At 64.9% G+C, this 914,003-nt stretch carries 871 protein-coding genes, 5 tRNA genes and 19 pseudogenes (2 of these 895 running past the window's edge); 463 read left to right on the forward strand and 432 right to left on the reverse strand.

Going from position 1 to position 914,003, the window contains the following annotated elements:
* The 4 genes from NED97_RS12720 to NED97_RS12735 all read left to right on the forward strand — a co-directional run.
* A protein-coding gene (locus NED97_RS12720) for a nucleotide sugar dehydrogenase (RefSeq protein WP_252487405.1) crosses the window boundary here: on the forward strand, positions 1-837 show its 3' portion. It extends 483 nt beyond the left edge of the window; the window shows 837 of its 1,320 coding nt (coding positions 484-1,320); its start codon lies off the left edge, out of view; it ends in the stop codon at positions 835-837.
* Positions 837-1,934 carry a glycosyltransferase family 2 protein gene (locus NED97_RS12725; RefSeq protein WP_252487406.1) on the forward strand — a complete coding sequence of 366 codons (1,098 nt, stop codon included), beginning with the start codon at positions 837-839 and terminating at the stop codon, positions 1,932-1,934. Before NED97_RS12720 ends, NED97_RS12725 begins: the two co-directional genes overlap by 1 nt.
* A gap of 72 nt (positions 1,935-2,006) precedes the next feature.
* Positions 2,007-3,119, forward strand: coding sequence for a DUF354 domain-containing protein (locus NED97_RS12730; protein WP_252487407.1), 1,113 nt, complete (start codon positions 2,007-2,009; stop codon positions 3,117-3,119).
* A gap of 706 nt (positions 3,120-3,825) precedes the next feature.
* Entirely contained in the window at positions 3,826-4,719 is an 894-nt protein-coding gene (locus NED97_RS12735; protein ID WP_252487408.1) for a glycosyltransferase, read from the forward strand.
* A 108-nt stretch (positions 4,720-4,827) separates the two neighbouring features.
* Here NED97_RS12735 and NED97_RS12740 read toward each other — a convergent pair.
* The 8 genes and pseudogenes from NED97_RS12740 to aglF all read right to left on the reverse strand — a co-directional run bounded on the left by NED97_RS12740 (position 4,828) and on the right by aglF (position 14,326).
* Positions 4,828-5,603 (reverse strand): annotated as a pseudogene (locus tag NED97_RS12740) (hypothetical protein).
* Between the two features lie 90 nt (positions 5,604-5,693).
* Positions 5,694-6,641, reverse strand: coding sequence for a hypothetical protein (locus NED97_RS12745; RefSeq protein WP_252487409.1), 948 nt, complete (start codon positions 6,639-6,641; stop codon positions 5,694-5,696).
* Positions 6,642-6,653: 12 nt separating this feature from the next.
* Positions 6,654-8,147, reverse strand: coding sequence for a flippase (locus tag NED97_RS12750; protein WP_252487410.1), 1,494 nt, complete (start codon positions 8,145-8,147; stop codon positions 6,654-6,656).
* A 91-nt stretch (positions 8,148-8,238) separates the two neighbouring features.
* Positions 8,239-10,140, reverse strand: coding sequence for a hypothetical protein (locus NED97_RS12755; RefSeq protein ID WP_252487411.1), 1,902 nt, complete (start codon positions 10,138-10,140; stop codon positions 8,239-8,241).
* A gap of 166 nt (positions 10,141-10,306) precedes the next feature.
* Positions 10,307-11,584: a DCC1-like thiol-disulfide oxidoreductase family protein gene (locus NED97_RS12760; protein ID WP_252487412.1), complete on the reverse strand. Its 1,278-nt coding sequence runs from the start codon at positions 11,582-11,584 to the stop codon at positions 10,307-10,309.
* Positions 11,581-12,231, reverse strand: coding sequence for a hypothetical protein (locus tag NED97_RS12765; RefSeq protein ID WP_252487413.1), 651 nt, complete (start codon positions 12,229-12,231; stop codon positions 11,581-11,583). The genes NED97_RS12760 and NED97_RS12765 overlap by 4 nt, the downstream gene beginning before the upstream one ends.
* A gap of 145 nt (positions 12,232-12,376) precedes the next feature.
* A complete protein-coding gene (locus NED97_RS12770; protein ID WP_252487414.1) occupies positions 12,377-12,745 on the reverse strand; it encodes a DUF7342 family protein in 369 nt (122 codons plus the stop codon).
* 846 nt (positions 12,746-13,591) lie between these two features.
* Positions 13,592-14,326 carry a UTP--glucose-1-phosphate uridylyltransferase AglF gene (gene aglF / locus NED97_RS12775; RefSeq protein WP_252487415.1) on the reverse strand — a complete coding sequence of 245 codons (735 nt, stop codon included), beginning with the start codon at positions 14,324-14,326 and terminating at the stop codon, positions 13,592-13,594.
* Positions 14,327-14,431: 105 nt separating this feature from the next.
* Here aglF and aglM point away from each other — a divergent pair, with 105 nt between their 5' ends.
* Positions 14,432-15,718: a UDP-glucose 6-dehydrogenase AglM gene (aglM, locus tag NED97_RS12780; protein ID WP_252487416.1), complete on the forward strand. Its 1,287-nt coding sequence runs from the start codon at positions 14,432-14,434 to the stop codon at positions 15,716-15,718.
* Here the strand turns inward: aglM and NED97_RS12785 are convergent, their stop codons facing one another.
* Positions 15,719-16,231, reverse strand: coding sequence for a DUF7342 family protein (locus tag NED97_RS12785; RefSeq protein ID WP_455429860.1), 513 nt, complete (start codon positions 16,229-16,231; stop codon positions 15,719-15,721).
* Positions 16,232-16,846: 615 nt separating this feature from the next.
* Between NED97_RS12785 and NED97_RS12795 the strand changes: the two genes are divergently transcribed.
* Complete coding sequence (locus tag NED97_RS12795; RefSeq protein WP_252487417.1) at positions 16,847-17,329, forward strand: hypothetical protein; 483 nt, start codon at positions 16,847-16,849, stop codon at positions 17,327-17,329.
* 767 nt (positions 17,330-18,096) lie between these two features.
* Here the strand turns inward: NED97_RS12795 and NED97_RS12800 are convergent.
* Positions 18,097-18,804 (reverse strand): annotated as a pseudogene (locus NED97_RS12800) (SIS domain-containing protein); the annotation flags it as partial.
* A gap of 444 nt (positions 18,805-19,248) precedes the next feature.
* Here NED97_RS12800 and NED97_RS12805 point away from each other — a divergent pair.
* Positions 19,249-20,445 (forward strand): orc1/cdc6 family replication initiation protein, encoded by a 1,197-nt coding sequence (locus tag NED97_RS12805; protein ID WP_252487418.1) that lies wholly within the window; start codon positions 19,249-19,251, stop codon positions 20,443-20,445.
* 300 nt (positions 20,446-20,745) lie between these two features.
* On the opposite strand, the gene NED97_RS12810 is transcribed toward NED97_RS12805, so the two are convergent.
* The 4 genes from NED97_RS12810 to NED97_RS12830 all read right to left on the reverse strand — a co-directional run bounded on the left by NED97_RS12810 (position 20,746) and on the right by NED97_RS12830 (position 25,001).
* Positions 20,746-21,150 (reverse strand): hypothetical protein, encoded by a 405-nt coding sequence (locus NED97_RS12810; protein WP_252487419.1) that lies wholly within the window; start codon positions 21,148-21,150, stop codon positions 20,746-20,748.
* Between the two features lie 655 nt (positions 21,151-21,805).
* Positions 21,806-23,323 carry a terminase large subunit domain-containing protein gene (locus tag NED97_RS12820; RefSeq protein ID WP_252487421.1) on the reverse strand — a complete coding sequence of 506 codons (1,518 nt, stop codon included), beginning with the start codon at positions 23,321-23,323 and terminating at the stop codon, positions 21,806-21,808.
* Positions 23,320-23,580: a hypothetical protein gene (locus NED97_RS12825; protein WP_252487422.1), complete on the reverse strand. Its 261-nt coding sequence runs from the start codon at positions 23,578-23,580 to the stop codon at positions 23,320-23,322. The genes NED97_RS12820 and NED97_RS12825 overlap by 4 nt, the downstream gene beginning before the upstream one ends.
* A 233-nt stretch (positions 23,581-23,813) precedes the next feature.
* Complete coding sequence (locus tag NED97_RS12830) at positions 23,814-25,001, reverse strand: Cdc6/Cdc18 family protein (RefSeq protein ID WP_252487423.1); 1,188 nt, start codon at positions 24,999-25,001, stop codon at positions 23,814-23,816.
* Between the two features lie 822 nt (positions 25,002-25,823).
* On the opposite strand from NED97_RS12830, the gene NED97_RS12835 reads away from it, so the two are divergent.
* The gene (locus NED97_RS12835) at positions 25,824-26,174 is read left to right on the forward strand and encodes a nuclear transport factor 2 family protein (protein WP_252487424.1); all 351 of its coding nucleotides are present in this window, start codon (positions 25,824-25,826) and stop codon (positions 26,172-26,174) included.
* 1,328 nt (positions 26,175-27,502) lie between these two features.
* On the opposite strand, the gene NED97_RS12840 is transcribed toward NED97_RS12835, so the two are convergent.
* The 3 genes and pseudogenes from NED97_RS12840 to NED97_RS12850 all read right to left on the reverse strand — a co-directional run.
* On the reverse strand, positions 27,503-29,011 hold the full coding sequence (locus NED97_RS12840) for an amidase (RefSeq protein WP_252487425.1): 1,509 nt from the start codon (positions 29,009-29,011) through the stop codon (positions 27,503-27,505).
* Between the two features lie 89 nt (positions 29,012-29,100).
* Positions 29,101-29,301 carry a hypothetical protein gene (locus tag NED97_RS12845; RefSeq protein ID WP_252487426.1) on the reverse strand — a complete coding sequence of 67 codons (201 nt, stop codon included), beginning with the start codon at positions 29,299-29,301 and terminating at the stop codon, positions 29,101-29,103.
* A gap of 90 nt (positions 29,302-29,391) precedes the next feature.
* Positions 29,392-29,616: pseudogene (locus NED97_RS12850) on the reverse strand (IS630 family transposase); the annotation flags it as partial.
* A gap of 413 nt (positions 29,617-30,029) precedes the next feature.
* Here NED97_RS12850 and NED97_RS12855 point away from each other — a divergent pair.
* A complete protein-coding gene (locus tag NED97_RS12855; protein ID WP_252487427.1) occupies positions 30,030-30,335 on the forward strand; it encodes a hypothetical protein in 306 nt (101 codons plus the stop codon).
* Positions 30,336-30,384: 49 nt separating this feature from the next.
* Positions 30,385-30,696, forward strand: a pseudogene (locus tag NED97_RS12860) (IS5/IS1182 family transposase); the annotation flags it as partial.
* Between the two features lie 190 nt (positions 30,697-30,886).
* Here the strand turns inward: NED97_RS12860 and NED97_RS12865 are convergent.
* The 3 genes from NED97_RS12865 to NED97_RS12875 all read right to left on the reverse strand — a co-directional run bounded on the left by NED97_RS12865 (position 30,887) and on the right by NED97_RS12875 (position 33,609).
* Positions 30,887-32,239, reverse strand: a complete 1,353-nt coding sequence (locus NED97_RS12865; protein ID WP_252487428.1) for an FAD-dependent oxidoreductase — start codon at positions 32,237-32,239, stop codon at positions 30,887-30,889.
* 326 nt (positions 32,240-32,565) lie between these two features.
* Positions 32,566-32,877, reverse strand: coding sequence for a thiamine-binding protein (locus NED97_RS12870; protein ID WP_252487429.1), 312 nt, complete (start codon positions 32,875-32,877; stop codon positions 32,566-32,568).
* Positions 32,878-33,309: 432 nt separating this feature from the next.
* Positions 33,310-33,609: a hypothetical protein gene (locus NED97_RS12875; protein WP_252487430.1), complete on the reverse strand. Its 300-nt coding sequence runs from the start codon at positions 33,607-33,609 to the stop codon at positions 33,310-33,312.
* 531 nt (positions 33,610-34,140) lie between these two features.
* Between NED97_RS12875 and NED97_RS12880 the strand changes: the two genes are divergently transcribed.
* Positions 34,141-34,926, forward strand: a complete 786-nt coding sequence (locus tag NED97_RS12880) for an SAM hydroxide adenosyltransferase (protein ID WP_252487431.1) — start codon at positions 34,141-34,143, stop codon at positions 34,924-34,926.
* A gap of 33 nt (positions 34,927-34,959) precedes the next feature.
* Here NED97_RS12880 and NED97_RS12885 read toward each other — a convergent pair.
* Positions 34,960-35,217 (reverse strand): annotated as a pseudogene (locus NED97_RS12885) (RNA-guided endonuclease TnpB family protein); the annotation flags it as partial.
* A 77-nt stretch (positions 35,218-35,294) separates the two neighbouring features.
* On the opposite strand from NED97_RS12885, the gene NED97_RS12890 reads away from it, so the two are divergent.
* Complete coding sequence (locus tag NED97_RS12890) at positions 35,295-35,771, forward strand: FKBP-type peptidyl-prolyl cis-trans isomerase (RefSeq protein ID WP_252487432.1); 477 nt, start codon at positions 35,295-35,297, stop codon at positions 35,769-35,771.
* A 318-nt stretch (positions 35,772-36,089) separates the two neighbouring features.
* Here NED97_RS12890 and NED97_RS12900 read toward each other — a convergent pair whose 3' ends face one another.
* Positions 36,090-37,265, reverse strand: coding sequence for a M24 family metallopeptidase (locus NED97_RS12900; RefSeq protein WP_252487433.1), 1,176 nt, complete (start codon positions 37,263-37,265; stop codon positions 36,090-36,092).
* Between the two features lie 124 nt (positions 37,266-37,389).
* Here NED97_RS12900 and NED97_RS12905 point away from each other — a divergent pair, with 124 nt between their 5' ends.
* Both NED97_RS12905 and NED97_RS12910 read left to right on the forward strand, forming a co-directional pair.
* Complete coding sequence (locus NED97_RS12905; RefSeq protein WP_252487434.1) at positions 37,390-38,211, forward strand: IS5 family transposase; 822 nt, start codon at positions 37,390-37,392, stop codon at positions 38,209-38,211.
* 148 nt (positions 38,212-38,359) lie between these two features.
* Positions 38,360-38,929, forward strand: coding sequence for a hypothetical protein (locus tag NED97_RS12910; RefSeq protein WP_252487435.1), 570 nt, complete (start codon positions 38,360-38,362; stop codon positions 38,927-38,929).
* Between the two features lie 211 nt (positions 38,930-39,140).
* On the opposite strand, the gene NED97_RS12915 is transcribed toward NED97_RS12910, so the two are convergent.
* Together NED97_RS12915 and fni are read right to left on the reverse strand one after the other, a co-directional pair.
* Positions 39,141-39,773 carry a type 1 glutamine amidotransferase gene (locus NED97_RS12915; protein ID WP_252487436.1) on the reverse strand — a complete coding sequence of 211 codons (633 nt, stop codon included), beginning with the start codon at positions 39,771-39,773 and terminating at the stop codon, positions 39,141-39,143.
* Positions 39,774-40,299: 526 nt separating this feature from the next.
* On the reverse strand, positions 40,300-41,382 hold the full coding sequence (gene fni / locus NED97_RS12920; RefSeq protein WP_252487437.1) for a type 2 isopentenyl-diphosphate Delta-isomerase: 1,083 nt from the start codon (positions 41,380-41,382) through the stop codon (positions 40,300-40,302).
* A 246-nt stretch (positions 41,383-41,628) separates the two neighbouring features.
* Here fni and NED97_RS12925 point away from each other — a divergent pair, with 246 nt between their 5' ends.
* From NED97_RS12925 to NED97_RS12950, 5 genes are all read left to right on the forward strand, one after another.
* A complete protein-coding gene (locus NED97_RS12925) occupies positions 41,629-42,285 on the forward strand; it encodes a dihydrofolate reductase family protein (RefSeq protein ID WP_252487438.1) in 657 nt (218 codons plus the stop codon).
* Between the two features lie 630 nt (positions 42,286-42,915).
* Positions 42,916-43,461 carry a DUF7437 domain-containing protein gene (locus NED97_RS12930; protein ID WP_252490623.1) on the forward strand — a complete coding sequence of 182 codons (546 nt, stop codon included), beginning with the start codon at positions 42,916-42,918 and terminating at the stop codon, positions 43,459-43,461.
* Between the two features lie 458 nt (positions 43,462-43,919).
* On the forward strand, positions 43,920-44,990 hold the full coding sequence (locus NED97_RS12940) for a CNNM domain-containing protein (protein ID WP_252487439.1): 1,071 nt from the start codon (positions 43,920-43,922) through the stop codon (positions 44,988-44,990).
* Between the two features lie 274 nt (positions 44,991-45,264).
* Positions 45,265-46,260: a M14 family zinc carboxypeptidase gene (locus NED97_RS12945; protein ID WP_252487440.1), complete on the forward strand. Its 996-nt coding sequence runs from the start codon at positions 45,265-45,267 to the stop codon at positions 46,258-46,260.
* A gap of 1,101 nt (positions 46,261-47,361) precedes the next feature.
* Positions 47,362-48,345, forward strand: a complete 984-nt coding sequence (locus tag NED97_RS12950) for a glycerophosphodiester phosphodiesterase (protein ID WP_252487441.1) — start codon at positions 47,362-47,364, stop codon at positions 48,343-48,345.
* A 592-nt stretch (positions 48,346-48,937) separates the two neighbouring features.
* Here NED97_RS12950 and NED97_RS12955 read toward each other — a convergent pair.
* From NED97_RS12955 to NED97_RS23255, 4 genes and pseudogenes are all read right to left on the reverse strand, one after another.
* Entirely contained in the window at positions 48,938-49,537 is a 600-nt protein-coding gene (locus NED97_RS12955) for a metal-dependent hydrolase (RefSeq protein WP_252487442.1), read from the reverse strand.
* Between the two features lie 163 nt (positions 49,538-49,700).
* A complete protein-coding gene (locus tag NED97_RS12960) occupies positions 49,701-50,705 on the reverse strand; it encodes an ROK family protein (protein ID WP_252487443.1) in 1,005 nt (334 codons plus the stop codon).
* 543 nt (positions 50,706-51,248) lie between these two features.
* Positions 51,249-51,434 carry a hypothetical protein gene (locus NED97_RS12965; protein WP_252487444.1) on the reverse strand — a complete coding sequence of 62 codons (186 nt, stop codon included), beginning with the start codon at positions 51,432-51,434 and terminating at the stop codon, positions 51,249-51,251.
* Positions 51,435-51,688: 254 nt separating this feature from the next.
* Positions 51,689-51,893 (reverse strand): annotated as a pseudogene (locus tag NED97_RS23255) (glutamine--fructose-6-phosphate transaminase (isomerizing)); the annotation flags it as partial.
* Between the two features lie 141 nt (positions 51,894-52,034).
* Here NED97_RS23255 and NED97_RS12970 point away from each other — a divergent pair.
* Both NED97_RS12970 and NED97_RS12975 read left to right on the forward strand, forming a co-directional pair.
* On the forward strand, positions 52,035-52,202 hold the full coding sequence (locus NED97_RS12970; protein ID WP_252487445.1) for a hypothetical protein: 168 nt from the start codon (positions 52,035-52,037) through the stop codon (positions 52,200-52,202).
* A 496-nt stretch (positions 52,203-52,698) separates the two neighbouring features.
* Positions 52,699-53,472 carry a diphthine--ammonia ligase gene (locus NED97_RS12975; protein WP_252487446.1) on the forward strand — a complete coding sequence of 258 codons (774 nt, stop codon included), beginning with the start codon at positions 52,699-52,701 and terminating at the stop codon, positions 53,470-53,472.
* A gap of 76 nt (positions 53,473-53,548) precedes the next feature.
* On the opposite strand, the gene NED97_RS12980 is transcribed toward NED97_RS12975, so the two are convergent.
* Together NED97_RS12980 and NED97_RS12985 are read right to left on the reverse strand one after the other, a co-directional pair.
* Entirely contained in the window at positions 53,549-53,854 is a 306-nt protein-coding gene (locus NED97_RS12980; protein ID WP_252487447.1) for a hypothetical protein, read from the reverse strand.
* 349 nt (positions 53,855-54,203) lie between these two features.
* A complete protein-coding gene (locus NED97_RS12985; RefSeq protein WP_252487448.1) occupies positions 54,204-55,496 on the reverse strand; it encodes a hypothetical protein in 1,293 nt (430 codons plus the stop codon).
* 358 nt (positions 55,497-55,854) lie between these two features.
* Here NED97_RS12985 and NED97_RS12990 point away from each other — a divergent pair, with 358 nt between their 5' ends.
* Positions 55,855-57,624, forward strand: coding sequence for a DUF2339 domain-containing protein (locus NED97_RS12990; protein ID WP_252487449.1), 1,770 nt, complete (start codon positions 55,855-55,857; stop codon positions 57,622-57,624).
* A gap of 78 nt (positions 57,625-57,702) precedes the next feature.
* On the opposite strand, the gene NED97_RS12995 is transcribed toward NED97_RS12990, so the two are convergent.
* From NED97_RS12995 to NED97_RS13015, 5 genes are all read right to left on the reverse strand, one after another.
* A complete protein-coding gene (locus NED97_RS12995) occupies positions 57,703-58,137 on the reverse strand; it encodes a CBS domain-containing protein (protein WP_252487450.1) in 435 nt (144 codons plus the stop codon).
* Positions 58,138-58,275: 138 nt separating this feature from the next.
* On the reverse strand, positions 58,276-58,737 hold the full coding sequence (locus NED97_RS13000) for a hypothetical protein (RefSeq protein ID WP_252487451.1): 462 nt from the start codon (positions 58,735-58,737) through the stop codon (positions 58,276-58,278).
* A 51-nt stretch (positions 58,738-58,788) separates the two neighbouring features.
* Positions 58,789-60,156: a hypothetical protein gene (locus NED97_RS13005; RefSeq protein ID WP_252487452.1), complete on the reverse strand. Its 1,368-nt coding sequence runs from the start codon at positions 60,154-60,156 to the stop codon at positions 58,789-58,791.
* A gap of 40 nt (positions 60,157-60,196) precedes the next feature.
* A complete protein-coding gene (locus NED97_RS13010; protein ID WP_252487453.1) occupies positions 60,197-60,712 on the reverse strand; it encodes a DUF6114 domain-containing protein in 516 nt (171 codons plus the stop codon).
* Between the two features lie 6 nt (positions 60,713-60,718).
* Complete coding sequence (locus NED97_RS13015) at positions 60,719-61,327, reverse strand: DUF6230 family protein (protein WP_252487454.1); 609 nt, start codon at positions 61,325-61,327, stop codon at positions 60,719-60,721.
* Between the two features lie 335 nt (positions 61,328-61,662).
* Between NED97_RS13015 and NED97_RS13020 the strand changes: the two genes are divergently transcribed.
* Entirely contained in the window at positions 61,663-62,514 is an 852-nt protein-coding gene (locus NED97_RS13020) for an SAM-dependent methyltransferase (protein WP_252487455.1), read from the forward strand.
* Between the two features lie 154 nt (positions 62,515-62,668).
* Positions 62,669-63,319 carry a helix-turn-helix domain-containing protein gene (locus NED97_RS13025; RefSeq protein WP_252487456.1) on the forward strand — a complete coding sequence of 217 codons (651 nt, stop codon included), beginning with the start codon at positions 62,669-62,671 and terminating at the stop codon, positions 63,317-63,319.
* 151 nt (positions 63,320-63,470) lie between these two features.
* Here the strand turns inward: NED97_RS13025 and NED97_RS13030 are convergent, their stop codons facing one another.
* Positions 63,471-64,247 carry an SDR family NAD(P)-dependent oxidoreductase gene (locus tag NED97_RS13030; RefSeq protein ID WP_252487457.1) on the reverse strand — a complete coding sequence of 259 codons (777 nt, stop codon included), beginning with the start codon at positions 64,245-64,247 and terminating at the stop codon, positions 63,471-63,473.
* Between the two features lie 216 nt (positions 64,248-64,463).
* Here NED97_RS13030 and NED97_RS13035 point away from each other — a divergent pair, with 216 nt between their 5' ends.
* From NED97_RS13035 to NED97_RS13050, 4 genes are all read left to right on the forward strand, one after another.
* Positions 64,464-66,152 (forward strand): class I adenylate-forming enzyme family protein, encoded by a 1,689-nt coding sequence (locus NED97_RS13035; RefSeq protein WP_252487458.1) that lies wholly within the window; start codon positions 64,464-64,466, stop codon positions 66,150-66,152.
* A gap of 123 nt (positions 66,153-66,275) precedes the next feature.
* Entirely contained in the window at positions 66,276-66,848 is a 573-nt protein-coding gene (locus NED97_RS13040; protein ID WP_252487459.1) for an SCP2 sterol-binding domain-containing protein, read from the forward strand.
* 1 nt (position 66,849) lies between these two features.
* Complete coding sequence (locus NED97_RS13045) at positions 66,850-68,055, forward strand: acyl-CoA dehydrogenase family protein (protein ID WP_252487460.1); 1,206 nt, start codon at positions 66,850-66,852, stop codon at positions 68,053-68,055.
* A 179-nt stretch (positions 68,056-68,234) separates the two neighbouring features.
* Positions 68,235-68,858 carry a hypothetical protein gene (locus NED97_RS13050; RefSeq protein ID WP_252487461.1) on the forward strand — a complete coding sequence of 208 codons (624 nt, stop codon included), beginning with the start codon at positions 68,235-68,237 and terminating at the stop codon, positions 68,856-68,858.
* Between the two features lie 200 nt (positions 68,859-69,058).
* Here NED97_RS13050 and NED97_RS13055 read toward each other — a convergent pair whose 3' ends face one another.
* Positions 69,059-69,787: an SCP2 sterol-binding domain-containing protein gene (locus NED97_RS13055; protein WP_252487462.1), complete on the reverse strand. Its 729-nt coding sequence runs from the start codon at positions 69,785-69,787 to the stop codon at positions 69,059-69,061.
* 314 nt (positions 69,788-70,101) lie between these two features.
* Here NED97_RS13055 and NED97_RS13060 point away from each other — a divergent pair, with 314 nt between their 5' ends.
* The 5 genes from NED97_RS13060 to NED97_RS13080 all read left to right on the forward strand — a co-directional run bounded on the left by NED97_RS13060 (position 70,102) and on the right by NED97_RS13080 (position 73,103).
* Complete coding sequence (locus NED97_RS13060) at positions 70,102-70,500, forward strand: hypothetical protein (protein WP_252487463.1); 399 nt, start codon at positions 70,102-70,104, stop codon at positions 70,498-70,500.
* 158 nt (positions 70,501-70,658) lie between these two features.
* Entirely contained in the window at positions 70,659-71,360 is a 702-nt protein-coding gene (locus NED97_RS13065) for an FAD-dependent monooxygenase family protein (protein ID WP_252487464.1), read from the forward strand.
* 92 nt (positions 71,361-71,452) lie between these two features.
* On the forward strand, positions 71,453-72,505 hold the full coding sequence (locus NED97_RS13070; RefSeq protein WP_252487465.1) for a ribonucleotide-diphosphate reductase subunit beta: 1,053 nt from the start codon (positions 71,453-71,455) through the stop codon (positions 72,503-72,505).
* 1 nt (position 72,506) lies between these two features.
* The gene (locus tag NED97_RS13075; RefSeq protein ID WP_252487466.1) at positions 72,507-72,794 is read left to right on the forward strand and encodes a hypothetical protein; all 288 of its coding nucleotides are present in this window, start codon (positions 72,507-72,509) and stop codon (positions 72,792-72,794) included.
* On the forward strand, positions 72,795-73,103 hold the full coding sequence (locus NED97_RS13080; RefSeq protein WP_252487467.1) for a 2Fe-2S iron-sulfur cluster-binding protein: 309 nt from the start codon (positions 72,795-72,797) through the stop codon (positions 73,101-73,103).
* A gap of 72 nt (positions 73,104-73,175) precedes the next feature.
* Here NED97_RS13080 and NED97_RS13085 read toward each other — a convergent pair whose 3' ends face one another.
* The 3 genes from NED97_RS13085 to NED97_RS13095 all read right to left on the reverse strand — a co-directional run bounded on the left by NED97_RS13085 (position 73,176) and on the right by NED97_RS13095 (position 74,671).
* Positions 73,176-74,021: a helix-turn-helix transcriptional regulator gene (locus tag NED97_RS13085; protein ID WP_252487468.1), complete on the reverse strand. Its 846-nt coding sequence runs from the start codon at positions 74,019-74,021 to the stop codon at positions 73,176-73,178.
* A gap of 81 nt (positions 74,022-74,102) precedes the next feature.
* Positions 74,103-74,300 carry a hypothetical protein gene (locus tag NED97_RS13090; protein WP_252487469.1) on the reverse strand — a complete coding sequence of 66 codons (198 nt, stop codon included), beginning with the start codon at positions 74,298-74,300 and terminating at the stop codon, positions 74,103-74,105.
* Positions 74,300-74,671 carry a cupin domain-containing protein gene (locus NED97_RS13095; RefSeq protein WP_252487470.1) on the reverse strand — a complete coding sequence of 124 codons (372 nt, stop codon included), beginning with the start codon at positions 74,669-74,671 and terminating at the stop codon, positions 74,300-74,302. Before NED97_RS13095 ends, NED97_RS13090 begins: the two co-directional genes overlap by 1 nt.
* Before the next feature lie 362 nt (positions 74,672-75,033).
* On the opposite strand from NED97_RS13095, the gene NED97_RS13100 reads away from it, so the two are divergent.
* The 3 genes from NED97_RS13100 to NED97_RS13110 all read left to right on the forward strand — a co-directional run bounded on the left by NED97_RS13100 (position 75,034) and on the right by NED97_RS13110 (position 77,926).
* The gene (locus NED97_RS13100; protein ID WP_252487471.1) at positions 75,034-75,186 is read left to right on the forward strand and encodes a hypothetical protein; all 153 of its coding nucleotides are present in this window, start codon (positions 75,034-75,036) and stop codon (positions 75,184-75,186) included.
* A 3-nt stretch (positions 75,187-75,189) separates the two neighbouring features.
* Positions 75,190-76,746, forward strand: a complete 1,557-nt coding sequence (locus NED97_RS13105; RefSeq protein WP_252487472.1) for an aldehyde dehydrogenase family protein — start codon at positions 75,190-75,192, stop codon at positions 76,744-76,746.
* 112 nt (positions 76,747-76,858) lie between these two features.
* Positions 76,859-77,926 (forward strand): zinc-dependent alcohol dehydrogenase family protein, encoded by a 1,068-nt coding sequence (locus NED97_RS13110; RefSeq protein WP_252487473.1) that lies wholly within the window; start codon positions 76,859-76,861, stop codon positions 77,924-77,926.
* A gap of 19 nt (positions 77,927-77,945) precedes the next feature.
* Here the strand turns inward: NED97_RS13110 and NED97_RS13115 are convergent, their stop codons facing one another.
* The 4 genes from NED97_RS13115 to NED97_RS13130 all read right to left on the reverse strand — a co-directional run bounded on the left by NED97_RS13115 (position 77,946) and on the right by NED97_RS13130 (position 82,713).
* Complete coding sequence (locus NED97_RS13115) at positions 77,946-79,040, reverse strand: glycosyltransferase (protein WP_252487474.1); 1,095 nt, start codon at positions 79,038-79,040, stop codon at positions 77,946-77,948.
* Positions 79,041-80,060 (reverse strand): glycosyltransferase family 4 protein, encoded by a 1,020-nt coding sequence (locus NED97_RS13120; RefSeq protein WP_252490624.1) that lies wholly within the window; start codon positions 80,058-80,060, stop codon positions 79,041-79,043. It abuts the gene before it with no gap.
* Between the two features lie 85 nt (positions 80,061-80,145).
* Positions 80,146-81,006, reverse strand: coding sequence for a hypothetical protein (locus NED97_RS13125; protein WP_252487475.1), 861 nt, complete (start codon positions 81,004-81,006; stop codon positions 80,146-80,148).
* A 129-nt stretch (positions 81,007-81,135) separates the two neighbouring features.
* On the reverse strand, positions 81,136-82,713 hold the full coding sequence (locus NED97_RS13130) for a sulfatase (protein ID WP_252487476.1): 1,578 nt from the start codon (positions 82,711-82,713) through the stop codon (positions 81,136-81,138).
* Between the two features lie 122 nt (positions 82,714-82,835).
* Here NED97_RS13130 and NED97_RS13135 point away from each other — a divergent pair, with 122 nt between their 5' ends.
* Both NED97_RS13135 and NED97_RS13140 read left to right on the forward strand, forming a co-directional pair.
* Positions 82,836-83,849: a lysylphosphatidylglycerol synthase transmembrane domain-containing protein gene (locus NED97_RS13135; RefSeq protein ID WP_252487477.1), complete on the forward strand. Its 1,014-nt coding sequence runs from the start codon at positions 82,836-82,838 to the stop codon at positions 83,847-83,849.
* Positions 83,850-83,918: 69 nt separating this feature from the next.
* Entirely contained in the window at positions 83,919-84,416 is a 498-nt protein-coding gene (locus NED97_RS13140; RefSeq protein ID WP_252487478.1) for a metal-dependent hydrolase, read from the forward strand.
* A gap of 101 nt (positions 84,417-84,517) precedes the next feature.
* Here NED97_RS13140 and NED97_RS13145 read toward each other — a convergent pair whose 3' ends face one another.
* Positions 84,518-84,970, reverse strand: a complete 453-nt coding sequence (locus NED97_RS13145) for a metal-dependent hydrolase (RefSeq protein WP_252487479.1) — start codon at positions 84,968-84,970, stop codon at positions 84,518-84,520.
* A gap of 164 nt (positions 84,971-85,134) precedes the next feature.
* On the opposite strand from NED97_RS13145, the gene NED97_RS13150 reads away from it, so the two are divergent.
* Positions 85,135-85,677: a DedA family protein gene (locus NED97_RS13150; RefSeq protein WP_252490625.1), complete on the forward strand. Its 543-nt coding sequence runs from the start codon at positions 85,135-85,137 to the stop codon at positions 85,675-85,677.
* Position 85,678: 1 nt separating this feature from the next.
* Here the strand turns inward: NED97_RS13150 and NED97_RS13155 are convergent, their stop codons facing one another.
* From NED97_RS13155 to NED97_RS13200, 10 genes and pseudogenes are all read right to left on the reverse strand, one after another.
* Entirely contained in the window at positions 85,679-87,097 is a 1,419-nt protein-coding gene (locus NED97_RS13155; protein ID WP_252487480.1) for an aryl-sulfate sulfotransferase, read from the reverse strand.
* 279 nt (positions 87,098-87,376) lie between these two features.
* A pseudogene (locus NED97_RS13160) lies at positions 87,377-87,545 on the reverse strand (IS6 family transposase); the annotation flags it as partial.
* 241 nt (positions 87,546-87,786) lie between these two features.
* Positions 87,787-89,577, reverse strand: coding sequence for a glutamine--fructose-6-phosphate transaminase (isomerizing) (glmS, locus tag NED97_RS13165; RefSeq protein ID WP_252487481.1), 1,791 nt, complete (start codon positions 89,575-89,577; stop codon positions 87,787-87,789).
* A gap of 492 nt (positions 89,578-90,069) precedes the next feature.
* Positions 90,070-91,386, reverse strand: coding sequence for a glucoamylase (locus tag NED97_RS13170; protein WP_252487482.1), 1,317 nt, complete (start codon positions 91,384-91,386; stop codon positions 90,070-90,072).
* Positions 91,387-91,462: 76 nt separating this feature from the next.
* Positions 91,463-92,623 (reverse strand): ABC transporter ATP-binding protein, encoded by a 1,161-nt coding sequence (locus NED97_RS13175; RefSeq protein ID WP_252487483.1) that lies wholly within the window; start codon positions 92,621-92,623, stop codon positions 91,463-91,465.
* Positions 92,624-92,625: 2 nt separating this feature from the next.
* Complete coding sequence (locus NED97_RS13180) at positions 92,626-94,704, reverse strand: MGH1-like glycoside hydrolase domain-containing protein (protein WP_252487484.1); 2,079 nt, start codon at positions 94,702-94,704, stop codon at positions 92,626-92,628.
* Positions 94,701-95,858 carry an ABC transporter ATP-binding protein gene (locus tag NED97_RS13185; RefSeq protein WP_252487485.1) on the reverse strand — a complete coding sequence of 386 codons (1,158 nt, stop codon included), beginning with the start codon at positions 95,856-95,858 and terminating at the stop codon, positions 94,701-94,703. The genes NED97_RS13180 and NED97_RS13185 overlap by 4 nt, the downstream gene beginning before the upstream one ends.
* Before the next feature lies 1 nt (position 95,859).
* Positions 95,860-96,768, reverse strand: coding sequence for a carbohydrate ABC transporter permease (locus NED97_RS13190; protein WP_252487486.1), 909 nt, complete (start codon positions 96,766-96,768; stop codon positions 95,860-95,862).
* 4 nt (positions 96,769-96,772) lie between these two features.
* Positions 96,773-97,663 (reverse strand): carbohydrate ABC transporter permease, encoded by an 891-nt coding sequence (locus tag NED97_RS13195; RefSeq protein WP_252487487.1) that lies wholly within the window; start codon positions 97,661-97,663, stop codon positions 96,773-96,775.
* Positions 97,664-97,685: 22 nt separating this feature from the next.
* The gene (locus tag NED97_RS13200) at positions 97,686-98,999 is read right to left on the reverse strand and encodes an ABC transporter substrate-binding protein (protein ID WP_252487488.1); all 1,314 of its coding nucleotides are present in this window, start codon (positions 98,997-98,999) and stop codon (positions 97,686-97,688) included.
* Between the two features lie 199 nt (positions 99,000-99,198).
* Between NED97_RS13200 and NED97_RS13205 the strand changes: the two genes are divergently transcribed.
* From NED97_RS13205 to NED97_RS13215, 3 genes are read left to right on the forward strand one after another with little or no spacing between them, the layout of a single operon-like run.
* Positions 99,199-100,290, forward strand: coding sequence for a TrmB family transcriptional regulator (locus tag NED97_RS13205; RefSeq protein ID WP_252487489.1), 1,092 nt, complete (start codon positions 99,199-99,201; stop codon positions 100,288-100,290).
* A gap of 2 nt (positions 100,291-100,292) precedes the next feature.
* Positions 100,293-101,111, forward strand: a complete 819-nt coding sequence (locus NED97_RS13210) for a sugar phosphate isomerase/epimerase family protein (protein ID WP_252487490.1) — start codon at positions 100,293-100,295, stop codon at positions 101,109-101,111.
* Positions 101,108-102,124 carry an NAD(P)-dependent oxidoreductase gene (locus NED97_RS13215; RefSeq protein WP_252487491.1) on the forward strand — a complete coding sequence of 339 codons (1,017 nt, stop codon included), beginning with the start codon at positions 101,108-101,110 and terminating at the stop codon, positions 102,122-102,124. Before NED97_RS13210 ends, NED97_RS13215 begins: the two co-directional genes overlap by 4 nt.
* 826 nt (positions 102,125-102,950) lie before the next feature.
* Here NED97_RS13215 and NED97_RS13220 read toward each other — a convergent pair.
* Both NED97_RS13220 and NED97_RS13225 read right to left on the reverse strand, forming a co-directional pair.
* Positions 102,951-104,123, reverse strand: a complete 1,173-nt coding sequence (locus NED97_RS13220; protein WP_252487492.1) for an MFS transporter — start codon at positions 104,121-104,123, stop codon at positions 102,951-102,953.
* 110 nt (positions 104,124-104,233) lie between these two features.
* Positions 104,234-105,022, reverse strand: coding sequence for an enoyl-CoA hydratase/isomerase family protein (locus NED97_RS13225; protein ID WP_252487493.1), 789 nt, complete (start codon positions 105,020-105,022; stop codon positions 104,234-104,236).
* Positions 105,023-105,584: 562 nt separating this feature from the next.
* On the opposite strand from NED97_RS13225, the gene NED97_RS13230 reads away from it, so the two are divergent.
* A complete protein-coding gene (locus tag NED97_RS13230) occupies positions 105,585-106,001 on the forward strand; it encodes an acyl-CoA thioesterase (RefSeq protein WP_252487494.1) in 417 nt (138 codons plus the stop codon).
* A 71-nt stretch (positions 106,002-106,072) separates the two neighbouring features.
* Here the strand turns inward: NED97_RS13230 and NED97_RS13235 are convergent, their stop codons facing one another.
* Positions 106,073-106,522, reverse strand: a complete 450-nt coding sequence (locus NED97_RS13235; RefSeq protein ID WP_252487495.1) for a DUF2062 domain-containing protein — start codon at positions 106,520-106,522, stop codon at positions 106,073-106,075.
* Positions 106,523-107,238: 716 nt separating this feature from the next.
* Here NED97_RS13235 and NED97_RS13240 point away from each other — a divergent pair.
* Together NED97_RS13240 and NED97_RS13245 are read left to right on the forward strand one after the other, a co-directional pair.
* Positions 107,239-108,507 (forward strand): FtsX-like permease family protein, encoded by a 1,269-nt coding sequence (locus NED97_RS13240; protein WP_252487496.1) that lies wholly within the window; start codon positions 107,239-107,241, stop codon positions 108,505-108,507.
* Positions 108,504-109,730: an ABC transporter permease gene (locus tag NED97_RS13245; protein WP_252487497.1), complete on the forward strand. Its 1,227-nt coding sequence runs from the start codon at positions 108,504-108,506 to the stop codon at positions 109,728-109,730. The genes NED97_RS13240 and NED97_RS13245 overlap by 4 nt, the downstream gene beginning before the upstream one ends.
* Before the next feature lie 150 nt (positions 109,731-109,880).
* Here NED97_RS13245 and NED97_RS13250 read toward each other — a convergent pair whose 3' ends face one another.
* The 3 genes from NED97_RS13250 to NED97_RS13260 all read right to left on the reverse strand — a co-directional run bounded on the left by NED97_RS13250 (position 109,881) and on the right by NED97_RS13260 (position 113,837).
* The gene (locus NED97_RS13250; RefSeq protein ID WP_252487498.1) at positions 109,881-110,678 is read right to left on the reverse strand and encodes a VOC family protein; all 798 of its coding nucleotides are present in this window, start codon (positions 110,676-110,678) and stop codon (positions 109,881-109,883) included.
* Positions 110,679-110,784: 106 nt separating this feature from the next.
* The gene (locus tag NED97_RS13255; protein ID WP_252487499.1) at positions 110,785-112,542 is read right to left on the reverse strand and encodes a Na+/H+ antiporter NhaC family protein; all 1,758 of its coding nucleotides are present in this window, start codon (positions 112,540-112,542) and stop codon (positions 110,785-110,787) included.
* A 185-nt stretch (positions 112,543-112,727) separates the two neighbouring features.
* Positions 112,728-113,837 (reverse strand): OBG GTPase family GTP-binding protein, encoded by a 1,110-nt coding sequence (locus NED97_RS13260; protein WP_252487500.1) that lies wholly within the window; start codon positions 113,835-113,837, stop codon positions 112,728-112,730.
* 200 nt (positions 113,838-114,037) lie between these two features.
* Here NED97_RS13260 and NED97_RS13265 point away from each other — a divergent pair, with 200 nt between their 5' ends.
* Both NED97_RS13265 and NED97_RS13270 read left to right on the forward strand, forming a co-directional pair.
* Positions 114,038-114,241: a VNG_1110C family protein gene (locus NED97_RS13265; protein ID WP_252487501.1), complete on the forward strand. Its 204-nt coding sequence runs from the start codon at positions 114,038-114,040 to the stop codon at positions 114,239-114,241.
* Positions 114,242-114,348: 107 nt separating this feature from the next.
* Positions 114,349-115,497 (forward strand): site-2 protease family protein, encoded by a 1,149-nt coding sequence (locus tag NED97_RS13270; RefSeq protein WP_252487502.1) that lies wholly within the window; start codon positions 114,349-114,351, stop codon positions 115,495-115,497.
* 8 nt (positions 115,498-115,505) lie between these two features.
* Here NED97_RS13270 and NED97_RS13275 read toward each other — a convergent pair whose 3' ends face one another.
* Positions 115,506-116,774, reverse strand: a complete 1,269-nt coding sequence (locus NED97_RS13275) for a tRNA(Ile)(2)-agmatinylcytidine synthase (protein ID WP_252487503.1) — start codon at positions 116,772-116,774, stop codon at positions 115,506-115,508.
* Between the two features lie 159 nt (positions 116,775-116,933).
* Here NED97_RS13275 and NED97_RS13280 point away from each other — a divergent pair, with 159 nt between their 5' ends.
* Positions 116,934-117,899: a transcriptional regulator gene (locus NED97_RS13280; protein ID WP_252487504.1), complete on the forward strand. Its 966-nt coding sequence runs from the start codon at positions 116,934-116,936 to the stop codon at positions 117,897-117,899.
* A gap of 177 nt (positions 117,900-118,076) precedes the next feature.
* Here NED97_RS13280 and NED97_RS13285 read toward each other — a convergent pair whose 3' ends face one another.
* Positions 118,077-118,322 (reverse strand): glutathione S-transferase N-terminal domain-containing protein, encoded by a 246-nt coding sequence (locus NED97_RS13285; protein WP_252487505.1) that lies wholly within the window; start codon positions 118,320-118,322, stop codon positions 118,077-118,079.
* A gap of 71 nt (positions 118,323-118,393) precedes the next feature.
* Positions 118,394-119,875: an NCS2 family permease gene (locus tag NED97_RS13290; RefSeq protein WP_252487506.1), complete on the reverse strand. Its 1,482-nt coding sequence runs from the start codon at positions 119,873-119,875 to the stop codon at positions 118,394-118,396.
* 207 nt (positions 119,876-120,082) lie between these two features.
* Between NED97_RS13290 and NED97_RS13295 the strand changes: the two genes are divergently transcribed.
* The gene (locus NED97_RS13295; RefSeq protein ID WP_252487507.1) at positions 120,083-120,745 is read left to right on the forward strand and encodes a potassium channel family protein; all 663 of its coding nucleotides are present in this window, start codon (positions 120,083-120,085) and stop codon (positions 120,743-120,745) included.
* A gap of 146 nt (positions 120,746-120,891) precedes the next feature.
* On the opposite strand, the gene NED97_RS13300 is transcribed toward NED97_RS13295, so the two are convergent.
* The 3 genes from NED97_RS13300 to NED97_RS13310 form a co-directional block, all read right to left on the reverse strand.
* Positions 120,892-121,959: a DNA methyltransferase gene (locus NED97_RS13300; RefSeq protein ID WP_252487508.1), complete on the reverse strand. Its 1,068-nt coding sequence runs from the start codon at positions 121,957-121,959 to the stop codon at positions 120,892-120,894.
* A gap of 73 nt (positions 121,960-122,032) precedes the next feature.
* Positions 122,033-122,308 (reverse strand): DUF7513 family protein, encoded by a 276-nt coding sequence (locus NED97_RS13305; protein WP_252487509.1) that lies wholly within the window; start codon positions 122,306-122,308, stop codon positions 122,033-122,035.
* Positions 122,305-123,873: a Na+/H+ antiporter NhaC family protein gene (locus NED97_RS13310; RefSeq protein WP_252487510.1), complete on the reverse strand. Its 1,569-nt coding sequence runs from the start codon at positions 123,871-123,873 to the stop codon at positions 122,305-122,307. Before NED97_RS13310 ends, NED97_RS13305 begins: the two co-directional genes overlap by 4 nt.
* A gap of 182 nt (positions 123,874-124,055) precedes the next feature.
* Here NED97_RS13310 and NED97_RS13315 point away from each other — a divergent pair, with 182 nt between their 5' ends.
* Positions 124,056-124,310 (forward strand): hypothetical protein, encoded by a 255-nt coding sequence (locus tag NED97_RS13315; RefSeq protein WP_252487511.1) that lies wholly within the window; start codon positions 124,056-124,058, stop codon positions 124,308-124,310.
* 68 nt (positions 124,311-124,378) lie between these two features.
* A complete protein-coding gene (locus NED97_RS13320; protein WP_252487512.1) occupies positions 124,379-125,386 on the forward strand; it encodes a glutathione S-transferase family protein in 1,008 nt (335 codons plus the stop codon).
* Here the strand turns inward: NED97_RS13320 and NED97_RS13325 are convergent, their stop codons facing one another.
* The 4 genes and pseudogenes from NED97_RS13325 to NED97_RS13340 all read right to left on the reverse strand — a co-directional run bounded on the left by NED97_RS13325 (position 125,387) and on the right by NED97_RS13340 (position 128,782).
* Positions 125,387-125,605 carry a DUF7535 family protein gene (locus NED97_RS13325; protein ID WP_252487513.1) on the reverse strand — a complete coding sequence of 73 codons (219 nt, stop codon included), beginning with the start codon at positions 125,603-125,605 and terminating at the stop codon, positions 125,387-125,389.
* A 60-nt stretch (positions 125,606-125,665) separates the two neighbouring features.
* Complete coding sequence (locus NED97_RS13330) at positions 125,666-126,466, reverse strand: NAD-dependent epimerase/dehydratase family protein (RefSeq protein WP_252487514.1); 801 nt, start codon at positions 126,464-126,466, stop codon at positions 125,666-125,668.
* Between the two features lie 557 nt (positions 126,467-127,023).
* Positions 127,024-127,335 (reverse strand): annotated as a pseudogene (locus tag NED97_RS13335) (peptidoglycan bridge formation glycyltransferase FemA/FemB family protein); the annotation flags it as partial.
* Between the two features lie 175 nt (positions 127,336-127,510).
* Positions 127,511-128,782: a DUF7405 family protein gene (locus NED97_RS13340; protein ID WP_252487515.1), complete on the reverse strand. Its 1,272-nt coding sequence runs from the start codon at positions 128,780-128,782 to the stop codon at positions 127,511-127,513.
* Positions 128,783-128,940: 158 nt separating this feature from the next.
* On the opposite strand from NED97_RS13340, the gene NED97_RS13345 reads away from it, so the two are divergent.
* Both NED97_RS13345 and NED97_RS13350 read left to right on the forward strand, forming a co-directional pair.
* Positions 128,941-129,387, forward strand: a complete 447-nt coding sequence (locus NED97_RS13345; protein ID WP_252487516.1) for an SRPBCC domain-containing protein — start codon at positions 128,941-128,943, stop codon at positions 129,385-129,387.
* Positions 129,388-129,402: 15 nt separating this feature from the next.
* Positions 129,403-129,549, forward strand: coding sequence for a hypothetical protein (locus NED97_RS13350; protein WP_252487517.1), 147 nt, complete (start codon positions 129,403-129,405; stop codon positions 129,547-129,549).
* Between the two features lie 24 nt (positions 129,550-129,573).
* Here the strand turns inward: NED97_RS13350 and NED97_RS13355 are convergent, their stop codons facing one another.
* Positions 129,574-130,221 (reverse strand): HAD family hydrolase, encoded by a 648-nt coding sequence (locus NED97_RS13355; protein ID WP_252487518.1) that lies wholly within the window; start codon positions 130,219-130,221, stop codon positions 129,574-129,576.
* A 178-nt stretch (positions 130,222-130,399) separates the two neighbouring features.
* Between NED97_RS13355 and NED97_RS13360 the strand changes: the two genes are divergently transcribed.
* Positions 130,400-130,909: a DUF6735 family protein gene (locus NED97_RS13360; protein WP_382206897.1), complete on the forward strand. Its 510-nt coding sequence runs from the start codon at positions 130,400-130,402 to the stop codon at positions 130,907-130,909.
* 6 nt (positions 130,910-130,915) lie between these two features.
* Here NED97_RS13360 and NED97_RS13365 read toward each other — a convergent pair whose 3' ends face one another.
* Positions 130,916-132,760 (reverse strand): MutS-related protein, encoded by a 1,845-nt coding sequence (locus NED97_RS13365; protein WP_252487519.1) that lies wholly within the window; start codon positions 132,758-132,760, stop codon positions 130,916-130,918.
* Positions 132,761-132,910: 150 nt separating this feature from the next.
* Between NED97_RS13365 and NED97_RS13370 the strand changes: the two genes are divergently transcribed.
* The 4 genes from NED97_RS13370 (at position 132,911) to NED97_RS13385 (ending at position 137,305) form a co-directional block, all read left to right on the forward strand.
* Positions 132,911-133,798 (forward strand): ribonucleotide-diphosphate reductase subunit beta, encoded by an 888-nt coding sequence (locus NED97_RS13370; RefSeq protein ID WP_252487520.1) that lies wholly within the window; start codon positions 132,911-132,913, stop codon positions 133,796-133,798.
* Positions 133,799-133,926: 128 nt separating this feature from the next.
* Positions 133,927-135,399, forward strand: coding sequence for an amidophosphoribosyltransferase (purF, locus tag NED97_RS13375; protein ID WP_252490626.1), 1,473 nt, complete (start codon positions 133,927-133,929; stop codon positions 135,397-135,399).
* A 146-nt stretch (positions 135,400-135,545) separates the two neighbouring features.
* Positions 135,546-135,866 (forward strand): hypothetical protein, encoded by a 321-nt coding sequence (locus NED97_RS13380; protein ID WP_252487521.1) that lies wholly within the window; start codon positions 135,546-135,548, stop codon positions 135,864-135,866.
* Positions 135,863-137,305, forward strand: coding sequence for an amidase (locus NED97_RS13385; protein WP_252487522.1), 1,443 nt, complete (start codon positions 135,863-135,865; stop codon positions 137,303-137,305). Before NED97_RS13380 ends, NED97_RS13385 begins: the two co-directional genes overlap by 4 nt.
* 6 nt (positions 137,306-137,311) lie before the next feature.
* Here the strand turns inward: NED97_RS13385 and NED97_RS13390 are convergent, their stop codons facing one another.
* From NED97_RS13390 to NED97_RS13405, 4 genes are all read right to left on the reverse strand, one after another.
* Entirely contained in the window at positions 137,312-137,899 is a 588-nt protein-coding gene (locus NED97_RS13390; RefSeq protein WP_252487523.1) for a methyltransferase family protein, read from the reverse strand.
* A 113-nt stretch (positions 137,900-138,012) separates the two neighbouring features.
* A complete protein-coding gene (locus NED97_RS13395) occupies positions 138,013-138,897 on the reverse strand; it encodes an SDR family oxidoreductase (RefSeq protein WP_252487524.1) in 885 nt (294 codons plus the stop codon).
* A 190-nt stretch (positions 138,898-139,087) separates the two neighbouring features.
* Complete coding sequence (locus NED97_RS13400) at positions 139,088-139,651, reverse strand: DUF420 domain-containing protein (protein ID WP_252487525.1); 564 nt, start codon at positions 139,649-139,651, stop codon at positions 139,088-139,090.
* A 229-nt stretch (positions 139,652-139,880) separates the two neighbouring features.
* Positions 139,881-139,965: transfer RNA gene (locus NED97_RS13405), tRNA-Leu, on the reverse strand.
* A 235-nt stretch (positions 139,966-140,200) separates the two neighbouring features.
* Between NED97_RS13405 and NED97_RS13410 the strand changes: the two genes are divergently transcribed.
* From NED97_RS13410 to NED97_RS13440, 7 genes are all read left to right on the forward strand, one after another.
* Positions 140,201-140,728, forward strand: coding sequence for a helix-turn-helix domain-containing protein (locus NED97_RS13410; protein ID WP_252487526.1), 528 nt, complete (start codon positions 140,201-140,203; stop codon positions 140,726-140,728).
* 70 nt (positions 140,729-140,798) lie between these two features.
* The gene (locus tag NED97_RS13415) at positions 140,799-142,058 is read left to right on the forward strand and encodes an alanyl-tRNA editing protein (protein WP_252487527.1); all 1,260 of its coding nucleotides are present in this window, start codon (positions 140,799-140,801) and stop codon (positions 142,056-142,058) included.
* 100 nt (positions 142,059-142,158) lie between these two features.
* Positions 142,159-142,650 carry a redoxin domain-containing protein gene (locus tag NED97_RS13420; protein ID WP_252487528.1) on the forward strand — a complete coding sequence of 164 codons (492 nt, stop codon included), beginning with the start codon at positions 142,159-142,161 and terminating at the stop codon, positions 142,648-142,650.
* Between the two features lie 297 nt (positions 142,651-142,947).
* Positions 142,948-144,372: a GntP family permease gene (locus tag NED97_RS13425; RefSeq protein ID WP_252487529.1), complete on the forward strand. Its 1,425-nt coding sequence runs from the start codon at positions 142,948-142,950 to the stop codon at positions 144,370-144,372.
* 364 nt (positions 144,373-144,736) lie between these two features.
* Complete coding sequence (locus NED97_RS13430; protein WP_252487530.1) at positions 144,737-145,390, forward strand: bifunctional 4-hydroxy-2-oxoglutarate aldolase/2-dehydro-3-deoxy-phosphogluconate aldolase; 654 nt, start codon at positions 144,737-144,739, stop codon at positions 145,388-145,390.
* Between the two features lie 264 nt (positions 145,391-145,654).
* Positions 145,655-146,722: a glucose 1-dehydrogenase gene (locus NED97_RS13435; protein WP_252487531.1), complete on the forward strand. Its 1,068-nt coding sequence runs from the start codon at positions 145,655-145,657 to the stop codon at positions 146,720-146,722.
* Between the two features lie 110 nt (positions 146,723-146,832).
* Entirely contained in the window at positions 146,833-148,071 is a 1,239-nt protein-coding gene (locus NED97_RS13440; protein WP_252487532.1) for a mandelate racemase/muconate lactonizing enzyme family protein, read from the forward strand.
* A 383-nt stretch (positions 148,072-148,454) separates the two neighbouring features.
* Here the strand turns inward: NED97_RS13440 and NED97_RS13445 are convergent, their stop codons facing one another.
* From NED97_RS13445 to NED97_RS13455, 3 genes are all read right to left on the reverse strand, one after another.
* Entirely contained in the window at positions 148,455-149,246 is a 792-nt protein-coding gene (locus tag NED97_RS13445; RefSeq protein WP_252487533.1) for a TrmB family transcriptional regulator, read from the reverse strand.
* Positions 149,247-149,436: 190 nt separating this feature from the next.
* Positions 149,437-149,775 (reverse strand): DUF7344 domain-containing protein, encoded by a 339-nt coding sequence (locus NED97_RS13450; RefSeq protein WP_455429861.1) that lies wholly within the window; start codon positions 149,773-149,775, stop codon positions 149,437-149,439.
* 300 nt (positions 149,776-150,075) lie between these two features.
* Entirely contained in the window at positions 150,076-151,962 is a 1,887-nt protein-coding gene (locus NED97_RS13455) for a glycoside hydrolase family 15 protein (RefSeq protein ID WP_252487535.1), read from the reverse strand.
* Positions 151,963-152,128: 166 nt separating this feature from the next.
* Between NED97_RS13455 and NED97_RS13460 the strand changes: the two genes are divergently transcribed.
* On the forward strand, positions 152,129-153,223 hold the full coding sequence (locus tag NED97_RS13460; RefSeq protein WP_252487536.1) for a S1C family serine protease: 1,095 nt from the start codon (positions 152,129-152,131) through the stop codon (positions 153,221-153,223).
* A 90-nt stretch (positions 153,224-153,313) separates the two neighbouring features.
* Positions 153,314-154,270 carry a TIGR03557 family F420-dependent LLM class oxidoreductase gene (locus tag NED97_RS13465; RefSeq protein ID WP_252487537.1) on the forward strand — a complete coding sequence of 319 codons (957 nt, stop codon included), beginning with the start codon at positions 153,314-153,316 and terminating at the stop codon, positions 154,268-154,270.
* 30 nt (positions 154,271-154,300) lie between these two features.
* Here the strand turns inward: NED97_RS13465 and NED97_RS13470 are convergent, their stop codons facing one another.
* Complete coding sequence (locus tag NED97_RS13470) at positions 154,301-154,504, reverse strand: hypothetical protein (protein ID WP_252490627.1); 204 nt, start codon at positions 154,502-154,504, stop codon at positions 154,301-154,303.
* A 142-nt stretch (positions 154,505-154,646) separates the two neighbouring features.
* On the opposite strand from NED97_RS13470, the gene NED97_RS13475 reads away from it, so the two are divergent.
* On the forward strand, positions 154,647-154,832 hold the full coding sequence (locus NED97_RS13475; RefSeq protein WP_252487538.1) for a protein translocase SEC61 complex subunit gamma: 186 nt from the start codon (positions 154,647-154,649) through the stop codon (positions 154,830-154,832).
* Positions 154,832-155,269, forward strand: coding sequence for a transcription elongation factor Spt5 (locus NED97_RS13480; protein WP_148857397.1), 438 nt, complete (start codon positions 154,832-154,834; stop codon positions 155,267-155,269). The genes NED97_RS13475 and NED97_RS13480 overlap by 1 nt, the downstream gene beginning before the upstream one ends.
* A gap of 158 nt (positions 155,270-155,427) precedes the next feature.
* Here NED97_RS13480 and NED97_RS13485 read toward each other — a convergent pair whose 3' ends face one another.
* Positions 155,428-155,715, reverse strand: coding sequence for a DUF7565 family protein (locus NED97_RS13485; protein ID WP_252487539.1), 288 nt, complete (start codon positions 155,713-155,715; stop codon positions 155,428-155,430).
* 511 nt (positions 155,716-156,226) lie between these two features.
* Here NED97_RS13485 and NED97_RS13490 point away from each other — a divergent pair.
* Positions 156,227-156,979 (forward strand): PHP-associated domain-containing protein, encoded by a 753-nt coding sequence (locus NED97_RS13490; protein WP_252490628.1) that lies wholly within the window; start codon positions 156,227-156,229, stop codon positions 156,977-156,979.
* 200 nt (positions 156,980-157,179) lie between these two features.
* Complete coding sequence (locus NED97_RS13495; RefSeq protein WP_252487540.1) at positions 157,180-158,571, forward strand: sodium:calcium antiporter; 1,392 nt, start codon at positions 157,180-157,182, stop codon at positions 158,569-158,571.
* A 95-nt stretch (positions 158,572-158,666) separates the two neighbouring features.
* Here the strand turns inward: NED97_RS13495 and NED97_RS13500 are convergent, their stop codons facing one another.
* From NED97_RS13500 to NED97_RS13510, 3 genes are read right to left on the reverse strand one after another with little or no spacing between them, the layout of a single operon-like run.
* Complete coding sequence (locus NED97_RS13500) at positions 158,667-159,149, reverse strand: DUF5615 family PIN-like protein (RefSeq protein WP_252487541.1); 483 nt, start codon at positions 159,147-159,149, stop codon at positions 158,667-158,669.
* A 25-nt stretch (positions 159,150-159,174) separates the two neighbouring features.
* Positions 159,175-160,977, reverse strand: coding sequence for a helix-hairpin-helix domain-containing protein (locus NED97_RS13505; protein WP_252487542.1), 1,803 nt, complete (start codon positions 160,975-160,977; stop codon positions 159,175-159,177).
* A complete protein-coding gene (locus tag NED97_RS13510) occupies positions 160,974-161,414 on the reverse strand; it encodes a DUF5788 family protein (RefSeq protein WP_252487543.1) in 441 nt (146 codons plus the stop codon). The genes NED97_RS13505 and NED97_RS13510 overlap by 4 nt, the downstream gene beginning before the upstream one ends.
* Positions 161,415-161,508: 94 nt before the next feature.
* On the opposite strand from NED97_RS13510, the gene NED97_RS13515 reads away from it, so the two are divergent.
* The 4 genes from NED97_RS13515 (at position 161,509) to NED97_RS13530 (ending at position 166,255) form a co-directional block, all read left to right on the forward strand.
* A complete protein-coding gene (locus NED97_RS13515) occupies positions 161,509-162,444 on the forward strand; it encodes a rhomboid family intramembrane serine protease (RefSeq protein ID WP_252487544.1) in 936 nt (311 codons plus the stop codon).
* A gap of 55 nt (positions 162,445-162,499) precedes the next feature.
* Positions 162,500-163,291 (forward strand): endonuclease V, encoded by a 792-nt coding sequence (locus NED97_RS13520; RefSeq protein ID WP_252487545.1) that lies wholly within the window; start codon positions 162,500-162,502, stop codon positions 163,289-163,291.
* 591 nt (positions 163,292-163,882) lie between these two features.
* Positions 163,883-164,821, forward strand: coding sequence for an SDR family oxidoreductase (locus NED97_RS13525; protein WP_252487546.1), 939 nt, complete (start codon positions 163,883-163,885; stop codon positions 164,819-164,821).
* 21 nt (positions 164,822-164,842) lie between these two features.
* Positions 164,843-166,255, forward strand: a complete 1,413-nt coding sequence (locus tag NED97_RS13530) for a glycerate kinase type-2 family protein (RefSeq protein WP_252487547.1) — start codon at positions 164,843-164,845, stop codon at positions 166,253-166,255.
* Positions 166,256-166,420: 165 nt separating this feature from the next.
* Here the strand turns inward: NED97_RS13530 and NED97_RS13535 are convergent, their stop codons facing one another.
* Complete coding sequence (locus NED97_RS13535) at positions 166,421-166,684, reverse strand: winged helix-turn-helix transcriptional regulator (RefSeq protein WP_345781205.1); 264 nt, start codon at positions 166,682-166,684, stop codon at positions 166,421-166,423.
* A gap of 215 nt (positions 166,685-166,899) precedes the next feature.
* Positions 166,900-168,690: an SLC13 family permease gene (locus NED97_RS13540; protein WP_252487549.1), complete on the reverse strand. Its 1,791-nt coding sequence runs from the start codon at positions 168,688-168,690 to the stop codon at positions 166,900-166,902.
* 168 nt (positions 168,691-168,858) lie between these two features.
* Here NED97_RS13540 and NED97_RS13545 point away from each other — a divergent pair, with 168 nt between their 5' ends.
* The 3 genes from NED97_RS13545 (at position 168,859) to NED97_RS13555 (ending at position 171,058) form a co-directional block, all read left to right on the forward strand.
* On the forward strand, positions 168,859-169,233 hold the full coding sequence (locus tag NED97_RS13545; RefSeq protein ID WP_252487550.1) for a 4-oxalocrotonate tautomerase family protein: 375 nt from the start codon (positions 168,859-168,861) through the stop codon (positions 169,231-169,233).
* Positions 169,234-169,356: 123 nt separating this feature from the next.
* Positions 169,357-170,553 (forward strand): MFS transporter, encoded by a 1,197-nt coding sequence (locus tag NED97_RS13550; RefSeq protein WP_252487551.1) that lies wholly within the window; start codon positions 169,357-169,359, stop codon positions 170,551-170,553.
* Between the two features lie 49 nt (positions 170,554-170,602).
* Positions 170,603-171,058 (forward strand): universal stress protein, encoded by a 456-nt coding sequence (locus tag NED97_RS13555; protein WP_252487552.1) that lies wholly within the window; start codon positions 170,603-170,605, stop codon positions 171,056-171,058.
* A 32-nt stretch (positions 171,059-171,090) separates the two neighbouring features.
* Here NED97_RS13555 and NED97_RS23135 read toward each other — a convergent pair whose 3' ends face one another.
* Both NED97_RS23135 and NED97_RS13560 read right to left on the reverse strand, forming a co-directional pair.
* Positions 171,091-171,213 (reverse strand): hypothetical protein, encoded by a 123-nt coding sequence (locus tag NED97_RS23135; RefSeq protein WP_256493274.1) that lies wholly within the window; start codon positions 171,211-171,213, stop codon positions 171,091-171,093.
* 275 nt (positions 171,214-171,488) lie between these two features.
* On the reverse strand, positions 171,489-172,631 hold the full coding sequence (locus NED97_RS13560) for an ArsA family ATPase (RefSeq protein WP_252487553.1): 1,143 nt from the start codon (positions 172,629-172,631) through the stop codon (positions 171,489-171,491).
* A 251-nt stretch (positions 172,632-172,882) separates the two neighbouring features.
* Between NED97_RS13560 and NED97_RS13565 the strand changes: the two genes are divergently transcribed.
* Positions 172,883-173,137, forward strand: a complete 255-nt coding sequence (locus NED97_RS13565; protein WP_252487554.1) for a hypothetical protein — start codon at positions 172,883-172,885, stop codon at positions 173,135-173,137.
* Positions 173,138-173,233: 96 nt separating this feature from the next.
* Here the strand turns inward: NED97_RS13565 and NED97_RS13570 are convergent, their stop codons facing one another.
* Positions 173,234-174,340, reverse strand: a complete 1,107-nt coding sequence (locus NED97_RS13570; RefSeq protein ID WP_252487555.1) for a pyridoxal phosphate-dependent aminotransferase — start codon at positions 174,338-174,340, stop codon at positions 173,234-173,236.
* Positions 174,341-174,486: 146 nt separating this feature from the next.
* On the opposite strand from NED97_RS13570, the gene NED97_RS13575 reads away from it, so the two are divergent.
* Complete coding sequence (locus NED97_RS13575; protein ID WP_252487556.1) at positions 174,487-175,008, forward strand: CinA family protein; 522 nt, start codon at positions 174,487-174,489, stop codon at positions 175,006-175,008.
* Between the two features lie 102 nt (positions 175,009-175,110).
* A complete protein-coding gene (locus NED97_RS13580) occupies positions 175,111-175,596 on the forward strand; it encodes a metal-dependent hydrolase (protein WP_252487557.1) in 486 nt (161 codons plus the stop codon).
* A gap of 114 nt (positions 175,597-175,710) precedes the next feature.
* Here the strand turns inward: NED97_RS13580 and NED97_RS13585 are convergent, their stop codons facing one another.
* Entirely contained in the window at positions 175,711-176,667 is a 957-nt protein-coding gene (locus tag NED97_RS13585; protein WP_252487558.1) for a DUF7139 domain-containing protein, read from the reverse strand.
* A gap of 124 nt (positions 176,668-176,791) precedes the next feature.
* On the opposite strand from NED97_RS13585, the gene NED97_RS13590 reads away from it, so the two are divergent.
* From NED97_RS13590 to NED97_RS13605, 4 genes are all read left to right on the forward strand, one after another.
* The gene (locus NED97_RS13590) at positions 176,792-177,079 is read left to right on the forward strand and encodes a DUF5789 family protein (protein ID WP_252487559.1); all 288 of its coding nucleotides are present in this window, start codon (positions 176,792-176,794) and stop codon (positions 177,077-177,079) included.
* A gap of 6 nt (positions 177,080-177,085) precedes the next feature.
* Complete coding sequence (locus NED97_RS13595; protein ID WP_252487560.1) at positions 177,086-177,784, forward strand: CPBP family glutamic-type intramembrane protease; 699 nt, start codon at positions 177,086-177,088, stop codon at positions 177,782-177,784.
* 57 nt (positions 177,785-177,841) lie between these two features.
* Positions 177,842-178,306, forward strand: a complete 465-nt coding sequence (locus tag NED97_RS13600; RefSeq protein ID WP_252487561.1) for a DUF302 domain-containing protein — start codon at positions 177,842-177,844, stop codon at positions 178,304-178,306.
* A 141-nt stretch (positions 178,307-178,447) separates the two neighbouring features.
* The gene (locus NED97_RS13605; protein ID WP_252487562.1) at positions 178,448-179,530 is read left to right on the forward strand and encodes an AI-2E family transporter; all 1,083 of its coding nucleotides are present in this window, start codon (positions 178,448-178,450) and stop codon (positions 179,528-179,530) included.
* Between the two features lie 27 nt (positions 179,531-179,557).
* Here the strand turns inward: NED97_RS13605 and arcD are convergent.
* The 3 genes and pseudogenes from arcD to nreA form a co-directional block, all read right to left on the reverse strand.
* Positions 179,558-180,995, reverse strand: a pseudogene (gene arcD / locus NED97_RS13610) (arginine/ornithine antiporter ArcD).
* 182 nt (positions 180,996-181,177) lie between these two features.
* Positions 181,178-181,393: a hypothetical protein gene (locus tag NED97_RS13615; protein ID WP_252487563.1), complete on the reverse strand. Its 216-nt coding sequence runs from the start codon at positions 181,391-181,393 to the stop codon at positions 181,178-181,180.
* A gap of 78 nt (positions 181,394-181,471) precedes the next feature.
* Positions 181,472-182,782, reverse strand: coding sequence for a DNA repair protein NreA (gene nreA, locus NED97_RS13620; RefSeq protein WP_252487564.1), 1,311 nt, complete (start codon positions 182,780-182,782; stop codon positions 181,472-181,474).
* 119 nt (positions 182,783-182,901) lie between these two features.
* On the opposite strand from nreA, the gene NED97_RS13625 reads away from it, so the two are divergent.
* The 3 genes from NED97_RS13625 (at position 182,902) to NED97_RS13635 (ending at position 185,285) form a co-directional block, all read left to right on the forward strand.
* Positions 182,902-184,749 carry a cation:proton antiporter domain-containing protein gene (locus NED97_RS13625; RefSeq protein WP_252487565.1) on the forward strand — a complete coding sequence of 616 codons (1,848 nt, stop codon included), beginning with the start codon at positions 182,902-182,904 and terminating at the stop codon, positions 184,747-184,749.
* A gap of 77 nt (positions 184,750-184,826) precedes the next feature.
* On the forward strand, positions 184,827-185,006 hold the full coding sequence (locus NED97_RS13630) for an HVO_2753 family zinc finger protein (RefSeq protein ID WP_148857367.1): 180 nt from the start codon (positions 184,827-184,829) through the stop codon (positions 185,004-185,006).
* 12 nt (positions 185,007-185,018) lie between these two features.
* A complete protein-coding gene (locus NED97_RS13635; RefSeq protein WP_252487566.1) occupies positions 185,019-185,285 on the forward strand; it encodes an elongation factor 1-beta in 267 nt (88 codons plus the stop codon).
* An 83-nt stretch (positions 185,286-185,368) separates the two neighbouring features.
* Here NED97_RS13635 and NED97_RS13640 read toward each other — a convergent pair whose 3' ends face one another.
* The 3 genes from NED97_RS13640 to NED97_RS13650 form a co-directional block, all read right to left on the reverse strand.
* Positions 185,369-186,565, reverse strand: coding sequence for an ATP-binding protein (locus tag NED97_RS13640; protein WP_252487567.1), 1,197 nt, complete (start codon positions 186,563-186,565; stop codon positions 185,369-185,371).
* Between the two features lie 150 nt (positions 186,566-186,715).
* Positions 186,716-187,390 carry an RNA ligase partner protein gene (locus tag NED97_RS13645; RefSeq protein ID WP_252487568.1) on the reverse strand — a complete coding sequence of 225 codons (675 nt, stop codon included), beginning with the start codon at positions 187,388-187,390 and terminating at the stop codon, positions 186,716-186,718.
* Positions 187,391-187,442: 52 nt separating this feature from the next.
* The gene (locus NED97_RS13650) at positions 187,443-187,883 is read right to left on the reverse strand and encodes a hypothetical protein (protein ID WP_252487569.1); all 441 of its coding nucleotides are present in this window, start codon (positions 187,881-187,883) and stop codon (positions 187,443-187,445) included.
* Between the two features lie 130 nt (positions 187,884-188,013).
* Here NED97_RS13650 and NED97_RS13655 point away from each other — a divergent pair, with 130 nt between their 5' ends.
* The 3 genes from NED97_RS13655 (at position 188,014) to NED97_RS13665 (ending at position 190,004) form a co-directional block, all read left to right on the forward strand.
* Positions 188,014-188,334, forward strand: a complete 321-nt coding sequence (locus NED97_RS13655; RefSeq protein WP_252487570.1) for a zinc ribbon domain-containing protein — start codon at positions 188,014-188,016, stop codon at positions 188,332-188,334.
* 55 nt (positions 188,335-188,389) lie between these two features.
* The gene (locus NED97_RS13660; protein ID WP_252487571.1) at positions 188,390-189,508 is read left to right on the forward strand and encodes an RNA ligase; all 1,119 of its coding nucleotides are present in this window, start codon (positions 188,390-188,392) and stop codon (positions 189,506-189,508) included.
* Positions 189,509-189,728: 220 nt separating this feature from the next.
* Positions 189,729-190,004, forward strand: coding sequence for a HalOD1 output domain-containing protein (locus tag NED97_RS13665; protein WP_252487572.1), 276 nt, complete (start codon positions 189,729-189,731; stop codon positions 190,002-190,004).
* Between the two features lie 17 nt (positions 190,005-190,021).
* On the opposite strand, the gene NED97_RS13670 is transcribed toward NED97_RS13665, so the two are convergent.
* Together NED97_RS13670 and NED97_RS13675 are read right to left on the reverse strand one after the other, a co-directional pair.
* Positions 190,022-190,186, reverse strand: coding sequence for a hypothetical protein (locus tag NED97_RS13670; protein WP_252487573.1), 165 nt, complete (start codon positions 190,184-190,186; stop codon positions 190,022-190,024).
* A 74-nt stretch (positions 190,187-190,260) separates the two neighbouring features.
* Positions 190,261-190,938, reverse strand: coding sequence for an MBL fold metallo-hydrolase (locus NED97_RS13675; RefSeq protein WP_252487574.1), 678 nt, complete (start codon positions 190,936-190,938; stop codon positions 190,261-190,263).
* Positions 190,939-191,392: 454 nt separating this feature from the next.
* Between NED97_RS13675 and NED97_RS13680 the strand changes: the two genes are divergently transcribed.
* The 3 genes from NED97_RS13680 (at position 191,393) to NED97_RS13690 (ending at position 193,411) form a co-directional block, all read left to right on the forward strand.
* Positions 191,393-192,220: a helix-turn-helix transcriptional regulator gene (locus tag NED97_RS13680; RefSeq protein WP_252487575.1), complete on the forward strand. Its 828-nt coding sequence runs from the start codon at positions 191,393-191,395 to the stop codon at positions 192,218-192,220.
* Between the two features lie 429 nt (positions 192,221-192,649).
* The gene (locus NED97_RS13685) at positions 192,650-192,895 is read left to right on the forward strand and encodes a HalOD1 output domain-containing protein (protein ID WP_252487576.1); all 246 of its coding nucleotides are present in this window, start codon (positions 192,650-192,652) and stop codon (positions 192,893-192,895) included.
* Between the two features lie 165 nt (positions 192,896-193,060).
* Complete coding sequence (locus NED97_RS13690) at positions 193,061-193,411, forward strand: DUF7344 domain-containing protein (protein ID WP_252487577.1); 351 nt, start codon at positions 193,061-193,063, stop codon at positions 193,409-193,411.
* A gap of 47 nt (positions 193,412-193,458) precedes the next feature.
* Here the strand turns inward: NED97_RS13690 and NED97_RS13695 are convergent, their stop codons facing one another.
* On the reverse strand, positions 193,459-194,640 hold the full coding sequence (locus NED97_RS13695) for a cystathionine gamma-synthase (protein WP_252487578.1): 1,182 nt from the start codon (positions 194,638-194,640) through the stop codon (positions 193,459-193,461).
* A gap of 130 nt (positions 194,641-194,770) precedes the next feature.
* On the opposite strand from NED97_RS13695, the gene NED97_RS13700 reads away from it, so the two are divergent.
* From NED97_RS13700 to NED97_RS13710, 3 genes are read left to right on the forward strand one after another with little or no spacing between them, the layout of a single operon-like run.
* Positions 194,771-195,079, forward strand: a complete 309-nt coding sequence (locus NED97_RS13700) for a 50S ribosomal protein L21e (protein ID WP_252487579.1) — start codon at positions 194,771-194,773, stop codon at positions 195,077-195,079.
* A 7-nt stretch (positions 195,080-195,086) separates the two neighbouring features.
* Positions 195,087-195,443: an RNA polymerase Rpb4 family protein gene (locus tag NED97_RS13705; protein WP_252487580.1), complete on the forward strand. Its 357-nt coding sequence runs from the start codon at positions 195,087-195,089 to the stop codon at positions 195,441-195,443.
* A gap of 45 nt (positions 195,444-195,488) precedes the next feature.
* The gene (locus tag NED97_RS13710; protein WP_252487581.1) at positions 195,489-196,076 is read left to right on the forward strand and encodes a DUF655 domain-containing protein; all 588 of its coding nucleotides are present in this window, start codon (positions 195,489-195,491) and stop codon (positions 196,074-196,076) included.
* A 3-nt stretch (positions 196,077-196,079) separates the two neighbouring features.
* On the opposite strand, the gene NED97_RS13715 is transcribed toward NED97_RS13710, so the two are convergent.
* Positions 196,080-196,598 (reverse strand): hypothetical protein, encoded by a 519-nt coding sequence (locus tag NED97_RS13715; protein WP_252487582.1) that lies wholly within the window; start codon positions 196,596-196,598, stop codon positions 196,080-196,082.
* 127 nt (positions 196,599-196,725) lie between these two features.
* Between NED97_RS13715 and NED97_RS13720 the strand changes: the two genes are divergently transcribed.
* The 3 genes from NED97_RS13720 to NED97_RS13730 all read left to right on the forward strand — a co-directional run bounded on the left by NED97_RS13720 (position 196,726) and on the right by NED97_RS13730 (position 199,405).
* Positions 196,726-197,565, forward strand: a complete 840-nt coding sequence (locus NED97_RS13720; protein WP_252487583.1) for a 16S ribosomal RNA methyltransferase A — start codon at positions 196,726-196,728, stop codon at positions 197,563-197,565.
* A gap of 81 nt (positions 197,566-197,646) precedes the next feature.
* On the forward strand, positions 197,647-198,807 hold the full coding sequence (locus tag NED97_RS13725) for a mechanosensitive ion channel family protein (RefSeq protein WP_252487584.1): 1,161 nt from the start codon (positions 197,647-197,649) through the stop codon (positions 198,805-198,807).
* Between the two features lies 1 nt (position 198,808).
* Positions 198,809-199,405 (forward strand): HemK2/MTQ2 family protein methyltransferase, encoded by a 597-nt coding sequence (locus NED97_RS13730; protein WP_252487585.1) that lies wholly within the window; start codon positions 198,809-198,811, stop codon positions 199,403-199,405.
* A gap of 28 nt (positions 199,406-199,433) precedes the next feature.
* Here NED97_RS13730 and NED97_RS13735 read toward each other — a convergent pair whose 3' ends face one another.
* The gene (locus NED97_RS13735; RefSeq protein WP_252487586.1) at positions 199,434-200,240 is read right to left on the reverse strand and encodes a hypothetical protein; all 807 of its coding nucleotides are present in this window, start codon (positions 200,238-200,240) and stop codon (positions 199,434-199,436) included.
* Between the two features lie 188 nt (positions 200,241-200,428).
* On the opposite strand from NED97_RS13735, the gene NED97_RS13740 reads away from it, so the two are divergent.
* Positions 200,429-201,652, forward strand: a complete 1,224-nt coding sequence (locus tag NED97_RS13740; protein ID WP_252487587.1) for an outer membrane protein assembly factor BamB family protein — start codon at positions 200,429-200,431, stop codon at positions 201,650-201,652.
* Between the two features lie 40 nt (positions 201,653-201,692).
* On the opposite strand, the gene NED97_RS13745 is transcribed toward NED97_RS13740, so the two are convergent.
* Complete coding sequence (locus tag NED97_RS13745; RefSeq protein ID WP_252487588.1) at positions 201,693-202,520, reverse strand: VOC family protein; 828 nt, start codon at positions 202,518-202,520, stop codon at positions 201,693-201,695.
* Positions 202,521-202,672: 152 nt separating this feature from the next.
* Here NED97_RS13745 and NED97_RS13750 point away from each other — a divergent pair, with 152 nt between their 5' ends.
* From NED97_RS13750 to NED97_RS13780, 7 genes are all read left to right on the forward strand, one after another.
* Positions 202,673-203,671 (forward strand): 5-methyltetrahydropteroyltriglutamate--homocysteine methyltransferase, encoded by a 999-nt coding sequence (locus tag NED97_RS13750; RefSeq protein ID WP_252487589.1) that lies wholly within the window; start codon positions 202,673-202,675, stop codon positions 203,669-203,671.
* Positions 203,668-204,744: a methionine synthase gene (locus NED97_RS13755; protein ID WP_252487590.1), complete on the forward strand. Its 1,077-nt coding sequence runs from the start codon at positions 203,668-203,670 to the stop codon at positions 204,742-204,744. The genes NED97_RS13750 and NED97_RS13755 overlap by 4 nt, the downstream gene beginning before the upstream one ends.
* 176 nt (positions 204,745-204,920) lie before the next feature.
* The gene (locus NED97_RS13760; protein WP_252487591.1) at positions 204,921-205,949 is read left to right on the forward strand and encodes a hypothetical protein; all 1,029 of its coding nucleotides are present in this window, start codon (positions 204,921-204,923) and stop codon (positions 205,947-205,949) included.
* A 158-nt stretch (positions 205,950-206,107) separates the two neighbouring features.
* The gene (locus NED97_RS13765; protein WP_252487592.1) at positions 206,108-206,722 is read left to right on the forward strand and encodes a nitroreductase family protein; all 615 of its coding nucleotides are present in this window, start codon (positions 206,108-206,110) and stop codon (positions 206,720-206,722) included.
* Between the two features lie 224 nt (positions 206,723-206,946).
* Positions 206,947-207,924 carry a carbohydrate kinase family protein gene (locus tag NED97_RS13770; protein WP_252487593.1) on the forward strand — a complete coding sequence of 326 codons (978 nt, stop codon included), beginning with the start codon at positions 206,947-206,949 and terminating at the stop codon, positions 207,922-207,924.
* A gap of 96 nt (positions 207,925-208,020) precedes the next feature.
* A complete protein-coding gene (locus NED97_RS13775) occupies positions 208,021-208,239 on the forward strand; it encodes a hypothetical protein (RefSeq protein ID WP_252487594.1) in 219 nt (72 codons plus the stop codon).
* Positions 208,240-208,335: 96 nt separating this feature from the next.
* On the forward strand, positions 208,336-209,316 hold the full coding sequence (locus NED97_RS13780) for an aldo/keto reductase (RefSeq protein WP_252490629.1): 981 nt from the start codon (positions 208,336-208,338) through the stop codon (positions 209,314-209,316).
* Between the two features lie 85 nt (positions 209,317-209,401).
* On the opposite strand, the gene NED97_RS13785 is transcribed toward NED97_RS13780, so the two are convergent.
* Entirely contained in the window at positions 209,402-210,235 is an 834-nt protein-coding gene (locus NED97_RS13785) for a hypothetical protein (RefSeq protein ID WP_252487595.1), read from the reverse strand.
* Between the two features lie 474 nt (positions 210,236-210,709).
* Here NED97_RS13785 and NED97_RS13790 point away from each other — a divergent pair, with 474 nt between their 5' ends.
* The 6 genes from NED97_RS13790 to NED97_RS13815 all read left to right on the forward strand — a co-directional run bounded on the left by NED97_RS13790 (position 210,710) and on the right by NED97_RS13815 (position 216,759).
* Positions 210,710-212,182 carry an extracellular solute-binding protein gene (locus tag NED97_RS13790; RefSeq protein ID WP_252487596.1) on the forward strand — a complete coding sequence of 491 codons (1,473 nt, stop codon included), beginning with the start codon at positions 210,710-210,712 and terminating at the stop codon, positions 212,180-212,182.
* A gap of 35 nt (positions 212,183-212,217) precedes the next feature.
* Positions 212,218-213,186 (forward strand): carbohydrate ABC transporter permease, encoded by a 969-nt coding sequence (locus NED97_RS13795; protein WP_252487597.1) that lies wholly within the window; start codon positions 212,218-212,220, stop codon positions 213,184-213,186.
* Complete coding sequence (locus NED97_RS13800) at positions 213,186-214,121, forward strand: carbohydrate ABC transporter permease (protein WP_252487598.1); 936 nt, start codon at positions 213,186-213,188, stop codon at positions 214,119-214,121. Before NED97_RS13795 ends, NED97_RS13800 begins: the two co-directional genes overlap by 1 nt.
* Positions 214,122-214,127: 6 nt before the next feature.
* Complete coding sequence (locus tag NED97_RS13805; RefSeq protein WP_252487599.1) at positions 214,128-215,315, forward strand: ABC transporter ATP-binding protein; 1,188 nt, start codon at positions 214,128-214,130, stop codon at positions 215,313-215,315.
* Positions 215,316-215,351: 36 nt separating this feature from the next.
* Entirely contained in the window at positions 215,352-215,555 is a 204-nt protein-coding gene (locus NED97_RS13810; protein ID WP_252487600.1) for a hypothetical protein, read from the forward strand.
* A gap of 235 nt (positions 215,556-215,790) precedes the next feature.
* Positions 215,791-216,759 carry a sugar phosphate isomerase/epimerase family protein gene (locus tag NED97_RS13815; RefSeq protein WP_252487601.1) on the forward strand — a complete coding sequence of 323 codons (969 nt, stop codon included), beginning with the start codon at positions 215,791-215,793 and terminating at the stop codon, positions 216,757-216,759.
* A gap of 137 nt (positions 216,760-216,896) precedes the next feature.
* On the opposite strand, the gene NED97_RS13820 is transcribed toward NED97_RS13815, so the two are convergent.
* Positions 216,897-218,093 (reverse strand): MFS transporter, encoded by a 1,197-nt coding sequence (locus tag NED97_RS13820; protein WP_252487602.1) that lies wholly within the window; start codon positions 218,091-218,093, stop codon positions 216,897-216,899.
* A gap of 278 nt (positions 218,094-218,371) precedes the next feature.
* On the opposite strand from NED97_RS13820, the gene NED97_RS13825 reads away from it, so the two are divergent.
* Positions 218,372-219,493 carry a Gfo/Idh/MocA family protein gene (locus NED97_RS13825; protein ID WP_252487603.1) on the forward strand — a complete coding sequence of 374 codons (1,122 nt, stop codon included), beginning with the start codon at positions 218,372-218,374 and terminating at the stop codon, positions 219,491-219,493.
* 322 nt (positions 219,494-219,815) lie between these two features.
* On the opposite strand, the gene NED97_RS13830 is transcribed toward NED97_RS13825, so the two are convergent.
* Positions 219,816-220,064: a hypothetical protein gene (locus tag NED97_RS13830; RefSeq protein ID WP_252487604.1), complete on the reverse strand. Its 249-nt coding sequence runs from the start codon at positions 220,062-220,064 to the stop codon at positions 219,816-219,818.
* Positions 220,065-220,185: 121 nt separating this feature from the next.
* Here NED97_RS13830 and NED97_RS13835 point away from each other — a divergent pair, with 121 nt between their 5' ends.
* The 5 genes from NED97_RS13835 to NED97_RS13855 all read left to right on the forward strand — a co-directional run bounded on the left by NED97_RS13835 (position 220,186) and on the right by NED97_RS13855 (position 225,975).
* Entirely contained in the window at positions 220,186-221,418 is a 1,233-nt protein-coding gene (locus tag NED97_RS13835; protein ID WP_252487605.1) for an HD domain-containing protein, read from the forward strand.
* A 59-nt stretch (positions 221,419-221,477) separates the two neighbouring features.
* Entirely contained in the window at positions 221,478-222,500 is a 1,023-nt protein-coding gene (locus NED97_RS13840; RefSeq protein ID WP_252487606.1) for an amidohydrolase family protein, read from the forward strand.
* A gap of 249 nt (positions 222,501-222,749) precedes the next feature.
* Complete coding sequence (locus NED97_RS13845; protein ID WP_252487607.1) at positions 222,750-223,538, forward strand: DsbA family protein; 789 nt, start codon at positions 222,750-222,752, stop codon at positions 223,536-223,538.
* Positions 223,539-223,915: 377 nt separating this feature from the next.
* Positions 223,916-225,304, forward strand: a complete 1,389-nt coding sequence (locus tag NED97_RS13850) for a hypothetical protein (RefSeq protein ID WP_252487608.1) — start codon at positions 223,916-223,918, stop codon at positions 225,302-225,304.
* Between the two features lie 155 nt (positions 225,305-225,459).
* Positions 225,460-225,975 carry a universal stress protein gene (locus tag NED97_RS13855; protein ID WP_252487609.1) on the forward strand — a complete coding sequence of 172 codons (516 nt, stop codon included), beginning with the start codon at positions 225,460-225,462 and terminating at the stop codon, positions 225,973-225,975.
* On the opposite strand, the gene NED97_RS13860 is transcribed toward NED97_RS13855, so the two are convergent.
* A complete protein-coding gene (locus NED97_RS13860) occupies positions 225,968-226,906 on the reverse strand; it encodes a biotin--[acetyl-CoA-carboxylase] ligase (RefSeq protein ID WP_252487610.1) in 939 nt (312 codons plus the stop codon). The genes NED97_RS13855 and NED97_RS13860 overlap by 8 nt on opposite strands.
* A gap of 205 nt (positions 226,907-227,111) precedes the next feature.
* Here NED97_RS13860 and NED97_RS13865 point away from each other — a divergent pair, with 205 nt between their 5' ends.
* Positions 227,112-227,612, forward strand: coding sequence for a hypothetical protein (locus tag NED97_RS13865; RefSeq protein ID WP_252487611.1), 501 nt, complete (start codon positions 227,112-227,114; stop codon positions 227,610-227,612).
* A 78-nt stretch (positions 227,613-227,690) separates the two neighbouring features.
* On the opposite strand, the gene NED97_RS13870 is transcribed toward NED97_RS13865, so the two are convergent.
* The gene (locus tag NED97_RS13870; protein WP_252487612.1) at positions 227,691-228,671 is read right to left on the reverse strand and encodes a tyrosine--tRNA ligase; all 981 of its coding nucleotides are present in this window, start codon (positions 228,669-228,671) and stop codon (positions 227,691-227,693) included.
* Between the two features lie 562 nt (positions 228,672-229,233).
* Positions 229,234-229,524, reverse strand: coding sequence for a HalOD1 output domain-containing protein (locus NED97_RS13875; RefSeq protein ID WP_252487613.1), 291 nt, complete (start codon positions 229,522-229,524; stop codon positions 229,234-229,236).
* Positions 229,525-229,670: 146 nt separating this feature from the next.
* On the opposite strand from NED97_RS13875, the gene NED97_RS13880 reads away from it, so the two are divergent.
* Positions 229,671-230,333 carry a hypothetical protein gene (locus tag NED97_RS13880; RefSeq protein WP_252487614.1) on the forward strand — a complete coding sequence of 221 codons (663 nt, stop codon included), beginning with the start codon at positions 229,671-229,673 and terminating at the stop codon, positions 230,331-230,333.
* On the opposite strand, the gene NED97_RS13885 is transcribed toward NED97_RS13880, so the two are convergent.
* Positions 230,330-231,109, reverse strand: a complete 780-nt coding sequence (locus NED97_RS13885) for a 4-phosphopantoate--beta-alanine ligase (RefSeq protein ID WP_252487615.1) — start codon at positions 231,107-231,109, stop codon at positions 230,330-230,332. The genes NED97_RS13880 and NED97_RS13885 overlap by 4 nt on opposite strands.
* Before the next feature lie 52 nt (positions 231,110-231,161).
* Entirely contained in the window at positions 231,162-231,989 is an 828-nt protein-coding gene (locus NED97_RS13890) for a pantoate kinase (protein WP_252487616.1), read from the reverse strand.
* A gap of 207 nt (positions 231,990-232,196) precedes the next feature.
* Here NED97_RS13890 and NED97_RS13895 point away from each other — a divergent pair, with 207 nt between their 5' ends.
* From NED97_RS13895 to NED97_RS13905, 3 genes and pseudogenes are all read left to right on the forward strand, one after another.
* Complete coding sequence (locus tag NED97_RS13895) at positions 232,197-233,594, forward strand: hypothetical protein (protein WP_252487617.1); 1,398 nt, start codon at positions 232,197-232,199, stop codon at positions 233,592-233,594.
* Positions 233,595-233,775: 181 nt separating this feature from the next.
* Positions 233,776-234,834, forward strand: a pseudogene (locus tag NED97_RS13900) (cation:proton antiporter domain-containing protein); the annotation flags it as partial.
* A gap of 42 nt (positions 234,835-234,876) precedes the next feature.
* On the forward strand, positions 234,877-235,491 hold the full coding sequence (locus NED97_RS13905) for an NAD-binding protein (RefSeq protein WP_252490630.1): 615 nt from the start codon (positions 234,877-234,879) through the stop codon (positions 235,489-235,491).
* A 17-nt stretch (positions 235,492-235,508) separates the two neighbouring features.
* Here the strand turns inward: NED97_RS13905 and NED97_RS13910 are convergent, their stop codons facing one another.
* Positions 235,509-236,777: a cation:proton antiporter gene (locus tag NED97_RS13910; protein ID WP_252487618.1), complete on the reverse strand. Its 1,269-nt coding sequence runs from the start codon at positions 236,775-236,777 to the stop codon at positions 235,509-235,511.
* Positions 236,778-236,867: 90 nt separating this feature from the next.
* Here NED97_RS13910 and NED97_RS13915 point away from each other — a divergent pair, with 90 nt between their 5' ends.
* Positions 236,868-237,422, forward strand: coding sequence for a hypothetical protein (locus NED97_RS13915; RefSeq protein WP_252487619.1), 555 nt, complete (start codon positions 236,868-236,870; stop codon positions 237,420-237,422).
* 24 nt (positions 237,423-237,446) lie between these two features.
* Here NED97_RS13915 and NED97_RS13920 read toward each other — a convergent pair whose 3' ends face one another.
* From NED97_RS13920 to NED97_RS13930, 3 genes are all read right to left on the reverse strand, one after another.
* Positions 237,447-237,932 (reverse strand): SHOCT domain-containing protein, encoded by a 486-nt coding sequence (locus NED97_RS13920; protein WP_252487620.1) that lies wholly within the window; start codon positions 237,930-237,932, stop codon positions 237,447-237,449.
* A 240-nt stretch (positions 237,933-238,172) separates the two neighbouring features.
* Complete coding sequence (aspS, locus tag NED97_RS13925; RefSeq protein ID WP_252487621.1) at positions 238,173-239,477, reverse strand: aspartate--tRNA(Asn) ligase; 1,305 nt, start codon at positions 239,475-239,477, stop codon at positions 238,173-238,175.
* Positions 239,478-239,546: 69 nt separating this feature from the next.
* Positions 239,547-240,896, reverse strand: a complete 1,350-nt coding sequence (locus NED97_RS13930; RefSeq protein WP_252487622.1) for a cytochrome P450 — start codon at positions 240,894-240,896, stop codon at positions 239,547-239,549.
* Between the two features lie 209 nt (positions 240,897-241,105).
* Here NED97_RS13930 and NED97_RS13935 point away from each other — a divergent pair, with 209 nt between their 5' ends.
* Entirely contained in the window at positions 241,106-241,777 is a 672-nt protein-coding gene (locus tag NED97_RS13935) for a helix-turn-helix domain-containing protein (protein ID WP_252487623.1), read from the forward strand.
* Positions 241,778-241,839: 62 nt separating this feature from the next.
* A complete protein-coding gene (locus NED97_RS13940; RefSeq protein WP_252487624.1) occupies positions 241,840-242,649 on the forward strand; it encodes an SIR2 family NAD-dependent protein deacylase in 810 nt (269 codons plus the stop codon).
* A 43-nt stretch (positions 242,650-242,692) separates the two neighbouring features.
* On the opposite strand, the gene NED97_RS13945 is transcribed toward NED97_RS13940, so the two are convergent.
* The 7 genes from NED97_RS13945 to NED97_RS13975 form a co-directional block, all read right to left on the reverse strand.
* A complete protein-coding gene (locus NED97_RS13945; RefSeq protein WP_252487625.1) occupies positions 242,693-242,899 on the reverse strand; it encodes a hypothetical protein in 207 nt (68 codons plus the stop codon).
* Positions 242,900-243,188: 289 nt separating this feature from the next.
* Positions 243,189-243,887 (reverse strand): phosphoglycerol geranylgeranyltransferase, encoded by a 699-nt coding sequence (locus NED97_RS13950; protein ID WP_252487626.1) that lies wholly within the window; start codon positions 243,885-243,887, stop codon positions 243,189-243,191.
* A gap of 68 nt (positions 243,888-243,955) precedes the next feature.
* Complete coding sequence (locus NED97_RS13955) at positions 243,956-244,714, reverse strand: class I SAM-dependent methyltransferase (RefSeq protein WP_252487627.1); 759 nt, start codon at positions 244,712-244,714, stop codon at positions 243,956-243,958.
* A gap of 278 nt (positions 244,715-244,992) precedes the next feature.
* The gene (locus NED97_RS13960) at positions 244,993-246,186 is read right to left on the reverse strand and encodes a threonine synthase (protein ID WP_252487628.1); all 1,194 of its coding nucleotides are present in this window, start codon (positions 246,184-246,186) and stop codon (positions 244,993-244,995) included.
* A 123-nt stretch (positions 246,187-246,309) separates the two neighbouring features.
* Positions 246,310-247,008 (reverse strand): DUF4013 domain-containing protein, encoded by a 699-nt coding sequence (locus NED97_RS13965; protein WP_252487629.1) that lies wholly within the window; start codon positions 247,006-247,008, stop codon positions 246,310-246,312.
* A 234-nt stretch (positions 247,009-247,242) separates the two neighbouring features.
* On the reverse strand, positions 247,243-247,419 hold the full coding sequence (locus NED97_RS13970) for a 50S ribosomal protein L37e (protein ID WP_076609090.1): 177 nt from the start codon (positions 247,417-247,419) through the stop codon (positions 247,243-247,245).
* Complete coding sequence (locus NED97_RS13975; protein WP_252487630.1) at positions 247,416-247,643, reverse strand: LSM domain-containing protein; 228 nt, start codon at positions 247,641-247,643, stop codon at positions 247,416-247,418. Before NED97_RS13975 ends, NED97_RS13970 begins: the two co-directional genes overlap by 4 nt.
* 125 nt (positions 247,644-247,768) lie before the next feature.
* Here NED97_RS13975 and NED97_RS13980 point away from each other — a divergent pair, with 125 nt between their 5' ends.
* Together NED97_RS13980 and NED97_RS13985 are read left to right on the forward strand one after the other, a co-directional pair.
* Positions 247,769-248,077 (forward strand): hypothetical protein, encoded by a 309-nt coding sequence (locus NED97_RS13980; protein WP_252487631.1) that lies wholly within the window; start codon positions 247,769-247,771, stop codon positions 248,075-248,077.
* Positions 248,078-248,226: 149 nt separating this feature from the next.
* Positions 248,227-249,183 carry a zinc-dependent metalloprotease gene (locus NED97_RS13985; protein WP_252487632.1) on the forward strand — a complete coding sequence of 319 codons (957 nt, stop codon included), beginning with the start codon at positions 248,227-248,229 and terminating at the stop codon, positions 249,181-249,183.
* A gap of 30 nt (positions 249,184-249,213) precedes the next feature.
* Here NED97_RS13985 and NED97_RS13990 read toward each other — a convergent pair whose 3' ends face one another.
* Both NED97_RS13990 and NED97_RS13995 read right to left on the reverse strand, forming a co-directional pair.
* Positions 249,214-249,426, reverse strand: a complete 213-nt coding sequence (locus NED97_RS13990; protein ID WP_252487633.1) for a hypothetical protein — start codon at positions 249,424-249,426, stop codon at positions 249,214-249,216.
* Positions 249,423-249,842, reverse strand: a complete 420-nt coding sequence (locus tag NED97_RS13995; protein WP_252487634.1) for a nuclear transport factor 2 family protein — start codon at positions 249,840-249,842, stop codon at positions 249,423-249,425. Before NED97_RS13995 ends, NED97_RS13990 begins: the two co-directional genes overlap by 4 nt.
* Positions 249,843-250,171: 329 nt before the next feature.
* Here NED97_RS13995 and NED97_RS14000 point away from each other — a divergent pair, with 329 nt between their 5' ends.
* Positions 250,172-250,957: an SRPBCC family protein gene (locus NED97_RS14000; RefSeq protein ID WP_252487635.1), complete on the forward strand. Its 786-nt coding sequence runs from the start codon at positions 250,172-250,174 to the stop codon at positions 250,955-250,957.
* A 206-nt stretch (positions 250,958-251,163) separates the two neighbouring features.
* Here NED97_RS14000 and NED97_RS14005 read toward each other — a convergent pair whose 3' ends face one another.
* Together NED97_RS14005 and NED97_RS14010 are read right to left on the reverse strand one after the other, a co-directional pair.
* Positions 251,164-251,715 carry a hypothetical protein gene (locus NED97_RS14005; protein WP_252487636.1) on the reverse strand — a complete coding sequence of 184 codons (552 nt, stop codon included), beginning with the start codon at positions 251,713-251,715 and terminating at the stop codon, positions 251,164-251,166.
* 77 nt (positions 251,716-251,792) lie between these two features.
* Complete coding sequence (locus tag NED97_RS14010) at positions 251,793-252,806, reverse strand: AI-2E family transporter (RefSeq protein WP_252487637.1); 1,014 nt, start codon at positions 252,804-252,806, stop codon at positions 251,793-251,795.
* A 169-nt stretch (positions 252,807-252,975) separates the two neighbouring features.
* On the opposite strand from NED97_RS14010, the gene NED97_RS14015 reads away from it, so the two are divergent.
* Positions 252,976-253,221, forward strand: a complete 246-nt coding sequence (locus NED97_RS14015; RefSeq protein WP_252487638.1) for a hypothetical protein — start codon at positions 252,976-252,978, stop codon at positions 253,219-253,221.
* Positions 253,222-253,235: 14 nt separating this feature from the next.
* Here NED97_RS14015 and NED97_RS14020 read toward each other — a convergent pair whose 3' ends face one another.
* Positions 253,236-253,769 carry an SPW repeat domain-containing protein gene (locus tag NED97_RS14020; protein WP_252487639.1) on the reverse strand — a complete coding sequence of 178 codons (534 nt, stop codon included), beginning with the start codon at positions 253,767-253,769 and terminating at the stop codon, positions 253,236-253,238.
* A gap of 164 nt (positions 253,770-253,933) precedes the next feature.
* Between NED97_RS14020 and NED97_RS14025 the strand changes: the two genes are divergently transcribed.
* From NED97_RS14025 to NED97_RS14040, 4 genes are all read left to right on the forward strand, one after another.
* A complete protein-coding gene (locus NED97_RS14025; protein ID WP_252487640.1) occupies positions 253,934-256,606 on the forward strand; it encodes an AAA domain-containing protein in 2,673 nt (890 codons plus the stop codon).
* Positions 256,607-256,675: 69 nt separating this feature from the next.
* A complete protein-coding gene (locus tag NED97_RS14030) occupies positions 256,676-257,515 on the forward strand; it encodes a phosphatase PAP2 family protein (RefSeq protein ID WP_252487641.1) in 840 nt (279 codons plus the stop codon).
* Between the two features lie 61 nt (positions 257,516-257,576).
* Positions 257,577-257,795 (forward strand): hypothetical protein, encoded by a 219-nt coding sequence (locus tag NED97_RS14035; RefSeq protein WP_252487642.1) that lies wholly within the window; start codon positions 257,577-257,579, stop codon positions 257,793-257,795.
* 58 nt (positions 257,796-257,853) lie between these two features.
* Positions 257,854-259,074: a lactate racemase domain-containing protein gene (locus NED97_RS14040; RefSeq protein WP_345781206.1), complete on the forward strand. Its 1,221-nt coding sequence runs from the start codon at positions 257,854-257,856 to the stop codon at positions 259,072-259,074.
* A gap of 49 nt (positions 259,075-259,123) precedes the next feature.
* Here the strand turns inward: NED97_RS14040 and NED97_RS14045 are convergent, their stop codons facing one another.
* Positions 259,124-259,321, reverse strand: a complete 198-nt coding sequence (locus NED97_RS14045) for a hypothetical protein (protein ID WP_252487644.1) — start codon at positions 259,319-259,321, stop codon at positions 259,124-259,126.
* A 124-nt stretch (positions 259,322-259,445) separates the two neighbouring features.
* On the opposite strand from NED97_RS14045, the gene NED97_RS14050 reads away from it, so the two are divergent.
* Positions 259,446-260,600, forward strand: coding sequence for an ion channel (locus NED97_RS14050; RefSeq protein WP_252487645.1), 1,155 nt, complete (start codon positions 259,446-259,448; stop codon positions 260,598-260,600).
* On the opposite strand, the gene NED97_RS14055 is transcribed toward NED97_RS14050, so the two are convergent.
* A complete protein-coding gene (locus NED97_RS14055; RefSeq protein ID WP_252487646.1) occupies positions 260,564-261,574 on the reverse strand; it encodes an AIR synthase family protein in 1,011 nt (336 codons plus the stop codon). The two genes, NED97_RS14050 and NED97_RS14055, sit on opposite strands and share 37 nt — an antisense overlap.
* 446 nt (positions 261,575-262,020) lie before the next feature.
* Here NED97_RS14055 and NED97_RS14060 point away from each other — a divergent pair, with 446 nt between their 5' ends.
* Positions 262,021-262,851: a class I SAM-dependent methyltransferase gene (locus NED97_RS14060; protein WP_252487647.1), complete on the forward strand. Its 831-nt coding sequence runs from the start codon at positions 262,021-262,023 to the stop codon at positions 262,849-262,851.
* A gap of 201 nt (positions 262,852-263,052) precedes the next feature.
* Here NED97_RS14060 and NED97_RS14065 read toward each other — a convergent pair whose 3' ends face one another.
* Together NED97_RS14065 and NED97_RS14070 are read right to left on the reverse strand one after the other, a co-directional pair.
* Positions 263,053-264,063 carry a TIGR04024 family LLM class F420-dependent oxidoreductase gene (locus tag NED97_RS14065; protein WP_252487648.1) on the reverse strand — a complete coding sequence of 337 codons (1,011 nt, stop codon included), beginning with the start codon at positions 264,061-264,063 and terminating at the stop codon, positions 263,053-263,055.
* Positions 264,060-264,836, reverse strand: coding sequence for an SDR family NAD(P)-dependent oxidoreductase (locus tag NED97_RS14070; RefSeq protein ID WP_252487649.1), 777 nt, complete (start codon positions 264,834-264,836; stop codon positions 264,060-264,062). The genes NED97_RS14065 and NED97_RS14070 overlap by 4 nt, the downstream gene beginning before the upstream one ends.
* Before the next feature lie 168 nt (positions 264,837-265,004).
* Between NED97_RS14070 and NED97_RS14075 the strand changes: the two genes are divergently transcribed.
* From NED97_RS14075 to NED97_RS14085, 3 genes are all read left to right on the forward strand, one after another.
* The gene (locus NED97_RS14075; protein ID WP_252487650.1) at positions 265,005-266,189 is read left to right on the forward strand and encodes a lactate 2-monooxygenase; all 1,185 of its coding nucleotides are present in this window, start codon (positions 265,005-265,007) and stop codon (positions 266,187-266,189) included.
* On the forward strand, positions 266,186-266,920 hold the full coding sequence (locus NED97_RS14080; RefSeq protein ID WP_252487651.1) for an HAD family hydrolase: 735 nt from the start codon (positions 266,186-266,188) through the stop codon (positions 266,918-266,920). The genes NED97_RS14075 and NED97_RS14080 overlap by 4 nt, the downstream gene beginning before the upstream one ends.
* Before the next feature lie 194 nt (positions 266,921-267,114).
* Positions 267,115-268,242, forward strand: coding sequence for a GNAT family N-acetyltransferase (locus NED97_RS14085; RefSeq protein WP_252487652.1), 1,128 nt, complete (start codon positions 267,115-267,117; stop codon positions 268,240-268,242).
* An 8-nt stretch (positions 268,243-268,250) separates the two neighbouring features.
* Here the strand turns inward: NED97_RS14085 and NED97_RS14090 are convergent, their stop codons facing one another.
* Positions 268,251-269,465 carry an acyl-CoA dehydrogenase family protein gene (locus NED97_RS14090; protein ID WP_252487653.1) on the reverse strand — a complete coding sequence of 405 codons (1,215 nt, stop codon included), beginning with the start codon at positions 269,463-269,465 and terminating at the stop codon, positions 268,251-268,253.
* A 163-nt stretch (positions 269,466-269,628) separates the two neighbouring features.
* On the opposite strand from NED97_RS14090, the gene NED97_RS14095 reads away from it, so the two are divergent.
* The 4 genes from NED97_RS14095 to NED97_RS14110 all read left to right on the forward strand — a co-directional run bounded on the left by NED97_RS14095 (position 269,629) and on the right by NED97_RS14110 (position 273,826).
* Positions 269,629-270,738 (forward strand): phosphotransferase family protein, encoded by a 1,110-nt coding sequence (locus tag NED97_RS14095; protein ID WP_252487654.1) that lies wholly within the window; start codon positions 269,629-269,631, stop codon positions 270,736-270,738.
* A gap of 1 nt (position 270,739) precedes the next feature.
* A complete protein-coding gene (locus tag NED97_RS14100) occupies positions 270,740-271,195 on the forward strand; it encodes a MaoC family dehydratase (RefSeq protein WP_252487655.1) in 456 nt (151 codons plus the stop codon).
* A 230-nt stretch (positions 271,196-271,425) separates the two neighbouring features.
* Complete coding sequence (locus NED97_RS14105) at positions 271,426-273,387, forward strand: 3-hydroxyacyl-CoA dehydrogenase/enoyl-CoA hydratase family protein (RefSeq protein ID WP_252487656.1); 1,962 nt, start codon at positions 271,426-271,428, stop codon at positions 273,385-273,387.
* Between the two features lies 1 nt (position 273,388).
* Positions 273,389-273,826, forward strand: a complete 438-nt coding sequence (locus NED97_RS14110; protein ID WP_252487657.1) for a MaoC/PaaZ C-terminal domain-containing protein — start codon at positions 273,389-273,391, stop codon at positions 273,824-273,826.
* A gap of 93 nt (positions 273,827-273,919) precedes the next feature.
* On the opposite strand, the gene NED97_RS14115 is transcribed toward NED97_RS14110, so the two are convergent.
* From NED97_RS14115 to NED97_RS14125, 3 genes are all read right to left on the reverse strand, one after another.
* Positions 273,920-274,447 (reverse strand): Lrp/AsnC family transcriptional regulator, encoded by a 528-nt coding sequence (locus tag NED97_RS14115; protein WP_252487658.1) that lies wholly within the window; start codon positions 274,445-274,447, stop codon positions 273,920-273,922.
* A 32-nt stretch (positions 274,448-274,479) separates the two neighbouring features.
* Positions 274,480-275,334 (reverse strand): alpha/beta fold hydrolase, encoded by an 855-nt coding sequence (locus NED97_RS14120; protein WP_252487659.1) that lies wholly within the window; start codon positions 275,332-275,334, stop codon positions 274,480-274,482.
* Between the two features lie 245 nt (positions 275,335-275,579).
* Positions 275,580-278,573, reverse strand: a complete 2,994-nt coding sequence (locus NED97_RS14125) for an ATP-dependent helicase (protein ID WP_252487660.1) — start codon at positions 278,571-278,573, stop codon at positions 275,580-275,582.
* Between the two features lie 338 nt (positions 278,574-278,911).
* Here NED97_RS14125 and NED97_RS14130 point away from each other — a divergent pair, with 338 nt between their 5' ends.
* Positions 278,912-279,835 (forward strand): hypothetical protein, encoded by a 924-nt coding sequence (locus NED97_RS14130; protein WP_252487661.1) that lies wholly within the window; start codon positions 278,912-278,914, stop codon positions 279,833-279,835.
* A gap of 62 nt (positions 279,836-279,897) precedes the next feature.
* On the opposite strand, the gene NED97_RS14135 is transcribed toward NED97_RS14130, so the two are convergent.
* The gene (locus tag NED97_RS14135; protein WP_252487662.1) at positions 279,898-280,959 is read right to left on the reverse strand and encodes a zinc-dependent alcohol dehydrogenase family protein; all 1,062 of its coding nucleotides are present in this window, start codon (positions 280,957-280,959) and stop codon (positions 279,898-279,900) included.
* 93 nt (positions 280,960-281,052) lie between these two features.
* On the opposite strand from NED97_RS14135, the gene NED97_RS14140 reads away from it, so the two are divergent.
* Both NED97_RS14140 and NED97_RS14145 read left to right on the forward strand, forming a co-directional pair.
* A complete protein-coding gene (locus NED97_RS14140; protein ID WP_252487663.1) occupies positions 281,053-281,787 on the forward strand; it encodes an MBL fold metallo-hydrolase in 735 nt (244 codons plus the stop codon).
* 140 nt (positions 281,788-281,927) lie between these two features.
* Positions 281,928-282,173 carry a hypothetical protein gene (locus NED97_RS14145; RefSeq protein ID WP_252487664.1) on the forward strand — a complete coding sequence of 82 codons (246 nt, stop codon included), beginning with the start codon at positions 281,928-281,930 and terminating at the stop codon, positions 282,171-282,173.
* Positions 282,174-282,265: 92 nt separating this feature from the next.
* On the opposite strand, the gene NED97_RS14150 is transcribed toward NED97_RS14145, so the two are convergent.
* Positions 282,266-282,715 carry an ester cyclase gene (locus NED97_RS14150; RefSeq protein ID WP_252487665.1) on the reverse strand — a complete coding sequence of 150 codons (450 nt, stop codon included), beginning with the start codon at positions 282,713-282,715 and terminating at the stop codon, positions 282,266-282,268.
* A gap of 251 nt (positions 282,716-282,966) precedes the next feature.
* On the opposite strand from NED97_RS14150, the gene NED97_RS14155 reads away from it, so the two are divergent.
* The 3 genes from NED97_RS14155 (at position 282,967) to NED97_RS14165 (ending at position 287,479) form a co-directional block, all read left to right on the forward strand.
* A complete protein-coding gene (locus tag NED97_RS14155) occupies positions 282,967-286,269 on the forward strand; it encodes an MMPL family transporter (RefSeq protein ID WP_252487666.1) in 3,303 nt (1,100 codons plus the stop codon).
* Positions 286,266-287,027 carry a TrmB family transcriptional regulator gene (locus NED97_RS14160; protein WP_252487667.1) on the forward strand — a complete coding sequence of 254 codons (762 nt, stop codon included), beginning with the start codon at positions 286,266-286,268 and terminating at the stop codon, positions 287,025-287,027. Before NED97_RS14155 ends, NED97_RS14160 begins: the two co-directional genes overlap by 4 nt.
* 89 nt (positions 287,028-287,116) lie before the next feature.
* Positions 287,117-287,479, forward strand: coding sequence for a hypothetical protein (locus tag NED97_RS14165; RefSeq protein ID WP_382206984.1), 363 nt, complete (start codon positions 287,117-287,119; stop codon positions 287,477-287,479).
* Between the two features lie 196 nt (positions 287,480-287,675).
* Here NED97_RS14165 and NED97_RS14170 read toward each other — a convergent pair whose 3' ends face one another.
* Positions 287,676-288,743, reverse strand: a complete 1,068-nt coding sequence (locus NED97_RS14170; RefSeq protein ID WP_252487668.1) for an mRNA surveillance protein pelota — start codon at positions 288,741-288,743, stop codon at positions 287,676-287,678.
* A 306-nt stretch (positions 288,744-289,049) separates the two neighbouring features.
* On the opposite strand from NED97_RS14170, the gene NED97_RS14175 reads away from it, so the two are divergent.
* The 5 genes from NED97_RS14175 to NED97_RS14195 all read left to right on the forward strand — a co-directional run bounded on the left by NED97_RS14175 (position 289,050) and on the right by NED97_RS14195 (position 293,048).
* Positions 289,050-289,373, forward strand: a complete 324-nt coding sequence (locus tag NED97_RS14175; RefSeq protein WP_252487669.1) for a hypothetical protein — start codon at positions 289,050-289,052, stop codon at positions 289,371-289,373.
* A 96-nt stretch (positions 289,374-289,469) separates the two neighbouring features.
* Positions 289,470-291,248 carry a nitrite/sulfite reductase gene (locus NED97_RS14180; RefSeq protein ID WP_252487670.1) on the forward strand — a complete coding sequence of 593 codons (1,779 nt, stop codon included), beginning with the start codon at positions 289,470-289,472 and terminating at the stop codon, positions 291,246-291,248.
* A gap of 68 nt (positions 291,249-291,316) precedes the next feature.
* Positions 291,317-291,913: a TlpA family protein disulfide reductase gene (locus NED97_RS14185; RefSeq protein ID WP_252487671.1), complete on the forward strand. Its 597-nt coding sequence runs from the start codon at positions 291,317-291,319 to the stop codon at positions 291,911-291,913.
* Between the two features lie 33 nt (positions 291,914-291,946).
* Positions 291,947-292,726: a cytochrome c biogenesis protein CcdA gene (locus NED97_RS14190; RefSeq protein WP_252487672.1), complete on the forward strand. Its 780-nt coding sequence runs from the start codon at positions 291,947-291,949 to the stop codon at positions 292,724-292,726.
* Between the two features lie 31 nt (positions 292,727-292,757).
* A complete protein-coding gene (locus NED97_RS14195; protein WP_252487673.1) occupies positions 292,758-293,048 on the forward strand; it encodes a DUF6360 family protein in 291 nt (96 codons plus the stop codon).
* A 13-nt stretch (positions 293,049-293,061) separates the two neighbouring features.
* Here the strand turns inward: NED97_RS14195 and NED97_RS14200 are convergent, their stop codons facing one another.
* A complete protein-coding gene (locus NED97_RS14200; RefSeq protein WP_252487674.1) occupies positions 293,062-293,322 on the reverse strand; it encodes a hypothetical protein in 261 nt (86 codons plus the stop codon).
* Between the two features lie 155 nt (positions 293,323-293,477).
* Here NED97_RS14200 and NED97_RS14205 point away from each other — a divergent pair, with 155 nt between their 5' ends.
* The 3 genes from NED97_RS14205 (at position 293,478) to NED97_RS14215 (ending at position 297,159) form a co-directional block, all read left to right on the forward strand.
* Positions 293,478-294,002 (forward strand): hypothetical protein, encoded by a 525-nt coding sequence (locus NED97_RS14205; protein WP_252487675.1) that lies wholly within the window; start codon positions 293,478-293,480, stop codon positions 294,000-294,002.
* 229 nt (positions 294,003-294,231) lie between these two features.
* Positions 294,232-296,016: an asparagine synthase-related protein gene (locus tag NED97_RS14210; RefSeq protein WP_252487676.1), complete on the forward strand. Its 1,785-nt coding sequence runs from the start codon at positions 294,232-294,234 to the stop codon at positions 296,014-296,016.
* Positions 296,017-296,067: 51 nt separating this feature from the next.
* Positions 296,068-297,159, forward strand: a complete 1,092-nt coding sequence (locus tag NED97_RS14215; RefSeq protein ID WP_252487677.1) for a thiamine ABC transporter substrate-binding protein — start codon at positions 296,068-296,070, stop codon at positions 297,157-297,159.
* A gap of 85 nt (positions 297,160-297,244) precedes the next feature.
* Here NED97_RS14215 and NED97_RS14220 read toward each other — a convergent pair whose 3' ends face one another.
* Positions 297,245-297,559, reverse strand: a complete 315-nt coding sequence (locus NED97_RS14220; RefSeq protein ID WP_252487678.1) for an MTH1187 family thiamine-binding protein — start codon at positions 297,557-297,559, stop codon at positions 297,245-297,247.
* 120 nt (positions 297,560-297,679) lie between these two features.
* Here NED97_RS14220 and NED97_RS14225 point away from each other — a divergent pair, with 120 nt between their 5' ends.
* Both NED97_RS14225 and NED97_RS14230 read left to right on the forward strand, forming a co-directional pair.
* Positions 297,680-299,584: an ABC transporter permease gene (locus tag NED97_RS14225; RefSeq protein WP_345781207.1), complete on the forward strand. Its 1,905-nt coding sequence runs from the start codon at positions 297,680-297,682 to the stop codon at positions 299,582-299,584.
* Positions 299,574-300,716 (forward strand): ABC transporter ATP-binding protein, encoded by a 1,143-nt coding sequence (locus NED97_RS14230; RefSeq protein WP_252487679.1) that lies wholly within the window; start codon positions 299,574-299,576, stop codon positions 300,714-300,716. Before NED97_RS14225 ends, NED97_RS14230 begins: the two co-directional genes overlap by 11 nt.
* 265 nt (positions 300,717-300,981) lie before the next feature.
* Here the strand turns inward: NED97_RS14230 and NED97_RS14235 are convergent, their stop codons facing one another.
* The 5 genes from NED97_RS14235 to rqcH form a co-directional block, all read right to left on the reverse strand.
* On the reverse strand, positions 300,982-301,317 hold the full coding sequence (locus NED97_RS14235; protein ID WP_252487680.1) for a helix-turn-helix domain-containing protein: 336 nt from the start codon (positions 301,315-301,317) through the stop codon (positions 300,982-300,984).
* 482 nt (positions 301,318-301,799) lie between these two features.
* Complete coding sequence (locus tag NED97_RS14240) at positions 301,800-304,469, reverse strand: bacterio-opsin activator domain-containing protein (RefSeq protein ID WP_252487681.1); 2,670 nt, start codon at positions 304,467-304,469, stop codon at positions 301,800-301,802.
* A 609-nt stretch (positions 304,470-305,078) separates the two neighbouring features.
* Positions 305,079-305,573: a hypothetical protein gene (locus NED97_RS14245; RefSeq protein WP_252487682.1), complete on the reverse strand. Its 495-nt coding sequence runs from the start codon at positions 305,571-305,573 to the stop codon at positions 305,079-305,081.
* A 124-nt stretch (positions 305,574-305,697) separates the two neighbouring features.
* Positions 305,698-306,165, reverse strand: a complete 468-nt coding sequence (locus tag NED97_RS14250) for a toxin-antitoxin system TumE family protein (RefSeq protein WP_252487683.1) — start codon at positions 306,163-306,165, stop codon at positions 305,698-305,700.
* Positions 306,166-306,372: 207 nt separating this feature from the next.
* Positions 306,373-308,529, reverse strand: a complete 2,157-nt coding sequence (rqcH, locus tag NED97_RS14255; RefSeq protein WP_252487684.1) for a ribosome rescue protein RqcH — start codon at positions 308,527-308,529, stop codon at positions 306,373-306,375.
* Between the two features lie 157 nt (positions 308,530-308,686).
* On the opposite strand from rqcH, the gene NED97_RS14260 reads away from it, so the two are divergent.
* On the forward strand, positions 308,687-309,331 hold the full coding sequence (locus NED97_RS14260; RefSeq protein WP_252487685.1) for a hypothetical protein: 645 nt from the start codon (positions 308,687-308,689) through the stop codon (positions 309,329-309,331).
* 20 nt (positions 309,332-309,351) lie between these two features.
* On the opposite strand, the gene NED97_RS14265 is transcribed toward NED97_RS14260, so the two are convergent.
* A complete protein-coding gene (locus NED97_RS14265; protein ID WP_252487686.1) occupies positions 309,352-309,507 on the reverse strand; it encodes a hypothetical protein in 156 nt (51 codons plus the stop codon).
* Between the two features lie 145 nt (positions 309,508-309,652).
* On the opposite strand from NED97_RS14265, the gene NED97_RS14270 reads away from it, so the two are divergent.
* Positions 309,653-310,462, forward strand: a complete 810-nt coding sequence (locus NED97_RS14270; RefSeq protein WP_252487687.1) for a ZIP family metal transporter — start codon at positions 309,653-309,655, stop codon at positions 310,460-310,462.
* Between the two features lie 370 nt (positions 310,463-310,832).
* On the opposite strand, the gene NED97_RS14275 is transcribed toward NED97_RS14270, so the two are convergent.
* A complete protein-coding gene (locus NED97_RS14275; protein ID WP_252487688.1) occupies positions 310,833-312,494 on the reverse strand; it encodes a tRNA uridine(34) 5-carboxymethylaminomethyl modification radical SAM/GNAT enzyme Elp3 in 1,662 nt (553 codons plus the stop codon).
* A gap of 210 nt (positions 312,495-312,704) precedes the next feature.
* On the opposite strand from NED97_RS14275, the gene NED97_RS23140 reads away from it, so the two are divergent.
* Positions 312,705-312,839 carry a hypothetical protein gene (locus NED97_RS23140; RefSeq protein ID WP_256493283.1) on the forward strand — a complete coding sequence of 45 codons (135 nt, stop codon included), beginning with the start codon at positions 312,705-312,707 and terminating at the stop codon, positions 312,837-312,839.
* A gap of 39 nt (positions 312,840-312,878) precedes the next feature.
* Here the strand turns inward: NED97_RS23140 and NED97_RS14280 are convergent, their stop codons facing one another.
* Positions 312,879-313,385 carry a DUF411 domain-containing protein gene (locus NED97_RS14280; RefSeq protein ID WP_252487689.1) on the reverse strand — a complete coding sequence of 169 codons (507 nt, stop codon included), beginning with the start codon at positions 313,383-313,385 and terminating at the stop codon, positions 312,879-312,881.
* Between the two features lie 228 nt (positions 313,386-313,613).
* On the opposite strand from NED97_RS14280, the gene mbhE reads away from it, so the two are divergent.
* Genes mbhE through mnhG form a run of 7 tightly spaced genes read left to right on the forward strand, consistent with a single transcriptional unit; the run spans position 313,614 to position 319,740 of the window.
* Positions 313,614-315,974 (forward strand): hydrogen gas-evolving membrane-bound hydrogenase subunit E, encoded by a 2,361-nt coding sequence (gene mbhE, locus NED97_RS14285; protein WP_252487690.1) that lies wholly within the window; start codon positions 313,614-313,616, stop codon positions 315,972-315,974.
* A 34-nt stretch (positions 315,975-316,008) separates the two neighbouring features.
* A complete protein-coding gene (locus NED97_RS14290) occupies positions 316,009-316,473 on the forward strand; it encodes an MnhB domain-containing protein (RefSeq protein ID WP_252487691.1) in 465 nt (154 codons plus the stop codon).
* The gene (locus NED97_RS14295) at positions 316,470-316,823 is read left to right on the forward strand and encodes a sodium:proton antiporter (RefSeq protein ID WP_252487692.1); all 354 of its coding nucleotides are present in this window, start codon (positions 316,470-316,472) and stop codon (positions 316,821-316,823) included. The genes NED97_RS14290 and NED97_RS14295 overlap by 4 nt, the downstream gene beginning before the upstream one ends.
* Positions 316,820-318,487 carry a complex I subunit 5 family protein gene (locus NED97_RS14300; RefSeq protein WP_382207004.1) on the forward strand — a complete coding sequence of 556 codons (1,668 nt, stop codon included), beginning with the start codon at positions 316,820-316,822 and terminating at the stop codon, positions 318,485-318,487. The genes NED97_RS14295 and NED97_RS14300 overlap by 4 nt, the downstream gene beginning before the upstream one ends.
* Entirely contained in the window at positions 318,484-319,089 is a 606-nt protein-coding gene (locus NED97_RS14305) for a Na+/H+ antiporter subunit E (protein ID WP_252487694.1), read from the forward strand. The genes NED97_RS14300 and NED97_RS14305 overlap by 4 nt, the downstream gene beginning before the upstream one ends.
* On the forward strand, positions 319,082-319,372 hold the full coding sequence (locus tag NED97_RS14310; RefSeq protein WP_252487695.1) for a monovalent cation/H+ antiporter complex subunit F: 291 nt from the start codon (positions 319,082-319,084) through the stop codon (positions 319,370-319,372). The genes NED97_RS14305 and NED97_RS14310 overlap by 8 nt, the downstream gene beginning before the upstream one ends.
* On the forward strand, positions 319,372-319,740 hold the full coding sequence (gene mnhG, locus NED97_RS14315; RefSeq protein ID WP_252487696.1) for a monovalent cation/H(+) antiporter subunit G: 369 nt from the start codon (positions 319,372-319,374) through the stop codon (positions 319,738-319,740). The genes NED97_RS14310 and mnhG overlap by 1 nt, the downstream gene beginning before the upstream one ends.
* Before the next feature lie 534 nt (positions 319,741-320,274).
* Here the strand turns inward: mnhG and NED97_RS14320 are convergent.
* Entirely contained in the window at positions 320,275-321,354 is a 1,080-nt protein-coding gene (locus tag NED97_RS14320) for an SAM-dependent methyltransferase (protein ID WP_252487697.1), read from the reverse strand.
* A 126-nt stretch (positions 321,355-321,480) separates the two neighbouring features.
* Between NED97_RS14320 and NED97_RS14325 the strand changes: the two genes are divergently transcribed.
* On the forward strand, positions 321,481-322,344 hold the full coding sequence (locus NED97_RS14325; RefSeq protein ID WP_252487698.1) for a helix-turn-helix transcriptional regulator: 864 nt from the start codon (positions 321,481-321,483) through the stop codon (positions 322,342-322,344).
* Between the two features lie 91 nt (positions 322,345-322,435).
* On the opposite strand, the gene NED97_RS14330 is transcribed toward NED97_RS14325, so the two are convergent.
* Both NED97_RS14330 and NED97_RS14335 read right to left on the reverse strand, forming a co-directional pair.
* On the reverse strand, positions 322,436-324,586 hold the full coding sequence (locus NED97_RS14330) for a DHH family phosphoesterase (RefSeq protein WP_252487699.1): 2,151 nt from the start codon (positions 324,584-324,586) through the stop codon (positions 322,436-322,438).
* A gap of 103 nt (positions 324,587-324,689) precedes the next feature.
* Complete coding sequence (locus NED97_RS14335; RefSeq protein WP_252487700.1) at positions 324,690-324,953, reverse strand: hypothetical protein; 264 nt, start codon at positions 324,951-324,953, stop codon at positions 324,690-324,692.
* 332 nt (positions 324,954-325,285) lie between these two features.
* On the opposite strand from NED97_RS14335, the gene NED97_RS14340 reads away from it, so the two are divergent.
* From NED97_RS14340 to NED97_RS14365, 6 genes are all read left to right on the forward strand, one after another.
* Positions 325,286-326,014: a metal-dependent hydrolase gene (locus tag NED97_RS14340; RefSeq protein ID WP_252487701.1), complete on the forward strand. Its 729-nt coding sequence runs from the start codon at positions 325,286-325,288 to the stop codon at positions 326,012-326,014.
* A gap of 125 nt (positions 326,015-326,139) precedes the next feature.
* Positions 326,140-326,535, forward strand: coding sequence for an OsmC family protein (locus NED97_RS14345; RefSeq protein WP_252487702.1), 396 nt, complete (start codon positions 326,140-326,142; stop codon positions 326,533-326,535).
* 148 nt (positions 326,536-326,683) lie between these two features.
* Complete coding sequence (locus NED97_RS14350; protein WP_252487703.1) at positions 326,684-327,721, forward strand: ComEC/Rec2 family competence protein; 1,038 nt, start codon at positions 326,684-326,686, stop codon at positions 327,719-327,721.
* Positions 327,721-327,993, forward strand: coding sequence for a DUF3006 domain-containing protein (locus tag NED97_RS14355; protein ID WP_252487704.1), 273 nt, complete (start codon positions 327,721-327,723; stop codon positions 327,991-327,993). Before NED97_RS14350 ends, NED97_RS14355 begins: the two co-directional genes overlap by 1 nt.
* 363 nt (positions 327,994-328,356) lie before the next feature.
* Entirely contained in the window at positions 328,357-328,857 is a 501-nt protein-coding gene (locus NED97_RS14360) for a gamma carbonic anhydrase family protein (RefSeq protein ID WP_252487705.1), read from the forward strand.
* Between the two features lie 94 nt (positions 328,858-328,951).
* Positions 328,952-329,407, forward strand: a complete 456-nt coding sequence (locus tag NED97_RS14365; RefSeq protein ID WP_252487706.1) for a DUF5799 family protein — start codon at positions 328,952-328,954, stop codon at positions 329,405-329,407.
* Between the two features lie 16 nt (positions 329,408-329,423).
* Here NED97_RS14365 and NED97_RS14370 read toward each other — a convergent pair whose 3' ends face one another.
* Positions 329,424-329,567 carry a DUF7557 family protein gene (locus NED97_RS14370; protein WP_252487707.1) on the reverse strand — a complete coding sequence of 48 codons (144 nt, stop codon included), beginning with the start codon at positions 329,565-329,567 and terminating at the stop codon, positions 329,424-329,426.
* A gap of 111 nt (positions 329,568-329,678) precedes the next feature.
* Between NED97_RS14370 and NED97_RS14375 the strand changes: the two genes are divergently transcribed.
* The gene (locus NED97_RS14375) at positions 329,679-329,969 is read left to right on the forward strand and encodes a DUF7545 family protein (protein WP_252487708.1); all 291 of its coding nucleotides are present in this window, start codon (positions 329,679-329,681) and stop codon (positions 329,967-329,969) included.
* Between the two features lie 85 nt (positions 329,970-330,054).
* On the opposite strand, the gene NED97_RS14380 is transcribed toward NED97_RS14375, so the two are convergent.
* Entirely contained in the window at positions 330,055-333,795 is a 3,741-nt protein-coding gene (locus NED97_RS14380; protein WP_252490633.1) for a DUF7282 domain-containing protein, read from the reverse strand.
* 362 nt (positions 333,796-334,157) lie between these two features.
* Here NED97_RS14380 and NED97_RS14385 point away from each other — a divergent pair, with 362 nt between their 5' ends.
* The 3 genes from NED97_RS14385 to NED97_RS14395 are packed head-to-tail and all read left to right on the forward strand — an operon-like array spanning position 334,158 to position 336,184.
* Positions 334,158-334,745 carry a biotin transporter BioY gene (locus tag NED97_RS14385; RefSeq protein ID WP_252487709.1) on the forward strand — a complete coding sequence of 196 codons (588 nt, stop codon included), beginning with the start codon at positions 334,158-334,160 and terminating at the stop codon, positions 334,743-334,745.
* A 10-nt stretch (positions 334,746-334,755) separates the two neighbouring features.
* Entirely contained in the window at positions 334,756-335,475 is a 720-nt protein-coding gene (locus NED97_RS14390) for an energy-coupling factor ABC transporter ATP-binding protein (RefSeq protein WP_252487710.1), read from the forward strand.
* Positions 335,476-335,479: 4 nt separating this feature from the next.
* Entirely contained in the window at positions 335,480-336,184 is a 705-nt protein-coding gene (locus tag NED97_RS14395) for an energy-coupling factor transporter transmembrane component T family protein (RefSeq protein ID WP_252487711.1), read from the forward strand.
* 1,142 nt (positions 336,185-337,326) lie between these two features.
* Here NED97_RS14395 and NED97_RS14400 read toward each other — a convergent pair.
* The 3 genes from NED97_RS14400 to NED97_RS14410 all read right to left on the reverse strand — a co-directional run bounded on the left by NED97_RS14400 (position 337,327) and on the right by NED97_RS14410 (position 339,343).
* Positions 337,327-337,400 (reverse strand) — tRNA-Thr (locus NED97_RS14400).
* Between the two features lie 141 nt (positions 337,401-337,541).
* Positions 337,542-338,522, reverse strand: coding sequence for a class I SAM-dependent methyltransferase (locus NED97_RS14405; protein ID WP_252487712.1), 981 nt, complete (start codon positions 338,520-338,522; stop codon positions 337,542-337,544).
* A gap of 65 nt (positions 338,523-338,587) precedes the next feature.
* Complete coding sequence (locus tag NED97_RS14410; protein WP_252487713.1) at positions 338,588-339,343, reverse strand: helix-turn-helix transcriptional regulator; 756 nt, start codon at positions 339,341-339,343, stop codon at positions 338,588-338,590.
* A gap of 125 nt (positions 339,344-339,468) precedes the next feature.
* On the opposite strand from NED97_RS14410, the gene dph5 reads away from it, so the two are divergent.
* From dph5 to NED97_RS14430, 4 genes are all read left to right on the forward strand, one after another.
* Positions 339,469-340,242, forward strand: coding sequence for a diphthine synthase (dph5, locus tag NED97_RS14415; RefSeq protein ID WP_252487714.1), 774 nt, complete (start codon positions 339,469-339,471; stop codon positions 340,240-340,242).
* A gap of 211 nt (positions 340,243-340,453) precedes the next feature.
* On the forward strand, positions 340,454-342,352 hold the full coding sequence (locus NED97_RS14420; protein WP_252487715.1) for a polysaccharide deacetylase family protein: 1,899 nt from the start codon (positions 340,454-340,456) through the stop codon (positions 342,350-342,352).
* A gap of 359 nt (positions 342,353-342,711) precedes the next feature.
* Positions 342,712-343,494, forward strand: a complete 783-nt coding sequence (locus tag NED97_RS14425; RefSeq protein WP_252487716.1) for a class I fructose-bisphosphate aldolase — start codon at positions 342,712-342,714, stop codon at positions 343,492-343,494.
* Complete coding sequence (locus tag NED97_RS14430; RefSeq protein ID WP_252487717.1) at positions 343,491-344,384, forward strand: class 1 fructose-bisphosphatase; 894 nt, start codon at positions 343,491-343,493, stop codon at positions 344,382-344,384. The genes NED97_RS14425 and NED97_RS14430 overlap by 4 nt, the downstream gene beginning before the upstream one ends.
* A 67-nt stretch (positions 344,385-344,451) precedes the next feature.
* Here NED97_RS14430 and NED97_RS14435 read toward each other — a convergent pair whose 3' ends face one another.
* The 18 genes from NED97_RS14435 to NED97_RS14520 form a co-directional block, all read right to left on the reverse strand.
* Complete coding sequence (locus tag NED97_RS14435; protein ID WP_252487718.1) at positions 344,452-344,925, reverse strand: PTS fructose transporter subunit IIB; 474 nt, start codon at positions 344,923-344,925, stop codon at positions 344,452-344,454.
* 3 nt (positions 344,926-344,928) lie between these two features.
* On the reverse strand, positions 344,929-346,641 hold the full coding sequence (ptsP, locus tag NED97_RS14440; RefSeq protein WP_252487719.1) for a phosphoenolpyruvate--protein phosphotransferase: 1,713 nt from the start codon (positions 346,639-346,641) through the stop codon (positions 344,929-344,931).
* Positions 346,642-346,645: 4 nt separating this feature from the next.
* Positions 346,646-346,912 (reverse strand): phosphocarrier protein HPr, encoded by a 267-nt coding sequence (gene ptsH1, locus NED97_RS14445; RefSeq protein WP_252487720.1) that lies wholly within the window; start codon positions 346,910-346,912, stop codon positions 346,646-346,648.
* Complete coding sequence (locus NED97_RS14450; RefSeq protein ID WP_252487721.1) at positions 346,912-347,382, reverse strand: PTS sugar transporter subunit IIA; 471 nt, start codon at positions 347,380-347,382, stop codon at positions 346,912-346,914. Before NED97_RS14450 ends, ptsH1 begins: the two co-directional genes overlap by 1 nt.
* A 27-nt stretch (positions 347,383-347,409) precedes the next feature.
* A complete protein-coding gene (locus NED97_RS14455; RefSeq protein ID WP_252487722.1) occupies positions 347,410-348,552 on the reverse strand; it encodes a PTS fructose transporter subunit IIC in 1,143 nt (380 codons plus the stop codon).
* 126 nt (positions 348,553-348,678) lie between these two features.
* Entirely contained in the window at positions 348,679-349,587 is a 909-nt protein-coding gene (pfkB, locus tag NED97_RS14460) for a 1-phosphofructokinase (protein WP_252487723.1), read from the reverse strand.
* Positions 349,577-350,347, reverse strand: coding sequence for an HTH-type transcriptional regulator GlpR (glpR, locus tag NED97_RS14465; RefSeq protein WP_252487724.1), 771 nt, complete (start codon positions 350,345-350,347; stop codon positions 349,577-349,579). Before glpR ends, pfkB begins: the two co-directional genes overlap by 11 nt.
* 272 nt (positions 350,348-350,619) lie before the next feature.
* The gene (gene leuB, locus NED97_RS14470) at positions 350,620-351,600 is read right to left on the reverse strand and encodes a 3-isopropylmalate dehydrogenase (RefSeq protein WP_252487725.1); all 981 of its coding nucleotides are present in this window, start codon (positions 351,598-351,600) and stop codon (positions 350,620-350,622) included.
* A gap of 104 nt (positions 351,601-351,704) precedes the next feature.
* Complete coding sequence (locus tag NED97_RS14475; protein ID WP_252487726.1) at positions 351,705-353,927, reverse strand: S8 family serine peptidase; 2,223 nt, start codon at positions 353,925-353,927, stop codon at positions 351,705-351,707.
* A gap of 267 nt (positions 353,928-354,194) precedes the next feature.
* A complete protein-coding gene (locus NED97_RS14480; protein ID WP_252487727.1) occupies positions 354,195-355,913 on the reverse strand; it encodes a vWA domain-containing protein in 1,719 nt (572 codons plus the stop codon).
* A 93-nt stretch (positions 355,914-356,006) separates the two neighbouring features.
* Entirely contained in the window at positions 356,007-356,648 is a 642-nt protein-coding gene (leuD, locus tag NED97_RS14485; protein WP_252487728.1) for a 3-isopropylmalate dehydratase small subunit, read from the reverse strand.
* Positions 356,645-358,066 (reverse strand): 3-isopropylmalate dehydratase large subunit, encoded by a 1,422-nt coding sequence (gene leuC, locus NED97_RS14490; RefSeq protein WP_252487729.1) that lies wholly within the window; start codon positions 358,064-358,066, stop codon positions 356,645-356,647. Before leuC ends, leuD begins: the two co-directional genes overlap by 4 nt.
* Complete coding sequence (locus tag NED97_RS14495; RefSeq protein ID WP_252487730.1) at positions 358,063-358,407, reverse strand: hypothetical protein; 345 nt, start codon at positions 358,405-358,407, stop codon at positions 358,063-358,065. Before NED97_RS14495 ends, leuC begins: the two co-directional genes overlap by 4 nt.
* 1 nt (position 358,408) lies before the next feature.
* Positions 358,409-359,467: a ketol-acid reductoisomerase gene (ilvC, locus tag NED97_RS14500; RefSeq protein ID WP_252487731.1), complete on the reverse strand. Its 1,059-nt coding sequence runs from the start codon at positions 359,465-359,467 to the stop codon at positions 358,409-358,411.
* Positions 359,460-360,122, reverse strand: coding sequence for an acetolactate synthase small subunit (ilvN, locus tag NED97_RS14505; RefSeq protein WP_252487732.1), 663 nt, complete (start codon positions 360,120-360,122; stop codon positions 359,460-359,462). The genes ilvC and ilvN overlap by 8 nt, the downstream gene beginning before the upstream one ends.
* Positions 360,119-361,936, reverse strand: a complete 1,818-nt coding sequence (gene ilvB, locus NED97_RS14510) for a biosynthetic-type acetolactate synthase large subunit (protein ID WP_252487733.1) — start codon at positions 361,934-361,936, stop codon at positions 360,119-360,121. The genes ilvN and ilvB overlap by 4 nt, the downstream gene beginning before the upstream one ends.
* A gap of 338 nt (positions 361,937-362,274) precedes the next feature.
* Complete coding sequence (locus NED97_RS14515) at positions 362,275-363,513, reverse strand: LeuA family protein (RefSeq protein ID WP_455429875.1); 1,239 nt, start codon at positions 363,511-363,513, stop codon at positions 362,275-362,277.
* 441 nt (positions 363,514-363,954) lie between these two features.
* Complete coding sequence (locus tag NED97_RS14520) at positions 363,955-364,548, reverse strand: winged helix-turn-helix transcriptional regulator (protein ID WP_252487734.1); 594 nt, start codon at positions 364,546-364,548, stop codon at positions 363,955-363,957.
* 93 nt (positions 364,549-364,641) lie between these two features.
* Here NED97_RS14520 and NED97_RS14525 point away from each other — a divergent pair, with 93 nt between their 5' ends.
* The 3 genes from NED97_RS14525 to NED97_RS14535 all read left to right on the forward strand — a co-directional run bounded on the left by NED97_RS14525 (position 364,642) and on the right by NED97_RS14535 (position 365,777).
* Positions 364,642-365,097 (forward strand): ferritin-like domain-containing protein, encoded by a 456-nt coding sequence (locus tag NED97_RS14525; RefSeq protein ID WP_252487735.1) that lies wholly within the window; start codon positions 364,642-364,644, stop codon positions 365,095-365,097.
* Between the two features lie 62 nt (positions 365,098-365,159).
* A complete protein-coding gene (locus tag NED97_RS14530; RefSeq protein WP_252487736.1) occupies positions 365,160-365,447 on the forward strand; it encodes a DUF5779 family protein in 288 nt (95 codons plus the stop codon).
* Between the two features lie 102 nt (positions 365,448-365,549).
* Positions 365,550-365,777, forward strand: a complete 228-nt coding sequence (locus NED97_RS14535; protein WP_252487737.1) for a DUF7860 family protein — start codon at positions 365,550-365,552, stop codon at positions 365,775-365,777.
* A 24-nt stretch (positions 365,778-365,801) separates the two neighbouring features.
* On the opposite strand, the gene NED97_RS14540 is transcribed toward NED97_RS14535, so the two are convergent.
* Positions 365,802-366,485: a VOC family protein gene (locus NED97_RS14540; RefSeq protein WP_252490635.1), complete on the reverse strand. Its 684-nt coding sequence runs from the start codon at positions 366,483-366,485 to the stop codon at positions 365,802-365,804.
* An 80-nt stretch (positions 366,486-366,565) separates the two neighbouring features.
* On the opposite strand from NED97_RS14540, the gene NED97_RS14545 reads away from it, so the two are divergent.
* Both NED97_RS14545 and NED97_RS14550 read left to right on the forward strand, forming a co-directional pair.
* Positions 366,566-367,249 carry a hypothetical protein gene (locus tag NED97_RS14545; protein ID WP_252487738.1) on the forward strand — a complete coding sequence of 228 codons (684 nt, stop codon included), beginning with the start codon at positions 366,566-366,568 and terminating at the stop codon, positions 367,247-367,249.
* Positions 367,250-367,286: 37 nt separating this feature from the next.
* The gene (locus tag NED97_RS14550) at positions 367,287-367,709 is read left to right on the forward strand and encodes an MPN domain-containing protein (RefSeq protein ID WP_252487739.1); all 423 of its coding nucleotides are present in this window, start codon (positions 367,287-367,289) and stop codon (positions 367,707-367,709) included.
* A 318-nt stretch (positions 367,710-368,027) separates the two neighbouring features.
* Here NED97_RS14550 and NED97_RS14555 read toward each other — a convergent pair whose 3' ends face one another.
* Positions 368,028-368,237 (reverse strand): ribbon-helix-helix domain-containing protein, encoded by a 210-nt coding sequence (locus tag NED97_RS14555; RefSeq protein WP_252487740.1) that lies wholly within the window; start codon positions 368,235-368,237, stop codon positions 368,028-368,030.
* 103 nt (positions 368,238-368,340) lie between these two features.
* Between NED97_RS14555 and NED97_RS14560 the strand changes: the two genes are divergently transcribed.
* A complete protein-coding gene (locus NED97_RS14560; protein WP_252487741.1) occupies positions 368,341-368,670 on the forward strand; it encodes a DUF5789 family protein in 330 nt (109 codons plus the stop codon).
* On the opposite strand, the gene aglJ is transcribed toward NED97_RS14560, so the two are convergent.
* Both aglJ and NED97_RS14570 read right to left on the reverse strand, forming a co-directional pair.
* The gene (gene aglJ / locus NED97_RS14565) at positions 368,667-369,677 is read right to left on the reverse strand and encodes an S-layer glycoprotein N-glycosyltransferase AglJ (protein WP_252487742.1); all 1,011 of its coding nucleotides are present in this window, start codon (positions 369,675-369,677) and stop codon (positions 368,667-368,669) included. The two genes, NED97_RS14560 and aglJ, sit on opposite strands and share 4 nt — an antisense overlap.
* Before the next feature lie 157 nt (positions 369,678-369,834).
* Positions 369,835-371,214: a Cdc6/Cdc18 family protein gene (locus tag NED97_RS14570; protein ID WP_252487743.1), complete on the reverse strand. Its 1,380-nt coding sequence runs from the start codon at positions 371,212-371,214 to the stop codon at positions 369,835-369,837.
* Positions 371,215-372,219: 1,005 nt separating this feature from the next.
* Between NED97_RS14570 and NED97_RS14575 the strand changes: the two genes are divergently transcribed.
* The 5 genes from NED97_RS14575 to NED97_RS14595 all read left to right on the forward strand — a co-directional run bounded on the left by NED97_RS14575 (position 372,220) and on the right by NED97_RS14595 (position 377,894).
* Positions 372,220-373,170 (forward strand): NAD-dependent epimerase/dehydratase family protein, encoded by a 951-nt coding sequence (locus tag NED97_RS14575; protein WP_252487744.1) that lies wholly within the window; start codon positions 372,220-372,222, stop codon positions 373,168-373,170.
* 114 nt (positions 373,171-373,284) lie between these two features.
* On the forward strand, positions 373,285-374,202 hold the full coding sequence (locus tag NED97_RS14580; RefSeq protein ID WP_252487745.1) for an NAD-dependent epimerase/dehydratase family protein: 918 nt from the start codon (positions 373,285-373,287) through the stop codon (positions 374,200-374,202).
* An 80-nt stretch (positions 374,203-374,282) separates the two neighbouring features.
* Positions 374,283-375,425 carry a glycosyltransferase gene (locus tag NED97_RS14585; protein WP_252487746.1) on the forward strand — a complete coding sequence of 381 codons (1,143 nt, stop codon included), beginning with the start codon at positions 374,283-374,285 and terminating at the stop codon, positions 375,423-375,425.
* Positions 375,422-376,459: a glycosyltransferase family 4 protein gene (locus NED97_RS14590; RefSeq protein WP_252487747.1), complete on the forward strand. Its 1,038-nt coding sequence runs from the start codon at positions 375,422-375,424 to the stop codon at positions 376,457-376,459. The genes NED97_RS14585 and NED97_RS14590 overlap by 4 nt, the downstream gene beginning before the upstream one ends.
* A 67-nt stretch (positions 376,460-376,526) precedes the next feature.
* The gene (locus NED97_RS14595) at positions 376,527-377,894 is read left to right on the forward strand and encodes a sulfatase-like hydrolase/transferase (RefSeq protein ID WP_252487748.1); all 1,368 of its coding nucleotides are present in this window, start codon (positions 376,527-376,529) and stop codon (positions 377,892-377,894) included.
* Positions 377,895-377,936: 42 nt separating this feature from the next.
* Here NED97_RS14595 and NED97_RS14600 read toward each other — a convergent pair whose 3' ends face one another.
* A complete protein-coding gene (locus NED97_RS14600; RefSeq protein WP_252487749.1) occupies positions 377,937-378,854 on the reverse strand; it encodes an LTA synthase family protein in 918 nt (305 codons plus the stop codon).
* A 278-nt stretch (positions 378,855-379,132) separates the two neighbouring features.
* On the opposite strand from NED97_RS14600, the gene NED97_RS14605 reads away from it, so the two are divergent.
* Positions 379,133-380,026, forward strand: coding sequence for an alkaline phosphatase family protein (locus NED97_RS14605; protein WP_252487750.1), 894 nt, complete (start codon positions 379,133-379,135; stop codon positions 380,024-380,026).
* Between the two features lie 69 nt (positions 380,027-380,095).
* On the opposite strand, the gene NED97_RS14610 is transcribed toward NED97_RS14605, so the two are convergent.
* On the reverse strand, positions 380,096-381,664 hold the full coding sequence (locus NED97_RS14610) for an alkaline phosphatase family protein (RefSeq protein ID WP_252487751.1): 1,569 nt from the start codon (positions 381,662-381,664) through the stop codon (positions 380,096-380,098).
* Between the two features lie 24 nt (positions 381,665-381,688).
* Positions 381,689-382,723 (reverse strand): glycosyltransferase family 4 protein, encoded by a 1,035-nt coding sequence (locus NED97_RS14615; RefSeq protein WP_252487752.1) that lies wholly within the window; start codon positions 382,721-382,723, stop codon positions 381,689-381,691.
* 89 nt (positions 382,724-382,812) lie between these two features.
* Here NED97_RS14615 and NED97_RS14620 point away from each other — a divergent pair, with 89 nt between their 5' ends.
* The 5 genes from NED97_RS14620 (at position 382,813) to NED97_RS14640 (ending at position 392,114) form a co-directional block, all read left to right on the forward strand.
* On the forward strand, positions 382,813-384,276 hold the full coding sequence (locus NED97_RS14620; protein ID WP_252487753.1) for a sulfatase: 1,464 nt from the start codon (positions 382,813-382,815) through the stop codon (positions 384,274-384,276).
* Between the two features lie 46 nt (positions 384,277-384,322).
* Positions 384,323-385,927, forward strand: coding sequence for an alkaline phosphatase family protein (locus NED97_RS14625; RefSeq protein WP_252487754.1), 1,605 nt, complete (start codon positions 384,323-384,325; stop codon positions 385,925-385,927).
* A gap of 48 nt (positions 385,928-385,975) precedes the next feature.
* Positions 385,976-387,532, forward strand: a complete 1,557-nt coding sequence (locus NED97_RS14630) for an alkaline phosphatase family protein (protein ID WP_252487755.1) — start codon at positions 385,976-385,978, stop codon at positions 387,530-387,532.
* Positions 387,532-388,998: a lipopolysaccharide biosynthesis protein gene (locus tag NED97_RS14635; protein ID WP_252487756.1), complete on the forward strand. Its 1,467-nt coding sequence runs from the start codon at positions 387,532-387,534 to the stop codon at positions 388,996-388,998. Before NED97_RS14630 ends, NED97_RS14635 begins: the two co-directional genes overlap by 1 nt.
* A 164-nt stretch (positions 388,999-389,162) precedes the next feature.
* Positions 389,163-392,114: an oligosaccharyl transferase, archaeosortase A system-associated gene (locus NED97_RS14640; protein ID WP_252487757.1), complete on the forward strand. Its 2,952-nt coding sequence runs from the start codon at positions 389,163-389,165 to the stop codon at positions 392,112-392,114.
* A 254-nt stretch (positions 392,115-392,368) separates the two neighbouring features.
* Here NED97_RS14640 and NED97_RS14645 read toward each other — a convergent pair whose 3' ends face one another.
* Genes NED97_RS14645 through glpA form a run of 4 tightly spaced genes read right to left on the reverse strand, consistent with a single transcriptional unit; the run spans position 392,369 to position 397,934 of the window.
* Positions 392,369-393,544 carry a Cdc6/Cdc18 family protein gene (locus NED97_RS14645; protein ID WP_252487758.1) on the reverse strand — a complete coding sequence of 392 codons (1,176 nt, stop codon included), beginning with the start codon at positions 393,542-393,544 and terminating at the stop codon, positions 392,369-392,371.
* Positions 393,544-394,914: an anaerobic glycerol-3-phosphate dehydrogenase subunit C gene (locus NED97_RS14650; RefSeq protein ID WP_252487759.1), complete on the reverse strand. Its 1,371-nt coding sequence runs from the start codon at positions 394,912-394,914 to the stop codon at positions 393,544-393,546. Before NED97_RS14650 ends, NED97_RS14645 begins: the two co-directional genes overlap by 1 nt.
* Positions 394,915-394,972: 58 nt before the next feature.
* The gene (gene glpB / locus NED97_RS14655; RefSeq protein ID WP_252487760.1) at positions 394,973-396,259 is read right to left on the reverse strand and encodes a glycerol-3-phosphate dehydrogenase subunit GlpB; all 1,287 of its coding nucleotides are present in this window, start codon (positions 396,257-396,259) and stop codon (positions 394,973-394,975) included.
* Position 396,260: 1 nt separating this feature from the next.
* Positions 396,261-397,934, reverse strand: coding sequence for an anaerobic glycerol-3-phosphate dehydrogenase subunit GlpA (gene glpA, locus NED97_RS14660; RefSeq protein WP_252487761.1), 1,674 nt, complete (start codon positions 397,932-397,934; stop codon positions 396,261-396,263).
* Positions 397,935-398,243: 309 nt separating this feature from the next.
* On the opposite strand from glpA, the gene glpK reads away from it, so the two are divergent.
* The 7 genes from glpK to ribB all read left to right on the forward strand — a co-directional run bounded on the left by glpK (position 398,244) and on the right by ribB (position 404,710).
* Positions 398,244-399,788, forward strand: coding sequence for a glycerol kinase GlpK (glpK, locus tag NED97_RS14665; RefSeq protein WP_252487762.1), 1,545 nt, complete (start codon positions 398,244-398,246; stop codon positions 399,786-399,788).
* A complete protein-coding gene (locus tag NED97_RS14670; protein WP_252487763.1) occupies positions 399,785-400,903 on the forward strand; it encodes a hypothetical protein in 1,119 nt (372 codons plus the stop codon). Before glpK ends, NED97_RS14670 begins: the two co-directional genes overlap by 4 nt.
* An 86-nt stretch (positions 400,904-400,989) precedes the next feature.
* Complete coding sequence (locus NED97_RS14675) at positions 400,990-401,673, forward strand: phosphoglycolate phosphatase (RefSeq protein WP_252487764.1); 684 nt, start codon at positions 400,990-400,992, stop codon at positions 401,671-401,673.
* 50 nt (positions 401,674-401,723) lie between these two features.
* Positions 401,724-402,062: a hypothetical protein gene (locus NED97_RS14680; protein WP_252487765.1), complete on the forward strand. Its 339-nt coding sequence runs from the start codon at positions 401,724-401,726 to the stop codon at positions 402,060-402,062.
* Positions 402,063-402,135: 73 nt separating this feature from the next.
* A complete protein-coding gene (gene twy1, locus NED97_RS14685; RefSeq protein ID WP_252487766.1) occupies positions 402,136-403,152 on the forward strand; it encodes a 4-demethylwyosine synthase TYW1 in 1,017 nt (338 codons plus the stop codon).
* A gap of 152 nt (positions 403,153-403,304) precedes the next feature.
* A complete protein-coding gene (locus tag NED97_RS14690) occupies positions 403,305-404,012 on the forward strand; it encodes a CTP-dependent riboflavin kinase (RefSeq protein WP_252487767.1) in 708 nt (235 codons plus the stop codon).
* The gene (ribB, locus tag NED97_RS14695; RefSeq protein WP_252487768.1) at positions 404,009-404,710 is read left to right on the forward strand and encodes a 3,4-dihydroxy-2-butanone-4-phosphate synthase; all 702 of its coding nucleotides are present in this window, start codon (positions 404,009-404,011) and stop codon (positions 404,708-404,710) included. The genes NED97_RS14690 and ribB overlap by 4 nt, the downstream gene beginning before the upstream one ends.
* A 30-nt stretch (positions 404,711-404,740) precedes the next feature.
* Here ribB and NED97_RS14700 read toward each other — a convergent pair whose 3' ends face one another.
* Positions 404,741-405,091, reverse strand: a complete 351-nt coding sequence (locus tag NED97_RS14700) for a DUF7471 family protein (RefSeq protein ID WP_252487769.1) — start codon at positions 405,089-405,091, stop codon at positions 404,741-404,743.
* A 159-nt stretch (positions 405,092-405,250) separates the two neighbouring features.
* Between NED97_RS14700 and NED97_RS14705 the strand changes: the two genes are divergently transcribed.
* The 6 genes from NED97_RS14705 to NED97_RS14730 all read left to right on the forward strand — a co-directional run bounded on the left by NED97_RS14705 (position 405,251) and on the right by NED97_RS14730 (position 411,757).
* On the forward strand, positions 405,251-405,778 hold the full coding sequence (locus tag NED97_RS14705) for a winged helix-turn-helix transcriptional regulator (protein WP_252487770.1): 528 nt from the start codon (positions 405,251-405,253) through the stop codon (positions 405,776-405,778).
* Positions 405,779-405,980: 202 nt separating this feature from the next.
* Positions 405,981-407,192: a beta-propeller fold lactonase family protein gene (locus NED97_RS14710; RefSeq protein WP_252487771.1), complete on the forward strand. Its 1,212-nt coding sequence runs from the start codon at positions 405,981-405,983 to the stop codon at positions 407,190-407,192.
* A complete protein-coding gene (locus tag NED97_RS14715; RefSeq protein WP_252487772.1) occupies positions 407,189-409,225 on the forward strand; it encodes a copper resistance CopC/CopD family protein in 2,037 nt (678 codons plus the stop codon). Before NED97_RS14710 ends, NED97_RS14715 begins: the two co-directional genes overlap by 4 nt.
* 98 nt (positions 409,226-409,323) lie before the next feature.
* Positions 409,324-410,253, forward strand: coding sequence for a branched-chain amino acid transaminase (locus NED97_RS14720; RefSeq protein ID WP_252487773.1), 930 nt, complete (start codon positions 409,324-409,326; stop codon positions 410,251-410,253).
* Positions 410,254-410,764: 511 nt separating this feature from the next.
* Complete coding sequence (locus NED97_RS14725; protein ID WP_252487774.1) at positions 410,765-411,205, forward strand: hypothetical protein; 441 nt, start codon at positions 410,765-410,767, stop codon at positions 411,203-411,205.
* A gap of 72 nt (positions 411,206-411,277) precedes the next feature.
* On the forward strand, positions 411,278-411,757 hold the full coding sequence (locus NED97_RS14730; RefSeq protein ID WP_252487775.1) for an acyltransferase: 480 nt from the start codon (positions 411,278-411,280) through the stop codon (positions 411,755-411,757).
* 259 nt (positions 411,758-412,016) lie between these two features.
* On the opposite strand, the gene NED97_RS14735 is transcribed toward NED97_RS14730, so the two are convergent.
* Together NED97_RS14735 and NED97_RS14740 are read right to left on the reverse strand one after the other, a co-directional pair.
* A complete protein-coding gene (locus NED97_RS14735) occupies positions 412,017-412,742 on the reverse strand; it encodes a DUF502 domain-containing protein (protein WP_252487776.1) in 726 nt (241 codons plus the stop codon).
* Between the two features lie 39 nt (positions 412,743-412,781).
* On the reverse strand, positions 412,782-413,618 hold the full coding sequence (locus NED97_RS14740) for a proline dehydrogenase family protein (RefSeq protein WP_252487777.1): 837 nt from the start codon (positions 413,616-413,618) through the stop codon (positions 412,782-412,784).
* A 120-nt stretch (positions 413,619-413,738) separates the two neighbouring features.
* Between NED97_RS14740 and NED97_RS14745 the strand changes: the two genes are divergently transcribed.
* The 3 genes from NED97_RS14745 (at position 413,739) to NED97_RS14755 (ending at position 416,406) form a co-directional block, all read left to right on the forward strand.
* Positions 413,739-414,284 (forward strand): CDP-2,3-bis-(O-geranylgeranyl)-sn-glycerol synthase, encoded by a 546-nt coding sequence (locus tag NED97_RS14745; protein ID WP_252487778.1) that lies wholly within the window; start codon positions 413,739-413,741, stop codon positions 414,282-414,284.
* Positions 414,285-414,584: 300 nt separating this feature from the next.
* On the forward strand, positions 414,585-416,000 hold the full coding sequence (locus NED97_RS14750) for an aspartate aminotransferase family protein (RefSeq protein WP_252487779.1): 1,416 nt from the start codon (positions 414,585-414,587) through the stop codon (positions 415,998-416,000).
* A gap of 16 nt (positions 416,001-416,016) precedes the next feature.
* Positions 416,017-416,406 (forward strand): Rid family detoxifying hydrolase, encoded by a 390-nt coding sequence (locus NED97_RS14755; RefSeq protein ID WP_252487780.1) that lies wholly within the window; start codon positions 416,017-416,019, stop codon positions 416,404-416,406.
* Positions 416,407-416,447: 41 nt separating this feature from the next.
* Here NED97_RS14755 and NED97_RS14765 read toward each other — a convergent pair.
* Positions 416,448-417,460: pseudogene (locus tag NED97_RS14765) on the reverse strand (DUF2332 domain-containing protein).
* 187 nt (positions 417,461-417,647) lie between these two features.
* Between NED97_RS14765 and NED97_RS14770 the strand changes: the two are divergent.
* The 4 genes from NED97_RS14770 (at position 417,648) to NED97_RS14785 (ending at position 423,548) form a co-directional block, all read left to right on the forward strand.
* The gene (locus NED97_RS14770) at positions 417,648-418,928 is read left to right on the forward strand and encodes an amidohydrolase (RefSeq protein WP_252487783.1); all 1,281 of its coding nucleotides are present in this window, start codon (positions 417,648-417,650) and stop codon (positions 418,926-418,928) included.
* 273 nt (positions 418,929-419,201) lie between these two features.
* Positions 419,202-419,849, forward strand: a complete 648-nt coding sequence (locus NED97_RS14775; RefSeq protein WP_252487784.1) for a hypothetical protein — start codon at positions 419,202-419,204, stop codon at positions 419,847-419,849.
* Between the two features lie 401 nt (positions 419,850-420,250).
* Positions 420,251-421,879, forward strand: coding sequence for a BCCT family transporter (locus NED97_RS14780; protein ID WP_252487785.1), 1,629 nt, complete (start codon positions 420,251-420,253; stop codon positions 421,877-421,879).
* A 307-nt stretch (positions 421,880-422,186) separates the two neighbouring features.
* Positions 422,187-423,548 carry an aminotransferase class III-fold pyridoxal phosphate-dependent enzyme gene (locus NED97_RS14785; protein ID WP_252487786.1) on the forward strand — a complete coding sequence of 454 codons (1,362 nt, stop codon included), beginning with the start codon at positions 422,187-422,189 and terminating at the stop codon, positions 423,546-423,548.
* A 485-nt stretch (positions 423,549-424,033) separates the two neighbouring features.
* Here NED97_RS14785 and ilvA (NED97_RS14790) read toward each other — a convergent pair whose 3' ends face one another.
* Together ilvA (NED97_RS14790) and NED97_RS14795 are read right to left on the reverse strand one after the other, a co-directional pair.
* On the reverse strand, positions 424,034-425,272 hold the full coding sequence (ilvA, locus tag NED97_RS14790) for a threonine ammonia-lyase (protein ID WP_252487787.1): 1,239 nt from the start codon (positions 425,270-425,272) through the stop codon (positions 424,034-424,036).
* The gene (locus NED97_RS14795; RefSeq protein WP_252487788.1) at positions 425,269-426,609 is read right to left on the reverse strand and encodes an amidohydrolase; all 1,341 of its coding nucleotides are present in this window, start codon (positions 426,607-426,609) and stop codon (positions 425,269-425,271) included. Before NED97_RS14795 ends, ilvA (NED97_RS14790) begins: the two co-directional genes overlap by 4 nt.
* Before the next feature lie 150 nt (positions 426,610-426,759).
* Between NED97_RS14795 and NED97_RS14800 the strand changes: the two genes are divergently transcribed.
* From NED97_RS14800 to NED97_RS14815, 4 genes are all read left to right on the forward strand, one after another.
* Positions 426,760-427,737, forward strand: a complete 978-nt coding sequence (locus NED97_RS14800; RefSeq protein ID WP_252487789.1) for an NAD(P)-dependent oxidoreductase — start codon at positions 426,760-426,762, stop codon at positions 427,735-427,737.
* A 9-nt stretch (positions 427,738-427,746) separates the two neighbouring features.
* Positions 427,747-430,953, forward strand: a complete 3,207-nt coding sequence (locus NED97_RS14805) for an FAD-binding and (Fe-S)-binding domain-containing protein (protein WP_252487790.1) — start codon at positions 427,747-427,749, stop codon at positions 430,951-430,953.
* 227 nt (positions 430,954-431,180) lie between these two features.
* Positions 431,181-431,654 carry an Lrp/AsnC family transcriptional regulator gene (locus NED97_RS14810; RefSeq protein ID WP_252487791.1) on the forward strand — a complete coding sequence of 158 codons (474 nt, stop codon included), beginning with the start codon at positions 431,181-431,183 and terminating at the stop codon, positions 431,652-431,654.
* Between the two features lie 136 nt (positions 431,655-431,790).
* Positions 431,791-432,132, forward strand: coding sequence for a helix-turn-helix domain-containing protein (locus NED97_RS14815; protein ID WP_252487792.1), 342 nt, complete (start codon positions 431,791-431,793; stop codon positions 432,130-432,132).
* 84 nt (positions 432,133-432,216) lie between these two features.
* Here NED97_RS14815 and gdhB (NED97_RS14820) read toward each other — a convergent pair whose 3' ends face one another.
* Together gdhB (NED97_RS14820) and NED97_RS14825 are read right to left on the reverse strand one after the other, a co-directional pair.
* Entirely contained in the window at positions 432,217-433,503 is a 1,287-nt protein-coding gene (gdhB, locus tag NED97_RS14820; RefSeq protein ID WP_252487793.1) for a glutamate dehydrogenase GdhB, read from the reverse strand.
* 6 nt (positions 433,504-433,509) lie between these two features.
* Positions 433,510-434,688 carry a M24 family metallopeptidase gene (locus tag NED97_RS14825; RefSeq protein WP_252487794.1) on the reverse strand — a complete coding sequence of 393 codons (1,179 nt, stop codon included), beginning with the start codon at positions 434,686-434,688 and terminating at the stop codon, positions 433,510-433,512.
* Between the two features lie 177 nt (positions 434,689-434,865).
* Here NED97_RS14825 and NED97_RS14830 point away from each other — a divergent pair, with 177 nt between their 5' ends.
* Together NED97_RS14830 and NED97_RS14835 are read left to right on the forward strand one after the other, a co-directional pair.
* Positions 434,866-435,225, forward strand: a complete 360-nt coding sequence (locus NED97_RS14830) for a 4a-hydroxytetrahydrobiopterin dehydratase (RefSeq protein WP_252487795.1) — start codon at positions 434,866-434,868, stop codon at positions 435,223-435,225.
* 62 nt (positions 435,226-435,287) lie between these two features.
* Positions 435,288-435,794 carry a hypothetical protein gene (locus NED97_RS14835; protein ID WP_252487796.1) on the forward strand — a complete coding sequence of 169 codons (507 nt, stop codon included), beginning with the start codon at positions 435,288-435,290 and terminating at the stop codon, positions 435,792-435,794.
* On the opposite strand, the gene NED97_RS14840 is transcribed toward NED97_RS14835, so the two are convergent.
* The gene (locus NED97_RS14840; RefSeq protein WP_252487797.1) at positions 435,787-435,984 is read right to left on the reverse strand and encodes a hypothetical protein; all 198 of its coding nucleotides are present in this window, start codon (positions 435,982-435,984) and stop codon (positions 435,787-435,789) included. The two genes, NED97_RS14835 and NED97_RS14840, sit on opposite strands and share 8 nt — an antisense overlap.
* Before the next feature lie 197 nt (positions 435,985-436,181).
* On the opposite strand from NED97_RS14840, the gene pyrE reads away from it, so the two are divergent.
* Complete coding sequence (gene pyrE, locus NED97_RS14845) at positions 436,182-436,709, forward strand: orotate phosphoribosyltransferase (RefSeq protein WP_252487798.1); 528 nt, start codon at positions 436,182-436,184, stop codon at positions 436,707-436,709.
* Positions 436,710-436,840: 131 nt separating this feature from the next.
* The gene (locus NED97_RS14850; RefSeq protein WP_252487799.1) at positions 436,841-437,119 is read left to right on the forward strand and encodes a DUF3303 domain-containing protein; all 279 of its coding nucleotides are present in this window, start codon (positions 436,841-436,843) and stop codon (positions 437,117-437,119) included.
* A 160-nt stretch (positions 437,120-437,279) separates the two neighbouring features.
* Here NED97_RS14850 and NED97_RS14855 read toward each other — a convergent pair whose 3' ends face one another.
* From NED97_RS14855 to tenA, 6 genes are all read right to left on the reverse strand, one after another.
* On the reverse strand, positions 437,280-437,921 hold the full coding sequence (locus NED97_RS14855) for a class II aldolase/adducin family protein (protein ID WP_252487800.1): 642 nt from the start codon (positions 437,919-437,921) through the stop codon (positions 437,280-437,282).
* Positions 437,918-438,619, reverse strand: a complete 702-nt coding sequence (locus tag NED97_RS14860) for an HAD family hydrolase (protein WP_252487801.1) — start codon at positions 438,617-438,619, stop codon at positions 437,918-437,920. The genes NED97_RS14855 and NED97_RS14860 overlap by 4 nt, the downstream gene beginning before the upstream one ends.
* An 83-nt stretch (positions 438,620-438,702) precedes the next feature.
* Entirely contained in the window at positions 438,703-438,882 is a 180-nt protein-coding gene (locus NED97_RS14865) for a hypothetical protein (RefSeq protein WP_252487802.1), read from the reverse strand.
* Positions 438,879-440,393 carry a sodium:solute symporter family transporter gene (locus NED97_RS14870; RefSeq protein WP_252487803.1) on the reverse strand — a complete coding sequence of 505 codons (1,515 nt, stop codon included), beginning with the start codon at positions 440,391-440,393 and terminating at the stop codon, positions 438,879-438,881. Before NED97_RS14870 ends, NED97_RS14865 begins: the two co-directional genes overlap by 4 nt.
* Positions 440,394-441,152: a TenA family protein gene (locus NED97_RS14875; RefSeq protein WP_252487804.1), complete on the reverse strand. Its 759-nt coding sequence runs from the start codon at positions 441,150-441,152 to the stop codon at positions 440,394-440,396.
* Positions 441,149-441,808, reverse strand: coding sequence for a thiaminase II (tenA, locus tag NED97_RS14880; RefSeq protein ID WP_252487805.1), 660 nt, complete (start codon positions 441,806-441,808; stop codon positions 441,149-441,151). Before tenA ends, NED97_RS14875 begins: the two co-directional genes overlap by 4 nt.
* A 328-nt stretch (positions 441,809-442,136) precedes the next feature.
* Between tenA and thrS the strand changes: the two genes are divergently transcribed.
* Positions 442,137-444,080: a threonine--tRNA ligase gene (thrS, locus tag NED97_RS14885; protein WP_252487806.1), complete on the forward strand. Its 1,944-nt coding sequence runs from the start codon at positions 442,137-442,139 to the stop codon at positions 444,078-444,080.
* A gap of 12 nt (positions 444,081-444,092) precedes the next feature.
* On the opposite strand, the gene NED97_RS14890 is transcribed toward thrS, so the two are convergent.
* Positions 444,093-444,695: a methyltransferase family protein gene (locus tag NED97_RS14890; protein WP_252487807.1), complete on the reverse strand. Its 603-nt coding sequence runs from the start codon at positions 444,693-444,695 to the stop codon at positions 444,093-444,095.
* Between the two features lie 91 nt (positions 444,696-444,786).
* Here NED97_RS14890 and NED97_RS14895 point away from each other — a divergent pair, with 91 nt between their 5' ends.
* Together NED97_RS14895 and NED97_RS14900 are read left to right on the forward strand one after the other, a co-directional pair.
* On the forward strand, positions 444,787-445,497 hold the full coding sequence (locus NED97_RS14895; RefSeq protein ID WP_252487808.1) for a helix-turn-helix domain-containing protein: 711 nt from the start codon (positions 444,787-444,789) through the stop codon (positions 445,495-445,497).
* 94 nt (positions 445,498-445,591) lie between these two features.
* Positions 445,592-446,302, forward strand: a complete 711-nt coding sequence (locus NED97_RS14900; RefSeq protein ID WP_252487809.1) for a phosphoribosyltransferase family protein — start codon at positions 445,592-445,594, stop codon at positions 446,300-446,302.
* A gap of 4 nt (positions 446,303-446,306) precedes the next feature.
* Here NED97_RS14900 and NED97_RS14905 read toward each other — a convergent pair whose 3' ends face one another.
* The 5 genes from NED97_RS14905 to NED97_RS14925 all read right to left on the reverse strand — a co-directional run bounded on the left by NED97_RS14905 (position 446,307) and on the right by NED97_RS14925 (position 450,767).
* Entirely contained in the window at positions 446,307-447,464 is a 1,158-nt protein-coding gene (locus NED97_RS14905; RefSeq protein ID WP_252487810.1) for an NAD(P)/FAD-dependent oxidoreductase, read from the reverse strand.
* Positions 447,465-447,470: 6 nt separating this feature from the next.
* Entirely contained in the window at positions 447,471-447,920 is a 450-nt protein-coding gene (locus tag NED97_RS14910) for an aminotransferase class III-fold pyridoxal phosphate-dependent enzyme (protein ID WP_252487811.1), read from the reverse strand.
* Positions 447,921-447,932: 12 nt separating this feature from the next.
* Entirely contained in the window at positions 447,933-449,327 is a 1,395-nt protein-coding gene (locus NED97_RS14915) for an aspartate aminotransferase family protein (RefSeq protein WP_252487812.1), read from the reverse strand.
* Between the two features lie 97 nt (positions 449,328-449,424).
* Complete coding sequence (locus NED97_RS14920) at positions 449,425-450,312, reverse strand: dimethylarginine dimethylaminohydrolase family protein (protein ID WP_252487813.1); 888 nt, start codon at positions 450,310-450,312, stop codon at positions 449,425-449,427.
* Positions 450,309-450,767: an Lrp/AsnC family transcriptional regulator gene (locus NED97_RS14925; protein WP_252487814.1), complete on the reverse strand. Its 459-nt coding sequence runs from the start codon at positions 450,765-450,767 to the stop codon at positions 450,309-450,311. Before NED97_RS14925 ends, NED97_RS14920 begins: the two co-directional genes overlap by 4 nt.
* Positions 450,768-450,953: 186 nt before the next feature.
* Here NED97_RS14925 and NED97_RS14930 point away from each other — a divergent pair, with 186 nt between their 5' ends.
* From NED97_RS14930 to NED97_RS14970, 9 genes are all read left to right on the forward strand, one after another.
* Positions 450,954-451,973: an ABC transporter permease gene (locus NED97_RS14930; RefSeq protein WP_252487815.1), complete on the forward strand. Its 1,020-nt coding sequence runs from the start codon at positions 450,954-450,956 to the stop codon at positions 451,971-451,973.
* A complete protein-coding gene (locus NED97_RS14935; RefSeq protein WP_252487816.1) occupies positions 451,970-452,824 on the forward strand; it encodes an ABC transporter permease in 855 nt (284 codons plus the stop codon). Before NED97_RS14930 ends, NED97_RS14935 begins: the two co-directional genes overlap by 4 nt.
* A 124-nt stretch (positions 452,825-452,948) precedes the next feature.
* The gene (locus tag NED97_RS14940; RefSeq protein ID WP_252487817.1) at positions 452,949-454,049 is read left to right on the forward strand and encodes a polyamine ABC transporter substrate-binding protein; all 1,101 of its coding nucleotides are present in this window, start codon (positions 452,949-452,951) and stop codon (positions 454,047-454,049) included.
* A gap of 4 nt (positions 454,050-454,053) precedes the next feature.
* Positions 454,054-455,211, forward strand: a complete 1,158-nt coding sequence (locus tag NED97_RS14945; protein WP_252487818.1) for an ABC transporter ATP-binding protein — start codon at positions 454,054-454,056, stop codon at positions 455,209-455,211.
* Positions 455,212-455,231: 20 nt separating this feature from the next.
* Positions 455,232-456,749, forward strand: coding sequence for an aldehyde dehydrogenase family protein (locus NED97_RS14950; RefSeq protein WP_252487819.1), 1,518 nt, complete (start codon positions 455,232-455,234; stop codon positions 456,747-456,749).
* 110 nt (positions 456,750-456,859) lie between these two features.
* Positions 456,860-458,284, forward strand: a complete 1,425-nt coding sequence (locus NED97_RS14955; protein WP_252487820.1) for an aldehyde dehydrogenase family protein — start codon at positions 456,860-456,862, stop codon at positions 458,282-458,284.
* A gap of 1 nt (position 458,285) precedes the next feature.
* Positions 458,286-459,440 carry a saccharopine dehydrogenase family protein gene (locus tag NED97_RS14960; RefSeq protein WP_252487821.1) on the forward strand — a complete coding sequence of 385 codons (1,155 nt, stop codon included), beginning with the start codon at positions 458,286-458,288 and terminating at the stop codon, positions 459,438-459,440.
* Positions 459,437-460,945 (forward strand): CoA-acylating methylmalonate-semialdehyde dehydrogenase, encoded by a 1,509-nt coding sequence (locus NED97_RS14965; RefSeq protein ID WP_252487822.1) that lies wholly within the window; start codon positions 459,437-459,439, stop codon positions 460,943-460,945. Before NED97_RS14960 ends, NED97_RS14965 begins: the two co-directional genes overlap by 4 nt.
* Positions 460,942-462,510: an amidohydrolase gene (locus NED97_RS14970; protein WP_252487823.1), complete on the forward strand. Its 1,569-nt coding sequence runs from the start codon at positions 460,942-460,944 to the stop codon at positions 462,508-462,510. Before NED97_RS14965 ends, NED97_RS14970 begins: the two co-directional genes overlap by 4 nt.
* Here the strand turns inward: NED97_RS14970 and NED97_RS14975 are convergent.
* Positions 462,495-462,938, reverse strand: coding sequence for an arsenate-mycothiol transferase ArsC (locus NED97_RS14975; RefSeq protein WP_252487824.1), 444 nt, complete (start codon positions 462,936-462,938; stop codon positions 462,495-462,497). The genes NED97_RS14970 and NED97_RS14975 overlap by 16 nt on opposite strands.
* A 143-nt stretch (positions 462,939-463,081) precedes the next feature.
* Between NED97_RS14975 and chrA the strand changes: the two genes are divergently transcribed.
* Positions 463,082-464,494 (forward strand): chromate efflux transporter, encoded by a 1,413-nt coding sequence (gene chrA / locus NED97_RS14980; RefSeq protein ID WP_252487825.1) that lies wholly within the window; start codon positions 463,082-463,084, stop codon positions 464,492-464,494.
* Between the two features lie 42 nt (positions 464,495-464,536).
* Here the strand turns inward: chrA and NED97_RS14985 are convergent, their stop codons facing one another.
* From NED97_RS14985 to NED97_RS14995, 3 genes are all read right to left on the reverse strand, one after another.
* Entirely contained in the window at positions 464,537-464,971 is a 435-nt protein-coding gene (locus NED97_RS14985; RefSeq protein WP_252487826.1) for a universal stress protein, read from the reverse strand.
* Between the two features lie 189 nt (positions 464,972-465,160).
* The gene (locus NED97_RS14990; RefSeq protein WP_252487827.1) at positions 465,161-465,751 is read right to left on the reverse strand and encodes a 50S ribosomal protein L15e; all 591 of its coding nucleotides are present in this window, start codon (positions 465,749-465,751) and stop codon (positions 465,161-465,163) included.
* A gap of 285 nt (positions 465,752-466,036) precedes the next feature.
* Positions 466,037-466,231, reverse strand: a complete 195-nt coding sequence (locus tag NED97_RS14995; RefSeq protein ID WP_148857134.1) for a hypothetical protein — start codon at positions 466,229-466,231, stop codon at positions 466,037-466,039.
* A 414-nt stretch (positions 466,232-466,645) separates the two neighbouring features.
* Between NED97_RS14995 and NED97_RS15000 the strand changes: the two genes are divergently transcribed.
* From NED97_RS15000 to NED97_RS15020, 5 genes are all read left to right on the forward strand, one after another.
* Positions 466,646-469,411: a S8 family serine peptidase gene (locus tag NED97_RS15000; protein WP_252487828.1), complete on the forward strand. Its 2,766-nt coding sequence runs from the start codon at positions 466,646-466,648 to the stop codon at positions 469,409-469,411.
* A 113-nt stretch (positions 469,412-469,524) separates the two neighbouring features.
* Entirely contained in the window at positions 469,525-471,003 is a 1,479-nt protein-coding gene (locus NED97_RS15005) for a S8 family peptidase (protein WP_252487829.1), read from the forward strand.
* A 52-nt stretch (positions 471,004-471,055) separates the two neighbouring features.
* The gene (locus tag NED97_RS15010; protein WP_252487830.1) at positions 471,056-474,283 is read left to right on the forward strand and encodes a M14 family metallopeptidase; all 3,228 of its coding nucleotides are present in this window, start codon (positions 471,056-471,058) and stop codon (positions 474,281-474,283) included.
* A 162-nt stretch (positions 474,284-474,445) separates the two neighbouring features.
* Positions 474,446-475,978, forward strand: coding sequence for a S8 family peptidase (locus tag NED97_RS15015; protein WP_252487831.1), 1,533 nt, complete (start codon positions 474,446-474,448; stop codon positions 475,976-475,978).
* A 186-nt stretch (positions 475,979-476,164) separates the two neighbouring features.
* Complete coding sequence (locus NED97_RS15020; RefSeq protein ID WP_252487832.1) at positions 476,165-478,186, forward strand: beta-galactosidase; 2,022 nt, start codon at positions 476,165-476,167, stop codon at positions 478,184-478,186.
* 428 nt (positions 478,187-478,614) lie between these two features.
* Here NED97_RS15020 and NED97_RS15025 read toward each other — a convergent pair whose 3' ends face one another.
* On the reverse strand, positions 478,615-479,355 hold the full coding sequence (locus tag NED97_RS15025) for a sugar phosphate isomerase/epimerase family protein (RefSeq protein ID WP_252487833.1): 741 nt from the start codon (positions 479,353-479,355) through the stop codon (positions 478,615-478,617).
* A 116-nt stretch (positions 479,356-479,471) separates the two neighbouring features.
* Positions 479,472-479,669 (reverse strand): annotated as a pseudogene (locus tag NED97_RS15030) (enolase C-terminal domain-like protein); the annotation flags it as partial.
* Between the two features lie 266 nt (positions 479,670-479,935).
* On the opposite strand from NED97_RS15030, the gene NED97_RS15035 reads away from it, so the two are divergent.
* Entirely contained in the window at positions 479,936-480,589 is a 654-nt protein-coding gene (locus NED97_RS15035; protein ID WP_252487834.1) for a bifunctional 4-hydroxy-2-oxoglutarate aldolase/2-dehydro-3-deoxy-phosphogluconate aldolase, read from the forward strand.
* A gap of 100 nt (positions 480,590-480,689) precedes the next feature.
* Here the strand turns inward: NED97_RS15035 and NED97_RS15040 are convergent, their stop codons facing one another.
* On the reverse strand, positions 480,690-481,226 hold the full coding sequence (locus NED97_RS15040) for a hypothetical protein (protein ID WP_252487835.1): 537 nt from the start codon (positions 481,224-481,226) through the stop codon (positions 480,690-480,692).
* Between the two features lie 331 nt (positions 481,227-481,557).
* Entirely contained in the window at positions 481,558-482,460 is a 903-nt protein-coding gene (locus tag NED97_RS15045; protein WP_252487836.1) for a serine/threonine-protein kinase RIO2, read from the reverse strand.
* A gap of 227 nt (positions 482,461-482,687) precedes the next feature.
* On the opposite strand from NED97_RS15045, the gene NED97_RS15050 reads away from it, so the two are divergent.
* From NED97_RS15050 to NED97_RS15060, 3 genes are all read left to right on the forward strand, one after another.
* A complete protein-coding gene (locus NED97_RS15050; RefSeq protein ID WP_252487837.1) occupies positions 482,688-483,524 on the forward strand; it encodes a lipoate--protein ligase family protein in 837 nt (278 codons plus the stop codon).
* Positions 483,525-483,575: 51 nt separating this feature from the next.
* The gene (locus NED97_RS15055; protein WP_252487838.1) at positions 483,576-484,448 is read left to right on the forward strand and encodes a deoxyribonuclease IV; all 873 of its coding nucleotides are present in this window, start codon (positions 483,576-483,578) and stop codon (positions 484,446-484,448) included.
* Positions 484,449-484,512: 64 nt separating this feature from the next.
* Complete coding sequence (locus NED97_RS15060; protein WP_252487839.1) at positions 484,513-485,307, forward strand: class I SAM-dependent methyltransferase; 795 nt, start codon at positions 484,513-484,515, stop codon at positions 485,305-485,307.
* A gap of 63 nt (positions 485,308-485,370) precedes the next feature.
* Here NED97_RS15060 and NED97_RS15065 read toward each other — a convergent pair whose 3' ends face one another.
* The 6 genes from NED97_RS15065 to NED97_RS15090 form a co-directional block, all read right to left on the reverse strand.
* Positions 485,371-485,862, reverse strand: coding sequence for a class I SAM-dependent methyltransferase (locus NED97_RS15065; protein WP_252487840.1), 492 nt, complete (start codon positions 485,860-485,862; stop codon positions 485,371-485,373).
* A 73-nt stretch (positions 485,863-485,935) separates the two neighbouring features.
* A complete protein-coding gene (locus tag NED97_RS15070; RefSeq protein ID WP_252487841.1) occupies positions 485,936-486,181 on the reverse strand; it encodes a transcriptional regulator FilR1 domain-containing protein in 246 nt (81 codons plus the stop codon).
* A complete protein-coding gene (locus NED97_RS15075) occupies positions 486,174-486,752 on the reverse strand; it encodes a helix-turn-helix transcriptional regulator (RefSeq protein WP_455429862.1) in 579 nt (192 codons plus the stop codon). Before NED97_RS15075 ends, NED97_RS15070 begins: the two co-directional genes overlap by 8 nt.
* Positions 486,753-487,202: 450 nt before the next feature.
* Positions 487,203-487,406, reverse strand: coding sequence for a hypothetical protein (locus NED97_RS15080; protein WP_252487843.1), 204 nt, complete (start codon positions 487,404-487,406; stop codon positions 487,203-487,205).
* A 46-nt stretch (positions 487,407-487,452) separates the two neighbouring features.
* On the reverse strand, positions 487,453-488,112 hold the full coding sequence (locus NED97_RS15085; protein ID WP_252487844.1) for a DUF7095 family protein: 660 nt from the start codon (positions 488,110-488,112) through the stop codon (positions 487,453-487,455).
* Between the two features lie 83 nt (positions 488,113-488,195).
* A complete protein-coding gene (locus NED97_RS15090) occupies positions 488,196-488,669 on the reverse strand; it encodes a DUF4442 domain-containing protein (protein ID WP_252487845.1) in 474 nt (157 codons plus the stop codon).
* A 169-nt stretch (positions 488,670-488,838) separates the two neighbouring features.
* On the opposite strand from NED97_RS15090, the gene NED97_RS15095 reads away from it, so the two are divergent.
* A complete protein-coding gene (locus NED97_RS15095) occupies positions 488,839-489,558 on the forward strand; it encodes an alpha/beta fold hydrolase (RefSeq protein ID WP_252487846.1) in 720 nt (239 codons plus the stop codon).
* A gap of 65 nt (positions 489,559-489,623) precedes the next feature.
* Positions 489,624-490,583 carry a tRNA 2-thiolation protein NcsA gene (gene ncsA, locus NED97_RS15100; RefSeq protein WP_252487847.1) on the forward strand — a complete coding sequence of 320 codons (960 nt, stop codon included), beginning with the start codon at positions 489,624-489,626 and terminating at the stop codon, positions 490,581-490,583.
* A gap of 504 nt (positions 490,584-491,087) precedes the next feature.
* Here the strand turns inward: ncsA and ftsZ are convergent.
* The 3 genes from ftsZ to NED97_RS15115 all read right to left on the reverse strand — a co-directional run bounded on the left by ftsZ (position 491,088) and on the right by NED97_RS15115 (position 493,207).
* Complete coding sequence (gene ftsZ, locus NED97_RS15105; RefSeq protein ID WP_252487848.1) at positions 491,088-492,269, reverse strand: cell division protein FtsZ; 1,182 nt, start codon at positions 492,267-492,269, stop codon at positions 491,088-491,090.
* A gap of 2 nt (positions 492,270-492,271) precedes the next feature.
* Positions 492,272-492,451 (reverse strand): ribbon-helix-helix domain-containing protein, encoded by a 180-nt coding sequence (locus tag NED97_RS15110; protein WP_252487849.1) that lies wholly within the window; start codon positions 492,449-492,451, stop codon positions 492,272-492,274.
* A 198-nt stretch (positions 492,452-492,649) separates the two neighbouring features.
* Positions 492,650-493,207 carry a double zinc ribbon domain-containing protein gene (locus NED97_RS15115; RefSeq protein WP_252487850.1) on the reverse strand — a complete coding sequence of 186 codons (558 nt, stop codon included), beginning with the start codon at positions 493,205-493,207 and terminating at the stop codon, positions 492,650-492,652.
* 130 nt (positions 493,208-493,337) lie between these two features.
* Between NED97_RS15115 and NED97_RS15120 the strand changes: the two genes are divergently transcribed.
* Positions 493,338-493,411: transfer RNA gene (locus NED97_RS15120), tRNA-Tyr, on the forward strand.
* A 656-nt stretch (positions 493,412-494,067) separates the two neighbouring features.
* On the opposite strand, the gene NED97_RS15125 is transcribed toward NED97_RS15120, so the two are convergent.
* Complete coding sequence (locus NED97_RS15125; RefSeq protein ID WP_252487851.1) at positions 494,068-494,319, reverse strand: hypothetical protein; 252 nt, start codon at positions 494,317-494,319, stop codon at positions 494,068-494,070.
* Positions 494,320-496,134: 1,815 nt separating this feature from the next.
* On the opposite strand from NED97_RS15125, the gene NED97_RS15130 reads away from it, so the two are divergent.
* Both NED97_RS15130 and NED97_RS15135 read left to right on the forward strand, forming a co-directional pair.
* Positions 496,135-496,521 carry a DUF5789 family protein gene (locus NED97_RS15130; RefSeq protein WP_252487852.1) on the forward strand — a complete coding sequence of 129 codons (387 nt, stop codon included), beginning with the start codon at positions 496,135-496,137 and terminating at the stop codon, positions 496,519-496,521.
* 69 nt (positions 496,522-496,590) lie between these two features.
* Positions 496,591-497,202: a translation initiation factor IF-2 subunit beta gene (locus NED97_RS15135; RefSeq protein ID WP_252487853.1), complete on the forward strand. Its 612-nt coding sequence runs from the start codon at positions 496,591-496,593 to the stop codon at positions 497,200-497,202.
* 78 nt (positions 497,203-497,280) lie between these two features.
* Here the strand turns inward: NED97_RS15135 and NED97_RS15140 are convergent, their stop codons facing one another.
* Positions 497,281-497,748, reverse strand: a complete 468-nt coding sequence (locus NED97_RS15140) for a helix-turn-helix transcriptional regulator (protein ID WP_252487854.1) — start codon at positions 497,746-497,748, stop codon at positions 497,281-497,283.
* Positions 497,749-497,942: 194 nt separating this feature from the next.
* Here NED97_RS15140 and NED97_RS15145 point away from each other — a divergent pair, with 194 nt between their 5' ends.
* The 8 genes from NED97_RS15145 to NED97_RS15180 all read left to right on the forward strand — a co-directional run bounded on the left by NED97_RS15145 (position 497,943) and on the right by NED97_RS15180 (position 505,018).
* The gene (locus NED97_RS15145) at positions 497,943-499,148 is read left to right on the forward strand and encodes a M24 family metallopeptidase (RefSeq protein WP_252487855.1); all 1,206 of its coding nucleotides are present in this window, start codon (positions 497,943-497,945) and stop codon (positions 499,146-499,148) included.
* A gap of 70 nt (positions 499,149-499,218) precedes the next feature.
* Positions 499,219-499,875, forward strand: a complete 657-nt coding sequence (locus NED97_RS15150; protein ID WP_252487856.1) for an HAD family hydrolase — start codon at positions 499,219-499,221, stop codon at positions 499,873-499,875.
* A 37-nt stretch (positions 499,876-499,912) separates the two neighbouring features.
* Positions 499,913-500,875, forward strand: a complete 963-nt coding sequence (cbiB, locus tag NED97_RS15155; RefSeq protein ID WP_252487857.1) for an adenosylcobinamide-phosphate synthase CbiB — start codon at positions 499,913-499,915, stop codon at positions 500,873-500,875.
* Positions 500,872-501,630, forward strand: a complete 759-nt coding sequence (gene cobS, locus NED97_RS15160) for an adenosylcobinamide-GDP ribazoletransferase (protein ID WP_252487858.1) — start codon at positions 500,872-500,874, stop codon at positions 501,628-501,630. Before cbiB ends, cobS begins: the two co-directional genes overlap by 4 nt.
* The gene (locus NED97_RS15165) at positions 501,630-502,190 is read left to right on the forward strand and encodes an NTP transferase domain-containing protein (RefSeq protein ID WP_252490637.1); all 561 of its coding nucleotides are present in this window, start codon (positions 501,630-501,632) and stop codon (positions 502,188-502,190) included. The genes cobS and NED97_RS15165 overlap by 1 nt, the downstream gene beginning before the upstream one ends.
* A complete protein-coding gene (gene cobT / locus NED97_RS15170; protein WP_252487859.1) occupies positions 502,181-503,224 on the forward strand; it encodes a nicotinate mononucleotide-dependent phosphoribosyltransferase CobT in 1,044 nt (347 codons plus the stop codon). The genes NED97_RS15165 and cobT overlap by 10 nt, the downstream gene beginning before the upstream one ends.
* The gene (locus tag NED97_RS15175; RefSeq protein ID WP_252487860.1) at positions 503,214-504,242 is read left to right on the forward strand and encodes a threonine-phosphate decarboxylase; all 1,029 of its coding nucleotides are present in this window, start codon (positions 503,214-503,216) and stop codon (positions 504,240-504,242) included. The genes cobT and NED97_RS15175 overlap by 11 nt, the downstream gene beginning before the upstream one ends.
* Positions 504,239-505,018, forward strand: a complete 780-nt coding sequence (locus tag NED97_RS15180) for an adenosylcobinamide amidohydrolase (protein ID WP_252487861.1) — start codon at positions 504,239-504,241, stop codon at positions 505,016-505,018. Before NED97_RS15175 ends, NED97_RS15180 begins: the two co-directional genes overlap by 4 nt.
* Before the next feature lie 17 nt (positions 505,019-505,035).
* Here NED97_RS15180 and NED97_RS15185 read toward each other — a convergent pair whose 3' ends face one another.
* The 3 genes from NED97_RS15185 to NED97_RS15195 all read right to left on the reverse strand — a co-directional run bounded on the left by NED97_RS15185 (position 505,036) and on the right by NED97_RS15195 (position 508,907).
* Positions 505,036-507,144, reverse strand: coding sequence for a cation:proton antiporter domain-containing protein (locus NED97_RS15185; RefSeq protein ID WP_382207102.1), 2,109 nt, complete (start codon positions 507,142-507,144; stop codon positions 505,036-505,038).
* 72 nt (positions 507,145-507,216) lie between these two features.
* The gene (locus tag NED97_RS15190; RefSeq protein WP_252487862.1) at positions 507,217-508,128 is read right to left on the reverse strand and encodes a universal stress protein; all 912 of its coding nucleotides are present in this window, start codon (positions 508,126-508,128) and stop codon (positions 507,217-507,219) included.
* Complete coding sequence (locus NED97_RS15195) at positions 508,125-508,907, reverse strand: Lrp/AsnC family transcriptional regulator (protein ID WP_252487863.1); 783 nt, start codon at positions 508,905-508,907, stop codon at positions 508,125-508,127. The genes NED97_RS15190 and NED97_RS15195 overlap by 4 nt, the downstream gene beginning before the upstream one ends.
* A 222-nt stretch (positions 508,908-509,129) precedes the next feature.
* Between NED97_RS15195 and NED97_RS15200 the strand changes: the two genes are divergently transcribed.
* Together NED97_RS15200 and NED97_RS15205 are read left to right on the forward strand one after the other, a co-directional pair.
* A complete protein-coding gene (locus NED97_RS15200; protein WP_252487864.1) occupies positions 509,130-509,543 on the forward strand; it encodes a hypothetical protein in 414 nt (137 codons plus the stop codon).
* Between the two features lie 132 nt (positions 509,544-509,675).
* Positions 509,676-509,885 (forward strand): hypothetical protein, encoded by a 210-nt coding sequence (locus NED97_RS15205; protein WP_252487865.1) that lies wholly within the window; start codon positions 509,676-509,678, stop codon positions 509,883-509,885.
* A 50-nt stretch (positions 509,886-509,935) separates the two neighbouring features.
* Here the strand turns inward: NED97_RS15205 and dhaM are convergent, their stop codons facing one another.
* The 3 genes from dhaM to dhaK are packed head-to-tail and all read right to left on the reverse strand — an operon-like array spanning position 509,936 to position 512,059.
* Positions 509,936-510,319, reverse strand: coding sequence for a dihydroxyacetone kinase phosphoryl donor subunit DhaM (dhaM, locus tag NED97_RS15210; protein ID WP_252487866.1), 384 nt, complete (start codon positions 510,317-510,319; stop codon positions 509,936-509,938).
* Entirely contained in the window at positions 510,319-511,044 is a 726-nt protein-coding gene (gene dhaL, locus NED97_RS15215) for a dihydroxyacetone kinase subunit DhaL (RefSeq protein WP_252487867.1), read from the reverse strand. The genes dhaM and dhaL overlap by 1 nt, the downstream gene beginning before the upstream one ends.
* A 7-nt stretch (positions 511,045-511,051) precedes the next feature.
* Positions 511,052-512,059 carry a dihydroxyacetone kinase subunit DhaK gene (dhaK, locus tag NED97_RS15220; RefSeq protein WP_252487868.1) on the reverse strand — a complete coding sequence of 336 codons (1,008 nt, stop codon included), beginning with the start codon at positions 512,057-512,059 and terminating at the stop codon, positions 511,052-511,054.
* 92 nt (positions 512,060-512,151) lie between these two features.
* On the opposite strand from dhaK, the gene NED97_RS15225 reads away from it, so the two are divergent.
* The 3 genes from NED97_RS15225 (at position 512,152) to NED97_RS15235 (ending at position 513,827) form a co-directional block, all read left to right on the forward strand.
* Positions 512,152-512,361, forward strand: a complete 210-nt coding sequence (locus NED97_RS15225) for a hypothetical protein (protein WP_252487869.1) — start codon at positions 512,152-512,154, stop codon at positions 512,359-512,361.
* A 128-nt stretch (positions 512,362-512,489) separates the two neighbouring features.
* Positions 512,490-513,467, forward strand: a complete 978-nt coding sequence (locus tag NED97_RS15230) for an amidohydrolase family protein (RefSeq protein WP_252490639.1) — start codon at positions 512,490-512,492, stop codon at positions 513,465-513,467.
* A 111-nt stretch (positions 513,468-513,578) separates the two neighbouring features.
* Complete coding sequence (locus NED97_RS15235) at positions 513,579-513,827, forward strand: amphi-Trp domain-containing protein (RefSeq protein WP_252487870.1); 249 nt, start codon at positions 513,579-513,581, stop codon at positions 513,825-513,827.
* Between the two features lie 232 nt (positions 513,828-514,059).
* Here the strand turns inward: NED97_RS15235 and NED97_RS15240 are convergent, their stop codons facing one another.
* Positions 514,060-514,950 (reverse strand): sulfurtransferase, encoded by an 891-nt coding sequence (locus NED97_RS15240; RefSeq protein ID WP_252487871.1) that lies wholly within the window; start codon positions 514,948-514,950, stop codon positions 514,060-514,062.
* 107 nt (positions 514,951-515,057) lie between these two features.
* On the opposite strand from NED97_RS15240, the gene NED97_RS15245 reads away from it, so the two are divergent.
* The 4 genes from NED97_RS15245 (at position 515,058) to NED97_RS15260 (ending at position 517,234) form a co-directional block, all read left to right on the forward strand.
* Positions 515,058-515,780, forward strand: coding sequence for a fumarylacetoacetate hydrolase family protein (locus NED97_RS15245; protein WP_252487872.1), 723 nt, complete (start codon positions 515,058-515,060; stop codon positions 515,778-515,780).
* Positions 515,781-515,898: 118 nt separating this feature from the next.
* Complete coding sequence (locus NED97_RS15250) at positions 515,899-516,411, forward strand: hypothetical protein (protein ID WP_252487873.1); 513 nt, start codon at positions 515,899-515,901, stop codon at positions 516,409-516,411.
* Positions 516,412-516,533: 122 nt separating this feature from the next.
* A complete protein-coding gene (locus NED97_RS15255; RefSeq protein ID WP_233283104.1) occupies positions 516,534-516,785 on the forward strand; it encodes a translation initiation factor eIF-1A in 252 nt (83 codons plus the stop codon).
* A 149-nt stretch (positions 516,786-516,934) separates the two neighbouring features.
* Positions 516,935-517,234, forward strand: coding sequence for a hypothetical protein (locus tag NED97_RS15260; protein WP_252487874.1), 300 nt, complete (start codon positions 516,935-516,937; stop codon positions 517,232-517,234).
* Between the two features lie 3 nt (positions 517,235-517,237).
* Here NED97_RS15260 and NED97_RS15265 read toward each other — a convergent pair whose 3' ends face one another.
* Entirely contained in the window at positions 517,238-517,936 is a 699-nt protein-coding gene (locus NED97_RS15265; protein WP_252487875.1) for an SDR family NAD(P)-dependent oxidoreductase, read from the reverse strand.
* Positions 517,937-518,008: 72 nt separating this feature from the next.
* On the reverse strand, positions 518,009-519,892 hold the full coding sequence (locus tag NED97_RS15270; RefSeq protein WP_252487876.1) for a formate/nitrite transporter family protein: 1,884 nt from the start codon (positions 519,890-519,892) through the stop codon (positions 518,009-518,011).
* Between the two features lie 192 nt (positions 519,893-520,084).
* On the opposite strand from NED97_RS15270, the gene NED97_RS15275 reads away from it, so the two are divergent.
* From NED97_RS15275 to NED97_RS15290, 4 genes are all read left to right on the forward strand, one after another.
* Positions 520,085-521,566, forward strand: a complete 1,482-nt coding sequence (locus tag NED97_RS15275) for a phytoene desaturase family protein (protein WP_252487877.1) — start codon at positions 520,085-520,087, stop codon at positions 521,564-521,566.
* Positions 521,563-522,417 (forward strand): prenyltransferase, encoded by an 855-nt coding sequence (locus NED97_RS15280; protein WP_252487878.1) that lies wholly within the window; start codon positions 521,563-521,565, stop codon positions 522,415-522,417. The genes NED97_RS15275 and NED97_RS15280 overlap by 4 nt, the downstream gene beginning before the upstream one ends.
* Positions 522,410-523,270 carry a bisanhydrobacterioruberin hydratase gene (cruF, locus tag NED97_RS15285; protein WP_252487879.1) on the forward strand — a complete coding sequence of 287 codons (861 nt, stop codon included), beginning with the start codon at positions 522,410-522,412 and terminating at the stop codon, positions 523,268-523,270. Before NED97_RS15280 ends, cruF begins: the two co-directional genes overlap by 8 nt.
* A gap of 108 nt (positions 523,271-523,378) precedes the next feature.
* Complete coding sequence (locus NED97_RS15290; protein WP_252487880.1) at positions 523,379-523,534, forward strand: hypothetical protein; 156 nt, start codon at positions 523,379-523,381, stop codon at positions 523,532-523,534.
* 9 nt (positions 523,535-523,543) lie between these two features.
* On the opposite strand, the gene NED97_RS15295 is transcribed toward NED97_RS15290, so the two are convergent.
* Complete coding sequence (locus NED97_RS15295) at positions 523,544-524,494, reverse strand: phytoene/squalene synthase family protein (protein ID WP_252487881.1); 951 nt, start codon at positions 524,492-524,494, stop codon at positions 523,544-523,546.
* Between the two features lie 164 nt (positions 524,495-524,658).
* Positions 524,659-525,888 (reverse strand): ornithine cyclodeaminase, nickel-pincer nucleotide-dependent, encoded by a 1,230-nt coding sequence (locus NED97_RS15300; protein WP_252487882.1) that lies wholly within the window; start codon positions 525,886-525,888, stop codon positions 524,659-524,661.
* A 132-nt stretch (positions 525,889-526,020) separates the two neighbouring features.
* Here NED97_RS15300 and NED97_RS15305 point away from each other — a divergent pair, with 132 nt between their 5' ends.
* The 5 genes from NED97_RS15305 to NED97_RS15325 all read left to right on the forward strand — a co-directional run bounded on the left by NED97_RS15305 (position 526,021) and on the right by NED97_RS15325 (position 529,518).
* On the forward strand, positions 526,021-527,265 hold the full coding sequence (locus NED97_RS15305) for a carboxypeptidase-like regulatory domain-containing protein (RefSeq protein ID WP_252487883.1): 1,245 nt from the start codon (positions 526,021-526,023) through the stop codon (positions 527,263-527,265).
* A 438-nt stretch (positions 527,266-527,703) separates the two neighbouring features.
* A complete protein-coding gene (locus NED97_RS15310) occupies positions 527,704-527,865 on the forward strand; it encodes a DNA repair protein RadA (RefSeq protein WP_252487884.1) in 162 nt (53 codons plus the stop codon).
* Between the two features lie 64 nt (positions 527,866-527,929).
* Positions 527,930-528,331, forward strand: a complete 402-nt coding sequence (gene msrB, locus NED97_RS15315) for a peptide-methionine (R)-S-oxide reductase MsrB (RefSeq protein WP_252487885.1) — start codon at positions 527,930-527,932, stop codon at positions 528,329-528,331.
* Between the two features lie 59 nt (positions 528,332-528,390).
* Entirely contained in the window at positions 528,391-528,597 is a 207-nt protein-coding gene (locus NED97_RS15320; protein ID WP_252487886.1) for a YwbE family protein, read from the forward strand.
* A 66-nt stretch (positions 528,598-528,663) separates the two neighbouring features.
* Complete coding sequence (locus NED97_RS15325) at positions 528,664-529,518, forward strand: YihY/virulence factor BrkB family protein (protein WP_252487887.1); 855 nt, start codon at positions 528,664-528,666, stop codon at positions 529,516-529,518.
* A gap of 111 nt (positions 529,519-529,629) precedes the next feature.
* On the opposite strand, the gene NED97_RS15330 is transcribed toward NED97_RS15325, so the two are convergent.
* Both NED97_RS15330 and NED97_RS15335 read right to left on the reverse strand, forming a co-directional pair.
* Positions 529,630-530,343 (reverse strand): hypothetical protein, encoded by a 714-nt coding sequence (locus NED97_RS15330; protein WP_252487888.1) that lies wholly within the window; start codon positions 530,341-530,343, stop codon positions 529,630-529,632.
* Between the two features lie 159 nt (positions 530,344-530,502).
* Entirely contained in the window at positions 530,503-531,159 is a 657-nt protein-coding gene (locus tag NED97_RS15335; RefSeq protein ID WP_252487889.1) for an ERCC4 domain-containing protein, read from the reverse strand.
* Between the two features lie 93 nt (positions 531,160-531,252).
* Between NED97_RS15335 and NED97_RS15340 the strand changes: the two genes are divergently transcribed.
* The 3 genes and pseudogenes from NED97_RS15340 (at position 531,253) to gdhB (NED97_RS15350) (ending at position 535,728) form a co-directional block, all read left to right on the forward strand.
* Positions 531,253-534,168, forward strand: a complete 2,916-nt coding sequence (locus NED97_RS15340; protein WP_252487890.1) for a bacterio-opsin activator domain-containing protein — start codon at positions 531,253-531,255, stop codon at positions 534,166-534,168.
* Positions 534,169-534,281: 113 nt separating this feature from the next.
* A complete protein-coding gene (locus NED97_RS15345) occupies positions 534,282-534,422 on the forward strand; it encodes a rubrerythrin-like domain-containing protein (RefSeq protein ID WP_252487891.1) in 141 nt (46 codons plus the stop codon).
* 2 nt (positions 534,423-534,424) lie between these two features.
* A pseudogene (gene gdhB / locus NED97_RS15350) lies at positions 534,425-535,728 on the forward strand (glutamate dehydrogenase GdhB).
* A gap of 566 nt (positions 535,729-536,294) precedes the next feature.
* On the opposite strand, the gene NED97_RS15355 reads toward gdhB (NED97_RS15350), so the two are convergent.
* The gene (locus tag NED97_RS15355; protein ID WP_252487892.1) at positions 536,295-536,927 is read right to left on the reverse strand and encodes a phosphoribosyltransferase; all 633 of its coding nucleotides are present in this window, start codon (positions 536,925-536,927) and stop codon (positions 536,295-536,297) included.
* A gap of 119 nt (positions 536,928-537,046) precedes the next feature.
* Between NED97_RS15355 and NED97_RS15360 the strand changes: the two genes are divergently transcribed.
* The 6 genes and pseudogenes from NED97_RS15360 (at position 537,047) to NED97_RS15385 (ending at position 542,678) form a co-directional block, all read left to right on the forward strand.
* A complete protein-coding gene (locus NED97_RS15360; protein WP_252487893.1) occupies positions 537,047-537,823 on the forward strand; it encodes an NAD(P)H-hydrate dehydratase in 777 nt (258 codons plus the stop codon).
* A 54-nt stretch (positions 537,824-537,877) separates the two neighbouring features.
* Positions 537,878-538,597, forward strand: a complete 720-nt coding sequence (locus NED97_RS15365; protein ID WP_252487894.1) for a class I SAM-dependent methyltransferase — start codon at positions 537,878-537,880, stop codon at positions 538,595-538,597.
* A 4-nt stretch (positions 538,598-538,601) separates the two neighbouring features.
* Complete coding sequence (locus tag NED97_RS15370) at positions 538,602-539,705, forward strand: pyridoxal-phosphate-dependent aminotransferase family protein (RefSeq protein ID WP_252487895.1); 1,104 nt, start codon at positions 538,602-538,604, stop codon at positions 539,703-539,705.
* A gap of 80 nt (positions 539,706-539,785) precedes the next feature.
* Positions 539,786-540,065 (forward strand): annotated as a pseudogene (locus tag NED97_RS15375) (hypothetical protein).
* A 190-nt stretch (positions 540,066-540,255) separates the two neighbouring features.
* Positions 540,256-541,449, forward strand: a complete 1,194-nt coding sequence (locus NED97_RS15380; RefSeq protein ID WP_252487896.1) for a redox-regulated ATPase YchF — start codon at positions 540,256-540,258, stop codon at positions 541,447-541,449.
* A gap of 566 nt (positions 541,450-542,015) precedes the next feature.
* The gene (locus tag NED97_RS15385) at positions 542,016-542,678 is read left to right on the forward strand and encodes a hypothetical protein (protein WP_252487897.1); all 663 of its coding nucleotides are present in this window, start codon (positions 542,016-542,018) and stop codon (positions 542,676-542,678) included.
* A gap of 144 nt (positions 542,679-542,822) precedes the next feature.
* Here NED97_RS15385 and NED97_RS15390 read toward each other — a convergent pair whose 3' ends face one another.
* The 3 genes from NED97_RS15390 to NED97_RS15400 form a co-directional block, all read right to left on the reverse strand.
* The gene (locus NED97_RS15390) at positions 542,823-544,688 is read right to left on the reverse strand and encodes a carbon starvation CstA family protein (RefSeq protein WP_252487898.1); all 1,866 of its coding nucleotides are present in this window, start codon (positions 544,686-544,688) and stop codon (positions 542,823-542,825) included.
* Positions 544,689-544,849: 161 nt separating this feature from the next.
* Positions 544,850-545,827 (reverse strand): ArsA family ATPase, encoded by a 978-nt coding sequence (locus NED97_RS15395; RefSeq protein ID WP_252487899.1) that lies wholly within the window; start codon positions 545,825-545,827, stop codon positions 544,850-544,852.
* A complete protein-coding gene (locus NED97_RS15400; protein ID WP_252487900.1) occupies positions 545,827-546,123 on the reverse strand; it encodes a hypothetical protein in 297 nt (98 codons plus the stop codon). The genes NED97_RS15395 and NED97_RS15400 overlap by 1 nt, the downstream gene beginning before the upstream one ends.
* A 634-nt stretch (positions 546,124-546,757) precedes the next feature.
* On the opposite strand from NED97_RS15400, the gene NED97_RS15405 reads away from it, so the two are divergent.
* Both NED97_RS15405 and NED97_RS15410 read left to right on the forward strand, forming a co-directional pair.
* Complete coding sequence (locus tag NED97_RS15405; protein WP_252487901.1) at positions 546,758-548,149, forward strand: cytochrome ubiquinol oxidase subunit I; 1,392 nt, start codon at positions 546,758-546,760, stop codon at positions 548,147-548,149.
* Positions 548,142-549,116 (forward strand): cytochrome d ubiquinol oxidase subunit II, encoded by a 975-nt coding sequence (locus NED97_RS15410; RefSeq protein ID WP_252487902.1) that lies wholly within the window; start codon positions 548,142-548,144, stop codon positions 549,114-549,116. The genes NED97_RS15405 and NED97_RS15410 overlap by 8 nt, the downstream gene beginning before the upstream one ends.
* A 324-nt stretch (positions 549,117-549,440) precedes the next feature.
* On the opposite strand, the gene NED97_RS15415 is transcribed toward NED97_RS15410, so the two are convergent.
* The gene (locus NED97_RS15415; protein ID WP_252487903.1) at positions 549,441-549,692 is read right to left on the reverse strand and encodes a hypothetical protein; all 252 of its coding nucleotides are present in this window, start codon (positions 549,690-549,692) and stop codon (positions 549,441-549,443) included.
* Positions 549,693-549,819: 127 nt separating this feature from the next.
* Here NED97_RS15415 and NED97_RS15420 point away from each other — a divergent pair, with 127 nt between their 5' ends.
* Positions 549,820-551,142, forward strand: coding sequence for a CobW family GTP-binding protein (locus tag NED97_RS15420; RefSeq protein WP_252487904.1), 1,323 nt, complete (start codon positions 549,820-549,822; stop codon positions 551,140-551,142).
* Between the two features lie 88 nt (positions 551,143-551,230).
* On the opposite strand, the gene NED97_RS15425 is transcribed toward NED97_RS15420, so the two are convergent.
* Positions 551,231-551,638 (reverse strand): SRPBCC family protein, encoded by a 408-nt coding sequence (locus tag NED97_RS15425; protein WP_252487905.1) that lies wholly within the window; start codon positions 551,636-551,638, stop codon positions 551,231-551,233.
* A 96-nt stretch (positions 551,639-551,734) separates the two neighbouring features.
* Here NED97_RS15425 and NED97_RS15430 point away from each other — a divergent pair, with 96 nt between their 5' ends.
* Complete coding sequence (locus tag NED97_RS15430) at positions 551,735-551,959, forward strand: hypothetical protein (protein ID WP_252487906.1); 225 nt, start codon at positions 551,735-551,737, stop codon at positions 551,957-551,959.
* A gap of 40 nt (positions 551,960-551,999) precedes the next feature.
* On the opposite strand, the gene NED97_RS15435 is transcribed toward NED97_RS15430, so the two are convergent.
* Both NED97_RS15435 and NED97_RS15440 read right to left on the reverse strand, forming a co-directional pair.
* Positions 552,000-553,430, reverse strand: coding sequence for a metallophosphoesterase (locus tag NED97_RS15435; RefSeq protein ID WP_252487907.1), 1,431 nt, complete (start codon positions 553,428-553,430; stop codon positions 552,000-552,002).
* A gap of 137 nt (positions 553,431-553,567) precedes the next feature.
* Positions 553,568-554,185, reverse strand: coding sequence for a TMEM175 family protein (locus NED97_RS15440; protein WP_252487908.1), 618 nt, complete (start codon positions 554,183-554,185; stop codon positions 553,568-553,570).
* A 269-nt stretch (positions 554,186-554,454) separates the two neighbouring features.
* Between NED97_RS15440 and NED97_RS15445 the strand changes: the two genes are divergently transcribed.
* The 3 genes from NED97_RS15445 to NED97_RS15455 all read left to right on the forward strand — a co-directional run bounded on the left by NED97_RS15445 (position 554,455) and on the right by NED97_RS15455 (position 558,121).
* Positions 554,455-556,041, forward strand: a complete 1,587-nt coding sequence (locus NED97_RS15445; RefSeq protein ID WP_252487909.1) for a spermidine synthase — start codon at positions 554,455-554,457, stop codon at positions 556,039-556,041.
* Between the two features lie 86 nt (positions 556,042-556,127).
* Positions 556,128-557,126 carry a hypothetical protein gene (locus NED97_RS15450; protein ID WP_252487910.1) on the forward strand — a complete coding sequence of 333 codons (999 nt, stop codon included), beginning with the start codon at positions 556,128-556,130 and terminating at the stop codon, positions 557,124-557,126.
* Positions 557,127-557,338: 212 nt separating this feature from the next.
* Positions 557,339-558,121, forward strand: a complete 783-nt coding sequence (locus NED97_RS15455; RefSeq protein WP_252487911.1) for a DUF6517 family protein — start codon at positions 557,339-557,341, stop codon at positions 558,119-558,121.
* Positions 558,122-558,184: 63 nt separating this feature from the next.
* On the opposite strand, the gene NED97_RS15460 is transcribed toward NED97_RS15455, so the two are convergent.
* On the reverse strand, positions 558,185-558,796 hold the full coding sequence (locus NED97_RS15460) for a VOC family protein (protein ID WP_252487912.1): 612 nt from the start codon (positions 558,794-558,796) through the stop codon (positions 558,185-558,187).
* 158 nt (positions 558,797-558,954) lie between these two features.
* On the opposite strand from NED97_RS15460, the gene NED97_RS15465 reads away from it, so the two are divergent.
* The 3 genes from NED97_RS15465 (at position 558,955) to NED97_RS15475 (ending at position 562,204) form a co-directional block, all read left to right on the forward strand.
* Positions 558,955-559,452, forward strand: coding sequence for a hypothetical protein (locus tag NED97_RS15465; RefSeq protein WP_252487913.1), 498 nt, complete (start codon positions 558,955-558,957; stop codon positions 559,450-559,452).
* 386 nt (positions 559,453-559,838) lie between these two features.
* Positions 559,839-560,987 carry a thiolase family protein gene (locus tag NED97_RS15470; RefSeq protein ID WP_252487914.1) on the forward strand — a complete coding sequence of 383 codons (1,149 nt, stop codon included), beginning with the start codon at positions 559,839-559,841 and terminating at the stop codon, positions 560,985-560,987.
* 41 nt (positions 560,988-561,028) lie between these two features.
* The gene (locus tag NED97_RS15475; protein WP_252487915.1) at positions 561,029-562,204 is read left to right on the forward strand and encodes a CaiB/BaiF CoA transferase family protein; all 1,176 of its coding nucleotides are present in this window, start codon (positions 561,029-561,031) and stop codon (positions 562,202-562,204) included.
* Between the two features lie 15 nt (positions 562,205-562,219).
* Here NED97_RS15475 and NED97_RS15480 read toward each other — a convergent pair whose 3' ends face one another.
* Positions 562,220-562,738: a gamma carbonic anhydrase family protein gene (locus tag NED97_RS15480; RefSeq protein ID WP_252487916.1), complete on the reverse strand. Its 519-nt coding sequence runs from the start codon at positions 562,736-562,738 to the stop codon at positions 562,220-562,222.
* A 237-nt stretch (positions 562,739-562,975) separates the two neighbouring features.
* On the opposite strand from NED97_RS15480, the gene NED97_RS15485 reads away from it, so the two are divergent.
* On the forward strand, positions 562,976-563,785 hold the full coding sequence (locus tag NED97_RS15485) for a helix-hairpin-helix domain-containing protein (protein WP_382207651.1): 810 nt from the start codon (positions 562,976-562,978) through the stop codon (positions 563,783-563,785).
* Positions 563,786-563,875: 90 nt separating this feature from the next.
* Here NED97_RS15485 and NED97_RS15490 read toward each other — a convergent pair whose 3' ends face one another.
* Together NED97_RS15490 and NED97_RS15495 are read right to left on the reverse strand one after the other, a co-directional pair.
* Positions 563,876-564,841 (reverse strand): TIGR03885 family FMN-dependent LLM class oxidoreductase, encoded by a 966-nt coding sequence (locus tag NED97_RS15490; RefSeq protein ID WP_252487918.1) that lies wholly within the window; start codon positions 564,839-564,841, stop codon positions 563,876-563,878.
* Positions 564,842-564,846: 5 nt separating this feature from the next.
* Positions 564,847-565,023, reverse strand: coding sequence for a hypothetical protein (locus NED97_RS15495; RefSeq protein ID WP_252487919.1), 177 nt, complete (start codon positions 565,021-565,023; stop codon positions 564,847-564,849).
* Between the two features lie 130 nt (positions 565,024-565,153).
* Between NED97_RS15495 and NED97_RS15500 the strand changes: the two genes are divergently transcribed.
* Positions 565,154-565,789: a metallophosphoesterase family protein gene (locus NED97_RS15500; RefSeq protein WP_252487920.1), complete on the forward strand. Its 636-nt coding sequence runs from the start codon at positions 565,154-565,156 to the stop codon at positions 565,787-565,789.
* A 25-nt stretch (positions 565,790-565,814) separates the two neighbouring features.
* Here the strand turns inward: NED97_RS15500 and NED97_RS15505 are convergent, their stop codons facing one another.
* The 9 genes from NED97_RS15505 to NED97_RS15545 form a co-directional block, all read right to left on the reverse strand.
* A complete protein-coding gene (locus tag NED97_RS15505) occupies positions 565,815-566,612 on the reverse strand; it encodes an alpha/beta fold hydrolase (RefSeq protein ID WP_252487921.1) in 798 nt (265 codons plus the stop codon).
* A gap of 597 nt (positions 566,613-567,209) precedes the next feature.
* Positions 567,210-568,232 carry a Gfo/Idh/MocA family protein gene (locus NED97_RS15510; RefSeq protein WP_252487922.1) on the reverse strand — a complete coding sequence of 341 codons (1,023 nt, stop codon included), beginning with the start codon at positions 568,230-568,232 and terminating at the stop codon, positions 567,210-567,212.
* Between the two features lie 674 nt (positions 568,233-568,906).
* Complete coding sequence (locus NED97_RS15515) at positions 568,907-569,758, reverse strand: ABC transporter permease (protein WP_252487923.1); 852 nt, start codon at positions 569,756-569,758, stop codon at positions 568,907-568,909.
* Positions 569,755-570,705 carry an ABC transporter ATP-binding protein gene (locus NED97_RS15520; protein WP_252487924.1) on the reverse strand — a complete coding sequence of 317 codons (951 nt, stop codon included), beginning with the start codon at positions 570,703-570,705 and terminating at the stop codon, positions 569,755-569,757. The genes NED97_RS15515 and NED97_RS15520 overlap by 4 nt, the downstream gene beginning before the upstream one ends.
* 241 nt (positions 570,706-570,946) lie before the next feature.
* Positions 570,947-571,474, reverse strand: coding sequence for a hypothetical protein (locus tag NED97_RS15525; protein WP_252487925.1), 528 nt, complete (start codon positions 571,472-571,474; stop codon positions 570,947-570,949).
* A gap of 105 nt (positions 571,475-571,579) precedes the next feature.
* Positions 571,580-572,191 carry a hypothetical protein gene (locus NED97_RS15530; protein ID WP_252487926.1) on the reverse strand — a complete coding sequence of 204 codons (612 nt, stop codon included), beginning with the start codon at positions 572,189-572,191 and terminating at the stop codon, positions 571,580-571,582.
* A 31-nt stretch (positions 572,192-572,222) separates the two neighbouring features.
* On the reverse strand, positions 572,223-572,402 hold the full coding sequence (locus NED97_RS15535) for a hypothetical protein (RefSeq protein WP_252487927.1): 180 nt from the start codon (positions 572,400-572,402) through the stop codon (positions 572,223-572,225).
* Positions 572,403-572,460: 58 nt separating this feature from the next.
* Positions 572,461-573,534, reverse strand: coding sequence for a Vms1/Ankzf1 family peptidyl-tRNA hydrolase (locus NED97_RS15540; RefSeq protein ID WP_252487928.1), 1,074 nt, complete (start codon positions 573,532-573,534; stop codon positions 572,461-572,463).
* 133 nt (positions 573,535-573,667) lie between these two features.
* A complete protein-coding gene (locus NED97_RS15545; protein WP_252487929.1) occupies positions 573,668-574,678 on the reverse strand; it encodes a DMT family transporter in 1,011 nt (336 codons plus the stop codon).
* A 204-nt stretch (positions 574,679-574,882) separates the two neighbouring features.
* Between NED97_RS15545 and NED97_RS15550 the strand changes: the two genes are divergently transcribed.
* Positions 574,883-575,677, forward strand: coding sequence for a helix-turn-helix transcriptional regulator (locus NED97_RS15550; RefSeq protein WP_252487930.1), 795 nt, complete (start codon positions 574,883-574,885; stop codon positions 575,675-575,677).
* 96 nt (positions 575,678-575,773) lie between these two features.
* Here NED97_RS15550 and NED97_RS15555 read toward each other — a convergent pair whose 3' ends face one another.
* The 4 genes and pseudogenes from NED97_RS15555 to hpt all read right to left on the reverse strand — a co-directional run bounded on the left by NED97_RS15555 (position 575,774) and on the right by hpt (position 579,218).
* On the reverse strand, positions 575,774-575,956 hold the full coding sequence (locus NED97_RS15555; RefSeq protein ID WP_252487931.1) for a DUF7501 family protein: 183 nt from the start codon (positions 575,954-575,956) through the stop codon (positions 575,774-575,776).
* Positions 575,957-576,051: 95 nt separating this feature from the next.
* Positions 576,052-576,525: pseudogene (locus NED97_RS15560) on the reverse strand (phosphopantetheine adenylyltransferase).
* 632 nt (positions 576,526-577,157) lie between these two features.
* On the reverse strand, positions 577,158-578,537 hold the full coding sequence (locus tag NED97_RS15565; protein ID WP_252487932.1) for a uracil-xanthine permease family protein: 1,380 nt from the start codon (positions 578,535-578,537) through the stop codon (positions 577,158-577,160).
* A gap of 78 nt (positions 578,538-578,615) precedes the next feature.
* A complete protein-coding gene (gene hpt / locus NED97_RS15570) occupies positions 578,616-579,218 on the reverse strand; it encodes a hypoxanthine/guanine phosphoribosyltransferase (protein ID WP_252487933.1) in 603 nt (200 codons plus the stop codon).
* Positions 579,219-579,509: 291 nt separating this feature from the next.
* Between hpt and NED97_RS15575 the strand changes: the two genes are divergently transcribed.
* From NED97_RS15575 to NED97_RS15585, 3 genes are all read left to right on the forward strand, one after another.
* Positions 579,510-581,948, forward strand: a complete 2,439-nt coding sequence (locus tag NED97_RS15575; protein WP_252487934.1) for an MEDS domain-containing protein — start codon at positions 579,510-579,512, stop codon at positions 581,946-581,948.
* A gap of 12 nt (positions 581,949-581,960) precedes the next feature.
* Positions 581,961-582,401, forward strand: coding sequence for a response regulator (locus tag NED97_RS15580; RefSeq protein ID WP_252487935.1), 441 nt, complete (start codon positions 581,961-581,963; stop codon positions 582,399-582,401).
* A gap of 378 nt (positions 582,402-582,779) precedes the next feature.
* Positions 582,780-583,751 carry a DUF302 domain-containing protein gene (locus NED97_RS15585; protein ID WP_252487936.1) on the forward strand — a complete coding sequence of 324 codons (972 nt, stop codon included), beginning with the start codon at positions 582,780-582,782 and terminating at the stop codon, positions 583,749-583,751.
* Between the two features lie 4 nt (positions 583,752-583,755).
* On the opposite strand, the gene NED97_RS15590 is transcribed toward NED97_RS15585, so the two are convergent.
* Complete coding sequence (locus NED97_RS15590; protein WP_252487937.1) at positions 583,756-584,160, reverse strand: DUF4383 domain-containing protein; 405 nt, start codon at positions 584,158-584,160, stop codon at positions 583,756-583,758.
* Between the two features lie 123 nt (positions 584,161-584,283).
* Here NED97_RS15590 and NED97_RS15595 point away from each other — a divergent pair, with 123 nt between their 5' ends.
* A complete protein-coding gene (locus tag NED97_RS15595; protein WP_252487938.1) occupies positions 584,284-584,655 on the forward strand; it encodes a DUF7124 domain-containing protein in 372 nt (123 codons plus the stop codon).
* A gap of 12 nt (positions 584,656-584,667) precedes the next feature.
* Here the strand turns inward: NED97_RS15595 and NED97_RS15600 are convergent, their stop codons facing one another.
* From NED97_RS15600 to NED97_RS15620, 5 genes are all read right to left on the reverse strand, one after another.
* On the reverse strand, positions 584,668-585,345 hold the full coding sequence (locus NED97_RS15600; RefSeq protein WP_252487939.1) for a hypothetical protein: 678 nt from the start codon (positions 585,343-585,345) through the stop codon (positions 584,668-584,670).
* Positions 585,346-585,359: 14 nt separating this feature from the next.
* Entirely contained in the window at positions 585,360-587,333 is a 1,974-nt protein-coding gene (locus NED97_RS15605; RefSeq protein WP_252487940.1) for a nickel-dependent hydrogenase large subunit, read from the reverse strand.
* Complete coding sequence (locus tag NED97_RS15610) at positions 587,330-587,632, reverse strand: hypothetical protein (RefSeq protein WP_252487941.1); 303 nt, start codon at positions 587,630-587,632, stop codon at positions 587,330-587,332. The genes NED97_RS15605 and NED97_RS15610 overlap by 4 nt, the downstream gene beginning before the upstream one ends.
* Positions 587,633-587,637: 5 nt before the next feature.
* Positions 587,638-588,846, reverse strand: a complete 1,209-nt coding sequence (locus NED97_RS15615) for an NADH-quinone oxidoreductase subunit B family protein (RefSeq protein WP_252487942.1) — start codon at positions 588,844-588,846, stop codon at positions 587,638-587,640.
* Between the two features lie 70 nt (positions 588,847-588,916).
* Positions 588,917-589,426, reverse strand: coding sequence for a hydrogenase maturation protease (locus NED97_RS15620; protein WP_252487943.1), 510 nt, complete (start codon positions 589,424-589,426; stop codon positions 588,917-588,919).
* A gap of 83 nt (positions 589,427-589,509) precedes the next feature.
* On the opposite strand from NED97_RS15620, the gene NED97_RS15625 reads away from it, so the two are divergent.
* Together NED97_RS15625 and NED97_RS15630 are read left to right on the forward strand one after the other, a co-directional pair.
* Positions 589,510-589,899, forward strand: coding sequence for a hypothetical protein (locus tag NED97_RS15625; protein WP_252487944.1), 390 nt, complete (start codon positions 589,510-589,512; stop codon positions 589,897-589,899).
* Positions 589,900-590,101: 202 nt separating this feature from the next.
* Positions 590,102-590,335: an Lrp/AsnC ligand binding domain-containing protein gene (locus NED97_RS15630; RefSeq protein ID WP_252487945.1), complete on the forward strand. Its 234-nt coding sequence runs from the start codon at positions 590,102-590,104 to the stop codon at positions 590,333-590,335.
* 195 nt (positions 590,336-590,530) lie between these two features.
* Here NED97_RS15630 and NED97_RS15635 read toward each other — a convergent pair whose 3' ends face one another.
* The gene (locus tag NED97_RS15635) at positions 590,531-591,289 is read right to left on the reverse strand and encodes a hypothetical protein (protein WP_252487946.1); all 759 of its coding nucleotides are present in this window, start codon (positions 591,287-591,289) and stop codon (positions 590,531-590,533) included.
* Between the two features lie 111 nt (positions 591,290-591,400).
* Here NED97_RS15635 and NED97_RS15640 point away from each other — a divergent pair, with 111 nt between their 5' ends.
* The gene (locus tag NED97_RS15640) at positions 591,401-592,171 is read left to right on the forward strand and encodes an ATP-binding protein (protein ID WP_252487947.1); all 771 of its coding nucleotides are present in this window, start codon (positions 591,401-591,403) and stop codon (positions 592,169-592,171) included.
* A 2-nt stretch (positions 592,172-592,173) separates the two neighbouring features.
* Positions 592,174-592,764, forward strand: coding sequence for a hypothetical protein (locus tag NED97_RS15645; RefSeq protein WP_252487948.1), 591 nt, complete (start codon positions 592,174-592,176; stop codon positions 592,762-592,764).
* A 41-nt stretch (positions 592,765-592,805) separates the two neighbouring features.
* Here NED97_RS15645 and NED97_RS15650 read toward each other — a convergent pair whose 3' ends face one another.
* From NED97_RS15650 to NED97_RS15670, 5 genes are all read right to left on the reverse strand, one after another.
* On the reverse strand, positions 592,806-592,991 hold the full coding sequence (locus NED97_RS15650; RefSeq protein WP_252487949.1) for a hypothetical protein: 186 nt from the start codon (positions 592,989-592,991) through the stop codon (positions 592,806-592,808).
* Between the two features lie 76 nt (positions 592,992-593,067).
* Entirely contained in the window at positions 593,068-594,051 is a 984-nt protein-coding gene (locus NED97_RS15655; RefSeq protein WP_252487950.1) for an alpha/beta hydrolase, read from the reverse strand.
* 73 nt (positions 594,052-594,124) lie between these two features.
* Positions 594,125-595,177, reverse strand: coding sequence for a hydrogenase expression/formation protein HypE (gene hypE / locus NED97_RS15660; protein ID WP_252487951.1), 1,053 nt, complete (start codon positions 595,175-595,177; stop codon positions 594,125-594,127).
* Positions 595,174-596,334, reverse strand: a complete 1,161-nt coding sequence (gene hypD / locus NED97_RS15665) for a hydrogenase formation protein HypD (protein ID WP_252487952.1) — start codon at positions 596,332-596,334, stop codon at positions 595,174-595,176. The genes hypE and hypD overlap by 4 nt, the downstream gene beginning before the upstream one ends.
* Complete coding sequence (locus NED97_RS15670; protein ID WP_252487953.1) at positions 596,327-596,701, reverse strand: HypC/HybG/HupF family hydrogenase formation chaperone; 375 nt, start codon at positions 596,699-596,701, stop codon at positions 596,327-596,329. The genes hypD and NED97_RS15670 overlap by 8 nt, the downstream gene beginning before the upstream one ends.
* A gap of 189 nt (positions 596,702-596,890) precedes the next feature.
* Here NED97_RS15670 and hypF point away from each other — a divergent pair, with 189 nt between their 5' ends.
* The 8 genes from hypF (at position 596,891) to NED97_RS15710 (ending at position 607,698) form a co-directional block, all read left to right on the forward strand.
* A complete protein-coding gene (gene hypF, locus NED97_RS15675; RefSeq protein WP_252487954.1) occupies positions 596,891-599,293 on the forward strand; it encodes a carbamoyltransferase HypF in 2,403 nt (800 codons plus the stop codon).
* Positions 599,290-599,676: a tRNA (N6-threonylcarbamoyladenosine(37)-N6)-methyltransferase TrmO gene (gene tsaA, locus NED97_RS15680; protein WP_252487955.1), complete on the forward strand. Its 387-nt coding sequence runs from the start codon at positions 599,290-599,292 to the stop codon at positions 599,674-599,676. The genes hypF and tsaA overlap by 4 nt, the downstream gene beginning before the upstream one ends.
* 27 nt (positions 599,677-599,703) lie before the next feature.
* Positions 599,704-600,246, forward strand: a complete 543-nt coding sequence (locus tag NED97_RS15685; protein WP_252487956.1) for a class I SAM-dependent methyltransferase — start codon at positions 599,704-599,706, stop codon at positions 600,244-600,246.
* A gap of 58 nt (positions 600,247-600,304) precedes the next feature.
* Positions 600,305-600,676, forward strand: coding sequence for a winged helix-turn-helix transcriptional regulator (locus NED97_RS15690; protein WP_252487957.1), 372 nt, complete (start codon positions 600,305-600,307; stop codon positions 600,674-600,676).
* A gap of 287 nt (positions 600,677-600,963) precedes the next feature.
* Positions 600,964-602,736 carry an ABC transporter substrate-binding protein gene (locus NED97_RS15695; RefSeq protein ID WP_252487958.1) on the forward strand — a complete coding sequence of 591 codons (1,773 nt, stop codon included), beginning with the start codon at positions 600,964-600,966 and terminating at the stop codon, positions 602,734-602,736.
* A gap of 4 nt (positions 602,737-602,740) precedes the next feature.
* Positions 602,741-603,739, forward strand: coding sequence for an ABC transporter permease (locus NED97_RS15700; protein WP_252487959.1), 999 nt, complete (start codon positions 602,741-602,743; stop codon positions 603,737-603,739).
* Positions 603,736-606,327, forward strand: coding sequence for an ABC transporter ATP-binding protein/permease (locus tag NED97_RS15705; protein WP_252487960.1), 2,592 nt, complete (start codon positions 603,736-603,738; stop codon positions 606,325-606,327). The genes NED97_RS15700 and NED97_RS15705 overlap by 4 nt, the downstream gene beginning before the upstream one ends.
* A 174-nt stretch (positions 606,328-606,501) precedes the next feature.
* Positions 606,502-607,698 carry a right-handed parallel beta-helix repeat-containing protein gene (locus NED97_RS15710; RefSeq protein WP_252487961.1) on the forward strand — a complete coding sequence of 399 codons (1,197 nt, stop codon included), beginning with the start codon at positions 606,502-606,504 and terminating at the stop codon, positions 607,696-607,698.
* A 236-nt stretch (positions 607,699-607,934) separates the two neighbouring features.
* Here NED97_RS15710 and NED97_RS15715 read toward each other — a convergent pair whose 3' ends face one another.
* Complete coding sequence (locus NED97_RS15715; RefSeq protein WP_252487962.1) at positions 607,935-609,215, reverse strand: hypothetical protein; 1,281 nt, start codon at positions 609,213-609,215, stop codon at positions 607,935-607,937.
* 249 nt (positions 609,216-609,464) lie between these two features.
* Between NED97_RS15715 and NED97_RS15720 the strand changes: the two genes are divergently transcribed.
* The gene (locus NED97_RS15720) at positions 609,465-610,100 is read left to right on the forward strand and encodes a metal-dependent hydrolase (RefSeq protein WP_252487963.1); all 636 of its coding nucleotides are present in this window, start codon (positions 609,465-609,467) and stop codon (positions 610,098-610,100) included.
* Between the two features lie 30 nt (positions 610,101-610,130).
* Here NED97_RS15720 and NED97_RS15725 read toward each other — a convergent pair whose 3' ends face one another.
* Positions 610,131-611,222 carry a glycerol dehydrogenase gene (locus tag NED97_RS15725; protein WP_382207161.1) on the reverse strand — a complete coding sequence of 364 codons (1,092 nt, stop codon included), beginning with the start codon at positions 611,220-611,222 and terminating at the stop codon, positions 610,131-610,133.
* Positions 611,223-611,254: 32 nt separating this feature from the next.
* Between NED97_RS15725 and NED97_RS15730 the strand changes: the two genes are divergently transcribed.
* Positions 611,255-611,545, forward strand: a complete 291-nt coding sequence (locus NED97_RS15730) for a hypothetical protein (protein WP_252487964.1) — start codon at positions 611,255-611,257, stop codon at positions 611,543-611,545.
* Between the two features lie 302 nt (positions 611,546-611,847).
* Here the strand turns inward: NED97_RS15730 and NED97_RS15735 are convergent, their stop codons facing one another.
* The 3 genes from NED97_RS15735 to NED97_RS15745 form a co-directional block, all read right to left on the reverse strand.
* Positions 611,848-612,132 (reverse strand): Hsp20/alpha crystallin family protein, encoded by a 285-nt coding sequence (locus NED97_RS15735; protein ID WP_252487965.1) that lies wholly within the window; start codon positions 612,130-612,132, stop codon positions 611,848-611,850.
* A gap of 197 nt (positions 612,133-612,329) precedes the next feature.
* Positions 612,330-612,758: a DUF7344 domain-containing protein gene (locus tag NED97_RS15740; RefSeq protein ID WP_252487966.1), complete on the reverse strand. Its 429-nt coding sequence runs from the start codon at positions 612,756-612,758 to the stop codon at positions 612,330-612,332.
* Positions 612,759-613,326: 568 nt separating this feature from the next.
* Positions 613,327-616,575 carry a PAS domain S-box protein gene (locus NED97_RS15745; RefSeq protein WP_345781208.1) on the reverse strand — a complete coding sequence of 1,083 codons (3,249 nt, stop codon included), beginning with the start codon at positions 616,573-616,575 and terminating at the stop codon, positions 613,327-613,329.
* A 684-nt stretch (positions 616,576-617,259) separates the two neighbouring features.
* On the opposite strand from NED97_RS15745, the gene NED97_RS15750 reads away from it, so the two are divergent.
* The gene (locus tag NED97_RS15750; RefSeq protein WP_252487968.1) at positions 617,260-617,553 is read left to right on the forward strand and encodes an amphi-Trp domain-containing protein; all 294 of its coding nucleotides are present in this window, start codon (positions 617,260-617,262) and stop codon (positions 617,551-617,553) included.
* A gap of 19 nt (positions 617,554-617,572) precedes the next feature.
* Here the strand turns inward: NED97_RS15750 and dpsA are convergent, their stop codons facing one another.
* Positions 617,573-618,118: a DNA starvation/stationary phase protection protein DpsA gene (dpsA, locus tag NED97_RS15755; protein ID WP_252487969.1), complete on the reverse strand. Its 546-nt coding sequence runs from the start codon at positions 618,116-618,118 to the stop codon at positions 617,573-617,575.
* 534 nt (positions 618,119-618,652) lie between these two features.
* On the opposite strand from dpsA, the gene NED97_RS15760 reads away from it, so the two are divergent.
* From NED97_RS15760 to NED97_RS15785, 6 genes are all read left to right on the forward strand, one after another.
* Positions 618,653-619,462, forward strand: coding sequence for a helix-turn-helix transcriptional regulator (locus tag NED97_RS15760; protein ID WP_252487970.1), 810 nt, complete (start codon positions 618,653-618,655; stop codon positions 619,460-619,462).
* A gap of 622 nt (positions 619,463-620,084) precedes the next feature.
* Positions 620,085-620,690 (forward strand): OsmC family protein, encoded by a 606-nt coding sequence (locus tag NED97_RS15765; RefSeq protein ID WP_252487971.1) that lies wholly within the window; start codon positions 620,085-620,087, stop codon positions 620,688-620,690.
* A 14-nt stretch (positions 620,691-620,704) separates the two neighbouring features.
* Positions 620,705-621,472: a methyltransferase domain-containing protein gene (locus NED97_RS15770; RefSeq protein ID WP_252487972.1), complete on the forward strand. Its 768-nt coding sequence runs from the start codon at positions 620,705-620,707 to the stop codon at positions 621,470-621,472.
* 2 nt (positions 621,473-621,474) lie between these two features.
* Complete coding sequence (locus tag NED97_RS15775; protein ID WP_252487973.1) at positions 621,475-621,972, forward strand: hypothetical protein; 498 nt, start codon at positions 621,475-621,477, stop codon at positions 621,970-621,972.
* 37 nt (positions 621,973-622,009) lie between these two features.
* Positions 622,010-622,369 carry a GYD domain-containing protein gene (locus NED97_RS15780; RefSeq protein ID WP_252487974.1) on the forward strand — a complete coding sequence of 120 codons (360 nt, stop codon included), beginning with the start codon at positions 622,010-622,012 and terminating at the stop codon, positions 622,367-622,369.
* A gap of 212 nt (positions 622,370-622,581) precedes the next feature.
* A complete protein-coding gene (locus NED97_RS15785; RefSeq protein ID WP_252487975.1) occupies positions 622,582-624,363 on the forward strand; it encodes an ArnT family glycosyltransferase in 1,782 nt (593 codons plus the stop codon).
* A gap of 489 nt (positions 624,364-624,852) precedes the next feature.
* Here NED97_RS15785 and NED97_RS15790 read toward each other — a convergent pair whose 3' ends face one another.
* Positions 624,853-625,053 (reverse strand): hypothetical protein, encoded by a 201-nt coding sequence (locus tag NED97_RS15790; protein ID WP_252487976.1) that lies wholly within the window; start codon positions 625,051-625,053, stop codon positions 624,853-624,855.
* 236 nt (positions 625,054-625,289) lie between these two features.
* On the opposite strand from NED97_RS15790, the gene NED97_RS15795 reads away from it, so the two are divergent.
* A complete protein-coding gene (locus tag NED97_RS15795) occupies positions 625,290-625,964 on the forward strand; it encodes a glycosyltransferase (protein WP_252487977.1) in 675 nt (224 codons plus the stop codon).
* Between the two features lie 138 nt (positions 625,965-626,102).
* Positions 626,103-626,438 (forward strand): pyridoxamine 5'-phosphate oxidase family protein, encoded by a 336-nt coding sequence (locus tag NED97_RS15800; RefSeq protein WP_252490641.1) that lies wholly within the window; start codon positions 626,103-626,105, stop codon positions 626,436-626,438.
* 47 nt (positions 626,439-626,485) lie between these two features.
* Here NED97_RS15800 and NED97_RS15805 read toward each other — a convergent pair whose 3' ends face one another.
* From NED97_RS15805 to NED97_RS15855, 11 genes are all read right to left on the reverse strand, one after another.
* The gene (locus NED97_RS15805; protein WP_252490642.1) at positions 626,486-627,616 is read right to left on the reverse strand and encodes an NAD(P)/FAD-dependent oxidoreductase; all 1,131 of its coding nucleotides are present in this window, start codon (positions 627,614-627,616) and stop codon (positions 626,486-626,488) included.
* 176 nt (positions 627,617-627,792) lie between these two features.
* On the reverse strand, positions 627,793-628,077 hold the full coding sequence (locus NED97_RS15810; protein ID WP_252487978.1) for a hypothetical protein: 285 nt from the start codon (positions 628,075-628,077) through the stop codon (positions 627,793-627,795).
* A 52-nt stretch (positions 628,078-628,129) separates the two neighbouring features.
* Positions 628,130-629,179 carry a deoxyhypusine synthase gene (locus NED97_RS15815; RefSeq protein WP_252487979.1) on the reverse strand — a complete coding sequence of 350 codons (1,050 nt, stop codon included), beginning with the start codon at positions 629,177-629,179 and terminating at the stop codon, positions 628,130-628,132.
* A gap of 156 nt (positions 629,180-629,335) precedes the next feature.
* On the reverse strand, positions 629,336-630,262 hold the full coding sequence (locus tag NED97_RS15820; RefSeq protein ID WP_252487980.1) for a hypothetical protein: 927 nt from the start codon (positions 630,260-630,262) through the stop codon (positions 629,336-629,338).
* A gap of 270 nt (positions 630,263-630,532) precedes the next feature.
* Positions 630,533-631,306, reverse strand: coding sequence for a Nif3-like dinuclear metal center hexameric protein (locus tag NED97_RS15825; RefSeq protein WP_252487981.1), 774 nt, complete (start codon positions 631,304-631,306; stop codon positions 630,533-630,535).
* A gap of 189 nt (positions 631,307-631,495) precedes the next feature.
* Positions 631,496-633,955 carry a cbb3-type cytochrome c oxidase subunit I gene (locus tag NED97_RS15830; RefSeq protein ID WP_252487982.1) on the reverse strand — a complete coding sequence of 820 codons (2,460 nt, stop codon included), beginning with the start codon at positions 633,953-633,955 and terminating at the stop codon, positions 631,496-631,498.
* 324 nt (positions 633,956-634,279) lie between these two features.
* The gene (locus NED97_RS15835) at positions 634,280-634,987 is read right to left on the reverse strand and encodes a class I SAM-dependent methyltransferase (RefSeq protein ID WP_252487983.1); all 708 of its coding nucleotides are present in this window, start codon (positions 634,985-634,987) and stop codon (positions 634,280-634,282) included.
* Between the two features lie 69 nt (positions 634,988-635,056).
* Entirely contained in the window at positions 635,057-635,251 is a 195-nt protein-coding gene (locus NED97_RS15840; RefSeq protein ID WP_252487984.1) for a cold-shock protein, read from the reverse strand.
* A 150-nt stretch (positions 635,252-635,401) separates the two neighbouring features.
* The gene (locus NED97_RS15845; protein ID WP_252487985.1) at positions 635,402-635,731 is read right to left on the reverse strand and encodes a DUF7344 domain-containing protein; all 330 of its coding nucleotides are present in this window, start codon (positions 635,729-635,731) and stop codon (positions 635,402-635,404) included.
* Between the two features lie 137 nt (positions 635,732-635,868).
* Positions 635,869-636,726, reverse strand: a complete 858-nt coding sequence (speB, locus tag NED97_RS15850) for an agmatinase (protein WP_252487986.1) — start codon at positions 636,724-636,726, stop codon at positions 635,869-635,871.
* Entirely contained in the window at positions 636,726-637,100 is a 375-nt protein-coding gene (locus tag NED97_RS15855) for a translation initiation factor IF-5A (protein ID WP_252487987.1), read from the reverse strand. Before NED97_RS15855 ends, speB begins: the two co-directional genes overlap by 1 nt.
* Positions 637,101-637,255: 155 nt before the next feature.
* On the opposite strand from NED97_RS15855, the gene NED97_RS15860 reads away from it, so the two are divergent.
* The 3 genes from NED97_RS15860 (at position 637,256) to NED97_RS15870 (ending at position 640,597) form a co-directional block, all read left to right on the forward strand.
* Positions 637,256-637,855 carry a hypothetical protein gene (locus NED97_RS15860; RefSeq protein ID WP_252487988.1) on the forward strand — a complete coding sequence of 200 codons (600 nt, stop codon included), beginning with the start codon at positions 637,256-637,258 and terminating at the stop codon, positions 637,853-637,855.
* Between the two features lie 63 nt (positions 637,856-637,918).
* Complete coding sequence (locus tag NED97_RS15865) at positions 637,919-639,196, forward strand: outer membrane protein assembly factor BamB family protein (RefSeq protein WP_252487989.1); 1,278 nt, start codon at positions 637,919-637,921, stop codon at positions 639,194-639,196.
* Between the two features lie 102 nt (positions 639,197-639,298).
* Positions 639,299-640,597, forward strand: a complete 1,299-nt coding sequence (locus NED97_RS15870) for an outer membrane protein assembly factor BamB family protein (RefSeq protein ID WP_252487990.1) — start codon at positions 639,299-639,301, stop codon at positions 640,595-640,597.
* 4 nt (positions 640,598-640,601) lie between these two features.
* Here the strand turns inward: NED97_RS15870 and NED97_RS15875 are convergent, their stop codons facing one another.
* Both NED97_RS15875 and NED97_RS15880 read right to left on the reverse strand, forming a co-directional pair.
* On the reverse strand, positions 640,602-641,672 hold the full coding sequence (locus NED97_RS15875; protein WP_252487991.1) for an aminotransferase class I/II-fold pyridoxal phosphate-dependent enzyme: 1,071 nt from the start codon (positions 641,670-641,672) through the stop codon (positions 640,602-640,604).
* 581 nt (positions 641,673-642,253) lie between these two features.
* Complete coding sequence (locus tag NED97_RS15880; protein ID WP_252487992.1) at positions 642,254-643,321, reverse strand: hypothetical protein; 1,068 nt, start codon at positions 643,319-643,321, stop codon at positions 642,254-642,256.
* 231 nt (positions 643,322-643,552) lie between these two features.
* Between NED97_RS15880 and NED97_RS15885 the strand changes: the two genes are divergently transcribed.
* Positions 643,553-643,804: a hypothetical protein gene (locus tag NED97_RS15885; protein WP_252487993.1), complete on the forward strand. Its 252-nt coding sequence runs from the start codon at positions 643,553-643,555 to the stop codon at positions 643,802-643,804.
* Between the two features lie 25 nt (positions 643,805-643,829).
* On the opposite strand, the gene NED97_RS15890 is transcribed toward NED97_RS15885, so the two are convergent.
* Together NED97_RS15890 and NED97_RS15895 are read right to left on the reverse strand one after the other, a co-directional pair.
* A complete protein-coding gene (locus tag NED97_RS15890) occupies positions 643,830-645,434 on the reverse strand; it encodes an ABC1 kinase family protein (protein WP_252487994.1) in 1,605 nt (534 codons plus the stop codon).
* Between the two features lie 66 nt (positions 645,435-645,500).
* On the reverse strand, positions 645,501-645,869 hold the full coding sequence (locus NED97_RS15895; RefSeq protein ID WP_252487995.1) for an Hsp20/alpha crystallin family protein: 369 nt from the start codon (positions 645,867-645,869) through the stop codon (positions 645,501-645,503).
* A 121-nt stretch (positions 645,870-645,990) separates the two neighbouring features.
* Between NED97_RS15895 and NED97_RS15900 the strand changes: the two genes are divergently transcribed.
* Entirely contained in the window at positions 645,991-647,271 is a 1,281-nt protein-coding gene (locus NED97_RS15900; RefSeq protein WP_252487996.1) for a molybdopterin molybdotransferase MoeA, read from the forward strand.
* Positions 647,272-647,836: 565 nt separating this feature from the next.
* Here NED97_RS15900 and NED97_RS15905 read toward each other — a convergent pair.
* Positions 647,837-648,964 (reverse strand): serine hydrolase domain-containing protein, encoded by a 1,128-nt coding sequence (locus tag NED97_RS15905; RefSeq protein ID WP_252487997.1) that lies wholly within the window; start codon positions 648,962-648,964, stop codon positions 647,837-647,839.
* A gap of 100 nt (positions 648,965-649,064) precedes the next feature.
* On the opposite strand from NED97_RS15905, the gene NED97_RS15910 reads away from it, so the two are divergent.
* Positions 649,065-650,921 carry a molybdopterin biosynthesis protein gene (locus tag NED97_RS15910; RefSeq protein WP_252487998.1) on the forward strand — a complete coding sequence of 619 codons (1,857 nt, stop codon included), beginning with the start codon at positions 649,065-649,067 and terminating at the stop codon, positions 650,919-650,921.
* 62 nt (positions 650,922-650,983) lie between these two features.
* Positions 650,984-651,628 carry a helix-turn-helix domain-containing protein gene (locus NED97_RS15915; RefSeq protein ID WP_252487999.1) on the forward strand — a complete coding sequence of 215 codons (645 nt, stop codon included), beginning with the start codon at positions 650,984-650,986 and terminating at the stop codon, positions 651,626-651,628.
* Positions 651,629-651,709: 81 nt separating this feature from the next.
* Here the strand turns inward: NED97_RS15915 and NED97_RS15920 are convergent, their stop codons facing one another.
* The 3 genes from NED97_RS15920 to NED97_RS15930 all read right to left on the reverse strand — a co-directional run bounded on the left by NED97_RS15920 (position 651,710) and on the right by NED97_RS15930 (position 655,259).
* A complete protein-coding gene (locus NED97_RS15920) occupies positions 651,710-652,003 on the reverse strand; it encodes a HalOD1 output domain-containing protein (RefSeq protein WP_252488000.1) in 294 nt (97 codons plus the stop codon).
* Positions 652,004-652,152: 149 nt separating this feature from the next.
* Positions 652,153-654,489 (reverse strand): MEDS domain-containing protein, encoded by a 2,337-nt coding sequence (locus tag NED97_RS15925; RefSeq protein WP_252488001.1) that lies wholly within the window; start codon positions 654,487-654,489, stop codon positions 652,153-652,155.
* Between the two features lie 140 nt (positions 654,490-654,629).
* Entirely contained in the window at positions 654,630-655,259 is a 630-nt protein-coding gene (locus NED97_RS15930; protein ID WP_252488002.1) for an HAD family hydrolase, read from the reverse strand.
* Between the two features lie 504 nt (positions 655,260-655,763).
* Between NED97_RS15930 and NED97_RS23475 the strand changes: the two genes are divergently transcribed.
* Positions 655,764-655,847: a DUF7503 family protein gene (locus NED97_RS23475; RefSeq protein ID WP_455429876.1), complete on the forward strand. Its 84-nt coding sequence runs from the start codon at positions 655,764-655,766 to the stop codon at positions 655,845-655,847.
* Here the strand turns inward: NED97_RS23475 and NED97_RS15935 are convergent, their stop codons facing one another.
* The 7 genes from NED97_RS15935 to NED97_RS15965 all read right to left on the reverse strand — a co-directional run bounded on the left by NED97_RS15935 (position 655,848) and on the right by NED97_RS15965 (position 662,535).
* On the reverse strand, positions 655,848-657,998 hold the full coding sequence (locus NED97_RS15935; protein WP_252488003.1) for a hypothetical protein: 2,151 nt from the start codon (positions 657,996-657,998) through the stop codon (positions 655,848-655,850).
* Between the two features lie 220 nt (positions 657,999-658,218).
* Positions 658,219-658,617 carry an LWR-salt protein gene (lwrS, locus tag NED97_RS15940; protein WP_252488004.1) on the reverse strand — a complete coding sequence of 133 codons (399 nt, stop codon included), beginning with the start codon at positions 658,615-658,617 and terminating at the stop codon, positions 658,219-658,221.
* 3 nt (positions 658,618-658,620) lie between these two features.
* Positions 658,621-658,902, reverse strand: a complete 282-nt coding sequence (locus NED97_RS15945) for a 4a-hydroxytetrahydrobiopterin dehydratase (protein ID WP_252488005.1) — start codon at positions 658,900-658,902, stop codon at positions 658,621-658,623.
* Positions 658,903-658,985: 83 nt separating this feature from the next.
* Positions 658,986-660,308: a glutamyl-tRNA reductase gene (hemA, locus tag NED97_RS15950; protein WP_252488006.1), complete on the reverse strand. Its 1,323-nt coding sequence runs from the start codon at positions 660,306-660,308 to the stop codon at positions 658,986-658,988.
* Complete coding sequence (locus tag NED97_RS15955) at positions 660,305-660,961, reverse strand: precorrin-2 dehydrogenase/sirohydrochlorin ferrochelatase family protein (protein ID WP_252488007.1); 657 nt, start codon at positions 660,959-660,961, stop codon at positions 660,305-660,307. Before NED97_RS15955 ends, hemA begins: the two co-directional genes overlap by 4 nt.
* Positions 660,958-662,034 (reverse strand): siroheme decarboxylase subunit beta, encoded by a 1,077-nt coding sequence (ahbB, locus tag NED97_RS15960; protein ID WP_252488008.1) that lies wholly within the window; start codon positions 662,032-662,034, stop codon positions 660,958-660,960. The genes NED97_RS15955 and ahbB overlap by 4 nt, the downstream gene beginning before the upstream one ends.
* A 99-nt stretch (positions 662,035-662,133) precedes the next feature.
* The gene (locus NED97_RS15965; protein WP_252488009.1) at positions 662,134-662,535 is read right to left on the reverse strand and encodes a DUF5778 family protein; all 402 of its coding nucleotides are present in this window, start codon (positions 662,533-662,535) and stop codon (positions 662,134-662,136) included.
* Between the two features lie 126 nt (positions 662,536-662,661).
* Here NED97_RS15965 and uppS point away from each other — a divergent pair, with 126 nt between their 5' ends.
* Positions 662,662-663,594, forward strand: coding sequence for a polyprenyl diphosphate synthase (gene uppS, locus NED97_RS15970; protein ID WP_252488010.1), 933 nt, complete (start codon positions 662,662-662,664; stop codon positions 663,592-663,594).
* 45 nt (positions 663,595-663,639) lie between these two features.
* Entirely contained in the window at positions 663,640-663,861 is a 222-nt protein-coding gene (locus NED97_RS15975) for a hypothetical protein (protein ID WP_252488011.1), read from the forward strand.
* A 662-nt stretch (positions 663,862-664,523) separates the two neighbouring features.
* On the opposite strand, the gene NED97_RS15985 is transcribed toward NED97_RS15975, so the two are convergent.
* Complete coding sequence (locus NED97_RS15985; protein WP_252488012.1) at positions 664,524-665,129, reverse strand: undecaprenyl diphosphate synthase family protein; 606 nt, start codon at positions 665,127-665,129, stop codon at positions 664,524-664,526.
* 158 nt (positions 665,130-665,287) lie between these two features.
* Here NED97_RS15985 and NED97_RS15990 point away from each other — a divergent pair, with 158 nt between their 5' ends.
* Positions 665,288-666,613 carry a DUF92 domain-containing protein gene (locus NED97_RS15990; RefSeq protein WP_252488013.1) on the forward strand — a complete coding sequence of 442 codons (1,326 nt, stop codon included), beginning with the start codon at positions 665,288-665,290 and terminating at the stop codon, positions 666,611-666,613.
* A gap of 333 nt (positions 666,614-666,946) precedes the next feature.
* On the opposite strand, the gene dnaG is transcribed toward NED97_RS15990, so the two are convergent.
* Positions 666,947-668,332: a DNA primase DnaG gene (gene dnaG / locus NED97_RS15995; RefSeq protein WP_252488014.1), complete on the reverse strand. Its 1,386-nt coding sequence runs from the start codon at positions 668,330-668,332 to the stop codon at positions 666,947-666,949.
* A 114-nt stretch (positions 668,333-668,446) separates the two neighbouring features.
* On the reverse strand, positions 668,447-669,406 hold the full coding sequence (locus NED97_RS16000; protein WP_252490644.1) for a helix-turn-helix domain-containing protein: 960 nt from the start codon (positions 669,404-669,406) through the stop codon (positions 668,447-668,449).
* 176 nt (positions 669,407-669,582) lie between these two features.
* On the opposite strand from NED97_RS16000, the gene NED97_RS16005 reads away from it, so the two are divergent.
* The 6 genes from NED97_RS16005 (at position 669,583) to NED97_RS16030 (ending at position 675,619) form a co-directional block, all read left to right on the forward strand.
* Complete coding sequence (locus tag NED97_RS16005; RefSeq protein ID WP_252488015.1) at positions 669,583-669,864, forward strand: DUF3311 domain-containing protein; 282 nt, start codon at positions 669,583-669,585, stop codon at positions 669,862-669,864.
* Positions 669,861-671,330 carry a sodium:solute symporter family protein gene (locus NED97_RS16010; protein WP_252488016.1) on the forward strand — a complete coding sequence of 490 codons (1,470 nt, stop codon included), beginning with the start codon at positions 669,861-669,863 and terminating at the stop codon, positions 671,328-671,330. Before NED97_RS16005 ends, NED97_RS16010 begins: the two co-directional genes overlap by 4 nt.
* Before the next feature lie 73 nt (positions 671,331-671,403).
* The gene (locus NED97_RS16015; RefSeq protein ID WP_252488017.1) at positions 671,404-672,021 is read left to right on the forward strand and encodes a hypothetical protein; all 618 of its coding nucleotides are present in this window, start codon (positions 671,404-671,406) and stop codon (positions 672,019-672,021) included.
* Positions 672,022-672,156: 135 nt separating this feature from the next.
* On the forward strand, positions 672,157-673,776 hold the full coding sequence (locus tag NED97_RS16020) for a bacterio-opsin activator domain-containing protein (RefSeq protein WP_252488018.1): 1,620 nt from the start codon (positions 672,157-672,159) through the stop codon (positions 673,774-673,776).
* Between the two features lie 56 nt (positions 673,777-673,832).
* The gene (locus NED97_RS16025) at positions 673,833-674,732 is read left to right on the forward strand and encodes an HFX_2341 family transcriptional regulator (RefSeq protein ID WP_252488019.1); all 900 of its coding nucleotides are present in this window, start codon (positions 673,833-673,835) and stop codon (positions 674,730-674,732) included.
* A 125-nt stretch (positions 674,733-674,857) separates the two neighbouring features.
* Positions 674,858-675,619, forward strand: coding sequence for a LamB/YcsF family protein (locus NED97_RS16030; protein ID WP_252488020.1), 762 nt, complete (start codon positions 674,858-674,860; stop codon positions 675,617-675,619).
* A gap of 30 nt (positions 675,620-675,649) precedes the next feature.
* Here NED97_RS16030 and NED97_RS16035 read toward each other — a convergent pair whose 3' ends face one another.
* From NED97_RS16035 to NED97_RS16045, 3 genes are read right to left on the reverse strand one after another with little or no spacing between them, the layout of a single operon-like run.
* Complete coding sequence (locus NED97_RS16035; RefSeq protein WP_252488021.1) at positions 675,650-677,002, reverse strand: acetyl-CoA carboxylase biotin carboxylase subunit; 1,353 nt, start codon at positions 677,000-677,002, stop codon at positions 675,650-675,652.
* A 17-nt stretch (positions 677,003-677,019) separates the two neighbouring features.
* Complete coding sequence (locus tag NED97_RS16040; protein ID WP_252488022.1) at positions 677,020-677,985, reverse strand: 5-oxoprolinase subunit C family protein; 966 nt, start codon at positions 677,983-677,985, stop codon at positions 677,020-677,022.
* On the reverse strand, positions 677,985-678,887 hold the full coding sequence (locus NED97_RS16045; RefSeq protein WP_252488023.1) for a 5-oxoprolinase subunit B family protein: 903 nt from the start codon (positions 678,885-678,887) through the stop codon (positions 677,985-677,987). Before NED97_RS16045 ends, NED97_RS16040 begins: the two co-directional genes overlap by 1 nt.
* Positions 678,888-679,073: 186 nt before the next feature.
* Between NED97_RS16045 and NED97_RS16050 the strand changes: the two genes are divergently transcribed.
* Positions 679,074-679,319: an acetyl-CoA carboxylase gene (locus tag NED97_RS16050; RefSeq protein WP_252488024.1), complete on the forward strand. Its 246-nt coding sequence runs from the start codon at positions 679,074-679,076 to the stop codon at positions 679,317-679,319.
* Between the two features lie 97 nt (positions 679,320-679,416).
* Here the strand turns inward: NED97_RS16050 and NED97_RS16055 are convergent, their stop codons facing one another.
* The 3 genes from NED97_RS16055 to NED97_RS16065 are packed head-to-tail and all read right to left on the reverse strand — an operon-like array spanning position 679,417 to position 683,176.
* Entirely contained in the window at positions 679,417-680,313 is an 897-nt protein-coding gene (locus NED97_RS16055) for an FAD binding domain-containing protein (protein ID WP_252488025.1), read from the reverse strand.
* On the reverse strand, positions 680,313-682,700 hold the full coding sequence (locus NED97_RS16060; protein WP_252488026.1) for a xanthine dehydrogenase family protein molybdopterin-binding subunit: 2,388 nt from the start codon (positions 682,698-682,700) through the stop codon (positions 680,313-680,315). The genes NED97_RS16055 and NED97_RS16060 overlap by 1 nt, the downstream gene beginning before the upstream one ends.
* Positions 682,697-683,176 (reverse strand): (2Fe-2S)-binding protein, encoded by a 480-nt coding sequence (locus NED97_RS16065; protein ID WP_252488027.1) that lies wholly within the window; start codon positions 683,174-683,176, stop codon positions 682,697-682,699. Before NED97_RS16065 ends, NED97_RS16060 begins: the two co-directional genes overlap by 4 nt.
* A 249-nt stretch (positions 683,177-683,425) precedes the next feature.
* On the opposite strand from NED97_RS16065, the gene NED97_RS16070 reads away from it, so the two are divergent.
* Both NED97_RS16070 and NED97_RS16075 read left to right on the forward strand, forming a co-directional pair.
* Positions 683,426-684,394, forward strand: coding sequence for an AAA family ATPase (locus NED97_RS16070; RefSeq protein ID WP_252488028.1), 969 nt, complete (start codon positions 683,426-683,428; stop codon positions 684,392-684,394).
* Positions 684,391-685,755, forward strand: a complete 1,365-nt coding sequence (locus NED97_RS16075; protein ID WP_252488029.1) for a VWA domain-containing protein — start codon at positions 684,391-684,393, stop codon at positions 685,753-685,755. The genes NED97_RS16070 and NED97_RS16075 overlap by 4 nt, the downstream gene beginning before the upstream one ends.
* Before the next feature lie 38 nt (positions 685,756-685,793).
* On the opposite strand, the gene NED97_RS16080 is transcribed toward NED97_RS16075, so the two are convergent.
* Both NED97_RS16080 and NED97_RS16085 read right to left on the reverse strand, forming a co-directional pair.
* Positions 685,794-687,458 carry an acyl-CoA synthetase gene (locus tag NED97_RS16080; protein WP_252488030.1) on the reverse strand — a complete coding sequence of 555 codons (1,665 nt, stop codon included), beginning with the start codon at positions 687,456-687,458 and terminating at the stop codon, positions 685,794-685,796.
* A 146-nt stretch (positions 687,459-687,604) separates the two neighbouring features.
* Entirely contained in the window at positions 687,605-688,066 is a 462-nt protein-coding gene (locus NED97_RS16085) for a hypothetical protein (protein WP_252488031.1), read from the reverse strand.
* On the opposite strand from NED97_RS16085, the gene NED97_RS16090 reads away from it, so the two are divergent.
* On the forward strand, positions 688,059-690,725 hold the full coding sequence (locus tag NED97_RS16090; protein WP_252488032.1) for a valine--tRNA ligase: 2,667 nt from the start codon (positions 688,059-688,061) through the stop codon (positions 690,723-690,725). The two genes, NED97_RS16085 and NED97_RS16090, sit on opposite strands and share 8 nt — an antisense overlap.
* 59 nt (positions 690,726-690,784) lie before the next feature.
* Here NED97_RS16090 and NED97_RS16095 read toward each other — a convergent pair whose 3' ends face one another.
* From NED97_RS16095 to NED97_RS16110, 4 genes are all read right to left on the reverse strand, one after another.
* Positions 690,785-691,786 (reverse strand): hypothetical protein, encoded by a 1,002-nt coding sequence (locus NED97_RS16095; RefSeq protein ID WP_252488033.1) that lies wholly within the window; start codon positions 691,784-691,786, stop codon positions 690,785-690,787.
* An 89-nt stretch (positions 691,787-691,875) separates the two neighbouring features.
* On the reverse strand, positions 691,876-692,658 hold the full coding sequence (locus NED97_RS16100) for an ABC transporter permease (RefSeq protein WP_252488034.1): 783 nt from the start codon (positions 692,656-692,658) through the stop codon (positions 691,876-691,878).
* A 110-nt stretch (positions 692,659-692,768) separates the two neighbouring features.
* Positions 692,769-693,551 (reverse strand): ABC transporter permease subunit, encoded by a 783-nt coding sequence (locus NED97_RS16105; RefSeq protein WP_252488035.1) that lies wholly within the window; start codon positions 693,549-693,551, stop codon positions 692,769-692,771.
* Positions 693,548-694,489: an ABC transporter ATP-binding protein gene (locus tag NED97_RS16110; protein WP_252488036.1), complete on the reverse strand. Its 942-nt coding sequence runs from the start codon at positions 694,487-694,489 to the stop codon at positions 693,548-693,550. Before NED97_RS16110 ends, NED97_RS16105 begins: the two co-directional genes overlap by 4 nt.
* A 613-nt stretch (positions 694,490-695,102) precedes the next feature.
* On the opposite strand from NED97_RS16110, the gene NED97_RS16115 reads away from it, so the two are divergent.
* The gene (locus NED97_RS16115) at positions 695,103-695,456 is read left to right on the forward strand and encodes a DUF7344 domain-containing protein (protein WP_252488037.1); all 354 of its coding nucleotides are present in this window, start codon (positions 695,103-695,105) and stop codon (positions 695,454-695,456) included.
* Positions 695,457-695,467: 11 nt separating this feature from the next.
* Here NED97_RS16115 and NED97_RS16120 read toward each other — a convergent pair whose 3' ends face one another.
* A complete protein-coding gene (locus NED97_RS16120) occupies positions 695,468-696,166 on the reverse strand; it encodes a DUF1405 domain-containing protein (protein WP_252488038.1) in 699 nt (232 codons plus the stop codon).
* Between the two features lie 103 nt (positions 696,167-696,269).
* On the opposite strand from NED97_RS16120, the gene NED97_RS16125 reads away from it, so the two are divergent.
* The 3 genes from NED97_RS16125 (at position 696,270) to NED97_RS16135 (ending at position 698,929) form a co-directional block, all read left to right on the forward strand.
* On the forward strand, positions 696,270-697,040 hold the full coding sequence (locus tag NED97_RS16125; protein WP_252488039.1) for an acetoacetate decarboxylase family protein: 771 nt from the start codon (positions 696,270-696,272) through the stop codon (positions 697,038-697,040).
* A 102-nt stretch (positions 697,041-697,142) separates the two neighbouring features.
* The gene (gene pdxS, locus NED97_RS16130; protein WP_252488040.1) at positions 697,143-698,051 is read left to right on the forward strand and encodes a pyridoxal 5'-phosphate synthase lyase subunit PdxS; all 909 of its coding nucleotides are present in this window, start codon (positions 697,143-697,145) and stop codon (positions 698,049-698,051) included.
* Between the two features lie 98 nt (positions 698,052-698,149).
* Positions 698,150-698,929 carry a hypothetical protein gene (locus NED97_RS16135; protein ID WP_252488041.1) on the forward strand — a complete coding sequence of 260 codons (780 nt, stop codon included), beginning with the start codon at positions 698,150-698,152 and terminating at the stop codon, positions 698,927-698,929.
* On the opposite strand, the gene NED97_RS16140 is transcribed toward NED97_RS16135, so the two are convergent.
* The 6 genes from NED97_RS16140 to NED97_RS16165 form a co-directional block, all read right to left on the reverse strand.
* Complete coding sequence (locus NED97_RS16140) at positions 698,930-699,280, reverse strand: hypothetical protein (protein WP_252488042.1); 351 nt, start codon at positions 699,278-699,280, stop codon at positions 698,930-698,932. It lies immediately after the preceding gene.
* 11 nt (positions 699,281-699,291) lie between these two features.
* A complete protein-coding gene (locus tag NED97_RS16145; protein WP_252488043.1) occupies positions 699,292-700,179 on the reverse strand; it encodes a homoserine kinase in 888 nt (295 codons plus the stop codon).
* A 122-nt stretch (positions 700,180-700,301) separates the two neighbouring features.
* Positions 700,302-703,271 carry a methyl-accepting chemotaxis protein gene (locus tag NED97_RS16150; protein ID WP_252488044.1) on the reverse strand — a complete coding sequence of 990 codons (2,970 nt, stop codon included), beginning with the start codon at positions 703,269-703,271 and terminating at the stop codon, positions 700,302-700,304.
* Positions 703,272-703,529: 258 nt separating this feature from the next.
* A complete protein-coding gene (locus NED97_RS16155) occupies positions 703,530-704,798 on the reverse strand; it encodes an MFS transporter (RefSeq protein WP_252488045.1) in 1,269 nt (422 codons plus the stop codon).
* An 85-nt stretch (positions 704,799-704,883) separates the two neighbouring features.
* Positions 704,884-706,140 carry a polysaccharide deacetylase family protein gene (locus NED97_RS16160; protein ID WP_252488046.1) on the reverse strand — a complete coding sequence of 419 codons (1,257 nt, stop codon included), beginning with the start codon at positions 706,138-706,140 and terminating at the stop codon, positions 704,884-704,886.
* A gap of 130 nt (positions 706,141-706,270) precedes the next feature.
* The gene (locus NED97_RS16165) at positions 706,271-706,867 is read right to left on the reverse strand and encodes a DUF6149 family protein (RefSeq protein WP_252488047.1); all 597 of its coding nucleotides are present in this window, start codon (positions 706,865-706,867) and stop codon (positions 706,271-706,273) included.
* A 220-nt stretch (positions 706,868-707,087) separates the two neighbouring features.
* Here NED97_RS16165 and NED97_RS16170 point away from each other — a divergent pair, with 220 nt between their 5' ends.
* Both NED97_RS16170 and NED97_RS16175 read left to right on the forward strand, forming a co-directional pair.
* Positions 707,088-708,326: an NAD(P)/FAD-dependent oxidoreductase gene (locus NED97_RS16170; RefSeq protein WP_252488048.1), complete on the forward strand. Its 1,239-nt coding sequence runs from the start codon at positions 707,088-707,090 to the stop codon at positions 708,324-708,326.
* Positions 708,327-708,741: 415 nt separating this feature from the next.
* Positions 708,742-709,152: a DUF7124 domain-containing protein gene (locus NED97_RS16175; RefSeq protein WP_252488049.1), complete on the forward strand. Its 411-nt coding sequence runs from the start codon at positions 708,742-708,744 to the stop codon at positions 709,150-709,152.
* Positions 709,153-709,184: 32 nt separating this feature from the next.
* Here NED97_RS16175 and NED97_RS16180 read toward each other — a convergent pair whose 3' ends face one another.
* Positions 709,185-709,850 carry a trimeric intracellular cation channel family protein gene (locus NED97_RS16180; protein ID WP_252488050.1) on the reverse strand — a complete coding sequence of 222 codons (666 nt, stop codon included), beginning with the start codon at positions 709,848-709,850 and terminating at the stop codon, positions 709,185-709,187.
* Positions 709,851-709,967: 117 nt separating this feature from the next.
* Here NED97_RS16180 and NED97_RS16185 point away from each other — a divergent pair, with 117 nt between their 5' ends.
* The 4 genes from NED97_RS16185 (at position 709,968) to carB (ending at position 715,656) form a co-directional block, all read left to right on the forward strand.
* Positions 709,968-710,504: a DUF5815 family protein gene (locus NED97_RS16185; protein ID WP_252488051.1), complete on the forward strand. Its 537-nt coding sequence runs from the start codon at positions 709,968-709,970 to the stop codon at positions 710,502-710,504.
* Positions 710,505-710,585: 81 nt separating this feature from the next.
* Positions 710,586-711,098 (forward strand): PaaI family thioesterase, encoded by a 513-nt coding sequence (locus NED97_RS16190; RefSeq protein WP_252488052.1) that lies wholly within the window; start codon positions 710,586-710,588, stop codon positions 711,096-711,098.
* A 154-nt stretch (positions 711,099-711,252) separates the two neighbouring features.
* A complete protein-coding gene (locus tag NED97_RS16195) occupies positions 711,253-711,819 on the forward strand; it encodes a GrpB family protein (protein WP_252488053.1) in 567 nt (188 codons plus the stop codon).
* Positions 711,820-712,422: 603 nt separating this feature from the next.
* Positions 712,423-715,656: a carbamoyl-phosphate synthase large subunit gene (gene carB / locus NED97_RS16200; RefSeq protein WP_252488054.1), complete on the forward strand. Its 3,234-nt coding sequence runs from the start codon at positions 712,423-712,425 to the stop codon at positions 715,654-715,656.
* Between the two features lie 193 nt (positions 715,657-715,849).
* Here the strand turns inward: carB and NED97_RS16205 are convergent, their stop codons facing one another.
* Positions 715,850-717,511, reverse strand: a complete 1,662-nt coding sequence (locus NED97_RS16205; RefSeq protein ID WP_252488055.1) for a hypothetical protein — start codon at positions 717,509-717,511, stop codon at positions 715,850-715,852.
* A 248-nt stretch (positions 717,512-717,759) separates the two neighbouring features.
* On the opposite strand from NED97_RS16205, the gene NED97_RS16210 reads away from it, so the two are divergent.
* Positions 717,760-718,542 (forward strand): ABC transporter ATP-binding protein, encoded by a 783-nt coding sequence (locus NED97_RS16210; RefSeq protein ID WP_252488056.1) that lies wholly within the window; start codon positions 717,760-717,762, stop codon positions 718,540-718,542.
* An 88-nt stretch (positions 718,543-718,630) separates the two neighbouring features.
* Positions 718,631-719,449, forward strand: a complete 819-nt coding sequence (locus NED97_RS16215; protein ID WP_252488057.1) for a hypothetical protein — start codon at positions 718,631-718,633, stop codon at positions 719,447-719,449.
* Positions 719,450-719,605: 156 nt separating this feature from the next.
* Here the strand turns inward: NED97_RS16215 and NED97_RS16220 are convergent, their stop codons facing one another.
* Entirely contained in the window at positions 719,606-720,418 is an 813-nt protein-coding gene (locus NED97_RS16220; RefSeq protein WP_252488058.1) for a S26 family signal peptidase, read from the reverse strand.
* 194 nt (positions 720,419-720,612) lie between these two features.
* Here NED97_RS16220 and folP point away from each other — a divergent pair, with 194 nt between their 5' ends.
* From folP to NED97_RS16240, 4 genes are all read left to right on the forward strand, one after another.
* The gene (gene folP / locus NED97_RS16225; protein ID WP_252488059.1) at positions 720,613-723,114 is read left to right on the forward strand and encodes a dihydropteroate synthase; all 2,502 of its coding nucleotides are present in this window, start codon (positions 720,613-720,615) and stop codon (positions 723,112-723,114) included.
* 84 nt (positions 723,115-723,198) lie between these two features.
* Positions 723,199-723,930 (forward strand): hypothetical protein, encoded by a 732-nt coding sequence (locus tag NED97_RS16230; RefSeq protein ID WP_252488060.1) that lies wholly within the window; start codon positions 723,199-723,201, stop codon positions 723,928-723,930.
* Between the two features lie 89 nt (positions 723,931-724,019).
* Positions 724,020-724,448, forward strand: coding sequence for a hypothetical protein (locus tag NED97_RS16235; RefSeq protein ID WP_345781209.1), 429 nt, complete (start codon positions 724,020-724,022; stop codon positions 724,446-724,448).
* A gap of 149 nt (positions 724,449-724,597) precedes the next feature.
* A complete protein-coding gene (locus NED97_RS16240; protein WP_252488061.1) occupies positions 724,598-726,283 on the forward strand; it encodes an NADH-quinone oxidoreductase subunit D in 1,686 nt (561 codons plus the stop codon).
* 48 nt (positions 726,284-726,331) lie between these two features.
* On the opposite strand, the gene NED97_RS16245 is transcribed toward NED97_RS16240, so the two are convergent.
* A complete protein-coding gene (locus NED97_RS16245) occupies positions 726,332-726,622 on the reverse strand; it encodes a DUF7553 family protein (protein WP_252488062.1) in 291 nt (96 codons plus the stop codon).
* Between the two features lie 257 nt (positions 726,623-726,879).
* Between NED97_RS16245 and NED97_RS16250 the strand changes: the two genes are divergently transcribed.
* Positions 726,880-727,863: a YeiH family protein gene (locus NED97_RS16250; protein WP_252488063.1), complete on the forward strand. Its 984-nt coding sequence runs from the start codon at positions 726,880-726,882 to the stop codon at positions 727,861-727,863.
* 85 nt (positions 727,864-727,948) lie between these two features.
* On the opposite strand, the gene NED97_RS16255 is transcribed toward NED97_RS16250, so the two are convergent.
* Positions 727,949-729,367 carry a hypothetical protein gene (locus NED97_RS16255; RefSeq protein WP_252488064.1) on the reverse strand — a complete coding sequence of 473 codons (1,419 nt, stop codon included), beginning with the start codon at positions 729,365-729,367 and terminating at the stop codon, positions 727,949-727,951.
* 530 nt (positions 729,368-729,897) lie between these two features.
* Positions 729,898-730,458 (reverse strand): DUF192 domain-containing protein, encoded by a 561-nt coding sequence (locus tag NED97_RS16260; RefSeq protein WP_252488065.1) that lies wholly within the window; start codon positions 730,456-730,458, stop codon positions 729,898-729,900.
* Between the two features lie 329 nt (positions 730,459-730,787).
* Between NED97_RS16260 and trpB the strand changes: the two genes are divergently transcribed.
* Complete coding sequence (gene trpB / locus NED97_RS16265; RefSeq protein WP_252488066.1) at positions 730,788-731,939, forward strand: tryptophan synthase subunit beta; 1,152 nt, start codon at positions 730,788-730,790, stop codon at positions 731,937-731,939.
* A 41-nt stretch (positions 731,940-731,980) separates the two neighbouring features.
* Here the strand turns inward: trpB and NED97_RS16270 are convergent, their stop codons facing one another.
* From NED97_RS16270 to NED97_RS16280, 3 genes are all read right to left on the reverse strand, one after another.
* Entirely contained in the window at positions 731,981-732,304 is a 324-nt protein-coding gene (locus NED97_RS16270; RefSeq protein ID WP_252488067.1) for a hypothetical protein, read from the reverse strand.
* Between the two features lie 42 nt (positions 732,305-732,346).
* A complete protein-coding gene (locus NED97_RS16275) occupies positions 732,347-732,484 on the reverse strand; it encodes a hypothetical protein (RefSeq protein ID WP_252488068.1) in 138 nt (45 codons plus the stop codon).
* A gap of 127 nt (positions 732,485-732,611) precedes the next feature.
* A complete protein-coding gene (locus NED97_RS16280) occupies positions 732,612-732,794 on the reverse strand; it encodes a hypothetical protein (protein WP_252488069.1) in 183 nt (60 codons plus the stop codon).
* Positions 732,795-732,886: 92 nt separating this feature from the next.
* Here NED97_RS16280 and NED97_RS16285 point away from each other — a divergent pair, with 92 nt between their 5' ends.
* The gene (locus NED97_RS16285) at positions 732,887-733,285 is read left to right on the forward strand and encodes a hypothetical protein (RefSeq protein WP_252488070.1); all 399 of its coding nucleotides are present in this window, start codon (positions 732,887-732,889) and stop codon (positions 733,283-733,285) included.
* 192 nt (positions 733,286-733,477) lie between these two features.
* Here the strand turns inward: NED97_RS16285 and NED97_RS16290 are convergent, their stop codons facing one another.
* From NED97_RS16290 to NED97_RS16310, 5 genes are all read right to left on the reverse strand, one after another.
* Positions 733,478-733,945, reverse strand: coding sequence for an NUDIX hydrolase (locus tag NED97_RS16290; protein ID WP_345781243.1), 468 nt, complete (start codon positions 733,943-733,945; stop codon positions 733,478-733,480).
* Positions 733,946-734,094: 149 nt separating this feature from the next.
* Positions 734,095-735,102 (reverse strand): cytochrome b/b6 domain-containing protein, encoded by a 1,008-nt coding sequence (locus NED97_RS16295; RefSeq protein ID WP_252488072.1) that lies wholly within the window; start codon positions 735,100-735,102, stop codon positions 734,095-734,097.
* Positions 735,099-735,710: a hypothetical protein gene (locus tag NED97_RS16300; protein WP_252488073.1), complete on the reverse strand. Its 612-nt coding sequence runs from the start codon at positions 735,708-735,710 to the stop codon at positions 735,099-735,101. Before NED97_RS16300 ends, NED97_RS16295 begins: the two co-directional genes overlap by 4 nt.
* Positions 735,707-736,381 carry a 4Fe-4S dicluster domain-containing protein gene (locus tag NED97_RS16305; RefSeq protein ID WP_252488074.1) on the reverse strand — a complete coding sequence of 225 codons (675 nt, stop codon included), beginning with the start codon at positions 736,379-736,381 and terminating at the stop codon, positions 735,707-735,709. The genes NED97_RS16300 and NED97_RS16305 overlap by 4 nt, the downstream gene beginning before the upstream one ends.
* Positions 736,382-736,387: 6 nt before the next feature.
* Entirely contained in the window at positions 736,388-739,648 is a 3,261-nt protein-coding gene (locus tag NED97_RS16310) for a molybdopterin-dependent oxidoreductase (RefSeq protein ID WP_252488075.1), read from the reverse strand.
* 232 nt (positions 739,649-739,880) lie between these two features.
* Here NED97_RS16310 and NED97_RS16315 point away from each other — a divergent pair, with 232 nt between their 5' ends.
* Positions 739,881-742,019 carry a hydrogenase iron-sulfur subunit gene (locus tag NED97_RS16315; protein WP_252488076.1) on the forward strand — a complete coding sequence of 713 codons (2,139 nt, stop codon included), beginning with the start codon at positions 739,881-739,883 and terminating at the stop codon, positions 742,017-742,019.
* Positions 742,020-742,024: 5 nt separating this feature from the next.
* Positions 742,025-742,651, forward strand: coding sequence for a TorD/DmsD family molecular chaperone (locus NED97_RS16320; protein ID WP_382207228.1), 627 nt, complete (start codon positions 742,025-742,027; stop codon positions 742,649-742,651).
* Between the two features lie 15 nt (positions 742,652-742,666).
* Here the strand turns inward: NED97_RS16320 and NED97_RS16325 are convergent, their stop codons facing one another.
* The 9 genes from NED97_RS16325 to NED97_RS16365 all read right to left on the reverse strand — a co-directional run bounded on the left by NED97_RS16325 (position 742,667) and on the right by NED97_RS16365 (position 750,491).
* Complete coding sequence (locus NED97_RS16325; protein ID WP_252488078.1) at positions 742,667-742,831, reverse strand: hypothetical protein; 165 nt, start codon at positions 742,829-742,831, stop codon at positions 742,667-742,669.
* Between the two features lie 67 nt (positions 742,832-742,898).
* A complete protein-coding gene (locus NED97_RS16330; protein WP_252488079.1) occupies positions 742,899-743,273 on the reverse strand; it encodes a hypothetical protein in 375 nt (124 codons plus the stop codon).
* Positions 743,274-743,278: 5 nt separating this feature from the next.
* On the reverse strand, positions 743,279-743,539 hold the full coding sequence (locus NED97_RS16335; protein WP_252488080.1) for a hypothetical protein: 261 nt from the start codon (positions 743,537-743,539) through the stop codon (positions 743,279-743,281).
* Between the two features lie 70 nt (positions 743,540-743,609).
* Positions 743,610-744,362, reverse strand: coding sequence for a DUF7124 domain-containing protein (locus NED97_RS16340; RefSeq protein ID WP_252488081.1), 753 nt, complete (start codon positions 744,360-744,362; stop codon positions 743,610-743,612).
* Positions 744,355-746,136, reverse strand: coding sequence for an aldehyde ferredoxin oxidoreductase family protein (locus tag NED97_RS16345; RefSeq protein WP_252488082.1), 1,782 nt, complete (start codon positions 746,134-746,136; stop codon positions 744,355-744,357). Before NED97_RS16345 ends, NED97_RS16340 begins: the two co-directional genes overlap by 8 nt.
* An 89-nt stretch (positions 746,137-746,225) precedes the next feature.
* Entirely contained in the window at positions 746,226-746,954 is a 729-nt protein-coding gene (gene yqeC / locus NED97_RS16350; RefSeq protein WP_252488083.1) for a selenium cofactor biosynthesis protein YqeC, read from the reverse strand.
* A 382-nt stretch (positions 746,955-747,336) separates the two neighbouring features.
* Positions 747,337-748,299 (reverse strand): S8 family peptidase, encoded by a 963-nt coding sequence (locus tag NED97_RS16355; RefSeq protein WP_252488084.1) that lies wholly within the window; start codon positions 748,297-748,299, stop codon positions 747,337-747,339.
* Between the two features lie 394 nt (positions 748,300-748,693).
* Entirely contained in the window at positions 748,694-749,755 is a 1,062-nt protein-coding gene (locus NED97_RS16360) for a glycosyltransferase family 4 protein (RefSeq protein ID WP_252488085.1), read from the reverse strand.
* Positions 749,756-749,873: 118 nt separating this feature from the next.
* On the reverse strand, positions 749,874-750,491 hold the full coding sequence (locus tag NED97_RS16365; RefSeq protein ID WP_252488086.1) for a hypothetical protein: 618 nt from the start codon (positions 750,489-750,491) through the stop codon (positions 749,874-749,876).
* Between the two features lie 234 nt (positions 750,492-750,725).
* Between NED97_RS16365 and NED97_RS16370 the strand changes: the two genes are divergently transcribed.
* The 3 genes from NED97_RS16370 to NED97_RS16380 all read left to right on the forward strand — a co-directional run bounded on the left by NED97_RS16370 (position 750,726) and on the right by NED97_RS16380 (position 754,447).
* On the forward strand, positions 750,726-752,540 hold the full coding sequence (locus NED97_RS16370; RefSeq protein WP_252488087.1) for a S9 family peptidase: 1,815 nt from the start codon (positions 750,726-750,728) through the stop codon (positions 752,538-752,540).
* 114 nt (positions 752,541-752,654) lie between these two features.
* The gene (locus NED97_RS16375; RefSeq protein ID WP_252488088.1) at positions 752,655-753,602 is read left to right on the forward strand and encodes an ABC transporter ATP-binding protein; all 948 of its coding nucleotides are present in this window, start codon (positions 752,655-752,657) and stop codon (positions 753,600-753,602) included.
* Positions 753,599-754,447: an ABC transporter permease subunit gene (locus NED97_RS16380; protein WP_252488089.1), complete on the forward strand. Its 849-nt coding sequence runs from the start codon at positions 753,599-753,601 to the stop codon at positions 754,445-754,447. Before NED97_RS16375 ends, NED97_RS16380 begins: the two co-directional genes overlap by 4 nt.
* A 61-nt stretch (positions 754,448-754,508) precedes the next feature.
* Here the strand turns inward: NED97_RS16380 and NED97_RS16385 are convergent, their stop codons facing one another.
* Both NED97_RS16385 and NED97_RS16390 read right to left on the reverse strand, forming a co-directional pair.
* Positions 754,509-755,570 carry an NAD(P)-dependent glycerol-1-phosphate dehydrogenase gene (locus NED97_RS16385; RefSeq protein WP_252488090.1) on the reverse strand — a complete coding sequence of 354 codons (1,062 nt, stop codon included), beginning with the start codon at positions 755,568-755,570 and terminating at the stop codon, positions 754,509-754,511.
* A 104-nt stretch (positions 755,571-755,674) separates the two neighbouring features.
* Positions 755,675-756,664: an NAD-dependent epimerase/dehydratase family protein gene (locus NED97_RS16390; RefSeq protein WP_252488091.1), complete on the reverse strand. Its 990-nt coding sequence runs from the start codon at positions 756,662-756,664 to the stop codon at positions 755,675-755,677.
* A 121-nt stretch (positions 756,665-756,785) separates the two neighbouring features.
* On the opposite strand from NED97_RS16390, the pseudogene NED97_RS16395 reads away from it, so the two are divergent.
* From NED97_RS16395 to NED97_RS16405, 3 genes and pseudogenes are all read left to right on the forward strand, one after another.
* Positions 756,786-757,229, forward strand: a pseudogene (locus tag NED97_RS16395) (GIY-YIG nuclease family protein).
* Between the two features lie 42 nt (positions 757,230-757,271).
* Positions 757,272-757,868, forward strand: a complete 597-nt coding sequence (locus NED97_RS16400; RefSeq protein ID WP_252488092.1) for a peroxidase-related enzyme — start codon at positions 757,272-757,274, stop codon at positions 757,866-757,868.
* Between the two features lie 71 nt (positions 757,869-757,939).
* Positions 757,940-758,644: a hypothetical protein gene (locus tag NED97_RS16405; protein WP_252488093.1), complete on the forward strand. Its 705-nt coding sequence runs from the start codon at positions 757,940-757,942 to the stop codon at positions 758,642-758,644.
* A 64-nt stretch (positions 758,645-758,708) separates the two neighbouring features.
* Here NED97_RS16405 and gltB read toward each other — a convergent pair whose 3' ends face one another.
* A complete protein-coding gene (gene gltB / locus NED97_RS16410) occupies positions 758,709-763,256 on the reverse strand; it encodes a glutamate synthase large subunit (RefSeq protein WP_252488094.1) in 4,548 nt (1,515 codons plus the stop codon).
* Between the two features lie 400 nt (positions 763,257-763,656).
* A complete protein-coding gene (gene proS, locus NED97_RS16415) occupies positions 763,657-765,138 on the reverse strand; it encodes a proline--tRNA ligase (RefSeq protein WP_252488095.1) in 1,482 nt (493 codons plus the stop codon).
* Between the two features lie 192 nt (positions 765,139-765,330).
* On the opposite strand from proS, the gene NED97_RS16420 reads away from it, so the two are divergent.
* Positions 765,331-766,302: a quinone oxidoreductase family protein gene (locus NED97_RS16420; RefSeq protein WP_252488096.1), complete on the forward strand. Its 972-nt coding sequence runs from the start codon at positions 765,331-765,333 to the stop codon at positions 766,300-766,302.
* Positions 766,303-766,622: 320 nt separating this feature from the next.
* Here the strand turns inward: NED97_RS16420 and NED97_RS16425 are convergent, their stop codons facing one another.
* From NED97_RS16425 to NED97_RS16445, 5 genes are all read right to left on the reverse strand, one after another.
* Positions 766,623-767,132: an 8-oxo-dGTP diphosphatase gene (locus tag NED97_RS16425; RefSeq protein ID WP_252488097.1), complete on the reverse strand. Its 510-nt coding sequence runs from the start codon at positions 767,130-767,132 to the stop codon at positions 766,623-766,625.
* Positions 767,133-767,291: 159 nt separating this feature from the next.
* Positions 767,292-770,960 carry a UvrD-helicase domain-containing protein gene (locus tag NED97_RS16430; protein ID WP_252488098.1) on the reverse strand — a complete coding sequence of 1,223 codons (3,669 nt, stop codon included), beginning with the start codon at positions 770,958-770,960 and terminating at the stop codon, positions 767,292-767,294.
* Positions 770,953-771,996, reverse strand: coding sequence for a PD-(D/E)XK nuclease family protein (locus tag NED97_RS16435; RefSeq protein WP_252488099.1), 1,044 nt, complete (start codon positions 771,994-771,996; stop codon positions 770,953-770,955). The genes NED97_RS16430 and NED97_RS16435 overlap by 8 nt, the downstream gene beginning before the upstream one ends.
* Positions 771,989-774,208 (reverse strand): DEAD/DEAH box helicase, encoded by a 2,220-nt coding sequence (locus NED97_RS16440; protein WP_382207242.1) that lies wholly within the window; start codon positions 774,206-774,208, stop codon positions 771,989-771,991. The genes NED97_RS16435 and NED97_RS16440 overlap by 8 nt, the downstream gene beginning before the upstream one ends.
* A gap of 98 nt (positions 774,209-774,306) precedes the next feature.
* Positions 774,307-774,813 carry a hypothetical protein gene (locus tag NED97_RS16445; RefSeq protein ID WP_252488101.1) on the reverse strand — a complete coding sequence of 169 codons (507 nt, stop codon included), beginning with the start codon at positions 774,811-774,813 and terminating at the stop codon, positions 774,307-774,309.
* A gap of 135 nt (positions 774,814-774,948) precedes the next feature.
* Between NED97_RS16445 and NED97_RS16450 the strand changes: the two genes are divergently transcribed.
* Positions 774,949-775,356 carry a CBS domain-containing protein gene (locus tag NED97_RS16450; protein ID WP_252488102.1) on the forward strand — a complete coding sequence of 136 codons (408 nt, stop codon included), beginning with the start codon at positions 774,949-774,951 and terminating at the stop codon, positions 775,354-775,356.
* Here NED97_RS16450 and NED97_RS16455 read toward each other — a convergent pair.
* Positions 775,317-775,592, reverse strand: coding sequence for an amino acid permease (locus tag NED97_RS16455; protein WP_252488103.1), 276 nt, complete (start codon positions 775,590-775,592; stop codon positions 775,317-775,319). The genes NED97_RS16450 and NED97_RS16455 overlap by 40 nt on opposite strands.
* Before the next feature lie 291 nt (positions 775,593-775,883).
* On the opposite strand from NED97_RS16455, the gene NED97_RS16460 reads away from it, so the two are divergent.
* Together NED97_RS16460 and NED97_RS16465 are read left to right on the forward strand one after the other, a co-directional pair.
* Positions 775,884-776,504: a hypothetical protein gene (locus NED97_RS16460; RefSeq protein WP_252488104.1), complete on the forward strand. Its 621-nt coding sequence runs from the start codon at positions 775,884-775,886 to the stop codon at positions 776,502-776,504.
* Positions 776,505-776,730: 226 nt separating this feature from the next.
* Positions 776,731-778,062, forward strand: coding sequence for a S8 family peptidase (locus NED97_RS16465; protein ID WP_252488105.1), 1,332 nt, complete (start codon positions 776,731-776,733; stop codon positions 778,060-778,062).
* 1,360 nt (positions 778,063-779,422) lie between these two features.
* Here the strand turns inward: NED97_RS16465 and NED97_RS16470 are convergent.
* The 9 genes from NED97_RS16470 to NED97_RS16510 form a co-directional block, all read right to left on the reverse strand.
* Positions 779,423-779,494: transfer RNA gene (locus tag NED97_RS16470), tRNA-Ala, on the reverse strand.
* A gap of 84 nt (positions 779,495-779,578) precedes the next feature.
* Entirely contained in the window at positions 779,579-780,253 is a 675-nt protein-coding gene (locus tag NED97_RS16475) for a rhomboid family intramembrane serine protease (protein WP_252488106.1), read from the reverse strand.
* A gap of 195 nt (positions 780,254-780,448) precedes the next feature.
* Positions 780,449-780,757, reverse strand: coding sequence for a 30S ribosomal protein S10 (gene rpsJ, locus NED97_RS16480; protein WP_004215311.1), 309 nt, complete (start codon positions 780,755-780,757; stop codon positions 780,449-780,451).
* Positions 780,758-782,020 carry a translation elongation factor EF-1 subunit alpha gene (tuf, locus tag NED97_RS16485; protein WP_252488107.1) on the reverse strand — a complete coding sequence of 421 codons (1,263 nt, stop codon included), beginning with the start codon at positions 782,018-782,020 and terminating at the stop codon, positions 780,758-780,760.
* Positions 782,021-782,384: 364 nt separating this feature from the next.
* A complete protein-coding gene (locus NED97_RS16490; RefSeq protein WP_252488108.1) occupies positions 782,385-783,332 on the reverse strand; it encodes a homoserine dehydrogenase in 948 nt (315 codons plus the stop codon).
* Complete coding sequence (locus NED97_RS16495) at positions 783,332-783,886, reverse strand: amino acid-binding protein (RefSeq protein WP_252488109.1); 555 nt, start codon at positions 783,884-783,886, stop codon at positions 783,332-783,334. Before NED97_RS16495 ends, NED97_RS16490 begins: the two co-directional genes overlap by 1 nt.
* Before the next feature lie 159 nt (positions 783,887-784,045).
* Complete coding sequence (locus tag NED97_RS16500; protein WP_252488110.1) at positions 784,046-784,408, reverse strand: NifU family protein; 363 nt, start codon at positions 784,406-784,408, stop codon at positions 784,046-784,048.
* 50 nt (positions 784,409-784,458) lie between these two features.
* Positions 784,459-785,910 (reverse strand): LVIVD repeat-containing protein, encoded by a 1,452-nt coding sequence (locus NED97_RS16505; protein ID WP_252488111.1) that lies wholly within the window; start codon positions 785,908-785,910, stop codon positions 784,459-784,461.
* A gap of 58 nt (positions 785,911-785,968) precedes the next feature.
* Positions 785,969-786,946 (reverse strand): ROK family protein, encoded by a 978-nt coding sequence (locus tag NED97_RS16510; protein ID WP_252488112.1) that lies wholly within the window; start codon positions 786,944-786,946, stop codon positions 785,969-785,971.
* A 123-nt stretch (positions 786,947-787,069) separates the two neighbouring features.
* Here NED97_RS16510 and NED97_RS16515 point away from each other — a divergent pair, with 123 nt between their 5' ends.
* Positions 787,070-787,519: a hypothetical protein gene (locus tag NED97_RS16515; RefSeq protein ID WP_252488113.1), complete on the forward strand. Its 450-nt coding sequence runs from the start codon at positions 787,070-787,072 to the stop codon at positions 787,517-787,519.
* 107 nt (positions 787,520-787,626) lie between these two features.
* On the opposite strand, the gene NED97_RS16520 is transcribed toward NED97_RS16515, so the two are convergent.
* Complete coding sequence (locus NED97_RS16520) at positions 787,627-788,082, reverse strand: universal stress protein (protein WP_252488114.1); 456 nt, start codon at positions 788,080-788,082, stop codon at positions 787,627-787,629.
* 176 nt (positions 788,083-788,258) lie between these two features.
* On the opposite strand from NED97_RS16520, the gene NED97_RS16525 reads away from it, so the two are divergent.
* Positions 788,259-788,999, forward strand: coding sequence for an SDR family NAD(P)-dependent oxidoreductase (locus NED97_RS16525; protein WP_252488115.1), 741 nt, complete (start codon positions 788,259-788,261; stop codon positions 788,997-788,999).
* A 301-nt stretch (positions 789,000-789,300) separates the two neighbouring features.
* Here NED97_RS16525 and NED97_RS16530 read toward each other — a convergent pair whose 3' ends face one another.
* Both NED97_RS16530 and NED97_RS16535 read right to left on the reverse strand, forming a co-directional pair.
* Positions 789,301-789,657, reverse strand: a complete 357-nt coding sequence (locus tag NED97_RS16530; RefSeq protein WP_252488116.1) for a DUF7344 domain-containing protein — start codon at positions 789,655-789,657, stop codon at positions 789,301-789,303.
* 219 nt (positions 789,658-789,876) lie between these two features.
* A complete protein-coding gene (locus NED97_RS16535) occupies positions 789,877-790,095 on the reverse strand; it encodes a hypothetical protein (protein WP_252488117.1) in 219 nt (72 codons plus the stop codon).
* 147 nt (positions 790,096-790,242) lie between these two features.
* Between NED97_RS16535 and NED97_RS16540 the strand changes: the two are divergent.
* Positions 790,243-790,565 (forward strand): annotated as a pseudogene (locus NED97_RS16540) (isochorismatase family protein); the annotation flags it as partial.
* 49 nt (positions 790,566-790,614) lie between these two features.
* Here NED97_RS16540 and NED97_RS16545 read toward each other — a convergent pair.
* The 3 genes from NED97_RS16545 to NED97_RS16555 all read right to left on the reverse strand — a co-directional run bounded on the left by NED97_RS16545 (position 790,615) and on the right by NED97_RS16555 (position 793,134).
* Positions 790,615-791,412 carry a ZIP family metal transporter gene (locus tag NED97_RS16545; protein WP_252488118.1) on the reverse strand — a complete coding sequence of 266 codons (798 nt, stop codon included), beginning with the start codon at positions 791,410-791,412 and terminating at the stop codon, positions 790,615-790,617.
* A gap of 134 nt (positions 791,413-791,546) precedes the next feature.
* On the reverse strand, positions 791,547-792,791 hold the full coding sequence (locus NED97_RS16550; RefSeq protein ID WP_252488119.1) for a digeranylgeranylglycerophospholipid reductase: 1,245 nt from the start codon (positions 792,789-792,791) through the stop codon (positions 791,547-791,549).
* Between the two features lie 193 nt (positions 792,792-792,984).
* On the reverse strand, positions 792,985-793,134 hold the full coding sequence (locus NED97_RS16555) for a DUF7557 family protein (protein ID WP_252488120.1): 150 nt from the start codon (positions 793,132-793,134) through the stop codon (positions 792,985-792,987).
* A 132-nt stretch (positions 793,135-793,266) separates the two neighbouring features.
* Between NED97_RS16555 and NED97_RS16560 the strand changes: the two genes are divergently transcribed.
* Positions 793,267-793,509 (forward strand): hypothetical protein, encoded by a 243-nt coding sequence (locus NED97_RS16560; RefSeq protein WP_252488121.1) that lies wholly within the window; start codon positions 793,267-793,269, stop codon positions 793,507-793,509.
* A 12-nt stretch (positions 793,510-793,521) separates the two neighbouring features.
* Here NED97_RS16560 and NED97_RS16565 read toward each other — a convergent pair whose 3' ends face one another.
* From NED97_RS16565 to NED97_RS16580, 4 genes are all read right to left on the reverse strand, one after another.
* Entirely contained in the window at positions 793,522-794,535 is a 1,014-nt protein-coding gene (locus NED97_RS16565) for a BtrH N-terminal domain-containing protein (protein ID WP_252488122.1), read from the reverse strand.
* A 297-nt stretch (positions 794,536-794,832) separates the two neighbouring features.
* Positions 794,833-795,168: a DUF5789 family protein gene (locus NED97_RS16570; protein ID WP_252488123.1), complete on the reverse strand. Its 336-nt coding sequence runs from the start codon at positions 795,166-795,168 to the stop codon at positions 794,833-794,835.
* Positions 795,169-795,312: 144 nt separating this feature from the next.
* Positions 795,313-795,477: a hypothetical protein gene (locus NED97_RS16575; RefSeq protein WP_252488124.1), complete on the reverse strand. Its 165-nt coding sequence runs from the start codon at positions 795,475-795,477 to the stop codon at positions 795,313-795,315.
* Between the two features lie 107 nt (positions 795,478-795,584).
* Positions 795,585-796,085 (reverse strand): hypothetical protein, encoded by a 501-nt coding sequence (locus NED97_RS16580; RefSeq protein ID WP_252488125.1) that lies wholly within the window; start codon positions 796,083-796,085, stop codon positions 795,585-795,587.
* Between the two features lie 176 nt (positions 796,086-796,261).
* On the opposite strand from NED97_RS16580, the gene uvrA reads away from it, so the two are divergent.
* The 6 genes from uvrA to NED97_RS16610 all read left to right on the forward strand — a co-directional run bounded on the left by uvrA (position 796,262) and on the right by NED97_RS16610 (position 802,934).
* Positions 796,262-799,225: an excinuclease ABC subunit UvrA gene (uvrA, locus tag NED97_RS16585; protein WP_252488126.1), complete on the forward strand. Its 2,964-nt coding sequence runs from the start codon at positions 796,262-796,264 to the stop codon at positions 799,223-799,225.
* Between the two features lie 89 nt (positions 799,226-799,314).
* Positions 799,315-799,722, forward strand: coding sequence for a hypothetical protein (locus NED97_RS16590; RefSeq protein WP_252488127.1), 408 nt, complete (start codon positions 799,315-799,317; stop codon positions 799,720-799,722).
* A 73-nt stretch (positions 799,723-799,795) separates the two neighbouring features.
* Complete coding sequence (locus tag NED97_RS16595; protein ID WP_252488128.1) at positions 799,796-800,764, forward strand: ABC transporter ATP-binding protein; 969 nt, start codon at positions 799,796-799,798, stop codon at positions 800,762-800,764.
* Complete coding sequence (locus tag NED97_RS16600; RefSeq protein WP_252488129.1) at positions 800,764-801,561, forward strand: ABC transporter permease; 798 nt, start codon at positions 800,764-800,766, stop codon at positions 801,559-801,561. Before NED97_RS16595 ends, NED97_RS16600 begins: the two co-directional genes overlap by 1 nt.
* A gap of 54 nt (positions 801,562-801,615) precedes the next feature.
* Positions 801,616-801,822: a hypothetical protein gene (locus NED97_RS16605; protein WP_252488130.1), complete on the forward strand. Its 207-nt coding sequence runs from the start codon at positions 801,616-801,618 to the stop codon at positions 801,820-801,822.
* Between the two features lie 65 nt (positions 801,823-801,887).
* Positions 801,888-802,934, forward strand: coding sequence for a WD40/YVTN/BNR-like repeat-containing protein (locus tag NED97_RS16610; RefSeq protein WP_252488131.1), 1,047 nt, complete (start codon positions 801,888-801,890; stop codon positions 802,932-802,934).
* A gap of 351 nt (positions 802,935-803,285) precedes the next feature.
* Here NED97_RS16610 and NED97_RS16615 read toward each other — a convergent pair whose 3' ends face one another.
* Complete coding sequence (locus NED97_RS16615; protein ID WP_252488132.1) at positions 803,286-804,218, reverse strand: esterase/lipase family protein; 933 nt, start codon at positions 804,216-804,218, stop codon at positions 803,286-803,288.
* 210 nt (positions 804,219-804,428) lie between these two features.
* Here NED97_RS16615 and NED97_RS16620 point away from each other — a divergent pair, with 210 nt between their 5' ends.
* The 3 genes from NED97_RS16620 (at position 804,429) to NED97_RS16630 (ending at position 806,718) form a co-directional block, all read left to right on the forward strand.
* A complete protein-coding gene (locus tag NED97_RS16620; RefSeq protein WP_252488133.1) occupies positions 804,429-804,746 on the forward strand; it encodes a 30S ribosomal protein S24e in 318 nt (105 codons plus the stop codon).
* Positions 804,747-804,881, forward strand: a complete 135-nt coding sequence (locus tag NED97_RS16625; RefSeq protein ID WP_148858527.1) for a 30S ribosomal protein S27ae — start codon at positions 804,747-804,749, stop codon at positions 804,879-804,881.
* Positions 804,882-805,032: 151 nt separating this feature from the next.
* On the forward strand, positions 805,033-806,718 hold the full coding sequence (locus NED97_RS16630) for a bifunctional N(6)-L-threonylcarbamoyladenine synthase/serine/threonine protein kinase (RefSeq protein WP_252488134.1): 1,686 nt from the start codon (positions 805,033-805,035) through the stop codon (positions 806,716-806,718).
* A gap of 34 nt (positions 806,719-806,752) precedes the next feature.
* On the opposite strand, the gene NED97_RS16635 is transcribed toward NED97_RS16630, so the two are convergent.
* Entirely contained in the window at positions 806,753-806,929 is a 177-nt protein-coding gene (locus NED97_RS16635) for a hypothetical protein (RefSeq protein ID WP_252488135.1), read from the reverse strand.
* Between the two features lie 301 nt (positions 806,930-807,230).
* Between NED97_RS16635 and pcp the strand changes: the two genes are divergently transcribed.
* The 4 genes from pcp to NED97_RS16655 all read left to right on the forward strand — a co-directional run bounded on the left by pcp (position 807,231) and on the right by NED97_RS16655 (position 809,571).
* Positions 807,231-807,860, forward strand: coding sequence for a pyroglutamyl-peptidase I (pcp, locus tag NED97_RS16640; protein ID WP_252488136.1), 630 nt, complete (start codon positions 807,231-807,233; stop codon positions 807,858-807,860).
* Positions 807,861-807,977: 117 nt separating this feature from the next.
* Positions 807,978-808,256, forward strand: coding sequence for a DUF5808 domain-containing protein (locus tag NED97_RS16645; protein ID WP_252488137.1), 279 nt, complete (start codon positions 807,978-807,980; stop codon positions 808,254-808,256).
* A gap of 105 nt (positions 808,257-808,361) precedes the next feature.
* Entirely contained in the window at positions 808,362-808,568 is a 207-nt protein-coding gene (locus NED97_RS16650; RefSeq protein ID WP_252488138.1) for a DUF4177 domain-containing protein, read from the forward strand.
* Entirely contained in the window at positions 808,561-809,571 is a 1,011-nt protein-coding gene (locus NED97_RS16655; protein WP_252488139.1) for a hypothetical protein, read from the forward strand. The genes NED97_RS16650 and NED97_RS16655 overlap by 8 nt, the downstream gene beginning before the upstream one ends.
* 30 nt (positions 809,572-809,601) lie before the next feature.
* On the opposite strand, the gene NED97_RS16660 is transcribed toward NED97_RS16655, so the two are convergent.
* A complete protein-coding gene (locus tag NED97_RS16660) occupies positions 809,602-810,681 on the reverse strand; it encodes a Gfo/Idh/MocA family protein (protein WP_252488140.1) in 1,080 nt (359 codons plus the stop codon).
* Positions 810,682-810,793: 112 nt separating this feature from the next.
* On the opposite strand from NED97_RS16660, the gene NED97_RS16665 reads away from it, so the two are divergent.
* From NED97_RS16665 to arsM, 4 genes are all read left to right on the forward strand, one after another.
* Complete coding sequence (locus NED97_RS16665) at positions 810,794-811,342, forward strand: XTP/dITP diphosphatase (RefSeq protein ID WP_252488141.1); 549 nt, start codon at positions 810,794-810,796, stop codon at positions 811,340-811,342.
* Positions 811,343-811,716: 374 nt separating this feature from the next.
* The gene (locus NED97_RS16670; protein ID WP_252488142.1) at positions 811,717-812,403 is read left to right on the forward strand and encodes a class I SAM-dependent methyltransferase; all 687 of its coding nucleotides are present in this window, start codon (positions 811,717-811,719) and stop codon (positions 812,401-812,403) included.
* Between the two features lie 244 nt (positions 812,404-812,647).
* Positions 812,648-813,034, forward strand: coding sequence for an ArsR/SmtB family transcription factor (locus NED97_RS16675; protein ID WP_252488143.1), 387 nt, complete (start codon positions 812,648-812,650; stop codon positions 813,032-813,034).
* A 15-nt stretch (positions 813,035-813,049) separates the two neighbouring features.
* Positions 813,050-813,904: an arsenite methyltransferase gene (gene arsM, locus NED97_RS16680; protein ID WP_252488144.1), complete on the forward strand. Its 855-nt coding sequence runs from the start codon at positions 813,050-813,052 to the stop codon at positions 813,902-813,904.
* A gap of 22 nt (positions 813,905-813,926) precedes the next feature.
* On the opposite strand, the gene NED97_RS16685 is transcribed toward arsM, so the two are convergent.
* From NED97_RS16685 to NED97_RS16700, 4 genes are all read right to left on the reverse strand, one after another.
* A complete protein-coding gene (locus NED97_RS16685) occupies positions 813,927-814,409 on the reverse strand; it encodes a DUF7384 family protein (RefSeq protein ID WP_252488145.1) in 483 nt (160 codons plus the stop codon).
* Between the two features lie 193 nt (positions 814,410-814,602).
* The gene (locus NED97_RS16690) at positions 814,603-815,709 is read right to left on the reverse strand and encodes a peptidoglycan recognition protein family protein (RefSeq protein WP_252488146.1); all 1,107 of its coding nucleotides are present in this window, start codon (positions 815,707-815,709) and stop codon (positions 814,603-814,605) included.
* A gap of 303 nt (positions 815,710-816,012) precedes the next feature.
* Entirely contained in the window at positions 816,013-817,116 is a 1,104-nt protein-coding gene (locus NED97_RS16695) for a putative sulfate/molybdate transporter (protein WP_252488147.1), read from the reverse strand.
* Between the two features lie 85 nt (positions 817,117-817,201).
* Positions 817,202-818,068, reverse strand: coding sequence for a dihydrodipicolinate synthase family protein (locus NED97_RS16700; protein WP_252488148.1), 867 nt, complete (start codon positions 818,066-818,068; stop codon positions 817,202-817,204).
* Between the two features lie 137 nt (positions 818,069-818,205).
* Between NED97_RS16700 and NED97_RS16705 the strand changes: the two genes are divergently transcribed.
* From NED97_RS16705 to NED97_RS16735, 7 genes are all read left to right on the forward strand, one after another.
* Complete coding sequence (locus NED97_RS16705; protein WP_252488149.1) at positions 818,206-818,727, forward strand: GNAT family N-acetyltransferase; 522 nt, start codon at positions 818,206-818,208, stop codon at positions 818,725-818,727.
* 76 nt (positions 818,728-818,803) lie between these two features.
* Positions 818,804-819,433 (forward strand): SDR family oxidoreductase, encoded by a 630-nt coding sequence (locus tag NED97_RS16710; protein WP_252488150.1) that lies wholly within the window; start codon positions 818,804-818,806, stop codon positions 819,431-819,433.
* 151 nt (positions 819,434-819,584) lie between these two features.
* Positions 819,585-819,869 carry a UPF0058 family protein gene (locus tag NED97_RS16715; protein WP_252488151.1) on the forward strand — a complete coding sequence of 95 codons (285 nt, stop codon included), beginning with the start codon at positions 819,585-819,587 and terminating at the stop codon, positions 819,867-819,869.
* A gap of 428 nt (positions 819,870-820,297) precedes the next feature.
* Complete coding sequence (locus NED97_RS16720; protein ID WP_252488152.1) at positions 820,298-821,317, forward strand: AIR synthase family protein; 1,020 nt, start codon at positions 820,298-820,300, stop codon at positions 821,315-821,317.
* A gap of 100 nt (positions 821,318-821,417) precedes the next feature.
* A complete protein-coding gene (locus tag NED97_RS16725; protein WP_252488153.1) occupies positions 821,418-822,746 on the forward strand; it encodes a hemolysin family protein in 1,329 nt (442 codons plus the stop codon).
* A gap of 94 nt (positions 822,747-822,840) precedes the next feature.
* Positions 822,841-824,157 carry a bifunctional hydroxymethylpyrimidine kinase/phosphomethylpyrimidine kinase gene (thiD, locus tag NED97_RS16730; protein ID WP_252488154.1) on the forward strand — a complete coding sequence of 439 codons (1,317 nt, stop codon included), beginning with the start codon at positions 822,841-822,843 and terminating at the stop codon, positions 824,155-824,157.
* Entirely contained in the window at positions 824,154-825,122 is a 969-nt protein-coding gene (locus tag NED97_RS16735) for a TIGR03560 family F420-dependent LLM class oxidoreductase (protein WP_252488155.1), read from the forward strand. Before thiD ends, NED97_RS16735 begins: the two co-directional genes overlap by 4 nt.
* Positions 825,123-825,241: 119 nt before the next feature.
* On the opposite strand, the gene NED97_RS16740 is transcribed toward NED97_RS16735, so the two are convergent.
* Positions 825,242-825,517 (reverse strand): HalOD1 output domain-containing protein, encoded by a 276-nt coding sequence (locus NED97_RS16740; protein ID WP_252488156.1) that lies wholly within the window; start codon positions 825,515-825,517, stop codon positions 825,242-825,244.
* 91 nt (positions 825,518-825,608) lie between these two features.
* Positions 825,609-826,283, reverse strand: a complete 675-nt coding sequence (locus tag NED97_RS16745) for a helix-turn-helix domain-containing protein (RefSeq protein WP_252488157.1) — start codon at positions 826,281-826,283, stop codon at positions 825,609-825,611.
* A 176-nt stretch (positions 826,284-826,459) separates the two neighbouring features.
* Between NED97_RS16745 and NED97_RS16750 the strand changes: the two genes are divergently transcribed.
* The 3 genes from NED97_RS16750 (at position 826,460) to NED97_RS16760 (ending at position 829,061) form a co-directional block, all read left to right on the forward strand.
* Entirely contained in the window at positions 826,460-826,795 is a 336-nt protein-coding gene (locus NED97_RS16750; protein WP_252488158.1) for a tRNA-binding protein, read from the forward strand.
* 77 nt (positions 826,796-826,872) lie between these two features.
* A complete protein-coding gene (locus tag NED97_RS16755) occupies positions 826,873-828,294 on the forward strand; it encodes an APC family permease (protein WP_252488159.1) in 1,422 nt (473 codons plus the stop codon).
* The gene (locus NED97_RS16760) at positions 828,294-829,061 is read left to right on the forward strand and encodes a universal stress protein (RefSeq protein ID WP_252488160.1); all 768 of its coding nucleotides are present in this window, start codon (positions 828,294-828,296) and stop codon (positions 829,059-829,061) included. The genes NED97_RS16755 and NED97_RS16760 overlap by 1 nt, the downstream gene beginning before the upstream one ends.
* A gap of 116 nt (positions 829,062-829,177) precedes the next feature.
* Here the strand turns inward: NED97_RS16760 and NED97_RS16765 are convergent, their stop codons facing one another.
* Positions 829,178-829,984 (reverse strand): universal stress protein, encoded by an 807-nt coding sequence (locus NED97_RS16765; protein WP_252488161.1) that lies wholly within the window; start codon positions 829,982-829,984, stop codon positions 829,178-829,180.
* Positions 829,985-830,134: 150 nt separating this feature from the next.
* Between NED97_RS16765 and mutS the strand changes: the two genes are divergently transcribed.
* The gene (mutS, locus tag NED97_RS16770) at positions 830,135-832,828 is read left to right on the forward strand and encodes a DNA mismatch repair protein MutS (protein ID WP_252488162.1); all 2,694 of its coding nucleotides are present in this window, start codon (positions 830,135-830,137) and stop codon (positions 832,826-832,828) included.
* A 285-nt stretch (positions 832,829-833,113) separates the two neighbouring features.
* Complete coding sequence (locus NED97_RS23145; RefSeq protein WP_256493302.1) at positions 833,114-833,239, forward strand: hypothetical protein; 126 nt, start codon at positions 833,114-833,116, stop codon at positions 833,237-833,239.
* 121 nt (positions 833,240-833,360) lie between these two features.
* Here NED97_RS23145 and NED97_RS16775 read toward each other — a convergent pair whose 3' ends face one another.
* On the reverse strand, positions 833,361-834,215 hold the full coding sequence (locus NED97_RS16775) for a YihY/virulence factor BrkB family protein (RefSeq protein WP_252488163.1): 855 nt from the start codon (positions 834,213-834,215) through the stop codon (positions 833,361-833,363).
* 213 nt (positions 834,216-834,428) lie between these two features.
* Here NED97_RS16775 and NED97_RS16780 point away from each other — a divergent pair, with 213 nt between their 5' ends.
* Both NED97_RS16780 and mutL read left to right on the forward strand, forming a co-directional pair.
* Positions 834,429-835,229, forward strand: coding sequence for an SDR family NAD(P)-dependent oxidoreductase (locus tag NED97_RS16780; RefSeq protein ID WP_252488164.1), 801 nt, complete (start codon positions 834,429-834,431; stop codon positions 835,227-835,229).
* 101 nt (positions 835,230-835,330) lie between these two features.
* Positions 835,331-837,505, forward strand: a complete 2,175-nt coding sequence (gene mutL / locus NED97_RS16785) for a DNA mismatch repair endonuclease MutL (protein ID WP_252488165.1) — start codon at positions 835,331-835,333, stop codon at positions 837,503-837,505.
* A 232-nt stretch (positions 837,506-837,737) separates the two neighbouring features.
* Here mutL and NED97_RS16790 read toward each other — a convergent pair whose 3' ends face one another.
* Both NED97_RS16790 and NED97_RS16795 read right to left on the reverse strand, forming a co-directional pair.
* Entirely contained in the window at positions 837,738-838,790 is a 1,053-nt protein-coding gene (locus NED97_RS16790; protein WP_252488166.1) for a phosphatase PAP2 family protein, read from the reverse strand.
* A gap of 148 nt (positions 838,791-838,938) precedes the next feature.
* The gene (locus NED97_RS16795) at positions 838,939-840,261 is read right to left on the reverse strand and encodes an MFS transporter (RefSeq protein ID WP_252488167.1); all 1,323 of its coding nucleotides are present in this window, start codon (positions 840,259-840,261) and stop codon (positions 838,939-838,941) included.
* A 125-nt stretch (positions 840,262-840,386) separates the two neighbouring features.
* On the opposite strand from NED97_RS16795, the gene rtcA reads away from it, so the two are divergent.
* The 6 genes from rtcA to NED97_RS16825 all read left to right on the forward strand — a co-directional run bounded on the left by rtcA (position 840,387) and on the right by NED97_RS16825 (position 846,556).
* Entirely contained in the window at positions 840,387-841,499 is a 1,113-nt protein-coding gene (gene rtcA / locus NED97_RS16800; RefSeq protein WP_252488168.1) for an RNA 3'-terminal phosphate cyclase, read from the forward strand.
* A gap of 105 nt (positions 841,500-841,604) precedes the next feature.
* The gene (gene kdgK1, locus NED97_RS16805; RefSeq protein ID WP_252488169.1) at positions 841,605-842,561 is read left to right on the forward strand and encodes a bifunctional 2-dehydro-3-deoxygluconokinase/2-dehydro-3-deoxygalactonokinase; all 957 of its coding nucleotides are present in this window, start codon (positions 841,605-841,607) and stop codon (positions 842,559-842,561) included.
* 182 nt (positions 842,562-842,743) lie between these two features.
* Entirely contained in the window at positions 842,744-843,904 is a 1,161-nt protein-coding gene (locus NED97_RS16810) for a hypothetical protein (protein ID WP_252488170.1), read from the forward strand.
* 79 nt (positions 843,905-843,983) lie between these two features.
* Positions 843,984-845,441, forward strand: a complete 1,458-nt coding sequence (locus tag NED97_RS16815; protein ID WP_252488171.1) for a dihydrolipoyl dehydrogenase family protein — start codon at positions 843,984-843,986, stop codon at positions 845,439-845,441.
* Positions 845,442-845,504: 63 nt separating this feature from the next.
* Positions 845,505-845,975: an Hsp20/alpha crystallin family protein gene (locus NED97_RS16820; protein WP_252488172.1), complete on the forward strand. Its 471-nt coding sequence runs from the start codon at positions 845,505-845,507 to the stop codon at positions 845,973-845,975.
* A gap of 53 nt (positions 845,976-846,028) precedes the next feature.
* Positions 846,029-846,556, forward strand: a complete 528-nt coding sequence (locus NED97_RS16825; RefSeq protein ID WP_252488173.1) for a GNAT family N-acetyltransferase — start codon at positions 846,029-846,031, stop codon at positions 846,554-846,556.
* Positions 846,557-846,580: 24 nt separating this feature from the next.
* Here the strand turns inward: NED97_RS16825 and NED97_RS16830 are convergent, their stop codons facing one another.
* Entirely contained in the window at positions 846,581-847,879 is a 1,299-nt protein-coding gene (locus NED97_RS16830; RefSeq protein WP_252488174.1) for an RNB domain-containing ribonuclease, read from the reverse strand.
* A gap of 61 nt (positions 847,880-847,940) precedes the next feature.
* Positions 847,941-848,234: a DUF7562 family protein gene (locus NED97_RS16835; RefSeq protein WP_252488175.1), complete on the reverse strand. Its 294-nt coding sequence runs from the start codon at positions 848,232-848,234 to the stop codon at positions 847,941-847,943.
* A gap of 123 nt (positions 848,235-848,357) precedes the next feature.
* Between NED97_RS16835 and NED97_RS16840 the strand changes: the two genes are divergently transcribed.
* Positions 848,358-848,837 (forward strand): RNA-binding protein, encoded by a 480-nt coding sequence (locus NED97_RS16840; RefSeq protein WP_252488176.1) that lies wholly within the window; start codon positions 848,358-848,360, stop codon positions 848,835-848,837.
* A 96-nt stretch (positions 848,838-848,933) separates the two neighbouring features.
* On the forward strand, positions 848,934-849,473 hold the full coding sequence (locus NED97_RS16845; RefSeq protein WP_252488177.1) for a GNAT family N-acetyltransferase: 540 nt from the start codon (positions 848,934-848,936) through the stop codon (positions 849,471-849,473).
* Positions 849,474-849,523: 50 nt separating this feature from the next.
* On the opposite strand, the gene NED97_RS16850 is transcribed toward NED97_RS16845, so the two are convergent.
* From NED97_RS16850 to NED97_RS16865, 4 genes are all read right to left on the reverse strand, one after another.
* Positions 849,524-849,982 carry a pyridoxamine 5'-phosphate oxidase family protein gene (locus tag NED97_RS16850; RefSeq protein WP_252488178.1) on the reverse strand — a complete coding sequence of 153 codons (459 nt, stop codon included), beginning with the start codon at positions 849,980-849,982 and terminating at the stop codon, positions 849,524-849,526.
* Positions 849,983-850,089: 107 nt separating this feature from the next.
* The gene (locus NED97_RS16855) at positions 850,090-850,839 is read right to left on the reverse strand and encodes a pirin family protein (protein ID WP_252488179.1); all 750 of its coding nucleotides are present in this window, start codon (positions 850,837-850,839) and stop codon (positions 850,090-850,092) included.
* Positions 850,840-850,941: 102 nt separating this feature from the next.
* Entirely contained in the window at positions 850,942-851,700 is a 759-nt protein-coding gene (locus NED97_RS16860) for a DUF1028 domain-containing protein (protein ID WP_252488180.1), read from the reverse strand.
* Between the two features lie 48 nt (positions 851,701-851,748).
* Entirely contained in the window at positions 851,749-853,260 is a 1,512-nt protein-coding gene (locus NED97_RS16865) for a S8 family peptidase (protein WP_252488181.1), read from the reverse strand.
* Positions 853,261-853,449: 189 nt separating this feature from the next.
* Here NED97_RS16865 and NED97_RS16870 point away from each other — a divergent pair, with 189 nt between their 5' ends.
* Together NED97_RS16870 and citZ are read left to right on the forward strand one after the other, a co-directional pair.
* Complete coding sequence (locus NED97_RS16870) at positions 853,450-853,812, forward strand: cell division protein SepF (RefSeq protein WP_252488182.1); 363 nt, start codon at positions 853,450-853,452, stop codon at positions 853,810-853,812.
* Between the two features lie 302 nt (positions 853,813-854,114).
* Positions 854,115-855,263 (forward strand): citrate synthase, encoded by a 1,149-nt coding sequence (gene citZ / locus NED97_RS16875; protein WP_252488183.1) that lies wholly within the window; start codon positions 854,115-854,117, stop codon positions 855,261-855,263.
* A gap of 97 nt (positions 855,264-855,360) precedes the next feature.
* Here citZ and NED97_RS16880 read toward each other — a convergent pair whose 3' ends face one another.
* The gene (locus tag NED97_RS16880) at positions 855,361-855,714 is read right to left on the reverse strand and encodes a hypothetical protein (RefSeq protein WP_252488184.1); all 354 of its coding nucleotides are present in this window, start codon (positions 855,712-855,714) and stop codon (positions 855,361-855,363) included.
* Entirely contained in the window at positions 855,707-856,783 is a 1,077-nt protein-coding gene (locus NED97_RS16885; RefSeq protein ID WP_252488185.1) for a DUF7490 domain-containing protein, read from the reverse strand. The genes NED97_RS16880 and NED97_RS16885 overlap by 8 nt, the downstream gene beginning before the upstream one ends.
* Positions 856,784-856,884: 101 nt before the next feature.
* Between NED97_RS16885 and NED97_RS16890 the strand changes: the two genes are divergently transcribed.
* The 5 genes from NED97_RS16890 (at position 856,885) to NED97_RS16910 (ending at position 859,615) form a co-directional block, all read left to right on the forward strand.
* Positions 856,885-857,307, forward strand: a complete 423-nt coding sequence (locus tag NED97_RS16890; protein ID WP_252488186.1) for a gamma-glutamylcyclotransferase family protein — start codon at positions 856,885-856,887, stop codon at positions 857,305-857,307.
* Between the two features lie 258 nt (positions 857,308-857,565).
* Complete coding sequence (ilvA, locus tag NED97_RS16895; protein WP_252488187.1) at positions 857,566-858,777, forward strand: threonine ammonia-lyase; 1,212 nt, start codon at positions 857,566-857,568, stop codon at positions 858,775-858,777.
* Positions 858,778-858,849: 72 nt separating this feature from the next.
* Positions 858,850-859,230 (forward strand): Rid family detoxifying hydrolase, encoded by a 381-nt coding sequence (locus NED97_RS16900; protein ID WP_252488188.1) that lies wholly within the window; start codon positions 858,850-858,852, stop codon positions 859,228-859,230.
* 8 nt (positions 859,231-859,238) lie between these two features.
* Positions 859,239-859,487 carry a hypothetical protein gene (locus NED97_RS16905; RefSeq protein ID WP_252488189.1) on the forward strand — a complete coding sequence of 83 codons (249 nt, stop codon included), beginning with the start codon at positions 859,239-859,241 and terminating at the stop codon, positions 859,485-859,487.
* Between the two features lie 47 nt (positions 859,488-859,534).
* Positions 859,535-859,615 (forward strand) — tRNA-Ser (locus tag NED97_RS16910).
* A gap of 37 nt (positions 859,616-859,652) precedes the next feature.
* Here NED97_RS16910 and NED97_RS23150 read toward each other — a convergent pair.
* The gene (locus NED97_RS23150) at positions 859,653-859,778 is read right to left on the reverse strand and encodes a hypothetical protein (protein ID WP_256493303.1); all 126 of its coding nucleotides are present in this window, start codon (positions 859,776-859,778) and stop codon (positions 859,653-859,655) included.
* Positions 859,779-860,039: 261 nt separating this feature from the next.
* On the opposite strand from NED97_RS23150, the pseudogene NED97_RS16915 reads away from it, so the two are divergent.
* The 5 genes and pseudogenes from NED97_RS16915 (at position 860,040) to NED97_RS16935 (ending at position 865,512) form a co-directional block, all read left to right on the forward strand.
* Positions 860,040-860,738 (forward strand): annotated as a pseudogene (locus NED97_RS16915) (SOS response-associated peptidase).
* A gap of 201 nt (positions 860,739-860,939) precedes the next feature.
* The gene (gene thsB, locus NED97_RS16920; RefSeq protein WP_252488190.1) at positions 860,940-862,604 is read left to right on the forward strand and encodes a thermosome subunit beta; all 1,665 of its coding nucleotides are present in this window, start codon (positions 860,940-860,942) and stop codon (positions 862,602-862,604) included.
* A gap of 205 nt (positions 862,605-862,809) precedes the next feature.
* Positions 862,810-863,301, forward strand: coding sequence for a methyltransferase family protein (locus NED97_RS16925; protein WP_252488191.1), 492 nt, complete (start codon positions 862,810-862,812; stop codon positions 863,299-863,301).
* Positions 863,302-863,352: 51 nt separating this feature from the next.
* Positions 863,353-863,493 carry a hypothetical protein gene (locus NED97_RS16930; RefSeq protein WP_252488192.1) on the forward strand — a complete coding sequence of 47 codons (141 nt, stop codon included), beginning with the start codon at positions 863,353-863,355 and terminating at the stop codon, positions 863,491-863,493.
* Positions 863,494-863,583: 90 nt separating this feature from the next.
* Positions 863,584-865,512, forward strand: coding sequence for an ABC transporter ATP-binding protein (locus NED97_RS16935; protein WP_252488193.1), 1,929 nt, complete (start codon positions 863,584-863,586; stop codon positions 865,510-865,512).
* Positions 865,513-865,548: 36 nt separating this feature from the next.
* On the opposite strand, the gene lrp is transcribed toward NED97_RS16935, so the two are convergent.
* Complete coding sequence (gene lrp / locus NED97_RS16940; RefSeq protein ID WP_252488194.1) at positions 865,549-866,010, reverse strand: HTH-type transcriptional regulator Lrp; 462 nt, start codon at positions 866,008-866,010, stop codon at positions 865,549-865,551.
* A 126-nt stretch (positions 866,011-866,136) separates the two neighbouring features.
* Here lrp and glnA point away from each other — a divergent pair, with 126 nt between their 5' ends.
* On the forward strand, positions 866,137-867,492 hold the full coding sequence (glnA, locus tag NED97_RS16945) for a type I glutamate--ammonia ligase (protein WP_252488195.1): 1,356 nt from the start codon (positions 866,137-866,139) through the stop codon (positions 867,490-867,492).
* Between the two features lie 454 nt (positions 867,493-867,946).
* Here the strand turns inward: glnA and NED97_RS16950 are convergent, their stop codons facing one another.
* Both NED97_RS16950 and NED97_RS16955 read right to left on the reverse strand, forming a co-directional pair.
* Positions 867,947-869,254 carry a YihY/virulence factor BrkB family protein gene (locus NED97_RS16950; RefSeq protein WP_252488196.1) on the reverse strand — a complete coding sequence of 436 codons (1,308 nt, stop codon included), beginning with the start codon at positions 869,252-869,254 and terminating at the stop codon, positions 867,947-867,949.
* Between the two features lie 85 nt (positions 869,255-869,339).
* A complete protein-coding gene (locus NED97_RS16955; protein ID WP_252488197.1) occupies positions 869,340-870,455 on the reverse strand; it encodes a tRNA (guanine(26)-N(2))-dimethyltransferase in 1,116 nt (371 codons plus the stop codon).
* A 189-nt stretch (positions 870,456-870,644) separates the two neighbouring features.
* Here NED97_RS16955 and NED97_RS16960 point away from each other — a divergent pair, with 189 nt between their 5' ends.
* Together NED97_RS16960 and NED97_RS16965 are read left to right on the forward strand one after the other, a co-directional pair.
* Positions 870,645-871,184 carry an S-layer protein gene (locus tag NED97_RS16960; RefSeq protein ID WP_252488198.1) on the forward strand — a complete coding sequence of 180 codons (540 nt, stop codon included), beginning with the start codon at positions 870,645-870,647 and terminating at the stop codon, positions 871,182-871,184.
* Between the two features lie 183 nt (positions 871,185-871,367).
* Positions 871,368-871,724: a hypothetical protein gene (locus NED97_RS16965; RefSeq protein ID WP_252488199.1), complete on the forward strand. Its 357-nt coding sequence runs from the start codon at positions 871,368-871,370 to the stop codon at positions 871,722-871,724.
* Positions 871,725-871,900: 176 nt separating this feature from the next.
* Here NED97_RS16965 and NED97_RS16970 read toward each other — a convergent pair whose 3' ends face one another.
* Entirely contained in the window at positions 871,901-872,734 is an 834-nt protein-coding gene (locus NED97_RS16970) for a hypothetical protein (RefSeq protein WP_252488200.1), read from the reverse strand.
* 56 nt (positions 872,735-872,790) lie between these two features.
* Positions 872,791-873,453 (reverse strand): imidazole glycerol phosphate synthase subunit HisH, encoded by a 663-nt coding sequence (gene hisH / locus NED97_RS16975; protein ID WP_252488201.1) that lies wholly within the window; start codon positions 873,451-873,453, stop codon positions 872,791-872,793.
* Positions 873,454-873,604: 151 nt separating this feature from the next.
* Between hisH and NED97_RS16980 the strand changes: the two genes are divergently transcribed.
* Positions 873,605-873,961, forward strand: coding sequence for a nuclear transport factor 2 family protein (locus NED97_RS16980; RefSeq protein ID WP_252488202.1), 357 nt, complete (start codon positions 873,605-873,607; stop codon positions 873,959-873,961).
* 383 nt (positions 873,962-874,344) lie between these two features.
* Here the strand turns inward: NED97_RS16980 and NED97_RS16985 are convergent, their stop codons facing one another.
* Genes NED97_RS16985 through NED97_RS16995 form a run of 3 tightly spaced genes read right to left on the reverse strand, consistent with a single transcriptional unit; the run spans position 874,345 to position 875,760 of the window.
* Entirely contained in the window at positions 874,345-874,941 is a 597-nt protein-coding gene (locus NED97_RS16985) for a uracil-DNA glycosylase (RefSeq protein WP_252488203.1), read from the reverse strand.
* Positions 874,942-875,001: 60 nt separating this feature from the next.
* On the reverse strand, positions 875,002-875,586 hold the full coding sequence (locus NED97_RS16990; RefSeq protein ID WP_252488204.1) for an endonuclease dU: 585 nt from the start codon (positions 875,584-875,586) through the stop codon (positions 875,002-875,004).
* On the reverse strand, positions 875,587-875,760 hold the full coding sequence (locus tag NED97_RS16995) for a DUF5786 family protein (protein ID WP_252488205.1): 174 nt from the start codon (positions 875,758-875,760) through the stop codon (positions 875,587-875,589).
* Between the two features lie 126 nt (positions 875,761-875,886).
* Between NED97_RS16995 and NED97_RS17000 the strand changes: the two genes are divergently transcribed.
* A complete protein-coding gene (locus NED97_RS17000; RefSeq protein ID WP_252488206.1) occupies positions 875,887-876,498 on the forward strand; it encodes an MBL fold metallo-hydrolase in 612 nt (203 codons plus the stop codon).
* Positions 876,499-876,891: 393 nt separating this feature from the next.
* Here NED97_RS17000 and NED97_RS17005 read toward each other — a convergent pair whose 3' ends face one another.
* The 8 genes from NED97_RS17005 to NED97_RS17040 all read right to left on the reverse strand — a co-directional run bounded on the left by NED97_RS17005 (position 876,892) and on the right by NED97_RS17040 (position 883,159).
* Positions 876,892-877,758: an outer membrane protein assembly factor BamB family protein gene (locus NED97_RS17005; protein WP_252488207.1), complete on the reverse strand. Its 867-nt coding sequence runs from the start codon at positions 877,756-877,758 to the stop codon at positions 876,892-876,894.
* 184 nt (positions 877,759-877,942) lie between these two features.
* Complete coding sequence (locus tag NED97_RS17010; RefSeq protein WP_252488208.1) at positions 877,943-878,698, reverse strand: hypothetical protein; 756 nt, start codon at positions 878,696-878,698, stop codon at positions 877,943-877,945.
* Between the two features lie 311 nt (positions 878,699-879,009).
* On the reverse strand, positions 879,010-879,426 hold the full coding sequence (locus tag NED97_RS17015; protein WP_252488209.1) for a VOC family protein: 417 nt from the start codon (positions 879,424-879,426) through the stop codon (positions 879,010-879,012).
* Positions 879,427-879,585: 159 nt separating this feature from the next.
* The gene (locus NED97_RS17020) at positions 879,586-879,735 is read right to left on the reverse strand and encodes a 50S ribosomal protein L40e (protein ID WP_252488210.1); all 150 of its coding nucleotides are present in this window, start codon (positions 879,733-879,735) and stop codon (positions 879,586-879,588) included.
* Between the two features lie 133 nt (positions 879,736-879,868).
* On the reverse strand, positions 879,869-880,372 hold the full coding sequence (locus NED97_RS17025; RefSeq protein ID WP_252488211.1) for a DUF367 family protein: 504 nt from the start codon (positions 880,370-880,372) through the stop codon (positions 879,869-879,871).
* Between the two features lie 208 nt (positions 880,373-880,580).
* Positions 880,581-880,922, reverse strand: coding sequence for a hypothetical protein (locus tag NED97_RS17030; protein WP_252488212.1), 342 nt, complete (start codon positions 880,920-880,922; stop codon positions 880,581-880,583).
* Positions 880,919-881,245, reverse strand: coding sequence for a hypothetical protein (locus NED97_RS17035; protein ID WP_252488213.1), 327 nt, complete (start codon positions 881,243-881,245; stop codon positions 880,919-880,921). The genes NED97_RS17030 and NED97_RS17035 overlap by 4 nt, the downstream gene beginning before the upstream one ends.
* 57 nt (positions 881,246-881,302) lie before the next feature.
* Positions 881,303-883,159 carry a Rieske (2Fe-2S) protein gene (locus tag NED97_RS17040; protein WP_252488214.1) on the reverse strand — a complete coding sequence of 619 codons (1,857 nt, stop codon included), beginning with the start codon at positions 883,157-883,159 and terminating at the stop codon, positions 881,303-881,305.
* 148 nt (positions 883,160-883,307) lie between these two features.
* Here NED97_RS17040 and NED97_RS17045 point away from each other — a divergent pair, with 148 nt between their 5' ends.
* Together NED97_RS17045 and NED97_RS17050 are read left to right on the forward strand one after the other, a co-directional pair.
* Positions 883,308-883,631, forward strand: coding sequence for a nuclear transport factor 2 family protein (locus NED97_RS17045; RefSeq protein WP_252490645.1), 324 nt, complete (start codon positions 883,308-883,310; stop codon positions 883,629-883,631).
* A 110-nt stretch (positions 883,632-883,741) separates the two neighbouring features.
* The gene (locus NED97_RS17050; RefSeq protein ID WP_252488215.1) at positions 883,742-884,764 is read left to right on the forward strand and encodes a hypothetical protein; all 1,023 of its coding nucleotides are present in this window, start codon (positions 883,742-883,744) and stop codon (positions 884,762-884,764) included.
* A gap of 62 nt (positions 884,765-884,826) precedes the next feature.
* Here NED97_RS17050 and NED97_RS17055 read toward each other — a convergent pair whose 3' ends face one another.
* Positions 884,827-886,017, reverse strand: a complete 1,191-nt coding sequence (locus NED97_RS17055) for an MBL fold metallo-hydrolase (protein WP_252488216.1) — start codon at positions 886,015-886,017, stop codon at positions 884,827-884,829.
* Positions 886,018-886,148: 131 nt separating this feature from the next.
* On the opposite strand from NED97_RS17055, the pseudogene NED97_RS17060 reads away from it, so the two are divergent.
* Both NED97_RS17060 and NED97_RS17065 read left to right on the forward strand, forming a co-directional pair.
* Positions 886,149-886,503, forward strand: a pseudogene (locus tag NED97_RS17060) (hypothetical protein).
* Between the two features lie 83 nt (positions 886,504-886,586).
* Entirely contained in the window at positions 886,587-888,116 is a 1,530-nt protein-coding gene (locus NED97_RS17065; protein ID WP_252488217.1) for a stage II sporulation protein M, read from the forward strand.
* Between the two features lie 300 nt (positions 888,117-888,416).
* Here the strand turns inward: NED97_RS17065 and NED97_RS17070 are convergent, their stop codons facing one another.
* Positions 888,417-889,799, reverse strand: coding sequence for an MFS transporter (locus NED97_RS17070; RefSeq protein ID WP_252488218.1), 1,383 nt, complete (start codon positions 889,797-889,799; stop codon positions 888,417-888,419).
* Between the two features lie 110 nt (positions 889,800-889,909).
* Between NED97_RS17070 and NED97_RS17075 the strand changes: the two genes are divergently transcribed.
* The 5 genes from NED97_RS17075 to argS all read left to right on the forward strand — a co-directional run bounded on the left by NED97_RS17075 (position 889,910) and on the right by argS (position 896,589).
* On the forward strand, positions 889,910-890,872 hold the full coding sequence (locus tag NED97_RS17075) for a succinylglutamate desuccinylase/aspartoacylase family protein (protein ID WP_252488219.1): 963 nt from the start codon (positions 889,910-889,912) through the stop codon (positions 890,870-890,872).
* A 1-nt stretch (position 890,873) separates the two neighbouring features.
* The gene (locus tag NED97_RS17080; protein ID WP_252488220.1) at positions 890,874-892,025 is read left to right on the forward strand and encodes a pyridoxal-phosphate dependent enzyme; all 1,152 of its coding nucleotides are present in this window, start codon (positions 890,874-890,876) and stop codon (positions 892,023-892,025) included.
* 1 nt (position 892,026) lies between these two features.
* The gene (locus tag NED97_RS17085; protein ID WP_252488221.1) at positions 892,027-892,563 is read left to right on the forward strand and encodes an NUDIX domain-containing protein; all 537 of its coding nucleotides are present in this window, start codon (positions 892,027-892,029) and stop codon (positions 892,561-892,563) included.
* A 204-nt stretch (positions 892,564-892,767) separates the two neighbouring features.
* Positions 892,768-894,549: a glycoside hydrolase family 32 protein gene (locus NED97_RS17090; RefSeq protein WP_252488222.1), complete on the forward strand. Its 1,782-nt coding sequence runs from the start codon at positions 892,768-892,770 to the stop codon at positions 894,547-894,549.
* A 258-nt stretch (positions 894,550-894,807) separates the two neighbouring features.
* A complete protein-coding gene (gene argS / locus NED97_RS17095) occupies positions 894,808-896,589 on the forward strand; it encodes an arginine--tRNA ligase (protein ID WP_252488223.1) in 1,782 nt (593 codons plus the stop codon).
* A gap of 226 nt (positions 896,590-896,815) precedes the next feature.
* Here argS and NED97_RS17100 read toward each other — a convergent pair whose 3' ends face one another.
* Complete coding sequence (locus NED97_RS17100; protein WP_252488224.1) at positions 896,816-897,397, reverse strand: hypothetical protein; 582 nt, start codon at positions 897,395-897,397, stop codon at positions 896,816-896,818.
* A 323-nt stretch (positions 897,398-897,720) separates the two neighbouring features.
* A complete protein-coding gene (gene minD / locus NED97_RS17105; protein WP_252488225.1) occupies positions 897,721-898,596 on the reverse strand; it encodes a cell division ATPase MinD in 876 nt (291 codons plus the stop codon).
* 162 nt (positions 898,597-898,758) lie between these two features.
* On the opposite strand from minD, the gene prf1 reads away from it, so the two are divergent.
* The 4 genes from prf1 to NED97_RS17125 all read left to right on the forward strand — a co-directional run bounded on the left by prf1 (position 898,759) and on the right by NED97_RS17125 (position 903,321).
* Positions 898,759-900,018: a peptide chain release factor aRF-1 gene (gene prf1, locus NED97_RS17110; RefSeq protein ID WP_252488226.1), complete on the forward strand. Its 1,260-nt coding sequence runs from the start codon at positions 898,759-898,761 to the stop codon at positions 900,016-900,018.
* Between the two features lie 192 nt (positions 900,019-900,210).
* Positions 900,211-901,539: a hypothetical protein gene (locus NED97_RS17115; protein WP_252488227.1), complete on the forward strand. Its 1,329-nt coding sequence runs from the start codon at positions 900,211-900,213 to the stop codon at positions 901,537-901,539.
* Between the two features lie 57 nt (positions 901,540-901,596).
* On the forward strand, positions 901,597-902,385 hold the full coding sequence (locus NED97_RS17120) for a helix-turn-helix transcriptional regulator (RefSeq protein ID WP_252488228.1): 789 nt from the start codon (positions 901,597-901,599) through the stop codon (positions 902,383-902,385).
* A gap of 54 nt (positions 902,386-902,439) precedes the next feature.
* Complete coding sequence (locus tag NED97_RS17125; protein ID WP_252488229.1) at positions 902,440-903,321, forward strand: universal stress protein; 882 nt, start codon at positions 902,440-902,442, stop codon at positions 903,319-903,321.
* A gap of 16 nt (positions 903,322-903,337) precedes the next feature.
* On the opposite strand, the gene NED97_RS17130 is transcribed toward NED97_RS17125, so the two are convergent.
* Entirely contained in the window at positions 903,338-903,583 is a 246-nt protein-coding gene (locus NED97_RS17130; protein WP_252488230.1) for a PRC-barrel domain containing protein, read from the reverse strand.
* A gap of 230 nt (positions 903,584-903,813) precedes the next feature.
* Between NED97_RS17130 and NED97_RS17135 the strand changes: the two genes are divergently transcribed.
* Positions 903,814-904,551: a hypothetical protein gene (locus tag NED97_RS17135; protein ID WP_252488231.1), complete on the forward strand. Its 738-nt coding sequence runs from the start codon at positions 903,814-903,816 to the stop codon at positions 904,549-904,551.
* 140 nt (positions 904,552-904,691) lie between these two features.
* Here NED97_RS17135 and NED97_RS17140 read toward each other — a convergent pair whose 3' ends face one another.
* Together NED97_RS17140 and NED97_RS17145 are read right to left on the reverse strand one after the other, a co-directional pair.
* Complete coding sequence (locus NED97_RS17140; RefSeq protein WP_252488232.1) at positions 904,692-905,015, reverse strand: DUF7577 domain-containing protein; 324 nt, start codon at positions 905,013-905,015, stop codon at positions 904,692-904,694.
* Between the two features lie 74 nt (positions 905,016-905,089).
* The gene (locus tag NED97_RS17145) at positions 905,090-905,989 is read right to left on the reverse strand and encodes an acyltransferase (protein WP_252488233.1); all 900 of its coding nucleotides are present in this window, start codon (positions 905,987-905,989) and stop codon (positions 905,090-905,092) included.
* Between the two features lie 300 nt (positions 905,990-906,289).
* Between NED97_RS17145 and NED97_RS17150 the strand changes: the two genes are divergently transcribed.
* On the forward strand, positions 906,290-907,345 hold the full coding sequence (locus NED97_RS17150) for an aldo/keto reductase (RefSeq protein ID WP_252488234.1): 1,056 nt from the start codon (positions 906,290-906,292) through the stop codon (positions 907,343-907,345).
* Positions 907,346-907,708: 363 nt separating this feature from the next.
* Here the strand turns inward: NED97_RS17150 and NED97_RS17155 are convergent, their stop codons facing one another.
* Genes NED97_RS17155 through NED97_RS17165 form a run of 3 tightly spaced genes read right to left on the reverse strand, consistent with a single transcriptional unit; the run spans position 907,709 to position 909,802 of the window.
* Positions 907,709-909,139 (reverse strand): DUF402 domain-containing protein, encoded by a 1,431-nt coding sequence (locus NED97_RS17155; protein WP_252488235.1) that lies wholly within the window; start codon positions 909,137-909,139, stop codon positions 907,709-907,711.
* A gap of 52 nt (positions 909,140-909,191) precedes the next feature.
* Positions 909,192-909,569 carry a DUF7532 family protein gene (locus NED97_RS17160; protein ID WP_252488236.1) on the reverse strand — a complete coding sequence of 126 codons (378 nt, stop codon included), beginning with the start codon at positions 909,567-909,569 and terminating at the stop codon, positions 909,192-909,194.
* A gap of 59 nt (positions 909,570-909,628) precedes the next feature.
* The gene (locus NED97_RS17165; protein ID WP_252488237.1) at positions 909,629-909,802 is read right to left on the reverse strand and encodes a hypothetical protein; all 174 of its coding nucleotides are present in this window, start codon (positions 909,800-909,802) and stop codon (positions 909,629-909,631) included.
* 123 nt (positions 909,803-909,925) lie between these two features.
* Between NED97_RS17165 and NED97_RS17170 the strand changes: the two genes are divergently transcribed.
* Positions 909,926-910,939, forward strand: coding sequence for a PrsW family intramembrane metalloprotease (locus NED97_RS17170; protein WP_252488238.1), 1,014 nt, complete (start codon positions 909,926-909,928; stop codon positions 910,937-910,939).
* A 7-nt stretch (positions 910,940-910,946) separates the two neighbouring features.
* Here the strand turns inward: NED97_RS17170 and NED97_RS17175 are convergent, their stop codons facing one another.
* Complete coding sequence (locus NED97_RS17175; RefSeq protein WP_252488239.1) at positions 910,947-911,678, reverse strand: riboflavin synthase; 732 nt, start codon at positions 911,676-911,678, stop codon at positions 910,947-910,949.
* A gap of 121 nt (positions 911,679-911,799) precedes the next feature.
* Here NED97_RS17175 and NED97_RS17180 point away from each other — a divergent pair, with 121 nt between their 5' ends.
* Positions 911,800-912,051: a DUF7533 family protein gene (locus NED97_RS17180; RefSeq protein ID WP_252488240.1), complete on the forward strand. Its 252-nt coding sequence runs from the start codon at positions 911,800-911,802 to the stop codon at positions 912,049-912,051.
* A 453-nt stretch (positions 912,052-912,504) separates the two neighbouring features.
* The gene (locus NED97_RS17185; RefSeq protein WP_252488241.1) at positions 912,505-913,788 is read left to right on the forward strand and encodes a Cdc6/Cdc18 family protein; all 1,284 of its coding nucleotides are present in this window, start codon (positions 912,505-912,507) and stop codon (positions 913,786-913,788) included.
* 209 nt (positions 913,789-913,997) lie between these two features.
* On the opposite strand, the gene NED97_RS17190 is transcribed toward NED97_RS17185, so the two are convergent.
* On the reverse strand, positions 913,998-914,003 hold the end of the coding sequence (locus NED97_RS17190; protein WP_252488242.1) for a response regulator. Its footprint extends 450 nt past the window's final position; 6 of the gene's 456 nt are visible here — the last part of the coding sequence; its start codon lies off the right edge, out of view; it ends in the stop codon at positions 913,998-914,000.

Consider the following 914,003-nt stretch of genomic DNA (forward strand, 5'->3'; position numbering starts at 1 on the left):
CCCGAGCGGATGGTGCCCGGCGACGAGGAGCACGGCCTCGCGAACGTCGTCAAGATCGTGAGTGCGCTGACCGACGAGACCCTGACGGAGATCGTCGACCTTTACGAGTCGGTCGTCGACGCCGGCCTCCACGAGGCGCCGACGGTCGAGACCGCCGAGGCGGCGAAGTGCGTCGAGAACACCCAGCGCGATCTGAACATCGCACTCGTCAACGAACTCGCCATCGCCTGCGACCACCTGGAGCTGGATACGGAAGCGGTACTCGAGGCCGCGGGCACCAAGTGGAACTTCCACGACTACCGACCCGGCCTCGTCGGCGGCCACTGCATTCCCGTCGATCCGTTCTACCTGATTCACGAGAGCGAGCAGAAGGGGTTCGATCCCGAGCTGATCCGGAAGGCCCGCGAGGTCAACGAGTACGTTCCGACCCACGTTGCCGAGCAGACGATCAAGGCGCTCAACGAGAGCGAGAAGATCCTCAAACACAGCCGCGTGCTCGTCCTCGGGCTGGCGTACAAGCCCGACGTCGACGATATTCGAACCTCTGCCATTGGGGGCGTTATCGACGACCTCCAGGAGTACGGCATTGAGGTCGTCGGCTTCGATCCACACGCTGACGACGCGGCGATGCGCGACGAGTTCGGGATCGACGTCCAGGAGGAACTCGACGTGGCGGGCTTCGACGGGCTCGTCGTCGGCACCCCGCACAGCGAGTTCCACGGGCTGCCGTTCGGTGATCTCGCCCACGAAATGGCCGCCGACCCCGTTTGTGTGGATATCGACGGCACCTTCGAGGAAGCGGCAACTGAACACGACTTCACGTATCGGAGGCTCTAATGTATCGGGATCACACGATCGGCGTCGTCATCCCGGCGTACAACGAGAAAGGGTTTATCGGCGATGTCATCCGCGAGATGCCGGAGTACGTCGACGCGATGTACGTCGTCGACGACCAGTCGACCGACGGGACATGGGACGAGATTCTCGAGGCCGCACAGGACGACAGCGGCGTGACTGACGAACAGATCGTTCGAACCGACACCCAGGCTGACGAGGGAACGGCCATGCAACACACCGAGCGACAGATTCGGACCGACGGCGGGTCACTGCTTACCCAGCGCGCCGAAGTCCACGATGCCGTCGGTCGGGTTTTCCCCATCAAGCACCGCGAAAATATGGGTGCCGGCGGCGCGATCAAGACAGGATATTTGGCGGCACTCGAGGACGAAGTCGACATCACGGCGACCGTTGACGGCGACGGCCAGATGGACCTCTCCCAGATGACGCGCCTGTTGGATCCGATCGTCGAGGACGAGGCCGACTACGCGAAGGCGAATCGGTTGTTGTACAAGGAGTACCGTCAGGGGATGCCGCCGTTTCGGTTCTTCGGGAACTCGATCCTGACGTTCCTGACGAAGATTGCGTCGGGCTACTGGAAGACGATGGATCCCCAGAACGGTTATACGGCGATTTCGCACTACGCGCTGGACAACGTCGGCATCGGGGCAATGTACGAGTACTACGGCTACTGTAACGACATCCTCGTGAAACTCAATGCGAAGGGGATGCGCGTCGCCGACGTCGCGATGCCCGCAGTGTACGGCGACGAGGAGTCGAGCATCGACTACTCGACGTACATCCGGAAGGTCTCGGGGATGCTCCTGAAGAACTTCCTCTGGCGGCTGAAGGTGAAGTATCTCGTCCTGGATTTCCACCCGCTCGCGCTGTTTTACTTCTTCGGCGCCGGAACGACCGCGGTCGGCATCTTGGGTGGCTTGTGGGCGATCTACACGAACATCGTCTACGGGAACCAGCTCTTCGTTCGAGCGTCGGCGAGTATGATGCTGTTCACGATGGGCAGTATGTTCTTGATGTTCGCCATGCTGTTCGACATGCAGGTCAACAAAGACAGCGAGGTACAGATCCACGAGTAACTCGCATCCCGACACTTGAACGCGAGAAATATAATTTCGGAAGTAAATAATCAGAGGAAATAGAACTCGGATATGTCGAATACAGAATTAAAGCAAGGCGAGGAAGCACAGAGAGGGGAACATAACGGGTTAGGGGAGAACCGCGTCTCCGATCCCTCTACGATAATCTTCACGATTCAACATCCGGCTCACGTCCATCTCTTTCGAAACAGCATACGAACGTTGTCTGAACAGGGACACGAGGTACATACACTCGCCAGAGAGAAAGAAATCAATATCGACCTTTTGGATCAGTATGGAATCGACTACGAATTGCTAGCAGACGAGCCAAAACGATCGTGGGAACTTCCACTGGTTCAACTCAAGTATGAATATGGAATCATTCGGAAAGCACGGGAAGTCGATCCGGATGTCCTCGTGGCAATGGGTGAGCCGTCAATCACGCACGCAGCGAAGCTTACGGATTCGACGAGCCTCGTGTTCACGGATACCGAACACGCGACGCTGCAGAACACGCTCGCGTTTCCGTTCGCGGATCGGATCTATACACCGGAGTGTTACCAAGACGAGATCGGCGAGAAACAGGTTCGGTACCCTGGCTATCACGAACTAGCGTATCTCCATCCCGATCGATTCGAACCGGATCCATCGATCCTAGAAGAAGCGGGCTTAGAGCGTGACGAACAGTTCGTCGTCCTCCGGTTGGTCTCGTGGGACGCGATGCACGACGTCGGTGACAGTGGGTTCGAAGACATCACTGACGTTGTTCATGCACTCGAAGACACGGGTACGACCGTTTGCATTACGTCCGAAGCGGAGCTTCCGGACACGATCGAGGACCGACGAGCATCGATCTCGCCCGATCGGATTCACGATCTGATGGCATTTTCGGATCTCTATGTGGGTGAGAGTGCGACGATGGCGACAGAGAGTGCGGTACTCGGGACGCCAGCGGTGTTTGTCTCCTCGAGCCGACGAGGGTACACCGACGAGCTCGAGGACGAATATGGACTAGTCTTCAACTACTCCGGCGAGAACCGCCACGAGCAGGGTCTGGAACAAGCGCTGGAGATTCTCGAGACGGATGATACTGAACAATGGAACCAACGACACGCAGCTATGCTCGAAGATAAGGTCGACGTCACGGAATTTATTATGGAGACGGTTCGGGAAAACGTCCAGTAACGTTTAACGAGACCTCCAAGTCCGGTAGCCGTGTTGCCTCGTATAGACGGGCCGTCAGCGTCGTTGGATCCGGGTTGTTACGACTGAGGCGATTTGTCTCGGGATCGTATGTGCGTTCGAGTTGTCTCTTCAGCCAATTTTTTTGCCGGTCACGACTTTCTTCCCCATAGAACATCTCGAGCGGGAACGGGACTTCGAATTCCGATGGGTTATAAGTGCACCAAATTTATTTCATTTGACCTTTAGTATATTTCCATATATAAATACATAATATAATTGTCTCGACGGCCTCTGTTGATCAGAACGGATGATTCGGATCGCTCTCGTAGAGGAATGCAAGCGCATACAGATTGAACGCATGGTATCCAGCAAACTTGTGAAGATGTGTTTCACCGGAAAGTGGTGCGCAACAGACCGGTGCAAATCGGCCGTTCAAAAGCGTATTGATAGCGGTTGCCAGTGTGATACGTCCACTCGCGAGTAGATAAGACAGACATTTGTAGTTCTTCTCACTGAATTTTTGACGTATGACGAGGAAGACCTTATCGACGAGGTCATCCGCGAGATGCTAGGCTTGAGGAGAATATTGATACGACTGAGTTTATTATCTACTCTATTAAAGATTATAGACATATGTATTTTTATAATTTGGATTACAATTATAGAAGCCGGAAATTACATATCCTCTATCGCTATTAATACCTTTATGACACACTCGTTCGTTTCGGTTGTTATCCCTGTCTATAATGATGGAGACCGGCTACAAAAGACACTTTCAGCGCTTGAAAACCAGACTTATCCTGACTCTCAGTACGAGACTATTGTCATAGATAACGGATCCACTGATAATACAGCCACTATAATCAATGAATTTTCAGTCAGATCATCGGAAATAACAGCTATTCAGAGCCCATACGCTGCCCGAAACCGCGGAATCCAAATGGCAAATGGTGATATTATCGCTCTTTTGGATGCGACATGTGTACCCATCAGTAGCTGGATAGAGTCAGCAATCAATTGTATGGAAGAAAATAACGCAGATCTTATAGCAGGTGATATTCAATTTGAGCTGGGAGAGGATCCAAGTCCAGCAGAACTGTACGACTCAATAGCTCACGTTCAAGTTGAGCGTAACGTCCGTGAGCGGGGTGTAGCTACAACCGGGAACCTAATCGTTAGAAAGGATCTCTTTGATGAGGACCACCTTGGAAAATTTCCTGTCGTCCGATCAAGTGCGGATGTAGAGTGGACGGGTAATGCAACAGAGGCAGGCTATACTTTAGGTTATTGCCCTGATGCGATCAGTACGTATCCCCCAAAAGACTTTCCAGGCCTAATGCGTAAGGCATACCGGGTCGGAAAAGGGAAACCCAAAGCATGGGCGCGAAATGGAAGTCATCCGCTACTTGCAGCCGCTTCTGGTGTGAGAAGCCTCCCTAGTAAAGTTTTCCAAACAATTACTGCTACAAATGATGATGGCCATACAAATAAGAATAATCAACAATCAATGCCGAAAATAGTGTTTGCAGTCGGCATACTTGCATTTGGTGTACAACTATGTGGATCTACTAAAGCTATCATAGAATATCTCGTGAATTGAACTTTTTTAGAAGTGAAAGACGACATATAGACTCGGCGAATCGTTCCACTATACTGGAAGTTCGTGGAAACGCGGATCCGAACTGGGCACCCTTTTCGCTTATCGCTCTTACGCAAAGCTACGGAAACAGCAGAGGGCAAAGCAATCGATAAGTGCGAAGATCGACGCATCGATTTTGTTCAACGACCGGACGCGGCGAAGGTATGAGCGGCCTGTTCCAAGCTTCGCTTGGAACAGGCCGCGGAACTTCCGCAGCCACGGGTGCAAGAGTGACGACAGACACTTAACCTAGTTAATGTGGACGCCGTCCGGCGAAACATACCGTCTTCATGGATGACCGTCCGGTGGTCGTAGTCCATCCAGCGATACGCCTGAAGCGCATCGGTCCAGACCACTCCCAGCCGCTGGGAGAGGTCTTCAGCTTCCTGAATTACCGGACCAAGGTCATCCTCGTAGCGGATTCCTTTCTTTGCGCGAATGACAGTGAGATCGTCGCGGCAGGCCGCGACGAGCATCAGTTGATCACCGTGACGTCCCTGTCATCATGTGCGTCCCCGAGACGACCCGCCGCGACCCCATCCGGGCCGCGGCGGGTCGTGGCCTTTGTATCCCGAGCATACTTTCCTACTCTCATCGATTTGTAAGGCGTCACTGTGTAGCTGTTTGGGGTGATTCTATATCACGAATCTACGACACCAGACGGGATCAGCGGGCTTCCACGTTCTCATCGTCCGATTTCCGCACCGAGGGCACGGTGTGTGCTTCTGAATCTATTTGAGGCGCCGCTCGACACCCTCGTCAAGCGGCTCGGTCCGAAGCTCTAAGATACCACGGCCGATTAGTTTTCGAAGCATTCCGCCGAAGGTTGGCTGGGTTTTGGACATCTCCACTATATACGTCGGTGGGGTGCACTGAATTTTCCGTAGCTTTGCGTAAGAGCGAGATGTTCTAAGGTCGTAGTGATCGATCGTGATTCACATATATCCCAACGCTTTGAGTTGGGATTTTGTATCTTTTATATCGTTTTGCGTTTCAACTGGCGGATCGGCAACAATATTTCGCCGTCTCTTGTACGGAATTTCTAGCCATGGGACTTCAACTAATTCGTTGATATAAGTTTTTAGAGGATGACCATAGGTTTTTACAGGGATTGGCCGATCACGTTCTCCCACTACATTCCCGTGATCAGATGTAACCACAACTTTTCCATCAATATCCTCGAGCAGTAATTCAACGAATTCTAAGACGACATCTAAATTTTCGTAATACGCTTCAAGCACGGCGGCACGTGAGAGTTCTGAATCGTTGAAGCGTAAACGACTCCATATTGGACGTTCTTCTTTATTTCTGATATCTTCATCTGGGATGTATCCGCGATGTGATATCGACTTCCCTTTCTCTCCGATAAACGGATAGTGTGGCTGCATATAATGACCAATAATCCTCTTCTGAGGGTACTTTTCATGCGCTTTTCTTATCTCAGAATTCATTGTCTCTGGTGTGACTGTTTGCAGATCCTTATCCCATCCTGTCTCATAGACAGGTATATGCGCATGGAATGTTTCATCAGGAAGTTCTGAGGTGAACGGGTTAGACGATACATAGACAATATCATGGAATTGATTGCCAGCAAAGTTCTCTTTAAGGAATTCTTGCGAACCACTCCCTAGTGATCGGTATTTCGACAATTTCCCAGGTAGATTGTTTTTCCTCTGAAACATATCAAACCGGCAGGCGTCCAGAATTAGAATAGTGTCCCATTCTTTATCAACCATACGTAGACCATCGCGATCTTTTATACGGCTGTTGATGGCAACGTTGGTTAAATGACCGATCTGTCGGAGATATCCAATTGTCTGTGTTGGATTCAATATTATATCCTTGACAGCTTTCTGTAGCTCAGTTCTCGATGGCATCTTCATACTATTGAACTATCAAAGGGAGTCATATAATCTCCGGTCTGCCTTATTGAGTCCTAAACTGAATATCGCTGCGGTATAGACGCCGATACTTATAGCTCCCGCAATGAACATTGTAACAACTGGTGGTGTAGGGAATATCTTTGGTAAGAGTAGCATAGCTGATGCACAAGGTAGAGAGGCTATTATTGGCTTCAGAAATGACTGCGATATAGGGATCATTCCCTCGAGATACCACACTTCACCAGCTCGTGCGATATTCAATACTACAAGAACCACAGCACTCGCATATGCTGCCCCAATAAGACCAAATTGGAGTATAAATAAGTAGTTGAGTATGATGTTGAGAATAGCTGCTACCCACTGGTTAAGGAATACAATATATTGGTGATCAGTCATCATGAGAAGATATCCACTTGGTCCCACTGATGAGTCAATGAGTTTTGCGGTTGATAGTATAATAAGGATTGTTCCACCAGCAATGAACTCTCTGCCAAATAGGGACAATAATTCTTTATGATAAATAATTGCCCCAAGTGTTAGTGGAATTGAACACGTAAATGACCACCGTGAAGTTACAGTAAAAATCTCGTTCAATTCATCAAGATCGTTATTAAAATAGAGCCTTGAAGCAATAGGGGGGAATAATTGCCCAATTGCGGAAACAGGCAGAGTTATAAACGACGCTAATAGCACCGCAATATTATAAGTTCCTACGCTGGCTGCAGAGAAAAATATACCCACCATAAGAATATCAGTTCGTGTGTAAAAAAATTGTCCCATATCCTTGGCCGACAACGGGACTGAGTAGGTGTAATACTCCTGTATATCTACGTTGTCCGTTGACCAGGACGGGTTGATCTCAAGATGTCGCGAGGAGAGATAGAAACCATATAGGAGTGTTAGCACACTTGCAATGACAACAGTTATAGTCGTTTCGAGGACCTGTAATCCCAGTAAGAACGAAATAACAGCAGCAGCCAGTGTTAGCCCATGCCAAGCAATCTTACGTATTAGAACGTCGTATTTGGCTAACTCAAGGGCTCGAAATGTGTTTGAGGTTACTTGCATTATTGTATCAAAGACTAGAATAATAGCAAAAAGTCGAAGGACATCAATGAAAATCGGATCATCAATCGTATAACTAGCAATAGTTGGTGCCATAGCAATGACTATACTAGCTGTCACAACACTTCCTGAAAACGAAGTAACATATGCAAGGGTTAGTGTATCTTCTTGGGTAGTAGGGGTGTCTGTCTGTGCAGGCAAATATTTCATCAACGATTTATTTGAACCTAAGTTTGAAATGCGACGAGCTAGCAGAAGACCTGTTTGAGCAAATGAAAAGATGCCGTAGCCCGATGCACCTAGCAACCGTGTCAGGAGCACCTGTGCGATGAATCCAAAAGCATTGGAAATTATATATCCTACAGAGAAAAATGATGCTCCCTGAAAGACAGAGCCTAGAGACTGTGTGACCTTTTTTGATTCAGAGTCGGTTTCAGACACGTATGGAAACGGCCGTGCTTCAATTATTTAATTCCGGTGTAAACAGTTACAGAGGGATAGGACGATTCATCTATGTGAAATATATTATAAATTAGGTGTACTTAGTATAGATCGTATTATTACCAGAGTTATAGATATTCGATTGTTTATGAAAGTTATCCCAAACTCTTGCTTCTGAGGAATAGCGTGAATTGTGTCTTATAGACTCAGCAACCTCTTTATCATCAGTGGTGTAGACCTTTAACGGCCTCTCATTTAACTCACCGTAACGAACAAGAGATAGTGCATTAGTGTCATCTGTGATTAAAGAACTATTCTGTGAGTTGACTTGTATTAGCCTCTCTTGTCCAGTAAACTGGGAGAACTCAAGATACCGTGCCACAACATAGTCTGAATGGATTGACTGGTTACTATATGTGCCAGAGTGGTTGATTGCACTCGTTTCTTCAGAAGTAAGATAGCCAGTATGCGTATCCGTTTTCACGGCAGGATCGTTACTCACGAGGTCCGTTGAAACCCCTCCAAACATGGAGAATGCTACAAGCATGACAACAATACCAGACAAGATAAGATTCTGTGATGGTTGGTATAACCAGACAACACTTACTGCTGTTGCAATTGATATGAACATTATTGTATAGAGTCCCCAACGCTCAAAATTAAATTCGCCTCCAAGTTGCTCAAGTATGAGTGTTGGCCCAGGTGCGGTAATTGCAATAGATAGTAGCCCAATTGTCACGAATACTTTCAATAGTGGATTCATATCATTGTCAATATCACTAGAGTAAACTACTAGAGACGATAATACAATGAATAATACAATCGGTGAAAAATGGGCATAATTTATATATCGGGCTACTATGTCAATTTCTCGAACAGCAGTTTCGCTTGCAGCCGGTGCACTGGAGAAGGCACCGAGAAAGGTTAGTACGAGCACTTCAATAATATCTGGTGACCGATACATCCAGTATACTAATAAGAAGATGCCTGAGATGAATAATATTCGTTTAGGCACAGGTATCGATTTTTCCCCTTTAAGGGAAAATAATGAGCTGATACAATAATATCCAATAATAATAACTGATATAAATGGTGCGGAAGCGGCATGATATGGTATCGTTGAAAAAATTGTAACAAATAGGAGAATACTAATATTTTTATTTGGATTATTAATAAATAGCCAAAATATGACAATAAGAAGTAAGCCTACTACACTGCGTGAGATACTGTAGGTTCCATAATCTATAAAATATGTACTATAGGGTGTAAAAAGTGCAGCTACTAAGGCTATTTCTCGTGTTGAAATACGCCGCGTAATGGAGTAAATCAGAGGTGGAATGACAGCATAAAGTAAACCATTAGTTACTAACATTATCTGATGAGGTGTCAAGCCTACTGGTACAACATTATAGATCATGGCATTTAGGATGTGCCAGAATGCAAATGCACTATAAACCTCTCCGAAACGGCCGAAAGCCTCATCCAGTGATTTTCCCTGAAGTAATTCGCTGATCCACCAAGCATGTGGAATCGTGTCTGTCCCACCAACAAAAAAGTGAGGTAAAAGGGAAATGCTCCAGATAATTATGGCAGATAGTAGCGATATTTGTGCTAGAATGAGTGGTACGGAACTATTACTGTGAAAAATTTGACCGAAAATAGTTATTCCTGATAGGGTTAATAATAGATAGATTAGAATATTCTGCCTACCAGCCCATGATGTTAATAAAATAGCACAACTTAGAGAGATGAAAAATGCAGATAAAAGGACACGTTTATCAATGAGCCCTTTTATACTACCACTCTTTGTATTTATATTGTAATTGTAGAGAACTGGTGCTATAATCATTGGAACTGCCAGATAGGTTCCAAGAATGGCGTACTCTGTTAGGTCTAATATTGCGGCTACAACAACACCAAGAACACCGACTACGGGAATGCCATAAAAAAGACTGATACCTATTACGCGATGGTAGATTGATACAGATCCCATGTGGTTAAGTTCTGAATAGACATTTATATATATGCCTTATTCGATCTTTGAACCGGATAGCTGAGAGCATTAGTAAGAATCAACCCCAAATAGATTCTGGCTACTCAATAACACTTGAAGGTAGCAAGAAACTGACGTTAGTGTACCAGACAGAGTTGTGTATACCTTAGGACTGATCATCTGGTTCATAACTACAGACGAAGTATCGATCCCTATTCTCAGCAATATACTCATAAATAGGTTCTCCAACCCATACGACTGGTGCCAGCCCCATTATCCAAACTACTGGAGCAAAAATACGGAATTGACGAAGTAATTCGCGGAACGCCCAGTATCCCCCATAGTTAGCACCGTCGTTAAAGACATACATTCTTTCATCAAGTTGTATTTCTTCTTGATCAGTATACTCTTCTGGAGCAGTTGTTTGAGTGTAAAATAGTAAGTTATCATTTATATCTAATATTTTGAAAATATAGAGGCTGCGGGCGCACATATAGCAATGCTCATCGTATACAATGTCGAGTTTTCGGTCTGAAACGATTCGTGCATAACCCTTATCCCATGCTAAGAAGAGTGAGAGGAAAATCATTTGATCGAAAAAGAAAGGACCTAAAGCAAGCCCAATAATGCCATGCATTCCGAACAACCCTATAACAAAGGGAGTTATGGATAGACCAAGAAAGATTGCTACCAAAAAGCCAGCTTCCAGCAGAATTGTCGAGATAGCAGAAAGAGCAGAAATGAGTGGAAATGTCGTGATAACCTCGCCAATAGGACGAGCTAAGCTATCAATTTCATTCCTGTAAGTGATAAAACGAATGGTCGTATCCGGTTGGATCCAGTTCCAGAGCGGTCCACCTATAATTTTCCCTATTCCACTTCCAAAATATATAATGGCTACAATAAGAAGAGAAGATTTCAGAATTGTCATTGGATAACTACCTTTGTTTGAAGTTTGCAGATGGTTATTGAGTTCAGAAAGAGACTGATCAGATGTTTGTCGAATACCATCAATAGTAAGAGGATCTGTTTCTGCATACAGACCAAATATGCTAATGAATAATACAGCTATAAACAGCGATTCGGTTCCGCCGCTAGCATTATATACAAACCGATGAGCACCCAGATATGCAAGGCTGAACGCAAATAAAAACGATACAATCCGTAGACGATAACCAATAATGAATAAACAGGCTATCAAAACTGTGGTCCAGACTATGAACGGCAATAATTCTAGTAGAAACGTAGAGCGTAGTAGACCATATCGATTTACAGGAACACTTGGCCACTCTGTCAACACTTTCCAATTCAATGAAGTAACCTTCCAAATGATATATGTTCCAATAATAATTCGAAATACAGCTAGGTTAATTGGGGATGGACGTTGATCATGTGACCAGTAATTTACTGTCAGCGATCGGGTCTTTGACCAAAATCCGATCATAGTTGCCCCTCACAACTCACATGTTCTGTCGCATCAAACGTATAGAGGCGATGATCTGATCTCTCAACCACTTTTGTTCCATCTTCTGAGGTTTTAATCATGATTTCATAAACCCGAAGTTCCGTAAATTCAGATACAGATTCCACATCATTGACTGTCCAATGTTTTTCAAATTTGTGGGTGGGAAAAGACAGATGGGATCCTTGATGGTTTCCTGATAATATCTGATTTCGATATGAATTTGCTTGATTAATAAAGAAACAACTTAGTTCAACTGTTTCTCCAGAACCGTAATCATAGACCATATTTTTTGCTTCTTGTCGAATATGTACGTTTAAAAATGGAGGGACCGCGCGGCTATCAAGATATAGCTCTGTATCATTCTCATCAGCCACGTACATCATATGAAAAGTTTCTGTTTGTTGCTCAGGTTGACTAAATTTCTGCATATGTATAAAGGGAAGCATTTCTATTGCTAAGACGGAGCTTAGAAAAACAACACAGATTAAACCAATAGTGAAATATTTTCTTACTCTCTTATTATCTGAAAATACATAGGCAATAGCAAGACTAACAAAAAACGATATAAAAATGCCTCCGGCGAGATAAGATATGAAGACACCTGACCAAAGTAATGACCAATCCATGGAAGGGAGATTTGTCGACATATACAAATATGTTTCTATCGATATTGTTTTATTAAGTCAGAGAGGTGAGCAAGTCATAGTGAGTGTTATCTATGACGCTCATGAATTATCTCGGAGACACATTAGACGTAAGTTTTTCTAACCACTATGTGAGATCGGCCTTCGCCGCGTCAGTCTCACTTAGCAGAACCTGTTGCGTCCGTTCATACCACCGAAGCTGTTTTCGTGCAGTTTTCCGTTCCTCGTACTCCGTAGATCCGTTTTCGAACCGATCGGCGACGTCCTTCGGCGTATCTGCATCGCACCGATCTTGGTATGCCTGAATCTGAGCACCCCGCTCTCGGATACGGTCCTCGAGGCCGTCGAGCGATGACTCCTGTACGAGATCACACACGATCTCCCATTCGAACGCGGCCGCGTTTCGCTTGTACGTCAGTGGATCTCCGTCGTATTCGATGGCAACACCGAGGTTGACGAACGTCTGGAGATACTCGCGGACCAACGGCAGGTTCACATCCGGTTCGATCAGTCAGAGCAACGGCAGTAATTGGCTCCTCCCCCTGGATGAGTGCGTCGAGGAGTTGCTCTTCGCCAGTATCCTGGTTGGCTATACTTTTTTCTCCTGATAGGATTTCATCCGGACATCGTCCCATTTCTACCACCGTTATTCACGAAACCCTACAATTCCCCCTAACATCATTGAACGTCATAATATCTTACTATATACCCACTCGCTTTGCTGTACATTCGCTCTTCTCGTCGAAACGAAGTGGTAGCAGCACGACGAACTGACTCTCAGTGACCACTGATCAATCCACTTCGGATGGGACTGAAAGGGGCGACGCGCTCGAGGTGAGAAGGGTCAACGAGACACAGTGCGCCTCGTTTTACGAGGGTCCTGAACAAACCGTCGACTGGTATCGTACCCAGTAGACCGTTTTCACCAAAATGACTCTGATCACTACTTTCGCGGAAGTGCCATTGTGAACGATCCTCGAATTTCGTCCAGTACTGGCTCGAGTCATTCGACGTCCCCAGATTCGAGTGCGTACTCGAGCTCATCGAGACTACAGCTGATCTCCCGTTGGAGATCCTCAAATACGGTTTCGAGTCGTTGCCGTCTCGCCCGTTTACGCTTCCATCGGCGGATCGTTCGGCTGCTGATTTCGACGTTGCTGGACAGATTGCCTGATACTGGATCTTCCCGTCTCGTCACATAGTTCATCCACTCGAGTTGTGTGACTATTGTTCGAATACGTACGTTTAGAACTCGAATTCGCGCGAGAGCGAATGAAGAGATCACTCTTGCTCTTTCGACGAAAGAAGGGCTAAGAGAATTAGACGCGTGCTGTGACTGATCTCAGTCAGCAGTCGCTGGCACTTCCGCCTCTTGCAACCGTTCCTCCGCTTCGTCGCGATCCTCGGGATAGCCGACGTCGATCCGCCAGCCGTCGAGCCCAATCGCGTCGATCGTCCGCCCGCTCTGGATTAGCAGGTCGATCGCCTCGCTGATCTCGTACTCGTTGCGATCGGAGGGCTGGACGAGGTGACACGCGTGGAAGATCGCGGGCGTGAACGTGTAGAAGCCGGTCATGACGAGATTGGACGGTGGATCGTCGGGTTTCTCGACGACGTCCGTGATCTCGCCGTACTTGTTCGTATCGCAGACCCCGTAGCGCGACGCTTCCTCCCACGGCACTTCCTCGACGAGGAACGCCGCATCCGCTCGCTCTTCCTGCTGGCGGCGAACGACGTCCTCGAGGTTCGCCTGGAAGATATTGTCCCCGAGAATCAGCATGAAGTCGTCGTCGATGTGGTCCTCGACAGTCAGCAACGCGTGGGCGAGCCCCTGCTGCTCGCGCTGGTGGGCGTACGTGATCGGTACGCCGCGATACTCGTCGCCGTAGTGGTCGATGATCTTCTCCTTCAGGTAGCCGACAACCACGACGAACTCGTCCGCGCCGAGTTCGACGAGCTGATCGAGACAGTGGGTGAGGATCGGTTCCTCGTCGACCTCCACCATCCCCTTCGGTTTGTCTTCCGTCAGCGGGCGAAGCCGCGTGCCTTCTCCCGCGGCGAGTACGACAGCTTGCATTGACACCGATTAATGACTCTCCGATCACAATAACGTTCTGGTTCATGGTAATCTCCGCTCACAGTATCAGAACGCTCTTGCATATCGGCTCGGGCAATCCATCTAATGGATATCTCTGTCATCGGCAGCGGCTACGTGGGGACGACGATCGCAGCCTGTTTTGCAGAGCTGGGCCACGACGTCACAGCGATCGACATCGACGAGGAGATCGTTGCAACGCTCAACGAGGGCCGGGCACCGATCGACGAGCCCGGTCTCGGGGAGTTGCTCGAAACGCACGTCGGCGATCGGCTCGAGGCCACCACGTCCTACGACGCCGTGCCTGAATCAGACGTCACGTTCCTGGCAATCGGCACCCCGTCGAACGAAGACGGTAGCATCGATCTCACTGCCTTGGAAGGAGCCGCCGAAGCAACTGGCGAGGCCCTCGCCGACAAATCCGATCGCCACCTCGTCGTCATCAAGAGTACGGTGACGCCGACGAGCATCGCAAACACCCTCGAGCCCGCCGTCAAACGAGGCGCCGACGGAAACGAGAACGTCGAGGTCGGAATGAATCCCGAGTTCCTCCGCGAGGGAAGTGCAGTCTCCGATTTCATGCATCCGGACAAACTCGTCTATGGAACGAACTCCGAGTGGGCGACGGAGCGACTGCACGCTATCTATGAGCCGCTGCTCGAGGACCACGACGCCGATATCGTCGAAACTGACCCACAGACCGCATCGATGATCAAGTACGCCAATAACGCCTTTCTCGCCTCCAAAATCAGTCTCGTCAACGACCTTGGGAACATCTGTAAGGAGTTTGGTCTCGACGCCTACGAGGTGATGGAAGCGATCGGCCTCGACGACCGAATCTCCGAACAGTTCCTCCGCAGCGGCGTCGGCTGGGGCGGTTCCTGCTTCCCGAAGGACGTCAACGCCATCATCGCGGCGGCGCGCGAGGAAGGCTACGAGCCGGCACTCCTCGAGGCTACTGTCGAAATCAACGACCGCCAGCCCGAACGAATGCTCACCCTCCTTACAGACTACGTCGATCTCGAGGATGCCCGCGTCGCAGTCCTCGGCCTCTCGTTCAAACCGCAGACGGACGACATCCGGAACTCTCGAGCGATCCCGACTATCGAAGGTCTCCAAGAACGTGGGGCTGAAGTCGTCGCATACGACCCGGTCGCGATCGAGCCGATGCAAGAGCGGTTCCCCGAGATCGAGTACGCGGAGTCGGCGGCTGATGCCCTAACCGATGCCAATGGAGTAGTAGTCGTAACGGACTGGGACGAGTTCGCGGCACTGGATGAGGAGTTCGATACGATGGCCGCCCCTATCGTCGTCGACGGCCGCCGAATCATCCAGCGTCGAGACGGCATCACGTACGAAGGCCTGACCTGGTGACTACTCGGACGTGAGACCGGCCTCCATCACGCCAGTCTCACTCAGTCGGACCTGCCGTGCTCGTTCGTACCGCCGAAGCTGTTTCCGTGCAGTTTTCCATTCTTCGTACTCCGCAGATCCCTTCTCGAGCCGATCGGCGACATCCTTCGGCGTGTCCGCATCGTACCGATCCTGATACGCCTGAATCTGAGCACCTAGCTCTCGGATACGCTCCTCGAGGACGTCGAGCGAGGACTCCCGCGCAAGATCACACACGATCTCCCATTCGAACGCGGCCTCGTTTCGCTCGTACGTCGATGGATTCCCGTCGTATTCGATGGCGACACCGAGGCTCACGAACGACTGGAGATACTCGCGGACGACGGCAGGGTCACATTCAGTTCGATCGGCAAGAGAAGCGGCAGTAATCGGGTCATCCGCCCGAGTGAGTACATCGAGGAGTTGGTCTTCGACAGCACCCTGGGTGGACATATTATTTTCGCCTGATAGATCGTTATCCGGGCGTCGCTCCATTACTACCACCGTTATTCACGAAACCCCATAGTTCTTCTCAATAGTATAGACACTCACGCAAATTTACTAAATGTCCGTTCGCTTTGCCGTGCATTCACTCTTTTCGTCGAAGGAAAGTGGTGACAGAACCAGCACAACGAACTGGCTCTCGGTGACGACCGATCAATCCACCGCGGATGGAACTGAAAGGGACGGCACGCTCGAGGTGCGAGGGGTCAGCGAGATGCATAGTGTCTCGCTTTACGAGGGTCTCGAGCAAGCTGTCGACTGGTATCGCACTCAGTAGCCCGTTTTACCAAAAGCGGCTCCCGATCACTGTTCTCGTGACGAAGCCGTTGTGAGCGACTCGCGCATTTCGTCGAGTACTGGCTCGAGTCGTTCAACGTCCTCGGATTCGAGCGCGTACTCGAGTTCGCTTGGCTCGGACCGAAGCAGTCGGATCTATCGGGCCCGTCTTGAGTCTCTTCACAGAGTTTATGAAGTGAGGAGACACCGCTCCTCACGGGCTGATATTCATACCCCAAGTAGAATATTTTTTGCCTGTTTCTCTAGTTACCTTGGGAGTTCCCTATCCATTTTTGTCTCCTTTCGATGGAGGGGTGGATGGTGTGGGTGATGGATACACATACCAATCCACAGAATAAAGACGATGCTGACGCGGGTGAACAGCCGATCTATCGGCGGGCAGTGATGGCTGCTGCGGGAGCCGTTGGAAGCATGGTGGCGCTCTCGCCGGTGAGCGCTGATGAGCACGAGCGCACGGTCGAACCGGGCGAGACAATCGAGACGCCAACCTGTCGCGAGCGTGTATATGATCACATCGAATGCGAGGCACGAACCCGTCCGTGGGCAACAGGTGCAATCACGGCGATCGGTTGTCCCGACTGTGACACTGGCTTCCAGCTTAGTGTTGAGGCTAGTGATGGTATCTCACGCGATCCGTGCGAGGAGTCAGGGAGCAATACGGCTACCGAGTACGTCGAGCCTGGAGAGCGCGTAACGCTCTGGTTTGACGGGCACATCACGTCACTGACAACGAGTCAGTCGAACGCTCGTATCGCAATCAATCAGAACAACTGTACCCGTCCAGCGGATTGACGCCGAAGACAGCGGCCGATAAGGACGAAATCCTCGGTATTCTTTCCTATCTGACGATGATGCTGAAGGCGATCTGCTATCACTACCATCGATGCGGAGCGTTCCCGTCTTGAGGGGAAGATCCTTGTACGATATGAGTATAAGTCCCTAGTCCAACGTACACCGTTCTCGTTGTCGTTTCCGGGAGCGATATCCGCCAGTGTTCCGTGGAGTCACGATGACCAGTATCGGCCTCTCCGGAAACTCTGCCTGATGCCACTGCTTTGCGTGTGGAGTTGTTCGGGAAAGAGACAGAGTCATCTCACGGACGATCAACGCGTCCCTCAACTCTCGAAGCATCGTCTGGCCCTCCGCAAGACGACCGAGCGGAAGAACGGCCTCTAGCACGCACACCGAACGCCAGGGCCTGTTGCCGACCGACGTCGAGATCCCTGGCGAGTCATCTACTGGTTTACCGGAGACGGCTGCCAGCCACGGCTGCAGCTGACCACGAGGACGAAACACCGCTCGAGAGAGCCCACACGCTTCCGACCAATCCACGAACCATCCGCGTGCGGTTGCTCGAACGGGTCGCGTAGTCGTGTGGGTTGCTTCCTCGATCGGTTGTCGTCGGTCTGGACGCGAGACGACGTTCAGTGGTCGGCCGAGGACACCAGCTGTCACTGGAGACTCTCATTCGACCGATTGGTGACTATGAACCCGCTTATCCTCGATCGAGGTGGACAGATTCCGAAAAATGGCTCATCAATCCGGTCCGGAACCGGATCCTACTCGACGGTCACACTTTTTGCCAAGTTCCGCGGCTTGTCGATCGACCGTCCCAGCCGATTTGCAACCCAGTAGGAGACCAACTGCAACTGGACGTTCGCCAACACCGGCGTCAGTTGCGGGTGGCTCGAGGGGACCTTTGGGACGTGATCGGCGTACCGCCCCACCTCGTCGGGCGCGTCGGTCACCGCGACGACCGGTGCCTCGCGGGCCTCGACTTCCTTGACGTTGCCCAGCGTCTTTTCCAGGCTCGACCCCTCCGTCAACAGCGCAAACACCGGTGTGTCCGCACTCACCAGCGCCAGCGGACCGTGTTTCAACTCGCCGGCCGCAAAGCCCTCGGCGTGCTTGTACGTGATCTCCTTCATCTTCAGCGCGCCCTCGAGGGCGACCGGCGCAGCGTCCCCCCGGCCGATGAAGAAGTACGCGTCCGCGTCGACGTAGGTGTCGGCCACGTCGTGCGCCTGCGACGAGTCGAGCACCTTCTGGACCCGATCCGGCAGTTCGCGCAGCGCCTCCAAAAAGGCCGGACTAGTATCACCGGTGAGCGCCCCCACAACGAGCGCCAGCGCGACCTGCTGGCTCGCGAACGTCTTCGTCGCGGCGACGCCGATCTCGGGGCCGGCCCGGATGTAACAGACGTGATCGCACTCGCGAGCGGCCGAACTCCCTACCGTGTTCGTCAGCGCGAGCGTCGTCGCGCCGGAGTTCCATTCGCGCCGCGGGCCAGTCGGCGAACTTCGCTGTCTCCGCGGCCCGGTCGACCTCAGCGAGCGTCTCCACCCCGTACCGGTCCTGGTATGTCTGGATCACCTGGAGCAAGCGCTCCAGTTCGGCATCGAGTTCCGCGAGCGAGTGTGCGTCGGCGAGGGTAGCCGCCGGCTGGGGCTCGTCGGCGGCCTCGAGCGCGTCGTACAACCGCTCTCTCATGTCACCGTCGAACGGGTTCGTAGGCGCGGCCTCCTCCACACTGGATCCCTTGTGCCACTGACCCACAGAGAGAGAGAGTACGTTTCGTGTGCTTTTAGTGTTCAGATGAGCCGAAAGGGTCGAGAGCGCGTGATATCCAGAACGGTCTCTTGATCGGCAAAGCATACGAATCAGACGAAAGGTGGTTTTAAGTAACACTACTGAGTGGTCGTCAGCAAGGAATGTCGGGACCGTTTAGCGACATCACGGACACGATCTTCGCCGAGAAGTCCGTGCTGAGCGAGAGCTATCAACCTGCAGAGATCCTCGAGCGCGACGAAGAGATCACCGAATTCAGTCACGCGCTCCAGGACGTCCTATTCGGCCGGGAGCCGGAGAACGTCTTTCTCTACGGGAAGGCGGGACTCGGGAAAACAGCGGTGACGACATACATGATGACCGAGTTGCAAGCGGAGGTCGAAACCCGAGACGAAGCCGACGAACTCCACGTCCACGAGATCAACTGCAACGGCAAGACGCTGTTCATGGTCGTGCGGCGGCTCGTCAACGAGTTGCTGACGGCGAATGCGAGTCCGTTTCCAAAGCGCGGGCTCGGCACGGGCGATGCCTTCGACGAACTCTACCGACAGCTCGATCGCCACGAGGGCACGCATCTGCTCGTCTTCGACGAGATCGACCACCTGGACGAGGTCGATACGCTCCTGTACGAACTGCCTCGAGCCCGCTCCAACGGCCACATCACGGACGCGCTCGTCGGCGTGGTCGGCATCAGTAACAACTACACGTTTCGGCAGTCGCTGTCGGCGAAAGTCAAGGACACGCTCATGGAGACAGAGATCTCGTTCAGTCCGTACGACGCCGGCGAACTGCGGACGATCCTCGAGGATCGAGCCGATCGCGCGTTCGTCAGCGGGGCCTGTGACGACTCGACCATCGCGAAAGCCGCCGCACTCTCGGCCCAGGATATGGGAAACGCGCGCCAGGCGATCGATCTCCTGCGTGTCGGAGCCGAAGTCGCCGAACGAGCGGGAGACGACGTCGTCACCGACGAGCACATCGAGGACGCACGGACGCTCGTGCAACGCGGACGACTCCAGGACAAGATCCGCGATCAGACCGAACACGCCCAGTACATCCTGGAGACGATCGCGAAACTGGAACGGCAGGGAGCCGTTCCGGTTCGATCGAAGACGGTTCAGGAGAGATACGAACAGGTCGCGACCGCCTACGGCGCGTCACCGCTCACGACGCTGAAGAGTATCCAGGACCACCTCTCGGATCTGCACATGCTCGGGTTTTTGATCAGACACGAGCGGAATAAGGGACTCAGTGGCGGACAGTACTACGAGTACGAACTCGATCTCGATCCGATGATCGTCCTCGAAACGAGAGACGAAATCGGGCGGACGTTCGAATAGAAACACACGAAATCCACTCTCCGACTGGGCATCGACTGTCTCCCTCTCGCTGTCTGAGAGAGCACACGAAATCTACTCTCACACCGAGAGGCCGTCGAGTGGGACTGCGTCCACATCACTACGAGTGATACTCGTAGCTTCCGTCGTGATCGCCGCAGCGCCGACAGGTACCGTCGTCTCGTTTCTCGACCTCGATCGAGCGTATCGACCAGTCGTATCCGCACGTCGTTGGGTCGTCGAACGCCACAGGTTCACCGTCACGGGCTTCGGCGGCGAGTTCCGAAAACTCCAGTCTGGAACTCACGGCTCTGAACCTTCCGTTGGCGGGCTGAATGCCCGTGTTGTGAGTTCGCTCAGACAGAGCTGTTGGCTGCGTGGCGTGGGGAACGCGATCGTCCCGAGCCGACCACCGACAAGAACCTCCGTCGTGCCGAGGGTCGGCGAGCGAATCCGATTGGGCACACAGCCACGACAGAACAACCGCGGGACGTCCCACCGTGTTGAATCGGCACAGCGATACGCGTACGCGAACACGATGTCGGTCTCGTGCAGCGCCGTCCCACAGCCGATGCAGAGGACGGTATCGGGTTCGGGCCCGACGGGATAGCCTTGCAAGATCTGTGCTGGCGTCGCGACGACAGCCGGGCCGTTCTCGAGTGTTTCGCTCAGTTCAGTGAGATGCCGATAGACATCGTTAGTGGGCATTGCCACCATCCTCCTTGCTGCGCGCTACTGTGAAACACGTGAAGCAGGGAAGCCCATCCGACCGCGGACCATCACACCAGTCATGATCGAATAGTTGCTGGACAATACGTTTTTCACCGATAAGTGACGTAGCGTACATTGCTTCTCACACCTCGAGAAGCGCAGGCGGTGTCTCCAGCACCGTCTGATTCTGCTCAGAAATCCTGCGCTCCTACGGTTACTACTCTAGCGTCCAGGCCCATATAGTTTGCTTCTCAAACTTGAGTTAGGAGTTTATATTGAGAGCTCCCGTGGGATGCCAGAATGACAATCAAATAGTAACAAGTATGTAATGCAAGTATGGAAAGCAAGCAGTATGGCTCTATCCGATAGCGACTTACGCGATGTCGATCGAGATTTACTGGAATATCTACTCGAGGGTCGTATAACACCAGTCTACGCGCGCGAACGAATGGCCGATGAAGGCCAGAGAGATGTAACAAGTACATATCTTGGCCAACGGCTTCAACGGCTCGAGGAACATGGTCACGTGCGTAATCTCTATGATACGGGATTATACGAACTCATCAACGATCCACGCGAGACCGAAAGTAAGTGACGTAGCAAAGGCACCCAACTGATAGCGACGACGGCCGACGTCGCCACCCGCGGAGCCCTACGTGCTGGAGGGGCCCATCACGGCGTAGCGCAGGGCGTCGAGACAGTGATCCCGCGCGCCCGGCGCGCCGACGTCGTCCTCGGTGTAGCTGAAGAACTCCCGGATCAGGGGCCGACAGCGCTCCGAGACCAACAGCCCGACCGCCGGCTCGTCGGTGTCGTCCGACTCGTCGGCGTCGTCAGGCTCATCGTCCCGCCTGAATCGCTTCGAGCGAGCCCGTGGGGGAGCGGGATGGCCCATGAACGGCCGCCGCACCGTTTGCTTTTTCGGCGTCGGCGCGACGGAGAGGTTGCCGTCGGGCTCGAGGCGCTTGCGCACCTCGGCGATCCCGGCGTCGATATCCTTCGTTGCCTTCTCGACGCGGTAGCCCGCCCGCTCGAGTCGGTCGATATGGGCGGGGTCGTGATCGCAGTAGATCGTCCCCGTCGGCCGGCCCTCGAGCCAGTCGCGCACGTCCTCGGTGTGGCTCTCGGTCTCGTAGAACACGTCGAGGACGACGAGCTGATCGAGCGGCGTTTTGCCGAGTTCGAGGACCACGCTCGGATTGTTCCAGCCGACGTCGTGGCCGTAGATCCGCCAGCTGTCGTCGATACGGGTGACGGCCTCGGCGTGGGGGATGACGTGGGTCTCGCGGCTGAACGTCGCGTACACCAGTCCCGTGGCGGCGGCAAAGCCGCCGTGGAGCGCCTGCTCCTCACGCTGGGTGTCGCTGTACTGCCGCTTGAACCGCTCAAGGACGTCGTCTTCGAGATACGGGTTGTCGAGCGTCGAGGCCCGTACCAGTTCAATCTCGAGGTCGAGCGGCTTGCCGGTCGCGTCCTGGCGCTTTTCGAGGATCTCATAGGCGTCGTTAAAGCCGTTGCCCGTCAGCGTCCAACACCGGACCTTCGACCCGGCGACGCCGCGGAGCCGCGAGCCCTCCATCTCGAGAAGCCGGTGGAGGTCAGCCTGGTACTGGCTGGGTTCGTCGAGCCAGATCCCGCCGAACTCCGCGCCGGCGTATCGATCCCATTTGTCGGCCGAGCCGAGGACGATCACCGTCCCGTTCGTGAGCGTGAGTTCCCGGTCGGCCTTGATGTAGTCAGCGACCAGCGGGCTCCGCTCGGGGTCAGTGGCCGTGTTGTCGCCCGGGAGCTGGGCGAACAGCTTTGTGAACGTCGAGCCCGTAGCTTCCGTGAACGTCTTTCCCATCGCCAGGAAGCGGCTCCCGGGGGTGGTCAGCGCCTGGGCGAGCAGCCACCGCGCACCCAGCACGCTCTTGCCGGTGCCGTAGCCGCCGAGGAAGCCGACGATGTCGGCGTTGCCGCTGTTGAGCGCGGTGAGACACTCGCGCTGGGCGGGCCAGATGTCGTAGTAGAGCGTCTCCGTCTCCGGATCGTACTCGATCCCCGTCGGCCGCTCGTCGGGGGCAGCCTCGCGCCACTCGACGGTGAGGTTCGACGGCGCGTCAGCGGGTTGTTCGCGTTTGAGCGCTTCAAGGAGGCGTTTGATCTCGCGTTTGGTGGGGGTGGTCATTGGACATCACCGCCATCGTCGGCTTTCAGAAGGTCGATCTCCGCGGCCATCTCGTCGAGGTCCTCGTCTTTGAGCAGCTTGCGGTACTGGCCGGCGAGGTAGCCGAGCGCGCGGATCCACTTGATCTGGAGCTCCTGTGCGTCCGGGCTCTCGGCCTCGGTGGTCTCGATTCGGTCGTGAGTGAGCTCGATCGTGTCGGCGAGGCGGTCGAGTACGTCGTCGCGGTCGGTGCGGTCGGGGGAGGGGTCTTCGCTCATGTGTCAGCGGGGCCGCCAACGGTGAGCCGTACGACAGGCCAACGATGAACGCCTGTTTCAGTCAGCGTGACTCGTCCGGACGGCATACCAAATTTTTATGGGCGAAAGTATATATACTTGTTCCGGGAGTTTTAAATCGGGGTGGTTATTATCGCGGCTACACCTGTAGAAGGTGCCTCAGTGGTCGATATTTTCCATTGCCTTGCGATCGAAATGATTGCATCGAGACCCCGCTAGTGGTCGACCTGAACGTCGTCCATCCACGTCGGTTCGAACGTCGTCGCGATCTGTTTCTGCCGGCCCTCACGGCCCTTGGAGTCGATCCAAGTCTCGACCAGCCCCATCGTCTCGAGGTTGCGGACGACCTCGCGGATCGCGCGCTGGCCGAGCCGGTAGCGGTCGCTGACCGCCTCACTCTGGAGCAGCTCGTAGATCCGGTCGGTCGTCACCGGCTGGTCGACCGTACCGGTCCGTCGGTTCCGCCGGGCCGTGATCGCGACGAGCACGCCGATGTGAGAGGCCGGCAGCCGGTGCGCTTTCTCGAGGAACGCCGCCTTGTCGGTCGTCTCGAGGTTGGCGTCGATACAGTCCGCGGTAACCTGGTCGAGTCCGCGCTCGCTCGCGGCCTCCCCGGCCTGGCGAAACAGCGTCAGCGTCTTCCGGGCGTCACCCCACCGCCGCGCCGCCTCGCGGATGCCGTAGTCGAACACGTCCTCGGGAAGCACCCCGTCGCGGAACGCTCGCTCGAGGCGGGGCACGAGGATCGCGTCCAGTTCGGCCTCGCCGTAGGGCGGGAAGAACACCGCCTCGTCGCTCATCGCGCTCTCGACGCGGCTGTCGAGGCGGAGGTCGACCTCCAATAGTTCGTTGCTCACCAGCCAGACCGACAGTGAGATGTCGCGGGCGAGTTTGCCCTCGCCGCGGAGCAGCCGGTAGAAGAACTCGCTGGGCTCGTAGTTCGTATCCTGCTGGACGTGGTCGATCTCGTCGAGCAACAGCACGGTCCAGTCGGGGTAGGCCTCGAGCGCATTCCAGATTCCTTCGAAGACGCCATCCAGTCCCTCGTAAGCGCCTTTCTTTGCGCCGGTGAGCTCGAACAGGATTTCGTTGGCGGCGCTAAACAGCGTCCGACACTCCTTCAGGTTGACGTACTCGGCGGCGACCCGGTCGTGTCGCGTGGCGAACTCCCGGCAGACTCGTCTCGTGGTGAGGGTCTTGCCGGTGCCCGGCGGCCCGTAGATCGAGACCGTCGGCGAGAGGTAGCCGTCGTGGACGCCGTTGAGGATCGTGGCGAGCTCGCGTTCCTGGGCCTTGCGCGCGTGGATCTCCTTGGGGTCGGCGAGCGGGTCGAGTGCGCCCTTGTCCTTGAACAGGCTATCGTCGGGCGCGGTGGCGGCGAAGAGGTCGTCGTACTTGCTCATACGATCGCGATTGCCAGTGGTAGTCGCGTGCTAGTAATGAACGTTCCGCACATCGAGCGGTCACACACGACTTCGATAGGATCTCAGTCGTAGTCACTTCGACAGTACCTCATTCCGGCCGTGCTCATCGCTCCCAGCCGGTCGTGATGCCGACGTCGCGAAGCATGTAAGCCCAGCGTCGGGCTTCTGAACGGGCGGCTGGCGATGAGCAGCTCACGTAAATCCTGCTGTCGGTGATGAGGGTCGTCTGCGTCGCGTTTCTGCCTCCTGACTAGCTGGAGCGGTCCCGGGCCCTCCGCGAGTAGCATCCGAGGGCCGCGGCGGACATGCTCCAGCAGAACTACGAGTGTGTATGTGTGCATCAGCTGCGTATGTGTATAGGTAATATACCTGGATTGAAGACGATCTCAGGTAGCCTACTGAAACAACCGAAAGAGGGTCCACAGAGTCGGCGTCGGATCCCGTTCGGTTGGGGGCGTTTCACGTCCTCGGCGGGTCGCTGCTGGCCGTAGCGATTAACACTGTCGTAGGTGTCGTCGCCGTCAGCTTGCGCGCGCCTCGATCGCGAGGACTCTCTCCGTATCAGCCCTCTGGATTGCGAGGGCAGTATCAGCCCTCTGGAGAACGTTGCGAGGAATCGACACTGTGCGACTCGGCAACTCGGTCTGACCGGCAGACCCACGGACTCGGTGTGTTGTTTCGCGGTGCTGGATCTCCAGCTGTCTCCACGCTTTCGCCGTCGACCGACAGAATCGTTATGAGGACTCGTGTTGAACTGTCGACACTCTCGTCGGAGTCCGAAACCGGCGGGATATGGATACTATGACGACAACCGAAACCGTACTGGACCACCACCTCGAGGCGTTCGAGACCCAGGACCTCGAGGCGGTCATGGAAGACTACACAGACGAATCGATTATCGTCACCAATATGGGTACGTTCCGGGGGCTCGAAGAGATTAAAGGATTGTTCCAGGGCCTTTTCGACGAGTTCGATGATCCAGACGCGTCGATCACCATGAACGAACAGCTTGTCGAGGACGAGTTCGGCTACATCGTCTGGCAGGCCGAGACGCCGGAAAGCGAGTACGAGTTCGCGACGGACACCTTCCACATTCCCGACAATGTGATCGCCTTCCAGAGCTTCGCGGGGATGATCACGCCGAAGGAGTGACAGACGTCCGTCGACCGGGCCGAAGCACGTTGTGCCGCTCATTTTTCGGCGACTCAGCCGGTATCCACACCGACCTGCGCACTGCGGTTATGGCGCAATTATCCAGCTGTAGGTTAGTTGTCGGCCCAGCCACCACCGGCTGATGGCATCGAACCTGAGTATTTTCATGCCGTCTTCCTCCGATCGACAGCTGCCCAATCGCGCCCTCTCGCGGAGGCCGATCCGAAGACATCGACCTCACCTGACGACCTTGTCCAGGCGAAACTAGGTCGGCACGGCGTACGACGTCGACACCGGAACGAGCGACACATCACCGAGCTCGCAGAGACCATCGTTGAGGTCACCGATTCAGATTCAGAATTCACCTATATCGAGGGACGGGACGGCGACATTCGACACAGCGAGGCCGACATCAGCGCAGTCCGGGCCGACCTCAGGTACGAGCCCACAGTGTCGCTCCACGGCGGATTCACGCGAACCGTCGCGTGGCTTCGCGAACAGTAGCTGACTACGAGAAACCACACTGCTTCCAGCGTGGTGTGAGTTCTACTCTCCCTGCACCCCAGTTTCCCCGGAGAACGGTTTAGAGCAGACGAAATGTACTCTCTGCAGCTACCGGTGGCAGCGGCTGAGGCGGCACACAAAAGGCTGAACGAAGCAACCGACTACACTGACAGCGTTCCACGTACGCCAGAAGCACTCGAGCTCTCACTGTACTGCCCTTGCCGCCCGCAAACAGACCGAGCGCAAGAACGGCCTCTCGGACACCGAACGGCGCGTCCTGCTCCCGACCGACGCCGAGATTCCTGTCGAGTCATCTACTGGCTCACCGGAGACGGCTGGCGTCCACAGTTAAGGGTGACCCCGGGGAGAAACCATCCGCTCGAGAGTGCATGAACTCTTCCAAGGATCCACACCACACTCCAGTGCGACTGTCCGTACGGCTCGCGTACTCGTGGTTCTCTTCCTCGATCGGTCGTCGTCGGTCCGGATGCGAGACGCCCCACGCTGGGTCGCCCGAGGACACCAGTTGTCACCGGAGGACGCGTTCCGTCGGTCTCCTGTTGGCGAGGTAGCCGACGGAGGGACGCGTGGCACCCACGAGATCGCGGTGCCCAACGCTGTTCGCCCACGCGACGCCCGCGGACGAAGCGGACCCTCAACAGACGGTACCGGTTCCTACCGCGACGTAGATCACTTCGGACGGGTGGCTGACGCGGCCGTCAGCGGCCGGACGACCCTGCGAGCACGGTCCGGTGGGCGCCCTCTGGGCCCACTCCGGCGACACTCCGAAAAAACGCTTTGGGCGTCTCGACCCGTGATCGCCATCAGTCCGCTATCGGCGGTGCCGTGTCCGGCGGTTGCCGGTGGGCCGTTGCCTGTTCGAACGAGTACCCTAACTCGAGCAGCGTCGGCTCGTCGAACGGCCGTCCGAGGAGTTCTATGCCGACCGGCAATCCGTCGTCGGTGAATCCAGCGGGAATGGAGACCGCACTACAGAGCGACTGCGAGGCGATGATCGTATTCGTTGCGAACGTCATCGTCTCATACTTCCCGTCCCGGATTTCGCTTTCCGTCGGGGGAACGACTTGCACGTTGGGATAGACGATCGCATCGAGATCGTGTTTCGCGAATACGTTCAGAATCTCTTGCTGGAACGTTTGCTGTGCGTTTCGCCGCTTCCAGTATTCCAGATCGTCCGAAAGATCGGTTGGACCCTCTTCAGCGAATCCGACAAATAAATCCAACAGGTCGTGATACTGACCGCTTTCGTAGAGGTCCTCGACGGAATCAACTGGCCCATCGCGGTCGCCGAGGAACTCGTTGAGATCACGCTTCGACTGCAAAATGTAGAGCATCGTCTCTTCGAGATACTCCTCTAACCGCGGAATCTCGACCGGATCGATAAGTGTCGCTCCCGTGTTCTCCATCGTCGTCAGCGCTCGTTCGATGACATCGTTGACCGGCGCAGCGGCGGGGTTCTCATCATCACCGAACCCATCCCGAAGCACCCCGATTCGCGCGTCGTTCAACCCGTCTGTGAGGAGGGCGTTCGTATATGAGCCGTGAACGGTGGCTAGCTCTGTCTGTCCGGTGAGTGCATCACGTTCGTCGTAGCCGACGAGGACATCGAGTAGTTTGGCCGCATCACGAACCGTTCGTGTCATTGGGCCAGCCGTATCTTGCTGTGAGACCAGCGGACTCATCCCGGTTCGGCTGATCAAGCCAGGCGTCACACGGACTCCAACGAGGTTATCGAACGACGCAGGAACGCGAATCGAGCCGCCGCAGTCGGTCCCAATACCGACGGTGCCCAGGTTCGCCGCAACGGCCGCTCCGGTTCCACTGCTCGACCCACCTGGGTCCCGCGTCAAGTCGTACGGATTTTTCGTCCGACCACTGACCGAGGAAAATCCGAACCATGACGTGGCCCAGTCCGGCAGAGTAGTCTTCGCCAGAATAATCGCCCCTGCGTCGCGCAACCGCTGGGTTACTTCCGCATCTGTCTCGGGGAGATACTCGTCGAACGCTTCCGACCCGTACGTCGTTGGAATATCCGTCGTTTCGACGTGATCTTTGACGAGCACGGGGATTCCGTGGAGTGGTCCGACGAACGTACCTGATTCGGCGAACATTTGGTCAAGCTTGGCCGCTCGTTCCGACGCGGTCTCATTGACCGTCACGATTGAATTGAGCTCGGGACCGTCACGATCGTAGGCATCGATACGTTCGAGATACCGGTCAACGAGTTCCTCGCTGGTAAGCGTTCCAGCTTCGAACGCTCGATGGAGTTGGTTGATCGTCGCTTCTTCGATTGTACGGTTTTTGGTCCCCATGTTCTATATCTTCCATGGAATAGAGCATAGCTCTGCGGGGGTCCCAAAGACGTTGGCGCGCCTCAACTACGGTCTTTCCTGAGTGTCTATCAGTCGTCGACACACGCTGCACAGACGAGATACTCCTCTGACCCCAGTATCGTGTCTCCACACTCACGACAGATCGACGTCTCCGCGATGTCTCGCTCCGTGACAGAACCGTCATCGGTCTCCTCCCACGCCGCAAACGGGTTGATCTTCTCGCCGGTCTGCTCTTCGAACAGATACGTCTGCTGGCGCTGCACAGCCACCGACGCAGAGTGCCCAAACGCCCACATCCAGCCTACAACGACACAGCTCAGTCCGATCAACAGCACGACATCGAACCCACTAGTGTTCTGTCAATCGTCAATTGATGGGTAGAGTCGGTACAGTTTGGCGCGAGCGTCTTCGGTCGTGAATTGCCACTCGATCTGAGAATTCTTCTCATTTCGAGCACTCACCCATGCAGCGACCTCCGCCCGGAGTGTCGCTGCATCCGAAATTCGGCAGTCAAGACACTGGCGAGTGAGCACGTTGATTTCGACTTCGGCCATATTGAGCCAGCTGCCGTGAACCGGAGTGAAAGGCTCTGGTGAATCGCCAGACGGCGTCGAGTTGATCTGCCAGAGCTAGGGAGTTGAAGCGGGAAACGGCGGATGATTCATGTCCAAAATCTCCCGCTTCACCGGGAAAGTCGTGACGTTGGCTAACAGTAGATAGTAGCACGGTTTCTTTATTCAGAATCTCGTCTGAAACTCGCGTTGCGTACAGGCGAACGCGATACCACTATGAATTGCTCTTATGTCTTTCTCAGTATGGCGTACGGAATATAGAACTATTATTATCACAAAGAGTTTAAATTTGAAATGTGTTGATGGTAACTATGTGGTCACGCCGACGTGTCCTCCAAGTAGGAAGCCTCTCTACCCTCATTGGCTTATCTGGCTGTACAGCACTACCATTTGTCGGGACAATAGGATTCAATCTTCGTAATTACATGGAAGAACCACACGACGCACGTGTCAAAATTCAACTCTACGGACAAACGGTGTTTGAACAGGCATATCAATTGCCGACTGCAAGCGGAGATGACCCGTACGTACAGACGGAGACTGCTGCTGTCACGAATGTCCCAACTGGTGTGACCTATACTGTCTCCCTGTTCCTTGATGGGACGGAAGTGCAAACCACCGAGGCGACTATGGATTGTACTGACCGTGAAGAACAGATAGATGAAGAAATCGACATCAACATCGGGTTTGGGTCTGGTGATGCAGTGATGATAGCTGATACGCAGTGTTAAGTACGCATCTCTACGTAACGAATCGACCGATTCAGGTTCACGGTCCAAACTGAATAAAGAAACCGTACTACCAACTACTGCTAAAAATGCTGTTGGTGGCCGAGGCGAATCCGCCGCCCCGCAGGGTGGCGGATTCGCCGACTACGCCGTCGTTTCGTTGCATTGTCTACGGATTTACTTGGAGAAATCTTACCGCGAAGCGCTCGATCTCTTGAGCGAGATGCCACAAATACTGGCGGAGATCGGCCTTGAGAAGGCCGGTCTCCCTGATCACTCGACGCTAGTGAAAGCGTTTGACAGGATCAAGATGGCAGTCTTGCGAGTGCTGCTGCGCCTGTCGGCGCAACTGCACGAGCCAAACAGATAGTTATTTAATTAATTTTCATTATATTCCATATCATCACGAGTGTGCGAGGAGACCTTCTTTTGGAATAGCACCGATGCGAAAACCAGCCTCCGACTGGTGTACGCTGTTCCTGACAGTATTTCGGTAGAAGGTTCAAACGTGAATGTTCAACTATGGTGAATAGAAGGCGCGAATGTAGCTCCGCTCATATCTTCGGTTTGAGGACGCGCCACAGGATGCGAGGGGAGAATAGTGTCGTCGGGGGCCGTTCCATCATGAGCACTTTGACGAACGCTTCTCGGAGTACTCGGTCGTCGTGGGCCCCACGCAACAGGTGGGAGATGTACCTGTTGGTCAGATCGGTGCCACGAGGCTTCGGGCCCTCGGTTTGCGGGAATGCGAAGTCCCCGCCGACGGACAACGTCCAGGCGACGTCGATGATGTCTTTGGCCCGATCGAAAAAGCGGAGGGCAAGATCCTCGCGGCTCCCGTCCGCGAGCGCGTGATGCAGCACCAACGCCTCCAAGGCCGCCACCGACATCCCCTGTCCGTAGATTGGATTGAAACTGGCGAGTGCATCACCCACGACGAGCAGACCCTCCGGAAACCGCTCTAGATCCTCGTAGCGCCGGCGGATACTGGTCGGAAACGGGTAATGCGCGATCTCCTCGGAGAGCCACGTCCGCGTGTCGAGAAGCCGTTCGAAATGCGGGACAGAAAGGTCCGCTGCGAACTCGATCAGTCCTTCCTCATCCGTCGGCGGATGATTGCCGTGCAGGCCAAACAAGGTCACGAGCCGTCCACCGTCTTCAACCGGAAACGTCGAACCGCCACGGCTGAGTTCGGACGATGGGGCCGCCAGGACCATCTGCCGGTCATTGACGGGTCGTTCGATGTGCGCCGTACTGTAGGCCATATCGACGCGGACTTCGTCGGTTTCCGGCGGGTCATAGTCGTGCGCCCGCAGCCACGTCGGTGTCCTAGACGTCCGACCGGTCGCATCGACGACTAGATCGGCACCCAGTTCCTCCGAGTGGCCATCCGCTGCATTGACAGCGACTCCTGTCACGGTCGTGGCGGATTCATCGACGAGGTAATCGGTCCACTGACATCGCGATCGGAGCATGACGGCGTCGAGGTCGGCAACGCGTCGTCGAACTACTTGTTCGAAGAGTGGTCGGGTGGCAAAATACAACGGGAACTGTCGAGTTCCGTTGGCGAGGAAATCGCCCTCTTGATGGTGCATCACGTCGCGCGAGCCGTCGAGTATCACCCCGCCGCTCCTGGCGAGCGCTTCACCGAATCCGGGAAAGAGATCCTCGAGGGTTGCACGCCCCGCTTCAAGCAGCAGATGAACGTGTCGGCCCTGGGGAACGCCCCGGCGAGCGAGCGGTTCGACCGGGGTTGGATCCCGCTCGATTACGGTTACCTCTCGATACCTGTCCGCGAGGATCCGGGCTGTGAGGAGACCGGCCATACTTCCCCCTATCACGACCGCCTCCCCCTCCGTGGGTGGGTTCCGAGTGGGATGATATCTCCGAACCGTCGCTAATGTCATGTTAGCTTCCCTAGTAGCGACAGAGTGTGTTAAGTATTACCACACACCTTTTCAGCACGGTTCTATCACTGTTATCCATATTTGCCAGATTTCTCGACGGTACGTTCACAGATCATTTGATCCAATACATCGTTGAGCCGAGCGGTGGGCTAGCCCGAAGCAGTGGCGTTCCGCTCAGCGGAGCGAATCAGGGAAGGTCCGAACCGTGACGAGGCGACCGGCCGACGCTGGCGAGGTGCTGGTCCCGCTCTCAACCGTGTAATAATGGTTGTGGTGAGGCGTCGGTGCTGGGCCTGTGTGCGTGGGGCGACCGACGAGGTGATCAACTACCGGTCGCGTTTCGGTTCGCGGCCGAGTACGCTCGCGACCGACTCGACGCGATCCTCGGCCCCCTGTTCGCGACTCCGGTACTCGTCGAGTTCGAGCGAGGTGATGATTCGGTCGCTCTCGACCGCACCGTGTGCCGCCTGCACGGCCTCGAACACCTCGTTGACGTCGTCGGCTTCAATCACGGTGTCCGTCGCGGTCAGTTCGTACGAGACGTCGAACTCGTCGAGGGCGTCGATGGCCTGTGCGATGTCGTCGGAGAGGCTCCCGTCGCGGACGGGAAGAACCTCGAATCTGGCGATGACTGTCATAGTATGTCTCTCGAGTTACATTTCAGTGGGCAAGCGCGCTCACCCACTGCCAGAGGTGGGCTACGCTAACACTCAGCATAGTCCTTCGGGATGCAGTTGAGAGTCCAATCAGTCCTGCGCGCTTCTTACGGGTCACACGAAAATCAGGAATGAAGCCCTGATCCGAAGCTGTTCTCCACGAGTGCAGCTTCGTATGGAATTCGGACTCGGAGCAGGGTGCAGTGCTTCTACGAACCCGGGTCGTGATACGGAGGAAACAGTATTAAACGCACCCGCTGTTGGCAAAAATCTCATCGTCGACTGCGCTCGTACAGCCGGTCTCACAGTGCTGGCAGCGACGAATTCGAGCTCTTGCATCCGTAGCCAGTGAGTGCGGGTGATCGCCCGCCAGCACCCGTCTGGCGCCTCTCGCTGTTCGCCGAATCCTTCTGATCAGGAAGGGGAGCGTTCGATCCAGTCCGTTCCCGTTGTGGTTGCCAACTGCTCCAGAAACCGTTTCATGAGGGAGGTCCCAGTCGCCGACTGTGGCGCGTCGAGAACCTCGATCGTCACCTGTTCGGCAGTTTCTAGGTCGCCTTCCTCGACCTCGATATTGAGAACCGCATGTTGGTGGATAACGAGCAGCCGCTCCGTATCGACGATGAGATGATCGTCCCCCAGTACCTCGAGTGCCGTACGGAAATCAACGGGTGGGGTTAGGTGATAAGCCGTCGCCGACTCCTCATTCCTCATTACTGGGAACCACGGGGCGGCCGTATAAGAATCTCTGGCCTCGAGTACTGTCGTTGCCAGTCTCATACTCGACCGGGCGAAGCGCTCGATACGAGGAGAGGAGTGGTGGCAGGCCATCCGAACGAGTCGCGTACTCGTTGGTCTTTTTTTCGATCGGTCGTCGTCGGTCCGGATGCGAGACGGCTCACCTTGGTTCGTCTGAGGACACTAGCTGTCACTGGAGGATTATCGGTGTGGAGACGCCATCGGCGTCCTGTCTGGTCGGATCCGTTCCCCCCTGTGGTTTCTTGTAGGCCCCGACTGTACGCTTCCATGCAGTGTGTCACCGCTACTCAGATCCGGCTGAAACAGAGGATACCGCCGACGAACCAGCTGAGGACACTGTCGATGAGGACCGTCCGGCGCGGATACCTGACAGCCGCTTCATCGACCGGCCGGTACGGGTGCTGAAGCAGGTGACGGCCCGCCTCGAGTGATGCGCCTGGCACGATTTGTGACCGCTGTGAGACGTCTCCGCGTACCCGCCCGATAATGAGTCCGTTCATCCACCTCGTCGCCGACTATGGGAAATCCGATCCTGCCTTTTCGGAGGTCGTGCATCGGCTGCTGGCTGAAGACCCGGACGCCCACGTCCAAACGACTGCGGTCCCACCGCTGTCGACGGTTGCGACGGGCTTCTGGATCGAACAACTGGGGCTCCATAACCCCGCGTTTGAGGACCTGTTCATCTACTCGAATACCGCTCCCAGAACGGAAGCCGCTGCCCCACAGCGAGCGGATGAAGGCGGACAACTCTATTATCTCACGCTGGAGACCGGCGTGCCCGTCGTCGCGGTCGACGCCGGATACAACCTGTCGTTCGTTCGAGACAGCATCCACGAGTTCCGGGAGATCGAGACGCCAGCGACCGGCACACAGTTTCGGTCCCGGGATCACTTCCCGAAACGGGTCGCCGAACTTGCCAACGGGAACATGGACGCGCTCGGGGCATCCCGATCTCTCGAAGAGATACCGCCAAAGCCGGAGTCGGCGGTTTGTCACGTTGATGGGTACGGCAACATCAAGACCTCGATCAGAGCGTCTGAATTCGATTTGGACACCGACGCCGTCACAGTCGAACTCACCGCCACCACTACCGAGGTCTCTGTCAGAGACACCGTTGCTGAGGTTGAGGAAGGTACTGTCGGACTGGTTCCCGGCTCGGCAGGCGGCGACGATCCGTACATGGAACTCTTCCTGCGAGGGGGTTCCGCAGCGGCGGAGTTCGATCAGCCACAGCCAGGGGACGACATCACGGTGACATCCTCCTCGCCGTAAACGGCGAGGCTTCCCACACATGGGGTATACCAGTTAGTCGTCGCTGGCAGAAGGTTTCGACTCTTGAAACTCCGTGAGCGTCATCTGCGCTGGTACGCTCTTCTCACGGTGAGTCGTGGCGGTGTCACAACCGCTCCCATCCCGAAGCGAGTCATCGCGTTCCGTCTTGTCAAGCGGGACGCTCTCTCCCCACGGGTCAATCCGCCGTGCGATGTTCGCGGAAGCGTTGATGTCGGCCTGAAACGTCGAAACGTGGCAGTCGTCGTGCGGACACCGGAACTCAGCTTCGTTGACAAGTCTGCAACCACTGACACCCTCCCGACGCCGATGAACAGGCTCTTTATCCCCCACGACACTACCGAGTACCCATGCCGATCGAAACCGGCGACTCGGTCACGATTGAGTACACGGCCCGGTTCGACGACGGCCTCGTGTTCGATACGACATGCAAAGAAGTCGCCGAGGAGACGGGGCTGGCCGAACGTCTGCCCGACCGCGAGTACGAACCGCTCACCGTCGAGGTTGGCGACGACGAGCTCATCGAGGGGGTCAACAACGCGCTCGTCGGGATGGCAGCAGGTGACGAGACGACGATCACGGTCCCACCGGAGAACGCATACGGCGAACGATCCGACGACCGAGTCGTCGAACACCATACCTTCGAGTTCGAGCAGATACTCGAGTCGGAAGGCCGGTCCCTCGAAATGGGGATGCAGATCGAGTCCAAGGAGGGAAACGTCGGCGAAGTTACACATATCGATCCGGAGATTCTCCGAATCGACTTCAATCACCAGCTGGCGGGCGAAACGCTCGAGTTCGAACTCCAGGTCCTCGAGGTCGACTGAGTCTCGGCTTCCAGGTGGAGAGGGTCCCGAAGCTGATCCTTCCGCTCGGCCCGCGCCGGCAGGATCACCCAGAGCGCGAACAGCGGGATGGGAACCCGAAGCCGTACTGCCAGGCGACCAGGACGAACCCCGCGGCAGGGCATCACCGCGTTGTCGACATCGCCTGCGGCCAGTGTCACGCCCGTTGTGGTCTCGAACTGGTCGGAGAAGACCCGAATCCAGAAACGTAAACCGAGAGACGCCGTACAGCGCGGTCGCCGCAAACAGGACGAGCGTCACTCGAAACGGATCGAGACGACGACCGTCAGCGACAGCTCCTCAGTCGGCTCGGAGCACGCCATCGGGCGAGGGGGTGAGCCGGTCTGCACCGTCGTCGGTGACGACGAGCGTGTCGGAGTGGCGAAGCCCGAGCCCGTCGTCTTCGAAGTAGAGCCCCGGTTCGATGCTGATCACCATCCCCGGCTCGAGCGTCCCCTCGGTCCGGGCGTTCAACGCCGGTCCCTCGTGGATGGTGATCCCCTCGCCGTGACCGGTCCGGTGGACGAGTTGGTCGCCGTACCCCGCCGCCCGCAACTCGGCGGCGGCGAACTCGTCGATCTCGTGGGTTCCGACGCCGGGGACGACGCGATCCATGGTCTCGTTGCGGACCTCGACGAGCGTCGCCATCGCCTCCTCGACGTGGGCTGGCACGTCACCGACGAGCACCGTGCGTTCTTCCTCGCAGACGTAGCCCTGAATCGAGGGCAGTGCGATCCCGACGACGCTGTCGCCGGACTCGATACGCCGGGCCGTCGAGAGGCTGTGGGGCTCGAGTGCGTGCTCGCCGGTCAGAACGCTGGCGAAGCCATACTGCCCGAGTTCGTTCGCCGTCCCGATATCGTACTCCGAGAACGCTTCGAGATACGTGTCGTAGTACGCTCGCTGGACGTCGGCGAGCACCTCGAGTTCAGTAACCCCCTGCTCGACGCCCTCGAGATAGGCCTCCATGCCGGCCGTCGCCAGCTTCCGGGACCGGCGGATCATCTCGAGTTCCCACGGCGTCTTCACCGCTCGGAGATCGAGAAACACGTCCGTCGTGTCCTCGAGCGTGACGTCACTGGCCGCCTCGAACCCGGCAACCCAGCCCGGCTTCGCCGCCGCCCTATCGTAGCCCAGCACCTCGACGTCGGTTTCGGCGACGGCGGTCGCGAGCACGTCGAACGGATCGTCGGTGTCCTCGTATACGAGCGCGCGATCGGTCCAGGCGGTCCGCGTCACCTTCGTGCGTTCGATCTCCGGCGTGAGCACGAGGCTCGTCTCGGCGGTCACGAGCGCGACGACCGGGCGCGAGTACATGCCCGCGTAGCCGCCGCTGAGATAGTACGAGTTCGCCGGCGAAAAGGCGAGCAGTCCGTCGACGTCGAGCGTCGCAAGCTCGTCGCGAATCCGGGGCAGGCGATCCGCATCAATGAATTTCGACTCCGGATCGGGGAAGATCTCTCGCATCACGGTCATACACGAATATCTTGTGAAAGAGAGTTCCCATACGCGCGGTAATTTACCGGTAGGCGCCTACTTTAACAGACCAGCTCTGTTGAAATCCTTAGTGAGTTACAGATTCAGTCGGTCGCTTGAGTAGATGCAGACCCTCCCAAAATCTCGGTTACTTCGATTTGTCGAGGAAGCATTTCAGTTAGCGCAACGTGCTGTGGCTCGTTACTCCTCGAAGTTCTCGAAACAACGCTACACGCTCCATCAACACATCGTTCTCCTGTGTCTCAAAATTCGGAAGAACACGACGTATCGAACACTCCTCGACGAACTCATCGAGATGCCTCGCATTCGGAACGCTATTAACCTCACCGAACTCCCTGCTCCGTCAACGCTGTGCAAGGCGTTCGATAGGCTAGATATGGCTGTCTGGCGAGTGCTGCTCAATCTCTCTGTGTCATTGCTCCCGACTAACGGTATTGCAGGGATCGACGCCTCGGGCTTCGACCGATGTTACGCCTCGAAGCACTACACGAAACGGACAAAATTGACGATTCAGCAACTGAAAGTCACCTTCTTAGTCGATACGAGAGTAAACGCGATCCTCGATCTCCACGTTACAACGACCCGCAAGCACGATACACAGATCGCACCTTCACTCATCAACCGCAACACAGCTGAAGTCGAAGTTCTGCTCGGTGACAAGGGATACGACGATCACCAGATTCGAGCGATGGCCCGCGAAAACGGGATTCGTTCACTCATCAAACACCGTGAGTTCTCATCACTTCAGAAAGCGTGGAACACTCGGCTGAATGCCGACCTCTACGCCCAACGGAACCAGAGCGAGACGGTGAACTCTCGGCTCAAGCGAAAATACGGTGCGTTCGTCCGTTCACGACGCTGGTGGAAGCAGTTTCGTGAACTCGCCCTTGCGTGTATCGTCCATAATCTTGACCGAGCTATCTGACGATCAGTACAGGGGAGGCAGTTTCCGGGGCTACACTCTATCTGTCTGTGTACTGTTGAAGCGGCCTCCTCAAGTGAGTGGTCACTCCGATTACCAGAAAACACTTACCAGTTATGTATATTCAGTACCATATGTTCCCACCCCGGCTATGGATCGGTGCAAGGAGAACGCAGTTCCCCTGACCCTGTTCTTCATTACGGCGATCGCTATCTTCATCGTTCCCCCGATCGCTCTGAGGGATTTGGGGGCAATTAACGGGGTCCCCATCGTGATCGTGATTGTTTTAACGACCGTGTTTCCGTACGCGTGCGTCGTCGCGGTGGGGACACTTCCACTTCTGTGCGCCAATATTGCGAGTTTCGCGGCACCTGATGCGGACGCCGACGCCCTCCATTCGTTCTCGTGGGACGCAACCCTACGACACCTGGTGGCTGGATTCTCATACGTGGTAGGAGCGGCCACAGTTAGCGCCATCGGAATTGGCGTTCAGATAACGCTAGAGGACCGGATGATACTAGAGGCCTTCCAGCCGTCGTTCCTGATCGGAAGCGTGATCGTCGGGGTGGCGTTCATCGGCGCCCAGTTGTGGCGATACGACAGGCCTCTGCGCACGGTCCCGCTCCGCACGATCCTCGGGACGCTGGTACTCGGAGGTCTGCTGGCTCTGTCCATAGTCGCCGCCTTCTGGGCGTTCAACGATCCGCCATTCTACGTCTAAGCGTACCTGATAGACACGCTATCGTTCAGTTCGCACGTGTAGTGAGCAGTAGTTTCATGGGATTAATTGTCTATAGAAGAGGATTTCAACAGAGCCGTTCGGACAGTTCCGAGAACTCGTTCTGAAAGCGGCTGTGAGGAATGTCGAGCCTGCTCTCTAACTCCGGTCAGTACAGGTGCGAATTGAGCGATTTCACAGCGTTGGGTGGCAATTACGTCGTTGCCGCAACGGCGAGTTGTGAAAAGTTTTCGAAGACTCGGTCGGCAGTAACATCCTCAAACGAGAACCGTGCTGCTTGCCATCCGAAGTCGGTAACGAGGTCATCTCGGTGTGAGGCTGTAATCTCTGGGTGGAACTGAACAGTCCAGAGTGGTGCCGTCCGGTGGCGAGTCCCGAACACGCGAGCGTGATCAGCTGAGGCGATGACCTCCATGTTCTTCCCCGGTTCTGTCACGACATCGCTGTGGAGGGAGACGACGACCGGATCGACGCCGTCGAACAGCGGATCGTCGGCCAGAGATGCTTCAACGAGTGCCGCAGTCGTTCCTTTCTTCTCGACGGTGCCACCGAGTGCCGAATTGGCCACTTGATGGCCGAAACAGACGCCGAGGGTCGGAATTTCTTGATCGACGAGGTCGCGGACGAGAGCCTTCTGATCGCCGATCCACGGACGGCTATCGGCCTCATAGACGGCAGCCGTGCTCCCGGTCAAAACGACGGCGTCTGCCTCGTCGAGAGAGACGCGTTCGCCCGCGACGAAATCGATCTTCTCGGCGGTAGGAAACCGCGCCGCCACCGCGTCACAGTGATACGCACATTCTGGATCTACCTCGTTGTGGACCACATACAAGTCCAACGAATCCGTATTAACAATGGTCACGTGTTCCAGTCTTCCTGTTCGAGAGACCTTAGATTTTCTACTTGATACTTACCGGTCACTCGTTACGACTATCCAGCCTGTTACCTCGCTCTTCTGCTTTGCCCAATCAGTAATACATGACGAACGCATAGCAATAGTTAATAAATTATCAATATTACAGACGGATAGTGATGAACACCCAGCCCTCCAATAATGGCCTGCTCGGCATGGTAGTGTACCTCCTATTCCTGCTCGATACGGTAGTCGTTGGACCACTTGAAGCAATTCTCGGTCTAGGCCTCTATTGTTCAGAGGTGTCAGCCGTACGGGTGCTAGAGTGCTCGTGGAAAAGTGGTAGATTCAGGCGGTACAGTTATTGAGGCGGCGTCTTATCCCTATGAGTGTTGTCAGGAGAAGAATTCGGAATACAGGGGGTATCTTTCGCATGTAGTGGGGACAGCACCGACGATAACTGTCCTACAGAGAGAACGAGCGCCGTAGAATCTTGCTGCTACTCTCTGCTGTTTCGTTGGGCAACGTATTCGCGCGTTTCTCCTTGCAATACGTACTCCGTTTGCTGAAGGTCTGTAATCGACCCCGAACCGGTGACGAACATTGCTGTCTGCAGCTCGGCGATCAGATCTTCAACCCGTTCAATGACAGCGTCGGGCCCGTCAGTGGCCGGTTTCAGGAACGGTTTTGCCAACCCGCCGGCGAGTGCACCTATCGCGATCGCTTTTGCCACGTCCAATCCCGTCCGCACACCGCCACTCGCAACCACGCAATTGTGTTCGGCGGCACACTCGATCGTGCTTGCAGCGGTTGGAATTCCCCACTCTCGGAACAGGGTGCCGATGCGTTTCTGTCGCGGGGCGTTCGCCGCAGCTGCACGGTAGGCTTCGATTCCGGACCACGTCGTGCCGCCTTTTCCAGCGACATCGATCGCGTCAACCCCTGCCTCGGATAGCTTTCGGGCAGTCTCTCCAGAAATTCCGTTGCCTGTTTCCTTGACGATGATGGGCACCGAGAGATCCTCAGCTACTCGTTCGATAGCAGCCAGACAGTTCCGTCCATCAACGTCGCCCTCAGGTTGAACGGCTTCTTGGAGGAAGTTCAAGTGGACTGCAAGCGCGTCTGCCTCGATCATCTCAACTGCGTGCTCGACCATTTCGATGTCGTACTCCCGAAGCTGTGCAGCGCCGAGATTTCCGTAAATGAACGCATCGGGCGCGGCATCACGGACGACAGTATACGATTCGAGGACGCTGTCATCGTCAAGTTCGAGGCCGGCCCGCTGACTCCCCACCCCCATAGCAATGTCCGTCTCACCGGCAGCGCGGGCCAGTGCCCGATTAATTTCCGTGGTATTGTCATGCCCACCAGTCATGCTCTCGATGAAGATTGGGGCGGATAACTCGTGTCCCAGAAATTCGATGGACGGATCAATAGCGTCGTAATTGAGTTCCGGAAGCGCGTTATGGACGAGTTGTACGTCTTCGAAGCCCGTTCCTGTGGTTTCAACGTCTCGGTCCTGAACGATCCGAATGTGATCGTCTTTTCGATCTTCAGTCTCCGACGAGCGCTGCTCCGTCATTATTCTACCTTGCAAAAGAAGTGGGAAAACAGTACTGTTGTATTGATTCGACTCTGTCCAAGGTATCCCTGAAATGAAGATGTGTTCGTGCCTGCTACGCAGGCCAACTGACCACCTGATTCACAGCGTCATTAGCGAAAGAAAACCGTTCTCGTCCTGCGTCTAAACAAGGCCGAGAGGGTGTATTTAGCAGAGCGGCATCTACAGATGATACCTTTATCGCCTGTTTTCACGTTAATCGGATGAATGAGCGAGAATCATACGGACGAAACGACCGGTACGCTTGTTGTTGGAACGTTTCTCACGCTCGATGGCGTGATGCAGGCACCGGGTGGTCCTGACGAGGACCGTGACGGCGGTTTCGAACATGGCGGTTGGTCGGTCAACTACTGGGATGAGCAGATGGGCGAAATCATAGATGGCCAGTTCGCCGAGGTCGATGCGCTGCTGCTCGGCAGGAAGACGTACGAGATCTTCGCCGCGCACTGGCCTCACGTTGATGCGGAGGACGATCCCATGGCGACGAGGATGAACAGTATGCCCAAGTACGTCGCTTCCAGAACTCTCGACGCGGTGGAGTGGAATAACTCGACGCTCCTCTCGGACGACGTCGCGGAGGCCGTCGAGGACCTCAAGAAGGAGCGCAGGGACGTGATTATGACGCAGGGGAGCCACGACCTGATCCAGACGCTGCTCGCACACGACCTCGTCGACGAGTTCTGGGTCTGGATCTTTCCCCTGGTCGTGGGGGACGGGAAGCGGTTGTTCGGGGGCGGCACGATTCCCGCGGCCCTCGAACTGACGAATGCCGAGACGTCGAGCACGGGAGTTCAAATGCTCCGATATGAACGAGCGGGGGAGATTGAGTACGGCTCGTTCGCATTGGACGATATGACGGAGTGAGAGTGGTACGGTCGCAGATATAATCATCAGCGAATTTTTGCCCGTAGGCCGTGCAAGATACGCGCCTTATATCTCGCAAACCTTACTCAATCTATCCAACAGCTGCCAGAAAACGCGTGCGAGATATAGAGAATGGATGACAAAAAGCAACTAAAAAAGAAGAGACACGCCTACGAGCGCGCAAAACGCGAGTACGAGAAGTATAAGCAGAAGTGTAAGAACGCGTCCTGATTCGGTCGAACAACCGACCCTGGGTCGCATTCGACCGCGCTGACCGTGGCGTCGTCTCGAAAAGTTCTTTATTTCTAATTATATCGATTTCATGAACCAAATATAATTTTTGGATTAAAACTCTATTGGTGATGATGCTGAGGATAGACCACCGCCCGAGAAACAAGCAATTTTCCCACAATAAGCGATTTGGCGTAGTAACACTCGTCCCCGAGAAAGGCTTAATATACTATCCATAGAACATGTATTGTAATATCTACTGAAAATCACGTCTCAACCCCACCAGATCCAGAGGAGACGTTCAACGATTTACTCACGTATGCCGAACTCCTCACGACCCCACAGCTTGCTCGCCTCTATATCTATATTCTGCAGCATGGGCCGGTCACAATCGACGAAATCAAGGACGGGCTCGAGATGGCCCACTCGACGACCTACAAGTACATCGGGCAACTCGAGGAAATGAACATCGTTACTCGAAACGAAGACGAAACTCCAACAACGGTCGCCGCAACGCCACTCCAGCTCGAAATCGACGGTGCCGATGGTGAGTTCCTCGCGACGCCAGCCGTAATCGATGCTATTGGGCGACAGCTCGAGAACGACGATATCCGCGTCTTCGTTGACCGACAGGGAGTCGCCAAATTAGCCGCAGCCGTTCACTATACTCGCCGCATTATGGCCGGTGAACTCTCCCAACGGACCGCCGCAAACAAACTCGACGTTCACCCAGTAGAGGGGATGACTGTCTTCGCTGCGCTACAGGACGTCATTGAGGACGCAGCGGCGTACGATCCGTATCTCGACCTCGCTAAGTGTTGGCTGAAGAATCGATTCCGAACGACAGCGTCGTCATCATTGACAGCAGTGTGCTGTTCGCGATGGGTGGTCCCTCAAACGAGAAGTACCAAGCATTCGAACGCTATGTCCAGCGCCAGAATCTGACGGTATACGTGCCCCAGCAGGTAGCTGAGGAATTAGGCGAAAGTCCAGACGCATACGTCTATCAGCGTGATCGATTGAAGGCTGCACAGGATGCTGGGTGGCTGCAACCCGGCGAGATAGACTTCACTCTGGCTACGGTCTCCGATGTTGTCGACAAAACCAGACGTCGAATGCTTACACTCTCTGCAGTTGGGATTGGAGATCGAGCAACAGTGGTCGAGGGACGGGCGCTACTACAGGCTCTCGTAGAATAACTGGTCTTCCTGCCTCAGTAGTCACCGCAGCCGTTCTCACATGCCGGGGTGCAATCTACTGGATGCTAGTCGCGACTGGTGGGGTTTCGGTGTTTGGTGTCCGGGCGATTCAATAGCCGTTTGTGACTAAACGATCCCGAGACAAGACCGCTATTTGACTTGTCTGCCCTACTCATTTGTATCTTCCATTATTATGGAATACTGATGGGACCACTCGAAATCAGCGGCCGAATATTGGCTGGACTCCTTCTCATCGGATTGAACGCATTTTTCGTTGCCACCGAATTCGGCCTCACCCGCGCTCGGCAGTATCCCAAGTCGGAATTCGATACTCCCTCACTCGAACTCGCCTGGGAGATGACCGAGGATCTTGAGTTCTATCTCACATCGTGTCAGATCTGGATCTCTGGAACGAGTATCGCACTGGGAATCGTCGCCGAACCAGGCTTAGCAGCGTTATTCGAGCCGCTGTTCGAAAATACAGCACTTGCATCAGTCGGTGCTGGCTCAATACTTGGGTTCCTCCTCATTAATCTGATCCATCTTACCCATGGCGAGCAGACACCGACATACCTCGGTGTCGAGCGGTCGAAGCAGGTCTGCAAGTACGGCGCACGACCGCTGTACTGGTTTGCCAAGGTGCTCACCCCGGCGATTTGGTTCGGCGACTGGGTTGCAAAAAAGACCCTTGGCCTGTTCGGCATTGAGATGACAGGCGCCTGGCTCGAGACCGAACAGGACGTTATCGAGTCTCGAGCCGACCTCCGAAATCAACTCGGCTCGGTCCTTAACGAAGGAAACCTTTCAGACGAACGTCGCAAAGAAGTGATGAATGCCTTCCAGATCGGCGAGCAGTCGATTAGTGAGTTGATGGTTCCGCCCGAGGAGTTTGTCGTACTGTCAACCGAAGACGATCCTGAAGAGAACTTTCGAAAGATGGAGGATCGCCCGCTGACCCGCTATCCACTGGTCGGCGAGGAACTGACCGATTTCCAGGGAATCATATATACACCGGTTCTTGTCAGACATCGTGAGAAGGTGGCCGATGGGAACATCGACTTCGCCGAACTGGCAGCGCCACCAATGACGCTCTCTCCGGATGTAGATGTTAGTGACGCAATTGATCGGTTCCAGATGGAAGACCAGGAACTCGCGCTCGTGATCGAAGACGGCGACGTCGTCGGACTCGTGACCGTGACAGACCTGCTCGAAGCGGTCATGGGAGATGTTGAAGATCCGCTTGATCAGGAGAAACCCAGCTCACTCAACGAATAATCTGTTGTGTTGAATAGGGGGTACGGCGTCAGGGTAGGTGTGCTACACCCTCGGATTAGAGGGTGAAGGACAATATCTCAGAAATTAATCTTCATTTTCCATCAGGTCAGATAAGTACACTATCTACAGCTACTAAACGAACCTGCCTACACTACACGAATTCCGGACTTTCGACCGTAACGGTCTAGCCGTTTTAATAAGAATAATAACTAATTTTATCCTGATGACAATCACAGAAACGGTTTTGTCGGATTAATCAATGTCTTTGAGTGGTATGAATCGGCGAACCATCCTCAAGACAGTTGGTGGGATCGCGGGAGCAGGTACGTTCGGCCCGAGTATCGTGAGCGCAGCCGAGCCGTGGCCACGGGAGGAGACGCAGCTGTGGTACACCCACACGGAACTGCTGACCGAACTCGACCATCTCAACCGGCATGCGACCGTCGACCTCGAACCGATCGGCGAGAGCATCGAAGGGCGCGAACTCGTCGTCGCGACGGTCGGCAACGGCGACACGGATGTTTTCATCGTGACGGAACAGCACGGCAGCGAGCCCCACCCGACGAACGCGATGCTCGAGGAACTGCGACACCTGTCGACGGCCGGCGGATACGCCTCGAAGGTCCGCGAGGAACTGACGGTGCACCTGCTGCCGATGCTCAACCCCGACGGCGCGATGCGCAACCAGCGCGAGAACGTCGACGGGTACGATCCCAACCGTCACCACGACTACGAGCCCGGCTCGGACGATAACCCTTCGCCGGAAGCACAGGCGATGATCGACTACGTGACGGATATCGAGCCGCTGTGGGTGGCCGACCTCCATATCCAGGGTGGGCCCTGGCCCGACGAGAAGGACAACCCGGGTGATTACATCACGTCGTCGAACTTCTGGTCGAGCAACCCGAACGTGGAGCCAGCCGTCGTCGACCGCGCCAAGCAGCTCAACGTCGCGATGTGGGACCGCGTCGAGGAGTTCGCGAACGCCAAGCTCTCGGTCTTCCCCGGTGGGACGGGGGCTAATATCGCCCGCAACGCCTACGGGCTTCGGGGGTACAGCACCGTGCTGAACGAGCTGGGCGCCAGTCACGCCTACGAGGGACTGAACGGACAGTTCATCCGACAGTGCCGCAAGGAGAATCAGGTTCTTCTCGAGGAGACCGCCGACGGGACGGCGTTCGATCGCGACCCCGACCGAGTCGAGGAAATCCCGGTGCGTCCGGACTGGGACGAGATGGGCGATTGGCCCTGGGAGCAACGCACAGCGTAATCCGGAGCCGGTCAAGATCAGTGGTCTCACGGGCCTCGAGACGCTCACCTGGTTGCGTTGCCCGATACTGCCCGGAAGCGTGACTCGAGCGCGCAATGTGGAGTCGGGAAAGAAAGCGTGATGGCAGTCCAGACAGTTCCTCCATAAGATACTTCCAGTACAGTTGTCGGAACGGATCGGTTAGTCGTGGGTCTCGTCCGTGAGCAGTCGTCGGCCGGAGCTCGTAGACGACTCTTAGTGGGTCGTCCGGAGACACCAACTGTCTCTGGAGGGAATTCGCAGTGACCGATTTTCTTCCACCGGCTTGCCTGCCGACTATCGGCGAACCGTGGGCCCGAGAATCCGGGCGGGCGGCGAGACGACTCACGGCCGGCCGACAGCGATCGACTGGCGGATCGCATATCTGAGTTCGCGGACATCCGGCCGGCCATCGGAGAGCCAGACGAGCCCCGCCAACACGACGATGCCGAGACTGACGAAGTCCGCCCCGACCGGCTCGAGCGCAACGATGGAGGGATAGGCGTCCAGCAGGATGTCGGCAGTCTGGCCGAGGACACCCCCGGCTCGCCGGCCCCGTCGGCGCCACCACCCTCGCCCGTTGTCTCCCTCGAAGACTCGTATGTGACGAGCGGTCAGAGGATACTTGCCGGGCTCACCGAGCCGCTCACGGAGATGGCATCGGTCGCCAGATGCGAGACACCCCGCCGGTGCTGTCCCGGTGCGCCACCGCGCGTAGCCGGCGTACAGCAGGTACGCAACCGCGGCGTGCTCCCACGGGCCGGCCGGGTCTTCATCGTGGCGCAGTACTCGCCACGCTTCGTCGAGGAACTCGTCAGTCAGTTCTCCCCCTCAATACCGACCGATGCATCGAGGATGTCGAGGAGCAGTCGTTGAATCCGACTGTAGCGCTCGGCCGTCGTGATCATCTCGACGACCTCGTCGTTCAGAAACCGGTTCCCGGAGCGATTTAATCGCGATTCGGTCCCGTTGCTCTCTCCCCTATACTTTCTATATCTCCCAATAGTTAAAATTAGATATCAATTTCAATATCTATGAATATTATAAATGTTCAAATAAATTTCTTACGTCTCGAATATTGGAATGGCGAATAATATCAGCGAGGTCGCTCGACGACGATTCCTGCAGGGAACTGGCGCGGCCGTGACCACGACGGCGATCGGATCGACCGCAGCCGCGAGCGACACGAAGGAAGACGAGCTGACGAACGAAGCAAAACCAAGGAAGACCAACCGAACCGAAGGGCCAGAGCTCATCGCCCACCGGGGGTTCGCCGGGAAGTATCCCGAGAACACGACAGTGGCGGCGAAGGGGTCGGCGCGAGACGGCGCGGATATGATCGAGATCGACGTCGTCCCGTGTGCCGACGGCAAGGTTGTCGTCTTCCACGACGACGGCCTGAGCGAGCGCGACGGTGGTGACAAAGGCCTCACCGACGTCGGCGGGCTCGTCTGGGAAACCGACTGCGAGTCGGTCCTGAACGCCGAGGTGCTGAACTCGGGTACGACGGTTCCTACGCTGCGCGAGGTCCTGGAGGCCATTCCGGCCTCGGTCGGCGTGAACATCGAACTGAAGAATCCGGGCTCGAGCGACCTGCGGTTCGCCGAGAACCTCCACGGCAACGAACTGGCGACCCAGGAGGAGATCTGGCGGCCGTTCGTCCAGAACACGCTCGCCATCGCGGACGACTATCAGAACGAGATCCTCGTCTCGTCGTTCTACAAGGCTGCCCTCTCGACAACCCGCGAGACGGACCCCTCGATACCGATCGCGTTCCTGTTCTGGGACGACATCGAAGCCGGACTCGAGATCACCCGCGAGTACGACGCCGAGGCGCTTCACCCGCCGTACAATCTCGTCCAAGGGTCGCCGTTCTTCGAGGACGATTATGCGGGTGGGGAGGGGCCGTACGCCGACATCGATCTCGTTGAGGTCGCCCACGAGGAGGGCCGTGAGGTGAACGTCTGGACGATCCAGACGTGGTATCAGGCGACGCAACTGGCCGATGCGGGCGTCGATGGCCTCATCGCCGACTACCCGGATCTACTCTTCAGGCAGCCCCAGTAGCTCCGCGTATTCACTGTGGTTCGGGGGGAGATTGTACTCCCGTATATTTACCAGCGGATGTTGAGCGCGGGGAATACGCAGGTAATCCGTGCCTCTGGCCGCTTGTTCCCCCTAATCGGCCTTCCGTCTTATTTCGCTGCAGATTCCCCGCTGCTCGACCTCTCGAGGCACCGCCTCGCCGTTCACAAAAAGAGCGAACGGAAGAACGGCCACTTATACACCGAACGGCGGGTTCTGCTCCCGACCGACGCCGAACTCCCCGGCGAGTCATCTACCGGCACCCCGGAGACGGCTGACGTCCACGGCTGAGGCTGACCACGGCACAAGACATTGCTCGAGAAAGCCCACACTCTCACGGACGATCCACGAGACACTGGAAGCATGGTTGTACAAACGGGTCACGTAGCCGTGGTCCTTGCCTCGATCGGTCGTCGGTCCAGACTCGAGACCACTCACAGCGGTTCATCCGAAGACACCAGTTGTTACTGATGGGTGTACTCCTCGACCGAATCGTCCGGTCACGACTCACGGAATGTAGGTGGAGAGTTCTCTCAGTAGAACCGCAAATCTATCGCGAGTCTGTAGTGGAGCCTCAACGGGCCATCACAGCGATTGCCCAGCGAAGCACACACGTAAGTTCGCGGACGCCTGGGCGCCCATCATGGACCCAGACGAGGCCCGCCATCCCAACGATCCCGAGCCGGACGAGAACCTCGCCGGTTGGCTCGAGCGCGACCAGCGACGGATAGGCGCCGAGCAGTATGTCGCCGGTTTGGGCGGCCGCCGTGCTGTCGCTCGCAGCGGCATCCGTCGCCGACTCGTAGCTGACGAGCGGCCAGAGCACGGTCGCAGGACTCGTCGACCCACCCGGATACAGGGAAACGGCATCGGTCGCCAGATGCGAGAGCGAGCCGATTGTGAACGCGACTCCGAGCGGAGTCGCCTCGTGACGGCGGGCAACGGCAAGCACCACGAGCGCGAGCGGGACGGCGACGAATACCGAATGGGCGAGCGAGCGCCCGCTCGGGATGAGGGCAAACTGCCAGGCCAGCGGTTTGTCGAGTAGGTCGGGCAGCTGGGAGGCAAAGAGCACGACGAGCACCGCCCATCCCGCCGGTGCTGTCCCGGTGCGCCACCGTGTGTAGCCGGCGTACAGCAGGTACGCGACCGCGGCGTGCTCCCACGGGTACACGGCATGTCGTTGCCCGTCGTTGTATATGGGCGCTTCGTGTCGTGGCTCGGGCGAGACGTGCCGCGTGACCACCGTCGACCGGCGGAACTGGCTGAGACCAGAACTCTCTGTTACCGCCCGTATATTTTCAGGCCGAGCACCGTCGGAGCAGCCGCCGAGCCGCTCAGTCGAGTGTGCCGTTGACAGATCGACCGCTGTCACCCGAGCGTGATGCCGGTGATCGATCTGCAACGACACCTAGCGATCCGTAGAGTCCGATATCGTCTCCGAGCGGTGTGAGCCGGATCGCAGGCCGATCGACGAAGAGGAACTCGTCGAGCGAGCTGTCGATCCCCTCGAGGAGCCACTCGGAGTTGTTGAGGGCCACCCCACCGCCGAGGGTAATGAGCCCCGGGTTGAACGCGTTACAGATCGCCGCGATCCCGACGGCGTTGTACCGGCCGACCTGTTCCAAGCACGCCTGGGCGAACCGGTCGCCCCTGTCGGCCGCGTCGAAGACGGCCGGCGCTGCGAGGTTGTCGCCGGCCGCAAGCGTCTGTCGGAACTCACTGTCGCGGGTCGAGTCGGCCCAGTCCTCGTCGGTACTGAAGCGATGGCACACGTAGTCCGGGATGCCACGCCCGGAGCAAAACGCTTCCCACGCACCGGTGACGCCGGTACTCTCGAGGTCGCTGTCGGGGGCGACGGGAATGAGGCCGAACTCGCCGGCCTGAGCGCTGTCACCACGGAGAAGATGTCCCCGGTCGACGACGCCGCCGCCGATCCCCGTGCCGATGGTGAGGTGAATCACACAGTCGTGGTCCTCCCGCGCGCCGAAGTGCCACTCCCCGAGCGCTGACGCGGTACAGTCGTTCTCGAGGTAGATCGGCAGATCATACTGTCGTTGGAGCGGCGCTCTGATATCGACGTGATCAATGACGTCACCGTCAGGCGTATCGAGCTTCCGGATTTTCCCGGTTTCGGCGTCGATCAGCCCCGGGGCCGAGATCGAGACCGCATCGAGTGCAGCCGTGGCCTGTAAGTCATCGATCGCCGCCCCGAGTTGCGCCGCGAGCTGTCGTGGCTGTGTCGATTCGACGACGATGTCAGTCAGAAAATCGCCGGCAGGAGTAGCGGCAGTGTAGCGAAAGTTCGTGCTGCCGATACTGACAAGTCCGATAAAATCCATACTGGAAACACTGCTGTCCCGTATTTAGGAATTGCTCTCGATCGCTGTCCGGTGTACCGTCTCGACCGAAGAGGAACCCTATTGCCGGTGCACTGGCAAACCTCCGTCGGCAGTCCAAGCCCTGCAACGTGCTGCCGAGAGGACCGTCACTTCTGAAGGTGCATCTCCTTGAGAGGGATCATCTTTGTCGATTTTGCAGTCAGTGCGTGAGGTCACACACTGAGTGATGGACGCCGGGTTTCAAAATTTGTAGAGCGTTGAACTCGGCAGCTATGTACTCGTCATGAGCATCGCACCGGCTGCGCCGGTTATTTTGGTTCCTACGAAACCGCACCCGTAAGCGTCCAGCACTCGATCACCGCCGCTCTGGTACGCTACGCTATCACTGGCGACGTGCCTTCGAATCCCGCACAGTGGCCCGCGGCTAAGCCGCGTACGTGCCCACTGTGTGTGACACCCGTTCAGTTCAAACCGCTACAGGCTGCACGACCACCGGCTCACCGAATCACGACAACTGTCGTCTTGCCGCTCGCAGCCACGATTTCAGGATAACACCGACGAAATCACGACGTAGCCGACGTACAGGAGGAGGGCCAGCACGGCGATCGACACTACCGTACTCACGACCCACGTCACGAGCCCGAAGACGATCGCGACGAACTCGAGGAGGAGCCACAGTGCGACGAGGCCGATCACGCCGAGCCCGACGATGCGCAGCATACCTGTCATACGTACAATGTTTGAGCGAACCATTATGAGTGTTTGTGCCGGCCCCTGTCGAACCGGCCCTACCCCTACTGAGTCCGGTGTACGATCCCTCTCGCCGAATCGGTCTCTGAGCAGCGGTCGCTGGCCGGCGCTCTGTAGTGCCATCCTTGCAGCCGGCATCTGGGACGCGCGGTACCGACGATACCGACGATATCCGCCGCTCGAAGCGATCACACTACCCGAAACCAAAAGCAGACCCTGTCTGCTACTGGATCCTATTCGACGGTCACGCTCTCCGCCATATTTCGTGGTTTGTCGATCGACCGGCCCAGCCGGTTTGTGACCGGTCCGAGCCCAGCTGCAACTGGACGGTCGCCAGCACCGGCGTCAGCTGCGGATGGGTCGTGGGCACCTCGAGGACGTGGTCGGCGTACCGGCCGCCTCGGGTGCGTCGGTCACTGCGACGACCGATATATCCCGGAGCGATCCGAGAGACGGACTGATCGCCGGTGTTCACCCAGTTACCGCTTGGGCTGGGAGTCGGTCGCCGGCCGCTCGCGGATCGCTACGCCGATCGGTCCCGTCCGTATGCTTATTGCCATACGTTACCAAGGAGAACACATGAAACGGCGACGCTTCCTCGCGACATCCGCAACCGTCACCGCGATCGGGCTCGCTGGCTGTGGGGGGCCAGACGACGAGGACGGCGGCGATGACGATGGTGGCGGGTACGCGCTCACTGAACCGGCGTCCGGGGAAGCACCGGCACACGCCGCAACGACGCGGTGACAGCACCGTCCCGAGTCCGCTCGAGTGCGCCGGACGTCGACCGGTCTGGAGACTCAGCCGGCCGACGAGGTCAGTGAATTCGGTTCCGACTCCTGCCGATTGATCGGTGCAGTTCAGGAGCTACCCGCCGTCACAATCAGCGTTGAACGACCGTGGCGCGCGTTCGATCATCCTCGCTTCAGCCCGGCCGTCGCTCACCGTACGGAACCGGCTCGGAGTCCACTTCGACGAGGTCGGCATCGTCAGCGCGATCGGTCCACGGGAGGTCGGAACCGCGACTCTCGTTTCCGTCCTTCTCGATCACCGACCGCTTCAGGATCTCAGTTTCGACGACCCGGTCGGCCGGCGCGACTGCCCCGCCGTCAAGGGGCCGGACTCGTCCGATCGGGATTTCGGTTCGGGTGTAGAGGTGACGGCTGCCGTCGACCGACCGCGGCGGCCGAACGGATGCGCGGCCGACCCGCAGAGGTTTATTCGGTGACGGAAAAGGAAGCGTATGTCCGACCCCGACGGTGGGTGGATCGCGCTCTTTTCCGGCGGCAAGGACTCCTCGTGGGCGCTCCACCGGGCGCTGGAGACCGGCCGTGACGTCCGCAGACTCGTAACCGTCCATCCGCCGGCGGACTCCCATCGGTACTACGCGCCCGCGACGCCGGTAAGTCGGCTGGCCGCACAAAGCATCGGGCTCCCTGTCGTCGACGTCGGACTCCCCGCCGTCGACATCGAGCCTCCCGACATCGGCGGGGACATCGCGGCTGCCTCGAGTGCGAAGGGCGACGCGGCACTCGAACCCCTCGAGTCCGCGCTCCGGACGCTGGACGCCGAACTCGAGGGCGGCGTGGGCGGTGTCGTCGCCGGCACCGTCGGGAGCGAGTCCCAAGCCGCTCGACTCCGGTCGATGTGCGACCGCCTCGAGTGTGACTTCTTCGCGCCGCTGTGGCGGGCGGACCCGCGTGGGCTCGCGGCGACGATGATCGAGGCCGGCCTCGAGATCGTCGTCGTCGAGGTGGCGGCGCCCGGATTCGACGAGTCATGGCTCGGCCGCCGTCTGGATCGCGACGCCCTGGCTGATCTGGAGGAACTCCACCGCGAGTACGGCGTCCACCGCCTGGGCGAGGGCGGGGAGTTCGAAACGATCGTCACCGACGGTCCGCACATGTCGCGTCCCGTCGCCCTCGAGTTCGAGCGGGAGTGGTACGGCACCTGGGGACGGGTGCGGGTCACCGACGCCCGGCTCGACACACCCGGGGCAGCGGAAGCGCGCCGCTGATTGCGTCGGTCGTCGACACCTGTAGCGCGAACTGTGCGGCCGGCGGGCTGTCGACGGCGCTGGGGCGACCACGTGCTCAGGGATCTGGGAGTTCAACCCACTCTGTTCCCGTCGCGGTCTCCAGGCGCTCTAGAAACCGTTCCGTGAGGGTGGTCCCAGCTTCCGCCGATTGTGGTAGCGCGTCGAGGACTTCGATCGAAACCCGTTCGGCAGTCTTCAAGTCACCCTCGTCCACCTCGATATTGAGAACCGCGCTTCTGAAGATGACGAGCATCCGCTCCGTATCAACGATGAGATGATCGAATTCCAGCAGGTCGAGTGCCGCACGGAAATCAACCGGGGACGTCAGGTGATAGGCCGCCGCTGGCTCCTCATCCCGCATTACTGATGAACTCGCGGTGGTGGTATAAGAGTGTCCGGGTGCCCCTCGATCACCGTCGCCGCCAGTATCACGTCCCGACAGGGGACGGAGTCGATATGCCGGCCTTTCGTTCGAGAGTAGCGGGAGAAAGTATCAACATTCCCACACACCACGTCGAGGTGGTCGTTGTCGATTTGCACGCCCGCTGCGCCGATCGCTTCGAGAGCTGTCGAGCGAGGTTACGCGGCACGAACTCATCGCTCGGATTGCGCGAATGCCCGTCGATCGCCGCTGACTGGTCCGGCGTCCATAGCTCCGCCGGATGAAAGGGGGTCGACTGGGCGTGATTTCCCGGACCACATCGCTGCGGTTACAGATAGCCGAACAGCGGCATTGCGAGGCCAACGATCCATCCCAGCAGGCCGATGCCGAAGAGCACGGCGCCTTCGCCGTCGCTGCGGGCGGCACCCGCCGCGAGCAATCCGAGCGCGATCATCAATCCGAGTCGGTGGAGCAGCAACTGGATCGGGAGCGTCGTGATCCCGATCCCGACGAAATCCAGGACGAACCCGAGACCGAGCCCGACGACGGTGAACGCGAACGCAGACTGGGGCGCCAGCGGTTCTCCGAGCCAGTTCACGACGCGTTGCAGCCGAAGCAACCGGCTCGCCCGTTCGAGCGGCTGGGTGAGCACGGTCGCCGTCACCGGTAAGCCGACCGCCAGTATCGGGTAGAGCACGACGATGAACGCCTGCGGCGAGATCCACGGTACCGCTGCCTCCGCGGCGAGGCCGGCGCTCCGAACGCCGAGAACCAGTCCCGCGAGCGCCCCGACGAGGATGAACCCGCGGCTGTTCAGATACATCCACTTGAGCAGGTGCCGGGTCCCGCGCACGAGCCCCCGCGCGGTTTCGCCACCGAACAATCCGAGCAGGCCGAGTGTACTCCAGGCCACGATGGGGGTAACGGTCGCCAACTCGACGGCTGAGAGCCAGCCGTCGTTCCAGCCTCCGTGCGTGCCGTGATACTCGCGTCGGACTTCCTCGACGTAGGGCTCGTCGAGAAACTCCGCCTCGAGCGTGTTTTGCGACTTCTGGATGTCAGTTACCGAATGTCGAAGCCGGAACCAGTCGAAGTACTCCTGGTGCACCTGGAGCGCCGTCCAGTCATCGTGTTCCGTCGTGTACGCGCGGATGTGGTACCGGCTCCCGAGGTACGTTCCCGTGTGGAGTTGGTAGCTCTCCTCGATCCAGACGCCCTCGCCGCCGTGCGGTTCGGTGTCAACGTAGGTGTACCGCGTCGAGCCGTGGGCGTCGTCCCACCGGATCGGATCCTCCGCGTCCTCGTAGGCTTCCGGTTCGTCCTCCGCTTCGGGATCGATTTCCTCCCACTCGAGGTCTTCGTGGGCGGCGAGCGTCCGCTGGACGCGCTCGTCGGAACCGTGGATGAGGAGGTTGATCGCGAGCGTCCGTTCGTCGGTCGATCGGTCGCGGCTGGTGTACGGCCAGACGTAGCTGCCGTTTTCCTCGGGTTGTATCAGCCGGTCGCGATCGGGCGTCTCGGGCTCGGTCGGCTCGGTCGTCGGATCGATCACTCCGCCGGCCACCAGATAGCTGGCGGCGAGGACGAGCAGCCCGAAGAGCAAGAGACGGCGGCGATTCATCGGCGTGCCCGGCTCATTCCTGTCGCTCCGTCCCCGGCTTCATGGACGGTGCCGTTCTCGGGACGCGCTCACTGTTGTGTCCCCGCCGGGCGAATACGAGGCTGCCGGTCCAGCCGATCACTGCTGCGTATCATTCGTCGTGGTATGCTTGACTGTAACTCGGATCGAATAATCAAGCACGTGCTTGCAATGCACGGCGAACCGAGCTATTGTGAAAATGCTCCAGTACTCCTCGGGAGGTTGCAGATGAGACGTACTGAATCGTCGCCGTTTGGATGGTCTTGGAGGGAATCGCGCCGATCCACCCGATTATTTTGTTGGACGGATGATTTTTCACACACCGAGACAAGAACGACCCATGAGCGACGATGACGACCTCGCGGCGGAGGTACGACAGCTCCGATCGGAGGTCGAAGCCCTCCAGGATCGCGTTGCTACGTTGGAGGAGGCGACCGAAACCGGGCCGGCGGCTGAGACCCCTCGTTCTGATAACGAGAGGTCGCGTGTCGACTCCGACACCGCTCCGTCGTCGGAGGAGGCGGTCGCTCCGAGTGCGGATCGTGAGAGCGTTCGAACTCGGGATTGGGAACGCGATCTCGGAGTGAAGTGGTTGGGGCTGATTGGCGGCCTAGCGCTGGTCGTCGGCGTCGTCTTCTTCGTCCGTTTGACTATCGAAGCCGGACTGCTCGGCCCCCGCGGGCGCGTGATGGTCGGCACCGTCGGCGGGTTAGCGCTTGCCGGCGGCGGCCGATTCGCTGCAGAGAGACAGGGCTACGTCCGATGGGGGCGCATTGCGGCTGGTATCGGCCTCGCAATCGCGTACTTCAGCCTCTACGCGGCGTACGGCTTCGAGGCGTACCGGACCGCTATCGGGACGCCGTTATGGATCGTCCTGTTGGCGTTGACTGTACTCGTCGCCGGTACTGCCATCCTGTCGGTCCGGGACCGTGCCCCGGTCGTCGCCGGCGAAGCGTTCCTGCTGGGCTACGTAACCGCCTATCTCGGCCTCGACACTGGAACGTTTGTCGTGACGCCCGCCTACGCATTACTCCTTGCAGCCGGACTCGTTGTCATTGCCAGAGTTCGGCCGTGGAGCCGGCTCGTCGCTACCAGCGTGCTACCCACTTACGGCGTCATCTGGGCGTGGATCGTCGATCTCGATCCAACAGCTCCCCTCGTCGCTGGCGTCGTCGTCGCTGCCTTCGGGATTTACCTCGTTGGCGGGTACGAACTCCGAGCGAGCGAGTTGGATGACCGGTGGCATCGACTTCAGGTCCGATCGTGTACCGTACTCAATGCTGGGACTGCCGCACTCTTGTTCGAGCTGACGGCTCGAGAATGGTTCCCGGATATCTCTATCGAGGGGGTCGCAGTCGGTACCGTCGGGCTTGCCCTCATCGGCGTCTACGCGTTCACCGCCCGGCGACCAGTTCAACGAGACGAGACGGCTGGAACGCTCGCAGCTGTCCTGGTAGCGAGTAGCGTCGTCATAGCAGCCGGAACGTTTACGGCAACAGTTGGTCTTCTTGCGGTGGTCTGCAGCGCGGTTGCTATCGCTTCGCTCGTCGATGCCGAAGCGTTCCGAACCGGTGCCCACATCGTCGCCGTCGGGACCGTCCTCAAGATCCTTATCGTGGATGCCAGGGTACTTCCCGCGGTCGACCCCGCAGATCCGCTGACGGTCGCAACTGGCAGAGCAACCGCGTTCGCGTTGGGAATCGTCGTTTTCTACGGACTCGCGTGGTGGTTCCGGAAGGAACGTATCACGCCGTCGGGCACCGAAAAGGAACTCACGCTGGCTACTCCGTACGCGTGGGCCGGCACAGGGCTCACGATCGTCGTTCTGGGATTGGAGCTCTCTGATGCCGGTGTATCGGTTGCTTGGGCGGTCTTCGGGCTCGTCCTCGTTGGAGTCGGCCTCGTCACTGACGGTCGTGACCTTCGACTTCAGGGTGTCGCTGCCTTCGGTCTCGTGACCGCGAAGGTATTTCTGTACGACACCCGGGATTTAGATATGCTTGCTCGAACGCTCTCGTTCCTCGTCCTCGGGGGGATTCTTTTGGTCGCCTCGTACGCGTATGCTCGCTGGCAAGGCGAGGATCCGCTACATCGCCTCACCAGGGATTAAAATCCGATCAGAACAGCTGTACGTCCAGGAATCGGCCTATAGTGGGTTTCAGAAAGACGTCTCGGTAGAGTAGCGTGCTTAGGTATGCTCGTACGGCGGGATTTCGGCTTCGATGACGTCACCGAGCAACTTGAGTTCGCGGCCGAGAAGGATGACGAAGTCGTCGAACGTGACGATTCCGGCGAGGTTCCCATCCGCATCGGTAGCTGGTATTCGTCGCACGTTCGATTCTTCCATGGTCCGGAGCACGTCGAAGATCCCGCTGTCCGTCTCGACCGTCACGAGGTCCTCGCTCATCACGTCTGCAGCGGTCACCGACGTCGGATCCTCCCCTCGAACGACCACGTTGATCGTGATATCGCGATCCGTCACGATCCCCTGTGGGCGGTCGCCGTCGACGATCACGACACTGCCGACGTTCTCCTCATCCATCAGCTGTGCGACGTCGGCAAGAGGGGAATCTGAGGACGCACTCACTACCTGTTCACGGACGATTGACTTGACTTCAGGCATACACGGTCACCATTTCGTCGCCGCACTTGGTGATCTTCGGCGACAAGAACGACTTCGCGCAACAAAGGGATAAAACCCTCTCGCCGTTAGGTTACAGAAATTCAAGGAGAAAGCCCACGACTACAGTCGCGGGAGTAGTCACCACGGAAGCAACGCCCGCAGCCCGCTCCCCATGGCACCGCCAACGAGACCGTCGATGGCGGTAAGCGACGAGAACGCGAGCACGATTAGTACGACACTGGGCAATCCGAGACCCGATAATAGTGGGCTGACGGGTCCGAGCGAGCTTAGCACCAGCAACGGTGGTTCGTTGTACAAGCCGAGTGTCACACCCATCAACGCCGTGATCGTTCCTGCGATGCCGCCCACAACCGCGCTCGCGATCACCGCGTGAACGATACCGGACGCGATCCGGCCGACGGCGTACGCTGCGACGAATCCGGCGACGGTTCCGCCGCCGATCCGACCGAGCAGCGGCACCATCAACGCGTTGAGGTTGACGAGAGCCCCGACGACGACGGCCGCGAGGATGATCCACTTGTCGATCGCTTCGAGCGAGAACTCTGCCTCCGTAAAATCATACGACTCGTATTCGTGCATGTCTGTAGTCTCCGTCTGAAAGAAATCCCGCGTCGATCGTGCGGATCTGTATCACGATCCCAGATCGCCGGTCTCGCCGACCGTTTCGTCGGTGGTTTCTTCGGTCTCGTTGAGTGTGTCGTCGACCGATTCTTCGGCATCATCGACCGCTTCGGCAGCCGTCTCCTCCGTATCAGTGTTCGTTTCGTCTACCGACTCTTCGGCGTCATCGTCCGTTTCTTCGGTGTCGTTGACTACCTCTTCGGTGATTCTTCCGGTATCATCGACCGTTTCTTCGACCGTCTCTTCAGCGTCGTCGACAGACTCCTCGGCGTCGTCGGCCGTTTCGCTGACTGCCTCTTCGGTATCATCGACCGCTTCATCGGCAGTTTCTTCGGTTTCGTCAAGGGTATCGTCGATCGCTTCCTCGCTGTCATCGACCGACTCTTCGGTGTCGTTAACTACTCCTTCGGCGGTTCTCTCGGTATTATCGACCGTTTCTTCGACCGTATCTTCAGTGTCGTCGACGGTGTCACCGGCCGACTCTTCTGTCTCATCGACTACGTCGTCGGCTGACTCTTCGATGTCATCGATCCCTTCATCGGCGGTTTCTTCGGTCTCATTGATCGTTTCGTCGACGGTTTCTTCGGTTTCGCTGACGGTGTCGTCGACCGTTTCGTTAGCGATCTCTTCGGTCTCGTTGAGGGTATCGCCAACCGTCTCTTCGGTGTCATCGACCGTTTCTTCGGTCGCCTTTTCAGTGTCGTCGACGGTGTCACCGGTCGACACTTCTGTCTCATCGACTACGTCGTCGGTGGCTCCTTCGGTTTCGTTACGGGCGTCGTCGACTAACTCTTCGGCGTCATCGCCCGTTTCTTCGACCGATTCTTCGGTTTCGTCGACCGTTCCATCGGTAGTCTCATTAATACTATCCGATACGCCGCTCGAGTTCTCGTCACCGTCGTCACCCTCGTCGATATCGTAGCCGCCGGCGCTGGGGATCTCGCTATCCGGACCGACTTCGACGTGATATCCGTTCGCCGAGAGCCCGTACGTCGTGATAGCGTCGGCGTTGACGACGACGTTCGTCTGATCGCTGTCGAAGCACTCGCCGCGGTCCGCGAGCTGGTTGAGTCCTTCGTTCTGGCGGTCGATGTGTAGCACTATCGTCGCTTCCGGCTGCGTCTGCTCGAGTTCGACTCGCCTGTCCTCGTCGAGGTAGACGGTGATATCGTCGTAGCTGGCGTTCTGGACGATCACCTGGTTGGTGTCCGCCGTGAGCTGCTGGGCGCAGACGGTGCCGCCCTCGATCGTACCGAACTCGGCCGTGACGAGGTCACGGTCGGATTCCTGCGCGAGTGCTGGCATTGTGCCGATCCCCGCGACGCTGCTGGCGAGGACGACCAGCGCCGCGATGACGACTGTGCGCGTTCGACTCATGTGCCGGTCCAGTCCGTCGCTCGACCCCGGTCTACTCGTTTCACTCGTCGACACCTCCCTGTTTACGGATCTCGGCACCGCCGCGCAACCGCACGGCCGTTTTACTGACGATTCGGCGGGTGCTTTCGCGCAGTCGCGCGACCGCTCTGTCGACTTTGCTGGGTTCCGACGCAGCTTCCTCGTCGCCGGGCTGCCACGCGATACAGAGGTTTCCACCGAGGATCCCGAGCAACATCCCGACGAGCAACCCGCCGAGCGACCCGAACAGCGAGAAGATCGACAGGACGACGCCGACGACGCCGATCATCTCGGCATACTTCGGCTGGTACAGCGCGAACACGCCCGTCACGAAGACGAACACGCCGAACATCGCGCCGATGGCGAGAAAGCCCGCCATATCTCCGCCGATGAAGATGATGTCGGGCAAGATCTGCATCGGTACCCAGGTGATGATAATTCCGGCCAGGCACAGCAGGATACCGCCCAGGAACGGACGCTGGAAGCGCCAGTCGTTGAATCGTTCCCGTCGGCTCCCGGAGCTGTTTTCGGTGGCCATCAGTGATCACTCCTCGTAGGACACGTTGACGTCGAGACCGGGGAGAGTGATCTCGTTAGAGGCCAGATACACCATCTCGATCTCTGCGTCCTCTTGTACCATGCCGGGACCTTCACCTTCGATGTCGGTCAGTTGTCCCTTTTCGGGCTCGGCGTTCTCACCGGCCGTCTGTTGGAACTGCTCGTTCGGATCGTCGCTCTGCTGGGCGTTGATGACCTGTCCGTTGAACGTCGCCTCCTCTGCGCTCTGTCCGGTCATCTTGAGGTACTGTTCATCGGCCTCGACCGTCTCGTCGGCGGTGAACTCGATCACCATGGAGCCGCTGAGCCCGGGTAGTGCGTCGACGGGCTGTTCTCTCGTCAGCACCATTTCGTCGATTTCGACGCCTCGCTGTTCGACGACGACGACCGGCGTCGTGCCCTCGTTACTCTCCCCCGCCCCCGGGTAGAGGAGGAACTCCTCGGATCTGATCTCCTCGGCTTCGACGGTGAAGCCGCCAGCGCCGGCAAGCGGTGCGGCGTACGCGGTCCCTGACGACACGACGATGAGGCCGACTAACGCGACCATCAGAAACGATGCGCCCGTTCCCGTCAGTAATCGCTTCGTATTGTACATCGTATCACTCCTACCGAGGGTTATTCTCACAGACTCGACCTCTTCCGGCCGTGGCGGTACAACTCCGTTTCCGACTCGGTTGGTGAACTGAGTTATCTCTCATGTCACAGGTACACACCTACCACGGTTTTGCATGATCTTTCCTCCTTGAATACGGGGTTGTTTTTATACAAACCAGTTATATTAAATATATTTGATTAGTGTACTTCGAGTTACTTTCTCTATTTTTGTCAGTAGTGTGGAGATCTGTACCGGCACGACTCACCGTCCGCGACATAAACCGTCGTGGATACGCGGAAGAACAACTATCGTGATTGAACCGTGCGTATGGGAGCATGCAATCGAAATCGTTCGCCGAGGACGAAATTGTCGACTTCTACAACGACACCGCGTGGGAGTACCGCTTCTTCTGGAGCGATCTCAACCTTCATTACGGGTTCTACGACGACGAGCATTCGACCCATCAGGAAGCCATGGAGAACTCGAATAAGGTCTATGCCGACAAGCTCGACGTCGACGAGACGGACACGGTCCTAGACATCGGGACCGGACGCGGCGGGCTCCCGACTCACATCGCGGCCGAATACGGCGCCGACGTCCACGGAATCGACATCGACCACCGTCACGTAGCGGAAGCGAGAGACAACGCGCGCAAACGCGGCGTTTCGAAGCACACCGAGTTCGACGTCGGCGACTACCACGATATCCCGTATCCCGACGAGACGTTCGACGCGGTCTCGGGGATCGAAACGGTCTGTCACTCCGAACGGAAAGGCCGCGTCCTCGAGGAGATCCACCGCGTTCTCAAACCCGGCGGTCGCCTCATGATCGCCGACGGATATATGAGTCGGACAGAACTGACGGATCCCGAAGCGGAGAAGATGCGAACGGTCCTCGACGGCTGGGCCGTCCCGGAGCTCGCCCACATCAGTGAGTTTCGAGAGATGCTCGAGACCCTCGGATTCACGGACGTGACGTTCGACGACCACTACGATCGGATCGTTCCGTCCTCCCGCCGCCAGTGGTGGCTTTCGTTCGGCGTCACGCCCCTTCTCAAGATCGCGTCTACGCTCGGGATCAAGAACGAGTCGTCGGTCGACCAGGGGATAACGCTCTACCACCAGCGCGACATCATCGAGCGCGGAATTGCCGTCCACGGCGACTTCACCGCCGAACTCCCGGAATGAGGGCGGCAATACGAGAGACGGTGCCGAGTATCAGCGCCGACCGAAGCGTTGTCGTTTCCGTTCCAGGTAGGGGGATCTATTTTTCGTTTCCTTCCGTAGTGGATGTGACAAACGTTACCGAGAAGTACGTTCACAACGATGAGACCGTCGTAAGATGAGATACGCAAAATGTATTATCATTCCTGACGGCGAGGGATTGCATCCGGTCGATCGGCAGATTGCGGAGAATCCCGACGTCACGCGGGAACTCCTGCACAATGTCAACCTGCTCGCGAACGAATCGATCGTTACACTCTATCAACTCTCGGGCGACAGAGACGCGCTCGAGTCGATCCTGGACGAATCGGCGATGGTCTACAAGTACCAGCTCTCGGGTGCCGGCGACGAGATTCACGCGTACATCCACATCAAGGCCGACGAACGGCTCGTTCAGCTGTTGAGCGTGATCCGGAAGTTCGAGTTCATCTTCGATACGCCGCTCGAGTACACACGACGGGGCGGACTCCGCGTGACGGTGATCGGCGATGTCGGGAGCTTCCAGAAGGCCCTCCCCGACGTTCCTGACGGGATCCGACTCAAACTCCTCAAGACGGGTACTTACGAGCCGAACACGGACCGCCTGTTCTCCCAGCTCACGGAGCGACAACAGGAAATCCTCCGGACTGCCGTCGATCTGGGATACTACGACGTACCCCGAAATGTGACTCACGAAGAGATCGGCGCGGACCTCGGCTGTACCGGCGGAACGGTCGGCGGCCATCTGCGAAAGATCGAGGCGAAGATTCTCACGCAGATCGTTCCGTGACGATCGATCGCGTCTACGCGTACGAACGGAGGCTGCGATAGACCAGCGGCGATCGGAAGATTACGTGTCTCGCAGGTATACCTCGAGTTCTGGGACGGCTACCGGGAGGTACCGATTCTGTCCGACGACCCGAATCGTCGACCGCGATCGGTTAGAAGCTGAAGAGGTCGACGCCGCCGGTGACGCCGACGACTTGGCCCGTGATGTAGGTAGCCTGTTCGGAACAGAGGTACGCGATCAGGTTCGCGACGTCTTCTTCCCGTCCGAGCCGTCGCATCGGTGTCGCCTTGGCGATCCGGGCGAAGTGTTCGTCGACCTGCTCTAGCTGTTCGATCGGCAGATCCGCGAGCGCCCCGACGACGATACTCGGTGTGACGACGTTACTCGTGATGCCGTGTTGGGCGCCCTCGAGGGCGATCGTCTTGCCGAACCCGATCAGGGCTGCCTTCGTCGCGCTGTACGACAGCTGTCCGAAGCCGCCTTGCCAGCCGGCCATCGACGACATATTGATGATCCGACCCCACTCGCGTTCTTTCATGCCGGGGTAGACCGCGCGAGTGACGTTGTAGGTGCCCGTCAGGTTGACCTGCAGGTCGCGATCCCAGACCTCGTCCTCGAAGTCTTCGATCTTGTCGCGAGCGTCGACCAGCCCGGCGTTATTGATCAAGATGTCGATACCATCGACGTCCTCCTCGACGGCCGATACCGTCTCCGCGACCGCGTCGCGATCGGTCAGATCGCACTCGATTGCGTAGCCCGTCCCGCCCGCGTCCTCGATGTCGCCGACGACCGTCTCCGCGGCGTCGACGTCGACGTCGAGTGCGACGATCTCGGCACCTTCCTCGGCGAGTACCTCGCAGTCGACGCTTCCGATACGACCGCCCGCCCCCGTGACGAGCGCGGTCTTGTCGTCAAGTCCGAAGTTCATACCTCGAGCAATAGCGGCGACGAGGAAGGCGATTGCTCGCCGAATCGCAGGCTGTTTATCACGTTTCTCGTCACGATCCGACGGCCCCGTCGACCGCCGCTCGTCCGGGACCGACTCGTCGGCGCTCCGTCGGGCCCAGGCCGTCGAAATCGTCCTTCAACCCCCTCGGATACCAGTGAGTACGCTTTAGCGAACCAGTGGTAGTAACGTGAACGAATGTCAAACGAGACGCTCTGGTCGACGGAGTACGAACGGTTCGGAATCCCCGAAACGCTCGAGCCGTATCCGGATGAACCGGTCCATCACCTCCTGTACGACGCCGCGGACGAACACCCGGACCGGGGGATCGTCCAGTTAGGGGAGCGATTCACCTATCCCGGCCTCCGCGAGGACGTCGAGCGGCTGGCGACCGCACTGTGCGAGCGCGGCGTGGAGAAGGGAAGCCGGGTCGCGACGATCCTCCCGACGTCCGCGCAGTTCGTCGTCGCCACGAACGCCATCTCGCGGGCCGGCGGCGTCCACATCCCGAACGACTTTCTCGACGCCGAAAACGATCTGGTCTACCGCCTCGAGCAGGGCGATCCCGAGGTGCTGATCGGACACGACGAACACCGGGAGCTCATCCTCTCGTTACGGGACGAACTGGCCCTCGAGAACGTGATCCTCACGTCGCTTTCCGACTACTCGGACGATCCGCCGGCCGACCGCGAGGAGATACCCGGCGTCGAGTGGATAACGGACGTCATCGCGACGACGAAGCCCGATCCGCCGGTCCTCGAGTTCGACGTCGAGTCGGACGTCCACACGCTGTTGTTCACCGGGGGCACGACCGGGCTGCCGAAAGGCTGTCGACTCACGCACCGGAACCTCGTCGCGAACGCGCTCCAGGGCGTCGCCGCGCAGTCGCGGATGGCCCAGATGATGCGCGGGAGCGAGGCCGCGGTGATGGCGCTGCCGATGTACCACGCGTACGGCTACTCGATTACGAATACCCTGCTCGAACTCGCTCTCGACGTGCTGATCGTCCCCGACGCGCGCGACACCTCGCACGTGAGCGATCTGGTCGAGCGCCACGAACCGCTCATCATGCTCGGGGTGCCGACCCAGTTCATGGAACTCGTCGACGAGACGTTCGAGTCGGAAGTCATCGGGATCTCCGGCTCCGCACCGCTCGCCAACGAGACGAAGTCCGAGTTCGCGCGCGAGGCCGGCGGCGTCTCCCAGGGGTACGGGCTCTCGGAGATGTCGCCGATCACTCACTTCGACATCCACGGTCTCCACGACCTCCTCGCCGGTGGAGGGACCGACGACGGGCTGGACCATCCGACCGTCGGGATCCCGGTTCCCGACACGGACGTGAGACTCCGCGACGTCGATACCGGCGAGGAGATTCCGCTCGAGCGCGCCGCCGAGGAGGGACTCGAGGGCGAGATGTTGGTCGACGGCCCCCAGCGGATGAAAGGCTACCTCGACGAGGAAAAAGATCCCTTCGACGACGAGGGATACGTCGCGACCGGCGACGTCGCGAAAATCGATTCCAAGGGGCGGTTTTACGTCGTCGATCGCGTCAAGAACATGATCAACGTGTCGGGGCTGAAGGTGTACTCCGAAGAGGTTGACGAGGTCTTGCACGCCCTCGAGGGCGTCAAGCGGCCCGCAACGATCGGCGTCCCCGATCCCGAGCGACCGGGCAGCGAGCGGGTCCGGATCTACATCGAAGCGGATCCGAACGCGGACGTCGAGCTGACCGAACGGGAGGTGACCGACCACCTCGAGGGGAAGGTGCCGAAACAGGCGATCCCCTCGGAAGTGGTGTTCGTCGAGCGGATCCCGCTGACCGACATCGGAAAGACAGACAAGAAGTCGCTGCGGGACCGGGCGACGGCCGGTACGGACGCCGGGTGACGCGCCCGAGATCGCCGGCCGGAATATAAAGCTCCGCTTATTCCACGGATCAAACTGTTCGACGTGTATCCGGTATCCACTGACGGCGGGATTCACCCACCGGGTGAGCCCGAACCGACAGTCATGACGGACGACGAACTCATTCAGGACATCGACGAATCGCTCGACAAATCCGACGACGAACTCGAGGACGAACTGCCGGCGCTGCTCGAGCAGATGGAGGGACGCACCGAGGAACTCGTTCGCGAGTATCCCGAGACGTTCGGTCGCGTCGTCCAGCGCATGGAGACGATGGACATCGCGTCGTTCGTCTCCGACAACCCCGAGACCGCCGACCAGTTCCAGGAACTGCTCTGGGCCGGTATGAACGTCCTCGTCGAGGAGTCGCCGGACGTGCAGGAGAACATCGACGACGACATCACCGTCAACTTCGAGGCCGAGGACTGCCCGATGGAGGGCCATCTCGAAGTCGATAGCGAGGAGCAGACGATGCACGGCGGGTCGGGCCGGCTCGACGACGCAATGCTCGAGATCACCGGCCCGGCGGACACGCTGGTCGGTCTCATCGTCGGCAGCGTCGACCCGATCCAGGGGTTCATGCAGCAGAAATACCAGATGGACGGACCGGTCCACAAGGGAACTCGCCTCGCACCGATCATGAACTCGCTGTCCGAGAAAGTTCCCGCGGAGTCATAGGATGCGTCTGACCGACGACCAGACGGCGTTTCGCGACGATCTCCGGGACTACCTCGACGCCGAGATCGAACCGATCGTCGACGAGAAGGACCGCAACGGGCCGATGACGCGCGACGACCTGGTCGGCTACCTCGACGACCTGCAGGAACTCGGAATCGGCTTCACTCCGGATACGGTCCACCGGTACTTCGGCGACGTCTGGCGGTTCGTTATCGCCTCCGAGGAGATCAGCCGCGTGTGGCCGAGCCTGAACGTCGCCCTGCAGATGTCGTTCCCGGCGCTGTTCGTCCGGTTCGCCGCCGACGAGACGCAGCAGGCGATGCTGCCGAAACTCGAGGAGAACCGGTGTATCGGCTGCCTCGCGGTGACCGAACCCGAGGGGGGCTCCGACACGGCCCACCCGAACACCGTCGCGCGTAAGGACGGCGAGGAGTTCGTGCTGAACGGCGAGAAGGTCTGGGTCGGCAACGCACAGATCGCCGACGTCGCGCTCGTCATCGCCCGCGACGCGTCCGAGGGGGCGCAAGATATGTTCCTCGTCGATCGCGCGAACGCCTCCTTCGAGACCGAGGAGATGAACAAGTTGGGCTGGAAGGGCGTCCCGAACGGGCGGATGATCTTCGACGACGTCCGGATCCCGGTCGAGAACCGGTTTTCGACCATCTTCGGCGACGCCATCGCCGACGGCCACGGCATCTCGGAGATCGTGCCGTTTCCCGAGAGCGTCAGCCAGCTCTTCTTCGAGCACAAACCGCTCAACGTCATGTTCTCGTTCATGCGAACGGGGATGGCGTTCATGGCCGTCGGGATCATGCAGGCCGCGTTCGACGACGCGCTGGCCTACGCCCAGGAGCGCGAAACGTTCGGCGAGCCGATCGGTCAGCACCAGCTGGTCCAGGAGAAACTCTACGACGTCCGGGCGGCGATCGAGGCCTCGCGGGGGCTCTCGCGCAGTGCCGCGGAAGCCCTCGTCGACGGTGATCCCGACGCGCGGCTGCTCTCGTCGCTCGCGAAGGGATACGCCTGCGAGCGCTCGATCGAGGCGACGAGCGACGCACTGCAGGTGCTCGGCGCCGCCGGGCTCGACCTCGAGAATCGCATGGAACGGTACTACCGCGACGCGCGGGTGATGACGATCCCGGACGGGACGACCGAGATCCAGAAGCTCATCGTCGGGAAGGAACTGACCGACATGAGCGCCTACTGACTCATCGGCTCGCTCGAAGCTCGTTTTCCCTCGCGGACGACGTGCCGGCGTGCTGGTGCACGAAACCCGACGGTATCGCGGTGTATCCGCTCGAATTACGACGCAGCTCCAATAAATAACCGCGGATACGCGGAACAACACTGAGGCACGTTACCGGTAAACGATACAGATGATCGATCATGGCAGACGCCGATACCACCACCGGCGCCGACGGCAGTTCCAGCACAGAGGCCGACAAGTCACCGTTTCGCGCCGCGGTGACACCCCTCTCCGGAAAAGTCAACGCTCTCGAGGTCGACGTTCGGGAGATCGAAGCCGCCCTCGCGGGTGGACTCGCCGGCGGGTTTCAGGCGGCGTTGGTACTCCAGTTACACGATACCGACGCCATCAGGCAAATCGGTGCGGTCTTCGGCGCTCCGACGCTCGACGGCGGCTGGATCACGATGCTCGTTCTGGGTGCGCTGTTCGCGCTGCCGTTTAGCGCGTTCATCTCGAGTTCGATCGACTCGTTCGTCCAGAAGGTGATGATGCTCTCGAGTCGTAACGACTATCTCCGGAAACTCCTCGTGCCGCTACTCCAGCGGTCCGCGCTCACGACGACTACCCTCGGCCTCGGCAACGGGTACGGGGTCGCCGTGGGCGTACTCTTTTCCCTGTTCCTGATGCCCGCGTGGCTGACGTTCGTGATGGGTGTGCCGATGCCCGTCCCTAACCTTACGGGCGATGGCCTCTTCGGCGTCCTCGCGTGGACGCTGTACGGCGGGACGCTCGGACTGGTGTACGGACTGATCCTCGAGTACTAGCGGCCTCCCGTTCGCGCGAAGCACTGTAGTGAACGACTCGTCTCGTCGGCAGCACGACAGACCGCGGCGCGTCCAGTGACTGTGCTTGCTCGAGACGACGACGACAGCCAGCGGAGCAGGCAGTAACCCCGAGCGAACACCGCCGAAATCGGCGACGAGTCGTCGCCCGCCGGTTGACAGCCCGCCCTCCGGAACCGAATTCAGAAGATGAACCGGGACTCGACGTCGGCGGAGATTTCCGCCAGATCGACCGCCGCGTCGGAGTACTGCAGGATCTTCTGCATGTCGCCGTCGAGTTCTAACTCGCCGGACATGAGCATGTTGATGACGTCGCCCTCGCCGCGGACGAGCTTCGTCCACTTCTCGTACTCGCCGGCGAGACGGAACCCGTACTCCCGCTCGTCGAGATCGGTGATCGTGGCAATCGTTCGACAGTCGCCGTCGTAGAGATCCAGATACGCGTAGATGGTGCCGTCGTCGGCCATGTTCTCCTCGAGCTGTGCGATCAGCTCGTCGAGGAGGTCAGGTAGTTCCGCTCGGAGTTCCGGCCAGATTCGATCGGGGAGCTCCGCCATCGTCGTCTCCAGCAGCTCCGCGGCGAGTCGGTCCTGGTGCGATCCCTCGCGGTCCTCGACGCGCTCCCGGACCGCCGGCGGGGCGTCCTCGAGGAGCGCTTCGATCCGGTCGTCGGAAAGCGCCGAGAGTTCGTCGTCGGTTGCGTCGGCGATCTCCGGCGGGAGGTCGGTGAGCGTACTGGTCTCGATCGGGACGTCTTCGATCTGGAAGATGAACGAGCCGTCGAAGTCGACACCCCAGCCGGCCGAGCTCTCGGCGTACTCGTCGCTCTCGTTGATCGCCGCTCGATACTCCTCGAGCCACGGTTCGGTCGGGAAATACTGTTCGATCGGTCGGAGTTGGTGCGTACTCATGGGTGGTGATCGGATCGCTGTCGACCCGATATAACTCTGTGCTCATTGTGAACACCCGTTGCGATTTCTCCGGTCATCCGAGGGTGTTTATGGCGGTCTACCGCGTTAAAGAACCTCGAATCCCTGCGAGAACGCCCATGCTCCAGTCGCTGATTATCCCGGTGTACGGTCGACGTGAACGACGATCCGGATCCGCCGATCTTTCCGAGTCAGGCGTGGCTCGCGGAGACGAAGACGAGATCAACGACGACGAAGCGTATCGGATCGCGAGCGACGGCTAGGGCGTCGGATTCGACGGCGACTTCGTCTTCGAGATGACTCGGATTCCCACCGACGAGATGGGTTTTCGCACGATGCCGAGGTACCTGCAGGACGAATTCGACACGTACGTCATCGAGGACGACGAGACGGGGTCCACCGGTTACGCGTATCTCGGACTCGAAGGCGGCAAGTGGACGGGCGCACGGCGCCTCGAAGGCCCCGAAGAGGCCGAGTACGGCTTCCTACTCTTCGCGACCGCGGAGACGGGGAAGTCGCTGCCGGAAGGTGAACTCGAAATCATCGACGGCCCGACGGACGGCGACTTCGAACTCGACGGCGATATGCAGACGATTCTGCGGTGCTCCGACTCCGCCGTTCGACTGACGGCACCGTCCTCGTCGATCGACGCGGAGTTCGCGGGCGAGTGGCCCGAGATCATCGAAGCCGAGTGATTCGATATCCGCTGTCCCACCCGGTATTTTCCGTGGATTGCGGCGAGCGACCGCCCGCGTGATCGCTTCGACCGATCGCCCGCCGCGTAATTCGATCACAAATACCGCCTCGTATCCGGGGACGAACGCTAAAGCCGCCGAACCCGGTCGTTCGACGTATGACAGACTGGTTTCCGTCCGGAGAGTGGCTCGAGGAGTACCGCGCCAACCTCAACGAGGACGACGCCTACGCCGCCGAGAGCGACGGCTGGGGCGTGGATTTCAACGGGGACTTCCTCTTCGTCCTGACGCGACTGCCCCTCGAGGAGACGACCTTCGAGGACCTCCCCGACGAGTTGACCGCCGACCTGTACGACCGGCTCGACGCGCTTCCCGACGACGAGTTCGATCGCCTGCGGGAGACGGCGACGCCGGCCTTCGACGAGCGACTCGAGTCCGTCGAGGGCGACGACGGGCCGGAACGGTTCCGGCGGGCGCTCGCGGACGTGGCCCTCGCCGACGTACCGAACGTCGTCTGGCCGGAGCTCGAGGAGCTGATCCGGGGTGATCTCGACTCGCTGCTCGAACAGCTGGAGACGTACGTCGACGGTGCGACGGTCCACGCCTACCTCGAACTGGAAGACGGCACCTGTCGGCGGGCGGACCTCGTCGAAGATCCGGCGGCGTGCGATCCGGGGTTCGAACTCGAGGCACCCTACGAGACGTGGACGGACCTCGTCGAGGGCGCCGACGTCATCGAATCGGTGATGTCCAACGAGATGGGACTCGAGGGGAGCGTGACGCGCGTTCTCCACTACGGGGACGCCGCGGCGGCGATGGGCGACGTCGCCGGCGAAACTGACGCGAGGTACCTGTTCTGAGACCGCGTCGCGACGAGACGGCGGCCGCCTTAACTTCAATAACCGGTTATCCGAGCGGATAGTCTCATTGCTAGAACCGGTTAATTATTCCTGTGCCACAAGTTACCACAACACCCGGATTTCGGGCGGAACGGATCGATACCTCGAGCAAGTGGTACGACCTCTTTCAGAAGGGGGTCGAACTCGGGACGTGGAACGTCGAGAAATTGTTCGAGGAAGTCGGCTTCGAGGAGGACCGCGAGATCTGGGAGTCGCTCGACCCCGTCGAGCAAAAACAGATTCGGTACCTCGTGTCGGGCTTTCTCGACGGCGAGTTCGCGGTCGGAGAGGACGCGAGCCATCACCTCCAGCGCATCGTGGGTGCGCCGTGTTTCGACGACAACGAGGAGATGGAGATGTACATGACGATGTTCACGCTGACCGAGCACAAACACACGCAGTTCCTCGACGTCTACACGCACGAGGTGATGGGTGAACAGGACGTGTTCGCGGATCTGAATCCGAAGCGGGGCGGCGCACGGATCCCGATCGTGCAGGCGACCGGTCTCGGCGAAATCTTCGACCGGCAGGGCCAGTTGACCGCGCGAGCCGCCCACTCGCAGGATCCCGTCGACATCGCCGAGGCGCTGACGGTGTACCACATGATCGTCGAGGGACTGCTCGCCCGCGGCGGCTTCTACTCGATCAACAAGCTCTCGCGGAACGCCCCGCTGCCGCTGTTGAATCACGGGTTCAAGTTCATCAGCACCGACGAGGGACGGCACATGACCCACGGCGTCGAGGCGCTGGGCGAGCTCATCGAGAAGGAACGCGCCGGCGAACCCGAGTTCCAGGGCGTCAGCCGGGCCATCGAGAACGTGCTCTACGAGAACGTGCCATCGGTCGCGGACTTCGGCTACATGTTCACGGACGCCGTCGACGACCCCCTCGAGATCAGCTTCGACGACCTCCTGATGCGGGTGGGCCACCTCATCGACGGCCAGTTCAACGAAGCGCTCGACCTCGACATCGACCACCGCAAGGTCGTCGGCCTCGTCGCCGACCGTCATCAGGAGTGCCTCGAGAAGGATATCGACGAGGAGGTCCGAGAGTACCGGGAGGTCTATCAGCGCAAACGCGACGTCGCGGCCGACGGAGGCCGATAACATGACGGATGTCACTGAACTCGAGGAGCTATCGCGCGGTGCCGAGTTCACCGCGTCGGAGGAAGACGTGATCGAGGCGATCGAGGAGGCCGCCGACGAACTCGACCAGAGCTTCGAGGAGGTTCGGGAGAACGTCGCCTACATCATGGATTCGACGTTCGAAGACGAGGGCGTCAGCACGTCGTTCAACGAGAGTATCAGCGGAACCAGCCTAGAGCACGACGAGGTCGGCACCGGTGACCCGCGACTGGAGGCGCTGGATCTGTACAAACTCCGTCAGCGAATATAGATGTACGACGTCACGCTCCACTTCGAGGAGAGGACGGAGACCGTCGCGGTCGCGCCGGACGAGTACGTTCTGAACGCGGCCGAGCGCGCCGGTCTCGAGATTCCTCACTCCTGTCGTAACGGGATGTGTACGTCGTGTGCCGGCGAGTTGCTCGAGGGCGAACTCGACGGGAGCGAGGGGACGGCGCTCTCACCGCAGCAGGAGGACGACGGCTACGTGTTGTTGTGCTGTTCGTACCCGCGAACGGACTGCGAGATTCGGGTCGGCGAACGCGTCCAGGACGACCTGCTCGGGCTCGGCGCGCTCTGAGCCGGGGTCGCCGACGGGTTCGGTCAGGTCCGTTCGTTTTCGCTCGAGCGGGTAGTATCGACGAGTTCGTTCCTACCGTGGCTCGACGCGGAGCGGATCCTCTCGGGAGTTCCGATCAGCGGTAAATAGCTCGTGGTCCCGGAACGGGCGTGCCTCTTTCCGACGCTGTTCGTAGACGGTTTCCGCCCATTCGCGAGCCTCCGGGGAAGCCGTGTCGATCACGGCTTCGAGCTGGGCTGTTTCGGGATCGTGACCACAGATGCCGATACAGTCGTCCATGACGTTGAGTCCGCACCGGTTGTCGTCCGGAAGGGAATCGTGAAGCAGGACGGTGCAGTTGTCACACTCGAACGCTCGAGCGGTGAGATCGGGGTTCCAGTCCACGATCGCCCGGAGGACCGGACGGGAGTAGATGTACTCCATCTCCATTCCGTCGATCACGCGCCGACAGAACACCTCGAGGTTGCCCGACTTGTAGATCGTCGTTCCGAGCCCTCGAATGGAATCCGTCGACTCGAGCAGGTGCGTAACCCGTTCGACGGGCTCGTAAGGGTAGTTCGGTCCGGGATACGAGACGACGGCGTCCTCGAAGTACTCGACCGCGAACCCCTCCATCGCTCGGGGAAGCCACTGCCAGACCTCGCGGAGCGTTTCACCCGTTCGCATTCCCTCGCGCAGGTCCAGGAACCGAGCGGTAACGTACTCGCCCAGCGGCGTGAGTTCGTAGGCTGGACCGCTGCGGACGATCCAGGAGCGGTCCTCGAGGTCGCGGACGACGCGTCCGATCGTGGGGTCGGACGCCCCGGTCGCCGCGCGTAGATCGCGCCGATCGTGCCGTCCGTCGAACAGCGCTTCCAGCGCCCCGACGCGGTGTTCCGACCGCGCCAGAAACTGGATGTCCCGAATCGCGGAATCCATGTGAGTTGTTCGCATAGGCGGTATAATACTCTTCGTGCGAGGTGCGAATATCGGAGCGAGACGGCGAAACGACGTCCGCCCTCAGCAGTAGTTCACCCAGAATTTGTGCCCGGCAGGACAGTGGACGACGCTGTGGTCTCCGAACGCTGCGACGGACGGGCTCGCCGTCGGTTCGACCTCGTTATCCGGCACCGATACCGCCACGCGTTCGTCGCACTGTGGACACGCGACCGCCGTACCCTGCTCCGGATCCGTCGGCACCGACGTGGATCGTCCCATTAGGCACTCTCGTCCAGTTTCTCTGCCATGTGTTCGAGGACCGCAGCGTGTTCGTCCTGCGGGCTGAACATGACGATCTCGGAGTCGTCGTTCGCTCGAACCGTGTGGCCCGGCGGCCAGTAGAACAGCTCGCCGGCCTCGGTTACGTCCTCGCTTCCGTTCGTGTAGCTGGCGGTGAGCGTTCCCTCCAGGACGTATCCCCAGTGAGGGCACTGACAGCGATCGTCCTCGAGTCCCTCCAGGAGCGGCGTGATATCCGTCCCCGAAGCTAGCGTGAAGTATTCGCCGCTGAGCTCTCCGTACTGGCTCGCGTCCCCGAACCCCATCTGCTGGCGCGCGATAGCGTCCGGCGTGTCGATCCTGACTGTCACATCCCGTTTGGCTTGTCTCATTTCGTTCACCTGCGCTGGGAGACGAACCCGCCTGCTGCGCGTGAACGCCGCATCCGAGTCCGGCACGACAGGGGGCGGCCGGTAGCGGTTCGCCCGTCGAACCGGCCGTCTGCGGCGATTGCCTCCCGTACTACGACGGTCGGTCCCGAAGAAAGTGTACTTATCTAGTGAATATTTTCACTGGGTGACGTTCGTGACAGTTTTCGTGATGGATTCGGTTGAACGATAGCGAATCTCTTCCGATCACACCGGCGAGGTGCGGTCGGGCAGCGTTTAAAGATAACCGCGTTTCCGAGGGGTCACGCTAACGATTGCCGGGGATGATGGCACCGCTACAGGCTATGCGTGCCAATTCCACACGGGTGAAAGGGAGCTCGGATCGAATTGCGGGCTCGCGCGAGTCGACGGCCGGCGCCCGCGGCGAGACGGTCGTTCGGCCGCCGGGGTCGGATCCGCTCACCGACCGCAACCGGGATCGGACGGGGGGACGCTGATCCATGCAGGAGGCGTTCTACGAGGGAGACCGCTACGACGTCGGCGACGACATCCTCGAGCGCCATCGGTCGACGGCCGACGCGGTCCTCTCGCGGGATCGGTACGGACATCTGATCGACGGCGACTGGGTCGACGGCGTCGACGGCGAGGAAGGCGTCGCGATCGACGCGACGACGGGCGAGCCGCTCGCGACGGTCCGGATCGGCACCCCGGAGGACGTCGACCGGGCCGTCGAGGCCGCGAGGAAGGCGTTCGACGGAAGCTGGGGGCAACTCTCTCCCAAGCAACGCGCCGAACGCCTCGAGGAGATCGCCGATCGGATCGAAGAACGAAAGACGGAGATCGCGAAGATCGACGGCCTCGAGGCGGGGAAGCCGAACGTCCACGCCCTGTTCGTCGACTGCGAAGTGCTGATCGAGCAGTTCCGACACTTCGCCGCACTCGCGCGGTCGGTCGACGAGGGTCGCGTCGTACCGACGAGCGACGAGAAACGCGTCTTTACGAGCCACGAGCCCTACGGCGTCGTCGGTACTATCTCCGCGTGGAACTTCCCCGCGATGTTCGTCGCGTGGAAACTCGGCCCGGCGCTGGCTGCCGGGAACACCGTCGTCTTCAAACCGTCCGAACGAGCCGCGCTGTCGACGCTCGAGATCGCGCGTCTCTGTGACCGGGTCCTCCCGCCGGGGACGATCAACGTCGTCACGGGCTTCGGTGAGGAGGTCGGTGCGGCGATGACCGCCCACGAAGGAATCGACAAGTTGACCCTGACCGGGTCGTACGCGTCGGGCGTCGCTACCCTCGAGAACGCCGCCCGGACGATTACGCCGACGTCGCTCGAACTCGGCGGGAAAAGCCCGAACATCGTCTTCCCGGACGCCGACCTCGAGAAGGCGATCGAGGGGACGCTCGTAAGCATCTTCTTCAACTCCGGTCAGCAGTGTACCGCCGGCTCGCGACTGTACCTCCACGAAGCGGTTCGAGACGAGTTCCTCGATCGACTCCGGGACGCGGTCGCGGACCTCGAGGTCGGCGATCCGCTCGGTCCGACGACCGACGTCGGGCCGATGATCGACCACACGCACGCGGCGACCGTTCGTGACTACGTCGATACTGCTGTCGCCGACGGCGCCACGCTGTTCGCCGGCGGCGAGAGCGAGGCGATCGACGACGACCTCGAAGGTGCGCCGTTCGTCCAGCCGACGGTGCTGACCGACGTGGACGACGATGCGACCGTTGGCCGTGAGGAAGTGTTCGGGCCCGTACTGTCCGTCTTCGAGTGGAGCGATCGCGAGGAAGTCCTCCGCCGCGCGAACGACACGACCTACGGGCTCGCCGCGGGCGTCTGGACCGAAGACCTCGGAACGGCCCACGAGTTCGCCGCAGACCTCGAGGCCGGAACGGTCTGGATCAACACCTACAACGACCTGTTCGATCCGGCGCCCCACGGCGGGTACAAGGAGAGCGGCATGGGTCGCGAACTCGCCGAGGAGGCGCTCGAGGACTACTCGCAGGTGAAGACGGTCAAGGTGAACCTCGGCGGGGTGCCGAAGTTCGGCTGAGCGGCCGCGCGGACGAAGCCGGTCCGTTTCGACCGACCGACAGCGACAACACCCCAATTATTTATAATTATTAATAATTAACTTTATGGTCGAAGACGTCGTGCGAAACGGTGTGAAAGCAGTAGTCTTCCAGGGCGTGAACGAACCGCTCGAGGTACGGGAGGTCGACCGACCGGAGTGCGAGGACCACGGCGTCGTCGTCGAAACGGAGGCCTGCGGGGTCTGTCGAAGCGACTGGCACGCCTGGCAAGGTGACTGGGACTGGATCGGGTTGATCCCGACGCAGGGGCTGATCTTCGGGCACGAACCCGTCGGCCGCGTCGTCGACGTCGGCGACGACGTCGAGCGCTTCGACGAAGGCGACCTCGTAACGAACCCGTTCAACTTGAGCGACGGGACGTGTCCGTACTGTCGGGCGGGACGGGCGAACATCTGCGAGAAATCGGTGCCGATGGGATTCGTCTCGTTCCAGCAGGGCGCGTTCGCCGAGGAGTATCCCGTCCGGAACGCCGACCAGAACCTCGTGTCCGTTCCCGAGTCGGTCGATCCGGCCGAGGTCGCGGGTCTCGGCTGTCGGTTCGCGACCGCGTTTCACGGAGTCGTCCACCGTGTGGACGTCACCCCCGGCGACTGGGTCGCAGTCCACGGCTGTGGCGGCGTCGGTCTCTCCGCAGTCCACATCGCTAGCGTGCTCGGTGCCAACGTCATCGCCGTCGACGTCGTCCCCGACAAACTCGAACTGGCCCGGGAACTGGGTGCCGTCGAGACGGTCCACGTCGCCGACGTCGACGACGTATCGCAAGCCGTCAAATCGCACACTGACATGAGCCGCGGCGTCGACGTCTCGATCGATGCGCTCGGAATTGCAGAGACGGTCCGCAATTCGGTCGATTCGCTCAGCAAGGGCGGCCAACACCTTCAGATCGGGATGACTACCTCCGAGGAGGGCGGCGAAGTGTCCATCCCGGTCGACACGATGGTCACCGACGAACGCGAGTTCTACGGCTCCTACGGCATGCCACCGAACGAGTACGACGAAATCTTCCGGATGATGGACGGCGGAACGCTCGAACCGGGAAAGATCGTTACAGAGACCTGCTCACTCGAGGAAGTTCCCGACGTGCTGGATCGTCTCGGCGAGTACGACACGATGGGAATCCCGGTCTGTACCGAGTTCTGAACTTCCACGACACGCGCAGTCAACGGGGAACGTCCAGCCGATTCAGAGGACTTGTTACCGGAGTCTCGTCCGACGATGTCTGAATGCTCCGGTACAGGTGCTCGAGGTGATCCAGTGTGCGACGAACATCGTACCGTTCGACGGCCGCTCTGGCGTCGCGATCCGTTCGGAGGCACGTCTCGATGGCGTCGGCCATTCTTTCGATATCGCCGTACTCGAAGCGTTCGCCGTTGGCGGAAGCGATCGTTCGGTCGAAGGGCGCGACGTCGGCCGCGGCAACGGGTGTGCCACAGGCGTTAGCCTCGAGCGTGGACAGTCCGAGCGTATCGGCGGTCGAGGCGGTTACGAACGTATCGATCGAGGAGTAAAAGATCGGTAACTCTTTTCGAGGGAGGAACTCCCGGAGTTCAACGTTGTTCGGCGCGTTCCGTTCGAGACAGTCGCGGTATGGACCCTCGCCGACGATGACAAACTCGTACTCCGGTAACTCCTCGGCAACCTCGAGGATATCGCTGACGTTTTTCTCCATACTGAGGCGACCGCTGTAACCGATTACGGGCTGATCGACGGCGGAATACCAGTCCTCATCAGTCGCCTGGAAGAATTCCATGTCGATTCCCACCGGGAGCGGGACGTGGTTGACATCACGTTCGATCCGCTCCGTCGAGGCAGTCACGATGTCGAAACGTTCGAGGAACGCGTTCTCCAGGGGGACGTACAGTTTCGCGATTGCGTTGGCAACCGACTCGAGTCTGACACTCTGGTGGAAGTACTCCTCGAGAGGCGTGTGGTGGGTGTAAATCGTCGGCAGACCGTGTTTCCGAGCGTAGTAGCGCCCGAGGATACTGACCGGTGCGGGACCGTGACAGTGGACGATGTCGAGTTCGGGGAGCGTCGACGGCCGCCTGAAGAGTGGAATTCGGTAGCCGGCGTAGAAGGGGTTGGGAAGCGATCTGACCGGGATCTCGCGACCACCGGGTTCGTAGTCGCCATCCGGGTAGACGACGTACACTTCGTACCCCTTCCGTTCTAACTTCTCTCGCCAGAGCTTGATCGTGTACGTTACACCGTCGATCTCGGGGAAGTAACTGTCTGTAAAGAATCCAATTTTCATTCAGACCACCTCCTCGTACAGGGACTGGTACTGGTTCGCAACCGCCTCGAGCGAGAACCGTTCGCTCCGGTCGGCCGCGTTCGATCCGAGTCGACGCCGGAGTTTTGGGTTCTCGAGCCGTTCGAGGGCATCTTCGAACGCGTCGACTCTCGACTCCAATCTCGGCCCCGACCCCGATTCTGACTCCGGTCCCGACACCTTCAGGCAGTCCTCGCCGTCCTCGAGCCACGAGAACGTCTCGATGTCGCGGACGAGAACCGGTTTGCCCGCGGTCATCGCTTCCAGCAGTGCGATCCCTTCGTTCTCCTCGTACGTCGGGAAGCAAAAGATATCGCCCGCCGCGTACGCACCGCGAATGTCGTCGATGTAGCCAGTGAACGTGCAGTTCTCTGGTGACTCTTCGATCAACCGTGTGGTCGCTCGGCCCTTCAACGAGAGGTTCAGCGGACCGAACCACGCGAAGTCCAGGTCGGGCAGCCGGCGAGCCAGCTCGACGAACGTCTCGAGTCCCTTGCGTTTGATGGCGTGGCCGACGAGAAAGACGACGGGAGGTTCAAGATTGTATCGCTCGCGGTACTCCGACTCGAGGGACTCGAACCCTTCGAGTTTCTCGCAATCGACACCGTTCGAGATGACGGTCGTCGGCGTGTCCGTGTAGGTTTCGATCAGCCGTCGGTTGTGCTCCGAGGGGCAGACCAGGGCGTCGGCCAGCCCGTATGCCCACTCGAGGTACGGTTTCAGCGGTTTGGCGAGAGCGTTAGTAAAGCGGAAGCTATCCCCGAAGTCTTCGGCTGTAACGTGCGTGTGGGCGACGATTGGTATGTCACGCGATTGCGCCTGATTCGCACACCAGATCGACCGAGGTCCCATAAGGTTGCAGTGGAATACGTCGGCATCGAGGGTTGGATCAGTTGTGTACTGCAGGTCCAGTCGATCCAGTATCTTCCGCTGATGGGCGACCGACTCGTGGATGCCGCCGGTGACGTACTCCTTGAACTCGAAGTAGTGGTTGATCTTCATTCCGGACATTCTGAGTCACCCTTGATCGGTCGAAACCGCCAGTGTGGACCGACGACTGTTGCGCTCGGTCGGTCACGGCGGTCGGTTACTCGACTTCGAGCCACGGTACCTCCATGAGCGGCGGGATGTGCGTCTCGATGTGGTGTTCCCAGACGCCTTCCTCGCCGAAGGCTTCCCCGTGGTCGGCGGTCACGACGACCCGCCCGTTCAGTTTCGGGATCAGGTCGGCGATGCTCTCGAGTACGATTCGAAGGTTCTCCTCGTACAGTTCGAGGGCCGCCTTCCGGGTGCCGTTCCTGACGAGATCAGCGGGATCGAGTTCGAGCCAGAGACCTGCTTTTTGCGCGAGTTCGCTGCTCTCGAGTTTGCGCTCCACTTTCGGACGGACGGTGTCTCCGAGGGACGAGAGCGCGCCGTCCCCGCAGTCGGCCGCCTCTTCGTCTTCTACCTGTCTCCGAATGCCTCTCTGTATTTGCTTGAGTTTCTGTCCCTTCCCGCGAGAGAGATAGGGCGCGTGCGGCTGCATGTAGTGGAGCACCGTCCGATCAGCTCGTTCGACAGCCTCAGAATGCGACCGGAACGCTTCCTCGAGACTCTCCGGCGGTACCGTTCCGAGCTCGTCATCCCAACCGGTCTTCCAGACGTCGAAAACGTCGCTGAGGTGGTCAGCGGCCGACCACTCGTAGTCACAGCTGGCCCCCCACTTGAGTTCGTTTAGTGGGATACCCAAATCGTTGATAAAAGGGTTTCCCGAGAAGTACGCGATGTCGTGGTCACCATCGAACGTCCGATAGGCCCACTCCGGCGTCGACGAACCGGCACTCCGGCATTTTTCTAGCGTCCCGTCTAGATACTCGCCGTAAACCTCACTGAACACGTCGTACCGACACGCGTCCAGCACGAAGCAATAGTCCCATTCTGCCTCGAGGAAGCGCTGATCCTCCATCGCTTACTAGCTTCTTTCATGTTGATCTACATATTCTTGTTGGTATTTGGACAGTTACTGTAACAGTCATATAGTGTGAAATGTCTCTTCTGCGATAGCAAATCGAAATCGATCGATCCAGGCGACATATCACTCGAGATAGCCGAGTTCGCGCAGTCGGTCGCGAGTCTCCTGGTCGGCCTTGGACAGCGCGTCGACATCGTCGGGATCCGTCTCGTTCGGGTCGTCCCACGCGCTACCGACGGCGTTCTCGAAGCGAGCGAGCGCCCGTTCGGTCGCGTCGACGATCCCGTCGTCCGTTGCGTCGACCGGCGTTTCCTCATCTGGATCCTCGTCGAGGCGGTAGGCCTCGTCAGGGATACGGTCCGCACGGACGTACTTCGCGTCGGTGCTGCGAGCGGCGCGCAGCCGCGAGTAGGCCCGGTGGTCGTCGGGGAGGTCGATACCGGCCTCGGTCGCCTTCTCTTCTAAGTGGTGGAGTTCGATGACTGGCTGGGCGTACTCGACGAACGCGTAGTCACCGTTGTCGTCACCCTTGAGAACGGCGCGCTGGCCGGGATCCATCTTGGAGGCGCTCCCGAACGCCCGGTATTCACTCGAGAGCAGCGAGCGCGTCGAATCACGAGCGGTCGCGTCGCCGGCGACGTCCGTCTCGACGGCACCAGGGTCGACGTCTAACGCGTCGAGGACCGTGTGATAACAATCGAGCAACTCGACGAGATCGTCACGTCGGTCGGCCTCGAGATCGGGGTGTTTCACCAGGAGCGGGACGTTGATGAGTTCGTCGTAGAGGGCGAACTCGTGACCGTAAAGGTCGTGTTCGCCGTGGAGTTCGCCGTGGTCGGCCGCAACGACGACGGTCGTCTCCTCCCACTGGCCGGTTTCGCGCAGCCACGCGAACAGTCGGCCGAGTTCAGCGTCCATGTGGGCAATTTCGGCGTCGTAGAGTCCCCGGATGGCCTCCCACTCCTCGTCGCTGATGTCTCGAGCACCCGAATTATACTCCTTAGAGTTCTGGCAGATGTCGTCGGGATCGACGCCCGAGGCAAACTTCTCGCGGTACTTTTCGGGTGGGTAGTAGGGCAAGTGGGCGTCCATCAGGTTGACGAACGCGAACCACCCTTGGTCGCTCTCGCTGTCGTCGATGAAGGACTGCGTTCGATCGATAACCGACGGCGTCTTCGAATCAGCACCCTCGCTGCTGGCGAGTTTTTCGTGGGCCATCGCGCCGATTCTGACGAGCTTCGACGCCAGTTCGCGGAGATAACCGTTGTCGTTGACGGCCTGCCAGGCAGTTGCTAGCGGCCCTGAGAGGACGTCACCGGGGAGGACCTCGAAGAACGAATCCTGCTCGTCGAACCCGTCGGTGAGACCGGTGTAGGGAGTGATCCAGGCGTTCGAGGAGTAACACGCCGTGTCGTAGCCCGCCACCGACAGAATCGACGCGAGCGTCGTGTCGTCGTCGTCGAGGTAGGGACTCTCCTGGTCAGCTCCGTGCTGGCTCGGATAACGTCCCGTAAACAGCGAGGCGTGAACCGGCAAGGTCCACGGGGCGGGTGCGACAGCCGACTCGAAGACTGTCGCTTCCTCGGCGAACGCGGAGAGTTCCGGCGTCGTCTCCCGCTCGTAGCCGTACGGACCGAGCCGGTCCTTCCGAACCGTATCCAGCACGACGAAGAGAACGTTCGACTGACGGGTTCGATCCATTACCGGTAACGACGAGCCCCGTCTCGATAAAACGATTGAAGGGTGAATCACCGACGAAATTCGTCAGTTCTCCTGCCGGCAGCAATCAGTCGTTTCAAGTTCGCTAGCGAGCCATATCAGCCATGGACGAGCGAAATCGGCGCGCATTTCTTCTCGGAGGGTTCGGGGCCATCACCGTCTTTGCCGTTCTGTTCTTCGTCGTCGGGGCGGATCGCGTCATCGACTCGCTCCTGTCCGCGGAGCCGTCCCTGGTCGTCGTGACGTTCGCGCTCGCGCTGTGCTGGCTGGCCGCCTGGAGTCTGATGCTCCGGACCGTCCTTACCGCGCTCGGCGTCGACGTTCCGATCTCCACGGCGTTTTTCGTCTACGCCGGCGCCGTCTTCGCCAACAACGTCACCCCCTTTGGCCAGGCCGGCGGAGAGCCGGTTGCTGCGGCACTCATCTCGAAGGTCTCCGATTCTCGCTACGAGACCGGCCTCGCCGGCATCGCGAGCGTCGACGTCCTCAACGTCATCCCCTCCGTCTCGCTCGTCCTCGTTGGCGTCGGCTACTACGCGACCACTACCGCCGTCAGTGAACGCCTCGAGACCGCCGTCGGCTCGGCGCTCGCACTGATCGGCGGGATCGTCCTCGGTCTCGCGCTCGTTTGGCGGCACCGGCAGACGGTAATCGACCGCCTCCCGGCCATCGTTGCACCCCGCGTCGGCCGATTCGCCGGGTCCGACCCCGCTACGCTCGAGGGGGATCTCGCGGACCGGATCCGACGATTCTTCGGGAACATCGAGCGCGTCGCGACTGACCGGTGGCGTCTCGCCGCCGCCGTCGGGCTCTCGCTGGCCGGCTGGCTCTTCCAGACGGCCGCACTCGCGGCGGCGTTCGCCGCCCTCGGGTACAGCGTCCCACCGTACGTCCTGTTATTCGTGATTCCACTGGCCAACCTCGCCGGTGCAGCCCCGCTCCCGGGCGGGCTCGGCGGGGTCGAAGCCGCGTTCGTCACGCTGCTCGTGCCGACGACCGGCATCGAGGCGTCGGCCGTCACGGCGGCCGTCCTCATCTTTCGGGGCGCGATCTACTGGATGCCCGTCCTGATCGGCGGCGTGTCGGTGTCGGCGTTCGGCGTCCGGACGCTTCGGTGACCGCTCGATCGCCGAGTCGACCGATCGGTTAATCCCCGTCCGGCACGGATAGTCGACCGTCTACTCGACATGTATCGGGGAGGTCACGCCGGATTCAACGCGTTGCTGTACGCCCCGTTCGTCCCGCTGGTGAGCCGCTACTGGTCGCTCGAGATAGCGCTGGTGGGTGCAGTGATCGCCGTCGGTATCGCAAACCTGCCGGATATCGATCAGTTTCTGCCGCGGCTCCCTCACCGCGGACCGACGCACACGGTCTGGTTCGCCGCCCTCGTCGGACTGCTCGCCGGCGGCGGAACCGCGCTTGCCGCCCGCTCGACCCCGCAGGCGTTCCAGTTCGGCTTCGTCGTCGGAACCTGTAGCGTCCTCGCCCACCTCGCGGGCGACGTGGTGACACCGATGGGGATCAGCCCCTTCGCCCCCCTCTCGCGATTCCACGTCACGCTCGACTGGTTCAAATCCAGGAACAGCCGGATCAATCGAGTCGTTCTACTCGTCGGCCTGTCGGCGCTGATCGCGTCGCTGCTCGTTACGATCGGACCGCCGACGGCGTTCGTCCACCCGAGCTAATCGACATTCGGAAGAGTCCACGTCACGCCCCTCGTGGCTGCTTCCCGGATCGAAATCGTGACGAGACGACCGCCTCGATCGATAGCGCCTCGAGGGGTCCGTCACCGAATCGAGGGCAGGGCGTCCGTCCGCCACGCGAGGAGTCCGATCGACGCCGCCCAGAGCAGGACCGTCGCGGTCGCTCCGTGAACCGCGATCCCACCGCTCCACGTCGTCTCGAGCGGGAAGAGCCAGTCGATCCCGGCGGGCGAGAGCGAGTCGATTACGAGATGCGAGCCGATCGCCAGTCCGGCGGCCAGCGCGTCCGTCCGGTTGCGGGAGAGCGCGTAGGCGGCGAGGACGATCGCCAGGGCGAACAGAGGCGTGTGGGTGAGTCCGCGGTGGACGAACGGCCACCCCCACTCCGCGGGAAAGCAAAAGTCCGCGTCCGGAAGGAGGCCGAGAACGACCCCGATTCGCGGATCGGCGTCCGTAAATACTCGAACGAGGACACAGGCGACGATCGCGTGCGTGCTGAACGCTCCCGCGAGAAACAGGATTCGGAACGCGTCCATCGAACCACCTACGGCCGGCGTCACCATAGCTCGTGCCCGTCACGTGCGGTCGACGCCGGGATCGGGAACCGTGTTCCGAACCTGAAAGTACGTCGATACTGGCGAAGCGAATATTACGGTCCAAACCAACAATACGAAATTAGGGACTGACAATGGAACTCGTACTGGTACCGCTACAACTCGACGAGACACCGACGTGGCTCGAGTCGTTGTTCACGTCGGAACTCGCGTTCGTAGTGTTGCTCGGAATCTGTATCCTCGAGGGTGCGATGATGTTACGATTCATGCCGAGCGAACTCGTCGTTCCGAGCGCGCTCGTGCTGATCGGCTCGTCGATCCCCGAGACGGTCGTAATCGTCGCTATCGCAGTCGTCGGGACGACGATCGGACAGGCCATCCTGTTCTATCTCGTCCGCCGTGCTGGACGGGAGTACGTCATTCAGAAGCGATGGTTCCCGCTCACGGAATCGCGACTCGAGCGATTCGACGGCTGGTTCGACCGCTGGGGTCCCATCGCCGTCGCCGGGAGCAATACGATGTTGTTCGTCAGGGGACTACTCACTGTTCCTGCCGGGCTTTCGGAGATGAACGGGCGCTCGTTCGTCGCGCTGTCAGTGATCGGTTCGCTGTCCTTCCAATCGATCCTCGCCGCCCTCTACCTCCTCGGTGGCCATCTCCTCGTCTTCGGGCACTATCACCTCGTTTAAATCAGCCGTCCCGTCGATAGAACGGGAGCCGGAACCGGATTCCGGCGTCGCGAAGTTGCCACCTGATCTCTAACCCGACCCACGTCAATCCGGAGAGGAGCGCGACGCCGATAGCGGCGAGCTCGGTCGATCCCACCCAGATCGGCGATATAAAGAGGAGACCGTTGTAAATTCGGTGGGGGAGGTGCTCCTCGAGGAGGTCACCGAGATGCTCGAGCGGATTGAGTTCGAACCCGTCGCCACCGCCGCCGCCGTCGCCGTCATCGTCATCGTCGTCGGCCGTGCGGGACTCGAGCCCGAGCTCAGCCGCGCTCTGGCCACCCTCGCTCTCTTCGCCGGTTTCGAGGCGTTCAGCATCGTAGGGGAGCGTCGACCCGACCTCCCACACGATGTCGCCCGATGCGTTGACCTCAATCACACGGTTACCGTGGGAGTCGACGATGAGCGTGTTCCCGTTGGGAAGCCGGTCAGCATCACGAGGCCACTGAATCCGATCGTCCGCCCACTGCCAGGTCCGGTTCCACTCACCATCCTCGCGCTGGAACTCCTGGACCCGCCCGTTCTCGGAGTCGGCGACGACGACGGCTGGCCCGCCCCGAGATTCGGCGATATAGTCGGGGTTGTGCTGTTCGTACTGGGTGTCGTAGTCGTTCTCGCTCCCGAGCGTCCAGTCGTCGATCAGTCCCTCCTCCGGATCGAGGAAGACGACCTGATCCTGATTCCGAAGGCTGGCCATGATTCGTCCCTCGTTCTCACCTTCCTCGATGTACTCGACGTCGTTGATGTGCGCCCAGTCTTCCGGATACGGGCCAGCTTCCTCGACGGGGAAATCGCTCTGGGCATCCCAGAGCCAGTCGACGACCTCCGTTTCGGTGTTCACGACGAACACCTGATCCGCGACGATATCGGCGATGGCTACGCGCGTTTCGTTGATGCGGGTCGCATCGTGCCACTCGCCGGCGGTCTCCTTGTAGTCGTAGCGTTCGTAGAGTACTTCGGTTTCGCCGGTCTCGAGGTCGACTCGCTCGAGGACGTTCAGCGAACATGGTGGATCGCTGCACGTCGGCCCCTCGGTATAGATCGTGTCCGTTGCGGTGTACTCAACGGTCAGCGGGTCATCTTCGGTCGGATCGACGTCGAAATATTTCGTTCGCGTATTGTTATAGTACATGACCTCGCCGTCGGGCGTGTAAGCGGTAATCGTCCCTGCACGCCCCGATTCGGTGATGACCGTGTGATTCTCCGTCTCCTGTGCGTTTGGAACGTCCGCTTCCGACGCAGTCGAGAGACCGTCTTCTGTCGCTGCACTAGCGAGTACGGCCGCTAAAAGGAGGAGTAGGGCGATGAACGCGATCCGAAGTCGATTCCGTGAGAGCACCGATCGGACGTCTGCAAGCGTTGGAACCGAACGATTGCTCACAGTTCGGTCACCCTCGAGTATTGAACTGGCATCTGGGCCCTATCGGTTCCTGTTTCCCGAGCAAGATATTAGTGCTTTTTCTATATTGTCAACTATAACTAGTCGGGTGGATCGACGAAAACGGTAGTGTTTACGTTGAGCATCGTGACGGATTGTGAAAGCTTGGAACCGCGATTCTACGGTCGATAGTCTCGTGTGATTGAAATAGTTCAGTAGCGAGAGGTTCGGCGCGTTACTTCTCTGAGGATACGTTCGACAGGTCCCAATTTCCTGCTTTCACGACCGATAGCAATCAAACTCCTCTAATTCCCGAACTGTATTCGAAGGCGATAGCTCAGCAAGATGAAGGCGAATACCGAGCTCCCTCAGTCGATGCAGTATCCGCTCTCGCTCCACAAAACTCAACTCGATCCAGTCTACACCCGCTGAGAAGGTCGATTTTTGGCACGAACACCACAAAATACGTCTTCGACGATGTCAGAGTTCGGAAGGCCCGTCACAACCAGATCCGTACTCTCGGCGACTTGAGCGGCCGACATCGCGCCTTTACCGCCGATCTCGTCGAGGATCGGGACCGTCTAATCGGGGTAGGCCCCGAGCGAACCGTCGACTGGGTTCGCGAGCAGTAGCTGGTCCCGACTCTGAGCGACCCGTTCGAACGCAGAAAGCGGTTCAGTTCAGGACGGATCCTACTCGACAGTTACGCTCTTCGCCAGATTGCGCGGTTTGTCGATCGGCCGGCCGAGCCGATTGGCGACCCAGTAGGAGACCAGTTGCAACTGGACGTTCGCCAATACCGGCGTCAGCTGCGGATGCGTCGAGGGGACCTCGAGGACGTGATCCGCATACCGCTCAACGGTACCCGGCGCGTCGGTCACCGCGACGACGGGCGCCTCGCGAGCTTCGACCTCTTTGACGTTGCCCAGCGTCTTCTTCAGGCGTGAGCCCTCGGTCAGGAGCGCAAAGACGGGCGTGTCCTGACTCACGAGCGCCAGTGGCCCGTGCTTCAACTCGCCGGCGGCGAACCCCTCGGCGTGCTTGTACGTAATCTCCTTCATCTTCAGCGCACCTTCGAAGGCGACCGGCGCGGTGTACTCCCGGCCAATGAAGAAGAAGGCGTCGGCGTCGACGTACGCGTCGGCGACCTCACGGGCGTGCGAGTCGTCGAGGATCGACTGCACTTGGTCCGGCAGTCCGCGCAGCGCCTCGAGGAACGCCGGGGTGGCGTCGCCGGTCAACGCGCCTGCGACAAGCGCCAATGCGACCTGCTGGCTCGCGAACGTCTTCGTTGCGGCGACGCCGATCTCGGGCCCGGCCCGGATGTAGCAGACGCGATCACACTCGCGGGCGGCCGAACTCCCCACAGTGTTGGTCAGCGCAAGCGTCGTTCCTCCTGACCTGTTAGCCTCTCGCAAGGCACGCATCGTGTCCGCGGTCTCGCCGCTCTGGGTGACGCCGATGACGAGTGTGTCCTCGTCGATCGGCACCGCGTCGGCACGATACTCGCTGGCGAGGAACGACTGCGTTGGCACGCCGCGCTCGCGCAGCAAGCGGGCGCCGTAGCGCGCGGCGTAGGAGGAGGTGCCGCAGGCGACGAGCTGGACCATCCCCGCGGGCTCGAGTTCAGCCACCTCCTCGAGCGTAATTGCACCCTCGAACTCCGCGACGCGGCCGCGAAGACACTGGCGGATCGCCCGCGGCTGCTCGTGGATCTCCTTTTTCATGTAGTGGTCGTAGCCGCTTTTGGCCGCGTCCTCGGGATCCCACGCGATCCGTTCGACCGACGTCTCGACGACGGTCCCCGCTTCGTCGGTCACCGTGACACCGTCGGGTGCAATCGTCGCGAATTCGCCGTCCTCGAGGTAGATCACTTCGTCAGTGTACTCGATGAATGCGGGGACGTCGCTCGCCAGGTAGTGGCCGTCGTCGCCGACCCCGAGCACCAGCGGCGACTCGCGACGGGCGGCGTAGACGGTCTCGCTTCCCTGAAACACCGCTGCGACAGCGTAACTGCCGTCCAGCTGCGCGACCGCCTCTCGGAACGCGCTCTCGCGGTCGGCGCCCGTCTCGAGGGCCTCCTCGATCAGGTGCGGGATGACTTCGGTGTCGGTGTCACTCGCGAAGTCGTGGCCTCGCGCCGCGAGCTCGTCGCGCAGCGTCCGGTAGTTTTCGATGATCCCGTTGTGGACGACCGCGACTCGGCCGTCCTCGTCGGTGTGGGGATGGGCGTTGGCGTCCGACGGCGGTCCGTGGGTACTCCAGCGGGTATGGCCGAGACCGGCCGCACTACTGACGCTGCCGTCGGGCAGTGCCGCCTCGAGCGCTTCTACCGCGCCCTCGCGCTTGTGGACGTCGAGTTTGCTGTCGGCCAGCGCGACGCCCGCCGAGTCGTAGCCCCGATACTCGAGCCCCTCGAGGCCAGTGAGCAAGACATCGACCGTCGATCGGTCGTCGCCCGTATAACCGATAATCCCACACATTACGCCGTCACCCGAGCCGCACCTGACCGCGTTCCCCCGCTGACGGTTGTTCCCCAGACAGTCTCCACAATCAACATACCAACAGTAACAGGAGCGGTACTGTTTAGTTATTCTGGTTATTACTTTTGGAACTGACTTCGTGTATTATTATCTGAATTTCGTGTTAGGTAGTAGAACTGATGGAACGGTATCCAAGCCGCTCAGTCGCGCGGTGAGACTTTCGAACGATCCGTCAGCGGGCCGAGAGTCGGACGATCACGCCGTCGTGATACGGTTCTTGCTGTCTCCTGTTCGGATCGGCACGCTGACAAACGAATGCGCAGTCAGACAGACGGCTCGGATTCGGTCAGCCGAATCTGCCGCTCTGTCGCGCTCGTTTGTAGCGCCGGAGTTCGCACGGGAGCCACCCGTTACGCGTCCGGCGACCGCCGCCACAGGGAGGCGTGGGGAGCGCGGTGATCCGTTAGCCGTCGAACTGGTCCCTACCCGCGATCAGGCCCCTCGATCGCGGCGCAACAGCGCGACCAGAAACTCCGCGTGACACCACGCCAGCGGCTCCGCGAAGGAAATTACCTCCCGCTCTTCGAGTGCGGCTGCCATCTCGTCGTAGGCTCGTTGCATGTGCCCGAGTTCCTCGACGATGCGATCCTGTGGGACGTCCCGAAGCACGTCGTCGTCGAACTCCTTCTCGTAGTCGAGTCCGGTATCCCACTCCTGCTCGACGAACTGCTCGAAGCGTTCGCGCGTCGAGAGGTGCTCTGGGATGTAGCCACGCTCGTCGGCGTGGCGCGTCACCGTCGCCAGCACCGCGTCGCCACGCTCGCGCTCCGCCTGGTCGAAACGGAACTGCGCGTGCCAGGCTGTGTACTGCATCCACGGACCGTTACCACCGTGCTGGTGGACGTCGAAATCACGGTAGAAGCCTCGGAACCGTTGGATCCCACCCAGTCGCGGGTCCTCGAGGGAACTCGCCGCCCGGGTGGCCGCGCGTGCGGCGTGCTCGCCGAACAGATCTTCGAGTCCGAAGTAGTACGGCGCGAACAGCGTGATGTCGGGGCGCTCGTCGCGTTCTCCGTCGGGGGAGTACCGCCGCGGGACGGGCATCCCCTCGACGGCGAAGCTGCGTTCGACCCCGCCTTCAAGCAGCGTCCGGAACGAGTCGATTCGGTCGCGAACGGCCGTGACGCCATCGAGGTCGACTGTGTCCGACTCGAGCCGGTCGAGCGCGTCGGCCGCCCGTCTCGAGGCGGCGAGCGCGGCGCAGTTGACCCAGAGCGTGTACCCCGATTCGATGCGCCCTTCGTGGATACTGGAGGTGCTCTCGAGGAGATGGGCGTTGGCATCGTAGCATTCGTCTCGGAGCACAGCGACGGCGGCGCCGATCCGGTCGACGAGCGTCTCGAGAAACGGTTCGTCGAGCGGGCCACCGGCGCTACGCCCTGATAGATCGCCACACTCGGCCATCGCCTGAATCGCGTGCGAAAGCACGCGGATGCCGTGGGCGACGTTGTCCTCTTGTACATAGATCGAGGTATCGGTGCCGTCGAGCGCGTAACGCTGATACCACCAGCCGTCTGACTGGACGGCGGCGAAAAAGCGGGCGGCTGCGACGATGTGGTCCCGACACGCCTCTGGCTGGACGCCGGTTTCGATCGCGGCGAGCCAGGCGCGCGTAATCGAGGCCACGTCGCGCGGGTAAACGTACGGGTACCTGTTGTCGGGGAGACTGGCGAGCGGCACCGCGCCGTCGATCTCGGCGTCGAAGGTCAGTTCGTCGAGCACCTCGAGGTGGAACGATGGCTCGGCCATCGGCGCCTCGACGTGGTCCGCTACGATTCCGTCATCGGTGGAATGGTCTGTATACCTCATTCAAAGAGTAGCTGTATTACGTTGGTCGTGTCTCGACACGTTCGGCGCCGATACCGCGGGTTTTGATCGCGTCGCCGGTCGCCGGCTCGAACAGGTAGACGTCTTCCGCGGCGACTGCGACCTCGACGTCAGTTCCCGGATCGGGGTAGACCGCCGGGGGAACGCGCGCGGTCAGCGTTCGGTTTCGATCGCCCGCTTCCAGGTAGACGAAGTTATCGTTGCCCTGGTACTCCGAGACGGTCACCGTCGCCTCGAACCGGCACACCGTCTCCGTGTCGTGGGGTGGATCCCCGACGTGGAGGTCCTCCGGACGCAGGCCGAGTCGCACGTCGGTATCGAGGAGATTGCGGTCGACGGCGTCGGTCGGGAGCCGGGCAAACGAGATGGTATCGCGCTCGACGACGTACTCGTCGCCGCGCTCCCTGACGACGGCGTCGAAGACGTTCATCGCCGGACTGCCGAGGAACGTGCCGACGAACTCGTTGGCCGGATGATCGTAGGCGACCTCCGGGGGAGCGACCTGCTGGAGGACGCCGTCGTTCATGATCGCGAGCCGATCGGCCATCGTCATCGCCTCGGTCTGGTCGTGCGTGACGTACACCGCTGTCACGTCCAGTTCCTCCTGGATCCGCTGGAGTTCGGTCCGCATGTGCGATCGCAGTTTGGCGTCCAGGTTCGACAGCGGTTCGTCGAGTAAGAACACCGACGGCTCACGGACGATCGCCCGGCCGAGCGCGACGCGCTGTTTCTGGCCGCCGCTCATCGCTTCCGGTTTGTCCTCGAGCAGGTCCTCGATGCCGAGCAACTCCGCGGTCTCGGTCACCCGCCGGTCGCGCTCGTCAGCGTTCAGGTCGGTCGAGTGTTTCAGGCCGTAACCGAGGTTTCCGCGGGCGGTCATGCGCTTGTACAGCGCGTAACTCTGGAACACCATCGCGATATCTCGCTCGCTCGGTGCCAGATGGTGGACCGTTCGGTCGCCGATCGTGACCTCGCCGTCGGTAATCGTCTCGAGGCCGGCGATCATGCGCAGCGTCGTCGACTTCCCGCAGCCGGAGGGACCGACCAGCACGAGAAACTCGCCGTCCTGGACGGTCAGCGTGAGGTCGTCAACGGCGGTTACTGACCCGTCCGTATCGTCGTAGACTTTCGTAACGTCGTGTACTGTGAGTTCTGCCATTGCTAATCACCGCTCGTTGTTCGCGACGATCGCATCGGTCCCCGCGAGCCGGTTCGGTCGGTCGTCGGAGCCATCACGATCGAATTGTCGGTACACCGTACTGCGTAGGGCACGTCGTGGCACCGAACCGTCGCGTGGACGGCCTCGAATCGGTCCGGGAGCGCCGGCTGAGCGACGGGGGCCCCGTCACGAACGCCGATCCCGAGTGCTGCCCGAACGAAGCCGAACGCGCTCCCCGCGCTCCAGGCGGCCGGTTCGCAGGAATCCGGATGGTGTACGCGGCCGGTCTCGAGCGTGGGGGCGTCGAGGCCGACCATCAACTCCGGAAAACCCCATCGGTCGGGATCGGTCGTGGCGCTGGCTTCCAGCGCGTCGAGTCCGCGGCCGACGAGCGTGGCGACGGCGTCGTCACGACCGTAGCGGGCGAACCCCATCGCTGCGAAGCTCGTATCGTGAGGCCAGACGCTGCCCCGGTGGTACGAGAGCGGATCGAACGCGTCGTGCGATTCCGCGAACGTCCGAATGCCGGCGTCGGTGAGCATGTCGGGCTCGAGCAGCCGATCGATCACGGCATCTGCACGGTCGTCCGGCGCGATACCGGCCCACAGCGCGTGGCCCTGATTCGAAGCGACGCTCTCGACGACACCGTCGTCGTCGAGCGCCAGCGCGTAACACCGCTCGTCGGGCAGCCAGAACGCCTCGTCGAACCGATCGCGGACGTCGTCGGCGCGTGCGGCAAACCGATCGTGCAGGATGTCGTCGCCACGACTGGCGGCCAATTCAGCGACGTCGCACAACGCCCGATAGGCGTACCCTTGTACCTCCGCCAGTGCGATCGGCGGCGTGGCAGGGGTGCCGTCGGGACGCGCGAGCGCCCGCGAGCTGTCTTTCCAGCCGAGGTGAGCGAGCCCGTGCTCGTGATCGTGCGGGTCGTATCGAAGCAGGCCGTCGGGCCCGCTCGCCTCGCAGATCCACTCGGCGGCGTCGACCGCGGCGGCATAGAGACCGTCGGTCACGGCGTCCGCACCGGCCCACTCGCCGTAGGCGGCGACGAGGGCCGCGTACAGCGGGGTCGCGTCGACCGTCCCGTAGTACGGTGCGCGAATCGATTTTCCGACGGCAGGTCGGTCGCCGTGGCGGGTCTCGTGCGGGATCTTCCCCGGCTCCTCGAGGGTTGTGGCGTCGGTCGTCGTCCCCTGCTGACCGGCAAAATACTCGATGGTTCGCCGGGTGAGCTGCGGCACGAACGGCAGCGTCTGAAACGCGACCAGCAGCGCGTCCCGGCCGAACGGGGCCAGAAAGCGCGGGGCGCCGGCGGCCGGCACGCCATCGGGAAGCATCAGTGCGGTCAGCGTGTCAGCGGCAGCGTCGAACAGCGGTGATGACGGCTGGGTCGACACGCCGGGCGCCGCCCGTCCGTCGGACGGGGCACGCGCCGGGGCGAACGTTGCCGAGGCGGTGATCGTGGCGGTGTCTCCGGGTGGAACCGGAAGCGTCGCGGTGATCGTCGTCCCGACATCGTCGGCGGTGCTCGTCGCGACCGCCGCCGCGTCCGTCACGTCGATCGTCGCACGTCGCGTCGTCTCGTCGGGACAGTCGGCTGTCAGTGTGGCCCCGTCGGGTCGCTCGCGAACGTCGAGCGTCCGGTCGACGGGCTCGCGTGGGGCGAAAAAGCCGGGACACTCGAACACGTGGCGAAACGAGGACCGGGCGGTCACCTCGACATCGACCGTGCGGCGGTCAGTGGTGTAGTTCTCGACGGTCGTCGTCAGCGTGACGCCACTCGCGTCGGGAACGAGTCGTTTCTCGAGCAGCAACGGGCGGGCGTCGCCTCGACCGTCACCGACCGCGCCGCTGGCCAGAACGGTCGTCACGCCGTCGGGCCCCGCTCGACGGGCGATTCGATCCCAGCCGGTCGTCGGCTCATCCCGGTCCGTCGGTCGAACAGCGAACTCGCGGAGATACTGGACATCGCTCGTGTAGATGCCGTTTTCGCCGTGGCTGTCTCGGACGTCGCCGAACTCGTCGACGACGGCGACGACGCCGTCCGCGATGGCGAGCGCACAGTCGTCGGGGATCACCGATCGATCACCTCGCCGTGTTCGTCGAAGCGATGGATCGCCGCCGCCGGAAACCGCAACGTCGCGGTCGTCCCGGGGTCGACGTGAGTCGGTCGCTGGCGAAGTCGCGCCGTCACGGACTCGCCGCCACAGTCGAACTCGATCTCGTAGGCGTTGCCAAGCGGTTCGACGACGATCGCGTCGCCTTCGAGTTCGACTGTCCGTGTGCCGGCTGGCCGGTCGCCTCCGTCAGGACGCTGCTCCTCGGCGGACGCGTGTTCGTTTCGGGACCCGCCGTTTGCGACACCGGTCTCCTCGACGACGCTGACGTCTTCGGGACGGATCCCGATCGTCGTCGCGTCGGCTAGTGCCGGCTCGTCGGCCGCGAGGTGGTCAGGAGCGAGGAAATTCATCGGCGGCTCGCCGAGGAAGCCCGCGACGAACTCGTTCGTCGGATTCTCGTAGACTTCCTTCGGGGTGCCGACCTGCTGGAGTTCGCCGCCGTCCATCACCGCGATACGATCGGCGAGACTCATCGCCTCCTCCTGGTCGTGCGTCACGTACACGGTCGTCGTCCCCAGTTGCTGCTGGAGGCGACGCAGTTCCGAGCGCGTCTGGACGCGGAGTTTGGCGTCGAGATTCGACAGCGGCTCGTCCATGAGGAACGCGCGCGGCTCGCGGACGATCGTCCGGCCGAGTGCGACGCGCTGGCGCTGCCCGCCGGAGAGCTGGCCCGGCTTCTGCTCGAGCAAGTCGTCGATCTCGAGCAGCTCGGCCGTCCGCTGCACGCGCTCGTCGACGTTGTCGACGTCCATCTTGGCCAGCGGGAACTCGAGGTTCCCCCGGATCGACTTGTGGGGGTACAGCGCGTAGCTCTGGAACACCATCGAGAGTTCTCGTTGCTGGGGAAGCGTCTCGGTGACGTCCTCGCCGCCGATCTCGATGCGCCCATCGGAGGGCATCTCGAGGCCGGCGATCATGCGCAGCGTCGTCGACTTCCCGCAGCCGGAGGGCCCCAGGAGGACGAGGAACTCGCCGTCCCGAATCGTCAATTCGAGGTCGTCGACCGCAACGAGATCGCCGAAGCGTTTCGTGACGCCGTCGAGTCGGATCTCGGCGTTCGCGTCGGAACTCAACGCGTCGGTCGCAGCGTCGGTGGTCGTATTTCCGGACATGTTAGCCCTCCACCGCGCCGAAGGTCAGCCCCTCGACCATGAATTTTTCTAGATACATGAACATCACGATCAGCGGAACGCTCGTCAGCAGCGAGGCTGCCATGATCTCGCCCCAGACCTGGTGGAAGCCCGACGCGAGTGCCTCGATTCCGATCGGCAGCGTGTAGACGCCCTGGGACTCGAGGAAGATACTGGCGAACAGGTACTCGTTCCACGCGATCATGAAGGTGAAGAAGAACACCGCCACGATCGCCGGGGCCGACAGCGGCAGCGTGATTTTGAAGATCACCTCGAGGCGCGAGTAGCCGTCCATGATCGCCGCTTCTTCGATCTCCTCGGGGATCGACCGGAAGTAGTTGCCGAGCATGTACAGCGAGACCGGCAGCGTCTGCACGAGGTAGGTGATAAAGAGGCTCCACAGCGAGTCGACGAAGCCGAGCCAGACGATCACCTGGAACATCGGGACCACGAGGAGGATCCCCGAGAACATGTAGACCATGAGCACGCCTCGAGAGAAGATCCCGCGCCCCGCATAGTCCAGTCGCGCGAAACTGTAAGCGCCGAACGTGGCGACGAGCACCGAGGCGCCGGCAGTAATCGTGGCGACGATAAAGCTGTTCTTGAAGTAGGTGAGGAACGGGAACGTCTCGGGGCCGAACACCGTCCGGTAGTGCGTCAGCGTGATCTCGTCGGGGAGTAGCGTCGGCGGCAGCGAGTAGAGATTCGCCTCGGGCGTCAGACTCGCCACGGTCATGTAGTAGAACGGAAACAGCGTGACGAACAGCGACAGGCCCAGCGCGATGTAGAAGACCAGTCGCTCGAACAGGGAGGTTTCGATCGTCTGCTCGCCGAGTCCGAGCGCGTTCTTGAACGAATCGACCGTGTGTCGGTAAGTGGATTTCGTACTCATCGTATCACCAGTCCAGTATCCAGGCGACGTACACGAGGACGAAGCCGATCAGTGCCAGAAACAGCACCATCGAGACCGCCGCCGCCTGTCCGTGTTGGTAGTTCGCGAACGCGACCTTGTACGCGTATATCGGCAGGGTGTCGACCTGTCGAGTGAGCAGCCAGATATCGGCGAACTTGTTGAAGTTCCAGATCCAGCGCAGCAGAAACACTGTCGCGAGGATGTACTTGAGTTCAGCGAGGGTAATATCCTTGAACTGGGCGAACCGCGAGGCGCCGTCGATCTTCGCCGCCTCGTACATGTCGCTCGGAATCGCCTGTACGCGAGCGATCAGCATCAGGAACGCGAACGGGAAGTAACGCCAGGCGTCCACGAAGATCACCGACCACAGCGCGGTTCGGTCGTTGCTCAACAGGTCAACGTCGCCGCCGTACAGTCCGAGCACGTCGGCCCCCACGTACGGGATGATCCCGTACAGCGGATCGAGCATGAACCGCCAGACGAACGCGATCGAGATCAGCGGTGCGACGTACGGCAACAGAACGAGTCCGCGCGCGAAGCGCCGGCCGCGGAATTTACGGTTGAACAACAGTGCTGCGCCGAGACCGCCGAGCGTGGCCAGCGTCGTGCTGAAAAACGTGAACACGACGGTCGTCCGCAGCGCCGACCAGAACTCGCCGCTCTGGGCCAGGTCCTGGTAGTGCTGGAGCCCGATCCATTCGGGGGATTCGGCCGGCGAGAGCGGCACGGCGGTAAAGCTCAGGTACACGTTGTACAACACCGGATAGAGAATAACCGCCGCGATCAGCAGGAGCGAGGGAGCGATCAGCGCGTAGCCGAGTAACGCCTCTTTCTCTTCGAGCGTTCGTTCGCCGCTACGGGTGAGTGAAACCATGGTTGAGTACAGACTCGCTGAGCTAGTTGATCGCGTCGCGCATCTTTTCGGCCTGCTCTTCGGCGACGGTTTCGGGATCGTCGCCGTTGGAAACGCGGCGAACTGCTTCGGCGACGAGGAACCGACTCGTGATCTCGCTGAATTCGGGGAACATCTGCCCGTCGACGTAGCCGAACCGTTCCATGGTCTCGAACGCCCCGGAAATGTTCTCGATCGTCTCCTCGTCCCATTCCTGAAGGACGTCGTTCTCCCGGTACGCCTCGCTCTGAGAGGTCTCGCGTAGCACGGGGTTCATTCCGCCTGGCGCCATGTGGAGCCACTCGATGTACTCGTCGTCGGTCATGAGGAACTCGGCGAAGTCTGTGGCGACGTCGCGGTCCTCGTCGCTCGCAGTATTCAGCAAGTTGAGCGTGATGAGCGCCCCGAAGGAACTTTCACGTTCGTTCTCCAGGAAAGAGCTGAACCCGACGTTGTCGGCGTCGATGCTGTCGCTGTCGCCGATATCTCCCATGACGTACGACGAGTACTCGATAAGGTGGCTCTGGTGGTTCATGAACGTGTTATTCGCGTCCTCCCAGATGTTGTTGCCCGGCGGGCTGTACTCCGAGAGCGAGCCGTAGAATTCCAGCGCCTCGACCATCTCGTCGCTGTCGAACACGATCTCACCGTTTGCGTCGAACACCCGCGCACCGTTCGATCGGGCAAACGGCGTGAAACACTGCCGTGCGTACGCGGTTTCGTCGGATCCGACGACGATGCCGTACTCGTCGTTATCCGGATCGTGGAGTGCCTCCGCAGCCTCGAGGAGACTGTCCCAGTCGGTCGGATCGTCGAGCCCGAGCTCGTCGAAACGATCCTGGCGGTACCAGAAGCCCTGTACCCACCCGTGCATCGGAACGGCGTAGTGATCTCCGTCGGGTGCCGCAGTGAGGTTCAACGCGCCCTCGAAGAATTCGTCTTCACCGAGACGGTCGATGACGTCTTCGGCCGCGTCTGACGAGAGCAAGTCTTCCTCACCGAGCGTCTGCATCGGATCGAGCGGCACTTCGGCGATCGACGGGAGCCGATCGGACGCTTGCGAAGAGGAAATCTGCGACGGAACGTCGTCCTCTTCGACCGCAATCAGTTCCAGGTCGCCCTCGTGTTCCTCTTCGAACCGGTCGAGGAGTCCGTTGATGACCTGCTGACGGTCCTCTTCGACCTGTGTCGACCAGAATCGGTTACCGGCGTCGTCGCCGCCGCCGCCCATACAGCCGGCGGCACCGGTGAGAAGCGCCGTCGCTCCGACCGACCGGAGAACGGTACGACGGGTAGTTTCGGACGTTCTACGTGACATTGTGTATCAACCACATGAAATAGAAATATTTAAAAGTTTTGTATCCATTTTTCACTCCAGTGAAGAACAAATACGCCAGACGAATTGAAACGATCGTGGCGGGAGTGAGCCGCTGTTCGAGACAGCGACGACCGCTTTGGCGTCTCCCCGGGGACAGCGATGACAAACGTATACGGACCACGACGAGTTCGTCCTAATCATGGATCGGACAACCCTTCGCGCCGGATTGATGGACGCCGGCTTGACGCAGTACGAGGCCGACGCCTATCTCGCACTTCTCGAACGAGGGAAGGCGCCTGCGGTACGGATCGCCGAAGACACGGCGATTCCGAAGTCGCGCGTGTACGATGTCCTCCGGGATCTCGAAGAAGAGGGTTACGTCGAAACCTACGAGCAGGACTCGCTACACGCGAGGGCGCGCGATCCCTCCGATGTTCTGACGGAGCTCCAGCAGCGCGCCGAGCGATTGCTCCAGACCGCAGACGAGATCGAGGATCGATGGGAACAGCCCGGACTCGACGACCACAAGATCACGATCGTCAAGCGCTTCGAGTCGGTACTCGATCAGTTCCGCGAGGTCGCGGGTGCTGCGGATAACCAAATTCAACTCGCCGCATCACCCGGGCAGATCGAGGAGATTCGGCCCGTGCTTCGGGATGCGATCGATCGCGACGTCTTCGTCAAACTGTGTGTTACGACGGGGCCAGGCGACGAACACCTCGTCGAAGAGATGGAGTTTGCCGACATCGCAACGGAGGTCCGCCACCGCCATCTCCCCGCCCCGTTCACCGCCCTGATCGACCGTCGGTGGACGTGTTTTTCGTCGCAAACCCGCGTGAACGACCGCTACGGCATCCTTGTCGACGATCTAACCCTGACGTACGTCTTTCACTGGTATTTCCAGAGCGCACTCTGGGTGACCTGGGAGCTCGTCTACGCCGACAGTACGAACGGGAGCAAACGCGAGTACGTCAACGTCCGGGAGTGTATCTGTGATGTTGCACCGCTCGTTACTGACGGCGTCGAGATTCCGGTAACGGTTCGCGGCTTCGACGTCCGAAGCGGTGACGACGTCACGCTTTCGGGCCGTATCGTCGACATCATCTCCGCCGGAACACCCACCAGAGACGACGGATCACTGACTCTCACACACCTTGCAGGCCAGGCGACGCTCGTCGTCGAATCTGACGGGACGGAGTACGGAATCGGCGGGCGCGGCGCGACACTCGAGGATATCGAGGCGACCAGAATCGTCACCGAGACAACGAGAGTGGCCGAGCGAACTGACTAACAATGCAATACGGACTCAACCAGTGCGGATTTCCAAGCGAGAACATCGAACAGACCTGTGCGATCGTCGCCGACGCCGGCTACGACGGCATCGAACCGAACGTCGAAAAGGACGGGCCGCTGACGACCGACAGCGGTCGGCGAGAGCTCCGCGAGACGGTCGAACGGTTCGATCTCGCCGTCCCGGCTCTCTCGACGATCAGCCACTGGGAGTATCCGCTGTCGAGCGGAAACGACGAATTGCGGGAGACGGGCCTCCGGATCGGTCGCGACATGATCGACGCCGCAGTCGCGCTCGACGCGAGTGCGGTCCTGATCGTTCCGGCCGCCATCGACGCCGGGACGCGCTACGAGGAGGCGTATCGGCGAGCCGTCGAGTCCGTCCGAGAACTCGCACGCTATGCGGACGGACGCGGCGTCACCGTCGCGATCGAGAACGTCCAGAACAACTTTCTTCCCTCGCCGGAGGAGTTCCTCGCGTTTCTCGAAGATGTCGACCAGGCCGGCCCCGTCGAGGCGTACTTCGACATCGGCAATGCGTTCCGCTCGGGGCTGCCGAGCCGGTGGCTGCGAACCCTGGACGAGCGAATCGCGAAGCTCCACGTCAAAGACTGGCTCCGGGACGCCCATCGGCCGACGTACCCGCCACAGGGCGACGTCGACTGGACGCACGTCGTCGACGCGTTCAGTGCCGTGGATTACGACGGCTGGATTACCGCTGAAGTGCCGCCGTACGCATCGTTCGGCGAGCGGATGCCGCCGCAGGTTCTGGAGAACATGCGCTTTCTCTTCGAAGAGGCCGCGGGAGGTGAGGCGCGGTGACTCGGGCCATCGTCGTCGGCCCGCTGTTCGAAGACGTCTGGCCGTTCGCGGCCGACGACCTCCACGAACTGTGGCGCGAGCGGGGACCGGTCGAATTCGTTCGCACGGCTGAGACGCCGGAAACCCTTGCTGGCGTTCTCGATGACCCCGCCGATCTCACCGAACTCGTCTCGCTTGGCGTCCCCATTACCGAGGACTGCATCGATCAGCTCCGGAACCTGGAGGCGGCGTTCGTGATGACGACCTCGATGTACGAGGTCGACGCGGAGGTCCACGCCGCGCTGGCGGAGCGGGGCGTCGCGGTTCACGACCACACCGACGAGGGGTTCTGGGCGCAGTCCGTTGCGGAGTTCGGAGTCGGTCTCACGATAGACGCGCTACGGAAAATCCCCCAGAAGCACGCGCGAATGGTCGACGATCACGACCCCTGGGACCTCGAGCAACTAGCTAACGAGGTCCCCGGCGCTCGTGGCCACCAATTCGCCGACGATCCGGCGTTTACGAACGGGACCGTGTCGGGGTCCCGGGTGCGCATCGCTGGCGTCGGTAACATCGGGAGCACCTACGCGAGCATCGTCGACTTCCTCGGCGCGAACGTCGCGGCGTACGATCCGTACGCCGACGAACCGTGCTTCCATCGCTCGGGGGCGCGACGGGTTCGGTCGCTCGACGCGCTCGTCGAAGATGCGGAAGTGTTCGTACCGGCAGTGCCACTGACGGATGCAACCGAGGGGCTGGTCACTGCTGAACACGTCCGCGCGCTGCCGAAGGGGTGCGTCGTCGTCCTGATCACTCGGGCCGGCGTGATCGATATGGATGCGGTTCGAGCACGCGTACTCGACGACGAAATCGCGCTCGCGGCCGACGTCTGGGACGAGGAACCACTTCCGCTCGAGGACCCGTTACTCGATCGTCACAACGTGGTCCACACTCCCCATATCGCCGGTCGGACGCGCGACGCGAACAGAGCGTGGGCCGAGCGACTCGACGCTCACTTCCGGTCGGCCGGGTAAATCGATCGCACTTGCAGGCTGGAGCCGGCCTCTGGACGACCGTGCTCGAGTCACCGTGGCGTGACTTCGTGGCGGCTCCACTCGCGGGGGAAGCCGCGGAGTAGCACTACGCACCGTGAATGAGTTCCGTCCGGACGTTCCCCAGCACGTCCGATCGGTCGGACAGCCCGCCTGATCGCCCTCTTACGATCTCCGGACGGAGTGCTCGAAACCACGTGAGTGAAAACAACCCATCACTTACCCGTTTGGCGGCCAGATAGTAGAGCTGAATGCCACCAGCAGAGCTCCAGCACTCACAGTCGGACATCACTGAAGGCCGCTCGGCCATCCACTGTGAGGAGTGTCAGTCTGCCCACCAATCTGCGGGCCAGCAGGCTATTTCATTTCTCCTACTGGATCAACTCACGATTCCCGCGATCGGTTGTGACGACCATCTCGAGCAGTTCACCTCGATCTGCGGGTTGACAACCAAAGAGACAGCTGATCTCCTGGATCACCACCCCGCCGGTGGGATCTGTTGTCCCGGCTGTCGCCTCGCACCGAACAGTTCAGCTCACCCTATGATACCGATCCGAGACGGGGCGATCGTCGTCATGGCCTGTCCGGATCACCGGTCAGAGATCGTTCAGCGGTTCCACACGGGACGCCAAACACGCGACTATCTGACAGCCAGTCTCAGTACTCCCACGAGCTCATCACTGTGACCCTGGGACGGGAACGTCGGTCGAGATTCGTGGATCACCAGACGCGATACGAATTGCCGGGCCGTTCTGCAACGGCACCTCGTTGACTCGATTACGTTGGGCGACCGCCGTGTCCAGTGACATCAGTATCCGAGCTCGAACGTCCAGTTCGCGACGAGCGCGAGGAACGGAAGCAAGAACAGACCGGCGAGGATGAGAAACGCCGTTCCCCAACCGAACAGGTCAGCGAGCAGGCCGACCCCAACCGAGCCGGCGGAGCCGACGACGGTATAGACCGTTCGAACGAGCCCGAAGCCGGCACCTCGTTCAGTGTCACCGAACTGATCGAGAAAGCGCGGGTCGAGCGCCGCAAAGAAGCTCGAGCCCAGGCCAGCCGACAGCACGGCGACACCGACCGTGACGAGGCCCGGTCCAACGACCATTCCGAAGAGTCCGATCGCTCCCGCGACCATCGCCGCGCCGATCGCGAGATCCCGTCCGTATCGGTCGGAGAGTTCGCCGAGCAGGAACTGGCCGACGGTTCGCACGACGAAAAACGCCGAAAAGGCTGCGCCGGCGAGCGTCGCCGAGTAGCGGTGGTAGTCGATCAGAAACGTCGGGAGAAACGTGAGCAACCCCTGGACGATGAACGTTCCGAGCATGGCGATCGCGAGCGTAAAGGCGACCGCCGGCCGCGAGACGAGTTCGCGGAGCGCGGCGAGTTCGAACCGCTCGCGCATCGGCTGACTGGGCCGTCGCGGCTCCGTCGGGCGCACCCGCCAGGCGAACAGTGCGAAGACGGGGATCCCGACGATGAGGGTGAGCGCGACCGCCGGCCGCCAGCCGAACCGGGTGCCGACCCAGGCTGCCGCGACGGGTGCGACCAGTCCCGCGAGCGGGCCGCCGATCGAGTGGATACCCACCGCGCGTCCGAGTTCGTCGTACGTTCGCGACAGCAGCGTCGTCGCGACGGCGTAGTGGAGCCCGGCGACCGATCCAAGAAGGATGGCGAAGAGAACGAACACGGGGAACGCCGGTGCGAACGCCAGCAACAGGCTCGCAATCGCCGTTCCGCCGACGGCAACGAGAATGATCGGCTTCTCTCCGTACCGGTCGCCGAGAACGCCGCTCGGGAACTGTGAGAGGCCGTACGCGAGCCACATCCCCGAGAGGGCGAGTCCGATCTGCGTGTTCGAGACGTCGAAGTCGTCGGCAATGAACGGAATAACCGGGCTAATCGCCATTCGGGCAAAGTAGGTCACGAAGAACGCGAGCAGACAGAGCAAGAGAACTGTCGTTCGGTACCGCCAGCGCATTGATGGGGTCGTCCACTACGTTCGCAGAGGCGCGTATAAGTGTAGTGATACCACCTGCGGGAACCGACGTACAACCCGGAGACTCGGGTCTCGATCCGACTCAACAGCCACTATCGACCGACGAAATCGGGGTCGCCGTCGCCGAAGAACGCCTCGAGCCCTCGTTCGTAGTCTTCCGTCCGCGTCGCTTCCGCGATGGCATCCGCCTCGGCGGCCAATTGTGACTCGAGGCTCCGCTCGTAGCTGTCGGTCAACAGACGGGCCGCAGTACCGAGCGCGCGGGTCGGACCGGCCGCGAGGTCGGCGGCGACCTCGCCGAGTCGATCGTCGAACTCGTCCGCGGGTGCGACTTCGTTCGCGAGTCCCATCGCGACGGCCTGCTCTGGGGTGATCGGCTCGTCTCGGAGCACGATCTCCTTCGCGGTTCGAAGGCCGACGAGTCGCGGCAGGAAGAACGTCGACCCGCCGTCACCGGTCAGTCCGATCCCGGGATACGCGAACTTCAGGGTCGCGTCCTCGCCGAGCACGACCAGGTCCGGCATGAGCGCGAGACTGAACCCGATGCCGGCAGCGATACCGTTGATACCGCCGAGTACCGGCGTCTCCGTCCGGTGAAAGTGGACGATCGCTTCGTGGGCCCGGCCGGCCAGCTCTCGGAGCAGGGGTGCGTCCGATTCGTCGCCCGCAAACTGGGAGAGATCGGCACCAGCACCGAAGAACTCGCCGGCGTGCGTCAACACGATGCACCGGACGGCCGGATCGTCCCCCATCGTCGTCGCCACCGACACCAGCTCGTCGGCCATCTCGAGGGTGAGCGCGTTCCGCCCGGCAGCGCTATCGAGTGTTACCGTCGCAATGCCGTTATCGACCTCGACGGTCAGGTTTTCGTAGTCGTTCATCCGAATCGGCGGTTCGCGACTCGGATTGTTAACTATTGGTATGACTCGTCGGCTATAGTGCCAACTGAAACGGTTTCCACATCGGTCGCACTGTCCGCGGTTCTCGCTCGCTTCGCTCGCTCCGAACCGCGCTCCTGTCGTGCGATCGGGTGTGCACTGACTTTCAGCGGCTACTATAGTATCCGACCAGCGTGACGAGCGTGCCGACCCTCCAGCAGCGGTCACCGCACACCAGCAGGCATCCGTTCGATGCATCTATACTTCCCGTTGTTCAACGGTACCACGGTATACTATGACTCGGAGCTTCGGCGTCAGAACAGGTGTAACTGCTTACGGAATACACCCCGAGAGGACGGGACGCGTTCGCGGCGGTCGGGGTCGCCACACGCAAAGGCGTCGATCGTTCGGCCGTAGACGCCGACGAATTGTCCTCGAGGAGCTCGTCGGGCGGGTTCCGGAAACCCGAACGCCTCGGACGCCCCACGACGTCCGGATCGCTCGCGTCGTCACCACCGTCGACGCGTCCGCTGAACGAGCGGGCACGATCCGATCGTAACTAGCCATGCCGCACACGACTGAAATTACCGTCGACTGGGGCGATACCGACGCGGGAGGACTGATCTACTATCCGCGATTCTTTCACTTCGTAATCATCGGACTGAACGACTACTTCAGGCTCGCTACCGACGACGAACACCCGATGGAGACGTACCGGAGAGACGGCTACGTTCTCCCCGCCGTCGAGGCATCAGCATCGTTTTACTCGCCACTTCGCGCCGGCGATGAGGCCGTCATCGAGACGCGGGTCGTCGCCAGCGGGACGACCTCGTTGACGATCGCGTTCGCGATCACGCGAGCCACGAGCGAGGAGTGCGTCGCCGACGGCGAGGTGTCGTTCGTCTTCGTCGACGAGACGTTCGAGGCGACGCCGCTGCCCGACGCGATTCACGAGTGTATTCGTGAACGTGGGGACGGGTAATGCGACGAAATCAGATAACACGGGTAATCTATCGATAAATACGGAGCGTGTCGCCGGCGAAGAGGCAAACGTCACGACCTGTGCCGACGAACCGCGTGCGCGGTCCGGGAGGCGACGACGTAGCCGACGACCGTAAAGCCGATCGCCAGGAGCACGTTCCCGACGAGCAGCCGCACGAGCACGTCGGCGCCGGCATCGATCGCGATATCGTGGTGACTGATCCCCGGAATCGGGCCGAGCAAGTGCGTCCCGATGAGAAAGCTTGCCACGTAGACGCCGCCTTTCACCACCGGGTTCAGGACCGCGATTGCGGCGACGAACGCGGATTTGTTGGCCCACTCGAACCGGTGTCCGGCCCACGCAAGCACCGGAAGACCAGCTCCGAGGGTTGGGAGCGTGGTGACGAAGATCCCGAGCGCAAAGCTGCCCGCGATAAACCGGGGCGGGTGATCCTCGGCGAACGCCGCCCGGAGTGCATCCCGAACGCGTGTCAGGGGGCTCCTGAATCGGCTGGTGTCCATTGGCTGTCCCCTGGAACTGTCCGAGGGTGAACTTCCCCACCGAGAGACAAAGATCCACGCACCGATCGTGCTGGGTCCGACCACTCTATAGTAGCCGCTGATAGTCAGTGCACACCCGATCGCACGGCTGTCGTGTGATCGGTGTGTAAATCGTTTCAGTTGGTACTATAGTCAGCACCGCGCGCTCGCTGGCGCGGAACAGCGGTCGGACCCTCGCGCTCACGCTCCTTTAGTAACCACGTCCGTTCTGTTGTGACTGCTTCAACGGACATAGACGGGGCTTACTGCGTACGGATCGCTCTCGAGGTGGGGCACCGATACCGAATCGCCTATCGCCCGAACCGGATCATAATACTATTTTGACGGATGAGGAGTGGTGCTGTAGCTCCCCTCTGTATGGGCGGCCAACTGAGGGTAACTGATCAGTTACAATAGCATAGCTGAGCGTTCGTTGTGCCACGATCGTATGATCAGCCATCAGTCGTGGGCGGAGAGACGCCCAAACCCGGTCGAACACGAGATCGCCGACGCGACTGTGCTGCGAAGCGTCCGCCTCGAGGGAGGGGGTTGCGGTTCTCGCTCGAGAGTTCGACGCGGAGTTCGACGTCGAGCACGTAACGAACGCGACGGAGACGGCTCGTAGCGCGTCGTGACACCTCTCGTATTGATCAGCGAACGCAGTGGCCCGTTCAGTTCACGCCAGAGATGAGGGTGCCATGACAACGCGCGATCCGAAAACGGACGATAGTACTTTCGGAAATCGGTTTACCCGGTGGCGCGGCCTCCTCACGGTTGCGCTGGCCAGCGTCCGCACGCGGGCGAAGACGTCCGCGAAGGGACAGACGCTCGCCACGATCTGCATCGTCGCGCTAACAGTCGCGAACCTCCTGCTGGTCACGGGTATCGCGCTCGCGCTCGCCGACGACCCCGTCGATCACGACGCCGATCTCCGAGTCGTCCCCGGTGACGGCGACATCCACTCCTCGGTCACCGGCGTCGAGGGGTCCCGACTGGGTGAGAGTCACGACCGGGCCGCGACGATCGCCGAGCGCGACGGGGTCACCCACGCCACGCCGGTGCTCGCCGAACCGCTCCGAGTCGCGAATCCCGACAGTGACCGCAGTGAGTATATTCTCGTCGTCGGAATCGTTCCCGGATCGGAGTCGACGTCGGTCGCCGGCCTGCCGACCGACGCGCTCGAGCCCGGCGATCCGCACCACGCTGACGGCACCTACGACGGCTCACCGACGGGCGAGATCGTTCTCTCGACGGCCGCCGCCGACTCGCTCGAGGCCGACGCGGACGACTCGCTCACGCTCGAGAGCGAGGCCGGCGATCTCGAGACACAGTACACCGTCACCGCCGTCGAAGACGCCGAACGCGGCGAGACCGAGTCCCCGGTTGCGCTCGTCCATTTGAGCGAACTGCAATCGCTCACCGGCGCTGACGAGGGCGGGCTCGCCGACCGGGTGCTCGTCTGGGGCGAGGACGACGCCGCCCAGGCGGGGGCCGCCGCCGCGTACCCGAACGCGGCGGCGGAGACGGACGGGACCGCTGATATCCGCGCGCTGTTCGGTGACCGACTCGCGCTCGCGACGAGCGCGCTCGCGTTGGTAGTCGCGCTCAGCATCTGTTCGCTGCTGGTCGCAACTACTGCCGGCCTGGCGGTCGAGGCGGACCGGCAGACGCTCGCGACGCTCGCTGCGGTCGGCTTTCCGACCGGAAGCCGACTGGTCGTCGTCGCGGTGACGACGCTGACGACGGCGGGACTCGGGGCGCTGCTGGGTCTGGTTCTCGGTGTCGCCGGGATCGCGGCGACCAACGCCGCTGCGACGGCGACCGTCGCCCCCGAGGCGGTCGCGACCGTCCACCCGCTGTTCGTTCCGTACGCGTTCGGGGTCGCGCTGCTGTCGACGCTGGTGGCGCTGCCGTACCCGCTCGCGCTCGCGGCTCGAACGGACATCCTCGCGGAGGTGAGTCGATGAATTCTCGAGGAGCAGTCACGCGAGCCCGTGCCGTCGTCGGCCTCGCGCTCGCACAGCTTCGGCACTCGCCCGGACGGACCGCGCTTGCAGTGTTCGGCGTCGTGCTGGCCGTGCTCTCCGTCACGCTGCTCGCGGGTCTCGGGATCGGCGTGATCGAAACGGGCCAGGAAAAGTTCGACGAGTCCGGCCGTGATATCTGGATCACCGGGGGCCCCGGCGGGGACGCGTCAGCCGGGGCCGAGAACGAGGTCGTCGATGCGCAAGCCGTCGCAGCCGACGTCCGCGAGCGCGACGACGTCGGCGACGTCTCGACGATCGCGATGCACGACGTCTACGTCGGCCCGGACCCCGAAGCCACCGAGCCGGTCACCGCCGTCGGCATCCAGGGCACCCACACCCACTTCGAGTTCGAGGCGGGCGGGGGATTCGACGGCACCGCGTACGCGGACGAGGATCTCGAGTCCGAAGACGTCCCGTCGAACGTCGTCGTCCTCGATCCAGCCGTCGCCGACCAGCACGACGTCGGTGTCGGCGATACCGTCTACATCGGGGCGAGTCCTCACCACGCGGAGCCCTACACCGTCGTCGGCGTCGGTTCGTACTATTCGGAGTACCTCGGGACGGAGACGGTGACGGTCCAGATCGAGGACTTGCAGTCGACAACCGGAACCGCCGGCTCGAGCCGGGCGTCGTTCATCACGGTCAACCTCGCAGACGACGCCGACCGCGAGGCCGTCGCGGACGAGCTGCAGGCCGACTATCCGGCCTACGATATCCGCACCAGTGACGATCAGTTTGCGTCGATGCTCACCGATCAGCTGCTCGTGGTCGCCAGCGGGATGGCACTCGTCGGGCTCGCAATCGTCGGCGGCGTCGCGCTGACGGCGAACCTGTTCGTGCTGGTCGCCTACCAGCAACGCGAGACGCTCGCGGCGCTGCGCGCGCTCGGACTCTCCCGCGGCCTGCTCGCCGGCATCATCGGCGTCCAGGGCGCGCTCATCGGCCTCCTCGGCGGGGCACTCGGGCTCGCCGTGACGCCCGCGCTCGCATACGGGCTGAACCACCTCTCGACGGCCGTCATCGGGTTCGAACGGCTCGTCCGGACGACCCACGAAGTGTACGTCCTCGGACTCGCCGTCGCGCTCGTCGTCGGCACGGCAGTCGCGGTCATCACCGGCTGGCATGCGAGCCGCTCCGCGGTGCTTGCGTCACTCGAGTCGTGACGGCCGCCTGATCGCAGCCGTGAGTGAAACCTCGTTCGACTGAGGGTGGTCTCTACTCCCGGGGACCCGGTGCTCACCGTGCTGATCGGCGCGTCGCTTCTCACCGCCTCGTTCCGTCTCTCGTAGGAAAAAACCGAACCGCTGCCCGGCTCAGAACGGGAACAGCGAGTCCGCCTCGAGGTCGCGCTCGAGCAACTCGATCTCGTGGCCGTCCTGGTCGCGCGTGAACGCGTACATGTTGTCGTTGCTCTCGGGATCGCGGTAGTCGTCGGCCTCGCGCTCCATGAGCTGGTCCCAGTCCTCCTCGAGGTCGTCCATTCGAACGCAGACGTGACCCCAGGCGTCGCCCATCTCGTAGCTGCGGCCGTCGTAGTTGTAGGTGAGTTCGACCGACATGGCCTCGTCGGCGGCGTCCGCGGGTTCGACGAAGTAGTTCGCGAAGGAGTCGGACTCCCAGCGGCTAACCTCGTCGTACTCGAACTTCCGGGTCCAGAAGCCGAGCGCCTCGTCGGCGTCCTCGACGCGGATCATGGTGTGGTCGAGCGACCACAGTGCGCCCTGATCAGGATCGCGCTTGACGATCTCGATCTCGTGGCCGTCGGGGTCCTTGACGAACGCGTAGCGGCCGCCGCAGGACTCGGGGTCGCGGTAGTCCTCGACGCCCTCGTCCATCAGCTGCTGGTAGCGCTCCTCGAGTTCGCCCTCGGGCACTCGCACCGCAACGTGCCCCCAGGCGTCGCCGACCTCGAGGTCGTCCTCGCCCTCGTTGTGGGTGAGCTCGAGCATCGCGCCCTCCTCGTGCATCTCCTCGGGACCGAGGTAGACGATGGTGAAGCCGTCGCCCTCGTGGCGATCCTTCTCCTCGTACTCGAGGTGGGTCTGGTACCAGTCGAGCGATTCCTCCAGGTCTCCGACGCGAAGCATCGTGTGATCGAGGGTTCCGTCCATACGTGAGAAAACGGTGGCCCGGCGCAAAAGCTTGTGGAAGCCGGCCGATTCGTCGAGCGCCCGCGCCAGTTCCGCCACGCTCCGTTCGGGACGAAACGGCCGTCGCTTACCTGGTGTCGTCCGTCGGTTCGTCGCCGAGATCGCTCGAGCCCGCACCCGAATCCGATTCTGCCGCTGATTCACCGGACTCGGACGCGGCGGTCGATTCCACGGCGGGTTTCACCGGGCCGTCCGTGTTCTCCTGTTCGGCGTTCACCGCCACCGGTTCGATCCCCTTGCGCCGGGCGTCGAACTCGGAGAGCGCGTAGACGAGGCCGACCAGGGTGAGCGCGCCGACCGGCAGAAGGATCAGCGGCGTGATCCGGAAGACGCCCCACACGAGCAGCAGTGCGATCGTCACGATGCCGACCGTGACCGCGTAGTAGAGCTGCGTCCTGACGTGATCGATGAGGTCTGCACCGGTAAACGTCGAGGACAGCACCGACGTGTCCGAGATGGGGGAGGTGTGGTCGCCGAAGATAGCTCCGGAGAAGATCGTACCGACGACCGCGGCGACCATCGTGTGGTCGTTCGTGAGCCCCCAGGCGACCGGGATCACGATCGGCGTCAGGATCGCCATCGTCCCCCAGGAGGTCCCGGTCGAGAACGCGATGAACGCCGCCGTCAGCAGGACGACCGCCGGTAGCACCGACGCGGGGAGCTGATCGCCCACGAAGTCGGCGACGTAGTCGCCCGTCTCGAGGGCCGAGACGACCTCGCCGATCCCCCACGCGAGCACGAGGATGGAGACGGCGGTGAGCATGATGCCGAAGCCGTCGATCGTCGTATCCGTCGCCTCGCCGAAGTCGAAGATGTCGTAGACCTTCCCGAGGATGAACCCCGAGACGACCATCGCGAACGAGCCGTAGATCAGCGCCGTCGCGTAGTCGGCCTCCGTGACCGTCTCGAACAGAGTCGCCCCGGGCTCGTAGCCCGTCAACAGGGCCGCGCCCAGCGTGACGACGATGAGCACGGCGACCGGTACGAAGAAGTTCACCAGTCGGGGGTTCGCAGCCGATGGAGCGCCGAGATCGGCCTCGACGTCCTGCATCGGCTGGGCGTCCCCGCGGTAGACCTTTCCGGTGCGCCAGGAGCGGTGCTCGGCGTCGAGCATCTCGCCGTAGTCCCGTCGGGTGGCGACGATGATCGCCACCATCACGATGGCGAGGATGGCGTACATGTTGTACGGGATGGAGTTGAGGAAGACCTCGAACGCCGAGGGATGCTCCTCCAGTCCGAGGTCGTTGTAGGCGTCGGCGATGAGACCGAGCTGAAACGCGACCCACGACGAGATCGCGAGCGTCGCCACCGGCGCCGCGGTCGAGTCGACGATGTACGACAGCTTCTCGCGGGAGATCCGGAGCTGGTCGGAGACGTCTTTCATCGCGCTCCCGACGATGGCCGTGTTGGCGTAGTCGTCGAAGAACATCAGGATACCGAGCAGCCAGGCGGCCGCTCCCGCCCCGCGCGGGGTCTCGATCTTCGAGAGCGCCCAGTCCCGGACGGCGTAGGAGCCGCCGAGGTTCCAGATCATGGCGACGCCCGAGCCGAGCAACAGGGTGAACAGCAGGATCTGTGCGTGAAAGCCCTCGTCGGCGATGATCGCCGCCACGATCCAGTCGAACGTCGTAACCAGGCCGAAGCCGGACGCAGCGACGTCGCCGAGCCAGCCCGTCGGATCCGCGAGCGGATCGGGGCCGCCGGCGTACAGGATGCCCCCGGACCAGATACCGAGGAACAGCGACAGCACTGCTTTTCGTGTAATGATCGCCAGGGCGATCGCTAGCAACGGTGGCAGAAGCGAGAGTACACCGAACTCGGACATGTGCTACTGTTCGATACAGCTCAGTATAAATACTGTCGTGTTCGGAAACTGTTCCGGAACGGAGGCAACCCCGAACGACCCCGTCACCGACGGGTGGTGGTCACCCGTCACGGCGTCTGTCAGGACGGTCCCGGTGGAGACGGTCGGTCGAAGATCCGGTCTCGAGAACTCGTCCAGCGAGGTCGCTACCGCCGCAGGATCAGCTTCAGCACGTCCTCGTCCTCGAGCACGTGATCCTTTCCGACCTGCTGTTCGTCGTGGGTCGCGCTGGGGCCGCTGACGCGGGCGAAGCGGAACCGCTCTTCCATCTCGCCGCCGAGTTTCTCGACCGCCTCGCCGATGGTCGTTCCGGACTCGACGACGAGCGGTTCCTCCCAGTCGATCCCTCGGCCCGGCTTGTCCATGTAGACCCGGATCAGGTCCAGGTTATCCCAGATTCGGTCCTTGAGCGCCTCGAGCCCCTTCTCCTTCTCGGCGCTGATGAACGTGACGTCCTCGGGGTCGAGGTCGCGCTCGCGGAGCTGGTCGTCGACCTTCTCCTTGTAATCGGTGTCGATGAGGTCGACCTTGTTCACGCAGGTGATCGACGGGATGTACTCGCGGTTCTCCATCAGTCCGTCGATCAACCGGTCGATAGTGACGGTTTCCTGCAGGTTCAGATCGGCGTTGACGTACCCCTGGTCGCGAAGCACGTCGGAAATCGTCTCCTCGTCTAACTCCTGCTCCGTGCTCGAGGTGATCTTGATGCCGTCTTTGATTTTCGGCCGCACCGTCACCCGAGGCGGTTCCCGGTCGACGCGGATGTTGATGTCGTACAGCTCCTCCTGCAAGCGGTCGTACTGGTCGATCTCGAACACCGACAGCATGAAGATGATCAGGTCGGCGTTCCTGACCACTGCGAGCACCTGTTGACCGTCGCCTTTCCCCGATGCTGCGCCTTCGATCAGCCCAGGTACGTCCAACAGCTGGATGTTCGCCCCCCGGTGACTGAGCATGCCGGGGTTGACGTCCAGCGTCGTGAACTCGTAGGAGCCCGTCTCGCTCTCGGCGTTGGTCAGCGAGTTCAGCAGTGACGACTTGCCGACGCTGGGAAATCCGACCAGCGCGACGGTCGCGTCGCCGTGTTTCTCGACGGAGTAGCCGGTTCCGCCGCCCGACGAACTCTGGTTTTCGAGTTTCTCCTTCTTCTCCGCGAGCTTGGACTTCAGCCGACCGATGTGCGCCTCGGTTGACTTGTTGTAGGGCGTATTGGCGATTTCCTCCTCGATCTCGTCGATCTCGTCCTCGAGCCCCATTTGTCTGTATTCAACCGGTCGCACCGAAAAACACTTTCCATGCGGCCCCGCAGCCCGCCCCGTCGCGGTGGCTGTCGCCGACTCGGAAGTGCTATACGGACCCGCGAACGGAACCGGATGATACCACTCGGTTCCGATACCAATGATGGTTAGAATTCGACACGCATATACCGCGCGCGAAAGATCGTTCGAATATACGAATGCCGGAACCGTCGCAGCTGCGCGATAGCACGCAGATCGTGCTCCCCCGCGAAACCGTCGAGGGGCTCGAGCCGCAGCTCGACGATCGGTTTACCGTGACCGTCTTTCCGGAGGACGAGGACCACTACCGAATCATCGGGAGCCCGGTCGAGATCAAGGAGGCCAGCGAGTTCCTCGCTCGTCGCGGGATCAACGTTCCCTGATTCGCTGTCGCAGCTCTTCTCGTGTTCGCCGTTCGACGTCACAACTCACGACGAGCGGTGCAGAAACCGACGGCTAAAGTGAATTCGGATCCTCTGCTGCGATCATCATGCGAAATTACCGAATCACGAGCGTCTGGGGGATCCCGATTCAGCTCAACATCTCCCTGGTGGTGTTCCTCCCGGTTCTCGTCTGGTTGATCGCTGCGAGCGGTCAGATCGACGTGTACGCCGCGATCATCGACGATCTCTCGCCGGCGGGACTCGACGTCGACGTGCTACAGGAGGGAGCGAACCCGTGGCTGATCGGGACCGCGGCCGCGATCGGTCTATTCTTCAGCGTCGCCGTTCACGAACTCGGCCACGCGTACGTGGCTCGCCGGTACGGAATCGGTATCCGATCGATCACGCTCTGGATCTTCGGCGGACTCGCGTCGCTCGAGTCGATGCCCCGCGAGTGGAACCGAGAGTTCTGGATCGCTATCGCGGGACCGATCACGAGCGTGCTGCTCGGCGTCGCCTTCGTCGGCCTGTTACAGGTGATTCCCGCCGGACTCCCGGTCGTGCTGTTCGTCGTCGGCTGGCTCGCCGTCATCAACGTCGTCCTCGCGATCTTCAACATGCTCCCGGCCTTCCCGATGGACGGCGGCCGCATCCTCAGGGCCCTGCTCGCTCGCTCGCGGTCGTACGCCGAGGCGACGCGAACGGCCGCGCGCGTCGGGACGTTCTTCGCGTTGCTGTTCGCAGTCGTCGGCGTCCTCTCGTGGAACCCGGTACTGATTCTCATCGCGCTGTTCGTCTACGGAACGGCGACGACCGAGTCGCGGACGACGATGCTCGACGAACTTCTCACGGGCGTAACCGCAGCGAACGTGATGGACGCGTCGGTTCGAACCGTCGGCGCCAACGACACCGTCGCCGACTTCACCGACCGGATGCTCCGCGACCGACGGAGCGAGTACGTCGTTCTCGACGACGGCGAGATCGCCGGTCTCGTGACGCTCTCGAGTCTGAAACGGGTCGACCGCGACGGTCACGAGTCGACCACCGTCCGATCGGTCATGAGCACCGACGTCCCGACCGTCGAACCGACGATGCCCGCCTTCGACGTGCTTGTGGCGATGCGGGACGGGCCGCTGGTCGTCGTCGTCGAGGACGGAGACCCCATCGGAACGGTCTCCCGCGGCGACCTCGGCAGGGTCATGGAACTCCGGAAACGGCTCGGAACGGACCAGCCGACGGATCGGGTCCCGATGTGAAGCGGCCGCTACCGTTCGGGATGTGTCGGCGCGTCGAATCCGCCTCGAACCAGCGGTTTCGCGATGTGTCGGCGCGCACAGGGAGGGACCTCGTACCAGCCCTCCTCGAGGTCGCGCTCGAGCGGGACGGTCGCCTTCTCCGCGGCGCTCGTTCCGCAGTCTCGACACCGATAGCCCTGGTTCCGGCCGGCGCTCTTCATCGTCCGCCCGCAGTCGGGACAGGTCGGCGTGACGCGCTCGGTCGTCACGAGGTCACGGATCGCTAGCTTCTCGAGTTTGAGCGTCCCCCGCGACACCTCGCCGCAGGCGGTGATCCGGTCGCCGACGCGAACGGCGCGCACGCGGTTGCGGAACCGCTTCGTCGGCTCGAAGGCGGCGCACTCGAGCGGCGGCCCCTCGCCCTCGAGCGTCACGAAGACGTGGCCGCCCCGCCTGGTCTCGGGATCGCTCGCGACTCGGCCGTCGACGCGGTAGGCGTGGCCGTCCCGAACGGTTTCGAGCGTTCCGTCCCGGAGGTGGACGTCGGTTCCCTGGTTCGTCACGAATAGCTGGCTCGAGACGACGGGTTCGCTCTCGATGCGGTCCGCGACGGCCCGGACGGCGTCCGCGTCGTCGCCCCTGATCCCGTACAGGATCGGACCGGGCGTGTGCGGCACGCAGACGGAATCGTCCTCGCCGCGGTCGACGGTGTCCCAGACCGTCGGATACGCCCAGTTCGCCGCGGCGAAGACGCTGTCGCGGTCGATGTCGCGCGGCGTCCCCCACCGTTCGGGTTCGCGGTAGGAGATGTGCTCGGCGGTCCAGTCCTCGAGGGCGCGCCAGGCGCCGATCGCGGCCAGGGCGCCGATCCGGCCGCGACCGTTGCCGGCGTGCCACGCGCGGTAGCCGTGACGGTCGATCAGCGTCGTCGCGTCGGCGCGCTCGAGGTGCGTCCGGATCGCGCGGCGGGCGAACGCGCGGACGTCGTCCGGTGCGTCGTCGGGCCCGTGATCGGCGACGACCAGTCCCGGATGCGTCCGGTCGTCGGCCGTCTCCGCGAGGGACTCGAGGCGCTCGCGAGCGACGGCGAACGCGCGGTCCGGGTCGCAGTCGGTGTGGATCGCCAGCGCGGCGTTGCCGCGAGTCTTGTACTCGACCGCGGGGTTGAGTCGGACGAGCAGCAGCCGCGAGACGGACGCTCCCGTCCGTCGTAGCCGCTCGGCGATCTCTCCGGCGACGTAGGTCGTACACATCCCGCGCTCGCGGGAGTCGGTATCGTCGAGGCCGACGACGGTCATCGTCGGTGGTTGCCGGGCGAGCGAGTAACCGCTTTCGGGACGAGCGTCCGGGCAAAGCCAGCTATAAAAGTATACTGGCGGTAACAGATCGAATCGCCACCCTGCACCCGGACGAGGCGGGGACAACGCTCATATAGCTGGAATCACTTACGTATCCGTATGTCCCGATCCGCACTGGTCGGCAACGTCACCGCGATGCTGGAGGACGCGGGGTTCGTGGTCAGCGACCGGTGTGCGATTCGACCGAAGAGCTTCGATATCGCTGCACGCCGCAACGAGGATCTGTTGCTCGTGAAGATCCTCGGCAACATCGACGCGTTCAACGAGGAGACCGGCCACGAGATGCGTCGCCTCGGAACCTACCTCCAGGCGACCCCGCTCGTTATCGGACTCCGCAGCCGCGACGAGGACCTCAAACCCGATGTCGTCTACTTCCGACACGGCGTCCCCGTCTTCAGCCCCGACACGGCGTACAACCTGTTCATCGAGGACGTCCCGCCGCTGATCTACGCCGCGCCCGGCGGCCTCTACGTCAACATCGACGGCGACCTGCTCGCCGACGAGCGCGAGGACCGCGACCTGAGCCTCGGTCAGCTCGCGAGTCAGCTCGGCGTCTCGCGGCGGACCGTCTCGAAGTACGAGGACGGGATGAACGCCTCCGTCGAGGTCGCGATGGCGCTTCAGGAACTCTTCGACGCGCCGCTGACGAGCCCCGTCGACGTCCTCGAGGGCGCCGACGACGTCCACGAGAGCGAGTCGACGCCCGACGATCCGGCGGCCGATCCGACCGACGAACGAGTCGTCGCCGTGTTCACCCGGGCCGGTTACCGGGTTCACCCGACCGCTCGGTCGCCGTTCAAAGCGGTCAGCGAGGACGAGGACGACAGCGGCGTCGTTCTCACCGGTCACTCCGAGTTCACGAAGGCCGCCGAGAAGCGCGCCCGGATCATGAGCTCGATCGGCCACGTGACGCGAACCCAGTCGGTCTACATCGTCGACCGCGCGAAACGCGACGCCGTCAACGGCACCGCACTCGTCGAGCGCGACGAACTCGAGGAACTCCGCGACGCGGACGACCTTCGGGCGGTCATCCGGGAACGCGCGGAACACGAAGAGGCAGCCTGATTCTCTCCGGCGGTTCGACGGTAGTCGGCGGCGACACTCCTGTGAAAAAGGGAGACGCAGGAATCGTCAGGAGCCGTCGCTCAGCGGTCCGAACAGCGTCGTCGTTCGTTGCGGTAGAACTCGAGAGGATTGGGAGTGAAAACGAATCGCGACGCGAAACGCGCTACGGTCGAACGATCAGGCGTACGTTTCCTCGAGATACGTGACGATATCCTCGCTCTCGTGCATCCCCTCGACGCCCTCGGCCTCGTCGGTGATCACCGGAACGCCGGTCTGGCCGCTGACGCGCTCGACCTCGGTGCGGTCCCCGTGGGAGCGGGGCACCTCGATCACGTCGTAATCGACCTCGAGATCGTCGAGTTTCGTGCGGACTTTCGCACAGTACGGACAGCCGGGGAGTTCGTACAGCGTGATGTCAGCCATAGCGGCCAGTAACGGATAGACGGCCAAGAGGTCTCCGGTAGGATACCGAATTGCCGCAACCGCGGGCGGAGTCAGAACGTAACGGTCCCCGCCTCGACCGAGAAGTAGACGACGAAGTAGACGATGAACGCGAGCGCCAGTACCCACTGGCCGGGCGAGACGTCCCGGCGTTCGCCCGTCGCGGCCTTGAGCAGCGGGTAGCTGATGATCCCGGCGGCGAGACCGTTCGCGATCGACGTCGTCAGCGGCATGATCGTGATCGTCAGCCCGGCGCTGATCGCCCAGGCGGGATCCTGCCAGTCGATGTCGGTGACGCCCTGCAGCATGATGATCCCGACGACGATCAGCGCCAGGTAGGTGGCGTACTGGGGAATCGCCTGCATGAGCGGGACGACGAGCAACGCGAGCGCGAACATCCCGCCGACGACGAGCGCCGTAAAGCCGGTCCGTCCGCCCTCCTCGAGGCCGGCCGATGACTCGATGAACGTCGTCACCGTCGAGGTTCCGATCATCGCGCCGACCGTCGTCCCGACCGCGTCGGCCATCAGGGGCTTCTCGATGTTCGGCAAGTCACCCCGTTCGTCGAGGAAGCCGCCGATCTGGGAGACGCCGATGAGCGTCCCCGCGGTGTCGAAGAAGTCGACGAAGAAGAACGTGAACACGACCAGCGCGAAGACGAGCGGATCGTCGGTGATCATTCCCAGTCCGTCGACGAATCCCCAGAACAGCGGGGTGAAGTCGTACTGGACGGACGTGAGCATCGAGACGATCCCCTCGTTCGTGACGTTGTCGTAGGACCCTTCGGGTGTGAGTACGCCGGGGGAAACGAGTCCCGCGAGCGTGAGGCCCCACCCGGCGGCGGCCGTCGTCAGGATGCCGATGATGATCGAGCCGCGCAGGCCGCGGGCGTACAGCAACAGCGTCAGGACGAGACCCGCAAGCGAGAGCGCGGCGACCGGGCTCTGGAGCACGTTGCCGAGCGTGACGAGCGTCGCGTCGTACGGGACGACGAGTTCGATCTCCTGCAGTCCGAGAAAGAGCAGAAAAATACCGATACCCGCTCCGACGGAGAACTTGACGGGCTCCGGGAACAGTTCGATGACGTACCGTCGCGCGCCGACGGCGGTGAGCGCGATGAAGATGAGTCCTTCGACGAAGACGGCCGCGAGCGCGAGTTGCCACGGAACGCCGAGGATGACGACGACGGTGAACGTGAAGAACGCGTTCAGTCCCATCCCCGGCGCCAGTCCGAACGGGCGATTCGCGTAGAGCGCCATCACGAGGATCGCGGCGATCGACGCGAGAATCGTCACGACGGCGATCATCTGGAAGATCTCGCCCTCGCTGTAGACCGTTCCGTTGATCAGCGCCTCTCCCTGGAACTCCCCCGTCTCGTGGTTCCAGAGGATCGCCTGGCTCAGGATTGCCGGGTTGACCACGACGATGTACGCCATCGCCAGGAACGTCGTTACCCCGGCGATGATCTCTGTCTGTAAGTCGGTATCGTGCTCGTCGAATCCGAAGTAGTCTCCAATGCTGTCGGAAGCCCCCATATTGGATGTACGAGCATAACCAGACTGCTTAGTTAAAGGTTCCCGTCTCGGATCGAGGCATCTTGAGCACGTTCGTGGATACACCTCGAGCGATTCGGTCACGGACGAGAGACGCCGAACGACGCGCCTGACGGATCCGTTCGCGGATCCTCGAGACGGACGGCGTCGAACGAACGTATTTGTCCCCCGAGCGCATACCTGGGAAGCATGAGGTTTGTCATCGTGGGTTACGGCCGAGTCGGATCGCGGACGGCGCGTATCCTGACCGAAGAGGGACACGACGCCGTCGTCGTCGAGAAGGATCCCGACCGGATCGACCGCGCCCAGACCGACGGGTTCGAGACGGTCCAGGGAGATGGCGCCGACGAGGAGGTGCTTCTCGAAGCGAGGATCGACGCTGCGGACGCGATCGGTGCGTTCACGCCGGACCTCAACGCCAACTTCGCGGCCTGTATGGTCGGCAACCACCACGACTGCCGGACCGTGTTACGGATCGACGAGGACTACCGCGAGGACATCTACAACAAGTACGCCGAGGACGTCGACGAGATCATCTATCCCGAACGGCTGGGCGCGGCGGGCGCGAAGACGGCCATGCTCGGCGGCGACTTCAACGTCGTCGCCGACCTCGCCACGAACCTCCAGTTGACCGTCCTCGAGATTCGCGAGGGATCGCCCGCGGTCGGAAAGCGGATGAGCGAACTCGAGTTACCCGAATCCGCGCGGATCTACGCGCACGGTCGTGCTCGCGAGTCGCTGACGATTCCGCTTCCGGGAACCGAACTGGACGTCGGCGACGAGGTCGCCATCATCACCGAAACGGATAGCGTCGACGACGTTCGGGCGTCGCTGTTACCCGCGTCCGCCTGATCGGTGAGAAAGGGGGATGGAGCAGGTGGCGCACGGGCGCGACCGGAGTGGGGGATGGGTATCGTCCAGTTCGCGCCCAGTAGTTCCATCGACGGTGTTCGTGATAAAACCGCGTCAGACGGCCGGATGACGCGAGTCAGACCAGTTTAGCCGTCGTCCTCGAGTCGGAAAACGAGAACGTTCTGGTGGACCATCGAGGGGACGAACGAGAACGGGTAGCCGTAGACGTGGAGATCCTTCGTCGGGTCGTACCAGACCAGGTTCGCCGCGAGCGTCAGCGGCGCGGTCGACTCGATCGCCTGCGCGAGATCCGCCGAGAGGAACTCGTAGGACTGGTCTCGGTACATGTCGCCGATGAAGACGACCACGTGGCCGTCCGGCGTGACCGCGTCGGCGAACCGGTCGAACTTCTCGGCCATGTCGGCGAGCCACTCGGCTTTCGTCCCGGTCTCACCGTCGTCGGTATTGCCCGCGGCTTCGTCTCCGTCCGCAGTCTCGTTTTCGTCCGCAACCTCGCCCGCGTCGAACGCGCCCAGTTTGCTCTCGCGCGTCTCGCGCTCGTTTCGCGTCTGCTCGAGTTCGTCCATGTGCCAGTACGGGACGTCCGTCAACAGGAGGTCGACGCTGTCGTCGGGGACGTCCTCGATCAGGTCGGCACAGTCGCCGCGGCGAAGTTCCTGCTCGGCGAGCGGCGGCTCCTCGCGGGCCTGCCGTTCCTCGTTCTCGCACTCGAGGACTTCCCCGTAGAGCTCGACCCAGCGCTCGTTGCGCTCGAACCCGATCGCCTCGCGGAGTCCGGTCCCCTCGTGTTCGCAGAAGCTGGCGCCGAGCAAGGTGCCGCCGACGCCGGCGAAGGGATCGAGGACGGTGTCGTCGGCCGTGCTGAATCGACCGATCAGCTCCGCACAGAGCCGCGGCGGCTTCTGTCCCCCGTGTTCGCTCCGCAGACCGTGCTGGACGTCCGGCGGGTAGCTCTCCGCGATGACGGACTTGGTGGCGTACTTCCACTCCTTGCCGGTGAGGTCGTTGATCCGGTTTCGCTCGTCGTAGATCCCTCGCCCCTCGACGTACCGCTGGTGGTCGGCGAGCTGGTCGGTGTCGATCACGTCGCCGTCCTCGACCGGCAGGGATTCGTCTCGAGCGCGCTCGGCGTCGAATTCGCCGTCGTCGTCCGTGAAGAGCCGACTCTGACGGTGGCTGTCCCCGTCGTCCATATGTCGTGTGCGAGTGCTCTCACCCGGCGTACTTAAAATCGCGTTCCTCGATCGAGGCGCGGACGGCGAGCCGTTACCCGGTGTAGGAGCTCTCGCCGACGATCTCGAGGAACTCGCCGCGGCCGGTCGCAGTCGCGCTGTCGAACTCGGTCACCCGAACGCGGACGCGCTTTTCGACCGTCTCCGGACCCGCACCGTTGACGACCAGGTGGGTGTCACCGATGTAGACGTGTCCTTCGTTGTTACTGTTCGACTCTGCGACGAAGACGTCGAAGACGTCGCCCTCGGTGAGCGACGGACTCGTGTCGCGGAACTGCCATCCTTTGAAGTACTTTTTCAGGAAGCTCATATTCGTGCCACCTCTTCACTTTCGCGGTCGATGATGTACTCGCGGCCGAAGCCGGTGAGTGCCGCCACCACGAAGACGGCGACCAGCAGCCACCCCTGGAAGACGAACGGGACGACGTCGATCGGCGTCACGAGCATATCGGTGCTGAACCAATCGTACTGTCCGGGGAGGTCCTGCATCGCCGTATAACCGGCGAGGACGCCGCCGGACCACGGGAAGATGTAGCCCAGAGCAGCCGTCTGGGCGTCCAGGATGTTCGCCCGCCGGTAGCCGTTCAGGTTGAACCGTTCGCCGATCTTCGAGATGTACGGTCCGATCGCGACCTCCGCGGCCGTGTTGATCGTGATGACGGCGTTGATCAGCGCCGCGGAGCCGACCATCGTGAGTTCGGCGTTGCGAACGTTCGTCGCGAGGTTCTCGATCGACCAGTCGAGAATCGCCTGGAACGCGCCGCCGCGGATCATGATCTGTGCCGCGGCGATGATCAGCAGGACGAGAATCGCCAGCTCGAAGAAGCCGGCCGCGCCGTTGATCAGGCTCCCGCCGACGCTGACCGCGTCGGGATCCTCGACGATCGTCAGAATCGGGAGGAACTCGAGCGGCTCCGCCACTGGCGCGTCCTCGGGTGCGTTGAACATGACGATATCGCCGAACGACATCAGCCCCAGGACGAGGCTGAACGCTGCTGCGACGACGATTCCCCACGAGATCGCCTCGACGATGTGGCGCCCGGCGATCGCTGCGCCGATCACGACCCCCATCGAAACGAGGTGGATCAGGCCGACGGGTTCGCTCTCGGCGACCAGGATCTGTTGGGCGTCGCCGCCGATCTCGAGGCCGCCCATGAACTGCCCGGCAACGATGTAGCCGACGAACGCGATGATCGCAGCGACGATCACGTACTTGAATCGCGAGGCGACGACGCCACCGATGTCGGAGTCCTGCGTAACCGCACTAACGATCGTCGTGTCGCTGACGGGTGCGAGGTTATCGCCGAAGATCGCCCCCGAGAGGATCGCGCCGAACAGCAGGACGGGATTCGCTCCGAGCAGGATCCCCGCGGGGAAGAACAGGGTGACGAACGCGATCGCCGCGCCGTATCCCGTCCCGATCCCGGTCGTAAACAGCGCTGCGAGGACGAACGTGATCGCCGGGAACAGCGTCGCACCGATCCCGCCGACGTCGGCCAGCCAGACGAGACCGTCGACGAATCCGCCGTCCTGTAGGATCTCGGCGAACATCCCGGCCCAGATCCAGGCGACGATCGCCGTCACCGCGACAGGCTGGGTCATCCCCTCGAAGATCGTGTTCGCGTAGGTTTTCCAGTTTCCGCGAACGAAGAACATCCCGAGGATCAGTCCGACCAGGATACCGACGACCAGTCCGCCCGTATCTGAGATCCGCCAGAGGGCGGTCTGGGCGATCGCCCAGACGATGAAGAACCCGATCGGGATCGCGCTCATGCCTCGACCGCCGTAGAACGTTATTCGCGGCTCGTCGTCAGTTCCCTGGGTGAACGACTCACTCGGATCCGACTCACCTGGCTCGCCGTTGTCAGTACTCATCGTAGCACACGACAGTAATACTCGAATTATACCGGATAAATGTTACCGAACGTCGACTGAGGATCTAACGGCGGTCTAACATGTGGTTTCTTCGCCCTACTCGAGCCGCTTGCGCGCCGCCACCACGTCGCAGCCGCGCTCTCGAACCGGATTTTTACGCCGGTCGGCCGAAGGTATGAGGCGTGTCGCCGCTCGTCGGTTCGGTCGCGCTTCTCGTCGCCACCGTACTCGGCCTGCGGGTCGGCGTTCTGGGCGTCGCCGCGCTCGTCCAGTCGATGACCGTCGATCTGGCCGTAATTCCCGGGCTGGCGTGGCCGGCAGTACTGACCGCCGCTGTGACGGTGTTGCTCGCGACCGGTCGACGGGTGACCCGACTCGAGAGCGCGCTCCTGATCGCGCTCACGGCGGCGTACTGGCTCGTGAACGCGGTCGGCTGACGGGACCCGCGGCCGGTAACACTGGGGTTAGGAACGAGCCTTTCACCGTCCGGCGCGTACGATCGGGTATGAACACGCTCGTCGACGGCGAGTGGCGGACAGACGCGTACGAGACGACCGGCGACGACGGTTCGTTCGAACGTCAGGAGACGACGTTCCGAGACTGGGTCCGCGACGATCCCGACGCGGAGTTCCGGCCCGAGGCCGGCCGCTACCACCTCTACGTTTCTTACGCCTGCCCGTGGGCCCACCGAACGCTCGTGACGCGCGCGCTGAAGGGACTCGAGGACGCGATCTCCGTCTCGGTCGTCGATCCGTACCGCGACGAGGACGGCTGGCAGTTCACGCCCGACAAGGAGGACTGTACGCGAGATCACGTTCACGGCGCCGACTACCTGCGCGAACTGTACGTTCGGGCCGACCCCGACGTCACCGCCCGCGTCACCGTGCCGGTTCTCTGGGACAAGCGCGAGGACACGATCGTCAACAACGAGTCGAAAGAGATCATGCGGATGCTCGACACCGAGTTCGATTCGGTCGCCTCGCGGGACGTCGATCTCTATCCCGAAGGGTACCGGGAGGAGGTCGACCGGATCATCGACGAAATCTACGAGCCGATCAACAACGGCGTTTACCGGGCCGGATTCGCGACCAGTCAGGGGCCGTACGACGAGGCGGTCGACGACCTCTTTGCGGCGCTCGACCACTGGGACGACGTTCTGGGCGACCAGCGCTACCTCGCCGGCGATCGGCTCACGGAGGCCGACGTCGCGATGTTCACGACGCTCGTCCGGTTCGACAACGTCTATCACACGCACTTCATATGTAACGTCCAGTACGTCCGGGAGTACGAGCACCTGTGGCCGTACCTTCGGGATCTTTTCCAGACGCCCGGTGTCGCACGGACGGTAAACGTGGACCACATCAAGGAGCACTACTACACGACCCATCCGGACGTGAACCCGCACCGGATTATCGCCCGCGGACCCGACCCGGCGTTCGACGCGTCCCACGACCGAGACGAACTCCCGGGGTCGCCGCCCTCGGGACTCGAGGCGGCGAGTGCGGGCGACTGATCAGGAGTCACCCGGCCGACGACCGGACTCGCGGCGCCACCGCTCGAAGCTGTGTTCCTCTTCGTCGACGAAGAAGGCCCGCCAGACGAGCCAGCCGATCACGAACAGCGGCAACACCGGGAGAAGAACGATCACGACGAGCGCCGCGGCGATGTACCCGAAAAGGGACATCTGGCTGTTCGGACCGTAGCCCGTCGACTCGGACACCCTTGTTGACATGTGCGAGGGTAGCACCGTCCCGATATTCCGTCTTTCGATCTCGAGAACGCCCGCCCGCTCTCAGGGCGCCTCGAGTCCGTTCCGTCCCTCCTCGTCGTCCGCGAGGACCTCGGCGGCGTCGTCCCGCGGCTGGTAGCCGAGTTCGAGCATCGTCTCCGAGAGCGAGAGGAACCGCTCGGCGTTCCGAGAGATGCCGTGGGCGGTCAGCGGTGTCGTTCGGAGCGACCCCGTCGCGGCCGCGCGGATGACCCGCCGGCAGTCGCCGGGGCTGAGCCACATCGCCCGGGCGTAGCGCTCGCCGGCACCGTCGCGGTCGGCGACCTCGCCCCGCAGTTCGTCGCGCGTGAGCAGCCAGCCGATCCGGAGGTTGACCACGTCGAGACCGTGACGCTTCGCGTAGTAGTGGCCCATCGCCTCGCCGAACACCTTGCTGACGCCGTAGTAGGTGTCGGGTGCCGGGGGATCGTCGGGCCGCACGACGTCGGGGGCCCCGTTCGTCGACTCCGGCCGCGTCGGCGAGACGGTGTTAGCCATGTTGACGGCGTGGTTCGAACTCGAGAAGACGACCCGCTCGAGGCCGTTCTCGGCGGCGGCCGCGAAGGCGTTGTAGACCCCTTCGACGTTCGGCCCCGAGACCGCATCCCACTCGGCCCGGGGGTCCGGGTTGGCCGCCAGGTGGATCAGCACGTCCTGGCCCTCGAGCGCGTCGACGAACGCCTCGCGCTCGGTGATCTCGATGGGCGTGGTCTCGAGATCCTCGGACTCGCTGTGAGAGAACAGCGTGAGATCGTCGTCCGGGAACGCCTCGATCGCCTGCCTGCCGACGTTGCCGGAGGCGCCGGTGATTGCGATCTTGGTCATAGAGAAGCGTCACCGTCCGGGTGGAAATAGGTCTGGCCGGCGCGTTCCGGGATCGTATCGGCCGAAGAGTGGGGGCACGGTTTTTGGCCATTTCGGTCGTCCGTTCCGTATCCGCTCCGGTCTCGGCCGGCACTCTCGAGCGCGCGATCGAAAACGGACAACGAGTACCGGAGTCCGATGGCGACGGCCGAACCGCTCGAGGCCGACCGCGACGCGTTCGTCGTGGAATTTTCCTCGGGTTCGAACTCCGGCCGACGACGTCCCGTCTCGCCGTAAACGGTCGAGGGCCGTAGCAGGGGCCATTCGATCCGGGTGCATCGATCATTCTCGGATCCTGTCTCTCGCCGTAACGTATTTTGGACGGCTCGTGGTGGTCTCTCGTGTACGCGTGTCCGGGTTGGGGTAGTGGCTATCCTTCAGCCGTGAAGGCTGAGACGCGTAGTTCGATTCTCGCACCCGGACCTTCCGCGACCGCTCGTGCGAACGCGAGTCGTCGGCTGGTTCTCCGAGAGTCGGGACGGCCGGTTTCGAAGCCGTGGACGGGAACGAGAACGGATTCAGTTGTAGCGGTAGGGCCAGTACAGCGATCTGCCGGTCTTGACCAGTTTCCAGAGAACGCTGCAGCCCCGTTCCCAGACGAGGATCGGTACGATCCGTCCGCCGAACCCTTCTTTGAATCGGAACACCCCGTTCTCGAAGCTCGAGTTCGTACTTCCGAAGTCGTAGGTCTCGTACCCGTTCTCGATCCCCCACCGGATCGCGCGATCGTAAAGAAGCTCCGACGCGTGATCGTCGAAGTATTCGCTGGGGACGGCCGCGAAGAAGCCGTGGACCGAAGACCGCTTCTCATCGAGCAGCTCGAGGAACCCGTTGAAGACGTCGGCCGCGATTACCGTCTCGGCGTCGCCGGGACCCTCGTCCTCGAGTCCGCGAACCGGCAGCGTCGACAGAGCCGGCCGGGCGTAGTCTACCACACCGGTTGGGCCCACTGACTGCACACCCTGCTCTCCTCGACCGAGGACCCCTCGGAATCGCGAGTTCGGGTTACTCCGGGTCCGGCGCGGGCAGCGACCGGTGTCGGCGCGGTGGGACGAGGTAGTTCGCCCGCCGGCGGACCCGCATATACTGGAGAATGCCGTTGTGTAGCCGGGAGTCGATCGCGCCGTCGGTGAGATCGCCGCCCGTCATCGCCTCTCGAGTGGCGACGAAGTCGGCGATCGATCGCTGGTGGGAGACGAAGTGCACGCCGGCCTGACCGTCGTCGGTCGAGTTGACGTCCCGACGGAGGATGATCGGATCGCCGTCCTCGCGGGCGCGGCCGGCCTTCTGGGCGTGTCCGACCAGTCCGTTTCGGGCGTCCGTTTCGGCGTTTTCGATGCAGTCCTCGACGCCGCTCGAGTCGCCGAGATTGTGGCCGGCGTCCTCGACGCGATTCTCGTCTGCGTGGGCCGGACAGAACAGTTTGGCGACGCGCTGGTCGTGGGTTTCCTGCTCGTACCACTGCTGCAGGTTGAGTTCGATCTTCGAGAGGTGGGTCGTCGTTCCGCCCTCGAAGGGGCCCTCGACGATCGTCACGCGGTCCTCGCCGGCCTGGTTGCGCTCGAAGCCGGACTTGAACCCCATAAAGAACGGGGCGTCGTCGGGAACCGGATCGGTGTCCGGGATGCCGCGGATTTCTGCCTGGTTCTCCGCCGGGAGCCCCTCGCCGACGAATCCGGTTCGACGGTCGGTTACCTCGAGCACCCCCTCGAGAGTTCCCTCGACGGAGACGTCGTTGATCTCCTCGATTCCGCCGGTGAGCGCTTCCTCGACGCTCAGGACGACGTGGCCGTGATCGCTGGCGAGGTGGAGCAGAGCGTCGTGGGCGTCGAGTTCCGGCTCTTCGATCGGGGCGAGCGGTTCGGGCGCCGGCAGATCGACGTCGTCCGAGAGGGAGTCGTCGAAGCGGTCGAAGTAGGCGGGTCCGTAGCCGACGGTGAAGACGAGACCGTCGTTGCCGCGCCCGTAGGCTCGCTCGAGCGTCGTGAATGCGTCCTCGAGGCGCTCGCGCTCGGCGTCGTCGGGACCGTCGCCGACGTACTCGAGGCCGAGCAGGAGGTGGTGTTCAGGCGGCCTGACGTTGCCGCGGTCGTCCCGGTCGAGGAACTCGTTCCAGGCGTGCTGTCGGTCGGGCAACGCTCCGGGCTCGAGGTCCGCCTGCGGGACGTCTTCCTCCTCTTCGCGAGTGGTGCAGGCGGCCAGCGCACCCGCACCGCCGACGGCGACGGCACTCCGAACGAACGCTCGACGCGAGAGACCGCGGTCCGGACCGGACATACTCATTCCTGAGCCGTGCGCCCTCAAGGAAATTCCGGTGAGACGAGGACTCGAGAAGACGCGAGAACAGTGCTCGAGTGCCGAGTCGAACGAGCCGACTACGGGGAGCGCTCTCCCAACCGATACAGTCATCCCGTCGTAAAACGATTCGTGCTAGCATGAACCAGGTCGAGGTGTTCGAAGAGATCGACGCGCCCCCGGCGGCCGTCTGGGACGCCCTCCTCGAGTTCAGCACCGATCCCGCGTTGAACCCGTTCGTCCGGTCGATGGAAGACGTCCCCGTCATCGGCGAGCGACTCCGCTCCCGGGCGGGGTCGGGCGGTTCCCGACCCAGCACCTTCCAGCCGGAAGTGATCGCCGTCGAGAAGGGCCGGCGCCTCGTCTGGCACGGACGGCTGTTCCTCCCGTTCACCTTCGACGGCTACCACGAATTCCACCTCGAACCGATCGGCGACGGCTCGCGCACGCGGCTCCTCCAGCGCGAGACGGTGCGCGGCGCGCTCGTTCCGCTGCTGTTCGACGAACGGCGGTTCGAGCGCGAGTTCAGAGAACTAAACGAGACGATCAAGGAACGCGCCGAGCGTCGGGTGAACGTAGCAAGTTGACGGGTAGCGACGCCAGTGCAGCGCGACGGCGATGCCGGCTCGAGACCTGAAACAACTGGCGGCCCGCTCGTTCGGCTGCTCCTCGACGAGACGGCCGCCCGGCGCGGCTTCGACGCAATGGATCTCGCTCTCAAAAACCGCGCCGGAGCGCAGGCGGCCTGATCGGTATCGAGTCTCGAAACGGGCTCAGTACAGGCTCGTGATCCCCTCGAGCGACTCGATCTCGTGGGTTGGCTTCGTCGGTAGCTCGTACCCCTGCCGGTGGTCACGACGGACGAACGCCGAGTCGATTCCGAGCGCGTCGGCCGCGGCGACGTCGACGCGGCTATCGCCCACGTAGAGCGGATTCTCGACGCCGAGATCGGTGATCGCCCGCTCGATATAGTACGGCTCCGGCTTCTTGCGCTCGATCCCCTCGAGGGTCGGCTCGCGGCCGTACCAGGCGTCGAACGGGGAGAGCGAGCAGTGCTCGAGGATGTTTCCGATCGTCTCGTGCTGGTTGTTGCTGACGATCGCCGTCGGCGCGTCGAGCGACTCGAGCGCCGACACGTCCTCGTACGGGCATTTTCGGCCGGTTCGGAGCTCCTCGAGTTGCGCCTCGATCGCCGCGCGTTCGCGCGCCTCCCACAGGGTCGACGGCTCGACGTCGTACTCGTCGGCGATCCTGCGAAGGGAGGCGACGTCGGGACCGAGCAGCGTCTCGATCTCCTCGTTCGTCGGCTCTCCCACGCCGACATCCGCGAAGGCGGTGTGGATCGCCTCGAGCAGAACGTCGCGGTCCGTCGGCGTCGTCAACACGCCGTCGTTGTCGAACACGAATGCGTCGTACTCCATCTTTCGTTGGGGCCGCTACGCCTCGCAGGGTTTTCGGCGTTGTGCTCGCTTCCGGTCGGTACCGCTGCATCCGGAGGTTGAAGTACGGGCGGGCGGCCAGAAGGAGCGATGTCCCACCACACAGGTGACCGCCGCTCGAGAACCGGTCCCTCCGAACGGTCGCGTCGCGGAGGTGACGATGGGTCATAGAGCCCTCGTCGCGTACGGGCGACCGGACCGCCTCTACGACCTGCGCTACAGCCACTGGGGCGGCGACCAACTCGCGCTGGCGTCACGGCTCACGGACGAGACTCCGCTGGCCGACGGTGCCGTCGAGCCGTCGCTGCTCGCCGACTCGATCACGCGCGACCGGATCCTCACGGACTTCCTCGATCCCTGCATCTACGAGGCGCTGTATCTCGTCGATCTCGGCGAGGCGGTCGACTCCTACCGCGTCTGCTGGCTCGAGTGGAGCGACGGCCACGACGAGAACCGCGGCGCGATTGTCGAACTCGCGCCGGGAGCCGACGACCGCGACTTTCGGACCTGGTTTCGCGCGACGAAGACCGTGCTCGGGGACGTCATCGAAATGGGCCGGCTCTCGAGGCGGGCCGCACGGACGTATCTCGAGGCGCGAATCTGCGAGGAGTACGACGGCGTGCCGTACGCGTACAGCGACGACGAAGACAGCGAGCAGTCTCTCGAGTAGCTCCCGCTACTCGTCCCAGCGGGCGTCCGCCAGCGTCCGCTGGACGACCTCGTTGCCGACCGCCTCCCCGAGCGTCTCGAAGCCGGCGCGCTCGCCCCGGTCGCTCGCGTTCGCGACCAGCCGCGAGACGATGAACTCCGGCGTCGAGCGTCCGACGGTGCCGAAGCGGGGCTGGTAATCGACGAGTAGCTCGAGATCGGGATTGAGCCCCTCCGCGAAGATCCCGTCGACCCGCGCCTCCGGCGGCAGCGGTTCGAGGTCGTCCGCGAGGTGGGTGACGAAGACGCCCAGCGCGTCCCGTTCGACGGTGAGCGTAACGAGGCCGTGCAGCAGGTCGGCCGCGCTGCCCGGCTCCGTGATCGCCTCGAACTCGTCGACGAGCATCAGCGTCTTCCCGTCCGCCGAGAGCGGCGGCACGATCGATTTCAGCGTCGACTCGAGGACGCCCGCGTTGAAACTGGCGTGGCGACGGTGGAAGACCAGGGAGTCAACTGGCGTCACCTCGGCGCAGTCGGCGGGGACGGGCAGCCCCATCGTCGCCAGCAGGACGACCTGGCAGAGCGTCTCGAGCAGGGTCGTCTTCCCGCCGCTGTTCGCCCCGGTCAGTACCGCGACGCGCTGTTCGCCGGGCGGCGCTTCGATGCTCTTCGGAACCGGCGTCACGCCGTGTTCTCCGAGCGCGTAGGTGATCGGCTGGACCGACTCGTCTTCCTCGTCGACGTCTCCTGTTGCGATGCCGTCCTGGCGGTCGTCGCTGTCGCGCGCTGGCGTGTCTTCGTTCGGCGTCGCGAGCGTGAGGTTCCGCGCGTTGACGACCGAGACGGCCGCATCGCCGTCCGCATCCTCCACGAACGACGGCCGCGTGCAGTCGTACGCCAGTGCAAATCGGGCCAGCGAGAGGTGGAACGCGATCTCGTCGACGGCATCGACGGCCCGATCGACCGCCTCGCGGGCCTCCTCGAGGGTCGCCTCGAGTTCGGTCGCGACGACCCGTTTGCGCTCGTCGACGGCCTCGGTGAGATCCGCGCGCAGCGTTCGAAGGGTTCCCCCGACGAAGTCGGTCGCGTCTGCCGCGTCGGACGGCATCGCCTCGTGAACCCGGTCGATCGTCACCTCCGTCTCCCGCAGGAGGTGGTCCTCGAACGCCTCTCGGAACTCGCCGACGTCCTGGACCCCGTCGTCCCGCAGGTCCTCGATCAGTTCGAGCGCGTTCGCGTCCATGTCCTCGACCGCGCCCAGCGCCGCCCGGAGGCGGTCGAGTTCGTCGTCCGCACCCTCCCTGACGCGGCTCCCGTCGAGCGCGGCGAGCGCGTCGGCGGCCTCCGCGAGACGTTCGCGCTCGAGACCCGCGACGGTCGCGAAGGGTCCGGTGTCGACCTCGGCCTCGGACAGTGCGAGGGCGGCGTCGACGGCCGCGCGCTCGGTGCCGTCGCGCTCGTCGTAGCGATCGTACGCCTCGAGGACGGCCTCTCGGTCGTCCGCGGCGAGCGCGTCCCAGGCCTCCTGGGCCGCGAGCACGTCGTCGAGTCGGTTCTCCATCTCCTCGCGGCTGGTGAGCGGTGTGAGAACGCGGATGCGATCGGCGGCACGCTCGGTGACGGCGTGATCGACCGCCAGTTCGAGCAGCTCCTTGTACGCCGAACGGGCGTCGCCGGTCGCCAGCGTGTCCATTCCGTCGCCGCCGGTCGCCCGGCGCAGGATGCGCGTGGCTCGCCCTCGGGCGAGGCCGGCCTCCGAGAGCGTGCGCACGTCGCCGCTCTCGATCGCCCGGATCGCCCGCTCTCTGCCGAGTTCTTCGGTCAACGTCTCCCGCGTCTTCGGCCCCACTCCCCAGTACTCCTCGAGTTGCATATCCAAGAGGTTCGAGTCAACGGTCTTGAACACTGTGTCATCGGCGCCACCCGCCGCGCCCCGTCGCCGGGAAAGGGGCCAGTTTCGCCCTCCGGCAGCGGAGCTATCGGCAGCGGTACCATTTTTTCTGCGGTCGCCGTAGGCTGTCGCATGCCAACGGACGCCACTCGTCCTTCCCTCGATCACGACCGACGGTCGTTTCGCTACTATCGGAACGCGGTCGAACGACACTGGGACCCCCACGAGATCGACCTCGAGCCCGACCGCGAGGCGATCACCGAGGTGCCGTCGGACGCCTTCTACGGCCTGCGGGAGACCCTCGCCCTGTTCGGTGCCGGCGAGGAGGCGGTGACCGAGGATCTCTCGCCGCTCGCGGTGGTGATCGAGAACGCCGCCGATCAGCTGTTCGTCACGACCCAGCTCTACGAGGAGGCCAAACACGCCGACTTCTTCGATCGCTACTGGCGGACGGTGATCAACCCCGAAGAGGACCGGCGCGGGCTCGAGCGGACGTCGCCGACCGACGCCCGCTGGTTCAACGAGCCCTACGACGAACTGTTCGATCGCAACGAGGCGGCGATGCACCGGTTGCTCGTCGAGGACACGCCCGAAAACCGCGCGCTCGCGTACTGTCACTACCACATGGCGATCGAGGGGATCCTCGCCCAGACGGGGTACTACGGCGTCCAGACGAACTTCAGCGGCGACTTCCCGGATCTTCCGCGGCTCTCGGGACTCGTCGAGGGGTTCTCGAGCATCCGGAGCGACGAGGGTCGTCACGTCGGCTTCGGTATGTGGAGGCTCAAACAACTGGTCCAGGAGGAGGGCGTCGATCCCGAACTCGTCACCGAGACCGTCGGCGAACTCGCGGCGCTCACCCAGCGGATCGTCGGCGGTGAGGCGGAGGGAAGTGCGATCGCCCTCGAGGAGAGCGAACTTGCGAGCTACGCCGCTGAGAAACACGCCCAGCGCATGACACAGATCGTCGACGCCTCGGCCGAGATGCCCGACGTCGAGGATCTCGTCCGACTCGAGTGACCACATTCTTGCATAACAACTGTCTTCGGTGGCGGCATTGGTAGCACAAACACGGGGATTTTTATCTACTCGAGGCCCTACGGTCGACCATGACTGATGGGCGGGGCGAGACTCCCCGGCGAACAGGAATGACCGAGAAGTGTGGCGTGGTCGGCGTCTCACTGAACGGTCGAGACGCGGCACGACCGTTGTACTACGCGCTCTACGCGCTCCAGCACCGCGGCCAGGAGTCCGCCGGGATCGTCACCCACGACGGCTTTCAGCAACACAGCCACGTCGACATGGGACTCGTCGGCGACGTCTTCGAGGAGGACGACCTCGACATGCTCAACGGGGCGGCCGGGATCGGCCACGTCCGGTATCCGACGGCCGGCTCGGTCGACTCCTGCTGTGCCCAGCCCTTCTCCGTCTCGTTCAAGAGCGGCTCGCTCGGCCTCTCGCACAACGGGAACCTCGTCAACGCCGAGGAGATCCGCGACGAACTGGCGGCCGTGGGCCACGCGTTCACCAGCGACGGCGACACCGAGGTGATCGCTCACGACCTCGCGCGCAACCTGCTCGAGGAGGACCTCGTCCGGGCGGTCAAGCGGACGATGCAGCGGATTCACGGCTCCTATTCGCTGACGATCAGCCACGACGACACCGTCCTCGGGGTGCGCGACCCGGAGGGGAACCGTCCGCTCTGTATCGGGAAGCTCGAGGACGGCTACATTCTCGCTTCCGAGTCGGCGGCGATCGACACGCTCGACGGGGAACTCGTCCGCGACGTGCGTCCCGGCGAACTGGTCGTTCTCCAGGAGGACGGCCAGGGCTTCGACTCCTACCAGTTGATCGACCGCGAGAACACGGCCCACTGCTTCTTCGAACACGTCTACTTCGCCCGTCCGGACAGCGTCATCGACGACACGCTCGTCTACGAGGCCCGTCGAAACCTGGGACGCAGGCTCTGGGAGGAGAGCGGCGTCGAGACCGACGTCGTGATGCCGGTGCCCGACTCCGGGCGAGCGTTCGCCTCCGGCTACGCCGACGCCGCGAGTGAGACGACTCCCGACGGCGATCCGCGCGACGAGGACGACGACGGTGTCGAGTTCGCCGAGGGGCTAATGAAAAACCGCTACGTCGGGCGCACGTTCATTATGCCGACACAGGACGAACGCGAGCGCGCGGTGAGACTGAAGCTCAACCCTATCAAGTCCACGATCGAGGGCAAGACCGTCACCGTCATCGACGACTCGATCGTCCGCGGGACGACCTCGACGCAGCTCGTCCAGCTGCTCAAAGACTGCGGTGCCGAGGAGGTCCACGTCCGCATCGGCGCACCGGCGATCGTCGCCCCCTGCTACATGGGGATCGACATGGCCACTCGCGAGGAGCTGATCGCCGCGGACAAGACGACCGAGGAAATCCGCGACGCCATCGACGCCGACAGCCTCGCGTACCTCTCGACCGACGCCGTCGCCGACGTGCTCGAGGAAGAGCGTATCGACCTCTGTCTGGGCTGCGTGACGGGAGAGTACCCCTACGACATCGAGGGCGAGGAGACCGACCGCGACGTCTCCCGACCCGGACTCGAGGGGCGGACGATGCGCGCCGACGACTGACGCCAGGCGACGACTTCCGCGCTGCCCCGGGTTTATTTCGGCTTACAAAAGGTTGTAAACTGCGGCAATACTTATTCGACTACCTGTAGACCTCAATCGTGCTGCATGGTGTCACGAGGCAATTCGTTCGAAACGGAGGGATCGGCATGACTCGTCGGCGGACGTTTCTCGCACTGCTCGGTGCGGCGACAGTGGCGAGCGCGACGGGTACCGGAACGGCGGAAGAGGTCGACGGAGAACGAGAGGCGGAACCGGTAGAACCGACGGGAGAACTCGAGCCCGCAGAGGCGCTGCTCGCGTACGTCGTCGCGAACTACGGTGATCGCCTCGACGACGAGGATCGCGAGGTGATCCGCGAGGGAATCGAGGGCTCGCTCGGATCGGCGGCCGCGTTCCGGGAGGTCGGGCTCGAGAACGCGGACGAGCCGGCCTACGGGTTCAGCGCGTATCGGGGTGACCGGTCGTGATACCCGACGAGATGCTCGTCGAACCGGTCGACGAACTCGGTCGACAGCTTCGCGACGGCGAGTTTACCGTCCGAGAGCTCACGGAGGCCTACCTCGAGCGTCTCGAGCGAGTCGGTCCCGAACTCAACGCCCTCGTGACGATTACCGAGGATCGGGCTCTGGAGGCGGCCGACCGTCTCGACGAGGAGCTCGCGGCCGGCGAGGACCGCGGCCCGCTGCACGGCATCCCCTACGGCGTGAAGGACCTCGTCGCCACCGAGGACGCCCCGACGACCTGGGGCGCGGAACCGTACCGCGCCCAGGAGTTCGACGAGGACGCCGCCGCGGTCCGACGGCTCGACGAGGCCGGCGGCGTGTTGCTCGGAAAACTCGCGATGGTCGAACTCGCCGGCGGCTTCGGCTACGACAGCGCGGACGCCTCCTTTTCCGGCCCCGGGCGGAACCCGTGGAACGTCGAGGCCTGGAGCGGCGGTTCCTCGAGCGGTTCCGCGGCCGCAGTCGCGTCCGGACTCGTCGGCTTCGCGATCGGGACGGAGACGTGGGGCTCGCTCAACACGCCGGCAGCGTTCTCCGGCGTCAGCGCGATCCGGCCGACCTACGATCGGGTGAGCCGCAACGGCGTCATGGCGCTGTCCTGGACGATGGACAAGGTCGGCCCGATGTGTCGAACGGTCGGCGGCTGTCGACGCGTGCTGGAAGCGATCGCGGAGCCTCACCCGGAGGACCATCCCGGAGGGGGATCGCCGAAGAAAGGACCGCCGTGCCCGCTTCGGACGACCAAGCGCGCGGACGGGTTCACGATCGCCGTCCCCGAGGATGCAGGCGAGGGCGAACAGGAGAGCGTCCGCGAGAACTTCGAGCGCTCGCTCGAGACCCTCGCCGAGTTCGCGACGCTCGAGCGCGTCTCGCTGCCCGACCTGCCGTACGCCGCGATGGCGGGGACGATCATCGACGCCGAGGCCGCGGCGGCGTTCGAGACGCTCGTCGAGAGCGGCGAGGTTCACGAACTCGACGACGAGACCCACCAGCTCGGCAGCTACCGGGCGAGTGCCGTGCTCGCGAAGGACTACGTCAACGCCAACCGCGTTCGAACCCGGGCGCAGCGGCAACTCGACGAACTCCTCGCCGAGTACGACGCGCTCGTCTCCCCGGCGCGAGAGTCCGTGGCGAATCCGATCGAGGAGTCGCTCGCGGAGTTCTTCGGGCAGTTCGAGACTCCGCCCGTCAACGCCGTCGCGAACGTGACCGGACTGCCGGGCGTGACGGTTCCGAACGGCTTCGGCGAGCGCGACCTCCCGACGGCCGTCGAGTTCGTCGGCCGCGCGTGGGACGAGTCGACGGTACTCGCGGTCGCGTGCGAGTACGAGCGACGGACCGACCACGTCGACTACGCGGCGCTGGTCGAGGGCCTCAAGGGGCGGACGATGCCCGCCGACTGAGCCGCGCTACCAGAGTCCGGGAAGGAGACGGTACGGCGTCCGCCGCGCGTATTCGGCGTACGCCTCGCCCAGGGTGTCGCGTAGGGCACGTTCCTCGACGCGGATCCGGTAGCCGTAGCCCGCCAGCCCGGCGGCGAGGACGACGGCGATACTCAGCCAGTTGCCAGCGGCGATCCCGACGCCGAGGAGCGAGAGCAAGGCACCGGTGTACGACGGATGTCGGACCCACCGGTACGGCCCCGAATCGACCACCTCGTCGTCCGCATCGACGGTAACCTCGAGCGAGAATCCGTCTCCGAGCGTCCGAATCGCGTACTGCCGGACGGCGATGCCGAGCAAGATCGTTCCGAGTCCGGCCCAGAAGGCGACCGTCGGCGACGGGACTCGCGGTGCGGGAACGATCAGCGGGAGCAGTGCGGCGGCGAGGACGCCCCCGGCGACGGCCGCGCCGATGACGCGTTTCGAGCCCCGGTCTCGCGATTCCTCGACCGCTCCCCGGTACCGGAAAGCGATGGACCAGTCCGAGACGACCCAGACGCCGACGACGAAGAAGGCGGCCGTCGACGGGAATTCCGGACCGGACTGCGGGAACATACGGCGGAGTATTCCCCGACGGGGGATAAGTGTTAGATGTCTGTCACGGACGGTGAGCGCTCCTCGGTGACGAACTCGCCGCCGGCGAGGCGCGAGGGCCGGACGGCGGCCGCCTATCCGCCCACGATCGAGCCGCCGTTGATGTGCAGCGTCTGCCCGCTCACGTACGAGGAGTCCTCGCAGGCGAGAAAGACGTACGCCGGCCCGAGTTCGCTGGGCTGGCCCGGACGGCCCATCGGCACGTCCTGTCCGAACTCTTCGACCATTTCCGGATCGTAGTCGCCGATCGTCGCAGGGATTAGCGGCGTCCAGATCGGGCCGGGGGCGACCTGGTTGACGCGGATCCCCTCGCCTGCAAGCTGCTGGGACAGCGAGCGCGTGAAGGCAACGATCGCACCCTTCGTCGTGGAGTAGTCCACCAGGGTCGCCTTCCCGGCGAACGCGTTTATCGAGGTCGTGTTGACGATCGCGTCGCCGTCCTCGAGGTGCGGCAGCGCCGCCTTGGTCATGTAGAAGTAGCCGTGGATGTTCGTCGCGAACGTCTCCTCCCACTGCTCGTCGGTGATGTCGGTCAGGTCGGTCTTCACGACCTGGGTCGCCGCGTTGTTGACGAGGACGTCCACGTTGCCGAGTTCGCCGACGATCTCTTCGACGGCGGCCTGGCAGAACGCGCTGTCGCGGACGTCGCCCCCGATGGTCAGACACTCCTGGCCTTCCGCCTCGATCATCCCGGCCGTCGTCTCGGCATCCTCCTCCTCGTCGAGGTACATGACCGCGACGTCCGCGCCCTCCCGGGCGAAGTGTACCGCGGCGGCTCGGCCGATTCCGCTGTCCCCGCCGGTGACGATCGCGACCTTTCCCTCGAGTTTGCCGCTACCCCGGTAGTCGTCGCGGATGAACTCGGCGGGCGGGACCATCTCGCCTTCGACGCCGGGCTGTCGGTCCTGTTCCTGCGGGGCGATCTCCTCCGCCTTGTCGCGCGCCTCCTCGCGTGTCATGAACGACGGTACTTCCGGACGACCGTTGGGCGTGTCCGTTGCTATGGAATGGTCCACAGATTGCCGATACAGGCGCGTCGACGACGCGGCGCTGACGGACTCGCTCAGTTCCGGCAGATCGGGCGGGAAGATCGGACCAGTGCCGCAGACGAACCGAACGGTCCGTCACTTCGGCTCGCGGCGGAACGCGTCAGTACACCGCGTGCAATAGCACGTAGACGACGATTCCGAGCGCGAACGAGATCAGCCACAGACTCGCGGCGACTCGACCGACGCGGGCGTGGTTCGTCCGCGAGAGTTCCTCGAGCGGATACGCGCCCGCCAGCAGGAGCACGTAGTAGAGCAGCGGAATGCAGACGACCGCGAGGAGGATGTGGACGGCGAGCACCGGCAGGTAGACGAACTGTTCGACGGCTGCGGGACCGGGGAACTCCTGTGGCCCGCCGGTCGCGACGAGTCGGTAGAGGTAGAGCACCAGAAAGGTCGCGAACAGCCCGAACGACGCGAGCATCGCGACTCGATGGCGGTCGATCCGTCCGCGGCGGATGGCCCGCCAGCCGAGCGCGATCGTTCCGATGGCCGTCGCGCTGATCGCGACGTTGACGTGCGGAATCAGGTCCAGGAACCGCTCCGACGCGACGGGCACCGTCGACCGCGGAATCTGTCCGCCCGCAGCCGCGAACACGAGCGCCAGCGAAACGACGCTCAGAACGACGGTGAGCGGCCGGATGCGCTCTCGAGGAACGTATGCCATATCTCGAGATTCGGCTGTGCGGAGAAAGGGATTGCTGTCTCGACGAACCTGGTAGTCGTCTCGAGCAGTCCGGTTGCTGGGACTCGAGTGCTCGAGCGACTAGCTGTCGCTGTGTAGTGTAGTTTCCGAAAGGATTGTGCGTGGGTGATGTCCGCGAAGGGAAATCACCTGCATCGTCGTTCGGCGGTTACACCGCCTCACGTTTCGCGGACTTTGTCCGCGCTTGCGATGCGTGGGACCGGATTTGAACCGGCGGACCCCTACGGGACAGCGCCCTCAACGCTGCGCCGTTGGCCTAGCTTGGCTACCCACGCTCGCGATCTCTTTCTGCACTCAATCGTATCCAGTGTGATTATAAAAGCCCTTTCCTTTGAATCGGCGCCTGCGCCGGGGTCACATGGAAATCACCCCCAGGGAAGGGTACTAATCGGTTCCTAATGGTCGTCAGTTCCGGTTCGCGTCTCCTCGCTCTTCTCACGCAACTCGCTGAGTGACGCGAAACGTTCCGGCTACCGCTGTATTGAAATGCGACAGATCCCAACGTAGCGTATGGCTAAGTACTCGACCGGTTCGTCCGGCGGCGGCGGCGGGACGAACTGCGAACTCTGTGGCGCGGAGAGCAACTCGCTCCGACGGGCGCAGGTCGCCGGGGCCGAACTCGAGGTCTGTCCCGACTGTGCACCGCACGACGACGCACAAAAACGCAGCCGTGGGAGCCAGGGCAAGTCTCGCTCGCAGGACGCGGGCGGCGGTCAGGACGAGCCCAGTCGGAAGCAAAAGGCGGCCCAGAACGTCGCGAAGGCGAACCCGATCTGGGACGGCGACTCCAAACACTGGGAGAAGGAAGGGACCAACTACGACGACGACCCGCTTCCGTACCTCGTCTCCGGCTACGGATCGGTGCTAGTCGAGGCCCGCCGGGAAGCCGGCTACCAGCGCGAGGAACTGGCCGAGGAACTCGGCGTTCCCGAGCGGGAGCTCCTCGCCATCGAACAGGGTCGCGCGACGCAGGCCGGCGTCGGCGGCGGACTGATCAGCGCGCTCGAGGAGGTCCTCGACGTGACGCTCGCCGAATAGCGGTCGTCTGCCGGGCGATTTTGACGTCGCGCGGGGCACCTTTTTGATACCGGGCGACGGAGTGAGACCGATGAGCGGGCAACCCGCAGCAGCGCAACCGTACACCACGCGCTTCGAGACGGAAGTGACGGCGGTCGACGGCCGACGGGTCTGGCTCGAGACGAGCTACTTCTACGCCGAGAGCGGCGGCCAGCCGGCCGATCGCGGCACGATCGGCGACCACGAGGTCGTCGACGTCCGGCCGGTCGACGGCGATCCGGTGCACGTCCTCGCCGAGGAACCCTCGTTCGCCGCGGGCCGGAGCGTGCTCTGCTCGGTCGACTGGTCGTTCCGAATGTACTGCATGCGCGCCCACACCGCCAGCCACGTCCTCTACGGTGCCGGTCGGCGGCTCCTCGAGGACCTCGGCTACGGCGGCTTCGACATCGGCGCGGAGAAGGTCCGGGTCGACCTCGAGACGAGCACGGAGATCGACGACGGAACGCTGGTCGAACTGGAGGAGCTCGTCAACCGGGCAGTCTGGGAATCACACCAGGTCTCCTGGGAGGACGTCTCCGTCGCCGAGGCGCGCGAGCGCGAGGAGATCGCGTTCAACGACGCGACCGAGGACGGCGCGTTCCGAAAGGGGCGAGTTCGGATCGTCACCGTCGGTAGCGAGAACGACAACGGGAGCACCGCGACGGCGAGCAGCGCCGACGCGACGACGAGCGTCGGGGCTGGCTCGCGGGAACCGTGGGACGTCGCGGCCTGCGGCGGCACCCACGTTCGCAACACGCGGGAGATTGGCCCGGTCACCGTCCTCGGCCGATCGAACCCCGGCGAGGGGCTGACGCGGGTCGAGTTTGCCGTCGGGCCGCGCGCCATCGATCGCCGCGGCGTCGAAAAACGCGTCGCGTTCGACGCGAGCCGAGCGCTCGGCGCACCGCTCGAGTCGGTGACCGACGACCTGCACCGTCTGCAGGAGGAGCGCGCCGAACTCGCAGATTCGGTCCAGTCGCTCCGACGGGAACTCGTCGAAACCCGCCTCGAGCGGGCGGAGCCGTTCGAGCGCGAGGGTGCGGAGTGGCTCGCGACGACGGTCGAGGACGTCGAGTCGAGCGAGGCGGCGGAGATCGCGACGGACGCCGCGGGCGAACTGGCCGACGTCGTCGTCCTCGTCGGTCGCGACTCTCCCTACGCGGCCGTAGCTGCGACCGGATCCGTGGCCGCCGACGAAGTCGTGGGCGAGCTAACAACGGAGTTCGGCGGCGGTGGCGGCGGCTCCGCACACGCGGCGCAGGCGGGCGGCTTCGACGCCGCTCCGGACGACGTCGTCGCGGCGCTGAAGTGACGTTCCGGAATCGACGAGACTGATCCGGTGTCGAACGGACCTCCTCTCGAGCCGACTGTCGCCGGCCTATCATTTTTGATCGCGGCGTCATAGGGAGCCTATGGATTTCGAATCCCTCCGGACGGACTTTCCGAACGTCGCAGCGGGACCAAAGACGGTGTCGGTGGCCGATCTCGGTACGGAGTCGGCGTTCGTCGTTTTGCTGTTGATGCAGAGTCCCGGCAGCGGTACGTGCCGCCAGCAGGCCCGCGAGATCGCGGCCGAGTACGACGAGTTCCAGCGGCGAAACGCGACGGTCGCAGCCATCGTTCCCGGGAGTGCCCCGAAGGTCAGATCGTGGCGACGACTCGTCGATCCGCCGTTCCCGGTCCTGGCCGACCGTGAAGCGTCCCTCGCCGAAGAGTTCTATCAACGAACCCGGTACGGTCGACTCGGACGGTTCGTCTCCTCGATCGGTCGGATGCCGATGACGATCGTCCTCGACTTCCGCGACGAGGTGCCCTCGATCGAGTACACCGACGAAGGTGCAACGTCGTTCGACCGACCGTCCGTTCACGAACTGCTCGCTGCGATCGACGAGAGTCGGGAGTAACCGACCGGCCACACGCTGCCAACGGGACCGATAGCTGTGCTGCTCGAGAAACGGTCGGCTCTCCGTGCGAGTTGATGACTCTCAAATTTGGTAACGGATAACTTACTCGGAACTCGATGAATTTCTCCTGATTGTAATTATACAATCAACGTAGTACTAAATACGGGGTATAATACGGTACTTTGGATAGTCATTACAATTTCTCCGGATAATAATGAACGTTTATCCAGTATATATTGGGTAACGATGTGGTTAAATATAATACGATCTGCTCGAATTGGTGTGATTGTATCATACATGGCAATCGCCAACCCACTGATCGTATTCCTGATCGGATTGGTTGCGGTTATTGCACTACTCGTCTGGTTAAAGTTACCTGCAGTCATTGGTCTTATCATCGCGTCGCTGATCGTCGGCGCTGCGACCGCTGCGGTGCCGTTCGGCGAGGTACCGGCCGAAATCGCTGGCGGATTCGGTGAGACGATGGCAGGGATCGGTATCCCCATTCTGATGGCTGCGGTCATCGGAAAGGGCATGATGGAGAGCGGTGCTGCGGAGCGCATCGTTCGCTCGTTCCAATCCGTTACCGGCGAAGATAAGTCGTACCTCGCACTGTGGGGCAGCAGCAGCGCGCTGTCGATCCCGGTGTTCTTCGACAACGTCTTCTACCTGATGGCTCCCCTGGCCCGCTCGATGCGGGCCCGAACCGGACGCGACTACGCGCTCTTCCTCTGTGTGGTCGGCGCCGGTGCGGCGACGACCCACGTCTTCGTCCCGCCGACGCCGGGCCCGCTCGCGGTGGCGGCGGAACTCGGTGACGCGGTCGACCTCGGCGCAATGATGGTCGGCGGCGTCCTCGTCGCGCTCCCGACGGCCGCGATCTCCGGGGTTCTCTACGGAAAGTGGATCAACAACCGTCTCGACGACATTCCGCTGCGGGAGACGATGGGGTCGACCGCAGAGGAGGTCCACGAACTGGCGGAGCGGTCCACCAGCGAACTGCCCGGAATGTTCGAAGCCTCACTCCCGATTCTCCTCGCGGTGGTTCTGGTCGCAACGAACACGACCGTGGATTTCATGCTCGACCTCGCGGAAGAAGGCGTCGATCCGTTCGCTGCCATGGAGGGAGCACTCGAGTCGTTCGCTCCGGTAGCGAGTTTCCTCGGCGATCCGAACTTCGCGCTGACCGCAGCCGCGCTCGCCGCCGCCGTGACGTATCTGCGCGTTCGCGCGATCGAACACGACGTCTGGACGGACGAACTCGTCGAGTCGCTCAAGAGCGGCGCCCACATCGCCGCGATCACCTCCGCCGGCGGCGCGTTCGGTGGACTGCTCGCTGCCTCCGGTATCGGCGAATACATCACGGGCCTGGTCGCCGTCGGTGCCGGCGGCGGCGTCACCGTACTGGTCTCGGCGTGGCTCATCGCCGCTGCGATCCGCATCGCACAGGGTTCGGCGACCGTCGCGATGATTACGACTGCAGGGATCATGGCACCGCAAGTGCCCGAGCTGGCCGTCCACCCAGTCTACCTCGCGCTGATAATCGGTGCGGGCGGGAACATCTGCTCGTGGTTCAACGACAGCGGCTTCTGGCTTGTCAAAGAGATCGGCGGCCTCACGCAGGCCGAAACGGTCAAGATCTGGACGGCGCTGACGACGATCATCTCGATCACGGCGTTCATCATCATCACGATCGCCGCGTCGATCGTGCCGCTGGCCTGATCGGTAGGCACCGTTTCGTCGCGCTTTTTTGCGCATCTCCGACCGCGATAGACTCGCAACTCGAGACCGAATAGCGACGGCTATCGGACCACACGGAGACAAAAAACGAATCCGCTTCCGACTTCGGCAGCCCAGTACGGTGACCGTGACAGCCACTTTCGGCCGGCCGCGTGCTCTCTGCCGGACGTGTCGACCGGTTCGGCGACTTCCGCGCCTCGAGCGGTCGGCCGTAGACAACCTTCTTGAGAGCGGACGGCGAACGTCGTCGTGATGGATTTCCGCTTGCTATCGACCGAATCGCGCGTGGAGACGCGTCCGGGCCAACGGAGCACTCGACGGATCACCGTACGCGGAGGGGAGACCGATGACTGAGAGCGAAGCGGTCAAGGACCGCATCGCCGAAAACGGCGTCCTCGCCGTGCTTCGCGGCGTCGACGAGGAGCAGATCGTTCCGGTCGCTCGAGCGATGTACGAGGCGGGCGTCGGCGCGCTCGAGGTCACCGCGGACGACACGCGAACGTACGAGAAGATCGCCGCAATCGACCGCGAACTGGCGGATACGGACGCCGTCGTCGGGGCCGGCACGGTCCTCGACGCCGCGTCGGCCCAGTCGGTGATCGACGCGGGTGCGGAGTTCGTCGTCTCGCCACACACCGACCCCGAGGTCGTTCACGTCTGCAACCGCCACGACGTGCTCTCGGCGCCCGGCGTCATGACGCCGACGGAGGCCGTCACCGCGATCGACGCCGGTGCGGACGTCCTCAAGATGTTCCCCGCATCGACGGTTGGTCCGGGTCACATCGGCGCGCTACAGGGGCCGCTGGGCGACGTTCCGGTCATCCCGACCGGCGGCGTCAGCCGCGACAACGTCGCCGACTATCTCGACGCGGGTGCCGTCGCGGTCGGCGCTGGCGGTGCGATCGTCGACTACGAGGCGATCGCCGAGGACGACATGGACCAGGTCCGCGAGACGGCAGCGGCGTTCGTCGAGGCCGTCGAGGACGCGCGGAGCGAGTAAGTGCAGAATCGAAGCGCGCGAGTCGACCCCGTCGGACGCAACGGATGCGTTGGACGGGTCTGACGCGCTCGCTCGAGTACCGTTTTGATGCCCTCGAAGCGGATAGTAACCCCGAGCCGACGGCACGTCTCGTGGAGACTTCGAATCGCCGAGTGCGATCGCCAAATATCACGTACCCGACCAGTACTGGTGCTCGCCGACCGCGGATAAGATATTTACTACAGATAGGGTAATCTTTTGTTCTCCGAGCGCGACGATCGAGTCATGAAGGCGATCGCAGTCGAACCGGGGGCCGGCGAACCGACCCTCGTGGAGAAACCGCGTCCCGAACCGTCGCAGGGCGAAGCTCTCGTTCGCACACTTCGCGTCGGCGTCGACGGAACCGACCACGAAGTCATCGCGGGGAACCACGGCGACCTCCCGGCCGGCGCGGATCGACTCGTCCTCGGTCACGAAGCCGTCGGCGTCGTCGAGGACGCGAACGGCACCGACCTCGAGGAGGGACAGCACGTCGTTCCGACCGTCCGCCGACCGCCGAACGGGACCAACGAGTACTTCGAGCGCGGTGAGCCCGACATGGCACCCGACGGCGAGTACCTCGAGCGCGGCATCGTCGGAGAACACGGCTTCATGGCGGAGTACTTCACCAGCCCTGCGGAGTACCTCGTGCCGATTCCCGAACGTCTCGCACACCTCGGCTTCCTCGTCGAACCGATCAGCATCTCCGAGAAGGCGATCGAGCACGCCGTCGCGTCACGGTCCGCGTTCGACTGGGAACCCGAATCGGCGCTCGTCCTCGGCAACGGCTCGCTCGGACTGTTGACGCTCGCGATGTTCGAATCGGTGCTCGAACTCGAGCGCACGTACTGTCTCGGGCGACGCGACCGACCCGACCCGTCGATCGACATCATCGACGAACTCGGCTCGACGTACGTCGACTCGCGCGAGACGCCGGTTTCCGAGATTCCGAACGAGTACGAGTCCGTCGACATCGTCTACGAGGCGACCGGCTACGCCAAGCACGCGTTCGAAACCATCGACGCGCTCGCGCCCAACGGCGTCGGCGTCCTGCTGGGCGTCCCCGAACCCTGGTCGTTCGAGATCGATGGCGGGCGACTCCACCAGGAGTTCGTCCTCCACAACAAGGCTTTGGTCGGCTCGGTAAACTCCCACCGCGGCCACTTCGAGGCGGCCATCGACACGCTCGAGGGGCTGCCGACGTGGGTGACCGACGACCTCGTAACCGGCATCTACGGCCTCGAGGAGTACCAGGCCGCGTTCGAGACCGGCGACGACGTCGTGAAGACGGCGGTCGAGTTCGCCCCGGTCTGAGCGACGGGACAGCACTGAGCGACGGGGCGGCAGGCAGATAGCGTTCGCTGGCCTGACAGTGCGTCTCGAGATAGAAACTATTACACGATTACGAGTGAGATTTGCTCATCATGGGAGTCGATTACTCGAAGCTACACGACCCGAACGCGGAGTACACGATGCGAGAGCTCTCCGCTGAAACGATGGGCGTCACGGGCGAGCGCGGCGGCGGCCGCGACGTCGAGATCACGGACGTCCAGACCACGATGATCGACGGCAACTTCCCGTGGACGCTCGTCCGCGTCTACACGGACGCCGGCATCGTCGGAACCGGTGAGGCCTACTGGGGCGCCGGCGCGCCCGAACTCATCGAACGGATGACGCCCTTCCTGCGGGGCGAGAACCCGCTCGACATCGACCGCCTCACCGAGCACCTCGTCCAGAAGATGTCCGGCGAGGGCTCGATCGGCGGCGTCACCGTCACCGCGATCTCGGGCATCGAGGTCGCGCTGCACGACCTCGCAGGCAAGATCCTCGACGTTCCCGCCTACCAACTGCTGGGCGGCAAGTACCGCGACGAGGTTCGCGTCTACTGTGACTGTCACACCGAGGAGGAGGCCGACCCCGTCGCCTGCGCCGACGAGGCCGAACGCGTCGTCGAGGAACTCGGCTACGACGCGCTGAAGTTCGACCTCGACGTCCCCTCGGGGCACGAGAAGGACCGCGCCAACCGCCACCTGCGCGGCGTGGAGATCGAGCACAAGGCCAGCATCGTCGAGGCGATCACCGAGCGCGTCGGCCACCGCGCCGACGTCGCCTTCGACTGTCACTGGACGTTCTCGGGCGGCAGCGGCAAGCGGCTGGCCCAGCGACTCGAGGAGTACGACATCTGGTGGCTCGAGGACCCCGTCCCGCCGGAGAACCACGACGTCCAGCGGGAGGTCACCCAGAGCACCTCAACCCCGATCACCGTCGGCGAGAACGTCTACCGCAAGCACGGCCAGCGTAACCTCATCGAAGAGCAAGCCGTCGACATCATCGCGCCCGACATGCCCAAGGTGGGCGGAATGCGCGAAACCCGGAAGATCGCCGACCTCGCGGACATGTACTACATCCCGGTCGCGATGCACAACGTTTCCTCGCCGGTCGCGACGATGGCCAGTGCGCAGGTCGGTGCCGCGATCTCGAACTCCCTGGCCGTCGAGTACCACTCCTACGAACTCGACTGGTGGGAGGACCTCGTCCAGGAGGACATCATCGAGGACGGCTACATCGAGATCCCCGAAGAACCCGGACTCGGTGTCACGCTCGACATGGACGTCGTCGAGGAGCAGATGGTCGAGGGTGAGGAACTGTTCGACGAAGCATAAGACTCACCGATCCTGCTGAGCTCTGCTCAGGTATTGTTCGACGAAGCTTACGTTTCGTCGAGCCAGCAAATCAGTGATTTGCGCTGTTCGACGAGGCGTAAGCCTCCTCAAACTCGTTACCGGTAGTTGGCGATACGGTTTCTTTATTCAGTAGTGAGTCTGAGTGGGCCACTCCGTGAGGGAGACCTGCGAGTCGAACACCAATTTCGTTCCAGTTATCGTGGACGAAACTGCCCTAGCAATCGATTCGGAGCTACGTGACACTACGAGTGCGGCTGAATTGGGACAGCACTTGTCTTCGACCCGGTCCCCTCGGTGATAATTGCGTTGTGGTATCAAATATCGTAAAGCGCTGGACCCGTCGAGTGAAGAGGCGCGCGGACTCACTCCGCTCGATTACTGTCGAGCCGCCACGTGAAGATCGCTCGCAGGACGACGACGAGGCTGTTGCTTTCGCCAGTTCCCCAAATCGCCGTCTCTTCGATCCCTTGAGCCGTAGTGGCGCCGTTGACGAGCGCACTGACGAGAGCCGTCTCTTCGTCGGTGATCAGAAGACTTCCGGCGGATGTCTCTTGCCACTCCCAGAGAGTCTCGAACAGGTGAGCGGACGGCACCGTCTCCTGGATGCGGTTCCGGACCTCGCCGGAGATGCCTGCCAGATGGATTTCGACCCCACGGTTGTCGGCGGCCTGAAGCGCGTCGAGATGGTCTTCTGTGAGCAACTCGTCGACGGTCATGTAGACGAGTTGCTCGTCTGCGTCGGCGATGAACTCGTTGATGCGGGCTGCCACCGCCTCCCGACCGGTGACCGTCCAGACGCCGAACTGTTCCTGTTGTGGTTGGACTGGTCCGATCTCGTCCAGGTACTCCGAGAGGTCGGTAATAGTGCGTTCTCGTTCGGCGTTGAGCATGCGGATGATCGTTTCTTTCGAGATCACCGTGAATTTCCGCGGCGTCGTGTGCTGGATGTCGATGAATCCGCGTTCGTGGAGTCGATCGGTCGCTTCGTACACGCGAGTTCGAGGGACGTTGTTGATTCGAGTGATGTCCTTGGTGGTGCCCGTTCCGAGCCGGAAGAGGTTGACGAGTGTCTGTGCTTCGTACTGAGACAACCCGAGTTCTTGCAATCTGTCGAGTGCGTCGGCTTCAGCCGCCTCCCTGTCGCCGTTTGACATGTGTTATAGTATGTCACGGGATGTTAAAAGCCATCTGTAACCGATAGCACTACGCTCAGGGTCAAACTGAGCCGGCTGTCGCGGCCGTTTGGTCTCCGGAGGGAACGGCAACGGTGGCGTTCTCTCGGGAGAAACTGCCGTAGTTCCCACCACCTCCGATTCGAAACCGGCTTTGCGGCCTGTTTCGTCGCTATCGTTCGAATTCGGCGGTGACGAACTGGTGCAGTTTCTCGACGCGCTCGTTCGGACGATAGCGAACCGTTTTCGTTCGCTTATCCCACTCAATGAAGCCTGTCTCTTCCAGTTTCGGGAGGTGAGTGTGATCCAGCCTGAGAAGAAGCCGCTCGGTACATATCGCCCCAGGCTGCTCTGGTGGTGGGTTCTCGAGAGAGACGTATTCGACGAGTTCGTCCCGCGTCACGACGTTATCCTCACTGTCGATCAACCGCGCCAGTACCGATCGACGCTCCGGTTCCGCGAGTATCCGCAGTGCTGTCTCGGTAGAAACGGTTTGTATGGGGTGTGTCATGGTTCGACCTACTTCCTCGTATTTTTGCCTTCTTTCGGTATAACTCCCTCATTCACTCACAGCATCACAGTTCAGCTGTTACACTGAGCAAGAAAATCCGATTCGAGAAGCACGCTCGCGTTACGCTGAATACGGTCGTCACAACCGATGAACGATCGGTATCCGGAACGTTCCCGGCTCGAGTTGGACGAGTTCGATCCGTTCACTACCGGAGACCGATACGCTCCCTCGCCCTTCCCACCGCTACCACTTCCTGGACACATTCTGTACTACTAACTCCTGGTCCGTTTTGGTGGCTGGCTATTCCTCACGCTCGAACAGCGTATCGACGCCGTCGGCGTGGAAGTCCTCCGGCGTCACGTCACCGTCGACCTCGAGCGCCCGCGTCAGGTACGAGGCGCTGTTGAGCAAGCCGAGGTGGCTGAAGGCCTGAGGGAAGTTCCCCAGGAGCTGTCCGTCCTCGGGGTCGATCTTCTCCGAGCAGAGCCCGAGCGGACTCGCGTGGTCGAGGACGTTCTCGAAGTGCGTCTCGGCCCGCTCGAGCCGGTTCGAAAGGACGAGCGCGTCGATCAGCCAAAACGAACAGAGCACGAACGCTTCTTTTTCATCCTCGCGGACGTCGGTGTCGACGAACCGGACGACGAGCCCGTCCTCCGTCGTCAACTCCTCGAGAACGGTGTCGATCGTCGACTGGACGCGCTCGTCCTCGGGCGGCAGAAACTCGTAGATCGGGATCAGGAGTGCGGTCGCGTCGATCGCCTCGTCGGTGTCGAAGTGCTGGACGAAGCTCTCCGCCTCCTCGCTGTAGCCCCGCTCTTCGATGGCCTCGCGGACGGCCTCGCGTTCCTCGCGCCAGCGCTCGAGGGGTGCCTCGCGCTCGTCTTCGGTCGCCATCGCGAGGCCGCGATCCAGCGCGACCCAGCAGAGGAGCTTCGAGTGCAGGAAGTGGCGCCGTTCGTCGCGGAACTCCCAGATGCCCGGGTCGCGTTCGTCCCAGTGAGCGCAGACGTAGTCGACGACGTCGCGGATCGCCGCCCACTCGTCGTTCGCGAGTGCGGTCTCGTCGTCGAGCTGGATCATCTCGTAGGCGGCCTGGACGATCGTCCCGTACGTGTCCAGTTGTCGCTGTGGAGCCGCGCCGTTGCCGATTCGAACGGGACCCGTGTTCCGGTAGCCCGAGAGGTGCTCGAGGATCTCTTCTTCGATCTCGGTTTCGCCGTGCAGGCCGTAGAGCGGCTGAATCTCCGCGGGGTCGTCCCGCATAACCTGGGCGAACCACTCGAAGTAGTCCCGCGCCTCCCGTCTGTGGCCCGTGTCGTGGAGCGCCTGTACCGTGAACTTCGCGTCGCGAATCCAGTTGTACCGGTAGTCCCACGTCCGATCGGAGCCGATCTCCTCCGGGATCGACGTCGTCGCCGCGGCCGGAATCGCCCCCGTCTCGTGGTGGATGAGCAGCTTCAACACGAGCTCGGACCGGACGACCATCTCGTGCCACCGTTCCGGCATCGACCCCGGTCTCCCGTCACCGTTACTGAGCCAGGACCGCCAGTACCGCTTCGTGTCGTCGAAGACCGCGTCTCGGTCGATCGCGGTCATGGGCTCCGATCCGCCGTACTGCATCCCGGTCCAGCAGTGCTCGCCCGCCTCGAGCGAAACGGTTCCGGCAACGCCCGATCCGGACTCCGTCAACTCGAGTTCGCCCTCGAGGTCGGCGTCCGTAACGAGATGCAGGCGTTCGTCCTCCCCGAGTGCGGCCGCGCCGTGATCGGTCCGTTCGATCTCCGGGGTCGTCCGCGCGTAGTCGAACCGCGGTTCGAACTCGAGGGCGAGTTCGACGCGACCGCGCTCGCACTCGAGCCGACGGTAGATCGCCTGCTGGAACCGCTCGTCGTCGGGTTCGCCGTCGCCGATCGGCATGAAGTCGGTGACGGTCGCCCGTCCGGTAGCAGTCTCGAACGTCGTCTCGAGGACGTTCGTCCGGTCGACGTACTCGTGGTTCGATTCGTGCGTCGTCGTCGGGTAGACAGCGAAGTGGCCGCCGCGGTCGGCGTCGAGGATTCGAGCGAAGACGCTCGAGGACTCGAGATGAGGAAGACAACACCAGTCGATCGATCCCCGACGACTGACGAGCGCACAGCGGTCGTCGTTGCCGATAACCCCGTAATCGCGGAGTGGTGGGTGTTCCATGTGGATCCGTTCTGACTCCGTCGCGTGTCGGTCCGCGGACGATACTGGTGAGGAATAGGACAGATAGCTAGCAAAATCGTACGCCGGCAGTAGCCGGGTTCTCGTGTGACTGCCGCGAGAGGCTGCCGGTGAGAGTTTTATCTTCTTCCTCGGGGTGGCAAGGTTCGTGACTCCAGACGACATTACGCGCAGGCGACTGCTCCGCGTCGCCGGTGGAACCGTCGCCGTCGCCGCGGTCGGCGGCTCCACCGCAGCAACTGCCGGTCGGAGCGTGAGCGAGCACACCGGAAACGCGATCCGAGCGCAGGACGAACAGTACTCGGAGATCTACGACGAGACGATCGACTCCGTCGTGCTCGTCAACACGTTCGGTAACGGCGACGGGGGTCCCGGCGGGCTGGGATCCGGATTCGTCGTCGACGACGAATACGTCGTCACCAACGATCACGTGGCCGGCGACGCGACGGAGGTCGAACTCCAGTTCCGCGACGAGCAGTGGCGGTCGGCGTCCGTCATCGGATCGGACGTCCACAGCGATCTGGCCGTCCTCGAGGTGGAGGACGTTCCGGACGCCGCCGAGGGGCTGTCGTTCACGGACGCCGAACCGACCGTCGGACAGGAGGTGATCGCACTCGGCAACCCGCTCGGTCTCGACGCTTCGATCTCGCAGGGGCTCGTCAGCGGGGTCGACCGCTCGCTGCCGAGTCCGACCGGTTTCTCGATCCCGGCGGCTATCCAGACCGACGCCCCGGTCAATCCCGGCAACAGCGGCGGCCCGCTCGTGAGCCTCGAGAGCGACGTCCTCGGCGTCGTCTTCGCCGGCGCCGGACAGACGATCGGCTTCGCGATCTCCGCGGCGCTGGCGAACCGGGTCGTCCCCGCCCTCGTCGAAGACGGCGAGTACCAGCACGCGTACGTCGGAGTGAGCGTCCTGCCGGTCGGGCCGCTGGTCGCCGAGGCGAACGACCTCGAGGAGCCCCGGGGCGTTCTGATCGTCAACGTGGTTCCGGACTCGCCTGCGGACGGCGCTCTCGAGCCCGCGGACGGCGTCGAGTCCGTCGGCGGCGATCCGGTCCCGGTCGGCGGCGACGTGATCATCGCCATCAACGACCGGGAGATCCCGAACCAGGATCGCCTGTCCTCGACGCTCGCACTCGAGACGTCACCCGGCGAGACGGTCGACGTCGAGGTCGTCCGCGACGGGGAGCGCCGGACCGTCGAGGCGACGCTCGAGCCGAGACCCGACGTGGACGTTCCCTGATCGCTCGGCGCAGTCACAGCGGACCGTGCGAGTGGCGAACAGGCGCACGCAGGTGCAGCGATTAGGGACGAAAACGTCCTCCCGTGTTCTATGACGGAGATCGGTCACAAACTCATCAGTGAAGAGCACGGCCCGAACGATCTCGCGGAGTACGGCCGACTCGCCGATCAGTCGGCGTTCGACTACGCGATGATCTCCGACCACTACCACCCCTGGACCTCGAGCCAGGGCGAGAGTCCGATGGTTTGGAACGTGATCGGTGCCATCTCGCAGGCGACCGACGACCTGCGTCTCGGCACCGGCGTCACCTGCCCGATCATGCGCGTCCATCCGGCGATCATCGCGCAGGCGGCCGCCACCGCCGGCGCGCAGTTGCCCGGTCGCTTCTTCCTCGGCGTCGGCACCGGCGAGAACCTGAGCGAGCACGTTCTCGGCGACCGGTGGCCGGAACACGCGGTCCGACTCGAGATGCTCGAGGAAGCGCTCGACGTCATCCGCACCCTCTGGGGGGGAGAGACCACGAGTTACCACGGGGAGTACTACACCGTCGAGAACGCGCGAGTGTACACGCTCCCCGACGAACTCCCGCCGATCCCCGTCGCCGCCGACGGCCCGAAGACGGCGCGCAAGGCCGGTGAAATCGGCGACGGACTCATCGCGATCGCGCCCGACGAGGACCTGGTCGAGGCGTTCGAAGACGGCGGCGGAGAGGACAAACCCCGGTACGCCGAGGTCAGCGTCTGCTACGCCGAAGACGAACGGGAGGCGATCGAAACGGCCCACGAGATCTGGCCCCAAGCGGCACTGCCCGGGGAGCTCGTGTGGGAGCTTCCGACGCCCGCCCACTTCGAGCAGGCGACCGAAGCGGTCTCCGAGGAAGACGTCGCAGAGACGGTCGTCTGTGGCTCCGACCCCGACGAACACCTCGAGGCGATCCGGGAGTTCGTCGACGCCGGGTTCGATCACGTCGCCGTTCACAACATCGGCTCGAACCAGGCCGAGTTCGTCGAGTTCTACGAAGGGGAGGTGTTACCGGCAGTACAGTAGTCGGCCGGGCGAGAGTCCGAGGGAAGCGCGCTACGACCTCTCGTCGGTCTCGCCTTCCGCTTCCTCCAGGTCGTCGGGTTCCTCGTCCGACCGTGGTGCGTTCTGCGTCCCGAGATCGCCGTCGCCGTCGTCCACCTCGTCGGGATCGCGGCCGACGCGCTCGAGTTCCTCTTCGATTTCGGCTTCGCGCTCCGCCTCGTGCTCGTCGGCGCGGTCGGTGTTATCTTCGGCCATGACACTCCCGTATTCGGGATCGAACGGCTTGGGGATCCGGCCGTCGAGTGCAACGTCGAGGTCGGTCGATCGGCGCGCGCTCGCGAACACGACAGCGGACACGAAAGACAGATAAAAGGCCCCGCGCTGTAAACAGACAAATATGGACGTTCCCTACGACCTCACCTCGTACGTGCGGGTGTTGAAGATGGCGACAACGCCGACGAGCGAAGAGTTTTTCCAGGTGTCGAAAATCGCCGGTGCAGGGATCCTGCTGGTCGGATTCCTCGGATTCCTCATCGGCGGAATCATGCTGCTGTTGACCGGTGACGCCGGTGGTGCCTTATAATGGGCATCTTCGCAGTCAAGACGACGGCGAGCCAGGAGCGAACCGTCGCCGACATGATCATCAACCGCGAGGAACCCGAGATCCACGCCGCGCTCGCGCCGGACTCGCTGACCTCCTACGTGATGGTCGAAGCGGAGGGCGACGCCGTCTTGAACCGCGTGCTCGAGGATATCCCGCACGCGCGTAGCATCGTCCCCGGCAAGTCGGACATCTCGGAGGTCGAGCACTTCCTCTCGCCGAAGCCGGACGTCGAGGGGATCGCAGAGGGGGACATCGTCGAACTCATCGCCGGTCCGTTCAAGGGCGAGAAGGCCCAGGTCCAGCGGATCGACGAGGGCAAGGACCAGGTGACGGTCGAGCTGTACGAGGCGACGGTTCCGATTCCGGTGACGGTTCGGGGCGACCAGATCCGCGTGTTGGATAGCGACGAACGGTAGTTCGTCGAACCATGCGAACGGGCGCTATGCGCCCGTGAGCGGACAGTGACGAGCGTTAACGCGCTCGTCGAGTAGTTAGGCGACGGACGACAGCGAATCACCGCCGAGCGTCGCGCCGTTTCGTCCCGGACAGCCGACGAGTCGCGTCCAGGTTTCTTCTACTGTCGCAGTTCCTCGGCGATTCCCCTGATATCCGCAGTCGCTTCGATCTCCTCGAGCAGCGCCTCGCGCTTCCTGACCTCCTCGGAACTGGCGCCGTACGCGCGGACGTACTCGGCACGGCTGTGCTCGGTGAAGGTGTGTCGGATCCCGAGATAACCGTCCGGGACGACGGAGCCACAGACCTTGCACTCGCGGCGTTCGTGTTCGGTCGCCTGATGGACGACGGCCGACTCGACGTCCTCGAATACCCCTCCGCAGCCGCCGATGCCGCATTCCCAAGCCATTTGATAGGAGAATCGCGGGGCCGACCTAATGGTCTTTTCGTCCGCGAGCACCGCGCCTTGAGCGGCCGGCACGACCGCCGTAGAAAGCGGAGCAGTCGCCGGGGCCGCCAAGGCAGGTCAGCCGGTCATACTGTTCCGTTTCGTACAGCCTGAACTGCACACTCCGGGATACCGTCTCTTCTGCGGCGGAGTCAGCCCGGGGGTCGCCCGCTGTCTCGAACGTCCGCTCCTCCGCATCGCGAATTTCGTTGAACGTTCCGCTCGTTATTCCACTACCGATTCTTTGACTTCTAATAAGGTTGAAAACTTTACCGCTAGCTGGCGTATCTATCGGAAATCTCCCGTAGAGCTAACTGTTGATCTCAATAGCGTTCTAGCCGTGAGCGCCGACGATGCGGCTACTTCTATGGTACAGTATCGCGGTGAACTGCGGGAGGATGGTGAGACAGTGCGAATCAGAATTCATAACTCGGCGCTCGCGAAAGGACCGGATATACTCGTGAGTGACGGAGTGGAGGTTCGAGTCGACTGTCACGTGAAGGTTCTCAACGACGCCGTCGTCGAGCGCGCTAAACGGGTCGGACTCGACGCAATCGTTTACGCACCGCACTTTACCCGCCTCCCGGAGATCCGGGAACGAGCGGCGGCCTACTCGAGCGACGACCTGCTGGTTATCCCCGCACGAGAGGTCTTCACCGGCTCCTGGCGGGATCGGAAACACGTCCTCGCGATCGGACTCGAGGACCCGGTTCCGGACTTCATCCCGCTCGAGGTGGCGATGGCCGAGTTTGACCGCCAGGGTGCAGCGGTACTCGTCCCGCATCCCGAGTTCGCCACCCTGAGCCTGACGGAGGCGGATCTGCGGACGTACGCGAAGACCATCGACGCCATCGAGACCTACAATCCGAAACACTTCCCCTCTCACAACAAGCGCGCGCGAGAACTCGCGGAGCTGCTGTCGTACCCGCCGTTTACCTCCTCGTACGCACACCTGCCGAGTTCGGTCGGCGTCGCCTACACGGCCTTCGAGACGGCGATCGAGTCCGAGGCGGACCTCGTCGACGCCCTCGTGAACCGGGTCGCCCGTCGTGTCGTCCACGACAACGGAACCAGGCGACTCCGGACGTCAGCGGGCGAACTCGCCCACCTCTGTTACGAGAACACCTGGAAGAAGGCCGATCGACTCTTTCTCTCGGGAATCGAGCCGACCCACCCCAGTCACATCGCCTACGACGGCCGATTCGACGACGTGGCCGTGTACTAACGGCACCCGCTCTCGAGCACCGGGCACGCTTCGAGGGGACGTGCCCCTCTCGAGTCCGGTCGGACAGTCCGCCGAGGCCCCCGGCGACGAAGGATGCACCAGCTCGTACGCCGAGGCCCGTATAGCAGTAGCAGGCACTACCGCCATCCCAACAGATTACGTACAACACTCCGGCTAATACACGTTCGATAACGATTCTCATGAGACAACGAGCGCTCGTCGCGATTTCGGCCGCGGTTGTACTGACCCTTCCCTGGGCCGCCGTGTGGGGAGCTACCGATCTCCTCCCCTGGCTCACAGCGACAGCCGCCCCGGGGGTGGCGTACGAAGCGCCGGCCATAGTCCGAACGCTGTCGACGCTCGGGACGGTAATCGTGACTGGGATCGCCGTCCTCGGATCGGCGTTCCTCCTCGCGTGGGCCGCCGAAACCGCCGAGAAGGACGTGCCGCAGGCGTTCGCGATCGCGGTACTCGCGGTACTGGCAGTTGCACCCGAGTACGCGGTCGACGCCCTCTACGCCTGGAACGCGGGCCAGTTCGCGGGAACCGAACGGGGGGTCGAAGCGGGCAACCTCGCGGTCGCCAACATGACCGGCGCGAACCGAATCCTCATCGGTCTCGGGTGGGCCGGCATCGCCCTCTTTACGATCTTCCGTCGGGGAGCGGCGTCCGATCCTGCGGTCGAAACTCGCTCCGGTTTCCTCTCCGACGTCGTCGTCCTCGACCGGGAGATCGGCCTCGAGATCGTGTTCCTGCTGCTCGCGACGATGTGGGCGTTTCTCGTCCCGCTCAACGGCGGCATCGATATCTTCGACATGCTGGTGCTGGTCGGGTTGTACGTCCTCTACATCGCGGTGATCCTCCGCGGGGAGGTCGATCACGACATGGATCACGTCGGCGTGCCGGCGTACCTGCAACAGTTCCCGAAGCGCCGTCGGGTCGCCACTGTCCTCGTTCTCTTCGCCTACTCCGGCGCGATGATCTTCACGGCCGTCGAACCGTTCGCCCACGGTCTCGAGTATCTCGGCGAGGGGATCGGGATTCCGTCGTTCTTCATGATCCAGTGGATCGCACCGCTGGCCTCCGAAGCGCCGGAACTCATCGTCGTCGTCTACCTGGTGAACAAGGCCCGGTCGACCGCGGGGTTCAACGCGCTCATCTCGTCGAAGCTCAACCAGTGGACGCTGCTCATCGGCACGCTCGTCGTCGTCCACTCCCTCGCGCTGGGTCGGTACGGCGTGCTCGCGTTCGACTACAAGCAGATGGCCGAGATCTGGCTGACCGCCGCCCAGTCGTTCTTCGCCATCTCCCTCCTCATCAGGTTCGAAATCTCCGTCGGGGAAGCGCTGACGCTGCTCGCGCTGTTTACCTCGCAGGTCCTGTTGGAGTTTCTCATCATCCGCGATTTCGTCGCTCTTCCGGTCTCGAGTATCCAACTCCTGTTCGTATACAGCGTCATCTACGTCTTTCTCGGGACGACGCTGTTCGTGTCCCGCCGACAGTCGTTCGGCCGCCTCCTCCGGCGAACGGCGGGCACCGTGGGTTCGGCGATGCCGATCGGCCAGGGCAGGTCCCACGGCACTGATGACTGAACGGGCCGGTTTAGCCCGTCGATCTCGAACGCGTTCGATCGCCTCTGCGGACAGTTCGCCGCGCTCGGTACGAGCGCCGGCTGCGAGCGCGAGCGTTAGGTCGATCGATCGCAATCGGCTGATTCCTCGGTGGATTCGAGCCTCGAGAGCGTTCGTTCGACCCGTTCCCAGTGACTGCCGCGCCAGAAGTGCTGGCCGCAGTCCCGGCAGCACCAGACCGCGGTTTCGGCGGCATCGGGCGCGTATTCCGGCGTCGACGCTGCGGAGTCGACCGGTTCGAGCGGGCCGTTACAGCGCCCGCAGAAGTCGGGTTCGTCCTCGAGAGAAAGCCCGATCCCGGCCGCCGAGAGCGCCGCGAGCTGGTCCTCGACGTCGCGCGACTCGAGCAGGATCGACGCCTCGGTGCGGCCCGCGAGCCGGACGTCGCGGGTGACGATCGTTCGCTCTTCTTCTCGGGCGACCGCGAGTAACTCGTCGTCGGCCTCGAGGTCGCGGTCGCCGGCGTAGACGGTGTCGTGGCCGCACATCCGCAGGTAGGCGACGAGCCCGCCGCACATGACGTCGAGGAGGAGTCGCATAGTGGAGAAAACGAACCGTCGAGCGTCAGTGCAGAAACTCGCGCAACTCCTCGAGTTCCCAGGTGTTGATCACGTCCGCGGGCTCGGCCCAGCCGCGGCGGGCGGTGTGGACGCCCCAGCGCATGTACTCGAGCGTCGCGGGTTGGTGAGCGTCGGTGTTGACCGCGATCGGCGCGCCCGCTTCGATCGCGGCCTGGACGGCGCTGCCCCAGAGGTCGAGCCGCCGGGGGTTGCTGTTGACCTCGAGCGCGGTGCCGTGTTCGGCGGCGGCCTCGCCGAGCGCGGTCGCGTCGAACTCGAGGCCGGAGCGCTCGTTGAGCAGTCGCCCGCTCGGGTGGCCGAGGACGTCGACCGCCGGGTTCTCGACGGCCCGGAGGAGGCGGTTCGTCGCCGTCTCGGCGTCCTGACCGAGCGCGCTGTGAGGCGAGGCGACGATCACGTCGAGGGCCTCGATCACCTCGTCCCCGAGGCCGATCTCGCCGTCTGCGTCGATGTTAGCCTCGATCCCCGCGAGCACCTCGACGTCCGCGGCTGCGGCGACCTCGCGGATCGCCTCGACCTGTTCGAGGATCTCGGTGTCCGCGAGACCCATGTCGGCGACGACGCCCGGGCCCTCGGCGTGGTCGGCGACGCCGTAGTAGTCGTAGCCCATCGCCTCGGCGGCCGCGATCATCTCGTCGATCGAAGTGTTGCCGTCGGACCACTCGGTGTGACTGTGGAGGTCACCCCGGATGTCGTCGCGAGTGAGCAGATCCGGCAGGTCGCCGGTCGCCGCGGCGTCGATCTCGCCGCGGTCCGTCCGGAGTTCCGGCGGGATCCACTCGAGGCCGAGCGCCTCGTACATCCCTTCCTCCGTCTCGCCGGCGACTCGCTCGCCGACGCGTTGACTACCGTCGGACCGCTGGTCCGACGACGTTCGCGAACCGTCGGTTCCCTCACCCGCGTCGGGATCGTCGATCTCGCTTACGTCGAAGGCGCCGTACTCGTTGAGCTTCATCCCGCGATCGATCGCGTAGTTGCGCAGCGTGACGTTGTGGTCCTTGCTCCCCGTGAAGTACTGCAGCGCGGAGCCGAACTCGTCGGGGACGACCACGCGGAGATCGACGCGGATCTCGCCGATTCGGACGCTCGCCTTCGCGGGCCCGGACTCGATCTCGTCGTCGACGGAGTCCCAGCCGACGAAGGCGTCGATCACGTTCTCCGCGTCGTTCGTCCCCACGAGCACGTCTACGTCGCCGATCGTCTCGCGCCACCGGCGGATCGAGCCGGCGACTTCGCAGCGCTCGACCGCCTCGTGGCTCTCGAGGAAGGCGAGGACGTCGTCGGCCAGCGGCCGGGCCTCGCCGAGCAACTGGCGCTGGCCGATCGTGCGGGCGAACTCGATGTTCTCGCGGATGTTCTCCTCCGTCTTGGGACCGAATCCCTTGATCTCCTGTACCTCGCCGGCCTCTGCTGCCACCTCGAGGTCGTCCAGCGTCTGGATTCCGAGTTCCCGGTACAGCTTGCCCGCGGTTTTGGGGCCGACGCCCTCGATGCGGGTGATGTCGGCGATGTCGATCGGGAGTTCGGCGCGTAACTCTTCCAGCTCCTCGATCTCACCGGTCTCGACGTACTCGACGATCTTCGAGGCGATCGCGTCGCCGACGTGGTCGACGTTCTCGATCGCCTCGCGGTCGCCCGCCGTGACGTAATCGGCGATCGGCGTCGGATGCGCGCGGATGCTCTCGGCCGCCCGTCGGTAGGCCCGGGGCTTGTACTCGACGTCGTCGGCCTCGAGCAGGTCCGCGAACTCCTCGAAGCGACCCGCGAGTTCGGCGTTGGTCGTCACGGACCCCTCCGCGCGCTGGCGCTACCTTCCTCCCCGAGCGCCTTCTTCAGGAAGGACATCCAGCGCTTCGTGTCGGCGGCCTGCTTCGCCTGCTGTTCGCGCTCGAGGTCCGTCGGGCCGAGGTTCTCGAGGGCGTTCAGCGCCCGGTCGATGCCGATGATCCCCTGGGCGAGCTCTTCGCCCTCCTCGCAGCTGATATCGTCCTCCTCGATCGCCTCGAGGCGCTCGACGCGCTCGCGTCGCAGGTTCCGTTTGGCCTGCTCGACGCGGTCGCGCTCGCCGGGCGGCACCGTTTCGCGGCGCTTGATCTCGAAGACGAACGTCCGGAGGTCGATTACCTCCCCCTGAACGGTGATCGTCTCCGGGATGTCCGCGCCGACGGTCGCGCCCTCGCGCTCGACGCGCTCGAGCAGTTGCTTTCGCTCGTACTCTTGCACATACCGAACTGCGGGGCGAGACGTCAAAAAACGTCCGTCGATTCGCTGCGGAAAACCCCAAATCCCTTAGCGATGCCACACCTATCCCCGGCCAATGGCCACGTGCGACGTGTGTGGGAAAGAGGAGAGCATGCCCTACAACTGCCGGCATTGTGGGGGCACCTACTGCAGTGAACACCGACTGCCGGAGAACCACGACTGTACGAGACTCAACAACTGGAACGATCCCCAGGGGGTCTTCGACAGCGGCTTCGACGACAGCGTTCAGAACGGCGGAACGTCGAAGACCTCGAGTCTGATGGACAAGATCCCCATCGACACCGGGCCGGGCGGCCCGCTGGCGTACTTCCGCGGGAACGCGACCTACACGTTCCTCGCGCTGATGTGGATCACATTCGCGCTCCAGTGGATCACGATCCTGATCGGCGGACTGTCGCTACACGGCGCGCTGTTCACTCTCTCGACGGAAAATCCCGAGTACGTCTGGACGTGGATCTCCTCCATCTTCGCACACAGCCCGTTTGGAATCTTCCACATCGTCTTCAACAGCATCGTGATCTTCTTCTTCGGCCCGCTGGTCGAGCGCTACGTCGGCTCGAAGAAGTTCGCAATACTGTTCATCGTCAGCGGCGCGCTTGCCGGTCTCGGGCAGGTCGGAATCTCGGCCGTGCAGGGCGTCCCCTCAAGCGTTCTCGGCGCCAGCGGCGCCGCACTCGCGATCATGGGCGTGCTCACGATTCTGAACCCGAATCTCAAGGTCTACCTCTACTTCATCCTCCCCGTTCCGATCTGGCTGCTCGCGGCCGGGACGGCGGTGATCAGCGTCTTCTTCATCGGCACCGGCGGCGGCGGCAACATCGCCCACGCGGCCCACCTCGTGGGGCTCGTGATCGGGCTCGCCTACGGCGAGTACATCAAGCGAACCCAGAACGTTCGAACGCAGGACCAGTTCCAGCTCGGCGGCGGCGGTCCCGGTGGACCGGGCGGTCCGGGCGGCCCCGGCGGGCCCGGCGGCCGACGACGCTTCTGAGCTACCGGCCGAACCCCGACACTGATTTTCGCTCGCCGACAACGCTCTCCCACCGATGAACGCGTCCCGTCCCGACCTCGTTCCCGACGCCTCGCTCGAGCGCGACGACATGGAAGCCCTCCAGCGCGAGATTGCCAACGCTGCGGTTTTCGAAGACGATATCGCGTTCGACCCCGCGGTGCTCGGCGACCCGCTCGCCGCGTCCTCGAGTCCCGACGAACCGCCGGTCGTCGCCGGCGTCGATCAGTCCTTTCTCACCGACGCCGACGGGGAGCAGGATCGCGCCCTGAGCGCCGTCGTCGCGATGCAGGGCGGCGAGGTGATCGAACGCATCCACGCGGTGACGCCCCTCGAGATCCCCTACATTCCCGGCCTGCTTTCGTTTCGAGAGGGGCGGCCGATCCTCGACGCGCTCGAGGCGCTCTCGGCGTCGCCGGATCTGCTCCTGTTCGACGGCAGCGGCCGGATTCACTTCCGGCAGGCGGGGATCGCGACCCACATGGGCGTCGTCCTCGACGTCCCGAGTATCGGCGTCGCCAAGAGCCTGCTCTGTGGCAGCCCCCGCGAGGAGACCGAGAACCTGCCCGAGGGGTCCCGGGTGGCCATCGAGTCGAACTCGAGAGTCGACGTACCCGACGGCACCTTGCTCGGCTACGCGGTACAGACGCGACAGTACGACTCTCCCGATCGGTACATCAACCCGCTGTACGTCAGTCCCGGCCACCGCGTCGGCCCGGAAACGGCCGCCGACGTCGCCCTGGCGCTTTCCTCGTCGTACAAGCTCCCCGAACCCGTCCGGCTGGCCGACAGCTACGCCGACGAGGCGAAGCGAGGGCTCGACGAGTAGCGGCCGGCCGCGTTCGATAGCCGACCGACCAACCGCCGCGGTGGGTGGGACCGAAAGGGGCTGGCCGGGTCGACGAGCGAGACGACGCAAGCACTGTCGTTCGAGAGAGCTTCGCTCTCTCGTGATCACGAAAGGCGCAAAGCGCCTTTCGAACGAGACCGAGCGTAGCGAGGGAAGCGCACAGCGAGTCGCAGCCGTCGACCCGGCCAGGGGCTTTCACCGTGTTCTGGAACGCTCTCCGTGTTCTCATACGGAATAGCGTCCTGCTTGCACGAAACACGTGGAGTAGCCACACCCTCCCCAGCCGACTCACTCGCTTGCGCGCTCACGGCTTACGCCGTTCGCGTTACCGCGGCGCTACGCGCCGCGCTCTGCTCGTTCGCCCCTCGCGCAGCTTCGAACCGCGTCTCGCGTCACTCGCCGCGGATCAGTGCACGCCACGTCTCCCGATGCATCGTGCTTCAAGCGCAGACGACCGAGCTTCGCGCATAACACGACCGACTCTCGACGAACAGTTCCTCCGCGGCCGGAAATTACGACTGGCGCGACAAACCGTCGATACTTAGGTATCCTCTCTCGAAACGGTCACCCATGGCCATCGCTGAGGAAGCCGACGATGAGGCGGGGGACGACGGAACCGCCGCAGCAGATGACTCCAGGCGGGAAACGGAGACGAGCACGACCGCCGACGATCGTTACACGCGCAAGCGGTGCGTGCTGATCACCGGCTGCTCGTCGGGAATCGGACACGCGACCGCTCGAGCCTTCCTCGAGAAGGACTGGCAGGTGATCGCGACCGCTCGGAACGCCGACGATATCGCGGATCTCGCCGAGGCGGGCTGTACGACGCTCGAACTCGACGTCACCGATCCGGATCAGGTCGCCGAGGTCGTCGAACGAACCGTCGAGATCGGCGGCGCGATCGACTGTCTCGTCAACAACGCCGGCTACGCCCAGATGGGGCCGCTCGAGGACGTCTCGACGGTCGACCTCCACCGGCAGTTCGACGTCAACGTCTACGGCCCGCACCGCCTCGCTCGCGCCGCCCTACCGCACATGCGCGCACAGGGCGAGGGACGGATCATCAACGTCTCGAGCGTCGCCGGCCGGGTCTCGTTCCCGGGGTCGGGCGCCTACTCGGGATCGAAACACGCCCTCGAGGCGATGAGCGACTCGCTTCGCGCCGAGATCGAGGAGTTCGGCATCGATGTCGTGCTGATCGAGCCGGGCCCGGTCGAGACGGAGTTCACGGACCGAGTCGACGAGGAACTCCCCGAATCCCAGCGCACGCCGGCCTACGAGTCGCTGTACGAGCTCTACGACGAAGCGCAACTGATCGGCGGCGGACAGGGCGGTCCCTTCGCCTCCACGCCGAGGGAGGTTGCAGTGGCGATCGTCGAGTCCGCGATCCGTTCCGAGCCGCCGGCCCGGTATCCGGTCGGCCCGCTCGGCCAGGCCGGCGTGTACGCCCGCTTCCTCCCGGATCGACTCCAGGACGCGGTCTACGGACTCGTTCGAAAACTCGTCTGAGCGCACCGGTTATCGATACTCATGTTCCACTCCCGCGAACGACACGCGAAGACGCCAGCCCGCGAGACCGCCCTCGACGCACTCGAGGCCGGGATCACCGCTACCCTTCCGGAGACCGTCGTCGACTCGGCGGTGGTACTCGAGGGAGAGACGCTCCGCGTTCACGGCCGCGAGTACGATCTCGATCGGTTCGACGAGATCCTCGTCCTCGGCGGCGGAAAGGCGACCGGCGGCGTCGTCGCGGCGCTCGTCGACCTGCTCGAGACCCGGATCGACGACGGCGTCGTCGTCACGACCGCGCCCGACGAGGAGACGATCGGCCCGGTCGCCGTCCGCGAGGGTGATCACCCGACACCGTCACAGCGAAACGTCGACGCGACGCGGGAACTCCTCGAGCGGGCCGACGCGGCCGGCGAGCGAACGCTCGTGCTCGCGGCGATCACCGGCGGCGCGAGCGCGTTGTGCTGTGCGCCCGCCGACGGGCTCTCGCTCGGAGCGCTTCAGGAGACGACCGACGCGCTGCTCGAGTCGGGGGCGTCGATCGACGAGATCAACGCCGTCCGGAAGCACTGCTCGGCGATCAAGGGCGGCCAACTCGCCCGCCGAGCGGCTCCCGCGACGGTTCTCACGCTCGCCATCAGCGACGTCGTCGGCGACGATCCGTCGGTGATCGGCAGCGGACCGACGGTGTCCGATACCAGCACGTTCGCCGACGCCGTCAGCGTGCTCGAGCGCTACGGGATCCGGGACGAGGTTCCCGCGAGCGTCCGCGAGCACCTCGAGCGCGGGGCGGCGGGCGAACTCGCGGAGACTCCGAACGATGGCGACTCGGCGGTCGCCGACGCCGACGAGGACTGGTACTGTCTGGCGAACGGTCGAACGGCTATCGACGCCGCACGCGACGCCGCTCGAGAGCGCGGCTACGAGTCGCTCGTGCTCTCGAGTCGTCTCACGGGCGAGGCGCGGGAGGTCGGCCGGGTTCACGCCGCCATCGGAGCGGAGATCGCGGCAGACGGCGATCCGATCGAACCGCCCGCGGTCGTCCTCTCCGGCGGTGAGGTGACCGTCACCGTCAGCAAAGACGATGCTGGTGACGACGACGGTGGTAACAGCGGAAGCGGCGGCAGCGGCGGCCCGAACCAGGAACTCGCGCTCGCGGCCGGCCTCGAGTTCGCCGCGAGCGAGACCGAGGCCGTCCTCGCGAGCGTCGACACCGACGGGATCGACGGACCGACGGACGCTGCGGGCGCGATCGTCGACGGTGAAACGATAGACTCGGAGGAGGAGGAGGCGGCGGCGAAACGCGCACTCGCGGCGAACGACGTTTACGGACCGCTCGAAGACTTCGGTGCCCTGCTCGAGACGGGCTACACCGGGACGAACGTCAACGACCTCCGCGTGCTCGTCGTTTCGGGGGAGGCGTCGCGAGCGTAGACGGGTCGTTCGCGTTCTCTCGTCGGTGCGAGGGTGCAGAACGGTCGACGGCCGGCGATCGGTAGTCGGAGATCGGATCGGCCGGGAAGAAGAAAAGGCGCGAGGAAGCAGCGGGATGATATCGAACGATTCTGGGATCTCGAGCGGTCGGTAGCCGCGGTAGTATCAGTCGTCGGTCGCTCGAGCGTTCCAGCGATTCTCGTCGACGGCGAACTTTCCGCCGGTACACTGACGAACGTATCCCGCCCGCTGTAGCTCGCGGCAGCGGCGTTCGACCGTCGCCGGATGGCTGGCAAGAGAGTCCGCTAACTCCGGAATCGTGATCGGTCCGGATTCCGAAAGTGTCTGAAGGACTACGCGTTCGCTCCGGTTGGATACCAGTCCATCTGTCGGCATTGAGCGTGTCTTGGTATTGTCGAACCCGGACATCAACGGTCGCGCCGGTTCCCACTTCCCGAGAATAGGTGCGTCGTGACGACTCCCGGTGGTTGTCGGAGTTTCCGTCGTCGATCGACAGCTCTCTGCCGACGCTGTCTCTCTCGGGAATCAGCCGCGGCCGAAGCGACGAGTGTACGGCTCGGCTGTCGCGTCGCGCGGTTACGGGAAGAAGATCGGCGCGACGGGGCGAGGCAGCCGCAACCGGGCTAGCCGTTGAACGCCTCGGCGAAGTCGGTCGGCAGCGTTCCGAGGTCGATTCCCCACGCCAGCGGCAGCCAGAGGAGCGCGACCAGCGTGATCAGAATGATTCCGAGGACGTTGAGCCCGACGCCGACGCGAGCCATCTGAGGCAGCGTGATGTAGCCGCTACCGAAGACGATGGCGTTCGGCGGCGTCGCGACCGGGAGCATGAACGCGAACGAGGCCGCGGTCGCGCCCGCGATCATCAGCCCGTAGGGGTGGACGCCGATACCCACCGCGACGCCGGCGAGGATCGGCATGAGCATCGCCGTCGTCGCCGTGTTCGAAGTGACCTCCGTCAGGAAGATCGTCATCGTGACGACCGTGAGTATGATGAGAACCATGGAGACGCCCTCGAGTCCGGCGAGCTGTTCGCCGATCCACGCCGCGAGGCCGGTATCGCCGAAGCCGGCGGCGATGGCGAGGCCGCCACCGAACAGGAGGATGACGCCCCACGGAATCTCGACGCCGCTGGTCCAGTCGAGGAGGAACGTGTGATCACCGTCTTCGGTCTTCGTCGGCAGCGTGAACAGTACCAGCGCGCCGCCGATGGCGACGATCGTGTCGACGTCCTCCGGAACGGGAACGAGTCCGGCCTGGTCGGCCAGACTGGCGCCTATCCACGCCGCCGCCATGCCCACGAAGACGACCAGCACCATCCGCTCTTGAGTTCCCATCGAGCCGAGTCGCTCGAGTTCGGTGTCGATCGTGTCGGCGCCGATCGGTAACTGATCGAACTCCGGCGAGATAGCGACCCGGGTGACGTAGAGGTAGACCGTTACGAGCCCGACGATCGAGATCGGAACCCCGTAGAGCATCCACTCGGCGAAGCCGATCGTCGTTCCGAACAGTTCGCCTGCCTGGCCCGCAAAGAGGATGTTCGGCGGCGTACCGATAAGCGTCGCGACGCCGCCGACGGACGCGCCGTAGGCGATACAGAGCATCAGGGCGACGCCGAAGGAGAAGTTGCCCTCGCTCGTGTCGATCTCGAGGTCGGTCTCGTCGACCAGATCCGCGGTCTGGTAGATGACCGCCAGCGCGATCGGAACCATCATCATCACGGTCGCGCTGTTAGAGACCCACATCGAGAGGAACGCCGTCGCGAGCATGAACCCGAGGATGAGCCGCGAGGGCTCGGTTCCGACGGCCTTGATCGTCCGGAGGGCGATGCGCCGGTGGAGCCCCCACCGCTGCATCGCCATCGCGAGGAAGAATCCGCCCATGAAGAGAAAGATCAGCGGATTGGCGTAGGAGGGAGTCGTCTCCCCGGCCGGGAGCGCACCGGTCAGCGGAAACAGCACGATCGGGAGCAGCGACGTCGCCGGAATCGGGATCGCCTCGGACATCCACCAGACCGCGATCCACGCGGTGGCGGCGGCGACGGCCTGTCCTTCCGGCGTCAGTCCCTCCGGCGTCGGCGAGAGGTACAGCACCGCGAACAGGAGCGGGCCGAGAACGAATCCGATCTTCTGCCGGAGTTTGTACTCACCGCCAACGTCGAACGGCGACTGGTCGTCGCCTCCGGATCCATCGCCCCCGGATTCCGCGGTTCCGCCTCCGTCGTTCACTTGTTGGCCGCCGTCGGCGAACGCCGTCCGAGCGACGCGTTTTTCTTCCTTTGAGAGCGTATCCAGGTCTTCGGCGATCGCTCGCCCGTCGAGGGTGAGATACGCCTTCGTCTGTTCGTTGAGAACCCACAGATACGTCCAGATGCGCTGGATGATCGACTGGTACTTTCTTCGCGAGCGGAACACCATTGTTGCGAGCGTTTCGAATGGAAGACTAAAAAACGCCGAGATTCGGTTGCGTGAGGATGTCAACATTGGTGAAACTCCTCACGGAAGTTCGGCCCAGAAACCCGCCAGCGCTCGAGAGGAATCCGCCAACGTCGGAACCCACATACTCGTGCCGAGTGAAGCCGGAGTATGCCGCTGTTACAGTTCGATACGACCCGTTCGTTGACCCCCGAGGAACGAACGGCTCTCGCCGATCGAGTGACGGAACTGTACACGAGCGAGATGGAGACGACTGCGGGTCACGTCGCGGTGACGATCCGCGAACACGAGGCGTCGGCGCTCCACCTCGGCCGTGCGGTCGAGGGACCGCTCCTGTTTCTCGACGCCGAAATCCGTCGCGGGCGCTCCTTCGAGCGGAAACGAGCGTTCGCGCTCGCCACCATGGAGTACGCGGGTAAGACGCTCGAGATTCCCGACGAGAACGTGAAAGTCGTGTTCACCGAACACCCGGGAGAGGCGATGATGGGCGTCGACCGCGTCGGCGGCGAGTGGTCCGAGGAGTGAGACTGAGACGCTTCGATCGGACTCGGAGGCCGTTCTGCACTCGAAAATCCCCGTTCTCGGCCGGCGCCGGCTTCCGGTTTCGGCACCGTAAAGCACGTCCCTTCGAAACGAACGCAGTGTTCGATGGATCGGTCGTACTGGCGAACGGTCTCGCTCGTGACGACGTGGCAGATCGCCGCGAGCATCTGCTACTACACGGTCTTCGCGGCGACGCCGTTCTTTCGCACGGAGTTCGGACTGTCCCGGTTTCAGGTTGGATTCGTCGTGACCGCGCTCACGCTGGGGTACGCGGTCTTTCTCCTGCCGGTTGGCGCGCTGACCGACCGGTTCGGCGAGTACCGCACGCTTTCGCTCGGCCTCGTCGGCCTCGCGACCGGCGCGGCGCTGGTCGCCGGCGCGCCGTCCGTCGCGCTCCTGCTCGCCGCCGCGTTCTTCCTCGGATCGACGTACGCCGCGGCGATTCCGGGGACGAACAAGGCGGTCTACGACAACATCGCCGCCGGTCGGCAGAACCTCGCGATGGGTATCAAGCAGGTCGGCGTCACCGCCGGCAGCGGCATCAGCGCCCTGCTCGTGACGGGACTCGCCGGCGCGCTCTTCTGGCAGGCCGGCTTCCTGATCGCCGCCGCCGTCGGCGTCGTCGTCGCGGCGGTCTTCGCGTTTCTCTACACCGGGAGCCACGACGGCGGAACGGCCGAGTATCCCGACTTCCGCGCGCTGTCGCACAATCGGCCGTACCGCCGCCTGGTCGCGGCGGGGTTCTTCCTCGGCGCGGCGCTGTTCACCACGACCGGCTACACCGTTCTGTTCGTCGCGGAGGAGGTGGGGGCATCGATCGCCTTCGGCGGAGTCGTACTTGCAATCGTGCAGCTATTCGGCAGCGTCGGTCGAATCACCACGGGATGGCTGAGCGACGCGCTACCGGGCGATCCGCAGTTCCGGATCGGCGCGATTCTGATCGTCCAGGCGCTCGCCGGAGCCGTGCTGTTCGCCGTCGTCGCCGCCGCGTCGACGGCGATCGGGGCCGTCGTCGCCTTCGCCGCGCTCGGCTTCTTCGTCCTCGGAAACACCGGCGTCTACTACTCCTGTATGGCGACGCTGGTCGGGGCCGACGAGATGGGCGGCGCGACCGCCGGCGGACAGCTCTCGCTCGTCGCCGGGTCGATCGTCGCGCCGCCCGCCTTCGGCTACCTCGCGGACGGCGTCGGCTACCGCGCCTCGTGGTGGCTGCTCGGCGGCGGCTGCGTCGTCGCGGCCGCGTTGCTCCTGTTCGTCGTGCGCACCGAGCCGCCGGTCGACGAGTCCGCGATGAGCGACTGATCGATGCCGGATCGTGAACCACTATGGCCGCTCGTCTCGAACGCCACCCGTGTACCGAATTCTGCTCGCGGTCGACGAGAACGAGACCCGCGGTCGCGCACAGGCCGAGGCCGTCCTCGAACTACCAGATACCGACGACGTCTTCGTCGACGTCGTCCACGTTCACGAGGGAATGTCGGGACCCGACGCCGAGTGGGCTGCGGGCGGCTTCTCCGAGGAGTACGCTGAGAAGATGGACGAGAACGTTCGAAGGCGCGCGTCATTACCGGCGTCGGTCGAGACCGTTACGGAGATCCTCGAGTCGAGCGCCGTCGAATACGCGGTCCACGAGTCGGTCGGCGAGCCCGCGGAGACGATCCTCGCCGCCGCGTCCGAACGCGACAGCGACGGAATCGTCATCGGTATTCAGAAGCGATCTCCCGTCGGAAAGGTGCTGTTCGGAAGCGTCGTGCAGGCGGTGATCCTCGACAGCGACCGACCGGTAACGGTCGTTCCGGAGCGCTGAGCCGCGGTCGGTCGGGTTCGATCGTCGCTCCGTTACCAGTGGGCGTCGTCGGATCCGGTTCGCGTTCCGTCATCACGCGAGTCACCGCCGCGGTCGTCGCTCCGCACGGAAACGGGTCGGTACTCGAGGTAGACGCGGGCGTACGCGAACTGCAACGACCGGGCTGACGACCGCGGTCAGGATCGCCGTCACCGCGAGAAACGCGAGATAGAACCCGTCCCGTGGCCGGTAAACGGCGCCGTGACGATTCCCGCCCCGGCGACGACGAGAAACGACACGACGTAGATACCGAACAGTTCGAGGAGGTTGCCCTTCGCGACGGACCAGCGCGTGTTGAGGTTCTCGAGGGCGTCCCGTTCGTACGGCGAATGATCGAACGATCTATATAAAAACGGTCGTCTCCTTACAAGACCGATCCAGGTTCGAACGACTACCGCAGACAGGCTGCGACGACCTCGAGCATCCCCTCTCCCTGTACCTCCTCGGCGAACAGCGGAACACGACGAACGTCGGTGCCCCGGAACAGCTCCTGGGCTTCCGCGAGCGCCGACTGCTGGACGTCCCAGCGGCGCTGGCAGAACTCGCAGTCGTCGAGGTTCGGCTGGAGGAACTCGCCCTCGACGTCGTCGGTGACGTCCGAGAGCGGCTCCATGACGCGGTTGACGACGACGGTGCCCACGGGAATCTCGAACTCCCGGAGCCGTTCGCGAAGCCGCTTGGACTCGAGGACGCTCATCTCCTCGGGAACGAGGACGATCCGGAAGTCCGTCCGCGCCGGATCGCGCAGCGCGGCCCGAAGCCGTTCGATGCGCTCGCGGAGCACCTCGAGGTCCTCGAGGTCCGCCTCCTGGTCGGGAATCTCCTGCCCGCCGAACATCCCCTTGATGCCGTCGATCATGCCGCCGATTCGCTGGCGGAACTGCACGATCCGGCCCATCATCGTATCCATGATCTCGGGGAGCTGAAGCAGCCGGAGGGTGTGTCCCGTCGGCGCCGTGTCGACGACGACGCGCTCGAATCGGTCGTCGTCCATGTACTCGAGCAGAAGTTGCATCGCGGCGGCCTCGTCGGAGCCCGGCATCGGGCCGCCGAGCAGCGAGTCCATCGGTGACTCCTCGCCGACCATCTCGTCGAGCCCGCCGAACATGTCGCCACCTTGGCCCGCGAAGGCGGCCTGCCCCTCTTCGACGGCAGCTTCGGGATCGATCTCCGCGGCGTACAGCGGGATGTCCTCGCGAATCCTGTCGGGTTCCGCCGGGATGTCGGTCTCGAACGTATCCGAGAGCGAGTGGGCGGGGTCCGTCGAGACGACGAGCGTCGAGACGCCCCCGCGAGCGCTGTCGAGTGCGGTCGCCGCCGCCATCGTCGTCTTCCCGACGCCACCTTTCCCGCCGTAGAGCACGTAGTCGGGGCCGTCGATATCCTCGCCGGAGGGGTCGACCGCGACGGTCTCTCGCTGTTCGTCCGGCACCGAGTCCGTCGGTGTGACCTCGATCGTGTGGGACTCCTCGTCCGTCGCAGTCGCGTCCCCTTCGGCCGTTTCGTCGACCGGCTCGACGTCGATTCCGCTCATACGCGCCGGTTTCCGCCGCGCACACGAGTAGTCGTCGGTCTCGATCAGTCAGTCCCCGTCGATACCTCGAGAGTCGATTCCGGATCCCCGCTTTTCCGCTCTTTCCCACGGTGTATTACCACCCTTGTAGACAAACTAGGTCTGCAGAATCTCCTTACCTGTATATCCATACTAGACATCGAATTTAATTACGAGAGTCGCATCGATCCGAACACGTCGAAGCAGGTGGTGGCGCTTCGAACCCCGTACTCATGACAGCACAACTTACGAAGCTACGAGCAGAGGAATCGTCGACGACGGACGCCACACAGTTCCCCTACGGAGCCGAAGACACCGGACTACCGCTCCCGACGGCACACTCTCGCGGCGTTCTTCGACCGCGGAGCGCGAGCGACGCGGTCGGTGTCGCCGGATCGACGGACTGTCCGGCTTGCGATGCGGAGACGGTCAACGGCGCCGGGCTGTTCGCCTGCACGAACTGTTCCTGGAACGGGTCCCTTCGGTAACGGTTGACCCCGCGGCCCTCCTCATTTCGTCGCGTTCGTCTTTCTCGCCCCGACGCGTTCGTCCGTCACTTTTCGTCGTACTCGTCCTCGCCGTCGTTACGAATCGTCGAAGTACGCCGCGAGCCGATCGGCGGCCGCCGATACCCGCGGCGTGACGAGCGCGAACCGGAGCCAGTCGCTCCGCGAGTCGCCGAACGCCTCCCCCGGCATGCCGGCGACGCCGGCCTCGTCGATCAGCCGCTCGGCGTTCTCGAGCGTCCCCGGATACCCCTCGAAGCGCGCCATCACGTAGAACGAGCCCTGCGGCGTGGTGTACTCGGCGCCCGCGGTCTCGAGCGCGTCGGTGAAGGTCTCGACCCGCTCGGCGAGGAGTTCGCGGTTGCGCTCGTAGTAGTCGGGACCGGTCTCGCGCAGCGCCCGGAGGACCGCGTACTGGGAGGGTCGACTGCCGGCGACGTTGACCAGCATGTGGCGACTCTTGGCGTTCTCGACGAGGTGCGGCGGGAAGACCGCGTAGCCCACGCGGAAGCCGGTGATCGCCATCGACTTCGAAAAGGCGTTGGTGATGACCCGGTGATCGGAGTCGAACCCGAGCGCGCTGGCGAACTCCCCGGAGAGATCGTAGTGGTCGTACACTTCGTCACTAACGAGGATCGCGTCGTACTCCTCGGCGATAGCGACGAGTTCCCGAACCGTCTCCTCGGGGTAAACCGCTCCGGTCGGGTTGTTCGGCGAGTTGACCACGATCGCGGCAGTCTCTCCGCTCGCGGCCGCGCGAACGTCGGCCGGCTCGAGCTGTCCCTCGTCGTCGGTCGCGACGAACGACTGCGTTCCGCCGAGCATCGTCGTCTTCCCCGGATAGTAGGGGTAGACCGGATCGGTCAGCAGGATCTCGTCGCCGCGATCTCGCTCGAGCGCCCGCGCCATCGCGAGGTAGTTCGCCTCGCCGGCGCCGTTGGTGATGACGACCTGCTCGACGTCGACGCCCCGCCGGGCGGCGATCTCCTCGCGGAGTTCTCGTAAGCCCACGCTCGGCGGATACTGGAACTGGTCGGGCTCGAGGTCGGCGTACTCGTGCAGCCCCTCTCGGAGCGCCTCGGGCGGCTCCCAGTCGGGGTTGCCGCTCACCATATCGACGACGTCGCGGTCCGCCTGGGCCGCGTACTGCATCACGTGGAAGAACAGCGGCGTCTCGTACTCCATATCGGGTACTGGGAACGCCCCGACCGTCGTTCTTTCCGTTCGGCCTCGGATCGCCTCTCGAGGCGCTCGAGTCAGTTCGCGGCTCGGCTGCCGCCCGAACCGACGAAACCCGGTCTTTGAAACGCGCTCGTCCCCTCGAATCAGGTATGAACGACGAGATCGAACGCGAACTCCCGATGCAGGTGGCCGACGCCCTCCGCGACGAAGAGGAGACGCTCGCCGTCGCCGAGTCCTGCACCGGCGGGCTGATCGGCGCCGCCGTCACCGCCGTTCCGGGGGCGAGTGACCACTTCGATTCGGGGCTGACGACCTACTCGTACGACGCCAAGCGCCGCCACCTCGGGGTCAGCCGCGAGGCGCTCGACGAACACGGCGCCGTCTCCGAACCGGTCGCCCGCGAGATGGCTCAGGGGGTCCGCGACGTCGCGGATACGACCTGGGGCGTCGCCGCGACCGGCGTCGCCGGCCCGACCGGCGGAAACGAGGACAAGCCCGTCGGAACGGTCTACATCGGCGTCTCCTACGCCGGGCCGTGGGGCTCGCAGTCCTCGTTCACGACCGCCTCTCGCTACGAGTTCGACGGCGACCGAGCGGCCGTCCGGGCGAAGACCGTCGACCAAGCACTCGAGGACCTGCTCGCCGCTGCCGGTGAGACGTCGCGGGGGTGAACGCTCCGCCGCAATCGACCGCTTCTCGCGCCTATTGGTTCGAGAACCTGACCGTCTCGGAGAGAAAGGTATTCGAGGATCCCCCGTCGAGTCACGCCTATCATGAATAAACGAGGCCACGTCCTCAACGCGATCCTGCTGAGTATCGGGCTCGGCTACCTGCTCGAACCGGTGGGTGATCTGGGGACGTTCGAGACGATCATCGAAATCGGCGTTCCGGTCACGCTCGGTGCCCTATTCCCGGACGTCGACACGGCGTTCGGCAGACACCGGAAGACGCTGCACAACCTCCCGATCCTGGTCGGATTTCTCGGCTTTCCGGTGCTCTTCGGAAACCTCGAGTACGTCTGGATCGGCATCCTGACGCACTACGCGCTCGACGTCGCGGGGAGCAAGCGGGGCATCGCGCTGTTTTACCCGATCTGGAAGAAGGAGTTCGGTCTCCCGAGCGGCGTCGCCGTAAGCAGCAAGCGAGCGGATCTGGTGACCGTTCTCGTGACCGCCGTCGAGCTAGCGCTCGCCGCCGCGATTATCTACGAACTGCCCCGACGAGGCGTCGAGATCGGCCGACAGGCGATCGGCATCTAACGGACACGCGCCACGCTTCCTCACAGGCCTGGTATCAGTTTCGGTGGCCGTGGCTCGAGCGTCGCGTCGAACGCGAGCAGTCCGCTCCAGCAGAATCGAGCGCAGACGACGAAACTACCGACGGTTCGGCGTCCACTCCTCGCAGGCGTCCATGTTCTCCATCGTCTCGTCGTGACGGCCGCAGTAGGGGACCATCCCGGACGACGAGCGGACGTACTCGAAGTGACTGCAGTTGCCGCAGTAGCGGTCGGCCGGCTCCGGCCGTTCCGTCGAGGAGTCGACGATCTCCGCATCGCGGCCGTCTCCGACGTCCGTCTCGAGCGGCGAGGAGATGTCGGCCGCCGTCGAGCCGCCGTCGCTCGTCGCTGCGCTCGTTCGGTTGGCGCCCGACGATCGCCGACTCCGCGACTGACTGCGGTGGTCAGGCGACCGAGAGCGGGCACCGTCCGCGTTCGAGTTCGTCTGGGTCTCCACGTTCCCGTCCGGTTTTTCGCCGAGGAATCCGACCCCGCCGAGTCCGCCGGCGGTCGACGACTCGTCGACCTCAACGATAGTCTGGTTGTGGCGCGTGACGTTCATCTCGAGCATCCCGCCGGGGTCGTTTCGCGTCTTGAAGTTGACGACCGCGACGAACAGACACCAGACGGCGATGAAGAGTCCGAGGAGATAGATCGTCGAGACCTCGAGCGTCAGGTCGGCGCCGTGCCCCCGCCAGTGGTGAGGGTAAGCTTCCCAGAAGAGCACGACGCCGAGCAGACAGAGACTGGCGCTGATCGCACCGGCCGCGCGTACCCGTCGACTCGCCGGCAACACGAGAAAGACGCCGACGAGTGCGGCCGGAACGCCGACGCCGGCGAGCGCGCCTGCGACGCGCACGGTCGCGTAATGATCGGGCATGTCCCACGCGGTTGCCCCGGCGACGTAGCCGGCGAAGAGGTCGGTCGTCGGCACGAGGACGGCGAGCACCGAGAGCATCGCCCCGAGCAGAACGAGCGACGTCCCCGCGTACAGCCGCCGGAGGCTGGTCACTTCCCGTGTGTTCCCCTGATAGGCCTCCGTCAGACTCGTCATGCGGAGGGGTTCGGGCGCACACCACAAAACGGTGTGTCAGACACGTTTCAGATCTCAGAGAGGAACCGGGCCGCGTATCCGGTGAAACGAAAGGTTGAATCGCCGGGACCGAAAATCTTCGGTCATGAGCGACGAGGACGAGGATTCGGAACCTGCGGTCTCGCTCGGTGAACGAACGCCCGTCGAGGGGGCGCCGCTCGCCCGCGTGAGTTCGCGACTCACCTGGCCGAAAGAGAAGAGCGAGATCGATCGCCTCGAGGGAGAGAGCGTTATCCGCACCCCGGACGGCCCGCGAGAGCTTTCCGCCGTCCTCGAGGAGGTCGAGGAAACGTACTTCCAGCGCCACCAGGAGTTCGAGACCGAGGTCCGCGAGGTCATCAGCACCGGACCGGTCCCGACCGCGGACGAGTAACCAACCGTGTCGGCGGAGGGGGAACGGAGCGACGCGGGCTGGCTCTCCGACCAGTTCGATCGACTCAGCTGGTTTCAGAAGTCGCTACTGACCGGCGGCGTCCTGACGCTGCTGTGGATGCAACTCGTCCCGGGCGACCTCGGGCGTCGGGCCGTCATCGACGCGATCCTGTTGATCGGCGGCCCGCTGGCGCTCGGCCTCTCCCACGGGAACCGCATCGGCTGGAATATCAATCGGATCGCCGTCCGGAACGCGGCGTTGCTCTCGCTGTTCGTCCTCCCCTTCTACGTGGTCGGATCGACGCTCCCGACCATTCGCGCGTTCTACCCGATGTGGGAGACCTCGGCCGCTCCCGGCGAGTTCATCCCCCACGCCCTCAAGCTCTTTACGCTGGCGCTGGCCGCCGAAACCTACTATCGCGGCCTGCTCTGCGTGGGGGTCAAGGAGATCGGATTCAAGGCGGTGTTGATCAGCCCCGTCGTCTACATGATCCACCACGCCTCGAAGCCGCCGCTCGAGTTCCTGCTGTCGGGGCCGACCGACGTTCTCTTCGGCGCCGTCGACTACAAGTCCGACTCTATCCTCCCGTCGGTGATCGCCCACGGCGCCGGACTCGTCCTGCTGGACTGGCTCGTGTTGCACGACCCGCTGTTCGATCCCGTCCCGTACCTGCGGTACCTCGAGTGGCTCCCGGTCCCGGTTTGAGCGGGAACGGCAGGCGCGGCGGTGGGGCTTTAGTGGCTCCCGTTCGATGGACTAGGTATGAGTCTCCCGATCGACCCAGCCGAGATCGACCCGAACGACGTCGGCGAGAAACAGGCCGTCCTCGAGATGGAACACGAGGAAGCGATCGAACACGTCCGCGAGGTCTGCGAGGACGTCGGCTTCGGCATTCCCGTCGAGTTCTCACCCTCGGAGCTGTTGAACGAGAAGGTCAACGCCGATCGGGACCCGTACTACGTGCTCGGCGCCTGCAATCCCGCGATCGCGAACGAGGCGCTCGACGAGACGATGCGGATCGGCGGACTCTTCCCCTGTAATGTGATCGTCTGGGAGGAGGAATCGGGTCAACAGCGGGTCTACCACCTTTCGATCATGAAGATCGCCCGCCTGCTCGATCTCGCCCCTGATAGCGAGACGTGGGCCGAGATCGTCGACACGACCGGCGATCTCACCGAGGAAGCGTTCGAGAAGTTCGACTCGGTCGACACCGAGACGACCGACTGACGGCCGCCTCGAGACCGCTCCGGCCGTACCGTTCTCACGCCGTTTCCCGCGTCGTTCCGCGTCCCGATGCGGATGCGACGTTCGATACAGTTAGAAGTTCTGAATGTCAACACTTATGTACATTCCATGACATCTCGAGACATGGATGCCCGAACCGCGTTCTTCGCCCTCCTGCTCGTCGTTCTGGCGGCGATTTCGACCCTCATCCTCGCCCCGCTGTTGCAGTACGTGCTCGCCGCCGGACTCCTCGCGTTCGTGCTCTTCCCGGCACAGAAGCGACTCGAGTCGCGGATCGGGGCGCGGCCGTCGGCGCTCGTCCTCACCGGAGTTGCGATTCTCGCCGCGGTCGTGCCGGTCCTCTACCTCTCGGTCGTGGTCCTCCAGACGGTGTTTTCGTTCCTGAACGGGTTCGACGAGATAGTCGTCATCGAGTCCGCGAGGGAACTCGCCCTCGAGTTGGGCGCCGATCCCGAAGTGGTGGCGACTACCGAGGCACAGCTCGTCTCCGAACTCGAGGGGCTCTTCGGAAACGCCGTCGACGTCGCGCTCGCGGAACTGGTCGGGCTGCTGAACGCCAGTATCCGGATGAGCCTGGGGCTGCTGGTGCTCGTGTTTTTGCTCTACTACCTGCTGGCCGACGGGCGGATGTTCGTCACCTGGCTGGCCGACGTCGCGCCCCTCGAAGACGGGATTCGCGACGAGCTGTTCGACGAGGTCGAGGTCGTGACCTGGGCGGTCATCAAGAGCCACGTGCTCGTCGCCGTCGTCGAGGGGGTGCTCGGCGGCCTCGGATTCTACCTTCTCGGCGTCCCGAACGTCGCGTTCTGGACGGTCGTGATGATCGTCGTCTCGTTCCTGCCGGCGATCGGCGTCTGGTTCGTCTGGGGCCCGGCGGTCGGCTATCTCGCGACGACGGCCGATCCGCTCTCCGCGGTCGCGTTGCTCCTGTACGGACTCGCCGTGCTCTCGGTCGTCGACAACTACCTGCGGGCGATCTTCGTCGACCGAAACTCCGGGCTCCACCCCGCGGTCGTCCTGGTCGGCGTCATCGGCGGCATCTACCTGCTCGGCATCATGGGGCTGTTCCTCGGCCCCGTGCTGCTGGCGGTGTTCAAAGCCGGGCTCAACGTCCTCAACGAGACCGCGCTGGCCGCCGGCGACGTTCGCCTCGAGCCCGCAGAGCGGCCCGCACCGAAGTCGGACGCGGGAACGGCGGACGACTGAGCGTCCTCGTAGCGACTCGAGAGCGCGTCAGTCCGCGGGCTGTGCCGTTTCGGCGCGGTCCGTCGACGGCACGCCGCGGCCGGTCGCGGCCATCGCGAACAGGACGAGCGGCGAGAGGAACCCGAACAGGTAGTAGGGCGCGTACTCGAGCGTCGGCACGCCGGTCGCGCCGGCCATGAAGACGCCGCCGGCGTGCCACGGGATCAGCGCGCCGGTCGGCGTCCCGGCGGCCTCGACGGCCCGGGAGAGTTCGTCGCTGTCCAGATCGAACTCCTCGTAGAGGTTCCGGAGGGTCATCCCCGGGAGCACGATGCTCATGTACTGCTGGGCGGTGAGCACGTTGATCGCCATGGCGGAGACGCCGGTGCCGGCGATCAGGCTTCCCGAACTCGTCACGCCCTGCGAGAGCCGGTGAGCGAGCACCGCCAGCACGCCGGTCTTCTCGAGTAGCCCGCCGAGTGCGAGCGCCGCGACGACGACCGTGATCGTCCAGGCCGAACCGGTGAGTCCGCCGGTCTCGAGGAGACCGTCGACGAGTTCCGAACCGGTCTCGGGCGCGGTTCCGGCCATGAAGACCTCCCAGGCGGGGACGAAGCCGGTTCCCTGAACCAGGATCGACGTGACGACGCCGGCGATCGTGCCGACGACGAGGGTCGGAAGCGCCGGGACGCCGCGGAGCGCGAGCCCGAAGGTCACGACGAGCGGGAGGAAAACCGCCGGCGAAATCGCGTAGCTTCCCTCGAGTGCGGTCTGGATCTCGGCGAGTTGATCCGCGGGAACGGCGCCGCTGGCCTGGAGCCCCGAGCGCGGCGAAGCCGACCACCGCGATCCCGAACGCGACGGCGGTCCCCGTCCGCATGCGGTTTATGTGGTCGTACAGCGGCGTGTTCGTCACCCCAGCGGCGAGGTTCGTCGTGTCGGAGAGCGGCGACTGCTTGTCGCCGGCGTACGCCCCCGAGATGACCGCCCCGACGGTCATCGGCGCGGGAATCCCTAGCCCGGAGCCGATCCCGACGAACGCGACGCCGAGCGTCCCGACCGTGGTCCACGACGACCCGATCGCGAACGCGACGACGCCTGCGAGGACGGCCGCCGCGGGCAGGAACACCGTCGGCGTCAGCACCTCGAGGCCGTAGTACATCATCGCCGGGATCGTTCCGGCGTCGACCCAGGTCGCGATGAGCGCGTAGATGGTGAAGAGGATCAGGATCGCCTGTAGTCCCATCAGGAGGCCGTTGGCGATCCCGTCGTAGAGATCGTCCCACGAGTAGCCGAGGTAGTACCCGAAGGCGCCGACGAACACGATACTCCAGAGCAGTGGCGCGTGGGGATCGAGTCCGAGCAGCGCGGAGCCGATTCCGAGGAAAGCGACGACGGCGAGCACCGGAACGAGCGCGAGTCGGGCTGACGGCCGTCGCTCCGGATCCAGCTCGTCGATCGTCGTCGGTGTAAAGTCGCGAGGCATTAGCCGAGTTATGCCCTGAGGGAATAAAAGTTGACCGAAAGATTACTGCAAAGCATGCCATTCGGTATCGGAACTCACATTCAGCAGGGACGACACGAGCGCGACGCGGGAGAGATAGCGACGTAACCGCCGCAGCGTCGCTACGGGGTCGCCGAGTCGACGGAACCGAGCGATTCGTTCGGCTACCGGTTCTCGTCGCCTCGATTCTCCCGCGCGTCGGTTCCGTTCTCGGACTCCTGGGACTCCTCCGAGAGCACGGCCAGGCGCTGCTCCGCGTCGTGCTGGATGTACCCGCTAACGACCGCGAGTACGAGAACGACGAAGACGGGGACCACGACCAGGAGAACGAGCGCTGCCAGAATCGAGAGCAGGTCGGGGCTGAGAAGCGCGAACCACATACCGACAGCGACGGGAGCGAACGGGATAGTTCTCCGGATCTCCCGGCGGAACGATCGTAGCAGGCCCGCGTTTCCCGCTTACTCCGCGTCGGGAGACGCCGAGAACGCGCTGAGATTCGACTGCACGCCGGCCGCGAGTTCCGACTTGCGCCGCAGACGGCGGTAGGAGATCGGAAGCTGCGTCGTGATCGCCGACACCGCGCCGTGGAACGTCTCGGCTTCGCCGAACTCTCCGTCGAACGCGTTGCGCACGCTCTCGCGGACCTGCCAGACGCCGACCGGCGCCCAGTAGTCGTCGCTGACCTCCCGGAGGACGAGACACTTCGCCTGACGGTCGATCGACTCGAGGTACTCCAGGGCCCCGAGTCGGGCGGCGTAGTACGCGCCGGCGGTTTCCTCGACGTAGCTAGAGCGCCCCTCGTATCCCTCCGAGGCGCTCTGAAGCCAGATATCGTCGTCAGGATTGGGGTTCCAGATGCTGCCGGGCGCCTTCATCTCGACGAGTTCGAACTCCCAGCTGCCGGGCGCGAGCACGACCCAGTACCGGTTGCCCATGTACTCGTTCTCCCAGACCTGCACCTCGTCGATGCTCGGTGCGTTCCGGATGCGTCCGCGCAGGAACTGGCCGACCGTGTCGTCGACCGCCGTGATCGACCAGCGCGTCGGGACGAGCCGTCGCTGGTCGCTCTCGCCGAGCGCGCCCGCAGAGAGGATCGAGTTGATCTCGTAGACGTCGAACCCGCGTCGGTAGAGGTAGGTCATCGCGCCCTGGGCCTGCCAGTCGTCGTCCTCGAGGGTCTTCTTCACCGGTTTGGGAACGTAGGGGTTCTCCCGGAGTTCGGCGTTCCGGGCGTTCGCTCGCGGACCCCGCGGCGTGGCGACGTCCGTTCCCGGGTCCAGTCCGAGGTTCGGTTTGTCGCTGAGACCGATCTCGAGGTCGACGGGTCGATCCGCGATGGCGACCTCGCGCTGGACGCCGACGAAGCCGTCCCAGCTGTCGTGGACGTTCGGCGCCAGCCGGCTCGCGATGCTCGGCGAGTCGACGTTCGCGCGCTTGTTCGAATTCAACAGCCCGGTCCGGCGCTGGAGCACGTCGTCGATCGCGTACCCCTGCCGGTACCACTCGCCGTCGGTGACGTAGGATTCGGCGTCGTCCTCGTCGCCGACCGGCGAGAGCACCCCGATCGGAATGTCGGGGTAGTTCGATCGCCCGACGAATATCGAGGGCGCCGTCGAGCCCACGAGCGTATCACCCGACAGCGCCTGCTCGAAATTTCGTTCGAACTCCTCGAGGTGGTCCGTGATCGCGTAGGATTTCTCCTTTGCGAGGCGCCGCCGCTCGGCCTCCTCGTCGGGTTCGAGGCTCTCGATGTAGTCGTCGAGGCGCATCCGATGAGGGTTAGAACCGCGCAGATTTGAATGTTGAGTTCCGGACGTCCGCGGCGGCTCGTCGAGACGCTCTCGTCCGAGACGTTATGTACGGAGACGTGGAGGAGAGCCGTATATCCGTGGAGATTCTCCCAGTTGTGGTCGGAATCCTGGCGCTCGGCGTCGGCGCACAGGTGATCGCAAAGCATCTTCAGGTACCGAGCGTGCTCTTTCTTATCGTCATCGGCGTCGTCGTCGGTCCCGAGGGGCTCGGGTTCGTCACCATCGACACCTTCGGCGAGGGGCTCTCCACGGTCGTCGGCGTCAGCGTCGCCATCATCATCTTCGACGGCGCCTTTCACCTCCGCCGGGAGAAACTCGAACAGACGCCACAGACGGTCCTCAAGATGGCGACGATCGGCGCGGCGCTGGCGTTCGTCGGGACGGCAGTCGCGGTTCGGTTCTTTCTCGGCACCACGTGGGACGTCGCCTTCCTGATCGGCGCGCTGTTGATCGCGACCGGGCCGACGGTAATCACGCCACTGCTCGAGGTGCTCACGATCCGAACGCACGTCGAGGCCGCTCTCGAAGCGGAGGGGATCATCAACGACGTGACCGCCGCCGTTCTCGCGATCGTCATCTTCGAGGTCCTCGTCGTCGGAGACGCGCCGGAACTGATCCCGCCAGCGTTTCTCCAGCGGCTGGCCTCGGGCATCGGTATCGGCATCGTCGTCGCCGCCGTCGTCTGGACCCTGCTCGTCCACGCCAGGCCGCCGGCTGGCAACGCGCCGCAGATGGCGCGGCTGGTGACGCTCGTCGGCGCGCTCGTCGCGTTCGGTCTCGCCGAGTCGGTGTTCTCCGAGACCGGCGTTGCCGCGGCCGCGACCGCCGGGTTCGTCCTCGGGAACGTCGACCTTCCCCACCGCGGAGAAATCCTCGAGTTCAACCGGGATCTCACGCTGATCGTGCTCTCGTTCGTCTTCATCTCGCTCGCGGCGCTGATCGACTTCGACTCGCTGATCGGGCTCGGAACCGGCGGCATCGCCGTCGTCGTCGCAGTTACGCTCTTCGTGCGACCGATTCTCGTCGCTCTCTCGGCGACGGACCGTCAGTTCAGCCGCGACGAACGCCTGTTCCTCTCCTTCGTCGGTCCTCGCGGCATCATCCCGGCGTCGGTGGCGACGCTGTTCGCCATCGAACTCGAGGCTGCCGGGCAGTTCGAAGCCGCACAGACGCTCGCGGGAACCGTCTTTCTCGTGATCTTCATCACCGTCGTGCTGCAGGCGGGTTTCGCCCGCCAGATCGCGGACTACTTCGAGGTCATTCCAATGCGCACCATCATCATCGGGGGCGGTCGGATCGGCCGGGCGCTCGCCACACGGCTGGAGAAACGCGGCGAAAACGTCGTCCTGGTCGACGAGGAGCCTGCGATCGTCGACGACCTTCGCCAGGACGGGTTCGTCGCCCACGAGGGCGACGGGACCGACGACGAAACGCTGCGGGCTGCGGGCATCGAGGACGCCAGGATCACGGTCGCGACGACGGCGGACGACGACACGAATCTGCTGGTCTGTCAGCTCGCACGGACGAAGTACGAGGTCGAGACGGTCCTCGCTCGCGTCAACACGCCCGACAACGTCGACGCCTTCGAGACGCTGGGCGTCCGTGCGATCGACGTTTCGAGCGCGACCGCGTGGTCGATCGACAATCAGATCGAGCGGCCCGCACTCGCCAAGTGGATGACCGAACTCGGAGAGGGCCACGACGCCCAGGAGATCACGATTACCGCTGCAGATCTCGACGGCTCGACCATCGCCGATCTCGACGCCGAGATCCCCGACGGCTGTATCGTCGCCGTCATCGCTCGCGACGGAGAGACCTCCGTTCCCGGCGCCGACACCGTGCTCGAGGAGGGGGACAAGGTGACGTTTCTCGGTCGCGAAGAAGCGGTCAGGGCGGCCGTCCGTCGGTTTCACCCTCACGACTGAGCGAACGGGGACGCCGGCGCCACGCCTCCGAGTATCGAAAGACAACGGTTAAAAGCGCCGGGCAAAAAGGGAGGAGTATGAGTACGACGGACGAGCAGGACAGACGCTCCTGCGTTTCCTGTGGGATCAACATCGCTGGCACGAACGCCGCCGCGTTCAAGTGTCCCGACTGCGGAACGCGCGTCTTCCGCTGTGCCAAGTGCCGCAAGCAGAGCAACCTCTACGAGTGCCCCGACTGCGGATTTACCGGACCCTGAGGGACGATCGATATGGGAAAAGTAGCTGCCAAAATCAAGGTCATGCCGGACAGCCCCGAGATCGACCTGGACGCGCTCCAGGAGCGCCTCGAGAGCAGTCTCCCCGAAGGCGCGAAGATTAACGGCGTCGAACGCGAGGACGTCGCGTTCGGACTCATCGCCCTCTACCCCACCGTGATCGTCCCCGACGGATCGGGCGGCACGGAAGCCGTCGAGGAGAACTTCTCGGACGTCGACGGCGTCGAGAGCGTCGGCGTCGAGAACGTCGGCCGTATCTAACGCGGCTGTTTTTCGTTCGGCCGCTCGAAACGAGTCGAGCGACGGCCGTCGACTGCAGGTCGTCGCGGTTAGCGGTCCGGAACTCACGCTCCGCGATCGGCGATCGCCGGAAGCGTGAACGAGAACGTCGTGCCCTCGTCGGGCTCGGAGTCGACCCGGATCTCGCCGCCGTGACGCTCGACGATGCGACGACAGAGCGCTAACCCGATCCCGGTTCCCGGCTCCTCCTCGTGACTGTGGAGCCGCTGAAACACCTCGAAAATCCGATCGGCGTCCGCCGGGTCGATGCCGACGCCCTCGTCGCGGATCGAAATCCGCCACTCGTCGCTCCGTCTCTCGGCCGCAACGTGAACGCGAGGAGGTTCGTCGCCGCTGTACTTGATCGCGTTACTGAGCAGGTTCTGGAACAGCTGGCGCAGTTGGCTGGCGTCGCCCTCGACGCGGGGAAGGGTCTCGACGGTGATCGCGGCGTCCGCCTCCGCGATCTGCATCTGAAGGTCCGACTGCACGTTCTCGAGCACGACGTCCAGCTCGACCGGTTCGAACGGATCGCCCCGCGTGTCGACGCGCGAGTACTCGAGCAAGCCGTCGATCATCTCGCGCATCCGCTCGGCGCCGTCGACGGCGAACGCGAGAAACTCCTCCCCGTCCTCGTCGAGCGCGTCGCCGTACCGGTCCCCGATGAGCGTGAGGTAACTCCTGATCATCCGCAGGGGCTCCTGGAGGTCGTGGGAAGCCGCGTACGCGAACTGCTCCAGTCGTTCGTTCGACGCCGCGAGCTCGTCGTTGGCCGTCTCGAGTCGCCTCACGACGTTCTCGAGTTCCGCCTCCGTCCGCCGCAGTTTCTGGTTCCGCAGTTCGACCTCGAGCGCGCGCGTTTTGGCTAGTCCGCCGTACAGCCCGATGCCGAACCCCGCAACGCTGCCGAACGCGGTGAACACGAGGGAGGCCCGGTACGGTTCAGTGATACTCTCACCCGGCTCGAACTGGTAGAGCGCGAGGCTACCGAGCATCAACCCGAGGCCGGCGAAGCACCAGCCGACAACCGTCGAGTAGAACTCGGGACGAACGCCGGACCGGGGTAGCCGATAGCCGCCGTACAGAAGTACGGCGCCGGGAGCGCCGATGAAGAAGAAAATGAGGAGGATGGTCGAGACGAGCCTGCCATCGGAGAGCTGCGTGAACGCCCAGCCGACGGCGAGCGCGATGTACAGTCCGCCGAGAGCCGGAACGATTCGCCACCCGCCGAGCTCGGACACGAGGCGTTCCCACGGGGCCATTGACGTTACTCGGTGAACGGCACATTTGAGGGTTATGGCGGAGAAGCGTCCCGCATTCGTCGTTTCCCTCGAGGCGGAGCGCCGCTTTCGGCCGCGCGTCGCCCCGCGTCTCTCGTCCGTCCGCGGATCCCGCGGGGGCGAACCGTTCGGTCAGTCGATCGTTCGCTTCGACTCGGGATCGACGGCGGTGAGGTACTGCTCGAGCAGATCAGGAAACTCCCGGCCGCGGATGTACCGCAGGCCGAAGTCCTCGGTCCAGTCGACGATCCCGCGGTCCTCGGTGACGACCCCGGCGTCGAGTTCGCGGGCGAGAATCAGGAGGTCGAAGTCCTCCCGGGAGTCGAGGACGCCGGTTCGCATCGCGCCGCGGTACTTGTCGCGGAGTTCCGAAATCACCGCGTCGATTTCGGTCTTGTAGTCGTGGTCGTCGAGGGGTTCGTCGCCGCGCTGTTCGGCCCGGCGGACCGCCTTCTCGGAGACGCGGAGGCCGCGGTCGACCCGGTCGCTCATCTCGTCGACGAAGCTGTAGACGACGTTCGCGGGGATCGACACCGCGTACCGATCGGGGTGTTTTCGGATGACCCAGGTGTTGAGTTTCGAGAACACCTCGTCGTCGACGCCGCGGTGCTCGAGCATCGTGGTGAGTTCGTCGTGGATCGTCGGCGGGACGTAACACGAGATACCGAGGTTGAGACGCGCGTTCGCGATCAACTCGAGCAGCCTGAGCACGGCCTCCTCGAGCGACTCGTCGTCGTGGCGGATCTCCTCGGTGATGAACACCGACGTGTCGAGGACGAATCGCTGTTTGAACGCCTCGATGGACATGGACGAACGTAGGACGCCGAGCAGGAAATAGGTGGGTTGCAGGGACGAAGCGTTAGCGCTCGTCCGCGTTCGGCCCTCGAGCACCGAGGTCGGCGTCGGAGATCATCTGTGCGCCCGTCGCCGAGAGGTCGACCGTGACGTCCTCGTGGACGGCCTTGCTGATCTCGTCGACGTTGCCCGCGAGCACCGTCAGAACGTCCTGCGGTTCGACGTAGATGAGCATGTTCCCGTCCGGCCCCTCCGTCACGAGTTGCAGGTCGTTGAGGACGATCTGGTCGTTCTGGATCGTCGCCGAGACGACGGGTAGCGCCTCCGGCTTGCCCGGATCGTTCTCCGTGACTCGCCGGATGACGACCTCGTCGAGGTCGATGATTTCCTTGTGCTCCCGGATTCGCTCGGCGCAGTTGACCATGTCGTTGATGACCTGCGTCCGCTGCTCGTTGCCGTGGTCGCCCTCGAGACAGTGCTGGCAGACGCGGAGTTCGATTCGCATACGCTCGAGTATTCGCTGGACGCCGATGAGAATTCCGCTTCAACACCCGCGATTACGGTTCGGCTTCGCGTTCCGATCGTCGAGTCCTCGGGGAGGAAAATTTATGTGTGTCGTCTAACTAGTCCGAGCCGTGACCGTTCGAGCCGGCTTACAGGCGATCGGGCTCCTCACCGCGATCTACCTGCTGTTCTTGACGTTCGCCGCACTGGGTCCTCTCGGCTGGCTGTTCTTCGGAGCGCTGCTCGTGATCGGTCTCGTACAGGGGTACCGCGGCCGTACTCGAGAGGGAGTCGCCGAAGACGGCGAGACCGGCTACTGTCCCGAGTGCGGGGCGCCGATCGCACCGGATTCGGAGCACGGTTCTGACGCCAGATCGGTGAACTGTGACGCGTGTGGCGCGCCGAACGATCCGAAACGAACGACCTGTGAGTACTGCGACGCGACGCTGTAACTGTTCCCGCTCGAGCGCCCGGTGATTATACTGCTCGTCGTGGTAGCCGTCTCTGATGAACGATACCGAGTACCACAGGCGGCTCGGGATCGGGGAGGCGGCGTTCGACGCGCTCGAAGACCACCTCGAGCACCGCAGCTACGAGGGGCGGGAGTACCGCCATCTGCCGGACTACCGCCACGGCGTCGAGCGCGGAACCGCACTGATCGACGGGGCGGTCGTCCGCGGATTCCCGAAGATTCCGCGAACGCTCGTGCTCGAGACCGGGATCCCGAACCAGTTCGACGGCCGGGTCGCCGTCGAGGAGAAGCTCAACGGCTACAACGTTCGGATTGCCCGCGTCGGCGGCGACCAGTTGGCGTTCACGCGAAGCGGCATGGTCTGTCCGTTCTCGACCCGAATGATCGACCGGCTGGTCGACCTCGAGTCGCTGTTCGACGAGTTCCGGGAGGCGATGGTCTGTGGCGAGATGATCGGACCGGAGAACCCCTACACGGTCCACGACTATCCGGACGTGGACTCGTTGGCCTTCCGAGCGTTCGACTGGCGGAACCGCCGGTCGGGCGAACCGCTCGACCTCCGGGAACGCCGCGAGCGCTACGAGCGCTTCGACGTCCCGCAGACGCCGCTCTTCGGAATCTACGGCGTCGACGAGGCGGCGAGCGAGGTCCGGTCGGTGATCGATCGCCTCGACGCCGAGGCTCGCGAGGGCGTCGTGATGAAGTCTCCGACCGGGGCGACGCAGCTCAAGTACACGACGTCGGCCTCGAGCCGGGACGACCTCGCGTACGCGTTCTCACTGCCGTTCGATTACGGCCAGGAATTCATGTTCCGGCGGCTTCTCAGGGAAGGGTTCCAGACCGTCGAGTGGGACGAATCCGACGATGTCACCCGCGAGCGGGCCCACGAGCTGGGTGAAGCGATCCTGCTGTCGATGCGGGACGCAATCGAGACCGTTGACGACGGCGGCTCGGTCGGTGAGCGCCACACCGTGCGTGCCAGTTCGGAGACGGTCGACGTGCTGCTCGAGCATCTCCGCGGCCAGGGATTACAACTCGAGATCGAAGACGAGCGCGACGAGGACGGCGATCGGGTGGTTACCTTCCGCAAGCGCGTCCAGTCGAGCAACGACAGGATTCGAAACTACCTCGAGGGGCAGATCGTCACGGAGTGAGCGGACGGAGCGTGAGGAGAGCGGCGAGGTGCGACTCGAGCCCGCTGACTCCGTCGAACCCGCGATCGGTTCGGAGCGGTACGAGCGAGCCGTGCCGGTTACCTGCCCGCTACCGGGATAGCAGAGAGGGAAGTGAGAATGATACGCACGGCCAAATCAGTAGAGAGTGTGACGTCCCGGGCTACAACACTTATAAACGCACGTAAAGCCGACCGGACCCGTGAGCAATTCTGAGAGCGAAGCACTTCCGATCCGATCACGGTACGATTGGTCGACGATCAGCCCGAGTCTGGCGGTCATCGATGCGCTCGCTACGGCCGAGGAAACGGATCCTGAAGAGTTGGCGATGGTCTCCGACACCACTCTGTACACGCACGTGGATCCTGAAGCGCTCGATACGGTCGTTGCCGACGGGGATCGCGTCACCGTCTCGTTTACGATCGGCGACTATCGGGTTCGAATCGACGGCGACGTGGTGACTATCGGCGATTCGTGATTCGGTCGCCGTTCGGGCTACGTCGGAACGTCGATCGGACTGACTGACCGGAGGTGCGGTTCCAACCGAGCGAGTTTCGCCGTCGGCCCGGCGAGCGATCGGTGTTCGTCGTGCTCGACGAGTTTCGGGAGGTGGACGTGTTGGAGCGAAACCGCGATACGGGTCAGTTCACCGTCCGACATACTCGTTATCTATTCGTCGCGTTACGTGGATAGGTTATCCGGGCGCAGACGCTGGGCTGGCGTTCCGCCTCCGATCACTCGCGCAGGTCCGCATGGATCTCCGCGATCCGGTCGGCCCCCTCCTCGACGTAGCCGCCGTGGTAACACAGCGTCTGCTCGACGTCCAGCTCGGCGAGTCGGCCGACTGATTCGGTGGCGCGGTCCATATCCGGCGTGAACTCCGGTTTCGGTCCGGAGAGCGATTCGTTTCCGTCCGCGACGAGCGCGTCGCCGGCGAGTAGCAGTCGGTTCTCCGAGAACTGCAGCGAAATATGGCCCGGCGAGTGACCAGGCGTCTCGACGACCTCCATCGGGCCCGCGAGCGTGGGAATACGGACTCCATCGACGAGTTCCAGATCGATCGGGACCGGCGGATATCGATCGTCATCACCTTTGATCGGATCGCGCTCGCCGGCGACGTACGGCGCTTCGTCGCGATGCGTCGCGACGGTCGCGTCGACGGCTGTGAGGAGTTCCGAGAGCCCACCGGCGTGATCGCCGTCGTGGTGGGTGAGTACGATCAGCCGGACGTCTTCGAGCGAGAACCCGAGACTTTCAAGGTGAGTCTCGAGTCCGCCGACGGCACCCTCCGGACCGACGTCGACGAGCACGAGTCCGCGATCCGTTTCGACGACTGCAGGAGTGATTGTGAGCGACTGCCCGCCGTACTCGAGCGAGAGCGGGAGCGCGTGGACGTGTGCATCGTTCTGCATACAGCACCCATTCGGCCGACACTATATGGATCTCCTGTCCGCGACGGATCACTCTGACCGAACGGTCGGGAGAACGGTTCCTGGAACCGTAACCGCCGGCAGCGACCCTATGGAGTTCTCCGCGTCGCGGACGAAAACCGACGACACACATAAATTCGTGTCTCACGAAAGATCCGTCGTTGATGCAACGCAAGCGCCAGTTCCCCACGCTCGACGTTCGACTCGAGCGACCCAGCGGATGGGGTGAAGCGGGAACTAGCCCTCCTCCCGGGAAGGAGCAACGTCGAGTCTCCGTTCCGCGAGGATGGCACGGGAGTACGCTGCAGTGGCAGCACTCGGTTCCGAAATCGATCCCGTCGACGGCGATGCGCATCTCGAGGGGGGCGAGACGCTACTTCCCGATCACTTCCGAGCGAGCGACTGAAACGAGCGGATCGAGCCGAACGGAGGGACGATGACCGTGACCGAGTCCAGCGCCGGATCGGACGATTACGACGGCCAGAGCGGGCCTGCGGAGACCGACGAGAGCCGCCAGGAACTCCTGACCGAGGCCGTTCGTCGATCCGACCTGCTCACCGCGTTACAGTCCTCGCCAGCCAGTCCCAGCGAACTCGAACAGTCGCTAGATATCTCCCGATCGACCGTCCATCGTGCACTCAAGACGCTGAAAGAGTTGAATCTGGTCGAGAAAACCGGCGGACAGTACGAACTCACTGGCGTCGGGATGTTCGTAGCGAGAGAGACGAGCGTCTACCGTGAGCGTGTCGACGCGGCGATGTCGCTCGAGCCGTTCCTCAACCTCGTCGAAGTCGACGACATTCCCGTGGAACACTTCGCCGATGCGGAGGTCACCAGGCCGAAGCCGCGGCAGCCACACTACTCGGTCCGGCGAATCATCGACCTGATCGAGCGCTCGGAGCACCTCCGGATCTTCTCGACGATCATCTCACCGTTCTACGTCGACGTCGCTCACCGGGAGATGCTCGACGGCATGGAGATCCAGGCGATCTTCAACGAAGGGATTATCGACATCGTTCTCGGCGAGTACGAGCAGGAAGCGTACGAGGCGTTCGAAACCGGCTGCTTCGACGTGTACATGCACGCGAACCTTCCGTTCGAGCTCTTTCTCTTCGACGACAGGATCGGCATGGCAGCTCACGACCAGAACGGGATTGCACGCGTCTTCGTGGAGACCCAGTCCGAGGAGGCGATCGACTGGGCGACGGACCTCTACGAGCGGTACCTCGAGCAGTCGACTGCGCTCTCGCCGACGCTCGAGTGACGGGTTTCGAATCTCGAGACGGATCGATCGCCCGAGCTGGCGCGTCTCCTCGGTGACGGCCTGCTGGCCACTCGGCCGAGACGCCCGCGATTCGACGATCGATACCGCTCTGACGTGGTCCCGCGGCTGGGCCGTCTCTCAGGTATGGGAATTGTCCCGGAATAGAATCACAGTACGGACCTGTGAACGTAACTACCCGTGAAACAGTATCTCGGTCCTGCAGAGGCGTCTCGGAGATGGTTATAAACGCCGGTCTACAGTACAACGCGTGAACGGCAAATTCCTCCCGCTAAATTGGAGTTGAGCGATTCAGATATGAACGAGCCGCCACCCCGAACCGGCAAATAGAACGGTGACAACGTAATGAACCAAGATACAAACGCGTCAGAACCATCCGTTGAATACGAGCCAGTACGCGGCTCATACAGGATGACACGACCAATCGTCGGTGATGTCGGCATCGAAACGATCCGCGCTGTCGCCGAAATCTCGAACACCGATCCGGTCGATATGGAGCCAGTCTACAACGACTTCGATCCCCAGCTACTCGATAGTCTGTACGAAAGCTATCTGAATGGAAACCTCGAAATCGACGGACGAATCGTCGTGACTATTGCGAATCATCGAGTGACCATCGAAGGAGACGGAACGATCAGGATCTACCCGCCCGAGTGAGATTCTCGATTTCGTGCTCGAGGCAGGATCGATAGAGTCTGCCAGAGATGACAGTCATCGAGAGCGATCAGTGGCGAGTGCCAACTGACCGCTTATGCGCATCGAAGACGAATCCCTTCGGAGAGATCACATCCAACAGGCACCGGTCCTGTCGGAGAGTACACGATGGACAGAGCTACCGATAACCCGGGCGCGGTATCACTCGACGAGGTCTTCGAACAGCTCGCTGCCCGGCGACGACGGTACGTACTCTACGAGCTGCAGGACGAGGATCACGTAGAGCGACCGGAACTCGCCCGTCGAGTTGCCGCCAGGGAACGCGGCTGTGACGTCGACGACGTCGCGTCGAGCGACCTCGAGCGCATGGAAATCTCGCTCCACCATCGCGAACTCCCACAACTGCACGAGGCGAAGTTCCTCCAGTACGACGAGCGCCAGGGTGACGTCTCCGTCACCCAGTACTTCGATCTGGTCGAGAAGTACCTGCAACTCGCCAGGGAGGACGAACGAAATTGAACCGTATCGACGGGGCCTGTAAACGAAGGATGGAGGCGTCGTCTCGGTTACTGAAGCGCCGACTCGATTGCCTGCTCGAGGTCATCGATCAGGTCGTCCTCGTGTTCGATGCCGACGCTAACACGAATGAGGCTGTCCGTGAGACCGGCTGCGACTCGCTCCTCGCGAGGGATCGCCGCGTGGGTCATCGGCGCCGGCTGCTCGATCAGGCTCTCGACCCCGCCCAGGCTCTCGGCGAGCGTGAAGACGTCCGTACTCGAAACGACCTCGCTCGCCTCCTCTAAGCTCGCGTCGAGTTCGAAGCTGAGCATCCCGCCGAAGTCGTCCATCTGCTCGCGGGCGATCTCGTGGCCGGGGTGGGACTCGAGGCCCGGGTAGTGGACCCGGTCGACGTCCGGGTGATCGTCGAGCCACTCGGCGATCGCACGGGCGTTCTCGCAGTGGCGGTCCATCCGGACTGGCAGGGTCTTCGTCCCCCGGAGGACGAGGAAAGACTCGAAGGGGCCGGGGGTCGCGCCGACCGAGTTCTGGTAGAAGCCGAAGCGCTCGTCCAGTTCCTCGTCGTTCGTCACCAGCGCGCCGCCGACGACGTCGGAGTGGCCGCCGAGGTACTTCGTCAGCGAGTGCGAGACGACGTCCGCACCTAACTCCAGGGGCCGCTGGAGGTACGGCGTCGCGAAGGTGTTGTCGATCGCACAGAGCGCGTCGTTCGCGTGGGCGATCTCGGCGGCGCCTTCGATATCGACGATCGACATGAGCGGATTGGTCGGCGTCTCGAGCCAGAGCAGTTCCGTGTTCTCCCGAAACGCGGCGTCGATCTCATCGAGATCGGTCATATCGACGAACGAGAACTCGACGTCGTAGTCCTCGTAGACCTGCGTGAAGATGCGGTGGGTGCCGCCGTAGACGTCATTGCCCGTGACGACGTGATCGCCGGCCTCGAGCAGATTCAGGACCGTGTTGATCGACCCCATGCCGCTCGAGAAACAGCGGCCGTAGTCGCCGTTCTCGAGGCTCGCGAGGTTCTCCTCGAGGTCGGTTCGGGTCGGATTGCCGGTCCGCGAGTACTCGTAGCCGCGGTGCTCGCCGGGGGCGTCCTGCTCGTACGTGGAGTTCGCAAAGATCGGCGTCATCAGCGCGCCGGTCTCCTCGTCGGGCTCCTGTCCGGCGTGGATCGATCGGGTCTCGAACCGGAACCGGTCGTCGTCGCTGCCGCTGTCGTCGTCCATGCGTGCGACAATGAGACCGAGCAGGGTTACTCTTACCGTTCGTTCTGATCCGGTCTCCCACCGAGTACGAGGACGGTCGCGGACAAACGTGCGTTTTATAACCGTCACAGAGTAAGAGGGCCGTACGACTATGCCCAACTCTAAAGGACCTCGTCAAGGGACCCGGGACAAGCTTTCGAACACACCTCGAGACCGCGGCGCGTCGCCGCCACAGCGAGCGATCCAGCAGTACGACGACGGACAGAAAGTTCACCTGAAGATCGACCCGAGTATCCAGGACGGACGCTTCCACCCGCGCTTCGACGGCCGCACCGGCGAAGTCGTCGGAAAGCAGGGCAAGGCGTTCAAGGTGCAGATCGTCGACGGCGGCAAGGAGAAGACGCTGATCGTCACCGCCGCTCACCTTCGCGCACAGGACCAGGACGAAGTCAGCGTCTGAGTTCACGATGACGATCTTCAAAGAGATCGTCGACGAGGAGTTCCTGACGGTTTCGGAAACGAAGGAACTGCTCGCCGACATCGAGGCCGAGCGCGCACTGGACGAGGACCGGGAGCTGCGCTACGAGCTCGCGCGAGCGATCGAACACGCCAACCGATTCGCGGTCCTCGAGCCCGAGGAGGCCCAGTCGCTCGTCGACGACCTGCAGGACGTAGAGAAGGTCGACGAGCCGACGGCGTACAAGATCGCCGATCTCCTGCCGCGTGATCGTGACGAACTCCGGTCCGTGTACGCTCAGCAGCGCTACTCGCTGTCCGGAGACGAACTCGACGAGATTCTCAACGTCGTTGCGCAGTACGCCTGACGGCGGGCCGATTCTTTAAGTGCGCCGTCGCCGTATCGGAGAGTAATGAGCGAAGTCGATAGCGACGAGACGGACGTTCGACGCGCGGTCGTGTTGGACTACCTCGCACACGGACTGTCGGACGACAGGCGACCCCAGTACGAACGGTCACCGGCAGGGTACGCACTCGACGTCGAGGACTTCGAGCTCTACCAGGTCGCGTTCGACGACGAGGCGCGGCTCACCATCGGCACCGACATCGTCATCGAGCCGGAAGCCGAGCGGGACGTCGTCGTCGAGTGCCGACAGGTCGAGTACGAGGACCTCACCTCGGGCGCCCAGTCGGAACTCGAGTACGTCGTCCAGGACCTCGTCGAGGAGGACGAAGGGCGGTTCGTCGACTTCTACAACGACGCCCAGCCGATCACGCTGCGACTCCACCAGCTGAACCTCCTGCCCGGGATCGGGAAGAAACTGCGCAACGGCATCCTCGAGGAACGAAAGCGCAAACCCTTCGAGAGCTTCGAGGAGCTGTCCGAACGGGTCTCGGGGCTGCACGATCCGGACGAGATCCTCGTCGAGCGGATTCTCGAGGAACTGCGCGACGACGACCTGAAGTATCGAACGTTCGTCGGCCGACGGGACGAGCAGTAGTACCTACTCGCCGTCCGCCACTTTTCGGGAGGGATCGGTATCCAGTCGGTTCCCCGTGAGGTGAGCGAACGCCGCGCCGGCAAAGCCGGCGACGGCGAACTGAATGGGGACTCCGAGTGCCCGACCGGCAAACAGGATGACGTCGAGGGGTCGGATCCCTTCGACGGTCGCTCCGTCCGCCGTAATCAGCAGGTAGAGCAGCGCGAAGCACATCGGAATCAGGTATCCGATCAGGCCGCCGAAGCCGACCGCGAGCGCGAATTGTCGATAGCGACGTCGGAGATCGAGGTCGGTCCCGATCCAGTACCCCAGCGCGAACACGGCCCCGAATCCGAGAACGAAAGCCGTGGCGTCTACGGTGTAGTGATACAGCACGAGCGTCTCGCCCGGCGTGTCGAGTTGTGGAAACCGGCCCCACTCTCCGGCGACGAGTTGCTGCGTTACGTATCCCGGCGAGAGGTGGACGACCGAGAGGGCGAACCCGAGGAGGGCGGCGCCGACCGCGCTTTTCCGACGGCTCATACTGAGTACAGTCTGTTCGGCTCACAAACACGTTGTGATTTTGATCGCTTTCGCGGTCGCTCTTCCCGTCCGAATCAGTTCGCGCCGAGACGGTGCGTTTACACCGCCACCCGCACAAGCGCCGGCAATGAGAGATCCCGACGCCCTGATCGCCCGCGCCGGCGTTCGCGGCGATCCGAACCGCGACCAGCACTTTCTCGTGGACGACCGCGTGCTCGACCGCTTGCCGACCTACCTGACGGAGATCGACGCCAACACGAGCCACCTGCTCGAGATCGGCGGCGGAACCGGCGCGCTGACGGACCGATTGCTTTCGATCGCCGACGAGGTGACCGTCATCGAGCGGGACCGCGACCTCGCCGCCTTTCTCCGCGAGGAGTTCGCCGACGAGATCGCCGCCGAGCGACTGACGGTGATCGAGGGCGACGCCCTCGAGGTCGAGCTGCCCGACTTCTCGGCGTCGGTGTCGAACCTTCCCTACGGCGTCTCGAGCGAGATTGCGTTCCGCCTGCTTCCAGAAGGGCGCCCGCTCGTGTTGATGTTCCAGCAGGAGTTCGCCGAGCGGATGGTAGCAGAGCCGGGTACCTCGGAGTACGGCCGACTCTCGGTGTCGACCCAGCACTACGCCGACGTCGAACTCGTCGAGTCGATTCCGAAGGAGGCGTTCTCGCCGGCGCCGGCGGTCCAGAGCGCGGTTGTTCGGGCCGTGCCCCGGGACCCGGACTACGAGGTCGACGACGAGGCGTTCTTCCTCCGGTTCGTCAAGGCGCTGTTCACCCAGCGTCGGAAGACGATCCGGAACGCGATCCGGAACACGGCCCACATCTCGGGGCTCGCGGAACCGGAAGCGGTGGTGGAAGCGGCCGACGAGGACGTGCTCCGAAAGCGCGCCGACGCGATGGCGCCGGCCGAGTTCGCCGCGCTGGCACAGCTTGCGGCCGAGGTCGGAGAGCGAGAGCGCAGCTAATACCAGTCGAACCGTGCACGAAACGAATTGACCGACGGATACAGGTAGCTGGACCGCCGAGACGCTCGAGAGACGGACGCAATGACCGACCCGCTGGCGCTCGATTGGCTGTCCGAGACGTTCCGGACGACGCCGCTTCGACTCGCGGTGACGTTCGTAGCCGTCGGTGTACTCCTCGCCGTGCTCTTCTCGTTCCGACGGCTCCAGGAGTGGCTCAACGATCGAATGGGGCCGCTGTACAGCGACATTATCTCGACGACGGTACTGGTCGGGACCTGTCTGAGCGCGCTCACGGTACTCGTTGGCGTCTGGAGCGATACCGAAGAGATCCGGGATATCTACGCGGAGCTCGACATCGGCAGCGACGTCGTCGCGCTCACGATTTTCTCGTGCATCCTCGTCCTCGCGACGCTCATCGTTACCCGGGTCGTCCAGCGCGTAATCGACGAGGTGTTCAGCTCCGCGTCGGCGGTGACGGCCCACCAGCGCGAGGTCACGCACCGACTCGCACAGGTGACCATCTGGTCGGTGTCGCTGATCGTCATCCTCGGCGTCTGGATCGACGATCTCGGCGGGCTCCTCGTCGGGGCCGGCTTCCTGGGAATCGTCGTCGGGATGGCGGCGAGACAGACCCTCGGCACCGTGATCTCGGGCTTCGTCTTGATGTTCGCTCGGCCGTTCGAGATCGGCGACTGGATCGAGGTCGAGGACGACCAGGGGATCGTCACCGACATCTCCATCGTCAACACTCGAGTCCGATCGTTCGACGGCGAGTACGTCATGATCCCCAACGACGTCATCGCCTCGGGCGTCGTGACCAACCGCTCGAAACGCGGTCGAATCCGCGTCGAGATCGACGTCGGCGTCGACTACGCGGCGGACGTCGAACGCGCCAGCGAACTCGCGACTTCGGTCGTCGAGGACGTAGAGGAGTCCCTGGAGGCGCCCTCGCCGCAGGTCATCTCCAAGTCGTTCGGCGACTCCGCGGTTCTGCTCGGGGTGCGGTTCTGGATCGACAAGCCGAGCGCCAGACGCCAGGCGGAGGCCCGAACCGCGGCGATCAACGCGATCAAACGCGAGTTCGAAGAGGCGGGAATCAAGATCCCGTTCCCCCAGCGCGAACTCGCCGGCCGCGAGGAGACCGGCGGGTTCCGGATTTCCGACGGCCGCGAATCGGGAACGACCGATCCGCAGGAATCGAGCGAACGGGAAGAACGGATGCGACCGCAGGAGGGAGAGTAACGTGGACCTGCGCGATCGACGTGACATCGGGACGGACGTCTACCAGCCGGCCGAGGACTCGCAGTTGCTCGCGGAGACCGTCTGCGGCCGTCTTTCCGGCGACGAAAGAAGCGAGACCGGCGACGAGAGAACCGTCCTCGAGGTCGGGACGGGATCGGGGTACGTCGCCTCCCGGATCGCAGCGGAGACCGGCGTTCGTGTGATCACCACGGATCTGAATCCCCACGCGGTCCGCCAGGCCCGCGAGAAGGGGCTCGAGACCGTCCGTGCGGATCTGGTCTCGCCCTTTACCGACGAAGCGTTCGACGCCGTCGCGTTCAACCCGCCGTACCTGCCGACCGATCCCGACAACGAGTGGGACGACTGGATGGAACGCGCGCTGTCGGGCGGCGAAGACGGGCGAGCGATCATCGACCCCTTCCTCGCGAGCGTCGACCGGGTGCTCGCTCCGGACGGCGTCGTCTACCTGCTCGTCAGTAGCCTCACCGACGTCGACGCGGTGGTCGAACGAGCCGGCGAGGAAGGCTTTAGCGCCGCCGCCGTGGCCGACGAATCGTTCCCGTTCGAGACGCTGACGGTGCTCGAACTGTTCCGCTGACGGACGGCTCGAATCGGAGATCGGCTGCTCACGTACCCGTCGTGACCTCGACGAGCAACTCGTCGCCATCCTCGAGGTCGTACGCCGCCGGGGTAACCAGACCCCCGTCGACGAAGAACGCGAGCTCCGTTCCCGGCGTCCGTTCGTCGTACTCGGTATCGTCGATACCGAGGACGTGGTTGCCGCCCTCGCGACCGTACGAGACGTGCGGCAGCAGGTCGAGTCCTTCGCCCAGCGTCACCCGCTCGAAGTCCTCCGTGAACCACTTCTCGGAGCCCTCGTGGAAGTGAAACGCCATCGCGTGATCCTCGGCGTTTTCGGCCTGCAACCGGTCCTGCGAGAGATCGAACGAATCGCCGTCGACGACGATATCGATCTCTCCCGATGCGTCGATGAACGACGGATCTTCCTCGTAGCTTACGGTGCCGTCGGTCGTGATCTCGACCAGAACCGAGTCTCCGTCGTCGAGTTCGTGCGCTTCCGGATCGACGAGTGAACCGCCGACGAAGAACGCGGTTTCGGTGCCGACGTCCCGTTCGTCGTACGTCGACTCTCCGACGGTGAGAACGCGCCACCCGTTCCGGCGATAGCTGCACTGCGGCAGCGTGTCGATGACTTCGGCGACGGTTATCAGCTCGCGGTCGTCCGCCGACCACTCGCTCCGTGGATGGTCGAGCGGTTCGCCGTCGACGACGACGTCGATACTGCCCGTCGCACTCGAGCCGTCGTCCTCCGCAGCGGAATCGGACTCCGCTCCTGCCGACGGGTCGGATCCCGTACAGCCGGCCACGGAACAGATGCCGGCTACCGCGACGAGAAGGGATCGTCGTTTCATATCGTCTTTGACGGCGCATAGGTGCGGTAAATACTTTCTGACCGGTGCAGCGACGCTGTTCGATCGCTCCACTACCGACGGTGTGACGCCGAGTTTCGCCGCCACGGGGACTCGTCCCGAGAGTACCGTCGTCGACAGCACCGGCCCGATCAGAAGATACTTGCTACCTACGTCAGCAGAAAAACACGATGACCTCCTCGCGACGAGCCCTCTTGGCGAGCGTCGGTTCCGGGACCGTGCTGCTATCGGGCTGTTCGCGGTTCTCGAGTACGCGGTCTCGAGAGCCTCCCGAACCTGACGAGCCGCCCGAATCGGGCGTCGACGAACTCCCGGATCCGAGCAGACACGTCCACGGTGCAAACGGCGAGTGGTCGAGTTTCGGCTGTAACGCCGCCAACACCCGCACCGTCGCCGACGGGAAGGCACCCGTCGACGGGGGTTCGGAGCGCTGGCGGGTCGAGGCGTCGCCAATGGCGCGCCAGGGACTGGTGGCCGCCGGCGGTCGCGTCTATCTTCCCGACGGCAGCGAACTGTCCGTCTTCGACGCCGACGACGGAACGGAGCTCTGGTCGGTCGAGAACGTGTGGGAACCGCCACTGGTCTGGGAAGACGTCGTCTACGTCTCGAGTATCGACGGAGTCCACGCGCTCGAGGCCGAAACCGGCGACGAACTGTGGAAACGGACGGTCGACGTGCCGGGCAATGCAACGGCGCCGGCGATCGTCGGCGGCCGGAACCTGATCTGTGCGTTCGGAGAACGCGTCGTTGCGCTCGATCCGGAGGACGGCTCGGTTCGCTGGCACCGCGACGTCTTCGGGCAGGTGCTCGATCACGCCGCGACCCTCGGACAGCGCTGGATCGTCGTCGCTACCGAGGCGGGGATGGTCTACACCCTGGCAGGGAACGGGGTCGCGTACAACCGGTGGCAGTTGCCCGAGCCACCGACGGCTCCGCCCAGCACCGACGGCGAGACGATCTACGTGAACTGCAGGGACGGAAATACGTACGCGCTGTCGGACGAGAACGAATCGATGACGAAGTTCGACTGGACGGTAGAGACCGGCTGGGCCAGAGGAGGGATCGCCGTCGTCGACGATATCGTTCTCACTGCGGGTGGCCGTACCCTTCGTGCTATCGACGCCGAGTCGGGCTTGCGCTACTGGGATCACGAGATCGGTGACTGGGACCACACCGCACCCGCGTACGGCCGCGAAACGGTGTTCGTCGGCGGCGACCGCCTCTGGGCGCTGGACCTGGCTCCCGAAGGCAATCCGGCCGACGGCCCCGCGATCCGTTTCGAGCGGGAGTTCGCCGGCGAGATCGTCGGCCCGGGTCCGGTGCTCGACGATGGGGCGCTCTACGTCGTTGCCCAGGTCGAGGACGAGGAACTCGTGCTGCTAGCACTCGAGTGATCGGCGCGAACCCGATCGAACTGGCCGGCGACGAACGCGGTCAGGATCGCTCGATCACGCCGAGCCGGCGACCGAGGGTTTCGGAGTCGAAGAACGCGACGCGACCCTCCGGCCACTCGAGCGGCTCGCCGAGCGGATGCGCCTCCCGCGCGGCCCCGAGGTCGTCCGTTCCGAGCAGACAGCTACACGGGCAGTCGGGGAACCGCTCGAGACGGTCGGCGATCCAGCCGTCGTCCGCCGTCGCGAACGCCACGGGTTGACCGGGGACCGAGGCGACGGTTCCGAAGCCGGGAACGCCGGTACGGACGGGTGACGGGAACCGGTAGCAGTCCCCGAACGTTCGGACGGCTGCCTCGAGGTCCGCGACGGCGACGACCACCTGTTCGATTCCGGTGAGCGGACCGCCGGCGACGCTGGGCGAGGGTTCGACCCGGTACGAGAGCGGCGTTCGGTCCGCGATGGCGAACGGGAACAGGAGTCGCCGCTCCTCGGTGCCGAACTCCGCCCTGTCCCACTCGACGAGCGTGCCGTCGTCGCGTTCGCGAGAGCCGTAGAGCGGTCCGCGAACCGGAACGCCGCGCTCGAGCATGCGCGTACACTCCTCGACGACGTCGGGCACGCGAACGCACCACGCCGCCGGGCCCGCGTTCGCGCGGATGTGGTCCGGCCAGAACTCGTGATCGCCCGCTCCGCGCTCGGCGATGAGTTCGAGGTACGACCGGTCGTCGAATCCGAGGACGGACATGTGAGTGATACCGTTGCCGTGGACGCCGCCGTACTCCGGCGCGAGTCCGAGCCGGTCGAGTTCGTCGCTGATCGCCTCGAGGTCCTCGAACGCGAACGGAACGTGATCGATAGAGGGGTCCATAGCTGTGGTGTGTTTGCCGGCAAGATAACGTTCCGCCGGTCGATGCCTCTTTTACACGGTCCGCGTATCGAGAGAAACCTGCAAAAATTACTGTAGCGTATTAGTGTGGATGGAAAATATTAAGCGTCGGCATAGCCTAGCCGCTTTTACGCATGACCGAATACGTCTCGACCACGCCGGGGCTCTTTCCGCTCCCGGACTGGGCGAAAGACGACCTCTCGGATCTAAAGGGCCACCAGAAACACGACCTCGTCAGCGGTGACGAGGGTGAGGCGATCACCGCCGCGTACGAGGACGCGCGCGAGGAAGTGATCGAGGTACAACAGGAGGCCGGTCTCGACCGGGTCAGCGAGGGACAACTGCGCTGGGACGACATGCTCGCACATCCCCTCGCCGTCCACGACGCCGTCGAAACCCGCGGCATCGTCCGCTACTACGACAACAACAACTTTTACCGGGAGCCGGTCGTCAGCGGCGACCTCGAGTTCTCCGGCGACGTGGCCTCGGAGCTCGAGTATGCGAGCGAGTCCACGGACGATCTGCAGGCGGTTCTCCCCGGTCCGTACTCGCTTGCCGATCTCGCGACCGACGAACACTACGGGGACGAGGCGGAGTTCCTCTCGGCGATCGCCGACTTCCTCGAGGGCGAGGTCGCCGCCTTCCCCGCCCACGAGACGCTGTTCCTGCTCGAGCCCTCGCTCGTCGAGAACGCGCCCGAGGACGGAGTCGACGAACGCGCCAGCGAGGCGATCGACCGGGTCGCGAGCGCGACCGACGCCGACGTCGTCGTCCAGCCCTACTGGGGTGCGCTCGAGGAGAAGGTCTACGCCCACCTGCTCGACGCGGACATCGACGCGGTCGGCTTCGACTTCGTCGCGAACCAGGAGGATAACCTGTACAACATCCAGGAGTACGGCGCGACCGACGACGTCTCGCTCGGCCTCGCCGACGGCCAGAACACGCTCGTCGAGGACCCCGAGGCGATCCGCGACCGCGTCGACTGGGTGTACGAGCAGATCCCCGTCACCGATTTCGAGACGGTCTACCTGACGACCAACACGGAGACGTTCTACCTCCCCTACGCCAAGTTCGAAGAGAAACTCGCCGTCCTCGCCGAGGCCGCGGACCTCGCGGAGGTGAAAGCAGCATGACCACGAACGAGAACAAGGATCAGTTCCGACCCGAGGAGCACGAAAACGACCACTTCCTGCTGACGACCGTCGTCGGCTCCTACCCCAAACCGAAGTGGCTGAACCGCGCGAAGGAGCTCTACCAGGACCCCGACCACGGGTTCGACGAGGACGACTATCAGGAGGCCAAGGACGACGCGTCCCGCCTCATCACGAACGAACACGAGCGCGCCGGACTCGACGTCGTCGTCGACGGCGAGATGCGGCGCAACGAGATGGTCGAGTTCTTCGCCCACCGCATCGAGGGCTACGAGTTCAACGGCCCCGTCAAGGTGTGGGGCCACAACTACTTCGACAAGCCGAGCGTCGTCAACGAGGTCGAGTACGACGAGAGCTGGCTGGTCGACGAGTACGAGTTCACTGCCGACGCGAGCGATCGCCCGGTGAAAGTCCCCATCACGGGTCCCTACACCCTCGCAAACTGGTCGTTCAACGAGGCCTACGACGACGACGAGGAACTCGCCTACGAGCTCGCCGACCTCGTCAACGAGGAGATCGAGAAGCTCGTCGAGGCCGGCGCTCGCTACATCCAGATCGACGAGCCCGCCCTCGCGACGACGCCCGACGACCACGCCATCGTCGGCGAGTGTCTCGAGCGCATCGTCGCCGACATTCCCGAGGAGGTCCGCATCAGCCTCCACGTCTGTTACGGCGACTACTCCCGCATTTATCCGGAGATCCTCGAGTTCCCGGTCGACGAGTTCGACCTCGAACTCGCCAACGGCGACTACGAGCAGCTCGACGTCTTCAAGGACCCCGAGTTCACGAAGGACCTCGCGCTCGGCGTCACCGACGCCCACGTCGCCGAGGTCGAGTCCGTCGAACAGATCGAGAAGAACATTTTGAAGGGCCTCGAGGTCGTCCCGCCGGAACGGCTGGTCGTCTCGCCGGACTGCGGCGTGAAGCTGCTGCCCCGCGAGGTCGCCTACGGCAAGATGGCGAACATGGTCGAAGCCGCCCGCAACGTCGAAGCCGACCTCGACGAGGGTAACGTCGACGTCGAACGCGGAACGCCCGCGCCGGCCGACGACTGAGGCGATCGACGGATCGCGCCGGCGTGCTCCGGTCTGCCGCCGTCTGGTCGGCGATAATCGACGACGCCGAGGATCGCTCGAGAGAGGACCGACACCGAACGAAACGTAAGGTTTCGATGCCGGTGACTTCGGTTTCCAAGCTCAATCGCTTTTCGTCCCGGGACTGAACGACCGGTATGGAGAACCCGCTATCGAGGGATACGCTCCGAGGGCGAACCGGCGAGAGTCGGATCGCACACTGGATTCTGCTCGATGCGAACCGGTGGCTGCTCGCGGGGGTGCTGTCCGTCGTGGCCTTCGCCGCGCTCGTCGGACTCGGAGCGGTTGCCCTGCCGCTTCGGGAGGCGATGGAGAACGGCTCACCCGTGGATACGGCGTTCCAGGCGCTGATCGCCGCGCTGCTCACCGGCGTGACGCTCGTCGTGGCGATCAACCAGCTGGTGCTCTCGCAGGAACTCGGGCGCCTCGGCGACCAGCAGGCGTGGATGGACGAGGCGATGGAGTACCGACGCAGCGTCGAGGAACTGTTCGGAACGGTCGGCCCGCCCGATCCCTCCCAGTTCCTGCGGGCGCTCGTTCAGACGAGCAGCGAACGGGCGGAGACGCTCCGAGAGGCCGTCGCCGACAACGACGACGGCGTGCTTCGGAGCCGAGCTGATCGATTAGTCGAGAACGTCTGTCGAAACTCGGAGGAGATCGATTCCCAGCTCGAGACGTCTACTTTTGGCGAGTTCGGCGTCTTGCGATCGGGGTTGAACTACAACTACTCCTGGAAGATCTACGCGGTCCGGCGACTCCGCCACGAACACGAGGACAGTCTCGACGACGACGAGCTGGCGGCCTTCGACGAACTCATCGACGCGCTGACGCTGTTCGGACCGGCTCTCGAGCACTTCAAATCGCTGTACTTCCAGTGGGAGCTCGTCCACCTTACGCGGTCGATACTGTACGCCGGGCTGCCGGGAGTGGTCGTCGCGACGGCGACGGTGTTGTATCTCGATCCGGACTCGGTTCCAGGGACGACCCTCGGCGTGGATAACATGGTGTGGGTCGTCAGCGCCAGTACGACGCTCGCGCTCGTGCCGTTCTTCCTGCTCGCAGCCTACGTCCTGCGGATCGCAACCATCTCGAAGCGAACCGGTTCGCTCGGACCGTTTATCCTCCGCCGGGCGGAGCGAACGGAGGCGATCGACTGGGAGAAATAAGAGGACGATAGCGCGCACACGATCTACTCGAAAAGTGGCAGCTCGAGATCAAATATGATCGGTAAGACGAACGTAAACACGAGACAACGACACGACTGTTACCTGGTAACCTGATTGTCCAAAAACATACATGCGTCGCAAATCCCTACGATCGAACGATGCAAGAAACCGTCGAGAACCGCGAACTTCGTACCGAAGTCGCCGAGCACCGCACCCCGGACCACGAGATCGACCCGCTCTTCGTCAATCGGTGGTCACCGCGTGCGATGACCGGCGAGTCGCTCGACGAGGAAGAGTACCTGCCGCTGTTCGAGGCCGCCCGCTGGGCCCCCTCCGCGTTCAACAACCAGCACTGGCGGTTCGTCTACGCGACTCGCGAGGACGACGAGTGGGGCACGTTCGTCGACCTCCTCGGTGAAGGGAATCGGGCCTGGGCGACCGACGCCGCCGTCCTCGCGGTCATCGTCTCGAAGACGACGTTCGACCACAACGACGAACCGGCGCCGGTCCACTCCTTCGACACCGGTGCAGCCTGGCAGAACCTTGCGCTCGAGGGCGCGCGCCGCGGACTGGCCGTTCACGGAATGGCCGGCTTCGACTACGAACGCGCTGCCGAGGTGCTCGACGTTCCCGACGAGTTCGCCGTCGAGGCGATGTTCGCGGTCGGCGAGCGCGCACCGCCCGAGACGCTTCCGGAGGAACTGCAGGAGCGCGAGCAGCCGAGCGGTCGCAAACCCCTCGAGCAGACCGTTTACCGGGGCGAGTTCGAGTAGTTTCCAGCCTGTCACGGCCGACGCCGTTCTCACCGCAACCCCGGGGTTCAGGCCCTGTCTTTTTGTCCGTTTCCGTGAACGTGACCGACAGCGAATGCGTAGACGAATAGTAGACGACTTTCTTCGGATCGTCTCGGACAGGCGGAGAGACGCAGACGTATCGACTCGAGGCTCCCTCGCGACGGTTCGCAACACCTTATCGCCGGGAGGTCGAACGGTGGCGCATGACTCCGAACGTTCTGGTCGCCGGCGAGACGCTGATCGACTTCCTCCCCGAACGACCCGGCCCGATCTCGAGCGTCGAGGGCTTCGACCGACGGCCCGGCGGCGCGCCCGCGAACGTCGCCGTGGCACTCGAGCGACTCGAGCGAACGCCGCTGTTCTGGACCCGCGTCGGCGACGACCCGTTCGGCCGCTACCTCCGGGAGACGATCGACGGACACGGTCTTCCGGACCGGTTCGTCGAACTCGATCCCGACGCGAAGACGACGCTCGCGTTCGTCACCCACGACGAGACCGGCGATCGCGAGTTCTCCTTCTACCGCGACGGAACGGCAGACACCCGCCTCGAACCCGGCCGGATCGACGACGCAACCCTCGAAAACCTCGAGTGGGTCCACGCCGGCGGGGTCGCCCTCTCGAGCGGCTCCTCGCGGGACGCCACGCTGGACCTGCTCGAGCGCGCCGCCGACCGGGGCTGTACGGTCTCGTTCGATCCCAACGCCAGGCCGGAGCTGTGGCCCGACGAGGAGGCGTTCCGAAACGTCGTCCGGGACGCCCTCGAGCACGTCGGCGTCCTGAAAGCGGCCGAGGAGGAGCTCGAGGCGCTCGGCTTCGAGGGAGCTGACGTCGAGGAACTGGCTCGCGAGGCCCTCGAGTTCGGACCCGCCACCGTCTTCGCCACTCGAGGCGACGAGGGGGCGATCGCCGTCGCCGGGGACGACGCACCCTGGTCGGGAACGGCCAGCCACCCCGGCTACGAGGCCGACGTCGTCGACACGACCGGCGCGGGCGACGCGTTCGTCGCCGGAACGATCGCCGCGCTCTCCGACGGGCAGGATCTCGAGGAGACGCTCGCGTTCGCCAACGCCGTCGGCGCGAGCGCGACGACCGCCCCGGGCGCGATGACGGCGCTCCCGGATCGCGAATCCGTGCAGACGATCAGGGAGAACGAGGCGTCGAAAGCCGATTCGGATACCTGAAGGGTCGTAGACGGCGCTCGGTGCAGCGGTACTCGTCGTGATAGGTTTCAGTATCCGAACGCGAAGTATTTACGAAGTACCGTTCAATCATCGAACGTGTCGATCGCGCAGATTCGGTGGACCGTTCCGAGATCGTACGCGATTTTGCTCGGTGCCGCCCTCACCGCGAGTTTCGCGTACGCCGTATTCGTGAGGCAGTTGCTTCTCTGGCTGTTCGGCGTCGTGGCGCTGGCTACGTTCGTCCTCTCGGTGTGCGTCGTCTATCTCTTCTATCGGCTCGTGGTCGCCGTCGAGCGGATCGCTAACGGGTCGTAACGTGCGGTCTCGAGCCGCCAGGTGACGGTTTTCCGCGCCGACCGGCCGTTTTAGGCTGACGGCGGGAGAAGGACCGCTCGTATGAGCGACGACAAAATGGAGTACACCCGACTCGGATCGACCGGCCTCGAGGTCTCGCGGTTCTGCCTCGGCTGTATGAACTTCGGCGGCGAGCAGCCGTGGATGCTCGACGACGAGGAGCGCAGCCGCGAACTCATCGACCGCGCGCTCGACCTCGGCATCAACTTCTTCGACACGGCGAACGTCTACTCGCACGGCGAGAGCGAGGAAATCCTCGGTCGGGCGATCACCGACTACGACCGGGACGAGCTGGTGATCGCGACGAAGGTCTACGGTGACATGGGCGACGGGCCGAACAGGCGGGGGCTGTCCCGAAAGCACATCTTCGACCAGTGTCGGGCGAGTCTCGAGCGACTCGGCCTCGACTACGTCGACCTCTACCAGATCCACCGGTTCGACGACGAGACCCCGATCGAGGAGACGCTGTCGGCGCTCGACTCGCTGGTCGAGGAGGGGCTCGTCCGGTACGTCGGGGCGAGCACGATGCCGGCCTGGAAGTTCGCGAAACTGCTGTACACCGCCGACGTGGAGAACTACGAGCGGTTCGTCTGTATGCAGCCGGAGTACAACGCCGTCGACCGCCACGAGGAGGCGAACCTCCTGCCGCTGTGTGCCGACGAGGGGATCGGCGTCATCCCCTGGTCGCCGCTAGCCGGCGGCTTCCTCACGGGGAAGTACGACCGCGACGACGACGATCCCGACGGCGACGTCCGCGCCGCGACCGACGAGTACACGCGGGAGCGGTTCGCCGAAGAAAACTGGGAGGTCCTCGAGGCGATCCGCGAGGTCGCCGACGAGGTCGACGCGAGTGCCGCGCAGGTGAGCCTCGCCTGGCTGCTCCACCGGGACGTCGTCGACGCGCCGATCATCGGTCCGAAGTCGATCGACCACCTCGAGGAGAACGTCGGCGCGCTCGAGGTGTCACTCACCGACGAACAACTCGAGCGCATCGAGGCCCCGAAGACGCCGCGCTGGCCCGCGCCGGGGAAGGACTGATACGGTTTGCTGTAACGAGTTCCCGGCCCAACCGCAGGACGGTTCGCGGTTGTGCCGGAACTGACGTACAGCAGTCCGTATGAGGTCACTCGAAGACGGCGAACTGGGCCCGACAGGAGGGACAGCGGAGAACGGTTCTGGGAGCCTGCGACGCCGACCGGGGCGTTCCGCAGCACCCGTGTTGAGGTCCTTCGACGAGTGCTTCCTCGCACTCGGGACAGGTCTCGAGGAACGTACACAGCGGCCTCGCGGCGAGCCGGCGGAGCTCTCGCGGAGCACCGACGTCCGCCAGGGCGTAGACCGCGGCGACTTCGGCGACGGCGACCGGGCGCTGGAGCCACAGTTCGTCGGTCGCAGTGCTCGACTCACCCTCGAGAACGACGTGCGTGCGTCCGCGCGAGGTGACGATCGATCGGTCGACCGCTTCAGTCACGATGCTGGCGGTTGCGTCCGCGAGGTTGCGGTCGCTCTCGGCGGCGAGATCTGCCATCTCCTCGTGCCACCGTCGCTCGAACGACCGCGAGAGGAACAGTTGATCCGTCTCCTCGTCGACCTCGATCACCCCGTTTTCGACCAGCGCCGCGAGGACGGCCTCGCCGTCGGTCGACCGTTCGACCGCCGCATCGGCCGTGAGACCGTCGGCGAGCGATCCACCCTCGGCCTCCGGTTCGTCGTGGAACGGATCCCATGGAAGGGCCGCGACCAGCCGCGGAGCGAACTCGGGGGTGTACGGGACGAGGTAGCCGCGGAGCCAGATGCCGGCCGCGCCGAGCGTCGCCACGGCGACCGCCAGCGGCGGGGAGACGATCGCGACCGCGATCGAGGCGATTCCGAGAAGGACGGCGTTTACGACCGTGCAGGGCCAACAGCGGTTCTCGCCCGTGTACCGGGACCGTCTGATCCTGGAGAACGCCGACATTGCACTCTCGTTTCGGAGGTGACAACTTGAGCGTTCCGTCCACGCGAATCCCCGCCGGCGCGGTCGCGTGAATCGGGGAGCGATACCTGGAGAACGATTGTACACGGGATTACCGGTTCCCGCGTCGCCGACCGACGACGTCCGCCGGGACCTCGAGACGCGAGCGTTCGTCGAACGGATCGACGCCGCCGCGGTAATACGTGATTTCGGGCACCGCCTGTCTAGCAACTGGTTTCGCTCGTCGACGGTCACGACGATCGACTCCGATATCGCCTATTACCGCTCACTCGAACCGACGAGATCCCGTCGAACGCCGCCGGCGCCGTCCGGTTTTTCGAATCGCACGCCTAGTCACAACAACTGTAGTAAACACCCATAATGATAAATAGTAATAGTTCGTTATTCCGGCTGATGCATGGGGATAACTCACAAGGTACGGATTCACAACGCACCGGCGTGTCACGACGACGCTTCGTGAGGGGAGTCGGTGCGACCGGTGCGGCGGCCAGTTCGATCTCGGTGGCCGGCTGTACGGCCGCTCCGTGGGGGAGTAGCGACGACGACGACGTTCCCGACGGTGCCGAAGACTACGAGACGGTTGTCACCTGGCACGGCGGTTTCGCCGACGACGAGTCCGACGACGTCAAGGACGACGTCCGGGAGGCGCTGTGGGAGGCGGGGCTGTCCGAGGATATCTACGTCGACATCCAGCAGTCGTCCGAGTCGACCGACGACGTGCTGGACCAATACACCACCTGGCTGTCGGCGGGCCGATCGGACCCCGACATCCTCAACATGGACTCGGGGTGGACGATCCCGTTCATCGAACGCGGCCAGCTCGGCCGGATCGACGAGTACATGTCCGACGATCAGATCGCGGAGATCGAGGAGGACTACTTCCCGGCGAGCGTCGACTCCGTCCGCGACGAGGACGGCAACCTCCACGGGCTTCCGGTGTTCGTCGACCTCGGCCTGATGCACTACCGGAAGGATCTCGTCGAGGCGGCGGGCTACGATCCCGACGGAGAGGTGTGGGCGACGGAGCCGCCGACCTGGCAGGAGTTCTCGGAGGCCGTCAGCGCCGCGATGGAGGAAGACGACGAGATCGAGCAGGGCTTTACCTTCCAGGCGGACAACTACGAGGGGCTGTCCTGCTGTAACTTCAACGAGTGGATCACCACGTGGGGCGGCGCGTACTTCGGCGACCACGAGAACCTCCACGCCAACGTCGGCGACCGGCCGATCACCGTCGAGGACGAGCCGGTGCTCGACGCAATTCGAATGATCCGCACGTTCATCCACGGCAGCGACGCCGACGACACGCTCGACGACTTCGAAGGCGGCATCTCGCCGGAGGCCGTCCTGGGGTGGAACGAGGACCCCTCGCTCGGCCCGTACGGCGACGGTCGGGTGATCGCGAACCGCAACTGGTCGTACGCGGCCGCGATGCACGCACAGGACGACGACGAGGACGGCGCCGGCTTCGGCGAGGACCACGGCGTGATGCCGATCCCGTACGCGGTGACCGAGGACGAAGCCGAGTACGAGGGCACCGGCGGCACCGCCGCGGCGCTCGGCGGCTGGAACGCCGTTCCGAACCCGAACTCCGAAAACCTCGACGCGGTCGGCGAAGTCCTCGACGCGCTGATGGACCCCGACTTCCAGCTATTCATCTTCGAACACCCTCTGATCGGCAACATCCCGCCCCGCTCGGAGGCCCTCGAGGACGACGACGCCGAGGACATTCCCGTCATGGGCCGCTACGTCGACTCGATCAGGGTGGCCGGCGAGACCGCGACGGCGCGACCGGTCACGTCGCTCTGGCCCGACCAGTCGAGCGTGACCGCCAGTCACGTCCACTCGGCGCTTCAGGGCGACGAGACGCCGGCGGACGCGATGAGCAACCTCACCGACGACCTCGAGCAACTCGAGCAAGAGGGGAACTAGCGACCCCACTCGTTTCACCACATTAGCACGTAATAATGGCAACAGACAATCGGGGCGCGTCGAGCTCGACTCTTACGCGCCCGCACGTAGCCGTAGCCAACAAACTCGAGACCATCAGCGAGGACAAGTTCGCGTACTTCCTGCTGGTACCGACGTTCCTGCTGATTACGGTCGTCGCCATCTACCCGCTGCTCGAGACGTTCCGGCTGTCGATGTACGAAGACCAGCTCGGAAGCGTGGGCGTCGGTGATTTCGTCGGGCTCTCGAACTACGTCGAGGTGCTGACCGGCGCACGGGACGTCGTACTGCTGTCCGGCTTCTGGTACGGCGTCGCGATCACGCTCGGGTTCGCGCTCGCGAGCGTGTTCTTCGAGACGCTTCTCGGACTCGGAATGGCGCTCGTTCTCGACAAAGAGTTCCGCGGGCGGGCGGTCGTCCGCATGGCGATCCTCATCCCGTGGGCCGTCCCGGTCGTCATCCAGGGGATGATCTTCTACCTGATGTTCGAGCCCTCGATCGGCTTCGCGGTACGGCCACTCCAGGAGATCGGGCTGATGTCCTCGACGCCGCTGACGACCACTCGAGACGCGCTGATCCTGCTGATCACGGCCGACGTCTGGAAGACGACGGCGTTCATGGCGCTGATCATCCTCGCCGGCCTCCAGAGCATCGATCGCAGCCTCTACGAGGTCGGCCGGGTCGCCGGCGCCACGCGCTGGCAGCGGTTCGTGATGATCACCTTCCCCCTCGTTCTGCCCGCGATCCTCGTCGCGATGCTGTTCCGGACCCTGCAGGCGATGCAGGTGTACGGCATCGTCGTAACGATGTCGGGCTGTTCGACGGTGCCGTCGCTCACCTGCATGGTCGTCGAGACGTTCCGGGCCAACCGGTTCGCGACCTCGGCGACCGTCGCGTTCCTCACGGCGGGGATCATCTCCATCATCATCGGCATCTACCTGGTGAAGTTCGTCGACAGTCTCAGAGAGATCGGAGGTGACGTCTGATGGCGACCGAAACCGGACCGTCGACCCAGTCGGAAGACGATCAGAGCACGCTCCAGCGGTGGATCCAGCGCAGCATCCGCGATCCGCAGCTGGCCTACCGCGTGACCTTCTACACGGCGATGATCTTCTTCCTCGTCTTTACGCTGTTTCCGTTCTACTGGCTGGTGGTGCTCGCGCTCACGCCGAATCACCTCATCGTCAACATGGGAATTCTTCCCGGTGGATTCAACATCAGCGTGTTCTGGGACGTGTTCCAGCAGGTGCCGATACACCTGTACATCCTCAACAGCTTCATCATCGCGATTACGACGACGATCATCGTCTTGCTCGTCGCGAGCCTGGCCGGCTACGTCTTCGGCCGACTCCAGTTCCGCGGGAAGGGACCGCTGATGTTGCTCATCCTAATCATCTCGTTCTTCCCGCCGGCGGCGTTCATCCTGCCGCTGTTCCGGATCTTCACCGGCAACATCGAGATACTCGGAACCACGACGCCCGACCTGTTCAACACGGCCGGGGCGATGATTATCCCCTTCAGCGCGCTCATGCTGCCGCTGTCGATATTCATCCTCACGACGTTCTACGCGCAGATCCCGGACGGCTTGGAGGACGCCGCCCGCGTCGAGGGGACGACCAGGATCGGCGCACTGACCCGGGTGATCATGCCCCTCTCGATGCCCGGCCTGTCGACCGCGGGCATCCTCACGTTCATCGCCGTCTACCAGGAGTTCTTCTTCTCGTTCCTGATGACCGACGGCCGGGTGGAGAACTGGGCGCCGCTGGTCTGGGGGATCCTCAACTTCCAGGGCCGGTACTCGGACCTCTACAACTACATGGCAGCAGCGAGCATCATCGGCGTCCTGCCGGTCGCACTGCTCGTCGTCATCGCACAGGAGAAGATCGTCAGCGGACTCACGCAAGGAGCACTCAAGGAGTGATCACACATGGGAGAAGTAACACTCGAACACGTCACGAAACGCTACGAAGACGTCGTCGCGGTCGACGACATGAACCTCGAGATCGAGGACGGCGAGTTCGTCTGTCTCGTCGGCCCCTCGGGCTGCGGGAAGTCGACCACGCTCGAGTCGATCGCGGGGCTGACCACGCCGACGGAGGGTCGCATCGAGATCGCCGATCGGGAGGTGACGAACCTGCCCCCGAAGGACCGGGATATCGCGATGGTGTTCCAGAACATCGCGCTGTTCCCGCACATGGACGTCTACGACAACATCAGCTTCGGCCTCCGGCTTCGGAGCTACGAGCAGGAGGAGATCGACCGCGCGGTCGAGCAGGCGGCGGATATCGTCCAGCTCGAGGAGATGGAAGACCGTCAGCCGAGCGAGCTCTCGGGCGGGCAGCGCCAGCGCGTCGCCATCGCGCGGGCGATCGTTCGCGATCCCGAGGTGTTCCTGATGGACGAGCCGCTGGCGAACCTGGACGCGAAGCTGCGCGTCCACATGCGGACCGAACTCCAGCGGCTGCACAAGGAACTGGGCGTGACGACGATCTACGTCACCCACGACCAGGCCGAAGCGATGACGATGTCCGACCGGATCGCCGTCATCAACGGGGGGGAACTCCAGCAGATCGCGCCGCCGCTGGTCTGTTACAACGAGCCCGCGAACCGCTTCGTCGCCGGCTTCATCGGCTCGCCCTCGATGAACTTCGTCGAGGGCGAACTCGTCGCGAACGGTCTCGAGACGCCGAAATTCGCGGTCGAGTTCGACCCGAACCGGATCGACGGCGCCTCGGTCGGCGACGCGGTCACGCTCGGCGTCCGACCCGAGGACGTCTACCTCACGGAGAACGAACGATACGTGTCGGCGCCGGGCGATCCCATCGAGGTGACGACGGACGTCCTCGAGCCGATGGGCGACGAGGTCTTCGTCTACCTGTTGTTTGAAGATAGTGGGGATCGGACGATGGAACAGCAAGGCTCGCGCGGATCGGAGGAACTGCTGATGAGCGTCGATCCCGACACGGAACTCGAGGAGGAGGAAGCGGTCGAGGTCGTTCTCGATCACTCCAAGATCCACCTCTTCGACACCGAGACGGGGGCGGCGATCACCCACGGCGTCGAGGACCTCACGGACGCGCGCGTCGCCGTCGCGGACGCAGAGCACGACAGCTAGCCCACGACAGACACCACCACGTATCCACCACTACACATGGTAGAACCGCTCGCAATCGCCTACGTAACCGCCGTAACCGTCCTGTTTTTCTTCTGGGTCTACGGCATCGTATCGTTCGTCTTCGACCTGAAGAACAAGATCATCCCGGCGGCCGTCCACTACGCGCGGGGTCGACGGGAAAAGAAGGAGAAACGGGAACGGGAACGGGAGCGCGAAGAGCGCGAACGACAGCTCTACTGACGGAAGGTTCCGACGCCGGAGCCGTCCCGATGCGACTCCGACGACTGACTCCCGAACACCCCGTCGTTTTTCACTCGCGGGACTCGCTGAACCAGTCCGTCGGGAGCCCGCTTCGAGCCCGGTCGGAACGGGGTTCGGAGGGGAGCGAAATGCGCGACGAGCGGCCGCGCTGTACCCGGCGTTCGCCGCAGGTGACAGCCGGATTTATGACCCTCCCGGCCGTCGTTGCGGCCGTATGGATATCGGCGTTCACACCCCGCCGCTCGCGGACGAATCGCTCGAGGGCGCACTCGCATACCTCTCCGATATCGGCGTCGACGCGATCGAACCCGGCGTCGGCGGCTATCCCGGCGACGACCACCTCGTCCGGGAGGAGTACGTAGACGACGAGGACGCGCAGGCCGAACTCGAGGAACTGCTCGGCGAGTTCGATATGCGGATCAGCGCGCTCGCGACGCACAACAATCCGCTGCATCCGGACGACGAACAGGCCGAGGAGGCCGACACCGAACTCCGCGAGGCGATCGAACTCGCCGACCAGCTGGACGTGAACACCGTGACCTGCTTCTCCGGGCTTCCGGCGGGCGGCCCCGAGGACGAGGTCCCGAACTGGATCACCGCTCCCTGGCCGACCGAACACGCCGACGCCCACGAGTACCAGTGGGAGGTCGCCACCGACTACTGGTCGGACCTCGCGGGGTTCGCCGACGACCGCGGCGTCGACCTCGCGATCGAGATGCACCCGAACATGCTGGTCTACGAGCCCCACGGGATGGCTCGCCTGCGCGAGGAGACGAACGAGCGCGTCGGCGCGAACTTCGACCCCTCGCACCTCTACTGGCAGGATATCTCGATCACCGACGCGATCCGCTACCTCGGCGAGCGCGACGCGATCCACCACTTCCACGCCAAGGACACGAAGGTCTACGAGGAGCAGGCCCGCGAGAAGGGCGTCCTCGACACGACGGCCTACGACGACGAGGAGAACCGCTCCTGGCTGTTCCGGTCGGTCGGGTACGGCCACGGCGAGGGCCACTGGAAGGACATCGTCTCGACGCTGCGGATGGTCGGCTACGACGGCGCGCTGAGCATCGAACACGAGGACTCGCTGACGAGTTCCCGCGAGGGGCTCGAGAAGGCGGTCGAACTGCTCGAGCGCGCGGTGTTCCGCGAACAGCCCGGCGAGGCCTACTGGGCCGAGTAAGCGTTTCCGCCCCTCGATCATCGATTTTCGGCACTTTTCGATAGACGACTCCTGGTCTCGGGAGGAGACGCCGCTGCTGACGGTTCGAACGTAGCATCCGTGAGCGACCGGAGGGAGCGAGCGGCTTTTTTATCGAATTAGTAATCGATCGAGACGAACACGACGAGGAGGACCGCGCCGGCAAGAACGGCGAGCCCGAGAAACGCCTCGTCGAAGTACCCTCGGTCGGCGACCGCTCCGAAAAGGACCGGACTCAACGCGCCGAGCGCGATGTAGACCGTCCGAAGGGCACCCAGGTTCGTTCCTTGGGTCCCGTCCGGAAGTCGCTGGGTGAGATCGGAGATCACGATCGTCTCGAATCCCAGGAGAGTACTCGCGAACGCGGTCAGGAGGACGAACAGCCATATCTCGCCGACGTACGGGAGAACGACGAGCGCCAGACCGGCTGCACTCATGATCACTAGCAGCGGAACTCGGACGCCGACGCTGTCGTAGGCGCGGCCGGCGATCGGCTTCATCAGGATTCCGAGCGCAAAAAAGAAGCCAAAGAGTACGGTCGACACCTGCGCCGAGAACTCCTTCACATCGATCAGATACGTCGGGTAGAATCCCATGAACGACTGAATGATCACGCCCCACAACACGAGTAACGCGGTTCCTCGGAGGACGGCCGGATGAGACAACGTCGGGACGACGTCGCCGAGTTCGAGGTACTCGCGCAGCGGTGTCGCTGTAGCGGGTCGTCTCGGAAGCGTCGCCCAGAGACCGACCGCAGCAACGAGGAAGAGCGGGACGGCGAACCCGAAGCCGTACTGCCAGCCTATCACGACCGCGATGAACCCGGCGGCGGGCGGCATCACCGCGTTTCCGACGTCGCCGGCGGCCATCGTCGCGCCCGTCGCCGTACCGAGTTGCTCGGGATAGATCTTGTCCAGTATCGTGAACCGCGAGACGCCGTACAGGGCCGTTCCCACGCCGAACAGGGCCGTCGCCAGGAACAGGACGATCGGCGAGTCCGCGACGACGACGAGCGCGAGCATCGTCGCTGCGAGGAGGGAACTGGCGATCAACAGCGGGCGCTCCCCGGCCCAGTCGGCGAGGATTCCGCCGGGAAGCTGCCCGAACGCGTACGCGATCCAGAGAACCGTCAGGAGGAGCCCGGCGGTCGTGAGCGTGAGGCCGTACGCATCGCTGATGTGCGGCAGTAACGCCGGGTAGATCATCCGGACGCTGATCGACAGAAACCAGCCGAAGGCGACGGCGAGGAGTATCTTCCCGCGCCCGCCGCTCGAGAGGTCCGAAATCACTCGTTTCGCAGCCGAAATGTAGCGCACGGACAGTGAGCGTCACCTACCTGTTCGTTCTCGGTCGCGCTCTTCAGTCTTTATAGAGACGGGCTGGCGAGTCCCCGACCGAAGCACGAGTACGTTCGTACCCGTACGTGGCCGGAGAGATCGAGTGCTTTCAGTACAGTCGTAACACTCAGCAACTGTTTCAGTAAAAAGTGGAACTTGTTCTCACAACGGCAGCGTGAGCAGATCGTCCTCTCGTCAAACAGCAAAGAATCCCCGAGACAAAAAGCACTAACTACATCTGTGGTGAACGATCGCGTATGACCCTCGAAGTCGGCGTACTCGGCTATCGGTTCATGGGGAAAGCCCACGCGAACGCACTGGCGCGGCTGCCGATGTTCTTCCCGGACGCTCCGGACGTCGAGCGCAGCGTTCTCGTCGGTCGCGACGAGGAGGCGCTCGGCGAGGCGGCCGACCGGCTCGGCTTCGCGGAGATCGCGACGGACTGGCGCGACGTCGTCGACGACGTCGACGTCTTCTACAATCTCGGTCCGAACCACGTCCACGCCGACCCCTCGATCGCCGCCCTCGAGGCCGGCACGCCCGTCTTCTGCGAGAAACCGCTCGCACCCATGCTCGAGGAGGCCGAGAAGATGACCGAGGCCGCGCGCGAGTCCGGCGTCCCCCACGGCTGCGCCTTCAACTACCGGTTCGTCCCCGCGATCCGGTACGCGAAGCGCCTGCTCGAGGCTGGCGAACTCGGCGAGATCCGCCACGTCCGCGGCCGGTACCTCCAGGACTGGCTGGTCGACCCCGAAGCGCCGTGGGCCTGGCGCCTCGACGAGGAGCTGGCCGGTTCGGGCGTGCTCGGCGATCTGGGCGCTCACACGGTCGATCTCGTTCGCTTCCTGGTCGGCGACGACGACCTCGCGGGCGACATTGAGCGCCTCAGCGGGCACCTCCGGACGTTCGTCGACGAACGCCCGGTCCCCGATAGTGACGAGACCCGACCCGTGACCGTCGACGACGCCTACTCGGCCCAACTCGAGTTCGCAAACGGCGCGATGGGGACGCTCGAGGCCACTCGCTACGGAACCGGGCACAAGAACGACCACACGATCGAGATCCAGGGCTCCGAGGGGAGTCTCCGGTTCTCGCTCGAGCGGCTGAACGAACTCGAGGTGTTCCGACGGGGCGAGAACCGCGGCTACGAGACGATTCTCGTTACGGACGAGGACGATCCGTACGTCGACCACTGGTGGCCGCCGGGCCACGTCCTCGGCTGGGAGCACACGTTCGTCCACGAGAACTACGAGTTCCTTTCTGCGGTACACGAAGACGGCGAGTTCGCACCGAGCTTCGAGGACGGGCTGGCCGCCCAGCGCGTGCTCGCGGCGATCGAAGACAGCGACGAGCGCGGCGAGTGGGTTACGCCCGAGTAACGCTCGGCCCGTCTTCTACCCGACTGCCGTTCGGTCTGCCGTCCGTCCGGTTCTGACGGTTCGGTTCGTATCGCCTCTCGAACTCGTGCTCACGCTACACGTCGCGTAGTACTCAGAGGAATCGTACGTCGACCTCCACGAGACCGTGACTCGAGACGTCCTTCGAGTGCTGAACGGCGAGCAGCCCGAGAACCCGGTCAACGAGGACGTCCTCTCGAGTTGAGCGTCGTCGGTCAGACTGCTTCCGGCTGCGTCCACGGACCGATGGTACGGCAAAAATGGGTGTCTCGAGCGCGCTCTTTTTCGAGCAAACGACCGGCGATCACTCCGAATCGATCTTCGTGACCGTGTGGATTTCGTCGTAGCGGACGCTTCCCTCGTCGAGAGGCTGTTCGTCGAGTTCGAGGTAACCCGGCTCGACGCCAGTTACCGTTCCCGTGACGTCGAACGCGTCCTCCTCGGTCCGTTCCTGGTTACGGACCTCGACGACGTCGCCGATATCGACGTGTTCCTGAACGAGTTTCGTCGCTCGTTCCTCGTCGGCGTCCGGTGGAATCGTGAGTTGTGACATCGTACGTAACGCGGACGATATCCACGGCTAAAGTATTGCTGTCGTCATATCCAACGCGATCCCCGACTCGAGCGAACCGGGTGGACGACGGTTTTTGTACTTACCGGACAAAATACCGACAATGAAGATCATCAAGGACAGCGTCCACGATCACATCCGGATCGACGGCGTCGCTCGAGCGCTGCTGGATACGCCGGAGGTACAGCGGCTTCGTCGAATTACGCAGCTCGGAACCGTCTCACTGGTCTACCCCTCAGCCAATCACACCCGGTTCGAACACAGCCTCGGCGTGTATCACCTCGCGTGCGAGGCGCTCGAACAGCTCGGCGTCGAGGGCCGGCAGGCCGAGCGGGTCCACGCCGCGGCGATGCTCCACGACGTCGGCCACGGTCCGTTCAGTCACAACCTCGAGTCGCTCACGTACCGGCGGACGGGTCGGTATCACGACGACGTTCACGACCTGCTGGCGAACGGGACGGTCGGGGAGGTGCTGCGCGAACACGACCTCGAGCCCGGGCGGGTCGCGGACCTGGTCGCCGGCGAGGGCCGATTCGGTCAGCTGGTGTCGGGCGAACTCGACGTCGACCGCATGGACTACCTGGTGCGCGACGCCCACCACACGGGGGTCCCCTACGGGACGATCGATCACGGCCGGCTGGTTCGAGAGCTCACGTTCACCGACGGCGAACTCGTCCTCGCGGAGGGGAACGTCCAGACCGCGGAGAGCCTGCTCGTCGCGCGAGCGCTGATGAACCCGACGGTCTACAGCCACAGCGTCGCCCGGATCAGCAAGGCCATGCTCCGTCGCGCGGCCGAACGGCTGCTCGAGTCGCCCGACGCCGGCGTCGACGCCGAAACCCTCCAGCGGATGGACGACTACGACCTGGTCGTGGCGCTGCGATCGTGCGAGCCGACGAGTGCGTTTTCCCGGCGACTGGACCAGCGCGACCTCTTCAAACGCGCGGTGTGGGCGGAGATCGACGACGTCCCCGGCGGGATCATCGAGGCCGATCACGACGCCATCCGGGAGTTCGAACGCGACGTCGCCGACGAGGCGGGCGTCGACCCAGCACACGTGATCCTCGACGTTCCGGGCCGTCCTTCGATGACGGAGTCGACGAGTCGCGTGATGGTCAACGGCGACGTTCGGCGACTCGGCCAGCAGTCGCCGCTCGTCGAGGCGCTTCGGGCCGCCCAGTACTCCCAGTGGCGGCTCGGCGTGTACTCCCCGACCGAACTTCGCGAACGGATCGGACGGGCCGCCGTCGACGTGCTCGGACTCGATATCGACGGCGCGCTGGTGAGCGAAGTTCGGGACGGACTGGATACGACGCTGGATCAGTTCGTCGACTGATCCGCTCTCTCGCAGACAAAACGCGAACCGTTGAAGGGCCGCCCCGCGAACACACCAGTATGGAACGAACGGGGACGATTCTCCGCGGGCGGGAACTCGAGCCCGTCGAGGGACGGATCGTGATCGACGAGGAGGGGCGGATCGAAGCCATCGAAGAGGAGTCGGTCGAGAGTTCGGACATCATTCTGCCGGCGTTCGTCAACGCCCACACCCACATCGGCGACTCGATCGCGAAGGAGGCCGGCGGCGGCCTCTCGCTCGAGGAACTGGTCGCCCCGCCGGACGGGCTGAAACACCGACTCCTGCGCGAATCCTCTCGAGAGGAACTCGAGAGCGCGATGCGTCGGTCCCTGCGGTTCATGCAGCGAGGGGGGACCGCCGTCTGCCTCGACTTTCGCGAGGGCGGCGTCGAGGGCGTTCGCATGCTCGAGGCGGCAGTCGAGGGGCTCGAGATCGACGCGCTGTCGTTCGCTCGCGGATCGGTCGACGCGATGGAAGCCGGCGACGGGTTCGGTGCGAGCGGCGCAAACGACGCCGATTTCGACAGCGAGCGCGCCGCGACGCGGACGGCCGGGAAGCCGTTCGGCATTCACGCCGGCGAGGCCGACGCGAGCGACCTCAACGCCGCGCTCGATCTCGACCCCGACTTTCTGGTCCACGTCGTCCACCCCGAGCCGATCCACCTCGACCGGATCGGGGACAGCGAGATCCCGATCGTGGTCTGTCCGCGCTCGAACCTCGTGACGGACGTCGGCTTCCCGCCCGTCTCCGAACTCGACGAGCGGACGACGCTCGCGCTGGGAACCGACAACGTGATGCTCAACTCGCCGTCGATGTTTCGGGAGATGGAGTTCCTCGCGAAATGTTCCGACCTCCCGGCCGAGACGATCCTCCGGATGGCGACGATCAACGGCGCCGAGGTGGCCGACCTGGAGTACGGCCCGCTCGAGTCGGGGCGGACCGCCCGCTTCGCGGTACTGGACGGCGACTCGGACAACCTCGCCGGCGCACGGGATCCCGTGCGGGCCGTCGTTCGACGCGCCGGCGTCGACGACGTCACGGGTGTCGTGCTCGAGCCCTGACGTTCCCGCGGAGGTGGGACGGCTCCGACCTCTCGTACCGGTTTCGGACCGGACGTCGGCAGGAGCGCCGTGAGAACCGTTCGCTCCGTTCCGACGGGTGTGCAGAAACAGAGTGGAATAGATTATACACCCGCTAAGATGCCGATTACCCCCTTTGTAGTAATTCCGTATCTCGAGTAAGGAACGGGTATGACGAAGAGCGAGCGAACGCGACGACGAGTACTACAAGTTGGCGGAGGGACAACTCTGGTGGGACTATCCGGCTGCGTCGGATTCCTCTCCGACTCGTCGGAGGGGGACGAGACCACGCCTTCCTCGCCGGGTGGTGCCGGCTCGGACGGAACGAACGACGGGAACGAATCGCTCGACGAAACCGATGCGAACGGGGACGAACCCGACGAAGTCGAAGAACTCGAGGAACCCGAAACGGACGACCTCGAGGAGCCGGGGGGTGCGCTCGCGGAGATCCCGATTCCGGAGGAACCGGATTCCACGTATCCGCTCGTGGGTAGCGGCGACGCGCCGGTGACGGTCCGACTGTTCGGGAACTGGAAGTGCCCGTACACCAACCGGTTTCTGCACGAGGAGTTCGACGCGTTCGTCGACGAGTACGTCCGCCCCGGCACGGTCGACCTCGAGGTTCACGCCGTCGCCTACCGCGACGGGCGGGAGCTCTACGGAGAGGACGGGCCGCGAATGGCCCGTGCCGGTCTGGCGGTCTGGGAGCACGATCCCGAGCAGTTCTGGTCGTTCGTCGAGTACGTCCTCGTCAACGTCGGGGGGAGCGACTGGGCGACACCGGACCGTATCGAGGCCGTCGCACGCGAGGCGGGTGTCGACGACCCCGAACGGATCCGGGCTGCCGTCGAGGACGACGCGTACGAGGACCGAATCGAGAAGACGACTGAATACGTTCGCGAACTACCGGTGTCTCGCGTTCCGCGGATCAGCGTCGAGGGCGAACCCTACTCGCCGAACGCTCACCGGGAGGAACTCGACGAGGCGATCGAGGAAGCCGTCGAGAACGCGACCGAGTAGCCAATATCACCCGGAGTCACCGGCTGTTCTCGCTCTCGGCCGGTCGAGCAGTATGCCAGCGAGAAACGAGCCGTCGCTGGACGAACTGGACCCCCCTCGAGGAGATCGGCTGCGACGTCTGTAGTATCTCCGAGATGGTCGTCGAGACGCGGGGAGACGCTCGAGAGTGCCGGTATCGACGTGGGTCGAATCTTTACCGACGGTGGGAATCCGATGCGGTCGACGAGGAGCGACGATCCTCGGCCACGCCTGTCGTCTGCCCTCGCGAATTTTTCAGGACAGGTGAAGAAACCAGATAGCGTGTATATTTAACTGGCTTTCATATCTCTGGTCAACGGGTAACTGGATACTACGAAAAATGTAAGCTGTCGTTACAAATGACACGGAGAAGATTACTCGCGAGCCTGCTCGTATTGATCGTCGCCTTCGGAGCCGTTTCCGCCGTCGGAATCGGTGGAGCCGGAGCCGCCGAGGACGACAGCACAGCGGACGACGTCGCTGTTGAAGCCGCCGATTCGTATACGTACTATCTCGAGGCGGAATCCACCGTCGTCGTCGAGAACGATGGTGAGGTAGCTGACATTTCGAGTGCTGCCAACGGGTCCGGCGCGGTCGACGCCGAAAACGAGCGCCTGACCGAGACTCGGACGACGACCACCGACTCCGACGAAGCCGGGGACGAACACGAGGCGACGAGCTACCTCGCCGACGGTATCCTGTACGCCGACGGATCCCTCGGAGAGGAGTCCGAGTGGACGAAGATCGACCTCGAGGATGACGAGACTAACGCCGAGGCCGAGTTCGCACAGTTCGACCAGCTCGGACAGTACGAGCAACTCGAGGACGCCTCCGACGCCGAAGTCGTCGGCGAGGAAGAAGTGGACGGTACGGAGACGACCGTCGTCGAGTTCTCCCTCGACTGGGACGAGTACGCGGCCATGACGGCGGAGGACCTCGAGGCGAACGCTGACCAGTACGAGCAGGACAGCGAGGTCTACGCGGACGACTTCGACGAACTCGCCGACGAGTTCGACGTGACGGTGACGGTCTGGCTCGACGACGAGACCGACCAGCCGGTGAAGGCCGTTACTGACGCCTACCTCTGTGTCACTGGCGACTCCGTCGCCGAGAGTGACGGCGAGGTCGACGACACGTTCGACCGGATGACGGTGACCGCCAGCGAAACGATCTACTTCGACGACCACGACGAGAACGTGACCGTCGAACTCCCCGAGGACGCCGAGAACGCGACCGATCTCGAGGACCAGGTCGACGATGAGGTCGACTACGAGGACGACACCGGTGTCGACGATGATGACGCCACCGACGACGGTGCCGTAGACGAGGACTACGACGAGGACGGCGAGACCATCGAAGACGGCCAGGAGGTTGACGACGACGAGACGACCGTCGATGACGACGACGCTGCCGACGAGAACGAAACGGTCGTTGACGATGACGATGCCGTCGACGAAGACGAGACTACCGAAGAGGGCGACGCGCCCGCTGACGAGGACGACGCGGCTGATGACGACGACGCTACGGATGACGACGATGCCGCTGACGAAGACTACGACGAGGACGGCGAAACGATCGAGGACGGCGAGGAAGTCGACGAAGACGAGACCGGCGACGACGACGGCGACGCCGGCGACGAGGACCAGGCCGCCGGTGACGACGCCGGTGCTGACGGCGACATCGGTGCAGGTGAAGACTACGACCTCGACGACGACCGAACTGTCGACGACCTGCCGGTAGAGTGCTGAGCAGGAACGCCATCGACCACCAGTTCAGACGCCTTTTTTGATCGGAGCCGCCGAATCCGAGACCGCTCGGTCGAGTCTACTGTGAAGACCGGGCCGTAATCGGAGATTTTTACCGTAACGTTATTACGAACGCCATCCATGTTACGTGGTAACAGATGTACGATTGCATCCTCGTTCCGACGGATGGCTCACCCGAGGGCGAGCACGCACTCGAGTACGCGTTCGACCTCGCCCGCGCTCACGACGCGAAGATTCGGGCGATCTACGTCGCCAACGTCGCCAGTTACGGCGGGCTCCCGATGGAGACCGCCTGGGAGGGGATCGGCGACGCACTCCGATCGGAGGGACAAGAGGCAGTCGCACGGGTCGAGAAGCTCGCACCTCCCGACCTCGAGGTCGAGACGAAGGTTCTCGAGGGATCGCCGAGTCGCGTCATCGTCGACGAGGCCACCCCCGAAAACTGCGACCTCGTCGTCATGGGCACCCACGGTCGCGGCGGGATCGATCGACTGCTCCTGGGGAGCGTCGCAGAACGGGTCGTCAGGCGGGCGTCCGTCCCGGTGTTGACGGTTCGGGTCGGCGAGGACGGGTTCGAGGAGAACTCGGAGGGACAGCCCGCGGCGGCCGGCGAAGGCACGGCGGGGCCGTCCGACGCCGAACCGATCAAATAGGGCGCAGGTGCTCGCAGTCGCCGGCAGCCACCGTCACGCGTTCCTCGCCGGTGTCGACGACGAGCGCTCCCGAGTCGGTGACGTCGACCGCTTCGCCGACGATCTCGTCCGAGGGACGATCGACTCGAACGCGCTGGCCGAGCGTCAGCGCGAGGTCGCGCCAGGCCGGCACGACCGCCTCTAGATCGCTCCGGTAGCGGTCGAACTCCTCGAGCAGCCGCTGGACGAACGCGCGACGGTCGACGTCGCCGGCCTCGGCACGGACGGAGGTCGCCTCCGGCGGAAGCGCGTCGGCGTCGATATTGGCGTTGACGCCGATCCCGACGACGAGCCACTCGACGCGATCGGTCTCGCCCTCCATCTCCGTGAGAATGCCCGCGAGCTTCCGGTAGGAGCCGTCGTCGCCGACGGGAACGACGACGTCGTTCGGCCACTTGATCCGAGCGTCGACGCCGGCCTCCCGCGCCGCGCGCGCCGTCGCGACCGACGCCGCGAGCGTGTAGAGAGGGGTGCGGGCCGGCGCGATCTCGGGCCGCGAGACGATACTGAGCCAGACGCCGCCGGACGGCGATGACCACTCGCGCTCGAGGCGACCCCGGCTGCCGGTCTGTTCGTCCGCGAGGACGGCGACGTCGCTCGCGCCGTCGGTCGCCAGTTCGCGAGCGCGGTCGTTGGTGCTCCCGACCGACTCGTGGTAGTCGACCGAAAACGGCGCCTCGAGCCCGTACTCGACGGCCGGCCCGTTGTACGCCGCGACGTCGGTCAGTTCGTAGCCGGTCGGTCCGCTCTCGATCTCGAAGCCGGCCTCGCGAAGCGCCTCGATGTGCTTCCAGACGGCCGCCCGCGAAATCTCGAGGGAGTCGGCGACGTCGGGTCCCGACACCGGCCCGTCCGCGATTCGCTCGAGGATCGCCCGTCGCGTCTCGTTCATAGCCTCGAGAGGGAAGCCCTCGTACTTGAATCGGCGGGATCGGGTCGCGGTATCCGTCGAACCTGTCGGCGCGGGCGTTCCGGAGGCGATGATTCGCCCTCCTCGAGTCGAGTTTCCGATTGTCCTGCTTTCAGGGTGCGAGGAAGCGAACGACGAAACGGTACTCAGTCCAAACATTTTTTATTACGATTTGGTTACGAATATTGTGAACCGGCGGCAAATCCTCTCCGCGATCGGCGGCTTTTCGGTGGCACCTGCGGGTGGTTGTCTTTGGAGCAACGAGGAGCGAACCGACGCCATCGTGCGGGACGTGCGCGAATTTCTGGAGTCGGAGTCGGCATCCTCCGACGAGATACTCGTCCTGAGTGCGGACGAAGTCGAGGAGAGCGAGTTTCATCCGGGCGGCGTCTCCGTCGGACTCCGTCACGTCCTCCCGTTCACGACGGACGACGACCCGGCGGCGATCCGCGACGCGGTCGATTCGAACTCGTACCACGTCGCGGACGCGTGCCTGGAGCGGACCGACGAAATTCTGCGAATCGAGATCAACTCGTACGTACGGGACCCGGACAAAGAGGTCGCTCCCGAGGTGTCCTACGTCCACCTGCGGTGGGACGCGCTCGAGGAGGTCGACTGGACGGCCATCGGTCCCGCCGACGTTCCCGACAGCGTGACGCGCTACTGGTTCGACGAAACCCCGTTCTGAACCGCGCGAATCCCGGTCGTCGCCGCGAGTCCGCGCGTCTTACGGCTATCGGTCGAAACGATCCGTCGTCGGGGGTACTCAGCCCCGCAGTTCGCGCAGCTTCTCGCGACCCGGCGCGATCAGCTCGTCGAGGTACGTCGCGAGCGTCCCCTTCGCGTCCGCCGGATGAAGCTCGCCGGACTCGAGGTCCGCGGCCAGGCTCTCGTAGTCCTCGTAGGTGAGGTCGCCGCCGTACTTCTCGGGTCGCTCGACGACGATTTCCTCGAACCGCGGGAAAACGTGGTACTCGAACAGCTCGAGCACGGGGTTCTCGAGGTCGCCTTCCGGATCCCGCGTCGGCGGACAGAACGCCGAGTTGACCTTCTCCTCGAGTTCTTCGGTCGAATCCTCCATCGAGATCGTCACGCCCTCGCTCGAGGACATCTTCCCCTCGCCGCTGGTGAGGTCGGCGACGATCGGGGTGTGCAGACACGGCCGGGACTCGTAGCCCAGGTCGGGCAGTTCCTCGCGGTGGAGCATGTGGACCTTACGCTGGTCGAGTCCGCCGACGGCGAGGTCGAGGTCGAGGTACTCGATGTCGAGCGCCTGCATCAGCGGGTAGACGAGGTGGCTGACCTTCGCGGTCTCGCCCGACTGCAGTTCGGCCATCGCGCGCTGGGCGCGGTTCATCGTCGTCGAGAGCTCGAGTTCGTGGAGGTCGAGCGCGTACTCCTCGTCGAGCTGGAACGACGAACCGTAGACGAACTCCGTGTTTGCTTCGTCGAGACCGTACGCGACGAACTGCGCTTTCATCTGTTCGGCGGTCTCGCGGATCTCTTCGAAACTACCTTTGCCGTTGAGGTAGGCGTGGACGTCCGCGAGCAGGACGACGACCTCCATGCCGGCGTCCTGGAGGTCGATGAGCTTGTTTGCCGTCAGCAGGTGTCCCAGGTGGAGCACGCCGGAGGGTTCGTAACCGACGTAGACGCGCTTTCCCTCGGGATCCGCTGCGAGTTCGCGCACCTCCTCGTCGGTTACGATCTCCTCGGCGTTTCTCGTGATCAACTCGTAGGCGTCCATCTCTGTCTAATCGCATCCGTCGAACGGTTTTATACATAACGAGAGAGCCCACGGCTTTAGCCGTGGAATGAATCCGTCACTGCACCGTGGATTCGTGCGCCCAGACGACCGTGAGAACGAGTCGTTCGAGCGTTTGCAATGCGTACGAGAGCTACGCCGATTACAACGCGGTCGTCGGATGGAATCCGACGGGCGGCACAGTCGCGCAGCGACTTTGCGACGGTGAAAAATCGATTTGCGGTATCTCCGCTGTCAGAAATCGCAGTGCGACTTTCGAACGCAACCGAACTGAAGGCGACGGAGGCGCATCCTCGGGCGTGCGCTCGAATAGCGCGGGACTGGAGGCCCCGCGGAGCGTGCGAACGGGCGCGAAGCGCCCGTGAGCAGACAGCGGGATGACGAACGCGACCGGGAGTTACTCTCCCGTCGAGGAATCGGCCAGAACGGAATCCACGCTGAATCCCACGACTTCGGTCGCGGGTAGCTCAAAGTAACCGATCGACGCCGAGCGCAAGCGAACGGTCGCGGGCGCGAAGCGATCGCCGGCTGTTCCCGCCTTCGGCTAGCCGGCCGCCGATTGTGTACGGTTCGAAACCGTCGTCACGCCGTCTTGCCGGACGTGAAACTGGTATCCCTCGTAGGTGAACTCGAGCGACGCCTCGGCCTCCGCCTTCGGCGGCGACGAGAAGAGATTCGCGAGCAACTCGTCGACGCTGTAGTAGATCGGCGACAGCTCCGTCGGCTCTCGTCCCTCGAGGTTGGCGACGATTTCGACGATCTGAGCTGCCGGTGCGTCCTGATCCGTGTCGAGCGTCCGTCGAATAATTATCTCGTCGTTGTGAGTCGTATTCATCGGAGTGTCCTGATTGTCAACCAGTAGCTACGTAACCGTTCTACCGGCGTATTCACGCATCGTGCCCGCATGCGATTTCACAGGGACCGGCCGTGGCTCCTGCCTGCCGAACGTTCATACGGCTGTCGAGCTACCACTCCGGTCACATGGGTTACAGCGAGGACGTGATCAACGCCGCTCGGCGGAGCTTCTATCCGCAGATTCACTACCTCCTCCGGGGGTCGTTCGGCGGCTACGCCGTCAGCCATACCACCGCCGACGAGTACGTGCTGACCGCCCACTGTTCGGAGGACGCCCTCGAGTCGCTACTGGAACGGCTGGGCTTCTCGCGCAACCCGATCGCCGCGCTGAAGGTCCGGATGGACGGCAACACCGCCGAGGGATCGTGGGTGTGGCGCCCCTCGCCGCTCGCCTCCTCCCAGCTTCACATCGTGTTGCACGAACTCGAGGACGCCGAGGGCGTCGACGTCTACGCCCACTGGGAGTGTTCCTGGATCCGACATCCCTACAAGCACTACGTTGCACGCGGGTACGACGCCGAAAAGGGCGTCGAACTGGCCCGACGCCGGCTCGTCGGCGACGACGGAGAGACGCTCCGGGGCGACGACTGCGACATCGCCTACGAGATCGACACCTCGATCAGCCGCCGAGCGAGCGAGTACCTCTCGCTGTCGCACTACCGGGTGAAAGAAGCCGTCGCGTCGGTCCGCTCTCGCCTCCCGTTCGTCGAGAGCGGCGGCGGGAGTCTCGTCATCGAGCGCGAGGACGAACGCGACGCCGTCTCGCCGCGAATCACGGACGAGTTCTAGAGGTCACCGGTTCGGATTCGGGTTTCGGCCGCCTCGAGCGCCGCCTCCCGGTCGAACGTCTCGACGATCGCACGCAGTTCCGACTCCTCGGCACCGGCCAGGTCCCGCGCGTGAGCGGTCATGTTGGGCACCGCGCGGATGATGTTGTCGACGATCGGCACCTCCGCGACCTGCGGCGACCGCGAGAGCGGGTTGAGGTCGATCACGATCTCGGTCTTGCCCATCTCCTCGAGGGCCTCCGCGCGGTCGCCGTCCTCGAGCGGGACGACCACGACGTCGGCCGCGTGGATCCCGTCGACGTCGACTTTCGCGCGCTGGTGGTCGAGGTTCGGAATTCGGGCGTCGGCCTCGAGCCCCTTCACGTCCTCGGCACCGTGATCGCGCAGGTGATCGGCGATCGTCTCGATCCGCTCGGGCGTTCGGTTGAAGAGGTTGACCTCGAGGTCGGCGCCGGTCGCCTCGGCGAGGGCGACCATCTCGCCGGGGACGAGCGCCGCAACGTTGCCGTTAATCGAGAGCACGGGTCGCTCCGCGAGCAGGAGGTGGGCGGCGGCGACGCGTTCGGCTTCGTCGGCGCTCGGGATGGTCTCCTCGCCGAGCAGATAGTCGAAGGCGCTGCCCCGGCCCTCGGCGTGCATCCCCTGCAGGTGGGTGATCCCCTTCTCGACACCCTGCTCGATTCGGTGACGGGTGAGCAGGTCCTGGTATCTGGGATGGTCCTCCGGGATCTCCTCTTCGTGCTCGACCTCCGCGGAGACGGTGTCGTAGTCGGTCACGATCGGTGACTCGCGACCGCAGATAAAAAGCCGACCGATCTCCCGAACGCGGTCACTTGAGCACCGCACCGGCGGGATGAGTCGCACAGACCGACGGCTCGTAGCCGGCGTCGGACAGCCCGGTTCCCAGGGCGAACACGGTCTCGCCGAGCATCGCCATCGACGCCTGGCCGTCGACGGCACCGGCGTCCTCGATCGTCGCCTCGACGTCGGGAGTGAGGAGTTCGGCCTCGCGGGCGAACTTCCGGGAGGCGTACATCAGCGAGAGCAGCGTCGGCTCCTCGACGATCCGCGAGAGCGCCGTCTTCCCGGCGGTCGAGAGCCGTTCGGTGTCGCCCGCGAGCACGTCCGCCGTCGAGAGTTCGCCGAAGGTGACGTACTCGACGCGCGCTCGAGAGGGAATCGCGTCGAGTTTGTTGACCTGGGGCCCGCCCGGCTCGAGCCGGATCGGAACGCCACCCTGTGCCTGTGCGACGACGTCGCCGAGACCCGTCCCGGCCTGCACTTCGGCGCCGTGGGCGATGGTCACCAGCTCGTTTTGCGAGAGCTTCCGCTCGAAGGCGTGATTCGCCGCGAAGGCGGTGCCGAGCGCCATCGCTCCCGAGACGCCGAACCCGGCGCCGATCGGGAGCTCCGACTCGGCCTCGACGCGGGCCGACGCGTCGAGCGTCTCGAGCACTGTCGTCACCGGATCGATCTCGATCGGTTCGCCGTCGAGCACGACGGCCGGTTCGGTAGCAGGTTCGACCGTAACCTCGACGCCGTCGGTGAGCGTCAGCCCTGCACCGCGTGAACCGGCCTTCGTCGGATCGTCGTTCGGGTGCGTGCTGAAAAAGCCCGTAATGTGGCCCGGAACGAACGCCGTCGCCTCCTCGCGCATTACGCACCGGTTGCCGCTCACCCAGTATAACGTTGCAGGTTCGACACCGACGGATTCCGGTTCTGGCAAACCCAGGGTTGTGGCTTTTCCGTTCGGAAGCCGGTGTATCACACCATGAGCGTACAGTTCTCGTCGCCGATCGTCGCCGACCCGGCGGCCGACGGCCGTAACGAGAGTCGACCGTTCGAGGACGGGTGCGACTAGTCGATGGCGACAGGCTCCGAACCCGAGAGTTTCGGTTCGTTCTTTCGGCAGTACACGAAGACGTGGATGCACGCAGTTGCGACGGCCGGGCTCACCGCGTTCGGGACGCTCACCATCGTCCACCGCGGGTTCGTCGTCCTGGCGCTCGCCTCCTATATCATCCCGCCTATCGTCCTCTACCTCTCTCGAAAGCGGGGCGGCTCGAGCGACGACCCGAGGACGCCGACCGATGCAGCACTGGCCGACCGGGACGAAGCCGACGACGGACCGTCGTCGACATCGGACGCCGATTCGCTCGAGTCGTCGGCGGCGGAGGGCGAACCGGAACCCGTGACGGAAGCGGAGCCTGCGACCGAGCCAAAACCGACGGTCGAAACGAGAGGCGAACCAGCGTCGTCGGCCGAGCCGGAGGACGAGCCGACGACCGAAGCCGAACCGGAGAGGGAACCGGTGACCGAAGCCGAACCGAACGCCGAGTCGACCGAGTCGGCCATCGATTCGGACGCCGACGACGAATCCGACGCCGAGCCGAACTGGCAGCCAGTCGACGCGCCGACCGACGCGACCCTGCTCGACGCCGCGATCGCGTCGTCGGGTGCGATCGCCGTCGGCGACGGCGGGATCGTCCTCGAGCGCGACGACGAACGCTGGGACGTGCTCATCGAGGACGGCCCCGCCGCGCAGGGACAGACGCTCCGCGGCGTCGACGCGACGGACGACGGAGCGATCGCCTGGGTCGCCGGCGACGGCGGCGCAGTCGGTCGGTTCGACTGCTCGTCGGGTCGACACACGGACTACTCGGCGCCCGACGGGCAGACGAACAACCTCTCCGGACTCGCCGTCGCCGGATCGAGCGGCGACGAGACCGTCCTCCTGATAAACGGCTCGGGCGAGGTCATCCGCGGGCGCTACCGCGACGGCGATCTCGGCTGGGACGAGCCCGTGAAACCGGGGAGCGGCTCGAGCCTGAGCGACGCGACGCTCGTCGACGCGTCGGTCGGCTACTGCTGCGACACGAACGACGGCGTCTTCGAGACCGACAACGGCGGGCAGACGTTCGAGACGGTCGGGCTCGAGGGTGCCGACGGGACGCCGACCGGAATCGCCGCCGGCGAGCAGGGCGACTGCCACGTCTGTACCGACGCGGGCGTCGTCCACCGATTCGACGGCTCCACGTGGACTCCCGAACGAATCGGCGAGACGGCGCTGTCGGGGATCGCTCGAGCCGGCGAGCGACTCCTCGTCTGCGACGAGGCGGGCGATATCCACGAGCGCGCCGGACGGAGGGCCGAGTGGGAACGAGCCGACGTGAGCGCGAGCGCGGCGCTCGAGGCCGTCGCCGTCGGCGAGGAGCTGGCGGTTGCCGTCGGCAGCGAGGGAACACTGATCGAGCGACGATGATCCCGCAACGCGACCGCGGGACGTTCGCGGCCGCCGCTCGAACCCGCGTGACGGGAGTTACACACGAAACTCCCGAAACCGTCGGTTTGAAAACGACAATCGGGGTTCCCTCGAGTACGAGACCACCGGTGACGGCACGTTGCCGGCGTGTACTGCTATCGGAACTGTAAGTTGATTTGAAATGCCACTCGGAGGAATTGCACTCGCGGCCGACTTCGCCATCGTCATCGTTACAGCGACGGTGCTGAGCTACGCCGCCCGACGAACCGGACAGCCGACGCTGGTCGCGTACATTCTGACGGGAATCGTTCTCGGACCCGTCCTGCTCGGCGTCGTGACCGAAGAACAGCTCATCGAAGTGATGGCCGAACTCGGACTCGGATTTCTCCTGTTCGTACTCGGCATCGAGATGCGCTTCGATCGCATCAAGGACATCCTCAGACCGATCGTCAACATCTCGGCCGGGCAGACGCTTCTCTAGACCGCCGCGGCCTTCGGGATCGCGTTCCTGCTCGGCTTCCGCGGGATGGACGTAATTATCATCGCGCTCGCGACCGTCTTCGGCGCGACGCCGATCATCGTCAAACTGCTCGACGAGAAGGACGAGCTCAAGACGCTGCCGGGACGGATCGACATCGGCGTCCTCATCGTTCAGGACATCTACCTCGTGATCGTCCTCGCGCTGGTCGGGGCGGGTCTCGAGGGCGCAGCCGGCGAGATCCTCTTCGACGTGGCTCGCATCCTCGGGCTGATGGCAGCGATCGGTGCCGTCTCGTACGTCGCCTACCAGTACCTGCTCCCGACGCTGCTCGCGTCGGTCGCCAGCGACCGAAACGTCCTGTTCGTCGGACTGGCGTGGGCGTTCCTCCTCATCTTCGTCGCGGAGGCGCTCGAGCTCTCCGTCGAGGTCGGCGCGTTCGCCGCCGGTCTCGCGGTCGCCTCCGAGTACCCTCACGACGTCGAGATGGTCGACGCCGTCGGCTACCTCGAGGACTTCTTCACGCCGATAGTCTTCATCACGCTCGGCGCACTCGTCTCGATACCGACGGTTGAGACCCTCGGCATCGGCGCCCTGCTCCTGGTCGCCGTCTTCGTGCTCAATCCGACGGCCACCTACCTTGTGCTTCGCTGGCGGGGGTACGCCTCCCGGACGGCGACGCTGACCGGCTACAACCTCGATCAGGTGAGCGAGTTCGCGCTCATCATCGCGATCGAGGCACTGGTCGCCGGCATTCTCGTTCCGGAGCTGTTCGACGCGATCGTACTCGCGGCGATCGTCACCATGCTCGGCTCAACGGTCACCGAGCGCTACGCGGAAACCGGCTTTCAGCGCCTCGTCGAGCGCGACGTCTTCGAGAGCGACATCGAACGGGTGCGTCGGCGGAGCCGGGTGAGCGACGATCTCGCAGCCCACGTCGTCGTGACGGGCTACGACCGCGAGGGACAGCAGGTGGTCGAAGCCTGCGAGTCGGTCGATCAGCCGTACGTCGTCCTCGAGAGCGATCCGACTCGCGAGGAAACGGTCAAAGATCACTGCGAGAACTACGTCCTCGGTGACGTGATGACGACGTCGACGTGGACGGTCGCCAACGCCGAGGAGGCGGGACTGATCGTCGGCACCGTCGCCCGGGAATCCTGGGCGGAACAGATCCTCGCCCTCGATACCGACGCCGACATCATGGTGCGGGCGGTCGACGTCGAGTCCGGTGCGGACCTGCTCGAGCAGGGTGCGCTCTTCGTCGCGATTCCGGACGAACTGGCCGCCGAACGCCTCGAGGATCGGGTCGAGGCGGTGCTGACGGGCGAGGCGAGTCGAGAGGAGCTTCGAGCGCAAGGCGAAGAACGTCTCGAACGTGCCGTCGAGTACGGCCCGAGCGACGTCCAGCGGCTCCGCTGAAGAGCCGTTTCCACCGTTCAGCTATCGACGAGCCGATTCATCACCGGCGTCGCCAGGATACCGTGGCCGACGACCGAGACGAGGACGACGAGCCCGGCGATCGCCCAGAGCACCTCAGCCTTGCGAAACGGCGCGGCGTTCAATCCCCACGAGAGGTAGAAGAACGTCCCGATTCCGCGAATTCCGAAGGTCGATATGATCGCTCGCTTACGAAACGCGAGGTCGGAACCGAAAAAGCCGATCAGCCCCGCAAGCGGACGAACCAGAACGAGGATGCCGAGCGTGACGACGACCGCCTCGAGCGTGAGCGGCGCGAGCAGTCCGTCGGCGAGCGCGCCCCCGAACAGGACCATAATCGCGACCATCAGCAGGTGTTCGGCCATCTCCGCGACGCCGTGGAGCGCGTCGTGGTACTCGTGGCTGCGCTCGTACTCGCGGAGCGTCAGCGCGGCGACGAACACCGCGATGAAGCCGTAGCCGCCGACGAGTTCGACGGCCGCGAACGCGATCAGCGTTCCCGCGACGGCCTCGAGTCCCTGGACCGACCGCGAGAGCGGTGACTCCGCGGAGAACCGGAAGACGACGACGGCGACCAGCCAGCCGATGAGGACCCCGCCGATCACGCCGACGACGATCTTGTAGACGACGTAGACGAGGAGCCACTGGCCGAGCCACCGACTCGGCGCATAGCCGACGAACGTGAGGAGAACGGCCAGGTAGGTGAACGGAAACGCGAGCCCGTCGTTGAGACCCGCTTCGGAGGTCAGCGCGAACCGAACGTCGTCAGTCCCGTCGTCGCCGTCCGTCTCGCTCCCCGCCGAGTTCGACGGCGAGTTCCGGCCGGGCGGTCCGACCTGCACCTCGGAGGCGAGGACCGGATCGGTCGGGGCGATCGCTGCCCCGAGCAACAGCGCCGTCGGGAGCAGGAGTCCGGCGACGCCCCAACCCAGCAGCGCCGCGCCGGCGATCGACAGCGGCATCGTGACCGCGAGCAGCCGCGCCGTCGACGCCCAGGCGGGCCAGCCGACGCGACGGTCGATTTTCAGCCCCGCACCCATCAGCGCGACGATCACCCCGAGCTCGGTCAGCCGCTCGGCCTCGTCGGCGTGCTCGATCGGGTCGGGATAGGGCAGTTCCGGCACGAGCGTGAACGCGACCGCGCCCAGGACAAGGTAGAAGATCGGCAAGGAGAGCGCGCGCTCCTCGAGAATGCGCGTCAGCACGACGAGCGCGAGAATCGCGACTCCGGCGAGCAGCAGGCCGGCGACGAAGCCGTCGAAGACCATCCGTTCGCGATATCACCATCGGCTCCATAAACGAGAGACTTGCACCCGTCAGGGGGAGGCTTTTGACCCGGACGAGGATACGTCGGGAGGATGACCGCTCCGCCAGCGACCACCCGGCGGGCGCTCCTCGCGGCCGTCGGTTCGGTCGTCCTCGCCGGCTGCACCGTCGAACACGACGAGGGCTACGAGGAGGAACCGGAACCGGTCGAACACCACACCCCGGTGCAACATCGCCTCCCCGACCTCCCCGTACGCGAGTTTTCCGACGAGTACGAGGCCGGCATCGAAGCGGGACTCGAGGGCGACGTCGTCGATCTGGAGACGTTGCGGACGGCCCTCGAGGACGGCGGACTCGACGTCGACGGTCTCGTTCGCGAGCGCAACTATCTCTACCTCGAGTACCTCGGTGAGACGCCCGAAACCGGCGTGCTGTGGGAGGTCGGCTACGTCGCCGGCGCGTACGTCCCGTACGTGCTCGCGACCGACGATCCGGCCACGCTCGACGCGACCATCCTCGAGCGCGACGGGATCGACTTCGGCCGCTTCACCGGGTACGTAACCTGGGTTCGGTCGTTCGACGCCGGCGAGGAACCCCTCGAGACCTACGGCGAGCGCGTCCTCGAGACGTTGAAGACGAAGCGGTAGCGCCGCCGCTCGAGGGTCCCGCGGCTACGTCCGCTCGAAGTCGTACTCTTCGCGCTCGTCGTCGCGAGCGGTCGACGGCCCGGGACGGTCCAGCGACTCGGTCTCGAGCAGTCGCTCGAGTCGGTGGTCGAACTCCTCGTCGCTCAGTTCGCCGCGGGCGTACCGCTCGCGAACGACCTCGATCGAGTCGTCCGCTGCCGGCTGGCGCTCCGACGTCCGATCGGTCGCCCGCCGCCGTTCGTACAGTTTAACGAGCCCGATCGCGGCCGGAAGGACGCCCGCGAACCCGATCGGGAACACGATCCAGAAGTAGAGGTAACCGAGCGCGAGCAGCCCGAACGCGACCGTCAGGATCGCCCCGACCGTGATCCCGGCGACGATCCGCTCGAGCGGCGTTTCGCCGTCGACTCGGATTCCGCGCCCATAGGTGACGCTACACGGTCGACGAGAAAAAACGTGTGCCGCTCGAGGTGTCGTCCCGGTCTCGGATCGTCGGCCTCGCGCGCTCACATCGTACTTGAACCAGTCTTCGCTACCGGACTCGGCCGGTGCAACGCCGCGTCTCCCTTTCGTCGTCTGCCCGCTCGTCGGTCAACGGCGAGCCCTTCCGGGCACAGCGGATTCCGGTCCGGCGAAACTCCTTTCAGTCGTCTCGCTGGCTCTCAGCGTCTTCGCCTACGGGCTCAGCCGCTGCCGGTCCCGCAAGACTCTCACGTCGTTCGAGCCTTGCCGGCTCCCAGAGACTTCGTCCTACGGACTCAGTCTCTGGCGATCCCGCGGGAAGAGAACGGCCTCTCGGATGTTCTCGAGCCCGAGAATCGTCATGATCAGGCGCTCGCCGCCGAGGCCGAAGCCGGCGTGGGGCGGCATCCCGTACTTGAACATCTTGGTGTAGTACTCGAACTGGTCGGGGTCGAGACCCTGCTGTTCGAAGCCTTCGATGAGGTGCTCGTGGCGGTGTTCGCGCTGGCCGCCCGAGACCAGTTCCATTCGGGGGTGCATCAAGTCGAAGCCGGTCGAAAGCTGCTCGTCGTCGTCGTGGTCCTTGATGTAGAACGGCTTGACCTCGCTGGGCCAGTCCGTGATGAAGTAGTGGCCGCCGACGTCGTCGCCGAGGGCCTTCTCGGCTTCCGTCGAGAGGTCGTCTCCCCAGACCAGCTGCTCGTCGAGTTCGCCCGTCGCGTTGATGCGCTCGATGGCGTCCTCGTAGCTGATGCGCGGGAAGTCGCCCTCGGGAATTTCGAACTGTTCCTCGAGACCGAGCGCCTCGAGTTCCTCGCTGCAGTTTTCGGTCACCGCTTCGTAGGCGGCTTTGACGACGCCCTCGGCGACGTCCATGGCGTCGTCGGCGTCGCAGAACGCGCCCTCGAAGTCGATCGAGGTCGCCTCGTTGAGGTGGCGCGGCGTGTTGTGTTCCTCCGCGCGGAAGATGGGACCGATCTCGAAGACGCGCTCGACGTTCGAGCCGGCGATCAGCTGCTTGAACAGCTGCGGCGACTGGTTCATGAACGCCTCCTCCCCGAAGTAGGTGATGGGGAAGAGTTCCGTGCCGCCCTCGGTACCCGTCGCGACGATCTTCGGCGTGGTGATCTCCGTAGAGCGGAACTCGCGGAACTGCTCGCGGACCGCGCGCAGGATCTCCGCACGGATCTCGAAGATCGCCTGGACCTCGTCCTTGCGGAGGTCGAGCGTGCGGTTGTCGAGTCGCGTCGAGAGGTCGGCGTCGACCTTCCCCGAGGGGTCGAGCGGCAGTTCGGGGTCGGCGGGGGCGACGACCTCGAGCGACTCCGGCGTGACCTCGACGCCGGTCGGCGCACGGGGCTCCTCCTCGACGGCACCGGAGACCTTCACGACGCTCTCGCGCGAGACGTCCAGACCAGTCTCGACGAGGTCCTCGTCCATCTCGTCTTTCTCGAACTTGATCTGGATCTTGCCGGTCGCATCCCGGAGAATCAAGAAGGCGATGCCGCCGAGGTCACGAATCTCGTGGACCCAGCCAGCGACGGTTGCCTCGTCGCCGGGTTCGGCGTCGGCAGTGTAGGTTCTGTCCTGCATACCCCCCGATTCCCGTCGCCGGAACTTAAGCGCAATCGTTCTGGCTCGGCGACGAACGAGCCGTCACCGCTATCGCTCGCGGACGGTCATCGGTATCTCGTGTTTCGGACGGGCGGTGATCGTCGCCATCAGGTCGAGATCCTCGGTACCTGGGACGAGCTCGAGGTGATAATCCTGGTAGATCGTCGCGAGGATGAGTTGGGCCTCGAGCATCGCGAAGCGGTCACCGATACACCGGCGCGGTCCCGCCGCGAACGGGAAGTACGCCAGCTTCGGGAGGTCGGACTCCATCTCGTCGGTCCAGCGCTCGGGTCGGAAGGCGAGCGGGTCGTCGTACCACCGGGGGTCGCGGTGGACGACCCACTGGTGCATCCGGACCGTCGCTCCCGGCTGGATCTCGTAGCCGCCGACGATGTCGGGTTTGACGGGTTCGCGGACGATTCCCGGCACCGGCGGGTAGAGCCGCATCGACTCTTTGACCACTCGCTCCGTGTACGTGAGATCGGAGAGGTCCCGCATCGTCGGCGTCTCACCGCCGAGTTCCGTCTCGAGTTCGTCGACGAGCGTCTCCTCGACGGCGGGGTTCCGCGCGAGGAGATGCGACGTAAACGTCAGCGAGAGCGCCGTCGTCTCGTGGCCGGCGAGCAGCAGCGTCACCACCTCGTCGCGGATCTGCTCGTCGGAGAGCGTGTTCCCCTCCTCGTCGGTCACTTCGAGGAGCTTCGAGATGACGTCTCGGTCGGTCGGGTTCGCCCGCCGTTCCTCGATCAGCCGGTAGACGACCGCGTCGAGTTCCTCCCGCGCCCGCTGAATGCGCCGCCTGGAGAGAGTCGGTACCCGCGGCGGGAGGACGAGATGCGAGAGGCTCTCGGTGGCCAGCATGAACTCCTCGAGCGCCGAGCCGACGGTGTCGACGTACTCGTCGATGTCGACGCCGAACAGCGCCCGGGCGACGATCCGCAGCGTCACCTCCATCATGTCCTCGTGGAACAGCCGAGTCTGGCCGTCCGCCCACTCCTCGAGCGCGTTCTCGGTGAACGCGGTCATCATCTCGGCGTACTCCTCGATCCGGTCGGGGTTGAACGCCGGCTGGATGAGATGCCGATTCCGACGCCAGACCGCGCCTTCGCTGTTCAGAATACCGTTCCCCGTGACCGGTTTGAGAACGTGCTGGAAGCGATCCCCCTTGACGTAGTTCTGGTTGTTCTGGACGAGGACCTGCTCGATGTAGTCAGGGTGGTTGAGCTGATAGACGGGCCCGGTGGGGTCCTCCCAGTAGGCGATGTCGCCGTAGTCGCGAGCCGTCCGAGTCATGAAGCCGTACGGATCGCGGAGAAACGCGAGCTGATTCCCGACGATGGGAAGGCCGTCCGGTCCGGGAGGGTGCTCGTCGGTAACTGCGGGGGTGTCACTGCTCATCGGTACGTCGAACGACGAACGCCAGTCCCCTATGTCTGAACCCGATCATCACCGGTGTATTTAAGTTTGGATCGACAGCCGCTAGTAATGAGTGCCTGTGCAGAACGAACGAGGACCGACACACAGTCGGCTCGAGACCGAGAGGCGGGACGAGGCGGTCGACGATCGCCACGGACGGACGGGCGGTGGGCGTCTCGAGGGAGCCGACGATGAGATACGCGACGGTTACGCTGACGTGGAGCGGCCGACAGCTCACTCCCATCGACGAGATATTCGGCCACATCGACGGGGTTTCGGTCGAATCGATCCGGTACGTGAATCCGGTCGACGGGAACGAGGAGCGGTACGTCGAACTGCTCGAGTTGCGCGGCGACCTCGAGCGGGCGCGGAGGCTCCTCGCGGACGCCGAGGACGCGTTCGAGTTCGACGTCACCGGCAGCGACGGCCGCGGCCTCGCCTACGTGCAGTGTCGCAACGTTGGCCTCGTCGACGACCTCCTGTCGGTCCTCCGCGAACACGAGATCGTCCTCGACTGGCCGATGACCTACGTCGAGACCGATAGCGCCCGCGGGCTCGAGATCACGGCGATCGGCACGAGTCGGGCGATCCAGCGCGCGGCCGCGGATCTCCCCGACGGAATCGGGCTCGAACTCGAGTGCCTGGGCGAGTACGAACCCGGTCCCGACCCCGCAGCGACCCTGACCGAACGCCAGCGAGAGCTCTTCGAGGTCGCCGTCCGCGAGGGGTATTACGCGGTGCCCCGCGAGACGACCCACCGGGAACTCGCCGCGAAACTCGACCTCGCCCCGTCGACCGTCGGCGAACACCTCCAGCGCATCGAATCGAAGCTGGCCGCCGCCCACGCGACCTCGATAGACTGAGCCTCCTGAGCCCGCGGCGGGCTCCCACCTCGCTTTTACCGATTCGTCACGACCATCGCGATATGGACGACTTCGCAACCCTCGCGGACGCGATCCGGAATGCGGACACCGCAGTCGCTCTCACCGGTGCCGGCATCTCGGCGCCCTCCGGCATTCCGACGTTTCGCGGCGACGACGGCGTCTGGGAGCACTTCGACGAGGGGCAGTTCACCTACGGCCGGTTCCAGCGCGACCCCGAGGGGTTCTGGGAGGATCGCCTCGAACTGCAGGAGGCGATGTTCGGCGGCGAGTACGAGCCGAACGCGGGCCACGAGGCCCTGGCCGCGATGGAGCGAGACGGCCACCTCGAGACGGTTCTCACCCAGAACACGGACGGACTCCATCGGGATGCCGCCGCATCCGCTGTCGAAGGTGCCGAGACTGACGGAGGCGCCGACGGAGACGGTGAGGAAAACGACTCGAGCGTGCTCGAGATCCACGGCAACGCCCGCCGCGTCAGGTGTACCGACTGCGGCCGCCGGCGGGAGGGCGACCCGATCTTCGAGCGCGCCGCCGACGGCGAACTCCCGCCGACCTGCGACTGCGGCGGAGTCTACAAGCCGGACGTCGTCCTCTTCGGCGAACAGCTTCCCGGCGCGGTCATCCAGCGGGCGAAGTCGCTGGCCCGCGAGAGCGACGTCTTCCTCGCCATCGGCTCCTCGCTGGTCGTCGAACCCGCCGCGTCCCTTCCTCGACTTGCGGCCTCGAGCGGCGCGACGGTCGCCGTCGTCAACCTCGAGTCCACGCCGCGTGACGACGTCGCCGACATCGTCCGCCGCGAGGACGCAACGGAAGTACTCCCGCGGCTTCGAACACTCCTCGAGCCGCGGTGAGAACGAGAAGTGAGGGGTGCGGCGAGTTGTACGAGCAGCGGCCTCAGTCCCCGCTCTCGACCGAACTCACGAGTTCGTCGACGAGGATGTCCTCGCAGATCGTCGGCGGCATCGGTCTCCCGAGCGATTCGGTCGAGTCGATCGAGTGGCCCGTCTCGACGAAGTGGTCGACCGCCAGTTTCGACCGATCTCGTTCGGTGAGGCCGTCTTCGACGCTCGCGAACCACTCGCAGTTGTGACAGTACTTCATCGACACCGCGTCGTCGTTGCCGGGTCGGTTCGATCGGTGCGTCGTCGCAGTCCCGAGGGATCGACGCTCTCGTCGACTGTGATCTTCCGACCGACACCAATCAGCGACGGTTCGTCGTTCGAGGGTCGTGAGGAGGGCAGAATTGTCACTACCTGTGGAAAGTCGACGCGGTGTATAAGAATGTCGGACAGTATCATATTGACGTAATAGTAGCGGTCGAGGATTCAACTGACCGGCAACGAACTGGATGAGAGGCAATCTCCCCCTTTCGGGACGAGCGCTGCCGCGTTCAGGCGTCGTTGGCCGCCTCGACCGTCTCGCGGAGCGCGTCGACGCCCTCGTCGTGGGCGAGGTCGCCGACGACGACGACGTCCGCGTACTGGGCCATCGCGTACGCCGAGTCGTAGTCGTGGATGCCGCCGCCGTAGAACAGCGTCGACTCGTCGACGGCCTCGCTCGCGGCCTCGACGATTCTCTCGTCGCCGAGCATCCCGGAGTACTCGAGGTAGACGATCTCCTGGCCGAACATCCGCTCGGCGACTTTCGCGTACGCCGCGACGTCGTCCGCCTCGAGGTCGCAGTCGGCCTCGGTGAGCGTCGCCACGTCCGCCTCGGGGTTCATCACGATGTACGCCTCGGTCGTCGTCCGGTCCCAGTCGACGTCGTCGATTCGAACCCACTCCTTGTGCGCTTCCGTGATCCAGAACGGGGTGCCGGCGTTGAACACCGTGGGGATGAAGTAGCCCTCGAGCGCGTCGTTCTCGACGACGACGCTGGGGTTCGACGGCTCCTGGTAGAGCGGGACGTCGTGTTCGGCGCAGGCCTCGATGACCGCGGTCATGTTCTCCTCGGTCATCCCCATCGTGCCGCCGATCTCGATGGCATCGGTCCCGGTCGCACAGAGATCGCCGAAGGTGACGCCCTCGGGAAGCTCTTTGTCCGGATCCAGTTTGAGAACGTGATTCCAATCGGCCCAGGGAGCAGTCATACCGCCCCGTTTCCCGACAACTGGCAAAAGCGCTACGAAACAGGCGGCGCCCTGAGAGCCTGAACCGGCTACCGGTCGGCGATCCAGACCATCTCCTGAGCCGACGACTCGAGCGGCTCGTACTCGAAGCCGCCGTAAACCGTCCACGACGAGAACGGCGACTGACGGAAGAGCAACTCGAACTCCCGCCTCGAGACGAGCGCGATCCGCGCGTCGCGCTCGAATAGCTGCTCGCCGTCGCTCGCGAGCACCACCGATCGAATACGAGCCAGTTGCTCGACCTCGTCGATCAGTTCGGTCATCGTCCGGTGCGTGTACGTCTCTCCCTCGAGTTCGACCGTCGTCTCCTCCCACTCGCCGTAACCCTCGCAGATCACCTCGAAGTTCGGCGTGAAGACGTTGAGCGCGAGCCGACCGCCGGGCGCGAGCGCGTCGTGAATCCGCTCGAGTGCCGCCAGCTGTTCCTCGACCGTCGTCAGGTGGAGAAACGCGCGGAAGGGAACGATCACGAGGGCGTACTCCCGATCCTGTCGAAACGAGGTGACGTCGGCTTCCCGGACGCTCGGCTCGAGGCCCTCGACGGCCGCCTTCTCTCGAAGCACCTCGAGCATCCCGCTCGAGACGTCGATACCGTCGGCGTCGACGCCGGCGCGGAGCAACTCGAGGTAGACGCGACCGGTACCGCAGCCCACCTCGAGGACGGGGCCGTCGGCCTCGTGGGCGAGGTCGACGTAGAACTGCACGTCTTCCTCGACGACGCCCGCCTGCTGGCCGTAGGCGGCATCGTAGAACGCTGCAAAGTCGTCGTAGTACTCCGACGAATCCATACGGCAAATGTCGAGACGATAACTAAAAAGCTACCCCCGGTCTGTCATTTAGACTCGATCCGGGTCGAACGATATTTTCTCGGCCCGACAGTGACAGTGTTCGCACCTGTTCACAGACGTGTGAACTCGTGCGCCGGTATTATTCTGCGAGAGAAAACCACGCTTGCACACGAACGACCGAGGGGAATCGACGGACGGAACGACCTGGCCGGGCGGCGGTCCCTCGGCGGCGAGACGGTGGTTTCGGGCACTCGTCGAGGCCGTCGACGAGACGTGATTCAGATCCCCTGGCTCATCAGGTGGCTGCGGAGCACGTCTGCGTCCTTGTTCCCCGTTCCCGTGTTGACGATGACGATCGTCTCGTCCCCGTCGAACTCGCCGCGTTCGGCCAGTTCCCACGCGCCGCTGGCCGCCGCCGCGCAGGTCGGCGCCATCTCGAGGCCCTCGTGCTGGGCCACCTGGATCGCGGCGTCTAAGATCTCCGAGTCGTCGGTCGCGACGGCACCGCCGTCGGTGTCGCGCAGCGCCTCGAGAATCCACGGGCTCGCGCCGGGATCGGGGATCTCGATGCCGCCGCAGATCGTGTCGGGGGTTTCGACCGGCTCGTGGACGTCGCGGCCCTCCTCGAACGCCTCGACGATGGGCGCACAGCCCGACGCCTGCGCGGCGTAGAAGGCGGGAAGTTCGTCGGTCAGGCCGAGTTCCCGGAACTCCGTCGCGGCCTTGTACATCCCGACGAGGCCGACGCCGCCGCCGGTCGGGTACGAGATCACGTCCGGCACCTCCCACTCGAGCTGTTCGGCGATCTCGTAAAACATCGTCTTCTTGCCCTCGTGGCGGTACGGCGTGACGAACGTCTGGAGGGGGTACCAGTCGTCGTGCTCCGCCAGCCCCTCCTCGAACGCCGCACCGGCCTCGCCGATCCGACCGCCGACCACGTTCATGTCGCCGCCGTGGACGTTCACCATCGCCTTGTTCGTGAACCCGGAGCGAGAGGGAAGGTAGACGTGCGACTCGAGGCCGGCCCGGCCGGCGTAGGCCGCCGCGGCCTGGCCGGCGTTGCCCGCCGAGGCGAGGGCGACGTCGGTCGCGCCGTGCTGGACGGCCGCCGTCACGGCGAGGGTCTGTCCGCGGTCTTTGAACGTCCCCGTCGGATTCCGGCCCTCGTCCTTGATGAGAACGCGCTCGACACCCATCTCGTCGGCCAGTTTGGAGCAGTCGACCAGCGGCGTCGTCCCCTCGTCCATCGTCACCGCGGACTCCCGCGGGAAGGGAAGCAGTTCCTCGTAGCGCCACAGCGAGTCGAACGGCCGCGAGGCGAGCGACTCGCGGTCGAGGTCGACGGCGTCGTAGTCGTAACTCGGGTCGAGAATTCCACCGCAGTCCGGACACCGGTGGCCCTCCGCGTCGGCGTCGACGGTCGATCCGCAGTCGACACACTCGAGGCCGACGAAGGCGGCTGTCGTCTCCATAAAAGAGTGTTCGCGGCCCCGAACTAAGGGTTGTCCATCGGGTGGCGGAGAAACCGTAACCGCCGCGTCGTCGGCCGTCGCACGACTCGAGCGAGCGTTCGACGCGAACGAACCGGTCGCCGACTAGATCGCAGACCGCTCGGGCGACGGCTCTCCGCCGGTCTCGTCGACGGAGACCGGATGGAGGTCCTGCCAGGTGTGTCCGATGACGTAGTACGCCGCGACCAGGGCGTAGAACGCGACGATGGCGCCCAGCACGGTCCCGATGAACGGAATGGCGTTGAGGATCCCCGAGACGAACGATCCGACGACGACGATCCCGACCGCCAGCAACCACCTGGCTGCGTACGTGCCGGTCGAGAGGACGGGGCGAAGCGTCTCGATGTCGAATCCCGCGCCGATACGTCGGTTCTCCGCAAAGTTGGCGAGCGCTGCGGGGGAGACGTACGCGGCCGCGACGAACAGCGCAAGGGTGATCAGTCCGGCGAGGACGAATCCGGCCGCACCGATCGAACCCGGCGTTCCACCGGTGGCGAGCCACATCCCGCCGAACAGTATCCCGCCGACCACCACGGGGACGAGCGAGTACGCGAGGAGGATCACGAACGCCTTTGCTCCCTCGATGGTCAGTTCGCCCCACTCCTCGAAGACCGGAGCCTCGTCGTCGCCGCGTGCGGTCCGGTCCAGCACTCGGACGACGTATCCCCAGACGAGAAAGAGCGGGATCAGCAGGAAGCTAAACAGCAGGAGGACTCCGCCGATGATGCTCGTCTTCCACGCCTCGTCACTGTTTTTCAGGTACTCGATTGATTCGGTTAACATGGTCTCTTCCTCGACCGACTGCCGTTGCTCACGGCTCGATCAAGAGCGTATACGGCTGATAGCTATATAATCGTTTGTCAGCCATAATCGTTTGTCAGCCTCGAGCGCCCGCGAACAGGGACGGTAGCGCAACGATCGGACCGACGGACTGGTTCGAGCGACGGCCCGGTGTCTCAGTGCGCAGTCGCTGCGCTCGGCGTGAAAACAGCGTGTCGTGCGAAGCGCAGAGAGAACTCAGTTGTCGCCGGTCTTCGACTGCCACTCGTAGCCGCGGCGCTTGGCGGACTTGCCGAAGCCGCACGACGAGCAGACCTTCTTTTTCGTGTGGTAGGACTTCTCTCCGCAGCGACGACACTTGGTGTGGGTCGTCTTGTTCTTCTTTCCTTGGCTCGGGGTTCCTGCACCAGTCATGGAGTGATCGAAACGACGTTGTCGCCGCGTATAATCGTTGTGTCTTCGACCGGCGCCTCGTCTTCCACTTCGCGCTCTCTGGCCATCGATACGTCCTCCAGCACGAGATTCATGTGTTGATCGTAGCCGGCGAGATCGCCGACGTACTCGTCGCCACTCTTGAGTCGTACGGTAACGCGTTCGCCGAGCGACGCCTCGAGGACGTCCAGCGGTCGTCCACTCATACGAAACACCGCAAGTGATGCACACTTAATCGTACCGGTCCCGATGCCGTCCGTACCGCTCTTCGACGCGGCCGTCACACCCGTCCAAGCCAAACGGCTAAGTGGACTCTCGTCGATTTCCCCGTATGGGAGAAAAGAAGTTCACGCTCATCGAGTTGCATCTGGACGGCGACACGCAGTTCGGACCCCGAGCTATCGACGACGCGCTTCCGTTCGGCGGGAAGCGCGAGTCCGACGAGCTCGAGGAGGAGTTCGTCGAGGAATCGGGCGAAGAAACCGCGGACGAGGACGACTCCGGCGGCAAGGGCGCCATCGGCGCGCTGCTCGCGCTCGTCTTCCTCGCCGCGATCGGCGTCGCCGTCAAGAAGTACGCCGGCGACGACGAGGAAGAGGAGTTCCCGGAGCAGGAAGAGCCCGACGTCATCGTCAACTGAGACGATCGACCGGGCCGGGTCGCGTGCCGATCACTCATCACGGCCGTCGACGCCGATAACGGCCGAGACGTCACGCTCGACTTCGTACCGACCGTTACGACCAGATGGCGAGCCGAACGCTTTTGCGTTCGCCACTCGTACCGATACGTGTGAATCTCTACCGTAGCGCCCGCGCAGTCGCCCGAGCGTCCGGCGATAGCGTGATCGACTGGCAGTCGGCTGCCGAGGGTGCCAAGGCGGCGACCGATCCCGGCTCCCTCGACCTCGAGCCCGACGAGCGCGAGGCCTACGCTCGCGACGTCCGGGACGCTCGAGCGGCCGTCCGATCGGTCTCCGGTGCCGACTTCGACGTCCCCGAGACGATCGAGATCCAGAACCGCCACCACTGGATCGACGCCAACGTGGAGACGTTCGAACGGGTCATGGGCGCCCTGGAGACCCATACCGGGACGTTTCCCGGCGTCGCACGGACGATCAACACGGGGACGATGACGGTCCTGCTCTCGTTTCTCGGACGGAACGTCCTCGGGCAGTACGATCCGCTCTTACTCGCCGAGATGCCCGAAAACGACCACGCGCTGTACTTCGTCCGACCGAACATCCTCAGAGCCGCCGAAGCGCTCGACGTCGATGCCGACCGGTTCCGCCGCTGGATCGCCTTCCACGAGGTGACCCACGCCGCCGAGTTCGGCGCGGCCCCGTGGCTCTCGACGCACCTCGAGAACCGGATGCAGGACGGGATCGCCGACCTCTCGGCGGGATCGTTCAACAAGGAGGCGTTCCGCGAACTCGACGCGGCGATGACCGTCGTCGAGGGGTACGCGGAACTCCTGATGGACCACGCCTTCGACGACGAGTACGAGGACCTCCGCCGGAAGCTCGACGCTCGACGCCAGGGTCGCGGCCCGCTTCAGAAGCTGTTCCGGCGCCTGCTGGGACTCGGTCTCAAGGAGCGCCAGTACGAACGCGGGAAGAACTTCTTCGAGCACGTCGTCGCGGTGCGGGATCTCGAGACGGCGAGTCGGGTCTGGGACCACCCCGACAACCTCCCGACGCACGAGGAACTCGACACGCCGGGGCTGTGGATTCGACGTCTCGAGCGCTGAATCGGACGAATCGCTGCGGTAACGAGCGCGCTATTCCAGAATCCAGTACAGGTACCAGAGCAGTCCGCCGCCAGCGACGAGCCCGCCGAGGGTCGCCAGCCCGATCTCCGCGAGCGACGCGCCGCCCTGAAGCGCGATCAGTCCGCCCGAGAAACCGACGAGCAACACGAACGCGATCGCGAGACGGGCCGACGGCGTCGTCAACACACTGGCTCGCGAGGAACGGCGGGGTCCGCGGCTCATAGCTCGGCGGCCGTGCTGACGTGCATCGTCCGGAACAGCCACGCCGGATCGTCGGACTGTCCCGCACTCGAGTCACCGTTCGGCGTCCCGCGGCGAACCAGCGTTCCGCTCCAGCGCGTCTCGAAACGTCGCTCCGTGCCGTCTTCGGCGTCGGTCCAGGCCATCGTCACCTCGTCGGCGAACGTGGCGTACTCGCCGCCCTCCGCGACCGTGAGGCGGTCGCTCTCGACGGTCCAGTCCTCGGTCGTTTCGGTCTGGCTCCGGAGCGCATCCGCGACGGCGTCGTAGCCGAACAGGGCCTCGCTGATGCCGAACTTGACGGTGGACGCGTCCTCGAGGAAATACCGCTCGAGCGGCTCGCCCCGGCGGAGCGCGTCGTAGTAGTCCTCGACGACGGCCTCGGCAGTGTCACTCATTCCTAGCCTGATCTCTCGAAGCCCGTTCCCAAAGGCTCACCGGACGCAGACGCAGGTCCTTCCGACCGGCAGTCTGTGGCCCGGGTTCCGTCCGCGGGCGACGACTGTCACGCGCTCGAGAAGCGTTGCAGTTGCAGCCCAAACATCCAATGAAGCAGTTGTCCGGATTACGTATCGGGGCTGTTACACATGCCAGGGAACGCCGCCGGTTTTCGGAGAGTACGTAACGTATCGATCGCCACCGCCGCCGATCGCGAGGACCGGAGCTGCGGTGTCGAACGCACGGTCCGCTCCGGTGTGGACCCCACAATCGCCACCGGATCCGAGCCATGACCGCGGACTCCACGAAGCACTCGACCGACGAGCGGTCGGAAGCAGAGCGCGTACCGACCGACGGGCGCTCGAGAACGAACGTCAATCGATGGGAACGAGCGGCGTCCGCGGCGATCGGCGGCGCACTCCTCGTGCGCGGTCTCAGACGCCGCTCGCTCGGCGGCGCGGTATCGGCAGCCGCCGGAGCCGGGCTGTTGTATCGCGGTGCGCGCGGCCACAGCCGCCTCTATCGGGCCCTCGAGATCACTACCGCAGACGGCCGCGCGGAACTGGACGCCGGCGCGACGGCCGGCGAACCGACGGTGAAGCGCTCGATCACGGTCGGCCGGCCGGCCGACGAACTCGACAAGTTCTGGCGCGAACCGAAGCAATTGAGCCGTATCCTCGGCGAGTTCGCTGCGGTGTCCGGTGTCAGTGAGAACAGTTATCAGTGGCACGTTCGCGGTCCGCTCGATCGGCGCGTCGAGTGGCAGACTCGGACCGTCGAGGACCGGCCCGGCGAACTCCTGCGGTGGGAATCACTCGACGGCGCGGTGGTCCCGCACGAGGTGACGATCCGGTTTCAGCCGGCGCCCGGCGATCGGGGGACGAAAGTCACGCTCGAGGTCCAGTACGATCCGCCGGGTGGCTCGCTGGGTAACGCGGCGATGGACCGCCTCGGCGTCGTCCCCGAGACGGTCGCCAGGGAGGTGCTCCACCGGTTCAAGAGCCTCGCCGAGACCGGCGAGATTCCGACGATCGAGCGGAACCCGTCCGCTCGCGGCAGGGGAGATCTGGTCTGAGAGCGCCCTGCTGACGCGAGTCGACGACCTGTGCGTAAGTACCCTCCCGGAACCGCAGGTCGTCGAACTCGAGCGGGAAGCCAGTCTCGATGAGGACCGCGTGGTCGCCCCTCGACCATCGGCTGGGGGCACGGTGGCCGCTACCGGGTGGTTGCTGGTCGCGCTGTGAGATCACGAGCCGAACGAGTACGGGGTCGACGCCCGTTTTACATGAAGCCCCGATCGACCTCGTCGGTCTCGATCAGGTCGTCGAGTTCCGCGTTCAGCAGTTCCTCGGCTTCCTCGAACTGCTCGGAGAGGTCTTCGAGTTCTTCGGGTCGGTCGTACTGGTCGTACTCCATCGGCCCGAACGCGGGGCTCTCGACGGCCTCCATCACGTCGTCGAAGAGATCCTGCGGCCGGGTCGGCGCGTCAGAGTGCGTCTCGAGTACCGTCTCGAGGCGCTTCGAGACGGTCTCGGCGTGGTCCTCGTCCTCGGGTGGGGACTGGACCGCAAAGCGACCGCCGGAGTCGCGTTCCGGCATGAACGAGCCGATCTCGTCGTCGAGGCTGCGGGCGACTTTCGTGCCGACGCCGCGAACCTCGAACGGGTTCTTCGCGTAGGTCTTGAGGAAGAAGACGCCCGCCCGAGGGTGTCCGAGGTACATGTCCTCACCGACTCCGCCGGCGCGGTCGCCCGCGACCGCGCGCCAGTCGTCCGGGTCCACGTCCCGTTCGGTAACGTCCTCGAGGATGTCCTGCCACTCGCGAATCCGCATAGGTGAGGGTTGTCCCGCGGACAGAATGAACGTATCGATTGGAACGAACGCCCCAGAAACCGACGTGATCGGCGTCGCTACCACTCGCCGGCCGGCTCGAGGTCGTCGTAGTGTTCGTTGAACGTCTCGAGGATTACTTTGAACGCCCCGACGATGACCGGACCGAAGAACAGCCCCATGAACCCCATGAAGTACATGCCGCCGATGACGCCGACGATGATGATGCTCGGATTCACGTCCGCGCGACCGACGATCAGCGGTCGAAGGAACTCGTCGGAGGTACCCACGACGACCGCTCCGTAGACGACCAGCGCGACGGCAGCGACGGTCGATCCGGTGGCGGCTAACCATACCGCAGCCGGTGCCCAGACCGCGAACGAGCCGATCAGCGGGATTAGCGAGAGCAGGATCATCACGAACGTCCAGAAGACGACGTTCGGAACGCCCGTCGCCAGCAGGCCGAGTCCGGCGAGGACCCCCTGGATAACCGCTACGGCGACGTGGCCGACCAGTACCGCCCACGTTAGTCTGTCCAGTTCCGAAAAGAGCGTCTCCTGGACCTGCCGGGGAAGCGGGATAATTTCACGGGTCCAGACGAACAGGCGATCGCCGTCTTTCAGCAGGAAGAAGAGGAGAAACGCCGCCAGTCCGATCCCGATCAGCGCGTGGACGATCCCGCTAAAGATGTCGGGTGCGCCGCCCAGCAGTCCCTCGGCGGCGGTCCGAGCGCCGTCGGTCGCCGTGTCGGCGATGTTTACGTTCTGCCCCGTGCGTTCGCTGATCGCCGTCTCGATGCGACCGACGCCAGGCCCGCCGCTCTGGAGGTTCTGGGCGAACCGCGCTACGTCGGTCGCGATCAATCCGATCATCGCCACGAACGGGACGATGATCGCCAGCGTCGCCCCGATTACCAGCGAGAGCGACGAGAGCGACGCGCCGATTCGCGGCTCGAGGCGCTTCTGGAGCGGGTAGAGGACGTACGCCAGGAGCACGGCGAGCAACACGTACTGGAGGAACGGCCACACGAGCGCGAGCGTCAGCAGGGACGAGATCACGACGAGCAGGAGGTAAAATCCCTTGCTAACGTTCATCGGATCTTCAACTCCTGATCGATCATGCTGCACGTATCGTACCCCCGCCCAAAAGTACGCGGCCGGCAGAGTGCGCCGGTGGCGTGTCGGCTACGGACCTCGTAACGTCGTAGCCGAACCGAAAGGAATACGATAGCTGACTCGACAGGGAGAGTAACGTCGCTTGATTATGGCCGTCCGACGACCCGCCTTTCTCGTGGAACTGTTTCGTGCCGCACCGGCGAAAAGTACGCTGCTCGCGGTCGGACCGCTCGTTCTGGCGGCGGGACAGCTCGCAAACGGGTACGTCAACGGCGTTTCGCCGATCGTTTCGATCGGCTTCGCGGTCGCGATGGTCGCGTTCGCGGCCGTCGCGACGGATCATCACGCCGCCGAACACCGGCGGCGGCGACTCGAGGCCGAGATCGAACCGTAGCTACTCCGGTAGTCTCAGGGCGTCCCCGGTTCGGGCTCGGTCGCGACCGAACGGGCTTCTCGAGCCTCGTAGGCGTTGTACCCCGCCAGTCCCGCGATGAGCATCCCGGAGACGAGCGTGCTCCAGAAGCCGTTGACCATCTCGAGCAGCGCCGGGGCGATGATCAGCCAGATGCCGAGCAGCGCGACCAGCGAGGCGACGCCGACGCTGAGCGGGGCGTCGTTCACCAGACGATAGTAGTTGTAGGTGCCAGCGACGAAGACGACGCTTCCGACGAGGACGTTGTTCCAGAACGAAGCCGCCCCGAAGTCGTAGACGAGCACGGAGAGTGCGACCCAGGCCCCGATCGCGGCGATGATCACGCTGATGAACGGCGTGTTCCGCCGGCGCTCCTCGTTCGCGACCTGCGTGGAGTCGTCGCGCGGATCGCGCCCGCGGTCGCCCCGGTCACCGACGCCGGTTCCCGAGTCGGTTTCGGTGGGTGTTCGACCCTCGGTCACGTCGGGTTCCGAATCAGTGCGACGGTCGCCACTGGTAGGGTCACTCATAGCAGTTCCCGGTTCGCCACGAAGTTCCAAAAGGGCCGCGGCCGTTCCGCTGACAAAACTGTTGACGCCGGAGGAAACGCGGGATTACCCGCGAAACCGCGGCGGCAATCCCGGGCTGGTCCGCGACCGATAGCGTTTTTGATGCCTCGGCCCTGACGATAGCCGTGGACGTACGCGGAACGGTCGCCGACGAGGTCGAGGTTCGGTCGGTATCGACGAGCTACGGCGAGAGCCAGCTCGCCGAGGTGCCGCTGGTGCTCGCGGACGATCACGAGCCCACGACGGTCGTCTGCTGGAACAAGTGGACCGAGTCGGCCGAACTGCTCGAGCCCGGCACGGAGCTGCTGGTCACCGACGCCGAGCGAGAGGAGTACCAGGGCGAGACCCAGTACAAGACGACGGGGGAGTCCTACGTGGTCGTCGAACCGAGCTTCCTCGTGAACGTGACGGCGATCCGGAACTGGACGGAGTGTCCCCGACTTTACTACCTGAACAAGCTCTCCGGCGTGCCGCTGAACTACCCGGTCGTCAAGGGGACCCTCGTTCACGAGGTGTTCGGCGACCTCCTGCGCGGCCGCGACCTCGAGGATTCCATCGAGGCCCGCGTCGACGAGCGCGGTCTTCAGCTCGGTCTGCTCGGCGAGTCACCCGACGCCGTCGCCGAGGACGTCCGGGAGAACGCCGCGGCCATCGAGGGCTGGCTCGAGCAGGGTCGCCTGACGGAGGAAGACAGCTGGCGGTCGGAACAGCTCATTATCAGCGAAACCTTCGGGATCCGCGGCCGGGCCGACGCCGTTCGCCGCGGCTCGCCGGTGGAGCTCAAAACGGGGAAGAACCTCAAGAAGGAACCTCGGTTCAAGGACAAGGTCCAGGCCGCCTGCTACGCGCTCCTGCTCGAGGAACACGGCGGCGACGTCGATATCGGGACCCTGCTCTACACCAAGAACTCGGCGCTCGACCGCAACGAGGAGACCGGCGACCTCACCCCGGCGAAGGAGTTCACGATGGGCGACGGCCTCCTGAAGTACGTCGTTCGGCTGCGCAACGAGATCGCGGCGGCCGAGATGGCCGGCGACGTGCCGACCGGCTACGAGGGCAACGCGAAGTGCGAGTACTGCTTCGAACAGGACACCTGCATGGTCGTCTCGGGTCGGCTCGACCAGGAGTCGAAGGCCGGCCAGATCGGCCAGCCCCTTCCCGCCGAGGAGCGGGAGTTCTTCGAGCGGTTCTCCCGCGCGATCGAGGAAGAGCGACGGGAGGTTCACCGCGAGTACGCCAAACTCTGGGAGCAGGACGCTCAGGAGCGGGCCGACGACGACCGCGCGATGATCGACCTCGAGTTCGAGGAGAAACGCGAACTCGAGGAGGGACGGTGGGAGCTCGCGGCGCGTCGAACGAACGGTGCAGCCTCGAAGCTCCGCGAGGGCGATCTGGTGCTCGCGAGCGACGGGCATCCGGTTCGCGGACAGTCCGAACTGGCGCGAATCGAGCGGTTAGACGAGAATCGAGTCGTCCTGACGGCCGACGAGGCCGTCGAAGTAACTCGACTGGACGTCTACCCCTCGGAGCTGACGACCGACCGACTGCTCGTCGCGCTCCACGACATGCTCCTGAAGGGCGACGAGCGGCGCAAGGACGTGCTGTTCGACCGAGCCGAGCCGGAATTCGAAACGATCGACGAGACGTTCATCGACAACAATACGGCCCAGAACGAGGCCGTCACGATGGCGGTTGGCGCGGAAGACTGCGCGCTGATCCACGGCCCGCCGGGCACGGGCAAGACCTACACGATCGCTCGCGCCATCCGCGCGATGGTCGAACGCGGCGAGCGCGTGCTGCTGTCGGCCTTCACCAACCGGGCGGTCGACAACGCCCTGGAGGCCCTGCTCGAGCAGCTCGAAGACGTCGTCGATGATGACCGGATCGTCCGCGTCGGCTCCGAGAGCGGCGTTCGCGAGGATATGGAGCCCTACCGACTCGAGCGGGCGGGCGATCCCGAGGAGCGGGTCGCCGAACTGCAAAACGCGCAGGTCGTCGCCGCGACGACCGCCACCTGCGGGTCGCGAATCATGAAGGAGCAGTCCTTCGACGCCGCGCTGGTCGACGAGGCGGCCCAGCTCACGGAGCCCGGAACCTTCGCGGCGATCAACCTCGCCGAGCGGTTCGTCCTCGTCGGCGACCACGAACAGTTACCGCCCGTCGTGCGAGCCGAAAACGACCTCACCGAGTCGCTGTTCGAGCGACTCGTCGAGCTCCACCCGGACGCGGGCGTGATGCTCGACCGCCAGTACCGGATGAACCAGCGGATCCAGTTCTTTTCCTCGCGGGAGTTCTACGACGGAACGCTCCGCCCCGCGACCACCGAGGTCGCCGGCCGGACGCTGGACGACCTCGAGGGCGTCTCTCGAGACGCCCTTCCCGAGAACCTGCGGGATCCGGTCGCGTTCCTCCACGTCGAAGGGGACGGCGGTCGGTACACCGACGGCGAGGAGGCGGCCCGCATCGCCGAACTGATCGACGTCTACGAGGCCGCCGGCGTCGATCGCTCGACGATCGGCGTCATCGCCCCCTTCCGCGCCCAGGTCTCGGAGATCTCGAGTCACGTCCCCGAGGACGTCGCGGTCGACACGGTCGACCGCTTCCAGGGCTCGAGCAAGGAGGTTATCGTCGTCTCCTTTACCGCGACGGGAAGCCTCGAGGGACCCATCTTCGAGGACTACCGCCGGATCAACGTCGCGCTCACCCGACCCAAACGCGCGCTGGTGCTCGTCGGCGATAGCCAGGCGCTCGGCTCCGATCCCGTCTACGGACGGATGCTCGAGTGGGCGGCTCAGTGACGACCCTTCGTCGACCCCGCGCCGTTCTAACAGCAACGTTTACTATTCGGAATTAGAGAGTATCCCGGGATGCGACTCGAGGCCGAAAGCGAAACGATTCGAGAGAGCGTTCCGGCGGAGTACGCCGACCTCGCGGTACTGGTCACGGAACTCGGCGGGACGACCGTCCTTATGTTCCTCCTGGCGATCCTGTTCTGGCTCTCGAGTCGACGGCGAAGCGCGCTCGTGATCGCGTACGCCCTCGTCGGCTTCTCGCTGTTGCTCGCGACCAAGGCCGCGCTCGGGATGCCTCGCCCGCCGGAGGAGGTCTTTCTGAAACCGCTCAGCACCGACGAGTACGGCTTTCCGAGCGGCCACGCGTTCGCCGCCGTCGTCGTTTACGGCGGCCTCCTCTCGGCGTACGACCGCGTCCGGGACTATCGGGCGCTCGTCGCCGTCGGAACGCTGATCGTACTGATTTCGCTCTCGAGAGTCGTCCTCGGCGTTCACTACCTCGGCGACGTGATCGTCGGAGTCGGCCTCGGGATCGTCTTCCTCGCCGGGATGGATCCGGTGACTCGCGGCGAGCCGAGACGGGCGTTCGCGGTCGCGGTCGTCCTCTCGGTTCCGGCGGCGTTCGTCGTCGGGCCGTCGGCCGACGCACTGCTCGGCCTCGGCGGGTCGATCGGCGGATTCCTCGCATCGGCTCGAGTGGACGACCTCCCTCCGGTTCGCTCGAGAGCCGAGGGGGCCGTCCTCGTCCTCGCCGGAAGCGGCTTCATCGCCGTGGTGCTGGCGATCGAATCGGTCGTCGTAACGACCGAAGCGCTGGCCGCACCCCGCTACGCGCTTCTTCTCGCCGGAACCTTACTCGTCCCTGCCGTAGTCGGCCGGTTCGAGTTCGGCGGACGCGACACCGACGCGTTCTGAGCCGGTCCGTCCCGAATCGCAATCGCGTACCGTTATATGTCGTCGCCCGCAAGATCGGCTTATGTCGCAGGACGTTCCGGTGAAGACCACGGATCTACTCGTCCTCGTCGTCGTCTCGCTACTGGGCGGCCTCGTACTCGCGACCTGGACGCTGTCGCCGAGACTCGCGCCGGATTTCGCCGTCTCCATCCTCGCCGGAACCGTGACGCTGGCGTTTTTCCTGTTCATTCCGGTGATGGGCGTACGGCTGTTCCTGGACGAGCGAAACGAGAATCGGTGAGATCGACGCCGGTCGAAGAACCACCGCCGCTTTTTACGGCTCCGATCGAATGCCGCTCGTGAACGTTCCACTGGGTTCCGGAACGATCGACGTACGACTCCCCGACTGCGAGGTGACGGTCGCCGATCCACCGGGTGGCGACTCCGTCGACGTTCGCGCGGCCGCCGAGCGGGCGCTCGAGGTCCCCCTCGGCCCGCCGCTTTCGTCCCGCGTCGATCCGGACGGCGAGGTTGCAATCGTCGTGACCGACGTGACGCGCAAGGCGCCGGACGACGTGTTACTCGACGTGCTACTCGAGCGCCTCACCGAACTCGGCGTCGCCCGCGATCGGATCACGGTCGTCATCGGGCTCGGTCTTCACCGGCCGATGACCGACGACGAGATCGCGTCGATGCTCGGACTCCACGCCGATCTGGCGGTGAATCACGATCCGGAGTCGGTCCGCGAGGTCGGGACGGTTGAGGGCGTCCCCGTCGAGATCGGCGACCCGGTCGCCGACGCCGAGACGGTCCTCTCGACGGGCGTCGTCGAACCCCACCAGTACGCCGGCTTCAGCGGCGGCGCGAAGACGGTCGTGATCGGCGCGGGCAGCGAGTCGCTGATCCGCTACACGCACGGTCCCGAGATGCTCGCCCGCGAGGAGGTCCGACTCGGCCGCGTCGAGGGGAACCCGTTCCGCGAGACGCTGGACGAAGCCGGCGATCTGGTCGGCGTCGACTTCTCGCTCAATCTCGCTCACGGTCCGAGGGGCGCGCTCGGCGTCCGCGCCGGGGAGGGACGACGGGTCGTCCGCGAACTCGCGGCGGTAGCCCGAGACGCCCTCTCGGTACCAATCAAGCGCGAGTTCGACGCCGTCGTCTGCGGCGTCGGCGCGCCGAAGGATGCGAACCTCTACCAGGCGACCCGCGGCGCGACCTACGTAGCGCTGGGCGATCGAAATCCCCTGAAACAGTCCGGCCGACTCGTCGTCCCCGCCGCGCTTTCCGAGGGTGCAGGCGAGGGGACCGGCGAACGGCGGTTCCACCGCCGACTCCGGGAGGCCGACGACGCCGAGTCGCTGTACCGGGAGATGTGCGACGGGTACGAGCCCGGCGCACAGCGGGCGTTCGTCGTCGCGCGCGTCCTTCGGGAGCACGAACTCGCCGTGACGAACAGTCGGGCCCCCGAGATCGTTGCGGAGTGTCTGATGCGCGCCGAGCGCGACGTCTCGGACGCTATCGAACCCGGCAGCGACGTGCTGGTCGTTCCCGACGCGCTGAACACGCTGCTCGTCGAGTGAACGGCGACGGCGCCGCCCCTCTCGCTATCGAATCGAGGTGTGGACCGGGCTAGGTCGACGAGTAGTTCACTTTCCCTTCCTCTTCGCTCATCCGGATCCAGTACAGCCGGGTGTACGGCAGGTGGATGTAACTCGCGTCCTCGAGTTTGATCCGGATACCCTGGACCTTTCCCGAGTCGGTAATGTTGTCGGCGCTTATCGTTTCCTCGGCCGTTCCGTCCGGACCCTCGTACGCGACTTTCGCCATGGTGCTAGCTGCACGCCTCGGTCAATAAGTGCCAACCACGCGCACTCAGACTTCCGACGCGGACGAACAACGCGGTAGCGGGACGCGGCGAGGATTTACCGCCGACGGCGTGGTTTGGACCGTTATGCTCGAGCGCCTTCCCAGCTACCGGCCGGGCGGCCGCGTCGCCGTCTGGATCGTCGTCGCGGTCGCCATCGCGTCCATCGTAACGGGCGTCGTCGCCATCCTCACCGAACCGGCCCTCGAGACCGCGGGGCCGCTCGGAGCTCTCCAGACAGCGGCGGAGTTCAGCGGGACGGTCGTCGGCTTCGCACTGCTCGTCACCGCGTGGGGTATGCACCGCGGCTACCGGATCGCGTACATCACCGCGGCGGCGTTCGTCTTCCTCGCGGCCGCTCACGGGGTCATCCAGTACCGCCTCTTCTCGGTGCCGCTGGTCGTCCTCTCGATCGGCGGACTCGTTGTCCTCGTACTCACCAGCGAGCGGTTCACGCGCTCGAGCGCCCTCGACTCGACCCAGCTCGGCGCGCTCGTGGCCATCGTCGGCGTCTTCTGTTACGGCACCGCCGGCGCGTACACCCTCCGGGCCCAGTTCGACGAACTCGACACCGTCATCGACGCGGTCTACTTCACGCTCGTCACCGCGAGTACGGTCGGCTACGGCGACATCCACCCGCTGACCGAGACCGCACGCCTGTTCGCCATCAGCCTGGTCGTACTCGGGCCGATCACCGTCGGCGTGGCCGTCGGCAGTCTGTTCGGTCCGGCCCTCGAGAACCGACTGGCCCGAACCGGTCGGCGGGCAACGAGTCACCACTCGCGATCCGACGGAGTCGAGGGCGGACGAATCGCCGTACTCGGCTCCGACCAGTGGACCGCTGGACTCGCCGAAGCGCTCTCCGGGCAGATCCCCGTCACCGTCGTGACGACCGAGGAGGGCACAGCGCAACGGCTTCCCGACGCCGTCGAGATCGTCGTCGGCGATCCAACCGATACGCGCGTTCTCGGGCGGGCAGAGGTCGACGCCTGTGATGCAGTTCTCGTCACGACGGCCGAAGAACTGGACGCGACGGACGCGTCGCTCGCCGCGCGAGCCGTCACTGACGCTCGAATCGTGATGATTGCGGATCGAGACGCGAACGAGCCGGTCGAGGACGGCGAGGCGGACGCGGTCGTCGATCCCGAGGCGGTCGTGGTCGACGCCGTCGTTCGGGCGGCGCTCGGATCGGACGAATCGGCCGATCAGTCGCCGTCGTCGGCGGCTTCCCAGAGGGGATAGAGATCGTCCCGAATCGGTTCGACGATCGTCTCACTGCCGAGTTCGAGTGCGGGCTCGCCCGCCGTTTCCGAGGCCCGTGGCGCCTCGCCGACCGTCCCGATCTCGGCGGCGTCGAGCCCGCCGGCCTCGAGCGCCTCGAGACAGTCGTCGATTGCATCCTCGGGAACGGTCGCGAGCAACGCACCCGAGCCGAAGATCCGGAGCGGATCGACACCAGCAGCCTCGCACAGCGTCTCCGTTTCCGGGCGAACCGGAACCGCCTCCCGGTCGACCTCGAGTCGAACGTCCGACGCCCGTGCGAGTTCGAACAAGCCGGCCGCGACGCCGCCCTCCGTAGGGTCGTGCATCGCCGTCGCGTGCTCGCGGAGGACGCGACCGTCGGGGACGACGCTGATCTCCTCGAGGAACGCCGCCGCGCGATCCTGGACCTCGGGATCGACGTCGAACTCGTCGCCGAAGTCGGCCGCGAGGATGGCCGTCCCCTCGATTCCCGCCGCCTTCGTGAGGACGACCCTGTCGCCGGGCTCGGCGCCGCCGGTCGGGACGAACGCGTTCGTCGATCCCATCGCGGTCAGCGAGACGAGCGGGCGCTCGAGCTGATCGACGTACTCCGAGTGACCGCCGACGATCGACGCGCCGATCTCGCGGGCGGCCGCGTCGATATCCTCGGTGATCGTCTCGAGGCGCGCGCTCCGATCCGGGAGCAGGATGACGGCGGTGAGCCAGCGAGGATCGGCACCGGAGGCGGCGACGTCGTTGCAGGCGACGTGCACGCCGAGCCGTCCGACCTGCGAGGCCGCGAGCGAGATCGGATCGGAGCTGACGACGAGCGTTCCCTCGCCGTCGGGCCACGCGATCGCCGCGGCGTCCTCGCCGTCCGCGGGCCCCTGAATCACCGACTCGTCCGCGTTCGCGGTCCCCGTTCGGCCGAACACGTGCGCGAGCAACTCCTCCGGCGGCACCTTTCCGGGCATACAACGAACTGTGTCGATACGCGGCTTGTAGCTGTCGGCAGCGCTCGAGGTCGGGACCGTCTCGGGAGACGTAGCGCTCGGTAGGTCGCGGTATCGGACGGTACCCCCGTACCTGTCTCGTTGAACCCCCCTTCTTCAGAGATAGTTCGTCTGAAACAGCCGTTACGTGCGGATGCGTACTGGACGCCGAGTTCTCGTCGGGCAAAGATAATGTTCAGCGAGCGGTACTGAACGGAGGGTGCACATTCGGCACGGGGTTTCCTCGAAGCTGGGTCGGCTACTTTGGTCGATAAAGGGGAGGATGTGGCATTCCGGGCGGTGATTTTCCCGGTATTTGTCGAGAACGACGTGCTGAATTCACGCCTTTTCCTCTTTATACATGACTGTTGTTGTGTTAGTGATTTCAGGAGTCGCCTTCATCCCCCCGGGACTCGTAATTAAGAACGATGACCACTCAGCAACAACAGCAAGCACAAGAAGCGTGGGACGCGATCGCGGCGGGCTACGACGAGTTCGTCACCCCCACACACGCGGACGTTTCGAAGGCGGCCCTGGACGCAGCAGGCCTTCAACCGGGAATGCGGTTCCTGGACGTGGCGGCAGGCACCGGCTCCCTCAGCCACTCCGCGGCCCGCCTCGGCGCGGAGGTGGTAGCGACGGACATCTCTCCCGCTATGGTTGAGCACCTTGAAGCGCGCACAAAGGAGGGAGGCTTCTCCAATGTAGAGGCGCGGGTCATGGACGGCCACGCTCTCGAACTGGAAAACGACGCCTTCGACGTCTCCGGCTCGCAGTACGGGGTCATGCTCTTTCCGGACCTCCCTCGGGCGCTCGAGGAGATGGTCCGCGTTACCAGGCCCGGAGGCCGCATCTTCATTGTCGTGTTCGGCGACCCGAAGGAGGTGGAGTTCCTCGAGTTCTTCATGCGCGCCATGCGCGCTGTCGTCCCCGGCTTCGAAGGGCTCCCGTTGGACCCCACGCCGCTTCCGTTTCAGGTTGCGGATCCCCGGAAGCTGCGCCAACGGCTCCGGGAGGCGGGACTGGAAGAGGTGCACGTAGAAACGGTCACCGAGGAGCTAGAGTTCTACTCCGGGCGACAGCTGTGGGACTGGCTCATGAACAGCAACCCCATCTCGGGGATGCTGGTGACCGAAACCACCGACGAGCAGCGGATGGCTGCCCGGAAGGCGTTGGACGAGATGCTCCGCAAGCGCGCCGGGGGGAGCGGTCCCGCCGTTCTCACCAACCCGGTACACATCGGTATCGGAACGAAGTGATGGATCGATCCGCTATATTCAGCACGCCCGCTCTGACAGCAACTCGGTAGTTTCGGTAGGCGGTGCTGAATACAGAGCGCGAACGTGGCAACGAAGTAAGAATCGATCTGCGAAGGGCGATGATCGGTCAGTACAGACTGTAGAGGGGACGATGCTCGAGCGGTAGATCGCGTTTCAAAAATATCGAAACCGAGGCGCCGTTCAGGCCGGATCGGAGTTCGGCGCCAGCGCGGCCATCGTCGCCTCGATCTCGTCGGCCTCGGCGCCACGCGGGAAACTGACGGCGACCGCGTCGGCGCCGTCGACAGCCTCGAATCGCGCGAGCCGGTCGCGCGCGGTCTCCGGATCGCCCGCGGCGCAGAGGTCCTCGAGCAACTCGTCGGAGACCGCCTCGAGCGCCCGTTCCCGATCACCGTCCTGCCAGGCGTCGTGGATCGTCTCGGCCTCGTCGTACCCCTGCCGAGCGAGCGCGTCGCGGTAGAACGTGCCCATCCCGCCGACGTAGAAGGCCGTGTGCTGGCGGGCGAGTTCTCGAGCGCGGTCGGCGTCCTCGAGCGCACAGCAGGTGACGCCGACGGTCACCGCGACGTCGTCCGGCTCGCGGTCGCCGAGGTCGGCGCCGCGCTCGAGATCCTCGAGGCGGTCCCGAAGCCCGCCGGGCGTGAGCATGATCGCGTGCCAGCCGTCGGCGAACCGGCCCGCAAGTTCGACCGCCTTCGGTCCCATGCCGGTGACTTCGACCGGCGGCGCGGGTTCGGGAACGTCGCACCGGAGTCGAAAGCCGGCGAGCGAGAACTGATCGCCCTCGTAGTCGACAGTTTCGCCCGAGAGCACCTGCCGGACGACTTCGACGGTCTCGCGGGTGCGCTTGAGCGGGTTGCCGTACTCGAGGCCGTGCCAGTTCTCGATCACGACGGGGCCGCTCGGGCCGAGCCCGAGTCGGAACCGGCCGTCGGCGACCTCCTGCAGCGTCGCGGCGGTCTGGCCGAGCAGCGCGGGCGAGCGCGAGTATGTGTTGACGATGCTGGTGCCGAGCTCGACGCTACTGGTTCGCTCGGCGATCGTCGTCAGGACCGTTACCGCGTCCCGGCCCCAGGTTTCGGGAAGCCAGACGCAGTCGAACCCGTCCTCCTCGGCTCGCCGGGCGTAGTCGGCCAGCGAGTCAACGCTCGGCTGGGCCGCGACCGGGAGGTGGACGTCCCTGTCGGTCATACCTCGGGCGACTCTTCGATGCGGGGCAGTCCCTGCGCGGTGATCGTCTCGCCGACGACGTACGAGGAGGCCGGACTCGCGAGGAACTGCGCGAGGTCGGCGATCTCCTCGACGGTTCCCATCCGGCGTTCGACCTCGGTCCGGTCGACCTCGTCGGCCGAGACGCCCATCTGGCTCTCGACGCCCGCCGTCGCGACGAATCCGGGGGCGATACAGTTGATTCGCACGCCGTCAGCGGCCCACTCGTAGGAGAGCGTCGTCGTCAGATTGACCACAGCGGCCTTCGCCGCGCCGTAGTGGCTCATGTACGGCGAGCCCGTCTGTCCGGCGACGCTGGACAGGTTGATCACGATCCCGCCGTCCTCCTTCAAGCGTTCCGCGGCGGCCTGCGTACAGTGGTAGGTGCCGTGGACGTTGATGTCGACGATCGTCTTCCAGCCGTTCTCCGAGATGTCGTCGAAGGTGGCCATGAACGACGCGCCGGCGTTGTTCACCAGCACGTCGAGGCCGCCGAACTCCTCGACGGTCGCCTCGACCAGCGCGTCGACCGCCTCGCGGTCCGTAACGTCACATTCGACCGGAAGTGCCCGCCCGGAACGCTCGCTCCCGTTGATCTCCTCCGCGACCGGGTCGACGTTGTCCCGCTCGCGCGAGCAGATCACGACGTCGACGCCGTCGGCGGCGAACCGCTTCGCGATCGACTCCCCGATACCGCTCGAGGCCCCGGTGACGATCGCGACGTCGCCGTCGACGCTGAACTGTTCGGTACTCATCGGCGGTCACCCGTCTCAGCTGCGAGAATTGTTACCATTGTTAGGTGCAGTAAACGATATGCAGACACTGTTAATAAAGATGGGTCCGTCTCCCGTATTGTTAAGGCGGTGGGAGGGCACTGTCAGCGATACGCACACTCGGGCGGCGAGCGCCGCTCGCACAGCACTATGACAGGAGAAGACACCGGATACGGGCCGGATCGACAGGAAGCAGTCTACCGACGGGGCATGCTCGAGGGCGAGCCGCCGGAGTTTCCGGTCGCTTACGAGGATCTCGAGGAACGCGCCCGGGAGGAGCTCAGCGAGGAGGCGTTCGCCTACGTCGCGGGCGGCGCGGGCTCGGAGTCGACCGTCGAGGCGAACGACCGCGCCTTCGACGAGTGGCGGATCGTCCCGCGAATCCTGCGGGACGTCTCCGACCGAGATCTCGCGGTCGAACTGTTCGGTCGAGAGATTCCGGCACCCGTTCTGCTCGCACCGATCGGCGTACAGTCGATCCTCCACGGCGAAGCGGAACTCGCCGTCGCCCGCGCCGCGAGCGATGTCGGCGTGCCGATGATCTCGAGTTCCGTCTCCTCGTACGCGATGGAGGAGATCGCCGGAGAACTCGACGCACCGGGCTGGTTCCAGCTCTACTGGAGCGCAGACCGAGACGTCGCGGCCAGCTTCCTGGAGCGCGCCGAGGACGCCGGCTTCGAGGCCGTCGTCGTCACCCTCGACACGCCGAAGATGGGCTGGCGAGAGCGCGACATCGAACTCGCCTACCTCCCGTTCCTCGAGGGGCAAGGGATCAAGAACTACTTCGAGGACGACGCGTTCTGCGACCGGCTCGAGGCGGACGATCCGTGGGCCGATCCCGAGGCCTCCCTGGAGTCGTTCATCGACTGCTTCGGCGACGCCTCGCTCACCTGGGACGACCTCTCGTTCCTGCGCGAACGCACCGACTTGCCGATCGTTCTGAAGGGCGTACTCCACCCGGACGACGCCAGCCGCGCCGTCGAGCGCGGAATGGACGGCGTGATCGTCTCGAACCACGGCGGCCGCCAGGTCGACGGCGCGATTCCCGCACTCGAGGCCCTGCCCGGCGTCGCCGATGCCGTCGGCGACGACGTTCCGGTCCTCTTCGACAGCGGGATTCGGCGGGGCAGCGACGCCGTTCGCGCGGTCGCGCTGGGCGCCGACGCCGTCCTGCTGGGCCGGCCCTACGCCTACGGGCTCGGGATCGGCGGCGAGGACGGCGTGCGCTCCGTCCTGAAGAACTTCCTCGCGGATCTGGACCTGACTGTCGGGCTCTCGGGCTGTGCCAGCATCGACGAGGTCGATCGGTCGACGATCCGACGGGCGAAGCGATGAGTTCGAATTCTCCGCCCGAGGACGGCAGCGGCGCGGAACCGGCGGTGTGGGAGGCCGCCTTCTGGGACATCGGCGGCGTCATCCTCGACCTCGAGTCGGCCCGGGCCGCACACACCGCGTTCGTCGCGGACCTGCTCGAGCGCCACGACGTCGACGCGACCGTCGAGGAGGCCATCGCCACCTGGCGAAGCGCCGTCGGCGATCACTTCCGCGAGCGCGACGGAACGGAGTTTCGAGCCGCCCGCGACGGCTACCACAGGGGTATCGAAGCGATCGTCGGCGAACCGGTTCCGCGAGCGGAGTGGAAGCCACCGTTTCGAGATGCCGTCCGATCCTCGATCGAGCCCGTGCCGGGCGCCGTCGAGACCGTCGAGCGACTCGCCGCACGAGACCTCCACGTCGGCGTCATCAGCGACGTCGACGACGAGGAGGGCCGGTGGATGCTCGAGCAGTTCGGCGTCCGCGAGGCGTTCGACTCGATCACGACCTCCGAGAAGGTCGGCCGGACGAAGCCCGATCCCGCGATGTTCGAGACCGCCCTCGAGAAGGCCGGCGTCGCACCCGACCGGTCGCTGATGATCGGCGACCGGTACGACCACGACGTGAAGGGCGCCGACGAGGCGGGGCTACGCGGCGTCGCCTTCGGCGCTGAAAACGGCCCCGCCGTCTCGTATCGCATCGAGTCGCCGCTCGAGGTCCTCGAGATCGTCGACGGCGAACGAAACGAGTGAGGCGGAGCGAGCGGTCGACCGTCTACGCCTCCGATAGCTGTTCGTTTCGAAGACAGTCGATTCCCGATAGAGGTCCCGAGACTTGTAAAATTTGGCGTATTCAGGCTCAACCTCTTTTTATCCGCTGGGCGGATACAGACGTGAGTCCACGGCACTCTCGTCGCGCGCGAGTCGGGCCGAAGCCGTTTCGAACCATGAAATCAGCCAATCGGGGCGCATCGCGGGTAACGATCCGCCGGTTCGAGCCCGGCGACCGAGCCGCGTTTCTGTCGCTATACGAGACCGTCTTCGGACGCGACCGCCGCACCGACTGGTTCCGGTGGAAGTACCGGGAGAACCCGTACGTCGATCACGTCCCGATCGTCGTCGCCGAGCAGGACGGCGAACTCGTCGGCTGTCGATCGCTGTTCGCCCAGGAGATGCGAGGGTACGGAACGGTGCAGACGGCGTTCCAGCCGTGCGACACGATGGTCCACCCCGATCACCGTCGGCGCGGGCTGTTCGGCCGGATGAACGAACGGACCCTCGAGCGCTACGCCGACGACGGCCCGTCGTTCTTCTTCAACTTCCCGAACGAGGCCTCGATGCAGGGCAACCTCAATCACGGCTGGCGCGAGATCGGGACGGTACCGCTGTACTATCGGTTTCAGGACCCGATCCGCGCCCTCGAGCGGTGGGCCGGCGACGCCGAAACGGCGAGCGATTCGGCGGAGTGCGTGAGGGAGAGCCGCGCGGCAACCGCGCTCTCGAAGTCGCTCACGGACGCGATAACCGGTTCACACCGGGCAGGAGATCGGCTTCTGGCCCCCGACGCCGACGTTCGACTCGAGCGCTACGAGACGCCGCCCGCGGAGACGCTCGAGCGGATCTATCGGCGGTCGATCCCCGACGAGATACACACGAATCGGACCGAGGAGTTCTACCGCTGGCGATTCGCCAATCCGCACCGGGCGTACACGGCGTACGTCGCGAGACGGACCGGGACACCGGCGGCTGCGCTCGTCGTCTCCGAGATCGGCGATCACGTCCGGATCGTCGAGACTCTTCCGCGAGCGGTCGATTCGGAACAGGCGGCGCTCAACCGGCTGCTCGTCGCGGTGCTCTCCGAGTACGAGAATCGCAGTTTCGTCACGGCGTTCGGCGAGACGCTGCCGACGCCGGTTCGCTACCGGTTCTACCCCGACACGCGACCGCCGCTCTCGACGGTCGTTCGACCGTCGGCGCGGACGTTGCTCGCGCGCGATCTCGACGCGAACGGCACAGTCGAAAACAGTTCGGCCGCCGACTGGACGTTCTCGCGGCTCGACCTTGACACGACCTGAGCGGGTCGCTACCCGCGGAATCGCGTCACCGGGTCGAGTTCGCTCTCGTCGATATCCTCGAAGGCGTCGCGGGCGATCACGCGCTTGTGGACCTCGTCGGCGCCGTCGACAATGCGGAACGCGCGGACGTTTTCGTAGAAGTCCGCCAGCGGCAGGTCCTTGCCGATCCCGTTGCCGCCGCAGCACTGGATCGAGAGGTCGACCGTGTCCTGGACAACGTTCGCGGTGAAGACCTTCGCCATCGACACCGGGATGCGCGCCTCTCTCCCTTCCGAAATCTCGCGCGCGGCGTGACGGACCATCGTCCGGGCCGCGTGAAGACGCGTTTCGGCGTCCGCGATATCGTAGCGCAGGCTCTGCTTGTCGGCCAGTTTGCTGCCGAAACCCTCTCGTTCGCTCATGTAGGCCTTCGCGACCTCGAGCGAGCGCTGTGCCATCCCCGAGTAGCGCATGCAGTGGGTGAGCCGTGCGGGGCCGAGACGCTTCTGGGCGATGGAAAAGCCGTCGTTCAGCCCTCCCAGCAGGTTCTCCTCGGGGACGCGAACCTCGTCGTAGATGATCTCGGCGTGACTCGAGCCCGTAAACTCGCCGCCGACGTGCGGGATGTCGCGCTCGTACTCGACGCCGTCGGTGTCGGTCGGGACGAGGAAGATCGAACAGCCCTCGTAGGGGTGGGCGGCCTGGTCGGTCCGCGCCATGACGAGCAGGACGTCGGCCTCGCTGCCCTGGGTCGTCCACCACTTGTGACCGTCGATGACCCACTCGTCGCCGTCTTTCTCGGCCGTGGTCTGGATCATCTTCGGATCCGAGCCGCCGCCCTGCATCGGCTCGGTCATCGAGAACCCCGAGTGAATCTCCGCGTCGACGAGCGGTCGGAGCCACTCCTCCTTTTGCGCCTCGGTGCCGGCCATCTCGAGGGTGTGCATGTTCCCTTCGTCGGGCGCGTCGACGCGGATCGCCAGCTGCCCGAGCAGACTGCGGCCGGCCTCCTCGAACGCCGGCAGGACGTCGCGGAACTCGAGGCCGAGGCCGCCGTACTCCTCGTCGATCTGGGGCGCGTAGAGGTCTCGATCGCGCGCCTTCTCTCGTAGTTCTTCGACGACGTCGTCCGGAACCGGACCGTTCCCGAGCCACTCGCGCTCGACCGGAATCACTTCGTCGTCGACGAACTCGCGAACGTCGGCGGCCAGTTCACGCGCTCGGTCGCTGTCGTGGTACTCCATGCCGTAACGTATGCGAACATTGTAAAATAAGGTTTCCGTCGTAACTATTTTCGTTAACCGGGCCGGGGATAGTACCGTACGCGACTATGAAACTCGGGCCACCCCTTCCGACGGATCCGGCCGTATCGAGCCGACAGCCGACCGAACGCGCCGAACGCGAGCCATGACCGACAGCTACTACGAGCGACTCGTCGACGAGGACGCGCTGGCGGCGTACCTCGAGAACCACCTGGGCGCGGCCGAGGAGTACGATATCGACCGGCACCAGGAGGGCCACTCCAACGAGACGCTGTTCGTCACCTGGGGCGACCGCGACCTGGTGGTCAGACGGCCCCCGCCGGGCGAGACCGCCGACACCGCCCACGACGTCCTGCGAGAGTATCGGGTGACGAACGCGCTCGTCGACACCGACGTCCCCGTCCCCGAACCGCTGCTCGCCTGCGAGGACCACGACGTCATCGGCAGCGATTTCTACGTGATGGAGCGGCTCGAGGGGCACGTGCTCCGGCTCGAGGAGCCCGACGAGTTCGCCGTCCCCGACGCCCGCGAGCGGATCGGCGAGGAACTCGTCGACACGCTGGCGGCGATCCACGACGTCGACTACGAGGACGTCGGCCTCGGCGAGTTCGGCTACCCCGAGGGCTACACCGAGCGACAGGTCGAACGCTGGGGCCAGCAACTGATGTGGGCGTTCGACCGCACCGCGGACGAGCGGGAGGTGCCGGACCTCTACGAGGTCGGCGCGTGGTTACAGGAGAACGCGCCGGACGAGCACCCACGCGCCCTCGTTCACGGCGACTACAAGCTGGATAACGTGATGTTTGGGCCAGCGGGACGCGACGCGTCCCGGAACGAGCGAGCGGACGACGTCCGCGAGCCGGCGACGCCGGAACTGGTCGGCGTCTTCGACTGGGAGATGGCCACGCTCGGCGATCCGCGGGCCGACCTGGGCTGGATGCTCTCCTACTGGCGCGACGCGAAGGATCCCGACCCCGCCGTGCCGGAACTCACGTCGACGTTCATGGAACGGGAGGGGTACTCGAGCCGCCGGGAACTGGTCGACCGCTGGGAGGACCGGACCGGCCTCGCGTTCGAGCACGAGCGGTTCTACCGCGCGCTCGCGGTGTACAAGCTGGCCGCCCTCGGCGAGATGTTCTTCCGGCGCTACCTCGAGGGGAACAGCGACGACCCGATGTATCCGAAGATGGAGGAACGCGTTCCCGCACTGGCCGCGCGGGCGATGCGAATCATCGAGGGCGAGGAGCCGCTCTGAGATGCGCTACTTCGAGGACATCGAGGTCGGCGAGACCCGCGAGTTCGGCGAGTACCACGTCACCAGCGACGAGATCGTCGAGTTCGCCGAGCGGTACGATCCGCAACCGTTTCACGTCGACGAGGAGGCTGCAGCCGAGACCATGTTCGGCGAACTGGTCGCCTCGGGCTGGCACACCGCGGCGATGTCGATGCGAATGCTCGTCGAAGGGCCCGACGACGAGGAGGACCGGGCGTCGATGGGTTCGCCCGGGGTAGACGAGCTTCGCTGGCACCAACCCGTCAGACCGGGCGACACGCTCTCGCTCCGAACCGAGGTGCTCGAGAAGCGACCCTCCGAGAGTCGCTCGGATCGCGGGTACGTCAAGAGCCGCCTCGAGACGTTCAATCAGGACGACGAACTCGTCATGAGCTGGGTCGGGAACGCGATCTACGAGCGACGAGAGCACGAGGAGTGAGCGGCTCCCGGCACTTCCGAAGAACGAGCGCCGTTCTCGGTGCGTCTGCCGGCGATCCGTCCGAACGTCACATCGACGAGGGTGTTCGTCCCGACCCGCAATCCCAGCGATAGTTACCGGCGTTTGTTCTACCGTCGGCGTGCTATACGATATACGGTATCTCCCCTACTGAATTAACAATGGTAACATGGTTCGGTGGAGTTAAGAGCGTCCCGGCCGACGACACGAGCATGTCATACGACACCATCGACCGCGTCGCCGTCCTCGGCGCGGGGAACATGGGACACGGAATCGCCGAGGTGACCGCGATGGCCGGTTACGACGTCGCGCTCCGGGACGTCGAGCCCGAGTACGTCGAGGACGGCTACGAGTCGATCGCCTGGAGCCTCGAGAAACTCGAGGAGAAAGACCGCCTCGGCGAACCGGCCGACGAAATTCTCGAGCGGATCGAGACCACGACCGACCTCGAGGCGGCCGTCGCCGACGCCGACCTCGTCATCGAGGCCGCGCCGGAGAACCTCGAGCTGAAACACGAGATCTTCACCGATCTCGAGCGTTACACCGACGAGGACGCGCTGCTGGCGACGAACACCTCGAGCCTGCCGATCACGGATATCGCGGAGGTCGTCGACACGCCCGAGCGCGTGCTCGGCCTGCACTTTTTCAACCCGCCGGTGAAGATGGACCTCGTCGAGGTCATCTACGGCGCCGAGACGAGCGACGAGGGTGCCGAAGCCGGCTACGAGTGGGTCGAGTCGATCGAGAAGACGCCGATATACGTCCGCAAGGACGTCCGCGGTTTCGTCGTCAACACCATCGTCGGTCCGTTCATCGGCGAACCGGCGTGGATGGTCTCCGAAGGAGATACCGACGTTCGACAGGCTGACGCCGCGATGACCCACGGGCGAGGCTACCCGATGGGGCCGTTCGAACTCGCCGACCTGACCGGGATCGACGTCGGCTACCACGTCCGCAAGGAGGCCGGCGACGACGTCCCGCCGATCACGGAGGAGAAGGTCCAGGCCGAAGAACTCGGCAGGAAGACCGGCAAGGGGTTCTACGACTACGAAGACGGTGTCGGACCCGACTATGAGTCCGGCGACGGAGAAGGGTTCGACACGCTCCAGGTCGAGGCGCGGATGGCCAACCGCGCGGCCTACCTGGTCGGCGAGGACGTCGCAACCCCCGAAGCGATCGACACCGGCGTCCGTCTCGGACTCGGCTTCCCCGAGGGGATCTGCCGCCGCACAGATAAGATCGGCCTCGATACGGTGCTCGAGAAACTCGAGACCCGGCTCGAGGAGACCGGCGACGATCGGTTCGAGCCCCATCCGCACCTGCGAGAGCTCGTCGAATCGGGGCGGACCGGCGAGGACGCCGGCGCGGGCTTCCACGAGTACGGCGACGGCGGGGAGGGCGACCTCGACTCCTACCGCTACCTGAACGCGGATCTCGAGGACGGCGTCCTCGCCGTCGAGCTCGACCGCCCGGAGCGGATGAACGCCCTCTCCGCAGACCTGCTCGGCGAGGTCGACGACCTGTTCTCGTCGGTCGACACCAACGAAATTCGGTGCGCGACGATCGAGGGGACGGGCGACCGCGCGTTCAGCGCCGGCGCGGACATCACCGGATTCGGCTCGCTCGAGCCGACCGACGCGATGGACGTTACGCCGGCGTTCGAGACGGTCAACAACTTCCCGCGACCCGTCGTCGCGAAGATCGACGGCTACTGTCTCGGCGCCGGACTGGAGCTCGCGCTCGCCTGCGACCTGCGACTCGCGACCGAGCGGTCGGCGTTCGGCGCGCCCGAGATCGGACTCGGCCTGATTCCCGGCGGCGGCGGCACGCAGCGACTGATGCGCGTGCTCGGCGAGACCCGCGCGAAGGAACTGGTGTTCCGCGGCAACCACATCGACGCCGAGCGGGCCGAGCAGTGGGGACTGGTCAACCGCTCGGTCGAGCGCGACGACTTCGAGGACGTTGTCGACGAGTTCCTCGACGACCTTCGCAACGGCCCGCCGCTCGGCCTCGAGGTCGCTAAGAAGGTGATGAACGAAGGTGAGGACGCCAGCCTCGAGGCGGCGCTGGCGATGGAGAGCCAGGGCTTCGGCCTGCTGATCGGCACCGACGACGTGCGAGAGGGAACCGCCGCGTTCGCGGAGGACCGCGAGCCGGAGTTCGAGGGCGAGTGAGATGGCCGTCTCGTTCGATGACCTCGAGGTCGGTCACGAGGTCGTCACCCACTCGCGGACGATCACCGAGGCGGACGTCCGCAACTACGCGGGCGTCAGCGGCGACTTCAACCCGCTACACCTGAGCGAGGAGTACACCGCCGACACGCCGTTCGGCGAGCCGATCGCCCACGGCGCGCTCCTGTTCGGTATCACGACGGGGCTCCTCTGGCAGTATCGCCACGAGCGCCCCGTGACGATCGCCTTCTACGGGGTCGACTCGCTCCGGTTCACCGAACCCGTTACGATGGGAACGACGGTCCGCGCCGAGTCCGAACTGATCGAGAAGGAGCCGCGGGATCACCCGGTCGCGAACGGCGTCGCTCGTTACGAGACGCGACTCGTCACCGACGAGGACGAGACCGCACTCTCGTGTGAGATGATCACGCTCGTGCGCTGACGGCCGTTCGACCCGTCGCTCGATTTAGCTACGCGCCAGATCGGCTTCGCTTCACCTCCGTCTCTCCGTGCTCGGAGACCGGCGGTCGGGGGCTCACTCGAGGTCGGCCTCCTCGCGCAGGTCCTCGTAGATCTCCGGATCGGTCTGGAACTTGAGGACGTTGTGGACGGCGGAGTTGCGGAGGTTGGCGATGACGTCGCCGTGTTCCTTGTAACAGTCGTGGATCCACCGAGAAATCTGCTCGCGATCCCGGAACATCATCACCGTCTTCCACTGGTACTCCCCGTCAGAGAGGAAGAAAAAGAGGGTGTGTTTGTCCGCCTTGATGTCCTCCATCGCCTCGCGCCAGTTGTCGGCGAAGTGTTCCGGGTTGAACTTGAACTCGAACAGCGCGAAGGTGTAGTACTCCTCGTTGGGGATAATCGCCTCCCGGAAGACGCCCTCGTTGCGCATCCGGCGGATCGACTCGCTGACGGTGACGTGGGAAACGTCGATGTCGTACCTCGACTCGAGCACGTCGGTGAGCTCTCGAGAGGAGAGCTGTGGGTCCTCCGCGAGTTCACAGAGGATCGCGATATCGCGATCTTTGAAGTCCCAGTTCGGCGGATTGGTGGCGGTCATACTGTCGTGAAGGTCGTCGTTCATTGCAAACGTTACGTATTCCGTTCCGTGAGGAACTCGCAGAGTTGGTCCCGGTACGCTTCCGAACGGTCTTCGGGCACCCAGTGGTAGGCGTCGGACAGCGGGGCGAGTTCGGCTCGTTCGAGGTCCGCGGCCAGCCGCTCGGCGTAGGAGTACGGCTGCATCGCGTCGTCTTCCCCCCACAGCAGCAGCGTCTCGGCGTCGATCGCCCCGTAGTCGAGTTCGGTCGTGTGATTCGTGTTCGTCGCGACGGCGTTGCGAACCAGCGAACGGTGCCCCTCGTCGGACAGCCACGGCGCCTTCATCCCCTCGACGAACGCGGGATCGGCCTCGCCGTAGGCGCCGTCGACGAATGCCGACTCCAGCCGCGCCTCGAGTTCCGATCGATCGAGGTCGGCGCTCGAAGGAAGTCCGAGTTCCGAGACGAACTCGACGGGCCAGGAGTCGTAACAGACCGCGTTCGAGAGCACGAGCCGCTCGACGGCGTCGGGGTTGTGCGCGGCGAAACGCAGGGCGACGCCGCCGCCGATGTCGTGAGCGACGATCGAAACCGTCTCGAGTTCGAGTTCCGCGAGCAGCGACTCGAGCATCGCCTCCTGCGCCCTGATCGAGCGATCGAACCCGTCCGCCATCGCGGAGTTTCCGTACCCGAGCAGGTCCGGCGCGACGGTTCGTCGCTCCTCGGCGATCGTCGGAACGACGTCGCGCCAGAGGTACGACCAGGTCGGAATTCCGTGGAGGAAAACGACGGGGGGTTCGTCGCCGGTCCGGGTCCCTGCCGCGTGGTACGCGACCTCGAGTTCGTGGTCGTCGACGGTGACGGTCGCCGTCGTCTGTCGCCCGCTCCACGTCTCGTGGTCGACCATCTAGAGGCCTCCACGGGAAGCCGCAGGCGGTCGCTCTGCCTCTCGTTCCTCAACGGCGGTAGTGTCCGAATCGCGACCCCGACCAGCGGACGGCCCGAGATCCGGTTCGACGACGATTCGTTCGCACGTTCGCTTCTGCAGCGTCATACGCTCCCTTTGCTTTCCAAGGTAAAGTTCGTTTGGTATAAACGGAACCGTTGTTAACCGAACGTCGGGTCGAACTCGATTCCCCTCGTTCGGCCCGGCTACTCCTCGGAAGCGAGTCCCCGCAACGCGCCCTCGCCGATCTCCTCGAGGACGTGCTCGTGAAACGCCTGCAGAGCCGCGCTCTCGTCTTCCGCGAGGACGACGTCGCTCGCGGAGAGTGTCGCCAGCCCGAACGCCCGCGGCGTCGGCGAGTCGACCAGTCGGCGCTCGACCGTCAGTTCGCCGGAATCGATCGCGCCGACGATCGCCTCGATCTCGTCGACGTTGAGTTTGTCCTCGAGAATCTCGCGGTAGGTCTCCTCGATCACCGCGAACTCCTCGAGATCCTCGGCGAAGCCGAGCAGCATCTCGCTCGAGACCTGCTGTTCGCTGGCGGACTTCTCGTAGCCCTTGTACCGTTTGAGGATCATCAGCGACCGGGTCGCGTTGATCCGGAAGTACCGCTGGAGCAGGTCGGTTCCCGAGATCGCCGATCGGAGATCCTCGCGTACCCGGTCGGCCTCGAGATCGTCGAGGATGCCCTCGAGGTCGACCTTCCGGTTCAGCGGCATCGAGAGCACGAAGCCGTTGTCCGCGACGGCGACCCGGACGTTGGCCGTCGCCTCCTGGGCGCAGCGGTAGGCCAGCAGCCGGGAGAACCCGTCGTTGACCTTTCGGCCGTAGTTCGAGTGGACGTAGTAGTGGCGCTCGTACTCCTCGCGGTCCCGCACGACCTCGACCGCGAGCCGTTCGTCGGTGCTCACGCTCTCGACACCCGCGTACCGGATCTGGTGTTCGAACAGGCGCGCGATCGCCCGGACGCTGTCGTCGTCGAGCGGAAACTCACGCAGCCAAGCGCGGACCCGCGACGGCCCGCCCGTCTCGTAGTGCTCGAGCAGGTCGGCCTGGAACGCGAGGATCTCGCAGCCGAGGTCGTAGGAGAGCGGCAGCCGTTCGGAGTACCACGAGGGAACGGTCGGACGAGCGCTGGTGTGGTCGACGTAGACTTTCGAGCCGCGCCGGTAGCGGTACTCGAAGTGGTTGCCGCCGAGGACGAAGACGTCGCCCTTCTCCAGGGTATCGAGGTAGTTCTCGTCGAGTTGGCCGACCCACTCGTCGCTCGCGCGGGTGTGGACGTCGCAGGTAAACGAGTCCGGGATCGTCCCGATGTTGGTCATGTAAATCACCCGGGCGAGTCGGCCTCGCTTGCCGATCAGCGGCTCGCCGACGGGGAACGCCTCGTGGTGGTGTTCGCCCTCGGGTGGGTCGTTCTCGTCGCACCAGATCTTCGCGTAGACGTTCCTGTCCTCGAGCCCGGCGTACTCGGCGGTGAGGTAGCGCACGAGCGACTCGTACTCCGCCTCCGAGTAGTTTCGGTACGGATACGCCCGCCGGAGGATCTCCTTCACTTCGGATTCCGGGCGAATCTCGGCGATCGCCATCCCGTAGACCTGCTGGGCCGCGACGTCCTGGGCGTTCTCGGGGATCGACACAGAGTCGACGAACCCGTCCTCGGCCTTCTTCAGCATCACCGCGCACTCGAGCAGTTCGTCCCGGTCCAGGGCGATCACCCGCCCCGCGACGGTCTGACCGACGCGGTGGCCGGCGCGGCCGACCCGCTGAAGGAGGGCGGCGACCGACTTGGGCGACCCCACCTGCACCACGAGGTCGACGTGGGGCATGTCGATCCCCAGTTCGAGCGAGGTCGAGGAGGTGACGACCTCGAGATCACCGCCTTTCAGCCGTCCCTCGATATCCTGGCGGACCTCCTTCGAGAGGCTGCCGTGGTGACAGCCCGAGTTCTCGTCGTCGTAGGCGTCGAAGCGCTCGCGGAGGTTGTGCAGGACGCGCTCGGCCCCCGACCGGGTGTTCGTGAACACGAGCGTGTTCGTGTGTTCCTGGACGTGCTCGTGGAGCATGTCGTAGAACCGATCCTGAACGACCTCCCGGGAGGTGTTGATGAGGTCGTCGGTCGGACACTCGAGTTCGATGTCGAACTCGCGGGCGAAGCGGGCGTCGACGATGTCGTAGGGTCGCGGCTCACGGGTCGCTTCGTTCCCCGTCTGCTCGCGGGCCTTTGGCCCGTCCGCACGGTCCGAGGAACTCGACGAGTTCCTCGCTACTCGCTTTTCCGAGGGGTCCGCAGAAGTGCTCCGGACTTCTGATGGGCTGCGAGAATCGCTCTGCGATTCTCGAACGCGCGACGCCTCGCTTGATCCTCCGCCAGGCTCCTGTTGCCCCACCAGGAACTCCGCCACCTGCGAGAGCGGTTCGATCGTCGCCGAACAGCCGATCCGCGTGATCTCGCGGTCGACCATCGCCTCGAGTCGCTCGAGGCTTACCGAGAGGTGCGTTCCCCGTTTCCCGCCGGCCAGCGAGTGGATCTCGTCGACGATAACGTACTCCACGGTTCGGAGCTTCTCGCGGAATTTGGGGGAGTTCAGCAGGATGGCGAGCGTCTCGGGGGTCGTGTTCAGGATGTGTGGCGTCTCCTCGAGCATCTGCTGACGCTCGTAGGAGTCCGTGTCGCCGTGGCGGATGGCGTGGCGGATCTCGCCCATCTCCTCGCCGCCGGCTCGCGGGCGATCCCCGCTCGCACCTTCCGCTGCACTACGTGCCGCGCGCTCGCCGGCGATCGATTCGATCCCCTCGAGGGGCACCTCGAGGTTGCGGTGGATGTCGTTGGCGAGCGACTTCAGCGGGGAGACGTAGAGGCAGTAGACGGAGTTCTCGAGCGTTTCGTCGAGCTCCCGGCTCCGCCGGTAGAGTTCGTTGATGATCGCACAGAAGCTCGCCTGGGTCTTGCCGCTGCCCGTCGGCGCACAGATCAGCGTGTTCGTCCCCTCGTGAATCTTCGGAATCGCGCCCTCCTGGGGCGGCGTGAAGAAGCCGTCGTTCTCGGGAACGAACTCGCCGAACTCCTCGAGCCACCACTCCTGGACCGCCGGCTCGAGCAGATCGAAGACGTCGCGATCCTCGATGGTGGCGGCGTCCGGATCGAAGGAGAGATCGTCGTCGGAGACCGGCAACTCGAGACCGTCGTTCCCGTCCATCACTCTGGTCTGCGGGACGACTATGCAAGAGGGTTTGGTCAGCGGAGTGGAAGTGAAAACGGGTTCGAGTGAGCGTTCTTCAGTGCCGGGTCGATCGAGCCGGGGATTGCAAGGCCGACGTTTATACTGTCGACCGGCGGGAGAGAGTTACGAACCGCCGCCAGGAACGAGTCGATACCGTAATCATCCCTCGTAGCGGTTCGTCCGCCGAAATCGTGCCCGTGGCACGTCGCGTGCTTTGATCGCCGCAGTCGTCGCTCGAACGTCGAACGGTCCGCGGTTCGACGGCACTCGGGCGACCGACAGGTCGACTCACGCAAACGCCCCCTGAGTAGCTCATGACCGGACTGACTCGTCGCCATCTGCTCTGCGGCCTCTCGCTCTTTGCCGGAGCGGGAGTCCTGTCCGCCGCGGCGCGAGAGCGCCGGCTGTTGGCTTCGAACTCCGATTCCGCCCCGATCGCCGGCGGATCCGGATTCGATCCGGCCGTCAACGGGTTCGGGTTCGACAACTACTCGAGCACGTTCGTCTCCCCGGAGCCGACCGAGTTCGTTTCCAAAAGCGATCTCAGAGACGCTCTGCTAGCCTACTGGAACGGCCGTTTGCAAGGACGGATGACGGTCGCGCTGAACGGCCGTCTCGAGCCCCGGATCGGAGCGATCGTCGACCGCCTCTACGCGAACGCTAACCGGCTGTTCGGAACGAAGGGGTACTGTTACGGCATGGCGGCGGCGGCGCAGTGGTACTTCGAGGACCCGGCTGCCCTCCCCATCGACCGCGATTCGGCGAACGAGATCGCACACGTGGACGACCCGCTCGATGATCGGTCCTCGACGCCCGTGCGAGACGATATCGAGCTGTTCCACCGGAGCCAGTTTCTCAACGCCGACTCGTGGTTACAGCGGTGGGTACTCCTTCGACCCGAGTGGATAGACTACCGATCGCAGGCGCGCGAGCTTCGTGCGACGATCGACGAGTTCGGTTCGGCGGGCGTGACGATCACCGGCGAAAACGTACTCAGGGGCCACTACGTGCTCCTCTACGACTACGACGTGACCGATAACGGCGTGACGTTCACCGCCTACGATCCGAACTACGCCGCCGACGAGTACGCGGCGACGGACGACTCGCGCACCATCGGGGTCGACGCGACCAGTTACGAACCGCTGCTGGGATCGTACGACGAGAAGTACGACCGGTTCCTGTTCAACCCGGAGGATCGATCGATCCGCGCTCGAGCCAGATCCGACCGAGTCCAGTAATCCGCGCTCGCGTCCACCCGTCTTCCCGAGCGAGCCGAACGGTTTCGTTCCGCGAGTCGGCGCTACAGCTCCGTCACCACCTCGACGCCTCGAGTGTCGTACTCGGACATCGCCGCGAGCCGATCCGAGACGTCCTCGAGCCCGACCCGTCGGGTCACCAGGTTCCCGGGTTCGAGTCTGCTCGACTGGATCATTCGGAGGAGTTCGTCGTATCGAGAGGGCGGCATTCCTCGGGAACCGACGAAGGTGACGTCCCAGCGGGTCATCTCGTCGATCGGCAGCGAGACCTCCCCGCGCTCGGCCGCGGTGGTCAGCCCGATCTGGACGTGGGTTCCTCGAGTGCGGAGACAGTCGAGGCTGTTCCGGCAGGTCTCCGCGCGGCCGAGGGCGTCGACGGAGGCGTGGGCTCCCCCCTCAGTCACCGCCTCGATTTCGGTCGGAACGTCGACCTCGCCGCTCGCGTTCGCCGTCGCGTCGGCGCCCAGGTCGGCCGCCATCGAGAGCGGCTCATCGCGGACGTCGACCGCCACGACGTTCGCCCCGAGCGCACTGGCGATCTGGACGGCGGCGAGGCCGAGACCACCGCAGCCGTGGACGGCGACCCAGTCGCCGGCCTCGAGGTCGGCCCGGTGGGCCAGCGCGTGGAAGGCCGTGACGTAGCGACAGCCGAGCGCGGCCGCGTCTGCCGCGGAGACGCCGTCGGGGAGCGAGACGGCGTTGAAATCGGCGTGCGGAACGTGGACCTGCTCGGCGAACGCGCCGGGGACGCTCTCCTCGAAACCCAGCGCGTAGCCGTCCTCGCACACGTTTCCGTGCCCGTTTCGACACTGCGGACAGGATCCCTCGCCGAGGTTGAACGGGATCGCGACGCGGTCGCCGACCGCGAGTCGGTCGACCCGGTCGCCGACGCGGGCGACCCGTCCCGCCGGTTCGTGGCCCAGGATCTGTCCGAGCGACACCTGATCGTCGGCCCACTCGCCGTGGCCCTGCCAGGCGTGCCAGTCGCTCCGACAGATTCCGCAGGCCTCGACGTCGACGATAACGCCGTGTGCGGCGAGTTTGGGCGGATCGATCGATCGAATCGCGAGCGGTTCGCCGTAGGCCTCGAGTACTGCAGCGCGCATACGTACGGCTCCGGCGCCGGCGAGTTAACTGTTGACGGACGCGGCGACTGACGAGCAGCCAGCCTTATCGGGAGGGACGTCACACAGAGGCGTATGCGCGTTACCTTTCTCGGCACGGGCAGTGCGATGCCCACCGGCGAACGCTTCCAGACCGGCCTCCTCGTCCAGGAAGACGGCCGAACCCTGCTAGTCGACTGCGGCTCCGGCGTCCTTCACCGCCTCCAGCAGTCCGGCGTCGGCTACGAGAACGTCTCGACCGTGCTGCTCACGCACCACCACCTCGACCACGTCGCCGACCTGCTGCCGCTGATGAAAGCCCGCTGGCTCGCCGGCGAGGACCACCTCGAGATCGTCGGTCCGCAGGGAACCAAGTCACTCGTCGACGACCTCCTCTCCGTTCACGAGTACATGCAGGGCAAACTCGACCTGCAGATCCGCGAGGTCGTTCCGGGGGAGTTCTCGGTCGCGGGCTTCGAGGTTTCGGCCTACGAGACGCGTCACTCGCTGCCCTGTCTGGCCTACCGCTTCGGCGATCTGTTCACCTTCAGCGGCGACAGCGAGGCGTTCGCCGGCCTGGCGAACTTCGCCGAGGGGTCGGCGATCCTCCTCCACGACTGTTCGTTCCCCGACGACGTCGACGTCTCGAACCACCCGACTCCCGAGACACTCGGGCGCGAACTGGCCGGCCGAGAGATCGGCCGCGTCTATCTCACGCATCTCTATCCGCACACCGAGGGACGCCGCGACGAGATGCTCGAGTCGATCGGCTCCCACTACGACGGCGACGTTCGGTTCGCAGAGGATCTCAAGACGATCTCCGTCGAGTGAGAGGCGATCGGTCAAAACCGACAACCCGCCGTCAAATTCACGATAATTGTGATGAACGGTCTGAACTCACCGGGACGGTCGCTTCGTTCAATACACCCCCATCCTGTAGAGAGATGTATCGTGAAGAACAGAGACGAGGGGTGGACGAGCAGTTCCGACGGTCACGTACCCACGCTGCCGCTCGAGAACGACGGACGGCGCTCACGGATGGCCGACGGATGACCGCTGACGAGCGGGAGAAATCGGTCGCGATCTGCGAGGGGTGCGGGACGGTCTGTGCCGTCTGGGTGACCGGTGACGGCGACGTGATGCCGGTCAGTTCGACGAGCAACTGCGAGTGTCACGAACCGGCACTTCGCGTGCTCGACGCAGAAACGATCGGGTGAACGGAGGAACGGTACCTCGCGCAGCGTCACGTTCGCTCGGGTACTGCCGTTCTCACTCCGAACGAGAGGCTCTCGCGAGCGATCGGAAAGGATCAGTCCGATCCGGACGCCTCGCCGAGCGCTTCGAGGGGCGGAACGACTCCCAGTTCCTGGAACAGTCCGAGCGCGTCGTAACTCGTCCACATTTCGACGATCCGTCCGTCTTCGACGCGGTACATCTCCATTCCCGACACCGAGACGCGCTCGCCGGTCGGCTCCAGCCCCAGAAGTTCGCCCTCGTGCGTGCCCCGAGCGGTGTACCGTAACGCGGCGATATCGTCCTCGGCGATCACGGTCTCGACCGCGTACTCCAGGTCGGGAAACGCCGCTCGGTAGGTCTCCACGTACTCCCTGTAATCGTCACGTCCTCGCGGTTCGCCGGTCGAAGACGGATCGTGCAGGACGAACGATTCCGCGAAGAGGTCGTCGATCGCGTCGAGGTTTCCGTCGGTCCAGATCTCCTCCGGGTCGCGTCGGACGAGTTCGTTGATTCTCGTTGTCATATAGTTCTCGCCGCCTCGTTATCGTGTTCTGCCGAGTCCAACCGGCTACTCGCGCGGACTCGAGTCCTCGAAACGGCTCGGAGAGCTACGACGAACTGGCTTGTAAACCTGGTCTGCGCCTCCGCGATCGACAGCCCTCGAGTACACCTGTTAGTACCAAACTAACAACAGCTATATCCCGAGCCGTTAGTAATCTCCTTACAACAGATGACGCCGCCCCTCACGCCGACGAACCCGCCGGGTGATCCCCGGTGAGCCTTCCCGACCGCGTCGCCAATGCGATCACGGCGAACGCGAAGATCGTCCTGCTCGCGCTGCTGTTGACGACCGCACTGGTCGGCGCGGGAATGCCGATGGTCGACGACGACTCGTCGCTCGATCAGTACGAGAGCGACTCGGAGGAGGGGGCGGCCCTCGAGTACAGCCAGGAGAACTTCACGACGGACGACGCCGAGGACACGACGACCGTCCAGTTGATCGTCAGGGGTGACAACGTCCTGACGAAAGAGTCGCTCGTCTCCTCGCTCGAGTTCCAGCAGGAGATTCGCAGTAACGAGTCGATCAACGCCACGCTCGCCGAGGACGATCCGATCGTCGGCGTCGAGAATCTCGTGGCGACGACCGCGATCCGCGAGGAGCAAGCTGCCGAACTCGAGGAACGCGGCGCCGACCTCGAGCAACGGAGCGCAGAGCTCGAAGCCCGGAGCGAGGAACTCGAAGAGCGCAGTTCCGAACTCGAAGCCCAGAGTGAGGAACTCGAGCAGCGAAGCGCGGAACTCGAACAGCGCAGCGAGGAGCTCGACGGGACCGCCGCGGAGCTCGAGGCCGGGCTGAACGAGACCGTCGAGATCGAGACGGAGTACGCCGAACTGAACGCCTCGCGCGATGCGGATGAGATCTCCGACGAAGAGTACGAACAGCGGTCCGCTGAGCTCGACGAACAGCTCGAGAGCGTCTTTGCGGAGGCGACGGCCGACCTGACCGACGAACGGGCGGCGCAGTACGACGAGGCGATGGACGACGTCGGTGCGATTCAGTCGGAGCGCGTCGAACTCGAGCGGGCCAACGAGGCCGGTGAAATCTCCGACGAGGAGTACGAGCAGGGCCTGGCGGAACTCGAGGAGGAACGGGAGGGGGTCTTCCTGCAGGGGACCCAGGGTGTCCTCGAGGACGAGTACGCGCAGCTCGAAGCCGAGAGCGAGGCGCTGCAAGAAGAGAGCGAACAGCTCGAGGGGGAGAGCGAGGCCCTCGAGGAAGAGAGCGAACAGCTCGAAGCCGAGAGCGAAGCACTCGAGGACGACTTCGAGCAGCTCGAGGCCGACCAGGAAGAACTCGAGAACGCGGACTCACCTTCGATCGACGAACAGATCGAACAGATCGAGTCGATGAACGAGTCGACGTACGAGGAGACGCTCACGAGCGTCCTCGGCGACGACGATGGGGCGGGCGGCAACCTGGCGCTTCGCCTGATGCCGAACGACTACGACCCCGGTTCGACGAGCGCCGAGTCGCGGATGATCTTCGTCACGCAGTTGACCGACGGCGGCGACTTCCAGGGACCTGAGGGCGGCGACGACGAGATCACGGCGAGCCAGCTCGAGCTACAGGAGCTCGCACAGTCCCAGGACGACGAGATGCTCGTCTTCGGCGCGGGTCTCATCACCGACGAGATCGACCGCTCGATGGCAGACAGTCTCGCCATCGTCGGCCCGCTCGCGCTCGCGTTCGTCGTCGTCGCACTGCTGGTCGCCTACCGCGATCCGCTGGATATCGTCCTCGGCGTCGCGGGCGTCCTCGCCGTGCTGGTCTGGACGTTCGGCTTCATGGGCTGGGCGGGGATCGCGTTCAACCAGATGTTCGTCGCCATCCCCGTCCTGTTGATCGGGCTCTCGATCGACTACGCGATTCACGTGTTTATGCGTCATCGAGAACAGCGCGAGGACGACGGCGTCTCCGGGACCGTCCGCGGCTCGATGACCGTCGCGCTCGCCGGCGTCGGCGTCGCACTCGTCTGGGTGACCGCGACGACGGTGATCGGCTTCCTCTCGAACCTCGTCAGTCCGATCGGCCCGATCCGCGAGTTCGGGATCGTCAGCGCGTTCGGTATCCTCGCGGCGTTGATCGTCTTCGGCGCGATGATCCCCGCCGCGAAGGTGGTGTTCGACTCCTGGCTCGAGGGCCGGGGCATCGATCGACACAAGCGGGCGTTCGGCACCGGTGGCGGCCGACTCGGTGACGCGCTCTCCGTGGGTGCGATCGCCGCCCGAAAGGCGCCGCTGGTCGTCCTCGTCGCCGTCCTGCTGGTGACCGCGGGCGGGGTTTACGGCGCGACGCAGGTCGACACCAGCTTCGAAGACGAAGACTTCCTCGCCGACAGTCCGCCGGCGTGGACCCAGAACCTCCCCGAGCCGTTCCAGCCCGGCGAGTACACCGCGAAGGAGAACCTCGAGTACGTCGACGAGAACTTCCAGCGCCAGGACTCGGAGGCGCAGTTGCTGATCAGGGGTGACGTGACCGACGACGACACCCTCGAGCGGATCGAAGCCACGGAGGCGGACGCCGCCGACAGCGACGTCGTGTACGTACTGGCGAGCGGCGAGGCGGACGTCCGCAGTCCGCTGGCGACGATGGAGAGCGTCGCAGCCGAGAACGAGTCGTTCAACGAGTCGTTCCAGGCGGCCGATACGAACGGCGACGGCGTCCCGGATCAGAACGTCGAACAGTTGTACGACGAACTGTACGAGGTCGACGCCGAGGCCGCGAGCGACGTCGTCTACCGAACCGCCGATGGCGAGTACGAAGCCGTTCGAATGATCGTCTCGATCCGGGGCGACGCGCCGAGCGAGGACACGACCGACGAGATGCGGGCGCTCGCCGCCGACTTCGAGAGCGGTGGACCGTGGTCCGCCGTGGCGACCGGCGATCCGATCGTCGGCCACGTCGTCGAGCAGGACCTGCTCGATACGGTGCTCGAGAGCCTGCTGATCACGCTCGTGGCCTGTCTGCTGTTCCTGACGAGCGCCTACAAGCTGACGGGCAACAGCGCGACGCTCGGGGCCATCACCCTGCTCCCGGTCGCGCTCGCGGTGAGCTGGATCCTCGGGACGATGTACCTGATCGGGATGCCCTTTAACGTCCTGACCGGGATGATCACCAGCCTGACGATCGGTCTCGGCGTCGCCTACAGCATCCACGTGAGCGCCCGGTACACGCTCGAACTCGAGCGCCAGGGCTCGGTCTGGGACGCGATGCACACGACGGTGACCGGCACCGGCGGCGCGCTGCTCGGCAGCGCGGCGACCACCGTCGGCGGCTTCGGCGTGCTCGCCTTCGCCATCCTCCCCGCGCTCGAGCAGTTCGGCGTCATCACCGCGCTGACGATCGTTTACGCGTTCCTGGCGAGCGTGATCGTCCTGCCGACGCTGCTCGTCCTCTGGACGCGGTACTTCGGTCCCGACGTCTCGTTCGAGTCCTCGCCGGCGAGAGCCCCGGCGGCGAGCGACGGGGGAGTTCCCGACGACGGAGCGTCCAGCGAGGGAGGTGAAGATCGATGACACCCAGCGAGGCCGAAGCGCTCGAGGCGTTCGAGCGACTGGGACTCACCAGCTACGAGGCGAAGGTGTTCATCGGCCTGCATCGCATCGGCTCGGGGACCGCCCGGGACGTCGCCCGCGTGGTGGACGTCCCCCGATCGCAGGTGTACAGCGTCGCCGAGAGTCTCGAGGAGCGCGGGCTGCTCGAGGTCCAGCAGTCCAGTCCCATCCGCTACCGGCCGGTAAGTATCGAAGAGGCCCAGAACACGCTCGAGGATCGGTTCGAGCGCGAGCGGGACCGCGCGTTCGACTACGTCTCGGCGGTCAAACGGGAGCCCGACGGCGAGGAGACCCAGGAGGACATCTGGACGGTCCGCGGACGCAGCCGCGTCGACGACCGCATCGCCGATATCCTCTCCGCGGCTAACCGGCGGCTGGTGTTCGGGACGCGGCTTCCGGAACTCGTCACGCCCCAGATCGAGCAGGCGCTCGAGGAGCGCATCGCCGCCGGCGTCGACGTCAGCGTCGTCAGTAGTAGTGCAACGGTCCGCGAACGGCTCGGCGCGCTCGAGGGCGTGGCGGTCAACGCGCCGCCGCCACACCGCAAGAGCGACCAGCGATCGGGCCGGATCGCTCTCGTCGACGACGACAGCCTGCTGCTGAGCGTCGTCGACGACGACGGCAGCGAGACCGCCATCTGGAGCGCGGACTCGCTGTTCGCCTCCGTGCTGATCCAGCTCATCGAGGCGAGCGACGAGACGATCGAGTCGACAGATTGAGCACGAACCGTTCCGCTGACAGGCGGGGGTGATTATCGTCCTGGGGCCACACCGAGAAACTTTTACTCATCCCCGAGTAATTGATTTTGATGATGTGGCAAGACCTCGTGTTTCTCGCCGGAAGCGTCCTCTCGATCGTCTTTCTCGCTCCGACGATTCGAGATGCGACTGCGCGAATCCCGCTCGGATCGAGCGTCCCGTCGATGACGATCGGTGCGGTGTACGCGTTTACGTACGCGACGATGGGAATGACCTTCTCCGCACTCGGCTCGCTGGGCGTTGCAACGATGTGGTCGCTGATCGTGTGCTATCGCTCGCCCCGATCGCGGACGGGGCCCGGGAATATCGTTCTCTTCGTCACGGAGCTATTTCAGCAGGGCCGCCAACTGGTGACTAACGCCCGTACGGACCGACAGCCCGCACAGTCCGACGGCCACCAACCGGCCGACTAGTCGTTTTCGAGGCGCGCGGCGCAGCGGCGGATACCGGAACCGATCGTCGATAAGCGACGAGCCGAGAAGTCGTTGCTGTCGAGGTGTCCCTCGATCACGTCAGTGGGAGTTCTCTTCCACCGCGCTCGGTTCGCGGTCCTACCGAGCGGCTGTTCCACCACCGATGCCGTCCGAAGAAGAGTTTTTAACGGGGCGTTCACTCGAGCCGGTAGCGAAGTAGCGCCGCGATTCCGCCCAGATTCGACAGCTGCTGGCCCGGCGGGAACTCGCTCGAGAACACCGTCACCTCGCCGCCTTTCTGCTCGGTCGTGCGGACGAGTTGGTCGATGTCGACGGCCCACTCCCCGTCGGGACCGCGCTCCTTCCGGAGTCGGTCGTCGAGCACCAGCAGGCGTTCGATCGCGCCGTACTCGGCGGCCTGCTTCACTTCCTCCGGACCGTACGCCGCTTTCGCCCCCTGCGCGATGCGCTGGGTGAGGTCGTCGATGTACTCGGCCTCGCTCTCGATCCGGGTCTCCTGCTGAACGTCGGCGACGGCCCCGCGCTTGAGTACCTCGTGGACCCCGCGGTCGCCGACGCTGGCCGTGTCGACCATCGTGATCAGCTCTGCCACCTCGGGTTCGTTCTGTTCGATGTACTTGTAGGCGTCCTGCTTCGTGAAGCCTGGACCCGCGAGGATGATCGCGTCGGCGTCCTGTCGCTCGAGCACGTTAGCGAGCTCTGCGAACAGCTCCGATCGCCCGCGAGAGTACTCGCCTTTCCCCGTCGTGCCGGTGATCGTCGCTCGCTCCTCGGTGCCGTACTGGGCGACCGTGTGGACGTGGGCCTGCCCCTCCTCGACGGTCGCGATGGCGACGTCGGGGTTCTCGGTGGCCTCCTCGGCCTCCTCGAGGCGGGCCTCCTGGTCCGGTTTGAACCGCTTCTCGATCGACAGCTCCTCGCGTTCCTCGACGTTCAGGGTGTGGTGAAAGCCCAGCTGGTCCTCCCGCGAACAGGCGACGATCTCGCCGCCGACGCGCAGCCGGTTGGCGAACTTGTGGAACTCGATGTCGTCGACGGCGATGGCGACCCACATGGGCTCGCGCTCGCCGCCCGTGTCGCGCATCTGATCGTCGTTGCGCTGGATCCGCCGGGTCGTGTCGCCCGCGACGCGGTCGCCGGGCTCGAGGACATACTGGAGGTGCCAGAGGTCGTCCACGCTCTCGGGGACGACGGTGAGGCGCTCGCGGCCGCCCTCGATCCGTTCCCGGTCTTTGATCTGCATACCCGTCAGTCCGGGAGGGCGGCTAAAAGGTGCTGTTGTTCGCGGACTGCGGAGCCGACTCGTCCGGTAGGACTCCGATCTCGATTCGCAACCGCGCGTTCGACGGCGAACCGCTTCTCGAGGAGCGACGGAAACGGGTCCGGCTGTCGACACTCGTCTTTACCGGAAAGAATGGCGGCTATCTCGGTTCGAGCTATCGGCGGCGTCCTGATTCCCTCGAGCGGTTTCCGTTCGAACCGTCGTCGTCTCACCGGTAAGCATTGCCCGGGTCAACGGACAGAGACCCGTCGCCGACCAAACGGTCGTATGACGATCGCAGTACGAACGCTCGACGACGGCGCGTGGATCAGCGTTAACGACAGCCGACAGGTGAGCGTGAGCGACGTCTGGACCCTCTCTCGCGGCTCGTTTTGCGAGTGTGAACCGGCGTACGTCCTCCTGGAAGGATTCTTCGGCGTCGACGTCAGCGGATCGGTCGTCGTCGCGGACACGGTCGGACGGTGTCTCGAGTGCGGTACGCAGGACTCGATCGAGCGGTTACCCGTCGGTCGGATCGTCGACGGCGAGTTCAAACCGTACAGCCCCGAGGGCGTCCAGTCGATCGTAGAGCCCGGTCCCGAAACCGAGTGAAACGGTAGTGGCAAAGATAGCCGGGATACGCGAGAGCCGGGGAGAACTGACGACAGAACGAGGGGCTTATGCGGACGGTACATACAACGGGTATCAATGGCGAGTGACGTCGAGCAGTGGAAGGACGAACTCTACGGTACCGATATTCGCGCGGAAATCGAACGATTCGCCGAGGAAGGCTGGGAAGCGATCCCCGACGACGAACACGACGCCTGGTTCGAGCGCTTCAAGTGGTACGGGCTGTACCACCAGCGCGCCGGCCAGGAGTCGTACTTCATGATGCGGATCGGCCCACCTGGCGGCGTCCTCGAGCCGGGACAGTTCCGGCAGATCGTCGAGATCGCGGACGAGTTCTCCCGCGGTCCGGCCGAGAATCCCGAGTTCGGGAACGGCTGGATCGACGTGACGACCCGACAGGCGATTCAGCTGCACTGGATCCGGATCGAAGACGTCCCCGAGATCTTCGACCGACTCGAGGAGGTCGGTCTCTCGACGGTCCAGGCCTGCGGCGACTCCTGGCGAAACATCGTCGGCTGTCCGGTCGCCGGCAAGGATAAACACGAGCACGTTGACGCCGACGCTCTCGCGACCGAACTGCACGACACGTTCAAGCAGAACGAGGCGCACTCGAACCTGCCCCGGAAGTGGAAGGTGTCGGTGACCGGCTGCGACGAGGGCTGCGGTCAGGGTGATATCAACGACCTCGCGTTCGAACCCGCCGAGAAGGAGATCGACGGCGAGACCGTCACGGGATACAACGTTCGCGTCGGGGGCGGCCTCTCGCGCAACGAACCGCGCTTCGCCCGCAACATCGACGTCTTCGCCACGCCGGAGCAGGCGGTCGACGTCGCGGGCGGCATCTCGGCGCTGTTCCGCGACAACGGCGACCGCGAAAACCGGTACAACGCCCGTATCAAGTTCCTCGTCGACGAGTGGGGGCCGGAGAAGCTTCGTGAGACGCTCCAGGAGGAGTACGTCGACTTCGAACTCGAGACCGCGGGCGACGACCTCCGCGAATCGTACTCGTACAACGCGGGTGAGGCCGACGGCAAGCACGACCACGTCGGCGTCCACGAGCAGGTCGACGGCGACTACTACGTCGGACTGAACGTCCTGGTCGGCCGAATCGGCGTCGACGAAGCCTACGATCTCGCCGACGCGGCCGACGAGTACGGCTCGGGCGAGGTCCGACTGACCCAGCGCCAGAACATCATCTTCACCGACGTCGACGAGGAGAGCGTCGACGACCTGCGCGAGGTGCCGGTTCTCGAGAAGTACAGCCCCGATCCGCACCCGTTCCAGCGCGGCTCGATCGCCTGTACGGGCACCGAGTTCTGTTCGCTCTCGATCGTCGAGACGAAGAACCGCCAGGTCCGCTACGCCCGCTGGCTCAAGAACAACGTCGAACTCCCCGAGGGCGTCGAGAACTTCCACGTTCACCTCTCGGGCTGTACGGCCTCCTGCGCCCAGCCCCAGATCGCCGACGTCTCCCTGCGCGGGATGAAGACGCGCAAGAACGGCGAGCCGGTCGAGGCGCTCGACATCGGCCTCGGCGGCGGTCTCGGCGAGGAGCCGCAGTTCGCCTCCTGGGTCGCAGAACGAATCCCGGCCGACGAGGTCCCCGGTGCGATCGCGAACCTGCTCGAGAACTTCGCCGAGGCGCGCGACAGCGAGGAGCAGAGCTTCCGGGAGTTCGTCGCCGACCGGGACGACGACGAACTCGCCGAGCTGATCGAGCCGGAGGAGACGGACTACGACGATCCGTTCATGCACAACACGAAGCGGACGTGGTATCCCTACGCCGAGGACGACGACCTCGACGCGAGTCCGGCCCCCGCACAGGAGGACGGAACGCCGATCCCGTCCGACGACTAACCGGGCACCGGGTCCGATAGACGCGGACCAGAACTGTTGTTATGACGTCTTTCGAAATTCCGACCGAGATGACTGCTCTCGAGCGCAGCGAGATCGATCGACGGCGGCTGCTCCGGGCGGCGGGAGCGAGCGCGCTGGTCGCGATCGCAGGCTGTGCGGGCGACGACGGTGACGACGCCGAAGGCGAATCGGACGACGAGGAGGACGCGGACCCCGAATCGGTCGACGTCCCGGAAGACGCAACCTGGCGGACCGCTTCGCTCGTGGACGTCTCGACGGACGAGGAGTTCCGCATCGCGGACCTCGATCGGCCGGCGGTGGTCCACACGTTCGCGCGGGGGTGTGCGGTCTGTCACGCACAGCAACGCGAGTTCGGCGAGTTCTACGCGACGGCCGAGGGCGACGTCGAAATCGTCGACCTCACGATCGATCCGAACGACGACCCGGACGAGATTCGGGAGTACGCGGAGGAAGACGACTTCGGCTGGCGGTTCGGGACCTCGCCGGAACCGGTCACGGGCAGCCTCGTCGACAGCTTCGGCCAGGACGTGACCGTCAGCGCGGCCTCGCCGGTGGTCCTCGTCTGTCCGGACGGCGAGGTGTACAGTCTCGAGAAAGTCGTCGACGGCGATCAACTCGAGTCGATACTCGCGGAGGTCTGTTGAGTTGCGATCCGTCGAACCCGATCCGAGGAACCCGTGATATCGACCGTCACCGCGCTGCTCGAGTTCTTTCTGATCGGCCTCGCGACGCCGCTTACGGCCGCGTGCGTCCTTCCGCTGTACCCGTCGTTCGTCGCGTACCTGGTGTCCGCCGGCGACGGCGATCGGCGAACTTCGGAAGCGGTGCTCGGCCTCCTCGTCGTCGCCGGGGTGATCGCGTTCATGGCGGTCGTCGGACTCCTGTGGACCATCGTGCTCGGTGCCGGGATCGCGGACGCCGTCCAGCGCCTTTCTCCGATCGCCTTCGGCACGTTAGCGGTCGTCGGCGCGGCGCTCGTCGTCGCGCCGAACGGCTTCGCCCGGTTTCCGACGATCGAACCGCCACACGACAGGTATCCGACGCTGTCGGCGTTCGGCTACGGCTTCTTCTTCGGCGCGATCGTCATCCCCTGCAACCCGGGGTTGATCGCGCTGTTTTTCGCTCGGTCGACGGTCGCCTTTCCGCGGTTCGACTCGCAGCTGGAGGTCGTGCTCGGCTTTCTCGCGTTCGGGCTGGGAATCGGCGCGCCCCTGCTCGCGTTCGCGCTCCTCTCGCAGTCGTTCGGCCGGCGGGTCACGCGGACGCTCGCCCGACACAGTTCGCCCCTGAACCGTCTCGTCGGCCTCGTCCTTCTCGCCGTGTCGCTGTACTACCTGCTGTTCGTCTTCTCGGTCGGTCCCGGAACCGGCGGTCTCGAACCGCCGATCGGTTCGGCGGCGATACCGTCGGTCGGCGCTCTCCGAGTCGTCTCTCCCGCAGTTCGTCCGGCAGTATAAGTACGCCCGAGCGCTCTATCGGACTAGACAGATGGCAGACCGACTGATGAAAGTCAACGCGTACACGACGCTCGATCTCGCCGACGCCGTCGCGAAGGGACACGACTTCGAAACCGAGTCGCTCGCCGTCGTCAACGCGACGGCGGACAGAGAAGAGCCGGACTACGTCCGACTCCAGTTCGAACTCGACAACATGACCGAGGACCACCTCCCCGCACACATGGAGGAGATTCGGCTCACGCCCGACGAAGCGCGGTCGATCGCGACCGATCTCGAGAAACACGCCTCCCGCGTCGAGCAGGCGGACGGCGTTCGAGAGTAAGCGCGGGCGGCGCTCACCGAAGCTCCTCGAGTTTGTCCTTCGCCTTGTCGACCGTCGAGTCGAACGTCTCCTCGAGTTCCTCGACGGAACGCTCGACGTGGTAGACGCGTTCGCTCGGGACTCGCCGGACGACGTCGTTGCCGTCGTCGTCGGTCCCGTACTCGAACAGCCAGTGATCCTGGAAGTAGGCGATGTGGTCGTTGTCGACGGTGGCCTTTTCGATCTCGCCGGACGCCGTTTCGTAGACGATGGTCGCTCTACCGAGTTCAGCCATACCGTGTTCCACTGTGCGAAGCGGGGAAGACACTGTCCCGGCAGATGCAATCTTCGCCTCGGGGAGGAGTTCGGAGCGGGGCAAACCGCCAATGTACACGAACAATTGTCGTTGTTAGGCTTGCTCGGTATTACCGCTACGGTCCTATCGGTGGTATGAATCTTGGACACATAGCTCGACTCGAAGACTTCGGCAAGCGATCGCTCGTAACCCACGCGATCATGGCGCTCTCGTTCGCCGGTGCGATCGTCGCGGGGCTGTTCGTCGAGGGCGAACTGGGACTGGTCTCGTTCGTCGCCCTCCTCAACTTCACCGCTGGGGTGTGGGTCGCCCAGTCGATCCACTCGCTCGGTCACGGCTCGCGCGGTGGCGAGTACAACGGTATCCTGAGCGAAATCGTCGACTTCACCGATACGAAGAGCAGTTCCGGGCTCGACACCGGCCGGCTGGCTCGCCTGTTCACGCTGATCGCCGCCGTGACGGCAGTTTCGCTGCTGACGTCGGCTCAGGTCCTGGTGGGGCCGCTGTTCTCGATCGCCGTCGTCGCCGTCGGGAGCGTCGCGCTCGTGACCGCGATCGTCGGGTTCCTGATCGCCCTCGGGACGTCCTACGACGAGTCGATGCACCACTGGGAAACCGAGGTCGAGCGTCAGAGCGGTGCGCCCGGTGACCAGAAGTAGCCCTTCGAATTCTCCTCACAGGGAACGCGGGTGCTCGACGCCGACACAAGACCCTGCTACTCGTTTTCGGCCGAGTTAGAGCCAACACTCGACGCGCAAGCGTCCGATTCCGCGGTTGAACGGGGCTACTCAACGTCGTTCCGATCTGGATCGTCCGCCCGGCGACGAATCGGTCGGCAAAGGCGGCGCCAGGCGCCGAGCCTATATACTCGTCGCCGGAAGCACGACTATGCAGACGGCGCTCCGGGCCGACGGCTGGACGCGGATGGACGGCGTCGCGGTTCGCGGCCGCGCGTTCGAGGGCGAGAGACTGCTCGAGGGCTCCGCGCTCGCGTCCCGGTTCGCCGACGCTCGGGGCACCGACGAGCCGACCCTCGAGGCCGTCGCCTCCGTCGCGGCGACGCTCGAGGGCTTTTTCGCCGCCGCCGTCCGCGGTCCGGACGCGACGCATCTCGTCGCCGACGGCGCCCGCTCGATCCCGCTGTACTACGACACCCGGGGAACGGTCGTCGCCGATCAAGGGCAGATCGTCCGCGACGCGCTCGAGGCGAGTCACGATCCGATCACCGAGAGCGAATTTCTCCTCACGCGGTACGTGACGGGACCCGAAACGATCTGGTCGGGGGTCCGTTCGACCCAGCCCGGAGAAGTCGTCCGCGTCGGCAGTGAGGGCAGTACTCGCCGCACGTACCGCGACTACTGGCCGGCGAACTCGGCCGACCGGCGACCGGACGCGTCTCGAGCATCTCCGGGTCAGTCGCGAGCGCGGCTCGAGTCGGCTCTCGAGACGGCGCTCGATCGGCTCGAGCGCGTCGCCGGCGACCGCCCCGTCGTCGTCCCGCTCTCGGGCGGCTACGACTCCCGGCTGCTCGCGTCGGCGCTCGTCGAGCGCGGCCGCGAGGTGATCGGCTTCACGTTCGGTCGCTCCGGCCACCCCGACGTCGAAGCGAGCAGGGAGATCGCGGCCCGACTCGGAATCCGGTGGGAGTTCTGTGACTACGACGAGTCGACGTGGCGCGAGTGGTACCACGGACCGGCGGGACGAGCGTACAGGCGGCGAGCGTTCGGCGGCGACGCCCTTCCCTTCCTCGCGGAGTGGCCCGCGGTCCGGCAACTGGTCGCCGAGGGGCGACTACCGACGGACGCGCTGTACTGTCCCGGCCACACCGTCGCGACGCCGAGCGAGCGGCTTCCGCAGTTCGCCGGTGAGCGGGACGACGACGCGCCGTCCTCGAGCGTCGGCTGCGGACCGGCCGTCGACGCGGATGACGACGTCGACGATACGGACGACAGAGAACGGGTCGAGCCGTCGCTCGAGGCCCTGACCGACTACGTCCTCGAGCGCCACTACGCGCTGTGGGACTGGGACGACGCAACGTTCGAACGGGCGGCCCGCGAGCGTATTCGGCGGGGGCTGCTCGGCGACCGCGATCCCGGCGCGGTGACCGATCCGGAGAGCGCGGCCGCGGCCTACGAGCGCTGGGAATGGCGCGGACGGATGGCGACGTTCACGAACGGCGACCTCCGGGCGTACGAGGACGCGGGCCTCGACTGGTGGCTCCCGCTGTGGGACCCCGCGTACGTCCGCGCCTGGGAGCGAGTACCGCTCGAGCAGCGGCGAGGGAAGGGACTGCACGCGGATCTCGCGCTCGAGTACTACCGTCGCGCGGCGGACGTCCCTCGGGACAGGGTCGGGGTGACGGACCGATCGCTCTCGCCGATCGATCGCCACCTCGCGCTGGTTCGCTACACACCGACTCGGCAGTTCACCGAGCGAGGCGGGGACTGGGAGCCGCCGTTTCTCGCGCCGCGGTCGGCCTGGAGCGAACCGGGAAGTCATCCCCTGTCGTGGTACGAGATCCTCGACGACGACCTGCTCGATCGACTGCCGCCGTTCCGGAACCTCTACGCGCTGCGAACGCTGGCCGCGACGGGCCGCCTCGGGATCGCGGACCCGACGGGGCCGGTTCCGGACGGTTCGACCCTCGAGCTACCGATCGAGGACCGCGACTGAGCCCGATCGAAAACGCGGCCCTTACGTACCACCGGTTGTGACCACTGGGTAATGAGACGGCGAAAGTTTCTCACGTCGGGTGCAGCGGTCGCCGGAGTCGGTCTGGCTGGATGTATCTCTCGGGAAGGGGAGAACGGCGGAACGACGGGCTCTACCGACGACGAGGACGACATCCTCAAAGTCGCGACCTACAACTCGTTCGTCGACGCGCCGAGCGACAGTCCGGGCGAGTGGATCGCCGACGAGTTCGCCGAGCGCTACGACGTCGAATTCGAGTGGCAGACGCCCGAGCAGGAGCTGAATCACTACATCGAGCGCCACAACGAGGGCGCCGAGATCGAACCCGAACTCTACCTGGGGCTCAGTCCTCACGAACTCGTCCGCGCGGACCGGGAAGTCGAGGACGGTCCCCTCTTCGCCGAGACGGACGAGGACGCACTCGAGAACGTCGCCGACGTCGAGGAGGAATACTACTTCGATCCGCACGACCGGGTGATCCCGACGTACAGTAGCTACTGTGCGATCGTCTACGACGGTCGGAACGTCGACACCCCCGAGACGTTCGAGGATCTCCTCGGTCCCGAGTACGAGGGCGAAATCGGCGTCTCGAACCCCCAGCGCGGGACGACCGGGCTGTTGTTCCTGCTGTGGACGATCGACCGGTTCGGCGAGGACGGCTACCTCGAGTACTGGGAGAAGCTGATGGACAACGACGCGCGCGTCCTCGACTCCTGGAGCGACGTGTACGCGCAGTTCGAAGAGGACGAGATTCCGGTCGTCGTCTCCTACTCGAACGACCGCGTCTACGCCGATCGCTTCGACAACGACCTCGAGAAACACCAGGTGTCGTTGCTGAACGACCAGGCCTACGCCAACGTCTCCGGCATGGTCCGCTTCGCCGACGGGACCGACAACGAACTGGCCAACCAGTTTATAGACTTCGTCCTCGACCCCGAGGTGCAGGCGGTGATCGCCGAACGGAACGTCACCGGGCCGGTCAACGAGAAGACGGAGCTCCCCGAGGTGTACGAGGAGCACGCCAAGGTGCCCGACGACACCCCGTTCTTCGACTACGAGGACCTCGACGCCAATCTGAGCGGGTGGCTCGACGAGTGGGAGCAGACGGTCGCCGGTAACTACTGAGTCCCGATCGACCAGTGCATTCGATCGACGCGAACGGACGGATCGCCACCGCGGGCCAGCAGGCGACCGGAGCGGCGTCTACGTTTCACTCGCGGTCGCTTCGGGCCTCGCGGCCGAGTTCCGTCTCGACGGCGTCGACCTTGTCGCTCGCGGACATCGACTTCTCGCGCTTGTCGTCGACCTGGACGAGCGTCTGTACCTCGCCGGCGTCGACGGCCCGGTGGGCGGCGGCGCACGCCGCGAACAGTTCCTCGACGTCGTCGGCCTCGAGGGTCGTCGCCATGGGCGACGTCTCGTACTCGACGTCGTACTCTTCGAGGGCCTCGACGGCGGCCGCGACGTCCGCCGTGACGTCCTCTCCGGTGATCGGCGTCACGCGAAGGAGTGCAAAGACGGTCATAGCCGTCCGTTCCCGCGGTCGCCGGATAGAGATTTCGATCGGCGGTACCACCGGGTGGTCCGGCGTCGATAGGAGCCGACGAACGGCGGCGAGAACGGCCTCGAGAACCGGAGTGGTCCCGTGACCGATCGGAATTCCGCACGCGAGCGGGACGGTCCACGAACCGACGGCGGGGCGACAGCGCCGGTCGGCACTCCCGACCCCGCGTCAGGGGAGTCCGCTCCGACGAGTGAGCCGTCGGATCGACGGCGTGCGCGCGGCATCCGGAACCGCCTCGAGCGGCGAGCTATCGCGCTGTTCGGCCTCGGAACGCTTGTCCTGCTGCTCGTGCTGTTCTACTACCCCGTGGCGACGGTGTTCGTCGAGGCGATCGTCGTCGAAGGCGCAATCACGCTCGCCGTCTTCGTCGACCTCCTGCGCGATCCGTTCTACTTCGGCGACCTCGCGCGGCTGTTCGCCGGGGAGTCGCCGCTGGCCGTCGCCGGGGATCTGCTCTCTGCCGACCGACGGCTCGGCGTCGTCGGTTTCACGGCCTATCAGGCGGCGCTCTCGAGTCTGCTCAGCGTCGCGCTGGGCGTCCCCGCCGCCTACGTGCTCGCACGCTACGAGTTCCGCGGACGGCAGACCCTCCGCTCGCTGACGGTGCTGCCGTTCGTCCTGCCGTCGATCATGGTCGCCGTCGGCTTCGTCGCGACGTTCGGGCAGAGCGGCACGCTAAACCGGGCACTGGGACTCGTCGGGCTCGGACCCGTAGAGATCATGTACTCGCTCGAGGCGGTCCTGATCGCCCACGCCTTCTACAACGCGCCGCTGGTGGCGCGGGTGACGACCGCCGCCTGGGAGTCGGTCGACGCGAGCGCGATCGAGACCGCTCGCAGCCTCGGCGCGAGCCCGTTCCGGGCGTTCCGGGACGTCGTCGCTCCGCAGCTGTACCCCGCCGTGTTGATGGGTGCCGCCTTGACGTTCGTCTTCACGTTCGGCACCTTCCCGATCGTGCTGGCGCTCGGCGGATTCAACCTGGCGACGGTCGAGGTGTTCGTCTACCGGCTGGTCCAGGACTTGAACTACACCGAGGCGGCCGCGCTGGCGATCGTCGAACTCGTCGTCTCGTTGGGTGTCCTCTACGGCTATCTGCGCTACGAGGCGAACCACGTCGTCCGTTCGCGCGGCGTCCGGCCGCTGGCTCGTCGACCCCTTTCGCCGCCGTCGTTCTCGCTTCGCGAGTTGGTTCCGCGAGCGGGGATCGCGGTCTACGCGGCGATCGCGCTCGTCGTCTTCGTCTCGCCGATCGTCAGCATGCTCTACGCGAGCGTCTCCGGGCCGAACGGCCTCACCCTCGATCACTACCGGTTCCTGCTCAAGCGCCAGCAGACCGCGGCCGCGTTCCAGGTTCGACCCTGGCCCGCTATCAGGAACTCTCTCGTCTTCGCCGCCGGCGCGCTCGCGCTCGCCCTGCCGATGGGCGTCGTCGTCTCGGTGCTGACGACCAGACGGTATCGCGGCCGAAAGCTCGTCGACGCCGTCGCGATGGCGCCGCTCGCGGTATCGGGAATCATCGTCGGTATCGGACTCCTTCGCGGTCCCGTCTTCGGGATCGAGATTTCGGGCTGGCGGTTCACGATGGGCGGGTCGATCGCCATCGTCGCGGCCCACGCGGTGTCGTGTTACCCGTTCGTCGTCCGCACCGTGGCGCCGGGACTCGAGTCGGTCGACGGCTCGCTCGTCGAATCCGCTCGCGCGCTCGGCGCCTCTCGAGCGCGGGCGCTAATCGACGTCGAGTTGCCGCTGGTCTGGCCGGGCGTCGTCGCCGGCGCGGCGTTCGTCGTCGCCATCTCCATGGGAGAGTTCTCCTCGACGGTCATCCTCGCGACGGGAACCGACCAGTACACGATGCCGATCGCGATCGAACGCTTCATCGGTCGTCGGCTCGGACCCGCGACCGCAATGGGCGTCGTCCTGCTCGTCGTCACGAGCGTCAGTTTCGTGATTATCGACCGACTCGGGGGTGAGAGCTTTGGCATCTGAGGAGCCCGAACGCTCGAACGCGTTCGAACGGTCGGCTCGCAGTACGGACGCCGTCTCGGACGACCTCGAGGATCGACCGGTCGCGCTCGAACTCGAGTCGGTCGCGAAGCGCTACGCCGAGACGACCGCCGTCGACGACCTCTCGCTGTCGGTTCGCGAAGGCGAGTTCTTCACGCTGGTCGGCCCCTCCGGCTGCGGCAAGACGACGACGCTGCGGCTGATCGCCGGCTTCGAGTCGCCGACGGACGGCGTCGTCCGGTTCGGCGGCGAGGACGTCACCGGGGTTCCACCCGAAGAACGGAACGTCGGCGTCGTCTTCCAGAACTACGCGCTCTTTCCGCACATGACCGTCGGCGAGAACGTGGGCTACGGGCTCAACTTCGCCGAGTCGCCGGGCGACGTCTCGGACGACGAGCGGGTCCGAGAGCTGCTCGAGTTGGTCGACCTCGAGGGGATGGCCGGGCGCGAGCCGGACCAGCTCTCGGGCGGCCAGCAACAACGGGTGGCGATCGCCCGCGCGCTCGCACCAGGTCCCGACGTCCTCCTGCTCGACGAGCCGATGAGCGCGCTGGACGCCCGGCTCCGCGAGCGGCTGCGCGTCCAGGTGAACGAGATCCAGAAGGAGCTGGGGATCACGACGGTCTACGTCACGCACGATCAGGAGGAGGCCCTCGCGGTTTCGGATCGCGTCGCGGTGATGCGAGACGGGACGCCCGAACAGGTCGCGAAGCCTCGAGAGATCTACCGGCGGCCCGAGACGCGGTTCGTCGCGGAGTTCGTCGGCGATAACAACGTCTTCGCCGGAACCGCGGTCTCAGTGGACGACTCCGGGGAACGAACGCTCGCGACGGTCGACGCCGGAGCGGAGACGTTTACCGTGAACGTTACCGAGCGAGAGGTCGCCTCTGGCGACGAGATCACCTTCTGTGTCAGGCCCGAGAATCTGCGGATCGGAGCCGGCGTGAACGCGACGATGGCGACCGTCGCCAGCGCGGAATTCCTCGGAGAGACGACGCGAGTCCATCTCGAGTGGCAGGGTCGAGAACTCCTCGTGCGAACGCGCGATCCGTTATCGGGCGAAGTCGTCGTCGGGTTCGATCCCGACAGTGCGCACATCGTCAGGGTCGACTGAACCGCGTGACCGTTTGTCTCAGATCGGATTGAGACTGTTCCAAACCGATGGAAACGGCGTTACGTGTAGATCAAGCGGGTAACGGAGCGGCAATCGAGTTCACTGATTGCTGTCAAAAACAGCTCGTTGAGTACAGAGGATGGATTCAGTACTCGTGACGACGTCGAAGCCGCCGGCCAGAGCACGCTGAACGGGTGGGCTGCATCTTGCTCAGATGCAACCGCTCGACTCAGTGGACTGTATGCCGAGGGCTCAATGACTAGGTTCAAAGCCAATCGGCGGGGAGTTCGTCGGTGTGGTCGCGCATCAACTGTAATAGCGCCCGGATCTCGTCGAATCGTGGCCCTTTCCGGACTTCGTTCGTTTCCCGGTCCCAGATGATGAATCCCGCGTCCTCAAGCTTCGGCAAGTGCCTGTGAACCATCTGGATCTTGAGGTTTTCGAGATCTTCATCCTCGACGTGGATGTCGGGAGGGATCCGTGCGTCGTTTTGGGGAGTGTGGTCCAGCAAGGAAATGAGCAATCTTCGACGGTACTTGTTCGCCAGGATATCCAGATATCTATCCAATGACCCTGGTCCGTGAGTGGTTTCCTCGATCATGCTTTGGACTGCCCACCCTTGTGAGTAGGAGTCCTCGGACCGCTCTTGGTCCGAGGCGGCTCGACAGCTACTCCTGCGGCGTACTCGATGAGGTCATCCACGCTGATCGAAGTATCTTGCTGAAGAAGGTACTCCAGTATTCGCCGGTTGTGCTGCTGGCTCAGCCCACTGAGCATCTCGGATAACGACGCTGGTTCGGCTGAAGTGTGTGCTGGCTGTGCGTCGTTTCGTGGATTTCTACCGTCCATATCGGAGGTCACAGTCACAACTGGAGTTGCGTGGGAAAGAATCGCTTCACGGAGATATGAGAGGTCGTTCACGTCTAGCTCGCAACATTGCGGTTTTCTCAGCGAATCTGGTCACCGGCGACCCTCAGAACCGGTCCAAGAAATACGCTAAAACGTGACTCCGTGAGAAATACGTGTACACCTGAGTATCTGGATGGGAAATCGAATATACGCAATAATGGGATGCAACCACGATTAGGTTGCAGTTTGTACAGGCTCGAATACTAGTTCGAAAAGTGTGCGTTGGGCTCCACGGAGGTGGTAATTAAACGTCGACTGGGAGATGTCCAGCGCCTCGGAGAGTTCCTTGCCGGTCTGAAGGCGTGGTGATTCGAAGAACCCACTCCGGTAGGCTAATTGCAGGACCTCCTGCTGGCGAGGCGTGAGCCGCTCCTCGAAGGTCGTCTGTAAGGTGAGGTCCGCCTCCAGCGACCGCGTGCGGGTTCGTCTGGCCAGAAGTTCGAGATCCGGAACGGGCGTTCGAACCGTGGTGAGGAACGTCGAGACCTCCTTCGTATCCGGGAGGTCGACGACCGCGGTCGCCGTTCCCGCATCGATAGACAGTGTGCACACGCTCGCGCCTTGTTGGATGAGCAGGCCTGCGAGCGTCGGTTCGGCCAGTCGTGCCTTGTACAATCCGCCGTCGTCCCGTTCGTCGAGACGAACGATCTCGTCGACGGCGACCGACTGCTCACTGGCAGTCACGAACTCGTCCGGATCAATTCCCGTCACGGTGAAGAACACGGTCGTGGGACCGTCCACACCTGGGACCTGCCCCTCGAACTCGATCACGCAGTCAGTGGTCCGAGAGAGGCGACACAGCGGCGGTTCCGCGGTCGTCGACTGGAGCGTGAGTTCGTAGACGGCGTCTGTCCGGAGAGAGTCTCTCGTCTCGACGGCGTGGATCGCGTAGGCGATCGTCCGACCGAGTTCCGCCAGCACCTCGGCGTCACGCGCTTCCTGCTGGGGCGTGCCCCCGTAGACCGTCAGCACGCCATAGACCGAGTCGTCGTACACGAGCGGGATGCAGAGACAGGACCGGCCACCGCGCTCGAGCGTATCTTCACGCCACGGTGCAGCCCGGGCATCAGTCGCGACGTCGACGACCACCTGTAACTCTCCAGTTCGGACGGCGCCCGCGAAGGGACTCCCGTTCGCCTCCGAGTCCGGAACCCTGGTCGCGAGGCGGTCCAGATAACCGCTGTCCACGCCCGCCCACGCTCGAGGTTCGACGGTTCTCGTCTCGGCGTCGTATTCGCCGATCCAGGCGAACTCGTAGAGCGCGGACTCGGCGAGTCGCTCGCAGACGGCGTCGTCGATCGTTTCGACCGTATCGGCTTCCACGAGCACTTGGTCGATGCCGCGGATGAGCGCGTTGAGCCGATCGAGGCGCGTTAGCTCCTCGTTCCGCCGTGTTAATTCCTGTTCACTCTCGGCGCGATCCCAGGCGGTTTCGACGGTCGCGGCAACTGTCTCCGCGAGGTCGATCGTTCGGTCGTCGAACGTGTCGGTCCGCGTCGACGCGACACAGACCACCCCGTGTCTCCCCAACGGAACGAGCACGAGACTCTCCAGCGTGGACTCCGCGGACCTACGCTCTGGCACAACCAGGTCGGTCTCGATGTCGGTTTCGTCACCGATGAACGTCTGCCAGACCTGCTCGGAGAAGTTCTCCGGGAAGTTGACTGCATCAACGTCGACTCCATCGGCGGTGTAGCTAGCGTACTCGTCGATTTCGCCGGTCTGGTCGTCGTAGGACCAGAGGCCAGCGTACTCGACGTTGAGGACGTCCCGGGTCAGTTCGGCAGTGCGAGCAGCGATCTCATCGGTCTCGGCGTCGATCAGATCGGCACTGGCCGAGTTGAGCCGTTCAAGCGACTGGTTCGTTCGCTTTAACTTCTCCTCGGCCTTCTTGCGCTCGGTGATATCGAGTGCGGCACAAGTCAATCCGGTGACTTCTCCGGATTCGTCCTGGACCGGGGAGACCGTGAGGTCGTACGTTACTTCGCCGCTCGGTAACTCGTAGGTCAGTTCCTCGCGGACAGCCTCGCCGGTTTCCAAAACGGTCCGCTTCGGCGCCAGTAGAGTCTCTGCCGCCTCGGGTGGCAACAGTTCGTCGTCTCGCTTTCCCAGCATGTCCACGTCCCTGAAATCTGGATCGGGATTTTTGAGCCACGTGTACCGCAGATCGGTATCCATTCGGAACAGGACGAGCGGCGAGTTCTCCACCGCGATGTCGAGTTGCTCTTTCTCCGTTTGGAGTTCTCGTTTGAGCCGCTTGCGCTCGGTGACGTCGATGACGAACTCGACGTACTCGTCGTCCAGTTTCCGCGATTCGAAGAGGCCCCACCACCGGGACCCGTCGGCGTGATAGTACTGTTTCTCGTAGGGTACCCCGCTGTCCGTTTCCTCGACCTGTTCGATGTGTCGCTTCGAGTTCACGAAGAACTCCTCGGGGGTGAGGTCACGCCACGACGTGCCGAGCGCCTCGTCGTACTCCAGGCCGGACATTTCCAGGAAGGCGTCGTTCGCGTCGCTGATGGCCAGATTGCTCCCCCAGACGATGACACCGACCATCTCGGAGTCGAATACGGGGTGGGAGCGAATCCGTTCTCGCGGTCCGTTCGAGTTCCCGGTCCCCTCCGGTTCACCGCTAACGGGTCGCCACCACACCCGTCCGCGCGCGCCGACCTTCTTCGTCTCGAGTGGCCCGTCTTCGACGAGCGCCTCTAGTTTATTGTAGACCGTTCGGTGTGTACAGTCGAACTCGGCGGCGACTTCCGGAGTCGTCAATGGCGTACCGGGCGGCTCGAGCGTGTCGACCACCTCCAGCACTTTGGCCGGTAAGAGGGTGGAAGAACTCATACACCTAGGAGGCCCGATGGGAACAAAAGGGTTCTGTTGACAGAAACGATGTTTGAATGTCGCGATGCACGTGCCGAAAGACCATCGTTTGCCGGGCTCGTACGGCGAGGCTGTTCAGCCCTCGGCTCTCGATGGGGAAACACGGTGCTGAACGGTCGGCGGGCCTACGCGACTGCCCCTGTCCGCCACTCTGCCGGCGCCATCCGAACGCGGCGCCGTGTAAGATTCGCGCACTGTAGTCGGCGCGGCTTTTGAAACCTCTCACCGATTGAGTGTTTCAACAAGGCCCTTTGATCCTAATGCCGTCGTTCGATTCGTCTCGTTTGGATTATCGGCCCCCAGTATGGTGACCACGTTATCATACGCGTTCTTCGTCGTGATCCTCGTTGCTGGAACTACCTGATACTATGAAAATTTGTTATGGGTCTCGTGTTCTGTTCGCATCTGCACGTAACGAATCGGCTAACTCAGATTCAGAACCAAGGTCGAATAACGAAATCGGATCACCGACTGCTGTTACGTAGAGAGTGCGAACTGATTACTGCTCTTGTGCCAGTTTGCAGCGATGAACTCGGCCAATGATCGAGGTTAGAAGCGTAGAGGTGTCTATCAGTCGTGAGGTCGCTCTTCGACGATAACTATCGGATCGTACGCTCGATGAACCTGTCCAATCCCGGGGCCTGCGACGAGTTCCCAGTCGCCAGCGACCGTCGCTTCAAACGACCCAGTGGTGAAAAACCTCGCTGCCCCGGAAGGGATTTCGTCATCCCCTTCAACGACGATGGCAGCCGTCTGAACGTCCTCTCCTTCGTTCGGCGGGACGAGTTCGACGCTGACTTCACCGGTAATGGATTCGCCACCGGCGTTTCCGAGAACGACACCGATTTCAAATGTGTCGCCAACAGTGACGCCGCTCGGTTCCTGCGGCTGATTCCGAAGGAGAATGAACTCGCCGGGTGCGTCTTCGTCGACCTTGAAATTGGGCGCATCAGAGCCGGTATCCGTTTCGGTAGTAGACTCATCATCAGCGCTAGTACCACTCAAACACCCAGCGATAATGGGCACGCCGACTGGGAGGCTGGTGAGGAGGGCACGGCGGCGCATATTTAACAGACATCTCGGAAGTGCATAAACATTGATGGTTTCTCTCCCCGGTGATTCACCCGTCACCGATACGGAATACCGCCGACGAACGTGTCAACACAGCGATTTTCAACACCGCCGAGTACTATGCCGGTGCTGTTTCTGGATTCACGTCCGTCAGCGGCAGATCGACCTCGATGGAATCGTACCAGACTGTCGGTTTCTTCGACCGGCCGGCGTGCTCGAACTCGAGCGGATGGAGCCCCTCGAACTCTTCGAGGTTTCGATGGACCTGTCGGATGTCACGATCGACGAGTCGCGCGGTCGAGCACGAAGCGTCTCGAGCACCCCCTGCTCGTCGCCGTTCCGGAATCGGATGTGCATCGTTCGCTCGTCGTTTGTCTTGCTTTTGGCAGAATTCGCCATTATCGTTCACCTCTCGTTTGAATCGTTTGAACAGCGGTTCGAGACCGTCAAACTCGACGGTATTGATGCCGTCAGGATCGTCCGAGCGATGCTTGTGGCGCCGACCAACACCGGGATGATCGGGGAAGCTATCGTACCGGATGATCGTCTCATCATCCTCGTTTCCGTACTGGAGTGAGTATTTCACTCCGTCCTGGTAGCGGTCTGACTCCGGTACCGACCGCGCTCCGACTTCGACGTATGTGTCACCGAAGTCCTCGGTTATAGCGTTAGAAGGCGGTCGCACCATCATCACCTTCGGCCATCAACTGTCGTTACTCGGCACAACGGCATGATCGTCGTTACCAACCACAACAATAGAGCGCCGATTTCGTGTTCGTGAATATCGCGAATACTATTCCTCTGCGAGACGACTGCCGCCCGGCGGCATGAAGTGCTGGATCCGGTCCGGACTGGCGATCTTCCGTACGAACGACTCGTCCTCGAATCGCTCGCGGAACTGCCGGTACATCCGCTTGGCGGCGTCGGCCTGGGCGTACCGACCCGGCTCGAGTTCGATCGTCGTTTCGGCCTGGCCCTCGATCGCCGACGCCGGACCGCCGATGACCCGGGTGTACGGCTCACACTGGATGCCGACCGCCGCGCCGACGGCCGTATCGCGGTAGTAGGTCCGGTCTCCGCGGATGGCGAACCCGCCCTTCTCGAGGTACTCGCCGCTCTCGGGCGTCTTCGTCACCTGATCCGAGTCCACGGCGTAGACGTCGCCCGCGTAGCGGCCGTCCTTCCAGACCGACGAGTAGGTGACGGCGAACTGGGCGGCCTCCTCGACGCTCGAGTCGGGCAACTCGATGTCCGAAGAGGAAGCCTCGCTGGGGTCGGTCGCCTTCAGGACCGTGACGGGGCCGCCGTGGGCCTGGGTGTGCAACACCTTGTCGCCGGGCTCGAGATACTTCTTGACGAGCTCCTCGTTCTGGTCGGCGTTGCGCCCGCCGATCACGAGGTAGCCGTCGCTGGTGTGGAACCAGCGGAATCGGTCGAACCAGGGCTCGTTCTCGCGGATCGGGATCGAGGGCATCTCGAGCCAGTTCCGGTCTTCGGTCTCCTCGTCCTCGTCGTCACCCTCGTCGCCCTCGTCTTCGGCCTCCCACTCGTCGCGGCGGCGTTTGGCCTCCTCGAGGTCCTCGCGGGTGTTCTCGATGGCGGCCAGCGCGCCCTCCTTTTTCTCCTCGATGCGCTTCGCCTCGGTGTACAGTCGGTCGGCGTTCTGTTCGACGCCGTCGTGGGCGACGAGGTCGATTCGCTCGCCGTCGATATCGACGGTGACGATTCCCTCGCTCCCGTCGACGTCGACGACCGCCTCGGCGGCCTCGATGTCGCGTTCCTTGCCCTCCTCGAATCGCTCCTCGATCTCGTCCCAGGGGCGGTCCTGGGCGCGGGCGTTCTGGATCGTCGAGAGAATCTCGTCGACCAGTCCGTAGCGGGCGTAGAGTAACTCGGCGTTCTCCCGCTGGGCCTCGGCCTGCTGTTCGAATCCCTCGATCGCCCCCTGCTGTTGCTCGATGATCCGCTCCTGTTTAGCGATCTCCTCCTCGAAGTCCGGCCGTTGCTCGGTCGGATCCGGCTCCTCGTCCTCGAGTTCGAGCCGGAAGAAGTAGTCGTCGAGCGCGGCCAGGAAGCTGTCGGCGGCCTCGGCGGTCAGGCCGGCCTCCTTGTGCTCCTCGAGCGGGAACGGCGTCGCGTCGACGACGCGGCCCGCGTTCGAGTCCGCGTCGTCGGCGTCCTCGCCGTCGTCCTCGGGCTCGCTCTCGAGGTAGAGCCGGGGGTCGAAATTCTCGTTCCGGACGTCGATCGCGAGGCGTTCGATCGCCTCGTAAAGCCGCCGATAATCGTCCTCAGCGGCGTCGCCGATGTCGAGCGCCTTCTCGACGCCGGCGCGGGTACAGATCTCCTCGGCGTAGAGTCCCCCGAGGTTGAGCTGGGTCGCCAGCGTCCGGACGACGTCGGTGTCGGAGTCCTCCATCTCGTGGTCGAACGCCTCGCGCGAGACCGACAGCGGGTTCGTCCGCGTGTCGGGGAACTCGTACCGCGAGCCGGGAACGACGGTCCGCGATTTGAGGCGGACCGTCTCGAGGCAGTCGATCACCTCGTACTCGCCGTCGGTGACGGCGATGTTCCCCTGACCGAACAGTTCGACGATGATGCGGGTCGTGCCGTCCTCGCGCTCGAAGACGAACTCGAGGATGCGGTCGAACTCGAACTGTTCGACCCCGGCGAAGTCCGCGCCGGAGAGTCGGTTCCGGAGCATCATCGCGAACTGGGGCGGTCGGCCGGGGGCGTCCGGGACGCGCTCCGGCGCGACCGTGTGGGCGCGCTTGACCTCGCCGACTTCGATCATCAGTTCGAGGCGACCCCGGTCGAAGTCCCGCATCTTGAGCCGGAGGAGATCGTCGCCGTAGAGGTAGGCCTTGTCGACCTTCGCTCCCTCGTAGGCACCGAACTCCCCGACGAGGGCCGCGAGGTCGACGCTTGTAAGCTCCCGCTTCGGATCCATGTGCTACACTGCCCGGCCCGGTCAAAAAGGCGTGTCGCTCCGACTCGAGCGAAGTCAGAACGCTAATCCGTGACACCGCCCTCGAAAACGGTATGAGACGCGTCTCCGAACCGCCGTGCGACCGTCCGCGTTCCCTCCACGGAGGTCGTCGTTACCGATGAGTGCGCCCGCCAACACTCCCTGGTCCGACGTCTACCAGCTTTCGTCGTTCCTCGGTCAACTCGAGGCCGCGGGCGGGGTCTCGGTTCGCACGCTGGTCGACGAACTCGACGTCGACCTCCCCGTCGACGGCATCGCCTACCACGACCGCGGAATCCGGGTTCCGGGCTACGACGCGACCTTCGTTCACGAGCCGACCGGTTCGCGGGGTCGGCCGGCGTTCAGCGTCGAGATCGACACCGTCGGCCCGCGGAACGCGTGGGCGGTCTTCGACAACACGCTGTCCTGGGACGTCTACCTCCTTCGTACCGAGGGTATCGCGGCTCTCGCCTGGGTGAGCGACGAGGAGTACCGGATCGAGGAGGCGGACCAGTTCTCGTCGAAGCGCGACGCGCTCGCCGCCGGTCGGTTCTCCTTCGGCGTCTTCCTCTACGGCGAGGAGGACTGGAACGAACAGGTAGAGATGATAGAACGCACGAACTCGCCGGCCTACCTCATGGGCGAGGACGGCAAGTCCATCGTGCCGAACACGCAGTCGGAGTTCTACGACTACGTCGACTCGACGGTCACGGAGTTCCGGACGAGCGGCGCGGCCCCGGACTACCTCGGGCTACTCGAACTCGAGGTAACCATCGACGGCTGACGGCCGTCGCTTCCAACCCGTCACAGCGAGATCGCCGCGATATCGGTCGAGCCGCAGCACGGACAGTCCGTCGCGTCTCTCGAGAGCGTTCGGCCGCATCGACGACACTCGACGTGAACCTCGGTGCGATCGAGGCCGTAGTTGACTCGATTCAGGAGGTCGCCGAGTGGCGTCATCGGATAGGCTACCGTGCCCGCGGACCCAGTAAATGCTTTTTGATCGGTCGAACCGGAACTGCCGACGACGGATGCCGAGTACCGAGAGCCGTCTCCGCGGACACGAGCCGACTTTTTGCCCCTCGAGGGAGACGTGACAGTCGTAATGACGCTCGCTACTGTCGTGCTCGTCGCGCTGCTCGCCGGCTGTGCGACGGGGATCGGTGCCCTCCCGACGCTGGCTACCACGCGCGTGAGCCACCGCGTCTACGACGGCGCGATCGGCCTCGCCGCCGGGATCATGGTCGGAGCGGCCGTCTTCGCGCTGATCGTCCCGGGCCTCGAACTCGGGACGCCCTGGGAGGTCGTCGCCGGACTGCTCGCCGGCGGCGCGTTCATGCTCGTCACGAACGCGCTGCTCCCGCATCTGCACCTGCACTTTCGCGACGAGCACCTCGAGGGAACCGCCGTGGTCGACGAGGCGTCCTTTCCCGATCGACTCGAACCGGCCGACGAGGACGACGGTGCGCTTCGACGGGCGCTTCTCGTCGGCAGTGCCGTCACGATCCACAACGTTCCCGAGGGGCTGGCGGTCGGTATCGCGTTCGCCAGCGGCGAGACGGCGCTCGGATTTTCCATCGCGACCGCAATCGCCGTCCAGAACGTCCCCGACGGGTTCGCGATGGCGGTGCCAGCCGTCCGCGCCGGCGTCTCGAAACCGAGGACAGTCCTCTATACGACGCTCTCGGGCGGTGTTCCCGAACCGATCGCCGCCGCGGTCGGCTTCGCGCTGGTCGCCGTCGTCACGGGACTCTTTCCCGTCGCCGCCGGGTTCGCTGCGGGCGCGATGATCGCGGTCGTCTTCCGCGAACTCGTCCCCTCGAGTCACGGCCACGGCTACGCCGACACGGCGACGGGGACGTTCGTCTGTGGGTTCGCGATTATGCTCGTCGTAGATACGGTGCTCGCCGTCTGAAACGGATTGCGTCGGAGTCAAGAAGCGAGATCACAGAGCGCGCCGTCGCGGGCCACTCGAGGGGGGAATCGAGCGGGGGATAGCGACGGCGCGCTCGAATGAGGTACAGCGGGTGTGGCGCTGGTTGTCTGGGGGGAGTGTGATCAATGCCGACGTTCGTCGGCAGCTAATGCTTTTCCACCAGTATGTATAAAAATTTCGGAACTGCAGCCGTATTTTTAGTGGCAGGACCTACCGATTGATCGGTCGATCGGCGACTCGAGATCGCCGACACCGATCCGATCTCGCGGCTCTCGAGCGTTCGCGTCGCTCGAGGACGGTTCAAGACGAAGGCATCGGGCGTCGAGAACGGTTCCGACGGTCGCGGCCGCTACAGTCGTTTGCTCACGTACGGACCGTCCTGGTGATAGCCCAGCTTGTTACGGTAGTACTCCCGGGCGCCGATACCCGAGATGACGCTCAGCTTGTCGTAGCCGGCGTCGGCGGCGAGCGACTCGGCCTGTGCCATCAGCCGACGACCGTAGCCCCGGTGCTGGTGCTGGTCCCCGTCGCCGTCCGTGCCGACCGTGACTTCGGAGCCGTAGACGTGGAGTTCGCGAACGAGCGCGGCGTTCTCGAGTTCCGATCGAACCGGATTATTCGGGAACCGCAGCCGGCAGAAGCCGATCAGGAGGTCCTGATCGAAGTCCTCGATGGAGATGAACTGTTCCGTGCCGCCGCAGGCCTCGTAGGTCATGACGTCGAGTTCGATCTCGTCGGGCTCGGCGTCGTTCATTCCGACCTCTCGACAGCGGATACACTCGCACTCCCAGCCGTGTTCGTCCATCCGTTTTCGGGCCAGTTGCCGCAGGTTCGACTTCCAGACGCCGGCGTCGATGTAGTCCGCGGGAATGTCGCGCTGGACGCGCTGGAGGCGCGTGTACCGCGGGATCATGTCCTTGATTTCCGCGACGAGGTCCGCGGCCTCCTCGTTGTCGAGCGGCTCGTACTCCCCTTTGTGCCACCAGTCGTAGGTCGCGGTGCCCCGAACGATCAGCGTCGGATAGATCTTCAGGTAATCGGGCTTCCACTGCTCCTGCTCGAAGAGCCGCCGGAAGTCCTCGAGGCACATCTCCTTGCTCATCCCGGGCTGACCCGGCATCATGTGGAACCCGACCTTGAACGCCGAATCCCGCAGTCGTCGGTTGGCGTCGATCGACGCCTGGGCGCCGTGACCGCGGTGCATCTCCCGGTTGATCCGCTCGTAGGTGGTCTGGACGCCGACCTCGACCTTCGTGCCGCCGAGGTCGAGCATTCGGTCGATCTGCTCGGGGTCGCACCAGTCGGGTTTGGTCTCGAACGTCGTCCCGATGTTGCGGATGTCCGCGGTCTCGTTCTCCGCGATGACGTCCTCGAGGTACTTCCACTCGTACTCCTCGGGGTCCTCGGCGAAGCTGACACCCTCGGCCGGTTCGGGCTCCTTATCGACGTCGTAGTCGTTCATCGCCTCGAGCGCGCGCTTGACGAACCACTCCTGGTAGTCGTGGCTGCGGGCGGTCATCGTCCCGCCCATCAGGATCAGTTCGACCTTGTCGACGGGGTGGCCGATCTCGCGAAGTTGCTCGAGTCGCAGCGTCACCTGTCCGTACGGATCGTACTCGTTCTGCACCCCGCGAGCCGCGGCGGGCTCCTCGCCCGTGTAGCTCTGCGAGGAGGAAAATTCGGAGTCGGGACCGCCGGGACAGTAGAGGCACTTCCCGTGGGGACACCGCTCCGGCGACGTCATGATCGCGACCGGCGAGACGCCCGAGGCGGTCCGAACCGGCTTGCGCTGGAGCACCGTCTCGAGATCCTCGCGGTGCTCCTGGGGCGCGTAGTCCAGTAGCTCGGAGTTCTTCGGCACCTTCGGCGCCGAGTGTTCCGAACACGCCTCGAGTTTGGCCTTCTCGACCTCGTCGCGGTCGATCTCGCCCGCGAGGATCCGCTCGACGAGCGTCTTGCAGACCTTCTCGAACGCGTCGGTTTCGGTTGGTTCGGGCGTCTCGGTACTCACTACACGGGTTTCGTCGCGCGTCGCGAATAAGCGTGTCGGACTCGCTACTGCTCGTCGTCCCGCCATCGTGACGAGCGGCGCCGTCGCCCGGCAGCCCGCCGGACACCGACCGGACGACGGCGGTGCCTCGTCGAACCGATCGTTCGGGTTACCGACGGAGACTGTCCGAGACAATGCGTACGGATCTCGATACCGAACCTGCACCTACGCGTGACGTACGAGGTCGAAGTCTCGTACGTCGAGGTGCCACCGTACGAGGGGATCGTCGAACGCCGGACTTCCCGCTCCGTTCTCGAGTACGCGGACGTCTACGAGATCAGTAGTACGGACGACGCTGTCCGGTGAAACTGACCGTCAATCGGCCGGCCGTCGTTGAAACCGCTCTCAGATGTCGACGAACTCCGAGATCTCGCCCGACTCGGCAACCGTGTAGATCGTCAGCGGGTCGTCGCCGGGTGGCCCCATCCCCGGCGAGTGCTGGGGCATTCCCGGCGCCGTAATGCCGAGAACCGCGGGTTCCTCCGCGAAGAGCGTCTCGACCGCCTCGAGCGGAACGTGGCCCTCCACGAGGTAGTCACCGAACTCGACCGTGTGACAGCTCCAGGCATCCTCCGGAACCGACAGATCGCGTTTGACGGACTCCATATCGCCCGTCTCCTCGACCCGGACGTCGATCTCGTGGTCGTCCAGGTACTCGACGTACGCCGAACAGCAGCTACAGTCCGGATCGTGGTGCTGGACGACGGTTTCGACCGGAAGGGAGCCGGCCCACGTCCAGTCGTTGCCGTTCGGTCCACCTGACTCCGCGTCGGAGCCGCCGAGACAGCCGCCGATCCCGACGGATGCGAGCGCCGCTCCGGCCGAGCACAGCCGCCGCCGCGAAATCGTCATGGGCACAGCTAGCGGGTTCGAAGTGATATAGCGTCCGGTCGGATCTCGTCGGCCACGAGAGAGGTCCGGGCTGGCTCGCCGCTGTCGATCTCCCGACCGGCCGAAATCAGGTTCCTCGATCGAAGCGACGGTGTAGTTCGACCGCGAGCGCGAGGATCGATATCCCCGAGAGTCGCGCATTCCGGCCGAACCGTTAAGCCATCCCTGTTAGTAGGAATAGTGGATTGAATGACCCCGGAGCTGCCGATCGTGGTGCTGGCTGTCGCATTGCCGTTCGCGGTCGCGGGTGCGACGCCGCTGCTATTCCGCGCGCTCGGCGAGCGCACGGGTTACGCCGGAGCGGTAGTCGCGGTGACCTGCTTCGGACTGCTCGGCACCCAGTACGGAAGCGAGGGCGCCGTCCACCTCACCTGGATACCGTCGCTCGAAATCTCACTCCGGTTCTACGTCGATGGGTGGGCCCTGCTGTTTGCGCTACTGGCGAGCGGTATCGGTGCCCTCGTCTTCCTGTACTCGTCGGCGTACATGCACGGCGAGTCCGGGCTCGCCCGGTACTACGCGGCCCTGCTCGCCTTCATGGGATCGATCGTCGGCATCGCGCTGGCCGCCGACCTCATCGCGATCTTCCTCTTCTGGGAGCTCACCAGCCTCTGTTCGTTCGTCCTGATCGGCCATTATACGGCCGACGACTCCTCGCAGTACGCTTCCCGGATGGCCATGCTCGTGACGGTCGGCGGCGGGCTCTTCCTGCTCGTCGGCTTCCTGCTCCTGGCGCTGGTCGCGGGAGACGCTCTCGGACCCGCGTCGGCGTTCGACCTCGCTGCTATGCTCGAGAACCCCGACGAGATGCAGACGGCACTGCGCGACGAGGGGCTGTTCCTGCCGGTACTCGGGCTGCTCGCGATCGGCGCGGGAACCAAATCCGCACAGGTCCCGCTGCACTTCTGGCTCCCTAACGCGATGGCCGCTCCCACGCCAGTCTCGGCCTTTCTTCACTCCGCGACGATGGTCAAAGTCGGCGTCTACTTCGTCGGCCGGGTCCGGCCGCTGTTCGCGAGCCTCGAGTGGCTCGTCCTGTTCGTCACGCTCGGCCTGACGACGATGACCGTCTGTGCGATCCTGGCGGTCGCGTCGACGGATATCAAGGAACTGCTGGCGTACTCGACGGCCAGCCACCTCGGGCTCATCATGGCCGGCTTCGGCTTTACGTCGGTTCTCGGGGCCGAAACCGGCGTCTTCCACCTTTTCAACCACGCCCTGTTCAAGGCGGCCCTCTTCCTCGTCGCCGGAATCGTCGCCCACGAGGCGGGTACGCGGAGACTCGAGGACCTCGGCGGGCTCCGCCACGATCTCCCGATCACGGCCGTAATCACCGTGATCGTCGCGCTCAGTATGGCCGGCATCCCGCCGTTCAGCGGCTTCTACTCGAAAGAGCTGCTCTTCGAGGCGGCCGTCGAGGCGAGTCACGTCCACGACATTGGCGTGCTGGGCTGGCTCTACCCGGCCGTCGCCGTCTTCGGGAGCGTCTTCACCGTCCTCTACTCGCTTCGATTCCTCTCGCTGTTTTTCGGCGGGCGACCGGACGCGCTCGAGCACGTCCATCGACCCTCGTTCGCGTTACTCGCCCCGCCCGCGCTGCTGGCTGTGCTTACGGCCATCGTCAGCGTCGACCCCGAAATTGCAGTCCACGCGATCGTCCAGGGCGGCGTCGACGCGACGGCCGTCGACACCCACGAGATGCACGTCGGGCTTCCGACCTCGTACTCCCCCGCAGTTGGAATGAGCGCCGTCACGATCGGAAGTGGCTTCCTCGCGTATCCGTTTTACGGGCGCATCCACGGCGGGATCCGTGCGATTCAACGAACGCGCCCGTCGCTCAGCGCGAACTGGTGGTACGACGCCGTCGTCGGCAACCTCACGGGAAGCGGCGTGTGGCTCGCCAGCCGCGTCCACAACGGGTTGCTCAGGACCTACGCCACGTGGACCCTCGGGACCACCTGCGCCCTCGCGCTCGCGGGGTTCGCCGCGACAGCCACTATCGTGCCCGCCGAACTCGTCGACATCGACGCGCCGGCCGCGATCGCACTCGTCCTGCTCGTCGCGGTGATGGCCGGTATCGCCGTCGTCCTCTCGACCTCGCACATCGCCGGGATTCTCACGCTCTCGATCCTCGGCTTCATGATCGCCATCTTCTACATCCTCGCTAGCGCGCCCGACCTCGCGCTGACCCAACTAGTCGTCGAAACGCTCGTGCTCGTGATCTTCCTCCTCGTGATCGAGGAGATTCCCGAGTACTACGAGGTCGGTCTCGGCAGAGTCGCCCGCGACGCGGCTCTCTCCGTCGCCGTCGGTGCGACCGCGTTCGTCACCGTCCTCGTCACGACCGACGCGCGTCCGGACGGGCGTACGGCCATCGCCCGCTACTACGCCGAGCGAGCCGTCCCCGAGGGCGGCGGCACGAACATCGTCAACGTGACGCTCGTGGACTTCCGCGGCTTCGACACCCTCGGCGAACTCGTCGTGGTTGCACTGGCCGCGATCTCGATTCTGACGCTCATCATGATGCGTGAGGGAGGGGAAGACGAATGAGCCTGCTCGGGACTCGAACTCGAGGTGAGAGCCGGTGACGACGGTCATCATGCGCACGACCGCTCGAGCGGTCGTGCCGATCATCTTCGTCGTCGCGGCCTCGCTGTTCGTGGAGGGGCACAACCTCCCCGGCGGCGGCTTCATCGCCGGCGTGCTCACGACGACCGCGTTCGCGATCATCTACCTCGCGTTCGGACTCGACTTCCTCGAACGCGGGGTTCTCGGCCGCGACGTCGATCTCGGAAAGGAGACCTCGCGGGATCGCGTCGTCGTGGCCTATCGGCGCCTGTTCGAGTACGGACTGGCGATCGCCGTCACGAGCGGAATCGTCCCGCTGCTGTTCGATCGTCCCTTCCTTACGCAGACGTTCGTCGAGTTCGAGGACGTGCCGATCTATCACCACGTAGAGATCGCGAGCGCGCTCGCGTTCGACTTCGGCGTCTTCTGCGTCGTCGTCGGCGGACTCCTGACGATCCTCTCGGTGGTGGGTGCCGAATGACGGCGTTCGTCCTCGCGCTCGTCGTCGGCGCGCTGTTCGCGCTCGGGACGTTCTTGCTCCTCAGACGCGACCTGATCCGGGTCGTCTGGGGGCTGGCCATCATCAGCCAGGCGGCGAACGTCTACCTGCTGGCGATGGGCGGGATCGTCGAGGGAACCGCCGATACGGTGCCCGTTCTCGCGGGACACGGCGAGCACGTGCCGGAGACGGCCGATCCGCTGGTTCAGGCGCTCGTCTTGACCGCGATCGTCATCGGCTTCGGCATGACCGCGTTCGCGCTCGTGCTGTCGTACCGGGTCTACGAGGAACACGACACGTTGGACGTCTCCGACTTGGGTGATCGCGAATGATGGAACTCCCGCTGGCCGCGCCGCCGATCGGCACGGAATCGCAACTCGTAATCGCACCGATACTGGTCGTTCTCGTCGCGGGCGTCGGCAGCCTGCTGTTCGGTCGGTGGCCGCGGGCGCGAATCGGCGTCAGCCTCGCAGGTGGCGCGGCCTACGCGGTCGTCGTCGCGGCGATCGACTGGTACGTCGTCCTCGCGCCCGACGCACCGGGGATCGCGACCTACCAGCTCGGAGACTGGCCGGCCCCGTTCGGCATCACGCTCGTGGCTGACGGCCTCTCGGCGTTCATGCTGACCATGGTCGCGATCCTCGGGATCGCGTCGCTGGTCTTCTCGACGCGCGTCCTGCCCGAAATCGATCGCCGGAGCTACTACTTCCCGCTGTTTCACTTCCTGGCGCTCGGCGTCACCGGCGCGTTCCTCACCGGCGACCTGTTCAACCTGTTCGTCTGGTTCGAGGTGATGTTGATGGCCAGTTACGTCTTCGTCGCCTACTACGGCGGCCCGCAGCACACTCGCGCCGCCTTCTGGTACGTCGCGCTCAACCTGCTCGCGAGCGCCGTCTTCCTGCTCGGCGTCGGCGGCATCTACGCGACGACGGGCACGCTCAACATGGCCGATCTGGCTCGGCGACTCGCCGAGCCGGCGGCGTACGGGATCGACCCCGGCCCGGTCGTCGGCCTCCTCGCCTTGCTCCTCTCGGTTTTCGCCATCAAGGCCGGCCTCGTCCCCTTCCAGTTCTGGATCCCGACGGCCTATCGCGCCGCGCCGCCGCAGATCTCCGCCCTGCTGGCCGGTGCGACGAAAAAGGTCGGCATCTACGCGATCATCCGGCTCTCCTTTACCGTCTTCGGCGATGCGCAGGTCGGGGTCGACCTCGCTCTCCCCGGACTCGGAACCGTCGTCGCCGGGAACTCCCCGACCGCGTTCGTCGGGGCCGCCCTGTTCGTCATGGCTGCCGCCAGCATCCTCGTCGGCGGGATCGGCGCCGTCGGTCGCGAGTCCATCGAGGGCGTCCTCGCGTACTCGAGCATCGGCCAGGTCGGCTTCATCGCGATCCCGGTCGCCATCGCGGCGACGACCGGAAGCGCCGAGTTGCGCCACCTCGCCATCGTCGCGGCGCTGGTCTACGCCCTCAACCACACGCTGGCGAAGGGACTGCTCTTCCTCGCGGTCGGCGCGATCAGATCGTCGACCGGGACGAGCCGACTGGCCGACCTCGGCGGGCTGGCGGGGCGATCGCCACCGATGGCCATCGCCTTCTTCGTCGGGTCGCTCGCGCTCGTCGGTATTCCGCCGCTGTCGGGCTTCTTCGGCAAGTTTCTCGTCTTCGATGCCGCGGCTCGAGCGGAATTGATTCCCGTCCTCGGCCTGCTGCTCGTCGGGTCGCTGCTGACCATCGCCTACGCGACCCGGATGTGGAACCGGAGCTTCTGGGGCGCGCGAACGCCCGCCGTCGAGAACGCGGCCGTCGATTCCGTACAGGTCGGCGTCCTGATCGCGCTCGCGGCGGCCATCGTCGGAGTCGGCATCGGGTTCGAGCTGGTCTACGAGTTCGCGGACGCCGCCGCGACGGCCGCGCTGGACGCCGACGGATACGTCGACGCCGTCGATCCGACCGACCCGGAGGAGATCGAGGGGCTCGAGGGAGGTGAGCACGAATGAGAGTCAGAACCTGGCCGCTCGCCGGCGTCGCCTTCGCCGTGCTGTGGATCTTCGTCCGCGGAATCGAACTGACTCTGGCGGCGCTGGTCGGCCAGTTCCTCCTCGGCCTCGCCGTCGGGTTGCCGACGGCGTTCGTCTTCCGGCGGCTGTACGCCAAGCACGTCGATTTCGCCCGCGGAGTTCGCGCGCTCCCCTACGCCGGCCTCTATCTCGCGACCTTCTCGTGGGAGATCGTGCGCGCGAACGTGGACGTGGCCTACCGGGTGCTCTCGCCCGGGATGCCGATCGAACCCGAAGTGATACTCGTGCCGCTGCGCGTCGAGACCGACCTCGCGATCACGACCATCGCCAACAGCGTCACGATCACGCCCGGGACGGTCACTCTGGACTACGACGCGGAAACGAACGCACTCTACGTCCACGCGATCGAGGGTCGCGATCCGGAGGCGATCGCCGCACCCATCCGGACCTGGGAGGACTACGCCCTCGAACTGTTCGACGAAGCGGCCTCGCCCGACGATCCGCCGCGAGAGATCGTCATCTCCGGCGGGAAACGGAAACGACGATACGGTCGCGATCCACGAGGTGATAACGATGAGTGAACTGGTCGGTCCGGACGTCCTCGAACTAACCGTTCGCGCGGCGCTGGTTCTCGTCAGCGGGCTGTGCGTGCTCTGTAGCTACCGCGTGATCCGCGGACCGACGAATCCGGACCGCGTGGTCGCACTGGACGCGATCGCGACGAACGTCGTCGCGATCGCCGTCCTCTTCGCCATTCAGACCGACCGCGGTCTCTTTATCACCGTGAGCCTCGTACTCGCGATCATCGGCTTCATCGCGACGGTCGCAGTTGCGAAGTTCGTCATCGAAGGAGAGGTGATATAATGATCCGGACCGCTCTCGTCATCGCGCTGATCGTCGTCGGCGGCTTCTTCCTGACGGTCGGTACGGTCGGCCTACTTCGCCTGCCGAACGTCTACAACCGAATGCACGCGACGAGCAAGCCCACGACGCTCGGCACCGCCGCGATCTTCCTCGCCGGCTTCGTTCACTTCGGGCCGGGCAACGAGGGGCTCACCTCGCTTATCGGGATCGTCTTCCTCTTCCTGACCGTCCCGACGGGCGCGCACATGATCGCTCGCTCCGCCGAACGGATCGGAATCCCGTTTCTCGGGAGCGTTACCTGGCCGGACGAGTCGATCCTCGAAGGAGACCGGAAGGAAAGCGACGAAAGCCGATCCGACGGCGATTGAGTTACGAGCTTCGCGGGACGAGTCGATCGCCGTCGTCGATCGGCTGTGCGCCCGCGAAGACGAACCCGGCGACGGCGAGCGCGGCGATCGCACCGCCGAGCAGCAGCGGCGCGTAGCCGGTCGTCGCGGCGATCCCGGCGAACGCGACCGGGACCCAGCGTGCGGCCGAAAAACGTCGTACTGTTGCGGAGGCTCAACGCACCGGCCAGGTACCGGCTGGCGACCCGATCGCTCACCTCGGCGTCGACCGACGGCAACACGAGTCCGATGCCCGCGCCGGTGATCGCGGTGGCGACGGCGATCACCAGCACCGAGGTGGCGAGCCAGGCGACGGCGAAGCCGGCCGCCAGGCAGACGAATCCTGCCCCGACGAGCGTCGAATTCGTTGCCCGTCTCGCGAACCACGGGGAGCGTCGGGCTCACCAGCGGCACCCCGAGCGGCGCCAGCAGCGTGCTCAGGAGGACGATGCGGACCGTCGGCGAATTCCAGGGAATGCGCGTGTGGGGCGGATTCGGAGGGTGGAGGAGTAGTGGTCATCGGTGGAGCCGGTAGAACCGGAAGAAGAGGTTCTCGATCGGCAACACCTCGACGCTCGAGAAGCCCGCCTCGCTCGCGTACGCCTCGAGCGTCTTCGGACGCATCACGGTTCCCGTTCCCGTCGCCGGGTCGTCGACCATACCGACGGGGAGACAGTGCAGGACGCTGAAGCCGTACAACAGCGGCTCGATCTCGTTCCCGTCCGGCGTGAACGCCTCGCCCGCGCGTTCGTCCACGATGAGGACGGCGCCATCCTCACCCGCGAGTCGGCGCATCGTCTCGAGGACGGCGACCGGATCCGAGAGGTCGTGGACGCACTCGAGCGCCATCACGAGGTCGTAGTCGCCGTCGATAGCAGGATCCCCCGCGTCGCGGTTGTGGACGGCGACCCGATCCTCGACGCCGCGCTCGGCGGCGTTTTCGTTCGCCCGCTCGACCGACGCCGCGTCGAGGTCGTAGCCGTCGACGACGGTCTCGGTGTAGTGCTCGGCGACGCCGATGCTGGACCAGCCGTGCCCGCAGCCGACGTCCGCGACGCGTCCGCCCGCCCGAAGCGTCGCGTCCACGTCGGGGATGCTCGCCAGCCACTCGGGACCGAGCTGGGTGACGAACGCGGGCCGGTTCATCGCCGCGATCCCCTCGTGACAGGTCTCCCCGTAAGCCGAGAACGGGACGCCGTCGCCGGTTCGAAACGCCGAGATGACGTCCTCGAGGGGCGCGCCGACGCTGGCGACGAGGCTCGCGAGCGGCGCGAGGTAGTTCAGGCTCTCCGGTTCGCAGAGAACCTCGACGTAGCTCGCCGGAAGCGCGTAGCGTCGACCGGGCGCCTCGGCGTCCGGGTTCTCGACGGATAACACGCCGGTGACGGTCTGGTGTTCGAGCCACTCGCGTGCGTATCGTTCGTCCGTTTCCGTCGCCGCGGCCAGTTCCGCCGCGGTGAGCGGTCTCGTCGCCAGTACGTCGTAGTACCCCAGTCGGTCGCCGATGTACATCCCGAACAGCGACATGGTATCTGCGGCTCGCTCGAGGAAGGCTTCGGTCTGCTCCGGGTCGATCCGTGTGGAACTCGTTCCCATAGTCGGGGAGACGGCACCGAAGGCGCTATACTTACTTTTCGAGAGGGATATCAGCCGGAGAGCGCCGTTTCACGCCGTGAGATAGGGTTAAGCGGACGAACATCGTACCAATCGGTAGCGAGTGACATGACCGAGCGAACCGCCGGAACGCGGCACATTCTCGACGAGCTCCTCCGGTACGACCTCGACTTCGGCGGGGCTCGCGAGCAGTACGAACGGGGTGATTCGTTCCCCGACACGGACGAGATGATCGACGTGATCCGACACGGGCCGCTGCTGCGAGCGCTGCTCGCGGGGCCGCTCGACCGACGCGATATCGAGTCGACGCTCGGGGTGTCGAAGGCGACGAGCCATCGATTCGTTCGCTGGCTCGAAGCTCGGGGCTACGGCGAGCGCGTCGACGGCCGGTACCGGCTGACCGGACTCGGCGAAACCGTCGCCTACGGCGTCTCGAAGTTCGAGACGTACCTCCGGACGGCCCACCGCCTCGATCCGCTGTTCGACTACATCTGCGAGGACCACGACGAGTTCGTCATCGAGCCGTTCGCCGACGCGACGGTCACCGTCGCCACGCCCGCGGATCCGTACGCGCCCGTCGCGCGGTTCCTGGAACTCTTACGCGAGAGCGAGCGCTTCCGCGGGTTCAACACCACGCACATGATCCCGCCCGGACTCGACGCGATCGCCGACGGGGTACTCGAGAACCGCTCGGTCGAACTCATCTACCGACCCGACGCCGCCGAGACGCTCCGCGACGATCGGGAGACGACCCTCGACGACGCGATCGACGAGGGGAACGTCGCCATCCGAACGCGGGACGCGCTTCCGTACGGACTGGCGCTGTTCGACGAGCGGATCGGCGTCGGCGGCTACGACGAGGAAACCGGAACGATGCGCGTGTTCGTCGACACCGACACGACGATCGCGCGCGAGTGGGCGACCCGCGTCTTCGAGGGGATTCGGGCCGACTCCGAGCCGCTGGCGGCGTAACCGAGTCGGCCGTCCGGAAGCTGGTATCCGCGGCGATGGCGGCAAAGCGAGTGCTGCTGGTCGTCTAGCGGACAGCGGAGAAGGGCGCGTCTTACTCGAGCGTCTCGCCGAGTGCTTCGATCGCAGCCTCCTGGACGGCGTCGCGTTCGCCGGGCAGGAACTCGATGTGACCGTCCCGACCGCCGAGGACGTGGACGCCAGCGTTGGGCGCGCGTTCCGCAATCGCGTCGCCGAGGTCGCGGACGTTCACCGGCTCGGTCGCGCGGACGTGGAGTTCGTCCTCGCCGACGCCGAGCGTGACGACCGGCGGTTCGTTGTGCTCGCGTTCGCGCCGGTGGAGTTCGTCGAGCAGCAGGATCGTCGTCGGGAAGTTGTAACGGTGGGTGAACGCGTCGGTGTCCAGCAGCGCCATCGTGACGTCGCCGACGTCGCGAACCGAGAGGTTCTCCCGGGCGGTCTCGAGTTCGGTCTCGAGTTTGTCGCGGAACTGCTCGGAGACGTGAGCCGCGAGGTCGCCCTCTCGAACCGTCCCCGCGCCCTCACCGTCCTTGAACAGGAGGTCGGCGACGAGTTCGCGCTTGTCCTTGTAGCTCTGGTAGTAGGCCTCGAGCGCGACGGCCTCGCGGCGCTCGGAGATTCCCGTCTCGTCGTAGCCGGCCTCGCTCGCGAGGTCGGTGTAGGCCTCGGGCGTGTCCTCCCAGTAGCTGACGGCGGGGAGGTGCTCGAGGTCGGCACGAACGTCGTCGTTGACGTGTGCGGCGACGTTGGCTGCGAGCGCCGTCGAGGTCAGGTCGGCGACGTCGACGCCGGCGAGCGACGGGGTGACGGCGGCCGTCACCGCATCGGTAACTTCCTCGTCGGCACGGCTGTCGTCGATGACGAGCGCTTCCGCACCGTACAGCGAGAGCAGTTCGTAGCCGTCGACGGACTCGACCGTCGATCCGGCACCGACGAGCACGACGAGCGGGAGTTGCTCGTCGTGACGGTCGCGGGCTTCGAGCATCGAGGTGACGTCGTTCGTCGCGGCGTCCATATCGTAGACCCGCCCCTCGAGCGGTCGGCGCTCGAAGTAGTGGTACTCCGCGTCCTCGCGGGTGTGCTTCTCGCGGATCAGCGGGAGCACGGCGCGTTCGATGGCGGCGCCGGCGACGTAGCCGTCGGCGGTCGCGGCGTGGCGGACGACGACCGGACGGGCCTCCATGATGGCCCGTCGGATCGACGTCGCGGCGTCGACGAGTTCGTCCTCGACGGCGGTGACCGCGTCGTGGTCGGCCAGCAGCGAGACTGCCGCCGGTCGGGCCTCGCTCTCGATCGCGCTCTCGAGGCGCTCGACGACGGTTTCGCGGGCTTCGTTCTCGAGCACGTCGAGGGTCTCGGTCTCGACCTGCAGGTCGCCGTGGTGGCGCTCGATCTCGCCCTCGAGCGCGACGACGTCGTCGACGTCGACGTCGGGGTAGGCGCGGACGCCGGCTTCCTCGAACGCCGCACACTCGACAGTCCCGGTCTCGTCGCGCAGTTCGAAGACCGTCGGCCCGGAGGTCTGTCGGACGCCGGTGATCTCGCCCTCGAGGCGGACGACGCTACCGACCTGGTTCTCGATTGCGGTGACCGTCGTTCGCTTGAGCGCCGGTTCCGATTCGGGTTCGGCGTCGGCGGCGTCGTCGGTCGTCGGCGTCGACGTCGCGGCCGTCTCCGCTGCGACGGAACCGCTCTCGGCGGCGACGGAGTCCGCGCCACCCGTTGCGGGCGAGCTCTCGTCGCTCGGACCCGAGTCGTCGGCGCTCGCTCGAGGGCCGGAATCGTCGGCACTCGCGCTCGGACCGGAGTCGTTCTCGGACTCGCCGGACTCGCCGTCCTCGAACTCCTCGGGGAGGAACTCGTCGTCGGCCGTCTCGATCAGCTTGCCGCGGAACTCGCGTTCGCGCTGGCGGATCGACCAGCCGAGGTCGACGTTCCCGTTGTCCCGGACGTCGAGAACCTGGACGTAGACGTCGTCGCCGGGCTCCCAGTCGAGACTCTCGAGCCGTTGGTCGAGTTCGCTTCTGTGCAACAGACCGGTGACGTGATCGCCGATGTCGACGAACACTCCGAAGTCGGCGTAGCCGTCGACGGCCCCGCGGTAGTACCGACCGGGGGTGAGCTGCGAGGCGGACGTGCCGTGGAATTCGAAAACGGCATCCTCCTCGTGACTCTTGCAGATCTCGCCGTCAACAGGCGTACCGCAGATGATACAGTTACCCATCTACTCGAACAAAGCAGGTTCGTCCTAAAACGGTTGTCGAAATGCACTCGCAGCGGTATCAGTCACCGCGTGTGCGAAACGAACGGTCGGAATCGGCGGACGCTCACTCGAAGACCGGCGAATCGTCCTCGAGCGCCTCGATATCGTCGGCGATCTTGCGGACGTCCTCGGGGAACAGCGAGACCTGAATTTCGTTGTCGTCGTCGTCTTCGAAGACGAGTTTGACGCGCTTGTCGCCGAACTCGCGCGCCTCCGCGGAGTCGACGTCGAACAGCTTGACCGTCGCCGACTTGTTCGTCGGGCCGACGTTCTTGATCGATCCCTCGTTCAGCTCTACCATGAAGTCCTCGAGTGTCAGTGCGAGCATAGTCGCCGTACGGCTCCCGCATAAAAAACGTCACGGCATCGGGGTCGGCTCGCTCGCCGACGTTCCGTTTACGGAAAAGCGCGTCGGGATACGATCGTCCCGACCGCACCGCATGCGTGGTGTGTCAATCGCGTGCGGCGTTCGTTTCTTCCGAGACGACCCCCATAAGTATGGGGAAGTTCATCCGGCCTTAGCCGTCGAATAAACCGATGCAGGCGGACGACTCGACGCCGAACGTCGGCTGGCGGCTTTCCTGCGCCGCGCTCTACCCGAAGACGTGACGGTCCCCTCGACCAGTTTTAAGGCACCCTCCGACTAACGGTTCACCCGCTATGCAAGTCACCTGGCACGGCCACTCGACGTGGCACGTCACCGTCGGCGACACCGACCTGCTGATCGACCCGTTCTTCGACAATCCGAAGACGGATCTCGAGCCGTCAGACGTCGACACGCCCGACTACGTGCTACTGACTCACGGTCACGCCGATCACATCGCTCACGCGGGCGAGTTCTCGGACGCGACGCTGGTCGCGACGCCCGAACTGGTCTCCTACTGCGAGGAAGAGTTCGGCTACGAGGACGCCGTCGGCGGGATGGGGATGAACATCGGCGGCACCGTCGAGTGCGGCGACGCCTTCGTGACGATGCACCGCGCCGACCACACGAACGGCATCATGACCGAGCACGACGTCGACGCGGGAATGCCGGCCGGCTTCGTCATCTCCGATACGAAACCCACCCAGGTTTCCGACGAGGACTCGACGACGTTCTACCACGCCGGCGACACCGGGCTGATGACCGAGATGCGCGAGGTCATCGGGCCGTACCTCGAGCCTGACGCGGCCGCGGTCCCGGTCGGCGACCACTTCACGATGGGACCGTGGCAGGCCGCCGTCGCGGTCGACTGGCTCGACGTCGACCGCGCGTTCCCGATGCACTACGACACCTTCCCGCCGATCGAGCAGGATCCCGAAGACTTCGAACGGGAAGTCGAGGCGACGGGCAGTGGCGCCGAGGTCCACGCGCTCGAGGCCGACGAGCCGTTCGATCTCGAGAGCTAACGCGATACTCGTCGCCGCCGTCGTCGATCCCGCGCCGGTACTCGCGACCGTTTTCGTTCTCGATACAGACCGTATTGACCGCGAGAACAACGTTTACGGCACCGGCTGTGGATGTCTCGACTGCTATGTCGAAACAGGTTACCACCGTCTCCGAGGAGGGCTTCAGCGCGACGAACGAGATCCGCGACTTCGAAACGACGATCGATTCCAACGGGGAGGACGGACCGGATACGCTCGAGAGTCTGCTCGCCGCCTACGGCTCCTGTTACGTTCCGGCACTGCGCGTCGGCGGTCAGCAGCGCGGCGTCGACGACCTCGGCCAGATCGAGATCGAGAGCACGGGCGAGCTCAACGACGACGACAAACTCGAGTCGGTCCACTTCGATATCCGCGTCGAGGCTGACGTCGACGACGAGACCGGCGAGAAGATCGTCGAACGCGGGTTCGAACTCTGCAAGGTTCACGACGCGCTGAAAGAGAGTCTCCACGCCGACACGAGTTTCGAAGGCGGCGCGTTCTGACGCCGCATCAGATCCGTACTCTCGTCCGCCGTTTTTCGCCTCTCGAGTCGTGCAGGGGCACCGCTGGCGCCGGACTGTAGAACGTAGTGATTGTAACGCCTTCTGACCACTCCCAATTCACATACGTTCGGCACGCTTCTGACCGGACATGCGACGAGCGCTCGTGGTTCTGACGGCCGTCGGACTGGTCGCCTTTGGCGGTTGCATCGGCGGTGTGGGTCTCGGGGAGGACTCCGAGGACGACGAAAACGTCGGAACGGAGAACACCGGAACGGACGGCGAACTCGAGATCCACCACATCGACGCCGGACAGGCCGATTCGACGCTGCTGATCACACCCGACGGCGAGACGATACTGATCGATACGGGCGACTGGCGAAACGACGGCCGGGACATCATCGACTACCTCGAGGCCCAGGATGTCGACCGGATCGACCATCTGATCGCGACGCACGCCCACGCCGACCACATCGGGGGTCACGCCGCCGTTATCGAACACTTCGAGGAACACCACGACGGTGTCGGCGCAGCCTACGACTCCGGCGTCGTCCACACGAGCGCGGCCTACGACGACTACCTCGACGCCGTCGAGGAGTACGAAATCAGACTCTTCCAGGTCGAGGAGGGCAACGACCTCCCGCTCGAGAGCGGGACCGTCGACGCGACCGTGCTGAATCCGGCCGAGGGTGATTCGGGCGACGGACTCCACTACAATAGCGTGGCGCTGGTCGTGGAGTTCGGCGAGTTCTCGTATCTGACGACCGGGGACGCCGAACGGGACGTCGAGCAGCGGCTCGTCGACGACCGGAGCGACGAACTCGAGGCGGACGCCTATCAGGCCGGCCACCACGGTTCGTCGACCTCGTCGACCGAACCGTTCCTCGAGGCCGTCGATCCGCAGGTCGCAGTCATCTCGAGCGCGGAGAACTCCCAGTACGGCCACCCGCACGACGAGGTGTTCGAGAGCTTCGCCGACCGCGAGATCGAAACCTACTGGACCGCCGCCCACGGCGACGTCGTGCTTACGACCGACGGCGACGAGCTGTCCGTCGCGACCGAGCGGGAGGCCCCGACAGATCCGGAAGCCCTGCTCGAGTGGAAACTCGAGGCGACCGCGGCGTCGGTCGACGAAGGGGTTGCGATCTACCCCTCGATTGATCCCGCTCGGGCTCGTCTACCCGGATAATGAGTGACACCGCCACAGCAGTACTCGATCGCATCGTCGACGGCACCACGGCCGTGTTGCTGCTCGAGGAGAAGGGAGCGATCGTCGACGAGTACGCGCTCGACGTCGAGCGGCTTCCCGAAGACGGACGCCACGAGGGAGCCGTCTTCGCCGCCACGCTCGAGGACGGGACGCTACGCGAGATGGAGTACCGCCCCGACGACGAACGTGATCGAAAGGCGTCCGCACAGGATCGGTTCGATCGGCTCTCCGAACGACTGCCCGACGAGTGACGTCTCTGACCGGGAGCTTCGAAGAGAGAAACGAAAGTGGGGCCGGACCCCCCTAATCAAGGTGACTGTCTTGGGTGGAACGGAAGCGGGGTCGAACCCCCCTGATCGAAGGTGGCTGTCTTCGGTGGAACGGAAGTGGGGTAAACTTCCTGGGGTCGAAGATGGGGCCTTCGTTACGGCAGCGGTCTGCGGATGTTTCGAGTATGTCCGTCCGCTGCCTACTCACACCAACTGCGGGGATTGCATTAGAACTACTCCCAACACACGTTGGTATTCGAGAGTTCCAGTGTCGGTGAACCTTCAGAAACGGCAGAGACTCGATCAACGCGTAGATTCAAGCGCCCCTCTCGAGAGGGAACGAGTATGCTTCGCTCGTTCGATGGGACCGAACCCCGGGTTGCTGACTCCGCGTACGTCGACGAGACCGCAGTCGTCATCGGCGACGTCGTCGTCGAAGCCGACGCCAGCGTCTGGCCGAACACCACGCTTCGAGGCGATCACGGCCAGATCGTCGTCGGCGAGGGAGCGAACGTACAGGACAACGCCGTCCTGCACGAGGACGCCGAATTACGACCGTCCGCGACGGTCGGCCACAGCGCGATCGTCCACGACGCGACCGTCAGTGAGGGCGCGCTGATCGGCATGAACGCCGTCGTTCTCGACGGCGCCCGTATCGGAGAGGGAGCCGTCGTCGCGGCCGGTAGCGTCGTCACGGAGGGCACCGACGTCCCTCCGTCGACGCTCGTCGCCGGATCGCCAGCCGAGCCGAAAGCCGAGGTCGACGATCCGCGTCTCGAGGCGACCGCCGACCGGTACGTCGAACTCGCGACTCGCCACGAGAAGACCTCGGAACGGCTGGACTGATCGGCCGGAGATCCGGCGAATCCACCATGCTGACCTACAGCCGACAGTATAGTCGAGGGAAACGCTGATACAGCCACCGACTCAACCGACTGTCATGAGTGACAACTCGTGGACGGACCGGATCGTCGGGGAGCGGATGACCGTCGATCAGGAGTTCTCCTCGCGCATCGCAGAGTCGCAGTTCTCGAGCCAGCAGTGGAGCCTGGTCATGACCGCGACCGAGTTCGAGATCGAACACCCCGACGACCCCGACCGGGCGCGGATCGTCGCCAACACGGAGAAGGTCGACCAGATCCTTCCCGAACTCGACAACCTCGACGCCCAGATGGGCGCGATGGGCGGCCGGGGCGGCGGTGGCGGCTCGAGTTCCTCCGGCGGCGTCGTGAGCAGCATCCTCGATGCGCTCGGCCTCGGTGGTGACGGGGACTCACACGAAGAGCAGCGGCGGGCGGCCGAACGGCTTACCCAGGAGTACGCGGACGAACTTCAGTCGAAACTCGAGTCGAACGGCCGGTGGAACGCCGTTCGAGAGGACGTCGCCGACGGCTGAATCGTCCCGGTAGGACTCAATCGCCGGCGTGAAAGAGCGTGTACTCGCTGGCTTCGTAGATGCTGATCAGCTCCATGACGAGCTCGTCGTAGGACTCGTCCTCGATGCGGAGTCCGTCCAGGCGTTCGATGGTTTCCTCCTCGAGTTCGATGCTAGGCATACGTGACCAGTGGTCACGGAGTGGCAAAAGTGTCGTGGCGCTCTCGTGCCGGCCACGCGACGACGCGCCCGAGCCACAGCATCTTTACGCGTACCACCCGATCGTACGGGTATGACAGACGAAGTCGAAACGATCTCGATCTCGATCTCGACCGACGACGGCGCGACTGACGACGTTACACTCCCCGCGGAACTCGTCGACCTTCTCGCCGAGGGCGACCAGGACGCCGCCGAGACGATCGGCGACATCACCCTCCTCTCGTTCGCCAGTCGCGCTCACCACTTCGTCCACCACGGCGACGAGACGGACGAGAACCTCGAGGCCCAGGAGGAACGCGTGATGGAGCTGTTCGAGGAGCGCTTCGGCGTGACGTTCGGCGAGGCGACCGGCCACCAGCACTGACGATACCGACTCGGGAACGGTACTCGAGAGGTGCCAGTATCGCGACGATCGAATTCTCAGGTTCCTGCAGAGAACAGCGCTCTCGCTACGAAGCGACTGCTCGGTTGCTGGCAGCCGGATCGTTCGCCGATTCGTTGTCGGGGTCATCAGCGGGATCAGCTGCCGGATCCTCGGTCGACTCGTCCGCTGGGTCGTCCGTCGGCTCGTCCGCAGGATCCTCAGCCGGGTCACCCGCGGGCTCCTCGGCGGGATCGCCTCCTGATTCGTCGGTCGGATCCTCGGCCGACTCGTCCGCTTCGACGGGTTCCTCTTCCTCCTCGACAGGGTCCTCGGCGGGCTCGTCCGGGGCTGCCTCGATCACTATCGGCGTCTCCGCGGCGTCGTCTTCGCTCGAGACGGTCGCCGTGTACTCGCCCGGCTCGAGATCCGCGGTGTCGGCTACCAGCGTCGCGGACGCTGATGCGTCGGGCTCGAGGCTGAGCGTCGTGGAGTCGACCTCGGTACCGCCGACCGCGAGCGCGATCTCCTGCGTTCCGTCCTCGTCGCCGACGTTCGCGAGGTCGGCGGCGACCTCGAGCGGCTCGCCCCGTTCGACGGGCGAATTCGTCTCCGTGATCGAGACGGCGAACGTCGCGGGCTCGGACGGATCGAGCTCGCCCGCGGACGGCGTCTCGGCGGTCAGCGCCTCGTCGTAGTCGTACTGCGAGAGGTCCACCTCCCAGACGAGTCGTTCCTCGTCCTCCTGAGGCGTCCACTCGACGGTGAACTCGCCCTCGCCGGAGTCGAGTTCGGCCGGCGGCTCGTCCGCGGTCGTTCCCTCGACGAACTCGCTCCCGACGACGAGGGGGGCGTCGTTGGGGTTCTCGTAGCCGAAAGTTACGTCGATCGCGTCCTCACCGACCGCCGTATCGGCGACGAATATCGACGGTTCTGCCGGCCGAACGGCCTCCAGACACGCCTCTCCCTCCGGGTTCGGATGGTCGATAGTGGCCGTCGGGATCGCCGTCGGTGAGCTAATTCCGGAGACGTAGGTTCCGTAGGGTCCGTACTCCGAGACGCCGACGGTTATCTCGTCGCCCGTGAACTCGTCTTCCGCCCCGACCTCGAAGACGATCGTCCCGGTAAACGGCGCTTCGACGTCTTCGCCGACGGTGATCCAGTCCTCGATGATCGTGTTTCCGAACCCGCCGGCGTCGTAGAAGCCGGTGCTCGCTGCGACCTGATCGCCGTCCTCGAGCGAGGCCGTAACTTCGGCCCTGGTGCAGTCCACGAACTCGACGTCGAAGGCGACGTCGAACGCGTACTCGATCGTCTCGCTCGCCAGCACCTCGCCGTCGGCGTCGACGACGGCGACCTCGAGCGTCGCGTCTTCCTCGAGCGGCGGGTCGAGCGGGATCGACTCGTTCTCGATCGTTTCGTTCGCGTCGAACGGGTCGGTTTCGGCGAGCTGTTGGCCGTCCTCGTCGGTAACACTGAGTGCGTACTCGACGGCTGCGCTGGCCTCCTCGACGGCCAGCGATTCGCCGTCACCCTGTTGATCCTCGACCGAGAGCTCCGCAGTGGGATCCGGATCGGGCTCCTCGATCGCGTACTCGACCGTCTCGCTCGCCAGCACCTCGCCGTCGGCGTCGACGACGGCGACCTCGACGGTCGTGTTCTCTTCGATCGGCGGCTCGAGATCGAGTTCCAGTCCCGTGACCGTCTCTTCGGCCTCGAACGCTTCGCTCTCGACCGTTTCGCCGTCGTACGACGCAGTGACGGTGTACTCGACGGGTGCCGACGCCGCGCCGACGAGCAGACGCTCACCGCCGGCCTCCTGATCCTCGACCTCGAGGATCGTCTCGGGCTCCTCCTCGAGCGTCACGAGCGTCTGGTCCATCACGGGAACGCCGCCCGCACCGACGTACGGAACGTCCTCCTCGCCGTCGGTGTCGACGTAGTCGAACGCCTCGTTCTCGTTCGTATCCAGGTGCGCGACCGCGATCAGCTGGCGCTCCTCCTCGAGCGGCTCCTCGAGGTCGATCTCGACGCTCTCGTGCTCGCCGGACTCGAGGGAGTCGGAGACGCCGCGGACGCTCTCCGCCGCCTCGCCCTCGAGGAACCGCTCGTCGTGGATCGCGACGAACCCGCCCTCGGAGAGCTCGATCGAATCGACGACGACCGTCTCGCCGTCGGTTTCCTGCTCGGGGAACGAGAGTCGCGCCTCGCCCTCGACTTCGTCGATCTCCTCGAGTCGCTGTTCGATCTCGATCCCGAGGTACTGGACGATCTCGGTCTCGCCCTCGATTCCCTCTTCAGCCGCGTAGGCGGCCGCGCCGGCCGCGCTCTCCTGGGTGAGCACCTGCAGCTGCGTGACGCTGATGCGCTGGTACTGGACGAGTCGCGCCGTCTCCTCGCAGGCACCCCTTGCCGCCGTCTGGATCTGTTCGACCGACGCCGTCTGGTGCTGCGAGAGCGAGCCGCTCGAGGCCCCCGCGGCGAGTCGCTGGACCTGCACGACATCGACGACCTGTTTCTGGACGACCGCACCCTCGCCCGCGCCGAAGGCGGCGGCCTGGATCTGTTCGACCTCCACGACCTGGTACTGGATCGCCGACTCGACCGCACCCTCCGCGGCGCCGACCGCGGCGTGCTGGATCTGGGTGATCGACACCTCCTGTTGCTGGGCGAGCGCGCCTCCGGAACTGCCGACGGCGGCCGACTGGATCTGCTCGACCGTCGCCTCCTGGCTCTGGACGATCGCACCCTTGGCCGCGCCGAACGAGGCCTCCTGTATCTGCGTGATGGTGATTCGCTGGACCTGTTCGATACGGACCGACTGAACCTGCACCAGCGACCCCTTCCCGGCTCCGCGGGCCGCGGCCTGGGTCTGCTCGACGGTCACCGTCTGTCGCTGGACGAGCGCGCCCTTCGCGGCTCCGGTCGCGGCCTTCTGGACCTGCTTGATCGTCACCTCCTGGCGCTGCTCGACGTCGACCTGCTGGACCTCCTCGAGCGCTTCGCGCGTGCTTCCCTCGAGCGCGCCGGCTGCCGCCCCGGCCGCGGCGTGCTGGACGTGCTCCAGGGTGACGTGCTGGCGCTGCTCGACCGTTATCGTCTGGTACTGCTCGAGGACGCCGTAGGCCGATCCCTGGGCAGCCTCCTGGATGACGGGGACGCGGTCGATGTCTCGCTCGCCGGCCTCGCTCGCGGCGCCCGCGGCCGCGCCGCGGGTTGCAACCTGGAGCTGTTCGACGGTCACACGCTGTTCCTGGGCGAGCGCACCGTGTGTTGCGCCCCACGTTGCACTCTGCAACTGGGTCGCAGTTACGGTCTGATGTTGTGCGAGGGCGCCGTCGGTCGCCCCGCCGACGGCGAACTGGACCTGTTCGACCTCGAGGCGCTGCTCCTGCAGCAACGCGCCGTGGACAGCCCCGCTCGTCGCCGCCTGGACCTGCTCGACGCTCGCCTCCTGGTGCTGTGCGGCCGACTCCAGGGCACCCTCGAGCGCCGCCGCGCGCTGCTCCTGTGTCACCTCGATTCCCTGAGCCTGAACGAGGGCGATTCCCTCGTCGACGCCGTCTTCGACGGCTTCCTCGGACTCCTGAGCGAGCGACGCGTCCGCGGGCGTTTCCGTACCTATCGCGACCGGCTCGAACGATCCCTCCGTCGAATCGATCTGAGAGGGCGCCGCAACTTCGGGATTCGAGTCCTGTCCCCCGACGTCGTCGACGGATTCGGCGGTACCGTCAGCGAACGGCGACCCACCGCCGAGAACTGGCAGTGCGACGACGCTCGTAATCATCAACAGGGAGAGCATCGTCGCGACGAACGCGGCGCGATTCATGGTCTCGACGCCCCGTCGGCCGTCTGCACCCTCGAGCGCTTCCTCCGTCTCCCACCAGTTGTGCGAAGTGATCGCATTCCTCTCCACAGCGCCGTCAACGCGACGAATAATCCCTATCGGTCGTTCCAGTTAGTCGGCAGAGACAATGTCGTGTTACGGAGACAGGCCAACGCCTTCGTCACCGATAATCGTTGCACGTCGCCCTCGAGCGCGCGACTCGGTTCGATCGATCGGACTGGAAGCGGACGGCGACGAACGTATCCGTTATGGCGACGTATACCCCGTCACACTCGGATTTCTGTCGGCGCGCGACCGACTCGGTAAACCGAAGTCTTGATCTTGGTTTACAGACGTGGTAGCGTATGGAAACAGAACGGAGCGACGTCGACCTAATCGAAGGTGACGCCGTCCACGCGTTCGCTCGAGCGGCCCTGCTCGCGGCCCTTCTCGGGGCAGTAGCACCCGTTGCGATACCGATTCCGCTGTCCCCGGCTCCAATCACCCTGCAGGTGTTGTTCGTCTTCCTCGCCGGGCTCCTGTTGGGTCCCGTGTGGGGTCCCGTCTCGATGTTACTGTATCTCACCGCGGGCGCTATCGGGATTCCCGTATTCGCCGGATGGGAAGCCGGACTCGGTATCCTGTTCGGTCACACCGGGGGCTACCTCTGGTCGTATCCGCTGGCCGCGCTGCTGATCGGCCTGATCGCCCATCGCGGTACCGATCTCCGGGATCCGGCCGACGTTCCGATCCCGGTCATCGTCACCACGCTCGTGATCGCAACCCTGCTCATCTACGCGATGGGCGTCGGCTACATGGCCTGGCTTCTCGAGTTGGAACTCTGGGAAGCAATCACGATCGGCGCGCTCCCGTTCATCCCCGGCGAGATCCTGAAGATCGCCGCCGCGGTCGTGATCGTCGAGAGCGGACGAATCGAGCCGATCCGGTCGTAGATCGAGAGCCGTGATCGAATTTCGTTCAGTTTCGTTCGACTTCGACGACGTGGGAGTGCTCGAGGACGTCTCCCTCTCGATTCCAGACGGCGAGTTCGTCGTTCTCGCGGGCGCCAACGGGAGCGGAAAGACGACGTTGCTACGTCACTGCAACGGCCTGCTAACCCCGGACGAAGGGACGGTCCTCGTCGACGGCACCGGCGTCGAGGACGACCTGATCGGCGCGCGCACGAGCGTCGGCATGGTCTTCCAGCACCCCCGCGACCAGTTCGTCGCCGCGACCGTCGGCGCAGACGTCGCCTTCGGTCCGGAGAACCTCGGCCTCGAGCGCGACGATATCAACCGCCGCGTCGAGAACGCGCTCGACGGGGTGAACCTGGCGGGACGCGGGGACGAGCGGATCGACCAGCTCTCGGGCGGCGAGCAGTCCCGCGTGGCCATCGCCGGCGCGCTCGCGATGGAGCCGACCCACCTCGTACTCGACGAACCGTTCACCGGTCTCGACGAGCCGGCCCGCAAGTCGGTGCTCTCGCGACTCGAGGCGCTCGCCGCCGACGGCACGGGGATCCTGATCGCGACCCACGACCTCCGAGACGTGCTCGGACTCGCGGACCGCGTCGTCGCGATGGCCGACGGACGGGTCGTCGTCGACGAACCGCCCGAGACGGCCGTCGAACGACTCGAACCCCTCGAGGTTCGCGTTCCTCGAGACCGGAGACCGGTTCGGTGAGCCGATGCTGACCTACGAACCCGACGACACGATCGTCCACCGACTCGATCCGCGGGCCAAACTCGCGGTCCAGATCGGCTTCGCCGCGACCGCGCTCGCGCACACGACGCCGCGCGCCCTGGTCGCCCTCTCCGGGCTGACCGCGTTCGTGCTGGTCGCCGCTCGAGTCCGACTGCGCAGGACGCTCTCCGCCTACCGGTTCGCGCTGGTCATCCTCGCGCTCGGTCCGATCGTCGCGGCGGCGACGCTGGGATCGCCGTGGATCGACCTCGATGCCGGTCTCACCACCGCGCTGGCGAGCTATCGGGTCTTGCTCATCCTGCTCGTCAGCGCGGCCTACGTCCGGACGACCCCGGTCCGTCACTCTCGAGCCGCGATCCAGCGGACGGTTCCCGGCAAACCCGGTCAGTTGCTCGGCACTGGCGTCGCGCTCGTCTTCCGATTCCTTCCCGTGCTCCAGGCGGATGTGCGGACCATCCGCGACGCGATGGCCGCGCGGCTCGGAACCGAACGGGGGGTCGTCGATCGCCTCACGACGCTCGGCCTGCTCGGTCTCTCGCGGACGTTCGACCGGGCCGACCGGCTCTCGCTCGCGCTCCAGGCTCGCTGCTTCTCGTGGAACCCGACCCTCCCGCCGCTGTCGTTCTCGCGGCGCGACCTGCCCGCGCTCGGGCTCTCGATCGTCTTGTTACTGACCGCGTTTCTGTGATGGAGGCCGGGTTCCGGGTCGCCGAGTTCCCACATCTCATTGATCTGACTTCGGCGTACGGCGGCCTGTAATCGCTCTGGACGACCTATATGCACTTTCGCTCGGCGATACGGTAGTCGACTAAGCGGGATCCGTCGGTCGCCCACCCAATTTGTTTTGGGGCTAAAACTAATCGGCAGTACTTCGATGCAACGAGATGCGGAGTACCGAGCTCCCAACTCTTCATAACCACCTCCGGACCCACACGACCAGAGCGGAGTCTCTGGTGCCGGCGTACCGAACGACCGTAGTCCCATCTCCCGCGGCTACTGCGGGGTACGAGTGATCGAACACGACACCTGCAGCTTGCTCGAGATTACGTCGACCCCTCTCGGAACGCACCGCGGCTCGCGGTACTGATCGACGCGAGAAAGAGAACGGAATCGGTGTGGAGTGCAGCCGGGGTGGTGGGATGCGAAAGCTGTACGGGTGGATCCTCTGCCCGTTCGCTCGGGCGGATCGCCCGGTGCCGTACCACGGCTACTTCTTTCGGGCACTCGGGGAGGCTCGAGGCATAGTGAACGCCGGGGTCGGGTCCTCGAATGAGGAACCGTTCAGGCGAGTTACCACAATTATCCGGTTACTCGGACCGTCGATCTCCGAGAACGGACAGCAGTTCTCCGGGAAGCAAGGAGCGGAACTGTAATGGAGCCCAGGGAGCATCGACGGAAGGTCACAGGACACTCCCCGGTAGCAGTAGCTCAGTCTCCGGTGCATATGATTCTTGTTATATATTTTACGTAACAGTAGAACAGCGATCGTGCTGGTCGTTAGAAGTCAACTCGAGCCACACCGACTGTAGCGTTTGCGACAGAATCGCCGGGGACGTCGAACGCTATAGTAGCCGCTGACAGTCAGTGCACTCCCGATCGCACAGCCGTCGTGCGATCGGTGTGTAAACCGTTCCGGTCGGTATTAGAGATCCGAGTTGCTGTAAGAAGCGGAATCGACGAACGTATCGCGTCCCGCAGATAGCAGTTTTGAACTGAAGCCGGTGGAGGGATTGCGAACCGCCTGAACTTCGGTCGCTTCGCTCCCTCGTTCCGTAGTTCAAATCCCTCCATAACGTATTTGCTGCTCACGGAGTTGTTCGCAGCAAAATAAGCCGGTGGAGGGATTTGAACCCTCGACCTAATCCTTACGAAGGATTCGCTCTGCCAGTCTGAGCTACACCGGCACGCTCGCTTTGCTCGCGTCCCGTGCATCGGCGACGGCCGTCGCCTCAACACCGGCGCTGAACGCGTTTAATGATAGGAGCGATAGCCGGCATAAGGATTGCGAATCGTCGCGGTGGTGTGACGGTGTTTCGTGGTGGGGGTTAGCGCTCGAGTCGAACGTCCAGACAGACGTTCAACTCGTGCGGCGCGTACGATCGAACCGTGTGACGCGTCTCGACGGTGACGTCGTATTCGGGTTCGGCGGCCTCGCGGATCGCTCGTTCTCCGGGACCGAACGGATCGTCCTCGTGCTGGATGTCGTAGTAGTGGAGCGCGCAGTCGTCGCCCGCGACCGTGACCGCGGACTCGAGGAACGCGTCGGCGCTGTGCGGGAGGTTCATCACGAGGCGGTCGGCCCAGTCCTCGTACTCGGGTACGACCTCCCGCACGTCGGCACAGATCGCGGTGATGCGATCTTCGACGTCGTTCCGCCGTGCGTTCTCGCGCAGGTAGTCGATCGCCGTCTCGTTGACGTCGACGCCGACGCAGTCAGCGCCGCGTTTCGCGAACGGAATCACGAACGGGCCGACGCCGGCGAACATGTCGAACGCCCGCTCGCCGGACGTAACCCGTTCGGCGACGCGGTGGCGCTCGGTCGCGAGTCGCGGCGAGAAGTAGACTTCCGCGAGATCGAGCACGAACTCGCAGCCGTACTCGCGGTGGACGACTTCGGTGTCCTCGCCCGCGAGGCGGTCCCAGTCGCGCACCCGCGTCTCGCCTTTCACTTTCGACTCCTTGTTCAGTACCGTCTCCACCGGGAGATCGGACTCGAGGATCGCGTCGGCGATCGCTCGCGCACGCTCGTCGTCGTCCTCGTCTATGAGCGCGGCCTCGCCGAGTCGTTCGTAGGACGGCTCGAACTCGAGCAGATCCGCGGGGGTCGTCTGCGTTTCGCGCTCGGTGACGGCGCGGTGAACGACCGCGTACTCGCTCGAGACCGCGTCGGGGTCGGTGACCGGAACGTAGAGCCAGCCGTCCTCGACGGTAATCTCGTAGTCGTCGTGGATCAGGTCCGCCTCGGCGAGGGCTGATCGAGTCGCTTCGCCTGCCTCGCGCTCGACGCGGACACACGGCACCTCCATACCGATAGTCGCCGCTACCGGGTCCTAACGCTGACGCTTCGAGCCGTCGGATCCGGCCTCGTCGATCAGCGCCGCTCCGACACGACGTCGGCCGATGCGCGGCGTTCGTGGTACTGCTCGCGCGCCCAGGCCACGGCGCCGGGATCGTCGTTGAAAATGACGCCGCACGGACCGCCGGCGTCGTACACGGTTAATCCCGCGTGCGTTTCCTCGTCACCCTCGGCGATCCAGATCGCGTAGGAATCCGAGAGCGACGTCAGCAGCAGTCGGCCGTCGCCGGCTTCGACGATCTCTCGAACCAGTTCCCGTTCTCGGTCGTCGAACGACTCGTACAGTTCCTCGTCGAGGACGAACTCGCACGTCAGTCCGCCGTGTTCGACCGCGTCCTGCAGATCGTCGAGGATCGTGGGGACCACGGTCGGCCCGGTCCCGAACAGCGAGTCCGCGGCGTTGAGGATGCCGCGGCTCGCCTCGAAGACCTTCCACGGAGCGCACGGCTCCGGCGTTTCGACGGTCGCGCCGCGGAGAAACGCCGCGTCGACCGAGCCCGGTTCGACCGCCTCGAGTACCGGCGCCGCCGCCTCGAGCGTTTCCATGTGCGACCGATAGGCTCGCCGTTCCTGCAGTGCGAGGCGTCCGATCTCGGTGAGTCGATAGCGAGAGTCGACGGGTTCGACGTAGCCTTCGTTCGTTAGCTCGGCGAGTCGGCGGTCGACCGTCGATCGAGAGACCGACGAGGCGGCGACGAGATCCGGTTTCGTGCGCGGCTGCTCGAACAGCGCCTCGAGTATCTCGTCTCTGCTCTCGGATGTCGGCTCCATTATCCCGTCCCTCGTAGCTCTTCGTGCTGTATCAGTAACTGGTATCACATAGTTCCTGTCACCGGAGCCGAGCGACGAGACGTCGACTCGAAAGGTTATAGCGGCCGCTCCCGCTATCGGCGGCCATGCTTACGTTCATCGGCCTCGGCCTCTACGACGAGCGATCGATTACCGTCGAAGGGCGGGAGGCGCTCCGCGCGGCCGACCGCGCTTACGCCGAGTTCTACACCAGCAAACTGCTCGGAACGACCGTCGAGGAACTCGAGTCTACCCACGACGTGACGATCGAAGTCAGGGACCGGGCCGGCGTCGAGCAACACCCGGACGACATCCTCGAGACCGCCGAGCGGGAGGACGTGGCGTTCCTGACCGCTGGAGACACGATGATTTCGACGACCCACGTCGATCTCCGGCTGCGCGCACACGACCGCGGCATCGAGACGCGGGTGATCCACGGCGTGACGGCACAGACGGCCGCCAGCGCGCTGACCGGGCTCCAGAACTACCGGTTCGGCAAGGCGACGACGCTGCCGTTCCCCTACGCTCACGGGGCGGAGGGACTCCCGGCGAGCGTGACGGAGACGATCGACGACAACCGCGCGGACGGCCTGCACACGGTCGTCTACCTCGACATCAAAGCGGATCGCGACGAGTACATGACCGCCGACGTCGGTGCCGAACTCCTCGCGGAGGCCTATCCCGACCTCGTCGGCGTCGTCGTCGCCCGCGCCGGCAGTCCCGACCCGCTCGTCGCGGCCGGCACGATGTCCGATCTCGTCGAGCGGTCGTTCGGCGACCCGCTCCACCTGCTCGTGATCCCCGGCGAGTGTCACCTCCTCGAGGCCGACGCACTGGTCGAACTCGGCGGGGCGGACAGAGAGACACTCGATGTCGTTTGAGAGGGACACCCTCGGCGCCGTCTGAGACTACACGTACTCGGCGTCGCAGCGAAAATCGGAGCGTCGTCGAACCTCGGAGATAGATGAGTTGTCGCTTAGCAACGGCATAAAACCCGGTTCGGAGACCGGCTCGAGAACCATTTTGCCGCACAATACCGGTTTAACAACTCTATTAACAAGTACGCAGGCTGGCACGGTTACGACGAGCGACATGGATAACGGAAACGACGCTAATCGCGGATCTTCCAGACGGCGAATGTTAGCCGCGCTCGGCGCAACGTCGGCGACGGTCGCCGGCTGCCTGGACTTCCTCTCCGACGGCGAGTCCGAGGGAGAGGGAGGTGACGACTCCGGGGACGACGGCAACGAGTCGGAGAACGGCGGCGACGAGACGAGCACTGAGGGAGTACAGTGGCCCGCGATCGACGACGGCGAACTGCTCGAGGACTTCGAGGGCGACCTGTACCAGCGGTCCGGCGACGTCTCGCCGGCACCCGACGAGGCGCGGCGGGGCTCACAGGCCGCAGTCGTCGAGAACGAAGACGGCGGCGAAGCCGGCCTGAGCGTGTACTTCTCGGACAATCTCGATCTTACCGAGTCTGACGTCTCCGTCGCAGTCAAACCCGAGTCCGCAAACCGGATCTACGTCGAGTTCATCGCGCCCGGCCGGAGTCGACGTCTTACCACGGTCCGCGTCGTCCCCGACGAGTACACCGGCTGGCTCCGACTCGACTGCGGGTACGAACACAAGCCGGCGGACGAGCCGGATCTGTCGGAAGTCAGCGCGATCAACATCCTCGCGACTAACGGCGACAGACCGGTCAAGATGTACGTCGACGACCTTCGCCGAACCGAATCCGTCGACAACGGAAAGGTCATCCTCTCGTTCTTCGGCGGCTTCGACTCGCAGTACGAGATCGGGGCCGAGATGCTCGAGGAGCGCGGGTGGACGGCCGCGGTTGCGGTCAACCCCGAGGCGATCGGTGCCGGCGGACGAATGGGCGTCAACGAACTCCAGGATCTACAAGATCGCGGCTGGGACATCTGTTCGCACCCGCCGACGAGCAGCCCCCTGTCCGACTTGCCCGAGGATCGACAGCGCCAGATTCTCGAACACTACCAGGGGCAACTGGAGAACCAGGGCTTCGAAAACGGAGCGCGCCACCTGTACGTTCCCGACGACCGAATGGACCAGACAACCCACGAGATCGTCAGAGACGTCCACGAGTCGGCGTTCCTGTTCGGAGCCTGTACGAGCACCATGCCGCCGACGGGGAGACACATGATCTCTCACATCTGGGGTCCGGACCTCCACGGCGGCGTTCGCCGTCACATCAACCTCGCCGACCAGTACAACCAGCTTACCGTCCTTCGCCTGCCGCGGATCGTCGACGAGGACGAGGTCGAGGGGAACCGGATGACCCTCGACGACTTCGAACACCTGCTCAATCACATCGAACACCGGGGTCTCGACGTGATCACGCCCTCCGATCTGGTCGACGGGACGTACGAGCGCGACAACGACGACGAAGACGTGAGCGCGAACCGACCGGACGGAACCATCTTCGAGGCCGGGCGGACGTACGATTTCAACGGATCCGGATCGGGGACCACGTCGACGTTCTCGCTCGACGAGGGGGTCGCCACCGCGAGCTTTTCTCACGACGGTGATGGCGATTTCACCGTCGAACTGGCCGGTAGCGACGGTGACACCTTCGTGACTACCGCCGGAAACACCGCCGGCGAGTCGATCGCGATCGTCGACGAGGGAGCCTATCAGCTCGAGATCGAGGCCGACGACACCTGGTCGCTCGCGCTCTCCCAGCCGGAGATTCACGGCGACAACCTCAACGAACTGCCGATCGAGCGCTCCGGAACTGGCTCGTCGTTCGTCGGCCCGATCTGGACGGAAGACGACGTCAGCCTCTCTCTGACACACGACGGCGACGGTGACTTCATCGTCGACGGCCACGGCGCGGACGGCAGCAGAGAGTCGATCGTCAACCAGACCGGCTCGTTCGATAACTCGAGATCCTACGCGGCGAACGGAACCGTCTGGATCAACATCGAGGCCGACGGGGAGTGGACGCTCGAGGTCCAGGAAGGGTAACCTCGAAGCGCGTCGCTCGTTCGCCGAAACCGACTCGAGGCCCGACACCGCTCTCGGTTACCTCGAGTCGGTGCGCGTGACTGGTCGGTACGACGGTTTTTTCGAACGCGCTGTCCGCGCCAACGGACGCCTGTGAGCCGGTTCGAGCCGCCTGCTTTCGTACCGGGACCGCTCGTCGCGCGTACGAATCGGGACGGATACGGCGGACTGTCGCGGTATCTCCGCTAACTGATCCCTCGCGCAGCGCGTTTCGGTAGAGCTCCGTGAACAGTGTCCGTTCTGGTCGAAAATATCGACCAATTCAATCAGAAACAAAAGTGTTCGAAAGTAATTAAGCACGATACCGGAATGTTTCACACATGAAGCCGTTCAACGACGCTCCGATCAGCCGAAACGGAAAATCGCTCATTCTCGCACACGATCACGGCCTCGAGCACGGTCCAGCGGCATTTGCCGGCGTGGAGGACCGCCTCGATCCCGAGACCGTCTTCGAGATGGCAACCCACGACGCCGTCACGGCGCTCGCCGTCCAGAAGGGGCTCGCCGAGACCTATTACCCGTCCTACGAGGACGACGTTTCGCTGCTCGCGAAGTGTAACGGAACCTCGAGCCTCTGGGAGGGCGAGCCCTACTCGCCCCGGACCTGGTCGGTCGAAAACGCCGTCGAGGTCGGCGCGGACGCGATCGGGTACACCGTCTACCCCGGCACGAACCGCGAGCCGGAGATGGTCGAGGAGTTCCGCGCAGTTCAGGAGCGGGCTCGCGAGCACGGCCTCCCGGTCGCAATGTGGTCGTATCCGCGCGGCCAGGCGATCAAGGAGCACCGCAGCCCCGACGTCATCGCCTACGCCGCTCGAATCGGACTCGAGCTCGGCGCCGATATCGCGAAGGTGAAGTACCCGCGCAGCCGGGAGGCGCTGGCCCGCGCCGTCGATGCTGCCGGCGACGTCCGCGTCGTCCTCAGCGGCGGCTCGAAGACCAGCGACTACGAGTTCCTCTCGCTGGTCGAAGCCGCGATGGACGCGGGTGCGGGCGGGCTCGCCGTCGGCCGCAACGTCTGGCAACGCGACGACCCCGAACGGATCCTCGACGCCCTGGAACGGGTCGTGTTCGAGGGCGCCTCGGCTGACGGCGCGCTATGAACGGTGTCGGCACCGAACGGATCCTGGATGCGATCGCCGACGTCGCGTCGGACGTTCCCGCCGCGCTGTCGGACCTGCGCCGGGAACCCGAGGCTGCCGCCGGCGACGAGCGAAACCCGACCGGTGACGGCCAGTTGGCGGCCGACCGGTGGCTCGACGACCGGTTTCGGGGCGCGCTCGAACCGCTCGAGGCCGTGGGCGCGTACGCGAGCGAAGAGCGCGCCGACGTCCTCGACTGCGGGAGCGGTTACGGCGTCGCGATCGACCCCCTCGACGGCTCCAGCAACCTCGCCTCGAATCTGCCGATCGGAACGGTCTGCGGCGTTTACGACGCCGCGCTTCCGGCGCGGGGAACCGACCTCGTCGCAAGCGTGATCGTCGTCTTCGGGCCGTGTATCACGATGACGGTCGCGACCGACGGTGACGTCGTCCAGTACCGTCTCGAAGACGGCGAGCGGATCGATCCCTGTTCGCTGTCGCTCTCGAGCGACGCCGGAAGTACGGAGGACGTAAAAGAAGACAGCATCTGCGGATTTTCCGGCCGTCGAGGTGATCTTCCGCCTGCGCTTCTCGGACTCCTCGACGAGTTCCGCGACGAGCGACGACTCCGGTACTGCGGCGCAGCCGTCGCCGACGTCGGCGCCGTCCTCGAGCACGGCGGCGTCCTCTGCTATCCGGAAACGGAGCGCCGTCCGAACGGCGTCTTGCGTCTTCAGTACGAGGCCAACCCGATCGCGCACGTCATCGAAGCCGCCGGCGGCCGGGCGATCGACGGCAGTGGACGCATACTCGAGCGAGAACCGGCCGCGCTACACGAGCGAGTGCCGGTCTTCGTCGGCTCGACGGAGCCGATCGACCGGGTTGAAGCAGTGCTCGAGACGAGCGAGTAGCGCGCTCTCGATTTCTCTCGAATCGAACGGAAGTCGCCAAATCAACTACAGCGCCGCTGCCCGTGGTTCAAGAGAGGAGTCGTTTGAGTCGGGCAAACAGCCCTTTCGACGGATCGCCGCCCCGCTTTACGGCCTCGCTCGAGTCGTCCGCTTCGGCAGCGACGCCGCCCTCGGAACCGGGACCAGCCCGATCGGGCGCCGTCGCGTCGTCGTCGGCAGCCGAAGCGTCGGCGTCGCCACCGGCCGTCTCGATCGCCTCGTCGAGGAGCCCTTCGGCGTCGTTGACCGCGTCCTTTACCGTTCCGTTGACGAGCGGTTTGCCGCCGAATCGGTCCTGGCTGACCGAGGTGTCCGCGGCGATGATCACCGCGTCGGCGGCCTCGATGTCCTCGCTCGAGAGTTCGTTCTCCTGGCCCATGGCGCCTTGCACCTCGACGTCGATCTCGTGACCGTTCGCCTCCGCGACCTGCTCTAAGTTCTCGGCCGCCATCTGGCTGTGTGCGATACCTGTCGGACAGGATGTGACTGCGACGAATTTCATGTGTTAGTCTCGGTTGATGTGGTTCTGAACTGCATCTTTCGTGCTCGCTTCGGTCGCCCGGCTGGCAAGCTCCTCCGCATCCGTCGTCTCGGTTTCGGTGATAGTCGCTTTTACCGCGGGAATCGTGACGGCGCTCATGCTGAGTTCGTCGAGGCCGAATCCGACGAGCAGTTCCGTCAGATCGGGGTCGCCGGCCATCTCGCCGCACATACCGACCCAGGCGTCGCCCGCGTGGCCGGCCTCGACGGTGCGAGCGATCGCCCGGAGGACGGCGGGCTCGAGCGGATCGTGTAGCTCCGCGACGCGGTCGTCCTCCCGCGAGGCGGCCATCACGTACTGGGTGAGGTCGTTCGTCCCGATACTGAGGAAGTCGACGCGTTCGGCGAGTTCGCTGGCGAGAAATACCGCACTCGGCGTCTCGATCATCACACCGAGTTCCGGCATCGCGTACTCGAGCCCCTCCGACTCGAGGTCCGTGGCGACCGATTCGACCGTCCCGAGGGCCGTCTCGAGTTCCGGTACCGTCGCGACCATCGGGAACATCACCGAGAGCCGACCGTCGCCGTCCGCGGCCGCACGGAGCAAGGCCCGGAGCTGGGCCTCGAAGAGATCCGCGTCCGGACCGAGCGATCGGCGAACCCCGCGCTCGCCGAGGAACGGATTCTCGGCGTCGGGCTGCTCGAGGTAGGGGATCGGCTTGTCACCGCCGACGTCGAGGGTTCGGACGACGACGCGACCCTCGGGGAAGGCGTCGAGCGCCTCCGCGTAGACCTCGAGTTGCTCCTCCTCGTCCGGCGGCCCCTCTCGGTCGAGAAAGAGGAACTCGGTCCGGAAGAGACCGATCCCGTCCGCACCCTGTCGGACCGCGCCCTCGAGTTCCGCGAGCGTTCCGACGTTGGCGGCGACCTCGACCGCCTCCCCGTCGGCCGTCCGTACCGATTCGTCCCGGATCTCGACGTCGCGTTCGACGGCCGCACGCTCGCGCTGGTCCGGCGTCGGATCGACGATCACGGTCCCGTCCTCGCCCTCGACGAGGACGTCGGCGTCACCCTCGATCGCCGTGAGTTCGGATCCGACGCCGACGACGGCCGGAATTCCGAGCGAGCGGGCGAAGATCGCCGCGTGGGAGGTTCGTCCTCCCTCCGCAGTCGCGAAGCCGGCCACGCGATCGGGATCCAGCTGTGCGGTATCGCTCGGCGTGAGCCGTTCGGCGAGCAACACGCTGCCGGAGGGCAGCGCCGCGAGATCGACGCGGTCGCCGCCGGTCAGCACTCGAATCAGCCGGTCGCGGACGTCCCGGAGGTCGTCGGCCCGCTCGGCCATCCGCCCGTCCATGCCGGCGAACTGCTCGATCGGCCCTTCGAACGCCCGCCGGACCGCGTGTTCGGCGGGAAGCCCACCGTCGATGGCGTCTTCAACGCCGTCGGTGATCTGGGGATCGTCGAGAAACTGTTTGTGGGCGTCGAAGACGGCCGCCTCGTCCTCGCCGACGCGGTCGGCCGTCTGCTCGCGCTCGCGCTCGAGTTCCTCGCGGGCGCGGTCGCGCGCCTCGTCGAACCGGTCGCGTTCGGTCGCCGGATCGACCTCGGTCGGGTCGGGCGGCTCCTCGAGTTCGGTTCCGCTGCCGGGCTCGTACCAGACGGCGGTGCCGACGCCGGCGAGCGGGGTGACGCCGGTTCCGTCGTACGTTTGCGTTGCGTTTTCGTTCGTACTCATGGGCTCAGGCTTCCGATTCGGGCGTCGAGAGGACTTTCTCGAGAGCGTCGAGCGCGGCCGCAGCGTCCTCGCCTTCGGCGACGATCGTGACGTCGTCGCCGCTCCCGACGCCCAGGCTGGTGACCGCGAGCATGCTCGCCGCGTCGACCGGGTCGCCGTCGGTCGGAGCGACCCGGACGTCGGCCTCGTACTCGTTCGCGGTTTCGACGAACTTCGCGGCGGGTCGCGCGTGAAGGCCGTCCTCGGGAACGACGGTTACCGTTCGCTCCATCATGCGATCGCCTCCGTGATCGTCTCCTCGATCGCGGCCTTCGAGTCGGCCTCGTGGAGCCGCTCGCGAACGTCGTCGTGCATCAGCGCCCGCGAAAGCGAACTGAGCAGCGAGAGGTGTTCCTCGCCGCCTTCCTCGGGGACGAGCAGCATGAACAGCAGCGTCGCGGGCTTTTCGTCCATCGCATCGAAGTCGATCCCCTCGTCGGAGCGAGCGAAAACGATCGTCGGCCGAGAGACTGCACCGCTCTTCGCGTGCGGAATGCCGATTCCCTTGCCGACGCCGGTCGTCGCCTCCTCCTCGCGCGCGAGAAGGGCTTCGAGGGCGGCGTCGCGGTCGGAGACGCGTTCAGTCTCGACGGCTCGATCGAGCAGGAACTCGATACAGGCCTCTTTCTCTGCCGGAGGCTCCTCGAGCACGATGAGTTCGCGTGTCAGTACGGTCTCGATATCGGGTTGAGTCGTAGTCATTGTAGGTGGTCGAAGGTCGTGAGGGAATTAATCACTTGCCTGTGCGGGCTTCGCTCCGGCAACTCGCTCGTGGTAGTCGGGCTTGAGAAGCGTCACAACCGTGGCCGTGACTACCGTTCCGAGGAACAGGCAGCCGAGGAACAGCAGCATGCTGTTCGAGAGGAGAACGACGAAGATCCCGCCGTGGGGTGCGGGCATCGTCACGCCCAGCCAGAGCGCGGTTGCGCCGGCCGTCGCGCTCCCGAGGATGGCCGACGGAATGACTCGAAGCGGGTCGGCGGCGGCGTAGGGAATCGCGCCTTCGGTAATGAACGAAAGGCCGAGCGGGACGGCGGCTTTCGCGTTCTCGTACATCTCCGCGGAGTACTTTTGCGGGGCGATAAAGTTCGAAAGCGCGAGTCCGAGCGGCGGAACCATACCCGCGATCATCACAGCGGCCATCGGAGCGAAGATCTGGTCCGCGACGAGCACGGTCCCGAAGACGTACGCTACCTTGTTGATCGGGCCGCCCATATCGATCGCCATCATCCCGCCGAGGATCGCCCCGAGCAGGACGGCGTTCGTCCCCTCCATTCCGCGGAGCATCGTCGTCAGCGCGTCGTCGATGATAGCGATCGGAACGCCGAGTCCGAGGATGACGACGGGCGCGAGAAACAGCGTCGTGAAGACGGGGATCACGAGAATCGGCATCATCGGTTTGACGGCCGACGGCACCGGCCACCCCTTCATCCAGCGTGCGGCGTACCCGGCGAGCAGCCCGGCGACGATCGCGCCGAGAAAGCCCGCGACTGCGCCGTCGGCCTCGAAACCGATGACGAGACCGGCCGCTTCGATGATCTGCTCCTGCTGGATCGCCCACGAGAGGATGAATCCGGGTGCGAGTCCGGGTTTATCCGCGATCGCGTAGGCGATGTATCCCCCGAGTATGGGGATCATCATCGTGAGGCCGAGCACGCCGATTTCGGCCATGTACCACGCGAGCGATCCGGTCTCCTCGAACACCGTCTCCGTATCTCCTGCGGTGAACGGGAGCTCCGCGATCATAAAGGCCATCGCGAGGAAAATCCCGCCGATCGTCACGAAGGGGATCATGAACGACACGCCGGTCATCAGATCCTCTTTTACCGATATCAGGTACGTACGCAGTTGGCGTTCTACATCGTCTTTCATTAGTCTCGTCCCTGGCACTATCCATCAGACCCGAATGCAAAAGTGCTTTCGAATATGTTTGTTTCGTATCGTAATTCCTGTACGTTATTCTGTGACGGAAACTCGTCGGCTGAGCCGGAAACGATGCTAGTATGCCGAGACGGCGATCGACTCTCGATCGTCTCGAATGCCGGCGAGTGACGGCGCACGAGTTCCCGAGACCGAAACGACCCGAGATGCGACGGCGATCCCCTGGCTGAGCGCTTCAGCATCGGAGTCGCCGCGCAGGCGCGAGGCGAGGACGCCGGCCAGCAGGGCGTCACCCGCTCCGACGGTGTCCACGACCTCGATCTCTCGAGCGGGCGCGTGCAACGACTGCTCGGGCGTCGCCATCACCGCTCCCTCGCCGCCGAGTGAGGCGACGACGCTGTCGAACCCGTCCGCTCGAAGCTCCCTCGCTGCCCCCAGCGCCGACTGCACGTCGTCGATCCGACGGTCCGTCGCCGCTGCGAGTTCGTCGACGTTCGGTTTACAGAGAGCGTACTCGGCATCGAGGGCCGACAGCGTCGCGCCGTCGACGTCGACGACCGTCTCCCAGGGACCGGCCTCGGCGAGCAAGTCGATCGTCTCCGGGTTACATCCCGGCGGTAAACTCCCCGCAACGACCACCCGCTCCGGACCGTACTCGCGCAGTCGATCGACGAGATCCTCGACCGCGATCGCGGGTACGTGAGGACCGTTCTGGTTGATCTTGTACTCCTCAGTCGGCTCGAGAACCGTCGTGTTGAGTCGCGTCTCGCCGTCGATCTCGACGAAGTCGGCGGCGATTCCCTGGGCCGAGAGCTGCTCGAGAAGATACTGCCCGAGAAAGCCGCCGGCGACGCCAGTCGCGACTGTTTCGACGTCAAGGCCGACGAGGTACTTCGAGACGTTGATTCCCTTGCCGCCCGCGTCGTACCGGTGGTCGGTCGCTCTGGCGACCGTTCCCGCCGCGAGCGACTCGGAGAGTTCCACCGTGTAATCGACGGCCGGGTTGAGCGTCACGCTAGCGATCATCCGGTTCCTCCACGCCGACGGTTAGGTCCGCCGCCTCGCACGCCTCGGCCAGTTCGCCGGTCGGTTCGGCGTCTGTCACCAGCACGTCGACGTCCTCGAGCGAGGCGAACTGGACGAAGCTTCGGTCGCCGAACTTCGTCTGATCGCCGACCAGAACGACGCGCTCGGCGTTCTCGACCATGAGCTGTTTCATTCGCGCCTCGTCTTCGTTGGGCGTCGTCAGCGCGCCGTCGTCGATTCCGTTCGTTCCCAGAAAGAGTAGATCGAAGTTCGTCCGCTCCATGAACGACTCCGCGCTCGGGCCGACGAGCGCTCGAGTCCGGTGGCGAAGCGTCCCGCCGGTGAGTTTCACGTCGTTCGCGTTCTTGCCGAGTTCGAGCGCCAGCAGCGGCGAATTCGTTACCGGAATGAACGAGGTGTCCGACGGCACCTGCCTCGCGACCTGTATCGTCGTCGTTCCCGAGTCGAAGAAGACGACCTGTCCGTCGTGGATCTCTCTGGCGGCTCGAGAGCCAATACTCACCTTCGCCTCCAGATTCTGGACTTCCTTTTGGATGTACGTCTGTTCGCGCCCGACGGCCGTCGCGGGAACGGCACCGCCGTGGGATCGATCGACTAGCTGTTCGTCCTCGAGTTCGGAAAGATCTCGCCGAATCGTCGCTTTCGATACGTCGAGTTCGTCGGCTAACTCCTCGACGGAGCACCCGTCCCGTTCCGAGACGTGTTCCACGACTTTTCGTTTTCGCTGTTCGGGTAACATGATGTTCGAGGGGAGCCTTCATTACGGACTGTGTTCTGCATGTTCTTATTTGTTTATCTCGATTTTATGATTGTTTCCGATTGTTTGATGCGTATTTATTACGGCCTCGTTCGCGGCCGCCGACCGTGACCGGGAATTCGAAGATAGAATTTCAGCTATCTGATCCGTTTTTCGTCCGTTTTCGTATTACTCTCGTGAGTAGTTTACTAGTATGCAGCCGTCTCAGAACGATCAAAAACGAACTCAGAACGATCGCAACGTGAGGATACCGCTTACACGCGATCGATAATCGCGTTCGTCACGTCCTCGGTGCTCGCGTCGCCGCCGAGGTCCGGCGTTCGCGGGCCGTCCTCGAGCGTCGACTCCACTGCCTCGTGAACCGCGTCGGATTCCTCGTCGTAGCCGAGGTACTCGAGCAACATCGCGGCGGAGATGATCGTTGCGGCCGGGTTCGCGATCCCCTCGCCGGCGATGTCGGGTGCGGTCCCGTGGACGGGTTCGAACAGCCCGCGCTCCGGGCCGACGTTCGCGGAGGGAAGCAGGCCGAGCCCGCCGACGAGTCCCGCCGCGAGGTCCGAGAGGACGTCGCCCGCGAGATTCGGACAGACGACGACGTCGAACTGCGTCGGATCGAGACACACCCGAGTTGCGAAGGCGTCCATCAGCACCTCGTCGGCCTCGACGCCGTTCTCGTCGGCGACCGCCGCGACCGTATCGCGGAAAACGCCGTCCGTCTCCCGCATGACGTTCGCCTTGTGTGCGATGGTGAATCCGTCGTGATCGCTCTCGGAGACGTACTCGCAGGCGAACTCCGCGAGTTGACTCGAGGCCGACTGGGTGACGACGCGGGTGAGCGTCGCGACGTCCTCGGTCAGGCGATCCTCGTGGCCCGCGTAGACGCCCTCCGTGTTCTCTCGGAGGAAGACCAGATCCGTCTCGGGGCGGACGGCGTCGATACCCGGGTACGCCTTCGCCGGTCGAACGTTAACGAAGGAATCGACCGCCTCTCGAAGCGGGAGGATGACGTCCGCGGCGGTCTCGCCGGCCGCACCGAACAGCGTCGCGTCGGCCGACGCCGCGAGGTCGTACGTCTCCTGTGGCAGCGCCTCGCCGGTCTCTTCCTGTACCGCGTCGCCGGCGTCGGCCTCGACGAACTCGAAGTCGATCTCGAGCGCGTCCAATACGTCGACCGCTGCGGGCGTGACCTCTCGTCCGATTCCGTCGCCGGGAACGACGGCGATCTCGTGAGTCATGCCAGACCCTCGCTCCCCGGAGGAAAAGAGGGTATCGAATACCACGAGTACTGCCCGACGGCCGCGCCTGGCCGTCGGATCCGAAAATCGCGTGACGACGAGCGTCAGGATCGAGCCAGACGCGCGACACCGCCCGCGACCAACGCGAACGTCGCCGCCAGCGCGCCGAGATGCGACACCGACCCGCGGGTATCCGAGAGCGAGACGGTGATGGCTCCCGTCGATCCGGTACCGACCGCGCCGGACTCGACGACGGTCGTCTCGAACTCCGGAGCCGATACCTCGATCGAATAGGATTCGTCTGTCCCGGCGACGACCGCCGTAAGCGTGCCGTTCTCGTCCGTTCGTTCGTCCGGTTCGAGTGCGGATCCGGACGAGCGCTCGAGCGTGACGGATGCGTTCTCGACTGGTTCTCCCGCCTCGGTTTCGACGCTGAGCTCGAGCGTCGCGTCGCCCTGCAACTCGAACGACTCCGTGAGCCGGTCCCGAGCGCCGGCCGTGACGACCCGTTCGCGCTCGACGTAGCCCGGCGCGTCCGCGCGGAGGGAGTACTCGCCGACCCCGGGAACGTGCTCGATCCGGTACGTGCCGTCGCCGACGTACTCGGCCGAATACGTCCCGCGCGTCCCGTCCGCGACGACCGTTGCCGTCTCGAGGTCGTCTCCGAACTGCGCGTCGGTGAGCGTGACTGCGATCGACGCGTCGCCGGCGAGTGATACGTCGGTTCTGGTCGTCTCGTCCGCCGGGACCCGCGTCGTCTCGGTCTTCGATTCGTAACCGTCGCGTTCGACGGTAACGTCGTATGCCCGGTCACCGCGGAGTCCGACGAACTCGAACGACCCGTCGGATTCGGTCGTCGTCTCGCGTTCGGTGCCGTCCGCCGCGGCGCTCACGACCGAGGCGTTCGCGAGGGGATCGCCCGTCACCGTATCCGAGACCGTCCCCTCGAGGGTCGCGTGCTCGCCGGCCGCGTCGATCGCCGCCGCGGCGTCGACGACGCCGTGTCCGTACCGGACGTCACCCTGCCCGTCGTCCGGCACGGTCGCGGACTCGATCAGCGCGCTCTCGAGTTTATCGGGCCCGAGGCCCGTCGCCGTCGCCGACTGAACGAGCGCGGCCGTGCCGCCGACGTACGGGGCCGCCATGCTGGTCCCGCGCTTCGTCTCGTAGCCACCACCGGGGATCGCGCTCTCGACGTCGACTCCCGGCGCGACCACGGTCGGAACGGTGTACGACGCCGGCCACCGGTCCGGTGCGTCGGACCCCCAGACGTCGCGCGTCTCGATCGTTTCGCCGCCCGAAAAGTCGGGAACCGACCCCGACTCGTCTACCGCGCCGACGCTCACCGCGTCGTAGACGTTTCCCGGCGACGTGGAGTTCCCCTCGCCCCGATTGCCGCTCGAGGCGACGACGACCGTACCGGCGTCGTTCGCGTTCTCGATCGCGTCGATCATGGCGGGACTGTACCCGTTCCAGCCGAGGCTCATCACGATGACGTCGGCCTCCTCCTCGACGGCCCACTCGATCCCCGCGAGGATGTGGCGCTCGTATCCGACGCAGCGGTCCCGCCGACAGTCGGTCATGACGGCCCCGTGGTAGAGGTCCGCATCTGGTGCGACGCCGATCTGCGTTCCGCTCTCGTTCCCGCCGGCGACGACCCCCGAGACGTGGGTTCCGTGGTCGTCGTACGCGGTCGGTTCCGCCGCGGGGGAGTCGCCGAAGTCGTTCCACTTCGCGACCTCGAGATCCGGATGACTCTCGTCGACGCCGGAGTCGAGGACGGCGACCGACGCGCCCTCGCCCCGCGTGCGGTAGGTGTCCCAGGCCGCCGGGACGTTGCTCTGTTCGAGTCCCGGCGCGTACGATCCGTTCGACGAATTGCCGTCGTCGCCCGCGCCCCGTGCCCCGTTAGCCGTGGAGACGGTGATCTCGCTATCCGCGCGAATCGCGGTCACGGCCTCGATATTCGCGAGTTCTGCGAGCGCCACTCGATCGGTATCGACCGTCACGAGCGCGGCGTTCGTGATCCAGAACTGTCGCTCGAGCGTGATCTCGTCAGTCGCGTTCGCGTACTCCTGGAAGGGACGGTGGGACGTCCCCGCGTCCTTCGGCCGGGCGGCCGGGTCGTCGATCGGATCACTCGAGTCGTCCTCGAACCGTACGAGTACAGCGACCTCACCGCTCGCGTCGTCGAGCGATGGATCGATCGGTGTCCGTTCCGTCCCGTTGACCCCGTCGGTACCGTTCTCTATCGGCGCGTTCCGGTCCGACGAATCGACCGCACCGGGAGCGGCGACGGTCGACTCGTCGGAGACTGCCGCAGCCACCCCGGCCACGGGGAGGAGCGAACAGATCAGCACGACTGCCAGAAAAAGAGCGAAGGCCCGGCCCCGACGAGACAACCCCAGAGACATTATCTAATTCGAGATAGTATCCTGAAGCAAATAAAGTTACTATCTATCAGAACAGTAGAGAAGAACAGCGAAGACGGAGAGGGGGCGCTTTAGGCACCTATGCGAGCGATTTGTGCCAATATACTGTCCGTATCCGATTCTCGGTACGTTAGTGTAAGATGTAACGAATTACTCACTGCGTTACTCCGCCTCGAGAATCGCCTCCAGCAGTTCCCGTTCCCGCTCGAGCGTTTCGTCGCCGATCGCCGACGTCTCCGTCTCGAGGTGGTTGCGGAAGCGACCGATCCGGTCGTCGTACGGTTCGGAGGCCGTCAACGGCTCCGACTGCAACTCCCACTCGCCGAACTGATCGTCTGCAGGCGGCCGATCGATCCCGTCGTTCGCGTCGACGAGCGCCGCGTCGCGTTCGTAAACGGCCCAGTTCTTCAGCAGGTCGGCGTAGCGGGCGAGCAGGACCGCCTTGCGGACGGAGGCGGTGCCGTACTGCTCGTCGTCGCCGCTCGGAAACGAGACGGTCTCGGTCGCGGACCGACGGTCGCCCGATCGGGTCTCCCAGCTCGCCTCGAGATTCAGCGTCGCTTCCTCCTCCGTTTCCGCGTCGCCAGTTCGCTCGACCTGCACGAGGACGACCCCGCCTTTCGCCTCGCCGTCGCTCCGCGGGGAAGGGAACAGCGTGTCGACGCGCATGAGTTCCCCCGTCGTTTCGTCGGCCGCAGTCGAGCCGTACACCTGACCGATCTCGTACCCCGCCGCCTCGAGTTCCAGCGAGAGGTCGTAGACGAGCGGCGTCACCATGTACTCGAACTCGTCGTCCGTGCGCCGCTCGAACTCGTCCTCCGAGTAGACGCTGTAGTAGTTCGCGCCGCGGACGCCGGTAATCTGATCGATCAAATCCGCGTTGAAATCCACGCCGACGCCGACGACCGTCGTGTGGTGGTCCTTCTCGGCGTTCTCCTCGAGACTTCCCCGGAGTTCGTCGGCGTCGGTCTCACCCACGTTGATCTGGGCGTCGGTCAGCATGATCGACCGGTTCTCGTACTCATCGCGGTCGGCCTCCGCGTACTCCGCCATCAGTTCCTCGCTCAACTCCATCGCGGCCGAGATGTCGGTCCCGCCCCGCGGCTCGATGCTCTCCTGAATGTGTCCGCGAATCGCGTCCATATCCGTCTCGCCGACCTTCCTGAGGGGCTTCGCCAGGTACGCCTCGTGATCGAAGAGCACGACGCCGAACCGATCCTCCGGACGCAGGTGGTGGGTCATCGAAACCAGGGCGTCCCTCGCGACGTCCATCTTCGGCCGCGACGTTCCGCCGTCGGCTTCCCGCTCGTTTCCGTGCTGGTCGTAGTAGTAGTCGCTGAAACTCGCGCCCATCGACCCCGAGATGTCGAGCACGATCACGAGGTTCAGCGCCGGCCGCTCGAAGTCCGACTGCGAGAGGCCGGAATCCAGGCCGACCGAGAGGTACCGCTCGGTGTCACCGGAGAACGGATCCGGCGTCACCGCAGGCGTGTACGTCGGGCAAAAAAGCGACTCGCAGGAGCCGTCGCCGCCCGTGTCGAAGTAGTACTCGTGAAACAGGCCTTCGTAGGCCATGCTCTCGGGAATCGGCAAGTACCCCTCGGAGACGTTGCGCCGGAACGTCCCGACGTCCGCGGCGCCGCCCGCCGCGAGGCCGATGCTTTCGCCACCGTCGGCAGCCTCCTCCGCCGTCGCCGCGTCGTCGGTTCCACCGAAGAGCCAGGAGTCGTCATCGTCGTCCGGGGGCGAGTACTGCCAGTCGTCCACTCGTCCGGAATTGCTCCCCCACAGACTCGAGCGCGTCGGCGCCGAGCAGCCCGCGAGCGCGCTACTGGTGCAGGCCCCACACAGTGCCAGAAACCGCCGTCGTTCCGAAGGCATGCCTAGCCCATCGCGTTCGCGCCGATAAGCCGTTCCGCAAGCTGAAACGACGATTGTAGCTACCGAAACGGGACGAAACCGTACCCGGAAGCGCTACTCCGCTTCGGGGATCGCCGCGTCCTCGACGTACGGGAGTTCCTCGGCCGTTCGCCGAACCGCGCTCGTGTTCGACTTCATCAGCGCCGTCGTGTCCCAGACGCCCTCGACGAGCGCCTTGCGCTGGGCGTCGTCGACGGTGACGTCGATCGTCTCGGAGCCGTAGGTGACGGTCTCCGCTTCGACGTCGATATCGATCTCTCCGTCGGGATTCTCGTCGACCCACTCCTGGAGTTCCCGTATCGTCTCGCTGTCGGCCGTCACGGTCGGAATGCCGAGCGCCAGACAGTTGCCCGCGAAAATCTCGGCGAAGCTCTCGCCGATGATCGCGTCGATGCCCCAGCGCATCAGCGCCTGGGGCGCGTGCTCGCGCGAGGAGCCGCAGCCGAAGTTGCTGTTGACGACCATTACCGACGAATCCTGGAACCGTTCCTCGTTAAACGGGTGGTCCTTGAGGTCGTCGTTCTCGTCGAACCGCAGGTCGAAGAAGGCGAACTCGCCCAGCCCGTCGAAGGTGACGACCTTCATGAACCGCGCCGGGATGATCTGGTCCGTGTCGATATCGTTGCCCCGAATCGGGACGCCCGAGCCGGACACGTAGTTGACCTCCGGAATGTCGACCGCACCATCTCCGGTCATGCCAGATTCACCTCTTTCAGGTCGCGCACGTCAGAGACCTCCCCGGTAATCGCCGCCGCGGCGACCATCCGCGGGTTCATCAGGACGGTGCGGCCGTCCTTCGATCCCTGGCGGCCGACGAAGTTCCGGTTCGAGGAGGAGGCGCAGGCCTCGTCGCCCTCGAGCTGGTCCTCGTTCATCCCGAGACACATCGAACAGCCGGCGTTGCGCCAGTCGAAGCCGGCGTCCTCGAAGACGTCCTTCAGGCCTTCCTCCTCGGCGGCTTCCTGGACGCGCTGGCTGCCGGGGACGACGAGCGCGCGGACGTCGTCGTGGACCTCGCGGCCCTCGACGATCCGGGCGGCCCGCCGCAGGTCGGGCAGGCGAGCGTTGGTACAGGAGCCGAGGAAGGCGACGTCGATGTCGTAGCCCTCCATCGTCTCGCCGGGCTCGACGCGCATGTGCTCCTGGGCGCGTCGCGCGGTGTCCTGCTTGCCCTCGGCCAGGTCTTCCGGCGCGGGGATCGGATCGGAGATGCCGATCCCCTGTCCCGGGGTCGTTCCCCAGGTGACGACCGGCTCGAGTTCGTCGGCGTCGATCCGAACGACGTCGTCGTACTCCGCATCGGCGTCCGATCGAATCGACTCCCAGTACGGCTTCAGTTCCTCGAACTTCTCCGGGTTTTCCTGGAAGTAGTCCGTCTCCTCGAGCCACTCGTAGGTGGTCTCGTCGGGGTTGACGTAGCCCGCTCGAGCGCCGCCCTCGATCGACATGTTACAGATTGACATCCGGCCTTCCATCCCGAGGCTCTCGATGGCCTCGCCGGCGTACTCGTAGACGTAGCCGACGCCGCCCTCGGTGCCGAGTCGGCGGATGATCTCGAGGATGACGTCCTTCGCCTCGACGCCGTCGCCGAGTTCGCCGTCGACCTGGATCTTTCGGACCTTCTGTTTCTCGAACGCGAGCGTGCCCGTCGCGAGCACGTCTCGGATCTGGGAGGTGCCGATCCCGAACGCGAGCGCGCCGAACGCGCCGTGGGTCGACGTGTGGGAGTCGCCGCAGACGATCGTCTTCCCGGGTTGGGTCAGTCCCTGCTCCGGGCCGACGACGTGGACGATCCCCTGATCGCCGCTGTTCGGGTCCGAGAACTCGATCCCGGCCTCGCGGACGTTCTCCTCGAGTTCGCTCATCATCTCCTCGGCGGCGTCCTCCTGGTAGGGGCGGGACTGGTCCGCCGTCGGGATGATGTGGTCGACCGTCGCGTGCGTGAGTTCGGGGTAGGCGACCTCGAGGTCGCGCTCGCGGAGCATCCCGAACGCCTGCGGGCTAGTCACCTCGTGAATGAGGTGCAGTCCGACGAACAGCTGATCCTGTCCGGTCGGTAGCGTCGTCACCTTGTGGCGGTCCCACACCTTGTCGTACAGCGTTCCCTCACTCATACGTCGCCTACTCCCCGCTCGGATTCGCGGTCGTGCTCGCGCCCGCGCTCGAAGACCTCGTTGGCGTCTTCGGCGCCGTTCGGCGGCGTGTGGCTCACGTCTTTCATCTGCTCGCTCGCGGTACTGTCGACCGGATCCGTCGCCGCCGGCTGACTGTCGGCGGCGTTGGAAGAGCCGCGGTCTTCCGACGTTCGCCTCGTTGCTCTCGGCTCACCGCCGTCGGCCACGACGGTCGAACCGCGGTTGAACAGGCGGCCGGCCGTCTCCCCGGTGTAGGGATTCGTGTGGCTGACGTCGCCCATCGACTGGTCGCTCGTGGTCTGTTGGTTCGATCGTGTCATGTTAGTCCGCCTGGACTCGGGTTCGTTCCTCGTCGTCTTCCTCTTCGGATTCCTGTCCCTCTTCCCACGCGAACAGCCCGCGGAGGCGCTCGCCGACTTCCTCGATCTCGTGGTTCTTCTCTGCCCGGTTGAGCTGCGTGTAGACGGGTCGGTTCGCCTGGTTCTCGGCGACCCACTCGGTGGCGAACTCGCCGTTCTGGACCTGCTCGAGCACTTCCTCCATGTTTGCTCGAGCCTGGTCGTCGATGACGGCCTCGCCGCGCGTGAGTCCGCCGTACTCGGCGGTGTCGGAGACCGAATCCCACATGCCGCCGAGCCCGTCTTCGTACATGAGGTCGACGATCAGCTTCATCTCGTTCAGACACTCGAAGTAGGCCATCTCGGGGCTGTAGCCGGCGTCGACCAGCGTCTCGTAGCCGGCCTTGATCAGCTCCGCGATGCCGCCACAGAGGACGGCCTGCTCGCCGAAGAGGTCGGTCTCGGTCTCCTCGCGGAACGACGTCTCGACGACGCCGGCTCGGGCGCAGCCGATCCCCTTCGCGTACGCGAGCGCGCGCTCCTTCGCGTCGCCGGTCGCGTCCTGGTAGATCGCGAGCAGTCCCGGCGTCCCCTCGCCGTTCTCGTAGTTCCGGCGGACGAGGTGGCCCGGGGACTTCGGCGCGATCATCGTCACGTCGACGTCCTCGGCGGGCTGGATCTGGTTGTAGTGGATGTTGAAGCCGTGGGCGAACTGCAGCGTGTCGCCGGCCTCGAGTTCGTCCTCGATCTGTTCGTAGACGTGTGGCTGAACCGTGTCGGGGACCAGCATCGAGACAACCTCCGCCTGGGCGGCCGCCTCGACCGGCGTCGTGACCGTGAGGCCGTCCGCTTCGGCGGCGTCGCGCGAGGAGGAGTCCTCGCGCAGGCCGACGACCACGTCGACACCGCTCTCGTGGAGGTTGAGCGCGTGCGCGTGGCCCTGGCTACCGTAGCCGAGGACGGCGACGGTTACGTCGTCGAGGTGGGATTCGTCTGCGTCCGATTCGTAGTAGATCTCGGTGGTGAATTCGTTTTCAGTCATCGTCTGCTGGTTGTGTGAACTGCTGGGTCTGTTTCGCCTCGGTGGCGGCCGATTCCGTCGGTGGCACCGCGGTGTCGTCGGTGCCGCGCGCGAGCGCGGTCGTTCCGGTTCGCGCGATCTCGCGGATGCCGAACTGGCCGAGCGTCTCGATCGCGGCCTCGATCTTCTGGCGGGCGCCGGTGATCTCGATGGTCGCCGTCTCCGGACTCGAGTCGACCGTCTTCGCGTCGTACATGTCCGCGACGGCGGCGACCCGGTCCGGACGCTCGGCGTTAACCTTCACGAGCGCCAGTTCCCGGCGCATCGCGTCGGGCTCGAGTTCCCGCACGGCGATGACCGGCAGCAGCTTTCGCAGCTGCTTCTTGATCTGGTCGATGCCGGGATCGGGTTCCTCGACGACGAGGGTGATCCGGGCGCGCTCGTCCTCGGCGGTCGGACCGACCGTCAGGCTCTCGATGTTAAACTGCCGCCTCGAGAACAGTCCCGAGACGTCCGAGAGCACGCCGGGCTCGTGTTCGACCAGCACCGAGATGACGGTGCGTCGGGGGTCGTGCTTCGCTTCGATCTCCGGATCGATGCGGATCCCTTGCTTGTTGCGCCGACCGGCCGGTGTCGGTCGCTCCTCCGGGGACGGTCCGTCGAGCCCTCGCGTCATAATTGGTCCTCCGTCAGCGCGAACTGACCGTTGTCGCCGCCGCTCGGCACCATCGGATAGACGTTCGCCTGCGGATCGATGTGGGCGTCGATCACCGAGGGACCGTCGTACGCCAGCGCGGCGTCGATGGTGTCGGCGACGTCGTTGTAGTCGTCGATCCGGAAGCCCCGCGCGCCGAACGCCTCGGCGAGCTTGTCGAACTCGGGCATCCAGCCGTAGTCCGACGCGGAGTGACGGCCGTCGAAGAAGGCGTCCTGCCACTGTCGGACCATCCCGATGTACTCGTTGTTGAGCACGGCGACCGTGATGTCCAGCTCCTCGCGGACGGCCACGGACAGTCCCTGCAGCGTCATCAGGAACGAGCCGTCGCCGTCGATACAGACGACCTCCTGGTCGTCGTCGGCCGCGAAGCGGGCGCCGATCGCCGCCGGCAGCCCGTAGCCCATCGTCCCCAGCCCGTGACTCGAGACCCAGGTCCGGGGCTCGGTGTAGGTCCAGTACTGGCAGGCCCACATCTGGTGTTGGCCGACGCCGGTCGTCACGACGGCGTTGTCGCTCGTCGCTTCGTCCAGGGCCTCGACGACGAACTGGGGCTTGACCGGTTCGTCGTCGGGCGTGTCGTAGGCCATCGAGTAGTCGGACTTCCACTGCTGGCACTGGGCGCGCCACTTCGTGATCTGCGGCGAGTCGTCGACCGCCTCGCTCAGCTGGTCGACGACCGTTTCGGCGTCGCCGACCAGCGGGTAGTCCGCGTGGATGTTCTTCGAGATCTCCGCGGGGTCGATGTCGACGTGGATGACCTCCGCGTCGGGTGCGAAGGTTTCGATCCCGCCGGTCAGGCGGTCGTCGAACCGGGTGCCGATCGCCAGCATGGTGTCACAGTGGGTGATCGCCATGTTGGCGTAGCCGGTACCGTGCATGCCCGCCATCTCCATGGATAGCTCGTGATCCTCGGGGAACGAGCCGATAGCGGGCATCGTCGTGACGACCGGGATCTCGTGCTCGATGGCGAACTCTCGACAGGCCTCGCTGGCCTCGCCCTTGATGACGCCGCCGCCGAGCAGCATGACGGGACGCTGGGCGTTTTCGATCCGCTCGGCCGCGGCGTCGACGATCTCCCGGTCCGCTTCCTCCTGCACCTCGTAGGTGTGGGGCACTGCGGGCTCGTCGGGTTCGCGGTCGGTCTCGGCGTTGGTAACGTCCTTCGGCAGGTCGACCAGCGTCGGTCCGGGTCGGCCCTCTCGGGCGAGTGCGAACGCCTCGCTGACGTCGGTCCCGACGCGATCCGGTTCGCTCGAGAACGTGTTGTCCTTCGTGACCGGCGTCGTGACGCCCGTCGTGTCGGTCTCCTGGAAGGCGTCGTTGCCGACGAACTCGGTCGGCACCTGGCCGGTCAGCGCGACCATCGGGTCCGAGTCCATGTCGGCGTCGGCGAGGCCGGTGACGAGGTTCGTCGCGCCCGGTCCCGACGTGGCCAGGCAGATGCCCGGCTCGCCCGAGACGATGCCGTAGGCGTCGGCCGCGTGCGATGCGCCCTGCTCGTGGGCCATCGTCACGTGGGTGATCTCGGAGTCGTAGAGGGCGTCGTAGACGGGCATGATCGCGCCGCCCTGCACGCCGAAGGCGTGTTCGACGCCCGCGTTCTCGAGCGCGCGGACGACGGCCTCGGCGCCCGTGGTGACGGGTTGTTGCTCGGTTTCGGACGCCGCTTCGGCGGTCGCGTCGGCGTCGACCGACTCCTCCGCGTCGCGAGCCGGCTCCTGGTCGTCGTGCTGTTCTTCCGTCGTGGTAACCGGTGCTGCGCGTTCGCTCATCGATTACCTCCTGCCGCGTGGGGGCGGTCCGTTGCTCTGGGTGGTGTCATCTGCTGGATTGCTGGTCGCTCTGAAGCCGATGCGACGAATACGGGCCGGAATCGAGGAAGGAGTAGGTGAGGGGCTAGTTGGCCCCTACAATACGAATGCGAGCGAGCGCGCTGCCGTCGGCTGCACGAGCGCGAGCCGATGGTGAAGCGCGATCCGTCATTACTCATCTCGTAGGCCCGCCAGTCGTAATAATAGTTCCGACCAGGGCAATGCTGGCGCAAACGCTGATGCGAACACTGCCGCGATAGCCGGGGCTCCCGGCCGGTAGCAAACGGGGCGGGCATCCCTCAGATTCGCACCTCCTCCGGCTCCTGCTGGCGCTCGATGCCAGCTTCCTCGGCGAATCGCTCCAGGTCGTCGACCGTGATCCGGCGCTTTTCCGCACCGTAATCCTTGACCTTTCGGGTGACCGCGCGCACCTGCTCGTCGGTGGGGTCGAATCCGGACTCGCGCAGTCGTTCGCGGACCGAGTGCGTCCCGGTGTGTTTCCCCATGACCAGTCGGCGTTTCGCGCCGACCATCTCCGGAGTCATGACGCCGGGTTCGAAGGTGTCGGAGTTCTCGATGACGCCGGCGGCGTGGATGCCGCTCTCGTGTGAGAAGGCGTTGTCGCCGACCACCGGCTTGTTGCCCGGCGTCGGGACGTCGCTTCGCTCCTCGACGGTCTCCGAGAGCTCCATGATCCGCGTCGTGTCGATTCCGGTATCGCACTGGTAGACCGACTCGACGGCCATCACGAACTCCTCGTAGGCGGCGTTGCCGGCGCGCTCGCCGATCGAGTTGACCGACACCTGGGCCTGGTCGGCCCCCGCTTCGATGCCGGACAGCGCGTTGGCGGTGGCCAGCCCGAAGTCGTCGTGGGTGTGGACGTCGACCCGCGCGTCGGTGTGAGCGCAGACCTTCTCGATCATGGCCCGGAACCGATTCGGCGTCGCGACGCCGCAGGTGTCCGGAATGTTGATCCAGTCCGTACCGGCCTCGCTGACCGCTTCGATCACCTCGAGCAGGAACGCCTCGTTGGTACGCGTCGCGTCCATCGGCGAGAACATGCAGGTCGCCCCCGCTTCCGTGATGCGTTCGACCGACTCGACGGCGCGCTCTACGACTTCCTCCCGCGTGGCGTGCATCGAGTCCTCGATCTGAACGTCGCTGGTGCTGACGAACGTGTGAACCATCTCGACGCCGGAATCCAGCGCCGCTTCGATGTCCTTGTCGACGACGCGGGCTAACCCGCAGGTAGTCGTCGACGTCGAGGACGCGATATCACGAACGGCTTCGAACTCCGCATCGGAGTTGACCGGGAACCCCGCCTCGATGACGTGGGTTCCCATCTCGTCCAGAATCGATGCGATGTGCCGTTTGTCGTCGGCGGAGAACGACGTTCCGGGCGACTGTTCGCCGTCCCGGAGGGTCGTATCGAAGACACGTGCTGACTCGATTTCGTCAGTGGAATCTAACGTGCCCTGGAAGAACTCGACCCCCCTGACTGGTGTCAGAGGTCGGGTTGCCTTGTGAAGACATTGTATCCGTTCCGAGGCTCGACGATGTATATAAACCTGGCGCTGTCTCAGGTGTGTCGTGACCTGTCAACCCGAACAGCAGTCGACCGCTGCTGGAAAATCGCAAGACATCAACGACCTATTATTGAGCAGAGATCCTATTACCATACGGGACGGCTGCCGAACGGCTACTTTATTTCTAATGACACCTCTATAATTTCTATTTTTATTTCCACGTAATTAATCTTGAAGCGCTGGCGCGCGCTCTCCGGTGGACACACGGTCACTAACAATTAGCACAAACTCGGATAATCATACGTGCATCCATTCACAAGATTTTTTCAGCACGAACGACCAGATACAATCGTCGTGTTAGGAAGATGCAGGGCTGTAGCCGAAGGAACTGCAACAGTGTTACAATCGGGCGCGCGTTCGATCGCCGCTCGTTCGAATCGGTAGTAACACCGATCACTCGAGCGCGTCGCGGTGGGACTCGTACCGGCTCACGTACCGGTCCTCACAGGAGGTACAGCAGAACGTCTTGACCTCGCCGTCGACCGACGCCGTCACCCCGTCGTTGGTGACCTGCTTCCCACAGACCACGCAGTCGAGTGCGAACCCCGTCGCCGCGAGGTCGGTGATCCGCTCCGAGCGGTTGCACAGCGCGACGTCGTAGCCGGTCAGCGTCTCGAGCTCGAGCTCCCGTTCGAGCCAGGATCGGGCGTCGGCGTCCGGGATCGCCGCGTGGACGATCACGCGGCCGTCCATCGTCTCGAAGACGTGTTCGACGCCCTCGAGGTCGCCGGCGGCCGCGTAGACGTCGTCGACCGCGTCGGGGGTCGGCTCCAGTTCGACTAACACCGGCACGTCGCCACGGAGCGTTCCGCGGTCGATGTCGATCGTAAAGCCCTGGATGATTCCCTGCTCCTCGAGTCGCGAGATGCGATCGGAGACGGCCGGCGGCGTCAGGCCGACGTGATCGGCGATCTCCCTGTACGGACGGCGGGCATCGGCCGCGAGGAGTTCAAGAATCTCGAGGTCTGTCTCGTCGAGATCGCGCATACGCGTCGATTTAGGGAGGGCCGGGACATGAGTGTACCGTGCGGGGGACGGCGTGTGAGGATTATACCTCCGCTCGTGGTAGACCGGGGCGCAATGACGAACGACGAAGTCACCGACCTGTTGACGGAAGCGTACATCGACGAACTCGAGACCGTGATGAACTACCTGACGAACGCCATCGTGCTGGACGGCGTCCACGCCGAGGAGGTCAAAGAGAGCCTCGAGACGGACGTCGACGAGGAACTCGAGCACGCCCGGTTGCTGGGAAACCGACTGAAGCAACTCGACCGGTCCCCGCCCGGCTCGGAGTCGTTCGAGGCGCGCCAGTCCAGTCTCCAGCCGCCCGAGGACACGACCGACGTGCAGTCGGTCATCGACGGCGTCCTCGAGGCCGAGGAGGAGGCGATGGAGACCTACCGATCGCTGCTCGAGGCGGCCGAGGAGGCGAACGACCCCGTCACCGAGGACGTCGCGGTGACGATCCTCTCGGACGAGGAGGCTCATCACACCGAATTCCGGGGATTCAAGAAGGAGTTTCCCCAGGACTGAGGCGTCTACAAACAGGTCTCTCGAAGCGAACGTTTTTCTCGTCGCGCTTCGAGTGAGCCCACATGAGCGATTTCGACCTCGACTTACGGACCGTCGAGGATGAGCACATCGCCGAGGAGTTCGAGGGTGAGATCGTCCTCGGCGTCCTCGACGGGACGACTCCGGCGGACAAGTGGCTCGAGACGGTCTCGAACGGCAGCGTGCTCGTCCTCTGCGTGGACGGGGAAGTCAACGACCTGGCGGCCGGCTTCGCGCGCGACGTCAAGGAATCCGGCGGTAGCCTCGTCCACTTCCGGGGCTTTCTGATCGTCGCGCCGCCGGGCGTCGACGTTAACAGCGACCAACTGTAAGAGGGGAGTAATTTCGCGCCGATACCCGCAGTTGTATCGGCCGAAACTCGATCGGCGCGTCGTCACAAAACGATTACCTCGGATGCGATCGTACCGACCGGTATGGGACGATACGGCAACCTCGACTACGCCTCCTTGGCGAAGACGGGCTTCCTCCTGGGACTCGGGCTGTTCGCGTTCGGTGCGGGTGCAGAGCTCCTCGGCCGCGCGCTCTACGATTCGCTTCCCGCCTGGGAACACGCGCTGTTCGTGTACTGTGAGGGAATCGGAATCGCGGTCGCGTTTTTCTCGCCGTGGATCTTCGGGGTTCTCCTCCCGCTGACCGAATAACCGCTCCGAGCGGATGCGAGGGATCTACGATCGAAACGTCAACCAGTGACCGTCTTGATCGCGCACGACGACTTCCTCGGCCGCGTCTTGCTCGATCCGGTCGACGCGATCACGGACTGCGTCGAGCGCCGCCCGCGGATCTTCGGTCTCGAACCCGAGGTCGACGTGGACGCCGCCGCGTGCGTCGGCGATTCCGAGGTGCGGTTCCCAGAGCTCGAGCGCCATCGGACCGTCCATCCGGATCCGCTTTCGGTCGTCGCCCACGTCGACCGTCTCGAATCCGAGATCGGTGTAGAACGCCTGGGCGCGCTCGAGCGACTCAACCTCGAGGACGACCTCGAAGATACCGTCGATCCCCGGCCCGTCGACGCCCTGCTGGCCGAGTTCGACGCAGTTGCCGTCGGGATCGTACAGGTACAGCGACTTCGCGGTGCCGAATTGGACCTCCTCGAGGTCGTACTGCTCGCTCAGGCGGGTCCACCAGTCGTCGTACTCGGCGGCCGGGATGGAAAAGGCGTAGTGGGTGTGGAGCCCGCCTCGCGGGAGTTCGTCTGGTCGTCGCAGAACGAGATCGGTCTCGCCTGCGGCCAGGACGCACTCGTCCTCGCGGTCGTCGCGGACGGACAGCGACAGCGTCTCCTCGTAAAATCGCCGTGTCTGCTCGAGGTACTTGGCCTCGAGCGTGAGCCAGGAGAGACCGGTGAGCATGGTCGTCCCTACTTCGGGTGGGGACATAGAAGCGTCGCCGCCCGTCCACGTTTATGAGCGGAGCGGACGTAGTGTCCAGCATGCCCTTCCGCGTCGACGAGCAGGCGACCGAGTTCGCGGAGATCGATCGCTTCGACGGCGGCGTCGGCTGGATCGCCCAGCCCGAAGAGAAGATGCAGCGCGCCAGCCACGCCCTCGAGCGGGACGGCGAGGTGTGGCTGTTCGATCCCGTCGACACCGCCGGACTCGACGAACTCCTCACCGAGTTCGGAGACGTGACCGGTGTCGTCGTCACGCTCGGCCGACACACGCGCGACGCCGAAGCCATCGCGAACCGTCACGACGTTCCGGTCTACCTGCCGGCGTTCTTCGAGGGCGTCTCCGAAGGGATCGACGCGCCGGTCGTCCGCTTCGGCGACGAACTCGCGGAGACCGGATTCAAGACCCGGATCGTCGTCGACAACCAGTTCTGGCGGGAGGTCGCCGTCTACGATCCCGACGGGCGAACGCTCCTCGTCTCGGAATCGCTCGGGACGGCCGACTACTACCTCGCCAGGGGTGAACGCCTCGGGGTACACCCGGTTCGGCGGGCGGTTCCGCCGCGCGACCCCCTCGGCGACCTCGTCCCCGATCGGGTGCTCGTCGGTCACGGCGCCGGTATACTGAACGACGCGCCGACCGCACTCGAGACCGCCCTCTCCGGGTCGCGAAAGCGAGCGCCGCTGCTGTACGCCAAAACCGGACGAAAACTGCTCCCGATCTGAGGGACACAACTAACCTCGCACCCCTCGTACGATGACCGTGGTATACGTCACTCGCGCGCTGGTCGACGTTTTGCTCGAACTCGCCAGCGACGCCGATCCGAACCGTGTAGCGACGGGCGTCTCCGTTACCCCTGCCAGCGAACTCGAGGGGGGCGACGAGATACCGCCCGAAACGCTCGTCTTCACGGATTTCCTCCTCCCGGATTCGGGTAACGCGGTTAACGCGGTCTTCGGCGTCGATCTCTCCACGCCCGTTCGCGAGGCCCAGGGGCAGTTCGTCTCTCATCCCGTCAGGGAACTCGAGGTGACGAAACGGGACGATCTCGCGGAGGTGATCTTCGTCGCGGTCCCGCCGTGGAAGATCGACGACGCGTCGTTCGCCGCCTTCGATCGCGCGGGCAAGCGCCAGCCGCTCGAGATCATCGATGCCCGCGCGCCGGAGGGGTCGCTCCAGGATTGAACACTCGACGACAAGACAAAATAACTCGAGAACGATGCTATGGCGGCTCAGCGGCCGGCTGCCGACGGCCAGCTTCCGTCGTCGAGGATCCGGTCGACGATGCTCCCGGAAGGCTGTTCTCCGTCGTCGGATTCGTCGGGAGAGGGGAAGTTTGGCACGTGTGGCATGCACCTCGACCTCCACGAGCGGCTAGCGTCTCGAGACGGAAAATAGCTCGGCCCGTCCGGCGACTCGGGAGCCCAGTTCGGCCTCGCGAGGGGCCGAAGGGAGGTTCCGACGTGGGAGCGGCCGTCGGATCGGTCGCCTCGCCGCGCTCGCTTACTCGAGATACCCCAGCCCGCGGAGCTGTTCGGCGATTTCTTCGAACTCCGCCTCGGTGAGTTCGCCCTGTTGCTGGTGCTGGATGACGATGCTCCGGAGCAGGAATCGGACCAGATCGCTGGTGCTCTGGAAACTCGTCCCCTCGATCGTCTCGTCGACGCGGTCGGCGAGGTCCTTCGGGATCGAAACCGTGGTGTACTCGGTCATACACGATACTCCGTCGCGCCCCTCAAAGACGTGTCGGCATTCGAGAAGGGGTCGGCGATCGTCTCCGTAGCGGTTTTGAGATGTGGCGCCCTACACACGACGCATGGGAGTCCGGCCACCGTCGAACAACGACGACGATAAACCCGACAGCGTCGACTTCGGCATCGCTGCAGTCGACGCTCGTCTCAGGAACACCGATCTCGCGTTTCCGGCGACGAAAGACGATGTCGCGGCCGAGCTCGGTCACGAGCACATCTCCTACGACGTCCACGGCAACGACGTCCCGCTCGGGGAGATGCTCGAGGAGACCGACCGCGACCGGTTCGGATCGCGCCAGGAGTTGCTGAACGCGCTCCACGAACCCTTCGAGGAGTACCGCCGACAGCACTCGAACGGCGTCGTCCAGCAGGTGCGGTCGATGCTACCGTTCTAGTCGTCGTCTCGCTTGCGTTCGCTTCGCGTAATCTGCTCGAGACGTCGCCGCTGCTCGCGATGCAGCGTCACGAGCATGTCGGAAAGGACGCCGAACATGAGTAACTGGACGCCGAGCAGGATGGCGGCCGCCGAGACGATCGCCATGATCTCGTGGCCCTGCTGGTACTGGACCCACTGCCAGAGGACGTACATCGCGATGACGCCGCCGGACGCGATACCGGCCGCGCCGAGACTCCCGAAGTAAAACAGCGGATTGTTCGTCTTCGCGAGAGAGTACAGCGCCAGAATGATCGTTCCCCCGTCTTTGAGCGGGTGGAGGTTCGTCTCCGACTCGTCGGGCCGAGCGCTGTAACTGATCGGAACCACGGCAGTGTCGATCCCGTGTTTCACGCACTCGACGGCGAGTTCGGTCTCGATCGTGAACCCGTCCGAATCCAGCGCGAGCCGGGCGAACGAGTCGGTCGTGAACGCACGGTACCCCGAGAGGACGTCGTCGTACGCCGCTCCGTGAATGAACCGGAACGAGCGGTTGATTAACCGATTGCCGAACCCGTTGAGCGCGGCCATCGCGTCGTCGTCCATGTCAGCGAACCGGTTGCCGATCACGTGCTCGTACCCGCGCGAGAGGGGTTCGATCATCGCGTCCGCATCCGCCGGATCGTACGTTCCGTCGCCGTCGACCATCAGCACGTACGGGACGGTAATGTACTCCAGCGCCTCGCGGACAGCCTGTCCCTTCCCGTCACCGGACTGGGTAATTACCTGCGCGTCGTGTTCGCGCGCGATCTCCCGCGTGCCGTCGTCGGAATCTCCGTCGACGATGACGACGTTCGTGTATCCGCGTTCGTGAAAGCCCTCGATCACGTCGCCGATCGTCGCCGCCTCGTTCAGGGTCGGGATGAGGACGCAGACCTCCTCGGCCGAAATTTCCCGCGTCATCTCGGTCATGACGAGAACCTCCATCTCGCGCTCGACCGCGTCCACGCGGGCCCCATCGTTCTCCATTGTACGTGACTCCCGTGTCGGTATTCAAAAGAGTGCTGATCAGCTACCAGTCGCCGTTCGTGCATTTCGCTCCGTCGCAGACTCTCCCGGCGGCGTCCGCCGTGTGACCGTTCTCGTCGGGCGCGCTCGAGCGCAGGGTGTGAAGCCACGGACATCGCTACGTCTCGACGATCGAAAGGAGGTGCTGGCGCATCCGCCCGTCGATCGGGATGTTGGCACACCGATCGTCGAGTCCGATCGTCTGGAGGAGCAGACTCGAGTCGTCGAGCAGGGAGAGTTGCAGGTACGTTCCCTCCCGGTAGCCGTCGCTCGTCCGGGTCATATCGATGATCTTCAACGTCTCGTACTCTCGAAGCTGGTCGGTGATACGCTTCTTCCCGAGGACGTTCGCGTCGATCGCTTCGGCGAACGCGCGGTAGACGCGGTACATTTCCGTCGCCTTGAACGCCGAGCGGTCGGTGAACTCGTCCATCGTCGCGAGCGCCGCGATCGCGATCTTCGCCTGGGTCGGACAGCCGCGTATCAGATCCTGGATCCGGGTCACTTCGGCGTCGTCGTTCGCGACGCGAACGTGGTTCTCGGTGACTCTCCCGGCGTCGTTGTCACGGGCGACCTCGCCGGCGAGCCGAAAGAGATCGATGGCTCGCCGCGCGTCGCCGTGTTCTTGCGCCGAGAACGCGGAACACAGCGGGATGACGTCGTCCGTGAGCACGTCCTCGCGGTAGGCGTCGCGTCGACGGTTGAGGATGTCGCCGAGTTGGTTCGCGTCGTACGCCGGGAAGACGATCTCGTCCGGTGAGAACGAACTCTCCACGCGGGTGTCCAGCCGATCGCCGTACTTGAGGTCGTTGCTGATGCCGATGACGGTGATGCTCGCCTCGACGTCGTTCTCCTCGCCCGCCCGCGAGAGTTGCATGAGGAGTTTGCTGTCGTCGGCCTCCTCCGGCGGGACGTTCTTGACGTCGTCCGGCGGGGCGAGCCGGTCGATTTCGTCCAGAACGACGATGATCGCGTCGTAGAGTTCGTCGATGACCGACCACAGGCGGTCGTAGTAGGCACCCGTTGCGATGCCGGAATGGGGGATCGTGATCCCGGTTTTTTCGGGATCGTTCAGACTCTTCGCGAGATGGATCACCGTCTGGACCTCCGAGCGGCGCTGGGCGCAGTCGATGACCGCTCGACCGATTCGAACGTCGTTCTCCTCGCCGCGTTCGACCACCTCCCGACTGACGTACCGCGTAACGAGGGTCTTCCCGGAACCCGATTTCCCGAGCAGGAGCGTTCCCTTCCCCGTCCCGCCGGAGATCGTCGGTTTGAGACGTCGGGCGACGGTCTCGATCTGGTTGTTCCGCCCGACGATCTTGTTCTGGTCGGGGACGTGGTCGATGCGAAGCAGATCCTCGTTCGCGAAAATCCGGTCTTCCTCGTCGAGGACCGAGAGGGGATCGTCGCGAGATTCGGAGCGAGAGTGGGCGACAGCGCCGTGCTCGGCCGCGTACTCGCCGAGCGTCCCCGTCCCCTCCACGTGCAAAGGCATACACCGCGTTTCAGATGAATTCTCCTTAGTTCTTTCCCTCCGCCGACGGCGGCCGATCGCGTCCGGACCGGAATTGCGCCGTGTCAGTCGGTTAACGCGCGATTCGCGACCGCCGCGGCCGCCGTACCGACACCGGGTTTCAGATGAATTCTCGAGGCCGAGAGGGAGCCGTCGAACGGGAACGGATTGCGGATTGGTATCGCACCCACACCGGATTTCAGATGAATTCGCGACTGAGCGGGCGTCGTCGGTCGAGACGACCCCCCCACCCACACCGGATTTCAGATGAATCGAGTCGCGAGTGCGGATCGGTTCGAGGGGAAGCGGTAATCAGGGGTTTCGACGCGAGACTGTGAGGATCGTTCGACGACAGCGACCCCGGACGTCGAGGCGTCTCGAGGCCAGTACCGCCGCGTATTCATTCGAAATCCGGTGTTGTCGCCGTTTCGTTCCGAACGCCGGTCGCGATCATCGTCTCGGTAGTTCGGTCGGACGAAATCACCGGGTGCGGGATAAGTGAGACGGAAAACGGGACCGAGTGCCGACAGATTGTCGTGAGACCGTGATAATCCGGTTCTTCGCAGCGTACTACTACTACTAGATTACCACTAGAGTAAAGTATATAATAACGGTACAGGTAGATCGTCGACTTTCCGGGAGCGAGAGCGGTCTGTCGGCGGTGAGTTGCTCCTTCCGCCCGATTCTTCGGGAACGGGCCTCCGTGTTTCCTCGGGGTAGACGAGAAACCCCACCCGCTCGTTCGGACGAAATCATCTGAAATCCGGTGTGGGGGTGAGGACGGCAGTTACCCTGCTTCCCGGGATCCCGGTCGATACAGCATCCGGTGACGAACCGCGACCGTAGTTCAGAGACATCCCGGAACCGCTCCGATCGACCGGACCACAGCGAACGACCCTCGTGAGATCGAACGCATCACGGAGCCGCTCTCACGGTATCGGTCAGTACGATCAGAAGACCTTTTTCAGCTACCGACGACCGAACTGTATGGATCTAACGGACGGCCGAATTCTCGTGACGGGCGGGGCGGGGTTCATCGGTTCACATCTCTCGGAGCGTCTCGTTGCGGACAACGAGGTCGTCATCGTCGACGACTTCTCGAACGGACGTGAACGATGGGTCCCTGACGGCGCGGAGTTGCTCGAAGTGGATCTCACCGACCGGGCAGCGGTCGCGGAAACTGTCGATTCCGATCTCGACCTCGTTTTCCACCTCGCCGCTCGAAAGGATCCCAACGACGACGACCCTCGCGGTCAGTTTGCCGAGAACACGACCATGACGCACTCGCTTCTCGAGGCGTGTCGTACCGCCGGTGTCGAGCGCTTCGCGTTCGCGTCGTCGTCGACCGTCTACGGGGAAGCGCCACGACCGACGCCCGAAGATTACGCGCCGCTCGAGCCGATCAGCGTCTACGGGGCGAGTAAACTCGGCGAGGAAGGGCTGGTTTCGACGTACGCACACTCCCACGGACTCACCGCGTGGACGTTTCGCTTCGCAAACGTCGTCGGCCCTCGCCTTCGCGGAGCCGTCGTTCCGGACTTCATCGAAAAACTCCGCGAGGACCCGCGCTCGCTCACCGTTCTCGGCGACGGCCGGCAGGAGAAATCCTATCTCCACGTCGACGATTGCGTAGACGCGATGTGCCACGTAATTGCAAACGCCGGCGCCCGACACGCGAAATCGAACGCGGGTTCGATGCACACGTACAATCTCGGGACCCGGACGACGACGTCGGTCGATCGAATCGCCGACATCGTCAGCGACGCGCTGGAGATCGATCCGGAGTACGAATACACGGGAGGCGACCGAGGGTGGACGGGAGACGTGCCCCGAATGCGACTGTCCATCGAAAAGCTATCCGCACTCAAGTGGGAACCGACGGTAGAGAGCGACGACGCCGTTCGTCGAGCGGCGGACGAACTGATCGGCGAGCTATAAGCGACAGGGCGGAAGCTCCCCTCTCGTTTCATCCCCGTTTTGCTTTTAATTCACGAGGCAACGACGCTAGCGGTGTCGAACGGCTTTTGATCGCACCCCGGATAAGATCCCTACATGCACGATAACCGGATTCTCGTGACGGGCGGCGCGGGATTTATCGGCGCTAATCTCGCCAACTCGCTGGCCGAGCGAAACGACGTGATCGCGCTCGACGACTGCTACCTCGGAACTCCCGAAAACCTCTCGGACGACGTGACCTTCGTCGAAGCGAGCGTGCTAGACGACGATCTCCCGACGGACGTAGACGTCGTGGTTCACCTCGCGGCCCTCTCCTCGTACGCTATGCACGAGGACGATCCGCGCCGAGGCGTCCGAGTAAACGTCGAAGGGTTCGTGAACGTCGTCGAGCAGGCGCGGCGAGACGGCTGTGAAACCGTCGTTTACGCATCGACATCGTCGATCTACGGAACGCGAACGGAGCCGTCCCCGGAGGATATGGACGTCACCGTGAATACCGGTTACGAAGCGTCGAAGGTCGCTCGAGAGCGCTACGGAGAGTACTTCTCGAACCACTACGGGCTGTCCGCGTGTGGGATGCGTTTCTTTTCGGTCTACCAGGGGTACGACGGGGCCGAAGAGCACAAGGGAAAGTTCGCGAACGTGATCGCGCAATTCGCCGACGACGTTGCAAACGGCGACTCGCCGAAACTCTACGGCGACGGGACCCAGACGCGAGACTTCACGCACGTCACGGACGTCGTTCGCGCCCTCGAACTGGCCGCCGAGCGCGAACTCGACGGGATCTACAACGTCGGAACCGGCGAGCCGTATTCGTTCAATACGATCGTCGACCTCCTCAACGAAGAACTCGACACGAGCGTCGAACCCGAGTACGTCGAGAATCCGATCTCGGATGCGGTCTACGTTCACGACACGTGCGCCGACGCTTCGAAGCTACGGGCGGAGACGGGCTGGGAGCCCGAGATCAGCCTCGAGGAGGGGATAGAACGGGTGTGTGAATCGTACAGATAACGATCCGGCCGATCGCAGTTCGGTTGTGGGACCGTCCCAATGCCAAAGAGGTTTTTATCTAACACAGTCAACGCCGCCACATGAACCTGCTCGCGGTGGCTACCGTTTCGCTTCTTCTGCTGACGGCCGCACCCTACGTCTGTTACCTCGCGCTTCACGCGTGGATTCGTCCGCGGGGATCGCCGGCGGACAAGCGGCCCGCAGAACCGACGGTTAGCATCGTGCTTCCGACGTACAACGAAGAACGGATCGTCGAGACGAAACTCGACGACCTGCTCGAACTCGACTACCCGATGGAGAAAATCGAGCTCGTCGTCGTCGACTCGTCGACCGACGACACTCGGACGATCATTCGCGAATACGTCGCTGACCTGGACGCCCCCGAACTGGTGCTACTCGAGGAAGACGAGCGCCGCGGTCTCGCCGTAGCGCTCAACGACGCGTACGCCGCCGCGTCGAACGACGTCGTCGTCAAGACCGACTGCGATTCCAAACTCTCGTCGGACGTCCTCCGGGAAGCAGTCGCGAACCTCGCGGACGACGACGTCGCGGCCGTGACGGGACGAAACGCCGAGGTGCTCGGCGGCAGCGAAGTCGAGTCCGGGTACCGGGGTGTCCAGAGTCACATCCAGCAACTCGAGTCTCACCTCGACTCGACGCTCATCTTTCACGGGCCGTTCTGTGCGTTCGAGAACGACGCGCTCCTCCCTATCGACCCGAACTCGCTGGCCGACGACACCGAACTCGCCCTGAAGATTCGTCGGCAGGGCCAACGGGTGATCTTCGACCCCGCCGTGACGTACATGGAAGCGAGTCACTCCGAGTTCATGAAACGACGCACGCAGAAGGACCGCCGCGGGATGGGGCTGATCCGATTGCTGATCCAGCACCGCGACGCGCTCGGTCGGTACGGCAACTACGGACGTGTCGTCCTGCCGTTCAACTGGTGGTTCATGATCGTCTCGCCGTGGTTGCTCGCGGCGACGCTCGCCGTCGGAACCGTCGCGGCCGTCTCGCTGTTCGGCGTCGGCGGACTGGCGGCTCCCGTCGCCGTTGGCGCGTTCACGTATCTCGGCCAGCGTGATTTACTCGGACCGGTACAGCCGCTGTACTCGATCTTCGATACGCAGGTATCCTTGCTGCGAGCGAGTATCGCGCTGGTGATCGGCGACGCAGACGGAACGTGGGACGTCGACGCCGAGCTGCGGGAGGCGTTCAAGTGAAGATTCTGCTCGTCACGCACCGATACCCGCCGCACGCGGGAGGCGTCGAGACCCACGTTCGCGAACTCGCCACTCGTCTCGTCGACCGCGGACACGACGTGACGGTGTTTAGCGCGGACGCCGAACCGGACGTCGAACGACGCCACACCGACGATGGGGTGCGAATCCGTCGATTTGCGTCCGCGAGTCCCGGAAGTGCGTTCTACGCGGCGCCGCAGCTGACCCTCGCCGTCCGCCGTTTCGATGCCGACGTCGTTCACGCGCACAACTACCACGCGTTTCCCCTGTTTTTCGCCGCCCTCGGAATCACGGACGAGCGGTTCGTCGTCACGACCCACTATCACGGCGGCAGCGCCGACGGCGTTCGAGACGCGTTGCTGTCGCTCTATCGGCCGTTCGGTCGGTCGGCCCTTCGGCGAGCGGACGACGTGATCGCCGTCAGTGACTGGGAACGGAACCGACTGCGAACGGATTTCGGGGTCGACGCGACGGTGATCCCCAACGGCCTGCACGTCGACCGCTTTACGGCCGCCGACCCCGAGCGACGGGACGCCCCGTACCTCCTGTCGGTCGGCCGCCTCGAGGAGTACAAGGGCGTCCAGCACGCGATCCGCGCGCTCCCCGAACTACCCGAGTACGAACTGCTGGTGGCGGGGCGCGGGCCGTACCGGACCAGTTTGGAGCGGCTCGCCCGCGAGACGGGCGTCGCGGACCGGGTGACGTTTCTCGGGTTCGTCGACGACGATCGATTACCGCGACTGTACGCCGGAGCGGACGCGTACGTGACGCTGTCGGCGTTCGAGGCGTACGGGATGACGGTCGCGGAAGCCCTGGCAGCGGGGACGCCGTGCGTCGTCAGAGCGGCCGGCGCGCTGACGGATTGGATCGACCGAGAGGGGTGCGTCGGCGTCGCCGACCCGTCCCCGACGGCGGTCGCAGCGCGGATTCGCGACGCGGTCGACCGCGATATCGACGCGACCGAAGTCCCGAACTGGGACGACGTTACCGACCGACTCGTCACGCGATACGCGTGATCGGGTGATCGAGTCCTCACAACCAAAGGCACGTATTGTTTTGAGGGTCGCCCGACTTCGAGTTTACATGAACGTCCTCCTGGTGACCGTCGATTCGCTGCGCGCCGACCGGGTGAGTTCGAACGTGATGCCCGCGACCCGGTCGTTCGCCGATACCGCCCTGGAGTTTACCGAGTGTATCGCTAACGGCCCGTCGACTCCCGCATCCTTTCCCGCTATCCACGCGAGCCGGCACTTCGCGAGCATCGAGGGACTGGGGATTCCGCCCCGGAAAACGGACAACGGTGTTCGGACGCTGGCCGAGACGCTCTCCGAGGCGGGATACGCGACCGCCGGCTACACGGACAACCACTTCGCCAGCGGATCGTACCACTACGATCGCGGATTCGAGACGATGTACGACGCCAGCGGCAGGACCGAAGCGGGGCGACTCAAACAGTTCGTTCAATCGAATCTCGAGAAGGACGGCGCGCTGTTCAAGAGCATCGAGGCGGTGTACAACCGCGCCGACGCGCTCCTCGCCGAGGCGACCGGCGACGACAGCGAGTACGAGCGCGCGGCGTCGCTGAACGATCGCGCGCTCGAGTGGATCGACGATCGGTCCGGCGACTGGTTCGCGTGGCTCCACTATATGGATGCCCACCACCCCTACGAGGCCCCCGAGAGGTATCAGCGGCAGTTCCTCGACGAACCGCTCTCGCTGTCTCGCTGTCGCGGTCTCTCCCGCAAGGGGACCCACCATCCGGAGGACGTGACGGACGAGGAGTGGGACCTGATTCGCGGCCTCTACGACGCCGAGTGCGCCTACGCGGACGATCAGTTCGAGGCCCTGCTCGGCGCGCTCCACGAGCGCGACCTCCTCGAGGAGACGGTAATCCTGTTCACCGCCGATCACGGCGAACTCGTCGGCGAACACGGCCACGCCGGTCATCCGCCGAAGTTCTGGGAGGGTATCATCCGCGTCCCGTTCGTCCTCCACCACCCCGGCAGAGCCGCCGACGTCGTCGACGGGCAGATTCGACTCCTCGACGCGGCGCCGACGATCGCCGATGCGGTCGGGCGCGCTCCGTTCGACGGGTGGCAGGGAGCGTCGGCGCTGACGATCGCCGACGGCGACGTCGACGCGCGCGAGTTCGCCTTCGGTGACGTGGGGCGGCGGGTCGAGTACGGCCGGTGTTGCGTCCGCCGCGCCGACGGCTGGAAACTGCTGCGCCACGACGACGGCGAGTTCTGCTTCGACGTGACCGAGACGCCGGCGGAAGATCCCGAGGACGACCGGTCCGACGACGCGTCGACCGAGTGCGGCGAACTGTCGGAAGCGCTCGACGACCATCAGGAACGAATGCGGCGGCTTCGGGAGGGCGGCTCGGTCGGCGTCGCGGAGGACGAGCGAATGGTCGAGGAGCACCTGCGCGACCTCGGCTACATGGAATAACTACGGATCGACGTGGAGAGGCTACGGAGCGACGTGGAGCAGCTACAGATACCCCAGAGCGCCGAGTTTTTCCTCGATATCTCCCCGTTCCGTACCTGGCTCTCGCTCGGGAACGTAATTTCCGGTGTCGGTCGCACTCGTCTCGTACCACGGAACGTTCCGTATCGACTCGAGCGGGACCCGCGGATGACCGTACACGCCCCACTCGCCCGCCGCGTTTCCGTGATCTGCGCTGATAGCGACCCGTTCGGCGTCGAGGTTCTCGAGCAGCAGTTCTACGTCTTCGAGGACGTAGCGGAGGTTCTCGCGGTACGACGACCAGAGGGTGTCGCGGTCGAGATCGCCGCGCCGGAGGCGATGCCACGGCGAGTCCCATCCTTCGCCGTCGCCGAGCGTTTCGGCGTTCATCCCGTCGGTGAGCGGCTCGGGAACGGACGGAAAGTGCGGTTGCATGTAGTGGACGATGAGGCGATCGTGGTCGTTCTCTCGCCCCGCGGCGATCGCCCGGTCGGTGACGGCTCGCGCCGGAATCGTGCCCGACCCCTCGTCCCAGCCGTAGCGCCAGACCTCGTCGAGCGCGAGCAGGTCGCCGCCGGAGAGCACGCGTTTACTGAACGGATTCCCGGTGACGTACGCCGTCCCCCGCATTTCGTCCGCGTACTCGTCTGTAAAGGTGTTCTCGATCCACTCGATCGACGAACTGCCGACGGACGTCAGCGTCCCCGGATCGTCGAGAAACGGGTACTCGGCTGCGACCTCTCCGATCAGATCGATCCGACAGGCGTCCAGGAGGATCAGCGCGTCCCACTCGCGGTCGTACACGTGTTCGCCGCCGGAGTAGAACGCGTTCAACCGTCGGAGGCCACCGAGATAGAGTTCGTAGGCGCTATCTGCTGTGCCACCGACCGGGTCGCTCCGGATTCGTTCGGACGTGTCCGAGACCCAATCAGCGATCGTCATCGATTTTCGGTATCGGGATCATGCGGTTATCGAGCGGTCGATCCGCACGCAGTGGTTCGACCCGCAGAACTAATAATTACCGCCATCGGCGGTACTGAATCTGATCCGTTCGAATTCGGAGTCAACGCGGAGGGTTCACCGATATTCGGTGAACCGCCTTCGAATCGCCGAACGGTGCTGACCGCTGACCGGGAGGATTGCGCACCGCTCGCCGTCTCGAGACCGGCGGATCGACCCGACCACCTGTTATTAGGTCGACGAGCGGATAGTGGCTACCGATGATCGTTCTCGGAATCGACGCGGCCGACTATCGGCTCGTCAAGCGGTGGAATCTCGAGAATCTCCTCCTGGACAATCACGCCTCGCTCGAAACCTTTTCGCACTCGCTGGAAACGCCGTCGACGATCGAGGTCTGGCCGTCGATCGCGACCGGCCTCCCTCCGGAGGAGCACGGGCTCTCCGGCGGAAGCAGGGACAGACTCGAGTGGGAGAATCCGGCGCTCAAACTCGCCAGTCGCCTAACCAGTTACCTCCCGACGGAGGTCAGATACCAGCTCGGTCGGCCGTTTCGTCGAACGTCGTCCCTCGAGTCCGCGCGAATCGACGACTCCATCCCTCACCTGTTCGACTCCGGACACGTTCGGAACTGGCCGGGAATAACGCCCGCTCGCGAGTGGGGTCAAGCGAGCGAGTGGTTCGGACGGGTCTCACGGGGTGAACTCTCCGACGAGGAGTACTTCAGACTCGAGATGGGGAACGACGGCCGGATCATCGGCTGGCTCGAGGCGCAGGCGCTCAGCGGTGTTTCGATCGCCGGCGCACACACGCACGGGCTCGATCACCTCGGTCACGTGTACGCGAAGCGTCCCCAAAGGCTTCGAGAGGGATACGAACTCATCGATACGCTGGTCGGTCAACTCCGCGACCTCGCCGACGAACTCGTGATCGTCTCCGATCACGGGATGCAACAGACGCTGACGGACGATCCGGAGCCCGGAGTGCACTCGTGGCACGCGATGGTTTCGACGACGATGGAGGGAGACCTGCCGGACTCGGTATTCGACGTCCGGCCGTGGATCGAAGCGCGCCTCGGGAGCGAAAGCCGGACGGAGAACGACGCGGCGACGATCGACGCGCCGGCGGAGCACTTGCGGGATCTCGGGTACCTGTGACGCGCGGTCGTGCCACTCACCGCCCGGAGCGCCGCAGCCCGTCGCGGTCGTTTCGAAGTTGCCCCGATTCTATTCTAAGTACCCCAAGTCCCGGAGAGTCTCTTCGACCTCGGGACCGGCGTCGCGCCCGTCCGCTCCGGTCGCAGTCGGCGGCCCTCGCTCGGGCGATCGGTCCGCGGGGGCGCCGGTCAGAACGTCGAAGCACACCTCGCCGTCGACGTCTCGAGGGACTGGCGCGTCGAAGTAGTGGAGCAGCGTCGGCGCGAGGTCGTACAGCGAGAGGTCGAGATCAGTGCGCCCGTCGGCGACGTCCTCGCCCCACGCGGCGAACACGCCGGTTCGGCGGTGAGTCGCCAACCAGTCGGTCGTTTCGCCGAACACGTCGCCGCCGATCGACTCGGGAGCGTCGACGCCCGGCGCGTACTCCACGAGGAGGTCGGGACCGCGGAGCCGGTCGCCGGTGTACGCGTCCGCCGGGTCGTGGACGGCGGTCGCCACGGGACCGCCCGCGGGCGTCTCGAGCCCCTCGAGGTCCTCGGCGAGCGCCGTCGCGTAGCGTGCCGCGGCGTCGTCGCTCGAGAACGCGTCGCGGTTGACGTAGATCGGTCCGCGACCGAGCGAGACGGCTTTCGTCCGCTCCCAGTCGATGGCGGCGTCCTGGATCGCGACGCGCCCGCTCTCGCTCGGGAAGAGCCGCTGGACGGACTCGGGGACCAGCGACTGGGCGAGATTGACCAGCCCCGCCCTGTCGACGAGGCGCTTGAGCCGTTCCTCGGTGAGGCCGACGGTCGCCAGCAGGTCCCGCGTTTCCGAGTCCTCGATCGCGAGGTCGCCGCGCTCGAGCAGCCACTGGTTCACGAGGAATATTTCGTCGATCTCGACGAAGCCGTGGTCACTCATGAGGACGATCGCCTCCGCGTCGTCGCGCTCGAGCAGGTCCGCGAGCAGGTCGTCGATCCGTTCGTAGATCGTCCGCAGTTTCTCGGGCCGGTCCCAGAGCCGGTGCTGGAGCGTGTCGGTCGCGAACAGCGTGGTGTGGACGAGATCGCAGTCCTTCTCGTCGGCGAGCCACGTCGCGGCGCGGAACCGCTGGTCGAACAGCGCCGCCGCTTCGTCGACCAGTTCGTCGGGTGTCGCCTCGTCGAGTACGAGGTCCGGCTTGACGCGGTAGTCGGGAATCGCCTCGAGCAGGTCGTCCCCGAGCGACTCGGGCGCGGTAAACCGCTTCCGTTCACTGGCGGGACTGCCGGCGACGACGAAGAGGCCGTCGCCGTCCGCGTTCCGCCCGCCGGCGTCGGGCGGGTGAGTCGTCGGCATGTTGATCACGCTGGCGCGGAATCCCCGGTCGGCCAGCACGTCCCAGTACTCCGCCGACCGGAAGTCGCCGGCGTCGTTGGCGGAAATTTCGTCGGTCCGTCGATCGTACGCGAACCACTCGTAGACGCCGAGTTTTCCCGGCGTCTTTCCGGTCGAATAACACTTCCACGCCGGAAAGGTTACAGGCGGGAGGGTGCTCTCGAGATCGCCGGCGACGCCCTCGTCCAGGATCCGAGCGAACGTCGGGAGAGCTCCCTCCTCGATCCACGGCCGGAGTAACGACCAGTCGGCCCCGTCGAGACCGAGGACGTAGACGGTCATACCCGTTTACTGGATCCGGCGGCGCTAAAGTGCTTTGAGAACGTCGCGAAACGCGGTGCGGAACGCGGCTTTTCTCGAGTCGGGGTCGAATCGGGCGCCGCGCTCCCGAGCGAGAGCCGCGAGCTCCCGGCGCTCGCCGGGACGGCGCTCGAAGTACTCCCGGACGCCGCGGGCGAGCGCGCGCTCGCTCGGTGTCACGACGAGAGAGGGGTCGATCTCGCGGGCCTCGGAGCGCGTTCCCGCGGTCCGGGTGACGAGCGGGACGAGTCCGGCGCGCATCGCCTCGAGCGTGCTGACCGGGAACGTGTCCATCCGAGACGGCTGGACGAACAGCGAGGCGGGCGCGAACGCGTCGACGAGTTCCTCGACGTACCCCCGAACGCGGACGCCCGGCGTCTCGGCGTACTCCGCGGGGTGACCCCCTCCGACGACGTGGAGTTCGGCGTCCGGAACCGACTCGCGGACCCGCGGCCACGCGTCGACGAGCATGTCGACGCCCTTGTACTCCCACGGGCGCGCGACCGTCACCGCGACGTTCGACTCGAGGTCGGGACGCACGCCGCCGAGGGCGTCGTACGTCTCCCGCTGGATGAACGGGTGGGCGACCTCGATCGGCGTGTCCGGTCCGACGACGGGCCGAGTGAACCCCGCGGCGAACGCCGAGACCGCGACGACGCCGTCGATCCCGCGGCGTCCGACGGCGCGAACCGCCGGCGTTCCGAACCGCCCGATAACCGATTTCACCGCCGATTCGCCCTCGAAGTCGGCGTTTCCGAGCTGATAGAGGCCGTGGTCGGCACAGAGGTAGACGAGTTTCCCGCCGCGGGCGAACCGGCGCGCGAGCGCGGCGTACAGCGGCCGCGACCCTTCCACGAGGTACACGTCGTAATCGGGGGCTGCGAGCCCGTTGACAACGTCCTCGATAAGCGTTCCCTCCAGCGGGCCGAGCGCCAGGCGGTGATAGTCGACGAGATCGGCGCCGATCGCTTCTGCGAACCCGCGGTGCGCCGGATGCGGGTCCTGGTGGAGCATCGCCACGCGGACGGCGTCGGGATCCATCGTTCGAGACGGCGCACGGTGGACGCATAAATGTCGCCCTCGCGAACGCGGAGGGGAGAGTTAACTCGCCCAGGAGCATTGTACCGAGTATGAGCGATCACCCGAACGTCCTCCTGCTCGTTTTCGACGCGCTCCGGGCCGACGCGCTCTCGTGTGACGAAGCCGCGTTCGGCGTCGAGACGAGCGCCTTCGACAGGGTGGCAGAGCGTGGGACGGTATTCGAGAACGCGTTCGCAGTCGGGCCGTGGACCCCGCCCTCCCACGGCGCGATGTTTTCCGGAAAGTACCCCAACGCGACCGGTTTCGACGGCTCGTGGCCGACCATGCCCGAATCGATCCCGTTACTCGCGGAGTGGTTTTCCGAGCGCGGCTACCGGACGTACGGCATCCCCGGTCCCGCGAAGATGGGGTCCGCGACCGGTCTCGACCGCGGGTTCGAGTCGTACTACGAAGTGTACGAGAGAATCGCGGATCGACCGTCACTGGCGTACCTCGGGCAGATCGCGACCGAGCCGCTCGTTCGCAAGGACTTTTTGCGCCTCGTCGGTCGGGGGAACGACTACTACACCGAGATCAAGTTCGATACGCTCCGGGAGTGGCTCGGCGATACGCCCGAGCCGTTCTTCGCCGTGGCGAACCTGACGACGGTTCACGCGCCGTACGATCCGCCCCGGCCGTACAAGCGAGAAGCGACGCCCGAGCTCTCGCGGCCGCGACTCGGACTGCTCGAGGAACTGCTCGACTCCCCCTGTGCGTACGACGACCCCGCCGTCGACGACGAGCGGCTGTTCGCCGCGGCGGACGGCGCCGGCGCACAGAGCGTCGCGTTGCGGTACCGTGACGACCCCGACTTCCTCTCGGAGGTCGAACTCGACGTCCTCAGGCGGTGGTACGGCGCCTCCCTGCGATACCTCGACGACCGCCTCGCGGCGTTCCTCGACTGGTTCGAAGGGGCGGGACTCGACGAGAACACCCTCGTCGTGCTCACCGCCGACCACGGCGAACTGTTCGGCGAGCGAGACGCGCTGTATCACGGCAACTTCCTCTACGACGAGGTGACCCGCGTCCCGCTCGTGCTCGCCGGACCGGGTATCCCGAGCGGTGAGCGCCGAACCGACCTCGCGTCGCACGTCGACCTCTTCGCCACGCTCTGCGACCGCTGCGGGCTGGACGAACCGGAAACTGACGGCGATTCGCTGTTCGGGCCCCGTCGGCGCGACGCCGTCTTTGCGGCCGAAGCCCCCTCGAACCTGGGGGATGTCGATGCCGCGAGTACGGTGGCAGCGGATACCCTCGCGGAGTTCGAACTCGGCCGAAAGTCGGTGCGCACCGAGAACTACCGATTCGAGCGCCGATCGGACGGGACCGAGGTCCTCTACGAACTCCCCGACGAGTCGATCGTCGACGACCCCGACGAGTCGATCGTCGCGGCGCTTCGGGAGCGACTGGTCGGAACGCTCGGAGAGACGTTCGACGACGCCGGGGACGAGGCCGACGTCGACCTGAGCGCCGGAGTCGAACGCAACCTTCGCGAACTCGGCTACCTCGAGTAGCACCGTAGAAAACAGTTTTAAGCCGCCTCGTCGGATCGGTCGAGACATGCAGACCCTCTTGGTCGGCCTCGACGCCGCCTGCTTCCCGGTACTCCGACCGCTGTTCGAGGACGGCGAGTTGCCCCACCTCGAGGCGGTGTTCGAGGGTGGGGCCGCGGACCGACTGGAGTCCCAGATTCCGCCCTGGACCGCGAGCGCGTGGCCCTCGCTGTGTACCGGTGTGAACCCCGGCAAACACGGCGTCTTCGACTTCCTGCGCTTCGACGGCTACGACTGGGACATCGTCAACGCGACCGACGTGCGACGGCGCAGCCTCTGGGAGTACGCCGACGACGCCGGACTGACAAGCGTGGTCGTCAACGTCCCGGTAACGAGCCCGCCACCCGAAATCGACGGCGCTGTCGTTCCGGGCTACCTGGCCTCGGAGGAGCCCCGGTGTCACCCCGACGGCGTTCTCGACGACATCCGGGACGCGACCGGGGAGTACCGCGTCTACGCCCGCCGGGAGACGGACGAGCGCGCCGGGGAGGAGAAGTTCGACGACTACCTCGACCTCACTCGGATGCGCGGCGAGGCGTTTCGCTACCTCGCCGATCGGTTCGACCCCGAGTTCGGCTTCGTCCAGTTTCAGAAGACCGACGCAGTGTTCCACGACTTCCCGGGCGAGCGCGAGAAAGTCGAGCGGATCTACCGCGCCGTAGACGAGCAGGTGGGCGCGATTCTCGACGCCTGCGATCCCGATACCGTCGTCGTCGCCAGCGACCACGGAATCGGCGAGTACGACGGCTACGAGTTCCGGATCAACCAGTACCTCCGGGAGGCCGGCGTCGTCGAAACCACGACCGACGGGCAGGGCGTCCCCTCGTGGTTCCAGATAAAGGACGAGCGACTGACCGAGGGCGGTGACGGCGGTCGGTCCGGTCACCCGTTCCTCGAGCGCCTCGCCGCCACCGCGGCGAGCGCCGGCCTGACCTACCAGCGAAGCAAGGCTATCCTCGAACGACTCGGCCTCGCCGAGTTCGTCGGTAAGCGCGTACCCGTCGGAGCCGTGTTCGCAGCCAGCGACGCCGTGGATTTCGCGGCGTCGCGAGCGTACCTCCGCTCGCCGTCGGAACTGGGCGTCCGGCTGAACGTCGAAGGGCGCGATCCCGAGGGCGTCGTTCCCGCCGACGAGTACGAGTCCGTTCGCGACGATATCATCGAACTCCTGTCGGACGCCACGACGCCGGATGGGGCGCCCGTGTTCGAGGAGGTCGTCCGGCGCGAGCGGCACATTCACGGCCCCTACGCCGACGAAGCGGTCGACGCGCTCGCGATCCCGAACGACTTTCGACACTCCCTCTCCGCGGTCGTCGGCGAACGGTTCGGCGATCCCGAACCGTACAATCACAAGCGAGACGGCGTCGTCGCGATCGACGGGCCGAACGTCGACGTCGACGCCGACATCGGGGGTGCGCACCTGTTCGACGTCGCACCGACCGTCCTGGCGACGCTCGGCATCGCCCCCGCCGAGGCGATGGACGGCGACGCCCTCCCGGCGATCGACGCGCCGGAACCGAGGTCGTATCCGCCGTACGCGCCCCGCGACCAGACCGCGACCGAGGACGAGGACGTCGTACGGCGCCTCTCGGATCTCGGATACCTAGAGTAACCGAAACGGATCACACACCTTTTGCCGGTCGACGTCATCACGACGCACATGATCGTTCTCGGACTCGACGGGGCGACCTTCTCGCTCATCGATCCCTGGGTGGAGGACGGGCACCTCCCGACGTTCGAGCGCTTGCTCGACGAGAGCGTCCACGGCGAACTCGAGAGCACGGTCCCCGAAATCACGGTTCCGGCGTGGCCCGCCTTCGCCACGGGGCGAAACCCGCCGGAACTCGATATGTACGGATTCACCCACTTCAACCGCGACACTCGCGAGAACGACCTGAGCCACGACGAGTTCGTCCCCGGAAAGATGTGGGACGTCGTCGACGATCAAGACGGTTCGGCTGTCGTCTTTAACATCCCCGGCTCGTACCCGTGGCAGGCCATCGACGGCACGATCATCGCCGCGGCTCCCGAGTACAAGGAGGAGTACGCCCACCCGCCCGAGCGCTGGGACGAACTGACCGAGCTCGTCGACGGCTACAAACTCCGTAACGACGAACGACCGGGATCGCGCGCCTACGTCGATCGGAGTCTCGAACTGGTCGACAAGCGCTTCGAGGCGTTCGAGCACTTCATCCGCGCGGAAGACCCCGAGCTGGCCGTCGGGCTGATCAGAGCGACCGATCGCGTGGCCCACCACTACTGGGGGGAAGACAGCGTCCCGCCGGCGTCGCCGAGCAATCCGGTGTTCGAGGTGTACCGCCACGTCGACGAGCGACTCGGGGAGTTCCTCGACGCCCACGAGGACGACGACGTCGTCGTGATCAGCGACCACGGCTTCGAGAAGGTCCGCGAGAACTTCGCGGTCAACGTCGTCCTCGAACGCGCCGGCCTCGTTTCCGTGCGGGATTCCGGCGACGCGACCAGAGCCGCGCTGGGATCTGTTCGCGACGTCGCCAGCGATGCGCTCGGTCGGATCGGGCTCCTGACGCTCGCCCGAAGGATGATCCCCGAGAGCGCCCTGACCGGCGTGCCGTCCGGCGACGCGCTCGGGCTCGACAACGCCCTCAGCACCGGCCGGATCGACTGGACGGAGACGCGGGCGCTCGCGGACGTCGGTCAGAAGACCGCGATGATCTACGTCGTCCGAGACGATCCCGACGAGATCGCTCGGATCTGTGACGACGCCGAAACCGCGCTTCGCGAATCGGCCGAGCGGGAGGGGATGACGGTGCGGTTTCTCCGACTCGAGCGGGGCGGGCCGCACACGCCGGACCTCTGCATGGTCATCGAAACGCCGGAAGTTCACGCCTCCTCCCGGTTCGACGTCGAGGACGCGGTGTTCGAGATCGACACCAGCGGCCACGCTCGCGAGGGGATCTTCCTCGCCCGCGGCCCGTCGTTCCGCGAGGGCACCGTCGAAGGTGCCGCACTGACCGACGTCGCGCCGACGGTCCTGCACGCGTCGGGATACCGGGTTCCGGCGTCGATGTCCGGAGACCTCCTCGACGTCTACGCGGGCGGTACCGATCCCGCCGAGCGCGAACCCGAGTACTACGACTTCATCGGAGCGGACGCCGTCACGGCCGGCGGAGTCTCCGACGACGAGAAGGCGTCCGAGGTGAAGGATAGACTCCGCGAACTGGGGTATCTGGAGTAATGAAAGTCGGTGCAGAAACGTCGAAGCGGTTCGTCACGAACGTTCTCGGAACGGTCGCGGGGTTTCTGGGAACGGTCATTTTTACGCGCGAACTCGGCTTCGAGGGCATCGGCGCGTACGCGATTTTCTTCAGCCTTCAGATGGTGGCGGCGAATCTCGTCAGCTTCGGACTCTACCCGACCGTCGTCAAACGGGTGAGCGAGAAGAACCGCGAAGCGCGTCAGTTCACCAGCGGCGGTCTGATCCTCCTCGCCGGCGTCGTCGTGGTCGCCGTGGCGTCGATGGTCTTCCGTGACTGGATCAACCAGTTGATCGGCGTGGATGCCGCGGCGCTCGTTCCTCTCAGCGTTCTCTCGTGGGGGATGTTCCGGCTCTCGGGATCGTTCCTGGAGGGGAAACAGCGGGTCGCCCTCGTCGGCGCGATAGAGAACGGACGATACGCGCTCATCGTGCCGATTCAAGTCGCGCTGATCGGCGCGGGACTCGGGGTCGTCGGGCTCATCTGGGGATTGATCGCGGGGCAGTTCCTGATTTTCTTGATTTCGTACGTCGGATTCGCACGCGTCGTCCCGGCCTGGCCCTCGATGGAACTGTTCCGGGAGTTCGTTAACTACTCGAAATACGCGTACGTCCAGAACGTCTCCAGCCAACTCTTCAAACAGGCGGATTACATACTCCTCGGCTACTTCGTCGGCCCCGGGCCGACCGGAGTCTATCTGAACGTCTTTCGAATCACCGAAGCGTCGATGCTGTTTTCCTCCGCGCTGTCTCAGGTGGCCTTCCCGCAGTTCTCGGCCCTGACGGAGAGGGGAGACGACGAGCGAATCTCTCGTCTGCTCGCCAGCGTGTTCACGTACGCCGGGCTGTTCGCGATTCCGATGATCGGCGGCGGTGCCGTCATCGGGAACGCGCTCCTGATGACCGTCTACGCGAACAGCGCGGGCACCCTCTCGCTCCCCCTCGTGGGCGTCGTCGGGATGGCAAACGCGTTGCTCCCGGTACTCGCGGTGGCGAACCTGCTCAACGGGTACCGCGAGGGACTGGAAATGTTCTTCCTCGGAACGGATCAGCCGCGAGTCTACGCGGTTAGCGGGCTCCTCCTCATATTCGTCTACACCCTGTTGTCGGTACCGCTCACGGTGCTGTTCGGTCCGTGGGGCATCGCGTGTGCGACCGTTCTCGCGTTCGGCGCGAGCGTCGTCATTTTGCTCGTTTTTCTCGACGAGCAGATACCGGAATCGGCGTCGATCGACGTCGGCGTACAGCTAATATCGATGCTGGGTATGACCGCCGTCGTGTACGCGCTCAAACTGCAGCTGGGCGGTGCTCTCGGCTGGGCGCGAATCACGATCCTGATCGGCGTGGGCGCGGGGACCTACTTCGCGGGGCTGTTGCTGCTCAGTGAACGGATTCGTCTCGACGCTATCGGCGTCATCCGCGACCTCCGTAACGAGGGGCTTCTGTAGAACGATCCGTCGTAACACTGCCCGATCTGGACGTAACGCGCACTCGAGGACTACGGAGCGCAATCCGGGTTTCGAACGCTCGAGCGGTTTCGTCCCGTGCGCGTCCCGAAAGTGTCGGAAGTACATGACAAGGCTTATTCTTGGCTTGGGTCTGGTGCAAGCTAATGAGTACTGACACTGAACACGTCGAGGAGGGGACCGAATCGTCCCTCCTCGAGACGTGGCGGAGCTGGTATCACCTCCCCGTCGTCGGGGTCGTGATGCTGTTTATGGTCTGGGTGCGCACCCAGTCGTACGAGAAGTTCGTCACCGACGACGGAACGCCCGCCCTGGCGGGCGTCGACTCGTGGTACCACTGGCGGACGATCCAGTGGACCGCGGAGAACTACCCGCGGACGATGCCGTACGAGGTCTGGACCGGTTTTCCGACGGGTAACTACGTCGGCCAGTTCGGCACGCTGTTCGATCAACTCATCGTCACCGCCGCGATGATCGTCGGCCTCGGCGATCCGTCGACCGAGACGCTGTACACGGTCTCGCTGCTCGCTATTCCGGTCATGGCCGCGCTCGTCGCGATCCCCGTCTTCTACGCGGGCCGCCGACTCGGGGGCACGATCGGCGGTATCGTCTCCGTGATCGTTCTCGCGCTCGCGCCCGGCCAGTTCCTCGCTCGCTCGACGGTCGGGCAACTCGATCACCACGTCGGCGAAGTCCTGTTCATGGCGATCGCGGTGGTCGCGATGATGGCCGCACTCCGCGCGGCCGAACGCGAGAAGCCGATCTACGAACTGATCGTCGACAGGGATTGGGACACCCTTCGGGCCCCGACGCTCTACAGCGGCCTGGCCGGCCTCGCACTCGCGCTGTACGTCTGGGTGTGGCCGTCGGCGATCCTGTTGATCGGGGTATTCGGCGTCTTCTTCGTCGTTCAACTCCCTCTCGATTACCTGCGCGGCGTCTCGCCGGACCACGTCGCCTTCGCGGGCGCGGTGAGTCTCGGCGTCGCGGCGATCGTAACGACGCTGCTGATCGAACGACCGGGTACCGGCGTCACGAGCTTCAGTTACCTCCAGCCGCTCACCGCGCTGCTCGTCGCCGCCGGCTGCGTCTTCATGGCGTGGCTCGCACGGGAGTGGGACGATCGGAACCTCGATCGCCGTTACTATCCGGCGACGATCGTCGGCCTCATCGTCGCGACGTTCGCCGTAATGTGGCTCGTCCTCCCGGACTTCTACGGCACGCTCGTCGGGAACCTCACGAGCCGCCTGCTCCCGCTCGATCCGGGTACCGGAACGCTTACCATTCAGGAAGCACAGCCGCCGTCGGACTTCACGGAGCACGTTTTCGAGGAGTACGGCACCGCCTTCTACACGATGCTCGTCGGCCTCGCCTTCCTCGTCGCCCGCCCGTTCCTCGGTCGGGAGTTCCGCGCCGAGTACACGCTGATCCTCGTCTGGTCGCTGTTCCTGATCAGCATGGCCGCGACGCAGATCCGCTTCGCGTACTACCTCGTGCTCGCGGTCGCCGTCGTCAACGCCGTCTTCGTCGCGGACGTCGTACGACTGTTCGATCTCGACCTGCAGCGCGGCGCCCGGTCGCTTCGGGAGATCGAGACCTACCAGATCATGGTCCTGCTCGTGGTCGTGTTGCTCCTGTTCGCTCCGCTGCTTCCGGTCGTCAACGCCGACGGAAACGCAATCGATCGCGGCGAAGTGGCATCCCCACACTCCGACGCCCAGGTCTGGGAGGGGTCGACGCACTGGCTCGAGTCCAACACCCCCGATCCCGGCGCCTACGGCGGCGCTGACAACGCCGACGAACTCGAGTACTACGGCACCTACGACCGCCCCGAAGACGGGGATCACGAGTACCCCGAGGGAGCCTACGGCGTGATGTCCTGGTGGGACTACGGCCACCTGATCACGACCCAGGGCGAACGCATCCCGCACTCGAACCCGTTCCAGCAGAACGCGCGCACCTCCTCGGCGTTCTTCACGGCCGAGTCCGAGGAGCAGTCGGAGCTCATTCTCGAGGCGATCGCCGCCGGCGAGGATCCGCTCGACGACGAGAACGACGTCCGCTCGAGCGAGGAACTCGAGGCCGTGGTCGACGAGGACGCCCACGAGCAGATGCGGTACGTGATGATCGACGACCAGATGGCCGGCGGGAAGTTCAGTGCGATAACCGCCTGGTCCGGCCCGGGCTACCGCCACTACACCACGCCGGCGGATTACGAGCCGAACGAGCAGATCGAGCGCGACGAGATCGAGGAGCGCTTCGGCGACGTGCCGTACCACGACACCACGCTCTCCCGGCTCTACTTCGACGACGCGAGCGGGATGGAGCACTACCGGCTCGTCCACGAGAACGACGACCGAACGGTTCAGTACATCAGCTACGCCCTCGTCGATCCGGAAACCGACCGGGTGATCCAGGGCGAGAACGGGCAGCCACAGGTCGCGATCAACCAGATGGTCGACCAGCGGACTCAGGTACAACTCGCCCGACTCCAACAGAACTCGAACGTCGACGTCGAAGAGTTCGACGTGCGTCAGGGTTCCGCCATCAAGACCTACGAACGCGTCGAGGGCGCGACCATCACCGGAACCGTCGACGAACCCGTCGGCGACGATGCGACGGTGATCGCCGACGTCGAACTCGATCCCGGCACCGAACGCGGCACGTTCAATTACACCCAGGAAGCCGAACTCGAGGCGGACGGCTCCTTCGAACTGACCGTTCCGTACGCGACCGACGACGAACTCGGCGTCGAGGACGGCTACACGAACAGCAGCGTCGAAGCGGTCAGCGACTACACCGTGACCGTCGTCGGCGACGAGACGTACCAGGGAGAAACCGAGGTGCCCGAAACCGCCGTCGTCGACGGCGACACCGTCGAGGTCGAGGGCCTCGAGGAGACCGAACTCGAGGAGCCGGTCGGTGAAGATGCCGACGACGGTGAGGAGGGCGCTGATGATGAGGACGCCGACTCTAACGACGGTGAGGACGCTGCCGACGAAGACGCTGCCGACGACGGTAACGAGACGACCGGCGACGAGAACGCGACCGATGATGCCAGCGGTTCGCTCGCTCCGGTCGCCGCTCAGGTGCAATAGCGCCTGACGCGTCGCCCCGAGTCGAACTCTCTTCTCGACGTTCTTCTCCGATCGTCTACGGACAATTCTTCCACGTCCGACGCGTCGCTACCGTTTCAGCGTACTCGAGCGCCGTTCTTCCGATCTCGGTTCCGCCTTCCGATCTCGAGCGTTCACGTGCGTCTACTCGGCCGTTCGTCCGAAACGAGTTCGTCCGTTCAAAATACGTGCGACACCGACCGTCGTTCACGACGGTCCGCGATCTACCGGACCGCTCACGACGTCACGTTCCCGTTCGGGCCGTTCTCGACCGGGCCGAGTGCCCGAAACGCGATCGTCGGGAACCGGGCGACGACCGTGCTGGGGCGGCGGCCGCTCCCGCTGACGGACAGCGGGACGCGTTCGATGACACCGCGATCCGCGAGTTCGTACAGAAAGCGTTTGACCGTTCCGGCGGTCAGCGACGATCGGTCTGCGATCTCCGCCGCGACGTCGCGAATGGGACGGTCGGCGGAATCGACGGCGATGAGGTCGCGGAGGACCTGTTGGCGCGTCTCGGAGAGTGCCAGCACCCGATCGACGTGGACGCCGTTCTCGGGAACGTCCGCCGTCGCCGCCTCGAGGTGGGTCCGTTCGATTCGATCCGCGCCGTCCTCGCCGGCGAGGACCACCGCGCCGAACAGCGCGGCGAGCGCGTCGTGTGCGTTGCCGTCGGCCCAGATCGCGACCTCGCGGACGGTTTCGTGGTCGAGGGCCCCTGGAGAGAGCCCGGTCGACGTCCGGTCGGTGACGACGTCGACGAGTTCGTGATGGCGGTAAGACGGGACCGTCACCGTCGGTCCGTCCCAGCCGTCGGGTTCGGTCTGCCCGACGGCGATCGTCGAGACGTTTTCGGCCGACGGTTCGACGAGTTCGCGAACGCGCTCGTAAGAGAGCGTCTCGGGTTCGTCGTAGTGATCGACAGCGATGACTGCACGCCGGTCCGGTCGCTCGAGCCGCGAGCAGAGTCGCTCGCGGAGATCGTCGGTTCCCACGCCGCTCTCGGGAACCGACTCCGCGGAGATCCGCGAGAGGACGGTCCGGTAGAACGCGAAGGCGCTCTCGACGCGACGCGCGTCGACGTAGACGAACCACGTCACCGGGCCGGTGCTGCCGGCCCGCGTCGTCGTCCCCATCGTGCGAGTGGTCTCGCCGAGTCGATCGTTCAGCGCCGCGAACAGCGACGTGACGATCGCTGAGGTTCCGGCACCCGCGGGACCGACGACCGCGACGGGCTCCGGAAGCGTGCCGTCGAACACCGCCTCGAGTGCGTCGAGCAGCTGCTCGAGCACGGGACCTCGACCCACCGGTTCCGACCGGTGAACCACCGGACTGAGGTGTTCACGGTTGACGACGATCCCGTTGTCGCGGCGCGCGGATCGTCGTCGAGCGATGCGTTCCTGGAGGTCCATTACGTCTCCTCCAGCTCCGTCCCCACGAGCGCGGCCTCGAGAACCTGCAGCGTGTGCTGGATCTCGTAGCCGGTTCCGTGCTCCATCTGCATCGAGCAGGTCGGACACTCCGTCAGCCCGGTCGTGGCCTCCGCGTCCTCCATGTGCTCGAACATTTCCTCACCGATCTTCATGGAGGTTTCGTAGTTCTCTTCCTTCCAGCCGTAGGTGCCGGAGATTCCGGAACAGGAGTCGCCGACGTCCTCGGCCTCGACGCCGTCGATCGCGCTCATCACTTCGATCGTCTGTCCGTCCAGCCCCTGATTTCGCGAGTGGCACGGGGCGTGGTAGGCGAAGCTGGCGTCGTCGACCCGGGTCCCCTCGAGTTCGCCCTCGAGGTCCTCGTGGACCCGGAGGTACTCGACGGCTTCCCAGGTGTTCTCGGCGACGCTCTCGGTGCCCTCGAAGTCGAACAGCTCCGGGTACTCCTGGCGGAGCGACATCGAACAGGAGGTACAGGAGGCGATGACGTCGGCGCCGTCTTCGATCGCCGCGGAGAGTTCGCGAACGTTCGTCTCGGCGGCCCGTCGGGCGTCGTCGAGCATTCCGTTGGCGAACATCGGCGTCCCGGAACAGGCCTGTTCGGGAATCATGACCTCGTAGCCGAAGCGCTCGAAGACGCGCACGAGCGCCTTCCCGACCTCAGTCGTGTTGTAATTCGAGTAGCAGCCGTGGAAGTAGGCGATGCGCTTCTCCTCGCTCTGGACCTCGGCGCCGCGCTCCGCTCGCGCTTCCTGCGCTCGCTCCCTCGAGGTGGCGTTGCCACCTCGCTTTGCCCACCATTCACGAAAGGTCGTCTTCGCGAACTCGGGGAACTCTCGCTCGCTGGTGATGCCGAGGACCTTCTCGCCCATCCACTGCGTGACGGAGAGGCCCATCACGAAGTTCGCCGTCCGCGGGAACGCCGACGCCAGCGGGGCGAGCTGGCGGTAGTTCGAGAGCATCCGGTTGCGCCAGTACTCGCGGGAGAACTTGCTCATGTTCTCCTCGACGTACTCGGCTCGCGCCGTATTGTGCATCTGCGACAGGGGTACTTCGGAGGGACAGGCGCTGTCACAGCGCATGCAGTTCGAACACTTCATCACCGAGTCGTCGATGTCGTGGTCGTCCTGACGCTTGAGCCGCCACTGCTCGGGTCCCTGGAACTTCGGGCCGGGGAACTCGTCGTCGACCTCGGCGACCGGACAGTTCGTGTCGCAGGTCGAGCACTTGTAACAGTTATCGGCGCCCGGTCGGAGGTCCATCTTCTCGGCCTCGGGGAACACCTGGATCGGTTCGAACTCGTCGTCTCCTGGAACGTGGTCGTCGGTTGGTTGTTCTGCGTCGCTCATCGAATCACCGTGGTCGATCGCTCGCTCGAGTCAATTGCAGTCACTGTTAGGGTTGCGTTCATCTGCTCGCCTCGGTTCCGGCCCGCCCGCCCGCGACGTAGCCCGTCGCGAGCGAGACGCCGGCGCCGGATTTCTCCGCCGCGTAGTCGTAGCCGCCGAGCACCCCACCCGCGGCGCGCAGGTTCGAGAACTCGGGTTCGTCGTCCTCGTCGAGCGGCCGCAGTTCGCGGTCCGGAACGAGTCCGAACCGGGCGTAGGGCTGCTCGCCGAAGACGTCCTCGACGAACCAGTCGTAGCGCTCCGCGGCGTGGGGGACGTGACAGTCGAAGACGGGTTCGAACACTCGATCTCGCTCGCTCCGGACGCCCTTTCCGACGAGCCCGCCGGTCGCGAGCACGTACTGTTCGGCCCGGTACGGAACCTCCTGCCCGTGACGGTCGACGACGACGTGATCGATCGCGCCGTCGCCGTCGCTCTCGTAGTCGATCACGGGAACGCCCGACGTGACTCGCACGCCTGCGTCACTGAGCGCGTCGTACAGCAGGTCCTCGAGGCGCATTCCGGGTAGACTCGGCGGTCCCATCGGGACCTCGAAGACGTCGACGCCCAGCGCGTCCTCGAGGTCGGCCCGGACCTCGTCGGAGTGTTCGTCGCCCAGAATCGCCGGGAAGCCGACCCGCGACTCGTCTTCGAGGTTGGCGTCGACGGTCGCCGCGAGCGCCTCGCGAGCGGACGTCTCGCCCGCTCCCGCCTGGACGGTCTCCTCGTGGTCGAGCAGGTGGGCGTAGCGGTTGATCTTCGCGTCGTCGCGAACGATTCCGGGGAACGCGACGGTGACGCCGCGAGCCTCGAACGGCGCGCCCGCCGCCTCGAGGTGAGACGCCGCCAGCGGCGCGTCGAAGTCGGTCAGCGTCTCGAACCCGACGAGCAGCGTGTCCTTCGGGACGGTCGCCAGGCCGGCGGCCGTCGAGACGGGGTAGCGCGCGGTCGGCTTGACGGTGCCGCCGTGGGTCGGAACGAGCGCGTTCGACGCCGTGTGGCCTCCCGCGTAGGCGTCACCGGCGATCTCGTCGAAGAACGAGAGCGCGTCGCGCACCGCCTCGGTGCCGACGCGCTCGTAGGGATGGCCCTCGGGGAGAGCCGAGAGCGCCTCGAACGGATCGACGATCGGTCCGTCTCCCCCGGGCGTGTAGCCGAGGATATCGATCAGGCCGCTCGCGTGCCGGAGGGTGCTCTGCTTGTACGTGACCAGTCGGACCTGGACGCCTTCCTCCACCGCGGTGAGCGCGGCGGTCGCACCGGCCAGCCCGCCGCCGATGACGAGGACGTCGTCCTCGATCGCCATCTCACCGCACCCCCGTGTCGAACGCGCCGTAGTCGACGGGCTCCGCGGCGCTCGCGGGGTCGTTGTCGCGGTTCATCGTCGTCGCGTGCAGCGCGTAGTTGAGCATCGCCTGGGAGAGCTGTTCGCCCCAGAGGGCGTGGCGTTCGCCCTTCCAGCGCTCCTGGAACAGTTCGTCCAGCGCTTCCCGGGTCGTCTCCTCGTCGTACTCGGGGTGGAGTTCGCTGGCCATATTCTGACAGCAAAAGCCGCCCTGACAGTTGCCCATCGAGGCCCGCGTCCGGATGCGGACCGCGTTCAGGTCGGATCCCGACTGGGAGATCGCGTCGCAGACCTCCGCCCGCGTGACGCCCTCGCACTGACAGATGACCGGATTGGCCTCGTCCGTCTCGAGCACCTCGGGGGAGCGACTGCCGAGTCGCTGCTTGCTCCGGCGGGCAATCGGCGAGCGAAGCCCGAAGTCGTCCATCCCCTCCTCGAGCACCTCGAGGTTCTCGCTGCCCGGGAGCGATTCCTCCGCGGTGGCACACGAGGCGGTGACGCCGAGCTGTTCGCAGACGTGATCGGAGATCTGCTCGGCCATCGCTCGGTAGGTGGTGAACTTGCCGCCGACGATACTCGACATGCCGGCGACGTCGTCGCGCTCCTCGTGGTCGAGCAGGAAGAAGTCGCGCGTGATGTCCGTCGGATCCTTCGTGCCGCGTCCCGGGGGCTCGTACAGCGGTCGGACGCCCCAGAACGAGCGGATCGTCCGGGCCTTCTCGAGGATCGGAACGAGTTCCGAGAGCGTGTCGATCATCATGTCGACCTCCCACCCCTCCTCGGGGTAGTCGTCCGGATCCTCGACCTCTTCGTCGGTCGTGCCGAGGATGGCGGTCGTCTCGTGAGGGACGACGATATCGGCGTCACCCTTCGGTCGACACCGGTTGACGACGGTGTCGACCTGTCGGACGTTCATAATCGTCATCACGCCCTTGGAGGGGCGGACTTCGACGTCGAGGTCGGCCATCGCACCGATCTGGCCGGCCCACGCGCCCGTCGCGTTGACCACGTAGTCGGCGGTGATCTCCTCGGTCGTCCCCGGCGTCTTGTGCGTCCGCTTGCCGGGCCCGGAGTCGTGTCGAACCTTCACGCCGTAGATATCGTCGCCGTCGCGCAGGAGGTCGACCACCTCGGCGTGGGTCTCGACGCGCGCGCCGTGGCGTTCGGCGTCGATCGCGTTCGCGACGCAGAGTCGGAACGGGTCGATCGCCCCGTCGGGAACCTGAATCGCGCGCTTGACGTCCTTCGCGAGGTAGGGCTCCACCTCGCGAGCTTCCCTGCCGGAGAGGGCCCGCGCGGGAATCTTACACTCGCGACAGCCCTCGAGTTTCTCCTGGAAGTAGTCGTCGGGATCTTCGGGGCGCTGAACGAACAGCCCGCCGGTCATCTCGACGCAGTGACCGGCGATATCCCGGAGAATCTTGTTTTCTTCGATACACTCGGTCGCACTGGCCTGGTCAGAGACGGCGTACCGTCCGCCGCTGTGCAAGAGGCCGTGCATCCGGCCCGTCGTCCCGTCCGTTAGATTGCCTCGTTCGACGAGGGTGACCTCGAGGCCGCGCATCGCCAGGTCTCTGGCGATGCCACAGCCGGTCGAGCCACCGCCGAGTACGAGGACCTCCGTATCGTGTGCCATCCCTTCGTACGTACCTAGCCGTCCCCCGTCTTTATTTTATCGGCGCTTCCCGAGCGGCCATAACAAACGGATAGAACGCTGGTTAGTGCGGCACGAACGAATATCAGAGAAACAAATACGACCGCCAGGAAAGTGGACGTTTGGCCGCATATAATGTACGTTCCGTAGATTGTCGAATTACCAAGCACGAACCGCGATATCAGATTTTCGATATTTTTGGTAACGTTTATAATGATCGTAGGAAATGTTTATCAGTAGAATGCGATCGTCAGTAAAGACGGCGCATGGGACAATCTGGGGCGACTACCAATGACAGCAAACACGTACGTCGGCGCAGTTGATCAGGGAACGACCGGAACTCGGTTTATGGTCTTCGACCACGGAGGACAGGTCGTCGCGAACGCCTACGAAAAGCACGAACAGTACTACCCGGAACCCGGCTGGGTCGAACACGATCCGATGGAGATCTGGGAGAACACGAAGAGCGTCATCACGACAGCACTCGGAAAGGCGGGGATCAGTCCCGACCAGCTCGAGGCCATCGGCGTCACGAACCAGCGCGAGACGACGCTCCTCTGGGACGCGGAGTCCGGTCGTCCGGTCCACAACGCCATCGTCTGGCAGGACCGACGGACGACGGACCGGGTCGAACAGCTCGAGGAGGACGGGATGGTCGGCACCATCCGCGCGAAGACCGGGCTCGAGGCCGACGCCTACTTCTCGGCGACGAAAGCGGAGTGGCTGCTCGACAACGCCGACCCCATCAAGATGGAGCGGGCCCGCCCCGCGGACATACAGGACCGAGCGGCGGAGGGCGAGGTCCTCTTCGGGACGATCGACACCTGGCTGATCTACAACCTCACGGGGAACCACATCACCGAGGTCACGAACGCCTCGCGCACGATGCTGTACAACATTCACGACCTCGAGTGGGACGACGAACTCCTCGAGGAGTTCTCCATCCCCGAGGCGATGCTGCCCGAGGTCCGCCCCTCGAGCGACGACGAGACCTACGGAACGACCGACCCCGAGGGCTTCCTCGAGGCGGAGGTACCCGTCGCCGGCGCGCTGGGTGACCAGCAGGCGGCGCTGTTCGGCCAGACCTGTTTCGACGCCGGTGAGGCCAAGAACACCTACGGCACGGGCTCGTTCTTCCTGATGAACACCGGCGACGAGGCCGTCGAGAGCGACCACGGGCTGCTGACGACGATCGGCTTCCAGCGCTCGGGCGAACCCGTCCAGTACGCCCTCGAGGGGGCGATCTTCGTCACCGGCGCGGCGATCGAGTGGCTCGAAGACATGTCGCTGATCGACAACCCGGCCCAGACCGCCGAACTCGCCCGCAGCGTGGACTCGACCGACGGCGTCTACGTCGTTCCCGCCTTCACCGGCCTGGGAGCACCCCACTGGGACCAGCGCGCCCGCGGCACCATCGTCGGGATGACCCGCGGCACGCGCAAGGAGCACGTCGTCCGGGCGACGCTCGAGTCGGTCGCCTACCAGACCCGCGACGTCGCGGAGGCGATGGAGGCCGACTCCGGCATCGAGATGGCGGATCTCAAGGTCGACGGCGGCGCGGTCAAGAACAACTACCTCTGTCAGCTCCAGTCCGACATCATCGGCTCGGAGATCGTCCGCCCGAAGGTCGACGAGACGACCGCGCTCGGCTCCGCGTACGCCGCGGGCCTGGCCGTCGGCTACTGGGGCGACATCGAGGGGCTTCGCGACAACTGGCAGATCGACCGCGAGTTCGAACCGGAGATGGACCGCGACGAGGCGGACAAGAAGTACGGCCGCTGGAGCGACGCCGTCGAACGGTCGCTCGACTGGGCGCGGGACGGTGACGGTGAATGATCGACGCATTACTCGACCTCGCTGAGATCATCGCCGCCTTCGGCGGTGGCGCCTTCGGCGCCGCACTCGGGCCGCTACCGGCTTTCATCTTCACCGGGTTCATGGTGATCGCGGGCGAGTCTGCGGTGCTCGTCGACCCCGAGGCCCTTGAGATTACGAACTCGGTCGCCTTCGGACCGCCGTTCTCGCCGGCGATCAGCTTCGCCGGCGGCGTGGCGGCGACGGCCTACGCCGCTCGCCAGGGCTACATGGATACCGGCTTCGACTACCACGAGGCGAAGAACATCGCCTTCGCGCTCGGCACGAAGCCCGACGTGCTCGCCGTCGGCGGCGCGTTCGGGATCCTCGGCTACTGGCTGACCGTGCTGTCGGCGGAACTCGGCATGCCGTACGACCCCATCGCGATGGGCGTCGTGCTCTCCGCGTTCGCCCACCGGCTGATCCTCGGCTACAGCATCATCGGGAAGGTCCGGGGGTCGAATATCCTCGACATGAGCCCGTTCGAGCGCGAGGAGACGCGCGTCATCGGCAAACCCGCTACCAACGGCGGCGAGCAAACCGATGGCGGCGAAGCGCAGGCGGCTGCCGCCGCGACCACTCAGAAGGAACGGTTCAAGGTCGAGCCGTGGCTGCCCCACCAGTACAAGTGGGGCCACGTCGCGATGATCGGTCTCGCGGCGGGGATCCTGGGCGCCTACGTCGGGGTCAGGACCGGCAGCGCGTTCCTCGGCTTCGGAATCAGTGCAGCTTCGCTCGTCTTCCTCAACTGCGGGGTCGAGAAGATCCCGGTTACTCACCACATGACCTTACCCGCCGCGACCGCCGCGCTGGCGGTTTACGTTCCCGCCGACGGCGGTGTTGCCGAGGCCGCGCCGGTCGCCTACGATAGCGGCGCGCTCCTCGCGGGCACCGGCGTCGAGGTCGCGTTGATCGTCGGTCTCGTCTTCGGCGTCGTCTCCGCACTCTTCGGCGAACTGTTCCAGCGGATCTTCTACGCGCACGGCGACACGCACGTCGACCCGCCCGCTGCGGCGATCGTGTTCGGGATCTTCCTGGTCGCGGTCATGTACGCCCTCGGCGTCTTCCCGACGACGGTCTACGTGCCGCTGTTCTGATCGGCGCCCGACCGATCCGTTTTGCCGTTTTTCATACCCTCGTCCCAAACCGACGGCTTTAGGCTGCAGGTCACGGATCCGAAGCTATGACGACAGACCCGCCGCTCGTGCTCGACATCGACGGCACGCTCACCCGCCCCGAGGGCTGGGGGATCGATCCGCGCGTCTTCGACCCGATCCGCGACTGGGACGCCCCCGTCGTGATCGCCACCGGGAAGGCCTTCCCCTACCCCGTCGCTCTCTGTCACTTCGTCGGCGTGCCGGAACTCGTCGTCGCCGAGAACGGCGGCGTCGTCTACACCGGCGACGACGTCTTCTTCACCGCCGACCGGGAGGCCGCCCAGGCCGTCGTCGAGGAGTACCGCAGTCGGGGCTACACGCTCGGCTGGGGCGAGGAAGACACCGTCAACCGCTGGCGGGAGACCGAGGTCGCCGTCAACTTAGAGCAACCCGTCGCCCCGCTGCGCGAGATCGCCGCCGAGCACGGCCTCGAGGTCGTCGATACCGGCTACGCCTACCACGTCAAGGACGCTGACCCGAACAAAGGCGACGGCGTCGAGACCATCGCGGAACACGTCGGATTCGATCTCGCCGACGCCGTCGCCGTCGGCGACTCGATCAACGACGTCTCGACGTTCGAGCTCGTCGGCCGAAGCTTCGCCGTCGCGAACGCCGATCGCGCCGCGACTGAGGCCGCCGACGAGGTGCTCGAGGCGGTCCACGCCGACGGAACGCTGTCGGTGCTCGAGCGGGTTCGGGGCTCGTCGTAATTCGACTCGCCACGCGGAACGCTTTTGCGTGTCCCGGCGAACCGCCACGTATGGACGGAACCGCGGTCGCAATCGCGCTCTTCGGTCTCGTCGGAACGGTCGCGATCTTCGCGCTCACCTATCGGGACGCAATCCGACAGGAAATTCCGCGGCCCCGGCTGTGGGCTGCGATCGCGGCGATCCCCTTCACGGTCGGAGTGGGACTGTACCTGTTCGCTCCGGCGCCGATGACGGGCGTGATCATGACCGCCAACACCGGCCTGGTGCTGTACACGTTCGAGCGGGAGATCGCGAACGAGGACGACGAACCGGCCGAGCCGGGACAACTGCCGTACGGACCGGTCGGAGACGGGAGATCCGGCGAATCGACCGACTCGAGCACGAAGTAAGACTCCGCTCGAGTTCGTCGACGGAGTACGACACCACACGGCTTTTGCCCGCGCCGATACAACGCACGCCAACATGAGCGACTCCGCGGATTCCGGGACGGCGAACGCCGACGGCGAGGACGACGCCCCGGCACAGGTCTCGAGCCCGGACTACCACAGCGAGAACCACACCGCGGCCCAGACCTGCGGCTGGACGGCGAACGCCCTGCGCGGCGAGGGGAAGTGCTACAAGTACATCTACTACGGGATCGAGTCCCACCGCTGTATCCAGATGACGCCCGTAGTCAAGTGCAACGAGCGCTGCGTCTTCTGCTGGCGCGACCACAGGGGCCACGCCTACGAACTGGGCGACGTCGAGTGGGACGACCCCGAGGCCGTCGTCGACGCCTCGATCGAGCTCCAGAAGCGGCTCCTTTCGGGATTCGGCGGCAACGAAGAAGTCCCGCGCGAGGTCTTCGATCAGGCGATGGAACCCCGCCACGTCGCCATCTCGCTCGACGGCGAACCGACGCTGTACCCCTACCTGCCGGAACTGATCGAGGCCTTCCGCGACCGCGGCATCACCACCTTCCTCGTCTCGAACGGGACCCGACCCGAGATGCTCCGGAAGTGCGACCCGACCCAGCTCTACGTCAGCGTCGACGCCGCCGAGCGCCACACCTTCGATCAGGTCGTCGGCGCCATGGAGGACGACGCCTGGGAGAAGCTCCTCGAGACGATGGAGGTCCTCGCCGAGAAGGACGAAACCCGCACCGTCCTGCGGACGACGCTCGTCGAAGGCGAGAACATGCACCACCCCGACTGGTACGCCGGCTTCTACCAGCAGGCGGATCCCGACTTCATCGAACTGAAGGCGTACATGCACGTCGGCCACTCCCAGGGCCGACTCGACAGGTCCTCGATGCCCGACCACGAGCGGGTCGTCGAGTTCACCGGGGAGGTCCAGGAGTACATGCCGGAGTTCACCGAACTGAAGGACGTTCCGGCCTCGCGCGTCGCGCTCCTGTCGAAGGAGAAAGACACCTGGGTGCCGAAACTGAAGAAGGGCAGCGAGTTCTGGGAGGACGATCCGCTCGTCGCCGACTATTAGGTCGCCTCGAGGAGCGTTTCGAATTCCGGTGGGTTTTTCCGCGGACTCGCCGATGAACGGACGACGCCGACAACGCTGGTGAATTGCGTAACAGTTCCGTTACGCATGCCACATCCGGTATGCTTTTATCTCGGTGCACCAAACTCACTGCTATGTCAGTGACAGCGGAGTCCACCGTCGGCCACGACGAACTCGCCGTGCTCAAGCTGCTCGCCCTCGAGGGTGGGCTCGAAGGCGACGTCAAGATTTCCTGTTCTCGTCTCGCGGATCGGCTCGACGCGTCGAACCAGACGGCCTCGAGACGTCTCCAGCGACTCGAGAGCGCCGACCTGCTCGAACGCGACACGGTCAGCGACGGCCAGTGGGTCGCGATCACCGACGCCGGCGAGCGGGCGCTCCACACCGAATACGAGGACTACCGTCGCATCTTCGAGACGGACTCGGAGGTCGAACTCGACGGCACCGTCACGAGCGGGATGGGCGAAGGTCGCCACTACATTTCGCTGTCCGGCTACAAACGTCAGTTCGACGACCGACTCGGCTACGAGCCGTTTCCCGGCACGCTGAACGTCGACCTTCGCGAGGACAGCGTCCGCCGGCGCAGCGCCGTCGCCTCGCTCGAGCCGGTGCCGATCGACGGCTGGGAGGACGACGAGCGCACCTACGGACCCGCGGTCTGTCACCCTGCGACGGTCGAAACGGTCGACGGCGAGCGCTACGAGGAGGCGCACATCATCGCCCCCGAGCGCACCCACCACGACGAGGACCAGCTCGAGGTCATCGCCCCCGACAAGCTCCGGGAAGCGCTCGGTCTCGAGGACGGGGATCGCGTCACGGTTTCCGTGGGTGATGGCCGATGACCGGACGTCACGCCAGCGCGAACGCCAACACGGGAACGGGAAGCGGCGCGTCCGCCACCGCGTTCGAGCGCGCGCTCGAGGCACTGTGGGCGGGCGAGCCGGTGCTCGTCCACGACGCGGCCGACCGCGAGGGCGAGACGGACCTCATCTACCACGCCGACGCGGTGACTCCCGAAGCCGTCGCCCGGATGCGCAACGACGCCGGCGGACTGATCTGCCTCGCGCTGAGCCACGAGATCGCGGAGGCGTTCGACCTCCCGTTCTACACCGACGAAGTCGACCACCCCGCCGCGGCCGACCACGAACTCGGCTACGACGAGCGCTCGTCGTTCTCGCTGACGGTCAACCACCGGGACACCTACACGGGTATTACGGACGCCGACCGCTCGAGAACGATCCGGGCTCTCGGCGAGGCCGCCGCGGCGCCCGAGGAGACGGAGTTCGCCGCCGAGTTTCGGGTTCCCGGCCACGTCCACCTGCTGAAAGCTGCACCCGACCTGCTCGCCCAGCGCGAGGGCCACACCGAACTCGGCCTCGCGCTCGCCGGCGCCGCCGACCTCCCGCCCGCCGTCGTCGTCTGCGAGATGTTAGACGACGAAACCGGCGAGGCGCTCACGCCCGTCGACGCCCGCGCGTACGCCCACCGGCACGACTTCGTCTACCTCGAAGGACGGGACGTCCTCGACCGACTCGGGTAAACGCGCGTCTCGCGATCTCGCTTCTCGTCCTCAGTCTCCGTCGGTCCCGAGCGACGTCCGTTCGGCGCCCGGACCGCTCCGGTACACCGCGTAGAGGACGAGAACGGCGATCGTAAAATCGACACCGTGCTCGACGAGATGGTGGATCGTCATCGGTACCAGCCCGAAGACGGTCCCCAGTCCGACCAGCGATCTGGTCATGAGCAGGCCGAGCACGATCGTAATCAGCAGATACCGCGTCGATCGCCGTCTGGAGTACGCGACGGCCCCGATACAGAACAGCACAGTCGTACCCGCGGCTGCCAGGACGATTACGGCGAGGAGGACGGGTGTCAACTGGGGATCCACCCATCCGACGTCGAACGGGTTCGTATGTTGCATCTCCGCGACACTAGCTCTGACGGAGCGTCACCTATGTGCTTCGATCGCGAATTCGGACGGTCCATCCCGTTCCCACCCGATGAGAACGAACGAAAGCCGTTATCAGAACGACTGCGCTATCTCACGATACCGTCCGCTGCTGCCCCTCAATAGATCCACATGACCGACACGAGACGACAGATCAGGACCCACGTCTACGGCAACGCCGGCATCCACTTCAACGAACTCGTCAGAGAGTCGGCGTTCGCGCCGGGGCAGATCCAGTATCACGTCCGCCGGCTGATCGACGACGACGAACTCGTCCGCGGCGAGTTCTACGGCCGAACCCACTACTATCCTCCAGAGTACGACGAGCGAGAGCAGGCCGTGCTGGCGCTGTTCCGGCGCGAAACCGCCCGCGAGATCGTCGTCTACCTGATCGGGCACGAACCGACCGGCCCCGGGGAGATCGCCGACGCGCTCGAGATCGCTCGGAGTACGCTCGAGTACCACCTCGACCGACTGGTCGAGCGGGACGTCGTCGAGAAGGGGTACGACGAGCGAAACCGCGTCACGCTTCGCCTGGCCAGTCCCGAACAGACCGGTGAGTTGCTGTCGACGATCGAACCCTCGGTCCCCGACCGGTTGCTCGACCGGTTCACCCGTCTCGTCGACGGACTGCTCGAGAACGCGTCCGAATCGCGATAACGGGATACGAGCGGCGGTTCGGTCGCTCTCGCGGTTCCTGAATCGGCAGCGAACTGGGCGACATCGAACGGTTTCTCGGGGAGAGTCAGCGCACGGTCGCCGAGGGAAGAATCTTCACCCTGGCGACCCGTTTCGACGTTCGAACCATAATTTCGACGATTGGACCAGAAGTAAGAATATGCGACCGTGAGGAGAGCGGTGTATGAATCGACGCGTCAAGCGACGGCGTTTCGTACAGGTACTGGGTGGCGGTCTCACGGTCGGCGTCGCCGGCTGTACCGGCGACGACGACGATGACGACGAGGGTCACGACGATCACGACCACGACGAAGACGACGAGACCGACGGCGAAAGCGGCGAGGGAAGCGAGGGACTCGCCTACGCCTTCGGCCCGAACACGATCGCGCTCATCGATCCGTCCGAAGGCGAGGTCGTCGACGAGATCACCGACGGCGTCGACGGCTACGAGTACGGCGACGCGGTCGTGACGAACGACGGCACGCAACTGTTCGTCATCGAGGAGACGCTCGGACAGGTGCTCGTGATCGACCTCGAGGCGCGCGAGATCGCCGCCGAAGTCGCGATGGGGCCCGACGGTACCCACATGTACCACCCGAACGACGACGAGATGTGGGCACACTCCGACGCCGAAGGGACGTTCTACGTGATCGACACTGCGGAGCACGAGGTTATCGAGACCGTCGACGCCGGGCTCGAGGGCGAGGGCCACGGCAAACTGCTCTACCACCAGGACTTCGGCGACGTCGGCTACGGGACGAACGTCAACGACCCGACCGCGCACGTCATCGACCTGAACGAGTACGAGCGGACCGACTCTATCGAACTCGGCGAGGAGGGCGGGACCCACTACAAGGTCTACAGTCCGCAGAACGGGCTTGCCTACTTCGAGTACGAGGACGTAACGCCCGTCATCGACGTCGAGAGCGACGAGGTCGTCGACGAACTCGACGTCGCTGGCGGGATGTACCTCACGCCCGACGAGGAACGGCTCGGCATCGTCGCCGACGACGAGATCCACTTCTTCGACGCGACGAGCGACGACACCGAGGAGGTCGGGTCCGTCGCGGTCGAGGGCGGCCCGGACGCCCTCGAGTACTACGAGGGTGAGGACGGCATCTACGGGTTCACGGCGAACACGATGGACTCGGATACGGTGGTCATCGACGTCGACGACCTCGAGGAGGTCGATCGGATCGACGCCGGCGACATCGAACGACCCGAGGACGCCCAGCACCTCCACCGGTCGGGCGTCTCCGGCGACGGCTACTTTTTCACACCCGCGGAAGCCGACGGGACCGTCGCGGTGATCGACATGGCAGAACGAGAACTAATCGAACACGTCCCCGTCGAGGACGGCGTCGATACCGTCCAGTACGTTCCCGAATCGGTATGAGCCCGGATGGATCGCTCGAGCGCGAGTGCGGCGGACGCTCGGCGCGATACTGGACGCTCGTCGTCCTCGCCGTCGGGCTGCTCGTCCTCGCGAGCGTCGCGACGCCGGTCGCGGCCCACGCCTACCTGAGCGATTCCGATCCGGCAAACGGCGGACAGCTCGAGACCGTTCCCGACGAGGTGGCCCTTTCTTTCTCCGGCGACGGCGTTCAGGTCGCCGACGTCACCGTGACCGATCCCGCCGGCGAGGACGTCAGCGGTGACGCCGAAATCGACCCCGACGATTCCCAGACCGTTCGCGTCCCGCTCGAGGACGCGGCCGACGGCGAGGACGCCGACGGAATGTACACCGTCGAGTGGGAGATCCTCGCCGACGACGGCCACGCGGTCACCGGCTCGTTCTTCTTCAGCGTCGGCGACGAGCCGCTCGACCGCGACGCGGTGCTCGAGGCCTACGAGGACGACGAACGCGCCGACGAATCGGTTTCGCCGATCGAAACCGCGTCGAAGGGACTGTTGCTGATCGCGCTCGTCGGACTGCTCGGGGTTCCCGCGACCGCCGCGGTCGCCGTCTATCCGGTCGCCGGGCGATTCGAGACCTCGAGCTGGGTAGTCGACCGGCGACTCGTCCGACTGCTCGCCGGCCTCGGTGCGCTCCTGTTCGCAGCGACGCTCGCGCTCGGCCTGGCTCGCGCCGCGTCGCTCGGTCCGTTCTCCGCCGAGACCGTCGCCGAATTCGTCGGGACGCCGCTCGGACGGGCCTGGCTGGTCCAGCTCGCACTCAGCGCCCTTCTCACGGCCGTTCTCGTCGGTTCCGCGTTCGGCTCGCTCCGGCGTCGCGTCTGGCTCGGCGCCGCACCGGTCGGCGCGCTCGGGGTCGGCGCGACCGTCAGCTGGACGAGTCACTCGGCCACTGCGATCGATCGGCTCCAGGGCGCGGCGATCGACTTCGCGCACGTCGCGGGCGCGGGCCTGTGGATCGGCGGGTTGCTCGTCCTCGCGCTCGTGGTCCCGCCGCTGCTCCGCGACTCCGCGCCGGACGACCGTGCGGCGATCGCCGCCGGCACGATCCGGCGGTACTCCCTGCTCGCGCTCGCCGGGGTGACCCTCGCGGGCGCGTCGGGGCTCGTCCTCGCCGCGTGGCACGTTCCCGGACTCGAGTCCCTGACGACGACCTTCTACGGCGTCGCGCTCTCGACGAAGACGCTGCTGGTCCTGCTGGCGCTCGGTCTGGGTGGATTCACCCGGGTCGCCCTCCTCCGATACCTCGAGTCGTCCTCCGAATCTGGCACTCGCGGACTCGTCGATCGGCTGCTCGGCGGGAACGCCGACCCCGAGGTGCGCGAGGACGGCGGACGGGCGGGGAGCTCGATCACCGCGTTCGTCCGTGCCGTCCGGCTCGAGGTCGCCCTGCTCGTCCTCGTTCTCCTCCTCTCCGGGCTTCTAACGTCGGTTCCGACGGCCGCGGTCGTCGGCGGCGACGATGGCCCCGAGATCGCGACGATCGAACGCGAGGGGGACGTTGACGTCGAACTGACCGCCGTCCCGGCGAGCGTCGACGCAGGGGACGGTGACGACGAGAACGGCGACCGACTGCTGCTTCAGGACGGTGAGCCGGTCGTGCTCGAGGTCGCGTTCGCCGACGGCGGCGGCGAGCCGCTGGCGTCCGATCGAACGGTCCGGCTGCTCGCGAATTCGGATGCGGGAGAGACGTTCGAGGTCGACCTCGAGGAGACCGAAGACGGCACGTACGCGACCGTACGGACGCTGCCGACCGACGGCGACTGGGAACTCCGCGTCACCGGCGAACCGGACGGCGAGTTCGTCAGCGAGTGGTTCAACGCGCGCGTCGTTTCCGACGGTGACGGTCACGGTGATCACGACCACGAGCACGATCAGGACGACCGCCCCGCCGAGACGGACACCGGTTCCGCGTTCGCGACCGTACTCCAGTTCGGTGCCGTCGCGGTCGCGGTAGTCGGCTCCGTCGCCGTCGTCCTCGAGGTAGTTCGGTTCCGCGACCGCGAGCGGTGACGAACGCAGTCGGGTCCGCGACTCGCGGCGACCCGACGGTCGTTGCTCGTGCTCGACAATCGCGAACGTTCATTACGAAGGGCTTCGTCCCCCCGTCCATGGGCTTCGACGAGATGGACGTCGACACGATCTGGATGGACGGGGAGTTCGTCGACTGGGACGAGGCACAGATCCACGTGCTCACCCACGGACTCCACTACGGCAGCGGCATCTTCGAGGGTGTGCGCTGTTACGAGACCGAAGAAGGACCCGCGATCTTCCGCTGGGAGGAGCACTTAGAACGGTTCTATCAGTCCGCAAAGCCGTACGAGATGGAGATCGACCACACGCCGGAGGAGCTCACCGAGGCGACGCTGGAGCTCCTCGAGCGCCAGGACCTCTCATCCTGTTACATCCGCCCGATCGCCTTCTACGGCTACGACAGCCTCGGCGTGAGTCCCGGCGACTGTCCGACCCGCACCGCAATCGCCGCCTGGCCGTGGGGCACCTACCTCGGCGAGGACGCCCTCGAGAACGGCATCGACGTGATGGTCTCCTCGTGGCGCAAGCACTCCTCGAGCCAGATCCCGACGAACGCGAAGACGACCGGCCTCTACGTCAACAGTATGCTCGCCGGCGAGGAGGCGCGTCGTAACGGCTACGCCGAGGCGATCGTGCTGAACAAGGAGGGGCACGTCGCCGAGGGCCCCGGCGAGAACATCTTCCTCGTCCGGGACGACGAAATCTACACGCCCGGCCTCTCCGAGTCGATTCTCGACGGGATCACCCGCGACACCGCGATCACGCTCGCCGAGGATCTGGGCTACACGGTCCACGACAACGTCTCGATCTCTCGCGGCGAACTCAACACCGCCGACGAGCTGTTCTTCACGGGTTCGGCGGCCGAGGTCACTCCCATTCGAAAGGTCGACAACGTCACCATCGCCGACGGCTCGCGCGGTCCCGTCACCGAGGAGATCCAGTCGAAGTTCTTCGAGGTCGTCGAGCGCCGCACCGACGAGTACGACGAGTGGTTCAGGTACGTCTAACGGACTTTTACGCTGTCGTTCGGAAGACGCTCGGCGTCTTCCGTGACCGAGCGAATCGGAGATTTGCGAGGTCCGCGAAACCTTCGGTTTCGCTCGATGACGAGACGCCGGAGGCGTCTCGAACCACGTGCGGTCGCTTCGCGACTGCACTCGGTAAAATCTCGAGAGAGCTTCGCTCTCTCGGACAGCGAGAAACCTCTAGTTCCTCGAGCAGTCGGCGCGAAGTCGTTCGAAACGGCGAAGCCGCTTCGTGATACCGGAGGTTTTTGAGCACGCCGACGACCTCGCGGGATCTTCGATCCCGCTCAACTTCGATGAAAAGCACCCCTCCCTCCCCTGGCTCGCGGCTTTGCCGCTCGCCTACCCGCGGCGCATAGCGCCGCGCTCTCCGGGTCGGTCGCGGTACAATTGAGGGAGGCTCCGCCGCGTTCGGCGGGAACTGCGTGTATCTATGGCCGCTTTCGAGAACAAAACCAGAACCCTTTGAGTCGACAGCTTCCTGCAGTCGTGTATGAAACGACGAGCGGTTATCCTCGGTGCCTCGAGTCTCGCTCTTCTCGGCGGCTGTTTCTCCGACGACGACCGGGTCGACGCGCGCGGCGATATCGAGATCGTCGTCGACGGCTCCCCGGTCGATCTCTCGGAAGATCGGTACCAGTCCGAGCACGCCGAAAACGACTCGGCCGCGTTCCATCTTCACGAAGGAACCGACGACTGGTTCATGGAGGGCGAAGAACCCGTCACGTTTGCAGAAGGGATCGACCTGTTGCCCCACTTCGCGTTCGCGACCGAGGACGGCGATCGCGTCCTCGAGCACGACGGAACGACCTACGACGAGGGTGACGACGGCACCGTGATGATGTTCACCGTCAATGGCGACGACGTCGAGCCGACCGAGTACACGCTGCGTGACGGAGACGAGATGGTGCTCGAGGTTACGACGGACGACTGACACCGTCGATGTCGTTTTCAGCCCTCTTGGTTTTGCAACAGGGCTGAAGTGGACTCGAGTCCGTTCGAACGTATGCATTCTATCGACGATTCTGCGAGAGTGGTCGACTCCAGTGTCGGCCAGGCGGAGATCCGGGAACACGTAACCATCCACGATTCCGAACTCGGTGACGGATGCCGGGTTTACGAACGGAGTTCCATCAAAAAGTCCCGAATCAGCGACGAGGTCGACGTCAACGCGGGAACGTACGTCGAGAACGCGGAAGTCGGATCCAACGTCCAAATCGGTCCGAACTGTAGCATCGTCGGCGTCACGCACGACCTGAGCGAGCAGGGGATGGAGTTCCGAAACGACGTTTTCGAGCGGATTATCCTCCGCGAAGGAGTCTTCGTCGGGGCCGGTGCCGTCCTCGCGCCCGGTATCGAAATTGGCGAGCGGACGGTCATCTCGGCAGGGACGACCGTTTCGCAGGACGTCGGTCCCGAGAAGATCGTCCTCGGTTCGCCACCTACGCAGAAGATCGTGGATCTTCACGAGTGGACGAATCGATAACTCTTGCACGCTGCCGAAAAATCGATCTTGGCCGGGCGCGGGCTCGCCACATTATGGCGAGCCCGAAACCCGGGGGAGGGCAGGCTGCTCACCGAAATCCGCCGCGAGCAGCGTCGGCTGCGAGCGGGCCGACGACCGACCCGAAACGAAGTGGAGGGAAGGGAGGAGTGCTTTTGATCAACCTTTTACCGAGGGACGGCGCGCTGTGCGGCAGCTACGCTGCTGTCAGCGCGCAAGACCGCAGAGTAAAAGGTTGGTGTTAGTCGTCGTCTGCGTCCGCCTTCCCTCTGCCCGTCTCGTTCTCGCCGCCGTCGGTCGTCGCCTCGTCGACGACGTCGATCGAGACCCCCGCGTCCATGCCGCGGTTGCGGTTCGAGTCGCCGAACCCCGCGCTCAGCACGCGGGTGAGGGCGTCTTCGACGTCCTCCTCGAGTTCGGTGATCCGATCGGACTCGACCTCGATGACGAACCCCGTCGTGATGTTCGGCGACGTCGGCAAGAAGAGCACCTCGCGGCCGTCCTCGGTCACTTTGCCCGTCTTGAACGCGGTCATCCGGAGCCCGTCCCAGGTCTCGATTTTGACCGGCGTCTGGAGGGAGTCTTGCTCGCCGAAGGCGGTTTCGGCGGCCATCTTCGACGCGTTGTAGACGACCCGGATCACCGGAACGCGGTTAGCGATGTTGTCGACGAGCCGTTCGACCAGCCCGCCGACGGTCGTTCGCATGAGATAGCCCACCGAGAACGTGAGGATGATGAAGACGGTCAGCGCGACGACGACCCGGAGGAACTGTGCGATCTCTTCGCGCGTCTGCTGGGCCTGTGGGCCGTCGCCCGAGATGAGCGGCTGGAGGGCCGCCTCGTCGAGGATAAGACCGGGCGTGATCCCGGCGACGAGTCCGTAGAGCCAGTAGATGACGTAAAGCGTCACGAGGATGGGCCCGAGGACGATCAGCCCACTCGCGAAGTCCCGCTTCCACGAAGCCATGTACTCCAACTCACACTAGGGGCTAATGAGCCCTTTCCTTTAGCGACCGATAATCGCCCGAATCGCAAACCAGAGGTTCTCCTTGCGCTCCATCGCGCGCCGGTAGAAGTACGACTTCCAGCGGCCGCCGTAGGGGACGTACTGCCAGACCTCGTACTCCTCGGCGAGTTCGTACTGCGCGTCGTCGCGCACGCCCATGAGCATCTGAATCTCGAAGTCGGTTCCGTACTCCTCGTGGAGGTCGATCGCGCGGTCGATCATCGCCGGATCGTGGCTGCCGACCGCGACGCCGTCCTCGAAGTGCTCGAAGGCGTACTCGAGTAGCGCCTCGTACTCCCGGTTGACGCTCTCCTTGTCCCTGTACGCGAGTTCGGCCGGTTCGTCGTACGCGCCCTTGACGAACCGGACCTTCCCGGGGACGTCGGCGAGCCGTTTGACGTCCTCGCGGGTGCGTTTGAGGTTCGCCTGGACGCAGACGCCGACCCCTCCATCGTGTTCCCGTGCGAGGTCCTCGAAGGCGTCGAGCGTCGCGTCGGTCGTCGTGTGGTCTTCCATGTCGATCCAGACGAAGACGCCGTGGTCGGCGGCCGTGTCGACGATCTCGGTGAGTTCCTCCCGGAAGACGTCCTCGCCCAGGTCGAGACCGATCTGGGAGGGTTTGACGGAAACACAGGCCTCGAGATTCGAGCGGGCGATGTCTTCGACGAGTTCCCGGTACTCCACGGCGTCGGCGTGTGCCGGCTCGCGGTCGTCGTAGTGCTCGCCGAGCAGGTTCACGATCGCCTTGACGTTGCGGTCGTTCAGCTGCCGAACGTGCTCGAGCGCTTCCGCCGGCTCCTCTCCCGCGACGAACCGGCTCGCGATTGGCAGAATCATACCTGAATGATATGTTTCCCTCTTATAAGGATGTGGTGCTCTTCGCCGCCGGATACCGGACGCTTATTCGACGACCGCGAACCACCGCAGGTTAAGACACGCCAGTTCGTCCCGCCGAACATGGCAGTACTCGAGACGATCGTCGTCGCCTTCTGGGCGATGTTGCCCGCCTACGTCCCCAACAACGCCGCGGTGCTCGCCGGGGGCGGCCGACCGATCGACGCCGGCCGGACGTGGGGAGAGAAGCGAGTACTCGGCGACGGGAAGACCTGGCGCGGAACGGCGATGGGAATCCTCGCCGGCGTCGCGCTCGCGGGCGTTCTGAACCTCGTCGCGAGCGACGTGAGCGCGGCGCTCGGGTTCGAGGTCCCGACGTTCGTCACCCCAGCGGCGCTCGGGCTCGCGGGCGGAGCGATGCTCGGCGACATCCTGGCCTCGTTCCTCAAACGCCGGACCGGTCGCCGGCGCGGTGCGATGTTCCCGGGCCTCGACCAGCTCGACTTCGTCGTCGTTTCGCTCCCGTTAACGGCGCTGCTCGCGACCGAGTGGTTCTTCGAGGTCTTCACGTGGGGCGTCGTCGCCGTCGTCGTCGTCCTCACGCCGATCCTCCACGTGACCACCAACGTGATCGCCTACAAGCTCGAACTGAAGAACGAGCCCTGGTAATCGATGGCACTCGGGACGGCAACTGTTCGTCCGGAACGGTCCCCTCGTCGGTCTCGAATCTCGTCGTACTCGTTGAGCGGCCCTCGAGATGATTCTCCATCGCGGTCGACGGTTGCCCGACCCAGAACGGCAGTCGCGAGCCGATCTCGTGGCGACCGACATCGACCGCTACAGACACGGTTATCGTGTATTCCGCACTCGGTATCCGGTCTCGGCGCTGCTCCCGGATTCAGTTTCTGTGTACGTCCTATATGATTACTGTGAATAAACTATTTATCACTGTTTCACCTGGCCTTACGTATGACGGCAGGCCCACCCATCGAGGAGTTACACTACGAGGAGGCACCGAGCGTCGACACCGTTCCCGGTCCGCGGTCGCGGGAACTGCTCGAGAAGCAACGCGAGATCGACAGCAGTGCGGTCGCGTACCCCGAGGATATTCCGGTCGCGTTCGAGGAGGGATCGGGTGCAACGGTCCGCGACGTCGACGGGAACACCTACATCGACATGTTCGCCGGCATCGGCGTGCTCAACGTCGGTCACGCGAACCCGTACGTCCTCGAGGCCGTCCACGAGCAGGCCGATAAGCTCGTCCACACGGTCGACTTCCCGACGGAGGCCCGACTCGAGCTGATCGAGAAGCTCGACGAGATCGCACCCGCGGGTCTGCAGGGGAACCAGAAGGTCGTCTTCGGCGGTCCCACCGGCAGCGACGCGGTCGAGGCTTCGATCAAGCTCGCCAAGTACAACACCGGCGGCGACGGCCTGATCGCGTTCCGCGGGGCCTACCACGGCGCGACGACCGGCGCGATGAGCCTCACCGGTAACAAGAGCTTCAAGGAACGCTACTCGCCGTTGCTTTCGGACGTCGTCCACGCCCCCTATCCGGACCCGTTCCGACAGGGGAAGGCACCCCAGGAGGCGGTCGATCACGCGCTCGAGGAGGTCCGGGCGATCGTCGAGGATCCGTACGGCGGCCTCGCGAACCCGGCCGGCATCTTCGTCGAGCCGATCCAGGGCGAGGGCGGCGTCATTACGCCGCCGGAGGGCTTCCTGCAGGGACTGCGCGACATCGCCGACGACAACGATATCGTCCTCGTCTTCGACGAGATCCAGAGCGGCCTCGGCCGCACCGGCGAGTGGTGGGCCAACGACTGGGAGGGCGTCACGCCGGACGTGATGACCTCGGCGAAGGCGCTGGGCGGCGTCGGCTTCCCGCTGTCGGCGACGATCTACCACGAGGACCTCGATACGTGGGGCTCGGGCGACCACGCCGGCACCTACCGCGGCCACGTCGTCGCGATGCGGGCCGGAACCCGCGCGATCGAGTACATCCAGGAACACGATCTGCTGGCACACGCCCGCGAACTCGGGTCGTCCATCCGCGACCGCCTTCGCGAGGTCGCCGACGGGAACGACCGCATCGGCGAGGTCCGCGGACGGGGACTGTTCATCGGCGCCGAGTTCGTCGACGCCGACGGCGCTCCGGACGGCGACTTCGTCGACGCCGACGGCGCTCCGGACGGCGACTTCGTCGACGCCGTGCAGCAGTACTGTTTCGAACACGGCGTGCTCGTCTGGACGGCCGGCCGACACGGCAACGTCCTCCGACTCCTGCCGCCGCTCGTGCTCACCGAGGACCTCGCGGAGACGGCGCTCGACGTCGTCGCCGACGGGATCGAGCACGTGACGGCCGAGACCCAACAGACCGCCTGAACACCGCGACTCGACTATGTCCGACAAAACACCGATCAGCACCGACGGCGCACCGAGCAGCGACAACCCCTACTCCCAGGGCGTCCGCGCCGGGGAGACCCTCTACGTCTCCGGCTACGGCCCGGTCGACCCCGAGAGCGGCGAGACTGTCAACGGTGACATCCAGGACCGGACCGAACGCGTCCTCGAGAACATCGCCGCGGTCGTCGAGGAGGCCGGCGGCGACGGCCTCGCGGACGTCGTGAAGGTCACCGTCTACCTCACCGACCTCGAGGATTACGAGCGGGTCAACGAGGCCTACGGCGCGCAGTTCGGCGACGAACCGCCGGCCAGGGTCTGCGTCGAGGTCTCGCGGCTGCCCGAGGACGTCCGCGTCGAGATGGACGCCACCGCGTATCTCGGATAGAGAGACGAATTCGGGCTCGAACTCACCTACCCGTTTTCGCACTATCGAATCCAGTTTCCGTACGACTTGAACTCGGCGAGTTGCGACGCCGTCGCGTCTCCGTCGGTAAACGTCACCTGCCGGTAGGTCGGCGTCCCGAGTTCCTCATCGGAGTCGATAGAGAGCCAGTAGACCGGTCGGTCGGCACTGTGACTCGAGAGGAGCGATCGAAGCGCCGCGATCGTCTCGTCGTCGAGTTGATAGAGGACGTGTGTGCTGAACACGACGAGTGCGGCGTCGTCCGGCGCCTCCGAGAGTAGGTGGGGGAGCCGCTCGAGCACGTCGCCTTCGATTAGCGTCGGTCGATTCTGTCGAGCGACCTCGAGCGCGGCCTCGAGCCGTTCGTGACGACGGGTCCGTCCGGGGGAATCAACGCGTGGAGCCACCGCGCGTCCGCCTCGTCAGTTACGTCGAGCGGATTCAGGTCGATACCGCGCCGATACGCGACCGACGGGAGTTCTCGAGGGAGCGGCGGCCGGCGGTCGCTGCGCACCGCCGTCTCGATCGCGACGGGAGAATCCTCCTCGCCGAACCGCCCGATTCCCTCGAACTCGTACCGGTACCGATCCCAGTTGAGGTTGAGCCCCGCGCTCGTGCCGATCTCGATCTGCGCCACGGCGTCCGTCTTCGCGGTTCTGGCGACGCGCTCGAAGGCCGGAAGGAGGACGGCCGAACGGCCGACGTCGTTCGTCTGACAGCGGCGAGTCGCGATCACGGACCGCAACTGCGCTTCGTTCGCCAGACAGAAGTCCCGAAAGTGCGGGACGGGGTCTTCGTCGGGGACGTCTCCGTTACAGGTTGGATAGAACCGCTCGAGTGGATGCTCTCGTCCCTTCAGGAGGAGCGACTGCACCGCAGCGAGCAGGAGTTGGGGTTCGGTTTGTTCCGTTGACGCTTCGACGGCGATATCACGTATCCGAGGGTCGTCGGCCGCAGCGTGGGCCACTGCTGCGTACAACGGGGACTGATCCTCGACCCAGCTTGCGTATCTCGCGAACGTCTCGGCGATATCCATAGACCGATTTCTCACTCCGCTGTCATAAAACTCGCAGCACACTCATCGGTGACGAACGGTGAGCGGCCGGTCCGCTGCCTGTTACTGGAGTTCGTCGACTGCTCTCCGGCGTGAACAGTTCTCGTGTTTGAACCGAATACGATTATTGATTATCGTTAAGTGCAGCCACTCCCTACTGCCGCAGACGATGGTGCACGACGTTCGAAACAGGCTTTCCGAGATACGGCGCGATCTCCATCGCCACCCGGAACCGGGGTGGCGGGAGTTCCGGACGACCGCCCGCGTCGTCGAGGAACTCGAGCGGATCGGCGTCGACGAGATCGCCGTCGGCCGGGAGGCGCTCGAGACCGACGCGCGGATGGCCGTTCCCGAGGAAAGCGAACTCGAGTCCTGGCTCGAGCGGGCCCGCGAGGCCGGAGTTCGATCGGATATCCTGGAGCGCACTGCGGAGGGTCACACCGGCGCGGTCGCCGTCCTCGAGCAGGGGGAGGGGCCGTCGGTCGGTCTTCGGGTGGATCTCGACGGGATCTCGCTGCGGGAGTCCGACGAGGCGGGCCACCGGCCGGCGGACGAGGGCTTTCGCTCCGAACACGAGGGGTACATGCACGCCTGCGGCCACGACGCCCACGCGACGATCGGGTTGGGGGTCCTCGAGGCGGTGAAGGGCAGCGACTTTTCGGGGACGTTCAAGGTGTTCTTCCAGCCGGCGGAGGAAATTTCCGGCGGCGGGAAGGCGATGACCGAAGGCGGCTACCTCGACGACGTCGACTCCCTGTTCGCGCTTCACATCGGGTTGAACCACCCGTCGGGAACGATCGTTGCTGGGGTCGAGAAACCGCTCGCGATGGCGCACGTGACGGCCACCTTCGAGGGGGCGAGCGCACACGCCGGGAAGGCGCCCAACGAGGGGGCGAACGCGATGCAGGCGATGACGTCGGCGGTCCAGAACGCCTACGCGATCCCGCGCCACAGCGACGGGATGACCCGCGTGAACTTCGGTCGCGTCGAGGGCGGAACCGCGAGCAACGTCATCGCCGAGGAGATCACCGTCGAGGGCGAGGTTCGGGGCGAGACGACGGCGCTGATGGAGTACACGCGAACGGAACTCGAGCGCGTCATGTACGCCGCGGCGGAGATGCACGACTGCGACGTGACGCTCCGGACGATCAGCGAGTCGCCGCGGACGGACAGCGATCCCGCACTCCGCGAACTCGTCGGCGACGTCGCGAAGGGGAACCGACGCATCGAGACGGTCGTTCCCACCGAGGAACTCGGCGTGAGCGAGGACGCGACGTACCTGATGCAACGCGTCCAGCGGGGTGGCGGACTCGCGACGTACGTCGTTCTGGGAACGGATCACCCGACGAATCACCACACGCCGACGTTCGACGTCGACGAGGACAGCCTCGAGACCGGCGTCGACGTCCTCGCCGAGAGCGTGATCGAACTCTCCGCTCGCGGATCGTAGCGACGATCCGGACCGGGACGAGTGAGCGTGCGGTCGGCAATCGACCCGCCTCGCGTCCGGTGACCGCTCCGCTCGTCGGTACACGAAAACCGTATCACGAAGCTGATTCCCCGACGGAAATCGCGTTCCTAACTGGCACCGATCTGTCACTCTCCGAACGGCGGAAGAGATCGTTTCGACCGATATCGGGATGGAGCGAGTCGAAAAGTGTGCGGATAGAATCACGTTTGCCGGATCAGAAGGGTTAATTCGGGCCGTAACCGTGTTTTGTGTATGAGTCAGGACGACGTGCCGGAGTCACTACAGACCGCAGCGGACTCCGATCGGCCACGTGGGATCCTCACGCCCTCCGATCGCGACTTCTTACTCGGTCGGAAGACCGATTACACTGACCACTCGAAAAAACAGAAGCGAAACCGGATTCGACGCCGGGTCAGAAACGCGATTCTCGACTTCAGTATCCTCTTCGAGTACATGGAGGAACGGGATCGGAACACGGTCTTCGACCCCGACGACGAGGACCGGGACGACTACACGCAGGGGATCACGGACACGCTCGCCTTCCTCCACCTCGGAACGATGGGCTACTACACGCCGTTCAAGGATATGCTCTCCGAGGGCGTCGGCAAGGCCGAACAGCGACTCGCCGGTTCGAACTACCGGATGGTCAACGTCGAGTTCAACGTCGATCCCGTCGGGCAGATCGACGTCGACGAGGTCGTCGAGAAACTCGAGAACGAGGAGTTCGCCCAGCTTACCGACGAGGAACTCCGGGCGTTCGTCCGGCTGTTGACGATGTCCGACGACTTCTCGCCGGAGGCGACCCGCGAGGAGATCAAAGACCGCGTCGACGAGTACGCGAAACGGGTCAACGAGAGCGCCGAGACCCGCGAGCAGAAACTCGAGGAGCTGACGAACTGAGACGCCCGCAACCCGACTCCGGCACCGTCGAGAAACGAAGTCGGGGTGCCGCGATCGGTTCGAAGCGACAGTGTACGCTAGCGAGCGCTCTCGGCCGTACGCGCTTGCGGACCGAACGATGTGGTGTCCACGGGACGCGCTCGCCGTGAACGCTCTTTTTCTGCGTTCTATGGCTCTCAATAGCGGTTGTGAGGCCGGATAAGATCGGGTTCGGCTGATTTCGAGACGGGGTACGAGACGATCTTGATAAACGCAATTTGTATATACCAGATACGAAAAGGAAATGCTTAATATGTAGAGTAGCAACCGGATTGGTATGCTATCGCTCAGCATAGCGAGTGTTCGGTGGAAGGGGGGACAGAAACCGTTCAGCAGTCGCTCGATTACGGGGGTGACTGGGGATGAGTGAGTCCGACGCGGGGACGTTCGATCAGTTCTTCGACGAACTCGATCCGATCGTCTTCCTGTTCGGGGCGGGGATCACGGTCGGCGTGATCGCGATGTTCTTCATCAGTCCGACCACCGTCGAGAACACCATCACGGCGCTCAACGAGGGGATGCTCGAGTACCTGAACTGGGCGTTGCTGGCAATCGTGTTCACCATCGTCCTCTTTTTGCTGTTCCTGATCGTGGGCCCGTGGGGGAAGATCAGGTTCGGTGACGACCCGCCGGAGTACAGCTTCCTGTCGTTTTTCGCGATGCTGTACTCCGCAGGCTTCGCAGCGGGGGTGGTGTTCTGGGGACCGACCGAGGCGCTGTTCTACTACGACAACCCGTCGCCGCTGTTCGACGTCGGCAGTCAGTCGGGTGCGGCGATGAGCATCGCCGTCCAACAGACGCTCTTCCACTGGGCACTGCCCCAGCTGGCCGTGTTCACGATCATGGGGATCGCGATCGGCTACTTCGCGTACAACTACGAGAACGTTCCGCTGCGGGTGTCGTCGGCGCTCACGCCGATCCTCGGGAAGGAGAACCTGGACGGACCGGCCGCGAAGACGATCGACATCCTCGCCGTCTTCGCGACCATCGGCGGCGTCGCGACCTCGCTCGGGTTCATCGGGAGCCAGTTCGTCAGCGGCCTCAACTTCCAGTGGGGGATCGACCTGGGGAACACCGGAATCATCCTCGTGGTGACGACGATGACGCTCCTGTTTACCATCTCGATGGTGCTCGGGGTCGACAAGGGGATCCGGCGGCTCTCGAACTTCAACATGGTTCTCTTCTTCATCCTCCTGGCCGTGACCTTCATCGTCGGTCCGACGATCTTCCTGGTCCTGCTCGGAACGCAGGCGATCGGCGGGATGATCACCGACTTCATCTCCATGAGCCTCTTTACCGGTGCCGGCACCGAGGGTGGTACCCAGTGGGTGAACGACTGGACGGTGTTCTACTGGGCCTGGGCGCTCTCGTGGTCCCCGTTCGCGGGCCTGTTCATCGCACGGATTTCCCGCGGCCGAAGCGTCCGCGAGGTCGCGTTCACCGGCATCGTCGCGACCTCGGCGGCGACGATTCCGTGGTTCGTCTCGCTCGGCGGAACGGCCGTCTGGATGCAACACAACGGGATCGCCGACTTCAGTGAGGTCATGGCGTTCGAAGTCGGCGCGGAAGCCACCGGCTTCATCATGTTCGACGCGTTCCCGCTCGGGACCGTGTTCATGATCGCGTTCATGCTGCTGGTCACGACGTTCTTCATCACGTCGGCGGACTCCTCGACGCTCGCCGTCTCGATGATGACGACCGGCGGGAAGGCACAGCCGTCGAACATCAACCGGATCTTCTGGGGTGTGGTCCTCGGGATGACCGCAGCGATCCTCATGATCCTCGGCGGCGTCGACGCGCTCCAGTCGGCGGCGATCATCACCGGCGGTCCGTTCGCGTTCGTCTGCTTCCTCGCGATGCTCGGCCTGATCAAACACTTCGGGTCGAACCACGGGCGGGCGTTGCTCCAGGACGAGACCGTCCTCATCGGCTCGAGTGACGAACCGTCGACGATCGGCGGGACAGCCCAGACCAGCGAGGACGACGACTGATAGGGTCGGTTGTAACTGTTTACCGGTCATTCGCCGGAGCGGGTGTCGAATGACCGGAAATGACTTACAACCGATCCTATGAAACGGCGATCGTCCTCTCCTCGCGATCGACGGCGTCTCCTCGAAATCAGTCTCGTGCCGTTCTTCGGTCCTCGCTCGTCGATCGGAGTATCTCGACCGGCAGGCCCTGACCGCGCCGTTGAGAGGGATCCCCGTCGGTTGTGGCGGACCAGTTGCCGGAGAGACGAATCCCATTCCCACTCGATCTATAACAAGTTTTAATGTATGTGGTACACATTAACTGTGTATGAATAGGGACACCGCGGAACCCGACGCGGACGCGCTTCCCGGTCCGAACGCCCAGCAGTGGGTGGAGTTTCACCAGAGCTACTCGGCCCCCAGCGAGTACTCCCACGAGTTCGTCTGGGACATCACCCGAGAGGCGGACGGACCGTTCGTCACGGACGTCGACGGGAACGTGCTGCTGGATTTCACCTGTCACATCGGCGCGGCGCCGCTCGGCTACAACAACGAGAAGATCCTCGGGAAACTCCGGGAGTTCGACCTCGTCGAACCGATGAAGATCGCCGGCCAGGACATGTACTTCGGCGCCGGCCCGACCCCCGAGGAGTCGGACGTGCCGGGCTCGAGTCACCTGATGGAGCAACTCACCGAGGTCTCGAGCCAGTACGGGATGGACACCGTCTTCCTCTCGAACTCCGGCGCGGAGGCCGTCGAGAACGCGATGAAGATCACCCACGACCACCGGGCACCGTCGAAATACGGCATTTCGTTCGCGGGCAGTTTCCACGGTCGCACCTTCGGGACGCTCTCGATCACGAAGTCCAAGGAGGTGTACACGCGTCACTACCCCGAAATCAGCGGAATCGAGACGGTGCCGTTCTGCGCCGATCGGGGCTGTGACGCCGACAGCTGCGACTGCGGCTTCTTCGCCGGCGGCGGTTCACAGCTTCGCAACTCGCTGTCGCCCGAGGGCGGGCACATCAACCCCGACGAGATCGCGTTTCTCACCCTCGAGCCGATCCAGGGCGTCGGCGGCTACCGCTTCCCCAGCGAGGCGTTCATGCAGGAGGTCGCGGACGTCACCGACGAGTACGACATTCCGCTCGTGGTCGACGAGATTCAGTCCGGCGTCGGTCGCACCGGCGAGATCTGGGCCTCGGACCACTACCCGATCGAACCCGACGTCATCGCCAGCGCGAAGGCCCTCCGCGTCGGCGCGACCATTTCGCGTTCGGAGCTCTTCCCCGCCGAAAAGAATCGTCTCGGCTCCACCTTCGGCGGCGGCGACCTCCTCGGCTCGATGATGGGCGCGCTCACCCTCGAGGCCATCGAGGAGTACGACCTGCTCGAGAACGCCACTCGACGCGGCGAGCAGGCGAAGGAGTTGCTTCGCGACGACTCACCCGACCACGTCGTCGACGTGCGCGGGAAAGGCCTGATGCTCGCCGTCGAGTTCGACACCCCCGAGCGTCGTGCCGCCGTGGTGAAAGAATCGCTGAAACGCGGGCTGTTGACGCTGGGCTGTGGCAAGAAGACGATCCGACTGTTGCCGCCGCTGGACTCGAGCGAGCGCGAGATCGAGTTGGGGATCGGGATCTTCCTCGAAGCGATCGAGGCTGTCGGTCCGAACGCGAAAGCGGCGTAATCGATTTCTGTATTCGTAACTCGGTTTTCGCTTCGACGATCGTATAGCGCGAGTCGTACAGCGCGGATCGTATAGAGCGACCCCTCCACGGAGTACAACCGTCCACGTGCGGTGGCGTGCGCTGGGCCGCGATGAACGAACAGTGAATCGCGGGACGAAGCCGCGCGAGGGATGAGTGAGCGAGCGAAGCGAGCGAACGAATCGACTGGGGTGGGTGTGGAAATCCCTCGTTGCCAGCGCGAGTAGAACGTAGGATATGCGACTCACAAATCGTGGACACTAGGGATTACCACGTCCTCCCCAACCGATTCACTCACTCACTGCGTTCGTTTCGCTCATCCCTCGCGGTAGTCAAACCGCGACTCCGTCGCGGTTCAGCGCGCCAGCAGTGTCCTCGAGGTGGGTAGTCAGGCGAGTCGTACTCGGAGTGGGTGGTCGGAAGCGTCGTACTGAAACGAGTAGTTGAGAGCGTTCTACTGGAGTGGTTAGTCGAGCGAGCGTTCGACGACGGACACGCCATCGAGATCGGATAGCGCCTCGAGCACCCCTGCCAGATGTTCGGGCCCACTTCCCTCGAGCCCGATCGTCACCGGAACCCGATTCGGGTGATCGACGTTGCTCCGGCGGGCGCGCTCGAGGACGTCCAGTTCCGCACCCTCTGATTCGACGGTCTCCACCACGCTGCCGACGGTCGTCGGCCAGCCCGCGACGGCCAGTCTGGCCTCGACGTAGCGCTCGAGTTCGTGCAGGCCAGTCCGCGTCAGTTCGGCGTGCTCGGTGAGGTTGACGTTCCCGCCCGAGATCACGACGCCGACGTGCTCATCCTCGAGGTCAAGCTCCGCCGCCTCGGAAATGACGGCCGCCAGCGGAGCCGCGCCGGCGCTCTCCACGACGGTCTTCGCACGCTCGGCGAGCAACGTCACGGCAGCCGCGATCTCGCGGTCGCTGACGCTCACCACGTCGTCGACGACCTCGCGGGCGTTCGCGAACGTGGTCTCGAGCATTCGCGTGTCCGCGATCCCCTCCGCGACGGTGTCGACGTCCTCGAGTTCGTGGATCGCGTCGCCCTCGAGCGACGGTTTCGCGTGGGAGGCGCCCTCCGGCTGGACCCCGACGACTCGAATATCCGGATCGTGGGCCTCGAGCACCGTCCCGATGCCCGAAATGAGCCCGCCGCCGCCGATCGCGACGAGTACGGTGTCGATCTCCGGGTACTGCTCGAGCAGCTCGAAGCCGATCGTCCCCTGACCGGCGATGATCGCCTCGTCGTCGAAGGGGTGGACGAACGTCTCGCCGGTTTCCTCGGCGCGCTCGAGGGCGTACTCGTAGGACCGTTCGTAGATGTCGCCCTCGACGACGACCTCGGCGCCGTAGCCGCGGGTCGCCTCGATCTTGGCGGCCGGCGTGACTTCAGGGACGACGATAGTGGTATCGATACCGAGCAGTTGGCCGGCCAGCGCGACGCCCTGGGCGTGGTTGCCCGCGCTCGAGGAGATGACGCCCACCTCGCGCTCCGGGGGCGACAGTTGGGCCATCGTGTTGTACGCCCCGCGGATCTTGAACGAGCCCGTCCGCTGGACGTTCTCGAGTTTGAGGCCGACGGAGGCCGCGCCGCTCATCTCGGCGAAGGTTCGCGAGGTATCGAGCGGCGTCCGGTGAACGACGTCCTCGATTCGGTCGCGTGCGTCCTCGACATCTTCGAGGGAGACGAGTCGACTGCTCATTCACTGTCCTCCGCGTCCGCGACGTCTCCCACGTCCGTCTCCTCGTCGACGTGCGGAACCGGATGCCGGCGCTCGAGTTCCCGGATCGTCTCGACGAGGACGTCGACGCCGTGCTCGAGGCTGTCCTCGTCGACGTCGAACGTCGGCGTGTGGTGACTGGTGGGGTGGTCGGTGCCGACGATCAGGTAAGTTGCGAGCCCGCCGTCCCGCTGGACGCGCTCCATCAGGAACGTGGCGTCCTCGCTCGCACCGAAGTCGGCCGCCGGAAGGACGTGATCGACTCCGCGGACGCCGCTCGCGACCTCGCTCACGAGCGCCTGCAACTCGGGATCGCTGTCGGCCCGCGGCGACTCGCTGACGACCTCGACGTCGGCCTGACAGCCGTGCATCGTCGCGGCGGATTTGACCGTTCGCTCGAGTCGCTCCTTCATGTACTCCATCAGTTCGGTCGTCTCGCCGCGCGCTTCGGCCTCCATGTGGGCCTCCTCGGCGATGACGTTGCTCGCGGAGCCGGCCTCGGCGTAGCCGATATTCACCCGGGTCATCCCGTCGCTGTGACGGGGGATACCGTAGGCGTTCTCGATCGCCGTCCCCATCGCGTGCATCGCGTTCGCCCCCTCGTTGGGTGCCTTGCCGGCGTGTGCGGAGGTGCCGTGGATCGTCGCGTCGACGTGACACATCGCGAGGGGCTTTTCGATTCCGGCCACGACTTCGCCCGTCGGATGATCGAGGCCGACGTGGACGGCGAGCAGGTAGTCCAGATCGTCCGCGAACTCGCTCTTCGCCATCGGGCAGCCGCCGCCGCTGGTCTCTTCAGCGGGCTGGAAGAAGACGACGAGTCGGCCCGAGAAGTCGCTCTCTTTGATCGCCTCGAGGACGGCCAGCCCCCAGGTCATGTGGACGTCGTGGCCGCAGGCGTGCATCGTGCCGTCGATCTCCGAGCGAAAGCCCTCGGCGACCGGGTCGTGGTCCTCGTCGAGCGACTCCTCGATGAACAGCGCGTCGATGTCGACGCGCAGCCCGATCGCAGGCCCCACGCCGCGCTCGAGGACGGCGACCGCGCCGGTGTTGCCGCCGGCCATTCGATCGAGCAGGTCGGGGTCGGCACCGCGATCGCGTGCCCGTTTGTCCCACGACGCGAGTCGGCGGTCTTCGGGGACGGCCATCCGGTCGGCGGGATCGTAGGCGTCCGGGCCGACGGCCAACTCGTCGACGCCGATGGCTCGTATCTCCTCGACGACGCGAGCGGTCGTGTAGAACTCGCGCCAGGCTGGCTCGGGGTGGCGGTGCAAACTGCGCCGGAGGGACACGAGGCGGTCCCGTATCGGCTCGTTCATGACAGTCACTGACGTTCCCCACGGACTTAATTATACACAATCAGTGTTGACGCCGACTACACAAAAAGGATAAGAGAGAGGATGACAACCGTAGGGTATAGTTGCGTCGCAGCGGCGGGGATCCGTCACTGCAACGCAGGAGTCACCTACATGAGCACGAATCCAGACGTCGTCGTTCTGAGAGAGGGAACGGAAGGGCTGTCGATGGAATCGTACGCCGAAACGCTGCGCCAACGGCTCCCCGAGCACACCGTCGCGCTCGCGCGAACGCCGGAAGAGGAGCGCGAACTCGTCCCGCAGGCGCGAGTCGTGACGGGCATCACGATCGAGGAGGAACTGCTCGACTCGGCCGACCGACTCGAGCTGTTCGCGTGTACGTTCGCCGGCACCGACCACGTTCCGATGGACGCGCTGGTAGATCACGGCGTCGCCGTGACGAACGCGGGGGGGATCCACGCCCCCGGCATCGCCGAGCAGTCGATCGCCAACATGCTCGTCTTCGCGCGAAATCTCCACGAGGGGTGGCGGCGCAAGTCGAACGGGGAGTGGCGCCACTTCCAGTCCCGCGAGTTTACCGACAGCACGGTCACGATCGTCGGTCTCGGCTCGATCGGACAAGAGATCGTCCAGCGTCTCGAGGGCTTCGAGGTCGAGACGATCGGCATCCGCTACACGCCCTCGAAGGGCGGTCCGACCGACGAGGTGCTGAGTTTCGAGGAAGCGGACATCCACGAGGCCTTTTCGCGAAGCGAGTACGTCGTCCTCGCCTGCCCGCTCAACGACCTGACGCGCGAACTCGTCGACGAGGACGCGCTGGCGACGCTCCCGCCGAACGCGGTGATCGTCAACGCCGCTCGCGGCGGCATTATCGACACCGACGCGCTCGTCTCGGCGCTGCAGTTCAGCGGGATCCGCGGCGCCGCACTCGACGTCACCGACCCCGAACCGCTGCCGAACGATCACGAACTCTGGGACCTCGAGAACTGCCTGATCACGCCCCATACGGGCGGCCACACGCCGAAACACTGGGACCGACTGGCCGACATCGTCGCGCACAACGTCGGTGTGATCGAGGAGGATGGGAACGGTGACCTCGAGAACGCCGTCTACCGGCCGGAGTCGAACTGACGAATCACGATGGCCACCGACAACTCGCCTTCCACGACCGACCACAGCGACCAGACGTCCACGCCGGACGAAACAGATCTCGGGCCACCGTCGGATCCGCGTGCGGCGGACCCCGCGACGGATTCGCGAGCCGACTACGACTACGTCGGTGGCGACGTCGATCGTCCCGCGCTCGTCGCGGACTTACAGGAGCGAATCGACGGCGAGGTCCGGTTCGACGAGTACAGCCGGCGGCTGTACGCGACCGACGCGAGCGCCTACGAGATGACGCCCATCGGCGTCGTCCTCCCGCGGTCGACGGCCGACGTCGCGAGCGTCGTCGCGTACTGCGCCGAGAACGGAATCCCGGTGCTCCCGCGCGGCGGCGGAACGAGTCTCGCGGGGCAGGCGGTCAACGAGGCCGTCGTCCTCGATTTCACGGCGCACATGGGCGAGGTGCTCGAGATCGATTCGGAGGAAGGGCGGGCGACCGTCGAAGCGGGGGCGGTGCTCGCCGACCTCAACGACGAACTCGCGCCCCACGACCTGAAGTTCGCGCCTGATCCTGCGGCGGGAAATCGTAGCACGATCGGCGGCGCGATCGGCAACAACTCGACCGGCGCCCACTCGCTGCAGTACGGCAAGACCGACGCCTACGTCGAGTCCTGCGAGGTCGTCCTCGCCGACGGCTCCGTCGAGCGCTTCGGCGAGGTGACGGTGGCCGAACTGCGCGATCGGGACGATCCCGACGGCGACCTGCTCGGGCGGATCTACGACGCCCTGCGTCGCGTGATCGACGACGAAGCCGACTCGATCAGGGACGTGTTCCCGCAACTGAAGCGCAACGTGTCGGGATACAACCTCGATCGACTGGTCGCGGAGGCCTACGGGAGGCCCGACGCCTTCGACGAGAACGCTGGCGACTCTGCCGTGATCGACGACGACGTCGAACTCGATCCCGACGCGACGATCAACCTCGCTCGCGTCTTCGCCGGCAGCGAGGGAACCCTCGGCGTGATCACCGAGGCGATCGTCTCGCTCGAGTCCGTCCCCGAGACGACGTCCGTCGCCCTGCTGACCTACCACGACCTGCTCGAGGCGATGGCCGACGTCGACACCATCGTCCGGACGCACGATCCGGCGGCGATCGAGGCGATCGACGACGTGCTGATCGACCTGGCCGAGCGCACCGAGGAGTTCGCCGACCTGGTCGAACGACTCCCCGCGGGTACCGAGACGGCGCTGCTCGTGGAGTTCTACGCCGAGAGCGACGACGACGGCCGCGAGCAGGTTGCAGATCTGCTGGCGGATCGGTTGCCCGACGAGGACGTGCCGGATCCGACGGCCGACGACGCCGACGCGGACGACGAGGGCAACGTGACCGCGTCCGAGCACGACCCAGTCCGTGCTTTCGACGCACTCGAGGCCCACGACCCCGACGGCATCGCCGAACTCTGGAAGCTTCGAAAGAGTGCGGCGCCGATCCTCCTCTCTCGTACCTCCGACGCGAAACACATCTCGTTCATCGAGGACACGGCCGTCCCGACCGAGAATCTCGCGGACTACGTCGCCGACTTCCAGGCGGTGCTCGAGGAGTACGACACGTTCGCGAGCTTCTACGCCCACGCGGGGCCGGGCTGCATGCACATGCGGCCGCTGGTCGACACGAAGAGTGCGGACGGACTCGAGGAGTTCGAGGCCGTTTCGGACGCCGTCACGGACCTCGTCGTCGAGTACGGCGGCTCCGTCTCCGGCGAACACGGCGACGGCCGCGCGCGCACCCAGTGGAACCGCAAGCTCTACGGCGACGACGTCTGGGAGCTCTTTCGCGAGCTGAAGACGGCGTTCGATCCGGACTGGCTGCTCAATCCGGGGAACGTCTGCGGCGACCACGAAATGATCGAACAGCTCCGTTTCGACCCCGACTACGAGTTCGAGGCGGGGTTCGAACCCGCCCTGAACTGGGAGAACGAGAACGGCTTTCAGGGCATGGCCGAACTCTGTCACGGCTGTGGCGGCTGTCGCGGCGACCAGGAGACGACCGGCGGCGTGATGTGTCCGACCTACCGCGCGGCCGAGGAGGAGAGTCTGAGCACCCGCGGCCGGGCCAACATGCTCCGTGGAGCGATGAGCGGGGAACTCGACGTCGACGCAACCGACGCGGAGTTCCTCGCAGAGATCATGGACCTCTGTATCGGCTGCAAGGGCTGCGCCCGCGACTGCCCGAGCGAGGTCGATATGGCGAAGCTCAAGGCCGAAGTGGAGCACGCGAACCATCAGGAGAACGGCTCGAGTCTCCGCGACAGGCTGTTCGCGAACGTCGACCGGCTGAACGCCGTCGGCTCCGCGCTGGCGCCGCTCTCGAACTGGGCGAGTCGGCTCCCCGGCTCCGGCCTCGTTACCGAGAAGACCCTCGGAATCGCTCGCGAGCGCGACCTCCCGACCTTCGCCGGCGAGAGCCTCGAGGAGTGGTTCGAAGCGCGCGGCTCTCGAGTTCCGCTCGAGGAGGCCGACCGGAAAGTCCTGGTCTTTCCGGACACGTACACGAACTACAACCACCCCAGAGCCGGGAAGGCGACGGTGCAGGTCCTCGAGACGGCCGGCGTCCACGTCCGGATCCCCGACGAGGTGACCTCGACCGGCCGACCGGCCCACTCCAAGGGCTTCCTCGACGTCTCCCGCGATCGGGCCCGAACGAACGTCGGCGCCCTCGCGCCGCTCGTCGAGGACGGCTGGGAGGTCGTCCTCGTCGAGCCCTCGGACGCCGTCATGTTCCAGTCCGACTATCTCGACCTGTGCTCCGGCGTCGACGTCGAGGCGGTCGCCTCGAGCACCTACGGCGTCATGGAGTACGTAGAGCGGTTCGACCTGGCCGCCGAACTGCCGACCGCAGCGCCCGAAGAACGGCTGACCTACCACGGCCACTGTCACCAGAAGGCGACGAAGAAGGACGGCCACGCGGCGACGGTGCTCGAGGCCGTCGGCTACGAGGTCGACGCGCTCGACTCGGGCTGTTGCGGCATGGCCGGCTCGTTCGGCTACGAGGCCGAGCACTACTCGCTCAGCCAGCGGATCGGCGAGATCCTCTTCGAGCAGGTCGAGGAAAGCGACGGCGAGACGGTCGTCGCGCCCGGCGCGTCCTGCCGGAGCCAGCTGTCGGGGTACGACGGCTGCGAGGAGCCGCCCCACCCGATCGAGAAGGTCTCGGACGCGCTCTCGGGCGAGCCCACTCGCTGAACGTCGGTACCGCCAGCCGTTTCCCGTGGGCTACGCTTTCCGGTCCTTCTCAGTGACGGTTTCAGATTACACCGACTCGCTGAGAGAACCGAACATCACGGTAAGCTGACCACTCACAGTAGTATCTGAACACGGCCCTTCTCAATGGGTCGACGACACCACTCGGTCGTCTCCTCGTCCCGTACGACCGGTGAATCTTCTTTACGATTCGTGCGTAATGGTACCATATGTCTTCGACCGTACTGGACGACGTCGACAGGGAGATTCTGTACGCACTCCAGCAAGACGCTCGCAACACGACGACGAGAGCTATCGGTGAGCAGGTGGGCGTGACGGCGAGCACCGTCAGTAACCGTATCACCCACCTCGAAGCGGACGGGATTATCACCGATTACTACACCGTGCTGGACTACGATCGGGCAGGTTTCCCCTTGCACGTCCTGATTACGGCCACCGCGCCGATAGTCGAACGAGAAGCTCTCGCTCGACGAGCGCTCGACATCCCCGGCGTGGTGAACGTCCGCGAACTCATGGTCGGAGAGGGCAATATTCGACTCGAAACCGTCGGCCAGTCCAACGACGACATCACCCGTATCGTCACGGAGTTGTCCGAAATGGGCGTATCGATTAGCGACGAAGTCCTCGTTCGAAACCAGTATCGCCACCCGCTGGCCTTCCTCGAGACCGATACTGAGATCTGATAGTGATCTGGAACGTCGTTTACAACCTGGAAGGGGCTATTTAGGCGTCTACATATTTTCAAAGGATCTACCTGCGAACGTGTGAGAACAACTATCATCCGTCACCGCCTCGCTTTCCACCGAGGTCGGAATACCAATGAAAGCGTCTCCCAGCCACAGTACCGAGTGGAACGACGAAAAACTCGATAGCTCCCTCCGGATTCTGGCCAACTCCGTCCGACGACACCTGCTTTGGCAACTATCTCAGGAGAACGACACCGTTGCGACCATCGACGAACTGTGTGACGGACTCCTAGTCGATGGTAGTGAGAAACTGACCGGTGACGAAGCACGAATCGCACTCTTGCATACCCACCTACCGATGCTTTCCGACGCCGGGATAGTCGACGTCGACTGGGAACGGGAGACGGTCCGGTATCGGAGCGGCCACCGCATCGAATCTCTCCTGAGGCCGATACGCGCCACCACTGAGGCGTGAGGACTCGAGATTTCCCGACCGTAACGGGTAGAGTACCGGTCAGAAAGCGCGTATCGCGTCAGTGACCTGAACGGAGACGCTCGACTACGGCCAGAGGCCGCGCTTCTCCTTCGCCTCAGCGATCCGCGAGAGCGCGACGACGTAGGCCGCGTCGCGCCAGGAGAGCTCCTTCGCCTCGACCTCCGTCCGGACCTCCTCCCAGGCGTCGAGCATCTTCTCCTCGAGTTCCTCGTTGACCTCCTCGAGGCTCCACTTCCGGCGGTTGATGTCCTGGAGCCACTCGAAGTAGCTCACCGTCACCCCGCCGGCGTTGGCGAGGATGTCCGGAATCACGCGGACGCCGCGCTTCTCGAGGATCGTGTCGGCGGCGAACGTCGTCGGGCCGTTCGCGCCCTCGACGACGATCTCGGCCGCGATGCTGTCGGCGTTGTCCGCGGTAATGACGTTCCCGACCGCGGCGGGGATCAGCACGTCCACCTCGAGTTCGAGGATCTCCTCGTTGGTGAGGTGTTCCGGCGCGTCCTGCTCGAGGACTGCCTCGGGCTCCTCCTCGTGGGTCGGGATCGATCCGATGTCGAGTCCGTCCGGGTCGTAGATCGCGCCGTTGACGTCGCTGACGGCGACGACGGTCGCGCCCCACTCCTCGAGCAGGCGGGCGGCGTTCGCGCCGACGCTCCCGAATCCCTGGACGGCGACCGCGGTATCCTCGAGGTCACCGCCGTAGTAGTCGACGGCCTCGCGGGCGGCGATCGCCGTCGATCGACCGGGCGCTTCCTCGCGCCCGTAACTGCCGCCGATGACGGGCGGCTTCCCGGTGACGACGCCGGGGATCGTCTCGCCCTGTTGCATCGAGTAGGCGTCCATGAACCAGGCCATCGTCTGGGCGTCCGTCCCCATGTCGGGTGCCGCGACGTCCGTCGTCGGCCCGATGACGTAGCGCAACTCTTCGGCGAACCGGCGGGTGAGCCGCTCCCTCTCCTCGTCGCTCAGCGACTTGGGGTTGATGGAGATGCCGCCCTTCCCGCCGCCGAAGGGGAGGTCCATCACGGCGCACTTCCAGGTCATCCACATCGAGAGGCCGATACACTCGTCGGCGTTCACCTCGGGATGGTACCGGAGTCCGCCCTTGTACGGCCCGCGGACGTCGTCGTGCTGGGCGCGGTAGCCCGTGAAGACGTCGACGCTCCCGTCGTCGCGCTCGAGCGGGACCGATACCTGCTCGACCCGCGTCGGGTGTTTGAGCCGTTCGATGACTCCGTCGTCGACGTCGACGTGCGTTGCGGCGCGCTCGAGCTGCCGGCGGGCAGTGACGAGCGCCGAATCGAGTTCCTCGTCCGGCTCGGCTTCCTGCTGGGATGGTGGTGTACTCATCGAGAATTACGTAGTGAACAGTTTCCGCGGGAAGTCCGCAAGTGTTTCGGCTCCGTTGCTGGTGACGTGGAACGTCTCGCTGATCTCCATGCCGATCTCGTCCGTCCAGATGCCGGGGATCATGTGGAACGTCATGTCCTCCTCGAGCACCGTCTCGTCGCCGGGACGAATGCTCGCGGTGTGTTCGCCCCAGTCCGGCGGGTAGCCCAAACCCATCGAGTAGCCGATGCGGTCCTCCTTCTCGAGACCGTACTCTGCGATCTTATCGCGCCAGGCCTTCTCGACTGCCTCGCAGGTGACGCCGGGTTCGGCGACGTCGAGTGCAGCTTCGATTCCCTCGACGACGATGTCGGCGGTTCGCTCGAGTTCCGCGGGCGGATCGCCGACGAACGTCGTCCGGGCGAGCGGCGAGTGATACCTGTGACGGCAGCCGGAGAGTTCGATGATAACCGGATCGCCGTCCTCGAACGGGCGGTCGGTCCAGGTCAGGTGCGGCGTCCCGGTGTGGTCGCCGGAGGGCATCAGCGGGACGATCGACGGGTAGTCGCCGCCGAACTCGTCGGTGCCGCGGATCAGCCGCTCGTAGATCGCCGCCGCCGCCTCGTACTCGGGGACGCCCTCCTCGATCGCGTCGAGTCCCGCCTGCATCGCGTTCTCGGAGATCCGGGCCGCCTGGCGCATGTACTCGAGTTCTTGCTCGGACTTCTTGACGCGGACCCAGTTGACGAGCAGCGTCGTGTCCTCGAAGTCGGCCTCTGGAAGGTTCTCCTGAAGGCGCGTGTAGGATTTCGCGGTGAAGTAGGAGGCGTCCATCTCGAGCCCGATTCGGCCGCCGTCGACCTCGAGTTCCTCGAGCACGCCCGCGACGTAGTCCATCGGGTGGAGGTCGTACGGCGAGTGGACGTGATCGTCGCTGTAGGATCGAATGCTCCCCTCCGAGAGCCAGGTGGTCGCCCGCGCGCCGTTGGCGTCCATCTCGCGGCCAACCCAGACCGGTTCGTCGCGCTCGGGCGTGACCACGACGGCCTGGTGGACGTAGAACGACCAGCCGTCGTACCCCGCCAGGTAGTTCATGTTCGCCGGGTCGGAAACGACGATGGCGTCGAGTTCCTCCTCGCGAAGGCGCTCCTTCGTCCGCTCCAGCCGTCGTTCGTACTCTCGCTCGTCGAAGATATCCTGGGACATGATAACGGGTGCTGTATCCGGTAGGTTGCGCAGAAGCGCTAAAAGTTTTTCGTGTACAATGGTTACAGTAATTGTATACCTCGTGGAGGGGCCGGTCGGGCGCTGTAAATCGGCCCCCGCCGTCGATAGATCCGACGGCAGGAGAGTTACATAGCTCCGGACACCGTCTGATCACGTATGGCAGAGACCGAACTCGCGGACCGAGAGTGCGAGGCCTGTACCGGCGACGAGGATCCGCTCGAGGGCGAGGAACTGATCGACCTGTACGAGGAACTCGACCGCGACGTCTGGAAGGTGGTCGACGAACACCACCTCGAGGGCACCTACGAGTTCGAGGACTTCCGCGATGCGCTCGAGTTCACGAAGGCGGTCGGCGAACTGGCCGAGGAGGAGTGGCACCACCCCGACGTCCACCTCTCGTGGGGCGAGGTGGTGATCGAGATGTGGACGCACAAGATCGACGGCCTGCTGGAAGCGGACTTCGTCATGGCGGCCCGCATGGATCGGATTCACGAGGAGTACGAACCGGACGAGTAACCCGCGAACGGCGCGCGACTCGGCGTCGGAAACGGTTAGCGTGTGCGAATCGTTGCCCCGGTATGGGCATCGATGACACGCTATCGGCGCTCCCGGATCCCGGAGCCCACAGCTTTCCGGAGTACTCCCTCCCGCGCGGCGATCCGGTGATGCCGATCGCGCTCACCGGAGACGAACTGACGACGCTTCTGGACCTGTACGAAACTTTCGCGGCCGTCGACCCCACCGGGATCGATTCGAACCCGTTCCTCGAGGCGACGACCCGGTTCCTCGAGCAGACGTTCGGAACGCCGGTGTACCGGCCGGACGAGCAACTCGCCGACGACATCGCGGCGATGCTCAACGACTTCTCCGGCGACCTCGCCGGCGACTCACTGGGCGTCGTCGACGCGACGCCGAAACACCACAAGACGCTCTACTTCTTCCTGACCTCCTGTCGAGCCTACCGTTCGGCCGTTCACGTTCGGTTCGAGCCGGCTGAAGATGCGATCGACACGCTCTACCGGGTCTACGAGCGCGTCGTCGACCAGGAGATGTACCTCAAACGACCCCAGACCGTCCTCAAGTAGGAGCGAGCCACAGCCAGCCCTCCTCGACGTAGTCGGCGAGTTCCGGGTCGGCGTCTCGCCGGGTGCCGGCCGCTCGATCGAAGACGTCGGTCGCGCGGTCGGTCGCCCTCTCGAGGATCGCCTCCTCGTCGACGGTCCGGACCGCGCCGTCCTCGAGGACGATCTCCCCGTCGACGACGACGGTATACACGACGCCGGCGTTCGCCCCGTAACCGAGGTTCGGAACCGCCGTGTGCAGCGAAGCGCGTCACGCAGGGCGGCGGCGGAAGTTCCGCCTTCGGGAGTCGGTGTCGTCGGCTTTTCGAAGCGCGTTCCCAGAGGGCCTCCGGTGGCCGCTGTCCGCCAGTATCAGACGGTTTATTTCGATGGGGACCGCCACTCCCCACAATGGCGAACCAGGACCTCATCGACGCGCTGCGCGAGGCGGAGGCCGTCGAGTTCGGCAAATTCGAACTCTCCCACGGCGGCACGAGCGAGTACTACGTCGACAAGTACCTCTTCGAGACCGATCCCCGCTGTCTCGAGGCCATCGCCGACGCCTTCGCCGAGCGCGTCGATTCGGACGACAAACTCGGCGGCGTCGCCCTGGGCGGCGTTCCGCTCGCCGCCGCGACGAGCGTCGCCGCGGGCGTCCCCTACGTCATCGCGCGCAAGCAGCGCAAGGAGTACGGCACAGGTAACCTGGTCGAGGGCCGCCTCGAGGAGGGCGAGGAGGTCGTCGTCGTCGAGGACATCGTCACCACGGGGACGAGCCTGGTCGACGCCGTCGAGGCGCTGCGCGAGGCCGGCGCGACCGTCGAGCGCGCGCTGGTCGTCGTCGATCGACAGGAAGGAGGCCGGGAGAACGTCGAAGGCGCCGGCGTCGAGATGGAGGCGCTCGTGACCGCGGAAGAGCTGCTGGCCGACCGGGACTGACACGCGATCTCGATACGTGTGCGCTAAGCACCACGTAGCCGTCCGGACAGTCCCAACGGCCGCAGTACGCGTTTATACTCGGGGAAAGCGTACGGATAATCCGGGTGAGACAGATGTTGTTCGTAGTTACCATGCACCACAGCGCAGACAACTGCTGGGCCCGGTCGGAGAACGAAGAGAAGGCCGAAGAGTGGGTCGACGGAATGGGGGAGAAGGCCGAAGAGGAAGGTGTCGCGGTTCGGGGAGCGTACGTCACTCCGAACGAGCACGCGTTTTACTTCGTGCTCGAATCCGATACCTTCGAGGCGGTAACCGCTTTCCTCGGACCGCCGCTCCTCCAGGATCACGAGGCGCACGTCGCGCCCGTCATGCCGCTCGGCGACGCTCCGCAACTCCTCCTCGAGGAGTAACCGCCGATCACTCTTTACCGTCGGCTTCTTCGATCCTCGATACGCCCGCGTCGACGACACTCACGCGTTTCACGCTCGTCATCGAGCGCGACTTCGACGAAACGCTTCGAGAGGAAGGTCGCGGAGTCCCGCAACCGCCGTCGACCGGCGGCGAAGCGAGTTACTGCCCGTAGGACTCGAACTTTTCGAGCACCGCCTCCAGTTGCTCGTCGGTCAGCGTCCGCGGCTCGAGGCCGGCGGCCCGCGTCTCGAGGTACAATCGAGCCAGACTCTCGACGTGGTGGGTGTTCTCCAGCGCCGTCTCGAGGTCCGGCGCGGTGACGACGAGACCGTGGTTCTCGATGAACGAAGCGGTCGATCCGGCGTCCTCCATCGCCCGGACGATGTTCTCGGCCAACTGATCGGTGCCGTAGGGTGCGTACTCGGCGACCGGCACCCGCTTCCCGACCGCGACGATCATGTAGTGGATCGGCGGCAGCGACTGGCGGGCGACCGCCATCGCCGTCGACCACGGCGAGTGGGTGTGAACGATGGCGCCGACGTCCTCCCGTCGGTAGATGGCGCCGTGCATCGGCACCTCGCTACTGGGGGCCATCTCGCCGTCGCGCTGCTCGCCGTCGACGCCGACGATCGGCGTCTCCGCGACGTCGAAGCTGTCGTAGGGAACGCCCGTCGGCGTGATCGCGAACGCGTCGCCGTCCGTGCCGTCGCGGACGCTCAGGTTCCCCGTCCGCGCGGGGGTCAGTTCGGCCAGTTCTGAGGCGTACTCGACGACCTGTCGTCGCTCGGACTCGAGGATCACAGTACCACCTCCGTTAGGTCTTCGAACGCATCTATCCTGTGGTCGGGTTCGCGCCGTCCCTCGAGGGGCTCGTCCGGATCGGCGTTCCAGAGCACCGTCTCGAGACCGACGGCGTTGGCGCCGACGATGTCGGCTCCGACGTTGTCGCCGACCATCACCGCCTCCGACGCCCGTCGATCGAGTCGCGCCAGCGGCAGGGTGAACATGACCGAGCCCGGCTTCTCCCGGCCCGTCTCCTCGGACGTGAGCAGAAGATCGATGTAGGGCTCGAGCCCCAGTCGATCGACCTTCTCGAGCTGAATACGGGTCGTCAGGTTGGTCGTGATCGCGACGTCGATACCCTCCTCCTGCAGAGTCGCGAGCGTCTCCTCGACGCCGGGGAAGAGCTCCATCTCGCCGACGTAGGCCTCCCAGAACGCGTCGCCGAGCGCCAGGGCGTCGCCGGGCTTCGGTTCGCCCGCGTACTCCTCGAGCGCCCGCTTGAAGTACAGGAACCGCTCGTGGGTGGCCGCCGTCCCGGAGAGCTCCCGCTTTACCTCCCGGCGACCCGTCTGGTAGAACTCCTCGAACGCCTCCCGATCGAACCCGTACCCCAGGTCGCGAGCGGTTTCTCGACCCGCCTCGAGGCCCGCCTCCTTGCACGGCGGATACGGGTAGAGCGTGTCGTCGAAATCGAAGAGCACGGCGTTGATCGGCATACCGTGTCGTGCACCGTCGAGCGAAAAACGAGTATCGGTGCGCGGTCGTCCCCCTCGGAAGGTAGCGGGTGGATCCCCTCCGCTCACCCGGTTCGGGTCCACTCGTCGACGAGCCCCAACACGACGTAGACGAAAACGAGGACGACGCAGAGAACGGCGGCCCAGACGAGCGCGGAGAACGCCGTTTCGCCGAGCACCCCGGGCGCGACCGTCCATCCGCTCGCGGGTACCCCGTAGATCGACGGGTCGACGAGTGCGTTCATTCGTCCACCTCTCGACCGCCGTCAGCGACCGGATCGTCGAGTTGCCTGATCTCGCGATCGAGCGCGTCGAGATCGACCGCCGCGTCGGTCAGCGCGGTTGCTATCGCCGTCACGACCGCGGAGACGGCGGTCGCGCCGACGAACGCGGCGAGAAAGGACGGCTCCGGGAGAACGCTTCCGACGCCGGGGATCGCGCCGAGCGGTGCGCGCACCAGCGGGAAGAAGGCGATTCCGACGACGATGCCCGCGACGCTCGCGGCGATCGCACCCGGCCCGGAGAGTCGTTCGGTGTACAGTCCGGCGAGAAACGGAACGAAGACGGCCGCCGCGAGCAGGTCGGCGGTCAGGAACAGTTCGAGGACGCTGTACCCCTGCGCGCCGATAACCATCGCGCCGAGCGCGACCGCGATCGTCAGCCCTCGCCCGCCGAGCCAGAGCGTTCGCTGGTCGACGCCGTCGAACACCCGCGCCAGATCGGCGGTGACGACGCTCGCAATCGCGTTGAACATCGTGTCGGCGGAACTCATCACGAGCAACACGGCGAGCACGACCACGGCGAGCGTAACCCAGGTCGGGAACGCCTCCTCGAGCACCAGGAAGAACGCGACGCTCGCGGTTCCGGGCTCCGTCAGACCGAGCGCGGCGGCGGCGACGCCGAACAGCCCCGCCAGTAGAATCATCGGAACGACGACGACCGCGGCGACCGCGAAGCCGCGTCGGAGCGAGGACGTTCCGTCGGCCGCGTAGACCCGCTGCCACATCCCCTGGTTCAGCATGTTCGCCCCGAGAATGGCGAGAGCCACGTAGACGCCGAACTCGAGAGCGGGGCGAAACGTCGGATCGAGCAGCGTCGCGTCGGTCGCGACGGCGGCCGCGTGTATCTCGCCGGTACCGCCCAGCGCGAGGAGCGCGCCCGCGAAGCTGATCGCGAGCAGCGGGAGGATGACGAGGGTCTGGATGGTATCGGTGACGATGCTGGCGACGAGCCCTCCGTACGTCGTGTAGACGAGCGTGAAACTCCCGACGAGCAGTGCCGTCTGCCAGTGAGGGATATCCGCGACGAGCGCGAGCGCCCCGGCGATACCGGTCAACTCCGCGGTGAGGAAGATGAACATGTAGAAGACCGAGACCAGCAGGACGAACAGGTACATTCCGGCGCCGAAGCGCGCGTAGGCGAACTCCGTCAACGAGTGCCCCGACGGCATCACCGTTCGGATCCGTGCGCCGACCGGAACGAACAGGAGAAGGGGAACGGCGCTCCCGATCGCGTAGCCCAAAATTGCCCCGACACCGCCGAAGGCGGCCCCGGCCTCCGCGGGACTGAAGAGGATCCACGCGCCCATCATCGAAGCGATGACGGTGGCAGTGAGGGTCCCGTTGCCCGCCGTGTCGCGCGCGCTGATGAAGTCGTCGACCGATCGGACCCGTCCCCTGGCAGCGAGCAGTCCGACGACGGTGAACGCCGCGACCGTCGCGACGGTTATCCCGAGTGCGAGCGTCGAGGAGACCATTCACGACCCCCCCGCGTCGGTCGACTGCAGGTCGTACGCCTCGTCGAAGAACGCGGCCTCGAGGTCGACCGTCCGGCGGAACAGCCGTTCGACGCGAGCCTGCCGCCGCGGCGAGCAGTCCGGACCGACCGCGTCGAGCTGATCGCGAAGTTCGTCGACGAACGCGACGAACGACGGCACCGCGTGGAGGTCGATCCACTCGGCGTAGTAGAACGGCAGATTCGCACCGGCGCTCGGTCGTTCCCCGTTCGGATTTCCGTACCGGTCCGCGACCGCCGTCGCCCACTCGCGGTAGATCCACTCCGCGGGGACGAGCACGGCGAGCGTCTCGGCGTACCCGCCCTCGCGGGCGGCCCGGCCCAGCAAGTCGACGAGCGCCGCGGTCGTCGGCGAGCGGTCCGGATCGCGCCGCTGCGCCTCCGACACGTCCAGCGCGTCGAACGACCGCTCGACGTAGTCGTTCTCCTCGACGGTCACCGTCTCGAGGAACTCGATCAGCGGCCGTTTCGCGGCGACGTCGGGCGCCTGGCCGACCGCGAACCCGAACGCGCCGACGAGCGCGTCCAGGAAGGCCGAATCCTGAACGAGGTAGGTCGCGAACGCCTCCTCCTCGAGCGTTCCCGCACCCAGTTCCCGCGTAAACGGGTGGTCCACAGCGTCGGTCCACGCCGACTCCGACCGTTCGCGAAGCCAGGCGGTGAACCGCGGGTCGTCCGCTCCGTCGGCGTAGTCCGCGTACGACGCCGGGACGTCGCTCACAGCCCCCACCCCTCCTGCGTGTAGGCCATCTCCCAGAACCGGTACTCGAGTTTGGCGCTCGTCAGGAACGCCTCGCGCATCGCATCGTGTTCGCCGGGGTACCGCTCAGCGCACCGATCGACGAACTCCCGACACCACGCCGTCGCCTCGCGGAACTCCTCGCCGGTGTAGGTGTCGATGAACGGCGTGAACTCGTGGTCCTCCTCCGCGAGGTCGGCCGCGTGTTCGGCGACGTCGAGGTAGCCCTGCATGCACGGGTAGAGCGCCGCGGCGATCTCCGCGATCGATCCCTCGTGGGCCGTCCGCACGAGGAAGTTCGTGTACGCGACGCAGGTCGGCGCCTTCTCGACCGCCTCGAGTTCGTCCGGCGAGATACCGTACTTCGCGGCGAACTCCCGGTGAAGATCGAGCTCGTTGTCCAGCACCTGGTGGGCGACGCCCAGCAGGTGGGTCATCGTCTCCTCGTCGCGCGCCTTGCCGCCCGCGATCGCGAACAGGCGGGCGTAGTCGAGCAGGTATCGGTAATCCTGTTTCACCCAGTGTTCGAACGCGTCCTCGTCGAGCGTTCCCGCGGCGAGTTCGACGACGAACGGGTGCTCGAACTGTGCTTCCCAGACGTCTCGACCGTGCTCGAGGAGCTCCTCACTGAACGTCATCGCCCTCACTTGGGGAGGACCCGAGATATACGTGGCGAATACCACCAACTCATATCGCGGGCTGGTGGACGCTGTGGTCGACTCGGACGGCGAGGACCGTCGATCGGTCGTTCGAGACCGACCCTCAGCGACCGACCGCACCATCACAATGTTTTTATCCCGCTCGAGATAACTCGTAGTCACGATGGTAGGTGTCCGCTTTACAGGGGCTCTCGCCCGCTTCTAATCCACACCTACCGCTCGCTGTGCCGGTCCCGATCCGCCAGCGAGCGGCGTGCGCGGACGCCCGTCCGAACTTCTGTCCGAAGTTCCCACACCGATTACAGCCATGTCAGAACCAGATTCACAGCAGCGGATAGCGGTCGTACTGCCAGACGGATCCGAACTCGAGGTCGACACCGACGCGACGGTCGAAGACTGCGCCTACGAGATCGGTCCCGGCCTCGGAAGCGACACGGTCGCCGGAAAGCTCGACGGCGAACTCGTCGCCAAGGAAGCACCCGTCTACGACGGCGCGGAACTCGAGATCGTCACCGACGGCTCCGAGGAGTATCTCCGGGTTATGCGCCACTCCGCCTCGCACTGTCTCGCCCAGGCCGTCGAGCGCCGCTACGACGACGTCGACCTCGCGATCGGCCCGCCGACGGACGAGGGATTCTACTACGACTTCGACAACCTCGAGATCGACGAGGAGGATCTCGACGGCCTCGAGCGCGAGATCGAGGAGATCGTCGCGGAGGACTACGAGATCGAGCGCGAGGAGCTCTCCGTCGAGGAGGCCCGCGACCGGCTGGCCGACGAACCGTACAAGCTCGAGCTTCTCGAGGAACTCGCCGACGAGGACGAACAGGTCACCTTCTACAGCCAGGGGGAGTGGGAGGACCTCTGTGCCGGCCCGCACGTCGACTCGACGGGCGAGATCGGCGTCGTGAAACTGCTCGAGATCGCCGGCGCCTACTGGCGCGGCGACGAGGAGAACACGATGCAGACGCGGATCTACGGCACGGCCTTCGCCGAGGAGAGCGACCTCGAGGAGTTCCTCGAGCGCAAGCAGGAAGCCGAGAAGCGCGACCACCGCCGCATCGGCAACGAGATGGATCTCTTCTCGATCCAGGACGTGACGGGCCCCGGACTGCCGCTGTATCACCCGGCCGGGAAGACGGTGCTGAAGGAACTCGAGGACTTCGTCGAGAGCCTCAACCACGACGCGGGCTACGACTACGTCGAGACGCCCCACGTCTTCAAGACGGACCTCTGGCACCGCTCGGGCCACTACGAGAACTACGCCGACGACATGTTCATCTTCGACGTCGGGGACGACGAGTTCGGTCTGAAGCCGATGAACTGTCCCGGCCACGCCGCGATCTTCCAGGACCACTCCTGGAGCTACCGCGACCTGCCGATCCGCTACGCCGAGAACGGGAAGGTCTACCGCAAGGAACAGCGCGGCGAGCTCTCGGGACTCTCGCGGGTCTGGGCGTTCACGATCGACGACGGCCACCTGTTCATCCGGCCCGACCAGATCCAGAGCGAGGTCGAACAGATCATGGACATGATCACGGACGTGCTCGAGACGTTCGACCTCGAGTACGAAATGGCGCTGGCGACCCGACCCGAGAAGTCCGTCGGCAGCGACGAGATCTGGGAAAAAGCGGAGGAGCAACTCGAGAACGTCCTCGAAAAGCGCAACCTCGACTACGACCTCGAGGAGGGCGACGGCGCCTTCTACGGCCCGAAGATCGACTTCGCGTTCGAGGACGCCATCGGCCGCTCGTGGGACGGCCCCACCGTACAACTGGACTTCAACATGCCCCAGCGGTTCGACCTCGACTACGTCGGCGAGGACAACGAGGAGCACGAGCCGGTGATGATCCACCGCGCGCTGTACGGCAGTTACGAGCGGTTCTTCATGATGCTCATCGAGCACTACGAGGGCCGGTTCCCGCTGTGGCTCGCGCCCGAACAGCTCCGCGTGCTGCCGATCTCCGACGACAACCTGGGCTACGCCCACCGCGTCGCCAACGAGTTCGACGGGTTCCGCGTCGAGGTCGACGACCGCGACTCGACCCTCGAGCGCAAGATCCGCGCGGCCCACGACGACCGCGTCCCCTACCAGATCATCGTCGGGGACAACGAGGAAGAAGACGGGAACATCTCGGTGCGCGACCGCTTCGAGGATCAGGAGTACGACGTCGAGATCGAGGCGTTCCGCAACCACCTCGAGGCCGAACGCGACGAGAAGCGGACGGAACCGGACTTCCTGCAGGGCTGAGACGGGCGACGATCACTCCGTTCTGACTGCCTTTACCGTCCGTAACCCGACGAACCGCGGGACGCGCTCGGCGTAGCGTTCGTACGCCTCCCCGTACTGCTCGCGAAGCCACGGCTCTTCGGCGAGCGGAAGCGTCAGCCACCAGACGGCGTAGATCGCACAGAGCGCGGCGACCAGCGCCGAGTTCGCGAGCAGTGCGAAGCCGACGCTCGCGACGACGTAGCCGACGTACTGCGGATTCCGGGAGTACCGGTACCAGCCGCCGGTCCGCAACTCGCCGGTCAATCCTGCAGTCTCCTCGGTTCCCAGATCGAGCCCGGACGCGAGAGCCACGACGAATCCGGGAACGAACAGCGCCAGCCCCACGAACAGCGAGGAGGGCCGCGGCAGGCCGAGGCTGTTCCAGTCCACCAGCGCGACGACCAGCAGACTCACTGTAAACACCTGTGAGAGCGTCCACTGCGTGTAGAACCGCCAGTCCCGCTCGCCGGGCGGCCAGTAGTTCGCAGCGCCGACCGCGCTGGCGACCACGCCCACGAAGTTAGCGAGCAACGCACCGACGCCGACGGCGAACGCGACCGTCGACAGCGACTCGAGCGAACTCGACTCGATCATGGGCGACGGTTCCGCCGGGCACCCCCTCGGCGTTCTCGCGGACACGCTAGAGGATTTATAAGGGATCGAGAACCAGCCCCGGTATACGCCGATGAAGTATCTCGACCTGTGGCTCTCCCAGCCCGACTGGATGCTCCACCCGATGCAGCGATTTATCAGGGAGACGGAGGCGGTGCGGTACGAGGAGCTCCAGGCCTGGAACGTCGACGCTCGAGCGCCCGACCTCGAGTACGAACTGTTCTACGTCGAGGCCGACCGCGGGCCCTACGAGGCGGCGCTCGAGCGCGTCGACTCGGTCCGCTGGTACGATCTGACGCCGGTCGACGACGACGCCTTTTACCTCTACGTCTGCCAGGAAACCCGCGACGAGGACGTTCGCTGGCGGGAGGCGTTCGCCGCGCTGGACCTCGTCGTCGTCCCGCCGATCGTCTACGACGCCACCGCCGCCTTCTCGATGACCGTCGTCGGGACCGGCGAGAACCTCCAGGCGATGCTCGACGGTCTCCCCGACGAGATCGACGTCACCGTGCGGACGATCGGGGAGTACGACCGCCGACACGCGCCGCTCGTCGACGACCTCACCGATCGGCAACTCGAGGCCGTCGCGGCCGCGGTCGACGTCGGCTACTTCGAGGTCCCGCGCGAGGGCGGGGTCGACGAGGTCGCCGCCGAACTCGGCTGCGCCTCGAGTACGGCATCGACGTTGCTACAGAAGGCCCAGGCTCGAGTGATGCGGCGGCTGGTTCGGCGATACGGCCGAGAACGGGCGGCTCACGGCTCACCCGGCCGTTCTAACTGCTGAACGGTCGTCTCGCTCTCGAAACCCCATGTTCGTGATGTTCTCACACGCCCGAAGAGATCGAAATACCCATGGTTGCAGAATCGTGCATACCACTATGAACCGCGCCGAGAAGGCCGCCCTCCAGCTACGGGCGGTCGACGTCCTGCGGATGTTGAAGGAGACGCGAACGTACGACGAACTCGCCGACGAGACGGACCTGCCGGCCGGCGACCTCAACCGCTACGTCAACGGCCACGTCCTCCCCGGAACCGACCGGGCGGCGGAGGTCGTCGAGGAACTGGGACGAGACGCGCTCGCGGACGAACTCGACGCCAGGATCACCGTCGACGACGAAGGGTACGTCGACAACACGGCGACCGTCTTCGACCAGCCCTTCCTGGATCTCGTCGCCCCCGTCGTCGCCAACGCGTTCGACTTCGACCGACCCGACGTCGTCCTGACCGCCGCGACGGACGGCATCACGCTGGCCGGGTCGCTCGCGAGCTACTACGGCACTCGCTGCGCCTACGCGAAGAAGACCAAGGAGACCGCCGTCGAGGAGTTCATCGAGGCTCGCGAGCGGCTCCAGTCCGGCATCGAGATCACCTACTACCTGCCGGCCTCGGCGATCGATTCGGGCGAGTCGGTTCTCGTCGTCGACGACCTCATCCGCTCGGGGGAGACCCAGGAACTCCTGCTCGACATCGTCGAAACCGCCGACGCCGACGTCGCCGGGGTCTTCGCGCTCATCGCGGCCGGCGACGACGGCATCGAGCGCGCCCGCGAGCGAACGGACGCGCCGGTCGGCGCGCTCACGACGGTCTGACTCGCTACCCATCGCCGTCGCTGATACTGACGAACTCGAAGTCGCTCGAGCGATCGTCGAACCGGTCGAGTTCGAACGGCTCGGTGGGGACGGGCGGCTCCGTCTCGGTCACCAGCGCGCGGACGAGCGCCGCGGCGACGGGTGCGGTCATCACCCCGCGACCGTGGAAGCCGGTCGCGACCGCGAGGCCGTCGGGACCATCGTCCGGCGCGTCGACGATCGGTCTGGTGTCCGGAGTCGCGGCGTCGATTCCGGCCCAGTCGCCGCTGGTTCGTGCGCCGTCGAACCCCCGGAGAAACATCGGAACGAGGGTCGCGACGTGCTCGAGAAATTCCCGGTCCGCGTCCCCGCTGGCGGTCGCCGGCTCCTCCGCAGCGAACGACCAGCCGCCGACTAGCAGGTTCCCGTTCAGTTCCGGGCGGAAGTAGACGTGGTCGCCGGGGACCCAGCCCATGGGAAACGAGGACGCGATCGGGTCCTCCGGCTCGAGGACGACGCACTGCGTTCGATACGGACGGATCGGGAGCGCGAGGTGATCGCTAACGATCTCCGGGGTGTGCCAGCCCGCAGCGACGACGACGCGCTCGGCACGGACGACGCCGGTTTCGGTTTCGACGCTTGCGACCCGACCGTCGTCGACGCGGAGGCCGTCGACCGGCGTCCCCGTCCGTATCCGCGCACCATCCCTCTCGGCGTCCGCTGCGAGGCTCGTCGTCAGCGTGTACGGATCGAGGAAGCCGGTGTCGCCGTGACGGACCGCACCCGCGAAGGACTCGAGGTCCAGGCGGGGGTGACGCCGTTCCACGTCGGCAGGCTCGAGAAAGGCGACGTCGAACCCCTCCGAAGCGAGACGGTCGACTCGCCGGCGGACCGTCTCCTCGCGCGCCGGCGAGACGAGCTCGAAACTGTCGCGCTCGACGAACTCGACGTTACCGGTCCCGTCGTACTTCCGGAAGAACTCGTTTGCGTACTCGGCGATTCGCGGGTAGTCGGTGTACGAGGGCGTCATCGTGATCTCGCCCGCGGCGCGTGCGGTCGCCCCGCACGCGAGTGCGTCGCGCTCGAACAGGGTGACCTCGAGGCTCGGTGCGAGTTCCCGCGCGACCGCGCAGCCGACGACGCCGCCGCCGACGATCGCGACGTCACATCGCTCGTCGCTCATCGCTGTTCACCGAACCGTTTCCAGCCCGTCCTCGAGCGCGACGACCTCCTTCGCGCCGGTGTACGTGCACACGAGTTTGATCGCACCCTCGATGGCTTCGGTTCCGGAGTTACAGAAGAACGTCTTCTGCACGTCGTCCGGCGTGATCTCGGCGAGTCGCTCGGCGAGATCCGCTACCGGCCGGTTTCGGTAGACGTACGAGCAGGTGTAGACGAGTTCGTCGAATTGTCCCTTTACCGCGTCGACGGCGTCGGGATGGTTGTGACCGGCGTTGGTCACCGAGATGCCCGAGAAGCAGTCGAGGTACTCCTCTCCCTCGGCGGTCACCATCGTCGTCCACTCGGCACGATCGATCGCGAACGGATCGTACCCCTCGGCGATGGGCATCACGTACCCGTCGTACGTCGCGATCACGTCGTCGGACGGTCGATCCGTCGTGTCCTGGTTGGAAGTCATTGATAGCCGGGCTCAGTCGTCGTACGGGTGATCGACCTCGCGGAACGCCTCCTCGGCGACCTCCAGCGCGTGATCGATCTGCTCGTCGGTGTGGGTGTACGTCGTGAAGAAGCGCTCTCCTTGCATCGGATTGCCGAACAGAACGCCGCGGCCGGCGGCCTCGAACCACCAGTCGGCGAACTGCTCCTCGTTCGCCTTCCAGCTGTCGCGGTAGTAGTGGATGTCCGCGTCGGTCATGTAGACCTGCCCCATCGAGCCGACGTGCTGGACGTTCACCGGCAGGCCGACGTCGTCGGCGACCTCCTGCAGACCCGTAAAGAGGCGATCACCCAGGCGGTCGATGTGGTCGTAGACGTCCTCGCGCTCGAGGATCTCGAGCGTCTTCAGCCCGGCCGCCGCGGAGACGGGGTGGCCGTTGTAAGTGCCGCCGTGGAACGCGGAGGCGTGCCACTTCTCGTCTTCCTTCTTCTCCGGCGGTGCGATCTCCTGCATGATCTCGGCTTTCCCCCCGAAGCCGCCGGTCTGGTAGCCGCCGCCGGCGACCTTCGCGAAGGTGGTCATGTCGGGAGTGACGCCGAATCGTTCCTGGGCGCTCCCGAGTCCGAGTCGGAACCCGGTCATCACCTCGTCCCAGATGAGGACGATCCCGAGTTCGTCGGTGAGTTCCCGAAGGAACTCGTGGTAGCCGTCGCGCGGTTTGAGACAGCCACACGAGAACATCACCGGTTCGATGATGACCGCGGCGAGGTCGTCGGCCTGTTCGCGAAGGATCGCTTCGGTCGCCTCCTTGTCGTTGAACGGGAAGGCGACGACGGTGTCGCTCACGGCGTCTGGAATCCCGGTGCCGTAGGAGACGGTGTTGGGTCGATCGACCGGACCGAGCGCCTCCTCGCTGGCGTAGACGCTCTGGAGCGCGTAGTCGTGTGCGCCCGCGTATCCGCCCTCGGGCTTGGCGATCTTGTCCTTATCCGTGTACGAACGCGCGACCCGAAGCGCGTGCATCGTCGCTTCCGAGCCGCTGTTAGCGAGGCGAACCTGCTCGATGCTCGGCGTCAGCTCGGCGATCTTCTCCATGAACTCGATGGCGATCGGCTGTGGCGTCGCCGTCAGGTCGCAGGTGTCGACCTGAGCCTTCACCGCCTCGCGAACCTCCGGGTGGCCGTGCCCGAGGATGATCGGTCCCAGCGCCAGCAGGAAGTCGAGGTACTCGTTGTCGTCGATGTCGTAGACGTGCGATCCGCCCGCTTCGTCGACGTAGAAGGGGTACGGATCGAACGCCCGCACGTTCGACTCGACCCCTAGCGGCGTCACCGCCTTCGCGCGTTCGTGAAACTCTTCGCTCCTCGGCGTTCGCTCCCGGAGCAGTTCGGCGTGGTCGTACTCGTGTTCCTCGTCACCAAGGCTCATTGGCAGTACCGACGGGGAGGCAGTCAATAAATCTTTGGAGAACTCAACCCTACCCCGAAGTTAGTACGAAATTTTCCCGAATAAGGCGTAAATAAGATCACTCGAGTAGGGCGCGCTCGAGCGGTAACACCAGTCCCTTCAGACCGCCGCCGGCTTTTTTCGTCTCCCTGATCGACAGCTCCGTCACGTCGATTCCGCGGTCGTGCAGCGCCGATCGGACGGTCTGGTTGCCCGCCGGGAGCAGCACCGAGCCGGGCTCGACGACGATCGTGCTCGTCGCGCGGTTTCGCTGTTCGCGCATCGGGACTGGAACGACGTCGATTCTCCGATCGGCGAGCAACTCGAGGAACTCGTCGGGCACGGCCTCCGGGTACACCAGCGCGAGCTCGGGCGCGACCATCGAGAACACGAGCGCGAGGTGGGTCTGACCGGTACTCTCCGTACTCCCGAAAATCGGCACTTCGACGACGTCGATGTCGTAGGTCTCGAGCAGCGTGCGGACCTGCCGGATGCCTTCGGCGTTGGTCGTCCGGGAGCGTCCGATCGCGACGGTCTCTTCGTCGACCCAGACGACGTTTCCGGCCTCGAAACTGCCGGAGCCGTGCACCGAGTGGTAGATCGGGGTACCGAGTTCGACGCACCGCTCCGTGATACGGCGTTCCTCGCCGCGGCGCGTTTCCTCGACCATCTTCCCGATGCAGATTCCGCCCTCGACGGCGAAGGCGACGTCGCGGACGAACAACGACTCCGCGAGCTGTTCCGGGACGTCGCCGAGGTAGTGGACCTCGACCCCGCTGGCCTCGAGTTCGTCGACGAGCGCCTCGTGTTCCTCCGCGACTTTCTTCTGGCGGGGGAGCCCGTCCCAGTTCCACGCGTCGGGGTCAACGACCGTGTTGAACTCGGGGCCCGGCTCGTGGACGAGCACGCGCTCGAGCCGACCGACTTCCGAGCGAACGGAGGGGGAGAGGTTCCACATCTGGCTCATCGGTCGTCGTTCAAGTCCAGCGCGTGTTCTTCTTTGACGTTCCGGAGTGCGACGTCCGTCGACGTCTCGATGACGCCCTCGTAGCTCCCGATCTGTCGGAGCAGGTCGGTGAGTTCGTCTCGCTCGCTGACCCGCACTTTCAACTGCAGGTCGGCGTCGCCGGTGATCTCGTGAATCTCCTGGATCTCGGACTCCTCGACGAGCCGCTCCGCGACTTCCGAGAATCGTCCCGGCTCCGTACTGACGCGAACGAACGCGACGTGATTTATCCCGAGCAGTTCGGGATCGAGCACCGCCCGATACTCCCGGATGTATCCCTCCGACTCCAGTCGATTCGCGCGTTCGTGGATCGTCGCCGATCCCATGTCGAGACGTCGGGCGATCTCGGAGAGCGCCGTCCGTCCGTCGGCCTGTAGAATTTTCAGGATCTTCCGGTCTACCTCGTCGAGCTCCATACCGACCCCATTCGGCTCGCGCGTCCTGTGTGTTTTCATGTGTTGAAATTTTCCTGCTACCGCATTCTCGAGGGAGTAGTATAACGTTTGTCAAACGTGCAGCTGTGTGAAAATATTGTCGGAAAATCGCCCCCACTGCCAAAACTTATTTGACCCGCGGCGGAAGAGTGATCGAGAAAGACACCCATGGGAACTGAGCACAGTATCGATCGCGGCGAGTCGACGGCGGTCCACCGGGCAGTTCGGGCGGTTCGCCGGAATCGGTGGACTGGACTCATCGTGAATATCACGCCGAGCGCGTTCTGGTTGATCGTCTTCTTCCTGATCCCGCTGGGCGTGATGTTCTACTACAGTTTCGGCCAGCGCGGCGCGTTCGGAGAAGTTCTGCTGGGTGCGGAACATCTGGGACTCCAGCAGTACGAACTCTTCTTCGTGCCGCCGGACGCGTCGGTCCCGGAAGCGATCTGGTGGACGGTTGCCTGGATCATCGAGGGATTGACGCCGGTCGAACTCGGACTCGCGGCCGGCGAGCCGACGCCGTACGTCCAGCTGACGATCAAGAGCATCGGTTACGGGCTCCTCGCCACCCTCGTCTCGCTCGCCATCGGGTATCCGGTGGCGTACTACATCGCCCACGTAGCGCCCGCCCGGTACCAGAACCTGCTGTTGATCCTCGTGATTCTGCCGTTCTGGGCCTCGTTCCTCGTTCGCGTCTACGCGATACAGATCCTGCTGTCGCGAAACAGCATCCTCACGACCGCGCTCGGGATCCTGCCGTTTTACGAGACCGGACAGTCGTTGATGAACACCCAGTTCGCGGTGTTGCTAGGATTGACCTACATCTGGATTCCGTTCATGATCCTGCCCGTCTACGCCAGCATCGAACAGATCGACTTCACCCTCCAGGAGGCGGCGATGGACCTCGGCGCCGACCGGTTCGAGGCGTTTCGGCGCGTGATCTTTCCGTTGTCGATGCCCGGCGTCGTCGCCGGGAGTATTCTCGTCTTCATCCCGACGGCCGGAGCGTTCGTCATCCCGGAACTGCTCGGGGGGCCCCGCAGCCAGATGATCGGGAACTTCATCGCCAACCAGTTCGGTGCCGCCGGAAACTGGCCGCTCGGAGCCGCCGCGTCGTTCGTTCTCATGGGAATCATGCTCGCCGCGATCGGAATCTACCAGCGGTACGGGGAGAGTGATCTGGCATGAGTCTCGCCGACGACCCCTCGCTCTGGCAACGCGTGCGCCGGGTTCGATCCCGGATCTTCGAACACGGCACCGTGGTGCTCGCCTTCCAGGCGCTGCTCGTCTACCTGTTCCTGTACGTTCCGATCGCCGTCGTCATCGCGCTCTCGTTCAACGACTCGCGGTACGCCGTCGTCTGGCAAGGGTTCACGACGGAGTGGTACGAAGCCTTGCTCACCGGCGAGACCGTCGCCAGAGTGAATCCCGCCGCAGCGTTTCAGTCGCTCGTGTACTCTATCGAGATCGCCATCGTCACCGTACTGGTGAGCACTGTCTTCGGAACGATGCTGGCGTTCGCACTGGATCGGTACGAGTTCCCGGGTAAGGGGCTGTTCATCGGACTCGTCTATATGCCGATCATCATTCCGAGTATCGTGATGGGGATCTCGCTGCTGTTGTTCTTCAACATTATCGGAATGAGCCTCGGCATCGGGACCGCAATGATCGCACACATCGCGTTCGGCATCAGCTTCGTCGCGGTCGTGGTCGCCGCCAGGCTCCAGACGTTCGATCGAACGCTCGAGGAGGCGGCGAAGGACCTCGGCGCGAACGAACTGGAGACGTTCCGGTACGTCACCTTCCCCCTGATCAAACCCGGCATAATCGCCGGTGCACTGCTCGCGTTCGCGATGAGCTTCGACGACTTCGTCGTGACGTTTTTCGTCATCGGACGGGAGAACACGCTTCCAATTTTCTTCTTCGCGATGGTCAGACAGGGCATCTCACCGGGTGTCAACGTCATCGCGTCGCTCATTATCGTCGCGACGCTCCTTCTCGTCGCGCTCGCGCAGTGGATCGAGGGCCCGATATGGTAACATAAATTCTTAGACTCCTCGAAGCTTTCACCATAATATTCCTCAGTAAGGCCCGATTTTGCCGAAAGGAATAAGGTTGGGAGTGATGAACACGCATAGTATGCACCGAGATAGACGGACCGTTTTGAAATCTACCGGAGCACTCGCGACGGTCGGACTCACCGGTCTCGCCGGCTGCCTCGGGGGCGACGACGACGAAACGGGCGGTACCGACGTCGATACCGACGAACTCGAGGACAGTCTGAGCGTCTTTCAGTGGGGGGACTACTGGCCCGACGGCTTCGTCCAGTCGTTCGAGGACGAACACGACGTCGACGTCAGCGTTTCGAACTTCGCGTCGAACGAGGAGATGTTCAACAGCCTGCAAGCGGGTGGCACCGACCAGTACGACCTCATTTTCCCGAGCGACTACATGGTCAACGTCCTCCACGAACAGGACATGATCCAGCCGCTCGACCTCGACGCGATTCCGAACTTCGAGAACCTCTCGGAGATGTTCCGGGACGCGCCGTACGATCCGGGGGAAGAGCGACACTCCGCACCGTACCAGTGGGGGACCTCCGGTATCGGCTGGAACGAGAACATGATCGGCGAGGTCGACATTACCTCCTGGGACGCCCTCTGGGACGAGGAGTGGGCTGGCCAGATCACGATGCTCAACGATATGCGCGAGACGATCGGCGCTGCGCTCAAGCGACTGGGGTACTCGTTGAACACGACCGACGAGGGGGAGATCGAGGAGGCCAAAGAGCTCCTCATCGAGCAGAAAGACCTCCTTCGGACGTACGACTCGAGCAACTTCGAGACGAACCTGGTCAACGAGCAGAACAGTCCCGTCCACGCCTGGTCCGGCGGCGTCTTCGCCGCACTCTGGGAGACGTACGACGAGGACGAGGACTACTCTCCGATCAACTACGCCATCCCCGAAGAGGGAAGCGTCGTCTGGGTCGACACGGCTGCCGTCACGGCAGAGGCTCAGCACCCGAACGCCGCCCACGCGTTCATCGACTACTTCCTCGACGCCGAGAACGGCGCCGAGATCACCAACTACACCTACTACGGAAGCCCGAACGAGGCCGCCGAGGAACACATCGCCGACGAGATCCTCGAGGACGAAGCGATCTACCCGGACGACGAGACGATGGAGAACCTCGAGTTCATCGAGAACATCGGCGAGGCGACGCAAACGTACGACCAGGCGTGGACCGAAATCCAAAACGCGTGAACGAATGAGTCAGTACGACGTTCAGCTGGTGGATATCACGAAACGGTTCGACGACGTCGTCGCCGTGGACGACGTCTCCCTGGAGATCGAACGGGGCGAGTTTCTCACGCTACTCGGCCCGAGCGGCTGCGGAAAGACGACGACGTTGCGCTGCATCGCGGGATTCGAGACGCCGACAGAGGGCGACGTGTACGTCCGCGACGAGCGCGTCAACGGGGTGCCACCGTTCGAACGCGATACGAGCATGGTGTTTCAGTCCTACGCACTGTTCCCACACATGACCGTCGGCGAAAACGTCGCGTTCGGCCTCGAGCGACGGGGCGTCCCGGACGAACGCGCCACCGACGGAGGGACGGTCAGCGCCTCCGGCGGGCTTCGCGAGTCCCTCCAGGGGCTGATCGGCCGGCAGGGTCGCGAAGAGATCGACGCGCGCGTAGCGAAGGTACTCGACCTCGTCGAGATGCCGGGATACGAGGACCGCGCGATCTCCGAACTCTCGGGCGGCCAGCAACAGCGGGTGGCGCTCGCCAGGGCGATCGTGACCGAACCGGCCGTACTGTTGCTCGACGAGCCGCTCGGCGCCCTCGACCTCAAACTGCGCAAGAACATGCAGGTCGAGCTGAAGAACCTCCAGGAGGACCTCGGCATCACGTTCGTCTACGTTACGCACGACCAGGAGGAGGCGCTGACGATGAGCGACCAGATCGCGGTGATGAACGACGGCCACGTCGAACAGCTCGGCACCGCGACGGAGATATACGAACAACCCGAGACGGAGTTCGTCGCCGACTTCATCGGCGAGACGAACCTCGTCCGGGGCAGCTACGTCGAGACCGACGACGGCGCGGTACTCGAGGCGAACGGTCTCTCCTTTGCCGTCTCTCGCGACGCGGAAGCGGCGGCGTCGAACGGTGCCTCGTTCGCGATCCGCCCGGAGAAGATCCGTCTCGGCGACGACGCCCGCGGGCAGGACAACGAGTTCGAGGGCGAAGTGATCGAAGAGATCTACAAGGGGAACCTCGGAAAGTTCGTCGTCCGTCTCGAGAACGGCCAGCGACTCACGATCGACATGCAGATCCGCGACCAGGGGGCCTACCGGTCGACCGGAGAGACGATCCGCGTCGGCTGGTCCCGGGAGAACGCGGTCGTCCTGACGGAGTAATTCGACGCGCTTTGGTATCCATGAGCTCAGACACGTACGACGATACGATCGAACGGAACCACGACCGAGCGATCGACGACGCGAACGCGGATCGAACGTTCGAGTCGTGGATCGACGGCGAATCAGCACCCGCAACGAGCGGCGAACGGATCGACGTGCGGGATCCAGCGGTCGACGAACCGATCACGCAGGTTCCCCGCGGCGACGACGCGGACGTCGACGCCGCGATCACCGCCGCTCGAGAAGCGTTCGACGACGAGTGGCGCGAGACGACGGCGAGCGACCGGGCCGGCCGGCTCCGCGCGTGGGTCGACCGGATGCGCGAGCACGTCGACGAACTCGCCCTCCTCGAGAGCCTCGAGGTCGGAAAGCCCCTCGCACACGCGAAGGCTGACGTCGAGAACGGCTTCGGTTTCTTCGAGTACTACGCCAGGGTGGCCGTCGCCGAGGAGGGGACCCACGTCCCGACGGGGGCGGAGACCCACGCCTACGTCCGACGTGAGCCCTACGGTGTCGCCGGCCAGATCCTGCCGTGGAACTATCCCATCCTGCTGATGGCCTGGAAGGTCGGTGCGGCGCTGGCCGCGGGGAACGCGAGCGTCGTCAAACCCTCGGAGGAGGCGCCGCTGGCCGTTATCCGTGCCGCACAGCTCTCCGAAGGGATCCTCCCTGACGGCGTGTTGAACGTCGTTCCGGGCTACGGCGAGGAGGCCGGCGAGGCGCTGACGACCCACCGGGAGGTCGACAAGCTCTCGTTTACGGGTTCGGTACCCGTCGGCCAGAAAATTATGCGCTCGGCCGCCGAGACGGTTTCGCCCGTCACGCTCGAACTCGGCGGTAAGAACCCCTTCATCGTCTTCCCCGACGCCGACCTCGAGGCCGCTGCCGCGTCGGCGGCGGCCGGAGGATTGTACAACGTCGGCCAGTCCTGCGACTCCGCGTCACGGCTGATCGTCCACGAATCAGTCAAAGCGGAGTTCGTCGACCACCTGCTTGCCGAGTACGAGGGGTACGACCCCGGCGATCCGCTCGCCGAGGGGACGACGCTCGGCGCACTCTGCTTCGAGGGACAGCTCGAGAAGGTCGAAAGCTACGTCGAACTCGGCAGGGACGAGGGTGCGGCCGTGCTGACGGGGGGCGAACGGGTGAACGAGGATCTGGCGAGCGGGCTCTTCTACGAGCCGACGGTCTTCGACGACGTGACGCCGGACATGCGCCTCGCCCAGGAGGAAATCTTCGGACCGGTCCAGATGCTACTGACGTTCGAAACGTACGAGGAGGCGATCGAGATCGCCAACGGCGTCGACTACGGACTCGTCGCGGCCGTCGCGACCAGCGACGCTTCGCTCGGCCACCGCGCAGCGGCAGACGTCCAGGCGGGCAGCGTCTGGGTCAACCAGTACTTCGGGACGGTTCCCGGGACGCCGTTCGGCGGTTACAAACGCTCCGGCGTCGGACGCGAGTGCGCCGCCGAGACGATCGGCGAGTACACCCAGAGCAAAGCAGTCAGCGTCGCTCTCGAGGAGCCCGACCTGTAGAAGAACGTTTCTCTCTCGACCCGGCTGCTGCCGAAAGAATTACGGATATTATCCAAAATTCAGAAAGATTTTTCATACGTCCCGGTCTACGTCGTGTGAGGTCATATCTCATGCGACAGCTGTACATCGACGGCGAATGGATCGACGCGGACGCCTCGACGGGCATCGACGTCGAGTCGCCGGTCGACGGAGAGGTGATCGATACCGTGCCGGCGGCGTCCGAGAGCGACGTGCGGAAGGCGGTCGAGGCCGCCCGGCGCGCACAGCGGGAACTCGAGGAGATGACCGCCTTCGAGCGGGCGGCGGTCCTCGACGAGGTAACCGACTACTTCGTCGAACACGAAGACGAGATCGCGGAGCTGATCACCCGCGAGGAGGGGAAGCCGCTCCACGAGTCCTACGACGAGACGGAGTACGTCATCGAGTCCAGCGACGACTACGCCCACGACGCCATCCGGCTTTTCGGCGACGTCGTTCCCTCGGAGTTCAGGGGCCGGTTCGCCTACACGCAGCGAGAACCCTACGGGCCGTGTGCGGTCATCAGCCCGTGGAACTTCCCGCTCGAGGTACCTGGCGGCTCGATCTACTCGGCCATCGCGACGGGCAACCCCGTCGTCTTCAAGCCGGCGGAGGAGACGCCGCTGACCGCCTACCACATCGCGAAGGCGTTCGAGCAGTCGAGCCTGCCGGACGGCGCGTTCAACCTGCTGACCGGCGCGGGTGAGACGGGTCAGTCCCTCGTGGAACACCGCGATATTCGGCTCATCGCCTTCACGGGGAGCACCGAGGTCGGCCAGGAGATCGCGAAGACGGCCGCCGACCGGAACGCGCAGTGTCTACTCGAGATGGGCGGCAAGGACCCGATCCTCGTCTTGGACGACGCGGACGTCGACCACGCCGCCGACAGCATCGTCGCCGGCTCGAACTGGAATGCCGGCCAGGTCTGCTGTGGGACCGAACGCGTCATCACGACCGAGGGCGTCCACGACGAACTCGTCGATGCCGTCGTCGAACGAACCGAGGATCTCGCGCTCGGTGATCCGTTCGAGGAGGGCACCGACGTCGGTCCGATGGTCTCCGAACGCATCCAGTCGAAGGTCGTCGAACACGTCGACGACGCGGTCGATCAGGGGGCGACGCTGCGGACCGGCGGGGACACCGACGGCCTGTTCTTCGACCCGGCGGTCGTCGACGACGTCTCCGAGGAGATGGCTATCGCGAGGGAGGAAACGTTCGGTCCCGTCACGCCGATCGTCCGCGCCGAGAGCTACGACGATGCGATCGAGATCGCCAACCGCTCGCAGTACGGGCTCCAGGCTGCGATCTTCACCGATTCGCTCGAGCGCGCCCACGACGCCGCCAACCGCCTGAAGGCCGGCGGCGTCTTCATCAACGAGAGCAACAACTACTGGGAGCGGTTGCTGCCGTTCGGCGGCTACGGCGAATCCGGTTCCGGGGGCCGCTACGGCAGCAAGTGGCACCTCGAGGCGATGACCCAGGTGAAGGCAGTGATGATGAACTACAGGGACTACTGAGATGAAGGTCACTGCACTCGGCGGTTGCGGCGCGATGGGACGGGCGACTTCCCGGGAACTGGCGGAGAACGAATCGGTCGACGAACTGCTGATCGCCGACGCGGACCCCGAGGCGGCGGCGGCGTTCGCCGCCGACCTGAAAGCGGACGAGTATACAGGCGAGATCGCGACGGCGAAGGTCGACGTTACCGACGGCGAGGCGCTCGTCGCGACGATCGACGACAGCGAGGTCGTCGCCAACGCCCTGCCGTACGCGTTCAACATCGACGTGATGGAGGCCTGTCTCGAGGCGGACTGTCACTACCTCGACCTCGGCGGGCTCTACCACACGACCCGGGAGCAGCTCGAGCTGGACGACGCGTTCGACGAGGCGGGGCTGACGGCCGTTCTCGGCATCGGCGCGAGCCCCGGACTGACGAACGTCGCGGCCGCGCGAGGCGCTCAGCGGCTCGGTTCGGTCGAGAAGATTCACATTCGAACCGGCGCGAAAGGGGGCGGCGAGGGGTTCGCCTACTCCGCGAAGACGATCCTCGACGAGCTGACCATGGAGCCCGTGGTCTACGAGGACGGCGAGTTCCGCACGTTAGAGCCGCTGTCGGGACGCGATACCTACGAGATGCCCGATCCCGTCGGCGAGGTAGAGGGCTTTCACAGCATCCACTCCGAACTCGCGACGATGCCGTACACCTTCGAGGGGATCGAGACGGTGGACTTCCGGGTGGCGTTCTCGCCGGACCTCGTGAATATCTGCGACGTGCTGATCGGCCTGAACCTCACCAGCGAGGAGCCGGTCGAGTTCGAGGGCGTCGAGACCAGCCCCCGGGAGTTCCTCGACTGGCACCTCGATCGCCAGCCCAAGCCGGGCGCCGTCGAGGAGTGGAAGTCGTTCCGGGTGGACGTCCACGGAACCGAGGACGGAGCTCCCGCCCACTACCGTTACACCGTCGTCGTCGAGTCCCGCCTCGACGACTGGGGGCTGAAGGCGACCGCCGTCTGGACGGGCGTCCCGATGGGCGTCGCGGCCGCCGCCGTCGGGCGCGGCGAGGCCCTCGAGACCGGTGCGAAACCGCCCGAGGAGGTGCTCGATCCCGAGGCCTTCATCGCCGAACTCCGCGAGCGCGACATCGCTATCGAGGAACGGCGGATCGACTCATGATCGAGGGAGGAACGCCAGCGACGCTCGAGCAACCCGTCCGGAACTACGTCGGCGCCGAGTGGCTCGAACCGACGGGTGAGGGGAGCCGGGAGGTCGTCAATCCGGCGACTGGCGAGCCGTTCACGGAGACGCCGTTCAGTTCCGACGGGGACGTCGACGCGGCCGTCGAGACCGGTCACGAAGCGTTCGAGGAGTGGCGACACCGCCCCGTCGAGGAGCGGATCCAGCCGCTGTTCGAGTTCAAGGCGTTGCTCGAGGAGCACGTCGACGATCTGGCGTCGGTGATCGTCACCGAACACGGCAAGACGCTCGCCGAGGCCCGCGGCGAGCTACGCCGGGGGATCGAGAACGTCGAGGTCGCCTGCGGCGCGCCGACGCTCATGCAGGCGGGGACGCTCCAGCATGCCGCGCCGGGAATCGACGAGAGCGCGATCCGCCACCCGCTGGGCGTCTTCGCGGCGATTACGCCGTTTAACTTCCCCGGGATGATCCCGCTGTGGTTCCTCCCGTACGCCGTCGCGACGGGAAACGCGTTCGTCCTGAAACCCAGCGAGCGAACGCCGCTGACCGCGCGGGCGCTGATCGAACTGCTCGCCGAGACGTCGCTGCCGGACGGCGTCGTCTCGCTGATCAACGGCGGGCCGGAGACCGTCGAGCGGCTGCTGGCTCACGACGACGTCGTCGGCGCCTCCTTCGTCGGGAGCACGCCGGTCGCGAAGTCCATCTACGAGACCGCGGCGAAACGCGGCAAGCGCGTCCAGGCCCAGGGCGGCGCGAAGAATCACGTCGTCGTCTCCGACTCGGCGAACCTCGAGTACGCCGCCGAGAAGACGATCAGTTCGGCGTTCGCCAACTCCGGACAGCGCTGTCTCGCCAACCCGATCGCCGTCGTCCACGACGACGTCTACGAGGTGTTCGCGGATCTGCTCGTCGAGCGGGCGCGCGACCTCGAGGTCGGTCCCGGCGACTACCCGGCCACCGACGTGGGTCCGCTCGTCTCCGAGGAACGCGTCGAAGCCGTCCGAGAGTACGTCGAAACCGGGGTCGAGGAGGGCGCGTCGCTCCTGCTCGACGGCCGGGGCGCCGACGTCCCGGACACCGGGTACTACCTCGGGCCGACGATTTTCGGCGACGTGATCCGCGAGATGACGATCGCCCGCGAGGAGATCTTCGGCCCCGTCTTGGGGCTGGTGCGCGCGGAGAGCTTCGAGGCCGCCGTCGAGACGGTCAACGCGAGCCGGTACGGCAACGCCGCGAGCCTGTTCACCGAGCGCGGACGGGAGGCCCGCGAGTTCCGGACTCGCGTCGAGGCCGGCAACGTCGGGATCAACGTCGGAACGGCGGCGCCGATGGCGTTCTTCCACTTCGGCGGGCGGAAGGACTCGTTCTTCGGCGACCTCCACGGCCAGGCCGAGGACGTCGTCCGATTCTACACCGACGAGACGGTGTACATCGAGCGGTGGCCCGACGCGGAGATTGACGCCGGGGACGGTACGAACGGATGACCGTCACCGACGAACTCCTGATCCGGAGTGGGCCGATCCACGTCTTCGACGACGAGCGGACGGTCGCCGACGCCGCCCTCTTTCGCGGCGGGCGCGTCGCCGCCGTCGGTTCCACTTCCGACGTCGAACGGGCAGCGAGCGAGCCGCGGATGCTCGACCTCGAGGGACGGCCGCTCCTGCCGGGATTCAACGACGCCCACGCCCACCTGCTCTCGGTCGGCGTCGACAGGCTGCAGGCGGACCTCGAAGCGGCGACAACTCGGGACGAAGCGCTCTCACTGCTCGCCGAGGCGGCCGACGAGACCGAGTCCGGCCGCTGGGTCGTCGGCCACAACTACGACGAGTCGACCTGGCCCGAGAGCGATCGCCGGCTGCTGACTCGCGACGACCTCGATACGGTGAGCGAGGACCACCCGATCGCCGCGGTCCGGATCGAGGGCCACACCGCGGCGGCGAACTCGCCCGCACTCGAGCGGCTGGACCTCGCGGGTCTCGAGCGCGACGTCCGAACCGACGGTACCGGGACGCCCACCGGAGTGCTCGTCGAGGACGCCGCCGGTGCCATCAAACGCGCGACGCACCCGACGGGCGAGCGCGCTCGCGAGGCGCTCTCGCTGGCGATCGACCGCGCGCACGAACTCGGGTTGACCTCGGTCCAGACCGTCGCCGGACTGACGCAGCCGACCGACGACGGCACCCCGTTGATTCGCGCGCTGTTTGCGGCCTGGCGCGAAGGAACGCTCGACCTTCGCGTGACCGCGTACCTGCACGCGAACCGAGGCGAGGCGCTGTCGGAACTCGAACTCCCGCCCGGTTTCGGCGACGACCGGCTCCGGATCGGCGGCCACAAGACGTTCTCGGACGGCTCGATCGGGGCGGGCACGGCTCAGATCTACGAGTCGTACGCGAGCGGCGAGGGCGGCGGCGAGTGGGTGATGGACCTCGAGCGCCTCGAGACGATCTTCGCGGCCGCCGCAGCGGCCGACCAGCAGGTCGCGACACACGCGCTCGGCGGACGTGCCGTCGACGAGATTCTGGACCGGTACGAGGCCGTCCTCGACGGCTACGCGGTCGACCCGCGGCTCCGCCTCGAGCACGTCGAACTCGCGACCGACGAGGCGCTCGAACGGATGGCCGAACTGGGTATCGTCGCGAGCATGCAGCCGAACTTCCTGCAGTGGGACGGCGACGGCGGCGCCTACGAAACCGCGCTCGAGCCGTCACGCCGGGGCGAGAACAACCGGTTCCGGGACGTCCTCGACGCCGGCGTCCCGCTGGCGTTCGGAAGCGACACGATGCCGATGGGACCGCTGTACGGGATCCACCACGCCGTGAACGCCGAGAGCGAGCATCAGCGCCTGTCCGTCGACGAGGCCGTCACCGCGTACACGCGTGGCGCGGCCCACGCGGAGCACGTGGAAGATCGGAAGGGAACACTCGAGCCGGGAATGCTCGCCGACGCGGTCGTGCTCGAGGACGATCCGTTCGAGCACCCGTCGGCGATCGCGGACATCGGCGTTGAGAAGACGATCGTCGGCGGGTCCGTCGTCTACGAGCGCGACTGAGACCCGTCGCGCTCGGCCTCGATCTCGTCGAACAGCGCTTCGACGCGCCCCTTCACGTCCTCGCGAATCTCGCGGACCGTCTCGAGGTCCCGTCCGTGCGGATCCTCCAGATCCCAGTCGCGGACGTCGGTGTCGGCGTCGAGTTCGAGCGTCGAACAACCCATCGTCGCGACGTAGTCGCAGGCCTCGAGTTCCCCGTCGGTGATCTCCCGGGGCGTCCGATCCGAGAGGTCGAACCCCTCCTCGCGCATCGCCTCGCGGACGACGTCGTGAACCGACTCCGCCGGGCGGGTGCCGCCCGAGCGGATCTCGACGGTGTCAGCGAGGTCGCGGGCCTCGCGCTCGCGCTCGGCGTAGGCGGTCGCCATCTGGCTCCGGCCGGCGTTCTGGACGCACACCATCGCGACGCGGGTCGTTTCGACTGTCATAGCTGATAGAAGTCGAAGTCGGTACCTAACGGTTCGTATGTGTGCTCGTGTGAGGTAGATAGTCACGGATACCGGTGCTCGTTTTTCGAGTATTCCCATCACCGTACGAACGTTTATCTGCTAACACTTCGCAACTCGAGGTAGTGGTTTCGGACTCGACGAGCGGCGCTGACGACGAAGCGATCGAGGAGGCGACCGGCTACCGCGGCGAACCAACGGCGGCTCGACTGGTCGAAATCGCCCGCTACTTCCTGTTTATCGGCATCGTCGGCTTCGGCGGACCGCTGGTGCACATCGCGATGATGGAGGACGACCTCGTCGGCGAGAACAGTCGCGAGTGGACCTCCCAGTCGATCTTCATGGAGGGACTCGCGATCTGTAACATGCTTCCCGGTCCGGCCTCGACGCAGCTGGGCATCTTCCTGGGCTGGGCGTACGCCGGCAAACTCGGCGCGGTCGTCGCCGGCTTCTTCTTCATGCTGCCGACGTTCGTCCTCGTCGTGCTCTTTTCGTACGTCTATTTCGCCTACCAGGCGCTCCCGGCGGTCGAAGCCGTCTTCTACGGGATCAATCCCGTCGTGATCGGGCTGATCGTCGGCGCCTGTTACTCGATGGCCCACAGCGCGTTCGCCGAGGGACGCACCGACTACGAACTCGAGGTCGGCCCGGACACCTGGAACGTCGATTTCCTGCTCGTCGCGCTGCTCGTCGCCGCGACGGTCGTCGTCGCGGCCTTCAACCCGAATCCCGTCGTCGCGTTCGTCGTCGCCGGCGTCGTCGCCGTCGCGGTCTACCGGTCGGACTGGGTTCGCGCGAACCTCCGAACGGCGTCGATCTGGGCCGCCGTCGGTGCGGTCGCCGGCGTTGCCTTTACCCTCCGCGACCGGCTCCTCGACGCTCTCGGCCCCTCCGCTCGGCGAACGCTCGAGGCTAGCCCGCTCTGGGGCTACGCGCTCGCGCTGTGGGCCAACGAGTGGGTCAAACTCTTCCTGTTCATGGTGTACACGGGGTCGTTCATCTACGGCGGCGGCCTCGTCCTGATCCCGTTCATCGAACTCTACGTCGTCCGCGAGTTCGGCTGGCTCACCGGCCAGGAGTTCGTCGATGGCATCGCGATCGGCCAGCTCTCGCCCGGCCCGGTCGTGATGACGACCGCCTTCGTCGGCTACGCGCTCATGCTCGAGGTCTCCGGCGGCGTCCTCTGGATCGCCGTTCTCGGGGCACTGGTGGCCGCAATCGGCGCGTTCGGCCCCTCCTTCGTCTTCATCATGGGCTTTTTCCCGTACTTCGCGAAGGTCCGCGAGAACGACATCGTCCGGTCGGCGCTGGTCGGCGTCAACGCCGCCGTCGTCGGCGCGATCCTCGGCGCGACGGCGACGCTCGCCGCGGAGACGTTCATTATCGACGGCGCCGTCGATCCGATCCCGATCGCGCTCGCGATCGCCTCCTGTCTGATCTTCGTTCGGGGCGTCCACGCCGCCTGGATCATTCTCGGCGGTGCGGTCGTCGGCGTTCCGCTGTACTTCCTCGACGTGGTCGCGGCGCTGGGGCTGTAGGAGACTGCAACTCGAGTACGAAAGAACGATTCCGCGGCCGTCTCAGCGAACGATCGTCACCGGGACGGGCGATCGTCGGGCGACGGTCTCGGCGACACTGCCGAGGAGGATCCGACTGGCGCCGGTCCGACCGTGGCTGCCGACGACGACGTGATCGACGTCGTTGTCGTCCGCGTAGTCGACGATCGATCGCGAGATGCCGCCGACGATGCGCTCCGTCTCGATGGTGACGCCGTGCTCGGCCGCCTGCTCGGCCGCGTTCTCGAGGATGGTGTCGGCTCGCGTCTCGTGGTGTTCCTGAATCTCGTCGTAGTTCGCCATCGCACCGCCCTCGATCCCAGTCGCCGCGTAGAAGTCGCCCGGATCGAGGACGTGCAGCGCCGTAATCGCCGCATCGGGGTACTCCTCGAGCGCGAACTCGAGGGCCTGCGTCGAGCGGTTCGAGTCGTCTACCGGAACGAGAACGCGTTTTGGCATGAGTAAGTGTATACCGTGACGTCAGATAAGTTCACACCCCGAACGGTCACGCACTGAATAGGTAGACGGGAGCCGTTCGATACCGGTCGATTGGGGGTTCACGGTGTTCGCACCGCTTACGAGCGGTAATCCGTTCGAACGCCGTCGCTCTCGGTCTCGCGGACGGCAGAAAAACGCGTTCGGCGTCGCTTACTTCGCGCGGCCCTGGCCGCCCGTGTTGGACGGGCGAACCTTCTCGGCGCCCTTGCCGCGGTTGTTGAGACCGCGGTTGGCCTTGCCCGCGTTGGTGAGTCCGCGGAAGGCGCGGTTCTTGTGGGCGTCGTCGCAGATCCAGTTGAGATCGTCGTCGTTCTGGATCGCGGGGTGGTTCGGATCCACGAGGATCGCCTCGAACCACTTCTGGCTGCCGTCTTCGCCGACCCAGTAGCTGTTGAGCACCCGCATGTTGGGGTACTTTCGGGAGACGCGCTCCTCACCGATGCGCTGGATGTTCTTGCGCCGTCCGATGCGGTTGACACCCTGGCGCTTCGACCGGCGACCGCCCGTAAAGCGCTGCTTGCGGGCGGTACCTTTCCGGACCGAAACCCGGGTTACGATGATACCCTGCTTTGCCTTGTAGCCGAGTTCGCGTGCCTTGTCGAGACGCGTCGGACGGTCGATCCGCTCGATCGCGCCCTGGTCGCGCCATTCCTGTTTTCGCTGCCACTGCAGTTCCCCGAGCTTTCCGTCGTCGGGGTCCTTCCATGCGTCCTTGATGTGGGAGTAGAAGCTTTTTGCCATCGTAATCTCCTGCGGGCATTTCCTGGTTCAACCCGGCGGGATTCTTCCCGCGGATCACATTCCGACCTGTGGCGGCGACGTGCCGGACAGGTGCCCGCTGACGCCCGCGGCTCAGCGAGTCGTACTGATCTATCCAACTCCCGAGTATAAGAGCTTCGAAGCACGGCCAACCACGACACGCTTCGACACGACCGACGACACGGGGGCAGGCCGTGTGGCGCCCCCTACGGTCGATTGTGCGGTTCCTGATCTGCGTTCTGCACCCCATTCCCCCCGCTCGAGCCGTCAGGCGGGCTCGAGCAGTTCGTACTCCTGAGAGAGGTCGTCCCAGAACTGGTCGACCGACTGCATCGATTCGACCGACTCCAGGCGGTCGTGTAACCGCTCGGCCTCGGATTCCGACGCCATCCCCTCGTGGACCGCCTCGTCCACGACCGTTGCGAGTACGTCTTTCTGGTACTCGAGTGGTGTCTCGGACATACCAGTTCGACCCACGGCCCGGGGGCTGTTAGTTATGGAATCCACTATCATCGTTGTTCGTTTGATAACGAATGACTAGCACCGGCGAGAATCGTTACTGGGGTGTTGTACCGGTCTCGATTCGACCGACCGGTGGTCGAACTCTCGACCGGCGATGAGTGCTGGTGAACGACGGTGAGAGTTTCGCGGGTTCGACGTTGTTATCGATGGATTCGCGATTCGTTTCCCGAGTGCAACGCTAATCTGCCCCTATCGTAACAGTTCCGTCCCAGAACAGCCGATCGATTTCGCCATTGGGACGGACGATCCAGCGGTTTCTCCAGGTCGAACAGTTTTACGCGTGAAACCCAGTGACGCTTGGAAGGGTTTGCCACAACGTTTTGTATCGGCGGTGAAGAACGGACTTCGCGTGTCATGAGAAAACGAGACAGTCTGGGTAGGGAGAACGACGGTGCAGCGGTATCGCGACGGTCACTGCTCCAGTTCGGGGCGCTGGCGGGGATCGGACTCGTGGGATCGACGGCTACCGCCGGTCGGTCGGCAGCTCTCGACGCGAGTAACGATGGTACGTTCGACACCGCGTACACGAACGTTCGCGTCAGAGAGGCGCTGCATGCCTGGAAACGAGGGTATCGAGGACGGCCCGACCGGTCGCTCGCGCTCACGGACTCCGGCACGGACGCGCGACATCCGGATATCGGCCCCTGGAACGGCGTCACGATCAGTACCGAGGACGGCGAGTTCGAACTCGAGTCGACACACCCTGGTCAGGGACGCGAGATCGATCCGTTCGAAGCGGTCGAAGACACCGGCCTGCCACACCTCGTCGGCTGGCACAACGATCACGATCGGTACGGCAGCTACAGCCGCCCGCGAGACGAGAACGGTCACGGAACTCACGTCGCCGGGATCATGGCGGGCAGCGGCCGGGCGAGCGCGATCGACGACGAGCGCACGCGGATCGACGAGCCGCGGACGACGCTCGCGCTCGGCGATGCGCTAACGTACGAGGTCGACGCCCCGGCCGAAACGGGCGTCTTCGCCAGCGTCTTCGGCGACGCCATCGAGGTCGCCATCGAGGGGCCCGACGGCGCGGAACTCGCCCGTGCGCAGGGGGCATCGGGCACGAGCGAGGAATCGTTCGAGAACAATATCGCGGAGACGCCGACCGTCCACGACGACGGCGAGGCGACCTACGCGGTCCACGTCACCGCACTCGAGGGCGAACTGATTTCCGCGGGACGCCTCGAGCGCGTCGCAGCCGGTGCGTTCCTGCACGCCGATGACACTGCCGGAGACGCACTCGAGGACGGCGATCTGTCGCTGCACGCCGGCGTCGCACCGGGCTACAGCATCACGAGCGTGACCGATCTCGGCACCGCGACCGGGACGTTCGGCGAGTTCGCCGACGAGTTCGCGGAGACGTTCAACGTCCGCGCGCTCAACATGTCCTGGGGCTACGTCGGCGGGCTCCCGCTCGGTGCAGCCGGCGGCACCCTCGACGACATCCCGGCCTCGATCCGCCGGATCGCGGAGGGGGGTATCCTGCCCGTCGCGGCGGCCGGAAACGACGCCACTCCCGCGAGCGGTAACGGTGCACCCGCCGTCGCGAGCGAGGCCATCTCCGTCGTCTCGACGGGGCCGTACGACGGCATCGCCGCCTACTCGTCCGGCGGAATCGGCGGTATCGACGATGACTCCGGCGAACCGTACCTGAAGCCCGACGTGACCGCACCCGGCGGACAGGTCAACGTGCTCGACATCGCCGCGCTGGCCGGCGAACCGGAGGACGACGTCACCGAAGACGACGGCGACGAGGAGGCGACGGAGGCCGAACTCGAGCCCGTCGAGGAACTCGAGGATCTCGAGGCCGAACAGCTCGAGCCGAAAACCGAGTTCGACGACGCGATCACCGGGGACGCCGACTACGAGATCGACCTCGCCGACGAGGTCCTCGACGCCCTGACCGACGTCGACGGCGAACTCCTCGGCAACCACGGTAGCGGTCGCGGCCGCAACGACGGCGATCGGTTCGGCGACGTTCGCGACTACACGGGGAAGGCCGGCACGTCGATGGCCGCACCTTCGGTCACCGGCATCTCCGGACTCGTCGCCGACGCGATGGAAGCGGACGCGCCGGACGCGATCTCGATCCCCGAGCCCGCCGAAGCGGGGTACGAGGACGTGTTCCGCCTCAAGCAGACGCTCCTCGCGACCGCGAGCGAGACGGCGCTGACCGCCGCGCCGTACCACCGCGCGAAGGCACCGGTGTACCGCTTCGGCGGCCGCGACCCCTACGAGGGCTACGGCCGCGCGAACGTCGGTCCGGCCATCGACGCCGTCACCCGCGACCTCACGGACGAATCGATCTCCGGAACGGTCGGTCTCGGCGTTCCGGACGACGAACGCGCCGTCGCCGGCTACGTTCACGTTTCGGATCCCGGCGAGATCGACGCGGCCGTCGAGTTCAGCCACTACAGCGGTGCCAACGCCGGCGCGACGAAGGGCGATCCGCACGTCGACCTCTTCCTCTACGACGCCCAGAACCCCGACGAGTTGACCGGCGAACCGACGATCGTGGACAAGGACGCCGGCCTCGAGGGCGAGGCGTCCGTCTCGACGACCGTCTCGCCGGACGATCTCGAGAACGACGGCGGCGAGCGCGTCCTCTACGTCGTCGCGAAACTCGTGAACGTCCCCGGACTGGTCAACGGCTTCGACGTGCGGGCCCGCCTCGACCTCGAGACCGCGTTCGACGAGGCCGGCCTGATCGTCGAGGGCGCGCGCGAGGACGACGCGTCGGTGTTCACCGGCGGCCAGACCAACCGCACGGAACTCGACGTCGCGGTTCGCCACCCCGACGGCGAGGCGGTCACGGTCCGCGATACGGTTCCCGAGAACTGGGACGTCGACGAGGAGCACGGCGACGTCGAGGCCACGACACCCGCTTTCGGCGGCGGCACGCACGTCTACTTCGGCGTCGACGACCCGCAGTCGGCCTACGAGGAACTGACCCACTTCGCGCAGGCGCCCGAGGGCGTCGAGGAATCCGGACGCTACAGCTTCGGTCCGATCGCGGTGACGACCGACACGGACGACGACGGAACGCTCACCGACCGGGAGTGGACGACCCTCAGCGGCACCGATCGGGACGTCACGGTCGTCGCCGAGGAGACCTGATCGCCGCGAGCCGGCTTTTTCGCCCGAGACGGCGCGCGCTTCGGACATCTGGACTACCACCCCACGAACGCGCCGCAGCGCTCCGTGCGAACTGCACACCGAACACGATCAAAATGCCACGAACGACACCACCGACAGTATCGAATCGACGACAGTTCCTCCGACTCGTCGGTGCCGCGAGCGCCGGCACCGTTTCCCTGAGCGGCAGCGCGACCGCGCTCGCCGACGGCCTCGAGACGGACACCGACGACCTGCAGGAGGCGCTGGTCGTCTTCGACGACGTCGACGACGTCGACCGCCTCGCCGAACTGGACCTCGCCGAGGGGTTCTACGGCTACGAGACGCTCCCGATCGGCTACGGCCTGCTCTCGGGTGATCAGCTTCTCGAGGTCGCCGGCTGGAACGAGGTCCGTCGCGTCTCGCCCAACGTCGACCTCGACTGGGAGCACGACGACGCCAGACCCGACACCCGTTCCCGAGAGGTCCAGGAAGGTGAGGGACTCGAGACGCCCTACACCGGCGAGAACGTCCACACGGCCGTCATCGACACCGGAATCGACGGCGTCCATCCGGACCTCGAAGAGAACCTCGAGGCGAACTGGCAGTGGGTCGGAAACCCGCTCGACGAGGGCGGCGACGAGGACGTCTGGGTCGACCTCGGTCTCGTCAACAGCGACGACGTCGGTCACGGGACTCACTGCAGCGGCAGCATCGGCGCCGACGGCTCGGAGAGCGACGGCGAGTACCGCGGAATGGCACCCGACGTGACGCTGACCTCGTACTCGACCAACGCGTCGCTCACGCTGTTGAAGGCCACGTCGGCGTACGACCACCTGCTTACCCTTCAGGAGAACGGCGACCACGAGATCCACCTCGCGTCGAACTCCTACGGCGCCGGCCCCGGCGAGTTCGACCCCTGGGATCCGCTGAACGTCGCGACCTGGTACGCCTACGAGGCCGACGTACTGGTCTCGTTCTCCGCGGGCAACGATGGTCCGGAGAACGACACGCTCGGCCAGCGCAAGCAGGCGCCGTACGTGATGAACGTCGCTGCGACCTACGCCGACCAGTCGGTTACGGACTTCTCCTCGCGGGGCGACGTCGAGGGGAACCACGACCGCGAGACGGCCTTCGAGAACGTCGTCGACCTCTACTCCGGCGTCTCGGAGGACGAGATCGACGGGCCGATCGGTCTCCACCGGCCGAGCGTCGCGGCCAAGGGCGCCGACGTGATGAGCACGCTGAATCCCGCCCAGCCGCTGTGGGCGCTGGGCGAGGACGAGGAGCTGTGGTACGGCCTGCTCAGCGGGACGAGCATGGCCTGTCCCGTCGCCGTCGGCTGCGCCGCTCTCGCGATCGACGCGTACGTCGAGCACCACGGCGAGGTCCCCGATCCGATCGACGTCATCTCGACGCTCGAGGCGACCGCGGACCTCGAAGCGACCGACGGCCTCGAGGAGACGAGCGGGACGGCCGACTACACGACGACCAACGCCGGCGCCGGCTACGTCGACGCGCTGGCGGCCGCGCAGCGTACCGAGGAGGGCGACCTGGCGACGTTCGACGAGGTCGAGTTGGCGGGCGAGGAGTAGCGACGGCACCGAACCGACCGACCGACCGAGACTCGATACGAGATCCGAGATCATGAGCAAACACGACACGCAAGAACGCGAGACCGAAGACGAGCACAGCCACGGCCAGGAACGCGGCCACAAAATCCCGGACGGGAGCGCCTTCGACGGCGTCCCCATCAGCCGCCGCCAGTTCGGCCGCCTCGCGGGCGCCGTCGGCGCGGCGCTCACCCTGCCCGGGAACGCCGTCGCCGACCTCGAGGACGCGACGATGACCGACGAGTACGAGTACGTCGTCAACCACACGCCCGACGACTACCCGGTTCCGACGCTGATCCGGTTCGCGGACGACTCGGGTCTCGATGACCTGCTCGGACTCGATATCGAACTCGAGGACGACTGGCTCCTCGAGGAACAGTCCGTCGCCTACGCCCAGTTGACGACGGCACAGGTACGGGAGGTCCTCGACATCCCGACCGCGGAGGAATTGAGCTACACGCCCGGTTCGAACCCGTTCTGGCGGTTGGGCTACTACCCGCTCGGGGTGTTCCCCCAGTCCTACCGGAGCGTCGACTTCGTCGACTACGAGCAGACGATCGACGGGCTCTCTCACCTCGAGTCGGAGCACGGCGACCGGCTGAACTTCTTCCCGATCGACGAGGACGTCCGGTACGGTGAGAGCCCGGGCCACTACAACTACGTCTCCGACCGCGACGATCCGAAGGACGTCTACGTCGCCGAGGTGACGAACGACGTCCGCGACCGGGAGTCGTTCGCCGAGAAGCAGAAGGTGATGTTCGTCCTCGGGATGCACGGCCTCGAGCGGGCGGGCGTCGAAGCCGGCACGCGATTTATCGAGCAGTTGCTTCGGGGTACCGAACGAGAGACGGCGAGCTTGCTCGACGACGCAGTACTGCTGTTCCTTTTCGCCAATCCCGACGGGTGGGTCGCGCGAAGTCCCCAGTACTCGAGCGGCTGGCAGCTCGGCGGTCCCGGCACCGGTCTCCCGCGCGCTCCCGCCGCACCGCTGTACGAGCGCGGTAACGCGGAAATATACGACACCAACCGCCAATACCCGACCGTCGGTTGGATCGACCCCGCGCACTTCCCGAGCGAACCCGATCCGGATCGATCGGTCGGCGACTCGCCGCCCCAAGACGTGGTTGAGCGGGTCTCCGACTCGCTCGGCATCGTCGAGCACTTCCGGGAGTACGAGAACGTAACCCACGGCGCGGACCTCCACGGGATGTTCTGGAACTCGGATTTTATCCTCGGGATGATCAACCAGAACGAGTACACCCAGGACGAGTTCCACGACCTCTACGAGATGAATCGGGTTCTCGAGACCGACCTCGAGGAGGAACTCGACGACTGGGAGACCCTCGCCGACGTCCAGGATGCGGCAACCGGCGACTACAACCCCGAAGTGCTGTTTCCGATCCTGCCCGAAACCGCGTACGACTACTCGACCATCTGGGACGCCATCGGGTACACCATCACCGGCGGCCTCATCGGCTGGATGGCGGCCGACGAATCCCTGGGCGGGCTGGGCGTAACCACGATGGGATTCGAGATGGCCTACAGCCACATGATCGGCGGGAACGTCTACAACCCCGAACTCGTCGACATCCAGACGCGGGGCTACCAGGCGTCGATCCGGACGATGACCGAGTACGCCCTCCGCGACGTCGACTCGAGCGTCGTCTCGGACGGCGAGTCCGTCGCCTACGTCGCCACCGACCGGCTCACCCGCTCGTCGGACGAGCTCTCGTTTACGAGCGACGGTGACGGCGGCGGCAACGGCGACACCTCGCTGGCGGTCGAGACGAGTGCGACGACCGTCGCACCCGGCGAGACGGCGACCGTCTCGTTCGACGTCGAGGAGGGGGTGCACACCCTCTCGGCGAACCCCCACGCCGACGACGGCCTCGTCGACGCGGTCCTTCGAGGTCCCGAGGGATCCGTCGTTCGAAGCTCGCGGCCGTCCGAGACGAACGCCGACGCCCACCACCACCACGAGCCGTGGACGGTCAAGCACCCCGCAGCCGGGACCTGGACGGTCGAGTTCACGAGCCTCATGGCCGACAGCGATCCCGAGGACGTGATCGAACCCGAGGTCCAAATCGGAACGCTCTCGGCCGAGGGCAACCCCGACCCGCGCGAGGCGCTGGGCTTCGAACAGGAGGCGTACGAGGTGACCCCCCTCGAGTTCTTCGCGGACTACGACGCCAGCAACGCCGGTGTCGAGGTCGTCGAACTCACCGTCGACGACGTCAAATCCGGCGCCCACCGCGAACACGAGAACCTCGTCGTCGTTCACGACGACTTCGCGGACGACGCGGAATATGTCGCCGCCCTCGATGAGTACGTCGAGGCGGACGGCAACCTCGTGCTGACCGACACGGGCGTCGCGCTACTGGCGGAACTCGAGAGCGCACCCGGCGTGAGCGCCGACGACGTCACCCGCAACGCCGAGTTCGAGGTCGCCCACATAGAAGAGAAAGACGAAGATCACCCGCTGTTGACCGACACGCGGCCCATCCAGCAGCTGCTCTGGAAGGTCGCGCCGCTTGGCTACGCCTACGCCGAGGAGGCTCCGATGACGCTCGTCGACGCGGACGCCTTCGAGGCGTCGAGCGGCCTCTCGGCCGGCGAAACCGACGGTCAGGTCGCCGCGGGATCGATATTCACCGATCCCGACGAGTGGCAGGGTATCCACGTCGTCGGCGGGTTGCTCCCGCCTGCGAGCCAGGAGAACCTCCACCCGTTCGGGCTGATGAACCACGCGGTGTCGTTCTTCGGTCACACCGTCTTCACCAACGCGCTCGGCTTCGAGCAGGTACGGACGGTCGACGGCGAAGAAACCAAGCGCTTCGGCGACGCCGACCAGACGCCCCCGTTCGCGGTCGACGGGGAACGCAACGACTCCGGCTCCGTCTTCACGGGCGGTCAGACCAACCGGACCGAACTCGACGTCGAGGCCACCGAACCGGTGCTCGTCCGGGATACCGTCCCCGAGAACTGGGCCGTCGACGAGGAATACGGTGACGTCGAGGCGACGACCCCCGCGATGGGCGGCGGCACCCACGTCTACTTCGGGCTCGACGATCCGCGGGCGAGCTACGAGGAACTCGCACACTTCGCCCAGGCGCCGGACGACGTGCTGGACAGCGACACGTACGAGTTCGGTCCGATCGCCGTCTCGCGTGATACGGACGGCGACGACACGCTAACCGATCGCGAGTGGATCGAACTCGAGGAGACGGATCGTGAGGTGACCGTCGTCGCGGAGGACGTCTGACTCCTCGGGCTGTCGTCGGACCCGAGTAGCCGGATCGCACTTTTCGGAGGGTGTACAGTGTTCCAGTATTGTTATTTCTCGTGTGAGGGCTATTTCAAAACTAGTGAGATCAAAAGATATGTGACTATTGGGAACTAATACCAATCACGGTGCTTACACAACATGACTCGAGAGACACCTTCGGCAACCGACGGATCGACTCGACGACGATTCCTCGCGGGAACGGGCGCAGCCGGACTCGTCGGCGGAATCGGTCTTACCGGCAGCGCGAGCGCGCTGCTCGGCGACGCGGTAGACGGTCTCGTTAGCGTCGGCGAGACGCTCGTCGACGACACGCTCGACCTCGAGAGCGACGAGGAACAGGAGACGATCGTCGTCTTCGAAAGCAACGAGGACGCGGACCGCCTGCTGGAACTCGAGGCGATCGTCGGCCAGTTCGCCGTGTTACCGATGGCCTACGCCGAACTGACCGGCCCGCTGATCGAGACGGTCGCCGGCTGGGACGAGGTGCGCTACGTCTCGTCGAACTACGAACTCGAGTACCACAACGACGACGCTCGGGAGGACACGCGATCCACCCAGGTGCGGGAGGGCGAGGGGCTCGAGACGGCTTACACCGGCGAGAACGCACACGCCGTCGTCATCGACTCGGGCGTCGACGGCGCCCACCCGGACCTCGAGGACAACCTGCAGGCGAACCTGCAGTACGTCGGAATTCCCGAAGTCAACGAGGAACCGCTCTGGTGGCAGGACGTCGGCTTCGTCGACAGCGACAACAGCGGCCACGGCACTCACTGCAGCGGCAGCGTCGCCGGCGACGGCTCGGTCAGCGACGGCGAGTACGCCGGGATGGCGCCCGACGCCGACCTCACCGTCTACTCCTGCGGCGCCGGCGGCCTGTTGATCGTCTACATCGTCGCCGCCTACGACGACATGCTGCGCCGCCAGCGCGAGGGCGACCACGACGTCCAGGTCGTCTCGAACTCCTACGGGCCGATCGAGGACGACCAGCCGTTCGTCCCCGACGATCCGACGAACGTGGCGACCTGGCACGCCCACGAGGCGGGCATCCTGCCGGTGTTCTCGGCGGGCAACGACGGCCCCGAGGAGGGGACGTTGAGCCAGTACGCGAAGGCGCCCCACGTGCTGGGCGTCGCGGCGACCCACGCCGATCAGACCGTCACGGACTTCTCCTCCCGCGGTCGCTCGCAAGACGGCTCCTGGGACCACGACAACGACGACCGCGGGACGGCCTACGAGAACCTTACCGCGCTGTACGAGGGGGTCCCCGAGGACGAGATCGACGGCCCGCTCGGGATCTACCGCAACGGCGTCGCCGCCAAGGGTGGCGACGTGATGAGCACGCTCAACCCCGCCGACCCGCTGAACGCCGCCGACCCGGACGAGGAACTCTACTACGGACTCATGTCCGGGACGAGTATGTCCTGTCCCGTTACTGCGGGCTGTGCGACGCTCGTCGTCGACGCCTACCTCGAGAACCACGGCGAGAACCCCGATCCCATCGACGTGCTGACGACGCTCGAGGCGGCGGCCGTCGAGGACGTCCACGACACATATACCGCCGAGTCGGTCGGCGCCGGCTACGTCGACGCGCTGGCCGCCGTCGAACGCGCCGAAGCGGGCGACCTCGCGGAGTTCGGCGAGATCGAGATCGCAGCCGGCAGTCGCGAGTAGAACTGCTCGCCGTCGGTCGGGACCTCGAGATTCCGACCGTCCCGTCCGGGTCGAGCGCCGGGACCGCCGATTCGGTTGCGGCTCCGTCGGTGGGGCGAAAACGGTTCGTCGCTCGTCGGCGACCATCCTTCGCTCCAGTCGCTCACCCACGATAACGTTTAGGTGGGGGCGCCGTGACCTGCGCGTATGCATATCGGCGTCTGTTACTTTCCGGAACACTGGCCGCGCGAACGGTGGGAGACCGACGTGGCGCAGATGGCCGAGGCCGGCCTCGAGTACGTCCGCATGGCGGAGTTCTCGTGGGCCGTCCTCGAGCCCGAACGCGGCGAGTTCGACTTCGGGTGGCTGGACGAGGCGATAGAACTGATCGGGGAACACGGGATGCAGGCGGTGCTCTGTACGCCGACGGCGACGCCGCCGAAGTGGCTGGTCGACGAGCGACCCGAGATCCGGCAGGAGGAGCCCGACGGAACGGTTCGAGAGCACGGCAGCCGCCGCCACTACTGCTTCAACTCCGAGGCCTACCGCCAGGAGACCGAGCGCATCGTCACCGAGCTGACCGACCGCTACGCCGACAACCCGCACGTCGCGGGCTGGCAGACCGACAACGAGTTCGGCTGTCACCGCACCGTTCGCTGTTACTGCGACGACTGCGCCGCGGCGTTCCGCGAGTGGCTCGCCGAGAAGTACGGGTCGGTCGAGGCGCTCAACGAGGCCTGGGGGAACACCTTCTGGAGCCAGCGGTACGCGAGCTTCGAGGAGGTGGATCCGCCGGGACCGACGCCAGCCGACCACCATCCCTCGCGGCTGCTCGAGTACGCCCGCTTCGCGAGCGACTCGGTCGTCGACTACAACCGGTTGCAGGTCGATCTCCTGAGGGAGGCGAACCCGGAGTGGTTCGTCACGCACAACTTCATGGGCCGGTTCCCGACGCTCGACGCCTACGCGGTCAGCGAGGATCTCGACCTGGTCTCGTGGGACTCCTACCCGACGGGGTTCGCCCAGGATCGACTCGAGGGCGAACCGACGTCAGATCAGCTTCGGGCCGGCGACCCCGATCAGCTCGGGATGGACCACGACCTCTACCGGAGCGCGCTGGACCGGCCGTTCTGGGTGATGGAACAGCAGCCGGGCGACGTCAACTGGCCGCCGCACTGCCCCCAGCCGGGCGAGGGTGCGATGCGCCTCTGGGCCCACCACGCGACCGCCCACGGCGCCGACGCCGTGCTCTACTTCCGCTGGCGACGCTGTCTCGAGGGCCAGGAACAGTACCACGCCGGACTTCGGAAGCAGGACGGCTCGCCGGACCGCGGCTACCACGACGCGAGCCAGGCCGGCGCGGAACTGGCCGAGATCGAGGACGTCGACCACGTCGACGCCCCCGTCGCGCTGCTGTTCGACTACGACAACCTCTGGGCGCTCGACGAGCAGCCCCACGCGCCCGACTTCGACTACTGGAGCCTGCTCGACGCCTTCTACGGCGCGCTCCGCGCCCGCGGCGTCCAGGTCGACGTCGTCCACCCGAACACCGACCTCGAGGGCTACGACGCCGTCGTCGCGCCGGCGCTCCACCTCGTCACCGACGGCCTCGCGAACCGTCTCACGGACTACGTCGAGACGGGCGGCGAACTCCTCCTCGGTCCGCGGACGGGCGTCAAGGACGAGTACAACAAGCTTCGCCCGGCGCCGCAGCCGGGACCGCTCGCCGACCTGGTGGGTGCGACCGTCGACCAGCACGAGTCGCTACCCGCTCACCTCGAGACTCGCGTACGCCGCGCGGACGGGGCGGACGAGAGCTACGACTTTCGCACGTGGGCCGAGTGGCTGGAGGTCGACGCGGCCGCGCCGCTGCTCGAGTACGGCACCGACGGCGTCGAAGCGGGACGCACCGCGGCCGTTCGAAATACCGCCGGCGACGGAACCACGGTATACTGCGGCGTCTGGCCCGAGGACGACCTGGCGGACGACCTCGTCCGGTCGCTGCTCGCTCGAGCGGACGTTGAACATAGTGACCGGCTGCCGGAGGGCGTCCGGGTCAACGAGCGCGACGGGAGGACGTGGGTGACGAACTTCTCGAGCGACCGGGTCCGTCTCGATCCCGAGACGGACGTCGAGTGGCTGCTCGGCGACGCCGCGATCGGCGCCTACGACGTCGCGGTCGCCGACGGGCGGATCGTCGACGGACTCTCGGCCGAGGAACGGGACTGACAACAGCCGGGAGTTCGAATCGGTGGTTCGTTACCTGTAGCAGCCTCTGTCTCACCGCGGACCAGCCAGCCCTTGTTGCGGTGGCGCGCGCTGTCGACCGACCGAGCGCAAGTGAGGGCGGTCGACGATGCTGCGCGAGGGATGAGCGAACGAAGTGAGCGAAGCGCGGAACCGCAGGTTCCGCGGACCACGCGAACGGGTGCTGCGCACCCGTGAGCAGAAATCGGCTGGGGAGGGTGTGGAAATCCCCTGTGTTCGTGCGAGCAGAACCTGCTGCCGTCGGTATCATCACGAAAGCCCCTGGCCCCCTTTCAGTCCTACCCGACGGCGATTGACCGGCGCTGCAGCCTCAACGGCGGTTGTTCAATGTGCGCTCTATACGTAACAGCCGTTCCACGAGGATTTCTGAACAAAGAACCGTGTATCTTCTACTGAAGATCGTCCAGAAACGCCGCTCCGTGCTCGAGCGAGGCGGCGGGATCGGCCGGATCGTCGTGCTCGTAGACGAGCCACTCGGCGCGGGCGTCCGCAGCGGCCTCGGCGCACGATCCCATATCGACGTCGCCCTCGCCGATCTCGATGAAGCCGGGGTCGGCGTCGACGTCCATGTCCTTCATGTGGACCGTCCGGAGTCGTCCCTCGAGCGCGCGGATGCGCTCCGCGGGGTCGTCGCCCGCGACGAACGCCCAGCCGACGTCGAGTTCGATGCCAACGTCGGTCGCGTCGACGAAGCGCTCGAAAGCCGACTCGTCGCCGAGATCGGCGTACTCGTGGTCGTGGTTGTGGTAGTAGAGGTCCCACCCGTCTTCCGCGAGCGCGTCTCCGAGCGCGTCGATCAGCGCGGCGGTTTCGTCGACGGCCGCCGCGGATTCGAAGCAGTCGGGGTCGAGCCACGGAACGACGACACCGTCGACGCCGAGCGGCTCGTAGGCCTCGAGCACGGCCGCGCGGTCGTCCTCGAGGGCGCCGATCCCGACGTGGGGTGGGGTCGCCTCGAGCCCGTGGCGCCCCAGCGTCTCGGCGATCGCCTCCAGATCGTCGTGCAGCGGCGAGTACTCCCCGGCGAACTGCACGCCGTCGTAGCCCGCGTCGGCGACGCGGTCGAGAACCTCGGTCGTCGAGTCCTCGAGTTCGCGAACGCTGTAGAGGTTGATGGCAGTTTTCGGCATGGTTCGTCTCACTCGCTACCGCGGTAATGAGCTACCGGTGGCGGAAAACCAGTTCGGGTTCTCCGGCGTTACCACTCGGCGACGCTGCCGCCGTCGTAGCGCCAGATCGGGTTGTGCTAGTCGACGCCGCCGGTCTGGTCGCGGACGTGGTCCTCGTCGATCTCGACACCGAGTCCCGGTCCGTCCGGAATGTCGACGTAGCCGTCGCGGTACTCGAAGACGGAGAGATCGGCTAGATAGTCCAGCACGTCGCTGGTCTCGTCGTAGTGGATGTCCAGGCTCTGCTCCTGAATGACCGTGTTCGGCGAACAGACGCCGGAATGGCAGTGCGTCGCCAGTCCGATCGTCGTCGAGGACGAACCCGTCGCGGCGATCAGCGTCTCCGGGCCCGGCAGACCGGATGCGGGGCAAGCGCCTCGAGGAGGACGTGACCGGTCTCGTCGCGAGCACGACGAAAGCGATCGAACTCGAGTTACTGGACTCAAGTGGCGACGAAGTGTGAACCTCGTCTTCCCGACGGAGTGGGCGCCAGTCGCAGCCGTATCATCGCGCTAAAGACCCCCTCTACCGAATCGAGACTATGGGATCCGCACACCAGGTCGAGCGACGAATCGTCGACAGCGGAATCGTCGCAGTGCTTCGTGGAATCGACGCCGAACGGATCGTTCCGGTCGCTCGGGCGATCCACGAGGGTGGGGTCGGCGCGATCGAAATCACGGCGAACGATCCGCGAGTCCGCGAGAAGGTCGCGGCGGTCGACGACGCGCTCTCTGATACCGATGCCGTCGTCGGGGCCGGAACCGTCCTCGACGAGCCGACGGCGCAGTCGGTGATCGACGCCGGCGCCGAGTTCGTGCTGTCGCCCGACGTGAACCCCGACGTCGTCACGACGTGCAATCGCCACGGCGTGCTCTCGGCGCCGGGCGTCATGACGCCGACGGAAGCAGTCACCGCGATCGACGCCGGTGCGGACGTTCTCAAGATGTTTCCAGCGACTACCGTCGGTCCGGGCCACATCGGTGCGCTACAGGGACCGCTCGGCGAAATACCGATTCTGCCGACCGGCGGCGTCTCGCTCGAGAACGTCGGCGAGTTCTTCGAGGCGGGCGCGGCCGCCGTCGGCGTCGGCAGCGCGCTCGTCGACTACGAGGCGGTCGCCGAGGACGACATGGCACAGGTACGGGAGACGGCAGCGGCGTTCGTCGAGGCAGTCGCGGACGCGAGAAGTCGGTAGACTGGATCGACGCACGAGGGTACGGTTGTTCTATCGTCGCCGTTCGCGGTTTGTGTGGCAACGACCGTCCGACCGGTTGCTAGCGACTGCCGGGGGAGTGTTACTGATCGTGCGCGGAGACCCGACCGCGAATCGTCTCGGGGGCGGCGCCGTTGACCGTCGCGAAGACCGCGCCGAGGACCAGTCCGTAGACGAGGTGGCCGACCGCGAACAGGAGCGCGGCGAACAGTTCGCCCGCGAGTCCGGGCACCGGCAGGAACGGCAGGGGAAACGTCGCGACGCCCGCACGACTCATCGCGACCGGAAAGATCAGCCCGCCGGCGACGATGCCGAGCATCGTTCCGAAGACGATGCCAGCGATGACGTACTCGCGGAACGTGTCGACGAATTCCTGAACCAACCGTCTCGAGACGATTATCGCGAAGGCCAGGCCGAACAGCACGCTGAGCGTCAGGTGGATGGTCCACCCGGCCCCGATATCCGCCGCGGGGATCGGCGCAAGCCCGCCGAGCAGTTCGATCTGGTTGCCTCCGAGGTGGAGCACCAGTCCCATCGCGATACCGCCAGCCAGCCCACCGGTAAAGCCGCCACCCCAGCGGCCGACGCCGTCGACGGATTGTGTGTTATTCTCACTCATACGCTAGCGTAGGACTGCCTGAAAGAATAAGTCTGGCACTCGACAACACTCGTGATTCTCACTCGAGAGAGCAAGTGAGGAGCGCCCGTCCAAAACCGTTGCCGGACGAACGGACCGTTCGACGGCTCTTCCCGGCGTCACGCGTAGTTCGGGAAGTCGGGAGTGCGTCCGGACGAGGCCAGATTCTGTATATCGCCATATGATTTATCGAGGGAGCGAAGCCGTTCGACCGGCACTGTACGCGGTGGCCCTCGAGAGACGTCGGCCGTCGGATAGCCGTCGCTCACCGGTGAGATCCGTCGACGGAAAAGATGTGGCGCTGTCGCGAACGCTACGCGCGGATGGTCTCGAAGGACTCGTCGGCGATCGACGTCGCCAGTTCGTCACTCGAGAGGTCGTCCGGAACGTGCTGCGGGTACTTTCGGCGGAAGTAGCCGAGCACGTTGTCGAGATCACGTCGGAGGAACTCGTCGGCGTTCGCGTGATCGGTCGGGACGGCCTGGGGCCAGTCGAACACCTTCACGCCCTCCTCGCTCACGAAGACGTTGTACTCGCTCATGTCCGCGTGGACGTACCCCTCCCCGTACGCGCGCGAAATCTCTCTGACGAGCAGATCGAGGACGCCGACTACCTGCTCGTCCTCGAGTTTCGTCTGCGAGAGCTCCACGCCGTCCATCTTCTCCATCACGATGGCGTGGCGGTTCTGGTCGATCGGCCGCGGAACCGAGACGTCGGGGTAGAGCTCCTCGAGGATGCCGTGTTCGCGCTCGGCGGCCTTCCGGGCGGTGTACATCCAGGAGACGTGTTCGTTGTCGGACGTGTAATCGCGCTCCTTGTGGACCTCCCGGAAGTTCGTGTACCCCTCGCGGTGGTACTTCAGGGCCAACGGCTTGTACGAGCGCACCTCGTAGACGTCGCTCTCCTTGCCGACGCCGAGCGGCGAGCCGAACTCGCCGATCGTCTCCCGCTCGACCAGCGCTCGCAGCGCGAGGACGTCGTACCCCTCGAACTGGAGGGTGTAGCCCTCGTACTGGATCGTCTTCTTTTCGACCAGCCCGCGCTTGAGACAGCGCTCGAGGCGGTAGTCGACCTCATCTTCGGACAGGCCGGAGAACTTCGGGAGTTTCTCCCGCTGGACCCACTCGGAGAAGCGCATTCCCTGCTCTACGCCGGAGAGGAGGTAGAAGTCTTCCTGCTCGAGTTCGGGCAGTAATCCGGCGACGTTCCGCACCATGCGTCGGGGTAACCGCCGTGTACGTAAAAACGTCGTGACGACGGTTCCGTGACGACAGTTCGAGTCCGTCGATTCCTCGTCGGTTCGGTCGTTACCGGTCGTACCCGCGTTCTCGTCCGCTTCGAGTGCGCTGGGTCAGCGGCTACTCGCTCGATAAATCATATATTGCAATATTAAATCGAGTGCGCGACGGAATTGCTTTCCGTCGTGCTGTCCTGCGAACGAGCATGACAGCGCTTGCCGACCGCGAGTGGCGGCTCATCACCGACGACGCCCGCGAGGGGGCGACACAGATGGCGCTCGAGGAGGTCGCCGCCAGAACGGCCCTCGAGGACGACCTGCGGACGGTTCGGGTCTACTCGTGGGAGCCGAGTACCCTCTCGCTGGGGTACCGGCAGGAGCCCGAATCGGTCGACTGGGAGTACTGCGAGCGGGAGGAGATCGACGTCACGCGCAGACAGACCGGCGGCGGCGGAATCTACCACGATCGGTACGCCGACATCTCGTACACGATCGTCGCACCGGCCGACGAGGTTCCCGGGGATCTGATGGACTGTTACGCCCTGTTCTGCGAGCCGATTCTCGAGGCGTTCGACCGGATGGGAATCGACGCGGACTTCGCCGCCGCGGAGCAGGAGTCGATCTACTACCCCTCCTGCTACCTCCGAGACATCAATCCTGCACACGACGTCGTCGCACCCGCGAGTGCTGGCGCGGACGCGAAGAAGATCAGCGGCAACGCCCAGTATCGCCAGCGCGACGTCGTGATTCAGCACGGTTCGTTGAGCTACGACCTCGAGCCCGGCCACCACGTCGGCGTATTCGACACCGACGTCACGCCGGAGACGTTTGCCGGTCGGGTGACCAGCATCCGCGAGCAAGCGGGTATCGACCGCGACACCGCCGTCGAGACGATCGCCGACTCGCTTCGGGACTGGTGTGACGCCGTGGACGGTGACTGGCAGGAGGACGAACTCGAGGCCGCTCGCGCTCTCGCCGACCGGAAGTTCGGGACCGACGCCTGGGTCCGGAATCGGGAGGTGCTCGAGGCGGACGGCCAGTAGTGATTCGGCGACTCCGTTATACCTATCACGAGCGGGTACCGACTGGCTGCCATGAACGTCGGCGCACACGTTTCGATCTCCGGCTCGCGCGTCTCCTCCGACGACGAAACACCGCCCTACAGCGACATCCGAAACGCGGTTCACCGCCAGCTCGCGTTCGGCGGCAACTGCGGACAGGTGTTCACGACCTCGCCGCAGGTCTGGGCTCAGCCCGAGCTGAGCGACGAGGCCGCGGCGGGCTTTCGCGAGGAGAGCGACGAACTGCTCGAGGGACCGTGGGTGATCCACTCCGCCTACCTCGTCAACCTCTGTACGCCGAAAGACGACCTTCGCCGGAAATCGAAAGAGAGCATGCAGGCGGAACTCGACGCCGCCGAAAAACTGGGAATTCCGTACGTAAACGTCCATCTCGGCGCCCACACGGGTGCCGGCGTCGAGGGCGGCCTCGACAACGCGGCGAGTCTCATCGACGAACTCGACGTCCCCGAGGACGTCCAGATCCTCATCGAGTCTGACGCGGGCAGCGGCACGAAACTCGGCGGCGAGTTCGAGCACCTCGCGGGGATCATCGACCGGACGGAGACCGACATTGGCATCTGTATCGACACCGCCCACACGCTGGTCGCGGGCAACGACCTCACGACCCCCGAAGCGGTCGACGAGACGGTCGGCCGGTTCGACGACGAGGTCGGCCTCGAGCACCTCGAGTACATCCACCTCAACGACTCGAAGCACGACGTCGGCACGCACAAGGACGAACACGCCCACGTCGGCGAGGGCTACATCGGCGAGGACGGCATGCGTGCGATCGTCAATCACCCCGATCTGCGGGCGCTGCCGTTCGCCCTCGAGACGCCGACCGAAGACGGTCGCGGCTTCGCGTGGAACATCGAGAAGGTGAAAGAACTCCGAAACGACGCGTAAGCCGTCATCAGTGCGGCGATTCTGAAACCGATCCGTTTTTACTCGCACTCTCGTACGCACTGGCGTGCGCGAGTTCTCCGAAACCTACCTCGAGCGGACCCGTGAAGGGATGTGGGACGACACCCGGGCGGCGCTCGAGCCCCTCGAACTCGACTCTCGCGACCGCGTCCTCGACGTCGGTTGCGGAACCGGCGAACTGAGTCGCGTGCTCGCGGCGGAGTGTCCGGACGAGGTAGTCGGCTGCGACGCCGATCCCGATCTCCTCGAGTTCGCCGGCGAGCGCGTCCCGGTCGTCGCCGGCGACGCCCTTCGCCTGCCGTTCCCCGACGACGCCTTCGACCTCGTCGTCTGCCAGGCGCTGCTGATCAACCTTCCCGAACCGGCGGCCGCGCTCGCGGAGTTCGCCCGCGTCTCGAGCGACCTCGTCGCCGCCGTCGAACCGGACAACGGCGCGGTCGAGGTCGACTCGACCGCGCCGACCGAAGAGCACCTCGAGGCGCGAGCGCGACGGGCCTACCTCGACGGCATCTCGACCGACGTGACCCTCGGCGCCGATACCGAGGACGCGTTCGCGGACGCGGGCCTCGAGGTGCTCGAGACACGACGGTACGACCACGAGCGGACGATCGAACCGCCGTACGGCGAGACGGCGTTGACGATCGCACAGCGCAAGGCGACCGGCGCGGGGCTGGCCGACGACCGGGAGACGATGCTCAAGGGGACGATGAACGACGAGGAGTACGACGACCTTCGAAGCGACTGGCGGTCGATGGGTCGGAACGTCATCGAGCAGATGGAAGCGCGATCCTACCGCCGGACCGAGGCGATCCCGTTTTTCGTCACCGTTGGACGGGTGTAAACGATTCGTCACGTAGAGAAGGCAAACCTAACGGGGGTACTTCTGACAGCGGCTCTATCACCATTACCGCCGGCGCTGAATACGCAGCGCGTGTTGCTCAGTCTCCGATACTCCCGGCGAGGTGAACGCGATTCGTCCACCCGGCCGTGTCACGCGAAGCAATTCTCGACCGGCGTCATCGGGCGGTTCTGCGAACACGTGGCCGAGACACGAGAGGGTAACGTCGAACGCGTCATCTTCGAACGGAAGATCCGTCGCGGAGCCCTCCTGCCAGTCGATCGGCTCGACGCCAGCGATCGTCGCGTTTTCGCGCGCCTCGTCGAGCATCGCCGGGACGATGTCTAACCCCGTGACGCGCGCCCCTCGCCGCGCGGCGGTGATCGCGGCGTTCCCCGTCCCGCAGCCCACGTCGAGGACGGCGTCGGTCGCACTGATCCCGGCAGTCCCGACGAGGTGAGCCGCCGTGCCCAGAAAAGTCGGTGCGATATCGGAATAGGAACCGAGAGACCACACTCGTTTTGTCTGCTCGTCCGAAGAGCGTGTCTTGGAAGTCATGATTCTACTCGAAGAGAGGCGCTCTGACGTGGTATAGACTCGCGTAGAGAATCGCTCACACTGCGAGTGGCTCTCACTCCGTGAATAGTTCCGGATCGAGCAGTTCCCCCTCACGGCGATAGGTATCAATGGTCGACTCTGCCCACGAGCGAACCGTTTCGTCCGTGGTCTCTATTACTGCGCGTGGAGCCCCCTCGTCACCGGATAAGCACAACAGTACCACGTCATCGATCAGGAACACGGTGACCGGGATTGTGCCCGTGTGCCCGAAGAACTTGGCCTGCCCAGACTCGACCATCTCCCGTGCGTGATCAACCATCCGGGGGGTCAGTTCCGATTCTTTCGAGCGCTCTCCGGTCGACGACGCTTTCGAGTTCGAGAGTCCCCTCGACGGTTCCTCGCCAGCATACCTCCATGACGTCGGAGAGGTGCGAATACGAGGTGACTCGAACCCGGTCGGCGATTCGTAGCCGGCGGGTGATGTGTGTCGTCGGCGCGAGTGCGTCGCTCTTGGACGGGCGGATGATCTCCGCCCCGGCCAGACATCCAAGGTCGAAATCGAATCCCTCCCGAGGGAACCACTCGACCACCTCGTTGAGTCCCGGAACGGGCTCGAAGCGCTTCAAGAGGTCCGTAAACTCTTTCGCGACGTAGTCGCCGACGGGCGTTGTCTCGTATTGCCTGCTATCTCGCGTTACCCATCCTCGCTGTTCGAAGTCGCCTAGGATACGGGCGAGGGTCGCTCTCGAAACGTCGGTTTCGTATTCGATATCGTGTCGCTCCATCGGCTCCTCTACGAGGGTGTCAAGTACTCTAATGCGGTTCGGCGAGCGAGCGAGAAATTCGATTTCTTCGAGGGGCGACCGGATACCATCGAGTGGGAGACTCATTGCTGAGAGCGTTTCGTGTGCTAACTATTGACAAAGAGGGTGCATAAACCCCCGGTCTATACCGTAGCGGCCCTCACCCGAGCCTCTCTCGAGTGTATCCTCTATATCCAGCACGACGCCTCGACAGCTATCGGTGAGATCGGTCGTCTCTCCGCTACCTGCTCGCCCCGTACGCACCACGGTACTCACTCGAGCACGCGACCAACTGGCAACACGGATTTCCACGTCCCCTCGAGCCGATTTCTGCTCGCGGGTCCGCAGCGCCCGTTCCCATGGTTCGCGGAACGAAGGTTCCGCGCAACGCTCACACGGTGTCGTCGATCAGTGCTCGCTGTCACTCGAACTGATCGACAGCGTGCGCCACCGTGACGTCGCTCGGCCAGTCCGAAGACTCGTCGTCGATTCGCGTCCGACGACCGTTTCACGACGACTTCGTCCCACCGACCCCTGTTAGTTCGAGTCCGCCTCGTCCGTTCTCCCCAGTAGCGAGACGTAGATCCCGATCAGTCCGATGCAGACCACGAAGACGCCGCTCCAGAGGTCGAGCATCCCGAGCAGCGCGAGCACGGAGCCCGCGAGCACGAGCGCGGTATTCGCGAGGACCGCGATCCGAGACGTATCGATCCGCGAAGTAACCGACGACGACGCGTTCATACGAGCAATCACCGATGGAGTCGACAAAATTCTTTGCACCCGCGGCTCAGACCACGTCGCCGCGCACCGTCACACCGTCCTGCTGTTCGCGCCAGGCGTGGAGTTCCCGGGCGGCGTCGCTCGCCTCGTCGTCCTCCATCCCGAGCATCTCGAGCGCGGCCGACAGCGTCGGCAGGGCGAGTTCGCTCTCGCGAAGCTTCCGGAACGCCTCCTCGCTTCGCGTGCCGTCGACCCAGAGGCAGACGCCGCGGGGGTCGAGCAACTGGGTGTAATCGTCCCGGAGTTCCGCGCCGCGGAGCCGCTGGGTGACGTTGTCCTCGAAGCTGGCGTTACAGACCTCGAGGTGGATCGGTTCGTCGTCTCCGAGGAGATGGGCCGCGAGGCACTTTTCGGGTGCGGCGTGGCCGTTCGCATTGGCCCGGAGGTGTTCGGGGTAGTCGGCGGCCCAGTCGGCCCGGACCGACTCGCCGACGCCCTCGATGCCGTACTCCTCGCCGGGATCCGTCTCGGCGTCCGCCGGGCGCTCGTCGCGCATGAGGATATCCTTCGTCAGGTAGACGTCGAGCCGTTCGACGGGGTCGACTCCCAGCGCGACGTCGCCGAACGCCCAGACTTCGCGAACCGGAACCGGCATCCGCTCTCGTTCGACGGTTTCGACTAGGTTTTCGAGCCGATCGACCGCGTCGCTGCGGCCAAATTCACTCATTGTACTGACGTCGGGTCTCGAGTCGCAAAACCGTTTCTCAGTACCGGACAGAGGGCCTCTTCGAGTGCACCGTTCGCGAGAACTCAGGCCGCTTTTCCCCGGTCAGTCGTCACGTAAACGGTGTTGCGGACGGTCGCGTGGACCGTTCCGTCGGCGTCGACGAGGTCGACGGTGTAGTGGCGATCGATCGACTCCGTTCCGTCGGTCGCCAGTTCGGCCTCGATCGCGTCGATCTCCGCGTCGGTCAGCGTAAACGTCGCGTACAACGTCTCCCTACCGGGTTTTTTGAACCGGATCTCCGCCTCCTTGTCCCAGACCACGTAGTCGTCTCCGAGGCAGTTGATCAGCATCATCATATAGAACGGATCGACGGCTGCGTACATACTGCCGCCGAAGGTCGTGCCGACGTAGTTTCTGGTCCGCCAGTTCAGCGGGAGTTTTACGCGAATTTCCTGCCAGTCCGGCGAGATATACGTGACGCGACCGCCGGTCCGGCGATACGCGGGAAAGAGGTTGAACCCGATCCGATAGAGGTGCGATCGAAGTGAGGCGAGCATACGCTCTGGTGGACGAGCGCGAGGAAAGTCATTTGTAAACGCCGGACTCGCAGCCGCCGGTTGTTCTCGGCGATGTGTCCACCGGCCGCGCGGGCGATCATCCGCCTCGAATGGGGGAAAGCGTGTCAAGAGATCGGGTTTTTTATCGTATCGCACCGAACGAAAAGCTATGAGACACCGAATCTTCAACGAGGACGGCGAGGAGGAACTCGTCTTCGTCATGGGCTGGGGCAACCGATGGACCCACGAGAACGTCAGTTGGCTCATCGGTCGGCTGACCGAGGCGGGCTACCGCGTTCACGCCTTCGAGCTTCCGACGAACATCGACGACTTCAAGGCCGACTGGCTCGAGCCGATCGCCGAGTACGTCCTCGACCTCGAAGAGTACCAGCTGCTGGGCCACAGCGCCGGTGCCCTCATCGCTCAGGCCTTGGACGGCGCCGACAATCACGTCTATCTGAGTCCGTGGTGGGGGTACGGAGACCAGTTCCCGGAACCGCTGCTCGAGGCCGCCTCGCGCCTCCAGACGTCGTTCCCGTGCCTGCCGGTCGGCGAGATGGACAGGACCGCGCTCGGCGAGAAGGCCACCGATCACCAGCTCGCGACGATGCCGCGCTGGGTGTCGCCGGCGTTCGTCCGCGAGACCCGTCACGCACAGCAGGAACTCCTCGCGATCGATCACGACGCCGTCGTCTTCTGTTCGCTTCGGGATCCCGTCGTCAGTCTTCGACCGATCGGCGAACGGGTTCCCGCCGAACACGTGGTGCTCTACAACGGGGGTCACGAACTGTTCTCCTCCGCGGGACGGGAGCGCTACGTCGAACTCCTGCTCGACGCGCTCGAGAACGGGGCCGAGGCCGTCGAAGCGCGCGAAACGGTTCCCGCCTGAGCGGCCTCGCTCCCCTCGAGTGAGAGACGAAACGGACATACGCGCTCGTCGGTAACCTGTTCCCGATGGATTGTAACCGGTGTGAGGAGGAGGCGATCATGCACGCCGCCTACTCCGGGGCACACCTCTGTGAGAACCACTTCCGGAAGTCGGTCGAAAAGCGGGTCCGACGCCGGGTGCGTCGGGACGACCTCGTCCCCCACGACGTGACGCCGGAAGACCCGCAGACGTGGGTCATCGGACTCTCGGGGGGGAAAGACAGCGTCGTGCTCACGCGGATCCTCGACGACACGTTCGCCGAGGACCCCCGCATCGAACTCGTCGGACTGACGATTCACGAGGGAATCGAGGGCTACCGGGACAAGAGCCTCGAGGCCTGCGTCGATCTCACCGACGAGCTCGGCATCCGCCACGAGGTCGTCAGCTACGAGGAAGAGTTCGGAATCAAGATGGACGACGTCGTCGAGGACGACCCCGAGAACATGGCGGCCTGCGCCTACTGCGGAGTCTTCCGGCGGGACATCCTCTCTCGATACGCCGACGACCTCGGTGCCGACCTCCTCCTGACGGGACACAACCTGGACGACGAGGCCCAGACCGCGATGATGAACTTCCTCGAGGGCGACGTCGCCCAGATCGCCAAACACTTCGACGCGAGCCTCGGTCCGCTGTCCGAGCGCGGCGACCAGGACGAGTTCGTCCCGCGTGCGAAGCCGCTGCGGGACGTCCCCGAGAAGGAGGTCGCGCTGTACGCCCACGTCGAGGACCTTCCCGCGCACATCACCGAGTGTCCCCACGCCAGCGAAGCCTACCGCGGCGAGATCCAGCAACTGCTGTACGACCTAGAGGAGAACCATCCCGGAACGCGCCACTCCATCCTCTCCGGGTACGAGGAACTCGCCGGCATCGTCGCCGACGACCTCGGCGGCGAAGACGGTCCCGACCTCCGGGACTGCGCCGAGTGTGGCTCGACCACGACGCGTGAGGTCTGCCGAAAGTGCTCGCTGCTCGAGTCGCTGGCCTGACCGTCCTCGAGCCGCGTATACGATTGTCATACGCTCGCTAACTGATCGCTCGAGCGGTCGAAACGGAACCTCGTCCGGCGATTTTGCCTGCGTTATCATCGACTCAATCTCGAACAGCGACGCGACTGTCCGACGTGTCGTACCCCGTTATCGAATCGTCCGCCCCCTGTCGTCGGCGTCGTGACTCACGGTCGGTAGTCGTTCGAGAAGTGTGCGACCGGCGATCGGTGTGGTGTGTCGATCACCAGCGTCGTCGGCAGTGATGTGTCAATCGCGGCGGTGCCGGATCGGTGGTGTGTCAATCGCGGCACCGCGTTGTGGTGTGTCGGTCGCCGACGACACTGGATCAGTGGTGTGTCGATCGTGGGATCGCCGGTCGCGCGGTGTCGCCGTCAGCGGTAACCGATTAGTGGTGTGTCGATCGGTGGTGTGTCGATCGGTGGTGTGTCGATCGGTGGTGTGTCGATCGGTGGTGTGTCGATCGGTGGTGTGCTAATCGTCGGATTACCGGATGACGTCGACGCCGTTCTGCCGCTCGAGTTCGTTCGTCCCGCCGTCGCTCTTCGCGCCGTATTGGCGCTGTTTGACGTTGTTGCTCGCGTCGAAGTCCGAGTCGTTCACTCCTTCGATGCTCTCACGGGACTTGTCGGCCTGTTTCTGCGTCGTCGGGCCGAGCACCTGGGCGCTCTGGACGCCCGTCATGATCGCCATGACGCGGACTTTGCCCTTGTAGTTCTCCTGAATACGGGCACCCCAGATGACGTTCGCCGAGGCCTCGAGGCGCTCGGTGATGTTGTCGGCGATGCCCTCGGCCTCTTTCAGGGTGAGGTCGGGACCGCCGGTGATGTGAACGAGACCGCCGGAGGCACCGCGGTAGTCGACGTCCAGCAGCGGGTGGTTCATCGCGTCCTTGACGACCTCGTCGCTCTTGTTCTTGTCCTGGGTCTCGCCGACCAGCATCACTGCGACACCGCCCTGGTTCATGATCGTGGACATGTCCGCGTAGTCCAGGTTGATCAGGGACGGCTGGGTGATCGTTTCAGAGATCCCCTTGACGGTCTCGGCGATGATCTGGTCCATCACCGAGAACGCCTTGCCGATCGGGAGGTTCGGGACGTAATCGAGCAGCCGGTTGTTGTCCAGCACGATGATGGAATCGGCCTGGTCGCGGAGTTTCTCGAGGCCTTCCTCGGCTTTCACCGTGCGGGCGCGCTCGACGTTGAACGGCGTCGAGACCATCCCGACGACGATCGCACCCTGCTCTTTAGCAATCTTCGAGACGACGGGGGCGGCACCCGTACCGGTGCCACCACCCATCCCTGCGGTCACGAACACGAGGTCCGCGTCTCCGAGGACCTCCTTGATCGTGCTCTGGGCCATCTCGGTCGCGCGCTCGCCCATCGACGGATCGCCGCCGGCGCCGAGACCGTTCGTGAGCGACTTGCCGACCAGGATCTTCGTGTCGGCCTCGATCATCTTCAGGTGCTGTTTGTCCGTGTTGATCGCAACGGTGTCAGCACCGTCGACGCCGATGTTGTACAGCCGATTGATCGTGTTGTTCCCGGCGCCGCCACAGCCGACGATGACGATCCGCGGTTCGCCGAACTCGTCGTCGTCCATGGATTCGTCCATCTCGCGGGCCTCTTCTTCGGCGTTCTCGAGTGCATCCTGAACGATATCCTGCATCGTTACACCTTGGCCCAATTGCGTTTGCCAGTTTGCTCGGCTCGTCCGTCGGCCTGCTCGTTGATCATCTCACGAACAGCCGAACGGATGGCCTCGCTGCGGTTCGGGAACTCACCCGAGTCGACCAGTTGTTCGACCTCCTCGATCTGCTGTTTCGGAATTCGCAGTGTCACACGCTCCATGATTGTATTCCCCGTTGGGGTAAGACGGTGTGCGCCCCTGTCAGACGCGCGGTGTCTTACACCGAAACCGCCCGACATCGGGCGGTTTCTGGCAGTTATCTGCCTGTGTAAGACGACCGTCTTACGCGACTAATAGCGAGACTGTCGTAGATATTAAAGCTTTCGCCCGGGACGAGCTTCTGTGTATTACAACAGTCCTTATTTAGGACGGGTGGTGTCCAGCACGTCCGCGGCAGGTGTCCGACGGCCGCAGCTCGGACAGAACGACCAGTCCGATCGAACCTCGTCGCCACACTCGCAAAATAGCCGGTGGGACGCTTTCTCACCGCAGTTCGGGCAGTATACGTGCTCCGCGTCCACGTGTTCGCCACACTGTCCACAGCTGGTCTCACGCTCGGACGGACGGTGGCGGTCCTGCTCGGTGTCGGCTTCGGCAGCCGTGACTCGAGTCCCGGCCTGGTTCTCGTTCGGTACGTGTCCTCCTTCGAGCGAGATCGAGACGTTCACGTCCTGCGGTTGGGGGGACGGCTGACGCTGTCCGACACGGTGATCGCCGAGTCGTTCCGTGAGCAGATCGTCGACACGCTCTCGGACCAGATCGTCGATCGCGGTCTCGGCCGTCCGCTCCGGCTCGGACTGTCCCTCGTCTGCGAGGAAGGCTCGCAACGCCTCTCGCATGACCTCGCTTTTCGAGGCGTCGAGCTCCTCGAGTTGCGAGACGAGATCGTCGTCCGCCCGGAACGTGATCTTGCTCATTGTCGCAAGCTATCCCCCTGTTAACAGTCCACCTATATCAATCATTCCTCTGCGAACGAATTACCGGAATGACACTACTACCGAGAATGATAACCCTTATGTCGTCTACGGCGACTACGTACGAGTGCAACCGCCCTTAGCTCAGACTGGTAGAGCAGTCGACTGTAGATCGACTTGCCCCCCGTTCAAATCGGGGAGGGCGGACTTCTCCTGCGAACGAACTACATTCGAGCGACGGCATTGGGGTCTGACCCATATGCGTCGAAAGTCGCCCGCGAATTGACCATATGGCCTGGTACACTCTCCACAAAGCGGGTTCGGGCTGACAAACGCAGGCCAGATGGTTAAAACCTGTTACCAATACTTCTTCGTAGTCACGATCGAGATAACCGATCCGAAAGATCAGACCTGAACCCACTCATCTGGGTCTCAGAGCCACTTCCTGGCACGTGAGCGTAATACAACCGTCGTCGGTGCATTCAATCAACACACCCCTTCAACTGTTCTCTGACGGCGACGGTAACTGACGTTGCTTCTTTACGGTTTATGAACTGAAATAGCTCAGACCCACCCCTCCGATTTTTGGAGAATTGGTGTCGCACCAGGAGCACAGGTATCCAACGACCGCTTTCAGATTGCTTTAGGATTTCAGTTCGTTATCCAAAGTACCTACTTCCATTCTTGAGCTCGAGCTTGATTATGAGAAAAGGATTTACATAACAACCCGAGTGAGTGAAACCGTGAGAAAAGCACTTTGAAGCACTCTGAACCCGTCTGAGGGTTCAGACTGCGTTTCCCGGTCGTAGAAGTTGCGCCGATGGCCGACTCTCTACAGGTTATCCATCCCGACGACATCGCCGTTACTCGTACAGGAAGTTAAGCAGGTACACGACAACCAGCATCCCGGAGATGATGAGGAGTGCTCCAGGGTTGAACATGACCGCCCTGGAGGGGCCAAAGTAGGCGTTCAGAGTGAGACCCACCCATCCGGCCGTCATGAAGATCGCCATCCCCGCCAGGGTAAACTGGAGTACGAGGATGAGGAAGACTAAATTCTCCCCGAACCGCCCACCATTAAACCGGAGCTTTGGGTCTGTGTTATTCGTGGCCATGGTACGTGGTCTGTACCTCATTGGTTTAAGCATTGTCGTGTTTCTGTACTAAGAATCTACCCACGTCTCACAGTGTTCAAATCGAGGAAGGCGAACTCTCGTTCGAAGCAGACACGGCTTGAGGCCACCCACGGACGAACCGCGGCCAATCCTCTCAGGTGAGTCGTTCGTCTGACGGTAAGACGGCTATCGACGTCCGTCGTCCGACCGAGAATCGACGGAGTCCGTGCGAACAGTGAAGAGACGTGATCAGTCGACGTCTTTTCCGAGGCTCTCATCCGCGAGTACGAAGTCAGCCGAGCCGCAACCACACTCTTCTCTTCCGATCGGCTGAACCGCTCCGTTGGGCCACTCCCGCGCGGCGTATACGGAGGCGCAGCTGGCACACGCCGCCAGAACTCGAGAAACGTCGTCCCGTTCGGCCATCCCTCTCGACGAATACTACGTGAGAACTCTAAAAATAGTTTGCCCCGCCGTAAACACGTTCGCGGACCGAGCAACTGCACAGCAACTACACGCAACGCCGGTAATTTGCGGACGGTCTCCGATGAGTTCGTCCGCGCTCTCCGTAAGAGTCCGCGCACGCGAGCGCTGGCCGCGCCCTCGAGTACCGCCAGCCCTCCGCCGAGATAGTGACAGGCTAACGACGAGATCGGCATCGGGTCGACTGACGGCCGATAATACGGCGATGTTTCGGTCGAGAGAACGGTTCCGGTCGACGCTCCGAAATACGAAACGAGCGATGAATCGACGGTGTCGGGTGGAAATCACGACAATCCGGCCAAATGGTGTGTAACTCGGAACCACTGTCGCCGCGTTCAATACCCCTGCGTCTCCTGGACGAGCATGCCGGAGGTTAGAGATCCCACGGCCACGGCCGAATGGCGTCTTCGTGGCGCCCGTTCGGCCGCTTATGACACACCACCTGCCGTTCGGGAGTTCTCTACCGGGCATTCCTATCGATGACGCACGAAGAGCGATAGAAGACGGCGGCGTGTGAAACGTGCGGGGCGATCCGTGTCGCCTGGATACTGTCCGACGGGAGCGTCGTTCCGGTTAGTACCACCGTCAAATGTGAGTGTGACAGGACTGTACTACGCGTGTTCGAAGGAATCGAGACGTACCAGACGAGGAGTGAAAGACGGCCACCCCCTCGAGGACGTGCTGGCCCGCTGGACAGCGTTCAACTCGGCCGTATCACGTTTTACGCGAATCCGAATTACGGTTGTCTCGCTGGTAGCTCGAGTTCGATATAATTTCAAGCGAAAGTATTATAATCTTATCCGCAGTACCTGAAAACGAGCTGGCTGGTAAACGAGGTGGTGGATCGGCCCCAGTCCAGCTTACCTGCACCCTTCGTTCGTGGATCACCGGACCCGGGTAGCGATCGCTGAAGTGGACGTCGCTACGGGCCCGACTCTCTCGAGCGTCTCGTCCTCGACGGTGCGAGTCCCTGTACGACCGAACCCAATCAATTATGCAAAACCGTTATACATACGATCGTTGATATCTCGAACTGGGCTGGGACGGTAGGTGGTAATCATACTGCGAAGCCCGGCCCGATTTTCCGAAATCGCGCTCCGGGAGCGTGTCGACGTCGAGGGAACCGTTCGAGAGCATCGTTCCTGCGGTAGCGGAAGCGAAACGGGCGGTAACCGGCGGCTCACCGCTACTACCGCGGGATGTGAGACGACGTGCGGGAAGAAGAGCCGCGGAATGTGACAAACCGCACATCGAGAGGTTCGAAGTCGAAGTCCGTTCGGGCACGCTCTCGCCGGCAGACCGCTTTTGCCCCGTCTCGTGATAGCTACGGCCATGAGCGAGGACGGACCGAGCCGCGACCGCGCACAGGATCGTGCCGAACAGCGCAAATCTCGGCGGGCCGCCGAGACGGAGTCGATCCTCGAGGACGTCGAACGCCACCTCGGAGAGCTCGAGTATCCGGTCACGAGCGAGGAGATCGCCTCCGAGTACGGCAGTGAGCCGATCGACATGCCGAACGAGACGGAGTCGCTCGGAAGCGTCTTCGATCGGCTGGCCGGCGAAGAGTACGACTCGCCCGAGGAGGTTCGCGAAGCCGTCTACGGCGAGGTGACGGGCGAGGCCGGGAGCCAAGGGGAGGCGAATCCCGAACGCGATCTCGAGCAATTGGACGAGCAGAAGCAGGGGTCGGCCAGCGAAAGCGGCGGCGACGCGCTCTGAGCCGGTCGGTTCGGGGGCGACGACCGTGAGAGCAGAACCGATTTACGTCAGGGTCGTTTTCACTCGAGTATGGATTACGAATCGAGTCTCAACCGAGCGATGGACGAAGTGCCGGACATCGGCGGCGACGAGAGCCGCCTGGAGATTCCGGATCCGGAAACGCAGAAAGACGGCGCGTTTACGCGGTTTACGAACCTGGACGACATCGCCGACGTGCTTTCGCGCGACGACGAACACGTCCACCGGTTCATCCAGCGCGAGATGGGGACCAGCGGCAAACTCGAGAACGGCCGCGGCCGGTACAACGGAACGTTCTCCGAACAGGACTTCAGCGCGGCGATCGACGCCTACGTCGACGAGTACGTCCTGTGTTCGGAGTGTGGCCTGCCGGACACCCGTCTCGTCCGCGAGGACCGCACCCCGATGCTTCGCTGTGACGCCTGTGGTGCGTTCCGTCCCGTCACGAAGCGCTCCTCGAGCAGCCAGCAACAACAGCAGGCCGACGCCGTCGAGGAGGGTAACACCTACACGGTCGAGATCACCGGCACCGGGCGCAAGGGCGACGGTGTCGCGGAGAAGGGGAACTACACGATCTTCGTCCCCGGTTCGGAGGAGGGAGACGTCGTCGACATCTACATCAAAAACATTTCCGGAAACCTGGCGTTCGCTCGACTCGCCTGATTCGGCGACTCGTCCGTTCTTCCGGTTCGTCTCACTGACCGTGAGGGGTCCGTACGGGTCGGCCGTCGTTGTCGCTCGCTAGTACGCACCCGACGCGGTGTCGGGAAGACAGACGACCTTTTCGCGGCCGAGTCGATACCGGTCGACCACACCCCGTTTCTCGAGATCCGTGAGGAGTCGACTAACGGTCGACGACGACCAGCCGTACTCCTCGGCGAGCAGCCGCTGTTTGAACCGGCCGTCGTGTTGCTCGAGGACCGCGCGCACGTACTCTTCGGGAGTAAACCCGTACTCGAGCAGTTCGTCGCGACTGGTCGGACCGTCCTCCGGATGGACGAGCAGCCCCTGCGTTTCGTCCTGGCTCGATCTCAGCCTCGAACCGACTCCGTTGCGTCGCGTTGCAGCGCAACCGGAGTCCGCTGACTCTCTGCGCGGGTTGGCAGGGGAGCCGATCCATAGCTGTTCGACGAGGGTGACACAGTGCCGACCCAGCCGGCCGGCGCGAGCGACGAGTCGCGAGACGGGTGGGGCCTGACGGAGACTCATTCTAATCGAACCTGGATGCTGGTCGGTAAAAGCGCTATTCGCAAATCCGTCCAAAGGTCGAAGAGTGGCGCGAACTGTGACACGGAGACCGACGAATCGGACGCGGTATCGCCGGCCACGCCGTCTCTCGAGGATCGCGGCAGACCGTGTCCCCAGTAACTAGATACTTTGCGCCCTCGTCCGTTTCCGCAACCATGGCAACGAAACTTCCGGCAGCCGAGTTCGAGAGCCGTCTCGAGCGCGTTCGAGACCGCCTCGAAGAGGCGGATGCCGACGCAGGCGTCTGGTTCGGCGCGACGAGCATCGAGTATCTCACCGGCTTCGATCACATCCAGACCGAGCGCCCGGTCGTCCTCGCGACGACGGCAGACCGGGTCGAGGTCACGGTTCCGCGACTCGAGGCCGAGCGCGTGAGCGCGAACCCCCGGATCGACGCGGTCCACCGCTACGACGACTATCCGGGTGGACGGCCGATCCGGACCGCCGTCGACATGCTCGAGGGGCTGGGCGTCGACCGCGTCGCGGCGGACGCCGAGGGGGCGCCCGGAACGATGGGCTATCAGGGGCCGCCGCTGACCGAGTTTCTCGAGGTCGAAACCCAGGACTGGGTCTCTCGGCTGCGCTGGGAGAAGTCCGACGCGGAAGTCGACTTGATCCGCGAGTCGGCGAAATGGGCGAACCTGGGACACCGTTACCTCGCCGAGTACACCGAACCCGGCGCGCATCCGGTGACGGTGAGCCAGCGCGCCTCCGCGGACGCCTCGCGAGCGATGTTGGACGCGCTGGGCGACCGCTACGTCCCGCGAACCCGCGGCGCCGGCCCCGTCAGCGCGGGCTACATCACCGGCGAACAGACGCGCCTCCCGCACGGCCACACCGCGAACCGACGGCTCGAGGAGGGAGACGTGCTGGTCACGGGCGCGACGGCGAACGTCGACGGCTACCACTCCGAACTCGAGCGGACGATGTTCGTCGGCGAGCCGAGCGACGAGCAGGCCCACTACTTCGAACTCATGCTCGAGGCGCAGGATATCGCGATCGAGGCGCTCGGGCCGGGCGTCCCGATCGCGGCCGTCGACCGGGCGGTCTGCAAATACTTCGAAGAACAGGGCGTCGCGGACCTCGCCCAGCACCACGTCGGACACAACATCGGACTCGGCGGCCACGAACCGCCGTACATCGACCGGGGCTGGGGCGATCACTGCGAGTCCGACCGCACGAGCTACGACGCCGACGACGCGGTGATGCGTCCGGGACACGTCTGGACGATCGAACCCGGCATCTACGCGGAGACGTACGGCTACCGCCACTCCGATACGATCGCCGTCACCGAGGACGGGATCGAGTGGCTGACGTACTATCCGCGAGACCTCGAGTCGAACATCGTGCCGGTGGAATAGTCGTCGGTTCCGGATCGAACGGAATGCGTCGACCGCGAGAGTAAAGTCAATTTGTGCTAGTCACACTACCGTGGCAGTCTCGTTCGATCTCTTCGGCACGCTCGTCGACGCCGACCAGCCCGCGGATCCCGCAGCGGCCGTCGCCGACGAACTCGAGGCCCGCGGCGTCGACGTCCCGCCCTACTGGGACGAGGCGTACGCCAGTCCGCACGTCGACGCGCCGGACGGCGCGGAGGTGCCGCTCCCGGTCCACGTCGACCGGGCGCTCGCGAGCCGCGGCGTCGAGTACGAGAACAACGCCGTCAGACGGGCGGTCGTCGCGGCGTTCGACCCGGACGTCGAGACCAGGGACGGCGCGCTCGAGGCCGTCGCGGCCGCCCGAGAACGCGGCCCGGTGGCGATCTGCTCGAACTGCAGCGTCCCCGAACTCGTCGCGCGGACGCTCATCCGATCCGACCTCGAGCGCGAGGAGTTCGACGCTATCGTGACGAGCGTCGCCTGCGGCTGGCGCAAACCGGCCCCCGGAATCTTCGAACTGACCGCCGACGAACTCGGCGTCCGGCCAGCCGACCTCGTCCACGTCGGCGACGACCCTCGGACGGACGGCGGGTGCGAGGACGTCGGCGGAACGGCGATCCTACTCGAGGACGTTCCACTCCGTGACGTCCCTGCGAAACTGGCGGCGCTCGAGGGCGGCGAGGAAACCGAAAGAGGCAGAGAACCGTGACCCTCCGATCGATCGACGAACGACCGGAGACGCGCGCATGACACTGACGACGGCCCTCCTGATCGGGTTCGCCCTCGGCCTCGACCGCCTGGTCGGCGAGCCGCCGAACGCGGTCCATCCGGTCGCGTGGCTCGGTCGACTGGTCGGGGCGTTCGACCGGCGCTGGAGCGACGACGACCACCGACAGCGGCTGGCCGGTCTCGTGATCGCGCTGGTCGTCCCGCTCGTCCCCGCCGCCGTCGCCGGCGGGGCCGTCCTCGTCGCAGGCGCGGCCCATCCGATCGCTGCCGCGGTCGTCGCCGGGCTCGTCCTCTTCCTGACGAGCAGTCTGCGAATGCTCCTCGAGCTAACCCGAGAGGTCGTCGCGGCGACCGAAAACGACCTCGAGACGGCTCGCGAGCGGAGTCGCGGGCTCGTCGGACGAGAGACGGAACCTCTCACCCCCGAGGAAATCCGCAGTGCGGCCCTCGAGAGCGCCGCCGAGAACCTCGCGGACGGTCTGGTCGCGACCCTGTTGCCGTTCGCGCTGCTCGCGCCGATCTCGCTGCCCGCCGCGGCGGCCGCCGCCGCGTGGGTGAAGGGCGTCAACACGCTCGATTCGATGCTCGGCTACCCGTCGAAACCCGTCGGGACCGCGAGCGCGCGCCTCGACGACGTCGTGATGTGGATCCCCGCCCGAGTGAGCGCCGCGGCGATCGCGATCGCCGCGGCCGATCCGTCGGCGCTCCGGCGGGCCCGGCAGTGGGCGCGAACGCCGCCGTCGCCGAACTCGGGGTGGCCCATGGCGACGCTCGCCTGCGCCCTCTCGGTGCGACTCGCGAAGCCGGGCGTTTACGATCTGAACTCCGACGCGGAACTGCCGGCGCTCGAGGACGGCGAGCGAGCGATCGCGCTCGTCGGTCGGGCGGCGATCGTCGCGGCTGCGATCGCGATCGTACTGGGGATCGCACTCGCGTCGCTCCTGGGAACGCAGCCGACGCTGGCGGTGATCGCGCGATGACGCCCTGGATCGCCGCCTGTCGCGGCGCTGTCGGGTTCCTGACGCGCATCCCGGCGAGTCACCGCGACGGCGACTGGGCGGCCTTCAGAGAGACGCCGACCGCGTTTCCCCTCGTGGGCTATCTCGTGGGCACGCTCGCGGCGATACCGCTGCTCGCGGCTGGAACCCTCCCGTCACCGACCGTGGCGTTCGGCTATCTGCTCGCGGTGTACGCGGTAACCGGGATCCACCACCTCGACGGCGTCGCCGACCTCGGCGACGCGCTGGTCGTCCACGGCGACGACGAGCGCCGACGCGAGGTCCTCAAAGATACGACGACCGGTGTCGGCGCGCTGCTTTCTGTCTCGCTCGTCGTCGCCGGACTGGCTCTCGCGGGGCTCGGCCTCGCCGGTCTCCCGATCCTCGAGGCGGTCACCGTCGCGGTCGCAGCGGAGGTCGGGACGAAGCTCGGGATGGCCGCGCTGGCCTGTTTCGGGACTGCGAGCCACCCGGGGATGGGGGAGCAGTTCACGACTGCGACGGCGCCGATGTCGTTCGTCGCGCCCGCAGCGGTCGCCGTTCCCGCGGCGGCGCTCTCCTGGCCGCACCCGGCCGCCGCGGTCGCCCTCTGCGGCGCGCTCGCGGGCGTCGCGCTCCCCTGGCTGTGGTCGAACCGCCACCTCGGCGGTGTCAACGGCGATATCTTCGGCGCGGCCAACGAGATCGGTCGCGTCGTCGGGGTCCACCTGGGGGTGATCGCGTGGACGCTGTCGTGATGTGCGGCGGGAAAGGGACCCGCCTCGAGAGTCCCCACGAGAAGCCGCTCCATCCGATCGACGGCACGGCCATGATCGACCGCGTGCTGGCGGGGTTCGAGGAAAGCGCCGTCGAGACGATCTTCGCGGCCGTCTCGCCCAACGCACTGGAGACGCGCGAGCACCTCGAGCGAGCCGGCTCGGTTCGGACGATCGAGACCGCCGGAGAGGGTTACGTGACCGATCTGCTGGCGGTTCTCGAGCGTTCTGCGATCGAGCCGCCGGTTCTCACGGTCGCGGCGGACGTTCCACTGCTCGAGGCACCCGTCGTCGATCGAATCCTCGCGACTCACGGCGACAGCGATGCCTCGCGAACGGTTTGCGTCCCCGCGTCTCTGAAGCGACGACTCGGCGTCAGCGTCGAGGCGCGACTCGAGTCCGCCCCCCACCTCGCGCCGACCGGGGTCAACGTCGTCGGCAGGGTAGAAAAATCCATGACTGACGTGAGCTACGACCCGCGACTGGCAGTGAACGTGAACCGCCTCGAAGACGCTCGAATCGCGGAGGAGCGATGCGAGTAGTGCTCGCCGCCGGGACGACCGAGACGGCGCTGATCGACGGCATCAGCGCTGCCGGCGCCGCCCCGGAGCTGATGGCGCACACGCCGTCGGCCGACGCCGAGATTCTCGTCTACGGTGCGCCGACGGCCGCGCCGGTGACGCCGGTGAGTCCGAGCGGCTGTCCGACACCCGCGGCCGTGACCCGTGCCGTCAGAGAAGTCATCGGCTTCGAGGTCGCAGTCGTCGACGCGGGGCTCGGCGAACCGACGGCCGCGCCGACGGTCGACTTCGGCGTCGAACCCGGAACGGACGTCCGGGAGTCCGAGGCCGTTCCCGGGGCGAGCAAGTATTTTTCTCGCGCGCGCGAGTACGGTCGGCGCCTTCCCGACGACGAACTCGTGATCGGGGAGACGGTTCCCGGCGGAACGACGACGGCACTCGGCGTGCTGAGCGCCCTCGGCGAACCCGGCGGCGTCTCCTCCTCGCTTCCGCAGAATCCGCTCGAGCGGAAGCGCCGCGCCGTCGAGACGGGACTGGCCGAAAGCGGCCTCGAACCGGGCGACTGCGAGGGGTCACCCCTCCAAGCGATCCGGGCCGTCGGCGACCCCGTCCAGCCCACGGTCGCCGGTATCGCGGCCGGCGCGCTCGAGGCCGGCACCGACGTGACCCTCGCGGGCGGCACGCAGATGGTCGCGATCGCCGCCGTCCTCCGCCACGCCGGGATCGGCGCCCCGGTAACGATCGCGACGACCTCGTTCGTCGCGGACGAGCAGGGAGAGGCCCTCCCGGCCGCCTGCGACCGGCTCGACTGCGATCTGACCGTGACCGATCCCGGCTTCGACGAGCGCGACCACGTCGCGATGGCGCGCTACTGCGCCGGCGAGGCGAAGGAGGGGGTCGCGATGGGCGGCGCGCTCTCGCTCGTTCCCGACGATCGGATGGCGGCGGTCAGGGACCGATTCGAGGCCGCCTGTGTGCGACTCGGCATCGAAGACGAAAACGGGGCCGACGACGACCGTCCAACCGAACCGCCGGAGGGGGCGCATGGATCCTGACGCGATTCGCACGGGGGTGCGGGTGCCCCACGGCGGCGAACCCGACCGCGAGATTCTGGACTTCTCGGCGAACACCAACCCCGAGGCGCCCGAGGGAACCGCCGAGGTCTACCGGGAGGCCCTCGAAGCGTCCCGTCGCTACCCGGACGACGTCTACCCCGAGTACCGAGCCGCCGCGGCCGATTTCGTCGGCTGCGAGCCCGAGCGCGTCGTTCCCACGCCGGGCGGACTCGCGGCGATACGGCTGGCGATGGAGTGCTCGCTCGAGCCGGGTGACGACGCGCTCGTCCCCTACCCGAGCTTCGGCGAGTACGCCCGCGAGGTCCGTCTCCAAGGGGCGACGCCCGTGTTTACGCGCGTCACCGACCTGCTCGAGATTCGAACCGACGTGCTCGAGACCGTCGCGCTGGCCGTCGTCTGTACTCCGAACAACCCAACCGGTCGGGCGGTCGATCCCGACGCGCTGGCATCGTTCGCGGCTCGCTGCGGCGAGGCGGGCGCGACGCTGCTGGTCGACGAGGCGTTTCTGGGGTTTACCGACCTGCCGTCGGCGGCCGAACTGGACCACCGCCACGTCGTGGTTGCGCGCTCGCTCACCAAACTGTTCGGTCGCCCCGGCCTCCGGGCCGGCTTCGCGGTCGCGACGGGAGAGCGGCGCGATTCGCTCGAGACGGCTCGTCGCACCTGGTCGCTCGGGACGCCGGCTGCACGCGTCGGCACCCACTGTCTGCGTCAGGATGCGTTCGTCCGGGAGACGCGCGACCGCGTCCATCGAGAGCGCGACCGCGTTCGAGATGCACTCTCGAGTCGGTTTACGGTCGTCCCGTCGGACGCGCCCTACCTCCTGTGTGACGTCGGCGACCGCGACGTCTCCGACGTGCTCGAGACGGCACGCGAGCGCGGCGTCGCCGTCCGAGACGCCACGACCTTCCGCGGGCTCGACTCGCACGTCCGGGTCGCCGTCAAGGGCCGCGCGGCGAACGACCGACTGCTCGCGGCGCTCGGCGCTGACTCATGACCGATACTCCCGCTGAAGGGGGCGAATACGCCCGATACCGCGACGGCGTGTTCCAGCTTCGCCGCTCGGACGCCGAGTGGCTCTCGACCGGCTGGAACGGCGGCCGCTGGCAGGCCGACTGCGCGTACAACGTTTCGGTCCCGGAGGGATGGGAGCGGACCGACCTCGAGCGGTACGCGAGCGAGCGACTCGAGCGGGCCGGGTTCGCGAATTCGGGGCCCGTCCTGTTCACGGGTGTCGACGTCGCGGACGCGCGCGGCGCCCGCTGCGGGCCGGTGACCGTTTACGCGACCGCCGGCGTCTCGAACCCGGCGGCCCTGCCGATGGATCCCGCGGACGGCTCACTTCCCGACACGGATGCGCCGAAGACGGACGAGTCGGCGACGGAGCCGCCGACGGGAACCGTCAACCTCGTCGTCTACACGACCCGACGGCTTTCCGAGGGTGCCCTCCCGAACGTGCTCACGGTCGCCGCCGAGGCGAAGGCGGCGACGCTGCTCGCGGAGACCGGGTTTCCGGGAACGACCACGGACGCGGTGATCGTCGGACACGATCCGGCCGGTCCCGCCGCGGCGTTCTCGGGCAGCGGGACCGCCGTCGGCGCGGCGACTCGAGCCTGCGTTCGCGACGCCGTTCGGGCCTCGTTGCGGGCCCACTACGACGGTACCGACGTCGCCCTCCCCGACTCGGTCGAGGACGCGAAATACGGCGTCTCGACCGACGTTCGGACGGCGCCGGTTCGACCGCGATCCGAGCCGGGTCCCGACGGGACGTGACCGAGCGGCGCCGACGCCTACGACAGCCGGAGGAACCGCCGATCGTCGGCTCGCTCCTCGGTCGCGGGGTACATGATGACGAAGTTCCCGTCGGTGAGCGTCGAAATGCTCTTGGGCAGCGTCTGCAGCTCGGAGTGCCATCCGATGTCGTTTCGACGCGAGCTTATACAGACGACGAGGTCGTCCGAGCGCACCTCGTCACGTAACGTTGCGAGCAGCTCCTTCCAATCGGCTATTTTCTCGAACTCGCCGGGTGCCTCGGGTTCGACGAGCGAGAACAGTCGTTCGAACTGCTCCGGGTCGCCGCCGACGGCGAGCCCGCGAATCGGCGCTCCCGTATCCTCCGAGACGAGTTTGACGGTGTGTAGCGCTTCGTAGAAGCCGTCGTTGCGATCGATCCCCGGCGGAAGCACGAGGACGATCCGCTGCGTCGTATTGAGCGGTTCGCGAACCCGTCCGACGAGCGTCAGTTGTGCGGTCCGGATCAGGACCTGGTCGATGATGTGGCCGAAGACGTTCTGGGCTCGCGACCGGGCGCCGTCCCACCCGATGACGAGCGTCGTGATCCGGTTTTCGGCCGCCGAGCGAACGATGCCGGACGCGATATTGTGGTTGATCCGGGTGTGATCTTCGATCGGAACCTCCGCACCCGACGCGTACTCCTCGACGCCCTCGAGGACGTCCTCGGCCTCGGCGACCTGCGCTTCGGTCCGGGTGTTTCGATCCGGCCGGACGACCGAGACCGTGTGAATGGGCTCCTCGGCGCGTTCGTTGCGGATTGTGAATGCGAGGTTCAGGAGCGATTCCACGTGCTTCGAGCCCTTCGAGACCGGAACGAGGATCCGCTGCGGCGTGTCGCTCGGATCGTACGCCTCGCGTTCCCGCGAGCGAACGAGCGCGCCGCCGGCCCGTTCGACGAGCGCGGGACTGACGAGGCTCACGACGAGGATCATCAGGACGACGCCGTTGATCATGTTCTGATCGAAGCCGGGAATCTCGGCGTCGAAACCGATCTGGACGATCGCGAGCGCGGCGGCCGCCTGTCCGACGGACAGGCCGAACATGCCGAGCACTTCGTCCCGATCGTAGCCGTAGATCCGCCCCGTCGCCCACGACGCGGCGAACTTCGTCACGGCGACCATGACGATCAGCGAGCCGGCGATGAGGAGCGTGTCGAACCCTTCGAGGAGAACGCGGGCGTCGACGAGCATCCCGACCGAGAGCAGGAAGAAGGGGATGAACAGCGCGTTGCCGACGAACTCGATCCGGTTCATCAGCGGACCCGTCTCGGGAATCAGCCGGTTGAGCGTGAGCCCCGCGAGGAACGCGCCGATGATGTGCTCGACGCCGACCAGTTCGGCGAGGAACGCACAGAGGAACAGCACGGCCATGACGAACAGGAACTCGAAGTAGCTCTCCTCGGAGTGGCTCCGGAAGAACCACCGGCCGAGTCGCGGCACGAGCAGCCAGACGCCGACGAAGAAGACCGTCAGCCCGACCGCGAGCTGCGTCCAGAAGGCGGCGTCGAGCGCGCCGCCGACCGACGCGACCACGACCGCGAGCACGAGCAGCGCGAGCGTGTCCGTCAGGATCGTACCGCCGATCGTCGCCGTCATCGCCTCGTTCTTCGCGATCCCCAGGCGGTTGACGACCGGGTAGGCGAGCAGCGTGTGCGAGGAGAAAATCGCCGCGAACAGCGACGCCGCCGCGAACGTCAGCTCCAGCACGTAGACGCCGACGACGGTCCCGACCGCTTGCGGGATCACGAACGAGAACAACCCGAAGACGATGCTGCGATCCTTGTACTCGATGAACTGGTTGAGGTTGATCTCGAGCCCCGCGATGAACATCAGGTAGACCAACCCGACCTCGCCGAGCAGCTGGATCGTGTCGTCGCGCTCGAGCAGATTCGCTCCGTTGGGGCCGATCGCGGCACCGATCAGGATGATGCCGACGATCCCCGGCAGGCGGTAGCGCTTGAGGACGAGCGGCGCGACGAGGAAGATTACCATCGCGAGTCCGAAGATGAGAACGGGATCCTCGAACGGCGGCTGCAGCGAGGGGCCCGTCGCCAGCGGAGAACGCAGCTCGAGGACCGACGACCAGGTCTGTCCCGGAGGGCGCATCGGATACGTGCTTTCGATCACTGTTTTCGGTGTTGATAGTTCGGGTATCGCAATAATACTCGCCGTCGCCGGTTATCGGACGACGGTGACGGGAACCGTCGAGCGGCGAACGACCGACTCGGTCGTACTGCCGAGCAGCTTCTGCTTGAGCCCGGTTCGACCGTGACTCGCCACGACGACGAGGTCCGCGTCGGTCTCCTCCGCGCAGGTGACGATCGAGCTCACCACGTTTCCGGAGAGCGTTATCGTCGAGAGTCCGACGCCGTGTTCCGCCGCGATTTCGCGCGCCTCGTCGAACAGCCGCGAAATCGCTCGCTTCCGCCGCTGTTCGCCCGCGTTGAAATCGATCGAGGGACCGCTCGCCATCGAATCGTAGACGCCGGGACTCCCGACTTTGTCGACGTGTAGAACCGTCAGGTCGGCGCCGGGATAGACCGAGCACGCGTGCTCGACGGCTTCCCAGGAGCGCGTCGATCCGTCGATCGGAACGAGCACCCGGTGGGGCCGCTCGTCGGCGTCCTCGGCCGGGGCGGCTTCTGGGATTTCGGGAGTCTCTCCGTCCGGCCGGGGTAAGACCGGGACCGGCAACTCGGTTTCGGCCGTCAACCGGTGGGCGTGATCTCCGGAGAGGAGTTTGATCCACCGGCTGCCCGGTCGCGGCGTGAACCCGATGGCCGTCGCGTCGAACGCCGCGGCGGCGTCGAGGATTTCGTCGACGACGTCCGGACCGTACCGAAGCTCCGTCCGCACCTCGTGTGCGGTGTCGCCGAGCCGATCGCGGACGATCTCGAAGATCGCCTCGGCTTGCTGGCGTCTGGCGTCGAACGGCGCCTTGTCCGGTCCGCCCTCCGTCTTCTCGATGACGTGCACGACGACCACGTCCCCGTCCGGTTCGAGGGAGGGTTCCACCGCCTCGCACGTCGTTTCGGCGTCGCTCTCTTCGGCGATCGGCAGCAGGATGCGCTCGAACACCGGCTGCGTCATCGGCGGACACCTCCGCGTTCCGCGCCGACGAACGCGCGAATCGTTTCGTCCTCGACGCCGCCGCAGGAGAACACCGTCACGACGTCGGCCGGCCGGATCGTCGTGTCCCCGTGCGGGGTGAGCAGCTCGTCGTCGCGGGTGATCGAGACGACGAGCGGATCCTCGTCGAGGAGCCCGTTCTCGGCCGCGTCGGAGAGCGCGACGCCCGCGATCGGCGCGTCGGACTGTACCGTCAACTCGACGACCTCGGAGTCCCCCGAGAGGTCGATGAAGGTGGCGGGAATCGCCGACCGCGTCCCGTCGGGACCGAACGGTTCGTACGCGCGCACCTCGTCGTTCTCGACGAGCATCTCGTCTTCGATCTCGATCCCGATCTCCGAGAGGGTCGTCCCGATGCGACGGAGGTCTCGAGCGTTTTCCCCGACGGCGAGGACGTGAAAGTTCCGGCGGCCGCCCATCAGTATCCGGACGTTGACGGCGCCCGGGATCTGGTAGGCGGCGCGCGCGGCCGTCTTCCGGTCCGCGAACGGGACGCTACACATGAAGAGCGTCGCCAGGCGCCCGTCGGTTCGTTCGAGGTCGACGTGGGCGTGATAGCCCGTGATGACGCCGCGCTCCTCGAGCCGCTCGATGCGGTTCCGGACGGTTCCCGGCGAGACGTCGATTCGGTCGGCGATGACCGGCGCTGACGCGTCTCGAGCGTCGGCCATTAACTCGTAGAGGATTCGCCGATCGAGCTCGTCGAGTTGGTACGCCGAACCGGATGGATGGTTCGCCATCGGTGCTCACCGACCGCCCAAATAGCGAGCGAGTGCATGAACCTACCTCTTGCAAGCGGAAGTATCCCGGAGTAAATCAGCGCATACTGAGACGTATCTGATCTATTACCAAATGACGAAACCCGACGAGCATCCGAGGAGACTCCTCGAGGTCGGATCGGCGTCTCGCGGCGCCGCCTCTCGACACGGAGGTTAAACCGCCTCGAGACGTACACCGGAACGATGGACGACGAGGACCCGTCAGCGATTCGCTCGATCGCCGTCTCGCCGGACGACGCCGTCGACGCCTTCGTCTACGGCCGGGAGAACCCCGGAGAGGCCGTCCTTCGCGTGACGCCGCCGTTCCACGGCCGGATGCGAGCCCGGATCCACGTCTACCGCGTCGACGACGCGCACCTCACCGGCGCGGTCCACCTCTCGCCCGACGACGTCATCGAGGACGACGTACTGGCGGCGTATCCCCGCCTCGAGAACGCACTCGAGGACGCTGCGCCGGACGAAACCGAGGAGGTTCGAAAGCGACACGCCGAACGGGTCGGGGCGTGGCAGGAGCGAGCACGGAAGGCGATCGTCGAGACGGTTGCTCTCGAAACCGCCGACGGGTCACGCCGAGTCGACCTCAAATCCCTCGGCTAACGAAACTGGTTACGGTTCCGAGAAATCTTCGAACGCTGAGTGCGATGTCCCCGCGAGTCGGTGTGTAGCACCACACTTTCACTTTCACTCCGGACGGATCGGTTTGACGTACTGTCAATCGAACTGGTAGGTATGACGCTAATCGTGGACCGAATGGAGGATCGGAGCGAGCGAGACGAACTGGCAGAGACCCGATCGACCGTCGAGGCGGAGCGACAGCGTATCGACGTCACTGACCTGCACGCGGACGGCATCTCGGAGTTCGTCGACGCGAACGTCGATACCGACGCCGTTTCGCTCGAGCACCGCGGCGCTCGAACGTTCCTCGTGCTCGAGAACTGAGGGGACCGACCGGGTGGCCGGGCTTCGCCACTTTCGACCGCGCCAGCGTGCTACACCTTCGAAACGTCGGCTGCACTTTCCGCCGCCTGGCGAACCGTCTCGACGGTCGCGCTCGGCGACGTCGCCGCCACGGCCGCGTTGAGTGCCCCCTCGAGGATCGGCGCGTCGGCGATGGCCACCTCGCCGACGGCGGCCTCCTCGATCGCGAGTTCGGCGTTCATCACGGCGCTGCCGAGATCGACGAGGACGACGACGCCGTGTTCGCGTCCGACGGCCTCGATCGCCTCCCGGATCGGTCCCGGGGTCGTCCCGATTCGACCGTCTTCCGTCCCGCCGACGGCCTCGATTCGGGCATCGCCACCCATCTCCTGGGCGATCTCGCGGATGCCGTCGGCGGCCCGTCGACTGTGTGAGACGACGACGATACCGACCATCAGGCACCTCCACTGTCGTCGTCGACGGCGGCCTCCTCCAGTTCCTCGGGGTCGACGTCCGCTTCGGCGTCCATCTCGACGTCGCCGTCCAGATACTCCGCGGCGACCTCGAACACCTCCTCGAGCAGATAGAGCGTGCTCGTCGCACCGGGGTCCTGGTGGCCGACGGATCGCCAGCCGAGGTACGACGCACGCCCCTTCCTGGCCCGTATCGGCGTGGTAAACGCGACGCCACGCTGGGCGGCGTCGACGGCCCTTCCGAGCGCCTCGAGAGGCTCGCAGTCGTCGACCTCGATCGATTTCTTGTAGGTGTGGACCGCCGGCGTGAGCGCGTCGACCATCGTCTTGTCGCCGACGGACGCCTTCCCCCGCTCCTCGACCGTCTCGAGGTATCGTTCGGCGAACGCGACCGTCGTCTCGTCGGTGATCCCGTCCTCGAGTTCCTGGCTCGCCTTCATCAACGAGCCGCCGTAGAGCGGCCCGGAGGCGCCGCCGACCTCCGAGACGAGCGCGACGCCGGTCGTCTTGACGAGCTCCGCGGGTTCGTCGTCGGCGTCCTCGAGCCGTTCCAGGGCGGCCTGAAACCCGCGATTCATGTTCGCACCGTGGTCCGCGTCGCCGATCGCGGAGTCCAGTTCGGTCAGGTGGGTTTTCTCCGCTTCGAACCGATCTGCGGCCGCCTCGACCGCTTCGCGGACCGCCTCGGACTGGGTTTCCCGATCCATTCTGATCTCACCGATCCTCCGTGACGGTCAGTCCGGGCGTTTCGGCCGGAGCGGCGAGCAACTCCTTCAGTTCGTCGTCGAGTTCGAGTACCGTGATCGAGCAACCCATCATGTCGAGCGAGGTCATGTAGTCGCCGACCCAGGCGTCCCACGTCTCCAGTCCGCGATCGTCGAGCAGGTCCTGCAACCGGCGATTGACGACGTAGAGCTCCATCAGGGGTGTGCCCCCCATCCCGTTGACGATGGTCGCGACCTCCGCGCCAGACTCGAGGTCGAGGTCCTCGAGCACGGTTTCGGTGAGGCGGTCCGTGATCTCGTCGGCGGACATGATCTCCGTGCGTTCGGTCCCCGGTTCGCCGTGAATGCCGATTCCGAGTTCGATCTCGTCCTCGCCGAGGTCGAACGTCGGCTCGCCCTTTTCGGGCGTGACACACGACGTGAGCGCCATTCCCATCGTTCCAACGCGATCGTTCGTCTTCTCGGCGACGCGTTTGATCTCCTCGAGATCGCCGCCCCGCCGAGCCATCGCACCCGCGACCTTGTGGACGAATATCGTGCCGCAGACGCCGCGGCGGCCCGACGTGTACAGTGAGTCCTCGACGGCGACGTCGTCGTTGACGACGACGTACTCGACGTCCGCATCGGCCTCCATCTCCGCCATCTCGATGGCCGTCTCGAAGTTCATCACGTCCCCCTCGTAGTTCTTGACGACGCAGAGGACGCCCTCGCCGCCGTCACAGGCCTGGATCATCTCGCTCAACTGGTCGGCCGTCGGCGACGTGAACACCTCACCGGCGGCCGCGCCGTCGAGCATTCCGTCACCGATGTAGCCCGCGTGGGTCGGCTCGTGTCCGCTCCCGCCTCCGGAGACGAGACCGACTTTCCCCTCTACGGGAGCGTCGGCTCGGACGACGACCTCCGTCCCCTCGAGTCGCCGCAGTTCCGGATGGGCTGCGACCATTCCCTCGAGCATTTCGTCGACGACCGTTTCGGGATCGTTGATCAGTTTCTTCATGAAATATCGTCACGTGTATTGTATACCCATACCACGATAAGAGTTGTTTGCTATGAGGGGTCTCGCCCGAGGCTCGTGGCAGGAGCCGGAGGATGTCGCGTCGAGCGAATCCACACGCACAGCCGCTCCGAAAGCGCATCCCACGTCCCGGAACCGACCTCAACAACCTCGGCGTCGGATCCCGACACGACCTCGCCAACGGACTCGTTCTCCGCGTTCCGACGCTCTCCGTTCGCGACCTGTCCGTCTCACGACTGCTCCCCCGGGGCGTTTTTACGGCGGTCGTCGGACGACTCGTATGACGAACGCTCGAGACGGGATCGACGACGGTCGAACTTCGGGGACCGACTCGAGAGCGATCACGACGACAGCTATCGGTCAGCGAGAGGACACTGCCGAGGGAAACGGAACGCGTCTCGAACGAGGTTCGATGCGACGTGACGTTCTCGAGCGAACCGCCGGACTCGCCGCCGCTGGCGCGACCGGCGCGGTAGGGTCAGCCGGTGCGACGGATCGCGAACCGGACGCCGAACCGGGTGGCCGAACCGATGCACCACAGGACGACGTCGACGACCTGCCGCTGATCGACGCGCACACTCACCTGATTCCCGAAGCGACGCTTGATCGAGAGCCGCTCTCCGCCGAGGGACTGGTGTCCTGGATGGACGAGAACGGGATCGATCGCGCCGTCGTTCTGGCGCTCGACTCCCCCGAGAGCTACCCGGTCCCCGCCTCGAGTCCGTGGGTACTCGAGCAGGTCGGGTCCTATCCCGATCGCCTCGTTCCGTTCTGTACGGTCGATCCGCGAACCCTCGTTTACGGGCCCGACACCGCCGAAGCGCTGCTCGAGCGGTACGTCGACCGGGGAGCCCGCGGCTTCGGCGAACTGAAAGCCGGTGTCCCGATCGACGACTCGCGCCTCGAGACGATCTACGAACTGTGCGCCGAGTACGACCTGCCGATCCTCTTCCACACCGACGAGAAGGCGATGATGGACGAGGTCGGCCTCCCGCGACTCGAGTCCGTACTCGCCTCGTTTCCCGAGGTCGACTTCATCGCGCACGCTCACGGCTGGTGGTCGCACACCGCCGCGGACGTCAGCGAGGCTGACCTTGGCAGATACCCGGAAGGCGAGATCGACGAACCCGGCCGCGTCCCGGACCTGCTCGCGGAGTACGACAACGTCTACGGCGATCTCTCCGGACTGTCCGGATGGAACGCGCTCTCCCGCGACGAGACGTTCGCCCAGCCGTTTCTCGAGACACACGCCGATCAGCTGGTGTTCGGCACCGACTACCTCCACCCCGGTCAGGAGACCCCGCAGTTCGACCTGTTCGAGCGGTTCGAACTCGAGGAATCGGCGTGGGCGGATATTCGGTACCGCAACCTCGTCGATCTGCTCCGATGAGCGGAGCGACCGATCGGGAACCCGCGTTCGGCGATCCGCTCGTGTCGGCGGGACGACGAGCCTGCCCATTCGGCGCCAACCTATTTACGTCAATTCGGTGGCTAGTATCACATGGCCGAAACAACCGATTACAAAGAGGACGTCTCCCGCGACGAAGCAGCAGATCTGTTGCAGGAACTCGCCCGCGAGATCCGTGGCGAGGGTCCGGCCGACGTGCACGTGGGAAACAAGACGTTGGCGCTGAGCCCGGCATCCGTTCTCGAGTACGGCATCGAAGTCGAGGAGCGATCGCCGATGCTCGGCGGCAACCGCGAGGAGCTCACCGTGACGCTCGAGTGGGAAGTCGAAGACGAAACGTAGACCGACGCTAGCTTCGCACGTCGCAGTTCCGGACTGATTTGTTTTGGGCGGTTTCGTCACGTCGTTCAGTCGCTTCGTTCGCTGCGCTCACTCTCCCGCGCCTTTCTCGTGAGTCACGTCCGTTCCTCGCTCGTGTTCTCCGAGGGCTTCACTCCGTTCAGTCGCCGCCCTCGCCTTACTCACGGGTCACCGACGCTCCCCGTTCGCTTTTTCGAGGGCACCTTCGTTACACTCAGTCGCCCTCGCCTTTCTCTATCGGCGCCCGGATCAAATTCCCCCACTCCGTCCACGATCCGTCGTAGTTGTGGACGTCCTCGTACTCGAGCAACTCGTGGAGCGCGAACCACGCGATCGCGGAGCGCTCGCCGACGCGACAGTAGGTGACGACCGTCTCGTCGCCGTCGATCCCCTCGTCGGCGTACATTTCTTCGAGTTCGTCGGGCCCTTTGAACCGACCGTCGTCGCGCAGGTTCGTCTTCACCGGGACGTTCGATGCGCCGGGGATGTGACCGCCGCGCTGGGCGGTCTCCTGCAGCCCTTCGGGGGCGATGATCTCTCCCGAGAACTCCTCGGGCGAGCGGACGTCGACCATCGGAATGCCGGCTTCACGGGCTTTATCGACGTCGTCCTGGTAGGCGCGGATATTCTCGAACGGACCCTTGGCGGTGTACTCGACGGCGTCGAAACCGGGTTCTTCGTCAGTGAGCTGGTAGTCCTCGTTCACCCAGTAATCCTTCCCGCCGTCGAGGATGCGGGCGTCGTCGTGGCCGTAATACTTGAACTCCCAGTAGGCGAACAGCGCGAACCAGTTGGGGATCCAGCCGTTGCCGTAGAAGACGACCGTCGAGTCCTCGCTGATCCCGTGTTCGCCGACGACGGCCTCGAAGTCGTCCTTCTTGAGGATGTCCCGCTGATCCTGATCGGAGAGGTCCTCGTCCCACTGCATTCCGATCGCGCCGGGAATGTGGCCCTCGTCGTACCGAGAGGGGAAGTCGCCCTCGTCGGGCGATTCGGGACTGTTGACCTCCACGAGACGGTAGCCGGGATCGTCGTCTTGGAACTCGTCCAGGTGGTCTTCGACCCAATCCGCCGAAACTAGAACGTCGGTGTCGTGCTCGGACATGCGACGGTGGCTCCGACGAGTAGCAGCAAAAACGTAACACGGGACGGAACGACACGTTCGAAATCAAACCGTTAGCTCTACGCGGCTGGACGTCGCGATTCCCCCCAATGCGACTCGCGAGGATCGCGACCCCCGACGGACCGGTTACCGGACGATACGAGGACGGCGTCGTGCACGCCGACGACGGCAGCTACGAGGTCGGCACCGACGGCAAACTGCTCCCGCCCTGCGAGCCCTCGGCGCTGTACTGCGTCGGCCGTAACTACGCGGCGACCCTGGCGCAGATGGAGTACGACCGGCCCGAGGAGCCCGACTTCTTCATCAAGCCGCCGGCGTCGCTGCTGGCCCACGAAGAGCCGGTCCCCTACCCACACTTTACGAACGAGTTGACCTACGCGGGCGAACTCGCCGCCGTCATCGACGAGCGCTGCCACGATGTCTCAGAGTCCGAGGCGGCCGACGTCGTGCGCGGCTACACGATCATGAACGACGTGGACGCGCTCGACCAGCAGGGTCGGACCGCGCGGAAGGCCTTCGACGGCTCCGGGCCGCTCGGCCCGTGGCTCGAGACGGACCTCGATCCCACGAGGATCGACATGCACACGGACGTCGGCGGCGAGCGCCGCCAGGAGGCGAACACGGAGCTGATGCTGTTCGACCCCTACGAAGTCGTCGCCTACCTCTCGCGACGGTTCACCTTCCGTCCCGGCGACGTCGTCGCATTCGGCAGCCCCGCCAACCCCGGACTCGTCGAACCCGGTGAAACGGTCGAGATCACCTACGAGGGCGTCGGAACCCTCCGGAATACGGTCGTCGATCCGAGCGAATGAACCGACTCGATCGACGGTCTGCAGGGAGGCGGCGACGAGTTCGACGCTCTCGAGATCGAGTGACCGCCTCGAATCCGGGAAAGCAACGCACTTCCGCACTCGGCCCGTCTCCGCTGACGTGAGCACGGAGAGTTCCCACCGCGTCGAAGTCTACCCCGGCCGCGAGGCGGTCGTCGAGTTCGATCCCGAACTCACCTTCGAGTGCGTCGACGACTGCACCTGGTGTTGCCAGCACGGGGTCTTGCTCTACGACCGGGACCTCCTCGAACTCGCCCAGCGAGCGAACCTCGTCGAGACGACGACCGACTTCCGCGGCGAGAAGTTCGTCACCCGCGAGGAGAAAGACCGCGACGAACACGTCGCCGAGGACGGCTGTGCCTGCGCCTTCCTTCGGGAGGACGGGCTCTGCTCGCTCCACCTCGAGGAGGACTGGAAGCCGACCCGGTGTTCGGTCTTTCCGCTCGGCGTCTGGCTCGAGGACGGCGACCTTCACGTCGACATTCGAGACTCCGCGCACGAGCACTGCGAGGGCCTGAACGTCAGCGACCGGACGGTTATCGACAACCTCGAGGCCTTTTTGCCGGAACTGCTGTGGGAACTCGAGAACCCGGATTCGGACCGAGAGCTGTAGGTACCGGTGGAAATCGGGCGCCCTGTTCCCACGAGTCACGATACCACGCCTCTCCAACCATTTAAACGTATTCCCCTCGTAGGGTAACTGTGACAGAAAACTCCGGGCGACGGAACCTCCGTATGCCCAACAGCGATGAAGTATTCGCCGTCGTGACCGAACACCTCGGTGGAAACCACGTCCAGCTCCGGTGTGCGGACGGCGAAGAGCGCCTCGGCCGCATTCCCGGGCGGATGAAATACCGCACCTGGATCGAACAAGACGACATCGTCGTCGCCGAGCCGTGGGATTGGCAAGACGAGAAGGCCACCATCGAGTGGCGCTACACCAGTCAGGACGCAGACCAGCTGCGTCGCGAAGGCCACATCGACTAATTTACGTTCACGTCGCGTAGCGACGCCTCAGAACGGAGCTATTTGATACTATTCGAGCGACTGGAGAGACGCCGTCGCGTCTCGACGGACGGCGAACGCAGTCTCTTGCAACGGAAACGTTTGACCGAGCGGCTGTCGTAGCGTTCGACATGTACGACTCCAGGTACGACGCCGCGGTGAAGTTCGACGATCACAGGGAGGACGACGTCGAGTACGTCGGATCGACGGCCAAGGGGAACCCCATGTTCTTCGATACGGCGAACAAGTCCGTCTTCGAGGGAGAGTACGACGAAGCCAACGAGACGGTCGTCGACCGGCCGGAGACCGAGCGTGAACTCGAGCCCCGCGAGACGCTCGGCGAGACCCTCGAGGACCTCGGCGACGACCTCGACTGGGACTCGCTGTCCGAGTTCGCTCGCGAGCACGTCCAGCGCGACGAGGACGCGTAACGCTCACCGTGTAGCCTGCTTCCACTCGCGGAGGCCGAGTGTGGTCCCGTTCAGATCGTCCCCAGGTGCGTCGGTCGCGGCCCAGACGAACATCCCGGCGACGTCTTCGGGTTCGCGCCCCTGACCGCCGGCGAGCCCCGTCGCGACCTGGCCCGGATCGAGACAGCCGACGACGTGGTCCGTGTCGGCTGCGAACCCGCGCACGACGGCCTCGGCCGTCGCCTTCGAGATCGCGTAGGAGCCGTAGCCGGGTTTCGTCTCACGAGCGATCGATCCCGTCGGAACGAGCACCCGCGCGCCCTCGTTGAGGTGCGCCAGGGACTCGTGGATCGTTGCGAAGACCCCGCGGCCGTTCGTGCGCCAGTGGTCGTCGAACGCCGCGTAGGACTCCCGGTCCGTCGACGTGTGACCCGGGTCTCCGTGATAGACGCCGGCTGCGGCGACGACGACGTCGATCCCCTGCTCGTCGCCGGTTCGCGACGCGGTCTCGACCAGCCGCTCCACGTCGTACTCGTCGCGGACGTCCGTCCGAACGCCCGCCGCCGTCGTTCCGGCGTCCTCGAGTTCGGCGACCGTCTCCTCGACCGCGTCCCCGTCTCGAGCGCCGACCACGACGGTCGCACCCTCCCGTGCGAACGCGTTGGCAACGGCGCGTCCGATACCGCGCGTCCCGCCGGTCACGACGACTGTCTGCTCGTCCATGGCCGACGTACGGTGGGGGTCTACAGGAAAGCATCGACGCGGTCGGCGCTCGCGACCCGGCGGGCCGTCGCGTTACCGTCCGAACAGCCGCTGATAGAGCGTCCGCTCCGTCGGCCGCTCCGTGAGCAACACCGAACAGTCGACCGTGTTGACGACGTCGAAGTGGAGCGAGCCGGTTACGAGACGCGCGAGCAGGCCGCGCTCGGTTGCGCCGATGACCAACAGTGTATGGTCGTCCGCCTCGCGGGAGATCGCGTCTCCGACGTCGCCGGAATCGTCGACCGTGAGCACGGCGTCGTCCAGATCGTGATCGGCGGCCCACTCCCGAAGGAACCGTTCGCCCGCCTCGCGCTCGTCGGGCGCGTCGACGACGTGCAGGAGCGAGACGGTCGAACCGAGCGCCGAACGGAGGGTCCGCGCTACCTCAGCGCTCAGATCCGAGTCCGGACCGCCGGCCGTCGGCAAGAGGATCCGCGAGGGGTCGAATCCACGCTCCTTGAGTACGAGGAAGTCACAGGGAAGATTCCCGGTTAACTCGTCGAGTCGCCGATCAGCGCGGGCGGCGCCCCACAGGTGATTCGCGTCCCACCCCATCACGACGAGATCGGCGTTCTCGCGCCTCGAGATGGTGAATATCTCCTCGAACGACCGGTGGGAGACGACCGTCGAGGTCTCGCACTCGAGGTCGTAGTCGCCGACCGCTTCGTGGACGCCCTCGAGCAAGTCCTCGGATTCGGCGACGATTCGCCGGTGCTGGCCGCCGCCGATTTCGGATTGCCGAACCTCGGAAAGCTGGACGACGTGGACGACGTGAACGGTTGCGGATTCGTGCTTGTCGGCGATGGTGGCGGCGAGGTCGACCAGCGGGGATTCGGTACGCGGGTTCGCGATCGGCACCACCACCCGGTAGGAGTCGTCGTCGCCCGCCGTCGTCTCGGCGGTATCGACCAGCGGAACGTACGAGCGACCGGCGAATCCTCCCAGCGCCATCTCGCTGACCGAAAGGCGTCGAACGCTGCCCGCGAAGCGCGCGGACTCGAGGCGCTCCTCGCTCGTCTGGTAGTAGTTGACGACGGTCACGAGCAGCACGCCGCCGATGGTGTTTCCGAGCAGTACCGGCAACACGAACTGGGAGAGACCGACGGTGAAGGGGAGATCCGCGGCGAAGACCGCGTAGGACATCTCCGCGAACGACGTGACCACGTGAAACAGGTTTCCGATCGGAATCGCGAGGAAGGCCAGGTAAACGACCACGAGCCGGGAGATCGTATCGCGAGACGCGAACGTGACCCAGACGACGCCGGCGACGATCAGTCCGGCGAAGGCCGCCTTGAAGAACAGGTCCCACCACGGCGTTTCGACGCCGTGCATACCGAGGTGTACCGCCGCCTCGGCCGCCTCGGGTTCGAACACGCCGCCCCACGCGAGCACCGCCGTTCCGATGACGGCGCCGACGAAGTTCCCGATGAGGACGATCGTCCAGTGGCGCAAGAGCGCCGGAACGCTGGCCAATCGCTCGAGCGTGAGCGCGACCGGCGGAAGCGTGTTCTCGGTGTACAGCTGATAGCCCCCGATGATGATGTAGATGAATCCGAGCGGGTACAGCAGGGCGCTCAGTATCGAGTGTCCGTCGGTCGCACCGTACAGAGAGGCGTAGAGGAGGAACGTGATGGTGATCGCGAACCCGGCGGCGATACCGCTGAAGAACAGTTCGCGTCGGCCCGACGTGACCTCCTCGTCGGCGGCCGCGACGATTCGCTGAAAGACCTCGTCGGAGGAGAACCGGTCCCGAACGACCGATCCGACCGCGGGCGCGCCGCTTCTGGACCGTTCGACCGCGTCGCGGACCGAGTCACTTCGGTCCGAGTCGTTCGGGTCCGTTCGACCGGGGTCGGAGAAAGCGGTGTCGTCCGCCTCGCGTGGAGAACGAGCGTGCTCACGTTCGGGATCGGCCATTACTGGAATCGAATCCACAGACCAACTAAGGGCTTGGCATCTGTGCGCAGACTACCGCCGAATTGCCGACGAATACGAGCATTACGGTCGCGGAATCCGGTCGGGTTCCGACCGGTCCGAAACCGGCTTCCGGCTCGAGTTCGACGCGCACATGACGTACGTTTATCACCGAGCCAACACTCAGTTACACCCATGCAATCGCTTGCCGGTGAGTCGGTCGTCGTGATCGGCGCCGGCGTCGGCGGACTCTCGACGGCCTGCTATCTCGCCGATGCCGGTGCCGACGTGCGGGTGATCGAGAAGAACGAACAGCTCGGCGGGCGGGCGAGCCGCCTCGAGCGCGACGGCTTCCGGTTCGATATGGGGCCTTCGTGGTACCTGATGCCGGACGTCTTCGAGCGCTTTTTCGACACCTTCGACCGGACGCCGAGCGACTACTACGGGCTGACCCATCTCGACCCCCACTACCGGATCTTCTTCAAAGACGACGATCGGGTGGATATCACGCCCGACCTCGAGCGAACGAAAGACGTCTTCGAGGAGTACGAGGACGGGGCCGGCGACGCCCTCGAGCGCTACCTCGAGAAATCGAAGGAGAACTACGAGGTCGGGATGGAACACTTCGTCTACGAGGATCGATCCCGGCTCCGGGACTACCTCGACCTCGACGTCGCCCGGCAGGCTCGCGGCCTCTCCCTCCTCGGATCGATGCAGGGACACGTCGAGGACTACTTCGACCACCCGAAGCTCCAGCAAATCATGCAGTACACGCTGGTGTTCCTCGGCGGCTCCCCGAAGAACACGCCGGCGCTGTACAACCTGATGAGTCACGTCGACTTCAACCTCGGCGTCTGGTACCCCGAGGACGGCATCGGCGGCGTCATCGACGGAATCGCCGAACTCGGAGGAGAACTCGGCGTCGAGTACGAGACGAACCGTCCCGCGACCCAGATCAAGGGTCGGGAGGGCGCGTTCGTCGTCGAGACGCCGGAGGGCCCCCTGCGGCCGGACCTCGTGGTCAGCAACGCGGACTACCCCCACACCGACCAGGAACTGCTGTCGCCCGAGCGACGGGGGTACGACGCCGATTACTGGGAGTCGCGCACGTACGCTCCCTCCGCGTTCCTGCTCTACCTCGGTATCGAGGGCGACGTGGACGAACTCGCCCACCACACCCTCGTCCTCCCCTCCGACTGGAACGAGCACTTCGACCAGATCTTCGAGGAGCCGGCGTGGCCCGACGATCCGGCCTACTACTGCTGTGTCCCCTCCGAGACCGACGACGACGTCGCCCCCGACGGACACAGCGCCCTCTTCGTCCTCGTCCCCATCGCACCCGGACTCGAGGACACCCCGGAGAACCGCGAACAGTACCGCGAGACGATCCTCGCCGATCTCGCCGAAAGCACGGGGACCGACCTGCGCGGCCGGATCGTCCTCGAGGAGCAGTTCTCTATCGAGGACTTCGCGGAACGGTACAACAGCTACGACGGGACGGCGCTCGGCCTCGCGCACACGCTTCGCCAGACGGCCCTCTTTCGACCGCCCCACCGTTCCAAGCGGGTCGACGGCCTCTACGTCACGGGCGGGGACACCACGCCCGGAATCGGCGTTCCGATGTGTCTCATCAGCGGCGAACTGACCGCCGAGAAGGTCCTCGAGGATCACGGGTGAGACGGGTGTCGGGTGGCACCGACCCACTACGCTACCTGTTGACGCTCTCGCGACCCCGGTTCTGGCTCTACCTGGCCGGCCCCGTCCTCGTCGGCGTCGCCTACGCGGCGACGTCGGTCGGTGACCTGTTCGCGCCGGCAGTGCTCGCACTGTTCGGCTACTTTCTCCTGCCGGCGAACGTCTTCCTCTACGGCGTCAACGACATCTTCGACCGCGAGATCGACGCCGCGAACCCGAAGAAAGACGAGAGAGAGGCGCGGTACCGGGGACAGCGCTCCGTCCCCCTCGCAGTCGCCGTCTCCGGAGCGCTCGGGCTGGCGGTGCTTCCGCTGGTCTCGACGGCAGCGCGGGGGTGGATCGCCGGCTTTCTCGTCCTCGGAGCCGCTTACAGCGCGCCGCCGATCCGGTTCAAGACGACGCCGCCGCTGGACTCGGTTTCGAACGGGCTCTACATCATGCCGGGGGCCGCGGCGTACGCCGCAGTCGCCGGCTCACAGCCGCCCGCACTCGCGGTTCTCGGCGGCTGGCTGTGGGCGATGGGAATGCACACGTTCTCGGCGATTCCGGACATCCGACCCGATCGGGAGACCGGAATCCGGACGACGGCGACGGTGCTCGGCGAGCGCCGGACCTACGCGTACTGCGGCGCGTGCTGGCTCGCCGGCGCCCTCGCGTTCGGCGCGCTCGACTACCGCCTCGGCGCGCTCATGGCGGTTTATCCCGCGCTCGTCGGAACGATCGCGCTCTTCCCGGTCGCCGTCGACCGGGCGTACTGGTGGTTTCCGGCGATCAACACCGTCGTCGGCGCGGTGCTGACGATGGGCGGCCTCTGGGTGATGCTGTATGGATGAGGCGACGACGCGAACGAGCGATTGGACGCGATCGACCGTTCAGCGGCGACTCGAGCAACTCGTGCGCGAAAACCGCTTTACGATCGCCGTGATCTTCCCCCTCGTCGGCGCGGTGACGCTGATCGCGAGCGCCGAGGGGCTGTTGCCGGAGCCGCTCGCGTACAATCCGCTGTTGATCCTCTTCGGCACGATGGTGATGCGCTCGCCGCTGCTCGTCGGCCTGCTGCCGCGAATCGGTTGGCGGGCGCTCGGCTGTCTCGGCGTTTTGACGGCGTACACGTACGCCATCGAGACCGTCGGCGTGCGAACGGGCTGGCCCTACGGCGCCTTCGAGTACACGATCCAGCTCGGGCCGATGCTGTTCGGCGAGGTGCCGGCGGCGCTGCCGCTGTTTTTCGTCCCGCTCGTGTTGAACGCCTACCTGCTGACGCTGCTGGTGCTCGGCGACCGGGCCGGCTCCGTCCTCGTTCGCATCCCGACGGCGATCGCCGCCGTCGTCGCGATCGATCTCGTGCTCGATCCCGCCGCCGTCGCCATCGGCTTCTGGGCGTTCGACTCCGGCGCGTACTACGGCGTTCCGCTCTCGAACTACGTCGGCTGGATTATCTCGGGGAGCGTTGCGGTCGTCCTGGTCGACCTCGCCTTCGACCGGACGGCGCTGCTCGAGCGCGTTCGCACCTGCGCGTTCATCCTCGACGATCTGGTGAGCTTCGTCCTGCTGTGGGGGACGATTAACCTCCTCTACGGTAACTGGCTGGCCGCGGGCGTCGCCGGTCTGCTCTGTCTCGGCCTGTTCCGGACGGGGCGATACGACCTCGCGCTCGTCCGGACGGCGCTGCCGGCCAGGCGCTGAGAAGGTGACTCGAGTCCGGTTCTCGATCCAGTCTCCCCGTTCGGGGGCCATAAGAAACGGCGAATCTGCCAGCTACAACCTTTTGGCGGAGAGTATTCTGTCGTACGTATGGCGTCTCGATTACCGGTCGAGTGTCCGCTCTGTCGCGAGACGATGCCACCCGAGCAGGCGCTCGAGGACCACCTCGTCAGCGTCCACGAGAAGCGCAAGCTGGCACGGCTCGTCGTCGAGGAGACGACGGCGCTCGAGGAAGACGTCTCCTGACGATCCGGATTACCGTGTCGGGACGCCGTCGCTGTGTTCGGGACTGTGGCGCTCGGGCTCCGGCGAGGGAACCGCAGAGACGCGGTCGAAGACCGCCTCCGGATCCTGGTTCCGGTGCCAGTACCAGCGCGTTTTCCCGAGACACCATAGTTTGCGAGCCGTCGAGAGCGACGGCTCCGTCGTGAGCACGTCGTACCCCTGGGCGCGGATGACGGCGTGGTGTTCCGCGTAGAGGACGGCCGAGAGCAACACCGGGATCTGACAGTCCTCGGGCAGGTACCGAATGCCGGCGACGCCCTCACGGTAGAGGCGCTCCGTTCGCCTGAGTTCCTCCGCCATCGCCGCCCGGAACGACGCCGAGTACTCGAGATTCTCGATCTGTGCCGCCGGGATGCCGTGAGATTGGAGCGTCTCCTGCGGGATGTAGATCCGGTCGCGCTCGAGGACGTCCTCGCGGACGTCTCGCAGGAAGTTCGTCAGCTGGAACGCCTTTCCGAGTTTGATCGCGTGCGGGAGCGCGGTCGCCGGGTCGTCGGGTTCCATGATCGCGGTCATCATCACGCCGACGGCCGCGGCCGACCCGCGCATGTAGGTCTCGAGGTCGTCGTAGGTCTCGTACCGACCGGTGGCGATGTCCGTCTCCATCGCGTCGATGAACGCGTCGATCTCGCGATCGTCGATGTCGTACCGCCGCCGAAGCTCCTGGAACGCCTCGAGGACCGGATCCTCCGGCTCGGTACGGCCGAGCGCCTGGGCGCGAAGCGACTCGAGTTCCGCACGCTGTTGTGCGGGCGGAACCCCCGCTGCGTCGTCGACGACTTCGTCCGCGATTCGAAAGAACGCGTAGAGGACGTGCGTGGCGTTGCGAACCCGATCCGGGAGAAACCGCGTCGCGAGATAGAACGTTTTCCCGGTTCGCTTCTGTATTGCCTCGCTTGCCTCGATATGTTCCTGTCGCATTTGCTGGTTCATCTTCCCCGCTTTTGCTTTGCCGATAGCGCCACCTGACAACGATCGGATATAGATCATACGCCAGATCCGTATAAAACCACTACCCCTCACTAGTGTGGTTGTGACTGAACAGTTCAGCAAAAGGTACGGCTAGACGGTTCGGTGGTGCCGGTTTATGGCTCGAGCAGGTCGTCGGCGAGCATCGGGATGAACGTCCCGATGTCGGTGACCATCCCGATCGCCTGGGCGCTACCGCGGTCGAGCAACTGGGTGACCGTCGCGGGGTTGATGTCGACGCAGACGGTTTTGGTCGTCGAGGGCAGACAGTTGCCGACGGCGACGGAGTGCAACAGCGTCGAGAGCATGAGCACGAGGTCGGCCTCCTGGGCCTGTTCGCGGATCGCGTTCTGGGCCTCGATCGAGTCGGTGATCGTGTCCGGCAGCGGGCCGTCGTCGCGGATCGATCCCGCGAGCACGTAGGGGACGTCCTTCTCGACGCACTCGTACATCACACCATCGTCGACGATACCCTCCTCGACGGCCGCCTCGATCCCGCCGAGACGAGCGATCTCGCTGATCGTGTAGATGTGGTGCTTGTGGCCCTTCCGCGGGTGCTCCAGGCTCTCCGTGTCGACGCCGAGCGACGTCCCGTACAGGTCCCGCTCGAGGTCGTGGACCGCGAAGCCGTTCCCCGCACTAAGCGCGTCGACGTAACCCGCTCGAACGAGGTCGGCGAGCGCGTCCCGGCCGCCGGAGTGAACGATCGCCGGGCCGCAGACCACGAGGACGGTGCCGTCGTTCGCGTTGACCTCGCGCATCTCGTCGGCGATCTCCTCGATGAGCGACGCGGAGGGGCGCTCGCTCGAGACGCCGCCCTGCATGAAGCCGAACGAACCGCCGCCGTTTCGGGGTCGTTCCGGCGGATCGACTCTGATTCCGGTCTCGCCCGTCACGACGAGATCGCCCTCCTCGACGGCGTTGAGTACCTTCGTGTGGACGCGGGTTCCGCTCGCCTCGCGCTCGACCACGAGCGCGCAGTCCATCTCGACGTCCTCGACCTCGAGCCACTCGCCGTCGACGCGGACGACCGTCGGATGGTTGGTCGTCGAGTAGAAGTCGGCCGGCACGATCCCGTCGCCCGGTGCCGCCTGAAGCGTCGCGTCCCGGGGATCGGCGACCGCCGCTCCCTGCTGGTTGAGCTCGTGGAGGATCGCCCGAAGATCCTCCTCGGTGTCAGCCATCACCCGCATTCGGCAGTAGGTCTCCTCGTGTTTGTGCCGCCCGACCTCGAACTCCTCGACCTCGAACTCGCCACCCATGTCCATCACGGCGCCGAAACACGCGCCCATCGACCCCGAGTCGATGATGTGGCCCTCGAGTTCCACGGTTCGCGAGACTGTCATTGTCCCGTAGTTGGCGACCGGGGACCGTCAATCTGTGCGTCTCCGGCGAAACTTCTCAACTCGGTATAATAGCACATCTATTGATAACTCAGTAAGGATGAATTTAAGTGAGTCCGGTATCCATTCGGTGCTATGAATCGTATCGCCCTTCTCACCGCGGTTCTCGTGCTAACTGCTCCCCTCGTCGGCGTCGGAACCGCCGTCGCGAGCGAGGACGTGACACTGACGGTGACTGTTACCGACGGCGATGAGAACGCCGTCGCCGGCGCGCTAGTCACGGTTTCGTGGGACGACGACGAACGCACGGAGGAAACGCGGTCGAACGGACAGGCGCTGATCGACGTCCCGAGCGGCGCGGACGTCGAGGTCGACGTCGAACACGACGACCTCGTTCAGAACAACCCGAAGGAAGTGGGGACGGTCGACGACCACACGACGGTCGCCGTCGATCTCTTCTCCAAAACCGACGGCGAGATCACCGTCGTCGAGAACGACGCGTCGATCGCCGACGCGACGGTCGCGCTCACCAAGGACGATGATACGCGCGCCGCGGCCACGGGAACGACCGACGACGACGGCGTCTTTACGGCCGAGGCTATCGAGGCCGGCACTTACGACGTCGACGTCGAAAAGGCGGGCTACTACGACGAGTCGGCGTCCGTCGACCTGCGATCGAACGACGGAACGACCGTCGCGCTCGAGTCGGGGACCGAACGGGTCACCGTCTCGGTCACCGACGGCTACTTCGAGGAACCGCTTCAGACCGACGTCACGATCCTGCAGGACGGGGAACGCGACGCCACGCTCTCGACGAACGCGGACGGCGAACGAAGCGTCCCGCTCGCGGTCAATACGGCGTACACGGCCGTTATCGAAGCGGACGAGTACGACGACGCGAGCAACGAACACGAGTTTACCGTCGGCGAGTCCGCGACCGAGGTCGACTACGTGGTCGAGCGCGCCCCCGTGGTGGCGCTCGAGGCCTCCAACGAGCGCGTCCTGGTCGGGGAGACCGTCGGCGTCGACGTGACCGACGAGTACGGCGACCCGGTCGCCGACGCCGAACTCGTTCTCGACGGCTCGACCGTCGCGACGACGGACGACGGCGGTTCGGCGACCGTGACGATCGAACGACACGGCGAACTCGAGTTAACGGCCCAGCACGGGGACGTCGCGGACGCGGTCGTAATCGACGGCGTCGATCCCGACGCGACCGACGACTCGCTGACCGAGGAGCGAAGCGAGGTCGAGAACGAGACGGACACCGACGACGCGGACGACTCAGTCCCCGGGTTCGCCGCCGGTACGGCCGGCGCCGCGCTGGCTCTCGTTCTCGGAGTCGCGATCGTTCGCCTTCGCGGGTACGGTAACCGTTGAACGTCGGCGCACACCCGATCGCACGACTGTCGTGTAATCGGTGTGTAAACCGTTTCAGTCGTCGGGCCCTGTTGCTGACAGGTAATTATCTGTCGTGTTACGTATAGGCGATACAGGTACCGCGCGGTCAGCATCTGCTCGCTTTGCGAGCAGTCCACCGCCGAAGCGGACGAAGTCCGCGCAGGCGGCCTTTTTCATCGAAGTTTTTGCGCCGAGGGTGAGCGAGCACAGCGAGCGAACCCGAGGCGGAAAAACTTCGTTGTGCATATACACCTAACGGCTATTTCAGCCAAAACCACAGCTAAAGAACGGGACTTCGACGAGCCCCGTTGCTATCGGAGTTATGCGAGCACGACGATACCGATGGTCGACTCGAGCCGTCCCGACGCGAGGAACCGCGGGACCAAATATATGTTCCTCGATACCATATATCAGTGCATGGCCAGTGACACATCTACACTCGGCGCGTCCCGGTGTCGAAACTGCGGCTTCGAGGCACCCGGCGGCGACGACGCGTGGATCCGGATCGACGTCCCGAAACTCGGTCGGATGACACAGTGTCCGGACTGCGGCAGCACGGACGTCATGACCCACCGGTAGCTGACTGACGGGATACGCTCGCGACGAAGACAGACTCTTGACCGTCACGCCTCTATGGGTTCACATGAGCAACGAGTCCGACGATATTCCGCAGGCGGACGAGGAGTGGCGCGACGAACTCAGCGACGAGGAGTACCGAATCCTGCGCGAGGCGGGCACCGAAGCACCGTTCAGCGGCGAGTACGTCGACCACAAGGAAGACGGAAGCTACGTTTGTGCCGGGTGTGGAGCCACGCTGTTCGAGTCCGGGACGAAGTTCGACTCCAGCTGTGGCTGGCCGAGTTTCTACGACGTCGACGACGATCGCGTCGAAACCCGCGTCGATACCAGCCACGGGATGAACCGCACCGAAGTGGTGTGTGCGAACTGCGGCGGCCACCTCGGCCACGTGTTCGAGGACGGCCCGGAGCCGACGGGCAAGCGCTACTGTATCAACTCCGTCGCGCTCGACTTCGACGAGGAGTGAGCCCCGTCAAAGCGAATGCAGGCAGCACCCTTTTCGACGAAAACGGACCATCACCGTCCATGTCCGACGAACGACCGACCGCGGACGAACTGCGACAGGGACTGACCGTCGAGATCGTCCAGGAGGATCAGGACGTCCACTCCGAAGACACGGAGCCGCTGATCGGCGAGATCGGGACGATCTACGAAGACGACCCGGACGGACCCAAAGTCGAACTGAAAAACGGCGTCGTCGGCCACGTCCAGTCCGTGGTCCACGACGAGTAGCGGTCCCGTCGGCTCCCGTTCTATCGCCGGGGGAATCGATTTCCTCGTGGATGACGACGACCAGTCATGGGCAGATCGTGGTGGCTCGAGTTGGCCACTGACGTCACGGCCGTCAGTCGAGAACGACAGATCAGCGTCAAATCCGCGGGACTGGCCTATCACGCGTTCAACACGCTCGTTCCGCTCGTCATCCTCGTTCTCGTCGGTGCGACGCTCGTCGACGCGCTCGAGCCGATCCTCCGGGGGCTCGAATCGGCGACCGGTCTCGAGGGGGTGGTGACCGAAGACGGGGTCGAGAAAGCAGCCGGAACCACCGGCGACCGGGTGCGAGCGGGGTCGATCGCGCTCGTGATTCTGGTGTGGAGCGCGGCCCGACTGTTCCAGGCGGTTAACAGCGCATTTACCGACGTGTACGACTCCCGGGACGACCAGTCGTACGTCGGTAACGTCGCCACCGTAACCGCCGTGACCGTCGTCAACGCCTTGCTCCTGACGGCGACGTTCGCGTTCGGAATCGCCCTGGTGAGCGTCGTCGGAATTAGCCTCCCGGTGCAAGCCGGCGGGATGCTGGCGGCGATCGGAAGCGCTCTCGTTCTCGCCGTGCTCCTCCCGATCGTCTTTTTCCCGATGTACTACCTCTTTCCGCAGGCGGACGTCTCGGTAACCGAGGTGCTTCCGGGAACGATGCTCGCCGCGCTCTCCTGGACGATCCTCGCCGCCGGATTTCGATTCTACGTCGTCACCTCCGAGAGCGTCGCGCTCTTCGGCATCGCCGGTGCGATCCTGTTGATCCTGACGTGGGTCTACCTCGGCGGACTCTGTCTCCTTTTGGGTGCCGTACTCAACGCCGTTCTGGCCGGGCGCGTCGATCCCGAGGAGGAGTGGGTTCCCATGCAGGAGGTGTGGCTGAAAGACGCCTGACCGTCGAGTCGAAAACGCGACGGAACGGAAACGCCCTCGTCAGTCGCTCGTACTGTCGTCGTTCGGACGCTGTCGGTCCCGACAGAGAGTCGCAGATCGATCTTCCGACGCTCAGCAAACGACGACCAGCGTGCCGGTTTCGGTCTCGTCCTCGACCGTCGCAGTCCACTCGTGTTCCCCCCGCTCGAGTTCGACCGCCGCGGAGATATATTCGGAGTCACGACCGTCCAGTTCGACGGAAATCGGCTCGTGTTCGCCGGCAATCTCGAACGATCCTTCCGCCGAAACGGGGTCGTCGTCGTGGTTGAAGACGGTCATGTTACACCCGATTCGGGCGGTGGTTTCGCCGTCCTGGATCCGGACGGTCGCTCCGTCGTGGAGGTGCACCGTCAGTTCGAGATCCTCGCGATCCTCGTCGTACTCGTCGTGGGACTCGACGGTCACCGTGCCGGTCTCGACCTCGCCGCCGGCGGTAACCGTCCAGTCGTGCTCGCCCGAGCCGAGGCTTCTGGCCTCGAGACTCGCGTACGCGTCCCCGCTCTCGCCCGGCGCTAGCTCGAGCGTCTCGAGTTCGTCGTAGACGTGTGCGATCTCGAGGACCACCGGCACCGAGACTGGGGCGTCGCCGCGGTTCGTCACCGTGACCAGGAAATCCGCGTGGCCCTCTCGAACGGGCGTCGAATCGGACGCGGAGACCGACAGTTCGAGTTCTTCCTCGGCGGGATCGTCGTCTCGCGCACCGACCGTCGTGAGTGATGCGAGCGTGCCACCGATCAGCAGCGTTGCCCCTCCCGCGATCAGACTCCGTCTATTGTGGTTCGACATACTCCACTCCTCACCGAACTCGTATGTCACTATCACTATCATATACACTGTTGAAAGGAGTGAAACAATCGATGTCTGATAATTAGTGGGCCGTTATCCGCCCGGTTTCGCTCGATTCAAAACCGCCGGCAAACCGCTTTCCGGATCCTGAATCAGCTGTTACCGTTCTGAGCCGTGAAATGCTGCGTGGATCGCCCGTGCTCGCGTCTCGCCGATCCCGTCGATCCGTTCGAGGTCCGAAACGCTCGCTTCGAGCAGGCCCGCGACGGTCGGGTACGCCTCGTACAGCGTCGCCGCGAGTCCGGGCCCGATACCGTCGATACAGCCGTACATCCGCTTCGTCATCGGTTCGCGACGGCTCGGAACCGAGCCGGTGGGGAGCCGTCGCCGGGAGGGATCCTCCGCGTGTTTGCGTCCGAGTCGGACCGCGAAGTCGACGAGCCGTCGACGATCCGTACAGGGAATAACTGGAACCGCCTGTCGGGCCGTGATCGACGCCATCGAGCCCCGAATTGCGGCCGGATCGACGCTCGTTCGCAGCGCGTCGAGATCCGCAAAGTCCCCCTCGAGAAGCAGGTAGGGGTGGTCGTAGCTCGCGGCCAGTCGCTCGAGTTGCTCGTGGAGATCCGGGCCGGCACGACCCATGACGCCGTTGACGTAATCGCGGGGCGTTTTCCGCTCGACGGCGACCGATCCGATAACGAGGTCACCGGCGGGGAGCCGATCGATCGCGACGTCCGAGACGTCGGCGTGGCTCCGTACGGCCTCGATCAGTCCGGCGGGCTCCCGGTCGTCGACGGTAACCGCGACGCGCATACGCGAGTAGTACGGTCTCGATCGGGGAACGGGTACCGGTCGGAGTAACGAAGACCGGTACCTTCTATCAGCGCGGACACATAGTGTCGACGAATGGCTTTCGCACGGACTCGCGACGATACCCGTCTCCTCGTCGTCGAACCCGCCCCCGCGGACGAGGAGACGACCACGATCACAGAGCGTGCACGCGAGACGGACGCCGTCGCCGACGTACGCTCGTTCGCGAGCGCGCAGGCGGCGCTCGAGTCCCTCGAGTCGAACGCGATCGACTGTATCGTGTGCGCTCACGAACTGGGTACGACGAACGGCCTCGACCTGCTCGAGACGATTCGAGACCGCGAGCCGAATCTGCCGGTCGTGTTCGCACCGGCGAACGGCGACGAGAGGCTCGCCAGCGACGCGGTCGCCGCGGGTGTCACCGAGTACGTGCCCCGCGAGCGGCGGGACTCGCTCGCGGCGGCGATCGACAGCGCGATCGCGCGAGGTCAAACGGATCGAGCCGCGCAGGAACGCGCCCGCCAGTTCGAGTCGATCTTCGAGGATTCGGACACCTACTCGTGGGTGCTCGAGCCCGACGGTGACGTTCGCCGGACGAATACGGGCGCACTCGAGGCGATCGACGCGACCGAAAGCGACGTCCAGGGCCGTCCGTTCTGGGCGCTCCCCTGGTGGGAGCGTACCGAAGACGGACGGGAAGCGATCCGGACCGCAGTAGAGCGGGCAGCGGACGGAACGGCCGCACACCGAGAACTGACTCGAACGGTACCGCCGGAGACCGAACGTGACCGAACCGACGCGGGTGGGGCGCGGACCTTCGAGGTATCGGTGCGACCGGTGCGAGACGAGATCGGAACGGTCGTCTCGCTGTTCGCCCAGGCGACGGACGTCACCGAACGCGTCCGACTCGAGGCGGAGCTTCGGGAGTCCGAGGAACTCCACCGGGTGACGCTCAACAACATGACCGACACCGTCCTCATCACCGACGACGACGGTGCGTTCACCTACGTCTGTCCGAACGTCCACTTCATCTTCGGCTACACCGACGACGAGATCCACGAAATGGGGACGATCGACGAGCTGCTCGCACCGGAGCTCTTCGATCGCGAGGAACTCGCCGAGGAGGGCGTCCTGACGAATATCGAGTGTACGGCGACGGACAAAGCGGGACGCGAGCACACCCTGCTGGTCAACGTCCGCGAGGTGTCGATTCAGGACGGGACGATCCTCTACAGCTGCCGCGACGTTACTAAACGCAAGCGCCGCGAGGAAGCGCTGACGGCGCTCCACCGGACCGCTCGAGCGCTGCTGTACGCCGAAACGGACCGCGAAATCGCCGACCGAATCGTCGCGGACGGCACGGACGTGCTCGACCTGGGGGCCAGCGCGGCCTTCCGATTCGACACCGACGAGAACGTGTTACAACCGGTCGCGTCCTCGCCGGGAATGGACCGACTACACGGACCGTTACCGACCAGACGAGCGAACGACGAGAGCGTTCCGGGCCAGGTCTTCGTCGAGGGCGAACCGCGGTTCTTCGCGGACGTCCACGAGTCGTCGTCGCTGTCGAATCCGACCACGGAGCTTCGAAGCGCCGGTTTCGTTCCCCTGGGCGATCACGGCGTCTTCGTCGCCGGCTCACCGACGGTCGACGCCTTCGACGACGTCTCGCGAGAGCTGACCGAGCTGCTGGCGGCGACGGCGGAGGCGGCGCTCGATCGAGTCGAACGGGAACGGACCCTGCGCGAACGCGACCGGGAGCTCAAACGCCGCAACCGGCAGCTTACCCGCCTCAATCAGGTGAACGAGATCATCAGGGAGATCGACGCCGCGCTGGTCCGGGCCGAGACCCGCGACGAGATCGAACGCGCCGTCTGCGAGCGGCTCACGGCGGCGGAACGGTTCGCCTTCGCCTGGATCGGCACGACCGACGCCGCCGGCGACCGCCTCGAGTCGAACGCCCACGACGGCACCGGGCGAGGCCAGGAGTACCTCGACAGCGTCTCGTTCTCGCTCGCGGACGCGACCGAACCCGCGGCGCGCACGGCTGCGACGCGCGAGGTGACGGTCGTTCCGAACGTCGTCGACCGCCTTCACGACGAACCGTGGCGGAAGGCCGCACTCTCGCGGGATTACCAGTCGGCGATCGGCGTTCCGCTCGCGTACGACGAGTTCACCTACGGCGTGTTGACCGTCTACGCCGACCGGCCCGACGCGTTCGACGAAACCACGCGCGCGGTCCTCGCGGAACTCGGCGAGACGATCGCCTCCGCGATCGCCGCGGTCGAGCGCAAGCGCGCGCTGCTGACCGACTCGCGGACGCGCTTCGAGTTCGACGTGAACGACGATAGCTTCGTCTTCACGCAGCTCGCACGCCGGGCCGACTGCGTGCTCTCGTTCGACGGCGGCGTTCGCCAGCACGACGAACGGATCTCCGTGTTCGTAACGGTCGACGGAGCGCCGGTAGCCGACGTCGCGACCGCCGCCGCCGACCTCGTCGCCGTCGAGGACGTCCGAGTCATCAGCGTCGAGCAAGCCGGCGACGGACCCGGCGGGACGGTGCTCCTCGAGCTCACGCAGCCGTTTCTGGCGCTTCAGCTCGCGGATCACGGGGTCGTCCTGCGCCGCCTCGAGGCGACGCCGGAGGCCGCACAGCTCGTCGTCGACGTGCCGAGCGCCGTCAACGCGAGCGGCAGCGTCGATCTCGTCACGAACGCCTTCACGGAGGTCGAACTCCGATCGAAACGGACCGTCGAACGAACGTCGCCGCGCGATCTGCACTCGGAGCTGGTCGACCGGCTGACGGAGCGACAGCTCGAGGTCGTCCAGATGGCCTACTACGGCGGCTACTTCGAATCTCCGCGCGAGCGATCCGGCGAAGACGTCGCCGAGACGCTCGACATCTCCCCGGCCGCGTTCTACCGTCACATCAGGCGCGTCCAGCGCTCGCTCTTCGTGGTCCTGTTCGAGGAGGCCGGCCTCCCGGCTGACGCCGCACCAGGTGTTGAATAGTGAACCCCGAAGAAACGTTGGCGCTAGTTATCTGACGAACACTCTCATCCTAATATCCCTAATATTGTCCATACGCGACGACGCCCCGATCAGAATCGCTCGTCGTGCCCATCATGAAAGACGTCGAACTCGACCCGAGTGAGGAATCGACTTACGAGTGTTTCACGTGCGGGACCGTCGTCAGGGCAGTGTCGTCGGCTGCCTGTCCCGACTGCGGCGCCGACATGCGTAACCGTCAGACGCCGCTCGAGTGACGATGAGTTCACAACAGCGTTCTTCCTCGCCCCCAGCCGACGCGCCGGCCTCGGAGGCCACCGAGCGTGAGACGGCGCTCGAGACAGCGCGCAGACAGCTGCGTCGCGCTACGACCCACCTGGCGCTCGACGACACGGTCCTCGAGCGGCTCAAGCATCCGACAAAGGTCCACGAGGTGACCGTCCCGCTCGAGCGCGACGACGGCTCGATCGAGATCTTCACGGGGTACCGCGCCCAGCACGACAGCGTCCGCGGTCCGTTCAAGGGCGGACTACGGTATCACCCGGCGGTCACGCGCGACGAGTGCGTAGGGCTCGCGATGTGGATGACCTGGAAGTGCGCCGTCATGGATCTCCCCTTCGGCGGCGCGAAAGGCGGGATCGTCGTCGATCCCAAGTCGCTGAGCGACGGCGAGAAAGAGCGGCTCACTCGTCGGTTCGCCCAGGAAATCCGCGAGGTGATCGGGCCGACGAAAGACATCCCGCACCCGACATGGGGACCGATCCGCAGACGATGGCCTGGCTGATGGACGCCTACAGCATGCAGGAGGGAGAGACGATCCCCGGCGCCGTCACCGGCAAGCCGCCCGCCATCGGCGGCAGCTACGGACGCGAGGAGGCACCCGGTCGCAGCGTCGCGATCGTCACGCGCGAGACCTGTGCGTACTACGACTCCCCGCTCGAGGAGACGACCGTCGCCGTTCAGGGATTCGGCAGCGTGGGTGCGAACGCCGCCCGCCTGCTCGAGGAGTGGGGCGCGACCGTCGTCGCCGTCAGCGACGTCACCGGCGGCGTCTACGATCCCAGCGGAATCGACGTCGCCAGCATCCCCGCTCACGACGAGGAACCGGAAGCAGTCACCAACAACGCCGAGGGAACGCGCATCTCGAACGCGGAGTTACTGGAGCTCGAGGTGGACGTGCTGATCCCCGCCGCGGTCGGGAACGTCATCACCGCGGACAACGCCGACAGCATCGCGGCCGAGATCGTCGTCGAGGGCGCGAACGGCCCGACGACGTTCGCCGCCGACACGATCCTCGAGAAGCGCGGCGTCCGCGTGATTCCGGACATCCTCGCCAACGCCGGCGGGGTGACGGTGAGCTACTTCGAGTGGCTCCAGGACATCAACCGCCGGAAGTGGAGCCTCGAGGAGGTCAACGAGGAACTCGAGGCCGAGATGGTTCGGGCATGGGACGAGCTCCGCGAGGAAGTCGAGACGCGGGACGTCTCCTGGCGAGACGCGGCCTACGTCGTCGCGCTCTCGCGGATCGGCGAGGCCCACGAGGCGCGCGGGCTCTGGCCCTGAGACGCGAACTCGAGTTCCCGATTCCGTTTCGGTGGCGCCGTCGAAATACTCGGCGAGTGCTGTGTGCCAACTCCGCGCTACTCGGTACGGGAGAAGCACAGACCGGTGTACGGGGTCCGTATCTACGAAGTAGTACCGTGACCGACTGGAGGCGGGTATAGCGCCCGGCACCGAATCGGTCGGCGTGACCGATCAGTACGGACCAGGCGTATCGCGGAATTACTATTTCGTGACCGCCACGTACACAAGGCATATGATCTTCTCTGATGTACCCGCGTTCGATGACGAAATCACATTACAACTGTGTAGAGTGTAACTACGAATTGAGCTATCGAACGACGAAACACAACGGCTGCTCGAACTGTGGATTCGTGCCTCTCCACAGTGCTGACTGAGTCGAGTCTCGCTATCGGTCGGATCGCCCCGATAAGGTTGTACGTGTAGCGAGCGGCTGTTTCACCGACGATTGCGACCGAGTCGGTTCGATGGCCCGTTAGTACGGCGTTTCGGGTACCCGTCACGATAGCGACCGGATCGGCGCCCCATCCAGACCGACCTCGAGCCGGCTACCGATCGCTTCCTCCGAGGTACTCGATCGCCTCTTCGTCGCTCACCTGACCGAAGTTCCGGTAGAACTGTCCAACAGCCTGGAAGCTCGCGGGGGTCTGGAGCGCGATCACGTCGTCGGCTTCGTCCTCCAGAGCCTCGATCGAGTCGGGTGAACCCACGGGAACCGCGAGTGCCACGTACTCGGCCCCGGAATCCTGCACCTGGCGAAGGCAGGCGATTGCGGTCGCACCGGTCGCGACGCCGTCGTCGACGACGACGGCACGTTTTCCCTCGAGATCGGGCAGCCCGGGCGTCTCGCGATAGCGGTCGGCCTTCTGTCGGGCGTTCTCGGCCTCCTCTTCGCGGACGTCCTCGAGGTACGCCTCCGAGACGCCCAGCCGGTCGATGAGCCTCTCGTTTCGCCAGACGCTGCCGTCGCTCGCGACCGCACCGATCGCCAGTTCGGGATTGTTCGGCGACCCCATCTTTCTGGCGACGACGACGTCGAGATCGGCCTCGAGCGCGTCGGCCACCGGTCGAGCGACCGGCAACGCGCCGCGAGGGATCCCGAGGACGACGTCGGCTTCGAGGCCGCGACGCTCGAGTTCCGCTGCGAGCTGATCGCCGGCGTCGGTTCGATCCGCGAACATGGTCGTCCCTACGACGGCCACGTTCTATGCTTTGGCGTAGCATGTGACGGCAGTGAGTCCACTCGCTGACCGGAACACGCCTGCCGAACGGCTACCCGTCGCCGACCGGCAACACCGGTATGGGACGACTCCAGCGAACGCTCTCGAACATTTCCGAGGAGTCAGGCACCGACAACGGCCGCGTCGGTATCGTCGCCGGCAGCGTCGACTACCCGAACCAGCCCGCGCTCGTCGGCCGGGCTGCGCTTCGAACCGGCTCCGATCACGTCCGCGCGGTCGTCACCGAAGAGATCTACGAGATCGTCGCGACCCACGATCCGAACCTGCTCGCCAGCAAGTACGAGGGAGAACGGTTCGACCAGGTCGCCGTCGAGCGCGCCGTCGAGGTCGGCGAGTGGGCGGACGCGATGGTAATCGGTCCCGGCTTCGCCGACGCCGAGCCGGCGGCGATTCGCGAGACGATAGACCGGATCGACGTCCCGACCGTCGTCGACGCCATCGCGATCGAACCGGCGCTCGAGGCCGACCTCTCGAACGCGGTGCTCACGCCGAACGACGACGAAGAGGACACGATCGCCGACTCCTACGAGTCGCTCGAGGCGTTTACCGAGGAGACGGGCGCCGTCATCACGTTCACGGGCGGCGTCGACGAGATCATCGCCGCCGGCGAGCGAGCGGAAAACGATACCGGAACCTCGGCGCTGACCGTCGCCGGTACGGGCGACACCCTGACCGGTATCACCGCCTCGCTGCTCGGCCAGGGGATGGAACGCGAAGACGCCGCGGAACTCGGTGCCTGGATCCTCGGTAAGAGCGGCGAACTCGCGACGGCCGAGTACGGACCGGGCGTCCTCGCGACCGACGTCATCGACCGGATTCCGGACACGATCCGCTGACGACGCCGCGGACGGCGTAACCCATTTCCGGCGGTCCGTCGTCGGCTCGACTGTATGGCTTCCCACGGCGACGAGCGATCGACGGCCGCGACGAGCGGCGACGAGATCTCCCACCCGCTGGTCGCGGCGGTCTACGACCGGGTCGTCCCAGACCGGTTCCTCTTCGGACCGCACCGCCGGTATCTGACCGCCGACCTCTCGGGGCGCGTACTCGACGTCGGGGCCGGAACCGGCGCGAACTTCCCGTACGTCGCCGACGGGAGCGAGCGCATCTCCTACTACGCGATCGAACCCGACCCCCACATGCGGGAGCAGGCGGTCGAGAAGGCGCGAGAGGCCGGCTGCAGTGTAACCCTGCGGGACGCCCGCGCCGAATCGCTTCCCTACCCCGACGAGAGCTTCGACGTCGTCGTCGCCAGCCTCGTCTTCTGCACCATCGCGGATCCCGACGCCGCCCTCGAGGAGGTCGCCCGCGTGCTGAAACCCGGCGGCGAACTGCGGTTCCTCGAGCACGTCCGCGCCGACGGCTGGCGGGCGACCGGTCAGGACCTCCTGAACCCGCTCTGGAGCCGCGCCGCCGGCGGCTGTCAGCTCACCCGGGAGACCGCCGAGCGGTTCGTCTGTCACGACGCGTTCGCCGTCGAGGAGATCGAGCGCGTCGCGTTCGGGATCTTTCCGGCGACGCCGATCGTGCGCGGGACGGTGCGGCGGCGTCGTGACGGCGGCCTCACGGGCTGGTCGGCTCACTTTTATTTGAACGGAACGCGCCGATAGAGCTATGACCGACGACAGACTGCGGATGACGCCCGGTCCGACGGAGGTACCGGAGGCCGTCCGCCAGGCGATGAGCGAACCGACGCCGAACCCCGACCTCGAGTCCGAGTTCTTCGAGTTCTACCGGTCGCTGACGGGCAAACTCGAGACCGTCTATCACGCGGGAGCTGAAACCGACAGGGCGAACGCCTCCGAGAGGGACGTCGTCGTCCTCGGCGGCGAGGGAATTCTCGGCCTCGAGGCGGCCGTCGCCTCGCTGGTCGGCGAGGGCGATCGGGTGCTCTGTCTCTCCAACGGGCTCTACGGCGACGGGTTCGCCGACTTCGTCGAGCGGTACGGCGGCGAGGCCGTCGTCTGCGAAGTCCCCTGGCGCGAGACGCTCGACCCCGAGACCGTCGCGGACTGTCTCGAGGAAGAGGGGCCATTCGACGTCGCGACGATGGTCCACTGCGAGACGCCGACCGGGACGCTGAACGACCTCGAGCCGATCCTCGACCTGCTCGAGGAGCACGACGTGCTCTCGGTCGTCGACGCCGTCTCGTCGCTCGGCGGAACGCCCGTTCCGACCGGGAAGATCGACGTCTGTCTCGGTGCGAGCCAAAAGTGTCTCAGCGCGCCGCCGGGGCTCACCACCTGCGCGGTCAGCGAGCGCGCCTGGGACCGCATCGAGTCCGTCGAGAACCCGACGTTCTACGCCGACCTCGAGCCCTGGCGAACCGCCGCGGACGACGAGTGGTTCCCGTACACGCACCTCGCGTCGAACCTGTACGGACTCGACGCCGCGGTCGACCTGCTGTTCGAGGAAGGACTCGACGAGGTGTTCGCACGCCACGAGGAGGCCGCGACGCTGTGTCGCGAGCGCGCCGCGGACCTCGGCCTGGAGACGTACCCGGCCGACGAGGCCGACTGTTCGCCGACCGTGACCGCGCTCGACGTCGAGCGGGCTACCGAACTACAGCAAGCGGTGCTGGAGGAACACGATATCGTCCTCGCGACCGGTCTCGGCGACCTCGAGGACGAGATCCTCCGGATCGGTCACACGGGCCACAACGCGCGGACGGATCGCGTGGAGCGAGCGATGGACGCGGTCGCCGACGCGCTCGACTAACCGAAAGTCGCCCGACGTCCCGAGAGAACCCGGAACCTGCAGGTGGAACCGTTTCCCACGAGTCTAGACTAGTTTTACGCATGGACGAACCCGATCAGGAGCCGACGGAGAAACCGACGGAAGACAGGGAGGAGGCCGAGCAAGAGAGCAAGTGGATGGCTCGCAACTGGATCGGAATTGCCGTCGTCTCGATATTCGCGTTGCTCCTGCTCGTCGTCGGGATGATGCAGGCGACCGGGGCTCGTGGACGTCCTCGCGCCCGTCGCCGACACCCAGGGCGGGCAGTGGGCTGCGTTCGGCGTCCTCGCGCTCATCGTCCTCGTCCTCGCCGGCTGGAGCTGGCGCGCGATCCTGAGCTAATCGATTGCTGACCACGACGGCGGCCGCTCCTCCGGGCGACTCCTCTCCGTTCCGGGCGATTACGATGTCGGTTTGTTACGGAAGTCAAGGAGAACGCCCGCCCTTTAGGGCGAGAAGGATGTCAAGGCGAGACGTATCACGGTAACGGCGGACAGAAACCCGTTTAGGTGCCGCCCGTCCAGACCAGTCAATGAGTTACCGGATCGGACTCGTCGGCAAGCCGTCCGTCGGCAAGTCCTCCTTCTTCAACGCTGCCACGATGAACGACGTCCCGGAAGGGGCCTACCCGTTCACGACTATCGACCCCAGCGTGGGCGAAGCGTACGTCCGCGTCGAGTGTGCGGCCCCCGAGTTCGACGAGGAGTGTACGCCGAACGTCGGCTACTGCGACCGCGGAACGCGGTTCGTCCCGACGAAACTCGTCGACGTCGCCGGACTGATCCCCGGCGCCCACGAGGGTGCCGGCCTCGGCAACCAGTTCCTGACCGACCTGAACGAGACCGACGTCCTGATCCACGTCGTCGACTTCTCCGGCGAGACCGATCTCGAGGGAGAGCCGACCGAGGACCACGATCCCCGGAAGGACATCGACTTCCTCGAGGAGGAACTCGACCAGTGGTATCTGGGCATCCTCGAGAAGGGGATCGAGCGCTACGAGTCGGGGTATACGACCGAGGACGACGCCATCGAGGAAGAACTCGCCGAGCAGATGAGCGCCTTCAAGACGAACGAGGACGAGATCAAGCGTCTCGTTCGCCGCGTCGACGTCGGCTTCGATCCGACCGAGTGGGATGCCGACGACCGCCTCGCGCTCGCCCGCGAGATCCGCACGGAGACCAAGCCGATGGTGATCGCGGCGAACAAGATGGACACCCCGGAGGCGCAGGCGAACTACGAGGAGATCACGAACGATCCCGACTACGAACACCTGACGATCGTTCCCGCGAGCGCTCACGCCGAGCGAGCGCTCAAGTCGGCCGATAAGGCCGGCGTCGTCGACTACCGTCCCGGCGACGACGACTTCGAGATTACGGGCGACGTTTCGGGCGAACAAGAGCAGGGCCTCGAGGAGATCCGCGACTTCCTCGACCGGTACGGCGCGACGGGCGTCCAGGCGGCCCTCGAGACCGCGCTGTTCGACGTGCTCGGCGTCGTCCCGGTCTTTCCCGGCGGTGCCAACGGGCTCGGCAACGAACGCGGCGAGGTACTCCCCGACTGCTATCTGATTCCGCCGAACTCGACGGCGGAGGACTTCGCCTACAGCCTCCACTCGGACATCGGCGACGGCTTCCTCCACGCGATCGACTGCCGGTCGAACCGCCAACTCGGCAAGAGCTACGAGGTCGAATCGCGGGATGTGATCGAGGTTATTACGACGAACTGACGGCTCTCAGCTGTCTCAGTCGGATTTCTCGACGAAACCGTACTGCCGATAGACGGGATACTCTTGACAGGCGATGACCGTGCGTGTACGGCTCTGTACTGGGTGACACCGCCGTCGTACGAAGGGACGGGTGTGTCGCTGGCTCGGTCTCCCTACTCTCGCCAGATCAGGCGCTGAGCCGCGTCGCCGAGGCGACTCGGGAGTTCCGAGAGCCGGGCATCCGGTGAGGGGGTCCGTAACTGATCTTCGTCGACCTTGATTCCGGTCCTCCTCGGAGGGATCCCCTTTGGCCCGTTCCTCGGCGTCCCGATCGACGTTCGCGGTGGCCTGCAGCTGACATCGAGCAGCGGCCACACGCTTCGCGATCTTGCCCGCAGGTGGTCGGATACGCGGAGGGGCTCTCGTCGCGGTAGTGTTATCGCGAGGACGAGCGATCGCGATACTCGCGGGTCGGTGCCGACGGACTTTTAGACGCGTCGTGCCATCGGACCGCATGGACGCGCCACTCGCCGAGTCAGCCCCGTTTGGCTGGTACCTCCCACACGACGACCGGACTGATGATCCACATGAGTGACCGCACACGCGACCCTGACGGCGCTGACGGCACGACGGAGCCGCTCGAGACCGACGGCGAGCCAGCCGACCTCCCCTCGAGTGAGGTCCTCGAGAACGTCCCCGACTGGGACGATGAGTACGTCGACCGGGTGAGCGACCGGCTGATGCACAACTACGATCTCGAGAAGGAGTTCGCGGTCGACGGCGAGCGGTTCACGCTGTACGGGGAGATGGAACTCGTGAGCAAGAAGCACTTCCTCCACCCGTCGCTCTCGCTCGGCGAACACGGCTCGACCGAACACCTCTTCGTCGGGCGAGTCGACCGCGTCGACGACCGAACGCTCGATCGGTTCGTCGAACTGGGCGAGCGACTGGCTGACGAGTGGATCGAACCGGACGAAGAACACTTCTCGACGGAATTTACGTTCGTCGCGATCGCGGACTCGATCCCCGAGAATATCCGCGAGCGCGTCGTCGGGTTCGACGGTCGAACGCTGCTGAAGTACGGCTTCCACGGCCACTACGAAATCAATCTGGTCGTCGTTGCCCCCGACAGCGAGGAACTGGCGGCGAGCGAGAACACCGACGTCGCGACCGCTTTCCGGCTCTGGGATCCGATCGAGAAAGAGGACCCGGGCATTCTCGACCTCGTCTCCCGGCGACTGCAGTTGTAGTCGCCCCGCGGTCGCGAGCCGTACACGCGGTTGGCGTTGCTCTCGTCAGCCCAGAGATGCGAAACGAGCGGCTGACAGCAGTCGAACGGACTCGAGTCGAAAAACAGCGTCATTGCAGCCGGGAATCGCGACCCGGCGTCACGATCAGTCGTCGTCCGTACTCACGTCGGCTGCGACGCCATCACCCGTTTCACGGGCCGTCTGCATGTTGTCGTAGCCGATTTTGAACAGCGACAGCGCGAGTCCGATGAGGACCACGATGAGGACGATCTGGACGACGGCCGATAGCTGGCCGATCAGCGACGTCTCCGCGTCGGCGGTGATACCGAGCAGCCGACCGCCGAGGATCTGATAGAGCCCGACCCAGCTGAGACCGGCGACCGTGATGATTCCCATCAGCACCATGGGGCCGCCGGTCGAAATCAGCTGCTTAGACTTGCTCCAGTTGGCCAGCCAGACGGTGGCAGACAGCAGTGCCAGCGACGCCAGCAGCTGGTTCGCACCGCCGAACAGCGTCCAGAGATCCTCCCACCGGCCGCTGCCGAGCAGGAAGAACGCGACGACGGCGATGACCGTCGTGTTGACGTAGCGGTTGGCCGCGTACTCCTCGGCCTGCGTCTCCGGCGTACCGACGATCTCCTCCAACATGTACCGACCCAGTCGGACGGCCGTGTCCATGCTCGTCAGCAGGAAACTCGCGAGCACGAGCGCCATAAACGGTGCGGCGTACTCGAACGGAACGCCGAGCGCGGTGAGGATCGCGCCGCCACCGGTCGCGAAGTTCGGCAGCGCCAGTCCGATCCCGCCGGCACCGGCCGGGATCGCGACGAGCGTCACCGCACAGAGTGCGACTGCCGCGAGCAGTCCCTCCGCGAGCATCCCGCCGTAGCCGATCAGTTTGGCGTCGGTTTCCTTGTTCAGTTGCTTGGACGTCGTCCCCGAGGAGACCAGCGAGTGGAAGCCGCTGATGGTCCCACACGCGATGGTGAGGAACAACAGCGGGAACAGCGGCATGAGCGGAAGCATCTCCGCGAGCGGGCCGCCCTGTCCGAGGAAGCCGTACCAGGCCCCGGTCGTGATCTCGAAGCTCAACTGATCACCGGTCTCGGGGTGGATCGCGTCGCTTCCCATTCCGGTGATGAACGTCCCGACGATGACCGCGAGCAAACTCCCACCGACCCCCGTGTACAGGAGGAACGACGAGAGGTAGTCACGCGGCTGCAGCAGCATCCAGACCGGCAGGATGCTCGCGGCGGCCCCGTACACGAGTATCACCAGCACCCACGCGCCGATGTTCGCACTGTCGAGCAGTTCCGGGAAGAACGCCGCCGACTCGAGCAACACGATCGTCCCGTCGGGGTAGTCGCCGGGGACGATCGCGAGCGGGTACTGGATACCGATCCAGACCGACGCGAAGACGCCCGCAACGAAGACGACTGTGCCGACCGAGAACGGAAGTCCCAGTTGGTACAGCCAGACCCCGAAGACGAACGCGAGCGTAATGTACAGCAGGCTCGCGGTCGCTGCCGACGGGTACGCGTTCAGCACGACCCCGATGACCAGTGCGAACACTGCGACGACGAGAATCGTCAGCAAGAACGCGAACCACAACAGCATATCCTTGCCTCGCTCACCGACGTACTCGCCGATGATGTAGCCGATCGACTTCCCCTCGTGTCGAAGGCTGCTCGACAGCGAGACGAAGTCGTGGACCGCACCCATCAGCGGGTTCCCGATCGCAACCCACAGCACGGCCGGGATCCAACCCCAGACCAGTGCGGCCGTGATCGGCCCGACGACGGGTGCGCCACCCGCGATACTCGAATAGTGATGTCCCAGTAGTACCGGCTTCTTCGCCGGGACGTACTCCTGCCCGTCTTGATACTTGTGCGCTGGCGTCTCTCGACTATCGTCGAGCCCCACGAACTGCGAGAGGTACCGACCGTAGCCGATGTACGCGGCGGTAAACGTCGTCAGCACCAGTGCGACGATCCAGATTACACCTACCATGCTATGAGCTCACGTGACGGGCAACGAACCGCCAGACCATAAATATAATTTGTTTAGGTTCCAATGACCGGTTATCCTATCGACAGCCGTGACGATTCTATCCTCGAGAGCGCAATCCGGTAGTACCTCGAGTCAATAGCGTGCTACCGATCGAGTCGGCCTCACCGGGATTGCACTGAACCCTCGTCCTCGACCGCGACCTCGAGTTCGGCGGCGACTTCCTCAAGAATCGAGCCCCGAACCTCCTCGACGCGCGTTTCGATCGTCGCGACGACCGGAACGGCGAACTCGCGCTCGATCCGCTCGAGGCGGTCGCGTTCGGTGGCGACCCGCTGACGGAGGTACCGCGCCCCTCTCCCCTCCTCGTGGGGTTCGGGTTCGGGCGTCAGCCGGTTGACCACGAGACCGCGAACCGGAAGCGCCGCATCTTCGAGGGTCTCGACCGAGCGGCGCGTCTCGCGGATCGAGAGTTCGTCGGGATTCATCACGAGGTAAAACGCCGCGTCGTCGCGCAACACCTCCCCGGCGAACTCGAACCGTTCCTTTCGTTCCTGCAGTCGCGCGAGGATCGGATCGCCGTCCATCACGCGCCGGGGTTCCCGGTTCCCGATCGCGGCCTTCTCGTAGAGGTCGATGCTGCGCTCGCGTTTGTCCATCAGCCGGTCGATCCACCGCTCGAGGAGTTCCGGCAGCGCGAGCAGTCGCAGCGTCGACCCCGTCGGCGACGTGTCGAACACCACCCGATCGTACGGGTCGGCGGTTCGCATCACCTCGACGAACCGATCGAAGAGGGCGGCCTCGTAGGCGCCGGGCGTCTGGTGGGCCATCTCGAGTTGAATGTCGACCTCGTTGACCATCGCCGCGGACAGCTGCGAACTCAGCTGGCGCTTGAGCCCCTGCAGGTGGTCCTGGACCTCCTGTTCCGGATCGATCTCGAGCGCCGAGAGCCCGTCGTACCCCTCGACGGGCTGCGGTTCGTCGCCGAACTCCTGGTCGAAGACGTCAGCCGTGCTGTGTGCCGGGTCCGTCGAAACGAGCAGCGTCTCGAGTCCACCGCCGACGCACTCGAGACCGTAGGCGCTCGAGACGGTCGTCTTACCGACCCCGCCTTTCCCACCGAAGAAGACGAACTCGGTCATCAGAAGTGGTACTGGTGGCCCTTGCGCTCGATGACTGACTGGCGATCCCACAGCCGCCGTTCCCAGGCCTCGTACTCGTCTTCCAGGTACGGCAGGAGTTCGGCCGTGTAGTACGACACCGGGCTCGGGATACCGAACGCGTCCGGGAAACAGGCGAGCATGAATCCGTCCTCCGCGTCTTCGGCCTCCGCTTCGATCTTCTCGTAGGCGGGATGGCTGATCATCCCGTGGTAGAGTCCGCGGACCCACTCCTCGAGCGTGGCCCGAAACGTCGCGATCCGGTCGGCGAGTGTCATCGTCACTCATCCTCAGTGCCGGAGACTCAAATGTGTCGTGGCCCGCCACTAGCGGACCGCGATCCGAATCCGGCCGTCGATCCTCGCGAGAGAGTGCCGTGAGCGAGGCGTTCGCCGTCGGATCGTGAGCGAACGCGAGTCGACGGGATGGAACGCGCTCGAAGGCTTTCGGTCGACGCTGGAGTTCGAGGTCTCTCGGATCCGCTGCAACTCGTCCCGAACGGGCCGAAATCCGGGGCACCGCTCGAGTCGTCCTACGGGTGCGACGCTGGCGAATCGCGTTCCGGCAAACCAGTACCGTTCCGCGTTCTCCAGGACGAAAACCCATAGAGACGCCCGGAAGTGTCCGGTATCGTTCCCGGTTGTAGTCGCGTACAGATAGCGGCAGTGACGCAGACGTCGAACTTGGACTCGCGCTCGTAAACCGGGGTCGCCGATTTCCAGCCGTCGGGAATCAGCCCGTGGCTGATTCTTCCGATCGACGAAGAACGAGTGATGGCAGAACGACGAGTCCTACTCGACCGCTTCCGCCGGCGATTAGCTGCCAATCGAGATCTGCCCGGATGCAGTCGTCCAGCTGCCGGAGTCCCCTCGATACCGAGGAAACTCTCGAGTCGACGGCACGGTGGTACCGATGATTGATCCCGTTCTCGCGAGTCGACTCCAGTTCGCTATCGCGATCACGATTCACATCCTGTTCGCCTCGCTATCGGTCGGACTGGCGCCGTATCTGGTCTACTTTACCGTTCAGGAGGTTCGGACCGGTGAGGACCGGTATCGGAAGCTCCGCGAGTTCTGGACGAAGGTATTCGCCGTCGGATTCGTGATGGGGACGGTCACCGGCATCCCCATGAGCTTCATGTTCGGCACGAACTTCTCGCAGTTCTCGACGGTCGCCGGCGAGCTCATCGGCGGTCCGCTCTCGTTCGAGGCGAAGATGGCGTTCTTCCTCGAGGCTATCTTCCTCGGGATCCTGCTGTTCGGCCGCGATCGGGTGTCCGGCCGGTTCTACACACTTTCGGCGTTTTTCGTCGCGCTCGGCGCGTGGCTCTCGGCGTTCTGGATCCTCGTCGTGAACTCGTGGATGCAGACGCCCCGCGGCTACGAGGTCGCCACTAACGGCGGGACCGAAATCGTTCGGATGACGGATCCGCTCGCCGCGTTCTTCACTCCTCGCTTCCCGTGGATGTTCGTGCATATGCAGAACGCAGCGATCATTTCGGTCACGCTTCTCGTCGCCGGCGTCGCCGCGTACTTCGTCTGGCAGAACCGAGAGTCAGAGACGTGGAACACGGCGCTCCGGGTTGCCGTCGGCGTCTTGCTGCTTACTTCCGCCTTCCAGGTCGTTCACGGCGACATGTACGGCCGCCACGTCGCCGACACGCAACCGCAGAAGTTTGCAGCGATGGAAGCCCACTACGACACCGAACGCGGTGCCGATCTCCACATCATCGCGATCCCGACGAGCCTCGAGGCGATTACCGATCCGCGAGCCGACAACCTCTACACAGTTAGTATTCCGTATCTCACCTCGTACCTCGCGAGCGGCGGTGATCCGACCGCCGAGGTAACCGGACTGGACGACTTCGAGTACGAGTCGCCGCCCGTCGCGATCGTGTTCTGGTCGTTCCGAATCATGGTCGGGCTCGGATTCTGGTTCGTCTTCCTCGGAACGTGGGGCGCGTACGAGCGGTGGCGAGGCGGTCTACGCGACAGTCCGCGGTACCTCATCGCCACGATGCTGTCGGCGCCCCTCGGGTTCGTCGCGCTCGTTACCGGCTGGTACGTCACGGAAGTCGGCCGCCAGCCGTGGCTCATTCAGGGCGTCCTCAAAACGAGCGACGGCGTCTCGCCGGCACTGGACGGGACTGAGGCGCTGCTTACGCTCGTCGGCGTCAGCGGGAGCTATCTCTTTCTGCTCGGGATCTTCCTCTGTATCGTCCGTCGGCTCGTCACCGCTGAACGCGACGACGTCGTCGACGAAGACGACCGGTCGGTTCCGAAGTGGGTGATCGCGGATGACTGATCCGATCGTCGAGGCGGCCTACGTCGTCGGCTGGCTGCCGGAGGCGTGGTTCTGGCTCCTGTTCGGCATTCTGGCGATCTACCTGGTCCTCGACGGGTTCGATTTCGGAGTCGGACTCCTCTATGCGACACGAGAGACCGAATCCGACCGTGAGACGTTCCACGCCGCGTTCGGCCCGATCTGGAAGGCGAACGAGGTCTGGTTCGTTCTGTTCACGACGGTGCTGTTTGCGGCGTACCCGGTCGCTTACGCGAATCTGCTGTCCAGACACTATCTTCTCGTGTTCCTCCTGCTTCTCGGCCTGATCCTGCGAGGGGTCGGTATCAAACTCCGGAAGGAGCGCGACGACGAACGGTGGAAGCGATACTGCGATTACGCGTTCGTCTCGGGGAGCGCGATTTCGCCGCTCGCCCTCGGCGTGTTCATCGCGGAGTGGGCGTTCGGCGGTGTGCCGGCGGGCGTGGCGCTTCTCGGCGGCGTCGCACTCGTCGCGCTCTGTTTTGTCCTCGGCGCAGCGTTTCTCGCGCTCAAAACCCGGGGGACGCTACGAACGGAGATGGCGACCTACGCGACGAACGGGACGCTAGTTTACCTCGCACTCTTCGCCGTCGCCGGAGGGGCGCTGTTCGGCGTCAACAGCATCCGACTTCCGGCCGTCGGTATCGCGGCGGGCGCGACCGGGCTCTGTTCGGTCGGCATCGTCACGGGGTCGCGTCTAGACCAGTACTACGTCCTCTTCGGGGCAGCAGCGGGTCTGGCGGTCGTATTCGTCGGGTTCCTCGCGGGAGGGCTCTACCCGATGATCGATCCGGTGGCCGGTCTGGCGATCCGCGACGCGGTCGTCTCACCGCAGACGCTGAACGTAACGACGGCCATGGCGCTCGTATTCCTCCCTGCCGTTTCGATCGGGTTCGCGATGCTGTACTCGATCTTCGAGGGCGTCGCCGATCCGGATAACGGCTACTGACGAATCTCGCGTTTCTTCACCGTCACCGTACGTATCGTGAGTGATCGTCCGTCTCCCGGCCGTCGGGTGCCCGCCCGGTCGCGAACGATCACAGAAACATTCGATATCGTGCCATAGTGTTTATCGAGACGGACACTCGACCCGACAACCGTCCCGCTCGAGGAGAACGCTCCGCTCGGATCGACGATTTCGAGGGGACGAGCGCGACGACACGGACTAGCCGCTCGCGCGCTGCGTTCGTACTCAGCGTCCGAAGAAGGAATCCGGCGAAACGCGCCTATCGTGCCGGATACGCGTAGCCGATCCGATACTGATCGTCGTAGATCAGCGACACGCTGTGGATTCGTCGGCCTCGAGTTGCCGTTCGACGTCCGTCGTCGCGAGTACCACCGAGCCCTCGGCGACTGACGCCGGCAGGTAGTCGAGTATCGACTCGAACGTCGCGGGAGTCGACTCGTCGGTGTCGGCCGCCGTCGTCGAGTGTTCGTCCGCTGCCGTCGCAGCGTTGCCGGCCGGTACGACGGTAATCGTCGTCCTGATACCACCGAAGAGGGTACGGCGGGGACACTTCTCCATGCACCTCGATAGCTGATGGTTTGCCCACAAGTGAGTTTTCGGTACATTCGTTCGTAGTAACGTTCATCGGCACGATGGCCAGTCCCGAGCCGACGCTTCTTAACCCCTGCATCACGATCTCACACGTATGTCATCGACGATTCCCGTTACCGTCCTCTCGGGGAGTCTGGGAGCGGGAAAGACGACGCTGCTCAATCACCTGCTGCGCAACGCGGGCGAACGCGACCTCGCCGTGCTGGTCAACGATATGGGCGCGGTGAACGTCGATGCCGAACTCGTCGCCGACGGATCGGATCTCGACGCAGGCGGCGTCGCGGAGCTCTCGAACGGCTGTATCTGCTGCGAGCTGCAGGACGATCTCGAGACGGCGGTCGTCCGACTGGCCCGCAATCGGGAGTTCGACCACCTGATCGTCGAATCGTCGGGTATCTCCGAACCCGAACCGGTCGCCAGCCTGTTCACGACCGCCTCGCGGGTCGCCGCCCGCTACGAGATCGACGCGCTCGTCACCGTCCTCGACACCCGACTGTTCCTCGACGCCTTCGCCGGCGATGACGTTCCCGAGCGCCGCGGCGATCCGGACGGAGAGGCCGACCGTCCCCTCTCGGACCTCCTGATCGAGCAACTCGAGGTCGCGAACGTCGTGCTGCTCAACAAGGCGGACCTCTGCGACCCGAACGAACTCGAGGAGGCGGAGGTTCTCGTCCGGGCGCTCCAGCCGGACGCGGAGACGATCCGGACGGAGTTCTCCGCGGTCGATCCCGACCGCCTGCTCGGCGTCGGCCTGTTCGAGCCCCAGCACCTCGGCGAGGGAGCCGGGTGGCAGCGGGCGCTCGAGGGGGACGAAACCGACGAGAAAGCGGCGGATCACGGAGGCGAGCGCGGTCAGGGTGACGAGCGAAGCCACGAAGGCGACCACAGTCACGGAGACGGCCACGACCACGATGACGGGCAGGGAGACGACCCGGACGGCGACCAGAACCACGATCACGACCACCGCCACCCCGACGAGGTCTACGGCGTCGAGTCGGTCGTCTTCCGGGAACGACGACCGGTCCACCCCGAGCGGTTCGCGTCGTTCCTTCGGGAACTGCCCGACAACGTCGTCCGATCGAAGGGAGTCGTCTGGGTCGCCGGCCGCGACGCGAAGGTCGAACTCTCCCAGGCCGGCCCGTCCGTCCGGGCAACGAACAACGGTCCCTGGATCGCAACCCTCCCCGAGATCCGGCGAGACCTGTACCGCTCCAACCGCCCCGACCTCGAGTGGCACGACGAGCACGGCGACCGGCGGACGGAACTCGTCGTCATCGGAACGGGCCTCGACGAGAAACGACTGCGTTCGAGGCTCCGGGACTGCCTGGTCACGGACGAGGAGTGGGAGCGAGCCGAGACGCTCGCGAACCCGTTTCCGGACGAGGCCGAGGAGGCGGTCGTGCTCCGCGAACCCTGATACGGTCTGCTGTAACGATTTTCCGGCGAAACCGCAGACGGGTCGCAGTTTCGACGGAAATGACTTACAGCAATCCGTATGAGTCGACTCAGTCGAACGCCGATTCGATCGCCTCGAGCGCGCGGTTCAGTTCCCCCTTCCGTTTCCAGGCGGCGATCCGATCACCGAAGGGAAGCGGCGCGGCGAGCGACACGGACGATCGGAACGTGATCGTCGTTTCGCCGTCCAGTGCGTCAAACTCCAGCCACGTTTCCATGTGCTCGAACGGCCCCTGTTCGCCCTCCTGGGTGTAGTAGAGCGCATCGTCGCGGTACTCGAATCGCAGCGGAAGCTGCATGCCGGGACCGCTGGCGACCACGATCGTCGCCTCGTCTCTCTCGTCGACGGTCTCGACGGTAAAGCTGCCTTCGGCCTCGACGAGCGCCGGTGGATCGAATCGCGACGAAATCTCGACGGGCGTCGCGTCAATCCGTCGAGACACGGTGACCTCCCGCATACCGCTGTCCTTCGAGTCGGCTACCATAAATGCCGGTGTCGCGTGTCGCGGAAGGCGGACGGAAACGCTAAGTGACCGACGTTCGCGTGTTCACGTATGAGCGGTCCCGACGCCGACCGAGAGGGGCTCCGCGAGGGGCTCGAGTCCTCGCACGGTGATCCACGCGTCTTGCTCGTCCTCAACGCGGTACTCTCGGTGCTGTTCGCATTGATGTTCGTCACCGGCGCCGATTTCGTCGGGATACTCGAGTTCAGTCTCGCGAGCGTCGCGATCGTCACCGGCGGATTGTTCGTGCTCACGCATCTCGTAACGCGCTCCTGAGTCTCGGATCGGTGAGTCCGTCGCGATCGGATCGAACCGGTTATCGCCGCTCTCGCGGCGAATCGATCGTCCTGTTCGGCGTTCCGTCATCGCGTTCGCTCACTGGCACGTCATCGCTGCCGTCGCTGTCATCGCTGCCGTTGGGTGGCGATCCGTCGCCGAGATCGGCCGGCACCTCGAGCGGCCTCTCGGGGTCGATCACCGTTCGATTCGGGATCGGAGGTTCCGGCGGCGGGCGGCGGGTGACGAGGCGCTGAAAGCGGGTAAGATCCCGCGGCTGTTCGGTCTCGACCTCCTCGTAGTCGACGACGATCCGGTCGCCCTCGGCGAAGATCCGGAAGTAGTTCAGTCGAAACGAGGGGTAGTAGATATCCGGCAACCGCGAGAACCGCGTCTCGACGTGTCGTAGCTTCTTCAGCCAGGTGCCGGTGTTGAGGACGAGCCGATCACCCCACCGCGTCAGCGACGCTCGGTGGGTGTGTCCGTAGACGAAGACGGCGACGTCCCGGTTCGCCTCGAAGACGTCCCTGGCCGCCACCAGGAACGGCTCGTCGCCCTGGCCGACGTGCACGCCCGATAGGATGATTCCGAAGCGCCCGAGCGTGTGCCGAAAATCGCGTCTGAACAGCCAGAGCGGAATCGCGAGCAACAGGAGGACGAAAATGACGATGAGGTTGATCGTGATGATTATCTCGAGGACGATGTCGGCGATGCCGAGCGCGCGAACGAGCGGGTTGTCGGTGAACAGCCGGGCCGGAAGGATGCCGAACGCCTCGAGGACGGTGCCGAAGAGGTAGAGCAGGGTGATATTGAAAAACAGCAACAGCGGGACGACGATCGCACGCAGCACCGGACTCATCTCCCGGTAGAAGTAGTTGGAGAAGAGCCAGCGCGGAATCTCTTCCATCGGCGCGACCGACTGGATGTCCCGAAGCCAGTCGCCCCTGGCGCGTTCGGAGTATCGCCCGGCGGCGGCGACGATCCGCTGGACGATGAAGTAGCCGACGGGGAGTGCGTCGGGGTTCCCCCAGTCGGGCATCCGGTTGTTCGAATCGTGTTGCTGGCCGTGCTCGATCCAGATGTCGGCGTCACCGACCTCGCGCGTGATCGCGACCGCCGGCTCGAGCGAGACGTTGAACTCGGCGAGCCGGTCGATGTGCGACGGATAGCAGGCGAGATCGTAGTCGTGGTTGCCCGGGATGATCGTGATGTCGATCGCCTCGCCGGTCGTGCGAAGCTGTTCGAACACCCGCGGGTGATCCTCGATCACGCGCTCGAGTTTGTCCCGATCCGACGTTTCCGTGTACTCCCACAGCCCGAAGGTATCGCCGTTGATGATCAGCTCCACGTCGCCGCCTCGCTCCTCGAGATCCTCGAGAAACGAGAGGAGTTCCGCCTCGAAGTCGAGCGTCGTGAGCTGTTCGTCGCCGCCCATGTGGAGGTCGCTAATGAAGACGTACTCGGTAGCCATTCGGAGGGGTCCACCCTCCTACCAGCCCGAACGGAATAGTGGTTTGCCCCGTGTCGATCGGTACAGACGCTCGAGAAGTTGGCGAGCGAGAACGCCCGAAGACGCTCCGCTGCCTGAAGACGAACGGATCTCGGCGATCACTCCTCGAGCGGGCCGATCTCCCGCCGGTAGTGGCGCACCCACAACGCCTGCAGCGGCAAGATCAACAGCGGCGTGTAGAACGCGAGCGAGAGATCGACGGCGGCGACGCCGATCGAGAGGGCGAAGACGGCGGGCGAGATCAGTCCGCGGACGGTGATCAGTCGCGCAGCCCGGTCGTCGACCGCGTCGCCCGCGAACCCCGCTCGGGCGGCGTACTCCCAGACGGCGGTCACGAGCGCGCCGACCAGCACGAAGTTGGTCGCGTACAGCGTCCAGGCGAACCGCGTCCCGTAGCTGCCCATCAGCTCCGTCGGATAGGGGAGAAAGGAGATCGACAGCAAGAACAGGAGATTCAGCCACAGCAGGATCCGGTCGTGGCCGACGATGTATCGAAAGAGGTTGTGATGGATGGTCCAGTAGAGACCCACGACGACGAAGCTCAGGAGGTAGCTGATCAGCAGCGTCTCCTGATCGGCGACTGCCGCCGGCAGCTCGTCCGCGGGAACGTCGGGGACCTCGAACTGCAACACTAACAGCGTGAGAACGATCGCGAACAGTCCGTCGCTCAGGGCTTCCATCCGATCCGTTCCCTCCCCGCCGAGCGTCCTCACCATACGGCCCACTCCACCCGAATCGGGGAATAACCTATCCCGGTTCACGTCCGTCGATTCTCCACGTCGTTCGCTTGTCGCCTCTCGGCGCCGCTTCCGGTCGCCGGATTCCGTTACCGAGCGCTCGAGTAGCCCCACCTGGGATCACCGCTCGAGAGACGCTCGGTCCACGATCCGATTGCGGGACGAGTTGTACACGCCTTCGGACGTTCATTCCTCTCGGTCGGAGCCGACAGGTACTCACGGGCCGGCCGATACTGTGCGAACAACGAATGGAGAAGGAGGCGATCACGTCCTATCGGCCCACGAAACCCGAGATCGCCGTTTTCGTCTCGGGCGTGACCAGTATGGGTCTCGAGATCCTCGCGGTGCGCGTCGTCGCACCGCAGTTCGGGAGTCACATCTACACCGTCGGCGGCATTCTGACGGTCTTCCTCGCCGCGCTGAGCCTGGGCTACTGGCAGGGCGGCAAGCGTGCGAGACTGGCGACGAACCGGGAGATGTCCTGGATCATGCTCGCGACCGCAGTGTACGTCGCGGTGGTGGTCTACGCGAGCGATCTGTTGCTCGTGTCCACGTCGACGCTGGCGTTGCCGCCGCGGTACGCCTCGCTTCCGGCCGTGATCGCCCTCTTCGGTCCGCCGACCTATCTGCTGGGCTTCATCAGCCCCTACGCCGCCGAACTCTCGCAGAAGCAGGGTATCGGCGAGGCGTCGGGCCACGTCTACGCGCTGGGGACCATCGGGAGCATCCTCGGCTCGGCGGCGACGACGTTCGTCCTCATTCCCGTCCTGAGCATCGGCGAGATCGGAGTTCTCTTCGGACTCGTGCTCGTCGCCGCCGCGCTCGCGCTCACGCTGCCGTCGCCGTCGCGCAATCCGACGGTCGCGAGCGTCTTCGTCGTGCTGTTGCTCGTCGGCGCGGCCGGCGGCGGTCCCGTCGCGTTCGACTATCGCGGTGACGTCGTCTACGAGAGCCAGACTCCCCACCAGCAACTCGAGGTCGTCGACGACGGCGATACCCGGACCATGTACCTGGACGGCGCCCGTCACAGCGCGATCGACCTCGAGGATCCCGACCGTCACGTCTTCGCCTACACGCGGTACTTCCACCTGCCGATGCTCGTGACCGACGAACCCGACGACGTCGACCGCGTCCTCTTCATCGGCGGCGGCGGCTACACCGGTCCGCAGGACTTCGAGGAAGAGTACGACGCGACCGTCGACGTCGTCGAGATCGATCCCGAAGTGACCGAAGCCGCCGAGACGTACTTCGGCCTCGAGCAGGACGAGGAGCTGAACGCCCACGCCGAGGACGGCCGGCAGTTCCTCCAGAATACGGACGAGACGTACGATCTGATCGTGCTGGACGCCTACAAGCAGGATCAGGTGCCGTTTCACCTGACGACCGAGGAGTTCATGCAGCTGGCTGCGGACCGGCTGAGCGACGACGGCGTCCTCCTCGCGAACGTCGTCTCCTCGCCGAACGGCCCCGCATCGGAGTTCTACCGCGCGGAGTACAAGACCATGGAACAGGCGTTCCCGGAGGTCTACAGCTTCCGCACGTCCGAGGAGAGCTCCGTCCAGAACATCGAACTCGTCGCGACGAAAGACGACGGCGAACTCACGCAGGCCGACCTCGAGCAGCGAAACGAAAATCGGGAGCTGGGAATCGATCTGAGCGACGAGATCGACCACCGGATGGCCGATCCCGAAACCGATGACGTCCCGGTTCTGCGCGACGACAGAGCGCCGGTCGACAGCCTGCTCGATCCGATGATGGGCCAGCGGTACGTCATCGAGGAGACGGGGGAGTCGGAGCCGGCGACGGCGAAGACGGCGACATCCCCGGCGACGTGACACCGGATCGAGCGGGTTCCATCGCGGAACCGTCCGCTCTCACCGGCCGGTAGAAGCTTCAGGAGGATGGTCCCCGTACACGGTCTATGAGCGACGAGGCGGCCGAGTGGCGCCACTCGGCATTCCCGTGGACAGTCATCGAGGGGAACCGACTGGTCGTCGCGGGCACGCTTCTCGGGGGGATACTGCTGCTGTTGCTCGCCCTGCTCGCCGTGAACCTGTTTCCGCGAGCGCCCGGCGACCCGCTCTATCTCCTCATCAGTGCGTTTCTGGGCGGAAACCTCACGCTCATCACGGTCGTCATCGCGATCAACCAGCTCGTGTTCTCGCAGGAACTCGGCTCGCCCGGAGACCTGGAGCAGCGAACCCGGAACGCCGTCGAGTACCGCAATCAGGTTCAGGAAGTGATGGATCGGGAGGTGAGCCCGGTGATGCCGGGCTCGTTTCTGCTGGTGCTTCACGAGAACCTCGGCAAGCGAGCGCAGGCGTTGCGCGAAACGATCACGAATCCCGGCGACGACGATCTCGCCGCGGAGATCGACGAACTCGTGGCTGCGCTCCGCGGCGACGTCCGAGACGTCGCGAGGGCGGTCGACACGCCCGCCGCGGACGAACAGATTTTCGGCGCGATCGCAGCGACGCTGGGAACGACGCAGGCGGAGCAGTTGTACGATCTGTCCCGCGTCGAAGCGGAGTACGACGCCCAGTTGTCGGCCGAGCAACGCGAACTGTTCGAGTCGCTCCGCGAGCACCTGCTCCACATCGACGTCGCCCGGAAGTACTTTCGGACGGTCTACATCACTAAGGAGCTCTCCTTTCTCTCGAGAGTACTCCTGATCGTCGGACTGCCGGCGCAACTGTTCCTCGCTGCGACGCTCGCGGTGTACGATCTCGCCGCGATCGAAGCGCTGCCCGCGGCCGCGATCGTCGGTGCGACGCTCGTCGCGACGGTCGCCTGCTTCGCACCGCTCGCGATCCTGGCGTCGTTCGTCCTCCGACTGTCGTGGGTCGCACAGCGAAACGCGACCGTCATGCCGTTTGCGGCCTCGGAGAAGGATTACACGCTGTTCTCGAGCGAGAAGTGAGAACCGCTGCAATGAATTACCTCCTCACTCGCGAGGCGGATCTCGTATCGGTCGCTCGTCTCTCGAGGCAGCGGTAGCGAAGAACAGGTCGACGAGACGGTGAGGGATAGTCGATCCGGTCTCCGTAACAGCGAGAAACTTGATAGGTGTTCGACATCCGGCGCCCTCAAATCCCAAAAAGGACTTGTAGGACTGTTCGAAAGTCACGGTAGATGAACCGTCGACATGTCATCGCCGGCGTAGGAAGCATCGGACTCGGGAGTCTGGCGGGCTGTCTGGGGCTGGTCGGTCTCGACGAGCACGAGGCATCGCCGGCCGGCGTCGAACCGTCCGTCCGCGACGATACCGGGTACGAACAGACCGACGTCGACGACCTGCGGATCGAAGAGGAGGTCGGCGTCTCCGCGCTCTCCGAGACGGTCGTCGTGACGAACTACCTCACGGAACACGAGAAGGCGGTGGACATGGGTCCACTCGGCGAACAGCGAGGGGCGACGTTCGTGATCCTCTCGACCCCGAAGATCTCCATCGCGGGTCAGAACGTCAATCCGGTCGAAGACAAGTCGACCGCCGAACTCGTCGAACTGGTCGCCGACAACTACGACGACATCGGCGACGTCGAGCACGTCGAGGACGAAGAGGCGACCGTGCTCGAGCAGTCGGCGACGATGTCGACGTTCGTCGCCGACGCGGAGTTCAACGGCTCGAGCGTCGACGTGAACCTCCACGTCACCGAGGCCGTCGAGACCGACGACGACCTGCTCGTGACGATCGGCGTCTACCCCCAGCGCGTCGAGAGTCAGGAAGAACCCAACGTGCGCTCGCTCGTCGAACACGTGATCGAGGACGCCGAAGGCGACGACGGCGCTCAGAACGGCGGCGACCAGAACGGAGCGGACGAGAGCGACGACGAAGACGGTGACGAGGCGGAAAGTGACGATGAGGAAGAAGACGGGGAGAGTGAAGACGACGAAGACGACGGGATCGGCGTCTGAGCCCGTGCCTCCGCTCCGAAATCGCCCGACCGTCCGTTTTTCCCAGTTGGTCGTTCCTCGCTCTCAGAGTCCGGCGCCCGAGGGCGCATCCGGTAGCTCGTACTTCTCGGCGTCGATCCCCAGTTCCTCGAGCGCGCCCTCGAGGTGACGTTCCTCGGCGAAGTCGACGCCATCCTCTTCGCGGAGTCGCTGGGCCGTCGCCAGCACCTCGCCGCGGCGGTCGTCGGGAACGTCGAACTTGTCGGTCGAGAGTTCGATCGTGAGTCCGTTGTGGTCGCGAGTGTACAGCGAGTGGAAGATGCCGCGGTCGAACTCGTTGTAGCCGTGGTCGGCGTCCTCGAGCGCTTCTTTCGTCTCGACGAACCGCTCGGGGTCGAGCGAAAACGAGATGTGGTGGACGGAGCCGATCTGGTGGCGAAGCGGCTGCGGGTTCGACTGCCGGTCGTCGGTGACGAAGAAGGTGATGATCCGGCCGTCACCCGTATCGAAGAAGAGGTGCGTGGAGTCCGGATCGTCGAGGTTCGGCTGTCTGAGGACCAGCGGCATGCCGAGCAGGTCGCGGTAGAACGCGATCGTATCCTCCTCGTTGCTCCCGATGAGCGTGACGTGGTCGGTTCCCGAGAGTCGGATCGGACTGTCCGGTCGGTCGGCCGTGATCTCGATGTCGTCTGTCATCGGTTCCTCCTACGAATCCCCGATACGTAAACCTGCGACCACGGTCGACCGCGGGACGAATCATCGGTACTCGAGTTCGAACGAATCAGGATCGTACCGACTTAAAGTCGAAAGCAGGACACGGCAAGGACTATCCGGATCTCGTTCACAATCGGGGTATGCAACTCGAACAGCGGTCTCAGGAACGCCGCTGGCGCGGCACCGTTCCGAGCGCGCTCGACGGACGCGTGCTCGGACTGGTCGTCGTGACGGCGGCGCTCGCGGCCTCGCTGAACGTCCCGTACGGCGGGCTCCCGTTCGGAGTCGTCGCGTTCGCGGTGCTCGCGGGCGGCGGCGTCGCCGTCCACCTGCTCGGCGAACGCAAACTGCGACGGATCACGGACGGACTCGTCGAGCGGTGGGCCGACGCCGGCGGACGGATCGAAGACGTCACGCAGGCGTCGGACGGGATGCGAACGGAGTGGATCGTCCACACCCCCGACGGGACGATCAGGATCGGCGGCGTCGCGCTGGTGCCGGTCAGCCGGCTCTCCGTCGAGTGGCGGGGCGTCGGTGACACGATGGACGCCAGCGAGGCCGAGGCGGAGCTGGATCGGCTCGCGGACAGTCTGTTCGAGGAGATTTTCGAGATCGGGTCGGCGCCGCAGCGATCGTAGGATCGGCGCCTGATGGATTCTCGACGGACAGATTTTTTTGCAGAGCGGAATCGACTGGCGAAACGCTCGAGGACGAAGCTACCGTCGTACGTCCGTTCCAGCGTCCCTCGAGCCGAAGAGCGATCAGGCGGGGAGGCTGAACGTTAAGGTAATCCATACAATCGTTCACGTATGACGGACAGTTCGATCGGCGGCGTGAGTTTCGGCGCCGACGAGGAGACGCGACTCCTCCTGTACGCTGCATATTCCGTACCCCGACAGTAATTTCTTTGACAGATATCGTCGAGCACGGACCGACGACCGACCCTCGCGACGACAGGTCCGTTCTCGCGAAACGGGCCGTTCCCAACGTCTATTGGTACTGTTCCCGAACGTTAGCGCGTACTATGAAGACAGCAGTCGTCGTCGACGCGGTTCGAACGCCCTTCGGAAAGCGCGACGGAGCGTTCAGGGACACGCACCCCCAGGATCTCGCGGCCGCGCCGCTCGAGGCGCTCGAGGCACGCAACGAGTTCGATCCGGAGACGATCGAGGACGTGATCTACGGCTGTGTGACTCCGATCGACGAGCAGGGTCTCAATATCGGCCGACTCGCGCCGATGGTCGCCGGCTGGGGCGACGTCGTTCCCGGCGTCCAGCTCAACCGGATGTGCGGCTCCGGCCAGCAGGCCGTCAACTTCGCCGCTGCGAACCTCATAGCCGGCCAGCACGACGTCCTGATCGCCGGCGGCGTCGAGCACATGACCCGCGTACCGATGGGCTCGGACGGCGACAGCGTCACCGACACGTACTTCGAGCACTTCGACGAGCTGACGACCCAGGGCGAGGGTGCCGAGCGCATCGCCGAGGAGTACGGGCTCTCGCGTCGTGACGTCGACGAGATAGCCGTCGACTCGCAGCGACGCTGGGCAGACGCCCGGGAGGACGGCCGCTACGAAGACCAGGTGGTCCCCGTCGAGACCGAACTCGACGGCGAGTCGGTCGTCGTCGACGAAGACGAACACCCCCGACCGGAGACCGACCTCGAGACGCTCTCGAATCTCCCGCTCTCGTTCCGCGAGGAGGGCGGCGGCGTTCACCACCCGGGTAACTCCTCGGGGATCGTCGACGGCTCGTCGGCTCTCCTGCTCGCCAGCGAGGAAGCCGCGGAGCGACACGGCTGGGAGCCGATGGCCCGGATCGTCCAGACGGAAGTCGTCGGCGTCGACCCCGTGACGATGCTCACAGGGCCGATTCCCGCGACCGAACAGATCATCGAGAGATCCGAGTACGAACTCGGGGATATCGACCTGTTCGAGGTCAACGAGGCGTTCGCGTCCGTCGTCGCCGCCTGGCTCGAGGAGACCGGCGTCTCCTGGGAGCGCACGAACGTCAACGGCGGCGCGATCGCCCACGGTCACCCGCTCGGGGCGACCGGCGCGGCGTTGCTCACCAAGCTGGTTCACGAACTCGAGCGGACGAACCGGGACACGGCGCTCTCGACGATGTGTATCGGCTTCGGACAGGGCGTCGCGACGATCGTCGAACGACTGTAGTCGGGGCCAAGGTAAAGTATCGGTGCGACGACCGATTTGATATGCGACTGGATGGCATTCGGATCGTCGATCTCTCGCGGTTGTTACCCGGCCCATACGCGACCCAGCTTTTGGCCGACTCGGGAGCCGAGGTGGTGAAAGTCGAGGACACCGGCGCGGGCGACTACGCCCGGTCGATGGAGCCACGCACTTCTCGCGGCGTCGGTGCGATCTTCGAGATGGTGAATCGGGGGAAACGAAGCGTCGCGATCGATCTAAAGAGCGAGGACGGGCGCGCCGCCTTCTACCGACTCGTCGAGGACGCCGACGTCGTCCTCGAGGGGTTTCGGCCGGGCGTCGCCGACCGGCTGGAAATAGACTACGAGACGCTCGCGTCGTACAACGACGACCTCATCTACTGCTCGCTCACGGGCTACGGGCAGGACGGCCCCTGGGCGAAACGGGCCGGCCACGACCTCAACTACGCCGCGCTGGCCGGGCTGCTCGATATGACTCGCGACTCGCCCGACGAGAAGCCACAGGTTCCCGGCTACCCGATCGGCGACATGGCCGGCGGACTGTTCGCCGCGTTCGCCGTCGTCGAGGCGCTGCTCTCGCGCGAACTCGGAAACACCGGCGGCGAGTATCTCGACATCGCGATGGTCGACGTCGTCGCCTCGCTCTCCCAGCCGGTCGCCTACCAGGCGCTCACCGGCGATCCCGCCGAACCGCGGCCCGGCGAGACGCCGCTGACGGGCGGGGTTCCCTGGTACGACAGCTACGAGACCGCGGACGGACGGTGGGTGACGCTGGCCGCCCTCGAGCCGAAGTTCTGGCGTGCGTTTTGCGGGGCAGTCGGTCGGGACGACCTCGTCGACGAACACGGCTCGCGCGATCCTGACGTCCGCGCCGCCCTCGAAGGCGAACTCCGGGAACTATTCCGCAAGAAAACGCGAGACGAGTGGGAGGCCGCGCTCGAGGACGTCGACGCCGCGTTTGCCGGGGTGTACACGCTCGCGGAGGCGGTCGATCATCCGCAGGTTCGGGCCAGAGAGCTCGTCGAGCGTCCCGACGACGCGCCACCCCGGATCGGATTCCCGGCGCGCTGTAGCGAGGAGCCGGCGGCGGTCGCCGATTCGATCCCCGACCGGGGCGAACACACCCGACGGTACCTCGCCGAAGCGGGGTACGGCGACGACGAGATCGAACGGCTCCTCGAGTCCGGTGCGGTTCGCTGATCGCGAGACGCGAGCCTACTCGAACAGATCACCGTGGCGCTGGGCCAGGTCCGTGTACTCGCCCGACGAGAACGCCTCGAAGATTTCCTCGGGATCGATTCCCGTCTCCTCGAGCGGCGTGATTTCGGCCGGAACGCCGCGGACGAACGACTTCGACGGGATCGCGTACTCGTCAGGGATCACCGTTCCCGCGGCGACGATGCTTTCGGACCCGACCGTGGCGTCGGTGTTGATCGTCGTGTTGAATCCGACCAGTGCGCGCTCCTCGACGGTCGCCTCGTTGAGAACCGCGCCGTGACCGACCATCACCCGGTCCTCCAGGACTGACGCGTGAAGCGTCGCGTTGTCGCCGACGTGCGTCTGTCGGCCGATGCGAACGGGGCCGATGTCGCCGCGGAGCACGACTCCCGGCCAGACGCTCGCTTCCGCTTCGACCGTCACGTCGCCGACGAGCGTCGCCTCCCGGCTTACGCGCGCCTCGTCGTGAATCGACGGCGACGCGCCCTCGAACTCGTAGGTTCGGCTGTCGACCATGGAGATTCCGACCACGATGTCCCTCATAATGGTTCGTTGTCGAAATCCCTACTGTCACCGTTTCAGAACGGACGTCAGGGGATCAACCCGCTCGATCCGTCAGCTCCGACGAACGTCGCCTATACCATTCAATACCATTTAGAACCATACAGAGGTATGCAAGCCCGCACCTTATACCGTCCACGAGCGGAGACACACTCGAAGATCATGAGCCAGTCAGAATCACCGATTCGAGCGATGTTCGACGTCCAGCGAAGCGCGATCAAACAGAGTCAGCAGCTGTTCAAGCAGAGCCTCGCAGCCCAGCGAAACGCCGACCACATAGCCCTCACCGGTCTCAAGGGCCAGGAGTCGCTGCAGCGCCAGCAACTCGAGATCGGACAGGCCGCGACTCACGGCGCCGTCAGCGCGATGGCCGCGATGATTCCCGGTGACGATCAGCCGTCAGCCCACCGGAGCATCGACGAGAGTTTCGCACAGCTGAAAACGACCCACGAGGAGTTCTACGACGCCGTCGAGCGCGAACTTGAGCGCGACGTCGAGTCGATCGACGAGCTCTCCGAGGAGTTCGTCGACGCGATGGAGGACGGAACCGAGCAGTTGCTCGAGTCCTCGCACACGATCGAGGACCAGACGGTCGAGAACGTCGGCGAGCTCTCGACGCAGCTCCGCGAACAGCTCGAGCAGACCGAGGAGATGCAAGACCGGCTCGAAGACCAACTCGAGCGCCAGACCGGCGACGTCGAGGAACTGCTCGAGCGCCAGGCCGAGCAGATCGAGTCCTTCCAGCAGCAACTCGAGGAGCAGGCCGAGCGGGTCCAGGCGCAGTTCGAGGAAGCGAACCAGGAGCGGACGAAGATTCGGACCGATCCCGAACACGCGATCGAGGATATCGACGGGATCGACACGACGACCCGCGAGCAGCTAGCGGACGCCGGAATCGCGACGATCGACGACCTGACGCGATCCGATCCCGAAACCGTCGCCGAGGCCGCGGAAGTGTCGCCGTCGCGCGCTCGAGAGTGGATCGATCAGGCCGAAGCCTGAATCCGAGATCCTCGTTGCTACCGGCGGCTCCGTTCCGCTCGCGGCAGACGCGCCGTTCGTTCGCATTTTCCGCAGACCCTCCGCACCGCCTTACTCGAGTTCGGGCAGCACGCGCTCGCCGAAGTCGTCGATGAACTGCTCCTGTTCTCGATTGACGTTGTGGAGCAGGAGTTTGTCGACGTCGAGCGACAGATCCTGCTGGAGCCACTCGAGGTGCTGCTCGAGGTCGGCCGAGACCCGGACGTTCTCCTCCACCTGCTCTCGACTGATCCCCTCGCCCAGTTCGTCGTACTCCTCGGGCGTTCGGAGCTGCTGGGTCACCGGCCCGGGAACGCAGTTGGTCCGCCACTGGTCGTACGCCCCCTCGAGCGCGGCATCTTCGTCGGTGTCGTAGGAGAGCTGTACCTTGAGATAGACGGGTTTGTCGGGCGCGTGTTCCCGGAACGCCTCGACGCGCTGGGCAACCTCGTCGTGGGCCGGCGTCGCGATCGTAATCATTCCGTCGACCCAGTCGCGTTCCCCCAGCCAGCGGGCGGTCTCCTCGGAGAGGGCGGCGCCGATCACCGGCGGCGGCGTGTCGGGCCGGGAGTAGAGCGTCGCCCGTTCGACCGCGATCCGACCGTCGTGCGTGACCTCTTCGCCCTCCCAGAGGCGCTTCATCACGTCGGCGCACTCCTCGAGTCGAGCGTTTCGGTCCGACTTGACGGGCCAGTCCGTCCCCGCGATTCCCTCGTTGAGCAGTTGCCCGCTGCCGATCGAGAGCCAGAACCGCTCGGGGTACATCTCCCGGAGCGTCGCCGCCGCCTGCGCGATGATCGCGGGATGGTAGCGGTAGCCGGGCGCATTGACCGTCCCGAACGAGAGCGACGTCGCCTCCATCGCCGAGCCGAGCCACGACCAGACGAAACCTGATTCGCCCTGACGTTCGCTCCAGGGGTGGAAGTGGTCCGACGCGAGCACGTCGTCGAACCCGTACTCGTCCGCGAGCGTCGCGCACTCGAGGAGGTCGCTCGGCGCGAACTGCTCGTGGGACGCGTGAAAACCGATGTCGGGCATGTGCGTTAGGAGTCTCCCTTCGGATCGCGTTCGTGGGTTCGGTCCTCACGCTCCGCGGCAGTCTTTGCGTCCGGGATACTGGCGACGATCCAGTTTCCGTCCGCGAGACGGCTCGTTCGCAGTTCGCTACGTTCGGACGGCGCGTGAATCGGAGCGTCCGTTCGGTCAGACGTGTCAGACATAGATGACGATATCGTCGTGCTCGGCCTAAACCTCCGAGCCTGAATGTGCCCCCCGGTATCGCGAGGCGACGACAACCAGGCGGGCGGCGGTCGCCACCAGACGTATTCGGATCGCGCCCGTCTACCGGGTATGCTCGTGCTCGGTGACGCCCACGCGTCCGACTCGGAGCGTCGGGAGATACTGCTCGACCACTATCACACGCTCGAGCCGGACGCCGTGTTACAGCTCGGCGACCTCGAACGGTACGAACTGCCGGCCCCGACGTGGTTCGTCGCCGGCAACAACGAGGATTTCGACGTAATCGACGCGCTTCGAGCGGGAGAGACCGCAGAGACGCGAAACCTCCACCTCCTCGCGAGCACGGTCGCGACGGTCGCCGGCCTGCGCGTCGCCGGCCTCTCCGGAAACTACGCGCCCACGAAGTACGACCTGCCCAGATCGGAGCTCTCGGGTGAGCGACGCCGTCACTTCACTCACGAGGACGTCGAGCGGGCGGCGTCGCTGTCCGACGTCGACGTCTTCCTCACCCACGAGGCCCCGACAGGACTGCTGTCGTACGGCTACGACCCCGGCTGCGAGCACGTCGACGAGATCCTCGAGGCCCTCTCGCCCGAACTCTGTCTGGTCGGCCACCACCACCGTCATCGCGAGGCGACGATCGAGGGAACGCGCGTCGTGAGCCTCGCACCCGCCTGGGAGCGCTACTACACGTTCGATCCGGACAGCCTCGCGCTCGAGAAACACGATCTCGGCTCGAGCGGGTAACGGCTCGACGCTCGAGCGACGGCGATCACTGTTTCTGGGGAACCCGCTGGCGCACGAAGTTCCGGACGCGGGACGTGTACGTCTCGGGTCGGTGGAGGTTGCAGATGTGGCCGACGTCAGCGAGTACCTCGATGCGGGCGTCCTGCGCGGCGGCCGCGTGCTCCTGCTCGCCGCGTCGCATGACCTTGTCGTTCTCGCCGTTGAGGATCAGCGTCGGCCCGGGGTACGTCGACAGCTTCTCCCGGAAATTCACGCCGGCGACGTCCGGCCCCGCGTCCCCGAACTGCTTGGGATAGAATCCGGCGTCGATGATCGCCGTTTCGATATCCGGCGGCAGATCGCGGTTGCGAACCCACCGCGTCGCCAGTCGCTCGACGGCGCGTTTGCCGACGTCGGGTCGGGTCAGAAGCCGAGCGATCCCGCCGTTGACCCGCGTGAGCAGATTCATCCCGCGGACGGGGTTCGCGCTGCTGCCGGTCAGCACCAGTCCGTCGACCTCATCAGGGTGGCGGGAGGCGTACTCCGTCGCCACGTACCCGCCGAGCGAGAGGCCGACGAGGACCGCGCTTCCGTCGGTTTGCGTCTCGATCACCTCCTCGAGGCGCTCGATCGCCGGCTCCATCCGGAACGTTTCGTCACCGAACGCTCCGTGGCCGGGGAGGTCGAGCGAGACCACGCGGAACTCGTCGGACAGCCCCCGCTGCTGGGGAAGCCACATCGCGCGCGTGAACATCGCACCGTGGACGAATACGATCGCCTGTGCATCCGACGGACCGTCGGCGTCGACGCCCTCGAGGTTGCTGCTGTCTCCGAACAGTGGCATAGGCAGCGTTCGTACCACAAGGACGTCCTTAGTTCCCGGGCCGTCGATGGCGTTCGAGCCGGACCGATTGTCGGTCGATCGACCGAGTACGACGGTGTGTTCGGGTTTCAGCGGTACCACCCCTCGTCGGCATCTTCTGGGCGCTCTCGATCGCACGCCCGGACCCGGATCGAATTGCGACCGTCTCGCGGTCGGTTCTACCGCAGAAGCGACCCCCATCCGACCGAGGTACTTAAGATAAATCGAGTACTGCGATATCAAACTGCAGCCTTCGGCAGACGAGGCTACAGGGCGGTTAGCGGGGTCAGAATGCGCAGTTTCAGCGGGAGGAACTGGCGTGATCGGCGATAGAGATAACCGTGCTCGTCGGTGTTCACAACCCCGATATAACCGTACGTACACGGCCCAGAATCGAGCGATGCTCGTCTACCCCTCCGCCGAAGATTGCTGAAAAGCCGCCAAGAATCTGCTACGCCATCGTCCGCATTTCACCGAGTACAGTACGGTGTTACGTGTATCGAGAGCTCAAAGAGCGATTCACGGAAGGGGAGCAGCAGGCGAGGTTCTACCAACAGCGGTGATTGAGGAGAACGGATTTCAGGAAGACGGCTCCGTTTCTGATGATTCAATACCAACGGCCACGCGCTCGCCAGTGTGCGCCGATTCGTACGCCGCTTCGGTCAATGCCGTCGCGTACAGCGCGTCCCTCGCCGTTGCCGGCGGCGTTTCGCCGGATCGAACCGCCCGCACGAACGCGTCGACTTTATCGTACGACGAGAGCCCCTCGGAGACTGCTGACACCTCCGTTCCCTCCGTATCGGTGATAGACACTTCACGGTCGGACCACCCCGTTCCCCGTATAGTGCAGCGGCCACCGTCTCCGCGTACGGTGATCCGCTCGGAGACGTCGGGCGCGTCCCCGGAGACGGTAATGCTGGCTACCGTGCCCTCGTCGAATCGAACCGCAAGCGCCGCCTGCACGTCGATGCGCTCGTTTACGAACTCCATTTCCGCGGTAACAGTTACTGGGACTTCGTCGATCATCCAAACGATCGCGTCGAGCAGATGACTACCGCTGTCGTACAGTTGACCGCCGCCGCTAAGATCCGGATCGACGCGCCACGTCCCGGACACCTCCTGGATCCACCCTTGCGTGAGTTCGGCGGTGACGAGTTTGGGTTCGATGTCACCGCTCGTGACCGCTCGGCGAGTTTCGACGTAGGCAGAATTGACGTGGCGCTGATATCCGATCATCGTCACCTGATCGCTGGTTTCGATCCGACGGGTGAGCTCCCGTGCCCGTCCGAGATCCGGGACGAACGGCTTCTCACAGAAGATATGAAGCTCTTCGTCGAGAGCGGCGACGGCGTGGTCGTAGTGGAGTTCGTGCGGCGAACTGATTTGCACGCCGTCCAGTTCCTCGTTGCCTAGCATCGCCTGGTGATCCGTGTACTGGTGTTCCGGATCCACCTCGAGCACCTCTCCTGCCCGTTCACGGTTTGCGTCCGAGATGTCAGTAAGCGCGATGACTTCCGCATCGGGATTCTCGTGAAACTGCTCCGCGATATGGGTCCCCCAGCCCCCGGTTCCAATAATACCTATTCGTAGTGCGTTCGGCATACATCCTGATACTTCAGAGCGAGCGAAAAGGATTCTGGTGCCAGTATGACGTTGTTCGGCTCCGTTGAAACCCTCTCGGAGTGAGACGTTTGGAGTCCTCTCGATAAGTACAGGTGATACAGTTCCCCTGCGGGTGCGGAGAAAAGTGAAAGCGCGTAGCGAACCCGTGTGTTCGTTCGAACCACCGGTGCTACGCGTCACAGAAATGTAAAATTCCCGCCGGTTCGAATTTTGGCCTCGTGACAAGAGATCCGTATCGGTCTCAGAGGACACCGATCGGATTTTCGAGGTGGGTAACGACTCCACGGCCGTAACGTCCGCATCGAAACTGGTACCGGAAGGACACTGCGCGAGCGGATCGTCGAATATAGTAGCCACTGAAAGTCAATGCACACCCGATCGCACGACGGGAGCGCGGTTCGGAACGAGCGAAGCAAGCGAGAACCGCGGACAGTGCGATCGGTGTGGAAACCGTTTCAGTTGGTACTATAGTACGGTAGCGGTATCTGGACCAGAACCGGGTGAGGGGTGTCGTTTTCGTTCACGCTTCTGGCAGCGCGTGAGCGATACTCACGCTGTATTATGCCATAGCTCGTCCACGTTTGAGAGGCTACGAGAACGGCTCGATAACGGTTCTCTCGAGGATTTCGACGTCGGACGAGGCGGGCTCGAGATCAACTCAGCGTCGCGTTTTTGAAGCGAGCGTAGCCGACCCCGAGCGGAACGAGAATCCACATCGCGACGATGAGCCAGGCGAACCAGTTCTCGAGGTAGAACGGAACCTCGCCGGCCACTCGTCCCGCGGCGGTCATATCGAAATCTCCCGCGCCCGCGAAGTCGACGAGAGTGAGCGCGATCGCGCTGAGCGACTGCCCCGGGCTCAGCCGCAACACGAACAGGTACCAGGCGGGAAGCCCGTCGAACCCGGGGAGGCTGCCCTCGAGCGCCCAGTAGATCCCCATCGTAACGAACTCCCAGAGGAAGTCGAAGAGCACGAAGAACCCGAGGACGCCCGCGAGCGCTTTCGCGCGGGAACTGACGCTCGCCGAGATGCCGACCGCGACCGCGACGTAGACGAGTCCCATAATCAGCGAAAAGACCAGGAGTCCGAGATAGTCGACGATCGCGAACCCGTCGTACAGCGCGCCGATGACGACCGCGCCGACGACGAAGCCGATCACCGTCGGGATCGCGACGACGCCGGTTCGGCCCAGGACCTTCCCGAGGATGACGTCACGGCGGGTGTTCGGGAGCCCGAGCAGAAAGCGGATGCTCCCCGACTCGCGTTCGCTGACGATCGCCTGATAGCCGACGACCAGTCCGATGATCGGGATCAGAAAGCCGATCGGCGTGAACAGGAAGCTGAGCGCCTCTTCGAACGCCGGTGTCGCCCCCTCGGTCGCGAGGAGGTACGGGATCGACGAGACGCCGGCGACGAGCAGGATCAGCAGTACCGTCAACGCCCACAGCATCAGCGACCGCCCCGCGTCCGCGAAGTCCTTTCTGGCGATGTGTACCCAACTCATGCGTCGATCACCTCCGAGTCAGCGCCGGCGAGTCGGTCATCGTCCACGGTCGTGAGCGCCGCGAACAACTCCTCGAGCGACGGCTCTTCCGAGGTAATGTCGGCTATCTCGGCACCGGACGCCTCGACGGCGTTAATGACCGCCGCCTTTCGGCCCGAGTCGTTCAACACGACGACGATGTCGTTCTCCGAAAGGTGAACGTCCGAGACGCTCCCCATCGTCCGAAGCTCCGAGAGCAGTCCGTCCGGCACCGCATCGACCGTGACGAGAAGCCGCGATTCGGCGTCGAACTGATCCTTTAGCGCGTCGATCGTGTCTTCGGCGACGAGTTGTCCGCCGCGCATGATGCCGACCCGGTCGCAGATCGCCTCGACCTGTTCCATGATGTGACTCGAGAAGAACACCGTCGCACCGCGGTCGACCTCGTCCAAGATGATCTGGCGCATCTCGCGAGCGCCGTTCGGATCGAGACCCGACGACGGTTCGTCGAGAATCAGCAGTTCGGGCTCGCCGACGAGCGCCATCGCGAGTGCGACGCGCTGTTTCATGCCGGTCGAGAAGCCGCCGGCTTTGCGATCGGCGGCCTCCTCGAGACCGACTCGCCGGAGCAACGCGTCGGGGTCGTCGGACGCTCCCTTCGTATCGACGGCGAACTGAACGTGCTTTCGCGCGGTCAGGCGGTCGTACATTCCGAAGTCCTCGGGGAGCACGCCGGTCGACTGACGGATAGCGAGCGACTCGTCCCCGATATCGTGACCCAGAACGGTTCCGGAACCCGCCGTCGACGGAGTAAATCCGAGGAGCATGTTGATCGTCGTCGATTTCCCGGCACCGTTCGGTCCGAGAAATCCGTACACCTCGCCGCGTTTCACCTCGAGGTCGAGTCCGTCGACGGCTGTAACGTCGCCGAACCGCCGCGTGAGCGAATTTGTTCGTATCGCAACCATTTTGTTCGGACGAAGAAACAGGGAGTACACTCAAATATTTTTAGTTTATGATGTGAGTGAAAAGATGACAGCGCGGGCACCGCGAACCGACGGTGCGAATGGTGTCTCGACGAGGCAGCGCCTTTTTGGAAAGATTCCGCTTTTGCGAGGCAACTGATTCGTTTCGGGGAGGACGTTCCAGAAAATCGGCGTACGAATCGACAACGCCGCACTCGGGCCCGGCGCGGCGGCTCACCGGCAGTCAGGAGTCGTCGGACTCGAGTTCGGCGTCGCTGCGTTGCGTGTCGTCGTCCGGATCGACCGTCGCGTTCGTTCGACGGAGTTCTTCGTCGGCCGAAACCGCCGCGTCGGTCCGGCGATCGGCGTCGTCCGGACTGAGTTCGGCCTCGGGATCGTCTTCCGTCAGCGCCTCCGGATCGACCGTTGCACCGGGATCCGTCGGTCTCTCCTCGAGTTCCTCGGAAGCGTCCGTCGCTGCTCCTCCCGTCCGATCGCTCGAATCGGGTGCACCCATCTCGGTCGGGACGGGGGAGTCCTCCGTCAGAACGACCCGGTCGTCGGTGGCTTCGCGAACGAACGTTTCCTCGATCGGCCGAACCTCGTCGGTTTCGATCCTCATCGACGGCGTGAGCGGATCCGATCTCTCGGCCGTTGGAACCGGGCTCACGCGGGCGACGGTACCATCGACCGCGGCAACGACGCCGACCGTTTCGCCGTCGGCGGTCTCGACGAGTTTCCCGATGTCGTCGTCCGTGAACGATTCACACACGGGGCGAACGTATCGACAGTCGAGAAAATTTGTGGTGCCTGCAACAGCCGGTTGCGCGTCCGCCCGTTTCGCGTTCAGAACCGGCACCCGAGGGACAGCCGAGCCTCACTCCGTGGCGACCGAGACGTCGTCAGCGTCGGCTTCGGGCGTCGAGTCGTCGGCGTCGGGCGTCGGGCCGCCGGTCGGTCGGACGAAATCGCGCTCGAGGTGAATTCGCGTGTCGCTGATCTCGCGAACCGACTCGGCCTCGAGAACGAAGGGATCGCCGATCTCCTTTCGGCCGACTCGGATCAGAATCTGATCTACGGCGTCGGGTGCCGGTTCGACGCGAGCCGTTTCGCCGTCGGCCGACGCGACGGTTCCGATCACCTTGCCGTCGGCTCGCTCGACGAGTTTACCGATCTCCTCGTTCGTAAACGTCCCGGACATACTGTTACCTACCGCGTCTCGATCAATAGAGGTACTGCCTGCGCCGGTCTCGACTTCATCGGTCTCGACTTCATTAGCCTCGCCTCCGTTGGCTTCGGGGGAGGGTCTACTGCTGGAGGGGGACTCCAGCTGTTCGGCCCACGTCGAGGAGACGAGCGGCGCGACGGCGGGAAAGACCATCATGAGGACAAACAGCGCCAGCATGACGGTCGCGACGGCCGTGATGCCGATCGTGGGATCGAACGGGACGATACTCGCGACGGTGCCACCGGTAGTGACGAGACTCATTGACGGTTATCGACACGTTACGACCCGGGTCCTATGAGGATTTCTGTTCGCGGTAGCTCTGGTCGGTCCGATCCCCGCCGCCCGTCGACGGACCCGACCGACACGGAACGGAGAGCGGCCTCGCGTCGACTGACGCGACGGTTCCGACCACCTCGCCGCCGGAAGCGCCGACGAGTTCGCCGATCTCGTCGTCCGTAAACGTCACGCGCACACTGACCGTCTACCCGGTATCGACGAAACCGATACGGCCCCCGACAGCCCGTCCTTGGTTAGTCGATCGGGAACCGCAGAATGGCACCGATCCCGTCGAACGCGTCCGCGAACCGGTTTCCGTCCGGGAAGTCGTCGGGAACGACGAGCGTGTCGCCGCCCTGTTCTTCCGTTCGTTCGCCCAGCGACTGGAGCTGTGGCGCGTCGAGCGCCGTCGAGAGCAACAGCGTCTCGACCGCGTCGTACTCGAGCGCCCGGTCAACCTCGTCGTGGCCGTACGCGATCTCGCCCGAGCCGACGTCGCCGAGGAAAGTGTCGAGCGCCTCGCGGGCCTCGCGCCGGTCGCGCTCGTCGATCGCTTCCTGTCCCTTCCCGGCGAGTTGCTCGAGTCCCTGCTCGCTGGCGTACTCGACGGCGAACTCGCCGACGATCTCGTCCTCGAGGCGGTGATCGAGGTCGGCCTCCTCGCGGAACCGCTCGATCGTTCCCGTCGTGCCGCCGAGCAGCAGGCCGTCGACCTCGTCGTCCTCGAGGAAGGTGTACGCGGCCCGCTCCGCGACCTCGTCGAAGAACTCGCGCTTCTGGCGCTCGCGGTCGCGCTCGAAGCGCTCGGCCGACTGGCCGCCGGCGCTGGATTTCCCGGGGACGTCGCTGTCGAACGAGTCGATCGGTTCGACGCCCTCGTCGTCGAGTCGGCCCAGCGCCGCGCCGCCGCGCTCGACGACGAGCAGTCCGTGCGTCGAGGAGGGCTCGGTGATGGACTCCAGCGGCTCGAGGTGGAACTCGTTGCTGTGCTCGTACACCGACTCCTCGATCTCGACGGGGAGATCGTCGAAGACCGACGTGAGGAGGTCGCCACCGGCGGCACCCGCGTAGATGACGAGTCCGTTCTCCGGAATCTCGTCGTACTCGTTCAGGTTCCGCCGGACGGCCTCGAGCGCGTCGACGAGCGGCTTCGGAAACGACCGCTCGTCGAGCTGGGTCGCTTCGGCGTAATCGGTTTCGACGGGCTGGCGCGCCTCGCCGATCGATTTGTCGGGCGGAACGACGAGGGTGACGAGCACGTCCCGGTCGGCGACGGTTTCGGAGAGACGATCGAGCTGCTCGTGGAGTTCGTAGTCTGAGAGTGCCATGGGACTCGAGTACCGATCCGAAAGCGGAGTGGTCGTCGAACCGGCAACCGTCCCCGACTACAGGAAGCGAGCGATTAGAAGGACGGCCGGCGGTATCATGCGTCGCGGCTCGAGCGTGCCGACCGATCGGCGCTCAGTCCGAACGCTGCCACTTCGGCTCGTCCGTCACCGACGACCGGTCCTCCGCGCGGTGAGCGTCGCGGTCCGATCGAACGTCCTCGATCCGGAGCGGTGAGGAGGGGAGTCGAGATCTGATATCGATCGATTCGCTCCCGAGGACCGCAAAGCCCGCGAAGATCGTCAGGAAGCCGACGACGGCCAGCGGCGCGATCCGTTCGCCGAGAAGCGCCCAGCCCCCGATCGTCGAGACGACCGGTACGACGTAGAAGATCAGGTTCGCCTGGATCGCGCCGGTCTCGTCGAGGAGGGCGAAGTACGCGAGGTACGCGAGGACGCCGGCGAAGACGCTGACGTAGCCGAGCGCCAGGACCGCGCCGGTGGTCCACGTGATCGCCGCCGCCGATTCGCCGCTCGCCAAGGCGAAGCCGTGACTGAGCGCCGCCGCGAGCGGAAGTCCCCACGCGATTCGAACCGAACTCGAGAGCGTCGCGTCGGCCCGCCGGATGAGGACCGCACCGAGCGCGGCGCTCACCGCGCCGGCGAACAGGATCGCCCGTCCGAACGCGTCGCCGCCGAACAGCATCGCCGGGTCGGGGCTGACCACGAGCGCGACGCCGAGCAGACCGAGCACCATTCCGATCGTCCCGCGAGCGGAGAGTCGCTCGTTCGAGAGCAGGACGGCCGCGAACACGGGTGTCAGGATCGGGTTGAGACTGAAGACGATCGACCCGACGGCGCTGGTCGCGTACTGCTGGCCGACGAACAGGAGCGAGTTCGCCAGTCCGATCACGAGAACGCCGGTCGCGAGGATCCCGACGACGTCGCCGCCGGTGCGCGGGAGCAACTCCTCGCGAGAGGACCGGATCGCCACGTACGCCAGCATGAGAACGGCGGCGATATCGAACCGGATCGCGACGAACAGCAGCGGCGGAAAGTACTCGAGACCTGCCTTCGCGGCGACGAACGTGCCGCCGAAGAAGACGCTCGAGAGGACGAACAGCGCGAGGGTTCGGCGATCGATCACTGACTGTACACCTCCGTTCGATCGAACGCGGAGCGTGAAAATTCCAGAAGCATCATCTTGGTATTCCGTACGAACGCCGGGCATATAGTTTCGTTCAGAAATTATTTCACGTCAAGAAAAGACCCTTCCCCGCGCAGCTGTTTCGTGACGTGAAATTATTTCACGGTGCGAAAGCGGTTTAGTCGGGGAGGCCGGAGCGGGAGTATGGAATCGGCACTCGAGGAGATCGAGTTTCTCGCGCTCTCGGCGAACCGCGTGGAGGTGCTCAGCCTCCTCGCCGAGCGGCGCCACCGCCGCAGCGAACTGGCCGAGGCTACCGGCGCCTCGCAGGCGACGCTCGGCCGGATCCTCGGCGACTTCGAGGAGCGATCGTGGATCAGACGCGACGAGGAGGCGTACGTGGCGACGGCGACGGGTCGGATCGTCGCTGCGGGGTTCACGGATCTCCGGGAAATTCTCGAGGCCGAGATGCGACTCCGCGAGGTCGTCGACTACCTGCCGACGCACGCGATGGACGTCGACCTCCGACGGCTGGCGGACGCGACGATCACGCTTCCGACCCAGACGCGGCCGAACGCGCCGCTGTCCCGTCTCCTCGGACTTCTTCGAGAGGCCGACGAGGTTCGCGCGTTCTCCCACGCGTTCAACGAGCAGACGCTGACGATCGTCGAAGAGCGGACGACGGCGGACGAACAGCGGTTCAAGGGCGTCTTCTCGCGCACCGCTATCGACGCACTGGCCGAGGAGTCGACGCTTCGGAGCCAGCTTCGGACGCTGCTCGAGTCCGACCGGGCCGAACTCAGGGTTCGCAACGAGGGCGTCCCGATCGCAGCGATGATCGTCGACGAGACGGTCTACCTGCTCCTGCGCGACGAGAACGGCGTTCTCCGGGCCTCGATCGATACCGACGATCCGGCCGTGCGCTCGTGGGCCGAGGATACTTACGATCACTACTGGCGGACGGCACAGCCCCTCGAGCCGGATGCGCTTTCCTCGTAGCGTTCGCCGATCCGCGGGAAACGCGGCGATCCAAGAAGGGCTGGTCCGACCGGAGCGGGCCCGGCGGAGACTCCTGCGGACCGATCAATCGCGATTCTAGCCGCTCCATTCGCCGGTGAGATCGTCTGCGAGGTTCGTTCGCCAGTTTTCGAAGTCGGTTTCGCAGGTCTCGTTTTCGTCGATGTGATCGATGAAGCCGGCGCCGGGATCGGGCAGTTCGCCGCCACAAAAGGGACAAGTGCCGGGATCGGACCAGTTCGTCGTCGCGTTCACGGACATAGTACTCGGCAGGTCATCGAACCACCATATAAATTTAACCGGCAAACATACAAGACACCTAGTACGCCATTAAATCACGATCATATCAAACTGGACTATAACGTATCGAGCGGTGCGCCGCGTTCGTCGATCTCCCCGCGAACGATCCGCGTCGAGGAAATTCGGTCACCGTCTTCGGCGAGCACGTGCGGGGCGACGATTCCGGTCAGCGGATCGAGACCCCGATCTCTTCGGGTTTCGTTGATCGCCTCGAGTTCGTCGACCGTTTCGGGCGAAGCGACCAGCGCGTCGATCGCGGGATCGTCGACGATGATCTCTGCGGGCCGTCCAGTTCGCTGATCGTCACGTCTCGATCCCGCTCGTCGATGGTTTCGACGACCGACTCGAGTGATCGCTTTCGCTCCTCGCAGGACGGGATCGGCCGCGAGACGGAGCGCGTCTCGACCGCGAGTTCGTCGCTCGTCAGCCCGACGATCACGCGCTCCTCTCCGAACCGAAGGGCGTGATCCAACGACACTCAGGTGGCCGTCGTGGATCGGCCCGAACGTGCCGGCGACTGCAACGCGCATACCGCTTCGACGAGGCGGAGCGGCAAGAAGGCCGCGTCGTCGAACGAAGGGGACCTTCAGCAACCGTCGGGCGACGGAGATCGAGCGTACGGCGAACACGCTCTCTACTTCCGGTACGGAAAAATCAACGGACGAAAGCCACGGTCTGGAGCCGAACAGGAGCGCGTTTCTACGACCCTTCGGCCGTCGTTCGCGAATCTCGCTTGCGCGGGATCCGTTACTGAGCCTTCCCACCATCCGCGACGTGGATGGGTTACGGGTCGCTTTGGTCTCCTTCGAGGCGTTTACCTCGTCCCCGTCTGACCGGGTCTTCAGTTGTACCCCTCACCCGACGTTCGAATCGAGTTGTTCGGTGTCTCCTCGCGGCTTCGTCCGTTACATCTTGTGGTACGCTACCAATACACATAAGACTTGCTCGCCTCAGTATTCCCGGACTGTTCGGTCGAGAGGACGATTTCCTCGAGCGACGTGCGATTCGCTTCGCACCCACTAACCGTTGCGCGAGTCGGATGTCGGTCGCGACCGTCTCGGACGCCGAGTTCGAACGGCTCGAGGGAGGCTCCGTTTCTGCAGCCGGAAGGCGAACCCGCGCGAATTTTCACAGGGGGATCTGTGACCGCGAGCGAGACGACTCAGTCGTCGTTCGGACCGACAGTCGGCGATTCGATTTCCGATCCGGTGGAAACCTCGTCGAACAGAGGACTCTGCTCACCGGGAACGAACGTGTTGAGCACCAGCGCCGACAGCGCGGTCAGGATGACGGGTTCGCCGAAGAAGGTCCGGGCGGCCGACGGCAGTCCCGCGAGCGCTTCGGGGGTCGTCGCGATGCCGAGACCGAGACCGAGGGAGACGGCGACGATGACCATGTTCCGGCGGTCCAGTTCGGTGTGGAGGATGATGAGTCGGACGCCGCTTGCGGCGACCATGCCGACCATGAGCAGGACGGCGCCGCCGAAGACCGCGCTGGGGATCGTCGTGACGACGGCGCCGACTTTTGGACTGAAACCGAGCACACCGAGAATGATCCCGCTGACGGCGACGACGTGACGGCTCATTACACCCGTGAAGCTGACGATTCCGACGTTCTGGGAGAACGTCGTTACCGGGAACGTGGCGAAGATCGAACCGATCGAGCTCACGATCCCGTCGGTGAAGAGCCCGCCGCGGACCTCTTCCTCCGAGGGAGATCGGCCCTCGGCGGCCGTGACGCCGGACATGTCGCCGACGGTCTCCATCGCGGAGACGAGAAAGAGGAAGGCGAAGGTGACGATCGCGATCGGCTCGAACTCGAAGCCGTACCTGGTCGGCGAGGGGACGGCGACCCACGCCGCGTCGCCGACCGGCGAGAAGTCGACGAGGCCGAGCGCGACGGCGGCGGCGTAGCCGACGACGATGGCGGCGAGAATCGAGAGGAGGCGGGCGACCCCGCGAGTGAAGAGGTTGAGACCGACGGCGACGGCCAGCACGAGCGCGGCCAGACCGACGTTGTGGAGGGCACCGAAGTCCTCCGCGCCGACGCCGCCCGCGGCGTACTCCATTCCGACGGGGATGAGGTAGAGACCGATGATGACGACGACGAGTCCGGTGACGAGCGGGGGGAAGAAGGGTTTGACGCGGTTGAACTGCCAGCCGATGAGTCCCTCGACCGCGAAACCGCTGACGAGGATCGCGCCGAAGACCGCGGCCAGTCCGAAATCCGCGCCGATCGTCGTGATCGCGCCGACGAACGTGAAACTCGTCCCCATGACGAGCGGGAGTCGGGCACCGACGGGACCGACCGTGTACGCCTGGATAACCGTCGCCAGTCCGGAAAAGAGCAGGATCATCTGGACGATGTAGGCCGTATCTCCCGGAGCGAGGCCGACGCCGTCGGCGACGATGTACGCCACCGCGGTCGCCGGCACGATCATCACCGCGACGTGTTGCAGGCCGAGCAGGATCGATTTCGGCCACGGCGGCCTGTCGTCGAGACCGTACTCGAGTTCCATCTCCCCGTCCGTGTTAGCCGACATGCTATGGCCGCCACGTTACGAACCGCCGTACAAAAAATTTCGCAATGACGCCCATATCGGCGCCTATTCACCCACTAGTTATTCACTTTCGTGCACAGAATCGAGGACCGCGTCGGCGTCGGCGGTCTCCAGCGTCTCGTGAACCGTCACCTCGCCGCCCTCGACGGTGATGTCGATGAGACTCGTCGCCTCGAACGCCGTCTCGTCGAGCGCCGAGTCGCCGACCTTTCGCATGACGACGACGATGTCCGCGATCTCGGCACCGATATCGTCCAGGGACTCACAGATCGCCGCCAGCGTTCCGCCGGTCGAGAGCATGTCGTCGATGACGACCACGCGGTCTCCCTCGCTGATATCGTTGATGTACATCTCCGACTCCGAGTAGCCCGTCTCCTGGTGGAGCGACACCTCGCCCTCGAGGCCGTACGGACGCTTGCGGATCACGACCAGCGGAACGTCGGTCTGGAGCGAGACGGCGGTCGCGAGGTGAATCCCCATCGCCTCCGGCGCGACGATTTTGTCGACGTCCAGATCGGCGGTCTTCATCACCTCGACGACGACCTCTCGCAACAGGGCGGGATCGAGCATCGGGACGCCGTTGCTGATCGGGTGGACGAGGTACTCGTAGCCGTCCTTGTCGATGATCGGTGCGTCGTCCAGCGAGTCGAGGAGTCGCTCCATACCGTGGGTTCGGCCAATCCGAGTAAAAGCGGTTCGTTCTCGAGGACGGCCGAGACGGCACCGTTCGACGGAGACGGTGAGCCGACGCCTCGTCCGCTCGGGACGAGTAGCGAACGAAGCTATAGTACCAGCTGAAACGGTTTCCACACCGATCGCACAGCCGTCGTGCGATCGGGTGTGCACTGACTTTCAGCGGTTACTATAGAGATCCGCAACGTTCGTTCGACGGTCGTTCGCCGCGCCGGTGATGCCCACATCACGTTTAACCGTTTCGCGTGAGAAGGGGTGTTAATGAGCAGGCAGGCCGAAAACGGGACCCAGGAGGGTGTGCTAGGCCTCAAGAGCGGACTCGACGCGCTCCGACGGAGCCGGGATTTTCGGGGACCCGTCGAACCCCTCGACGATCACGAGCACGCAAACGATCACTTTGCGCTTATTTACGAGAGTCAGGAAGAGCAGTTTGCAGCCGTCATGCCGTTCATCCGACAGGGCCTGGAACGAGGCGAACGGTGTCTCTACATTGCCGACGACCGCTCTCGGGAGACGGTTCTCGAGGCGATGCGGGAGTACGGAATCGACGCGGACGCCGCGCTCGAGTCGGGCGCGCTGATGGTTCAGACCAAGCAGGATACCTACCTCCGGAACGGTTCGTTCGATCCCGACGACATGATTGCCTTCCTCGCCGACGCCGTCGACGACGCGATCGAGGAGTACGAGGGGCTGCGGGTCACGGGCGAGATGAGCTGGGTGTTCGGTGACGATCTCGAGATCGAGGACCTCCTCGAGTACGAAGGAAAGCTCGACACGCTCTTCCCGGACGTGAACGGAATCGCGCTCTGTCAGTACAACCGCGAGCGGTTTGCCCCGGAGATCATCCGCGACGTCGTTCGGACTCACCCCCACATCATCCACGACACCGTCGTCTCTCACAACTTCTACTACACGCCGCCCGAGGAGTTCTTCGGCCCCGACCAGCCCGCCAACGAAGTCGACCGGATGCTCGGGACGCTACACGACAGAACCGAGGCGAAGGCGGAGCTAAAGGGACGCCAGCAGTTCCTGCGCAAACAGAACGAGGTGACGGCCGATCCGAACCGCTCGTTCGAGGAGAAGCTACAGACGCTGTTCGAACTGGGGTGCGAGCGGTTCGACCTCGAACTCGGCGCGATGGCCCGCGTCGACACCGACGACGACTGGTTCGAGGTCGAGTGCGTCAGCGACGACCACGCCCACTTCGAGCCCGGCGTCGAACTGCCGCTCTCGGAGACCTACTGTACTGCTGCCACCGAAATCAAAGCCGCAGGGTGCGTCTCCAATCCTCGAGCGGAAGGGTACGACGACATCTTCGTCTATCAGGAGTTCGGCATCCGCGCGTATCTCGGCACCTACGTGGCGGTCGAGGGCGGCACCGACCGGACGTTCTTCTTCGTCTCCTCCGAACCGCGCGAAGACGGGTTTTCCGATGACGAACGCGCCTTCCTCCAGTTGATGGGCCAGTGGGTCCAGTACGAACTCGAGCACCACCGGCGCGAACAGGATCAGCAGACGCTGTACGAGATCGCCGCCAACACGGACCGGACGTTCGACGAGAAACTCCAGGCCCTGTTCGAACTCGGCTGTGAGCGGTTCGACCTCGAACTGGGCGGCCTCGCCCGTATCGAACCGGAAACCGATCTGTTCGAGGTCGAATCCATCAGCGGAGAACACGAGCACCTCGAACAGGGAGCCCAGGTCGATCTCTCCGAAACCTACTGCCGCGTCCTCACGGCAGACGGAGAGACTGCCGGTATCACGAATCCGACGGAAAACGGGTTCGACGACATCCGGGCGTTCGAGGAGTTCGGCGTAAACGCCTACCTCGGAACGCGTATCGGGTTCCAGGACGAGACCGACAGGACGCTGTTTTTCGTCGCGTCCGAGCCGCGAGACGCGTCGTTCTCGGAGGCCGAACGCACGTTCCTCCACCTGATGGGACAGTGGTTGCAGTACGAACTCGAGTACCGCCAACGCGAACGAACCCTCAGAGAAACGGTCGACCAGTTACAGCAGTCGAACGATCGGCTGAAACAGTTCGCCTACGCCGCCTCCCACGACCTCCAGGAGCCGCTCCGGATGATCTCGAGTTATCTGCAGTTACTCGAGAGTCAGTACGGCGACGAACTCGACGAGGACGCGATGGAGTACATCGACTTCGCGGTCGATGGCGCCGACCGAATGCGGGCGATGGTCGACGACCTCCTCGCGTACTCGCGGGTCGAACAGTCCGACGGAGAACTGCAACCGATCGACTGTGAGACGGTCCTCGAGCGAGTCACGAGCGACCTCCAAGTGCAGATCGAGGAGAGCGATGCGGAGATCGTCGCCGACTCCCTGCCGACGGTCCGGGGTAATCGCGAACAACTCGAGCAACTGTTCTCCAATCTGCTCTCGAACGCCATCAAGTACAGCGGCGACGACACGCCTCACGTGGAGATTACCGCCAGACGACGATCCGACCGGTGGCTGTTTTCGGTTGCCGACGACGGGATCGGCATCGAACGGGAGAAAACGGAGAAGATCTTCGAGGTCTTCAAGCGACTCCACCACGACGACGAGTATCCGGGAACGGGGATCGGGCTCTCACTGTGCCAGGAAATCGTCGAAAACCACGGCGGAGACATCTGGGTCGACTCCGAACCCGACGCGGGATCGACGTTCTTCTTTACGCTCCCTGAACGAACGGCGAGGTAAAACGACGGGAACATGGACGACATCGACATTCTACTGGTAGAAGACAACCACGGCGACATTCACCTGGTCGAACGAGCGTTCGACACCCGAGCGCTAACCGGGACGTTACACACGGTTCAGACCGGAGACGACGCCCTCGACTGGCTCCATCAGCGCGGGGAGTTCGCGGACGCGCCGCGTCCCGACCTCGTGTTGCTGGATCTGAACCTGCCGGGGACCAGCGGTCACACCGTACTCGAGGAGAGCAAATCCGACCCCGACCTGCGGCGGGTCCCGGTGATCGTCCTAACGAGTTCGCGGGCCGAAGACGATCTGATCGACGCCTACGATACCCACGCTAACGCGTGTCTGATCAAGCCCGTCGATCCCGAGGAGTTCGCGGATCGTATCCAGGCGTTCGTGGAGTTCTGGGTCACCACCGCGACGCTCCCCTCGACTCCGGGGGCACACTGAGAGTTCTGACGCCGGAAACCCGAGGCTACGCCGCCGCTCGGGTGTGAGGCCGTGTTCAGATACTACTGTGAGTGATCAGCGCACGGTGAGACCACCGTGTCAGCCCCTTTCAGTCCCACCCGCGATGGCTGGCCAGGAAGCCGACTCAGGTGGGACTGAAAGGGGCTGGGCCTCTCGGGGAAGGCGGGCGACGTGAGCACGCGAGCGGGGCGAGCGCGCAGCGAGCCCCCCGATCCGAGAGGCCAAGGGGCTTTCGTGGTGGTCGATTCTCTCGGCGAGTCGGTGTGAACGGGGAAAGGCTAATACGGCCGTTCGAAGTCCGTTCACACGTGCATGTCATTATCTAACAGGAATTCGTACCAGCGAGTTCGCGAGCGGGTGAAGAAGGGACTCTACCCGGTGATCGATCGCCTCGGGGTGGAGACGGCAATTCGGGTCGCGACGCCCGTCTCCGTCGCGGACGCCGAGGCGGCGCTTCGGGAAACGCTTACCGGGGCGGGATTCGAGGTGCTGGCGGACGTGGACGTTCAGGCCATCCACCACCACTACAACCTCGAGTATCCCGAGTTCAAGATCCTCTGCGTGGGTAACCGGCCGGAGATGGAAGCGGGACTGGAGACCGATCCGGGTCTCGGTGCGTTCGTGCCGCTGTCGGTGATCCTCTACGACCTCGACGGGGAGACGCGCGTGAGTGCGATCCGGCCGACCACCCTGCTGGCACTGTTCACGGACGACGACCTTCGTCGAATCATCCGGGAGACCGAGGCGACCATCTGGGAAGCGCTCACCGCGGGCGTTCCCGACGCCGAGGTGCTCAGCGAGGAGCCACCGTTAGCACCAGGCGAGGGGGAAATCCGAGCGCGGATCAAGCAGTCGCTCAACCTCGTGCTCGCGCTGGTCGACGCCGAGTACAGTATTCACGTCTCGAGCCCGCTCCCGCGAGAGCAGGTCGAGGTCGAGGTGCGAGACGCCCTGGACCGACGCGGGCAAAAGGTCCTGGGCGAGGTCGGTGACACGCTGCTCGTCGGCAATCCCGGACAGGCGCACAAAGCGCTCGCGATCGAACCGGATATCGCGGTCTTCGTCCCGCTGTCGGTGACCATCTCCGAGGAGGACGGCGAGACGCACGTGCGAACGGTCCGGCCGTCGACGCTGCTCGCGTTCTTCGCCGATCCCGACCTTCGGGACGTTCTCCAGGAGATGGAGCTACTGCTGTGGAACGCGCTCGTCGACGGCGTGCCGGACGCGACGGTCCACAGCCGACAGCCGCCGCTCCCGCCGAGCGGCGGACAGCGGACGACCGCGGCGGAACTGCCGGGGCGACTGGGATCGGTCGACCGCTCGCGGTGAGGCGTCAGGTCGGTCGCCGCCTGCCGCCCTCGAAGCCGACCGCCGCGACGAGAACGGCCAGCAGGAGGTGGAGCGCGTTCGTCGGCCAGTTGACCCCGCCCCGTCCGGCGAGGATGCTGACGATGCCGCCGAGGGCGACGGCTCCGTAGATGACCCCGCCGAGTTTGTTGAACAGCGTCGCGCCCCCGACGTAACGGGCCAGCCCCAGCCCGAGGAGCCCCGTCAGGACGTGGACCACGTTGATGCTCGGCGGGATGCGGAAAACGCCGAGGAGCCGGTCGCTGTTCGACAGGACGCCGCTGGCGTCGACGACGCCGAGCGCGACGAGCGTCGCGCCGAAGAACGTCGCCGCGCCTCGCTGCGGGTCCCGCGGGCCGCTCGCCTCTCGAGTCGCCGTCGCGGTAGTCATGGTGTGGTAGACACCAACGTGGAGATCGAAAAGCGTTGTGTCGGCCGGGATGCGAAGCGAACCGGGCGGGAGACGTGACGGATTCGCCCGAGACGTTTTGCCGCTCTCCGTGGGAGTACCGGTATGAGCAGCGAGAGGCGTCGCGGCGAACTGACGCTCGTGTTCACGGTCGCGGCGGTGGAGCGACTCGCGAACCCGCCGGTGGCCGTCGCCGACGCTCGTGGGTGGAGCACGTCCGTTGGCGTCGTCGGCGACGGCGAACCCGACGCCGTGACGGACGCCGTCGAGCGCGCGGACGTCGATCCGGACTTCGTCTCGGGAGCGAAGGGAACCGCGGGCAGTCTCGCGGCCGTTCGCCAGCGGCTCTCGACCGACCGGTACGTCGTCGTCGGTTCCGACGACGAGGTGCGACGAACCGCGCAGGCGCTCGGCTGGGAGTACCTGCCGCTCGAGGAGGCGGCCGCGAAGGCGGGTTGGGAACTCGCAGACGGGTGATTCGTCGTTCGTCTACGCCTCGGCGAGGGCGTCTTCCACGGACTCGAGCACCCGCTTGAGGACGTCCTCCAGAGTCTCCTCGACGGGATCGGTGAACTCCGCGACGGTCATCCCCCAGGAATCGTAGCCGGGCTCGACCGTAAGGATCCGCGTGTCGGCCGGAAGCGCGTCGAACGCGTTCGCGATGACGACGACGTTCTCGACGGTGTTCGACCCCATCGCGCACTCGCCGATCCGCGCGACGAGGTCGTCGTCGGAGACTTCGAACGCGGCGGGGTCGTACTCGCGGACGGTGCCGGGACTCTCCGAGGGCTCGCCGTCGTTCAGTTCCCCGCCCCGCTTCTCGGTGCCGACCAGGATCACGGTCTCGTACGCGCCCTCGTCGATCGTCTGGTAGGCCGCGATCGGGGTGTGGCTGCAGTCGGCGACCGCGACGCCGGGGAGATCCCACTCGAGGACGCGGTAGGCGACGACCGTTCCGAGCGCGAGGTCGCCGAGCAGCGGATAGCCGACGCCGGCGACCAGCACCGGGTCGTCGTCTCGGCCGCCGACGAGACCCGCCGCAGTCCCCGACTCCCCCGGTCGGTAGGCGTCGTCGAACAGCGGTCCCGACTCCGTCCCCTCGCGGAGGGTCCCCGCGCGGCCGTCGAACAGCGGTCGGGAACCATCCTCGCTTTCGTCGGTCGTCATCGGATCACCGGCGGTCAGTCCCCGCTGATGATGTCGCGGATCGCCTCCTCCGCGGGCTGGTCTCCGTCGGTGAACGAACAGCCACAGGAGGTGACGTCCTCCGCGATGACGTCGCGCTGGCGATCCGTGTGCAGGTGGACCGTACACGGCATACACGGGTCGAAGCTTCGGATCGATCGGAGGATGTCCATCCCCGAGAAGTCCTCCTCGTCGGTGAACTCCTCGAGCAGCGGCGTGTTCAGCGCGGCCTCCTCGTACGGGCCGGGGTTGCCGAAGGGATCGGTGGGCGACGCCATCCAGGTACTCGGCGTCAGGATCTGGTAGGTGTCGATAACGCCGTCCTCGATGACGACGTGGTGGGTGAGGTAGCCGCGGCCGGCCTCCCAGAAGCCGACGCCGCGCTGGGTACCCGACGATGGGACCTCGAACGGCGTGTGGATGTCGGACGCGCCCCGCTTCAGCAGTTCGAGCGCCTCGACGAACCCGGTGTAACAGACGAGCGAGCAGTAGGCGACGTGGTAGGCCTTCGCCCGCATCCGTTCGGCGGCGTTCAATCGGTCGGGAACGTCCCAGCGCAGTGTCATCTCGGGCTGTTCGGTCTCGGGCAGGTGGAGGTTCAGTCCGTCGCCGGTCGGCTCGATGTACGGGTTCTCGACCTCCTCGGCCATCGCGGTCAGCCAGTGTCGGGAGTGGGGGCCGGTCTCCATCACCTGACGGTCCCATCGGGGCGAAGTCCCCCACGTGTACTTCTCGCGCCAGGACTTCCCTTCCGGCTTCGGGCGCGTCTCCTTGTTCCAGGGATGGTACGGGCTGATCGGACCGCCTGACGGCGTCTCCGAGAAGCGCGGCTCCTCGTCGTCGGTCCAGTCCTCGTAGTAGGAGTGGTCGACGAACTCCTCGAGGCCCATGTCCACGTCCGTCAGGTTCGTCGTCACCAGTTCGCCGTCGACGATGACGCCGGGCGTCGACAGTCGGGCCAGTCCCCACTCGTCGGCGTCCTCGTAGCGGGCGTTGTACACCGCGGGGTCGTCCCAGATGCCCGTTCCGACGAGGTTGATCGGTCGCTCGCCGACGTGCTCGTATCCCTCCAGATTCTCGAGCAGGAAGTCGAGCAGGTCGTCCCAGACGAACGCGACCTTCTTCGCGTAGTCGAAGAAGTGGTTGAGTCGCGTGTAGAACTGCTGGAACGACGTCCGGGTGAGCGTCGTCGTCAGCCCGCCCGGCGCGATGGTCGACGGGTGAGGGTACTTGCCGAGCATGAGCGACGCCGCCTGCCGCGCCTCGCGGGTGTTTTCCAGGGCTTCGAGGTAGAGTTCGCCCTCGAGCGGGTTCATCGCCGTCATGATCTCGCCGACCGTCTCGTAGCCGTGAACGTCTTCGTGGGGTGCGCTCGTCTCCTTCGCCTGCTCGACCACGTCCGGGTTGCTCTGGGAGAGCAGGGATTCGGAGTAGTCCGGCCCCGCCAGCAGGAACAGGTGCAGCGAGTGGTCGTAGAGGAACGCCGCGGCCTGTCCCATGTTGCGCGCCCAGACGCCCATCGGCGGCGGTTCGACGGGGAACGCCATCTCGAGAGCCATCGACGAGACGATGGAGTGAACGGCCCCGCAGACGCCGCAGGCGCGACTGGACAGGTCGATGGCGTCTCGCGGATCGCGCCCCTCGAGGATGATCTCGTAGCCGCGAAACAGCGTCGCCTGGGAGTGTGCCTCGAGTACCTCCCGATTCTCGAGGTCGGCCTTCGCGTGGAACGCGAGCGCCCCGGCGACGCGGGTCACCGGATCGATGTTCACGTCCTTGACGTTCTCGCTGAGCTGATCCTCGCGTTCGGCCGACTCCTCGGTTACCCGTTCGCCGCCGTTGGTCTCCCCGTCCCCGAGGCCGTTGGTCGCGACGCCGTCGTGGTTGTCGGGAACTGCAAAGCCGGTTTCGTCGGTGAGGATCGAATTCCCCTCGTCGTCGAACTCGATCGGAAGGTTGTCGAATGTCATGGGTTCGTGGGTCGGTCGGTCTGGTCGGACGAGGTCGCCCGGTCGCGTTCCGCGGCGCGGACGCGCCGTCCGCGGTGGGCGGTGAGCCGCTCGCGGGCCTCCCGCGGCATTCCCGCCAGAATCGATTCGTACATTTCCTCGGGGTCCGCATCCTCGAGCGGGATGTCGGCCGTCGCGTCGTCGCAATCACAGGCGGCCGATTCGGTTTCCGTCGTCGGCCGCTCGACTGTTTCAGCCTCGCTCGCGAGGTACGGATCGCCCTCGTCGTCGAACTCGATCGGAAGGTTGCTGAAACACATGCGACTCAGCCACCCCACTCCGGTTCGGGCTTTTCTTCCTCGGCGTAGTGGGCGTCGCGGCGCTGCATCCACCGGTACATGCGCTCTTCGATGCCGGGAGCCTCGTCCCAGCGGACCTCACGGTCGAGCTTCTCGATCGAGCGGTGGCGGAGCCGCTGCATGACGCCGCCGAGGAACTTCGAGGCCGTCGAGGAGATGCCCGCGCCGGGCGGCTGCGTGAAGTACGGGGTGAACTTGTCCGGGAAGCCCGGCATCGTACAGCCGATGCACTTGCCGCCCATGTTCATACAGCCGCCGATCCCGTCGCTGTTGCGCCGCGAAGGCATGTTACACTTCACGACGGGGCCCCAGCAGCCGGGCACCTTGACGAGACACTTCTCGCTCCCGTACTCCTCGGCGAAATCGCCTTCCTCGTAGTACGAGCCGCGCTCGCAGCGTCTGTGGACGGTCTCGCCGAACAGCCACTTCGGTCGGCCGAGTTCGTCGAGTTCGGGCAGCGGGCCGACGTCCTCGACGTAGAACAGGAGGTGGGCGACGGTCTCGATGAAGTTGTCGCCGATCGGCGCACAGCCGGGGACGTTGACGACGGGGAGACCGAGGACGCTCCGGTAGTCCCGGCCGAGGTAGTCCATCGTCCCCATCGCGTCAGTGGCGTTCCCCTTCGCCGCCGGGATGCCGCCCCAGGTGGCGCAGGTACCGATGGCCAGCACCGCGGCCGCACCCGGTGCGAGGCGGTCGAGCCAGTCGACCATCTTGATCGGTTCGCCGTCCTCCTCGCCGAGCGAGATCCAGTAGCCGTCGCCGTCGATGAGTCGCTCGTTCGGGACGCTCCCCTCCACGATCACGACGTACGGGTCTCGCTCGCCGTTCGCGGCGGCCTGGAATTCGGCGACGTACTCGTCGCCCCACTCGACGGACAGCACGGGGTGGTGGAGTTCGATCCTGGGCAGGTTCGGGATATCCCCCCGCAACAGGTGCTCGAGCCCCGGCTCGGTCGCCGAGAGCACCGACACCGAACAGCCGTCGCAACTCTCGCCGGCGAGCCAGTAGGCGTGGAGGACGTCCTCCTCCTCGACGACCTCGCCTTCGCCGGCCTCTAGCCCTTCGGCCGTCCCCTCCGGTTCCTCGGGCCACAGCGCACCCTCGTCGGTGTCCGACTCGAGGCCGGCGTCGTGCTCGGTCGGCCGGGTCGGTTCGTCGGGTGTGCTATCCATTACCAATCACTGGTACCAGTAAGGCCGACTGCGGTCATAAAGACCCGGTTCGAAAAACCGAAGTAACGGCTCAGTCCTCGAGCCGTCCGCTCGAGCGGAGTTCCTCGACGACGAGCTCGACGTGCTCGACGGCCCGCGGCACCGCCTCCCGAACTGGATCGCTCAGTCGGTCCTCGAGATCGTCCGTCTCGTACGGTTCGCAGCCGACCAGTATCGTCGGCTCCGGCAAGACGCCCAGAGCTTCCCCGAGCACCAGTACCTTCGAGGGATCGGTCTGGTGCATGTCGGCCGCGAAGCCGCCGATCTCGCGATTCGAGTACTCATCCAGATCCGGCACCTCCGCGCGTTCGACGTAGAGCGTCCCCGGCTCGTCGCCCCGTTCCATCGCGTCGACCAGGACGAGCGCGTCGTACTCGTCGAGCAGCTCCTGGGCCATGCTCACGCCGGAGATGCCGACCTCGACGACCGTCACCGACGGGGGGAGGTCGCGGTCCTCGAGCGCCTCCGCGACTGCGACGCCGAAGCCGTCGTCGCCGCGAAGCAGGTTCCCCATGCACGCGACGAGGATCCGTTCGCTCACACGGTCCATACGCCGATCGCAACGATAATTGTTGTGCTACCACGCCGCACAGGTTTATGGCGCCGGGAACGGTACCTCGAGTCATGGCCCGCGACGCCAGCACCGACGAGGTCGACGAGCTGTTCTGGCGCGACGAGGTGCTGGAGGCGATGTACTGGATGATCGGCGAGGGAATCGAGGAGGCGGTCGCCCCGAGAGATCTCCGGGGATTCCTCGACGCGCCGGCCGACGTCGTCGAGCGGACGTTCGCGGCCCTCGAGGCGCGGGAACAGGTCCGGGAAACGTCTCGAGGGTACGTGTTCACGGAGCACGGCGAGGAGGAGGCCAAACGCCGATTCGCCGACGAGTTCGCCGACGTGCAGGGCTTTACCGCCTCGCACACCGACTGCGGCCCGGACTGCTGGTGTCACGACCCCGACCACGCCGAGGACGAGTGTCCCTCCGAGCACGACCACCAGCACACCCACCACTGACCGACCGGAGCCTCGACCGGTGCCGAGTGGTACGATCGGATCCGACGGGTCGCCGTGGATTCACCGAATCGACCGAGAGGATGTATACGGCCGGCCGCCGCTTCTATCGATCGTCCTCGAATTTCGCCCCGTCTCGCGGAAGGATGGCAAAAATTGATGTAGGCTCGAGTGGTCTGTCAAGCTATAACAAGGGTGGTGAGACATGACCGACGCATACGTCAATATCCTGGTCGACGCCGGTGCGGTCACCGCTGCCGCGGACGAAATCACCGATCTCGACGCGGTCAGTACAGTCCACGTCGTTACTGGCGAATACGACATCATCGCGCAGCTCGAACTCGACGATCCCGACGATCTCCCGGGGATCGTTGCTGACGAAATTCATTCCGTCTCGGGCGTCGTAGACACGATAACGAACGTGGCCTTCGAACCGTAACTGCTCGCCGCAGCGACGCGGGAGAGCAGCCAGTATCGAGAGTAGCGGAATCAGCCCTCGAGTCGTGCATTCCACGAACTACCTGTCCTGTTTTTGTTAAGATCGGAGCGGTCAGTCGGCACGTGCAATGAGAGAAGCGTTCTCCGGGCACCCGTTTCTGGAGAATCGGATGCTAACAGGGCCACGACTCCCCCGTTAGAAGAGCCCCTCGAGCTTCTGGAGGGCGTGCGTGCGGATCTCGTCGGGATCGAGGTCGGCGAACGCCGCCGGCGCGATGCCGAGTCGGAGGCGCATCCAGATCTCGTCGTCGACCTCGTCGAACGACAGCGTTTCGACCGAGGGCGAGTCGGTTCCGAACTCCGCGACCGCGAACGCCCGGATGTCCTCCTCGAGTTCGGCCTCGACGGCCGTCGGCACGAGGTCCGCCGCCTCGTCGGGGAGGCGAATGTCGTCGGGAAGCCGCGCACAGATCTCGAGCGCGACGAGGTAGCCCTCGGTCCCACCCTGTTTGATGCGAGATTGTCCGGGAGTTCGCGCCGTGTTCGGCCGGCCCGCCGTCGGATCGGCGTTCCGATCGTTTGCACCCGGGGTACCGACCTGATCGTCCGGATCTGCGGCATCCGTCGCGCCGCCGAAACCTACCGGTTCCTCGGCGCGGATCTCGAACTCCGGGATCTCGTCCGGATCGATCCGATCCCATCTCGGCTCCGCGGGCTCCGCCTCGCCCGCGTCGGTGACGTCGACGGCCGAGCGACCGGCGTCGGCCTCTTCCTCCAGTTCCGCCTCGTTCTCGCCGTCCGCAGCACCGTCGCTCTCCTCGTCTTCGTCCGCACCTTCCTCTCGATCCCGCCGTTCGCCCCCGTCGGCCCGGAGTCGATCACCGGGAGACCGCTTCCCCTCGGTACCCCCGTCCGAACGGTCGACGACTGTTTCCAGCAGTGTCCAGGGATCCATAGTCGGTACTCGACGCGAACGCGGATAAAACCGGCCGACAGCCGCGTTACGGGCCGGGTGTGTTACGTTCCCCCAACGCTCATAGTGTGCGGCGACGAACACGACTCGCACATGAAGATCGCAGTATCAGGCAAGGGCGGTTCGGGAAAGACGACCGTCTCCGGGACGCTCGCCCGGTCGTTCGCCGCGGACGGCCGCGACGTGCTGGCGATCGACGACGACGAGAACCCGAACCTCGCGCTCACCCTCGGCATTCCGCGCGAGCGGGAGGTACCGCCGATCCCGGGCGACCTGCTCAAGCGGATCGAGACGCCCGACGGAGAGACGGAACTCGAGCTCGCGAAGACGCCGGACGAGATCGTCGACGACTACGGCGTCGAAGCTCCCGACGGGATCCGGCTGCTCAAGATGGGCGAGGTCGAGCACGCCGGCAGCGGCTGCATGTGTCGCGCTCACTCGACCGCCCGCGAGGTGCTCTCGGAGGTCGTCGAGGACCGCGAGGAGGTGACCGTGATGGACATGGTCGCCGGCGTCGAGCACCTCGGTCGCGGGACGGCGAAGGACGTAGACACGCTGCTGGTCGTCGTCGAACCGTACTACAAGTCCCTCGAGACGGGCCGGCGGACCCGCGACCTCGCCGACGATCTCGAGATTCCCGACGTCCGCGTCGTCGCGAACAAGGTCCGCGACGACCACGACCGCGAGGCCATCGAGGAGTTCTGCGAGGACAACGACCTCGAGATCGCCGCAACCGTGCCGTTCGACGACGCCATCCGCCGCGCCGACCAGGAGGGGACCGCGCCGATAGATCACGATCCCGACGCACCGGGTGTCGGCGCCGTCCGGGAGTTGGCCGACGAAGTGCTCGCGACCCACAGCTAACGATGGCCGAGCGAGCGGAGCTGTACCACCTCCCCGAGTTCCTCGCGCAGGTTCGCGAGGCCGGCGTCCACGACGTCCGCGAGAACCTGGATGGCGACATCGGCGGCGTGCTCTACCACCACCGCGGCGTCCGGGTACCGGGGCACAACGCGACGTTCGTCTGGCGCGAGGACGAAGCGGCGTTCGAACTCGTGATCGACGGCGTCGGCGACCGCGGCGCGTGGGTGACGTTCGATGCCGACCGGTCGTGGGACGTCTACTTCGCTCGACCGGCGGAGAGCGCGCCGCACCTGGCCTGGATGACCGACGCCGAGTTCGAGAGCGACGAGGCCGATCGGTTCGACGAGAAGTCGGCGGCCGTCGGGGCGGGACGGTTCTCGTTCGGGCTCTACCTCCAGCCCGCGGCCGTCTGGGCCGACCTCGAGGAGCGCGCCCGCGAGGCCGACGCGCCGTGTTTCGTCTACCGCCCCAGCGGCCGGACGCTCGTTCCCGAGGGCGACGTCGAGGACTACGAACACGCGCTCCCCCCGGAGCTGATCGGCGAGGAGCCGCCCGACTACCTCGGGCTGGTCGAGGCGGACGTCGGGCTCTAAGTGGATCTCTCGAGTCGTTCACCGGGATCTCGAGCGGACACCTACTTTCTCGTCTCGTAGTACCGGTCGCCGTACAGCCGGTGTTCCGTGTAGCCGCAGCCGTGCTTGCTGCACTCGAAGACGTCGCCTCGTCGGTCGCCCTCGAGCGACCCCACCTTGCGAAGCGGGCTCCCGCAACCGGCGCAGACGTCCTTTCGCTCGCGGATCGTCTCGCGGTCGATGTCCATACGATTCCCACGGCCAGGAGGCACGTAAAGGCCGAGACGTTTCGCCCTCGAGCCGAAATCGGAACCCCCGAGAGCGCTACTCGAAGGCTGTCTGCAGCGCCGCCCCCGCGCGCTCGAGCACGTCGTCGGCCGCCTCGAGGTCCGGAAACGGGTCGGGGAGCCGCCGCATGTTGGCGACGTCGTGGATCAGGTCGGTATAGTTCGCGTGCTCGACCGAAACCCCCGCGCGTTCGAGCGCCTCGGCGTAGGCGACCCCCTCGTCCCGGAGCGGGTCGAAGCCGCAGGTGATGACCGTCGCCGGGGGGAGCGCGGCGAGGACGCTCTCACGGGCGCGAAGCGGCGACGCCCGCGGGTTCGCCCCGTCGACGTCGCTGCGGAGGTAGCGGGTCCAGAACCACACCATCGCCCGCGCCGTCAGCGCGAACCCGTCGGCGTTCTCCTCGTAGGAGGGCGTGTCGAAGGCGTAATCCGTCGCCGGGTAGAGCAGCACCTGGTGGTCGATCTCCGGCGCGTCGATCGCTTTCTCAGCGGCCATTTGCGGGACGACGGCCGCGAGGGTGCCGCCCGCGCTGTCGCCGGCGACGGCCAGACCGTCGCCGGCACCGATCTCGGCGGCGTTGTCGGCCGCCCACTTCGTCGCGAGGTAGGCGTCCTCGACGGCCGCGGGAAACGGGTGTTCCGGCGCCTTCCGGTAGTCGGAGGCGACGACGACGCAGTCACCCCGGAGCGCCAGCGAGCGGGCGACCGAGTCGTGGGTCTCGAGGTCGCCGGCGATCCAACCGCCGCCGGGGAAGTAGACGACTGCTGGGAGCGCCGCGTCGGGCGCCGGATCGTAGATTCGTACCCGAACGTCGCGGGCGGGCGCCCGGATCGTTCGCTCGGTCACGTCGGCGACGGGCTCGGGTTCGACGTTCGGCGTGTACAGTCCCTCGAGGGCCGCTCGAGCCTGCTCGATCGAGAGGTGAGTGAGATCGGGAGCGTCGAGCGCCGCCGCCGTCTCCAGGAACGCTCGCGCGTCCGGGTCGAGTTCGGCAGCCCGCCGCTCTCCGGAATCGGACATAGGAGTCCTCCTGCGACCGAGAACGATAAAACCGGCTCCCCGTCGGGACGCTGTCCGATCGTGCGTGCGCGACTCAACAGATCCGCGGCGCCGGTTCGCTCGAGGGCTCGCGGAGGTAGCGGTCCCCCATCCCGGTGTCGAGGACGACTCTTCCCCGGTGGTCGTCGATCACCTTCCCGATCGCCGCCGCGTTCCGGCCCTTCGGGTGATCCCGCAGCGCGGCGAGCACGTCTTCGGCCACCGTCGGAGCGACGCCGAGTACGGCCACGCCCTCGTTGGCGATCTGGAACGGATCGAGCCCGAGCATCTCGCCCGTCCCCTTCACGTCGCTGGTTACGGGAACGCGCTCCTCGCGGATCTCGAGGCCGACGTCTCCCTTCGCGGCCATCTCGTTCAACGCGCCGGCCAGTCCCATCCGCGTCGGATCCTTCATCGCGGTCACGTCCGCGCCGGCGGTCTCGAGCGCGACCGCGAGCAGGTCGTTCAGCGGTTTGACGTCCGACTCGAGGTCGCTCCCGAACTCGATGCCCTCGCGCTCGGCCAGCAGCGAGATGCCGTGTTCGCCGACGGAGTCGGTGACGATGAGCACGTCGTTCGGCGAGAGGCCGGCGTCGGAGACGACGTGGTCCGCGACGCCGATTCCGGTCGTGTTGATCACGACGCCGTCGAGTTCGCCGTTTCCCATCACCTTCGTGTCGCCGGTGACGACCGACGCGTCGGCCTCCTCGCAGGTCGACGCCATCGAGTCGGCGATTCGCTCTAAGTTCGCGATCGGATAGTTCGCCTCGACGACGACCGCGCTCGTGAGCGCCCGGACGTCCGTCGCCCCCATCACCGCGAGGTCGTTGACCGTCCCGGAGACGGCGAGTCGGCCGATATCGCCGCCGGGAAAAAAGGGCGGATCGATCACGTGGGTATCGGTCGTCACCACGACGCTCGCGTCGCCAACCGGCACGACCGCGCCGTCGTCCATCTCGGCGAGACCGACGAGCGCGTCGTCCGGGTCCGCGAAATCCGCGGCGAGCGTCTCGGTGACGAGGTCCCGCGTCGCCGTCCCGCCGGCGCCGTGTTTGAGTTCGACGCGTCGCTCGTCGTCGGCCGCCGACGGATCCGTGGTGCCGCTCATATGTCGGGTCGCCCTCCGTACTCGTGCCAGATCTTGCAGGTACCCTCACTGCTCACCATGCAGGCGCCGACGGGGTCGTCCGGGGTACACTCCTCGCCGAACATCTCGCAATCGGTCGGCTCGGCCGTTCCGGACATGATGTCCCCGCAGATGCAGTCGTCGGCGAGTCCCGTCGCTCCGGCGTCTGCGAGGGAGGCGGTGTCGATCTCGAACCGCTCGCGGGCGTCGTACTCGGCGTACTCCCCCCGGAGGACGAGGTTGGCGTCGGGAATGTCGGCGATACCGCGCCACTGTCCGCTGACGCCCTCGAACACTTCCCAGAGCTGCTCCTGTGCGGGTTCGTTCCCCTCTCGAGTTACACACCGGGGATAGGCGTTCTCGACGCCCGCCTCACCGTCGCGGATCATCTCGACGAGCCTGGTAACGCCGGCGAGGATGTCGAGCGGTTCGAAGCCGCCGACAACGACCGGGAGTTCGTGGCGCTCGGCCAGCTCCTCGAAGATTCCGGAACCGGTGATAATCGCAGCGTTACCCGCCGCGAGATAGCCCTGAATGTCGGTGTCGGGCATCTCCGCGACGATCTCCATCGCCGGCGGGACGTACTTGTGTGCGGAGAGGATCGACAGGTTCGGCGGCGGATCGGACAGCACGACCGCCGCGGTCGGCGCGGCCGTCGTCTCGAACCCGGTCGCGAAGAAGACCACCTCTCCGTCCTCTTCCTCGGCGATCTCCACGACGTCGCCGGCGCTGTAGATGATGCGGACGTCGGCGCCCGCGGCTCGAGCGTCGTCGAGCGACTTCGACGTCCCCGGAACCTTCAGCATGTCGCCGTACGTCGCGACCGTAACGCCCGACTCGGCGAGCGCCACCGCCTCGTCGACCTCCGGCATGTCGGTGATACAGACCGGACAGCCGGGCCCCATGATGAGCCGCACCGTGTCGGGCAGCATGCTACGGATCCCGAACTTGGCGATCGACTGCTCGTGGCTGCCGCAGACGTGCATGACGGTCGCCGGCGGATCCTCGAGTTCCTCGCCGATCTCCGCGAGCGTGTCGGCGATCGCTCGCGCCTTCTCGGGGTCGCGGAACTCGAGCGCGTTCTCGCCGTCGCCGGTCGGTAGGCCGCCCGTCGGGCCGCCCGGCGGCGTTTCAGACATCGATATCCAGCTCCTCGAGCAGATCTTCGGCGTCCTCCGCGTCGGCCGGCTCTTCGGCGTCGTCCGGCGCGATACCGGCGGCGCTCGCCGGGACGCTACCGCCGGCTTCGATCTCGTCGACGACGTCCTCCCGCAGCATGTCGTCGGGGTCGCCGTCCACGAACGACTCGTACAGCGCCATCGTCTCGTCGATCTCGCCGTCCGGGATGCGGCGAATGGCGAAGCCGACGTGGTTCAGGATGTAGTCGCCCGGTTCGACCGGTGCGTCGACCGTATCGAGTCGCACCTCCTTTCGCACTCCCCAGAAGTCGACGGTCGCCCGTAATCCGTCGACGGATTTCACCTCGCCGGGCACTCCGAGACACATGGTTGGTAGATAGTGCCACACACGCAAAGTAGTTTGCCGTGAGCCGCTTCGACTCGCCGAACCGACTTCGAGATCGAGAACGAACGTCGCCGAGCGGCGTCTCCCGGCCGCACGCGTCGGCTCGTCGCTCGGATTCGTTCTGTGCCACTCGGTGTCGCGATTATGTGGCCGGAGCGCGAACTCGTCCGTATGGAGCGCGCGACCGTTCGCGTGACCGGCGTCGTTCAGAGCGTGGGCTTTCGGCCGTTCGTCTACCGGCGCGCGGTCGACCGCGACCTGCGGGGAACGGTCCGCAACCTCGGCGACGCCGGCGTCCGCATCGAACTCGAGGGACCGAGCGACGGCGTCGACGCGCTGCTCGCGGACCTGCGGGAGGACGCGCCGCCGCTCGCTCGAGTGGAAACCGTCCGCGTCGATCGAGAACGAGTCGCCGACACCGCCTACGAGACCTTCGAGATCGTCGACTCCGCCGGAAGCGACGGCGACGGCGGCGGGACGATCCCGCCGGACACGGCGATCTGCGAGGCGTGTCTCGAGGACGTTCGCGACCCCGATTCCCGATACCACGACTACTGGGCGGCCTCCTGCGTCGACTGCGGGCCGCGCTTTACCGTCGTCGAGTCGCTGCCGTACGACCGACCGACGACCTCGATGGCCGCGTTTCCCATGTGCGACGCCTGCCGCGAGGAGTACGAGGAGCCGACCGACCGCCGCTACCACGCGCAGACGATCGCGTGTCCGCGCTGCGGGCCGCGGCTGCGGTACGGTCGGGTGTACGACGATGCCGCCGTTCCCGTCGGGGAAGACGCGGACGGGGAGCGCGATCCGTTCCCCGACGCGCTCGAGGAGCCGACGGACGGACGGACGGCGATCGAACGCGCCGCCGAGGCGCTCGGACGCGGCGAGACGGTCGTGCTGAAGGGAATCGGCGGCGCACACCTCGCCTGCGACGCGACCGACGCCGCGGCCGTCTCGCGGCTCCGCGAGCGGACCGGTCGCCCCGAGAAGCCGTTCGCCGTTATGGCACCGGACGCCGACGCGGTCCGGTCCTTCGCCGCCCTCTCGGAGCGCGAGCGGGAGGTACTCGAGTCCCCACGGCGGCCGATCCTCTTGCTCGAGCAAAATCGGTTCGCCGCGGGATCGACCGGCACCGATCTCGCGGCCGACGTCGCACCCGGACTTCACACCGTCGGCGCGATGCTTCCCTACTCGGGGCTCCACTACCTCCTGTTCGACGAGATCGACGCACCGCTGGTGATGACGTCCGCCAACCTCCCGGGGACGCCGATGCTGACCGACAACGGACCGCTGGTCGATGGCCTCGCGGCCGTCGCCGACGGCTTCTGCCTCCACGACCGGCGCATCGTCGCTCGCTGTGACGACTCCCTCGCGCGAGTCGTCGACGGCGAGCGGCGACTCGTCCGCCGCTCGCGGGGATTCGCTCCGATTCCGGTCCCCCTCGAGAACGTGCCCTCGACGCCCGTCCTCGGAACGGGACCCGAACTCGACGCGACCGCCGGCGTCCTGCACGAGGGCGAGTGTTACCTCACCCAGTACCTCGGCGACGTCGACGACCTCGAGACCCTCGCGTCCTTCGAGGACGCCGTCGATCATCTACTCGACGTCACCGGCCTCGATTACCCACCGATCGTCGCCCACGACGCCCACCCCGAGTTCAACACGACCGACTACGCCCGTCGACTGGTCGCGGACGGCCTTACCGAGCGCAGCGTCGCCGTCCAGCACCATCACGCCCACGCCGCGAGCGTCCTCGCCGAGCGCGACCTCGAGCGCGCCGTCGCGCTCACGCTGGACGGAGTAGGCTACGGTTCGGACGGCACCGTCTGGGGCGGCGAGGTGCTCGACGCTTCCCTGTCCGACTTCGAGCGAGTCGGCGGCCTCGACCCGGTGCCGATGCCGGGCGGCGACCGGGCGACGCGCTACCCCGGTCGGATGGTCGCCGGGCTGCTGTACGCCCACGATCCGGATCGCGTGACCCGACTGCTCGATCACCACGGCGTCCCGTTTCCCGACGGCGACGAGGAGCGCGATCTCGTCCGCCAGCAACTCGAGACCGACGTCAACGTCCCCCTGACGAGCAGCGCCGGGCGATTCCTCGACGCGGTCGCCGCCCTGCTCGGCGTCTGCGACGAACGGCGTTACGAGGGCGAGCCGGCGATGAAGCTCGAGGCGCTCGCGGCCGACGGAAGGCCGGTCGACGTCGACGTCCCGACCGCGCACGGAGACGGGCGACCCGTGGTCGACACCCCGGCGCTCTTCGCCGAACTCGTCGACCTGCTCGAGTCGGGACGCTCCGAGGAACGCGTCGCGGCCACCGCCCAGGACGCGCTGGCTCGCGGACTCGCCGATCTCGCCGTCGACGCGGCGACCGAGCGGAATCGAGCGGCGGTCGCGCTGACCGGCGGCGTGGCGTACAACGATCACGTCGCGACGCGAATTCGCGAGGAGGTTACCGACGCGGGGCTCGCGTTCCTCGGCAACGAGCGCATCCCGCCGGGTGACGGCGGGATCGCCTACGGTCAGATGGCGGTCGCAGCGGCTCGGGTCGCTCGAGGTGAGGTCGACCCGTGACAGCTTCCCGTCCAGAACTCGTTCCCGTCGGGGTCGCTCGCACGCCGTACGATTCGCCGGAGGACGCCCCGCACCAGGGCTTCGCCGGCGACGCCGAAGCGACGATCGAGATCGTCGAACCGTACGCGGACGCGCTCGACGGCATCGACGACTGTTACCGGTTGACTATCGTCTACTGGGCCGATCGTGCCGATCGCGATTCGCTCGGCCGGGACGGCGTCGGCGCGTTCGCGAAGCGGACGCCACACCGACCGAACCCGCTCGGGATCTGTACCTGCCTGCTGCTGGATCGAACGGGCCTTGAGCTCCGCGTTCGCGGTCTCGACGCGCTCGACGGCTCGCCGGTAGTGGACGTCAAACCGGCGCTGCAAGCGGAGCGTTGATCCGGCGTCCCCGACATCCCACACGCGATGAGCGACGATCGCGACCGCTGGAACGACCGGTACCGGGAGAATACGCCCTCCGAGGAAGCCGCGACGATCGTCCGGGAACACGCCGACGAGCTACCCGGAGGAACCGCCCTCGATCTGGCGTGTGGCGGCGGCCGGAACGCGATCTTCCTCGCGGAGCGCGGACTGGACGTTACGGGCGTCGACGTCTCCGACGAAGCGCTCGCACACGCTCGCCGTCGGGCGGACGACGCCGGCGCCGACGTCGACTTTCTGCGGGCCGACGCGAACGAGATGGATCTCGAACCGGAGGCGTACGACGTCGTCGTCGTCACCTACTTCCGAACGCGGGAGCGCCTTCCGGATCTCCTCGATGCGCTGGCGCCCGGCGGACTGTTGCTCTACGAGCACCGGCTGGAGACGGGTGAGGACCGCCGGTTTCGCGTACGGACGAACGAACTCCTCCACGCGTGTCTCGACCTGCGGATCGTCCGCTACGAGGAACCGGTCGACGTGACTCCGGACGACTGTACGGTGCGCCTGGTCGCTCGTCGGCAACGATGAGCGCACGACGCTGAGAGCGGGCCGTGGCGTTATACCGTTCGCCACCGTACGGCAAGTCATGTCACAGCACGGGAGCTGCGATTGCTGTTCGCCGGCGTCCGTCGAGGCCTCGACGTCGACCGACGAAGCGGTCTGTTACTGTCCGGTGGACGGCCTCATCGAGACGATCAGCAAGCGGTACGCGCTCCAGATCGTCGGACTGCTGGGCGCGCACGGACCGATGCGCTACGGCGAACTCGAGGAGCAACTCGGCGCGACGAGTTCGTCTCTACTCTCGACCCGGCTCGAGGAACTGACCGACGAGGGGCTGATCGAGCGCCGGAGCTTCGACGAGATCCCGCCGCGCGTCGAGTACTCGCTGACGCCTCGCGGCCGGGAACTCGAGGTGCGCATTCAGCCGCTGCTGGAGTGGACGGCGGAAGAGGGGTGAGTCGTCGGCACAACCGCGGCAGTGCGTCTCCGGATCCGGTCCCTGGGTTCTCCGCCGGTACCGATAACTGAACCTCGGTTCGTAGCACAGCCGGTCAGAGAGAGAAGACAACCGCTCGTTTCTGACGTGACCGGGTCGTAGTCGACCTCGAACTCGCGATCCGTCGTCAGCTCACCTCGCGGAGCCGAACACGTCACGACTCGTCAATTCGCAGAAAGTTATTTGGCAGTAGTTGGCACACTATACGCCTAGAACCTGAATCCGGTTCTGGAATCAGAAGCATCGGTATGTTCGACTCACACAACTCTACAGACGGAACGCGACCGAACGGAACGACTTCCGACGATCCGCGAGGCGATGCGGCGAAGCGCTCGCTCGCCTCGCGCCGGCGCGTACTCTCGGCGTTCGGCGCCGCCGGCGCCGCGGCGCTGGCGGGATGTGGAGCCCCAGCCGACGGAGGGGAGTCAGAAGCCGATGGAGACGCTGACAGTCTCCGGATCTCGATCATCCTCGATCCCGGTGCGCCGTTGAACTCGTACATCGCGATGAACGCCAGGTGGGACTGGCTCAACGATCTCGTGTTCGACCGGCTGTTCCTGCCGTCGCCGCAGGTCGACGATTCGATCCCGGGTCTCGCGACCGAAGCCGAGCAGGTCGACGAGACGACGTGGCGGGTAACCCTCCGAGAGGACGTCGAGTGGCACGACGGCGAGCCGTTCACCGCCGCGGACGTCGAGTTCAGCTACCGGTTCTACCGCGACGGCCCGCACTCCCGGCACGCCCACCACGTGAATCAGGTGCCCGAGATTCCGACAATCGAGGCCGAAAACGAGCGAACGGTCCGCTTCGAGACCGCGTATCCCGCGCCGACGCTCCGACGAGTTACCTTCGCCGACCTCCCGATCATGGCCGAGCACGTCTGGTCGGGGGTCGAGGAACCGCTCGAGTACCAGGGGCTGCCCGTCGGCACCGGGCCGTACGAACTCGTCGAGTACGAAGAGGGCGAGCGACTCCGATTCGAGGCCACGGGCGACTACTACCTCGGCGAAACGGTCGTCGACGAGATCGTCGTCCCCATCGTTCCGGATCCGTCCGTAACGTTCACGGCGCTGAAGACGGGCGAACTCGACTCGACGGTGCGACCGATCCCGCCGGAGACGCTCCAGGAGTTCGAGGAAGACGACGAGATCGAGGTCGTGGAGGCGACCCAGCTCCAGGGCGTCGAACTCCGGCTCAACTTCTCGCAGCTACCGTTCCGGGATCACGAGTTCCGGTGGGCGCTGTCGCGAGCGCTCGATATCGACGCGATCGTCGACGTCGTCATGCTCGGTGAGGCGATCCCGGGAACCGAGGGATTCCCCCACCCCCGTTCGCCGTGGACGGCCTCGGACCTGGAAATTCCCCACCGTCCCGAGGAGGCCCGCGAGACGTTCGACGAACTGGGCTACGAGGAAGGCGACGACGGGATCCGCGAGTCGCCCGAGGGCGAGCCGCTCTCCTTCGAGCTGACCGTCGCCTCCAACGAGCCGCAGTACGTCCGCGCCGCCCAGCTGATCGCCGACCAGCTCGAGGGTTTCGGCCTCGACATCGAGGTGGTGACGACCGACCCTGGAACCGTCCGCGGATTCTTCGGCGACCTCGACGCCTTCGACATGTACATCTCCTTTACCAACCTCCACCTCTCGGCGGACCCCGACCAGTTCCTGATGAACCACCGGGGCGGGCCGAACCTCCTGTGGAACGTCGATCCGGATCAGGGACTGCTCGGCGACCACGACGTCGACCCGGAAGATCTCGAGTATCCGGCCTACGAGGAGCTGCAGGAGGAGTACTTCGAGGCCGAGACGCTCGACGAGCAGTCCGAGGTGCTTCACGAGATGCAGCGACTCCACAACGAGCAGCCGGTGGCGATCCCGCTGTGGTATCCGCTGTCGTTGCAGGCCTATCGGACCGACTCTCACGACGCGTGGGCCGAATCTCCGGGGCTCGGGATCAACCACAAGTACTCGTTCCTCGAGCCGGAGGCCCGGGGCGACGTCGTGACCGAAACGTTCGACTGAGACGATGCGCTGGAATCCCGGATCGTTCGGCTATCGAATACTCGAGTACGGGCTGACGTTCCTGATCGCGGTAGCGATCAACTTCGCGCTGCCCCGCCTCGCGCCGGGCGACCCTCTGCTGTACCTCATCGGGCCCGAAGCCACGGAGCTCGGCCCCGAGGAGCGCCGGGAGGTGCTCGCGGTGTACGGGCTCGACCAGCCGCTTCCCGTCCAGTTCTGGGAGTACCTCGTCGGCGTCCTCCGTGGGGACCTCGGCACGTCGGTCATGTACGGCCGGCCGGTGAGCGACGTCCTGCTCGCCCGCCTCCCGTGGACGCTGCTGCTCGTCGGATCGGCGCTCCTCATCGCCGTCGTCTGCGGGACGCTGCTCGGGGCGCTCTCCGCGTGGCACGAGGGAGATCGGACCGACGTCGGGCTTATGACCGCCGTCGTCTTCGCGATGTCGGCGCCGGGGTTCTGGGTCGGTATGCTGTTCATCGCGATCTTCGCGGCCTGGCTCGGGTGGTTTCCCTCCTACGGGATGCGGTCGCTCGAGGGTAGCGCGACGTCGCTCGGAGCGGTCCGTGACGTTATCTGGCACCTGACGCTGCCGGTCGCGGCCCTGTCGCTCACGCACCTGGGCGGAATCTACCTCATCGCCCGGAATTCGGTGCTCTCGACGCTCGGCGAGGACTTCCTGTTGCTCTCGCGGGCCAAGGGATGCTCGGATCGGGAGATACTGCTCCGACACGCGGTTCCGAACTCGCTCCTGCCGGTGTACACCCGATTCACCCTTCAGGTCGGCGCTGCGATCGGCGGCGCCGTAGTGATCGAGACCGTCTTCACCTATCCCGGCGTCGGCCGGCTGATCTTCGACGCCGCCATCGCTCGCGATTACCCGACGCTGCAGGGGGCGTTCCTGCTCCTCACCGTCACCGTGATCGGCGCGAATCTGGTCGCCGACCTGACGTACTCGAGACTCGACCCGCGAACGAACGCCGCACGGGAGGAGTCGGCGCCGTGAGTAGCGATCGGGACGGCGTTCTCGGCCGATTGCTCGCCTCCTCGAGTGCGACCGACGGACGGCGCGAGTGGTTCGCCGTCGTCGGCGGGATCGGCATCCTCGTGTTCGTCGTCGTGGGTGTACTGGGACCGACGCTCGCGCCGTATCCGGCCGACGAGATGGCCGGACCGCCGTTCGAGGACCCCGGCGAGGACCACCTCCTCGGTACCGACGACGTGGGTCACGACATCCTCTCGCTGCTGCTGGTCGGTGCGCGGGTGTCGATGTTCGTCGGGCTCGTCGCCGGAACGATCGCCGTCCTCGTCGGCACCCTGGTCGGCGTCACCGCGGGTCTCCTCGGAGATCGGGTCGATCGGGGCCTGATGCGGTTCGTCGACGTCGTTCTGACGATCCCGTTTCTCCCCCTGATAATCGTCGTCGCGGCCGTGCTGGGGCCGGGACTGTGGACGACCATCGGCGTCCTGTCGGCCGTGATGTGGGCGCGGCCCGCCAGGGAGCTCCGCTCGGAGGTGCTCTCGATCCGGAACCGGGAGTACATCGAGGCCTCGCGGTCGATGGGTGCATCAGTACTCCACGTCGCGACGCGGTACGTCGTACCCGCCGTGTCGCTGATCGTCATCGCGCAGTACGCCAGGGTCGTGAGCATGGCTATCCTCCTCGAGGCGGCGCTCGCCTTCCTCGGCCTCGGCGATCCGACGGCGCCGAGCTGGGGAACGATCCTGTTCTACGCCCAGCAGCGGAGCGCATTTCTGACCGAGGCGTGGAAGTGGTGGGTGCTCCCGCCGGGGCTGGCAATCACCTGCAGCGTCCTGTCGTTTATCTTCGTCACGCTCGGCGTCGAGCGACGCACCGGTGCGGAACGCCGCAGCGTCGCGACACCGGCGTCGGGACCCGACGTCGACGTCGTCCAGGGCGGGCGCGAGGACCCCGCGGCGGGCGCCGCTCCCGACGGCGGAACCGCTTCCGGTCGGCCGGTCCTCGAGGTATCCGATCTCAGCGTCGAGTACGGCGAGGATAGGTCTCCGGCGGTGGACGGCGTCTCCCTCGAGGTTCGCGCGAACGAGCGCCTCGGGATCGTCGGCGAGTCCGGGAGCGGCAAGAGCAGCGTCGCGCTCGCGCTGCTCGACCTTCTCGGGCCGCCCGCCCGGGTCACCGACGGGCGCGTGACGCTGTACGCCGACCGCGACGCCCCCGTCGGCGCCGACATGGCGGACGTCCGCGGCGACGAGATCGCGTTCGTCCCACAGGAGGCGATGAACGCCCTCGATCCGCGGCTGTCGCTCGAGGACCAGCTCGTCGAAGCGGTACGAGTGCACCGGCCGGTCGACCGCGGCCGGGCGAGGGGGATCGCGCACGACGCCCTCGAGGGCGTCGGACTGCCCGCCGAGAGCTACGACCGGTACCCACACGAACTCAGCGGCGGGATGCGCCAGCGTGGCGTGATCGCGATGGCGCTCGTCAACGATCCCGCGGTGCTCGTCGTCGACGAACCGACGACCGGGCTGGACATGGTGACGACGGTGACCGTCCTCGAACTCTTGGAGGAACTGCAGGCGCAGCGAGAGCTCTCGCTGGTGGTTATCTCTCACGACCTGCCGGCAGTGACCCGGCTCGCGGACCGGATCGCCGTGATGCGGGACGGGGAGTTGGTCGAGGTCGGCGCCGTCGACCGCCTTCAGCGGGCGCCGGAGCACTCCTACACCGAAGCGTTGCTCGAGGCCCGACCGACGATGCCCGAACCCGACCGACTGCCGGCCGAGTCGACGGCTGCCGAGACGGCGGCGCCGCACCTGGTCTACGAGGGCGTCGCCAAGTCCTTCGGCGACGAGCGCGTGCTCGAGGGAGTCGACCTCCGCGTCGAGCGCGGGCAGTCGGTGGCCCTCCTCGGCGAGAGCGGCGCCGGCAAGACCACGCTCGGCAAGATGGCCCTCGGGCTGGTCGCTCCAGACTCGGGGGTCGTTCGGATCGACGGGGAAACCGTCGGTCAGTGGCTGTCGCTCGATCCGAAGCGTCTCGGACGGGAGGACCACTACCTGTTCCAGGATCCGTACAGTTCGCTCGCGCCCAACCGGACGGTTGAGCGTCTCGTCTGCGAACCCCTCGAGATTCACGACGTGGGAAGCGAGGCGGAGCGCGACGAGCGCGTTCGCGCGGCGCTCGCCGACGTCGGACTCGACTCCACCGACGAGTACGCCCGCCGCTACCCGACGGAACTGTCCGGCGGCGAGCGCCAGCGGGTCGCCGTCGCTCGAGCGCTCGTCCTGGAGCCCTCGCTGCTCGTCGCCGACGAGCCGACGTCGATGCTGGACGCGCCGCTCCAGGAGGACCTCCTCGACCTCCTCTACGACCTCGTCGACGAGCGCGGGATCACGCTGTTGCACATCACGCACGACGTCGCCCGAGCGAGCACGTTCGCCGACGAGATCGCCGTCCTCCACGGCGGCCGCATCGTGGAGCAGGCATCCGTGGCGTCGATCCTCCGGGAGCCCGAACACGAACAGACACGGCGGCTCATCGAGGCCGCGGTTGCGCTCTCGCCGGCCGGCGAAGACGACCGGTCCGTCGGTGATGGCGGACCCGACAACTGAGTTCGCCCTCGATCGACAGTACTCCGCGCTCGGTCACCCGACGATCACGGGTGTCGATTCCCGCTCCGGAACTGGCAGCGTGGAGCTCCGGCGTGGTGAGTTCGACGCGGACGGTAGCACCCCCGAAGAGCAAAGCCGCTGCTTCGGGTAGTGTGTGAGCTAGGTGTCACCACGATGAACGCCCACGCGGAACAGACTCGGCGAACCCTCCTCCGGACGGTCGGCATCGCGGGACTCGCTGGCGTCGCCGTCCCGTCCGGATCGCGAACCGGACGAACGAACTACGAGACGATTCGCGTACCCGGGGACCGACCGACGATTCAGGGCGCCGTCGACGACGCCGAGCCCGGAGCCCTCGTTCTCCTCGAGCCGGGCACGTACGAGGAGCGCGTCGAGGTCGCGACGCCGGAGCTCACGATCCGGGGAACGGACCGCAACGAGGTCGTTCTGGACGGCGAGTTCGATCGAGATCACGGGATCGTCGTCGAAGCGGACGGGGTCGCACTGGAGAACGTGACCGCGCGACACTACCGGGTCAACGCCTTCTACTGGCGGTACGTCGAGGGGTTCCGGGGGAGTTTCCTCACGGCGTACAACAACGGTGACTACGGCGTCTACGCCTACCGCTCTCGCGACGGTCGATTCGAACACAGCTACGCCTCGGGGCACGTCAGCGCCGGGTTCTACCTCGGGCGGAATCACCCCTTCGAGGCGGTGATCGAGAACGTCGTGGCCGAGCACAACAACCTGGGGTACTCCGGCACGAGCGCGGGCGGCGATCTGACCATCCGGGACTCGACCTGGCGGTACAACAGGGCCGGAATCGTTCCGAACACGTTAGACGAGGCAGATCCGCCACAGGAGTCGAACCGCATCGTGAACAACGAGGTCTACGAGAACCACAACACCGACGCACCCGCAAAAGAGCTCACCTACCCGGCGTTCGGGACGGGGATCCTTCTCTGGGGCGGACTGGACAACCTCGTCGAAGACAACGAGGTGCGCGACCACGAGAACTTCGGCATCGCCGTCGAACCGAACGTGGTCGAGCCGTCGGGAAACGAGGTGCGGGAGAACGACGTCAGCGAATCCGGAGTCGCGGATCTTGCGCTCGGACATCCTGCAGGGGAGGACAACCGATTCGCGGACAACGAGTTCCGCACGAGTCTCCCCGGAGATATCGAGACTGACGCGAGTGACGGGGACGACCGGGTCACCACGGTGTACGAAGAACAGGAGCGGCGCGGCGAGGACGACGATTTCGAAGCTGGTGACTGGCGCGACCAGCCGGTTCCCGAGGACCGACCGACGATGCCCGATCCGGAGGCGCCGCCCCGGCTCGCAGAGAAAGAGACGTCGTGGGAGACGTAGCGACGTGTGCCGCCGTACCAGTTTCTCGGTCGGCTCGAGACGGCGAGGCGGCGCTCGAGGACGGCGGAGACGAGCGACGGGTTTAGAGTCGATCGCCGCCGATCGGTTCGTGATCGACAGCTCATCGCAAACCGCTCGGCGACCTCGAGTTTACCGCCCCCGAAGACGATCCCGAGCGCGGGCTGAGTATCTACGACGTCTCGACCCTCGCCGTCGAAACACGGCGCGAAAACGGATCACTCCCGCAGAATCCACCAGCCCTCGAGGCGATCCGTCACGGCGTCGGTTACGTCGGTGAGGTAGGGAAGACCCCAGCGTGCGACGACGATCGCACCGATCGTGTTGAACACGATGTCTGACATCGTGTCGTCGAGCCCGTGCTGGGCGAGGGGCATCTGGAGGTCGGTGAAGCCGGCGACGACGTCGAGGCTGAACTCGCCGATCTCCCAGAAGACGCCGAACGAAAGAACGAAGATCACGACGAACCCCGGCGTCAGTTCGGACGGAAGGTGAATCTCGTCGCGGTGCTCGTCGAGGATTCGGATCGCGACGTAGCCGATCGCGCCGACGAGCGTCGCCGAGAGGGGATGGGTGAGGTTGTGCCACCAGAACGAGCGGTCGTAGACGTAGAACGAACCGATCGCGTGGAGAAAGACGACTCCCGTGATCCAGAGCACGAGTCCCGAGTCGAACGGAATATCGAACCGGCGACGGAGCAGGGTTGGCACGAACGTAACCGCGAGCATCGCGGCCGCGTTGGAGATCGCCCCGGTATCGAGCGTCGCGACGCCGTAGGCGAGAATCGCGACCATGCCGAGCCGTAGCGTCCAGACGAGTCCCCGTTGCCCGCGTTCGGAGAGCGGAAGTCGCTCCTCGAGCGGCGGGTAGCCGTCGATGTCGGCTTTCGTCGCGAACACCTCTTCCTCGACGCCCTCGACCGGTGCCGAGACGAGTTCGTCCCCGGGAAACCGCCGGTAGTAGCGGTCGAAGCACACGCCCGCGAAGATGCCCGCCGCAGTCGCGGTGATCAGGAGCCACATCAGCTCCGCGTTTGTCGCGAGGATGTCGGTCCCGGTGACGAGGTCTTGCGCCCACGTGAGCGTCGCCCAGGTCGCCGCGACCGCCGCCGACAGCATCGTGACGAAGGTGACGGCGAGCCACCGTTCGAGGCGAACCTCGGTGAGCGCGTGTACCTCGAGCGTGAGCGCGAGTGCGATCGTCGCAGCGCCGACGTAGAGGACGAGCTGCCGGCTCCAGAGGTCGGGTGCAAACACGGCCGCGAGCAGCGGTGCGATCGTGATCGCCGTCACTTCCCACGGGAGTGCGGCGCGTTTCGACTCGAGTGCGATTGCGGGGACGAGTGCGACCGTCGTCACCGTCGCGGCGAACAGTACTTCGTGAACGAGCCCGTCGAGGAGTGCTTGCGTTCCAACGGCAAGGACGACGGCGATCGCTAACCAGGAGATTGCGGCGTTCGATCGCTCGCCGTGAAACGCTCGGGTTGGAGTGCGTGACATCGTCAGGCGACAGGTGCGCTCGTCTCGCGTCGCACGCAAGCGATAGTGGTTCGATTCCTCGTACAGCCGTTTTCAGGTAAAGTTCGAGGCTTGCAGAATTCGATCGCTGATGAAAGGTCGTGCGTGCGGTATCCGGACGAGGGAGTCACGGAAGCGAATCCTCGAGCGAGCACGGAGACGCGTGTCGACCGCTTGCTCGAACACGCGACGCTCATATGTGGCCCCCTGCCGAACACGTATCATCACACGATGATGGCAACGACTCACGCGTTCGCGGGACTCGTGCTCGCCGCCGTCCTCGCGCTCGTTGCGCCGCAGTTCGCGTTCGTCGTCGCCGTCGCAGCGATCGCCGGCGGCCTGTTTCCCGACTTCGACCTCTACGCGGGCCATCGACGGACGCTTCACTTTCCCGTCTACTACTGGCTGCTCGCGGCGCCGGCGACCGTCGTCGCGGTGCTCGTCACGACCGAGACGACCGTCGCCGTCGCGGTCTTCCTCCTCGCCGCCGCGCTGCACTCGTTCATGGACGTGTTCGGCAGCGGCCTCGAGTTGAAGCCGTGGAAGGGGAGCTCCGACCGGGCGGTCTACAGCCACTATCACGGCCGGTGGCTCGAACCGCGACGCTGGATTCGCTACGACGGCTCGCCGGCGGACCTCGCGCTCGCTGGCGCGCTGGCGATCCCCGGGCTGGTGGTATTCGACGGGATCGTTCGGACCGTCGTGATCGCGCTGCTCGCGATTTCGGCGGGCTATACGCTCGTGCGAAAGCCGCTCGTCGTGGTCGCCGAGTGGCTGCTCGAGCGAGTCCCCGAACCCGTCCTGGAGTACCTCCCGGAACGGTTCTTGCCGGTCGAGGAATCGGACCTCGAGCGCATCGGCGACTGAGAAATCGGCCGCACGGCCTCGACGGCCGGATTACGACAGCCGTCTGGAACCGAGTTCGTCGGCCGCGATCATCGCGTCGCGGACCTCGTCGCTACTCACGTCGAACGCGTTGTGAACGGTCTCCTCGTCGGCAACCGCCGCCTCCGCAACGCGGCTGAGGTCGTCGTGTGAGGGGTCATCGACGCCGAGTTCGCCGAGCGTCACGGGAAGCCCGACGTCCACCGAGAAGTCGATCACGTCCGCGATGAAGTCGTTACTCCGTCCCTCGAGGACGAGTTGCGTGACCGTCCCGAAGTTTACCTTCTCGCCGTGGGTCGCGTGGTGGGTATCCTCGAGTTGCGTGAGTCCGTTGTGAACCGAGTGCGCGGCCGCGATACCGCCGTTTTCGAACCCGAGTCCGCTCAGGAGGGTGTTCGCCTCGGTGACCGCCTCGACGCTCTCGGTGACGGTACCGTGCTCGACGGCCCGTATCGACGAGACGCCGTGGTCTCGCAACAGGTCGTAGCAGAGCTTCGAGAGCGAGTGCGCGGCGTAGGTTGGATCCTCGTCGAAGAAGTTGTCGCCGCCGGTTCTGTGCACCGCGTCGGCCTCGAACCACGTCGCCATCGCGTCCCCGATCCCCGACGAGAAGAACCGGGCGGGCGCGCCGGCGATAACCGACGTGTCGACGAGCACCAGGTCCGGGTGCGACTCGTAGAACCAGTACCGCTCGAACTCGCCCTCCTCGGAGTAGATCACGGAGAGACTCGAGGTCGGCGCGTCGGTCGAGGCGATCGTCGGCATCGAAACCATCGCCCCGCCCGCGTTCTCCCGGACGGCTTTGGCCGTATCGAGCGCTTTCCCGCCGCCGGCGCCGACGATCACGTCCGCGTCGGTCTCCCGGGCGACCTCCGTTATCCGATCGATCTCCGTCTCGGAGGCCTCCCCGCCGAACTCCTCGACCGTCGCGTCGACGTCGCTCCCCTCGAGGCTCGCTTCGGCCCGTTCGCCGACGATCTCGAGGACCTCCGAGTCGCCGAGTACCAACGCTGACTCCGCGAGCGGCGCGACTCGCTCGCCGAGCTGACTAACTGCGTCACGTCCCTGGACGTACTCCATCGGGGATTTGAACGATCGAATCACGGCTTTTCCTCCCACGACCAGCGCAAAAATAGGTGTATGCTCGCAATGCAAACCGTCAGTTCGACTGTCTCGAGGACGGAGCCTCCTCGAGGAGCGCTTCGACCGCCGATTCGCCTCTGACGCCCGACGAACACCGCCTCACCGCCGTCGTCACGAACCTGTCGCACTGTCTTCGCACCGCGGTCAGCATTCCGTCCGTTGACGACGGCGTTGGTCCCTTCCCGCTCGAACGCGGTCGCGATCCCCCCGTCCGATCCCTCTCGTCGATCCCGTTTCAGTACGACCGAACCCGCGGCAACCCCTCGATTCGATCCAACCCCTAGCAGCGGCTCGCTTGGGGTAGCTCGGGTGTGTAGCGAGTCGCGCTCGAGGACTGGTGATGAACGCGGCGAACGCACGTCGTCGCGACGTCTCGCGGTTACCGATCACACTCTCGAGCGGCTCGTAGACGTGGAAGCTAGCTCTCGTGAATCACACGTCTTTGATAACTCGGAACAGCATAGTGGTGTAGTCTCGGTAACCGAATCTACCAGGTCGGTGCTGTCTGCTCGCAGCCACGGTGTGTAGCGGGGTATTTCTCGGCTTTCGGTGGGTTTCGGGTGGCTGTTCACGTCCGGTGTGACAGTCAGGGTCGGGTCGGTCGCACGCGAACTTCGAGGACACCGTTGTTGAATCGGACAGTGGTTGCTTCAGTCGGCTGCCAGGGAAGGGGAATCCGCTCGAGGACGATCCCGACCTTGCTAATTACGAGGGTGTTCGTTTTCGGGTTGATGCCAACCGAGAGATCGTCCTTGCTCACCCCTGGAATGTCAGCAATGACGATGAATTCGTCGTCGAAGCGAGTGTCGATCAGACAGTCGTCCGACGCGGGCTCACGTGCCCGATTGCCCCGGTTATTATTTTGGCTCATCTTCGCGTTGCTGACGATCGGTATCGATTCCGTCAACTGTCGTCCAGTCTACCGAACGACCAGACGAGGTCGGCGACTTGCTGACGCTCGCTTCAACTACTGTGACGAGCGGGTCCGATAGTGGCTGCAATTCCGCCTTCAGACGGAATCCACGCGATCTATTTTCGACGCCGGAGGGGACTGATTCGACCATCCTCTTATTGCTGACATTCGATATCCGCACAGTAATCGAGGTACTTCTCGAGAGAGTCCGGTAAGTGCTGAAGGTATATGGACCCGTTCCGACGATCGAACCGGATTATTCCTGTATCTTCGAGTTTCGGAAGGTGTGAGTGACGGAGATCGATTCGAATATTCCTTCTCGTCTGTTCGTCCAGTTCTTCGGGCGGCGTTTCGGTCTCCCAGGCGGTGACCTGTTCGGTTACCGCTTCAAATTCGGTATTCCCTCGGTTTCGAAGAAAGTACAGCACGTATCTCCGCCGTTTGTCGGCGATCAACTCTATGAACTCGTTTATCTGGTTCCCCCCGTCTGCAACGACGACCCCCTCGTCGATGCGTTTCGACTCGTATTTCTGGGGGGCTGTCAATTTTCGCTCTCTTTCGGCCGGTAGTCGCTCGTCCTTCATCGGGTATCTATTACCTGGTCAAGCAGCAAAGCCACCAGTCCTAAAGAAAGCAATCGCCGCAGTTCACTCGAGCAATAGCTCCCTCTCGGCAATTTTCGGCCGGTACAGATTCTGGAACGCGTATTCTATATTTTGGTGGTTCGCTATCTCTTTCAGCTGTGAACGCGCGGTGTCTCGTCCGCTGACAGTTTTCGCTGTCACGGACAGGAGATACCTACACGAATTGGGTGCCTAGTAGAATTGGATTCCGCCCGAGTCAGTCTGCGCTCCGCCCGCCAGCAGAGCCCAGCCGTGATCTGATAGCAGTGCGATCGGGTTGCAGGACGAGTACTGCGGCAAATTCGACGTTTTGGGATCTCGCTGGACTATCGGCGCCGCCCGTCGAATCAAAACCGGCGCCCAACGTAATTAGGTCCCCGTTCGCCTGCTGTTTCCATATTATGTGGTGCTGGAGCGGTCGGGCTACATGCTTCAACTCGCAGCCCCACGAGACGATCTTCGTTGGCGGGATGTTGCCACGGTCGACCAGGTAGATCGCCGTATCCAGTCGGGACGGGAGAACTCGAGGTTACGCGACCGGTACATCTTCGATGTACGTTTCGACCAGCTTCTGCATCCCCTCTCGAGCGTGCTGGTGGAACGTCGCCGGGGCGACATCGAGCGAATCAGCCACGTCTTCGCCGGAGCTGTCCCGCGGCCACTCGAAGTACCCCGCGTAGTACGCGGTCTCGAGTGTCGATCGCTGGCGCTCCGTGAGCATCTCCTCGAGCGTCGCCTGAAATTCCCAGTTCGAGTGGACCGAGTGCTCGCGCTCCTGCTTGCTGATGAGTTCGGTCTGTACAAACGTCGACTGGATAGCCTCGACGACGTTCCTGACGTCGGCCGACCGGGAGAACGCTGCGGCGACAGTCCCCTTTCCCTCGGTAAACCTGGCAGCACGGATGGTACCGCCATACTCGGCCAAGGCAGTTGCCAGTGATGGGCCGCCAACGATAAATTCGAGGAGAGCGCCGCCTTCGTGATCGGTAACGATGCGCGCATGCTCGATACTCCGATCGCCGTTGGCAAATTCGAGTACTCGTTCCGATGAGCTACCGGTTACCGTAAAATACTGGAGATACGAGCCGTCGGACTGTGACGTGATGCCCTCCATCTCGAATTCGGCGGCGAGCTCGTCCGATGCTCTCACGAAGAATACGCTCGAGTCGTGGATACCGAACTCGAGTTCCACGATCTCATCGGTGAGCAGCGCCTCCTTCCGTTCGACCGCGTTGATCGCGAGCCCGATCGTCTTGCCAAGCTCGAACAGTACGGCCTGCTCCCGAACGCTGAACGCATTCGCACGCGACGAGTACGCGACGAGTACGTCGTAGACCGTTTCCTGGTATATTACCGGGATCACCGCTGCGGACGACTGCCAGCTCTCGAACGCATCTTCCTCGCTGGAGTCGGAAAGAGCCAGTCCCGCCGGGAGGTCGCTACTGTTGCGGATGATCTGGATGTCGCCCGACTCGACTGCCATCGAGATCGCGTCGACCGCGTCGATATCGAACGATCTCTCGAACAACCCACTACGATGTCCATCGCCGGTCTTTGGCGTGACATCACGGATCCCGGTATCGATTTCGCCGATCCACGCGGCGTGGTACAGTTTCGAGTCGGTGAGGGTTTCACAGACCTGGCGCTCGATCTCCTCTCGGGTAGCCGCCTGGACCAGCCCCTGGTTGACTCGTCGGATGACGGTATTGATCTGGTTGAGCGTTTCCAGCTCGTCGCGCTGGCGGCCGAGTTCGAGCTGCTGTTCTTTCACTTCGGTGATGTCGTCGACGACACCGACGAACCGGTACACCTCACCGTCGTCGTTTTGCAACGGGAACGCGAAGCTGTTGACCCACCGGATGGAGCCGTCGGGCTGGACGACGCGATACTTCTCCTGAAATCTGATCGCGGTAGCGTCGTTGCTCGATGCGTAGGCCACTTCCTTCATTGCCGTCTCGACCCGGTGCTGATCCTGTGGGTGGACCGCGTCGAAATGATTCGTCAAGTTGTCGTATACCGAGTCCCGCGAACGGCCAGTGATGGCCTCGTAGGCGGGATTGATGTAGAAGACTTCGCTCAGGTCAGCGTCGGCCATCCAGATGGCGCTGTTGATGTTTTCGGCGATCTGGCGAAGCCGGGCCTCGCTCTCGCGCAGCCGCTTCTCGCGTTCTTTTCGGTCGGAGATGTCCGTCGCGATAACGACCGCTTTCTCGACGTCGCCCTCGGGGTTCTCGATCGGTGCGATGCTGAGAGCGGTCCAGACGCGCTCACCGTGGGGGCGCTCGAGCCTGAACTCGGAGTTGAGAACACGCTCGTGGTCGTCGAACACGCGGCTCAACAGATCCTCGGGCTGTACCTGCTGTCCGCTAGCGCCGTAGAACCGGCGCTGAGAGACGTCGAGTGTCTGGTTCGTGATCTCTTCGATCGTCAGGCCCAGCAGTTCCTCGGCTTGATCGTTCACGCGGGAGATGTCTCCGTCGGGCGTGATCACGCCGATGCCGATCGGGCTGGTCTCGAGGACGTGCTCGATGACGTCGCGCTCTTCTCGAAGCGTCTCCTCGCGTTCCTTCCGATCGGTGATATCGGTCGCAATGATAGCAGCCTTCTCGACGTCCCCGGCGGCGTCCGTCATCGGCGCGATACTGATCGAGGCCCAGACGTGGTCACCGCCCGGCCGTTCAAGGGTGAATTCGGTGTCTATGACTTGCTCTCGGTCGTCGAATACTCGACTCAGCAGGTCTTCGGGCGATACCTGTTTGCCCTCGAAATCGTACAGTTTTCGCTGGGACGCGTCGAAGGTCTGATTGGAGAGTTCCTCCATGGTCAGACCGAGCAACTCTTCGGCCCGGTCGTTGACCCGAGAGATGTCGCCGTCGGGTGTGATCACGCCGATGCCGACGGGGCTCGTTTCGAGAACGTGCTCGATCAGTCCTCGTTCTTTCCGGAGTTCCTCGGCGCGTTCCTTGCGGTTGGAAATGTCGCGAACGATACCGACCGTCCCTCGTACCGAGCCATCAGTGCGGAGCGGCGTAATCCGCGCCTCGCAGGGGATCGTTGCGCCGTCAGCGGTACGGACGTTGAATTCGAGGGTCGAAACCCGTTCATTCTCGCTATCGATCAGGTTCTCGATAGCGTTCCGGAACGTAGAGAGATCATCCTCGACGACGACCATCGACGCGTGTTCCCCCAACAATTCATCGCGCGAGTATCCGAGCCGCTCGATGATGGTTCCGTTGACCATTTCGAAGTGTCCGTCACGGTCCAGTTGATAGATACCGTATCCCGTCACCTGAGTGAGCGCCTCGTAGCGGTCGATCGTCCGGTCGTACGTTTCACGCTCTATCGAGTCACGAACGAATACCGCGTAGAGCTGTCGATCCTCGAGTTCGACTTCTCGAACGTCGGCACTGATGCGGATCTCGCCGCCGGCTGCGTGCCGTGCGAACACGTCCAGCCGATCGCTTCTGTCGTCGTCGGATACGATATTCGAGAGATCCACGTTGACGAAGTCTGCGAAAGATTCACCCGCGAGTGCGCCTGACGAGTGGCCAAGAACGGTCGTAATCGACTCGCTGGCAAATACGATACTGCCATCGTTATCGACGATGATAGTATCGATCGGTGCGGTTTCGACCACACTTCGGAAGAGCACCGAACTATCCGGTTCATCGAGGCTGAATTCGGGGGCGACGTCCCCGTCAGTTTCTACATTATCCGATGGAGAGTCGTTATCCATACTTCCCAATAACTGTACGGGAGGTAAGAAATATCTCCTCATAAGCCGGATTTTTGCACTAATTAGAATTATTTTAGGAACCGCACGGTAGAAATGAGCGTTCAGCAGCGGAACGGAACACCGGCACTGGATTATCACCGTTATTGTAACGATTCAAACACGTTTGAAATAGGCGTTTGGACCTCGCTTTGGAAGGTCCACCAGTTATTACGAAAATCCAGGGGTAATTACGAGGCGTCGACACTCCAATGCCGCGAAACTTGTATAATACGCCATATGTGTTTGCGACGATCAGTCACGATCGTAGCAGATAGTCACGGTGTGACCGATGGCTTTTATCCGGTGGTTTGAAGGCATAAAACGGATTCCGACCGTGTTTCGTCCGAGATCAGCCGGTGCCGATGCTCCGCTTACTCATAGCAGACGATGTGTTCAGGCGCGGAGTGACCGAGAGTGGAGAGATGATACCCTACCCGCTTCACGTATAGCTATACCCTTCCTTGGAAGGAGATCATCGAAACCATACCCTTTTTATTTTAGGTCTACCTAAACACGGCTGATGTCCGCTGATACGCTGTCCCACGCTGAATCCCAATTTGAGGCAGATCTGCCTTCAGTCCCCGAAATATCCGTCTGCGAAAGCCGCCCTGGAACCATGGTTTTCATGGAATCGGGGAATACCGACGGGTGGATTGCAAGCGATCTCACTGTTGAGGTCATTCAATAATGGAAGACGAAGAATCCAATACGGACGATCTGACGACAATTCGAACCGGACGCAACTTCGAACAGGAGTACCGTCTTGATGCGAGCGACGCCGGTGAGTTCCTGATCGAGCTGGGCGAACAACTCCGCGATGACGACGAACTCACGCTCGTTGGTGATGAATGGGAACTCCCGTTCTCCTTCGGCGAGCCGATCGGATTGGAGATCGACTTCGATGGTATCGGAGAGCCGGAACTCGAAATTGAGATAGAACTCCCCGGGCGCACCGACGACGAAGCGCCGGATATCGCCTAAAAGCGGGCCGGACAGCGGATTACTTCGTTGCCTCCTCGAGGACCAGCGTATCGTCTTCGAGGTAGTGGTCGATGACGTGGGCGTGCTCCTCGAGATCGACTAGCTGTTCGCGGAGCATTTCGCTCGTGGCGAAGTCACCGAGTCCCTCAACGAGTTCGATGTGCTCACGGTAGCTCTCGATGATGCTGCCGTACATCTCGAGGTCGTTTTCGAAGGACGTGCGGATGTCGTAGACGTCCTCGTCTTCGGACTCGACGGTCGCTGCGTCTGAGAGTGCCTGCATACTGGCGTGCGGGACGCCGCCGAGTGCCTGGATCCGTTCGGCGATATCGTCGGCGGCTTCTTCCACGTCTTCGTAGGCTTCTTGAAGGAAGCGGTGGATAGGGAGGTGTTCCGCACCTTCGACATTCCAGTGGTGCTTGTGGAGCTGGTGGTACAGGACGTACGCGTCGGCAAGGTCGGTATTCAACGCGTCGATAACCTGCTCCGCCTTATCTTGATCGAGTCGGACAGGGTTCTCTTCAACGGTATCGGCCTCTTGGCGGACGATTTCTTGGGTGCTCATCGCACCGGGAGATAGCCCCCCGGCTCCCTTATAATTTTCAACTTGTGTACATTTTCGCCCCGCCTAAAACTATGCTATCTCTTTTTAGCACGATTGAATTCTACCCAAGTGGATATGAAAACTATATGGGTTTCTCGATAGAAACGATAGACAGTGGACGGCGGAGAAGAGACCTTTTGGCCGAGACGAGTCGGTGCCGATACTCCGTTTACTCGTGAGAGATCACGTATTTCAGGCGCGTAGTAACGAAGGGTAGAGGGGTGAGTTGCTACCTCTCCTCAGTGGAAGTAGTCGCGCGGAGGCTGCCGTCAATCTCGCAAAGGTACCCGCGTTCAATCAGTCGTGTGATCGCGCGATGGGTGCATTCAGGTTCAAACGTCAGTTCGTTGAACGTACAGAGTGCGTCTACTGCCCGTTCACGGCTGATCGCCGGCACCTGGTCTTCGCTGCTACCGATCTCTGAATCAGTTATCCGAGTAGAAACGATCGTCATTGTAGAGGAATAACTATACCGGTTGTGTGCGTAGGAGTACCATGACATCAACTACCGCTATATCGTCCATCGACGATATTGCGTATCTCGCGCGAGCGGAACACCGTATCCCGGCGCTTGTCGCGTTGACTGTCCGTCCCCGGAGTCGGTCCGAACTCTGGGAAATGACTGGGGTATCGTCGTCGACGATTCGGCGGACGCTCAGCGAGTTCGAAGACCGCAGCTGGATTCGCAAGAACGGATATCAGTACGAGACGACGCAGTTGGGCGCGTATATCGCCTCTGCGATGGCGGAGCTGATTGAGCGGGTCGAAACTGAGCGGGAGATTCGTGACGTCTGGCACTGGCTTCCGGGTGAGGAGAGCGGGTTCACGATCGATATGTGCGCTGATGCGGTCGTGACGGTCGCTGATGCCGATGATCCGTACCGCCCGGTGACCCGGTTCACGTCCTTGCTCCGGAAGACCGATCGGTTTCGGTTCGTCGGGTTCGATGTGGCTCTGCTCCAGCCGTGTAAGGACGAGCTCTGTCAGCGGATCATCGACGGTATGCAGGCGGAGATTATCGATCCGCCACGAGTCGCCAGATACATTCGTTCGACCTGCCCAGAACTCTTTTCCGAGACGTTAGAGAGCGGCAATCTCACCGTCTGGTTGCACGACGATTTACCGTCCTACGGCGTCGGTCTCTTCGACGATCGAATCGCGCTCAGTGGCTACGACCCCGATAGCGTGATGGTCCGAGTATTGGTCGATACTGATGCCGAAGAGGCGCGTGAGTGGGCGGAATCGGTCTACGAATCATATCAGCGCAAGACCCCGACGGTCCCTCTCGAAACGATGGTGGAGTGATCGTACGGCTACCGTGACCGGAGTCGGGGGAAACTCCGTCGGGTCTTTTTGTATCGATATCGTGGGCGCTGTCGACGGGCTTGGACGTTGCGGTGGGCCACGTAGCGGGCGGTGCCTCCGTCTCCAGGGGGAGACGACCCTTCCATCGTCTGCACGGTCGTCAGCGGTTGCCGAATTGGTACCAGATATAGTAGCCAAAGATCACGTGAAGGAAGTTCACGGTCACGATTACACGGACGAGGAACTTCAGGCGGACCATCTACAAGCTGTGTAACGGCGTTCAACGTCGATTCCGTCCTCTTTTCCTCACTCGACGTCGACGGCGTATATCACGATCCTGAATCGTCCCGGTAGTGCTAGGGCGGATCCGGTGTCGTGGCTCGTCGATATAGTCGGGTCCCCGAGCACTTCACCACTATACCGGCTCTAGAAGGCATCGAGTCCGCTATCAACGGCTTCTCCTTGTGAGATCAGTGTTCGGATTGGCGGACTGCTCTCAGCTTCCAGATGGCGACCACCCTTCCACCACCTGCAGGGACGGTCAGCAGCTGCCGGAATCTCAGCAGGTAGCTACCTAACCCACACGCTCGTACTGTTCTTTGCCGAGAGGCGCAGTGATACCATGACAGAGGGCCAGCAAATCGCTCACGGAGTAGATGTTGAGAAACTCGAGGAGTTCGCCGAATACGCGGCCGAACATCCCGACGAGGTACGGCTCGGACTCGGGGCCCGATCGACCTACGAGGGGACGTGCGCCCACAGCCTCGCGCAGATGGATTCGTACACGCTTGGCGACGAGACGATCGTGCGCGAGACCCGCGAGTACACGATCCCGTACGGCGGGTGGAAGGAAGTGTTGGACGCTGGCGGGTGGGCCGGCGCGACCGATCGGATGGAACCGATCGAAGTTGCGCTCTCCGCGCTCGCTTCGTGCATCAACGTTGGCATCACCATCAACGCCGTCGCGAACGGTGTCAACATCGAGCAGCTTCAAACGCGCGTCCGGGTAGATACCGATCCGGGCGTCCTCTTCAGCATCAGGGATCTCGACGAATCCGATAGCGTCTTCGAGAATCTGACCGCTGAAATCGAGATCGAAGGCGAGGATCTCGACGAGGACCAGATCGACGAGTGGGCGCGGCGTGCGCCGGTTTACACGCTCGTCTCGTCCTCCCAAGACGTCGAACTCACGGTCAACACTCCCGCTGAGGTGCGAGCCGACGACTAACGAGGTGATGATGAATGGCAAATACACTCGACGTGGACCGACTCGAGCGGGCGGTCAAGAACGTCTACCGCGACGTCGCGGAGGCGCCGACCGAAGACTATCACTTCGAGATGGGGGGGCCGTTGGCCGAGCGGCTCGGCTACCCGACGGAGGATCTCGAACGGGTGCCCGGGGAGGCCATGGAGTCCTTCGCGGGCGTCGGATACCACTTCGATCTCGCCGGCATCGAGGAGGGCGACGACGTGCTCGACCTGGGGAGCGGCTCGGGGACCGACGTGTTCGTCGCGGCGCTCCACGTCGGAGATTCCGGGAGCGTCACCGGATTGGACATGACTGACGAACAGCTCGAGAAGGCCCGTCAGTTGCGAGACGAGGTGGAGTTGGATACCGTCTCCTTCGAAAAGGGGTACATCGAGGACATGCCGTTCGATGATGGCACGTTCGACGTCGTGATCTCGAACGGGGTCATCAACCTCTCGTCGGACAAAGAGCAGGTGTTCGAGGAAACGAATCGCGTTCTCGCCTCGGGAGGACGGCTCGCTATCTCTGACATCATCAGCGAGCGGCAGATGCCGGAGAGCATCAAGACCGATGCGGATCTCTGGGCGGCCTGTATCGGCGGGGCCGAACAGATCGACCGCTACACGACTCTCGTCGAAGATGCGGGATTCGAGGTACTGGACGTTCGGGATAACACTCAGTACGAGTTCATCTCCGATCAGGCGGCAAACGCGTGTCAGAAGTACGGCGTAAAGAGCGTCTCACTCGGCGCACGGAAGTAATTATGGGAGCAACAGAACAACCGGTTGCGGGCGAACGGGTAGAACAGGTCGAACTCAACGCGAAGCTTCGGAACGGATCATTGTTGATGGCGCTTGCGGGCGTCGGGTTCATCGGCTACGGGATCGTCTTTCTCGTCTTGAATTTCGTGGGTGGCGGCTTCGAGCTCGGGGTCAGTCACCTCGGTGGGATGACTCCAGCGGAGTTGAACCCGACCGTCGCGTACTACATCAGTCACCTACACGTCGCTACGGCGGCGTTCATCATCTCGACGGGGATCGCGGTCACCGCGCTCTCCTGGTACGGGGTCCGCCAACGGCTGCGGTGGGCGTGGGCGACCGCCGTCGTGGCCGCCGTCGTCGGGTTGGCAATCGCCTTACCGATGCACTACACCGGCGGATTCGCACACGACTGGATAACGCACCTCGGCCCGATCTATCTGGCTACGATCGTGTTCGTCATCGGGGTCGTGTTAGCCTACCAAGGAATGCAGACCGAATAACGAGTGATGGTACCGCCCCGCGCAAGCGAACACTTTTTTGAAAAGTCCTGCCGGTAGCCCTCGAAACGACATCAAAATTGAGACGACCACGCAAGCCAACGAACTGCCGACGTACGTATTTCTGACCCGCTTCACCCGACGAGGGTTTGAAGGCGTCACCGAAAGTCCCGATCGAACGGAAGAGGCGAAAGCTTTGGTCGAGTCGATGGGCGAGACGTGGAAGGAATTTTTCGTCACGATGGGCCGGTATGACGGCCTCGTCATCGCCGAATTCCCGGATGATGCAGCGGCGGCGCAAGCGGCTCTCGCGCTCGCAAGCGGCGGTAACGTGACGACCGAGACGCTTCGGGCCTTCCCGCTGGACGAGTTTCGCGACATCGTCGACGCTGTGCCGTGAAGTGCTCCACGCCTGCGAGATACGAGCCTCCACTCCGTCTCTCGAGGCGTTGATAGTACAGCCGCTCTCCGTATCACCGGGTTCGCGGATGGTAGGCGCCTGAGGCGAATCGGCAGCCGATCACCCGGTCCACGTTGATGCTCTCTCTGGGTGTATACGACCGAGAATAGGCAGGGACAGGATCTTTCCGATCGGATCGCGGTTATCGGCGAATGAGGATACCGTCTCGAGCGCGGACCGGACTTCGAACCGCCGCAGCGATGCTGATCGACTCGGTCAGAACCCTCCGCCCGACCGATCGGGACCGAACCGCGATCGCCGTCCTCCTCGCCGCCGGCGTGTACGTCTACTACGTCGACCTCGGCGGGTCGACGCTCCAGTCCTACGACGAAGCGATCTACGCGTCGATCGCGCGGAGGCTGATCCGCGGCGGGTCGTGGTTCGTCCCTCGAGTCGACTGGGCCGCCGATGGGGCCGTCGTCGCCGAGATGCTCTTCCTGCAGAAGCCCCCGGGTGCGTTCTGGCTGCAGGCGATCTCGATGCGCGTCTTCGGTGCCACCGCGTTCGGCGCCCGCTTTCCGTCGGCGACGTTCGCGATCGCGACCGGCGTGCTCGCCTACGTTTTCGGTCGGGACCTCTTCGACCGCAGGGCGGGGTTCGTGGCCGGGCTGGTCTGGTTGACGACGCCGCAGGTGTTCGCGGGGATGAACGGCGGTCGGAACGGCGGAACCGACACCGCGCTCGTGTTCTTCGGCACCCTGTTCGTCTACCTCGTCTGGAAGGGCGTCGCCGACGATCGACGATACCTCGCGTACGCGGGGTTCCCGGCGGCGGGCGCACTCCTCGTCAAGGGACTGGCGGCCAGCACGTACCCGCTGGCGCTCCTCGCGCTCGTCCCCTTCGATCTGCTCGGGCGTCGACGGCTCCTCTCGCAAGAGGCGGCGATCGGCGCGGCGGTAACGCTCGTACTGGCGTTGCCGTGGCCGATCCTCGCCTGGCTCCGTCACGGTGACCTGATCCTCAAGGAACTCGTCTTCAAGCACGTGATCGATCGGGCGAGCGGCTCGTTCCCACCGTTCCACGAAACGACGTTCGGATTCATATCCTATCCGTACTTTCGGCACCTTCCCTCGTACTTCGATCCGTGGCTGTACTTCCTGCTCCCGGCGGTCGGCGTCGTCGCCGTCGTCGCGGTTCGCGTTCGGGTTACGGAGGGGCGCTCGCAGCCGCTACGCGATACGACGTTCCTGCTGTGGTGGGCCGCGAGCGTCTTCACCTTCTTTTCGGTCACCGGGAACCAGGCCTGGTACATCCTGCCGCTGTACGTTCCAGCGGGGCTGCTGGTCGGTCGCTTGGTCTCGCTGGTCGCGTCGCCCCGATCGATCGACCACTCCCTCGCGGTCGGCGGCGTCGTCACGGGCTGCGTCCTCGCGCTGGTCTTTACGTTTCGACTCGACGTGACCTCGCTCGTCCGGTACCGACTGCAGGACCACATTCCCGGCGGCGTCGCGTTCGCGCTCGTCCTCGTCGTCGCTGCGATCGCGGTTATCGCCGAGCGGCCGCTCGACTCGACGCTGCGGCGGCGATGGCGCGACGTCGACGTCTCGCGACTCCGGACCGTCGCGTTCGTAGCCCTCGCGCTCCTTCTAGTGTCTACAACCGCCGCACCGGTCGAAATGGGCGGCTCGGCGTTGGACGAGCAACAGGAGGCCGCGGGGACGCTGATCGACCACCAGACGCCCCCGGACGCGACGGTCTTCGTCGTCCCCGAATCCACGCGGGCTGGCGGGTTTCACTCGCTGGTGTTCTACTCCGATCGGTCGATCGAGCCAGTCGAGGAGACGCGGGCCGAATCGAACGATCGAATCAGGTACCTATTCGTCCACCAGAAAGCGGCAGCCGACCTCGATCGGGAGCGCCGCGTCGTCGCCACGATCCACGGCGAGGACGAGACGTACTACCTACTCGAGTTGGGGCCGCCCGACGGCGGATAGGGCTGCGGTCGTGCACCTGACGCCGGCGATCAGTCCGTCCGACTCCGACCGGCGATCGAACGGCGAGTACCGTTTCGAGGAGCGTCCGATCGATGGGGTTCGAACGGGAGAGGAGTGCAGAGTGGTGCGCTCCGAATAGAGGGGGTCAGTCCGCTACGAGTTCCGAATCCGCACCGCTCCCCGTCGTCACCACGACGTTTCCTCTGGCGGTCCGTCCTCGAGATGGGGGCATACATATAAAGATAATAATTAGCCAATGGAAGTTGGATTCTCTAATCATTCGGGCTCGGCACTTACGTTGTGCGCTGCTGCCTGCAACCTATAATTCTACATAGAATAAGTGAAATGAATTGTCGGTAATAGGTCGGCCTCGGCACTCATAGGGCTCGTCACTACCGGGTGCCGAGTCCGGCTCGGAGCGGGTGCGTCGTCATCGGCCGCTCGAGCCTACGCTCGGGACCCCAAAGACCGTTCGGATCGACGACGCGGTCACTCCGCCGACGCGGCGAAGCCGGCGTTCCACTCGTCGACGAGGTTCTCGAGTCGGTCGGTCCGTCCGCGGGAGAACGTCGCCGGCGCGCGCTCGGTCGGCGATTCGGTCGGCTTCTCGGACGTCGCGGCGGGGTTCGGGCCGGTCGTCGGTTGCTTCTGGGTCGGTTCCGGCTGGGAGTGGTGTGGTTGCGTGCTCATTGTCGGTCGTGATCGGCTCGTTCGGCGGCGGACGGTACTGGTTCGTCGAGAATTAGGCGAGTACTGCTACGTGTACGACCAACATCTGTACCTCTCCCTTCTGGACGGTAGATAATAAACGTTCGTGATGGACCAAATGTGCGCGAACGCACGACGCGCTCCGCCGAACGGCGACCGCGTCGGCGACTGCGGCCCGATACGTTATGGCGGCGGCGGTGGAGTACTCGAGTACACCGATGCCAGCGACCGGATCCGGGCCGGACGCGAGTTTCGTCGTTCCCGCGAAGAACGAGGCGGATTACCTTCGCGAGACGCTCGAGAGCATCGAGGCCCTCGAGACGGACTACGCGTACGAGGAGCTGGTCGTCGACGGCGAATCGACGGACGACACCCCGGCGATCGCCCGCGAGTACGGCGCGACCCTGGTTGCGGGCGACGGCTCGAGCATCGCCGCGGACAGGAATCGCGGTGCGACACGCGCGGGCGGCGAGTGGCTGGCCTTTATCGACGCCGACACCCGCGTCCGGCCGACCTACCTGACGGAGATGCTCGGCTTCGTCGAGGCGAACGGGCTGGCGGCCGCGAGTTCGGCCTGTCGGATCACCGGTCCCCGGCGGGCGAAACTCGTGGAGGTGACGATCAACCACCTCTTCCCGCGACTCGAGTACCCCATCCTGCCCGGGTTCAACTTCTTCGTCCACCGCGACGCCTTCGAAGCGGCGGGCGGCTTTCCGACGGTTCCCAACGAGGACACCGCGTTCAGCCGCCGACTCGCCCGCCGGATGCCGACCGACTACCACTCCGCGGTCCTCGTGGAGAGTTCGGGCCGGCGGGTCGCCGACGACGGACTGACGGGGACGCTCTGGCACTACGCGACGCTGGATCTCGAGCGGATCCGCGCGAGCGACTGACCCGCCGTCGGCTCCGACTAGCGGCAGCAGCCCCTCTCGGCACCGTCAGGGCGACCGCTTTTGCGGTTGCGACCGGAGACTAGCACCGTGACGACGGTTCCACCGGAAGCCGAGCGGCTGCTCGAGAGCGAACCGCTGATGGCCCACTTCGGCACCTGCGTCGACGGCCGGCCCCACGTCGCGCCCGTCTGGTACCGGTACGACGACGACGCGGTCGAGGTCGTCACGACCGGACGCAAGCTGGCAAACGTGCGGGAGAACCCGCAGGTTTCCCTCTCGATACAGGCCGACGAGGCGGGACGGGCGAAGTGGATGGTGACCCTGCTCGGGACCGCGACGGTCGTCGACGACGACGGGGAGACGGCCGCCGCACGACGGCGGATCAACGAGAAGTACGACGCCTCGCCGGAGGCCTACGCCGAGAACACGCTGGTCCGGATCGATATCGGTTCGGCGACGTACCAGCGGTACTGAGAGTCCGTCGTTCGACGCCCGAGACGGAACGGTCGATCGCCGCCCGTTCAGTCCAGTCTCGGCGACGGCTCGCGAAGCCCCGGGTGGGTTTTCAGCTCGCGCACGCGTCGCATCTTGGCCCGAAGGTCCGGTGCCGCCCCCGGCACCGCGAGGTCGTCGTCGACGCTCTCGTCGCCGTCCTCGAGTTCCTCGAGCGACTTCGGGAACCGCCGCAATCCCTTGTGAATCGCGAGTCCGGCGTACGCGCCGTCGCCGATCGCGATCGTCGTCTGGTTCTGGCCGTGAGTGACGTCGCCGACGGCGTAGACGCCGTCGAGGCTCGTCTCTCGACGCTCGTCGACGTCGATCGCCCCGTCGTCGGTGAGGTCACAGCCGAGGTCGGCAGCCAGGTCGGTGTTGTATACGGATCCGTACATCGCGAAGCCGCCGAGGTAGTCCCGTTCGGTCCCGTCGCCGGACTCCGTCCGGCTGCCAGTGGGACGTGGTCCCACGCTGTCGGCGAAGGCGAGTCCGCCGAGCCACGGCGGTTCGTCCTCGTCGATGCTCTCGTCCGCGTACGTCGACACGACGTTCGTGTCGATCCGGTCGATCGGGTGCGCGCGCAACTGCTCGTCGGTCTCGTCGCTCCACGCCGGCTCCCGGCCGTCCAGCAGGAGGTCGACGTCGGCAGTGAAGTTGAGCATCGACATCGCGACGTGGGCCGCGCTCTCGTCGTGTCCGAGGACGAAGACGGGGCCGTCGCCCAGCGCGTAGGCATCGCAGTGCAGACAGTAGTGCAGTCCCCGACCGGTGAACCGCTCGAGTTCCGGAACGCCCGGACTGCGGTCCCGAAAGCCGGTCGCGAAGACCACGCGATCGGCTTCGACGGTTCCGTGACCCGCCTCGAGGCGGAACCGCGGCTCGTCGTCTCCGATCTCCGTGACGGAGTCGACCGCGTCGGGGTAGAAGTCGCCGCCATAGTGTTCGAGCTGAGCGACCGCGTGCGCGGCGAGCTCGCGCCCGGAGATACTCTCGGAGACGCCGAGCAGGTTGTGGACGTGATTGGCCGCCGCGTGACGCCCCCCTTCCTTCTCGAAGACGGCGGTGCGGTGGCCGAGGCGGGTCGTGTACAGCGCGGTCGTGAGGCCGGCCGGCCCCCCGCCGACGACGACGACCTCGTACGCAGGGTGATCGCTCATGACGACTGCCACTCCGACGGCCAGCGGGTTGAGGCTGGGCCGCGCGTGTGCGGCCGCGACGTTTTCCGTCGATTCCCAGTCACCTCGAACGCAGCGTCGCATCAGCGACGGCATCAGTCTCCCGGGGACGGAACGAGGTCGAAGCGTTGGCACGGCGTAGTCCCGTCATGAGTTAGTCACCCGCCCTCGAGCTGCCGGCAGACCCGTCCGATGACGCCGACCTCGAGGAGATCCCCCGACGCTCCCCGGAGATCGATCTGGCGCTGCTCCACCTCGGCGGAACGAAGATCTTCGGGGTCCTCCTGACGGTGGACGCGGGCCGGGGCGTCGAAGCGGTAACGCTGATCGACGCGGGGACGTCGATCCCGATCCACTACGACGGTTACGAGGTGTTCCGGTCCCCGCTCTCGGCGTTTCAGCGGGCCGTCGCCGACGCGGGCCTCAAGGATCGCGTCGCGCACCTGGCACGCGGGGAGACGTACGCGTTCGAGATCCCCGGACCGACGGTGAGCGCTATCCCTCGAGTCGTTCCCGCGCGGCCGCCACCACGAGCGGCAGCGTGATCGTCGCGTCGCCGTAGACCGAAACGTTCTCGGCGTCCTTCTCGAGTTTTCCCCAGGAACGGGCCTCCTCGAGCGACGCGCCCGAGAGGCCGCCCGTCTGCTTGGGGTCCATCGTCAACTGGACGCCGTAGTCGTAGGCGCCCGGCGTGACGAGCATCGTCTGGAGGGTGAAGTTCTTCGGGACGCCGCCGCCGACGACGAACGCGCCGGCCTCCTCGGCCTCGAACGCGAGATCGGTGAGCGCGGTCATATCCGCAAGCGCGTCGAGCGAGAACGGCGAGGTCTGGGAGTACATCCACGCCTGGAGGCCGAGCACGGAGTCCTGGATCGCGGGACAGTAGATCGGGACGTCGTTCTCGTAGGCCGCGGCGGCGACGCCGGGCCCCTCGTCGATGTCCTCGCGTTCGTTGACTTCGGCGTTGGCTCGGCCGAGTTCGCGGGTGAGGCGTTCGATGGAGACGGGGCCCTCCTCTTCGGCTTCGGCCTCGAGCACGGGGAAGACCTCCTCGCGGAGGTGCGACTCGAAGGTCGCGAAGAACTCCTGGGGGAGGTAAACGTTGTAGATGCGGTCGACCTCCTCGTCGCGAAGCGTCTCGTCGTGCTCGCGCTCAGTCTTCCCCTCGGCGCGGGCGCAGCCGTGGTGGTGTTTGCCGCCGATCGCCTCGATCGAGTCGTGCGTGAGGTTCGCCCCGGTCGTGACGAGCGCGTCGATGTACCCGTCCCGGATCAGGTCGGCGACGATCCGTCGCATTCCCGTCGGCACCATCGCTCCCGCGAGTCCGAAGAAGACGGACACGTCGTCGTCGAACATGGCCGCCGTCACGTCGACCGCCTCGTGGAGGTCCGCCGCCCCGACGCCCGCGTCGCCGTACTCGTCGACGAGTTCGCCGACGGTCATCCCGGCGCGTGCCTCCGCGTGACCGACCGGATCGTGTTCGAACGTCTCTCGGTCCGGCTCGTGGTGTCCGTGGCCGTCGCCGCTGTCGTGCTCCTCGGTCATGTCATCGAGTCGGCGGGCCAGCGCTTTGAACGCCGCGGTCTCGCCCGCTCCGCAGGCAGTCGGATCGTCGAGATGAAACCGAAGGCCCAACTCCGACCGGTACGAGCTCCCGCGGTTCGCGTCCTCCGCACGGGATTTCAGGGAGATGCCGCAGGCTCAGTCGCGGGTTGCCGACAGGTGCGCTTCCAGGAACTTCGTCGGAAGCGTGACGGGCCCGATCCGTTCGACCGGGATCGGGAACGGGCACGGCACGTCCAGGGCGCTGGATCGTTCAGCGAGCAGTTCACCGTCGCGGAAGAGCTGGACGGCGATCAGGCCGTCGGGTGCCTCGACGGGGAAACACGCCGTCGCGCCCGGCGGCACCGTCAGCGTCTCGAGGTCGTCAGCGGGGTCCTCGTCATCGCCTTTCTCGGCGGGTTCTTGCTCGTGGCCGTCGTCGGTGGCGCCGTCCGCACCGTCCGCACGGTTAGCATCGTCCGCGCCGTTCCCCACGATAATCTCGCCGAAGAACGCCTCCTGACAGGCGTCGAACGCGGGGTTCGATACCGTCAGCTCGCCGAGGCCGGGAACGGTAGGATCCTCCCGGAACGCCTCGGCGGTGCCGACGACGGCGTCGTCGGGTATCTGCTCGAGTTCGCGCACGTCGAAGGTTCTGACGCCGTCGACCGCACCGACCGGTTCGATCACGTTTCCGATCTCGCCGCCGGAGAGGAACGTCGCCTCGAGGATCACGTCGACGAACTCGCCGAAGACGCGGACGGTCTGGCAGTCGACGAACTCGATTTGCTCCTCGGGCGGGATTACGGTCCGCCACTCGAGCGTAACCTCGTGCGTACCGTCGTTAGTCACGCAGAAGACCGCCGTACCGTGTTTCTCGTCCGCACAGGCGGGCGTGAGCCGAACGTCCGTCGGCGGGACGCAGGCGTCCTCGTCGCCGCCCTTCGGGCCGTCTGTCGTCGTCTCGTCGGTTTTTCGATCGTCGCCGGCGGCGCCCGCGACGGTTCCCGATGCACCGCCGATCACCGCGGTCGTAACGGTGACCCTTCGCAGCCACTCTCGTCTAGAAGGGGTCTCTTGTGTCATTGGTTGGTCTCCCCGGGAGCGACCCCGAGAACAAGAGTGAGTTGCGACGCATCGACCATTGTTATCGGCAGTCTGCAGGGCGGTTCACGGCGCCCAACACCGTTCCGGAGCGCAAACCGCTCCGTCTCGTGGCCGTTCAGCCGCTCGAGGGGTCGTCTACCCGTTATGTCCCGCTGGAGCGACGACGACGGCCTGTACGCCCCGGTTACACGCCGCTACGACGGTGTACGTCTCCCCATCTCCCGTCAGGGGGGACTTACAGCAGGTGGCTCACAACCCGGTCGGTACCTCGAGATAGGTCGTCTCGAGCCCCCAGCCGTCGACGAGTTCCTGAAGCGCTCGGACGCCGAACGTCTCGGTGGCGTAGTGACCCGCCAGCGCGACGTGGATCCCCGCCTCCCTGGCCTCGTGATAGACCTTCTGTTTGCCCTCGCCCGTGACGAGCGCGTCCGCATCCGCGGCGACGGCGTCGTCGAGCCAGTCGGTTCCGCTGCCGGTGACGATCGCGATCTCCTCGATCTCGTCGGAGCCGAACTCGAGGAGCCGGACCGGCCGATCGTCGGTCTCGAGTTCCGACTCGAGGACCCGCTGTAGCTCGTCAGGCGCGTACGGATTTGGCGCCCTCCCGCGCTGGCCGATGTGTTCGGGCCCCAGTTCGCCGAAGGGGGAGCGGTCCTCGAGACCGAGGATATCGGCGACGCCGGCGGCGTTGCCGAGGTCCTGGTGGCCGTCCAGGGGCAGGTGCGAGACGTACAGCGCGAGGTCGTCCTCGAGCAGAGGCTCGAGGCGGTCGTAGGTGCGGCCGGTCACCCGGTCGAAACCGCTCCAGGAGATGCCGTGGTGGACGACGAGCGCGTCCGCGCCGATGTCGACCGCGCGCTCGAAGGTCTCGGCGACGCCGTCGACGGCGAACGCGACGTGGTCGACGGTTCCGTCGCCGGGACCCACCTGAAGTCCGTTCGCGCTGGCGTCGATATCGGCGTAATCGTCCGTCCGTAGCTTCTCGTCGAGTCGGTCGACGAACGTCGAGAGCTCGAGCGTCATGACGGGCAGTTGCGCCGCTGGTGGCTTGTATCCTTGCGATCGAATCCCGTTCGACGCCGCTCCCGACGCAACGGGAAAGAGCCGAGCTCTCGTCGACGGAACCTCGCGTCGAGTGCGCCGTCGACGACGCTCAGGCGGGCTCGAGTTCTACGATCGAATCGAAAACCACCGACGGTCGTGACGCCGCGCTCACATCAGGTAGAACAGCGGGAAGAGGATGACCCACACGATGTCGACGAAGTGCCAGTAGAGGCCGAAGAACTCCACCGGCCGGTTGTCCTCGAGGTAGGCGTCGATCGACCAGATCCGGTAGAGCATGAAGCTAGCGATCAGCAGCCCGAGAATCACGTGAAGCGCGTGCAGGCCCGTGGTTACGAAGTAGACCGAGTACTGCAGTTCGGTGAACCAGTAGATACCGTGTGCGAATTCGAAGCTCCACTCCCAGGACTTCACCCCCAAAAACGTCAGCCCGAGCAGCAGGGTCGCGCCGAGCGTCGCGAGCACTCCTCGCTTGTTCTGGCGTTCGGCCATCACGAGCGCGAGGATGACCGTGAAACTCGAGGTCAGCAGAATGTACGTGTTGACGAGACCGGCCAGCGTCGACGGCGGAACGGGCTCCCAGGCGTTCCAGCCGGTGTGGATGCGCAGGAAAATGTACCCTCCGATGACGGCGCCGAAGACGATGACGTCGGAGGCGAGGAAGAACCAGACGCCGAGCTTCGTCCGCCCGACGCCCTCGAACGGCCAGCGCTCGGCGATGGCCATCTCGGGGGCGTAGAACCGCTCCCGTCCGTACTCGAAGAGGGTGTACGCGAGGATCGCCACGCCGAGCAAGACGAGGATCGGGTACACGATGTTCGGCTCGGCGGCGGTCCCGACGAGCCCCTCGGACGCGGCGCCGGTTCCCTCGGCGAAGTCGACGACGTACGGCGTTAGCCCCGAGAGACCGAGGAAGAACGTGAACATTCCGAACCCGATCCCGAGCGGCCAGATGCTCGCGTGGTCGGCGTGTTGTTCCTCACTCCTCGCCTCGTGTACCGTCGCACCCCCATCGGCGGCCGCCGAGTCGTCGACGAACTCGAGTTGACCGCTGGCGTAGCTGGGACGACCGTCCCAGTTTTCGAGCGGCGGGGGCGAGGGAACCGCCCACTCCGCCGTGCGCGAGAACTCCCACGGATTGTCCGGGGCGCGGGGTCCTGCAATCCAGCTGTGAGCGAGCGTCACGAATACGAGCAGCCACGACACGGCGAGAACGAACGCCCCGACGGTCGCGATCTGGTGGTAGATCTCCAGTCCCTCGCCGAAGTGGAAGACGCGCCGCGGCGTCTCCCAGGCGAGGAACATCGGGAAGTACAGCAGGTTGAAGCCGATGAAGTAGACCGCGAAGCTGAGTTTGCCCAGCGTCTCGGAGTACATCTTGCCGGTGATCTTCGGCCACCAGTAGTAGAGGCCGGCGACCAGGGCGGTGACTCCGGAGACCATCACGTAGTGGAAGTGGGCGACGACCCAGTAGGTCCCCCGGAACTCGTAGTCGAGCACGACGGCGCCGAGGAACACCCCGGTGATGCCCCCCAGGATGAACAGCACGAGTGCGCCGAGGCTGAACAGGAACGGCGTCGTGAACCGGACGCGTCCCTTGACCATCGTGTAGATCAGCGCGAAGACCATCAGGTCGAACGGTAACGAAATCCCGATGGTCGTCGCCATCATCAGCGTCTTGATCTCGAGGTTGATGGTCGTCAGGAACATGTGGTGCATCCAGACCAAAAAGGACTGGACGGCCACCAGCACCATCGCGATGATGACCCACTTCCGACCGACGAGTCGACGCCCCGTAAACGTCTGGAACGTCTCGAATATGATCCCCAGCGCGGGGAAGAAGACGATGTACACCTCCGGGTGACCGAAGAACCAGAACAGGTGCGCCCACATCAGACTCGAGCCCTGATCCGTCGCGAAGTACTGCGTGAGGAGGAGGCGATCGCTTGACAACAGGAGGAGCGCGGCCAGCAGCGCGGCGAACGCCAACAGCATCATCCAGACCGTCAGCAGCCACGACCAGGTGAAAAGCGGCATGTTCCACAGGCCGAGCCCCTCCGCTCGCGAGTAGTGGATCGTCGTGAGAAAGTTCACCGACCCCAGCGTGATCGAGAACACGAACAGCATCAGCGCGAGGATCGTCCCGTTGCCGCCCGTAGTCGCCTCCATCGCCGGATGATACATCGGCACGTTCAGCGGCGCGTACATGTACCACCCGCCGGCGAACGCGTGTCCCTGAAAGTACGAAATCGCGAGCAGGACGCCCGAGAATAGGTAAAACCAGTAACTCAGGGCGTTCAGCCGGGGGAACGCAAGGTCCTTCGCCCCGATCTGGAGGGGGACGAAGTAGTTCGCGAGTCCAGCCGCGAACGGCGAGAGAAACCAGAACACCATCAGCAGTCCGTGCGTCGTCACCGCCTGATTGTACTCGGTGTTGGTGAGCAGCCCCGTGCCGCCGGCCTCCCACAGTTGGAGGCGGAACAGGAGCGACATGACGCCGGCCAGAACGAGAAAGAACAGCGCGGTCACGAGGTACAGGATGCCGACGTCTTTGTGATTGGTCGTCACCAGCCAGCGCTTGACCGCCGTTCGCGGCGGAAGATCACTCACCGACGTTCACCTCACGGATCGCGTCGTTTGCTGCGCCGGCCGTCCCGCCGGTCGGCGCTCGAGCGCTGCCCCTCGATACGCCGGTCCGTGATGCCGCGCTGATCGAGGACTGTGAAACGAAGACCATCAACAAGGAAACGCTCTCGACTGTCGGGGATATGAAGCTATCCAGTTGCGTTTGCAAGCCGGACGCTCCGAGAGCGCCGTCGTCCGCTCTCTCGGGGTTTCAGCACGCTCTCGAGTATCGTCGATTCGCGGTTATCGTAGCTGCTGACGGCCGATACGCACCCGTTGCTCGATGGCTGCGAGACGGGAGCGCTCGTTTCAGTCGATACCAGAGGGCGAGGGCGATCGAAACGCCCTGATCGTGTGATACTCGAGCGCCGTCGCGTCGCGCTCGAGTTCGACCCAGCCGCGCTCGGTGAAGATGCGCCGCCAGTCGCGGACGTACAGCGGGATGCCGTCGACGGTCCGCGTTTCGCACGCGGTCGATTCCGACTCGTCCGTGCTGTTTTCGGTGGTCGGTGGACGGTCGTCCGCGCGCTCTTTCGCTGACGAGTTCGAATCGGTCGCTCGCCTGGCGTCGGTTTCCGCCGTAATGAGAAGCGTCTCCGCCAGGCGAGTCAGTTCGTCGAACACCCACTCCGCCTCGGGATGAAGGTGCTGCAGCGTCTCGACGGAGTAGACGACGTCGAACGCATCGTCCCCGGCGTCGCGGACGACGTCCTCGATAGCTGAACGGTAGAACGTGCCAGCGTCGGCGAGATCGGGATAGGCGTCGGCCATCACGTCGAAGGCCGCGTCGTTGATGTCGACGCCGTACAGGTTCTCGTACCCGTGCTCGCGGAGGTGTGCGAGGTGGCGGCCCGAACTGCAGCCGAGTTCCAGCACGTCGGCGTCGTAGCTCACGACGCGATCCAGCGTTCGCCGGATCCGGTCGCTCGTCTCGTTCGGACCGTAGTAGGCGTAGTACGCCGGCGAGTACGCGCCCGTCCGCGTCGCCCACCGGTCGTGTACTTCGTTTCCGTCCATGGTCGTCGGAATCCACCGGTCCGCACCGCTGCTCGGAGGACCGATCGGGACGTCGGAGCCTGCCTCGCACTACAGTCGCGTCAGGTTCTTCGCCCGGGGCCCCTTGTCCGCCTGCTCGATCTCGAACTCTACTTCCTGGCCCTCCTCGAGGTCGTCACCGCCAACGTCCTCCATGTGGAAGAAGACGTCGTCGTCGGTCTCTTCGGTCTCGATGAAGCCGTATCCGCCCGTGTCGTTGAAGAACGCAACCGTTCCGGTTGGCATCACCGACACTCCGTCGGCCGACCGTATATATCCGAGGCCGGAGAGTGCTACGGAGTGACGTCTCCCACGAACGGAGTAGACCGACGGAAGCCCGTTCGTGGCGCTACCGGCGAAGCGTATCCGGATCCGGAGACGGAACTCGAGCGGTCGCTACTCGAGTAGCCGTTCGAGCCGTCGAGGGCTGTCGAATTCTCGCTTCAGGACGACGATCCTCTCCGCGGGGGCATACGTTATCACGCCGTGATCGGCGAGTCGCGGAAGGTGGTTGTGAACCAGCGAAATATCGATTCGGCGGACCACCGTTCGATCAACGTCGTCGATGGAAGCGTCTCGATTCCGCGTCGCGATATCGCGGACCAGTTCGTCGACGGTGGTCGGTTCGCCCGGCTCGAGCCGCGAGAGCAGATCTCTTCGGTCGGGATCCGAGAGAAGCCGATACGCCGTCACCGAACTCAGTGAAGGTACTTTCGCATCGGTCATACGGTCGAACCAGAGTGCCGGGCGGTTCAACCGTGACGCCTAACGAGTATGGTGATCCCCGGTTCCGTCGGTACAGCCGACCGCGCTTCCAAACCGGAAGACCGTCGATATCCGCAGTAGCGAGCCGATAGTGGCCGTTACGTCTGTGCTTCGCCGTGGCTGTAGACGAACTCTCGCACCAGTTTCCCCGCGAGTGCCGCGGCCTGGCCGTCGTCTCGGTCGTTGACCTCGACGACGTCGAATCCCGTGACGGCGGGCGCGAGCGCGCGGACAGCGTCGCGCATCTCGCGGGGCTCGAGTCCGAACGGTTCTTTGGTCCCCGTTCCCGGCGCGTAGGCGGGGTCGGCGGCGTCGATGTCGACGCTGCAGTAGACGTCCCGCTCCGCGAGCGCTGCGTCGGGCTCCCAGTCGGCGACGTCCTCGGGTGGAACGACGGTCACGTCGTCCGCGGCGGCCCGCTCCCACTCCTCCTCGCTTCCGGTCCGCGCGCCGAGGATGACGACCTCCTCGACGGACTCGACCTCCTCGAGGATACGCCGCGTCACGCAGGCGTGGGACAGCGAGTTGCCGTCGTACTCGCCGCGAAGGTCGAGGTGGGCGTCGAGCGCGACGACGACTTCGGGTTCGACGGCGCGTGCGCCCGCGAGCGAGACGGTGTGCTCGCCGCCCAGCATCAGCGGGACGGCGTCGTCCCAGACGACGTCGCGGAGGGTCCCCTCGAGCCACTCGAGGTACTCGTCGACGTCGTCCCAGGACCGGACGTCGCCGTGGTCGGCGACGCCGAGCGCTGAAAAGTGCTGGTCCGTTCGCCGGTCGTAGTCGTCGAACGTCTCGGCAAAATGACGGATGCGCCGGGGGCCGAAACGGGTCCCCGGCTGAAAGGTCGTCGATGCGTCCAGGGGCGCACCGACGACCACGAAGTTCGCGCCTCCACGGTCGGGCGTTCGCCCTCGCGTGTCGGTCTCCTCGCGTTCGTCGGTCGCCCCGGGAAACATTAGACGATCTTTCGCTGGTCTTCCATCTCGAGGAACTCGATGTTCTCGTCGGGCGAGACGTCCTGATCCTCGGGAACGCGCATCGTAATCGTCTCGTACGTTTCGAGGTCCATGACCTGCATGTCGTTTCCGTCGACGGAGACGATCTGTCCCTGCTTGCGCTCGATGATCGGGACCCAGATCTTCGCGTCGACCGGCTGCGAGAGCGACCGCTTCTTGTCGTCGAAGACGCCGCGGGCCTCGATCCGTGCCTTGGCGCTGCCGTGTTTGCCCGGCTTCGCCGTCGAGTAGGAGTCGATCTCGCACGCCGTTTCTTCGATGAGTACGTAGCTTCCTTCCTGGAGGTCACGAACTTCTTGCTGCTGTTTCGCCATGTCCCGGGGTAATCAACCGATCGCCATAAACCGTTTGGAATGGACGCTCTTCCGGGTGTAGTCCGCTACCACCCCCCGATCGTCGCGTGGCGAGACGGACGACTCCCGCGGACCTGTAGAAACTTCCTCGGTGGTCGGGGACGAACGGGTCGGTGATGCGAACCGGTCTCCTCGTCGCGCTGCTCGTCGTCGCCCTCGCCGGTACCGCGTTTCTCGTCCGCTACGAGCTGTCGTCACCGAATCGAGGCCCCCTGATGGACGAGATCGACGGGCGACTCGCCGAGACGCTACCGCCGGGAAGGGGGTCACACCTCGAGCAGGCCCCGACGGTCCGCCGACTCGCGGTTTCCGCGGAACGCGACGGTGAATCCGTCTACATCCCGGTCATCCGAATCGAGTTCGGGACGACCGACGCGCCGGGAACGCGGATCGTCTTCGAGTACGTCGCGGACGTCCTCGAGGCGATCCACCCCGTCTTCGAGGCGCGTGACGAACGCGTCGCACACTACGACGTGGAGTTTCGCTTCGGCCCCGACGGCCTGCTCGTCGACGGCGAGTGTCGCCGCGTCTCGGTGCCGATCGAGTTTGCCGACGAGTTGCTCGAGAACGACAGCTACCGGGCGTTCGACCTCTGGCGAGATGTCGAGCGCGGCGACGGCGACGAGACGGTCACGACGTTGTGGGGCGCGTGTCGGTCCGGATCGCGGTTCGGCGCCACTCGACAGGTAGACGCCGATTCTCCGCGCTCCGAGTAATATCGGAACGAGCGAGGTAACAGAAAAGCTATTACACGGCAGTTTACACCGTTGATATCACTCATGCTCACCAGACGCGCTGTGCTCGCGACCGGCGGAAGCGCACTGCTCGCCGGCTGTAGCGCGTTCGAGACGATGTCCGAGACGACAGGGTCGTGGCCACAGCAGGGATACGACAGCGCTCGGACCGGCCATCCGGCGGATCTTGAGGGACCCGATGCGTCCCTGACGACCGGCTGGACCGCCGAGTACCCTCGTTACGGCGGCACCCCGACGTCACCCGTTCTCGCCGATGGATCGGTCTACATCGCCTACACGGACGGTCCACCGCCGATCGGAGACGGCGAACGGACCGTTTCCGTCGCCGCGTTCGATCCCGAGACGGGGGATCGACAGTGGACGACGGCAGTGATGACGAGTCGGGAGGACAGCGGAACGGAGTACCACGCCGACTCGCTCGCCGTCGCCGGCGACACGATACTGGTACAGACTGCGAACGGCATCCACGCGGTCGGAACCGACGGCGACCGGCGGTGGCGATTCGACAACGTCGGCGACGGTCATCTCAGTATCAGAGCCGTTAGTCCGAGTTTCGACGACGACGCCGTCTACGTGGGTCACTACCGACAATCGCGGGACGAGTACGAGTCGGTGTTCTACGCGGTCGACCGCGAAGATGGATCCGAGCGCTGGCGCCACGAGTTCTCGGAGTGGGAGAGTCGCAGCGTCTACTCCTCGGCCGTCGTCGACGGCGTCGTCTACCTCGCGGCGTACGACGACGGCGTCAAGGCGCTCGACGCGGACGACGGATCCGAGCGCTGGCGCTCGTCGATTCCCGTCAACAGCACGCCGACCGTCGTGGACGGGACCGTCTTCGTCGGCACGGACCGGGACGACGAAAGCGGCGTCGTCGCACTCGAGGCCGACACCGGCGAGGTTCGCTGGTCCCGCGGGGACGCCGGACAGTCGTGGGCGCCGCGCCACCTCGCGGCGACCCCCGACGCCATCTACTACCCCGAACACGACCGCCTCGTCGCTCGAGAGATCGAGACGGGAGCCCCGCTCTGGGAGGACGACGCCGGCCGTCCCGAGGCGGAAGGAGAATTCATCGGCGGCGGCACGCCAGCAGTCGTCGGTGATCGCATCTACGCCGGCGGGTCGGGCGTCTACGTGCTCGATCGGGAGAGCGGCGAGGTCCTCGAGCGGTACGAACTGAACGCCGGAACGGTCCGGAACTCGGTCGCGGTAGCCGACGGCTGGCTGTACGCGAACACGAACGGGCGCACGCTGTACGGGCTCACCGACTGCGAAACGGAAGTGTTCGGCCGCTGTCTTCGGTAAGCGAACGCGGTCCCGGCCCCTTTATTAGAGCAACCACCCGTTGGGATCCAGAACTTAACAGAAAAAATATTACTCGTCGGTGTCGACACTCGACTACTACAGATGCCCTCCAGACGCGCCGTCCTCGCGGCCTGCGGGAGCGCAGCGCTCGCCGGCTGTTCGACGCTCCGAGACGATCCGACGATAACCGTCTCGTGGCCCCAGCGGGGATACGATCGGGCTAGAACCGGATCCGTCGACGACGCGTTCACTGGCCCCGAACCGCCACTGGCCGACGGCTGGACGCGATCGCTCCCCGACGGCCGCGGGTCCGAAACGTCCCCGATTCTCGCGGACGGCACGCTCTACGTGGGAGATACGAACGGTCCCCTACCCGGGACGGCGGGAGAGCGAACCGTCACGATCGACGCCCTGGATCCGGGAACGGGCGAGCGCCGCTGGAGCGCGACCGCGACGACGACTCGAGAATCTCACGGGACGTACTACCACGCGGATTCGCTGGCGTTCGCCCGGGAGACGGAACTAATCCTGCTCCAGACTTCGAACGGCCTCTGCGCGGTCGGCACCGACGGCGCCGAGCGGTGGTGTTTCGACAACGTCGGCGACGGACAGCTCAGCTACCAGCCGGTCGCTCCGGCCGTCGACGCCGAAACAGCCTACGTCGGGCGGTATCGACGGATCGCGACGGACGATACCGAACCGGCGTTCTACGCCGTCGACCTCGAGGACGGGTCCGAGCGCTGGCGTCACGAGTTCTCGGCGTGGGACGGACGACTCGTTTACTCGCCCGCGGTCGCCGACGGCGTCGTCTACCTCGCGGCGTACGACGAAGGCGTCATGGCGCTCGACGCGAGCGACGGAACCGAACTGTGGCGCGAGTCGGTTCCCGTCGACAGTGCGCCGACAGTAGCGAACGGGGCCGTCTACGTGACGACCGTCCACTACGACGACGAGGAACTCGGCGCGAGCGCGCTCGAGGCCGATACCGGAGAAGTCCGCTGGTCGGTGACGGACGAGCGACAGGATGCGTGGGCGCCGCGTCACCTCGCAGTGACCGATAAGGAAGTCTACTACCCGACGTTCGGACGACTCGTCGCTCGGGATGCGGAAACGGGAGCACAGCTCTGGGAGGAGACCGACGACCAGGCCCCGGCGGGGGTGGGCCGGATCGGAAGCGGAGCCCCGGCCGTCGTCGGAGATCGGATCTACGCCGCCGGCTCCGACGTGTTCGTGCTCGACCGCTCCGACGGATCGGTTCTCAGCCGGTACGAGACCGATCGGGATACCGAGAGTTCCGTCGCCCTCGCGGGCGGCTGGCTCTACGTAAACACGGGCCCGACGCTGTACGGGTTGACCACCTGTGAAACCGAAGTGCTCGACCGCTGTCTCCGTCAGGGATAATCTTCTAACGACTACCCTCGAGCGCGCGTTCGATCCGGGTCAGCCCTTCCTCGAGTTCTTCCGCCGGGAGCCCGAACCCGATCCGGAACCGGTCCGGGTGGCCGAAGAACTCGCCGGGCGCGAGGACGACGCCCTCCTCGAGGACCGCGCGGCAGAACTCCTTACCGGTCTCGAAGCCGTCGGGAACCGTCACGAAGCCGTTGACGCCGACGGGGTCGTACCACCCGAGGCCGTGTTTCTCGAGGAACTCTTGCACTCGATCGCGGTGGTCGGCGACGAGCGCGCGGTTCTCCGCGAGGATCTCCTCCTCCCGCTCGCCGAGAGCCTGCTTCGCGACGTGCTGGCCGAAGATGGAGGGCGAGATGGTCGTGTAATCCTTCCAGTTCCAGGCCGTCTCGAGCAGGTCGGCGTCCCCGACGAGCCAGCCGAAACGCAGGCCCGCGAGCCCGTAGGCTTTCGACAGACTCGCCGTCGAGAGCCCGTGCGGTCCCAGGCTCGCAACCGGCGGGAGGGGATCCTCGGCCAGCAGGCGGTACACCTCGTCACAGAGCAGGTAGGCACCGTTGTCCTCGGCCAGGTCGTACAGGGCCTCGACTTTCTCGAGCGGGTGGTACCGTCCGGTCGGGTTGTTCGGGTTGTTGCACACGATCAGTTCCGTCTCGGGCCGGATCGCGTCGGCGACGGCGTCGACCGAGAGCTCCCAGTTCGGCGGCTCGAGCGAAACCGTCGTGACCTCACCGACGGACTTCGGCACGGCGTGGAGCGCCTGGTAGGTCGGGGTGACGACGACCGCGTGCGCGTTCCGTTCCTGGAGCGTCGAGAGGAACGCCAGGAAGTTCGCCTCCTGGGTCCCGCAGGTGCACAGCACCTCGTCGGCCTCGCGGTCGTAGCGGTCGGCGAGTTCCGCACGGAAGTCCGGATCGCCGTTCGTCGGGATCACGTAGCCGAGTTCGCCGGGATCTGTGTCGAAGCGGTCCGTCGAGAGGCTTCGGACGCCGCTCTCGGCGAGCATGACGTCCGCCTCGTGTTCGTACTCGGCGAACCAGCGCTCGAGGCCGAAGGTATCGATCTGCATACGGAAGCGTTGGCGGCAGTTCGTAATACGGGTTGTTCATTCGGAAGCGAGATGTCGAATCCGCTAGGAGAGACCGCGAACGATGGCCCGTTTCGACCAACTCGAACCACGTCGCGGCGGCGCGCGCTGTCAATCACGTTCGAGCGAAGCGAGGTGCGAGCGTGCGAGCACCTCGAAAAACGAGCGGTGACCGGCAGGAACCGCGAGTACAGCGGGAACTGATCGACGACTCTGTGCGAGGTCTTCGCTCGTTCGCCTTCGCTCACTCGCTCATCCACCGGAAGACGCCTCGCGTCTTCCGAGCCGTTCGCTCACTTCGTCTGCTCACGGGCGTTGCGGGACGGCAAAGCCGTCCCGACAGTCGCGGCACGTAGTGCCGCGCACTGCCCGTTCGCACGGTACGCGGGACCGAAGGTCCCGCGCTATTCACGAAGACCTCGCGCAATTTCGGCTGAGGGGTCGCGCCTCGCGTCGCTCGCCCTTCAGCCAGCGCGCGCCACCGCGGCATCGCTCGGTCTGCTCGAGTCGGACCCTCGTTCATCGCTACTCCGTCCCATACGGCTCACCGCTGCGAGGAGCCGTCAGGACCACCGGAATCCGAGCGGTTCGGCCGGCGGCTCGAGCGGACTCGCCGGCAACCCGTCCCCGACCTCGGGATCGTTGTACGCTCCCGGCGCGACGTCGTTCGGCGTGTCGGGGTAGAACAGCGAGGCGAGCGCCTGGATCTGGCCTCGACCCACGCCGAGTTCGAACTGGCCGCCGCCGTACAGCCGGATGCCGCGCTCCCGACAGTACGATACCGTCTCGAGCAGCGACTCGAGCGAGCCGAAGCGCGACGGTTTGATGTTGAGCCACCGGGGCTCCCACGGCAGGTCCTCGACGTCGGCCAGTCCGTGAATCGGCGCGTCCCAGGACACCCGATCTCGAACCCGGGAATCGTCGAACAGCGGCTCCGTCGCCGACTCTAGCGCGGGATCTTCGACCACGGCGTCTGGGAACTCCTCGAGCACCAGTTCGTAGAGTTCGGGATCGGCCTCGACGTCGACCTCGGTGCCGTGGTACTGTCCCTTCAGATCGAGGATGCGCACGGCGTCGGTCGACGCGAGCGCTTCGACCAGCTCGGCGTCCCATGCGGGAATCGGATCGAGTTTGAACTCGAGCCCGGGAACGGCCTCGAGCAGGTCGCCGATACGATCCGTCGTCGGCTCGTCGCCGAGTCGCGTGCTGGCGACGAAGCGGACGGGCTCGTACCGTTCGCCGAGCGCCGACGCCAGGTCCGTCTCGGCCTGTCGGAGCGCGAGGTCGAGCGCCGCGCTCTCGAGTCCCCACCGCCGGTAGTTGCGGAAGACCTCGCGGTCGGGTGCGCCGGCCGGAAAGCAGTCGATGTCGTCGAGGTGACTCGAAAAGGAGTCGATCGTGTACTCGCCGGTCAGGTCGGACAGTCCGGTTTCGGCCAGCGCGTCGTGCTCGTCGGTCTCGTAGGTGACGTCCTCGCCTACCCCCTCGACAGGGTCGCTATCCGGCCCGGGCCCGGCGAACGCGAACTCGGTGGTCACGCGGGTGAAGCCGCTCGAGGTGTCGCGTTCGAGGCGGTCCCTCGAGACGGAGTCGATCGTCAGCGGAAGGTCGGCGATCTGGTCGTACTCCATACATCACTCCTCGAGGGCCAGCGAAAAGAACGTTAGAGTCGAGGGTTCGACGGTCGCTTTACGGATTTGATATCTTACTCTTCCCTCGCCAAATATTGCCTGAAGAGAAACCCCAGACCGGACGTGTTCTTGACAGAATCGGAGGGTGCGACCCTTCCAGTCCTTAATTCAGAAATCCGTAAGAGCACGAAAAATTAGTTATTTATCCACACAGTTCACACTTCAGTCATGATGGGTACGGGGGGTGGAGGGGAGCGGTGCCGTTCGGAGCACTCGATCGTCTGGGTCGATCCGGACGAACTCTCGCGATCGACAGAATCGACTGCAAGGGATGCGGACGACGGCGAACCAGACCTCGAGAACGACCGCATCGACCTGGAGTTCGAGTGGTTCCAGCTCTGTCACGCCTGTGGCGAGCAGAAGTGGTTTCGTGCGATGATCTGCGACGACTGTCGAGGGCGATACGGGGTTTCTTGGCGGTAGCCGAACCGAGACAGTCAGGCCGCCGTTACTCCTCGCGACGGCGCTGCCGAAGATTTTGCCGCGTGAACTGCGGCTTCGCCTGGAGCGAGCGCGGCTCGCGGAACGAGCGGTAGAGTTGAACGAGGACGACCGCAGAGAAGGCCGCCGCGACGAGGGATCCCTCCGGTGTCTCGAGCGCGTACAGCACCCCCGTGGAGAACAGCGACATCGTCAGGAGCATGCCGTAGACCAGCCGCCTTGCGAGCTGGTCGAAGACGCCCTCCGAGTCCTCGACGCCGATGCGGACGTAGAGGTTGTCCCGCTCGAGTCGGTCGAGCGCGCGTTCGGTCTTCGGCGCGATCCGAGTCAGCGACTCTCCGGAGCGGCGGACCTGCTGGCCCGTCTCCTCGAGATACTTCCGAACGGACTCCTCGCGGTAGCCCTGTTCGGTCAGGTAGTCGGTCGCGGTCGCGATGAAGTCGAAGTCCTCGTCCAGCGTGACGCAAACGCCCTCGACGACGGTCGCGACCCGCAGCACGAGCGCGAGGTTCTTCGGCAGTCGGAACGGGAACTCGTAGATCGAATCCTCGATCTGGCCGACGATCTGCTGAACGCGGTACTGCTCGATGTCCTGACCGCGGGCGTCCTGGATGGCCAGCTCCATCACCTCGGCCATCACCGACCGGTCTGCCTCGGGGCTCAGCGTGCCGATCTCGATGAGCGCGTCCAGGATCGCGTCGATGTCCTGGTTGGCGACCGCGATGTAGAACTCGACGATCTTCCCCTGAACGAACTCGTCGACCCGGCCCGACATGCCGAAGTCGTAGAAGATGATCGCGCCGTCGTCGGTCACCGCGAGGTTTCCGGGGTGGGGGTCCGCGTGGAAGACCCCGTCGTCGACGATCATCTGGAGGTACGACCGCTGGAGGTTCTCCGCGACCCGACTCCGGTCGATCCCCTTGCGGTCGAGGGCCTCGACGTCGTTGATCTTCGTCCCGGGAATGTACTCCATCGTGAGCACCCGAGGGCCCGAGTGGCGCTCGATGACGGACGGGATCACGAACCGGTCGTCGCCCGCGAAGTTCTCCCGAATTTCGGTCAGCATGGTCGCCTCGCGCACGTAGTCCATCTCCTCGCGGATCGTCTTCGCGAACTCGTCGGCGAGGTTCTCGAGCGAGAACGACCGGGACTCGTCGACGAAGTACAGCAGAATCGGTAGCGACCACCGGACGACCCGCAGGTCGGCCTCGACCAGTTCCTCGATGTTCGGGCGGCGAATCTTCACGGCGACGGGATTCCCGTCGACCCGGGCGCGGTACACCTGTCCGAGGCTCGCGCCGCTGATCGCGTCGGTGTCGAACTCGTCGAAGTGGTCCTTCACCGGACCGAGTTCGTCCTCGAGGACCGTCCTCGCCTCGGGCCAGGGGGCCGGCGGCACCTCGTCCTGCAGCGCGGCGAGTTCGTCGATGTACTCCGGCGGCAGGACGTCGGGTCGCGTCGACAGCAGCTGGCCGAGCTTGATGAACGTCGGCCCGAGCGTCAGCAGCGACTCGAGCAGAACCTCGGCGCGGTGGCGCCGGGTGGCCGGATCGACGTTTCGCGGTCGACCGAACAGCAGGTATCGCCGCCGGTCGCGCGCGTAGGCCAGCAACAGCGGGAGAAACTGCCACGCGACGACGACGAACCGCCGATACGCGCGGAGAGATGCCAGTCTCGGTCACCTCGTGTTGTCCGGATCGACGACGTCGATAGTCGTTTCACCGTTGCCCGACCGTTTGGGGAGCGTCAACTCGAGCACGCCGCGTTCGACCGACGCCTCCGCATCGTCCCCGACGGCGTCGTCGGGGAGCGGCAGATCGACGTCGAGGAGGAGCGGTCTGTTCTCCTCGATGTATCGGTACTCGTCCTCCGCGTCCTTCTGTCGGCGTGCATCGATGGCGATGCGTCCGTCCGCGACCGTAACGTCGGTCGAGTCGGCCGTGACGCCCGGGACGTCGAGGACGAGGAGATACGCGTCCTCGCTCTCGAGCAGATCGAAGAAGACGTCCTCGGAGAGATCCTGCAACGCGTCGCGGAGCGCTGACATGGCCGTGGATTCGGACGCGGGTACGAAAAAGCCCGCGGTAGCGGCCGATCCCGGAGCGCTCGCAGCGACGTCTCCGGTGGCGTCCCGTACCCTTTTGAGCCCCGCCGACCCGAGTCAGGGTATGGAAGGAGCCGACCGCGAGCGCAAGGAGGCGGGGTTCAAGGTACGGACGCCCGTCGACGAGGCGCGCCGAACGCTCGAGGAGGCCGTCCTCGACGGCGAAGCGAGCGATCCACCGACGGGAACCGAGACGGTACCGCTCGAGCGAGCCGACGGACGGGTCCTCGCGGCACCCGTCACCGCCGCACGGAACGTCCCTCACTACCAGCGAGCGGCGATGGACGGCTACGCCGTCCGGGCGGCGGACACCTTCGGTGCGAGCGACCGCTCTCCCGAGGTGCTCCGAATCGGCGATCGGGACGGGTCGGTCGGACCCGGGACAGCAGTTCGGGTCCACACGGGGAGCGCTCTCCCCGACGGCGCCGACGCCGTCGTGATGATCGAATACGTCGAGGAACTCGAGGATCTCGGCGAACTCGAGGTCGGTGACGCGGTGGCGGAGGGCGAGAACGTCGCACCCGTCGGCGAGGACGTCGAGGAGGGACGGCGACTTTACGACGCGGGTCACCGCCTTCGCCCCTCGGACCTGGGTCTCCTGCGGTCGGTCGGCTACACCCGCCTCGAGGTCGCCCAGCGGTCGACCGTCGGCGTGATCCCGACCGGCGAGGAACTCGTCGAGGGCGATCCCGGCCCCGGCGAGGTCATCGAGACCAACGGCCTCACCGTCTCTCGGATGGTCGACCGCTGGGACGGGAGATCGACCTATCGCGACGTCGTCACCGACGACGCCGAGTCGCTGCGGGTCGCCATCCAGCGCGATCTCACGAAGGACGTCGTCGTCACGACCGGCGGCTCCTCCGTGGGTGAACGGGACCTGCTACCCGAAGTGATCGACGAGCTCGGCGAGGTGATCGTCCACGGCGTCGGTCTCAAACCCGGCCACCCGGTCTGTCTCGGCGTCGTCGAGGAGACGCCCGTCCTCGCGCTGCCGGGCTATCCCGTCGCCTGTATCGTCAACGCCGTCCAGTTCCTCCGGCCGACCCTGCGCTGGCTCGAGGGAACGACCCCCGAACCCCACCCGACGACGCAGGCCGTCCTCGAGCGAAAGATCCCGAGCGAGCCCGGCACGCGGACGTTCGCGCGGGTGCAACTCGAGGAACGCGACGAAGCTGATCTCGAGCGCGGCGAGCCGGCCTACCGCGCGACTCCGACGCGAGCGAGCGGGTCCGGAGTGCTCTCGAGCGTCGCCCTGGCCGACGGCTGGGTCGTCGTCGACGACGAACGCGAGGGAATTCCCGAAGGGGAAACGGTCGCGGTCCAGGACTGGGAGCCGAACGCGTAACAGTAGATACTGGTAACGGTCTTCTCGGTGTGAAACACCCCGTCCGAATTCAGATCGGGTAGTTTGTTACCGAGAGGATGCGAACGTACCATTGCTGTCTTTGACGGAGTAGCCGAGAATTCGAGCGTCCTGTCCGAACTGGCGACAGGGGATCGCCACGTCCTCCCCAGCCGATTCGTTCGATCACGGGTCGTTTCTCCACGTTCGCTCACTCATCCGCCGTCAGAGCAAGCTCTGACGAGCTCCTCGAAAATCAGGGATTTTCGTCATCACGAGGCGGCAAAGCCGCCTCGAACGACTTCGCTCGTTCCACTCGCGAAGGCCTCGCACAGTGTCGGCGCTCGGTTCTCGCTGTGCTCACGGCTCCCTGTGGTCGCCGTTCGTTTCCGAGGTGCTCGCACCTCGCTTCGCTCGAACCCGATCGACAGCGCGCGCCACCGCGACGTGGATCGGTCGGTTCGGGCGATACAGGGTTCGCCTGTCCGTAACGGGCGTTTCACGAGCGGTTCTGAACAGCGAAACCACGCTAGTGCCGACCGGTAACGAGCGAGCGACGAGACGTCCGCTACTGCAGCGCCAGCCGAACCGCGTCCGCGAGCGCGTTCACCCGGGCGACGTGCTCGTAGGAGCCGTCGCGAACGCCGTTGGTGACGTAGGAGAACGCGACGTTTTCCTCGGGATCCGCCCAGCCGACGCTGCTTCCCAGCCCAGCGTGACCGAAGACTCGTTCGGGGCTGAGAGAGCCGTACGGAGCGACCGTCGTCCCGCCCTTCCAGAACCCGAGCGCGAACCGCGCCTCCCGCGAGAGCGTGCCGTCGGATTCGGTCTCCGCCTGGACCGTCGTCATCTCGTCGACAGTCGACTCCGAGAGGATTCGGCTGCCCTCGAGCTCGCCGCCGTTCGCCAGACAGGCGTAGAAGCGCGCCATGTCTCGAGCGGTACCGATCCCGTTCGCGGCGGGAATGACGGCCCGGTGGATCGCCTCGGTGTTGAACGGCGCCGCGACGACGGTGTGGTCGCCCAACCCCTCGCCGGGGTCGCGACAGCGGTCGAACTCGTCGAAGGCGACGAGCGTGGCGACGTCGTCCGGTTCGTGCTCGCGGAGTCCGATTCCGGTATCGGTCATCCCGAGCGGGTCGAAGACGCGCTCGGCGGCGACCTCGTCGACCCGCGCCCCGGACACCCGGCGGACGAGTTCGCCGACGAGCCAGCCGAACGTGAGCGCGTGGTAGGCCGGCCGTTCGCCCGGCGGGAAGACCGGCTCCATCTCCTCGAGGTGTTCGACGACGGTGGCCCAGTCGGTCCAGAGGTCGGGTCGGTCGTCGATCTCCCCCCGCGGGAGGCCGGCCGTGTGGCTGAGCACCTGCCTGACGGTGATCTCGGCCTTCGTCGACCCGTCGTCGGCGAACCCGGGCCAGTGATCGACCACCCGGTCGTCGTAGGCGATCTTTCCGTCGTCCGCGAGCGCGTGCAGCGCGACCGCGGCGTACGGTTTCGTACAGGAAAACAGGAGATGGCGCGTCGTCGGCGTCGTCTCCCCGCCGTCGGGGCCTGTCGTCCCGCCCGCGAGGTCGATCGCGGACTCGCCGTCCGCGAAGACGGCCAGCTGGGCGCCGTGGTGGAGTCCGACCTCGAGGTGTCGGTCGAAGAGGGCGGCGATCCGCTCGCGATCCGCTTCGGTGACAGGTGACATATGTCATGCAACTGGCGGCGGTATTGTAATCGTTCCCCTCGAGACCAGCGAACCACGCCGATCGACCGACGTTTTTAGCCCCGGCCCGTCAAGTGGCGGTATGGACCGCAAGGAGTTTCGCGATCTCGTCTCCCCGCAGGAAGCGCGCGAGGCGATCCGCTCGCTGTCGCTCGAGGGCGGCGTCGACCGCGTCTCGCTGTCGGAGGCCCGCGGCCGAGTACTCGTCGCGCGACTGGACGCCGAACTCGACGTACCGGGGTTCGACCGGGCGAGCCTCGACGGCTACGCGCTTCGCGCGAGAGACACGTTCGGGGCCGACGAGGCGGACCCCGCCGAACTCGAGGTAACGGGCGAGGTTCACGCCGGGGAGAAGCCCGACGTAACCCTCGGCGAGGGCGAGGCCGTCGAGATTTCGACCGGCGCGGTGATGCCCCCAGGCGCGGACGCGATGGTTCCGGTCGAACGGACGGATATGGAAGGGAACGACGCGTTGATCCGGACCTCCGTCGCCCCCGGCGACAACGTCATGTTCGCCGGAGCCGACGTCGCCGCCGGCGAGCGGGCGCTCGGCCCGGGAACGCGGATCACGCCCCGGGATATCGGCCTCCTCTCGGCGCTCGGGATCGACGAGGTCCCGGTCCGAGCGAAGCCGCAGGTCGGAATCGTCTCGACCGGGGACGAACTCGTCCGCCCCGGCGAAGACCTCGAGAGCGAGCGCGGCGAGATCTACGACGTCAACAGCTACACGATCGCCGCGGGCGTCGAGGACGCCGGCGGCGAGGCCGTACTTTACCCCCACGCCGGCGACGAACAGGCGGAGATGGAGCGCGTGCTTCGGGAGGCGGCCGAGGAGTGCGATCTCGTGCTCTCCTCCGGGTCGACCAGCGCGAGCGCGGTCGACGTCATCTACCGCGTGATCGAAGAGCAGGGCGAACTGCTGCTCCACGGCGTCGGCGTCAAGCCGGGGAAGCCGATGCTCGTCGGACGGCTGGACGGCTCGGCGTACATCGGACTGCCGGGCTATCCCGTCTCCGCGATGATGGTCTTTCGGACGTTCGTCGCGCCGGCGATCCGCGAGGCGGCCGGGCTGCCGGAGACGGAAACCGCGACGATCACGGGCCGAATGGCCAGACAGGAGCGCTACGGCGAAGGCCGAATGCGACTTATGCCGGTGGGGGTCGTTACCGACGGAGACGGCGAGACCCTCGTCTACCCCGTCGACAAGGGCAGCGGCGCGACGACCAGTCTCGCCGAGGCCGACGGCGTCGTCGAGGTCGACGCCGAAACCGACTACCTCGAGGTCGACGAGTCCGTCACCGTCTCGCTGTTCTCGCCGGACGTCCGGCCGCCGACGCTGCTCGGCGTCGGCGAGGACGACCCGACGCTTTCCCGACTGCTCGACGGCCTCGAGAACCCGCGCTACCTCTCGGTCGGCTCCCGCCCCGGCCTGCGACGCCTCCGGGAGGGTGTCCCCGACGTCGCCGTCGTCGCCGGTCCGATCGATCGGGACGTCGAGGCGGCGGAACTCGGCGGCTGGGAGCGCGAGTGGGGGCTGCTCGCTCGTCCCGGCAACCCCGATCGGATCGAGGGACTCGCCGACCTGGTCGACGACGAGCTCCGATTCGTCAACCGGACGACCGACTCCGGACTGCGCTCGAGTCTCGGGACCGCGGTGGCCAGCCTTGCAGACGATCGCGGCGTCGACCGCCACGAGATCGTCGACTCGATCGCCGGGTTCGACCTCGGTCTGCGCGCCCACGAGAGTCCCGCACGAAAGGTTATGGCGGGCGAGGCCGACGCCGCGCTCGGTCTTCGAGAGACCGCCGACCGCCTCGACCTCGCGTTCGTCCCGCTCGGCACCCAGCGAGTGTCCGTCCTCGCGAACCCGGACCGCCGCGAGAAGCCCGGCGTCCGCGAGTTCGCGGCCGCACTCGAGGGGATTTCGGACGCGAGTTAGCGAGAGAGACAGTCAGGAGCGCCTGAACAGCGGTTTTTACACCGCGCGGTGTACGGATCGTGATGTCGACTATAGCCGAGTTTCGGGTTCCGGCTGCAGACACGACACTCGCGGAAACGTTCGATCGGATACCCGACGCGACGATCGAACTCGAGTCGGCCGTCTCGCGGACGCAGCCCTGTCTCTGGGTCGCCGACGTCGACCAGGCGAGTATCGCTGCCGCCTTCGACAGCGATCCGTCCGTCGAGACGTACGACCTCCTCGTCGAGACGGGTGATCGACTGCTGTACGACGTGACGTTCACCGACGAGACGGAAACGCTGTGTGACAAACTGGTCGTCGAAGGGGGGTCGCTGCTCGAGGCCTGGGCGACGAACGGCTGGTGGCAGGCGCGGGTGCGGTACCGGGACCGCGAAACGCTCTGTGGCGTCCACGATCGACTCGTCGAACAGGGCGTCAGCGTCGACCTTCGGCGGGTAACCGACGTGACGACGGCCTCTCCGTCGGATACGCGCCTCACACCGGAACAGAAGGAAGCGCTCGAGTCCGCGCTCGAGCGGGGCTACTTCGAGATCCCGCGGGAGATCTCGATGGAGGAACTTGCAGCCGAACTCGGGATCTCTCATCAGGCGCTGTCCGAGCGATTGCGCCGCGCCTACGAGACGCTCGTTCACGAAGAGGTACAGCCGGTGGGCGAACAGCCGTGATCGAGAGCTTTCGAAACGTTCCTCGCCGTCGAATCGACTCCCCCGCGTGACAGCGTTTTGCGTTCGGCCTCGTCCCCGCCACTACTCGTCCGCCGGCTGAGAGCACGTCACGCTCGCGTCCCCGTTCACGTTCGTGATGACGATTTCCCTCTCCTGGGAAACGATTACGTCGTAATCCAGATACGAAAACGACAGTTGTAGGTCCGACCTGGCGTCGGCGGAGTCGAAGAGTCCGTCGAGTGCATCCGGATCGACGTACCCGTAGAGCGGCGGTAACTCGTCGGCCGGAACGCCGGCAAGTGCCGCAACTGCAGTGATAATCGCAGTACTCGGTTCCTCCTCCCATTCGAGTTGTTTCTGGTGGTTCGCACACATAGTAGACCCATCGGAACGCGACGTGTCGCCATACGGTGGTTCGACAGTAACTGTCTGCACTCGAGATCGGATATATCTCCGTGCGGGATAGCCAACCCGTACCGATCGGAGCGAGTTGACTATTCAGTCACCTCCGTAACGAGGCCGTGCTACGGTTCCTCGAGAGTCGCTTCGATCAGCGTCTGCTGGATGCGTCGCATGTGCTGGTAAAAACCCTGCGAGGAGATATCGAGTGCGGCGGCGACCTCGTCTCCCGTGCAGTGGCGGGGCGATTCGAAGTATCCCGCGTGGTACGCCGTTCGCAGGACCTGGAGCTGGCGCTCGGTCAACCGCTCTCGAAACGCTGCGGCCGGAGAGCCGGGCACGGTCGGCCGCGATCGTTCCTCGCGCCTGGCCAGGAGTTTCAGCTTGGGGTACCGGTCGGCGATCAGTTCCGGGACGAGTCGGCCGTTCATCGGTTCGGGTTCGGAGACGACGAGTCGGGCAGCGGTCGGCGTCGCTGTTATCGACTCGAGCACCGCACCGTGGTTCGCCAGCGTGGTGCCGACGAACGGCTGCGTGAAGACGAGGTCGAGCAGGTACGTGTCGGCCGTTTCGTGGACGACGTCGCCCGAATCGATCGTTACCGAGGCGTCGACGGCGTCCGAAACGCGGTCGCGGGACGCGCCGTCCACGGTCGCGACGGCCAGAACGTGATCGTCGTCTTTCACGACGAGGTCCTCGACCTCGAGCGTACAGTCGGCGGATGCAGCGAGCTGGACGAACGGGAAGTTCGAGGCCGTGAGTTCGAACTCGAGCGATCGCCCCTCCCGAGCCCGGAACGCGGCCTCCTGTTCGACCATGGTGATCCGTTGGCCGACGAGGGTCCCGAGTTCGTCTAGAATCTCCGACACCGACTCGGTGAACACCGCCGGCTCTGTCGCGTACACCGTCAGGGTACCGTAGGAGACGTCCGCGTCGGCGATCGGCACGCTCGCGACCGATCGGAAGCCGCGACCGACCGCATCGCGGCGCCACTCGTCGGTATGAAGGTCCTCCGCGACGGCGGGGACGACGCGGGTCTCACCTGCGCGGCTGGCCGTCGTTGCGGGGTCGGAAACGCCGGCCGCCAGGGTGTCAGTCAGATAATCCTGGTCGGTGCCCGCCCAGGAACGCGGCGTCACCGTCTCGGCGTCCGACTCCACCTCGCCGATCCACGCGAACGCGAACGGATCGTGCGCGGTTACCGACTCGCAGAGCTGCGTCTCGATCTCGTCGCAAGTCGACCCGTCGACGATGGCCCGCAGCACCTGCCGGACGAGCGTGTTGACGGTTCGGAGTCGCTCGAGTTCCTCGCGTCTGGTCTCGAGTCGGTCGTCCTTGGCCGCTTCCACGAACGCGGCGTGAACGGCGGTCGCGAGAATGCGCGTGATCCGCAACTGGTCGTCGGTGAGTCCGTCGAATCGTTCCGTCGCGACCGCGAGGGCGCCCGCATCGGTCACGGGAACGAACGTCAGCCGTCGGACGTCGGCGTCCGGGAGACCGAGGCCGTCGACGTCCCGCTGCGTCCGCTCGTGAGAGACGAAGGTCTCCCACGCTTGGTCGGAAAACCGCGATAGATCGCCGGCGTCCCCGGCGGTCCGGTCGCTGATCGCCGCGAGCTCGAGTTCCTGCTCGCACTGTTCGTATCGCCAGAACGCCGCCAGCGGCGCGTCGACCGCCTGCCGACTCGCCTCGGCCGCGACCGACGGGATCTCGTCACCGTCGACTTCGGAGAGCTGCTGGGTCGCCTCGGAGAGGGCAGCGATTCCGCGCTCCTGCTGTCGGCTCTCGCTGACGGCCGTGATCTTCTCGCGGTGAGCCTCGAGTTTCGCACCGATTTCGTCGCGCGAATCAGCGGTTTCGGCGACGGACGGGTCGTAGTACGCGTTGGCTCCGACGGTCTTCCGGTAGCCGAGCAACGGGTGGTGCCGAACGATCCCCTCCGCGACCGCCGGCGAGAGCTGCGTTCGATCGTACTGACAGAGGGCGACGTGCGGCATTTCGGGGAAGAGTTCGTTGACGGCGTCTTCGTACGCGAGTAATTCGTCCGGGTCGACACCTCGCTCGAGCAATCCAGTCGTCTCGGCCGTGATACGGACCCCCTCGTATCGGTCCTCGTCGACGCTCTCGACGAGCGCTTCGATATCGGCGATCATTCCTTCGGCCTCGAACTCGGCGCCGATCGGGTAGATCTCACTTAGGCCGACGATCGAGAGCGCGCCGGACTCGCGAGCGTCATCGACGGCGATACCGCCGTCGCGCAGCGCCTCGGTGACTTCCGGTTTCGAATTCTGCGAGACGGCGTAGATGACCCGTTCGCCCCGGTCGAGCCCGCGCTTGACGAACGGAACGGCGACTGCGAACTGCTCCGATCGCGTCTCGTACAGCAGAGCGAAGTGATCGTGATGATCATCATCGGCTTCGAGTTCCCGAAACGAGAGGGATGGAGAAGACGGAGAAGCCATTAATAGTAACGTACCTGCACACGCGAGTTCTTAAACGTTATTCCCGGAAGTTGGGATGTGACGGAACGGAGGAGCGGTAGCCACGGGAACGCAAACCCCGAAATCACCGTCCGCGTGTCGGAATCGAGCCGCCGGACCGCTCAGTAGAGTTCGTCGAACGACTGGACGCGGTAATCCCCGAGAACGCACTGTCCGCGGCGCTCGTGGCCGACGCGTTCGACGTGGATCGCGTCGAGGCCCGCGTTCCAGGCGGCACCGACGTCGTTCGCGCCGTCGCCGGCCAGCACGCCCCTGTGACCGTTGTGAGCGACGCCGAGATCGCGCACGACTGACTCGACGGGAGCCGGATCGGGCTTCCAGCCGGTTTCCTCGGTACAGCAGAGTCGGACGTCGAACCAGTCGCGGATGCCGACGTGGTCGAGCACCGGCTCGCAGAGGAACTCCTGGCAGTGCGTGACGAGTCCGACCGGAACGTCCAGATCGGCGACGAAGGCGGCGTCCGGGTGGAGGTAGGTCTGCTCGGCCCGAACCAGCGGATCCTCCTCGGCGTGAAACGCGTCCCAGAACGATCGGGGCTCGATACCCCACTCCAGGAGCTGTCGGTCACGGGAGCCGGTGAGGCCGTTCCAGAGGATGTCGGCCTCCTGGTCCGTGAACGTGCGGCCGATGCGATCGCCGACTCGGTCGAACACCTCCCGAGCGTACGACCACTCGACGTCGACGAGCGTCCCGTCGAGATCGAGCAGCCAGTAGTCGTACTCGGAGACCATTGGGACGTTTACCTACGGGACTCTCCAGTAAATGTGTGTCGCTCGGGTATGGTATCCGATACTTCGCGGGGAACCGTCGGTAACTCGAACGCTCGAGACGAGAGACGTCGTCGGTTTCTCCGAAGAGTTCGGTCACACCCGCTGTCCCGTTCCGGTTCGAACTCAGCGGATGGAGATAACTCGTTCGGGGATACTGCCGTCCAACGCTCGGACCCGCACGAGAGACGCTAACCGATCGACGGTTCACCCCGGTACCGCGCCCGGTTTCTCATCTCGGTAGTGGTATCAAAAAGTATGAGAACTGATTGCGTTAACATAATACTTGGGTGCGATACATTTATAATTATTGTTCTGTCTAATATACGCGCGTGTAATTTTCTCCCATCTAGATAGAAATATTTAGAAATTTTTAATGAAGCAGATAACACATCTGCGGTTGCCATGTCCGAAACACAGACTCGGCCAGGCGCTCGGTGCACAGAGTACCTTAAAAATCACCCGCGAATGTTGGGAGTGCTGTTCACGATCTGCGTGCTCCTCACGCAGGCGGGGAACGCGGCGGCGGCGAACGGCGGTGCCGTCTTCTGATCAAAGAGTCGCGGCGTCGATGCTGTGACTCCAACGTAATTCTTCGTCGATTCGAACGGGGACGTTTTCCAGCGCCAAGAACCGCCGGAGTTCGGCCCTCGAGAGGCGAAACGTCCCGAGCGCACCCCCGCACAGGAAGTACTCGCTATTCGACTCGATATACGGAATAAACATCGTTCCCATGCCCCGTCGCGTGGTCGGGTACGTCCTGATCTCGACCTTGAAGTCGTCGCCGACGGGTTCGATCTCGCACAGGTTCGGTACGGTGCTCTCGGCTTGCGCGATCGCGAATCCGCCGTCGCCGAGAACGATGTACTGCCCCCCGAGCAGGATAACGTCGCGAGCGATCTCGTGGGCTGCGTACAGCGGGAACCCGCGGTTGAGCAGGCGGGCGAGCGTCTGTCCCATCTCGATGGCCTCGCTGTTAACGAGGTTGCTCAGCGTGGCGATCCCGCCGATGCTGCCGCGCCGGATAAGATGGCGGCCCTGTTTGTACGACCGGCAGGCGTTCAAGAAGAACGCGTCAGCCCCGACCTCCTCGAGGGTCGCGGCGTCGAGTTTTCCGTCTACGCACCGGAACCCCTCGTCGTCGATGTGACCGATATAGTGGAGGAAATCGGTCGAGGAGCGAAGCACGGAGCGCAACTCGTCGACCGTCAGGTCGCGGTAGATGATGATGTCAAAAGGGAGGTCGGCGCGAGAACCGTACACTTCGTCGACGATATCTCGCTCGGCGTCCATACTGGTCTCGGTCTCGACGAGGGGGTTCGAGATGTCGATATCGTTACAGACGACGGTGATCTCGATATCGTCCTCGGTCGGACTGCGGCCGAGACGGTTCTGATACGCGTTGAGCAGCGCTTTGTTCGCCCCGAGCGGCGTACCGTCACCGATCCACACGTCTTCGAGCGAATCCGTTCGCTCCGGCTGAACGTACGCTTCGGCGGTCGACGCAGGACGCGTATTCTGCGTCCTGCTATCGTTCCGAAGGAACTCGTCGATGACCGCTTTCGGTTCGTCCGGGGGCGCTATTTCGCTTCCCCTGGACGAGCGTACGACGGCGAGACGGTGGGCGACGAACGGCAGTGCTTCGACGTTCTCGGGCTCCGGTTCGACGTGAGCGGTGAGTTTCCAGTCGGGGATCTGCGGTTCGAGTACCGAGAACGGGACGTCGAAGTAGGCCTCGATCCGCTCGGCGAGCGGGCGGTCGTACAGGGTAGCGAAATCGCAGTCGAGCCGCGATTCGATCATTCGACGCTCGTGTAAGTCCACCGGGTGCATCCCTTCCGTTCGGACTACGCAATCGAGGAAGAACACCCGTTTCAACGCTCGTTCGACCGCCTCCTCGAAATCGTGACGCTCGCTGAGCGCGCGTTCGAAGCCGGTCTCGGTGACTAATCGCGGCGCATCGGCCGGAACGAGGTCCGCTCCGAGATAGTATACGAGCGGTGCGACCGCGTAGATCAACCCGTACTCGGGCGGAACTTCGAGTCGAACGCCCGTATCGGGCGCGTCCATATCGGACGGGATCTGCAGCGCCTCTCCACGCCGGATCGTCGGCGGATGCCCGCGATACGAGGGATACGATCGTTCGGGACGTCTCGTCTCGAGCGCCGACCCGAACGTCGACACGGCGGCCATCATATCCTGCGGTTTGTCCGTCGTCGTGATCGTCGCGGCCGGCTCTTTCCGATACGAACGCGCTCCGACCAGCACCTCGGTCTCGCCGTCGAAGTCGACGTAGGTCTGCATCGAATCCGAAGAGACGGTGACGCTGCTGCAGGCCCGGAGATAGAGCTTGATCGGGGCGGCGAGTTCGAGGCTGTAGGTGTCAGCAGGAAGTTCTTCGGACGCGCACTGCTCTATTTTGGTCAGGAACGACCCGGACTCGTCACGAACGTACACCGGAACGACGGTCGGCAGCGTGATCGCGGTCGTCGTCACCGCGACGGCTCCGTCGACTGGAAACGAAAATCGATCGACACCGAACGTTTCGGGCGATACGGGATCGGCCATCCAGAGCGTATACCGATTACGGTCGATTAGATCGATAACCTCGACGCCGTTGCCGTTTTGCACCGGTGAGAACGAGATAACGCTTCCCGCTTCATCCCGGTCTCGTTCGTCGTGCGATTCGTTCGGTGTACTCATCGTCTACGTTAACGGACTGCCGAGATAAATGCACATCCACATAATAACAGACGTGTTACTGACCGTAAAATTATACTGTCCGTACCCGGATTTGACCGCGTCGACGAACGTACCGGCGAAGTCCGCGCCCCCGACGCCGTTCGCTTGGGTAACGGAGTTCGAATTACTGCCTCACGGTGGTTCTATCCGACCGCCGCTTCCGGTCCCGAGCCGATCCGGACTACTCGTCCGCGTCGCTAGGTAGTCGAACACTCGAGCCGAAGTACTTCGAGAGGACTTCGGACACGTTGTCAGCCTTGAACGCCTCGAGGTCCGACGCGATCTCGGCTTTCATCGCGTCGAAGTACACCTCGTCGGTCTGAAATTCGCGGAACTCGACGGACTCGACCGCGCCGAGCGGTTCGCCGAGCCAGTCCGCGGCCAGCCGTCTGGCGTACCGCTGGTCGCCGACCTCGCCGCGCCAGAGCGTGTTTCGGAAGAACAGCCAGCCCTCGGTGCCCGGCTCGGGGGCGTCTCGAGAGACCGTGACCGTCGTCTCGGCGGATCCCGTATCGACGCGGATCGACTCCGCGGCGGGCTCGAGACGAAGGGTGACGCGGAAGACGTATTCGGCGTCCATCGCTCAGTCGCTTCGCTCGGACTCGATCAGGTCCGCCATCTCGATGTCGTCCTCGGTGATTCCGCCCTCCTCGTGGGAGGTCAGCCGGATTTCGACCTCCTCGTAGCGGATGGTGATCTCGGGGTGGTGGAACTGCGCCTCGGCGATCTCGCCGACCATCTGGGCGAAGTTGACGCCGCGGAGGTAGTCGTCGAACTCGTACGTTCGAACGATCTCGTCGCCCTCCCGTGTCCACTCGTCGGGAAGTTGCGCGTCGATCTCGTCGTCTGAAAGCAGGTCGGCCATGTGAAGCCGAACGAAACCCACCAAAATAACGATTGTGCCGTCTCGATCCTGTCGGTCGAAAACGGGAGACGTCGGAGCGGCGCTCAGTCGTCGTCCGTCGCGCCGAGCCGGACGTTCGACCGGCCGGTGTCTCCCGTTTCGACGAACGACGGCGGCCGCCGCGAGTCCCCGCCGAAGTCGGGGTCGAACAGCTGCAGCGCGGTGTTGATCGTGCTCCAGTCGTCCTCCGCCGCGGCCTCTCGCAGGCTCTTGGTCGGCGGCGCGAGCAGCTGGCTGACCAGCGAGTCCGCCATCGACTCGACGATCTCGCGCTGATCGTCGTTTTCGCCGTCGAGTTCGGCGAGTGCGCGCTCGATTTCGCGCTCCTTGATGCGTTCGGCCGACTCGTACATCGCGGCGATCACCTCGTCCGCGCGGGCCCGCTTGTACTGATCACAGAGCAGGTCGAACTCCCGGCCGATCATCGCTTCTACCTCGCGGGCGGCGTCGGCACGCTGCTCGCGAGTCTCCGCGGTGATCGACTCGAGGTCGTCGAGGTCGTAGACGGTCACCGACGGGAGGTCGTCGGTCGCCGGCGCGACGTCTCGCGGCTGACCGAGATCGACGATCACTCGCTCGTCGCCGTTCGTCTCGAGATGGTGCGGTGCGAGGACGGGTTCCGCGCTTCCGGTGGCCGTGATCACGACGTCTGCGTCGTCGACGACGGTCGTGAGGGCCTCGAGCGGGACGGCGCTGGCGTCGGCCTCGAGTTCGTCCGCGAGGTGGTCGGCGTGTGCGACCGTCCGGTTCGCGACGATCAGTTCGTCCACGTCGGCGTCCGCGAGACTGCGGGCCGCCAGCCGTCCCATCTCGCCGGCGCCGACGACCAGACTCGTCGCCCCCTCGAGGGCGACGTCGTTCGCCACGAGTCTCGTTGCGGCGGAGCCCAGCGAGACGACGCCCTCGTTGATCCCGGTTTCGGTGCGTGCGCGTTCGCCGACGTGGATCGCCTTCGTCACGGCGGCCTCGAGCATCGGACCGATACCGCCGGCGCTGCGGGCGTCCTCGTAGGCCGTCCGGACCTGGCCGATGATCTGGTCCTCGCCGAGGATAACCGACTCGAGCCCCGCCGCGACGCGAAGCAGGTGGCGTAGGCTCTCGTCGTGGTCGGTGACGACGAGCGCGTCGTCGTCCGTCGTCGCGAAAAACTCCTCGAGTGCGGCGCGGCCGACGGCGGCGTCGGTGGTGACGGTGTAGGCCTCGACCCGGTTACACGTCGAGAGGACGTACGCCTCCTCGACGCCCGACACCGTACACAGATCCGCGACGCCGGCGCGCTGGCTCTCGGGGCTCGAAGCGGCGAGATCGTCGACGCTTCCGCTCTCGTGCGTTACGCGCGCAGCCGTGATGACCCCCGCCGGTGTCACGACCCATCACCCTCCGTCGACAGTTGCTCGCCGAGCACGTCCTCGATCACTTGCGATGGCTTGGATACACCCGTACGTAAAGCTGTCCAAACGTCGGAAGAATTGACGACATCGGTGACGATCTCGCGTCGGCGCACCGGCGCGACGCCCCGTGCTTTGAGTTCCGTCCGGAGCCCCGCACACACGGTCGCCATTTCGCCGGCACCGGAAAGCGTTTCGTCGAGTTCCTGTCGGAGGTGCTTGCTCAGCGCGGGCGCCGTTCCGCCGGTCGCGATCGAGACGACGACGGGATCCTCGCGAACGGTCGCGGGGACGACGACGCTACCGGGGTCGCGCTCACCGGAGCGATCGGCGCGATTGACCAGGCATCCTCGCTCCCGGGCGGCTTCCACCACGGCCTCGTTGACCGCACCGTCGTTCGTCGCGGCGACGACCAGCGCGGGTGCGATCCGTTCGATCCACGACGCGACCGCGGCCGGTTCGGGAGCGGCGCGCACCAGTTCGGCACCGCCGAACGCCTCGTCGGCGAACTCGGGGCTCACGACGATCACCTCGGCTTCGCGGGCGAACCGGCGAGCTTTCCGCGCACCCACCGGTCCGCCGCCGAAGACGAGCACCGTCGCGTCCGCGAAATCGTGGAGCAGCGGGATCATTCGACGTGGGGCGTACGGGATTCCGTGTTGGCGTCCGCGCGTTCCTCGAGTCGAATCCCCGTCTTCTTCAGGATCCGCGTCGAGAACAGCGAGTCCCAGTCGTCGTCTGTGACGTCCCAGTGCTCGCTCATCGTCTCGCGGACCTGCTCGATGCGCCGTTGACTCTCGGCCTCGCTACGGCCGTGGGTCATCGCGAAGAAGTTGTACGGCCAGACGCCCTCGTGGCGCGGCCGCTCGTAACAGTGAGTGACGAACGACAGCGAGGCGACCTCGGGGCCGACCTCGCTCACGACCTCGTCGGGAACGTTCCAGACGGTCATCCCGTTCTCCGTGTAGCCGAGCGCGTAGTGGTTCGGGACGACGCCGATCCGGCGGATCTTCCCCTCGCGCTCGAAGCGGGTGATCGTCTCGAGCACCCACTCGCGGTCCTTTCCGATCGCGTCGGCGACGTCGGCGTACGGCGTCTCTGAAAGCGGCAGTCCGTCCTGGATCTCGAGCACGAGATCGCGCTCGGCCGGCGACAGCGTCGTCGCGTCGGTCGGTTCGACGTCCGGTCCTCGATCCGAGCAGTCGATTCCGCCCTCGAGCGGGCCGTCGACGTAGAACTTCGCCTCGACGCGGAACTCCCGCTGTTTTGGCAGGTTGTACGTCTCCTGGCCCGTCTCGGTCTCGATTTCGGCGAGCACTTCCGCCACTCGATCCTCCTCGGCGACGCTCACGACGAACCAGACGTTCAGGTGCGGATGCTCGCGCTCGTAGTTGTGCGCGACCTCGCGGCGGTCGTTGACGGCCTCGGCGACCTCGTCGAACCGGTCCTCGGGGGCGTGCATCGCGACCAGCGTCGCCGCGCCGCCGATCTCCTGGGCGTTCACGAGCGGGCCGAACCGCGAGAGGACGCCCCGCTCGTCCAGGTCGCGAATCGTCTCGAGCAACTCCGTCGCGGTGATCTCGACCCCGTTGTCGCGCATGGCGGCGGCGGCGACCTCGAAGGGGTCGTCCGCGACGGGAAAGCCGCCCTGAAAGGCGTTGACGACCGCCCGTTCGCGGTCCGTGAGATCGACGTCAGTGGTCATACCGGATACTCGCGGCTGTCGATGCATAAGCGAACCGGGACCGGACCCGTCTGACAGCCGGTCGTTCGGTCCGGACTGTACGGTTGCGACTCGAGACGACTACCCTTCGACGCCGGTCACGTCGTACCCGAGTTCCTGAATCTCCTCGAGAATCGCTTCGTGGTCGGCGCTCGCCTCGTAGTAGATGACGATATCGAAACTCCCCTCGCGCAGCAGTTGCTGGCACTCCCAGACGAACTCCTCGTCGTCGAGGGTGAGCCCCTGGTGCTGGTTCGAGGAGAAGTCGGAGTCGTCGTTGCCCGAGTAGACGTAGCAGTCGGTCGGGTCGTGGCCGGCGTGTTCGGCGATGACGTCGCCGACGTCGATCGTCGCCTGCATCATCTGAACGTCCTCGCTGCCGTCGTAGTCGGTGTGGACGATCGCGCCGTTGAGTTCGACGTCACCGGGCTCGAGCAGCGCTTTCGTCCGCTGGTAGAGATCCTGGTCGAGTGTGTCCGTCATTGTTCGAGACGAGAGTTCCCGGACTGATAGCGGTCACGATTGCGCCTGGGGCCGTCGTGAGAACGTTTATCGGTGACGATGAGTCACACGCAAGACACATATTTCTCCCCGACGTCACGTCGAGTGATGAACCGGTGGCTCCGTCAACGCGTCGACGCGGCGTACGAGCAGTTGCTCTCTCGGGAGATCGCCGGTGCGCCGACCCACGTCGCCGTGATTCAGGACGGAAACCGGCGCTACGCCCGACAACAGGGCGACGACGCGACCGAGGGTCACCAGGCCGGCGCGGAGACGACCGAGCGCGTCCTCGAGTGGTGTCAGGAGATCGGGGTCGAGGAGCTCACCCTCTACGCGTTCTCGACGGAGAACTTCAACCGGCCCCCGGAGGAGCGCGAGGCGCTGTTCGACCTGCTCTGTGAGAAGCTGCGGGAGTTTGCCGACGCCGAGCGCGTCCACGAGAACGAGGTCCACATTCGGGCGCTGGGCGCCGTCGACCGCCTCCCCGAGCGGGTCCAGGAGGTGGTCACGTACGCCGAGGAACGAACCTGCGAGTACGACCAGTTCGTCCTCAACATCGCGCTGGCCTACGGCGGGCGCTCGGAGCTCCTCGAGGCCACCCGCGGCGTCGCGGCGGACGTCGAGTCGGGTACCGTCGACCCCGACGACATCGACGTCGAGACGATCGAGCGCCGGCTCTACGACGAGCCGGTTCGCGACGTCGACCTGATCATCCGGACCGGCGGCGACGAGCGCACCTCGAATTTCCTGCCCTGGCACGCGAACGGCAACGAGGCGGCGGTCTTCTTCTGCACGCCCTACTGGCCCGAGTTCTCGAAGGCCGACTTCCTTCGCGGGATCCGCACCTACGAGCACCGTCAGGAGTCCTGGCGGCGGACGCGGGCTCGGCGAGCGCTCGCCCTGCTCGGGGCGATGAGCGACCACGAACTCGTCGAAGCCCGCTCGATCGTCGACCGCTTTCGCGACTCGCTGCCGACCGCCGAGCAGCCGGACGAGGAGGAGCTCGAGCCGGTCGACTCGAGCGGTCCGACGGCAGACTGAGACGGAACTCGAAACCTACAATCGGAGCGAGTTCGAACGTCGAGTATGGACCGCCGCCAGCTCGCCGTCGGGACTCTCGCGACGAGCACCGGCCTCGTATTGTTTCTCGTCCTCGGGCTGACCGGCGTTCTCCGCCACCCGCAGGCGGCGACCGACCACACCCAGCCGGCGGAGTTTCTCGCGATCGGGAGCGGCTTTCTCCTGCTCACCATCGGGGTCCTCGTGCTGTTTCTGGCCTACGTCGAACTCCCCGATCCCGGCGCCTGACGCTCCGGCGCGAGCGACGTCGGGCCGACCTCGAGAGGCGCGAGCACGACGACACGTACGGGACGCGCCGACGATCGGCGTTCATCGTCCTGCGAACGCGACCACGCCAGATATCGCCCGCTCGAATCTCTCGAATACGAACGGTGATCACCGAGACGGATCAAAAGTCGGCGGATCACTGGTGGAACCGCGGCCACTGTTCTTCGGGGAGTAACTCCGTCGAACCGCAACAGCCGCACTTTTCGGGCGCGTCGTACCGGTGATCGCCATCGGCCTGTGCGGAGACCGTGCCGGCGTGCAGTATCTGACATTCCGTGCAAACGTACTTTTCTGGGTGCTCTGGGGCGTGAGCCATGTGTACAGATACCCCCGCTGGCGAGATATAGACCGGGTGTGAGACAGTGACAGGATCGCCGAAATATACGTACCATTTCCGCCTCGAGATTCCTCGCTCCGCGAAGAACCGCTCGCTGCTCACGGGCGCTGCGAGACGATTTCACCGCCGTCTCGCGGGCGCTTTGCACGTTCGACTGCTCGCGGAACCAAAGGTTCCGCGCCAGGCGCGAAAAGCTACGCTAAAAAGGCCGCTCGCTCGCTTCGCTCGTTCGCGGGCGCGTTCCTCGCCGGGCGCCACTGGTCGTCTTCTCGAGCCGGGTATCGAGCTACCGGCCGAACCGCCTCGATCGGTTGCAGTACTCCCGCACCGCTCGCAGAAAGTCCCGCTTACGGAAATCGCGCCAGTTGACGTCCGTGAAGTACAGCTCCGAGTAGACCGACTGCCAGATCATGAAATCGGAGAGCCGCTCCGCGCCCGTCTTGATCACCAGGTCCGGTTCGGAGGGGAAGACGAGGTGCTCCTCGACGCGTTCGTCGTCGATCGCGCTCGGCTCGAGGTCTCCCGCGTCGACGCTCTCCGCGAGCGTCCGGACCGCGCTCGTGAACTCGTGTTTGCCGCCGAGACCGATGCCGATCTGGATCGGCGCGTCCGCCTGCGACCGATCGTCGGGAGTCCGAACCGCGACCTGCTGTGGCACGTCGACGCTCTCGAGTTCCCGTCGCAGGGCGGGGATCGCGGCGGTATCGAGGACGCTCACGTAGACGGTCACCCTGGAGGCGTACTCGAAGGCCCACTCGAAGAAGTCGGTGAGCGTCTCGTAGGCGCCGCGCTCTAAGAGATCCCGTTCGGTGATCACGAGCGCGATGTGGTCGGGACTGTCGGCCTCGTGGCGACGGATGCGAAGGGAGAGATACCGTTCGTACAGACCCACAGCGTCACGTTCCCAGTCCGATGACATACCGGTTACGGGTTCGTTCGGCCGCAGCTGACCGTTCCCAGCATACCGTCAGCGAGCCTGAACGGAGGGAAAACCGGACTCGAGGCGGTTCACGAACCTTCAAGTAATCCCCACAGAAAGGACCGGATATCGTGACAGAACCCGTCCGGCGAGCCGGCGTCTTCGCGCTGTTGTGTACGCTCTCGCTCGCCGTTCCGCTCTTCGGTCCGGAGGTCGCGGCCGCACTCGCCGCGGTCGTCCTGCTGGGGGCGTTCGTCGTCACCGACGGGCCCGTCTTCGACCTTCTGGCGTATCCCGGCGACTACGAGGACGGACGGCTCTACGGGCTCATTACGTTCGTCCTGGCCGGGGTCGCTCTCGGGCTCCTCGCCACGCAGTCGTCGATGCCGACGGCGGTATTCGTCGGGACCGTCTTTCTCATCGGGTACGGGAACGTCGTCGAACAGCTCGCTCGCACGCGAACGGACCGCGACGTCGTCCACGCGACGGTCTTCTGTCTGGCCGCAACGGCTGCGGCGGCCGTCGGGCAAGCCGCCTCGTTCGGACTTTCGGGCGTTCCGATCGAACCCCTCGTTCCGAGGGTCCTGTTTCTCGCAGCGAGCGGAGCGCTACTCGCCGCACTCCTGCGTGACGTCCTGTTGCTCTACGACGACCCCGTCGTGATGCTCTCGGTCGGATTCCTCCTCTGGTTGCTCGCGGAGCTCGATCCCGCTCTCGGAACGATCGAGATGACCGTCGCACTGACGGTCACCCTCGCGCTGGGCTACGTCTCCTACGCCCTCGAGACGGCGTCGATCGCCGGGATGCTCACCGGCGTCCTGCTGGGGCTGTTGACGATCGTGCTCGGCGGCTACGGCTGGTTCGTCGTACTCATCTCCTTTTTCGCCATCGGCGGCCTCTCGACGAAGTTCCGCTACGAGCAGAAGGACGATCTCGGAGTCGCCGAGGACAACAACGGCGCCCGCGGAACCGGGAACGTCCTCGGTAACGCCGCCGTCGGCCTCGTCGCCGTTCTCGGCTACGCCGCCAGTTCGGCCACCCTCGTTCCCGTCGAACCCGCGCTCTTTCTGTTCGCGTTCGCCGGCTCCGTCGCCACCGCGATGAGCGATACGCTCTCGAGTGAGATCGGCAGCATCTTCGACACGCCGCGGCTGATCACCACGCTCGAACCCGTCGAACCCGGCACCGACGGCGGCGTCACCTGGCAGGGAGGGGTCGCCGGCTTCGTCGGCGCAGGAATCGTCGCCGCGATCTCCTACGGGCTCTTCCCGGAGGTCGGTCCGGTCGGGGCGGCGATCATCGTCGCCGCTGGTTTCATCGGGATGACCGTCGACAGCCTCCTCGGCGCGACGCTCGAGGGATCGCTCCTGGGGAACCAGGGCGTGAACTTCCTGGCGACGCTGTCGGGGGCGCTCGTCTGTGCACTGCTCGTTCTCTCGCTGGCGATGCTCGGCTGAGTACGCAAACGGTGTGCCCGGGAGTGTCAGTCGTCCGATCCGGAAGCGACCGATTCCGACGCAGACCGTTCGGCCTGCTCGCGGGTACGAGCGTCGCGGTCTCCCAAGGATGAGGGCGAGCGGAACTGGTCCAAAGCCGGCGCGTTGGTGACGGCGAACGTCACGAGTATCCACGCGCCGAGCAGAACGAGCGCGACGGAGGCAGATAGGGCATCGTCGTTCGGGTTCGGCACCGACCAGTTATCGACACCTCGGACGAGCACGCGTTCGGGCGCGATACGCAAACACAGCCGCCGCTCACAGTGCGTTCGTCACCTGCTCGAGAACCGGTCGTTACCTGGGTGGCGTTTCGGCAATCTCGTCGACCGAGTGGATCCGAACGCTCGTCGGCCGTTTCGTGAACTGGCCCAGCGAGTGTGCCACGATCCGTTCGACGCCGCGATCCGCCGCGAAATCGAGCAGCGACTGCTCGAGGATCTCGTCGAGGACGACCGTCGTCGGTGTCGTCTCGAGGGACTCGAGGGCGTCGTAGGCGGCACTCGCCGGTGCCTCCGCGATCACGTCGGCGTTCTCGTCGAGGAACCGGACCTGATCGGTCTCCCCTCTGATGATCGCCGTCGCGTGTCCGTAGATCGTCTCGGGATCGCCTGCGTCGGTGTCGGCCGCCGACTCGGCACCGCTATCGTCCGGGTGAGCCGCGTCGGCATCCGCACGTGTGTCCGGTTCACTCGCCGACGCCAACTGTGCGTCCGTAGACCGGGACGAACTCGCGTCGGACGCCGGCTCCAGTCCGCGGTTTTCGTCCCCGTCGGATCGCTCCAGAGGCTCCTCGTCGATCGTCGTCGGCGACCTCGTCGGCGGCGCCGGCGTCGCACTGCCGTCGGTCGCGGCGATCGCTTCACGGGGCTCGTTCAGTCCGGAAACGGTGTCGTAGGGGACCTTGTTGCGAAGGGCGGCAAACAGCTGGTGGTGATCGAGTTCTTCGACCGATTCCCCCGACGGAGCGAAGGCAACGTAGTCGATGTCGCCGACCTGCGAGAGTTCCTCGAAGATCAGGTCGCCGCCGCGGTCGCCGTCGAGAAAGACGGTGACGGTGCGGTGGCGAGTGAGTTCGCTAACGGCGTCGGGCACGTTGGTCCCCTCGACCGCGATACCGTTCTTGACGCCGTACTTGAGCAGCGTCAGCACGTCGGATCGGCCCTCGACGATGATGATCGCGTCGCTGTCGGTGACCCGGGGTCCGGCGGGAAGGCCCTCGTACTCGGTGATGTCCTCGACGCGGACGTGCTGGCGCACCTCCGCGAGAATCTCCTCGGAGGTCATCACGCTGTCGTCGAAGCCCGTCCGAAGGAGTTCCTTCGCGCGGTCGACGACTTCCTTGCGTTTGGCCGCGCGGACGTCCTCGATCTCGGTGACCTCGAGGGAGGCGCGACAGGGACCGACTCGAGTGATCGTCTCGAGCGACGCCGCGAGCGTCGCCGTCTCGACCTTGTCGAGGCTGGTGGCGATGGTAAGCCGGCCGTGTGACTGCCCCTTCGTGCTGGTTATTTCGACGTCGATGCGACCGACCTTCTGTGACTGCCGGAGATCGCGGAGATCGAGTTCGTCGCCGAGTAACCCTTCGGTCTGGCCGAAGATAGCGCCAACGACGTCGCTCCGCTCGACAACTCCGTCAGCGGTTACGTCAGCGTGAATGTGGTATTTCGAGGTGTCTTCCATGTGAAATCTACCCCCGGACAGGGGTGCAGTGACGCGAAACGCGTCCAGAGACTTATCTAGAGTAAGGATCGTGAGAGGCAAATAGCTGTTGACCTGCGGAGCGGCGATCGGCGGTCAGTACGCCGGCCGATACCAGTACCAGTAGAGCGTGGCGGCGAGGAGGACGACTAATCCGCCGAGGAAAAAGAGCAGTCCCGGCGGGATCGTCCCGAAGACCGCGTCTGCAGCCTCGGCACCGCCGTCGGCGAGAGTTTCGTTGCCGCCGTCGGCGACGGTTTCGGTCCCTTCGATGTCGCCGTTGCCGGCGGTTGCGCCGTCGTCGGACGTCTCGTACCCGTCCGATCCGGTATCCGCGTCGGTCCGGTTGGCGCTGGCCTCGTCGGCGCTATCGGCCCCGTTTTCACCGTTCTCGTCGTCACTGTCGGCCATCGTGAAATCGTCGGCCGCATCCTCTTCAGCTTCTGAGTCCTCCGAGGGGCCGTCGCCTACCGTCTCGTCGCCGGATTCGCCCTGCTCGTCGGCCGCCCGGTCATCATCCGCTGCATCGTCACCGGCCGGCACGTCACCGCTGTCGCTCTCGTCCGCGCTGTCTTCGCCGCCCGTCGGCACGAATCCGTCCGACTCCGTTCCCGTTCCGAACCATCGGGTAACACCGTGCTGTACCAGCAGACTGCCCCCCGCCAGCGCACCGATTCCGCCGATGAGCCGCGAGAGGGCCGTCCGCAACTGCGAGGCCCGCGACTCGTCGCTCGTGACGATCAACGGCCCGTCCGTCGTCGCGTAGACGCTCATCTCGTTTCCACGCGAGGAGTACCACGTGTCCACGACTTCGACCAGACCCGCGCCCTCCAGGTTCTCGAGGTGGTACCGGACGTTCTGAATCGAGGAATCGATCGCGTCGGCGACGTCGCTCGGCGTTCCGGGTTCGTCGTCGAGTCGCGCGTAGATCCGACGGGCCGTCGTCGACGAGAGGGCACCGAACACCGCGTCGGCGTCCTCGCCCTCGAGGTCGACGACACGCGGTTGCCCCTCCCCGGTAGACGGCTCCGAGCGGAAGGGGAACAGGCGGGCCATATCGGGTTCGTCTCCCATTCTTTCGCCGACACTTATACCCCTTTTCCTCCCTGAAAGAGCGATTTCACCTACCGAAGACCGCAAGACGTGGCGACGAAGCGATATTGATGGGAATTTTCGTTCAATAACCGGGATCGAACAGTAACAGTTACCCACCCCGAGACGAACCATCGACCATGCCGCGTCTGGAACTGTGGGGGTGGCTCGCCGTCGCCGTCGGACTCAGTGCACTCGCGATACCGTGGTTCCTCTGGAACGACGCGACGGTCGTCGCGGGACTCCCGCTGTGGCTCTGGTGGCACGTCGGCTGGATGGTGCTCGCGTCGCTCGTCTTCTGGCTGTTCACCCGACGCGCGTGGGGAGTCGGAATCGAATCGACCGACGGCGACTCGAGCGGCGATCGAGAACGCCGGCGGGAGCGCGGTTCCGGAGCCGAAACCGGGGGTGACGCGCGATGAGCGTCGCGATTCAACTCGCCATCATCGTCAGCTACCTCCTGCTGGCGCTCGCGATCGGACTGGTCGCCTACCGACTCACCGACCGGACGGCAGAGGACTTTTACCTCGCCAGCCGATCCGTGGGAACGGTCGTCCTGCTGTTTACGACGTTCGCGACGTTGCTGTCGGCGTTTACCTTCTTCGCCGGACCGAACGTCGCCTACTACGAGGGGCCGGAGTGGATCCTCGTCATGGGGCTGATGGACGGAATCATCTTCGCGATTCTCTGGTACGTTATCGGCTACAAGCAGTGGCTGCTCGGCCGACGGTACGAGTTCGTTACCCTCGGAGAGATGCTCGGCGACCGGTTCGCCTCGAAGCGGCTTCGCGGACTGGTCGCAGGTGTCAGCCTGCTCTGGCTGTTCCCGTACGTGATGCTCCAGCAGGTCGGCGCCGGCACCGCACTACAGGCGCTGACCGAGGGGGCGGTCCCGTACGCCGTCGGCGCCGGACTGATCACGGCGTTCATGATCCTCTACGTGGTCGTCGCCGGCTTCCGGGGTATCGCTTGGACCGACACCCTGCAAGGGGCGTTCATGCTCGTCACGACCTGGATCGCGCTGGTGTGGGTCCTCGCCGTCGTCGGCGGTCCCGGCGCCGCCACGGCCGCGCTCGAGGGCGAGGCGGCCCACCACCTCGCACTCGGTAGCGATCACTACACGCCCCAGTGGATGCTCTCGACGGCGATCGTGATCGGATTCGGCGTCGCGATGTTCCCGCAAGTCAACCAGCGCTTCTTCGCGGCCGGTTCCCGGACCGTCCTCGAACGGTCGTTCGCGCTCTGGCCGATCCTCTGCGTGTTGCTGTTCGTCCCGTCGTTCATGCTCGGCGCGTGGGCGCGGGGCCTCGACGTGGCGATTCCGGAGGGCGAGAACGTCCTCCCGGTCATCCTGGCCGAGTTCACGCCAGTCTGGTTCGCCGCGCTGGTCATCGCGGGCGCGATGGCCGCGATGATGTCCTCGTCGGACTCGATGCTGCTGTCGGGATCCTCGTACTTCACCCGAGACCTCTACCGGCCGTTCGTCGAGGCCGACCTCTCGGAGCGGCGCGAGGATCTGCTCGCCCGCGTCGGGGTCGTCGTCTTCGCGACGGCGTCGTTCCTCGCCAGTCTCGCGAACCCCGCGACGCTGTTCGAACTGGGCGACGCGGCGTTCAGCGGCTTCGCGCAGCTCGCGCTGCCCGTCATGGTCGCACTTTACTGGCGGAAGACGACTCGGACGGGGATCACGGCCGGGATCCTGGTCAGTCAACTATTCTACCTCTCGAGTCTCTTCCTCGCCGTCGTCCCCGGCAGCTACGCCGGCTGGACGGCCGGACTCGTCGGGATGGGGCTCGGACTCGTCGTCACCGTCGGCGTCTCCCTCGTGACGACGCCGGCGGCCGACGAGCGACGGGCGATCTACTTCGACGGGCTCGGCGCGGACTGAGCGCCGGCGTTCTCCCGAGTGCAGGGAGCGACAAGCGACACACCGAAAGGACCGGGTCGCATACCGCAGGGCGATGACGATCGATCTGCCGGAGTCGCTCGCCGAGACGTGGCAGCCGCTCGGAACGCGAACCGGAGAGGCCTCAGTTCTCGTGGCCACGATAACGACCGAGACGACGCTGTACGAGCCGACCGATTCGACAGCACCGTCCGAACTCGGACCCAGCAGGATTCCCGTTCGGTCGCTGTTCGCCGTCGACGTATCGATTTCGCCGTCGCTGTCGGTGATCGGCGTCTCGCCCGAGTCGACGCTCTCGAAGGCCGCACCGAAGGCGAAATCGCAGTTCGTCGACACCCTCACGGACGAAGGGTTGGTCGTCGACGGAACGCGAGAGACGCTCGAGTTCGAGGGGCCGAACGGAAACGCCGGGAAGTGGTACGTCCTCGATGCGGCCTACCCCGTCGATTCCGATCTCACGGACGGTGACACGGATCGAATCGCGGCCGAAGCACACGTCGCGGTCTGGCCGACGGAGACGAGCTACGCGATGGCTGGCGGAACGCTCCCGCTGGAGGTTCCGGACGAGGTCACGGACGCGCTCGAGGAATCCCTCGACGTCGATCCCGAGCGCGACCGCGAGACGGTTGCAGCGTTGATCCGAACGATCGAGCCCGATGAAACAACCGACTAACGAACCGGTAGTGCGAACGTAAGCTTCGGTCACCGCAGTCCAACGCGTATCGTACCGACTATTATGCAGACGGATGTATTCAAGAAAGAGTACGTTACTCGCTATACTTATACGGCTGAGTAGCACTGTTGAGCTATGGACGAGAACCGACGGCCCATCGAGGCCGGTTCTCTCGTCGGAAGCGATGGCGTCTCTGATCGCGTCCAGGCGGTGTTCGATCGACTACCCGACGGCGTCTACGTACTCGATGCCGACTTGCAACACGTCGTCGTTAACGAACGCGCCAGCGAACTCCTCGAAATCGAACGAACGGAAGACGACGGGATAACGGAGAGACTCCGCTCGCTGTTCGATGGGGCTCACGAACGAGCACTCGAGCACCAGGAGCTGATAATCGCCGACGCGTACCATCCGTCCACCGACTCCTGGCTCGAAGCGCGCATTTCTCCCTCACAGACGGACGTAACGGGCTACGTTCGGGACGTAACCGAACGGAAAGAGCGCGACCGTCGGTCCGAGCGTCAACGCGAGCAGATGGAAGTGCTAAACGGCGTCTACACCGTCATGCAGGCGATCAACGACACGATCGTTACCGATTCGACGCGGGACGAACTCGAGCGCGTTACCTGCGAAACGCTCGCGAACGTACCAGCGTACGAGTTCGCGTTCGTTGCCGCAGTCAACTCGAAGACGGGAGACGTGATTCACCGGGTCGAAGCGGGTGTCGAGGGATACGTCGAGAGTATTCCGCTCTCGACCGATCCGGACGACCCGGCGGGTCGCGGGCCGGCAGGACGCGCAATTCGGACTCAGCGGCTCCAGGTCTCGAACGACGTCTTCACCGATCCCGACTTCGAACCCTGGCGCGAGGACGCCCACGAGCGCGGCTACCAGTCGGCCGCTGCGATCCCGATCGTTCACAGCGGCGGGCTGTACGGCGTTCTCGGGGTCACGAGCGCGAACCGATACGCGTTCGCGGACGAAGTACGGGAGGGGATCGGACAGCTCGGAGAGATTCTCGGCCACGCGATCGCCGCCCTCGAGCGCAAGCGCGCGCTGATGGGAGACGAACTGATTGAACTCGAGTACGAGATCCAGAACGCAGTCGACCTGTTCGACGGGCCGCCGATGGCCGATCAGTACGTCTCGTTCGAGCGCGTCGTACAGGTCGACGACGAGCAGTTCCTCGAGTACGGCATCACGGCAGTTGAGACGTTTCCGAACGTGGAGGAACTGACCGAATGCATCCCCCACTGGGAGGACGTAACGGTACTCGACGAGTCGGCCGGAGAGGTCACGTTCGAACTCGCGATCACGTCGCCGCCGATGTTCTCGGTCGTCGCCTCACACGGCGGCTACGTCGAGGCGGCCGCCATCGACGACGGCGATTACACGATGACGATTCACCTTCCGGAGAGCACGGACGTTCGCGCCGTTACCGAGGCGATTCGGGCCGTCTATCCGACGGCGACGAACGTCGCCCGGCGGCAAGTGACGCCCTCCAACGAGTCGATCGCGCAGATCCAGGACCATCTATACGGTGCACTGACCGAGCGCCAGCGCACCGTCGTGGAGACGGCGTACTACGCCGGTTTCTTCGAGTGGCCTCGAAACAGCTCCGGCGAGGAGATCGCGGCGACGCTCGGGATCACGCCGGCGACTTTCCACGAACACCTCCGGTCGGCCCAGCAGAAGATCGTCGCGGCGGTCTTCGACGAGCCGGATACGACGCGTGCGGATTCCAAACGGGACTGAGCGAGCCGTCGGTGCGACCTCCCGGGATTCATTACGAAGCCGACGAAGTATCGCGTATGCAAACTCACATCGTCCCGGTCGGCTTCGACTACGACCGGCTGATCGCGCCGCTGGTGCGCGATCAGATCGACGTCGACCGCGTCATCCTGCTCGAGGGCGCCGTCGGCAGCGAGGCCAACGTCGAGTACTCCCGACATCTCTCGGAGAAACTCGAAACGGACTTCCAGAACCTGCTCGGGGCCGAGACCGACCGGTTCGTCCTCGAGGACGTCTACGACTACGACGACGCGTTCGAGCAGGCGTACGGACTCATCACCGCCGAACTCGACCGCGGAAACGACGTCTGGGTCAACGTCGCCGCGATGCCCCGCACCGTCAGTTTCGCGTTCGCGACGGCGGCCCACTCGCTGATGGTCGAGCGCGAGGACGACCGCGAGGCGATCCACACCTACTACACCGCCCCGGAGAAGTACCTCGAGACCGAACTCGCCGAGGAGTTGCGCGAGGGGATCGCGCTGCTCGAGGACCTCCAGAACGATGCGACGGCGGACGATCGGATCGCGGAGCGACTCGAGAGCGCCCGGTCCCTGCTCGCGGAGTTCGACGAACGCGGGACGACGATCGGGGCGAAGGAAATCGACGGTCAGCACGTCGTCGAACTCCCCGTCGCTTCCTTTTCGAACGTCAAACCGTTCGAGGAACTGATCCTCTACAAACTCGGCGAGGACGGCGAGTTCGACTCCGTCTCCGAGCTCGCGGAGTCGCTGGCCCGGGAGTTGAACGAAGAGTACACCGACAGCTTCCGCTCGAAGGTCATCTACAACGTCGACCGTCTCGGTCCCGGCGGGAAGGGATACATCGAGCGCGAGGAACACGGGAAATCCTACCGGACGCGTCTGTCGCGGATCGGGGAACTGTGGGTTCGAGCACATTCTAACGACAGTTCGGAGCGATAGAACCGCAGGGCCAGCGTGCTCCGACGTTCGTGGCGGCGTCGTTCGGCCGGAGTCGGATCGGTGGTCGTTCCTCGCGACTCTCAAGTATGAGGGTGACGAACGTACGGCACACTCCCGATCCAACGATGACTGCAATCGACATCAACTGCGATATGGGCGAGAGCTTCGGAAACTGGACGATGGGACGCGATATCGAGGTGATGCCGTACATCACCTCTGCGAACATCGCCGGCGGATACCACGCGGGCGACCCGCACGTACTGCGGGAAACCGTCGAACTGGCCGCGGAGCACGACGTGGGGATCGGCATCCATCCCGGCCTCCCGGACAAGATGGGGTTCGGTCGCCGAACGATGGACGCAACTCCCGAAGAGGTGCGCGACTACGTCGTCTACCAGCTGGGCGCGCTGATGGCGTTCGCGAGCCGCCACGACGCATCGGTTCAGCACGTCAAGCCGCACGGCGCGATGTACTCGATGCTCTCCGAGAGCGAAGCCCACTGCCGCGCCGTCATGGAGGGCGTTCTGGAGGTCGACCCCGACCTCGTCTACCTGGCGACCGACATGAACATCTACGAGATCGCCCAGGAGTACGACGAACTGGACGCCGTCTTCGAAGGCTACGTCGACCTCGACTACAACGCCGACCGCACGCTGATCGTCGAGAAATCAGTCGAGCCGAAAGATCCAGACCTGGTCGCGGATCGAGTCGTCTCCATCGCGACGCGCGGCGAGGTCGAGGCCGTCGACGGCACGACGATCGACGTCCCCGCGTCGTCGATCTGTATTCACGGTGACGGCCCGAACTCGGTCGAGTTACTCGAGACGATCCACGAGCGACTCGAGGCCGAAGGAATCGACCTGGCTCGTCTCGACGAACTGGTCTGAGGGGTGACGAATACGTCGCCGCCCATTCGATCAGGAGTCGTCCAGTCCGTCGAACTGCTGATCGAGGTACTTCGTCGTGTGATCGCTCTCGACGAACACCTCGTCCTCGAGCACCGCGAGGTGGAACGGGATCGTCGTCGAAATCCCGTCGACCTCGGTCTCCTCGAGCGCACGCTTGCCGCGTTCGAGGACCTCCGTCCGGTCCTGTGCGGTCACGATGAACTTGCCGACGAGTGAGTCGTAGAACGGGCTTATCCTGTCCCCCTCGTTGACGCCGTCGTCGACGCGGACTCCCATTCCCGTGGGCGGGCGGTACGTTTCGAGGGTGCCGGGCGTCGGGTTGAACTCGTCGAAGGGATCCTCGGCGTTGATGCGAAACTCCATCGCAGTGCCTCGCGGTTCGACGTCGGACTGTTCGAACGACAGTTCCTCGCCCGCGGCGACCCGGAACTGCTCCTTGACGACATCGATGCCCGTGACCGCCTCGGTGACCGTGTGTTCGACCTGTATCCGGGCGTTCACCTCGAGGAAGTAGAAGTCGCCGTCCTCGTAGAGGAACTCCACGGTCCCGGCGCTGCTGTAGCCGGCTTCGCCGACGCCCGCTCGAGCGGACTCGCAGAGCTCTTCTCGGGTCTCGTCGTCGAGGGCCGGCGACGGAGTCTCCTCGATGAGTTTCTGCTGGCGACGCTGCACGGAGCAGTCGCGTTCGTAGAGGTGGCGGACGTTCCCGTGCGTGTCGCCGATAACCTGGACCTCGATGTGTCGCGGATTCTCGAGGAAGCGCTCGACGTAGACGGCGTCGTTGTCGAAGTACGCCTCTCCCTCACGTTTGGCGTTCCGGAACTGGTCGTCGACCTCCTCGGGTCCGCCGACGACTTTCAGCCCGCGTCCGCCGCCACCGCCGTCGGCCTTGATCGCCACTGGGTAGCCGTGCTCGTCGGCGAACGCTTTCACCTGCTCCTGATCGTCGACCGGTTCGTCGGTTCCGGGAACGATCGGGACGCCGGCCTCGTCCATGATGGCTCGAGCCCTGGTCTTCTCACCGAAGTCGGCCATCGCGTCTGCCGGAGGGCCGATCCAGATGAACTCGGAGTCCTCGACGCGGCGAGCGAACGACTCGCTCTCCGCGAGGAATCCGTAGCCCGGATGGATCGCGTCGGCGCCGGTCGCGGTCGCCGCCTCCATAAGCGACTCCTGATCGAGATAGCTCTTGCCGGCGACCGACGAGCCGACGTGATACGCTTCGTCGGCGCGGCGAACGTGTTTGGCCGTCTCGTCGGCGTCGCTGTAGACGGCAACCGTCTCGATCCCGAGTTCGGTCGCCGCTTGCATCACGCGGACTGCGATTTCGCCTCGATTCGCAACGAGTACTTTGTCGATCATCTGTTGGTGAGTTCGCACTACAACGACTCCTGAATTTCCTCGAGGAGATCGTCTCGCGCTCGACGGATCTCGAGCGCCTCCTCGACGTCGACGGCGTTGAAATCGACGGTGCTGTACGTTCGACACTGGGCGAGCGCGTCGCGCTCGGGACTCACGACGGTCCCGACGGTCACGTAGCCGCCGCCCGTCACGGCGTCTCGCATCAGAATGATCGGTTGGCCGGCCATCTGGATGGAGCCGACGGGGTAGCCGAGGTCGACGACGTTGGTGACGTCCGGTCCGGCACCGAAGGGTTGCTCGCGCTCTTCGAACATGTCGGTGATGTCGGGGCCCTCGAATCGGTAGCCGACCCGGTCGGCCTCGTCGGACACCTTCCACTCGGCGTCGATGAACCGCTGTCGTCCCTCGTCCGTGAGGCGATAATCACAGAGCCCCATCACGACGTTGATCTCGTTCGTCGAGTAATCCGGTCGGTTCTCCTCGTCGATCGAGCTGTCGACCATCGCGTCGGCGTCCGCGGCCGGCTCACCGATCGGCAGTTCGTCGCCTCCCTCGAGCGATCGGCCCTCGTGGCCGCCGATTCCGATCAGGGTGTACGTCGACCGACTGCCCATCACCGGCTCGATGTCGACGCCGCCGGCGACTGCGAGATACGACCGTGCGCCTTCCGTCGCGAACTCGAAGCTGAGGGTGTCGCCGGCCTCGGCCCGGACGGCCGTCCACGTCGGAACCGGTTCGTCCTCGAGCGAGGGGTCCATATCCGCACCGGTGACGGCGAAGACGACGTCCTCCTCGAACTCCACCTCCGCACCCGTGTAGGTCATCTCGAGCGTCGCGTCGGATTCGTCGTTTCCGACGAGCCAGTTGCCGACCTTGTGAGCGAACTGGTCCATCGCGCCGGATGGCGGCATTCCGATGTGATAGTGACCGTAGCGGCCGGTGTCCTGAACGGTCGTGACGAGTCCACCGTCGAGAATCCGCATCAGTCGAGCACCTCCAGGAGCTGCTCGTTGTAGCCGCGCGGATCCTCGAAGAACGCCTGCGGCTCGAAGTCGACCCGATCGTAGTTGTACTCGTACGTTCCGTCTTCGATCTCCTCGCGGATCGAGTCGTACTCCTCGCGGTCGATCTGCCGGAAGTTGAGGATGTCTCCCGGGTTCGGGAGCACCATGGATTCCTCGAAGGCCGACAGCTCCTGATCGACGTCCAACACCTCGACGGGCGTTCGACCGTAGAGCTGGTAGCCGCCAGCCCCGGGAACGGGATAGATCGCGGTGAACGCGCCGCCGAACCCGATCGCTCGGCTCGGCGTCGCCGTCCGCGGCTGTTCGTACTTCGGAACCTCGATCTGTTCGTCGCGAGGGACCATCTGGAAACAGAACGGCAGTCCGGGGACGAAGCCGATCATCGTCACCATGTGCGGTGCGCCGGCGTGGTGGTCGACGAACGCCTCGACGGAATCGAAGCCGTTGATCTCCGCGGAGTACTCGAGGTCCGTCGACTCCGGATCCTGATGGCGGTCGCGAAAGTCCATCAGCGTCTCGTTCGTCCACGGGTCGTCGTAGAAGACGGGAACGTCGAATACCCGCGCCTCCCACTGGTACTCCGAGACGTCGATCTCGTCCTCGAGCGATTTCAGCTCGTCGATCAGTTCGTCCGGGTGAAGCACGCCCGGATCGAACTGGATCAGGTAGGAGGCGTTCGACGGCGCAACCTCGATGAGCCCCTCGAGACTGTTCTGCCGAATCTCCTGTGTGATCGCCTGTGCCTTGAAGTTCGCATCGAAACTCATCGCTTCGTCGAGTTCGACGAACACCCAGTCGTCCCCGCCGTACTCGTACCGCGGAGACGGAAGCTCCTGTCTCGTTATCGTTCGATCACTCATCCTACTGAGTGGGAGAACGGTTACCACTGTATAGATACCGACTAGATTACGTCAGCAGTATTGATCTCATAATTATATACTCTCGTAAACAACCCCTCCAAACGAGGTTTACGTCCGACTGTAGAGAGTATAGGTTTGTCAAGATCTATATGTGCGGAGCCTGTATTGAACCGTAAGATTTCATAGATGACGACAGAACACATCCAGTCACCGATGCCCGGCGTCTTCTACACGCGGCCGGACCCGGACGAAGAGAACTTCGTCGACGAAGGCGACGAGGTCGCCGAGGGAGACGTCGTCGGGTTAGTCGGCGTCATGAAGAATTTCCACGATATTACGGCTCCAGCGGACGGGACGATCGCGGAAATCGTCGCGGAAAACGAACAGGAGGTCGACGCCGGTGACGACCTGCTGGTCCTCGAAACCAACTGACGCCCGACCCCGATCGCCGATCGACTTCTATTGCCGTCGGTACCGTGCTCGTAGTCGCTTTCGAGCGTTCTCGAGCGAAAGCGACGACGACCGCCGCTCACTGGTCGACGTCCAGCACCTCGTACAGCGCCCGTTCGGTGTCGATCGTGAGGAGGTGAGCGCGGTACTCGGCGGACGCCTGGACGTCCGAGACGAACGCATCGTCGTCCAGCGTGATGCCGGCCCGAGACGACGCCGCAGTGATCGTCTCCTCGGCGACTGCTGCGCCCTCGAGTTCGTCCTCGACGCCCGGCAGTCTCGTGGGAGCGGCCGTCGCACCGGTGACGGCGACTCGAGCCTGCCGGATCGTCTCGCCGTCGGTCCGGAGCCAGACGCCGACGCCGACCAGCGCGTACCCAGAGAGCGGATTTCGCCGCTTGTGGTAGCCGCTCACGGCGTCGTCCTCCGTCGGTATCTGGATTCCAGTAACGATCTCGTCGCGGGAAACCGCAGTCTCGAACGGCCCCTCGAAGAGGTCGGTCGCATCGATCGTCCGCTCGCCGTCAGGAGAGCGCGCCACGAGCGAGCCGCCGAGGGCGAGCAGCGCAGCCGGCGGATCCGAGCGCGCATCGCCGTGGGCGAGATTGCCGCCGATCGTGCCGCCGTTTCGCACCTGCGGATCGCCTAACTCCGCTGCGGCGTCGGCGAGTGCAGTCGCGTGCTGGCGAACGGTCCCGGAATCGGCGATCTCGGCGTGAGTAGCGAGTGCGCCGATCGATATTCCGTCGCCGTCGCCGCCGCTGTCACCGCTACCGCCGTCCGTCTCTTCGATCGCAGCGAGTCCGCTCAGCCGTCCGATGTCGACGAGCGCCGGCGGTGATTCTTCCCCCGTCTTCATCCGCGGGAGCAGACCGTGGGCCCCGGCGACCAGTTCGGCACCGTCGTGGTCGCCGAGCAGTGCGAGTGCGTCGTCGACGCTGTCGGCTCGGTAGTAAGCGAAGTCGTTCGTGTACATCAGCGATCGGCCTCCGTGGCTCGCCAGACCGACTCCGGCGTGATCGGCATGTCGAGGTGGTCGACGTCGAACGGCTCGAGCGCGTCGACGACGGCGGAGACCACGGTCGGCGTCGCCGCGATGGTCGCCGACTCGCCGACGCCTTTCACTCCGATGGGGTTGTGCGGGCTCGGCGTCACCGTGTTGTCCGTCTCGAACTCCGGCAACTGCGTCGAGTGGGGGACGGCGTACTCGTCCATCCGACGGGTCTCGAGGTGGCCATCGTCGTCGTAGGCCGCGCCCTCGTAGAGCGCGGCACCGATACCCTGTGCGATCCCGCCGTGGACCTGCCCCTCGACGATCATCGGGTTGATGATCTCGCCGCAGTCGTCGACCGCGACGTAGCGCTCGATCTCGATCTCGCCCGTCTCGGGTTCGACCTCGACGACCGCGACGTGGGTGCCGAAGGGGTAGGTGAAGTTCTCCGGGTCGTAGAAGTTGGTCTCCTCGAGCCCGGGATCCATCCCCTCGGGCAGGTCGTGGCCGAGGTAGGCCTCGTGAGCGATCGTCCGGATGTGCAGCGAGCGATCCGGCGCGCCGGCGACGCGGAACTCGCCGTCGTCGAACTCGATGTCGTCGACGCTCGCCTCGAGCTGGTGGGCGGCGATCCGGCGAGCCTTCTCCCGGACCTCGCGAGCGCCGCGGGCGATGGAGCCGCCGCCGACCGACGCGCTCCGACTGCCGTAGGTCCCCATCCCCTGGGGAATCCGGTCGGTGTCCCCCTCGACGACCGTGACGTCGTCGACGGAGAGGCCGAGTTCCTCGGCCGCGATCTGGGCGTAGGTCGTTCGATGACCCTGTCCCTGATCGGCCGTTCCCGCGAGGACGGTCACCGACCCCGTCGAGTCGAAGCGGACGATCGAACTCTCCCAGCCGCCGGCCTGGGCGCCGAGGTCGCCCGCGAGTCCGGAGGGCGAGAGGCCGGCCGATTCGACGAAGTTGGCGACGCCGATTCCGAGGTATCGGTCCTCCTCTCGGAGTTCGTCCTGGCGCTCGCGCAGTTCGTCGTAGTCGACGTGCTCGAGCGCCGCGTCCATCGCACGTTCGTACTCGCCGCTGTCGTAGACCAGCGCCGCCGCCGTCTCGAACGGGAACTCGTCGGGCTGGATCAGATTCCGCCGTCGCAGTTCGGCGGGATCCATCCCGAGCTCCCGCGCGCCGACGTCGACGAGCCGTTCGATCACGTAGATCCCCTCGGCCCGACCCGCACCGCGGTAGGCGTCGACGGGCGTCGTGTTCGTGAACGCGCCGACGACGCGGCAGTGGATCGCCGGGATCGCGTACTGGCCGGACAGGATGGTGGCGTACAGGTACGACGGCGTCGCGGTGCCGAACTGCGAGAGCTGTGCGCCGAGTCCGGCGTGAGTCTCGACTCGAACGCCGCGGATCGTCCCGTCGTCGTCGAGCGCGATCTCGCCGGTCGTCACGTGGTCTCGGCCGTGGCAGTCCGTCAGATAGCTCTCCGAGCGCGTCGCCTGCCACTTCACCGGTCGGCCGAGTTGCATCGAACACCAGGCCGTCACGGCCTCGTCCGGATAGTGGTAGATCTTGCTGCCGAAGCCGCCGCCGACCTCGGGGGCGATCACCTGAATCTCGTTCTCCGGGAGCCCCAGCGTCCCCGCCGAGAGCAGCATTCGGTGGAGGTGCGGGTTCTGACTCGTCATCCAGAGGCGGAGCTTCCCCGTCGTCTCTTCCCAGTCTGCGAGGGCCGCTCGCGGCTCCATCGCGTTCGGAATGATACGGGGCTGTCGGAGGTCGACGCTCGCGACTCGGTCGGCGTCGGCGAACGCCTCGTCGGTGGCGTCCCCGTCGCCGAGTTCGAAGTCGAAGGCGACGTTGTCCTCGGCCTCGTCGTGAACCGGCGGGACGTCGCGTTCGACGGCCTCGACCGGATCGGTGACGTGCTCGAGCGGCTCGTACTCGATCGAAATCAGCTCGAGCGCGTCGCGGGCCGCGTGTGCCGTCTCCGCGACGACGGCGGCGACGGCGGTTCCCTCGTGGCGGACCTTGTCCGTGGCGAGCATGCGATACTGCGGCTGGACGAGGCCGGGGAGGTCCCAGGCGGTCGGAATCGTATTCGGAACGCCGCTCTCGACGACGTCCTCGCCGGTGAACACCGCCACGACGCCGTCCACGGCCGCCGCGTCGCTGGTGTCAACGCTCTCGATGCGTGCGTGGGCGTGGTCGGATCGACGGATCGCCAGATGGGTCGTCCCGGGGAGCGAGATATCGCCGGTGTACTCCCCGTCGCCCGTCAGCAGTGGAACGTCCTCGCCTCGTTCGATCGCAGCGCCGAAGGCGCCACTGCTGCTGTCGTCGCTGGAATCCCTCTCGTCCGCGTCGCTCATCGTTGCTCACCCAACTGGTCGGCCGTGGCCTCGACGGCGTCGACGATGTTCTGGTAGCCGGTACACCGACAGAGATTTCCCTCGATCGCCTCTCGAATCTCTTCGCGCGACGGATCTTCGTTCTCTCGCAGGAACGTATCGGCGGACACGAGCATCCCCGGCGTACAGTAACCACACTGGAGCCCGTGGTGTTCCCGAAACCGCTCCTGCAGGGTCGTGAGGTCGCCGTCGTCGGCGAGTCCCTCGACCGTCTCGATCTCCGATCCGTCGGACTGGACGGCTAGGCGAGTACAGGACTTGATCGTCTCGCCGTTTTCCCTGACCGTACAGGCACCACACCGGCCCGTCTCGCAGCCGACGTTTGCTCCGGTATAGCCGAGTTTCTCTCGAAGCGCCGTCACGAGCAACGTTCGCGGCTCGACGGTCAGCTCGTGTTGTTCTCCGTTGACGGTTACCGATATATCGTGTTCTGACATTCATTGACCTCTGCGTTTGCGCCTCGTCTCGATGTGTGGATCGTTTCCAACCACCACGTTACGACCTCTCGTATCGTAGTTACCACATCGAGATAAATAGGTTTGCAACCGGGATCGCAGGCGGTGACGATCAGCGATGCGAGCGAAGGTTTACCGTCTGGAGCCCATTTGAGGGACAAGGATCCCCAATGGATACGAGACTCACTGACCGTCGACGGACGGTCGAACGGTCGCCGCCCGGGGTGAGAGATGACTGAACCGACTGCGACCCAGTTCGCGACGTTCACGGAGTCGGATCTCAGGCGACTCTTCGACCGGCAAGAGTACGTCGCCGAGGACGACGTCGTCGTTCCGGTACTGCTCGCACTCCGACTCGGGAAACCGCTGCTCGTCGAGGGCGAACCCGGCAGCGGGAAGACGGAACTGGGGAAGGTGCTGGCGGACGGTCTCGAGACCGAGCTCGTTCGGTTACAGTGTTACGAGGGACTGGCGGCCGAAAACGCGCTTTACGAGTGGAACTACACCAAACAGCTGCTTTCGGTGCAGGCCGGCGAGCGCGGCGTCGCCGACGACGGCTCGGTGTTCGACGAGGAGTACCTGCTGGAGCGCCCGCTGCTCCGGGCGCTGTCGGGCGAGCGTGAGCAGCCCGCCGTCCTCCTCATCGACGAAGTGGATCGGGCCGACCGGGAGTTCGAGGCGCTGCTACTCGAGTTCCTCTCGGAGTTCCAGGTCACGGTACCGGAACTGGGAACGGTCGAGGCGTCGGTGCCCCCGATCGTCCTCCTCACGTCGAACCGAACGCGGGGATTGAGCGACGCGCTCAAACGGCGCTGTCTGTATCTCCACCTGCAACCGCCGTCGTTCGAGAAGGAACGGGAAATCGTTCGGCGAAAGGCGCCGGAGCTCGACGGCGCGACGGCCGCCGAGATCTGCGGTGTCGTCCAGCGGCTTCGCGAAGAACCCCTGTTGAAACGGCCGGGAATCGCGGAGACGCTCGACTGGTCCCGTGCGCTCCTCGCGCTTCGATCCGAGACCGAGGGCGCCGGTAGTGAAGACGACGACGGCGAACCCGACACCGCGCTTTCACCCCAACTGATCGACCGAACGCTGTCGTGTCTGTTGAAGGAAGTCGAGGACGCGTCTCGGATCGACGACGACCTGCTCGAGACTCTCGCTCGGGCGGGCCGCGACGCTCGAGAGCGGACGGAGGCGCAGTGACCGGAGACGCGGAGTCCGCCGCGCTCGAAGCCGTTCGCGATCACGTTATTAGCGAAGTCGTAACGTTCGCCGAGGCGCTCCGGTCCGAGGGTGCAGTCGTTCCACCAACGGTGACTGTGACAGCCGCTCAGGCTATTGCGGAACTCCCCGAGTACGACGAGACGAGAGTTCGGGCTGCCCTTCGTGCTACACTCGTCTCTCAGCAACCGGATATCTCCACGTTCGAGCGGCACTTTCCGGCCTTCTGGACCAGACTCACGGGAGGCGAGACCGACGAGTCGTCCGCGGCCTCCGACAGCGCAACGCAGCCCTTTGCGGTGCCACAGGTTGGTGAATCGGACCAGGAGGGGAGAGACCGCAGTGATGCTGCGGAGTCTATCGAGCGGACAGAACGCGCGCAGTCGGCCGTGGTGGGATCGCACGCGTCTCCGGACGAGGACGACGAACCGGAGGCCGAACGGGACGATAGTCACGCGTTTCACGCGCTATCAACTCGAACCGGTCGCTCGGAACCGGTCGTCGTCGACGACGTCACGATACCCGATACGGACGGTCGCGAGCCGCTCGAGCGAATCGGCCGAGCCCTGGGACGGAAGCGAGGACGACGCTTCGAAGACGCACCGGAAGGGTCCAAGCTGAACGTCCGCCGAACCCTTCGACGGAGTTTCGGGACCGGCGGAACCGCGCTCGAGGTCGAGCGACACGATTACGATCGGACGGCGGTGAGCGCCGTCGTTCTCGTCGACGTCAGCCGGTCGGTCCTCGACAGTATCGATCGGGGGTTCTTGCTGGGCGTCCTCCGACGAATACACGCCGACTGGCGATCCGTCCGCGTATTCTTCTTCGATACCAGCCTGCGAGAGGTCACGGCGCAGTTCGACGAGCCGTCCGCCGATCGCGCGGTCACAGCCCTCGAGCGAGCCGAGACCGAGTGGGGCGGCGGTACCCGGATCGGAGACGCGATTTCGACCCTGCAAACCGACTACCCGGACGCCGTCGACCGAGAGACTGCCGTGCTCGTCATCAGCGACGGCCTCGAAGTCGGCGAACTCGATCGACTCGAACGGGGGATGGTCTGGCTCTCGACGAGAGCGGATTCCCTCCTCTGGCTCAATCCGCTGGCGACCGATAGCGAGTACGAACCGACGTGTCGAGGAATGGCGATCGCCTCCCCGTTCGTCGACGGACTGTTCGGGTTCGCTCGGCCGGCGGACCTCGAGGAGATCGCCAGACAGCTCTCGCTTCGTGGCGTTCACGGTCGGATCGGCTACGAGTACGACGGTCGTGGCGATTTGGTGCGGCTTCCACGAGAGAGACGCCGGGCGTGCGCGGACACGACGTCCGAGGTCGACGAGCAGTAATACGGCGACCGACGTCACGGGATGTCTGCGGAATCAGGTCAGTCGTCCATCGAGGATTCGCGGAGTTCGTCGCGGCGAATCCCTCCGGTCGTGGCTCGCGGCAGCGAGTCGCGGAACGCGATCGCTTCCGGGGTCGCGAGTTCCGGAAGCCGTTCGGCCGCGTGCGTGCGAAGTTCGTCACCGAGTGCGTCGCTCGCCTCGTGATCGTCGCCGAGGACGACGAACGCCTTCACCGCCTGCTCGAGGTCGGGATCCGGCGTCGGGGCGGCGGCGACCTCCGCGACGGCGTCGTGGTCCGAGAGGGCGCGTTCGACGGCGTAGGGGCCGATCCGCGAGCCGCCGCTGATGATCACGTCGTCGGCCCGGCCCTGGTACCAGACGTAGCCGTCCTCGTCGAGCCGACCCAGGTCGCCCGTCAGGTACCAGTCGCCGACGAACGTCTCGTCGGTCGCTTCGGGATCCTCCCAGTAGCCTAGGAAGAAACACGGGAACTCGCCGCGGACGGCGATCTCGCCCGTCTCGCCGGGCTCGAGTTCGTCCCCGGTGTCGGGGTCGACGACCGCCGCCTCGACGCCGGGGAGCGGCTTGCCCATGCTCCCCGGGCGCGTCTCGATCGAGGGGTAGGTGTTGACGATCATGTTCCCCGTCTCGGCCTGCCCGTAGCTGTCGTGGATCGGCGTTCCGAGCGTTTCCTCGCTCCACTCAATCAGGTCGGCGTCGAGGGGCTCGCCGGTGCTCACCGCGCGGTGGAGGTCGAGGTCTGCGTCGGCGAGGAGGTCGTCGCGGTCGCGGAGGCGACGGTAGAGCGTCGGCACGCTCGAGAGGGCGGTGACGGGAAACTCGTCGAGCAGCCCGACCCACGTTTCGGGGTCGAACTCGCCCTCGTAGGCGAGGAGGCTGTGGCCCCAGAACCACACGCCGAGCGCGTTGACCGGCGCGGTCAGCCAGCCGCGGTCGCCCGTCGCCCAGTAGAGGTCGGTCTCGTGTTGCTGGAGGTCGGCCGCGTACAGCTGGGCGGCGGCGACGCCGACGATCCACCGGTGGCCGTGGACGATCCCCTTCGCCGGCCCCGTTACGCCGCTGGTGTAGTACAGCAACGCGGGATCGGAGCCCTCGGTCCGGACGGTGTCGTACTCGAAGGCAGCCCGCTCCATCGCCTCGTAGTAGCTGACGTCGCCGCGCCGGACGCCGATCCCGTCGTCGCTGACGACGATCACGTGCTCGACCGACGGGACGTCCTCGAGCGCCGTCGCGATCGTCTCCCGGTGGTCGGGCGTCGTGAGTACGACGCGGGCGCCGCCGTCCTCGAGTCTGTAGGCGACCTGTTCGGGCCCGAACTGCTGATCGATGCCGCCGAAGACGCAGCCCGTCTTGAGCGTCCCGAGCATCGCGACGTACTGCTCGGGAACGCGGGGCACGTACGCGAAGACGCGGTCGCCGCGGTCGACGCCGAGGTCCTCGAGCAGGTTCGCGAATTTGTTGGACCGCTGGGCGAGCTCCCAGAACGTGATCGGCTCGCGCTCGCCGTCGGCGCCGACGAAGTACAGCGCGACGGTGCCGCGTTCGGTCCGGTGGCGATCGCAGACCTCGTGAGCGACGTTGATCTCGTCGGGTGCCTCCCAGTCGGCGTCCGAGTAGATGCTCTCCCACTCGAATACCTCGGAGAGTCCCTCGTAGTCCGCGAGGTTCGGTGCGGTATCCATGTCCGGAACACCTACGGCGTCGGACATAATTCGTGTGCCGGCGAGTCGGGTTCGCGTCCGGCGGGGGGATCCGCTCGAGTAACCGTTCGCGAAGCACGGCAACACGGTGAGACGGACGACGAACGCGAGGACGGTGCTCAGGCCCGTCACGAGATCGAACCGCCGAAGCGGCAGCGCGAGTACGAGGACGGGAAGGCCGCGAGCATCGCGAGAATGCGGCCGGCGCTCGAGGTCGCGAAATCCCGAATCTCGAGGAGGGGCTGACGGCGGTTCGAGAGGGAGGGGAGATTCGGCAGCCGACGCCCTCGCGGACCGAAATTCGACTGGACGACGACGAGCGGTCGGCCCGACGCGAAACATCTAACAGCGACCGAGAGGAAAGAGAAGGTATGACCGACTCCGTCGGCGCCGAACTCGACACCGGCGACTCCCGCGACGCCGTTTTCGTAGGGGCTCCGTAGTCCCCTACTCCCACCCCGTATCGACGGATGTATTGTATCCGACCAGCATTCACCGAGCAACGACCGGTATGCAGATGTACGATCAACTTCCGCAACTTCCGACGACGAATCGACGACGCCCGCGCCGGGCGGTGAGACCATGAGCACGGACGCCGACCACCGAGAACGCGACGAGGCGAGCCTCGAGGGCGGCTACGATCCCGAGGCCGTCGAGAACCGCTGGCAGGACCGCTGGGTCGACGAGGAGGTCTACGCCTACGACGGCGATCCAAAGCGCGATCCGAACACGGTCTACTCGATCGACACGCCGCCGCCGACTGTTTCGGGGAGCCTCCACATGGGCCACCTCTACGGCTCGACGCTCCAGGACTTCGCCGCGCGCTTCCAGCGGATGCACGACGGCGAGGTGCTGTTCCCCTTCGGCTACGACGACAACGGGATCGCCTCCGAACGACTGACCGAGGAGGAACTGGACATCCGCCACCAGGACTACGAGCGCCGGGAGTTCCAGGAACTCTGCCGCGAGATCTGTACGGAGTACGAAGCCGAATTTACCGACAAGATGCAGGGGCTCGGCTGTTCGATCGACTGGAACAACACCTACAAGACGATCGAGCCGCGCGTTCAGCGCATCTCGCAGCTCTCCTTCCTCGATCTCTACGAGAAGGGCCGCGAGTACCGCAAGAAGGCCCCGGCGATCTGGTGTCCCGAGTGCGAGACGGCGATCTCGCAGGTCGAGATGGAGGACGACGAGCGCCACTCCCACTTCAACGACATCGCGTTCGAGGTCGCTAGCGGAGGTGCAGAGCGCGACGAGTTCGTCATCTCCACCACTCGCCCGGAGCTGATCCCCGCCTGCGTCTCCGTCTTCATCCACCCCGACGACGACGAGAACCAGGATCTGGTCGGCGAGACCGCCCGCGTCCCGATCTTCGGTCACGAGGTACCGATCATCGCCGACGACCGCGTCGACATGGAGAAGGGCAGCGGCATCGTCATGTGCTGTACGTTCGGCGATCAGAACGACATCGAGTGGTACCAGGCCCACGACCTCCCGCTTCGCGTAGCGATCGACGAGTCCGCGACGATGACCGACCTCGCCGGCGACTACGAGGGGCTCTCTACGGAAGAAGCCCGCGAGGCTATCGTCGAGGACCTCGAGGACGAGGGCTACCTCCGGGACCGCTGGGAGATCACCCACGCCGTCCAGGTCCACGAGCGCTGCGACACCTCCGTCGAGTTCCGCGTCTCCAAGCAGTGGTACGTCGAGATTCTCGACCACAAGGAGGAGTATCTCGAGGCCGGCCGGGAGATGGACTGGTACCCGGAGAAGATGTTCTCCCGGTATCGCCACTGGATCGAGGGCCTCGAGTGGGACTGGCTGATCTCCCGCCAGCGCGACTCGGGAATCCCGTTCCCGGTCTGGTACTGTACCGACTGCGACCACGAGATCACGGCCGACCGGGAGGAGCTGCCGGTCGACCCCCTGAGCGACCAGCCGCCGGTCGACAGCTGTCCGGAGTGCGGCGCCGAGGAGTTCGTGCCCGAAGAGGACGTCTTCGACACCTGGGCGACTTCCTCGCTGACGCCCCTCATCAACGCCGGCTGGGACTGGGACGGTGAGGCCGAGGAGTTCACGATGGACAACCCCGAACTCTACCCGTTCGACCTCCGACCCCAGGGCCACGACATCATCTCGTTCTGGCTGTTCCACACCATCGTCAAGTGCTACGAGCACACCGGCGAGGTGCCCTTCGACGCGACGATGATCAACGGCCACGTGCTCGACGAGAACCGCGAGAAGATGTCCAAATCGAAGGGTAACGTCGTCGAACCCGACGAGGTGCTCGCCGACTACCCCGTCGACGCGGTTCGGTTCTGGGCGGCCAGCGCCGCCGTCGGCGACGACTTCCCGTACCAGGAGAAGGACCTGACCGCGGGCGAGAAGCTCCTGCGCAAGCTCTGGAACGCCTCGAAGCTCGTCGACAGCCTCGCGCCGGCCGATCCCGAGGAACCCGCCGAACTCGAGGCGATCGACCGCTGGCTACTGGCGGAGCTCGACGACGCCGTCGAGGAGCTGACGGCCCACCTCGACGACTACGAGTTCGCGAAGGCCCGCGACCGGCTGCGGACGTTCTTCTGGAACACCTTCTGTGACGACTACCTCGAGATCGCCAAGGGACGCGAGGACAACCCCTCGACCCAGTACGCGCTGCGGACCGCACACCGAACGTTCCTCGAGCTGTGGGCGCCGTTCCTGCCCCACGTCACGGAGGAAATCTGGCAAGCCCGCTACGCCGACGCTGACGGAGCTCTCGCCGAGACCAGCATCCACACTCGCGACTGGCCCGCCACGCAGGGACACGAGGCCGACCTCGAGGCCGGCGAGACCGCGATGGAGGTCATCTCGGCGCTCCGACGCCACAAGAGCGAGAATCAGCTGCCGCTGAACGCCGAACTCGAGTCGGTCTCGGTCTACGGACCCGTCGAGGGCTTCGAGGACGCGATCCAGAACGTGATGCACGTCCGGGAACTCGTGGTGCTCGAGGAGCCGCCCGAGATCACGACCGATGTCGCCGCGATCGACCTCGACTACTCGACGCTCGGCCCCCGCTACGGCTCGAAGGTCGGCGACATCGACGCCGGCATCGAGAGCGGAGAGTACGAGATCGACGACGACGAGGGTGTGCTCCGGGTCGCCGGCGAGGAACTCGAGGACGACCTGTTCGAGGTCGAACTCGAGCGAACGTACTCGGGCGAGGGCCAGATGCTCGAGACCGAGTCGGCGATCGTCGTTCTCGAGTAGCCTCACCGACCTCGTCCTGTCGCGAGGCCGGCCGCCGAACTTAGCAACGGCTCGCCGACTTACTCCTCCGTTAGCTCCCGCTCTCGCCACAGGGCCGTCGCGGCGACGCGGTCGCCGTCGACGTCGACCGACTGTTGCTCCCCGGAGGCGCCCAAGAGCGACTCGAGTGCGGCCTCGTCGGGGTCGTCGATAACCGCCGCGAACTCGCCGGTGGAGGTCTCTTCGTCTCGGACCGAAAGCGACGAGACGATGCTCTCGGCGTCCGCGAGCTCCTCGTACCCGAAGTCGACGAGTCCGCCGTCGTCGTCCGGCGTCCCGGCCTCGGGACCCGACTGACCGACGGCGACGTCGCCGGCGCCGGCGCTCGAGACGGCCCACGCGAACGCCTCGGAGGCGTCCGTCGCCCGCTCGCCGCCGCCCGTCGCGGCGCCGATGGTCGTCTCGAGGATCGGGACCGGATCGTCGGCCTCGCTGACGACCACGAGCGCGTCGCTGCCGACGGCGATGGCCGCGTCGTCGCCATCGACGGGAGTATAGACGTCGTACTCGCCGATCTCGGTCGTCGGCTCGAGTTGCCTGACGAAGTCGGCCTCCGGTTCGGCTGTAAGTCGGGTGTCGATCTCCGCGGGGGCGATGCTCCCGATCACGACGAACGCTTCGGGGGTCTGGAGCAGTTCCGAGACGGTCGACTCGAACGCGTCGTCGTCGTCCAGGAGCCGCCCGAGCCTGAACGGGGCGAGATTCAGCCCGACGAAGAAGTACGTCGAGAGCGCCCCCTCCGAGACGGGCGCGATCATCGGATCCGCCTCGTACTCCGCCGGGACCTCCTCGTCCGGATCCGCCTCCTCGAGTTCTCCCTGTACGTATTCATCGAGGCGCGCCCAATCGACGTAGGCGAACTCGAGTCCGCCGTCGTCGATCGTGAGCCACCGACTGTACGCCGGGAGTTCGTCGTCGGCCGTCTCCTGTGCAGCGACTGTGACAGAACCTGCGGTTCCGACGGTGGCCACCGATGCTGTCGCGCCCGCGCGTTTCAGTACTTCCCGTCGACTCGGCGTCATTAGACGGTAGCACGCCCTCGATTTCGATATAGCCCAGGCCATCGTTCGTCCCTCCGTGACTATCGAAGTCGTAACGAGTACCGGCACGCTCAGATATCTTGGCGCGTGAAGATCAGCAGGGCAAGGCCGAGCAAGACGAAAAACGCTACGAGAAGAACCCCGGCGTCGAGGAACGCGTACTCCTCGCGGACGAGAATGGCCGTCTCGTCGTAGTACTGACTCGGCGTGAAGTCGCCGATCCACTCGAAATCCGGGTCCACCCTCGATACGGCGTCGATCAGCCAGAGGACGAACACGAGGGACAGGGCCGCCGCTCTGGCGGTTCGCACGCGGTCGACGAGCACCGAGATTACGAGTCCGATGCCGGCACAGACCAGCAGGTAGGGAACCGAGAGCAGGTGCACCATCGCGAGGGCAACCGGGTTGAACGACTCGCCGACGACGAGCGCGCCGACGTAGACGATGACCGGAACCCCGACGTTCAACGCGACCAGGGGGACCCACAGGGCGGCAACCTTCTGGAGCACCACCGACTCGCGAGAGACTGGATTGGAGAGCGTGAGGTCCATTTTCCGGTTCTGTACGTCGCCCGCGATCAGGCCGGCCCCGACGTACGCGAAATAGATGGCGACGAGGAGCACCCAGAAGAAGGAGTAGATCTCGGCAGCGATGAACCCCTCGATCGTGTGTAATTCTTCGATCCCGAACAGGTCGAACATATAGCTCGGGAACGCCTCCTCGAGCACGTCCATCTCCTCCTGGATCCCCGGAAACATCGAGAAGTAAAGCGCCGACAGCAGGGCGAATACGACGATCAGAAAGACCGAACTCCGGACATGCTTCCTGGACTCGAGTCGGAGAACGGCCGTCACAGTGTCACCTCCATTCGATCGCCTGTGTCGTAGTCACGACGGACCAAGTGAGCGATCCCACAATCGACTCGATCGGTGTGCTCGTCGTACGGCCGTGTTCGGACGTCATGTCAGATATCCCTCCGTGTGAAGATCAGGACGGCGACGCCCAACAGGACGAGAAACACCGCGAGGAGGATCCCGGCGTCGAGAAACGCGTACTCCTCGTGGACGAGAATCGCCGTCGGATCGTAGTACCGACTCGGCGTGAGGTCGCCGACCCACTCGAAATCGGGATTCATGTGGGAGAGGCCGTCGACCAGCCAGAGGACGAACACCAGCACCAGTGCCGTACCCTGGGCGGTTTCGACGCGATCGGCGAAGACAGACAGGACGATCCCGATTCCGGCACAGACCAGCAGATAGGGGATCCCAAGCAGGTGCACCATTGCAAGGGCAACCGGGTTGAACGACTCTCCGAGGAGATTCGAACCGACGAGTAGCACGATCAGCAGCCCGATATTCAACGCGACCAGGGGGACCCACAGGGCGGCGATCTTCTGGAGGACGACCGACTCGCGAGAGACCGGATTGGAGAGGGTGAGATCCATCCGACGCGTGCGGATGTCCCTCGAGATCATGCCCGCGCTGATGTACGCGAAATAGATTCCAGCGAGGAGGAGCCAGATGAACGGGAAGATGTAGCCGCCGACGAATCCCTCGATCGTGTGTAGCTCTTCGATACCCAGCAGTTCGAGTATGAACACCGGATACACGTCCTCGAACAACTCCGCTTCTTCCTGAATGCTCGGGAATACGACGAGAAAGAACGCTGAGAGCAGGACGAGCAGCCCGGTCAGGGTGAGTGTACCGCGGAGAAGCTTTCCCGACTCGTTGCGAAGGATGGCCGTCATCCTCCCTCCGCGGGGGAGTCGTCCCCGTAGTAGTGTTTGAAGATGTCGTCGAGCTGGGGATCCCCGATATCGACGTCTTCGATCTCGAACCGGACGAGATGCTGCAGCAACGCGGCGGATTCGCCGGTGTAGGTGAACCGAACCGTGCTGTCGACGGTCTCGACGTCGATCATCTCCGCCGTGACGAACCGCTTCTCGTCGACCGCCTCCGCCAGCTGCACCCGAACGTGCTTTCCGCCCCGCTCGAGCAAGTCGTCGACGTCCTCGAGGGCAACCAGTCTCCCGTCCCGAATGATACCCACGCGATCGCAGATGCGTTGCACTTCACTGAGGACGTGTGACGAGAAGAAGACGGTCTTTCCGGCGTCGCGTTCCGCCTCGAGGAAGGCGTGCATCCGGTCCTGCTTGAGCGGGTCCAGCCCGGCCGTCGGTTCGTCTAGAATGGCGAGGTCTGGATCGTGCATGAACGCCTGTACGATTCCGAGCATCCGACGATTCCCCGCCGAGTACGTCTCGATCCGCTGATCGAGCGGCGGATCGAACAGCTCCAGTAACTCCTCGCGTCGCTCGTCGCCACGCATCCGAGCGAAGTAATCGAGTGCGTGGCGACCGGTGAGTCGCTCCTCGAAGCCGAGCGTATCCGGCAGATACCCGACGTTGGCTTTGACCTCGGTGAGCGCCCGTCGATCTCGGATGTCTGCACCAAGTACTTCTGCGGTACCCGAGGTCGGTTTGATGAGCCCGAGCAACAGCCGAATAGTCGTCGTCTTTCCTACTCCGTTCGGACCGAGGTAGCCGAATATTTCGCCGGCCTCGATGTCGAAGGTGACAGCATCGTTGGCGGTGATGTCACCGTAGCGTTTGGTGAGGCTGTCCAACCTGATCGTAGCCGTATCGTGGTCCGATTCGGTCTCGACTTCTTCGGTCTGGGTACGCATAGTCACCACCTGTTTTGAAAACGCGTAGCCGAACGCGACAACCGCCACACACTCCTCGACGACTCAGTCGAATATAAAATACTGTTTGTGACATTACACACTATCCTAACGAGAGGATAGTATTGACTGGCGAACACATTCCGTCAGGATACACGCAGGCCCTGTAGCAGCCGATCACTCCGTCCCGACCGTTCACCTCGAGGAGTACAACGGGACGGTCCCGCTATTCGTCGCGACGGCGATGGGCACGACGAACACCGGTTGGGCGTAGCCGACACTCGAGAACGACGATCGCCGACTCGGTCTCGAGCATCTGGCCCTCGCCCGAGTGCGTTCGCTCGAGTTCGACCTCGAACACGTCGTTCTCGAGGACGCCTGACTCGCACCCGATAGTTTACCTTTCGAAGCAACCGCTCGTCCCTCCCGTATGGTGATTTCTCCCGAAACCGCCCGGAATCGTTCACGGGTGTGGGACGTACTCGAGAGTTGTCCGCTACTCGCCCGCTAGAGAAGAGTTATGTGAACCACCGACAACCGTCCGCTGTGCTCTGCTGAAGTTGATCGAAGCCGACACGTCGGCGTTTGCTGTGTAAGCCGAGTACGGAGCACACTAATGACGACAGAAACTACACACGGAGACGTATCCGACACGCACGCCACTCTCTCACCAGCTACCGTCTTCGAGTTGCTTCTCGACGACCGACGTCGATACGCGCTGTACTACCTCTCTCGACGGGTCGGAGCGATCTCGCTCGAGGAACTCGTCGACGGCGTCGCGCGGATGGAGGGTGTACCGACACGGCGGCGACTCGACGCGATCGCGATCGAGTTCCACCACAATCACCTGGACCGGTTGGTCGAGGCGGGCGTGTTGCGGTACGATCGGGACGCCGAAACGGTCGAACGGCGTCCGGCGGCGCGAGCGCTCGATCCGCACCTCGAACTGGTGTACGGCGAGCGCCCGTAGCGCCGAGCGAGTTAGCGGTCGGCGGTTCGTTCGCGGGCCGCCTCGCACTTTTTGACCCGCGTCGCGAGCGCGAGAAACAGCGCGAGCAGCACGAACGTCGTCTCGCCCGCGGCGACGACTCCCAGCGCGTCGGCCCCGAGGAATAACGGCTCGTCCCGCGGGACGGGGATCACGGTGTGGTGGGGGTCGCCGACGATCGGGATGTGATAGTCGACGAGCAGGTTGCTGGCGTACCAGACGAGCGCGACGGCGACCCCCCAGACGGGGAAGTCGGTGATTCGGTGGAGGACGTACGCCTGGACGACCATCCCGAGGTGGCTCCAGAAGAGGAACTGGTACATCAGCGGGTGCAGCGGCGAGTAGGCGTCCGCGAACACGAGCAGCGTAAACGGCGTCCACAGACCGAGGACGATGTTTCCGAAGAAGGCGAGCGCGGTCAGCCACGGCTGCTCGTGGCCGAGTTTCCACGCGGCGATCGCGAGCACGATAAATAGCGTCGCCAGCGGGCTGTCGGGCACCCACGGCCACATCACCGTCGGCGTGGTGGCGAACTGGCCGGCGTAGTACCAGAATCCAAAGGCCGTCCCGGCGAGGTTGATCGCGACGATCAGCCACGCGAATCGTAGTCCGAGATCCTCGATCGTCTTCGGGAGGGGAGCGAGGTAGCTCGGCAACGGATCACGGTCGGGCAGCCCGGTCGGCGCGGTCATCTTTCGTATCAGCCGCGACGAACGGGGAACGCAAAATGGTAGCGGTTGTCCCGCGGCAGACGACGCCCGTAGCACTATTTTACTCGTCACCGTCCGGTCGGCTATGGCACTCGCGACCGGTGATCGAGAACGGCGGGAGCTCTCGACCGGCCACACGGTTTCGCTTCCGCTCGAGCTCGCGTTCGCGGTGGGCGTCGTCGTCGTCCCCGCCCGGCGCGAGCGCCTCGAGTCGGTTCTCCCGAACCCGCTCTCGTCGCTGGCGATCGCACCGGGCGTCGGCTGCGTTTCGCTCGTCGGCATCCAGTATCATCGCGTCGGTCCCTCCGAGCCCAGCTTCGAGCCCTACGACGAGTTCGCGGTTATCGTCCCTGCGGTCCGCGGGAGCCGAACCGACCTGCCGTTCGGACGACTCGCCGACGGGGAGATCGGCGGCTACGTCCACTGGATGCCCGTGACGACCGACGCGTCGGTCGCGCTCGGTCGCGAGATCTGGGGGTACCCGAAGGAGCGCGCCCCGATCACCGTGACGGACGGCCCGCGCGGCGTTCGAACCGTGGTCGGTGACGGCGACTCGAGCGAGGACGCGATCCGACTCGAGGTTACTCGACCGCGAACCGACGTGGAGCTTCGCGGGGTGACGCTCTCGAGTTTCACCGCCCGAGACGACGAGTTGACCCGGTCACGAATGCAACTTCGCGGCGAGGTTTCGATCGGCCCACCGGTCGGCACGCGCCTCGAGGTCGCGCCGGACTTGGCGTCGGAACTCGGACTGTGGAAGCGACCGCTCGTCCGGCTGACGGGGTCGCGAGTTCACGCGCGGCTGTTCGACTGGGAGCCGGTAGCGGCGCCGAGCCGCGCGGATTCGGCCCGATGAGATCGAAAAGCGACCATCCAGCGAACTCGAGTCACTGACGACGCGCTTCGGGTCCCGCTGTCAAAGGACACGCGTAAGTGGAGCGGATCCTAACGCCGCAGTATGACCGAGACCACCGATCTCGAGGAACTGCGGCGCGGAACCGACCTCGTCAAGCGCGGCTTCGCCCAGATGCAGAAGGGCGGCGTCATCATGGACGTCGTCAACAAAGAGCAGGCGCGAATCGCCGAGGACGCCGGCGCGGTCGCCGTCATGGCGCTCGAGGCCGTTCCCGCGGACATCCGCAAGCGCGGCGGCGTCGCCCGGATGGCAGACCCCGCGGACGTCGAGGGGATCGTCGACGAAGTGTCGATTCCGGTGATGGGGAAGTCCCGTATCGGCCACACGAAGGAGGCCCAGATCCTCGAATCCGTCGGCGTCGACATGATCGACGAGTCCGAGGTGCTCACCCCCGCCGACGACGCCTACCACATCGACAAGCGCGACTTCGCCGCACCGTTCGTCTGCGGCGCTCGCGACCTCGGCGAGGCGCTGCGACGGATCGGCGAGGGCGCGGCGATGATCCGAACCAAGGGCGAGGCGGGAACGGGCGACGTCAACCAGGCCGTCCACCACCAGCGGACGATCAAGGGCGCGATCCGCGAGTTGGAGGGGATGACCCACGAGGAACGCGAGGCCCTCGCCCGCGAGATCGAAGCGTCCGCGGAACTGGTCCACGAGACCGCCGAAATGGGCCGGCTTCCGGTGGTGAACTTCGCCGCCGGCGGCATCGCGACGCCGGCCGACGCGGCGCTCATGATGCACCACGAGTGCGACGGCATCTTCGTCGGCAGCGGGATCTTCGGCGCCGAGAACCCGCCCGAGATGGCCGAGGCGATCGTGGAGGCGACGAACAACTGGGACGACCCCGAAACCCTCGTCGAGATCTCGAAGAACCTCGGCAAGAGCATGAAGGGCGACGCGAACGCCGACCTGCCCGAGGAAGAGCAGCTGCAGGGCCGCGGCGTCTAACTGACGCCAGCGAGAACCGGTTTCGTATCCTGACTGTCCAGAACCGCAACTGATCGGCAAGCACGCCCGTTTTCTCCGTGTACAGCCTTCCGAGCTGTATGAGTCACGCGACGTCACCAACCACCTTCGAACAGCTGTCCGGTCAGGTCAAAGCAGGAACCGAGCGGTTGCTCCGGGAAACCGAGACCGAGGCATCGGACGAGACGCTGTCGACGACGGCAGCGGAACTGTGGGACGTGGTCGAGGAAGTCGAAGACGTCCTCGAGACGATCGACCTCGAGAAGCTGCCGGACACCGTCGAGGTATCGGCGCTCCCTGACCTCCTCGACCTCGGCGAACTTCCGAACGCGATCCGCGAGAACGATCCGGACCTGGCGCTGGACCTCAGCACGCTCCGGCACGCCATCAAACTGCGAGAGCTCTGGAACACCGTCGATCTCGTCGATTTCGGGAGGGAGATGCGACAGCTCAGGGCCGAACTCGAGGACGTCGTCGGGCCCGATGCGCTCGAGTCGAACGGCGATTCCGAAGCGGCAGCCGAAGTCACGAAGTTCGTCGACGAGGTGAAAGGGGACGCGACGAACGTGGCGTTTCAGCAGGAGACGAAAGAACGGATAGATGCGGCTCGAAACGCGGTCGTCGAAGGACACTCCAAATTTGAGGAACTGTACGAATCGAACCTGCGCGGATCCGGCTACGCCGGCCGACGACCGGTCTCGAACAACCCGACGGCTGTCTCGTCGGTCCCTCACGGCCCGCTTCCGGCTAGCGTTTCCACGAGGGTCTCGACCGTTCCGACGAACGTCCGGTACGCGAAGCTCGACGCGTCCCCGCGGATCTACAGCCGCCGCTGGAAGAGCGCTTCCAGACGTCCCTGACTACCACCACGTCTGCGGCGGCGGAACGATTTCAGTTCGGACGAGCGTCAGAAACGCGAGATAGGTTATCGCCGCGCCACAGCACAGCGACAGCACCGGTTCCGGGGCGACTCGAGCGCCGACCGCAGCAACGCCGATCGCAACCGCGAGCGACGCGAACTGGACGTCCCGCCGCTCCCAGTATCGACGCACGAGCGCGTACTCTCGAGCCGCGAGCAGTTCGAACGCGAGGGTCGCGAGACCGCCGACGAACAGAAAGGGCGGAGAGAGCGAGGCGTCGACGATGACGACGAAGCCAACCAAGACGGCGAGCGCGGCGAGCGCGAGCGTCGCGTCGGTTCGTGCACCCATCCGTACCCGGGTTACGCTTCGTCGCGGTAGAGCCGTGCGCCCTCGCCGACGGTCGTCTGGTAGGCTCGACTCTCGATTCCGGCGGCGTCGAAGGCGTCGATCATCGCCCCGGCGATGGCGCGCCGGTCGGGTTCGTGACAGACCGCGAGGATGCCCGGACCGGCGCCGCTGACGGTAACGCCGGTCGCGCCCGCCTCGAGCGCGGCCTCGCGGACCGCCTCGTAGCCGTCGATGAGCGCGGATCGCTCGGGCGTGACGATCTCGTCGTTCATCCCCGTTCCCACGAGGTCGGGATCGTCGCGGGTCATCCCGACGGTGAGCGTGGCGGCGTGGCCGACCGTGTCGACGACGGCCTCGATCGCGGCCGTCTTCGGAACGACGCCGCGCGCGTCCCGCGTCGAGACGCTCGTCTCGGGGAGACACGCGACGAGCGGAATATCCGCGTCGACCTGCGTCACGCCGTCGTCGGTGGCGATCGTGAAGCCGCCCAGCAGGGAGGGGGCGACGTTGTCCGCGTGGGCCTCGCCGGAGACCAGCGCCTCGCCCTCGGCGGCGATCGGGACGAGTTCCTCCCGGGACAGCCCCCGGTCGTACAGCGCGTTGAGGGCGACGGCCGCCGCAGCAGCGCTGGCCGCGGAGGAGCCGAGTCCCGAGGAGGGGCGAATCCCCTTGTCGATTCGGATTCGCGCGGGTGCGTCGAGCGCCTCCGCGACGGCTCCGACGGTGTTCTGTGCCGGGTCTTCGGGGATGTACTGACTTCCCGCCCCGGTGATCTCGATCGTCGTCTCCGAGGCGCGCTCGACCCGGACCACGTCGGCGGGCGTCCCGAGAGCGACGCCGAAGACGTCGAAACCGCTCCCGAGGTTCGCACTGGTCGCTGGAGCCCGCACGGTGAACATGTCGGTTTCTTCCGAGAGAACAGGCAAAAAGGTAGCGAACGACGGTGACCGCGCGCGTAATCGGTGATCGAGAGTTCGATTCGCGACCGCCTCGAAACGGAAATCAGCGACGAAAACCGCCGTTACTGCTCGTCACCGTCGCCGAAGGTGAACACTTCGTCCGATCCGTCCGCGTCCTCGGCGGTGTCGTCCGTAGTATCTTCGCCAACGTCGTGGTCGTCAGCCGCCTCCTCGAGTTCGTCGGCGACTTCGGCGAACGGATCGGGTCCCTCGTCTTCGGCGACCGTCGCGTCCTCGACCGCCCCGAGCTGATCGTCGTCGGGTTCGTCCACGCCGGTTGGCTCGAGCGCTAACGGATCGTCGGCGCGCGCGTCACCCTCGTCCGGTTCGACGGGATGGCCGGCGACCGGTTCGGCGTCGTCCGCCGGGATCACGGGTTCACCCTCGTTCGCAGTGTACTCCGAATCTGGAACGGAACCGGACGACAGTGTCGAATCGACGGAGGTGTCCGTCGGCTCCGATCCGGGTTCGTCGGCACTGTGTGACTCCGCCCGCACGGTATCGTGTGCGACTTCACCGGGAGCGACCGGCGGTTCGCCTCGTTCGTTATCCTCAGGGACCGGCCCCGCCGGATCGGCCGGCGATTCCCCCGCGGTTTCGGGAGCTACAGCGATCGACTCGCCGTCGCGCTCCGACGGAGCTGCGACGGTGTCGTCCTCCCCGTTCGCTCCGAGGAGTTCCTCCGCGCCGACCGACGAATTCTCGATCGACGACTCGTCGGTACCGGTTTCGAACCGGTCGAGCCCCTCCGAAAGCTCTGCAGCCTGCTCCGAGAGGTTCGACGCGGACTCCGTCACTTCCGTCAGCGCGGTGGTCTGCTCTTCGGCCGCTGCAGCCACGTTCTCGGACTCCGCGGACGTCTGGTCGGAGATCGACGCCGCGTCGTCGACCATGGCGACGACCTCCTGGGTCGACGCCGCCTGCTCCTCGGTTGCCGCCGAAATCTCCTGAACGCCGACGTTCGTTTCCTGTGCGAGGCCGGTAATCTCTTCGAGCGCCTCGACCGCTTCGCGCACCTGCTCGCTGGCGTCGTCGATCTGGTCGCTGGTGACCTCGACCTCCTCGGCGGACCGTTCGGTCCGCTCGCGGATCGCCTCGAGCCGATCTTCGGCCTCGTCGGCCGCCTCGGCGACGTCCTCGGAGAGGGCCTTGACCTCCTTTGCGACCACGGCGAACCCTTCGTCGTCGTCGCCGGACGCGGAGCGCGACGCCTCGATGTTGGCGTTCAGCGCCAGCATGTTGGTCTGACGGGCGATCTCGGAGATCGTTGCGATCAGTTCGTCGATCTGCTGGACCTCCGCTTCGAGCCGTCGGATCTCGCTGACGGCCTGCTCTGACTCGGTCTCGATCTCGTTCATCGCCGTGATCGCCTCGTGGGCGGCGTCCTGCCCCTCGCGGCCGGTTTCGGCCGTTCGTTCGGCGATGTCGGCGACCTCGTTCGAGGAGGCGGCGATCTCCTCGGTCGTCGTCGAGAGCCCGCTCATCTCCTGGTTGACCGACTGCAGGGACTGGTTCTGCCGGTCGGCGCCGTCGGAGATCTCCTGGACCGAGCCGGTAACTTGCTCCGAGGCGGAGCGGACCTCCTCGCTCGAGGCCGTGACCTCCTCGCTGGCGATCGCGACCGAGGTCGCGAACCGGTTCAGTTCGGCCACCGTCTGCTCGATTTCCTCGAGCATGTGGTTGAACTCCCGGCCGATCTCCGACATGACCTCGTTCTCGCTTTCGGCGTCCGCGCGGGCCGTGAGATCGCCGTCCGCGGCCGCGCCCATCACGTCACAGTACTCCGTCGCCTTCTCCTCTAAGTGGTCGTTGAGCTCCGCGACGCGCTCGCGTTCGCGTTCGGCCTCTTCCCTGGCGGCTTCCGCCTCGTCGATCTGCTCGCGCAACGCGACCCGCATCGAGTCGAAGCCCTCGTAGAGTCGGCCGATGTTGTCGATCCGTTTCGTCTCGAGATCGACCTCGAGGTTCCCCTCCTCCATCTCTCTCGCCTTGCTGGTGAGGCGGTCGGTCGCGACGGCCGTGTTGCGGCCGAGCACGGCACCGACGAGACCGATCAGGAGCACGCCACCCGCGGTCGCCATCATCCCGTACTGGTCGACGTCGTTGACGAACCCGTACGCCTCGTCCATCGAGGTGTGCATCAACACGATCCAGCCCATGTCGGTCGTGTGGTAGGCCGCGACGTAGCCGTCCGGTCCGAAGCCGTAGGGCTCGTCTTGAAGGGTAGCACCCGGCTGGTTGTCGAACGCCATCGCGCCGGAGCTGTTGGTGCCGTTCGCGGCGAGCGCCGCCTCGAGCAGGCCGTCGTCGTCGGCGTACTCCTGGCGGAACGCGTCCTCGGTGTAGTTATCGATCAGCGCGTCGCCGCCCGTCCCGGTGAACGTGTCGTCCGCGACGATCTCGCCGTTCGAGTCGATCGCCATCGTCACGCGTTCGCCCTCGACCGACTTGCCGAAGTCGGCCATCATGTCCTCGAGGTTGAACGTCATGACGATCGCCGTATCGTCCGACCCGCCGGTTTTGATGTAGTACGAGACGACGGGCGTGCCGTCGCTCTCGTAGGCCGCCGTCCGTTCGACGCTCGAAGCCGACAGGTCGTCGTCGATCGCCGCCGTCGCCGGGAAGTCCACGTCGTCGAGCGTTTCGGCGTCGTTCGTCGTGGTCGCTTCCAGTTCGTGGCTATCGACGTTCACGTAGTGAATCGCGGTCACTTGGTCGGAGAGTTCGAGGTGGAGACTGTTCAGATAGGATTGAATCTCCTCCTCGTCACCCGATTCAACGACCGGAGTGTTGGACGTACTCGCCGTTCGCCTGTCGTTCTGTTCGTTCCAGTTGTCGAGAGCCGTCGCCTCCTGCCCCGCGAGGGCCTCCTGGTCTTCCAGTGCGTTCTGCTCGACGCTGTCGGTGATCTGTGCGGTTCCGATAACCCCGATCAGACCGACCGACAGCCCGAGGATCAACAGTGCGATCCCGAACTTGACTGCGTACCTGCGCCGAATCGGCGCCGGCACCAGCCGTCGAAGGAACTCCATTGATAGCACACGGATCTCATCACCACTACATAAATGGTCAGCCTCCATTATTAGTATTGATAATCGGACGGGTACTTTCGAGCGCAAAAGCCACGTGGACCGTGTCACCACTCACCGCGTCGAATTCGAACGATACGTGCGCAGGAGTTTCCACTCAAACATCCGAGAGAACGAGCGAATACGCGTTTCGAGGTGACTCACTTCCTGACGCTCGCGCTGCAACTGCGAGCGATCGGCGGCGAAAGAGGCGGAGGATTTCTAATCGTCCGTCGTGGAGTCGACCGGTCGGTCCGTCTCGACGAACCGGTCGAGTCCCGAAGCCAGCGCCACCGAGAGGAGCATCCCGACGAGCGCGAAGCCCGCGATCATCACGAAAAACCAGCTCAGCGAGACGTCGAGGACGAACCCGCCGAGTGCGATACTGGCGGCGCCGAAACCGAACTCGCCCAGATAGGTGTAGCCGTAGGAGAGACCGCGACTGTCCGCCGGCGTGTAGACCGCGACCGCGTTCTGGTAGAACGGCTGGATGGCAAACAGGAAGAAGCCGAAGACCCCGCAGAGAGCGGCGATCGCCACCAGCCCCAGTCCGGTAACCGGAACGAACGTGACCGCCAGTACCACGAGCACGGCGAAGATAGCCGCCAGACCGCGAGCGGGCGGCACTCGGTCCGTTAGCTTGCCGCCGACGTACTGGCCGCCCATCCCGACGACCAGCAGGCCGACGTAGATGTAGAAGGACGGTTCGATTCCCTCGAGCCCCGTCGGGAGTGCCAGCCCCGCTATCGCGGGCAGTCCGTACAGGATCTCGGGGAGATAGGTGAGCATCCCCCGGTAGTACAGCCCTTCGAAGGTGACGATGACGAAGACGACGGCGAACGCGCTCGCGAAGAGGGCCTTCGAGTTCCCGACGAGCGTCGAGAGCGACAGCGCTTCGTCCGGGCCCGCGTCGACGTCGTCCTCGACGGCCGCGGTCGGCTCGAACTCCGCCGAGAGGCCGTAGAGGACGGCGAGAATTCCGGGAACGGCGAGCAGTGCGGCGACGAGTTGCCAGTCGAGGAAGATCAGCATGGTCGCGGCGGCGAACGGCCCGAGCGCGATGCCGGCGTTGCCGGCGATGCCGTGCCAGGCGAAGACGGTCCCGCGTTCCTCGACGCCGGTGCTGATGAGTGCCAGCCCCGCGGGATGGTAGATGCTGGCGGCGATCCCCCACAGCAGCAAGCCGAGGGCGACCATGTAGATCGAGGTGCTCATCGCGAGGACGACGAACGCGAGGCTCATCCCCGCGAGACAGAGCACGATGAGTCGTTTCGTTCCGTACCGATCCGCCAGGATGCCGCCCGGCAGGGCGCCGATCCCGAACGGTGCGTAGCCGAGCGCGACGACGAGTCCCATCAGGGCGACGGCGACGTCGAACTCGGCGAGCCAGACGACCAGAAAGATCGGAATCGCCGTCTCGAACCAGTGAACCAGCGCGTGGCCGGCCATCGTAAAGCCGGCGATCGAACGATCGTTTGCGTTCAGTGCCATCGAGTCAGTATCCGAACGGCGACGCGCCGAGTATTTAGCCGCTTGGATCCGCGACAACGATCCTCAGCCCGGCGGTTGGAGCCTGCTAAAACAGGTAGTCCCGCTCGAGATCCTGCGGGAGAATCACGTCGATTTCGCCGGCGGACTCGTACTCGTAGAGCAACTCGATCGTGGTTTCGAAGTCCTCGAGCAACTCGTCCTCGAGCCGGTGGTAGAAAAACGAGGTGATGCCGCGCATCTCGGCGGTTCGCTCGAGTTCGGTCGCCATCCGTTCGGCGCTCGGATCGCCGATGCGGGAGTTCAGGACGTGATTAACGTTGTATCCCTGGGCCGGGTGGCCGCCGCCGAAGCCGAGGTCGTGGTACTCGTCGATCAGTTCGAGCGTCGTCGCGTCGTAGGAGCCGTGGGGGTAGGCGAAGTAGCGAGCGCCCTCGTCGAACCCTTCGCTCTCGAGCCACTCCTTGCCCCGGCGGATCTCTTCTTCCTGCTCGGCCGGTTCGAGCTCCGCGAGTTCAGGGTGGTTGTAACAGTGGTTGCTGATGACCCAGCCGGCGTCGTGGAGTTCGTGCGCCTGGTCGACCGTGATCCGGGGGAAACCGCCGGGATCCGTCACGCCGGAGGTCTCGGCTTCGATCCGACCCGGGTTGACGAACGTCACCGCCGGATAGCCGTACTCCTCGAGAATCGGGAGCGCTTTCGTGTAATCGGTGACGTGGTTGTCGTCGAACTGGATCATCACCTTCCCCGTATCGGGCCGGGGAACGAAGTGGAGGTCGTCGAACCAGACGGTCGGTTCCCGACCCTCGTCCGTCCACATGTGCAGTTGCACTTTGCTGACGGTCGTGGGATCGAACGCGTCGTCGCCGCCGTCGACGCCGAAGTTGTACCGCATGAGCGGCAACTCCCCTCTCGATCCGCGGCGGTAGTCGATCCGGTTCCCGTCGGCGTCGAACAGGCGGAGCCACGGGAAGACGAACTCCGAACTCGCCATCGCGACGCCCGGAACGACGTCCGTGAGATCGAACGGCGACTCGTACTCGAGCGAGAGCCGCGTCGATCCCGACGCCGCAGGGATCCCGATTCGTGCGCTCTGGGAGCCGACGAGGACGCGGTCGGTCTCGGCGTTCATCGATCCGCCGTCGATCGACCAGCGAGAGAGGTCCTCGAAGTCGTCCGCCGCGTCGGGGACCAGCGGCTCCCGTGGTTCCGTGGAGTCAGAGTTCGTCTCGTCGTCGCTCGAGCCGTTTCGATTCGAGGTGGTGTCGGACTCGAGGGTTTCCGATCCGGCACACCCGGCGAGACAGACCGCCGACGCGGCCGCGAGGTACGCGCGTCGTTTCATGTACGAGGAACGGTCTGTCAGTCTCGGCTATTGTTATGGCCGCGTTTCTCCCGACGGCAGCGAATAAGGGGGTGGAAAACGATCGAGAGAACGGTTTCGCTCGCGTCAACAGTCGGTGATTAGACGGCGATCACTCCTCGTCGTCCGCGGTCTCGTCGACGCCGACGGCCTGCGAGACGTCGACGTCATCGGGCTCCCTCCGACCGCCGACGACCAGGTTTCCGTCCTCGGTTTCGACGTAGACGTCGTCGGCGAAGCCGCCCTCGGCGTACGGATGTTCGGGCTCGTCGAGTTTTTCCGGCGTCGACGGCGCCTCGGGGATTCCTTCCGGCGGTTCGAACTGCCCGAGCGGGTCGTCGATGGCGATGTCCCAGCGCTCGAAAAAGTCGCGGTGGCGGTCGTAGTGGTCGTCGAGTTCGTCCGTCGGGAACTCCATCATCTCGGTCCAGCCGTGGTTGTAGAAGTCGAAGTTGGCCTGAACGTGCGTGATCTCGCGCGCTTGTGCCTCCGAGTACCCTTCCTGGAGCGCGCGCAGGTAGGCGTCCATCGTCGCGTCGAAGAAGGCGTCGAGCCGTTCCGTTCGGTCTTCAGCGTGGGCCGGGTCGGCCTTCTTCGTGAATATTTTCGTGTGAAGTCTGACGAGGCCGGACTTGGCAACCGAGCGGACGACCGGCGTCTCGAGCGCCTTGCGAGAGGCGAAGTGACGCGCGTTCTGACGGATCTTCATGTCCGGATGTAGGGAAGCGATCCCCAAGAGCAGTTCGGAGGGGGCGAAGGTGGCTGCAACACCACGGTGCTCGAGCGTTTACGGCCGTTCTCGGTCGCGAGCGCCGGACGAATCCGAACGGTTACAGCCGATAGCGTACAACGGGCGGGACAGTTCGGTTCGGCACAGAAAATAAACGAGATAGCAATCCACTTTAACCCTCATTACGAACGGTCACGATATGACCGAGTACGTCATCATCGGTGACGGGATCTCGGGCAGTTCGGCTGCCGAGACCCTCCGGGAGGAAGACCCGGAGTCTTCGATTACCGTCATCACCGATGAGGGGGAGCCACTGTATAATCGCATTCTGATCAAAGAGCACGCGAAAGGGAAGCTCCCGGAGGCCCCGATTTCGATCCACGACGAGGGCTGGTACGAGGAACGCGACATCGACCTCTCGCTTAACACTCACGTTACTGGCCTCGACACCGACGCGAAGACGGTGCACACCCACGAGAGCGAGGACATCTCCTACGACAAACTGCTGATCGCGACCGGCGGGACGCCTACGCAACTGCCCGTCGACAACAGTGACGCCGACGGAATCCACCACTTCTGGACGTTCCAGGACGCTCGCAGGATCCGCGAGAGCGCGGAGGACGCCGACGAGGGAGTGATCGTCGGCGCCGGACTCCTCGGAATCGACTTCGCCGCCGTCTGTGGTGCACAGGGCGTCGAAGGGAAGTATCTCATGCGCGGCGACCGCTGGTGGCGCTACGCGCTCTCGGACGAGGGTGCAGAGATCATGCACGAGGGGATGCGCGAGAAGGGCGTCGAGCCGGTTTTCGACAGCGGTGTCGACCACTTCGAGACCGACGACGACGGTTGCGTCAACGCCGCCGTCGATCCGAACGGTGACCGTTACGAGTGTGACTTCGCCGGCGTCGCTATCGGCCTGACGTTCAACACCGAGTACCTCGGGAACGTCGGACTCGAGCAGAACAACGGCATCGTCGTCGACGAGTACATGCAGACGAACCTCGAGGACGTCTACGCCGCCGGGGACATCACTCGCTTCTACGACGTCTTGCTCGGCGAACAGGCCCAGAACGGCTCGTGGGGCTCCGCGAAGGAACAGGGCCGGGTCGCCGGCATCAACATGGCCGCAGACGACGAGGCCGAAGGGTTCGAGTGGGTCTCCTCGTACTCTATCACGCACTTCGACTTCCCCTTCCTCTCCTTTGGCCACCCGACCCTCGGCGACGAGTACGCCGAGCGAAAGTACAGCGACACCGAGTGGCGCCGCGTCGCCTTCAAGGACGGCAAGATCGTTGGCGGCGTTCTCATCGGCGACCTCTCGCCACAGAGCAAGTTCAAACAGCTGATGCGCGAACAGCGCGTCGTCTCCGATCAGGCGGAGGTGTTGCTCGAGCAGACCGTCGATCTCGACAACCTCGCGCCGCCACAGGAGCAGTAGCGCGAACCCGACGATTCACTCGTTTTCCGGCTGGTTTCGAGGGGAACCACCGTACCCGATCAGTCGATCCGCGTCGACGGTTCGACAGAAAACGTAACTCGCCGGAGGGCGTTTGGTACTGTCATGAACGCCAACGAGTGGCACTACCGGTCGATCCCTCACGCTCAGGCGGTCGGTCGCTGCGGCGGCAACCGTCCGGCACGTCGGCCAGTTCGACGAGGAGACGCTGGTCGCGTTCTACCGGGCGCTCGAGGGCGCTCGTTCGCCGGTTGCGACTGAAACCGACCTCGAGCCGGAGCGATCGTCGCCGCCACCGACTACTACCGGGCGAGGCGACGTAACCGCCACGAGCGGCGATTCTTCCGTCGTTGGACGTATCGAAGCCGTTTTCCCCCGCGCGCGTTTTCGATACCGTATGAACGGCGGTAGCGACATGACCCTGGCGTTCGAGCTCGAAGCACTGAAAGAGCTCGCCTCGCCCGAGAGCGTCTTCGAGGACGCCAGAGGGTGGAGCGAGTACATCGGCGTCGTCTCCGAGAAACCGACCTACGTCGTCACGAACTACACGCGAAAGAACCGCATCCGGCAGGACTTCTTCTCCGGCCCCCGCGGGAAACGCGAGAGTCTCGAGGCCGTCAAGGACCAGTTCGACACCGATCGGCACGTCCTGATCGGCGCCAGCGACGAGGACGAGCAGCTGGCCGAGGACGTCGACTGGGAGTACCTCCCCGTCGAGGACGCCGCCGACGCGGCCGACTGGATCCTTGCGACGAACGTCGAGGACGAGGAGGACGACGCCGAACCGGTCCGAGACGACTGGCCCTGAGACCGGCTCCGGAGCCGGATCGATTCTGCGGCTCAATTCTTTCCGATTTCCTCGCGTCGTCGGAGCGTCTGCGCCGTCGGGAGCGTCCACCCGTACGCAACCGCGGCCATCCGCGCCAGAACGGTCGCCGCGGCGCACGCGATCGCGGCGGTACTCCCGGCGACGCCGCCGAGCGTCGTTCCCAGGTAAACGGTGCCGCCGAGCACCGCACAGCTGGCGTAGAAGTCATCGAACAGGATGAACGGCGACCGGTCCAGAAGAACATCCGCGATCGCGCCGCCGCCGACCGCGTTGATCGTCGCGACGGCGACGACGCCGAACCCCGAAACGCCGGCGTCGACGGCCACGATCGCGCCGGCCGTGGTGAACGCGGCGAGTCCGACCCCGTCGGCGAACAGCGTAATCGGGTGATCGTCGGGGGCCTCGAGAACGAGGTGCAGTCCGATCGCCAGGGTAACGCCGACCGTTCCGAGAGCGATCTCGCTCGTCGACTGGAGCGCCAGCGGGATGCGTCCCACGAGGACGTCCCGCGTCGCACCCCCGGCGAACGCCGTGGCGAGTCCGACGACGGTGACGCCGAACAGGTCGAACTTCTCGCGTATCGCCTTGGTCGACCCGACCAGGGCGAACGCGATCAGGCCGATCGCGTTCATCACGACGAACGGGTCGAACGCTTCCGCGACGAACTCCTGACTCATTATCTCGGAACACGCGGGACCGGCTCTTGAGGGCTGCGTCTCGGCTCGATTCCACGGCGGCCGAACCCGCGCTCTCGAGTCGTCGACCTTTTACTGTCGCCGAGCGAACTACGTCCAATGGCAGAGCCCCGCGTACCGGGTTCCGGCGGCGACGATCGGCTCGAGCTCCCCTGTGGGGAAACGCTCGACCCCCACGAGATCGACCTCGGGATGCGCGAGTACACCTGTTCTTGCGGCGAGTCCCACGCCGTCGTCACCGACGTCCACCCGCCCTCTCGGTTCTTCCCCGAGTCGTTCGTGGTCGTCCTCCAGGAACTGGTCGAGACCGACGACGAGTTCGACGAGTTCGGGACGCCGCACTTACTCGGCGTCGTCATGGAGGAGTTTCCGGAAGCCGTCGTCACCCACGACGCCAGCGACGACGGCGCCGTCGGCTACTCGATGCTGTGGGTGACGGACTTCGACTCTCGACGGCTCCACGAGATCGTCGTCGAACTCGTCGTCGAACTGATGGAGCACGCGATCAGCCACGCCGAGGACGACACCGCGATCTCGGAATTCGAATCGCAGATGCTCGAGTTCGACGTCGGCGAGTTCGTCGAGCAGTACCGCCGGCAGCGGGAGTTCGAGAGCGAGCACGACCGGGCGCTCTAGACGCAGTTTTCGATCGATTCAGTGCCGTCAGGACGCGCCGACCGGTGCCCGAGTTAAGTCGATCGGCGGCGTCGAATACCTATGTCTAGCGCGGATCGTCCCGGCGACGAGCCGGTTCAACACTCGTGGCCCGAACTGACGTGTTACGGCTGCGGACCGGCGAACGACGAGGGACTCCAGTTGCAGAGCTACCGCTCCGAGGACAAAGAGGCGCTCGTGACGACGGTCGAGCCCGAGGAACTGTTCACCTCCGGCGCGCCGAACGTCATGTACGGCGGTCACATCGCCTCTCTCGTCGATTGCCACTCCATCTGGACCTCGATCACGTTCGCCTACGACGCCGAGGACCGGCCGCTGGGGAGTTCGCCGCGAATCGCGTACGTAACTGCAGAGCTCTCGGTCGAGTATCTGAAACCGACCCCGCTCGATCGGCCGGTACACCTCACCGCGCGGATCGACGGCGAGATCGGGCGAAAGACGGTCGTCCGGAGCGAACTCGGCCCCGAAGGCGAAACGACCGCGAGAGGAACGGTACGAGCCGTCAGAGTCCGCCCGCCGGATCTCGAGGGGCACCATCAGGCGGATCGAACCTGACTCTCTACCGTATTCGGTACCGCTCGTCTCGGAGGAGGAACGAACTGTCGCTCGTCGCGTTGGATCGTCATCTCACACGGACGACGTTGCGCTCATTGGGGTCAAGTAGCACCCCGCGGCAATTCTGAAGTATTTCGCCCGTATTGGCGAACCAATGGTCGACGCGAACGACGACCCGATCGAACTCGTCGCGTCTAGAGGCGAGACGTGGAGCGAGCGGTTTGCCGCCGAACGCGAGCGCGTGTACGACGCGTTATCGGCCGGCGGACTCAAGGCCGACCGTGAACGGATCGAACACGTCGGCTCGACCGCCGTCCCGAACCTTGCCGCGAAGGATATCGTCGACCTCGATATCGTCGTCGCCGACGACGCCGTGAGCGAAGTCTCGCGAACGCTCGTCGACGAGCTGGGCGGTACTCGCGTCGAGAACTCCGAGCAGTGGCACCCCGTCTTTCGCGAGCACGACGGCCAGCGGTTCAACGATCACGTCTTTGCGGCGTCCAGCGACGGCTGGAGGGTCAGCGTGATCACGTGCGACGTCCTCGCGGCGCGGCCGGACCTCCGCGCGGAGTACGAGCGACTGAAACGGGACCTCGCCGCCGAACACGACGACCTCGTCGCCTACTCCGAGGGCAAGTCGGCGTTCGTCCGGCGCGTTCTCGAGGTCGCCCGGACTGACGACGACCTGACGTTCGATTTCGCCGTTCCCGCGGGAAACTGAGTTCCGCTCGATCGGCCGGTTCGGCGACTCGTTTCGGGAGCGGACGGCGACCCGTTCGGTTTTCGGGACGCGCGGCCGGTGAGAACGTGCATACGTCGGTCGCTCGTACGACCGGTATGATTCGGCGCGCCGTGCTCCGGCTCGCTGTAGGGATCGCTCCGCTCGCGGGTGGGTGCGCGGGGAATCGCTCCTCGTCCCCTCGCGGAGGAATATACGCTGACGCCGGCAGATACCGACGACTGGATGGTACGAGAGACGAGCGTCGCGCGACCTCGCCGGCGATACGTCGTTTCGGTGGAGACGGCCGAACGAACGCAGGAATACGAATGGAAGGTTCCACCGCGGACCGGAGTTTTGAATATCGAAGTTGGAGCCAACGCGATCCGGTTTCAATTCGATCCCGGGGAAGGCTGAGAACCGGGACGCGTAGAACCAGCGCACCGCCGACGCTCTCGCCCCGTACGGGAACCGTCAGCCGATGTTCCGGATCCGAACTGAGCGAAGCACCGATCGCCGCCTATTCGAATTTCGAAATCGAGTTACGAGAATCGTATCGTTTCGTGGGGCTTATTACGATGTACGAACTTCGGACGGACAGGACCAATGAGTACGGACCACCAGGGCGACGGTGACGCCACAGGGGACGGACGCACGATCCTGCTGATCGGCAGCGGGCCGATCCAGATCGGACAGGCCGCCGAGTTCGACTATTCCGGCGCGCAGGCCTGCCGAGCGCTTCAGGAAGAGGGTGCTCGAGTCGTCCTCGTCAACTCGAACCCTGCGACAATCATGACGGATCCGGAGATGGCCGACCGGGTGTACATCGAACCGATCACGACCGAGGCCATCGCGGAGATCATCCGCGAGGAGAACCCGGACGGCGTCATCGCCGGGCTGGGCGGCCAGACGGGACTGAACGTCACCGCCGAACTCGCCGAGGAGGGCGTGCTCGACGACTACGACGTCGAGATCATGGGGACTCCCCTCGATACGATCTACGCGACCGAGGACCGCGATCTCTTCCGCCAGCGCATGGAGAAGATCGGGCAGCCGGTCCCCGCGTCGACCACGATCGCGCTCGACGAGGGCGAGGAGGTCTCGGAACTGACCGAGGCGGACCTCGAGGAACGCGTCCAGGCGGCCGTCGACGAGGTCGGCGGCCTGCCGGTCATCGCCCGCACGACCTACACGCTGGGCGGCTCGGGATCGGGCGTCGTTCACGAGTTCGACGAACTCCTCCGTCGCGTTCGCAAGGGACTGCGCCTCTCGCGCAACAGCGAGGTCCTGATCACGGAGTCGATCGCGGGCTGGGTCGAGTACGAGTACGAGGTGATGCGGGACGCCGACGACTCCTGTATCATCATCTGCAACATGGAGAACATCGACCCGATGGGGATCCACACCGGCGAGTCGACGGTCGTCACGCCCTCCCAGATCGTTCCCGACGAGGGCCACCAGGAGATGCGCACCGCGGCGCTGGACGTCATCCGCGAGCTGGGCATCCAGGGCGGCTGTAACATCCAGTTCGCCTGGCGCGACGACGGCACGCCGGGCGGCGAGTACCGCGTCGTCGAAGTGAACCCGCGCGTCTCGCGATCCTCGGCGCTCGCGTCGAAGGCGACCGGCTACCCGATCGCTCGCGTGACCGCGAAGGTCGCCCTCGGGAAACGGCTCCACGAGATCACGAACGAGATCACCGGCGAGACGACCGCGGCCTTCGAGCCCGCGATCGACTACGTCGTCACCAAGGTGCCGCGCTGGCCCAAGGACAAGTTCGACGACGTCGACTTCGAGCTGACGACGGCGATGAAATCGACCGGGGAGGCGATGGCCATCGGCCGCACCTTCGAGGAGTCGCTGCTGAAGGCCTTACGCTCGAGCGAGTACGAGCCCGACGTCGACTGGGCCGACGTCTCTGACGAGGAACTCGAGGAGCGCTACCTCGAGCGTCCCTCCCCCGACAGACCGTACGCGATGTTCGAGGCCTTCGAGCGCGGCTACGACGTCGAGAAGGTCGTCGAGCTGACGGGCATCTTCGAGTGGTACACCGAGCGGTTCGTCCGCATCGCGGAGTCGACCCGCGCCGCCCAGGAGGGCGACTTCACCGAGGCCGCCATCGCCGGCCACACCAACGCGACGATCGCCGCGACGGCGGGCGGCGACGTCGACGTTGACACGGTCGAGCAGGAGGTGCCCGGCCGCACCTACAAGCAGGTCGACACCTGCGCCGGCGAGTTCGCCGCGGAGACGCCGTACTACTACTCCGCGCGCAAGTCGGAGTTCGAGTCGGGGCCGCTCGAGGGTGCGGCCGCCGCGGGCGAACTCGAGGTCGACCGCGACGTCGAGAGCATCATCGTGGTCGGCGGCGGCCCGATCCGGATCGGACAGGGCGTCGAGTTCGACTACTGTTCGGTCCACGCGGTCCAGGCGCTGCGCGACATGGGCATCGACGCCCACGTCGTCAACAACAACCCCGAAACCGTCTCGACGGACTACGACACCTCCGACGGCCTCTTCTTCGAGCCCATAACTGCGGAAGAGGTCGCTGACGTCGCCGAGGCGGCCGACGCCGACGGCGTGATGGTCCAGTTCGGCGGCCAGACGTCGGTGAACATCGGCGATCCGCTGCAGGACGAGATCGACCGCCGCGGGCTCGACTGCGAGGTCGTGGGGACTTCCGTCGAGGCGATGGACCTGGCGGAGGACCGCGACCGGTTCAACGCGCTCATGGACGAACTCGGCATCGCCCAGCCCGAAGGCGGCGCCGCCCACAGCAAGGAGGAAGCGATGAAACTCGCCCACGAGATCGGCTACCCGGTGCTCGTGCGCCCCTCCTACGTGCTCGGCGGCCGCGCGATGGAAGTCGTCTACGACGACGAGGAACTCGAGCGCTACATCGAGGAAGCGGTCCGCGTCTCGCCGGACAAGCCGATCCTCGTCGACGACTTCCTCGAGGACGCGGTCGAACTCGACGTGGATGCCGTCGCGGACGGCGAGGACGTCCTGATCGGCGGCGTGATGGAACACGTCGAGGCCGCGGGCGTCCACTCTGGCGACTCAGCCTGTATGATCCCGCCGCGTTCGCTCGACGACGAGACGCTCGCCCGCGTGCGCGAAGTGACGGAGGATATCGCCAGCGCGCTCGAGACGGTCGGACTGCTGAACGTCCAGCTCGCCGTTCGTGACGGGGAGGTGTACGTCCTCGAGGCGAACCCGCGCTCCTCGCGCACGGTGCCGTTCATCTCGAAAGCCACCGGCGTCCCGATCGCCAAACTGGCGGCCAAGGTCATGGCCGGCAACTCGCTCGCCGACCTCGCGGTCGAGGAGCAGATCCCCGAGCAGACCTCGATCAAGGAGGTCGTTCTGCCGTTCGACCGCCTGCCGGGCTCCGATCCGCGTCTCGGTCCGGAGATGAAATCCACAGGCGAGGTCATGGGCAGCGCCGACTCCTTCGGCAGAGCCTACGACAAGGCCCAGGACGCGACCGGCAAGCCGATCCCCGAATCGGGCACCGCGATCATCGACCTCTCGGCCGACAAGTTCCCCGATCCGGACACCGATGCGGGCGAGGAACTGGTCGAGGGCTTCACCGACCACTTCGATCTCTGCGAGGAGATCGACCTCGTACGGGCCGTCAAGGAGGGCGGCGTCGACCTCATCGTCTCGCGGGACCGCGACCTGCTCGAGATCGCCGTCGAGGAGGATGTTACCTACTTCTCGACGCCCGCGAGCGCGAAGGCCGCACTCGAGGCGCTCGAGGCGAAGGACGAGCCGATCGACGTCCAGCCGATCACCGAGCGGCCGAAGCGGGTCGGCGAGTGGGGCCGCTCGAACTGATCGGTCCGCAGTCCAACTGATTCGACAGCGAGCTGACTGCTGATTACTCGTCTATTCAGCCGGAGGGCGTACCGCTGCGGTCGGACCACAAGTGTTGCACCCGCGAGCGATCGACGGGAGCGGGCGGCCTCCTCGCGAGTGAAGCGAGCGAGGGTTCGGAAGCGCTGCACGCTTCCGGTATTTTTCATCGAAGTCAGTCGAACCTGTACAGATCGAACGTCTCGAGCGCGTACAGGTACGAGACCGGCGGCGCGAGGACGCCGACGGCGAGAACGGTCCAGGCGGCGACGGTGAGCTGACCGGCGGTAACCGCGAGGTCGGGCGTGGACGCCCAGGCGGCGGTCGCCGTGAGCACGGCGGCGATCGGTTCGGCCGCGTCGGCGTAGAGGACGACCGCGGCGGCCGCCGGGAGGAGAATTGCGAGCGAGTAGAGGAGGAAGGCGGTCTTGCTCGGCACGACGGCCTCGCGGTTGTTCGTGACGTTGACGCTGCCGAATCGGGGGAACGCGGTGCCGATGCCGGTCGCGAGCGCCGGTGTGACGACGGTGCCGACGACCGTACCGGCGACCAGTATCGCGGTGTGCTCGATCGAGAGCGGGCTGACGACTCCGAGCAGGAGTGAGACGGGGAGTCCGATCGGAACCGCGACGAGTGAGCCGGCGACAACCAGCCCGGTGATCGCCTGTCGTCCGGTGAGCGTCGAGGTGACGACGGCCGGCAGCGCCCGGCCGAGGTCACCGAGCGGGTTGAGCGTAAACAGGACACCGGCCGCCCAGACGGCGTACAGCGAGAGGAAAACGGCGACGTACGACGGGACCGTTCCGCTCCGGACGATTCCCTGGACGAAACCGATCGCGCCGAGCAGCGGGTAGGCGACGTACACCAGTCGGATCGGGGCACGTCTGGTCCGACGGATCGCGGTGAGCGTCACCGTCCGAACCGGGCGGCCGAGCCCGCGTGCGAGCGCATCGGCGAGCCGGCTCGACGAGTCGGCCGTCGCCGACCTCTCCTCGTCGTCGAACCGTGCCGGATCGGCGAACCAGTGCACCCGCGCGGAGGCGATCGCGATCGCGAACGCAGCCGCACTGACGAGTGCCGTCCCGATCACCGCACCGACGATCGTGGCGCTCGAGGCCGGAACGTTCGGAACGCCGGCCAGCAGGAGGTGGCCGGGCCAGCCGAGCGGACCGTCCTGAAGCGCGACGAACAGTTCGCCGACGACCAGATCGAACCGGCCGGTTGCGATCGCCCCGAAGTAGAGCCCCCAGAACGCGACGAACAGTACCCACCGGTAGCGGGCGATCGGTTCGTAGACGGTGACCAGGTGTCGAACCCAGATGCCGAGCACGAATCCGAGCGGAACGGCGGTAAGGAGCGCGAGTACGACGACGAGCGCGGCGAAAAGCACCGGCAGGACCGTTCCCGCACCGACGGCGAACGCACTCGAGAGTAAGACGGCTGGCGGCACCAGCCAAACGCCGAACAGCAGCATTTCGGCGCCGATAACGCCGACGGCGACGTTTCGAACGGACGTCGAGACGAGCAGAAAGGCCGACTCGTCGGGATCGGTTGCCGCGGTAAACGCCCGTATTCCGGCCATGACGAGCAGAGCGAGCCAGCCGACCGCAGCGCCACCGGTAACGACCTCCGTTGCGAGTGCGGCGCTCTCTGCGGTAACTGCCCCGGCGAAGTGCTCTCCGAGCGCAGGAAGCAGGTAGCCGCCGGCGACCGTGATCGAGCCGAAGACGAACAGCGCGAGCAGTGCCATCAACAGCAGTTTCGTCCGCTGGGTTGCCATCGCACGAACCGTTCGCCGAAACTCCGTCCTGGCGACGGTCAGCGGAACGCGCGTCATCGGCTTCTCCCACCGACGAACCAGTAACGGCGTGGCGTTCTGGGTACCATGACCGATAGCCCGTCCCGCATCCAATAAACAGTTCGGATACTGTCATACCCCCGGTCCGGCCGCTCCGTCGTCCAGAGATAGCGTGCTGGGTGTCGAGTTCGACCCCTCTCGAGAGAATGATTCGGTTCGAGCGGCACAATCGATTATAATTCCAACATGTTGTGGTTTTACGTAGAGTGCAGCGAAACGAGATGACTATGAGCCCTGCTGACGCCCCTGCTATCGAGACCGACGCCCTCACGAAACGCTACGGGGAGACGACGGCCGTCTCCGAGCTGACGATGGCGGTCGATCGAGGGACCGTCTACGGGTTTCTCGGTCCCAACGGTGCTGGCAAGACGACGACGATGCGGATGCTGACGACGCTCACCCGCCCCACGTCGGGCGCGGCACGCGTCGCCGGCCACCCGATCACCGATCGCGAGAGCGTCACGCCCCACATCGGCTACCTGCCGGAGGAGCCGCCGATCTACGACGAACTCACCGGCCGCGAACAGCTCGAGTACGCCGCCGGACTGCGGGATCTGCCCGAGGCCGACGCCACGGAGCGAATCGAGTCGCTGCTCGAACGGTTCGAGCTGCTCGCGGACGCCGATCGGCGCATCGAGGGCTACTCCAAGGGAATGCGCCAGAAGGTCGGCGTCATCCAGGCCGTGCTTCACGAGCCCGTCGTCGCCTTTCTGGACGAGCCCACGAGCGGACTGGATCCGCGTGCTGCCCGGACGATGCGGGAAACGATCGCCGATCTCGCAGACCGGGAGATGACGATCTTCCTCTCGACGCACATCCTGCCCGTCGTCGACGAACTGGCCGACGAGATCGGCGTCCTTCACGACGGTGAACTGGTCGCAGAGGGCGATCCCGAGACGCTGAAGTCCCGCGCCGAGACGGGCGACGCGCGCAGCCTCGAGGAGGCGTTCCTCGAGATCACGCGGGATAACCCGGCAGATGGCCACGCCGCGGAACCGCCGACGGAGTAAGCCGACCTGCGGCATCTCGAGACTGCCGGTGCCGTAGGTTACGTTTTAGCGAACCTATATGTGAGGCAGCCGTCGTATTTCGAATACGATGCGTCCGTCCCTCCGAACGATCGGGGTCGCAACCGTCGGCGGACTCGCGAACGTCGCCGTCGTGCTCGCGCTGTACGTCCGCGCCGACTATCCGACGCTCGAGTCGACCGTCGATACCGCCAGCCTCGTGATTCCCGTCTTCGCGGCCGGGTTCGTCCCGCTGCTCGTCTCGGCACACACCCGCCTGGTGGCTCCCGCCGCCGTCTTTCTCACTGCTCTGGGCGGAACCGCATACGTCGAACTCACTACCCCGATGCCCGAGTGGAGCGAGCTCGGCGGGTACGTCGTCGTCGAGGGGCCGACGCACGTCGCCAGCTACGCGAACGCGTGGTACGTCTGGCTCTCGCTCGCGCTGGTCGCGGGCCTCCTCGAGTTCGCGGTTCGGCGCGGCTACGGAATCGCCGGTACCCCAGTCACGAACCTGCCAGCCTTCCCGCTCTCGCGGATCGTCCTCGTCGGGACCGTCGTCGGGGTCGCCGGACTCGTCGGCATCGCGACGACGCTGCTGGTGCTTCGAGCCGGGATCAGGCCACCGATCGCCGCACTGGTCGTCTTCGCCGTCGCCGCGGCTGTTACGGCAGTCCCGCTCTGGGCGTTGCTCGGCAGGGGTCTGGTTTCACCGGCCGTCCTGTTCGCCATCCTCGTTCCGTACTTCCTGGTCGTAGAGGTGTTCGTCGCGACCGACAGCCCGGTCCACCTCCTGCTGTTCGGTCCGTACGCCGTCGCCCTCGCGATCATCGGGGCACTCGAGGCGGCGATCCGATCTCGGCTTCGGGGCTGGGACGGCGGTCGGTTCGCCGGCGAGCACTCGCGGTAATCCCCGATCGGTGGGGGAGACCCTGTGTTCTCCGCCCTCCGACTCGCTGGTTCCGTAGTAGCCGCTGAAAATCGGTGCACACCCGATCGACGTCATCTCGAGGTCGACACCACCGACCTCGCCCACGACGGCTGTGTGATCGGGACGAAAATCGTTTCAGTCGTTACGATACGAGCGACGGCGGCTACAGGCCGCGAGCGAGCCGGTGAACGTGGCCCCGACGGCGGAAGCGATCGCAACTGTGCCGACCGAACCCTGTCCACTCACGAGCAACTGTCCGAACGTCAGTCGAACGTAGCCGAGCCACGGAATCCGGAACGACGCCTTCCCCAGTATCCACTCCGGTTTGACGACGCTGTTGTCCCGGCTGTACAGTCCGCCGGCCTGGTCGTAGTGGCGGTTCGCGTCACCTTTCGTGACGAAGCCGTCGTGCGGCGCCGGACAGTCCTCTACCGCCTCGCAGGAGTCTCCGTTGACGTACTCCTCGTCGGCCCGCGTCTCCACCCAGTTTTCGTCCGCTTCGACCCACAGGTGAGCGCGGTGGATTATCGGCGTTCGACGGTCGTCGCCCCCGGGTGCGAAGACGATGACGTCACCGCCAGTCCCGAACGTCTCGCCGTCCTGGTCGTCCGCGAGCGGCGTGACGCCGGTGTCGCCGGCGGAATCGTCGTCGGCGAAGCGATCGGGCGCGACGACGACAACGAGATCACCGACCTCCACGTTCGGCTCCATACTGCCGCTCTCGACCGCGACCAGCGGCGGCCAGACGCCGCTAACCGCGAGGAGCAGTAATCCGATTACCCCGACGATGGCCACGCTGCTCAGTACGTCACGCACGAGGGATGCCGGTTCGCCGTCGGTAGCGAGAAAGCGGCGAACGGGTCCGTCGTCCTCGATCGACTCGCGACGCGAGGTATCGGCGTCGTCACCGTCGTTTTCCGTCTCCCCGGCGGGATCCGAACTACCCATTTTGATGCGGTACAATATCTGAAGTAATCAAACCTGCTCTCCGTATCAGTTCGCGTCTCGGACCCGTCTGCTAATCCCGCCCCGCCGGTTTGGACTCGAGATCGAGAGTCGCCGATCGCAGGACGCATCGCTACGGGATCGCGCGCGATGACGAACTCCGACATCCCTAAGCGCCCGGACTTGCTGGTTCGGATATGGAGTATCACGAGGCGGCGGACTTCTTATTCGGTCTGCGGCGCTTCCGGCCGAAGCCGGGGACGGCGTCGACGGCGCAGTTACTCGCCCACCTCGAGGACCCACACGAGAGCGTCGATTTCGTCCAGATCGCCGGTTCGAACGGGAAGGGAAGCACGGCGCGGATGCTCGAGCGCACGCTGCGGGAAGCCGGCCTCTCGGTCGGACTCTACACCTCGCCCCACCTCGAGGACCTGCGCGAGCGGATCCGCGTCGACGGCCGCAAGATGCCCAGGTCGGCGGTGTGCTCGTTCGTCGAGGAGGCCCGCGAGTACGTCACCGACCGGGGCGCCGACGGCGAGTCGCCGACCTTCTTCGAGGTGATGACCGCGATGGCGATCCGGGAGTTCGCCCGCGCGGACGTCGACGTGGCCGTCCTCGAAGTCGGGATCGGCGGCCGGTACGACGCCACGAGCGTCGTCGATCCGGTCGCGAGCGCGGTCACGAGCGTGACCTTAGAGCACACCGGCATCCTCGGCGACACCGAGGAGGAGATCGCCCGCGACAAGGCCCACGTCGCGCCCGCCGACGCCCCGCTCGTCACCGGCGTCTCGGGCGAGCCGCTCGAGGGAATCCGCGAGGTCGCCGGCGAGGTCGTCACCGTGGGAACGGCTGCGGACGGCGAGGCGAGCGACGAGGAACGCCCCGACGTGCGGGTCGCCTACGGCGGCCGGACGAATCACACCGAGGCCGTCGTCTCGATCGACGCCGGCGACGGGGAACTCGAGACGCGGATTCCCCTGCTCGGCAGCCACCAGGCCGAGAACGCGGGGATCGCCGCAACCCTCGCCCGACAGGTGGCGGACGTCTCGGACGACGACCTCGCGCGCGGCCTCCGGAACGCCCACTGGCCGGGTCGCTTCGAGGTGATCGACACCGAGCCGCTGGTGATCCTCGACGGGGCGCACAACCCCGGCGCCTGCGAGCAGTTGGCGAAGACGCTCGCCACCTACGAGTACGACGACCTCCACCTCGTCGTCGGGGCGATGCACGACAAGGACCACGGCGAAATGGCTGCAGCGCTGCCGACCCCCGACGTCGTCGTCGCGACCGAACCGGACCTCGAGCGCGCCGAGGACTCCGACGTCCTCGCCGAAGTATTCGAGCGGACGGGAGTCGACGGCGCCGCCGTTCGGACCTCGCCATCCGTTCAAAACGCCCTCGAGAGCGCGCTCGCAGCGAGCGACGAAACCGACTGCGTGCTCGTCACCGGCTCGCTGTTCGCGGTCGCCGAGGCGCGCTCGCGGTGGACGAACGCGGGGATCCCGAAACGGATTCGCGACCTCGACGACGCCCGCGAGGCGCTCACAGGCGCGACCGCGACCGACGTCGAGCGAACGTCGGGGTCCGCGGTCCACCGCGTCGTGAAGACGAACCTGCGGTACCGCCAGGCGACCGCTCTGCGGGAGGAACTGCTCCGCGTCGACGGAGAGTGTACACTCTCCGGACTCGAGCGAAGCGACGAGTCGGTCGACGCCGTCCTGATGGGGACGCTCGCACAGTTCGATCGGCTCGTCGACCGACTCGAGGCCCGGTCGGACGGACTGGCCGAGACCGCACGGGAGCTGCGAGAGCGCCTCGAACTCGACGCGAGCGGGTCGACGGCGGACGAGACGGGGAGCGAACGACAAACGGACGCCGACTCGCGGCACCCCTGGGACGACCGGACGGCGGTGATGGGGATCCTGAACGTCACCCCGGACAGCTTCCACGACGGCGGCGAGTACGACGCGCTCGAGGACGCCGTCGTCCGCGCCGAGGCGATGATCGAGGCCGACGTGGACGTCATCGACGTCGGCGGCGAGTCCACGCGGCCGGGCGCCGACCCCGTCCCGAGCCAAGAGGAGATCGACCGCGTCGTTCCCGTGATCGAGCGCATCGCCGACCTCGACGTGCAGGTCTCGATCGACACGCGGAAGGCCGCCGTCGCCGACGCCGCGCTCGAGGCCGGCGCGGACATCGTCAACGACGTCTCGGGGCTCGAGGATCCCGAGATGCGCTTCGTCGCGGCGGAGCACGATGCGGGACTGGTCGTGATGCACAGCATCGACGCGCCCGTCGTTCCGGACAGGGACGTGGAGTACGACGACGTCGTCGAGGACGTGATCGACCAGCTGCAGGAACGGATCCTGCTGGCGAAGAAGGCCGGCCTCGACCGCGAGGACATCGTCGTCGATCCCGGCATCGGGTTCGGCAAGTCGGCCCGCGAGAGCTTCGAACTGCTCGACCGGATCGACGAGTTCCGGGCGCTCGGCTGTCCGATCCTCTTCGGTCACTCGCACAAGTCGATGTTCGGTCACGTCGGCCGCGACGCCGGCGATCGCCTCGAGGCGACCGTCGCGGCGAGCGCGCTCGCGGCGGATCGCGGGGCGGACCTCGTCCGGGTCCACGACGTCCCCGAGAACGTCGCTGCGGTCCGAACGGCGCTCGCGGCGCGCGACCCCGACGCGTTCGAGTGGTGAGCCGGGAACCGCATCTGCCGGTCCAACCTTCAACTGTTCCGAAACCGTACCGATCGTGAGTGCGACGTACTCGGTGACCGATACATGACGGATGAACACGAACACGATCTGCAGTCGACCGTCGAGGCAGAGGGACTGGAAGAACTCGCGGACGACCCGATGAACGCGGCGGTGTCGGTCGCGACCGATAGCGCTCGCAACGGCAAGCTCGCCGTACTCGGCGGCGGGCTCTTGCTCCTGTCGACGCTTCGCTCGCTGGCCCGCGGCCAGCTTCGAGCGCTGCCGAAGGCCGCGGCCGGTGCCGGGCTGCTCGGGTTCGGGCTTCGACAGCGGGCTTCGAGCGAGCCGACCACCTTCGAACCGAGTACGGACGAGATCGAGGGCGAAACCGAGAGCAAGGAGACGTCCGACGAGGCCCACGCTGCCGGCGAGCGACCCGACGCAGGACAGGAGTCACAGATCGACGGGAGCGGCGACGTCGAAGAGTCGGCACAGCTCGGCGACGAGGGCGACACGGGCTCGAAGATCGAGTTCACGGACGATCCCGAGGGGGAGGAGCCGCGGTCGAAACCCGACGCCGACAAGGACCAGGAGGACCCTCGGCGCGATACCGACGACGACACGACGGAAATCGACGTCTCGGATACGGCGATGGCCGAAGAGACGGCCGAAGCGACCGGACCGGACCCCGAGCAAGCCCAGCCGACGCAGACCGACTCGACGGAGCCCGAAGAGACCCCGGAGGAGGACGCGTCGGATATGAAGGTCGAACCCGACGACGAAAACGAGGACGAAACGGACGACGAAGAGAACTGATTGGCGCTCTCGAGTCGCGGCGGTAGCCGGTCGCCGTGAGCGGCTCGTGCAGCCCGGCGACACTTTACTTTCGATCACCACGCACCGCCATGAAGACGGGGAGTACCGTCCGCTACTACGGCCGAAAGCTGTGGCGGCGACTGGCCCACTACGCCGCGAAGCGACGCCACGGCTACCGGGACTACGGCTCGCTCGAGACTCCGAACGGGCTCGGGATGCGCCAGCGGCCGTTCTCGCTCGGCGAAGTTCGGCCGTTTTTCGTACTCCACCGGGACTACCACTTCCACGTCTGCCCCTGGAACAGCTTCGTGTACGCCAACGGCCTCGAGCGGTACGGGTTCGACCGCAAAGCACAGCAGGAGGTCGACCGGATCGAGCGCGTTACGGAACCCTACGGCAACTTCCTCCAGGTGCTCACGCTCGAGGGCGAGCCCTACGTGAAACGAGGGTACGCCACCGCGGAGGACTTCACCGTCACGGCGGCGCTGTGCGTGGAGTACACCGGCAGCCAACGATGAGGGTCGTGATCGTGCGGTAGAGCGTCGTCGCTCGACGGTCGTATTGCCACCGGAGAGAGTCACTCCAGATCACCAAAACCCTCATTTCACTGTCAGCTGTACGGTACCAAAGCGCACGCCGAGATCCACGGCGTGGCGACGAGCGGACCATGAGCGAAACACCCCAACGCGAGCGCGAACCGATCGATCCCGAGTTCGACCATCAGCGAGCGGAAGGTGTCGACGAGAGGGCGCTCGAGGCGTTGCTCGAGCCGTACGCCATCGGGCGGGACGACCACGAGAACGCGCCCGCGTTCGTGATCCGGGCGGACGAGGTACAGGAAACGCTCAGGCTCCTGCGGGACGAAGCGGGGTTCGATCACCTCTCGTGTATCACGCCCCAGGAGTACGAGGACCGCTACGAGTCGATCCTCCACCTGACGAAGTACGACCGGCGGACTCACGAGGTGACTCTCGTCGTTCCGCTTCCGAAGGACGATCCGCGGTGTGAGACGGCCGAGCCGGTGTTCCGGACGGCGGACTGGCACGAGCGCGAGGCGTTCGACCTCGTCGGGATCGACTACGAAGGTCATCCCGACCCGAGGCGGATTCTCCTGCCGGAATCGTGGCAGGGGCATCCGCTCTCGATGGACTACGACCAGGACAAGCCGCAGGTCGTGCGGTACGCCGAGCACGCGAACCCGCTGCAACCCGACCAGAGGGTCCCCGAGTCGGATACGATGCTCATCAACATCGGCCCGCACCACCCGGCGACCCACGGCGTCCTCCACCTCAGGACGATCCTGGACGGCGAGACGGTCGTCGACGTCGACCCCGACGTCGGCTACCTCCACCGCTGCGAGGAACAGATGTGCGAACAGGGGACCTATCGGTACCAGATCATCCCCTACTCGAACCGGTGGGATTACACCGCGAACCTCCCGAACGAGTGGGCCGTCGCCCGCGCGGTCGAGGATCTCGCGGACATCGAGGTCCCCGAGTACGCCCAGGTCCTGCGGACGATGGCAACCGAGTTCGGCCGCATGCTCGGGCACTTCCTCGCGCTCGGCACCTTCGCGCTCGACGTCTACGGCGACTTCACGGCCATCTTCCAGTACTCCTTCCGGGACCGCGAGGTCGTCCAGGATATCCTCGAGGACCTGACCGGTCAGCGAATGATGTTCTACTTCTTCCGGCTCGGCGGGATCGCCTGGGACCTCCCCGAACCCCGCGAGGAGTTCATCGAGAAGTGCCGGGACTTCCTCGACGAACTGCCCGCCAAAATCGACGAGTACCACGCCTTAATTACTGGAAACGAGATCTTCCAGATCCGAACCATCGGTACCGGCATCCTCGAACCCGACGTCGCGAAGTCCTACGGCTGCACGGGGCCGGTCGCCCGCGGTTCGGGAATCGACTACGACCTCCGCCGAGACGATCCCTACGGCTACTACGAGAACCTCGAGTGGGACGTCGTCACCGAGGACAGCTGTGACAACTACGCCCGGGTCCTGGTTCGAATGCGCGAAGTCGAGGAATCAGCGAAGATCATCGAACAGTGTCTCGACCTGCTCGAGGAGTGGCCCGAAGACGAGCGAACCGTCCAGAGCAACGTTCCCCGCACGCTGAAACCCGACCCGGACACCGAAACCTACCGCGCCGTCGAGTCCGCGAAGGGCGAACTGGGAATCTACGTGCGCTCGGACGGGACGAACAAACCCGCCCGGTTCAAGATCCGCAGCCCGTGTTTCCACAACCTCTCCGCCCTACCGGAGATGGCAGAAGGGGAGTACGTCGCCGACCTGATCGCCACGCTCGGCAGCCTCGACATCGTGCTCGGGAGCGTGGATCGCTAGCTGGAACTGGACGAATTCGAGAGCCCGCGACTGTGACCTGTCCGACTGTCAATCGTCGCCTTCCATTCGTTTCAGGTACTCGCGGCGGTGGTCCCGGGCCGTCGCGATGTATTCGCGGGCCTCGTCGCCCGCCTCGTTCTCCAGGCCGTCCAGTTTCTTCGTCAGTTCGGCAATCCGGTCGGCCTTCGGTCCCGGCTCGTCCTGCGTTCCGTGTCCGTCTCGCTCCTCGTCGAGGCCCTCGACAATCGAGTCAACCCGTTCCTGTACCGTGCGGTCGGCCGCGTCGCTGGCTCGCCCGAGCGATTCGCACGCCTGCTCGAGGTGAGACCCCTCGGACATACGCCGCAGTACGGACCGAAGCGGGATATCTCTCGAGCGAGCGAGTGCTACCCCGCAGTTAACCCGAAACGCGGACGTGACCGACAGGCATTAGGGACGCCGATCCGGAGGAATCGAACGGATGTCGCTCGATCGGAGGAACCGGAGAATCGCGGCCGCTCGTTACCGCCGGACGGGCCTCGAGCGCGACCGACGGAGCGTCGTCGGAGCGACGATCGGCGCACCGACCGGAACGGTGCAGCGTTCCCGGTGACGAGATGTCGGCATACCGGTTCCTCCCGGGGCTCGCCGCCCTCTGTCTCGGCGCCGTTCTGGCGCGAGCCGTCGAGTTAGCCGTCGGCTTCAACCACCTGCTCGTCGCCATCGCGCTCGGATTCGCCCTGGCGAACGGGTTCGGCGTTCCGGATCGGCTCGAGCCGGGAATCGCGACGCACGACTTCTGGCTGGCCGCCGGAATCGTCCTCATGGGGGCGTCGGTAACGCTCGGAACGGTGCTGGAAACGGGAGCGCTCGTCCTGTCCATCGTCGTCTGCGTCTCGGGGTTCACGATCGTCGTCGTCGAACTGCTCGCGCGCAACGTCTTCGGGATCACCGGCCGGCTCGGCTCGCTGCTCGCGGCCGGCTCGGGAATCTGCGGCGTCTCGGCGGTCGTGGCGGTCGCCGGCGCGATCCGGGCCCGGGAGAACCAGATCGCCTACGCCGCGGCGACGGTCCTGCTGTTCGACGCGGTCACGATCGTCGTCTACCCGATGATCGGCGATCTGCTCGGGCTCTCCGGAACCGTCTTCGGCGTCTGGGCCGGCGTCAGCATGTTCTCGACCGGTCCGGTCGTCGCGGTCGGGTTCACCCACTCGGAGGCGGCCGGCCAGTGGGCGACGATGACGAAACTCGCCCGGAACGCCCTGATCGGGGTCGTCGTCCTCGTCTACGCGAGCTACTACGCCCGATCGGGGGACGGGAGCCGGCCCTCGATGCGAACGCTCTGGGACGAGGTTCCGACGTTCGTCCTCGGCTTCTTCGCGCTCATGGTCCTCGCGAGCGCGGGCCTCCTCTCGTCGTCCCAGCGGGCGGTTATCGAGGACGCCTACGGCTGGCTGTTCCTGCTCGCGTTCGTCGGTCTCGGGACCGAGATCCGGATCGCCGAACTCCGAACCACGGGACTGGTACCCGCACTCGTCGTGCTGACGGCGTTAGTCCTCGTCAGCACGCTCTCGCTCGCGCTGCTGCTGCTCCTGTTTTGAGCACGGCGGGTTCGGACCGCCGCTGACGGTCGCCTCAGTACGAGCCGGTAGTGCCGTCGGTGTCGATGGGAATTCCCGACGACCGTTACGCGGAGTCCCACTCGAGTCCGTACTCCCCGGCGACGTCGGCTGCCACCGACTCGAACCGGTCGAACGGCATCGGCGGCGGATGCGCGTAACGCGCGTCGATCTCCTCGGGAAGATCCGCGTGGTAGCGGACCTGCGTCTCGACATCGTAGGGGAACTCCTCGGTGTCGACGCCGACGAAACCGTGCCGGTCGCGCGCGTTCGAGAGCACGTCCCGCCAGTCCTCGACGGAGGCCAGGCCCGCCGACTCCATCCCGTGAGAGAACAGCGTCGTCCGGACCTCGGCGTACGGATCGGCGTCCTCGAGGTACGACTCGAGGTGCTCGACGTCGGATCGGGTGTTGAAGGCCGTCCAGTACGGTACTGATCCCGTGCGGAGCGTCCACCACGGCTCGATCAGCGCGAACGACTGGACGAGCAATCTGCCGATCGGTCGGTCACGGTCGGCGTACCGCTCCCGGTAGCGGTCCGCGACGAACGGACTCAGGTCCCGGGGTTCGTCGAACGCGAGCCGCCGGAGTTCGTACCCTCGCTCGTCTGCGACGCGTTCGAGGTCTTCGCGAAGCGCCGGATCGAATCCCCACTCGGCCTCGGGGATCCGTTCGTCCGGTTCCGGCACGTCCCATTCACGCCGGTCGGCGCCCTGTCGTTCGAGGAACTCGGCGATCCGTTCGCTCCCCTCGTAGTACTCCTCGGGGGAGAGACCGCCACAGCCGCCGAGCTGGAAGCTGTGGCGCTCGCCGACGTCGATCGCCGGCCAGTCGTACTCGCACTCGAGCGAGATGACGGTGCCGCCGGGCTCGAGCGCCGTCTCGAGGAACTCCTCGTAGGCTTCCCCGAGCACTCGCGATTTGACGCGAAAGTAGGCCAGCTTCCGGACCATCAGCCGATCCTGGTTCGGGTCGTGCATCTGGTGGAGCGAGACGTCCGGGTTAGCCTCGAGGAACGGCGGCGCGCGCTCTGCGCCCCACTGGATGTCCTCGCGGATCGCGTCGGCATCCATCGACCGCTGGATCGGGAGGAGGAAGGTTTGGGGCAGCCACGGAACCCCGAGGAGCGCGGCGAGGTGGACGGCCGCGCCGTTGCTCGAGCCGACGACCACCGCAGGGTAACCGCGCTCGGGATACTGGTCGACGACCCACTCGCGGAACCGTTCGACGTCGATGTCGCCGAGGTCGTCGGGGTCGATCCCCTCGTTCGCGCCTCCCCTGGTGTAGATGGTGGTCCGGACCTCCCGCGGCAGGACGTTCGCCCGCTTTGCGAGCGGCTCCAGTTTCGGATGGATCATCCCCAGCCTCGGAAACGCCTCGCCGCGCAGGTAGCTGGCGGCGGCTCGGACGAACACCGTCGTCGAGTCGAAGTTCGGCAGTCCGTACGGCGTCGATCGCTCGCCGGCGAACAGTCTCGAAACTCTCACCGGCCGTCCACCTCGGATCGGCGACGTGACGTCGCGGTTCGACCGCGAGTCGAACCCGACCGTCCGGTATCGTTCGTCATCGGTCGTTCGACGTTCTACCACGGTCCGCTGAATAACGGTGCGGCCGGCATCGAACGCGGCGGCCCCGTTGAACCCCTCTTCTTCGGACGGTTTTCGTTGAAGGTAATTGTCACGTGCATCCGCGGACGTATCGTTGAGAAGCTATCGGATGTGCACGGTATTACCGGAGCCGCGCTGACGCTCATACGGAGAGCAGTGGCGAGCGAGCGGTACGGATCGGAATCTCTCGGTACCGTTGTTCGATACCGTCTGTGAGTGCTCCTCCGGAGGTATTTGTACGGCGACCGACACCGGCTATAGTAGCCACTGACAGTCAGTGCACACCTGATCGCACGGCTGTTGAACGAACGGTGTGTAAACCGTTTCAGTTGTTACTACAGTAAAATCGGCGGTTCGTCTTCGAACGTGCGTATCTGCTCTCGGCCAACGACGTCCGCACGAATCAGCGTTTACGGGTCGAACTCCAGGACGTCCCCCTCCTCAACTCCGCGCTCGGAGGTCCACTCGTAGACGACTTCCAGAACGTACTGTCCGCGACCGGGATAGATTTCTTCGGTCCCGTCTTCATCCGGCCCAGGCTCCGGCGCGTGGAAAATACTCGTTATCACGCCCTCGTCATCGGCGAAAATGATGTCGATTCCAAACGACATGTCCGGCATGGCGAACGTCCGATCTTCGACCGTTTCGTAGACGAACAGCATGCCGCGGTCTTCGGGTAACTCTTCGGTGTCGCTGAGTCCGAGCCGCTGAAGCTCCTGCGTATCGGCGATAGCCGCCGTCACTTCACCCAGTTCGTCGCCGTCAGGTGTCGTCACGCGAACGTCGGTCGACTCGTAGTCCGCGTGAACCTCCGTCGAAGATTCGTCGTCGCTCGAGCCCGACTCCTTCGTCGTCCCTTCGCTTCCGTTGATAGCGTCGAGACATCCTGCGAGCCCGACGGAACTGAGGGTTGCAGCGAGTCCTGTTAGAACGGTCCGTCGGCCCGGGGCCGGTGAGCGCAGCGGAGTCATCACGGTACGCTACCGATCACGGAGAGACTCATAAACGTTTGTTTAGATCCCCGTGAATATAACGTGCGAGACGGAAAGTCCGCGATCTACTCTCCCGGATTTATCTGGTTCGAGTGATTCGGAGAACGACGACCGTCTCCGACGGGAAGATGAATCACGACGGTCTCGAGGTACTTCCCGAAGCTATCGGGGCGGAGTTCCACGTCACCCGAAACGGTGGACTCCCGGCGGGTCATCGAATGAAACCGACACGGCGGACAGTTCACAACAGCTAGCCACGGATCTCATCCCACAGAACATACTTTACCCCGAGCGCGAAACACGAACCTATGTCAAACGGAGAGTTCGAAGGCTACGGCGGCCGTCACGTGCCGGAACCGCTGCGAGAACCGCTCGAGCAACTCGCGAGCGCCTACGACGAGGTCGCGTCGACCGACGAGTTCCAGGCGGAGTTCCGCGACCACCTCGAGGGCTTCGCCGGCCGGCCGACGCCGCTGTACCACGCCCGCAACCTGAGCGAGCGCTACGGGGCCGAGATCTACCTCAAGCGCGAGGACCTGCTCCACGGCGGCGCACACAAGATCAACAACTGTCTCGGCCAGGCCCTGCTCGCGAAGCGGGCCGGTCGGGACCGACTGATCGCCGAGACCGGTGCCGGCCAGCACGGCACGGCCACCGCGATGGTCGGCGCGCTGCTGGGCCTCGAGACGGAGATCTACATGGGCGCGAAGGACGTCGGGCGCCAGGAGATGAACGTCTTCCGGATGCGCCTGATGGGTGCCGAGGTCAACGAGGTCGAGCGCGGGAACGCCGGCCTGGCCGACGCCGTCGACGCCGCACTCGAGGACTTCGCCGAGAACGTCGAGGACACTCACTACCTCGTGGGCAGCGTCGTCGGTCCCGATCCGTTCCCGCGAATGGTCCGGGACTTCCAGTCGGTCATCGGCGAGGAAGCCCGCGAGCAGTTTCAGGAGCGAACCGGCGGACTCCCCGACGCCGCGGTCGCCTGCGTCGGCGGCGGATCGAACGCCATCGGCCTTTTCCACGCGTTCCGCGAGGACGACGTCGCCTTCTACGGCGCCGAAGGCGGCGGCGAGGGGTCGGACTCGAGTCGCCACGCGGCCCCGCTCGCGAAGGGGAAAGACGAGGTCATCCACGGGATGAAGACCCGCGTCATCGACGACGAGGTCGACGTCCACTCCGTTTCTGCGGGTCTCGACTACCCCGGCGTCGGCCCCGAGCACGCCATGTTCCGGGCCGTCGGTCGCTGCGAGTACACCGGCGTCACCGACGACGAGGCGCTCGCCGCGTTCCGGGAACTGAGCGAAACCGAGGGGATCATCCCGGCGCTCGAGTCCAGCCACGCGGTCGCTCGAGCGATCGAACTCGCCGAAGCGGGCGACCACGAGACGATCCTCGTGAATCTCTCGGGTCGCGGTGACAAGGATATGGAGACCGCAGCGGCGAAATTCGACCTCTGAGCGGGGCGGGGACGTCCCGTCTCGCGGACGCCGGTTTCCAGTTACAGGTAGTTTCCGACGACCGCTCCGGCCGGGCCGAACGCTGCGGGATAACCGGGACCGGCGACGAAAATCGCCGACGGCGGCGTCGGACCGGCGGAACCGCCGCCGCTCGCGGTGAAGACGATCGCACCGGCGAGTGCGACGGGCAGGTAACCGGCCGCGACGGTGAGACCGTGTTTTGCGGCGCTGGTCGCCGGGAGCCGCGGCGACCCGGCCCGAACGACGACGCCGGCCGGGAACAGCAGGAGCGGCGGGATCGCGAAGAACGCCGCGCTCACCTCGCTCATCGTCGAGACGAGGTTGACGGTCTCGGCGCCGAACAACGCCGAAATCGTGCTCTCGGAGAAGTGCGCGCTGCAGAACAGCTAGCCGACCATCCGCCAGTCGCCGGAGATGCCGGTGACGACGGCCACGAGTTGCGCCAGCGTCGACTCGCGGGCCGCTCCGCCGGTGAGGACGTAGAAGACGGCGTAGCCGACGAGCCAGGCACCGACGCCGGTCACCGTTCCGCGACGGATCGGAAGCCGTGCCGACTGCTCGTCCGTGGAAGTCGCCGTGCTGAAGTGCGGTCGGATCGGAGGAATTCTCGAGTCGATTATCGGTCGGTATCCGTCGCGAACGGTCGGGCCGTTACAGAATCGAGGTGCCGATGGCGGCGGCGGCGAGGCCGAGCACGACGATCGCGAGCACCGCGTCGCCCGCGGTTCCGAAGCCGCCGACCGTATCTTTCGTCGTCGCGACCAGGGCGATCATGCACGCGCCCATCGCGAGCAACACGAGCGCCGCGTACACGAGATAGATCGACGAGATCATATTTCGGCACAGTTTTTCCACCCTAGTAAGCGTTTGGAAGCAGATCGTCGGTGATCGAACGATTATAATGCGTTCGTTTGTTATAGGCTTCCATGCGGATGGAACTGCGGGTGTGTAAGCACTGTTACAACGGCGATCACGGCAACCCCCAGAAGACGGCGGTCACGGAGGACATGGTCGCCTGCGCCAAGCGAATCCGGGAGTACAAGGACCTCATCGGCATCGACTCGCTGTACATCTCGATGGTCGAGGAGGGCGACCGCGGCGGCGCCGAGGCGCTGACCGTCTACGTCGCGAACATCGAGAACGATCAGATCCAGATGAACGACACGCAACTGGTGATGGAGGACGGCGACGGCAATACCCTCGTCTACCCCGAGCCGGACGACATCCTCGAGGTACTCACGCGAAACATCGATCAGATCGCCGAACAGACGCGACAGGACGTTACGGTCGAACTCTCGCCGGATAGCGAACAGATTCTCTCCTGAACCGTCGCTACGATTCTGTCCGCCGGCTCCGAGGATCTTCGACCGTTCCGTTTCGCACAGGGTGCGAACGTACCCCAGAGAGCTCTACCAACCCAGATGGAGGTGATACGACGCGCGCGTACATAATCAGGCCTGTTCGAATCTCGAAAACGAGCGGCAGGTGCCGACCCCGTCGAACAACGGGCGGCGGGCTCAGTCGCAAGTGGAGCCGAGCGCCGTGTTCTCGCCGGTCACGCTGGTCAGGGTCTGGAGATAGTCGTCGAGGTCGAGGGCGAAGGCGGCGTCCGTCGGAAGGTCGATCCAGAAGAATTCGAACTGCTCTCCGCGTTCCGCACCCGTCCCGGTAACGGTGTGGGTCCATGCGTCGCGCTGTTCGTGGATCGATGCGCGAAAGAAGCTCCTCACGTACCGCTTCGGTGGGGACTCGCGCCGAGTCCAGACGTCGGTGGTCAGGTGCTGCAGGTCTTCGATGGTCGCCAGTCCGCTCTCCTCGACGATCTCTCGGTACACGGCTTCGTCCGGCGTTTCATCGGTCTCGACCGTTCCTTTCGGTATCTGGAGACCGTCGTGTCCGGGCCCTTCGAACACGAGCAGCTCCGACTCGTTTCTGGTAATATAGGCGCAAGCTTTCTTGACGTGCGTTACGTTCTGAGAGGATATATTGACGAACGGTATCCCCAGTCGTATAGTAGTAGTCAAATATCTCCCTAAAGGTATAATAAGTGAAAACTACCCATAAAGGTGCGAGTATATTCGACGGATGTTTGTGAGCCCGGGGAGAAACGGCGGGCCGAACCGCGGCAGTCGCGCTATTCGCTCGAGCCGCCGTCGGTCGCGACGCCGTCGCGCTCGGCCTGAATCTGCCGTTCGCGCTGTTTCAGGTAGCGCACTCGCAGGATGTTGCCGTACATCGAGAGCGCGAGGCCGACGAACAGCACGAGGATGCCGACGTTGATGGCGATGGTCCGGAAGATGTTTCCCTCGGCGAACGCGAGCGAGTCCGGAATCGGATAGCCGCCGTAGGTCATACTCCCGGCAAGCGCGCCGGCGACGCCGATGATGACCATCGCGCCCATGACGTTCGTCGCCCACTTCCAGGTCGGCTTGAGACGCAGCTTCTCGATCCCCGTCGTTTCGTGGTCGTCGGGATTGCCGTGGAAGTTCGGCGTCTGGTCCTTCGGCAGGAACGCCTTCATCTCGACCGGGTAGAACGCCGGATGGCAGGCGTGCTCGAAGGTGTGAAACATCACGCCCATCAGCATGATGACCCCGAGCAGGCCGTGGAAGGCGACGAAGCCCATCACGACCGACTGGGAGTTGTAGAACTCCATCAGCAACGTCTTCTGCCAGATGAGCAGCCCCGAGATCATCAGCAGGACGAGTTCAACGGTGAAGATAGCGATGACGCCCTTGCCGACGTACGACAGCAGCGGGATCTCGTCGGCCTTGTAGCCCGCGAACTGCTTGGCGTTGGGGTGGCGCTCGTCCGCGTAGCCGAGGGCGAACTTCACGTCCTGGACGAACGCCATCACGTCCGCCTTCAGATCCGGCAACACCGCACCCAGATTGGACCGACTCGAGGTCCGAAGCAGCATGTACAGGACCCAGAAGACGGTCAACAGGATGAGCGCGAAGCCGGCGACGCGGTGGACCGTGAGCACCCACGAGTTGCCGCCCATCAGCTCGACGAGCCACCACAGCTCCGCGTTAAAGGCGATGGCGTACCCCGTAAAGAACAGGAAGAACACCGTCAGCGCCAGCAGCGAGTGGAACGTGGTCGTCACTCGAGAGAACTTCCCGTGATCGAGGTTCGTCACGCGCGATCACCTCCGCTCGAGCGGTCGCTTCCGGAAGATTCCAGGTCTTCCGACGTTCGCCTCGTTTCACTCGGCTCACCGCCGTCGGAGCGCACCTCCGACGAGGATCGCGAACCGTCCCCGGAGCGCTTCGCGCTCCGACGCGGATCGCGCTCGCTTCGCTCGCGCTCGCCGTTGGTTCGCTCACCGCCGTCGGTCGCGACGTCGGCGTCGGCGCTCCGCGGCGGCTGCATGCGATCCGCGAGCCGTCGGAACGCGGCCCAGTGGATCACCACCATCACGATGATGAAGATCCCCATGATCACGTCGGCGAAGTGGATCAGGGCGATCAGCGCGTTGAGCACCGGCTCCGTGTTGCCGGCGACCCACTCGGAGCCGATCCCGCCGCCGCCGACCGTCGGTCGAACGCGCATGACGGTCTGGTAGAACGGCCCCTGGAAGAGCCAGACGGAGCCGACCGCGACGACGACGCTCGTGACCGCGGCGATCCAGAACGCCGCCCTGTCGGAGAGTCCGCCCGTCGCCTCGTCGGTCGTCGCCCGCGGATCGGCCGGCCGGTCGGAGCCGCCGTCGCGTTCCGCGTCGGAGTGTGTCGGCTCGCCGGTCATGACTCGAAGAGGTCGGCGTCCTCACCGAAGATGATCCGCATGGACTCCTCGTTGAAGAACGTCCCGCTGTCGCGTTTGTCGAGTTCGTCGGCGATGTCGCCGGCCGAGCCGACGAGCAGCGCGTTCGTCGCGCACTCGTCGACGCAGGCCGGCGCTTTTCCGACGTCCTGGCGCTCCTTGCAGCCGGTACACTTGTCCATCGTCCCGCCGGTGCCGACGATGTCGGCCGACCCGTCGTTGCTCTCGGGGAACTGCGGCGCGCCGAACGGACAGCCCGAGAGGCAGTACTGGCAACCGACACAGAGGTCTTCCTCGAGGTCGACGAAGCCGTCGTCGCTCTTCCGGAGGGCGTCGGTCGGACAGACCGAGACGCAGGGCGCCTCCGCGCAGTGATAACACTGCATCGGCAGGTTCGTCTCGCCGGGGTTGACGCCGTCCTCGAGGGCCTCGGTCTGCTGGCCGTTGTAGCCGTCCTCGGCTTCGCGGCCCTCGAGCATCTTCACGACGTCGATCCGTTCGCGTTTGGGGTCGACGTCCCAGGTTCGCTTGCACGCGACGACGCAGGCGCCGCAGTCGATACAGGCCTCGACGTCGGGGAAGAGGCGCATCCCCTCCCCGACGCCCATCGTCCCGTCGCCGATTCGGTTCCGTTGTGGTTCGTTCGTTGACATTGTCTGTTAGTCGTCTGCGAGCATGTCGTGCTCCCGTACGTCGAACTGTTTCTGGAGCCCGAGCCCTTCCTCGTCCTGCGGGAAGTCGATGAATTCCATGTCGTACTCCTCGATCCGTTCCGGCGTGGCCGGCAGGACCCTGACCATACCGACCTTCGTCTCCTGCATCTGGGTCTCGGCGTCGAACCCGCTGGCGGTGATGAGGTTCGCGGAGTCGCCGATCGCCATGGGTTCCGTGCCGTCGGGCCAGTTGTCGCGCTGGTCCTTACCGCCGAAGACGCCGCCCCAGTGGTACGGCAGGAAGATCTCCCGCGGATGCGGCTCGGCCGTCTCGGTCCGGTAGTCGACTTTCGCCTTCACGAGGATCGCGCTCTTCCCGCTGTCGGCGGGTTCGATGATGACCATGTCCTCGCCGCCGGTGATCCCGAGTTCCTCTGCCATGTCGGGGTGGATCTCGGCGTACATGTGCGGCTGGACGTCGGCCGTGAGGCGGTTGTTACGCGTCTCGGAGCCGCCGCCCTGGTGTTCGACCTGGCGTCCGGAGGTCATGATGACGTCGAAGCCCTCCTCGTGAACGCGCTGGGTCGCTTCCTGCTGAGTCGCGGCGTTGTTCTGGTCGAGACGGAAGACGTTCTGCTGGTGGCCGTTCGCCGGCCACTCCTCGGTGATCCCGAGGTGCGGACTCTGAATCGGCTCCCGGTGGATCGGGACGGTATCGAGGAAGTTCCACGCGACAGCGCGGGCCTTCCCGCGACCCGTCGGCGGATCGGGCTGTTCGTTGTCGAACTGCTCCCAGAACTCCATGTCGAGGTCGTGGCCGTACTCCTCCTCGAGCGCCTGGGCCGCGTCGAACGCCGAGTACTCGTCGCTGAGCGCGTACTCGACGGGGAGCGACATCTGGTGGGGTTCCGTGACGTCGTCCGGGAGGGTCGTCGTGTAGTGGGGGTACTGGGGAACGCCCTCGACCTCGCCGTCCCACCACTCGGGTTCGTACGGCTCGCGGAGCAGGTCGAGGCCCTCCTCGCCGTGTTCCTCGTAGGTTTCGCTGAGCGGGTACTCCTGGTCGATGTCCATCTCCTCCCACTCTTCGGGGGTAGGTGCCTCGATCCCCCAGTTCGTCCGGAAATCGTGGCCGCCCTCGCGGGGGTCCACGTCGTCGCGCCAGATGATCGGCGTCCCGGTGTGACCCTCGCCCCAGTAGGGCCAGGGGAGCATCCAGTACTCGCCGTCGACCGGGGTTCCCGGCGCGTCGGCGCGCAGATTCTCGGTGGTAAAGAGGTGGTCGTTGTCCCGGTGTTGCTGGAGCTTCTCGGGGGACTGCTGGTAGCCGATCGAGCGAGCGCCGAGGTTGATCTCCCGAAGCGCGTCCTCGTAGGTGCTCTTCCCGTTGTACATCCCGTCGCCCGTACCCCAGTTGAAGTGCTCGCCGAAGCCGAGGGTCTCGGCGAGTTCCTGGATGATCTGGAGGTCCGGCTTGGAGTTGTGCGCCGGCGGGCCGGCGGGTTCGCTCCACTGAACCGACCGGTGTGTGTTCGTCAGCGACCGGTAGTGTTCGTACTGGCTCGAGGCCGGCAGCAGGAGGACGTCCGAGTCGTCCGGCAGCGTGCCGGCGACGGCGGGGAAGACGTCGACGACGACCAGCAGGTCGAGCGCCTCCATCGCCCGCTTCATCTTCTCCATCTCGCTGATGGAGTTCGCCGAGTGACCCCAGAAGAAGACCATCTTCAGCGGGTCCGGCTGGTAGAGGTTCGACTCGTGGAGTCGATCCTCCTGGCCGAGCGCCGCCTCGTACCAGCGAGCGACGGTGAGCCCGGGCTGGAACATCATCGACCGGGTCGTCACATCCTCCGGTCGGTGCGAGTCCTGTTGCTCCTCCCCGAGTTCGTCCTGCACCTCGAGGTCGACCTCGGCGGGCGGGATCGTCTCCTCCTCCTCGCCGAGTTCCTCCCAGAGGTCCTCCGGCATCGACCCGAATCGGTCGTAGAGTTCGTCGAAGTCCGTGCTGCCGTCGGTCCACGGACTCTCGGTCCAGACGTTCGCCCAGTGGGTCCACGACCCGGCCGAGGTCACCGAGTAGTAGCCCGGCAGGTACTCGGCGTCGACGCCGAGATCGGTCGCCCCCTGGACGTTCGCGTGGCCGCGCATGACCTGGAGGCCGCCGCCGCTCCGTGCGGCGCTGCCCGAGGCCAGGCTGAGCAGGGCGTACGAACGGATGTTCTGGGTGCCGTTGTTGTGCTGGGTGCCGCCCATCGCCCACTCGATCTGGACGTTGGGCTTGTTCTCGATAATCATGTCGCCGATCTCCTCGAGTTCCTCGACGCCGATCCAGGTCAGCTCGGAGACCGTCTCGAGGTCGTACCGGTCGAGTTCCTCGTAGGCGTCCTCCCAGCCCTGAACGCGGTCGTCGAGCATCTCCTCCTCGAGTTCGCCCTGCTCGTCGAGGTAGTTGATCAGCCCCATCATGATCGCGACGTCCGTGCCGGGCCGCATCCGATAGAAGTAGTCGGCGTGAGAGGACGTCTTCGTGTAGCGGGGGTCGATCGAGACGATCGTGCCGCCGCGGGCCTGCCCTTCGAGAATGTGCTGCATCGCGACCGGGTGGGCTTCGGCCGGGTTCTGCCCGATAATGATGTTGAGATCGAAGTTGCGGTAGTCGTTGACCGTGTTCGTCATCGCGCCGAAACCCCAAGTGTTCGCGAGACCGGCGACGGTCGGCGAGTGACAGATCCGGGCCTGGTGGTCGACGTTGTTCGTGCCCATGAACGCGCCCAGTTTGCGGAACGCGTAGGCCTCCTCGTTGGCGTGGTGGGCGCTGCCCAACATCATGACGCTGTCGGGGCCGTACTCCTCGAGGATCTCCTCGTACCGCTCGGCGATGAGATCGTACGCCTGGTTCCAGGAGATCTTGCGCCACTCGCCGTCGACCTTCCGCATCGGATGCTTGAGTCGCTTCGGCGAGTGTTCGGTCTCGAGGATGCCCGCACCCTTCGAGCAGAGCGAGCCGTTGTTGATCGGGTTCTCCTTCCAGGATTCCATCGCGACGAAGGAGTCGCCCTCCTTGACGGCCTTGAACCCGCAGCCGACGGAGCAGTAGTTACAGATCACCTTCGCCGTCTCGGCGTCGTCGTGAACGCCGTCGGTCTCGTCTTCGTCGTCGCTGAGGACGTGACCCGTCGCCCCGCTTCCGAGGATCGTCGCCCCGGCCAGTGCGGATGCTTTCATGAACGACCGACGGTCGAGGTCGAGCGTTACTGGTTCAGCACTCATCGCCTATCATTGAAGCAGTGTGAAATTCATTGCAGATTCGATACTCCCACATTATATGGTACGGGCCAGTCTCCAAAGTATAAACATTATGGAATCCAGACGTTATCGGTTTATTATATTGTAAGTATGATTAACCGACCTCGTAAATTTTGACCTATTCGGGAACTGGAATTGACATCTGTCAATAGAACGCGAAACATCTTTTGTAATCGGCACAAATACACAGTCAGCTATGAATACGGGGTCCTTCATCTGCTCGTGTGCGGGGACGTGCGATATCGATCTGGAGGGCGCTCGCGAGGGGGTCGACGGCGTCGACGTCGCCGCCAGTTCCCGGCTGCTCTGTCAGGATGGACTCGCCGGGATGGAACACGTCATCGAGGAGCACGAATTGGATCAGCTCATCGTCACCTGTCCGGAGGCGACTGCCCAGAAGAAGATCAAAGAGACGGCGACGGAGCAGGGTCTCCACCCCGACGCCGTCGAGTTCGTCGACCAGCGCGAGAGCGCCGGCTGGGTCCACGACGAGGCGGAGGCAACCGCGAAGACCGCTCGCCTGATCAACGCGCGAAACGCCGGCCTCGAGGAGGAAGCGATCCACCAGTCGCTGTCTCACGAGACCGGCGATACCGTCGCCGTCGTCGGCGACCCCGAAACGGCGGCCGGACTCGCCGAGAGCGCCGACGTGACGCTGATCGCCGACGGAAACGATTTCGCCGACGCCGAGTACGACCTGGACGAGGTGGCGATCGAACGCGGCCGCGTCGTCGAGGTCGACGGCAGTTTCGGCGAGTTCGAACTCACGCTCCGCAGTCGAGTCACCGAGGACTGTATCTCCTGTATGGAGTGCGTCCACGAGGGGCCACCGGGGAAGGTGACACGCTACCCCGTCGACATCGACCCCGACGTCGAGGACGAGACGCTACCGGAACTCTGTCCGACCGACGCCATCGACCTCGAGGGCGTCGACCGAACGATAGAGGCCGACCAAGTCGTCTACCCGAACGCGACCGATTCGGCTCGCGGCGGTCGGATCGGCTTCTACACCGCGCCGCTCACCGCCTCGAAGATCGCGGCGATCGAGCGGCAACTGGGCGGGATCACGAAACCGGAGTTCCTCGACCTCGAGATGGACGTCTGTGCCGCCGGCGACTCGAGCCAGATGGGCTGTAACGAGTGCGTCGAGGCCTGTCCGCACGGCGCCGTCGAGCGCTCGCGGATCGACGAGGTCGAGTTCCACACCGAACTCTGCCAGAACTGCGGGGCCTGTACGAGTTCCTGTCCGACGGGCGCGACCATGCTCCGGGAGCCGAGCAACGAGCGCATCGCCCGCGAGGTCGAGGCGTTGCTCGTCCCCGACGAGGTCGAGCGGAGCTGGATTCCGGGTCGATCCGGGTCGGGCATCGACGAGGCCGTCGTCGCCTTCGTCTGTTCGGAGAGCGCCGAGGACGCACTCCAGGAGTACGGCCGACTCGCCGCGTCCGGCAGGGCCGAGGTCGACTACCCGCCGATTCTGCCGGTCCGAGTCAACTGTACCGACACCGTCGGCGAGGCCCACGTCGTGCACGCGCTGGCGGCCGGCGCGGACGGCGTCGCGATCGTCGGCTGCGGCGGGAGCTGTCTGCACTCCGGTCCGGACCCGAAGGCCGAACTCGTCGACCGGCTCAACCGCGCCACCGCAGACCTCGAGCTCGGCGAGCGCGTCGAGTTCTTCGCCCCCTCGGCCGACGACCCGGCCGAGTTCGTCGGCGCCGTCTCGGCGTTCGTCGACGATCTCGAGAACTCCCCCGTTCCAGCGGGCGAGCACGAGGCGACCGGCGGGATCGACGACCCCGACCGCGAGAATCCCGCCTTCGACAGTCACGGCTGGACGCTCGAGAGCGTCCGCACGATCCTCGAGCACGTCGAGCCCGAACGGGACGTCATCCGCGGCCTGAAGGACTTCGGACAGGTCGAGGTGAACGACGCCTGTACGCTCACGCCGACGTGTTCGAACCTCTGTCCCACGGACGCGCTCCGTCGAACGAAGACCGGCCTCGAGTTCAACCACGAACGCTGCGTGAGCTGCGATCTCTGTGAAGAGGGCTGTATCGAGGACGCGATCACCGTCCACGAGGGACTCGATCTCTCGCTGCTGCCCGAAAACCAGCCCGACGACGCGGACGACCCGGCGTGGTCGACCGTGTTCGAGGGATCGATGCTCGAGTGCCGCAACTGCGGGAAGGAGTTCACGAGCGAGCGCTCCGCGGAACGGATCAAGGGCGAGGTCGGCGACCTCGTCTCCGGGATGGCACCCCACGCCGACGGCAGCATCTTCGACTACTGTTCGGACTGTCGATCGAAGTTACTGTACCGCCGCAACGACGACTGATGCGCATGGACATGGAAGCTATCTACGAGGCTCGCCTCGATCTGGTCGAGTTCCTCGTCACGGCGACCCACGACGCACCGGGAGAAGCGTTCATCGAAGATATCCTCGAAGGCGACGTAATCGGCCCGTCCGGAACCGTCAACGAGGAACTCGGCGAGGGGTTCGACTTGCTCGAGCAGTTCATCGAGGCGAACGAGGATCGGCCGATCGAGGATGTCGTCGACGAACTCGAGGTCGAATACACCCGGCTGCTCGTCGGTCCCCGACCGCCGGTGACCCCCCACGAGACGTACTTCCGCGGGGAGATGCAGTACCTGGGCGAGGGGCTGCCGAAGGTCGAGGCGAGTTACGGTGCCGCCGGCTGGAGCCCGCCCGAAAACTATCCCGAAGAGAGCGACCACGTCGCGGTCGAACTCGCCTTCCTCCGGCACCTGATTCGATCCCAGAAACGGGGTCGCGAGGAAGCGCTCGGCTACCAACGCGTCTTCCACGAGGAACACCTCACTCACTGGCTCGACGACTGTGCTGCGGCGATCGCCGCGGAGGCGAACGCGACCTTCTACGAGGCGGTCGGACACCTGCTCGCCGGGTACAACGAGTTCGAAGAGGAAATCGCGCTCCAGGTGAGCTAACAGGCGGCGCGTTCGTCAGTCGTCGGACTGCTCCCGCTCTTTTTCCTTGAGTTCCTCGGGGAACTCGACGGTGCCGTCGACCTCGTCGTCGGCGACCACGTGAGCGCCAGTGTGCGTCCAGGACTTCCGGTCCGCTTCGTCGCCGTCTTTCGGCGTCCAGTTGGTCCGTTTCTTGGGCATTCGGTATCGACTAGCGGTCGCTCTCCCATAATGGTTTTTCTGTCGCACGATGCTGCCGGACGACTCGTCAGGGCGGGCCGTCCGGCGTCTGCCGATCGTCGTCGAGAAACGCGCGAGCGAACAGATCCACGTGGAGCTTCAGCAGGCGCTCGGGTTCGAGTCCCGTCTCCGCTCCCTGTCCCTCGAGGAAGGACGCGAGGTCGTCGCTCGGCTCGTAGCGCACGGTAGTCTCCTCGAGTTCGAACTCGACGTCGACGGCGCCCGAGACGAGGTGTTCGATCTCCAGGAGCGCCTGCTCGACTTTGGCCTCGACGGCGGCCGGCTCCGTCATGACGCGCGAGTCGCCCCACTGCTCGGCGGCCTCGAGGAACCGATCGCTCAGCTCGATCGTGAGCTGCGACGCGTCCGATTCGTCGTCGGTGTTTGGCTGTTCGTCCGACATCGCTGTTACTCGGTCGGCGGGAACTCTTCGGGGCCCGGACTCGTCTCGCCGAGTTCCCCGTAGACGAGCACGACCATCAGTCCGAGCGCGAACAGGACGGCCAGTCCGATCAGGCCGACGACGCCGCTCTGTCCGACCCAGTCGCCGTACACCACGTCCCCCATGCTGGAGGAAACGTTCAGGATCGTCAGGAAGATCCACGCCCCGAACAGCAGGAGGCCGACCAGCACCAGTTGGTTCTGCTGAAACGCCGTTCGAAGTCCCATATCGGTCTGAGTGAATTAGTCCGAACGGTATGAACGTTTTGAAGACCGTAACGAAAAGTCACTCGGCGTGTCAGGACTCGAGCTCCCAGCCGGCCTTTTCGGCCGCCGTCTCGAGCGGGATGAACTCCCAGTCGGCGGCCTCGGCGATCGCCTCGTCCTCAGTAGTGCCGATGACAACCATCCGTTCCGCGTAGAACATCGAGGTGCGGTCGATTTCCCGCAGTCGCTCGCTCGGAGTCGTCCCGCTGCCGGTGAAGAAGTCCGCGTCGACGGTGTGGCTCCGCTGGAACTTCGTGATCGCGTGGGTGTCGACGTCGCCGACGATGCCGATCCAGTCGGCCCAGGAGTAAGCGTCCGCGAAGACGGCCGCGGGGGTCGCCAGCCGCTGGACCGCCCGGAACGTGAAGGCGACCGTCATGTCGTCGACGCCGCCGCCGTGGGGGCCGTCGGCAGCCGATCCCGCCGGTCGCGGCTCGGCCGTCGTTCCCGTCTTGTCGCTCGAACCGCCGGCTCCCGCGCCGCCGCTCTGCGTCGGGATGCCGACGGGCCCGTCCCTGTTCGCCCGCGGGACGTGCGGCGCGGGCTGTGACGAGGCGTCACTCTCGACGTCGGGTTCGTCTGCTGCGGGAACGCTCGCCGCCTCGTCCGGCGACTCCGAGTCCGTCTCTCGCTGCTCGACCGCAGGTCCGGTGGTCTGGGGCTGATCCGGTTCCTCCTCGGGACTGCCCTCGCCGCGCCAGAGCCAGTCGCCGGGGTTCGGTTCGTCGGTCTCCTCCTCGTCGTCCCCCACGTCGAGGTCGTCGAGATCGATTCGTTCAGTCATCGTCGGATACTCTGTGCGTAGATGGGTCGAACTCGAGGACCTCGAGTTCGTACCGTTCGATCGTCTCGCGCGTCGGTCGGCCGTGTTCGTCCCAGCCGCGCCGGTCGTAGTAGCACTCGAGGGTTCGATCGAACGACTCGGGGGCGATCGCCGCGCCGTCGTTCGGTCCGCCCTCGAGCGGTTCGGTCAGTCGCTGCGGCAGCGCGTCGTCCTCGCGCGTGAACCCCTCGCGGACGTTGAACAGCCGGATCAGCGTCCAGATTCGCGCGCCGATCCGGCGAAGCTCCTCGGGTTCGTACTCGCGACCGATCGCCGCGAGCCAGTCCGCGCCGAGCGTCGCCGACAGCGCCTCGCCGAAGAAGTCGTCGGCGACGAGACTCCAGAGCACCGCCCGGCGGTCCTGTTCCGCGATCACCGCGTCCACGCGGTCGGTGTGGTTCCAGTCGGTTCCCTCGAGCGCCTCCACCTCGACCGGGCGGGCGCGACGGTGGCAGGCGCCGCGATCGCTCGTCGCGTACGCGAGGGCCATCGCCGACGCCCCGCGCGGATCGTACGACGGCAGCGCCATTCCCTTCACCGACGGGATCAGGTCGTCGCCGCCGTACTCGTCGGCCGCCGCGTCGAGCCCGTCGGCGAGGGTGTCGCCGAGCGACGTCGAGCGCGACGCGATTTCCTCGATAAGCTGGCGGGCGTCGTCCTCGTCGCCGAACGAGAGATCGCGCTCGAGCAGTCCCGTCTCGCTCGCGCGGATCGCCCACGCGACGGCGTTGCCGCCGGAGATCACGTCCAGCGACAGTCGGTCGCAGATCGAGCCGAGCGTCGCGACGGCGTCGAAGTCGTCGATGCCCAGGCCCGCGCCGAGCGAGATCGGCGTCGAGCCCCGCGGCACGCTCTCGCCGTCGCCGCTCTCGACCTGAAAGCCACCGGGAACGGGATCGTCGGCGCGCTCGCGGTCGTGGGCGGCGTCGCGAACCGCCTCGATGCCGATCCCGTCGGCGCCCTCGAACCGGCCCTCCTGCCAGCCGTGGGTCGGGAGGACCCCGACCTCGTTCGCGAAGTCTAGCGTCTCGACGGTCTCGCTGGCGGCGTGCCAGCGGCCGGTGTCGTCGGTGGCGAACGCCGCCTCGTACCGTTCGCGGAGGTCGCGGAGGTCGTCGTCGAGTTCCGGCGGGTCGTCGTGCGCGACGAGCGCCTTCAGCCGTTTCGCTCCCATCACCGCGCCCGCGCCGCCGCGACCGGCGTGGTGATCGCCGCCGTCCGAGGCGATCGTGGCGTACGAGACGCCGTTCTCCCCGGCGGGACCGATACACGCGACCGCGGCGTCGGGGACCCGCTCGTCGGTTTCTCGAGCGTCGAGTCCCCACCACTCCTCGGCGGGTTCGATCGAGACCTCGCCGTCGGTGATCGAGAGCGCGACGGGACGATCGGCGCGACCGGAGACGACGATTCCGGCGTGGTCGCCGAGCGATCCGGCGAGGCGTCCGGCCATCGATCCTCCCGCGTAGGAGTCCAGAAACGCGCCCGTCAACGGGGATTTCGTCACGACGACGTACCGCTGCTCTCCCGGGAGATACCCGGTCAGCGGTCCGGTGAGAAAACAGAGCACGTTCTCGTCGCCGAGCGGAGCGGCGCCGGCCGCCAGTTCCTCGTACAGGTAGCGCGCGCCGAGGCCCTTGCCGCCGACGTACTTCCGGCGCCACGACTCCGGCACCGGTTCACTCCGCACGGACTCGTCCGCGAGATCGACGCGAACGACGGTCTCCCCCAGTACCATGCAGTTCCGTGTCGGTACACGGCGAGTCACAAGTAAAAGCTTCTCGCACGACGACGACGGTTCCTCGCCGTGATCTGTGGGCTCACCGCTCAGACGACGTCGACGACCGGATCGTCGTCGATCAGTCGGGTGAGGACGACGCGCGAAACGTCTCGCCGGTCGCGGATCTCCCCCGCAATCTCGCGGGCCGTCTCCTCGAGTGCGGGCGTATCTACCATGTTTATCAGTGGAACGACGGCCGCACTGTCGGGAACGTCCTTGCAGCCGCCCCGGTCGCTCGTCAGGACCGTCGCGACGTCGGTCGCCGAGATCCGATCGCCGGGCTCGAGGTCGGTGAGCGCCGCGACCCGCTCGGGGCGGTGGACGTGTTCCTCGTCCAGTTGCTCGCCGACGATCTTGGCGCTCGCGATCGGGACGACGACGTCGGTCGCGGCCGGCAGTTGCGGTTCGTCCTCGTCGGGAGCCTTGAACCAGCGCGTCCGCGCGCCGTCGGCCTTGACGACGACCGAGACGTCCGCCTCGAGGTCTCGCGCGAAGTCGTCGACGGTCTCGGGATCGTAGCCGAGGTAGCGGTCCGATCCCTCGCGGCCCGCGACGACGCCGATCGGCCACGCGTCGGTCGATCGGATCGCATCGAGCGGGCGGTCCGTCACCGTCACGTCACTCACTCGCTCCTCGAAGGGCGGAATTCGAACGGTCGCGGTCACGACCGCGCGCTCGAGGCGGGCGGCGAGCGCGTAGAGCGTCGATTTCTTGCCGCCGGCTCCGACGACGCAGGTCAGGTTGCCGTCCGCGTGCAGCGCTTTCACGAGATCCACGGTGAAACCTGCCGAACCGGAGGTCCCGGATACACTTGTAAGTGCGTCTTTCCGCGCCGAAACCGGGCCAGTATCACGCCGGACGCTCGTCCGCACCGGCCCGATGGTGGCCGCTCTCACCGGAGCGGATCGCAGGAAACGTGGACCGATGAGACGGCAGGGAACCGGACGAACCACGACCGCCGGACCGGATACTGACAGAATCGAGAGACCGTCGTCGCCAGGTCATCGCCACCGCGACAGCGAGACCGCTCCGGAGGGTCGCGATAGAAGCTCGAGATCACTATTGCTACGAAGCGGGCGAAGAGATCCGCGGTTTCCTCACAACCACCATCGTTGGCGTGCGACAAAGCCGGGCTGGACGAACGAGGGCGTATTGTGTCTATACGTCTAGAGCACTGGCAACGTCGAGGAGACCGTGACCTTGCTCGTTGTCCTCGAGACCGATATCCTCGGCCGTCTCGCGGAGTCGATCACGCGTTTCCTCGTGGGTGTACCCGTTGGACATGAGGTGGCCCGCCGCGCCGGCGACGTGCGGACACGCCATCGACGTTCCCGAGAACGTATCGTAGCCGCCGGCGACCGTCGAATACACGTCTTCGCCCGGCGCCGCGAGTTCGATCTCCGGGCCGGTCGAGGAGAAGTCCGCGAGATTGTCGTCGTCATCGGTGGCGCTGATAGCGACCACTTCCGGTTCTGCAGCAGGGTAGCCCACGCAATCCGAACACGGACCGTCGTTGCCCGCTGCTGCTACCAGGAAGACACCGCGTTCGTGAGCGTACGTGACCGCATCGGAGACGGCATCGGACTGGCTTCCGCCGAGGCTCATGCTACAGACGTCCCAGCCCTGGTCGGCCGTATACTCGATACCGGCCGCGATATCGGAGAACGACCCGCTGCCGTCACACTCGAGCACCTTTACGGCGTGGAGCGTCGCCTGAGTGGCGACACCGACGACTCCGACACCGTCGTCGGGTGCGACGGCCGTCCCCGCACAGTGCGTCCCGTGGTCGTTATCGTCGTCCCAGTTTTCGTTACAGTCGTTGCCGTTGCCGCCACCGAACGGGCCACCGCGACAGTTTTCGGTGCATTCGGTAAACGCCCGCCCCTCGCCGAGGACGTCCTCGAGGGCTTCGTGCGTCGAATCGATACCGGTATCGACGATCGCAACGTCTGCGCCCTCTCCAGTTTCACCGGCCTCGTGAGCCTCCGGCGCATCGATTCGTTCGACTCCCCAGGGAGTCTCCTGGGCGAGGGCGTGCATTCGACCGTTTTCTTCCACGTACCGCACGTTCGGGTTCTGTCGGAGCCCCGATACTGCCCGTCCTGGGACTGTGATCGTCATCGCGTCGAACGCGAACTCTCGACGAACATCGGTGGCAGCCTCTACTGCAGCATCTCGGCCACGTTCGTTTTCGAACCCGACGTTTACTTCGAGCGTTTCGTCCGAATCCGCTGCTGCGAGACCAGTGAGTCCAATTCCGGCAACAGCTCCCGAGGTTGCACGAAGGATCGATCGTCGACTCGTATGCGAATCGGACACAGGTTTGTTATTATCTACCATCGCAACTGGTAGTGGTACGTGAATGTAATTAATACTTTCTTCTAGAACTAGAAAAAATAACTGTCGTCCGAATATATGTTAATATTGTAATGTTTCTCCCATTGTGACCACACACCCGGTAGTGTGTGGAATAACCGTCGACTTTACTCACGACGTAACGCGACTCTACAGTCGGCTACACCATCCCGTGTTCGTCCCGCAGAGTTCGGTACTGCTCGAGGTATCGGCAGGCGATTGCGTCGCGGTCGTAGTCGGCGAACGACTCTTCGAGCGTTCGGTGTTCGAGATCGCCCGCCGCGCGGATGGCGTCGGTGAGTTCCTCCTCGCTGGTCGTCCGGAAGCCGCGGTCCCATCCCTCGACGAGTTCGTGGGCGCTGGAGTTCGCGTGGTACTCGACGATCCCGACGCAGCCGGCCGCGAGCCCTCGGAGCAGTTCCGTCGGAAAAGCGCAGCGCTCGGCCGTCTGTGCGAAAACGTGGGCGCCGCGGTAGGCGGCGATGCGCTCCTCGAGCGACAGATCGCCGACGAACGCGACCCGATCGTCGATCCGGAGATCGCTTGCGAGCCGTTCGTAGGCGTCGCGCTCGGGGCCGTCACCGACGACGGTCGCCCTCCAGCCGCGCCGTCGAAGCTCCGCGAGCGCCAGCAGCAGGCTCTCGAGGTTCGCGCCCTCGTCGAGTCGCCGCGCGTAGATCACGTCGACGGGGTCGCCGGGCGGAACGGACTCGATCCGCTCGAGATCGATCGGGTTCGGCACGGCGTCGACGGCGCTGCCGTCGGCACCCCGTTCGCGCACCCGCGTCCCCACGAGTTCCGAGGGGGTGACGATCCGGTCGGGGCGGCCCGCCGCTAACTGCGTCAATCGATCGTCGGCGACTTCGTCGTCTCCGTACCACTCGACGACGAACGGAGAACGGGCGACCGACGCGCCCAGGCTGGCCGCGAGGACCTGTCCCGGCGGCCGTGCGCTCGCGTGGACCACGTCGGGTCGGGCCCTCGCCAGGACGAACGGCACTCGGAGGAGAAAGGATCGATACGCTTCGAGACCGACCGAGACGCCGTGATACGTGATCCCATCGCGCTCGAGCGTCGCTCGTGCTCCGGGCCAGAACTGGGTGCAGAACACGTGAACGTCGTGTCCTCGCGACTCGAGGAGATCGACGACGGTTCGGAAGCGTCGATTCGTCTCGGTATCGCGATGGTGAACCGTTTCGGCCGAGACGAACGCGACGCGCATATGCCGTCGGGACGTAGCGGGAGAATAAAAAGTCACTTCTTTTGTCCAGTTATCGGTCGGAACCGGACCGCCTGGACGGGTCTACTCGAGAGGTTCACCGGCCGATTCGGCGAGACCGCTACTCGACGGCGCCGAAGAAGCCGCTCGAGTCGTCGTCCTCCTCGGTGTCATCGTCGTCGTCTTCATCGTCGTCGTCTTCATCGTCGTCATCGCTCTCGTCGTCGTCTTCATCGTCGTCAGATTCCTCGTCCTCGTCACTGGAGTCGTCATCTTCGTCGTCGGACTCCTCGTCATCCTCGTCGCTCTCGTCTTCGTCGTCAGATTCTTCGTCGTCAGACTCTTCGTCCTCGTCATCGCTCTCGTCTTCGTCAGCAGACCCCTCATCATCACCACTGGAGTCGTCATCTTCGTCCTCGTCGTCGTCGCTTTCGTCCTCGTCGTCATCGCTCGTCGATTCGTTTCCGTCCGGATCGTCGTCGTCCGATTCGCTTCCTTCCTCGTCCGTCTCGGTGCCGTCATCATCGTCAGGAATCGAGACGGCGTCGGACGGGTCCTCGTCCGCTCCGGGGAGTTCGTCGACGGCCCCGCCGGATCCCGAACCGTTCCCGCCGAGGCCGAGACCGACGCCGGCGACGGTCATCCCGATGGCGACGAGGACGACCAGTGCCGTCGCAAGAACGGCACCGGTCGAGACGCCGTCGGACGGATTGCGCTCACGTCCTCGCTCGGTTGACATCGTACGACGATAGATACAGGGAACCGTGATTGTTAAGCGCTCCAAACCGTCGAAACGGCGATCGATCGCTCTGAGCGTCCGGATATCGGGACGGTCGCGCGCGCTCCGGAACGAATCGCTGCCAGTGACTCAGTCGCGCCTCGAGTAGGCGGCGAGTAACGGGGCAGTTCCGGAGGTGGGACGGTGTAGGTCGGAACCGAAACGACTACCGGAACGCGTTCGTACGGCTGTCGCATGGGAACCTACGACATCGAACGCTATCTCAATATCCGCAGCGCCTACGGCGCCTCGTTCGGTCCCTCGGGCGAGCGACTCTCGTTTCTGATGGACACGACGGGCGTTTCGCAGGTCTGGACGGTCACCGACCCTCGCGAGTGGCCCGAGCAGCGAACCTTCTACGACGAGCAGATCAGCTTCGCCTCCTGGTCGCCGGAGCGAGCCGAACTGGTCTTCGGAATGGACGAGGGTGGCAACGAGCGCGCCCAGCTGCACCGTCTCGACGCCGAAACGGGCGAGATCGAGAATCTGACGGCGATGCCCGACGCGAAACACCGCTGGGGCGGCTGGAGCCACGACGGCGAGCGATTCGCGTTCACCTCGAACCGCCGCGACGAGGCCGTCTTCGACGTCTACGTCCAGAACCGGGACGAGACCGGTGAGGAGGCGACGCTCGTCCACGAGGGCGACGGCTGGCTCTCGCTCTCCGGCTGGAGCCCCGACGACTCCCGGCTGCTCGTCTCGAAGGCGTACTCCAACTTCGACCAGGATCTCTCCGTGCTCGACCTCGAGAGCGGCGAGCTCGAGGTCCTCACGCCCCACGAGGGCGACGTCCGCTACCAGAGCGCGAGCTGGGCACCCGACGGCGAGAGTATCTACCTGGTCACCGACGAGGGCGACGCCGACACGCTCTACCTGGCCTACCTCGACCTCGAGAGCGGCGAGCTCGAGCCCGTCGTCGACAGCGGACGGTGGAACGTCGACGGCATCGCGCTGGACGACGAGACTGGCCGGTTCGTCTACTCACAGAACGTCGAGGGTTACACCGAGTTGACGGTCGGCGAGTTCGACGCGGGCGATCCGACCGAGTTCGAGACGTTCCCCGAGCCGGATCTTCCGGGCGGCATCTCCGGCGGCGTGAGCTTCGACCCCGACGCCGAGCGCTTCGCGCTGTCGACGACCGGCGATACGGTCAACACGAACGTCTTCGTGGTCGATATCGAGACCGGCGAGACCGAGCGCTGGACCGACGCCCCGACGGCGGGCATCCCGCGAGCGTCGTTCGACGAATCCGACCTCGTCCACGTCGAGAGTTTTGATGACCTCGAGGTGCCCGGCTTCTTTACCCTGCCGGACGACCACGAAGACGGAAATACGTCCGTCGTCGTCGACATCCACGGCGGCCCCGAGAGCCAGCGTCGGCCGTCGTTCTCGAGCGTCAAGCAGTACTTCCTCGACAGGGGGTACGCCTACTTCGAACCGAACGTCCGCGGCTCGGCAGGGTACGGTGCCGACTACGCCGCCCTCGACGACGTCGAGAAGCGGATGGACTCCGTCGCGGACATCGAGGCCTGCGTCGAGTGGCTCCAAGATCATCCCGCGGTCGATCCCGACCGGATCACCGCCATGGGCGGCTCCTACGGCGGCTTCATGGTGCTGGCCGCGCTGACGGAGTACCCCGATCTCTGGGCGGCGGGGGTCGACATCGTCGGCATCGCCAACTTCGTCACGTTCCTCGAAAATACTGGAGACTGGCGCCGCGAACTGCGCGAGGCGGAGTACGGTAGCCTCGAGGAGGACCGCGAGTTCCTCGAGGATATCTCGCCGACCAACAACATCGGGAACATCGAGGCGCCGCTGTTCGTCCTCCACGGCGAGAACGACCCCCGAGTTCCCGTCGGCGAGGCCGAACAGATCGCCGAGAAGGCCGAAGCGCAGGGCGTGTCGGTTCGAAAACTGATTTTCGAGGACGAGGGCCACGGCTTCTCGAAGCTCGAGAACCGCATCGAGGCCTACTCGGCGATCGCGGACTTCCTCGACGAACACGTCTGAATCCCCGCCCGGACCTTCGAATCGTGTCGCACCGTTCGGACTGTCTACCGTTTCTTCCACGATCGGAAGTGTTATCGGAACAATAATACAGCCGAATTTTCATTATCGGATCACATGCCTGCCATCGAGACGTCCGCCCTGACGAAACGGTACGGCGAGGACGTTCTCGCCGTCTCGGATCTCGATCTGACCGTCGAGAGCGGGGAGATTTTCGGTTTCCTCGGCCCGAACGGCGCCGGAAAGTCGACGACGATCAACACGTTGCTCGATTTCGTCCGACCGACGTCGGGAACCGCGACGGTCCTCGGTCACGACACTCGCGACGAGACCGAACGCATCCGCGAGCGGATCGGCGTTCTCCCCGAGGGGGCGACCCTCTACGAACGGCTCACGGCTCGCGAACACCTCGAGTGGGTGATCGAGACGAAAGACGCCGCCGACACGCCCGACGAAATTCTCGAACGCGTGGACCTGCTCGAGGACGCCGAACGAACGGCGGGCGGCTACTCGAAGGGAATGCGCCAGCGGCTAGGGCTCGGGATGGCCCTGGTCGGCGACCCCGACCTGCTGATTCTGGACGAACCCTCCTCCGGACTGGACCCGACCGGGATCCAGGACATGCGCGAACTCCTCCGCGAGGAGGCGGCGTCGGGCACGACGGTGTTCTTTTCGAGTCACATCCTCTCGGAGGTCGAGGCGGTCTGTGACCGCGTCGGCATCATGAACGAGGGAGAACTCGTCGCCCTCGACACGATCGAGAGTCTTCGGGACGAATCCGCTGGAAGCGCTACGATCGACGTCGAACTCGCGACGGTTCCGGACGACCTCGACGTGGCGTCGATCGGCGGCGTCCAGCAGGTCACGGTCGAGGGGAACGTCGTTACCGCGGCCTGCACGGACTCGAGCGTGAAAGTCGACGTCGTCCGCTACCTCGACGAGCGGGCGACCGTCACGGATATCCTCTCGGCGGACACGTCGCTCGAGCAACTGTTCAACCGGTACACTGGGGCGTCGAGTGGGACCGGGACCGACGAAACCGTCGTCCCGGAGGTGATCGCGTGAACGTCGTCTCGGTCGCGAAGCGGGACTTCCTCGACGTCCGCCGGGCAAAACTCGTCTGGGCGCCCGCCGCGCTCTACGTCCTCTTCATGCTCCTCTTTTATTGGGGCCAGAGCAACAGTTCCGAGCCGGAGTTCTACTGGGTGCTGTGGAACCTGGCCGGCCTCGGCGGCGCGCTCGTGATTCCGCTCGTCGCCCTGGTCGCGGCGTATCTCTCGATCGCGGGCGAACGCGAGTCGGGCAGCGTCAAGTACCAGCTGAGTCTGCCCGTCTCCCGGACCGACGTCGTGTTAGGGAAGCTGCTGGCTCGATCGGCCGTCGTCACCACCGCGCTCCTCGTCGCGTTCGCCGTCGGGATCGTCGCCGCCTGGGTGCTGGTCCCCGACATGAGCCTCGAGTACGGCGAGTACGCGGCCTTTACCGGACTGACGCTCCTGTACGCGCTGGCGTACGTCTGTATCGCCGTCGGCATCTCGGCGGCGACGGCGAGTCGATCGCGGGCGATGGCCGGCGCCATCGGCTTTTTCTTCGTCTTCAACCTGGTCTGGAACTTCCTGCCGGTCGGTCCCGTCCGGATGATCGAGTTCGTCTTCGACCGTCTCGGGGTCGACTACACCGAGACCCTCCTCGAGTTCGTCTTCAGCCTGAGCCCGACCGGGGCCTACCTCAACGGGATGGGACTGGTCTTCCCGGAGGACTTCGGGCCGCTCCATGCCGCCGGTGCCGGCACCGGCGTCGGCGATCCGTTCTACGTCCAGGACTGGTTCATGCTGGTCATCCTGCTGGGCTGGGTCGTCCTGCCGCTCGCGATCGGTCGATGGCGCCTCGAGCGCGCGGACCTCGGCTGAGACGGTCGGTACGATCCACGCGGGAACTACGGAAGGCTGATTCCCAGCCGTCTCTCCTCGCTCAGTCGATGACGCCCGTCTTCGTCGCGACCTCTCGAGCGGCCCGCTCGTTCATCCCGTCGCCGAGGATCGTGTAGCGGTCGCGGATCGCGTGGCAGGTCGTCAGCGCCTCGATCACGGTTTCGTCGTCGATGCCGAGTTCGGCCGCGGTCGTCGGCGCGTCGATACTCGCGAGGGCGTCCCGGATGTCCCGCCAGATGCCGCGTTCTCCACCGTGGAGGTAGGCGGTCATGATCGAGCCGACGCCGACCTGATGGCCGTGCAGGGCAGTCCCGGGCTCCAGTCGATCGAGCTGATGGGAGAAGAGGTGTTCGGCCCCGCTCGCCGGTCGCGAGGAGCCGGCGATGCTCATCGCGACGCCCGAGGAGACCAGCGCCTTGGTGACGATCCAGGCCGACTCCTCGAGTCCCGGCCGGACGAGGTCGGCGTTGTCGACGAGGATCTCGGCGGTCATCTCCGAGAGCGCGGCCGAGTACTCGGAGTACTCGACGTCCTTGAGCCGCTTCGCGAGCCGCCAGTCCATCACCGCGGTGTAGTTCGAGATGATGTCCGCACAGCCGGCCGTCGTCAGCTCCCAGGGCGCTTCGGCCAGGACCCCGGTGTCGGCGACGACCGCGAGCGGCGGTTCGGCCGCGACGCTGTGGCGCGTATCGCCGTCCGGAACCGAGCCGCGGTTGCTGACGATGCCGTCGTGGCTGGCCGCCGTCGGCACCGAGAGAAAGCCCATATCGAGGTGGTCGCTGGCCATCTTCGCGATGTCGATCGCCTTGCCGCCGCCGACGCCGACGAGGTAGGACGGATCCTCGGCCTCGGCGGTTTCGATCACTCGCTCGACCGCGTCGAACGTCGCCGACTCGATCGTGACGATCGCCGGTTCGATGCCGACGGCCTCGAAATCGGCCGCGATCGGATCGGCGGCGACGCGGCGCGGTGTCGGACTGGTCACGAACAGCGGCGTCCCCTGAAGGTGGAGTTCGTCGACGACGTCGACGACGTTCGACAGCACGTCGTGTCCGACGATCACGTTCCGCGGGAGTCGAATCCACGTCGACTTCTCGAACATACGGTAGCTGACTCACCAACGAAATATACGTGTTGTTGCTCGGCGATACGATCGGACGGTCGGACAGCAGGTCAGCAACGCCACCTTCGTCGTCGACTCGAGCTTCAGAACGTGTCCAGAATCCCGAGCACGCGCTCTTCGTTCTCCCGTCCGGGGTCGTAGTCGCTGCCGTCGCGGTCGCTCTCGAGGAAGTCCGCGACCGAGCGCGCCATCGCCTCCTCGAGCGGCGTCGACTCCCACCCGAGGTCGGCGAGCTTCGCGGTCGAGAGGACGTGAGGGTACTCCCGGTAGAGGACGTAGTCGTCGGGTTCGATCTCGCCGGCCTCGAGTTCGCGGGGCCCGGCGGTGACGACGTCGACCGTCGTGTCGAGTTCGGCAGCAATGACGTCGACCATCTCCTCGAGCGTAACCAGTCGACGATCACCGACGTTGTAGGCCTCGCCGGCGTTGCCTCGCTCGGCGACGATCCGGAGCGCGCTGGCGACGTCCTCGACGTACGCGCGGTGCCAGACGTTCGTCCCGTCGCCGGGAACCACGACGCGGTCGAAGCGGTTCACGCGGTCGATCCAGAAGTCCAGCCGCTCGGTGTAGTCGCGGGGGCCGTAGACGATGCACGGACGCACCGCCATGGCGTTGACGCCCCGCTCCGCGGCGGCGAAGACGGCCCGGTCACCCTCGGCCTTGCGCGGGCCGTAGGTTTCGCCGGAGTCGTCGACCGCCTGTTCCGTGGTATAGCTCTCGAGCGGCGTCTCTCCCTCTCGCTTGGGGATCTCCTCGTTCGCGTAGGCGGCACCGCTCGAAATGTAGACGTACGCCTCGCAGTCGTCGAAGATCCGGGTTGCCGCCTGGACGTCCTTCGGGTAGTAGGCGACGCAGTCGAAGACGGCGTCGGGGTCAGCCTCGCTCGCGGCCGCCTCGAGCGCCGAGTCGTTCGTCCGGTCGCCTTCGATCCGCCGAACCCGATCGTCGTCGGCGAAGGGGTTCTCGTGGTTCCCGCGGTTGAAGATCGTCACGTCGTAGCCGTATTCGAGTAACTCCTCGACGAGGTGGCGACCGATGAAGCGCGTGCCGCCGATGACGAGTGCGTCGTCCATGTGCCGTCGTCGTCGCTGGAACGGAAAACGGTAGCGAAGCCGACGGTTCGAGCGAGACGTCGCGGCTGGGGCGTGGCACTCGAGTCGGCGGCGTTTTGGCCGGCGGGAGACGAGATCGGGTATGGGCGGCACCTACGTCCTCGCGATCGGCGTCGATCGGGGAGATCGAGTTCGCGGCCGAAACGCACGCTTGCGTCGGCAGCGCGTTCGGGCCCGGCGGTTTCGCTCGGCTCGACCGCCGTCGGAGTGCTCCGACGAGGTCTCACTCGCGCTGCTCGCGAGACCGCCATCGCGAACTGGCTCGAGGGGAACGCGAGGTGCGTCACTGGCACGTCGACTACCTGCTCTGCCACGAGGCGACGAGCCTCGCGGCGACCGCACGGTTCCCCGACGCCGACCGGGAGTGCGAACTCGCGAGTGCGTCCCCGGGAAGGCGGTTCCCGACTTCGGGGCCTCTGACTGCGACTGTGCGGCCCACCTGCTCGAGACGCCCGGCCTCGAGACACTGCTCGAGGCGGCCGAGGGCGCCGCCGGCGTCCTCGAGACCGAGAACGAACTGGGGTGAACGGCACCGCGAATTATATCGATCGACTTCGAAGTCGCGGGTATGTCCGACTCCGGACCCGACCCCGAACTCGAAGCCGACGCGATGGATCGATTCCCCGTTCCCGATTTCGAGGACCTGCCGGAGGATCTTCGGGAACGAATCGCCGAGGAAACCGAACGCGCCGGCTTTACCCCGAACGTGTTCTCGGCGCTGTCGTACAAGCCCTCGCACTTCCGGGCGTTCTTCGAGTACCACGACGCCCTCGTCGAAGACACCGCCCTCGAGCGCGAGGAGATCGAGATGATCGTCGTCGCGGTGTCGGGCGTCAACCACTGCTACTACTGCAACGTGGCCCACGGCGCGCTCGTGCGGATTTACGCCGACGATCCGCTGCTGGCAGACCAGCTGGTCGCCAACTACCGGACGGCGGACATCAACGACGCCCACCGGACGATGCTCGATGTCGCCGTGAAACTCACCGAACGGCCGACCGAGGTCGAGGATGAGGACCTCGAGGCGCTGCGCGAGGCCGGCTTCAGCGAGGAGGCACTCTGGGACATCGCCTCCGTCACCGCGTTCTACAACCTGAGCAACCGGCTGGCGATGTTCGCCGGCATGCGGCCGAACGACGAGTTCCATACGCTAGGTCGCGACTGACGAACGCGAGAGGCTCAAACGCGCGTTTCACCCTTCTGAAAGGACTTACCCGATCGCCCGCTGGATCGACCATGGATGAGAATCGACGGACGCTTCTCGCTTCGGCGGCCGCGAGCGCCGTTGCCGGCGGGTGTCTCGATACGGTTTCGAGAGAATCCGGCAGCCCCGAAGCGGGGTCGGACGATGACAACGTCGAGTACGCTGAGTGTGTCGCGCCGTTCGTCGATTACGACGAACTTCCCGACGATCTCGCGGCCGAGGTCGACGCCGCGTTCGAAGACGGCGCGTACGAAACCGACGGCGGGCTCCCGTACGATCAGGCCGTGAACGACAGCACGCCCCTCTGGAAGGACGGCGATTCGTACGAACACGAGGTCGAGCGCGACGGCGAGAGGCACCGACTCTCGTTCGAACGACAGACGGCGTTCTCCTCGCCGCGAGACGTCTCCATTTCGAACGATACCGACGAATCGATCACGGTGACGGTGACGGTCGCAGACGGCACGGAGGGCGAACTCCTCGTCGACGAGGTTGCGCCTGTCGAGCCCGACGATCGAGAACGCCTTTCCACAGTGAAGGCGTTCGGCGACTACGACGTCGAGATCGAACTCGAGGACGGACGGCGGGAAACGAAGTCGTGGGAGGTTTCGCCGCCCAGACACGAAGTAGCGGACGGACTCTTCGTACGGATCACCGACGACGAAATCTCGATTTCGCCCGAGATAATGGTCTACGACTACGAACCCTGCTCGTCGCAGTGGACTCGCTCGCCGTGATGGGCGCAGCGCTCTGCGGGCAATAGAGTGCTCGAGAAGGGGGGCTGAAAGACGGAGTCGTCCGTCAGTCGTCGCTCGCGGCGAACCCGGCCGACTCGGCGTCGGCGGGCGTCTCGGGCGTCCCCGGCAGTTCGCTGCGAACGTCGTCGCTGCCCTGCTCGGTGATCGCTTGGTGGTACGCCTCGGGCATCACCTTCACGAACGACTCGAGCGCGCGCTCCCAGTTCTCGAGCAGTTCCCGGCCGCGCTCGGAACCCGTGTAGGCGACGTGGTTCTCGACGAGGCGACGCAGCATCTCCACGTCGGCGTCCTCGAGGTCGTCGTGGAGCGAGACCATTCCGGTGTTAGCCCGGTCGGCGAAGTCCTCGTCGGGATCGTAGACGTAGGCGACGCCGCCGGACATCCCCGCAGCGAAGTTCTTCCCCGTCTCCCCGAGCACGGCGACGACGCCGCCGGTCATGTACTCGCAGCCGTGATCGCCGACGCCCTCGACGACGGCTTTGGCGCCGGAGTTTCGGACGGCGAAGCGCTCGCCGGCGACGCCGTTGACGTAACACTGGCCGTCGGTCGCGCCGTAGAGCGCGACGTTGCCGATCGAGACGTTCTCGGTCGGATCGTAGCTCGCGGTCTCCGGGGTCCGGACCGTGATCTTGCCGCCGGAGAGCCCCTTGCCGACGTAGTCGTTGGAGCTACCATCGAGGTGGAGCGAAACGCCGCTGGCGAGGAACGCGCCGAAGCTCTGGCCGGCGGTGCCCTCGAGGTCCACGGTAATGGTATCCTCGGGCAGCCCGGGCTCGCCGTAACGATCCGTGATGCGGTTCGAGAGCATCGCGCCGACGGTCCGGTCGACGTTCGTCACGTCCGCTGCGAGCGAGACCGGCTCCTGGTCTTCGATCGCGCACGCCGCGGCGTCGATGAGGTCGCGGTCGAGGTGGTCCTCGAGTTCGTGGTCCTGCTCGCGGATCTTCCGACGAACCTCGCCGCCGGGATCGGCGAGCATCGCCGAGAGGTCGACGTTACGCGCCTTCGGGTGATCGACGTCCGTGCGCTGCTCGAGGACGTCGACGCGGCCGATCATCTCGTCGACGGTCTCGAAGCCGAGTTCGGCCATGATCTCGCGCAGCTCCTGGGCGATAAACGTCATGTAGTTGATGACGTGTTCGGGCTCGCCGGGGAAGCGCTTGCGCAGGTCCTCGCGCTGGGTGGCGACGCCGACCGGACAGGTGTTCTTGTGACACTGTCGGGCCATCACGCAGCCCGAGGTGACCAGCGAGGCGGTGCCGAAGATGTACTCCTCGGCGCCGAGCAGCGCAGCGACGGCGACGTCGCGACCGGTCTTCATGCCGCCGTCCGCGGAGACGCGGATGCGGTCGCGCAGGCCGGTCCGGCAGAGCATCTGGTTGGCTTCGGCGAGGCCGAGCTCCCACGGGAGGCCGGCGCTCTTGATCGAGGTTCGCGGCGAGGCGCCGGTGCCGCCGGAGTGGCCCGAAATGTGGACCACGTCGGCGTTGGCCTTCGCGACGCCCGCCGCGATGGTGCCGATACCCGCCTCGCTGACGAGCTTGACGTTGATGTCGGCGCTCTCGTTGGCCGTCTTCAGATCGAAGATCAGCTGTTTGAGGTCCTCGATCGAGTAGATGTCGTGCAGCGGCGGCGGCGAGATGAGCCCCACGCCGGGCGTGGACTTGCGGACGTGGGCGATCATCTCGTTGACCTTCTGGCCGGGGAGGTGACCGCCCTCGCCGGGCTTCGAGCCCTGGGCCATCTTGATCTGGAGCTCGTCGGCGTTAGAGAGGTACGTCGAGGTGACGCCGAAGCGGCCCGACGCCACCTGCTTGACGTTACACTCGCGTTCGGTGTTGAACCGTTCCGGCGGTTCGCCGCCCTCGCCCGAATTGGACTTGCCGCCGATGCGGTTCATCGCGATCGAGTTGTTCTCGTGGGCCTCCGGCGAGAGCGATCCGAGACTCATCGCGGCCGTCGAGAACCGCTCGACGATGTCCGTGACCGGCTCGACCTCTTCGATCGGAATCGACTCCCGATCAGCCTCGAACTCGAGGAGTCCGCGCAGAGTCTGGAGGTTCTGCTGCTGGTCGTTGATCTGTTCGGCGAACTCCTGGTAGCGCTCGTAGTCGTTCGCCCGAACTGACTGCTGGAGCGCGCCGACCGTGTCGGGGTTCCACTGGTGGTGGACGCCGCTCGAGCGGTGTTCGAACTCGCCGTGGCGGTCGAGTTTCGAGTCGTCCTCGCCGAAGGCGGCCGCGTGACGCTCGCGGACGTCGTCTTCGAGCTCCGCGAGGCCGATCCCCTCTGTTCGGTTCTCGGTGCCCTCGAAGTACTCCTCGACGACGTCGGAGTCGAGGCCGACCGCCTCGAAGATCTGGGCGCCCTGGTAGCTCTCGACCGTCGAAATCCCCATCTTGGCCATGATCTTCAGCAGTCCGTCTTCGACCGCGCCGACGTAGGCGTCGATGGCGACCTCGGTCTCGGCGCCGTCGGGGCCGGCGGTGATGTCCTCGATCGTCTGGTAGGCCAGGTACGGGTTGACCGCACCCGCGCCGTAGCCGACGAGCGTCGCGAAGTGGTGGACCGTGCGCGGATCGGCGGACTCGACGACGAGGCCGACGTGATTGCGCAGCCCGTTGCGAACGAGGTGGTGGTGAACGCCGCCGGTCGCGAGCAGGCTCGGTATCGCCGCGCGGTCCGCGTCGACGCCTCGGTCGGAGAGGATCAGGACGTCGTGGCCCGCTTCGATAGCCTCGACGGCGTCCTCGCGGACGCGTTCGATCGCCGCCTCGAGGGCGGCACCCGACTCGTCGCTCGTCGGCTCGTAGGTGATGTCGACCGTCGCCGCGGTGATGTCGTTGGCCGAACAGTCGCGGATCGACGCGAGTTCGGCGTCCGTGAGGATCGGCGAGTCGAGGACGAGCTGGCGGGCGTGGTCGGGCGATTCGTCGAGCAGATTGCGCTGGTAGCCGAGGCGGCTCTCCATCGAGGTGACCAGCTCCTCGCGGATGTAGTCCAGCGGCGGGTTGGTGACCTGCGCGAACAGCTGCTTGAAGTAGGAAAACAGCGGACGGTTGAACTCCGTCAGGACCGACAGCGGCGTGTCGTCGCCCATCGAGCCGACCGGGTCCTTCCCCTTCTGGGTCATCGGCTCGATCAGGTTCTCGAGTTCGTCGTGCGTGTAGCCGAAGGCGGCCTGCTGGTCGCGAAGCGCCGAAACGGCGTCTCGGGGCGAACTGTCGGTCGTGGTGACGACGTCGTCGAGGTGGACCTGCGCCTCGTCGACCCACTCGCCGTAGCGGTCGCCGGTGAGGTCGTCGAAGACCTCGTCGTCCGGGATGACGCGGCCCTCGTTCGGGTCGGCGAGGAAGAGCTGTCCGGGCTGGAGGCGGCCGCGCTCGTCGATCTCCTCGGGATCGGTTTCGAGCGCGCCGGCCTCGCTGGCCACGATCAGCCGGTTGTCCGTCGTGACGTCGTACCGGCACGGACGGAGGCCGTTGCGATCGAGGACGGCACCGACGCGTTCGCCGTCGGTCGCCGCGACGAGCGCGGGGCCGTCCCACGGCTCGACCAGCGAGGCGTGGAAGTCGTACCAGTCCTTGCGGTCCTGGTCCATCCCCTCGTCGCCGCGCCAGGCCTCGGGGACGAGCATCCGCAGCGCGTGCTCTAAGTCGCGTCCGTCCTGCATCAGCAACTCGAGCGCGTTGTCGACGCTCGCGGTGTCCGACTGATCCGGGTCGTCGATTATCGGCTTGACGGCCTCGAGATCCTCCAAGACGTCGCTCTCGAGGTCGGTCTCGCGGGCGCGCATCCAGTTGATGTTGCCCCGGATCGTGTTGAACTCGCCGTTGTGGATGATGTTGCGGTAGGGGTGGGCGAGGTGCCAGGCGCCGAGCGTGTTCGTCGAGAAGCGCTCGTGAACCATCGCGAACGTAGACTCGAGACGGGAGTCGGTCAGGTCCGGGTAGTAGGCGGCGACCTGTTCGCCCTTCAGCAGTCCCTTGTAGACGATCGTCTTCGAGTCGAGCGAGCAGATGTAAAAGCGGTCCGTCCCGTCGAGATCCCGGTCTTCGATTGCGTTCTCGATCGCGCGCCGGGCGACGTAGAGGCGTCGGTCGAACGCCTCTCCGGAGAGATCGTCTTCCGGTGCGACGGCGACCTGCCAGACGTCGGGTTCCGAATCGAGCGCGGTCTGCCCGAGATCGGTGTTGTTCGTCGGGACGTCGCGCCACTCGAGGACCTCGAGTTCGTACTTCGCGAGGACGTCCTCGACGACCGTAGTGAGCGCCTCGCGAGCCTCGTCGTCGGTCGGCAAAAAGAGCGAGCCGACCGCGTAGGGGCCCGGAAGATCGGTCTCGAGAACGTCAGCGAAGAACGCATCGGGCGTCTGGAGCATGATGCCGGCGCCGTCGCCGGTGTTCTTCTCCGCACCGGTCGTTCCGCGATGTTCGAGATTGACGAGTAGTTCGAGTCCGTCGGCGACGACGTCGTGACCTCCATCCCCATCGAGGTCCATGACGACACCGACACCGCAGTTCGACCGTTCGTCCGCGGGGTCGGCGAGTCCCCGCGAATGATCGGTGGATGACACGTGTGGCTGTGACATACCACCGGTTTGCGGGAACAATCATAAGAGGCTACCCCATAATGGCTAAGTGTATTATATACACATATAGATGTGATTAAGGTGTTTATCTAAAACTATTATTCATAGGGAGAGGATGCCGTCAGACGCTAGTTAGAAATCGAACAGTATCGGATGAGATATCAACCTCGGTAGTGAGATCCGGCCCTTACGGCGCTACTCGCTAACTCGTAATCGGTTTCCCAGGAAAGGTGTCAGAGGCACGTAGTGTTCACCCACCAGAGTGAACACCACACTGGTATATCGTTCTCTCGCGATAAGCAATCTTCGGTTAAAGAGTTAGGTACTGATTGAGACTGTCTGACGTGCGATCCGGCTGCAGTTCGCACACCGACGGCCGAGCGCAGAAAGGAAGGGAGAGTCAGTAGGACTTCGCGAAGTACGCGATTTCGTCGGCCGGCTCCCCGCAGACGCCACACTCGTCGCGGTCGGGTTCGACGACTTCGCCCGCGGTCGAGCCACCCTGCTCCTCGAGCGGCTGCATGACGATCTCGGCGGCGATCTTCTCCTTGATGGCCTCCTCGCAGGCCTGGTCGCCACACCACGGCGTCTTCACGTAGCCGCCGTGCTTGCCGATCGTGCCGAGGATGTCCTCCGGGCTGTGCGCTTCGCGAACGTTCTCCTCGAGGTTCTCCTCGGCCGTTTCGTACAGCTTGTCGAAGATCGCGTCGAGGTGTTCGTCGACGGTGTCGACGATTCCCTCGCGGTCGGCAACGGTATCCTCGTTGTCGGGACGGTGGACGAGCGTAACCTCCTCGTCGTCGACCTCGTTCGGGCCGATCTCGAGGCGCAGCGGAATCCCGTTGAGTTCGTGTTCGTTGAACTTGAAACCGGGGTTGCGCTCGTCGCGGTCGTCGAGTTCGACGCGGAAGCCGGCCGCCTCGAGTTCGCCGGCGATCTTCTCGGAGTAGTCGAGAACCTTCTCCTGCGTATCGGCCTGCCAGATGGGGACGACGACGACCTGGGTGGGCGCGATCGTCGGCGGGAGCACGAGTCCCTGGTCGTCCGAGTGGGTCATGATGAGCGCGCCGAGTGCGCGCCAGGAGAGCCCCCAGGAGGTCGTGTAGGCGGTCTGTTCCTCCTCGTCCTCGTCGGCGAAGGTGATGTCGAACGCCTCGGCGAAGCTCTGACCGAGGTGGTGGCTCGTCGCTCCCTGGACGGACTTCCCGTCGGGCATCAGCGCCTCGACGGTCGTCGTCGTATCGGCGCCGGGGAACTTGTCGTGGTCGGGCTTCTTCCCGCGGAGGACGGGAATCGCGAGGTGTTCCTCGAAGACGCGCTCGTACTGGCCCAGACGGGTCCAGACCTCCTCCCAGGCGCCCTCGTCGGTCGCGTGGGCGGTGTGTCCCTCCTGCCACATGAACTCCTTCGTGCGGAAGAACGGCTTCGTCTCCGTCGCCTCCCATCGGACGACCGAACACCACTGGTTCAGTCGCAGCGGGAGATCACGGTGGCTGCGCGTCCAGTCGGCCATGAAGGGTGCGATGATCGACTCGCTGGTCGGGCGCACGGCCAGTCGCTCCTCGAGTTCCTCGTGGCCGCCGTGGGTCACCCACGCGACCTCGGGGTCGAACCCCTCGACGATGTCCTTCTCGCGCTCGAGGTAACTCTCCGGGATGAACATCGGGAAGTAGACGTTGTCGACGTCGGTTTCCTTGAACCAGCCGTCGAGCGTGTCCTGGAGCGATTCCCACAGCGCGTAGCCGCGAGGCTTCGTGACGATGAACCCGCCCATCGGCGCGTAGTCCGCGAGATTCGCCTTCTGGACGACCTCGGCGTACCACTCGCCGGGTTTGTGCGATTTCGACTCGGTGATCCCGAGCTCTTGACTCTCGTCGCTCATGCCTCGAAAATCAGTCAGCGCGGTCTTAAACCATGCGAAGGTGTGCGAGCGCGTCGTCGCTGTCCGAGGATCGAGATTTCGGCTTCCTCCCGGTTTCGTGATCGGACGGCCGCTCCGTCGAGTCGGAGAAACTCTCAGCTGAGGGTTTCCAGTTGTCGAATCTTTATGCACACGGGTTACAACCGGTGTTCTATGAGGGCAATCGAGATAACGGAGTACGGTGACGCCGAGACGCTCGAGGTCGTCGACCGCGACGCGCCGGAACCGGACGCCGGCGAGGTCCGTCTCGAGGTCGAAGCCGCGGGCATCAACTTCGCGGACATCATGCAACGCCGGGGTCTCTACCCGGGCGGTCCGGAGGCGCCGTACGCCCCCGGCATGGAGGCCGCGGGAACGATCGACGCGACCGGCGAAGGCGTCGGCCTCGACGAGGGCGACCGCGTCGTCGGAATGCTCGACCGCGGTGGTTACGCGGAGTACGCCACCGCGAACGCCCGGATGCTCTTTCCGATCCCGGAGGGGATGGGCTTCGAGGAGGCCGCCGGCTTCCCCGTCCAGTACCTCACCGCCCACAGCTGCCTGTTCGAGTGGGCCGGACTCGAGGAGGGCGAGACCGTACTGATCCAGGCCGCCGCGGGCGGCGTCGGCACGGCTGCCGTCCAGCTGGCCTCGAACGCCGGCGCGGAGGTGTTCGGCACCGCGAGCACCGAAGAAAAGCTCGAGCTCGCCGCCGACCTCGGCTGCGATCACCCGATCAACTACACTGAGACGGATTTTCGGGACGTCGTCAATCGGGAAACCGACGGCGAGGGCGTCGACCTCGTCTTAGAGAGCGTCGGCGACGACGTCTTCGAACGGAGCCTCGACGCGATGACCCACTTCGGGCGGATGGTCACCTACGGCGTCGCGAGCGGCGTTCCCGCCAGCGCCGAGAACAGGCGGCTGCTCTTCGAGAACAAGACCGTGAAGGGATTCCACCTCGGCCGGGCCTCCTACCACGATCCGGGCAAGATCGCGAAGGCCGTCCCCGAACTCACGCAGGGGCTGACGAGCGGCGACCTCGAGGTGATAATCGGCGAGTCGTTCGCGCTCGAGGACGCGGCCGAGGCTCACCGGTACATCGAGGATCGCAAGAGCTCCGGAAAAGTGCTGTTGAAGCCGTGATCTGACCGGACGGAAGTTCGGTTACGCAGCCGGTACTGCACCGACCGCACCGGTGGCCACGACTACCAACATCCGTCGACGACGTGTGTCAATCATCGGGATGGTCGTCGCTACCCGCTAGTAGCCGAAGCGGATTGACGGTACGAGTACGATATAGTACCAACTGAAACGGGTTCCACACCGATCGCACAGCCGTCGTGGGCGGGGTCGGTGGTGTCGACCTCGAGATGACGTCGATCGGGTGTGCACCGACTGTCAGTGGCTACTATAGCAACGCGGACGACTGGAGACCGGTCGACTCGCCGCACAGCCGCGAGCGCTCAACAGTTCGACGGGAAGGAGACGTCCCACTCGAGCACGTGATCCGCGAAGTTGGCCTCGTCGAGCGGTTCGCCCCCGACGAACCGGAACTCGCCGATGACCGTGTCGCCCTCGAGGACGCCGGGGAGCCAGAGCTGGTCGTCCTCCCACATCCGGTCGTAGGGAACGTCGTCGACGGCGAACCACTCCGGGCGGGCCTCCTCGGACGCTCGCGGTTCGCCCGTGAACGCCCCGGTGCGGAACACGTGACAGAACGTGTGGGCCTCGTCGTCGAGCACGAACGAGAGTTCGCCCGCTTTCTCGAGGTCGGCCGGATCGACCTCGAGGCCGACCTCCTCGTGCGTCTCGCGGACGGCACACTCGCGGGGCGTCTCGCCGCCCTCGAGTTTTCCGCCGGGTCCGTTGTACCACCCCTCGCCGAGGCCGCGGCGTTTCTCGATCAGGAGCACCTCGTCGTCGCAGTCGCCGCTTCCGTCGCGGAGCGGAAAGCAGAGCGTCGCCTCGATCATACCCGCGCGTTCGTCCGGGGTTAAATAAACGCGTTCGATCGCCCGTCGTCATACTGTCAGACAGAAGTCAGTGAGAAGTCGGTCGCTCGAACTCGGCCGTCTCCGAAGGCGACGACCGACTATTCGCGACCGATCTTCAAATTGTTCTGTCCGACAGTATCAGTCGTCGTCCGCGGACTCGGCGTACTCGTCGGGCGCACACCCCAGCGAGCGGTGTGGACAGAACCGACAGTGCTCCCCCGGGCTGATCTCGCGGTACGACGGGTCGTCGACCGCCTCGAGCGCCTCGTGGACCGACGCCCACTCGGGTAGCTCGTCGGGATCGAAGAGGTCGACTCGAGGGCCGTCGACCGCACCGACGTAGACGTAGCCGACGGCCGAAACGGGTTCGTCGAACCGCCGACGGCAGGCGCGGGCGTACAGCGCGAGCTGGGCGGCATCCGCGGCGTCGATCCGGTCGGCGGTCGCCTTGTAGTCGAGCACGGCGATGCCGCCCCCATCGTCCTCGTCGATCGGCGGAAGCCGCCGGACCGAGTCCACGTAGCCGACGACGTCGCCGGTAACGCCGTCGACGTCTCCCAGCGTGAACGGCAACTCCGCGGCGAGCGAGTCCCAGTCGGCGACCGGCCGGTCGTAGCCCGGCGCGGTCGCCTCGAAGTAGCGATCCACGCAGGCGAGGACGGCCTCGCGGTGCTCGAGCAGCCCCTGCGCAGTGAGCTGTCGGGAGGCGGCCTCGCGCCAGGCCGCTCGCGTCTCGTACTCCCGGTGGAACGCCTCCTCGGCGACGTCGTGGAAGACGGAGCCGACGACTCGCGCGCCGGAACTGGTCTCGGTTTCCGGGTCCCGGATCGGCCGTCCGTCGGCGCCGGTGACGACGGGGTCGTCGACCGCTCGCACGACGTGATCGAGGTAGTGTTTGCGCGGACAGCTATCGTGGGTCTCCATCGCCGTGTAACTGTGGCGCATCGCGACGGGGAGCTCACCGGCGTCCGAAAGCGCCCGGACCGGGAACCGGACGGTCTCCGAGGACAGGGCGGACGGTCGTCGACCGCCGGGCACCCGAAGTCGCGGTTCGACCTCGTCGCGAGCGTGACTCGCCGCGTCCGCGGCCGGGAGGAGGTTGCCGTGCCGGAGCAGCCGGCCGAGCCGGTGGACGGTCTCGATCGCCTCGCGAGTCTCGAGCGGTTCGACCGGTCGATCGTCGTAGCCGGCGTAGTAGGTGATCGTTCCCGGCCGCTCGTCGGCGGCGAGCGCAACTTCGTCGGTTCGGTCCACGACCGTCCGCGGGTACGTCTCGCGCACCCGTTCGAAGCTCTCGGTCAGCGTCGACCAGAGATCCATCCGCTGGCCGGTTACCGACCAGTCGATCGCCGGCGCGAGGCACGCTTCCGCGGTCGAGGCCGCGAGCTCGGTCTCGTCGCCGTCGTACTCGTAGTCGGAGCCGAACACGAAGAGGTGGTTTTCCGCCCGGGTGAGCGCGACGTGGAGCACGCGCCACTCCTCGCCGACGGTTTCGGTCGCGAGATCCGCGAGCAGGGGCGACTCGACGTCGTCGTCGAGCGTCGCGGCGAGCAGCCGGTAGCGGGCGCGCCGGGCGTAGTCGCCGTCGACGCACCACTCCTCGTCAGAGAGGTAGGGGGCGAGTACGGTGTCGAACTCGAGCCCCTTCGCCTGGTGGACCGTCATCACGTCGACGCCATCCGCCGACTGCGTGCCCCGGGTTCGGTCGCTCTCGCTGCCGCGGAGCGTTCCCTCGAGCGCGTCGACGACCTCCGCCGAGAGGGTCTGTACCACGGTCTCGGGATCGTAGCGCTCGACGAACCGTTCGATCCGCTCGAGGTCGGTCCGTTCCTCGCTCGTGAGGAACCACTCGAGGCGGGTGAGCTCGCGAAACCGCGCGAGAAAGCCCGACAGCGGGTAGACGTCGCGCATCGTCTCCAGTTCCTCGAGGTGATCGCGCGACCGCTCGAGTCGGTCTCTCGCCTCGAGCGCGTCGGCGTCGACCTCGAAGACGGCGTCGTACAGCGATCCGGACCGACCCTGCAGGGTCGCCAGGTCGGCTTCCGGAAGCCGGTAGCGGTACAGGAGGACCCGCCGGAGGTGCGCGTCCGCATCCGAATCGACCAGCACGCGGAGATACGAGAGGAGCGTCCGGATGCCGGGCGAGATCTCGCCGCGCGGGGAGCCCGAAATCTCGTAGGGGATCTGCCGGTCCCGAAGCTCGTCGGCAATCGCCTGGGCGTGTCGGTTGGTGCGGACGATGACCGCGACGTCCTCCAGCGTCCGCTGCGGGACGTTCTCGCACGCTCCGTTGAGGAGTCTCGAGACCGTCGTCGCGACCTGTTCGGCCGTCGAGGGCGCTATCTCGTCGCTCTCGATCTTCACGACACGATCCGGCGGCTCGTCCTCGTCGTACGCGCCCGGCGTGCGGCCGTCCTCCCGGAGCGTCTTCGCGGACTGCGGCCCGTAGTCGCAGCGGTTGGTCAGATCGAGGATCTCCTGACGGGATCGAAAGTTGAGCTCGAGTTCGATCGCCTCGTGGTCGTCGTAGGCGTCGGCGAGCCGGTCGAGTCCCTCCCGATCGGTGCCGCGCCAGCCGTATATCGCCTGGTCCTTGTCGCCGATCGCGAGCAGCTCCGGCCGGTCGGGACCGGCCGTCAGCTCGGTGATGAGTCCGAACTGCGTCTCGTCGGTGTCCTGGAACTCGTCGCAGTAGACCTGTTCCCACTGACCCGTGATCTCGCTCGCGACGGCGTCGTCCTCGAGCAGTCTCGTCGCCGTTCGCACCAGTTCGTCGAAGTCGAAGACCCGCTCCTGCTCGAGGCGGGCGTGGTAATCCGCGTACACCTCGGTGTAGTGGCGAGCGAGCCGGAGGAACTCGACGTAGTGTTTCAGGCGACCGAACGGCGTCTGTTCGATGCGACCGGTCGCCGCCCCCCAGATCTGGTTGCCGAACAGCGCTCGCGGAAGGTGTTTCGTGGTCGGCTCCTCGAGCGAGAGCGCATCGATCGTGTTCGTCACGCAGGTCTGGAGGACCCGCAGGTAGCGGTCGACGTCCCGGACCACGTCGTCCTCGCGGAACGGCGCCGGGGCCTCGGCGATCTTCTCCCGACAGTAAGTGAGGAGCGTGCCGTACTCGACCAGGGCCTCGCGGGCGGCGTCGGCGTGCTCGTCGCGGTTGAAGAAGCGCAGCGCCTCGTTGTCGAAGGAGAGTTCCTCCTCGGCGGTTCGCTCGAGCCAGAGGACGAACTCGTTGCACAGCTCGAGGGTGCGAACGTCGGGCAACTGGTCGCGGAGCTCCGCCGGCATGACGTCCTCCTGGCTTATCGCCTGGATGAACCGGTCGACGGCGTCGGCGAGTTCGGTCGGCGAGCCGTCGCCCGCCGACGAGGACGCGAACTCGTACTCGCGCTCGGCGAGGAGTCGGCCGACGATCCGGCGGCGTTTCCGTTCGGTGACGACCTCGAACTCGGGCGAGTAGCCGAGGTAGTAGGCGTACTCGCCGACGAGGCGATAACAGAGGGAGTGGTAGGTGGAGACGTCGATGGCCGCCGCGGCCTCGGGGTCGAGTCGCTCGGCGACCGCCTCCCGGATGCTGGCCGCGGCCTCGTTGGCGAACGTCACCACCAGCACGTCGTCGGGGTCGACGGCGTCGCGCTCGATAGCGCGCTCGAGTCGCATGAGCATCGTCGTCGTCTTCCCGGTCCCGGCCCCCGCGTCGACGGACGTACAGGCCCGCCGGCTGTCGATCACCGCGCGCTGGTTGCCCCGCGGCTCGAGTTCCTCGGGGCCGCCGTCGTGCACGTCGGACGCGTCGGGATCAGCCATCGAAGCGCACCTCCGTCGCCAGGTAGTCCTGACAGCAGACGGTGTAGCCGCAGTCCGGACAGGCGTGGCGCTCGATCTGTTCCCACTGCGCGCTCGGATCGAACGATCCGGCGACGACGGCGCCGGCGACGTCGTCGAGCCGGGAGTCGACCGTCTCGTTTCGGTGCTCGTGTGTCATTCCGTAGGTGTGATGGTCGAGGTAGACGTCGGTGAGATCGATCGGCTTGAGCGTCGTCTCGACGGTGTTCCGTACCCAGTTGACCGCGGTCCCCGTTCGATCGGCGAGCGGAATCTGGACGTACCGGCAGGTTCGATCCCCGAGTTCGAGGTCGTCGCGCAGGTTCCGGAGCCCGTCGAGGACGACGGCCGTCTCGAAGAGCGCGCCGACGGCCTGCGGTTCGAACGACTCCGCGTCGGGATCGAAGTGGTCGACGAACAGGCCGGCGACGTCTCCCTCCCACTCCGACCGGTAGCGCAGGAGTCCGAGCGGCGCGAGCGTCGGCACGAACCGGACGCCGACGAGCGCGGCGCCGTCGCCGTAGACGTAGTCGACGGACGCGTCAATTCGAACGTGCCCCGGGTCCGTCTCTTCCTCGGTCTCGGCCGCCGCGGGGAGCGAGCGCGTGCTCGCGAGCGGCAGCTTCGGCCCGACGAACTCGCCGTCGGGAGCCGTCTCCTCGAGTCGGGAGATTCCCGCCGCGTGGTCGTCGCCGAACCGTTCGAGGTAGGCCTCGAGCGTCGCCTCGAGAATCGCCAGTTCGTGGCGACGCTGCGCCCGCGAGTGGAACCGCTCGTCGTGTCCGCGCCACAGCTCCGAGAGCCGACTCGAGGCCGCGGCCTCGAGTCGTTCGGGATCGGTCTTCCCGCGCCGTAGCGCGTCGCAGACGGCCGTCCGCAGAAGGGCGACGCGGTCTCGTGTCGGCCGTTCGTCGTCGTCGCGCTCGAGGTCGTGGACGCGGGCGAACTCGTACCGCCGCGGGCAGTGGAGGTAGGTCTCGAGACCGTCCGCCGTGAGCGTCGGGAAGGCGTCAGTCATCGCGGAGCACCTCCCCGGCGGCGAACTCGAACTGCGAACGGACCGCTTCGGCGAGTTCCGGATCGATATCGCCCTCCTCGAGGACGACCGCGATCTCCTGGAACAGCTCCTCGGTCTCGGCGAGGTCGGCCGTTCCGCCGGTGCTCGCCTCGCGAAGAACGCGCTCGAGTTCGCCGCGCGGTTCCTCGAGCAGCGCCTCGATCGCGCCGGCTTCACCGTGGATCGTCGCGGTCGTGTCGGCGTCGACATCTTCGAGCGTGAGCCCCGGCACGGACTCGATCAGTTTCAGGTACCGCGACTCCTCGTAGGTGCGCCGGAGTCCGCCGGAGCCGCGCTCGTAGGAACAACAGTACAGGACCTCCTCGGCCGCACGCGAGGCGAGGGCGAGCCGTCGTCGCGCGCGCTGGGCGTGATACGTTTCGAAGGGGTCGGCGACGTCGATTGCGTCGGTGACCGGCGCGAACGTCGACGCGGTCGTCGCGGCCGACGGATCGGTGACGGCGGGGTAGTTCGGCATCTCCCGGAGCCACGCCTGCGGGAAGAGCTGCGTGAGGAACTGCTCGCCCGGGTACTGCTCGTCGATCAGATCGAGCAGGAAGACGGCCGTCCGCGAGTCGTACTTCAGGTCGTCGGCCGCACAGACCGTGACGCCGCCGGTCGGCGGCCGGGTCTCGACGGCGTGAACGTACGGCGCGTCGTACTGGATCGTCCGTCGAAGCATCCGCCGCAGTCCCTCCCAGTCGGGGGCGACCAGGTCCGTTCCCTCGACGAAGCGGGCGATCTCGAGCACGCGGCGGACGCTCTCGAACTGCTCCCTGGCGTCGATCCACGTCTCGTCGCGAGCGATCCGCCCCTTCAGATCCGTTCGTCGAATCCACCGCTCGAGCGAGCGCTCGACGCTCGCGTCGGTACACGCCTCGAGCAGCGACGGTGAGAACTCGGGAACGCGGGCGCGAAGGCGATCGAGCGAGTCGTCTGCCGTATCCTCGAGCCCGCCCGCGTCGCCGCGCGCCCGGCGACTCTGGAGAGTGACGAACGCGTAGAGTTCGTTGACGACGGGATCCTCCGCGAGCGAGGAGGTTCCGATCGTCGCCGTCGGAATCCCGACCTCGCGGAGTCGGCGTCTGGTCTCCGGAACCCGTTCGATCCGCGGGACCGCGACGGCGATCTCGTCGTACGACCAGTCGTGGCGGTCGGTGAGCGACTGGATCTCCGCGGCGACGGTTCGGACCTGCTCGCGCGCGGTTCGGGTGCGGATGCGGCGGGCCTGCCCCGTCTCGGAACCGGGCGACCCGTCGCTCGCGTTCGTCGACGGCGACTCGCCCGTCGCGAGGAACCGTGTAATTGCGCCGTGTGCCGGCCGGGTCGCTGCGTCGGCTCCGTCGACCCGTGACGGATCGGGCTCGAAGCGTTCGACCTCGAGCCCCGCGTTCGATGCGATCGCCTCTATCGAGCCGGGTTCGACGCGGGTTCGTTCGACGCTGGCGTGGCGTTCGCCCAGACACACCAGGTCGGCGTCCCGAGTGAGCGCGGCGAGGTAGCGCCGGTCGAGCCGTCGGTACTCCTCGAACTCGACGGCGAGGACGGCGTCGAACGAGTCCGTGACGCGGCGTCGAACGCCGTCGACGTCGTCTTCGAGCAGCGAGACCGAACCGGGAATCACGTCCGCCCGTTCGACGAACCCTCGCTCCTCGAGGGCCTCGTGGAATCGGTCGTTCATCGCGCACAGGAAAGCGAGACAGTCGTGTGGATCCTCGAGATCGTCGAAGCGGAGCTGCTGGCGGGTCGCCGCGAGCAACAGCTGCCCGACGTCTCGGGCGAAGCTCTCGTGACGGGCGGCGCGCTCGAGGTAGTCGGGAACGTCGCGGCTCGCACCGTCGATCACCAGCGAGATGAGCTCGATCCGTTCCTCGTACTCGAGGCGGTCGAGCGTCGGGTCGTACGCCTCGACGGTCTTCGAGGCGTGTTCCGGGAGCGACTCGACGCGGGGCGATCGGGCCACGCCGGCGGGCGTCTCGACGTCCGCGAGCGTCTCCGCGAGCGCGTCGAGCCCCGCGGGGTGGCGTTTCAGCACCAGCACGTTTCGGGGACCGTGCGTCGAGACGAGTCGTCCGTACACTTCGGTGACGGCCGCCAGCAGATCGTGCTGGGGTTCCGGGAGGAGTTTGCAGGTGCCCTCGAGCGAGGGCGGAGTTGTACCAGTCAACGTCACCGACTATACCGGAGTTTGTATTTAAATGTACGCAGTAATGTTACGCGCGTGATGCCGAAGGAGAGCGGGGTCTCGACGTCGGCGTCGGTTCGCCTCCACTATATCGGGCGTCGATCGGCTTCGCGAAGCGTCAGGTAGCCCACGTAGAGCAGCGCCGCGACGACGAGCGAGACGGCGAAGACCGACACGCCGGCGTACCCCTCGAGCGCGATGTCGGGCCGCTCCCAGAGGTACGTGCCGCCTTCGACCGCGAGAACGAACAGCGCGCCGTATCCCGCTGCGAGGGCGATCGCTCGCGAAATCGTCACGACGGTCAGCGTTCTCCGCTGGAGCAACTCGACGACGAACAGGAGTGCGATCGCGAGCCCGTAAAACGGGACCGGCAACGCTTGCCCGAGTTCGCGCGGTCCCTGGATCGCGAGCACCCCGTAGTACGCCAACGCGAGCAACACCGCGCCGACGAGGGTGAGCGTGATCCCGTACCCGCTCGCGTCGGCCGGCGTCGGAGCAGTCAGTCCACCGTCCCGGCTCTCACCAGCGGCGCCCGTCGACGGCGAATCAGGGTCGTCGTTCGACGTACTGGCTATTTTACGACGAACGATCATAGGTAGTGGGCACGAGACGCGCGAGTGGTCCACTATCCGTGCGGCTATCGGCGGTGGATCAGGCGCCATCTGCGCGGTTCCGACCAATTGCACCGGTTGGCTAATTCTTATACCTCGTAGCGAATATCGTATAGTATGGAGGACATTTTCGTTGCCCGAGTGATGTCGACGGACCTGGAGACCGTCACGCCGGAGACGCTCGTCGAAGATGCGGGACAGGTGATGCTCGAACGCGAGATCGGATCGGTCATCGTCGTCGGCGAGGACAATCAACTCGAGGGGATTCTGACGACGACGGACTTCGTCAACATCGTCGCCGAGAGCCATCCGAAGGCCGAGACGTCGGTGTCGCGATACATGAGCACGGACGTCGTGACGGCGTCCGCACAGGACACCATCCGCGACGCGGCGGATCTCATGATCGAACGCGGCTTCCACCACCTGCCCGTCGTCGACGAGGACGAGGGCGTTATCGGCATGATCACGACGACTGACCTGGCATCCTATCTCTCGCGCGTGAAATCGCCGAGCCCGGAGTCGTAGACGTAGATCCCGCCGGAAACGGGGATCGCCCCACCGAGTTGTAACAACAGGAGCACCCCGAGAACCATCGGAAGCACCGAGATCAGAATCGCAACCGTGACCGAGGGTCCAGCGATCGCCGCCATCTGCGTCGGAACGATGAAACCGCTCATTCCGACCGCCGTTCCGATGAGCAACGCGACCGCCGCAACGGGCCCGATCTCTTCGTTAATCAGCTTGAAATCTTCTGCAGCCATGTTGTGTTATACGCCACCATGACTCCATCATTCATTAATATTCACCATATATCGGTATTATCTGTCGTTAACTCGACACTATCCGCAGCTGACCGTTTCGAGTCACTTCCTAACGACATCTGGCGACGGCTGCTAAAACAATCACGCTAATAGATATGATCTCGAAAGTGTATTCGGAGACGAATCCAAACGGGCTCTATCAAACCTGTGCGGCCGCATCAGACATCTACCGGTACGAGTTGAACATTCATCGAAGGAAACAAGTTGGCTCGGCGGAGTGGAGAAGATATCATGAAGGGCGAACGTCGATCGGTTATCGTGGGTCTCGGGACGACACTGCTCACGGCTCTCACCGGCTATCTCAGTATCGACGAGGGTGACTCGAGTGAGGATGGGGCCGAATCGTCTGCGGACGGCGAGACGACATCTCCCGACCCGATCATCGTCGGTCGAACGGCGCCCGAGCCGTCGCTCGTCTGGGTCGACGACGAACCCGTCGCCGACGGGCGACACGAGTTCTCCGCCGAGATCTACAACGCCGGTGCGCCGGGTATCGTCGGCGTAACGCTGCTCTGGCTAGATGAACCGGAAGCGGAGTCGAACGGCAAGCCCGCGACGCGCCGGGAGCGATTCTTCGAAGCGAACGAACGCGGAGAGCTATCCGTCACGGCCTCCGCCCCCGAGGAGTACGGCGCGTACGATCTTCGACTCTGGGTGGCAGAACTCGTCGTCGAGATCGAGAACGACGGTGCCGGCGGCCGTATCGAGGTCACCGTGCTCGAGGACGAGCGAACCGTCGACGAAGCCGAAGTGGCGATCGACGCCGGGGAGACCGTCTCGCTCTCCTTCACCGGAGACTACACCGAAGCCGACCCCGCTACCCTCGACCTCGAGGCGCGTCCCGTATCGTAACCGCTGCAGCGATTCGCTCACGAGGCTGAGCAGCCGCAAACGGTCGAGACGCTGCTCGAGAGGGCCGCAGCGTCGTGTTCTCGGCAGTTTATATAAATCCCACCGGGTATTGAAAACACTGACAACAATAGGAACATGTATGTTGCCGCTGTCGACTGGTCTTTTCAGGGAGAGATCGACGACGGGACGGTTCGACCCTCGCCGTCGTCCGTTCCCAGAACCCGATATGAAACGACGAACCTTCATTACGGCAAGTGGTGCATCGCTCGGAGCCCTCACGCTCGGCTCCGCGACGGCCGCGGCTGCTTCGACCGGCAGATTCCTCGTCGACCGCTCGAGCCTTCGGAACGAGGACGACGTCGAGATCGTTCACGAGCTATCGCCCGTCGACCTGCTCGTCGTCCGGGCATCGGAGTCGACGCTCGAGGGTGCGGGAGCGGCGTACGCGCCCGATATTCGAATCCGACCCGACGGCTACAGTCCGACCCGCCGGAGCCGTGTCGAGTACCCCGAGGAGGGAGCAGAACTGTTCGACTACCAGTGGGACAAACAGGACCAGGGCGTTCCGGACGCCCACGATATCACTCGCGGCGAAGGCACTCGCGTCGCGATTATCGATTCGGGAATCGCGGCGGGCCACCCCGACCTGGAGGGACAGGTCAACCTCGACCTCTCGAAGAGCTTCGCCGACGACGGGTACGGCGTCGGCGCGCCCTACAGCGGTACGCACGGGACCCACGTCGCGGGGATCGTCGGCGCGAGCGACGCGACCGATTCGGGCGTCGTCGGCTCCGCACCCGGCACGGAACTCGTCGACCTGCGCGTCTTCGGGGCCTCGCCCTCGAGCGTGGATCGCGGAGAGGTCCCGCCGACGTACTGGGGCGACACCTACATGGGAACGGTGCTGGCGGCGCTCGTGTACGCCGCCGAGATAGGCTGTGACGCCGCCAATCTCAGCCTCGGCTGGACGTGGACGATGCGATCCGAGGGCTGGGGCAAGTTCTGGGGGAAGGCCCACCAGCGCATCGGACGGTACGCGAGCCGTCAGGGCACGCTCCACACTCACGCCTCCGGAAACTGGGGAGAGAGCCTCCAGTTCAACCGGGACGAAAAAGACTCCTCGGAAACCGCCGGCGGAATCACGACGAGTTCCACGGGTCCCGTCGGGTTCGATCCCGAGACCGGCGAGTACGACGAGCCGCCGAACTCCCCGTCGGCGTACACGACCCACGGCGTCGGTGCGATCGATCTCGCGGCTCCCGGCGGGAAGGGCGGCGAATTCAGGTACGACAACGTCGTGAACGCGATCGCCATCCCGAATTTCGGCGAAGACGGCGAGTATCAGGGTGCCGAGTACGGCTACGGCTGGCTGGCGGGCACTTCGATGGCAGCCCCGCAGGTCGCGGGCGCCGCCGCGCTCGTCAAGAGTGCCAACCAGCGGTACAACGCGAATCGGGTGAAAAACGCCCTGCAGCGGACCGCATCGGTCCCCGACGAGTACGAACGCAAGTACTACGGCCGCGGCTATCTCGACACCCTGGCCGCGGTGCAGGACTAGAGTAACAACTGAAGCGATCTACACACCGATCGTACTGTCCGCGGTTCTCGCTTGCTTCGCTCGCTCCGAACCGCGCCCCTGTCGTGCGATCGGATTCGCACTGACTTTCAGTGGCCACTATGGAAAATTTGGATAGCGAGGAAGACACCGAGTATCTCACAACCTCGTTACCGATTCCGACAGCCTGGAGTGTGAGTGCGGATTCGCGGCGGATGCGGCCGATGAGCCGTCACAGGCTTCTCAGGCGATGCAAAACGGCAATCGTAGCCGGACTGATCGGCATCTCGAGCAGGTCAATAACTACCCACCTCTCGATAAGCGGTGCGTGTTGACCGCCGCTGCGATACTGCTACTGAACCGCTCTGTGTGAGTGGTCGGATCGCCCTTCCAGAATCTACTACCGGGGTATCAACTTCTACTACGGGTCGTCGCCCTCATTGACGGCGGCGGTGACCACTGAGAGACACACCAGGCGAAGAGAGTCGTTGCAGACGTTTTCTAACTCCCGTCCGTCGTTGCCCGATTACGGTCGCGGTTTGCGTTGGAAGCGAACGTCTCCACCCACTCGAGATCGCCACACCGAAGACAGCAGTATCTTCCTTCATCTTTCCAGACGGCCATACAGCACGATCGACAGTACCGGGTCATTAAATCATCCAACAGTCTCGCCGGTATCTGTCTTCTGGCTCCGTCTCGAATCCTCGTGACCGGTTGTCAGCCCCGGTCGACGGAAGCGGCGTACGCTATTCTCGATAGTGACCGCTCACGATCGAACTCACGGTGTTCGCCGTCCCGCTCGGCGCGGCGCCCATCCCCTAAAAACGAACGAGAGTCGTGATCTATCTCTCCGTTTTCCTCCATCCGACTCCGAAAGCGGGTCCAAGAGCCAAGTCGATGGCAATCCCCATCACGACGCCGGTTGCAATTCCAAATTAGTAGTCATTCGTTATATTAGGCGATGAGTATTTCACCCACACGTAACGGACGTTTCACGGATGGTCTCACGACAAATCATGCTATTCGCACCTGTTGCTCAGTACTGACTTTGATCTCGGCATCGACCTCGAAAGCGATTGCTCGAGTACTCAGCGTTTCAGCGATCTCCGCGTTGCTCGCCGGTGAGATCGTCGCGTCCGAGGGCCTGCGTCGAGTGATCGACCGACGGCCAGGGAGCGACCGTCACGCCGACCACCCCCGATTTCTTTCGCCAAAACCGCAGGACAGCGGGGATTCGAATCCCCCGCCGGTAATCACTCGGTTTTGAGAGGGGGTTTCTACGCTCGCATCGTTACTGAATAATGCAGAGACAGCTGCTAAGTCGGCGACTATCCGGACAATTCGAAACGTTACAAAATCCTGATGGACTCGCTGGGATTTGAACCCAGGGCCTCTTCCTTGCGAAGGAAGCGATCTACCGCTGATCTACGAGCCCTCGAACGTTCCTACCCGCGGTTTCTATTTGTAGCTTGTGTTTCTGGGCCGACGTGAGGGTCCCCCACACGCCTCGAGTCACATCTCAGACGGTCGGCGCATTCCCTGACCGTCGTGACCGGGTCTCGAGCACGCCCGAGCGCCCGGCGAGGAGCCCGACCAGGAAGCCGGAGAAGTGGGCGATCAAGGCGACACCCGGCTGAGCCGTCGCCAGGGTGACGATCACCGCGAGGACGAAAAAGATCGCCCAGGTGACCCACCGCGGGACGTCGACGACCGAGGCGATCACCGACGAGAGCCGGTTCGACGCGAGAAAGTAGCCGAGCAGGGCGAAGACGGCCCCGCTAGCGCCGAGAACACCCGAAGTCGGCGTCACGCCGATGAACGGCACCGACGCGAACACTCCCGTCAGGACGATCTGGGAGACTCCCGCGAGCGCCCCCGTCACGAGCACGAACGTGTGAAAGCGAAGACGGGTCGTCGCTCGAGCGACCGGCCAGCCGAAGACGATCAGCGCGAGACTGTTCGAGAGGAGGTGGCCGAGTCCGGCGTGGGCGTAGACGCTCGTGACGATCGTCCACGGGTTGTCCGCGAGCGGCGGCGTGAGGACGAACAGTCCGATCATCGCACCGGCGGCGCCTGCGACCGCCTGAAGGACGTAGACGACGGCGAAGATCACCAGCAGGTCGATCAGCGGGCCGCTCGAGCCGGACCGTTCGTCTGTACTCGAGGAGTCCCGAGAGCGCGATCGGCTCGACATACTCCTTGCTAGCGGGCGACGGACAAAAGTTCACGCTGCTTACTGGAGCCTGCGTATCAAGTACGGTCGCCACCGAACGGCAGTACGAACCCGCTTACGCGGCCGTCGTGCGACGGATGAAACCGTCTCAGTCGGTACTGGATCGGGTGTTGCGGCCGCAAAGAACGAAAAACTGTGCGTGATCCCGAGCGAGCGTCAGTCTTCGAGGACGATCTCGATCGAGACGTCGTTCGGTACCTGGATGCGCATGAGCTGTCGGAGTGCGCGTTCGTCGGCGTCCAGATCGATCAGGCGCTTGTGGACGCGCATCTCCCAGTGCTCCCACGTGGCGGTACCCTCGCCGTCAGGCGACTTCCGGGTCGGCACCTCGAGGGTCTTCGTCGGCAGCGGGATTGGACCGCTCAGGTTGACGCCGGTGTTGTTCGCAATCTCGCGGACGTCGTCGCAGATGTCGTCGAGGTCGTCTGGACTCGTGCCCGCGAGTCGAACGCGTGCCTGCTGCATTTATTCGTTGACCTCGAGGACCTTGCCAGCTGCGATGGTCTGACCCATGTCGCGGATGGCGAAGCTCCCGAGTTCGGGGATCTTGCTGGACGGTTCGATGCTGAGGGGCTTCTGAGGTCGGATGGTGACCACAGCAGCGTCACCCGACTGGATGAAGTCGGGGTTCTCCTCCGCGACCTCGCCGCTTGCGGGGTCCATCTTTTTGTCGATGGATTCGATCGTACACGCGACCTGTGCCGTGTGGGCGTGGAAGACCGGCGTGTATCCGGCGGTGATGACCGAGGGGTGCTGCATGACGACGATCTGCGCCTGGAACGTCTCGGCGACGCTTGGCGGGTCGTCCGCAGGACCACAGACGTCACCACGGCGGATGTCGTCCTTACCGATGCCGCGGACGTTGAATCCGACGTTGTCACCTGGTTCGGCCTTGGGCACCTCTTCGTGGTGCATCTCGATCGTCTTCACTTCGCCGCCCACGTCGCTGGGCTGGAAGGAGACGTTGTCGCCGATGTTCATGATACCGGTCTCGATACGTCCGACTGGGACGGTACCGATGCCGGAGATCGTGTAAACGTCCTGAATCGGGAGTCGGAGCGGTGCGTCCGTCGGCGGCTCCGGCTCCGGCAGGGCGTTCAGGGCATCGAGCAGGGTTTCGCCGTCGTACCACGACGTGTTGTCGGAGGCCTCGGCGATGTTGTCGCCCTCGAAGGCCGAGATCGGGATGAACGAGGCGTCGTCGGTCTGGAACTGAACCTGCTTGAGCAGCTGGTTGACTTCCTCGACGACCTCGTCGAAGGTGTCCTGCTTGTAGTCGACGACGTCCATCTTGTTGATGCCGATGATGAGTTCGTCGATACCCAGCGTGCGGGCCAGGAAGACGTGCTCCTGGGTCTGGGGTGCGACGCCGTCGTCAGCGGCGACGACGAGGACGGCGTTGTCGGCCTGGCTCGCGCCAGTGATCATGTTCTTGACGAAGTCGCGGTGACCAGGACAGTCGACGATAGTAAACTCGTACTCGTCGGTCGAGAACTCCTGGTGGGCGATGTCGATGGTGACACCGCGTTCGCGCTCCTCGGCGAGGTTGTCCATGACGTAGGCGAACTCGAAGCCGCCTTTGCCCTTCTCTTCGGCTTCCTCGCGGTGCTGTTCGATGACGTGCTCCGGCACGCTCCCCGTCTCGTAGAGGAGGCGTCCCACGAGCGTGCTCTTCCCGTGGTCAACGTGGCCGATGATGGCCAGGTTCTGGTGTCGTTTGTCGCTCATTGTTGTAGCTCACGCGCAAAGGCGCTTATATCGGTATCTTTTGCCCGTTGCAGTTAAAACCATTTCGAAAGCGTATTCGATCGATCCCGACGCCTGCTTGCGGTTTGTGTCTGATGCACACGATTTCAGCTCCGGACGGACGCAGTTCCCGAGCGGAATCGCCGACGGCAGTTCTTACCAGTACCTCGAGCGACGGTTCCGAAGAACGAGCGAGTCGAGGCTATAGCAACAACTGAAACGATTTACACACCGATCGCACGACGGGAGCGCGGGTCGGAGCGAGCGAAGCAAGCGAGAACCGCGGACAGTGCGATCGGGTGTGCAGTGACTTTCAGTGGCTACTATAGCACCGAACGAGATCGAACTACCGTTCCGGGAGTCGTCCGACGTCGGACAGCACCGCCGTTGCCGTCTCCGGACCGCCCGCGCCGCGGCCGCTGTTGTGGAGGCTGCCGGCGTGTTTCGTCTCGATCTGGACGATGTTGCGCGTCCCCGTCACCGCGAGTGCGCCGTTTTCGGGAACGAGACGGGGACCGACGCGAATGCCCTCTCGAGACGCTTCGCCGATGAGCCGGATCGTGCGGCCGTCCTCGGCGGCGAGATCGAGCGCGCTACCGGGAATGTTCTGGATCCCCTCGACGGTCGCATCCTCGAGCGAGAAGCCGCCGTCGGCCAGCACGTTCGCGAGGATGACGAACTTGAGCGCGGCGTCGGTGCCGTCGACGTCGAACGTCGGGTCGGCCTCCGCGACGCCGAGATCCTGGGCTTCGGCGAGGACGTGTTCGTAGTCGAGTCCCTCGGCGGCCATCCGCGTGAGGATGAAGTTCGCGGTCCCGTTGAGGACGCCCCGAACCGCGGTGACCGCCTGCGGCGTCGAGTCCTCGACGGTCGAGAGCACGGGAATCGCGCCGCCGACGGTCGCCTCGAACCGGATCGAACCCTCGCTCTCGGCCTCGAGTGCTCGCAGTTCCTCGTAGCGCTCGGCGACCGGCCCCTTGTTCGCCAGCACGACGTGGTGGTCGGTCTCGAGTGCGCGTTTCACGTGCGTAAAGCCCGGTTCGGCGTCGCCGAGCGTCGTCGGCGTCGCCTCCACGAGGACGTCGTAGGCGGTCTCGAAGACCGCTGCGGGGTCGTCCGGACCGAGGGGATCGCCGCCGAGTTTGCGCTCGAGCGCCCGATCGACGTCGATGCCGTCGGGATCGATCGCGGCGTCGCTCGAGTCGGCCAGCGCGACGACGTCGTGGCCGTACTCGCCGGCGAGGTCGGCGACCGAGCGTCCGACGTCACCGGCACCGAGGATCGCGAGACGCATCAGGCGTCACCTCCGACCAGCGGTTCGACGACGGTGAGATCCTTGTCCGCACCGATCGATCGGACGACCTCGAACACCTGGTCGGACCGTCCGGAGTCGATCGCGAGGCGAATCCGGGCACTCGAGGTGGCGTCGGTGCCGTCGGGCGCGGCGAGCGAGAGATCCTGGACGACTGCGTCGGCCTCGTCCTCGATCCGCGAGAGCGTCCCCGAGAGATCGTTCTCGACGATGTGTCCGACCAGCACGACGCTCAACTCCTCGCCGTAGTGCTCGGCGCCGGCCTGGATGACGTTGACGCCGGCCTCGCGGAGCCCCTCGACGATCTCGTCGAACCGCTCCGGCGGGCTCTCGAGGTCGACCTCGACCGGAATGTGGCCGCGGGGTGTGATGTTGCCGCGTTCGTGGTGAATACTCAGGAGGTTGCCCCCGTTGTCCGCGACGGGCGCAAGCGCGCGAAGTAACTCTCCGGGTTCGTCGACGAGTTCGAGCCGGACGGTGTAGGCACGAACGCCGCCGTCCGTTTCGGCTTCGTCCTCGGCGGACTCGTCAGCCATCGACACCACCTGCTTGCGGGCGTCCACGCGTCATTATGATCTAGGACTCCGTATCGTGCGGGTAAAAGGATATAGGAGGTATCAAAACTCTCCGACCGTGCCAACAGTGGGCATATTGGCGTTCCGCTGAGGCGCCCGAACGGGGTACCGGGAACGGTCTCAGAGGTGATCTTCTCCGGGATTCGACGACCCCCAGTCACCGCGGCCTCCTTCGGTGCGGTCGACTCCCATGATCGATTCCGCCTGGTCGGGCCCGCCGAGGCTCTCGCGGGCGTCCGGGACGCGAATGGTGATGTCGTCGATCTCGGGCCACTGGATGAGTTCGGCCTCGATATTTCCCGTCGTCACGTCGCTGACCGAACATCCCTTGCAGCCGCCGCCGAGTTCGATGATGACCTCGCCGTCGTCCGGATCCGCCTTCCGGACGGCGCTGGTCCCCCCGTGCATCTGGATGATCGGCATCTCGCGCGTGAGCCACGCCTCGACTCGTTCCTTGAGCGGCGCGTCCTCGGAGTCAGTCATTGGTCGCGATAGGGACTCGAGCGGTGAATAGGTTCGGTTTGACGACCCGGTTACCGCCGGCCGCGACGCCGGCGCAGCCACTCGAGTGCGACCGCCCCGCCGGCAGCGCCGACGGCACCGGTCGCGGTGAATCCCGGAATGGAATCGGCGCCCGCGTCCGTCTCCGCGTCGTCGGACCCGCTGCCGGCGGTTCCGTTCTCGCCGGCGTCGTCGGTGCCGGTTCCGCGTTCCTCGGGATCGGTCAGCGACGGCGGATTCGCCTGCTCGCCGGCCTCGATCGGGAAGGTGTACAGCGCGCCCTCGAGGTCCGTGTTCGGGACCATCTCCGTACTGCTCGCGACGAACGTTTCGCCGGGTTCGGCGACGCGTGCGGTCCAGAAGGCCGCTTCGTCGGGATCGCGCCACGCGGCCAGTTCTTCGGGATCGGCCGGATCGCTCACGTCGTGGATCTTCACGCCGCCCTGGTACCACGACGAGTAGAGCCGTCCGTTCCGAATCTCGAAGTTGTGCACCGTCGTCCACAGTCCGCCGTCGTACGTCTCGTCCGCCGCTGCGGGTGCGTCGATCGACGACTGGAACGCCGGCTCCGCGGGGTCGCTCACGTCGTAGAGGTCGAGCCCGCCCGGCTCGTCAGGTCCGCCGCCGTCGATCGCCCACGCCTCCCGGCCGACCGCCAGCAGGTCGCCGGTGTCGTCGACCGCCGAATAGTGGTCGTTGCCCGGCAGCCCGAGCTGGGCCGCCTCGTCCTCGAGTTCGCGCTGCTCCTCGAGGTCCGTTTCGCTCACGTGCGAGACGTACTCGGGATCGGCGGGATCGCTCACGTCGATCAGGTAGGTCCCGGGATTCCAGTGGGCGACGTAGGCGATTCCGTCCTGCACGTAGACGTCGTGGTTGTATCGGGCGCGCCAGAAGACGTCGCTCCAGCCGGGTTCGCGCTCGAGCAGCGACCAGCGACCGACCTCCTCGACGCCGTCGCCGACGTCGAAGATCACGAGCGGGTTCTCGTCCTCGTCGTTCGCGACGACGAACAGCAGATCCTCCTCGAGGTAACAGTTGTGGATGTGATACCCCGTCTCGTAGGGGTCGGTTACCGGTTCGGGAGCGGCCGGCTCGCTCACGTCGTAAACGACGAAGCCGTGAAAGACGTCCTCGGAAGTCCGGTGGGCCGGGCCGACGACCGCCAGCCGATCGCCGTCGACTTTCACGTCGAGGATCTCGGTCAGGGGGCGGTCGTCGGCCTCGAGTTCCCGCTCCTCGGCGAGGATCGTCGGGTCGGCGGGGTCGCTGACGTCGACGGTCGCGAACCCGTCGGCGACGGCGAGGTAGGCGACGTCACCGGCGTCCCCGACGACGGCTTCGGTGGCCCCGTCGACGGAAACGCGACCGAGCGGTTCGTAGGTGTCCTGCCGTGTGAGCGCAGCGGTCGACGCGGCACTCGATCCCGCGATCGTCAGGGCCGTTCCGGTCGCGACGCCCGCTCGAAGGAGGGTTCTCCGGCGCATAGTTGTTCCAGGGAACGGGAAAGTAAATAACGTGGGTCGACCGCGGGGTCGAGCGGCGTCAGCTTCGCATCCGCTTTCTGTCGCCCGTCCCCTCGGTCAGGGCGCTCGCGATCGCACCCTCGAGGACGACGTCGTCGCCGTGGTCGGTGACGTGGAACTCGGGGACGTTGTTCAACAGCATCTCGGAGACGCGCTCGCGGATCGGATCGACGACCAGTTCCTCGTTGTGGAGGGCGACGGCGCCGCCGAAGGAGACGACGATCGGCGCGAACGACTGGACGATGTTGGTGACGCCGATCGCGTTCCAGTGGGCGAGCTGGTCGATCACGTAGTCGGCCAGTTCGTCCTCGCCGGCCATCTCGAAGACGTCTTTCGCGGTGAACTCGGGGCCCTCGAGCGGGAGGTCCGTCGAAATGGTCGGGTCATCATCGTTGAGCAGTCGGGCGAAGTCGGGAATAGCGTTGCCCGAGCAGTAGGCCTCCCAGTGGCCGTCGTGGCCGCAGCCGCAGGTCAGCCGTTCGTGCGGATCGATGACGCAGTGACCGACCTCGCCGGCGTTGCCGTCCCAGCCGGCGAGGATCTCGCCGTCGCAGCAGACGCCGGCGCCGATCCCGGAGGAGATAGTGATGTAGACCATATCGTCGGGGTTGCGCGACGCGTGGAACCGCTCGCCGATGACCCCCGCAGCGGTGTCGTTGTGGAGATGGACCTCGTCGCTATCGACGAGTTTCTCGATGGGGCCCGTCAGCGGAATCCGGTCGATCGAGTCGGGAAGGTTCGCCGGGTCGATCACTGCCCCCTCCGCGAGGTCGAACGGTCCGATCGAACCGATTCCTACGGAGACGATCTCTTTCGGAGCGATACCAGCGTCACCGCACGCCTCACGGAGCGTGCGAAGAACGCCCTCGGTCACGTCGATTCCGGTGGGACCTCGGGGTGTCCCGTTGCGGCTGACCCCGATCGTCGTTCCGTCGTCCTCGGCGACGGCCGCCCGGACGTTCGTCGCGCCGAGATCGACGCCCGCGTAGTACACCATGCTATCAGAGAGAGTGCCGTCGTCGTACTTAACTACCGGTATCTTCACTCGATTGGGAGTAGTTACCGCAACGCAGCCGCTGCGAGCGACACAGGTATGTCACTTACTAACATAGGTTCCCGTATGGCTACCGACCAGCACGGGACCGAGACAGAACCGGGGGCCGCGCTCACCGAGGCGGAACTCGAGGCGCTTCACGAGGTCGAACTCGGACTCGAGTGGCTCCAGCGCGCACAGGGCAATCTCCTCGAGTTCCATCACGCGACGGGCCACGGGATGGACCACCTCTACGAGGCCGAAGCGCTGCTCTACGACACCGGCCACGAGGCGCTGGCGGATGCGATTCGGACGGAGCTACTGCCCTACGGCGTCGTCGACGGCGATCGATGGTCCTACGACGTCCTCGAGAACTTCCAGGAAACGCTGCTGGCCGAGACGGTGCGCTTCGAGCGCCGCGCTCGCCGCGAACTGGCGGACGGACACCGTCACGTCCGCGAACGACGGCAGGAACGAACGTGGAAGGAACAGGCGGAACGCTCCCGGCGAAGCAGTGACGAGGATAGTACCAACTAAAACGGTTTCCACACCGATCGTACGGACCGCGGTTCTCGCCCGTCGGACTCCGACCCGCGCACCCGTCGTGCGATCGGGCGTGCGCTGACTTTCGGCGGCTACGATAGCTACTCCCCGCTCCGGACGAACGTCACCGGGCAGGGCGAGGAGAGCAGGACCTCCTGTGCGGTCGAACCGAAGACCGCCTTTCCGGTCGGCGAGCGACGGCGACCGCCGACGACGACCCGATCGGCGGCGACCCCGGTTGCGAGATCGACGATCGTCGGCCCGTGGTCGCCGATCGCGCCGCGAACGTCGTACTCGATTCCCTCCTCGTCGAGTTCGCTCCGGAGGTCCCGGATCGTCGAGTGGCGAGACGCGACCTCGTCGGGGCGGATCTGGTCGCTGTCGGCGTCCATGTCGAGGTTCCCGAGCACTTCGTTGTACTCGTCTTCGGTGAAGACGTGAGCGAGAACGACCGTCGCGTCGGACGGTTTGGCCACCTCGAGGACCGTTTCGGCGAGTTTGTCGGTACGGTCGGCGTCGCCGGGCCCGACGGCGAGCAGGATCGTCTTGAGAGTCATATACTCACTATGTGTAGCGATCTACTTAAACGTCGGACTTTCTCGAAACGGAATGTCAGGGGGGTGAGAATCCGCTCGGTCGCCGCTCAGGGCGGCCGGTTCTACCCCGAAACCGATTCCGTTGAGTTCGGTTTCGGTGCCTACTATACCCTTCCGCGGCGTCGTCGAGTCCAGGAATGAACGAACTCGACCTCTCGAACCGAACCGTGCTCGTCACGGGCAGCGCCAGGGGTGTCGGCCGCGAACTCCTGCTCGCGACCGCCGACTGCGGAGCGAGCGCGGCCGTCCACTACCACACCAGCGCGGACGCCGCCCGCGACGTCGCCGACGAAGCGCGCGAGCGCGGCGCGGCGGACGTGATGACCGTCCAGGGCGACGTCACCGATCCGGAGAGCGTCGACGGCGTCTTCGCGGCCGTCGAGGCCGAACTCGGCTCCGTCGACGTCCTCGTGAACAACGTCGGCGACTTCGCGCCCGATCACTGGGCCGAGATCGAGTTCGAGACCTGGAATCGGGTGCTCGAGACCAACCTCAACGGCACCTACCTCTGTTCGAAACGCGCCCTGCCGGCGATGCGCGAGGGGGAGTTCGGCCGGATCGTCAACGTCGGCTACGCCTCGAGCGAGAAGGGGCTGGTGAACCCGACGAACTTCCCGTACTTCGTGGCGAAAGCGGGCGTACTCATGTTCACGCGGATGCTCGCGGCCGACACGCGGGACGACGGGATCACGGTCAACGCCATCTCGCCGTACGTCGTCGAGAACTCCGACGAGTTCCCCGAGGAACTCCCCCGGGATCGACCTGCCTCGTTCGAGGACCTGATCAATCCGCTGCTGTTCTTCCTCGATCCCGACAGCGGGTACGTCAGCGGGGAGAACGTGGAGGTCGACGGCGGGTGGTTGCCCGAGACGGTGTGAGCCGGTACGAGCGGTCGGACCGCGGCGCGTCGCGCCGCGGGATGTTTTTGGTCCAGATTTTTCCGAGGAGCGGGTCTCGAGCGGTGCGCGGCGCTTGCGCCGAGCGAGCGAGAGGCCTCGACGAAGTAAAAAGGTGGGTGCAGAACGTGGAGGTCGACGGCGGGTGGTTGCCCGAGACGGTGTGAGCCGGTACGAGCGGACGGACCGCAACGGACCGTCTCGTGTTGCGCGGACTCGAGCGCGAGATAACTCCGCGGACGAAAGGCATCACGAGTCGATTACAGCGGCGGGAACGGCGCGGTTATTCGGACGGGGCTGACAGCGCGAGCTCGAGGTAGGGGACCAGCGAGTCGGACTCGACCTGCAGCGACACCGTCTCGCGGTCGACATCGTACCGGAGGAGTCCGGCGTCGGTCAGGTGCGGAACGTGGGTGTGACAGAGACCGGTGAGAAGCCGTTCGTAGCGGTCCCGCGTCAGCTCTCCCTCCTCGATGGCGATGTATTCGGCGACGTCCCCGAGGGCGACCGCACCCGGTTTCTGGACGAGATACCGCAGCAGGTGCTGACGGCGTGAATGGGATAGCGCCTTGAACACGGTCGTCGGGGAAACTCCTTCGGAAGTACTACGAGCGTCGGGGTCGATTACGTTGGACTTCATGACATTTTCCGGCTCGGCTTACGGCAGCGAATACCGACTCGTTCGTCTCGTCCCACGACTTCAGCAGAGTCCGGCTACTCCGATGCAGGGTACGCTCTTAAGTCCACCGGAGTAGTTAACTATGTGATATTACGAGTGTCCCGCGGGGATCACTATCCAGAAATTAATTCTGAAACGACGGATTCTCACGCTCGGTGTCTCGACGGAGCGGCCGATCAGTTACTCGTCGATGAGTTCGGGCTCGTACGGCGACTCGTCGTCGGAGTAGGTCCGTTGAACCGTGACCGTCCAATCCGGCGCATCGGCGACGGGAACGGTGATCTCCCACGTACGTTCGACGGTCGCACCGCGGGCAAACGCGCTCGCAATCAGGTCCGTGAGTTCGCGCTCGAAGTCGGCAGTCAGTTCCGCTCTGGAGGGGGCGTCAGTTGGTGACATGGGGTGATCGAGTGGGAGTCGTCGTACAGAGACGTGGCGTTCAGACGGCCGAACCGCACGTACGGGCTCCGTTCCCTTCATGAGTAACGAGTGAGTATAACCGACTCGTTTTATGTCAATACTTCTACATGGGTCCCAGAGCGGACGCTCGAGGACGAGCCGACGTTCGCGAAGGACGTCAGCAGCGCGTTCGTCGGGACGGAGCTCGAGCCGTGACTCCGCGAACGGGGCCTCGAGCGACTCGTCGTCGTCGGCTCACGACGGACCACTGCGTCTCGACGACGACCCGGATGGCCGAGAACCTGGGGTTCGGCGTAACCGTCGCCGCCGACGCGACGGCGACCTTCGGCCGCGAGTTCGACGGCGAGCGCTTCGACGCCGAGACGATCCACCGAACCGCGCTGGCGCAGCTCGAGGGCGAGTTTGCGACGGTCGCGACCAGCGCAGAGCTGTTAGCTGCGAACGAGTGACGTCGAGAGCACGGGACGGCGGCGTCCGATTCGAGTTCGCCGAGTCCGATCAAAAGAAGGCGAGCGGAGCCATGACCAGCGCGCCAGTAAGGATCCCGGCCACCAGCTCCGGCTTCCCGCCGCGAGGAAGCTCGCGACCGACGTCCAGCGCTTCGGGGATGAACTCCGAGAGAACGAGATAGATCATCGCACCCGCGGCGAAGCCGAAGCCGAACGGGAGCAATTCGCGGGCGTACCGGACGAACGCGAACGCGAGGACGGCGCCGATCGGCTGCGGGAGACTCGAGAACACCGCCCACCAGACCAGCTTCCAGTTGGCGACGCCCAGCGACGACAGCGGGATCGAAATCGCCGTCCCCTCCGGAACGTTGTGAATCGAGATCGCGACCGTCATGAAGATCGCGAGCAGCGGGACCGTGACGCCGAAGAACGGTACCCCGTCCTCGAGACCGAGGTCGGCGAAGGAGACGCCGATAGCGACTCCCTCCGGAAAGCTGTGGACGGTCAGGATTCCGAGGATGAGGACGAGTTTCTTGAAATCCGCCTCCTCGTACTCGCGGGGGTCGATGTCGGTATCGAAGAGGATGTCTCGCGCGACGACGACGAGCGCGACACCGACGAGGACGCCGGCGAGGAGTTGTAGCGCCGTTCCCTCGGCCACCCCCTCATCCAGAAGGCCGAACACCGACGCTGAGATCATGATCCCCGACGCGAGCCCCCAGAGAACGACGTTTCGACGATCGCTGATCCCGTCGAAGAAGAAGAACGGAAGCGCGCCGATCCCGGTTGCGAGCGCCGTCACGAGTCCGGCGACGAACACCAGCGCGAGGTGTTGGTGAAGGGACATCGCTGTCGTCCTGTCGATCCAACGAGGTAAATCAGCAGCGGCCCGACCCGAGGGTCGGGCGCCGGAACGGCGCACCGCGCCCGGCTTCGAATCGGACCGAGTCGGTTCGGCGTCGACGGGCGGTCAGCGGACGGTTACCACGGTAGCTCGAGGTCGAGTTGCTGTTTCGCGAAGCGGGCCAGCAGCGAGGCGTCCTCGAGACCGAACAGCTTCGCAATCGCCAGCGGGTTGCCGGCGTTCGCCCTCGCCAGCGTCTCCTCGTCGAGGCGGTGGAGGTCGGCCATGAACTTGTCGTAGCGGTCGTTCTCCGCCAGATAGAGCAGTTGCGTCATCAGCAGCCGCCGCTTGACGTTCGGGGCGACCTTCTTGTGCCAGAGCGAGTCGTACACGTCGAGGTTCTCGGCGGTCGGCTCGACGTTGCCGTGTTTCAGACAGCTGTCGGCGGCGGCCGCGGCCATCCGGCCGGACTTCATGCACGTGTGGATCCCCTCGCCCCACAGCGGGTCGACCGTCGGGACGGTGTCACCGATCGCCATGAAGCGGTCGGTGTGAATTCGTCCCGGCATCTGGAGGTGGGCCGAACCGCGGTGTTGCTTGCCCTCGATTCGCGACGCGTTTCGGAATCGGGGGTCGGTGTCGAGCCAGTGAGTGAGGTAGTCGTCGATACTGAAATCGTCTCGAGCGTACTGTTCGTGGCTGTCGTTCTGCAGGTAACAGACGCCGACCTTGGCGGTGTCCTCGCCCGTGTGGAAGATCCAGGAGTAGCCGCCGGGCGCGATGTTGTGATCCAGCCGGAGCATCATGGCGTCGTGGAGGTCTGCGAAGCCGGGGCGGTCGACCTCGATCCCCTCCAGTTCGTACTCGATGCCGATGGCGTGGTTCTCCCGCCGGAGGTCGCTGACGTCGAGTTTCTTCGCGATCGGCGCGGCCGGTCCGGTCGCGTCGACGACGATCTCGCCGTAGATCTCCTCGTCGCCGTTGTAGGTGACGCCGACGGGTTCGTCGTCCTCGACGATCGGGGCAGTCGCACGGGCGTCGAACCGGTACTCCGCGCCGTCTTCGCGACCGTCTTCGACGAGGAATCGCTTGAAGTCCGCGAACTCGAGGACCGCGCCCGACTGTTCCTGGACGTAGTGGTTCGAGGGCGACTCGAGGACGACCTTGTCGGTGTACTGCATCACGACGTCGTCGGGAATACCGAACGAGGCCATCATCGACGGGAACGTCCCCGCCGTCGACTTGTTGCTCTGGCGCGGGAACTCGTCTTCCGACTCCGTCTCGAGGACCACAACGTCGTAGCCTCTCGTCGCGAGGTCGCGGGCGCACTGGGCACCGGCGGGACCGGCCCCGGCGATTACTACATCGTAACGCTCGTTCATGGTCTCGAAACTGTCTCGCCCCCTAATGAGTTTGTCCAAGCAGTTGCGCACCCGTGTGGGTCCCCCACAACCGTTCGATCCGCCCCGAAAGCGCCTCTCGGTCCGGCTTAATCGGTTTCAGGGCCATCGCGTCGTCTCGGCGTGTTCGCCCCGGTACCGACGGAGTCGCGGGATCCGTGGATGTGATCGTCGGTCATTCGGAGTAGCCCTCCTGCATGAACGTCCCTTCGGTCTCGTAGATCGAGACGAGTTCTTCGACGAACTCCTCGCGGGACTGTCCTTCCTCGCGGTGGCTGTCGAGTCGTTCCATGAGGTGGTCGCTGATCTCGAGTGTACTGGTCATGGGAGTGCGGAATCGAACTGCTAGCAGTACTCACGCCGGCGAACGCTAAATAACCCGGGCCGCGTGTGCAGCTACCGTGGCCGGCACGAGACGGCACCGCGATTATCCCCCCTCCTCTCGAAGGATCGCGATATGGTAGCCACACTGACTGACGACGAAGTTGGCAAGAAAGTGATTGACAGCGAGGGAAAAGAGCTCGGAATCGTCGCGAAAGTCGAGGGCAAGCGCGCGTCCGTCGACCCCAATCCGAGCGTCGCGGAACACCTGCTCGCCAAGGTCGGCTGGGAAGGCGAGGACGAGGAGGACTACCTCGTGACGGAGGACATGGTCGCGACGATCGACGACGACAACGTAATCCTCCGGGGAGATCTCTGAACGCGAGCCGAATTAGCCGAGTTCGGACCGAAGCTCCTCGTACAACCGCGTCTCGCGATCCGCGATCTCGCGGATCGACTCGCTGGCATCGACCAGCGCCCGCTCCATCGCGTCGGGATCGTCTCGCTCGCTCGCCGTCTCGAGCGTCTCCCCGACGGCGGTCCAGTCGGCTGCAATGGCGTGCATTCGCGACGGCGCATCGTCCGGCAGCGCCGGTGCCGCGTCGATCACGCGGTCGAGGAAATCGGCGTACAGCCGGCGGAACGCGCCCCCGCCGGTTCCCCGCCGCTCGACGTTCTGGTAGGCGAAGCGGGCCGTCCACTGCGGGTCCTCGAGGGCGGTCCACGACGGAAGGTCGTCGGCGAGTCGGCGAATCGACTCGATCCCCTGCGTACCGAAGGCGACGCCCCGATCCCGCTCGCTCGGCTCGAGCATCGAACGGGCCATCTCGGCGACCGCCTCGGGTGCGGCGTCCGCCACGGTGCGATCCGGTTCGGGATCGGTGACCACGAGGTGACGGTTCCGAAGCGGGAGGACGTGATCCGACGTCATCGCCGCGCGGAGTCGCTCGAGGGGGACCTCCTGTAGCTCGTCGAACTCGCTGTCCGAGAGCAGTGCCGTTCCCCGCTCCTCGTCGACACCGACGCAGAGCAGCGCGTGGGGCGCGAAGTGGGTGTCCGTCCCGAAGTAATCGAGGTAGTAGATGTCGGTGAAGACCAGCACCGGATCGTCGGCGGTGACGGCGGCGCGAATCCGCTCGAGCGTCGTCTCCCAGCCGTCGCCCTCGTGGGACTCGACGTCGATCGCGAGTCGGTCGAAGAAGGCGGGCTCGAGGCGCGGCGGTCGGCCGAAGAACGCCCGGTGCGGGCTCTCGGGGAGTTCGAAGTACGTGAAGCCGAGTCCGGCGGCGAGCCCGAAGCAGGTCTCCTCGTCGTAGCCCCAGCCGTAGTGGCCGGAGAGGTTCCGAAGCGACGTCGAGCCACAGTGGCGGCCGGTGTGGTGAGTGTAGTCGTCGACGCGGACCATACTATCGGTCCCGTCGGTGAGCCGATAACGGTTCGGGTTCCGTCGGCCGAGAGGGCGTCCAAACGAGGGTGTTGCCGGTGATAGATGTCCGCCAGTGGCGATACGGACGGGTGGGATACTGATCGGAGCGAGAGTCGGCGAAATATAGTAGCTACTGAAAGTCAATGCACACTCGATCGCGCGACGGGAGCGCGGTTCGGAGCCAGCGAAGCAAGCGAGAACCGCGGACAGTGCGATCGGCGTGTAAATCGTTTCAGTTGGTACTATAGGGAGACGGTGTCGCTCGATCCGACGCACTCATCCGCGATGTATCAGGCCCTGTATCCGGTCTCGGACGTCGGTAGCGGAGTCGTACCGTTCGTTATCGACCGGTTCGAGCACCTCGCCGATGGATTTCCACCCCTCTCGCGTTTCGATCTCGTGTTCGCCGTGGGACTCTATCACTTCGTCCGTCGTCGTCGGATATTCCTGGTTCTCGAGAACTTCGTCGAAGCTCCCGAGCCTATCGCCGGTTTCGTCGTGTACCGGTTCGGGTTCGTCGGCCCGGTCACGCGCTTCCTCGAGTTCCCGCTCTCGCTGGCGCCGCTCTTCGTCGTCCGCTTGCTTGTCTCGGCCCTTTTTGTCGTCTGCCATCAGCCGCTCTAGGTGAGCGGGCGGAATAATCCTGTGGGCGGTTATTGCGACGACTCCTTCGAACGCACCTACCGGCTACGGGAGAACTGGACGGCTCGAGAACGCTTCTCGAGACGGCGGCGACTCGAGTCGCGCGACGGTCCGTCAGGACGGGTGCTGATGGCTGAGCCGCTCGGCAACTACACCGGGAACCGGCGTCCCGCAGTCCTTGCACTTCCAGTTGCGGCGGACGCCGCCCCGTTCTTTCGCCATGTCCTGTCTGAACCGGAGCGTCGCGCCACAGGTGCACCTGTGGGTCGTCGGGGACATACGAGACGGTTCGCGTGCTCGAGTAAAAGACGTTGTCGACGGTCGCGACGAGCGGTCGAACGCCTGGCGATACCGGAACCAGAGTCCGGAGGACGCCGCGATCGGGCCTACTCCTCCGCGTCGTCGCGCGCCTCGAGGGCCGCCTCGCACACCGTCTGCCGGTCGTCGAAGTACGCCGGGGCGTCGGCCTCGGCCTCGAACTCGACGACGCGAGTCAGCGCCTGCTGACCGTCCTCGACGTCGGCTTGCAGCTCCTCGGCGAGGTCGGTGTACTCCGCCGCGAGTTCCTGGAAGGCCCGAATCCGCGCCTGCTTGGCGTCGACCAGCAGCTGTTTCTCCTCTACGTCCCGGCCGGTCGCCTCGAGGGCGTCGACGTCGGGCTCCTCGTCCGGACCGGTCGCCGACGGCGGACGGGCCGTTCGCGGCGTGTCTCCCGACTGGTCCTCGAGCTCCGAGCGGAGTTCGGCGAGCTCCTCGTCGATCTCGTCGAGCAACGCGTTCGCCTCGTCGGTCATCGTCTCGACGCGTCCCGAGAGCAGGCCGGCCTGCGTCCGGCAGTACTCGACGAACTCCCCGACGGAGAGCGCGGTTCCGGTGTCGTCGCTCATACCGAACCGTTAGGGCTTCTGACCGAAGTCACTTGGGTCACCATCAGCTGCTCGCTGTTAGCACGCCCCACGCCATTGGGCTTTCAGACGCGTTAAGTTCCTCCAACCCTTGACTCGGGTATAATGAACCGACTGTCAGATCGATCACCGGTCCGTGCCATCGTTCGGGGCTACACATGAGTCAGGAGCACATCGAGGTTCGAGGGGCAGAGGAGCACAACCTCAAGGATCTCGACGTCACGATTCCCCGCGAGGAGTTCACCGTCGTCACCGGACTCTCCGGGTCCGGGAAGTCCTCGCTGGCGTTCGAGACGATCTACGCCGAGGGCCAGCGCCGCTACATCGAGAGCCTCTCGGCGTACGCCCGGAACTTCCTCGGACAGATGGACAAGCCCCAGGTCGAGACCGTCGAGGGGCTCTCCCCGGCGATCTCGATCGACCAGAAGAACGCCGCGAACAACCCCCGCTCGACGGTGGGGACGGTGACCGAATTACACGACTATCTCCGCCTCCTCTACGCCCGCGTCGGGACGCCCCACTGTCCAGAGTGTGGCCGCGAGGTCGGCGAACAGTCGGCCCAGAACATGGTCGAACGCATCCTCGAGCTTCCCGAGGGGACGAAGGCCAAACTCGCCGCGCCGGTCGTCCGCGACCAGAAGGGCGCCTTCGAGGACCTGTTCGACGAGCTCGTGTCTGAGGGGTACGCTCGAGTGGAGGTCGACGGCGAGGAACACGACCTCACGCTCGACAGGCCGGAGCTCGACGAGAACTTCGACCACACGATCGACGTGATCGTCGACCGCGTGAAGGTCTCGACCGAGGCCCGGCCGCGGATCATCGACAGCGTCGAGACCGCGCTCGACGAGGCCGAGGGGGTTCTGAAGGCCATCCTCCCGGACGTCTCCGAGGAGGTTGCCGCGGGACTGGGCGAGGTGTCCCGCAGCACGGGCGCACTCGGCGACGAGACCGAAGCGGACGACCGCTTCGTCGTCGAGTTCTCGAAGGACCTCGCCTGCACCCACTGCGGAATCGACGTGCCGGAGATCGAGACGCGCTCGTTCTCCTTCAACTCGCCCCATGGCGCCTGTCCCGAGTGCGAGGGGCTGGGCGAGACCAAGGAGGTCGACGAGGAGCTCGTCGTCCAGGACGAGTCCAAACCGCTCAAACACGTCTTCGAGGCCTGGAGCTACAACCGCTCGTACTACAAGACCCGCCTCGACGCCGTCGCGGAGCACTTCGACGTCTCCCTGTCGACGCCGTTCGCGGAGCTCGACGAGGACGTTCAGGACGCGTTCCTCTACGGCACCAGCGGGCAGGTGCTGTTCAAGCGCCACACGAAGAACGGCACCCGCCGGAAGCGCAAGCGCTTCGAGGGCGTCATTCCGAACCTCGAGCGTCGCTACCTCGAGACCGACTCCGACTCGACCCGCGACCACATCGAGGACTACATGTCGGTCACCGAGTGTCCGGCCTGCGACGGCACCCGTCTCAAGCCCGCCTCCAGGGCCGTGCTCGTCGACGGCACCGCCATCACCGAGATCAACGCGATGAGCATCGGCGACGCACTCGAGCACTTCGAGTCGATGGAAGCCGACCTCACCGAGCGCGAGAAGGTGATCGCCGAGGAGATCCTCAAGGAGATCCGTGCGCGACTCGGCTTCATGTGCGAGGTCGGCCTCGAGTACCTCACGCTCGACCGCGAGGCCTCGACCCTGTCGGGCGGCGAGAGCCAGCGCATCCGACTCGCCACGCAGATCGGTTCGGGCCTCGTCGGCGTGCTGTACGTGCTCGACGAGCCCTCGATCGGGCTCCACCAGCGGGACAACGACCGCCTGCTCGACACCTTAGAGGAGCTTCGGGACCTCGGTAACACCCTGATCGTCGTCGAACACGACGAGGAGACGATGCGCCGCGCGGACAACGTCATCGACATGGGGCCCGGGCCCGGCAAGCGCGGCGGCGAGGTCGTCGTCAACGGCTCCGTCGACGAGGTCAAAGCCTGCGAGGAGTCGGTCACCGGCGACTACCTCTCCGGACGCCGGCAGATCCCGGTCCCGGACGAGCGGCGAGATCCGGACGGCGCGCTCACGATCCAGGGCGCTCGCCAGCACAACCTCGCAGACCTCGACGTCGACATCCCGCTCGGCTGCTTTACGGCGATCACGGGCGTCTCGGGCTCGGGCAAGTCCACGCTCATGCACGAGGTGCTCTATAAGGGACTGGCTCGCGAGATGAACGACAACACGAGCGTCATCCCGGGCGACCACGACAGCCTCGAGGGACTGGACCAGATCGAGACCGTCCGGCTGATCGACCAGTCGCCGATCGGGCGGACGCCGCGCTCGAACCCGGCGACGTACACCAACGTCTTCGACTACATCCGAGAGCTGTTCGCCTCGACGAAGCTGGCCAAACAGCGCGGCTACGAGAAGGGCCGGTTCTCGTTCAACGTCAAGGGCGGCCGCTGCGAGGAGTGCGGCGGCCAGGGTACGGTGAAGATCGAGATGAACTTCCTCTCGGACGTGTACGTCCCCTGCGAGGAGTGCGACGGCGCCCGCTACAACGACGCCACGCTCGACGTCACCTACAAGGGCAAGACCATCGCCGACGTCCTCGACATGAACGTCGAGGAGGCCTACGAGTTCTTCGAGTCCTCGAGCCAGATCCGCCGTCGACTCCAGTTGCTGAAGGACGTCGGCCTCGACTACATGACGCTCGGCCAGCCCTCGACCACCCTTTCGGGCGGTGAGGCTCAGCGGGTCAAGCTCGCCGAGGAGCTCGGGAAGAAGGACTCCGGAAACACGCTCTACCTGCTCGACGAGCCGACGACGGGGCTCCACAGCGAGGACGAGCGCAAGCTGATCGACGTCCTCCACCGGCTGACCGACAACGACAACACCGTCGTCGTCATCGAACACGAACTCGACCTCGTGAAGAACGCCGACCGCGTCGTCGACCTCGGCCCCGAGGGCGGCGAGAACGGCGGGGAGATCGTCGCGACCGGAACCCCCGAGGACGTCGCGCGCCTCGAGGACTCCCACACCGGTCGCTACCTGCGGGATCTGCTCCCCGGCGTCGACCTCGAGGGGCCGCGCGGCGAGCGCGTCGATCCCGTCACCGCGCCGATGGACGACGACTGACTCGCCGAATCCGCCACCCGGACGGTTGCGGGCTTTTTACGCCGAAATCGGAACCGTTACCGGATCCACACGTGTAGTGGATCCAATAGATGAGCGAACGGAAGGAAACCGTCCGACACGGCTTCACCGGCGCCGGGATCGTCACGATGCTGCTCGCGGTCGGACTCGTCGCGTTCGGAGGAGTGACACCCGTAACGGGGTTTCTGGCCGGGTGGCTCGCGATCGTCGGAACGCTCCTGTTCGTCGCCGGCGTTCGCGAGCGCGTCTCGGTCGGCGGGGCGACGGTCGGCTGGCCCCGAATCGGCGCGGTCGGTATGGCGGCGCTCGCGCTCGGGTCGACGACGCTCGGGTTCGCACAGCTCCTGACCGGATCCGGCGGCTGGCAGTTGTTCAACGGGATCGCCATGCTGTTCGTCGGCCTCTACCTGGTCTGGGTCGCCCTCGAGTGCTGGCTCGGCGGGGTGCGGATGGATCAGGAGACGTTCGCCGTCGAATGAGGACGAGGCGGCTACCCCTTCTTCGGCCGAACGGTGCTCCGGATATAAGGTCTCGAGGCGCGACGCTTCGAACGTGACCGACGCGAACACGCCGCCGATCGAGGTCTCGGGATTGACGAAGTACTACGGCGACGTTCGCGGCGCCGAGGACGTCACCTTCGACGTCGATCGCGGGGAGATTTTCGGCTTCCTGGGACCGAACGGAGCGGGAAAGTCGACGCTGATCCGCGTGCTGCTCGGCCTCCTCGAGCCGACCCGCGGCGAGGCCCGCCTCCTCGGCTACGACGTGACCGCCCGCGACGAACTGCTCGAGGCGAAACGCAACCTGGGCTACCTGCCGAGCGACGTCGCCTTCTACGACCGCGTGACCGGAAGCGAGATCCTCGACTACTTCGGCCGCATCCGCGGCGAGGAGCGCCGCGCCGAACTGCTCGAGCGCTTTCCGGTTCCGCTCGACCGGAACGTGAAGGCCTACTCGAGCGGTAACCGCCAGAAGCTCGCGATCGTCGCGACGTTCATGCACGATCCGGATCTCGTCATCATGGACGAGCCGACGTCGGGGCTCGATCCGCTGGTCCAGAACGAGTTCTACGACCTGCTCGAGGAGCAACGCGAGCGGGGGCGGACGGCGTTCTTCTCGTCGCACATCCTGAGCGAGGTCCGCCGCGTCTGTGACCGCGTCGGGATCATCCGCGACGGCCGGCTGATTGAACTCGACACGGTCGAGGGGCTCCTCGCGGAGAGCGGGACCGTCGTCCGGGTTCATCTCGCGGAGACGCCCGATCCGAAGGCGCTTCGGGTTCCGGGCGTCTCGAGCGTCGAGCGCGTCGACAGCGCCGACGAGCCGGATCTCGAAACGGACGGCGGCACCTACCACCTCGTGTTCTCCCGGGAGTTCGACGCGCTGATCGATCGCCTCTCGGAGTACACGGTCGAGGACCTCGAGATTCGCGACGCGTCCCTCGAGGACGTCTTCATGCACTTCTACGACGGGACGGACGCGGAGGCGCCCCAACCGACGCTCCCCGGGGGTGACGCCTGATGCTCGAGATCGCTCGATTCGAGTGGGGACGACGCGTTCGCGGGACGGCACTGCTGTCGGTCGCCCTCCTCGCGCTGGTCGCGCTCACGATCGGGCTGTTCCCGTCGATCCGCGAGACCGGGGCGGAACTCGACGCCTACCTCGAGACGCTGCCGCCGGAGGTGGCCCGCGCGTTCGTCGGCGACGTGACGACGCTGACGACCATCGAGGGCTACCTCGTCTCGCAGCTCTACCAGTTCGCCTGGGTGATCCTCCTCGGGATCTACTTCGCCTACGCCGCGGGGTCGACGGTCGCGGGCGAGGTCGAGCGGGGCCGGGCCGACATGCTGCTGTCGTTACCGATCACTCGCGCCAGGTTCGTCGTCGAGAAGTTTCTCGCATTCGTTCCCGCGATCGTCGCGCTCAACGCCGTCACGTTCGCGGGTATCTACGCGGGGATCGTGCTGGTCGACGAGTCGATCGATCTGGCCGACATAGTCGCAGTTCACGGGGTTTCCGTCCTCTACCTGCTCGCCTGCGCGGGCGTCGGGCTGCTCGCATCGGTCAGCTTCGACTCGATCCGACGGGCCCAGGTCGTCGGCGCCGGCGTCGTCTTCGGCACCTTCCTCCTCGACTCGATCACCTACGACACGGACTACGAGTGGATCGGCGCCCTCTCCGTCTCGCGATACTTCGACCCCGCGGAGATCCTCGTCGCGGGCGACCTCGAGTGGACCGGCGTCCTCGTCCTCGCCGCCGTCACCGTCGGCCTCGTCGCCGCGAGCGCGATCGTCTTCGAACGGAAGGACATCGAATGAGGCCGGTGCGCAAACGGAAAGCGATTTGGAGACCGCAACGCGACAGACGACCGAATGGGTTCTCACACGGGCGAGGAACGGTGCCAGATGGGGGGCTGTACGCGACCCGCCGAGCGCACGATGACGTTCGATCGACACGAGGACGTCGCCGTCTGTGAGACACACTACAAGCGCAACGTTGCGATCAAGTACGGCGTGCTGGTAGGGATCCCGGTCCTCCTCGCGGGGCTCGGGCTGGCCGCCTACTGGCTCATCGTCTGATTTCGACCCGCCCGACGAACGGTTCCGGGGAAAAGGTTCTGGGCACGAGCGATCTATACTCGCGTATGACGACGATCCACGTCGCGATGCGCGATCGACTGCTCCTCTGCGAGGGCGACGGCGAGGACTGGGAGACGACGGAGCGCCTCGAAGGACGCGACCTCGAGTGCGTCGCCGCCTCGCCGGAGGCGCCCGAACGCGTCTTCGTCGGGACGTTCGAGAACGGCCTCTTCCGCTCGACCGACGGCGGCGACTCGTTCGAATCCCTCGAGACGAACTTTACGACCGAACTCGAGGAGGGGTACGGCGACGCCGAGGACGTCGAGAGCGACGCCGTGATGTCGGTGACGATCAGTCCCCACGATCCGGACGTCGTCTACGCCGGGACCGAGCCGAGTCGCGTCTATCGCTCCGACGACGGCGGCGACTCCTGGGAGCACCTCGAGGGGCTGGTCGACCTCCCCTCCGCCGACGACTGGTTCTTCCCGCCGCGGCCGCACACCCACCACGTCCGCTGGCTCGAGGTCGATCCGTTCGATCCCGACCGGCTCTACGTCGGGATCGAGGCCGGCGCGTTCGTACTCAGCACGAACGGCGGCGAGAGCTGGCAGGAGCGGCCGCCGAAATCGCGCCGGGACAACCACAGTCTGGCGACCCACGCCGACCGCGAGGGCCTCGTCTACTCCGCGGCCGGCGACGGTTTCGCCGTCTCCACGGACGGCGGCGAGTCGTGGGACCACCCCCAGGAGGGCCTCGAGCACACCTACTGCTGGAGCGTCGCGCCCGATCCCGGCGACCCCGAGTCGGTGCTCCTCTCGAGCGCCAGCGGCGCAGGGTCGGCCCACACGGCCGGCTCCGCGGAGTCGTACGTCTACCGGAAATCGGGCGAGGACGCCTGGAAACGCCTCGACGACAGCGGTATTCCGACTGGCGAGGGCGTCGTCCGCGCCGTCTTCGCGTCAGGAGCCGACGCCAGAGTCGTCTACGGCGTGAACAATCAGGGGCTGTTCGTAACGCGTGACTTCGGCGACTCCTGGGAGCGCGTGGAGATCGACTGGGCGGAGGGACTCGAGGCCCAGGCGCCGCGCGGACTGGCCGTTCTACCCGAGTAGTCGGACGCAGCAACCGTTCGTCCCCGTCCCGTCCGACGTCCGCTCGCTCGAGTTCGAGGAGCGGGATCGGATCGCCGCGACGGAGCCAGCCGACGACCGAGAGGACGAATCCGGCGACGAGAAACGGGACGATCAGAATCGGATCGAGACGGAGTCGGCCCATCGTCCGTGGGATGGTCCCGGTGGGGAGGGGCGCGTCCGGTCGCCGACCGCGTCCCGGGGCAGGTGTCTCGCCGGTCATCGTTCCTCCCCGAGCGCGGCGACGGTATCGGTTCCGACGGCGTACGCCACTCCGTCGTCGACGATCGGCCTGAAAATGCAACGTCGTCTCTCGCCCGCAAGGACGATCGTTCAAGCTTCGACAGAGAGCCACTCGTAGGCGAGCTGTTTGGCGCCTTCCGCCGTTCGGACGCCGTCGTGGTCGGCGTTCAGCACGACGTTCTCCGCCCCCTCGAGCGTCGGGCTCTCCGGGCGGAGTGCGAAGAACTCGTCGTAGCGGCCGCGGATCGTGTAGTAGTCGATCGCGTCGTCGTTGGGCGTCTCGTCGGGCGCGTTGAGTTCGTACAGCGGCTCGCCCAGCGTATCCGCACACGCGTGGGAGATGAACTGACAGACCCGGGTCGTCCCCGGCCCTTCCTCGCAGCCCGACCCGCAGGTCCAGGTGCCGTGGTTCGCACCCGCGAGGCCGACGACCGTCTCGACGCGATCATAGCGGTCGGGATGGTCGTCGAGGCCGTCCATCCAGTACCGCAGTCCCGTCACGCCGAGGCTGTGGCCGACGACCTGGACGCCGTCGGCGCCAGTATACTCGAGGACGTTATCGACGAAGTCGTCCAGCTGCGCGCGCATCTCCTCGTGGGTGCTCCCCTCGCGGCCGAAGGTGATCGCCCACAGGTCGTCGCCGACGAAGCCGCGCTCGAGGAGGTAGTCGGCGTGCTCGAGGAAGTCGCAGGCGTCGCGGGTGTTGCCGTGCGCGAAGACGACGGGTACGTGCTCGAGGTCGGGATCCGTGCCGTGGAACTCGTGGCCGCCCCAGCCGCCGTAGCCGTCGGTGTCGAAGGTAAGCTGCGAGTCGTCGGTTCGGTCCCACTCGCAGGGATCGCCGGTTTCGACGCGGAGTCCTGCGCGGTCGTCGTCTCCCTCGAGGGGGTCGTCCGCGGCGACGGGTGCGGTTCCCGCGACACCGGCGGCGGTGGCTGCCCCCAGCGCGCCGAGAACGCGTCGTCGGCTCGGTTTCGAGGGGGCGTTCGAACCGGACTCGTCCGCGTGCTCGTTCTGTCGCATATGCTGACGGTTCGACGTGTCGGACCTAAACCGTTGTCACGCCGTGACACTGCTGGGGCAGCGCTCGTCGATCCGACGCAGCGACCGTTAGTCCCGAAAACGGGACCTCGAGACGCCGACGGCGTCATTCGATCGAGGGGCAGTCGGCGTCACCCGCTTCGAAATCCTTTTAGGCGCTACACGGGGATAGTAGTGTAACTGAGTGATATCATGGACGTCGACATCATTTCCGAAGAGGAAAACCCCATGTTGCACCGATCGGACGTCACGTTCGAACTGGTCCACGAGGACGCCACGCCCTCCCGTCTGCAGGTGCGTGACAGCCTCGCCGCGAAGCTGAACAAGGACGCCGCCGAAGTCGTCATTCGCCAGCTCGACACCAAGTTCGGGATGCGAAAGACCGTCGGTTACGCCAAGGTTTACGAGTCGGCCGACCACGCCCGCGACGTCGAGCAGGACCACATGCTCGAGCGAAACAAGATCGGCGCCGACGAGGCCGAGACGGAAGCCGAAGCGGAGGAGGCCTAAATGTCCCGTCACGAACTCTACGGCGAGGACGGCACCACGGACCGCGAACAGTGTCCCCGCTGTGGCGACGCCTTCCTCGCCGACCACGGCGACCGCACCCATTGCGGCAAGTGCGGTTACACCGAGTGGGAGTAGCGAGGGCTCGAGCGAAGCGAGAGGCCTCGAAATATGCGAACGGCGAACAACGAGAGCCGTGAGCAAACGGGGCGTCTGATCGCCTCACGCATAACGTGTCTCTCTCGCCCGTTCTGTCACACAACTTCAAAACGATAGTATCCTACCAGCCGTGAGTTCTCATACCCGCGTTCTCGGCATCGAGGGCACCGCCTGGGCGGCCAGCGCAGCCTGCTACGACTCCGGGACCGACGACGTCTTCATCGAGAGCGACGCCTACCAGCCCGACAGCGGCGGGATCCATCCTCGCGAGGCGGCCGAACACATGCACGACGCGATTCCGCGCGTCGTGGAGACGGCACTCGAGCACGCTCGCGAGACCCACGACGGACCCGAGACGGAGCCGCCCGTCGACGCGATTGCCTTCTCCCGCGGCCCCGGTCTCGGACCCTGTCTGCGAGTCGTCGGCACGGCCGCACGAGCGCTGAGCCAGTCGCTCGACGTTCCACTGGTCGGGGTGAACCACATGGTCGCTCACCTCGAGATCGGTCGTCACACCTCCGGCTTCGACTCGCCGGTCTGTCTGAACGCCAGCGGCGCGAACGCCCACCTGCTGGCCTACCGGAACGGCCGCTACCGCGTGCTCGGGGAGACGATGGACACCGGCGTCGGCAACGCGATCGACAAGTTCACGCGTCACGTCGGCTGGTCCCATCCCGGCGGACCGAAGGTCGAGGCGGCGGCGGAAGACGGCGAGTACGTCGACCTCCCCTACGTGGTCAAGGGGATGGACTTCTCGTTCTCGGGGATCATGAGTGCCGCAAAACAGCGGTACGACGGCGACGTACCGGTCGAGGACATCTGTTACTCCCTGCAGGAGAACGTCTTCGGGATGCTCACGGAAGTCTCCGAGCGCGCGCTCTCGCTGACCGGCAGCGACGAACTCGTGCTGGGCGGCGGCGTCGGCCAGAACGCGCGCCTGCGCGAGATGCTCGAGGAGATGTGCGCCCAGCGCGGGGCCAGCTTCCACGCTCCCGAGCCCCGATTTCTGCGGGACAACGCCGGAATGATCGCCGTTCTCGGCGCGAAGATGTACGACGCCGGCGACACGATCGCGCTCGAGGAGTCGCGAGTCGATCCGGACTTTCGACCGGATCAGGTGCCGGTTACCTGGCGGACCGAGGAGGCGAACCTCGCGCTCGGTCGCGAGGAAGGGAGCGTCCGCGGTGCCGAGGCGGTCGTCGACCTCGATCCCGACGCGGGTTCCGTGACGAAGCGCCGCGAGCGCAAGGAGTACCGACACCCCGAACTCGACGAGCGGCTCCGTCGCGAGCGGACCCGAATCGAAGCCCGACTGACGAGCCTGGCTCGTCGTGAGGGCGTACCGACGCCGGTCCTGTGCGATATCGATCCTCAGGAGGCGCGCCTCGAACTCGAGCACGTCGGTCGGCAGGATCTCCGCGCGTCGCTTTCCGTCGACCGGGTCCGCGAGGTGAGCCGACACCTGGCGCGACTCCACCGGGCCGGGTTCGTCCACGGTGACCTGACGACGCGAAACGTTCGGGTGGGGCGAGCGGAACGCGACGCGCCGCCGAACGAGCGAACGGACGGAGTCCGTGACAGGGACGGCTCGCGAACGTACCTCATCGACTTCGGCCTCGGCTATCACACGGACCACGTCGAGGACTACGCGATGGACCTGCACGTCTTCGACCAGAGCCTCGTCGGTACCGCGGACGATCCCGACCCGCTTCGGGAGGCCCTTCGGGAGGGATACCGGGAGGTCGGCGAGGAACGCGTCCTCGAGCGGCTTACGGACGTCGAAGGCAGGGGTCGGTACGTCGGCGACGAATCGTAATCCGGCGGTCGGTACGACGGCGACGCGCTCGCGGTCAGCGGTCGACGCCGAGCGGCCGCTTGCAGTTCTTACAGAGGAACAGGTTTCGATTTCCGTAGAGGCTGATCCCGTCGTCTTCGAACGCGAGTTCGGAGACCTCGTGGCCCTCCTCGAGTTGGTCTTTCGATCGAATAGCCGTCTCGCACTCCGGACAGTTCAACTCGCTCTCCATCGTTTCTCCTACGCAAACGCGACCTAAAAGCCTATCATACGCGCTGCAAGCGGCGTTTCCGTCCGATCGAACGGAGGGTCCCGTTCGACGGACGATCGAAAGCGCGGCCGTACTTCGAACGCCCCTGCTCGATCCCGATCGCGCTCTGATCCACGGCTCGTCTCGAGTTCTGCCGGCAGCGTACGGCCGGTACGACGCGAGTGTGAATCGGAGACCGAACCCGTTTACCCCCGCTGACGACTGGTGAAAGAGTACGCCAGAAATCGAGACACTCTTGATCGGACGAGATCAGTTCCGGTCGATGGGCGACATTCTGCTCACCGGCTACGGACCGTTCGGCGAGTTCGAGACGAACCCCTCGAGCCGACTCGCGACGCGACTCGACGGCGCCGGTATCGGCGGCGCTGGCGTCGTTGGAGTCGAACTCCCCGTCGTCTTCGATCGCGCGGCGCCACGGCTCGAGGCCGCCGTCGACGAACACGACCCCGACGTCGTCTGCGCGCTCGGTCTCGCGGGCGGACGACCCGCGCTCTCGCTCGAGCGGGTCGGGATCAACCTCCGCGATACGAAGGGTGTCCCGGACAACGAGGACCGCGAGGTCGTCGACGAGCGGGTCGCCGAAAACGGCCCCGACGCCTACTTCGCGACGCTGCCGTGCCGGGAGATGAAGGCGGCGATGCGAGACGCCGGCGTTCCGACGCGGCTCTCGACCGCCGCCGGCACGCACTGCTGTAACAATCTGCTGTACGCCGCCCGTCACCTCGTCGAAACGACCGATGCGGAATTTCGAGTCGGCTTCATCCACATCCCCTTCTCCCACGAACAGGCCGCGGCCCGCGACGAGGGCGAACCGAGTATGGCACTCGAGGCGATGAAACGCGGACTTCGCGCGGGACTCGAGACGGTTCTGTCGGAACCCGCGCGACGCTGAGGGCGTGCTATAGCGCTGAGCGGGTCACACTCGACCGGACAGCCGTCGTGACAGACCAATTTCCAGAACCGAGAGAAGCACACAATACTCTTACTTGTGGACGACGTGCGTTCGCGCATGGTAGACAAGCCAACTTCCGGTGAGGTTCTCGGCGTACCGTACAACTTCGAGCGACCGAGTATGGGTCGGATGCTCTCGTCGTACTGGCAGCCCGGCGAGGGGATGCTCGTCGAGAAGCCGTTCGGCGTCGGCTACACCCTGAATCTCGCCAACTGGCGCTCCTGGATCGTCGTCGCCGTCGCCGGAGCCCTCCTCTGGCAACAGGAGACGGGCAAGACGGAAGGCGCCGACGGCACCGAGGACGAGCCGGTCGAAGTCATCGTCGACGACGAGTAACCGTCTGCGAGCGGGGCGATCACCCGTCGAATTCGGACCGACTCGAGGACCGATCACGTGGTCGCAACGCGAATCCTTTTTCGCCGAATGTGAAATATACGGAGTATGGCATCGGATAGCGGCACCGTCTGGGAGTACGAGACAGTTCGACCACCCCGCGGACCGGCGATGGAGGAGGCCGACGATCCGAAAGAGACGCTGAACGAACTCGGCCGGGAGGGATGGGAACTCGTCGAGACGATCGACTACTCCGGCGGCGGGACGAAGTATCTGGTCTTCAGGCGACCCGCACAGGGTGACGGCGATGAGTGAGGACGAGATCGGTACCGAGAACACGATGCGCGAGCGGGCCGACGAGAGTCGGATCAAACTCTGGCTGCTCGTCGGGGCGAACCGGCTGATCGTCACCGGCGTCATCTCGGTCGTCTTCTTCGGGCTGTTCATGCTCGGGGGACTCCTCGATCCGACCCTGGCGGAACTGCTCGAGGACCGCGGCGTGATCGAGTCGATGTTCGCGTCGATGATCAGCGCGCTCGTCACGGGCGTCACCCTCGTCGTCACCATCAGCCAGCTCATCGTCTCCCAGGAGAACGGTCCGCTCGGCGAGCAGCGGACGCGAATGAGCGAGACGATGGACTTTCGCAGCTACATCACGGAGCTCACCGACAAACCCTCACCGGCCGATCCGTCGGCGTTTCTGCGAGAGATCGTCGACGCGACGGAAGTACGGGCCAACGCCCTTCGCGAAGTCGTCGCGAAGACGGACGATCAGGATCTTCGACAGGAGGTCGACGAGTTCGTCGGCAGCATCACGGGCAACTCCGAGACGGTCCGCGAGAAACTCGACGGCGCCAAGTTCGGGACGTTCGACGTCGTCTACGCTTCGATGGACTACAACTACTCCTGGAAGATCTTCCAGATCGAGCGCCTCGAAGACGACTACCAGGAGTCGCTCGAGGAGGACCAGTTCGAGGCGCTCGACGATCTCCGCACCTCGCTGGTCATGTTCGGCCCCGCTCGAGAGCACATCAAGACGCTGTACTTCCAGTGGGAGCTGATCGACCTCTCGCGGCTGATCCTCTACATCGCGATTCCCGCGTTGCTCGTCTCGGGAATGATGATGACGTTCGTCGACGAGACGACGATCGTCGGAACGCTGCTCGGCGTCGAGATCCTGGTCTGGCTCGTCGCCGTGACGTTTACGTTCACGCTCACGCCGTTTTTCATGCTGACCGCGTACGTCATGCGGATCGCGACGGCCGCGAAACGGACGCTCGCGATCGGGCCGCTGATCCTGCGCGACTCCCAGCGCTGAGCGCGAAACGTTCGCGGCGGACGGGCGTTTCTACTCGACGGCGATCGAAGAGCCGTCCTCGTCCGACCGGTAGATCGCGTCGATCACGCGCTGAACGGTCAGGGCCTGCTCGACGGTGTTCAGGTCGGGCGCCTCGCCGGCTTCGACGGCCTCGAGGAACCGCTTGTCGCTTCCCTCCCAGCCGGTGTGATCGACCGAGCCGTCGGTGAGCTCGGAGTCGAGGAGGTGGTCGGTCCCCTGCTTGCCGGCCTGGTACATCGTCAGTTCCTCGCCCCCGAGTTCGAGTTCCGCACCGGCGTCGGTGCCGCGGACGATGAAGTCGTTCGTCTCCGCCTGGTTCGCGGCCCACGTGACCTCGAGCGAGACCGTCCGGTCGTCGGCACACCGGATCATCGCCGTCGCAGAGTCCTCGACGTCGAAGACGGCCTCCTCGGTCTCGTCGTACCAGTCGCCCGGATCCACGTACTCGTCGCGGTGGCCGAACTCCGTCCGCGTGGTTGCGAAGACCTCCTCGACGGAGGGGTAGTCCATCAGGTAGAGCGCGAAGTCGATCGCGTGGACGCCGATGTCGACCACGGCACCGCCGCCGGCCAGTTCCTGGTTCGTGAACCACGAGCCGACGCCGGGGATTCCGCGCCGGCGGACGTAGTTCGCGTCGACGTGGGTGATCTCGCCGAAGAAGCCCTCCGACTGGTAGTCCTTGAAGACCTCCGCCGCGGTCGAGACGCGGTTGTGGAAGTTCACCATGCAGAAGCCGTCGGCGTCGGCCGCGGCCGCGGCGATCCGTTCGGCACTCGCGAGGTCGTTTGCGAGCGGCTTCTCGCAGAAGACGTCGTACCCGTGCTCGAGGGCGGCGATGACGGCCGGTTCGTGGAACGCGTTCGGCGTCGAGACCGCGACGGCGTCGAGTTCCTCGGCCTCGTACATCGCCTCGAACTCCTCGTAGACCGCCGCGTCGTACGTTCGCGCGAACTCCTCGCGCGTATTGGCGACGAGATCGGCGCCCGCGACGACGTCGTGGTCGAACGTCTCGGCGTTCGTAGCGTGGGTCTGTCCCATGAATCCGAGTCCGACTACACCGAGTCGAACGCTACCCGCTGAATTACTCATCAGTTCGTGTGAGTGGGTACACCACGGAAAGCGTTGGCGTTGCGGCGAACACGGCGCTCCCTTCGGAGTCGCAACCGACGACGCTTTGCCTCCGGTGGACGGTCCCTGGCACATGGCCATTCGATTCGTCACGAGCAACGAAGGGAAGGTCGGGGAGGCCCGCGAGTACCTCGAGGGGATCGACTCCGTCGAACAGGTCGACTACGACTACGCCGAACTTCAGAGCGACTCGCTCGAGGAGATCGTCACCCGCGGCGCTCGCGAGGCCGTCGATGCGCTCGGCAGCGAGGAGCCGGTGCTGGTCGACGACACGGGGCTGTTCGTCGACGCACTGGGCGGCTTTCCGGGGCCGTACTCGGCGTACGTCGAGGACACCGTCGGCGTCGAGCGCCTCTGGCGGCTCGCGAGCGAGGAGGAGAACAAACGAGCGCGGTTCCGGACCGTGATGGCGTACGCCGACGCCGACGGCACCGAGACGTTCGAGGGGTCGGTCGCCGGCACCCTCGTCGCCCCTCGCGGTGAGGGTGGCTTCGGCTACGATCCGATCTTCGAGTACAACGGGCGGACGATGGCCGAGATGGACACCGCGGAGAAGAACGCAATCTCGCACCGCGGCCGGGCGCTGGCCGCGTTCGCGGAGTGGTACGCCAACCAGCAGTAGCAGTAGTTGGTAATACGGTTTCTTTATCCAGTCTTCGTTCCGGATCTGAGCCGGTCGGATCGTTACGTAGAGATGCACAACGAACTTTTTCCGCCTCGGGTTCGCTCGCTGTGCTCGCTCACCCTCGGCGCAAAAACTTCGATGAAAAAGGCCGCTCGCTCGCTTCGCTCGTTCGCGGGTGCTGCGCTCGAGCGGCTACCGCAGCGTTACCTACTCCGCCTGTACGTAACAGCGGTTACACGAGATTTTCTGAAGAAAGAAACCGTGCTACTATCTACTGGTAGCGGCGTCGACAACCGATCGGCCGTCAGCGCTAGTGGATATCTCGCACGCTACGCAAAGATTGAACAACTCTGGTTCGGTAGCCGACGGTAATGGTCGAGAAGGATGCCGTTCGTCGGTCGTACGACGAGTTGGCGGAGACGTACGCTGCACAACGATCCGAGAACGGACGGGGAACGCAGATTCTGGAGGGGTTTCTCGAGTCGCTGTCGGATCCGTCCCGCGTCCTCGACGCCGGCTGTGGACAGGGAACGCCGGTGCTCTCCCGGCTGAGCGACTCGACGAGGGCGTTCGGCGTCGATTTTTCGCGCGAACAGCTAAAACTGGCCGCGGGGAACGCACCCGACGCAGTCCTCGTGCAGGGCGATATGACGACGCTCCCGTTCGAGCGGTCGACGTTCGACGCCGTCGTCGCCTACTGGTCGCTGATCCACGTGCCGATGGACGACCACCAGGCGGTCATCGACGAGTTCGCGCGCGTCTTGCGTCCGGGCGGTCGAATACTCCTGTGCGAGGGAACGAACCGGTGGGCCGGCGAGAACCCGGACTGGCTCGAGAGCGGCGTCAAAATGGAGTGGAACATCGCCGGAGCGGAAACCACGCGGGACCAGTTACGGAACGCCGGCTTCGAGATCGTCGACGAGTGGGGCGTCCCCGACGAACCGGACGAAGACAGCGCCGACGAAGAAGCTGACGATGCCGACGAAGAAGTCGACGAGGATGCTGACGAACACCCGTGGACGTTCTTCTCCGCCCGACTCGAGGCGCAGAGTCCGTAGCGAGCACTTCTCTCGAGAGACCCGACGGACGGTTCTCACGCCGCGCTCGAGCGCTCACCGAGGTCGCGGAGAGGTGTGCCAGTACGATCGGTAAAATCGGTAATTTTCGATTTGTATTGTGAGCAGGTCCGGAAGAAGACTAATTGATTGATCTGACGATACCGATCTCGATGCACCCTAGAACTATATAGCGGACGGTGACCAACGTACGAACGAGGACACAGATAGATCGAAAATTCACAATATGTCTGAGACCAACGAAACGCTCGAGGAAGCCTGTCGAACGCTCGAGCGACTGTACGACGACGAGGATCCGATCGCGGGGCTCGAACAGCGACGGCCCGACGGCGACACGGTGGAAACGCAGGCGACCGTCTTCGGAGCGCTCGCGAACGAACACCGGATTCGCACGCTCGAGGCGCTCCGCGAGGGCGAGCTGTGTGCCTGTGAGGTACAGGTCGTCCTCGAGGCCCCGCAGTCGACGGTCGCGAGTCATCTGCGGACGCTCCGGGATGCCGGGCTGGTCAACTCTCGAAAAAAGGGGAAGTGGACGTACTACCGGATCGCGGACACCGCGGTCTTCGAGTTGCTCGACCTCGCCGCCGCCGCGGACGTTCCGGACGACGACTGATTTGACACGACAACCATGACGGACACCGACAGCAAACCAACCGACGACAGATCGACTGACGACATACCAACCGATGCGGCGGCCCCCGACCAGCGAACGGGCGTTCGCGAGGAGTACGCCGAAATCGCTAGCACCGACGGGAGCTGTTGCGGTTCGAACGCCGAGATCACCGGGAGCGACGAGGGCTGTTGCGGGTCGAACGACGAGGAGACGGAGCCGACACCGACCACCGATCGAACGCGTTCGCTCGGCTACGACCGAAGCGACCTCGAGGACGCCCCCGACGGCTCGAACCTCGGACTCGGCTGCGGCAACCCGGTCGCGATCTCGCAGCTCGGGGCCGGCGAAACGGTACTCGACCTCGGCTCCGGCGGCGGGTTCGACTGCTTCCTCGCGGCGCGCGAGGTCGGCCCCGAGGGACACGTCATCGGCGTCGACATGACGCCGGAGATGCTCGACCGCGCCAGGGAGAACGCCTGGGAGAGCGACCTCGAGAACGTCGAGTTCCGCCTCGGCGAGATCGAACACCTGCCCGTCGCGGACGGATCGGTCGACGCGATCATCTCGAACTGCGTCGTCAACCTCTCTCCGGCGAAGCCGAGGGTGCTTTCCGAGGCGTTCAGGGTGCTTCGACCGGGCGGTAGGCTCGCGATTTCCGATCTAGTCGCGACCGAACCGCTCCCTCGAGAGCTTCGAGAGAACCCCGATGCCGTTTCGGCCTGCGTCGGGGGGGCCGCGACGATATCCGAGATGGAGACCTGGCTCGACGAGGCGGGGTTCGTCGACGGCTCGATCACGGTCGAAGGCGAGTGGTCCGACGGGGAGCTTCCGATCGTCTCCGCTCGGATCGAGGGTCGTAAACCAGCGTAGAGCGCCGAAGGCGGGAGAACAGCTACGCTCGCGGGTCGCGATCCGGCCCCGGATACTCGCCGCCGCCGGCCGCCGCGTAGAGACTCTCGGGGTCGAACAGACGCGCGAAGGCGTCCGGCGGACGCACGCTCACCGAGACGCGAGGCTGGAGCGACAGCCCCGCCTTCGCGGAGCTAAGCCGCTCGTCGTAGGAAAGCAGGTGCGCCGCCTCCCCCTGGTAGGCGGACGCGAGCGCGGGGTGGTCGTCCGCCGGGTGGTCGACCGCGACGCGGTCGGTCTCGAGCCGCTCCCGGTGGTCGGCTGCGAGCCCTTCGTCGGCGAGGGAGGCGACGAGTCGTTCGGTATCCTCGAGCAGGTGATCGCTCGCGACGAGTTCGACCCAGGAGTGGCGGCGGACGTGATCGAGCGCCTCGCGGGCGTCACCGCCGACGAGCAGATCGGCGGCGAGCACCGCCGGATCGGCGACGACTCGAGTCGGATCGGGCTGGTCGGTTCGCTCACTCATCGTCCCCCTCCGCCCGAGCGTCGTACGCTTCCCGGACCTCCTCGAGCGAGAGGTCGTACTCCGTCGCCCGGTTGAACAGCTCGCTCCATCGCGCAGTCATCGACGAACGTTAGATGAGGAGCGTGAAAACGGCACCGGGAATCGACGCGACCGCTGGCGCCGGGCCGAATCCGTTTCGCGACTAGACGTCGCCTCAGGCGTGCTCGAGGTACCGTTCGACGCACCAGACCCACTCACCGTAGCTTGGGTAGTGGATTCCCCACCAAGTGTAGCCGTCGTTGGTTTCGGGGCCGTTCATGATCTCGCCTTCCGTCCCCTCGGGATACGTCCGGACGACGTCGTAGTGGAGGCCGGGACCTTCGCGGCCGTTGAGATCGGTCGTGGTTCGGATCCGATCGCCGTCTTCGAACGTGTGACCGCCGCCCCCGCCGCCTCCACCGCCGTCGCCCTCGAGGAAGTCCATGTACCGACTGTTGTCCCAGTCGGGACCGGGACAGCTCTTGTTCGGGTGTTGGGTACACGTCCCGTTAGACGTGTAGTCCTGGGGCGCGTTCCGGTGAGTGATGATCCCGCCGCTGTGGTCACACATCGCGCTCGGATGGTCGTAGTAGTTCAACGGAATGTCGTAGTGGTGGGCCAGATAGTGGACGAGATCGGCCGACGTCTGGTAACACTCGTCCGTGAAGTAATTCCCGTAGTCGTCGTGCCACTCGTGTTCGATGCCGATCGAGTTGGCGTTCGACCCGCGCGCGTGGTGGGCGATGTCGGCGTGATTGACCATCTGCGTACAGTGGCCTGGCGCGCCCGCCGTGTGATCGTAGTTGCTGACCACGTAGTGGGCGCTGACGTTACGGTCGTTATCCCGCTCGAAGTAGTCGATACAGCCCTGGTACGTGGTCACCGCACAGTGGACGACGATCCAGTTGATGTCCGCCGCGCTGCGACTCGCCGAGGTGTAGTTGTTCCAGTGAGCCGAGACGTACTGGTCCGACGGATGATCGTCCCGGTGGTGTGCGCTCGCCGGTATCGATGCGCCGCCGGCGATCCCGGTCACTGCAAGACCGGATGCGGCCGTCTTCTTCAGCAAACTCCGCCGTGAGTTCGAGTTGACTTCGGAATCTCGAGGGCGATCGTCCCCGTCCGCGCCGCAGTTGCTCTCGGTAGGTCGAACGTCGCTGTAGTTGTCGGTCGGTTCCGCCGTCTCGTTCGGTTCGTGATATCGACACATTGTTCGGTGTTGTTGATCGTCCCGGCGGATGCCGCCGCCAGCCCGTTGGCTACCCTGTCCGCCAAATTTCATTCCCGACTGCTATTTTCCTATCTCAATGTGTATATAACAATAATGCACATAAAATGTATTGTAAGTATTAATATGAGAGTAATTAGAGAGTCGGTTGAACTTATAATCGTAAATCGCCTTCGTATCGAGGGATCGAGTAAGGAAGGTGAACGGGGCCGGCGACCAACACTGGTTATCTGCCGACTCCAGCGAGGCGGACGCGGTTCAGTAGCGTACGATACCGCGCGCGGGTACGTCTCGATGCTGCACCATCTCGGCGTAGTGAGCGACGCGGCGCCAGAGACACCACGATCTCTCGCCGCGTCAATCAAGACGCGAAACGGCCCAGAACGCGACGGCGCCGAGCACGAACGCGACGCCGACGTTGATCGCGAGGCCGACGACCCCGACGCCGACGACGAGCGCGAGCGAGCGACCGTCCGTCACTGGCTCGAACGCCGCCCTGCCGAGCTCGAGCGCGACGACGACCAGCAGGACGCCGAGTAGAGCGAGCGGGAACGCGGCGAGCAGTGCGCCGGCGGCGACCAGCGCGAGCGCGAGGTAGCCGATTCCGAGAAGGACGTTCGCGCCGCCGGTTCGCGCGCCGAAGGCGTACTTACCGGCCAGCCCGCCGCTGCCGTGGCACATCGGTACGCCGCCGATCGGGATCGCGGCGAGGCAGGTAACGCCCATGCTCTGGGAGAGGTCGTCGGCTTCGACGTCCCTGTCGTAGAGGTCGCCACAGAGCAGCGCCGTCGCGATCGCCGCGTTGCCGATCGTCATCCCGAGCTGGGCGACGGTTCCCTCGATCGCGGTCGTCGTGAACGCCGGCGTGCCGGCGGGAAAGAGTGCCGGCTCGGGGACTCGAGGCGCGGGAACGCCGGTCGTCGCGACGGCTGCGGTCGCGCCGACCGCGAGGACGACTAGCACGCTCACTCGTCGGTAGCCGACGAGCGCGAACGCGGCGACGACGGCGAGTCCGGCGACCGCGACGGGCGCGTTCCCCGCCGAGAGTTCGACGGCCGCCTCGAGCAACAGCAGGGAGACGGCGAACTGGACGCCTCGAATCACGGGTTCGCCGACGACGCGCTGGAGGTGGCCGACGAAGCCGAGTCGGCCGACCGCGAGCAGGACGGCGCCCGCGAGCAGTCCGGCGGCCGCGAGTTCGGGATACGAAAGGGAGCCAACGATCGCCAGCCCGACGAGGGCCTTCATCGGCTCGACGGAGAGGGGGATCCCGTAGTAGAACCCCCAGACGATCTGGAACACCCCGAAGCCGACGAGGACGTGGGGCAGGGAGACGGCGGTCGTCGCAGCCAGCGCGACCAGCAGCGGGAGGACCGTAATGGAATCACCTAGCGCACCCGTCAGCTCACCCGTCGTGAACTCGAGGTCGGGCCACGTCTCAAAACTGACCGAATACGCCATCTATAGCCGATTGAACGCCGATAGACTTCACCCTTGTCAGTAACCGTTCGCGATTCAACCGACTGCGGGGAGAAAACGAATTTGGTTACGCGTCGAGCGTCCGTTCGAGGATCGACTCGAGTTCGGCTTCCTCGTCGGCCTCGAGCGGCCGGAGCGGCGAGCGGAGCCGACCGGCGGGCTGATCGCGGAGGGCGAGGGCAGCCTTGACGCCCGGCACGCCGAACCGCGCGGTGACCGCGTGGTCGAGTTCGACGAACGCGGCGTTGCGGTCGCGTGCCTCGGCGGCCCGGCCTTCTTGGTGGAGTCGGAAGACGTCGCTCGCCCGCCCGGGAACCACGTTCGCGACCGCGAGCACGCCGCCGTCGGCGCCGGCCGCGAGCCCGGCCGCGTAGGTGCTCCCGCTGCCGACCAGCACCGAGAACGACTCGTCGGCACTGTGGCGAACGATCCGCTGGATCGAGCCGAGGCTGCCGCTCGAGTCCTTGATGCCGGCGATATTCTCGTGGCTCGCGAGCGAGCCCGCGGTTCGCGGCGAGAGCGCGTGGTCCGTGAACTTGGGCACGCTGTAGAGGTAGATCGGAATCCGCGACGCGTCGGCGACGTCCCGGTAGTAGGCGGCGAGGTCCGCGTCGTCGGCACCGTAGTAGGACGGCGTGATCACGAGCGCCGCGTCGGCGCCCGCCTCGGCGGCGCGTTCGGTGGTCTCGAGCGTCGGCTCGAGCCCCTCCTGGCCGGTGCCCACGAGCACCGGGAGGTCGGTCGCCTCGGCGACGGTCTCGACGACCGCAACGCGCTCGTCGATCGTCAGCGACGGCGCCTCGCCGGTCGACCCGCAGGGGACGATGAAGTCGACGCCGGACGCCTCGAGCCACTCGACGAGCGACGTCAGTCGCTCGTGATCGATCGTCCCGTCGGCGAAGGGGGTGACGATGGGAACGCCAGTTCCGTGCATGGGACGCGTTACGGAGAGCGCCGTCAAGGAAGGTGCGGTTCGGGCAGGTTACCTCGCGTCGGGTGCGACGCCACCCCGGGTGGCACCGGGTGGCACGGCACCCGAGGTATTTTATCGAGTGTCAGCGAGGTGCCAGTATGGAGATCCGGCGATTGGACGTCGAGGGAACGGCCGACGCACGCGCGATCGCTCGCATCAACGCGCTGGCCTGGCGCGAGGCCTACGCCGACCTGCTTCCAGAGGAAGTGATCGCGCGGTTCGAGGCCGATCCGTCCGACGAACAGCGACGCGAGTACGCCGACCGACTGCGCGACGATCGGGACGGAATCTTCCTCGCGGAGATTGACGGCGCCGCTCGAGGCTACAGCTACGTCCGGTGGAGCGAGGAGACGAAGGACTTCGTCGGCGAGAACGAGGCCGGACTCAAAGAGATCTACGTCGAACCAGAGTACTGGGGCCAGGGGATCGGCACGGCGCTGCTCGAGCGCGGCCTCGAGCGAGTTCCGGACGATATCGAACGGGTGCGACTCGAGATGCTCGAAGGGAACGAGACCGGCCACCGCTTCTACGCGGCTCGCGGCTTCGCCCGCACCGGGAGTTCGGAGTTCGAGATAGCCGGCGAGGCGTACCCGACGGCTATCTACACGCTCGAACTGTAACGGGTTCGTTCGTACGACCTATCACTCCGACGGATCATGCACAGAGCTTTTTCGGCGGCCGGGATGGGAACCACACGTGAACGTACTCGTAGCGGGCGCCCACGGCCAGGTCGGACAGCACGTGACGGAACTGCTCGCGGAGAGCGAGCACGACGTACACGGGATGGTCCGCGACGAGGAACAACTGGAGGATATCGAATCCCTCGGCGCCGAACCGGTCCTCGGCGATCTGACCGAGGACGTCACGCACGCCGTCGAAGGGCGCGACGCGATCGTCTTCGCCGCCGGATCCGGCGGCGACGACGTGTGGGGCGTCGATCGCGACGGGGCGATCAACATCATCGACGCCGCGGAAGCCGAGGGCGTCGACCGCTTCGTGATGTTGAGTTCGATCAACGCGGATCAGCCGGAGAACAGCCCCGAAGCGCTCCGGGAGTACCTCCGGGCGAAGGGCGAGGCCGACGAGTACCTCCGCGAGAGCGACCTAACGTACACCGTCGTCCGCCCCGGGCCGCTGACGAACGAGGACGGGACCGGAGAGATCCGGACCGGCGCGGACCTCGACCGCGACGACGTCGAAATCCCGCGCGAGGACGTCGCTCAGGCGCTCGTCGCGGCGCTCACGGTGGCGAGCACCCACGGGACGACGTTCGAACTCGCGGCCGGCGACGAATCGATCGACCGAGCGCTTCGCGATCCGCTGTAGGACTGGCGTCGCCCGCTACAGTACGGGCGAGTCGGCCTCACCGTTACAGAGAGACGGACCATCCCTCACCGATGCTATAGTTCGATCGATAATATAATGACAGTGTCAATCAGATTCTTAAGTATTAATAGCTAGCTACCTGAATAGATGCATGAAAAAACAGAGCCTCGTCCACGTGCACGGACTCCTCACCCAGATCCGCAGCGAACTCCAGAACTGTGGGGAAGTTCCCGGGGATGCGTACAGAGGGTACGAGGAGCGGAACGTCTCCCCGATGTCGATCCACCGCGGAAAGGACGCTCATCGAGAAGCGATCGACCTGCTGGGAGATGGAATTCTTCGAACGATAGACCACCAACGCGACGGGAACGAACCCGAGAAAACGGACCTGTCCCTCCCTTCCGGGGTGGACGACTGGAAATTCCCCGACCGGTGAGGGGACGCGAAGGCACAGATCCGACCGCTCGACGAGGGTCCCGGAGTCGCCGTGTCGGCGATCGAAGTCCCGGGACGGCCGTGCGCCGCGCCCTCCGCACTCGAGTTCCCGGCCCGGCCGAACCGAGCGAATAGGGAGAATTACAGCCGGCGTGTTCGTTCGTCAGTCCTATCGAACGAACGCCCGAGCGTTCGGGATCGTCTCGACCGACCGACGGTGAGCCCGGCCGCAACCGAACGATAACGCGGACGAGATCGACGTCGAGGCCGGTTGCGCGAGGGAGACGGACGGGCGACGAGCGACTGAATTTGGCCACTCAACCGGACTGAGCCGGCGGCGGGACCGTCCCGTCGGCTGCTGATGTGTGCAGAAAACGGCCGCCGGCGAGGACCAGCACCGCTAAGAGGACGTGACCGAATTCACCGGCCGTGAGCGACCTCGGCAAGATCGATCGACAGTTCTTCGAGCGCCGCATCGCGCCGAACCTCGGCGCCGATCGGGAGGACGTCGCCCTTGGCCCCAGTCACGGCGTCGACTTCGGCGTCCTCGACGTCGGCGGACAGGCGCTGGTCACCGCGACCGACCCGCTCTCGATCCTCCCCGAGATCGGCCTCGAGCGCGCCGCCCGATTCGCGCTCGACCTCGTCCTCGCGGACGTCGCCGTCAGCGGCATTCCGCCGTCACACCTCTCGATCTGTTTTACCCTGCCCGAGACGATGAGCGACGACGAGTTCGCGACCGTCTGGGAGACGATCCACGCGGGGTGTGCCGATCTCGGCGTCGCCGTCGCGACGGGCCACACGGCCCGGTATTCCGGACAGACCCATCCGTGGGTCGGCGCCGCGACAGCGATGGCCGTCGGCGAGCACGACGACGTCGTCCGCCCGGACGGCGCGCGCGAGGGTGATCGGCTCCTCCTGACGACCGGCCCCGCCGTCGAGTCGGTCGGTCTCCTGAGCACGCTCTTTCCCGACCAGCTGGCGCTCCCGGATGCGACGATCGCAGACGCCCGGGAGCGACTCGAGGAAGTCCACTGCGTCCGCGACGCCCTCACGGCCGCCGCCGCGGGACCCGTGACGGCAATGCACGACGTAACGGAGGGCGGACTTGCCGGCGCGCTCAACGAGATGGCTGCCGGCGCGGACGCCCGGTTCGCCGTCGACCGTGCGGCCGTTCCGATGCGCCCCGGCGTCGCCGAGGTCTGTTCCCACCTCGAGATCGATCCCTGGGCGGCGACCAGCTGCGGTTCGCTCGTGATCGCGGTCGATCCGTCGGGAGTCGACGCGGTCCGCGAGGCGCTCGAGGCGCGCGAAACCGTCGCGGCCGAGATCGGCCGCGTCGAGGCGAGCGAGGACGATCGCGGGACGGTAGTCGTGGACGGTGAGCGACTCGAGCACCCGCGAGTCGACCCCTCGTGGGACGCCTACGCGAAACTGGCCGACGAGTAGCTCGGGCCGAAGTACGACCGTCCGCGTCGCCGTTATCGTCGACGTTCATCGTTCCGGACGGCTTGATGGAGCTTTACGCTTCGCAGCCGTGTTTGACTACATGCACACGGTGGACGCGATTCTGGGACTTGCTGACTCGCCGATTATCCTCCAGGCGCTATCGCGGGAAACGATCACCATCCTCGGCGTGGTCGCGATCGGCGCGCTGATCGGACTTTCGGCGTTCTTTTCGTCCTCGGAGATCGCCATCTTCTCGCTCGTCGACCACCGAATCGGCACGCTGGTCGAGGACGGCGTCTCCGGCGCCGGAACCCTCGCGGAGCTGAAAGCGAACCCGCGGCGGTTGCTGGTCACGATCCTCGTCGGAAACAACATCGCGAACATCGCCATGTCGAGCATCGCGACCGGACTGCTCGGAATGTACTTCGACGCCGGCGAAGCCGTGCTCATCGCGACCTTCGGCGTCACCTCGATCGTGTTGCTGTTCGGAGAGAGCGCACCCAAGTCGTACGCCGTCGAGAACAGCGAGTCGTGGGCGCTGCGGATCGCGGGCCCGCTCCGACTCTCGCAGTACCTGCTCTATCCGCTCGTCGCCGTGTTCGACGTGCTCACCCGGAGCGTCAACAAGATCGTGGGAAGCGAAGGGGACTTCGAGAGCGCGTACGTCACCCGCTCGGAAATCGGCGACGTGATCCAGGCGGGCCAGCGAGACGGCGCCTTAGAGGAGGAAGAACACCGGATGCTCCAGCGCATCCTCCGGTTCCGGAACCGGACCGCCAAGGAAACGATGGTGCCCCGGCTGGACGTAGTCGCGGTGGCCGCGGACGAGGACCTGTCGACGGCGATCGAAACGTGTATCGACAGCGGGTTCCGGCGACTGCCGGTCTACGAGGGGACGCTCGACGAGATCGTCGGCGTCGTCGACGCGATCGACCTGCTGGCGGCCCGGGAACGCGATCCGGACGCGTCGCTTCGGTCCCTCGCAGCCGAACCGTACGTCGTCCCCGAGACGAAAGACGTCGACGAGATACTGGAAGAGCTTCGAGAGGAGCGCCGAAATATCGCCATCGTCGTCGACGAGTTCGGCACGACGGCCGGCGTCCTGACGATCGAGAACATCGTCGAGGAGATCATCGGCGAGGTGCTCAGGGAGATGGAACGCGTTCCGATCCGATGGATCGACGACGGGACGGCCCTCGTCCGCGGCGAAGTGAACGTCCACGAGGTAAACGAAGCGCTCGAGACCGCCCTGCCCGAAACGGGCGAGTTCGAGTCCATCGCGGGGTTCATCTTCGACAGGGCCGGGCGCATCGTCGAGGAGGGCGAATCGGTCACCTACGACGACGTGCGACTCGTCGTCGAAACCGCGGAGAACAACCGCATCCTCGAGGTCCGCATCGAGACGCTCGCGGAGGAACCGGTGTCGTAAGACCGAGTTCGATCGAGTCGTCGTTCGTCATCGAGACGGACACTCCGACCGTGCGACCACTACCGATTAGTACAACGGGGCGATAGCCACACCTATGAGAACGCCAGCACCCGACGCGCGTCCCGTCGCCCTCACGATCGCGGGCAGCGACTCCGGCGGCGGAGCCGGTATCCAGGCGGATCTCGCAACGATGACCGCTCACGGCGTCTTCGGGACGTCGGCGATCACCGCCGTCACCGCCCAGCACACCCGCGGCGTCGAGTCCTCGTTCGTACTGCCGATAGCGGAGGTCGAGGCCCAGATCGAGGCCGTCACCGGCGATTTCGCGGTCGGCGCGGCGAAGACCGGCATGCTCGCGACGACCGACGTCGTCCGGCTAGTCGCCGACCGGGCACCGGCGTTCGAGTTCCCGCTGGTCGTCGACCCCGTTATGGTCGCGTCCTCCGGCGACCGGCTGCTCGAGCCCGAGGCCGAACGCGCCTACGAAGACCTGCTCGGGGAGGCGACGCTCGCGACGCCGAACGCCGACGAGGCCGAGGTACTGGCGGGTATCGAGGTCACGGATCCGGAGAGCGCACGGACGGCGGCCGAGACGGTCCTCGAGACGGGCGTCGACGCGGTGCTCCTCAAGGGCGGTCACGTCCCCGGCGAGACGGTCCGGGACGTACTCGTCACCAGGGACGACGTCAGGACGTTCGAACATCCGCGAATCGGAACCGACGCGACCCACGGCTCCGGCTGCACGCTGGCCTCGGCGATCACGGCCCGCCTGGCGAAGGGAGAGCCGCTCGAGACCGCAGTGGAAGCTGCGACCGACTTCCTCGCCCGCGCCGTTCGCTACTACTACGACGTCGGGGAGGGCCACGGCGCGGTCAACCACGCCGTCGAACTCCGGAGCGCGGCCGCCCGCGAGCCGACCGCCGAGGCGGTCCAGGCGGTCGTCGACCGGCTCGTTGCGGCGGACGTGTCGGGGCTCGTCCCCGAGGTCGGGATGAACGTCGTCGGCGCGACCCCCTACGCCGAATCGATCGCCGAGACGGCCGCCGTCGAGGGGCGGATCACGCGCGTGCTGGACGGCGTCCAGCCCAATCGCGGCGTCCGGTTCGGCGCCTCGAGCCACCTCGCCGGCTTCCTCGTCTCGACTCGGGAGTACGCCCCCGACCTGCGCTTCGCCGTCAACTGCCGCTTCGACGAAGAGGTCGAGCGCGCCCTCGAGCGTCTCGAGTGGCCGGTCGCCGAGGACGATCGATCGACCTGCCCGGCGGACGCGTTCGGCGTCCGAGAGACGACACCCGTCGCGGTGATCGACCGCGGCGACGTCGGGAGGGAAGCGATGACTCGGCTCGTCGCCGAGGAGCCGGAGACGCTGGCCGACCGCCTCCTGGCGCTCGATGCGGAGGTGGCCGAGTGAACGCCCTCGACGCCGACGTCGGCGTGATACTGCCCCAGTACGGAACCGATCTCGAGACGATTCGACGCGTCGCGACCGACGCCGAGTCGCTCGGCTACGACGCCGTCTGGCTCGAGGATCACCTCCAGTCCTGGATCGGCGACCCGCGCCGGGAGACCGCCGAGTGCTGGACGACCCTCGCCGCGGTCGCCGAGGCGACCGAACGGATCCGCCTCGGCTCGCTCGTCACCAGCCAGTCCTATCGCCACCCGTCGCTGCTGGCGAAGATGGCGGCGACGGTCGATCGCGTCAGCGACGGCCGACTCGAACTCGGCCTCGGCGCGGGCTGGTACGCGGACGAGTACGATCGCTTCGGCTACGAGTTCCGGAAACCGCCCGCCGAGCGAATTCGACGGCTTCGCGAGACGGTCGAGATCCTGCAGGGGTTGTGGACGAACGAGACCTTCAGCTACGAGGGCGACGCGCTCGACGTCACGCTCGAGGACGCGTTCTGCGAACCGCAGCCGGTACAGGACCCACACCCGCCGATCTGGATCGGCGGCGGCGGGGAGAAGTTTACGCTGCGGTACGCCGCCGAACTGGCCGACGGCTGGAACTACGGCACCCTCGAGCCCGAGGGGTTCGCCGAAAAGCTCGCGGTCCTGCGCGAGCACTGCGAGAGCGAGGAGCGCTACGAGGCGATCGACAGATCCGCCGAGCTGTTCGTCTTCGTCGACGAGACGGACGAGGCCGCCGAGCGCAAACGCTCGCAGTTCGCGGAGAACTACCTGCCCGACGAGCCGTCCGAACCGCGGGAGTTCTTCCTCTCGGCGTACGTCGAGACGGCCCCGACGGGATCGCCGGAGACGATCCGCGAGCGCCTCGAGGAGTACGAGGACGTCGGCATCGAGACGTTCATGCTCGCGGTTCCGAGCGCGGTCGACGACGACAGTCTCGCGCTGCTACGCGACGCGCTGCTCGAGTAGCGGGACCGACGGAATGCGCGAACGTGCGCGCGTACCGTTTTCGGTCTCGCAGTTGAGGACGATCCTCTCGAGCGAAGGAACGAGAACACGACGGTCAGGCTGCGGACCGGGATCACAACCTATTCCGTCGAACGGGCTTCGACGGAGACCGTGCCGTCGCTCGCGACCGTCACGTCGTATCCGCAGTAGGCGAAACTCACGCTGCCGCCGACTTCGTGCCGAGCAGCGCTCGACGATCCCCAGAGCCGATCCAGCGTTTCGGGATCGATGACGCTGTAGAGCGGCGGCCGGAGCTCCGACGGCTGACAGTCCTCGCGGTCGGCAACCGTCGAGATCACCTCGAGACTCGGTCGGTCGAATTCGGCGCCGTTCTCCATCGGTACTATCTCAGACATCGTCTCTAGTCTCCAGAGAGAGACGGTTCGGTTTACCGTCTAATAATCAGGCGTCTTATACCGGGTGGAATACACAGGTGGAGGGAGACTACTACAGGTAGACCCGTGGGTTTTCCACGAAGAGTTCGTCGTACACCTTGTTCGTGATGAGCCGAAGATGGCCCGAAAGGGTCGATCTGGAGATGTCGAGTTCGTCGGCTACTTCGTCAGCCGCTGCGCCCTCGGGATCGAAGTAGCCCATCGCCGCCGCCGTCGTCGCGACCTCCCGCTGTCGGTCCGTCAGGTCCAGGTCGAGACGAGCCTCGGACTGCAGATCGGCGTACGTTTCGACGGGGTACAACCGCTTCAACTGATACGTGATCCCCGCTCGGTCGCAGTGTTCGGTCAGTCCCGTGAGGATGTCCCTATCGCTGATGTACAGCAGATACGTCCAGACACCCTCGTAGCTACTGGCAGCGAGAACACAGCCGTCGAGATCCGAGATTATCGGCGAGACCGTCCGGACGTCCGGATCCGTGGTTACCCGGTAGAGCGCGGTATCGTCTACCTCGAGGAGTTGATCCCGGTCGGTGACCGAACCGGTTTCGTCGCACGCGGACTCGAACGCGTCCGTGTCGACGTTCGTGACGGAGTAGAACACCGTCGGTTCGGTCAGATCAGTCACCGGTTGCGGTTTGATCTCGGCGACGGCCTCCGGAAGCGACTCGAGCACCGCACCCAGATGCAGTCTGGGATGCGTGAACGAAACTTCGGCGATATAACTCATTGCGTCGCACCGTCTATTGTACCCCTGTTCGAACGCGATTTACATAAATCAACTATTAATATTCCTGGAGTAGCCGAAAGGGATTAACGGACGAATCGAGCCGTTACGCGTCAGCGAACGGCTCAAACCCTGCTGCGACGATCGGTTTTTTGGCGTGGCGATCGGAAACGTGAACTATGGCAGAGATCGAAAGCCCGTTCGACGTCGAGATCCGCGTCGGGGAAGTACTCGAGGCGGAGTCGTTTCCGGAGACGAACAAGCCGAAGATGACGAAACTCCGGATCGATCTCGGGGAGGACCGCGGCGAGATCCGGTCCGCCGCACAGCTGGACCACCACTACGACCCCGACGAACTCGAGGGGCGACAGGTGCTGTGTGCGACGAACCTCGGCTCGGTCCGGATCGCCGGCTTCAAATCCGAGGCGCTGACCGTCGGCGTCCCGGACGAGGAGGGGTATCCGGTGCTCGTGGAGCCGAACGAGGACGTGCCGCTCGGCGGAGTACTGTTCTGAGCGGTAGCGGCGATCACGTGGGGTTGACGGCGATCGCTCGCATTACCAATATACGTCCAGCCGGAGTCACGCCCACTATGGACGGCCCATCGTCGTCGGCCGGGGGAACCAACGTCGAGGGAGAGGCGCCACAGATCGAACCGACGATCGAAACCGACGACGCGACGATCACCGACGACGCCGAACTCGAGCGAACGCTCGGGCTCTCCGGCGGACTCGCTATCGGGATCGGGACGATGATCGGCGCCGGCATCTTCGTCTTCCCGGGACTCGCGGCCGGGAGAGCGGGTCCCGCTGCGGCGGCGTCGTTCGCGATCGGCGCCGTCGTCGCGTTGCTGGTCGCGCTTCCCGCCTCCGAACTCGCGACGGCGATGCCGAAGAGCGGCGGTGGCTACTACTTCATCTCGCGCGGGCTGGGCACGCTCGCCGGGGCCGTCGTCGGACTCTCGTTGTGGTTCGGGCTGGTGTTCGCGACGGCCTTCTATCTCGTCGGATTCGGCTACTACGCCGTCGATACGCTCGCCGAACTCGGGCTCGCGGTCGGCGGGGGGCTCGTCATCCCGCTGGCGCTGTTGTTCGGCGCGGGCTTTACCGTCCTGAACGTCACGGGGACGGAAAACGCGGCGAAGCTCCAGAACGGGATCGTCGCGCTGTTGCTGTCGATTCTGGTGTGTTTCCTCGCGTACGGCGGCCTCGATGCGGCCGGACTGGTTGGCGAGCCGATGGCACCCGAGCAGTTCGCCCCGCTCGGGACGATGCCGATCCTGACGACGGCGGCGCTCGTCTTCACCTCGTATCTCGGCTTCGCGCAGGTGGCGACCGTCGCCGGGGAGATGAAAGAACCCGGCCGGAACCTGCCGCTGGCGATGGTCGGCTCGGTGCTCGTCGTCGGCGTCCTCTACGTGTTGACGATCTTCGTCGCGACGAGCGCGTTCGGGAGCGAGCAGCTCTCGCGGTTCGGCGAGACCGCGATGGTCGAGGTCGGCCGCCACTACCTCGGCGCCGTCGGCGCGTTCGCGATCGTCTTCGGCGGCCTGCTCGCGACGATGTCGAGCGCCAACGCGTCGGTTCTCAGCACGTCTCGGGCGATCTACGCCGTCTCGAAGGACGCCCTGTTACCGCGGCAGGCGAGCCGCATCAACCTCCGGTACGGCACGCCACACGTCGCGCTGGGGATGGCCGGCGGGCCGATTCTCGTCCTGACCGCGACCGGCCGCGTGGAGCTCCTCGCCGAGGTCGCGTCGTTCCTGCACCTCATCATGTACGGACTGATCTGCGTGGCGCTGCTCGCACTGCGTCGAGACGAGCCGGAGTGGTACGACCCCGACTTCCGGGTGCCCGGCTACCCCGTCGTTCCGGTGCTCGGGGCGATCGCCAGCTTCGCGCTGATCGGGTTCATGCAGCTCGCGTCCCAGCTCGTCGGCGTCGGTATCATGATCGCGACCGCCGGGTGGTACGCCTACTACGCCCGGGACGTAACCCTGAAGGGGGCACTCTAATGACACGCGTACTCGTTCCACTGGCGATCCTGGAGGGTGAATCGGTTTCGACCGGATTGACGGCGCTGCTCGGGCCGATGGACGTCACCGTCCTCGGCTACCACGTCCTCCCCGAGCAGACGCCGCCGGATCAGGCACGGATGCAGTACGAGGACAGGGCGACAGCCGCCCTCACCGACCTCGCCACGGAGTTTCGGACGGCCGGCGAGGGCGCGGATCATCGCCTCGTGTTCACCCACGACCGGGAGCAAACGGTCGATCGGGTCGCCGAAGAAACGGCGGCGGGCGCCTACGCCATCACGGGCGCGACCGGACCGGTCGATCGCCTCCTCGTGGCGCTGACGGGCGACGTCGCCGTCGAACGGATCTGCTCGTTCGTCACGGAGTTAGTCGGCGGCCGCGGTATCGGCGTCACGCTCTTTCTCGCCACCGACGACGAGGCCGGCGGCCGGGAACTGCTCGAGGCGGCCGGCGCGGCGCTCTCCGGACGCGGAATCGACGTTCGAACCGAACTCGCAGCTAACGAGCCCCCGTTCGAGGCGCTCATCGAGGCCGCGACCGACCACGACGCCATCGTTATGGGCGAACGGGCTCCGTCGCTTCGGTCGCTCGTCTTCGGCGAGGAGGCCGAGCGCGTCGCCGCCGGATCGGTCGGACCGGTACTCGTCGTCCGGAACGTCGAGGAAAGCGACGGCGCGGAAGCGAACGCCGATCGACTGCCGCCGTCCAACGCGACCGCCGATCGTCCCGCGACCGACGACTCGTGATCGGAACTCGCGTCCCTCGGTTCGATCGGACGTGAACTGAGCCGATCAGGCGCGCCTCTCGGACGGTAACCGTGCGGGCTCGTCTGACGCTGCCACGACCGACGACCGAGCGTCGGTTACGTGGTGTCGTCCCCGTCGACCGTGTCGCCGTCACCGGTTCCCTCGCTCTCGTCCTCGGCAGTTCCCGCTTCGTCCGCCTCGAGATACTCCCCGCGGATAACGAGGACCGGATCGACCGTGTCCCTGGCCAACGTCTTCGCCCGATCCCGGAAGATGAGTCGGCGGACCGACGGACGGCTCTCGCCGACGACGAGCAGGTCGTGATCGGTCGCGGCCTCGAGAATCTCCCGCGTCGGCGAGCCGTCGACGACGAGCGAGGTGTCGATCCGATCGCGGTCGACGCCGACGTCGGCCAGCGCGGAGACGGCAGCGTCGAGGAGTTCGGACCCGCGTTCCCGCTCGTCCTCGTCGGGAACGACGTGGAAGAACGTCACCTCGAGATCGGTGTCGGTGAGCAGCGCGCCGAGCAGCCGGGCGATGTGATCGAGGTTGACGTCGCCGCGAATCGCGACGAGCACCGTCTCGAGAACGGGTGCGGGGTTGAGCAGTAAGACCGCGTCACACGACGCTTCGACCGCGACGCGTTCGAACGTCTTCAGCCGGTTGTGCGTGAAGACGAGCCGCGACGAGACGTCGAGACAGCCGGCGTCTTCGAACACGTCGTGGAGCTCCTCGAGTTCGGAACGAACACGCGCTCCGTACTGGTCGCGCGCCTGGTCCGGCGGCGTCTGGTCGGGGAGGACGCGGTAGCCGAGCAGAACGACCGGAACCGACGCGAACGCGTCGATAACCGTCTGTGGGACGCTCTCTCCGCCGAGGACGTCGACCGGAACGAGCACACGATGGTCGCGGGGAGCAGCCATTGTGGGGGTGTGTCACGTACGACAGCGATCGTAATAGAACCCCTACTGGAGAACCCCGTCGCCGGAAGACAGTACGAATCGTTACCACGGGTCGATCACTTTCACCGCGGATCCCGCAGGGTTTTTGTCGTGGCCCGCCAGTCACCGCGTATGACCGAGGCGACGGGCATCGTCGGAGAATTCTTCTCGCTCAAAGAGGACACCGACGCCGACCTGCTGGCGATGCAGTGTGGCGACTTCTACGAGTTCTTCGGCGAGGACGCCGAGATGGTTAGCGAGGAACTCGATCTCAAGGTCTCCCAGAAGTCCTCGCACGGCTCGTCGTACCCGATGGCCGGCGTGCCGATCGACGATCTGACGCCCTACCTGAAGGCGCTGGTCGAGCGCGGCTACCGGGTCGCCGTCGCCGACCAGTACGAGACCGACTCCGGTCACGCACGCGAAATCGTCCGGGTCGTCACCCCTGGAACCTTGCTCGAGACGAGCGACGCCGACGCGCAGTATCTGGCCGCGATCGTCGCCGACTCGAGGGGCAGTTCGACGGACGACCCCGCGTACGGTCTCGCCTTCGCCGACGTGACGACCGGCCGCTTCCTCGTCGCGACGGCCGAGGGCGTCGACGAGACGTTGACGGAACTGTACCGGTTCGACCCCGTCGAGGTGTTGCCGGGGCCGGAGGTTAGAACGGACGACGATCTGTTGAACCTGGTCCGCGAGCGCATCGACGCGACGCTCACGCTCCACGAGACGGAGGCGTTCGCCCCGAAACGAGCGAGCCACGTCGTTCGCGACCAGTTCGGCCGGGAAACCGTCGAGCGGCTGTCGGTCGACGAACCGGCGGTCGCGGCCGCCGGCGCCGTGCTGGACTACGTCGAGGAGACCGGCGCCGGCGTGCTGGCCTCGATGACGCGCATCCAGGCCCACCACGGCGACGACCACGTCACGCTCGACGCGACCACCCAGCGCAACCTCGAGTTGACCGAGACGATGCAGGGCGAGCGCGAGGGATCGCTGTTCGCGACGATCGACCACACCGCGACGAGCGCCGGCGGCCGCCTGCTGAAGGAGTGGCTCCAGCGCCCGCGTCGGTCGCTCGAGGCCCTCGAGCGCCGTCAGGAGAGCGTCGCGGCGCTGTCGACGGCGGCGCTCGCTCGCGACGAGATCCAGGACGCTCTCGGCGACGCCTACGATCTGGCGCGACTGGCCTCGAAGGCGAGCCACGGCAGCGCCGACGCGCGGGATCTGCTCGCCGTCCAGCACACGCTGGGCGTCCTCCCCGCGCTGGCCGACACCATCGCGTCGACGCCGGATCTGGCCGACTCGCCCCTCTCGGGGATCGTCGACCGCCCGGATCGGGAGGCCGCCGCCGAGTTGCGCGAGACGCTCGCGGAGGCCATCGCCGAGGAGCCGCCGTCGACGGTGACCCGGGGCGAACTCCTTCAGTACGGCTACGACGACGAACTCGACGAAGTGATCGAGCGCCATGACGAGGTAAAGGAGTGGCTCGACACGCTCGCCGACCGGGAGAAGCGCCAGCACGGCCTCTCGCACGTGACCGTCGACCGGAACAAGACCGACGGCTACTACGTACAGGTCGGCAAGTCCGCGGCGGACGGCGTCCCCGACCACTACGAGCAGATCAAGACGCTGAAGAACTCGAAGCGGTTCACGACCGACGAACTCGAGGAGAAAGAACGGGAGATCCTGCGCCTGGAGGAGCGACGCGGCGACCTCGAGTACGAACTGTTCGAGGAATTGCGCGAGAAGGTTGCGGCGCGGGCCGAACTCTTGCAGGACGTCGGCCGGGCGCTCGCGACCGTCGACGCGCTCGCGAGCCTGGCGACGCACGCGGCGGAGAACCGGTGGGTCGAGCCCGACCTGCAGCGGGGCGACCGACTCGATATCGACCAGGGTCGTCACCCGGTCGTCGAGCAGACGACGGAGTTCGTCCCCAACGACGTGCAGCTGGACGAGGATCGCGGTTTTCTCGTCGTCACCGGACCCAACATGTCCGGGAAGTCGACCTACATGCGCCAGGTCGCCGGGATCGTCCTGCTGGCCCAGATCGGGAGCTTCGTTCCAGCGAAGGAGGCCGAGATCGGGCTGGTCGACGGCATCTTTACGCGCGTCGGGGCGCTCGACGAACTCGCCCAGGGACGGTCGACGTTCATGGTCGAGATGAGCGAACTCTCGAACATCCTGCACACCGCGACCGAGGAGTCGCTCGTCATCCTGGACGAGGTCGGCCGCGGAACCGCGACGTACGACGGCATCTCGATCGCCTGGGCCGCCACGGAGTACCTCCACAACGAGGTCAAGGCGAAGACGCTGTTCGCGACCCACTACCACGAGCTAACGGGTCTCGCCGACCGGCTCCCGCGCGTCGCCAACGTTCACGTCGCCGCGGACGAGCGAGACGGCGACGTCACCTTCCTCCGGACCGTTCGAGACGGCCCGACCGACCGCAGCTACGGGATCCACGTCGCCGACCTCGCCGGCGTCCCCGACCCCGTCGTCGACCGATCGCGGGACGTCCTCGAGCGCCTGCGCGAGGAGAAGGCCATCGAGGCCAAGGGCGGCGGCTCGAGCGAGCCCGTACAAACCGTGTTCGACGTCTCGAGCGGGGGATTCCGCGGGCCGGCGAACGCGGACGGGGGTGAGCCGAGCGGCGCAAGGCGATCCTCGTCGGAGGTCTCCTCCGACGTAGGAGATCCGAACGAGTCGCTCGACCCCGAGGCGAAGCGGGTGCTCGAGGACCTCGAGGACGTCGACGTGAACGCGACGGCGCCGGTCGAGTTGATCTCGAAGGTCCAGGAGTGGCAGCGAACGCTCGAGGACAGGTAGCGGTTGCTGACGAGACGATTCTGTCGGTCACGCTTGAAGGTGAACTGACAGCCGAAGGTCGTGATCGTGTCAGGTACGGATGGATTTGCAGCGTCGTCGAGCCCCGTATATTGCAGATTTCGAGTCTGAAACGGGCATCCAGACCACTCACTGCGGCTCGCTTCTCGAACGCCCTCAACTGCAGCGTGGCCCACTCGTCGTGAGAGGATATCCGTCCTGAGCGATGGGGGCGACGATAGTGTTCCTGACTATCGGCGACCGGTCGGTGGGCCGCGAGGACGGTGGGTGAAGCCGCTCCTCGTCGCTACAGTAATCAACGGCGGACTCGCGTTGACCGGCATCGGTGGAATCATTTCGTTTCTCGTTGGTGCCGTCGGTTTCGGCGCAGTCCTCCGGGACTATTTCGGCTGATCATTTTGTGTTGAGTATTCGACGCGCCGTTCGCAACGAGGTGGACACCACCGTTCGTGCGGCGAAACGAGGTCGCGGTGGCGGTCGACTACTGATTCACGACGGAGTCGCGATTTCGAACTCACACGCGGACGGGTTCCGTCGAGTCAGTTTCATCGTCGGAGTCCGTTCCGTCGTCGGTTCCGAACTCCCCGCCGTCGGCGGCGTGGTAGCCCCCGAGCACGACGTTCACCGCCGCCCCGACGAGCAGGACGAGGGCGTTGCCGTAGAGCCAGACGAGCAGCAGGATGACCGCCCCGAGCGTCTCGTAGGTGCCGACGGTGTCGACGAATCCCACGTAGACGCCGAAGACGGCCTCGAGCAGGACCCACCCCGCGGCGGCGACGATCGTCCCCGGCAGGGCCTCGCGAACGGTCAGGCCGGGATCGGGAAAGACGTAGTACATCGGGAAGAAGGCGACGGTCAGCCCGGCGAACAGCGCGAACGGCGTCGCCGCCTCGACGATCGGTTGATCGACTGCGGCCAGTGTGGCCGCCACGAACCCCGCACCGACGGTCGCGATCAGGATCACGGCGAAGACGACGACCCCGTCGAGCACCTTCTCCTGGAACGAACTCTGCCCGCCTCCGTAGAGTTCGTCGAACGCCGTGTTGAGTCCGCGGAAGATCCGCAACATTCCCCACAGCAGCGAGGCGACGCCGATGAGCGACGCGCCGGCGCGGTCGGAGGCGTGGGTCAGCGCCTCGAACACCAGCCCCTCGCCGGCGGGGCTCAGGTGCTCCCGGGCCATCACCGTAATCTGCTCGGTCAGGTACTCGTTGCCGATCGCGCCCACGACGACGAACAGGAGCAACAGGAGCGGTAGGATCGAGAGGAACGCGGCGTGAGCGATACTCCCGGCCATGAACGTCACGTTGTGCTCGCGGACGACGCTCACCACGTCGCGAGCGACGGACCCCGCCCGTCGCAGCTTCATACCCGAAGGACGACCGCGACGTCGAAAAATACCGGGCCGGCACACGCTCGAGGCGATCGCCTCGAGCGAGGAATCGTGACCGTGAGCACGGACTGCGACGGTACGAACACCTACCGTTCACTATTCGCCGCGCTATATCGAACGTAGTACACTGATCGAGGGAGTATCGCTTCCGTCGATAAAAATATGAGGGGTAGCAACCCAAATAGGACGATGCACGAACCAGAGTTCGGGATTGCGGGGAAGACGGCTATCGTCACGGGCGCGAGCCAGGGAATCGGACGCGCTATCGCGGAGACGCTGGCGGCCGGCGGCGCCGACGTCGCAATCTGCTCGCGCTCGATGGACCGCATCGGTCCGGTCGCCGAGGGGATCGACGAGGCCGCAGACGTCGACGGCGAGGCGTTCGCCGCCGAGTGTAACGTCCGCGAGCGCGAGCAGGTCGAGGCGTTCGTCGAGAAGACGCTCAAGGAGTTCGGCGACGTCGACATCCTCGTGAACAACGCCGGCGGGGAGTTCGTCGCCGCCTTCGAGGACATCTCGCCGAACGGCTGGAACTCGATCGTCGACCTGAACCTCAACAGCACCGTCCACTGCGCGCAGGTCGTCGGCGAGGTCATGCGCGAGGGCGACGGCGGGGTCATCATCAACCTCTCGAGCGTGAACGGCCAGCACCCGGCGCCGAACGAGAGCCACTACGGCGCGGCGAAGGCCGCGATCATCCGGCTGACCGAGACGCTCGCCGTCGAGTGGGCCGACGACGGGATCCGGGTCAACTGCGTCGCGCCCGGGCTCGTCCAGACCCCCGGCGTCGCGGACACGCTCGGCATCCGGAGCGAGCAGATGCCGCCGCGCGAGAAGACCGACCGCCGCATCGGCCACGGCGAGGAGATCGCGGACGTCGTCCAGTTCCTCGTGAGTCCGGCCGCCTCGTTCGTGACCGGCGAGACGATCACCGCGAAGGGCGTTCCGCGACCCGGCAACTCCTTCGAGGTCGACCTCGGACTCGAGTAGCCGACCGACGCGTAAGACCTAACCAGCCGCTCTGAGTACGAGTTACCGATGACACGCGGGAACGGCCGGCCCCTCGAGTTCACCGACGTCACCACAGTACCATGAGCGACGACACCCAACCGGACGGCACCGAGATTCGACAGCTCGACGAGGACACCGTCGCCCGGATCGCCGCCGGCGAGGTCGTCGAGCGGCCCGCGAGCGCGGTCAAAGAACTGGTCGAGAACAGCCTCGACGCCGGCGCCTCGAGCGTCGACGTTACGATCGAATCCGGCGGCACGGAGCTGATTCGGGTCGCCGACGACGGCCACGGCATGGCCGAGGCGGATCTCCGGGCGGCCGTCCGCCAGCACACGACGAGCAAGATCACCGGCCTCGAGGACCTCGAGTCCGGCGTCGCCACCCTCGGCTTCCGGGGCGAGGCGCTGCACACCATCGGCTCCGTCTCGAAGCTGAACATCCGGAGCCGCCCCCGGGACGCCGGCGGCGCCGGGACGGAACTCGTCTACGAGGGCGGCGACGTCGTTTCGGTCGAGCCGACGGGCTCTCCCGCAGGGACGACCGTCGAGGTCGCGGACCTCTTCTACAACACCCCCGCCCGCCGGAAGTTCCTCAAGACGACCGCGACCGAGTTCGCCCACGTCAACCGCGTCGTCACGCGCTACGCCCTCGCGAACCCCGACGTCGCGGTCTCGCTGACCCACGACGGCCGCGAGGTCTTCTCCACGACCGGGCAGGGCGACCTGCAGGCCGCCGTGCTCTCCGTCTACGGCCGCGAGGTCGCCGCCTCGATGATCCCGATCCAGGCCGACGGCGACGAGCTTCCGGTCGGGCCGCTCGAGTCCGTCACCGGGCTAGTCTCCCACCCCGAGACGAACCGCTCGAGCCGGGAGTACCTCGCCACGTACGTCAACGGCCGCGCCGTCTCGGCGGACGCGGTCCGAGAGGGGATCATGGGCGCCTACGGCACCCAGCTCGGCGGCGACCGCTACCCGTTCGTCGTGCTCTTCCTCGACGTGCCCGGCGACGCCGTCGACGTGAACGTCCACCCGCGAAAGCGAGAGGTCAGATTCGACGACGACGACGCGGTGCGCCGGCAGGTCGACGCCGCCGTCGAGGCCGCGCTGCTCGAGCACGGCCTGTTGCGCTCGCGGGCGCCCCGCGGCCGCTCGGCCCCCGACGAGGCGCGACTCGAGCCCGGTAGCGCCGACGGACCGGCAGACGAGTCGGCGGCCGAGGCCTCGAGCGAGACCGAGTCGAGGGATGGGCGAGCGCCGGACTCCGGTGCGGATCCGGATTCCGACCCCGGTACGATCGAATCCCCGTCGACCGACTCTGAGGCGCGAACGCAGCCGCCGGACGGCCCCCGAACGGGACGAGCCGAGGACGCTGATTCCGTCGCGGCCAACTCGGCGGACTTCGGCGGCTCGGGCGACTCGGACGATTCGAGCCCGCCGAACGAGAGCGGGGCACTCTCGTCGGAACCGACCGACGACACGCAACCGCCGAACGCGGACTCGGCGATCACCGGATCCGTCCGGGACCCCGATCCGAACGCGGACGAGAACCATAGCCAGGCCGGATCGGACTCGAGTCGGCGCTTCTCGGGACCGTCCGAACAGCGGACCCTCGCGGGGGAGGCCGCGAGCGGCGACCGATCCGACTTCGACTCGCTGCCGCCGCTGCAGGTGCTCGGCCAGTTCCGGGAGACCTATTTCGTCTGCGAGGCGCCCGACGGACTCGTGCTCGTCGACCAGCACGCCGCCGACGAGCGCGTCAACTACGAGCGCCTGCGGAACGCCTTCGCCGACGATCCGGCCGCCCAGGCGCTGGCCTCGCCGGTCGAACTCGAGCTAACCGCCGCGGAGGCCGAGGCGTTCGAGAGCTACCGCGAGGCGCTCGCTCGGCTGGGGTTCTACGCCGACCGGGTCGACGATCGGACCGTCGCGGTGACGACCGTCCCCGCGGTGCTCGAGGAGACGCTCGAGCCGGCCCGACTGCGGGACGTCCTCACCTCGTTCGTCGAGGGCGACCGCGAGGCCGGCGCCGAGACGATCGACGCGCTGGCCGACGAGTTCCTCGGCGATCTGGCCTGTTACCCCTCGATCACGGGGAACACCTCGCTGACCGAGGGGTCAGTCGTCGATCTGCTCGCGGCACTGGACGACTGCGAGAACCCGTACTCCTGCCCGCACGGTCGACCGGTTATCGTCCAGCTCGACGAGACGGAGATCGAAGAGCGGTTCGAGCGCGACTATCCCGGTCACGGCGGCTAACGGTAGAGGGGAGTGCACGCTGTTGCCAGAAACTCTCGCGGAACGCCCGTTTCACACCCTGGCGTACTCCTTCCCGTGGTGGTTCTCTTATCTGTTTGCGTTCGAACTGGGCCGTCCGTACAGTACGGCGTGAGACAGTCAGTAACCCGACTGGATCAGAGATCACAGTTTATCTCCGTTCCCGCAGCGGGTTTCTGAAGGGGCGCGCGAATCGCATCGATCATACGATCGGTTATCGTTCCCTTTCTGTTCGAATCCGCTCACGAGCGCGGTTAGCGTACGCGCGTCCAACGGCGATTATGCGGCGCCACGTGTCCGGCTCGAGTAGGTGTCGAACGCCGAGTACAGCCATCTCGAGCCAGAATCCGAGAGCAATCCCGACCCGCTGCACGGTGATCGAGTAGCGTGCGACAGGAGCCGTAACCAAACCCGCCGTGACCAGTCCGATCAGTCCACCGGCAGCGTACGGCGAGAGCAGCGGGAAGAACTCGAGAGCGGCGGCTAACGGTGCTACAGCTAGTACCGTAGCGCTACCACGACGAACGACCGGTCGAAGCACCTGAGACGGGCGACCGAGCGCGACTACCTGCCGACCGAGCATGATCAACTGCCACCCGGCGAACGAACCGAGCGCCGCGGAAAGAACGAGCACCGCGTCTCGATGGGCATCGCTCGCGAGTACGAAGAAGAGACCCAGCACGATAGCAAGCCCAAAGGTGACCGTCGGTCGATCGGCGGGGGCGCGTTTCACGAGGATCTTCGCTACCAGCAGTAAGGCGATACCGACCCCCACGCCGACGACGACGTCGATTAGATAGTGTACACCGAGTGCAACCCTCGAGAACGAGACTATCGCGATGAGTGCAGCCGCGCCGAGAAAGCGTCTCCGGCGGGAACTGTACGGAAGGACGTAAGCCAGACCGAAGTACACGATCGTCGTGTTGACCGCGTGGCCGCTCGGAAATCCGTATCCGGTTGCGAAGGCGGTGGCTTCGTACACCGGTTGAATAACCCACGGAAGGAGTTCGGGGTCCAGTAACGCGTAGCCCGGCCGGGGGAAGCCGAAGATCTCTTTTAAACCCTTGTACAATCCCATTCCGGCTAACCACGCTCCTGCAACGACGGCGATATCGTCCTGCTTGGGCGTGTTGGACCAATAGAACACGAAGAGGAGCAGGGCCAGAAACCAGATGTCTCCCAGCTGGGTGAGCAGGGCGATGACAACGGCGAGCCATTCGGGGATGAGTTCCCGTATTGGTCCAAACGCGCCGACTCCGCGGGACATATCGGACCCTCTCGTCGCGAGCAAAAAGTGCCTCCGGTCTCGTGATCGGTTCCCCTCGCCACGTGACAGGGAGGGTGAGATTCGGACTCCATCCGTCCGAAGCGATCGTCGTACCAACGACTGGTGACGGGCGGCGAGAACCGCCGCGCTACTCGCCGCTCACGCCTTCGGCGCTCGAATCCGCGAGTTCGTTCCCGCAGACTCGCCGGTGACGATAGACCCAGATCGCGCAGGCGAAGGCGATCACGCCGGCGACGGTGGCGATTCCGAACGCAACTCGATAGCCGGTTTCGCTGTAGACGCGGGCGCCCCCGACGTACTCGCCCGTCCAGTAGGCATCCAGGGCCCAGCCCATCAGCGTCGGGAGCAGCGCCGCACCGAAGAACCCTGCACCGTTGATCGTCCCCGTCGAGATGCCGCTCGCACTGCTGGGGTGGCGTTCCTTGACGATCGGGTAACAGAGCAGGAATGCGCCGAGCAGGGCGCCGGTGAGGAAGAACGCGCTTCCGACGACGACGAGCGGCGGATCACCGGCGACGGCGAGGACGGCGAGACAGACGACGTAACAGAAGCCGCCGGCGACCATCAGTTCGACGCGGCGGCCGAGTCGGTCGGAGAGCCACCCGATCGCCGGCGGACCGAGGATACCGCCGACGCCGCCGATCAGGGTGAAGACCGAGGCGTAGGCCACCGAAACGCCGTAGGTCTGTCGGACGTAGGGAACCCCCCACAGCCCGAACAGCGTCAGGTTGAGGCCGCTGGCACAGAACAGCATGAGGCTCAGGACCCAGACCCAGCGGTCCCGAAGCACCGTCGAGAGGTGCGACTCGAGTTCGGCGTTCGTCAGGGTCGGCTGCGTCGGCACCCCCTCGAGGGGCTCGAGTCCCGCATCCGCGGGGGTGTTCCGAACGAGCGCGAAGACGAGGACGGCCGCGACGAGGCCGACGACGCCGAGCCAGCCGATCGCGGAACGCCAGCCGACCGCGTCGACGGCGACGGCCAGCGGCGTCGTCGAGAGGACGCCGCCGATTCCGGCGACGGCGAAGGTGGCGCCGCTCATGGTCGCGAACTCGTCGGCCCGGTACCAGTTGGCGCAGAACCGCAGGATGCAGACGAAGACGACGCTGCTTCCCAGGCCGACGAGTCCGCGCGCGAGAATCGCCACGAGGTAGCCGTCCGCGAGCGCGAACCAGATCGCGCCGACGCTCATCACCGCCGCGCCGGCCGCCGCCGTCAATCGCGGCCCGATCCGGTCGGCGAGGATCCCCGTCGGAATCTGCATGACGGCATAGACCCAGAAGAACACCGCGTGGAGGGTTCCCAGCTGGGCACCCGTCGTCCCGAAGGCGACCATCAGCTTCTCGGCGAGCACCGCGGAGGAGAGCCGGTGGACGTTGACGAGCAGGAAGACGATCCCCAGCGTCCCCCAGAGGAGCCATCGTCGCCGGAGCGGATCGACCCGGAGTCGCATTCACTCGCAGTTTCCCGGTGACTCCCGAAAGTCTTCGCGAACCGGCAGGGGAGGGACGGGATCCGTCGGTCGGGCCGTGAGCGCGTTCGGCAACGGTACGTCGCTCGAGACCGAACCCCCCAGCTATGCGCGAACTCGACGGCTCGAACGCGGGCGGCCAGTTCCTTCGCACCGCCCTCACGCTGTCCGTCCTCGAGAACCAGCCCGTGCGACTCGAGAACGTCCGCGGCGACCGACCGAACCCCGGGCTCGCCCATCAGCACCTGGCCGTCCTCGAGACGATGGCCGAACTCTGCGACGCGGAGGTATCGGGGACCGAACTCGGCGCGGAGACGATCGAGTTCGATCCGGGGCTCTCGGACGGCGGCGGGAGCGGAAACGGAGACGGGAGCGATTTCGGTACGGCGCGCCTCGAGGGCGGCAGCTACGCCGTCGACATCGGCACCGCAGGGAGCGCGACCCTGCTGTTCGACGCGGTCCTCCCGCTCGCGACGGTGCTCGAGTCGCGGCTGTCGATCACGGTCACCGGCGGGACGGACGTCGAGTGGTCGCCGCCGCTCGATTACGCCGGACACGTGAAACTGCCCTTGCTGGGACGGTACGGACTCGTCGCCTCCTGCGAGGTCGACCGACGCGGGTTCTATCCGGACGGCGGCGGGCGGGTGACGCTCCGGCTCGCGCCGTCGACCCTCGAGCCCCTCGACCTCGCGGAGCGTGGCGACCTCGAGGGCGTCCGGCTCTACTCGACGGAGTCGGCGTCGCTCGCGGACCGGGGCGTGGCACACCGGCAGCTGGAAGGGGCGCTCGAGCGACTCGATGTCGCTGGCCCGAATCGAAACGGTGGGGACGACCTCGAGGTACTCGAGCGCCAGGAGCGAACCGCGGCGAGCCCCTCGCCCGGCTCCGCGCTGGTGATCCGCGTCGATCACGGCACCGGAATCGCCGGCTTCGGCGCCCTCGGCGAACGCGGGAAGCCGGCCGAACGAGTCGGCGAGGACGCCGCGGACGCCGCAAATCGGTTTCTCGAGGGATCGGCACCCGTCGACCCCCACATGGGCGATCAGCTCCTCGTCTCCCTCGCGCTCGCCGGCGGGCGCGTTCGACTCCCGGCCGTGACCGACCACGTCGAGGCGAGTCGCGAGTTGCTCGCGTCGTTCGGGATCGAGACCGTACTCGAGTACGAGCACGAGCGCGACGGCGAAGCGGTCGTCTCGCTCGAGTCGGCACCGCTGCTGTAGCCGCTCGCCGAACGCCACATCGCCACCACTTATAGCGCGCCCGTGCCATCCATCGGGTATGACCGCGACACCGATCACCGTCGAAACGAGCCGGAGGGTCGAGCCGTGAGCGACGTCGTCACCTTCGGCGAGACGATGCTCCGCCTCTCGCCGCCCGACCACCGGCGCCTCGAGGACACCGACGAACTCGAACTCCGCGCCGCCGGAGCCGAGAGCAACGTCGCCATCGCGGCCCAGCGTCTGGGCTCGGCGGACTCGACCTGGACCTCGAAGCTGCCCGACTCGCCGCTCGGTCGGCGCGTCGTCGGCGAACTCAACAGGTACGGCATCGACACGGATATCGTCTGGAGCGACGAGGGGCGCCAGGGAACGTACTACCTCGAACACGGCGGCAAGCCGCGCGGCACGAACGTCATCTACGACCGGGACGACACCGCGATCTCGACCGCCGAAGCCCAGGAGTTCGACGTCGACCTGATCCAGAACGCGGACGTCTTCTTCACGACCGGAATCACGCCCGCGCTCTCGCCGACGCTTCGAGAGACGACGATGAACATGCTCAAGGCGGCCAGACAGGGCGGGACCACCACCGCGTTCGACTTCAACTACCGCCAGAAGCTCTGGTCGCCCGAGGAGGCAAAGCAGACGCTGACGACGCTCTTCGCGGGTATCGACGTGCTCGTGATCGCCGCTCGAGACGCGCAGAACGTCCTCGGGATCGACGGCGACCCGCGACAGCTCGCACACACCCTCGGCTCGCAGTTCGACTTCACCACCGTCGTCGTCACGCGCGGTTCGAAGGGGGCTCTCGCCTGGCACGACAACACGGTCTACGATCACGGCGCCTACGAAACGGAGACCGTCGACCCGATCGGGACGGGCGACGCGTTCACCGGCGCGTTCCTCGCTCGCCGACTCGACGGCGACGACGTGCCGACCGCACTCGAGTACGCCGCGGCGACGGCGGCGCTCAAGCGGACGATTCCCGGCGACGTCGCGCTCGTCACCAGAGAGGAGGTCGAGCAGGTCGTCTCGGAGGACGACGAAGAGATCTCGCGATAATCGGCTTCCGGTGCGAACCCTGTCGACGAACGAATTTCGGATGCCGTAGGTGGCTCAGACAGTTGAATAATTTTACAAATTTCGGTTGTTTGGTGTCAGAATGACGAACGTAACAACCGAATAGACGATTTGACTGGTTTGTCAGAAGGAGTTTAAGGATGTGGTGAACGTCTCCGCGTGTAATGAATCGCGTAACTGCCGTTGCACTCGCGTTCATCGTCACGACGGCGACCCTCTCGGTCGCCGCCGTCGGCGCCGGCGCGAGCGCAGCATCGTCCTCCCAGACTGTCGACGCCCAGTCCGAATCTGACGCGTACGCGGGAACCTACGTGACGTTCGAGGCGTCCGGGAACGCACTCACCGACTACCGCGTCGACGGCGAACCGGTTTTCGAGAACGTGAGCGTCGACGCACAGAGCGACCACCAGAGCGAGGTCGGCGCCGGCGCCGACGTCAGCCTCGCGGCCGTAACCAGCCTCTCGGGTACCGGCCTCCAGCTCGACGCACGGAGCGAGACCCGCGCCGAGGTCAGCACCGACGGCTCCGCGTCGATCAACGCTCACGACACCGAGCGCGGTATTCTGACCGTCCACGCCGGCGAGGAGTCGCAGTACGTCGAACTCGAACTCGCGGGCGAGAGCAACGCCGAAGCCGACGGTGACGACCGCATCGTCGTCGAGAGCGACGACCGGACCGGCGTGTTTGTCGTCGGCGGCGACGGTGACGTGACCGTCAACGACCAGGGCGACGTCACGGCCGAACTCGAGAGCGAGTCGACGCTCGTCTTCCGCTCGTACGGAGACGGCGAGCGCGACGACGACGCCCAGGCCCAGGAAGAGCTGATCGCCGACGGAACGGCGACCGCGGAAGTCTACGTCGACGAGCGCGACGGCGACCGCGTCGCGGACGTCGCGACCTACGGCCAGGATATCGCCGTCGAGACCCACGAGCAGAGCGAGGAGCGCCTCGAGATGACCGTCGAGCGGACCCGGAGCGAGGGAACCGTCGTCATCACGAGCGTCTCCGAAGGCGCCATCGAGGCCGCCGAAACCGCCGAAGACCTCGAGGTGACGATCGACGGCGAGGCCGCCGCGGAGGCGTCCTCCTTCGACGAACTCGAGGGCGGCATCGGCGAGGAGCCGCGGTACATGGTGAGCCAGTCCGGCGAGGCGTCGGCAGCCGCCGACGTGCTCGTCGCGGTGAATCACTTCTCCGAGCGCGAGGTCGCGATCCAGGACGACAGCTCGGCCGATGCAGGCGACGACGCGGACAGCGTCCCCGGATTCGGTACTCTCGCGGCACTCGTCGCGGCGCTCGTCGCCGCCGCCAGCCGCGTCCGGTAACGCTCCTCCGTCGTCTCTTGCCGTAGCCGACTGCCCCGGCCTGCAGAACGTCTTTTTGTCCCACCAGTCTATTCGAGGTATGGTTCACGTCGCGATCGTCGGGGCGTACGGAAGCGCGGGGGTCGCCGCCGCCGACGGACTGCTCGATCGGGCCGGAGCGCTCCCCGAACTCGAACTGACGCTGATCGACGACGGCGATCCCGGCGGCGGGCTCTGCATTCTTCGGGGCTGTATGCCCTCGAAGGAGGTGCTCTCTGCCGGTAAGCACCGCTACCAGGCGCGCCACGACGAGCGACTCGAGGGCGTGCCCGAAGTCGATCCGGAGGCCGTCGTCGCCCGGAAGGACGAACACGTCTCGAGTTTCGCCGAACACCGGCGGGGACACGCCCACGACCTCGCGGAGCGCGAGAACGTCGAATTCGTCCACGACACCGCGCGGTTCGTCGACGACAGGGTGCTCGCCGTCGGTGATCGACGACTCGAACCCGACTACGTCGTCGTCGCGACCGGTTCGACGCTCGACGTGCCCGACCTGCCGGGTATCGACGAGGTCCCGTTCACGGACAGCGCGGGCGTCCTCGACGCGACGACGTTTCCCGACTCGGGGATCGTCATGGGCTTCGGCTACATCGGCCTCGAACTCGCGCCCTACCTGAGCGAGGTCGGCGGCGTCGACCTCGCCGTGATCGAGCACGACGACCACCCGCTCGACGAGATGGAGCCAGCCTACGGCGAGACGATCCTCGACCTCTACCGCGACCACTTCGACATCGAAGTGCTGACGAACACCGACGAGCGACGCCTCGAGCGGACCGACGACGACGGCGTCCGGCTGTACGCCGAGCGCGAGGACGAAGAGCGGGTCCTCGAGGCCGACGAACTCTACTGCTTTACGGGCCGGCGACCGAACCTCGACGGGTTGGGACTCGAGGCGACGCGACTCGAGCCCGGTGAGGGCTGGGTCGGGTCGACGATGCAGGCGGCCGACGACGAGCGGGTCTTCGTGGTGGGAGATGCGAACGGTCGCGAACCGATCCTCCACGTCGCGAAGGAACAGGGCTTTGCGGCCGCCGAGAATATCGTCCGCCACGCTCGCGACGAGGAGTGCGAACCGTACGCCGCCGTCCCGCACCACGTCATCTTCTCCGGACTGGGGTCGTACCCGTTCGCTCGCCTCGGCCACACGCCGGCGACGGCCTCTGCCTCCGACATGGACGCCTTCGTGGTTACCCGCGAGGCCAGTTCCGACGGCGTGTTCGAGACGAAAAATCACCCCGAGGGTCGGGCGACGCTCGTCGTCGACGCCGACAACGGGACCGTGCTGGGCTACCAGGGACTTCACCTGGACGCCGACGTGATGGCGAAAACGATGCAGACCGTAATCGAGATGAAACTCGACGTTCGGGAAGTTCCAAAGCGAGCGTACCACCCGACGACGCCGGAGATTCTCGACGGACTCCTCCGGGAGGCCTGCGAACGCCTCGCCGACGAGCAGGACTGCGTCGGCGACACGGATTCCCGAGATATGGCCCTGTAGCGGCGTGCTATCTCGCACCCAGGAACCTTTATAATTAATCGTGTCCTATATATCTCGATCACCATGAGATCCTTCGACGAAATGAACCGCATGTTCCGCGAGATGGACCGCATGTTCGACCAGTTCCGATCCACGTGGACGGACGAATTCGCAGCACCCGGCTACGGATCCGTTCGACCGATGTTCGAGGGCGGCATCGACGTGAATCCCCTCGAGGCCGAGCCGACGGCGAACCTCGAGGACGAGGGCGACGCCTACGTCTTCGTCATGGACTTGCCCGGCTTCGAGAAGGAAGACGTCGACCTCACCTTCCGCGAGGGCGTGCTGTCGGTACGTGCCACCGCCGACGCCGAGGAGGGGTCGGACGCGTACCGATCCCTCCGCTCGCGCAGGGTCGCAAAGCAGGTCCCCATCCCGAAAGAGATCGTGGCGGACGAAATCACGGCGAGCTACCACAACGGCGTCCTCGAGGTCCGACTCCCGATCGTGGAGGACGAGCGCGACGAGGACGGTCACCGGATCGACATCGAATAGCACTCGAATTCGAGGCCCGCAACGACTTTTTGGAACCCCTGAGCAGCAGTAGTATGAACGGGACCGTTCGACTGGCGACACCGGACGCGGCACCGATCGTCCGAGAGGTCGCCCGCGAGAGCTGGCACGCCGCGTACAACGAGTTTCTGGGCGCCGAACGCGTCGCGAACGCGATTTCGGACTGGTACGCGATCGACGGGCTCGAGGCGTCGATCACCGAGGCGGCCGACCGCGAGGACGCCACCTTCCTGCTGGCCGAACGGAGGGACGACGCGAAACGAGAGAACGACGACGTCGTGGGATTCGTGCACGCCGGCGCAGATGCCGATGATCCCGACGTGGCGAACCTCATCCGACTGTACGTCCGGCCGACGGCGTGGGGCGACGGTGTCGGAACGGCGCTGCTCGAGCGCGTCGAATCCGACCTCCGGAACGCGTGTGATCGGCTCCGACTGGTCGTCCTCGCGGACAACGAGATCGGCGTCTCCTTCTACGAGTCGTCGGGGTTCGAACGGGTCGAGAGTCGCGACTCCGATCTGGGAAACGGACTCGAGGAGTACGTCTACGAGAAATCGTTGTAGCGGACGGGCGTCTGCGGGAACGGCTTAGATCGTGTTGTCCGCCTCTTCCTCGTCGACGACCTCGATACCGCGGTTGTTGACGGCCGCCGGATCGAGTCCGACCTCCTGGAGGAACTGCTTGTACTCCCGTTCGCACTGCTCCGCGTCCTTTTGCTTGTCGCTGGCCCGATCACAGAGTTCGACGAGGTTCTCCGGAACGTCGTTCTGGTAGACGATCCAGTGGTTGATCAGGTCCGAGAGCCGGCGAATCGGGCTGGTGAAGTGGCCGTAGATCTCGAAGTTCAGGGCGTGGTGACCGCCGAACGGGTCGTTCATGTACCTCGCGCGGGGCATCACCTTCATCACCGCCCACTGGATCTTGTCGAGCTGGCGACCGGGCGCCTGCTCGAGGGTAGCGTTGACGGCCTTGCGCGGATCTTCCCACTTGTCGCCGGGGATCGAGACGCCGTCCAGATCCTGGATCTCCCGGAGCGCCTTCGACCACTCGTCGGGGCTCGGCTGCGGGTGGACGCGGTACATCGCCTCGACGCCGCGATCCCACATCAGCGTGTGCGTGACGGCCTTGTTGGCCTTGAGCATGCACTCCTCGATGATCGTGTGGGCGCGGTCGCGAGCCGGATTCAGCACCAGCGAGCCGTCCTCCTTGCGCTGCTCGTGCATCTGGTTGGCGAGTTCGTACACCAGCGCGTTCTCCTCGTGCAGCGGGGCGTCGGGGTCCTCGAGCCGGTTTTCGGCCTGGCTGTAGGTGAGTCGCTCGTCGGACTCGATGACCGACTTGTAGATCTCGATGTTCTCGTAAGAGAGATTCTCCTTGTCGAGGTGCATCTCGACGGTGTGGGCGAGGCGGTCCTCGTTGGGGACGAGCGAGCAGACCGTCTCCGCCAGCACCGGCGGCAGCATGTGGATCGTGTAGCCCGGCAGGTAGACCGTGTTACTCCGCTGGACGGCCTCGTCCCACATCGCCGAATCGGGATGGACGTAGTGGGTGACGTCGGCGATGTGAACCCAAAGTACGAACTCGTCCTCGCGCTCTTCGATCGAGATCGCGTCGTCGAAGTCCTGGGCGTCGATCGGGTCCGTCGTCCAGGTCGTCAGCTCTCGCAGATCCTTCCGCTCGTCGACCTCGTCGGCGATCTCCGCCTGGACGCCCTCCGTTCGTTCCTCGGCTTCCTCGAGGACGTCCTCCGGAAACTCGTCGCGAATTTCGAACTTCTCGAACAACTCCTCGCGCTTGTTCTCGAGGTGGCGTGCGAGGTCCTCGGAGATTTCGACTGGGCCCTGCCCTTCGGCCGTTCCGGCCTGGGCCTGTGCGTCGTCGCTCATACGGAGGGGTACGGACGTGAGGGTGAAAGTCGTGTCGGGATGGGATAGCGGCGGTCGGGAGTCAGGATTCCTCCTCGAGCGGCCCGTAGCGCTCCTCGACGGTCGTCAGGTAGCCGCGGAGAAATGTCGCGTGGTCGGCGCTGCCAGCATCGAGGTCGACGAGCAGCGCCTCGAGGTCCCCTCGAGGATGGTGACAGAGTTCGTTGTAACAGGGTTTACAGAGGTACTCGAACGCCTTGTTCTCGCGATCCCAGCGGTCGCCGTACTTGTCGTACTCGCGGGCCGTCGACCGGGGGACCTCGCCGCCGCAGGCGAGACAGATAACCGACGGATCTCGGTTCCGGGAAGGCCACATAGTAGCGACGAAACCGTGCACATACTTAGCGATTGTCACACCCCTCGTCCGGACGGACTCTCAGCGCGCTCGGTCGGTCACGGGAACGTTCGTTTTATACCGTGACCGGCCGTTCGTCCGGGTATGCAGGTCAAGTCTCGACACCACCTTCGGAGCGACGCCATCTCGGACATCGAGGAGATGCTGTCCGAGCAACTGGGCGTCTCGACGGAGGGCGATACCTACGAGCGCGTCGAGTTCGAGGAGACCGACTGGGAGGTCGTTCTGATCGACGGCGAACCGCGGATCGCGTTCTTCGACGACGAGCCGTTCCTGACCGTCCGGGGAGCGAACGCCTACGATCCCGAAAATCGGCTGGTCACCGTCGACGCCGGCGCCATCTCGTTCGTCAGCGACGGCGCCGACGTGATGCGCCCCGGCATCACCGAGGCCACCGACGACATCTCGCCCGGCGATCTGGTTCTAATCGCCGAGGAATCACACGGGAAGGTGCTCGCCGTCGGTCGCGCTCGCGTCGAGGGTTCGGAGATGGCCGGCGACGAGGGGAAGGTCGTCGACTCGCTGCACCACGTCGGCGACGAATTGTACGAGTTCGCCGGCTGAGGTTCATCAATCTCCGCTATCATTTTGGTCAATGAACTAATAGTATAGCACGTGTTCCCCGAGACGATCGAAACGGAGTCTCTGGTCCTAAGTCAGTTGTCCGAGGCGCACGTCAACGTGTTCGAACTGTACGATCTCTTCGCAGCGGGACACGATAGTGTAGCGGACGTGTTCGAGTACGTCCCGCAGGAACCGTACGCGTCGGTCAAGGACGCTCGAGACCAGCTGGAGGAGGCAGCGGCGTCGTGGGACGACGGCGACGCCGCCCAGTACGCCGTCTACACGGCTGACGGCTCACTCGCAGGCTACACGGGACTCTTCCTAGAGTGGGACCGCCGGACCGGACGGATCGGGTTCATCCTCGGGAAGTCTCACTGGGGGAACGGCTACGCGGGCGAGTGCGCAACGGCGTTGACCGACCTCGCGTTCGACCGGCTCGACCTCGACCTGGTGGCTATCGGCTACGAGGAGGGGAACGAGCGATCGGAACGGGCGATCGAGCGGTTCATCGACGCCGTCGGCGGGCAGTACGACGGCGTCTTGCGAAACTGGACGCCGATCGGGACCGAGATAGCGGACCACCATCGCTACACCGTCACTCGGGAGCAGTACGAGCGCTCACTGGCGGAACGGTAGCGGAAGGGACGGGACCGCGCGCAGCAACCGCTCGGCGGTGAACACCCGGCTCAGTCTTCGATCCCGGCTGGTGCGGGATACGACTGGTCTCGCGCGGCGACCGTCTCCGCCGTGAACTCGATGAGACGGTACCGCTCGGCGTCGAGACCGACGAACATCTCGGGCCACTCGTCGCGGCGTTCGCCGAGGTACTTCTCCAGCAGTCGCTCGGCCCGTTCCTCGTCGTACGGCTCGAGCGACGCCGTTCCGCGCATTCCGACGTGTTCGACCCGTCCCGTCGTCGGCTCGAAGTCGAGGATCGCGAGCGCGGTTTCCGGATCCCGTTCGACCCGTTCGGGGTACGAGCGACCCCGAAGCTGGGCGATGATCCAGACCGCGCCGTCCTCCCAGCGGAACCAGAGCGGCGACACTCGAGGACCCTTCGCCGACCGCTGTGCCAGAAAACAGAACAGCGGGCGAGCGAGAAAGGTCTCGAGGTCGACTGCGAGCGTGTTCTCGATCACTCTCATGTACCCGAAAGAGAGCTGTCGATAGGTGATAACTATTCGTCCGTCCTTCCACTCCGTTACGCAGATCGGCGCACTGGACGGCAGTATTTTTCAGCTCCGAAAGGGAGTTAGAGTACGATAGGACCGCGCTGGGTGATCGGTTCCCCGAGAGGTCTGCCCGTGATGACCGCGAAGGTGGCGTCGCTCGTCACCGCTACCGGAATCGTATCCGAGTCGACCGACTCCCGCTCTTGACCGTCTCGTGCCGCGAGCGCTCCTTGCTCGATCGTCCCGGACGGAATCGTGACTTCACCCTCGACCACGTAGAGTACCGCACTCCACCCGCCCTCGACGGCCCACTCGTAGGTCGTGCCCGCCTCGGCCTCGACGACCTCGTAGTGCACGTCGGTCCGGAGATCCAGCGGCGATCCCTCGCCCACGACGGTCGTCACCCGCATTCCGTCACGAGAGTCGACCGGTAACTGTTCTCTCTCGGCGTCGCGGTAGTCCGGACCCATCTCCTTGTCGTCGCGGGGGAGATTGATCCACAGCTGGAGGCCGCGTGCCGGCTCGTCGGTCCCCGGCAGCTCGGCGTGCCGGAGGCCGCTGGCCGTGCGCATCCGCATGGCACCGCCGGCCTTCGCCGTCTTCGAGATCCCGGTACTGTCCGTGTGCTCGAGCGCACCCTCGAGCACGTAGGTGATGATCTCGAAACCGCGGTGTTCGTGCTCGGGGACGCCGCCCTCTCCGACGGAGAACTCGTCGAGGAGAACGAAGGGGTCGAAGTGGTCGCGCTTCGCGGCCGGGAACGCCCGGTTGACCCGGGCGCCGACGCCTTCCCTCCCCTGACGAGCGGAGTAGATCGTAAACGTGGACACGGCGGGGATACGACGGAGAGCGGAATAGGTGTTTGGCGACGACGGCGTCAGGACGGTGCCGATGGGTTCGTCGTGCCGCGTGCTGGTCCGGGACCGTCTCGATCACTCCGCGGCTTCGTCCAGCGAGTCCTCCTCGTAGGCGTCCGCGTACCGGGCCAGCGTATCCTCGTAGCCCTGGACCGCGAGGTCGTACGTCTCCTGCAGGTCGGCGATCGGCGTCGCCGTCGCGTCGACGCGCAGGTCGTTGTACGGCGGCGTCACGTCGTTCGTTTCGGTCGTTTCGACGACGACGGCCGCGCTCTGGATCGGCAGCTCCTCGCGCTTGTCGCCGCCCTCGCGGTGGCCCGCGGCCAGCGCCTCGATCAGCCGCTTCGCGAGCGGGTCAGCCCCGTTTTCGTCCCGCGGACTCCCGCTCGTGTCGTCGGTCGTCCCGCGGACGGCGTTCGCCTCGTAGGTCGACGCAGTTTCCTCGAGTACCGACTCGCCCGTCAGCAGGTTGCCCGCGACCGTGTAGTGGTCGCCCTCGCGGTGGCCGTACCAGCCACGGCACTCCTCGCCGGAGAAGGTGAACGTCGCGTCGGCGTCGACGCCGTGGAGTTGACGCTGGGGCGCGTCGCCGTCGGCGTTGAGCAGGGCCTCGAGGGCGTCGTCGACCGCCAGTCCGTCGTCGACGTACTCGATTCCGCGCCGACCGAGATCGACGTTGACCAGGCTCTGGGTCGCGACGGCGCCGTTCTCGCTGGCGAACGGACAGAGCGTTCCGACGCCCGGCAGCCGCGTCGTGACGGCGACGCCGAAGCGGTCGTGGGTCTCGCCGTCCGTCGTCTCGTACGTTTCGTGAACGCAGATGCTGAACGTCATACGTGAGGGCACAGACTAAGCCGGCAAAAAACGGTGCCTCTCGGCAGATCAGTACACGCGAGTGTCGCTCGTCTCGTTGCCCCCTTCGTCGACGACGGTGAGACGAATCTCCTCGGGTTCGTCGTCCGAGCGGAGGTCGTGCTCGCCCGACGCGCTCGACCCGCCGACGCTCGAGGTTTCGCTGTCGACGACGGCCCCATCGGCGGCGACCAGTTCGCTCGTCACCGACTCGAGAGCGCCGTCGTCGTCGGAGACCGCCCAGTCGACGTCCGCGCGGTACCATCGGCCGCCGGTCCTGGTGGAGACCGTGAACTCGTCGATGTCGGGATCCGACTCCGGATCGGACCCGTCGTCATCGTCGCCGCCGTTGCTCTCGAGGCCGAGCGCCTCGGCGACGTTCAATCGACCTGCGCCCTGCTCTTCGTCGGCGAGCCCGACGTCGTCCGCGGTGTCTTTCAGTTGCGCCCGGACATCATCGGAAGCAGTGCCTGCGGCGATGAGCGTCGCGGCCGCGCCGGCGACGTGCGGCGACGACATCGAGGTGCCGGAGAACTCGTCGTAGTCGTCCCGGGGGATGCTCGAGAGCACGTCGACGCCGGGTGCCGCGAGGTCGACCTCGGGCCCGGTCGAGGAGAAGTCCGCCAGTTCGTCGTTCTCGTCGGTCGCCGACACGGCGATGACCTCGTCGTAGGCGGCCGGGTAGCCGACGCAGTCGGTACAGGGGCCGTCGTTGCCGGCGGCGGCGACGATGACGACGCCGCGCTGGTCGGCATACTGGACCGCGTCCCGGACGACGTCGGAGTCGGTGTCCGAGCCGAGACTCATGTTCTGGACGTCGTGGCCCTGGTCGGCGGACCACTGGATCCCCGCCGCGATGTCGTCGAACGTCCCCCCACCGTCGCACTGCAGGACCTTTACCGCGTGCAGCGTCGCGTCGGGTGCGACGCCCAAGACGCCGACGCCGTTGTTCGCTGCACCGGCGGTCCCGGCGACGTGAGTGCCGTGGTCGTTGTCGTCGTCCCACTCCTCGAGACACTCGTCGATGTCGTTTCCGCCGCCGAACGGGCCCCCGCCGCAGTCCGTCGTACATGCAGCATCCGCCGCCGCGTACCCGTCGCCGAGGTTCTCCTCGAGGGTCTCGTTCTGGGCGTCGATCCCCGTGTCGATGATCGCGACGCTGACGCCGTCGCCCGTCTCACCCTCGTCGATGGCGACGTCGGCCTCGACTTTCCCGATACCGTAGGGCGTTTCCTGCTGGAGCGCCCACATCAGTCCGTTTCGTTCGACGTACCGGACGTTCGGGTTGTTCCGGAGGTTCGCGACGGCAGCGTCCGAGAATCGACCGGCGACCGCTCGTCCGATCTCGCCGAAGTCCAGTTCGCGACGAACCGATTCGGCGGCCCGGTGGGCCTGCTCGAGACCGCGGTCGGGATCGACACCGACGACGTACTCGGCTTCGTCAGTCTCTCTCGCCGATGTCTGTCCGGCCAGCGCCGTTCCGGCGACGCCGGCACCGACGCCCTGTAGAATCGTTCGACGTGAAACGGTATCCTTTGGCATGATTTTTCAAACCACGAAATAAAGCAGAATTCGTTACTATAAATATTTCCTGTGTGTTCTCTGTAATAGAATGATCAACGGAATGGGGAGAATAGCGTACAGGCCCCGCTCGGGCGCTGTCGTCCGGTACCGTATCCGAGGTTCTGTCTGACGTAAGAACTATACTGGCGGCCGCGGAGGATAACGCCAATGGGATTTATGGATAAGATCGTCGGCGGCGGGCAGTCCCGCTCCGTCGACGACTACGTCGAACTGGATCTCGACGACGTATCGACGGAGTCGGCCGAGGCGGCGATGCAGGTACACATCGCCGAGATCAGCGGTCAGGCCGATGCCGTCGACATCAAGGACGCCGTCTACGACGGCGACATCGTGATCGCGGATATTACCCGACTGCGCACCAACGACAACACCGTCGAACACATCGTCGACGAACTTCGTCAGGTCGCCCACGAGGTCGACGGCGACATCGTTCGGAAGGGCGACGATCAGATCATCGTTACCCCGACGGCGATCCACATCAGCCGCGAAAAGTTAGGCCAGACGCCCTGAGACGCGGTCTCGTTCGCAGAGCGTCGGTTCCGTCGTTTGCACCGGAACTTCTCCCGCCGGTCGCGAGATACTCCTCGCGAAACCTACAGTAGCCACTGAAAGTCGGTGCACACCCGATCGCACAGTCGTCGTGCGGTCGGTGTGTAACCCGTTTCAGTTGTTACTATGTTACTATAGCAGACACGCGACCGGACGAATCCACCGCCGTCCGAAAGCAGGCGGTCGAGTCGACTTCGTCGCCGTGTCAGCCGCCACAGCGGGCAAACGATAATACTTTTCCATTACGGTGTGAAACTCCGACTATGGCTGACGATCTCAATAAAGGGCTGGAAGGAGTTCTGGTCGCGGAGTCGGAACTCAGCTCGATCGACGGTGATGCCGGGCAACTGATCTACCGGGGGTATCCGATCGAAGATCTCGCTCGTGGCGCGAGCTACGAAGAGGTCGTCTATCTCCTCTGGCACGGCCACCTTCCGAACGAGGACGAACTCGACGCCTTCACGGAGTCGCTCACCGAGGAGCGAACGGTCGACGAAGACGTCCTCGAGATGGTGGAACGGCTCGCCGACGCCGACGAACGCCCGATGGCCGCGCTGCGGACCGCAGCCTCGATGCTTTCGGCGTACGAGCCCGAAGACGACGCCGATCCGGAGGACCTCGACGCCACGCTCCGTCAGGGCCGGCGGATCACCGCCAAGATCCCGACTATCCTCGCAGCGTTCGAACGCTACCGGCTCGGAGAGGAGCCCGTCGATCCCCACCCCGAACTCGGGCTGGCGGCGAACTTCCTCTACATGCTGACCGGCGAAGAACCGGACGATCTCGCGGCCGAGACGTTCGACCAGGCGCTCATCCTCCACGCCGACCACGGGCTGAACGCCTCGACGTTCACCTCGATGGTGATCGGCTCGACGATGGCCGACATCTACAGCGCCGTCACCGGCGGCATCAGCGCCCTCTCCGGGCCGCTTCACGGCGGCGCGAACCAGGACGTCATGGAGGTCCTGATGGAAATCGACGAGAGCGATCTCGACCACCGCGAATGGGTCGAGCAGGCGAACGAGGAGGGACGGCGCATCCCCGGCTTCGGCCACCGCGTCTACAACGTCAAGGACCCACGTGCGAAGATTCTCGAGGAACGCAGCAAGGAACTCGCCGAGGACGGCGAGAACAAGTGGTACAACTACACCACCACCATCGAACAGTACCTCTCCGAGGAGCAGGGCCTCGCCGAGAAGGGGATCGCCCCGAACGTCGACTTCTACTCCGGTTCGGTCTACTACCAGCTCGGCATCCCGATCGACATGTACACCCCGATCTTCGCGATGAGCCGCACCGGCGGCTGGATCGCACACGTCCTCGAGTACCAGGACGACAACCGGCTCATCCGCCCGCTCTCGCGGTACACCGGGCCTGAGGACCAGGAGTTCGTCCCGCTCGAGGAGCGGTAATCGACGACCGTTCGCGGGAACGAGTCGACTTCGATTTCGAACGGTACCGAGACCGTCGACGGAAGAGTCCGCGAAACGGTATTCCGATCCTCGAATCTCAGACCCGGTGCAGTTCCCGGACCAGCAGCGAGATGCCGATCAGCGAGCCGAGCAACACGAGGAGATTGAACGCCGCGTGCATCAGCGGCTGGTACCGGGGCTCGACCCAGAGGTCGATGACGTCGGTCGTGCTACCGTAGAACTGGACGAGCGCGAAGAGCGCGAGCACCGAACAGAGTCCCAGCGCGGCCCAGCCGAGATACCGCCAGATCTCGGCGGTCGACGGGTCGTCGAGGACGTTCGTTCCCGAACTCGAGCTATCGTCGCTGCGTCCGGCATCCCTGCCGGTGTTCTGTCGAGTCGACTGTTCAGTCTCCGCATCGTTCTTTGTCCGTGGTGTCGTCTCAGTCATGTGTCTGCCTCCGTATCAGCGCGATCGTCGCAAGCAGTGCAACCGCGCCGGCGACGAGAGTGAACCCCGGCGTGGCGTCGTCCTCCGTTGCGGACGCATCCGCGTCGTCCGGATCCCGGTCCTCGGCTACGCCGTTGCTCGACGTCTCCTCCGTCTCGAAGCCGTCCTCGCTCTCGTCGAAGTCGCTCGTGTCGAGTCCGTTCCCGTCGGTCGACTCGTTAGTCGCGTCCGGCCGAAGGTCGGCGCCCGCCCGATCCGTGGCGACGATCGTTCCGTCGAGCCAGAGGATCGCGTCGAGGTAGTACGCGTACTCCTGGGCGACCTCGAGATCGGCGGTCGGCGTCACCGTCTCGCCGGGTTCGACGGCGTCCAGTTCGACGGTCGCGGAGTCCGCGACGATGTTCGAGTCCGCCTGTCTGGCTTTCACTTCGAGTTCGAGGTCGCCGGTCGTTTCGTCGCCCGTATTGGTGAGGAAACTGGAGACCTCGAGTGCGATCTCGTCGTCCGTGGTCGACTCGACGGAGTACTCGATCGCGGGGACGTCGGCCAACGCGCCGCCGTGGTCGCCGCCGAAGCGGTGGAACTCGAGAGTCGTGTCGGCATAGGCGGGCGTCAGCGTGTCGACGCCGGCGATGGTGTGGGTCATCGACTCGGTTCGGACACCGTCGACGTAGATGAACGTCTCGAGTTCGTGCGTCCCGTCCCGGGGAACGTCGACAGCCTCCGAGACGACGATCTCGGACTCGTCGTCGAGCGTCCCGACGTCGGATTCGACGGTGTGCTCGACGAGATTGGTGTCCGTATTCGTCGCTCGGTGGACGACGGTCACGTTCTCGACGGCGTCACCGCGGTGCTCGAGGTGCGTATCTACCTCGAGGGAGGCCGTCTCGCCGCCGACATCGCCGGCGGCGATCGTCACCTCCAGCAGCGACGCGTCGCCGGAACGATCGACCGAGGCGTCCGTCTCGGTGTCGCCCGGATCGGAGACTGCACCGGAGAGGGCAAGGGTCGTGAGCGAGGCGACTACGACCACAACCGCGGCAATCGTCAGGACCAATTCGCGTCTCATGACGATGAATTTTCAGTAGTTTTATAAGTGCTTTGTGTAATTCGAGGGACAAAACTCAGCCAAGGAGTAAACGCAAGCGGCTGGACGATAAATCACCGAGCGTGTACGTCTTCGTCTACGGAACGCTGACCGATCCGGATCGGGTCGAAACCGTCCTCGAGCGCGTCCCCGGCGCACGGTACGAACTCGAGTCCGGCGCGACCCTCGAGGGACTCCGCCGAGTCGAGGGCGAGTATCCGACGCTGGCCCCCGGCGGCCGCGTCGAGGGACGCCTGCTCGCGGTCGACGAGCGCGGACTCGAGGCTCTCGACCGGTACGAAGGCGTCGACCGCGGACTGTACGTCCGGATCACGGTTCCGCACGCCGACGGGAAGGGCGACGGCGACGACGTCTGGATCTACGTCGGCGGTCCCGACCGACTCGGGGTTACGGAGCGCGTCGACTGGCCCGAGGGACGGTCGCTGACAGAGCGCGTCCGGACGTACGTCTCGCGCCACGACGTCGTGGTACGATGTGACGAATGACGGTCGTCTGTCTCACGTCTGACGCCAGGATTTCCCCGCCGCAGTCTTGCGGTTTCACTTTCGGTCCGGGTACATGGGTTTTATATTCCCTGCGTACGCGACTACAGTCGCACGTCACACGCCGTGCAATACCCTGTATTCCCTGTCGTGTTGCCGCTACGGCAGCACAGTTCTATCGGGCGTGCAATGGTGGGGGCCCGATTCCGGACCCCATTCCCGATAGTAAATCCTTACAATAAGCACCGAGTAGTCTCCGGTATGCTTCACCTCCCGGATATTCTCGACGCTCGCGCCCGCGTCCGCGAAACGTCGCGGCATACACCGCTCGAGTACTCACATACCTACTCGTCGATGACCGGCGCCGACGTCCGCCTGAAACTGGAGAACGTCCAGCGGACGGGATCGTTCAAGATCCGCGGCGCGACGAACCGGATCGCGACGCTCTCGGCCGACGAGAAGGAAGCCGGCGTCGTCACGGCGAGCGCGGGCAACCACGCCCAGGGCGTCGCGCTCGCGGCGACGCGTTCGGGCGTCGACTCGACGATCGTCATGCCCGAACACGCCCCGATTTCGAAGGTGAAGGCGACCAGAAACTACGGCGCGGAGGTTCTCCTCGAGGGCACGGACTACAACGAGGCCGCCGAGCGCGCCCACGAGATCGAACGCGAGGAGAACCGGACCTACCTCCACGCGTTCGACGATCCGGACGTGATGGCCGGCCAGGGGACGATCGGCCTCGAGATCCTCGAGGACGAGCCCGGCGTCGACACCGTCGTCGTCCCGATCGGCGGCGGCGGGCTCATCAGCGGGGTTGCGACGGCGATCAAGGAACGGAACCCCGATGCGCGCGTGATCGGCGTCCAGGCGGACGGTGCCTCGAGCGCCGCCCCGTCGCTCGACAAGGGCGAACGCGTCGCGATCGACGGCGTCGATACCATCGCGGACGGGATCGCGACCCGCAGTCTCGGCGAGGGAACCTTCCCGATCATTCGGGAGTACGTCGACGAGGTCGTCACCGTCTCCGACCCGGAGATCGCGGTCGCGACCATCTACCTGCTCGAGCGCTCGAAGACCGTCGTCGAGGGCGCGGGCGCCGTCTCGCTCGCCGCGCTTCTGTTCGAGAAGTTCGACTACGCCGAGGACGAGACGATCGTCCCTATTCTCAGCGGCGGCAACGTCGACCTCAACACGCTCACCAACGTTATCGTCCGCGGTCTCGTCGAGACCGGCCGCTATCTCAAGATCAGGACGGTGTTGAAGGATCAGCCGGGTTCCCTCGAGTCGCTGCTCGCGATCCTCACGGCCTATCAGGCGAACATCTACGCGATCCACCACGACCGCACGTCTCGAGACGTCGAGATGAACGACACCGAGGTCGAGATCGAACTCGAGATGCGCGGCCAGGAGCACGTCGACGAGTTCCTCGCGGCGCTCCGGGACGAGGGGTACGACGTCGACGTGCTCGCGTAGGGATCGTCGACTCGCTCGGACGATCAGTTCGACAACAGTACCGTTAAGTTGCGCTGTACGGACGGTTCGAGCATGAAACGGATCATCAGCACGGACGAGGCACCCGCGGCCGTCGGCGCCTACAGCCAGGCGGCGACCGACGACTCGCTGCTGTTCACCGCCGGACAGATTCCGCTCACCACCGACGACGAACTGCTCGACGACGAACCGATCGAGCGCCAGACCGAACAGGCGCTCGACAACCTCGTCGCCGTCCTCGAGGAGGGAGGCGCCGGCGTCGACGATATCCTCAAGGTAACCATCTTCCTCGACGACATCGACGACTTCGACGCGATGAACGAGACCTACGCCGGCTACTTCGACGACGAACCGCCGGCCCGGAGCGCCGTCGAGGTCGCCGCACTCCCCAAGGGCGTCGGCGTCGAGATCGAAGCCATCGCCTCGCTCGAGTGACGACGCGGATGACCGGGAGCGGCACCGAGGCGGACTCCGCGCTTTCGCCGCGAGCGAAGTCGTCCCTGCTGTGGGGCGCCGTCGGCGTCCTCTCGTTTCTGGTGCTCGTCCAGGGATACGCCCTGCTCGTCGAACCGCTCGTGACGATCACGCAGGGAGTGGCGATCGCGCTTTTCGTCGGCGTCGCTGCCGCCGGCGGAGCCTATCTGCTCGAGCGTCGAGTCGCCGCGTGGTCGGCGCGACGGGCGTCGGAGTGACCGCGTCTCGTAACAGTTAAACGACGGACGTGGTTAGGATAGGCTGAGCCAGGATGGCCGAACGGTAAGGCGCACGCCTGGAAAGCGTGTTCCCTTTGGGATTCTGGGTTCAAATCCCAGTCCTGGCGTTTTCTGGATTTATTTATCGACGAGCCACGCCACGGCCTACTGTTCGATCTCGACCGGCCGATCGCAGGCGATCCAGCGGTCGGGGTCCTCACACTCGCGGACTTCGAAGAAACCGTCTTCGCTGAACGACGCCTCGTAGGTCGGATCCTGGTTTGAACTCATAGGCGAGGCGAGTACGGCACCCCCAATCAGTACGAGCGACTTACTGGCGCCAACGGGCGGTAAACGGCCACCTACATCCCCGTTTCGTCCCGTGAAACGGGCTGCACTCGCTCGAGCCGCGGATCGTCGCTCGAGCGTGCCACGGCCGGAACATTGTCGGCCCGAGACGGCGCCAACGACCGGTTACCAGGAGAGACATTAACTACCGCATCAACCTTCGGAAACGAGATAGCCTTCGGTATGGACGACGTACTGCGGCGTGTGTGCGGCCGATACACACTCTTCGTCGAGCAGGACGACCTCGAGGAGCGCTTCGACGCCCGGTTTCGAGGTTCGTTCTCGCCGCAATACAACGCCGCGCCGAGACAGCAGTTGCCGGTGATCACAAACGACGAACCCGAGACGATCCGGCGCCTCGAGTGGGGACTGGTGTCGCCGTGGGCCGACGACGACAGCGGCGGGATTTGATTAACGCGCGTGCGAAGTCCGTCGACGGGAAGCCGAGTTTTCGGGCGGCCTACGAGCGTCGAAGGTGTCTGGTGCCGGCCGACGGCTTCTACGGGTGGGTCGAGACCGAGACGGGGAAACAGCCCTATCGGGTCGCCTTCGAGGACGACCGCCCGTTCGCGATGGCGGGACTGTGGGGAGCGATGGGGGCCGGAGACGACTCAAACGGGCCTCGACGCGTTCGGAGGTGGGGCCGAGGCGGACGGTAACGACGACCTGCTCGGGACGTTTACCGTCGTCACCACCGAGCCGAACGACCTGGTCGCGGAGCTACACTACCGGATAGCCGCGATCCTCGAGCCAGGCCGCGAACGGGAATGGTTGACGGTCGACGACCCGCGGGACTGCCTCGAGCCGTATCCGGCCGACGAACTGCGAGCCTATCCGGTCTCGACGGCGGTCAACGATCCCGCGACCGACGAGCCGTCGCTGGTCGAACCGCTCGAGTCGTGATCGGCGGACTTCGTCCACTTAAATACACTCGATGGCCGCACCGGCTGTTCCGCGAAACCCATGATATGGTGTGTCATAATAGTACGGCTATCATCGCGCACTACTGCGGTTTCGAACACGGGATCTCGTTAACCGGGGTCCCTCGGAGATAAGCAATAGCGGCACCTTTATGTAGAAGGGCAATCAATGATTCGAGCGACTATGAGCCAGCGAATGCAGCAGGGTCAGCCGATGATCGTGATGAGCGAAGATTCCCAGCGCGTCAAGGACCAGGACGCGCAGGATTACAACATTCGCGCCGCTCGAGCGGTCGCGGAGGCCGTTCGCTCCACACTCGGTCCGAAGGGAATGGACAAGATGCTCGTCGACTCGATGGGATCGGTAACGATCACCAACGACGGCGTCACCATCCTCCAGGAGATGGACATCGACAACCCGACGGCCGAGATGATCATCGAGGTAGCCGAGACCCAGGAAGACGAGGCCGGAGACGGCACCACGACGGCCGTCGCGATCGCCGGTGAGCTCCTCAAGAACGCCGAGGACCTCCTCGAGCAGGACATCCACCCGACGGCGATCATCAAGGGCTTCCACCTCGCCAGCGAGCAGGCTCGCGAGGAGATCGACGACATCGCCCAGGACGTCGACACCGACGACGAAGACCTCCTGCGCTCGGTCGCCGAAACCTCGATGACCGGCAAGGGAACCGAGGTCAACAAGGAGCACCTCGCCCAGCTCATCATCGACGCCATCAGCCAGGTCACCGTCGAGAACGAGGACGGCGACAACGTCGTCGACCTCGAGTTCCTCAACATCGAGACCCAGACCGGCCGCAGCGCCGGCGAGTCCGACCTCCTCGAGGGCGGCATCGTGGACAAGGACCCCGTCCACGACAACATGCCGAGCGAGGCCGAGGACGCCGACATTCTGCTGCTGAACTCCCCGATCGAGGTCGAGGAAACCGACGTCGACACCGAGGTCTCCGTCACGGACCCCGACCAGCTCCAGAAGTTCCTCGACCGCGAGGAGAAGCAGCTCCGCCAGAAGGTCGACAAGATCGTCGACCTCGACGCCGACGTCGTCTTCTGCCAGAAGGGCATCGACGACCTCGCACAGCACTACCTCGCCAAGGAGGGTATCCTCGCCGTCCGTCGCGCCAAGAAGTCCGACCTCGAGTTCCTCAAGGAAGTCGTCGGCGCGAACATCGTCTCCGACCTCGAGAACGCGACGACCGACGACCTCGGTCACGGTGACATCACCCGCGACGAGGAGGACGAGCTGTTCTACGTCGAGGGCGACAACGCTCACGGCGTCACCCTCCTGCTGCGCGGCTCGACCGATCACGTCGTCGACGAACTCGAGCGCGGCGTCAACGACGCGCTCGACGTCGTCGCCCAGACCGTCTCCGACGGCCGCGTTCTGGCCGGCGGCGGTGCGATCGAGGTCGAACTCGCCTCGCGCCTGCGCGACTACGCCGACTCCGTCTCCGGTCGCGAGCAGCTGGCCGTCGAGGCCTTCGCGGACTCGCTCGAGCTCGTCCCGCGCGTGCTCGCCGGAAACGCCGGACTCGACTCCATCGACACGCTCGTCGACCTGCGTGCGGCCCACGACGACGGCGACATGACGGCCGGCCTGAACGTCCTCTCGGGCGACGTCGAGGACACCTTCGAGGCCGGCGTCGTCGAGCCGGCTCACGCCAAAGAGCAGGCCGTGACCTCCGCCTCCGAGGCCGCGAACCTCGTGCTCAAGATCGACGACATCATCTCCGCCGGCGACCTGTCGACCGACAAGGGCGGCGACGAGGAAGGCGCCCCCGGCGGCGGCATGGGCGGCGGCATGGGCGGCGGCATGGGCGGCATGATGTAAGCGTGGTCTGAACGAGCGAAGACCTCGATATTCGAGCGGAGAACGGAGTGAGCCGCGAGAAGCGCGGTTCACAGCTATCCGCTACCGCCTCTCGATACGCGTACAGATCTCGATCGATCGCAATTTCCCGTACTTTTTGCACCGCGGCGTCTCGAGCCCGTAGCGATAGCCAAAGGCTTTGCACCAACACGTGGCAGTCGTCCGCATGGCATCGCCGTTCGTCCTGCTGAAGACCGCCGTCTTCTCGGTACTCGTTCCGGGAACCGTCGTCGGGCTCGTCCCGCAGTTACTGGCCCGACGCGATCGGCTCGCGCTCCCAATCCCGCCTCGAGTCGCTCGAGTCACGGGCAGCGCGTCGCTTCTCGCGGGCGTCCTGCTGTACCTCCACACCGCCTGGCGGTTCTCGGACGAAGGCGGCGGGACGCCGTCGCCGTCCGACGAACCACCGGAACTCGTGACCGGTGGCGTCTACGGCTACGTGCGAAATCCGATGTACCTCGCGGTGCTGTGCTGTATCGGCGGACAGGCGCTGCTCTACAGGTCGGTACTCGTTTGCTGGTGGGCAGTGGGCTGCTGGCTCGGCTTCCACAACCGGATCCTCGAGTACGAGGAGCCACACCTGGCGGCGAAACACGGCGCGGAGTACGAGCAGTATCGGGAGCGCGCCCCTCGATGGCTTCCGCGACTCCGTTCGTGATGCGCTGCCGGCAGGCCGACGAACTATCCTCGTCGACTCCGTCTATCCGGTATGGCATACCAAACGACTATCGGCTGGTCGCTGTTCTCCTCGGGAATCGTCACGCTCTTCCTCAAGGTTCTGCCCGGCGATTCACTCTGGTGGGGTCTGTTGCTGCTCGCGTTCGGTGCACTCGTACTGTATATTCGGTGATCTTCGCCGGCAGCGCGGACGGTTTGCGGGTGGTGACACGGTGACTCGAACCGTTGCACGTTTACGATTCGAAACAGTACCGACTCGTCAGTGAGTTCCCACGACGACGAGACGCCGTTCGACGCCTACCGCGAGGAGGTTGACCGTCCGCTCTCGCGACTCTTCCGCGAGTACGCGCCCGGGCGACTGGGCTGGTTCTCGGGGGGAATGGTCGCTAACTTCGTCGCACGGATGGCGAGTCTCGTCCCGCCGCTCGTTCTCGGGGTCGCTATCGACGCGATCTTTCTCGACGAGGGGCCGTTCGAACTGCCGCTGGTTCCCGACGCCTGGCTGCCGACCGAACAGCTGGAGCAGTTCTGGTTCACGATCGCGGCGATCGCCGGGGCGTTCGTCACCGTCGCCGTCTTCACCTGGATCTACGGCGTCACCGCCAACCTGTTCGCTCACGGCGTGATGCACGCCGTCCGGGTCGACTGCTTCAGGAAGATGCAACGACTCGACGCGGCCTTCTTCGACGAGAAACAGACCGGCGAGGTCATGGCCGTCCTGAACAACGACACCCAGAACCTCGAGATGTTTCTCGACAACGCGCTGATGAACTCGGCGCGGCTGCTGGTGATGGTCGGCGGGATCGCCGCCGTCCTCTTCTACCTGAACTGGCAACTGGCGTTCGTCACGCTGTTCGCGGTGCCGGCGATGGTCGCCTTTACGATCTGGTTCATGCGCATCGTCGAACCCCGGTACGTTCGCCAGCGATCGGCCGTCGGCCGGCTGAACACCCGCCTCGAGAACGCCATCGCGGGGATGGGCCTGACGAAAACGACCTCGAGCGAGAGCTACGAGGTCGGTCGCGTCCGTGACTCCTCCCGAAACCTGTTCGATCGGACGATGGACGTGCTGAAGCTGAGCTACGTCTACCGGCCTGGGATGGAACTGCTCGCTGGGCTGGCGTTCGCCGCGACCTTCCTCGTCGGCGGACTGTGGCTCACGACGGATACCGCACCCGGCCCCCTGACCGGGACGCTCTCGGTCGGCGACTTCGTCGTCTTCCTCTTTCTGACCCAGCGGATCGTCGACCCGCTCGCCGAGGTGTCGAATATCGTCGACCAGTACGAGAACGCCAAGGCCTCGAGCGAACGAGTGTTCGGACTGATGGACATTCCCGTCCGCGTCGACGACCCCGACGAACCCGCCGATATCGAACCCGTCGAGGGGCGCGTCGCCTACGAGGACGTCCGCTTCAGCTACGCGGAGAGCGAGCGCACTGACGAGGGGGCGGCGTCGAACGCCGAGTTCGAGGAGACCGTCCTCGAGAACATCTCCTTCGAGGCCGAACCGGGAGAGACCGTCGCGTTCGTCGGTCCGACGGGAGCGGGGAAGTCGACGCTGCTGAAACTCCTGCTCCGGCTCTACGACGTTCGGGAGGGAGCGGTGCGGATCGACGGCCACGACGTTCGCGACGCGGCGCTCGCGGATCTGCGTTCGGCCGTCGGCTACGTCAGCCAGGATACCTTCCTCTTCGACGGAACTATCGCCGAAAACGTCCGATACGGGCATTTCGACGCGTCCGACGAAGCCGTCCGCGAGGCTGCAGCGACTGCGCAGGCGCACGACTTCATCAGTGAACTTCCGGAGGGGTACGAAACGCGCGTCGGCGAACGCGGGATCAAGCTTTCCGGCGGCCAGCGCCAGCGGATCGCGCTCGCCCGGGCCGTCCTGGCCGACCCCGAGGTCCTCATCCTCGACGAGGCGACGAGCGCCGTCGACACGAAGACCGAACTCCAGATCCAGCAGTCGATCGATCGACTAACGGAGGACCGCACGACCCTCGCCATCGCCCACCGCCTCTCGACGGTTAAGGACGCCGACCAGATACTCGTTCTCGAGGACGGTCGAATCGTCGAACGAGGAACGCACGAGGAACTGCTCGGGTCGGACGGGACGTACGCGCGTCTGTGGGCGGCACAGGCGGGCGACCGCGAGACGGCGGCCGAGGCGCTGATCGATACGGACGACTAGCGGTGCAGAAGGAGGGAAAACCGACTCTCAATCCGTTTACTCTTCTTTGATCTCGAGTTCGAACTGCTCGTTCTCGGAGACCGCGTTGAGGACGACGCTCGTGTTGGAGGCTTTGATGTCTGGATCGGTCAACAGCTGTTTGATCTGATCGTTCATTCCGTCCGTATCCTGGAACTTTCCGATGGCGATAACGTCGTAATCACCGGTAACTTCGTAGACGCTGGTCATCTGGCGGTGCTCCCGGAGGGTGTCCGTGATATCGGGGAGGGCGTTCCCCTCGACCTGAAGCTGGATAACGGCGGTGACGTCGTAGCCCACCGCGTCGTAATCGACGCGCGGCGTGTAGCCCTCGATCACGCCGCCTTCCTCGAGATCCGAGAGGTGATTCGAGACGGTCGTAACGGAAACGTCGAGTTTCTCCGCGAGGCTCCGCAGGCTCGCGCGACCATCGCCCAGAAGTGCATTCACTAGCTTTGCGTCGAGATTTTCGTACGTCATCACATTATTCCTCTCACCCCTCCCTTTAGAAGTTTACGAATATCCAATTACATGCCGGAGAGGGAAGATTTGCTCGGAACAGCAGGGTTTTAGTGGCGAAGATACTTGAAGAGGACGACGAGAAAGATGACAAGCGGAAACATCTCCGCCACGGAACAGGCGGTGTTGGACGAGATCGAGGAGCAGGATATCGACTTTCTTCGCTTACAGTTTACGGACATTCTCGGAACTGTAAAAAACGTTTCTGTGCCGGCACGACAGGCCGAGAAAGCGTTCACTGAAGGAATCTACTTCGACGGATCGTCGATCGAAGGGTTCGTGCGTATTCAGGAGTCGGACATGCGTCTCAAGCCCGATCCCGAGACGTTCGCCGTCCTTCCCTGGAGAAAGCGAGAGGGGGGCGCTTCTGCTCGCCTTATCTGCGACGTGATCAACACCTCGACGGGCGAGCCGTTCGAGGGCGACCCGCGCTACGTGCTGAAACAGGCCTTAGAGCGCGCCAAGGAGATGGGCTACACGGTCAACGCCGCGCCCGAACCCGAGTTCTTCCTGTTCGAGGAGGACGAGGACGGGCACGCGACGACCGAGACCAACGACCACGGCGGCTACTTCGACCTCGCGCCCAAGGACCTCGCGAGCGACGTTCGCCGCGACATCATCTACGGCCTCGAGAACATGGGCTTCGAGGTCGAGGCGAGCCACCACGAGGTCGCCGAGGGTCAACACGAGATCAACTTCGAGTACGACGACGCCCTGACGACCGCCGACAACGTCGGCACCTTCCGCACCGTCGTCCGAGCGATCGCCGCCCAGCACGACTACCACGCGACGTTCATGCCCAAACCCATCCCGGAGGTCAACGGCTCGGGCATGCACACCCACCTCTCGCTGTTCACCGAGGACGGCGAGAACGCCTTCCACGACGACGACGACGAGTTCGACCTGAGCGAGGAAGCCCACGCCTTCACCGCCGGCATCCTCGAGCACGCCCCGGCGATCACCGCCATCGCCAACCCCACGGTCAACAGCTACAAGCGCCTCGTCCCCGGCTACGAGGCGCCCGTCTACGTCGCCTGGTCCGACCGCAACCGCTCGTCGTTGATCCGCAAACCCGCCGCCCGCGTTCCCGCAGCCTCGCGGGTCGAACTGCGCTCGCCTGACCCCTCCTGTAACCCGTACCTCGCGATCGCCGCGATGATTCACGCGGGTCTCGAGGGGATCGAGCGGGATCTCGACTGTCCGGATCCCGTCCGGGAGAACATCTACGAGTTCGATCAGCAGAAACGCGAGGAGTACGGCATCGAGACGCTCCCCTCGAACCTCGGCGAGGCCGTCGACGCCCTCGAGGAGGACGAGGTTATCTACGACGCGCTCGGCGAACACATCGGCGAGAAGTTCGTCGAGGCCAAGCGTCAGGAGTTCGAGGAGTACCTGATCGACGTCTCCCAGTGGGAACTCGACCGCTACCTCGAGACGTTCTAACCGACGACACTACCGCTGCGCATTTTTTCGGTCCGTTACGAGTCGTTAGCCCGTCGCTTCGGTCCGCGTCACGAGCGTCGACAGAGCCGAGAGGAACTTCGGGAGACCGACGACGGTCGGCAGCGCGTCGGGTTCGATCACGGCCCTCCCCCCGGGAGATCTGGAACGGTTCCTCGAGTTCGACCACGACGGCGTAGCCGCCCGTGACGATTCCGAGCCACGGCACGAACCGGTGACGGTCCCGGAACCGGTAGCCGAGGACGACCGCCTGCGCGACGAACCGGACACTGCCGAGGTGAGAGCGGAGTGCAAACTCAGCGCCATCCACTCGGGGGAACTGTCTCTGATTGCTTCGGCGTAGGCCGATTCGAACCGCCTCACGGTAGTAGTCAACGTGCTGGACATTATGATCGGGGCAGAGAAGCACGTCGTTCGTTTCAGGCCGGGAGCAGCGTCAGGACCGCCACTCGCCGACGCGGTCGCGAAGCTGTCCGGGAACCCCGAACAGCGAGAGACCGGCGCCGAACAGTACCATCAACACGTACACGCCGAGCGTGGACGTCCAGACGACGAACATCGCCAGAATCGCCCAGCCGCCAGCGAGGAAGTAAAACGCCGCGATTGACATAGCCGTCCCGTACAGCAAGACGAGGTACGGTCCCCAGTCGCGGGCGTGGCTCCGTCGAACCCGGCTGCGAACGTACCGCTTGAGTTCGCTCTCGAGGGATTCTTTCCTGACCGTGCGGCGTTCGACCCCCTCCTCGAACTCGTCGACGCGGTCGCGCAGCCGTTCGAGTTCCTCGCGGAGCGCGGCCGGATCGTCCGAACGGTCCCGCGTTCGGGCGCTCGAGCGCGTTCCCGTTCGCTCCGCGTCGCCCGAACCCGGGCGATCCTGCGTGGTCCCCTCGTCGGCACCCGTAGCGTCGTCAGTCATCGCTTCTGTGGAAAACTGTCGAGGGCGGGGACTTTGTAGCTGCCGATCCGCTTCACGGTCGGCAATCGCTGCGTTGAGGATCGCACCGAAGATGAGGATGATCGAGCCGACGTACAGCCAGACGAGTACGAGGAAGACGGCCCCGAGTGCGCCGTAGAACGCGTACTCGCCGGCGACTCCGGCGTACAGTGAGAAGGTTCGGCTGAGCACGAACCAGCCGAACGCGGCGACGAGCGTCCCGGGGAGGGCCTCTCGGGGTCCGACGTTGGCGTCCGGGAAGATCACGTAGAGCGGCCAGAATGCGACGATCAGCCCCAGCAGCACGAACATCGGCCCGATGAACGCGAGTCCGTCGAACGGAACGAGCGCGAACGCGAGGTCGAGGATGCCGACCAGTCCGAGTCCGATCGTGATCGCGACGGCGGCGACCATCGCGTCCCAGAGCGTCTCGACCAGCGATTTCGACGCTGCGGTGCCGTACACCGAGGAGAAGGCGCGATCGAGACCGCGAAGAATCCGACTCGAGCCCCAGAGGAGGCCGAGTGCACCGACGACCGTCGCTCCCTGGCGGCCGGACTCGTCGACGAGCGTCTCGGCGAGAACTTGCTGGGCCGACGGCGTCAGGATGTCGTCGGCCGCGGTCGTGACCCGGGCCGCGAGTGTCTCGCCGCCGATCGACGCAGCGACCGCCAACGAGAGCAACATCAGCGGGACGAGCGAGATGAATCCGTAGAAGGCGACGCCAGCCGCGAGGAGCGTTAGCTGTTCGGTCCGGGCGAGTCGCAGGACGTACCTCGTGAACTCGAGTCCTCGTCTGTGATCGACCACGCGTCGATCATCGTGACGGCGAAAGATATGCCGTCGTGTGGCATAGGCCGGCAGTATAGTAACAACCGAAACCGAAGCAAGTCGATCAGACGAGCGAGTCCGCGGTGGCCTCGCGAATCTCCTCGACGGAGGCGTTCGTCTTGAACGTCGTCCCGCCGTAGTGGGCTCTCGAGCCCTCGTAGCCCGCCTCTCGAAGGTCCGCGAGAAAGTCGGCCATCGCGTTCGCGGGCAGTCCCCAGTTCCGACAGAGCTTGTGTTGGTCGTAGTGGGTCGGCTCGTCGAGTTCGGCCTCGAGCGTCTCGCAGAGCTCTCGTGCCTTCTCGGCGGTCCCGAACGACGCCGGAACCGTTTCGCGAACGGTGGCGACGAACTCGCGATCGCGAATCGAGCCGAGCCAGACCGGCCCGGCCGCGAGGATCCGCGTTCCCCCGCAGTTCGGACAGGTCTCGATCGGGTCGGCGATCAACCCCGGATCCGCCTCGCGGTGGAGGCAGTCCTCGCAGTGATAGAGATGCCCGAGTTCGTCGATCGCGGCGTCGGCTGCGGTGGGCTTGTGCTCGAGTTCGAGGTAGGTCCGGACGTAGTGGCTGGTCGCGTGGGTCAGTAGCGGTTCGACACCGACGTCGAAGCGGGCGGCGCTGCGAGCCAGTGCGGAGAGCAGGATTCTGACGCCCATCTCGGTGTGGTAGTCGGTGTTTCGCGGGACCGCGGAGTAGGAGCGGACGCCGCTGTTGAAGTGTGCCCCGCACAGCGGCGCCGTGTCGGTCGCGGTCACGCAGACCAGATCCCGGCAGTTCGCGAACGCGGCGTCGGCGAAGGGCATCGGCGTCCCGTAGGGGTCGAGATCGATAACGTCGAACACCTCCTCGTGCATGAGGGCGGTGACGTCGCGGCGTTCGACGGTCGCCTCGCAGTCGTTTCGCTCGAGGTTCTCCCGGGCGAGCGAGACGGCCTCCTCGTCGACGTCACAGCAGGTGACGTTCCAGTCGTCGGCAGCGGCCCGGACGCCGCGGACGCCGCTCGCCGTCATCGCGTCGAGGTACGACTCCGCTCGCGGCTCGCGCTCGCGGAAGGCCCGCAGCGTCGCGATCGTCAGATCCCGGTTCAGTTCCTGTCGCGGATTGTAGAACACCGACTCCTCGACGCCCTCGGTCTGTTCGCCGGGGACCTCGAGTTCGATCCCGCCCTCAGTGACGCGCATACGATCTCTCGTCGGTGGAGGTCGAAAAACGACGTGATTCCCGCTTCGGTCAGAGCCGGTAGTACGTGTGAGCCACCTCCACGGGAAATAACGCCACGCACGGTATTTATCGACGTCCGTCAATTGATACCAACGACCAATTGATAGGAAATCTGAAAGTTTATCAGGGACTACTGTTTCAGAGGGACCATGGAACGAAACGTGCTCTCCCGCAGGCAGTTCGGTACGACCATCGCCGCCCTGACGACAGTTGGACTGGCAGGGTGTTCGGACGACGAGACGGCGGCCGACGACGATGACGACGGGTTCGCTCTGGACAACCCCGGCGATCTCACGATCTACTTCGAGAACGAGGACGGCGAAGCCGTCTCCACGGGTCTCGACGTCACGATCGAAAACGAAGAGGAGGACTTTACCTCCAACCACGGCGACGACGTCAACGACGGCGAACTGTCGGGTGTCAGCCTCATCTACGAGGGCGAGTACACGGTGACCGCCGAGAGCACCGACGACGAGTTCGACACCGTCGAAGAGACCGTCACGCTGGAGGAAGACGAGGACGAAGAGCTGACGCTCGTCCTCGAGGGCGCGACCCCCGACTCCGAAATCGACGACGAAGGCGACGCCGAGGACGAGGAGGAAGACAACACTGAGGACGAAGAGGAAGGCGACACCGAGGACGAGGAGGAAGGCGACGGCGAAGAAGACGACGAAGACGACGAGGAGTAACGACCGCGACCGCACGAGCCGACCGATCTCTTCCTACCCGTTTCCGTCCCTCGGCGCCTACTGAAACCGCTCCCGTCGTTCGCACGACCGAATGCGAGAACGGGGAACGGCGTCCCGATCGGGACGGTGATCCGCTCGCAGAACAACCAAACCGATTTTACGGTCCGTCACCGAGTTTCTGGCGTGTCGGAAGCGAATCCCGTCGAGCGCTGGCAGGCCCGACTCGAGGAGACCGGCGAGCTGACGCCGGAAATCGTCGAGCAGATTTCGAACCTGCACGGCGATCGCGGGGTTCGCGCCATCGAAGCGGTTAGCGAGAACCGGGTGAAGAGCTACCGCGATTTCACGATCGTCGTCGGTTACGACGACGAGTACATCGTCGAGGACGGCGGCTGTACCTGCAAGGACAGCGAGTACAATCTCGACGACGAGGATCCCACCGAACTCTGCTGGCACGTCCTCGCGGTAGCGATCGCCCGCCGCGTCGGACACGTCGACTACCACGACATGTGGTACTCCGAGGTTCGCGAGTTTCTCTAGGACCGAAGTTTTTTGCACGAGGGGTCGCCGCAGTCGACCCGAGTGCAAAAAACTTCGATGAAAAAGGCCGCTCGCTCCCTGCGGTCGCTCGCGGGTGCAACGCTCGTAACTCGACCGCAGCGGTACCTGCTTCGCTTATACGCTTTTCACGCTTCTAACCAATTGACGAAACTGTGCTAGTCGGCCGCGGCGACCGGTTCGTCCTCCCGCAGTAGCCGGATCGTGTCCCGAACCGTCTCGGCGTCGTCCGGATACGTTCCGTAGACGATCTCGTCCGCGTACGGCTCGACCTGCCGCGTGACGCCGGCGAGGCGGTCGGCGTCGATCTCGGTCGCCGACAGCTGGATCGCGAACGACGCCTCGAGGTCCTCGAGTTCGCGGGCGAAGCCGCGGGCGAGCGACTCGACCCAGTAGGTCGTCTCGTAGCCGGGACAACAGAGAGGGACGAGAAAGCCGTCGACGTGAGTTGCGAGCGCGTGCGGATCGAGCCCGGCGCGCTCCCGGAGGTTGCCCGGATAGGGGTCCGGATACAGCGTCGCGATCAGGTCATCCTCGACTCGAGTCGCCGCCTCGGCGACGAACCCGGTGATGACGTCGGTGCGCCACGCGTCGCGGTCCTCGAACTCGCTCGCGTCGAATCGGCGCTCGCAGCGGTCGCAGTGACAGAACGAGTCTCCCGGGAAACCGAGCGTGGTGAGTCGCACGTCGCCGACCGCACCGGCTCGTTCGATCCGCTCGAGCACGCCGGCGCGGTAGTCGGGATCGGTCGGGCAGACCGTTCCCCAGTGGTGGCCCTCCGCGTCGGGCGTCGCGCGCGTCCCGTCGGCGTCGACGGCCGCCCGGTCCGGTTCGTCGCGAACCGTCCCCGTATCGCCCCAGCAGGCGACGGAGTTGATCGCCCCCTCGAGCGGCGCCCGGCTCCGGCCGTCCACGTACTCGGTGAAGTAGTACGCGACGTCGCCGATGCCCGCTCGAGCGAGGTCGTGATCGTCGGTGAGAACGCCGTACATGGCTGTCGGTCCTCGGTGAACGTCCTTAAAATGATATCACGGGGCTGTGTCCGGCGTTACTCCTGACTGCAGATCTCAACGAAGTTCCGCAGAATCCGCAGTCCCGTCTCGCCGCTCTTCTCGGGGTGGAACTGCGTGCCGAAGACGTTGCCGGCCTCGTTGGCGACGATCGAGGGGAATACGCGCTCGTAGTCGGTCGTCGCGACCGCTGTGACCTCGTCGTCCGGCACGGCGTAGTAGGAGTGGACGAAGTAGGCGTACTGCCCATCGACACCCTCTACGAGCGGGTGGTCGCGCTCGACGTTCAGTTCGTTCCAGCCCATGTGGGGGACCTTCTGGCCCTCGGCGAACCGGACGTTCGTCCCGGGGATCAGATCGAGTCCCTGTACCGCGGATTCACCTTCGTTCTCGCCCTCCTCGCTGGTCGTGAGCAGCATCTGCATTCCGAGACAGATCCCGAACAGCGGGGTGCCGCTCTCGGCGACCTCGAGGAGGTCCTCCCGGAGCGGATCGGCGTTCTCGACGCCCTCGCGGAACGCGCCGACGCCCGGCAGGACGACCCCGTCGGCGTCGGCGAAGGCGTCCGGATCGTCGGTGATCTCCACGTCGGCGCCGGCTCGCTCGAGGCCGCGGGTGACGCTTCGGAGGTTCCCCAGGCCGTAGTCGACGACCACGACGGAGGCGAGCGACTGCTGCTGATCGGACGTAACGGTGCTCATACCCGCTCTCGGGACGGCGGAAAGAAGTGTATTGCCATTGCCGCAGATAGCGTTGCGCGCAGCGCAACGGTGAAATCGAGGAGGCGAGGCCCGTGAGAGGGGACGGTCCCGGTAGCGCAGGTATTACGTGATCGAACCCGTAGCTCCCGATATGGTCGACGACGATCCGGAGGCGGTGGTACGGGACTACTACGAGGCGGTCGACGACGAACGCTACGACGACCTCGTCGAACTGTTCACCGAGGACGTTCGGTACGAACGCCCGGGCCAGGGCGCGATCACGGGCCGGGAGGAGCTTCGAGAGTTCTACCTCGAGGGTCGGCCGCTCGAGGACGGCGCGCACGAGGTCCACGACGTCGTCGTCGACGGGAACACCGTCGCGGTGCGGGGCTCCTTTTCGGGTCGGCAGGGTGGCGACACCGTCGAGTTCGAGTTCGCCGATTTCCACGAGTTCGAAAACGGCGCGATCGCGCGGCGCTACACGTTCACGGATCGGGACGAAGTATAACGATATCAGATAGTAGTACGGTTCGTTTATTCAAAAACGCCCGTAAAACGTCTATTACGCACAGGCCCTACAGGTAGCCCGTTTTTAAATTGTGTCTCGGGGGCGTGAACTCCACATTTGAATACTACGACTAGCGACCAGACCGAATTCCAGTGGTGTGACCGTTTCGAACGAAAACCGCTTACAGACGATATCGAAGTGCAACGGACGTTGTTCGCAATACGAAGGCGAGTCTCCTTACATGTACGACCGAAATAGGTCGGACGGGACGTTCGGATCCGTACGTAACGAATCGTCCGATTTAGAGTCAACTGTAGTTCTGAACGAAGAAACCGGATCGTCGACCACCGGTAGGGAACTGACGGTTGGGACGAAAAAGGGAGTTAGAAGCCGTCGAGTCGCGTCTGTCCGCCCTCGCTGCCGTCGACGTCGGCGAGCTCTGCGGCCCGCTGGATGGCGTTCTGGAACGTTTCCTCCTGACTACGGTCATACAGCGTCGCCGCGGGGTGAACGCAGATCAGCAGTCGGCGCGGCGTATCGTCGATCCGGATGTCTTCGACGGAGCCGGCTTCCTTCGTCACAGCCACATCGCGATCGAGCAGGTGTTCGGTCGGGACCTTGCCGAGCGTAACGATCACGTCCGGGTCGAGCAGGTCGATTTCGCGCACGAGATAGCCGCGGCAGTTCTCGAGTTCCTCTTTCGTCGGGTCGCGGTTCTCTGGCGGACGACAGCGCACGCAGTTGGTGATGCGGACGGTGTCCCGATCCAGGCCGACGGTCCGGAGCTGTTCGTCGAGCACGGAGCCGCTTCGGCCGACGAACGGTTCGCCCTGACTGTCCTCCTGAGCGCCGGGTCCTTCGCCGACGAACACCACGTCGGCGTCCTCGGGACCGGTGCCGTTGACGATCTGGCTGCGCGACTCGACGAGCGCCGGACAGCGCGTACAGTCGGTGACACAGAGGTCCTCCATCTCTCCCATGGCGGTTGCTCGGGCGGCTTCCTACTACGGCTTTCCGGTCACGACTTCCGGTGGCGCCGATCACTCGAGCGAACTCGCGTACGAGTCCGCCGCTCGAGCCGCCTGCCGGGCGACCCGAATCGGTTCCGGACGGCCTCCTTCGGGGGTAAACGCCCGGACGACCGCGTCCGCGTCGTCGGGCTCGAGTCCGGTGCTCCGGACGTAGACGGTTTCGCCGTTGACCGACAGCGCTCGGCGCTCCGGCAGCGCGCGATACGTCTCGAGGCGCTGCTCGAGTTCCGCACCAGAAAAAGCGTCTTCGAGGCCGGCCTCGAGACCGGTGCTCGCTTCGAAGGTGACGGCGATCACCGGCCGCTCCGCGGCGTCGTGGATCGTCGATAGATCCAGAACGTTGTACCACGCCGGGGCGACGGCGCCGAGCAGGACGTACTGAACGTCGGGTCGCCCGAGTTCGCCGACGAGTCGGCGGACGGCCGTCGTCGCGTCGGTGCCGCCGACGGTACACCGTTGGTACTCGAGGCCGTCAAATACGCGGTCGGCCCGGACGACGGCTCCGGCGACCGTACTTCGACACTCCTCGCGAGTACGGCCGGGTTCGTCGCGGTACGACTCGGCAACGCCCAGCGCCCGCGCCCCAGGCTTCATTCAGGAATCGTCCTTGATCTCCTCCAGACGATCGAGTAGTTCGTCGCTCGAGGCGCCGTTTTCGAACTCGAACGATCCTTTGTGGCTGTTCTCTGACGACTGAACGGCGTCATCGTCGTCAAAATCAGCGTCGACCTCTTGCTGCTCGGATTCGTCGTAGCTCCCGAATCCCATACGGTGTTCTATTGGGGATTGGGACTGAAAAATTCCGCGGTAAGATGTGAACCGGTTGAAACGAGGGCTGCGGAGGCGCCGCGTTCGGACGCCATCGTTTTGCCACCGGCTCACGACGGTCCCCGTATGGAGGTCCATCACGTCACCGAAGACGCGGAGACGTTCACGTGCAACGCCTACCTGACGACCGACGGTCGGACGACGCTCGTCGACGCCGGCGGCTGGGACGGCGTCGTCGGCGAGATCCGCGAGCACACCGACGAACTCGACGCCGTCGTGATGACCCACCAGCACGGCGATCACGTCGCCCAGCTCGAGGCCGTTTGCGACGCCTTCGATCCCGACGTGTACGCCTACGACGACCACCCGACGCGAACCCACGAACTCGAGGAGGGTGATACCGTCCAAATCGGGGACGAGGAGTTCGACGTGGTCTACACGCCGGGTCACGCCGACGACCACGTCTCGTTCGTCTCCGAGACGACGCTGTTCTCGGGCGACGTGGTCGTCCACGACGACGGCGCCTTCGACTACGGAAGCTTCGGCCGCACCGACATGGCCGGCCAGTCGCGAGAACGGCTCATCGAGAGCATCGAGGAGTTGCTCGAGCGGCTGCCCGACGGCGTCGAACACATGTACGCGGGTCACGGCGACGTCTTCCACGGCGACGTGCGGGACGTCGTGGAGACGGCGCTCGAGCGGGCGGAGAAGCGGGAGCCGAAGTATCCCGACGAGTAACAGCAGAGAGGAGCACAGTTTCGGTATTCAGAAAGACTCGTGAAAATTCGTTCCGTGCAGGTCAAGCAGGTAACGAAGTGATAATCGAATTCACTGGTCACCGTCAGAAGTGGCCTGCTGAATACAGAGCGCGAATGCGGCACGAACCAGCGGTCAACTCAAACGATGGGACCTTACTCGGCCGGTTCGTCGACCCGGTCAATTCGTCGCCGCCTTTCCGGATGCGGCCACTCGAAGACGAGCGCACCGCCGACGAGGCCGGCACCGGTCGTAAAGCCGGGAACGTCGGCGGTATCGGTTCGTCTTCGGCGCCCGTCTCGTTTCCGTCATCTCCATCGCCGTCGTCTCCCTTCCCCGCTTCGATATTGTCAGGTTTCCGATGGGGCGCTGTCATCACTCGTCGGTCGGATCGTCGTCTGGACAGCCGGACTCGTCTTCGTCGTCGCCGGCGTCTACGTCTTCATCGCCCTGCTGGTCGTCGTCTTGGTCCGATTTCTCGTCTTCGTCTTCTGGCTCATCGTCCCTTTCGTCCGCATCGTCGAAACGACGCATCGCGACGAGTTCCTCGCCCGTGTCGATGTAGAGTGTGTCCTCGTCGACGGCAGTGACAGCGGGCCGGTCATAGGCAGTGATGTCGGGGAGGTAGTCGTCGAACTCGAGGACCCACCGCTCCGAGCCGTCCGTATCGATACGGACGCTGTCCGTCCCAGCCCACACCGCATACTCGTTCCCAGTTGCGTCACCGGTTTCGACATCGAACCTGACACCGTTCAACGAGATGTTGTCATCCGCATACACGTACTGTCCAGTTGCAACGATTGGTTCGGTGATGACGTTGTCCTCGTCGTCGTGGGGAGAGAACCCGATCCCCCACCGTTCGTCACCAGTCGTGGCGTCGACCGCACCGAACGCCCGTCCGGAATCCTGTTCGTCGTACGTTGGACCGGCGAGCGCGGCGTAGACGGTGCCGTTCGCGACGGCGACCGTCTCCGGTCGGAACGAAGCTGGCTCTGGATCGCCGGCTTCGGAACGAATCGGACGCGCGTCGATCATCTCTTTTTCCCACCGGACCGAACCGTCGTCGGCATCGAACGCGTAGAGGATTTCATCGACGACGAGGTAGACGGTGTCGAAGGCGACCGTCGGATCCGGAATCGACTCGTCGATCTCGAACTCCCGCTCCCACGCGAGTGAGCCGTCCGCGGTATCGAGCGCCGTAAGGTGGTTCTCGCCCGTGACGAAGAGCGTTCCGTCGGACACAGCCGGAGCAGAATAGAGCACATCTATGCATCTTCCGTTGACAATCATGACCGTGCTCACTGCTGTGGAATTCAGTTCGCCGCTCGACGCGCACACCAGCGAGAAGCGTGCGTTTCGGGCATCGGATGGCTCGCCTCGATTGCCAGGTATCACTATCGGAAGTGCTCCGGAGAGGCAGGGCTGTCTAGCAGTCCTCGTCTTCGCGGACGACCCGAACGCGACCGGTTATGGAATCCTCGCCGATGGTGGCGGTCCACTCGTGCTCGCCCGGGTCGAGCCGAAAGCTCGTGTACGTCTGTTTGTACTCGCGAGGCTCGAATTCGAGCGACTGCTGGTTCACCACGTCGCCGACCTCAAAGGTTAACTCACCCTCGACGGGCTCGTCTCGGTAGTTCATTACGTCTATGTTGAACATAAACGACGCCGTGTCCCGAGTGTCGTGCATTTCTTTGACGATCACGTTCTCCTCCGCATCTACCGGGGTGTGAATGGAGATATGGTAGCCGTCGTCCCTGTCTTCGTAGCCCTCGTCGGCTTCGACGACGAACGTACCAGTTTCGCTCTCCTCGCTGGCGGTAACGGTCCAGTCGTGTTCGCCGGGACCCAGGCTGCGCGGGTGGAAGTACCCGATTTGCTCGTCCTCGCTCTCGCCGGGGCCGACCTCGAGCGTATCGACCTCTTCGTCGATGTGTGCGATTTCGAGCGTGATCGGGACCGAGGCGGTTTCGTCGCCGTAATTCCTCACACAGACGTCGAAGACCGTCCACCCCCTCTCGTCGACGTGTCCCACGTCGTCCGCCGTTACTTCGAGTCCGAGGCTGTTCTCGTCCGTACCTTCACCCGTGCCTTCCGCCCCTCCCGCCGTATTCGAGACGAGGAAGCTTCCAGTCAGGAAGGTTGCGCTACCCGCTATGACCGATCGACGGTTTCGATCCAGCATACGTCGATCGTCTGCCGGTCGATATAATACTATCAACTAATTAGAACGGTTGAGGTGTCAGGTACTAAATGATAGATGGGGTACAGTTGCGTTATCTGCAACCAATTACTGGAGCGAGTCGTAGAGATACTTCCGTCCGCCGAACCCGGCTCTGATCGTCGCGAATCGAAATTGGGGCCGAGATTACTACCTTTCGTCAATCGACCTGTGGAGAGTGCTGGATTCGCGCTGTGTATTCAGCACGACTCTACGTAACGAATCGATTCGCCCGGGTCAGAGGAAAACGGCTAACCAACTACTGGGAAGCGAACTCACTCCTTCGGGCCGACGACCTCGATTTTGATCCCCTCGGGGTCCTCGCAGTAGAGGGCGTAGTAGCCGCCGGCGAACGGGTGTCGGTCCTCGTACAGCAGGCTCGCGTCCTCGCGATCGCGGAGCTGCCGCGCGAGGTCGTCGACCTGCTCGCGAGAAGCGGCGTGGAACGCGACGTGGTTCAGTCCGGCGGCCCGGCGGTCGAACGGGTGGTCGGAATCGACGGCCTGCACGAGCACGACGTAGGTCGGGCCGTTGATCCAGGAGCAGCCGTCGTCCCACTCGTTTTTCCGCTCGTAGCCGAGTTCGCCGAGCAGCCAGTCCCAGAGCGGAAGCGAAACCTCAAGGTCGGACGCGTACAGTTCGAGGTGATGGAGACTGCCGGCGTGGTCGGGGTCCGCGTGATCGTGATCCATAGAACGAAAGTACAGACGCGGTACTAATAGGTGGTCGCCGGGAGGTCCGCTCGAGAATCGTCCGGTCAGCAACGAGTCCGCAGTAGCGAGACCCGCCGGTAGTAGTCGTGGTCGCTCGAGACAGATGCGGGGCCGATGTCGACCCGGTTCGCGCCGAAATCAGGCTGCGCGCGGTTCCTTCGCCTTGGGACGAAGGTTCTTGTAGCCGCACTTGCGGCAGCGGTTGGCTTCCGGCGAGTTTCGCGCGTTGCAGCGCATGCAGATCATCTTCTCGAGCGTTCGTTTTTCGGCGGCGTCGAAGCTTGGCATGTCGCTTCGTTGGCCCGTAGTGCATATAACCGCTGTGGTCCCGATGCCGATCAGTCAGCCGACAGGTTCCGCTGGCGGAGAGAGACCGGCGTCCGGAGAAGGAACCGGGTGCGACCCGCTGACGGGCGTTCGCTCACTCCTCGTCGGCCAGGTAGTCCTCCTGGACGGCGACGACCTCGCTCGAGTCCGCACACTCGCTGTACCGGCGCAGCGGCTCCTCGTTGAGCGTCAGGAACGTCTCCCCCCAGCGGAACGGCTCGAGGAGGTCCTCGGCGGCCTCCCTGTCGCCGAAGATACGGAGCGCGGCCGCGAGCGCCTCGGCGGTCGTCAGCCGAAAGGGCCGGCCGTAGTTGACCGGGTTCGCGGCGACGAGGAAGGGGAGCGCCCGGTGCACGCCGTTCATTCGGAACGAGGCCTCCTCGGCGGACTCCCACGAGCAATCCAGCGCGACCAGCGTGCTGAGCGAGTCGTCGGCGTCGGCCGGCGAGAGCGCCTGCTCGGCGTGGGGGTTGAGGACGACCCCGTAGGGCACCTGCCTCATGTTGCGATAGAGCGTCGCCTTATCGAACTTCTCGAGTCGGCGCGCGGTGCACTTGTCGGGGTCGTCGTCGCCCTCGTAGTAGACGTGGCACTCCACAGCCAGCCTACGGCCGGGCGCGAAAAAAGGCAGTCGATACGACGCCCCGCGTCCGTTCGGAACGAGTGGACGTCGACGGCCGTACGGCCGACTCGTTATCCCAGCGACGGTCCGGGAGGCGTTCCGACGTGGGATTTGATACCGTACTCGAGCACGCCGGCAGCCAGTGCGATGACGAGGGGAACGAACCAGAAAACCGCGTAGACGATCATCGGCGACGGCGAGGCACCGACGTGGATGGCGTCCCGGACGTAGTGCCACGTCCGGTACGTGGCGAGCGCGAACCCGCCGCGACGACGAGCGCCGGCGAGACCAGCCGCCAGCGGACGAACAACAGCGCCGGAATCGCACCGAGGAGCACGACGCCGAGAAGCGTGAGTCCCAGCACGACGTACTCGGAGGGGAGCGCTCCGCCGAACTCGCCGAGTGCGGGAACCGGCTCTCCGAGAGAGACGGCGACGGCCGCGAGCGCGAGCAGGTGTCCGCTACCGACCGCACCGCTCGCGAGCGCTTCCATCCTCGAGACGGCGGGTAGCCGGTCGGCGTTCAAAACCGCGTACTCGATCGCGACCGCGACGAGTCCGCCGACGCAGACGAACGTGACGGCAGCGGCGAGCCCCTCGAACGAGCGGAACGACGGCCCGAGTCCGAATTCTCCGAGCCAGGGACGAGCGCCAGCGCCAGCAGCGAGGCGCCGACGGCGATCCGGACGCCGTCGCGCACCGCCAGGCTGGTGGCGACGCCGAGCGCGGCGAGCGAGCCAAAGAAGACCAACGCGTCTACCGTCGTAACGTCGATCCGGTAGCCGAGAGCGACGACGTAGCCCGTCACGACGGCCGGGAGCGCGACGAAGCCGATAGATCGGACGTTCATACGGGCAGGTTTGACGATCCCGGTGAAAAGTATTCCCTCCGTGTCACGAGCGCGCGATCAGCTCTCGTGGATCGCTTCACCCCGGTTCAGCCGCGAGGCGATCGTGAACGTCTGTTCGGCCTCGCGTCTGGTCGGGAAGTGGGCGGCCATGTACCGCGCCGTCGCGATCAGGGGCACGCGCCGACGGCGTTCGCGGTCGATCGACGAGTCGTCCCCGCGGGCGCTCGTCGACTCGGCGGCCAGATCGAACTGCCGGAACGCGGCCTCGAGGTTCTGGAGCGTGTGGAACCCGGCGTCTTCCCGCAGGAGCGCGTGGCCGAGCGTCCGCTTCAGGTCGGCGGGGTCGCCGCCGCAGTCGAAGAACTCGGCGACGAGTCGCCCCGCCTCGTTCACCTCGCCCTCGGCGTCGAACGTCTCGAGGAGGGCCTCGAGAATCGCGTCGAGCTCGCGGCCCGTCTCGTTCGCGCCCGCTTCCGGGATCGGTGCCGGCGGCGTGTTGAGGAACCGGTCGAGGTAGACGCTGATCGCGGCGTCGAAGACGCCCCGGTAGAGTTCGATCGCGTCCGTCCGACGCGTCGCCTGGTGGACCGCGTTGGCGTACGTGAACGTGTGGTGGACCGTGTTCCAGTCGGAGAACTCGTTGGCGGTGCCGAACTGGGCGACGCGCGTGGCGGCGGCGTGGACGACCTCGGCGGCGAGCGTTTCGGTCGTCGCACCCGCCGAGATCGCGTCCGCAAGCGCGTCGACGATAGCCTCCGGATCGTCCGAGAGCAACGTATCCTGGAAGTCAGTGGGTGGCGCCCAGGATGTTCCCGCACCCTCACCGGCGAGTTCCTCGAGTCCGCTCGTCTCGGTGACCTCGCCGCCGTAGACGCCCTCGAGCAGCGCGACGAGGTCGACCGGCTGCCGCCACGAGGATCGTTCGTCGCTGCGACTCGCGGTGACGAGTGGATCGACCAGACTCGCGAGCACACCGGCAGAGCGCGGCTCTGCCGACCCTCCGCTCGCGCCGCTCGCGGAGACGTCTCCCGACTGCCCCCGGTCGACGTGATCGAGGCTCTCGAAGGCCGTGTTCGCGAAGTCGAGGACGTGACCGGTCGAGAGGTAGGGGTGGTCGGTCGCGGCGGCGAACACCAGTTCGGCGACCTCGGCTTCCGACCGGCCGGCGGCGACGGCGGTCCGGAGACAGCGCTCCGCGCCGTCGGCGTCGCGCACCTCGACGCAGTCGCGGAACCAGCGCTTGAGACGGTCGAGTTCGACCTCGCGCGTCGAAAACGACGGCTGGTCGAAGTTCGGCGGTTCGTCCGCACAGTCGCTCGCCACGTGTCGAACGCCGGTGTACAGCGCCCGCTTCCGGTCTTCGGGCTCGAGGTCGTCGATCACGTTCGCCACGCAACCGAGGATCGTCAACCCCGGCCCCCAACCACCCTGGCGGTAGCGGGTGCCGAACTCGAGGGTCGTCGCCATCGGCTCCCGGTAGTCGACGCCGGCGTCCAGCAGCCCGGTCGTCGACTTCGCGACGACGAGTCGGAGGTTCTCCTCGAGACCGGTCTCGAGGCGATTCGCCCAGTGAGCCGCCGGCGGCAGGTCGCGCTCGGGGTTCGGGTTCACGTAGACCGTTCCGCCGCTGATCTCGACGGGGTACGTCTGCACGTCGTCGGCCCACGGATCGAACGTGTCGCCGCAGGCGAGTTCGAACCGCGCGTGGTGCCAGTGACAGGTCAGGATGCCGTCCTCGACGCTCCCCTCGGAGAGGGGAAACCCCATGTGGGGACAGCGATTGTCGACGACCCGAACCTCACCCTCGTGGTAGAACGCCGCGAGCGGCGTCCCGTCGACGCTCACCTGTGCGCGCTCTCGCTCTCGTAGCTCCTCGAGCGGGAGGAGCTCTCGAAATCCGTCGGACGTTGCCATACGAGTGTGATCGACAGGCGCGGTTGTAAGGGTTCGCTGAACGCAGTTTCTGTAACGGTTCCGAGAAGAACGGCGATCGTCCTCGAGGACGGTGAGCGAAATCTCCGAGGATGACGCCGCTTTTGGCGCTCGCGCCGGTACGGTGGACATGGAGACCGTCGCCCTGATCGAACGGTACTACGAGGCCCTCGACGAACACGAGTACGGCGTCCTCGGGGAGATTCTCGCTCCCGACTTCGTCCAGCAACGATCCGATCGGCGGTTCGAGAGCCGGGAGGCGTTCGTCCGGTTCATGCGCGACGATCGGCCGAATCCGGACACTCGACACGAACTCGAGGACGTGATCGACGACGGCGACCGCGTCGCGGTTCGCGGCCGCGTGGTCGACGAGGGGACGACGCTGTTCGAGTTCGCCGATTTCTTCGAACTCGCGGACGGCCGGATCGACCGGCTCGAGACCTACTCGCGCTGAGGCGGCGGATCCGCGCTCCCTTGTGCGGATCGGCGACGAGGACGGGACTTCGGAGTCGTCAATCTTGATCTTCACCGACGCTTTTTCGTCGTCGCGTGGAGGTGATAGACATGAGTGCCGAGACCATCGACGAGGAGGTGAGCCAGAGCGACTTGGTTCACGAGCGACTCCGGGAGTCACCCGCCAAGCGGTGGGTGCTCCTCGACGGGAACCGATACGTACTGACCGTGCTGTTCGCCGCCGGCGTCTTCCTCACCTGCGCGAGCATCGGCTTCGCGGGCTACATCCCGGTCACCGATCCGGGAACCGCCACGACGCTCGTCGCGGCGATCGTCGGCGGCACGCTCCCGTTCATCACGATCGTGCTCGCGATCAACCAGCTCATTCTCTCGCAGGAACTCGGCTGGCCGGGCGACCTCGAGGACCGGTTCGAAGCGATGGCGTCGTTTCGACGAGACGTCGAGACCCTGACCGAGGTGTCCGTCAGCCCGGCCGCGCCGGCCGATTTCCTGCAGCTCGTCGTCCGAACCGTCGTCGAGCGCGCCGAAACTCTTCGGCCGGTCGCCGAAGCCGTCGACGATCCGGCCCTCGCCGGTCGGCTCGAGGACTTCGTCGATGCGGTCGCCGACGAAGGGGAGATCGTCGCAGGGTCGCTCGAGAACGCGGACTTCGGGACCTTCGACGCGCTGTCGGCAGTGCTCGGACACTTCAACGGGGCGCACCTCTACGTGGCTCGCATCATCAGGACCCACTACGCCGACGACCTGCCGGAGGAGACTCTGGAGACGCTCGACGCTCTCATCGAACTGCTCGGCCACCTCGCCATCGCACGACAGACGTTCAAGACGCTGTACATGCAGTACGAACTCGCCCACCTCTCGAAGCTCCTGCTCTACCTCGGCTTTCCCACGCTGCTCGGCGGCGGAATATTCATGATGGTGTACGGTTCGATTATCGAATCGATCACCGATCCGGCGATACTCGTACTGGTCGTGAGCGCCGTCGTGACGCTCGTTTTCCTCCCGTTTATCGTGTTGCTTGTCTACACGTTCCGCATCGCCTCGATCGCGAGTCGCACAGCCGACTTCGGTCCGTTCGTTCCGCGGATCGACTTCGAGGATTTCGACGACTAAGCCAAACGCGCGATCGATCGGCAACGGTCGCCTTCGATGTGGTCCGCGCGCTCGGACCTCCCTCAAGCCGAGCAGTTGTTCGGACCCAGTTCGAGTTCGACCCGATCCTCGGGGGGCAATTCGAGTGCACCCCGGTTGCGGTCGATGATCTCCTCGTAGTTCGAGGGTTTCTCGCCGGCGTCAGCCATCCGGTCGACGAACGCGTCCTCGTCGAGATCGAGCACGTCGATCCCCGTGCGAGCGTTGCGGATCGTCGTCATAATGGGTTCGCCGGGCGCGCCGTGGGCGAACTCCCCCTCGGCGGTGACGGTGACGTGCCCTGGCAGGACGACGACGCTCTCGGGTTCGGCCAGGATGGTCCGGTGGAGCGTCTCGTAGAGCATGCGCGCCCCTTTCTCGCCCTCTCTCGCGGTTTCACCGCTCGAATTTTCCGAGGCGCGTTGCGCCTCGCCGTCCTCACTGAACTCGAGTTCCGTCCGTCCGGTCGAATCGATATGCAGCGTGTCGGCGGTCAACAACGCCCGCTCGTCCACGAGGAGGTTGATCATCTCGCTGGTGTGGCCCGGCGCGGCGACGGCCTTGAGTTCGCGCTCGCCGACCTCGAGCACCTCGTTGCGCTCGAGTCCGGTGTACTCGAACTCGACGTCGCGTTCCTCGGCGCGCTCGCTGAGATAGTAGGGGACGTCGATATCGTCGGCGAGCTGACGGCCGCCGGAGACGTGGTCGGCGTGGACGTGCGTGTCGACGACGCCGACGATCGAGAGGCCGGCCTCCTCGGCGGCGATCGCGAACTCGTCGGTGTCTGCGGTCGGATCGACGACGACCGCCTCGCCGGTCGACCCGCAGCCGACGACGTAGCTCAGACAGCCCTTCGCGCGGCGCTGGACCTGAACGATCCGGGCGTTACCGCCGACGTCGATTTCGGCGTGATCGTAGACGCCGCTCCACCCCTTCATCCCGCCGTCGACGGTCTGGACGTCGTACGCGTCGGTAACCGACTCGAGTCGGGTTGCCAGGTTCCCGGAGGAGATCCCCTTCGCACAGATGGTGATCACCCGTTCGGTGTCGCCCAGCAGTTCCTCGAGTTCCTCGAGGCGGCCGTCGAGTTCCTCATCGGGCCCGAACGGGAAGTGAAGCGCCCCGGAGACGTGCCAGGACTCGTAGCTGTCCTCGGGTCGCGTGTCGACGAGCGCGAACTCCTCGTCGTCGTCCTGTAGCTCCGCGAGTCGGTCCGCAGAGAGCGTCGTGACCATACTCCCGCTACGCGGTCGGGCCACGTAAACGTCGCCGCCACACGTGCCGCGTCACTCGGTAAACGGCGTCCCCGAGCGCTGGCGTCAGTCGCGCTCGGGTATAACCGCTACGGTACCGCCCTCCAAACGGGATGACGAATATGTCACCACTGCGCGGTCTGCTCGGAAGCGTGATCGGAATCGTCGTCATCGGCCTCGTCGCGACCGCCGTCTTCGCGGTCGCGATCGTCGTCGTTTCGACCGGTGCCGGCCTCGCCGGCTATAGTAACAACGGAAACGGTTTACGCACCGATCGCACAGCCATCGTGCGATCGGGTGTGTACTGACTTTCAGTGGCACCTGTACGATCCGAGCGCCGACTTCGTCGCCCTCTCGGCGACGCTCGCGGTCGTCGCGGTCGTTCTCACGAGTGGCTTCACGCCGCGGCCGTCGAGTCGGGAATCCGACGACAACACCGACGAGTTCGACTATCGAACGTTCAGCTGACGACGGTACGCGGCCGATCCCGGTCGATCGGTGAGCGGTTCCGCGAACGGGTGATTTAACTCCGAATCCGAGAAAATAGACGTATGACACTTTCAGCGTCGGCCTCCGCCGCCGTCGCGGTCCTTCGGCGTCGGCCGGGTGATCTCCTCCCGTTCTACCTGCTCGGCGCGGCAGTACCGGCTATCGTTCGCGTCATCCCGTTTCTCGGTCTCTTCCTCGGCTACCTCTATTTCGAGTTGACCGGACGGCTCGAACTGCTCCGGACCGAGTTCGAGGCGGGAACGCTCGAACCGCCCGATCCCGAGGCCGAACCCGAAGCGTTCGACGCGTGGGCGGAGGGACTCGTTCCGCTGGCCGAGCAGTTGGTGACGCTCGAGCTCGGCCTGCTCGTAGCGGTGACGGTCGCCGCGACAATCGTGGCCGGTATCGTGCTCCTGGGAGCGGTTTCCTCGGCACAGCTTGCGGCCTGTTACGGACGGCTCCGCGACGACCGCGGACTCGTCGTCGGGCTCGCGGGCGCCCGGCGCTTCTGGCTGCGGTTCGTCGGACTCTACGTCCTCGAGTTCGTCCTCTGGATGCTCGTCTTCCTGCTGGTCGCGATCGGTGCCCTCCTGTTCGGTGCGCTGCTCGGCGCCGTCGCCGGGACGGGATTCGCGACGATCCTCGTCGGTCTGCCGGCGGTACTCCTCGCGGGGCTTCTGATCGTGGTGATCCGTGCGGTGTTCGCGTTCGCGCCGGTCGCGATCGTCGTCGACGACGCGAGCGTCTTCGGCTCGCTCTCTCGAGCCGCCAGCTTCGTCCGCCGACAGCCGGTCGGCGCGGCGTTCTACTACGTCATCGCCGTCGGCAGCCTGGTCGCGCTGTCGGTCGTCACCGGCGTTCTGGCGATGATCGACGTCGTCTCCGTCGGCACGCTGCTCACGACGCTCGTCCTGTTTCCGTTCCTCGACCTGTTGAAGACGGCGTTATACGGCGACTCGAAAGATCGGCTCTCGCCGCCGTCGATACCGGACCGATCGCTCCGCGGTCAGTTCACCGGCGGCCTGCGCCGGGGATGGCGAGAGATGGTGTCGTTCGTCCGGACGACGCCGCTGTTGCACGCCTTCGTCGTCGTCACGGCCGTCGTCTCGTTCTGGGCGGGCTGGGTGGTCGCCGAGCCGCTGGCCGGCACCGTCGAAACGTCCATTGCAGCCCGACTCGAGGGTCACGTCCCGCCGGCGGCCGCCCTCGAGTTCTTCGGTAACAACTGGATGGTCGCGTACACGACGGCCTACGCCGGACTCGTGCTCGCCGTCCCCGCGTTCGTCTCGCTCGCGTTCAACGGCTTCGTGATGGGGATCTACGCCCGGCTCGAGGTCGAACTCGTCGAACTCGCCGCCTTCATCGTCCCGCACGGGATCCTCGAGATCCCCGCGATCTTCGTCGCCGGCGCGCTCGGCCTCTGGCTGGGGCTCGTCGCCTGGCGGACCGTCCGCGGCCGTGCGACGCCCCGGGACGTCGTCGACGCGCTCGAGCGAGCGTTCTGGGTCGTCGTCGGCCTGGGCATCCTGCTCGCCGTCGCGGCGTTCATCGAGGGGTTCGTCAGCCCGTACTACTACGACCTCTTCCTCTGAGAAGAGGGTAGCACGGGTTCGATACTCGCTCTCGAGACTGACTGAGTGGAGCTATTCGTTCTCAGCACGTGCACAACGAACTTTTTGCGCCTCGGGTTCGCTCGCTGTGCTCGCTCACCCTCGGCGCAAAAACTTCGATGAAAAAGGCCGCCTGCGCGGACTTCGTCCGCTTCGGCGGTGGACTGCTCGCAAAGCGAGCAGATGCTGACCGCGCGGTACCTGTATCGCCTGTACGGAACAGCTGTTCTACGAGTGGTTTAACTGAAAATCACACTCCCGACTACTGCCACGCGAATCCGATCAGGCGTAGGCCTCGAACTCCTCGCCGAACAGCAGGAAGTAGGCCGTGCCGACGATCCCGACGACGGTCGCGATGGTAAAGGCGAGCGTCGGCGAGCCGGCGAACAGCTCCGCGCCGGTCAGCGGGTTCGAGAATCCGCCCCAGATGAGCCCACCGAGTGCCGCACTCGGGATGACGATCAGGTTCCGAAGCAGGTAGTACGTCCCCGTAACGCGGCCGCCGGCTCCCATCTCGGCGGGCCCGACGATCAGCGCCTTGTGGGCCGGCAACCCGGCGAAGCGGAGTCCGGAGAAGGCAAAGAGCAGGGCGAGCACGGCGGCGTTTTCCGGCGGGGCGTTGATCAAAAGGATCGGAAAGATCGCGTACACCGCGAAGCCGAGCGCGACGACGGGCTTCAGGCCGATTCGCTCGGCCACCTTCGCCGCGGGGACCATGATCAGCAACGCGACGAGCATCTCGAGGCCGAGCAGGATGCCGAAGTACGACTGCGGGGTGAGCTCGAGCGCCCCGACGGCGGGCAGCGAGAGGCTGAATCCGACCTCGAGAAAGCGAGTGACGACGATGACGAAGAAGACGTAGACCATGCCGTTGGCGAACCGGACGAGGGTGTCGCCGATCAGCAGCGGTCGAAGCTCGTCGGGCATCGCCCGGAGATCCGCGAGGAGCTGCGAGAGGCCCTCGAACTCCTTGCCGAAGCTGTCCTCGTCGGTCTCGTAGAGGACGTGCTGAACGATCGTTCCGAGGACCCCGAAGACGACGGCGACAACCAGGATCAGCTGGAAGGCGAAGACGACGTCGCTGTCGGCCGACCCGAACGGGAAGAACAGGGCGGCGGCGAGCAGCGGCCCGACGAGGAAGGCCGTCCGGCGGAACGTCTCTGTGCTCGCGAAGCCGGCGGCCAGCTGTGAGGGCGGCACCGCCTGCTTGACGATGGCGAAGGAAGCCCCGAGCCCGAAGGACTTCCAGCCCTGCGCGAAGACGAGGCCGACGAAGATCGCGAGGATTCCGAGTGAGGTCGGCCCGACCGTCACGTCCGCGAGTACGGGTGCGGCGAGCCAGATTCCGAAGCCGAGCGTCGAACACAGCCCGAAGGCGGTCAGCGCGTACCGCGATCCGATCCGGTCCGAGATCGCTCCGCCGGGATAGGGGTAGACGGCGCTAATGATGTTCCCGAAGGTCCCGAACAGCCCGATGACGAGCGCCGTCGCGCCCAGCGCCGACATGTACTCGGCCATGTATCGGTTCGTCATCTGGAAACCGAGACTGAACGCGAACATTGCCGCAGAGAGCACGATCACGTCGCGCTCGAGCGCGAAGAACTGCCGGAAAGCGTCGAGCGGATCCGCTTCCTCCTCCGCCGGGGAGTCCCGTTGGAGACTCATGAGGAGAAGTGTCGGCTCGAGTGGTTTGCCTTTTCCTCTCGGCCGATCGTTCCGGGTCGGATCGGGGCCTAACCGAATCAATAAAGGCCAACGGGTTCAACCGCAGTGACATGGCAACGACGCTCGGAACGGCGAGCGCGGACCCCGGTGAGATCGACACGGGTCGTCTCGACGTCGGCGAGACTCGAGACGGCACTCCGTTCGGTCTCCCCGTCGCCGTGATCAACGGGGCAGGGACGGGGAAGACTCTCTATCTGCAGGCGGCGAGCGACGGCGACGAACTCAACGGCGTCGGCGTCATTCAGCGCGTCGTCCCGAAACTGGATCCGACCGAACTCAGCGGGACGATCCTGATCGCCGGCATCGTCAACTACCACGCGTTCCAGATCGCCGAACACCGCAACCCGATCGACGACACGAAGATGAATCGCGCCTACCCGGGTAACGAGACCGGGACCTCGAGCGAGCGGATCGCCGCCGCCACCTTCGAGGCGGCCACGCGGGCGGACGTGATTCTCGACCTCCACCAGGGCTCGACCAGTCGGATGATCGACGAAGTTCGCGTTCGGTGTGGCTCGCGCCACCGCCTCCACGACGAGTGCCTCGAACTCGCGAAGGTGTTCGGCTGCGGCTACGTGCTCGACCAGAAGGGACCCGACGGCCAACTCGCCCGCGCGGCGCCCGACGAGGGAATTCCCACGGTCGATCCCGAACTCGGCGGCTGCGTCGGCTGGGACGAGTCGAGCATCCGGAAGGGCGTCGACGGGGTCTTCAACGTGCTCCGGTACTACGGCTTCCTCGACGACGAGGACGTCACTCCGGACACTCAGACCCGCGCGAAGGGGTTCGAACAGTTCGGGGCACCCGCCGGCGGCCTCGTCCGCTTCGAGGCCGACCTCGGTGACCGCGTCCGTCACGGCGAGACGCTGTTTACCGTGACGACGCCCTTCGGCGAGCCGAAAGAGGAAGTGACAGCCGACAGCGACGGCATCCTCTGGCGAACGCGCCGACTGCCCCAGGTCGCGACTGGCGAGTACGTCTGCTCGGTCGCAACCGAGATCGGCGAGTACTGAGATGGCATCCGATCTCATCTGCCCCGAGTGTGGAACCGTCTACGAGGCCGGACCCGACGAACCGTGGCGCTGTGCCTGCGGACACGCCCTCGAGTTTACGGACCGGCCGCATCCCGAGGGGAATCCGCTCCCGCTCTCGCAACTCGACACCAGTGAGGGGCTGTGGACCTTCTTCGAGTTTCTCCCGATCGAACAACACGTCACCTTCTACGAGGGCTTTACGCCGATAGTGGAGGCGCCCGAGTGGGACGCCGAGTTCAAACTCGAGTACGTCTTCCCGACGGGGTCGTTCAAGGATCGCGGCGCGACGACGACGCTCTCGCGGGCGGTCGAACTCGGCGTCGAAAAGGTCCTCGAGGACTCCTCCGGTAACGCCGGCGCCGCGATCGCGACCTACGCGGCCCGCGCGGGGATCGACGCCGACATCTACGTCCCGGCGGACGTCAAACAGTCGAAGCTGATGACGATCCAGCGGGCCGACGCCCGTCCGGTGCGGATCGAGGGGAGCCGACAGGACGTCACCGACGCCTGCATCGAGGCCGTCGAGGGCGAGGGCGGAACTGCCTCGGGAGACGACGGCGACGCGGCCCCCTACCAGACCGGCGAGGGCTGGTACGCCAGCCACGCCTGGAACCCGGCCTTCTACGCCGGAACGATGACCTTCGCGTTCGAGATAGCCGCCCAGCGCGACTGGACGGTTCCCGACGCCGTCGTGCTCCCGGTCGGTCACGGCACGCTCTTCCTCGGCGCCTACCGCGGCTTCTCGCTGCTGAACGAGGCCGGCATCGTCGACGAGATGCCGCGACTGCTCGGCGCGCAGGCCGCGGGGTACGCCCCGATCGCCGAGGCCGTCGGCGAGACGCCGGCCAAGGGAGCCGGGACCGAGACCATCGCGGACGGCATCCGGATCGCCGACCCCGCCCGCCGGGACGAGATCCTCGAGGCGGTCGAGACGACCGACGGCGACGTTATCGCGCTCGAGTCGGACTCGATCGAGACCGCACTCGACCGACTCCACCGCGGCGGCTTCTACGTCGAACCGACCAGTGCGGCCGCTCCGGCGGCGCTACTCCAGTACCGAGAGGCCGGCGTCGTCGATACCGACGACGACGTCGTCGTCCCACTGACCGGCAGCGGCCTGAAAACGCTCTGAGATGGTGAGCCGACCAGCCGAGTTCTGTCCACACTGTGGCACCGGTCTCGAGTCGATCCGCGTCGAAGATCGCGAGCGCGAGCACTGTTCGGACTGCGAGCGCGTGATCTGGCACAACCCGGTTCCCTGTGCGACCGTCGCCGTCGTCGATCGCAGCGGAGTCGAGTCCGCGGTGCTCTGCGTCGAGCGCGGCGTCCCGCCGGGCGTCGGCGAGTGGACCCTCCCCGGCGGCCACATGGAGACCGACGAGCAGCCCGAGACGGCCGCCGCTCGCGAACTCGAGGAGGAGACCGGCGTCGTCGTCGACCCCGACGCGCTCGCGGTGCTGGACGCGGCGTCCCTGCCGCCTCGCGACGGAAAGCAGGTGATGAACCTCTACTACGTCGTCGACCGCGCCGAAACCGACGGCGACCCGGTGGCGGGAAGCGACGCGACGGCGGCGCGATTCTGGTCCCCGGACGGGTTCGACGCGACCGACGAGACGTTCCGACCGGTTCACGAGGCGAGGTTTCGGATCGCTGCGGCGCCGTTCGATTGACGTCCGAAGGTACTGCGGTCGTTGCCGATCAGTTCACCTCAGCAGTCCGCGGTAAACGTCGGTTCATACGACTGAGTACCTGTCGCGTCGATCGGAGCGTTCTCGGCTCGTTTCTGGTGCGCGAAACCCGTACTTTGTCCAATATATCGGCCAGAAACAATCACTTTCGTTAATTTTTAACGAACACCTGTGATCGGAACTGATGTGCCACGAGATAGCAATCCGCAGGACGACGGAGAATCGTCGAGAGAAGTATCGAAACTCAGTCGCCGGAATTTGATCCGCGTAGCGGGAACCGGTCTGCTTGCGACGACGGCACTCGAGCACACCAGTCCGAGTGTCGCGGCGACGGATACCGCGGAAAAGATCGAAGGGTCGGAAGCGGATCCGTGGAGACCGGCTTTCCACTTTGCACCGCCGAACGGCTGGATCAACGATCCGAACGGGTTGGTCTATCACGATGGCGTCTATCACCTGTTCTTCCAGTATCACCCCCACGATCCCTGGTGGGAGAAGATCCAGTGGGGACACGCGACCAGCGAGGACCTCTTCAGTTGGGCGTACCACGGTCTCAAACTGCCCTTCGACGACGAGAACAACATCGCGAAGTTCTCCGGCGGTGCGACGATCGACGAAGAAAACACGGCTGGATTCGGCGAAGATGCGCTGATTCTGTCGTATACCGGCGCCCACTTCGACGATCCGATACAGGACCAACGCATCGCGTACAGCACGGATAACGGCAAAACGGTTACGCCGTACGACGGAAACCCGGTCGTCGATACCGACGACCCGGAGTTCCGCGACCCGAACGTCTTCTGGTACGAACCGGATCAGCGGTGGATTATGGCCGTGTCCCGCGTTCACGACGGAGACGAAGACGGGGAGGAGCGGCCCGCCGGTATCGAGATCTATCGCTCCGAAGACCATATCGACTGGACCTACGAAAGCACGTTCACGAACGACGAGTACAACGAACTCGTCGGCGACGAGAGCGAAAGCGTCTACGGCTATCATTCTCACTCGCCCGAGGCGAATCTGTGGGAGTGTCCCGATCTGTTCGAGTTGCCGGTCGAGGGTAGCGACGAAACCAAATGGGTCATGACGGTCTCCGTCGACCACCAGCGTGAGGATCATCTCGTCGGCGACTTCGACGGGTCGGAGTTCACGATGGAACGTCGCGAACTCGCGGACTACGGCTACGATTACTACGCTGCGATCTCGTGGGACAACGAACCCGACGACCGTCTGATCCAGCTCGGCTGGGCGTCTCACTGGCCCTACGCCGAGCTCGTTCCCGAGACCGGATGGCGGGGGAGCATGTCGGTTCCGCGCGAACTCACCCTCGAGAAAGGTGACGACGGCGTCGAACTGCGACAGCGTCCCGTCGCGGAGCTAGCGACTCTTCGGCGGGAAACGCTCGCCGAGGTGCGCTCGGGGGAGATCACGCCGGGCAGAGATCCTCTAGAGGGAACGGACGCGGAGGGTCGTTCGCTCGAGATCCACGCGACTATCGATCCTCACAGCGCCGATACGTTCGGATTCCGGGTTCGAGAGGGTGAAAACGACGAGAGCCTCGTCACGTATTACACGGACCCAGACGACGTCCCGGTTGTCGACGCGTCTCCGTCCGAAGGAGTCCCCCAACTGGTGTTCCAGCGGACGGATTCGTCCACCGACGGTCCGGCGGACGATTTCTTCGACGAGGGACAGGAAGACGCGACGAGCATGCCGCTCGAGCCGCGCGAGGACGGGACGATCGAACTCCACATCCTCGTCGACCGATCGACGGTCGAAATCTTCGCCAACGACGGGGACCGGACGATGACGAACCTGGTGTTTCCCGACTGGGACAGCACAGGCGTTTCCCTCTTCGCGGAGAACGGTGCTGCGAAGGTCGAAGACCTGGTCGTATACGACTTGGACCCGCAGCCGTTAGGCGTCACCCTTCACGAAGGATCTCACGAGGGCTCATATTCGGAGTGAACGCCTCGGTGACGAACCCGCTTCGGCGTCGCTCGTTCCGTTCCGAGGGGACTTGAGCGCAACCCTGGCTGCGCTATCTAGTACGGACTCCATCGGCTACGATCGAGGCGAGGTGTCGTCACACACTCGGTGAACGCCTCGATCGTCTTTGACGCCGATGCCGTCGTTTCACGGGACGAATCGCGACCAGTGCCGGAGCGGAAATCGAGCGCGACGAAACCCGACATCCCTTTAGTTGCCCCCTGAATACGGGCGGGTATGTTCCTCGCTCTACGCGCGGAGGTCGAGAGTGCCCTCGAGGAGGCCCTGTCGACCCTCGAGTTCCCGACGGACGACCTCGGGATCGAAGAACCGCCGGAAGACGTCGAAAGCGTACTCGCCTCGAGCGTCGCCTTCCGACTCGCCGGCGAAGCCGGTGCGCCGCCGCCGCAGGTCGCCGGCCGGCTCGCCGACGAAATCGATGCCGACGCCCTGACCTACGTCTCCGAGGTCCAGACCCAGGGGCCCTACCTCAACTTCCTGCCGAGCGACGCCTACCTCGGGGAAACGCTCGAGACCGCGACCGACGACACGTACGGCGCACTCGAGGACCGCGAGCAGTCCGTCGTCGTCGAACACACGAGCGCGAACCCGACGGGACCGGTCCACGTCGGCCGCGCGCGGAACCCGATCATCGGCGACGCAGTGGCGAACCTGCTCGACTACGCCGGCTACGACGTCGACCGCCACTACTACGTCAACGACGCCGGCCGGCAGATGGCCGTCTTCACCTGGGCCTACGAGACCTTCGACGAGGAGGATCTCGAGACGGAGCCCGAACGCGACCGCCCCGAGTACGACCTCGTTCGCTACTACCGGAAGGGCAACGCCTTCCTCGAGAACGCCGACGAGGAGGCCGTCGAGGAGGCCGAAGCCGAGATCGAGGCCATCATGCAGGGACTCGAGGGGGGCGACGAGGGAGCCTACGAGCGCGTCAGCGAGGTCGTCGATCAGGTGCTCGGCGGCATGAAGGAGTGTCTCGCGCGCCTGCCGGCAGAGTTCGACGAGTTCGTCAAGGAGACGAAGTTCATGCGCAACGGCGATACCGACGACCTCGTGGGCCGACTGAAGGAGCTCGACAAGGCCGTCTACGAGGAAGACGCCTGGCAGCTCGAGCTCGACGAGTACGGCATCGAGAAGAACCTGGTCTTCCTGCGCGCCGACGACACCTCGCTGTACCCGACCCGCGACCTGGCCCACCACGAGTGGAAGTTCGACAACTACGATCGCGCGGTGACGGTGCTCGGCGAGGACCACAAGCTCCAGGCCAAGCAGCTCCGCACGACCCTCGAGTTGCTCGGTAACGACACCGATCCGCTGCGGCAGGTGCTCTACTCCTACGTGAACCTCCCGGAGGGGAAGATGAGCACTCGCAGAGGTACCGGCGTCGACCTGGACGACCTGCTCGACGAGGCGATCGACCGCGCTCGCGAGGAGGTCGAAACCCGACTGAACGACCGGATCCGCGACGACGACCTGGACGAGGAAGATATCGAGCGCATCGCCCACCAGGTCGGTATCGGCGCGGTTCGGTACGACATCGTCTCGAAGCAGCCCACGAAGGCGATCACCTTCGAGTGGGACCAGGCGCTCGACTTCGAGGCCCAGTCCGCCCCCTACGTCCAGTACGTCCACGCGCGCTGTTGTGGCATCTTAGAGGAGGCCGACGTCGATCCCGAGGGCGACCTCGAGGCGCTGAACCTCGACGCCGCCGACGCCGACCCGCTCGAGACGCCCGAAGAACGGGACCTGCTCGAGACGATCGCCCGGTTCCCGTCGGTCGTCGACGAGGCAGCCGACGATCTGGAGCCCCACCAGATCGCGACCTACACCCGCGAGTTCGCCGACCGGTTCAACGCCTTCTACCGGGAGTGTCCCGTCCTCGCGGACGACGTCGACCCCGACGTCCGCGAGGCGCGGCTGGCGCTCGTGGCCGCCTCGAAACACACGGTCGCGAACGCGCTCTCGATTCTCGGCGTCGACGCGCCGCGGTCGATGTAGCGGTCGCTGTCGCTTCTGGCGCGCACGACGCGACGCGACTCGTCGCTCGAAAGAACACCGGCGGCTCGAGTCACGGCGGACTCGAGTTGCGAGGAACAGACCCTCGTCTCGACGGTCGATCGCAGGCGTCCGCCTGCGAGAGATACTGGTAGCTGTACGTCAGTGCGGTGGATTCGCTGCGATCGTCCGGCGAATCCCGCAGTCGGTTACAGCCGACAGCGCACCCCTACTGGGCCGTCGCCGCGATCTTGTCGACGAGCTCCTGCAACGTGAGCTTGCCCTTCAGGTGCTTGATGATCCAGTCGACCTCGACGTAGAACGAGGCGACCAGGTTCTTCTCGTGTTCCACCGTCCAGTAGATGGTGTCGATCTCCGCGGCGAACTTCTCGGGATCGACGATCGCGTCCTTGTGCGTCTTCACGAGCGACTCGATTTCGGCGGCCAGTTTGTCCTCGTCGAGCGTCTTCGTGTCGACGACGACGTAGAGCTTCTTCCCGTCGCGCTTGATCTTCTTGATCGAGAGCAGGTCGCTCTCGAGCTTGACCTTCCCCTTCTTGAATCCGGGGATCTTGTGGTCGTCTTTGTCGTCTTTGTCGTTTTCGTGGTCTTTGTCGTCGTCCTTGCCGTCTTTCTCACCGTTCGTATCGCCTTTGTCGTCTTTGTCGTCTTTCTCGTCTTTGCCGTCATCGCCGAACGAATTGTCGTCCGAGTCGTCCGATTTCGGATCGTCCGTCTCGGAACTCGAGCAGCCAGCGAGTACGGTTGCGAGCACTGTTCCACTACCGAGGAGGATCTTTCGTCGCTCCATATGAGGGCCGTCGAGAGACTCCCCGATTAGTAATCACCTCGTTCCAATCGGAAAGACGAGACGGGAGGACTGTCTCGCGACGATTACAGTTCTCAAAGAGCTAAGGCCCCGATAAAATCCAGATACAGGCCGTGTAACTTCCGATTCGGATTTCGAAACCGCGATTCCACAACGATCGGTTTCGGCGAGAGTCGTCGTCTCGCGGTAGTCCCCCATTTCGGTACATCTCGGCCGTAGACGAGGCGTATTGTCCCTGCCAGAGACCCCCTACCCTCGCGGTAGTGGCCGACAACCGATTTCGTCACGGTGACGGGCGTCCGGCGTTAGCGCTCGGATTCGGCCTCCGTGATCGCACTCGAGACGTCGTCCTGTTCCGCCTCGGAGTCGCGGTTCGCGTCCGGGTCCGCGTCTGCATTCTGCGCGCCGGCGGGCGGCGCATCCGATCGATCGTCCGATTCGGACCCATCGTCGGGGCGGTCGTTCGGAACGTCGATTCCGGCTAGATCGGCTGCGATCCGACGGTACGCGGCCGACGCGGGGCTGTCGGGTGCGTGAACGACCAGCGGGGTTCCGGCGTAGACGCTCTCGCGGGCCGCGGGATCCTCCGGGATCGTCCCGAGCAGCGGGAGGTCGAGTCGGTCGGCGATCTCCTCGTAGGAGACGTCCGTCTCGGGGCGCGTCCGGGTCAAGACGAGGCCGGCGGCCTCGCCGCCGGCGCGCTCGGTCAACTCGAGCGTCTTCGTCGAGTCGTGGACGGCCGCGGGTTCGGGCGTCGAGACGACGACGACGGCGTCGGCGAGACCCAGCGGGAGCACGGTCTCGTGGGTGATTCCGGCGCCGACGTCGAGGAGGACGGCGTCGTACTGCGACCGGAGCTCGTCGACGACGTCGCGGAGTTGCTCCGGTGCGGTCTCTGCGTAGTCGTCGAGGTCGGTCCCGCTCGGAACGGCGACGATGTTCTCCGCCAGTCGGTAGGTCGCGTCGTCGACCGACGCGCGTTCGGACAGGACGTCGGACAGCGTCGTCGAGTCGGGGTTCAGGCCGACGAACCCCGCCAGATTCGCCATCCCCAGGTCCGCGTCGACTACGGCGACGCGCTCGCCCGCCCGGGCCAGTGCGGTTCCCAGGTTCACCGTCGTCGTCGTTTTCCCGACGCCGCCCTTCCCGCTCGCGATGGCATATACAGTTTCGGAAGACATACTCGAATACTGTCCTGACTGTGGGACGGGAACCCCTTAAATCGTCACCTCGAGAATCTTCCCGATGACGACGGCGTTTCGACGACGGCGGTCGCGACGAGACCGCACGCTAACTGGCGCGTGTCAAAGAATACTTAGCCACAGCACCGTTTTGTACGGCCAATGAGCCAGGAGGGCGAGCAGGAGCAATCCGACCGGAAGAAGTACGAGTTCCGGAAGGTCATCGAGGACCTCAAGGACTTCGAGGGGTCCGGGACACAACTCGTATCGATCTACATCCCCGACGACCGGCAGGTCAGTGACGTCGTGCAACACGTCACTCAGGAACACAGCGAGGCGGCCAACATCAAGTCCAAGCAGACCCGGACGGCCGTCCAGGACGCGCTGACGAGTATCAAGGACCGGCTGCGGTACTACGACACCTACCCGCCCGAGAAGGGGATGGTCGTGTTCTCCGGCGCCGTCGACTCCGGCGGCGGCCAGACCGAGATGGTCACGCGGGTGCTCGAGAGTCCGCCCCAGCCCGTCGAGTCGTTCCGCTATCACTGCGACTCGGACTTCCTCATCGAACCGCTCGAGGAGATGATGGCGGACCAGGGCCTCTACGGCCTGATCGTCCTCGACAGGCGCGAGGCTAACGTCGGCTGGCTGAAGGGCAAACGCGTCGAACCGGTCAAGTCCGCCTCCTCCCTCGTTCCCGGCAAACAGCGCAAGGGTGGCCAGTCCGCCCAGCGATTCGCCCGCCTGCGGCTCGAGGCGATCGACAACTTCTACCAGGAGGTCGCGGGGATGGCGAACGACCTGTTCGTCACCAAGCGACACGAACTCGACGGAATCCTCGTCGGCGGTCCCTCGCCCACCAAGGACGAGTTCCTGGACGGAGACTACCTCCACCACGAGATCCAGGACAACGTGATCGGGAAGTTCGACGTCGCCTACACCGACGAATCCGGCCTGAAGGACCTCGTCGACAACGCCGAGGAGGCGCTGGCCGACGCCGAGGTGATGAAGGACAAAAAGCAGATGGAGGAGTTCTTCGAGGAACTCAACGCGGGCGACCTCGCCACCTACGGCTTCGAGCAGACCCGACGGAACCTCATGATGGGCGCGGTCGATCGCCTGCTGATCAGCGAGGACCTCCGAAAGGACGTCATCAGCTACGACTGTGAGGAGTGCGGCAACACGGATCGAGAGGTTCTCGACCGACGCAAATCGACTCCCTCACACACCTGCACCGAGTGCGGATCCGACGTCGAGGCGACCGAGGAGGACCGCGAGGACGCCATCGACCACCTCATCGAGATCGCCGAACAGCGCGGCACCGAGACGAAGTTCATCTCGACCGACTTCGAGAAGGGCGAACAGCTCTACAACGCCTTCGGCGGCTTCGCCGGCATCCTGCGGTACAGCACCGGCGTCTAAGCGCTCGAGTAGCGATCGGTCGCTTCGCTCGTCCTTCGGTACGGTCGGATTTTTCAGGGACCGACTACCCGGTTGCGCGTGTCACAACGGTCGATCCGGTCCGTTCGCACCGCCTACTGTGCGTGAATCGGTCCTTTCGGACGGAACGGTCTCCGGTAATTATCGCCCACGAGCGGCGAACTTCCGACGACCATGCGGGGGAAGAGACCGATCCGACGTCGCGTCCTTCGGGGGGTTACGGCCGGGACGATGGCCGTGCTCGTCCCGGGCGCTTCCAGGAGGGCCGAGAGCGCGGACGAAACCATCGTTCGCATCCGCGAAACGAACGCGCCCGTCGAAACGACCGAGTGGCTCGAGGTGACGGCCGACCTCGAGAACCGCGGCTCCGAAACGGCGGTCGTCGACGTCCGACTCGTCGTCGGCCACGATCCCGAAACCGTGGCCGACGCGACGGTCGCCGTCGACCCCGGATCGAGCGAGACGGTTACGCTGGGCTACGAGACGGCGCGCGTCGAACACACCCAGCAGTTCCCGGTTCGGATCGAGACGGCCGATGGATCCGACGAGCGAACCGTCACGGTCGTCGGCAGTTCCGACGACGGCAACCTGACGGCGATTCGTCCGACCGGTGATGAGCTCGCGGTTCAGCCGGGGACGTCGGTCCTCTTCGAGGTCGCAATACCCGAACCGCTCGAACCGAACGACGTCGAGTGGGATGCCGACGACGACATCGCCGGCGATCTCGCGCTGGCATACGATTACACGTACGCGACCGGAACCGGTGCGTACCTCGCCGAGCCCGGGACGACCGGCACGTACGACGTCCGGGCGACGGTTCCGACGGGATCCGAACCGTCGGCTCACGAGTGGACGTTAGACGTCACGTCCGACGGGCGGGATGGACCGACGGTCGAGGAGCTCACCACCGAGCCTGCGGCGGACGCGACCGTCGGCGTCGAGGAGACGATCGAGATCAGTCTCACGGCCCGCGACACCGCGGGGACGCTCGGTCGGGCGATCTGGATCGAGGGGCGAAACCTCACGGTGGTCGACGTCGACGATCTCTCGGGGACGCAGGACGGTGCGACGCTCGCGGTCGAGAACCCGCACTGGCTCGCCGGCGGCTACGCGACGGGAGCACGGGTCGTCTGCGAGGACGGCCGAACGAGCGACTTCGCCTACGACGACGGCCCCGAAATCCGACCGCCGTTCGGGGTCGAAATCCTCGAGACGAACGCGCCCGTTACCGGCGGCGAACGCCTCGATGTAACCGCCGCCGTCGAAAACGAGGGTGGCATAATGATGATCGGCGACACGACCCAGGAGATCGAACTGATCGTCGGCCGGGAGCCGGAACGTGTCGATTCCGAGACCGTCACGGTGATCGCCGGAACGACGGAAACGGTCGTCCTGGGGTACGAGACGTACCCCGTCGAGCGGGACGGCGAGTTCCCGGTTCGGGTCGAAACCGCCGACGATTCGGACGAACGCACCGTCACGGTGCGCGGAACCGGCGGCTGACGACGGAACCGGACGATCAAGGTTTATTCCGGTCCGGCGGGTACTGTCGGGACGCCGATGCGTCCGCCCAGTTCAACGCTCGACGTCCTCCAGACCGTCACCCGGCGCCGCCCCCTCCTCGAGGCGCTCGAGAGCGAGCCCCGCGACAAGCAAGCGCTCTGCGAGTCGCTCGAGTGCTCTCGGTCGACCATCGATCGCGGGATTCGAGAACTCGAGTGGCTCCACTTCCTCCGGCGCGACGAGGGCACCTATCGCCTGACCGTCGGCGGCAGACTCGCACTCGCGGAACAGCGCCACAGCGCCGAGACACTTGAATCGATCGGCGCCGCCAGCGAACTGCTCGCGGACGTGCCGCGGGAGGCGCCGATGTCGGCCGCGTTACTGGCCGGCGCGCGGACGATCGAGCCGCCGTCTCACGCGCCCGCCAAGCCGCTCCAGGAGATCGTCGACCTCGTCGGTTCGGCCGAACGGGTACGCGGCGTCAGCGCCGCCGAACGAGTCCCGGAACTTCGGGCGCGACTGTACGACGGCGTCGTCAACGGTTCTCTCGAAGGTGAAGCCGTGGTCACCGCGGAGTTCGCCCGGTTCATCCGGGAGGAGTACCCGGCGTGGCTCGAAGACGTCGTTGTCGACGGCGGGTTCGACCTGCACGTGATCGAGTCGGTCCCCTACGAACTCGCGCTCGTCGAAACGCCGTCGGAGTCGCGCGTATTCGTGTTCGTTCTCGACGAGTCGACCGCGATCCGCGGAATCGTCGAAAACGAGACGCCGGCAGCGTTCGAGTGGGGAGAGCGCGCCTACCGGCAGTTCAGGGACGCGTCGACCCCGCTGTCACCGTCGACGTGACGAGCGGACGCTGACTCGGGTGAACCTTTTGCTCGTTGCGAACGAAGGACGCGTATGGCAAGCGAGCGGTACACGGTCGTCGTCGCGCTCGCAAACCCCGCGACCGTCGAGCAGTTGCTGCGGACCGCCTCGGACCTGGCGAACCGACACGACGGGCGCGTTCACGCGGTCGCGGTCGAGCACAAGCCGGTTACGTCCCCGTTCTTGCTGTTCTCCGACGAGCACGTTGCCGCCGAGTACGCCGACGAGAGCACCCAGATCCTCGAACGGGCGACGGAGGTTTCGAACGCTGCGATCACCACCGAACTGCGGATCGACAGCGACGTTCCGGGCGCCATTCGAGCGGTCGTCGACGAGGTCGACGCCGATACGCTACTCGTGGGCTGGCACGAGCGGTCGGCCGCGGCGGACGTGGTCCTCGGTACCTCGGTCGATCCGATCCTTCGGCGGCCCCCGTGTGACACCTTCGTCGAGCGCGTGGGGACGGTCGCTAACGGCGTCGACCGAATTCTGATGCCGACCGTCGGCGGCCCCCACGTCGAACTCGCAGCCGACGTCGTTGGCGCGGTCGCCCTCGCGAACGAGGCGCGCGTGACCGTCCTCTCGATCGTCACGCCCGAAGGACGGATGGCTGACGAGGAGGCCGCTCGCCGAGAGGTTCGAGCGGCCGCCGCGCACCTGCCGAGCGTTCCGGTCGACCTGCGCGTCGAGGATGCGCCCTCGTCGACGACGGGAATTCTCGAGGTTGCCACGGAACACGACTTCGTCGTCCTGGGCGCGACCGGAACGGGGCGGATCCGGCCGCCGGTGATCGGTTCGGTCGCGAAAACCGTCGGTAGAGTTGCGACCTGTCCAGTTCTCATCGCAAAAAGCCGGTCGGATTCGTGGGTCGGACGTGCGCTCGAGCGGGTTCGGTCGGCGTCGTTCGCTCGGTAGCGGCGAGAGAACGGTATCAGAGGGTGCCGCGGAGGTAGACGGCGTCGTCGGTGATCTTCTCGATGCTTCCCTCGTCGAGCGGATGCGCGTCCGCACTGACGTCGCCCCAGCCGAGTTTGGCCTTGATCGTGTCCGCGATGCTCGGATTCGGATCGACGTAGCCGCGGCCGTCACTCACGTCCACGATCCGGCCGACCTCCGTGCCGTCGGTGTTCAGGACCCGTTTTCCTTCGTCCGCTTTCGTGATCGTCTCTCGTGTCATGATTGTGTCCGACCGAGCCGGAGTCGTCTCCCACGTTCGGGTTTGCGGACGACGGTTCATCGGGCAATAAATCAGCAAAATCGTTTTGATAAGCACCGCGCCGTTACGGCGTTTCGATCGTCTAATATGGGCTTGGAACTACCGCCGTCGGCCCCGTGCTCGTATCAACCAACTGTTGCGCAGCCACAACAGAAGGGTTATGCCGGTAGTCGCGTATTACCACTCGATCAATGGAGCGGTCCCCGACCTTCGCTGCATCGTTCGACGATCCACGAATCACCGAACAGTTCTGCCGGCGGATCGCCGGAGCGCAGAGCGATCTGATCCTCCTCGGCGTCGTTCACGATCATCCGGCCAGCGTGGCTCGCGTCGAGCGCGTCCTCGAGGCGGTCCAGCCCGACGTCCTCGCCCTCGAGTTGCCACCCGCGGCGATACCACTGTACCGAGCGTACGCCCGCGACGGCGCGTCGCCGCCGCGGTTCGGCGGCGAGATGAGCGCCGCGATCAGCGCCACCGCCGACGCGACGGTCACCGGGATCGACGCGCCGAACTGGACGTTCCTGCGGCGTCTCGTCAGTCGACTGATCGCCGACCGCACCTCGCCGTCGACCGTCCGTCGGCTCTTCTCCAGTCTCGGCGGGGCGACGCGGGAGGCGCTTCGGTGTCGCCTCGCCGCGACGCTGACTCGCGCGACGTCGATGACGGTCGCTCGTGACGATCCCGTCGAGTACGACTGCGATCACGACGCCCCGCCGGAGCGCCAGGCCGCCCACGAGCGCTCCCACGTTGCCAGCGTGCAGGCCCTCCTCGGGAGCGTCGAGGCGGCCGACGACGCGCTCGTCTACCGGGACGAGACGCGCGAGGAGTGCATGGTCGATCAACTCGAGGAGATCCGCTCGCGCGGCGACGTCGTCGCAGTCGTCGGCGTCGATCACCTCGAACCGCTCGCGACGGCGCTGTCGGCGTAACCGACCGTCTCGGAGTCGCCGTCGACGAACGCGTAATCAGTGCTTACGCGTCGAGTCCGGCGAGTAGAACGGCGCTGTCGTCACGTTCGCACAGCTATTCGTCGATTGCAGTCTCGTTCCCACCCCTCGAGACGGAGCGGTTACCGTCGAAGCGCCGAAATGCAGTTCCAGCAGTAGGTAAACGTCTGGTCGGCCTCGTTGCGGGCGCCGCAGTGAGGACACCGGATGGTCTCGCCGTCGAACTCGATCCCCTCCTCGAGTTCTTCGGGATCGCTGACGCCGTCGGGGGCGTGTCGGTAGCGGTCGGGGCCGGGAGAAGAGGGCGACTGGGTACGCCCGGGATCGGTAAACGACGGAGACTGAACGCTCTCCCCGTCCTCACGTCGAACGTAGACGTAGTACAGTAACAGGTGCAGAAGGGCAAATAGCATCACGTATCCGATGAGCCAGCCCCAGAGCTCCATCGGTATGATATACGTTCTCAACCCACTTGGGTATTCCCTGCCTCATCGCGTCCTGACAGTCGACTCCGACAGAATTACTGGGGCGGCTGGAGGTCGCGCTGGAACTCGTCGAAGACCTCGAAATCGTCGGGCAGGTCGTACTCGAGGTGACGTTCCTCCTGGCGGTTGACGCCCGCTTCCTCGATCGGCGTCGCGGTCTCCTCCCAGCCGGGCTTGATCTTGGCGCTCTTGGCGGGCATTCCGACGGCAATGTGATGGGCGGGAATGTCGTGTTGAACGACGCCGCGCGCGCCGACGATGGCGTTCTCCCCGACCTTGTTCCCGGCACGAACCATCGAATCGTAGGTGAGTCGGACGTCGTCCTCGACGATCGTGTGGTAGTTTCGAACCTCGGTCTGGTCGACGACGTCGTGATCGTGGCTGTAGACGTGGACCCCGTCGGAGACCGAGACGCGGTCGCCGATCGTCAGTTTGCCCCGGTCGTCGAGGTGGACGTCGTCGTGAACGACGGCGTTGTCGCCGATCGTGATGTTGTGGCCGTAGGTGAACGAGATTCCCTTGAAGAACCGGCAGCCGTCGCCGCACTCCTCGAAGAGGTGATTCGCGAGCATCCGCCGGAATCGCAGGGCGAACTCGACGTTGTCCGCGAGCGGGAGGCTGTCGAACTGTCGCCAGAGCCACTGGAGATGTTTCGAACGGCGGAACTTCTCCTCGTCCTTCTCGGCGTAGTACTCGCTCTCGAGGGTCGTGTTACACGGATCGTAACTCTGGAGCCGAACGCGCTCGGCCGGCGAAACCGACTCGCCGTTCTGCCACTGCTCGTAGGCCTCGCGGTCGCCCGAAAGATCGATCAGCACGTCCTCGACGACCGTGCAGGTATCTTCGGCGCCCGACAGCCGTTGATCGACCTCGTCGATGAACTCGCGCATACCCGCCTCCGCCTCGTCGGGGAGCGAGACGTACCGCTTTGTCATACGCCGATATACTGGTCCGGAGTTGATAGGCATTCGGTTGTCCCTTTCGACTTGCCACGCCAGGTAACGTGAATGTAACCAGTCTCTGGCGGTGAGGCAATCGGTCGTTAGCGGTCGTCGACGAACCGTTCGAGCGGTACTTCTGCGCCGTAAACGAACGGTATTCGATTATCTTCTCGTAAGCGCAGCGCACGGAACCGAACTCCCGTCGGCGCCGCGGTCCGGCAGAATCGCTGTGGTCGATCCGACGAACCGGGAACTTCCGTACCCGCTAAGTGTCTCCGCTTCCAACTCGCAGACATGCACTACCGGGAACTGGGCGACTCCGGGCTCGAGGTCAGCGAGATCGGCTTCGGCGCGTGGGTCGTCGGCACCGACTGGTGGGGCGACCGCTCGGAAGACGACGCCATCGAGATGGTCCAGTACGCCGTCGATCAGGACATCACGTACTTCGATACGGGTGACGTCTACGGCCACGGCCGGAGCGAGGAGTTGATCGGGCAGGCGCTCGCCGAGGTCCGCGACGAGGTCACCGTCGCGACCAAGGTCGGCTACGACTTCTACAACAACCCGCAGGCCGGCCACGGCGAACTGCCCAAGGAGACGGATCCGGAGTACCTCCGGGACGCCGTCGAGCGGAGCCTCGAACGCCTCGGGATGGACTCGATCGACGTCCTGCAGCTGCACAACGCCAACGTCGACGAGATCACGCCCGACGTGCTCGAACTGCTCGACGAACTCGAGGAGGAAGGGACCATCGGGGCGACGGGACTCGCGCTCGGCCCGTCGATCGGCTGGCTCGCGGAGGGCGACCTGGCGATCGAGGAGGAGTTCGACGCCGTCCAGCTCGTCTGGAACGTGCTCGAACAGGAGGTCGGCAACCACTTCCTCGAGACGATCGAGGAGACCGGCTCGCGGACGAGCCTGATCCCCCGCGTTCCCCACTCCTCGGGCGTGCTGAACGAACAGGTCACGCCCGAGACCGAACTCGGCGAGGGCGACCACCGCGGCTTCCGCCCCGACGAGTGGTACGAGACCGGCTGGGAGAAACTCGAGGAGCTGCGGTTCCTCGAACGGGGGGACGAGCGAACGATGGGCCAGGCCACGCTCGCGTGGCTGCTCTCCCACGACTCGGTCGCGACCGTGACGCCGACGTTCCGCACCGCGGACGATATCGACGAGTGGGCCGCCGCGAGCGACGTGCCAAAACTCTCCGAAGGGGAGTTCGACCGCGTCGCCGAACTGTACGCGAACGACTTCGACATCGATCGCGACGACGGGATGGACTCGCTGCGCTCGTCGGTCGACGGCGAGGACATCGAGTCCGCCGGGCTGGACAAACTCGCGGCCGACTGAGGGCGGCGAGCGCGACATCGAACGATTCTCGTTCTACTCGTGTCTCGAACATCCGCTCATGGCGGAAGACACAGCAGCAGTACGACGGAGTACCGATCACCCAGTCATATATACCGGGCCTGATTAGCCACGGATGCACCGAAAGGTGTCGTGAGGGGTGTTGTCTTTGGATGCCACCTCCCCTCATGCGACCGCTTCCGGAACGGAAGCGAGTACCTGTTTCCGACCGAGATATAAAGCGATACTGCCACCAGCGGCAAGGAGGGACGTTTCGCTGCGTGCTACGGGCGGCGTCGTCACGAGGAACTGCTCACTCGCAGAAACGTGTCCGCGAGGACAACCGTCGACTCCGCGCTGCGCTCGTCACTTCGAGAGCGCGCGTTCGACGGCCTCGGCGACCACCGTGGCCTTCTCGGCCAGCGGCGGCGAGACGAGTCCGTCGGCCACAGCCGCCTCGAGTTCCTCCCGATCGACGATTTCGACCGTCCCGTCGGGCGTCCGGATCACGTCGACGTAGAGGTCGACGTACCGGATTTCGTCGGGGAACAGCTCGAGCGGCGTACAGACGTTGACGTACGTCCCCTTCGCCGACCCGTCGGCGTCCTTGTACGTCGTCGGGTACCACCAGCGACCCTCGCGGAACTTCGTGACCGCAACGTCGCCCGATTCCTTCGGGACGCCGAGTGCGTCGTAGGTACCGCCGCCGCGCATCGAGCGCTCGAGCGTGATCGTTCCCTCGGGATCCCACTCGATCACGTCGCCGTAGCCGAGCGAGACGAGGCGGCCGTCTGGTTTGCCGTGGCCGATCTCGAGGCGGTCGCCCTCGAGCGGGCCGAACTGCCGGGAAACGGCATCGAACGGGAACTCCCCGCCGAAGCCGTTGCCGGCCGATCCGCAGACCGCCTCCGCGAAGTCGACCGCGGCGCTCGCGGCCCGGTCGGCGGCCTTGGTCCGGTGGTGGCCCGGCATCGTCCACTCGACCTCCCGGCGGCGGTCGTCCAGCGCGGACCGCGACTCGCGGCCGAACCAGAGCCAGACGGTTCGTTCGGGCGCCGCCAGTCGCCCCGGCTGGTCCGGTTCGTCGGGCGCGTCGCCGAGCGCGTCCTCGAGTTCGCGGACCCGGTCGACGGCGTCCTCGAGTGCGGTTCTCATCGCCTCGAGGCCCGCGTCGGCCGCCGACCGGTGCCAGCGCAGCCCCCAGCCGTCGGGAATCTCGACCGAGAGGAGATCGGTCATGCCGACGAGTTCGTCCCCCCGCTCGTCGCGAACGTCCGCCGAGACGCCGTTGCGATCCCGCGAGAGCGTACAGAGCCCGCCCGCGGCCTCGAGCGTCGGCGCGACGCGCGGATCGTCGTCGTCCCACGGCGGCGTCGGCTCGCGAACCTGGACGCGGTAGCGATTGCCGCTGTCGACGTAGTCGTCGACGTCGTCGGAGTCGAGGTAGCCGCGGCGATCCTCGCCGAGGTCGACGACGGCGCCACCGCCGCCGTCGGCATCGAGCACTTCGGCGTCGAACACCGCGCCGCGCGAGACGGCGGCCTCCCAGCGGAAGGCGTCGATGGCGAGCGACTCGAGTTCCGAGGCGACGTCGTCGACCGCCTCGGGATCGCCCGAAACCTCGACTCCCTGCCGGTCGCGGGTCGTCTCTATCGAAACGTCCGCCGGCGCGGTCGCGAACGACGCGTCGAACCGCTCGCGGATCGGGGCCGAGGCCTGAACGATCTCGAGGCCGTCGTCGTTCAGCAACTGCGTCACCGCCGTCGTGTAGATACCGCGCACTCGAGCGGTCGTCATCGCCGCACCTCCGCCTGGCTGTGACTGCTGAATCTGGATCCGAACACGGCGATCACCGGAGGGTCTCGCGGTCGGGAGCGAACCGCACCCGGTCGTTGATCGTCGGGCCGAGCGTCAGTTCGACCGATCCGTCCGGAAGAACGCGCCCGTCCTCGACGTAAACGCCCCAGGTGTCGAACCGGAGCCAGCCGCGCATCTCGTCGGCGTGGGTCGTCACGTCGAGGTAGTCGACGGCGTGTTCGGGATACTCGGCGCTCGAGTGGGCCATCTCCATGTCCGAGTAGACCGTCTCGTGGTCGTCGAAAAACTGCTCGAGCGTCGCCGCGTCTTCCTCGACGGCCTCGACGACCGCCTCCGAGGCGGCGCGAAGGCCGTCGGTCTCGAGGCCGACTTCGCGAAGCGCCTGCTGCGTACGCTGGTCGAAGTGCATACGCACGCGTTCGCACGGAACCCCTTTGTGGATTCCGAGTCCCGTTCGCCGACTCCTCGTCAGTCGTCGGCGGCGAGACGTGCCTCGGTCGCCGATGCCGCCGCCGACCGCTCCTCGACGGATCGGTCGGGTGCGCTCGTGGACTCCGATTCCGCCTCGTTCGTCCGCTCCTCCGTCTCGTCCGACGGACTCGGCGGGGCTGTGTAGTGGATGCCGCGGCTTGCGCTGTACATAGTGACCTGTTCTCACGAGTCAGTGGGCATAAGCACACTCCTAATACGGGTCATGATACTCGATATCATACTAGGATGAGGCGGTACCGAACTATTACCGGACGGGATCCCGTAGAGACCGCCATGAAGCGAAGGCGCGACCCGGTCGAGCGGGCGAACGACGAGTCGACCGATCTCTACGACGTTTCGACGTGGGAGCCGCGCACGGCGGTCGATCGCCTCTCGGTCGCGACGTACAACGGGATTACCTACGGGCTGCGGGCGATCGTCGTCGTCGTCGCGCTGGCGATCACGCTCACGCTGCTCGTCCAGCCCGGGTTGCTGGTACTCGAGGATCCGTGGTTCGGCGTCTTCTTCGGCCTGTCGGTCGTGCCGGCGGCCCTGCTCGCGGGGTTCATCTGGTACTCCGACGTCACGACGAACGAGCCGCTACGGTTGCTGGTGGCGACGTTCGTGCTCGCGATCCTCTTCGCGACGTTCGCGGCCGTCGTCAACTCGGTCGCGAGACCGCGGTTTCAGCTGCTCGGTGCGATCGGGACGATCCTCTACTTCTACCTGATCGTCGGCCCCGTCGAGGAGACGGTGAAACTCCTCGCGGTTCGCGTCTTCGCCTACCGGAGCGACACCTTCGACGCCGTCATCGACGGGGCCGTCTACGGCGCCATCGCCGGACTCGGCTTCGCCGCGATCGAGAACACCATCTACATCACCGGCGTAGTCGCGGAAGCGCAGGTCGGAACGCTCACTGCCGCGACGGACATCGCGACTCAGCGAGCGCTCGTCGGTCCCGGCCACGTCATCTATTCGGCGATCGCGGGCTACTACCTGGGTCTGGCGAAGTTCAACCGACAGCACGCCGGCCCGCTCGTCGTCAAGGGGCTGCTGATCGCCGCGTTCGTCCACGGCACGTACAACGTCACCGTCGGAATCGTTCCCGGCATCGTCGCGTCGATGTATCCCGTCGGACCCGGCGTCGCGTTCGTGGGTTACGTAATCGTCTTCGACCTCGTCGTCGGCTACTACCTCTACCGGAAGATCGCCCGCTACCGACGAACGTACCGAGACGTTCGAGACGACACCGGCGAGTCACCGACGTCGGAACTGACCGAGTTCGATCCGCCGCAACGCTCGCGTTAACTCGACCCTACTCGAAGCGCTCCTCGAGCAGCCGTTCGACGTACTTCGCGAGGACGTCGACCTCGAGGTGGACCGGATCCCCGGGCTCCTTTTCCGAGAGACTCGTCAGATTGTACGTCGTCGGGATGATCGCGACGGTGACTCGGCCACCTTCGGCGGTTTCACCGTCTTCTCGCGGGCTGGGAGACGGCGTCGACGTCGTCTCACGGGCTTCGCCCGTTCGACTGCTCGCGGAGCTGCGCTCCGCGCTACCTCCGTTCCGTTGCGTCTTCGACGCAACGCCCTCGAGGTCGGCGACGGTGAGGCTGATCCCGTCGAGTGTGATCGATCCTTTCTCGACGACGTAGCGTTCGTAGCCGGGAGGGAGTTCGAACTCGAAGAACCAGTCCTCTTCGACCGATTCGATGTTCGAAACGGTCGCCACCGCGTCGACGTGTCCCTGCACGACGTGGCCGTCGAACCGGCCGTCGGCGGGCATCGCCCGCTCCAAGTTGACCGTCTCGCCCCCCTCGAGTTCGCCGAGGTAGCTCCGGTCGACCGTCTCCGTCGCGAGGAAGACCTCGAACCACTCCCCTTCCTCGTAGCGCTCGACCGTGAGACAGACGCCGCTGACGCTGATACTCTGGCCGTGCTCGAGTCCCGTCGCGACCTCGTCGGCGCCGATCCGGAGGCGAAGTCCGTCCTCGGTCCGCGCTCGAGACTCGATCACACCCGTCTCCTCGACGATTCCCGTGAACATACGTTGAGGTGCGAGCCGACGAATAAAACCGTTCCGGAAGCCTGAAGCGTTCCAGTTCTGTGATGGTGTGCGGTGGCGTCAGTCGCCGCGCTTTTGGCGGCGCTCACCGTATCCGACTGCGATGGCCGGGATCATCGATACGATAAAGCTAGCGGGCATCCTCGTGCTCGCGCTCCCCGCCGCGCTCGCCGGAGTCGAGTTCCTGCTGGTTCGCGGCGAGACAGTGATCGGCGGAACCCTCATCCTGCTGGCGATCGGGCTCGTCGTCATCCAGCGGCGGCTCACTCTCCCGTCGGACATCCCTACCGTGCTCGCGAAACGGGTCGCCGGGACGGTGACGAAAGACGGAGACGGCGACTCCGAGGAGCAGTAACTGCGCTCGAGACCGCGATCGACGAACTGTGACGCTGCTATCGTCCGAGCAACGAACCGTTCTGTAGCGGATTCGAGAACGGGCACACCCCTCGTTTTCAGTGAAAGGGCTCGAGCGTGCGGTGCCGAAATCGCCAAACGAGAGGTACCTATATAAAGGATCTCTCCGAGAAAACTATCCGTTGAGAGCGTCCAGTACAGCACTCGCATCCTCTCTTCCACACTACTATATTACCTATACCATAAATAATATAATAACGCGTTCAGGAGGATTCGATCCGGAGTCGAAACGGAGGTCGCACTTTCGACGCCTTTCACTGAAAACGAGGGGTGGGTGTGCCGAGTCCTTTCAGCACACAAACTCGAAATTGGCCACTCTATCCCCGAATATCTCCTCTTTCACTGAAAATCAGGTTCGGTGGTTTTATTGGTACTCTCTGGAAACTCGTTGTCGATGGGTAATGATCCGATTCCGACACCCTCTCTCGAGGATCTGCAGGACGATCCGATGGCGGACGGGACAACGTCGATCTTCCGTCGGCGCGAGCTTCTTCGCCCGCAGCACGTTCCTCAGAAGGACCGGATCGTCGGCCGCGACCGCGAGATAGAGACCGTCGAGGCGCTCCTCAAGCCGGCGGCCTTCGGTGACCCGCCGGAGAGCGGTTTCCTGTTCGGGAAGACCGGCACAGGAAAATCGCTCGTCGCCAAACACGTCACGGGCCGCGCTCGAGGAATCGCACAGATGCACGGAACCGATCTGACGGCCGCGTACGTCGACTGCGATCAGTACAACACGGAGACGCGAGCGGCACGAAAGCTAGCCTTCGAAGTCCGCGATGCGATCGATCCCGATCGCTACATTCCGAAAGACGGCGTCGGTGCGAGTCGGTACTACGACGCGCTCTGGGACGGCGACGGTCTTCTGCACGAATCGGATTCCCTGACCGTCATTCTTGATGAAATCGACAAACTCGGTGACGACACTGCGGAGATCCTCTCGAAGCTCTCACGGTCCGAAGAGGCGGGGAAGACCGGCTGTTACATCTCGGTCGTCGCGATCAGCAACAAGACGGACTACACTGACGCGCCGGACGAGCGGGTCGCCTCGAGTTTCCAGGATGATCCGATCATCTTCCCGCCGTACGACGCGAACCAGTTACAGGCGATTCTCGAGCGCCGGAAAGACGCGTACAAGGACGGCGTCCTCGAGGAGGGCGTGATCGAACTGGCGTCCGCACTCGCCGCCCGCGACCACGGCGACGCGCGCCGAGCGCTCGACATCCTTCGATCCGCGGGCAAACTCGCAGAGAAGGACGGCAGCGATCGAGTGTCCGAGGATCACGTTCGAGACGCCGACGAGTACAGCGACCTCAACCGCTCCATCCAGGTCATCAAGAACGGCACTCCCCACTCGCGGTACGCGCTGTACGCGCTGGCATACCTGACGAAATCGATGCTCAAGGATTCGTTCTCAACCGGCGAACTCTACGACACGTACTCTATCGTCGCCGAAGTTGCTGCCGGCGAATCGCTGACACACCAGCGAGTGCTCGATCTGATGAAGAAGTGGACGCTTCCCGAGATCACCGAGAGTCGACACACGGGCGGCGGCAAGGGTCAGGGAAGCTACCGAACCCATCGATTACTGCACGACCCGGACGTCGTGATGAGCGCCTGCCTCGAGTCCGCCAGCGAACAACGCACCGTACTGGACGCGCTCTCCGACTCGTCGGTCTGACGCTGCTTTTCATTGAAAACGAGGGGTGGATTGGTCCCGCTTCACTGAAAACGAGGGGTGCCTCGAGAGAACGCTTTCACTGAAAACGAGGGGTGTCAACCAGTAGCGGACCACACGAAACTGACGTTCGAAGGTCGTGTGAGCCGCGTCCACAGTTCACTATTGCAGATCGAAACTGGACGTCGAACCAACTATCGTGACTCGAGCGACTACAC

Origin of the sequence: Natronococcus sp. CG52, from assembly GCF_023913515.1 — an archaeon.
Classification (GTDB): Archaea; Halobacteriota; Halobacteria; order Halobacteriales; family Natrialbaceae; genus Natronococcus; species Natronococcus zhouii.

Coding starts and splice junctions, on each gene's coding strand:
- NED97_RS12725 (WP_252487406.1), top strand. CDS start 837: ATGTATCGGGATCACACGATCGGCGTCGTCATCCCGGCGTACAACGAG.
- NED97_RS12730 (WP_252487407.1), top strand. CDS start 2,007: ATGTCGAATACAGAATTAAAGCAAGGCGAGGAAGCACAGAGAGGGGAA.
- NED97_RS12735 (WP_252487408.1), top strand. CDS start 3,826: ATGACACACTCGTTCGTTTCGGTTGTTATCCCTGTCTATAATGATGGA.
- NED97_RS12745 (WP_252487409.1), bottom strand. CDS start 6,641: ATGAAGATGCCATCGAGAACTGAGCTACAGAAAGCTGTCAAGGATATA.
- NED97_RS12755 (WP_252487411.1), bottom strand. CDS start 10,140: ATGGGATCTGTATCAATCTACCATCGCGTAATAGGTATCAGTCTTTTT.
- NED97_RS12760 (WP_252487412.1), bottom strand. CDS start 11,584: ATGATCGGATTTTGGTCAAAGACCCGATCGCTGACAGTAAATTACTGG.
- NED97_RS12765 (WP_252487413.1), bottom strand. CDS start 12,231: ATGGATTGGTCATTACTTTGGTCAGGTGTCTTCATATCTTATCTCGCC.
- aglF (WP_252487415.1), bottom strand. CDS start 14,326: ATGCAAGCTGTCGTACTCGCCGCGGGAGAAGGCACGCGGCTTCGCCCG.
- aglM (WP_252487416.1), top strand. CDS start 14,432: ATGGATATCTCTGTCATCGGCAGCGGCTACGTGGGGACGACGATCGCA.
- NED97_RS12785 (WP_455429860.1), bottom strand. CDS start 16,231: ATGGAGCGACGCCCGGATAACGATCTATCAGGCGAAAATAATATGTCC.
- NED97_RS12795 (WP_252487417.1), top strand. CDS start 16,847: ATGGATACACATACCAATCCACAGAATAAAGACGATGCTGACGCGGGT.
- NED97_RS12805 (WP_252487418.1), top strand. CDS start 19,249: ATGTCGGGACCGTTTAGCGACATCACGGACACGATCTTCGCCGAGAAG.
- NED97_RS12810 (WP_252487419.1), bottom strand. CDS start 21,150: ATGCCCACTAACGATGTCTATCGGCATCTCACTGAACTGAGCGAAACA.
- NED97_RS12820 (WP_252487421.1), bottom strand. CDS start 23,323: ATGACCACCCCCACCAAACGCGAGATCAAACGCCTCCTTGAAGCGCTC.
- NED97_RS12825 (WP_252487422.1), bottom strand. CDS start 23,580: ATGAGCGAAGACCCCTCCCCCGACCGCACCGACCGCGACGACGTACTC.
- NED97_RS12830 (WP_252487423.1), bottom strand. CDS start 25,001: ATGAGCAAGTACGACGACCTCTTCGCCGCCACCGCGCCCGACGATAGC.
- NED97_RS12835 (WP_252487424.1), top strand. CDS start 25,824: ATGACGACAACCGAAACCGTACTGGACCACCACCTCGAGGCGTTCGAG.
- NED97_RS12840 (WP_252487425.1), bottom strand. CDS start 29,011: ATGGGGACCAAAAACCGTACAATCGAAGAAGCGACGATCAACCAACTC.
- NED97_RS12855 (WP_252487427.1), top strand. CDS start 30,030: ATGGAAGAACCACACGACGCACGTGTCAAAATTCAACTCTACGGACAA.
- NED97_RS12865 (WP_252487428.1), bottom strand. CDS start 32,239: ATGACATTAGCGACGGTTCGGAGATATCATCCCACTCGGAACCCACCC.
- NED97_RS12870 (WP_252487429.1), bottom strand. CDS start 32,877: ATGACAGTCATCGCCAGATTCGAGGTTCTTCCCGTCCGCGACGGGAGC.
- NED97_RS12875 (WP_252487430.1), bottom strand. CDS start 33,609: ATGAGGAATGAGGAGTCGGCGACGGCTTATCACCTAACCCCACCCGTT.
- NED97_RS12880 (WP_252487431.1), top strand. CDS start 34,141: ATGAGTCCGTTCATCCACCTCGTCGCCGACTATGGGAAATCCGATCCT.
- NED97_RS12890 (WP_252487432.1), top strand. CDS start 35,295: ATGCCGATCGAAACCGGCGACTCGGTCACGATTGAGTACACGGCCCGG.
- NED97_RS12900 (WP_252487433.1), bottom strand. CDS start 37,265: ATGACCGTGATGCGAGAGATCTTCCCCGATCCGGAGTCGAAATTCATT.
- NED97_RS12905 (WP_252487434.1), top strand. CDS start 37,390: ATGCAGACCCTCCCAAAATCTCGGTTACTTCGATTTGTCGAGGAAGCA.
- NED97_RS12910 (WP_252487435.1), top strand. CDS start 38,360: ATGGATCGGTGCAAGGAGAACGCAGTTCCCCTGACCCTGTTCTTCATT.
- fni (WP_252487437.1), bottom strand. CDS start 41,382: ATGACGGAGCAGCGCTCGTCGGAGACTGAAGATCGAAAAGACGATCAC.
- NED97_RS12925 (WP_252487438.1), top strand. CDS start 41,629: ATGAGCGAGAATCATACGGACGAAACGACCGGTACGCTTGTTGTTGGA.
- NED97_RS12940 (WP_252487439.1), top strand. CDS start 43,920: ATGGGACCACTCGAAATCAGCGGCCGAATATTGGCTGGACTCCTTCTC.
- NED97_RS12945 (WP_252487440.1), top strand. CDS start 45,265: ATGAATCGGCGAACCATCCTCAAGACAGTTGGTGGGATCGCGGGAGCA.
- NED97_RS12950 (WP_252487441.1), top strand. CDS start 47,362: ATGGCGAATAATATCAGCGAGGTCGCTCGACGACGATTCCTGCAGGGA.
- NED97_RS12960 (WP_252487443.1), bottom strand. CDS start 50,705: ATGGATTTTATCGGACTTGTCAGTATCGGCAGCACGAACTTTCGCTAC.
- NED97_RS12965 (WP_252487444.1), bottom strand. CDS start 51,434: ATGACAGGTATGCTGCGCATCGTCGGGCTCGGCGTGATCGGCCTCGTC.
- NED97_RS12970 (WP_252487445.1), top strand. CDS start 52,035: ATGAAACGGCGACGCTTCCTCGCGACATCCGCAACCGTCACCGCGATC.
- NED97_RS12975 (WP_252487446.1), top strand. CDS start 52,699: ATGTCCGACCCCGACGGTGGGTGGATCGCGCTCTTTTCCGGCGGCAAG.
- NED97_RS12980 (WP_252487447.1), bottom strand. CDS start 53,854: ATGCGGGATGAGGAGCCAGCGGCGGCCTATCACCTGACGTCCCCGGTT.
- NED97_RS12985 (WP_252487448.1), bottom strand. CDS start 55,496: ATGAATCGCCGCCGTCTCTTGCTCTTCGGGCTGCTCGTCCTCGCCGCC.
- NED97_RS12990 (WP_252487449.1), top strand. CDS start 55,855: ATGAGCGACGATGACGACCTCGCGGCGGAGGTACGACAGCTCCGATCG.
- NED97_RS12995 (WP_252487450.1), bottom strand. CDS start 58,137: ATGCCTGAAGTCAAGTCAATCGTCCGTGAACAGGTAGTGAGTGCGTCC.
- NED97_RS13000 (WP_252487451.1), bottom strand. CDS start 58,737: ATGCACGAATACGAGTCGTATGATTTTACGGAGGCAGAGTTCTCGCTC.
- NED97_RS13005 (WP_252487452.1), bottom strand. CDS start 60,156: ATGAGTCGAACGCGCACAGTCGTCATCGCGGCGCTGGTCGTCCTCGCC.
- NED97_RS13010 (WP_252487453.1), bottom strand. CDS start 60,712: ATGGCCACCGAAAACAGCTCCGGGAGCCGACGGGAACGATTCAACGAC.
- NED97_RS13015 (WP_252487454.1), bottom strand. CDS start 61,327: ATGTACAATACGAAGCGATTACTGACGGGAACGGGCGCATCGTTTCTG.
- NED97_RS13020 (WP_252487455.1), top strand. CDS start 61,663: ATGCAATCGAAATCGTTCGCCGAGGACGAAATTGTCGACTTCTACAAC.
- NED97_RS13025 (WP_252487456.1), top strand. CDS start 62,669: ATGAGATACGCAAAATGTATTATCATTCCTGACGGCGAGGGATTGCAT.
- NED97_RS13030 (WP_252487457.1), bottom strand. CDS start 64,247: ATGAACTTCGGACTTGACGACAAGACCGCGCTCGTCACGGGGGCGGGC.
- NED97_RS13035 (WP_252487458.1), top strand. CDS start 64,464: ATGTCAAACGAGACGCTCTGGTCGACGGAGTACGAACGGTTCGGAATC.
- NED97_RS13040 (WP_252487459.1), top strand. CDS start 66,276: ATGACGGACGACGAACTCATTCAGGACATCGACGAATCGCTCGACAAA.
- NED97_RS13045 (WP_252487460.1), top strand. CDS start 66,850: ATGCGTCTGACCGACGACCAGACGGCGTTTCGCGACGATCTCCGGGAC.
- NED97_RS13050 (WP_252487461.1), top strand. CDS start 68,235: ATGGCAGACGCCGATACCACCACCGGCGCCGACGGCAGTTCCAGCACA.
- NED97_RS13055 (WP_252487462.1), bottom strand. CDS start 69,787: ATGAGTACGCACCAACTCCGACCGATCGAACAGTATTTCCCGACCGAA.
- NED97_RS13060 (WP_252487463.1), top strand. CDS start 70,102: ATGACTCGGATTCCCACCGACGAGATGGGTTTTCGCACGATGCCGAGG.
- NED97_RS13065 (WP_252487464.1), top strand. CDS start 70,659: ATGACAGACTGGTTTCCGTCCGGAGAGTGGCTCGAGGAGTACCGCGCC.
- NED97_RS13075 (WP_252487466.1), top strand. CDS start 72,507: ATGACGGATGTCACTGAACTCGAGGAGCTATCGCGCGGTGCCGAGTTC.
- NED97_RS13080 (WP_252487467.1), top strand. CDS start 72,795: ATGTACGACGTCACGCTCCACTTCGAGGAGAGGACGGAGACCGTCGCG.
- NED97_RS13085 (WP_252487468.1), bottom strand. CDS start 74,021: ATGGATTCCGCGATTCGGGACATCCAGTTTCTGGCGCGGTCGGAACAC.
- NED97_RS13090 (WP_252487469.1), bottom strand. CDS start 74,300: ATGGGACGATCCACGTCGGTGCCGACGGATCCGGAGCAGGGTACGGCG.
- NED97_RS13100 (WP_252487471.1), top strand. CDS start 75,034: ATGCGTGCCAATTCCACACGGGTGAAAGGGAGCTCGGATCGAATTGCG.
- NED97_RS13105 (WP_252487472.1), top strand. CDS start 75,190: ATGCAGGAGGCGTTCTACGAGGGAGACCGCTACGACGTCGGCGACGAC.
- NED97_RS13115 (WP_252487474.1), bottom strand. CDS start 79,040: ATGAAAATTGGATTCTTTACAGACAGTTACTTCCCCGAGATCGACGGT.
- NED97_RS13120 (WP_252490624.1), bottom strand. CDS start 80,060: ATGAAGATCAACCACTACTTCGAGTTCAAGGAGTACGTCACCGGCGGC.
- NED97_RS13125 (WP_252487475.1), bottom strand. CDS start 81,006: ATGGAGGATCAGCGCTTCCTCGAGGCAGAATGGGACTATTGCTTCGTG.
- NED97_RS13130 (WP_252487476.1), bottom strand. CDS start 82,713: ATGGATCGAACCCGTCAGTCGAACGTTCTCTTCGTCGTGCTGGATACG.
- NED97_RS13135 (WP_252487477.1), top strand. CDS start 82,836: ATGGACGAGCGAAATCGGCGCGCATTTCTTCTCGGAGGGTTCGGGGCC.
- NED97_RS13140 (WP_252487478.1), top strand. CDS start 83,919: ATGTATCGGGGAGGTCACGCCGGATTCAACGCGTTGCTGTACGCCCCG.
- NED97_RS13145 (WP_252487479.1), bottom strand. CDS start 84,970: ATGGACGCGTTCCGAATCCTGTTTCTCGCGGGAGCGTTCAGCACGCAC.
- glmS (WP_252487481.1), bottom strand. CDS start 89,577: ATGTGTGGGATTATCGGTTATACGGGCGACGACCGATCGACGGTCGAT.
- NED97_RS13170 (WP_252487482.1), bottom strand. CDS start 91,386: ATGGCCGAGCCATCGTTCCACCTCGAGGTGCTCGACGAACTGACCTTC.
- NED97_RS13175 (WP_252487483.1), bottom strand. CDS start 92,623: ATGGCAGAACTCACAGTACACGACGTTACGAAAGTCTACGACGATACG.
- NED97_RS13185 (WP_252487485.1), bottom strand. CDS start 95,858: ATGTCCGGAAATACGACCACCGACGCTGCGACCGACGCGTTGAGTTCC.
- NED97_RS13190 (WP_252487486.1), bottom strand. CDS start 96,768: ATGAGTACGAAATCCACTTACCGACACACGGTCGATTCGTTCAAGAAC.
- NED97_RS13195 (WP_252487487.1), bottom strand. CDS start 97,663: ATGGTTTCACTCACCCGTAGCGGCGAACGAACGCTCGAAGAGAAAGAG.
- NED97_RS13200 (WP_252487488.1), bottom strand. CDS start 98,999: ATGTCACGTAGAACGTCCGAAACTACCCGTCGTACCGTTCTCCGGTCG.
- NED97_RS13205 (WP_252487489.1), top strand. CDS start 99,199: ATGGATCGGACAACCCTTCGCGCCGGATTGATGGACGCCGGCTTGACG.
- NED97_RS13210 (WP_252487490.1), top strand. CDS start 100,293: ATGCAATACGGACTCAACCAGTGCGGATTTCCAAGCGAGAACATCGAA.
- NED97_RS13220 (WP_252487492.1), bottom strand. CDS start 104,123: ATGCGCTGGCGGTACCGAACGACAGTTCTCTTGCTCTGTCTGCTCGCG.
- NED97_RS13225 (WP_252487493.1), bottom strand. CDS start 105,022: ATGAACGACTACGAAAACCTGACCGTCGAGGTCGATAACGGCATTGCG.
- NED97_RS13230 (WP_252487494.1), top strand. CDS start 105,585: ATGCCGCACACGACTGAAATTACCGTCGACTGGGGCGATACCGACGCG.
- NED97_RS13235 (WP_252487495.1), bottom strand. CDS start 106,522: ATGGACACCAGCCGATTCAGGAGCCCCCTGACACGCGTTCGGGATGCA.
- NED97_RS13240 (WP_252487496.1), top strand. CDS start 107,239: ATGACAACGCGCGATCCGAAAACGGACGATAGTACTTTCGGAAATCGG.
- NED97_RS13245 (WP_252487497.1), top strand. CDS start 108,504: ATGAATTCTCGAGGAGCAGTCACGCGAGCCCGTGCCGTCGTCGGCCTC.
- NED97_RS13250 (WP_252487498.1), bottom strand. CDS start 110,678: ATGGACGGAACCCTCGATCACACGATGCTTCGCGTCGGAGACCTGGAG.
- NED97_RS13255 (WP_252487499.1), bottom strand. CDS start 112,542: ATGTCCGAGTTCGGTGTACTCTCGCTTCTGCCACCGTTGCTAGCGATC.
- NED97_RS13260 (WP_252487500.1), bottom strand. CDS start 113,837: ATGGGGCTCGAGGACGAGATCGACGAGATCGAGGAGGAAATCGCCAAT.
- NED97_RS13265 (WP_252487501.1), top strand. CDS start 114,038: ATGCCGGAACCGTCGCAGCTGCGCGATAGCACGCAGATCGTGCTCCCC.
- NED97_RS13270 (WP_252487502.1), top strand. CDS start 114,349: ATGCGAAATTACCGAATCACGAGCGTCTGGGGGATCCCGATTCAGCTC.
- NED97_RS13275 (WP_252487503.1), bottom strand. CDS start 116,774: ATGACCGTCGTCGGCCTCGACGATACCGACTCCCGCGAGCGCGGGATG.
- NED97_RS13280 (WP_252487504.1), top strand. CDS start 116,934: ATGTCCCGATCCGCACTGGTCGGCAACGTCACCGCGATGCTGGAGGAC.
- NED97_RS13285 (WP_252487505.1), bottom strand. CDS start 118,322: ATGGCTGACATCACGCTGTACGAACTCCCCGGCTGTCCGTACTGTGCG.
- NED97_RS13290 (WP_252487506.1), bottom strand. CDS start 119,875: ATGGGGGCTTCCGACAGCATTGGAGACTACTTCGGATTCGACGAGCAC.
- NED97_RS13295 (WP_252487507.1), top strand. CDS start 120,083: ATGAGGTTTGTCATCGTGGGTTACGGCCGAGTCGGATCGCGGACGGCG.
- NED97_RS13300 (WP_252487508.1), bottom strand. CDS start 121,959: ATGGACGACGGGGACAGCCACCGTCAGAGTCGGCTCTTCACGGACGAC.
- NED97_RS13305 (WP_252487509.1), bottom strand. CDS start 122,308: ATGAGCTTCCTGAAAAAGTACTTCAAAGGATGGCAGTTCCGCGACACG.
- NED97_RS13310 (WP_252487510.1), bottom strand. CDS start 123,873: ATGAGTACTGACAACGGCGAGCCAGGTGAGTCGGATCCGAGTGAGTCG.
- NED97_RS13320 (WP_252487512.1), top strand. CDS start 124,379: ATGAACACGCTCGTCGACGGCGAGTGGCGGACAGACGCGTACGAGACG.
- NED97_RS13325 (WP_252487513.1), bottom strand. CDS start 125,605: ATGTCAACAAGGGTGTCCGAGTCGACGGGCTACGGTCCGAACAGCCAG.
- NED97_RS13330 (WP_252487514.1), bottom strand. CDS start 126,466: ATGACCAAGATCGCAATCACCGGCGCCTCCGGCAACGTCGGCAGGCAG.
- NED97_RS13340 (WP_252487515.1), bottom strand. CDS start 128,782: ATGTCCGGTCCGGACCGCGGTCTCTCGCGTCGAGCGTTCGTTCGGAGT.
- NED97_RS13345 (WP_252487516.1), top strand. CDS start 128,941: ATGAACCAGGTCGAGGTGTTCGAAGAGATCGACGCGCCCCCGGCGGCC.
- NED97_RS13355 (WP_252487518.1), bottom strand. CDS start 130,221: ATGGAGTACGACGCATTCGTGTTCGACAACGACGGCGTGTTGACGACG.
- NED97_RS13360 (WP_382206897.1), top strand. CDS start 130,400: ATGGGTCATAGAGCCCTCGTCGCGTACGGGCGACCGGACCGCCTCTAC.
- NED97_RS13365 (WP_252487519.1), bottom strand. CDS start 132,760: ATGCAACTCGAGGAGTACTGGGGAGTGGGGCCGAAGACGCGGGAGACG.
- NED97_RS13370 (WP_252487520.1), top strand. CDS start 132,911: ATGCCAACGGACGCCACTCGTCCTTCCCTCGATCACGACCGACGGTCG.
- purF (WP_252490626.1), top strand. CDS start 133,927: ATGACCGAGAAGTGTGGCGTGGTCGGCGTCTCACTGAACGGTCGAGAC.
- NED97_RS13380 (WP_252487521.1), top strand. CDS start 135,546: ATGACTCGTCGGCGGACGTTTCTCGCACTGCTCGGTGCGGCGACAGTG.
- NED97_RS13390 (WP_252487523.1), bottom strand. CDS start 137,899: ATGTTCCCGCAGTCCGGTCCGGAATTCCCGTCGACGGCCGCCTTCTTC.
- NED97_RS13395 (WP_252487524.1), bottom strand. CDS start 138,897: ATGACACGCGAGGAGGCGCGCGACAAGGCGGAGGAGATCGCCCCGCAG.
- NED97_RS13400 (WP_252487525.1), bottom strand. CDS start 139,651: ATGGCATACGTTCCTCGAGAGCGCATCCGGCCGCTCACCGTCGTTCTG.
- NED97_RS13410 (WP_252487526.1), top strand. CDS start 140,201: ATGGCTAAGTACTCGACCGGTTCGTCCGGCGGCGGCGGCGGGACGAAC.
- NED97_RS13415 (WP_252487527.1), top strand. CDS start 140,799: ATGAGCGGGCAACCCGCAGCAGCGCAACCGTACACCACGCGCTTCGAG.
- NED97_RS13420 (WP_252487528.1), top strand. CDS start 142,159: ATGGATTTCGAATCCCTCCGGACGGACTTTCCGAACGTCGCAGCGGGA.
- NED97_RS13425 (WP_252487529.1), top strand. CDS start 142,948: ATGGCAATCGCCAACCCACTGATCGTATTCCTGATCGGATTGGTTGCG.
- NED97_RS13430 (WP_252487530.1), top strand. CDS start 144,737: ATGACTGAGAGCGAAGCGGTCAAGGACCGCATCGCCGAAAACGGCGTC.
- NED97_RS13435 (WP_252487531.1), top strand. CDS start 145,655: ATGAAGGCGATCGCAGTCGAACCGGGGGCCGGCGAACCGACCCTCGTG.
- NED97_RS13440 (WP_252487532.1), top strand. CDS start 146,833: ATGGGAGTCGATTACTCGAAGCTACACGACCCGAACGCGGAGTACACG.
- NED97_RS13445 (WP_252487533.1), bottom strand. CDS start 149,246: ATGTCAAACGGCGACAGGGAGGCGGCTGAAGCCGACGCACTCGACAGA.
- NED97_RS13450 (WP_455429861.1), bottom strand. CDS start 149,775: ATGACACACCCCATACAAACCGTTTCTACCGAGACAGCACTGCGGATA.
- NED97_RS13455 (WP_252487535.1), bottom strand. CDS start 151,962: ATGGAACACCCACCACTCCGCGATTACGGGGTTATCGGCAACGACGAC.
- NED97_RS13465 (WP_252487537.1), top strand. CDS start 153,314: ATGACGGAGATCGGTCACAAACTCATCAGTGAAGAGCACGGCCCGAAC.
- NED97_RS13470 (WP_252490627.1), bottom strand. CDS start 154,504: ATGGCCGAAGATAACACCGACCGCGCCGACGAGCACGAGGCGGAGCGC.
- NED97_RS13475 (WP_252487538.1), top strand. CDS start 154,647: ATGGACGTTCCCTACGACCTCACCTCGTACGTGCGGGTGTTGAAGATG.
- NED97_RS13480 (WP_148857397.1), top strand. CDS start 154,832: ATGGGCATCTTCGCAGTCAAGACGACGGCGAGCCAGGAGCGAACCGTC.
- NED97_RS13485 (WP_252487539.1), bottom strand. CDS start 155,715: ATGGCTTGGGAATGCGGCATCGGCGGCTGCGGAGGGGTATTCGAGGAC.
- NED97_RS13495 (WP_252487540.1), top strand. CDS start 157,180: ATGAGACAACGAGCGCTCGTCGCGATTTCGGCCGCGGTTGTACTGACC.
- NED97_RS13500 (WP_252487541.1), bottom strand. CDS start 159,149: ATGCGACTCCTCCTCGACGTCATGTGCGGCGGGCTCGTCGCCTACCTG.
- NED97_RS13515 (WP_252487544.1), top strand. CDS start 161,509: ATGGCCACGTGCGACGTGTGTGGGAAAGAGGAGAGCATGCCCTACAAC.
- NED97_RS13520 (WP_252487545.1), top strand. CDS start 162,500: ATGAACGCGTCCCGTCCCGACCTCGTTCCCGACGCCTCGCTCGAGCGC.
- NED97_RS13525 (WP_252487546.1), top strand. CDS start 163,883: ATGGCCATCGCTGAGGAAGCCGACGATGAGGCGGGGGACGACGGAACC.
- NED97_RS13530 (WP_252487547.1), top strand. CDS start 164,843: ATGTTCCACTCCCGCGAACGACACGCGAAGACGCCAGCCCGCGAGACC.
- NED97_RS13535 (WP_345781205.1), bottom strand. CDS start 166,684: ATGTCCGGGTTCGACAATACCAAGACACGCTCAATGCCGACAGATGGA.
- NED97_RS13540 (WP_252487549.1), bottom strand. CDS start 168,690: ATGGTGTTCCGCTCGCGAAGAAAGTACCAGTCGATCATCCAGCGCATC.
- NED97_RS13545 (WP_252487550.1), top strand. CDS start 168,859: ATGCCGCTGTTACAGTTCGATACGACCCGTTCGTTGACCCCCGAGGAA.
- NED97_RS13550 (WP_252487551.1), top strand. CDS start 169,357: ATGGATCGGTCGTACTGGCGAACGGTCTCGCTCGTGACGACGTGGCAG.
- NED97_RS13560 (WP_252487553.1), bottom strand. CDS start 172,631: ATGAGCGGAATCGACGTCGAGCCGGTCGACGAAACGGCCGAAGGGGAC.
- NED97_RS13565 (WP_252487554.1), top strand. CDS start 172,883: ATGACAGCACAACTTACGAAGCTACGAGCAGAGGAATCGTCGACGACG.
- NED97_RS13570 (WP_252487555.1), bottom strand. CDS start 174,340: ATGGAGTACGAGACGCCGCTGTTCTTCCACGTGATGCAGTACGCGGCC.
- NED97_RS13575 (WP_252487556.1), top strand. CDS start 174,487: ATGAACGACGAGATCGAACGCGAACTCCCGATGCAGGTGGCCGACGCC.
- NED97_RS13580 (WP_252487557.1), top strand. CDS start 175,111: ATGAATAAACGAGGCCACGTCCTCAACGCGATCCTGCTGAGTATCGGG.
- NED97_RS13585 (WP_252487558.1), bottom strand. CDS start 176,667: ATGACGAGTCTGACGGAGGCCTATCAGGGGAACACACGGGAAGTGACC.
- NED97_RS13590 (WP_252487559.1), top strand. CDS start 176,792: ATGAGCGACGAGGACGAGGATTCGGAACCTGCGGTCTCGCTCGGTGAA.
- NED97_RS13600 (WP_252487561.1), top strand. CDS start 177,842: ATGAGTCTCCCGATCGACCCAGCCGAGATCGACCCGAACGACGTCGGC.
- NED97_RS13605 (WP_252487562.1), top strand. CDS start 178,448: ATGGATGCCCGAACCGCGTTCTTCGCCCTCCTGCTCGTCGTTCTGGCG.
- NED97_RS13615 (WP_252487563.1), bottom strand. CDS start 181,393: ATGTGGTTCGCGCTTCTCAGCCCCGACCTGCTCTCGATTCTGGCAGCG.
- nreA (WP_252487564.1), bottom strand. CDS start 182,782: ATGCGCCTCGACGACTACATCGAGAGCCTCGAACCCGACGAGGAGGCC.
- NED97_RS13630 (WP_148857367.1), top strand. CDS start 184,827: ATGAGTACGACGGACGAGCAGGACAGACGCTCCTGCGTTTCCTGTGGG.
- NED97_RS13635 (WP_252487566.1), top strand. CDS start 185,019: ATGGGAAAAGTAGCTGCCAAAATCAAGGTCATGCCGGACAGCCCCGAG.
- NED97_RS13640 (WP_252487567.1), bottom strand. CDS start 186,565: ATGGCCCCGTGGGAACGCCTCGTGTCCGAGCTCGGCGGGTGGCGAATC.
- NED97_RS13645 (WP_252487568.1), bottom strand. CDS start 187,390: ATGTCCATCGAGGCGTTCAAACAGCGATTCGTCCTCGACACGTCGGTG.
- NED97_RS13650 (WP_252487569.1), bottom strand. CDS start 187,883: ATGCGAATCGAACTCCGCGTCTGCCAGCACTGTCTCGAGGGCGACCAC.
- NED97_RS13660 (WP_252487571.1), top strand. CDS start 188,390: ATGAACGATACCGAGTACCACAGGCGGCTCGGGATCGGGGAGGCGGCG.
- NED97_RS13670 (WP_252487573.1), bottom strand. CDS start 190,186: ATGTCGGACGGTGAACTGACCCGTATCGCGGTTTCGCTCCAACACGTC.
- NED97_RS13675 (WP_252487574.1), bottom strand. CDS start 190,938: ATGCAGAACGATGCACACGTCCACGCGCTCCCGCTCTCGCTCGAGTAC.
- NED97_RS13680 (WP_252487575.1), top strand. CDS start 191,393: ATGACCGTGACCGAGTCCAGCGCCGGATCGGACGATTACGACGGCCAG.
- NED97_RS13685 (WP_252487576.1), top strand. CDS start 192,650: ATGACACGACCAATCGTCGGTGATGTCGGCATCGAAACGATCCGCGCT.
- NED97_RS13690 (WP_252487577.1), top strand. CDS start 193,061: ATGGACAGAGCTACCGATAACCCGGGCGCGGTATCACTCGACGAGGTC.
- NED97_RS13695 (WP_252487578.1), bottom strand. CDS start 194,640: ATGGACGACGACAGCGGCAGCGACGACGACCGGTTCCGGTTCGAGACC.
- NED97_RS13700 (WP_252487579.1), top strand. CDS start 194,771: ATGCCCAACTCTAAAGGACCTCGTCAAGGGACCCGGGACAAGCTTTCG.
- NED97_RS13705 (WP_252487580.1), top strand. CDS start 195,087: ATGACGATCTTCAAAGAGATCGTCGACGAGGAGTTCCTGACGGTTTCG.
- NED97_RS13710 (WP_252487581.1), top strand. CDS start 195,489: ATGAGCGAAGTCGATAGCGACGAGACGGACGTTCGACGCGCGGTCGTG.
- NED97_RS13715 (WP_252487582.1), bottom strand. CDS start 196,598: ATGAGCCGTCGGAAAAGCGCGGTCGGCGCCGCCCTCCTCGGGTTCGCC.
- NED97_RS13720 (WP_252487583.1), top strand. CDS start 196,726: ATGAGAGATCCCGACGCCCTGATCGCCCGCGCCGGCGTTCGCGGCGAT.
- NED97_RS13725 (WP_252487584.1), top strand. CDS start 197,647: ATGACCGACCCGCTGGCGCTCGATTGGCTGTCCGAGACGTTCCGGACG.
- NED97_RS13735 (WP_252487586.1), bottom strand. CDS start 200,240: ATGAAACGACGATCCCTTCTCGTCGCGGTAGCCGGCATCTGTTCCGTG.
- NED97_RS13740 (WP_252487587.1), top strand. CDS start 200,429: ATGACCTCCTCGCGACGAGCCCTCTTGGCGAGCGTCGGTTCCGGGACC.
- NED97_RS13745 (WP_252487588.1), bottom strand. CDS start 202,520: ATGGACCCCTCTATCGATCACGTTCCGTTCGCGTTCGAGGACCTCGAG.
- NED97_RS13750 (WP_252487589.1), top strand. CDS start 202,673: ATGACCGAATACGTCTCGACCACGCCGGGGCTCTTTCCGCTCCCGGAC.
- NED97_RS13755 (WP_252487590.1), top strand. CDS start 203,668: ATGACCACGAACGAGAACAAGGATCAGTTCCGACCCGAGGAGCACGAA.
- NED97_RS13760 (WP_252487591.1), top strand. CDS start 204,921: ATGGAGAACCCGCTATCGAGGGATACGCTCCGAGGGCGAACCGGCGAG.
- NED97_RS13765 (WP_252487592.1), top strand. CDS start 206,108: ATGCAAGAAACCGTCGAGAACCGCGAACTTCGTACCGAAGTCGCCGAG.
- NED97_RS13770 (WP_252487593.1), top strand. CDS start 206,947: ATGACTCCGAACGTTCTGGTCGCCGGCGAGACGCTGATCGACTTCCTC.
- NED97_RS13780 (WP_252490629.1), top strand. CDS start 208,336: ATGGAGTACACCCGACTCGGATCGACCGGCCTCGAGGTCTCGCGGTTC.
- NED97_RS13785 (WP_252487595.1), bottom strand. CDS start 210,235: ATGTCGGCGTTCTCCAGGATCAGACGGTCCCGGTACACGGGCGAGAAC.
- NED97_RS13795 (WP_252487597.1), top strand. CDS start 212,218: ATGGCAACAGACAATCGGGGCGCGTCGAGCTCGACTCTTACGCGCCCG.
- NED97_RS13800 (WP_252487598.1), top strand. CDS start 213,186: ATGGCGACCGAAACCGGACCGTCGACCCAGTCGGAAGACGATCAGAGC.
- NED97_RS13805 (WP_252487599.1), top strand. CDS start 214,128: ATGGGAGAAGTAACACTCGAACACGTCACGAAACGCTACGAAGACGTC.
- NED97_RS13810 (WP_252487600.1), top strand. CDS start 215,352: ATGGTAGAACCGCTCGCAATCGCCTACGTAACCGCCGTAACCGTCCTG.
- NED97_RS13815 (WP_252487601.1), top strand. CDS start 215,791: ATGGATATCGGCGTTCACACCCCGCCGCTCGCGGACGAATCGCTCGAG.
- NED97_RS13825 (WP_252487603.1), top strand. CDS start 218,372: ATGACCCTCGAAGTCGGCGTACTCGGCTATCGGTTCATGGGGAAAGCC.
- NED97_RS13830 (WP_252487604.1), bottom strand. CDS start 220,064: ATGTCACAACTCACGATTCCACCGGACGCCGACGAGGAACGAGCGACG.
- NED97_RS13835 (WP_252487605.1), top strand. CDS start 220,186: ATGAAGATCATCAAGGACAGCGTCCACGATCACATCCGGATCGACGGC.
- NED97_RS13840 (WP_252487606.1), top strand. CDS start 221,478: ATGGAACGAACGGGGACGATTCTCCGCGGGCGGGAACTCGAGCCCGTC.
- NED97_RS13850 (WP_252487608.1), top strand. CDS start 223,916: ATGACACGGAGAAGATTACTCGCGAGCCTGCTCGTATTGATCGTCGCC.
- NED97_RS13855 (WP_252487609.1), top strand. CDS start 225,460: ATGTACGATTGCATCCTCGTTCCGACGGATGGCTCACCCGAGGGCGAG.
- NED97_RS13860 (WP_252487610.1), bottom strand. CDS start 226,906: ATGAACGAGACGCGACGGGCGATCCTCGAGCGAATCGCGGACGGGCCG.
- NED97_RS13870 (WP_252487612.1), bottom strand. CDS start 228,671: ATGGACGCCTACGAGTTGATCACGAGAAACGCCGAGGAGATCGTAACC.
- NED97_RS13875 (WP_252487613.1), bottom strand. CDS start 229,524: ATGAATACGACTCACAACGACGAGATAATTATTCGACGGACGCTCGAC.
- NED97_RS13880 (WP_252487614.1), top strand. CDS start 229,671: ATGGGTTACAGCGAGGACGTGATCAACGCCGCTCGGCGGAGCTTCTAT.
- NED97_RS13890 (WP_252487616.1), bottom strand. CDS start 231,989: ATGCGCGAGGAGGCGACGGCGTTCGTTCCGGGCCACATTACGGGCTTT.
- NED97_RS13895 (WP_252487617.1), top strand. CDS start 232,197: ATGGCGACAGGCTCCGAACCCGAGAGTTTCGGTTCGTTCTTTCGGCAG.
- NED97_RS13905 (WP_252490630.1), top strand. CDS start 234,877: ATGCTCGGCTCAACGGTCACCGAGCGCTACGCGGAAACCGGCTTTCAG.
- NED97_RS13910 (WP_252487618.1), bottom strand. CDS start 236,777: ATGGTCTTCGACGGCTTCGTCGCCGGCCTGCTGCTCGCCGGAGTCGCG.
- NED97_RS13915 (WP_252487619.1), top strand. CDS start 236,868: ATGACCGCTCCGCCAGCGACCACCCGGCGGGCGCTCCTCGCGGCCGTC.
- aspS (WP_252487621.1), bottom strand. CDS start 239,477: ATGCAGGACAGAACCTACACTGCCGACGCCGAACCCGGCGACGAGGCA.
- NED97_RS13930 (WP_252487622.1), bottom strand. CDS start 240,896: ATGAGCAGTGACACCCCCGCAGTTACCGACGAGCACCCTCCCGGACCG.
- NED97_RS13935 (WP_252487623.1), top strand. CDS start 241,106: ATGAGATACGCGACGGTTACGCTGACGTGGAGCGGCCGACAGCTCACT.
- NED97_RS13940 (WP_252487624.1), top strand. CDS start 241,840: ATGGACGACTTCGCAACCCTCGCGGACGCGATCCGGAATGCGGACACC.
- NED97_RS13945 (WP_252487625.1), bottom strand. CDS start 242,899: ATGAAGTACTGTCACAACTGCGAGTGGTTCGCGAGCGTCGAAGACGGC.
- NED97_RS13950 (WP_252487626.1), bottom strand. CDS start 243,887: ATGACTGCTCCCTGGGCCGATTGGAATCACGTTCTCAAACTGGATCCG.
- NED97_RS13955 (WP_252487627.1), bottom strand. CDS start 244,714: ATGGATTCGTCGGAGTACTACGACGACTTTGCAGCGTTCTACGATGCC.
- NED97_RS13960 (WP_252487628.1), bottom strand. CDS start 246,186: ATGGAGACGACAGCCGCCTTCGTCGGCCTCGAGTGTGTCGACTGCGGA.
- NED97_RS13965 (WP_252487629.1), bottom strand. CDS start 247,008: ATGTTAACCGAATCAATCGAGTACCTGAAAAACAGTGACGAGGCGTGG.
- NED97_RS13970 (WP_076609090.1), bottom strand. CDS start 247,419: ATGACTGGTGCAGGAACCCCGAGCCAAGGAAAGAAGAACAAGACGACC.
- NED97_RS13975 (WP_252487630.1), bottom strand. CDS start 247,643: ATGAGTGGACGACCGCTGGACGTCCTCGAGGCGTCGCTCGGCGAACGC.
- NED97_RS13980 (WP_252487631.1), top strand. CDS start 247,769: ATGGGAGAAAAGAAGTTCACGCTCATCGAGTTGCATCTGGACGGCGAC.
- NED97_RS13990 (WP_252487633.1), bottom strand. CDS start 249,426: ATGAGCCGCGGACCCCGCCGTTCCTCGCGAGCCAGTGTGTTGACGACG.
- NED97_RS13995 (WP_252487634.1), bottom strand. CDS start 249,842: ATGAGTGACACTGCCGAGGCCGTCGTCGAGGACTACTACGACGCGCTC.
- NED97_RS14000 (WP_252487635.1), top strand. CDS start 250,172: ATGACCGCGGACTCCACGAAGCACTCGACCGACGAGCGGTCGGAAGCA.
- NED97_RS14005 (WP_252487636.1), bottom strand. CDS start 251,715: ATGCGGATTCGCGAGTGGCAGGACATCCTCGAGGACGTTACCGAACGG.
- NED97_RS14010 (WP_252487637.1), bottom strand. CDS start 252,806: ATGAACGTTAGCAAGGGATTTTACCTCCTGCTCGTCGTGATCTCGTCC.
- NED97_RS14015 (WP_252487638.1), top strand. CDS start 252,976: ATGGCCGTCCGACGACCCGCCTTTCTCGTGGAACTGTTTCGTGCCGCA.
- NED97_RS14020 (WP_252487639.1), bottom strand. CDS start 253,769: ATGAGTGACCCTACCAGTGGCGACCGTCGCACTGATTCGGAACCCGAC.
- NED97_RS14030 (WP_252487641.1), top strand. CDS start 256,676: ATGCGACTCGAGGCCGAAAGCGAAACGATTCGAGAGAGCGTTCCGGCG.
- NED97_RS14035 (WP_252487642.1), top strand. CDS start 257,577: ATGTCGCAGGACGTTCCGGTGAAGACCACGGATCTACTCGTCCTCGTC.
- NED97_RS14045 (WP_252487644.1), bottom strand. CDS start 259,321: ATGGCGAAAGTCGCGTACGAGGGTCCGGACGGAACGGCCGAGGAAACG.
- NED97_RS14050 (WP_252487645.1), top strand. CDS start 259,446: ATGCTCGAGCGCCTTCCCAGCTACCGGCCGGGCGGCCGCGTCGCCGTC.
- NED97_RS14055 (WP_252487646.1), bottom strand. CDS start 261,574: ATGCCCGGAAAGGTGCCGCCGGAGGAGTTGCTCGCGCACGTGTTCGGC.
- NED97_RS14060 (WP_252487647.1), top strand. CDS start 262,021: ATGACCACTCAGCAACAACAGCAAGCACAAGAAGCGTGGGACGCGATC.
- NED97_RS14065 (WP_252487648.1), bottom strand. CDS start 264,063: ATGACCGACAGGGACGTCCACCTCCCGGTCGCGGCCCAGCCGAGCGTT.
- NED97_RS14070 (WP_252487649.1), bottom strand. CDS start 264,836: ATGAGTACCGAACAGTTCAGCGTCGACGGCGACGTCGCGATCGTCACC.
- NED97_RS14075 (WP_252487650.1), top strand. CDS start 265,005: ATGACAGGAGAAGACACCGGATACGGGCCGGATCGACAGGAAGCAGTC.
- NED97_RS14080 (WP_252487651.1), top strand. CDS start 266,186: ATGAGTTCGAATTCTCCGCCCGAGGACGGCAGCGGCGCGGAACCGGCG.
- NED97_RS14085 (WP_252487652.1), top strand. CDS start 267,115: ATGAAATCAGCCAATCGGGGCGCATCGCGGGTAACGATCCGCCGGTTC.
- NED97_RS14090 (WP_252487653.1), bottom strand. CDS start 269,465: ATGGAGTACCACGACAGCGACCGAGCGCGTGAACTGGCCGCCGACGTT.
- NED97_RS14095 (WP_252487654.1), top strand. CDS start 269,629: ATGACCGACAGCTACTACGAGCGACTCGTCGACGAGGACGCGCTGGCG.
- NED97_RS14100 (WP_252487655.1), top strand. CDS start 270,740: ATGCGCTACTTCGAGGACATCGAGGTCGGCGAGACCCGCGAGTTCGGC.
- NED97_RS14105 (WP_252487656.1), top strand. CDS start 271,426: ATGTCATACGACACCATCGACCGCGTCGCCGTCCTCGGCGCGGGGAAC.
- NED97_RS14110 (WP_252487657.1), top strand. CDS start 273,389: ATGGCCGTCTCGTTCGATGACCTCGAGGTCGGTCACGAGGTCGTCACC.
- NED97_RS14115 (WP_252487658.1), bottom strand. CDS start 274,447: ATGACCGCCACCAATCCGCCGAACTGGGACTTCAAAGATCGCGATATC.
- NED97_RS14120 (WP_252487659.1), bottom strand. CDS start 275,334: ATGGTCGACCACGAGACGTGGAGCGGGCGACAGACGACGGCGACCGTC.
- NED97_RS14125 (WP_252487660.1), bottom strand. CDS start 278,573: ATGGACGGGAACGACGGTCTCGAGTTGCCGGTCTCCGACGACGATCTC.
- NED97_RS14130 (WP_252487661.1), top strand. CDS start 278,912: ATGACCGGACTGACTCGTCGCCATCTGCTCTGCGGCCTCTCGCTCTTT.
- NED97_RS14135 (WP_252487662.1), bottom strand. CDS start 280,959: ATGCGCGCTGCAGTACTCGAGGCCTACGGCGAACCGCTCGCGATTCGA.
- NED97_RS14140 (WP_252487663.1), top strand. CDS start 281,053: ATGCGCGTTACCTTTCTCGGCACGGGCAGTGCGATGCCCACCGGCGAA.
- NED97_RS14150 (WP_252487665.1), bottom strand. CDS start 282,715: ATGACAACGAGAATCAACGAACTCGTCCGACGCGACCCGGAGGAGATC.
- NED97_RS14160 (WP_252487667.1), top strand. CDS start 286,266: ATGACACCCAGCGAGGCCGAAGCGCTCGAGGCGTTCGAGCGACTGGGA.
- NED97_RS14165 (WP_382206984.1), top strand. CDS start 287,117: ATGATGTGGCAAGACCTCGTGTTTCTCGCCGGAAGCGTCCTCTCGATC.
- NED97_RS14170 (WP_252487668.1), bottom strand. CDS start 288,743: ATGCAGATCAAAGACCGGGAACGGATCGAGGGCGGCCGCGAGCGCCTC.
- NED97_RS14175 (WP_252487669.1), top strand. CDS start 289,050: ATGACGATCGCAGTACGAACGCTCGACGACGGCGCGTGGATCAGCGTT.
- NED97_RS14180 (WP_252487670.1), top strand. CDS start 289,470: ATGGCGAGTGACGTCGAGCAGTGGAAGGACGAACTCTACGGTACCGAT.
- NED97_RS14185 (WP_252487671.1), top strand. CDS start 291,317: ATGACTGCTCTCGAGCGCAGCGAGATCGATCGACGGCGGCTGCTCCGG.
- NED97_RS14195 (WP_252487673.1), top strand. CDS start 292,758: ATGGCAGACCGACTGATGAAAGTCAACGCGTACACGACGCTCGATCTC.
- NED97_RS14200 (WP_252487674.1), bottom strand. CDS start 293,322: ATGGCTGAACTCGGTAGAGCGACCATCGTCTACGAAACGGCGTCCGGC.
- NED97_RS14205 (WP_252487675.1), top strand. CDS start 293,478: ATGAATCTTGGACACATAGCTCGACTCGAAGACTTCGGCAAGCGATCG.
- NED97_RS14210 (WP_252487676.1), top strand. CDS start 294,232: ATGCAGACGGCGCTCCGGGCCGACGGCTGGACGCGGATGGACGGCGTC.
- NED97_RS14215 (WP_252487677.1), top strand. CDS start 296,068: ATGAGACGGCGAAAGTTTCTCACGTCGGGTGCAGCGGTCGCCGGAGTC.
- NED97_RS14220 (WP_252487678.1), bottom strand. CDS start 297,559: ATGACCGTCTTTGCACTCCTTCGCGTGACGCCGATCACCGGAGAGGAC.
- NED97_RS14235 (WP_252487680.1), bottom strand. CDS start 301,317: ATGATCGAGGAAACCACTCACGGACCAGGGTCATTGGATAGATATCTG.
- NED97_RS14240 (WP_252487681.1), bottom strand. CDS start 304,469: ATGAGTTCTTCCACCCTCTTACCGGCCAAAGTGCTGGAGGTGGTCGAC.
- NED97_RS14245 (WP_252487682.1), bottom strand. CDS start 305,573: ATGCGCCGCCGTGCCCTCCTCACCAGCCTCCCAGTCGGCGTGCCCATT.
- rqcH (WP_252487684.1), bottom strand. CDS start 308,529: ATGGATCCGAAGCGGGAGCTTACAAGCGTCGACCTCGCGGCCCTCGTC.
- NED97_RS14260 (WP_252487685.1), top strand. CDS start 308,687: ATGAGTGCGCCCGCCAACACTCCCTGGTCCGACGTCTACCAGCTTTCG.
- NED97_RS14265 (WP_252487686.1), bottom strand. CDS start 309,507: ATGACGCCACTCGGCGACCTCCTGAATCGAGTCAACTACGGCCTCGAT.
- NED97_RS14270 (WP_252487687.1), top strand. CDS start 309,653: ATGACGCTCGCTACTGTCGTGCTCGTCGCGCTGCTCGCCGGCTGTGCG.
- NED97_RS14280 (WP_252487689.1), bottom strand. CDS start 313,385: ATGACGATTTCGCGGCGGCGGCTGTGCTCGGCCGGAGCGGCGCTCGCA.
- mbhE (WP_252487690.1), top strand. CDS start 313,614: ATGACCCCGGAGCTGCCGATCGTGGTGCTGGCTGTCGCATTGCCGTTC.
- NED97_RS14295 (WP_252487692.1), top strand. CDS start 316,470: ATGACGGCGTTCGTCCTCGCGCTCGTCGTCGGCGCGCTGTTCGCGCTC.
- NED97_RS14300 (WP_382207004.1), top strand. CDS start 316,820: ATGATGGAACTCCCGCTGGCCGCGCCGCCGATCGGCACGGAATCGCAA.
- NED97_RS14305 (WP_252487694.1), top strand. CDS start 318,484: ATGAGAGTCAGAACCTGGCCGCTCGCCGGCGTCGCCTTCGCCGTGCTG.
- NED97_RS14310 (WP_252487695.1), top strand. CDS start 319,082: ATGAGTGAACTGGTCGGTCCGGACGTCCTCGAACTAACCGTTCGCGCG.
- mnhG (WP_252487696.1), top strand. CDS start 319,372: ATGATCCGGACCGCTCTCGTCATCGCGCTGATCGTCGTCGGCGGCTTC.
- NED97_RS14320 (WP_252487697.1), bottom strand. CDS start 321,354: ATGGGAACGAGTTCCACACGGATCGACCCGGAGCAGACCGAAGCCTTC.
- NED97_RS14325 (WP_252487698.1), top strand. CDS start 321,481: ATGACCGAGCGAACCGCCGGAACGCGGCACATTCTCGACGAGCTCCTC.
- NED97_RS14330 (WP_252487699.1), bottom strand. CDS start 324,586: ATGGGTAACTGTATCATCTGCGGTACGCCTGTTGACGGCGAGATCTGC.
- NED97_RS14335 (WP_252487700.1), bottom strand. CDS start 324,953: ATGCTCGCACTGACACTCGAGGACTTCATGGTAGAGCTGAACGAGGGA.
- NED97_RS14340 (WP_252487701.1), top strand. CDS start 325,286: ATGCAAGTCACCTGGCACGGCCACTCGACGTGGCACGTCACCGTCGGC.
- NED97_RS14345 (WP_252487702.1), top strand. CDS start 326,140: ATGTCGAAACAGGTTACCACCGTCTCCGAGGAGGGCTTCAGCGCGACG.
- NED97_RS14350 (WP_252487703.1), top strand. CDS start 326,684: ATGCGACGAGCGCTCGTGGTTCTGACGGCCGTCGGACTGGTCGCCTTT.
- NED97_RS14355 (WP_252487704.1), top strand. CDS start 327,721: ATGAGTGACACCGCCACAGCAGTACTCGATCGCATCGTCGACGGCACC.
- NED97_RS14360 (WP_252487705.1), top strand. CDS start 328,357: ATGCTTCGCTCGTTCGATGGGACCGAACCCCGGGTTGCTGACTCCGCG.
- NED97_RS14365 (WP_252487706.1), top strand. CDS start 328,952: ATGAGTGACAACTCGTGGACGGACCGGATCGTCGGGGAGCGGATGACC.
- NED97_RS14370 (WP_252487707.1), bottom strand. CDS start 329,567: ATGCCTAGCATCGAACTCGAGGAGGAAACCATCGAACGCCTGGACGGA.
- NED97_RS14375 (WP_252487708.1), top strand. CDS start 329,679: ATGACAGACGAAGTCGAAACGATCTCGATCTCGATCTCGACCGACGAC.
- NED97_RS14380 (WP_252490633.1), bottom strand. CDS start 333,795: ATGAATCGCGCCGCGTTCGTCGCGACGATGCTCTCCCTGTTGATGATT.
- NED97_RS14385 (WP_252487709.1), top strand. CDS start 334,158: ATGGAAACAGAACGGAGCGACGTCGACCTAATCGAAGGTGACGCCGTC.
- NED97_RS14395 (WP_252487711.1), top strand. CDS start 335,480: ATGCTGACCTACGAACCCGACGACACGATCGTCCACCGACTCGATCCG.
- NED97_RS14405 (WP_252487712.1), bottom strand. CDS start 338,522: ATGGAGGTGCCGTGTGTCCGCGTCGAGCGCGAGGCAGGCGAAGCGACT.
- NED97_RS14410 (WP_252487713.1), bottom strand. CDS start 339,343: ATGGAGCCGACATCCGAGAGCAGAGACGAGATACTCGAGGCGCTGTTC.
- dph5 (WP_252487714.1), top strand. CDS start 339,469: ATGCTTACGTTCATCGGCCTCGGCCTCTACGACGAGCGATCGATTACC.
- NED97_RS14420 (WP_252487715.1), top strand. CDS start 340,454: ATGGATAACGGAAACGACGCTAATCGCGGATCTTCCAGACGGCGAATG.
- NED97_RS14425 (WP_252487716.1), top strand. CDS start 342,712: ATGAAGCCGTTCAACGACGCTCCGATCAGCCGAAACGGAAAATCGCTC.
- NED97_RS14430 (WP_252487717.1), top strand. CDS start 343,491: ATGAACGGTGTCGGCACCGAACGGATCCTGGATGCGATCGCCGACGTC.
- NED97_RS14435 (WP_252487718.1), bottom strand. CDS start 344,925: ATGAAATTCGTCGCAGTCACATCCTGTCCGACAGGTATCGCACACAGC.
- ptsP (WP_252487719.1), bottom strand. CDS start 346,641: ATGAGTACGAACGAAAACGCAACGCAAACGTACGACGGAACCGGCGTC.
- ptsH1 (WP_252487720.1), bottom strand. CDS start 346,912: ATGGAGCGAACGGTAACCGTCGTTCCCGAGGACGGCCTTCACGCGCGA.
- NED97_RS14450 (WP_252487721.1), bottom strand. CDS start 347,382: ATGACTACGACTCAACCCGATATCGAGACCGTACTGACACGCGAACTC.
- NED97_RS14455 (WP_252487722.1), bottom strand. CDS start 348,552: ATGAAAGACGATGTAGAACGCCAACTGCGTACGTACCTGATATCGGTA.
- pfkB (WP_252487723.1), bottom strand. CDS start 349,587: ATGATCGCTAGCGTGACGCTCAACCCGGCCGTCGATTACACGGTGGAA.
- glpR (WP_252487724.1), bottom strand. CDS start 350,347: ATGTTACCCGAACAGCGAAAACGAAAAGTCGTGGAACACGTCTCGGAA.
- leuB (WP_252487725.1), bottom strand. CDS start 351,600: ATGACTCACGAGATCGCCGTCGTTCCCGGCGACGGAATCGGACGAGAG.
- NED97_RS14480 (WP_252487727.1), bottom strand. CDS start 355,913: ATGCCTTCGGAACGACGGCGGTTTCTGGCACTGTGTGGGGCCTGCACC.
- leuD (WP_252487728.1), bottom strand. CDS start 356,648: ATGACCGGAGATGGTGCGGTCGACATTCCGGAGGTCAACTACGTGTCC.
- leuC (WP_252487729.1), bottom strand. CDS start 358,066: ATGAGTGAGGGAACGCTGTACGACAAGGTGTGGGACCGCCACAAGGTG.
- NED97_RS14495 (WP_252487730.1), bottom strand. CDS start 358,407: ATGACACGATCGAACCAACAGACCACGAGCGACCAGTCGATGGGCGAC.
- ilvC (WP_252487731.1), bottom strand. CDS start 359,467: ATGACTGAAAACGAATTCACCACCGAGATCTACTACGAATCGGACGCA.
- ilvN (WP_252487732.1), bottom strand. CDS start 360,122: ATGACGCGAGGGCTCGACGGACCGTCCCCGGAGGAGCGACCGACACCG.
- ilvB (WP_252487733.1), bottom strand. CDS start 361,936: ATGAGCGAACGCGCAGCACCGGTTACCACGACGGAAGAACAGCACGAC.
- NED97_RS14520 (WP_252487734.1), bottom strand. CDS start 364,548: ATGCGCGATCTCGACGAGACAGACCTCGAGATTCTTGAACTCCTCGCG.
- NED97_RS14525 (WP_252487735.1), top strand. CDS start 364,642: ATGACGAACGACGAAGTCACCGACCTGTTGACGGAAGCGTACATCGAC.
- NED97_RS14530 (WP_252487736.1), top strand. CDS start 365,160: ATGAGCGATTTCGACCTCGACTTACGGACCGTCGAGGATGAGCACATC.
- NED97_RS14535 (WP_252487737.1), top strand. CDS start 365,550: ATGGGACGATACGGCAACCTCGACTACGCCTCCTTGGCGAAGACGGGC.
- NED97_RS14540 (WP_252490635.1), bottom strand. CDS start 366,485: ATGCTCACCGGTCTCTCCTGGCTCACGCTCGAGGCCAAGTACCTCGAG.
- NED97_RS14545 (WP_252487738.1), top strand. CDS start 366,566: ATGCCCTTCCGCGTCGACGAGCAGGCGACCGAGTTCGCGGAGATCGAT.
- NED97_RS14555 (WP_252487740.1), bottom strand. CDS start 368,237: ATGACCGAGTACACCACGGTTTCGATCCCGAAGGACCTCGCCGACCGC.
- NED97_RS14560 (WP_252487741.1), top strand. CDS start 368,341: ATGGGAGTCCGGCCACCGTCGAACAACGACGACGATAAACCCGACAGC.
- aglJ (WP_252487742.1), bottom strand. CDS start 369,677: ATGGAGAACGATGGGGCCCGCGTGGACGCGGTCGAGCGCGAGATGGAG.
- NED97_RS14570 (WP_252487743.1), bottom strand. CDS start 371,214: ATGCCTTTGCACGTGGAGGGGACGGGGACGCTCGGCGAGTACGCGGCC.
- NED97_RS14575 (WP_252487744.1), top strand. CDS start 372,220: ATGGATCTAACGGACGGCCGAATTCTCGTGACGGGCGGGGCGGGGTTC.
- NED97_RS14580 (WP_252487745.1), top strand. CDS start 373,285: ATGCACGATAACCGGATTCTCGTGACGGGCGGCGCGGGATTTATCGGC.
- NED97_RS14585 (WP_252487746.1), top strand. CDS start 374,283: ATGAACCTGCTCGCGGTGGCTACCGTTTCGCTTCTTCTGCTGACGGCC.
- NED97_RS14595 (WP_252487748.1), top strand. CDS start 376,527: ATGAACGTCCTCCTGGTGACCGTCGATTCGCTGCGCGCCGACCGGGTG.
- NED97_RS14600 (WP_252487749.1), bottom strand. CDS start 378,854: ATGACGATCGCTGATTGGGTCTCGGACACGTCCGAACGAATCCGGAGC.
- NED97_RS14605 (WP_252487750.1), top strand. CDS start 379,133: ATGATCGTTCTCGGAATCGACGCGGCCGACTATCGGCTCGTCAAGCGG.
- NED97_RS14610 (WP_252487751.1), bottom strand. CDS start 381,664: ATGACCGTCTACGTCCTCGGTCTCGACGGGGCCGACTGGTCGTTACTC.
- NED97_RS14615 (WP_252487752.1), bottom strand. CDS start 382,723: ATGGATCCCGACGCCGTCCGCGTGGCGATGCTCCACCAGGACCCGCAT.
- NED97_RS14620 (WP_252487753.1), top strand. CDS start 382,813: ATGAGCGATCACCCGAACGTCCTCCTGCTCGTTTTCGACGCGCTCCGG.
- NED97_RS14625 (WP_252487754.1), top strand. CDS start 384,323: ATGCAGACCCTCTTGGTCGGCCTCGACGCCGCCTGCTTCCCGGTACTC.
- NED97_RS14630 (WP_252487755.1), top strand. CDS start 385,976: ATGATCGTTCTCGGACTCGACGGGGCGACCTTCTCGCTCATCGATCCC.
- NED97_RS14635 (WP_252487756.1), top strand. CDS start 387,532: ATGAAAGTCGGTGCAGAAACGTCGAAGCGGTTCGTCACGAACGTTCTC.
- NED97_RS14640 (WP_252487757.1), top strand. CDS start 389,163: ATGAGTACTGACACTGAACACGTCGAGGAGGGGACCGAATCGTCCCTC.
- NED97_RS14645 (WP_252487758.1), bottom strand. CDS start 393,544: ATGGACCTCCAGGAACGCATCGCTCGACGACGATCCGCGCGCCGCGAC.
- NED97_RS14650 (WP_252487759.1), bottom strand. CDS start 394,914: ATGAGCGACGCAGAACAACCAACCGACGACCACGTTCCAGGAGACGAC.
- glpB (WP_252487760.1), bottom strand. CDS start 396,259: ATGGCGATCGAGGACGACGTCCTCGTCATCGGCGGCGGGCTGGCCGGT.
- glpA (WP_252487761.1), bottom strand. CDS start 397,934: ATGGCACACGATACGGAGGTCCTCGTACTCGGCGGTGGCTCGACCGGC.
- glpK (WP_252487762.1), top strand. CDS start 398,244: ATGACAGCAAACACGTACGTCGGCGCAGTTGATCAGGGAACGACCGGA.
- NED97_RS14670 (WP_252487763.1), top strand. CDS start 399,785: ATGATCGACGCATTACTCGACCTCGCTGAGATCATCGCCGCCTTCGGC.
- NED97_RS14675 (WP_252487764.1), top strand. CDS start 400,990: ATGACGACAGACCCGCCGCTCGTGCTCGACATCGACGGCACGCTCACC.
- NED97_RS14680 (WP_252487765.1), top strand. CDS start 401,724: ATGGACGGAACCGCGGTCGCAATCGCGCTCTTCGGTCTCGTCGGAACG.
- twy1 (WP_252487766.1), top strand. CDS start 402,136: ATGAGCGACTCCGCGGATTCCGGGACGGCGAACGCCGACGGCGAGGAC.
- NED97_RS14690 (WP_252487767.1), top strand. CDS start 403,305: ATGTCAGTGACAGCGGAGTCCACCGTCGGCCACGACGAACTCGCCGTG.
- ribB (WP_252487768.1), top strand. CDS start 404,009: ATGACCGGACGTCACGCCAGCGCGAACGCCAACACGGGAACGGGAAGC.
- NED97_RS14700 (WP_252487769.1), bottom strand. CDS start 405,091: ATGCAACATACGAACCCGTTCGACGTCGGATGGGTGGATCCCCAGTTG.
- NED97_RS14705 (WP_252487770.1), top strand. CDS start 405,251: ATGACCGACACGAGACGACAGATCAGGACCCACGTCTACGGCAACGCC.
- NED97_RS14710 (WP_252487771.1), top strand. CDS start 405,981: ATGAATCGACGCGTCAAGCGACGGCGTTTCGTACAGGTACTGGGTGGC.
- NED97_RS14715 (WP_252487772.1), top strand. CDS start 407,189: ATGAGCCCGGATGGATCGCTCGAGCGCGAGTGCGGCGGACGCTCGGCG.
- NED97_RS14720 (WP_252487773.1), top strand. CDS start 409,324: ATGGGCTTCGACGAGATGGACGTCGACACGATCTGGATGGACGGGGAG.
- NED97_RS14725 (WP_252487774.1), top strand. CDS start 410,765: ATGAAACGACGAGCGGTTATCCTCGGTGCCTCGAGTCTCGCTCTTCTC.
- NED97_RS14730 (WP_252487775.1), top strand. CDS start 411,278: ATGCATTCTATCGACGATTCTGCGAGAGTGGTCGACTCCAGTGTCGGC.
- NED97_RS14735 (WP_252487776.1), bottom strand. CDS start 412,742: ATGGCTTCGTGGAAGCGGGACTTCGCGAGTGGGCTGATCGTCCTCGGG.
- NED97_RS14740 (WP_252487777.1), bottom strand. CDS start 413,618: ATGATTCTGCCAATCGCGAGCCGGTTCGTCGCGGGAGAGGAGCCGGCG.
- NED97_RS14745 (WP_252487778.1), top strand. CDS start 413,739: ATGGCAGTACTCGAGACGATCGTCGTCGCCTTCTGGGCGATGTTGCCC.
- NED97_RS14750 (WP_252487779.1), top strand. CDS start 414,585: ATGACGGCAGGCCCACCCATCGAGGAGTTACACTACGAGGAGGCACCG.
- NED97_RS14755 (WP_252487780.1), top strand. CDS start 416,017: ATGTCCGACAAAACACCGATCAGCACCGACGGCGCACCGAGCAGCGAC.
- NED97_RS14770 (WP_252487783.1), top strand. CDS start 417,648: ATGGTGCACGACGTTCGAAACAGGCTTTCCGAGATACGGCGCGATCTC.
- NED97_RS14775 (WP_252487784.1), top strand. CDS start 419,202: ATGAGTCAGGACGACGTGCCGGAGTCACTACAGACCGCAGCGGACTCC.
- NED97_RS14780 (WP_252487785.1), top strand. CDS start 420,251: ATGAGTGAGTCCGACGCGGGGACGTTCGATCAGTTCTTCGACGAACTC.
- NED97_RS14785 (WP_252487786.1), top strand. CDS start 422,187: ATGAATAGGGACACCGCGGAACCCGACGCGGACGCGCTTCCCGGTCCG.
- ilvA (WP_252487787.1), bottom strand. CDS start 425,272: ATGAGCAGTCGACTCGTCTCCCTCGAAGATGTCGAGGACGCACGCGAC.
- NED97_RS14795 (WP_252487788.1), bottom strand. CDS start 426,609: ATGAACGAGCCGATACGGGACCGCCTCGTGTCCCTCCGGCGCAGTTTG.
- NED97_RS14800 (WP_252487789.1), top strand. CDS start 426,760: ATGAGCACGAATCCAGACGTCGTCGTTCTGAGAGAGGGAACGGAAGGG.
- NED97_RS14805 (WP_252487790.1), top strand. CDS start 427,747: ATGGCCACCGACAACTCGCCTTCCACGACCGACCACAGCGACCAGACG.
- NED97_RS14810 (WP_252487791.1), top strand. CDS start 431,181: ATGTCTTCGACCGTACTGGACGACGTCGACAGGGAGATTCTGTACGCA.
- NED97_RS14815 (WP_252487792.1), top strand. CDS start 431,791: ATGAAAGCGTCTCCCAGCCACAGTACCGAGTGGAACGACGAAAAACTC.
- gdhB (WP_252487793.1), bottom strand. CDS start 433,503: ATGAGTACACCACCATCCCAGCAGGAAGCCGAGCCGGACGAGGAACTC.
- NED97_RS14825 (WP_252487794.1), bottom strand. CDS start 434,688: ATGTCCCAGGATATCTTCGACGAGCGAGAGTACGAACGACGGCTGGAG.
- NED97_RS14830 (WP_252487795.1), top strand. CDS start 434,866: ATGGCAGAGACCGAACTCGCGGACCGAGAGTGCGAGGCCTGTACCGGC.
- NED97_RS14835 (WP_252487796.1), top strand. CDS start 435,288: ATGGGCATCGATGACACGCTATCGGCGCTCCCGGATCCCGGAGCCCAC.
- pyrE (WP_252487798.1), top strand. CDS start 436,182: ATGGCGAACCAGGACCTCATCGACGCGCTGCGCGAGGCGGAGGCCGTC.
- NED97_RS14850 (WP_252487799.1), top strand. CDS start 436,841: ATGCACCACAGCGCAGACAACTGCTGGGCCCGGTCGGAGAACGAAGAG.
- NED97_RS14860 (WP_252487801.1), bottom strand. CDS start 438,619: ATGCCGATCAACGCCGTGCTCTTCGATTTCGACGACACGCTCTACCCG.
- NED97_RS14865 (WP_252487802.1), bottom strand. CDS start 438,882: ATGAACGCACTCGTCGACCCGTCGATCTACGGGGTACCCGCGAGCGGA.
- NED97_RS14870 (WP_252487803.1), bottom strand. CDS start 440,393: ATGGTCTCCTCGACGCTCGCACTCGGGATAACCGTCGCGACGGTCGCG.
- tenA (WP_252487805.1), bottom strand. CDS start 441,808: ATGACGTTCAGTGAGGAGCTCCTCGAGCACGGTCGAGACGTCTGGGAA.
- thrS (WP_252487806.1), top strand. CDS start 442,137: ATGTCAGAACCAGATTCACAGCAGCGGATAGCGGTCGTACTGCCAGAC.
- NED97_RS14890 (WP_252487807.1), bottom strand. CDS start 444,695: ATGATCGAGTCGAGTTCGCTCGAGTCGCTGTCGACGGTCGCGTTCGCC.
- NED97_RS14895 (WP_252487808.1), top strand. CDS start 444,787: ATGAAGTATCTCGACCTGTGGCTCTCCCAGCCCGACTGGATGCTCCAC.
- NED97_RS14900 (WP_252487809.1), top strand. CDS start 445,592: ATGAACCGCGCCGAGAAGGCCGCCCTCCAGCTACGGGCGGTCGACGTC.
- NED97_RS14905 (WP_252487810.1), bottom strand. CDS start 447,464: ATGAGCGACGAGCGATGTGACGTCGCGATCGTCGGCGGCGGCGTCGTC.
- NED97_RS14910 (WP_252487811.1), bottom strand. CDS start 447,920: ATGACTTCCAACCAGGACACGACGGATCGACCGTCCGACGACGTGATC.
- NED97_RS14915 (WP_252487812.1), bottom strand. CDS start 449,327: ATGAGCCTTGGTGACGAGGAACACGAGTACGACCACGCCGAACTGCTC.
- NED97_RS14920 (WP_252487813.1), bottom strand. CDS start 450,312: ATGAGCCAGATGTGGAACCTCTCCCCCTCCGTTCGCTCGGAAGTCGGT.
- NED97_RS14925 (WP_252487814.1), bottom strand. CDS start 450,767: ATGGAGCTCGACGAGGTAGACCGGAAGATCCTGAAAATTCTACAGGCC.
- NED97_RS14930 (WP_252487815.1), top strand. CDS start 450,954: ATGGGAACTGAGCACAGTATCGATCGCGGCGAGTCGACGGCGGTCCAC.
- NED97_RS14935 (WP_252487816.1), top strand. CDS start 451,970: ATGAGTCTCGCCGACGACCCCTCGCTCTGGCAACGCGTGCGCCGGGTT.
- NED97_RS14945 (WP_252487818.1), top strand. CDS start 454,054: ATGAGTCAGTACGACGTTCAGCTGGTGGATATCACGAAACGGTTCGAC.
- NED97_RS14950 (WP_252487819.1), top strand. CDS start 455,232: ATGAGCTCAGACACGTACGACGATACGATCGAACGGAACCACGACCGA.
- NED97_RS14955 (WP_252487820.1), top strand. CDS start 456,860: ATGCGACAGCTGTACATCGACGGCGAATGGATCGACGCGGACGCCTCG.
- NED97_RS14960 (WP_252487821.1), top strand. CDS start 458,286: ATGAAGGTCACTGCACTCGGCGGTTGCGGCGCGATGGGACGGGCGACT.
- NED97_RS14965 (WP_252487822.1), top strand. CDS start 459,437: ATGATCGAGGGAGGAACGCCAGCGACGCTCGAGCAACCCGTCCGGAAC.
- NED97_RS14970 (WP_252487823.1), top strand. CDS start 460,942: ATGACCGTCACCGACGAACTCCTGATCCGGAGTGGGCCGATCCACGTC.
- NED97_RS14975 (WP_252487824.1), bottom strand. CDS start 462,938: ATGACAGTCGAAACGACCCGCGTCGCGATGGTGTGCGTCCAGAACGCC.
- NED97_RS14985 (WP_252487826.1), bottom strand. CDS start 464,971: ATGCCAAAACGCGTTCTCGTTCCGGTAGACGACTCGAACCGCTCGACG.
- NED97_RS14990 (WP_252487827.1), bottom strand. CDS start 465,751: ATGGCAAAAAGCTTCTACTCCCACATCAAGGACGCATGGAAGGACCCC.
- NED97_RS14995 (WP_148857134.1), bottom strand. CDS start 466,231: ATGTCCGAGACACCACTCGAGTACCAGAAAGACGTACTCGCAACGGTC.
- NED97_RS15000 (WP_252487828.1), top strand. CDS start 466,646: ATGAGAAAACGAGACAGTCTGGGTAGGGAGAACGACGGTGCAGCGGTA.
- NED97_RS15005 (WP_252487829.1), top strand. CDS start 469,525: ATGCCACGAACGACACCACCGACAGTATCGAATCGACGACAGTTCCTC.
- NED97_RS15010 (WP_252487830.1), top strand. CDS start 471,056: ATGAGCAAACACGACACGCAAGAACGCGAGACCGAAGACGAGCACAGC.
- NED97_RS15015 (WP_252487831.1), top strand. CDS start 474,446: ATGACTCGAGAGACACCTTCGGCAACCGACGGATCGACTCGACGACGA.
- NED97_RS15020 (WP_252487832.1), top strand. CDS start 476,165: ATGCATATCGGCGTCTGTTACTTTCCGGAACACTGGCCGCGCGAACGG.
- NED97_RS15025 (WP_252487833.1), bottom strand. CDS start 479,355: ATGCCGAAAACTGCCATCAACCTCTACAGCGTTCGCGAACTCGAGGAC.
- NED97_RS15035 (WP_252487834.1), top strand. CDS start 479,936: ATGGGATCCGCACACCAGGTCGAGCGACGAATCGTCGACAGCGGAATC.
- NED97_RS15040 (WP_252487835.1), bottom strand. CDS start 481,226: ATGAGTGAGAATAACACACAATCCGTCGACGGCGTCGGCCGCTGGGGT.
- NED97_RS15045 (WP_252487836.1), bottom strand. CDS start 482,460: ATGGTGCGGAACGTCGCCGGATTACTGCCCGAACTCGAGCAGGAAGAC.
- NED97_RS15050 (WP_252487837.1), top strand. CDS start 482,688: ATGACAGCGCTTGCCGACCGCGAGTGGCGGCTCATCACCGACGACGCC.
- NED97_RS15055 (WP_252487838.1), top strand. CDS start 483,576: ATGAACGTCGGCGCACACGTTTCGATCTCCGGCTCGCGCGTCTCCTCC.
- NED97_RS15065 (WP_252487840.1), bottom strand. CDS start 485,862: ATGACTTCCAAGACACGCTCTTCGGACGAGCAGACAAAACGAGTGTGG.
- NED97_RS15070 (WP_252487841.1), bottom strand. CDS start 486,181: ATGGTTGATCACGCACGGGAGATGGTCGAGTCTGGGCAGGCCAAGTTC.
- NED97_RS15075 (WP_455429862.1), bottom strand. CDS start 486,752: ATGAGTCTCCCACTCGATGGTATCCGGTCGCCCCTCGAAGAAATCGAA.
- NED97_RS15080 (WP_252487843.1), bottom strand. CDS start 487,406: ATGAACGCGTCGTCGTCGGTTACTTCGCGGATCGATACGTCTCGGATC.
- NED97_RS15085 (WP_252487844.1), bottom strand. CDS start 488,112: ATGAGTGAATTTGGCCGCAGCGACGCGGTCGATCGGCTCGAAAACCTA.
- NED97_RS15090 (WP_252487845.1), bottom strand. CDS start 488,669: ATGCTCGCCTCACTTCGATCGCACCTCTATCGGATCGGGTTCAACCTC.
- NED97_RS15095 (WP_252487846.1), top strand. CDS start 488,839: ATGAGACACCGAATCTTCAACGAGGACGGCGAGGAGGAACTCGTCTTC.
- ncsA (WP_252487847.1), top strand. CDS start 489,624: ATGGATTGTAACCGGTGTGAGGAGGAGGCGATCATGCACGCCGCCTAC.
- ftsZ (WP_252487848.1), bottom strand. CDS start 492,269: ATGCAGGATATCGTTCAGGATGCACTCGAGAACGCCGAAGAAGAGGCC.
- NED97_RS15110 (WP_252487849.1), bottom strand. CDS start 492,451: ATGGAGCGTGTGACACTGCGAATTCCGAAACAGCAGATCGAGGAGGTC.
- NED97_RS15115 (WP_252487850.1), bottom strand. CDS start 493,207: ATGAGCAAGATCACGTTCCGGGCGGACGACGATCTCGTCTCGCAACTC.
- NED97_RS15125 (WP_252487851.1), bottom strand. CDS start 494,319: ATGGCCACGAATAACACAGACCCAAAGCTCCGGTTTAATGGTGGGCGG.
- NED97_RS15130 (WP_252487852.1), top strand. CDS start 496,135: ATGAGCGAGGACGGACCGAGCCGCGACCGCGCACAGGATCGTGCCGAA.
- NED97_RS15135 (WP_252487853.1), top strand. CDS start 496,591: ATGGATTACGAATCGAGTCTCAACCGAGCGATGGACGAAGTGCCGGAC.
- NED97_RS15140 (WP_252487854.1), bottom strand. CDS start 497,748: ATGAGTCTCCGTCAGGCCCCACCCGTCTCGCGACTCGTCGCTCGCGCC.
- NED97_RS15145 (WP_252487855.1), top strand. CDS start 497,943: ATGGCAACGAAACTTCCGGCAGCCGAGTTCGAGAGCCGTCTCGAGCGC.
- cbiB (WP_252487857.1), top strand. CDS start 499,913: ATGACACTGACGACGGCCCTCCTGATCGGGTTCGCCCTCGGCCTCGAC.
- cobS (WP_252487858.1), top strand. CDS start 500,872: ATGACGCCCTGGATCGCCGCCTGTCGCGGCGCTGTCGGGTTCCTGACG.
- NED97_RS15165 (WP_252490637.1), top strand. CDS start 501,630: ATGTGCGGCGGGAAAGGGACCCGCCTCGAGAGTCCCCACGAGAAGCCG.
- cobT (WP_252487859.1), top strand. CDS start 502,181: ATGCGAGTAGTGCTCGCCGCCGGGACGACCGAGACGGCGCTGATCGAC.
- NED97_RS15175 (WP_252487860.1), top strand. CDS start 503,214: ATGGATCCTGACGCGATTCGCACGGGGGTGCGGGTGCCCCACGGCGGC.
- NED97_RS15180 (WP_252487861.1), top strand. CDS start 504,239: ATGACCGATACTCCCGCTGAAGGGGGCGAATACGCCCGATACCGCGAC.
- NED97_RS15185 (WP_382207102.1), bottom strand. CDS start 507,144: ATGCGCCCTCCGGGACAGACCTGGTCGTCGGTCCTCGAGCTGCGTTCT.
- NED97_RS15190 (WP_252487862.1), bottom strand. CDS start 508,128: ATGACGCAGCCGGTGTTCGAGCGCATCCTGCTGCCGATCGCCGAAGAG.
- NED97_RS15195 (WP_252487863.1), bottom strand. CDS start 508,907: ATGGCGAACCATCCATCCGGTTCGGCGTACCAACTCGACGAGCTCGAT.
- NED97_RS15200 (WP_252487864.1), top strand. CDS start 509,130: ATGGACGACGAGGACCCGTCAGCGATTCGCTCGATCGCCGTCTCGCCG.
- NED97_RS15205 (WP_252487865.1), top strand. CDS start 509,676: ATGACGCTAATCGTGGACCGAATGGAGGATCGGAGCGAGCGAGACGAA.
- dhaM (WP_252487866.1), bottom strand. CDS start 510,319: ATGGTCGGTATCGTCGTCGTCTCACACAGTCGACGGGCCGCCGACGGC.
- dhaL (WP_252487867.1), bottom strand. CDS start 511,044: ATGGATCGGGAAACCCAGTCCGAGGCGGTCCGCGAAGCGGTCGAGGCG.
- dhaK (WP_252487868.1), bottom strand. CDS start 512,059: ATGAAGAAACTGATCAACGATCCCGAAACGGTCGTCGACGAAATGCTC.
- NED97_RS15225 (WP_252487869.1), top strand. CDS start 512,152: ATGTCGCGTCGAGCGAATCCACACGCACAGCCGCTCCGAAAGCGCATC.
- NED97_RS15230 (WP_252490639.1), top strand. CDS start 512,490: ATGCGACGTGACGTTCTCGAGCGAACCGCCGGACTCGCCGCCGCTGGC.
- NED97_RS15235 (WP_252487870.1), top strand. CDS start 513,579: ATGGCCGAAACAACCGATTACAAAGAGGACGTCTCCCGCGACGAAGCA.
- NED97_RS15240 (WP_252487871.1), bottom strand. CDS start 514,950: ATGTCCGAGCACGACACCGACGTTCTAGTTTCGGCGGATTGGGTCGAA.
- NED97_RS15245 (WP_252487872.1), top strand. CDS start 515,058: ATGCGACTCGCGAGGATCGCGACCCCCGACGGACCGGTTACCGGACGA.
- NED97_RS15255 (WP_233283104.1), top strand. CDS start 516,534: ATGCCCAACAGCGATGAAGTATTCGCCGTCGTGACCGAACACCTCGGT.
- NED97_RS15260 (WP_252487874.1), top strand. CDS start 516,935: ATGTACGACTCCAGGTACGACGCCGCGGTGAAGTTCGACGATCACAGG.
- NED97_RS15265 (WP_252487875.1), bottom strand. CDS start 517,936: ATGGACGAGCAGACAGTCGTCGTGACCGGCGGGACGCGCGGTATCGGA.
- NED97_RS15270 (WP_252487876.1), bottom strand. CDS start 519,892: ATGGCCGATCCCGAACGTGAGCACGCTCGTTCTCCACGCGAGGCGGAC.
- NED97_RS15275 (WP_252487877.1), top strand. CDS start 520,085: ATGCAATCGCTTGCCGGTGAGTCGGTCGTCGTGATCGGCGCCGGCGTC.
- cruF (WP_252487879.1), top strand. CDS start 522,410: ATGGATGAGGCGACGACGCGAACGAGCGATTGGACGCGATCGACCGTT.
- NED97_RS15290 (WP_252487880.1), top strand. CDS start 523,379: ATGGCGTCTCGATTACCGGTCGAGTGTCCGCTCTGTCGCGAGACGATG.
- NED97_RS15295 (WP_252487881.1), bottom strand. CDS start 524,494: ATGCGACAGGAACATATCGAGGCAAGCGAGGCAATACAGAAGCGAACC.
- NED97_RS15300 (WP_252487882.1), bottom strand. CDS start 525,888: ATGACAGTCTCGCGAACCGTGGAACTCGAGGGCCACATCATCGACTCG.
- NED97_RS15305 (WP_252487883.1), top strand. CDS start 526,021: ATGAATCGTATCGCCCTTCTCACCGCGGTTCTCGTGCTAACTGCTCCC.
- NED97_RS15310 (WP_252487884.1), top strand. CDS start 527,704: ATGGCCAGTGACACATCTACACTCGGCGCGTCCCGGTGTCGAAACTGC.
- msrB (WP_252487885.1), top strand. CDS start 527,930: ATGAGCAACGAGTCCGACGATATTCCGCAGGCGGACGAGGAGTGGCGC.
- NED97_RS15320 (WP_252487886.1), top strand. CDS start 528,391: ATGTCCGACGAACGACCGACCGCGGACGAACTGCGACAGGGACTGACC.
- NED97_RS15325 (WP_252487887.1), top strand. CDS start 528,664: ATGGGCAGATCGTGGTGGCTCGAGTTGGCCACTGACGTCACGGCCGTC.
- NED97_RS15330 (WP_252487888.1), bottom strand. CDS start 530,343: ATGTCGAACCACAATAGACGGAGTCTGATCGCGGGAGGGGCAACGCTG.
- NED97_RS15335 (WP_252487889.1), bottom strand. CDS start 531,159: ATGCGCGTCGCGGTTACCGTCGACGACCGGGAGCCCGCCGGACTGATC.
- NED97_RS15340 (WP_252487890.1), top strand. CDS start 531,253: ATGGCTTTCGCACGGACTCGCGACGATACCCGTCTCCTCGTCGTCGAA.
- NED97_RS15345 (WP_252487891.1), top strand. CDS start 534,282: ATGAAAGACGTCGAACTCGACCCGAGTGAGGAATCGACTTACGAGTGT.
- NED97_RS15355 (WP_252487892.1), bottom strand. CDS start 536,927: ATGTTCGCGGATCGAACCGACGCCGGCGATCAGCTCGCAGCGGAACTC.
- NED97_RS15360 (WP_252487893.1), top strand. CDS start 537,047: ATGGGACGACTCCAGCGAACGCTCTCGAACATTTCCGAGGAGTCAGGC.
- NED97_RS15365 (WP_252487894.1), top strand. CDS start 537,878: ATGGCTTCCCACGGCGACGAGCGATCGACGGCCGCGACGAGCGGCGAC.
- NED97_RS15370 (WP_252487895.1), top strand. CDS start 538,602: ATGACCGACGACAGACTGCGGATGACGCCCGGTCCGACGGAGGTACCG.
- NED97_RS15380 (WP_252487896.1), top strand. CDS start 540,256: ATGAGTTACCGGATCGGACTCGTCGGCAAGCCGTCCGTCGGCAAGTCC.
- NED97_RS15385 (WP_252487897.1), top strand. CDS start 542,016: ATGAGTGACCGCACACGCGACCCTGACGGCGCTGACGGCACGACGGAG.
- NED97_RS15390 (WP_252487898.1), bottom strand. CDS start 544,688: ATGGTAGGTGTAATCTGGATCGTCGCACTGGTGCTGACGACGTTTACC.
- NED97_RS15395 (WP_252487899.1), bottom strand. CDS start 545,827: ATGACCGAGTTCGTCTTCTTCGGTGGGAAAGGCGGGGTCGGTAAGACG.
- NED97_RS15400 (WP_252487900.1), bottom strand. CDS start 546,123: ATGACACTCGCCGACCGGATCGCGACGTTTCGGGCCACGCTCGAGGAG.
- NED97_RS15405 (WP_252487901.1), top strand. CDS start 546,758: ATGATTGATCCCGTTCTCGCGAGTCGACTCCAGTTCGCTATCGCGATC.
- NED97_RS15410 (WP_252487902.1), top strand. CDS start 548,142: ATGACTGATCCGATCGTCGAGGCGGCCTACGTCGTCGGCTGGCTGCCG.
- NED97_RS15415 (WP_252487903.1), bottom strand. CDS start 549,692: ATGGAGAAGTGTCCCCGCCGTACCCTCTTCGGTGGTATCAGGACGACG.
- NED97_RS15420 (WP_252487904.1), top strand. CDS start 549,820: ATGTCATCGACGATTCCCGTTACCGTCCTCTCGGGGAGTCTGGGAGCG.
- NED97_RS15425 (WP_252487905.1), bottom strand. CDS start 551,638: ATGCGGGAGGTCACCGTGTCTCGACGGATTGACGCGACGCCCGTCGAG.
- NED97_RS15430 (WP_252487906.1), top strand. CDS start 551,735: ATGAGCGGTCCCGACGCCGACCGAGAGGGGCTCCGCGAGGGGCTCGAG.
- NED97_RS15435 (WP_252487907.1), bottom strand. CDS start 553,430: ATGGCTACCGAGTACGTCTTCATTAGCGACCTCCACATGGGCGGCGAC.
- NED97_RS15440 (WP_252487908.1), bottom strand. CDS start 554,185: ATGGTGAGGACGCTCGGCGGGGAGGGAACGGATCGGATGGAAGCCCTG.
- NED97_RS15445 (WP_252487909.1), top strand. CDS start 554,455: ATGGAGAAGGAGGCGATCACGTCCTATCGGCCCACGAAACCCGAGATC.
- NED97_RS15450 (WP_252487910.1), top strand. CDS start 556,128: ATGAGCGACGAGGCGGCCGAGTGGCGCCACTCGGCATTCCCGTGGACA.
- NED97_RS15455 (WP_252487911.1), top strand. CDS start 557,339: ATGAACCGTCGACATGTCATCGCCGGCGTAGGAAGCATCGGACTCGGG.
- NED97_RS15460 (WP_252487912.1), bottom strand. CDS start 558,796: ATGACAGACGACATCGAGATCACGGCCGACCGACCGGACAGTCCGATC.
- NED97_RS15465 (WP_252487913.1), top strand. CDS start 558,955: ATGCAACTCGAACAGCGGTCTCAGGAACGCCGCTGGCGCGGCACCGTT.
- NED97_RS15470 (WP_252487914.1), top strand. CDS start 559,839: ATGAAGACAGCAGTCGTCGTCGACGCGGTTCGAACGCCCTTCGGAAAG.
- NED97_RS15475 (WP_252487915.1), top strand. CDS start 561,029: ATGCGACTGGATGGCATTCGGATCGTCGATCTCTCGCGGTTGTTACCC.
- NED97_RS15480 (WP_252487916.1), bottom strand. CDS start 562,738: ATGGTCGACAGCCGAACCTACGAGTTCGAGGGCGCGTCGCCGTCGATT.
- NED97_RS15485 (WP_382207651.1), top strand. CDS start 562,976: ATGTTCGACGTCCAGCGAAGCGCGATCAAACAGAGTCAGCAGCTGTTC.
- NED97_RS15490 (WP_252487918.1), bottom strand. CDS start 564,841: ATGCCCGACATCGGTTTTCACGCGTCCCACGAGCAGTTCGCGCCGAGC.
- NED97_RS15495 (WP_252487919.1), bottom strand. CDS start 565,023: ATGTCTGACACGTCTGACCGAACGGACGCTCCGATTCACGCGCCGTCC.
- NED97_RS15500 (WP_252487920.1), top strand. CDS start 565,154: ATGCTCGTGCTCGGTGACGCCCACGCGTCCGACTCGGAGCGTCGGGAG.
- NED97_RS15505 (WP_252487921.1), bottom strand. CDS start 566,612: ATGCCACTGTTCGGAGACAGCAGCAACCTCGAGGGCGTCGACGCCGAC.
- NED97_RS15510 (WP_252487922.1), bottom strand. CDS start 568,232: ATGCCGAACGCACTACGAATAGGTATTATTGGAACCGGGGGCTGGGGG.
- NED97_RS15515 (WP_252487923.1), bottom strand. CDS start 569,758: ATGAGTTGGGTACACATCGCCAGAAAGGACTTCGCGGACGCGGGGCGG.
- NED97_RS15520 (WP_252487924.1), bottom strand. CDS start 570,705: ATGGTTGCGATACGAACAAATTCGCTCACGCGGCGGTTCGGCGACGTT.
- NED97_RS15530 (WP_252487926.1), bottom strand. CDS start 572,191: ATGAGTCTCGTCACTACCGGTGGCACCGTCGCGAGTATCGTCCCGTTC.
- NED97_RS15540 (WP_252487928.1), bottom strand. CDS start 573,534: ATGGCACTCTCAGACTACGAACTCCACGAGCAGCTCGATCGTCTCTCC.
- NED97_RS15550 (WP_252487930.1), top strand. CDS start 574,883: ATGGAATCGGCACTCGAGGAGATCGAGTTTCTCGCGCTCTCGGCGAAC.
- NED97_RS15555 (WP_252487931.1), bottom strand. CDS start 575,956: ATGTCCGTGAACGCGACGACGAACTGGTCCGATCCCGGCACTTGTCCC.
- NED97_RS15565 (WP_252487932.1), bottom strand. CDS start 578,537: ATGTCGGCTAACACGGACGGGGAGATGGAACTCGAGTACGGTCTCGAC.
- hpt (WP_252487933.1), bottom strand. CDS start 579,218: ATGGAGCGACTCCTCGACTCGCTGGACGACGCACCGATCATCGACAAG.
- NED97_RS15575 (WP_252487934.1), top strand. CDS start 579,510: ATGAGCAGGCAGGCCGAAAACGGGACCCAGGAGGGTGTGCTAGGCCTC.
- NED97_RS15580 (WP_252487935.1), top strand. CDS start 581,961: ATGGACGACATCGACATTCTACTGGTAGAAGACAACCACGGCGACATT.
- NED97_RS15590 (WP_252487937.1), bottom strand. CDS start 584,160: ATGACTACCGCGACGGCGACTCGAGAGGCGAGCGGCCCGCGGGACCCG.
- NED97_RS15595 (WP_252487938.1), top strand. CDS start 584,284: ATGAGCAGCGAGAGGCGTCGCGGCGAACTGACGCTCGTGTTCACGGTC.
- NED97_RS15600 (WP_252487939.1), bottom strand. CDS start 585,345: ATGACGACCGACGAAAGCGAGGATGGTTCCCGACCGCTGTTCGACGGC.
- NED97_RS15605 (WP_252487940.1), bottom strand. CDS start 587,333: ATGACATTCGACAACCTTCCGATCGAGTTCGACGACGAGGGGAATTCG.
- NED97_RS15610 (WP_252487941.1), bottom strand. CDS start 587,632: ATGTGTTTCAGCAACCTTCCGATCGAGTTCGACGACGAGGGCGATCCG.
- NED97_RS15615 (WP_252487942.1), bottom strand. CDS start 588,846: ATGGATAGCACACCCGACGAACCGACCCGGCCGACCGAGCACGACGCC.
- NED97_RS15625 (WP_252487944.1), top strand. CDS start 589,510: ATGGCCCGCGACGCCAGCACCGACGAGGTCGACGAGCTGTTCTGGCGC.
- NED97_RS15630 (WP_252487945.1), top strand. CDS start 590,102: ATGACCGACGCATACGTCAATATCCTGGTCGACGCCGGTGCGGTCACC.
- NED97_RS15635 (WP_252487946.1), bottom strand. CDS start 591,289: ATGGATCCCTGGACACTGCTGGAAACAGTCGTCGACCGTTCGGACGGG.
- NED97_RS15640 (WP_252487947.1), top strand. CDS start 591,401: ATGAAGATCGCAGTATCAGGCAAGGGCGGTTCGGGAAAGACGACCGTC.
- NED97_RS15645 (WP_252487948.1), top strand. CDS start 592,174: ATGGCCGAGCGAGCGGAGCTGTACCACCTCCCCGAGTTCCTCGCGCAG.
- NED97_RS15650 (WP_252487949.1), bottom strand. CDS start 592,991: ATGGACATCGACCGCGAGACGATCCGCGAGCGAAAGGACGTCTGCGCC.
- NED97_RS15655 (WP_252487950.1), bottom strand. CDS start 594,051: ATGTCCGATTCCGGAGAGCGGCGGGCTGCCGAACTCGACCCGGACGCG.
- hypE (WP_252487951.1), bottom strand. CDS start 595,177: ATGAGCGGCACCACGGATCCGTCGGCGGCCGACGACGAGCGACGCGTC.
- hypD (WP_252487952.1), bottom strand. CDS start 596,334: ATGTCTGAAACGCCGCCGGGCGGCCCGACGGGCGGCCTACCGACCGGC.
- NED97_RS15670 (WP_252487953.1), bottom strand. CDS start 596,701: ATGTGTCTCGGAGTGCCCGGCGAGGTGAAATCCGTCGACGGATTACGG.
- hypF (WP_252487954.1), top strand. CDS start 596,891: ATGGAGCGCGCGACCGTTCGCGTGACCGGCGTCGTTCAGAGCGTGGGC.
- NED97_RS15685 (WP_252487956.1), top strand. CDS start 599,704: ATGAGCGACGATCGCGACCGCTGGAACGACCGGTACCGGGAGAATACG.
- NED97_RS15690 (WP_252487957.1), top strand. CDS start 600,305: ATGTCACAGCACGGGAGCTGCGATTGCTGTTCGCCGGCGTCCGTCGAG.
- NED97_RS15695 (WP_252487958.1), top strand. CDS start 600,964: ATGTTCGACTCACACAACTCTACAGACGGAACGCGACCGAACGGAACG.
- NED97_RS15700 (WP_252487959.1), top strand. CDS start 602,741: ATGCGCTGGAATCCCGGATCGTTCGGCTATCGAATACTCGAGTACGGG.
- NED97_RS15710 (WP_252487961.1), top strand. CDS start 606,502: ATGAACGCCCACGCGGAACAGACTCGGCGAACCCTCCTCCGGACGGTC.
- NED97_RS15715 (WP_252487962.1), bottom strand. CDS start 609,215: ATGTCACGCACTCCAACCCGAGCGTTTCACGGCGAGCGATCGAACGCC.
- NED97_RS15720 (WP_252487963.1), top strand. CDS start 609,465: ATGATGGCAACGACTCACGCGTTCGCGGGACTCGTGCTCGCCGCCGTC.
- NED97_RS15735 (WP_252487965.1), bottom strand. CDS start 612,132: ATGAGCCAAAATAATAACCGGGGCAATCGGGCACGTGAGCCCGCGTCG.
- NED97_RS15740 (WP_252487966.1), bottom strand. CDS start 612,758: ATGAAGGACGAGCGACTACCGGCCGAAAGAGAGCGAAAATTGACAGCC.
- NED97_RS15745 (WP_345781208.1), bottom strand. CDS start 616,575: ATGAGGAGATATTTCTTACCTCCCGTACAGTTATTGGGAAGTATGGAT.
- NED97_RS15750 (WP_252487968.1), top strand. CDS start 617,260: ATGGAAGACGAAGAATCCAATACGGACGATCTGACGACAATTCGAACC.
- dpsA (WP_252487969.1), bottom strand. CDS start 618,118: ATGAGCACCCAAGAAATCGTCCGCCAAGAGGCCGATACCGTTGAAGAG.
- NED97_RS15760 (WP_252487970.1), top strand. CDS start 618,653: ATGACATCAACTACCGCTATATCGTCCATCGACGATATTGCGTATCTC.
- NED97_RS15765 (WP_252487971.1), top strand. CDS start 620,085: ATGACAGAGGGCCAGCAAATCGCTCACGGAGTAGATGTTGAGAAACTC.
- NED97_RS15770 (WP_252487972.1), top strand. CDS start 620,705: ATGGCAAATACACTCGACGTGGACCGACTCGAGCGGGCGGTCAAGAAC.
- NED97_RS15775 (WP_252487973.1), top strand. CDS start 621,475: ATGGGAGCAACAGAACAACCGGTTGCGGGCGAACGGGTAGAACAGGTC.
- NED97_RS15785 (WP_252487975.1), top strand. CDS start 622,582: ATGAGGATACCGTCTCGAGCGCGGACCGGACTTCGAACCGCCGCAGCG.
- NED97_RS15790 (WP_252487976.1), bottom strand. CDS start 625,053: ATGAGCACGCAACCACACCACTCCCAGCCGGAACCGACCCAGAAGCAA.
- NED97_RS15795 (WP_252487977.1), top strand. CDS start 625,290: ATGCCAGCGACCGGATCCGGGCCGGACGCGAGTTTCGTCGTTCCCGCG.
- NED97_RS15800 (WP_252490641.1), top strand. CDS start 626,103: ATGGCCCACTTCGGCACCTGCGTCGACGGCCGGCCCCACGTCGCGCCC.
- NED97_RS15805 (WP_252490642.1), bottom strand. CDS start 627,616: ATGAGCGATCACCCTGCGTACGAGGTCGTCGTCGTCGGCGGGGGGCCG.
- NED97_RS15815 (WP_252487979.1), bottom strand. CDS start 629,179: ATGACCGAGGAGCACGACAGCGGCGACGGCCACGGACACCACGAGCCG.
- NED97_RS15820 (WP_252487980.1), bottom strand. CDS start 630,262: ATGACACAAGAGACCCCTTCTAGACGAGAGTGGCTGCGAAGGGTCACC.
- NED97_RS15825 (WP_252487981.1), bottom strand. CDS start 631,306: ATGACGCTCGAGCTCTCGACGTTCGTCGACCGACTCGACGAGAAGCTA.
- NED97_RS15835 (WP_252487983.1), bottom strand. CDS start 634,987: ATGGACGGAAACGAAGTACACGACCGGTGGGCGACGCGGACGGGCGCG.
- NED97_RS15840 (WP_252487984.1), bottom strand. CDS start 635,251: ATGCCAACCGGAACGGTTGCGTTCTTCAACGACACGGGCGGATACGGC.
- NED97_RS15845 (WP_252487985.1), bottom strand. CDS start 635,731: ATGACCGATGCGAAAGTACCTTCACTGAGTTCGGTGACGGCGTATCGG.
- speB (WP_252487986.1), bottom strand. CDS start 636,726: ATGTTTCCCGGGGCGACCGACGAACGCGAGGAGACCGACACGCGAGGG.
- NED97_RS15855 (WP_252487987.1), bottom strand. CDS start 637,100: ATGGCGAAACAGCAGCAAGAAGTTCGTGACCTCCAGGAAGGAAGCTAC.
- NED97_RS15860 (WP_252487988.1), top strand. CDS start 637,256: ATGCGAACCGGTCTCCTCGTCGCGCTGCTCGTCGTCGCCCTCGCCGGT.
- NED97_RS15865 (WP_252487989.1), top strand. CDS start 637,919: ATGCTCACCAGACGCGCTGTGCTCGCGACCGGCGGAAGCGCACTGCTC.
- NED97_RS15870 (WP_252487990.1), top strand. CDS start 639,299: ATGCCCTCCAGACGCGCCGTCCTCGCGGCCTGCGGGAGCGCAGCGCTC.
- NED97_RS15875 (WP_252487991.1), bottom strand. CDS start 641,672: ATGCAGATCGATACCTTCGGCCTCGAGCGCTGGTTCGCCGAGTACGAA.
- NED97_RS15880 (WP_252487992.1), bottom strand. CDS start 643,321: ATGGAGTACGACCAGATCGCCGACCTTCCGCTGACGATCGACTCCGTC.
- NED97_RS15885 (WP_252487993.1), top strand. CDS start 643,553: ATGGGTACGGGGGGTGGAGGGGAGCGGTGCCGTTCGGAGCACTCGATC.
- NED97_RS15895 (WP_252487995.1), bottom strand. CDS start 645,869: ATGTCAGCGCTCCGCGACGCGTTGCAGGATCTCTCCGAGGACGTCTTC.
- NED97_RS15900 (WP_252487996.1), top strand. CDS start 645,991: ATGGAAGGAGCCGACCGCGAGCGCAAGGAGGCGGGGTTCAAGGTACGG.
- NED97_RS15905 (WP_252487997.1), bottom strand. CDS start 648,964: ATGTCACCTGTCACCGAAGCGGATCGCGAGCGGATCGCCGCCCTCTTC.
- NED97_RS15910 (WP_252487998.1), top strand. CDS start 649,065: ATGGACCGCAAGGAGTTTCGCGATCTCGTCTCCCCGCAGGAAGCGCGC.
- NED97_RS15915 (WP_252487999.1), top strand. CDS start 650,984: ATGTCGACTATAGCCGAGTTTCGGGTTCCGGCTGCAGACACGACACTC.
- NED97_RS15920 (WP_252488000.1), bottom strand. CDS start 652,003: ATGTGTGCGAACCACCAGAAACAACTCGAATGGGAGGAGGAACCGAGT.
- NED97_RS15925 (WP_252488001.1), bottom strand. CDS start 654,489: ATGGCTTCTCCGTCTTCTCCATCCCTCTCGTTTCGGGAACTCGAAGCC.
- NED97_RS15930 (WP_252488002.1), bottom strand. CDS start 655,259: ATGGTCTCCGAGTACGACTACTGGCTGCTCGATCTCGACGGGACGCTC.
- NED97_RS23475 (WP_455429876.1), top strand. CDS start 655,764: ATGTTGGGAGTGCTGTTCACGATCTGCGTGCTCCTCACGCAGGCGGGG.
- NED97_RS15935 (WP_252488003.1), bottom strand. CDS start 657,998: ATGAGTACACCGAACGAATCGCACGACGAACGAGACCGGGATGAAGCG.
- lwrS (WP_252488004.1), bottom strand. CDS start 658,617: ATGGACGCCGAATACGTCTTCCGCGTCACCCTTCGTCTCGAGCCCGCC.
- NED97_RS15945 (WP_252488005.1), bottom strand. CDS start 658,902: ATGGCCGACCTGCTTTCAGACGACGAGATCGACGCGCAACTTCCCGAC.
- NED97_RS15955 (WP_252488007.1), bottom strand. CDS start 660,961: ATGATCCCGCTGCTCCACGATTTCGCGGACGCGACGGTGCTCGTCTTC.
- ahbB (WP_252488008.1), bottom strand. CDS start 662,034: ATGACCACTGACGTCGATCTCACGGACCGCGAACGGGCGGTCGTCAAC.
- NED97_RS15965 (WP_252488009.1), bottom strand. CDS start 662,535: ATGACGGACACACTCGACCAGGATCTCTACCAGCGGACGAAAGCGCTG.
- uppS (WP_252488010.1), top strand. CDS start 662,662: ATGAACCGGTGGCTCCGTCAACGCGTCGACGCGGCGTACGAGCAGTTG.
- NED97_RS15975 (WP_252488011.1), top strand. CDS start 663,640: ATGGACCGCCGCCAGCTCGCCGTCGGGACTCTCGCGACGAGCACCGGC.
- dnaG (WP_252488014.1), bottom strand. CDS start 668,332: ATGGAAGACACCTCGAAATACCACATTCACGCTGACGTAACCGCTGAC.
- NED97_RS16000 (WP_252490644.1), bottom strand. CDS start 669,406: ATGGCCCGCCTGTTCCCCTTCCGCTCGGAGCCGTCTACCGGGGAGGGG.
- NED97_RS16005 (WP_252488015.1), top strand. CDS start 669,583: ATGCCGCGTCTGGAACTGTGGGGGTGGCTCGCCGTCGCCGTCGGACTC.
- NED97_RS16010 (WP_252488016.1), top strand. CDS start 669,861: ATGAGCGTCGCGATTCAACTCGCCATCATCGTCAGCTACCTCCTGCTG.
- NED97_RS16015 (WP_252488017.1), top strand. CDS start 671,404: ATGACGATCGATCTGCCGGAGTCGCTCGCCGAGACGTGGCAGCCGCTC.
- NED97_RS16020 (WP_252488018.1), top strand. CDS start 672,157: ATGGACGAGAACCGACGGCCCATCGAGGCCGGTTCTCTCGTCGGAAGC.
- NED97_RS16025 (WP_252488019.1), top strand. CDS start 673,833: ATGCAAACTCACATCGTCCCGGTCGGCTTCGACTACGACCGGCTGATC.
- NED97_RS16030 (WP_252488020.1), top strand. CDS start 674,858: ATGACTGCAATCGACATCAACTGCGATATGGGCGAGAGCTTCGGAAAC.
- NED97_RS16035 (WP_252488021.1), bottom strand. CDS start 677,002: ATGATCGACAAAGTACTCGTTGCGAATCGAGGCGAAATCGCAGTCCGC.
- NED97_RS16040 (WP_252488022.1), bottom strand. CDS start 677,985: ATGCGGATTCTCGACGGTGGACTCGTCACGACCGTTCAGGACACCGGC.
- NED97_RS16045 (WP_252488023.1), bottom strand. CDS start 678,887: ATGAGTGATCGAACGATAACGAGACAGGAGCTTCCGTCTCCGCGGTAC.
- NED97_RS16050 (WP_252488024.1), top strand. CDS start 679,074: ATGACGACAGAACACATCCAGTCACCGATGCCCGGCGTCTTCTACACG.
- NED97_RS16055 (WP_252488025.1), bottom strand. CDS start 680,313: ATGTACACGAACGACTTCGCTTACTACCGAGCCGACAGCGTCGACGAC.
- NED97_RS16060 (WP_252488026.1), bottom strand. CDS start 682,700: ATGAGCGACGCGGACGAGAGGGATTCCAGCGACGACAGCAGCAGTGGC.
- NED97_RS16065 (WP_252488027.1), bottom strand. CDS start 683,176: ATGTCAGAACACGATATATCGGTAACCGTCAACGGAGAACAACACGAG.
- NED97_RS16070 (WP_252488028.1), top strand. CDS start 683,426: ATGACTGAACCGACTGCGACCCAGTTCGCGACGTTCACGGAGTCGGAT.
- NED97_RS16080 (WP_252488030.1), bottom strand. CDS start 687,458: ATGGATACCGCACCGAACCTCGCGGACTACGAGGGACTCTCCGAGGTA.
- NED97_RS16090 (WP_252488032.1), top strand. CDS start 688,059: ATGAGCACGGACGCCGACCACCGAGAACGCGACGAGGCGAGCCTCGAG.
- NED97_RS16095 (WP_252488033.1), bottom strand. CDS start 691,786: ATGACGCCGAGTCGACGGGAAGTACTGAAACGCGCGGGCGCGACAGCA.
- NED97_RS16105 (WP_252488035.1), bottom strand. CDS start 693,551: ATGACGGCCATCCTTCGCAACGAGTCGGGAAAGCTTCTCCGCGGTACA.
- NED97_RS16110 (WP_252488036.1), bottom strand. CDS start 694,489: ATGCGTACCCAGACCGAAGAAGTCGAGACCGAATCGGACCACGATACG.
- NED97_RS16115 (WP_252488037.1), top strand. CDS start 695,103: ATGACGACAGAAACTACACACGGAGACGTATCCGACACGCACGCCACT.
- NED97_RS16120 (WP_252488038.1), bottom strand. CDS start 696,166: ATGACCGCGCCGACCGGGCTGCCCGACCGTGATCCGTTGCCGAGCTAC.
- NED97_RS16125 (WP_252488039.1), top strand. CDS start 696,270: ATGGCACTCGCGACCGGTGATCGAGAACGGCGGGAGCTCTCGACCGGC.
- pdxS (WP_252488040.1), top strand. CDS start 697,143: ATGACCGAGACCACCGATCTCGAGGAACTGCGGCGCGGAACCGACCTC.
- NED97_RS16135 (WP_252488041.1), top strand. CDS start 698,150: ATGAGTCACGCGACGTCACCAACCACCTTCGAACAGCTGTCCGGTCAG.
- NED97_RS16140 (WP_252488042.1), bottom strand. CDS start 699,280: ATGGGTGCACGAACCGACGCGACGCTCGCGCTCGCCGCGCTCGCCGTC.
- NED97_RS16145 (WP_252488043.1), bottom strand. CDS start 700,179: ATGTTCACCGTGCGGGCTCCAGCGACCAGTGCGAACCTCGGGAGCGGT.
- NED97_RS16150 (WP_252488044.1), bottom strand. CDS start 703,271: ATGGAGTTCCTTCGACGGCTGGTGCCGGCGCCGATTCGGCGCAGGTAC.
- NED97_RS16155 (WP_252488045.1), bottom strand. CDS start 704,798: ATGGCACTGAACGCAAACGATCGTTCGATCGCCGGCTTTACGATGGCC.
- NED97_RS16160 (WP_252488046.1), bottom strand. CDS start 706,140: ATGAAACGACGCGCGTACCTCGCGGCCGCGTCGGCGGTCTGTCTCGCC.
- NED97_RS16165 (WP_252488047.1), bottom strand. CDS start 706,867: ATGAAGATCCGTCAGAACGCGCGTCACTTCGCCTCTCGCAAGGCGCTC.
- NED97_RS16170 (WP_252488048.1), top strand. CDS start 707,088: ATGACCGAGTACGTCATCATCGGTGACGGGATCTCGGGCAGTTCGGCT.
- NED97_RS16175 (WP_252488049.1), top strand. CDS start 708,742: ATGAACGGCGGTAGCGACATGACCCTGGCGTTCGAGCTCGAAGCACTG.
- NED97_RS16180 (WP_252488050.1), bottom strand. CDS start 709,850: ATGAGTCAGGAGTTCGTCGCGGAAGCGTTCGACCCGTTCGTCGTGATG.
- NED97_RS16185 (WP_252488051.1), top strand. CDS start 709,968: ATGGCAGAGCCCCGCGTACCGGGTTCCGGCGGCGACGATCGGCTCGAG.
- NED97_RS16190 (WP_252488052.1), top strand. CDS start 710,586: ATGTCTAGCGCGGATCGTCCCGGCGACGAGCCGGTTCAACACTCGTGG.
- NED97_RS16195 (WP_252488053.1), top strand. CDS start 711,253: ATGGTCGACGCGAACGACGACCCGATCGAACTCGTCGCGTCTAGAGGC.
- carB (WP_252488054.1), top strand. CDS start 712,423: ATGAGTACGGACCACCAGGGCGACGGTGACGCCACAGGGGACGGACGC.
- NED97_RS16205 (WP_252488055.1), bottom strand. CDS start 717,511: ATGACGCGCGTTCCGCTGACCGTCGCCAGGACGGAGTTTCGGCGAACG.
- NED97_RS16210 (WP_252488056.1), top strand. CDS start 717,760: ATGAGCCCTGCTGACGCCCCTGCTATCGAGACCGACGCCCTCACGAAA.
- NED97_RS16215 (WP_252488057.1), top strand. CDS start 718,631: ATGCGTCCGTCCCTCCGAACGATCGGGGTCGCAACCGTCGGCGGACTC.
- NED97_RS16220 (WP_252488058.1), bottom strand. CDS start 720,418: ATGGGTAGTTCGGATCCCGCCGGGGAGACGGAAAACGACGGTGACGAC.
- folP (WP_252488059.1), top strand. CDS start 720,613: ATGGAGTATCACGAGGCGGCGGACTTCTTATTCGGTCTGCGGCGCTTC.
- NED97_RS16230 (WP_252488060.1), top strand. CDS start 723,199: ATGACGGATGAACACGAACACGATCTGCAGTCGACCGTCGAGGCAGAG.
- NED97_RS16235 (WP_345781209.1), top strand. CDS start 724,020: ATGAAGACGGGGAGTACCGTCCGCTACTACGGCCGAAAGCTGTGGCGG.
- NED97_RS16240 (WP_252488061.1), top strand. CDS start 724,598: ATGAGCGAAACACCCCAACGCGAGCGCGAACCGATCGATCCCGAGTTC.
- NED97_RS16245 (WP_252488062.1), bottom strand. CDS start 726,622: ATGTCCGAGGGGTCTCACCTCGAGCAGGCGTGCGAATCGCTCGGGCGA.
- NED97_RS16250 (WP_252488063.1), top strand. CDS start 726,880: ATGTCGGCATACCGGTTCCTCCCGGGGCTCGCCGCCCTCTGTCTCGGC.
- NED97_RS16260 (WP_252488065.1), bottom strand. CDS start 730,458: ATGACTCCGCTGCGCTCACCGGCCCCGGGCCGACGGACCGTTCTAACA.
- trpB (WP_252488066.1), top strand. CDS start 730,788: ATGTCAAACGGAGAGTTCGAAGGCTACGGCGGCCGTCACGTGCCGGAA.
- NED97_RS16280 (WP_252488069.1), bottom strand. CDS start 732,794: ATGATCTCGTCGATCTATCTCGTGTACGCGGCGCTCGTGTTGCTCGCG.
- NED97_RS16285 (WP_252488070.1), top strand. CDS start 732,887: ATGCGGATGGAACTGCGGGTGTGTAAGCACTGTTACAACGGCGATCAC.
- NED97_RS16300 (WP_252488073.1), bottom strand. CDS start 735,710: ATGACCGGCGAGCCGACACACTCCGACGCGGAACGCGACGGCGGCTCC.
- NED97_RS16305 (WP_252488074.1), bottom strand. CDS start 736,381: ATGTCAACGAACGAACCACAACGGAACCGAATCGGCGACGGGACGATG.
- NED97_RS16310 (WP_252488075.1), bottom strand. CDS start 739,648: ATGAGTGCTGAACCAGTAACGCTCGACCTCGACCGTCGGTCGTTCATG.
- NED97_RS16315 (WP_252488076.1), top strand. CDS start 739,881: ATGAATACGGGGTCCTTCATCTGCTCGTGTGCGGGGACGTGCGATATC.
- NED97_RS16320 (WP_382207228.1), top strand. CDS start 742,025: ATGGACATGGAAGCTATCTACGAGGCTCGCCTCGATCTGGTCGAGTTC.
- NED97_RS16325 (WP_252488078.1), bottom strand. CDS start 742,831: ATGCCCAAGAAACGGACCAACTGGACGCCGAAAGACGGCGACGAAGCG.
- NED97_RS16330 (WP_252488079.1), bottom strand. CDS start 743,273: ATGTCGGACGAACAGCCAAACACCGACGACGAATCGGACGCGTCGCAG.
- NED97_RS16335 (WP_252488080.1), bottom strand. CDS start 743,539: ATGGGACTTCGAACGGCGTTTCAGCAGAACCAACTGGTGCTGGTCGGC.
- NED97_RS16340 (WP_252488081.1), bottom strand. CDS start 744,362: ATGACTGAACGAATCGATCTCGACGACCTCGACGTGGGGGACGACGAG.
- NED97_RS16345 (WP_252488082.1), bottom strand. CDS start 746,136: ATGGTACTGGGGGAGACCGTCGTTCGCGTCGATCTCGCGGACGAGTCC.
- NED97_RS16355 (WP_252488084.1), bottom strand. CDS start 748,299: ATGACGATCACAGTCCCAGGACGGGCAGTATCGGGGCTCCGACAGAAC.
- NED97_RS16360 (WP_252488085.1), bottom strand. CDS start 749,755: ATGCGCGTCGCGTTCGTCTCGGCCGAAACGGTTCACCATCGCGATACC.
- NED97_RS16365 (WP_252488086.1), bottom strand. CDS start 750,491: ATGTCAACCGAGCGAGGACGTGAGCGCAATCCGTCCGACGGCGTCTCG.
- NED97_RS16370 (WP_252488087.1), top strand. CDS start 750,726: ATGGGAACCTACGACATCGAACGCTATCTCAATATCCGCAGCGCCTAC.
- NED97_RS16375 (WP_252488088.1), top strand. CDS start 752,655: ATGCCTGCCATCGAGACGTCCGCCCTGACGAAACGGTACGGCGAGGAC.
- NED97_RS16385 (WP_252488090.1), bottom strand. CDS start 755,570: ATGTTCGAGAAGTCGACGTGGATTCGACTCCCGCGGAACGTGATCGTC.
- NED97_RS16390 (WP_252488091.1), bottom strand. CDS start 756,664: ATGGACGACGCACTCGTCATCGGCGGCACGCGCTTCATCGGTCGCCAC.
- NED97_RS16400 (WP_252488092.1), top strand. CDS start 757,272: ATGTCCGACTCCGGACCCGACCCCGAACTCGAAGCCGACGCGATGGAT.
- NED97_RS16405 (WP_252488093.1), top strand. CDS start 757,940: ATGGATGAGAATCGACGGACGCTTCTCGCTTCGGCGGCCGCGAGCGCC.
- gltB (WP_252488094.1), bottom strand. CDS start 763,256: ATGTCACAGCCACACGTGTCATCCACCGATCATTCGCGGGGACTCGCC.
- proS (WP_252488095.1), bottom strand. CDS start 765,138: ATGAGCGACGAGAGTCAAGAGCTCGGGATCACCGAGTCGAAATCGCAC.
- NED97_RS16420 (WP_252488096.1), top strand. CDS start 765,331: ATGAGGGCAATCGAGATAACGGAGTACGGTGACGCCGAGACGCTCGAG.
- NED97_RS16425 (WP_252488097.1), bottom strand. CDS start 767,132: ATGATCGAGGCGACGCTCTGCTTTCCGCTCCGCGACGGAAGCGGCGAC.
- NED97_RS16430 (WP_252488098.1), bottom strand. CDS start 770,960: ATGGCTGATCCCGACGCGTCCGACGTGCACGACGGCGGCCCCGAGGAA.
- NED97_RS16435 (WP_252488099.1), bottom strand. CDS start 771,996: ATGACTGACGCCTTCCCGACGCTCACGGCGGACGGTCTCGAGACCTAC.
- NED97_RS16445 (WP_252488101.1), bottom strand. CDS start 774,813: ATGATCGTTCGTCGTAAAATAGCCAGTACGTCGAACGACGACCCTGAT.
- NED97_RS16450 (WP_252488102.1), top strand. CDS start 774,949: ATGGAGGACATTTTCGTTGCCCGAGTGATGTCGACGGACCTGGAGACC.
- NED97_RS16455 (WP_252488103.1), bottom strand. CDS start 775,592: ATGGCTGCAGAAGATTTCAAGCTGATTAACGAAGAGATCGGGCCCGTT.
- NED97_RS16460 (WP_252488104.1), top strand. CDS start 775,884: ATGAAGGGCGAACGTCGATCGGTTATCGTGGGTCTCGGGACGACACTG.
- NED97_RS16465 (WP_252488105.1), top strand. CDS start 776,731: ATGAAACGACGAACCTTCATTACGGCAAGTGGTGCATCGCTCGGAGCC.
- NED97_RS16475 (WP_252488106.1), bottom strand. CDS start 780,253: ATGTCGAGCCGATCGCGCTCTCGGGACTCCTCGAGTACAGACGAACGG.
- rpsJ (WP_004215311.1), bottom strand. CDS start 780,757: ATGCAGCAGGCACGCGTTCGACTCGCGGGCACGAGTCCAGACGACCTC.
- tuf (WP_252488107.1), bottom strand. CDS start 782,020: ATGAGCGACAAACGACACCAGAACCTGGCCATCATCGGCCACGTTGAC.
- NED97_RS16490 (WP_252488108.1), bottom strand. CDS start 783,332: ATGCGTCTCGCGATCCTCGGTGCCGGTGACGTCGGACGCTCGGTCGCC.
- NED97_RS16495 (WP_252488109.1), bottom strand. CDS start 783,886: ATGGCTGACGAGTCCGCCGAGGACGAAGCCGAAACGGACGGCGGCGTT.
- NED97_RS16500 (WP_252488110.1), bottom strand. CDS start 784,408: ATGACTGACTCCGAGGACGCGCCGCTCAAGGAACGAGTCGAGGCGTGG.
- NED97_RS16505 (WP_252488111.1), bottom strand. CDS start 785,910: ATGCGCCGGAGAACCCTCCTTCGAGCGGGCGTCGCGACCGGAACGGCC.
- NED97_RS16510 (WP_252488112.1), bottom strand. CDS start 786,946: ATGGTGTACTACGCGGGCGTCGATCTCGGCGCGACGAACGTCCGGGCG.
- NED97_RS16515 (WP_252488113.1), top strand. CDS start 787,070: ATGGCTACCGACCAGCACGGGACCGAGACAGAACCGGGGGCCGCGCTC.
- NED97_RS16520 (WP_252488114.1), bottom strand. CDS start 788,082: ATGACTCTCAAGACGATCCTGCTCGCCGTCGGGCCCGGCGACGCCGAC.
- NED97_RS16525 (WP_252488115.1), top strand. CDS start 788,259: ATGAACGAACTCGACCTCTCGAACCGAACCGTGCTCGTCACGGGCAGC.
- NED97_RS16530 (WP_252488116.1), bottom strand. CDS start 789,657: ATGAAGTCCAACGTAATCGACCCCGACGCTCGTAGTACTTCCGAAGGA.
- NED97_RS16535 (WP_252488117.1), bottom strand. CDS start 790,095: ATGTCACCAACTGACGCCCCCTCCAGAGCGGAACTGACTGCCGACTTC.
- NED97_RS16545 (WP_252488118.1), bottom strand. CDS start 791,412: ATGTCCCTTCACCAACACCTCGCGCTGGTGTTCGTCGCCGGACTCGTG.
- NED97_RS16550 (WP_252488119.1), bottom strand. CDS start 792,791: ATGAACGAGCGTTACGATGTAGTAATCGCCGGGGCCGGTCCCGCCGGT.
- NED97_RS16555 (WP_252488120.1), bottom strand. CDS start 793,134: ATGACCAGTACACTCGAGATCAGCGACCACCTCATGGAACGACTCGAC.
- NED97_RS16560 (WP_252488121.1), top strand. CDS start 793,267: ATGGTAGCCACACTGACTGACGACGAAGTTGGCAAGAAAGTGATTGAC.
- NED97_RS16565 (WP_252488122.1), bottom strand. CDS start 794,535: ATGGTCCGCGTCGACGACTACACTCACCACACCGGCCGCCACTGTGGC.
- NED97_RS16570 (WP_252488123.1), bottom strand. CDS start 795,168: ATGGCAGACGACAAAAAGGGCCGAGACAAGCAAGCGGACGACGAAGAG.
- NED97_RS16575 (WP_252488124.1), bottom strand. CDS start 795,477: ATGTCCCCGACGACCCACAGGTGCACCTGTGGCGCGACGCTCCGGTTC.
- NED97_RS16580 (WP_252488125.1), bottom strand. CDS start 796,085: ATGAGCGACGACACCGGAACCGCGCTCTCCGTCGGGGAGTTCGTCGAG.
- uvrA (WP_252488126.1), top strand. CDS start 796,262: ATGAGTCAGGAGCACATCGAGGTTCGAGGGGCAGAGGAGCACAACCTC.
- NED97_RS16590 (WP_252488127.1), top strand. CDS start 799,315: ATGAGCGAACGGAAGGAAACCGTCCGACACGGCTTCACCGGCGCCGGG.
- NED97_RS16600 (WP_252488129.1), top strand. CDS start 800,764: ATGCTCGAGATCGCTCGATTCGAGTGGGGACGACGCGTTCGCGGGACG.
- NED97_RS16605 (WP_252488130.1), top strand. CDS start 801,616: ATGGGTTCTCACACGGGCGAGGAACGGTGCCAGATGGGGGGCTGTACG.
- NED97_RS16610 (WP_252488131.1), top strand. CDS start 801,888: ATGACGACGATCCACGTCGCGATGCGCGATCGACTGCTCCTCTGCGAG.
- NED97_RS16615 (WP_252488132.1), bottom strand. CDS start 804,218: ATGCGACAGAACGAGCACGCGGACGAGTCCGGTTCGAACGCCCCCTCG.
- NED97_RS16620 (WP_252488133.1), top strand. CDS start 804,429: ATGGACGTCGACATCATTTCCGAAGAGGAAAACCCCATGTTGCACCGA.
- NED97_RS16625 (WP_148858527.1), top strand. CDS start 804,747: ATGTCCCGTCACGAACTCTACGGCGAGGACGGCACCACGGACCGCGAA.
- NED97_RS16635 (WP_252488135.1), bottom strand. CDS start 806,929: ATGGAGAGCGAGTTGAACTGTCCGGAGTGCGAGACGGCTATTCGATCG.
- pcp (WP_252488136.1), top strand. CDS start 807,231: ATGGGCGACATTCTGCTCACCGGCTACGGACCGTTCGGCGAGTTCGAG.
- NED97_RS16645 (WP_252488137.1), top strand. CDS start 807,978: ATGGTAGACAAGCCAACTTCCGGTGAGGTTCTCGGCGTACCGTACAAC.
- NED97_RS16650 (WP_252488138.1), top strand. CDS start 808,362: ATGGCATCGGATAGCGGCACCGTCTGGGAGTACGAGACAGTTCGACCA.
- NED97_RS16655 (WP_252488139.1), top strand. CDS start 808,561: ATGAGTGAGGACGAGATCGGTACCGAGAACACGATGCGCGAGCGGGCC.
- NED97_RS16660 (WP_252488140.1), bottom strand. CDS start 810,681: ATGAGTAATTCAGCGGGTAGCGTTCGACTCGGTGTAGTCGGACTCGGA.
- NED97_RS16665 (WP_252488141.1), top strand. CDS start 810,794: ATGGCCATTCGATTCGTCACGAGCAACGAAGGGAAGGTCGGGGAGGCC.
- NED97_RS16670 (WP_252488142.1), top strand. CDS start 811,717: ATGGTCGAGAAGGATGCCGTTCGTCGGTCGTACGACGAGTTGGCGGAG.
- NED97_RS16675 (WP_252488143.1), top strand. CDS start 812,648: ATGTCTGAGACCAACGAAACGCTCGAGGAAGCCTGTCGAACGCTCGAG.
- arsM (WP_252488144.1), top strand. CDS start 813,050: ATGACGGACACCGACAGCAAACCAACCGACGACAGATCGACTGACGAC.
- NED97_RS16685 (WP_252488145.1), bottom strand. CDS start 814,409: ATGAGTGAGCGAACCGACCAGCCCGATCCGACTCGAGTCGTCGCCGAT.
- NED97_RS16690 (WP_252488146.1), bottom strand. CDS start 815,709: ATGAAATTTGGCGGACAGGGTAGCCAACGGGCTGGCGGCGGCATCCGC.
- NED97_RS16695 (WP_252488147.1), bottom strand. CDS start 817,116: ATGGCGTATTCGGTCAGTTTTGAGACGTGGCCCGACCTCGAGTTCACG.
- NED97_RS16700 (WP_252488148.1), bottom strand. CDS start 818,068: ATGCACGGAACTGGCGTTCCCATCGTCACCCCCTTCGCCGACGGGACG.
- NED97_RS16705 (WP_252488149.1), top strand. CDS start 818,206: ATGGAGATCCGGCGATTGGACGTCGAGGGAACGGCCGACGCACGCGCG.
- NED97_RS16715 (WP_252488151.1), top strand. CDS start 819,585: ATGAAAAAACAGAGCCTCGTCCACGTGCACGGACTCCTCACCCAGATC.
- NED97_RS16725 (WP_252488153.1), top strand. CDS start 821,418: ATGCACACGGTGGACGCGATTCTGGGACTTGCTGACTCGCCGATTATC.
- thiD (WP_252488154.1), top strand. CDS start 822,841: ATGAGAACGCCAGCACCCGACGCGCGTCCCGTCGCCCTCACGATCGCG.
- NED97_RS16740 (WP_252488156.1), bottom strand. CDS start 825,517: ATGTCTGAGATAGTACCGATGGAGAACGGCGCCGAATTCGACCGACCG.
- NED97_RS16745 (WP_252488157.1), bottom strand. CDS start 826,283: ATGAGTTATATCGCCGAAGTTTCGTTCACGCATCCCAGACTGCATCTG.
- NED97_RS16750 (WP_252488158.1), top strand. CDS start 826,460: ATGGCAGAGATCGAAAGCCCGTTCGACGTCGAGATCCGCGTCGGGGAA.
- NED97_RS16755 (WP_252488159.1), top strand. CDS start 826,873: ATGGACGGCCCATCGTCGTCGGCCGGGGGAACCAACGTCGAGGGAGAG.
- NED97_RS16760 (WP_252488160.1), top strand. CDS start 828,294: ATGACACGCGTACTCGTTCCACTGGCGATCCTGGAGGGTGAATCGGTT.
- NED97_RS16765 (WP_252488161.1), bottom strand. CDS start 829,984: ATGGCTGCTCCCCGCGACCATCGTGTGCTCGTTCCGGTCGACGTCCTC.
- mutS (WP_252488162.1), top strand. CDS start 830,135: ATGACCGAGGCGACGGGCATCGTCGGAGAATTCTTCTCGCTCAAAGAG.
- NED97_RS16775 (WP_252488163.1), bottom strand. CDS start 834,215: ATGAAGCTGCGACGGGCGGGGTCCGTCGCTCGCGACGTGGTGAGCGTC.
- NED97_RS16780 (WP_252488164.1), top strand. CDS start 834,429: ATGCACGAACCAGAGTTCGGGATTGCGGGGAAGACGGCTATCGTCACG.
- mutL (WP_252488165.1), top strand. CDS start 835,331: ATGAGCGACGACACCCAACCGGACGGCACCGAGATTCGACAGCTCGAC.
- NED97_RS16790 (WP_252488166.1), bottom strand. CDS start 838,790: ATGTCCCGCGGAGTCGGCGCGTTTGGACCAATACGGGAACTCATCCCC.
- NED97_RS16795 (WP_252488167.1), bottom strand. CDS start 840,261: ATGCGACTCCGGGTCGATCCGCTCCGGCGACGATGGCTCCTCTGGGGG.
- rtcA (WP_252488168.1), top strand. CDS start 840,387: ATGCGCGAACTCGACGGCTCGAACGCGGGCGGCCAGTTCCTTCGCACC.
- NED97_RS16810 (WP_252488170.1), top strand. CDS start 842,744: ATGAATCGCGTAACTGCCGTTGCACTCGCGTTCATCGTCACGACGGCG.
- NED97_RS16815 (WP_252488171.1), top strand. CDS start 843,984: ATGGTTCACGTCGCGATCGTCGGGGCGTACGGAAGCGCGGGGGTCGCC.
- NED97_RS16820 (WP_252488172.1), top strand. CDS start 845,505: ATGAGATCCTTCGACGAAATGAACCGCATGTTCCGCGAGATGGACCGC.
- NED97_RS16825 (WP_252488173.1), top strand. CDS start 846,029: ATGAACGGGACCGTTCGACTGGCGACACCGGACGCGGCACCGATCGTC.
- NED97_RS16830 (WP_252488174.1), bottom strand. CDS start 847,879: ATGAGCGACGACGCACAGGCCCAGGCCGGAACGGCCGAAGGGCAGGGC.
- NED97_RS16835 (WP_252488175.1), bottom strand. CDS start 848,234: ATGTGGCCTTCCCGGAACCGAGATCCGTCGGTTATCTGTCTCGCCTGC.
- NED97_RS16840 (WP_252488176.1), top strand. CDS start 848,358: ATGCAGGTCAAGTCTCGACACCACCTTCGGAGCGACGCCATCTCGGAC.
- NED97_RS16850 (WP_252488178.1), bottom strand. CDS start 849,982: ATGAGAGTGATCGAGAACACGCTCGCAGTCGACCTCGAGACCTTTCTC.
- NED97_RS16860 (WP_252488180.1), bottom strand. CDS start 851,700: ATGACGTTCAGCATCTGCGTTCACGAAACGTACGAGACGACGGACGGC.
- NED97_RS16865 (WP_252488181.1), bottom strand. CDS start 853,260: ATGCCAAAGGATACCGTTTCACGTCGAACGATTCTACAGGGCGTCGGT.
- NED97_RS16870 (WP_252488182.1), top strand. CDS start 853,450: ATGGGATTTATGGATAAGATCGTCGGCGGCGGGCAGTCCCGCTCCGTC.
- citZ (WP_252488183.1), top strand. CDS start 854,115: ATGGCTGACGATCTCAATAAAGGGCTGGAAGGAGTTCTGGTCGCGGAG.
- NED97_RS16880 (WP_252488184.1), bottom strand. CDS start 855,714: ATGACTGAGACGACACCACGGACAAAGAACGATGCGGAGACTGAACAG.
- NED97_RS16885 (WP_252488185.1), bottom strand. CDS start 856,783: ATGAGACGCGAATTGGTCCTGACGATTGCCGCGGTTGTGGTCGTAGTC.
- ilvA (WP_252488187.1), top strand. CDS start 857,566: ATGCTTCACCTCCCGGATATTCTCGACGCTCGCGCCCGCGTCCGCGAA.
- NED97_RS16900 (WP_252488188.1), top strand. CDS start 858,850: ATGAAACGGATCATCAGCACGGACGAGGCACCCGCGGCCGTCGGCGCC.
- NED97_RS16905 (WP_252488189.1), top strand. CDS start 859,239: ATGACCGGGAGCGGCACCGAGGCGGACTCCGCGCTTTCGCCGCGAGCG.
- NED97_RS23150 (WP_256493303.1), bottom strand. CDS start 859,778: ATGAGTTCAAACCAGGATCCGACCTACGAGGCGTCGTTCAGCGAAGAC.
- thsB (WP_252488190.1), top strand. CDS start 860,940: ATGAGCCAGCGAATGCAGCAGGGTCAGCCGATGATCGTGATGAGCGAA.
- NED97_RS16925 (WP_252488191.1), top strand. CDS start 862,810: ATGGCATCGCCGTTCGTCCTGCTGAAGACCGCCGTCTTCTCGGTACTC.
- NED97_RS16930 (WP_252488192.1), top strand. CDS start 863,353: ATGGCATACCAAACGACTATCGGCTGGTCGCTGTTCTCCTCGGGAATC.
- lrp (WP_252488194.1), bottom strand. CDS start 866,010: ATGACGTACGAAAATCTCGACGCAAAGCTAGTGAATGCACTTCTGGGC.
- glnA (WP_252488195.1), top strand. CDS start 866,137: ATGACAAGCGGAAACATCTCCGCCACGGAACAGGCGGTGTTGGACGAG.
- NED97_RS16955 (WP_252488197.1), bottom strand. CDS start 870,455: ATGCGCGTCACTGAGGGCGGGATCGAACTCGAGGTCCCCGGCGAACAG.
- NED97_RS16960 (WP_252488198.1), top strand. CDS start 870,645: ATGGAACGAAACGTGCTCTCCCGCAGGCAGTTCGGTACGACCATCGCC.
- NED97_RS16970 (WP_252488200.1), bottom strand. CDS start 872,734: ATGTACGGCGTTCTCACCGACGATCACGACCTCGCTCGAGCGGGCATC.
- hisH (WP_252488201.1), bottom strand. CDS start 873,453: ATGAGCACCGTTACGTCCGATCAGCAGCAGTCGCTCGCCTCCGTCGTG.
- NED97_RS16980 (WP_252488202.1), top strand. CDS start 873,605: ATGGTCGACGACGATCCGGAGGCGGTGGTACGGGACTACTACGAGGCG.
- NED97_RS16985 (WP_252488203.1), bottom strand. CDS start 874,941: ATGGGAGAGATGGAGGACCTCTGTGTCACCGACTGTACGCGCTGTCCG.
- NED97_RS16990 (WP_252488204.1), bottom strand. CDS start 875,586: ATGAAGCCTGGGGCGCGGGCGCTGGGCGTTGCCGAGTCGTACCGCGAC.
- NED97_RS16995 (WP_252488205.1), bottom strand. CDS start 875,760: ATGGGATTCGGGAGCTACGACGAATCCGAGCAGCAAGAGGTCGACGCT.
- NED97_RS17000 (WP_252488206.1), top strand. CDS start 875,887: ATGGAGGTCCATCACGTCACCGAAGACGCGGAGACGTTCACGTGCAAC.
- NED97_RS17010 (WP_252488208.1), bottom strand. CDS start 878,698: ATGCTGGATCGAAACCGTCGATCGGTCATAGCGGGTAGCGCAACCTTC.
- NED97_RS17015 (WP_252488209.1), bottom strand. CDS start 879,426: ATGGATCACGATCACGCGGACCCCGACCACGCCGGCAGTCTCCATCAC.
- NED97_RS17020 (WP_252488210.1), bottom strand. CDS start 879,735: ATGCCAAGCTTCGACGCCGCCGAAAAACGAACGCTCGAGAAGATGATC.
- NED97_RS17035 (WP_252488213.1), bottom strand. CDS start 881,245: ATGAACGTCCGATCTATCGGCTTCGTCGCGCTCCCGGCCGTCGTGACG.
- NED97_RS17040 (WP_252488214.1), bottom strand. CDS start 883,159: ATGGCAACGTCCGACGGATTTCGAGAGCTCCTCCCGCTCGAGGAGCTA.
- NED97_RS17045 (WP_252490645.1), top strand. CDS start 883,308: ATGGAGACCGTCGCCCTGATCGAACGGTACTACGAGGCCCTCGACGAA.
- NED97_RS17050 (WP_252488215.1), top strand. CDS start 883,742: ATGAGTGCCGAGACCATCGACGAGGAGGTGAGCCAGAGCGACTTGGTT.
- NED97_RS17055 (WP_252488216.1), bottom strand. CDS start 886,017: ATGGTCACGACGCTCTCTGCGGACCGACTCGCGGAGCTACAGGACGAC.
- NED97_RS17065 (WP_252488217.1), top strand. CDS start 886,587: ATGACACTTTCAGCGTCGGCCTCCGCCGCCGTCGCGGTCCTTCGGCGT.
- NED97_RS17070 (WP_252488218.1), bottom strand. CDS start 889,799: ATGAGTCTCCAACGGGACTCCCCGGCGGAGGAGGAAGCGGATCCGCTC.
- NED97_RS17075 (WP_252488219.1), top strand. CDS start 889,910: ATGGCAACGACGCTCGGAACGGCGAGCGCGGACCCCGGTGAGATCGAC.
- NED97_RS17080 (WP_252488220.1), top strand. CDS start 890,874: ATGGCATCCGATCTCATCTGCCCCGAGTGTGGAACCGTCTACGAGGCC.
- NED97_RS17085 (WP_252488221.1), top strand. CDS start 892,027: ATGGTGAGCCGACCAGCCGAGTTCTGTCCACACTGTGGCACCGGTCTC.
- argS (WP_252488223.1), top strand. CDS start 894,808: ATGTTCCTCGCTCTACGCGCGGAGGTCGAGAGTGCCCTCGAGGAGGCC.
- NED97_RS17100 (WP_252488224.1), bottom strand. CDS start 897,397: ATGGAGCGACGAAAGATCCTCCTCGGTAGTGGAACAGTGCTCGCAACC.
- minD (WP_252488225.1), bottom strand. CDS start 898,596: ATGTCTTCCGAAACTGTATATGCCATCGCGAGCGGGAAGGGCGGCGTC.
- prf1 (WP_252488226.1), top strand. CDS start 898,759: ATGAGCCAGGAGGGCGAGCAGGAGCAATCCGACCGGAAGAAGTACGAG.
- NED97_RS17115 (WP_252488227.1), top strand. CDS start 900,211: ATGCGGGGGAAGAGACCGATCCGACGTCGCGTCCTTCGGGGGGTTACG.
- NED97_RS17120 (WP_252488228.1), top strand. CDS start 901,597: ATGCGTCCGCCCAGTTCAACGCTCGACGTCCTCCAGACCGTCACCCGG.
- NED97_RS17125 (WP_252488229.1), top strand. CDS start 902,440: ATGGCAAGCGAGCGGTACACGGTCGTCGTCGCGCTCGCAAACCCCGCG.
- NED97_RS17130 (WP_252488230.1), bottom strand. CDS start 903,583: ATGACACGAGAGACGATCACGAAAGCGGACGAAGGAAAACGGGTCCTG.
- NED97_RS17135 (WP_252488231.1), top strand. CDS start 903,814: ATGGAGCGGTCCCCGACCTTCGCTGCATCGTTCGACGATCCACGAATC.
- NED97_RS17140 (WP_252488232.1), bottom strand. CDS start 905,015: ATGGAGCTCTGGGGCTGGCTCATCGGATACGTGATGCTATTTGCCCTT.
- NED97_RS17145 (WP_252488233.1), bottom strand. CDS start 905,989: ATGACAAAGCGGTACGTCTCGCTCCCCGACGAGGCGGAGGCGGGTATG.
- NED97_RS17150 (WP_252488234.1), top strand. CDS start 906,290: ATGCACTACCGGGAACTGGGCGACTCCGGGCTCGAGGTCAGCGAGATC.
- NED97_RS17155 (WP_252488235.1), bottom strand. CDS start 909,139: ATGACGACCGCTCGAGTGCGCGGTATCTACACGACGGCGGTGACGCAG.
- NED97_RS17160 (WP_252488236.1), bottom strand. CDS start 909,569: ATGCACTTCGACCAGCGTACGCAGCAGGCGCTTCGCGAAGTCGGCCTC.
- NED97_RS17165 (WP_252488237.1), bottom strand. CDS start 909,802: ATGTACAGCGCAAGCCGCGGCATCCACTACACAGCCCCGCCGAGTCCG.
- NED97_RS17170 (WP_252488238.1), top strand. CDS start 909,926: ATGAAGCGAAGGCGCGACCCGGTCGAGCGGGCGAACGACGAGTCGACC.
- NED97_RS17175 (WP_252488239.1), bottom strand. CDS start 911,678: ATGTTCACGGGAATCGTCGAGGAGACGGGTGTGATCGAGTCTCGAGCG.
- NED97_RS17180 (WP_252488240.1), top strand. CDS start 911,800: ATGGCCGGGATCATCGATACGATAAAGCTAGCGGGCATCCTCGTGCTC.
- NED97_RS17185 (WP_252488241.1), top strand. CDS start 912,505: ATGGGTAATGATCCGATTCCGACACCCTCTCTCGAGGATCTGCAGGAC.